At 52.4% G+C, this 922,746-nt stretch carries 749 protein-coding genes, 22 tRNA genes, 9 rRNA genes, 2 other RNA genes, 8 pseudogenes, 3 riboswitches and 1 other annotated feature (2 of these 794 only partly in view); of the genes and pseudogenes, 286 read left to right on the top strand and 504 right to left on the bottom strand.

From position 1 onward, the window contains the following. Together RIN69_RS17270 and RIN69_RS17275 are read right to left on the bottom strand one after the other, a co-directional pair. On the bottom strand, nt 1–701 hold the 5' portion of the coding sequence (locus tag RIN69_RS17270) for a TolC family outer membrane protein (protein ID WP_313853340.1). 526 nt of this gene lie to the left of the window's left edge; only the first 701 of its 1,227 coding nucleotides appear in the window; the start codon lies at nt 699–701; the stop codon falls past the left edge of the window. A gap of 1,121 nt (nt 702–1,822) precedes the next feature. Beyond that, nucleotides 1,823–3,259: a glycoside hydrolase family 1 protein gene (locus RIN69_RS17275; protein WP_313853342.1), complete on the bottom strand. Its 1,437-nt coding sequence runs from the start codon at nt 3,257–3,259 to the stop codon at nt 1,823–1,825. Nucleotides 3,260–3,632: 373 nt separating this feature from the next. Between RIN69_RS17275 and RIN69_RS17280 the strand changes: the two genes are divergently transcribed. The 6 genes from RIN69_RS17280 (at nt 3,633) to speG (ending at nt 9,194) form a co-directional block, all read left to right on the top strand. Beyond that, on the top strand, nt 3,633–3,968 hold the full coding sequence (locus tag RIN69_RS17280) for an SMR family transporter (RefSeq protein WP_313853343.1): 336 nt from the start codon (nt 3,633–3,635) through the stop codon (nt 3,966–3,968). A 275-nt stretch (nt 3,969–4,243) separates the two neighbouring features. Beyond that, on the top strand, nt 4,244–4,795 hold the full coding sequence (locus RIN69_RS17285; protein WP_313853344.1) for a TetR/AcrR family transcriptional regulator: 552 nt from the start codon (nt 4,244–4,246) through the stop codon (nt 4,793–4,795). Nucleotides 4,796–5,192: 397 nt separating this feature from the next. Next, nucleotides 5,193–6,263: an iron-containing redox enzyme family protein gene (locus tag RIN69_RS17290; RefSeq protein WP_313853345.1), complete on the top strand. Its 1,071-nt coding sequence runs from the start codon at nt 5,193–5,195 to the stop codon at nt 6,261–6,263. Between the two features lie 463 nt (nt 6,264–6,726). Next, the gene (locus tag RIN69_RS17295) at nt 6,727–7,728 is read left to right on the top strand and encodes an aminotransferase class V-fold PLP-dependent enzyme (protein WP_313853347.1); all 1,002 of its coding nucleotides are present in this window, start codon (nt 6,727–6,729) and stop codon (nt 7,726–7,728) included. A gap of 60 nt (nt 7,729–7,788) precedes the next feature. Continuing rightward, nucleotides 7,789–8,475: a sugar phosphate nucleotidyltransferase gene (locus RIN69_RS17300; protein ID WP_313853348.1), complete on the top strand. Its 687-nt coding sequence runs from the start codon at nt 7,789–7,791 to the stop codon at nt 8,473–8,475. A gap of 161 nt (nt 8,476–8,636) precedes the next feature. Next, a complete protein-coding gene (speG, locus tag RIN69_RS17305) occupies nt 8,637–9,194 on the top strand; it encodes a spermidine N1-acetyltransferase (RefSeq protein ID WP_313853349.1) in 558 nt (185 codons plus the stop codon). A 92-nt stretch (nt 9,195–9,286) separates the two neighbouring features. On the opposite strand, the gene RIN69_RS17310 is transcribed toward speG, so the two are convergent. From RIN69_RS17310 to RIN69_RS17325, 4 genes are all read right to left on the bottom strand, one after another. Further along, on the bottom strand, nt 9,287–9,706 hold the full coding sequence (locus tag RIN69_RS17310) for a putative periplasmic lipoprotein (protein WP_313857786.1): 420 nt from the start codon (nt 9,704–9,706) through the stop codon (nt 9,287–9,289). Nucleotides 9,707–9,814: 108 nt separating this feature from the next. Then, on the bottom strand, nt 9,815–10,753 hold the full coding sequence (gene mmuM / locus RIN69_RS17315; RefSeq protein WP_313853350.1) for a homocysteine S-methyltransferase: 939 nt from the start codon (nt 10,751–10,753) through the stop codon (nt 9,815–9,817). Next, entirely contained in the window at nt 10,743–12,161 is a 1,419-nt protein-coding gene (mmuP, locus tag RIN69_RS17320; RefSeq protein WP_313853351.1) for an S-methylmethionine permease, read from the bottom strand. The genes mmuM and mmuP overlap by 11 nt, the downstream gene beginning before the upstream one ends. Nucleotides 12,162–12,311: 150 nt before the next feature. Further along, nucleotides 12,312–12,647 carry a DUF2002 family protein gene (locus tag RIN69_RS17325; protein WP_313853352.1) on the bottom strand — a complete coding sequence of 112 codons (336 nt, stop codon included), beginning with the start codon at nt 12,645–12,647 and terminating at the stop codon, nt 12,312–12,314. A 163-nt stretch (nt 12,648–12,810) separates the two neighbouring features. Between RIN69_RS17325 and RIN69_RS17330 the strand changes: the two genes are divergently transcribed. The 12 genes from RIN69_RS17330 to emrB all read left to right on the top strand — a co-directional run bounded on the left by RIN69_RS17330 (nt 12,811) and on the right by emrB (nt 26,214). Continuing rightward, nucleotides 12,811–13,125, top strand: a complete 315-nt coding sequence (locus RIN69_RS17330; RefSeq protein ID WP_313853353.1) for a DUF883 family protein — start codon at nt 12,811–12,813, stop codon at nt 13,123–13,125. A 287-nt stretch (nt 13,126–13,412) separates the two neighbouring features. Further along, the gene (gene nrdH, locus RIN69_RS17335) at nt 13,413–13,649 is read left to right on the top strand and encodes a glutaredoxin-like protein NrdH (protein ID WP_313853354.1); all 237 of its coding nucleotides are present in this window, start codon (nt 13,413–13,415) and stop codon (nt 13,647–13,649) included. 4 nt (nt 13,650–13,653) lie between these two features. After that, nucleotides 13,654–14,064 (top strand): class Ib ribonucleoside-diphosphate reductase assembly flavoprotein NrdI, encoded by a 411-nt coding sequence (gene nrdI, locus RIN69_RS17340; protein ID WP_313853355.1) that lies wholly within the window; start codon nt 13,654–13,656, stop codon nt 14,062–14,064. After that, on the top strand, nt 14,037–16,187 hold the full coding sequence (nrdE, locus tag RIN69_RS17345) for a class 1b ribonucleoside-diphosphate reductase subunit alpha (RefSeq protein ID WP_313853356.1): 2,151 nt from the start codon (nt 14,037–14,039) through the stop codon (nt 16,185–16,187). The genes nrdI and nrdE overlap by 28 nt, the downstream gene beginning before the upstream one ends. A gap of 30 nt (nt 16,188–16,217) precedes the next feature. Then, the gene (gene nrdF / locus RIN69_RS17350) at nt 16,218–17,180 is read left to right on the top strand and encodes a class 1b ribonucleoside-diphosphate reductase subunit beta (protein ID WP_313853357.1); all 963 of its coding nucleotides are present in this window, start codon (nt 16,218–16,220) and stop codon (nt 17,178–17,180) included. Between the two features lie 396 nt (nt 17,181–17,576). Continuing rightward, complete coding sequence (proV, locus tag RIN69_RS17355) at nt 17,577–18,776, top strand: glycine betaine/L-proline ABC transporter ATP-binding protein ProV (protein ID WP_313853358.1); 1,200 nt, start codon at nt 17,577–17,579, stop codon at nt 18,774–18,776. Then, the gene (gene proW / locus RIN69_RS17360; protein WP_313853359.1) at nt 18,769–19,944 is read left to right on the top strand and encodes a glycine betaine/L-proline ABC transporter permease ProW; all 1,176 of its coding nucleotides are present in this window, start codon (nt 18,769–18,771) and stop codon (nt 19,942–19,944) included. Before proV ends, proW begins: the two co-directional genes overlap by 8 nt. A 68-nt stretch (nt 19,945–20,012) precedes the next feature. Continuing rightward, nucleotides 20,013–21,011, top strand: coding sequence for a glycine betaine/L-proline ABC transporter substrate-binding protein ProX (proX, locus tag RIN69_RS17365; protein ID WP_313853360.1), 999 nt, complete (start codon nt 20,013–20,015; stop codon nt 21,009–21,011). A 157-nt stretch (nt 21,012–21,168) separates the two neighbouring features. Further along, complete coding sequence (locus RIN69_RS17370; RefSeq protein ID WP_313853363.1) at nt 21,169–22,353, top strand: MFS transporter; 1,185 nt, start codon at nt 21,169–21,171, stop codon at nt 22,351–22,353. A gap of 451 nt (nt 22,354–22,804) precedes the next feature. Next, nucleotides 22,805–23,335, top strand: coding sequence for a transcriptional repressor MprA (gene mprA, locus RIN69_RS17375; protein WP_313853364.1), 531 nt, complete (start codon nt 22,805–22,807; stop codon nt 23,333–23,335). Between the two features lie 153 nt (nt 23,336–23,488). Next, nucleotides 23,489–24,661: a multidrug efflux MFS transporter periplasmic adaptor subunit EmrA gene (emrA, locus tag RIN69_RS17380; protein ID WP_313853365.1), complete on the top strand. Its 1,173-nt coding sequence runs from the start codon at nt 23,489–23,491 to the stop codon at nt 24,659–24,661. Between the two features lie 17 nt (nt 24,662–24,678). Continuing rightward, on the top strand, nt 24,679–26,214 hold the full coding sequence (emrB, locus tag RIN69_RS17385; RefSeq protein ID WP_313853367.1) for a multidrug efflux MFS transporter permease subunit EmrB: 1,536 nt from the start codon (nt 24,679–24,681) through the stop codon (nt 26,212–26,214). Nucleotides 26,215–26,292: 78 nt separating this feature from the next. Here the strand turns inward: emrB and RIN69_RS17390 are convergent, their stop codons facing one another. Continuing rightward, on the bottom strand, nt 26,293–27,327 hold the full coding sequence (locus tag RIN69_RS17390) for a tRNA/rRNA methyltransferase (RefSeq protein WP_313853368.1): 1,035 nt from the start codon (nt 27,325–27,327) through the stop codon (nt 26,293–26,295). 206 nt (nt 27,328–27,533) lie between these two features. Here RIN69_RS17390 and trxC point away from each other — a divergent pair, with 206 nt between their 5' ends. The 5 genes from trxC (at nt 27,534) to RIN69_RS17420 (ending at nt 33,277) form a co-directional block, all read left to right on the top strand. Next, on the top strand, nt 27,534–27,953 hold the full coding sequence (trxC, locus tag RIN69_RS17395) for a thioredoxin TrxC (RefSeq protein ID WP_313853370.1): 420 nt from the start codon (nt 27,534–27,536) through the stop codon (nt 27,951–27,953). Between the two features lie 88 nt (nt 27,954–28,041). Beyond that, entirely contained in the window at nt 28,042–28,743 is a 702-nt protein-coding gene (locus tag RIN69_RS17400) for a tRNA-uridine aminocarboxypropyltransferase (RefSeq protein WP_313853371.1), read from the top strand. A gap of 33 nt (nt 28,744–28,776) precedes the next feature. Next, nucleotides 28,777–31,452 carry a bifunctional acetate--CoA ligase family protein/GNAT family N-acetyltransferase gene (locus RIN69_RS17405; protein ID WP_313853372.1) on the top strand — a complete coding sequence of 892 codons (2,676 nt, stop codon included), beginning with the start codon at nt 28,777–28,779 and terminating at the stop codon, nt 31,450–31,452. A gap of 96 nt (nt 31,453–31,548) precedes the next feature. Further along, nucleotides 31,549–32,907 carry a CDP-diacylglycerol--serine O-phosphatidyltransferase gene (gene pssA / locus RIN69_RS17415; protein WP_313853373.1) on the top strand — a complete coding sequence of 453 codons (1,359 nt, stop codon included), beginning with the start codon at nt 31,549–31,551 and terminating at the stop codon, nt 32,905–32,907. 49 nt (nt 32,908–32,956) lie between these two features. After that, a complete protein-coding gene (locus RIN69_RS17420) occupies nt 32,957–33,277 on the top strand; it encodes a YfiM family lipoprotein (protein ID WP_313857787.1) in 321 nt (106 codons plus the stop codon). On the opposite strand, the gene RIN69_RS17425 is transcribed toward RIN69_RS17420, so the two are convergent. The 8 genes from RIN69_RS17425 to rluD form a co-directional block, all read right to left on the bottom strand. Next, nucleotides 33,278–34,579, bottom strand: coding sequence for an MFS transporter (locus RIN69_RS17425; protein ID WP_313853374.1), 1,302 nt, complete (start codon nt 34,577–34,579; stop codon nt 33,278–33,280). It abuts the gene before it with no gap. 195 nt (nt 34,580–34,774) lie between these two features. Continuing rightward, nucleotides 34,775–34,890: ribosomal RNA gene (rrf, locus tag RIN69_RS17430) — 5S ribosomal RNA — on the bottom strand. A 140-nt stretch (nt 34,891–35,030) separates the two neighbouring features. Continuing rightward, nucleotides 35,031–37,939: ribosomal RNA gene (locus RIN69_RS17435) — 23S ribosomal RNA — on the bottom strand. Between the two features lie 209 nt (nt 37,940–38,148). After that, nucleotides 38,149–38,223: transfer RNA gene (locus tag RIN69_RS17440), tRNA-Glu, on the bottom strand. A gap of 88 nt (nt 38,224–38,311) precedes the next feature. Continuing rightward, nucleotides 38,312–39,854, bottom strand: a 16S ribosomal RNA gene (locus RIN69_RS17445). Together the 16S, 23S and 5S rRNA genes with 1 tRNA gene alongside form the textbook arrangement of a ribosomal RNA operon. A 470-nt stretch (nt 39,855–40,324) precedes the next feature. Continuing rightward, nucleotides 40,325–42,910 (bottom strand): ATP-dependent chaperone ClpB, encoded by a 2,586-nt coding sequence (clpB, locus tag RIN69_RS17450; protein WP_313853375.1) that lies wholly within the window; start codon nt 42,908–42,910, stop codon nt 40,325–40,327. Between the two features lie 114 nt (nt 42,911–43,024). Further along, nucleotides 43,025–43,756 carry a purine nucleoside phosphorylase YfiH gene (yfiH, locus tag RIN69_RS17455; protein WP_313853376.1) on the bottom strand — a complete coding sequence of 244 codons (732 nt, stop codon included), beginning with the start codon at nt 43,754–43,756 and terminating at the stop codon, nt 43,025–43,027. Continuing rightward, nucleotides 43,753–44,733, bottom strand: a complete 981-nt coding sequence (gene rluD, locus RIN69_RS17460) for a 23S rRNA pseudouridine(1911/1915/1917) synthase RluD (protein WP_313853377.1) — start codon at nt 44,731–44,733, stop codon at nt 43,753–43,755. Before rluD ends, yfiH begins: the two co-directional genes overlap by 4 nt. A 130-nt stretch (nt 44,734–44,863) precedes the next feature. On the opposite strand from rluD, the gene bamD reads away from it, so the two are divergent. The 5 genes from bamD (at nt 44,864) to RIN69_RS17485 (ending at nt 48,760) form a co-directional block, all read left to right on the top strand. Next, a complete protein-coding gene (gene bamD, locus RIN69_RS17465; RefSeq protein WP_313853378.1) occupies nt 44,864–45,595 on the top strand; it encodes an outer membrane protein assembly factor BamD in 732 nt (243 codons plus the stop codon). 268 nt (nt 45,596–45,863) lie between these two features. After that, nucleotides 45,864–46,199, top strand: coding sequence for a ribosome-associated translation inhibitor RaiA (gene raiA / locus RIN69_RS17470; protein ID WP_313853379.1), 336 nt, complete (start codon nt 45,864–45,866; stop codon nt 46,197–46,199). Between the two features lie 93 nt (nt 46,200–46,292). Continuing rightward, nucleotides 46,293–46,417 (top strand) — a sequence feature (Phe leader region). Then, nucleotides 46,294–46,341, top strand: a complete 48-nt coding sequence (locus RIN69_RS17475; RefSeq protein ID WP_313857788.1) for a hypothetical protein — start codon at nt 46,294–46,296, stop codon at nt 46,339–46,341. (Overlaps the previous feature by 48 nt.) A 22-nt stretch (nt 46,418–46,439) precedes the next feature. Further along, on the top strand, nt 46,440–47,600 hold the full coding sequence (pheA, locus tag RIN69_RS17480; protein WP_313853380.1) for a bifunctional chorismate mutase/prephenate dehydratase: 1,161 nt from the start codon (nt 46,440–46,442) through the stop codon (nt 47,598–47,600). 107 nt (nt 47,601–47,707) lie between these two features. Beyond that, nucleotides 47,708–48,760, top strand: coding sequence for an ABC transporter substrate-binding protein (locus tag RIN69_RS17485; RefSeq protein WP_313853381.1), 1,053 nt, complete (start codon nt 47,708–47,710; stop codon nt 48,758–48,760). 130 nt (nt 48,761–48,890) lie between these two features. On the opposite strand, the gene tyrA is transcribed toward RIN69_RS17485, so the two are convergent. Together tyrA and RIN69_RS17495 are read right to left on the bottom strand one after the other, a co-directional pair. Continuing rightward, on the bottom strand, nt 48,891–50,012 hold the full coding sequence (gene tyrA, locus RIN69_RS17490; protein WP_313853383.1) for a bifunctional chorismate mutase/prephenate dehydrogenase: 1,122 nt from the start codon (nt 50,010–50,012) through the stop codon (nt 48,891–48,893). A gap of 2 nt (nt 50,013–50,014) precedes the next feature. Continuing rightward, a complete protein-coding gene (locus RIN69_RS17495; protein WP_313853385.1) occupies nt 50,015–51,094 on the bottom strand; it encodes a 3-deoxy-7-phosphoheptulonate synthase in 1,080 nt (359 codons plus the stop codon). 351 nt (nt 51,095–51,445) lie between these two features. On the opposite strand from RIN69_RS17495, the gene RIN69_RS17500 reads away from it, so the two are divergent. Then, nucleotides 51,446–51,973 (top strand): GNAT family N-acetyltransferase, encoded by a 528-nt coding sequence (locus RIN69_RS17500; RefSeq protein WP_313853387.1) that lies wholly within the window; start codon nt 51,446–51,448, stop codon nt 51,971–51,973. Here RIN69_RS17500 and RIN69_RS17505 read toward each other — a convergent pair. The 6 genes and pseudogenes from RIN69_RS17505 to ffh all read right to left on the bottom strand — a co-directional run. After that, nucleotides 51,944–52,219 (bottom strand): annotated as a pseudogene (locus tag RIN69_RS17505) (GNAT family N-acetyltransferase); the annotation flags it as partial. The gene RIN69_RS17500 and the pseudogene RIN69_RS17505 sit on opposite strands and share 30 nt — an antisense overlap. Nucleotides 52,220–52,425: 206 nt before the next feature. Next, entirely contained in the window at nt 52,426–52,773 is a 348-nt protein-coding gene (gene rplS, locus RIN69_RS17510; RefSeq protein WP_031374778.1) for a 50S ribosomal protein L19, read from the bottom strand. A gap of 52 nt (nt 52,774–52,825) precedes the next feature. Continuing rightward, nucleotides 52,826–53,590, bottom strand: a complete 765-nt coding sequence (gene trmD / locus RIN69_RS17515; RefSeq protein WP_313853390.1) for a tRNA (guanosine(37)-N1)-methyltransferase TrmD — start codon at nt 53,588–53,590, stop codon at nt 52,826–52,828. A gap of 35 nt (nt 53,591–53,625) precedes the next feature. Further along, complete coding sequence (gene rimM, locus RIN69_RS17520; RefSeq protein WP_313853392.1) at nt 53,626–54,174, bottom strand: ribosome maturation factor RimM; 549 nt, start codon at nt 54,172–54,174, stop codon at nt 53,626–53,628. An 18-nt stretch (nt 54,175–54,192) separates the two neighbouring features. Then, nucleotides 54,193–54,441: a 30S ribosomal protein S16 gene (gene rpsP, locus RIN69_RS17525; RefSeq protein WP_012442365.1), complete on the bottom strand. Its 249-nt coding sequence runs from the start codon at nt 54,439–54,441 to the stop codon at nt 54,193–54,195. 148 nt (nt 54,442–54,589) lie between these two features. Beyond that, nucleotides 54,590–55,951 carry a signal recognition particle protein gene (gene ffh / locus RIN69_RS17530; RefSeq protein ID WP_313853395.1) on the bottom strand — a complete coding sequence of 454 codons (1,362 nt, stop codon included), beginning with the start codon at nt 55,949–55,951 and terminating at the stop codon, nt 54,590–54,592. A 168-nt stretch (nt 55,952–56,119) separates the two neighbouring features. Between ffh and RIN69_RS17535 the strand changes: the two genes are divergently transcribed. Then, nucleotides 56,120–56,908, top strand: a complete 789-nt coding sequence (locus RIN69_RS17535) for a cytochrome C assembly family protein (protein WP_052900044.1) — start codon at nt 56,120–56,122, stop codon at nt 56,906–56,908. A 25-nt stretch (nt 56,909–56,933) separates the two neighbouring features. Further along, a complete protein-coding gene (locus RIN69_RS17540) occupies nt 56,934–58,220 on the top strand; it encodes an HlyC/CorC family transporter (protein ID WP_313853397.1) in 1,287 nt (428 codons plus the stop codon). Between the two features lie 109 nt (nt 58,221–58,329). On the opposite strand, the gene luxS is transcribed toward RIN69_RS17540, so the two are convergent. From luxS to tam, 15 genes are all read right to left on the bottom strand, one after another. Then, nucleotides 58,330–58,845, bottom strand: a complete 516-nt coding sequence (luxS, locus tag RIN69_RS17545; protein WP_313853399.1) for an S-ribosylhomocysteine lyase — start codon at nt 58,843–58,845, stop codon at nt 58,330–58,332. A 150-nt stretch (nt 58,846–58,995) separates the two neighbouring features. Then, the gene (gene gshA, locus RIN69_RS17550; protein ID WP_313853401.1) at nt 58,996–60,558 is read right to left on the bottom strand and encodes a glutamate--cysteine ligase; all 1,563 of its coding nucleotides are present in this window, start codon (nt 60,556–60,558) and stop codon (nt 58,996–58,998) included. 72 nt (nt 60,559–60,630) lie between these two features. Further along, on the bottom strand, nt 60,631–61,059 hold the full coding sequence (locus RIN69_RS17555) for a YqaA family protein (protein ID WP_313853402.1): 429 nt from the start codon (nt 61,057–61,059) through the stop codon (nt 60,631–60,633). Further along, nucleotides 61,056–61,622: a fructose-1-phosphate/6-phosphogluconate phosphatase gene (gene yqaB / locus RIN69_RS17560; RefSeq protein WP_313853404.1), complete on the bottom strand. Its 567-nt coding sequence runs from the start codon at nt 61,620–61,622 to the stop codon at nt 61,056–61,058. The genes RIN69_RS17555 and yqaB overlap by 4 nt, the downstream gene beginning before the upstream one ends. Nucleotides 61,623–61,838: 216 nt before the next feature. Then, nucleotides 61,839–61,915, bottom strand: a tRNA-Arg gene (locus tag RIN69_RS17565). A 55-nt stretch (nt 61,916–61,970) separates the two neighbouring features. Continuing rightward, nucleotides 61,971–62,047: transfer RNA gene (locus RIN69_RS17570), tRNA-Arg, on the bottom strand. A 54-nt stretch (nt 62,048–62,101) separates the two neighbouring features. After that, nucleotides 62,102–62,178: transfer RNA gene (locus RIN69_RS17575), tRNA-Arg, on the bottom strand. Between the two features lie 107 nt (nt 62,179–62,285). Beyond that, nucleotides 62,286–62,362: transfer RNA gene (locus tag RIN69_RS17580), tRNA-Arg, on the bottom strand. A gap of 8 nt (nt 62,363–62,370) precedes the next feature. Continuing rightward, nucleotides 62,371–62,463, bottom strand: a tRNA-Ser gene (locus RIN69_RS17585). A gap of 295 nt (nt 62,464–62,758) precedes the next feature. After that, nucleotides 62,759–62,944, bottom strand: coding sequence for a carbon storage regulator CsrA (gene csrA, locus RIN69_RS17590; RefSeq protein ID WP_026112062.1), 186 nt, complete (start codon nt 62,942–62,944; stop codon nt 62,759–62,761). 247 nt (nt 62,945–63,191) lie between these two features. Next, nucleotides 63,192–65,819 (bottom strand): alanine--tRNA ligase, encoded by a 2,628-nt coding sequence (gene alaS, locus RIN69_RS17595; RefSeq protein WP_313853405.1) that lies wholly within the window; start codon nt 65,817–65,819, stop codon nt 63,192–63,194. Between the two features lie 138 nt (nt 65,820–65,957). Next, nucleotides 65,958–66,467 carry a regulatory protein RecX gene (locus tag RIN69_RS17600; protein ID WP_313853406.1) on the bottom strand — a complete coding sequence of 170 codons (510 nt, stop codon included), beginning with the start codon at nt 66,465–66,467 and terminating at the stop codon, nt 65,958–65,960. 299 nt (nt 66,468–66,766) lie between these two features. Continuing rightward, a complete protein-coding gene (gene recA / locus RIN69_RS17605) occupies nt 66,767–67,831 on the bottom strand; it encodes a recombinase RecA (protein ID WP_313853407.1) in 1,065 nt (354 codons plus the stop codon). An 80-nt stretch (nt 67,832–67,911) separates the two neighbouring features. Beyond that, nucleotides 67,912–68,421 (bottom strand): nicotinamide-nucleotide amidase, encoded by a 510-nt coding sequence (gene pncC / locus RIN69_RS17610; RefSeq protein WP_313853408.1) that lies wholly within the window; start codon nt 68,419–68,421, stop codon nt 67,912–67,914. A 165-nt stretch (nt 68,422–68,586) separates the two neighbouring features. Then, the gene (gene tam, locus RIN69_RS17615) at nt 68,587–69,360 is read right to left on the bottom strand and encodes a trans-aconitate 2-methyltransferase (protein ID WP_313853409.1); all 774 of its coding nucleotides are present in this window, start codon (nt 69,358–69,360) and stop codon (nt 68,587–68,589) included. A gap of 123 nt (nt 69,361–69,483) precedes the next feature. On the opposite strand from tam, the gene RIN69_RS17620 reads away from it, so the two are divergent. After that, nucleotides 69,484–70,386: a dihydrodipicolinate synthase family protein gene (locus RIN69_RS17620; RefSeq protein WP_313857789.1), complete on the top strand. Its 903-nt coding sequence runs from the start codon at nt 69,484–69,486 to the stop codon at nt 70,384–70,386. A 63-nt stretch (nt 70,387–70,449) separates the two neighbouring features. Here RIN69_RS17620 and RIN69_RS17625 read toward each other — a convergent pair whose 3' ends face one another. Next, a complete protein-coding gene (locus RIN69_RS17625) occupies nt 70,450–70,791 on the bottom strand; it encodes a zinc ribbon domain-containing protein YjdM (protein ID WP_313853411.1) in 342 nt (113 codons plus the stop codon). A gap of 296 nt (nt 70,792–71,087) precedes the next feature. On the opposite strand from RIN69_RS17625, the gene RIN69_RS17630 reads away from it, so the two are divergent. From RIN69_RS17630 to RIN69_RS17640, 3 genes are all read left to right on the top strand, one after another. Then, nucleotides 71,088–73,151, top strand: coding sequence for an alpha-amylase (locus RIN69_RS17630; protein WP_313853412.1), 2,064 nt, complete (start codon nt 71,088–71,090; stop codon nt 73,149–73,151). A 512-nt stretch (nt 73,152–73,663) separates the two neighbouring features. Beyond that, nucleotides 73,664–74,053, top strand: coding sequence for a winged helix-turn-helix domain-containing protein (locus tag RIN69_RS17635; RefSeq protein WP_313853413.1), 390 nt, complete (start codon nt 73,664–73,666; stop codon nt 74,051–74,053). 339 nt (nt 74,054–74,392) lie between these two features. Next, nucleotides 74,393–75,544 carry a porin gene (locus tag RIN69_RS17640; protein WP_313853415.1) on the top strand — a complete coding sequence of 384 codons (1,152 nt, stop codon included), beginning with the start codon at nt 74,393–74,395 and terminating at the stop codon, nt 75,542–75,544. Nucleotides 75,545–75,721: 177 nt separating this feature from the next. Here the strand turns inward: RIN69_RS17640 and RIN69_RS17645 are convergent, their stop codons facing one another. The 9 genes from RIN69_RS17645 to RIN69_RS17680 form a co-directional block, all read right to left on the bottom strand. Then, nucleotides 75,722–76,780, bottom strand: coding sequence for a type 1 fimbrial protein (locus RIN69_RS17645; RefSeq protein WP_313853416.1), 1,059 nt, complete (start codon nt 76,778–76,780; stop codon nt 75,722–75,724). 7 nt (nt 76,781–76,787) lie between these two features. After that, nucleotides 76,788–77,435 carry a fimbrial biogenesis chaperone gene (locus tag RIN69_RS17650; protein WP_313853417.1) on the bottom strand — a complete coding sequence of 216 codons (648 nt, stop codon included), beginning with the start codon at nt 77,433–77,435 and terminating at the stop codon, nt 76,788–76,790. Next, nucleotides 77,428–77,952 carry a fimbrial protein gene (locus RIN69_RS17655; protein WP_313853418.1) on the bottom strand — a complete coding sequence of 175 codons (525 nt, stop codon included), beginning with the start codon at nt 77,950–77,952 and terminating at the stop codon, nt 77,428–77,430. Before RIN69_RS17655 ends, RIN69_RS17650 begins: the two co-directional genes overlap by 8 nt. Then, entirely contained in the window at nt 77,945–78,478 is a 534-nt protein-coding gene (locus RIN69_RS17660; RefSeq protein ID WP_313853419.1) for a fimbrial protein, read from the bottom strand. Before RIN69_RS17660 ends, RIN69_RS17655 begins: the two co-directional genes overlap by 8 nt. 19 nt (nt 78,479–78,497) lie before the next feature. Then, complete coding sequence (locus tag RIN69_RS17665) at nt 78,498–80,972, bottom strand: fimbria/pilus outer membrane usher protein (RefSeq protein ID WP_313853420.1); 2,475 nt, start codon at nt 80,970–80,972, stop codon at nt 78,498–78,500. A gap of 19 nt (nt 80,973–80,991) precedes the next feature. Next, on the bottom strand, nt 80,992–81,675 hold the full coding sequence (locus tag RIN69_RS17670) for a fimbrial biogenesis chaperone (RefSeq protein WP_313853421.1): 684 nt from the start codon (nt 81,673–81,675) through the stop codon (nt 80,992–80,994). 69 nt (nt 81,676–81,744) lie between these two features. Next, entirely contained in the window at nt 81,745–82,329 is a 585-nt protein-coding gene (locus RIN69_RS17675) for a fimbrial protein (RefSeq protein ID WP_313853422.1), read from the bottom strand. A gap of 1,399 nt (nt 82,330–83,728) precedes the next feature. Next, nucleotides 83,729–84,004 (bottom strand): helix-turn-helix transcriptional regulator, encoded by a 276-nt coding sequence (locus tag RIN69_RS22950; protein WP_390902399.1) that lies wholly within the window; start codon nt 84,002–84,004, stop codon nt 83,729–83,731. Nucleotides 84,005–84,007: 3 nt separating this feature from the next. Beyond that, the gene (locus RIN69_RS17680; RefSeq protein WP_313853423.1) at nt 84,008–84,382 is read right to left on the bottom strand and encodes a hypothetical protein; all 375 of its coding nucleotides are present in this window, start codon (nt 84,380–84,382) and stop codon (nt 84,008–84,010) included. 1,461 nt (nt 84,383–85,843) lie between these two features. On the opposite strand from RIN69_RS17680, the gene mutS reads away from it, so the two are divergent. Further along, nucleotides 85,844–88,399 (top strand): DNA mismatch repair protein MutS, encoded by a 2,556-nt coding sequence (mutS, locus tag RIN69_RS17685; protein WP_313853425.1) that lies wholly within the window; start codon nt 85,844–85,846, stop codon nt 88,397–88,399. 84 nt (nt 88,400–88,483) lie between these two features. Here mutS and rpoS read toward each other — a convergent pair whose 3' ends face one another. The 8 genes from rpoS to ftsB form a co-directional block, all read right to left on the bottom strand. Further along, a complete protein-coding gene (gene rpoS, locus RIN69_RS17690) occupies nt 88,484–89,476 on the bottom strand; it encodes an RNA polymerase sigma factor RpoS (RefSeq protein ID WP_313853426.1) in 993 nt (330 codons plus the stop codon). A gap of 57 nt (nt 89,477–89,533) precedes the next feature. Further along, nucleotides 89,534–90,580 (bottom strand): murein hydrolase activator NlpD, encoded by a 1,047-nt coding sequence (nlpD, locus tag RIN69_RS17695; RefSeq protein WP_313853427.1) that lies wholly within the window; start codon nt 90,578–90,580, stop codon nt 89,534–89,536. A gap of 183 nt (nt 90,581–90,763) precedes the next feature. After that, nucleotides 90,764–91,390 carry a protein-L-isoaspartate(D-aspartate) O-methyltransferase gene (locus RIN69_RS17700; RefSeq protein WP_313853428.1) on the bottom strand — a complete coding sequence of 209 codons (627 nt, stop codon included), beginning with the start codon at nt 91,388–91,390 and terminating at the stop codon, nt 90,764–90,766. Further along, nucleotides 91,384–92,145, bottom strand: coding sequence for a 5'/3'-nucleotidase SurE (gene surE, locus RIN69_RS17705; RefSeq protein ID WP_313853430.1), 762 nt, complete (start codon nt 92,143–92,145; stop codon nt 91,384–91,386). The genes RIN69_RS17700 and surE overlap by 7 nt, the downstream gene beginning before the upstream one ends. Then, complete coding sequence (gene truD / locus RIN69_RS17710) at nt 92,126–93,175, bottom strand: tRNA pseudouridine(13) synthase TruD (RefSeq protein WP_313853431.1); 1,050 nt, start codon at nt 93,173–93,175, stop codon at nt 92,126–92,128. Before truD ends, surE begins: the two co-directional genes overlap by 20 nt. Continuing rightward, nucleotides 93,175–93,654 carry a 2-C-methyl-D-erythritol 2,4-cyclodiphosphate synthase gene (ispF, locus tag RIN69_RS17715; protein WP_313853432.1) on the bottom strand — a complete coding sequence of 160 codons (480 nt, stop codon included), beginning with the start codon at nt 93,652–93,654 and terminating at the stop codon, nt 93,175–93,177. The genes truD and ispF overlap by 1 nt, the downstream gene beginning before the upstream one ends. A gap of 12 nt (nt 93,655–93,666) precedes the next feature. Beyond that, on the bottom strand, nt 93,667–94,374 hold the full coding sequence (gene ispD, locus RIN69_RS17720) for a 2-C-methyl-D-erythritol 4-phosphate cytidylyltransferase (RefSeq protein ID WP_313853433.1): 708 nt from the start codon (nt 94,372–94,374) through the stop codon (nt 93,667–93,669). A 3-nt stretch (nt 94,375–94,377) separates the two neighbouring features. Next, a complete protein-coding gene (ftsB, locus tag RIN69_RS17725) occupies nt 94,378–94,695 on the bottom strand; it encodes a cell division protein FtsB (protein ID WP_017803635.1) in 318 nt (105 codons plus the stop codon). A gap of 182 nt (nt 94,696–94,877) precedes the next feature. On the opposite strand from ftsB, the gene RIN69_RS17730 reads away from it, so the two are divergent. Genes RIN69_RS17730 through RIN69_RS17740 form a run of 3 tightly spaced genes read left to right on the top strand, consistent with a single transcriptional unit; the run spans nt 94,878 to nt 97,164 of the window. Next, a complete protein-coding gene (locus tag RIN69_RS17730) occupies nt 94,878–95,639 on the top strand; it encodes a basic amino acid ABC transporter substrate-binding protein (protein WP_313853434.1) in 762 nt (253 codons plus the stop codon). 51 nt (nt 95,640–95,690) lie between these two features. Continuing rightward, nucleotides 95,691–96,455: an amino acid ABC transporter permease gene (locus RIN69_RS17735; protein ID WP_313853436.1), complete on the top strand. Its 765-nt coding sequence runs from the start codon at nt 95,691–95,693 to the stop codon at nt 96,453–96,455. After that, complete coding sequence (locus RIN69_RS17740; RefSeq protein WP_313853437.1) at nt 96,442–97,164, top strand: amino acid ABC transporter ATP-binding protein; 723 nt, start codon at nt 96,442–96,444, stop codon at nt 97,162–97,164. The genes RIN69_RS17735 and RIN69_RS17740 overlap by 14 nt, the downstream gene beginning before the upstream one ends. 44 nt (nt 97,165–97,208) lie before the next feature. Here RIN69_RS17740 and RIN69_RS17745 read toward each other — a convergent pair whose 3' ends face one another. From RIN69_RS17745 to cysG, 5 genes are all read right to left on the bottom strand, one after another. After that, complete coding sequence (locus tag RIN69_RS17745; protein ID WP_313853438.1) at nt 97,209–97,529, bottom strand: DUF3561 family protein; 321 nt, start codon at nt 97,527–97,529, stop codon at nt 97,209–97,211. A 126-nt stretch (nt 97,530–97,655) separates the two neighbouring features. Beyond that, entirely contained in the window at nt 97,656–98,264 is a 609-nt protein-coding gene (gene cysC, locus RIN69_RS17750; protein ID WP_313853439.1) for an adenylyl-sulfate kinase, read from the bottom strand. Beyond that, nucleotides 98,265–99,692 (bottom strand): sulfate adenylyltransferase subunit CysN, encoded by a 1,428-nt coding sequence (gene cysN, locus RIN69_RS17755; RefSeq protein ID WP_313853441.1) that lies wholly within the window; start codon nt 99,690–99,692, stop codon nt 98,265–98,267. It abuts the gene before it with no gap. 11 nt (nt 99,693–99,703) lie between these two features. Continuing rightward, a complete protein-coding gene (gene cysD / locus RIN69_RS17760; RefSeq protein WP_313853442.1) occupies nt 99,704–100,612 on the bottom strand; it encodes a sulfate adenylyltransferase subunit CysD in 909 nt (302 codons plus the stop codon). A gap of 9 nt (nt 100,613–100,621) precedes the next feature. Beyond that, nucleotides 100,622–102,037: a siroheme synthase CysG gene (gene cysG / locus RIN69_RS17765; protein ID WP_313853443.1), complete on the bottom strand. Its 1,416-nt coding sequence runs from the start codon at nt 102,035–102,037 to the stop codon at nt 100,622–100,624. Between the two features lie 254 nt (nt 102,038–102,291). Between cysG and RIN69_RS17770 the strand changes: the two genes are divergently transcribed. Both RIN69_RS17770 and RIN69_RS17775 read left to right on the top strand, forming a co-directional pair. After that, nucleotides 102,292–103,311, top strand: a complete 1,020-nt coding sequence (locus tag RIN69_RS17770) for an aminopeptidase (protein WP_313853444.1) — start codon at nt 102,292–102,294, stop codon at nt 103,309–103,311. Beyond that, a complete protein-coding gene (locus tag RIN69_RS17775; protein WP_313853445.1) occupies nt 103,311–103,595 on the top strand; it encodes a YciI family protein in 285 nt (94 codons plus the stop codon). Before RIN69_RS17770 ends, RIN69_RS17775 begins: the two co-directional genes overlap by 1 nt. A 52-nt stretch (nt 103,596–103,647) precedes the next feature. Here the strand turns inward: RIN69_RS17775 and RIN69_RS17780 are convergent, their stop codons facing one another. From RIN69_RS17780 to cysJ, 4 genes are all read right to left on the bottom strand, one after another. Next, a complete protein-coding gene (locus RIN69_RS17780; protein WP_313853446.1) occupies nt 103,648–104,511 on the bottom strand; it encodes a GNAT family N-acetyltransferase in 864 nt (287 codons plus the stop codon). Nucleotides 104,512–104,676: 165 nt separating this feature from the next. Further along, nucleotides 104,677–105,411, bottom strand: a complete 735-nt coding sequence (locus RIN69_RS17785; RefSeq protein ID WP_313853447.1) for a phosphoadenylyl-sulfate reductase — start codon at nt 105,409–105,411, stop codon at nt 104,677–104,679. Nucleotides 105,412–105,421: 10 nt separating this feature from the next. Further along, nucleotides 105,422–107,134, bottom strand: a complete 1,713-nt coding sequence (cysI, locus tag RIN69_RS17790) for an assimilatory sulfite reductase (NADPH) hemoprotein subunit (RefSeq protein ID WP_313853448.1) — start codon at nt 107,132–107,134, stop codon at nt 105,422–105,424. Next, nucleotides 107,134–108,939: an NADPH-dependent assimilatory sulfite reductase flavoprotein subunit gene (cysJ, locus tag RIN69_RS17795; RefSeq protein WP_313853449.1), complete on the bottom strand. Its 1,806-nt coding sequence runs from the start codon at nt 108,937–108,939 to the stop codon at nt 107,134–107,136. Before cysJ ends, cysI begins: the two co-directional genes overlap by 1 nt. 295 nt (nt 108,940–109,234) lie before the next feature. Here cysJ and queD point away from each other — a divergent pair, with 295 nt between their 5' ends. Further along, nucleotides 109,235–109,594, top strand: a complete 360-nt coding sequence (gene queD, locus RIN69_RS17800; RefSeq protein WP_313853451.1) for a 6-carboxytetrahydropterin synthase QueD — start codon at nt 109,235–109,237, stop codon at nt 109,592–109,594. 42 nt (nt 109,595–109,636) lie between these two features. Here the strand turns inward: queD and queE are convergent, their stop codons facing one another. Further along, entirely contained in the window at nt 109,637–110,308 is a 672-nt protein-coding gene (gene queE, locus RIN69_RS17805; RefSeq protein WP_313853452.1) for a 7-carboxy-7-deazaguanine synthase QueE, read from the bottom strand. Between the two features lie 95 nt (nt 110,309–110,403). Next, nucleotides 110,404–111,315, bottom strand: a complete 912-nt coding sequence (locus tag RIN69_RS17810; protein ID WP_313853453.1) for a LysR family transcriptional regulator — start codon at nt 111,313–111,315, stop codon at nt 110,404–110,406. 103 nt (nt 111,316–111,418) lie between these two features. Between RIN69_RS17810 and RIN69_RS17815 the strand changes: the two genes are divergently transcribed. Beyond that, on the top strand, nt 111,419–112,297 hold the full coding sequence (locus RIN69_RS17815) for an MBL fold metallo-hydrolase (RefSeq protein ID WP_390902400.1): 879 nt from the start codon (nt 111,419–111,421) through the stop codon (nt 112,295–112,297). 45 nt (nt 112,298–112,342) lie between these two features. On the opposite strand, the gene RIN69_RS17820 is transcribed toward RIN69_RS17815, so the two are convergent. The 6 genes from RIN69_RS17820 to rlmD form a co-directional block, all read right to left on the bottom strand. Next, nucleotides 112,343–114,229: an acyltransferase family protein gene (locus tag RIN69_RS17820; RefSeq protein WP_313853454.1), complete on the bottom strand. Its 1,887-nt coding sequence runs from the start codon at nt 114,227–114,229 to the stop codon at nt 112,343–112,345. Nucleotides 114,230–114,438: 209 nt separating this feature from the next. After that, nucleotides 114,439–115,734 carry a phosphopyruvate hydratase gene (gene eno, locus RIN69_RS17825; protein WP_313853455.1) on the bottom strand — a complete coding sequence of 432 codons (1,296 nt, stop codon included), beginning with the start codon at nt 115,732–115,734 and terminating at the stop codon, nt 114,439–114,441. Nucleotides 115,735–115,862: 128 nt separating this feature from the next. Then, complete coding sequence (gene pyrG / locus RIN69_RS17830) at nt 115,863–117,500, bottom strand: glutamine hydrolyzing CTP synthase (protein WP_313853457.1); 1,638 nt, start codon at nt 117,498–117,500, stop codon at nt 115,863–115,865. Between the two features lie 269 nt (nt 117,501–117,769). Next, a complete protein-coding gene (mazG, locus tag RIN69_RS17835; RefSeq protein ID WP_313853458.1) occupies nt 117,770–118,552 on the bottom strand; it encodes a nucleoside triphosphate pyrophosphohydrolase in 783 nt (260 codons plus the stop codon). Between the two features lie 54 nt (nt 118,553–118,606). Continuing rightward, the gene (gene relA / locus RIN69_RS17840; RefSeq protein ID WP_313853459.1) at nt 118,607–120,844 is read right to left on the bottom strand and encodes a GTP diphosphokinase; all 2,238 of its coding nucleotides are present in this window, start codon (nt 120,842–120,844) and stop codon (nt 118,607–118,609) included. A gap of 33 nt (nt 120,845–120,877) precedes the next feature. Beyond that, entirely contained in the window at nt 120,878–122,194 is a 1,317-nt protein-coding gene (rlmD, locus tag RIN69_RS17845; protein WP_313853460.1) for a 23S rRNA (uracil(1939)-C(5))-methyltransferase RlmD, read from the bottom strand. 107 nt (nt 122,195–122,301) lie between these two features. Between rlmD and barA the strand changes: the two genes are divergently transcribed. After that, a complete protein-coding gene (gene barA / locus RIN69_RS17850) occupies nt 122,302–125,043 on the top strand; it encodes a two-component sensor histidine kinase BarA (protein ID WP_313853462.1) in 2,742 nt (913 codons plus the stop codon). Nucleotides 125,044–125,096: 53 nt separating this feature from the next. Here the strand turns inward: barA and RIN69_RS17855 are convergent, their stop codons facing one another. The 6 genes from RIN69_RS17855 to RIN69_RS17880 all read right to left on the bottom strand — a co-directional run bounded on the left by RIN69_RS17855 (nt 125,097) and on the right by RIN69_RS17880 (nt 132,107). Next, a complete protein-coding gene (locus tag RIN69_RS17855) occupies nt 125,097–126,242 on the bottom strand; it encodes a glycerate kinase (protein WP_313853463.1) in 1,146 nt (381 codons plus the stop codon). Nucleotides 126,243–126,314: 72 nt separating this feature from the next. Beyond that, nucleotides 126,315–127,199 (bottom strand): 2-hydroxy-3-oxopropionate reductase, encoded by an 885-nt coding sequence (gene garR, locus RIN69_RS17860; RefSeq protein WP_313853464.1) that lies wholly within the window; start codon nt 127,197–127,199, stop codon nt 126,315–126,317. Nucleotides 127,200–127,224: 25 nt separating this feature from the next. Continuing rightward, nucleotides 127,225–127,995 (bottom strand): 2-dehydro-3-deoxyglucarate aldolase, encoded by a 771-nt coding sequence (garL, locus tag RIN69_RS17865; RefSeq protein ID WP_313853465.1) that lies wholly within the window; start codon nt 127,993–127,995, stop codon nt 127,225–127,227. Nucleotides 127,996–128,043: 48 nt separating this feature from the next. Beyond that, the gene (gene gudD, locus RIN69_RS17870) at nt 128,044–129,384 is read right to left on the bottom strand and encodes a glucarate dehydratase (RefSeq protein ID WP_313853466.1); all 1,341 of its coding nucleotides are present in this window, start codon (nt 129,382–129,384) and stop codon (nt 128,044–128,046) included. A gap of 29 nt (nt 129,385–129,413) precedes the next feature. Further along, nucleotides 129,414–130,751, bottom strand: coding sequence for an enolase C-terminal domain-like protein (locus tag RIN69_RS17875; protein WP_313853467.1), 1,338 nt, complete (start codon nt 130,749–130,751; stop codon nt 129,414–129,416). A gap of 9 nt (nt 130,752–130,760) precedes the next feature. Then, nucleotides 130,761–132,107: an MFS transporter gene (locus tag RIN69_RS17880; protein ID WP_313853468.1), complete on the bottom strand. Its 1,347-nt coding sequence runs from the start codon at nt 132,105–132,107 to the stop codon at nt 130,761–130,763. A gap of 518 nt (nt 132,108–132,625) precedes the next feature. Here RIN69_RS17880 and garD point away from each other — a divergent pair. Beyond that, on the top strand, nt 132,626–134,185 hold the full coding sequence (gene garD, locus RIN69_RS17885) for a galactarate dehydratase (protein WP_313853471.1): 1,560 nt from the start codon (nt 132,626–132,628) through the stop codon (nt 134,183–134,185). 36 nt (nt 134,186–134,221) lie between these two features. Here the strand turns inward: garD and RIN69_RS17890 are convergent, their stop codons facing one another. The 5 genes from RIN69_RS17890 to syd form a co-directional block, all read right to left on the bottom strand. Continuing rightward, on the bottom strand, nt 134,222–134,668 hold the full coding sequence (locus RIN69_RS17890; protein ID WP_313853472.1) for a flavodoxin: 447 nt from the start codon (nt 134,666–134,668) through the stop codon (nt 134,222–134,224). Between the two features lie 11 nt (nt 134,669–134,679). Next, a complete protein-coding gene (truC, locus tag RIN69_RS17895) occupies nt 134,680–135,459 on the bottom strand; it encodes a tRNA pseudouridine(65) synthase TruC (RefSeq protein WP_313853473.1) in 780 nt (259 codons plus the stop codon). Continuing rightward, nucleotides 135,459–135,788, bottom strand: coding sequence for a YqcC family protein (locus RIN69_RS17900; protein WP_313853474.1), 330 nt, complete (start codon nt 135,786–135,788; stop codon nt 135,459–135,461). Before RIN69_RS17900 ends, truC begins: the two co-directional genes overlap by 1 nt. A gap of 254 nt (nt 135,789–136,042) precedes the next feature. Further along, entirely contained in the window at nt 136,043–136,240 is a 198-nt protein-coding gene (locus tag RIN69_RS17905) for a hypothetical protein (protein ID WP_313853475.1), read from the bottom strand. Nucleotides 136,241–136,407: 167 nt separating this feature from the next. Beyond that, on the bottom strand, nt 136,408–136,950 hold the full coding sequence (gene syd, locus RIN69_RS17910; RefSeq protein ID WP_313853476.1) for a SecY-interacting protein: 543 nt from the start codon (nt 136,948–136,950) through the stop codon (nt 136,408–136,410). A gap of 213 nt (nt 136,951–137,163) precedes the next feature. Here syd and queF point away from each other — a divergent pair, with 213 nt between their 5' ends. The 8 genes from queF to RIN69_RS17945 all read left to right on the top strand — a co-directional run bounded on the left by queF (nt 137,164) and on the right by RIN69_RS17945 (nt 142,883). Continuing rightward, on the top strand, nt 137,164–138,009 hold the full coding sequence (queF, locus tag RIN69_RS17915; RefSeq protein ID WP_313853477.1) for an NADPH-dependent 7-cyano-7-deazaguanine reductase QueF: 846 nt from the start codon (nt 137,164–137,166) through the stop codon (nt 138,007–138,009). A gap of 182 nt (nt 138,010–138,191) precedes the next feature. Continuing rightward, a complete protein-coding gene (ppnN, locus tag RIN69_RS17920; protein WP_313853478.1) occupies nt 138,192–139,556 on the top strand; it encodes a nucleotide 5'-monophosphate nucleosidase PpnN in 1,365 nt (454 codons plus the stop codon). Between the two features lie 42 nt (nt 139,557–139,598). Then, nucleotides 139,599–140,357 (top strand): flap endonuclease Xni, encoded by a 759-nt coding sequence (xni, locus tag RIN69_RS17925; RefSeq protein ID WP_313853480.1) that lies wholly within the window; start codon nt 139,599–139,601, stop codon nt 140,355–140,357. 289 nt (nt 140,358–140,646) lie between these two features. Beyond that, nucleotides 140,647–141,366, top strand: a complete 720-nt coding sequence (locus tag RIN69_RS17930) for a DUF3289 family protein (protein WP_313857791.1) — start codon at nt 140,647–140,649, stop codon at nt 141,364–141,366. After that, nucleotides 141,353–141,817, top strand: coding sequence for a DUF943 family protein (locus RIN69_RS17935; protein ID WP_313853481.1), 465 nt, complete (start codon nt 141,353–141,355; stop codon nt 141,815–141,817). Before RIN69_RS17930 ends, RIN69_RS17935 begins: the two co-directional genes overlap by 14 nt. A gap of 78 nt (nt 141,818–141,895) precedes the next feature. Continuing rightward, nucleotides 141,896–142,243, top strand: a complete 348-nt coding sequence (locus tag RIN69_RS17940; RefSeq protein ID WP_313853482.1) for a DUF943 family protein — start codon at nt 141,896–141,898, stop codon at nt 142,241–142,243. A 141-nt stretch (nt 142,244–142,384) separates the two neighbouring features. After that, nucleotides 142,385–142,489 carry a DUF3289 family protein gene (locus RIN69_RS22955; protein ID WP_390902551.1) on the top strand — a complete coding sequence of 35 codons (105 nt, stop codon included), beginning with the start codon at nt 142,385–142,387 and terminating at the stop codon, nt 142,487–142,489. Then, entirely contained in the window at nt 142,446–142,883 is a 438-nt protein-coding gene (locus RIN69_RS17945) for a DUF943 family protein (protein WP_313853483.1), read from the top strand. The genes RIN69_RS22955 and RIN69_RS17945 overlap by 44 nt, the downstream gene beginning before the upstream one ends. A gap of 82 nt (nt 142,884–142,965) precedes the next feature. Here RIN69_RS17945 and rlmM read toward each other — a convergent pair whose 3' ends face one another. From rlmM to RIN69_RS17965, 4 genes and pseudogenes are all read right to left on the bottom strand, one after another. Further along, nucleotides 142,966–144,069 carry a 23S rRNA (cytidine(2498)-2'-O)-methyltransferase RlmM gene (rlmM, locus tag RIN69_RS17950; protein ID WP_313853485.1) on the bottom strand — a complete coding sequence of 368 codons (1,104 nt, stop codon included), beginning with the start codon at nt 144,067–144,069 and terminating at the stop codon, nt 142,966–142,968. Continuing rightward, nucleotides 144,062–144,457, bottom strand: a complete 396-nt coding sequence (locus RIN69_RS17955) for a DUF423 domain-containing protein (protein WP_052899522.1) — start codon at nt 144,455–144,457, stop codon at nt 144,062–144,064. Before RIN69_RS17955 ends, rlmM begins: the two co-directional genes overlap by 8 nt. A gap of 68 nt (nt 144,458–144,525) precedes the next feature. After that, nucleotides 144,526–145,441, bottom strand: a pseudogene (locus tag RIN69_RS17960) (transcriptional regulator GcvA). 348 nt (nt 145,442–145,789) lie between these two features. Then, a complete protein-coding gene (locus RIN69_RS17965; RefSeq protein ID WP_313853488.1) occupies nt 145,790–146,014 on the bottom strand; it encodes a YgdI/YgdR family lipoprotein in 225 nt (74 codons plus the stop codon). A 209-nt stretch (nt 146,015–146,223) separates the two neighbouring features. On the opposite strand from RIN69_RS17965, the gene csdA reads away from it, so the two are divergent. Both csdA and csdE read left to right on the top strand, forming a co-directional pair. After that, nucleotides 146,224–147,429: a cysteine desulfurase CsdA gene (gene csdA / locus RIN69_RS17970; protein WP_313853489.1), complete on the top strand. Its 1,206-nt coding sequence runs from the start codon at nt 146,224–146,226 to the stop codon at nt 147,427–147,429. A gap of 2 nt (nt 147,430–147,431) precedes the next feature. Further along, the gene (gene csdE / locus RIN69_RS17975) at nt 147,432–147,869 is read left to right on the top strand and encodes a cysteine desulfurase sulfur acceptor subunit CsdE (protein ID WP_313857792.1); all 438 of its coding nucleotides are present in this window, start codon (nt 147,432–147,434) and stop codon (nt 147,867–147,869) included. Between the two features lie 15 nt (nt 147,870–147,884). Here the strand turns inward: csdE and tcdA are convergent, their stop codons facing one another. Both tcdA and mltA read right to left on the bottom strand, forming a co-directional pair. Next, a complete protein-coding gene (gene tcdA / locus RIN69_RS17980) occupies nt 147,885–148,688 on the bottom strand; it encodes a tRNA cyclic N6-threonylcarbamoyladenosine(37) synthase TcdA (protein WP_313853491.1) in 804 nt (267 codons plus the stop codon). A 121-nt stretch (nt 148,689–148,809) separates the two neighbouring features. Continuing rightward, nucleotides 148,810–149,919 carry a murein transglycosylase A gene (mltA, locus tag RIN69_RS17985; protein WP_313853493.1) on the bottom strand — a complete coding sequence of 370 codons (1,110 nt, stop codon included), beginning with the start codon at nt 149,917–149,919 and terminating at the stop codon, nt 148,810–148,812. 205 nt (nt 149,920–150,124) lie between these two features. Between mltA and RIN69_RS17990 the strand changes: the two genes are divergently transcribed. From RIN69_RS17990 to RIN69_RS18000, 3 genes are all read left to right on the top strand, one after another. After that, nucleotides 150,125–150,201, top strand: a tRNA-Met gene (locus tag RIN69_RS17990). A 50-nt stretch (nt 150,202–150,251) separates the two neighbouring features. Next, a tRNA-Met gene (locus RIN69_RS17995) sits at nt 150,252–150,328 on the top strand. A 60-nt stretch (nt 150,329–150,388) separates the two neighbouring features. Then, a tRNA-Met gene (locus tag RIN69_RS18000) sits at nt 150,389–150,465 on the top strand. A 115-nt stretch (nt 150,466–150,580) separates the two neighbouring features. On the opposite strand, the gene amiC is transcribed toward RIN69_RS18000, so the two are convergent. After that, nucleotides 150,581–151,825 carry an N-acetylmuramoyl-L-alanine amidase AmiC gene (gene amiC, locus RIN69_RS18005; protein ID WP_313853494.1) on the bottom strand — a complete coding sequence of 415 codons (1,245 nt, stop codon included), beginning with the start codon at nt 151,823–151,825 and terminating at the stop codon, nt 150,581–150,583. A gap of 215 nt (nt 151,826–152,040) precedes the next feature. Between amiC and argA the strand changes: the two genes are divergently transcribed. Then, complete coding sequence (gene argA / locus RIN69_RS18010; RefSeq protein ID WP_313853496.1) at nt 152,041–153,387, top strand: amino-acid N-acetyltransferase; 1,347 nt, start codon at nt 152,041–152,043, stop codon at nt 153,385–153,387. A gap of 80 nt (nt 153,388–153,467) precedes the next feature. On the opposite strand, the gene recD is transcribed toward argA, so the two are convergent. The 12 genes from recD to rppH form a co-directional block, all read right to left on the bottom strand. Then, nucleotides 153,468–155,309 (bottom strand): exodeoxyribonuclease V subunit alpha, encoded by a 1,842-nt coding sequence (gene recD / locus RIN69_RS18015; protein WP_313853497.1) that lies wholly within the window; start codon nt 155,307–155,309, stop codon nt 153,468–153,470. After that, nucleotides 155,297–158,848 carry an exodeoxyribonuclease V subunit beta gene (gene recB, locus RIN69_RS18020; protein ID WP_313853498.1) on the bottom strand — a complete coding sequence of 1,184 codons (3,552 nt, stop codon included), beginning with the start codon at nt 158,846–158,848 and terminating at the stop codon, nt 155,297–155,299. The genes recD and recB overlap by 13 nt, the downstream gene beginning before the upstream one ends. Then, nucleotides 158,845–161,736 carry a pitrilysin gene (gene ptrA, locus RIN69_RS18025; protein WP_313853501.1) on the bottom strand — a complete coding sequence of 964 codons (2,892 nt, stop codon included), beginning with the start codon at nt 161,734–161,736 and terminating at the stop codon, nt 158,845–158,847. Before ptrA ends, recB begins: the two co-directional genes overlap by 4 nt. Before the next feature lie 146 nt (nt 161,737–161,882). Beyond that, on the bottom strand, nt 161,883–165,251 hold the full coding sequence (gene recC, locus RIN69_RS18030) for an exodeoxyribonuclease V subunit gamma (protein WP_313853502.1): 3,369 nt from the start codon (nt 165,249–165,251) through the stop codon (nt 161,883–161,885). Between the two features lie 121 nt (nt 165,252–165,372). After that, nucleotides 165,373–165,678, bottom strand: a complete 306-nt coding sequence (locus RIN69_RS18035; RefSeq protein WP_313853504.1) for a prepilin-type N-terminal cleavage/methylation domain-containing protein — start codon at nt 165,676–165,678, stop codon at nt 165,373–165,375. Further along, entirely contained in the window at nt 165,668–166,105 is a 438-nt protein-coding gene (locus RIN69_RS18040) for a DUF2509 family protein (protein ID WP_313853505.1), read from the bottom strand. The genes RIN69_RS18035 and RIN69_RS18040 overlap by 11 nt, the downstream gene beginning before the upstream one ends. Then, on the bottom strand, nt 166,102–166,650 hold the full coding sequence (locus RIN69_RS18045; protein ID WP_313857793.1) for a prepilin peptidase-dependent protein: 549 nt from the start codon (nt 166,648–166,650) through the stop codon (nt 166,102–166,104). Before RIN69_RS18045 ends, RIN69_RS18040 begins: the two co-directional genes overlap by 4 nt. After that, nucleotides 166,641–167,114 carry a prepilin peptidase-dependent protein gene (locus RIN69_RS18050; protein ID WP_313853506.1) on the bottom strand — a complete coding sequence of 158 codons (474 nt, stop codon included), beginning with the start codon at nt 167,112–167,114 and terminating at the stop codon, nt 166,641–166,643. The genes RIN69_RS18045 and RIN69_RS18050 overlap by 10 nt, the downstream gene beginning before the upstream one ends. 192 nt (nt 167,115–167,306) lie before the next feature. Beyond that, entirely contained in the window at nt 167,307–168,101 is a 795-nt protein-coding gene (thyA, locus tag RIN69_RS18055; RefSeq protein ID WP_313853507.1) for a thymidylate synthase, read from the bottom strand. A gap of 6 nt (nt 168,102–168,107) precedes the next feature. After that, nucleotides 168,108–168,980, bottom strand: a complete 873-nt coding sequence (lgt, locus tag RIN69_RS18060; RefSeq protein ID WP_313853508.1) for a prolipoprotein diacylglyceryl transferase — start codon at nt 168,978–168,980, stop codon at nt 168,108–168,110. A gap of 116 nt (nt 168,981–169,096) precedes the next feature. Further along, a complete protein-coding gene (ptsP, locus tag RIN69_RS18065; protein ID WP_313853509.1) occupies nt 169,097–171,343 on the bottom strand; it encodes a phosphoenolpyruvate--protein phosphotransferase in 2,247 nt (748 codons plus the stop codon). A gap of 12 nt (nt 171,344–171,355) precedes the next feature. Then, on the bottom strand, nt 171,356–171,883 hold the full coding sequence (gene rppH, locus RIN69_RS18070; protein WP_017803569.1) for an RNA pyrophosphohydrolase: 528 nt from the start codon (nt 171,881–171,883) through the stop codon (nt 171,356–171,358). A gap of 686 nt (nt 171,884–172,569) precedes the next feature. On the opposite strand from rppH, the gene mutH reads away from it, so the two are divergent. The 3 genes from mutH (at nt 172,570) to RIN69_RS18085 (ending at nt 174,779) form a co-directional block, all read left to right on the top strand. Further along, nucleotides 172,570–173,256 carry a DNA mismatch repair endonuclease MutH gene (mutH, locus tag RIN69_RS18075; protein WP_313853511.1) on the top strand — a complete coding sequence of 229 codons (687 nt, stop codon included), beginning with the start codon at nt 172,570–172,572 and terminating at the stop codon, nt 173,254–173,256. Nucleotides 173,257–173,366: 110 nt separating this feature from the next. Next, a complete protein-coding gene (locus RIN69_RS18080) occupies nt 173,367–173,576 on the top strand; it encodes a YgdI/YgdR family lipoprotein (protein ID WP_313853513.1) in 210 nt (69 codons plus the stop codon). A gap of 162 nt (nt 173,577–173,738) precedes the next feature. Next, a complete protein-coding gene (locus tag RIN69_RS18085) occupies nt 173,739–174,779 on the top strand; it encodes an NADP(H)-dependent aldo-keto reductase (protein WP_313853516.1) in 1,041 nt (346 codons plus the stop codon). A gap of 116 nt (nt 174,780–174,895) precedes the next feature. Here RIN69_RS18085 and lplT read toward each other — a convergent pair whose 3' ends face one another. Together lplT and aas are read right to left on the bottom strand one after the other, a co-directional pair. Then, nucleotides 174,896–176,104, bottom strand: a complete 1,209-nt coding sequence (gene lplT / locus RIN69_RS18090; RefSeq protein ID WP_313853518.1) for a lysophospholipid transporter LplT — start codon at nt 176,102–176,104, stop codon at nt 174,896–174,898. Then, complete coding sequence (gene aas, locus RIN69_RS18095; RefSeq protein ID WP_313853520.1) at nt 176,101–178,257, bottom strand: bifunctional acyl-ACP--phospholipid O-acyltransferase/long-chain-fatty-acid--ACP ligase; 2,157 nt, start codon at nt 178,255–178,257, stop codon at nt 176,101–176,103. The genes lplT and aas overlap by 4 nt, the downstream gene beginning before the upstream one ends. Before the next feature lie 283 nt (nt 178,258–178,540). Here aas and RIN69_RS18100 point away from each other — a divergent pair, with 283 nt between their 5' ends. Then, a complete protein-coding gene (locus tag RIN69_RS18100; RefSeq protein ID WP_313853522.1) occupies nt 178,541–186,319 on the top strand; it encodes a hypothetical protein in 7,779 nt (2,592 codons plus the stop codon). A 110-nt stretch (nt 186,320–186,429) separates the two neighbouring features. Here the strand turns inward: RIN69_RS18100 and RIN69_RS18105 are convergent, their stop codons facing one another. After that, a complete protein-coding gene (locus RIN69_RS18105) occupies nt 186,430–188,145 on the bottom strand; it encodes a penicillin-binding transpeptidase domain-containing protein (RefSeq protein ID WP_313853524.1) in 1,716 nt (571 codons plus the stop codon). 277 nt (nt 188,146–188,422) lie between these two features. Continuing rightward, nucleotides 188,423–190,702, bottom strand: coding sequence for a molybdopterin-dependent oxidoreductase (locus RIN69_RS18110; protein ID WP_313853525.1), 2,280 nt, complete (start codon nt 190,700–190,702; stop codon nt 188,423–188,425). 220 nt (nt 190,703–190,922) lie between these two features. On the opposite strand from RIN69_RS18110, the gene galR reads away from it, so the two are divergent. Then, nucleotides 190,923–191,924 carry an HTH-type transcriptional regulator GalR gene (gene galR / locus RIN69_RS18115; RefSeq protein ID WP_313853526.1) on the top strand — a complete coding sequence of 334 codons (1,002 nt, stop codon included), beginning with the start codon at nt 190,923–190,925 and terminating at the stop codon, nt 191,922–191,924. 34 nt (nt 191,925–191,958) lie between these two features. Here the strand turns inward: galR and RIN69_RS18120 are convergent, their stop codons facing one another. The 5 genes from RIN69_RS18120 to RIN69_RS18140 form a co-directional block, all read right to left on the bottom strand. After that, entirely contained in the window at nt 191,959–193,014 is a 1,056-nt protein-coding gene (locus tag RIN69_RS18120) for an RHS repeat-associated core domain-containing protein (RefSeq protein WP_313853528.1), read from the bottom strand. A 128-nt stretch (nt 193,015–193,142) separates the two neighbouring features. Then, nucleotides 193,143–193,916 (bottom strand): FCD domain-containing protein, encoded by a 774-nt coding sequence (locus RIN69_RS18125; protein WP_313853531.1) that lies wholly within the window; start codon nt 193,914–193,916, stop codon nt 193,143–193,145. Nucleotides 193,917–194,034: 118 nt separating this feature from the next. Next, on the bottom strand, nt 194,035–194,352 hold the full coding sequence (locus RIN69_RS18130; protein WP_313857794.1) for a PTS sugar transporter subunit IIB: 318 nt from the start codon (nt 194,350–194,352) through the stop codon (nt 194,035–194,037). An 11-nt stretch (nt 194,353–194,363) separates the two neighbouring features. After that, nucleotides 194,364–195,791, bottom strand: a complete 1,428-nt coding sequence (locus tag RIN69_RS18135) for a glycoside hydrolase family 1 protein (RefSeq protein WP_313853533.1) — start codon at nt 195,789–195,791, stop codon at nt 194,364–194,366. Continuing rightward, on the bottom strand, nt 195,788–197,125 hold the full coding sequence (locus tag RIN69_RS18140; protein ID WP_313853534.1) for a PTS sugar transporter subunit IIC: 1,338 nt from the start codon (nt 197,123–197,125) through the stop codon (nt 195,788–195,790). Before RIN69_RS18140 ends, RIN69_RS18135 begins: the two co-directional genes overlap by 4 nt. A 185-nt stretch (nt 197,126–197,310) precedes the next feature. On the opposite strand from RIN69_RS18140, the gene RIN69_RS18145 reads away from it, so the two are divergent. Then, nucleotides 197,311–197,622: a PTS lactose/cellobiose transporter subunit IIA gene (locus RIN69_RS18145; protein ID WP_313853535.1), complete on the top strand. Its 312-nt coding sequence runs from the start codon at nt 197,311–197,313 to the stop codon at nt 197,620–197,622. Between the two features lie 59 nt (nt 197,623–197,681). On the opposite strand, the gene lysA is transcribed toward RIN69_RS18145, so the two are convergent. Beyond that, nucleotides 197,682–198,935, bottom strand: a complete 1,254-nt coding sequence (gene lysA, locus RIN69_RS18150; RefSeq protein ID WP_313853536.1) for a diaminopimelate decarboxylase — start codon at nt 198,933–198,935, stop codon at nt 197,682–197,684. 115 nt (nt 198,936–199,050) lie between these two features. Between lysA and RIN69_RS18155 the strand changes: the two genes are divergently transcribed. Then, entirely contained in the window at nt 199,051–199,971 is a 921-nt protein-coding gene (locus RIN69_RS18155; protein ID WP_313853537.1) for a LysR family transcriptional regulator, read from the top strand. On the opposite strand, the gene RIN69_RS18160 is transcribed toward RIN69_RS18155, so the two are convergent. After that, nucleotides 199,968–201,131 carry an MFS transporter gene (locus RIN69_RS18160; RefSeq protein ID WP_313853539.1) on the bottom strand — a complete coding sequence of 388 codons (1,164 nt, stop codon included), beginning with the start codon at nt 201,129–201,131 and terminating at the stop codon, nt 199,968–199,970. The two genes, RIN69_RS18155 and RIN69_RS18160, sit on opposite strands and share 4 nt — an antisense overlap. 480 nt (nt 201,132–201,611) lie before the next feature. Here RIN69_RS18160 and RIN69_RS18165 point away from each other — a divergent pair, with 480 nt between their 5' ends. Next, nucleotides 201,612–202,238, top strand: coding sequence for a serine protease (locus tag RIN69_RS18165; RefSeq protein ID WP_313857796.1), 627 nt, complete (start codon nt 201,612–201,614; stop codon nt 202,236–202,238). Between the two features lie 70 nt (nt 202,239–202,308). Here RIN69_RS18165 and fbpC read toward each other — a convergent pair whose 3' ends face one another. The 12 genes from fbpC to xerD form a co-directional block, all read right to left on the bottom strand. Beyond that, on the bottom strand, nt 202,309–203,385 hold the full coding sequence (gene fbpC, locus RIN69_RS18170; protein ID WP_313853540.1) for a ferric ABC transporter ATP-binding protein: 1,077 nt from the start codon (nt 203,383–203,385) through the stop codon (nt 202,309–202,311). Nucleotides 203,386–203,395: 10 nt separating this feature from the next. After that, the gene (locus tag RIN69_RS18175; RefSeq protein WP_313853542.1) at nt 203,396–205,471 is read right to left on the bottom strand and encodes an ABC transporter permease; all 2,076 of its coding nucleotides are present in this window, start codon (nt 205,469–205,471) and stop codon (nt 203,396–203,398) included. Between the two features lie 67 nt (nt 205,472–205,538). Next, nucleotides 205,539–206,570, bottom strand: coding sequence for an ABC transporter substrate-binding protein (locus RIN69_RS18180; protein WP_313853543.1), 1,032 nt, complete (start codon nt 206,568–206,570; stop codon nt 205,539–205,541). Between the two features lie 41 nt (nt 206,571–206,611). Then, the gene (gene uhpC / locus RIN69_RS18185; RefSeq protein WP_313853544.1) at nt 206,612–207,919 is read right to left on the bottom strand and encodes an MFS transporter family glucose-6-phosphate receptor UhpC; all 1,308 of its coding nucleotides are present in this window, start codon (nt 207,917–207,919) and stop codon (nt 206,612–206,614) included. A gap of 87 nt (nt 207,920–208,006) precedes the next feature. Then, the gene (locus RIN69_RS18190; RefSeq protein WP_313853545.1) at nt 208,007–209,545 is read right to left on the bottom strand and encodes an MASE1 domain-containing sensor histidine kinase; all 1,539 of its coding nucleotides are present in this window, start codon (nt 209,543–209,545) and stop codon (nt 208,007–208,009) included. Next, nucleotides 209,545–210,174 carry a response regulator transcription factor gene (locus tag RIN69_RS18195; RefSeq protein ID WP_313853547.1) on the bottom strand — a complete coding sequence of 210 codons (630 nt, stop codon included), beginning with the start codon at nt 210,172–210,174 and terminating at the stop codon, nt 209,545–209,547. The genes RIN69_RS18190 and RIN69_RS18195 overlap by 1 nt, the downstream gene beginning before the upstream one ends. A gap of 300 nt (nt 210,175–210,474) precedes the next feature. Next, on the bottom strand, nt 210,475–210,705 hold the full coding sequence (locus RIN69_RS18205; protein ID WP_313853548.1) for a type II toxin-antitoxin system Phd/YefM family antitoxin: 231 nt from the start codon (nt 210,703–210,705) through the stop codon (nt 210,475–210,477). Between the two features lie 132 nt (nt 210,706–210,837). Then, nucleotides 210,838–212,361, bottom strand: coding sequence for a lysine--tRNA ligase (gene lysS / locus RIN69_RS18210; protein ID WP_313853550.1), 1,524 nt, complete (start codon nt 212,359–212,361; stop codon nt 210,838–210,840). Nucleotides 212,362–212,370: 9 nt separating this feature from the next. After that, nucleotides 212,371–213,469, bottom strand: a protein-coding gene (prfB, locus tag RIN69_RS18215; RefSeq protein WP_313853552.1) for a peptide chain release factor 2 whose coding sequence is annotated in 2 segments (ribosomal slippage) — nt 212,371–213,393 and nt 213,395–213,469 — 1,098 coding nt in all. Because the reading frame shifts where the segments join, the coding sequence is not laid out codon by codon here. Nucleotides 213,470–213,646: 177 nt separating this feature from the next. Further along, nucleotides 213,647–215,377, bottom strand: a complete 1,731-nt coding sequence (gene recJ, locus RIN69_RS18220; protein ID WP_313853554.1) for a single-stranded-DNA-specific exonuclease RecJ — start codon at nt 215,375–215,377, stop codon at nt 213,647–213,649. Nucleotides 215,378–215,383: 6 nt separating this feature from the next. Next, a complete protein-coding gene (gene dsbC / locus RIN69_RS18225; RefSeq protein WP_313853556.1) occupies nt 215,384–216,088 on the bottom strand; it encodes a bifunctional protein-disulfide isomerase/oxidoreductase DsbC in 705 nt (234 codons plus the stop codon). Nucleotides 216,089–216,122: 34 nt separating this feature from the next. Then, nucleotides 216,123–217,037, bottom strand: a complete 915-nt coding sequence (gene xerD, locus RIN69_RS18230) for a site-specific tyrosine recombinase XerD (protein ID WP_313853558.1) — start codon at nt 217,035–217,037, stop codon at nt 216,123–216,125. Between the two features lie 76 nt (nt 217,038–217,113). Between xerD and fldB the strand changes: the two genes are divergently transcribed. Further along, nucleotides 217,114–217,632: a flavodoxin FldB gene (gene fldB / locus RIN69_RS18235; RefSeq protein ID WP_313853559.1), complete on the top strand. Its 519-nt coding sequence runs from the start codon at nt 217,114–217,116 to the stop codon at nt 217,630–217,632. Between the two features lie 95 nt (nt 217,633–217,727). Here the strand turns inward: fldB and RIN69_RS18240 are convergent, their stop codons facing one another. Together RIN69_RS18240 and sdhE are read right to left on the bottom strand one after the other, a co-directional pair. Continuing rightward, the gene (locus RIN69_RS18240) at nt 217,728–218,138 is read right to left on the bottom strand and encodes a protein YgfX (RefSeq protein ID WP_313853560.1); all 411 of its coding nucleotides are present in this window, start codon (nt 218,136–218,138) and stop codon (nt 217,728–217,730) included. Next, nucleotides 218,119–218,385, bottom strand: a complete 267-nt coding sequence (gene sdhE / locus RIN69_RS18245; RefSeq protein ID WP_052899472.1) for an FAD assembly factor SdhE — start codon at nt 218,383–218,385, stop codon at nt 218,119–218,121. Before sdhE ends, RIN69_RS18240 begins: the two co-directional genes overlap by 20 nt. A gap of 230 nt (nt 218,386–218,615) precedes the next feature. On the opposite strand from sdhE, the gene ygfZ reads away from it, so the two are divergent. Next, a complete protein-coding gene (gene ygfZ / locus RIN69_RS18250) occupies nt 218,616–219,596 on the top strand; it encodes a tRNA-modifying protein YgfZ (protein WP_313853563.1) in 981 nt (326 codons plus the stop codon). Nucleotides 219,597–219,634: 38 nt separating this feature from the next. On the opposite strand, the gene trhA is transcribed toward ygfZ, so the two are convergent. The 9 genes from trhA to RIN69_RS18295 form a co-directional block, all read right to left on the bottom strand. Further along, complete coding sequence (gene trhA, locus RIN69_RS18255) at nt 219,635–220,288, bottom strand: PAQR family membrane homeostasis protein TrhA (protein ID WP_313853564.1); 654 nt, start codon at nt 220,286–220,288, stop codon at nt 219,635–219,637. 143 nt (nt 220,289–220,431) lie between these two features. Continuing rightward, the gene (locus RIN69_RS18260) at nt 220,432–221,175 is read right to left on the bottom strand and encodes an SDR family oxidoreductase (RefSeq protein ID WP_313853565.1); all 744 of its coding nucleotides are present in this window, start codon (nt 221,173–221,175) and stop codon (nt 220,432–220,434) included. Between the two features lie 57 nt (nt 221,176–221,232). Further along, a complete protein-coding gene (gene gcvP, locus RIN69_RS18265; protein WP_313853567.1) occupies nt 221,233–224,106 on the bottom strand; it encodes an aminomethyl-transferring glycine dehydrogenase in 2,874 nt (957 codons plus the stop codon). Nucleotides 224,107–224,210: 104 nt separating this feature from the next. Then, on the bottom strand, nt 224,211–224,597 hold the full coding sequence (gcvH, locus tag RIN69_RS18270) for a glycine cleavage system protein GcvH (protein WP_313853568.1): 387 nt from the start codon (nt 224,595–224,597) through the stop codon (nt 224,211–224,213). A 29-nt stretch (nt 224,598–224,626) separates the two neighbouring features. After that, a complete protein-coding gene (gene gcvT, locus RIN69_RS18275) occupies nt 224,627–225,724 on the bottom strand; it encodes a glycine cleavage system aminomethyltransferase GcvT (RefSeq protein WP_313853570.1) in 1,098 nt (365 codons plus the stop codon). Between the two features lie 441 nt (nt 225,725–226,165). Continuing rightward, nucleotides 226,166–227,368, bottom strand: coding sequence for an FAD-dependent 2-octaprenylphenol hydroxylase (gene ubiI / locus RIN69_RS18280; protein ID WP_313853572.1), 1,203 nt, complete (start codon nt 227,366–227,368; stop codon nt 226,166–226,168). Between the two features lie 13 nt (nt 227,369–227,381). After that, the gene (gene ubiH / locus RIN69_RS18285; RefSeq protein ID WP_313853574.1) at nt 227,382–228,560 is read right to left on the bottom strand and encodes a 2-octaprenyl-6-methoxyphenyl hydroxylase; all 1,179 of its coding nucleotides are present in this window, start codon (nt 228,558–228,560) and stop codon (nt 227,382–227,384) included. Further along, nucleotides 228,557–229,828, bottom strand: a complete 1,272-nt coding sequence (pepP, locus tag RIN69_RS18290; protein WP_390902552.1) for a Xaa-Pro aminopeptidase — start codon at nt 229,826–229,828, stop codon at nt 228,557–228,559. The genes ubiH and pepP overlap by 4 nt, the downstream gene beginning before the upstream one ends. A gap of 111 nt (nt 229,829–229,939) precedes the next feature. Continuing rightward, a complete protein-coding gene (locus RIN69_RS18295; RefSeq protein ID WP_313853577.1) occupies nt 229,940–230,518 on the bottom strand; it encodes a YecA/YgfB family protein in 579 nt (192 codons plus the stop codon). 172 nt (nt 230,519–230,690) lie between these two features. Here RIN69_RS18295 and zapA point away from each other — a divergent pair, with 172 nt between their 5' ends. From zapA to RIN69_RS18310, 3 genes are all read left to right on the top strand, one after another. Continuing rightward, on the top strand, nt 230,691–231,020 hold the full coding sequence (gene zapA, locus RIN69_RS18300) for a cell division protein ZapA (protein WP_017803516.1): 330 nt from the start codon (nt 230,691–230,693) through the stop codon (nt 231,018–231,020). A 41-nt stretch (nt 231,021–231,061) separates the two neighbouring features. After that, nucleotides 231,062–231,246, top strand: a non-coding RNA gene (gene ssrS, locus RIN69_RS18305) — 6S RNA. Between the two features lie 60 nt (nt 231,247–231,306). Beyond that, entirely contained in the window at nt 231,307–231,897 is a 591-nt protein-coding gene (locus RIN69_RS18310; RefSeq protein WP_313853579.1) for a 5-formyltetrahydrofolate cyclo-ligase, read from the top strand. A 62-nt stretch (nt 231,898–231,959) separates the two neighbouring features. On the opposite strand, the gene serA is transcribed toward RIN69_RS18310, so the two are convergent. After that, nucleotides 231,960–233,198 carry a phosphoglycerate dehydrogenase gene (gene serA / locus RIN69_RS18315; RefSeq protein WP_313853581.1) on the bottom strand — a complete coding sequence of 413 codons (1,239 nt, stop codon included), beginning with the start codon at nt 233,196–233,198 and terminating at the stop codon, nt 231,960–231,962. A gap of 313 nt (nt 233,199–233,511) precedes the next feature. Further along, a complete protein-coding gene (rpiA, locus tag RIN69_RS18320; RefSeq protein ID WP_313853583.1) occupies nt 233,512–234,171 on the bottom strand; it encodes a ribose-5-phosphate isomerase RpiA in 660 nt (219 codons plus the stop codon). A 192-nt stretch (nt 234,172–234,363) separates the two neighbouring features. On the opposite strand from rpiA, the gene RIN69_RS18325 reads away from it, so the two are divergent. Then, nucleotides 234,364–235,263: a LysR family transcriptional regulator ArgP gene (locus RIN69_RS18325; protein ID WP_313853584.1), complete on the top strand. Its 900-nt coding sequence runs from the start codon at nt 234,364–234,366 to the stop codon at nt 235,261–235,263. Between the two features lie 65 nt (nt 235,264–235,328). On the opposite strand, the gene RIN69_RS18330 is transcribed toward RIN69_RS18325, so the two are convergent. The 7 genes from RIN69_RS18330 to tkt all read right to left on the bottom strand — a co-directional run bounded on the left by RIN69_RS18330 (nt 235,329) and on the right by tkt (nt 243,758). Beyond that, a complete protein-coding gene (locus RIN69_RS18330; RefSeq protein ID WP_313853585.1) occupies nt 235,329–236,063 on the bottom strand; it encodes an oxidative stress defense protein in 735 nt (244 codons plus the stop codon). 113 nt (nt 236,064–236,176) lie between these two features. Continuing rightward, complete coding sequence (gene argO / locus RIN69_RS18335) at nt 236,177–236,800, bottom strand: arginine exporter ArgO (protein ID WP_313853586.1); 624 nt, start codon at nt 236,798–236,800, stop codon at nt 236,177–236,179. 151 nt (nt 236,801–236,951) lie between these two features. Continuing rightward, on the bottom strand, nt 236,952–237,824 hold the full coding sequence (mscS, locus tag RIN69_RS18340; protein ID WP_313853587.1) for a small-conductance mechanosensitive channel MscS: 873 nt from the start codon (nt 237,822–237,824) through the stop codon (nt 236,952–236,954). A 188-nt stretch (nt 237,825–238,012) separates the two neighbouring features. After that, complete coding sequence (gene fbaA / locus RIN69_RS18345) at nt 238,013–239,092, bottom strand: class II fructose-bisphosphate aldolase (RefSeq protein WP_313853588.1); 1,080 nt, start codon at nt 239,090–239,092, stop codon at nt 238,013–238,015. 104 nt (nt 239,093–239,196) lie between these two features. Beyond that, complete coding sequence (pgk, locus tag RIN69_RS18350) at nt 239,197–240,360, bottom strand: phosphoglycerate kinase (RefSeq protein ID WP_313853589.1); 1,164 nt, start codon at nt 240,358–240,360, stop codon at nt 239,197–239,199. Between the two features lie 52 nt (nt 240,361–240,412). Continuing rightward, nucleotides 240,413–241,432: an erythrose-4-phosphate dehydrogenase gene (gene epd, locus RIN69_RS18355; RefSeq protein WP_313853590.1), complete on the bottom strand. Its 1,020-nt coding sequence runs from the start codon at nt 241,430–241,432 to the stop codon at nt 240,413–240,415. A 334-nt stretch (nt 241,433–241,766) separates the two neighbouring features. Continuing rightward, on the bottom strand, nt 241,767–243,758 hold the full coding sequence (tkt, locus tag RIN69_RS18360) for a transketolase (RefSeq protein WP_313853591.1): 1,992 nt from the start codon (nt 243,756–243,758) through the stop codon (nt 241,767–241,769). Nucleotides 243,759–244,042: 284 nt separating this feature from the next. Between tkt and loiP the strand changes: the two genes are divergently transcribed. After that, nucleotides 244,043–244,795: a metalloprotease LoiP gene (gene loiP / locus RIN69_RS18365; protein ID WP_313853592.1), complete on the top strand. Its 753-nt coding sequence runs from the start codon at nt 244,043–244,045 to the stop codon at nt 244,793–244,795. 38 nt (nt 244,796–244,833) lie between these two features. On the opposite strand, the gene RIN69_RS18370 is transcribed toward loiP, so the two are convergent. The 16 genes from RIN69_RS18370 to speA all read right to left on the bottom strand — a co-directional run bounded on the left by RIN69_RS18370 (nt 244,834) and on the right by speA (nt 261,319). Then, nucleotides 244,834–246,474, bottom strand: coding sequence for a thiamine pyrophosphate-binding protein (locus RIN69_RS18370; protein ID WP_313857797.1), 1,641 nt, complete (start codon nt 246,472–246,474; stop codon nt 244,834–244,836). 19 nt (nt 246,475–246,493) lie between these two features. Further along, a complete protein-coding gene (locus RIN69_RS18375; protein WP_313853594.1) occupies nt 246,494–247,963 on the bottom strand; it encodes an aldehyde dehydrogenase in 1,470 nt (489 codons plus the stop codon). 9 nt (nt 247,964–247,972) lie between these two features. Further along, a complete protein-coding gene (locus RIN69_RS18380) occupies nt 247,973–248,755 on the bottom strand; it encodes an aspartate dehydrogenase (RefSeq protein WP_313853596.1) in 783 nt (260 codons plus the stop codon). A 13-nt stretch (nt 248,756–248,768) separates the two neighbouring features. Continuing rightward, entirely contained in the window at nt 248,769–249,563 is a 795-nt protein-coding gene (locus tag RIN69_RS18385; protein ID WP_313853598.1) for an SDR family oxidoreductase, read from the bottom strand. After that, the gene (locus RIN69_RS18390) at nt 249,547–250,329 is read right to left on the bottom strand and encodes an alpha/beta fold hydrolase (protein WP_313853599.1); all 783 of its coding nucleotides are present in this window, start codon (nt 250,327–250,329) and stop codon (nt 249,547–249,549) included. Before RIN69_RS18390 ends, RIN69_RS18385 begins: the two co-directional genes overlap by 17 nt. A gap of 9 nt (nt 250,330–250,338) precedes the next feature. Beyond that, complete coding sequence (locus RIN69_RS18395; protein WP_313853601.1) at nt 250,339–250,872, bottom strand: cupin domain-containing protein; 534 nt, start codon at nt 250,870–250,872, stop codon at nt 250,339–250,341. A 12-nt stretch (nt 250,873–250,884) separates the two neighbouring features. Continuing rightward, entirely contained in the window at nt 250,885–252,141 is a 1,257-nt protein-coding gene (locus RIN69_RS18400; protein ID WP_313853603.1) for an MFS transporter, read from the bottom strand. A 29-nt stretch (nt 252,142–252,170) separates the two neighbouring features. Further along, a complete protein-coding gene (locus RIN69_RS18405; protein WP_313853605.1) occupies nt 252,171–253,367 on the bottom strand; it encodes an NAD(P)/FAD-dependent oxidoreductase in 1,197 nt (398 codons plus the stop codon). Beyond that, complete coding sequence (locus RIN69_RS18410; protein ID WP_313853607.1) at nt 253,364–254,296, bottom strand: VOC family protein; 933 nt, start codon at nt 254,294–254,296, stop codon at nt 253,364–253,366. Before RIN69_RS18410 ends, RIN69_RS18405 begins: the two co-directional genes overlap by 4 nt. Nucleotides 254,297–254,392: 96 nt before the next feature. Further along, a complete protein-coding gene (locus RIN69_RS18415) occupies nt 254,393–255,181 on the bottom strand; it encodes an IclR family transcriptional regulator (protein ID WP_313853609.1) in 789 nt (262 codons plus the stop codon). Between the two features lie 17 nt (nt 255,182–255,198). After that, nucleotides 255,199–255,948, bottom strand: a complete 750-nt coding sequence (locus RIN69_RS18420) for an SDR family oxidoreductase (RefSeq protein WP_313853610.1) — start codon at nt 255,946–255,948, stop codon at nt 255,199–255,201. Further along, nucleotides 255,948–256,979 (bottom strand): aromatic ring-hydroxylating dioxygenase subunit alpha, encoded by a 1,032-nt coding sequence (locus tag RIN69_RS18425; RefSeq protein ID WP_313853611.1) that lies wholly within the window; start codon nt 256,977–256,979, stop codon nt 255,948–255,950. Before RIN69_RS18425 ends, RIN69_RS18420 begins: the two co-directional genes overlap by 1 nt. A 14-nt stretch (nt 256,980–256,993) precedes the next feature. Next, nucleotides 256,994–257,302, bottom strand: coding sequence for a recombinase-like helix-turn-helix domain-containing protein (locus tag RIN69_RS18430; protein ID WP_313853613.1), 309 nt, complete (start codon nt 257,300–257,302; stop codon nt 256,994–256,996). Beyond that, complete coding sequence (locus RIN69_RS18435) at nt 257,302–257,628, bottom strand: Rieske (2Fe-2S) protein (RefSeq protein ID WP_313853614.1); 327 nt, start codon at nt 257,626–257,628, stop codon at nt 257,302–257,304. The genes RIN69_RS18430 and RIN69_RS18435 overlap by 1 nt, the downstream gene beginning before the upstream one ends. Nucleotides 257,629–258,274: 646 nt before the next feature. After that, on the bottom strand, nt 258,275–259,198 hold the full coding sequence (gene speB, locus RIN69_RS18440) for an agmatinase (protein ID WP_313853616.1): 924 nt from the start codon (nt 259,196–259,198) through the stop codon (nt 258,275–258,277). 144 nt (nt 259,199–259,342) lie between these two features. Further along, nucleotides 259,343–261,319, bottom strand: coding sequence for a biosynthetic arginine decarboxylase (gene speA, locus RIN69_RS18445; protein ID WP_313853618.1), 1,977 nt, complete (start codon nt 261,317–261,319; stop codon nt 259,343–259,345). Between the two features lie 863 nt (nt 261,320–262,182). On the opposite strand from speA, the gene metK reads away from it, so the two are divergent. From metK to ruvX, 8 genes are all read left to right on the top strand, one after another. Then, nucleotides 262,183–263,334 carry a methionine adenosyltransferase gene (metK, locus tag RIN69_RS18450; RefSeq protein ID WP_313853620.1) on the top strand — a complete coding sequence of 384 codons (1,152 nt, stop codon included), beginning with the start codon at nt 262,183–262,185 and terminating at the stop codon, nt 263,332–263,334. Between the two features lie 484 nt (nt 263,335–263,818). Then, nucleotides 263,819–265,216, top strand: a complete 1,398-nt coding sequence (locus RIN69_RS18455; protein ID WP_313853621.1) for a sugar porter family MFS transporter — start codon at nt 263,819–263,821, stop codon at nt 265,214–265,216. A gap of 84 nt (nt 265,217–265,300) precedes the next feature. Then, a complete protein-coding gene (locus RIN69_RS18460; RefSeq protein WP_313853623.1) occupies nt 265,301–265,813 on the top strand; it encodes a SprT family zinc-dependent metalloprotease in 513 nt (170 codons plus the stop codon). 118 nt (nt 265,814–265,931) lie between these two features. Further along, entirely contained in the window at nt 265,932–266,645 is a 714-nt protein-coding gene (gene endA, locus RIN69_RS18465; protein WP_313853625.1) for a deoxyribonuclease I, read from the top strand. Between the two features lie 78 nt (nt 266,646–266,723). Then, nucleotides 266,724–267,455: a 16S rRNA (uracil(1498)-N(3))-methyltransferase gene (gene rsmE, locus RIN69_RS18470; protein ID WP_313853627.1), complete on the top strand. Its 732-nt coding sequence runs from the start codon at nt 266,724–266,726 to the stop codon at nt 267,453–267,455. A gap of 142 nt (nt 267,456–267,597) precedes the next feature. Then, nucleotides 267,598–268,542: a glutathione synthase gene (gene gshB / locus RIN69_RS18475; RefSeq protein WP_313853629.1), complete on the top strand. Its 945-nt coding sequence runs from the start codon at nt 267,598–267,600 to the stop codon at nt 268,540–268,542. A 94-nt stretch (nt 268,543–268,636) separates the two neighbouring features. Continuing rightward, nucleotides 268,637–269,200 (top strand): YqgE/AlgH family protein, encoded by a 564-nt coding sequence (locus RIN69_RS18480; RefSeq protein WP_313853631.1) that lies wholly within the window; start codon nt 268,637–268,639, stop codon nt 269,198–269,200. Next, a complete protein-coding gene (ruvX, locus tag RIN69_RS18485) occupies nt 269,200–269,616 on the top strand; it encodes a Holliday junction resolvase RuvX (RefSeq protein WP_313853633.1) in 417 nt (138 codons plus the stop codon). Before RIN69_RS18480 ends, ruvX begins: the two co-directional genes overlap by 1 nt. Here ruvX and RIN69_RS18490 read toward each other — a convergent pair. Continuing rightward, nucleotides 269,585–270,634 (bottom strand): type IV pilus twitching motility protein PilT, encoded by a 1,050-nt coding sequence (locus RIN69_RS18490; protein WP_313853635.1) that lies wholly within the window; start codon nt 270,632–270,634, stop codon nt 269,585–269,587. The two genes, ruvX and RIN69_RS18490, sit on opposite strands and share 32 nt — an antisense overlap. Nucleotides 270,635–270,649: 15 nt before the next feature. Between RIN69_RS18490 and RIN69_RS18495 the strand changes: the two genes are divergently transcribed. From RIN69_RS18495 to hemW, 4 genes are read left to right on the top strand one after another with little or no spacing between them, the layout of a single operon-like run. Then, nucleotides 270,650–271,363 (top strand): YggS family pyridoxal phosphate-dependent enzyme, encoded by a 714-nt coding sequence (locus RIN69_RS18495; protein WP_313853637.1) that lies wholly within the window; start codon nt 270,650–270,652, stop codon nt 271,361–271,363. An 8-nt stretch (nt 271,364–271,371) separates the two neighbouring features. Next, the gene (locus tag RIN69_RS18500; protein WP_313853640.1) at nt 271,372–271,926 is read left to right on the top strand and encodes a YggT family protein; all 555 of its coding nucleotides are present in this window, start codon (nt 271,372–271,374) and stop codon (nt 271,924–271,926) included. A gap of 28 nt (nt 271,927–271,954) precedes the next feature. Further along, nucleotides 271,955–272,548 (top strand): XTP/dITP diphosphatase, encoded by a 594-nt coding sequence (locus tag RIN69_RS18505; RefSeq protein ID WP_313853643.1) that lies wholly within the window; start codon nt 271,955–271,957, stop codon nt 272,546–272,548. Continuing rightward, a complete protein-coding gene (hemW, locus tag RIN69_RS18510; protein ID WP_313853646.1) occupies nt 272,541–273,677 on the top strand; it encodes a radical SAM family heme chaperone HemW in 1,137 nt (378 codons plus the stop codon). Before RIN69_RS18505 ends, hemW begins: the two co-directional genes overlap by 8 nt. A gap of 76 nt (nt 273,678–273,753) precedes the next feature. Here hemW and RIN69_RS18515 read toward each other — a convergent pair whose 3' ends face one another. From RIN69_RS18515 to trmB, 4 genes are all read right to left on the bottom strand, one after another. Continuing rightward, nucleotides 273,754–279,696 carry a hypothetical protein gene (locus RIN69_RS18515; RefSeq protein ID WP_313853648.1) on the bottom strand — a complete coding sequence of 1,981 codons (5,943 nt, stop codon included), beginning with the start codon at nt 279,694–279,696 and terminating at the stop codon, nt 273,754–273,756. 509 nt (nt 279,697–280,205) lie between these two features. After that, entirely contained in the window at nt 280,206–280,922 is a 717-nt protein-coding gene (locus RIN69_RS18520) for a YggN family protein (protein WP_313853650.1), read from the bottom strand. 56 nt (nt 280,923–280,978) lie between these two features. Beyond that, the gene (locus RIN69_RS18525; RefSeq protein WP_313853652.1) at nt 280,979–281,305 is read right to left on the bottom strand and encodes a YggL family protein; all 327 of its coding nucleotides are present in this window, start codon (nt 281,303–281,305) and stop codon (nt 280,979–280,981) included. Next, nucleotides 281,305–282,024, bottom strand: a complete 720-nt coding sequence (gene trmB, locus RIN69_RS18530; RefSeq protein WP_313853654.1) for a tRNA (guanosine(46)-N7)-methyltransferase TrmB — start codon at nt 282,022–282,024, stop codon at nt 281,305–281,307. Before trmB ends, RIN69_RS18525 begins: the two co-directional genes overlap by 1 nt. A gap of 155 nt (nt 282,025–282,179) precedes the next feature. Between trmB and mutY the strand changes: the two genes are divergently transcribed. The 3 genes from mutY to mltC are packed head-to-tail and all read left to right on the top strand — an operon-like array spanning nt 282,180 to nt 284,666. Continuing rightward, nucleotides 282,180–283,268, top strand: a complete 1,089-nt coding sequence (gene mutY / locus RIN69_RS18535) for an A/G-specific adenine glycosylase (protein ID WP_313853657.1) — start codon at nt 282,180–282,182, stop codon at nt 283,266–283,268. Then, nucleotides 283,268–283,540 carry an oxidative damage protection protein gene (locus tag RIN69_RS18540; RefSeq protein ID WP_313853659.1) on the top strand — a complete coding sequence of 91 codons (273 nt, stop codon included), beginning with the start codon at nt 283,268–283,270 and terminating at the stop codon, nt 283,538–283,540. The genes mutY and RIN69_RS18540 overlap by 1 nt, the downstream gene beginning before the upstream one ends. A gap of 49 nt (nt 283,541–283,589) precedes the next feature. Continuing rightward, the gene (gene mltC / locus RIN69_RS18545) at nt 283,590–284,666 is read left to right on the top strand and encodes a membrane-bound lytic murein transglycosylase MltC (RefSeq protein WP_313853661.1); all 1,077 of its coding nucleotides are present in this window, start codon (nt 283,590–283,592) and stop codon (nt 284,664–284,666) included. Nucleotides 284,667–284,762: 96 nt separating this feature from the next. Here mltC and RIN69_RS18550 read toward each other — a convergent pair whose 3' ends face one another. Together RIN69_RS18550 and RIN69_RS18555 are read right to left on the bottom strand one after the other, a co-directional pair. Further along, nucleotides 284,763–285,593: a phosphoenolpyruvate hydrolase family protein gene (locus RIN69_RS18550; RefSeq protein WP_313853663.1), complete on the bottom strand. Its 831-nt coding sequence runs from the start codon at nt 285,591–285,593 to the stop codon at nt 284,763–284,765. A 2-nt stretch (nt 285,594–285,595) separates the two neighbouring features. Beyond that, nucleotides 285,596–286,816 (bottom strand): Tm-1-like ATP-binding domain-containing protein, encoded by a 1,221-nt coding sequence (locus RIN69_RS18555; protein ID WP_313853665.1) that lies wholly within the window; start codon nt 286,814–286,816, stop codon nt 285,596–285,598. A gap of 312 nt (nt 286,817–287,128) precedes the next feature. Here RIN69_RS18555 and RIN69_RS18560 point away from each other — a divergent pair, with 312 nt between their 5' ends. Further along, nucleotides 287,129–287,746, top strand: a complete 618-nt coding sequence (locus RIN69_RS18560; RefSeq protein ID WP_313853667.1) for a TetR/AcrR family transcriptional regulator — start codon at nt 287,129–287,131, stop codon at nt 287,744–287,746. Nucleotides 287,747–287,781: 35 nt separating this feature from the next. Here RIN69_RS18560 and RIN69_RS18565 read toward each other — a convergent pair whose 3' ends face one another. Further along, entirely contained in the window at nt 287,782–289,923 is a 2,142-nt protein-coding gene (locus RIN69_RS18565; RefSeq protein ID WP_313853669.1) for an ornithine decarboxylase, read from the bottom strand. Nucleotides 289,924–290,617: 694 nt separating this feature from the next. Here RIN69_RS18565 and RIN69_RS18570 point away from each other — a divergent pair. Then, a tRNA-Phe gene (locus tag RIN69_RS18570) sits at nt 290,618–290,693 on the top strand. A 631-nt stretch (nt 290,694–291,324) separates the two neighbouring features. Here the strand turns inward: RIN69_RS18570 and RIN69_RS18575 are convergent. The 3 genes and pseudogenes from RIN69_RS18575 to RIN69_RS18585 form a co-directional block, all read right to left on the bottom strand. Beyond that, a complete protein-coding gene (locus RIN69_RS18575; protein WP_012822427.1) occupies nt 291,325–292,326 on the bottom strand; it encodes a hypothetical protein in 1,002 nt (333 codons plus the stop codon). Between the two features lie 15 nt (nt 292,327–292,341). Further along, nucleotides 292,342–293,304: a hypothetical protein gene (locus tag RIN69_RS18580; protein WP_313853674.1), complete on the bottom strand. Its 963-nt coding sequence runs from the start codon at nt 293,302–293,304 to the stop codon at nt 292,342–292,344. 127 nt (nt 293,305–293,431) lie between these two features. After that, nucleotides 293,432–294,309: pseudogene (locus RIN69_RS18585) on the bottom strand (IS3 family transposase); the annotation flags it as partial. 48 nt (nt 294,310–294,357) lie between these two features. Between RIN69_RS18585 and RIN69_RS18590 the strand changes: the two are divergent. Then, entirely contained in the window at nt 294,358–294,579 is a 222-nt protein-coding gene (locus RIN69_RS18590) for a hypothetical protein (RefSeq protein WP_313853676.1), read from the top strand. 315 nt (nt 294,580–294,894) lie between these two features. Here the strand turns inward: RIN69_RS18590 and RIN69_RS18595 are convergent, their stop codons facing one another. After that, a complete protein-coding gene (locus RIN69_RS18595) occupies nt 294,895–295,131 on the bottom strand; it encodes a helix-turn-helix domain-containing protein (protein WP_313853678.1) in 237 nt (78 codons plus the stop codon). Nucleotides 295,132–295,378: 247 nt separating this feature from the next. Here RIN69_RS18595 and queC point away from each other — a divergent pair, with 247 nt between their 5' ends. After that, a complete protein-coding gene (gene queC, locus RIN69_RS18600) occupies nt 295,379–296,074 on the top strand; it encodes a 7-cyano-7-deazaguanine synthase QueC (RefSeq protein ID WP_313853680.1) in 696 nt (231 codons plus the stop codon). Between the two features lie 35 nt (nt 296,075–296,109). Here the strand turns inward: queC and RIN69_RS18605 are convergent, their stop codons facing one another. From RIN69_RS18605 to RIN69_RS18630, 6 genes and pseudogenes are all read right to left on the bottom strand, one after another. Beyond that, a complete protein-coding gene (locus RIN69_RS18605; protein ID WP_313853681.1) occupies nt 296,110–296,880 on the bottom strand; it encodes a queuosine precursor transporter in 771 nt (256 codons plus the stop codon). A gap of 64 nt (nt 296,881–296,944) precedes the next feature. After that, complete coding sequence (locus tag RIN69_RS18610) at nt 296,945–297,559, bottom strand: helix-turn-helix domain-containing protein (RefSeq protein ID WP_313853683.1); 615 nt, start codon at nt 297,557–297,559, stop codon at nt 296,945–296,947. 100 nt (nt 297,560–297,659) lie between these two features. After that, a pseudogene (locus RIN69_RS18615) lies at nt 297,660–297,955 on the bottom strand (hypothetical protein); the annotation flags it as partial. A gap of 368 nt (nt 297,956–298,323) precedes the next feature. Further along, a complete protein-coding gene (locus RIN69_RS18620) occupies nt 298,324–299,610 on the bottom strand; it encodes a glycoside hydrolase family 10 protein (RefSeq protein ID WP_390902405.1) in 1,287 nt (428 codons plus the stop codon). Continuing rightward, a complete protein-coding gene (locus tag RIN69_RS18625) occupies nt 299,610–300,482 on the bottom strand; it encodes an N-acetylmuramoyl-L-alanine amidase (protein WP_313857799.1) in 873 nt (290 codons plus the stop codon). The genes RIN69_RS18620 and RIN69_RS18625 overlap by 1 nt, the downstream gene beginning before the upstream one ends. 117 nt (nt 300,483–300,599) lie before the next feature. Next, nucleotides 300,600–302,393: a glycoside hydrolase family 3 N-terminal domain-containing protein gene (locus RIN69_RS18630; protein WP_313853685.1), complete on the bottom strand. Its 1,794-nt coding sequence runs from the start codon at nt 302,391–302,393 to the stop codon at nt 300,600–300,602. A 451-nt stretch (nt 302,394–302,844) separates the two neighbouring features. Here RIN69_RS18630 and RIN69_RS18635 point away from each other — a divergent pair, with 451 nt between their 5' ends. After that, on the top strand, nt 302,845–303,615 hold the full coding sequence (locus tag RIN69_RS18635) for an N-acetylmuramoyl-L-alanine amidase (RefSeq protein ID WP_313853687.1): 771 nt from the start codon (nt 302,845–302,847) through the stop codon (nt 303,613–303,615). 147 nt (nt 303,616–303,762) lie between these two features. Continuing rightward, nucleotides 303,763–304,602 (top strand): DUF1460 domain-containing protein, encoded by an 840-nt coding sequence (locus RIN69_RS18640; RefSeq protein ID WP_313853689.1) that lies wholly within the window; start codon nt 303,763–303,765, stop codon nt 304,600–304,602. Nucleotides 304,603–304,804: 202 nt separating this feature from the next. On the opposite strand, the gene RIN69_RS18645 is transcribed toward RIN69_RS18640, so the two are convergent. The 10 genes from RIN69_RS18645 to RIN69_RS18690 form a co-directional block, all read right to left on the bottom strand. Further along, nucleotides 304,805–305,089, bottom strand: coding sequence for a hypothetical protein (locus RIN69_RS18645; protein WP_313853690.1), 285 nt, complete (start codon nt 305,087–305,089; stop codon nt 304,805–304,807). 116 nt (nt 305,090–305,205) lie between these two features. After that, nucleotides 305,206–305,412 (bottom strand): helix-turn-helix domain-containing protein, encoded by a 207-nt coding sequence (locus RIN69_RS18650; protein ID WP_313853692.1) that lies wholly within the window; start codon nt 305,410–305,412, stop codon nt 305,206–305,208. Nucleotides 305,413–305,422: 10 nt separating this feature from the next. After that, nucleotides 305,423–306,010 carry a hypothetical protein gene (locus RIN69_RS18655; RefSeq protein ID WP_313853695.1) on the bottom strand — a complete coding sequence of 196 codons (588 nt, stop codon included), beginning with the start codon at nt 306,008–306,010 and terminating at the stop codon, nt 305,423–305,425. A gap of 430 nt (nt 306,011–306,440) precedes the next feature. Beyond that, nucleotides 306,441–308,132: a TolC family protein gene (locus tag RIN69_RS18660; RefSeq protein WP_313853697.1), complete on the bottom strand. Its 1,692-nt coding sequence runs from the start codon at nt 308,130–308,132 to the stop codon at nt 306,441–306,443. A gap of 4 nt (nt 308,133–308,136) precedes the next feature. Continuing rightward, a complete protein-coding gene (locus tag RIN69_RS18665) occupies nt 308,137–309,321 on the bottom strand; it encodes an HlyD family type I secretion periplasmic adaptor subunit (RefSeq protein ID WP_313857800.1) in 1,185 nt (394 codons plus the stop codon). A gap of 232 nt (nt 309,322–309,553) precedes the next feature. Then, on the bottom strand, nt 309,554–311,776 hold the full coding sequence (locus tag RIN69_RS18670; protein WP_313853698.1) for a type I secretion system permease/ATPase: 2,223 nt from the start codon (nt 311,774–311,776) through the stop codon (nt 309,554–309,556). 398 nt (nt 311,777–312,174) lie between these two features. Next, nucleotides 312,175–313,086 carry an OmpA family protein gene (locus RIN69_RS18675; RefSeq protein ID WP_313853699.1) on the bottom strand — a complete coding sequence of 304 codons (912 nt, stop codon included), beginning with the start codon at nt 313,084–313,086 and terminating at the stop codon, nt 312,175–312,177. A 183-nt stretch (nt 313,087–313,269) separates the two neighbouring features. Then, entirely contained in the window at nt 313,270–322,065 is an 8,796-nt protein-coding gene (locus RIN69_RS18680) for an Ig-like domain-containing protein (protein WP_390902406.1), read from the bottom strand. Continuing rightward, nucleotides 322,062–334,004 carry an Ig-like domain-containing protein gene (locus RIN69_RS18685; protein ID WP_313853701.1) on the bottom strand — a complete coding sequence of 3,981 codons (11,943 nt, stop codon included), beginning with the start codon at nt 334,002–334,004 and terminating at the stop codon, nt 322,062–322,064. The genes RIN69_RS18680 and RIN69_RS18685 overlap by 4 nt, the downstream gene beginning before the upstream one ends. Nucleotides 334,005–334,468: 464 nt before the next feature. Continuing rightward, nucleotides 334,469–335,095: a helix-turn-helix transcriptional regulator gene (locus RIN69_RS18690; protein ID WP_313853703.1), complete on the bottom strand. Its 627-nt coding sequence runs from the start codon at nt 335,093–335,095 to the stop codon at nt 334,469–334,471. Between the two features lie 1,820 nt (nt 335,096–336,915). On the opposite strand from RIN69_RS18690, the gene tcuC (RIN69_RS18695) reads away from it, so the two are divergent. Both tcuC (RIN69_RS18695) and RIN69_RS18700 read left to right on the top strand, forming a co-directional pair. Next, nucleotides 336,916–338,226, top strand: coding sequence for an MFS transporter (tcuC, locus tag RIN69_RS18695; RefSeq protein WP_313853704.1), 1,311 nt, complete (start codon nt 336,916–336,918; stop codon nt 338,224–338,226). 11 nt (nt 338,227–338,237) lie between these two features. Continuing rightward, nucleotides 338,238–339,014 carry a substrate-binding domain-containing protein gene (locus RIN69_RS18700; RefSeq protein WP_390902407.1) on the top strand — a complete coding sequence of 259 codons (777 nt, stop codon included), beginning with the start codon at nt 338,238–338,240 and terminating at the stop codon, nt 339,012–339,014. On the opposite strand, the gene RIN69_RS18705 is transcribed toward RIN69_RS18700, so the two are convergent. From RIN69_RS18705 to RIN69_RS18780, 16 genes are all read right to left on the bottom strand, one after another. Continuing rightward, a complete protein-coding gene (locus tag RIN69_RS18705) occupies nt 339,011–339,919 on the bottom strand; it encodes a LysR family transcriptional regulator (RefSeq protein ID WP_313853705.1) in 909 nt (302 codons plus the stop codon). The two genes, RIN69_RS18700 and RIN69_RS18705, sit on opposite strands and share 4 nt — an antisense overlap. 319 nt (nt 339,920–340,238) lie before the next feature. Continuing rightward, complete coding sequence (locus RIN69_RS18710) at nt 340,239–341,501, bottom strand: MFS transporter (protein ID WP_313853706.1); 1,263 nt, start codon at nt 341,499–341,501, stop codon at nt 340,239–340,241. A 59-nt stretch (nt 341,502–341,560) separates the two neighbouring features. Then, a complete protein-coding gene (locus RIN69_RS18715; protein WP_313853707.1) occupies nt 341,561–344,638 on the bottom strand; it encodes a beta-galactosidase in 3,078 nt (1,025 codons plus the stop codon). Nucleotides 344,639–344,812: 174 nt separating this feature from the next. Further along, nucleotides 344,813–345,883, bottom strand: coding sequence for a LacI family DNA-binding transcriptional regulator (locus RIN69_RS18720; protein WP_313853708.1), 1,071 nt, complete (start codon nt 345,881–345,883; stop codon nt 344,813–344,815). 101 nt (nt 345,884–345,984) lie between these two features. Further along, nucleotides 345,985–346,752: an iron efflux ABC transporter permease subunit FetB gene (fetB, locus tag RIN69_RS18725; RefSeq protein ID WP_313853709.1), complete on the bottom strand. Its 768-nt coding sequence runs from the start codon at nt 346,750–346,752 to the stop codon at nt 345,985–345,987. After that, nucleotides 346,739–347,407, bottom strand: a complete 669-nt coding sequence (gene fetA / locus RIN69_RS18730) for an iron efflux ABC transporter ATP-binding subunit FetA (RefSeq protein ID WP_313853711.1) — start codon at nt 347,405–347,407, stop codon at nt 346,739–346,741. The genes fetB and fetA overlap by 14 nt, the downstream gene beginning before the upstream one ends. Before the next feature lie 107 nt (nt 347,408–347,514). After that, entirely contained in the window at nt 347,515–349,740 is a 2,226-nt protein-coding gene (locus RIN69_RS18735; RefSeq protein WP_313853713.1) for a TonB-dependent receptor domain-containing protein, read from the bottom strand. Beyond that, the gene (locus RIN69_RS18740) at nt 349,737–351,863 is read right to left on the bottom strand and encodes a S9 family peptidase (protein ID WP_313853714.1); all 2,127 of its coding nucleotides are present in this window, start codon (nt 351,861–351,863) and stop codon (nt 349,737–349,739) included. Before RIN69_RS18740 ends, RIN69_RS18735 begins: the two co-directional genes overlap by 4 nt. A gap of 22 nt (nt 351,864–351,885) precedes the next feature. Further along, on the bottom strand, nt 351,886–352,680 hold the full coding sequence (locus tag RIN69_RS18745) for an energy transducer TonB family protein (RefSeq protein WP_313853715.1): 795 nt from the start codon (nt 352,678–352,680) through the stop codon (nt 351,886–351,888). A 5-nt stretch (nt 352,681–352,685) separates the two neighbouring features. Beyond that, complete coding sequence (locus RIN69_RS18750) at nt 352,686–353,549, bottom strand: ChaN family lipoprotein (protein WP_313853716.1); 864 nt, start codon at nt 353,547–353,549, stop codon at nt 352,686–352,688. A gap of 176 nt (nt 353,550–353,725) precedes the next feature. Next, complete coding sequence (locus tag RIN69_RS18755) at nt 353,726–354,073, bottom strand: hypothetical protein (protein ID WP_313853718.1); 348 nt, start codon at nt 354,071–354,073, stop codon at nt 353,726–353,728. A 107-nt stretch (nt 354,074–354,180) separates the two neighbouring features. Beyond that, the gene (locus RIN69_RS18760) at nt 354,181–356,370 is read right to left on the bottom strand and encodes a TonB-dependent siderophore receptor (RefSeq protein WP_390902408.1); all 2,190 of its coding nucleotides are present in this window, start codon (nt 356,368–356,370) and stop codon (nt 354,181–354,183) included. 30 nt (nt 356,371–356,400) lie between these two features. Further along, nucleotides 356,401–357,720, bottom strand: coding sequence for a lysine N(6)-hydroxylase/L-ornithine N(5)-oxygenase family protein (locus RIN69_RS18765; protein ID WP_313853719.1), 1,320 nt, complete (start codon nt 357,718–357,720; stop codon nt 356,401–356,403). Continuing rightward, nucleotides 357,717–359,465 carry an IucA/IucC family protein gene (locus RIN69_RS18770; protein WP_313853720.1) on the bottom strand — a complete coding sequence of 583 codons (1,749 nt, stop codon included), beginning with the start codon at nt 359,463–359,465 and terminating at the stop codon, nt 357,717–357,719. Before RIN69_RS18770 ends, RIN69_RS18765 begins: the two co-directional genes overlap by 4 nt. Further along, nucleotides 359,462–360,412: a GNAT family N-acetyltransferase gene (locus tag RIN69_RS18775; protein WP_313853722.1), complete on the bottom strand. Its 951-nt coding sequence runs from the start codon at nt 360,410–360,412 to the stop codon at nt 359,462–359,464. Before RIN69_RS18775 ends, RIN69_RS18770 begins: the two co-directional genes overlap by 4 nt. Next, nucleotides 360,409–362,154, bottom strand: a complete 1,746-nt coding sequence (locus RIN69_RS18780; protein WP_313853723.1) for an IucA/IucC family protein — start codon at nt 362,152–362,154, stop codon at nt 360,409–360,411. The genes RIN69_RS18775 and RIN69_RS18780 overlap by 4 nt, the downstream gene beginning before the upstream one ends. Before the next feature lie 447 nt (nt 362,155–362,601). Between RIN69_RS18780 and ftnA the strand changes: the two genes are divergently transcribed. Continuing rightward, on the top strand, nt 362,602–363,114 hold the full coding sequence (gene ftnA, locus RIN69_RS18785) for a non-heme ferritin (protein WP_313853724.1): 513 nt from the start codon (nt 362,602–362,604) through the stop codon (nt 363,112–363,114). Here ftnA and pdxR read toward each other — a convergent pair. Continuing rightward, complete coding sequence (pdxR, locus tag RIN69_RS18790; protein WP_313853726.1) at nt 363,096–364,613, bottom strand: MocR-like pyridoxine biosynthesis transcription factor PdxR; 1,518 nt, start codon at nt 364,611–364,613, stop codon at nt 363,096–363,098. The two genes, ftnA and pdxR, sit on opposite strands and share 19 nt — an antisense overlap. 111 nt (nt 364,614–364,724) lie before the next feature. On the opposite strand from pdxR, the gene RIN69_RS18795 reads away from it, so the two are divergent. After that, nucleotides 364,725–366,005 carry a 4-aminobutyrate--2-oxoglutarate transaminase gene (locus tag RIN69_RS18795; RefSeq protein ID WP_313853727.1) on the top strand — a complete coding sequence of 427 codons (1,281 nt, stop codon included), beginning with the start codon at nt 364,725–364,727 and terminating at the stop codon, nt 366,003–366,005. Between the two features lie 97 nt (nt 366,006–366,102). Further along, nucleotides 366,103–367,347 (top strand): amino acid permease, encoded by a 1,245-nt coding sequence (locus tag RIN69_RS18800; protein ID WP_313853728.1) that lies wholly within the window; start codon nt 366,103–366,105, stop codon nt 367,345–367,347. A gap of 32 nt (nt 367,348–367,379) precedes the next feature. Here the strand turns inward: RIN69_RS18800 and RIN69_RS18805 are convergent, their stop codons facing one another. From RIN69_RS18805 to RIN69_RS18815, 3 genes are all read right to left on the bottom strand, one after another. Beyond that, nucleotides 367,380–368,003, bottom strand: a complete 624-nt coding sequence (locus tag RIN69_RS18805) for a cupin domain-containing protein (protein ID WP_313853729.1) — start codon at nt 368,001–368,003, stop codon at nt 367,380–367,382. Between the two features lie 253 nt (nt 368,004–368,256). Next, entirely contained in the window at nt 368,257–368,955 is a 699-nt protein-coding gene (locus RIN69_RS18810) for a FliA/WhiG family RNA polymerase sigma factor (protein WP_313853731.1), read from the bottom strand. Further along, a complete protein-coding gene (locus RIN69_RS18815; protein ID WP_313853732.1) occupies nt 368,952–369,287 on the bottom strand; it encodes a hypothetical protein in 336 nt (111 codons plus the stop codon). The genes RIN69_RS18810 and RIN69_RS18815 overlap by 4 nt, the downstream gene beginning before the upstream one ends. A gap of 434 nt (nt 369,288–369,721) precedes the next feature. Here RIN69_RS18815 and flgM point away from each other — a divergent pair, with 434 nt between their 5' ends. Both flgM and RIN69_RS18825 read left to right on the top strand, forming a co-directional pair. Further along, nucleotides 369,722–369,946, top strand: coding sequence for a flagellar biosynthesis anti-sigma factor FlgM (gene flgM, locus RIN69_RS18820; RefSeq protein WP_313853733.1), 225 nt, complete (start codon nt 369,722–369,724; stop codon nt 369,944–369,946). Nucleotides 369,947–370,062: 116 nt separating this feature from the next. Further along, a complete protein-coding gene (locus RIN69_RS18825; protein ID WP_313853735.1) occupies nt 370,063–370,548 on the top strand; it encodes a YlaC family protein in 486 nt (161 codons plus the stop codon). A 14-nt stretch (nt 370,549–370,562) separates the two neighbouring features. Here the strand turns inward: RIN69_RS18825 and RIN69_RS18830 are convergent, their stop codons facing one another. The 6 genes from RIN69_RS18830 to RIN69_RS18855 all read right to left on the bottom strand — a co-directional run bounded on the left by RIN69_RS18830 (nt 370,563) and on the right by RIN69_RS18855 (nt 377,355). Further along, nucleotides 370,563–371,972, bottom strand: a complete 1,410-nt coding sequence (locus RIN69_RS18830; protein ID WP_313853738.1) for an aminotransferase-like domain-containing protein — start codon at nt 371,970–371,972, stop codon at nt 370,563–370,565. A 72-nt stretch (nt 371,973–372,044) separates the two neighbouring features. Next, nucleotides 372,045–373,040: a Csu type fimbrial protein gene (locus RIN69_RS18835; RefSeq protein WP_313853740.1), complete on the bottom strand. Its 996-nt coding sequence runs from the start codon at nt 373,038–373,040 to the stop codon at nt 372,045–372,047. Continuing rightward, nucleotides 373,037–375,487 carry a fimbria/pilus outer membrane usher protein gene (locus RIN69_RS18840; RefSeq protein WP_313853741.1) on the bottom strand — a complete coding sequence of 817 codons (2,451 nt, stop codon included), beginning with the start codon at nt 375,485–375,487 and terminating at the stop codon, nt 373,037–373,039. The genes RIN69_RS18835 and RIN69_RS18840 overlap by 4 nt, the downstream gene beginning before the upstream one ends. A 3-nt stretch (nt 375,488–375,490) precedes the next feature. Then, nucleotides 375,491–376,198, bottom strand: a complete 708-nt coding sequence (locus RIN69_RS18845; protein ID WP_313853743.1) for a fimbrial biogenesis chaperone — start codon at nt 376,196–376,198, stop codon at nt 375,491–375,493. Nucleotides 376,199–376,228: 30 nt separating this feature from the next. Then, a complete protein-coding gene (locus RIN69_RS18850) occupies nt 376,229–376,753 on the bottom strand; it encodes a Csu type fimbrial protein (RefSeq protein ID WP_390902410.1) in 525 nt (174 codons plus the stop codon). Nucleotides 376,754–376,785: 32 nt separating this feature from the next. After that, on the bottom strand, nt 376,786–377,355 hold the full coding sequence (locus RIN69_RS18855; protein WP_313853744.1) for a Csu type fimbrial protein: 570 nt from the start codon (nt 377,353–377,355) through the stop codon (nt 376,786–376,788). Nucleotides 377,356–377,843: 488 nt separating this feature from the next. On the opposite strand from RIN69_RS18855, the gene RIN69_RS18860 reads away from it, so the two are divergent. After that, nucleotides 377,844–379,913 carry a putative bifunctional diguanylate cyclase/phosphodiesterase gene (locus RIN69_RS18860; RefSeq protein WP_313853745.1) on the top strand — a complete coding sequence of 690 codons (2,070 nt, stop codon included), beginning with the start codon at nt 377,844–377,846 and terminating at the stop codon, nt 379,911–379,913. A gap of 41 nt (nt 379,914–379,954) precedes the next feature. On the opposite strand, the gene tcuC (RIN69_RS18865) is transcribed toward RIN69_RS18860, so the two are convergent. The 3 genes from tcuC (RIN69_RS18865) to exbB all read right to left on the bottom strand — a co-directional run bounded on the left by tcuC (RIN69_RS18865) (nt 379,955) and on the right by exbB (nt 382,721). Beyond that, nucleotides 379,955–381,271, bottom strand: coding sequence for an MFS transporter (tcuC, locus tag RIN69_RS18865; protein ID WP_313853747.1), 1,317 nt, complete (start codon nt 381,269–381,271; stop codon nt 379,955–379,957). Between the two features lie 287 nt (nt 381,272–381,558). Beyond that, a complete protein-coding gene (exbD, locus tag RIN69_RS18870; RefSeq protein ID WP_313853748.1) occupies nt 381,559–381,981 on the bottom strand; it encodes a TonB system transport protein ExbD in 423 nt (140 codons plus the stop codon). A 5-nt stretch (nt 381,982–381,986) separates the two neighbouring features. Continuing rightward, a complete protein-coding gene (gene exbB, locus RIN69_RS18875) occupies nt 381,987–382,721 on the bottom strand; it encodes a tol-pal system-associated acyl-CoA thioesterase (protein WP_313857805.1) in 735 nt (244 codons plus the stop codon). A 306-nt stretch (nt 382,722–383,027) separates the two neighbouring features. Between exbB and RIN69_RS18880 the strand changes: the two genes are divergently transcribed. The 5 genes from RIN69_RS18880 to RIN69_RS18900 all read left to right on the top strand — a co-directional run bounded on the left by RIN69_RS18880 (nt 383,028) and on the right by RIN69_RS18900 (nt 387,919). After that, a complete protein-coding gene (locus RIN69_RS18880) occupies nt 383,028–383,996 on the top strand; it encodes a TRAP transporter substrate-binding protein (protein ID WP_313853750.1) in 969 nt (322 codons plus the stop codon). Between the two features lie 13 nt (nt 383,997–384,009). Then, the gene (locus RIN69_RS18885; RefSeq protein WP_313853751.1) at nt 384,010–384,516 is read left to right on the top strand and encodes a TRAP transporter small permease; all 507 of its coding nucleotides are present in this window, start codon (nt 384,010–384,012) and stop codon (nt 384,514–384,516) included. A 9-nt stretch (nt 384,517–384,525) separates the two neighbouring features. Then, the gene (locus RIN69_RS18890; protein WP_313853752.1) at nt 384,526–385,818 is read left to right on the top strand and encodes a TRAP transporter large permease; all 1,293 of its coding nucleotides are present in this window, start codon (nt 384,526–384,528) and stop codon (nt 385,816–385,818) included. A 118-nt stretch (nt 385,819–385,936) separates the two neighbouring features. Beyond that, entirely contained in the window at nt 385,937–387,127 is a 1,191-nt protein-coding gene (gene metC, locus RIN69_RS18895; RefSeq protein ID WP_313853754.1) for a cystathionine beta-lyase, read from the top strand. Nucleotides 387,128–387,253: 126 nt separating this feature from the next. After that, nucleotides 387,254–387,919, top strand: coding sequence for a DedA family protein (locus RIN69_RS18900; RefSeq protein WP_313853755.1), 666 nt, complete (start codon nt 387,254–387,256; stop codon nt 387,917–387,919). A gap of 28 nt (nt 387,920–387,947) precedes the next feature. Here the strand turns inward: RIN69_RS18900 and RIN69_RS18905 are convergent, their stop codons facing one another. Continuing rightward, entirely contained in the window at nt 387,948–388,838 is an 891-nt protein-coding gene (locus RIN69_RS18905; protein WP_313853756.1) for an AraC family transcriptional regulator, read from the bottom strand. Nucleotides 388,839–389,015: 177 nt separating this feature from the next. Here RIN69_RS18905 and yqhD point away from each other — a divergent pair, with 177 nt between their 5' ends. The 3 genes from yqhD (at nt 389,016) to RIN69_RS18920 (ending at nt 397,326) form a co-directional block, all read left to right on the top strand. Next, nucleotides 389,016–390,173, top strand: a complete 1,158-nt coding sequence (yqhD, locus tag RIN69_RS18910; protein ID WP_313857807.1) for an alcohol dehydrogenase — start codon at nt 389,016–389,018, stop codon at nt 390,171–390,173. 83 nt (nt 390,174–390,256) lie between these two features. After that, on the top strand, nt 390,257–391,081 hold the full coding sequence (gene dkgA, locus RIN69_RS18915) for a 2,5-didehydrogluconate reductase DkgA (RefSeq protein WP_313853757.1): 825 nt from the start codon (nt 390,257–390,259) through the stop codon (nt 391,079–391,081). A gap of 218 nt (nt 391,082–391,299) precedes the next feature. Next, complete coding sequence (locus tag RIN69_RS18920; RefSeq protein WP_313853758.1) at nt 391,300–397,326, top strand: hypothetical protein; 6,027 nt, start codon at nt 391,300–391,302, stop codon at nt 397,324–397,326. 34 nt (nt 397,327–397,360) lie between these two features. On the opposite strand, the gene RIN69_RS18925 is transcribed toward RIN69_RS18920, so the two are convergent. Further along, nucleotides 397,361–398,281, bottom strand: a complete 921-nt coding sequence (locus RIN69_RS18925; RefSeq protein WP_313853759.1) for an Rpn family recombination-promoting nuclease/putative transposase — start codon at nt 398,279–398,281, stop codon at nt 397,361–397,363. A 237-nt stretch (nt 398,282–398,518) separates the two neighbouring features. Here RIN69_RS18925 and RIN69_RS18930 point away from each other — a divergent pair, with 237 nt between their 5' ends. Then, nucleotides 398,519–404,506 (top strand): hypothetical protein, encoded by a 5,988-nt coding sequence (locus RIN69_RS18930; RefSeq protein WP_313853760.1) that lies wholly within the window; start codon nt 398,519–398,521, stop codon nt 404,504–404,506. A 34-nt stretch (nt 404,507–404,540) separates the two neighbouring features. On the opposite strand, the gene RIN69_RS18935 is transcribed toward RIN69_RS18930, so the two are convergent. Continuing rightward, nucleotides 404,541–405,461 (bottom strand): Rpn family recombination-promoting nuclease/putative transposase, encoded by a 921-nt coding sequence (locus tag RIN69_RS18935; protein ID WP_313853759.1) that lies wholly within the window; start codon nt 405,459–405,461, stop codon nt 404,541–404,543. Between the two features lie 237 nt (nt 405,462–405,698). Here RIN69_RS18935 and RIN69_RS18940 point away from each other — a divergent pair, with 237 nt between their 5' ends. Beyond that, nucleotides 405,699–411,677 carry a hypothetical protein gene (locus RIN69_RS18940; protein WP_313853761.1) on the top strand — a complete coding sequence of 1,993 codons (5,979 nt, stop codon included), beginning with the start codon at nt 405,699–405,701 and terminating at the stop codon, nt 411,675–411,677. 50 nt (nt 411,678–411,727) lie between these two features. Here the strand turns inward: RIN69_RS18940 and ftsP are convergent, their stop codons facing one another. From ftsP to RIN69_RS18960, 4 genes are all read right to left on the bottom strand, one after another. Next, nucleotides 411,728–413,146, bottom strand: coding sequence for a cell division protein FtsP (gene ftsP / locus RIN69_RS18945; RefSeq protein ID WP_313853763.1), 1,419 nt, complete (start codon nt 413,144–413,146; stop codon nt 411,728–411,730). Between the two features lie 128 nt (nt 413,147–413,274). Beyond that, nucleotides 413,275–414,012, bottom strand: a complete 738-nt coding sequence (locus RIN69_RS18950; RefSeq protein ID WP_313853764.1) for a 1-acylglycerol-3-phosphate O-acyltransferase — start codon at nt 414,010–414,012, stop codon at nt 413,275–413,277. A 147-nt stretch (nt 414,013–414,159) separates the two neighbouring features. Then, a complete protein-coding gene (gene parC / locus RIN69_RS18955; RefSeq protein ID WP_313853766.1) occupies nt 414,160–416,433 on the bottom strand; it encodes a DNA topoisomerase IV subunit A in 2,274 nt (757 codons plus the stop codon). Between the two features lie 211 nt (nt 416,434–416,644). Continuing rightward, nucleotides 416,645–417,409 carry a transporter substrate-binding domain-containing protein gene (locus tag RIN69_RS18960; RefSeq protein WP_313853767.1) on the bottom strand — a complete coding sequence of 255 codons (765 nt, stop codon included), beginning with the start codon at nt 417,407–417,409 and terminating at the stop codon, nt 416,645–416,647. Nucleotides 417,410–417,565: 156 nt separating this feature from the next. Here RIN69_RS18960 and RIN69_RS18965 point away from each other — a divergent pair, with 156 nt between their 5' ends. Then, a complete protein-coding gene (locus tag RIN69_RS18965; RefSeq protein WP_313853768.1) occupies nt 417,566–418,147 on the top strand; it encodes an NAD(P)H-dependent oxidoreductase in 582 nt (193 codons plus the stop codon). A 32-nt stretch (nt 418,148–418,179) separates the two neighbouring features. Beyond that, the gene (locus RIN69_RS18970; protein WP_313853769.1) at nt 418,180–418,488 is read left to right on the top strand and encodes a putative quinol monooxygenase; all 309 of its coding nucleotides are present in this window, start codon (nt 418,180–418,182) and stop codon (nt 418,486–418,488) included. A 30-nt stretch (nt 418,489–418,518) separates the two neighbouring features. Here the strand turns inward: RIN69_RS18970 and RIN69_RS18975 are convergent, their stop codons facing one another. Genes RIN69_RS18975 through nudF form a run of 6 tightly spaced genes read right to left on the bottom strand, consistent with a single transcriptional unit; the run spans nt 418,519 to nt 423,935 of the window. Continuing rightward, on the bottom strand, nt 418,519–419,418 hold the full coding sequence (locus RIN69_RS18975) for a LysR family transcriptional regulator (protein ID WP_313853770.1): 900 nt from the start codon (nt 419,416–419,418) through the stop codon (nt 418,519–418,521). 53 nt (nt 419,419–419,471) lie between these two features. Further along, on the bottom strand, nt 419,472–421,367 hold the full coding sequence (gene parE / locus RIN69_RS18980) for a DNA topoisomerase IV subunit B (RefSeq protein WP_313853772.1): 1,896 nt from the start codon (nt 421,365–421,367) through the stop codon (nt 419,472–419,474). Nucleotides 421,368–421,420: 53 nt separating this feature from the next. Next, nucleotides 421,421–422,002, bottom strand: a complete 582-nt coding sequence (yqiA, locus tag RIN69_RS18985; RefSeq protein ID WP_313853773.1) for an esterase YqiA — start codon at nt 422,000–422,002, stop codon at nt 421,421–421,423. A gap of 2 nt (nt 422,003–422,004) precedes the next feature. After that, complete coding sequence (gene cpdA / locus RIN69_RS18990; RefSeq protein WP_313853775.1) at nt 422,005–422,832, bottom strand: 3',5'-cyclic-AMP phosphodiesterase; 828 nt, start codon at nt 422,830–422,832, stop codon at nt 422,005–422,007. A 45-nt stretch (nt 422,833–422,877) separates the two neighbouring features. Next, on the bottom strand, nt 422,878–423,303 hold the full coding sequence (locus RIN69_RS18995; protein ID WP_313853777.1) for a DUF1249 family protein: 426 nt from the start codon (nt 423,301–423,303) through the stop codon (nt 422,878–422,880). Next, nucleotides 423,300–423,935, bottom strand: coding sequence for an ADP-ribose diphosphatase (gene nudF / locus RIN69_RS19000; protein WP_313853778.1), 636 nt, complete (start codon nt 423,933–423,935; stop codon nt 423,300–423,302). Before nudF ends, RIN69_RS18995 begins: the two co-directional genes overlap by 4 nt. Before the next feature lie 215 nt (nt 423,936–424,150). Between nudF and tolC the strand changes: the two genes are divergently transcribed. The 3 genes from tolC to RIN69_RS19015 all read left to right on the top strand — a co-directional run bounded on the left by tolC (nt 424,151) and on the right by RIN69_RS19015 (nt 427,614). Continuing rightward, nucleotides 424,151–425,635, top strand: coding sequence for an outer membrane channel protein TolC (gene tolC / locus RIN69_RS19005; RefSeq protein WP_313853779.1), 1,485 nt, complete (start codon nt 424,151–424,153; stop codon nt 425,633–425,635). A 147-nt stretch (nt 425,636–425,782) separates the two neighbouring features. Beyond that, nucleotides 425,783–426,445, top strand: a complete 663-nt coding sequence (locus RIN69_RS19010; RefSeq protein WP_313853781.1) for a DUF1190 family protein — start codon at nt 425,783–425,785, stop codon at nt 426,443–426,445. A gap of 8 nt (nt 426,446–426,453) precedes the next feature. Beyond that, the gene (locus RIN69_RS19015; RefSeq protein WP_313853782.1) at nt 426,454–427,614 is read left to right on the top strand and encodes a glutathionylspermidine synthase family protein; all 1,161 of its coding nucleotides are present in this window, start codon (nt 426,454–426,456) and stop codon (nt 427,612–427,614) included. Between the two features lie 54 nt (nt 427,615–427,668). On the opposite strand, the gene ygiD is transcribed toward RIN69_RS19015, so the two are convergent. After that, entirely contained in the window at nt 427,669–428,454 is a 786-nt protein-coding gene (gene ygiD, locus RIN69_RS19020) for a 4,5-DOPA-extradiol-dioxygenase (protein ID WP_313853784.1), read from the bottom strand. A 152-nt stretch (nt 428,455–428,606) separates the two neighbouring features. Here ygiD and zupT point away from each other — a divergent pair, with 152 nt between their 5' ends. Next, the gene (gene zupT, locus RIN69_RS19025; protein WP_313853786.1) at nt 428,607–429,374 is read left to right on the top strand and encodes a zinc transporter ZupT; all 768 of its coding nucleotides are present in this window, start codon (nt 428,607–428,609) and stop codon (nt 429,372–429,374) included. An 83-nt stretch (nt 429,375–429,457) separates the two neighbouring features. Here the strand turns inward: zupT and ribB are convergent, their stop codons facing one another. After that, nucleotides 429,458–430,096, bottom strand: a complete 639-nt coding sequence (gene ribB, locus RIN69_RS19030) for a 3,4-dihydroxy-2-butanone-4-phosphate synthase (RefSeq protein ID WP_313853787.1) — start codon at nt 430,094–430,096, stop codon at nt 429,458–429,460. Nucleotides 430,097–430,204: 108 nt separating this feature from the next. Then, a riboswitch (FMN riboswitch) is annotated at nt 430,205–430,356 on the bottom strand. A gap of 179 nt (nt 430,357–430,535) precedes the next feature. On the opposite strand from ribB, the gene ubiK reads away from it, so the two are divergent. Beyond that, complete coding sequence (ubiK, locus tag RIN69_RS19035; RefSeq protein ID WP_313853788.1) at nt 430,536–430,823, top strand: ubiquinone biosynthesis accessory factor UbiK; 288 nt, start codon at nt 430,536–430,538, stop codon at nt 430,821–430,823. Between the two features lie 47 nt (nt 430,824–430,870). Here the strand turns inward: ubiK and hldE are convergent, their stop codons facing one another. The 3 genes from hldE to RIN69_RS19050 form a co-directional block, all read right to left on the bottom strand. After that, nucleotides 430,871–432,301 (bottom strand): bifunctional D-glycero-beta-D-manno-heptose-7-phosphate kinase/D-glycero-beta-D-manno-heptose 1-phosphate adenylyltransferase HldE, encoded by a 1,431-nt coding sequence (gene hldE, locus RIN69_RS19040; protein ID WP_313853789.1) that lies wholly within the window; start codon nt 432,299–432,301, stop codon nt 430,871–430,873. Between the two features lie 85 nt (nt 432,302–432,386). Then, nucleotides 432,387–435,233, bottom strand: a complete 2,847-nt coding sequence (gene glnE, locus RIN69_RS19045) for a bifunctional [glutamate--ammonia ligase]-adenylyl-L-tyrosine phosphorylase/[glutamate--ammonia-ligase] adenylyltransferase (RefSeq protein WP_313853790.1) — start codon at nt 435,231–435,233, stop codon at nt 432,387–432,389. A 62-nt stretch (nt 435,234–435,295) separates the two neighbouring features. Beyond that, nucleotides 435,296–436,618 (bottom strand): CYTH domain-containing protein, encoded by a 1,323-nt coding sequence (locus RIN69_RS19050; protein ID WP_313853791.1) that lies wholly within the window; start codon nt 436,616–436,618, stop codon nt 435,296–435,298. A 220-nt stretch (nt 436,619–436,838) separates the two neighbouring features. Between RIN69_RS19050 and RIN69_RS19055 the strand changes: the two genes are divergently transcribed. Further along, a complete protein-coding gene (locus RIN69_RS19055; protein ID WP_313853792.1) occupies nt 436,839–437,459 on the top strand; it encodes a TIGR04211 family SH3 domain-containing protein in 621 nt (206 codons plus the stop codon). A 151-nt stretch (nt 437,460–437,610) separates the two neighbouring features. Then, the gene (locus RIN69_RS19060) at nt 437,611–438,831 is read left to right on the top strand and encodes a multifunctional CCA addition/repair protein (protein ID WP_313853793.1); all 1,221 of its coding nucleotides are present in this window, start codon (nt 437,611–437,613) and stop codon (nt 438,829–438,831) included. 33 nt (nt 438,832–438,864) lie between these two features. Here the strand turns inward: RIN69_RS19060 and bacA are convergent, their stop codons facing one another. After that, entirely contained in the window at nt 438,865–439,683 is an 819-nt protein-coding gene (bacA, locus tag RIN69_RS19065; protein ID WP_313853794.1) for an undecaprenyl-diphosphate phosphatase, read from the bottom strand. A gap of 150 nt (nt 439,684–439,833) precedes the next feature. Continuing rightward, complete coding sequence (gene folB, locus RIN69_RS19070; protein WP_313853795.1) at nt 439,834–440,193, bottom strand: bifunctional dihydroneopterin aldolase/7,8-dihydroneopterin epimerase; 360 nt, start codon at nt 440,191–440,193, stop codon at nt 439,834–439,836. Nucleotides 440,194–440,300: 107 nt separating this feature from the next. Here folB and plsY point away from each other — a divergent pair, with 107 nt between their 5' ends. After that, entirely contained in the window at nt 440,301–440,912 is a 612-nt protein-coding gene (gene plsY, locus RIN69_RS19075) for a glycerol-3-phosphate 1-O-acyltransferase PlsY (protein WP_313853797.1), read from the top strand. An 18-nt stretch (nt 440,913–440,930) separates the two neighbouring features. Here plsY and tsaD read toward each other — a convergent pair whose 3' ends face one another. Then, on the bottom strand, nt 440,931–441,944 hold the full coding sequence (gene tsaD / locus RIN69_RS19080; RefSeq protein WP_313853798.1) for a tRNA (adenosine(37)-N6)-threonylcarbamoyltransferase complex transferase subunit TsaD: 1,014 nt from the start codon (nt 441,942–441,944) through the stop codon (nt 440,931–440,933). 303 nt (nt 441,945–442,247) lie between these two features. Between tsaD and rpsU the strand changes: the two genes are divergently transcribed. From rpsU to rpoD, 3 genes are all read left to right on the top strand, one after another. After that, nucleotides 442,248–442,463 (top strand): 30S ribosomal protein S21, encoded by a 216-nt coding sequence (rpsU, locus tag RIN69_RS19085; protein WP_001144069.1) that lies wholly within the window; start codon nt 442,248–442,250, stop codon nt 442,461–442,463. Between the two features lie 138 nt (nt 442,464–442,601). Beyond that, on the top strand, nt 442,602–444,347 hold the full coding sequence (dnaG, locus tag RIN69_RS19090; RefSeq protein WP_313853799.1) for a DNA primase: 1,746 nt from the start codon (nt 442,602–442,604) through the stop codon (nt 444,345–444,347). A gap of 222 nt (nt 444,348–444,569) precedes the next feature. Then, nucleotides 444,570–446,411, top strand: a complete 1,842-nt coding sequence (gene rpoD, locus RIN69_RS19095; RefSeq protein ID WP_313853800.1) for an RNA polymerase sigma factor RpoD — start codon at nt 444,570–444,572, stop codon at nt 446,409–446,411. A gap of 60 nt (nt 446,412–446,471) precedes the next feature. Here rpoD and mug read toward each other — a convergent pair whose 3' ends face one another. Further along, complete coding sequence (gene mug, locus RIN69_RS19100; protein WP_313853801.1) at nt 446,472–446,999, bottom strand: G/U mismatch-specific DNA glycosylase; 528 nt, start codon at nt 446,997–446,999, stop codon at nt 446,472–446,474. A 337-nt stretch (nt 447,000–447,336) separates the two neighbouring features. Between mug and RIN69_RS19105 the strand changes: the two genes are divergently transcribed. Continuing rightward, nucleotides 447,337–447,412, top strand: a tRNA-Ile gene (locus RIN69_RS19105). A gap of 157 nt (nt 447,413–447,569) precedes the next feature. Here the strand turns inward: RIN69_RS19105 and RIN69_RS19110 are convergent. From RIN69_RS19110 to RIN69_RS19210, 21 genes are all read right to left on the bottom strand, one after another. After that, entirely contained in the window at nt 447,570–447,788 is a 219-nt protein-coding gene (locus RIN69_RS19110) for a DNA-binding transcriptional regulator (protein WP_313853802.1), read from the bottom strand. Nucleotides 447,789–447,853: 65 nt separating this feature from the next. Beyond that, the gene (locus RIN69_RS19115; RefSeq protein ID WP_313853803.1) at nt 447,854–449,023 is read right to left on the bottom strand and encodes a phage late control D family protein; all 1,170 of its coding nucleotides are present in this window, start codon (nt 449,021–449,023) and stop codon (nt 447,854–447,856) included. After that, the gene (locus tag RIN69_RS19120) at nt 449,020–449,505 is read right to left on the bottom strand and encodes a phage tail protein (protein WP_313853804.1); all 486 of its coding nucleotides are present in this window, start codon (nt 449,503–449,505) and stop codon (nt 449,020–449,022) included. The genes RIN69_RS19115 and RIN69_RS19120 overlap by 4 nt, the downstream gene beginning before the upstream one ends. 14 nt (nt 449,506–449,519) lie before the next feature. Continuing rightward, complete coding sequence (locus RIN69_RS19125; protein WP_313853806.1) at nt 449,520–451,961, bottom strand: phage tail tape measure protein; 2,442 nt, start codon at nt 451,959–451,961, stop codon at nt 449,520–449,522. After that, complete coding sequence (locus tag RIN69_RS19130) at nt 451,954–452,073, bottom strand: GpE family phage tail protein (protein ID WP_313853807.1); 120 nt, start codon at nt 452,071–452,073, stop codon at nt 451,954–451,956. The genes RIN69_RS19125 and RIN69_RS19130 overlap by 8 nt, the downstream gene beginning before the upstream one ends. A gap of 32 nt (nt 452,074–452,105) precedes the next feature. Beyond that, the gene (locus RIN69_RS19135; RefSeq protein ID WP_313853808.1) at nt 452,106–452,441 is read right to left on the bottom strand and encodes a phage tail assembly protein; all 336 of its coding nucleotides are present in this window, start codon (nt 452,439–452,441) and stop codon (nt 452,106–452,108) included. Nucleotides 452,442–452,504: 63 nt separating this feature from the next. After that, nucleotides 452,505–453,023 (bottom strand): phage major tail tube protein, encoded by a 519-nt coding sequence (locus RIN69_RS19140; protein WP_313853809.1) that lies wholly within the window; start codon nt 453,021–453,023, stop codon nt 452,505–452,507. Between the two features lie 15 nt (nt 453,024–453,038). Further along, nucleotides 453,039–454,217, bottom strand: coding sequence for a phage tail sheath protein (locus tag RIN69_RS19145; RefSeq protein ID WP_313853810.1), 1,179 nt, complete (start codon nt 454,215–454,217; stop codon nt 453,039–453,041). A 130-nt stretch (nt 454,218–454,347) separates the two neighbouring features. Continuing rightward, the gene (locus tag RIN69_RS19150) at nt 454,348–454,944 is read right to left on the bottom strand and encodes a tail fiber assembly protein (protein WP_313857808.1); all 597 of its coding nucleotides are present in this window, start codon (nt 454,942–454,944) and stop codon (nt 454,348–454,350) included. Next, a complete protein-coding gene (locus tag RIN69_RS19155; protein ID WP_313853811.1) occupies nt 454,944–455,990 on the bottom strand; it encodes a phage tail-collar fiber domain-containing protein in 1,047 nt (348 codons plus the stop codon). Before RIN69_RS19155 ends, RIN69_RS19150 begins: the two co-directional genes overlap by 1 nt. Then, nucleotides 455,987–456,595 carry a phage tail protein I gene (locus RIN69_RS19160; RefSeq protein WP_313853812.1) on the bottom strand — a complete coding sequence of 203 codons (609 nt, stop codon included), beginning with the start codon at nt 456,593–456,595 and terminating at the stop codon, nt 455,987–455,989. The genes RIN69_RS19155 and RIN69_RS19160 overlap by 4 nt, the downstream gene beginning before the upstream one ends. After that, entirely contained in the window at nt 456,588–457,496 is a 909-nt protein-coding gene (locus RIN69_RS19165; protein ID WP_313853813.1) for a baseplate assembly protein, read from the bottom strand. The genes RIN69_RS19160 and RIN69_RS19165 overlap by 8 nt, the downstream gene beginning before the upstream one ends. Nucleotides 457,497–457,502: 6 nt before the next feature. Further along, on the bottom strand, nt 457,503–457,850 hold the full coding sequence (locus RIN69_RS19170; protein WP_313853815.1) for a GPW/gp25 family protein: 348 nt from the start codon (nt 457,848–457,850) through the stop codon (nt 457,503–457,505). After that, entirely contained in the window at nt 457,847–458,482 is a 636-nt protein-coding gene (locus tag RIN69_RS19175) for a phage baseplate assembly protein V (protein ID WP_313853816.1), read from the bottom strand. Before RIN69_RS19175 ends, RIN69_RS19170 begins: the two co-directional genes overlap by 4 nt. 247 nt (nt 458,483–458,729) lie before the next feature. Continuing rightward, entirely contained in the window at nt 458,730–459,197 is a 468-nt protein-coding gene (locus RIN69_RS19180) for a phage tail protein (protein ID WP_313853817.1), read from the bottom strand. Beyond that, nucleotides 459,160–459,405, bottom strand: coding sequence for an Rz1-like lysis system protein LysC (gene lysC / locus RIN69_RS19185; protein ID WP_313853818.1), 246 nt, complete (start codon nt 459,403–459,405; stop codon nt 459,160–459,162). The genes RIN69_RS19180 and lysC (RIN69_RS19185) overlap by 38 nt, the downstream gene beginning before the upstream one ends. Continuing rightward, complete coding sequence (gene lysB, locus RIN69_RS19190) at nt 459,305–459,718, bottom strand: Rz-like lysis system protein LysB (RefSeq protein WP_313853819.1); 414 nt, start codon at nt 459,716–459,718, stop codon at nt 459,305–459,307. Before lysB ends, lysC (RIN69_RS19185) begins: the two co-directional genes overlap by 101 nt. Further along, nucleotides 459,715–460,224 (bottom strand): lysozyme, encoded by a 510-nt coding sequence (locus RIN69_RS19195; RefSeq protein WP_313853820.1) that lies wholly within the window; start codon nt 460,222–460,224, stop codon nt 459,715–459,717. Before RIN69_RS19195 ends, lysB begins: the two co-directional genes overlap by 4 nt. Continuing rightward, complete coding sequence (locus RIN69_RS19200) at nt 460,208–460,429, bottom strand: phage holin family protein (protein WP_313853822.1); 222 nt, start codon at nt 460,427–460,429, stop codon at nt 460,208–460,210. The genes RIN69_RS19195 and RIN69_RS19200 overlap by 17 nt, the downstream gene beginning before the upstream one ends. Further along, nucleotides 460,420–460,623: a tail protein X gene (locus RIN69_RS19205; protein WP_313853824.1), complete on the bottom strand. Its 204-nt coding sequence runs from the start codon at nt 460,621–460,623 to the stop codon at nt 460,420–460,422. Before RIN69_RS19205 ends, RIN69_RS19200 begins: the two co-directional genes overlap by 10 nt. Next, nucleotides 460,623–461,117 carry a head completion/stabilization protein gene (locus RIN69_RS19210; protein WP_313853825.1) on the bottom strand — a complete coding sequence of 165 codons (495 nt, stop codon included), beginning with the start codon at nt 461,115–461,117 and terminating at the stop codon, nt 460,623–460,625. The genes RIN69_RS19205 and RIN69_RS19210 overlap by 1 nt, the downstream gene beginning before the upstream one ends. A 362-nt stretch (nt 461,118–461,479) precedes the next feature. Between RIN69_RS19210 and RIN69_RS19215 the strand changes: the two are divergent. Further along, nucleotides 461,480–461,753 (top strand): annotated as a pseudogene (locus tag RIN69_RS19215) (phage terminase large subunit family protein); the annotation flags it as partial. A gap of 140 nt (nt 461,754–461,893) precedes the next feature. Here the strand turns inward: RIN69_RS19215 and RIN69_RS19220 are convergent. The 6 genes from RIN69_RS19220 to RIN69_RS19245 all read right to left on the bottom strand — a co-directional run bounded on the left by RIN69_RS19220 (nt 461,894) and on the right by RIN69_RS19245 (nt 465,886). After that, nucleotides 461,894–462,334: a DinI-like family protein gene (locus RIN69_RS19220; RefSeq protein ID WP_313853826.1), complete on the bottom strand. Its 441-nt coding sequence runs from the start codon at nt 462,332–462,334 to the stop codon at nt 461,894–461,896. A gap of 137 nt (nt 462,335–462,471) precedes the next feature. After that, nucleotides 462,472–464,664 carry a replication endonuclease gene (locus RIN69_RS19225; RefSeq protein WP_313853828.1) on the bottom strand — a complete coding sequence of 731 codons (2,193 nt, stop codon included), beginning with the start codon at nt 464,662–464,664 and terminating at the stop codon, nt 462,472–462,474. A gap of 1 nt (nt 464,665) precedes the next feature. Continuing rightward, nucleotides 464,666–464,887 (bottom strand): TraR/DksA family transcriptional regulator, encoded by a 222-nt coding sequence (locus RIN69_RS19230; protein ID WP_313853829.1) that lies wholly within the window; start codon nt 464,885–464,887, stop codon nt 464,666–464,668. After that, complete coding sequence (locus tag RIN69_RS19235; protein WP_313853830.1) at nt 464,887–465,114, bottom strand: DUF2732 family protein; 228 nt, start codon at nt 465,112–465,114, stop codon at nt 464,887–464,889. The genes RIN69_RS19230 and RIN69_RS19235 overlap by 1 nt, the downstream gene beginning before the upstream one ends. A gap of 67 nt (nt 465,115–465,181) precedes the next feature. Further along, nucleotides 465,182–465,520 carry a DUF5347 domain-containing protein gene (locus RIN69_RS19240; protein WP_313853831.1) on the bottom strand — a complete coding sequence of 113 codons (339 nt, stop codon included), beginning with the start codon at nt 465,518–465,520 and terminating at the stop codon, nt 465,182–465,184. A gap of 102 nt (nt 465,521–465,622) precedes the next feature. After that, on the bottom strand, nt 465,623–465,886 hold the full coding sequence (locus RIN69_RS19245; RefSeq protein WP_313853832.1) for a hypothetical protein: 264 nt from the start codon (nt 465,884–465,886) through the stop codon (nt 465,623–465,625). A gap of 132 nt (nt 465,887–466,018) precedes the next feature. Here RIN69_RS19245 and RIN69_RS19250 point away from each other — a divergent pair, with 132 nt between their 5' ends. The 3 genes from RIN69_RS19250 to RIN69_RS19260 all read left to right on the top strand — a co-directional run bounded on the left by RIN69_RS19250 (nt 466,019) and on the right by RIN69_RS19260 (nt 468,323). After that, nucleotides 466,019–466,594 (top strand): phage repressor protein CI, encoded by a 576-nt coding sequence (locus RIN69_RS19250; protein ID WP_313853833.1) that lies wholly within the window; start codon nt 466,019–466,021, stop codon nt 466,592–466,594. Further along, nucleotides 466,594–467,628, top strand: a complete 1,035-nt coding sequence (locus RIN69_RS19255; RefSeq protein ID WP_313853834.1) for a phage integrase — start codon at nt 466,594–466,596, stop codon at nt 467,626–467,628. The genes RIN69_RS19250 and RIN69_RS19255 overlap by 1 nt, the downstream gene beginning before the upstream one ends. A gap of 338 nt (nt 467,629–467,966) precedes the next feature. Then, nucleotides 467,967–468,323, top strand: a complete 357-nt coding sequence (locus RIN69_RS19260; protein ID WP_313857810.1) for a hypothetical protein — start codon at nt 467,967–467,969, stop codon at nt 468,321–468,323. A 105-nt stretch (nt 468,324–468,428) separates the two neighbouring features. Here RIN69_RS19260 and RIN69_RS19265 read toward each other — a convergent pair whose 3' ends face one another. Then, entirely contained in the window at nt 468,429–488,501 is a 20,073-nt protein-coding gene (locus RIN69_RS19265) for an ESPR-type extended signal peptide-containing protein (RefSeq protein WP_313853835.1), read from the bottom strand. A 130-nt stretch (nt 488,502–488,631) separates the two neighbouring features. Here RIN69_RS19265 and RIN69_RS19270 point away from each other — a divergent pair. After that, nucleotides 488,632–488,954, top strand: a pseudogene (locus RIN69_RS19270) (hypothetical protein). 84 nt (nt 488,955–489,038) lie between these two features. Further along, nucleotides 489,039–489,300 (top strand): annotated as a pseudogene (locus RIN69_RS19275) (phage integrase family protein); the annotation flags it as partial. Between the two features lie 74 nt (nt 489,301–489,374). Here the strand turns inward: RIN69_RS19275 and RIN69_RS22960 are convergent. The 5 genes from RIN69_RS22960 to RIN69_RS19295 form a co-directional block, all read right to left on the bottom strand. Further along, nucleotides 489,375–489,476 carry a hypothetical protein gene (locus RIN69_RS22960; RefSeq protein WP_390902553.1) on the bottom strand — a complete coding sequence of 34 codons (102 nt, stop codon included), beginning with the start codon at nt 489,474–489,476 and terminating at the stop codon, nt 489,375–489,377. A gap of 67 nt (nt 489,477–489,543) precedes the next feature. Further along, complete coding sequence (locus RIN69_RS19280) at nt 489,544–490,689, bottom strand: MFS transporter (protein WP_313853836.1); 1,146 nt, start codon at nt 490,687–490,689, stop codon at nt 489,544–489,546. A 62-nt stretch (nt 490,690–490,751) separates the two neighbouring features. Continuing rightward, entirely contained in the window at nt 490,752–491,390 is a 639-nt protein-coding gene (locus tag RIN69_RS19285; RefSeq protein WP_313853838.1) for an HAD family hydrolase, read from the bottom strand. Continuing rightward, nucleotides 491,387–492,460, bottom strand: coding sequence for a zinc-dependent alcohol dehydrogenase (locus tag RIN69_RS19290; RefSeq protein WP_313853839.1), 1,074 nt, complete (start codon nt 492,458–492,460; stop codon nt 491,387–491,389). The genes RIN69_RS19285 and RIN69_RS19290 overlap by 4 nt, the downstream gene beginning before the upstream one ends. Then, the gene (locus RIN69_RS19295) at nt 492,460–493,719 is read right to left on the bottom strand and encodes a class-III pyridoxal-phosphate-dependent aminotransferase (RefSeq protein ID WP_313853840.1); all 1,260 of its coding nucleotides are present in this window, start codon (nt 493,717–493,719) and stop codon (nt 492,460–492,462) included. Before RIN69_RS19295 ends, RIN69_RS19290 begins: the two co-directional genes overlap by 1 nt. Nucleotides 493,720–494,733: 1,014 nt before the next feature. Here RIN69_RS19295 and RIN69_RS19300 point away from each other — a divergent pair. Further along, on the top strand, nt 494,734–495,282 hold the full coding sequence (locus tag RIN69_RS19300; protein ID WP_313853841.1) for a hypothetical protein: 549 nt from the start codon (nt 494,734–494,736) through the stop codon (nt 495,280–495,282). A 373-nt stretch (nt 495,283–495,655) separates the two neighbouring features. Here the strand turns inward: RIN69_RS19300 and RIN69_RS19305 are convergent, their stop codons facing one another. The 9 genes from RIN69_RS19305 to RIN69_RS19345 all read right to left on the bottom strand — a co-directional run bounded on the left by RIN69_RS19305 (nt 495,656) and on the right by RIN69_RS19345 (nt 508,180). After that, nucleotides 495,656–495,808 carry a hypothetical protein gene (locus tag RIN69_RS19305; RefSeq protein WP_313853842.1) on the bottom strand — a complete coding sequence of 51 codons (153 nt, stop codon included), beginning with the start codon at nt 495,806–495,808 and terminating at the stop codon, nt 495,656–495,658. A 174-nt stretch (nt 495,809–495,982) separates the two neighbouring features. Continuing rightward, entirely contained in the window at nt 495,983–496,447 is a 465-nt protein-coding gene (locus tag RIN69_RS19310) for an MEKHLA domain-containing protein (RefSeq protein WP_313853843.1), read from the bottom strand. Nucleotides 496,448–496,455: 8 nt separating this feature from the next. Then, nucleotides 496,456–498,180 carry a thiamine pyrophosphate-dependent enzyme gene (locus tag RIN69_RS19315; RefSeq protein ID WP_313853844.1) on the bottom strand — a complete coding sequence of 575 codons (1,725 nt, stop codon included), beginning with the start codon at nt 498,178–498,180 and terminating at the stop codon, nt 496,456–496,458. A gap of 76 nt (nt 498,181–498,256) precedes the next feature. Further along, entirely contained in the window at nt 498,257–499,798 is a 1,542-nt protein-coding gene (locus RIN69_RS19320; RefSeq protein WP_313853845.1) for a hypothetical protein, read from the bottom strand. 16 nt (nt 499,799–499,814) lie between these two features. Further along, nucleotides 499,815–501,425, bottom strand: coding sequence for a glycosyltransferase (locus tag RIN69_RS19325; RefSeq protein WP_313853846.1), 1,611 nt, complete (start codon nt 501,423–501,425; stop codon nt 499,815–499,817). Between the two features lie 30 nt (nt 501,426–501,455). After that, complete coding sequence (locus RIN69_RS19330; RefSeq protein ID WP_313853847.1) at nt 501,456–502,676, bottom strand: HlyD family efflux transporter periplasmic adaptor subunit; 1,221 nt, start codon at nt 502,674–502,676, stop codon at nt 501,456–501,458. Then, nucleotides 502,657–504,846: a type I secretion system permease/ATPase gene (locus RIN69_RS19335; RefSeq protein ID WP_313853849.1), complete on the bottom strand. Its 2,190-nt coding sequence runs from the start codon at nt 504,844–504,846 to the stop codon at nt 502,657–502,659. The genes RIN69_RS19330 and RIN69_RS19335 overlap by 20 nt, the downstream gene beginning before the upstream one ends. Then, nucleotides 504,843–506,294 carry a TolC family outer membrane protein gene (locus RIN69_RS19340; RefSeq protein ID WP_313853852.1) on the bottom strand — a complete coding sequence of 484 codons (1,452 nt, stop codon included), beginning with the start codon at nt 506,292–506,294 and terminating at the stop codon, nt 504,843–504,845. The genes RIN69_RS19335 and RIN69_RS19340 overlap by 4 nt, the downstream gene beginning before the upstream one ends. 80 nt (nt 506,295–506,374) lie before the next feature. Then, entirely contained in the window at nt 506,375–508,180 is a 1,806-nt protein-coding gene (locus RIN69_RS19345; RefSeq protein WP_313853854.1) for a beta strand repeat-containing protein, read from the bottom strand. A gap of 1 nt (nt 508,181) precedes the next feature. Between RIN69_RS19345 and RIN69_RS22965 the strand changes: the two genes are divergently transcribed. Next, nucleotides 508,182–512,237 (top strand): hypothetical protein, encoded by a 4,056-nt coding sequence (locus tag RIN69_RS22965; protein ID WP_390902414.1) that lies wholly within the window; start codon nt 508,182–508,184, stop codon nt 512,235–512,237. Nucleotides 512,238–512,327: 90 nt separating this feature from the next. Continuing rightward, entirely contained in the window at nt 512,328–512,489 is a 162-nt protein-coding gene (locus tag RIN69_RS22970; RefSeq protein WP_390902415.1) for a hypothetical protein, read from the top strand. A gap of 103 nt (nt 512,490–512,592) precedes the next feature. Here RIN69_RS22970 and RIN69_RS22975 read toward each other — a convergent pair whose 3' ends face one another. The 8 genes from RIN69_RS22975 to RIN69_RS19375 all read right to left on the bottom strand — a co-directional run bounded on the left by RIN69_RS22975 (nt 512,593) and on the right by RIN69_RS19375 (nt 523,762). Next, on the bottom strand, nt 512,593–512,988 hold the full coding sequence (locus RIN69_RS22975) for a hypothetical protein (RefSeq protein WP_390902416.1): 396 nt from the start codon (nt 512,986–512,988) through the stop codon (nt 512,593–512,595). Next, complete coding sequence (locus RIN69_RS22980; RefSeq protein WP_390902417.1) at nt 512,921–513,244, bottom strand: hypothetical protein; 324 nt, start codon at nt 513,242–513,244, stop codon at nt 512,921–512,923. Before RIN69_RS22980 ends, RIN69_RS22975 begins: the two co-directional genes overlap by 68 nt. Then, nucleotides 513,241–516,627: an Ig-like domain-containing protein gene (locus RIN69_RS22985; RefSeq protein ID WP_390902418.1), complete on the bottom strand. Its 3,387-nt coding sequence runs from the start codon at nt 516,625–516,627 to the stop codon at nt 513,241–513,243. Before RIN69_RS22985 ends, RIN69_RS22980 begins: the two co-directional genes overlap by 4 nt. Nucleotides 516,628–517,028: 401 nt before the next feature. Further along, nucleotides 517,029–517,721 (bottom strand): EAL domain-containing protein, encoded by a 693-nt coding sequence (locus tag RIN69_RS19355; protein ID WP_313853855.1) that lies wholly within the window; start codon nt 517,719–517,721, stop codon nt 517,029–517,031. A 1,442-nt stretch (nt 517,722–519,163) separates the two neighbouring features. Then, nucleotides 519,164–519,805, bottom strand: a complete 642-nt coding sequence (locus RIN69_RS19360) for a hydrolase (protein ID WP_313853856.1) — start codon at nt 519,803–519,805, stop codon at nt 519,164–519,166. Between the two features lie 166 nt (nt 519,806–519,971). Beyond that, on the bottom strand, nt 519,972–521,396 hold the full coding sequence (locus RIN69_RS19365) for a GGDEF domain-containing protein (protein ID WP_313853857.1): 1,425 nt from the start codon (nt 521,394–521,396) through the stop codon (nt 519,972–519,974). A gap of 258 nt (nt 521,397–521,654) precedes the next feature. Beyond that, nucleotides 521,655–523,130 (bottom strand): SulP family inorganic anion transporter, encoded by a 1,476-nt coding sequence (locus tag RIN69_RS19370; RefSeq protein WP_313853859.1) that lies wholly within the window; start codon nt 523,128–523,130, stop codon nt 521,655–521,657. Then, nucleotides 523,127–523,762: a carbonic anhydrase gene (locus RIN69_RS19375; RefSeq protein WP_313857811.1), complete on the bottom strand. Its 636-nt coding sequence runs from the start codon at nt 523,760–523,762 to the stop codon at nt 523,127–523,129. Before RIN69_RS19375 ends, RIN69_RS19370 begins: the two co-directional genes overlap by 4 nt. A 627-nt stretch (nt 523,763–524,389) precedes the next feature. Between RIN69_RS19375 and RIN69_RS19380 the strand changes: the two genes are divergently transcribed. From RIN69_RS19380 to aroQ, 5 genes are all read left to right on the top strand, one after another. Further along, nucleotides 524,390–525,115 (top strand): polyphenol oxidase family protein, encoded by a 726-nt coding sequence (locus RIN69_RS19380; RefSeq protein WP_313853860.1) that lies wholly within the window; start codon nt 524,390–524,392, stop codon nt 525,113–525,115. A gap of 307 nt (nt 525,116–525,422) precedes the next feature. Beyond that, nucleotides 525,423–526,802: an MFS transporter gene (locus tag RIN69_RS19385; RefSeq protein ID WP_313853861.1), complete on the top strand. Its 1,380-nt coding sequence runs from the start codon at nt 525,423–525,425 to the stop codon at nt 526,800–526,802. Nucleotides 526,803–526,821: 19 nt separating this feature from the next. Further along, the gene (locus RIN69_RS19390) at nt 526,822–528,081 is read left to right on the top strand and encodes a gallate dioxygenase (protein WP_313853862.1); all 1,260 of its coding nucleotides are present in this window, start codon (nt 526,822–526,824) and stop codon (nt 528,079–528,081) included. A 5-nt stretch (nt 528,082–528,086) separates the two neighbouring features. Continuing rightward, nucleotides 528,087–528,911 carry an amidohydrolase family protein gene (locus RIN69_RS19395; protein WP_313857812.1) on the top strand — a complete coding sequence of 275 codons (825 nt, stop codon included), beginning with the start codon at nt 528,087–528,089 and terminating at the stop codon, nt 528,909–528,911. A 9-nt stretch (nt 528,912–528,920) separates the two neighbouring features. Next, nucleotides 528,921–529,346, top strand: coding sequence for a type II 3-dehydroquinate dehydratase (gene aroQ, locus RIN69_RS19400; RefSeq protein ID WP_052902855.1), 426 nt, complete (start codon nt 528,921–528,923; stop codon nt 529,344–529,346). 32 nt (nt 529,347–529,378) lie between these two features. On the opposite strand, the gene RIN69_RS19405 is transcribed toward aroQ, so the two are convergent. Further along, entirely contained in the window at nt 529,379–530,605 is a 1,227-nt protein-coding gene (locus RIN69_RS19405; protein WP_313853864.1) for a LysR family transcriptional regulator, read from the bottom strand. 131 nt (nt 530,606–530,736) lie between these two features. Here RIN69_RS19405 and galB point away from each other — a divergent pair, with 131 nt between their 5' ends. The 8 genes from galB (at nt 530,737) to RIN69_RS19445 (ending at nt 538,263) form a co-directional block, all read left to right on the top strand. After that, a complete protein-coding gene (gene galB / locus RIN69_RS19410) occupies nt 530,737–531,480 on the top strand; it encodes a 4-oxalmesaconate hydratase (protein ID WP_313853865.1) in 744 nt (247 codons plus the stop codon). After that, nucleotides 531,477–532,190: a 4-carboxy-4-hydroxy-2-oxoadipate aldolase/oxaloacetate decarboxylase gene (locus tag RIN69_RS19415; protein WP_313853866.1), complete on the top strand. Its 714-nt coding sequence runs from the start codon at nt 531,477–531,479 to the stop codon at nt 532,188–532,190. The genes galB and RIN69_RS19415 overlap by 4 nt, the downstream gene beginning before the upstream one ends. 1 nt (nt 532,191) lies before the next feature. Further along, nucleotides 532,192–533,301, top strand: a complete 1,110-nt coding sequence (locus tag RIN69_RS19420) for a 4-oxalomesaconate tautomerase (protein ID WP_313853868.1) — start codon at nt 532,192–532,194, stop codon at nt 533,299–533,301. Next, a complete protein-coding gene (locus tag RIN69_RS19425) occupies nt 533,294–534,175 on the top strand; it encodes a DUF1932 domain-containing protein (protein WP_313853870.1) in 882 nt (293 codons plus the stop codon). Before RIN69_RS19420 ends, RIN69_RS19425 begins: the two co-directional genes overlap by 8 nt. A gap of 149 nt (nt 534,176–534,324) precedes the next feature. After that, nucleotides 534,325–534,777 (top strand): GlcG/HbpS family heme-binding protein, encoded by a 453-nt coding sequence (locus RIN69_RS19430; protein ID WP_313853871.1) that lies wholly within the window; start codon nt 534,325–534,327, stop codon nt 534,775–534,777. 27 nt (nt 534,778–534,804) lie between these two features. Then, entirely contained in the window at nt 534,805–535,335 is a 531-nt protein-coding gene (locus RIN69_RS19435) for a sugar dehydrogenase complex small subunit (protein ID WP_313853872.1), read from the top strand. Next, nucleotides 535,328–536,929 (top strand): GMC family oxidoreductase, encoded by a 1,602-nt coding sequence (locus RIN69_RS19440; protein ID WP_313853873.1) that lies wholly within the window; start codon nt 535,328–535,330, stop codon nt 536,927–536,929. Before RIN69_RS19435 ends, RIN69_RS19440 begins: the two co-directional genes overlap by 8 nt. Nucleotides 536,930–536,940: 11 nt before the next feature. After that, nucleotides 536,941–538,263: a c-type cytochrome gene (locus RIN69_RS19445; protein ID WP_390902420.1), complete on the top strand. Its 1,323-nt coding sequence runs from the start codon at nt 536,941–536,943 to the stop codon at nt 538,261–538,263. A gap of 45 nt (nt 538,264–538,308) precedes the next feature. On the opposite strand, the gene RIN69_RS19450 is transcribed toward RIN69_RS19445, so the two are convergent. Genes RIN69_RS19450 through idnD form a run of 3 tightly spaced genes read right to left on the bottom strand, consistent with a single transcriptional unit; the run spans nt 538,309 to nt 541,483 of the window. Then, the gene (locus RIN69_RS19450; RefSeq protein WP_313853874.1) at nt 538,309–539,628 is read right to left on the bottom strand and encodes a gluconate:H+ symporter; all 1,320 of its coding nucleotides are present in this window, start codon (nt 539,626–539,628) and stop codon (nt 538,309–538,311) included. Nucleotides 539,629–539,673: 45 nt separating this feature from the next. Continuing rightward, complete coding sequence (gene idnO / locus RIN69_RS19455) at nt 539,674–540,438, bottom strand: gluconate 5-dehydrogenase (RefSeq protein WP_313853876.1); 765 nt, start codon at nt 540,436–540,438, stop codon at nt 539,674–539,676. Between the two features lie 13 nt (nt 540,439–540,451). Beyond that, nucleotides 540,452–541,483, bottom strand: coding sequence for an L-idonate 5-dehydrogenase (gene idnD / locus RIN69_RS19460; protein ID WP_313853878.1), 1,032 nt, complete (start codon nt 541,481–541,483; stop codon nt 540,452–540,454). Between the two features lie 290 nt (nt 541,484–541,773). Here idnD and RIN69_RS19465 point away from each other — a divergent pair, with 290 nt between their 5' ends. After that, nucleotides 541,774–543,795 (top strand): NADPH-dependent 2,4-dienoyl-CoA reductase, encoded by a 2,022-nt coding sequence (locus RIN69_RS19465; protein ID WP_313853880.1) that lies wholly within the window; start codon nt 541,774–541,776, stop codon nt 543,793–543,795. 30 nt (nt 543,796–543,825) lie between these two features. Here RIN69_RS19465 and rlmG read toward each other — a convergent pair whose 3' ends face one another. Further along, nucleotides 543,826–544,953, bottom strand: coding sequence for a 23S rRNA (guanine(1835)-N(2))-methyltransferase RlmG (gene rlmG / locus RIN69_RS19470; protein WP_313853882.1), 1,128 nt, complete (start codon nt 544,951–544,953; stop codon nt 543,826–543,828). A 99-nt stretch (nt 544,954–545,052) separates the two neighbouring features. On the opposite strand from rlmG, the gene RIN69_RS19475 reads away from it, so the two are divergent. Beyond that, entirely contained in the window at nt 545,053–545,556 is a 504-nt protein-coding gene (locus RIN69_RS19475) for a M48 metallopeptidase family protein (protein ID WP_313853884.1), read from the top strand. Nucleotides 545,557–545,575: 19 nt separating this feature from the next. On the opposite strand, the gene RIN69_RS19480 is transcribed toward RIN69_RS19475, so the two are convergent. After that, complete coding sequence (locus tag RIN69_RS19480; protein ID WP_313853886.1) at nt 545,576–547,276, bottom strand: chloride channel protein; 1,701 nt, start codon at nt 547,274–547,276, stop codon at nt 545,576–545,578. Nucleotides 547,277–547,440: 164 nt separating this feature from the next. Here RIN69_RS19480 and RIN69_RS19485 point away from each other — a divergent pair, with 164 nt between their 5' ends. The 3 genes from RIN69_RS19485 (at nt 547,441) to sstT (ending at nt 551,210) form a co-directional block, all read left to right on the top strand. Continuing rightward, complete coding sequence (locus RIN69_RS19485) at nt 547,441–548,436, top strand: Gfo/Idh/MocA family protein (RefSeq protein WP_313853887.1); 996 nt, start codon at nt 547,441–547,443, stop codon at nt 548,434–548,436. A 293-nt stretch (nt 548,437–548,729) separates the two neighbouring features. Then, nucleotides 548,730–549,698 (top strand): TerC family protein, encoded by a 969-nt coding sequence (locus RIN69_RS19490; protein ID WP_313853888.1) that lies wholly within the window; start codon nt 548,730–548,732, stop codon nt 549,696–549,698. Between the two features lie 279 nt (nt 549,699–549,977). After that, nucleotides 549,978–551,210, top strand: a complete 1,233-nt coding sequence (gene sstT, locus RIN69_RS19495; protein WP_313857814.1) for a serine/threonine transporter SstT — start codon at nt 549,978–549,980, stop codon at nt 551,208–551,210. 41 nt (nt 551,211–551,251) lie between these two features. On the opposite strand, the gene RIN69_RS19500 is transcribed toward sstT, so the two are convergent. Genes RIN69_RS19500 through uxaC form a run of 3 tightly spaced genes read right to left on the bottom strand, consistent with a single transcriptional unit; the run spans nt 551,252 to nt 555,623 of the window. Beyond that, nucleotides 551,252–552,742 carry a UxaA family hydrolase gene (locus tag RIN69_RS19500; protein ID WP_313853889.1) on the bottom strand — a complete coding sequence of 497 codons (1,491 nt, stop codon included), beginning with the start codon at nt 552,740–552,742 and terminating at the stop codon, nt 551,252–551,254. A 7-nt stretch (nt 552,743–552,749) separates the two neighbouring features. After that, nucleotides 552,750–554,201, bottom strand: a complete 1,452-nt coding sequence (locus RIN69_RS19505) for a tagaturonate reductase (protein ID WP_313853890.1) — start codon at nt 554,199–554,201, stop codon at nt 552,750–552,752. 12 nt (nt 554,202–554,213) lie between these two features. Next, nucleotides 554,214–555,623: a glucuronate isomerase gene (gene uxaC / locus RIN69_RS19510; RefSeq protein ID WP_313853891.1), complete on the bottom strand. Its 1,410-nt coding sequence runs from the start codon at nt 555,621–555,623 to the stop codon at nt 554,214–554,216. Between the two features lie 389 nt (nt 555,624–556,012). Here uxaC and exuR point away from each other — a divergent pair, with 389 nt between their 5' ends. The 11 genes from exuR to RIN69_RS22990 all read left to right on the top strand — a co-directional run bounded on the left by exuR (nt 556,013) and on the right by RIN69_RS22990 (nt 562,690). Then, nucleotides 556,013–556,783, top strand: coding sequence for a transcriptional regulator ExuR (gene exuR, locus RIN69_RS19515; RefSeq protein WP_313853892.1), 771 nt, complete (start codon nt 556,013–556,015; stop codon nt 556,781–556,783). Between the two features lie 337 nt (nt 556,784–557,120). After that, complete coding sequence (locus tag RIN69_RS19520; protein ID WP_313853893.1) at nt 557,121–557,798, top strand: DedA family protein; 678 nt, start codon at nt 557,121–557,123, stop codon at nt 557,796–557,798. Then, nucleotides 557,798–558,187, top strand: coding sequence for an EnvZ/OmpR regulon moderator MzrA (gene mzrA / locus RIN69_RS19525; protein ID WP_313853895.1), 390 nt, complete (start codon nt 557,798–557,800; stop codon nt 558,185–558,187). The genes RIN69_RS19520 and mzrA overlap by 1 nt, the downstream gene beginning before the upstream one ends. Nucleotides 558,188–558,380: 193 nt before the next feature. Then, nucleotides 558,381–558,752 (top strand): DUF1090 domain-containing protein, encoded by a 372-nt coding sequence (locus RIN69_RS19530; RefSeq protein WP_313853897.1) that lies wholly within the window; start codon nt 558,381–558,383, stop codon nt 558,750–558,752. A 42-nt stretch (nt 558,753–558,794) separates the two neighbouring features. Further along, the gene (locus RIN69_RS19535) at nt 558,795–559,100 is read left to right on the top strand and encodes a DUF883 family protein (protein ID WP_313853899.1); all 306 of its coding nucleotides are present in this window, start codon (nt 558,795–558,797) and stop codon (nt 559,098–559,100) included. Between the two features lies 1 nt (nt 559,101). Further along, nucleotides 559,102–559,500 (top strand): phage holin family protein, encoded by a 399-nt coding sequence (locus RIN69_RS19540; protein WP_313853901.1) that lies wholly within the window; start codon nt 559,102–559,104, stop codon nt 559,498–559,500. Then, entirely contained in the window at nt 559,497–559,784 is a 288-nt protein-coding gene (locus tag RIN69_RS19545; protein WP_313853902.1) for a YqjK-like family protein, read from the top strand. Before RIN69_RS19540 ends, RIN69_RS19545 begins: the two co-directional genes overlap by 4 nt. Before the next feature lie 243 nt (nt 559,785–560,027). Further along, nucleotides 560,028–560,420: a DoxX family protein gene (locus RIN69_RS19550; protein WP_313857815.1), complete on the top strand. Its 393-nt coding sequence runs from the start codon at nt 560,028–560,030 to the stop codon at nt 560,418–560,420. Nucleotides 560,421–560,503: 83 nt separating this feature from the next. Further along, nucleotides 560,504–561,484, top strand: coding sequence for a glutathione S-transferase family protein (locus RIN69_RS19555; RefSeq protein ID WP_313853905.1), 981 nt, complete (start codon nt 560,504–560,506; stop codon nt 561,482–561,484). Between the two features lie 190 nt (nt 561,485–561,674). Next, a complete protein-coding gene (locus RIN69_RS19560; RefSeq protein ID WP_313853906.1) occupies nt 561,675–562,379 on the top strand; it encodes a hypothetical protein in 705 nt (234 codons plus the stop codon). Between the two features lie 62 nt (nt 562,380–562,441). Then, on the top strand, nt 562,442–562,690 hold the full coding sequence (locus tag RIN69_RS22990) for a DUF2645 family protein (protein ID WP_390902554.1): 249 nt from the start codon (nt 562,442–562,444) through the stop codon (nt 562,688–562,690). Between the two features lie 91 nt (nt 562,691–562,781). Here RIN69_RS22990 and RIN69_RS19565 read toward each other — a convergent pair whose 3' ends face one another. Then, the gene (locus tag RIN69_RS19565; protein ID WP_313853907.1) at nt 562,782–563,681 is read right to left on the bottom strand and encodes a LysR family transcriptional regulator; all 900 of its coding nucleotides are present in this window, start codon (nt 563,679–563,681) and stop codon (nt 562,782–562,784) included. A gap of 136 nt (nt 563,682–563,817) precedes the next feature. On the opposite strand from RIN69_RS19565, the gene RIN69_RS19570 reads away from it, so the two are divergent. Then, nucleotides 563,818–564,522, top strand: coding sequence for a pirin family protein (locus RIN69_RS19570; RefSeq protein WP_313853908.1), 705 nt, complete (start codon nt 563,818–563,820; stop codon nt 564,520–564,522). 63 nt (nt 564,523–564,585) lie between these two features. Here RIN69_RS19570 and dolP read toward each other — a convergent pair whose 3' ends face one another. Genes dolP through RIN69_RS19590 form a run of 4 tightly spaced genes read right to left on the bottom strand, consistent with a single transcriptional unit; the run spans nt 564,586 to nt 568,150 of the window. Continuing rightward, the gene (gene dolP, locus RIN69_RS19575) at nt 564,586–565,158 is read right to left on the bottom strand and encodes a division/outer membrane stress-associated lipid-binding lipoprotein (protein ID WP_313853910.1); all 573 of its coding nucleotides are present in this window, start codon (nt 565,156–565,158) and stop codon (nt 564,586–564,588) included. A gap of 10 nt (nt 565,159–565,168) precedes the next feature. After that, on the bottom strand, nt 565,169–565,759 hold the full coding sequence (gene diaA / locus RIN69_RS19580) for a DnaA initiator-associating protein DiaA (RefSeq protein ID WP_052902921.1): 591 nt from the start codon (nt 565,757–565,759) through the stop codon (nt 565,169–565,171). Nucleotides 565,760–565,775: 16 nt separating this feature from the next. Continuing rightward, on the bottom strand, nt 565,776–566,171 hold the full coding sequence (locus RIN69_RS19585) for a YraN family protein (RefSeq protein WP_313853914.1): 396 nt from the start codon (nt 566,169–566,171) through the stop codon (nt 565,776–565,778). Then, nucleotides 566,129–568,150, bottom strand: coding sequence for a penicillin-binding protein activator (locus RIN69_RS19590; protein ID WP_313853916.1), 2,022 nt, complete (start codon nt 568,148–568,150; stop codon nt 566,129–566,131). Before RIN69_RS19590 ends, RIN69_RS19585 begins: the two co-directional genes overlap by 43 nt. Before the next feature lie 62 nt (nt 568,151–568,212). On the opposite strand from RIN69_RS19590, the gene rsmI reads away from it, so the two are divergent. After that, nucleotides 568,213–569,079: a 16S rRNA (cytidine(1402)-2'-O)-methyltransferase gene (gene rsmI / locus RIN69_RS19595; RefSeq protein ID WP_313853917.1), complete on the top strand. Its 867-nt coding sequence runs from the start codon at nt 568,213–568,215 to the stop codon at nt 569,077–569,079. A gap of 32 nt (nt 569,080–569,111) precedes the next feature. After that, nucleotides 569,112–569,491, top strand: an RNA gene (rnpB, locus tag RIN69_RS19600) — RNase P RNA component class A. Nucleotides 569,492–569,637: 146 nt separating this feature from the next. On the opposite strand, the gene RIN69_RS19605 is transcribed toward rnpB, so the two are convergent. The 12 genes and pseudogenes from RIN69_RS19605 to pmbA all read right to left on the bottom strand — a co-directional run bounded on the left by RIN69_RS19605 (nt 569,638) and on the right by pmbA (nt 579,760). Next, nucleotides 569,638–569,970, bottom strand: a complete 333-nt coding sequence (locus RIN69_RS19605) for a DUF1493 family protein (protein ID WP_313853918.1) — start codon at nt 569,968–569,970, stop codon at nt 569,638–569,640. Further along, nucleotides 569,967–570,422, bottom strand: a pseudogene (locus RIN69_RS19610) (STM2901 family protein). The gene RIN69_RS19605 and the pseudogene RIN69_RS19610 overlap by 4 nt, the downstream one beginning before the upstream one ends. Before the next feature lie 112 nt (nt 570,423–570,534). Next, nucleotides 570,535–572,445, bottom strand: coding sequence for a BglG family transcription antiterminator (locus tag RIN69_RS19615; RefSeq protein WP_313853920.1), 1,911 nt, complete (start codon nt 572,443–572,445; stop codon nt 570,535–570,537). Between the two features lie 52 nt (nt 572,446–572,497). After that, a complete protein-coding gene (dagF, locus tag RIN69_RS19620) occupies nt 572,498–573,238 on the bottom strand; it encodes a 2-dehydro-3-deoxy-phosphogluconate aldolase (RefSeq protein ID WP_313853922.1) in 741 nt (246 codons plus the stop codon). Next, nucleotides 573,235–574,356, bottom strand: a complete 1,122-nt coding sequence (locus tag RIN69_RS19625) for a DgaE family pyridoxal phosphate-dependent ammonia lyase (RefSeq protein WP_313853923.1) — start codon at nt 574,354–574,356, stop codon at nt 573,235–573,237. The genes dagF and RIN69_RS19625 overlap by 4 nt, the downstream gene beginning before the upstream one ends. Beyond that, a complete protein-coding gene (locus RIN69_RS19630; protein ID WP_313853924.1) occupies nt 574,340–575,473 on the bottom strand; it encodes an amidohydrolase/deacetylase family metallohydrolase in 1,134 nt (377 codons plus the stop codon). Before RIN69_RS19630 ends, RIN69_RS19625 begins: the two co-directional genes overlap by 17 nt. Nucleotides 575,474–575,532: 59 nt before the next feature. Further along, nucleotides 575,533–576,180, bottom strand: coding sequence for a DUF4310 family protein (locus RIN69_RS19635; protein WP_313853925.1), 648 nt, complete (start codon nt 576,178–576,180; stop codon nt 575,533–575,535). A 14-nt stretch (nt 576,181–576,194) separates the two neighbouring features. After that, on the bottom strand, nt 576,195–576,971 hold the full coding sequence (locus RIN69_RS19640) for a DUF4311 domain-containing protein (protein WP_313853926.1): 777 nt from the start codon (nt 576,969–576,971) through the stop codon (nt 576,195–576,197). 33 nt (nt 576,972–577,004) lie between these two features. After that, nucleotides 577,005–577,301, bottom strand: a complete 297-nt coding sequence (locus tag RIN69_RS19645) for a DUF4312 family protein (protein WP_313853927.1) — start codon at nt 577,299–577,301, stop codon at nt 577,005–577,007. Between the two features lie 2 nt (nt 577,302–577,303). Further along, nucleotides 577,304–577,666 carry an SFCGS family glycine-rich protein gene (locus RIN69_RS19650; RefSeq protein ID WP_313853928.1) on the bottom strand — a complete coding sequence of 121 codons (363 nt, stop codon included), beginning with the start codon at nt 577,664–577,666 and terminating at the stop codon, nt 577,304–577,306. 56 nt (nt 577,667–577,722) lie between these two features. Then, nucleotides 577,723–578,058 carry a glycine dehydrogenase gene (locus RIN69_RS19655; protein ID WP_313853929.1) on the bottom strand — a complete coding sequence of 112 codons (336 nt, stop codon included), beginning with the start codon at nt 578,056–578,058 and terminating at the stop codon, nt 577,723–577,725. 361 nt (nt 578,059–578,419) lie between these two features. Beyond that, complete coding sequence (pmbA, locus tag RIN69_RS19660) at nt 578,420–579,760, bottom strand: metalloprotease PmbA (RefSeq protein WP_313853930.1); 1,341 nt, start codon at nt 579,758–579,760, stop codon at nt 578,420–578,422. Nucleotides 579,761–579,875: 115 nt separating this feature from the next. Here pmbA and yjgA point away from each other — a divergent pair, with 115 nt between their 5' ends. Beyond that, the gene (gene yjgA, locus RIN69_RS19665) at nt 579,876–580,421 is read left to right on the top strand and encodes a ribosome biogenesis factor YjgA (protein WP_313853931.1); all 546 of its coding nucleotides are present in this window, start codon (nt 579,876–579,878) and stop codon (nt 580,419–580,421) included. 42 nt (nt 580,422–580,463) lie between these two features. Here yjgA and mpl read toward each other — a convergent pair whose 3' ends face one another. Beyond that, a complete protein-coding gene (gene mpl, locus RIN69_RS19670; protein WP_313853932.1) occupies nt 580,464–581,819 on the bottom strand; it encodes a UDP-N-acetylmuramate:L-alanyl-gamma-D-glutamyl-meso-diaminopimelate ligase in 1,356 nt (451 codons plus the stop codon). 168 nt (nt 581,820–581,987) lie between these two features. Here mpl and fbp point away from each other — a divergent pair, with 168 nt between their 5' ends. The 3 genes from fbp (at nt 581,988) to RIN69_RS19685 (ending at nt 584,003) form a co-directional block, all read left to right on the top strand. After that, nucleotides 581,988–582,986 (top strand): class 1 fructose-bisphosphatase, encoded by a 999-nt coding sequence (gene fbp / locus RIN69_RS19675; protein ID WP_313853935.1) that lies wholly within the window; start codon nt 581,988–581,990, stop codon nt 582,984–582,986. 53 nt (nt 582,987–583,039) lie between these two features. After that, entirely contained in the window at nt 583,040–583,456 is a 417-nt protein-coding gene (locus tag RIN69_RS19680) for a lysozyme inhibitor LprI family protein (protein WP_313853936.1), read from the top strand. A 97-nt stretch (nt 583,457–583,553) separates the two neighbouring features. After that, complete coding sequence (locus tag RIN69_RS19685) at nt 583,554–584,003, top strand: DUF441 domain-containing protein (RefSeq protein WP_313853937.1); 450 nt, start codon at nt 583,554–583,556, stop codon at nt 584,001–584,003. A 94-nt stretch (nt 584,004–584,097) separates the two neighbouring features. Here the strand turns inward: RIN69_RS19685 and RIN69_RS19690 are convergent, their stop codons facing one another. From RIN69_RS19690 to RIN69_RS19700, 3 genes are all read right to left on the bottom strand, one after another. After that, nucleotides 584,098–591,039, bottom strand: a complete 6,942-nt coding sequence (locus tag RIN69_RS19690) for a LysM peptidoglycan-binding domain-containing protein (RefSeq protein WP_449361558.1) — start codon at nt 591,037–591,039, stop codon at nt 584,098–584,100. Between the two features lie 494 nt (nt 591,040–591,533). Beyond that, entirely contained in the window at nt 591,534–598,103 is a 6,570-nt protein-coding gene (locus tag RIN69_RS19695) for a hypothetical protein (RefSeq protein WP_313853938.1), read from the bottom strand. A 189-nt stretch (nt 598,104–598,292) separates the two neighbouring features. Beyond that, nucleotides 598,293–605,501, bottom strand: coding sequence for a hypothetical protein (locus tag RIN69_RS19700; protein ID WP_313853939.1), 7,209 nt, complete (start codon nt 605,499–605,501; stop codon nt 598,293–598,295). A gap of 300 nt (nt 605,502–605,801) precedes the next feature. Here RIN69_RS19700 and ppa point away from each other — a divergent pair, with 300 nt between their 5' ends. Further along, nucleotides 605,802–606,332: an inorganic diphosphatase gene (gene ppa / locus RIN69_RS19705; RefSeq protein WP_313853940.1), complete on the top strand. Its 531-nt coding sequence runs from the start codon at nt 605,802–605,804 to the stop codon at nt 606,330–606,332. 67 nt (nt 606,333–606,399) lie between these two features. Here ppa and RIN69_RS19710 read toward each other — a convergent pair whose 3' ends face one another. From RIN69_RS19710 to RIN69_RS19725, 4 genes are read right to left on the bottom strand one after another with little or no spacing between them, the layout of a single operon-like run. Then, on the bottom strand, nt 606,400–606,621 hold the full coding sequence (locus RIN69_RS19710; protein ID WP_313853941.1) for an EscE/YscE/SsaE family type III secretion system needle protein co-chaperone: 222 nt from the start codon (nt 606,619–606,621) through the stop codon (nt 606,400–606,402). A gap of 19 nt (nt 606,622–606,640) precedes the next feature. After that, nucleotides 606,641–607,870: a type III secretion system inner membrane ring subunit SctD gene (gene sctD / locus RIN69_RS19715; RefSeq protein ID WP_313853942.1), complete on the bottom strand. Its 1,230-nt coding sequence runs from the start codon at nt 607,868–607,870 to the stop codon at nt 606,641–606,643. 13 nt (nt 607,871–607,883) lie between these two features. Beyond that, nucleotides 607,884–609,380 (bottom strand): EscC/YscC/HrcC family type III secretion system outer membrane ring protein, encoded by a 1,497-nt coding sequence (locus RIN69_RS19720; protein ID WP_390902423.1) that lies wholly within the window; start codon nt 609,378–609,380, stop codon nt 607,884–607,886. Next, entirely contained in the window at nt 609,371–609,715 is a 345-nt protein-coding gene (locus tag RIN69_RS19725; RefSeq protein WP_313853944.1) for a hypothetical protein, read from the bottom strand. Before RIN69_RS19725 ends, RIN69_RS19720 begins: the two co-directional genes overlap by 10 nt. 393 nt (nt 609,716–610,108) lie before the next feature. Between RIN69_RS19725 and RIN69_RS19730 the strand changes: the two genes are divergently transcribed. Next, nucleotides 610,109–610,720: a two component system response regulator gene (locus RIN69_RS19730; protein WP_313853947.1), complete on the top strand. Its 612-nt coding sequence runs from the start codon at nt 610,109–610,111 to the stop codon at nt 610,718–610,720. 115 nt (nt 610,721–610,835) lie between these two features. Here the strand turns inward: RIN69_RS19730 and RIN69_RS19735 are convergent, their stop codons facing one another. Next, complete coding sequence (locus tag RIN69_RS19735; RefSeq protein ID WP_313853948.1) at nt 610,836–613,634, bottom strand: two component system sensor kinase; 2,799 nt, start codon at nt 613,632–613,634, stop codon at nt 610,836–610,838. A gap of 278 nt (nt 613,635–613,912) precedes the next feature. Between RIN69_RS19735 and RIN69_RS19740 the strand changes: the two genes are divergently transcribed. The 11 genes from RIN69_RS19740 (at nt 613,913) to RIN69_RS19790 (ending at nt 623,189) form a co-directional block, all read left to right on the top strand. After that, entirely contained in the window at nt 613,913–614,281 is a 369-nt protein-coding gene (locus RIN69_RS19740; RefSeq protein WP_313853949.1) for a type III secretion chaperone SycN, read from the top strand. A 5-nt stretch (nt 614,282–614,286) separates the two neighbouring features. Next, on the top strand, nt 614,287–616,329 hold the full coding sequence (locus RIN69_RS19745) for an EscV/YscV/HrcV family type III secretion system export apparatus protein (RefSeq protein WP_313857817.1): 2,043 nt from the start codon (nt 614,287–614,289) through the stop codon (nt 616,327–616,329). A 1-nt stretch (nt 616,330) separates the two neighbouring features. Beyond that, entirely contained in the window at nt 616,331–617,659 is a 1,329-nt protein-coding gene (locus tag RIN69_RS19750; protein ID WP_313853950.1) for an EscN/YscN/HrcN family type III secretion system ATPase, read from the top strand. Next, complete coding sequence (locus RIN69_RS19755) at nt 617,641–618,021, top strand: hypothetical protein (RefSeq protein ID WP_313853951.1); 381 nt, start codon at nt 617,641–617,643, stop codon at nt 618,019–618,021. Before RIN69_RS19750 ends, RIN69_RS19755 begins: the two co-directional genes overlap by 19 nt. Before the next feature lie 2 nt (nt 618,022–618,023). Further along, complete coding sequence (locus RIN69_RS19760) at nt 618,024–618,494, top strand: hypothetical protein (RefSeq protein WP_313853953.1); 471 nt, start codon at nt 618,024–618,026, stop codon at nt 618,492–618,494. After that, the gene (sctQ, locus tag RIN69_RS19765; RefSeq protein ID WP_313853954.1) at nt 618,469–619,455 is read left to right on the top strand and encodes a type III secretion system cytoplasmic ring protein SctQ; all 987 of its coding nucleotides are present in this window, start codon (nt 618,469–618,471) and stop codon (nt 619,453–619,455) included. The genes RIN69_RS19760 and sctQ overlap by 26 nt, the downstream gene beginning before the upstream one ends. Nucleotides 619,456–619,538: 83 nt before the next feature. Continuing rightward, a complete protein-coding gene (gene sctR / locus RIN69_RS19770; protein WP_052902117.1) occupies nt 619,539–620,189 on the top strand; it encodes a type III secretion system export apparatus subunit SctR in 651 nt (216 codons plus the stop codon). Nucleotides 620,190–620,203: 14 nt separating this feature from the next. Then, a complete protein-coding gene (gene sctS, locus RIN69_RS19775) occupies nt 620,204–620,473 on the top strand; it encodes a type III secretion system export apparatus subunit SctS (RefSeq protein WP_313853977.1) in 270 nt (89 codons plus the stop codon). 1 nt (nt 620,474) lies between these two features. After that, on the top strand, nt 620,475–621,251 hold the full coding sequence (gene sctT, locus RIN69_RS19780) for a type III secretion system export apparatus subunit SctT (RefSeq protein WP_313853979.1): 777 nt from the start codon (nt 620,475–620,477) through the stop codon (nt 621,249–621,251). Continuing rightward, on the top strand, nt 621,248–622,315 hold the full coding sequence (locus RIN69_RS19785) for an EscU/YscU/HrcU family type III secretion system export apparatus switch protein (protein WP_313853980.1): 1,068 nt from the start codon (nt 621,248–621,250) through the stop codon (nt 622,313–622,315). Before sctT ends, RIN69_RS19785 begins: the two co-directional genes overlap by 4 nt. Nucleotides 622,316–622,430: 115 nt before the next feature. After that, the gene (locus RIN69_RS19790) at nt 622,431–623,189 is read left to right on the top strand and encodes a lytic transglycosylase domain-containing protein (protein ID WP_313853981.1); all 759 of its coding nucleotides are present in this window, start codon (nt 622,431–622,433) and stop codon (nt 623,187–623,189) included. A gap of 351 nt (nt 623,190–623,540) precedes the next feature. Here RIN69_RS19790 and RIN69_RS19795 read toward each other — a convergent pair whose 3' ends face one another. The 13 genes from RIN69_RS19795 to RIN69_RS19855 form a co-directional block, all read right to left on the bottom strand. Next, the gene (locus RIN69_RS19795; RefSeq protein WP_313853984.1) at nt 623,541–623,975 is read right to left on the bottom strand and encodes a type III secretion system effector protein SseE; all 435 of its coding nucleotides are present in this window, start codon (nt 623,973–623,975) and stop codon (nt 623,541–623,543) included. 53 nt (nt 623,976–624,028) lie between these two features. After that, nucleotides 624,029–624,622, bottom strand: a complete 594-nt coding sequence (locus RIN69_RS19800) for a type III secretion system translocon protein SseD (RefSeq protein WP_313853987.1) — start codon at nt 624,620–624,622, stop codon at nt 624,029–624,031. A 46-nt stretch (nt 624,623–624,668) separates the two neighbouring features. Further along, nucleotides 624,669–625,478 carry a hypothetical protein gene (locus tag RIN69_RS19805; protein ID WP_313853989.1) on the bottom strand — a complete coding sequence of 270 codons (810 nt, stop codon included), beginning with the start codon at nt 625,476–625,478 and terminating at the stop codon, nt 624,669–624,671. A 12-nt stretch (nt 625,479–625,490) separates the two neighbouring features. After that, nucleotides 625,491–626,987 (bottom strand): type III secretion system translocon subunit SctE, encoded by a 1,497-nt coding sequence (sctE, locus tag RIN69_RS19810; RefSeq protein ID WP_313853991.1) that lies wholly within the window; start codon nt 626,985–626,987, stop codon nt 625,491–625,493. Beyond that, the gene (locus RIN69_RS19815) at nt 626,972–627,469 is read right to left on the bottom strand and encodes a SycD/LcrH family type III secretion system chaperone (RefSeq protein WP_313853993.1); all 498 of its coding nucleotides are present in this window, start codon (nt 627,467–627,469) and stop codon (nt 626,972–626,974) included. Before RIN69_RS19815 ends, sctE begins: the two co-directional genes overlap by 16 nt. 62 nt (nt 627,470–627,531) lie before the next feature. Beyond that, nucleotides 627,532–627,909 carry a hypothetical protein gene (locus RIN69_RS19820; RefSeq protein WP_313853995.1) on the bottom strand — a complete coding sequence of 126 codons (378 nt, stop codon included), beginning with the start codon at nt 627,907–627,909 and terminating at the stop codon, nt 627,532–627,534. Between the two features lie 59 nt (nt 627,910–627,968). Further along, a complete protein-coding gene (gene sseB, locus RIN69_RS19825; protein ID WP_313853997.1) occupies nt 627,969–628,535 on the bottom strand; it encodes a type III secretion system translocon protein SseB in 567 nt (188 codons plus the stop codon). 544 nt (nt 628,536–629,079) lie between these two features. Continuing rightward, nucleotides 629,080–630,051 carry a hypothetical protein gene (locus tag RIN69_RS19830; RefSeq protein WP_313853999.1) on the bottom strand — a complete coding sequence of 324 codons (972 nt, stop codon included), beginning with the start codon at nt 630,049–630,051 and terminating at the stop codon, nt 629,080–629,082. Nucleotides 630,052–630,128: 77 nt separating this feature from the next. Continuing rightward, the gene (locus RIN69_RS19835; RefSeq protein ID WP_313854001.1) at nt 630,129–630,911 is read right to left on the bottom strand and encodes a hypothetical protein; all 783 of its coding nucleotides are present in this window, start codon (nt 630,909–630,911) and stop codon (nt 630,129–630,131) included. Between the two features lie 78 nt (nt 630,912–630,989). Continuing rightward, nucleotides 630,990–631,724: a hypothetical protein gene (locus RIN69_RS19840; RefSeq protein ID WP_313854002.1), complete on the bottom strand. Its 735-nt coding sequence runs from the start codon at nt 631,722–631,724 to the stop codon at nt 630,990–630,992. 78 nt (nt 631,725–631,802) lie between these two features. After that, nucleotides 631,803–632,603, bottom strand: a complete 801-nt coding sequence (locus tag RIN69_RS19845) for a hypothetical protein (RefSeq protein ID WP_313854004.1) — start codon at nt 632,601–632,603, stop codon at nt 631,803–631,805. Between the two features lie 78 nt (nt 632,604–632,681). Beyond that, the gene (sseB, locus tag RIN69_RS19850; RefSeq protein WP_313854007.1) at nt 632,682–633,239 is read right to left on the bottom strand and encodes a type III secretion system translocon protein SseB; all 558 of its coding nucleotides are present in this window, start codon (nt 633,237–633,239) and stop codon (nt 632,682–632,684) included. 78 nt (nt 633,240–633,317) lie between these two features. Then, nucleotides 633,318–633,944, bottom strand: coding sequence for a hypothetical protein (locus tag RIN69_RS19855; RefSeq protein WP_313854010.1), 627 nt, complete (start codon nt 633,942–633,944; stop codon nt 633,318–633,320). 246 nt (nt 633,945–634,190) lie between these two features. Between RIN69_RS19855 and RIN69_RS19860 the strand changes: the two genes are divergently transcribed. The 8 genes from RIN69_RS19860 to sctW are packed head-to-tail and all read left to right on the top strand — an operon-like array spanning nt 634,191 to nt 638,864. Then, entirely contained in the window at nt 634,191–634,931 is a 741-nt protein-coding gene (locus RIN69_RS19860; protein WP_313854012.1) for a helix-turn-helix transcriptional regulator, read from the top strand. Nucleotides 634,932–634,936: 5 nt separating this feature from the next. After that, nucleotides 634,937–635,152, top strand: a complete 216-nt coding sequence (gene sctF / locus RIN69_RS19865) for a type III secretion system needle filament subunit SctF (RefSeq protein WP_052898860.1) — start codon at nt 634,937–634,939, stop codon at nt 635,150–635,152. After that, nucleotides 635,149–635,439, top strand: coding sequence for an EscG/YscG/SsaH family type III secretion system needle protein co-chaperone (locus RIN69_RS19870; protein ID WP_313854015.1), 291 nt, complete (start codon nt 635,149–635,151; stop codon nt 635,437–635,439). Before sctF ends, RIN69_RS19870 begins: the two co-directional genes overlap by 4 nt. 22 nt (nt 635,440–635,461) lie before the next feature. Beyond that, on the top strand, nt 635,462–635,800 hold the full coding sequence (gene sctI / locus RIN69_RS19875) for a type III secretion system inner rod subunit SctI (protein WP_313854017.1): 339 nt from the start codon (nt 635,462–635,464) through the stop codon (nt 635,798–635,800). Then, nucleotides 635,797–636,516, top strand: a complete 720-nt coding sequence (gene sctJ, locus RIN69_RS19880; protein ID WP_313854020.1) for a type III secretion system inner membrane ring lipoprotein SctJ — start codon at nt 635,797–635,799, stop codon at nt 636,514–636,516. Before sctI ends, sctJ begins: the two co-directional genes overlap by 4 nt. Beyond that, a complete protein-coding gene (locus tag RIN69_RS19885) occupies nt 636,513–637,100 on the top strand; it encodes a type III secretion system domain-containing protein (protein WP_313854022.1) in 588 nt (195 codons plus the stop codon). The genes sctJ and RIN69_RS19885 overlap by 4 nt, the downstream gene beginning before the upstream one ends. Continuing rightward, entirely contained in the window at nt 637,097–637,768 is a 672-nt protein-coding gene (locus RIN69_RS19890; protein WP_313854025.1) for a FliH/SctL family protein, read from the top strand. Before RIN69_RS19885 ends, RIN69_RS19890 begins: the two co-directional genes overlap by 4 nt. Next, nucleotides 637,752–638,864, top strand: a complete 1,113-nt coding sequence (gene sctW / locus RIN69_RS19895) for a type III secretion system gatekeeper subunit SctW (protein WP_313854027.1) — start codon at nt 637,752–637,754, stop codon at nt 638,862–638,864. Before RIN69_RS19890 ends, sctW begins: the two co-directional genes overlap by 17 nt. A gap of 46 nt (nt 638,865–638,910) precedes the next feature. Here sctW and RIN69_RS19900 read toward each other — a convergent pair whose 3' ends face one another. From RIN69_RS19900 to tamA, 5 genes are read right to left on the bottom strand one after another with little or no spacing between them, the layout of a single operon-like run. Further along, nucleotides 638,911–639,756, bottom strand: a complete 846-nt coding sequence (locus RIN69_RS19900) for a hypothetical protein (RefSeq protein ID WP_313854029.1) — start codon at nt 639,754–639,756, stop codon at nt 638,911–638,913. A 22-nt stretch (nt 639,757–639,778) separates the two neighbouring features. Further along, nucleotides 639,779–640,492, bottom strand: a complete 714-nt coding sequence (locus RIN69_RS19905) for a tetratricopeptide repeat protein (RefSeq protein WP_313854031.1) — start codon at nt 640,490–640,492, stop codon at nt 639,779–639,781. Between the two features lie 39 nt (nt 640,493–640,531). After that, nucleotides 640,532–640,885 carry a gamma-glutamylcyclotransferase family protein gene (locus RIN69_RS19910; protein ID WP_313854033.1) on the bottom strand — a complete coding sequence of 118 codons (354 nt, stop codon included), beginning with the start codon at nt 640,883–640,885 and terminating at the stop codon, nt 640,532–640,534. A gap of 2 nt (nt 640,886–640,887) precedes the next feature. Next, a complete protein-coding gene (tamB, locus tag RIN69_RS19915) occupies nt 640,888–644,658 on the bottom strand; it encodes an autotransporter assembly complex protein TamB (protein ID WP_313854035.1) in 3,771 nt (1,256 codons plus the stop codon). Then, the gene (gene tamA / locus RIN69_RS19920) at nt 644,655–646,370 is read right to left on the bottom strand and encodes an autotransporter assembly complex protein TamA (protein WP_313857818.1); all 1,716 of its coding nucleotides are present in this window, start codon (nt 646,368–646,370) and stop codon (nt 644,655–644,657) included. Before tamA ends, tamB begins: the two co-directional genes overlap by 4 nt. 573 nt (nt 646,371–646,943) lie before the next feature. Between tamA and RIN69_RS19925 the strand changes: the two genes are divergently transcribed. Beyond that, nucleotides 646,944–648,275 (top strand): hemolysin family protein, encoded by a 1,332-nt coding sequence (locus tag RIN69_RS19925; RefSeq protein WP_313854036.1) that lies wholly within the window; start codon nt 646,944–646,946, stop codon nt 648,273–648,275. 98 nt (nt 648,276–648,373) lie between these two features. Here RIN69_RS19925 and RIN69_RS19930 read toward each other — a convergent pair whose 3' ends face one another. Next, entirely contained in the window at nt 648,374–648,580 is a 207-nt protein-coding gene (locus RIN69_RS19930; RefSeq protein WP_052898849.1) for a DUF1107 domain-containing protein, read from the bottom strand. Nucleotides 648,581–648,905: 325 nt separating this feature from the next. On the opposite strand from RIN69_RS19930, the gene RIN69_RS19935 reads away from it, so the two are divergent. Beyond that, nucleotides 648,906–649,463 carry a YtfJ family protein gene (locus tag RIN69_RS19935; protein ID WP_313854038.1) on the top strand — a complete coding sequence of 186 codons (558 nt, stop codon included), beginning with the start codon at nt 648,906–648,908 and terminating at the stop codon, nt 649,461–649,463. 66 nt (nt 649,464–649,529) lie between these two features. Here the strand turns inward: RIN69_RS19935 and cysQ are convergent, their stop codons facing one another. Continuing rightward, nucleotides 649,530–650,276 (bottom strand): 3'(2'),5'-bisphosphate nucleotidase CysQ, encoded by a 747-nt coding sequence (gene cysQ, locus RIN69_RS19940; RefSeq protein ID WP_313854040.1) that lies wholly within the window; start codon nt 650,274–650,276, stop codon nt 649,530–649,532. A 213-nt stretch (nt 650,277–650,489) separates the two neighbouring features. On the opposite strand from cysQ, the gene RIN69_RS19945 reads away from it, so the two are divergent. After that, entirely contained in the window at nt 650,490–652,433 is a 1,944-nt protein-coding gene (locus tag RIN69_RS19945) for a bifunctional 2',3'-cyclic-nucleotide 2'-phosphodiesterase/3'-nucleotidase (RefSeq protein ID WP_313854043.1), read from the top strand. Between the two features lie 44 nt (nt 652,434–652,477). Here RIN69_RS19945 and fklB read toward each other — a convergent pair whose 3' ends face one another. Next, nucleotides 652,478–653,098, bottom strand: a complete 621-nt coding sequence (gene fklB, locus RIN69_RS19950) for an FKBP-type peptidyl-prolyl cis-trans isomerase (RefSeq protein WP_313854045.1) — start codon at nt 653,096–653,098, stop codon at nt 652,478–652,480. Nucleotides 653,099–653,342: 244 nt separating this feature from the next. On the opposite strand from fklB, the gene RIN69_RS19955 reads away from it, so the two are divergent. Then, the gene (locus RIN69_RS19955) at nt 653,343–654,014 is read left to right on the top strand and encodes an OapA family protein (protein ID WP_390902430.1); all 672 of its coding nucleotides are present in this window, start codon (nt 653,343–653,345) and stop codon (nt 654,012–654,014) included. On the opposite strand, the gene RIN69_RS19960 is transcribed toward RIN69_RS19955, so the two are convergent. The 5 genes from RIN69_RS19960 to rpsF all read right to left on the bottom strand — a co-directional run bounded on the left by RIN69_RS19960 (nt 654,011) and on the right by rpsF (nt 655,943). Further along, complete coding sequence (locus tag RIN69_RS19960) at nt 654,011–654,373, bottom strand: DUF488 domain-containing protein (RefSeq protein ID WP_313854048.1); 363 nt, start codon at nt 654,371–654,373, stop codon at nt 654,011–654,013. The genes RIN69_RS19955 and RIN69_RS19960 overlap by 4 nt on opposite strands. A 126-nt stretch (nt 654,374–654,499) precedes the next feature. Next, nucleotides 654,500–654,952, bottom strand: coding sequence for a 50S ribosomal protein L9 (gene rplI / locus RIN69_RS19965; protein WP_313854049.1), 453 nt, complete (start codon nt 654,950–654,952; stop codon nt 654,500–654,502). 39 nt (nt 654,953–654,991) lie between these two features. Next, nucleotides 654,992–655,219 carry a 30S ribosomal protein S18 gene (gene rpsR / locus RIN69_RS19970; RefSeq protein WP_000135199.1) on the bottom strand — a complete coding sequence of 76 codons (228 nt, stop codon included), beginning with the start codon at nt 655,217–655,219 and terminating at the stop codon, nt 654,992–654,994. A 4-nt stretch (nt 655,220–655,223) separates the two neighbouring features. Continuing rightward, nucleotides 655,224–655,541, bottom strand: coding sequence for a primosomal replication protein N (priB, locus tag RIN69_RS19975; RefSeq protein ID WP_313854050.1), 318 nt, complete (start codon nt 655,539–655,541; stop codon nt 655,224–655,226). Between the two features lie 6 nt (nt 655,542–655,547). Next, on the bottom strand, nt 655,548–655,943 hold the full coding sequence (rpsF, locus tag RIN69_RS19980; RefSeq protein WP_052898843.1) for a 30S ribosomal protein S6: 396 nt from the start codon (nt 655,941–655,943) through the stop codon (nt 655,548–655,550). Between the two features lie 273 nt (nt 655,944–656,216). Here rpsF and RIN69_RS19985 point away from each other — a divergent pair, with 273 nt between their 5' ends. Next, entirely contained in the window at nt 656,217–656,426 is a 210-nt protein-coding gene (locus RIN69_RS19985; protein WP_390902442.1) for a hypothetical protein, read from the top strand. Between the two features lie 51 nt (nt 656,427–656,477). Here the strand turns inward: RIN69_RS19985 and yjfP are convergent, their stop codons facing one another. Next, nucleotides 656,478–657,227 (bottom strand): esterase, encoded by a 750-nt coding sequence (gene yjfP / locus RIN69_RS19990; RefSeq protein WP_313854051.1) that lies wholly within the window; start codon nt 657,225–657,227, stop codon nt 656,478–656,480. Between the two features lie 224 nt (nt 657,228–657,451). On the opposite strand from yjfP, the gene RIN69_RS19995 reads away from it, so the two are divergent. Both RIN69_RS19995 and bsmA read left to right on the top strand, forming a co-directional pair. Beyond that, the gene (locus tag RIN69_RS19995; protein ID WP_313854053.1) at nt 657,452–659,386 is read left to right on the top strand and encodes a methyl-accepting chemotaxis protein; all 1,935 of its coding nucleotides are present in this window, start codon (nt 657,452–657,454) and stop codon (nt 659,384–659,386) included. A gap of 54 nt (nt 659,387–659,440) precedes the next feature. Further along, the gene (gene bsmA, locus RIN69_RS20000; RefSeq protein ID WP_313854054.1) at nt 659,441–659,767 is read left to right on the top strand and encodes a biofilm peroxide resistance protein BsmA; all 327 of its coding nucleotides are present in this window, start codon (nt 659,441–659,443) and stop codon (nt 659,765–659,767) included. Here bsmA and RIN69_RS20005 read toward each other — a convergent pair. From RIN69_RS20005 to nnr, 15 genes are all read right to left on the bottom strand, one after another. Continuing rightward, entirely contained in the window at nt 659,741–661,369 is a 1,629-nt protein-coding gene (locus tag RIN69_RS20005) for an isovaleryl-CoA dehydrogenase (protein ID WP_313854058.1), read from the bottom strand. The two genes, bsmA and RIN69_RS20005, sit on opposite strands and share 27 nt — an antisense overlap. A 105-nt stretch (nt 661,370–661,474) precedes the next feature. After that, on the bottom strand, nt 661,475–662,212 hold the full coding sequence (gene rlmB, locus RIN69_RS20010) for a 23S rRNA (guanosine(2251)-2'-O)-methyltransferase RlmB (RefSeq protein ID WP_052898838.1): 738 nt from the start codon (nt 662,210–662,212) through the stop codon (nt 661,475–661,477). Between the two features lie 76 nt (nt 662,213–662,288). After that, on the bottom strand, nt 662,289–664,751 hold the full coding sequence (gene rnr, locus RIN69_RS20015; protein WP_313854061.1) for a ribonuclease R: 2,463 nt from the start codon (nt 664,749–664,751) through the stop codon (nt 662,289–662,291). A 16-nt stretch (nt 664,752–664,767) separates the two neighbouring features. Continuing rightward, on the bottom strand, nt 664,768–665,214 hold the full coding sequence (gene nsrR / locus RIN69_RS20020) for a nitric oxide-sensing transcriptional repressor NsrR (protein ID WP_313854062.1): 447 nt from the start codon (nt 665,212–665,214) through the stop codon (nt 664,768–664,770). Nucleotides 665,215–665,469: 255 nt separating this feature from the next. After that, a complete protein-coding gene (locus RIN69_RS20025) occupies nt 665,470–666,768 on the bottom strand; it encodes an adenylosuccinate synthase (RefSeq protein ID WP_313854064.1) in 1,299 nt (432 codons plus the stop codon). A gap of 107 nt (nt 666,769–666,875) precedes the next feature. Continuing rightward, nucleotides 666,876–667,082 (bottom strand): DUF2065 domain-containing protein, encoded by a 207-nt coding sequence (locus RIN69_RS20030; protein WP_313854066.1) that lies wholly within the window; start codon nt 667,080–667,082, stop codon nt 666,876–666,878. Nucleotides 667,083–667,144: 62 nt separating this feature from the next. Next, complete coding sequence (gene hflC / locus RIN69_RS20035) at nt 667,145–668,149, bottom strand: protease modulator HflC (RefSeq protein ID WP_313854068.1); 1,005 nt, start codon at nt 668,147–668,149, stop codon at nt 667,145–667,147. A gap of 3 nt (nt 668,150–668,152) precedes the next feature. Continuing rightward, nucleotides 668,153–669,424: an FtsH protease activity modulator HflK gene (gene hflK / locus RIN69_RS20040; protein WP_313854072.1), complete on the bottom strand. Its 1,272-nt coding sequence runs from the start codon at nt 669,422–669,424 to the stop codon at nt 668,153–668,155. A 68-nt stretch (nt 669,425–669,492) separates the two neighbouring features. Next, nucleotides 669,493–670,773: a ribosome rescue GTPase HflX gene (gene hflX / locus RIN69_RS20045; protein ID WP_313854073.1), complete on the bottom strand. Its 1,281-nt coding sequence runs from the start codon at nt 670,771–670,773 to the stop codon at nt 669,493–669,495. A gap of 86 nt (nt 670,774–670,859) precedes the next feature. Continuing rightward, nucleotides 670,860–671,171 carry an RNA chaperone Hfq gene (gene hfq, locus RIN69_RS20050; protein WP_052898830.1) on the bottom strand — a complete coding sequence of 104 codons (312 nt, stop codon included), beginning with the start codon at nt 671,169–671,171 and terminating at the stop codon, nt 670,860–670,862. 102 nt (nt 671,172–671,273) lie between these two features. Continuing rightward, nucleotides 671,274–672,224, bottom strand: a complete 951-nt coding sequence (gene miaA, locus RIN69_RS20055) for a tRNA (adenosine(37)-N6)-dimethylallyltransferase MiaA (RefSeq protein WP_313854074.1) — start codon at nt 672,222–672,224, stop codon at nt 671,274–671,276. Next, nucleotides 672,217–674,067, bottom strand: coding sequence for a DNA mismatch repair endonuclease MutL (mutL, locus tag RIN69_RS20060; RefSeq protein ID WP_313854076.1), 1,851 nt, complete (start codon nt 674,065–674,067; stop codon nt 672,217–672,219). Before mutL ends, miaA begins: the two co-directional genes overlap by 8 nt. 16 nt (nt 674,068–674,083) lie before the next feature. Further along, complete coding sequence (gene amiB / locus RIN69_RS20065) at nt 674,084–675,763, bottom strand: N-acetylmuramoyl-L-alanine amidase AmiB (RefSeq protein ID WP_390902447.1); 1,680 nt, start codon at nt 675,761–675,763, stop codon at nt 674,084–674,086. After that, a complete protein-coding gene (tsaE, locus tag RIN69_RS20070; RefSeq protein ID WP_313854077.1) occupies nt 675,760–676,236 on the bottom strand; it encodes a tRNA (adenosine(37)-N6)-threonylcarbamoyltransferase complex ATPase subunit type 1 TsaE in 477 nt (158 codons plus the stop codon). Before tsaE ends, amiB begins: the two co-directional genes overlap by 4 nt. Next, nucleotides 676,233–677,756 (bottom strand): bifunctional ADP-dependent NAD(P)H-hydrate dehydratase/NAD(P)H-hydrate epimerase, encoded by a 1,524-nt coding sequence (gene nnr / locus RIN69_RS20075; RefSeq protein ID WP_313854079.1) that lies wholly within the window; start codon nt 677,754–677,756, stop codon nt 676,233–676,235. The genes tsaE and nnr overlap by 4 nt, the downstream gene beginning before the upstream one ends. On the opposite strand from nnr, the gene queG reads away from it, so the two are divergent. Continuing rightward, entirely contained in the window at nt 677,755–678,894 is a 1,140-nt protein-coding gene (queG, locus tag RIN69_RS20080; RefSeq protein WP_313854082.1) for a tRNA epoxyqueuosine(34) reductase QueG, read from the top strand. The genes nnr and queG overlap by 2 nt on opposite strands. A 311-nt stretch (nt 678,895–679,205) precedes the next feature. On the opposite strand, the gene RIN69_RS20085 is transcribed toward queG, so the two are convergent. From RIN69_RS20085 to orn, 6 genes are all read right to left on the bottom strand, one after another. Then, nucleotides 679,206–679,281 (bottom strand) — tRNA-Gly (locus tag RIN69_RS20085). Between the two features lie 38 nt (nt 679,282–679,319). After that, nucleotides 679,320–679,395: transfer RNA gene (locus RIN69_RS20090), tRNA-Gly, on the bottom strand. Nucleotides 679,396–679,435: 40 nt separating this feature from the next. Further along, nucleotides 679,436–679,511: transfer RNA gene (locus RIN69_RS20095), tRNA-Gly, on the bottom strand. A 252-nt stretch (nt 679,512–679,763) separates the two neighbouring features. Then, nucleotides 679,764–680,816: an ABC transporter substrate-binding protein gene (locus RIN69_RS20100; RefSeq protein WP_313854084.1), complete on the bottom strand. Its 1,053-nt coding sequence runs from the start codon at nt 680,814–680,816 to the stop codon at nt 679,764–679,766. 353 nt (nt 680,817–681,169) lie between these two features. After that, nucleotides 681,170–681,245: transfer RNA gene (locus tag RIN69_RS20105), tRNA-Gly, on the bottom strand. 170 nt (nt 681,246–681,415) lie between these two features. Then, nucleotides 681,416–681,961: an oligoribonuclease gene (orn, locus tag RIN69_RS20110; protein WP_313854086.1), complete on the bottom strand. Its 546-nt coding sequence runs from the start codon at nt 681,959–681,961 to the stop codon at nt 681,416–681,418. 102 nt (nt 681,962–682,063) lie between these two features. On the opposite strand from orn, the gene rsgA reads away from it, so the two are divergent. The 3 genes from rsgA to mscM all read left to right on the top strand — a co-directional run bounded on the left by rsgA (nt 682,064) and on the right by mscM (nt 687,460). Then, nucleotides 682,064–683,116, top strand: a complete 1,053-nt coding sequence (gene rsgA / locus RIN69_RS20115) for a small ribosomal subunit biogenesis GTPase RsgA (protein ID WP_313854088.1) — start codon at nt 682,064–682,066, stop codon at nt 683,114–683,116. 109 nt (nt 683,117–683,225) lie between these two features. Next, nucleotides 683,226–684,125 carry an archaetidylserine decarboxylase gene (gene asd, locus RIN69_RS20120; RefSeq protein ID WP_313854090.1) on the top strand — a complete coding sequence of 300 codons (900 nt, stop codon included), beginning with the start codon at nt 683,226–683,228 and terminating at the stop codon, nt 684,123–684,125. Nucleotides 684,126–684,136: 11 nt separating this feature from the next. Then, a complete protein-coding gene (mscM, locus tag RIN69_RS20125; protein ID WP_313854091.1) occupies nt 684,137–687,460 on the top strand; it encodes a miniconductance mechanosensitive channel MscM in 3,324 nt (1,107 codons plus the stop codon). Between the two features lie 35 nt (nt 687,461–687,495). On the opposite strand, the gene epmA is transcribed toward mscM, so the two are convergent. Then, complete coding sequence (epmA, locus tag RIN69_RS20130; protein ID WP_313854092.1) at nt 687,496–688,473, bottom strand: elongation factor P--(R)-beta-lysine ligase; 978 nt, start codon at nt 688,471–688,473, stop codon at nt 687,496–687,498. Between the two features lie 213 nt (nt 688,474–688,686). Between epmA and RIN69_RS20135 the strand changes: the two genes are divergently transcribed. Beyond that, a complete protein-coding gene (locus RIN69_RS20135; protein ID WP_313854093.1) occupies nt 688,687–689,211 on the top strand; it encodes a lipocalin family protein in 525 nt (174 codons plus the stop codon). A gap of 42 nt (nt 689,212–689,253) precedes the next feature. Here the strand turns inward: RIN69_RS20135 and RIN69_RS20140 are convergent, their stop codons facing one another. From RIN69_RS20140 to efp, 3 genes are all read right to left on the bottom strand, one after another. Next, nucleotides 689,254–689,388: an entericidin A/B family lipoprotein gene (locus tag RIN69_RS20140; protein ID WP_052898817.1), complete on the bottom strand. Its 135-nt coding sequence runs from the start codon at nt 689,386–689,388 to the stop codon at nt 689,254–689,256. 114 nt (nt 689,389–689,502) lie between these two features. Beyond that, nucleotides 689,503–689,634: an entericidin A/B family lipoprotein gene (locus tag RIN69_RS20145; protein ID WP_072133238.1), complete on the bottom strand. Its 132-nt coding sequence runs from the start codon at nt 689,632–689,634 to the stop codon at nt 689,503–689,505. A 52-nt stretch (nt 689,635–689,686) separates the two neighbouring features. Further along, nucleotides 689,687–690,253 (bottom strand): elongation factor P, encoded by a 567-nt coding sequence (gene efp / locus RIN69_RS20150; protein WP_052898816.1) that lies wholly within the window; start codon nt 690,251–690,253, stop codon nt 689,687–689,689. 40 nt (nt 690,254–690,293) lie between these two features. On the opposite strand from efp, the gene epmB reads away from it, so the two are divergent. After that, the gene (epmB, locus tag RIN69_RS20155) at nt 690,294–691,322 is read left to right on the top strand and encodes an EF-P beta-lysylation protein EpmB (RefSeq protein WP_313854096.1); all 1,029 of its coding nucleotides are present in this window, start codon (nt 690,294–690,296) and stop codon (nt 691,320–691,322) included. Nucleotides 691,323–691,377: 55 nt separating this feature from the next. Here the strand turns inward: epmB and RIN69_RS20160 are convergent, their stop codons facing one another. The 4 genes from RIN69_RS20160 to RIN69_RS20175 all read right to left on the bottom strand — a co-directional run bounded on the left by RIN69_RS20160 (nt 691,378) and on the right by RIN69_RS20175 (nt 694,579). Next, nucleotides 691,378–691,725, bottom strand: coding sequence for a DUF4156 domain-containing protein (locus RIN69_RS20160; RefSeq protein ID WP_313854098.1), 348 nt, complete (start codon nt 691,723–691,725; stop codon nt 691,378–691,380). A 190-nt stretch (nt 691,726–691,915) separates the two neighbouring features. Further along, a complete protein-coding gene (gene groL, locus RIN69_RS20165) occupies nt 691,916–693,562 on the bottom strand; it encodes a chaperonin GroEL (RefSeq protein WP_313854099.1) in 1,647 nt (548 codons plus the stop codon). A gap of 45 nt (nt 693,563–693,607) precedes the next feature. Beyond that, nucleotides 693,608–693,901 carry a co-chaperone GroES gene (locus tag RIN69_RS20170; protein ID WP_313854100.1) on the bottom strand — a complete coding sequence of 98 codons (294 nt, stop codon included), beginning with the start codon at nt 693,899–693,901 and terminating at the stop codon, nt 693,608–693,610. 219 nt (nt 693,902–694,120) lie between these two features. Further along, nucleotides 694,121–694,579 carry an FxsA family protein gene (locus RIN69_RS20175; RefSeq protein WP_313854101.1) on the bottom strand — a complete coding sequence of 153 codons (459 nt, stop codon included), beginning with the start codon at nt 694,577–694,579 and terminating at the stop codon, nt 694,121–694,123. A 342-nt stretch (nt 694,580–694,921) separates the two neighbouring features. Here RIN69_RS20175 and aspA point away from each other — a divergent pair, with 342 nt between their 5' ends. The 8 genes from aspA to cspE all read left to right on the top strand — a co-directional run bounded on the left by aspA (nt 694,922) and on the right by cspE (nt 702,101). Continuing rightward, nucleotides 694,922–696,358 (top strand): aspartate ammonia-lyase, encoded by a 1,437-nt coding sequence (gene aspA / locus RIN69_RS20180; RefSeq protein ID WP_313854102.1) that lies wholly within the window; start codon nt 694,922–694,924, stop codon nt 696,356–696,358. Nucleotides 696,359–696,478: 120 nt separating this feature from the next. Further along, nucleotides 696,479–697,780 carry an anaerobic C4-dicarboxylate transporter gene (locus RIN69_RS20185; protein ID WP_313854104.1) on the top strand — a complete coding sequence of 434 codons (1,302 nt, stop codon included), beginning with the start codon at nt 696,479–696,481 and terminating at the stop codon, nt 697,778–697,780. A 124-nt stretch (nt 697,781–697,904) separates the two neighbouring features. Next, complete coding sequence (gene cutA / locus RIN69_RS20190) at nt 697,905–698,228, top strand: divalent cation tolerance protein CutA (protein WP_313854105.1); 324 nt, start codon at nt 697,905–697,907, stop codon at nt 698,226–698,228. Further along, nucleotides 698,204–699,928 carry a protein-disulfide reductase DsbD gene (locus RIN69_RS20195; RefSeq protein WP_313854106.1) on the top strand — a complete coding sequence of 575 codons (1,725 nt, stop codon included), beginning with the start codon at nt 698,204–698,206 and terminating at the stop codon, nt 699,926–699,928. Before cutA ends, RIN69_RS20195 begins: the two co-directional genes overlap by 25 nt. A 79-nt stretch (nt 699,929–700,007) precedes the next feature. Next, on the top strand, nt 700,008–700,586 hold the full coding sequence (dicD, locus tag RIN69_RS20200; protein WP_313854108.1) for a division control transcriptional repressor DicD: 579 nt from the start codon (nt 700,008–700,010) through the stop codon (nt 700,584–700,586). Nucleotides 700,587–700,685: 99 nt separating this feature from the next. Further along, a tRNA-Phe gene (locus tag RIN69_RS20205) sits at nt 700,686–700,761 on the top strand. A 278-nt stretch (nt 700,762–701,039) separates the two neighbouring features. Further along, a complete protein-coding gene (locus RIN69_RS20210) occupies nt 701,040–701,396 on the top strand; it encodes an MmcQ/YjbR family DNA-binding protein (RefSeq protein WP_313854109.1) in 357 nt (118 codons plus the stop codon). A gap of 492 nt (nt 701,397–701,888) precedes the next feature. Further along, entirely contained in the window at nt 701,889–702,101 is a 213-nt protein-coding gene (cspE, locus tag RIN69_RS20215) for a transcription antiterminator/RNA stability regulator CspE (RefSeq protein ID WP_313854110.1), read from the top strand. Between the two features lie 248 nt (nt 702,102–702,349). On the opposite strand, the gene RIN69_RS20220 is transcribed toward cspE, so the two are convergent. Both RIN69_RS20220 and RIN69_RS20225 read right to left on the bottom strand, forming a co-directional pair. Continuing rightward, nucleotides 702,350–703,381: a methionine synthase gene (locus tag RIN69_RS20220; protein WP_313854112.1), complete on the bottom strand. Its 1,032-nt coding sequence runs from the start codon at nt 703,379–703,381 to the stop codon at nt 702,350–702,352. 27 nt (nt 703,382–703,408) lie between these two features. Continuing rightward, nucleotides 703,409–704,392, bottom strand: a complete 984-nt coding sequence (locus RIN69_RS20225; protein WP_313854115.1) for a DUF1852 domain-containing protein — start codon at nt 704,390–704,392, stop codon at nt 703,409–703,411. Between the two features lie 639 nt (nt 704,393–705,031). On the opposite strand from RIN69_RS20225, the gene RIN69_RS20230 reads away from it, so the two are divergent. After that, nucleotides 705,032–706,426, top strand: coding sequence for an MFS transporter (locus tag RIN69_RS20230; protein ID WP_313854116.1), 1,395 nt, complete (start codon nt 705,032–705,034; stop codon nt 706,424–706,426). Beyond that, nucleotides 706,407–707,366, top strand: a complete 960-nt coding sequence (locus RIN69_RS20235) for a 2-hydroxyacid dehydrogenase (protein ID WP_313854117.1) — start codon at nt 706,407–706,409, stop codon at nt 707,364–707,366. The genes RIN69_RS20230 and RIN69_RS20235 overlap by 20 nt, the downstream gene beginning before the upstream one ends. A 111-nt stretch (nt 707,367–707,477) precedes the next feature. Here the strand turns inward: RIN69_RS20235 and RIN69_RS20240 are convergent, their stop codons facing one another. Continuing rightward, nucleotides 707,478–708,623 (bottom strand): lactonase family protein, encoded by a 1,146-nt coding sequence (locus RIN69_RS20240; RefSeq protein WP_313854118.1) that lies wholly within the window; start codon nt 708,621–708,623, stop codon nt 707,478–707,480. A gap of 335 nt (nt 708,624–708,958) precedes the next feature. After that, the gene (fhuE, locus tag RIN69_RS20245) at nt 708,959–711,175 is read right to left on the bottom strand and encodes a ferric-rhodotorulic acid/ferric-coprogen receptor FhuE (protein WP_313854121.1); all 2,217 of its coding nucleotides are present in this window, start codon (nt 711,173–711,175) and stop codon (nt 708,959–708,961) included. A gap of 422 nt (nt 711,176–711,597) precedes the next feature. On the opposite strand from fhuE, the gene yghU reads away from it, so the two are divergent. After that, nucleotides 711,598–712,464, top strand: a complete 867-nt coding sequence (gene yghU, locus RIN69_RS20250) for a glutathione-dependent disulfide-bond oxidoreductase (protein ID WP_313854122.1) — start codon at nt 711,598–711,600, stop codon at nt 712,462–712,464. Nucleotides 712,465–712,599: 135 nt separating this feature from the next. After that, nucleotides 712,600–713,058: a MarR family winged helix-turn-helix transcriptional regulator gene (locus tag RIN69_RS20255; protein ID WP_313854124.1), complete on the top strand. Its 459-nt coding sequence runs from the start codon at nt 712,600–712,602 to the stop codon at nt 713,056–713,058. Nucleotides 713,059–713,071: 13 nt separating this feature from the next. Here the strand turns inward: RIN69_RS20255 and fsa are convergent, their stop codons facing one another. Genes fsa through RIN69_RS20275 form a run of 4 tightly spaced genes read right to left on the bottom strand, consistent with a single transcriptional unit; the run spans nt 713,072 to nt 715,787 of the window. Continuing rightward, the gene (fsa, locus tag RIN69_RS20260; protein ID WP_313854127.1) at nt 713,072–713,734 is read right to left on the bottom strand and encodes a fructose-6-phosphate aldolase; all 663 of its coding nucleotides are present in this window, start codon (nt 713,732–713,734) and stop codon (nt 713,072–713,074) included. 17 nt (nt 713,735–713,751) lie between these two features. Then, nucleotides 713,752–715,011 carry a PTS ascorbate transporter subunit IIC gene (locus RIN69_RS20265; RefSeq protein ID WP_313854129.1) on the bottom strand — a complete coding sequence of 420 codons (1,260 nt, stop codon included), beginning with the start codon at nt 715,009–715,011 and terminating at the stop codon, nt 713,752–713,754. Nucleotides 715,012–715,032: 21 nt separating this feature from the next. Next, nucleotides 715,033–715,320 carry a PTS sugar transporter subunit IIB gene (locus RIN69_RS20270; protein ID WP_313854131.1) on the bottom strand — a complete coding sequence of 96 codons (288 nt, stop codon included), beginning with the start codon at nt 715,318–715,320 and terminating at the stop codon, nt 715,033–715,035. Between the two features lie 23 nt (nt 715,321–715,343). Beyond that, on the bottom strand, nt 715,344–715,787 hold the full coding sequence (locus RIN69_RS20275; protein WP_313854132.1) for a PTS sugar transporter subunit IIA: 444 nt from the start codon (nt 715,785–715,787) through the stop codon (nt 715,344–715,346). A gap of 283 nt (nt 715,788–716,070) precedes the next feature. On the opposite strand from RIN69_RS20275, the gene RIN69_RS20280 reads away from it, so the two are divergent. Next, complete coding sequence (locus RIN69_RS20280) at nt 716,071–717,258, top strand: LacI family DNA-binding transcriptional regulator (RefSeq protein WP_313854134.1); 1,188 nt, start codon at nt 716,071–716,073, stop codon at nt 717,256–717,258. 89 nt (nt 717,259–717,347) lie between these two features. On the opposite strand, the gene RIN69_RS20285 is transcribed toward RIN69_RS20280, so the two are convergent. Both RIN69_RS20285 and RIN69_RS20290 read right to left on the bottom strand, forming a co-directional pair. Then, complete coding sequence (locus RIN69_RS20285; RefSeq protein WP_313854136.1) at nt 717,348–717,803, bottom strand: SgcJ/EcaC family oxidoreductase; 456 nt, start codon at nt 717,801–717,803, stop codon at nt 717,348–717,350. A 215-nt stretch (nt 717,804–718,018) separates the two neighbouring features. Further along, entirely contained in the window at nt 718,019–718,651 is a 633-nt protein-coding gene (locus RIN69_RS20290) for a response regulator (RefSeq protein WP_313854138.1), read from the bottom strand. A 269-nt stretch (nt 718,652–718,920) separates the two neighbouring features. Here RIN69_RS20290 and RIN69_RS20295 point away from each other — a divergent pair, with 269 nt between their 5' ends. Further along, on the top strand, nt 718,921–719,736 hold the full coding sequence (locus RIN69_RS20295; protein ID WP_313854140.1) for a LuxR C-terminal-related transcriptional regulator: 816 nt from the start codon (nt 718,921–718,923) through the stop codon (nt 719,734–719,736). A 23-nt stretch (nt 719,737–719,759) separates the two neighbouring features. On the opposite strand, the gene RIN69_RS20300 is transcribed toward RIN69_RS20295, so the two are convergent. Further along, entirely contained in the window at nt 719,760–723,350 is a 3,591-nt protein-coding gene (locus tag RIN69_RS20300; RefSeq protein ID WP_313854143.1) for a response regulator, read from the bottom strand. A gap of 732 nt (nt 723,351–724,082) precedes the next feature. On the opposite strand from RIN69_RS20300, the gene RIN69_RS20305 reads away from it, so the two are divergent. The 8 genes from RIN69_RS20305 to RIN69_RS20340 all read left to right on the top strand — a co-directional run bounded on the left by RIN69_RS20305 (nt 724,083) and on the right by RIN69_RS20340 (nt 732,947). Continuing rightward, nucleotides 724,083–724,847, top strand: a complete 765-nt coding sequence (locus RIN69_RS20305; RefSeq protein WP_313854145.1) for a DUF1835 domain-containing protein — start codon at nt 724,083–724,085, stop codon at nt 724,845–724,847. 321 nt (nt 724,848–725,168) lie between these two features. Continuing rightward, nucleotides 725,169–726,323 carry a mandelate racemase family protein gene (locus RIN69_RS20310; RefSeq protein ID WP_313854148.1) on the top strand — a complete coding sequence of 385 codons (1,155 nt, stop codon included), beginning with the start codon at nt 725,169–725,171 and terminating at the stop codon, nt 726,321–726,323. Between the two features lie 126 nt (nt 726,324–726,449). Continuing rightward, complete coding sequence (locus tag RIN69_RS20315) at nt 726,450–728,081, top strand: ABC transporter substrate-binding protein (protein WP_390902454.1); 1,632 nt, start codon at nt 726,450–726,452, stop codon at nt 728,079–728,081. After that, nucleotides 728,078–729,115, top strand: a complete 1,038-nt coding sequence (locus RIN69_RS20320) for an ABC transporter permease (RefSeq protein ID WP_313854150.1) — start codon at nt 728,078–728,080, stop codon at nt 729,113–729,115. Before RIN69_RS20315 ends, RIN69_RS20320 begins: the two co-directional genes overlap by 4 nt. Beyond that, a complete protein-coding gene (locus RIN69_RS20325; RefSeq protein ID WP_313854151.1) occupies nt 729,112–730,017 on the top strand; it encodes an ABC transporter permease in 906 nt (301 codons plus the stop codon). Before RIN69_RS20320 ends, RIN69_RS20325 begins: the two co-directional genes overlap by 4 nt. Next, nucleotides 729,989–730,855, top strand: coding sequence for an ABC transporter ATP-binding protein (locus tag RIN69_RS20330; RefSeq protein WP_313857822.1), 867 nt, complete (start codon nt 729,989–729,991; stop codon nt 730,853–730,855). The genes RIN69_RS20325 and RIN69_RS20330 overlap by 29 nt, the downstream gene beginning before the upstream one ends. A 25-nt stretch (nt 730,856–730,880) precedes the next feature. Further along, entirely contained in the window at nt 730,881–731,651 is a 771-nt protein-coding gene (locus RIN69_RS20335; protein WP_313857824.1) for an ABC transporter ATP-binding protein, read from the top strand. A 429-nt stretch (nt 731,652–732,080) separates the two neighbouring features. Continuing rightward, entirely contained in the window at nt 732,081–732,947 is an 867-nt protein-coding gene (locus tag RIN69_RS20340) for a nucleoside-specific channel-forming protein Tsx (RefSeq protein WP_313854153.1), read from the top strand. Nucleotides 732,948–733,009: 62 nt separating this feature from the next. Here the strand turns inward: RIN69_RS20340 and yjdN are convergent, their stop codons facing one another. The 4 genes from yjdN to RIN69_RS20360 all read right to left on the bottom strand — a co-directional run bounded on the left by yjdN (nt 733,010) and on the right by RIN69_RS20360 (nt 735,895). Further along, nucleotides 733,010–733,447 (bottom strand): VOC family metalloprotein YjdN, encoded by a 438-nt coding sequence (yjdN, locus tag RIN69_RS20345; protein ID WP_313854155.1) that lies wholly within the window; start codon nt 733,445–733,447, stop codon nt 733,010–733,012. Nucleotides 733,448–733,601: 154 nt separating this feature from the next. Continuing rightward, nucleotides 733,602–734,003 carry a nuclear transport factor 2 family protein gene (locus tag RIN69_RS20350; RefSeq protein ID WP_313854156.1) on the bottom strand — a complete coding sequence of 134 codons (402 nt, stop codon included), beginning with the start codon at nt 734,001–734,003 and terminating at the stop codon, nt 733,602–733,604. Between the two features lie 202 nt (nt 734,004–734,205). Next, nucleotides 734,206–734,898 carry a GntR family transcriptional regulator gene (locus RIN69_RS20355; protein ID WP_313854158.1) on the bottom strand — a complete coding sequence of 231 codons (693 nt, stop codon included), beginning with the start codon at nt 734,896–734,898 and terminating at the stop codon, nt 734,206–734,208. A 97-nt stretch (nt 734,899–734,995) separates the two neighbouring features. Then, nucleotides 734,996–735,895 carry a LysR family transcriptional regulator gene (locus RIN69_RS20360; RefSeq protein ID WP_313854160.1) on the bottom strand — a complete coding sequence of 300 codons (900 nt, stop codon included), beginning with the start codon at nt 735,893–735,895 and terminating at the stop codon, nt 734,996–734,998. 505 nt (nt 735,896–736,400) lie between these two features. On the opposite strand from RIN69_RS20360, the gene RIN69_RS20365 reads away from it, so the two are divergent. From RIN69_RS20365 to RIN69_RS20390, 6 genes are all read left to right on the top strand, one after another. Continuing rightward, nucleotides 736,401–737,714: a M20 family metallo-hydrolase gene (locus RIN69_RS20365; RefSeq protein WP_313854161.1), complete on the top strand. Its 1,314-nt coding sequence runs from the start codon at nt 736,401–736,403 to the stop codon at nt 737,712–737,714. After that, nucleotides 737,711–739,159 (top strand): M20 family metallopeptidase, encoded by a 1,449-nt coding sequence (locus tag RIN69_RS20370; protein ID WP_313854162.1) that lies wholly within the window; start codon nt 737,711–737,713, stop codon nt 739,157–739,159. Before RIN69_RS20365 ends, RIN69_RS20370 begins: the two co-directional genes overlap by 4 nt. A gap of 84 nt (nt 739,160–739,243) precedes the next feature. Next, a complete protein-coding gene (abgT, locus tag RIN69_RS20375; RefSeq protein WP_313854163.1) occupies nt 739,244–740,773 on the top strand; it encodes a p-aminobenzoyl-glutamate transporter in 1,530 nt (509 codons plus the stop codon). A gap of 414 nt (nt 740,774–741,187) precedes the next feature. Continuing rightward, nucleotides 741,188–741,406 (top strand): hypothetical protein, encoded by a 219-nt coding sequence (locus RIN69_RS20380; RefSeq protein WP_313854164.1) that lies wholly within the window; start codon nt 741,188–741,190, stop codon nt 741,404–741,406. A 9-nt stretch (nt 741,407–741,415) separates the two neighbouring features. Then, entirely contained in the window at nt 741,416–741,877 is a 462-nt protein-coding gene (locus tag RIN69_RS20385; RefSeq protein WP_313854166.1) for a DUF943 family protein, read from the top strand. Nucleotides 741,878–742,243: 366 nt separating this feature from the next. Beyond that, nucleotides 742,244–743,632, top strand: a complete 1,389-nt coding sequence (locus RIN69_RS20390) for an MFS transporter (RefSeq protein WP_313854168.1) — start codon at nt 742,244–742,246, stop codon at nt 743,630–743,632. A 37-nt stretch (nt 743,633–743,669) separates the two neighbouring features. Here RIN69_RS20390 and RIN69_RS20395 read toward each other — a convergent pair whose 3' ends face one another. Then, nucleotides 743,670–744,308, bottom strand: coding sequence for an RpiB/LacA/LacB family sugar-phosphate isomerase (locus RIN69_RS20395; RefSeq protein ID WP_313854170.1), 639 nt, complete (start codon nt 744,306–744,308; stop codon nt 743,670–743,672). Nucleotides 744,309–744,679: 371 nt separating this feature from the next. Here RIN69_RS20395 and RIN69_RS20400 point away from each other — a divergent pair, with 371 nt between their 5' ends. Continuing rightward, nucleotides 744,680–745,846 (top strand): oligogalacturonate lyase family protein, encoded by a 1,167-nt coding sequence (locus tag RIN69_RS20400; protein ID WP_313854171.1) that lies wholly within the window; start codon nt 744,680–744,682, stop codon nt 745,844–745,846. Nucleotides 745,847–745,870: 24 nt separating this feature from the next. Continuing rightward, nucleotides 745,871–746,194, top strand: coding sequence for a cupin domain-containing protein (locus tag RIN69_RS20405; protein ID WP_313854173.1), 324 nt, complete (start codon nt 745,871–745,873; stop codon nt 746,192–746,194). Between the two features lie 65 nt (nt 746,195–746,259). Here the strand turns inward: RIN69_RS20405 and RIN69_RS20410 are convergent, their stop codons facing one another. From RIN69_RS20410 to RIN69_RS20420, 3 genes are read right to left on the bottom strand one after another with little or no spacing between them, the layout of a single operon-like run. Continuing rightward, nucleotides 746,260–747,573, bottom strand: coding sequence for a c-type cytochrome (locus RIN69_RS20410; RefSeq protein ID WP_313854174.1), 1,314 nt, complete (start codon nt 747,571–747,573; stop codon nt 746,260–746,262). Nucleotides 747,574–747,584: 11 nt separating this feature from the next. Beyond that, the gene (locus RIN69_RS20415; RefSeq protein WP_313854176.1) at nt 747,585–749,369 is read right to left on the bottom strand and encodes a GMC family oxidoreductase; all 1,785 of its coding nucleotides are present in this window, start codon (nt 749,367–749,369) and stop codon (nt 747,585–747,587) included. Nucleotides 749,370–749,371: 2 nt separating this feature from the next. Next, nucleotides 749,372–750,112 (bottom strand): gluconate 2-dehydrogenase subunit 3 family protein, encoded by a 741-nt coding sequence (locus tag RIN69_RS20420; RefSeq protein WP_313854177.1) that lies wholly within the window; start codon nt 750,110–750,112, stop codon nt 749,372–749,374. Between the two features lie 326 nt (nt 750,113–750,438). On the opposite strand from RIN69_RS20420, the gene sbmA reads away from it, so the two are divergent. Beyond that, the gene (sbmA, locus tag RIN69_RS20425; protein ID WP_313854178.1) at nt 750,439–751,674 is read left to right on the top strand and encodes a peptide antibiotic transporter SbmA; all 1,236 of its coding nucleotides are present in this window, start codon (nt 750,439–750,441) and stop codon (nt 751,672–751,674) included. 12 nt (nt 751,675–751,686) lie between these two features. Here the strand turns inward: sbmA and RIN69_RS20430 are convergent, their stop codons facing one another. Next, a complete protein-coding gene (locus RIN69_RS20430; protein ID WP_313854179.1) occupies nt 751,687–753,330 on the bottom strand; it encodes a dihydroxyacetone kinase subunit DhaK in 1,644 nt (547 codons plus the stop codon). A gap of 151 nt (nt 753,331–753,481) precedes the next feature. Between RIN69_RS20430 and leuA the strand changes: the two genes are divergently transcribed. After that, nucleotides 753,482–755,164 carry a 2-isopropylmalate synthase gene (gene leuA / locus RIN69_RS20435; RefSeq protein ID WP_313854180.1) on the top strand — a complete coding sequence of 561 codons (1,683 nt, stop codon included), beginning with the start codon at nt 753,482–753,484 and terminating at the stop codon, nt 755,162–755,164. Here leuA and RIN69_RS20440 read toward each other — a convergent pair. From RIN69_RS20440 to gltP, 6 genes are all read right to left on the bottom strand, one after another. Continuing rightward, complete coding sequence (locus RIN69_RS20440; protein WP_313854181.1) at nt 755,156–755,920, bottom strand: AraC family transcriptional regulator; 765 nt, start codon at nt 755,918–755,920, stop codon at nt 755,156–755,158. The genes leuA and RIN69_RS20440 overlap by 9 nt on opposite strands. Nucleotides 755,921–756,043: 123 nt before the next feature. Then, nucleotides 756,044–756,691 carry a Qnr family pentapeptide repeat protein gene (locus RIN69_RS20445; protein ID WP_313854182.1) on the bottom strand — a complete coding sequence of 216 codons (648 nt, stop codon included), beginning with the start codon at nt 756,689–756,691 and terminating at the stop codon, nt 756,044–756,046. Between the two features lie 174 nt (nt 756,692–756,865). Next, nucleotides 756,866–758,410, bottom strand: coding sequence for a methyl-accepting chemotaxis protein (locus RIN69_RS20450; RefSeq protein WP_313854183.1), 1,545 nt, complete (start codon nt 758,408–758,410; stop codon nt 756,866–756,868). 268 nt (nt 758,411–758,678) lie between these two features. Continuing rightward, a complete protein-coding gene (murP, locus tag RIN69_RS20455; protein ID WP_313854184.1) occupies nt 758,679–760,118 on the bottom strand; it encodes a PTS N-acetylmuramic acid transporter subunit IIBC in 1,440 nt (479 codons plus the stop codon). Between the two features lie 2 nt (nt 760,119–760,120). Then, the gene (gene murQ / locus RIN69_RS20460; RefSeq protein ID WP_313854185.1) at nt 760,121–761,029 is read right to left on the bottom strand and encodes an N-acetylmuramic acid 6-phosphate etherase; all 909 of its coding nucleotides are present in this window, start codon (nt 761,027–761,029) and stop codon (nt 760,121–760,123) included. A 169-nt stretch (nt 761,030–761,198) separates the two neighbouring features. After that, entirely contained in the window at nt 761,199–762,497 is a 1,299-nt protein-coding gene (gene gltP / locus RIN69_RS20465) for a glutamate/aspartate:proton symporter GltP (RefSeq protein WP_313854186.1), read from the bottom strand. 524 nt (nt 762,498–763,021) lie between these two features. On the opposite strand from gltP, the gene acs reads away from it, so the two are divergent. The 3 genes from acs to RIN69_RS20480 all read left to right on the top strand — a co-directional run bounded on the left by acs (nt 763,022) and on the right by RIN69_RS20480 (nt 767,119). Then, nucleotides 763,022–764,977: an acetate--CoA ligase gene (acs, locus tag RIN69_RS20470; protein WP_313854187.1), complete on the top strand. Its 1,956-nt coding sequence runs from the start codon at nt 763,022–763,024 to the stop codon at nt 764,975–764,977. A 172-nt stretch (nt 764,978–765,149) separates the two neighbouring features. Continuing rightward, nucleotides 765,150–765,461: a DUF485 domain-containing protein gene (locus RIN69_RS20475; RefSeq protein ID WP_313854188.1), complete on the top strand. Its 312-nt coding sequence runs from the start codon at nt 765,150–765,152 to the stop codon at nt 765,459–765,461. Then, nucleotides 765,458–767,119: a cation acetate symporter gene (locus tag RIN69_RS20480; protein WP_313854189.1), complete on the top strand. Its 1,662-nt coding sequence runs from the start codon at nt 765,458–765,460 to the stop codon at nt 767,117–767,119. The genes RIN69_RS20475 and RIN69_RS20480 overlap by 4 nt, the downstream gene beginning before the upstream one ends. Nucleotides 767,120–767,178: 59 nt before the next feature. Here the strand turns inward: RIN69_RS20480 and RIN69_RS20485 are convergent, their stop codons facing one another. The 3 genes from RIN69_RS20485 to RIN69_RS20495 form a co-directional block, all read right to left on the bottom strand. Further along, nucleotides 767,179–767,688 carry a YfaZ family outer membrane protein gene (locus RIN69_RS20485; RefSeq protein WP_390902555.1) on the bottom strand — a complete coding sequence of 170 codons (510 nt, stop codon included), beginning with the start codon at nt 767,686–767,688 and terminating at the stop codon, nt 767,179–767,181. A 158-nt stretch (nt 767,689–767,846) separates the two neighbouring features. Beyond that, nucleotides 767,847–768,545 carry an LrgB family protein gene (locus RIN69_RS20490; RefSeq protein ID WP_313854192.1) on the bottom strand — a complete coding sequence of 233 codons (699 nt, stop codon included), beginning with the start codon at nt 768,543–768,545 and terminating at the stop codon, nt 767,847–767,849. Further along, a complete protein-coding gene (locus RIN69_RS20495; RefSeq protein WP_313854193.1) occupies nt 768,538–768,963 on the bottom strand; it encodes a CidA/LrgA family protein in 426 nt (141 codons plus the stop codon). Before RIN69_RS20495 ends, RIN69_RS20490 begins: the two co-directional genes overlap by 8 nt. Before the next feature lie 104 nt (nt 768,964–769,067). On the opposite strand from RIN69_RS20495, the gene RIN69_RS20500 reads away from it, so the two are divergent. Next, nucleotides 769,068–769,970: a LysR family transcriptional regulator gene (locus tag RIN69_RS20500; protein WP_313854195.1), complete on the top strand. Its 903-nt coding sequence runs from the start codon at nt 769,068–769,070 to the stop codon at nt 769,968–769,970. Between the two features lie 37 nt (nt 769,971–770,007). On the opposite strand, the gene RIN69_RS20505 is transcribed toward RIN69_RS20500, so the two are convergent. The 4 genes from RIN69_RS20505 to soxR form a co-directional block, all read right to left on the bottom strand. Continuing rightward, nucleotides 770,008–771,657 carry a Na+/H+ antiporter gene (locus tag RIN69_RS20505; RefSeq protein ID WP_313854196.1) on the bottom strand — a complete coding sequence of 550 codons (1,650 nt, stop codon included), beginning with the start codon at nt 771,655–771,657 and terminating at the stop codon, nt 770,008–770,010. 222 nt (nt 771,658–771,879) lie between these two features. Then, nucleotides 771,880–773,229: an NCS2 family permease gene (locus RIN69_RS20510; RefSeq protein WP_313854198.1), complete on the bottom strand. Its 1,350-nt coding sequence runs from the start codon at nt 773,227–773,229 to the stop codon at nt 771,880–771,882. A 376-nt stretch (nt 773,230–773,605) separates the two neighbouring features. Continuing rightward, nucleotides 773,606–774,268, bottom strand: a complete 663-nt coding sequence (locus RIN69_RS20515; RefSeq protein ID WP_313854199.1) for a glutathione S-transferase family protein — start codon at nt 774,266–774,268, stop codon at nt 773,606–773,608. 29 nt (nt 774,269–774,297) lie between these two features. After that, on the bottom strand, nt 774,298–774,783 hold the full coding sequence (soxR, locus tag RIN69_RS20520) for a redox-sensitive transcriptional activator SoxR (protein ID WP_313854201.1): 486 nt from the start codon (nt 774,781–774,783) through the stop codon (nt 774,298–774,300). Nucleotides 774,784–774,872: 89 nt separating this feature from the next. Here soxR and soxS point away from each other — a divergent pair, with 89 nt between their 5' ends. Then, complete coding sequence (gene soxS, locus RIN69_RS20525; RefSeq protein WP_313854203.1) at nt 774,873–775,274, top strand: superoxide response transcriptional regulator SoxS; 402 nt, start codon at nt 774,873–774,875, stop codon at nt 775,272–775,274. Between the two features lie 259 nt (nt 775,275–775,533). Then, nucleotides 775,534–775,815, top strand: coding sequence for a YjcB family protein (locus RIN69_RS20530; RefSeq protein ID WP_313854204.1), 282 nt, complete (start codon nt 775,534–775,536; stop codon nt 775,813–775,815). Between the two features lie 5 nt (nt 775,816–775,820). On the opposite strand, the gene RIN69_RS20535 is transcribed toward RIN69_RS20530, so the two are convergent. Both RIN69_RS20535 and RIN69_RS20540 read right to left on the bottom strand, forming a co-directional pair. Next, nucleotides 775,821–776,786: a DMT family transporter gene (locus RIN69_RS20535; RefSeq protein WP_313854206.1), complete on the bottom strand. Its 966-nt coding sequence runs from the start codon at nt 776,784–776,786 to the stop codon at nt 775,821–775,823. A 75-nt stretch (nt 776,787–776,861) separates the two neighbouring features. Continuing rightward, a complete protein-coding gene (locus RIN69_RS20540; RefSeq protein ID WP_313854208.1) occupies nt 776,862–777,695 on the bottom strand; it encodes an AraC family transcriptional regulator in 834 nt (277 codons plus the stop codon). 84 nt (nt 777,696–777,779) lie between these two features. On the opposite strand from RIN69_RS20540, the gene RIN69_RS20545 reads away from it, so the two are divergent. Both RIN69_RS20545 and RIN69_RS20550 read left to right on the top strand, forming a co-directional pair. Continuing rightward, nucleotides 777,780–778,532 (top strand): alpha/beta fold hydrolase, encoded by a 753-nt coding sequence (locus RIN69_RS20545; RefSeq protein WP_313854209.1) that lies wholly within the window; start codon nt 777,780–777,782, stop codon nt 778,530–778,532. Between the two features lie 156 nt (nt 778,533–778,688). Next, nucleotides 778,689–779,102 carry an ASCH domain-containing protein gene (locus RIN69_RS20550; RefSeq protein ID WP_313854210.1) on the top strand — a complete coding sequence of 138 codons (414 nt, stop codon included), beginning with the start codon at nt 778,689–778,691 and terminating at the stop codon, nt 779,100–779,102. Nucleotides 779,103–779,146: 44 nt separating this feature from the next. Here the strand turns inward: RIN69_RS20550 and yghX are convergent, their stop codons facing one another. The 3 genes from yghX to RIN69_RS20565 form a co-directional block, all read right to left on the bottom strand. Continuing rightward, complete coding sequence (gene yghX / locus RIN69_RS20555; protein WP_313854211.1) at nt 779,147–780,031, bottom strand: YghX family hydrolase; 885 nt, start codon at nt 780,029–780,031, stop codon at nt 779,147–779,149. Between the two features lie 154 nt (nt 780,032–780,185). Continuing rightward, nucleotides 780,186–782,054: an amidohydrolase gene (locus RIN69_RS20560; protein ID WP_313854212.1), complete on the bottom strand. Its 1,869-nt coding sequence runs from the start codon at nt 782,052–782,054 to the stop codon at nt 780,186–780,188. 19 nt (nt 782,055–782,073) lie between these two features. Then, entirely contained in the window at nt 782,074–782,631 is a 558-nt protein-coding gene (locus RIN69_RS20565) for an antibiotic biosynthesis monooxygenase (RefSeq protein WP_313854214.1), read from the bottom strand. Nucleotides 782,632–782,765: 134 nt separating this feature from the next. Here RIN69_RS20565 and RIN69_RS20570 point away from each other — a divergent pair, with 134 nt between their 5' ends. Next, nucleotides 782,766–783,674 (top strand): LysR family transcriptional regulator, encoded by a 909-nt coding sequence (locus RIN69_RS20570; protein WP_313854215.1) that lies wholly within the window; start codon nt 782,766–782,768, stop codon nt 783,672–783,674. 39 nt (nt 783,675–783,713) lie between these two features. Here the strand turns inward: RIN69_RS20570 and RIN69_RS20575 are convergent, their stop codons facing one another. Beyond that, nucleotides 783,714–785,297 (bottom strand): MFS transporter, encoded by a 1,584-nt coding sequence (locus tag RIN69_RS20575; protein WP_313854216.1) that lies wholly within the window; start codon nt 785,295–785,297, stop codon nt 783,714–783,716. Between the two features lie 369 nt (nt 785,298–785,666). On the opposite strand from RIN69_RS20575, the gene RIN69_RS20580 reads away from it, so the two are divergent. Beyond that, nucleotides 785,667–786,488, top strand: a complete 822-nt coding sequence (locus RIN69_RS20580; protein WP_313854217.1) for an alpha/beta fold hydrolase — start codon at nt 785,667–785,669, stop codon at nt 786,486–786,488. Between the two features lie 63 nt (nt 786,489–786,551). On the opposite strand, the gene gdhA is transcribed toward RIN69_RS20580, so the two are convergent. Together gdhA and ssb1 are read right to left on the bottom strand one after the other, a co-directional pair. Then, the gene (gene gdhA / locus RIN69_RS20585; RefSeq protein WP_313854218.1) at nt 786,552–787,895 is read right to left on the bottom strand and encodes an NADP-specific glutamate dehydrogenase; all 1,344 of its coding nucleotides are present in this window, start codon (nt 787,893–787,895) and stop codon (nt 786,552–786,554) included. Between the two features lie 474 nt (nt 787,896–788,369). Continuing rightward, entirely contained in the window at nt 788,370–788,918 is a 549-nt protein-coding gene (gene ssb1 / locus RIN69_RS20590; RefSeq protein ID WP_313854219.1) for a single-stranded DNA-binding protein SSB1, read from the bottom strand. 241 nt (nt 788,919–789,159) lie between these two features. Here ssb1 and uvrA point away from each other — a divergent pair, with 241 nt between their 5' ends. After that, the gene (uvrA, locus tag RIN69_RS20595) at nt 789,160–791,988 is read left to right on the top strand and encodes an excinuclease ABC subunit UvrA (RefSeq protein WP_313854220.1); all 2,829 of its coding nucleotides are present in this window, start codon (nt 789,160–789,162) and stop codon (nt 791,986–791,988) included. 232 nt (nt 791,989–792,220) lie between these two features. After that, nucleotides 792,221–793,285 (top strand): NAD(P)-dependent alcohol dehydrogenase, encoded by a 1,065-nt coding sequence (locus tag RIN69_RS20600; RefSeq protein WP_313854222.1) that lies wholly within the window; start codon nt 792,221–792,223, stop codon nt 793,283–793,285. Nucleotides 793,286–793,318: 33 nt separating this feature from the next. Here RIN69_RS20600 and RIN69_RS20605 read toward each other — a convergent pair whose 3' ends face one another. The 6 genes from RIN69_RS20605 to dnaB form a co-directional block, all read right to left on the bottom strand. Further along, complete coding sequence (locus RIN69_RS20605) at nt 793,319–793,666, bottom strand: MmcQ/YjbR family DNA-binding protein (protein WP_313854223.1); 348 nt, start codon at nt 793,664–793,666, stop codon at nt 793,319–793,321. Between the two features lie 2 nt (nt 793,667–793,668). Further along, complete coding sequence (locus RIN69_RS20610) at nt 793,669–794,085, bottom strand: secondary thiamine-phosphate synthase enzyme YjbQ (protein ID WP_313854224.1); 417 nt, start codon at nt 794,083–794,085, stop codon at nt 793,669–793,671. Between the two features lie 137 nt (nt 794,086–794,222). Then, entirely contained in the window at nt 794,223–795,416 is a 1,194-nt protein-coding gene (locus RIN69_RS20615) for an amino acid aminotransferase (RefSeq protein WP_313854225.1), read from the bottom strand. 60 nt (nt 795,417–795,476) lie between these two features. Beyond that, a complete protein-coding gene (locus RIN69_RS20620; protein ID WP_313854226.1) occupies nt 795,477–796,103 on the bottom strand; it encodes a YitT family protein in 627 nt (208 codons plus the stop codon). Nucleotides 796,104–796,331: 228 nt separating this feature from the next. After that, nucleotides 796,332–796,823, bottom strand: a complete 492-nt coding sequence (locus RIN69_RS20625) for an Lrp/AsnC family transcriptional regulator (protein ID WP_313854227.1) — start codon at nt 796,821–796,823, stop codon at nt 796,332–796,334. A 133-nt stretch (nt 796,824–796,956) separates the two neighbouring features. After that, complete coding sequence (gene dnaB / locus RIN69_RS20630) at nt 796,957–798,363, bottom strand: replicative DNA helicase (RefSeq protein WP_313854228.1); 1,407 nt, start codon at nt 798,361–798,363, stop codon at nt 796,957–796,959. 91 nt (nt 798,364–798,454) lie between these two features. Between dnaB and RIN69_RS20635 the strand changes: the two genes are divergently transcribed. Continuing rightward, nucleotides 798,455–799,438, top strand: a complete 984-nt coding sequence (locus tag RIN69_RS20635; protein WP_313854229.1) for a quinone oxidoreductase — start codon at nt 798,455–798,457, stop codon at nt 799,436–799,438. A gap of 386 nt (nt 799,439–799,824) precedes the next feature. Here the strand turns inward: RIN69_RS20635 and pspG are convergent, their stop codons facing one another. Beyond that, complete coding sequence (gene pspG / locus RIN69_RS20640; RefSeq protein WP_313854230.1) at nt 799,825–800,046, bottom strand: envelope stress response protein PspG; 222 nt, start codon at nt 800,044–800,046, stop codon at nt 799,825–799,827. A gap of 190 nt (nt 800,047–800,236) precedes the next feature. After that, nucleotides 800,237–801,241: a tRNA dihydrouridine(20/20a) synthase DusA gene (dusA, locus tag RIN69_RS20645; protein WP_313854232.1), complete on the bottom strand. Its 1,005-nt coding sequence runs from the start codon at nt 801,239–801,241 to the stop codon at nt 800,237–800,239. A gap of 220 nt (nt 801,242–801,461) precedes the next feature. On the opposite strand from dusA, the gene zur reads away from it, so the two are divergent. Next, nucleotides 801,462–801,977, top strand: coding sequence for a zinc uptake transcriptional repressor Zur (gene zur, locus RIN69_RS20650; protein ID WP_313854233.1), 516 nt, complete (start codon nt 801,462–801,464; stop codon nt 801,975–801,977). 80 nt (nt 801,978–802,057) lie between these two features. Here the strand turns inward: zur and RIN69_RS20655 are convergent, their stop codons facing one another. The 3 genes from RIN69_RS20655 to RIN69_RS20665 all read right to left on the bottom strand — a co-directional run bounded on the left by RIN69_RS20655 (nt 802,058) and on the right by RIN69_RS20665 (nt 803,847). Beyond that, the gene (locus tag RIN69_RS20655; RefSeq protein ID WP_313854234.1) at nt 802,058–802,270 is read right to left on the bottom strand and encodes a CsbD family protein; all 213 of its coding nucleotides are present in this window, start codon (nt 802,268–802,270) and stop codon (nt 802,058–802,060) included. 310 nt (nt 802,271–802,580) lie between these two features. Beyond that, nucleotides 802,581–803,072 carry a FidL-like protein gene (locus tag RIN69_RS20660; protein ID WP_313854235.1) on the bottom strand — a complete coding sequence of 164 codons (492 nt, stop codon included), beginning with the start codon at nt 803,070–803,072 and terminating at the stop codon, nt 802,581–802,583. Further along, on the bottom strand, nt 803,053–803,847 hold the full coding sequence (locus RIN69_RS20665) for a winged helix-turn-helix domain-containing protein (protein WP_313854237.1): 795 nt from the start codon (nt 803,845–803,847) through the stop codon (nt 803,053–803,055). Before RIN69_RS20665 ends, RIN69_RS20660 begins: the two co-directional genes overlap by 20 nt. Before the next feature lie 558 nt (nt 803,848–804,405). On the opposite strand from RIN69_RS20665, the gene RIN69_RS20670 reads away from it, so the two are divergent. The 8 genes from RIN69_RS20670 (at nt 804,406) to RIN69_RS20705 (ending at nt 811,989) form a co-directional block, all read left to right on the top strand. Beyond that, complete coding sequence (locus tag RIN69_RS20670) at nt 804,406–804,918, top strand: helix-turn-helix domain-containing protein (protein ID WP_313854238.1); 513 nt, start codon at nt 804,406–804,408, stop codon at nt 804,916–804,918. Between the two features lie 135 nt (nt 804,919–805,053). Continuing rightward, nucleotides 805,054–805,590 (top strand): fimbrial protein, encoded by a 537-nt coding sequence (locus RIN69_RS20675; protein ID WP_313854241.1) that lies wholly within the window; start codon nt 805,054–805,056, stop codon nt 805,588–805,590. Between the two features lie 89 nt (nt 805,591–805,679). Further along, nucleotides 805,680–808,169 (top strand): fimbria/pilus outer membrane usher protein, encoded by a 2,490-nt coding sequence (locus tag RIN69_RS20680; protein ID WP_313854242.1) that lies wholly within the window; start codon nt 805,680–805,682, stop codon nt 808,167–808,169. A gap of 53 nt (nt 808,170–808,222) precedes the next feature. Beyond that, nucleotides 808,223–808,942, top strand: coding sequence for a fimbrial biogenesis chaperone (locus tag RIN69_RS20685; RefSeq protein WP_313854243.1), 720 nt, complete (start codon nt 808,223–808,225; stop codon nt 808,940–808,942). A gap of 2 nt (nt 808,943–808,944) precedes the next feature. Beyond that, nucleotides 808,945–809,481 (top strand): fimbrial protein, encoded by a 537-nt coding sequence (locus RIN69_RS20690; protein WP_313854245.1) that lies wholly within the window; start codon nt 808,945–808,947, stop codon nt 809,479–809,481. Between the two features lie 25 nt (nt 809,482–809,506). Further along, the gene (locus tag RIN69_RS20695; RefSeq protein ID WP_313854247.1) at nt 809,507–810,031 is read left to right on the top strand and encodes a fimbrial protein; all 525 of its coding nucleotides are present in this window, start codon (nt 809,507–809,509) and stop codon (nt 810,029–810,031) included. A 172-nt stretch (nt 810,032–810,203) separates the two neighbouring features. Continuing rightward, the gene (locus RIN69_RS20700; protein WP_313854249.1) at nt 810,204–810,743 is read left to right on the top strand and encodes a fimbrial protein; all 540 of its coding nucleotides are present in this window, start codon (nt 810,204–810,206) and stop codon (nt 810,741–810,743) included. A 196-nt stretch (nt 810,744–810,939) separates the two neighbouring features. After that, nucleotides 810,940–811,989, top strand: coding sequence for a hypothetical protein (locus tag RIN69_RS20705; protein WP_313854250.1), 1,050 nt, complete (start codon nt 810,940–810,942; stop codon nt 811,987–811,989). 67 nt (nt 811,990–812,056) lie between these two features. Here the strand turns inward: RIN69_RS20705 and lexA are convergent, their stop codons facing one another. Together lexA and RIN69_RS20715 are read right to left on the bottom strand one after the other, a co-directional pair. After that, nucleotides 812,057–812,665, bottom strand: a complete 609-nt coding sequence (gene lexA, locus RIN69_RS20710) for a transcriptional repressor LexA (protein WP_313854251.1) — start codon at nt 812,663–812,665, stop codon at nt 812,057–812,059. 105 nt (nt 812,666–812,770) lie between these two features. After that, a complete protein-coding gene (locus RIN69_RS20715) occupies nt 812,771–813,139 on the bottom strand; it encodes a diacylglycerol kinase (RefSeq protein WP_313854252.1) in 369 nt (122 codons plus the stop codon). A 128-nt stretch (nt 813,140–813,267) separates the two neighbouring features. Here RIN69_RS20715 and plsB point away from each other — a divergent pair, with 128 nt between their 5' ends. From plsB to RIN69_RS20730, 3 genes are all read left to right on the top strand, one after another. Continuing rightward, a complete protein-coding gene (gene plsB, locus RIN69_RS20720; RefSeq protein ID WP_313857825.1) occupies nt 813,268–815,706 on the top strand; it encodes a glycerol-3-phosphate 1-O-acyltransferase PlsB in 2,439 nt (812 codons plus the stop codon). Between the two features lie 173 nt (nt 815,707–815,879). After that, the gene (locus RIN69_RS20725; RefSeq protein ID WP_313854253.1) at nt 815,880–816,974 is read left to right on the top strand and encodes an RHS repeat-associated core domain-containing protein; all 1,095 of its coding nucleotides are present in this window, start codon (nt 815,880–815,882) and stop codon (nt 816,972–816,974) included. A gap of 131 nt (nt 816,975–817,105) precedes the next feature. After that, nucleotides 817,106–818,221 (top strand): RHS repeat-associated core domain-containing protein, encoded by a 1,116-nt coding sequence (locus RIN69_RS20730; protein ID WP_313854254.1) that lies wholly within the window; start codon nt 817,106–817,108, stop codon nt 818,219–818,221. 35 nt (nt 818,222–818,256) lie between these two features. Here RIN69_RS20730 and ubiA read toward each other — a convergent pair whose 3' ends face one another. The 5 genes from ubiA to malK form a co-directional block, all read right to left on the bottom strand. Then, nucleotides 818,257–819,138, bottom strand: a complete 882-nt coding sequence (gene ubiA / locus RIN69_RS20735) for a 4-hydroxybenzoate octaprenyltransferase (RefSeq protein WP_313854256.1) — start codon at nt 819,136–819,138, stop codon at nt 818,257–818,259. After that, nucleotides 819,139–819,666, bottom strand: a complete 528-nt coding sequence (ubiC, locus tag RIN69_RS20740; protein ID WP_313854260.1) for a chorismate lyase — start codon at nt 819,664–819,666, stop codon at nt 819,139–819,141. It abuts the gene before it with no gap. A 167-nt stretch (nt 819,667–819,833) separates the two neighbouring features. After that, nucleotides 819,834–820,805 (bottom strand): maltose operon protein MalM, encoded by a 972-nt coding sequence (malM, locus tag RIN69_RS20745; protein ID WP_313854261.1) that lies wholly within the window; start codon nt 820,803–820,805, stop codon nt 819,834–819,836. 126 nt (nt 820,806–820,931) lie between these two features. Then, nucleotides 820,932–822,245, bottom strand: coding sequence for a maltoporin (locus RIN69_RS20750; protein WP_313857826.1), 1,314 nt, complete (start codon nt 822,243–822,245; stop codon nt 820,932–820,934). Nucleotides 822,246–822,270: 25 nt separating this feature from the next. After that, the gene (gene malK, locus RIN69_RS20755) at nt 822,271–823,395 is read right to left on the bottom strand and encodes a maltose/maltodextrin ABC transporter ATP-binding protein MalK (protein ID WP_313854262.1); all 1,125 of its coding nucleotides are present in this window, start codon (nt 823,393–823,395) and stop codon (nt 822,271–822,273) included. Between the two features lie 342 nt (nt 823,396–823,737). On the opposite strand from malK, the gene malE reads away from it, so the two are divergent. The 3 genes from malE (at nt 823,738) to malG (ending at nt 827,445) form a co-directional block, all read left to right on the top strand. Further along, the gene (gene malE / locus RIN69_RS20760) at nt 823,738–824,934 is read left to right on the top strand and encodes a maltose/maltodextrin ABC transporter substrate-binding protein MalE (protein WP_390902464.1); all 1,197 of its coding nucleotides are present in this window, start codon (nt 823,738–823,740) and stop codon (nt 824,932–824,934) included. A gap of 66 nt (nt 824,935–825,000) precedes the next feature. Then, complete coding sequence (gene malF / locus RIN69_RS20765; RefSeq protein ID WP_313854263.1) at nt 825,001–826,539, top strand: maltose ABC transporter permease MalF; 1,539 nt, start codon at nt 825,001–825,003, stop codon at nt 826,537–826,539. Nucleotides 826,540–826,554: 15 nt separating this feature from the next. After that, entirely contained in the window at nt 826,555–827,445 is an 891-nt protein-coding gene (malG, locus tag RIN69_RS20770) for a maltose ABC transporter permease MalG (protein WP_313854264.1), read from the top strand. A gap of 94 nt (nt 827,446–827,539) precedes the next feature. Here malG and psiE read toward each other — a convergent pair whose 3' ends face one another. The 6 genes from psiE to pgi all read right to left on the bottom strand — a co-directional run bounded on the left by psiE (nt 827,540) and on the right by pgi (nt 834,059). Further along, on the bottom strand, nt 827,540–827,938 hold the full coding sequence (gene psiE, locus RIN69_RS20775; protein ID WP_052902008.1) for a phosphate-starvation-inducible protein PsiE: 399 nt from the start codon (nt 827,936–827,938) through the stop codon (nt 827,540–827,542). A gap of 143 nt (nt 827,939–828,081) precedes the next feature. Next, nucleotides 828,082–830,172 (bottom strand): YjbH domain-containing protein, encoded by a 2,091-nt coding sequence (locus tag RIN69_RS20780; RefSeq protein WP_313854266.1) that lies wholly within the window; start codon nt 830,170–830,172, stop codon nt 828,082–828,084. After that, complete coding sequence (locus tag RIN69_RS20785; RefSeq protein ID WP_313854268.1) at nt 830,172–830,915, bottom strand: capsule biosynthesis GfcC D2 domain-containing protein; 744 nt, start codon at nt 830,913–830,915, stop codon at nt 830,172–830,174. The genes RIN69_RS20780 and RIN69_RS20785 overlap by 1 nt, the downstream gene beginning before the upstream one ends. Then, a complete protein-coding gene (locus RIN69_RS20790; RefSeq protein WP_313854271.1) occupies nt 830,912–831,559 on the bottom strand; it encodes a YjbF family lipoprotein in 648 nt (215 codons plus the stop codon). Before RIN69_RS20790 ends, RIN69_RS20785 begins: the two co-directional genes overlap by 4 nt. A gap of 78 nt (nt 831,560–831,637) precedes the next feature. Then, nucleotides 831,638–831,868: an exopolysaccharide production protein YjbE gene (yjbE, locus tag RIN69_RS20795; protein WP_313854274.1), complete on the bottom strand. Its 231-nt coding sequence runs from the start codon at nt 831,866–831,868 to the stop codon at nt 831,638–831,640. A gap of 541 nt (nt 831,869–832,409) precedes the next feature. Next, nucleotides 832,410–834,059 (bottom strand): glucose-6-phosphate isomerase, encoded by a 1,650-nt coding sequence (gene pgi / locus RIN69_RS20800; protein WP_313854276.1) that lies wholly within the window; start codon nt 834,057–834,059, stop codon nt 832,410–832,412. A gap of 404 nt (nt 834,060–834,463) precedes the next feature. Continuing rightward, a riboswitch (Lysine riboswitch) is annotated at nt 834,464–834,657 on the top strand. A gap of 92 nt (nt 834,658–834,749) precedes the next feature. Here pgi and lysC (RIN69_RS20805) point away from each other — a divergent pair. Together lysC (RIN69_RS20805) and panS are read left to right on the top strand one after the other, a co-directional pair. After that, nucleotides 834,750–836,105 carry a lysine-sensitive aspartokinase 3 gene (gene lysC, locus RIN69_RS20805; protein ID WP_313854277.1) on the top strand — a complete coding sequence of 452 codons (1,356 nt, stop codon included), beginning with the start codon at nt 834,750–834,752 and terminating at the stop codon, nt 836,103–836,105. Nucleotides 836,106–836,191: 86 nt separating this feature from the next. Beyond that, entirely contained in the window at nt 836,192–837,109 is a 918-nt protein-coding gene (gene panS / locus RIN69_RS20810; RefSeq protein WP_313854279.1) for a ketopantoate/pantoate/pantothenate transporter PanS, read from the top strand. A gap of 48 nt (nt 837,110–837,157) precedes the next feature. Here panS and RIN69_RS20815 read toward each other — a convergent pair whose 3' ends face one another. From RIN69_RS20815 to metH, 3 genes are all read right to left on the bottom strand, one after another. Beyond that, the gene (locus RIN69_RS20815; protein WP_313854282.1) at nt 837,158–838,783 is read right to left on the bottom strand and encodes a Na/Pi cotransporter family protein; all 1,626 of its coding nucleotides are present in this window, start codon (nt 838,781–838,783) and stop codon (nt 837,158–837,160) included. Between the two features lie 200 nt (nt 838,784–838,983). After that, nucleotides 838,984–840,669: a hypothetical protein gene (locus tag RIN69_RS20820; RefSeq protein WP_313854283.1), complete on the bottom strand. Its 1,686-nt coding sequence runs from the start codon at nt 840,667–840,669 to the stop codon at nt 838,984–838,986. A gap of 289 nt (nt 840,670–840,958) precedes the next feature. Next, a complete protein-coding gene (gene metH / locus RIN69_RS20825; protein WP_390902556.1) occupies nt 840,959–844,594 on the bottom strand; it encodes a methionine synthase in 3,636 nt (1,211 codons plus the stop codon). 247 nt (nt 844,595–844,841) lie between these two features. On the opposite strand from metH, the gene iclR reads away from it, so the two are divergent. Both iclR and RIN69_RS20835 read left to right on the top strand, forming a co-directional pair. Then, on the top strand, nt 844,842–845,675 hold the full coding sequence (gene iclR / locus RIN69_RS20830; protein WP_313854285.1) for a glyoxylate bypass operon transcriptional repressor IclR: 834 nt from the start codon (nt 844,842–844,844) through the stop codon (nt 845,673–845,675). Between the two features lie 120 nt (nt 845,676–845,795). Then, nucleotides 845,796–846,932: an RHS repeat-associated core domain-containing protein gene (locus RIN69_RS20835; RefSeq protein WP_313854286.1), complete on the top strand. Its 1,137-nt coding sequence runs from the start codon at nt 845,796–845,798 to the stop codon at nt 846,930–846,932. Between the two features lie 18 nt (nt 846,933–846,950). On the opposite strand, the gene aceK is transcribed toward RIN69_RS20835, so the two are convergent. From aceK to RIN69_RS20875, 8 genes are all read right to left on the bottom strand, one after another. Continuing rightward, the gene (gene aceK / locus RIN69_RS20840) at nt 846,951–848,693 is read right to left on the bottom strand and encodes a bifunctional isocitrate dehydrogenase kinase/phosphatase (protein WP_313854287.1); all 1,743 of its coding nucleotides are present in this window, start codon (nt 848,691–848,693) and stop codon (nt 846,951–846,953) included. A gap of 48 nt (nt 848,694–848,741) precedes the next feature. Further along, the gene (gene aceA / locus RIN69_RS20845) at nt 848,742–850,052 is read right to left on the bottom strand and encodes an isocitrate lyase (protein ID WP_313854288.1); all 1,311 of its coding nucleotides are present in this window, start codon (nt 850,050–850,052) and stop codon (nt 848,742–848,744) included. Between the two features lie 32 nt (nt 850,053–850,084). Beyond that, nucleotides 850,085–851,683, bottom strand: coding sequence for a malate synthase A (gene aceB / locus RIN69_RS20850; RefSeq protein WP_313854290.1), 1,599 nt, complete (start codon nt 851,681–851,683; stop codon nt 850,085–850,087). A gap of 310 nt (nt 851,684–851,993) precedes the next feature. Then, entirely contained in the window at nt 851,994–852,923 is a 930-nt protein-coding gene (metA, locus tag RIN69_RS20855) for a homoserine O-acetyltransferase MetA (RefSeq protein ID WP_313854291.1), read from the bottom strand. A 200-nt stretch (nt 852,924–853,123) separates the two neighbouring features. Next, nucleotides 853,124–853,239: ribosomal RNA gene (rrf, locus tag RIN69_RS20860) — 5S ribosomal RNA — on the bottom strand. Between the two features lie 112 nt (nt 853,240–853,351). Beyond that, a 23S ribosomal RNA gene (locus RIN69_RS20865) occupies nt 853,352–856,260 on the bottom strand. 209 nt (nt 856,261–856,469) lie between these two features. Next, a tRNA-Glu gene (locus tag RIN69_RS20870) sits at nt 856,470–856,544 on the bottom strand. Nucleotides 856,545–856,632: 88 nt separating this feature from the next. Beyond that, nucleotides 856,633–858,175 (bottom strand): 16S ribosomal RNA (locus tag RIN69_RS20875). A gap of 633 nt (nt 858,176–858,808) precedes the next feature. Here RIN69_RS20875 and purH point away from each other — a divergent pair. Both purH and purD read left to right on the top strand, forming a co-directional pair. Beyond that, nucleotides 858,809–860,398 carry a bifunctional phosphoribosylaminoimidazolecarboxamide formyltransferase/IMP cyclohydrolase gene (purH, locus tag RIN69_RS20880; RefSeq protein WP_313854293.1) on the top strand — a complete coding sequence of 530 codons (1,590 nt, stop codon included), beginning with the start codon at nt 858,809–858,811 and terminating at the stop codon, nt 860,396–860,398. Nucleotides 860,399–860,419: 21 nt separating this feature from the next. Further along, on the top strand, nt 860,420–861,700 hold the full coding sequence (purD, locus tag RIN69_RS20885; protein WP_313854295.1) for a phosphoribosylamine--glycine ligase: 1,281 nt from the start codon (nt 860,420–860,422) through the stop codon (nt 861,698–861,700). Nucleotides 861,701–861,747: 47 nt separating this feature from the next. Here the strand turns inward: purD and RIN69_RS20890 are convergent, their stop codons facing one another. The 6 genes from RIN69_RS20890 to nudC form a co-directional block, all read right to left on the bottom strand. Then, nucleotides 861,748–862,401, bottom strand: coding sequence for a DUF1481 domain-containing protein (locus tag RIN69_RS20890; protein WP_313854296.1), 654 nt, complete (start codon nt 862,399–862,401; stop codon nt 861,748–861,750). A gap of 135 nt (nt 862,402–862,536) precedes the next feature. Next, nucleotides 862,537–862,809 carry a nucleoid-associated protein HU-alpha gene (hupA, locus tag RIN69_RS20895; protein WP_017803060.1) on the bottom strand — a complete coding sequence of 91 codons (273 nt, stop codon included), beginning with the start codon at nt 862,807–862,809 and terminating at the stop codon, nt 862,537–862,539. A gap of 188 nt (nt 862,810–862,997) precedes the next feature. Continuing rightward, nucleotides 862,998–863,588 carry a YjaG family protein gene (locus tag RIN69_RS20900; RefSeq protein ID WP_313854297.1) on the bottom strand — a complete coding sequence of 197 codons (591 nt, stop codon included), beginning with the start codon at nt 863,586–863,588 and terminating at the stop codon, nt 862,998–863,000. A gap of 65 nt (nt 863,589–863,653) precedes the next feature. After that, nucleotides 863,654–864,322, bottom strand: a complete 669-nt coding sequence (gene nfi, locus RIN69_RS20905) for a deoxyribonuclease V (protein ID WP_313854300.1) — start codon at nt 864,320–864,322, stop codon at nt 863,654–863,656. Between the two features lie 2 nt (nt 864,323–864,324). Next, entirely contained in the window at nt 864,325–865,392 is a 1,068-nt protein-coding gene (hemE, locus tag RIN69_RS20910; RefSeq protein ID WP_313857828.1) for a uroporphyrinogen decarboxylase, read from the bottom strand. Between the two features lie 38 nt (nt 865,393–865,430). Beyond that, a complete protein-coding gene (nudC, locus tag RIN69_RS20915) occupies nt 865,431–866,204 on the bottom strand; it encodes an NAD(+) diphosphatase (protein WP_313854302.1) in 774 nt (257 codons plus the stop codon). 117 nt (nt 866,205–866,321) lie between these two features. On the opposite strand from nudC, the gene rsd reads away from it, so the two are divergent. The 7 genes from rsd (at nt 866,322) to thiH (ending at nt 872,535) form a co-directional block, all read left to right on the top strand. Further along, nucleotides 866,322–866,828 (top strand): sigma D regulator, encoded by a 507-nt coding sequence (gene rsd / locus RIN69_RS20920; RefSeq protein WP_313854303.1) that lies wholly within the window; start codon nt 866,322–866,324, stop codon nt 866,826–866,828. An 86-nt stretch (nt 866,829–866,914) separates the two neighbouring features. Continuing rightward, nucleotides 866,915–867,015, top strand: a riboswitch (TPP riboswitch). Between the two features lie 91 nt (nt 867,016–867,106). Beyond that, a complete protein-coding gene (gene thiC, locus RIN69_RS20925) occupies nt 867,107–869,041 on the top strand; it encodes a phosphomethylpyrimidine synthase ThiC (protein WP_313854304.1) in 1,935 nt (644 codons plus the stop codon). Continuing rightward, entirely contained in the window at nt 869,038–869,682 is a 645-nt protein-coding gene (gene thiE, locus RIN69_RS20930) for a thiamine phosphate synthase (RefSeq protein WP_313854305.1), read from the top strand. The genes thiC and thiE overlap by 4 nt, the downstream gene beginning before the upstream one ends. Beyond that, on the top strand, nt 869,672–870,421 hold the full coding sequence (locus RIN69_RS20935) for a HesA/MoeB/ThiF family protein (protein WP_313854306.1): 750 nt from the start codon (nt 869,672–869,674) through the stop codon (nt 870,419–870,421). The genes thiE and RIN69_RS20935 overlap by 11 nt, the downstream gene beginning before the upstream one ends. Beyond that, entirely contained in the window at nt 870,418–870,618 is a 201-nt protein-coding gene (thiS, locus tag RIN69_RS20940; protein ID WP_313854307.1) for a sulfur carrier protein ThiS, read from the top strand. Before RIN69_RS20935 ends, thiS begins: the two co-directional genes overlap by 4 nt. A 1-nt stretch (nt 870,619) precedes the next feature. Continuing rightward, on the top strand, nt 870,620–871,399 hold the full coding sequence (locus tag RIN69_RS20945; RefSeq protein WP_313854309.1) for a thiazole synthase: 780 nt from the start codon (nt 870,620–870,622) through the stop codon (nt 871,397–871,399). Continuing rightward, a complete protein-coding gene (thiH, locus tag RIN69_RS20950) occupies nt 871,396–872,535 on the top strand; it encodes a 2-iminoacetate synthase ThiH (protein ID WP_313854311.1) in 1,140 nt (379 codons plus the stop codon). The genes RIN69_RS20945 and thiH overlap by 4 nt, the downstream gene beginning before the upstream one ends. Before the next feature lie 123 nt (nt 872,536–872,658). On the opposite strand, the gene RIN69_RS20955 is transcribed toward thiH, so the two are convergent. After that, nucleotides 872,659–874,134, bottom strand: a complete 1,476-nt coding sequence (locus RIN69_RS20955; protein WP_313854313.1) for an aminotransferase-like domain-containing protein — start codon at nt 874,132–874,134, stop codon at nt 872,659–872,661. 171 nt (nt 874,135–874,305) lie between these two features. Between RIN69_RS20955 and RIN69_RS20960 the strand changes: the two genes are divergently transcribed. Continuing rightward, nucleotides 874,306–874,500 carry a DUF1127 domain-containing protein gene (locus RIN69_RS20960; RefSeq protein WP_390902466.1) on the top strand — a complete coding sequence of 65 codons (195 nt, stop codon included), beginning with the start codon at nt 874,306–874,308 and terminating at the stop codon, nt 874,498–874,500. Between the two features lie 49 nt (nt 874,501–874,549). Here RIN69_RS20960 and uraH read toward each other — a convergent pair whose 3' ends face one another. From uraH to RIN69_RS21030, 14 genes are all read right to left on the bottom strand, one after another. Then, nucleotides 874,550–874,972, bottom strand: a complete 423-nt coding sequence (gene uraH / locus RIN69_RS20965) for a hydroxyisourate hydrolase (protein ID WP_313854315.1) — start codon at nt 874,970–874,972, stop codon at nt 874,550–874,552. A gap of 161 nt (nt 874,973–875,133) precedes the next feature. Next, nucleotides 875,134–879,357 carry a DNA-directed RNA polymerase subunit beta' gene (gene rpoC, locus RIN69_RS20970; RefSeq protein WP_313854317.1) on the bottom strand — a complete coding sequence of 1,408 codons (4,224 nt, stop codon included), beginning with the start codon at nt 879,355–879,357 and terminating at the stop codon, nt 875,134–875,136. 98 nt (nt 879,358–879,455) lie between these two features. Beyond that, nucleotides 879,456–883,484 carry a DNA-directed RNA polymerase subunit beta gene (gene rpoB, locus RIN69_RS20975; RefSeq protein ID WP_313854318.1) on the bottom strand — a complete coding sequence of 1,343 codons (4,029 nt, stop codon included), beginning with the start codon at nt 883,482–883,484 and terminating at the stop codon, nt 879,456–879,458. A gap of 327 nt (nt 883,485–883,811) precedes the next feature. Next, entirely contained in the window at nt 883,812–884,177 is a 366-nt protein-coding gene (gene rplL, locus RIN69_RS20980; RefSeq protein WP_052902630.1) for a 50S ribosomal protein L7/L12, read from the bottom strand. Nucleotides 884,178–884,245: 68 nt separating this feature from the next. Continuing rightward, a complete protein-coding gene (gene rplJ, locus RIN69_RS20985) occupies nt 884,246–884,749 on the bottom strand; it encodes a 50S ribosomal protein L10 (RefSeq protein WP_313854319.1) in 504 nt (167 codons plus the stop codon). 377 nt (nt 884,750–885,126) lie between these two features. Then, the gene (gene rplA / locus RIN69_RS20990) at nt 885,127–885,831 is read right to left on the bottom strand and encodes a 50S ribosomal protein L1 (RefSeq protein ID WP_313854320.1); all 705 of its coding nucleotides are present in this window, start codon (nt 885,829–885,831) and stop codon (nt 885,127–885,129) included. A 3-nt stretch (nt 885,832–885,834) separates the two neighbouring features. Beyond that, nucleotides 885,835–886,263 carry a 50S ribosomal protein L11 gene (gene rplK, locus RIN69_RS20995; RefSeq protein WP_313854322.1) on the bottom strand — a complete coding sequence of 143 codons (429 nt, stop codon included), beginning with the start codon at nt 886,261–886,263 and terminating at the stop codon, nt 885,835–885,837. Between the two features lie 233 nt (nt 886,264–886,496). Continuing rightward, a complete protein-coding gene (gene nusG, locus RIN69_RS21000; RefSeq protein ID WP_012439920.1) occupies nt 886,497–887,042 on the bottom strand; it encodes a transcription termination/antitermination protein NusG in 546 nt (181 codons plus the stop codon). A 1-nt stretch (nt 887,043) separates the two neighbouring features. Beyond that, entirely contained in the window at nt 887,044–887,427 is a 384-nt protein-coding gene (gene secE, locus RIN69_RS21005; protein ID WP_313854324.1) for a preprotein translocase subunit SecE, read from the bottom strand. 232 nt (nt 887,428–887,659) lie between these two features. Continuing rightward, entirely contained in the window at nt 887,660–888,844 is a 1,185-nt protein-coding gene (tuf, locus tag RIN69_RS21010) for an elongation factor Tu (RefSeq protein WP_313854325.1), read from the bottom strand. Between the two features lie 115 nt (nt 888,845–888,959). Beyond that, nucleotides 888,960–889,035, bottom strand: a tRNA-Thr gene (locus RIN69_RS21015). Between the two features lie 7 nt (nt 889,036–889,042). Beyond that, nucleotides 889,043–889,117, bottom strand: a tRNA-Gly gene (locus RIN69_RS21020). A 120-nt stretch (nt 889,118–889,237) separates the two neighbouring features. Continuing rightward, nucleotides 889,238–889,322 (bottom strand) — tRNA-Tyr (locus RIN69_RS21025). Between the two features lie 11 nt (nt 889,323–889,333). After that, nucleotides 889,334–889,409 (bottom strand) — tRNA-Thr (locus tag RIN69_RS21030). A gap of 376 nt (nt 889,410–889,785) precedes the next feature. Between RIN69_RS21030 and RIN69_RS21035 the strand changes: the two genes are divergently transcribed. Both RIN69_RS21035 and coaA read left to right on the top strand, forming a co-directional pair. Then, nucleotides 889,786–890,334 carry a GNAT family N-acetyltransferase gene (locus tag RIN69_RS21035; RefSeq protein WP_313854327.1) on the top strand — a complete coding sequence of 183 codons (549 nt, stop codon included), beginning with the start codon at nt 889,786–889,788 and terminating at the stop codon, nt 890,332–890,334. A gap of 206 nt (nt 890,335–890,540) precedes the next feature. Then, entirely contained in the window at nt 890,541–891,491 is a 951-nt protein-coding gene (gene coaA, locus RIN69_RS21040) for a type I pantothenate kinase (protein ID WP_313854328.1), read from the top strand. Between the two features lie 46 nt (nt 891,492–891,537). Here coaA and RIN69_RS21045 read toward each other — a convergent pair whose 3' ends face one another. The 5 genes from RIN69_RS21045 to RIN69_RS21065 form a co-directional block, all read right to left on the bottom strand. Further along, on the bottom strand, nt 891,538–892,359 hold the full coding sequence (locus RIN69_RS21045; protein ID WP_449361559.1) for an MrpH family fimbial adhesin: 822 nt from the start codon (nt 892,357–892,359) through the stop codon (nt 891,538–891,540). Nucleotides 892,360–892,402: 43 nt separating this feature from the next. Continuing rightward, nucleotides 892,403–892,960 carry a fimbrial protein gene (locus tag RIN69_RS21050; protein WP_313854333.1) on the bottom strand — a complete coding sequence of 186 codons (558 nt, stop codon included), beginning with the start codon at nt 892,958–892,960 and terminating at the stop codon, nt 892,403–892,405. Then, nucleotides 892,957–893,706, bottom strand: coding sequence for a fimbria/pilus periplasmic chaperone (locus RIN69_RS21055; RefSeq protein WP_390902467.1), 750 nt, complete (start codon nt 893,704–893,706; stop codon nt 892,957–892,959). Before RIN69_RS21055 ends, RIN69_RS21050 begins: the two co-directional genes overlap by 4 nt. Before the next feature lie 49 nt (nt 893,707–893,755). Continuing rightward, nucleotides 893,756–896,275 carry an outer membrane usher protein gene (locus RIN69_RS21060; protein ID WP_313854334.1) on the bottom strand — a complete coding sequence of 840 codons (2,520 nt, stop codon included), beginning with the start codon at nt 896,273–896,275 and terminating at the stop codon, nt 893,756–893,758. Between the two features lie 163 nt (nt 896,276–896,438). After that, nucleotides 896,439–896,972 (bottom strand): fimbrial protein, encoded by a 534-nt coding sequence (locus tag RIN69_RS21065; RefSeq protein WP_313854335.1) that lies wholly within the window; start codon nt 896,970–896,972, stop codon nt 896,439–896,441. Nucleotides 896,973–897,556: 584 nt separating this feature from the next. Here RIN69_RS21065 and RIN69_RS21070 point away from each other — a divergent pair. Next, complete coding sequence (locus RIN69_RS21070; RefSeq protein ID WP_313854336.1) at nt 897,557–897,937, top strand: hypothetical protein; 381 nt, start codon at nt 897,557–897,559, stop codon at nt 897,935–897,937. An 81-nt stretch (nt 897,938–898,018) separates the two neighbouring features. Here RIN69_RS21070 and birA read toward each other — a convergent pair whose 3' ends face one another. The 10 genes from birA to pepQ form a co-directional block, all read right to left on the bottom strand. Beyond that, nucleotides 898,019–898,981 (bottom strand): bifunctional biotin--[acetyl-CoA-carboxylase] ligase/biotin operon repressor BirA, encoded by a 963-nt coding sequence (gene birA, locus RIN69_RS21075; RefSeq protein WP_313854337.1) that lies wholly within the window; start codon nt 898,979–898,981, stop codon nt 898,019–898,021. Next, nucleotides 898,978–900,015, bottom strand: a complete 1,038-nt coding sequence (gene murB, locus RIN69_RS21080) for a UDP-N-acetylmuramate dehydrogenase (RefSeq protein WP_390902468.1) — start codon at nt 900,013–900,015, stop codon at nt 898,978–898,980. Before murB ends, birA begins: the two co-directional genes overlap by 4 nt. 165 nt (nt 900,016–900,180) lie before the next feature. Continuing rightward, a 5S ribosomal RNA gene (gene rrf / locus RIN69_RS21085) occupies nt 900,181–900,296 on the bottom strand. Nucleotides 900,297–900,409: 113 nt separating this feature from the next. Further along, a 23S ribosomal RNA gene (locus tag RIN69_RS21090) occupies nt 900,410–903,318 on the bottom strand. Between the two features lie 210 nt (nt 903,319–903,528). Then, a tRNA-Glu gene (locus RIN69_RS21095) sits at nt 903,529–903,604 on the bottom strand. 72 nt (nt 903,605–903,676) lie between these two features. Beyond that, nucleotides 903,677–905,219 (bottom strand): 16S ribosomal RNA (locus RIN69_RS21100). Between the two features lie 402 nt (nt 905,220–905,621). Next, nucleotides 905,622–906,158: a menaquinone-dependent protoporphyrinogen IX dehydrogenase gene (hemG, locus tag RIN69_RS21105; protein ID WP_313854338.1), complete on the bottom strand. Its 537-nt coding sequence runs from the start codon at nt 906,156–906,158 to the stop codon at nt 905,622–905,624. Between the two features lie 18 nt (nt 906,159–906,176). Beyond that, entirely contained in the window at nt 906,177–907,628 is a 1,452-nt protein-coding gene (trkH, locus tag RIN69_RS21110) for a Trk system potassium transporter TrkH (RefSeq protein WP_313854339.1), read from the bottom strand. Nucleotides 907,629–907,663: 35 nt separating this feature from the next. Beyond that, complete coding sequence (locus tag RIN69_RS21115) at nt 907,664–908,281, bottom strand: IMPACT family protein (protein WP_313854340.1); 618 nt, start codon at nt 908,279–908,281, stop codon at nt 907,664–907,666. Next, nucleotides 908,281–909,612 carry a Xaa-Pro dipeptidase gene (pepQ, locus tag RIN69_RS21120; RefSeq protein ID WP_313854341.1) on the bottom strand — a complete coding sequence of 444 codons (1,332 nt, stop codon included), beginning with the start codon at nt 909,610–909,612 and terminating at the stop codon, nt 908,281–908,283. The genes RIN69_RS21115 and pepQ overlap by 1 nt, the downstream gene beginning before the upstream one ends. A 188-nt stretch (nt 909,613–909,800) precedes the next feature. Between pepQ and fadB the strand changes: the two genes are divergently transcribed. Together fadB and fadA are read left to right on the top strand one after the other, a co-directional pair. Then, nucleotides 909,801–911,987, top strand: coding sequence for a fatty acid oxidation complex subunit alpha FadB (fadB, locus tag RIN69_RS21125; protein WP_313854342.1), 2,187 nt, complete (start codon nt 909,801–909,803; stop codon nt 911,985–911,987). 10 nt (nt 911,988–911,997) lie between these two features. Further along, nucleotides 911,998–913,161, top strand: a complete 1,164-nt coding sequence (gene fadA / locus RIN69_RS21130; protein ID WP_313854343.1) for an acetyl-CoA C-acyltransferase FadA — start codon at nt 911,998–912,000, stop codon at nt 913,159–913,161. A 93-nt stretch (nt 913,162–913,254) separates the two neighbouring features. On the opposite strand, the gene fre is transcribed toward fadA, so the two are convergent. Together fre and ubiD are read right to left on the bottom strand one after the other, a co-directional pair. Next, nucleotides 913,255–913,956 carry an NAD(P)H-flavin reductase gene (gene fre, locus RIN69_RS21135; RefSeq protein WP_313854344.1) on the bottom strand — a complete coding sequence of 234 codons (702 nt, stop codon included), beginning with the start codon at nt 913,954–913,956 and terminating at the stop codon, nt 913,255–913,257. Nucleotides 913,957–914,003: 47 nt separating this feature from the next. Then, nucleotides 914,004–915,488, bottom strand: a complete 1,485-nt coding sequence (gene ubiD, locus RIN69_RS21140) for a 4-hydroxy-3-polyprenylbenzoate decarboxylase (RefSeq protein ID WP_313854346.1) — start codon at nt 915,486–915,488, stop codon at nt 914,004–914,006. Between the two features lie 283 nt (nt 915,489–915,771). Between ubiD and rfaH the strand changes: the two genes are divergently transcribed. Further along, nucleotides 915,772–916,260, top strand: coding sequence for a transcription/translation regulatory transformer protein RfaH (gene rfaH, locus RIN69_RS21145; protein WP_313854348.1), 489 nt, complete (start codon nt 915,772–915,774; stop codon nt 916,258–916,260). A gap of 74 nt (nt 916,261–916,334) precedes the next feature. Here the strand turns inward: rfaH and hemB are convergent, their stop codons facing one another. The 8 genes from hemB to ubiE form a co-directional block, all read right to left on the bottom strand. After that, on the bottom strand, nt 916,335–917,357 hold the full coding sequence (hemB, locus tag RIN69_RS21150) for a porphobilinogen synthase (RefSeq protein WP_313854349.1): 1,023 nt from the start codon (nt 917,355–917,357) through the stop codon (nt 916,335–916,337). A gap of 74 nt (nt 917,358–917,431) precedes the next feature. After that, complete coding sequence (tatD, locus tag RIN69_RS21155) at nt 917,432–918,214, bottom strand: 3'-5' ssDNA/RNA exonuclease TatD (RefSeq protein ID WP_313854351.1); 783 nt, start codon at nt 918,212–918,214, stop codon at nt 917,432–917,434. A 93-nt stretch (nt 918,215–918,307) separates the two neighbouring features. Beyond that, nucleotides 918,308–919,060, bottom strand: a complete 753-nt coding sequence (tatC, locus tag RIN69_RS21160) for a Sec-independent protein translocase subunit TatC (RefSeq protein WP_313854353.1) — start codon at nt 919,058–919,060, stop codon at nt 918,308–918,310. 2 nt (nt 919,061–919,062) lie between these two features. Beyond that, complete coding sequence (gene tatB / locus RIN69_RS21165) at nt 919,063–919,608, bottom strand: Sec-independent protein translocase protein TatB (RefSeq protein ID WP_313854355.1); 546 nt, start codon at nt 919,606–919,608, stop codon at nt 919,063–919,065. Nucleotides 919,609–919,611: 3 nt separating this feature from the next. Continuing rightward, nucleotides 919,612–919,863 (bottom strand): Sec-independent protein translocase subunit TatA, encoded by a 252-nt coding sequence (tatA, locus tag RIN69_RS21170; RefSeq protein WP_313854356.1) that lies wholly within the window; start codon nt 919,861–919,863, stop codon nt 919,612–919,614. Nucleotides 919,864–919,979: 116 nt separating this feature from the next. Beyond that, complete coding sequence (gene ubiB / locus RIN69_RS21175) at nt 919,980–921,617, bottom strand: ubiquinone biosynthesis regulatory protein kinase UbiB (RefSeq protein WP_313854357.1); 1,638 nt, start codon at nt 921,615–921,617, stop codon at nt 919,980–919,982. Beyond that, a complete protein-coding gene (gene ubiJ, locus RIN69_RS21180) occupies nt 921,614–922,219 on the bottom strand; it encodes a ubiquinone biosynthesis protein UbiJ (RefSeq protein WP_313854358.1) in 606 nt (201 codons plus the stop codon). The genes ubiB and ubiJ overlap by 4 nt, the downstream gene beginning before the upstream one ends. A 12-nt stretch (nt 922,220–922,231) precedes the next feature. Continuing rightward, nucleotides 922,232–922,746: the 3' portion of a bifunctional demethylmenaquinone methyltransferase/2-methoxy-6-polyprenyl-1,4-benzoquinol methylase UbiE gene (gene ubiE, locus RIN69_RS21185; protein ID WP_313854359.1), read on the bottom strand. 241 nt of this gene lie beyond the right edge of the window; the window shows 515 of its 756 coding nt (coding positions 242–756); its start codon lies beyond the right edge, outside the window — the gene reads right to left on this strand; the stop codon is at nt 922,232–922,234.

A 922,746-nucleotide genomic window follows, 5' to 3' on the forward strand; every position in this document is an offset into this window, starting at 1 on the left:
CCATACTCGGTCGACGTTTCCATGGTTTGTGCCGCAAGGATAGAAGGGATTAGCGAATAGTCGATACTGTCGAGCGACGCCTGCCTCACCTCCAGCGAAGCTGGCAATGGGGACAACTGACCGGCATCAATGCCGGTCAATACTGACAGTTTTGCTCTGGCGCTTAGCAGCGCGGCCTTGTATTGCTCAAGCGTCGCCTGCATACCGGAAACACGAGTCTGGGTTTGCAGTTCATCTGAGGTCGAGCTCAGGCCTGCATCCGCCCGGAGCCGCGCCATGCGCTGAACATTCTGCAACGCTATGATATTTTCCTGTGCCGCCTGGGTCAGTTCGGTAAACCGCCTGACTTCAACATAACTCAACGCGGTTTTTTCAGCGACATCGGACAAGGTGGCCATCAGCTGATAGCGATAGCTTTCAGTCTGAGCCGTTGACTGATTAATGGCGCTATTGGTTTTACCAAAATCATAAAGCAACTGAGTGAGGCTTAGCCCCCAGGAGGCGGAATTGCTCAGCGAGCCGCTGGAGTCAGTGGTTTGACTGTGCCCCGCGCTGCCACTGAGCCCAATTTGCGGCATCCATCCACTACGAGCCTCGTCAATCTGAGCCTGTCCAATACCCATTTGTGCAGCCTGCTGGCTAACAGAAGGATCGCGGTCAAATGCGAAGAGAATACTCTCTTTAAGTGAGGCAGAAGCCACTCTGGCGGTACCTGGTGGGCCGCTATAGGCCGAAGCAACAGTGCTAAAAGTGAAGCCTGAGATTAAGATAAATGCTGCTAACAGTGGAGGTGTAATTAATTTCCGCAAGAATGTTCTCCTTCCCTTATAAGCCCCCTAAGGATGATCTAAGAAATTGAGCCGCAGATAACCTCCGCAGGCTTGCTGAGTCTCTTCGTTTCTGATTAACGAAAAATCCCAACATGGTTAATTCCTTTTAACGCATCGCTAAACCCATGCTGTAACGCACTGTAATAACAAAGGAAGAAGTTATCCAAATAATCCTAATAGGAATTAGCTTAATCGCAAATGTTATTTTCCGCAGAGCATACCAAATTGTCCGAAATTGGACTATACCCCCAATGTTAAAGCGGTGTTAACAAAGAGAAAATTTCTGTGGTTTCCAGACAATTCAAAGAAATAATCATTTTTGAGCTTCTCGGAAAAATCTTGTTTATTTAGTGGGTTAAGCAGTATAGCTGAGTGGACATTTTTGCGTTAATTTCTCGAGAAATCTAACACAAAGATTTTCAAACAATTGTCAATTTTCGAACTACGCACGATATTTGCTTGACAAAAATAACTTTATTAACGTCTCGGGCAGTACAACAACCTTAGCAAAGCAAACAAAATAGAATATAATTCCTTTAATAAAATCATAATTAGAACATTAATCTATCTGTTAAATTTTTGTCAGAATATTTGCAAGATAATTTTCGCTATCTCAGATTTTTCCATTATTTTATAAAATTACCACCATGGACTGTTGAAAAATCTTTTGAGATTACTCTTGAGAAAATTGCGTATTTTTGATCCGTTACGGGCTGTAAAGTGGAATTAAACCGACTGGTTCGGAGATATTCCTGGCAAGATACAGAGCTGTCTACCAGGCCTAACTGCAAGATATTTAAGACTTTTTAGGAAAGGAATTCTTAGTAATACAGAATAACATCCTTAGGAAAAGCTTAAGAAATCGCCTTGCGGATGATTCTGACGAATATGTCCCGCTTGCGGTATAAAATCAGCGTGACAATAAAACCATCATTAAAACCCCACAATCGGTGACGGATTATCAACGACTGCGGGATAGTTAACGCCGGCGATTAATCGAGATCGGCACCGTTAGAGGCTATAACCTGCTGATACCAGCTGAATGACTTCTTCTTATAGCGGTTACCGCTTCCTTCAATATTGTCGTCCAGTTCAACGTAAATAAATCCGTAGCGCTTGGACATCTCTCCGGTCGACATACTGACCAGGTCAATACATCCCCACGGCGTATATCCCATCAGCTCAACCCCATCGTCAATGGCATCGGCCATCGCTTCGATATGTTTACGCAGATAGTTGATACGGTAATCATCAGCGATGTAATGATTTTCATCCGGTTTGTCGACAGCGCCGAGTCCATTTTCAACAATAAACAGCGGCTTCTGGTAGCGGTCATATAGCTGATTAAGCGCGATACGCAGGCCAACCGGATCAATTTCCCAGCCCCACTCGCTGGCTTCAAGGAATGGATTACGCACCCCGCCCAACAGGTTACCTTGCGCACCATCCGCATCCGGGTTAGTGTCATTAACCGTGGTTGACATATAGTAGCTGAACCCAATGTAGTCGACGGTATAGCCAGCAATCAGCGCCAGATCGCCCGGCTCGATCGCCAGTTCCACGCCCAGCTTTTTCCACAGGCTTTTGGCGTAGTAAGGATATTTGCCACCGGCCTGAACATCAGCGCAATAGAGGTTAAAAGCCTGCTGGGATTGAAATGCCGTTAACTGATTAATCGGATTACAGTCATAAGCATAGGTAGTCGCATACAGGATCATGCAACCCATCTGAATTTGCGGATTTACCTCGCGAGCGATTTTCACTGCGGTACTGCTGGCAACAAACTGATTATGCCAGGCCTGAAATTTTGCCTGTGGCTCAAGCGCGCCAGTGTTAACGATTAGCCCCTGACTCATAATCGGGAAATGGGCTGCGCTATTGATTTCGTTAAAGGTCATCCAGTATTTGACCTTACGACCAAATCGCTCAATCACCGTGCGGGCGAAACGCTCGAAAAATGCCACCAGCGCACGGTTTTTCCAGCCACCGTACTCCACTGCCAGCTTAAGCGGCATCTCATAATGGGAAAGAGTGATAACCGGTTCAATGCCGTGGGCAAGACACTCATCAATCACCTGCTGATAATGAGCGAGGCCCGCTTCATTTGGCGACTCTTCCACGCCATTCGGATAAATGCGTGTCCAGGCGATCGAAAAGCGATAACACTTAAAGCCCATCTCAGCAAACAGTGCAATGTCCTGTTTGAAGCGATGATAGTGATCAATGCCTTTATGGTTTGGATAAGTGAACCGTTGCGAGTTCAGTGAAAAATCGAACTCCGGAGAAGAGACGATCGCTAACCGTTGTTTACCGCCTGGAATGGCATCAACTATCGATGGCCCTTTGCCATCTTCGTCCCACGCCCCTTCAACCTGATTTGCCGCGGTGGCACCACCCCATAAAAAACCTTGCGGAAACTTATCTCTCATTAACCACACTCCTGTTGTAAACAACTAAAGATCAACGGCACCTGCAGCACTATGACTGCTGAGCACTCAGGCTTTTTTCGAGTGTATGTGAAAATGGCACGACGCAACAGTGATTGGCAGGCAGAACAGTCATATCACTGATTTACATCAATTGTTTACATCCGTATCCTTTTCCTGATCGGATAAAGACATTATGTATTATTGAGTTTGTACTTATTAATTTAAAATTAATAATATTACATTTAATTATTAACAACATTAAACTTTATCATTTTTTGATCTGTAACTTAATTTTTAATAGTTATTTATCCCGAAATAGGGTTAAGCTGTTGTTCAGCTGGACAGAGAAGCTCTCCACATATCAGGTTCAATCATGAAGACGATTTATCTACCGCTTTTCATTGCCATCGTGTTCGAAGTAATTGGCACGACGTTGATGAAATTCGCTGAAGGATTTACAAAACCCGGTTACACCGTGGCTACACTGGCCTGTTACGGCGTGGCCTTTTACTGCCTGTCATTAACTCTGCAACATATTCCGACCGGTATTGCCTACGCTATTTGGTCTGGCGTCGGCATCGTGCTGATTTCGTTAGCAGCCTGGGTGCTTAATGGTCAGAAGCTTGATCTGGCAGCAATTATCGGCCTTGCGTTTATTATTGTTGGCGTCATCATCGTAAACGTATTTTCTAAAGCGGTCCCACATTAAGTCTAATGCAAAAAATCTGCTGGTGATTTATTCATGCAAAACATGACCCTTTTCAATCTACCGTAAGATAGTCCTCTCTGAAAATTAAATTTATGCAACGGGCTTTGCATCTCAACTTTTTGTTGCATTAACATTTTATTTATAACACAGGAAAAGGGGTCAATAACATTATCAATATATCTCATCTCATTTGATAAACGTTGTATTCATGCTACCATTTTTGAATATTAATAATTAGTTAAGTACTTATCATGTCATTAAAAAAAGAGAGCATCATGGATGTTGCTACCGATCTCTTCAATAGAGAAGGCTATCAGTCGGTCGGTGTTGATAAAATCGCCGCCGAAGCCGGGGTCTCGAAGCTAACGCTTTACCGGCACTTTCCTTCTAAGGAGCGCCTGATTAATGAAGTTCTGCGTAAACGCAAAGATGATTTCTTGCAGGACATTTCAGCTGTTATTCGACATCAGCCAACCACCAAAGAGCAGCTTTTCTCTTTTTTTTGTTATTATCATGACTGGTTCAAGCATGAAGATTTTCACGGCTGTATGTTTACTCATTCGCTGTCAGAATTTGGTCGCAAATCGACAACGGTATTGGAAATTAATCAGGAAATAAAACGGCATCTTATGCAGATACTTTTGACAATTTTATCTCCCTTAGTCAAAGGCGAAAGAGCACATCGTATAGCCTATGTTTTTATTATTCTGATTGATGGTTCTATTACTGCAGAACTGACATGGCGCGATCAAAATGAATACTCACCTGCACTGGCGGCATGGTCAACGGCCAAAACAATTCTTGAATCTGAAGGCATTCATTTTTGATAACCTTGACGTAGTCTGCCATGAAAGTTTAACACATCACCCTCTTACATCCGATGCTATGCTTCATTTTGGTTCTAAAAAGTCAATATTCATCAACTGATATGGCGTTTTTTTATAAACCTTTTAATTATTAAGACTTCAGTCACCTGACAAGTCATAAACCTGATAAACCTTCCATAATTATCAGCAAGCTTTTAGCATTACCCATACAGACCGAGCGGTATTACTTTGAATACAAACATGTGATTCAGAACAGGGTTTTTCTTAATTGTAATAAAATTGCCGCAAACCAAATCAATAGCATAGATTAAATATAAACAATAATTTAATATTTTTATTGAAAAACAGATCTGTTTACTTTAGTTTCTTTTTAACAGGAGCTTCAGGATTCAAATCTATGGAAAGTATAGTCAGCCATAAACCCACAGTTATCTCCGGGAAATTTTTACCTGCAGCTTTAGATGAATATATATGTACGCTGCTGGGAACCATGCATCTGGATGCTATTTTCAGTCACTACCCTTCTCTTGTCGCCCAACTGACCGAAGCGGTAGAAACTGAACTCAATTTAGCCTATGGCGTCAGCAATGCCGACAACAGCCGTAAGATTATACAAAAAACGTTATTCTGGCTTTATCAGACCGCGCTGGTCGACCCACTGGCGCCGGAGAGTAAAAATCAACACAATGCGGTGATGGTCACGCTGCGAACCATGATTGAAAAAAGTTGGCTGGCTTATGAGATGCAAAATTGTTTCATGCCTGGATTGCCATTGACGGTTTCACCCGATTCATTTTCCCAACATTTACAGCAGCTATGGCTCAATCATCGCGCGGCTGAACATCCGCTCTATGACTATCTGCAGCATCAGGCGTCAAAAACACAGCTCAGCTATTTCTTTAAATGTGATAGTGCGCTTAACCTGCTGTTTTTCGACCTGATTGCGATGGCGATGGTCGGCGCGCGTCAGGATACACGCAGTGAATTAAGCCGGAATATGTGGGATGAGTCGGGCATGGGGAGCGATTACTTCACGCACGTGAATCTGTATAAAGCACTGTTGACTGAAAACCAAATTCCTCTACCGGAGGATAATTATGTGCACCTGTTAAGCTGGCAAGGGCTGAGCGGCTATAACTTATTTTTGCTGGGCGGTATAAACCGTGAGCATTACTTCAAGCTGGTAGGTGCACTGGCGATGACCGAGTTGCTTGATCCCAGCCATTACCAGAAATTAGTTTGTGGCAGTAAACGGCTGGGGATGAGCGATCAGCAGCTGCATTACTATACCGAGCATATCGATGTCGATGTTATTCACGCCAATGGCTGGTTGCAAAACGTTATCACCCCCATCGTCGCTCTTACGCCGGCAGCGATGACAGAAATATGGATTGGTGCCAATCTGCGGCTCAGTAGCATTGATAAGTATTATGACTACCTGCTTGAAAAAATTATAAAAATAAATTAGCTGACGAAAGAAATATTTTTCGCACAGCAATATCGTTGACGGCTCTGTCAATTTCTGCCGCATTAACGAATGCTTACTCTTGATATCAGGCGAAATATGCGGTTCCGGAACGTTCTCAGGATGGACGCCGGAAGGTTTTAATGCATAAATGGCAGCACCACAAAATATGCCAGTGCTTCAACTGGAAGTGAGAGCTTCCCTCTCTTTCTGGCTTAATCTGTCGTTTAACCTGAACTGAAGACTCAGAATTCCGGGCCTGCGGTTCAGGCCCACCTTCGCCTGTAACACAACAACTGAGAATGGACTCATGAATATTCAGGGATGCTCCCACTCAAGTAATTTAAACAGAGTTATGAAAAACAGGGATATTTATCCGGATCGGCTCAGTCCACAGATAAATTCCGTTTCCCCTTTATCACCAGTAAGTAAGAATCTGAATTGCCTCAGAAGCTTAAATACTTCGTTGCGCAAATCCTTGTTAAAAATTGCTGGGTGCAATCGCCACTGGAGCGCCATTCCATTGCAGGGTAGCGATGCCTTTGCCGTTGAAGCAATGCTCTGCTCACTGCTGACCGCCACTGACCATCTGTTAATCGTCGAGAATGGCAATTATAGTGGCCGCATGGCAGAGATTTGTCATATTCATCATATCCGTCATTCAATAATGCATTTTGATCCCACGCGAGGCATTGAACTTAACCAGGTTGCCCTGGCGCTGGAAAACGATCGCTCGATTACGCATATCGCCGCGGCACATTTTGAAAAACTGTACGGGGTGAAAAATGACATCGACGGCCTGGCCCAACTGGCAGAGATGCACGGTTGTCGCCTGATGGTAGATGCGATCACTACTTTTGGCCTGCTCCCCCTCAACTACGCGGCGCCAGCTTTGGCCGCCGTCGCACTCTCCTCCAGTAACTGCCTGCATGCGCCACCAGGCATTGCCTTTGTACTGGTATGCAAAAGTGAACTGGCAGAGCGAACGCCACCACGCACTTTTAGCCTCGATCTCAAAGCGCAAAATCGCGCACTGGAGCAACATGGCCACTGGCGTATTTCCCCCTCTCTGTCGATGATGCAGGCACTGCACCAGGCGATGGAGCACTACCTGCAACAGGGGGGGCGCGAAGCGCGCTATCAGTTGTATTGTCAGCGAATGATTTATCTGTTGAAAGGTATGGCAGCGCTGGGATTCAGACCCTGCATTGAGCCGCAGTACTGTGCGCCATTGCTGGTTACGCTGGCCGCACAGGATGACCAGCACTTCGATATCGACAAGCTTAATGAATACTTACGCCAGCGGCAGCTGGTAATGCGCGTTACGCCAGGTGAGGCTGCGGGATCATTACGCATTGGTGTGATCGGTGAACTCAGTCTCAGCGATATCGATAGCCTGTTAAACGTCTTTCGCGATCTGGACTGGGCGGAGCGAATCGATAATCTGAGTGAGTTGCCGTCAGGCTAAGCTGGCCCGATTATAACCGGGCGTTGCCGCTAACCCTGCGCCCCTGAAAGGAGATCAATTATGCGCCTTGCATGTCTGATGGCAGGAACCGGACGCCGTCTGATGCCGTTAACGACGCTACATCATAAAAGCTGCCTGGCGCTGGATAAGCGCAGAATAATTGATTATCAGCTCAGCACCTTTGAGCAAGCGGGCATTGGTCATAAAACCTTTGTTGTCGGCCATGGTGCGGCGGAGCTTTCCCGAGTGCTGTTTGAGTCGCTGCAAAACAGCCATTTTACGTTATTAAACAATCCGCTTTATCACTCCTTTAATCTCGACTGGAGTGCCTGGCTGGCGCTGCATCAGGATGACGGACCGGTTATCTATTACGAAGGCGACCTGCTGATATCCTCCTCGTTGCTGAAGGAGGTAAACAGCCATCCGGACGAGATTTGTGTCGCGATGGATTCATCCTGCCAGAATGCTGATGATAATGCCCTGAGACTCAGCGCGCAGCAACACGGTCCCTGCGGGGGGTTTATTACCCTGGTAAAATTGGGAAGTGCCGCGCGCCAGTTTGTGGTTGAGCAATTGGCAATGCAGCCCTACGAGGGCGAAATCCAACTGTATAAGATTTTGCAGCGCGCTTTTATGCTGTTTTCCACCACTTATATTGAAGCAGCAGGCCGCCCGTGGATCAGAATCGATAATCTGCAGCAACTGCAACGCGCCAGCCAACTGGCAGAAAAGATTGTAAACTCATAAGCCACAGATTATCTCGCTGCTGATGGCGCTGTTCAGCTTGCCGCTGACTCTGCATTTATTTGCTGGCGAAGCAGGGAAATAACCTGTCCATTACTGGCTGGCAGAAATTGCCGGATTTTAGCGCTATAATCCGCGCAAATCAGCATAATAAGGAAGTCAGAATGGTTACCAATACCGCGGTCAAACTTCGACCGCTGGAGCGCGAAGATCTTCATTTTGTTCATCAACTGGATAACAACGCCAGCGTGATGCGCTACTGGTTTGAAGAGCCGTATGAAGCTTTTGTCGAGCTGTCAGATCTGTATGACAAGCATATTCACGATCAGAGTGAACGCCGCTTTGTGGTGGAACATAACGCCGTGAAAGTCGGACTGGTTGAGCTGGTTGAGATTAACCATATTCATCGTCGCGCAGAATTTCAGATTATCATCGATCCTACACATCAGGGTAAAGGCTTAGCCAGTCAGGCGGCGAAGCTGGCGATGGATTACGGCTTTTCGGTGCTTAACCTCTACAAACTCTATCTGATTGTTGATAAAGAGAACAAAAAAGCGATTCATATCTACACTAAGCTGGGATTTGAGATTGAAGGAGAACTGATCCACGAGTTCTTTATTAATGGTGAATACCGCAACACCATTCGCATGTGCATTTTCCAGCATCAGTATCTGGAAAAATATAAACCTCATGGTGCAATGGTTAAGCCAACCGCGCAATAAGCCAGCCGGAATAATACCTCAATTAACAGCAAGTTGCAGGGCGGCGCTCTCGCCGCCCGTACCAGTGATTAACCCTTTATGTCATCAAACCCTCAACTTCTGGCACCGACCGGATTCATAATTGGCTGCACGCCTTGCGGCTCAATGCAGTACATGCCGCCATGAAAAGGATCAACCAGCAACCAGCCGATAAAGCCGCCAAGCGGTATATTACCGAGGCTGTACCAATGGCTGATCTGCTGTTTTAACGCCAGTGTTTGCGGCACATAGCCCGGCGCTTCCAGCATCACCTGATACTTTTTTTTGCCGAAATAGCTGCCGTTGGACTTCTGCAGAATCACGGTTTGTGGCGTGATACCCTGCGCCACTGCGCGTCCTGTTTCATCCTGTACCACGAAGCTGACGCCCTGTGGGCGCGAATCTATCACTACCGCCTGAGTTTCATTACCCACTATTGTGGCGCAGCCACTTAACATTCCCAGCGAGACCAGTGCCAGCAGAATCGATTTCATCATACTTCCTGCGTCAATAAATCATGCAGACAGTCTAAACGCCAGGCGCGGGCTTTTCATTAATCACGCCCGGCAGAGCCAGGCGTAATAACGCAAATTTTCAGTGGGTTATCTCTTATGGCAGCATTTTACGATGGCAGCGATATCAGCCGGTGTGGTGCGGCAACAGCCGCCTATCAGCTTCGCGCCTGCCGCATGCCACTGCGGTAATTTGTCACTTAATGCACAGCCGTCTGCGTCGTTGCTCCAGGTTTTACTGCTGGCATCGTAGTGTTCACCGGAATTGGGATAAACCACCAGCGGTGCCGTCGTCAGCGCGTTCAGGGTCGTTAGCGCGGCAGTTACACTCTCCAGTGCAATACAGTTGATGCCCATAGCCACCACTTGCGGAGTAGTCGCCAATAGCGCCACCACTTCGGATAGCGGCGTACCGTCACTGAGATGCTCGCTGTCACGCAGCGTGAAAGAGAACCATGCTGGCGTTGCCGGGAATTCTTGTAATAATGCTACCAGCGCCTTAATTTCAGCAAATGACGGCAGCGTCTCGCAGGCCAGCAGATCCACCCCGGCTGCCACCAGCGCCGCCATGCGCGGGCGGTGAAACGCCATCATCTCAACGTGTGGCAGCTGATAATCACCGCGGTATTCAGAGCCGTCGGCGAGAAAAGCGCCATAGGGTCCGACTGAACCGGCAATCAATAATTTTCCGCTTTGCGGATGCAGAGCCAGATAGTCAGTACGCGCCCGTGCGGCCAGCTCTACGCTACGTGCTATCAACGCCTGCGACTGCGCGGCATCCAGCCCGCGCGTAGCAAAACCCTGCGGCGTCGCCTGGTAGCTGGCGGTGATTGCGCATTGCGCCCCGGCGCTAAAATAATCGTAGTGAACCTGATAAATAAGCTCAGGATTTTCCATCAGCACTTTAGCCGACCACAGACTGTCGGTTAAATCACAGCCGCGCGCTTCCAGCTCAGTAGCCAGCGCGCCATCAAGCACCAGGGTCGTGCTGTGCTCGAGGATTTCGGCAACGGGATTGTTAAGCGACATGTTCGGTTTCCTTAGCAAGCTCACGCTTTTTCAGCAATTGAGTGAAATAGTATGCGCCATAGCAGATGGCGACGAATGGCAGGCCACACCATAAAGCAATACGCTGTTCAGGATCGAATGCCAGGCCAACACAGGCCAGCAGGCAGAGTGAAAAACCAACCACTGGCGTCAGCGGGAACCAGGGTGCGCGATATTTCAGATCGGACAGCGGTAGCCCTGAACGCAGATGATGACGACGGAAAGCGTAATGCGAAGCGCAAATACTCAGCCAGACGGCAACCACGGCAAAACCTGAAATCGCCGACAGCGCAACAAACACCGTATCCGGCGCGATTACGCTGGAGAACAGTGCCAGCAAGCCGCCAAGCATACTGACTGAAATCGCCACCAGCGGAATGCCGCGTTTAGTCATGCGGGAAAAACAGCGCGGCAGCGTGCGTTCATTAGACAACGACCACAGCATACGACCTGACGCATACAGCCCCGAGTTCGCCGCCGACAGGATCGCCGTCAGAATCACAAAGTTAAAAATATCGGCCGCATAGGGAATACCAATTTTTTCAAATACCAGTACGAACGGACTTTTAACAATGCCAGCCTGATCCATGGGGATCAACGCCGCCAGCACGAATACGGTACCGATAAAGAAAATCACCAGCCGTGCCACGGTGGTACGGATCGCCATCGGCACCACTTTATGCGGATTTTCGGTTTCACCGGCGGCGATGCCGATAAGCTCAGTACCAGAAAAGGCAAAGTTGACCGCCACCATGGTCATCAGGATCGGCAGCCCACCGTGCGGCAGCCAGCCAGAAGAGGTCAGATTGTGCAGGAAAGGTGCGCTGGAGCCATCTTTCATCGGAATAAAGCCAAACATCGCGCCAGCACCGAGAATGATAAATGCCAGGATGGTGACCACTTTGATAATCGAGAACCAGAATTCCCCTTCGGCAAAGAAGCGTGACGACACCACATTCAGCAAAAAGATAATCGCGCAGAACAGCAGGCACCAAACCCAAACCGGGGTTTGCGGAAACCAGTACTGCATACAGAAGCCGGCGGCAGTCAGGCTGGAACCCAGTGCCACCGTCCACGTCAGCCAGTAGAGCCAGGCGACGGTATAGCCGGTGGCCGGGCTGAGATAACGGGCGGCATAAACGTGAAAAGCGCCGGTTTCCGGCATCGCCACCGACAGTTCACCGAGGCACAGCATCACCAGATAAACCACCAGCGCACCAATAGTGTAGGCCAGCAGAGTGCCGGCTGCGCCGGTGGTAGAGATAATATAACCGGTATTAAAAAACAGTCCGGTGCCGATTACACCGCCCAGTGACAGCATCACCAGGTGGCGTGCTTTCATAGTGCGTTTAAACTGACCGGAAGGGGGATTTTCTTGAGTTGACTGCATCGTGTATAACCATATGGACGTCTAAACTGCTATATGGAAAATTGTTATACAGGGCGTGTCGACAGAATGCAACGTTGCAAACGGTAAGCTATTACGGCAGGCGGGAAAGTACTTCCCCAGCAGACAGCGTTATCCATTGGGGAACAATGCTTAATTAAACAGACAGTCCAGATAGCGCTCCAGCGCCGCACGCGAGCTGAAACCGTGTGGAATGCCGTAGTGATCCTGTGCATCGCCAACCAGATACATTGGAAACTGCACATAGTGGTCACAGGTTTTAATTTCCGAGGCCGGCTCAGCAATGCTCTGGCTTTTCTCTTTCAGCGTTGGGTGAATAATCAATGCGGTACGACCCATGCGCGCTTCGCGATTGACGTAGACATAGTTTTCACCGCGACGATAACCGTAGGTTTTGGGCGTTACCGCATCCATCTCGAATCCGGCTTTCTCCAGTACGCGTGCCACCTCATCAGGTCGTAAATACATGCTCGATCCTCTTAGTCTTACAAAGCACCGCAACCTTACCTCAGGCCAGGCGCTCAGGGCTTTCGGAATTATCCATAAAGGCGACAATACCGGGTCAAAACCACTGCGCAGATTAATGATGGTCTACACTGAGTATTAGTTATTAACGCGAAGGGAGCGAAAAATGTTTAACAGAACGACGAAAAATAATGATACCGATATCAATCAGGACGTTTCTTTGCTGGCTGATACACTTGACGATCTGCTGAAATCTTACGGCAGCAAAACAAAGGAAGAGGTCGACTCCGCGCGCGGTAAAGCTGAATCGCTGTTAAAAGAGACGCGCGCTAAGCTGAACGGTCGTAATCGCGTTACTCAGGCGGCGAAAGATGCCGGCGAACATGTTGATGATTATGTCCATGATAAACCATGGCACGGCGTGGGCATCGGTGCTGCGGTCGGTATTGTGATCGGTGCATTGCTGGCTTCCCGCCGCTAACAGCCCTGTTCCCCCTGTTCTGTCCCTGCCCTCGGGCGGGGATTTTTTTTGCCAAAATTGATAAAAAAATATTCTCGTCGCAAAAAGCCCGCGTTATCAGGCTTTAGCCATCCTGCACATCAGCTTTGCCAAAAACACTATATATAGTCAGGTTGATTTCATTAACCACTACATCTAGTATTAGCCACATCAGTTCACCATTATAGCTGGTGGCACAATCTACGCGAATCGACAGTAAAACGATTCATATCAGACGATATCTCTCACTGCTGAGGTAAATACGAATCATGCGCATTATTATTTACACTAAAGATAACTGTGTCCAGTGCAACGCGACAAAAAATGCCATGGATAAAAAAGGCATCGGGTATCAGCTGGTCAATCTCGATAGCGAACCGGACGCAGTGGAAACCCTGAAATCGCTCGGATACCGCCAGGTACCGGTGGTGATGGCAGCCGACCAACACTGGAGTGGCTTTCGTCCGGACAAAATTTCCGCGCTGAGCCAGATGACTCAAGGCTAAAAATATGTTCCCACTGGTCTATTTCTCCAGCCAGTCGGAAAACACGCACCGTTTTATCAGCCGTTTGGGCTTGCCGGCGCGGCGAATTCCACTGGATGGAGCACAACACTTGCAGGTTGATCGCCCCTATATTCTGGTGGTGCCAAGCTACGGCGGTGGCACCGCTCGCGGAGCCGTCCCCAAACAGGTGATTCAATTTCTTAATGATGAAGCCAATCGCCGCCTGATCCGCGGCGTGATTGCAGCCGGAAACCGTAACTTCGGTACCGCATTCTGCATGGCGGGCGACATCATTGCGCAAAAATGTCAGGTTCCTTATCTCTATCGCTTTGAGTTGCTGGGGACCGCCGACGATATTGCTAACGTAAAATCGGGAGTAACCCAATTTTGGCAACAACAGACAGCACCGTTATAAAACCCGCCGCCACCGCGCTCGACTATCACGCGCTGAACGCGATGCTTAACCTTTATGATGCCGACGGTAATATCCAGTTTGAGAAAGACCACGAAGCAACGCGCCAGTTTTATCTGCAGCATGTGATTCCTGGCAGCGTAGCTTTCGATTCGCTGGCCGAACGCCTGCAATTTCTGGTGGCGGAAGGTTATTACGAAGCCGAAGTGCTGAACGCCTGGCGCTTTGAGTTTGTCGCTGAACTGTTTGCCCAGGCTTATCAACGTCGCTTCCGCTTCCAGACGTTTCTCGGTGCCTATAAGTTCTATACCAGCTACGCGCTGAAGACTTTTGATGGCAAACGCTATCTGGAGAACTTTGAAGATCGCGTCTGTATGGTGACGCTGACGCTGTCACGCGGTGATGAGCAGCTGGCAACGTCGCTGATGGAAGAGATGCTGAGCGGACGTTTTCAGCCAGCCACCCCCACCTTTCTCAACTGCGGCAAACAGCAGCGCGGTGAGCTGGTTTCCTGCTTCCTGCTGCGTATCGAAGACAATATGGAGTCGATTGGCCGTTCGGTTAATTCGGCGCTGCAATTGTCGAAACGCGGCGGCGGCGTGGCGTTTCTGCTGTCGAATCTGCGCGAAGCCGGTGCGCCGATCAAGCGTATTGAAAATCAGTCATCCGGCGTTATTCCGGTAATGAAAATGCTGGAAGATGCTTTCTCCTACGCCAATCAGCTGGGTGCACGCCAGGGCGCAGGCGCGGTTTATCTGCATGCGCACCATCCGGATATTCTGCGTTTTCTTGATACCAAACGTGAAAATGCCGATGAAAAAATTCGCATCAAAACCCTGTCACTTGGGGTGGTAATTCCGGATATCACTTTCCAGCTGGCAAAAACCAATCAGCCGATGGCGCTATTCTCACCGTATGACGTTGAGCGTCTGTACGGCCTGCCATTTGCTGATATCAGCGTCAGTGAAAAATACCACGAGATGCTGGCTGACGAGCGTATTCGTAAGACCTTTATTAATCCGCGTGAGTTTTTCCAGACGCTGGCGGAAATTCAGTTTGAATCCGGCTATCCCTACATCATGTATGAAGACACGGTGAATCGCGCTAATCCAATTAAGGGGCGGATTAATATGAGCAACCTGTGTTCTGAAATTTTGCAGGTGAATACGCCGACCGACTATCACGACGATCTCAGCTATCGTCAGATCGGTAAAGATATCTCCTGCAATCTCGGATCGCTGAATATTGCCCATGCGATGGACTCGGAGGATTTTGCCCGTACGGTGGAAATCGCCATTCGCGGCCTGACGGCAGTGTCAGAGATGAGTAATATTGCTTCAGTACCCTCGATTGCCGCAGGGAATGCCCAGTCACACGCTATCGGCCTTGGTCAGATGAATCTGCATGGCTATCTGGCGCGTGAAGGTATGCTGTACGGTTCAGAAGAAGCGCTGGATTTCACCAATATCTACTTCTATTGCGTAACGTATCACGCGCTGCGCACGTCGAATCAACTGGCACGTGAGCGTCAGCAAAGCTTCGCCGGATTTAGCGAGTCACGCTATGCCAGCGGCGAATATTTTGATCGGTATGTCGATCAAAGTTGGCAGCCGCGCACCGCCCGCATTGCTGCACTGTTTGCGGCGGCGGGTATCACACTGCCGACCCAGCAAGACTGGCGCACGCTGAAAGCGGCGGTAATGAGCAGCGGATTGTATAACCAGAATCTGCAAGCAATTCCGCCGACCGGTTCGATCTCATATATCAATCACGCCACCTCCAGTATCCACCCTATCGTTTCGCGTATTGAGATTCGCAAAGAGGGTAAAACCGGCCGCGTCTATTACCCGGCGCCGTTTATGAACAACCACAACCAGTCGCTGTATCAGGATGCCTACGACATCGGGCCAGAGGCAATTATTAATACCTATGCCGAAGCCACGCAACATGTCGATCAGGGGCTGTCGTTAACCCTGTTCTTCCGTGATACCGCCACCACCCGCGATATTAATAAAGCGCAGATTTACGCCTGGAAGAAAGGGATTAAAACGCTCTACTACATCCGCCTGCGTCAGATGGCGCTGGAAGGTACCGAAGTTCAGGGCTGCGTCTCCTGTTCCCTGTAAGCCGCACTTTTCACCGTTAAAGATGAAATCATGAACACATTAAAACGCGTACAAGCCATTAACTGGAACCAGATTCAGGATGATAAAGATCTTGAAGTGTGGAACCGTCTGACCGCTAACTTTTGGCTGCCGGAAAAATTGCCGTTATCCAATGATTTGCCGTCATGGAACAGTCTGAATGCGCAGGAGCAACAGTTGACTATCCGGGTATTTACCGGCCTGACACTGCTCGACACCATTCAAAATGTGCTGGGCGCACCGGCACTGATGGCCGACGCGCTGACGCCGCACGAAGAAGCGGTGATGTCGAATATCAGCTTTATGGAAGCCGTGCATGCCCGCTCGTACAGTTCGATTTTCTCGACGCTGTGCCACACCAGCGATGTCGATGCCGCCTATCAGTGGAGCGAAGAGAATCCGCCATTGCAGCGTAAGGCCGAGATTATTCTTGAGCACTATCACAATGACGATCCGCTGAAGAAAAAAATCGCCAGCGTCTTCCTGGAATCCTTCCTGTTCTATTCCGGCTTCTATTTGCCAATGTACTGGTCCAGTCGCGGCAAGCTGACCAATACCGCTGACCTGATTCGCCTAATCATTCGTGATGAAGCGGTACACGGTTATTACATCGGCTATAAGTATCAGAAAGCGCTGGAAAAGGTCGATGATGCGCGTCGCGAAGAGCTGCAACAATTTGCCTATGATCTGCTGATGGCGCTGTATGAGAATGAACTGGCCTATACCGAAGCGCTGTATGACGACGTTGGCTGGAGTGAGGAGGTCAAAGCTTTCCTGCACTACAACGCCAATAAAGCGCTGATGAATCTGGGTTATGATGCACTGTTCCCGGCGGAAATGGCCGAAGTGAACCCGGCGATCCTCTCGGCGCTGTCGCCCAATGCCGATGAAAACCATGATTTCTTCTCCGGCTCCGGCTCTTCCTATGTGATGGGCAAAGCGGTCGATACTGAGGACGATGACTGGAACTTCTGACCGTTACAACGAGGGTGCTGCTCAGGCACCCTGTATTTCAAATTAATTCCACTTAATTCCCAAGATTTCAACCAGCAAGCCAGACTATTTACTTATAATAAATTCGTCACATTCTGCATATTTGATTAAATATCCACTTCGCTAAACGTCACTATTTTCATCCATCCCAGGTAAATTCCGATGAAAATATCAGACTATTTTTAACTTTTTTCATTAGCCGCAATCCCTTATGTGCCCTGACATTATCAGAGATCATCGTCTCATCAAATTCCCCTGCTCGCCCGCGAAGGGTTGTCAGATACTCTCAGTGTGTTAGGGTATATGCCGCTTTTATTTAACCAGGATATAACAAGAAAAATAAGATAATTAATCAACTAACGGGAACTTAATTACCGCATGGCAATTAAATTAGAAGTTAAGAATTTATATAAAGTATTTGGGGAAAATCCCGAGCGTGCGTTTAAGCACATCGAGAAAGGCATCAGCAAAGAGGCACTACTGGAGAAAACCGGCCTCTCTCTCGGGGTAAAAGACGCCAGTCTGGCCATTGAAGAAGGCGAGATATTTGTCATCATGGGGTTATCCGGCTCAGGAAAATCCACCATGGTTCGCCTTCTCAATCGTCTGATAGAACCGACTCGCGGCCAGGTCATAATTGATGGTGTCGACATCGCGAAAATATCTGAAAGCGACCTGCGTCAGGTACGCCGAAATAAAATCAGTATGGTATTCCAGTCATTTGCTCTGATGCCGCATATGACGGTATTAAATAATGCAGCATTTGGTATGGAATTAGCCGGCGTGCCATTGCAGGAACGTCAGGAAAAAGCACTCGACGCGCTGCGTCAGGTCGGGTTGGATAATTACGCTCATGCTTATCCTGATGAACTTTCTGGCGGTATGCGTCAGCGTGTTGGATTAGCCCGTGCGCTGGCAATTAACCCGGATATTTTACTGATGGATGAAGCCTTCTCGGCACTCGATCCATTAATCCGTACTGAAATGCAGGACGAGCTGGTCAAACTACAGTCAAAACATCAGCGCACCATTGTATTTATCTCCCATGACCTTGATGAAGCAATGCGCATCGGCGATCGCATCGCCATTATGCAGGGCGGTGAAGTGGTACAGGTCGGCACCCCGGACGAAATTCTGAATAATCCCGCCAATGACTACGTGCGCACCTTCTTCCGCGGGGTTGATATCAGCCATGTGTTCAGCGCCAAAGATATTGCCCGCCGCAGCGCTGGCGCGTTGATTCGTAAAGCGCCGGGCCTCGGCCCTCGCTCCGCCATCAAACTGTTGCAGGATGCCGACCGCGAATACGGTTACGTGCTGGAGCGACAAAAGTTTGTCGGTATCGTCTCTGTCGACTCGCTGAAAGTCGCGCTGGCCGCTGGCGAAGGGCTGGATTCGGCCCTGCTGACCTCACCTGCCGCAGTGCCGGGTGATACCTCACTGAATGAACTGCTGTCGCATGTGGCGCAGGCACCTTGTGCCGTGCCGATCGTCGGCGAAGACCATCAGTATATCGGCATCATTTCCAAGGGCACGTTACTACAGGCATTAGATCGCGAGGGGGCAAACAATGAGTAATCAAACGGCAAATCCGTGGGAAACCGCACCCGCGCAGACTGATACCGCACCGACAACTGACGGCAGCAGTGCCGCCTCAGCCAGCGATCCCTGGTCCACTCCTGCCGATACCAGCAGTGCGTCTGCGGATGCGGCGTCCACCAGCGGTGGTAGCGATGCCTGGGGTTCACCGGCGTCTGCCGGCGGTCACGATGCGGCTGCCAGCAGCAGCGACTGGCTGAGTAGCGCGCCTGCGCCACAAGCGGAGCACTTCAATATTCTCGATCCCTTTCATAAGACCCTGATCCCGCTGGATAGCTGGGTCACAGAAGGTATTGACTGGGTAGTCTCGCATTTCCGTCCGCTGTTCCAGGGCATTCGCGTACCGGTAGATTATATCCTCAGCGCCTTCCAGCAGTTGCTGCTGGGGATGCCAGCGCCGGTGGCAATCATCGTCTTTGCGCTGATTGCCTGGCAGCTTTCCAGCTTCGGCATGGGTATCGCCACGCTGGTTTCACTGATTGCCATTGGGGCGATTGGTGCCTGGTCGCAGGCGATGGTGACGCTGGCGCTGGTACTCACCGCCTTGCTGTTCTGTATTGTCATCGGGTTGCCGCTTGGCATCTGGCTGGCGCGTAGCGAGCGGGCAGCGAAAATTATTCGGCCACTGCTGGATGCCATGCAAACCACGCCGGCGTTTGTCTACCTGGTGCCGATTGTGATGCTGTTTGGTATCGGTAATGTGCCAGGCGTGGTGGTCACCATCATCTTTGCCCTGCCGCCAATCGTGCGCCTGACGATTCTCGGCATTAAGCAAGTACCGGCCGATTTAATCGAAGCCGCCGAATCCTTTGGCGCTAATCCGCGCCAGATGCTGTTTAAAGTTCAGCTGCCGCTGGCAATGCCAACCATTATGGCCGGGGTTAACCAGACGCTGATGCTGGCACTGTCGATGGTGGTTATCGCCTCAATGATCGCTGTAGGAGGTCTGGGACAGATGGTACTGCGCGGCATTGGCCGTCTGGATATGGGCCTCGCAACCGTCGGTGGCGTCGGCATCGTGATCCTGGCGATCATCCTCGATCGCCTGACACAGTCACTGGGCCGCGACAGCCGCAGCCGTGGCAGTCGCCGCTGGTACACCACCGGCCCGGTTGGCCTGCTGACTCGTCCGTTTATCAAGAAATGATTTTTCCGGCGGTGCGTCAGTGGCACCGCCGGCTAATACCGCAATAACATCACTAATAAGGAATCACTATGCGCAAGACAGCAATTTTGGCAGCCGCCTTAACCACTCTGGCCGCGACACAGGTTTCCGCAGCAGACCTGCCGGGTAAAGGCATTACGGTTAAGCCAGTACAGAGCACCATTTCCGAAGAGAGTTTTCAGACGCTGCTGGTCAGTCGAGCGCTGGAAAAACTGGGCTACACCGTGGACAGCACCAGCGAAGTTGATTACAACGTTGGCTACACCTCCATTGCCTCTGGCGATGCCACTTTTACTGCCGTTAACTGGCAACCGCTGCATGACGATATGTACAAAGCGGCAGGCGGTGACAAAAAGTTTTATCGCGAGGGTAATTACGTTGAAGGCGCGGCTCAGGGCTATCTGATCGATAAAAAAACTGCCGAGAAGTATCACATTACGCGTATCGACCAGCTGAAAGATCCGAAGATCGCCAAACTGTTTGATACCAATGGTGATGGCAAAGCTGACCTGACCGGTTGTACCCCAGGCTGGGGCTGTGAGGCGGTGATCAATCATCAGATGCCGGCCTTCGGTCTAAGTAAGACGGTCGAAGCCAATATGGGTAACTATTCTGCGATGATCGCAGACGTGATGGCGCGCTTTAAGCAGGGCAAACCGGTTATCTACTATACCTGGACACCCTACTGGTTAAGCGACGTACTGGTTCCGGGTAAAGATGTCGTCTGGTTGCAGGTGCCGTTCTCTTCTCTGCCGGGTGAACAGAAAGATCTTGATACTAAATTACCGAATGGTGCCAATTATGGCTTCCCGGTCAACAGCATGCATATCGTGGCGAATAAACAGTGGACTGAGAAAAACCCGGCAGCCGCCAAATTGTTTGCTGAAATGAAGCTGCCTATCGCCGATATCAATGCGCAGAATGCGCGCATGCATGACGGCGAAGCGTCTGAAAGCGATATCAACCGTCATGTTGATGGCTGGATTAAAGCTCACCAGGCGCAGTTTGATAAGTGGGTTGCTGACGCAGCCGCTGCGGCAAAATCCTGATTAAACAGGCAACAACGCCCATTGTTAAACATTACACCAGCAGCCTCAGGGCTGCTTTTTTGTCTGTGACTGGTTTGGCCTGTTAATCATCGCAACAATGAAATAGTTTTTTAGGTTACTATTAGCGTATTCCACTTATCAATGCTGTTAACTGCTTATGAAATCCGCACCACAGGGGCTAAGCCCTGCGCTTGTCGCTTTAATGTCAGTTGCGACAGGCCTTTCTGTTGCCTGTAACTATTATGTTCAACCCCTGTTGGAAACTATCGCCCGCAGTTTTGATTTATCCGTAAATCAGGCCGGCTTTATCGTTACCACTGCCCAGCTGGGCTATGCCGCCGGTTTACTGCTGCTGGTTCCACTTGGCGATATGCTGGAACGGCGCGGCTTAATTGTGGTGATGAGCCTGCTGGCCGCCGGCGGCATGGTGATTACCGCGCTGTCATCGTCCCTCAAGATGATGCTGGCAGGCACGATATTAACCGGGCTGTTTTCAGTGGTGGCGCAAATCCTGGTGCCTCTGGCCGCCACGCTGGCCGCGCCGGAAAAACGCGGTAAAGTGATCGGCACCGTGATGAGTGGCCTGCTGCTGGGTATCTTGCTGGCGCGAACCGTTGCCGGTGGCTTAGCGCAACTTGGCGGCTGGCGCACCGTTTACTGGGTTGCCAGTATTTTGATGGCGCTGATGGCGCTGGCACTGTGGCGTTATTTGCCGCGCTATCGTCAGTCGGTTCCACTTAACTATCCGCAGCTGCTACGTTCGATTTTCAAACTGTATGGCGCCAGCCGGGTGCTGCGAACCCGCGCGATGGTTGGCTGTCTGTCCTTTGCCAACTTTAGCGTGCTGTGGACATCAATGGCTTTTTTGCTGGCCTCACCGCCCTACAACTACTCGGAAGGCATGATTGGGCTGCTCGGCCTGGTCGGCGCGGCAGGAGCACTGGCTGCACGGCAGGCCGGAAGCCTGGCGGATAAGGGAAAAGCGCGCATCACCACTACGGCAGGATTACTGATCATGCTGGCGTCATGGGGTATCACCGCAGTTGGTGCTCACTCACTTCTGGCGCTGATCGTGGGAATTATTCTGCTCGATCTTGCGGTACAAGGCGTGCACATTACCAACCAGAGCGTGATTTATCGTCGGATGCCGGAAGCGCGTAACCGTCTGACTTCCGGCTACATGACCAGCTACTTTATCGGCGGTGCCGTTGGTTCACTGGTCTCCGCCAGCGCCTTTCAGTACGCGGGCTGGTATGGCGTCTGCGCGGCAGGCGTCGTCATGACGCTGCTGAATCTGCTCTGCTGGTGGAGCGGCTACCGTCATGAAAATGACAGTAATTAGCCTGCATATAGTAAATTGAGTAATTTTCAGATTGTGCAGGGGTATTAAGCCCTTGCCCTCTCTGGTATTGTTTAACGTTACTTATTCAGGACGGTTATTTTTACGCATGCAATTATTAAGCAATCGGAAAGCAATGCTCTGCGGAGACGTGTCTGACACGCCACCGGCAGCTTGCGACGGCTTGCCGCATGCTGATATCACCCGCCATTCTGTTCCTGCCGTATCGACCTGTCGTCCAGTTCTGCCTCTTCGCAGCAAAGTCGTAGATGGCCAAATTTCTGCCCAACAGCACCGGATTTTTCACGCTGTTGTCCGCCCTGGGTTAAGGAGTGACCTGGAAATTATTGATGGTGATTCTGTGAACCTGAAAAGGTTACCACCGGCAAAGTGCCTGCACTTATCAAATCACCATCGTTACTATACCAGTTGCAACTAGTGAGGTTCCCCCAAGATGGAAAGTTCGTTTACTCCCATTGAACAGATGCTAAATTTTCGCGCTAATCGCCAGAAAGATTTTCCTTTGCAGGAAATTATGCTGACGCGTCTGTGCATGCATATGCAAAGCAAATTGCTGGATAACCGCAATAAAATGCTGAAAGCTCAAGGGATTAACGAGACGCTGTTTATGGCGTTGATTACGCTCGATGCACAGGAAAATCACAGCATTCAACCATCTGAGCTGAGTTCTGCACTTGGCTCATCACGCACCAACGCCACGCGCATTGCCGACGAACTGGAAAAGCGTGGCTGGATTGAGCGCCGTGAAAGTGACAACGACCGCCGCTGCCTGTATCTGCATCTTACCGAAAAAGGGAATGAATTCCTGCGCCAGCTGCTGCCACCGCAGCATCAGAGCCTGCAACATCTGTGGTCTTCGCTGAGCACGTCTGAAAAGAGCCAGCTGGAAGGGATTACGCGTAAATTGCTGAACCGTCTCGACCAAATGGACGAAGAACAAGTTATCGCTTCTCTTTCCCGATAATAGCAATTACTGCGACACAATCACGCCAATAAACCGCTATTTTAACCGCCCATTTACCCATGCCAGCGCTAATCCCGCTGGCATTTTAGGCTCGGGACTTTGCGTGCATGGATGTGCGTAACCCCGTAATACGTGAAAAACGTGGAGAACACCATGAGTGCAAATGCGGAGCTGCAATCACCGCAGCAGCCAGCTAATAAAAAGAAAAAGCGTAAAACAGCGCTGCTGATTCTGGCTGTCGTGGTTATTGTGATTGGTATCGCTTATCTGACTTACTGGTTCCTGGTGTTACGCCACTATCAGGAAACCGATGACGCGTATGTCGCCGGTAACCAGGTTCAGGTGATGGCGCAAGTTTCCGGCAGCGTCAATACGGTGTGGTTTGATAATACCGACTTTGTGAAAAAAGGGGATGTGTTGATCACGCTGGATAAAACCGATGCCGAGCAAGCGTTTGAAAAAGCGCAGACCGCATTGGCCACCAGCGTTCGCCAGACTCATCAGCTGATGATTAACGGTAAGCAGTATCAGGCAACCATTGAACTGCAAAAAACGGCGCTGGCACAGGCTGAATCAGACCTGAGACGCCGTGAGCCGTTAGGAAGTGCTAACTTAATTGGCCGTGAGGAACTGCAACACGCACGCAATGCCGTCGCCTCTGCTAAAGCTCAGCTCGACGTGGCGGTGCAGCAGTACAATGCCAATCAGGCGGTAGTCATGAACACCTCGCTGGAAAACCAGCCGGCAGTGAAACAGAGTGCGGCAGCATTGCGCGACGCATGGCTGGCGTTACAGCGTACCGAAATCGTCAGCCCGATGGACGGTTTTGTCTCCCGTCGCAGTGTGCAGGTCGGTTCGCAGATCAGCACTTCTACCCCTTTATTAGCGGTGGTTCCGGCGAACAACCTGTGGGTCGACGCCAACTTTAAAGAGACGCAGCTCGCCAAAGTACGCATCGGCCAACCGGCGACGGTAGTCAGCGATATCTACGGTGATGACGTGGTGTATCACGGTAAAGTTGTTGGTCTCGATATGGGCACCGGCAGCGCCTTCTCACTGCTGCCCGCGCAGAATGCCACCGGTAACTGGATCAAAGTGGTTCAGCGACTGCCGGTGCGTATCGAACTCGATCCGCAGCAGGTCGCGCAGCATCCGCTGCGTATTGGCCTGTCGACGCTGGTGAAAGTTGATACCCAGAATACCGACGGTAGGGTGCTGGCTGACAACGTGCGCAAGACTCCGGCATATGAAAGTAATGCTCTGGCACTGGATTTAGCGCCAGCTAACCAGTTGATTGCCGATATTATTCGTGCCAATGCGGGTTAAGAAAGCGGGAGTCTGTTATGGCACAAAAACCGCTTGAGGGAGCCCAGCTGGTTCTGATGACCATCGCCTTGTCACTGGCGACGTTTATGCAGGTTCTGGACTCCACCATCGCTAACGTGGCAATCCCAACGATTGCCGGTAATCTTGGTGCCTCTAACTCTCAGGGCACCTGGGTGATCACCTCGTTTGGCGTCGCCAACGCCATCTCGATTCCGATCACCGGCTGGCTGGCGAAACGGGTCGGTGAGGTCAAACTGTTCCTGTGGTCTACCGCCGCTTTTGCGGTAGCCTCATGGCTGTGTGGAATGGCAGACAGCCTCGGCATGCTGATCTTTTTCCGCGTAATTCAGGGCGTTGTTGCCGGCCCGCTGATTCCGCTGTCCCAGAGCTTATTGTTAAGTAACTATCCGCCCGCCAAGCGCAGCATTGCCCTGTCACTTTGGGCGATGACGGTGATTGTTGCGCCAATCTGCGGCCCGATACTCGGCGGCTGGATTAGCGATAACTATCACTGGGGCTGGATCTTCTTTATCAACGTGCCGATTGGTGCGGTGGTGGTGATGCTGGCACTGCAAACGCTGCGCAGCCGCGAAACCAAAACCGAAATCAGACCGATTGATACCGTCGGGCTGGTATTACTGGTGTTGGGAGTCGGCTGCCTGCAGGTCATGCTCGATCAGGGTAAAGAGCTGGACTGGTTTAGCTCGACGGAGATAATCATCCTCGCAGTGGTGGCGGTGATCTCGCTGGTGGCATTGCTGGTATGGGAGTTGACCGACGATAACCCGATAGTCGATCTGTCGCTGTTTAAATCACGCAATTTTACTATCGGTTGTCTGTCGATCAGCCTGGCTTATATGCTGTATTTCGGCTCAATAGTCCTGCTGCCGCAGCTATTGCAGGAGGTCTACGGCTATACCGCCACCTGGGCAGGTCTGGCATCGGCACCGGTGGGAATTATTCCGGTGATTTTGTCGCCGATTATTGGTCGTTTTGCCCATAAGCTCGATATGCGCCGGCTGGTTACCTTCAGCTTTATTATGTATGCCGTCTGCTTCTACTGGCGCGCTTACACCTTCGAGCCGGGTATGGATTTTGGCGCGTCCGCGTGGCCGCAGTTTATTCAGGGTTTTGCGGTAGCCTGCTTCTTTATGCCACTGACTACCATTACCCTTTCAGGCTTACCGCCTGAGCGGCTGGCGGCAGCATCGAGCTTGTCGAACTTTACCCGAACTCTTGCCGGTTCGATTGGCACCTCGATCACCACCACCTTGTGGACTAACCGCGAGTCGATGCACCACAGTTATCTGACCGAGTCGATTAATCCTTATAACCTCAACTCGCAGGAGACCTACCGGCAACTGGAACAGCTCGGCATGACGCAGCAGCAGGCTTCCGCCTGGATCGCGCAGCAGATTACCAATCAGGGGCTGATTATTTCTGCTAATGAGATCTTCTGGGCTTCAGCGGGCGTGTTTTTGATTCTGCTGGTGCTGGTGTGGTTTGCCCGTCCGCCGTTTGGTTCCGGCAGCGGCGGCGGTGGCGCGCACTGATTTTCAGCTATAAAAAAACGGGCGAAAGCCCGTTTTTTATTGGTCATGCAAGCCCAAAATGGCCAGCCAGATAGTCAATTAGCTATTCTGACGCCACCATTCTGCTAACAGCACGCCCGTCGCAACGGAAACGTTCAGGCTTTCCACCTTCCCGGTTCCGCCAATCGACACGCTGAGATCGCCCTGCTGCCATGCGCTGTCTGACAGGCCATCACGCTCCTGTCCCAATACCAGTACCACTTTGGCTGGCAGCTGTGCTTTCGCCAGCGGCGTACCTTTATGGCTGGAAGTGGTGACAATGGTGTAACCCGCTTTACGGAATGCATCCAGACCGGCAACAAAGCTCTCGCCGCTGATTGCCTGCACATGCTCCGCACCACCTTCGGCGGTACGAACAGCCGCACCGGACTCCAGCAATGACGCGTCATCCACCAGCAATCCTTTAGCACCAAAGTGGGCGCAGCTGCGCATAATGCCACCGAGGTTATGCGGATTGCCGATATCTTCCAGCGCCAGCACACAATCTTTTTCGCCAGCGGTAGATAACCACTCGCTCACCGGCATACCAGAGCGCTTCTTAATCAGGAAGCAAACACCACCGTGGTGTTCAGTGCCAGATGCTTTTGCCAGTTCCGCTTCGTCTACCACATGGTAGGCTTTACGGTTGGCTGCCATCCAGCGCAATGCTTCACGAAAACGTGGCGTAACTTCCTGAACAAACCACGCACGCACGATGCATTCAGGACGGCTTTGAAACAGCGCCTGACAGGCATTTTCGCCATACACGCGGGTTTCTTCCATGCGCTGACGGCGCAGCTGCTCTGGATCGATATAACTTTTCCCGCTGATACCACCGTGATCGGGCTTATTATCATCTGCTGGAGCACGTGAAACCGTGCGCCATGGCGAGTCACTATGACCGCTATCGCGCCCGCCGCGGGGCTTATCATCAGCATTTCGGGAAGGACGACGATTGCCATCCTGACGAGATGCGGCCGGACGGCCACCTTTACCGGTACGTGGATTACCGCTGCCACGCTTTTCATTCTCGTCATCACCGCGGACATACATCACTTTGACTTTGCCGCTTTTACCTTTAAATTCGTCGTTCATCTTTTCCTCCACCTGGCTGAGCGCGAAGCGCGCAGATTACCTGATGTGACCACGCTAAGCTATTAACTTCCACCAAAAGCTATTAACTATTATACCCATTGAGTATTCCACGTTGTTGATGTGACCAGCCCGATCGATAATTAGCCTAAGAAATGTGAAGAGCGGTAAGTAAACGCTCACCAATAACCAAATTTTAGAGGTGAACAATGAATACGGTTTGTGCATCATGCCAGGCAACGAATCGCGTTCCGGAAGAGCGTATCACTGATAATGCCAAATGCGGTCGTTGCGGTAGCGAGTTATTCGACGGTGAAGTGATTAACGCCACCACTGAGACATTTGATAAATATCTGCAGGACGACCTGCCGGTAGTGGTCGATTTTTGGGCGCCGTGGTGTGGCCCTTGCGTAAACTTCGCGCCGGTTTATGAAGACGTGGCGGCAGAACGCAGTGGCAAAGTCCGCTTCATAAAAGTGAATACCGAAGCGCAGCCTGAGCTGAGCGCACGCTTTCGCATCCGCAGTATTCCAACCATTATGCTGTTTAAGCAGGGACAGATGGTCGATATGCTGAATGGCGCAATGCCTAAAGCGCCATTCTCTGCATGGCTGGATGAATCACTCTGATTTAAGCACCATCACGGGCGGTGTAAAAACCGCCCTACGTTTGTCGATGGTTTTCGGCTAATATGGGGTTTTCCTCAGATATCACCTTATGATCGAAAACGCCGTCCTTCGTTTACGCGCTGAGCGTCTCGCCCGCGCCACTCGCCCTTTCCTCGCTCGTGGAAACCGCACTATCCGCTGCCAGCGTTGCCTGCTGCCGCAGAAAAACTGCCTGTGCGCGACCATCTCGCCTCAACCTGCACGTAGTCGTTTCTGTCTGGTGATGTTCGACACCGAGCCAATGAAACCCAGCAATACCGGTCGGCTGATTGCCGATATTCTGCCGGATACCGAGGCTTTTGGCTGGTCGCGCACCGAGCCCGATCCGGCGCTGCTCGCCGCGGTACAGAACCCGGACGTACAGCCGATGGTGGTGTTTCCCGAGTCTTATGCTGATGCCGGACGTCCAATACTCAACGCCCCGCCGCTAACTGGAAAACCGCCGCTGTTTATTATGCTGGATGGCACCTGGACCGAAGCGCGAAAAATGTTTCGTAAAAGCCCCTGGCTCGACCGCCTGCCGGTGATGTCGCTGACGCTGACGACCCCCTCCAATTATACGCTGCGGGAAGCGCACGGCGCCGGACAACACTGCACCGCAGAAGTCGCTGCCGAATTATTAGCACAGGCCGGTGACAACGCCGCTTCCCAGGCGCTGGCCGATCACTTCAACTTGTTCCGCCAACGTTATCTGGCAGGAAAACCTCATCATCCAATCCATCTCACGGCAGAAGCGATCGAAAACGTTTAGAATCAGGCTAATCAATTTCTTCGGGAGCAGGAAATGAGCCAACGTGGGCTGGAAGCGCTGTTACGTCCAAAATCGATTGCGGTAATCGGCGCATCAATAAAACCGCAGCGTGCCGGTTACCTGATGATGCGCAATCTGCTCAATGGCAACTTCAGCGGCCCGATTCTGCCGGTTACGCCACAATATAAAGCAGTGTGCGGCGTGCTCGCCTGGCCCGATATCGCCAGCCTGCCGCTGGCACCCGACCTGGCGATTATCTGTACCAACGCCAGCCGTAATCTCAGTTTATTGCAACAACTGGGAGAACGCGGCTGCAAAGCCTGCATTATTCTCTCCGCTCCTGAAAGCCAGCTTACTGCGTTGAAAGCCTGTGCCAGCCAGTGGCAAATCCGCTTGCTTGGGCCTAACAGCCTTGGATTGCTGGCCCCCTGGCAGGGGCTGAATGCCAGTTTTTCCCCGGTACCGATTGAGAAAGGGAAGCTGGCATTTATTTCGCAGTCGGCAGCGGTATCCAATACCATTCTTGACTGGGCGCAACAGCGCCAGCTGGGCTTCTCCTGGTTTATCGCGCTGGGTGACAGCCTGGATATTGATGCCGATGACCTGCTCGACTTCCTCGCTCGCGACGGTAAAACCAGCGCCATCTTGCTGTATCTTGAACATCTGAGCGACGCACGCCGCTTTGTCTCGGCAGCGCGCAGCGCCTCTCGTAATAAACCGATCCTGGTGATCAAAAGTGGTCGTAGCGCGCAGGCGCAGCTGCTGTTAAAAACCCATCCGGGACTCGATGCTGCCTGGGATGCCGCGATTCAGCGTGCCGGATTACTGCGCGTGCAGGATACCCATGAGTTATTTTCAGCGGTCGAAACCCTGAGCCATATGCGCCCGCTTCGTGGCGAACGCCTGATGATCGTCAGTAACGGCGCGGCTCCTGCCGCGCTGGCACTTGATGCACTTGATGCGCGTAAAGGTAAGCTGGCCCAGCTTAGCGACAGCACGCTCGCTGCTTTGGCTGCCGCGCTGCCGGAAGGCATCACGCCTGGTAATCCGCTCGATCTAAAAGATGATGCCGCGCCCGAGCACTATCAGCACACCCTAAACTTGTTGCTGGACAGCCATGATTTTGATGCTCTGATGGTTGTCCATGCCCCGAGTGCGGTGGCTCCAGCCACCGTGACAGCGCAGCGGTTGATTGACGGCATCAAACAGCATTCACGCGGCAATGCCGTCACTATACTGACGAACTGGTGCGGTGAGCACTCATCAATGCAAGCCCGACGGGCATTCAGCGATGCCGGGATTCCCACTTACCGCACCCCGGAAGGCACCATTACCGCCTTTATGCATATGGTGGAATACCGACGCAACCAGAAGCAGCTGCGCGAGACCCCGGCACTCCCGCCGAATTTGCAGCAGGATACTGCTTATGCCCATCAGCTTATTCAGCAGGCGCTAAACGCCGGTCCGACTACACTGGATACCCATGAAGTTCAGTCGATACTGCAAGCCTATGGGCTGAGTACTTTGCCGACCTGGATTGCGAATGACAGTGTCGAAGCGGTGCATATCGCCGGGCAAATTGGCTATCCGGTAGCATTGAAGCTGCGTTCGCCTGATATCCCGCATAAATCAGAAGTTCAGGGCGTAATGCTCTATCTGCGGACCGCCAGTGAAGTTCAACAGGCCGCCGATGCAATTATTGACCGCGTGAAACAGGCCTGGCCGCAAGCACGCATTCATGGTCTGCAGGTACAAAGCATGGCCAATCGCGCAGGCGCACAGGAGTTACGCATAGTGGTCGAGCAGGATCCGCTGTTTGGCCCGATTATCCTGCTGGGTGAAGGCGGCATCGCGTGGCATGCCGATCGCCAGGCAGTAGTCGCACTACCGCCGCTGAATATGACGCTGGCACGCTACCTGGTCATTCAGGCCATCAACAGCGGCAAAATTCGCGGGCGCAGCGCATTGCGTCCACTGGATATCGCCGGTATCAGTCAGGTGCTGGTGCAGGTATCCAACCTGATAGTCGATTGCCCTGATATCCATAAACTTGATATTCATCCGCTACTGGCAGCCGGCGATGAATTCACCCTGCTCGATGTGACAATGCAGCTGGTACCCTTTACCGGGGATGCCGAAGCTCGCCTGGCGATTCGCCCTTATCCGCATGCGCTGGAAGAGCTGGTCGAGATGAAAAATGGCCAGCGTTGTCTGTTTCGCCCGATCCTGCCGGAAGATGAACCCCTGCTACGGCGCTTTATTGCCCTGGTAACCAAAGAGGATCTTTACTACCGTTACTTTAGTGAGATCAACGAGTTCACCCACGATGACTTAGCCAACATGACGCAGATCGACTACGATCGTGAAATGGCGATCGTCGCGATACGTCAGCATCAGGGCGAGAATGAGATTATTGGCGTTACGCGGGCAATCTCCGATGCGGACAATACTGACGCCGAGTTCTCGGTACTGGTGCGTTCCGATCTCAAGGGGCTGGGGCTCGGACGTCGTCTGCTGGAAAAAATGATCGCCTACACTCGCGAACATGGCCTGATGCAGCTGAACGGCATTACCATGCCGGGTAATCGCGGAATGATTTCGCTGGCACGCAAGCTGGGATTCTCCGTCGATGTGCAGCTGGAAGATGGAATTGTCAGCCTGGCTTTACCACTCACGCCAGCAATATCCGAACCTTGTAGAGAAAGGTAAAATTAACGCCTTCCGCTGCGGTTGATGGTAATATTGTTGGTTACAGCCATGATTTAATGGCAAAAGGCCACTCAATGAATAGAGAAGAAGCGCACTGTGATGTTGTCTAAATTTAAGCGCAATAAACACCAACAACACCTTGCTCAACTGCCAAAACTGTCCCAGTCAGTTGCTGATGTAACAACGCTATTTTCGCCGGCAGATTTTCGTGAAACATTGCTGGAAAAAATTGCGGCTGCAACGCGTCGCATCTGCATTGTGGCGCTCTATCTGGAAAATGACGATGGCGGTCGCGGCGTTATGTCAGCGCTCTATGCTGCGAAACGCGCACGCCCGGAGCTTGAGATAAGCGTACTGGTTGACTGGCATCGTGCACAGCGCGGGCGAATTGGTGCGGCAGCAGCGGCGACTAATGCCGACTGGTACTGTGAGATGGCCGATCAGAATCCCGATATTGCCATTCCGGTTTATGGCATTCCGGTCAATACCCGCGAAGCGCTTGGCGTGCTGCACCTCAAAGGGTTTATCATTGACGATACTCTGCTGTATAGCGGTGCCAGTATCAACGACGTCTATCTGCATCAGCACGACAAATATCGCTATGACCGCTATCAGCTAATCCGCAATGCCCGGCTGACAGATACCATGCTGGCCTGGATCGACAATAATCTTAAAGCGGCAGATGCGGTTCATCGCCTCGACCAGCACGAGCGTCCTAAAAGCCCGGAAATTAAAAATGAGACTCGCCAGTTCCGCCAGGACCTGCGTGGTTATGACTATCATTTTACCGGTGATGCCAACAATGAACAGCTGGCGGTCACGCCATTAGTAGGCCTCGGCAAGCGTAGTCTGCTGAACAAGACCATCTACCATCTGATGCCGTGCGCCGAGCAGAAACTGACGCTCTGCACCCCTTACTTCAATCTGCCAGCGCTGCTGGTGCGCAACATTATTTATCTGCTGCGCCAGGGGAAAGAAGTGGAAATCATAATCGGTGATAAGACCGCTAACGATTTTTACATCCCGGAAGATCAGCCATTTAAGATTATCGGCGCGTTGCCTTATCTGTATGAAATCAATTTGCGTCGTTTCCTGAGTCGGCTGCAATACTATGTGACCAGTGGCCAGCTGACGGTCAGACTGTGGAAAGATGGTGAAAACAGCTATCATTTGAAAGGTATGTGGGTGGATGACGAATGGATGCTGATTACCGGAAATAACCTCAATCCGCGCGCATGGCGACTGGATCTGGAAAACGCAGTGTTGATCCACGATCCGCTGCAGCAGCTGGCAGAACAGCGAGAACGCGAACTGGCGTTAATCCGCACGCATACGACGGTAGTCAAACACTTCCGCGATCTGGACAGTATTGCGGAATATCCGGTTAAAGTGCGGAAGCTGATTCGCCGCTTACGCCGCATTCGTATCGATCGGCTAATTAGCCGGATCCTCTGATTAATGCTGTAAGCCCCGCGATCTGACGGGGCTTTTTATTGGGCTGATGATGATTAAATATCTGATTATCGCCGTTATTTTCTGTTCAGGCTGTAGCCATATGGCGCAGGACCAGTGGACCGGTAAAGATAAAGCTCAGCACTTTATCGCTTCGGCAGTGCTCTCTGCCGCCGGTAATGAGTATGGGCAGAAACAGCACTGGAGCGATACACGCAGCAATACCTTTGGCCTGATGTTCGCCATCAGTCTTGGAGCCGCTAAAGAGTTATATGACAGCCGCGCAACAGGAACCGGCTGGAGCTGGAAGGATTTTGCCTGGGATGTAGCCGGTGCTGCCACCGGCTATGCATTATGGAATCTCGGACAATAATCAGAGCTTGATGCCCTTTCCTCTGCGATGCAGCATCAGCGACACTAAAAATGCCACCGCCCCCATAACCGACACATACCAGAAGAAACTGGTTTCATTACCTGCCGCTTTCAGTGACAGCGCAACATATTCCGCCGATCCACCAAAGATAGCATTCGCCACCGCATAGGACAGACCCACACCCAGTGCGCGCACTTCCGGTGGAAACATCTCAGCCTTCAGAATACCACTGATGGAGGTGTAGAAGCTGGTGATTAACAGCGCGAGCATGACCAGCGCAAAGGCAATCCATGTGCTGTTAACACTTTGTAGTACCGTCAGAATTGGCACCGTAAGCAGCGCCGCAAAGCCACCGAAGATCAGCATGGAGCTACGGCGTCCGATTTTATCCGATAAGGCGCCAATCAGCGGCTGCACTAACATAAAGACAAATAGCGCTGCCGTCATTAATCCGCTGGCGGTCTTCGCATCCATCCCGGAAGTATTCACCAGGTATTTCTGCATATAGGTGGTAAAGGTATAAAAGCTTAGTGAGCCGCCCGCTGTGAATCCCAGTACCATAATAAAGGCGCGGCGATGCTTCCACAGGCCGCGCAGGCTGCCAGCGTCTTTATGTGCACGCGTTTTATCATCGGAGGTTTCATTAAGCGAACGACGCAGATACAGCGCGACAATCGCCAATGCCGCGCCTATCGCAAACGGGATACGCCAGCCCCAACTACGAAGATCTTCTTCTGAAAGAATGTGTTGCAGAACAACCACCGTTAGCAGGGCCATCAGCTGACCACCAATCAGCGTGACATACTGAAATGAGGCATAGAAACCTTTACGCCCTTCCACCGCCACTTCACTCATATAGGTGGCACTGGTGCCGTACTCGCCACCGACTGAAAGCCCCTGAAACAGTCGCGCCAGCAGCAGCAGTATCGGTGCCCAAATTCCCAATGTGGCGTAACCCGGTAAACAGGCAATTACCAGAGATCCAAAGCACATCATGCAAACCGATATCAGCATTGAGGTTTTACGCCCATGCTTGTCGGCAATATAACCAAATAACCAACCGCCAATTGGGCGCATCAGAAAGCCGGCGGCAAATACTCCTGCGGTTTGCACTAACTGAGTGGTGGTATCCCCTGCCGGGAAGAAAATATGCGCAAAATAGAGTGAGCAGAATGAATAAACATAGAAATCGAACCACTCGACCAGGTTCCCCGATGAAGCGCCAACAATCGCCCAGATACGTTTTTTCGTCTGCTCTGCCGATTCCGGCTGCTTTTCCTGCCCTGTTGCTACCTCAGCCATTTAATCACCCTCTTATTTTCCTTGCTGATCTTCAGCGCCAAAGGGTTCAGTAAAGCATTACAACGATTGTTAAGTAAATGTTTTGTATTTTTAGCTGAAGTTTTGTGAAGCAGGCGGGGTTTCCGGAAGAAAATTACTGAAGGGCTTTAAACGCAAAAAACCCCCAGCTTACGCTGGGGGTTATCGCAATTTGATGCCTGGCAGTTCCCTACTCTCGCATGGGGAGACCCCACACTACCATCGGCGCTACGGCGTTTCACTTCTGAGTTCGGCATGGGGTCAGGTGGGACCACCGCGCTAAAGCCGCCAGGCAAATTCTTTGTGCGTGAAACGAATCTTTTGCGCTTAACCAGCACAAAATCTTTCGTTTCTGCAAATTCTTTAATCCGTATGAACAAGCTGAAATTGATGGTTCTCTCACACACAACCACCAAAACACTTCTGGCGTTGTAAGGTTAAGCCTCACGGGTCATTAGTACCGGTTAGCTCAACGCATCGCTGCGCTTACACACCCGGCCTATCAACGTCGTAGTCTTCAACGTCCCTTCAGGACCCTCAAGGAGTCAGGGAGAATTCATCTCGAGGCAAGTTTCGCGCTTAGATGCTTTCAGCGCTTATCTTTTCCGCATTTAGCTACCGGGCAATGCCATTGGCATGACAACCCGAACACCAGTGATGCGTCCACTCCGGTCCTCTCGTACTAGGAGCAGCCCCTCTCAATTCTCCAGCGCCCACGGCAGATAGGGACCGAACTGTCTCACGACGTTCTAAACCCAGCTCGCGTACCACTTTAAACGGCGAACAGCCGTACCCTTGGGACCTACTTCAGCCCCAGGATGTGATGAGCCGACATCGAGGTGCCAAACACCGCCGTCGATATGAACTCTTGGGCGGTATCAGCCTGTTATCCCCGGAGTACCTTTTATCCGTTGAGCGATGGCCCTTCCATTCAGAACCACCGGATCACTATGACCTGCTTTCGCACCTGCTCGAGCCGTCACTCTCGCAGTCAAGCCAGCTTATGCCATTGCACTAACCTCACGATGTCCGACCGTGATTAGCTGACCTTCGTGCTCCTCCGTTACTCTTTAGGAGGAGACCGCCCCAGTCAAACTACCCACCAGACACTGTCCCCACGCCGGATTACGGCGCCAGGTTAGAACATCAAACATTAAAGGGTGGTATTTCAAGGTTGGCTCCACGCAGACTGGCGTCCACGCTTCAAAGCCTCCCACCTATCCTACACATCAAGGCTCAATGTTCAGTGTCAAGCTGTAGTAAAGGTTCACGGGGTCTTTCCGTCTTGCCGCGGGTACACTGCATCTTCACAGCGAGTTCAATTTCACTGAGTCTCGGGTGGAGACAGCCTGGCCATCATTACGCCATTCGTGCAGGTCGGAACTTACCCGACAAGGAATTTCGCTACCTTAGGACCGTTATAGTTACGGCCGCCGTTTACCGGGGCTTCGATCAAGAGCTTCTCCTTGCGGATAACCCCATCAATTAACCTTCCGGCACCGGGCAGGCGTCACACCGTATACGTCCACTTTCGTGTTTGCACAGTGCTGTGTTTTTAATAAACAGTTGCAGCCAGCTGGTATCTTCGACTGGCTTCAGCTCCGGGAGCAAGTCCCTTCACCTACGCGCCAGCGTGCCTTCTCCCGAAGTTACGGCACCATTTTGCCTAGTTCCTTCACCCGAGTTCTCTCAAGCGCCTTGGTATTCTCTACCTGACCACCTGTGTCGGTTTGGGGTACGATTTCGTGTTACCTGGAGCTTAGAGGCTTTTCCTGGAAGCATGGCATCAGTTACTTCACCACCGTGGTGGCTCGTCATCACGCCTCAGCCTTAAAGCATTCCGGATTTGCCTGGAATGCAAGCCTACACGCTTAAACCGGGACAACCGTCGCCCGGATAACCTAGCCTTCTCCGTCCCCCCTTCGCAGTAACACCAAGTACAGGAATATTAACCTGTTTCCCATCGACTACGCTTTTCAGCCTCGCCTTAGGGGTCGACTCACCCTGCCCCGATTAACGTTGGACAGGAACCCTTGGTCTTCCGGCGAGCGGGCTTTTCACCCGCTTTATCGTTACTTATGTCAGCATTCGCACTTCTGATACCTCCAGCAGACCTCACAGTCCACCTTCGACGGCTTACAGAACGCTCCCCTACCCAACAACACATAGTGTCGCTGCCGCAGCTTCGGTGCATGGTTTAGCCCCGTTACATCTTCCGCGCAGGCCGACTCGACCAGTGAGCTATTACGCTTTCTTTAAATGATGGCTGCTTCTAAGCCAACATCCTGGCTGTCTGTGCCTTCCCACATCGTTTCCCACTTAACCATGACTTTGGGACCTTAGCTGGCGGTCTGGGTTGTTTCCCTCTTCACGACGGACGTTAGCACCCGCCGTGTGTCTCCCGTGATAACATTCTCCGGTATTCGCAGTTTGCATCGGGTTGGTAAGCCGGGATGGCCCCCTAGCCGAAACAGTGCTCTACCCCCGGAGATGAGTTCACGAGGCGCTACCTAAATAGCTTTCGGGGAGAACCAGCTATCTCCCGGTTTGATTGGCCTTTCACCCCCAGCCACAAGTCATCCGCTAATTTTTCAACATTAGTCGGTTCGGTCCTCCAGTTAGTGTTACCCAACCTTCAACCTGCCCATGGCTAGATCACCGGGTTTCGGGTCTATACCCTGCAACTTAACGCCCAGTTAAGACTCGGTTTCCCTGCGGCTCCCCTATACGGTTAACCTTGCTACAGAATATAAGTCGCTGACCCATTATACAAAAGGTACGCAGTCACCCTGATAAATCAAGGCTCCCACTGCTTGTACGTACACGGTTTCAGGTTCTGTTTCACTCCCCTCGCCGGGGTTCTTTTCGCCTTTCCCTCACGGTACTGGTTCACTATCGGTCAGTCAGGAGTATTTAGCCTTGGAGGATGGTCCCCCCATATTCAGACAGGATGTCACGTGTCCCGCCCTACTCATCGAACTCACAACAAGTGCAGCTTCGTGTACGGGGCTATCACCCTGTATCGCGCCACTTTCCAGAGGCTTCCACTGCTGCACAAACTGATTCAGGTTCTGGGCTGTTCCCCGTTCGCTCGCCGCTACTGGGGGAATCTCGGTTGATTTCTTTTCCTCTGGGTACTTAGATGTTTCAGTTCCCCAGGTTCGCCTCATTAAGCTATGTATTCACTTAATGATAATGCAACGAATTGCATTGGGTTTCCCCATTCGGGTATCGACGGTTGTAGCGCCTCATATCGGCTTACCGTCGCTTATCGCAGATTAGCACGCCCTTCATCGCCTCTGACTGCCAGGGCATCCACCGTGTACGCTTAGTCGCTTAACCTCACAACCCACAAGTGTTTCCACTGCGGTTGTAAGCATTTGAGAGACTCGAACACATCGCGATTCATTTCTTATTACGGAGAAATGAGACGACGCGTCGTTTCAATTTTCAGCTTGTTCCGGATTGTTAAAGAGCAATATCTTAAAACCTGACTCGAAAGTCAGCTTTAAGATATTTTCAGCGACACCTTTCACCTGTCACCAAGCAAGTGGCGTCCCCTAGGGGATTCGAACCCCTGTTGCCGCCGTGAAAGGGCGGAGTCCTAACCGCTAGACGAAGGGGACACGGGGTGTCGCGACTTCGCAGGCGCCTTGCTCATTACTTTTTCATCAGACAATCTGTGTGGGCACTACGCGGGTATCTTCACATAGGTAAGGAGGTGATCCAACCGCAGGTTCCCCTACGGTTACCTTGTTACGACTTCACCCCAGTCATGAATCACAAAGTGGTAAGCGCCCTCCCGAAGGTTAAGCTACCTACTTCTTTTGCAACCCACTCCCATGGTGTGACGGGCGGTGTGTACAAGGCCCGGGAACGTATTCACCGTAGCATTCTGATCTACGATTACTAGCGATTCCGACTTCACGGAGTCGAGTTGCAGACTCCGATCCGGACTACGACGCACTTTATGAGGTCCGCTTGCTCTCGCGAGGTCGCTTCTCTTTGTATGCGCCATTGTAGCACGTGTGTAGCCCTGGCCGTAAGGGCCATGATGACTTGACGTCATCCCCACCTTCCTCCGGTTTATCACCGGCAGTCTCCTTTGAGTTCCCGACATTACTCGCTGGCAACAAAGGATAAGGGTTGCGCTCGTTGCGGGACTTAACCCAACATTTCACAACACGAGCTGACGACAGCCATGCAGCACCTGTCTCACGGTTCCCGAAGGCACTAAGGCATCTCTGCCGAATTCCGTGGATGTCAAGGCCAGGTAAGGTTCTTCGCGTTGCATCGAATTAAACCACATGCTCCACCGCTTGTGCGGGCCCCCGTCAATTCATTTGAGTTTTAACCTTGCGGCCGTACTCCCCAGGCGGTCGACTTAACGCGTTAGCTCCGGAAGCCACGCCTCAAGGGCACAACCTCCAAGTCGACATCGTTTACGGCGTGGACTACCAGGGTATCTAATCCTGTTTGCTCCCCACGCTTTCGCACCTGAGCGTCAGTCTTCGTCCAGGGGGCCGCCTTCGCCACCGGTATTCCTCCAGATCTCTACGCATTTCACCGCTACACCTGGAATTCTACCCCCCTCTACGAGACTCAAGCTTGCCAGTTTCAAATGCAGTTCCCAGGTTGAGCCCGGGGATTTCACATCTGACTTAACAAACCGCCTGCGTGCGCTTTACGCCCAGTAATTCCGATTAACGCTTGCACCCTCCGTATTACCGCGGCTGCTGGCACGGAGTTAGCCGGTGCTTCTTCTGCGGGTAACGTCAATGACGAAGGTTATTAACCCTCATCCCTTCCTCCCCGCTGAAAGTACTTTACAACCCGAAGGCCTTCTTCATACACGCGGCATGGCTGCATCAGGCTTGCGCCCATTGTGCAATATTCCCCACTGCTGCCTCCCGTAGGAGTCTGGACCGTGTCTCAGTTCCAGTGTGGCTGGTCATCCTCTCAGACCAGCTAGGGATCGTCGCCTAGGTGAGCCGTTACCCCACCTACTAGCTAATCCCATCTGGGTTCATCCGATGGTGTGAGGCCCGAAGGTCCCCCACTTTGGTCTTGCGACGTTATGCGGTATTAGCTACCGTTTCCAGTAGTTATCCCCCTCCATCGGGCAGATCCCCAGACATTACTCACCCGTCCGCCACTCGTCACCCAGGGAGCAAGCTCCCCTGTGCTACCGTTCGACTTGCATGTGTTAGGCCTGCCGCCAGCGTTCAATCTGAGCCATGATCAAACTCTTCAATTAAAAAGCTTGATGCTCAAAGAATTAAAACTGTTATTCGTAATGAATATAGTAGTCACTCTTGAGACTTGATATTTCAAATTTTTTCCATCCGAGGATGGTTTGCGATATCAACCCTGCGAGTGCCCACACAGATTGTCTGATAAATTGTTAAAGAGCAGTGCAATCAGCGATTTGGCTTGCTGTTGCGAGGTGGCGTATATTACGCTTTCCTCCTTCAGAGTCAACCTCTTTTTCAGAAGTTTTTCTCCGGCGGTTCATCTTACCGAACCTTCTGACCCGGTGGCCTGTAAGCCGTTGTTCCGTGTCAGTGGAGGCGCATTATAGGGAGTTTCTGGCGGGTGACAAGTACTAAATTGAAATAATTGTTCAGACGCTCAGTTTTCAATCACACCCGCTGTAATTTGCTGCATATCGTGTGATTAACATACCAAAACGGGCCTTAACGGCCCGTTTTTATCAGTACTCTCTGTTTATTGATGAGCAACAATCACGCCATCTTTCACTATCATCTCGATAGTTTTACCCGGAATCAACGCTCCGGAGAGAATCTGCTGCGCCAGCGGGTTCTCAATTTGCTGCTGAATAGCGCGTTTCAAAGGTCGTGCACCGTAAACCGGGTCATAACCGTTCTCGCCAAGCAGCTGCAACGCTTCATCTGAGATGTGCAGAGTAAAGCCACGATCTTCCAGACGCTGATAAAGACGCTGGAGCTGGATTTTGGCAATCGACGCAATATGCTGCTCACCCAATGGATGGAACACCACCAGCTCGTCAACACGGTTAATAAACTCAGGACGGAAGTGGTGCGCAACGACCGACATCACCAAATCTTTCATTTCCGGATAGTCCAAATCACCGAAACGTTCCTGAATCAGATCCGAACCAAGATTCGACGTCATAATGACCACGGTATTACGGAAGTCGACCGTTCTGCCCTGTCCGTCCGTCAGGCGACCATCATCCAGTACCTGCAACAGGATGTTGAACACATCCGGATGCGCCTTCTCTACTTCGTCGAGCAGAATCACTGAATAAGGACGACGACGCACCGCTTCAGTAAGGTAGCCACCTTCTTCATAACCAACATAACCTGGAGGCGCGCCCACCAGACGTGACACTGAGTGTTTTTCCATAAACTCGGACATATCGATACGCACCATCGCGTCATCGCTGTCGAACAGGAAGTTAGCCAGCGCTTTACACAACTCGGTTTTACCGACACCCGTTGGGCCGAGGAACAGGAATGAACCAATTGGGCGATTCGGATCGGCTAAGCCGGCCCGGCTGCGACGAATCGCATTAGAAACCGCTTCAACCGCTTCGTTTTGTCCAATCACCCGCTGATGAAGGTCGTGCTCCATGCGCAGCAGTTTATCGCGCTCACCTTCCATCATGCGTGCCACCGGAATCCCGGTCCAGCGTGCCAGCACATCGGCAATCTCAACATCGGTTACGCGGTTGCGTAATAAACGCATGGTTTTGCCTTCAGACTGGGTGGCCGATGCCAGTTGTTTTTCCAGCTCAGGAATCTGCCCGTATTGCAGTTCGGACATTTTCCCCAGGTCACCAACACGACGCGCCTGCTCCAGCGACAATTTCGCCTGCTCAAGTTCGGCTTTAATCGTCTGCGTTCCAGAAAGCGAGGCTTTCTCCGCTTTCCACTCCTCTTCCAGCTCAGAGTATTCGCGTTCTTTCTGGCCCAGCTCATCTTCCAGCATTTCTAAACGTTTAATGCTGGCATCATCTGATTCTTTTTTCAGCGCCTGCTGTTCAAGCTTAAGCTGAATAATACGGCGCTCAAGGCGATCGAGTGATTCTGGCTTGGAGTCGATTTGCATACGAATGCTCGAAGCCGCTTCATCTATCAGGTCGATGGCTTTATCCGGCAGCTGGCGATCGGCGATATATCGGTGCGACAACGTGGCCGCTGCCACGATGGCCGGATCGGTGATCTGCACATGATGGTGCAGCTCGTAGCGTTCTTTCAGCCCACGCAGAATGGCGATGGTGTCTTCAACACTCGGTTCTGCGACAAACACTTTCTGGAAACGACGCTCCAGCGCAGCATCTTTTTCGATGTACTGCCGGTACTCATCCAGCGTGGTGGCACCCACGCAGTGAAGTTCACCACGCGCCAGCGCAGGTTTCAGCATATTGCCGGCATCCATCGCGCCATCGGCTTTACCGGCGCCGACCATAGTATGCAGTTCGTCAATAAACAGGATGACATTACCTTCCTGTTTAGACAGGTCATTAAGCACGCCTTTCAGGCGCTCCTCAAATTCACCGCGATATTTGGCTCCCGCCACCAGCGCGCCCATATCCAGCGCCAGCACCCGACGTCCTTTCAGACCTTCCGGCACTTCGCCATTGATAATACGCTGCGCCAGTCCTTCAACGATGGCGGTTTTACCCACGCCGGGTTCACCGATCAGTACCGGGTTATTTTTGGTGCGACGCTGCAACACCTGAATAGTGCGACGAATCTCTTCGTCACGGCCAATCACCGGATCGAGTTTGCCCTGTTCAGCACGCTCAGTCAGATCGATAGTGTATTTTTTCAAAGCCTGGCGCTGATCTTCAGCCCCTTGATCGTTCACGCTTTCCCCTCCACGCATTTGCTCAATGGCCTTCGTCAGCTTTTCGCTGGTTGCGCCCGCAGATTTCAGTAAATCCGCTACCGAGCCGCGCGAGTCGAGTGCTGCCAGAACAAATAATTCAGATGATATAAAGTTGTCGCCGCGCTTTTGCGCCAGCTTGTCACAAAGATTAAGAACCCGGACCAGGTCGGCCGAAGGTTGCACATCGCCATCGGTGCCTTCCACCTGCGGTAAGCGGCTAATCGCCTGCTCAATACCGTTACGCAACGAGGCGACATCTACGCCTGCAGTGGTGAGTAACGGACGCACCGATCCCCCTTCCTGATTAAGCAGAGTGCTCATCAGATGCAAAGGTTCGATAAATTGGTTGTCGCGCCCAAGTGCGAGTGACTGAGCGTCGGCGAGTGCCAGCTGGAATTTGTTAGTAAGACGATCCAGACGCATAATTCCTCCCATAAGGTCAAAATGCTACTGGAGATTAAATGAGGTCATCCCTCAAATTTTTCAAGGTTAATGACCTTAAATATCAGGCGAAAAAATACGCTAACTGGATCGTCTTGAAACTACAGGTTATATCAGCCAGATCAAACTTGCCAGGCGGCCGGTGACGCCATCGCGTCGAAAGGAGAAAAATTGTTCAGCCTGCGTCAGGGTACACAGACCTCCACCGCTGACTGAACGAATACCCTGCGCCTCCAGGCGCTGACGCGCCAGCAGCCAGATATCAGCATAATACTTCTCGCCCACGGGTTTAAATGCCGCAGCAGCCTGCTGATTCTGAGAGACAAAGGCATGGTACACCTCGCTCCCGACCTCAAAGGCATCGGGTCCGATAGCCGGTCCCAGCCAGGCGTGAATTTCACTGGCAGGACAGGAGAAGTTCGCCAGCGTCGCCTCTAATACGCCCGCACACAGCCCGCGCCATCCGGCATGGGCTGCAGCGACTTGCTTGCCGTCCTGAGAACAAAACAGTACCGGTAAACAATCTGCCGTCATCGCAGCACAAACCGTACCCTGGCGATCGCTCCACGCCGCATCGGCACGCAGTGACGCCGGTACATTACCGTCCAGACGCAGCACGTCAGTGCCGTGTACCTGCTCAAGCCAGACCGGCATCGCAGGTAACTCCGCCATCGCCATGAGGCGCTGGCGATTGGCTTGCACAGTTAACTCATCATCCCCAACGTGCGATCCCAGATTCATTGCATCCCATGGCGCATGGCTAAAGCCGCCAGAACGAGTGGTTGAACAGGCGCGCACATTGGCCGGTGCAGGCCAGTCGGGAATAATCAGTTCACTCATAGCCAGTCCAGCTGATCCTTAAACTCTTCCGTATCGGCTTTCAATGCGTCGATAAGATCGACCATATCCTGCGGCAACGGAGCATGCCATTCCATTTCGATACCGGTGATTGGATGATACAGACGCAGCATAGTTGCGTGCAGCGCCTGGCGATCAAACTGACGCAGCGTACTGATAAAAGCATCCGATGCCCCTTTCGGTGGGCGCGGACGACCGCCATACAGCTGATCGCCCACCAGCGGATGGGCGATATGCGCCATATGTACGCGGATCTGGTGAGTTCGGCCGGTTTCAAGGCGCAAACGCAGGCGCGTATGGGCACGGAAATGCTCCATAATACGATAATGCGTGGTCGCTGGTTTCCCCATCGGATGCACCGCCATATGAGTTCGCTTGGTCGAGTGACGGCTGATAGGCTCGTTAACCGAACCGCCTGCTGTCATCGTGCCAATGGCTACCGCTTCATATTCACGAGTAATTTCACGCAGTTGCAGCGCTTCTACCAGGTGCGTCTGCGCCGGAACAGTTTTTGCCACCACCATTAAACCAGTGGTATCTTTGTCGAGACGGTGGACGATACCGGCACGAGGCACGTCGGCAATAGCCGGATAATAATGCAGTAAAGCATTCAGCACCGTGCCGTCAGGATTGCCTGCGCCAGGGTGAACCACCAGGTCGCGTGGTTTATTAATCACCAGGATGTCATCATCTTCATAGACGATGTTCAGCGCGATATCCTGCGCTTCCCAGCGTGCTTCTTCTTCAATCTCAGCGTTGATAGCGACCTTTTCGCCACCCAGCACTTTTTCTTTCGGCTTATCGACCACGTTGCCGTTAACCATCACACGACGGTCAAGGATCCATTCTTTTATGCGAGAACGTGAATAATCAGGGAACATTTCCGCTAAAGCCTGATCTAAGCGTTGTCCGAGTTGTGATTCGGACACCGTTGCGGTGAGTTGTACTTGTTGTGCCATAAACAGCTTCTTCGTTAACGTTGGGTTTTCACGGCGATGCCGTTTAATATAATGTGCTATCGTACCTGGTCACTAAAGGGAGCTTAACGGACAGCTTCCGCAATAACACTCTGAGGATAATCAAATCGTCATGACGCGTATGAAATATCTGGTGGCTGCAGCCACGTTGAGCCTGGCACTGGTTGGTTGTTCCAGCTCCAAGGATGTGGTTCCTGACAGTCCACCATCTGAGCTTTACGCTACGGCCCAGCAAAAACTGCAGGACGGTAACTTTAAAGGAGCAATAACGCAACTGGAAGCGCTCGATAACCGCTATCCGTTCGGCCCTTACTCCCAGCAAGTTCAGCTAGATCTGATCTACGCTTACTACAAAAATGCCGATTTACCGCTGGCGCAGGCCGCAATCGATCGCTTTATGCGACTGAATCCTACCCATCCGAACATCGACTATGTCATTTACATGAGAGGTCTGACGGATATGGCGCTGGATGATTCCGCGCTGCAAGGCTTCTTCGGTGTTGATCGTTCTGACCGCGATCCTGAACATGCACGTAATGCTTTCCGTGACTTCTCACAACTGCTGCGCGGCTATCCGAACAGCCAGTATGCTACTGATTCACGCAAGCGTCTGGTGTATCTGAAAGATCGCCTGGCCAAGTATGAGCTGTCGGTGGCGCAATTCTATACTAAGCGTGGGGCATATGTCGCTGTAGTTAATCGCGTTGAGCAGATGATGAAAGATTATCCGGACACTGAGGCGACCCGTGCCGCTCTGCCGTTAATGGAAAATGCTTACCGTAAGCTGGAGTTGAACGCTGAAGCGGATAAAGTCGCGAAGCTGATTGCAGCTAACCCGGCGTAAATTGCTGAGACAAAAAAGGCAGCCTGTTGGCTGCCTTTTTTTTGGCCATAAAAACATCAATCGCCACATTTTTCAGCCAGGTTAACCTGTCAATAATGCCCCGTTAAACCGGCTCCGGCAAGCTCTGTCGCCAGATTTATTAGCCAACATCACAGATTTCAGCTGATTGACAAAAAGTGACAAATTTTCGTGATTTGAATCACACATCTTGATGTTTTTCGCGCTATGCTGGACTCACCAAGACGGAAATGACAGAGAGGTAAGTACTATGGTTCTGAACATTACCAGTAAGCAAATGGATATCACGCCGGCCATCCGCCAGCATGTCGAAGACCGTCTCGCCAAGTTAGAAAAGTGGCAAACCCATCTGATTAATCCGCACATTGTTCTTTCGAAAGAGCCGAAGGAATTTGTCGCTGATGCTACCATTAACACGCCAAACGGTCCCCTGATTGCCAGCGCTAAAAACGAAGATATGTATGCGGCAATCAACGATTTGATTAATAAACTGGAACGCCAGCTGAATAAAGTCCAGCACAAAGGCGAAGCCCGCCGCGCGGTGGCCAGTGTCAAAGACCTGAGCGTTGTTGAGCAAGAAGAGTAATTAGCTGTTATCGACGCGCCTGCGGGCGCGTTTTTTATTGACAGAAATAAATTGCAGCGGTTACTGTAACCGTTCGACATTTACGGAAATCACCATGAAACCCCAAACGTTTTTCTTCGCATTCTTTTTTACCTTCCCCTGAATGGGAGGCAATTCGTCGTGTGAGAATGAATGCGAAGACGAACAACAAAGCCTCCCAAACGGGAGGCTTTTTTTTTGGATATCTGACAGGTAGCGATAATGAACACCGAAAACCCTCTGTTAGCCCTGCGCGATAAAATCAGCGCCGTTGATGAAAAACTATTAGCGCTACTTGCCGAGCGCCGCGGACTGGCAATTGACGTGGCGAAGGCAAAAATGGCAACCCAGCGGCCGATTCGTGATATCGACCGTGAGCGCAATCTGCTGGAACATCTGATAACCCTTGGTAAGAGCCACCAGCTTGATGCGCATTACATCACCCGCCTGTTTCAACAAATCATCGAAGACTCGGTGCTGACGCAGCAGGCGCTGCTGCAAAAGCACCTTAATCAGACCAATGCGCATTCAGCGCGCATCGCTTTCCTCGGCCCGAAAGGCTCTTATTCACATCTTGCCGCGCGTCGTTACGCTGCGCGTCACTTTGAACAGTTTATTGAAAGCGGTTGCCTGAAATTTCATGACATCATTAATCAGGTAGAGACCGGCCAGGCCGATTACGCCGTGCTGCCGATCGAGAATACCAGCTCCGGCTCCATCAATGATGTCTACGACCTGCTACAGCAGACCAGTCTGTCTATCGTCGGTGAAATGACCGTGCCGATTAACCACTGCGTGCTGGTATCCGGCACCACTGATTTGCAGCAAATTGAAACTGTTTACAGCCATCCGCAGCCATTCCAGCAGTGCAGCCAGTTTATTAATCGCTTCCCGCACTGGAAAATTGAGTACACCGAAAGCACTGCTGCCGCGATGGAGAAAGTGGCAGAGATGAACTCGCCGAAAGTAGCAGCGCTGGGCAGTGAGGCGGGCGGTGAGCTGTATAACTTGCAGGTACTGGAACGCGATCTGGCTAATCAGCAACAGAATATTACCCGCTTCATTATTCTGGCACGTAAGCCGGTTGATGTATCACCGCAGGTACCGGCGAAAACCACGCTGATTATGGCTACCGGCCAGCAGGCTGGTGCGTTAGTTGAAGCGTTACTGGTGCTGCGCCAGCACAACCTGATAATGAGCAAGCTGGAATCACGGCCAATTAACGGCAACCCATGGGAAGAGATGTTCTATATCGATGTGCAGGGCAATCTGCGTTCTGATGAGATGCAGCAGGCGCTGCGGGAGCTGACACCAATCACCCGTTCGCTGAAAGTGTTGGGATGTTATCCGGGTGAAAACGTAGTGCCGGTCGATCCGCAATAATTTCCGATAAGGGCCAGTCCGTGCAAGGGCTGGCCACGAGATAAACAGCAATTTACGCTGAGCGCCCATCGCTATATAATAAATTACATAGCGATAAGGTGATCATCATGTCTTCACGAGTAAAGCACTTCAGCCTACTGTTTTTTCTACTTTTAACGTCGTTTTCATCACTGGCCTCGCGCCAGGTTACCGATCAGTTAGGTCGCGAAGTGACTATTCCTGACCAGGTTGATCGCGTGGTAGTACTACAACATCAGACGCTTAATCTGCTGGTTCAGCTTGATGCGACGCAAACCATGGTTGGTATTTTAAGCAACTGGAAACAGCAGCTGGGCGATAATTATCAGCGGCTGGTACCGGCCTTAAACAGCATTCCATTGCTGGGTGATTTAACCCACGTCGACCTGGAAAAACTGGTCGCGCTACATCCGCAGGTGGTGTTTGTTACTAACTACGCACCGCAGGAGATGATTGATCAAATCTCGCAGTTGGGCATCCCGGTGATCGCCATTTCCCTGCATGCAGGGAATGCGCAGCACCAGAATCAGCTGAATCCCTCGTGGCAGGATGACGATCGGGCATACGATGAAGGTCTTAAAGACGGTATCCGCCTGATTGGCAAAGTGGTGAATCGCCAGCAGCAGGCGGAAGATCTAATTCAGGCTGCCTTTGCGCAACGGGCGGTAATCACTGAGCGATTAAAGGATATTGCGCCCCAGCAGCGCATTCGTGTCTATATGGCTAATCCCGAACTCACGACCTATGGATCCGGGAAATATACCGGCCTGATGATGTCGCATGCTGGCGCACTTAATGTTGCCGCCGCAACGGTCAAAGGCTACAAACAAGTGGCGATGGAGCAAGTGCTGAAATGGAATCCACAGGTGATCTTTGTTCAGGATCGCTATCCGCAGGTGCCGGCAGAGATCAACAACAGCAAGCAATGGCAGGCGATTGACGCGGTAAAAAATCATCGGGTCTATCTGATGCCAGAGTACGCCAAAGCGTGGGGCTATCCGATGCCGGAAGCAATCGGACTGGGTGAACTCTGGATGGCTAAAAAACTCTATCCGCAGAGATTTGCCGATATTGATATGCAGAAGCTGGCGCAGCAGTGGTATCAACGCTTTTATCGTAGTAACTATCAGGGTTTTAACTAGTCTCAGACAGCGGGGGACTGGCAGCTGACAGATTGCGCAAAATTTGGCCGGCACTGATGGCTGACCAGACTCTGCGCATATTGACTATCCGGCGGCTAAGCGCCGATTTTGACGTTTAACCGGCTCGCTGTCACAAACGGCTGTCATTCGCCTGACGCAGCAGCGTTCGACTCTCCACCAGGAAGCTTTTGGCATAATCACCAAACCAATGCTCTACCCGGCGGAAACTGTCGATAAATGCCTGCTTATCGCCCTGCTCCAACAGCGTGATAGCTTCGCCAAATCGCTGATGATAGCGTTTGATCAGTTCAAGATTGCGGCCTGAAGACATAATAATGTCTGCGTACAGCTGCGGATCCTGAGCAAACAGACGCCCGACCATCGCCAGTTCCAGACGATAAATGGGTGAGGACAGCGCCAGAAGCTGTTCCAGATTAACATTCTCTTCTGCCAGATGCAGACCATAAGCAAAGGTCGCGAAGTGGCGCAAAGCCTGGATAAACGCCATATTCTGGTCGTGTTCAACGGCGCTGATACGGTGCAAACGCGCGCCCCAGACCTGAATCTGTTCCAGCAGCCACTGATAAGCCTCCGGCTGACGACCGTCACACCAGACGACCAGCTGCTTCGCCAGGCTGCCGCTGTCCGGGCCAAACATCGGGTGCAACCCCAGAACCGGGCCACTGTGCGCCGCCAGCATCGCCTGCAACGGACGATTTTTTACCGATGCCAGATCCACCAGAATACAGTCATCCGGCAGTTTTGGCAGTTCGGCAATCACTTGCTCAGTCAGATGAATCGGCACGCTGATAATTACCATGCCCGCATCACTGAGCAGGGCTTCTGCTTGTTCCCAGTCGCCCTTATCCAGAATTTTCACCTGATAACCCGACAGGGTCAGCATCTTTTCAAACAGCCGCCCCATCTGCCCTCTGCCCCCGACGATCACCACCGGACGCAGTTCAGGACAGAGAGTTTTGAAACCTTTATCATTTTCGCTTGAGTAGGATTCGCGCATTACACGACGCAATACATCCTCAATTAAATCAGGCGGCACACCCAGTGTTTCCGCCTCTTTACGCCGCGAAGCCAGCATTGAAGCTTCGCGTTCAGGAACATAAATCGGTAATCCGTAACGGCTTTTAACTTCGCCAACTTCGGCAACCAGTTCCAGTCGTCTGGCCAGCAGATCGAGCAGCGCTTTATCAACTTCATCAATTTGATCGCGTAGCGCGGTCAGTTCAGCCACCATAATTAAACCTCTTGTGACAGACGCGCCGTCAGCACTCCAGCCAGATTCTGATGGATATTACGCAGCAGCGTTTCGGTAGACGCCCAGTTGATGCAAGCATCGGTAACGGAAACACCGTGGCGCATCGCGCTGCGTGGCTGTTCAGATGACTGATTTCCTTCATTAATGTTGCTTTCCAGCATCAGACCGATAATTGAACGGTTGCCATCCTTGATCTGCGCTATTGCAGACTCAGCCACGCCGGGCTGACGACGATAGTCTTTGTTTGAGTTGCCATGACTGCAATCTATCATCAAGGATGGACGGAGTCCCGCCTGAAGCATCTCTTTTTCACACTGCGCAACATCTTCCGGGCCGTAGTTTGGTGCTTTACCACCGCGCAGAATGACGTGACCATCCGGGTTGCCTTTGGTCTGCAACAGACAAACCTGCCCCGCCTGGTTGATGCCAACAAAACGGTGTGGCATTGCCGCAGCACGCATCGCATTGATTGCCGTACCCAGGCTGCCGTCAGTACCATTTTTAAAGCCAACCGGCATCGACAGGCCAGAGGCCATTTCACGGTGCGTTTGCGATTCGGTGGTACGCGCGCCGATCGCTGACCAGCTGAACAGATCGCCAAGATATTGCGGACTGTTAGGATCGAGCGCTTCAGTCGCCAATGGCAGACCCATTTCCACCAGGTTCAGCAACAAGCGACGCGCAATGTGCAGACCGGCTTCCATATCAAATGAGTTATCCATATAAGGATCGTTGATCAGCCCTTTCCAACCGACGGTGGTACGAGGCTTTTCAAAATAGACGCGCATAACGATATACAGCTGATCCTTCAACTGCTCAGAGAGATCTTTTAAATAACGGGCATATTCCAACGCAGCTTCAGGATCGTGAATTGAACAAGGTCCGCATACCACCAGCAGGCGATGATCTTTACCGCTGATAATGTCAGAAATGGTCTGACGGGAAGCAGCAATCTGCGCTTCCAGCTGGGCATTTAGCGGAAACTGTTTTTTCAGCTCTTCCGGAGTAATCAATATCTGTTCGTCGGCGATATGAACATTATTCAGCGCGTCTTTTTGCATGATCCTGATCCTTTCTCACTCGTTTATGCGTTCGTTAAGATCCTCAATGAGGTAGGGATTACTTTACCATATAACGTAAAGCCTGCAATCCACATATGTACACTTTATTTACCACTCAATTAAACTCAACCGATCTTTTTCATATAATAATTTATTAATCAATAGTTTATTGCATGGCAAACCAAGAAATGGACCGTAAAGATATAATTACAGTTGTTTTTTATATCATGAGCATCAGCCGAAAAAAACGCTTTTAAATCTGCAACCTGCATCACGATCGCAATCTTTCCTTCATCCTTCTATGATGTAAAGCAGAGCGGACAACCTACTATCATTTATGCCGGAGATATCATGAATATACACCTTCGTCCTTTTGCGATGCAGGATGCCGCTGCTTTTGAACAGGCGGTGAATGAGTCACTGGACAGCCTGTTGCCGTGGATGGTCTGGGCGCATGCGGGTTACAGTGAACAGGATGCTCGTGAGTGGTTTGCTTTTACTGCGATGCAGCGCAGTAAAGGCGAGGCGGATGAGTTTGGCATTTACGATGATGAAGGTCATCTGTTAGGTGGAGCCGGCCTGCGCTATGCGCGCGATAAATTCAGCTTACCGGCAATCGGCTACTGGGTTCGCAGCAGTCACCAGCGTAGGGGAATTGCCCGTCAGGCGGTCAGCGACCTTGCAGCGCTGGCTTTCCGATGCGCAGAAGTGAACACCGTCGAGATTCTGGCGGCAGAAGCCAACCTTGCCAGCCGGGCGGTAGCCAAAGCCAGTGGCGCAGAGTTTATTGATATGCGCTATGGCTTAATCATTCTCGATAGCGGCCCGGTTAATACCGCTATTTATCATTTACGCCGCAGGCATCAGGCTGCGCAGTGAATGGATCTGCTGCCCCTCTGCGCTGAAGTTCTGCGGATCAAGCCATGTACTGATTGCCAGATTAATCGCTGGCCATTCGCTGTCAATAATCGACAACCAGTCCGTATCGCGGTTGCGATTATTGCGCGCCATCATCTGACGAAATCGTCCTTCCCAGCGAAATCCCAGACGCTCGGCCGCCACTCGCGAGGGGGCATTCAATGAATCACATTTCCATTCGCAACGGCGATCACCGCTCGCGGTGGCGACAACACCGGTTGCCAGTCAGGTAATGCTTCACCGATGGGTTGCTGGTACTGATTGATTCGCTGCATACAAAGCCTCAGTTTGTGGATGTGTCGTTGCCATTAATGTGACAGCACTGAGCGGTTACTACCAGAAAAAAAAAGGGGCTGACCAGTCGGTCAACCCCTTGTTTGCTATTAACTTTTGGATGCAGCGTAAGCTGTATCTTAGTTAAGACGCTCTTTGATACGAGCTGACTTACCAGTACGCTCACGCAGGTAGTACAGTTTGGCTTTACGCACAGCGCCACGACGTTTAACAGTAATGCTGTCGATTACTGGTGAGTGAGTCTGGAATACACGCTCAACACCTTCGCCGTTGGAAATCTTACGAACAGTGAATGCAGAGTGCAGACCGCGGTTACGAATAGCGATAACCACGCCCTCGAATGCCTGCAGACGTTTTTTAGAACCTTCAACGACCCATACTTTCACTTCCACGGAATCACCCGGACGGAATGAAGGTACGTCCTGTTTCATCTGCTCTTGTTCAATTTGCTTAATAATGTTGCTCATAATAAATCTCTTATCCTGGGTAAACTGATATTTAAGGAGGTTAGCGATACGCTTAACCTACCGCATCATCGTTTTGGTGCATGGTGAATTCCTGTTGGAACTCTGCCAGCAACCTTGCTTGCTCTTCAGTCAGAGCCAGGTTTTCCAGAAGTTCAGGTCTTCTAAGCCAGGTACGGCCCAGCGACTGTTTCAGGCGCCAGCGGCGAATATCAGCATGGTTGCCCGACAGTAAAACTGACGGAACTTCCATCCCTTCCAACACCTCAGGCCGGGTGTAGTGCGGACAATCCAGCAAACCATCAGAAAACGAATCTTCTTCGGCTGAGGCTTGTTTGCCCAGTACGCCTGGAATAAACCGGGATACTGAATCAATCAAGGTCATTGCTGGCAGCTCGCCACCACTGAGAACGTAATCACCTATAGACCACTCTTCGTCGATCTCGGTTTTAATTACGCGCTCATCAATCCCTTCATAGCGACCACATACCAGAATTAACTTCTGGTTAGTCGCCAGTTCGCAAACGCCATTCTGGTCAAGTTTGCGCCCCTGAGGTGAAAGATAAATCACCTTAGCACCTTCTCCTGCCGCCGCTTTTGCTGCGTGGATGGCATCCCGTAAGGGTTGAACCATCATTAGCATTCCCGGTCCGCCGCCGTAAGGACGTTCGTCTACGGTACGGTGCCGGTCATGAGTGAAATCACGAGGACTCCAGCTCTGAATGCTGAGCAGGCCATTTTTTACTGCCCGGCCAGTTACCCCGTAGTCGGTAATCGCGCGAAACATCTCTGGAAAAAGGCTGATTATACCAATCCACATCGATGGAGCTGCCTGCTTACCGCTTTGTTCGGAGGTCAAAAACCAGGATCCCAATCTACTTCGATGGTGCCGGTAGTGAGATCGACATTCTTGATAACCTGTTCATCAAGAAACGGAATTAACCGCTCCTTCGCACCGAAGGCATCTTTCAGGTTTGCCTGCACGACGAGAACGTCGTTAGAACCGGTTTCCATCAACTCAGTGACTTTACCCAGCTCATAGCCTTTAGTGGTGACAACCTGGCAACCGATAAGGTCTTTCCAGTAATAGTCACCGCTATCCAGCTCTGGCAATTGCTCGGAATCGACCACAATTTCGCAATTGGTGTAGAGTCCTGCAGCATCACGATCGTCAATGCCTTTGACTTTGATGATCAGATCCTGATTGTGGCGCTTCCAGCCTTCCAGCTCGATAAGCTGCCATTGACCCGCACGTTGAATAAACCACGGCTGATAGTCAAAAATGCTTTCGGCGTCTTCGGTGGAGGAAAACACTTTGAGCCAACCACGGATACCGTATGCCGCACCCATTTTGCCGAGAATAAGCGGCTTAACAGGGGGCTGGGCGGCGAGTTGCTTGCTCATGTTGACCACCGTGACAGATTAAGCTGCTTTTTTAGCTTGCTTGATCAGCGCGTTAACGCGATCAGAAAGCGTTGCGCCCTGGCCAACCCAGTGCTCAATACGGTCCAGATCCAGACGCAGTGCTTCAGCCTGACCAGAAGCGATCGGGTTGAAAAAGCCTACGCGCTCGATAAAGCGACCGTTACGTGCATTACGGCTGTCAGTTACGACTACCTGATAGAACGGACGCTTTTTAGCGCCGTGACGTGCCAAACGAATTGTTACCATAACATCCTCTTTAGTTAATAAAACAACCGGGCCCCATCGAGGAACGGGGCCCAGCTGCAATATAAAAAGCCCGAAAATTTTACTCATTTTGGCGCAAAAAGCAATCTAAAGCTCACTATCCTTTTACGCTATGATATTTCGGACCCTGTTAGCGACCAGGAAATCCTGGTGGCATCATACCTTTCATACCGCGCATCATTTTCGCCATGCCGCCTTTCTTCATCTTCTTCATCATGCGCTGCATGTCGTCGAACTGCTTCAGCAGGCGGTTGACGTCCTGCACTTGCATACCGGAACCGGTGGCAATACGGCGTTTACGCGAACCTTTAATGATTTCTGGCTTCTCACGCTCTTTACGCGTCATCGAGTTGATCATCGCTTCCATGCGTACCAGAACTTTGTCATCCATCTGCGATTTCACATTATCGGGTAACTGGCCCATACCTGGCAGTTTACCCATCAGGCTGGCCATACCACCCATGTTGCGCATCTGCTTCAGCTGCTCAAGAAAATCGTTCAGGTCAAAACCATCACCTTTCTTCAGCTTACTGGCCAGTTTTTCCGCCTGTGCGCGGTCAACTTTGCTTTCAATATCTTCAATCAGTGACAGCACGTCACCCATACCGAGAATGCGCGACGCAATACGGTCCGGATAGAACGGCTCAAGGGCTTCGGTTTTTTCGCCGACACCCATAAATTTAATCGGTTTACCGGTGATGTGACGAATCGACAGCGCCGCACCACCACGTGCATCACCGTCAACTTTGGTCAGTACCACACCGGTCAGCGGCAGCGCTTCATTAAACGCTTTCGCGGTATTTGCCGCATCCTGACCGGTCATTGCATCGACGACAAACAGGGTTTCTACCGGATTAATCGCGGCGTGTACCTGTTTGATTTCGTCCATCATTGCTTCATCAACGTGTAAACGACCGGCGGTATCCACCAGCAGCACATCGTAGAATTTCAGTTTCGCTTGTTGCAGCGCATTGTTAACGATATCGACCGGTTTCTGGCTGAGGTCAGAAGGGCAGAAATCCACCCCAACCTGTTCGGCCAGCGTTTCCAGCTGACGAATTGCCGCCGGACGATAGACGTCAGCAGAGACCACCAGCACTTTCTTTTTATGCTTCTCGCGCAGGAACTTACCCAGCTTCGCTACGCTGGTGGTTTTACCCGCCCCCTGCAAACCGGCCATCAGCACTACCGCCGGCGGCTGTGCAGCCAGATTCAGGGTGTTATTTTCATCACCCATCGCCGCGACCAGTTCGTTCTTAACGATCTTGACGAATTCCTGGCCTGGCGTCAGGCTTTTATTAACTTCATGACCTACCGCGCGCTCTTTGACGCGATTAATAAAGTCACGAACCACCGGCAGCGCTACGTCCGCCTCCAGCAGCGCCATGCGCACTTCGCGCAGGGTTTCTTTAATGTTCTCTTCGGTCAGCCTTCCGCGGCCACTGATATTGCGCAGGGTCTGCGACAAACGATCGGTTAAATTATCAAACATTGTCTCTCGCTCAACGTCGTATAAGAGAGGCCGCACAGGCGACACAATTCGGCGGATTATAACACGAAGCGATGGCGATCTCTGCAATCGGCGATGAGATCGTTTGGTGCATGCTGCCGCTGGCGCTATACTGCTGTTTTTCTTAACGGCCGGTACCTGACAACATCTATGTTCGTATTCGCGATTGTGGCGCTTTTCGCCTACTCACTCAGCCTTGCCCTGATCATCCCAAGCCTGGTCCGTAAAAACAGCGCATGGCGGCGTCTGGCGGTTATTTCTGCCTGCGTTGCATTGGTTGCTCACGGCGTTGCGCTGGAGCAGCGGATATTTGGCATGGAGGGTGGCCAGAATCTCAGCCTGCTGAACATTGGCTCACTGGTCAGCTTGCTGATCTGTACCATTATGACGATTGTGGCTTCGCGCAATCGTGGCTGGATGCTGTTGCCGATCATCTATAGCTTTGCGTTGATTAACCTCGCGTTTGCGACATTTGTTCCCAATGCCTTTATCACACACCTGGAAACCACGCCGGGGATGATGATCCATATTGGTCTGGCGCTGCTGGCTTATGCCACGCTGATTATCGCCGCACTGTATGCGCTACAGCTGGCGTGGATCGATTATCAGCTGAAAAATAAAAAGCTCGCATTCAGCAATGATATGCCACCATTGATGGTCATTGAGCGCAAAATGTTCCACATTACCCAGGTTGGTGTCGTGTTGCTGACGCTGGTGTTGTGCACCGGTCTGTTCTTTATGCAGGATCTTTTCAGCCGCGAAAACGTCGACAAAGCGGTGCTGTCGATTATCGCCTGGTTTGTTTATATCGTATTACTCTGGGGCCATTATCATGAGGGCTGGCGCGGTCGTCGCGTCGTCTGGTTTAACTGCGGCGGCGCACTGTTGCTGACCATGGCCTATTTTGGTAGCCGCGTCCTGCAACACCTCATGTCCTGACCTCTCACCACAAGGAATTGCTGCGTTGGAACATGTTTCAACCACTACCCTGATCATCACGCTGGTGATCATGGTGCTCGTCTCAGCCTACTTCTCCAGTTCAGAAACCGGGATGATGATGCTCAACCGTTATCGCCTGAGGCATCAGGCGAAAAATGGAAATCGTGCTGCTCGCCGCGTTGAGAAGCTGTTACGTCGTCCCGATCGTCTGATAAGCCTGGTGCTGATCGGTAATAACCTCGTTAATATCCTCGCCTCCTCACTGGCGACGATTGTCGGCATGCGCCTGTACGGTGATGCCGGCGTCGCCATCGCAACCGGTATTCTGACCTTTGTGGTACTGGTGTTTGCTGAGGTGCTGCCGAAAACCATCGCGGCGGTCTACCCTGAAAAGGTGGCTTTTCCCAGCAGTTTGCTGTTGGGGCCGCTACAGATCATTATGTTGCCGCTGGTCTGGCTGCTGAATACCATCACGCGCATCCTGATGCGCATGGTCGGTATGAAAGTTGACGGCGCGATCAGCGCCGCGCTGAGCAAAGATGAGCTGCGTACCATTGTGCATGAGTCGCGTACCCTGATGTCGAGCCGCAATCAGGATATGCTGCTGTCGGTACTGGATCTGGAGAAAGTCAGTGTTGATGACATCATGGTGCCGCGCAATGAGATTGTCGGCATCAACGTCAACGACGACTGGAAAGCGATTGTGCGCCAGCTAACCCACTCGCCTCACGGCCGCATTGTGCTGTACCGTGATTCGCTTGATGACGCAATCAGCATGCTGCGCGTGCGCGAAGCCTATCGCATGATGACCGAGAAGAAAGAGTTCACCAAAGAGAATCTGTTGCGCGCCGCGGACGAAATTTACTATGTCCCGGAAGGTACGCCGCTGAATGTGCAACTGGTGAAGTTCCAGCGCAACAAAAAGAAAGCCGGGCTGGTGATTGATGAATACGGTGATATTAAAGGGCTGGTGACGATCGAAGACATTCTTGAAGAGATTGTCGGGGATTTTACCACCTCAATGTCACCGACGCTGGCGGAAGAAGTGATGCCACAGAATGATGGCTCGGTACTGGTCGAAGGCAGCACTAACGTACGGGAACTGAATAAAGCCTTTAACTGGAACCTGCCGGAAGAGGAAGCGCGTACCGTTAACGGCATGCTGCTGGAAGCGCTGGAAGAGATACCGTCAGCTGGCACCACCATCCAGTTAGGTGGCTACGCCATCGATATTCTTGATGTGCAGGAAAATATGGTCAAACAGATCAAAATCACTCCGCAGAAACCGCTGAAGCAGTCGGTCGGTTCATAATCTGTCATCCATTAAAAAAGGCGACCTCAGGGTCGCCTTTTTTGCCTGTGCAAATCATCGGCATAGACGACGAAAACGCCGCTCCTGCCCGTTTTCTCTGAAGAGAAAACTAGATATGCAGTTCTTGCAGTTTCTCTTTCGGCAGCGCCAGTTCGTCGTTATGGTTGACGCGGATTTCGCTGTCAACGATATGACGCGCAATCTCCTGCGCTTCATCCAGCGAGTGCATTTCGTAAGTTCCGCACTGATACTCGTTCAGTTCCGGGATCTTACGCTGGTCAGTCACTTTCAACACATCGCTCATCGCCGCTTTCCAGGCATCGGCAACGCGCTGCTCATCCGGCGTACCAATCAGGCTCATGTAAAAACCAGTGCGGCATCCCATTGGGGAAATATCGATGATTTCCACACCGTCGCCGTTCAGGTGATTACGCATAAAGCCAGCAAACAGGTGCTCCAGCGTATGAATACCCCGCTCCGGCATCACTTCTTTATTCGGCTTGCAGAAACGCAGGTCGAAAACAGTGATGGCATCGCCGTGCGGCGTATTCATGGTTTTCGCAACGCGTACCGCAGGTGCGGCCATGATCGTATGATCAACAGTAAAACTATCCAGTAGTGGCATACAGTCACCTCCTGTTTAAGAAAATTTAAAAATAAATGAAACTTTTCTGCTCGCCGTGCGTCTGAGTAAGTGAAAGACGCGCATTTTGTTATCATCATCCCTGACAACAGAGATGTTAATTTGGCCACAGTGATGTGGCCTTTTTCTTTTCTAGCCCGCCTTAGTGGCGAGAAATTCTTCAAAACTTATTGTATCGCTCTCTTCGATCTGCTGCTGACTCGCTCGCGAACGCTCGGCTTCCTGCGCAAACTGCTGCTCAGTCAACACTTCTAAAGGCTCTTCAGCCAGCAACTGACGATATTGCTCCGCCAGCGCCAGACCGCTGCCACCAAGGCCATTTTCCTTCATCGCATGCAGAATTCGGGCTGAATAGGTCAGTTCAGGATCGTCAAACGACGCGACCAGCTGATCGCAGACTTCCTGATAACGACGATCGCCCTGATTACCATCGAGAGTTTCCGCCACACGACGCAGATCGCCAAACAGTTGTTTGCCCACGTCGAGCAACGGTTGCTGAGCGGTTTCGCAGCCCATGCCGATAGTCTGCCCCGGCTTGCGCCCTTCGAGAATGACACGATTCCAGTTCTGCCGGCTGCACAGCAGCTCTTCGCTGCTCATTTCCGGCGCATCAGCCAGAGTACACCAAATCAGGAAAAGATCGAGGAAACGCACCTGGTCGGCATCCACGCCAATCGGTGAGAACGGATTAATATCCAGCGAACGCACTTCAATATATTCAATACCGCCGCGCAGCAGCGCATCGGAGGGCGCTTCACCCGACTTAGTCACGCGTTTCGGACGCACTGGCGCATACAGTTCGTTTTCGATCTGCAGCACATTGGTGTTCAGCTGCAAATAATCGCCATTTTTATCTTTCAGGCCGATTTCAGCATACTGCTCTGAAGGCGTTTTAATCGCGTTCTTTAACGCGGTGACGTAATCCGGCAGATTGTTAAAGGTGATACCAAGGCTGTTCTGCGACTTGTTGGTATAGCCCAGATCGCTCAGGCGTAACGACGTGGCGTAAGGCATATACAGCATGCCCTTATCGCTGCGCTCAAACGGCAGGCTGCTCTCTTTACCCTGTAAAAATGAAGAACAGATCGCCGGAGAGGCACCAAACAGATAAGGAATAATCCAGCCGAAACGGTAATAGTTACGGATCAGCCGCAAATAGCCGTCAGAGATCGCCTCTTTGCCGCTCTCGCTATCTTTTACCCCCGCCCACTCCTGCCAGAACGACAGCGGCAGCGAAAAGTTATAGTGCACGCCGGAGATGGTTTGCATCAGCGCGCCATAGCGATTTTTCAGCCCCTGACGATATAAGGTCTTCATACGACCAATATTGGAACTGCCGTACTGTGCCAGTTCAATATTATCGCTTTCATCGATAAAGCACGGCATGCTGAATGGCCACATGCGCTCTTCACCAATATCACGTGATACATGGCGGTGGATATCACGCAGAAACGCCAGCAGGCGATCGATATCCTGCTCAACCGGGGTAATAAATTCCAGCAGCGTCTCAGCGAAATCGGTCGTGATCCATTTATGGGTCAGCGCTGAGCCGAGAGAGTCGGGATGTCCGGTAGTTGCCAGATGACCATCTGGTTTAACACGCAGCGTTTCACGTTCAATACCGCGGCCAATGCCATTTAACGCGTTGGGATGAGCTTCCAGCCAGGAAAGCGCTTGTGATACGTCCGGGATCAAATTGACCTCCCGCTCAGAGAAAAATTATTATTGTTCAGCATAATGTTAACCGTAGCCCTGAATCAGCGAGAATCAATGCCACCACTCCATGCCCTGTAAGGTTGCAAACGCAACCACTATGTAACGTAGTGTCTTACCGATAGCCAGATACAGTACTACCGGAAACCACGAAAAGCGCAGCCAGCCAGCAATAACGCATAACAGGTCGCCAATCACCGGTAGCCAGCTAAATAATAGCGCTGCTGGCCCTAAGCGGTGCAACCACGTCATTGCTGTGGCATGCCATCGTCCTTGCTGTTTTTGTGGCAGTAAGCGACCAATAACGATATTGGTCAAACCACCCAGTGTGTTTCCCAGTGCGGCGATACCAATCAAGCTCACCACTGATGACTTACCGGCAATCAACAGCGCCGCCAGCAACACTTCAGAACTTCCCGGAAGCAGCGTGGCACTCAGAAAGCTACTGGCAAACAGTGACCCCCAGGTCAGCCATTCATTCACAGTAAACGGACATCAACAACATCCATGCCGGCAGCCTTTGCCGCCTGCAGGCCAAAATCGGCATCCTCAAACACCACACATTTGCCCGGCTCGACGCCCATCAGCTGTGCGCAAAGTAAGAATGTATCCGGTTCCGGCTTATGACGCGTAACATCATCAGCACCGACAATCACGTCAAAACAGTCGCGAATACCTAAATGACGCAGTAATCTGTCGGCCATCTCATGCTCACTGCCGGTACCGACCGCCATTGGTCGTCGGCCGTGATACGCCTTTACCACTTCAACCAGCGGCAACGGCTCTACCGAATCCAGCAACATTTTGTCGAGAGCAGCGGTTTTCTCCGCCGCCAATACATAAGGATCAAGATCTGTCTTATTGCTGGCAATAATCATTTCAGCAATGCGCCAGCTGGGAGAACCGTTAAGGCCAATCATAGCCGTTTCGTCAAAGGTCATGCCGTAGCGGGCCAGCACCTGATGCCAGGCTTTGCGATGCGTCGGCTCCGTATCCAAAATGGTGCCATCCATATCGAAAATCAAGCCGTCATAACGATCGTACATGTTCTCTCCAGCCATTGAATCAATGAGCCTTTTACTTTATCGCAAAGTGCCCGGATTGTCGCTGTCAGCGATTAACAGCAAATGCTTTGAAAGCAATCGGGAATTGACGATGAGATTAAAAGTGTATGGGGCAGAACAGGGCTGGTATGGGAATTCTGATAACAACAGGGATTGAAGGACAAGACGTTAAGGAGAGGAAACAAAACCAGGGGAATATGGTGCATCCGGGAGGATTCGAACCTCCGACCGCTCGGTTCGTAGCCGAGTACTCTATCCAGCTGAGCTACGGATGCATCGGAAAAGCATGTTGAAAAGTGACTGCAGGATACTGATTAATGCTAAACAATATGGTGCATCCGGGAGGATTCGAACCTCCGACCGCTCGGTTCGTAGCCGAGTACTCTATCCAGCTGAGCTACGGATGCATCGGAAAAGCAATTTGGGAGATAATGCGACTGACCTGAGGGAATACCAGAGAATGGTGCATCCGGGAGGATTCGAACCTCCGACCGCTCGGTTCGTAGCCGAGTACTCTATCCAGCTGAGCTACGGATGCATTGCTAATTCTTGTATAACGCAGGGTGCCAACTACTCACCTTGATACGCGCTGCTAACACGATATCGAAATTCTCGCTACTCAGTAGTTAATACTACTTCGTAGTATGGTGCATCCGGGAGGATTCGAACCTCCGACCGCTCGGTTCGTAGCCGAGTACTCTATCCAGCTGAGCTACGGATGCATCAGTAATGGCGGTGAGGGAGGGATTCGAACCCTCGATGCAGCTTTTGACCGCATACTCCCTTAGCAGGGGAGCGCCTTCAGCCTCTCGGCCACCTCACCATACGCGTTCTTTCGAACTGCACCGCTGAACTTGTTTCTGCTCATCGGCACTGCGTGGCGCACATATTACTTTCCCGCACTTATAAGTCAAACAATTTTTCCGAGCTATTTGTTTGTTTGCACAAATCACAGTCAATTTGACCACTTTGACGACAAAAAGAGTGATTTATCAACTAAAAAGCGCTGATGCAGTTCACAAAAACAGGACGGTGACTTTATTGAGAAAGAAAAGAAATCGCGGGAAATAGCAGGAAAACCGGTAGCGCCTCGCTAAAACAGCGAGGCGCAGGATCCGTTAGTAACTCGTAGGCTGAGTTTTTTCGGCCTGAATACGCTGATAGATCTCTTCGCGATGTACCGAAACTTCTTTAGGGGCGTTCACACCGATGCGAACCTGGTTACCCTTAACCCCCAGCACTGTTACAGTCACCTCATCACCGATCATGAGGGTTTCACCAACTCGACGAGTTAGAATTAGCATTCTTTGCTCCTTGAAAGATTAAAAGAGTCGGGTTTGTAGAGTTCCCGGCAATATCCATCATATAACGCTGAACATAGACTATGACAAATAACGCATTGCTCATCATCACGCCAATACATTCTGCTGATACATAGTTTAGCCGAAATACACTACATCAACCTGACTTTATGATTACAGGGTGCGCAGCATCTGGAAAATCACCGGGATTTTGCCACCCCGGCGCTCTCCGACATTGCATTTTTTATCGTTACAGTTTTGCAGCAACCCATGACTCGACGCCAGCCAGTGCAGCAGGCAGCGCCTGTGCATCGGTACCGCCTGCCTGGGCCATATCAGGGCGTCCACCACCTTTACCGCCAACCTGTTGGGCTAACGCACCAACCAGCTCACCCGCTTTCACACGGTCGGTAAGGTCTTTTGTCACCCCGGCAATCAGGGATACTTTACCTTCTGCTACCGTTGCCAGCACAATGATTGCCGAACCGAGCTGATTTTTCAGATCGTCGACCATCGTACGCAGCATTTTAGGTTCAACATTGCTCAGTTCGCTAACCAGCAATTTTGCCCCTTTAACTTCAACCGCTTTACTGCTCAGTGAAGCACTCTCCTGCGCAGCTTGCTGGTCTTTCAACTGCTGTAATTCTTTCTCCAGCAGTCGTACATGCTCAATAACCGAACGCACTTTCTCATTCAGGTTACTGTTGTTGGCTTTAACCAGATGCGCAATATCCTGCAGCTGCTCGCTCTGCGCATGCATCTGTGCCAATGCACCCTCACCGGTAACCGCCTCAACGCGACGTACACCGGCAGCTGTTCCTGACTCAGAGGTAATGCGGAACAGGCCAATATCACCCGTACGGCTGGCGTGAGTTCCACCACACAGCTCGGTAGAGAAGTCTCCCATGCTCAGCACGCGAACCTGGTCATCATATTTCTCACCGAACAGCGCCATTGCACCCTTCGCTTTCGCCTCTTCCAGCTCCATGATATTGGTGTCTACTGCAAGATTACGCCGAATTTGTGCGTTGACAATATCTTCCACCTGACGAATTTGTTCAGGTTTCATCGCTTCGAAGTGAGAGAAGTCAAAGCGCAGATATTTATCATTAACCAGCGAGCCTTTCTGCGCGACGTGATCGCCGAGAACCTGGCGAAGTGCAGCATGCAGCAAATGCGTTGCAGAGTGATTCAGGCGAATGCGCGCACGACGCGCTTCATCAACCTGTGCATTAAGGCGTTCACCGACGCGTAGCTGGCCTGAAACCAGTTTGCCGACGTGGCCAATAGCCTGACCGTACTTCTGGGTATCGTTCACCGCAAAATGCGCCGCCGTTCCCTTCAGTTCACCGGTATCGCCAACCTGTCCACCTGATTCACCATAGAATGGCGTCTCATCAAGCACAATCACCCCTTCCTGACCTGCGGTGATTTCATCTGCCTGCTGACCATCAACAAAGATCGCCTTCACGGTGGCGTTCAGTTCCAGCTGGTCATAACCTTTAAAAGCAGAGGCGGAATCAATACGGATTACATTATTGTAATCCGTACCGAAGCCGCTGGCATCACGTGCCCGGCGACGCTGTTGCTCCATCGCCCGCTCAAAGCCGGCTTCGTCGATTTTCAGATTGCGCTCACGACAAACATCCGCGGTTAAATCCACCGGGAAACCAAAAGTGTCGTAGAGACGGAAGACGGTGTCGCCATCCAGCGTATCGCCTTCCAGCTTAGCCAGCTCGTCATCCAGCAGCGCCAAACCACGCTCCAGCGTTTTAGCAAACTGCTCTTCTTCGGTTTTCAGCACCAGCTCAACTTGCGACTGCTGCTGCTTCAGTTCTTCACCTGCACTGCCCATCACATCAATCAGTGGCGCAACCAGCTTGTAGAAGAAAGTGCCGGTTGCACCGAGCATATTTCCGTGACGCACTGCGCGACGAATAATACGGCGCAGCACATAGCCCCGGTTTTCGTTTGACGGGATGACGCCATCAGCAATCAGGAAGGCACAGGAACGGATATGGTCGGCTATCACGCGCAGTGATTTATTCGACAAATCGGTAGCGCCGGTAACCTGAGCGACTGATTTTATCAGTTTCTCAAACAGGTCGATTTCATAGTTGGAGTTAACGTGTTGCAGAACTGCGGTAATACGCTCAAGGCCCATACCGGTATCAACCGAAGGTTTTGGCAATGGCAGCATAGTGCCATCGGCCTGACGGTTGAACTGCATAAAGACGATATTCCAGATTTCAATATAACGATCGCCATCTTCCTCTGGAGAGCCAGGTGGGCCACCCCAGATATGATCGCCATGGTCAAAAAAGATCTCGGTACAGGGACCACAAGGGCCGGTATCGCCCATCTGCCAGAAGTTGTCTGACGCGTAGGCTCCGCCTTTGTTATCACCGATGCGGATAATACGCTCGCGCGGCACACCCACTTCTTTTTCCCAGATGGCGAACGCTTCGTCATCAGTTTCGTAAACGGTCACCCACAGACGATCTTTCGGCAGATTAAACCACTGCTCACTGGTCAATAGTTCCCAGGCAAAAGCGATAGCTTCATGTTTGAAGTAGTCGCCGAAGCTGAAGTTGCCCAGCATCTCAAAGAAAGTGTGGTGACGTGCGGTATAACCGACGTTTTCAAGATCGTTATGCTTACCACCGGCACGCACGCAGCGCTGCGAAGTCGTGGCACGCGTATAATTACGCTTGTCCTGACCGAGGAAAACGTCTTTAAACTGGTTCATCCCGGCGTTAGTAAACAGTAACGTAGGGTCGTTATTGGGTACGAGGGAGCTACTGGCTACAACCTGATGTCCCTTGCTATGAAAAAAGTCGAGAAACGCCTGACGGATCTCAGCAGTGCTCTTGCTCATAATTGTCCTGGAATCACGCTAACGAACGTTCCGTGTATCTTGCAACGCGAACCAGCCTTATGGCAGCCCGGTGATACACGAACAAAAAGTGGGAATAAGATAAAATTTCTTCAGTGCGAAGTAAAATCCCATCGGGGCTCAATCATCAAAATTTCTGAAAATGGCCTGAATATCTTCCATAAAGAAGCCTTTCGACAGCAAATGACGCTGCAATTTGGCTTTTTCCTTCCATTCTGTTGGCAGCGGCAAGCCGAACTTACGTTCAGCCACTTCAAAAGCTCGCGCTGACCAGTCGATTTCTATCGACGCTAACGTTGCTTCAGTCAGCTCCCTGCTCACGCCTTTTTGCCCCAGTTCCATACGAATACGTTGTGGGCCATAACCTTTACGACCACGACTTATGACAAAACGTTCCGCAAAACGTGCATCATCGAGCCAGCCATGCTGATAGCACCATGCCACCACCTTTTCGATATCCTCTTCAGAGATCTCTGGCACTTCCTCCTGACGAAAGCGCGCCGCGCGCTGAACGGACAGCGTCAACTTTTGGCGAAACTCGGCTTCACTATGGTCACGCATCGCCAGAATGCGCATTGCGCGATCGAGCAGACGCGAGAGTGAATTTCGGCTGGTAGTGGCGTCAGACATAACACTCCGGAGCAGTTAAAGGCTAATTACAACTTAATCAGACAAAATTTACTGGCTGATCAGCAGAGCGTAACGAGAAATCAACACAGAAACAAAGGAAGTTGAGCGATTGGTAAATAAAAAGCAGGATAAAGCGCAGAAAACAGAGCGAAAGGCGTTTAATGATGAAGATAAACCAGATGGTGAACGCAGGTGCGAGCCAGTTGCTGCTCCATTTATAGCAAAGGCGGCAAAATGCCGCCAGTGTATTGATATTTACTGCAATCAGGGCGGCATCTGTGCCGCCTCAGACATAAATATCAGAAGTCCTGATTCGATTCGCTGGCTTCTTTCTCAAGATCGTCAGCAACGAAATCTGGTTTATCGCTTGGGTTATTCAGCAACATATCACGCAGTTTCGATTCAATCTCGTTGGCAACCGCCTGGTTTTCTTTCAGATAGTTACCTGCGTTTGCTTTACCCTGACCGATCTTGTCACCATTGTAGCTGTACCAGGCACCGGCTTTCTCAATCAGCTTATGCTTGACGCCAAGATCAACCAGTTCACCGTAAACGTTGATACCTTCGCCGTACATAATCTGGAATTCAGCCTGCTTAAAGGGTGCAGCGATTTTGTTTTTCACCACTTTGACGCGGGTTTCGCTGCCGACCACATTGTCGCCCTCTTTAATCGCGCCGATACGACGGATGTCGAGACGAACAGAGGCATAGAATTTCAGTGCGTTACCGCCGGTGGTGGTTTCCGGGTTACCGAACATCACACCGATTTTCATACGAATCTGGTTGATAAAGATCAGCAGAGTATTGGACTGCTTCAGGTTACCGGCCAGTTTACGCATCGCCTGGCTCATCATACGTGCAGCAAGGCCCATATGTGAGTCACCGATTTCGCCTTCAATTTCTGCTTTCGGCGTCAGTGCGGCAACGGAGTCGACGATGATGACATCAACCGCGCCGGAACGCGCCAGTGCATCACAGATTTCCAGCGCCTGCTCACCGGTATCCGGCTGCGAACACAGCAGGTTATCGATATCCACGCCCAGTTTTTTCGCGTAAACCGGGTCCAGTGCATGCTCGGCATCGATAAAGGCACAGGTTTTACCTTTACGCTGTGCAGCGGCAATCACCTGCAGCGTCAGCGTGGTTTTACCGGAGGACTCAGGGCCATAAATCTCAACAATACGCCCCATCGGTAAACCACCAGCACCCAGCGCGATATCCAGTGAGAGTGAACCGGTAGAGATGGTTTCCACATCCATAGAGCGGTCTTCACCCAGGCGCATGATGGAGCCTTTACCGAATTGCTTCTCAATCTGGCCCAGCGCGGCTGCCAGTGCTTTTTGCTTGTTTTCGTCAATAGCCATTTCCACTCCTAATCATGCAGGGTAAAGCACACTCGAGGTTGCTTTGCTGTAATACGAATGACAGTAATTATACTGTATAGTCATACAGTATCAAGTTTATTTTCGAGAAATTCATCATGCAGCGTTTGCAGCGCGTAAGCGGTTGCCTGACGACGCACTGCCTCACGATCGCCAGCAAAAAGCTGTCGTCTGGTCAGCGCCCTGCCGTCGGCCGCAGCAAAGCCGAACCACACCGTTCCGGTCGGTTTTTCTGCGCTGCCGCCATCCGGCCCGGCAATACCGCTGACTGCTACCGCAAACTGCGCATCGGCGGCGCGCAGGGCTCCCTGCGCCATTTCATGAACCACCTGTTCACTGACCGCTCCCCACTGCGCCAGCGATTCGCCACTGACGCCAATTAGTTGCTGCTTGGCATCATTGCTGTAAGTCACAAAGCCGCGATGGAACCAGGCAGAGCTGCCAGCAATATCCGTCAGCACCTTACAAATCCAGCCACCGGTGCAGGATTCTGCGGCGGTTACCGTGGCATTATCGCGCTGTAAAAGATGGCCCACGGCGGCGCTCAGTTGGTTCAGTTGGTCATCTGTCATATCGAGTTTCCTGACTACGGTTAAGAAGCAACGTTAGCAATAAAGCGTCGCGAAGACGTAACGTTTTTTATCGGGTTTGCCCGCTGGATGGCCGTTTTGCGAGAGGCATTCAGGATCACAGATGGGGACATGCAGCATTAAATACAAGCAGCCCTCCCTTCCCGCTTAACGCTTTTGCGCCACCATAAACAGGCGAGGAAATGCCAGCAGCACTTTGCCGTCGGTTTGCGGCAGATAAGCCTGACGAATTTCGGCCAGATACTGCTGTAAAAAGCGCTGTTGCTCGTTTTCATTCAGTGAAGCAAGAAATGGCCGCAGTCCGGTGGCCTTAAGCCAGTCGATAATCGCCGCCGCATCCGGCATCAGATGATAGTAAGTGGTACGCCAGATATCCACGCTACAGCCCGCCTGGCTTAACAAGTCGTAATATTGCTGTGCAGTCAGCAATTTTTTTCGCTCGGCGGCACGCCTGCTGATTTTCTGCTGCCATTCAGCACGCGCCGCTACCTCACGCATCAGTCGGTGCGAAGGCTCCTCCAGATTATCCGGCATCTGTATCGCCAGCACCCCATTAGCAGCCAGCTGCGCAACCAGCTGCGGCAATAACTGTTGATGCTGATCCAGCCACTGCAATGATGCATTGGCGAAAATGACATCCTGTGGTGCTGTCGCCTGCCAGTTGTGGATATCGGCTGGCATAAAATGGCAATCGGGCAAGCGCGCTTGCGCCTGTTCCAGCATCGAAAGCGAGCTGTCCAACCCGGTGATTTTCGCCTGTGGCCATGCGCACCACAGCAGTTCAGTACTGTTACCCGGCCCGCAACCAAGATCGGTAGCGCTGCCGACGTGAATTGCCGGAATACGGGCGATTAACTCACGCGCCGGACGCGTTCTTTCTGCTTCAAACCGACGATAAAGATCGGGATTCCAGTCATTCATACACACCTCACGACAGGTAAAAATGCGATCCAGCTCGAGTAATCAAGATAGCAGTTATGACATTTGTCGCCGTTAAGCATTAAGTTAAAACGACGTTTCATTTTTTCGAACAGGAAGAATATGATGAGTCACCAATCTGAATTAAGTGGAGTCTGGTGCCCTTCCGTCACCCCATTTGATGGCCAGGACAGAATTGATTTTTCGGCACTAAATCAACATTTTGCTCGCTTAACGGCGTCCGGTATTGATGCGCTATTACTGATGGGCAGCATTGGCGAATTCGCCTCGCTGAATCAGCAAGAGCGCCTGTTACTGTTACGCGAAGCGCGCAGCATGTCGCCACTGCCTATGGTCGCCAACGTATCGAGCACCTGCTTTGCAGATATGATTCAGCTGGCGGAACAGGCAGATCGATCCGGCTACGATGCCGTAATGGTGTTACCGCCCTATTACTTTGCTCAGACGCGTAAACAGCTGCTGAGCTACTACCATGAGCTGGATAAACGTCTGCCGGGCAAGTGGTTAGCCTATAACTTTCCGGCGCGAACCGGCTGCGATCTTGATCCGGCACTGGTGGCAGAGCTGGCGGCTGAACTGCCGAAATTTATTGGCATTAAAGATACGGTCGACTGCCTGTCGCACAACCGTTTAATGACAGAAGAGACGAAAAAAGTGCGGGCAGATTTTGCAGTACTGTCAGGTTATGATGAATATTTACTGCCTAACCTGCTGGCTGGTGGCGCCGGGGTGATCTGCGGCCTGAATAATCTGGTGCCTGAACTGTTTGCCGCGGCAATGCGGGCATGGCAGCGCGAGGATTTAGCCGCGCTGACGCAAATTCAGCAGCGCATCGGCAGACTGATGGCGATTTATACCCTGGGTGACGATTTTGTTAGCGCCATCAAAACCAGCGTGTCACGCCGCTTCGGCTATATGACACCTGACTCACGCAATATTGGCGGCGGATTGGATGAAGAGCAGTGTCAGGCCGTAGACCGGCTGTTCGCTGAAGAGAGTCAGCAGTAATCCACGGCAAAGTGCCACTGCCGTTACGCTTCAAAGTGGCAACGGCAGTGAATCGCAGGAGAATCAGTTTTTCTTAACGAACTCTGATTTCAGCTTCATCTGACCAAAGCCATCGATTTTACAATCGATATTGTGGTCGCCTTCAACCAGGCGAATACTTTTCACTTTAGTACCGATTTTCAGCGTTGAAGAGCTACCCTTCACTTTAAGATCTTTCACCACGGTAACCGCATCGCCGTCCGCCAGCAAATTGCCATTGGCATCACGCACCACCAGCCCTTCTTCTTCTGTCGCGGCCGCCGCATTGACTGGCCACTCATGGCCACACTCAGGGCAGTTCAGCTGCTCGCCATCCTGCCAGGTAAATGCGGAGCTACATTTTGGACACTCTGGTAACTGTTGCACCTTAACCCCTTAAAATTTAATTAAATAAAATTAAAAACCTTGCGAATCATATACCACAAGGTTTGTGTGTGTACATTTTACACTGTTTAATCGCCTGAAGAACAGTATCTTTAGCGGATAAAATGCGGATTATACTCACAGCCAACACTGAAATATGTTTTTCACCAGCTACTTATCACTCCACCTGACCTCTCATCCCCCGCGATTCAGCCGACAGGATGAGGTGTTTTTTTCAGCAGCGTTCATATTAATGCTATGTCTGGAAATTCCGCTAACTGCCCCTGACAAGGAGAGCGATGAAAACTCTGCCCCTTTCGCTGCTGATGTTACTGTCACCGCTGGCCACAGCCAGCTGGACTCAGGAAAGCTTTCCCGCCTTTACTGCCAATGGAGACGGGCAGTTCACCAGCAGTGCTAAGCTGGCAAAAGGCCAGTTGCCACTCCGGTTGTATCAGGATCGACAGTGCTGGCAACCCACAGAGCCGATCAAACTGAATCAGACACTTTCATTGCAGCCCTGTGGCGATAAGCCTGCGGTCAACTGGCGGCAATTTCGCGCCGGGGAATATCAGCTGCGGATCGATACCCGCAGCGGCACGCCAACGCTGCAACTCAGTGTGAAAAACCTGACTGAGCCCCTTAATACCGTGGTCAGCCAGACCTGCCCGCGCTGGGATGGCAAGCCGGTCACAATTAACGTTGGTAACAGCTTTGCCGAAGGGGAAACCGTTCGCGACTTTTACTCAGGCCAGACGGCAACCGTTAAGCAAGGAAAAATCAGCCTGCAACCAGCGGCCACTGGCGGCGGGCTGTTACTGCTGGAGCCTGCGTTCACGGAAAAGAATGCCGTGTTTAACTGGCACAACGCCACGATCTATTTCGTGCTGACCGATCGTTTTTCCAATGGCGATCCCACTAACGATCACAGCTATGGCCGACGCAGCGACGGCCAGCAGGAAATTGGTACTTTTCACGGCGGCGATCTGGCCGGATTAACGCAAAAGCTCGATTATTTGCAACAGCTTGGGGTAAACGCGCTGTGGATCAGTTCTCCGCTGGAGCAGATTCATGGCTGGATCGGCGGTGGCACCAAAGGCGACTTCCCCCACTATGCCTATCATGGCTATTACACCCTCGACTGGACGCGGCTTGATGCCAATATGGGTAACGAGCAGGATCTGCGCACGCTGGTTGAACAGGCGCATAAACGGGGTATTCGTTTGTTATTTGATGTCGTGGTCAATCATGCCGGTTACGCCACGCTTGCCGATATGCAGGACTATCAGTTTGGTGCGCTATATCTGCAAGGAGCCGAGCGGGAAAAAGTCCTCGGTAAACACTGGGGTGACTGGCAACCGGCGGCGGGTCAGAACTGGCACAGCTTTAATGACTATATCAATTTCTCTGACCCTACCGGCTGGAGCCAATGGTGGGGTAAAAACTGGATTCGTACCGACATCGGCGATTATGACTCGCCGGGATATGATGACCTGACGATGTCACTGGCATTCCTGCCGGATATGAAAACCGAAGCCTCCGCGCCGAGCGGTCTGCCGCTATTTTATCGCCATAAGTCCGATAGCGGCGCGCGTGAAATTCCCGGTGCAACTCCCCGTGATTATCTGACCCACTGGTTATCTCAGTGGGTGCGTGAATATGGCATTGATGGTTTTCGCGTTGATACGGCTAAACATGTTGATAAAGCCACGCTGGCACAGTTAAAGCAACAGGCTGTCACGGCACTGGCACAGTGGAAAGCACAGCATCCTGAGCAAGCCGTGGATAACGCACCGTTCTGGATGACCGGTGAAGCCTGGGGTCACGGCGTAATGCAGAGTGATTATTATCAGCACGGTTTTGACGCGATGATTAATTTCGATTTTCAAGAGCAAGCCGCCCAGGCGCTAAGCTGTTACTCCGCTATTGATAGCACTTATCAGCTCATGGCCGATAAACTGCAAAGCTTCAATGTATTGAGCTATATCTCCTCACATGATACCCGACTGTTTTTCGAACACGATGCCGGGCAGTCGCTCTTCCTACAGCAGCGCGCGGCGGACCTGCTGCTGCTGGCACCTGGTGCGGTGCAAATTTATTATGGTGACGAAAGTGGTCGTCCGTTTGGACCGACCGGTTCTGACCCATTGCAAGGCACCCGTTCAGATATGAACTGGAATGAATTGCAGGGTACCAAAGCAGCATTACTGCAACACTGGCAGAAACTGGGAGCCTTCCGCGCCCGCCATCCGGCAGTTGGCGCTGGCGTGCAGCAATCCCAGCTGCAGACAAACTACTACGCTTTCAGCCGCCAGTATGAGAATGACCGGGTGATGGTAGTGTGGGTGGGTGACAGTCAGTAATTACCGCAGATTTTCTGATAACTGAAGATCTTAAGCAAAAAATAGGATAGCGCTGGCGACCATTAAGCCATTCTCAATGGTCGCCAGTGTGCTGCATAATCTCAACCCTTATCGATACTGAAAGCGGTGAAAACCAATCAAAACGATATAAAAAGCTGAGTAAATATCACCTGGTCCGAACCAATCCAAAAAAATTAATTAAAAACCAGTGCTATAAACCAAATCACACACTAAAAAAAACAGTAAATGACAGCGAAATTATTCTCCCCTTCATTTTTCTGACGATTTTTATTCAGAGAACTCTCACAAGTATTAATATAAACGTATGATTTATTAAATTATCATCAACCAGACATCATTAATAAAAAATTAAAATAAAATCGTTGACAAAAAATTGGCATACAGACTTAATAAATCACAATCTTAAAATTTTTAAATTGTTCTGACGGTCTGATACCTCTACTGCCAGTTAATTATTACGAACGAGTTCTAATTTATAGTCAGGTAATAATATGTTTGATGTCACGACTGAAAAATGCTTAGGATACTATATAATATTTGATGGTGGTCTTTCACTGATCTTCGTCAGCAGCAGTGGCAATCTCATCCGTCTGGAAGAGAAAAAAACCACCTCAGTAAAGCTGAAAGGAACGAATAAATTGCTATTGGAATATCTGCTTTGCTACGGTTTTGGCGAAACCGTTAAAAAAGAGGATCTTCTCAGGCACGTCTGGGACGAAAATAATCTTAGTTCATCCAGTCAGCGGATGTGGCAAGTATTTAAAAGTCTTAAAAATAAAATTGAGTTCCTCAACTGTCCGGCAGATTTTATTGTTTACACCAAAGGCGTTGGTTACTCGATTGAAAACGTCCATGTCAGTAAACTTTGGTATCACGCTTAGCATGACTGCCGAGGTTGTGCAGCCTGTGCTCCAGGGGAGATGTTCGGTCATGCAGCTGCAGCCACCTAAGTCAGAAGTAAGGTAGCCTCTGTCCTTGTGCGAAAAAGTTATCGCCGGGCTTGAGTAACAACGTGACGCTTGCGCTCATTTATTATCCATCGCAATATCGATTTTAGTTAAGACGGCTTGTATCAAGCCCGGTTAAAAGGCTTTAACGTCTTTTGTTAATAAATTAGATCACAATAATGATAAAAATGCTGTCGCGGGAAGCTATCTCGCTAAATTGTAAGTCTAACGCTAATCCGTTAGTCATTATGGCAATGTTTAACAGGTATAATCATGGCAATGAATTTGCGCGTTTTAAGCCAGGCTGTAGGTTTAGCTCTGGTTGTTGGCAGCACCTCTTTTGCAGCCCAGGCTGAAATCACCTTACTTAAACAAGATCCGCAAGCAGGCGATCCACTCAGCCGCCTTAACTTTACCTTCGGCGGCAGTATCCGTCCGCAGTTCAATAATATGACCGGCGACGGTGATAAAGGCTCCTACAAGCGTAACGGCTATGACGGCGGTACACGCTTCCGCTTCGCCGCTGACTACTATCTGTTTGATGATATCAGTTGGATCAGCTACTACGAGCTGGGTGTCAATATTCCGGCGCTGTTTAACTGGGACAATCACTACGCCGAAGGTGCCAACAACACCAGCCGACGTATGCTGTATACCGGTCTGAAAAGTGACACCTGGGGGCAACTGACCTTTGGTCAACAAAACAGTGTCTACTATGATGTGGTTGGTGCCAAAACCGATATCTGGGATTACGACATGCTGGCCCAGGCGTCAGGTAACGGCATTAACGGTGATTACGATGGCTCATACCGTTCGCGTAAAATGCTGAAATACAAAAAAAGCGTTGGCGATGCCGATATCTACGCTTCTTACCTGTTTAGCGACAATGAATATCTGCCAGGTAACGGCCTGCGTTATAAGCGTAAGGGCGGCGGTTCACTGGGTGTTAATTATCACCTGACCAAAGATCTGAGCTGGGGTACGGCCTGGAACTACACCCGTGCGGAGATGCGTAACCCGTCCGACAACAACAATAAAGAGTACGACCAGAATATCGTCGGCACCGCCTTGAGCTGGAAGCCAGATAACTGGACGCTAAGCATCGGCGGCGGTTGGTACAGCAACTTCCTGACCACCAAAAAGGTTGATACAGCGAACTATTTCGCTGGTGATGCCTGGGGCATTGAATACTTTGCTGGCTATACTGTGCCGGTAGGACAGTATGCGGTGAAATCAGTGATGCCTTACTTTATGGGCGATCGCCTCGAGTACGTCAGCGGTCGTGATTATCATCGTATTGATAATGGTCTGGGATTAGCCTTCCAGTTTGATTACGGCTTCCGCGTCGATGTCGAACATGTGCTGACGTCAAGCACTGACAATCTTGGTGATATGACCCTGGTAAGACTGCGCTACGATTTCTGATAACTCATAACCTTCGATAAACAGGTTACATGAGATAAAAGCCCCAAACGGGGCTTTTTTTTCTATCTGCCCCATACTGAAGTTTAATAAGGCACGTTTATAAATCGCCAGTAAGTTTAATTAATATTATTTAAATAAGCCACATGCACCAGAATTTCGCGATGATATGCAATCATTTTACTGGTATGAATAAGTAATACCAATCAACGATTTGGCCGAACCGGTTTTAAGTGCTTCCTCTGGTTTACGAACATAGCTGAATCCCAGCTGCAATGACATTGGACTATTAGCGGTGGTTCCAGCAACACCTAAAAGGTATTTTGTCTGGCCAGGCACACCAGCAGCGGAACCATCGGGACCGAATTGCAGTCTTGTTCCATTGGATGATGTAATGGCATAGCCAACACCAGCGGCAGTAGAATCCGACGTCAGAGTTGAGGTGGTGGTCTTGTTTGTCGGATTATTGAGATCAACCACTGAGTACCGCACCACAATTGATGGATCGCATTTAAGCGAGAAAGTCTGCTGTTTAGTGCCAATCAAAGTAGAAGCGGCAGCATTTTCAATATTTGCTACAGCAACACCTTCCATATTGATGGTTCTTACTTTAGCGTCAGGTGTGCAGCCTGTTACGTTAATATAGATCGGTCTCGCATTGAAGTAGAACGTGTCCGTTTCTTGAGCCACATTTTTATCATCATAACATGTATACCTGTACAACTCCGTCAAAGGTAGCATAGGACTATTCTCAAGCCTGTCGATCCCTCGGGAGATGTACAACAAATTAAAGACACTAAAGCGAACATTCACTCTGTCCGAATTTACCATCTTTCCTCTCCACACATCCTGCTGTACCGGTGGCGCTGAGTTGAAAATCCCGTTTCCTGTTATTGCAACATTAAATGAATCTCCACGGATCTGCGGACCCAGACCTATTCCCTTAACTCCACTCTCATACATGTAGGGTAAAGTGGTGCGGCCATTTTGTAAGGGTAAAAGCGGAGTATATTCAATCCTTGCCAGGTCGTAAACCAGACTAGTATTTCTGCATATTGTTTCCCACTGAGACCCACTATTATAAAAAATCGTTCCCACAGGATTTCGGTCTGCTGGCCCTGATATTCTGATATCCCTTAAAAGGATCGGATGTCTGGCATCAGGAAGCGCCCATGATGATGAGAAACCTAAAAAAAATACCAATAAAGAAACAAAGCATGTCATAATAACTTTCATCATAGACCTCTCAATGAGAAATTAAATTTAATTTTTTTACAATATTTTGCTCACCATCAAGGATGGTTAACCCTAGCGAACAGGTAGTTTCAGAACAATATTTATTGACAGAAATATCCGTTCCTGGAGCTAATACTTTTGAACCATCAGACCTATACACAAATTCTTTTGATAAAGAAATTATGAAAGAAAAATCAGTTTTATTACTTAAAAACCAGTTACCATCCTGAGAGCGAATCAATTTTATCTCATTAAAATCCTTATCTGTTGGCAAACTATGCTGATAGATAAGATTGAAATGAGATCTGATCGCAAGTGAAACCACATTACTATCATCATTAATCGCTGATTTCGGTATCGTAGTAATGGTTAACGAATACACCTTATCTTTATTATTCTTAATCTTTTCTTCAGGAATGATTGTTATTATGTTGCTGTTATTTTTCGGCAAAATAAAGAGCGGTGGAGAAATAATAAACCCGTCACTATTGATAGTCGCCTTGATCAAGTAATCACTCTCATTATCATTGATTACCTTGATATTCAGCGCCTTAGTTGAATCATCAATAAAGAAACGCGTTCCTAAAACTGACACGCCAGCCAGACAAGAATCTGAAATAAGGGCGTAGAACAATATACATAAAAAATACTTAATCATACGCTATCTCGAAATAAGCAAAGCTTCTTACTTTTCCGGGCAGAGCATTATCATTGGTTTTCAGGTATGCAGCCGAAAAGCTTAAAGAATTAACAGTTACATCATGATTAATAACGAAATCAGTTAAGTTATTTCTGATATCAATGTTTTTGTTATCACTATCGTAAAGTCCAATAGCAATACCTGAAGCATCTGAATCCGTATCACTGGTTGTTTTTAATAAATTTGGCATGACAGGATCGCTCTCAGCAGTAAAATTAACATGTGCCATCTTAATATTTGCAGGACAATCTTCCAGATTAATAGCAAAAGATGTTGCAGAAAAGGGAACGCCAACCGCTGCATTACGGAGGTCTCCCGGCATCAGGCTAACCAAAAAATCTTTCGACCCTGATGAAATAGTGCACGTTCTGACCATTACTTTTGCTGTAATATTGATTTTAACCTGATCGGCATAAGAGTGAACTGGTAAAAAGTTCAGCGCAATCAAAATAGCAGAGAGAAAATTTTTAATCATAATAAAAATCCAGATAAAGTAAAGATGATGCATCCCCTGCCCCGATGGTCGAACTGGTTGATTTATATCTTAAATAAAAATTAAAATCATAGGTTGAGGTCGTCACTGACTGACTAAAAGTCTGCTTTTGATTCAGCGGTACCGCTTTCTGATTCATATCCAGAATCTCAATCGCCAATCCGGTTGCCAGACCTTCAGAAGACGTGCTGGGTTTACCGGTTACTTTTAGCAGCGCCGGATTACTTTCATCGCCAGTGCCAGAAAACATATAAGACATATTGTTAACATTGCCTGTACAGTTCTCCAGACCAATCGATACTTTCGTCGATGCGGTTGTCGATCCTGTTGGGATAAGATCCTGAGGATTGATATCATCAAATATGACATTTTTAGTCAGATCGCTGCTTTTTACATTACAGCTTTGCGCTAAAATCGCCCCATTTATTTGAACTGTCACATCCTCAGCATATGCTGCAGAGCATAATTGACTGAAAACAATGAGAAATAATCTGTACGGTATTTTCATTTTTGACTCCGCAGTATACTTACAAGCAAACAACTTCTTTTTTATTTACCGTTTTCAAGCTGGATTCATCACTGTAATTAATCACGAAACGGCAACTATTTTTTTCATCCAATGCGACAGTATAAGATGAATGATTCTTTACACCGGTCAGATATACAGTTCCGTCATCATCGGCAATAGAAATATTGTTATATTCATTGTTTTTAACAATAGTACCAAACTTGACAGGCTTATTTTTATACCTGACTAAAATAAGGAAGCTGTATCCTTTTTTCACATCAAAAGTGACTTTGCTGATCGCGCCTCTGGTTGGAGCGACTTTCGCTACTTTATTTTCCACGTCATAACTATTAGAGAAAGTTGAGGGATCTAACTCAACATCGTTATAGTGATACGGTGTAGCATAGGGAACCAATGCATAGCCACTTTTATTAATACTAATATTTTCACCCGCCTGGCTTACTCTTGCACCTTCGGCCCCTTTAGCTTCAACCAGAATTGCGGTATCAGTAGCTTCTTGAGTGAAAACAACACCGTCTTTATGAAATAAAACACCGCCACTTGCCCCATAATCGAGTTGTTTTGACTGTTCTGAATAGGATGAACCTGCGCGCAGCGTAGCCGAATTCGCCTTATAGCTTACATTCATATTTGTATTGTTATAGGATGAATTTTTATTCAACACTTGATAAATGTTATAATCGAGTTTGTTATCCAGCGTATTTCCGTACAGACTGGTTGCGTTGCTGTGATCCGAATTACTGTATGTTGTACTGTTTGAAACAAACATTGAATTCTTACTTGACCTGCTCGAAAGAGGCATACTAAACGACAAATAAAAAATATCATCATTCAGCGCGCCGTAGGTTTTCTTATTATAACTAGCTGAAAGCATGATATTATTGAACTGAGAGAAGTTTTTATTCCAGCCAATCTGAATGTTTTTGCTTTTAGTCTCCCCTCCCCAATATGAATTTACATTTCCCCAGACATAAACCTGACCGTAATCGTTTAAACTCTGAGAAACATTAAGCTGAAAACTGTCTTTTCTTCGACCATAATAATAAGTGTCGAAGCCTTTATCAGACAACTGATTCCTGTTAGAAGCTTCACTCAATGTGTAGTAATCTGAAGTTGAATAGCGATATCCTGTCAGCTGAAAATTCGTTCCTGTTTCGTTAAACGATTTAGAATACAGGATACGATAAGACTCACCTGAAAGCTTATCATTGTCAATTTTAGAAATAGCATGGAGAGCATCCACGGATAACGCGCCAAAATCGCCAAAATCCTTACCTGCACCAACGCCAACCGAACTGTAATCAGCAGAAACCTGCGAACCAACAAATAAAGTCGATTCGAAAGGAATGCCGACAGCTACGGTACTCTGGAAAAAATTAACATCATCTACTGAGTTTAGATCCAGTTTGCCTACTGTAACGGCATAATTGTATTTTCCCGGCCTGAGCAGGTTTGGCAGTGAAGAATAAGGTACTGAATACTTCTGTACCACACCTTCAGCAGAGGTTAACTCAACTTCGTAGTCACCGCTGGTACCTACCGAATTAAGGTTATTGATGTTATAAGGGCCTGGATTAACATACGTTTGGTAAATAATGCTATTATTTTGTTTAACCGTCAGCCTGGATCGAGACTCCGCAATTCCTCGAATCGCCGGACTGTATCCCTTGTCGCTATCCGGAAGCATTTCAGATGAGGTAGCCAGCGTCATCCCGATGTAGCTGTTCGCATCAAATAAATTTGAACCGATAGTGCTCTGACCGATCAGCAGTTCACTTTTCAGAGAATTTATTTTTCTTGACAGGTAAACACCATTGGTATCGACCTCATGACTACTGTTAGTTCCTGATTTAGTCTCACTAAAATATACGTTAGCATTCAACCTCCATGCACCAAGGTTGACTCTGTTATTTAGATTGAGATAATTCGATGAAAAGTTACTATTATTTTCATTTTTAGCGTACGAACCATTAAAATTATAATTCATCAAATAAGCAGCGATTCCATCATCCCAGTCAGTTTCAGCCGCCATTGTAGTCCGGGTAGAATCTAAATATATTTGAGGAATTGACAAACGAAGGATTAATTTAGTAAGATCAACTTCATAGTCAAAACCCTTGATATACTTCCCGATATCTACGCAATCATTAGCCTCTGTTGACAAAGAATGAAAATACTTTTTTGCTTCTTCATTGAGCGGAATTTCATTAATAATTGCTTTGGTAAAGCAGGGCTGAACCTTTCCCTTCACAGTTGCGAATTTTACTTTAACATTCTTAAGAAACTGCTCACCTGAATACAGATATAGGTAATAATCTCCGGGTGACAAGTTACTTCCAGACGTTATATATGATAAGTCCTCAAGTGAGGCCACATCACTCCCTAAAAATTGGGGATTAAAATAATCTTGTGCGAATGCGTTTTTGATATTAATGCATAAAAAAAACAAGCAAAATCCTTTAACTGCCCGCATAAAAAACTCCAGATACTGATTATAAATGACACTGCCTGTCTTTTATCTGAACACCGTAGTCATTAATAAAGTTAAACGATAAATATTTACTTTTTTGGTTACTATTCAGATAGACCGATGACATTGGCGATATTGTTTCTGCATCAGACACTTCTTTTCCATTGACAGAAAGAGACACCAGATTCATATAAAATGGTGAAGGGTTAGTCACTTTTATTTTTCCATCTTGATAGCTGCACGTCAGCAATTTATAAGATTCAAACGGATCCTCTTTTATTGATTCAGGTCTGACGAACACTTTTATTTTCGTCGTTGTGGATATTAACAACGCATTATCAATTTTCTGCTCCTGCTCAGACAGTGACGGTATGACCTTAGCGTTTAGAAAAAACATTTTTTCTCTGTCTTTTGGCAAGCTGTCTTTATTACCGGTATAAACAACCTTCAGTAAATTATCACTTCCTGACTTAATAACAAAAAGCGGCGGCGTGATGATAAAATCTTTATTTTTTTCATTATGTTCATCTGAAATCCATGACTGAACCAGGTAATTACCTTTATCATCGGTGTTATATATTTTTAACGTCACCTGGTCTTTGGATGCAGGGTAAACTAACCGAGTCGCACCAAGTGATACTCCGCCAGCATAGGATTGCTGACAACAAAAAGCAGAGATCAAGATTAAGGCATATTTTTTTAGCATTAATAATTCCTGTTAAATAATAAATGATTGGCTGTTTTACTCAGCCAATCATTTTTAGCGTTAAAAGTATTAGTTGTAGGTTAACTGGAAGTTAGCTACGGATTGTACTTTACCGGCAGTTACTGCCGCTGCAGTTGACATATAATCAACAGAAAGCGGAATAGTTGTGGTGTTGTTCAAATTAACAGTTGAGCTCATTTCACCCAGATTCAATGCCGCACCATCTGGACCAAACAGTTGCAGACCGACATTCTGTGCTGAACCCGCACCTGCAGTATTCTCCAGCAGGTTAGGATTACCATCGATAGATTGACCGTTAAAACTTACCTGTACGGTTTCGCGAATAGAGGTGTCGCAATCTACCAGGTTCAGTTCAAACGCCTTCTTGGCGTTGCCCAGCTGATTGGCCGCGGTAAAAGTCGCTGCTCTGACGGTATCTAAAGTCACAACTTTATCTGTATCAGTTCCTGACACAGCACAGGCACCTGAGGTGACTTCGCCATTAAAAGTCACTTTACCACCGCTAACTGTCAGTGGAGTCTGTGCTGCCGGTGGATTCCCCGGTGGCGTAACTTCATCTTCTGCAAATGCAAAATTACTGATAACAAGTGATGCCAGAATAGAAATTACAGCTTTGTTTTTGTTAAGTTTCATATACATTCCTTATATAATGGTTTTTATATCTATCTCTCTAAGATAGTTAATGACGACTTTGTCGAAGATGTCATTGATTATCCTACAAGCATGCTTTGCAATATTTCCAAAAGCATCAAGCCCGATAAACACGTTAACTGCTTACCCTCTATTAAAATCACACGCCAAAGATTGACGCCTGGCTATGAATTATCGCTTTAGAAGATTTTAAGACTCTATAACAATGCACACTCTGCAATATTTTCCATCATCTTAAGGGTGATTAACTAAAACTTTTCCATTTGAAATAAATAAGAGCAACAACAGATGAGCGACGATATTACCCCGCATAAAAATTGATGGCAACCAGCTGCCAGAGGTGTGTTTTAGGCGCTATGGAGCAGCGCCTCAGGATGTTCTTAATTAACCAAACTACTGCAATCAGTCACTTCTAAGACAATTCCAAGGCGATGCATAGCGTTGTGCACAGCGAATCCTTTTCCCTGGATATTATGAAGTCATTAAATTAGGATAATTCGTTCATCAGCAAATTTAACACTTAGGACATTTCGCCCACACCTGATCAAAATCTCTATTTTAAATTTTTGTAAATAATTAAAACCAGCATTATATGCGTAACTCTTTATAATTACTTTGCTCCGGCTGGCTTGGTTCGATGGGCAGTCCGGCAGTTGAGGCGACTCAGCAGACAGAAAAAATCATGCTGAACAGATGATAGGAAAGGTGAAATGTGTGTTTCACATTAAAAAATTGCTCATTAACATACAGCTCCAGATCGGGCTCTCTTTCTGACAGGCTTCATCCGTCAGCAATCTTCTGGATTAAGATGTATGAAACAGCCGGTTCAGTATGCTTACCGTGCCGCTGCGCTTTTAGTCTGGATGCCTGTAACTTACCATTTCTTCGTCAGGCTTTCGTTTACGCAGTTTATTACCTTAATTTGCCGTTCAGGTTCCACGTACAACAACCAACCAGTGAAACTCATCGGCTAAAAAAGATGGGAAATATTCTTGTGGTTTTTTAATAAGAAAGGTCTGGGGTTTGTTAGTATTTTCAAGCGGAAACAGAGCAGGAAATAGCGAGGAGAGGTGAGAATTTCCAGAAAAAACGTATCGGCAAACAGTTTTACCAGGGGTGGGTAAAATCATCACTACAGTGACACCACTCTTAGGATACCCTCGCAGCACTGAAATCGGTAAGTAATTGATATAAATGCAAATTACCTACACTTATTATCGTTTCATTCTGTTCACAATATCGATTGCAGGATAAATAAATTGCTTTTTCAACTCTCTTTTTTGAAGTATTGCTGTGGGTACGGAAAATAAAATCAGTCACCACCTGGTGAGCAGATGGTGCCTAATCTTACAAAATATAAATAAATCATCCTGGATTTTAGCTAGTTAGATTTCACATCTTTAAGGTACGATAGTTTAACTCTATATTCCACAACGCTATTTACATGATGCTTGCACATTGCAGAGCGTAAATGTGAGCTGACCGTCTTAACCGTCATTCCGGTAAGTTTACTTATTTGTTGTTGACTCTTTCCTTTTTCTAAAAGCTCTGATACCAACTTTTCCCTGTCAGTTAATCTATCAAAACTTATTCTTTCAAAAATTTCCTTTCGATTATCACTCCCACCAAAAATTATTTTCCTGAATGCTCTTTTCACGTCTTATAACTTTAAGTCATCCGTAAAGAAGATCGCATTCTCATAACCACTCATACCTTTGATGACATGGGTCATGTTTTCTGAGCAAAAAACAACAACACCCGCACCATCATCACCAAATGCTCTATCCCTTTTGGGTAATTTTTCAAAAATACTTTTTGACGACAATACTACTATATCTATCCAAAAGTAATCATCACTTTCCACTCTATTGAGGCTTTTTATGTTTTCACATTTAGAGCTCGATTCATAATAAACGCTATCTAATAATTCAAACAATCCCTTTTTGAAAAATAGATCTTCACAAAAAAAAGAAAACAATACATTCCTATATGCCCGCATACATTCAATCCGTTCTTCAGCATTAAGTACTGCCAAGAAGTCATTTCTAACAACCATTTGATAAAATAGCAAGGTGGAGAAAATCTAATAATGATAACTCATCCCACTACGTTTTCTTTAGAAACAACGATGCCGACGCGTTTAATTTTACGCGCCCAATCTTAATAATTAAGATATTTCTAATAACATAGACTTATGTACTGCCTGGCATCTACCTCACTTCGATAGTATTAAATTAATTAATAAGACTTTTCGCACGCAATTCGAAAAAACAACATAATTTACGCGATGTTCACAAAAATTTTTCAATAGCTTAAGATAATCAATTTTGGGTTAATTGATAGTTAAAAAAATGGATATCTCTCATCCGTGAGTTAGCCAGGCCCCTTGTTCTTCACCGAACCAGCTTGAACTCCCTCCCGTTAATTGGATTAAAAGGTATTAAGAACCAGCCTGCCGACAGCTTGCTAAAAAAGAGCGAACAGAAGGGAATTAATTTAATTCCCTTCACTATATTTTGAATAAATTCACTTAATTCAACTCAGGTTCTTTAGTAGTGATAACGTTAACATCTCCAACCTAAACACTACTAAAACCACACTATCCGTATTGAATTACACAGTAACTATTTAATTAAAAACATATAAAAATACTCTTCCTGAACAAGCTCACAAAAATATACCTTCGCCATTTATATCCTTACGATTACAACCAACTTTATTCAGCATTTAATTAATCATGAAAAGCCGAATGGGCCAAGCCAATCCAGATACTTTAATAAAATCGTTACTAATCAGGTAGATAGTAACAAATAAACTGAATTCTCTTTTTTAAAATTAACTTAGACGTGGCCTAAAAAACATCATTAATGTTGGGATATACTATTATTTATAAAGCTAAAACCTTTAAATTCACATTCAACAGATATAGATTTAACATTATCGCAAAATCCATTTCACTCGAGATCTTGATACATTTCTAATTATTGTGGTTTTTACCGATTTATATATGCTCAGCAACGACTTCAATTCAATGATGACAAAAGATTTGTTCAGAAAGAATTCGAGTGACTGGCGGACTTCCTCTTGCTGTTTCTCTTTGTGTCGAACAGCGCCCTTCACTCGTGCCCGGTTTGAGTTCTTGCGACTTCATCCTTACCATTGCCAGCGAGAATTGCGAGACACTTTCAGTTTTTAGCTGTGACAGTGGATTGCTCACCAGGCTAGTATAACGCGCATAGTCGGAACCCTTCCCTCAGCGCGTAACGCCGGGTTCTGCAAAGGGTTTTAACAGGAGAGTTGTACAGGATACAGTTTTATCAGCCGCTGACCTGTCGGATAAGCGCCACTTTCTGACCCACTGATTGATTGACCTGAGCAGATTGATAACGGCTCAACCGGTATAATTGAATAAATTTTGACAGGATGCTGTGATTGCTAATGATGAAAATGAAATCACAATTAACTTTAATTTCAATGGACTGGAAGCGGTAAAATTATGAACAGTACTGACAAAATCGACGCCCACACCCCAATGATGCAGCAATACCTGCGTCTGAAGGCCGATCATCCGGATATCTTGCTGTTTTACCGCATGGGTGACTTCTACGAGCTGTTTTATGACGATGCCAAACGTGCATCGCAGCTGCTGGAAATCTCTCTGACCAAACGCGGTGCTTCGGCAGGTGAGCCGATTCCAATGGCGGGTGTGCCTTATCACGCGGTGGAAAATTATCTGGCTAAGCTGGTGCAGCTGGGTGAGTCAGTGGCAATTTGTGAACAGGTTGGCGATCCGGCGCTAAGCAAAGGCCCGGTAGAACGTAAAGTAGTGCGTATTGTCACCCCTGGCACGATCAGTGATGAGGCTCTGTTGCAGGAGCGTCAGGACAATCTGCTGGCGGCAATCTGGCAAGGCTCGCGCGGCTTTGGTTATGCTACTCTCGATATCAGCTCAGGCCGCTTCCGTCTGGTAGAACCGACCGATAAAGAGACGATGGCAGCTGAACTCCAACGCACCAATCCTGCCGAGCTGCTTTATCCGGAAGATTTTGCCGCAATGGAGCTGATCGACAATCGTCGTGGTATGCGCCGCCGTCCGCTGTGGGAGTTTGAACCCGATACCGCGCGTCAGCAGCTGAATATGCAGTTCGGTACCCGCGATCTGAGTGGCTTTGGGGTGGAACAGGCACATATGGCGCTGCGTGCAGCAGGTTGTTTACTGCAATATGTTAAAGATACGCAACGCACTTCACTGCCGCATATTCGTTCACTGACGATGGAACGTCAGCAGGACGGCATCATTATGGATGCGGCGACCCGGCGTAATCTGGAAATCACACAGAACCTCGCCGGTGGCATCGAGAATACGCTGGCCTCAGTGCTGGATCGTACCGTAACGCCAATGGGCAGCCGCATGCTGAAACGCTGGCTGCATATGCCGGTGCGTGATGCCGCAGTGATTAACAATCGCCAGGAAAGCATTGAGTCGCTGCTGGAAAATGGCTCAGAGTTACAGCCGGCACTGCGTCAGGTAGGAGATTTAGAACGAATTCTGGCACGCCTGGCGTTACGCACCGCCCGTCCGCGCGATCTGGCGCGTATGCGCCACGCTTTCCAGCAGCTACCCGATTTACGCGCCTTGCTGGAAACCAGTAAGGTGACACATCTGCAAACGCTGCGCGATCAGATGGGTGAATTTAATGAACTGCGCGAATTGCTCGAACGCGCAATTATTGAATCACCACCGGTACTGGTGCGTGACGGTGGCGTCATTGCTCCCGGTTACAATGCTGAGCTGGATGAATGGCGCGCGCTGGCCGATGGTGCCACTGATTATCTCGATCGACTGGAAATTCGTGAACGTGAAAAGCTTGGGCTGGATACGCTGAAAGTTGGCTTTAACGCCGTGCATGGTTATTACATCCAGGTCAGTCGTGGACAGAGCCATCTGGTACCTATCAACTATGTACGCCGTCAGACGCTAAAAAATGCCGAACGTTACATCATTCCTGAACTGAAGGAATATGAAGACAAGGTACTGACTTCTAAAGGTAAAGCACTGGCGCTTGAGAAGAAGTTCTATGATGAGCTGTTCGAACTGCTGCTGCCTCACCTGGAGGCGCTACAGCTGAGTGCGGCGGCACTGGCCGAGCTTGATGTATTAGCCAACCTGGCCGAGCGCGCCTGGACGCTGAATTACAGCCGTCCGACCTTAAGTGATAAACCCGGTATTAAACTGACAGCGGGTCGTCATCCGGTGGTCGAGCAGGTGCTGAAAGAGCCATTTATTGCTAACCCGCTTGCCCTTTCGCCGCAGCGCCGAATGCTGGTGATTACCGGGCCAAATATGGGCGGTAAAAGCACCTATATGCGTCAGACCGCGCTAATTGCGCTGATGGCCTATATCGGCAGCTTTGTGCCGGCTGAACAGGCAACTGTCGGACCAATCGATCGTATTTTCACCCGTGTCGGTGCAGCTGACGACTTAGCTTCAGGCCGCTCCACATTCATGGTGGAAATGACCGAGACTGCCAATATTCTGCACAACGCTACCGAGTACAGTCTGGTACTGATGGACGAAATTGGTCGCGGTACCTCAACTTACGATGGTCTTTCGCTGGCGTGGGCCTGTGCTGAAAGCCTGGCAAATCGCATTAAAGCGATGACGCTGTTTGCAACTCACTACTTTGAACTGACTACTCTGCCAGAGATGATGGAAGGTGTGGTTAATGTCCATCTGGATGCGGTTGAGCACGGCGATACCATCGCCTTTATGCACAGTGTTCAGGATGGCGCCGCCAGCAAAAGCTATGGTCTGGCCGTCGCTGCGTTGGCCGGAGTGCCAAAAGATGTGATTAAACGCGCACGTCAGAAACTTAAGGAGCTGGAGGCGTTATCTGCAGGCGCGAAAGCCTCCAGTGGCGAAGGCCCGCAGTTACCCCTGTTGGTAGAAGAGACCTCGCCTGCCGTGGAGGCGCTGGAAGCGCTGGACCCGGATTCTCTGTCGCCACGCCAGGCTCTGGAATGGATTTACCGTCTTAAGTCTCTGGTGTAGGGAAAGTTTTCTTCAGACAATAAAAAAGCGGTGGTATTAAACCACCGCTTTTCGCATTTACTCATCGTAGATTAAAGCCTGTCTTTACTCACGGAACAGCGCTTCAATGCTCAGTCCTTGCGCCTGCAAAATCTCACGCAGACGACGCAGACCTTCAACCTGAATCTGACGTACACGTTCGCGGGTCAGTCCAATTTCACGACCCACATCTTCAAGCGTTGCCGCTTCATAGCCCAACAGGCCGAAACGACGAGCCAGTACTTCACGCTGCTTGGCGTTCAGTTCGAACAGCCATTTAACGATGCTTTGTTTCATATCATCGTCTTGCGTGGTGTCTTCCGGACCGTTGTCTTTCTCATCGGCCAGAATATCCAGCAGCGCTTTTTCAGAGTCACCGCCTAACGGTGTATCGACTGAAGTAATGCGTTCGTTGAGACGCAGCATACGGCTGACATCATCAACAGGTTTATCGAGCTGTTCAGCAATCTCTTCCGCACTCGGCTCATGATCAAGCTTGTGAGAAAGTTCGCGTGCTGTACGCAGATAAACATTCAGTTCTTTCACAATGTGAATCGGCAGACGGATGGTACGGGTTTGATTCATGATCGCCCGTTCAATAGTCTGTCGAATCCACCAGGTGGCGTACGTTGAGAAACGGAAACCTCTTTCCGGATCGAACTTCTCAACTGCGCGGATCAAACCGAGGTTACCTTCTTCAATCAGATCCAGCAGCGCCAGACCACGATTGCTGTAACGACGGGCAATCTTCACCACCAGACGTAAGTTACTTTCGATCATACGACGACGAGACGGAACGTCACCGCGAAGTGCACGGCGAGCGAAGAAAACTTCTTCTTCAGCCGTTAACAGCGGAGAATATCCGATCTCTCCTAAATAGAGCTGCGTCGCATCCAGGACTCTTTGTGTCGCACCCTGCGACATCAACTCTTCTTCAGCTAAGTCGTTATCACCAGGTTCGTTTCCGACAAGAGCCTTCTCGTCAAAAATCTCAGCTCCGTTCTCGTCGAATTCCGCGTCTTCGTGTAACTCGTTAACTTTCAGCGTATTCTGGCTCATAAGCGGCTCCTACCCGTGACTCCAGGGCAGAACATCATTTTCTCGGGTTCTGCCGGTTTATCGCTGCGGTAAATATCGCAACGGGTTGACGGATTTCCCCTTGTAACGAATTTCAAAATGCAATCTTACTGAACTGGTACCTGTGCTGCCCATCGTCGCAATCTTCTGACCCGCTTTCACTTCTTGTTGTTCACGGACCAGCATTGTGTCGTTGTGCGCATAGGCGCTCAGGTAATCATCATTATGTTTGATGATTATCAAATTACCGTAACCGCGAAGCGCATTACCTGCGTACACCACACGCCCTGGGGCAGTGGCCACGATCGGCTGTCCGCGCGACCCCGCAATATCGATTCCTTTGTTGCCACCTTCGGAAGCAGAGAAGTTGTCGATGATCTTACCATCAGTAGGCCAGCGCCAGGTTCCAACCGGAGTGGAACTGTTAGTGGTGCTACTGACTGTCGGAGCGGTAACCGGGGCTGTTGTCGTTGCAACAGTTGTTCCCGACGAAGGCAACATTTTGCCTCCATTTGATTTACCAGAGTCCTCAGAATACGTAATAACGGGTTGCTGTGCAACCGTTGGTGCTTTAATTTGCGTTGCAGTTGGTGGAGCCTGCACACCCGCCTGTGTTGCATCCGCCGCCGTAATGGCATTACCACCGGTGATCGGGGTACCGGAGCCGTTAGCCACCTGTAAAGTCTGGCCAACGTTGAGGCTGAAAGGCTCCGGCACATTATTGCGCTGGGCTAAATCACGGAAATCGTTGCCGGTAATCCAGGCGATATAGAACAACGTATCGCCACGTTTAACCGTGTAGGTATCCCCGTTATAACTTCCTTTGGGAATATTCCCATAAGCACGATTGTAGACGATACGACCATTCTGCGTCTGCACGTCGCTGGATGCGGCCATCGGCGTCGCTGGCGCGCTACCGGATATCATGCCACCACTGCTGGCGTTCTGGCTGCTCATGCCGGAGTTACTGCCTACGGAGCTGATGGGGGCCTGTGTTGAGTCGTTAGAGCAACCTGCCAACCAAAAACCAACAAGTGAAACGGCCGCAATACGGCTTAATTTAAAAACTGGGCTTCCCGTGCTCATTTATCCCCCGTGACGGCAAAACTGTGACCAATTATTGGCTTAAAACCGGGTGGCTCACGCAATGCGCGGCGTTTGCCCGGCATCTACAAGCTGGTAGATAACAATGGATACTAACAATATCAACCGCAGCGTGCCATTACGCAGTTGTGTATAAATACTGATAATAGTGGCCGGCACATAATTTTATGCCAAATCGCCCTTAACCAGCGGGACAAACCGCACCGCCTCGACGGTATCGACAACAAACTCATTCCCTTTACGCCGAATGCGCTTCAACGCCTGCTGCTCTTCCCCAACCGGCAACACCATAATGCCGCCTTCGTCGAGTTGTGACAGCAGTTCTGGCGGGATTTCCGGTGGGGCAGCGGTAACGATAATCGCATCAAAAGGCCCGCGTGACGGCCAGCCTTGCCAGCCATCACCGTGGCGGGTGGATACATTGTGTAAATCAAGCTGCTTAAGCCGGCGTTTCGCCTGCCACTGCAAGCCTTTTATCCGTTCAACCGAACAAACATGCTCTACCAGATGCGCAAGGATTGCCGTCTGATAGCCCGAGCCGGTGCCGATCTCCAGCACCCGGGAGGTCGGCGTCAGCTCAAGCAGCGCGGTCATTTTCGCTACCGTATAAGGCTGCGAAATGGTCTGGCCGGAACCTATCGGTAACGCCACGTTTTCCCAGGCTTTATGTTCAAAAGCCTCGTCGACAAAACGCTCACGCGGCACCTCTTCAATTGCCTTCAGCAAACGCTCATCGTCAATGCCCTGCTGGCGCAGCTGTGCCAGCAACGTATCAATACGCTTGCTCACCATTCCTTATTGACTCCGGCTTTGGTTATCCAGCTGGAGAGCACATCCTGCGCACCGTGCGCAGTTAAATCGACGTGCAGCGCGGTAACCGATACATAACCCGCATCGACCGCAGCAAAATCGGTATCCGGGCCAGCATCAAACTTATCGCCAGGCGGGCCGATCCAGTACAGGGTATTGCCGCGTGGATCCTGCTGCGGAATCACCTGATCGGAGGGATGACGGCTACCACAGCGCGTTACCCGAATACCTTTAATCTGATCGAGCGGCAGATCCGGCACATTGATATTCAGAATGCGTCCGGTACGCAGCGGCTCGCGCTGCAATGCGCGCAGTATAGAACAGGTAATCGCCGCGGCAGTGTCATAATGCTGATGGCCATCCAGCGATACCGCCAGTGCCGGCAAGCCCAGATGGCGCCCTTCCATTGCCGCAGCAACGGTGCCTGAATAGATGACGTCATCGCCAAGGTTAGGCCCGGCATTGATGCCTGACACCACGATATCCGGCTTCGGCTGCATCAGCGCATTGACGCCAAGATAGACACAGTCGGTTGGCGTGCCCATCTGCACGGCAATATCACCGTTGGGGTAAGGAAAAGTGCGTAATGGTGTTTCCAGCGTCAGTGAGTTTGAGGCGCCGCTCCGGTTACGGTCGGGCGCCACAATCTGCACGTCAGCAAACTCGCGCAGGGCTTTGGCTAAAGCCTGAATGCCCGGCGCATGAATACCATCATCGTTACTCAGCAATATCCGCATCGTCACCTTCTTGTTCGAGGATTTCACGCACTACGCTGGTGGCAAAGCTACCGGCCGGCAGCCAGAAATTCAGCTCTACCGTAACATCATCCCACCAGTCCCAGCGAAGCTCGCGCGGGATAACCAACATCGCACGGCGTGCCGCTTCGACTCGTTCACGCTCAAGCAGTGTAATCAATTCTGCCTCGGCTGACAGGCACTGTTGTTCAAATGACAGCGCCGCATCACGGCTTCCCCATTCGCCGCTGCCCGGCAGCGGCGCGGTAATACGTAGCTCATTATTATCAACGCGCTGTTGCAGCGTCTCAAACTCAGCGTCTTCTGCCACAAACCAGCTACCGCGCCCCGTCAGCTGAAGTGCATCACCTGCCATGACTTTGCACAGCGAATGCTGCTGCGCCAGTCGCTGACTGACGACCTGATTAAACATGGCACTGCGCGCTGCTGACAACAAGAAACTGCGCTTATTGCGCTCACGCACGCGAATTTCGTCTGCCGCCCAGCGCCGGGCCAGCGTCAGGTTGTTACCCTCATGACCAAATCTTTGCAGGCCAAAATAGTTGGGTACACCCGCCTGAAGAATCTGTTCCAGCCGCTGTTCGACCGCATCACGATCGCTAATCTGACGCAGAATCAGTTTAAAAGCATTGCCCTGCAAAGCACCCGTACGCAGCTTGCGACGATGGCGCGCGCTTTCCAGCACTTCGCAACCTTCCAGCTGAAAGGTACTCATCACCGGCGTCTCTTTGCCCGGCAGGCGCAGGCAGAACCACTGCTCAGTCACCGCATGGCGATCTTTCATGCCAGCGAAACTCACGTCGCGGGGATGAATACCAGCAAATTTTGCCAGCGCTTCGGCAACAAAGCGGGTATTACAGCCGGTTTTACGCAGGCGCACCAGCAGCTGCTCGCCGTCACCATCCGGGGTATATCCCAGATCTTCAATGACCACAAAATCTTCGGGGTTAGCTTTCAGCTTACCGCGTGCCGCTGGCTTACCGTGCAACCGGCTCAGATTTAACATATCCATTAAGACTGCGCCTTTACCAGCAGCGCCACTGCTTCACAGGCGATACCTTCACCCCGCCCGGTAAAGCCCAGCTTTTCGGTGGTGGTCGCTTTTACATTGACGTCATCCATATGGATACCCAGATCTTCTGCAATATTGATTCGCATCTGTGGAATATGCGGCAGCATTTTCGGTGCCTGAGCAATAATGGTCACATCGACATTACCGAGTCGATAGCCCTTTTGCTGAATTTTATTCCACGCCTCACGCAACAATTCGCGGCTGTCAGCGCCTTTAAACGCCGGATCGGTATCCGGAAACAGCTTGCCGATATCCCCCAGCGCCGCAGCGCCGAGCAGCGCATCCGTCAGCGCATGCAATACCACGTCACCGTCAGAGTGTGCCAGCAAACCTTTATCGTAAGGAATTCGCACGCCACCCATAATCAGCGGGCCTTCGCCACCAAAAGCATGGACATCAAAACCGTGACCGATACGCATTTTGCGCTCTCCTTAATTATTTGATTGAGTCAGATAGAACGCGGCCAGCGCCAAATCTTCCGGCCGCGTGACTTTAATATTATCACTGCGCCCGACCACCAGCTCAGGATGATAGCCGCAATACTCCAGCGCCGATGCTTCATCAGTGATGATTGCGCCTTCATTGAGCGCGCGCAGCAAACAGCCGCGCAGCAGATCAAGCGGGAAAAATTGTGGTGTTAACGCATGCCATAACGCTTCGCGATCGACAGTATGAGCAATCGCCGCTTTTGCCGGCTCCGCGCGTTTCATGGTATCGCGCACCGGCGCAGCGAGAATGCCACCTACGCGGCTGTGGGTCGCTATCGCCAGCAGGCGCGCCAGGTCGTCCGCATGCAGACAAGGTCGTGCGGCATCATGCACCAATACCCAGCCAGCGTTACCGGCAGCGTTGAGCCCGGCCAGTACCGATTCGGCGCGCTGATTCCCGCCGGTTACCGGGATAATACGCGGATCGTGCGCAATCGCCAGCTGCCGGAACTGCACATCTTCAGGGCTAAGCGCCACAATCACGCGCGTCACTGCCGGATGCGCCAGCAAGCTGGCAATACTGTGTTCGAGAATGGTTTGCTTGCCAATGGTCAGATACTGCTTCGGACACTCAGACAGCATGCGGCTGCCGATACCGGCCGCGGGAACCACGGCGATAACGTCCGGGAAGGAACCTGCAATGTTGGTCATTATTTATCGTTGTTGGTTTTGAGCAGCCTGTTGCGCGTTTCGTCTGTTTTGATCCGGCACCAGGCGATAGAAAGTCTCGCCGGGTTTAATCATTCCCAGCTCGCTACGTGCACGTTCTTCAATCGCTTCCGAACCGCCGTTTAAATCGTCGATTTCGGCAAAAAGCTGATCGTTGCGCGCTTTAAGTTTGGCGTTATTCGCCTGCTGCACCGCGACGTCGTCATTGACCCGCGTATAATCATGAATGCCGTTCTTGCCCAGCCAGAGCGAATATTGCAGCCAGCCTAACAGTACAAGTAACAGCAGCGTAAGTTTACCCATCCCGCCCCCTGAAAAACGGCTCAATCATCCCATAACTTTTCGCCCGACTCCACTACGCAGGCGAAATTGAACAGCTTTATCAGAGCTGCACTCAAACAGCGCTTGCCTGACCGCCAATGAAAATGTATTTTTATGCACTTAAAATGCATAATTAAGACTATTTTAAAATACCGGGAGCACATATGTTAAAAAGATTTGCACTGATCGGCACCCTGCTGGCGTTGCTGACCTCAGCCGCTCAGGCGGAAACCTGGGTCGTCGGTTCAGGGGGGACTTACCGCCCTTTCGAGTTTGAGAATAGTCAAAAACAGCTGGAAGGTTTTGATATCGATATAATTAAAGCGGTAGCTAAGGCGCAAAACGCTGAGGTCAAGCTGATCAATACCCCCTGGGAAGGCATTTTCGCTACCCTTGGCTCCGGCGATCGCGACATTATTATTTCCGGTATCACTATTACCGACAAACGTAAACAGATGGTGGATTTCTCCGCGCCCTACTTCCCGGCGGAGCAGTCTATCGTCGTGGCCAAAGATTCAAAAATTGACTCTCTTGAGGCACTGAAAAATGAAAAAGTCGGGGTGGTCAACTCCAGTACCGGCGATATCGTGGTTTCCGACGTGTTAGGCAAAAACAGCACCGCGATCAAACGCTTTGATAATACTCCACTGCTGCTGCAAGAGCTGTATGAAGAGGGTATCAGTGCTGCGGTCGGCGATGTCGGTGTGGTGAAGTACTACATCAAAACCCACCCGGAAAAACAGTTTAAGCTGGTATCTGACGCCAAATTTGAACGCCAGTACTTCGGTATCGCGGTAGCAAAGGGTAACGATGCACTGCGTGAAAAAATTAACGCTGGCCTGAAAACTATCATTGCCGATGGCACCTACGCCAGAATCTACAGCGCCTGGTTCGACAGCAACGTCCCCACTCTGCCCGCTGAATAACCCCTCTTTTTCGCCGCCGGGTGCGGCGAATTCTTTTTACAGGATTGTGGTATGACAGGATTTCGTTGGGAAATCATTCAGGAATATATGCCGCTGTTTATCGACGGCGCGATGATGACCCTGAAATGTACGTTGATCTGCGTGATCACCGGTACGCTCTGGGGTTTGACCCTCGGCCTGGGCCGGCTGGCACAGGCTCCGCATGGCCCGTGGAAATTTATTCTGCACTATTTTGTTCAGTGGCCGGTACGCATCTATATCAGTGCATTTCGCGGTACGCCGCTGTTTGTGCAGATTATGGTGGTGCACTTCGCCCTGATTCCGCTGTTTATTAATCCGCGTGATGGCTTACTGGTGACCAGCGGGCTGATGTCCTCTGACTTCGCCCGTACCTTACGTTCGGACTATGGCGCGTTTCTTTCCTGCATCGTGGCAATCACGCTGAATTCCGGTGCCTATGTGTCAGAGATTTTCCGCGCCGGCATTCAGTCAATCGATCGCGGTCAGATGGAAGCCTCGCGTTCACTGGGTATGCCGTATGGCAGCACCATGCGCAAGGTGATTTTGCCACAGGCGTTTCGTCGCATGCTGCCGCCGCTGGGCAATAATGCCATTGCGATTGTGAAAGACTCCTCGCTGGCTTCCGCCATCGGCCTCGCCGATCTGGCCTACGCCGCGCGTACCGTTTCCGGCGCCTATGCGACTTACTGGGAACCCTACCTGGTGATTTCAGTGATTTACTGGGTCTTTACTTTCCTGCTGTCGCTGTTGGTTCAATATATGGAAAAGAGGTTCGGCAAAAGTGATTCACGTTAATAATTTGCAGAAACAATTTGGCGATAATCTCGTACTGCGTGGCATCAGCTGCGATATTGATCCGCAAGAAGTGGTGTGCGTTATCGGTCCATCAGGCTCGGGAAAAAGTACTTTCCTGCGCTGCCTTAACGGGCTGGAAAGCATTGAGGGCGGCAGCGTTGAGGTCAACGGCTTTGCGGTGCACGATGTAAAAACCAATATTAACCAGCTGCGCGAATCGGTCGGCATGGTGTTCCAACGCTTCAATCTGTTCCCGCACATGACAGTGCTGGAAAACCTGATTATGGCGCCAATGGAGCTGCGTAAACTGTCGCGTAAGGTGGCGACTGAACAGGCGAAAGTGCTGCTGGCAAAAGTCGGGCTGAGCGATAAAATCGACGCCTGGCCAAACAGCCTGTCCGGCGGTCAGCAACAGCGCGTGGCAATTGCCAGGGCGCTGGCGATGGAGCCGAAAATCATGCTGTTTGATGAACCGACTTCGGCACTCGATCCTGAGCTGGTCGGTGAAGTGCTGGCGGTAATGAAAACCCTGGCGCAGGAAGGCATGACGATGGTGATTGTCACCCACGAGATGGCCTTTGCCCGCGAAGTCGCCGATCGGGTGATGTTTATCGATCAGGGCGTGATTCAGGAAATGGGTCATCCCGAACAACTGTTCACTGCCCCTGTTAACCCACGTACCGCATCATTTCTCAGCAAAGTTTTGTAACGCAGCGGGAGCCGATAACGGCTCCCCTGTTACCATGATGCTAATCACCAGCCGGTAAGATACGAAAACACCAGCCAGAACAGGCACACCACCAGCAGCGTGGTCAGAATCAGCGTCCAGATTAAGCGCCCGCGCAGCAACAAAATCATGGCAATCCCCATTAATACCGAAACCGGCAGCAGAGCAAGGAAGAAAGGCCAGGTATAGAGGAAGAAAAACAGCGTATTGGAACCGTAGAGTACCAGGGGAATCGCCAGCGCAAACCAGTAAGCAACAAAGCCTATAACCCCACCGGGGAATGACCAGCTGTGCTCTTCAAGGTCAGATTCATCTTTTCGGGCAAGCATCGGGGTAACGTTCTGCATAAGTATCCTGTTGACGCGTTGTCGGCTCGCTCTCTGGCGTTAATAATCCTGAATCAGTCAGGTTGCAGGCAGATGGCGAACCAGCACACCTGCAACCTGAAACATAGCGGATCAGCCGTAGCTATCTCAGGACTTGATAATATCGCGACCACGCAGCAGGTCTAACAATTGCGCTATCAATTTTGTTACCAATTGTTCGCCATCAAGCTGAATTTCGGCCTGCTCAGGCGCTTCATATACCGCATCAATACCGGTGAAATTACGCAGCTCTCCGGCGCGGGCTTTTTTGTATAATCCCTTCGGATCGCGCGCTTCACAGATGGCTAACGGCGTATCGACGAACACTTCGATAAAACGCCCTTCACCAATCGTATCACGCACCATTTGACGCTCGGCGCGATGCGGAGAGATAAACGCCGTCAGCACCACCAGGCCCGCATCAACCATCAGTTTTGCCACTTCACCCACGCGACGGATATTCTCTTTGCGGTCATCATCGCTGAAGCCTAAATCGCGGCACAGTCCATGACGCACATTGTCACCGTCCAGCAGGTAAGTACGGACGCCCAGCTGATGCAGCGCCTGTTCCAGCGCACCGGCCACCGTCGATTTACCCGAGCCTGAAAGCCCGGTAAACCATAACACCACGCCCTGATGACCATTTAACGACTCGCGCTCCGCACGCGTTACCGCGTGCGAATGCCAGATGACATTTTCATCATGTGTGGCGGCCATTTATTTGCCACCCAACAGGTCGCGTGCATTCCAGTGTGGGAAGTGGCGACGTACCAGCGCGTTTAACTCCAGTTCAAAGGCGCTGAATTCACCGCGGCTCTGCTGCACATCTTCCTGCGGCTGGCGAATCATTCCCGCACCGACGGTCACGTTGCTCAGGCGATCAATAAAGATCATCCCGCCGGTCACCGGATTTTGCTGATAGGCATCCAGCACCATCGGTTCATCAAAGGTCACATCAACCAGGCCAATACCATTAAGCGGCAGGTTTTCCACTTCGCGCTGTGTCAGGCTGTTAATCTCGACCTGATGCTGAATGTTTTCGATACGCGCACGGGTTTTCTTACCGGCGATTTTGACATCGTAACTCTGACCCGGGGTTAGCGGCTGTTCCGCCATCCACACCACATCAATGGATGCGCCCTGCACCGCTTTCAGCGTGGCATCGGCTTCCACCAGCAAATCGCCACGGCTGATATCAATCTCATCTTTGAGAACCAGCGTCAGCGCTTCACCGGCTGCGGCCTGTTGTAAATCGCCATCAAAGGTCACAATGCGGGCAATCGAAGATTCAACGCCTGATGGCAGCACTTTTACCCGCTGACCAACGCGTACCGTACCTGATGCCAGCGTACCGGCATAACCACGGAAGTCGAGGTTAGGACGATTCACATACTGCACCGGGAAACGCATCGGCTGCTGCTCAACCACACGCTGCACCTCGACGGTTTCCAGCACATCCAGCAGCGTCGGGCCGCTATACCAGTTCATCTCAGCGCTCGGCGTCGCGACGTTTTCGCCTTCCAGCGCCGACAGCGGCACAAAGCGGATATCCAGGTCTTCCGGCAGCTGCTCAGCAAAATCCAGATAATCCTGTTTAATCTGCTCAAACGTTTCCTGCTTATAGTCGACCAGATCCATTTTATTGATCGCCACCACCAGATGTTTAATTCCCAGCAGCGTGGAGATAAAGCTGTGACGACGAGTTTGGTCCAGCACGCCTTTACGCGCATCGATCAGCAGAATCGCCAGATCGCAGGTTGAGGCACCGGTCGCCATATTGCGCGTGTACTGCTCATGGCCCGGGGTATCGGCAATAATAAATTTGCGCTTCTCGGTGGAGAAATAGCGATACGCCACATCGATAGTGATGCCCTGTTCACGCTCGGCCTGCAAACCATCAACCAGCAGCGCCAGGTCAAGTTTTTCGCCCTGCGTACCGTGACGTTTGCTGTCGTTATGCAGCGAAGAGAGCTGATCTTCATAGATCTGACGGGTATCGTGCAGCAGTCGGCCAATCAGCGTACTTTTACCGTCGTCGACGCTGCCGCAGGTCAGAAAACGCAGCAGACTTTTATGTTGCTGCGCGTGCAGCCAGGCTTCTACGCCACCCTGATCGGCAATTTGTTGTGCAATAACGTTATTCATTTGGCGGCTCCTTAGAAATAACCCTGGCGTTTCTTCAGCTCCATCGAGCCGGCCTGGTCGCGGTCAATCATGCGCCCCTGACGTTCGCTGGTGGTGGATACCAGCATCTCTTCGATAATCTCCGGCAGCGTTTGCGCTTCAGATTCAACCGCACCGGTCAGCGGCCAGCAGCCCAGGGTACGGAAACGCACCATACGCTGCTCGATCACTTCACCAGGTTGCAGATCGATACGGTCATCGTCGATCATCATCAGCATGCCATCACGTTCCAGCACCGGACGAGGTGCCGCCAGATACAGCGGAACGATCTCGATGTTTTCCAGAAAGATATATTGCCAAATATCCAGTTCGGTCCAGTTTGACAGCGGGAAAACGCGGATGCTTTCGCCTTTGTTGATCTGGCCGTTGTAGTTGTGCCACAGCTCCGGGCGCTGGTTCTTCGGATCCCAGCGGTGAAAACGGTCACGGAATGAATAGATACGCTCTTTCGCACGCGACTTCTCTTCATCACGGCGAGCACCGCCAAACGCAGCATCAAAGCCCCATTTATTTAGCGCCTGCTTCAAACCTTCGGTCTTCATAATATCGGTGTGCTTGGCACTGCCGTGGACAAACGGGTTAATCCCCATTGCCACCCCTTCCGGGTTACGGTGAACCAGCAATTCAGCGCCGATATTTTTAACCATGCGGTCGCGAAATTCGTACATTTCGCGGAATTTCCAGCCGGTATCAACATGCAGCAGCGGAAACGGCAGGGTTCCCGGATAGAAGGCTTTACGCGCCAGGTGCAGCATCACAGAAGAATCTTTGCCGATGGAGTACATCATCACCGGGTTAGCAAACTCCGCCGCCACTTCGCGGATGATATGGATACTCTCCGCCTCCAGTTGACGCAAATGGGTGAGTCGTTTTTGATCCATAATCTTTCCTCAAGCCAAATTCACAACGGCGGACTCACGTCCGGCCTGCTGTGCTGAATGTTGAAACCAGGCCAGCTGCGCGTGCAGATTGACGACTTCGCCAATCACCAACAGCGCTGGCGTTGGGGCGCGTTGCGCCAGTTCTTCGAGATGTTCCAGCGTACCGGTTAATACCTGCTGATCCTGACGGGTGCCGCGGCCAATGACCGCCACCGGGGTGCTGGCGTCACGGCCATGAGCAATCAGCTGCTGACTAATTTCAGCCGCTTTTACCGTTCCCATATAGATCGCCAGCGTCTGACGCGCACGCGCCAGTGAAGGCCAGTCGATACCCTCGCCGTCGGGACGGCAGTGGCCGGTAATAAACAGCACGCTCTGCGCGTAATCACGATGTGTTAAGGGGATACCAGCGTAAGCGGTAGCGCCGGCTGCGGCTGTAATTCCTGGCACCACCTGAAACGGAATGCCCGCTTGCTGCGCGGCCTGTAGCTCTTCACCACCGCGACCGAAAATAAACGGATCGCCGCCTTTTAACCGCACCACCCGTTTACCTTTTTGCGCCAGCGTCACCAGCAGGCGATTGGTCTCTTCCTGCGGCACCGAATGCGCTCCGGCACGTTTACCCACGCAGATCCTGTCGGCATCGCGGCGCACCAGATCCAAAATTTCGTCACTGACCAGATGGTCATACAGCACCACATCGGCCAGCTGCATCACCTGCAAACCGCGTAATGTCAGCAGACCAGAGTCACCCGGCCCGGCGCCCACCAGAATAATTTCCCCCTGCGCCTGCTCGGGGTTATCCAACTGACTGTCCAGTGTCTGCCGGGCACCCTGCACGTTACCGGCAGCCACCTGGCTGGCGAACAGGCCATTAAAGGCACGTTCCCAGAAACGACGGCGATCTGACATCTTGCTAAAGCGCTGTTTAACCTTGTCACGCCACTGACCGGCAATGTCTGCCATCTGCCCGAGATTGGCCGGTAACAGCGTTTCCAGTTTTTCGCGCAGCAACCGGGCCAGCACCGGAGCGGTGCCGCTGGAGGAGATCGCGACGACCAGCGGTGAACGGTCGACAATCGAGGGGAAGATAAAGGAGCATTTTGGCTGGTCATCCACCACGTTCGCCAGCAGATGGCGTTGACTGGCCGCTTCAAATACCCGGGCATTCAGCGCACTGTCATCAGTGGCGGCAATCACCAGAAACACGCTATCAAGCTGTGTCTCGTCAAAAGAGGTCGCCAGCCATTCAAGCTGGTCGTGGTCGGCCAGCGCCTGAAGTTCTTCACACAGCTCGCGAGCAGCAATCTGCACCCGCGCCCCGGCACGACGCAGTAATTCAATTTTGCGCGCCGCAATATCACCACCGCCTACCACCAGAACCGGTTTAGACTTGAGATCGGCAAAAATCGGAAGATAGTCCACGTCGACCTTATATGAAATAACAGAAAGTTAACGCGACTATACGTCTGCAGGTTCGGGCAGATGAAATTACTAATTGGAATGAGTAGTTACCTAATGGAATAACGAACCGGCTAAGCTGAGAACAAAATGTGCTTAACGGATGATATTTAGGGCGTTTCAGAGCGAATGAAATTGTCTAACGGCGATCACAATTTCATAATATTGCAGCAAAAAAATTTCGCTCGCGCTATGGCATGACGCCTAAGGATTCTGAAATGTTTTCCACCCTCCGCCTGAGAGTGCTGGCCTCGCTACTCAGTTGCGGCATTACATTACCGGTCATGGCGGCACAGCCCGCTATCGGCAAGTTTGCTGAACAGCAGTTGCGCAATATTGCTACCCTTTTTCCTGGCCGCATGGTCGGAAGCCCGGCCGAGTTGTTGACCGCTGACTATTTGCAGCAGCAGTTCAGCGATATGGGCTATCACAGCGACAAACGGGATTTTAATACCCGTTATCAATACCAGCATAAAGATGGCAGTACCAGCTGGCGTCAGGTTACCGGAAGTTCGGTGATTGCCGCACGCCCGGGCAAAGCGCCACAGGAGATCCTGATCGTTGCCCATCTTGATACCTGGAGCCCGCTAAGCGACAGCGATGTCGAAAACAATCTTGGCGGCTTACGCTTACAGGGAGCGGATGATAACGCCGCCGGCCTGGGCGTAATGCTTGAGCTGGCACAGCGACTCAGCAGCCAGCCGCTGCACTATGGCATTCGCTTTGTTGCCTTGAGCGGCGAAGAGATTGGTCATCGGGGCAGCGAAGATTACCTCGCGCGAATGAAAGCCAACGAGAAACAGCATACTTTGCTGGTGATTAATCTCGACAGTCTGCTGGTGGGCGATAAGCTCTACTTTAACAGCGGCAGCAATACTCCGGCAGCGGTAGCGCGTCAGACCCGCGACCGTGCGCTGGCGATTGCTCATCGTTACGGCATCAACGCCAGCAGCCACCCGCTAAACAAGCCAGCCGATCCGTTCGACAGCGCTGGTTTTCCACTGCTTAGCGTGCGTGCGGCAAACTGGAAACTGGGCCATCAGGATGGCAGTCAGCAGCGCAGTAAGTCACCGCACTTCCCGGAGGGTATTAGCCGCCATCAAACCGAGCGTGATAACCTCAGCTATATCGATCGCTGGTTGCCTGGGCGTATCGCGCTACGCAGCCGCGACAGCGTAAAAATTCTGCTGCCGTTAATTACCGAACTGGCTAATCCGGCCGAAAAAAAGGAGCCGTAATGTATATCGTTTATCTGAACTATCATCGCCCGGTTGAAGAAGTTGAAGCCCTGCTGGAACCCCATATTCAGTGGCTTGATCGCTACTTCGACGCCGGGGTGTTTATTGCGGCGGGTCGCAAAGATCCGCGCACCGGCGGAATGATCATGGTGAAAGATATCGATCGCCAACGGCTGGAAACCATTCTGGCTGAAGATCCGTTTGTCGCAGTGGCTCATTACGAGGTGACAAAAGTGAATGTGACGCGCGCGGCTGCGGCATTTAGCGGACTGGTGGCCAGCTGACTCGCTGAGGATACGGGCGGCCTGGCTTCCTGCCTCCGCCCGTGAAAGTCTGTCAGTTACTACGATTGAGAATTTTCTGTAACTCGGCGCGCTGGATGCTGTTCAGCGCTTCGTCTCTGACGCAACAGCGGTCGCAGTAGTGACGCGCATGTTCCGCGGTCCAGCACCAGGCCTGTTCCCGCTTCATCCGCTCCACTAGTTTGCTGTAAAGATGATTGATATTCATCGATTTCAGCACTTCTCTCAGGCTCAGATGCTTATGCGGCGATAGCTGCTTTCTTAAAAAGGCCAGCGTCGGTTTCACATCTGCCCGCAGCAATACCGTCGGTTTATTCTGGTATGCCGGATGCAGGCGGCTCTCCCCCACCTGCTTAAAGAACAGCACATCACGATAAAAACGCGCCTTGCGCGCTTCAACCTGAATAAACAAGGTATCGATACGCTGGAAAAATACGGCGTACAGAATAATCCACGCGTACAGCTCACGCAGAACGCCGCCACCACGATAACTCTCATCAATACATAACGAGCCAATCTCTGCGGTGCGCTCCGGACAGCAGCCAGACTGGTCAATTTCCCTGGCAAACACTTTTTCAGCAGGCAGCCCTTGCCCGCTCTGTTTAATCAGCGCAATGGTTCCAATCACATCTTCATCGACTTTAGCCAGAAACAGCCGGTTAGCTGCCGTGAAAAACCAGGGAGAAAAAAGCATATTGCCGGGTTGGGCAGTAACCAGACCCAATTTCAGATACGCAGCATGTAATTTGCTCATGCCGGTAAAAAAATCCTGCAGAGTACCGACCTGCTGAATATCAATTTCGTCAGATGAATACGGTTTACCAAAACGCAGTGAATTCTTCAGAACTGAAGATGGATCGTTGATTGATCCAGACAACATCAGGTCTTTATCTGACACCAGAGTATCTCCTTGCTGAGTGAGTAAAATGTCACCCAACAAGGATTGATCGATAAGTTTATTTAAACAATGGAATGGCAAAAAATTAATGAAACCGTGATATCACACACAATTATTAATAAACACGGCTAAACTACGTGGAGATAAGTTTAGTTAAATTTATCATTAACCTTCATGCAAGCCGCATTCACGCTTCAGGCCGAAGAAGCGAGTTTCTTCCTCTGCCATACCGGGTTCCCATTTACGCGTGGTGTGGGTATCGCCGACCGACAGATAGCCCTGGTCCCACAGAGGATGATAGCTGAGGCCATGCTGCTGTAAATATTGATAAACCTGGCGATTGTCCCAGTCGATAATCGGCAAGAATTTAAATACCCCACGCTGAATCGCCAACACCGGTAAATGTGCGCGACTGCCGGATTGATCGCGGCGTAAACCGGCAAACCACGTCTGGCCGCCGAGCGTTTGCAGCGCACGATTCATCGGTTCAACCTTATTAATCAGATTGTACTTTTCGATGCCTTCAACGCCCTGCTCCCACAGTTTACCGTAACGCGCTTCCTGCCACGCCGCTGACTGCCCGGCGCGAAACACTTGCAGATTCAAATCCAGCTTCTCAGTCAGCGTGTCGATAAACTGATAAGTCTCAGGAAACAGATAGCCGGTATCGGTCAGAATGACCGGGATATCCGGCTGCTGACGAGTGACCAAATGCAATGAGACCGCAGCCTGAATACCAAAACTGGAAGAGAGAACAAAATCACCCGGCAGATTTTCCAGTGCCCAACTGACGCGCTCCTGTGCGGAGAGTTTATCCAGCTGATTATTCACTTCTGCCAGCGCCATTACGCGCTCTACTTTTGGTAATTCACGCAATGTTGCGAGATCGAGTACCGACATATCGCCTCCGTTATTCCCAGAAATCACGCGCCGGATCGAGAACCGCTTTTACCACGCCAGCACGGATGGTGAAGTCGCCGAAACCTTCATCGGCTTCACGCTCTTTTGCCCAACGGCCAACCAGCTCATCAATGCTCGCCAGAATCTCATCTTCTGTGATGTTCTCGCGATACATGCGCGGAATACGCGTGCCGATGCGGTTACCCCCTAAATGCAGGTTATAACGCCCCGGCGCTTTACCGACCAGACCAATTTCAGCCAGCATGGCACGTCCGCAGCCGTTCGGACAACCGGTTACGCGTAGCACTATGTGCTCTTCGCCAACGCCGTGCTTATTCATCAGGCCTTCGACCCGGGTCACAAATTCAGGCAGGAAGCGTTCGGCTTCCGCCATTGCCAGTGGGCAGGTCGGGAATGAGACACAGGCCATTGAGTTTTCACGCTGGGCGGTGACGCTTTCCATCAGCCCCGAGGCGCGGGCAATCTGTTCGATCTTGTCTTTATCGGCTTCCGGCACCCCAGCAACAATCAGGTTCTGGTTAGCGGTAAGTCGGAAATCACCCTGATGAATTCGCGCAATCTCAGCTACGCCGGATTTAAGTGGACGACCTGGATAGTCCATCAGACGACCATTTTCAATAAATAGCGTCAGATGCCATTTATTATCGATGCCTTTCACCCAGCCAAAACGATCGCCACGGGTGGTAAATTCGTACGGGCGAATCGGTTCGAAAGTGATACCGGCCCGGCGCTCCACTTCCTGTTTGAAGGTTTCAACGCCAACACGCTCAAGGGTATATTTGGTTTTGGCATTTTTACGATCGGTACGGTTACCCCAGTCTCGCTGAGTGGTCACCACCGCTTCCGCTACCGCCAGCGTTTTATCCAGCGGCAGATAACCAAATTCGCTGGCAGTGCGCGCGTAAGTGGCTTTATTACCGTGCTCAATCGACAAACCGCCACCGACCAGCAGATTAAAGCCCACCAGCTTGCCGTTCTCGGCAATAGCGATAAAGTTCAAGTCGTTGGCGTGCAGATCGACGTCATTATGCGGCGGTACCACCACGGTAGTTTTAAACTTACGCGGCAGATAGGTTTCACCAAGAATCGGTTCCTGATCGGTGGTGGCAACTTTCTCTTTATCCAGCCAGATTTCGGCATACGCCCGCGTCTGCGGCAGCAAATGCTCAGAAAGTTTCTTCGCCCACTCATAGGCTTCCTGATGCAGCTCAGACTCAACCGGGTTCGACGAGCAGAGCACGTTGCGGTTAACGTCGTTGGCCGTTGCCAGCGCATCAAGCCCCACCTCGTGCAGCATCTGATGAGCCGGCTTGACATTACCCTTGAGGATGCCGTGAAACTGGAAGGTCTGACGGTTAGTCAGGCGCACGCTGCCGTAAAGGGTATTGTCGGTGGCAAATTTTTCAATTGCCAGCCACTGAGTTGGCGTGATGATACCGCCCGGCAAGCGGCAGCGCAGCATCATCGCATGACGCGGCTCCAGTTTCTGCTCGGCGCGCTCGGCGCGAATATCGCGGTCATCCTGCTGGTACATACCGTGAAAACGGATCAGCAGAAAGTTATCGCCTTTAAAGCCACCGGTCAGGCCATCATCGAGATCTTCAGTGATGGTGCCACGCAAATAGTTGCTCTGTTTTTTCAGGCGCTCTGCGTCGGTTAGCTTGCCTTCAACGACCAGCGGTCCAGGATGTTTTTCGCTCATTAGTAAACGTCTCGCTGATAACGGCGCTCAATGCGCAGCTCACTTAAAAATTCGTCAGCCGTTTCGGTGTCCATGCCACCGTGTTCGGCTACCACTTCCAGTAATGCCTGCTCAACGTCTTTTGCCATACGATTGGCATCGCCGCAGACGTAAATGTGGGCACCTTCCTCAATCCAGCGCCACACTTCCGCACCTTTCGCACGGATTTTATCTTGTACGTATATTTTATGCTGCTGGTCACGGGACCAGGCTAAATCGATATTGGTCAGCAGGCCATCTTTGACAAAGCGCTGCCACTCAACCTGATACAGGAAATCATCGGTGAAATGAGGATTGCCAAAGAACAACCAGTTTTTGCCGCCGGCAGCATCATTATCACGCTGCTGCATAAAGGCGCGGAATGGCGCAATACCGGTGCCCGGGCCAATCATAATTACCGGGGTTTCCGGATTGGCAGGCAGACGGAAATTATCGTTGTGTTCGATAAACACCCGGATCTCAGCATCTTCTTCCAGCCGATCGGCCAGATAGCTCGATGCACCACCGGCACGTGGACGGCCATCAATTTCATAACGCACCGCACCGACGGTGATATGCACTTCATTCTCAGTCTCCGCCTGCGACGAGGCAATGGAGTAGAGGCGTGGCGTCAGCGGACGCAGTAATTCGGTCAGCTGTTCGGCATGCAGCTCAGTGGGCGCCTGGCGCGCCATATCGACAATTGGCGTGTTCTGCGCGTAGTGCTGAAGCTGCGCTTTATCGGCAACCAACGCCAGTAAAGCTTCATTACGTGACAGATGAGCAAAGCGCTCGACAATCTGCGGCGTATTGACCGTCAATTCGAAGTGCTTCTGCAACGCTTCGGACAGTGGCAAGGTACTGCCATTCACCTCAACGCTTTCGTCACCCTTTAACCACAGCAGTTCTGTCAGCTCCTGCACCAGCGCTGGATCGTTTTCAAACCAGACGCCCAGCGCATCACCCGGCTGATAGCGCAGCCCGGAATCACCTAAATCGATTTCAATATGGCGCACGTCTTTATCCGAGTCGCGGCCGGTGATTTTCTGGTTGACGGCAAAGCTGGCGGTCAGCGGTTGCTCTTTGGTATACGGGCTGGAGTGCACTTCATTTACACTGCCCGCCGCGGTTGCTGCGGCCTGAGCCGGTGATTCACTCGGCACGCGCGCTTTAAGAATCTCAACAATCTGCTTACGCCACTGCTCAGCATCGGCAGCGTACTCAACGTCAGCATCGACGCGCGCCAGCAGCCGATCGCCGCCCAGCTCAGCCAGCTTGCCGTCAAAATCTTTACCGGCCTGACTAAAGAACTCGTAAGAAGTATCACCCAGACCAAATACTGCAAACGCGGTATCGTTAAGTTTCGGCGCTTTCTTCGACATCAGGAATTTATGCAGCGCAACCGCTTCTTCCGGTGGCTCGCCCTCGCCCTGGGTAGACGTCACGACCACCAGCAGTTTTTCCTGGGCGATTTGCTTGAACTTATAGTCACCGGCATTCACCAGATTAACGTTCAGTTTGGCCGCCAGTAAATCGTCTCGCAGCTGTTCTGACAGGCGACGGGCATTACCGGTTTGCGAAGCGGAAAGCAGGGTGATTGCCGGCACGTCAACCGGCGCAGGCGCGCTGACCACAGCACTACCCGGAGTCTGATTGACCATCCCCCAAAAATAACCTGAGAGCCATGCGAGCTGCGTGGTAGAAAAATCACCTGTCGCCGCCTGCAAGCGCGCGAGTTGCTCCGGGTTTAGCGGAAGCAGAGAACTTGGGGGAGCCTGAGTCGTCATTGCGTTGAGAATTCCAGTATCAGTGGTCCGGGACATATGAATGGGGGTAGGTTACCGATCAGCATAATAACCATTAAATAAGGGTTAGAAATAATAAATAACCAAAATGACTAAATGGTTTTTCGGGTAAGCCTTAGCAGCAAAACTGGTTAATAAAGAATAAGTTAATCAGTCAGTTAATTATTGCCCGAATAGCAGCCCCCAGTTGATTGCATCATCTGGCGCTAAACGGGTGCGAAAAAAGGTGTTTTCCGTTAGACTTCGTCGGTTTTTTTGACAGATTGAGACTGAGACAATGGCAACCACGCTATTTAAAGATTTCCAGTTTGAAGCCGCGCACCATCTACCTAACGTGCCGGAAGGCCATAAATGTGGTCGCCTGCACGGACACTCGTTTATGGTTCGTATTGAAATCACCGGCGAAGTGGATGCGCATACCGGCTGGGTAATGGATTTTGCTGAGCTAAAAGCGGCGTTCAAACCGCTATACGATCGGCTTGATCACTATTATCTGAACGATATTCCCGGCCTGGAAAATCCAACCAGCGAAGTGCTGGCGAAATGGATTTGGGATCAGATGAAACCGACGCTGCCGGAACTGAGTGCGGTTATGGTGAAAGAGACCTGTACGGCGGGATGCGTCTATAAAGGTTAACAGCACTGTCTGTAAGGGGCGGCGCTTGCCGCCCTCCACAGATCAGGCAATATTCAGATATTTATGCGTCTGCATCGACAAACGCCAGTTACGCGCAATGCAGGTTTCAATGCACAATTTCGTCGCATCGTCCTTCTGACTGATCGGCTGCAGGGCCACAATTCGCGGCTTATCGTCTGCCAGTGTCGCCAGCAACGCTTCCAATGCCTCAATATCACGCTGACGTGCTACCGGATGCTTAATCTCATCGGCACGAACCAGCGCCTGTGACAGCACATCATAGCCACCACGCATATTCACCTTCGGCGACACCGTCACCCAGGTGCGGGCTGAACACTTAACCTCGTGCGTGCCGCTGGTTTCAATCTGACAACTGAAACCGGCCTCTTCAAGCGCAACGGTTAACGGCGTCAGATCATAAATGCTCGGCTCACCGCCGGTGATCACCACATGGCGTGCGGTCCAGCCTTGCTGAGCAATGGTCGCCAGCAGCGCTTCAGCATCCGCCGAACCCCAGGCATCGGTTTCAACGGTTTTAATCAGAATATCGCCCAGCGAGGTTTCCCGATCGGCCAGCTTATCCCACGTATGTTTGGTATCGCACCAGCTGCAGCCAACCGGACATCCTTGCAAGCGGATAAAAATTGCCGGAACGCCGGTGTAAAAACCTTCGCCCTGCAATGTCTGGAACATCTCATTAATCGGGTACTGCATCACTTTCTCGCTAACCGGTAGAATCAGGGGCGCAGATTATGTCAGATCGCGACAGTTGCGCCAAATTTCACCGACAAAAAAGGCACAAAAGCACTTTAGCCGCCCCAGCGCGACTGTAACAGCGGTGTACTGGCAAACCATTGCACCAGAAAATCAATCAGCGCCCGCAGTGCCGGATGCAGCTGACGGCGCGAGCTGTACACGCCATAGATATGCAACGGTTCCAGCCTGTAATCCGGTAACACCTCCTGCAATTCGCCGCGGGCAAGCAATCCGGCAACGGAATAGTAAGGTTGCATACTGATACCGCTACCCGCCTGCGTTGCCGCCAGCAAAAAGAATGAGTCATTGGCACTGAGATTTCCGCTAACCGCCATCTCAGTCAGCGTGTCATCGCGGCTGAAACGCCATAAACTTTTACCAAACCAGGTGTAAGTCAGGCAGTTATGCTCTGCCAGCGCCTGTGGATTCTGCGGTTGGCCATGCTGCGCCAGATAGTCCGGCGTCGCGCAAAGCACCGAGTCGCATATGCCAAGGGGCCGCGCAATCACTCCCGGCAATAGCTCATTGGTGATACGCAGCGCCAAATCAATCCGCTCTTCCACCAGATTGACCTGCTGATTGCTGATATGCATATCAATCCGCACCTTCGGATGCTGCTGCTGAAATGCCAGCACCGCCGCCGCCATGGTGCTGTGTGCCAGCGATAACGAGCACGAGACGCGCAGCAATCCGGTTAACTCACCGCTGTGATGCAGTGAGTCGTTCTCAATCTGCTCGGTTAACTCCAGCAGCGCACGACAGCGTAATAAGGTGCGTTCACCCACATCAGTCAGGCTCAGGCGACGAGTGGTGCGATGCAGCAAGCGCGCACCGGCCCACTGCTCCATCTGCGTCAGATAACGCGTCACCATACCGCGTGACATCGACAGCGCTTCCGCGGCAGCAGTGAGGCTGTTGCGCTCAACAATAGTGACAAAAACCCGACTGGCGATCAGACGATCCATGATTTGCTCGTTTCAGTAAACAATCTATTGCTGATTATCCGGTTTTTCTTTTGATCCGGTCAAATTACTATCGCCTGTATCTTCACTTCAGGAATTGAACAATATGAAAATTCGTCTGTTATTATCGATGGGCGTTGCCGCTCTCAGCCTCTCTTCTCCCCTTTTTGCCGCCAGTAAACTCAATATTGATGTTTATAATCCCGGTAAAGCCAGCGTGTTTGCCGTCAGCTCCGAGATTATTTCCGGCCCAAGTGAAGTGGCGCTGATTGATGCGCAGTTCCAGCGCAATGACGCGCAGGAGTTGGTAAAACGGATTAAGGCCAGCGGCAAAACGCTGACAACGGTCTATATCAGCCATTCCGATCCGGACTACTATTTCGGTCTCGATACCATTAAAGCGGCGTTTCCTCAGGCTAAAATTCTCGCCACGCCACAAACTATTGCGCTGATCGATCAAACTAAAGATCTGAAGCTGAAGTATTGGGGACCGATACTGAAAGAGAATGCGCCGCAGGAATTAATCACTCCGCAACCGCTGCACGGCGATAGCTTCAGCGTAGACGGAGAGCGTATTGAAGTTAAAGGACTGAAGGGGCCATCACCGGAGCGCAGCTGGCTGTGGGTGCCATCACTGAAAACCATGCTCGGTGGTGTAGTGGTCAGCGGCAACAACATTCACGTCTGGCTGGCTGATACGCAGACCCAACAACAGCGCGCCGACTGGCTGAAAACGCTGGATGAAGCGATTGCATTAAGACCAGTGCGGGTGATCCCAGGCCACTTCCTGCCGGGAGCGGATGAGAATGTTAAATCAATCACTTTTACCCAGGACTATTTGCGCGCGGTCGAGAAAGCCCTGCCCGAGAGCAAAAACTCTGCTGAGCTGATCAAAATTATTAAAGCGCAGTATCCGGATTTAGAAGAGGCGTCGTCTCTGGAACTGGGTGCTAAAGTGCTGAAAGGTGAAATGCGCTGGCCATAGGCAAAATTTCGGCCACCCGGACTGACCCCGGGTGGCCGGACCCCATCACATAAATTTATTATGGTGCATCTGTAAAATCACCTGTTGAGCGACGTCATTTGCACCACTGAGAGTAAAGTGGCCATAGTCAAAGGCACTGGGCTGACCATTGGATGCCAGTGCACGGCACACATTATCCGGACAAATAATGTTATATACCGAGATATACTGCACCTGCTGCTGCCCCATGCTTTGATTCAGCTGGCGGTCGGTGACTTTGATCTTACCGTCTACCGAATTTGCCACCAAATCCTTACGTCCACCCTGCTGATAGGCTAACAGGTCTGGTAGCGGCTCGCTGTACTCCACTGTTGGGCCCAGCACAATGATATTGTCCGTGGTTTTCTTCAGCTCTTTCAGCGTCGCTTCGAGTGGCGCAATATCGGCCTGTTTCCAGCGAGCAGAGATAATCACCCCATCAAGCTTATGCTTCGGTATCCACTGCCTGAAGGCATAGTCCATCAGTTCAGTGCATTTATTATTTACGGACTGCCTGCTGACTGGTTTGCACCCCGACGCTGTAATCTGCATAAGGTTTATTTTTTCACCGGCTGCCAGACTCAGCGCACGCCATAAGTGGGCCGCATGACTGTCGCCAATCAGCAAATAGTTCTTTTCAGTATCGGAAGTTTTCAGGCAGAAATCGTAGTCATATTTACCTTTGGCTTCGTTATTGCCATCAATCAAACAGCGGCCGGTGCGAAACTGATAGTAATACTCATCAGAACCGTGGTACTGAGAAAACTTAGCCAGCGCCAGTGCTTCATCAGAAAATTGACCAGAGTGATTTTTAAAGTGCCCCATATAAAGCGTGGCGCCGCCCAGCGCCACCAGACCCGCAACGGATGCCGCTACGATTCCGGCAGGACGTATAGCTGTAAGCTTGTAGCGAAAAGGAATTTCGATCAGATAACGCGAAGCGACTGCCAGCCCAAAAGTACTGGCAACGATAACCAGATATAGATTTATCCCACTGAAATTATAGAACATTTTAGTGTATACAATAATCGGCCAGTGCCAGAGATAGAGGCAATACGAGATCATGCCGATATAGACTATCGGCTTTAGCGCCAGCAGACGGTTTATTAACGCATCACGACCGGCCAGAATGAGCAGAAAACTGCCGACGCACGGCCAGAGCGCATTCCATGAAGGAAAAGGTTTACTGCTATCAAGCCATAAAAAACCAAACAAAATCAGTAATAAGCCAATAACACTTATCAGATTTCTGGTGGATAATCGCAGCGCGCTGACCTTTGTCTCCAGCGTGGAAACCGCAATCAGCCCACCCAATGCCAGCTCCCACGCGCGGGTAGGCAGCATGTAGAAGGTAAAGTCAGGTTTTTTTAGCACGCCCACGATACTCAGCAAAAACGAACCGGCAATAATCAGCAGCATCATTTGCGTTACGCGTTGACGGCACCACTTCACCGCCAACAGCAGTACTATCGGGAAGATAATATAGAATTGCTCTTCAACCGCCAGTGACCAGGTGTGTAGCAGTGGTTTAAGCTCTGCCGGACCAGCAAAATAGTCGACTTCTCGCCAGAAAAAAATATTCGATGAAAACAGCGTGGTTGCGATGGCGCTATTGCTCAGATCGGTGAAAGCCGCCGGCAACAAATGGTGGTAGCCAAATATCAGGGTGGTCGCCAATACGGCAAATAATGGCGGTAAAATACGTAAGCAGCGTCGCTTATAGAAATCGAGGTAGGAAAATGCTCCTTTAATCGCACTCTGCCATATGATGCCGCAGATCAGATATCCGGAAATAACAAAGAAAATGTCTACACCGGTAAAACCGCCAGGTATGCCGGGAATGCCCATATGATAAGCAATAACAGGCAGCACAGCTAATGCCCGCAGGCCATCAATATCTGCGCGATACTTCATAAGGTGAGCCTTTACATAATTACATTTAATTACGTAATACTTACACAGCCTCACCAAAACGGACAGTAATGAATCCCGCCAGAAAAGGCAGCACTTTTCAATCTAACTCACTGATTAAAATAAAGAATAAAAAAAAGCCTTATGCAAGCATAAGGCTTTTCAGATTTTCCTCAGCGCTCAATCAAAGAGTCAGCGCTGAATTAAAACCATTACTGACCTTTAACTTCTTTCAGGCCATTGAATGGTGCACGGCTGCCCAGCGCTTCTTCGATACGAATCAGCTGGTTGTACTTAGCAACACGGTCAGAACGGCTCATAGAACCGGTTTTGATCTGGCCAGCTGCAGTACCTACCGCCAGGTCAGCGATGGTTGCATCTTCGGTTTCGCCTGAACGGTGAGAGATAACGGCAGTGTAGCCCGCATCTTTCGCCATTTTAATCGCAGCCAGCGTTTCGGTCAGAGAACCGATCTGGTTGAATTTGATCAGGATGGAGTTAGCGATACCTTTGTCGATACCTTCTTTCAAGATCTTGGTGTTGGTCACGAACAGATCGTCACCAACCAGCTGGATTTTGTCGCCCAGAACTTTGGTCTGGTAAGCAAAGCCAGCCCAGTCAGATTCGTCCAGACCGTCTTCGATAGAAACGATTGGATACTGTTTGGTCAGGTCTTCCAGGAAGTGGGTAAACTCTTCTGAAGTGAAGGATTTGTTGCCTTCGCCAGCCAGAACGTATTTACCGTCTTTGTAGAACTCAGACGCTGCACAGTCCATCGCCAGAGTGATGTCTTTGCCCAGCTCGTAGCCCGCTGCTTTAACTGCTTCAGCGATAACAGCCAGTGCTTCAGCGTTGGAACCCAGGTTTGGCGCATAGCCACCTTCGTCACCAACCGCAGTACCCATACCTTTAGATTTCAGTACTTTTGCCAGGGTGTGGAACACTTCAGAACCCATACGCACGGCTTCTTTCAGCGTTTTCGCGCCCACTGGCTGAATCATGAATTCCTGGATGTCGACGTTGTTGTCGGCGTGCTCACCACCATTGATGATGTTCATCATTGGCAGAGGCATAGAGAATTTGCCCGCAGTACCGTTCAGCTCAGCGATATGCTCATACAGCGGCATGCCTTTAGAAGCAGCAGCAGCTTTCGCAGCAGCCAGAGAAACCGCCAGAATAGCGTTAGCGCCGAAGTTAGATTTGTTTTCGGTGCCGTCCAGCTCGATCATGATCTTATCGATGTTTGCCTGGTCTTTTGCATCTTTGCCTTTCACCGCATCAGCGATTGGGCCATTTACTGCGGCAACGGCTTTGGTTACGCCTTTGCCCAGGTAACGAGATTTGTCACCGTCACGCAGTTCCAGCGCTTCGCGAGAACCGGTAGAAGCACCTGATGGCGCTGCTGCCATACCTACAAAGCCGCCTTCCAGATGAACTTCAGCTTCAACGGTCGGGTTACCGCGAGAGTCGATGATTTCGCGACCGATGACTTTAACGATTTTGGACATTAGATTTTCCTCAGTACAAGTTAGCTAAGACTCAGACAAACAACACACTAAACCTTTCTCTTTCGAGCCGCAGCAGCATTGCTGCAGCTCGAAATGTACGGCATCGCTGGTGCGCGTGCGTTGCTATATTATTTCGCTAAACGCTTCTGGTACTCGCTTGCCGCTTTGACGAAGCCGGCAAACAGCGGGTGCCCGTCACGAGGTGTTGAGGTAAATTCCGGGTGGAACTGACACGCAACAAACCATGGATGGTTCGGGATCTCAATGATCTCAACCAGTTGGTCATCCCCGGAGCGACCTGCAACACGTAATCCAGCCGCTTCGATTTGCTTCAACAGCATATTGTTCACTTCATAGCGATGACGATGACGCTCAACAATGGTGTCAGAACCATACATCTGACGAACCAGGCTATCATCGGTCAACTGGCACTGTTGGCTGCCAAGGCGCATAGTACCGCCCAGATCGCTCTGTTCGGAGCGCATTTCAACATTGCCTTCTTCATCACGCCATTCGGTAATTAACGCAACTACCGGATACTTACAGTCTGGCACAAATTCTGTAGAGTTTGCGCCTTCCATGCCTGCGACATTGCGGGCGAACTCCATCAGTGCCACCTGCATACCTAAGCAGATACCAAGGTAAGGCACATTGTTCTCACGCGCGTACTGCGCGGTCATCAGCTTGCCTTCCACACCACGGTAACCAAAACCACCCGGGATCAGGATAGCGTCCAAATCTTTCAGTAATTCGACACCACGGGTTTCAACATCCTGCGAGTCGATCAGCTTGATATTGACGGTAACACGATTCTTCAGGCCGCCATGCTTCAGTGCTTCAATCACTGATTTATAGGCATCCGGCAATTCAACATATTTGCCGACCATTCCGATGGTGACTTCACCGCCCGGATTGGCTTCTTCATAAATTACCTGCTCCCACTCGGACAGATTAGCTTCCGGCGCGTTCAGGCTGAATCGTTTACAAATATAATCGTCAAGGCCCTGTGATTTCAACATGCCTGGGATTTTATAGATAGAATCAACGTCTTTCAGAGAAATTACTGCTTTCTCCGGCACGTTACAGAACAGCGCGATTTTCGCACGTTCATTGGCGGGTACCGCACGATCGGAACGGCAGATCAGCACGTCTGGCTGGATACCAATCGACAGCAGCTCTTTAACCGAGTGCTGGGTCGGCTTGGTTTTCACTTCACCCGCTGCCGCCATGTACGGCACCAGTGTCAGGTGCATGTACAGCGTATGCTCGCGGCCAACTTCAACCGCCATCTGGCGAATTGCTTCAAGGAATGGCAGCGATTCGATATCACCAACGGTACCGCCGATTTCGACCAGTACAACGTCATGACCTTCGCCGCCTTCAATGATGCGCTCTTTGATGGCATTGGTGATGTGCGGAATAACCTGGATGGTCGCACCCAGATAGTCGCCGCGGCGTTCTTTACGCAGCACTTCAGAGTAGATACGGCCAGTGGTAAAGTTGTTGCGGCGTGACATTTTGGTACGGATGAAACGCTCGTAGTGACCTAAATCCAGATCGGTTTCAGCGCCGTCATCGGTAACAAAGACTTCACCGTGCTGTGTAGGGCTCATGGTGCCCGGATCCACGTTGATATACGGGTCCAGTTTCATGATGGTCACGTTAAGACCACGAGCTTCGAGGATAGCGGCCAGTGAGGCTGCGGCAATGCCTTTGCCCAGAGAGGATACGACCCCGCCGGTCACAAAAATATAATTCGTTGTCATGCTGAACCTGAGAGTTTAGGTTTAAAGACGATGGAATAACCAGGACGGGAAAACAGTATACTTGAAACCCCCTGAGCCCACAATTGATCGTTTCTGGTTGTGTGCGCGCCGCCGTATTTATCAGACTAAATTATCGCACTAAGCCGTTAGCCAGATTGATTTTGGTCATAATAACCTTGTTAAAATATTTTTTGCTGAATCGAGTTAGTGAAAATGAAATTGGGTAAATACTCAGCAGCGGCGGCGAAAAGGCCGCCGCTGGAGCAATACTATTCTCGCTGCTTGATTTGTTGCCAGGCTTCTTCCATCTGCTCAAGAGTGGCTTCGCTCATCGTCAGCCCTCTTTCGGCAATAATGTGTTCGACCTGACGGAAGCGACGTTCGAATTTACGGTTGGCTTTTTGCAGTGCCGTTTCCGCCTTGCTGCCGAGGTGGCGCGAAAGATTAACGGTGGCAAATAACAAATCGCCAATCTCCTCCTCCAGCTTCTCTTCGTCCACTACCGCCTGCTGCGCTTCGTGCATCACTTCATCAATCTCTTCGTGCACTTTTCCCAACACCGGGCCCAGCGAGTCCCAGTCAAAACCGACCGCACTACAACGCTTCTGTATTTTATAGGCTTTCATCAGCGCAGGCATCGCATCAGGAATATCATCCAGCGCCGAATGCTGTGCTTTCTCAGCACGTTCGGCCGCTTTGTTGCGTTCCCACTGCGCCACTCGCTGTTCGATGTCTGCCGGCTGTGCATCGCCAAAAATATGCGGATGACGGCGTTCCATTTTATCGCTGATGGCGTGGCAAATATCGTCGAAATTGAACCGGCCTTGCTCGCTGGCCATTTGCGCGTAAAACACGATCTGAAACAGCAGATCGCCAAGCTCGCCGCGCAAATCGGCAAAATCTTCGCGCTGGATGGCGTCCAGCACTTCATAGGTTTCTTCCAGCGTGTAAGGAGCGATGGTGGCGAAGGTTTGTTGGCGATCCCACGGGCAGCCGTTCTGCGGATCGCGCAGGGTTTTCATGATGCCCAGCAGGCGATCGAGAGCGTTCATTGAGGTCCTTGAAATTTATTGTGTCGGGAGCCGCTTTCGGCTCCCATCCTGGAATTAGTGTAACCGTCTGGCGTCAATAATATCCGGCAACTGATTCAGTCGTGCCAGTACGCGGCTCAGTACCTGGTGGTTATAGATTTCGATATCCATATCGATGGTAGCCAGCTGCTTTTTGGTATCGCTCCTGCTGGATACGCCGAGCACATTGACCTTTTCATTGGCAAGAATGGTGGTGATATCCCGCAACAGCCCGCTGCGATCGTTGGCGGTAACCCGTACCACCAGCGAGTAACCGCTGGAGTAACTTTCCCCCCAAACCGCATCAACAATTCGTTCCGGCGCATGATCGATCAGCTCAGCCAGCTGGTCACAGTCGGCGCGGTGAATAGAGATGCCGCGCCCCTGGGTGATAAAGCCAACGATATCGTCGCCGGGAATCGGCTGGCAGCAGCGGGCAATGTGATGCATCAGATTACCAACGCCCTCCACCACTACCCTGCCGCTCTCTTTAGAGCGCGGCGTGGCCGATTGCGTTTTCTGCGTAAGCTGGCGCAGCGCTTCACGATCTTCCTCTTCGGCGCTCGGCTTATTCAGCTTCGATTGCAGGAAATTGCTCATCTGATTGAGACGAATATCGCCGCCGCCAATCGCCGCCAGCAGCTCATCGAGGCTATTGACGTTATAGCGCGGTAACAGCAGTTTTTCTGCTTCTTTCAGGCTGATATCCAGCTGATCCAGTTCGTTGTCGAGGATCTGGCGGCCGGCAACAATATTTTTGTCACGATCCTGCTTACGGAACCAGGCGTGAATCTTCGAGCGCCCGCGGCTGGTGGTGACATAGCCGAGGTTAGGATTAAGCCAGTCACGGCTTGGGTTCGGCTGTTTCTGGGTGATGATATCGATCTGATCGCCCATCTGCAGCTGATAGGTGAAGGGCACGATACGCCCACCGATTTTGGCACCGATACAGCGATGACCGATATCACTGTGAATATGATAAGCGAAGTCGAGCGGCGTTGAACCGGCCGGCAGATCGACCACATCACCTTTTGGCGTAAACACATACACACGATCGTCAAATACCTGGCTGCGTACTTCATCCAGCATTTCACCGGAATCCGCCATCTCTTCCTGCCAGGCGATCAGTTTACGTAGCCAGGCAATGCGCTCTTCATGGCCGGAAGCGCCACTGCGGCCCTGGCTGGCAGACGGCCCCTCTTTGTACTTCCAGTGTGCCGCCACGCCCAGCTCGGCATCTTCATGCATCTGGCGCGTACGGATCTGAATCTCTACGGTTTTACCCTGCGGACCTAATACCACGGTGTGAATCGACTGATAGCCGTTAGGCTTTGGATTCGCCACATAATCATCGAATTCGTCGGGTAAATGGCGGTACAGCGTATGTACCGTGCCAAGCGCGCCGTAGCAGTCCTGTAAACGCTCGGCAACAATGCGCACGGCACGCACGTCAAACAGTTCATCAAAGGCCAGCGACTTCTTCTGCATTTTGCGCCAGATACTGTAGATATGCTTCGGGCGGCCATACACTTCGGCCTTCACGCCCTCTTTCGCCATCTCAGTGCGCAGATTGTCGACAAAGGTATCGATATACTGTTCACGGTCGATGCGGCGCTCATGCAGCAGTTTGGCAATGCGCTTATATTCTTCAGGATGCAGATAACGGAAGCAGAAATCCTCCAGCTCCCATTTCAGCTGACCAATCCCGAGGCGGTTAGCCAGCGGTGCATAGATATTGGTACACTCTTTGGCCGCCAGCACGCGCTCATCTTCCGGCGCATCTTTGACTTCACGCAGATGGGCAATACGCTCTGCGAGTTTAATCACCACGCAGCGGAAATCTTCCACCATCGCCAGCAGCATGCGGCGGACATTATCCACCTGCTCTGAGGCCATTGAGTCGTTATGGGTGGCTTTAAGCTGACGAATGGCATCCATATCGCGTACGCCATGCACCAGCAAGACGATAGCTTTGCCAAACTTCTCTTCGAGGACGTCTTCAGTGACGACCCCCGCATCCGCCAGCGGGAACAGCAAGGCGCTGCGCAGGCTGTCATTGTCCATGCTCAGCATCGTCAGGATTTCCACCATTTCGATGCCGCGCCACAGTAAAATAGCCTGATCGGCATGTCCGCTGGTGGCAGCTTCGCAATATCGCCAGGTTTCGGCCAGTCGTTCACATGACTGCTGGTTTGAGATCCCCAAACTGGTGATCCATTGGTCGAGCGCAAACTCGCCAGCCGTATTCAAATGTGCACTTCTTACCGCAACCATATCCTCTCCTGGCAAAGCCCGTTCATTCGGGCACTACGTTTTGCTGAACAGCACCATGGACTCAAGATGGCCGGTATGTGGGAACATATCGAGCATCGCGACCCTTTCCAGTTGGTAACCGGATGTCAGTAATTCCTGACTATCACGGGCAAGTGTAGTCGGATTACAAGAAACATAGACAACGCGTTGCGGTGCAAGTTTGATAATATGTTGCATCACACCCGGTGCCCCCGCTCTGGCGGGATCCAGTAACACTTTTGTAAATCCTTGCGCCGCCCAGGGCTGGCGTGTGACATCTTCCTCAAGATTTTGATGATAAAACGTCACATTACTCAGATTATTAAGTTGAGCATTATACGCACCCTTAGCGACTAATGCTGCAACACCTTCCACACCAACAACATTTTGTACTGATTTTGCCAGCGGAAGCGTGAAGTTGCCCATACCGCAAAACAGATCCAGCACCTTGTCATCCGCTTGCAGATCCAGCCACGCCAATGCCTGCGCCACCATTTGCTGATTCACCCGATCGTTGACCTGGATAAAATCGCGTGGGCTGAACGTCAGTTTCATACTATCTGACTGATAATAAGGCATTTCGCCACTGACCTGCTCCAGGCTGTCGCTATCGGCGGCAAGAAACAGCGCCAGCTGATGCTTATGCGAAAACTGTTCCAGTTTTAACCTGTCAGCGGCATTAAGTTTATCAAGATGGCGTAAAACCAGCAGTGGACCGTTATCCGCCAGTACCAGCTCAACATGACCAAGACGTCGCACCGCCTGTAAACTGCTAAGACACTGATGCAACGGCTGAATTAATGCATTAAGTTCGGGCTTCAAAATGGGGCACTGGGTGATATTAACCAGATCGTTTGATGCCGCTTTACGAAAACCCATCTGCAAACTCTGACTTTTCGGCTGATAATTAAGCCCAAGCCGTGCACGACGGCGATAGCCGTAAGCACTGCCGCCGATGATTTCATCCACTGCGACCGGCTGAGCGGATTCACGCGACAGCATGCGTGCCAGCGCACGGGCTTTACTCTGTTGCTGCAACGGCAGCGCGGCATGTTGCTGCTGACAACCTCCACATTGGGTAAAATGCGGGCAGAGCGGCTTAACCCGCTGCTCACTGGCGGTTAAAATGCGCCTGGCTTTGCCACGGGAAAACTGGCGTTTATCTTCGGTGATATCGACCTCGACCTGCTCTCCGGGCAGTGCGCCGCTGATAAACAGCGCCTTGCCATTATGGCGAGCCACGCCTTGTCCGAAGGGATCAAGTTCATCAACGGTGACAGTAATTATCTGGCGGGTCGTCACGCGCCGTTTTGCAGAGTAGAATTGCGCCATTATAAAATTAAGTCTCTGAATTCGTAGATACGGTGAGCTGGCGGAACAGTGATGTTCGCGATGAAAGCCCGGACGTAGATAATTCTATTGTCGCATATTGGAAATCCATGACCAAATACAGCCTGCGGGCAAGAATGATGATTTTAATACTGGCACCGACCTTAATGATCGGGCTGCTGCTCAGTACCTTTTTTGTCGTTCACCGCTATAACGAATTGCAGCGCCAGCTGGTGGATGCAGGTGCCAATATTATTGAACCGCTGGCGGTCGCCAGTGAATATGGCATGACGTTTCACAGTCGCGAATCGGTGCGTCAGTTAGTCAGCCTGCTGCATCGCCGCCACTCGGATATCGTGCGCGCCATAACCGTGTTTAATGATAAAAATCAGCTGTTCGTCACCTCGAATTATCAGCTTAATCCCGATCTGTTGCGCATTCCCGACAATCAGCAGCTTCCTACCTCAATCTCAATAGAGCGACGCGGCAACGCAATGATCCTGCGCACGCCGATTGTCTCGGAAAGTTATTATCCCGATGAATCACCAGGGCACGATGCTAAACCGACCGGTAATCCACTCGGCTATGTCGCCATTGAACTGGATCTGCAATCGGTGCGTTTACAGCAGTACAAAGAGGTATTTATCTCTACCCTGCTGCTGCTGTTCTGCCTGTGTATCGCCATGCTGTTTGCCTACCGTTTGATGCGCGACGTGACCGGGCCGATTCGCAATATGGTCAGTACCGTAGACCGCATCCGACGTGGCCAGCTCGACAGCCGGGTCGAGGGCTATATGCTTGGCGAGCTGGACGTGCTGAAAAACGGTATCAACTCGATGGCAATGTCGCTGACCGCCTATCACGAAGAGATGCAGCAAAATATCGATCAGGCCACCTCCGATCTGCGTGAAACGCTGGAACAGATGGAGATTCAGAACGTAGAGCTCGACCTGGCGAAGAAGCGCGCTCAGGAAGCGGCGCGTATTAAATCTGAATTCCTCGCCAATATGTCGCATGAATTGCGTACTCCGCTCAACGGAGTCATTGGTTTTACCCGCCAGACGCTGAAAACGCCGCTTAACGTCACCCAGCGTGACTATATGCATACCATTGAGCGCTCGGCCAATAACCTGCTCAGCATTATTAACGACGTTCTCGACTTTTCGAAGCTGGAAGCTGGCAAACTGGTGCTGGAAACCATTCCATTCCCGCTGCGCGCCACGCTGGATGAAACCGTAGTGCTGCTGGCTCAGGCCGCTCATGAGAAAGGTCTGGAGCTGACCATCAATATTCAGGGCGACGTGCCGGATAACGTCATTGGCGATCCGCTACGCCTGCAGCAAATTGTCACCAACCTGCTGGGGAATGCGATTAAGTTTACCGAACGCGGCAACATCGATATCCGCATTGAAAAACGATCGCAGGGCAATAATAAGATCGAACTGGAAGTTCAGGTGCATGATACCGGCATTGGCATTTCGGAAAAGCAGCAGTCGCAGCTGTTCCAGGCATTTCGTCAGGCTGATGCCAGTATCTCCCGCCGCCACGGCGGTACCGGATTAGGGCTGGTGATTACGCAAAAGCTGGTCAATGAAATGGGTGGTGATATCTCTTTTCACAGCAGGCTGAATCACGGTTCAACCTTCTGGTTTCATGTCAATCTGGAACTTAATCCGAACGCTGCCAGCGATCCACGCGCGCTTGACTGCCTGCAAGGTAAGCGCATGGCTTATGTTGAAGCCAACCCGGCGGCAGCACAGGCTACGCTGGATATTCTCAGCGCGACCCCAATGTGCGTCAGCTACAGCACCTCGATTAACGGCTTGTCGGAAAGCCATTACGATGTGCTGCTGATGGGAATTCCGGTAATGCAAAGCCAGAATACGGAGATTTCGGATGAACTGCTGGATTCATTACTGGAGCGCACCGATTGCCTGATTCTGGCGCTGCCGTGCCAGATGCAGATTTATGCTGAAGAGCTAAAAGCGCGTGGTGTTGATGGCTGCATGATTAAGCCAGTGTCAATGACGCGCCTGATCCCGCTGTTTCTCGATCTACTGGCGCGTAAACTCTACGATCTGCCGGTACGCAGCCGCCTGCCACTGACGGTAATGGCAGTGGATGATAATCCGGCCAACCTGAAACTGATCGGCGCCTTACTCGAAGAGCAGGTTGACCATATCGTGTTATGTGACAGCGGTGAGAAGTCGATTAAGCAGGCGCGCGCGCAGAAGCTGGATATTATTCTGATGGATATTCAGATGCCGGAAATCGACGGCATTCGCGCCAGTGAAATCATTCGTGAGCTGCCACAGCACGTTAATACTCCGATTGTTGCCGTTACCGCTCATGCCATTGATGGCGAACGCGAGCGGCTGATTAAAGCGGGCATGAATGATTATCTGGCTAAACCGATTGATGAGGTAAAACTCAGCCATCTGCTGGCGCGTTATTCTCCGGGTGTGCAACGCGACATGCCACTGCTGCCGCAGGTTTCTCCTTCTCTCGACTGGCAACTGGCGCTGCGACAGGCGGCCAACAAAACCGATCTGGCGCGCGATCTGTTGCAAATGCTGGTCGATTTTCTGCCGGAAGTACGAGAAAAAGTTGAGCAAAATCTGCGTGATAATAACACCATCGGCCTGCGTGACATGATTCACAAGCTGCACGGCAGCGCCAGTTACAGCGGCGTGCCCCGACTGAAGCAATTGTGTCAGCAGCTTGAGCATCATCTACGGTTGGATGCCGACCTCATAACCATCGAGCCAGAACTGCTGGAGTTACTGGATGAGATGGAAAATGTGGTTGGATTGGCGAAAGAAGTGTTGAGTCGGCTGTTGCCGCAAGCCTGACCGCAGAGTGGGAGCCGATAACGGCTCCCCTACGCCACCCACCGCGGCGGGTGTTAATTGCCTGTCGCGCGCCCAATCGCGATACTCGCGGCAATATTACGCGCGGTCATCCGCACATTCTCTGCAGCGTTATCCAGCGCCTCTTCCAGCGTACAAATACTGTAGATCACACTGAAAACCGCATCCAGACCATGCTGGTGTACTATTCCGACATCTTCGGTCAGGCTACCGGCAATACCAATAACCGGCTTGTTATAGCGCTTCGCCACTTTTGCCACGCCGATCGGCACCTTACCGTGAATGGTCTGACTGTCGATACGCCCCTCGCCGGTAATCACCAGCGTGGCGTCCTGCACCAGTGCGTCCAGCCCCAATGCCTCGGTAACTATCTCAATGCCGCGGCGCAGTTCCGCATGGCAAAAAGCCTGTAGCGCGGCGCCCATACCACCGGCAGCACCACCGCCCGGCACATGCAGCACATCGATATCCAGATCGCGCTGAATAATTTTCGCATAGTGTTCCAGTGCCCGATCCAGCTGTGCCACCAGCTGCGGCGTCGCCCCCTTCTGCGGGCCGAAAACTGCCGATGCGCCTTCATCACCGGTCAGGGGATTGGTCACGTCACAGGCGACTTCAAACCGGCAATCACGGATGCGCTTATCCAGCTGGCTGATATCAATGCTGTCCAGCTGAGTAAGCTCACCACCGCCATAACCAATTTGCTGACCCTGCTTATCCAGCAGCCGTGCGCCAAGCGCCTGCACCATCCCTGCGCCGCCATCATTAGTCGCACTGCCGCCGATGCCAATTATAAAATGCTGCACGCCGTTATCCAGCGCATTGCGGATCAATTCACCGGTTCCCCATGAGGTGGTAATTAACGGATCGCGCTGCGCCGCCGGTACCAACTCTAAGCCGCTGGCGGCGGCCATTTCGATAAAGGCACAGCTTTCATCACCGGAAAGACCATAAAACGCTTCGACCTGCTCACCCAGCGGGCCGGTCACGTTCAGCCTGACGATCTTCCCCTCCGTCGCCGCCACCATCGCTTCAACCGTTCCTTCGCCGCCATCCGCAACCGGCAGCTTCACGTATTGCGCGTCAGGAAAAATTTCACGAAAGCCCGCCTCTATCTCCGTGGCGACCTGTAAGGCGGATAAACTCTCTTTATATGAATCCGGTGCGATAACTATTTTCATAGGTTGTCCGAGCGCTGTTGAGCTGGTCGAAAAAGACAATCCATCGGCGCGGCCAGACGCCGAATGGCTGTATTACCGTGAGACTTCAACCCTGGCTAACTTCTCATAATAGCAGGCCAGTGCGCTGTGGTCGGCAGTGCCCAGACCATCGGCTTTTAACGCCTGCATCATCTCCATTACCGCGGCGGTCAGCGGCAGCTGCGCGCCGACGCCGTGGGAAGTATCCAGCGCATTGGCGAGGTCTTTGATATGCAAATCGATACGAAAACCCGGCTTGAAGTTACGATCCATCACCATTGGCGCTTTGGCATCCAGCACCGTGCTGCCTGCCAGTCCACCGCGAATCGCCTGATACACCAGATCCGGATTAACTCCGGCTTTAGTAGCCAGCGTCAGCGCCTCGGACATCGCGGCAATATTCAGCGCCACAATCACCTGATTCGCCAGCTTGGTCACATTGCCGGCACCAATTTCACCGGTATGCACCACCGAACCGGCCATCGCTTTCATGATGTCATAGCATTGATCAAACAACGCTTTATCACCGCCGACCATTACCGACAGCGTGCCGTCGATCGCTTTAGGTTCACCGCCGCTGACCGGCGCATCCAGCAGGCGAATATTTTTCTTCGCCAGCTCATCATGAATTTCACGGCTGGCAAGCGGCGCGATAGAGCTCATATCGATCACTACTGTGCCCGGCTTCGCACCGTCAATAATGCCATCTTCACCCAGCGCCGCCTGCTTAACCTGCGGCGAATTTGGCAGCATGGTAATGATCACTTCACACTGTTCCGCTACCGCTTTTGCGCTTTTCGCCACGGTGGCACCGGCATCGACCAGTTCAGCCTCATTTTCGACATTGTGATCGCGCACCACCACGCTGTAACCCGCCTTCAGCAGGTTTTTACTCATTGGCTTACCCATGATGCCAAGACCAATAAATCCAATTTTCATTGCTGCGTCTCCCCTGATTATTCAGTTATTTTTTAAAACGGTCGCACAACGCCTGAGTGGCGGCACGAAATACGCCTAAATCACTGCCTACCGCCACGAAACCGGCACCCCACTCGAGGTAACGACGGGCATCAGTCTCCACCGGTGCCAGAATGCCACTCGGCTTGCCGGCGGCTTTGGCGCGGTCAAAAATATACTTAATGACTTTTACCACTTCAGGATGTGCCGGCTGGCCGAGATAACCGAGCGCCGCAGAGAGATCGCCCGGGCCGACGAAAATGCCATCAACCCCGTCAACCGCAGCAATGGCATCAATGTTATCCACCGCCTGCTGAGTTTCGATCTGCACCAGCACGCTGATGTTGTCATTAATCGTCAGGTTGTAATCTGCCTGGCTGCCATACATATTGCTACGGTGCGAAACCGAAACGCCACGAATGCCCGCCGGTGGATAACGCGTAGAAGCGACCGCCCGCCGCGCTTCCTCTTCCGTTTCAACGAACGGAATCAGCAGGTTATAAAAACCGATATCCAGCAGGCGTTTAATAATCACCGGCTCATTGCACGGCGGACGCACAACTGGCGCGCTCGGGCTGCCTTTCAGCGCCATCAGCTGTGGGACAAAAGTGGTGATGTCGTTGGGTGCGTGCTCACCGTCCAGCAATAACCAGTCAAATCCGGCTAATCCCAACACTTCGGTGGTAATTGGATTCGCCAGCCCACACCAGCTGCCGATCAAGGTTTCACCGCTCAGCAGGCGCTGACGAAAACGGTTGGGATAATGTGTCTCGCTCATAATCACTCCTGTAAATTTGGCCGCACGGCATCGGCACGGCCATAAGGTTTAGCGCACCAGACAAGGACGTTTATTATCAAAGCGCCAGTCAGGCACCAGGAACTGCATCGCCTGCGCATCATCGCGTGCGCCAAGACCATGTTTTAGATACAGCGCATGGGCATTCATCACCTGATCCATATCCAGCTCGACGCCCAGCCCCGGCTGTTGCGGTACCTGCACCATGCCGCCCTTGATTTGCAGAGGTTGTCTGGTCAGGCGCTGATTGCCCTCCTGCCAAATCCAGTGGGTATCAATGGCGGTAATAGTGCCCGGCGCGGCGGCGGCAACATGGGTAAACATCGCCAGCGAAATATCGAAATGGTTATTTGAGTGAGAACCCCAGGTCAGGCCGAAGTCGTGGCACATTTGCGCAACGCGAACCGAACCTTGCATGGTCCAGAAATGCGGATCGGCCAGCGGAATATCCACCGACTGTAAAGAGAGCGTATGCCCCATCTGCCGCCAGTCGGTGGCAATCATATTGGTGGCCGTCGGCAAACCGGTGGCGCGACGGAACTCCGCCATCACTTCACGCCCGGAATACCCCTGTTCAGCCCCGCAAGGATCTTCAGCATAGGCCAGTACCCCACGTAACTGCTTCCCTAATTCAATCGCTTCATTCAGCGACCATGCACCATTCGGATCGAGGGTAATCCGTGCCTGCGGAAAGCGTTTTGCCAGCGCGGTGACCGCTTCGGCTTCTTCACTGCCTGCCAGCACCCCACCCTTTAATTTAAAGTCATTAAAGCCGTATTTTTCATATGCCGCTTCGGCCAGCCGCACCACGCTGTCTGGCGTCAGGGCCTCTTCGTGGCGCAGACGATACCAGTCGCACTGCTCGTCGCTCTGGCTCTGATATGGCAGTGAGGTTTTACGGCGGTCGCCAACGTAAAACAGATAGCCCAGCATCTCTACGCGATCGCGCTGCTGACCATCGCCTAATAAGCTGGCGACATTGACGCCCAGGTGCTGGCCCAACAGATCGAGCAGCGCCGCTTCAATACCGGTCACCACATGTATGGTGGTGCGCAAATCGAAAGTCTGGTTACCGCGTCCGCTGGCATCGCGATCGGCAAAGGTGTTGCGCACTTCGCTCAGCAGGTTTTTGTACTCACCAATACCTTTACCGGTCAGCAGGGCTTCCGACTCAACCAAAGTCTGGCGAATTTTCTCGCCACCGGGAATTTCACCGACGCCGGTATGTCCGGCATTATCTTTTATAATCACAATGTTACGGGTAAAGAATGGCGCATGCGCACCACTCAGATTCAGCAGCATACTGTCGTAACCGGCCACCGGAATGACCTGAAGTGATTTAATTAATGGTGTCGCACTCTGTTGATTCATAACGGTTATCCTTTTATTCAGATAGCGGTTCAGCGGCCAAATGCCGGACGCTTACGATCAAATTTCCAGTCGGGAACCAGATACTGCATCGCCGCAGCATCGTTGCGTGAGCCACCCGGTAGCTGCTTATACAGCGCGTGTGCCTGTTCGACCCGCTGCCAGTCCAGTTCAATTCCCAGCCCCGGCTTATCCGGCACCGCAATCTTGCCATTGCGAATTTGCAGCGGCTGTTTGGTGAGCCGTTGGTCGCCTTCCTGCCAGATCCAGTGAGTATCAATTGCGGTCGGCTTGCCCGGCGCAGCGGCACCGACATGGGTAAACATCGCCAGCGAAATATCGAAATGATTATTGGAGTGACAGCCCCAGGTCAGGCCCCACTCATCGCACAGCTGCGCCACGCGCACCGCGCCGCTCAGCGTCCAGAAGTGCGGATCAGCCAGTGGAATATCCACCGCATTCAGCATTAGCGCGTGATTCATCTCACGCCAGTTGGTAGCGATCATATTGGTCGCTACCGGCAAGCCGGTGGCGCGCCGAAACTCCGCCATCACTTCGCGCCCGGAATAGCCCTGCTCAGCCCCGCAGGGATCTTCGGCATAGGTCAGGACATCCTGCATCCCTTTGCACAGGGCAATCGCCTCGTCCAGTAGCCAGGCACCGTTGGGGTCGACGGTAATACGCGCGTCAGGAAAGCGCTTTTTCAGCGCTTTAGCCGCATCGATTTCCTGTTCACCACGCAGTACGCCGCCTTTCAACTTGAAATCTTTGAAGCCATATTTGTCCTGCGCCGCCTCGGCCAGCCGCACAATCGCCGCGCTGTCCATTGCTTGCTGGTGGCGCAGGTGATACCAGTCGTGACTGGCGCTTTCCCCGCGCAGGTAAGGCAGATCGGTTTTTTCCCGGTCACCGATATAGAACAGATAGCCCAGCACCGTCACTTCATCGCGCTGCTGGCCCGGCCCCATTAGCTCGGCTACCGGTACATTCAGGCACTGACCAAGCAGATCCAACAGGGCTGCTTCCAGCGCCGCCACCGCATTCACCCGCAGTTCGAAAGTCCAGGCACCTTTTCCAAAGGTATCGAAATCAGCTGACTGATTCCCCTGATGCACCTGCTGCACCAGCCGGTTCATCCGCGCCACTTCGTGTCCTTTAACCCGATCGATAGCATCGACCAGCGTCTGATAAATCACTTCGCCGCCCGGCGCTTCACCGACGCCGGTATGACCGGCACTGTCGGTCAGCACCACAATATTGCGGGTGAAGAAGGCGCCGTGTGCGCCACCGATATTCAGCAGCATGCTGTCATAACCGGCGACCGGGATAACTTTCATATCAGTGATCACCGGCGTGCTTTGCGTGCTCATGCAGACTCCTTAAGCTTTCACTCTCAGTTCGATACGTTTGATATCACCGACCAGTACCAGATAGCTGAGTACCGCCACAAAAGCGTGGATACCGACATAAATCAGCGCCCCGTTATAAGAACCGGTAGTGGCAATGATGTAACCGATGGCAATCGGCGTGATGATGCCGGAGGCGTTACCAAACATATTGAACAATCCGCCACTCAGACCACTGATCTCCTTCGGTGCGGTATCAGCCATTACCGCCCAGCCCAGCGCACCGATGCCTTTACCGAAGAACGCGGTCGCCATAAAGAACACCACCATCCACTCGGTATCGACGTAGTTACAGATAACCATCGAAATCGACAGCAACATGCCCAGCACAATCGGGGTTTTACGGGCAATATTCAGCGAACCCGTTTTGCGCATCAGCCAGTCAGAGATAATCCCGCCCAGCACGCCACCGAGGAAACCGCATATGGCCGGAACGGAAGCGATAATGCCGGCTTTGAGGATCGACATCCCGCGCGCCTGCACCAGATAAACCGGGAACCAGGTGATAAAGAAGTAGGTCATGGCATTGATGCAGTACTGGCCGAGGTAGATGCCAATCATCATACGTGAAGTAACCAGCTGCTTGATTTGGAACATTTTTTCGTTCCAGCTGACTTTTCGCTCATCCTTTTTCTGATCCATATTGATCAGCGCACCGCCCTGCTCCATATATTCCAGCTCGGCTTTATTAACCCCCGGATGGTCGTTAGGATCATGAATCACTTTCAGCCAGACAAAACTGAGAATGATGCCAAGCCCGCCCATAAACCAGAACACGTGTGCCCAGCCCACTTCAGAGGTCAGCCAGCCCATAATCGGCGCAAAAATTACCGTGGCAAAATATTGTGCCGAGTTAAAAATCGCCACAGCGGTGCCACGCTCCTGCGCCGGGAACCAGGCCGCAACGATGCGGCTGTTACCCGGAAACGAGGGTGCTTCGGCCAGCCCGACCAGAAAACGCAGGGCAAACAGCGCCACGATAATGCCGAAGCCGCTGAAGATATCAACGAAGCCCTGTAACAGAGTGAACAGTGACCAGATGAAAATGCTCCAGAAGTAGACGCGCTTGGAACCAAAACGGTCTAGCAGCCAGCCCCCTGGAATCTGACCAATAACGTATGCCCAGGAAAAAGCGGAGAAGATGTAACCCATGCCGACCGGGTCCAGCCCTATCTCTTTTGCCATCGAGGAACCGGCAATAGACAGCGTGGCGCGGTCACCATAGTTAAATGAAGTGACGATAAATAACATCACCACTATCCAATAGCGCGCGTTGGTTCGCTTTTGTACTGCGCTCGCGGCCTGGCTCACAGAATTCATGATGTACTCCTGAAAATAGAGCAGTTAGCTACTTTCACTCTGAACAACAGACACCATGCGTGGGTATCAGAATGATGTTGGGTTAAACACAGCGATTTATTTATTAGCAAATACTTTGATTACGCAGCGTGGTGAATAACCTAACGTTCAACACGAGAAGAAGTATAAGAAGCCCGCGCCAACGGCACATTAGAACTCTGCATGATATTAAAGATGTTTTAAGCCCTATTTTTTTGCACTTGCACAATACGATGCGCGACCGCTCACGGAATTGGTTTTTTCAGTGAGATTTGCCGCACACTGTGATTTTGCTGGCTTTTGTTTGTGAGCACCTTCTCTTGCCTTAGTAGATTTGCACGAAATCAAGGCGTCAGAGAGGCGTAAACACCGACATTTGCATAGTGTCTGCGGCAGCCAGCGCAACATATACTTTCTTTCAGCAAATATGATTGATGCCGTGGCAGTAACCCGTATTCCAAAAGCCTGTACCTGCAGATAAAAAACAGGACATTAGAGCAATGAATAAAATAACTGATGAAGTACCGTTGTATATAAAGGTGCATGAAACCGATAACGTGGCGATTGTAGTGAATAATAATGGTCTGCCGGCAGGCACCACGTTTAACTGCGGCCTGCAATTAACTGAACATGTTCCACAGGGACATAAAGTGGCGTTAAATCCAATCGCCTGCGGCGGTAATATTATTCGTTACGGCGAAGTGATTGGTTATGCGCTGCGTGATATCGCGCAGGGCAGCTGGATTGAAGAATCGCTGGTAGCGCTACCCGAAGCACCACCACTGGCCAGTTTACCGCTGGCTAACCGCGTACCCGACGCGCTGCCAGCGCTGGAAGGTTACACCTTTGCTGGCTATCGCAACGCCGATGGCAGTGTCGGAACCCGCAATCTGCTGGGAATTACCACCAGCGTACATTGCGTCGCCGGGGTGGTGGATTACGTGGTAGCGATTATCGAGCGCGAGCTGCTGCCGCGTTATCCCAACGTCGACGGCGTAGTCGCGCTGAATCACCTGTATGGCTGCGGGGTCGCGATCAATGCACCGGCAGCAGTAGTGCCAATACGCACAATTCATAATCTGGCGCTTAACGCTAACTTTGGCGGTGAAGTGATGGTGGTCGGTCTCGGCTGTGAGAAATTGCAGCCGGAGAAACTACTGACCGGCACCGAAGACGTACAGGTTATCTCGCTTGATGAGCAGGATATTGTGCGCTTACAAGATGAGAAGCTGGTTGGCTTTCAGGCGATGGTGCAGGAAATTTTACAGGTAGCTGAACGCCATTTGCAGCGGCTGAACCAGCGCCAGCGCCAACAGTGCCCGGCGTCAGAACTGATAGTTGGCATGCAGTGCGGCGGCAGTGACGCCTTTTCCGGCGTTACCGCTAATCCTGCGGTCGGCTTCGCCTCCGATCTGCTGGTGCGCTGCGGTGCCACGGTGATGTTTTCTGAAGTCACCGAAATACGGGATGCAATCCATTTGCTGACGCCGCGCGTGGTCAATGAGGCCGTCGGTAAACGTCTGCTGGAAGAGATGGCATGGTATGACGACTACCTGAGTCAGGGACAAACCGACCGCAGCGCTAATCCGTCGCCGGGCAATAAAAAAGGTGGGCTGGCTAACGTAGTGGAAAAAGCGCTGGGATCGATTGCCAAATCAGGCCGTAGCCCGATTGTTGAGGTACTTTCGCCCGGTCAGCGCCCGACTCAACGCGGCCTAATCTACGCGGCAACTCCCGCCAGTGATTTCGTTTGCGGCACTCAGCAAATGGCTTCCGGCATTACCCTGCAGGTGTTTACCACCGGACGCGGCACGCCATACGGCCTGGCGGCGATTCCGGTGATCAAAATGGCAACGCGAAATGCGTTGGCAGAGCGCTGGCATGACTTAATGGATATTAACGCCGGCACCATTGCTACTGGCGAAGAAACCATTGAGCAGGTTGGCTGGCGTCTGTTTGAGTTAATTCTGGAGATTGCCAGCGGCAGGCAGCAGACCTGGTCCGATCGCTGGGGAATTCGCAATGCGCTGGCAGTGTTTAATCCGGCTCCGGTGACCTGAGATTTTTACGGGGCCAGCCAATGCGGCCCCAACAAATCAGATCAGTTTTGCCCAGGCTTCAACCCATGGCGTGGTAACCGCTTCTGGCTCAGGATTTTCCATCGCATCAATGGTCAGCAGTTCACCCACCCGCTTAGCGCCGTGCTCCTGCAACAACTGATCAAAGCTTTTGCCCGCGCCGCAGAAATGGTCATAGCTACTGTCGCCAAGCGCAATCACACCGTATTGCAGCTGCGGCTGATGGCCCAGCTGATCCCTGACCGCATGATACAGCGCCGCGATACTGTCGGGAAAATCACCCTGACCGGTGGTGGAGGTAATAATCAGCGCGACATGGTCGCTGTACTGCTGCCAGTCCGCCAGCGTGGCGTCCTCAAAAATCTTTACCTGATGGCCGGCCTGCTGAAGAACTGGCTCCGCCTCTTCTGCCACCAACAGTGCATTACCGTAAACGGTTCCGACAAAAATACCCACCTGCGCCATAACTTATCTCCTTAGATTGATGCACTATCCTGACTTGCTGTCGCGGCAAACTCAACCCTCGGAACATCAGGGAGACAATGCTGCCAGCCGAACTGCTGCATCATCTTTTGCCAGATATCATCCAGCCCGGCGCGAATCACCAGCGGCTGCCCGGTCACCGGATGGTTAAGCGCCAGACTGCTGGCATGCAGCATTAGGCGCTGACAGCCAAAGTGCTGCGCTGCGCCGCGATTCTGCTTTAAGTCACCGTGTGCGCTGTCGCCAATAATCGGATGGCGCAGATGCGACATATGACGGCGCAACTGATGCTTACGCCCGGTGTGTGGCTGCAGCTCGACCAGCGTGTAGCGCGCGCAATCATAGCGGCCAATCGCATACGGCATCTCGACCTGCGCAACGGAACGATAATCGGTAACCGCCGACTTTGGCGCGTTATCGCCCGAGGCGAACTTATCAGCAATTTTGTCCAGCTCTTCCGTCAGCGGATAGTCAATGCGCTCTTCGCCATCAAGCCAGCCACGTACCAGTGCATGATAGGTTTTCTGCATCTGATGTTGCTCAAACTGCTGCGACAACAAACGGCCAACCTCACTCGACAGCCCCATCAACAGCACGCCAGAAGTCGGTCGATCGAGGCGATGGGCAGTAAATACGTGCTGACCAATCTGGTCGCGTACCGTTTGCATCACGACGACTTTCTCTTTGCGATCGAGCCAGCTGCGGTGAACCAGCCAGCCTGCGGGCTTGTTCACCGCGACCAGGTGTTCATCCTGATAAATAATTTCCAGCATCAGTGGGCGCTGTCCGTGAAAAGATCATCCAGCGCTTTCAGCTGGCTCAGCAGCAGCACGCGGCCGGATACACTGGCTTCCAGCGCCTCTTCGTAATAAGAGGTGATCGCGAAGTTTTTCGGTAGTGGCGCATTGGCATCCAGCAAGGCCTGCATGCGCGGCAGTAGCACCCATTGCAACCACTCCAGTGGCAACATGGTGTCGACGCTGAAAGGCTCGGTACTGTTAAACGCCGCAGTATCTGGCGCGCTGCTTTGCCACAACCCGTTGTCCTGCATGATCTGGGCTATATCCAGCAAACGTTGGCGAACCTGTTGTTCACGACTCATCGGCAACCTCTGGTGAAGAGACAATAAAAATGGGCGGCAAGAATAACACTCCGCGACGAGCGGGTAAAAAGGATGAACAAAAAAAAGGGAGCACTGTATAAACAGTGCTCCCGGTTCGTTTGCAGCGCTCCAGCTACTTTTGTGCTCCCTGCTCATCCTTGAAAACTTTTCCTGTGTGCCATCCTGACACCCTAAGCCATCCCGGCTTACACTCCTTTGGCATCCTGGCCCACCACACCATCCTGGTATAGCTCTCATTCTCCTTCCTGGAGGTGTCCATATCTCATCCTGAGATATCCTTGCTTCTTCCTGAAGCCTTTCCATGCATCGTCCGGATGTTGTTCCGCTTCATCCTGAAGAGACATCATCCTGATGTCGTCCAGTCCACAGTATCCTTCCTGATGCCAGGCATTCTGCCAGATCAGCGCCAGTAAACAAGATAGTTGCCGCATTTATGGCATCATCTTACGACCATCAGAATGACCCGACTAACCTAACCTCATGATTTACAATATTTTCACATTTTAACAGTGAAATAACGACATGGATTTTCTGGCGATCTCTCACACTCCATGTAAGAGATATCTCACAAAAACATAAGGCAATATCGCAAAAAGGATCATCTAACAGGTTGTAATAACTTGAGAAAATCCGTTATTGAACCGGCGAGGATTTCACGCTTATTTTTGCCTAATTGCTCAATAATCACTTCACCACTGAGATTACATAGTGAAATCACCTCCAATTCAGACTCAGTTGTAGCGATAAATAGCGTGGGCGTCTGTTTTAGTCGACGCTTCATCACCAGGTGCCCAATCAGGTTTTCCTGCACCCTGACGAAGTCCTCTTCGCTCCAAACCTGTACCAGAGACAGTTCATTTCCGTTCAACTGAGCTGACATGTCACCAGCAAATTGTGTGGTATAGAATGCCACCAGCGCGGGCTGAAGTTGCAATCCGATGGCGCGCTCAATCGCATCAAGATTTTTGGCCAGCGTAAACGGCTGCGGCTGCCAGAAGATTTCGTCATCAAGCGTTTGTGTAATACAGGGAGATGCCACCCCATACAACGCTGCGCTGGCGGGCGGATGTCCGCACTGCTGCTGCCAGAACTCACAGTAGCGGGTGGTAAAATCGGTCAGCGCTTGGGTGGTCTGTTCCATCTTTAATTTTCTCACTGTTGGCCAGCTAAGTTACACTTATAAACCCTGGTATCAGCGATTAGTATACCTAAAGAGATTGGCGTTGCGGTAAGGCAGCGCGTCACCCTCGGCTGACAGAGGTCAGTGATGCGGATCAGTGAACATCGCTGCTGCTTCAGTTATGAAGGTGGATTCGACAGTTTAGCCCGCAGAGCGGGCAATTAAGGTAAGAGTATGTCTACACACGATCAGCACCAGGCTTTGCACGGCCTGACCCTGGGTAAAGCAACAGAATATCATGACAGTTACGACGCCAGTTTATTGCAGGCGGTACCACGCAGTATGAACCGCGAGCCGCTCGGCCTCTATCCGGACTATTTACCGTTTAGCGGTGCCGATATCTGGACGCTGTATGAGCTGTCATGGCTTAACAACAAAGGCGTACCGCAGGTTGCCATCGGCGAAGTGGTGCTGAATGCCAGCAGCCTTAATCTGATAGAGTCAAAAAGCTTTAAGCTCTATCTCAACAGCTTTAATCAGACGCCGTTCGCCGACTGGGGCGAAGTGCGTCAGACGCTTGAGCGCGATCTCAGCGCCTGCGCGCAGGGTGACGTCAGTGTGGCGCTGTTTCGTCTGCAGGAAATTGAAGGGCAGCCGATGGGGCATTTTGACGGCAACTGCATTGATGAACAGGACATCACCATTGATAACTATCAGTTCAATGCTGACTACCTGGAAAATGCCACCTCGAGTGAGGTGGTGTCAGAAACGCTGGTCAGCCACCTGCTGAAATCTAATTGCCTGATCACCAATCAGCCCGACTGGGGTTCAGTGCAGATCCGCTACCGTGGCCCGCGCATCGATCGCGAAGCGCTATTGCGTTATCTGGTCTCTTTCCGCCACCACAACGAATTCCACGAGCAGTGTGTTGAGCGTATTTTCAATGATATCCAGCGCTTCTGCCAGCCGGAAACGCTGTCGGTTTATGCGCGTTATACCCGCCGCGGTGGTCTTGACATCAACCCGTGGCGTAGCAATTGCGATTTTATACCGTCGCATTCACGGCTGGTTCGCCAGTAATTGCGAGATATCTCGCAGGCCGGTTAACCGCTTCAGGAATCAGTTGTGAAACCGGTACTGAGAGCGTTAATCTGAAGTCTGGCGCTAAGTGACAAGCTGGCGTTACCAAAGGATTTTTCGTCTCTGCTCCGCCCGCTGGGCGCAGAGTCACAAATCACCCTGGCGGGTGTAAAGGAGTTCATTTGATTACACATATTAGCCCTCTTGGCTCGATGGATTTGCTCTCACAGCTGGAAGTCGACATGCTGAAGCGCACAGCCAGCAGTGACCTCTATCAACTGTTTCGTAACTGCTCACTCGCCGTGCTTAACTCCGGAAGTCAAACCGACAGCAGCCATGAACTGCTCTCCCGTTTCGAAAACTTTGATATCAATGTGCTGCGTCGTGAGCGCGGCGTGAAGCTGGAGCTGATCAATCCGCCGGAAGACGCGTTTGTTGACGGCCGTATCATTCGATCACTGCAAGCCAACCTGTTTGCGGTACTGCGCGATATCCTGTTCGTTAACGGCCAGATTACTCATGCCGAACGTTTCCAGCATCTGAACCAGGAAGACTCCATTCATATCACCAATATGGTGTTCTCGATTCTGCGTAATGCGCGGGCACTGCATATCGGCGAAGAACCTAATATGGTGGTCTGCTGGGGTGGACACTCGATTAACGCCACTGAATATCAGTATTGTCGTAGCGTTGGTTCACAGCTTGGCCTGCGCGAGCTGAATATCTGTACCGGCTGCGGACCGGGCGTCATGGAAGCACCAATGAAAGGTGCCGCCGTTGGTCATGCCCAGCAGCGCTACAAAGATGGCCGCTTTATTGGCCTGACAGAGCCATCAATTATTGCCGCTGAGCCACCGAATCCACTGGTCAATGAACTGATCATTATGCCGGATATTGAAAAACGCCTTGAGGCGTTTGTCCGCATTGCGCACGGTATCATCATCTTCCCGGGCGGGGTTGGCACCGCTGAAGAGCTACTGTATTTGCTGGGTATTCTGATGAATCCGCAAAACCACGATCAGGTGTTGCCGCTGATTCTTACCGGGCCGAAAGAGAGTGCCGACTACTTCCGCGTGCTGGATGAGTTTATCGTCAATACTGTGGGTGAACAGGCGCGCCGCCACTACACCATCATCATTGACGATGCAGCCGAAGTCGCCCGTCAGATGAAAAAAGCGATGCCGAAGGTTAAAGAGAATCGTCGTGAAACCGGAGATGCCTACAGCTTTAACTGGTCAATTCGTATTGCGCCGGATCTTCAGGTACCGTTTATACCAACCCATGAGAATATGGCTAATCTCAATCTTTATCCGAATCAGCCGCCAGAGAAACTCGCCGCCGCACTGCGTCGGGCATTTTCCGGCATCGTTGCCGGCAATGTTAAAGAGATGGGTATCCGTGAGATCCAAGAGAAAGGGCCGTATAAACTGCACGGCGATGCGCAAATGATGCATCACATGGACGATTTACTACAGGGATTTGTCGCTCAGCACCGCATGAAGTTGCCGGGCACCGCCTATATCCCCTGCTATGAAATCATAAAGTAACCTGCTACGGAGCGGCATCCGTGCCGCTCTGACTTCGAGCTTATGACTAATCATCTGTTAATTGTTGATGCGCTGAATCTGATTCGCCGCATTCACGCTGTTCAGGGCTCTCCCTGCCAGCAAACCTGCGTGCAGGCGTTACAGCAACTGTTGCTGCACACTCGTCCGACCCATGTCGTCGCGGTATTTGACGACGACGAGCGCCGCGATGGCTGGCGTCATCAGCTGTTGCCCGACTATAAAGCCGGACGCCCACCAATGCCGGATAACCTGCAAGTGGAAATGCCGCTCTTACGCGACGCCTTTGCCGCCGCTGGCGTCACCTGCTGGACCTCTCCCGGCGATGAAGCCGACGATCTGGCGGCTACGCTGGCGGTAAAAGTCGCTTCGGGCGGTCATCAGGCGACGATTGTTTCGACCGATAAAGGCTATTGCCAGCTGTTAGCACCGTCGATTTTTATTCGTGATTACTTTCAGAAGCGCTGGCTGGATATGCCTTTTATTGCCAAAGAGTTTGGCGTTACGCCACAGCAGCTCACCGATTACTGGGGGCTGGCAGGTATCAGCAGCAGCAAGATTCCCGGCGTTGCCGGCATTGGACCAAAAAGTGCCAGTCAGCTATTAACGGACTTTGGCTCGCTGGCAGGTGTCTATCAGCATCTTGATGCCGTTCCCGAAAAATGGCGAAAGAAACTCGAAAAGCACCGTGAAATGGCGTTTATCTGCCAACAGGTGGCGACGCTGAAAACCGATTTAATCTTAGATGGTAATCTTAAAGAACTGCGTTATGAGGCAGATTAACTTATTTAAATCGGGTGACATGATAATCGGGTCACCCGTCCAGATATACTAATTATATCGATGATATTAATTATAAATTTAATAAAAAGGTAATTATAAAAATCATCTATTTCGTACTGACTCTTCTTTTTTTGCAGGCTATCTTTGTTTTTCATTGTCTCGTATATTAATAACCTGAAGGGATTGAATTCAATTAACCGGGACGTTAATTATGGATACTCACGCCGACCACAAGCCGCAGACAGCGGCGCTGCAACTGCCAATACGCATCTATGAAACCCAGCGTAAAATGGATGACTACTTTGCCGATGATATGCATTACGGCGATATCAGTGAAAAAGTGCTTAAAGAGCGCTACAGGTTACGTGACATCTCTACACGTATTAATCCGTTTACCTTTCCCAACCGACTGGAAAGCGCGCGCATACTGTTTGACGAGTTTCGCAGCTTATCAACCAGCCTCTCTTTTGTCGGTGAGTATCAGTCACTGATTGGTAAATTGATAGACCATATGCAATATGGCCAAGGCGACAGATTTTTCGACCCGATGCTGGATGCGGCGCTGGAGAATCATAGTTCGATGGAGAGCTCTTTGCAGAAAATCAGAGAGTCATTGACTGGTTATATCAACTGGAATAAGGGATATTTACCGCAGTATAGAGCATCCGTAATAACGGACTCTCTAAGAAACTCATTTCTGCCAAAATTTAATAATCTGATGGATCGTATTAATGGACTGGGTATCAGTGTTCACGATACCTGGGCAACCCATATTACACTTGAGTCTCTTGAAATAAACGGACCACGATACAGAGCACAAGTGCACTATCGAATCCAGGATCACTTCGGACTGGATGACAGCGATATTACAGATCTGTTCTTCCGGCAATTCCGTATCTTCCGCATCTGGTTCACATTACAACGCTGGCAGGGCTATGGTTATCAACCATTTATTACAGAAATGAATACCAAAAAAATCATTGAAGGCCATCGCGATGACAAATTTTAAATGGCTATTATTTTCCATTGTCATATCAGGCACACTCCTGGGGTGGTATTATTTCCAACCCACTGAAGTTATTGATGTACACCGACTTAAAGACAAAAACAGCTTCGATATTATCGTTAAACACTTGCCGATAACCGACAAGGGAAAAATTCAGTGGTGGGATAAAAACAAACTAAAATTTAATAAAGAAAATAATATTTACTTAGAGCCGCATGACTACAGGATTAATTTTTGGATAAGTGACTATAAAGTTGACAGAGGAACCGATCAAGACAGCGATTTACTATGCTTTGATGATATGAAAGTGAAAGCTAACTGCATTGAAAAGTATAATCAGCCGATGACGATATGGTACATAGCCGAAAAAGGCCAAACCATATATCTGCTAAATAACTGGGAAAATAAATATATCAAATTTGATGAAACAGGTCGCCTTCATAAGGTTCGATAACAGCCACCTTACAGGAAAAGTAAATTATCTTTCTATTAGTGAACTAAATGCGACGAAAGTGACTGAAGGATGTCAAAAATGATTCGATTTAAATGGCTAATGTCAGTCGCAGTTATCGTTTTTTTTGCAGGATTTTTACGCTTACTCTGGCCAATAAAAATCATTGGTATTCATCATGTCAGTGACCGTGATACTTTCGATCTCATTATTAAATACCCTCCGATAACAGATAACAGTAAGATTCAATGGAGGGAAAATAATAAGCTTTTCTTTGAAGAAAAACATCATCCACCAGTGGGAAAAAGAGACTACATAATTACTTTTTTGGTAGCTGACTATAAAATAGATTCAGGCACAGATCAAGACAGCGATCCGATGTGTTTTGATGATATGAAAAGTAAGGCTAACTGCATTGAAAATGGGTAATCAACCGATGGCAGTATGATATCGCCATAATACCAGGCAAATTCTTTTTTTACTCAACAATGGAAAAAGTAGTTACTTAAAAAATGATATCATCGATCGAATACGACAGATTGATTAAAGCTCTTACTTTACATCTCCCATATTTGGCTCAGATTAAAACGCTGGCAAGGCTATGGTTATCAGCCATTTATCACTGAAATGAATGCAATTAAAACGATTGAGGGCAGCAGATTTGATACGTTTTAAACTAATCGCAATAGCCTCTATCTTCACAGGAGCTGTTTTTTTCGGATGGTTATTTCAACCAACCAAAGTTATTGACGTCCATTACTCAAAAAAATTTGACAACTATTTCGTTATCGTTGAACACTTTCCATTAACCAGGAACAATAAAATTCGCTGGTGGGAGGAAAATAAATCTCTGTTTAAAGAAAAGTATCATGTTCCCATAGGAGAATGCGACTATGGTATAAGCTTTTGGGTTGGAAACTATAAAACTGACTCGGGAACCGATCAGGACAGTGACTTACTCTGTTTTGATGAGATGAACACTAAAAAAAATTGCATTGAAAAAGATCATCGCCCAATGAAAATTTGGTATCGAAAAGACAAAAATGAAACTATCTATCTTTTCAATTGAACGTTAACGTTTTTTTAGAGCATTTCAAGAGTGTGTTCATTCTAACCCCGCGATCATCCCTGATCCGGGGTTAAATAGCTAATTAATAACGCTCATCACGACGACCCGGAGTGGCACTCCAGATACGGCGTACATGAACCGTGACCTCTTCTCGATCGTGGTAAAGTTGGCGCGCATTAATCTGTGCATTAATGCCGCTGGCTTTCAGTTTTTCATTCATCATTGCCAGATTCTGCGACACTTCTTCGTAGCGCTTTTTCATTGGCAACTTAAGATTGAAAATCGCTTCACGGCACCAGCCGTTAACCAGCCATTCGGTCATCAGATTGGCAACGCGTACCGGTTTTTCCACCATGTCGCATACCAGCCAGTAAATATTGGTGCGGGTTGGACGATATTTAAATCCATCTTCACGATGATGGGTAACCTGTCCGGTATCCATCAGGCTTGGTGCCATTGGACCATTATCAATCGCATCTACCATCATGCTGCGCTGTACCAACTGATAGGTCCAGCCGCCCGGGCAGGCGCCGAGATCGACGGCATACATGCCGCTGGCCAGGCGCTCATCCCACTCATCGGCAGGGATAAAAACGTGGAAAGCTTCTTCCAGTTTCAGCGTCGAACGGCTTGGTGCATCTGACGGAAACTTCAGGCGCGGAATTCCCATAAAGAACGTTGAGTTATTATCCGGGTAAGAATAACCGACATAGCAGCAGCCCGGCGCAATAAAGAATACATGCACCACCGGGCGTTTGGCTGACTCATAGTTCAGCAGGATATTGCTACTGCGCAGGCTGGCACGCAGCGGCACGGTGAACTTACGGCAGAATTTCAGCAGCTCTTTGCTCTGGTTGGTGTCCGGCACTTCGACCCGTAGTTCACCACCTTTTTCGACCACTCCGGTCAGCATGCCGACGACTGGCGACACACGGTCTTCCGGCGGCAGATCGCGTAACAGTTCTCCCACGACCACCATCTGACGTGCGAAAATCAGCTCACTGAACGGCAGTTCGCGCACCAGCTTGTCAGCTTCTTCATGCTGATAACACTCAAATAACACGTAGCCTGAATCTTCTTTTACCCTTGCAAAACCAAACACTTCGCGCTGTGTAGCTTTATCGGTAATCTCGGCGGCACACTCTTTCTCAAAACCCTGACGGCAATACAGCAATACTTTATTCATGGCGATCTGCCCTTTTCTTCAGACGCAGTGCGCCAATTAACATTAAAACCCAGCCGATAAGGAAACAGACGCCGCCAACCGGTGTAACAAAAACCCACATCTTCAGATGTGACAGCGCCAGGCAATAGAGGCTGCCACTAAACAGTACCGTGCCCAGCGCCAAAAATGCGCTGCTCCAGTAAAACCAGATATTGGCGCGACGCAGCATCGCCGCGGCAAGACCGAGAATCGCCAGCGTATGATAAGCCTGATAATCCAGCCCGGTATGGATCCACGCCATCTCTTGCGGACCAAGAGACTGGCTTAGTACATGGGCACCAAATGCCCCAAACATCACGAAGACAAATCCGCTGATGGCGGAAAAGATCATCATTGCACGACTGGACATTAACCTATCCTCAAAACAGAAGATGCGCCATGCTTCCCCAACGGAAAATGCACCACGCACCGCATCAATTAGTGTTCGTAGCGAAAGCGAAATGTTTCCTGTTCGCTTGCGGCTTTTGCCAGGATCCATTGGCGAAAGGCGGCTATTTTACCCAGTTCTGCCTGACTGTCATGACAAACCAGATAAAAAGCGTTTTTACTGACCAAAACATCGTTAAACGGGCAGACCAGCCTTCCCGCTTCCAGCTCGGTCTGCGCCATCACATTGTTAGCCAGCGCGATCCCCTGACCATGGATTGCCGCCTGCAATACCATCGCGCTATGGCTGAAGATCGGCCCCTGCTGCACATTTATATGCTGCAAGCCTAGCTGGCGGGTATAGGATTGCCAGTCACGGCGCGAGGCATCATGCAACAGCGTGACTTTTTCCAGGTCAGCCGGCACTTTTAAGGGATTATCGCCGGTAAGCAGCAGCGGAGAGCAGACCGGCAGCAGATATTCGGCATACAGTTTCTCCACTCGCAGCCCTGGCCAGTTGCCGCGACCATAGAAAATCGCCACATCGACATCGTCGGCTAATTTTTCCTCTTCACGGTCGACGGCCTGGATACGCACATATACCCGGATAAGCTGAGTTAAAGCTTGAGAGTCGTGGAACCAGCCACTGAATGGCAAAACTCGGCAGCAAACTGACCGTCAGTGCCCCTTTCGCACTGCGCGCCTGAAGCTTACGCGTGGCATCATTCAGCGCGGAGAAGATTTCCTTGATATCCAGATAATAACTTTGCCCTTCCTCGGTAAGTAGCAGCGAGCGGTTACGGCGGCGAAACAGCTTCAGGCCGAGAAAATCCTCTAAAGATTTGATTTGATGGCTAACCGCAGCTTGCGTCACAAACAGCTCTTCAGCCGCTTTGGTAAAGCTGAGATGCCGTGCCGCTGCATCAAAAACTCGCAGCGCATTCAGGGGAGGAAGTCGTTTTGACATGGTTTCCGCAATGTTTTCTGTTACAACCAGACGTAACTCGACAAGCGCGTGTTACGTATTAGATTTTTTTATCCGAGACATTATAAATTGTCCGTTGAGGAAGCTCCAGCAAATACCTATAGTTGCCGCACTTCCAGAGCCGGAACGAAAAGTTGTTTGAAATTTGTGTGAGAGATCGCGGAATTTTCGAAAACTTTTGGCTTGTGGTCGTGATGTTGTGTTTGCAATTGATCTGACGCTTTTCAGATCCGGTAGCTTAGCTGCCCTTTTAATTCCTGTAGATTTATCCTGTCTGTCCATAGTGATTTAGTAGCACCGCAAATTGCGGTGCTTTTTTTTACCTGAATCTTACTGGCCCATCTCAACCATTTCTTTTACATCAGAACGATTGATCTGCTGCTTGTTGCCATTCGCATCTTTGTAGCTGATCATACCGGTATCTGAATCTACAACCGGCTTGCCATCGGCAACAATGGTGCGCCCATCATTGGTGTGCATCACATAGTTGCTGGAACAGGCAGCTAAAGTAAAGGTCATGGCGCATGCGGCCAGTACTGCGGCTAATTTTTTCATTTTATATCTCCTTGCAGATAAATTGCGATAAACCACCCGTAAATGGCTAAATTTAGTCGCGACAGAAGAACGATCTTCGGTGAGCAGCAAAATCTATATGCGGGTAATGTTTAAACCTTGCAATAATTAGCATAACGCTCTTTTTCAGCTTTTCCAGTTTAAGACCATGAATTTAGCCATCTTCTGAACGTATGAACCACGAGAACAGTATGAAGTCTTTTAATCCGGCGCAGTTTCGTCAGCAGTTTCCTGCTCTGGCCGATGCTGGCGTTTATCTTGACAGCGCTGCTACTGCACTTAAGCCGCAGGTGGTTATCGAAGCAACACGCCAGTTTTACAGTCTCAGTGCAGGAACCGTGCATCGCAGCCAGTTTGCCGAAGCGCGTAAGCTGACCGAGCGCTATGAAAATGCCCGTAGTCAGGTGGCGCAACTGCTCAATGCGCCGTCGCCACTGGCGATCGTCTGGACGCGCGGCACCACCGACGCCATCAATCTGGTGGCGCAAAGCTACCTGCGTCCACGACTTCAGCCGGGCGATGAGATTATCGTCAGCGAAGCCGAGCACCATGCTAATCTGGTTCCCTGGCTGATGCTGGCACAGCAAACCGGCGCGCGGGTGATTAAATGGCCACTGGACCCGAATCGCCTGCCGGATATCACGGCTCTGCCCGGCTTGCTGAATCAGCGTACCCGCCTGCTGGCATTGGGCCAGATGTCTAATGTTACCGGCGGATGCCCGGATATCGCGGAGGCGATTGCTCTCGCTCATCAGGCCGGCGTGCCGGTAATGATTGATGGCGCACAGGGAGTGGTTCACAATCCAGCGGATGTGCAGGCGCTGGATATCGATTTCTACGCTTTCTCAGCGCATAAGTTGTATGGGCCGATGGGCATTGGTGCGCTGTACGCCAAACCCGAACGGCTGGCAGAAATGCAACCGATACAGGGTGGCGGCAAGATGCTGACTGACGTCTCATTCGACGGTTTTACTGCTCAATCCGCTCCCTGGTGTTTTGAGGCTGGCACGCCTAATGTTGCCGGGGTTATTGGCCTGAGCGCAGCGCTGGAGTGGCTGGCTGAAATCGATCTGCCCGCGGCAGAAGAGTGGAGCTGCGGCCTCGCCAGTCTGGCCGAAGAGCGGCTGGCAGAACTGGACGGTTTCCGCAGCTATCGCAGCAGCCGCTCCAGCGTACTGGCCTTTGATATTCAAGGCATACATCACAGCGATCTGGTGACGTTACTGGCAGAGAGCGGCATCGCGCTGCGCGCCGGGCAACATTGCGCGCAGCCGCTAATGAACGCGTTGGGCGTCAGCGGCACGCTGCGCGTCTCCTTTGCTCCCTACAATACCTTGCAGGATGTCGATGCGCTGATCGCCGCCATGCATACTGCAATCACTTTACTGGCAGATTAATGATGAGTTTAGCACCACTGGCCCCCCATCCGTTTGGCGACGTGATTACCGTTGCCAGCTTACAGGAGACGTTCTCTGCCTTTCATCAATGGGAAGATCGTTATCGTCAGCTGATTCTACTCGGCAAGCAGCTTCCCGCGTTACCGGCTGAACTAAAGACCGCAGACATTGAACTCAGCGGTTGTGAAAACCGCGTCTGGCTCGGACACCAGCTGAATGCCGATGGCACCCTGCACTTCTATGGTGACAGTGAAGGGCGCATCGTAAGGGGATTACTGGCGGTGCTGCTGACCGCCGTTGAAGGGCAATCCGCCGCGAAGTTGCGAGACAGCGATCCGCTGGCGCTGTTTGACCAGCTTGGGCTACGTCAGCAGTTAAGCAGCTCGCGCAGTAGCGGTTTGCAGGCGTTAACGGATGCAGTAAAGCGCGCGGCAAGCTAAACGCCACAACAGTTTTTACGACTGACGTGCGGCCTTTGCCATCATCTTTTTCAGCACATGGGATACGGCAACAAAACCAAAAGTTGCCGTTACCATGGTCGCCGCACCAAATCCGGCAGAGCAGTCCATTCTTTTCGGCCCTTCAGCGGTGCTGCGCGATGCGCAAACACTGCCGTCCGGCTGCGGATAAACCAGCGCCTCGGTTGAGAACACACAATCAATTCCCAGCTTACCCTTGCTGTTTTTCACTATGCCAAAATCCTGTTTCAGCCGCTCACGCAGCTTAGCCGCCAGCGGGTCCTGAATGGTTTTTGCCAGGTCGGCTACCTGAATTTGCGTCGGATCTATCTGGCCACCGGCACCACCGGTTGTCACCAGCGGAATCTTATTGCGGCGGCACCAGGCCAGTAACGCGGCTTTTGGCCGCACGCTGTCGATAGCATCAATCACGTAGCTAAAACCTCCGCTCATCAGCTCAGAGGTGTTATCCGCGGTAATAAAGTCATCAATACAGATCACCCGGCACTCAGGATTGATTGCCAGAATACGTTCTGCCATTACCTCAGTTTTTGCTTTGCCGACGTTATCACGCAGCGCATGCACCTGACGGTTAGTATTCGTCACGCAGACATCATCCATATCAATCAGGGTGATGGTGCCGATACCGGTACGCGCCAGCGCCTCTGCCGCCCAGGAACCCACACCGCCAATACCAATTACACAGATATGCGCCTCAGCAAACAGCTGCAATGCGTGCTGACCATATAAACGTGCGGTGCCGCCAAAGCGTTGCAGCCAGGCGTCGGAAAGAGAAGTCATGAATCTACCCTGGTTAACATTAATAAATCGGGATGTCAGTTATTGCGGGCCAGAACTGACCCGCAATTAAGAGAAGAGTTTAATGGTTCGTGCCTTTCAGCATTGCACCATTATTGCCGTTTTAGCTGGCGCTGAACACACTCGTGCCAGCACCGGGTGCCGCACGCAGGATCCAGACGCGACCATAATGGTTGAAAAAGCCCGCCATATGACCAGCATCCGGTCCGATACCCTGATAGATATCAAAGTGCTGGCCCTTAATTGCGCCACCGACATCCAGTGCCACCATTACACGCATCTCATACTTGCCGGTAAACTTGCCGTTATTGTCAAGCAGCGGCACTTCTGCCAGCAATACGCTGCCTGGCGGAATCAGAGCGCGATCGGCAGCAACCGATGCCTTCGCCACCAGTGGTACTGCGCTGGCACCGCGCACCGGCGCAAAGTTTTCTGGCTTAAAGAAGACAAATGACGGGTTGGTTTCCAGCAGTTCACGCACTTCATACGCGCTGTGCTCATCTGCCCATTTACGAATCGCCTGCATCGACATATCTTCACGCTTCACTTCACCGCGATCGATTAATGTCTTACCAATACTGTGATAGCCGTGCCCGTTCTTACCGCTATAGCCAAAGAACATTAATGGGCGGCCATCGCCAAAGTCGACGTAGCCACTGCCCTGCACATCCATCATAAAATTATCCATCAACGAATTGCTGTATCCGATGATGTAGCGATCGTCGAGCGCACCGGCATAAATCTCTGCACGGCTTGGCAGCTTGCGACCTTTACTGCGTGGTGGCAGGCGATACAGCGGATACTGGAATTCACCCTGCCGGGTAGTGCGCGCCTCAATTACCGGAGTGTAGTAACCGGTAAATTGCACGTTACCGTAGTTATCGACACCTTCCATCTGGAATGCATCAAGACCAAACTGGCGCAGCTGGCGAGTATCACCACCGGCGATTAACCAGCTTTCAATTGAGCTATAGGTACTGTTCTGGCGAGTGAACATTCGCGGCGAAGCCGATTTGATTGCACCGACCTGATCGACAAAGTCTTTACCATTAACCGGACGACCTTTGGCATTCGGCTGATTAACCAGCGCCAGCGGTTGATCCAGTTTACCATCTATATACTGCTGTCCTCTGTCAGTGGGTTTTGACGAGCATCCCGCCAGAAGCGCGAACAACGCGCCTGTCATTACATACTTTGCCCAACATCCTTTCATTTCGTTCTCTTATTTCGCCGGTTTGCAGGCCGAAGATAGCAAAGGCTAAATCAGATTTAAATGCGTCGGCAAAAAAAGAGCGGCCCATGTTGTGCAACAAATCCCCAGATGGTGGAAAAATTCGACAACAGACGGTATTAAAACCACTTTTTTTCAAAAATGGGTTGCATCAAAACGCGCGAAGAGTATAGTGCGCATCCACGGACGCGGGATGGAGCAGCCTGGTAGCTCGTCGGGCTCATAACCCGAAGGTCGTCGGTTCAAATCCGGCTCCCGCAACCAATTCGCTGAAGTTAAGCGAAACAGGCAGTAAAGAAGAGAAGTATTACGGACGCGGGATGGAGCAGCCTGGTAGCTCGTCGGGCTCATAACCCGAAGGTCGTCGGTTCAAATCCGGCTCCCGCAACCAATTCGCTGAGTTTAAGCGAAACAGCAGTACCTGTCGTGACGGAAGCGGCAGCAAATCGGACGCGGGATGGAGCAGCCTGGTAGCTCGTCGGGCTCATAACCCGAAGGTCGTCGGTTCAAATCCGGCTCCCGCAACCACTATTAAAACACCTGAAAGGGTGTTTTTTTGTATCTGGCATTTGCCAGTTTTCAGCACTCCCCTTCAGCGCGTTGCCAACAGCACAGGCGACCAGCGCGCCGCCCTGATAAGCTATTATTTTCTTGCCACCGCCCCACCATTAGCAAAATAGGCTTTAATCCCTGCCAGAATTGACTCAGCTACCTGCTGCTGGAATTTAGACGTGCGCAGCTTGCGCTCCTCTTCCAGATTACTGATAAATGCCGTTTCAACCAGAATAGAGGGAATATCCGGCGCCTTAAGTACCGCAAAGCCCGCCTGATCGACGGTTCGTTTATGCAGATGATTTACTTTACCCAAGCGCGACAGCACCTCTTTACCAAATTTCAGGCTGTCATTGATGGTAAGACTCTGCACCATATCGAACATGGTATGGTCGAGATAGCGATCGCCACTACGACTCACCCCACCGATCAAGTCGGATTCGTTTTGCGTTTGCGCGAGGAAACGCGCGGCGGTTGAGGTCGCCCCTTTCGTCGACAGGGCAAACACTGATGAACCACGCGCCGCCCGGTTAGTAAAAGCATCGGCATGGATAGAGACAAACAGATCGGCGCGCTGCTTTCGTGCTTTAGCAACCCTAACCTTCAACGGAATAAACACATCCTCATTACGCGTCATGTAAGCCCGCATATTCGGTTGCTTATCGATTAGCGCTTTCAGCCGGCGGGCGATCTTTAATACCACATCTTTTTCACGCGTCTTATGCTTACCTATCGCCCCCGGATCTTCACCGCCGTGGCCTGGATCGAGCATAATCACAATCGGTCGATCGCGTCCGGCTTTACCCGGTAATGGCGCGGCGGCGGGTTGTGTTCTTTCCAGCGTACCCTGGTTGTAATCTTCCAGTAATGCCAGCAGCGGATCATCAACCACATTCCCCTGTGACGGGTAGAGATCCAGCACCAGACGATCTTTGATACCGGCAACCGGCGGCAGGGTAAAAATACGTGGGGCCACATTGCGTTTCAGTTCCAGCACCAGCCGTACGGTATTTTTATCGAACTGCCCTACTCTGGCGTTCTTGATATAGGGATCGTTATCCAGCACCAGCTTCCCCACCCCTTTCAGAACCTGATTAAGGTGCAGATTTTCGATATCGATGACCACGCGTTCCGGATTGCTCAGGGCAAACTGCTTATATTTAAGCGGAACGTTAGATTCCAGCGTTAAGCGGGAGTACGTTGACGAGGGCCAGATGCGCACGGCAACCACATGACTGCTGGCAGCCATGCCAACCTGACTGACGCTTAGCAGCCAAACCGCGCCGGCGCTTTTTAACAACTGGCGACGACTAAGGAAAGAGTTTGATTGGGACATGCCGCTCCGGTTTACTGTGGTGTGTCTAAAAAACAGCCAAAAAAAAACAAGATGGCAAAAACTTTAGCGAATCCCTTAAACGCTGTCACCCGGAAAAAGCGAATAAATGCAGAGAATTAGCTGGGGAAAAGACGCATAGCTGGTGATAAGTAAGGATAATTGCCTCTTGCATCACAGGCAATAAAAGAATAAAAATACAGAAATTACGAATAAAAATGCAAAGAGGGTTGGCCGTGAAGGAACGTAGTACTGAGCTGGTTCAGGGTTTTCGCCATACCGTTCCCTATATCAATGCGCACCGCGGCAAGACGTTTGTCATCATGCTGGGTGGTGAAGCGATTGAGCATGAAAACTTCTCCAGCATCGTCAATGATATCGGCCTGCTACACAGCCTCGGCATCCGGCTGGTAGTGGTTTATGGCGCACGCCCACAAATTGACGCCAACCTGGCTGAGCATCAGCTTGAACCGATTTATCACAAGCATACGCGCGTCACCGATGCGCAGGCGCTGGAGTTGGTTAAGCAGGCAGCGGGTCGACTGCAACTGGATATTACGGCTCGTCTGTCGATGAGCCTGAACAACACACCGTTACAGGGCGCGCATATTAATGTGGTAAGCGGTAACTTTATTATTGCCCAACCACTGGGCATAGATGACGGCGTCGACTACTGCCACAGTGGACGCATTCGTCGCATCGACGAAGAGGCGATCCATCGCCAGCTCGACAGCGGCGCGATTGTGCTGATGGGGCCGGTTGCGGTTTCAGTCACCGGCGAGAGTTTTAACCTGACGTCTGAAGAAGTGGCAACCCAGCTGGCGATTAAGCTGAAAGCTGAAAAGATGATCGGCTTCTGCTCTGAACAGGGCGTCACCAATGATCAGGGTGAGATCATCTCTGAACTATTCCCAAATGATGCCCAGCAGCGCATCGAAGCGCAGGAAGTGCACGGCGATTACCTCTCCGGCACCGTGCGCTTTCTGCGTGGCGCCGTTAAAGCCTGTCGCAGCGGCGTGCGCCGCAGCCACCTGATCAGCTATCAGGAAGACGGTGCACTGTTGCAGGAGCTGTTCTCACGCGACGGTATTGGTACGCAAATCGTGATGGAGTCAGCCGAGCAGATTCGCCGCGCGACCATTAATGATATTGGCGGTATTCTTGAGCTGATTCGTCCGCTGGAGCAGCAGGGAATTCTGGTGCGTCGCTCTCGCGAACAGCTGGAAATGGAGATCGATAAGTTCACTATTATCGAACGCGATAATCTGACCATCGCCTGTGCAGCGCTCTATCCTTTCCCGGAAGAGCAGATTGGCGAGATGGCCTGCGTCGCGGTTCACCCTGACTACCGCAGCTCATCGCGCGGCGAAGCTTTATTACAGCGCGTGGCGTTGCAGGCGCGCCAGATCGGGCTTAAAAAACTGTTTGTGCTGACCACCCGCAGTATTCACTGGTTCCAGGAGCGCGGCTTTACGCCGGTGGATATCGAAGTGCTGCCGGAAAGTAAGAAGCAGATGTATAACTATCAGCGTCGTTCGAAGGTGTTAATGGCTGATTTAGGCTGATAATCATCCCACAGATTCTCTGCAGGGGTGCCGAAAACGGCTCCCCTGCAGCAAATTCCGCCCGTGCCGAAAATGGCTTTCTACATCATATTCAGTCGCTGCTGCAAACCACTGCGCCGCTGGGTACGCGCTCTTACCGCCTTGCCCCATACGCTATTATCGACATATAACGTCAACCGATCGCGCGCGCGGGTAATGGCGGTATACACCAGCTCACGCGTCAGTACCGGCAAAAAGTGATTCGGTAACACCAGCGCAGTATGCTCAAACTCCGAACCCTGCGATTTATGCACCGTCATGGCAAACGCGGTATCGTGCGGCGGTAAACGGCTTGGCTGCACCGCTTTAATTGTGCCATCCGGCAGCGGGAAAAAGACTTTTAACTCGCCCTCGTCATCACGCATCGCGATGCCAATATCACCGTTAAACAGCCCCAGCGCACGATCGTTGCGGGCAATCATCACCGGTCGCCCCGCATACCATTTACCACTGGCGGCTGGCGGGCGCTGTATCAGCCCCTTCTGCTGTAACGCCAGTTCGATACGCTCATTTAATCCTACTACGCCAAATGGTCCTTCACGCAGCGCACACAGCAGCTGATAACGGGCAAAAGCATCCATAACCTGCTGTGGCGCTGCCTGTTGTGCCACCATTTGCAGATAAGGGCGATAGCCCGCCACGCAGTCGTTTAACAACTGCTGATACTCGTCGGGGGTTGCCAGTGGATGCCGTGCAATATCGCTGAATCCTGCGCTGAATACTGATTCGGCAGCCGATACGTCACCGGCATTAACCGCCAGCGCCAGTTGGCCGATTCCCGAACCGGCGTCGAAGCGATAACTCTTGCGCAGCAGGCAGATATTGTCACGTACCGGAGAAACCGTTTCATCGTCATGACCGGGTAGCGGACATCCGGTCAACTGGGTTAACTGCCGGGCGCGAGCAACGCTGTATCCGGCCTCAGCACAGCGACAGATATCGCCCAGCACCGCTCCCGCCTCGACCGAGGCCAGCTGATCGCGATCGCCGAGAAAAATGACCCGCGCCTGTTGTGGTAGTGCCGCGATCAGATTCGCCATCATCGGCAAATCGACCATCGATGCCTCATCCACCACCAGCACATCCAGATGCAGGGGATTTCCGGCGTGATAGCGCATTCGCTGACTGTTCGGCTGTGCGCCCAGCAAACGGTGCAGAGTGGTCGCTTCGGCGGGGAACTTCTGCTTATCCTCACTGCTGAGCGGCAGCCCATTCAGTGCTTTACCCAGTGACTCCGTCAGCCTGGCCGCCGCTTTACCGGTCGGTGCCGCTAGCTGAATCCTTAATGCGCCCGGCGTCAGGCGAATCAACGCCGCCAGTAATTTTGCTACCGTGGTGGTCTTACCGGTGCCTGGCCCGCCGGAAATCACCGAAATCTTACGGGTTATCGCTACTGCCGCGGCGATTTTTTGCCAGTCATCCGGCTGCTGACCAAAAAGCTGATCGAGTATTTCACGCAGCAGCTCAGCATCAGGAGGTTCAATTGCCGGGTCGGCGGCAAAAAACTCCGCCACCTTGCCTTCGCCCTGCCACATGCGGTTGAGATAAAGCCGCTGCTGGTGCAATACCAGCGGTGTAGCCAGTGAGCCATCACTTACTGCCTCACTGTTGAGTAATAATGTTTGCCACTCTTCCGGCGCTCCCGCGGCCTGCCACAGGGAGGCAGCAAATTCAGGATGACGCCCGCCAAACAGCGCCGATGGGGTAAGCTGTGACAGCGGCAGACATACATGGCCTTCTCCCGCTTCAGCACTAAGCCATGCAGCAGCAAGCATTAAAGCAGGTTGCGACTCATCCGCCAGCATATGAGCAAATTGCACATCAAGCGCCCGCAACAGGCGCTTTTCACCAGCCTGGCGCAGCAGTTCGCTTAACTCTGACATGTCGCCTCCTGAATGGAGCCGGCAAACAAGTTATCCAGCGCCTCGACAAACTCCACCGAGGGACGAGTGTGGAATACGCCGTTGTCGCTGGCGCTGCCATCAACACCGCGTAAAAACAGATACAGCACACCGCCAAAGTGGCGCTGATAATCATAATCAGCCAGTCGGTGGCGCAGATAACGATGCAGCGCCAGGGTATACAGCTGGTATTGCAGATCGTAGCGATGGGAAATCATTGCCTGCTCCATCGCCTGCGGGGTATAGGCAGCACTCTCCTCCCCCAGCCAGTTGGATTTGTAATCCAGCAGATAGTATTTTCCCTGCCAGCAGAATACTAAGTCGATAAAACCTTTCAGCATGCCGCGCACCTGATGAAAAGCCAGTGGGGGTGCCTGTGCTGACAGTGGATCATGCTGGCGTATCAATTGATCCAGCGCAGGCGCGGTCAGCATGGCATCAATCGGCAGGTAAAACTGCAGCTCAACCTGCTTCTGTTGCGGTGCAAGCTGATTCAGGCTGACGCCGCTGTCATCCAGCGGTGTCGCCATAATACGTGTCATCCACTGTTGCAGCATCGGCAGCCATATCTCGTCATAACCCGCCTGCTGCAACTGCTGCTGCAACCACCCGGTTTCAACCGGCTGAGTAAAATCGATATTCTCAAACAGGCCGTGAAGAAATGTTCCCGGCGAAGCGCCGCGCGGAAAGCTATGCGGAGTAAGTGTTGGCTCACTGACCTCACCCGCCTCGCCGGCGGCATCAACGTCAAAACGCGGCAGCAGATCCAGCGTCATCGCCGGACCGTGCTGTTGCAGACCGGAATAACTGGTGACACGCCACTCGTCACGCAGCGATCGGTTGATAACCTCGCTGCTTAACGGCTGGTTGTCCTGCATTTCAGGCAGCCAGGGCGATTCATCGGTTACCGCTTCGGTCGTCAGCGCAATCGCCTGACTGGTAGTCTGTTGCAGGATAGCCAGCAGCTGTTCGCTGTCCGCTTCCTCACCGCGCTGCAGCAAAAAGCCGAGAGCGCTTTTATGCAGATCGCTGCTGCCCTCTTTCTTACGATTTCCTTTTACCAGCGGCGCAATACCGATGCTGCAATGCCATACCGAACGCGTCAGCGCCACGTATAACAAACGTAAATCCTCCGCCAGTCGCTCCTGCTCAGCCAGTTGCTGACTCTCTTCATCACCGTTTAAATCCAGCAGCGCCTGAAAAGTTTGACGATCGTGATAAATTCCCTGCTCCGCTTCGCGAAAATTGGCGACAAACGGCAGCCATACCAGCGAATACTGCAAACCTTTTGACTTGTGAATAGTGACAATTTGCACCAGATGGCGGTCGCTTTCGAGGCGCAACTGCTGGTTCGCCGCCTGACTGTTCGGTTGTGCAATCTGCTGCGACAGCCAGCGCACCAGCGCGTGTTCGCTGTCGAGCTGTGCTGCGGCTTCCTGCAACAGTTCGCCGAGATGCAGCAGGTCGGTCAACCGACGTTCGCCACTCTCAGACACCAGCAGATTTTCGGCAATATGGCGCGACACCATCAGCTCGCGCAGCATGGGTAGCACGCCACGTTTCAGCCACAGCTGACGGTAACCATCAAACTCATCCACCAACTGGTTCCAGGCGCGCTCATCCTGACTCAGCCCCTCCAGTGTTGGCGCATCCAGCCCCATAATGCTGGTCGCCAGCGCACTGCGCACTGCTCGCTCCTGTTCCGGTGCCAGCACCGCCTGCAACAGCCACAGCAGCTCACGCGCTTCCGGCGTGGTAAACACACTGTCGCGATTGGAGAGATACACCGAAGGAATATTTAGCGCATTCAGCGCCTCACGCATCACTGCTGCTTCGCCGTAGCTGCGCACCAGAATCGTAATATCGGAGGCCTGCACCGGACGCATCTTGTCGCCTTTGCCGATCAGCGCTTGCTGTTGCTGACCCGACGACAGCCAGTGGCGAATCTCAGCGGCGCACTGGCGCGCCATAAATTGCTGATATTCACTGACGCCGACGCCGCTGCCCGGCTGAAGCCAGAAGCGCAGCGCCGGTTGTTCTGCACCATCAAGAGTAAAGCGCAGTTCACTGTTTGCCGTCGCCGCCTGCACCGGTAGAAACGGGATTTCCTGAAATAAAAATGGATTATCGAGACGCGAAAACAGCTGGTTGACGCTGTCGACCATGGCTGGTGATGAGCGCCAGTTAGTGTCCAGCGTATAGTGCGCGCTCACTTCTGCGCGCGCTTTCATATAGGTAAAGATGTCCGCACCACGAAAGGCGTAGATCGCCTGTTTCGGGTCGCCAATCAGTAACAGCGCACTCTCCGGCTGGCCGACATACAGGGTGCGGAAAATACGGTACTGCTGCGGGTCGGTATCCTGGAATTCATCAATGAGTGCCACCGGATAACGGCCACGAATCGCCTGTGCCAACAATGGGCCAGCGGGTTGCTGTAATGCTTCGTCAAACCGGCTGAGTAAATCATCAAATCCGAGCTGGGCGCGCAGCCGCTTCTCTTTGCGGGTGGCAAAGCGGATCTCATGCAGAGCGCGGGCAATAACCAGATCGCGTAACGACAGCGGTTCGGCAAGAAATAGTTCAATCGCCTCAAACAGGCGATGGCGCGGTGCCACACCTTTTTTCGTTTTCTCCTCCAGCGTGCTCTGGGCAAAGCGCTCCAGATCTTTTGGCACACTGTAGGTTTGCGTCTCTTCCTGCGCCCACTGGCCGATTTTTTCCAGCCAGTTCGGTAAATGCTTACTGCTATAGCTGCGTTTATCCACTCCGGAATCGCTGATTAGCGCGTGCAGTTCACCGGCCGCCTCCAGCCATTGCGCTTTCAACTGGTCGATACGGGCAATCAGCTTTTGATGACGCTCAGTCAGGGTTTCATCTGCCGCTGGCGGATATTTCAGCGCCGGGGACTCTCCCTGAAGCCAGGGAGAGAGCGTTGACAGCAACGCATCGGGCCCGCTCCACTGCTCAGCCACCACCTGCGCAATTGCCAGCGGCAAGGGGTAACAGTGGCGTCGCCAGAAATCTGCCGTCGCCTGCTTGCGCAACGCATGCTCATCTTCGATTAGCTGCTGTTCAAAAAGCATTCCGGACTCAAACGCATTGAGGTTAAGCATGCGCTGGCAGAAACCGTGGATGGTAAAAATTGCCGCTTCATCCATTTGCCGCTCGGCGGCCAGCAGCATCGCAGCAGCCTGCGACAGATCGTCGATTTGGCTAAGTAGCTGCGCCAGCATCGGATTCTGACTGACGCCTCGCACGCAGGCGATACGCAATTCATGAATATTATGACGGATACGGCCACGCAGCTCGGCGGTGGCCGCTTCGGTAAAGGTTACCACCAGAATCTCTTCCACCGACAGCGGACGTGGATAAGCGGCACTCTGCCCTAATCCCAGCAACAGCCGCAGATAGAGCAGGCCGATGGTAAAGGTTTTACCGGTTCCCGCAGAGGCTTCAATCAGCCGCTCGCCAGTCAGTGGCAGGGTTAGCGGATCGAGCCGCTGCGGAATCGGATCACTCATTTCTTCTCACTTTTTACCGGCAGAGTTTGTTGCAAACTGGAGACATTTTGCCAGGTTTTGAAGCCTTCGGCTTGCGCATAATCGGCTTTGCCATGCTGCGCGCCGGAGATCTGCGACATCAGCACCATACCCTGCTGCTGCATTACCGCCTTATGGAAAAAGTCCGCCAGGCTTTCAGGCGTCAGCAGTTTGATCTGTTCGATGACTTTTTCACGAGTATCAAAGCTGTGATTTTCCCGACTGAAATCTTTAGTAAAGCGACCAGCTTCTTCATCCAGCGTTTGCGGACGCTGTTTCAGCTCATTAATCATCGCCAGCTGATACTGGGCAAAGTCTTCTTTACTCATCTCACGCAGGCGCTTCTCAGCGGTTGGATAAAACGCCTGATAACGCTGTAACAGATAGGCCGGTTGCTTACTGTTGCTTTGCAGCAGGAAGCCGATACCCCACTGACGACCAACCGGCATCTGGAAGGCAAACACCGCGTAGCCAAGCTGCTCTTCGGTGCGCAGCTGATTGTAGAACCACGGCTGGACAATCTGGCTTAACATTGCGCTATAGGCCGCGCTCTGATACTCCCCATACCCCAGCGGAATATAGACCGCCGCCAGCGCCGAGTCGCTGCTGCTGCCCTGTTTTTCGATATTAGCCAGCGTCTGCTGATCAATAACAACATAGTTGCTCTGCCAACGGCTTTCGCCACTGCACTTCAGCTGGCTGCGAATATCACGCGCCAGCGTAGTAACAGCATCTGGCGTCATATTGCCGACCACCAGCATTTCCGGCGTGGCATTTTCCAGCAGCTGTTTACGGTAATCGAGTAACTCTTTAATGCTGATTGATTTCAGTAGCTCACGGCGCTCGCTGCGCTCGGTGTAAGGCAGCTGCGACAACATCTGCACCGGCTGAATCGCCTGCTCAAACGCTTTGCCTTTTTCCGCCGCATCCAGTCGCTCGGCATACCATGACTTTGCCTGCTCCAGCTGATCGCCGGTTGGAGTAAAGCTACTGTAGCCTTCCAGCAGCGTAGTCATCAGTTTTGGTAAGCGCTGGGTAAAGCCGCTGGCATTGAAAATCACACCATCATCTTCGCTGGTGGAAAAACTGATTCCGCCCACCGAGGCTTGTGAACTGAGCTCATCCAGCGCCACACCAGCGAGATAATCGTTCAGTGCAAACAGCACCTGATTACGCGCGCTGTTAACCGAATCTTTATTACGCAGTGCCAGGGTAATATTGGCTTTTGGTTCATCGGCATAGAACTGGCTCGGCATATAGAACACGCGTAGTCCCGGCTCGTTCAGCAGCTTCTGCGGATGGGTATAGCTCTTGTTGTCAGACGGAATCAGCGTGAAATCATCCGGAATATACGGATTCAGTACCGGCATCGATAATTCGATGGCCGCGCCACGTTTTTGCCAGTCAGCAAAACGCTGCGGAGTGATTTTATCCACCTGATAAGGCGCATCGACAAAGTAAGCGGTTTTATTGTGCGGCTCATTCGGGCTGATATACCAGATACGTGCATTTTCCGGCGTCATTCCCTCAAGACGACTTTTAATCGCCTGCGGATCGTATTGATCGGCGATATAAGGCGCATCCAGCGTATGTTCTACCGGTACACGCAGCATGGTATCGACCAGCCATTCGATATAGTCCATATCGCGGGTGATGGATGGATAGCGGAAATCGAGATCCAGCACGTGCGACACTTCATCGAAGTAGCGTTTATCAATACCTTGATTGCGCAGCATGTTGAGATAGCTGAATACTGCTGCCACCACTTCATCGCGATTCGCCAGGCCTTTATCCGTCAGAGAGATCGAGATAGCAAACAGGCCGCCATTACGATCGATCACTGAATCGGCACCGGCATTAATTGAATCAGCCAGGCCCTTTTTCTGCAGCCAGTCTGACAACGTATTTTTGCTGCGGTTGCCGATCAGATAGCCAATCAAGGTATCGGTTTTACTGCGGAATTTGTCGCTGTTGTTATCGATACGGAATTCAATTTTCAGCTGCTTGCGCGGCTGTGCGGGCACGTAATGAATCACGATACCCTTCTGCTCATCTGTCACTGCCGGCACGGTAATTTCAGGCACTTTCGCCTGGTGATTCGGTACCCGGCCGAAGGTCTCAGCGGCGATTTTCGCCATCTCCGGCAGCGATTTATTGCTGTAAATCACCGCTTTCATCAGGTTGGCAGAGTAGTATCTCTGGTAGAAATCGGTCAGCGCCTGATGCAACTTACTGTCAGGTTTGTCGCTCAGGGTTTCCAGATTGCCACCCGAGAAGCGAGCGCTCGGATGTTGAGGATTGAGAGTTTCCGCTCCGACCTGTGCCATACGCAGTCCGTCGCGTGAACGCGCCATGGTCAGTTCAGCATTCACCGCATTGCGCTCGCGATCGGCATTAACCGGGTCCAGCAGCGGCTCAGCAATCGCATCTGCCAGACGGTCGGCAGCGGGCTGCAAAGCATCATTTTCCACTTCAAGGTAGAATGCAGTGCGATAAGACGCGGTGCTGGCATTGTGGCTGCCGCCATGCTTCTTCAGGAATTCAGCCAGGTTATCAGGTTGCGGATAGCGTTTAGAACCCATCAGCACCATATGTTCGAGGTAGTGCGCCAGCCCAAGCTGATTGTCCGGATCGTCCAGCGAACCAATTGGCAACGCCACTGACGTCAGCGATTTAGGTGCCAGTTTGTCCGATACCAGTAGTACCGTCATGCCATTATCCAGTTTAATTGCCTGGTACTGGCGCGGATCTTTTTCGCTTTTACGAATAGTTTCAGCCATCGGCTGCCAGCCCTCTGCCGCCTGTGAAAACTGGCTCCAGAAGGTAAAGCAAATAAACAGACTAGTAATCCAGACAACGTGCTTACGCATTCAAACCCCTCAACAATGGCGCCTGCTTGCGCAGACGCTTACTCAAATTTTTCTCACGTCCGCTGTGAACGCCGCGAAATATGTCCTGAAAATCGTTATAAAGTAACACTACAGCATCATCAGCCTGTTGTCTCACCGTTTGCCGTTCAGCATCGGTTATAGCGCAGCAGCGGCAGCAGCCACTGCTCAGCCTGATAACAAATTTGTCGGACGCGATCCTCGTCCAGCGTGCGGAAAAGACGCTGTAAGTAAGGATCGCTGCCCTCGCCCTCAAGCTGATAATTTCCCTGCCAGGCCTGCAACAGCTTGACGCGCGCTTTCGCCTGGCTGGCATCATCCAACAGCAAACTGTCACTCTTCTCGTCATAGCTGGATGTCAGCCAGGCGCCACCGGTTTTTGCCAGCAGCAGCAGCGGAACCGACATTCCCTGCCGGTAACCTTCGACAAAGCGCGCCAGCCATTCAGCTGCAGCATCAGGTTCAAGAGCATCAAATGCCCACTGGCTCTCTTTACGCCCGAACATTCGGCTGCGACCGGTACCGCCCATCATGCAGTAGACCAGGTGTTCCAGCCATAAGGCCAGCGCATCGTTAAAATTCAGTATTCCCGGACGCCAGCGCAATAAGCCATCTCGCTGAACCTGTGGCAGCCAGCCGCTCAGACGCACCTCGCCAACTTGCAGGTTAATTTCCCAGCTCTCACTGCTGCTACGCTGCTCACAAACTTGTTCAGCCAATAACGCCATTTCATCGAACTGCCCCTGCCAGAACAGCTCGCCAAAAGCACCATAGGGCAAATCGCCTGCCGCACGATGATAAGCAAACAGCCTGTCGGTATCTTTACCGTCGATTAGTGCGTTCAGTAACTGTGCATTGATCTGATAACGCCCAAGGCTGTCCAGCTCAAATGGCTCGGCGTCCGGCAACTCGGTTTCGTCCAGCGTGAAGCTCACGCCCAGACGCATACTGAAGAAAGCACGTACCGGATGACGCCAGAAACGCACCAGCTGCTCAAAATTCAGCTCGCTCAACGGCTGTCTCTCCAGCGGCTGCATAAATACGGGATGTGGCTCTCCGCGTGCTGCGGCGGCAGGCAGCCATTCAGCGGCAAAGCTGCGAAACTCGGCATCTTCACTGAAATTTTCCGCAGCAAACGGCATTCGGCTGTGCAGATGATGTAAATGCGCCAGCACTCGCTGAGCGCTACTGTCCACATCCAGCGCCTCATCACCCGGCAAGCAGAAACTTTGCGCAATGTAATCCACTAATTCACTGACCAGCACCGACGGATAACGTTCCGTATTATCCTGAATTGATCGGCCAATATAGCTAATGTAAAGCTGTTTTTGTGCGGAGAGTAATGCTTCCAGAAACAGGTAGCGATCGTCATCACGACGGCTGCGGTCGCCCTTCTGCGGTTTCTGGCTCATTAAATCAAAGCCCAGCGGTGGCAACGTGCGTGGATAGACTCCGTCGTTCATTCCCAGCAGACAGACCACTTTAAACGGGATCGAACGCATCGGCATCAGGGTACAGAAGTTAATTGGCCCGGCGAGGAAGCGCTGGCTGATACGCTGCTGATCGAGGCGAGAGGATAGCTCATCGCGCAGCAGCGTCAGCGGCACCGCCTGTTGATATTCCGCCTGAATGCCATAGCTAATCGCCTGCTGCCACTGCTCTTCAATCAATGCCAGCGCCGCTTCGGTCAGGGCATCGGCGACAAAAAAGTCGCTTAACAGCTCGCGGCACAGCGGCTGCCAGTGTTCCAGCGCGCGCGGCTGTGACAAGCGCTGCCGCCATTGATTGAGCTGCATCAGCAGTTCGGCCAGGTTACCTGCAAGTTCGGCGATCAGCCCGCTGGATTCGTCATACGGCAAAATCCCCTGCCAGTCGCCGGATTCGCTCTCCATCGCGTACCCCAGCAGCATGCGGGTAATGCCGAAACGCCAGGTATGCTGGCCGGTGGCCGGTAGCGCCAGTTCTCGCACATTATCATCGTCCAGCCCCCAGCGAATACCTGATTCACCGACCCACTGTCGCAAACGCCGTAAGCCGGTTTCATCAATATTAAACCGCGCCGCCAGCGCCGGAACCTCCAGCAGCGCCAGCACTTCTTCGCTGGCAAAACGGCTGTCTGGCAGGCTGAGCAAGCTGAGAAAGGCCTGCAATGCCGGATGCGCCTGGCTGGCGCGGCGGTCAGAAATAGCAAAGGGCAGATAGCGGTCAGGTGGCGCATTGCCAAATACCGCCTGGATAAACGGCGTACAGGCATCGATATCTGCCACCATTACGATAATGTCACGCGGTGACAGGTCGGGATCGTCGGCCATCATCGCCAGTAAACGATCCTGCAAAACCTCAACTTCACGCTGTGGGCTATGACAGACATGCAGCGAAATTGAGCGGTCATCCGGCTCCAGCCGCCGCTTCTGTGCGCTGTTTGCCAGTTCATCGGCGGTTAAGCCAATCACCGCATTATCTTCCAACTCCAGCAGGTCATGTTGCATGGTGTGCAGCAGACTGTCTGGCGCAACCTCGACAAAAGCATCGATTTCACGCGACTCCATTTGCGCCAGCAAAAACAGATTGTCACGCCCCAGTTTCCCCCAGGATGCCAGCAACGGATTACTCAGCTGCTGCTCACCTGCGGCATCAAACAGCGAGGCGGCATTATCCGGATCGCGAAACAACGCGCTTTCACGCTGCTGCTGGAAATGGCGGCGGCGGCGACTTTGCAGCTTCGCCAGGAAGGCGTAGTCCTGAATATCTCCCCAGTACTGGCGGCAAGGGTTGGTGAACAGCAGGTGGATATCAATATGTTTACCCAACGCCTGCAATGCTTGCAGATAAACCGGCGGTAACGCGGAAATGCCGCAGATAAATACCCGATCGGGTAAGCCAGCCGGACGCTCGCTGGCCTTCTCAAGCTGAGTGATAAAGCGCGAATAGAGGTTTGCACGGTGCCATTCCGGATGACCAAGCTGGCGGGTATATTCAACCAGCGCCGCCCACAGCGGCGCTTGCCACAGCTGTGCCTCACCGATGCCATCAACCAATTCACCTTTTTCCCAGCGGTTCAGCCAGTCAGATCGATAAACCAGATACTGGTCAAACAGGTCGGCGACCCGTGCCGCCAGCTGAAACAGCTTACGCTTATCCTCGTCATCAGTGAGGTAGTGACTGAGCGCCGCGAATTCCGGACGCGTCAGCATTTCCGGCAACAGCGTCATCAGTTTCCAGCTCATGCTGGCTTTGTTAAAGGCACTCTCTTTAGGAATATCCGGCAAGACGCGGACAAACATATCCCAGATAAAGCTGGCTGGCAGCGGGAATTCGATATTGGCGGCGATGCCGAACTGCTCGGCCAGCGACATCTGTAACCATTGCGCCATTCCCGGGCTTTGCACCAGCACCACTTCCGACTGAAAAGGATCGCGTAACGGTTGATTCTCAATATGATAAGCCGCCAGTGATTTCAGTAAATCTAACTGGTTAGAGTGGTAAACCGTAAACATTGTTGCTCCTGTTCAATCTTGCTGATGCGCAGCGACCGCGCCGACACTGTAACCCGTATACAGCCTGATGCAAACGCAGCTAAGCGCATTTTAACTGGCGACTTCTGTACTGATATCGCACTCAGGGTTCACAGCGCAGCGTGGTCAGCCGGGCTTCGCGCCCCAGTGAGCCGCGCGCTTGTGCCGTCAGTAACACACATCCCTCAGGCCCGCTTTGCTGCTGTAGCTCTGTCTGCCAGCCGTCAGCCGCCTGCCCCTCGATGCGCTGAGCAGCATAACGCCACGCCTGTCGCTGTTGCCACTGTAAGGCGAATCCCTGTGTCAGCACACGTTGATACTGTAGCAATGCGGTTAAACTCAGGCTAAACAGCAGCAGCGCGAACAGGACCTCCGCCAGGCTAAAACCACGTTGCCGCTCAGAGCGCATTGGGGATGCAGCCTGTCGCATTGCTCAGCGGGCAGAAATCAATCCAGCCGTGAGCTAACCGGCGCACCTGTCGCCCACCGTCTGGCGCATCCTCAACCCATTGCCAGTGGACAATCGGTTGATGGTTGCTGGTAAGCAGCTGGCCGCGCAGCAGGCCACGCTGCGGATGAAGTCGATTAAAACAGGCATGCCACATCTGCTGTAATTCACTCTGGCAGTGCCAGCCGTCACTGACGGGCCATGACAACTGGCTTCCCCACGCCAGTGCCGCCTGCGCGGCATAAAATTCAATGATGTGCTGGCGTTCATCCGCCACCAGCGACAGTGAAGCCGCAAGCTGCTGACGGGTAGCGTTCAGCAGCGCAGTACCTAACAGTAGTATCATCACGACCATGGTTAACGCCCCACTTCCCTGTTGCTGCCTCATAGATTGATTCCGTCTATCCACTGCTCCAGTACCACGGTGCGCGCAGGAAAAACCTGCGCATAACCGCTTATTTTCAGCCTGATGGTGCGGTTATCGCGCAGCGCCTGAAATTGGCTGACGGTAACAAAGCGCGGATCGTTAAGGCGCTCCCAGCCGGAGCTGTCACAGCTGGTGACGCCACGCTGCATCTCGATACTGTCGTTACGCCAGCGATAGCCGTAAAATTCGCTGTCCGCGTGGGTACTCTCCTCCCACCGTCCGTTGCTGTTTTCATCCCATTTAATCAGTAAACATTGCCCGTTAGCGGCAATTTGCAGCCCGTCTCCGCTGCACTGCCCATTGCAGTAACCGGCGCGGCGCACCGCTTTCTCCAGCGTCATCATCATCTGCTGTAACTCCTCTTCCAGACGCAATTGCGCCAGCAGCTGCAAATTCTGCCCGTGTAACTGCGGTAACAGCCGGACTGCTCCCAGCATTAATACGCCGCAGATCGCCATGGCGATCAGCATTTCAGTCAGGCTGAATCCGGCATTTTTCACTGGCAGTTCTCCTGCTCTTCCGGTTTGCAAAGGCGAATACGCGCCCTGGCAGAGACAATTATTCGCCACTGACCAGCAGCATTAGCGAATTCAATATTGCCCGCCCGCGCCACATTACGCCGGCCGTAAAACCCCATATCCTGGGTGATATTTATCAGCCGCACATCGTCATGGGGTGCAATCAGTTGATTACGTCGCCCCGGCTGGCATTGGTCAGCCGGCATCACCCCACTTCCCAGGCACCAGCGGGCGCCGGGCTTAAGCCACAGCACCTGATCGGCATTGTGCCAGTTGGCCCAGGCGCGCAGCTGATGGAGAAAGTGCTGAATCTGCTGGGCGGTTTCAGCCAGCCGCTGCTGCTGCTGCCAGCGCAGCCAGCCGGAAAAAGCGCTGGCGCTAAGAATGCCAACAATCACCAGCACGATCAGCAGTTCAGGTAAGGTGTAACCTTGAGCATGTTGAGTTTTCATGACGGCTACTATTGCTGAGTAGCGAACAACAGGCGAGAGACAAAGATGCAGTGATCGGCATGCCTCGCAAAAAACGTTTTAACCTTGCAGTGGGCGGCAGTTTTTTGCGTACAGCCTTCAGAATTTATTGGGGATAACGTGGAAATTAATAAGGTGCGGTGGTCAACAGGATGACCACCGCAGGTTTCCAGATTAGATCGCGACTGGCGCTTTAATTGGCGGGTGAGGATCGTAGCCCTCAATGTCGAAATCTTCAAAGCGATAATCAAATAGCGACGCAGGTTTGCGCTTAATTACCAGCTTCGGCATCGGACGCGGCTCACGCGATAGCTGCAGGTCAGTCTGTTCCAGATGATTGCTGTACAGATGGGTGTCGCCACCGGTCCAGACAAAATCACCCACTTCCAGATCGCACTGCTGCGCCATCATATGCACCAGCAACGCATAGCTGGCGATATTAAACGGCAGGCCCAGGAACACGTCGCAGGAACGCTGGTAAAGCTGACAGGAGAGCTTGCCATCTGCCACGTAGAACTGGAAGAAGGCGTGACAAGGTGCCAGTGCCATTTGATCCAGCTCGCCCACATTCCACGACGAAACAATAATACGCCGTGAATCCGGGTCCTGTTTCAGCTGTTCCAGCACCTTGCTGATTTGGTCAATCTGGCGACCATCAGCCGCGCCCCAGCTACGCCATTGCTTACCGTACACCGGCCCTAAATCACCGTTTTCATCCGCCCACTCATCCCAGATCGATACTTTGTTCTCTTTCAGATAAGCGGTATTGGTGTCCCCCTGCAAAAACCATAACAGCTCATGAATAATCGAGCGCAAATGGCAACGCTTGGTGGTCACCAGCGGAAAGCCTTCCTGCAGGTTGAAACGCATCTGATGGCCAAAAATCGACAGCGTGCCGGTGCCGGTGCGATCGTTTTTCGCTGTGCCCTCAGCGAGCACTTTCTGCATTAAATCCAGATACTGTTTCATTTTTCCTCACGAAATTTGTTGCTGCGGGCGACGACGATACGCCCAAATCATCATGATCACGCCGGCCAGAACCATCGGAATCGACAAAATTTGTCCCATGCTGATGACGTTATCAAACAGGCCGAGCTGAGCATCCGGCTGGCGGAAGAACTCGATAAAACTGCGGAATGCGCCATAACCGATCAGGAACAGACCTGAGACCGCGCCCATCGGACGTGGCTTACGAATAAACAGGTTGAGAATGATAAACAGCACCACCCCTTCCAGCAGCAGTTCGTACACCTGCGAAGGATGACGCGGCAGCACACCGTAAGTTGCCAGTAGCGATTGCCATTCAGGATGGCTGGCGACCAGCGCCACATCTTCGCCACGAGAACCTGGAAACAGCATCGCCCATGGCAGATCAGGTGCCACACGGCCCCACAGTTCGCCATTAATAAAGTTGCCCAGGCGACCCGCACCGAGACCAAACGGGATCAGCGGAGCAATAAAATCAGCCACCTGGAAGAAGTTACGTTTGGTGCGGCGGGCAAACCAGATCATTACGCAGATCACGCCAATCAGGCCGCCGTGGAACGACATACCGCCATCCCAGACTTTAAACAGATACAGCGGGTTATCGAGGAACAGCGGCATGTTGTAGAACAATACATAGCCGATGCGGCCGCCAAGGAACACGCCGAGGAAACCAGCATACAGCAGGTTTTCCACTTCCTCTTTTTTCCAGCCGCTGCCTGGTTTGTTGGCACGGCGCACCGCCAGCCACATTGCAAAAACAAAGCCGACCAGGTACATCAGGCCGTACCAGTGTAGGGAAACCGGCCCGATGGAAAAAATCACCGGATCGAATTGCGGGAAAGCCAGGTAGCCGTTATTCATCTGTCACCATAAAATTTTCTGCCCTGAATGGCGGGTTGACTCTGATTTGAGGCTGCGAATCATAGCACAGCCCTAAATTGAGCGATCCCGATAACTGTAATTTAATACAACCGCCGTTAACGGCCACCGCGAATTAAACCGCCTAATCCACGCTGCTCCATAAACGCGGATACCCGCTGGCGTACTTCTCCGGCGGTTTGTGCCTGCAGGCACTCGGAGGCCAGTCTTTGCGCTTCTTCGCGGTCGATATGCCGCAGCAGATATTTAACCCGCGCCACATTGCGGCCGTTCATGCTGAGATGGTGATAACCGAGGCCGATAAGCAGCATTACGCACATCGGGTCACCAGCCATTTCACCACACAAACAGAGTTCAACGCCGGCACGCTCAGCCTGCTGAGCAATATTCTGTAAAGCATGCAGCATCGCCGGGTGCAGGCTGTCGTAGAGGCTGGCAACCCGGGTATTATTGCGATCGACCGCCAACAGATACTGAGTCAGATCGTTAGTGCCCACCGAGACAAAATCAACCCGTGACGACAAATGCGGGATCATATACAGCATGGATGGCACTTCGATCATAATGCCGATGCGCGGTTGTGGGATTGGATATCCCAGCATCTCTTCGACCTCACGACCGGCACGCTCAATTAGCCGTTTAGCATCATCGATCTCATCAATGCTGGTGATCATCGGTAACAAAATGCTCAGGTTGCCGGTTGCCACATTGGCACGCAGCATCGCGCGCACCTGGATCAGGAAGATTTCCGGCTGATCGAGCGTCAGGCGAATACCGCGCCAGCCAAGACAGGGATTCTCTTCACTGATCGGCATATAAGGCAGCTGTTTGTCAGCACCGATATCCAGCGTGCGCAGCGTCACCGGCTTATTGAGAAACAGTTGCAGCATGCCCTGATACTGGGCCACCTGCTCTTCTTCTGACGGAAAGCCGCTGTGCAGCATAAACGGAATTTCGGTGCGATAGAGGCCAACGCCGTCCACCCAGCTACCCAGTGCCTGCTCATGCTCCGCGCTCAGACCGGCATTCAGCATCACCTGAACCCGCTCTCCGCTCTTTAATTCACCCTGCTGTTCAACCAGGTCCTCAGCCGTTTTGCTGAGCGCATTCTCTTCGCTGATCAGCCGCTGATACTCCTGCACCAGCACCGGCTCAGGATCGATCAGCAGCTCACCGCGATAGCCATCAACGATCAATAAACGCTTGTTCAGCTGTTCAGGCTGAATATCAGCGCCCATCACCGTCGGAATGCCCATCGCGCGCACCAGAATCGCGGCATGGGAATTGGCTGCGCCATCGCGCACCACGACGCCTGCCAGGCGATCCTGCGGCAGCTCCGCCAGTGTCGTCGCGGTCAGTTCATCAGCCACCAGCACAAAGCGCTCTGGCCAGGCATTGGTGCCTTGCAGGCTGTCGTCCAGGTGAAACAGCAGCCGCTGCCCCAGCACCCGCAGATCGCCGGCGCGCTCGCGCAGATAGTTGTCCTGCAAGCTGGCGAACTGCGCGGCAAATTTCTCAATCACGGTTTTGACCGCCCACTCAGCCACCGAGCCGCGATCAATTTCAGCAAACAGATCGTTTTTCAGTCGGGCGTCGGTCAACAGATGCGAGTAGAGATCGAAGATCGCCGCGCTCTCTTTCTGCGCGCTGGCGGTAAAGCGTTTGCTGAAGCGACGGAATTCACTCGCGGCTTCGCTCATTGCCAATAGCAGGCGCTCGCGCTCGCGGTGGGTATCCAGCGTTGAGGCGGCAGAAACCTGATCGAGTGACGGCTGAGTGACATCTACCCATCCCGGTGCCACCGCCACGCCGGGTGCGGCCGCCAGCGCTTTAATCCGCGTCTGGCGAAACTGTCCAAACAGCTGATGCAGCTGCGATTGTGACAGGATAGCAGCCATCTGAGTGGCAAGGGTAACCAGGAAGGATTCTTCGCTCTCGTCGAATTGACGATGCTCACGCTGCTGGACCACCAGCACGCCGAGTAACTGGCGACGCGTGATAATAGGCACGCCGAGGAAGGAGCGAAAACGCTCCTCTTTAACCGCGGGCACATATTTAAAGCTGGGATGTTTTTGCGCATCGGCGAGGTTAATCGGCTCAGCCAGACGCCCGACTAAGCCGACGATACCTTCATCAAATGCAAGGGCGACCGTACGCCCGCGCGGCTTTTTTAGCCCGCGCGTCGCCATCAGGTAGTAGCAGCGACGATCGTGGTCAGCGAGATAAACCGAGCAGACCTCAGTGTCCATCGCAAAACAAATCTCGTTGACCAGAATCTCAAGAGATTCACTTAATCGCGGCGCCCCCGCTACTTTCTCAACAATATCGCGCAACTGAGTGAGCATAATCTGCCTGGATTAACCTCTTTTACGTCGATAAGCAGGCGCATTGCGCTGCACAGAACTCTCCTGCAACGGCATTACCACACCAGAAAACTCTTTCATCACGCGGCGGTAGACGTCGCGTTTAAAAGAGACCACCTGGCGCACCGGATACCAAAAACTCACCCAGCGCCAACCATCGAACTCAGGCGTGCTGCTGGTTTGCATATTGATATCCGCGTCATTACACATCAACTGCAGAAGAAACCACTTTTGTTTCTGGCCGATACAAACCGGCTTTGTGTCCCAACGCACCAAACGTTTTGGCAACTTATAACGTAACCAGTTACGGGTAGAAGCAAGAATACGGACGTCTTTCCGGTGTAAACCAACTTCTTCGAAAAGTTCGCGGTACATCGCCTGTTCCGCAGTTTCGCCAGGATTGATCCCTCCCTGTGGAAACTGCCAGGAGTGTTGTCCATAACGTCTGGCCCACAACACTTGTCCCTGCTTGTTACAGATTACGATACCAACATTCGGGCGGTAGCCATCATCATCGATCACCGGACTACCTCAAACTAAAACTCGGATGTTCTGATTGTTTCATACTCCTTACAGACGGTAAACCACTGGTTGCGGTGCCGAACATCGGATAACAATGGGATAACTCACAGATATCATCAAAGTTATAAACAGAGACCATGACAAAAAGGCGATCTTATTCACGTTTTCTGTGGATAGCTTTGTGAAGAACTCGGTACATAGCGGGATAAAACTTTCGCCAGAGCGAAAACGAGGAAATTTTATCTTAGGAATTAACCTATATTAATCAAAATGATGATAAGGTTTATCACAGGTTAAAAAACAACATTCAGTGGTCCTGATTCGCCATCGATCGCCAACTGGTGAAAGATCGAACGCTGAAGATTTTATCCACAGATTATGCCAATAAGTTACGCACAAAATGCACTGTTCGCGCAAAAAAGCCGGTCGTCAAGGCTGTAAATCAAAACAGTGTTCTGCTGAAAAGCGACTTATCCCAGATTTCTGTGGATAACCGGGGGTAAGATCCTGTTCATTGTCGATGACAACATGGTAAAACCTCAGCCGGCTGATCCATTCTTGGGTTTAGAGTGGCATAAAAAATCATGTGTAATCATGCTATTATTCCTGTTTTACACAATCAGACCGCTGCATAAATACTATCACGTAACATCTGTTTGTTTTTTAACCTAATCGCAGGAACTGAGATGGCCGTTGATTTTTCCCCTGTTACTCCCCCTGACGACGAAGCCACGCTGTTGGCACGCGCGCAATCATTAGCGGGCTATACACTGGGTGAACTGGCTATTCGGGCGCAGTTAGCAATTCCGGCGAATCTGAAACGTGATAAAGGCTGGGTCGGTACTTTGCTGGAGATTCATCTGGGAGCCAATGCCGGCAGCAAACCCGAGCAGGATTTCGCCGATATCGGCGTTGAACTGAAAACGATCCCGATTGACAGTTTGGGTCGTCCGCTGGAAACCACTTTCGTCTGCGTTGCCCCACTGACCGGCAACACTGGCGTGACCTGGCACAGCAGCCACGTGCGTCATAAGCTTTCGCGAGTGTTATGGATCCCGGTGGAAGGCGACCGCGCCATTCCGCTGGCCGAGCGTCGGGTAGGGGCACCGCTGCTCTGGAGCCCCAGCGCTGAAGAAGAGGAACAGTTGCAGCGTGACTGGGAAGAGTTGATGGATCTGATCGTGCTGGGCAAGGTAGAACGCATTACTGCACGCCATGGTGAGGTGCTGCAAATCAGGCCTAAAGCCGCCAACAGTAAAGCGCTGACTGAAGGAATTGGCGAAAATGGTCAACCCATTATGACTCTGCCGCGCGGCTTCTATCTGAAAAAAACCTTTACCGGGCCGCTGCTGGCGCGCCATTTTTTGTTATAAATTGTAAGTAGTGCGGGTTATCACATTTCAGAAAGTTGCGATTAACGTCTCAGCCAAATAAGTTTATTACTACACTGGTAAACTGACGAAAACACAGCGGGAGAACATGGATGAAGTGGATGTTAAGTGCAGTCGCAGCCGCAATGCTGGTTAGCGGTTGCAGCAGTGATTATGTAATGGCGACTAAAGATGGCAATATGATTATGACCGAAGGCAAGCCGGTTATCGATAAAGAGACCGGACTGGTAAAATATGTTGATCAGTCAGGTCATGAAGTTCAGATCAACGGCGACGAAGTTTCCACCATTATCGAGCGTTAATCCTGCTTAATGTTACCTGCTGCGGCATCATCGGTGATGCAGCAGGCTCTCCACCAGCCTTACAGGCAAAATGCACACTTCCCCCTCTGCGCTGCCACGGTTATAGTCAAAAATGCGTTAATTCGTTTTACCCTTTCCAAAATGAAAAAAGGAAGCCGGCAAATGCAATATCACCGTATCCCCCATAGCACACTGGAAGTCAGCACGCTGGGGTTAGGAACCATGACGTTTGGTGAGCAAAATAGCGAAGCCGACGCCCATGCTCAACTGGATTTGGCATTACGTTCCGGTATCAACCTGATTGATACCGCCGAGATGTACCCGGTGCCACCACGCCCGGAAACCCAGGGACTGACTGAAAGCTATATTGGCAGTTGGATTAAATCACGCGGCAACCGCGATAAGATCGTGCTGGCATCAAAAGTGGCCGGGCCGTCACGGGGCAATGATGCTTCGATCCGCCCGAATCAGGCGCTGGATCGTAAAAACATCCGCGAAGCGCTGGATGCTTCACTTAAGCGTCTGAATACCGACTATCTCGATCTTTATCAGCTGCACTGGCCACAGCGTCCGGCCAACTACTTTGGCAAACTGAACTATGAGTACAATGATGCCAGCGTACCGGTCACGCTGCTGGAAACGCTGGAAGCGCTTAATGAGCAAGTGCGAGCCGGCAAGATTCGATATATCGGCGTATCCAATGAGACCGCATGGGGCGTAATGCGTTACCTGCAATTGGCGGAAAAGCACGAGCTGCCGCGCATCGTGACGATTCAAAACCCTTACAGCCTGCTGAACCGCAGTTTTGAGGTTGGCCTGGCAGAAATCAGCCAGCACGAAGGTGTGGAGCTGCTGGCCTATTCAAGCCTGGCGTTCGGTACTCTGAGCGGTAAATATCTGAATGGGGCGAAACCGGTGGGCGCGCGTAATACGCTGTTCAGCCGCTTTACCCGCTACAGTGGCGAGCAGTCACAGCAGGCGATTGCGGAATATGTGGCGTTAGCCAACAAGCATAATCTGGACCCGTCACAAATGGCGCTGGCCTTTGTCCGTCAGCAGCCTTTTGTTGCCAGTACCCTGCTGGGCGCCACCACGCTGGAGCAATTACAGATTAATATCGACAGCTTTAACCTGACGCTGACGGAAGACGTGGTACAGGAGCTGGAAGCGATTCATCGTCGTTATACCTATCCGGCACCTTAATCTTACGGTATTGCTGAAATTCAGTATGCCGACAGAGGCGGCGAAATCGCCGCCTCTTATGTCTTCAGGGGAGCCATTTTCGGCTGCCGTTCAGATAGCTCTCACTGTGCAATCCGTCAGCCAGCGCGTCTTTTTTGCGCTAACTGCCAGCCCCACAGCACGGCAATCGCCAGCGCAAACAGTGCGCCAAAACCCACGCCAGTTGCCACTGCCGGTGCGCCCAGCTTGATGGCCAGCGAATAGAGTCCCAGCATCAATAGCATCGCACTGTTTTCGCCCAGATTCTGCACCGCAATGGCGTTACCGGCTCCGACCGTGGCTTTACCACGTTCCTGCAACAGCGCATTAAGCGGCACCACAAAGAATCCGCCCAGCACACCAATAATCACCAGCAGCGCATAGGCATTAAACAGGCTGTGCTGAATGGCGAAAAAGATTACCGCCACGCCAATCAGCACTCCGGCAGGCATACAGCGCCCGACGGTTTTTAGCGTCACCAACTTTGCCGCCGCCGCCGCACCAATGACAATACCAATCGCCACCATCGCATTCAGCAGCGTCGGTGTCTTATTGTCGGTGATGCCCAGCGCCACCGGCACCCACAGCACCAGCAGGAAGCGCAGCGTGACGCCCGCTCCCCAGAACAGACTGGTGCCCAGCAGTGAAAAACGGGTTTCGCCATTGCGCCACAGCACTTTACAGGCGCTGAAGAAGCTGCGAGACATGCTTAACGGATGCCAGCTCTGGCCGGCCCGCGCCACAGACAGTTTCGGAATCAGCAGGTTAGCCGCAACTGCCAGCCCGTAGGCCAGCACACAGGCAATTAACGCCGCCAGCAGGCTCCAGTCGGCCAGCACCCCGCCCGCTACCGAACCCAGCAGGATGGCAGCAATGGTTGAAGCTTCCATCAGACCGTTCGCTTTCACCAGCTTTTCACCGCTGGTGATTTCGCCGAGGATGCCATACTTCGCCGGTGAGTACGCCGCGGCGCCTACGCCAACCAGGCTGTAACCGATAAATGGATTAAAGCCAAAGCAGATCACCAACGCACCAAGCAATTTCAGCGCGTTAGCAAACATCATCACTCGCCCTTTAGCAAAGCTGTCAGCAATCTGCCCGACAAAAGGCGCCAGAATGATATAGGTGGCGACAAATACCATCTGCAATACCGGCTGGCTCCAGTCGGGATAAAGCTGGTTTTTAATCACCGCCAGGGTGGCAAACAACAGCGCATTATCGCCAAAAGCCGAGAAAAACTGGGCGGTAATCACCGCCATCATACCGCGCGACAGCAGCGGCTTATCGTCATTCAACGCCCTGTTCATGCGGATTTAGCCTCTTCTTCTGCCATTTTACGCAGGGTAACGAAGTCGGGTTTTCCACTGCCGAGCTGCGGCAGCTGTTTCAAATAGCGAATATCACGCGGTACTGCCAGTTCCGGGCTGCCTAACGTTCGCGCTGCACTCTGCAACTGCTCACGCGTCAGCGCTTTATCGGTAGTAAACAGCACCAGCGCTTCACCGCGATTGCCATCTGGTTTAATTGATGCCGCGTGCTGCTGCTCTGATGACGCTTTCAGCGCGATCTGTTCCACCATTTCCAGCGAAACCATTTCACCGGCAATTTTGGCAAAACGTTTTACCCGGCCCTGGATCTGGCAAAAACCGTGCTCGTCAAAGCTGACGATATCACCGGTATCATACCAGCCCGCTTCCATCTGGCCTTCACCGTTGTCGGCCTGAGGTTCTTCAAGGAAGCCAGGACGCTCGACGCGCAGGTAGCCTTTCATAATATTCGGGCCACGCAGTTGCAGCAGGCCGCCATTCTCAATGCCCGGTACCGAGATCAGCCGCGAATCCATGCCCGGTAAGATACGCCCGACGCTGTGCGGACGCGCTGCCATCGGCACATTAATCGCGACTACCGGCGCGCACTCGGTAACGCCATAACCTTCCAGAATGCGCACGCCAAAACGCTCCTGCCAGACCTGACGAGTCTGCTCCTGTAGCTTCTCTGCACCGGCGACCACGTAGCGCAGACGAGCAAAGTCGTAAGGATTGGCAAAGCGCGCATAGTTACCGAGGAAGGTCGAGGTGCCGAACAGCACGGTGCAGTTACGGTCATAGACCAGTTCCGGCACGATGCGGTAATGCAATGGACTTGGATAGAGGAATACTTCCGCACCGGTCATTAGCGGAGTAAACATGCCGACCGTCAGGCCGAAAGCATGGAACAGCGGCAGCGCTGACATAAAGCGATCGCGCGGCGTGAAGTCCGCCACGGTGCGAATCTGCTCGACGTTAGCCAGCAGGCTTTTATGCGAATGCACCACGCCCTTCGGGCTGCCTTCGGAACCGGAAGTAAACAGCACCATGGCGGCATCTTCAGGCTGCTGCGGCACCATCGCGCGGCGCGGCATCAGCAGATGGCCGAGGATCCACAATTTATCCTGCAACGTGACGGTATCTTTCAGATCCTCAAGGAAGATCCATTTCGCGCCGGTCACTTCCTCCGGCAGATGCATCAGCTTGCCCTTCTCAAGGAACTGACGCGAGGTAAATACTGTTTTGACTTCGGCAGCTTTCAGCGCGCTGGTTAATCCCTGCGCCCCCGCGGTGTAATTCAGCATCGCCGGAATGCGTCCGCGCATCGATGCACCAAAAATTGCCGCCGCGGTAACAGTGGTATTGGGCAGCATCAGGCCAATCACCTCGCCCTGAGTGGTATAGCGCTCGAGAATACGCCCAACGCCCAGCGATTTTTTTAACAGGCCGGTGTAGCTGTCGGGTTTGAAGTTAATGTCCTCGATGCAGTTCTTAAAATAACCATAACGGGTACGTGCGCTAAGAAAGGCTTCATACAGCGTTTCACGCGGCCGCACCGCCATCCGTGCTTCCATCATCACATGATGTAAATGCTCACCTGCCAGCGCGCGGCGATCGCGCGCGCGCGGCGCATCGGGCATCGGAATGGTGGTCGCAGGCAGCACCGTCAGGGTAATGCGTGGAAACAGACGCCGCTTAAAAACGCCGCCAAGACGACCAAACGGCGTGTACTCTGCGCCTTCAATACGCAGCGGCACCACCGTCGCCTGTGATTTGGCAGCAACGAAACCGGCGCCGCTGTAAATTTTCATCAGTGAGCTGGTGACCGTAATGCGCCCTTCCGGAAAAATCACAACCGGACGCCCCTGCCCAATCATGCGCACCAGATGCTTAATCGCCAGCGGTTTGGTCGGATCGAGTGGCACAAAATCGATTACGGACTTCACCCAGCGCATGTACCATTTTTCACTGACGGAAGAGTAGACGGCGAACACGGGTTTAACCGGCAAAAATACCGCCAGCAGTACGCCATCGAGGAACGACATATGGTTAGGCGTAATCAGCACCCGCTCTTTATATAGCGCAGCTATATCCCCACGCAACTCAGCGCGATACATAAGACGGAACAAAAAGCGGAAAAACGAGAACAACATGCCGACTCCTTTAGCATCTATAAACATTACGCATCACGATGCAGGATATGACGATTTAACTCAATGCGCTAAACGATAAAACCGGTGATATTTTCTAAAATATAACCGCACAAATGTTTCTCCTCGCGTGCCCCCGTTCTGTTCTGCCAGCCACACTTCAGCGCGAGGAACTTCTCGCTATAAAACTAAAAAGATCCAGTAAAAAACAGAAGAAGTTGACGCGCCAGCTAACGATCATAGCGACATTATTTTTTTTTGACTTCATTTACAGGATCTTTACCTGATGTCTATCCATAATTCCCTTAGCCGCCAAATGTTACCGGTAACAACAAAAACCACAGACGCCACGGTAGGTGAAACTAACACCGCCACCGGAGGGCGTCAGGGTGTTGACGTTTCTGCCTGCCCTGAAGCCAGAGCAGAACTGGGACACATGGTACTCGGCGCCGGGAAAGAGTGGACTGAGCGCAAAGACGTCATCATGTTCCTGCAGGATCTGATGAATGATCCCGCGTTTATCAAAGAAATTCTGGCCGCAACCGGCCTGCCGTTAGCGCCGGCAGCACCGGACAGTATGACAGCCTCGGGTTTGACTAAACTGCTGCCCTCCGGCAGTCATCCGACACAGTATCAACTTGATCAGCTGCGCCAGTTACTGACGGAAAAACTCGAACACACCTACCCGATGCTGGATGAGTTTCGTCTCAAGGGGCATAACAGCGAAATTATGAGCCTGGAGCTGGACAGCTCACTGATTCAGTCGCTGAAGGAAAAAATTGCGGCTGACGACGGGAGTGTACCGCTGCTGGCGGTGGCTGAAGCACTGCAAAAAGCGGTAAGCGGTACGCTGGCGATCGCCTCGGCTGACAAAGACGTGCAGGCAGATGTGACCAGTTTAAAAAAGACGCTGCGCGCCCAGACTGATGCGCTGGCGAAAGCCGCTTTTACCGTGGGTGAATATGACAAGCTGGTTAAGAGTGCGGCGGCAAAAGATCCCGAGACGCGGGGCCGGACGGCAGAAGCTCTGTATGACGCGGCGAAGGAGATCGACCGGGCAGAAAAGGTGTTAGACAAAGAGCTGGGCAAGCTTCTTCCCCTTTCTGAAGGGGAAGGTGGAGCGAAGGCGATGACAATACAAACCGCGCTGGTTAACAAAAAGCTGAAGCTGATCCGGGAAAATCTCAAGGCGATGGAGCACCGGCTTCGTGCGGGACAATCGCGCATGGAAAAAAAACTGGAAGATTTTGATAAAAAAGCCTTCTACCTGGTGAAGAAAGCGACCTCTCCCGGCTCGCTGCAAAAGCTGGAGAAAGGAATGGAAAAAGCCTGGCATGACACACCGGCTTTATTTCAGGACCTAATGAGAAATACCGCAAACCAGGTCAGGACGCTGTCGGCAGCAACAAAGCACACACTCAAGGTCATTGAAAGTACGGTTAATAAAGGTAGCCAGGCGCTCAAAAAGGCCGCGGAGGCGGTCAGTGAGGCCCACACCTCGCCAATCACCCGGCTGCAGAATGAGCAATCGGGTGCGGATGCGGCAGAACAAAAGGTCAATACCCAGTTGAGGGCGGCTTACCATCCGCTAAAGGTGGCCATGCAGAAGCACCAGAATGCAGCCGAAAAGCTGTTAGGGGCGGCGGAAACGCTGGTAAGGTCAAGTTCATCCCATTCCGGGCCATCGGATGCGATTGCAGCAACGCTGGGTGAGATGGGAGATGTGTCGGGAGGCGCGGCGCTCATTTCAGCTGCCGTAGAGACATCGGCAGCGCGGGCCGGCGGCGCAGCCTCCGGAAAGGAAAAGCAGGTGCTCAGTGAAGTGCAGCAGCGGGAACGGGCGCAGAGGACGTTTAACGCGGCATCAGCCGCACTGACAGAGGCCCGTGGCGAGGTGGACAGCTGCTCAGATGAACTAAGGGCGACGGTAGCACAGACCGCTGAGCAGTATGGGCAGCACCAAAAGCAGCTGAAAAAACTCGTGACGTTTAAAACGGAAATTGACAAAGCAGAGAGCCATTTTCGTAAAGCTGCCGACCGTCTGCAACGGGCGGTGCAGGACATGACGCAAACCGCGCCCGGTTCAGCGTCGGCCAGCAGGGAGGCGTTTAACTATGCGGCAACAGACGGAAAAAAAGCAGATTACCGCACCCGGGATGCGGTACTGGAACTGAGCAGCGCGGTATTAAACGCCACCGGCAGGCCACAGGATATCTTCTCAAAGGACGCGCGCATCGCGTTACATCTCGGCCAGTTTTTTGCGCAGCAGAAACAAACCTTATTGCAGTCAGTACCTGAGTTTAAGCCGTGGCTGTTCGACAGAATGGTCACGGAGATCGTCGATAAAGAAATACCCGGTCACTTTAGCAAGACGCACGATCCGGACGGGAAAATCATGCTGGCAAAAGTGCATCAGGCAGCCAGCGATGCGGAAGCGGGCACCCTGCTGACGCCTAAAATTCTTGAAGAAGTGATGGAGAAGATTCCAGGAGCTGCCGATTTTCTCTCAAGAGCAGGCCGCAGCGGCATGGTAGGGAAAGTGGTAAACGCCAGCGTCGACAGGGCCGCCGATCGGCTGCTCTCAACCCTGCCCCGCAGTTTTCTGCCGAGCCTGGGGCTGATAAAGGCGACCATGCTGCCGGTTGCTTATATGCTGGCATTATCCAATCTTAAACAGGCGGTGATGCCAGGGCAGGCGGAGCCGAAAAGTGAGAAACTGACGCTGGCAGCGAGCTTCGCCATTCAACTGACGAAAAAGCTGGTCGACTTTGCGGTGCCGCATCTTTACCGCTTTGTCGCAGATGCTGCCTTGACCGGCTATGACCTGTATCGTAATGGCCCGGATAAATTTGCTCATAATTTAATGAAAGATCTGGTGGACAGTGGGACCTTTGCCGTCGGGTCGAAGCCGTTTTATGAAGGCTATGAACAAGGGACGGATGCCTATTTTGAGCATCAGCTGCGAACATTACAGGCCGCGGATGATAAGCAGATTGCCGCGGAGCTGGAGAACTATCCGGAATTTGCGCGCGAAGAGATCGCCACTGTGCTGAAGAAACGCCAGGCAGAGGAAAACAAGGAAATTGATCGGCTGGTCGCAAACTACCCTGAGGAGCAACAAAAACGCCTCACGGTTGGGTTAAAGAAACAGCTGGCAGCAGAGAAAGCGAAAATTCAGGCGGCTCAGGAGCAGAGCCTCAAAGGACAAGCGGCTGAGGTCCAATCGCTTACACCTACTGAGACAGTAAGCAGGGTGAAAAGAACTGCTGACACCACGGATATTCAGCATGACATTGATACTGATGATCCTGTGGTAATGAATGATATCAAAAACAAAGTAGAAGATGACCTGAAGGATTTTACCAATGCTGCCATTGTGCGGATGACCGATCTGAATATCCGGCAGGCGGCACGTGATCATATTCAGAATATTATTAATAGCTTCCCGGCAGACCAGCGTGGTGGTCTGGACTCTCCTGACTCCATTATGCTTTGGCGACAACACCGCTATACAGAAGGCGGCTATCCTGCCAACTTGATGGATATACTGACCGGAAGTTTTAATTATCGGGATAAGTACCCGGAGTGGCCAGAAGGCAGCAGTGTAGCATTCAGGAAAGCACTGATAGGCAACGTGAGTCCGTATATGGATATTCCCAGATATGCCAAATTTGCCGGAAAAAAAATAAGAGCCAACCTTAACGCTAAAAGTTATGGCCCTTCAATGGCTGACGTGTTTGAAAAGACTTATAAAAAGCGTTTAAGCAATATTAAAAGTGACTATAACATCAGCCTGGGGAAAATGTATGAAACCTCATTCAAGACATCAGCAAGGGATCTGCAACAGGATGCAAAGCTGGCCAGCTTTAAGCCTGAACTGCAAAAATTTATTGATGGAAAGATAAAACCCTTCGTATTAACACTAGGCGACCATGATGACAATCAGTTGTCAGAATGTATTGCATTACGTGTTGGTGATCAATTACTTGCCTGGGATTTTATGGGGTCATATCAGCTAATCGATGTGAGTACGAAGGGCATACCCTATAAAGATCAGCAAGATTGGTTGTTAAATCACATGAACACCAATGCACGGTATAAATATAGTAAGCCCGAGGAGAGAGAGCGTGTATTCGCCACCCTCGCTTCGCCCACGGCCCTGGCGTTTCGCAGGTTGGAAGGCGGTCTCGGTCAGGAAATGCTGGACAGAAAAATTGCCCAGGCAGATAAAGACTGTGACGCTCTGATAACTACCAGTACGGAGTATTTAATAGACTTCGTAATCGATGCTCTGTATATCGGCACAGATATCGTTACAGGTATTGCGGCCGGAACGCTGCCGTTGGGCACCGTGGGCTCGGTTATGGTACAAATAGCTAAGTCGGCGTTATTAACCTACCTGAAAGATTTAACCAAGATACATTTTGCCGATAATCTGGCAGCAAAGGATGCGGCCAGAGAAGCCATACCCGCGAATCTTATTGCCAGTCTGTATGTTGATGGCAGCATGAATATCGGTCCTGAACTGGCAAAAAAACTACTGGCAAAAGGCAATATTAAACTTCACTGGGTGTCTGCAGCAAAAGGAATCAATCCCGCGAAAGAGTTGATGCTTGGCATACCCGGGTATCATAAGGCCAATGAAGTCGGTTCCGAGGCAGCAGCAAGATTAGCGGAACTGAAAACAAACGCTGACCATGAGCAAATAGCCAAAACAAGTGAAGTTAATACAAAAGCTATCCCAGGGGGAACGACCCACCGGGTTGTAGAAGGTGAAACTATTCACACAATCACCGAAAAATATTCAATTTCATCCAGACAATTAGCTCTGCTGATTTATACCAATCCACAGATCGCAGATTTTGATGTTTTATCACCTGGGGATCAAATATTTATCCCGTACGAATCACTGTTAAGAAATCATGCAAAAGTGATGTCATTTACTCCGGTGGAAGAAATTGGCATACAGAAAAATGAAATTCTCAGAGAAATCACCTGGACTCCGGATGATGTAAAAAAACTTGAAGAATCCATCCAGGATGGAACGTTACTTGAGAAGGTTCAAGGGAAAAAAGAAAATCATATCAGATATTTATTGACGCTAAATTATCCTATTTCTAAACAATTAATTGACTATGTTTCAGAAAATATACAGCGTCAGGGATTTGATAATGTCCGGTGCCGCGCCATGTATATATGGACTGGAAGGCCTAATGAAGAAGAAGCAAAAGTCCATTATGTTGTTATTGGCAATAAATATGGCAAAGACTATGTATTTGATATCGGCGCTGGAAAATTCGATGTCGGGCTTGGCGACACCATACTCCTTCCGACATCAAGCTGGCAGGCTAAATATCAGGATACCTTCAGCAACGGACATGTTATATACAACGATTTTGACATTGACGATGTGCGGGTGGCAGTTGATAGCTACCGGCACAGGGCCTCTAAGAAACCTGAGCAGCTAGCGGGAGAGCACGTAATTGAGACCGAGGCCTGGCTTAAAAGCCAGCCAAAGAAGCCGCAGAATGAAGTGCAGCAGGAGAAAATTGCAGAAATCGTCAAAGACGAAAATGGCTTTATTTATCAGGCTGAGGGAGTAACGGATATCCTTACTCTTGCCAGAGAACTGGGCTTTTCAAATGCCCACCTTGCAAGATTAATGTATAACAATCCTGCGATAACTAATGATGGCATACTTCATACTGGCTCAAATATTTTTATTCCTGACCAGGAGGTTGGCAACCATTTTAAAGATGAAAACGGAAAGATTGGTGTGGTTAAGTTGTTGGGGAGTCTGTACAGGCAGGATGCTGTTATACGATACAACATGATTATTCCCTATAACCGATCTGAAGAATTAATGCCATTAGTAGCAAGAGCAATCAGTAACATTGGATTTGATAATGTTTATTATCGTGCGATCGATATCTGGGACAGCACTACAGATAATAACCCAACGCGTCATTATGTCGTTGTAGGAGAGATAGATGGCGAGGATTATGTTTTTGATATGGATGCCGGAAAATTAAAATCAACCTTTACTGGACCGATTATCCTTCCTATAAAAGAGTGGACAGCCAGGTACGCTAAAGAATTTGACAGCAAGCTGATATCCATCAATGAATCCAGTGATATTAATATTGTAAAACCTCGTTCTTCCGGTCGTTTTTCAGAAGGGCTTGAATCCGGAACACATCTCATAAATATAATAACATCGGCACACGAAGTCTATTATACCGAACGAGACACCAGCCCAGAACAGTTATTGAAAAAGATAACTAATAACAACAAAACCATAGAGGATATGCTAAAAAGCATTCAGGACACGCATAAGTCATTACTGCCGGTACTTGAAAAAAAGCTTATATTACCGCTTGGAAAAGAACTTGAAAAACAGGGGTATATGAACATCCGCTATCGTGCTGTCTATTTATGGGATGCAAAGTCAATGGAAACTGGAAAGCCAACACAACATTTTGCTGTGACGGCGATTAAAAATAATAAAGATTTTGTTTTTGATCTTGCGACCAGAGCGTTAGGTGATGGATTCAAAGAACCGTTGATACTTTCACAGAAAGAATGGTGTGAAAAATATTCCGAGATGCTGCCTGATAAATACATTGTCTATCGTGATTTTAACTTTCCAAAAGATGCGTTAGAAAGTCTTGGAAAAAGAGAAAGTAGTAGCTTTGAAATTATGGGCAGTGAGAAAATGCTGACAACCAAGACATCTGATGAATATGATTTTAATTTATTGATGACTGAGCTAGTTAAAAAGCCAGAAATCAATGAGTTAACAAATGTAAAAGAAGATAAATCCATGGAGTTGATGCCGGTTCTCACTAAGGAACTGGCCAGCTTAAATTATCAAAATATTGCCTATCGGGCGGTGTATGTTTGGGATAAAAGTGATGATAATCAAAACATGGGACAACCCCATTATATTGTCACTGCCAGTAAAGCTGGAAAGACTCTGGTATTTGATTTATCGACCAAGGTATACGGCGAAGGCTTTAAAGGCAAAGCAATATCTAATGAAAGTGACTGGCAGCAACAGTATAAAGCGTTTTTTGTAAATAAAAATATTGCAGAAGGCTACATGTCCAAACCAGAGGATACAGAGTCTGCTTACCAGCTTATACTCTCAACCCGGCCAGAAGTATTGTTGGAAAATCTCATGAACAGCGATCTTTCAATTGGATTGTATGCATACACCCTGAAAGATAGATCCGACAGGATTATCGCCGCGACAGGTAAAGAGTTAACAAAACAGAATTTTGACAACATTCGTTATCGTACCGTCTATGTGTGGGATGAAAAGTCTAAGAATCATGGAAAACCACAATTGCACTTTGTTGTGACTGCCACAAAAAACAACAAGGATTTTGTATTCGACTTTTCTAATCAATCCTTGGGTAAAGGATTTAAGGAGCCCTTAATCCTTTCTCAGAAAGAATGGGCTGCAAAATACAATACATTGTTAACAAGAAAATACATTACCTACCGTGACTTTCATTCAGCCGATGAAGCAATCAGCCACAGTAAGCAAAGAACAGGCAATAGTTTTGACCTGATGCCAAATGAGAAGGTTTTACAGTCCGGTGACTCTACCTATTATGACTTTACTCCGTTACTTCTTGATTTGAAGAAGAATTCGACGATCAATGCTTTAATGGAATCGAAAGAAGATAAGTCTCTTGAACTGATAGCATCAGTTACTGCTGAACTTAAAAAATTAAAATACACAGACATTGGCTATTGTGCTGTCTACATCTGGAAAGAAAATGATAATGGCGACAAAATGATGCAACCTCACTTTATTGTCACTGCCAAGAAAGATGGAGAGAGTATGGTATTTGATTTATCGACAGCAGCGTACGGTGATAAATTCAAAGGAGAACCAATCTCTAACGAAAAAAGCTGGAAGACAAACTATAATAAATTCTTTGCCAATCAGACGATAAAGATATATGCAATGTGGAACCCAGAAGATGCAGAAACGTTCTCGGCGATCTCGGTAAAAAACCTGAATAAGATGCCTGGAACACCATCGGTATCCTGAATGCAGGGATAACAAGCCTCTTCTGCATCGCCGAAGAAGCCGTGACCTGCATTAAGTTAAGTTTCCCGTATCAGTATCACTGGTACGGGAAACTGCATAGCCCTGTGTGATTAGCCATGCCCATACAGCGCATCCGGCGCCACATTCATATGTTTCAGTACCGGACCAATAATATTGCCGAAGACTGGCGCAGCCACCGAACCACCGAAGTGATCGCCAGCGGTCGGATGGTTAATCATAATCACCAGCGCCACCTGCGGATCGCTGGCAGGGGCGACTCCGGCGGTATAGTTGATATAACCACCATCATATTTTCCTTCCGGCCCCATCTTTTCTGCAGTACCGGTTTTAATCGCCAGTCGGTAACCCGGCACCGCCGCACGCACGCCGCTGCCGCCGGGCAATGCATCACTTTCCATCATATGGATGACCGCTTTAACCGTATCAGCATTGGCTACCCGGGTACCGATAACCGGTGGAGTCACTTTGGTGATCGACAGCGGACGATAGATACCATATGAACCGAGCGTGGCGTATTCGCGGGCGATCTGTAATGGCGTCACCCGCAGGCCGTAGCCAAACGAGAAGGTTGCACGTTCGATATCTGCCCAGCGCTGACGATGCAGCGGGAAATAGCCGACGCTCTCCCCGGTCAGCCCCAGCCCGGTCGGTTTGCCGAGGCCAAAGTTACTGAAAGTATTGACCAACACCTGTGCAGGCATCGCCAGCGCAATATGCGAGACACCAATATCACTCGATTTCTGCAAAATACCGGTCATCGTCAGACGCGGCCAGTGACCAACGTCTCGGATTAAATGGCCATTGACCCGGTAAGGCGTGGTATCAATAACCGAATCCGGGCGCACCAGTTTACGCTCCAGCCCTTCCATCACCACCAGCGGCTTCACGGTAGAACCCGGTTCAAAACTGTCATTAATCGCCGAATTACGCATCTGTGCCGGTGAAACGTCGGCAAAATTATTCGGATTAAAAGAGGGGTACGACGCCATGCCCAGCACTTCGCCCGTATCGATTTTGATTAATACTGCTGCTCCGGAATCGGCCTTGTTCAGCAACACACCGTCACGCAGTTTGGTATACATGGTGTACTGGTCAAACTTATCGATACTCAGCTGCAGCGTCGGCGGTTGCTGGGGCGGCTGATAATCGATCATTGCGATAATATTACCCTCACCATCCTGGCGATACTGCTCATGTCCCGGTTCGCCCTGTAGCAACTTGTCGTAGCCATGCTCCAGGCCGTTAAGCCCTTTATTGTCGGTGCCGACAATGCCCAGTAACGGTGCGGTGGCTTCACTCATCGGATAAAACCGGCTGTCGTCATAAACCGTGCTGATGCCTTTCAGATGCAGCTGAGAAATATCTTTCGCGATGCCCAGCTCGATTTTGCGCCCGAGATAAAGAAAGCGACGACTGGCATTGGCATTAATTTGCTGAGCGATTTGATCGACCGGCTGATTCAAAGCATTGGCGAGATATTGCCATTTTTCACTGGTGAAATCAGGGTGGGCTTCCAGCACCCGTTTGGGATCGGCAATGATATCGCGCGAAGGCACGCTTAATGCCAACGCCTCACCGTTACGATCCAGCAGCGTGCCGCGGTTAGTCGGCAGCGTAACGGTGCGTAACGAGCGCTGATCGGCCTGATGCTCCAGCATTGGGTGGTTAATCAGTTGCAGATCGGCCACTCTGGCCAGCAGTACCGCCATGCAACCCAGCACGCCGAGACAGATCAGGCGAAACCGGAAGGGATTGAACGGTGCTTTAATCTGGTCTTTACCCAATATTTTTTTTAGTCGCGGCATATGGCTTTGGCAGATTTTTAGATGATAACTAACTGAAGGTTATAAAGAAGAGTCTGGGCAGATAACAGAAAAACTGTGTTTCATTTCGTGATTGCCGTTTTTCGGGCAAAAAAAACCTGCGCATCTGCGCAGGTTGGTGTAATCAAGCAAAATACAAAAACTTTTTGATGTTCACCCATCAATACCTCTGGGACTTAAAATCTAGCAAGTCCCACTGATGGGCCGCCATCACTGATTCGCAACAGTTATCCGCAAAGTGTAACCAGCCATTAGATTGTTAGGCGGTTTTGCTACTGACGGCGCTTTTCACCTCAACCAGACAGCTCATGGCGTTCGGTCCCTGGGTTAACGACGAGGTACCGATATCCAGGGTTAATACATTGGGATTACCGGCGCGGTCATACGGCTGCCAGTTGGCTTTGCCAAAGCCAGGATCAAACCATGCACCGGTTGAAATCAGTACCACCCCCTGAGTGACGCCATCAGTGAGCCGGACGCCGGCCAGCATAACGCCACGGCTGTTGCTGACGTTTATCGCTTCGCCATCATTAATGCCGCGCGCCACCGCGTCCTGCGGATGCATCCACAAGGTTTCATGGCCGGCAGTTTTATTCGCCTGGACGCTGGCGGTACCATCAAGCTGGCTGTGCAGACGATCGCCCGGCTGGATCGAGATCATATGTAACGGATAATTCCGACTAAGTTCGGCCCCAAGCCACTCTTTCGGCGGCTGCCATTGCGGGTGACCAGCAAAATCATCCAGTTGATAATCGGCGATGGTTTTGCAAAATAGCTCAATTTTGCCGCTGTGAGTTTTAATCGGGTTAGCCTGTGGATCATTACGGAAATCTTCCATAAAGATATACGGTTTGTCGCCCTGTGGGATTTCGACAAAACCGCGCTGCCAAAACTCACCAAATTCCGGCCAGTACACGCCTTTATTGGCATGTGCCAGCGCACACTGCTGATAAAGATGCTCTATCCACTGCATTTCGTTGCGGTTTTCGGTGAACTGCTCGCGGTAGCCAAGACGATCGGCGATATCGGCAAAAATATCAAAATCATTACGTGCCTGGTGCTGCGGTTTAATTGCCTGATGCATGGCTAATACATAGCGGTCACGCGATGAGCCACCGATATCATTACGCTCCAGCGTGGTGGTGACCGGCAGCACGATATCGGCCATCTGCGCCGCTGGCGTCCAGACAATGTCCTGTACGATAACCGTATCCGGGCGCTGCCAGCCCTCTACCAACCGGTTAAGCTGCTGATGATGGTGGAACGGGTTACCGCCCGCCCAGTGCACCAGATGAATATCAGGATAGTGGTGGGTTTCCCCCTGGAAACTGTAGGGCTGGCCAGGATTAAGTAGCATATCGCTGATGCGCGCCACCGGAATGGAAAGCCCGGACGGATTCGGTCCGGTCGACATTAATGGTGCGGGCGCTTCGACACGCGGATTACCCACGCTGTTCATCGAACCATGCCCGAAGGAGAAACCGCCGCCCGGCAATCCAGGCTGGCCAAGCATCGAGGATAAGGCAATCATCATCCAGTAAGGCTGCTCGCCGCGATGCGCGCGCTGAACGGAATAGGAACAGGTGATAAAACTGCGCACGCCAATCAGCTGCTGCGCCAGCTGGGCAATGCGCGCCGCTGGCACGCCGGTAATCTCACTGGCCCACTGTGGCGTTTTAGCCACACCGTCGCTTTCACCGGTCAGATAAGCGCGCAGCTCGGTGTATCCGACACAGTGACTTTGCAGGAAAGCATTATCCACCGCGCCAAGCCGTTCAATCTCGTAACCCAGCGCCAGCATCAGCGCCACATCAGTATTTGGCCGAATCGGGATCCATTCGGCATTAACGAATTCCGGGCAGTCATCACGCATTGGGCTGATATTAATCACCCGCGTGCCCTTCGCTGCCAGCTGCTGTAACGCGGGTTTAAGGCTGTGTTGTCCGGCACCACCCGAGGCCACCTGAGCATTTTTCAGCGCCAGCCCACCAAAGGCAACAAACAGCTGGCAGTGCTCGACTACACTCGGCCAGTCGGTGACGCGCCCGGTCAGCGGCATGTAAGTACCGATGACATACGGCAGGAAAAATTGCGCGGCGCCCCAGCTGTAGTTACCTTGCTGATCGACGCCACCGCCACCGTTAAAGTAAAAACGGCGCACTAAAGTACGCGCATGGTTCACGCGACCAGCCGATGACCAGCCGTAAGATCCGTTGAAAATGCCTGAAGCACCGTAGCGATCGCGCACCCGGCGATTTTCCTCAGCCACCAGATCCAGCGCGGTTTCCCAGTCCACTTCAACGAAGCCTTCACGGCCACGCAGCGTTCGGTCGCTGTTCTCTCGTGACGTTAACCAGGAGCGACGCACCATGGGTTTACGGATACGTTTATCGGAGTAGACCAGTTCCGGAATGGTGTTCAGCATCGGCGACGGATCGCTATCGGCAAAAAAAGGCTCACAGCCGGTCAGCTTGCCGTTTTGAGTTACAGCGGTAAATGCGCCCCAGTGGGCGAGGTGTGGCACTTTTTTAATTGTCATAAGTTGTCCGGCAGGCAGCTAAAATTCTGTCGCCAGCATAGCATTTTTTAGACTGCCGTCAGCGGCAATCTGCCGATCCGCATCCGGGCAATTGATCGGGTGAAGCCTGATATTTCCTCCCGCTTTGCGACACCCCTGGCATTCTCTCAGCTTGAACAAGGGCGCGTTTTCCGCAACACTGAATTTATGTGTAAACGCTTTCCCAGGATCAGGTAAACAGATGGCTACCATAAAGGATGTTGCAAAAATGGCCGGCGTTTCCGTCGCCACCGTATCACGTGTGATTAATAAATCACCGAAGGCCAGTGAAAGCTCCCGGCTGGCGGTCACCCGCGCCATGGAGCAACTGCAATACCATCCGAATGCCAATGCGCGCGCGCTGGCGCAGCAATCGACTGAAACCATTGGTCTGGTGGTTGGCGACGTTTCCGATCCTTTTTTCGGTGCAATGGTAAAAGCTGTCGATGAAGTGGCCTGGCAAACCGGCAACTTTTTGCTGATTGGTAACGGTTACCATAATGAGCAAAAAGAGCGCCAGGCGATTGAGCAACTGATGCGTCATCGCTGCGCGGCGCTGGTGGTCCACGCCAAGAAAGTGCCCGACGACGAACTGATCGGCCTGATGAAGCAGGTGCCCGGTATGGTGCTGGTCAATCGCCTGCTGCCTGGCTTCGAAAATCGCTGTGTTGCGCTGGACGATCGCTATGGCGCCTGGCTGGCGACCCGCCATTTAATTCAGCAAGGCCATAAAAATATCGCTTTTATCTGCTCAACCCATGCCATTTCTGATGCGGAAGATCGCCTGCAAGGCTATTACGATGCGCTGCGCGAACATAATCTGCCGGAAAACGATCGTTTGGTCGCGTTTGGTGAACCGGACGAACTGGGTGGCGAGCAGGCAATGACCGAACTGCTTGGACGCGGTAAAAACTTTACTGCCGTCGCCTGCTACAACGATTCGATGGCTGCTGGCGCACTGGCGGTGTTAAGCGATAACAGTATCCGCATTCCCGAAGAGATTTCACTGATTGGCTTCGATGACGTACTGGTGTCGCGCTACGTTCGCCCGCGTCTGACGACAATACGCTACCCGATTGTTACCATGGCTCAGCAGGCGGCTGAACTGGCGCTGGCGCTGGCCAATAACGCGCCCCTGCCGGAAGTGACCAATATGTTTAGCCCGACGCTGGTACGCCGTCATTCCGTCGGCACGCCGGGATAATTCAGCGGGCAGCGATTGCGGCCCGCTCCGGTGATTAACCCTCGAACCTGTCGATGATTATTTGGTCTCCCGGTCGTACGCGAAATGAAACCGGATTACCGGCCACGATACGGAAAAATGCCCTATCGTTGTCGAAAATATTCACCCCTGCGGCCATGGTTCTTTCTGGAAAGATATCGCCCAGCTGATTAAAAGCGGATATAAACAATCCCCGGCTCGAATATTCCCGGAAGGCACGGACCGCCTCGCCCTGCACCGTCACCACGCCACGAAAACCGCTGGTTGGCCACAGAGTTTGCTGGGTAAACTCCCGGGCAAAGCGCGTCGAGTTACAACTGATAAATCTGAGTTCATGATATTCATCCAACGCAATATCTTGCTCGTTTAACAAGTTAACCAGTTGCCGGGGAGTGACCGAGCGCCCGCCGAGAGCAATGCGGTTTCCATTAGTAAAAGCCCATATATTCAGCCGTTGTTGCGCCTGGTGGTTAGCATCCTGATAAGTATCCTCAAAAATCACCGACATCAGCGAGTGGGCGCCATCCGTTGCCCCACGCGGCGAGCTACGCCCCAGGGTTGCCCGATAACGAAACTCACTAGCCAGATCCATATCGATAGTGTCCTCAGCCAGCACCGCGCTACGTCCGGCGGCCAGCATGCCGCCAGCACCGATAATTCCCAGCGCCAGCGACGCCCAGCCTAACGCCTTTGCCAGCTGCGGATGCGTTGATTGTTCCAGTTGACCGGCCAACCCCAGCGTCGAACTGATGACCGTGGTCGCCAGCGCTGCGCTAATTGCCAGTGAACTACCGCCGGTAAATAACGCGCCAAGAATACCAACGCCCATGCCCACTCCCCAACCGAGCCAGTTCAGCCAGCTCATATGGCCGGACGGATCGCTGCGGTTAATCGGATCGCCTGCACACCAGCCATAAGGATTAACACCGCCAGCCGCAAACGGGCTACTGCTATCCGGGCAATCACAGCGCATCAGCGTCGGGCTGTAAGCCCGGTAGCCATTACCGGGATGAAAAGCGTGGCTGACGAAATCAAGACGCTGGCCATTAAATGTCAGTACGGAGTTATTCATTAACAGGCTCCTGTTGATCAAATAACTCTGTAATACTGCTTCGGTCAGCCGGTAACCAGTGCGGATAACATCTAAAAGATCATCATGATGTGTTGTACACATCATGATGTCGGGGACGCTGCGCAGCTTTACACCAGTTTTCCCTGAAAGATCGGAACCGATTCAAATAAATAGCCGTCAAAGTCTGGTGCGTCTGCATCAGACAACTCCAGCAATGTATTTTTGACGTTTTCCAGGTGTTGCCACATTGCCTGCCACGACCCCATGACATCGCGACGGCGCAGCGCAGCGAGGATAGTCTGATGATCGCCAAGCCATTTCAGACGATAGCTGCGGGTTTCGATGTGGCTGCGCAGTTGCTGCCACAGTGGACTGCTTTCATGATGTCGCCAGACGCTGTTCACCGTATCCAGCAGCATCTGATTCTGCGTGGCACCAGCCAGCAGCAGATGGAACATTTTGTCGTTGTCGTGGCTGTAATCGTTCATCGCAATCGCTTTCTGCTCTTGCTCCAGCGTGCGTTTTAAATTTTCGATATCCGCCTTGGTCGCCATTTTTGCGGCAAACGCAGCGATATTACTTTCCAGCAGCTGACGCGCCTGCAGCATCTCAAATGGCCCGACGTCACTGCGGAAAAAGGCCTCTTCTTCATCACTGCTTTCCGAAGGAATCCGCATGACGTAAACCCCGGAACTTTGCCGGATATCCACCGTGCCTTCCAGCTCCAGCATCAGCAATGCTTCACGCACAATAGTGCGACTGACGCCCCAGGTCTCGGCGATATTGCGCTCTGGCGGCAGACGCGACCCCACCGGATAGTGGCCATCAATAATTTGCTGACGCAGATGCTGACCAATTTCCTGATACTGCTTCTTCTCTTGCGGAGGTGCGACCTTATCCACTTAATCACCCTTAACCCATTGACGATGTTGATAATATCGCCGACTCGCTTCCGCTTCGAGCTGTAACGTTATGCGGGTCAGAACAGAATATCTGACCCGTTTACGACGATATTCGCCTTTAGTCTACCAAAGCCAGCGCCTGATCGAGTACTTTTGCACCGTTAAGTGTGCCGTAAGCCACCGAATCGATTACCGCAATCGGGATTTGATAACTGTCGGTAAGTTTACGATTTTCTTCAAGTTTAAAGCGCACCTGCGGCCCTAACAGCACGGCTATCACCTCAGCGCCGTAATTTTGCAGCTCGTCACGCAGATTCTGCTCGGGAATCGCATAGATTTGATACTCAAGGCCGCGCGCTGCCGCCTCTTTCTCCATGCGAGTCACCACCATTGAGGTCGACATGCCTGCCGCGCAGGCCAGTACGATACGTTTCATCATCAGACTCCTTATTTCCATTCATCATCAAGCGTTAGCGTCAGCTGATGGCTGTCACGCAGGCCGCGATACCAGTGAGCCGATTTTTTCATCCGGCGCTGGCGCTGGTTTTCCAGATCGATCTCGATTAATCCATAACGGTTCTTGAAGGCGTTCATCGGCGATACGTTATCGGTAAATGCCCACAGCATATAGCCCTGACAGTTGGCGCCCGCCTCGCGCGCTTTCAGCGTCTGATACAGATGTTCGGCGATAAACTCAATGCGATAATCATCCTGTATCTCGCCGTCGGCATTTTTAAACTGCGCTTCGTTTTCAATGCCCATGCCACTCTCCGCCACAAACCACGGGACGTTGCCATATTCATTCTTAATCCGCATTGCCATATCAAAAATAATCTGCGGCATAATTTCCCAGCCGCGGGACTTATTCATCCGGCGGCCTGGCAGCTCAAAATGCTCGTAGTAGTAAGCCGGATGAAAAGGCGTTTCCGCATGCCAGGCGCGAGAAGGCGCCTTAACGCGATGCGGATAATAGAGATTGATGCCGACTTCATCGACGCGATAGTCAGCGATCAGTTGCAGCTCAGCAGCGTCGTAATCCCACTGCACGCCATGCTGTTGCAGCAGCGCGATCAGCTCTGGTGGATATTCGCCTTTCATCGCCGGATCAAGAAATACCCGGTTATAAAACAGGTCGTAGAGATGCGCCGCTTTAACATCATGCGCGGCACTGGAGCGTGGATAAGTCACTTCCGGATTAAGGATAGTCCCTACAGTGCCCGGATAGCCTTTTTCACGAAACAGCTTCACCACTTTGGCGGTTGCCAGATTTTTATGGTGATTCCACTGCATCCATTTATGTGTATTTTGCTCGTAAGGCCAGCGCAGCGCGTCCAGATAGACGCGGGTCTGCACCACAATCGGCTCATTAAAAGTGAACCAGCGCGTGACTTTATGCGCGTAGCGGGCAAACACCTGTTCGGCATACAGCAGATACAGTTCCACCACTTTTTTCGACGCCCAGCCGCCATATTGCTCCAGTAAAATAGCCGGAAGCTCATAGTGTTCAAGGCATAGCATCAGTTCAATGCCCTGGCGCTGCATCTCATCGATCAGGTTGTCGTAGTAGCGGGCGTACTCTTCATCCACCACTCCATTTTCATAGTCGGTGAGAAACCGTGACCAGTTGATGGAGGTGCGGTAGTGCGTCAGCCCGGCAGCTTTCATTAATGCCACATCTTCCTGATAGCGGTTAATAAAATCGGTGGCCCCCGCCGGGCCATAGCCGTTATGCCAGACGTGGCGATCGTGCTGATACCAGGCATCAAGATAAGAATCCTGCCCCGGTTTTTTGCCGCTCCAGCCTTCGGTTTGCCAGGCTGAGGCGGCAGCGCCGAGAATAAAATCTTGCGGGATGGAGACACTCACTTTGCTCATGCCAGCTCCTGTTTTTCGGGTTGCAGCAATTTCTCTTCCGCTGCCTGTGCGCGGCGGGCAGCGATTTTGACAAACGGGAAGTAGATAACCACTGAGACCAGGATGCAGACGATTTGCGTCACTACCGCGCCCATTGAACCGGCGGTGGACAGCCAAGCATTGATAATCGGCGGCGTAGTCCACGGCACCATCACTACCGCCTTACCGGCGAAGCCGGTAAGGGTCGCGAAGTAGCCAATCGAACCGGTAATTAATGGCGTAATAATGAAAGGGATCGCCAGGATCGGGTTTAGCATAATCGGCATACCGAAGATCACCGGCTCATTAATGTTAAACAGCCCGGGTCCAAAGGAGAGTTTGGCAATTTCACGCATCTCTTTACGTTTGGTTGCCAGCATGACCGCCGTCAGCAGGCCAAGCGTCAAGCCGGAGCCGCCAATACTCATATACACATCCCAGAACGGCATAGTGATGATATTCGGCGCTTCGATACCCTGCTCAAAAGCATTCATATTGACCAGAATCGCCCCTAACAGCAGCGGCTCGCGGATTGGCTTAATCATCTGGTTGCCGTGAATACCAATCACCCAAAACAGCTGCGCGACAAACATCAACAGCAGAATGCCCCACAGGCTCTGCACCACCGATTCCAACGGCTCCTGCACCACTTTGTACACTGCATCATAGAGATACATGCCGGTAACGCGGTGGAAAATAAAGCCAAAGGTGGCGATAGCGGAGACGGTGATAATTGCCGGGATCAGCGCGGAAAACGAGGCGGCGACATTCGGCGGCACGGTATCCGGCATTTTGATTTTCAGGCGGTTGATGTTCTCCAGCCGGCAATAGATTTCTACCGACAGGATGGCGATAAACATTCCGAGAAACAGGCTTTTAGTATCGGAGAACTGCTTCGCCAGCACGTCGGTTACCAGTTGCATCTGGCCGCCAACCATCATTTGCAAGGTGGTGGGCGTCACGGCAATAAAGCAGATAATCGCTAACAGCCCGGGAAACAGCGTCCTGATCCCGTTGATTTTGCCCAGCTCAATACCAATCAGAAATACCGCGCCAATATTCAGAAAGCTTAAAGTGGCATAGTTAATACTGCTGGTGATCGGTTTCAGCTCGGCAAGAAAGGCAAGGGAACTGAAGCTTGCCAGACCATTTTTCGGATCCAACACCATATTAGAGATCAATACGGAAAAGGCACCGACAATAATCACCGGCATCAGGGTGATAAACGACGCCTTGATCGCCATGATGTAGCGATAACTATTAAATTTAGTAGCGAAACTCCCCAGAGAGTCGATCAGACGATCCTGTAGAGACATGAGTGATACCTCAAAGTAAAAGTGTCAGCGTCCGGTTATTGAGTTACTGGTGAAATTCCATTCACCTGGCATACCAAAATTAACCATATCGATTTATTTTTCTGTGATTAAGCTCTCGGAACGCTATTTTGGCATTCCAGTAAGATTAACTTTCAAATTTTGGTATACCAATAACCGAGGTGAGTATGGATTTCGAACAAACCATGATGGAGTTGTTGATCAATGCAGGCGAAGCGCGATCCCACGCAATGAGCGCTATCCAGTTTGCCCGTAAACGCCAATGGCAGAGTGCGGATGACGCGCTGGCGGCCTCTGTGGAAGCGGCAAAAGCGGCACACCATATTCAGACCCGGTTAATTGGTGCTGACGAGGGTGTCGGTAAGGTGCCGGTGACGCTGATCCTGGTACATGCGCAGGATCATCTGATGAATGCCATGCTGTGCCGCGATCTGGCCGAGGAGATTGTGTTGCTCAGAAAGGAGATGTTTGGCGGATAATCGTTTGGCACAGGCGGCAAGAACGCAGCCTGTGCATATGACTGTTATTTATCTGATAATTAACTTTCTAAGGCCAGCAATTCGGCAATCGTCTGGCGGCGACGAATTTCACGCGGTTGTCCGTTTTCAAACAGCACTTCCGGCAATAACGGGCGCGTATTGTAATTTGATGACATCGACGCGCCATAAGCGCCGGTATCATGAAATACCAGATAATCCCCCACCTGCACCGCTGGCAGCGCGCGGGTTTCCACTTTACCGCCCTCCTGCTGGGTAAACACATCACCGGACTCACACAGCGGCCCGGCAATCACACTCTCAATCGTCTGCTGGGGATCGATCTGACGTTCGTCTCCGGCCAGTGCTGAAATATGGTGATAGCTGCCGTACATCGCCGGACGCATCAAATCGTTAAACCCGGCATCCACCAGCACAAAGTGGCGGCTGCCCATCGCTTTCACCGCTCTGACCTGGGAAACCAGCACGCCAGATTCCGCGACCAGATAGCGACCCGGTTCAATTTCCAGCTTTACAGCATGACCGAGATGCGCGGCAATACGCTGACGCGCGCCATTCCACAGGCCAAAATAGTGTTCGGTATCAATCGCCTCTTCACCAAAGTGATAAGGAATCGACAGGCCGCCACCGGCAGAAATCGCTTCAAGATCTTCACCAAAGCTCACCACCTGGTCGACCATCGCATCACACACCTGCTCAAGATGGCCGTAATCAACGCCAGAGCCGATATGCATATGAATGCCAACCAGTTTCAGACCATGCTGCTGAATAGCCTTCAGCGCCAGCGCTAAATCGGTATGCCAGATTCCGTGCTTGCTGTTTTCACCGCCGGTATTGGTTTTCTGACTGTGTCCATGCCCGAAACCTGGGTTCACCCGCAGCCAGACGCGATGCCCTGGCGAAACCTCACCAAGCTGATGCAGCATATCCACTGAACCGGCATTGACCGGGATCTGTAGCTCCGCAACCCGTGCCAGCGTCGGTGCATCAAATACGTCAGCGGTAAACACAATCTCATCGCCGCCCGGCTGAAAACCCGCCACCAGCGCGCGCTCAATCTCACCCAGCGAAACGGAATCGACCTTAACGCCAGCCTGATGCATCAGGCGTAAAATATGAATATTCGAACAGGCTTTTTGCGCGAAACGAATCACATCAAACTGCTGCAATTGCTGGATGCGCTCGGCAATGATGCTGGCGTCGTAAGCCCATACCGGGCAGTCGTAGCGACGGGCCAGTTGCAGCAGGTTTTCGCCGGTCAGGGCAGTTTCGGTGTTATTCAGCGGGCGTGGCATAGCAATTCTCCTGAAGTAGTGACGCTATTACGCCACAGGCTGTTCTTGCTGAAAAATATCTGTTTAATCCATGTCTATGCAAATATGATATGGTTTTCACTGACGGATGGCGAAAATGGCCAATATCAACCTGCGGCATATTGAGATTTTCCATGCGGTGATGACCAGCGGTAATCTCACCGAAGCGGCAGCAATGCTGCATACCTCCCAACCCACCGTCAGCCGCGAACTGGCACGCTTCGAGAAACTGATTGGTTTACAGCTATTTGAGCGGGTGCGGGGCCGACTGCAACCGACCGTGCAGGGCTTACGGCTGTTCGAAGAGGTACAGCGCTCATGGTACGGGCTGGATCGCATTATTGATGCGGCAGAAGGCCTGCGTCAGTTTCGCCAGGGCGAGCTTTCCATCGCCTGTCTGCCGGTATTTTCTCAGTCGCTGCTGCCGCTACTTTGCCAGCCGTTTCTGCAACGCTATCCCGATCTCAGCCTGAATATCATTCCGCAGGAGTCACCGCTGCTGGAAGAGTGGCTCTCTGCCCAGCGCCACGATTTGGGGCTGACCGAAACAACTCTGACGCCAGCGGGCACCGATCGCATCGAATTGCTGACGCGCAATGAGGTCTGCGTATTGCCAACAGGCCATCGCCTGGCGGCGCGCACGCAGCTGGAGCCACAGGATTTCGCAGGGGAAAACTACATCAGCCTGTCGCGCAGCGACAGTTATCGGCAGCTGCTGGATAAGCTGTTTGCGGAACATGGCGTGCAGCGCCGTATGGTAATGGAGACGCACAGTGCGGCATCGGTTTGCTCGATGGTTAAAGCCGGAGTGGGAATTTCAGTGGTGAATCCACTGACGGCGCTGGATTACGCCGACAGTGGAGTGGTGATTCGCCGGTTCAGTATCGATGTGCCCTTTACCGTCAGTTTGATCCGGCCGCGTCATCGCCCGGCCTCGGCGCTGGTGGATGCCTTCAGTCAGCATCTGCAACAGCATATTGGCTTGTTCAGCCAGCGCCTCGACGCGTTACTGGCTTAAGCGCTGACCGCTTCCGGGCGGCCAGATGCATTGCGGAAGGTGATCAGGCAAACCACCAGCCCAATCGCCGCCAGCACGGCGGCAGCAACCGGCACCGCCGTCAGGCCGAAGCCACCGCTGATCACCGCGCCGCCGACCCACGCACCCAGCGCATTACCGACGTTAAACGCCGAAATGTTCAGGGTCGAGACCAGGTTTGGCGCATCTTTACCGTGACGGACCACGTTAATTTGCAGGCCCGGAACGGTAGCAAACGTCGCCATTGCCCATAAGAAAAGCGTGATTTCCGCCAGCCACAGCGCATGGCTGGTCCAGCTGAACAGCAGCGACAATACCGCAATTAACGAGAAGCTGAGCATCAGACTGAAGGAGACGCGCCAGTCTGCCAGCTTACCGCCGAGAATATTACCGATGGTCAGGCCACCCCCAATCAGGAACAGCGTCCAGCTGACGCCGCGATCGCTGATGCCGGTCACTTCCAGCAGTAACGGCGCGATATAGCTGAACAGCGCGAACATAGCCGCAGCAAAGAACATCGTCATCAGCAGTGACAACCATAGCTTGCCATTGGCCAGCGCGCTGATTTCACTCGCCAGATGGACCGGCTTCTCTTCTTTATTTACCGGCAGGCTGACGATTAAGGCGATAAATGCCAGTACGCCGATAACCGATACCGCCCAAAACGTGGCACGCCAGCCAAATAACTGGCCAAACCAGGTGCCTAATGGCACGCCCAGCACGTTGGCCAGCGTCAGGCCGGTAAACATCAGCGCGACCGCCGAGGCCTGCTTGCCTGCCGGTACCAGACTGGCAGCAACTACCGCGCCAATCCCGAAGAAGGCACCGTGACATAATGCAGTCACCACGCGCGCCAGCATCAGCAAGTTATAGCTGTACGCCAGCGCACACAGAATGTTGCCAACGATAAAGATCGACATCAGTAATATCAGCGTGCGCTTACGCGGCAGTCTGGCGGTCAGCAGTGCCATAATGGGTGCGCCAATGGCAACACCCAACGCATAGCCACTGATTAACCATCCGGCTGATGGAATCGAAACGTGTAGATCTTTAGCCACCTCAGGCAGCAGCCCCATAATGACGAACTCAGTGGTGCCGATCGCAAATGCACTCAGCGCCAACGCCAGTAATGAAACAGGCATATCATTCTCTCCAAAAAAACTTATAACTTCAGGCAGGATGTTTTACGTATAAAGGTCATTTTTAGTGATGTCAGCTATGAGGGCTTGATTTGATCTACATCACAATCGACTATTAGAACATAGCCGATAATAGCCATACATCACATTTACAGCAAATGTGTGTTGACCGGTTAGCAATAATCATGCTTGTCGCACCTAATAAAACAGGTGCAAATGTAAACAATCAGCTGCTAACGCGTTTTATTGTTAATCGAATTTTTATTCTAATTCTGCCGGTAAACTTTAGTCATTCTTAACATTCCGCGTTAAGATTGATCCCGTTTTTACGGTTTTATACAATCAAGCATTGCTATCTTGAGTGAGGTTGTTAGGATTTTTCAGCATTTCGCCTTAAAGAATAATGCTTTGCGGCCGATACCTGGTTAATGGAGTGGCCTGGTGATAGTTACGTTGCTTGATAATCAACGTCGGGGAGACATGATGCGACTGCTTATATCCTTAATGTGTTTGTTACTTGCTGGATGCTCGGTAGGCAAATATGAGTATAGTGGAGAGGCTCTGAAAAGGGTCGACATGACGGTAACGGGTATACCTACGGTGATGGGAATTGGCACCCTGGGTACAACTATCCCGTTGACCGATAAATATAGTCTGACCGCCGCACATGTGGCTAAATTTTCAACCTATAAAGTCAAGGCGTATCATCCTGATTGCGATTTGGCGATTGTATATCGCAAAAATAATGAAACAAATCTGCCACCCACCTTCCGTAATGGCAAGATGGGGGACACGGTAAACCTGTATGGCTATAGCTTTATTTCGGCGATGCCGGTCGCGTCCAGCGGCACCAACCTGGTCAATACCGGACTGAAAAATAGCTGGAACAATTTGAACTGCGTGGTGGTGGCTGCCGATGCAGGCGTAGTCAAAGGGATGTCAGGTGGCGCAGTCTATAATGCCTCGGATGACAGTATTGCGGGCGTAATTGTCGGCTATACCAATGAAATTAATGAGAGTAAAACCGGCAAGAATCTGTATAAAAACGTCGCGCTCTACGTCCCTTATGCCAGCTTCAAAGACTGGCTGGAACAGACCACCCGCTCTTAACCGAACCGGCGTATTCACTATCGGCAGCAACAATGCCGCCGATAGTCAATTTACAGGCTACAAAACTGCATCAGGCCGTGTCGCGCAGTTCAAACATGCCAAACGGGTGAATCTGCAAGTAGTAGCAATCGCCCGGTGACGGTTGTAACTCAATCGCATTAACCTGCAACAATAATTGCTGTCCGTGCCAGTCAACCAGCACTTCATATTGCGGCCCCATATAGGCGACTTTTTTGATGGTACAGCGCTGACTGTCCTCCCCCTGCTGACTGAGGGTGATCGCCTCCGGACGCACACCAACCGCACACTGCTGCAATCCGCTGGCAAAACCTTCAGGTCGTGCAATCGCATAGCCAAAGATTTCGACGCGATTGTGGTTTATACGCGCATCGAAGATATTGGCGTCTCCCATAAAGCCGGCCATAAAGCGCGAAGCCGGATAGCGATACAGCGTTTGCGGCTCGCCCAACTGCATAATCTTGCCTTTATTCATTACCAGCACGGTATCCGATACCGCGAATGCCTCACTTTGATCGTGGGTGACATACAGTGAGGTGATATTGAATTGCTGCTGCAGCTCGCGGATTTTTTCACGCATGCTGCGGCGCAGGTTGGCATCAAGATTACTCAGCGGCTCATCAAACAACAGCACCTTGGGCTTCAGGATCAACGCACGCGCCAGTGCTACTCGCTGCTGCTGTCCACCGGAAATTTGATCGACAAATCGATCTTCAAATCCTTCCAAATCCACCAGTTTCAGCGCTTCATTCACCCGATCGCGGATTTCGGCTTTTGGTCGACCCAGCATACGCAAGCCGTAGCCGATGTTTTCTCCCAGCGACATATGTGGAAACAGCGCATAAGACTGAAAAACCATACAGATATCACGCTGCTGAATCGAGCGGTGGGTCACATCCTCACCATCAATCAGGATCTGCCCTTCGGTAGGTTTTTCCAGCCCGGCCACCAGCCTTAATACCGTAGTTTTGCCACAGCCCGACGGCCCCAGCAGTGTGACCATCTGCCCCTGTGGAATGGCGAGGCTGAGATCGTCAATCACCACGTTATTCCCAAAGCGCTTACCAATATTTCTCAGTTCGACGAAGTGTTTTTTATTATCATTTGGTTGTGCAACGTTAGCGTTCATAAGCACCCTGTTAACTGTTTTTCGCCCGCGAACGGGCCACGCGCGCTTCACCGACCAGCGCATCAAAGATAAAAATGATGGCCAGCATCACCACGATCAAAATCGAACCATAGGCAATCGCCATGCCGTATTCGCCATCCTCAACCCGGTTGAGGATGTAGGACGTCGCCACGCGGGTATCTGGCGTCACAAGGAAAACAATGGCGCTGACGGTGGTAATGGCGCGCACAAAGCTGTAGATCAGTGCCGAAAGGATCGCCGGTCGCAGCAGCGGCAGTACGATAAACAGCACGGTTCTTAACGAGCCGGCGCGCAGGCTGAGTGAGGCTTCGTCCAGTGATTTATCCAGCTGTCCCAGCCCGGCAATACCGGCGCGAATTCCTACCGGCACGTTACGCATCACCATTGAAATAATCACAATCGCCGCGGTTCCGGTGAGATAAACCGGTGCACTGTTAAATGCCAGAATATAGGAGACGCCCGCCACGGTGCCCGGCACCGCGAAGCACAGCATGGTCGTAAACTCGATCACTTTTTTACCGGTGAAGTGCTGGCGCACCACAATGTAAGCAATCAGTAAACCAAAGATGGCGGTAATCGGCGCAGCAATACCGGCATACAGTAGCGTGTCGAGCAGTGAAGGCCAGGCACCGTCACTGAATCCCTGTCCGAACAGCTTGCTGAAGTTATCCAGCGTCAGAGTGTAATCAACGCCCCAGTTAACCGTGAAGCTGCCGTAGAAGATGCTGCCGTACAGCAATACGTTAAAACCGATCCATACCCACAGCAGCAGCGTCACCGCCGTCACTAACGAGCCAGGTAATGGCTGTACATCGCCACGCGAAGATTTTCCGGAAATGGTGACGTAAGAGCGTTTACCAATCCACATATACTGGATGCAGAAGACCAGCAGGGAGAACAGCAGCAGGATCACTCCCAGCGTACTGGCGGCGGCATAATCCAGCTGAGCGCCGGTAATATAGAAGTAGATTTGCGTTGCCAGTACATCAAAGTTACCGCCCAGTACCAGCGGGTTACTGAAGTCAGCCAGCGATTGTACAATTACGATTAAAAACGAGTTAGCCAGCGCCGGTTTAAGCAGCGGTAAGAATACCCGCTTAAAGGTCTGATAGCGGTTGGCACGCAGGGTATAAGAGGCTTCTTCCAGCGACGGATGAATAGTTTTAATCGCACCGTCGAGGATCATAAATGACATCGGCGTAAACGCCAGCACCTGCGCCAGCCAGATGCCGGTAAAACCGTACAGCCAGTTACTGTTGGTCAGCCCAAGATACTGCACCATAAATTCGGTGATATAACCGGAACGCCCCATCATCAGCGTCACCCCTAAGCCAACGACGAACGGCGGGGTCACAATCGGCAGAATCGAAAAGATACGGCCAATCAGCGCTGAACGTTTAGCGATGCGCGTGGTGTAAATCGCCAGCACCAGCCCGAAGAAGGTGCAGCCAATCCCCACTGCGGCGCTAAGCAAAAATGAGTTCCAGATAACCTGAATGATATGCGCCTGACCGAGAATATTCATAAACTGCAACGGCGCGAACGCTCCGTTGTCATCACTGAACATCGGTTTGAAAATGGCCAGGCTGGGATAGAGAATAAACAGCCCAATCAGCGCCACAATGGCGATCAGCGAGCCAAGCACAAAACGGTCGCCGCCCAGCCACTCCAGCCGCGACAGCGCCAGCGTCATAATAGCGCCGAGGCTGATCAGCATCAGAATCGATCCATAGCCCATTCCGCGCCCGATCAACGTGGCGCTGACCACCATAAACAGCGCGCAGAACAATGCATAACCCGCATCAAACAGATGGCGGCCACGCTGCTCACGACTGACGCTGTGCGCCGGGCGCACCAGCAGTAACAGCGGCAACAGCACCCATGCCAGACCAATATTGAAGCCATGCCAACCGTAAGCCGCAACAATCTCATCGCCGGTTGACTCCAGCAGTCCGTAGTCGAGGCTGAACACCGGCAGCAGCGCAAACGCCAGCACCAGAATACCCAGCCAATAGAAAATAGCATCCCGTCTCTGCGCCGGGCGCAAAGCTATAGCATCACTCATGATATTCCCCGGTAATGGGTAAAAGAGAGCAGCAGCACGCCGTCAGCGACGTGCTGGTGAACGTGGGTTATTTACCCATCTTGACTTCATTGACCCACTTGGTGATCAAGTGTTTACGGGTATCGGAAGCGCCGTATTTATCCATGTCGTAATCGATCAATTTCAGATCGTCGAGTTTCAGCGAGTTCGGTGAGGTTTCGGCCGTGGTGTTGGTCAGGATCTGATAGGACTGCCCCTGTTTCCACGACAGCTCCTGCGCCTCTTTTGACAGTGACCAGTCTACGAACAGTTTGGCATTCTCCATATTGCGGGCATTTTTCAGGATGCTGACGCCGCCAATTTCGTAGCCGGAGCCTTCACACGGTGAGATAAGCTCCAGCGGTGCGCCCTTCTCTTTTTCCAGTGAATAGTCGTGCAGGAAGCCAATGCCAATCGCGGTTTCACCGCGTGCGGCGTTACGCGCCGGTGCAATACCGGATTTGGTATACTGAGAGACGTTACCGTTAATCTTCTTAAGGTAATCAAATGCTTGATCCTCCCCCCACAGCTGTGTGAAGGTCGCCAGTGCGGTGTAAGCAGTGCCGGAACTTTGCGGATCGGCAATCTGGATCTCGCCTTTATAGATGGGGTTGGTCAGATCCTTCCAGCATTTTGGCACCGGCAAATTTTTCTCTTTCAGGCGATTGGTATTCACCCCCATGCCGAGAATGCCGATGTAAATTGCTGATGAGTAATTGCCTTTCACCTTGGCCGGATCGCGGAACTTCGGCATGATCTGCTCAAGATTTGGTGATTTATACGCTGCCAGCAAGCCCATTTCACCAGCCTGCGACTGCGGATCGAGCGTGCCGCCATACCAGACATCCGCCTGCGGATTATTTTTTTCCGCATCGATTTTCGCCAGCGTGCTGCCGGACCCGTTGCGAATAAAGCTGGTTTTCACGTCATACTTTTCGCCGAAGGCTTTGGCTTCGGTTTCACACATGGTGTTGGTCGCGCTGCAATAGATTACCAGACGACCTTTGGCTTGCGCACTGCCGGCGAACGCGGCCAGTGTCAGCCCGGCGGCAATCAGGGTAGCGAGAGGGGCAAGTTTCATTTTTTATCCTTATCTTTTTTGGGTACAGCCAGTGGGTAAGATTACGACACCTGTTTAAATCTCATGCGGTTTAGCCCGGCGATCAGCAACGGCATCAGCAGTAAGCCAATACAGCTGGCCGCCAGCGTCAGCAGTGCAAAGAAACCTGACCAACCGTAATGCTCCAACACCTGCGCCAGCGGCCATCCCGCCAGGGCCGCCCCCAGATAGGCAAATAACCCAAGAAAACCGGTGACGGTTCCCGCCGCGTCTTTGTGACAATATTCGGCCGCCGCCAGACCAATCAGCATTTGCGGGCCAAAGATAAAAAATCCCAGACTAAAAAAGCACATCGACAACAAACCGTAGTGGTGTACCGGAGCCAGCCACAAGGCGGTCATGCTGAGAAACAGCCCAAAGGCAAACAGCAAAATCATTGGCGCACGCTGACCGCGAAACAGCAGATCCGATCCCCATCCGGCGAACAGCGCACCTATCAGCCCGCCAAGTTCGAACAGTGATAGCGTGGCGTTCGCCCCCAGCAGCGAGACGCCGTGGCTTTCCGCCAGCCAGATATTGCCCCAGTCATTCAGTGCTATCCGAATCAGATAAACCAGCACGTAGGATGCCGCCAGCAGCCAGATAGTGCGGTTTGCCAGAATCGCCTGGCGCAAAATCGTCCGCATGCTCATGGGTGGGCTGTGCTGCTCCTGCCATAACTCCAGCGGATCGCGTCGCCAGTTGCCGACGGTAGGCAATCCCTGCGTCACCGGTTTGTCACACAACTGCCAGCACAGCCAGATACCTAACAACATTCCGGTGACACCCGGTACCAGCAGCGCCGCCTGCCAGCCATACGCGGAGGCGAGAAACCCTGACAGTAATGGCACCAGCGCGCCGCCCATGGTGATCGAGGTATTCCAGCATCCCCACCAGAAACCACGCTCATTGCGTGAATACCAGCTGGTGAGCAATTTGGCACACGGCGGCCAACCCCATCCCTGAAAAAAGCCGTTCAGCGTCCAGACAATCAGCAGTGCGCTCCACGAGTGGCACAGGGTAAACACCACATTCAGCATCCCGGTGATAAACAGTCCGGTGCCCATAAACCAGCGTGCCGAAGTTTTATCACTGATGATGCCGGAGAAAAATTTTGACGCGCCGTAAACCAGATAAAACAGCGTGCCCAGCAGGCCGATATCGGCTTTATCCAGCCCCAGTTCCAGCTGCATCACCGGCATCGCGTAACTGACGCTTTTACGCGTCAGATAAAAAGCCGCGTAGCCCACCACCATCGAAAGCAGTAGTCGCGGACGCCAGTAGCGATAAACTGCGCTAATCTGCTGTTCAGTCAGGGCCGTTGTCGACATGCGCTCCTCCGGGGTTGAGGCGAGTATAGGGAACAGGCTGAGGGTGGGGATGAGACAAAGTAGGAGGGCACTAAGACTTATTCCTGGTTAAGTCGTTATTTGACTCAGTTTTGTGGGCAAGTTAACAATTATGCGCGTTCCCTGCTGCTGCGATATCTGCCAGTCGCCGCCCAGCGCGCGCACTCGCTCCTCAATACCGCGCAGACCAAAACCACTGCCGGTATTCGCCGTGACGCCAATACCATCGTCACTGACCACCAGAGTAATCAGCTGATTATCTTGCGTCAGGCTGACGCTAACCCGCCGCGCCTGCGCATGCTTGCTGATATTGTTCAGCAGCTCCTGCACCACGCGATAGAGGGTAAAGGTCAGGGTTTCATCCTGCGGCGCATCGCACAACTGATAGTCGAGCCGGAAATCGACGCCCTGCTCAGCAAACGAGAATTCCCCCGCCAGCTGGTGCAGTGCTTTATCCAATGCCATTTCATCCAGCACCGGCGGTCGTAACTGCCGCAGCAGCTGGCGCGTGGTGTGGTGAATACGCTGCGACAAATCGCCAATCTGTCCGGCGGCCTGCTTCGCCGCCGTGGTATCAGCGGTGCGCCTGACCAGCATCGCCTGAATCTGGATGGCAGTGATATTCTGGCCAATTTCATCGTGCAGTTCGCGCGCTATCGCTTTGCGCACCGCCTCTTCGGTATCGACCAGCTGTGCCATCAACTGGCGACGTGCCTGCAACTCTTTTTCCAGCTGCTGACGATAACGCTGTAAGTGCTGCGCCAGCTGCTGCTGACGGCTGACGGCAATTCCCAGGCCAGTACCGAGCAGCGCCTGGGTAGAGAGAAACAGCTCCAGCTCGCGCAGATCGTGAAAGGCACCGCTCGCTTGCCGCGTCAGTGTAATCAATACGCTACCGAGGATCGCCGATAATACCCCACCCTGCCAGCCAAACTTATAGGCCATAAATACGTTGGGCAGAAACACCAAAATCAGCAGCAGGCCTTCCATCTCCGGCGCGACAGCCACCTGAATACTGACGCCTATCGCAAAAAATACCGAGCACCAAATCAGCAACGAGGTTCGCAGTGGCGGATCTGGCATACGCTGAGCCAGCATATCGCTGAGGTGTTGTTGTCGCAGATATTCATAAATCAGATAGCTAAACGGCGTGAGCAGGATGCCGCCGGTAAACGAGGCCAGCAGCGTTTGCGTTACGCCCTCCTCCAGCCACGGGCCAATAACTCCCCCTTGCAACAGTGCATTAGCGGTCACCGCTGCCAACAGCACCGTCAGCCGCTGCCAGTAGAGAGTATAGTAATGCCAGACGCGCTGACTGAGCCAGGCGGGCAACAGACTGAGTAGCGGCGACAGCAATATCAGCGGCTGCGTCAGTAGCTGCTCAAATAACAAGGCGATCAGCATCACCGCTTCAACCAGCAGCATGGGTAGCCAGTAGCGGCGCGGTAACAGAATCATCAATGCCAGGTGCAGCCCCTGCGGTAACAGCATCACCGCCTGCTGCTCGTTCTGGCTTAAGTAAAAACTGATAATCCACAGCGCCAGCCAGCTGAGGGCAAAAAATAGCGACAGGAATAGTGAGAGGACTAACTGGCGGGAGCGCGGCATCAGTGGCCGCTCAGCAACTGATGCTGCAAGGCAAAGTGGACCAGCTCAACGGTGGTCGCACACTGCAATTTTCCCAACACGTTAGCACGATGCACGTGCACGGTTTTATGGCTCAGGTCGAGCTGACCGGCTATCGCTTTTACACTTAGCCCGTTGACCAGCAGCTCGAACACCTCTTTTTCACGCGGCGTCAACTCTGCCAGTTCCTGCGGTATTTGCGTGGTTTGACGCAAAGCACGCAGCGCATCAGCACAGAGATACAATCCCCCTACACTGACGGTACGCACTGCCTGCACCAGCTCTTCCGGACCACAGCGTTTGGTCAGATAACCACTGGCACCCGCGTCTACCGCGCTTTGAACAAAGGCACTGGAGTCATAAATACTGAGAATAATTGCGCGAAAACCAGGGCGATGATGACGCAACCGCTGCAACAGGCTGAGACCGCTCTCTTCTGGCATCGCAATATCCAGCACCACCACGTCAATAGCATCACGCAGTAAATGCGGCCACGCCTGCGGCGCGCCAGAAAATTGCCCCACCACCTGAATATCATTTTCCAGCGACAGCAGTTGAGCAAAGCCGGAACGCACCACTACATGGTCATCGACCAACGCCACGTTAATCATAATTAGTCACACCACTGTCATATTTCTTTGCATCATGCGTCGGAAATGTCTGACTGGCAAACTAACAACAGGAAATTGCAGAGAGGTTAACAAATTGTGATGAAAGCACGGAGACAGAAACAGATCCAGCTTGTCGCGACGCTAGTTAGCGCCACGGATTCAACAACGGCGCATGCATTCCGATAAAATCTTTAGTATTGCGCGTTATCACCGTCATGCCATGAACCATTGCCGTGGCAGCAATCATAGCATCAGCCTGTGAACGTTGATCCGGCACGTGCAGATTCGCGCAGTATAAGGCTACGGCTTTATCGCACGGGTGGTTTCAAACTCGATATCTTGCGACGCTGGCATTGATAATGCTTCAACCAGTGACTTGCGGCTACCTGAAAGCCGGATAAAGTCATGATAAGTCATCAGAACATGCTCTGGCTTACCGCGCATGGTGATGTAAACCGGGCCTGATTCCGCCGCTTTTTTCGCACTGGAGACGTCCTGATTAAAGTGACGGCTGGTATAAGTGATCGTCATAATGCCTCCTTTAAGTAGGTATGTTGCTACATTTTTAATCTACTTAAGTCCGGTTAAAAAACAATGGCTAAAATAGCAGCAAAAAAAACGGCCAGCATTAGCTGACCGTTAATCTTGCGGCGTACTACCCAATTATTTATTGGTTGGACGCAGCGCCGGGAACAGAATCACGTCACGAATCGTATGGCTGTTGGTAAACAGCATCACCATACGGTCGATACCAATCCCCAGTCCGGCTGTCGGTGGCAAACCGTGCTCCAGCGCCGTGACATAGTCTTCGTCGTAGAACATCGCTTCATCATCACCGGCATCTTTTGCATTAACCTGCTGGGCAAAACGCTCAGCCTGATCTTCTGCATCATTCAGCTCGGAGAAGCCGTTACCGATTTCACGACCACCAATAAAGAATTCAAAGCGGTCGGTGATTTCCGGATTGTCGTCATTACGACGCGCCAGCGGTGAAACTTCAGCCGGATACTCAGTGATAAAGGTCGGCTGAATCAGATGGCTTTCAGCAGTCTCTTCAAAGATCTCAGTCACCACGCGGCCCAAGCCCCAGCTCTTCTCGATTTTAATACCCAGAGAAGCTGCGATAGCCGACGCTTTTTCCATATCATCAAGATCGGCCAGATTGGTTTCCGGACGATATTTCAGAATCGCTTCTTTCATCGTCAGTTTTTCAAACGGTTTGCCGAAATCAAACTGCTGATCGCCATACGGCACCACAGTGCTGCCCAGCACGTTCTGCGCCAGGGCGCGGAACAGACTTTCGGTGAGTTCGATCAGATCTTTGTAATCCGCATACGCCATATAGAGTTCCATCATGGTGAACTCTGGGTTATGGCGTGGAGAAATACCTTCGTTGCGGAAGTTACGGTTAATCTCGAACACGCGATCAAATCCACCCACTACCAGACGCTTCAGGTACAGTTCTGGCGCAATACGCAGGTACATATCAATGTCCAGCGCATTATGATGAGTGATAAACGGACGCGCAGAAGCACCGCCTGGAATTACCTGCATCATTGGCGTTTCCACTTCCATAAAGTCACGTCCCACCATGAACTGGCGAATACCGGCCATGATCTGGGAACGCACTTTGAAAGTGTTACGTGATTCGTCGTTGGCAATCAGATCGAGATAACGCTGACGATAGCGGGTTTCCTGATCGGCCAGGCCGTGAAATTTATCCGGCAGCGGACGCAGTGCTTTGGTCAGCAAACGCAGCTCGGTACAGTGAATCGACAGCTCACCGGTTTTGGTTTTGAACAGCTTACCGCGTGCGCCAAGGATGTCGCCTAAGTCCCATTTTTTGAACTGCTCGTTGTAGTGACCTTCTGGCAGATCGTCACGCGCCACGTACAGCTGAATGCGGCCACCGACGTCCTGCAAAGTCACAAATGACGCTTTACCCATAATGCGGCGCGTCATCATTCGGCCAGCAACACTGACTTCGATATTCAGCGCTTCCAGCTCTTCGTTCTCTTTGCCGTCGAATTCAGCGTGCAGTTGGTCAGAAGTACGATCGCGGCGGAAATCGTTCGGAAACGCCACGCCGTTTTCACGCAGCGCACCCAGCTTTTCGCGACGCGCTTTCAGTTCGTTGTTAAGCTCAACTGCGGCATCAGCAGCGCCCTGCGGTTGTTGTTCAGACATGTCGGTTCCTTATAACCCTGCTTTCAAACTTGCTTCAATAAATCGATCCAGATCGCCGTCGAGTACCGCCTGGGTATTACGTGTTTCCACCCCGGTACGCAGATCTTTGATGCGTGAATCATCAAGAACGTAAGAACGAATCTGGCTGCCCCAGCCGATATCGGACTTGTTATCTTCGAGCGCCTGTTTATCAGCATTTTTCTTTTGCATCTCAAGCTCATACAGTTTCGCTTTCATCTGCTTCATCGCTTGATCTTTGTTCTTATGCTGAGAACGGTCGTTCTGACACTGAGTCACGGTATTGGTTGGCAAATGGGTAATACGTACCGCAGATTCCGTACGGTTTACGTGCTGCCCGCCCGCGCCGGATGCGCGATAAACATCGATGCGCAGATCGGCCGGATTGATTTCGATATCGATATCATCATCCACTTCCGGGTAGATAAACGCAGAGCTGAACGAGGTATGACGGCGACCGCCGGAGTCGAACGGGCTTTTGCGCACCAGGCGATGGACGCCAGTTTCAGTACGCAGCCAGCCAAAGGCGTAATCGCCACTGATGCGTAATGTGGCGGATTTAAGACCGGCCACATCACCATCTGACTCTTCGATCACTTCAGTTTTAAAGCCTTTGGCTTCTGCCCAGCGCAGGTACATACGCACCAGCATGCTGGCCCAGTCCTGGGCTTCGGTGCCGCCGGAACCGGCCTGAATATCGATATAGCAATCAGCGCTGTCATACTCACCAGAGAACATGCGGCGGAATTCCAGTTCGCCCAGCTTTTTCTCCAGCTCGTCCAGTTCGCTAACGGCTTCATTAAAGGTGTCTTCATCGTCTGCTTCAACTGCCAGTTCCAGCAGGCCAGCAACATCTTCCAGCCCCTGAGACATCTGGTCCAGAGTGGCAACGATGGCTTCTAACGAGGAACGCTCTTTTCCCAGCGCTTGCGCACGTTCGGGTTCGTTCCAGACATCAGGCTGCTCTAGTTCTGCGTTGACTTCTTCAAGACGTTCTTTCTTCGCATCATAGTCAAAGATACCCCCGAAGAACGCCACTGCGCTCGGTGAGATCCTGAATACGGTTTTTTACCGGATTTATTTCAAACATAGTTTAAGAATCTTTATTTAGGAATGTCTGTAATGTAACGGGGCAGTTTAACTGAATTGTCGTGCAGTTTGTAGCACAGATGCGCGGTTTCAGCCCGGGCATTGGCATCTGAAAGTCATACGGGCTGCAAACCTTTGATACAGACGGCGAGAACACCGCCTGTATCAAATAACCGGGTTATAACGGCCAGAGATGTTCGATAATCAGCTGCACATTGCGATTGCCGCGAAACTCGTTCACATCAAGTTTATAGGCCAGCTCAACCTGTTTAACACTGGGATCGGGCCATAGCGCGGTGTCGATATTAAACGCGATACCATCCAGTAACGGACCACCGCCCAGTGGCTCAATCATCACTTTTAAATGACGTTCGCCCACCAGACGCTGCTGTAACAGCTTAAATTTGCCGTCAAAAATCGGCTCCGGAAAAGCTTGCCCCCACGGACCCGCTTCGCGCAGTAATTCAGCGGTGGCTAGCGTCAGTTCCTGCGGGGCTAATTCGCCATCGGACCAGATAACGCCCTGTAGCATCTCAGCATCCAGCCACTCACCCACCAGTTCGGCAAAGCGCTGACTGAACTCCTCAAAACGCGCCTCTTCCAGCGACAAACCGGCCGCCATTGCGTGGCCGCCAAATTTCAGAACCAGACCCGGATTCAGCGTATCAATCCGCTCTAACGCATCGCGCATATGCAATCCTGATACCGAGCGGCCTGAGCCTTTCAGCGTGCCATCACCGGCTGGCGCAAAAGCAATCACCGGGCGATGAAATCGCTCTTTCAGTCGTGAAGCGAGAATTCCCACCACGCCCTGATGCCACTCCGGATGATACATGGCAATACCCAGCGGCAGTGCATCGCTGCTGCGTTCCAGCTTGTCACACAGCACCAGCGCTTCAGACTGCATTGCCTGTTCGATGTCTTTGCGGTCTTGATTCAGTGCATCCAGCTCATGTGCCAGCATACGGGCCTGCGCCGGATCTTCACTTAACAGCAGCGCCACGCCAACCGACATATCATCAAGACGTCCTGCCGCATTGAGACGCGGGCCGAGGGCAAAACCGAGGTCGCTGGCGGCCAGCTGGCGTGCATCACGATTAGAGATTTCCAGCAGCGCACGTATTCCAGGGCGACATTTACCGGCGCGGATACGGCTGATTCCTTGCCACACCAGAATGCGGTTATTGGCATCAAGCGGCACTACGTCGGCAACGGTTCCTAACGCGACTAAATCCAGCAGTTCGGCGAGATTAGGCATTGCTGGCCCCCGCTCAAACCAGCCAAGTTCGCGCAGATGCGCACGCAGCGCCAGCATCAGATAGAACGCGACCCCAACACCCGCCAGCGAGCGTGACGGGAAGGTGCAGTCAGTGAGATTAGGGTTAACGATCGCTTCGGCATCCGGCAATACTTCACCCGGCAAATGGTGATCGGTGATCACCACCGGAATCCCTCGCTGATGCGCGTCGCTAACGCCGGTCAGTGAGGAAATACCATTATCGACGGTAACAATCAGTTCCGCGCCGCGTGCCGCCGCCTGCGCCACCACTTCCGGACTCAGACCGTAGCCATCCTCGAAGCGATTGGGCACCAGATATTCAATGTTACGCCCGCCCATACTGCGAAGCGCCAGCACGGTAAGCGCGGTGCTGGTGGCACCATCGGCATCAAAATCGCCGACGATCATGATGCGCTTATTGTCCACCAGCGCCTGATGCAGAATTTCAACCGCGCGCTGAATACCGCTGAGTGACTGATAAGGGAGCAGATTTTTAGCGCCGCGTTCCAGTTCACTGGCTTGCTGCACGCCACGATGGGCATAGAGACGTTGTAGCAGTGGATGAAGTTCCGCCGGTAACTGCGCCTCGCCCGTCGCCTCACGGCGACGGAGTTGAGTAGGTTTATTCACTGAAACTTAGCCACCACGCTTCTGGCTATCAAGCAACTGCTTCATCTCTTGCGGCCCCTGATAACCCGGCACCATCATGCCGTTTTCCAGCAGAATCGCCGGAGTACCCTGAATGCCGTACAGCACGCCGAGTTTGTAGTGTTCATCAAGGTTGATGTCACAGCTGGCAGGTGAAATATCATCACCCTTCATCGCTGCATCCAGGGCTTTCTTACGATCGGCAGTACACCAGATCGACTTCATCTGTTTTTCCGTCGGGCTGTTCAGCCCCTGACGCGGGAACGCCAGATAGCGCACGGTAATTCCCAGCGCGTTATAATCTGCCATCTGCTCATGCAGCTTGCGGCAGTAACCACAGGTGATATCGGTGAAGACGGTAATCACGTGCTGCTCTTTTGCCGCCTTGTACACGATCATCTCTTTCGCCAACGCATCCACTTTTTTCTCCAGCAGCTGGTTAGTCACATTGACCGGCTGCGCGCCGCTGACGTCATACAGCGGGCCCTGAATAAAATGTTTGCCGTCGTCGCTGACATACATTACGCCGCTTTCCGTCAGGACAGTTTTGGTGCCCGCCAGCGGAGAGGGTTGAATCTCAACTTGCTCTAAACCCAGTTTTTTTAATGACTGCTGAATCGCCGCATCATCGGCGTGGGCAACACCCGTGACTGATGCAATCAGTAATGACATCAGCATAAAACGCTTTTTCATATTAATCCTTTCTTCTCACTCTCTATCCTGCACCTCAGGCGCGCGGATGGTGCTTTTGATGTAATTGACGCAGACGCTCGGTGGCGACATGGGTGTAAATTTGTGTAGTCGATAAATCGCTGTGGCCTAAAAGCATCTGTACGACACGCAAATCGGCACCGTGGTTCAGTAAGTGGGTGGCAAAAGCATGTCGCAACACGTGCGGAGACAGTTTTTCGCTGTCTATAGCGGCCAGCGTCGCATAATATTTAATTCGGTGCCAAAAAGTTTGGCGCGTCATGTGTTGAGCACGGTTACTGGGAAACAGGACATCACCGCTCTGACCATTCATCAGCCACGGGCGCCCATACTCGATAAATTGCTCAATCCAGTGCACCGCCTCTTCTCCCAACGGTACCAGTCGCTCTTTGTTGCCTTTACCAATCACCCGCACCACACCCTGGCGCAGACTGACATCGCTCAGGTTTAAGCCTACCAGTTCTGAAACGCGAAGTCCGGTTGCATACAGCAATTCCAGCATCGCTTTATCACGCAGTTCAATCGGCTGCTCGGTGCCGGGTGCCTGCAACAGCCGTTCAATCTGGGCCTCCGACAGGTCCTTAGGCAAACGCTGCGGCAGCTTCGGTGAGGAGAGCAGCGTACTGGGATCGTCATCGCGCTGCTTTTCCCGATAAAGGTACTGAAACAGCCGACGCATCGCACTGAGTAAACGAGCCGAACTGCTGGCTTTATAGCCGCCTTCCAGCCGTTCCGCGAGGAAAGATTGCAAATCAATTGCCTCAGCATTGAGCAGACTGCGTTGGTGGTGCTCCAGCCATAGCGCCAGCGCCTGCAAATCGAGGCGATAAGAGGCCAGTGTATTCTGCGCAAGGTTGCGCTCAATCCATAGCGCATCCAGAAATTGCTCGATCAAATCGTTATCTTGCACGGTTACCTCATCAGTGTGCATTCGTGCTCATTATGCCTGATCCTGCGCCTCTTCTGATACAATCGGCCTAATTGTACTAAGAATGAGCTTTCCTGGCATGAAAATTGGTCTTTTCTATGGCTCCAGCACCTGCTATACCGAAATGGCAGCGGAAAAAATTCGTGATTTTATCGGTGAAGAACTGGTTACTCTGCATAATCTGAAAGATGATTCGCCAGCGCTAATGGAACAGTATGACCTGCTGATTCTCGGTATTCCGACCTGGGATTTTGGTGAATTACAGGAAGACTGGGAAGCGGTCTGGACTGATATCGCCAGCCTTAACCTGCGCGGCAAAATCGTTGCGCTGTATGGCATGGGCGATCAGTTTGGCTACGGCGAGTGGTTTCTTGACGCGCTCGGCATGCTGCACGACTTGCTGACGCCGATGGGCGTGAGATTTATAGGCTACTGGCCGCTTGAGGGTTACGAGTTCACCAGCGCGAAACCGCTGACCGCTGATGGTAAGCAGTTTGTTGGCCTCGCGCTGGATGATGTTAACCAGTACGAGGTCAGTGACGAGCGTATTGAACAGTGGTGCGAGCAGGTGCTGACTGAAATGGCTGAGCTGCTGTAACAGCCCGCCCAGCCCTGTATTACTGCGGCTTAACTGACGCGCAACCGGGAGAATTACCCTACCCGTTGATTTTGCGCGTCAGTAACAGTATCGGCTTACTCATCATCCCTGCCCTTACTTAACAAACACTGGCGCAGCTGACGCCACGATGCTTCATCCATGCTGTCACGCAGCAGCCACAGGCGCTCCCGCTTTCCGCTATTATCACGTAATGTCAGCAGCAAAGCCGACCCTATACGCCAGGGACGTCGGGTAATCATCCACTCCTTGTGACGCCAGCGTAAGCGGCGCTCGGTTAACAGCGCGATTGCCCCTTCGCGACGACGAATGCGCCGCTGGCTGCGCACGCTCTCCAGCACCACCAGCGTTAACAGCACAATCCAGACAACAGTATAAGTTGGTGGCCACGGTGCCAGTAACAGCAGCAGAATAACCACCCCATGCAGCAACAGTGAAACCCACTGAGCTTGCCATGAAACGCGTAGATCAGATTGCCACTGGACCACGTTGTTGGTTTCTCTGTTGAATCAGTTGCACCATGCGTTTCAGCTCGGGATCGGCAGGTTCGCCATGGTTCATCAGCCAGTTAAACAGGTCGGGATCGTCACTTTCCAGCAGGTGAATAAACACTTGCTTGTCGGTGTCGCTCAACGAGTCATATTCATACTCAAAGAACGGCATAATGGAGATGTCCAGCTCACGCATACCGCGACGGCATGCCCAGTGAATTCGCGCTTTGTTGTTAATATCCATTTTTTAATCATCAGTTAGCTAAACATGGGCGCTAGTTTAGCGCTTTTTTAACAAAATGCGCGATACGCAAATTTTGCCGTTCCGGCTTAACGCGTAAAGCACTGCTACAAGATGCAGGGTTAACACGCGTTTTGTGCGTCATCTTCAGAAAACAGGTTGCAAAGCACAGGTGCTCTTTTAACATGAGAAGCATATTGATGGCTTTTGGACACCCTTTTCAGGATATAACTATGCCAACCTTTACTTTACCGCCGCGTCAGCCTGTTGCCTCAGCGCGCTTGCCGCTGACGCTGATCTCGCTGGAAGATTGGGCGCTGACTACCGTGCAAGGTCAGGATCGCGTCAGTTATCTGCAGGGGCAGGTGACACTTGATGTCGCCGCACTGGGTTCTAACCAGCATCTTCTCTGCGCGCACTGCGACGCAAAAGGAAAAATGTGGAGCAACCTGCGCCTGTTCCATCGTGGCGAAGGTTTTGCCTATATTGAGCGACGCAGCGTGCGTGAAAACCAAATCACCGAGCTAAAAAAGTATGCGGTGTTCGCCAAAATCACCATCGAAGCGGACGACCAGTCCGTGTTATCCGGTGTGGCTGGGTTTCAGGCGCGTGCAGCGCTGACTGGCCTGTTTGACCAGCTGCCAGATGCTGAAAATCAGGTGGTGCAGCAGGGTGACAGCACGCTGCTGTGGTTTGCCCATCCTGCCGAGCGTTTTCTGCTGATTACCAGCGCGGAAAAAGCGCAGGAAATTCAGCAAAAGCTGGCCGGTGAAGCGCAGTTTAATGACAGCGCACAATGGCTGGCGCTGAATATCGAAGCGGGTTTACCGATTATCGATGAGAAGAACAGCACTCAGTTTATCCCACAGGCCACCAACCTGCAGTCGCTGGATGCCATCAGCTTTAAAAAAGGCTGTTACACCGGCCAGGAGATGGTGGCTCGCGCCAAGTTCCGAGGAGCCAATAAACGTGCGCTTTACTGGCTGGCGGGCAATGCCAGCCGGGTTCCGGAAGCGGGCGATTCGCTGGAGATGCAGCTGGGAGAAAACTGGCGTCGCACCGGCACAATTCTGGCGGCCATTCAGCTGGATAACGGTGAGGTGTGGGTGCAGGTGGTGATGAATAACGATCTTGATGCCGATACCGTGCTGCGCGTTCAGGGCGATGAAGGCGGTAAGCTGGCAATTCAGCCGCTGCCTTATACCATCGACTAATTCATTCATCAGGCGAGGCTGCCTGCCTCGCCACTGAATTAAATAACGTAAAAATAGATCGCCATAAAGTGACACAGGCTGCCACCGAGTACAAAGCCATGCCAGATTGCATGATTATACGGAATGCGATTTGAGGCGTAGAAAATCACCCCCAGCGAATAGATAATCCCGCCCGCAGCCAATAGCCAGACGCCTCCTGCCGATAAGGTCATCGCCAGTTGATAAATCACTATCAGTGACAACCAGCCCATCAACATATAGGTGATCAGCGACATTGCCTCAAAGCGGTGCGCAAATATCAGTTTAAAAACCACCCCAATTAACGCCAGACTCCAGATCACCACCATCAGCCAGTGTGCCAGCGGCGATTTAAGCCCCACCAGCAGAAATGGCGTATAAGTGCCGGCAATCAACAGATAGATGGCACAGTGGTCAAGTTTTTTCAGCCAGTATTTTGCCCGTGGATGAGGAATTGCGTGGTAAAGCGTTGAGGCCAGAAACAGCAGAATCATACTGCCGCCATAAACGCTGTAGCTGGTGATCGCCAGCGCACTGGCGCGTGCATCAATGGCCTGGTCAAGCAGCAGCACTAATCCAATAATCCCCAGCAGACAGCCAACACCATGACTGATGCTGTTAGCGATCTCTTCGGCCAGTGAATATCCCTTGGCTAAAAGCGTGTTATTCGTCATAAAACCGGGCTCCCCCGCGTCAGAAACTCACAAACAGAGATAACGTTGCAGAAGTAGCCTAACTGAGAATAATTTCAGAGTACACCTGTAAGCTAAAATTAAACTGTGTAGCCATGTAACATCAGCGCAACAGGCTGCTGCCATCAGCGACCGCCGGCAGCATCAATATTACTGCCGGTAATATATGAAGCCTCTTCGCTCAGCAGCCAGACAATCGCGTTGGCGATCTCTTCCGCCTGCCCGCCGCGCTGCATTGGAATAGCCGGAGCCAGACGATCAACGCGACCGGCTTCGCCGTCATCAGCATGCATCTCAGTGTAGATGCAGCCAGGACGCACGCCGTTAACCCGCACGCCCAGCGCCGCCACTTCCAGCGACAACCCCCTTGTCAGGGTGTCCATTGCCCCTTTCGATGCGGCATAATCAACATATTCCCCCGGCGCGCCGGTCCGCGATGCGGCGGATGATACGTTCACTATCGCCCCACCGTTACCGCCGTGATGGTGCGCCATGCGCTTGATCGCCTCACGACAGCAGATAAAAGTGCCGGTGACATTGGTGCGGAATACCCGATTAATACGTTCGGCGGTCAGCTCTTCCAGCGTCGATTGCTGAAACAAAATACCGGCGTTATTCACCAGTGCAGTCAGAGTTCCAGGCTGGCTGTCGATATACTGGAACATCGCCACCACCTGCGCTTCATCGGCGATATCCGCCTGCACGCTAAATGCGCGACCGCCCGCCTGTTCAATCTGGCGCACCACCTCTGCGGCTGCATCTGCACGTTGATGATAGTTAACGGCAACACAATATCCCCGCGCCGCCAGCTGCAGCGCCGTCGCGCGTCCGATCCCCCGGCTGGCACCGGTGACTAAGGCAATATTCATCGTTCCTCCCAAAAAAAAGGCCGGGTAATCCCGGCCGGTTTGATCTGTCAGCAATAATTACTGATATTCGCTCATCGGGACACATGAGCAGAACAGGTTACGGTCACCGAATACATCATCCAGACGCTTTACCGTCGGCCAGTATTTATTATCACTGCCTGCCGGGAATACCGCCAGTTCACGGCTGTAGGGATGCGTCCACTCGCCGACGATCTCCATCTGGGTATGGGGCGCGTTTACCAACGGATTATCTTCCGCAGGCCATTCACCTTCCGCCACACGATCAATTTCGATACGGATTGACAGCATCGCATCGATAAAGCGATCCAGTTCGATTTTACTTTCAGACTCCGTCGGCTCCACCATCAGCGTACCCGCGACCGGGAATGACATGGTTGGCGCATGGAAACCGTAGTCGATCAGGCGTTTGGCGATATCCAGCTCGCTGATGCCGGTCTGCTCTTTAAGCGGGCGAATGTCCAGAATACATTCGTGCGCCACGCGGCCATCGCGACCCGCATAGAGGATTGGATAGGCTGACTGCAAGCGGGTGGCGATATAGTTCGCATTCAGGATTGCCACCGAGCTGGCCTGTTTCAGCCCCTCAGCGCCCATCATGCGGATATACATCCAGCTGATTGGCAAAATCGATGCGCTGCCAAACGGTGCGGCAGACACCGCGCCTTGCTGGGTCAGCATATCATCAATCTGCACCACGCTATGACCCGGTACAAACGGAGCCAGATGCGCTTTTACGCCAATCGGCCCCATGCCCGGGCCACCGCCACCGTGCGGAATACAGAAGGTTTTATGCAGGTTAAGGTGCGACACATCCGCGCCAATATAGCCAGGCGTCGTGATGCCTACCTGCGCATTCATGTTGGCACCGTCGAGATACACCTGGCCGCCAAACTGATGCACAATCTGGCACACTTCACGGATAGTCTCTTCGTAAACACCATGGGTCGACGGATAGGTCACCATAATGCAGGAGAGCGCTTCGCCCGCCTGCTCCGCCTTCTGGCGCAGATCGTGTAAATCGATGTTGCCCTGCTTATCACAAGCCACCACCACGACTGCCATACCCGCCATCTGTGCCGAAGCCGGGTTAGTACCGTGTGCCGAACTTGGGATCAGGCAGATATGGCGACCGGCTTCATTGCGGCTCTCATGGTAGCGACGAATCGCCAGCAAACCTGCGTACTCGCCCTGCGCCCCAGAATTTGGCTGCATACAGAGCGCGTCATAGCCGGTCAGCTGCACCAGCCACTGCGACAGCTGACCAATCATCTGCAAATAGCCGCTGGCCTGATCGGCCGGGCAGAATGGGTGCAGACCAGCAAACTCTGGCCAGGTAATCGGAATCATTTCCGCCGCAGCGTTCAGCTTCATGGTGCAGGATCCCAGAGGGATCATCGCCTGATTCAGCGCCAGATCTTTACGCTCCAGGCTGTGCATATAGCGCATCATCTCAGTTTCACTGTGATGACGATTAAATACCGGATGCGTCAGGATCGCCTCTTTACGCAGCAGATCGGCCGGAACTGACTGGCTGTTGTGCGCAACCTGCGCGTCAAGCGCCTCGATATCGATAGCATGATCTTCACCCAGCAGAATCGACAGCAGCGCCGCCACATCTTCGCGGCTGGTGGTTTCATCAAGCGTGATACCGACGGCATTATGAATATCGGTACGCAGATTAGCGCCAAAACTCAGCGCGCGATCCAGCACTGCGGCTTTATCCGCAACCTCAACGGTAAGAGTATCAAACCAGCTGTGATGGCGCAGCGTCAGGCCGCCCTGCTTCAGGCCAGCAGCCAGAATATCGGTCAGACGATGGATACGCCCGGCAATGCGCTGCAATCCTACTGGCCCGTGGTACACCGCATACAGGCTGGCAATATTGGCCAGCAGTACCTGCGAAGTACAGATGTTGGAGTTGGCTTTCTCACGACGGATATGCTGTTCGCGCGTCTGCATTGCCATGCGTAGCGCGGTGTTACCCGCCGCATCACGTGATACGCCAATAATACGCCCGGGCATAGAACGCTTATGCTCATCACGCGCAGCGAAGAATGCCGCATGTGGCCCGCCGTAACCCATCGGTACGCCGAATCGTTGCGCCGAGCCGAAGACAATATCCGCCCCCTGCTTACCAGGCGCTTCCAGCAATACCAGCGACATAAACTCTGCGGCAACGCTGACAATCACTTTGCGATTTTTCAGTTCAGCAATCAGCTGGCGATAGTCATGCGCTTCGCCGGTAGTGCCGACCTGCTGCAACAGCACGCCAAACAGATCCTGATGATCGAGTGCTTTATCAGCCCGATCCACCAGCACTTCAAAACCAAAGGTTTCGGCACGGGTGCGCACCACATCCAGAGTTTGCGGATGAATATCTTCAGCCACAAAGAATTTATTGGCATTTTTCAGCTTACTGACGCGCTTCGCCATCGCCATCGCTTCTGCCGCCGCAGTGGCTTCATCCAGCAGCGATGCAGAGGCGATATCCAGCCCGGTCAGATCCAGCGTCAGCTGCTGGAAATTGAGCAATGCTTCCAGTCGGCCCTGCGAAACTTCTGGCTGATAAGGCGTATAAGCGGTGTACCAGCCCGGATTTTCCAGCATATTGCGCAGAATAACCGGCGGCGTTAACACCGGCGCATAACCCATGCCGATATAGGATTTATACAGCTGATTCTGACTGGCAATCGCTTTCAGCTCGGCCAGCGCCTGGTGCTCTGTCAACGCGTCGCCAATTGCCGGAGGGCTGGGTAACTGGATATCTGCCGGCACAATCGAGCCAATTAAATCGGTGAGAGAGCTGGCACCAACGGTCGCCAGCATCGCTTGCTGCTGCTGCTGCGAGGGGCCAATATGGCGTTCGATAAACGCGCCGGTGTGTTCAAGCTGGCTGAGAGTCTGAGTCATTAGCGGTAAATCCTGCATCGGGCATAGGGAAGTGTATTGCCCTCCACGGTCTGGCGGAGGAGGCAGCCTTCCCCCGTTCGCTGAGGGAAGGAGCAGTCTGAGTGTTACTCGTCGATAGAGGCCTTATAGGCAGCGGCGTCTAACATCGCGTCCAGCTCTGATTCATCACTGGCTTTGATTTTAAATAACCAACCTTCGCTGTACGGCGCGCTGTTAACCAGCTCGGGCGCAGCTTCCAGCTCACTGTTAACCGCGATGATTTCACCACTCAGCGGAGCATAGATATCAGAGGCGGCCTTTACCGACTCTGCCACGGCACAATCGTCGCCAGCAGCATAGCTGGCACCGACGTCAGGCAGGTCAACAAACACCATATCACCCAGCAATTCCTGTGCGTGCTCGGTAATGCCGACGGTGTAGCTGCCGTCCGCTTCCTTACGCACCCACTCATGGCTATCACGATACTTCAGTTCATCAGGCACATTGCTCATCGACATACTCTCCAGAAAAAAGAAACAGATTACTGAACGACCGGTTTACCGGATCGAACAAAAACAGGTTTAGTGACTTTTACCGGCATTTCGCGATTGCGAATCTGCACAATCGCCTGCTCGCCAATGTCGGCAGGCACGCGCGCCAGCGCAATGCTGTAGCCTAAGGTGGGAGAAAACGATCCGCTGGTAATCACACCTTCATGATGGTTACCGCCGTCATCGGTAAAACGAACCGGTAATTCATTACGCAGTACGCCTTTCTCGGTCATGATCAGGCCAACCAGCTTTTCAGTGCCCTTCTTACGCTGAATTTCCAGCGCCTCGCGCCCAATAAAATCACGATCGGCAGGCTCCCAGCTCACCGTCCAGCCCATATTGGCAGCCAGCGGCGAAACACCTTCATCCATCTCCTGGCCGTACAGATTCATGCCGGCTTCAAGGCGCAGGGTATCGCGCGCGCCCAGCCCGGCAGGTTTCACTCCGGCGGCCAGCAGTTGCTGCCAGAAGCCCGCCGCTTGTTCTTTTGGTAGCGCAATTTCATAACCCGCTTCACCGGTATAACCGGTGGTGGCGATAAACAGTTCACCCGCCTGCACGCCGAAAAACGGTTTCATACCGGCAATCGCCTGGCGCTGCGCATCATCCAGCAGAGTTTGTGCTTTTTGCTGGGCGTTTGGCCCCTGCACGGCGATCAACGCCAAATCGTCACGTTCTGTCAGCTGCACACCGTATGCGGCGGCGTGCTCGCCAATCCATGCCAGGTCTTTTTCACGCGTTGCCGAGTTCACCACCAGACGGAAGTAGTCCTCGGTCATAAAGTAAACAATCAGATCGTCAATCACGCCACCCGAGGCATTCAGCATCCCGCTGTACAGTGCTTTGCCTGCGGAAGTCAGCTTAGCGACATCGTTCGCCAGCAAATAACGCAAAAATTCGCGAGTCCGCGCACCATGCAGATCGACAATGGTCATATGTGAAACATCAAACATCCCGGCGTCATTGCGGACCGCATGATGCTCATCCATCTGTGAACCGTAGTGCAGCGGCATCATCCAGCCGTGAAAATCTACCATGCGGGCACCGCAAGCCTGATGCTGTTCGAACAAGGGAGTCTGCTGAGTCATATCTGTCCTGTGCATAAACTGTTGTTGTTAGAAATTGCAATAAATACCGGCAAAACGGCGCGACGCAAACGTTACCTTTTCCCTGAAGTTACCACCTAACGCGTGGATTAACCATAAGCTAAACGAGGGTGAATCCGCTGTGCACTATCACAATGCACGGATGATTCTGCAGAGTTTTTCACTAAAAAACTGCGCCATAAGGCACATAATTAACAACAAAACGATATCAAAGCAGACTAATGATAAAGATTCGAACGAACGGGGATAGATAATGACTGAGGAGAAAAGCATTCTGCATTAGAAATAATAATGCGAAATGGGTCGTAGAATTAGAATTTTTCAAATGTGCCCCAACACAGGGCAATCGGACACGTGCAGCGGATCCGGGACGCCGACGCATAAAAAAAGGCGGCGAAAACGCCGCCCGTCAGGGATCGCGTGTTACTTCAGCCAGTCAGGCAAATCGTTCAGCCCCATCGCCTGTTTTAACAGTCGTGGCTTAACGCCTGGCAGAGTATCCGCCAGTTTGAGACCGACATCACGCAGCAGTTTCTTCGCCGGATTCTCACCCGCAAACAGCTCACGGAAGCCCTGCATGCCCGCCAGCATCACAGCAGCACTGTGCTTCCTGCTGCGCTCGTAACGGCGCAGATAAAGATGCTGGCCGATATCTTTGCCCTGCTGATGCAGGCGTTTAATCTCGCCAATCAGTTCCGCAGCGTCCATAAAGCCGAGGTTAACCCCCTGCCCGGCCAGCGGATGCACGGTATGCGCCGCATCGCCAACCAGCGCCAGACGGTGAGCGGCAAAACTCCGGGCATAGCGCCCCATCAACGGGAATGTCTCACGCTGGCTTTCGGCCTGGCACAGCCCCATCTGCATATCGAACGCGACTGAGAGCTGCTGATTAAACAGTTCAACCGGCATCGACTGTAATCGGCTGGCTTCCTGTGGCGGCACTGACCAGACAATTGAGCACAAATGCGGATCGCTGAGCGGTAAAAATGCCAGAATGCCGTCCCCATGAAACACCTGACGCGCTACCGCATCATGTGGCTGTTCAGTGCGAATATTCGCCACCAGCGCATGATGCTGATAATCCCAGAAGGTTAACGGGATATCAGCCTTGTTGCGCAGCCATGAATTCGCGCCATCTGCCGCCACCAGCAGGCGCGCGCTCATCATATTGTCGTCCTGCAGGGTGACAAACGCCTCGTTATCGCCAAAGGCCACCTGCTGCAACTGCGCAGGCGCAATCAGCGTGATATCACTCTGCTGGCTGGCTTTCTGCCACAACGCCTGATGAATCACCTGGTTTTCAATAATATGACCAAGATGCGACAGCCCTTGCTGCTCATCATCAAAGGCGATATGGCCAAAGCTGTCTCGATCCCACACTTGCATACCGTGATAAGGCGCGGCGCGCAGGGCAAGGATCGCTGACCAGACGTCAAGATGCTGCAACAGACGCTCGCTGGCGGCATTGATCGCGGATACCCGCAGACCCGCAGGCGCGTCGGCAGCCATCTCCTGCGGCGGCGATTTTTCCAGCACCGCAACCCGTAATCCGCTGCCCTGCAAGCCGCAAGCCACCGCCAGACCCACCATACCGCCGCCGGCGATTACTACGTCAAATGTTTGCATTAAAATCCTCTTATCAACGCTTTACCCAACCGAGCGTGCGCTCGGCCAGCATATTGCGCATCAGCGGTAAATTGTCCATGGCCATCAGGCCCAGATTGCGTCCAACGACCAACGGCGAAAAACGGTTAGCAAACAGCCGTACCAGGCCATCGGTAATGCCCACGGTGGCTTGTCTGTCCGGCTGACGACGCTGTTGATAGTGTTGCAGCACGGCAAAACTGCCGGGATCCTGCTGCTGGCGATGCGCCCCCGCCAGGGTTTCTGCCAGCGACATCACATCGCGCAGGCCAAGGTTAAATCCCTGACCGGCAATCGGATGCAGAGTTTGTGCCGCGTTCCCGACTACTGCCAGACGATGGCTGCTGACCTGCGAAGCGATTTGCAGCGCCAGCGGATAACTCAGCCGCTGACCAACATGGGTAAATTTTCCCAGCCGCCAGCCAAACGCCTGCTGCAACTGCTGCAAAAACTGTTCATCGCTCCAGCTATCCACCTGCGCCTGCTTCGCCAGAGGATGACACCAGACTAATGAGCAGCGCCCCTGCGACATCGGTAGCAGCGCCAGTGGCCCGTGTTGGGTAAAGCGCTCGAAGGCACGACCATCATGCGCCAGCTGGGTAGAGACATTAGCAATCACCGCGACCTGCTGATAATCCTCAGTTTGCCACTGAATGCCACAGGAAGCCGCCAGCTTCGAACGCGCGCCGTCGGCGGCGACCAGCAGCTGGCCGTCCAGCTGTTCGCCACTGTCCAGCGTTACCGTGACCTGCTGCTGACTGCGGGTCACCGTAGTGACTGCGGCCGGACAGCGTAGCGTCACGCCTGGCGCCTGTTTCAGCATGGCAAACAGCCGCTGGCCAACATCATGCAGCTCGACCACCTGGCCGAGCGCCGAAACCTGATAGTCCTGCGCATCCAGCGAGACAAAACCGGCATGACCACGGTCGCTGACGTGCACATGGGTAATCGGCGTAGCGCAATCCTGCAATGATGGCCAGATATTGATTGCCGCCAGTTGCTGACAGGTGCCAGCCGCCAGCGCAATCGCCCGTCCATCAAAGCCCGGATGATCGCGTTCTCCCGGGGCGCTGGCTTCAACCAACGTCACCGGTAAACTGCCTTGAGAAAGATGTGAAATCGCCAGTGCCAGAGTGGCACCGGTCATTCCACCGCCTGCGATGATAATGCTCATAACGCTTTTGCTGCCGCCATTAACGCTTCAATTTCATCGGCATCTTTCACCACGCTGTCAGTAAGATTTTCATTACCGTCAGCGGTGATTACAATGTCATCTTCGATACGAATGCCGATACCGCGATACTCTGCCGGTACATCGGCATCCGGTGCAATGTACAATCCGGGTTCGACAGTCAGTACCATGCCCGGCTCCAGCGTGCGGCCACGGTCGACCGTGCCGTAATGGCCTACATCATGGACATCCAGCCCCAGCCAGTGACTCAGGCCGTGCATGAAGAACTGACGGTGCGCCATATCAGCAATCAGCTGATCGACATCACCCTGCATCACGCCCAGCTTAACCAACCCGCTGACCATAATGCGCACCACTTCGTTATTGACCTCACGAATGCTGATGCCGGGACCAAACAGTTCCAGTGAACGGTTAAGTGACGCCAGAACGATATCGTAAATTGCACGCTGCGGTGCGCTGAACTTGCCGTTAACCGGGAAAGTCCGGGTGATATCACCGGCATAACCGTGGAATTCACAACCGGCGTCAATCAGCACCAGCTCGCCATCGCGCAGCGGTGATTCATTTTCGGTATAGTGCAGAATACAGCCGTTTTCACCCCCGCCCACAATGGTGTTATAGGCCGGGAAGCGCGCGCCGTGACGGCTGAACTCGTGATGAATTTCGCCTTCCAGCTGATATTCATACATGCCAGGGCGGCATTTTTCCATCGCGCGGGTATGAGCCAGCGCGCTGATTTTCCCCGCCTGACGCAGGATCTCAAGCTCTTCCGGTGCCTTAAACAGGCGCATCTCATGCACCCACGGGCGCCAGTCAACCAGAGTGCCGGGAGCCTGCAAGTTCTGCCGAAAACCGCGACGCAGTTTTTCCAGCGCGCCGAACAGAATGGTATCTGCTTGCGCATATTCGCCCTGAGCGTGATAAACCACATCCAGCCCGTTCAGTAACAGATGCAGCTGTTCGCCGACATCGTCATATGGCAATGCACGGTCTACGCCCAGTTTTTCCGGCGCAGCCTCCTGACCAAGACGGCGGCCAAACCAGATCTCAGCATTCTTATCACGCACGCGATTGAAAAGGACGCTGTGATTGTGCGACTCATCACTTTTAATCAGTATCAACACCGCTTCCGGCTCGTTAAAACCGGTGAAGTACCAGAAATCACTGTTCTGACGATACGGATATTCGCTGTCTGCACTGCGGGTAGCTTCGGGTGCAGCAAAAATAACGGCCGCGCTGGCCGGAGCCATTTTGGCTAACAGTGTCTGGCGGCGCTGCAAAAACGCTGAAAGATTAACCACGTTACGGCTCCCTGTTAATTCATTGGCACGGGCGGCGAGAATGCCGCACCAGAAAATAGTTTAGTGTAAAGTCGGTTTCTTGATTTCCACCGCGGCAGGAGCCGGGCGAGTGAAAGTATCATGGCAAAGTAACGCCGCGACACGGACATATTCAATAATCTCTTCCAGAGATTGCTCCAGCTCTTCCTGATCTTCGTCTTCGTCATAACCGAGCTGGGCAATGGTGCGCAGATCGTCAATCGCTTCACCGGTTTCGCCTTTGACCTTATCCAGTTTTGGCTGCGTTACGCCCAGGCCCAGCAGGAAATGGTTAACCCAGCCCGCCAGTGCGTCAGCGCGGTCAAATACCGTGATGTCGTCCTCTTCCGGCAGCCACAGCTGGAACATAAAGCCTTCATCTTCCAGCGTGTCCGAGACGCTCTGATGCAACTGTTGCAGCGGTTGCGCCAGCGCCTGCGAGAACGCCATCCCTTCGTTGGTCAGATCGTGAACCAGCGTTTGCCAGCTGCGATCCTGAGTACCACCGCAGATGATTCCGCTGATTAAACCGTGCATTTCTGCAGGAGTCATACCGACTCCCTGCTGCGTAAGCGCTGAGGCCAGCGTGTTGTAAGCCGGCATTGTGTTCTGTATAGACATACGTATTCATCATCGTTGGCAGGATTAGTTCGTGTTATGCTACCACCAGGTGCCTCGACGATTCCAGAAAGGGCTTGTTTCTTCTCTTTGGGGTATATATAGTGGCGCCCCTCCCAAGCCATTGAGTGGCAAGGGCGATATTGCGGGCGCAGTAATCAGTCAGGAAGGTGGCATGTCTGCACAACCGGTAGATATTCAAATTTTTGGCCGTTCATTACGAGTGAATTGTCCGCCTGAACAGCAAGATGCGCTGAACATGGCTGCGGAAGACCTCAATCAACGGTTGCAAGATTTAAAAGTTCGCACTAGAGTCACTAATACCGAGCAACTGGTATTTATTGCTGCGTTGAACATTTGCCATGAACTGGCGCAGGAAAAAGTCAAAACACGCGACTATGCTGCCAATATGGAACAACGCATTCGGATGCTGCAACAGACCATTGAGCAGGCATTACTTGAACAAGGTCGCATATCCGATCGCCAGGGTGCAAAGTTCGAATAACACTTCATGGTTTGCTGTGATACAGTGACGGTGAAGTAAAATTTTCTCTGAGATGTTTGCAAGCGGGCCAGTCCCCTGAGCCGATATTTCATACCAAACAGAGTGTGGCGCTCTGTAACCTGTGAGCATGCTCGGTCCGTCCGAGAAGCCTGATGGTTGCGACGGCACATTCACCTTGAACCAAGGGTTCAAGGGTTACAGCCTGCTGCGGCATCTCGGAGATTCCCCTTCCCTTTAACGGCCAGACCGTTTCAGCCTTCGGGCGCTATATTCCAACGAGTTCCCTATGACATCCATCTCCTTATTAGATCGTCAGGCTATTCGTAAGAAAATTCGCCATATGCGTCAGTCACTTAGTGATGAGCAACAGCAACGCGCTGCCGAACAGGTTGCGGAGCATGCGCTTAATTTTGTCCCCATTCAGCAAGCACAGAACATCGCCCTGTTTCTTTCAGTGGACGGTGAACTGAACACCCGCCCGTTAATTGCAAAACTATGGCAGCAGAAAAAGCAGGTTTATCTGCCGGTACTGCATCCGTTTTGCCGCGGGCAGTTGCTGTTTGTGCGCTACGACGCCAATACCCAGCTGCAAACTAACCGACTGCGCATTCCCGAGCCACCGCTGACGCCAGGCACTCTGCTGCCGCTCAGCGAGCTGGAGGTCGTGCTGATGCCGTTAGTGGCCTTTGACCATCATGGGAACCGGCTGGGCATGGGCGGTGGCTTCTATGACCGCACCTTGCAGAACTGGCGACAACAGCGCTTTGTCCCCATAGGCCTGGCGCATGATTGTCAGCAGGTAGATGATTTACCGGTGGCGGAGTGGGATGTGCCGTTATCAGCGATGATTACGCCGTCAAAACTGTGGCAGTGGTAAGTCGGGAGCCGAAACGACCCCGCGACTTTTATTGCAAGGCGGCGTTTTAGCCGCCCAAATACTCAGTACAGCAAACGTGCGCGGATGGTTCCAGGAATCGCTTTCATCAGCTGCAGCGCTTTGTGCGCCACATCTTCTTCAGCATCAATATCAATCACCACATAGCCCATCAGCGGCGTTGTTTGCAGATACTGTGCAGCAATGTTGATACCCTGCTCAGCGAAAATCTGGTTAATCGCAGTCAGTACGCCCGGACGGTTTTCATGGATATGCAACAGACGACTCACGGCAGCGCCGTGCATCGGCAGTGACACTTCCGGGAAATTAACCGCCGACAGGGTAGAACCATTATCGGAATATTTCGCCAGTTTGCCCGCAACCTCAATGCCGATATTTTCCTGAGCTTCCTGAGTAGAACCGCCAATGTGTGGCGTCAGAATCACATTATCAAACTCGCACAGCGGTGAAGTAAACGGATCGCTGTTGGTTGCCGGCTCGACCGGGAACACGTCAATGGCCGCACCTGCCAGATGTTTGCTAGCCAGTACCTCGCACAGCGCCGGGATATCCACAACGGTTCCGCGCGAGGCGTTAATCAGCAGTGCGCCAGGCTTCATCAGTGCCAGCTGTTCCGCACCCATCATATTTTGCGTAGAAAGGGTTTCCGGCACGTGCAGGCTGACCACGTCGCTCATATTCAGCAGATCGGACAGATGACGTACCTGAGTGGCATTACCCAGCGGCAGTTTGTTCTCGATATCATAGAAGAACACATGCATGCCGAGGCTTTCCGCCAGTACACCGAGCTGCATACCGATATGGCCATAACCGATAATACCCAGTTTTTTGCCACGCGCTTCGAAAGAACCGACCGCCAGTTTGTTCCAGATACCGCGATGAGCTTTGGCGTTTGCTTCCGGAATTCCGCGCAGCAGCAGCAGCAGCTCACCAATCACCAACTCAGCAACGGATCGGGTATTGGAGAAAGGGGCGTTAAATACCGGAATCCCGCGTTGTGCGGCGGCGTTCAGATCAACCTGGTTGGTGCCGATACAGAAGCAACCTACCGCGACCAGTTTTTCTGCCGCGGCAAAAATCTCTTCGCTGAGTTGAGTACGCGAGCGGATGCCAACGAAGTGCGCATCACGGATGGATTCCTTCAGAGACTCGCTGTCCAGCGCGCCTTTATGAAATTCGATGTTGGTATAGCCTGACGCACGCAGATTTTCCAGCGCGCTCTGGTGAACACCTTCCACCAGCAGGAACTTAATCTTGTCTTTCTCCAGTGATACCTTTGCCATTTCCCGACCTTATTTTGCAGACTTCAGAAGTAACCGCTATACCCTTCACCCCGCCGGGTGATCGCAGATATAAGCCAGCCTTCTGTCAAAATATCAAAAAATACGCTGGCAGCAATACAAACGATTGCCTGGCCACCAGCACGGCGGCATCGTTGGGCAGAACAATGCGACAGATTATAGCGGTTCACACCGCCAACTTAGTAGGATGGCTCGGCAGGCCAGGTTTATGTGACATAAGTCACTAAATTTAACCTGTTGAAGAAAAGATGTTTTTTTATCAGAAATAACTGCTGGCGTCTTCACGCCAGACAGATCATCTTTCAATGGTTTTGACGCCAGAAGCGGTACCTATCAGCGCCACATCGGCACCACGGCTGGCAAACAGCCCTACCGTCACCACGCCAGGCAGTGCGTTAATCGCGTTTTCCAGCGCAATTGGCTCAAGAATTTGCAGATTATGCACGTCGAGAATAATGTTGCCGTTGTCGGTCAGTACATTCTGACGGTACTCGGGTAAGCCACCGAGCTTGACCAGCTGGCGTGCAACATAAGCGCGCGCCATCGGGATGACTTCAACCGGCAGCGGAAATCTACCCAGCACATCGACCTGCTTTGACTCATCAGCAATACAGATAAATTTATCTGCCACCGCCGCAATGATTTTCTCACGGGTCAGCGCTGCGCCACCGCCTTTAATCATTTGCATCTGGCGGTTGATTTCGTCGGCGCCGTCGACATAGACAGAAAGTCCGTCGACCTCATTGAGATCGAACACCGGTATGCCTAAACTTTTCAATCTGGCAGTGGATGCGTCCGAGCTGGATACCGCACCGTCGATTTGATGTTTGATTGAGCCCAGCGCATCAATAAAGTGCGCGGCGGTTGATCCGGTGCCAACGCCGACAATGGTGCCGGGCTTGACGTATTCCAGCGCGGCCCAACCTACTGCTTTTTTCAGTTCATCCTGTGTCATGGTATGTTTAAAACCTGTGGCAACTGTGTGGCCCTAGTATAAAGCAAGCACCGCGCAAAATGTCCTGTTCAATCGTCTTTGATGTGCAGGAGTGGAAGCCAGCCCACAAAGTGATTGATAAGTAAGGTCAGGGCAAATACCTGATTTTGTGGCATAGTGCAGATATCAGCCTTAAAGGATAAGACTACAACAATGAAACGCCCGGATTATCGAACGCTTCAGGCTCTGGATGCTGTGATTCGCGAGCGCGGCTTTGAACGCGCTGCGCAGAAGCTTTGTATAACGCAATCAGCAGTATCACAGCGAATAAAACAGCTGGAGAATATGTTCGGTCAGCCGCTGCTGGTGCGCACCGTCCCCCCTCGCCCGACCGAGCAGGGGCAGAAGTTGCTGGCGCTGTTGCATCAGGTTGAGCTGCTGGAAGAGGAGTGGCTGGGCGATGAAAACGGCGGCACAACCCCTTTGCTGCTTTCACTGGCGGTCAACGCCGACAGTCTGGCAACCTGGCTGTTACCGGCATTGAAAAACGTGCTGACCGACTCGCCGGTGCGCCTGAACCTGCAAGTGGAAGATGAAACCCGCACGCAAGAGCGCCTACGCCGTGGTGAAGTGGTGGGTGCGGTAAGTATTCAGCCGCAGCCACTGCCAAGCTGCCTGGTCGATCAACTGGGCGCGCTGGACTATCTGTTTGTTGGGTCAAAAGAGTTTGCCGCACGCTACTTCCCGAATGGTGTAACGCGCTCAGCGCTGCTGAAAGCGCCAGCGGTGGCCTTTGATCATCTCGACGATATGCACCAGGCGTTTTTACAACAGAACTTTGATTTGTCGCCGGGCAGCGTACCCTGCCATATCGTTAACTCGTCGGAAGCCTTTGTCCAGCTGGCGCGTCAGGGATCAACCTGCTGTATGATTCCTCATTTGCAGATCGAGAAAGAGCTGGCGAGTGGTGAGCTGATCGATCTGACGCCGGGCTTGCTGCAACGCCGCATGCTGTACTGGCACCGCTTCGCGCCGGAGAGTCGTCTGATGAGAAAAGTAACCGATGCGCTGCTGGCGCATGGCCACCGGGTATTGCGTCAGGATACTGAATAGTATTCTGTTATAAACCCCGACAGGGGCGGTAAATACCGCCCCTGAATTAAAATCAGCGTCTCAACTTATTGCTGTTGTTGATTACGCTGAAGTTCAAACACCACGTCAACCTGATCGTCAAAGTGAATGCTCTGCTGCTCGTAGGTCTGCGCTTCAGAGGTCATAGGTGCGGCATCGGCCGCTTTAAACATGCGCGCCACCGGCATTGGCTGGTAGTTCGCCACACGGTAACGGATGCTGTAGACCGGGCCTAACTTAACATTAAAGCCTGCGGCCAGCGCTTCGGCCTGCTGAGTCGCGTTATCAATTGCCGCTTTACGCGCCTTATTACGATACTCATCCGGTTGTGCCACGCCCAGTTCGACCGAACGAATTTCATTCAGGCCGGACTTCAGTGCACCATCCAGCAGATCGTTCAGCTTATCCAACTGGCGTAACGTCACCTGCACCTGACGCACCGCGCGATAACCCTTCAGAACCGATTTTCCCTCTTTGGTATAATCGTATTCTGGCTGGGTACGCAGGTTGGCAGCATCAATATCTTTCTTCTCAATGCCATTTTTCTGCAGCAGATCGAAGTATTGTGCAACGCGAGTATCCGCTTGCTTCTTGGCTTCCGCTGCATCTTTCGATGAAACATTCACTTCGATCGACAGTGTGGCGATATCCGGCGTGGCATCAACACTCGCCTGTCCTGAAGTAATTACGTGCGGTCCATTAGGCAGCTCACCTGCCTGGGTAGCCAACGGTAATGCTGCTGCACCCATCATTGCGGCCATAGCCAGCGCTTTCAATTTCACCTGAAGTCCTCCTTGAAGACGTATGAGTATTGGTATCAGCATATCTTATCGTGTAAATCACTAATATGCGCGATGCTCTTAGTTTTTCGCTGTCGCCCCAACCCCTTCCCGCGTTAATTAAATCCCATCATTCCCTGTTGTGCCAGTTTGAAAGCGATAAACCACATCACCAGCCCCACCAGCAGATTGATCACGCGCTGAGCGTTGCGGGTGCGCAGCAGTGGCGAAAGCCATGACGCCAGCAAGGCCAGCCCAAAAAACCACACTACAGAGGCGCTGATGGTGCCGAGCGCGAACCAGTAGCGTGCTGCTGGCGGCAGTTGGCCGCCGAGGCTACCCAGCACCACAAAAGTATCCAGATAAACATGCGGATTAAGCCAGGTGACCGCCATCATGGTCGCGACGATACGCCAGCGACTCTGTTGCAGCGCACCGGCGGAATCAAGCGCGATATCGCCATGCAGTGCAGTACGCAACGCCCCCCAGCCATACCACAGCAGAAACGCGACTCCGCCCCACGTCACCAGATTCAGCAGCAGTGGCGACTGATTCAGCAGCGCACTGCCGCCAAACACTCCGGCGCAGATCAGCAGGATATCGCTTAATGAACAGAGGCCCGCGGTCATCAAATGATACTGGCGGCGCACGCCCTGATTCATCACAAAAGCGTTTTGCGGCCCCAGCGGCAGTATTAATGCCATACCTAAAGCAATACCTTGAAAATAAACAGAAAACACAAGACAACCCTCACAGCAAAATTTTCTGTGGCAAGTTTATCGCGCGTGAATTATTAGTGGAAATTGAAAGAATTAATAGAGTATCAGCAAAGCTAATAATGGTGCGGGGAAGTTAAGTGGCGAGGAACTTCCCCCGCCACTCTGCTACTGATTATTCAGCGACCGCCTGCTCCTGCGGTGCTTTAGTTTGATGCAGATGAACATCCATCTGTGGATAAGGAATACCAATTCCTTTGCTATCCAGCGCTTTCTTAAAGTTAGCCATCAGATCCCAGTAGACATCCTGCAGATCGCCGCTATTGCTCCAGCAACGCACGACAAAGTTCAGTGAAGAGGCGGCCAGCTCATTCAGACCGATCTGAATACCGCGATCTTTCAGCACGCGGCTGTCCGCTTCCACGACATCGCGCAGCAGCTGTTTCACTTCATCAACATCTGCATCGTAAGCGACGCCAATAATAAACTCGTTGCGGCGCGCCGGCTCACGGGAGTAGTTAATAATATTACCGGCAATAATTTTACCGTTTGGCACGACCACGATTTTGCCGTCGGAAGAACGCATGGTGGTTGAGAAAATCTGCACGTTCAACACCGTACCCATTACGCCACCGAGATCAACAAACTCACCGGTACGGAACGGACGGAAAGTCACCAGCAGCACGCCTGCGGCCAGGTTGGATAAAGAGCCCTGCAGTGCCAGAGCCAGAGCCAGACCGGCGGCACCTAATACCGCTATCACCGAGGCGGTCTGAACGCCAACCCGCCCTAACGCTGCTATCAGAGTAAAGGCAATCACGCCATAACGAACGAGCGCAGACAAAAAGTCCGCAACCGTGGCATCTATACCGCGCGTCAGTAACAGCCTGTTGACCGCGTTAGAGATAAAACGCGCCACGATAAAGCCAATAATGATAATCGCTACTGCAGCCACAATATTCACTGCGTAACTGAGCAACAGCGCCTGGTTGCGTACCAGCCAGCCACCGGCATGATTAATGCCGTCTATCACGTTTAATTCTTCCATTCATCCACCCTGTTAAAAATCCCCAATGGGGAAATGACAAAACATTGCCAGAGTGTTCCGGCAATCCCTTTAAGACAGGGTAATCAAAAATGGCAATCTATGCCAAATAACCGCAAAACTTCCGCTCATTCTCAGCAATTTTCCCAAAAAAAAAGGCCCCTCAGGGCCTTTTTTAATCAGTCACGTAGTTACAGAACGTCAACCGCGTTCAGTTCTTTAAATGCCTGCTCCAGACGCACAATCATTGAAGATTGTGCAGAGCGCAGCCATACGCGCGGATCGTAGTATTTCTTGTTCGGCTTATCGTCGCCTTCCGGGTTGCCCAGCTGAGCTTGCAGGTAACCTTCGTTCTTTTTGTAGTACTGCAGGATGCCGTCCCAGGTTGCCCATTGGGTATCGGTATCAATGTTCATTTTCACTACACCGTAGCTGATTGAATCTTTGATTTCCTGCGCAGAAGAACCGGAACCACCGTGGAAGACGAAATCCAGTGAGTTGTGCGGCAGGCCGTGTTTCTGGCTGACGTACTCCTGAGAATCCTTCAGGATGGTTGGGGTCAGCTTAACGTTACCTGGCTTGTAAACACCGTGAACGTTACCGAAAGAGGCCGCGATGGTGAAGCGTGGGCTGATCGCATTCAGTTTTTCGTATGCGTAATCAACGTCTTGTGGCTGAGTGTACAGTGCAGAAGCATCCATGTGGCTATTGTCCACACCATCTTCTTCACCGCCGGTGCAGCCCAGCTCGATTTCCAGCGTCATGTTGATCTTGGCCATACGTGCCAGATACTTGCTGCAAATCTCGATGTTCTCTTCCAGTGACTCTTCAGACAGGTCGATCATATGAGAAGAGAACAGTGGCTTACCGGTTTTAGCGAAGTGCGCTTCGCCCGCGTCCAGCAGACCGTCGATCCACGGCAGCAGTTTCTTCGCACAGTGGTCGGTGTGCAGAATAACTGGCACGCCGTAGTGTTCAGCCATCTGGTGAACATGATGTGCGCCAGAGATTGCACCGAGGATAGCCGCAGCCTGTGGCTTATCGGATTTCAGGCCTTTGCCGGCAATAAACGCGGCACCGCCGTTAGAGAACTGCACGATGACCGGCGCTTTAACTTTAGCAGCGGTTTCCAGCACGGCATTGATTGAATCAGTACCGACGCAGTTAACTGCTGGCAGAGCGAATTTGTTCTCTTTCGCTACCTGGAAAACTTTCTGTACGTCGTCACCGGTGACAACGCCTGGTTTTACGAAATCAAAAATTTTAGACATGCTTTTTGTCCTGTTTCGTTGGCCGTATAAAAGAAATCAGTTCAGTTTTGCCCTTTCAGCAGGCAAAACAGAGTGGCAGGGACGCATTGCCCTGCCCGCAAAGATTACTGCTTAGCACGCTCTTCCAGCATCGCTACTGCAGGCAGTTTTTTGCCTTCCACAAACTCAAGGAATGCGCCGCCGCCGGTGGAGATGTAGGAGATTTTGTCTTCAATGCCGAACAGGTCGATCGCTGCCAGGGTGTCGCCACCACCAGCAATGGAGAATGCATCGCTGTCTGCGATAGCTTTCGCGATGATTTCGGTACCTTTACGGAAGTTAGGGAACTCGAACACGCCTACCGGGCCGTTCCACAGAATGGTTTTTGCTTCTTTCAGCAGTTTAGCCATTGCTTCTGCGGTTTCGTCACCGAAGTCCATAATTTCTTCGTCGTCCTGCACTTCCGAAACTTTTTTCACGGTTGAAGGAGCAGTTTCAGAGAATTCGGTGCCAACGCGGGAGTCGGTAGGCACTGGAATACCGAACTGGTCGCGCAGGCCTTTTGCCGCTTCAACGAAGTCTGGTTCGTACAGTGACTTACCGACATTGTTGTCGATTGCCACGAAGGTGTTAGCGATGCCGCCGCCGACGATAACGGTATCGGCGATTTTAACCAGCGAGTTCAGCACGTCGAATTTAGTGGAAACTTTAGAACCACCCACCACGGCGACCATTGGGCGCGCAGGCTCTTTCAGCGCTTTACCTAATGCTTCCAGCTCAGCGGCCAGCAGCGGGCCAGCACAAGCTACCGGAGCGAATTTGCCAACGCCGTGAGTTGAAGCCTGAGCACGGTGTGCCGTACCAAACGCGTCCATCACAAAGATGTCGCACAGCGCCGCATACTGCTTCGACAGCGCTTCGTCATCTTTCTTCTCGCCTTTGTTAAAGCGCACGTTTTCCAGAACCACCAGCTTGCCAGCAGTCAGCTCTACGCCGTCGAGGTAATCTTTTGCCAGGGTAACGTTATCCGCACCCAGCTTGTCTTTCAGGTAGTTAACAACCGGCAGCAGAGAGAACTCTTCGTTGTATTCACCCTCGGTCGGACGACCCAGGTGAGATGTTACCATCACTTTTGCACCCTGTTTCAGCGCCTGTTCGATGGTCGGCAGAGAAGCACGGATACGTGCATCAGACGTCACTTTCCCTTCTTTCACTGGCACGTTTAAATCCGCACGGATCAGAACACGTTTACCAGCAAGATCCAGATCGGTCATCTTAATTACAGACATGGTGAACCCTCTCGTTGAATTCTCATAAGTTTTGCCAGACGCAAACCGCGTCTTACCTGAAACCGCTTGCGGCCATCGCTAACGTGGTATCGATCATCCGGTTAGCAAAGCCCCATTCGTTGTCGCACCAGACTAAAGTCTTAATCAGGTGCTGACCGCTGACCCGCGTCTGCGTACCGTCCACAATGGCACTGTGCGGATCATGGTTAAAATCAATTGAGACTAACGGCAATTCCGTATAGTCAACTATACCACTAAATGCCCCTTCTGATGCATTTTGCAGTAAGGCGTTGACCTGGCACGCCGTCACTGCATCGCGCACGCTGACGCTCAAATCAATCGCCGTCACGTTAATCGTAGGTACGCGTACCGCTATCGCTTCAAAGCGGTCATTAAATTTCGGAAAAATACGGGTTATGCCAGCAGCTAGCCGGGTATCAACCGGAATAATCGACTGGCTGGCGGCACGGGTACGGCGTAAATCCGGGTGATACGCGTCGATAACCTGTTGATCGTGCATCGCTGAATGGATGGTGGTAACCGTGCCAGATTCAATGCTAAAGGCGTCATCCAGCAGCTTAATAATCGGAATAATGCAGTTGGTGGTGCAGGAAGCGTTAGAGACGATACGATCGCTGGTCAGCAGCGCTTTCTCGTTCACGCCAAACACCACGGTGGCATCGAGATCGTTGCCGCCGGGATGGGAAAACAGCACCTTCTTCGCTCCCGCCTGCAAATGCGCCTCACCATCAGCACGACTGCCGTAAACCCCGGTACAGTCGAGTACCACATCAACATTCAGTTCGCGCCACGGCAGGTCATTGATATCGGCCAGATGCAACAGACGAATAGTGTCATCGCCCACCGTTAACAGGTCGCGCTCCTGACGCACATCCCAGGCGAAACGCCCATGGCTGGTGTCGTATTTCAACAGATGCGCCATACCGGTGGCATCAGCCAACTCGTTAATGGCAACGACGGTTATCTCAGCGCGACGCCCGGTTTCGTACAAAGCACGTAACACATTGCGCCCGATGCGACCAAAGCCGTTGATAGCTACGCGAACGGTCATATCACTCCTGCGTCAGAATTTATCCCTAAACAGCCGTTAGCCTGGGCCAGCCGTCTCAATTTGTACAGGGAATTCTCACCGTGCAAAATTTGTCTCATATGTTGGTATCATCACCAACTGAAACGGTTCAGCCAGAATAAAGGAAGTGAGGAATAGCGGGAATGATTGTGATCAATTACGCTGCTGAATATTAGATCCACATCACAAAATTGAACAAATGTGGTTATTACTGCAGGAATAAACAGCGGATTAGTGCGGGATTAAAGAAAGGGCAGCATTACGCCGCCCTTACCGGTGATTGCTTGCAGGAGTGGCGTTAACGCCACCCAGACAATCAGATCAGCTCTTTCGCTTTTGCAACAACGTTGTCGACGGTGAAGCCGAACAGGTCGAACAGCTGCTCAGCTGGAGCAGACTCACCGAAGCTGGTCATGCCAACGATAGCGCCGTTCAGACCGGTGTACTTGAACCAGTAATCAGCGATACCCGCTTCGATAGCCACGCGCGCGCTAACCGCTTTCGGCAGCACGGATTCACGGTAAGCTGCGTCCTGCTTGTCAAAGGCGTCGGTAGACGGCATAGAAACCACGCGCACTTTACGACCTTCTGAAGTCAGGCGATCATAAGCGCCCACTGCCAGCTCGACTTCAGAACCGGTAGCGATCAGGATCAGCTCTGGCTGACCCGCGCAGTCCTTCAGTACGTAAGCGCCGCGCGCCACGTTTGCCAGCTGCTCAGCAGTACGTTCCTGCTGTGCCAGGTTCTGACGCGAGAAGATCAGCGCAGTCGGGCCATCCTGACGTTCGATAGCGTATTTCCAGGCAATTGCAGACTCAACCTGATCACACGGACGCCAGGTGCTCATATTTGGCGTCACGCGCAGGCTGGCCAGCTGCTCAACCGGCTGGTGCGTCGGGCCATCTTCACCCAGACCAATTGAGTCATGGGTATAGACCATCACCTGACGGATTTTCATCAGTGCAGCCATACGAGCGGCGTTACGGGCGTATTCAACAAACATCAGGAAGGTCGCAGTGTACGGCAGGAAACCACCGTGCAGCGAGATACCGTTAGCAATCGCGGTCATACCGAATTCACGTACACCGTAATGGATGTAGTTACCGGCCAGATCTTCGTTGATTGGCTTAGAGCCAGACCACATGGTCAGGTTGCTTGGCGCCAGGTCAGCGGAGCCGCCCAGGTATTCCGGCAGCAGCTTGCCAAAAGCTTCAATAGCATTCTGCGAGGCTTTACGGCTGGCGATTTTCGCCGGATTAGCCTGTAACTGCTCAATGTATTTCTGAGATTCTGCCTGCCAGTTTTCCGGCAGCGCATTAACGCTACGACGTTTGAACTCAGCAGCCAGCTCCGGATGCGCTTTCGCATAGGCAGCGAACTTCTCGTTCCACGCCGCCTCTTTCGCCTGACCGGCTTCTTTCGCGTCCCACTGACCATAGATGTCCTGTGGAATAACAAATGGCGCGTGTTCCCAGCCCAGCTGCTTACGGGTCAGTGCGATTTCGTCGTCGCCCAGCGGTGCGCCGTGCGAATCGTGGGTGCCCGCTTTGTTTGGTGAGCCAAAACCGATAACGGTTTTGCACATCAGCAGTGAAGGCTTGTCAGTTACGGTTTTCGCTTCTTCAATCGCGGCCTTGATAGCATCAGCATCATGACCGTCTACGCCGCGCACAACGTGCCAGCCGTAAGACTCGAAACGTTTTGCAGTGTCGTCGGTAAACCAGCCGTCAATGTGACCATCGATGGAGATGCCGTTGTCATCATAAAACGCCGTCAGTTTGCCCAGCTTCAGCGTACCCGCCAGTGAGCAAACTTCGTGGGAGATGCCTTCCATCATGCAGCCGTCACCCATAAAGACATAGGTGTTGTGGTCAACGATATCGTGACCTTCACGATTGAACTGCGCCGCTAAGGTGCGCTCGGCAATGGCGAAACCGACGGCATTGGCAATACCCTGACCCAGTGGGCCAGTGGTGGTTTCAACACCAGCGGTATAACCATACTCAGGGTGACCAGGAGTTTTAGAGTGCAGCTGGCGGAAGTTCTCCAGCTCTTTCATCGGCAGATCATAACCGCTGAGGTGCAGCAGGCTATAAATCAGCATCGAGCCATGGCCGTTAGACAGGATGAAACGGTCGCGGTCAGCCCACTGTGGGTTAGTTGGGTTATGGTTCAGATAGTCACGCCATAACACTTCGGCGATATCTGCCATACCCATTGGGGCACCTGGGTGGCCGGATTTGGCTTTTTGTACCGCATCCATACTTAATGCGCGAATGGCGTTGGCAAGCTCTTTACGAGAAGGCATTTTCTACTCCAGTTCGGAAATAATTCGCTTCGCCGTCCCTAACTTATTGTAATTAATCAGTTATCAGGCAAAGCCGAAGGAAAGTCGACAATCAATGTACATGAAAAACAGGTGAAATGTACATGGCGCACGGTGCAAAAAGAGCTGCACAATTCGCGCTTTGAGACGCTGCCCGCTATGCATTTGACAGCGAAACGGCTATAAAACCAAAGTTCATCGAAACCTTATTCGCCGACGATTTGTCAGGTGTTTGTTTTTATTACCTTGTTATGGGATAGACCTGAATGAAAATTCGTACCTCCGTGATGGCACTGAGCGTTGCCACCTTACTGTCCGGCTGTCAGAATTTTGACACTAACTCACTAATGCAGTCTGGTGCTCAGGCTTATCAGGCGGCGACATTAAGTGATGCGCAGGTCAAAGAACTGAGCGTGCAATCGTGTCAGCAGATGGATAGCGAAGCGCAGATTGCGCCAGCCAGCAGTGAATACACCAAACGCCTGGACAAAATTGCCACCTCGCTGGGTGACAATATCAACGGGACGCCAGCCAACTATAAAGTCTATCTGAACAAAGATGTGAACGCCTGGGCGATGGCCAACGGCTGTATCCGCGTCTATAGCGGTCTGATGGATATGATGACCGACAACGAAGTCGAGGGTGTGCTGGGGCACGAAATGGGCCACGTCGCACTGGGCCATACGCGTAAAGCCATGCAGGTTGCCTACGCCACCACCGCTGCACGTACCGCAGCCAGCGCCGCTGGCGGTATCGCCGCGTCACTGTCGCAGTCGCAGCTGGGCGATCTTGGCGCGCAGCTGGTCAACGCTCAGTTCTCACAAACTCAGGAGTCACAGGCCGATGACTACTCTTTCGACCTGATGAAGCAGCGCAAAATTGATCCGAACGGTTTAGTCACCAGTTTTGAGAAACTGGCAAAGCTGGAAGGCAGCCATCAGAGCAGCATGTTTGACACGCATCCTTCTTCAGCTTCGCGTGCAGAACATATTAAAGCGCGTATCGCCGCAGAGAAATAACCGATTTTCGGGCGGAATCGCTTCCGCCCGGTAATGGATTAATACAGCGTTTTTTGTGGTGGACCGGCGAAATGCAGCGCACCAATTGTTGCCATGCGCACTTCGATCACTGACGGCCCAGGCATCGCGATTGATTCTGCCAGTACCCGCTGAAAATCTTTAGCGTCATCAATGGTCCACGCCTGTAATCCAACCGCCTGCGCCAGCAGGGTAAAATCAGGCGTATGCAGCTGATTGTAATACTGCCGCCCGCCAAAATATTTATCCTGAATGCCACGCATCACGCCGTAACCGCCATCGTTCATCACCAGCAGCGTCACATTAGCTTTCTCCTGAGCCAGCGTCGCCAGCTCGCCGAGACTCAGCGACAACCCGCCATCCCCCACCAGCCCGACCACTTTTCGTGACGGATTCGCCAGCGCGGTGCCGATGGCCATTGCCAGCCCCATACCAATCGCTCCTGCCAGCGAATGAATATTGCACAGTGGGGCATGCGCGCGAAACAGTCGGCTGCCCCAGACGCTGCCGGAAACGGTAATGTCGCGCACCAGAATGCCATCCTGTGGCAAAGCGGCATCAATGGCATCGTTCAGTTGTGCATAGGCACCGGACTGCTGACGCAGCTCAGTTTCAGCACGGCTTACCGCCGCCGCGATTGCCGCGTCCCACTGCGCATCAACCTTTTCTCCCTCCTCCAGCCGGGATGCCAGAGCCGTCAGTACCGCATGGCAATCGTAGTTGACGACCTCATCAGCCAGATAGTTGCGGCTGGCTGCGGCGGGATCGACATCAATCTGAATACGCGGCGTGGGTAAAGTCAGCGTCCAGCTGCGGGTTTCATTACTGCGCAGGCGCGATCCGGCAATCAACGTCAGATCGCACTGCTCCATTAATGCCTCTACCGACGGCGAGTTATGAAACGAGCGTAAGCTGCGCGGATGACTGTCGGGCAAAATACCGCGTCCGTGCGCGCTGGAGATCACCGTAACGCCAGCATCGGCCAGCTTACGTACTGCCTGTTGGCAAGCCAGCGCGCCACCGCCAAGCCATAACAGCGGCCGCCGTGCCTGTTTCAGTTGCTGGCAGAGTCGATCGATAACGGCGTCATCTGGCGTGGGGATCAGCAATGGTGCGACCGGCGGCGTGACCAGCGTTGCCGGTACTCTGGCACTTTGAATATCAATGGGGATCTCCAGCGAGACCGGGCCACACGGCGGCGTCTGTGCTTCCTGAATGGCGCGATGCAGCATCGCTACCGCCTGATGCGGTGAGCTGACGCGAAAAGCACGTTTCGAACTGGCACGCAGAAAGCCGAGCTGGTCACGAGTTTCGTGGATGAAACCGCTGTCGGCATCCAGAAAGGCTTTTTCCACCTGGCCGGTAAGATGCAACAGCGGCGTGCTGGCATTCAGCGCCTCAACCAGCGCGCCAATCGCGTTGCCCGCCCCGGCTCCGGTGCTGGTCAGCGCCACGCCAAGCCCGGAAAAACGCCCGTGAGCATCGGCCATGGTGACCGCTCCGGCTTCGCCACGCGCCGCAATAAAGCGAATCTGATTACGCTGCCCGACGGCATCCGCGATGGGTAAATTGTGAATGGAAATAATGCCATACATTGCCTCAACGCTATACAGCTCGAGGGTACGGGCGATGGCTTCGCCCACGCTAATCGTCTCGCTCATCATCGTCCTTCCAGTCAAGTTAATCACTCCAGCGGTTAATCGTCGGCGTTGTCGCCAGATAAATGCTCTTTTGCTGCATCCAGGCTTTAATTCCCTGCAATCCTTTTTCACGCCCTAAGCCGCTCTGCTTGTAGCCGCCAAACGGGGTAGAAATAGCAAATACTTTGTAGGTATTAATCCACACCGTACCAACCTCCAGCTGCTCTGCCAGCTGTAAGGCGCGGCCGCTGTCGCGTGTCCAGATGCCCGCCGCCAGCCCAAAGATCGAATGATTGGCATCGGCAATTAACGCGCTTTCATCATCGAAAGGCATCGCAACCAGTACCGGGCCGAATATCTCTTCCTGACAGACACGCGCACGATTGTCTAAACCGGTAATAATCGTTGGCTGGAACCAGCTACCGGCCGCCAGCGCCGGATCGGCAGGAATTTCGCCGCCGCACAGGATCTCGCCGCCCTCTTCCCGCGCCAGTGCCACATAGTCCATCACCTGCTGACGGTGGGCGTGGCTAATCAACGGGCCAATGTGATTACCCGGCATCAGTGGATGGCCGAGGCGTAACTGACGAGTCAAGCTCAGCAGCCGGTCCATTAGCGGCTGCCAGACGCTGCGGTGGACAAACAGTCGGGAACCAGCAATGCAAGCCTGGCCGCCAGAACTAAAAATGCCGTAGCAGATACCACGCGCCGCCTGTTCGATATCCGCATCAGCCAGCACGATAGTCGGTGATTTACCCCCGAGCTCCAGCGAGGCCGGAATCAGCTTTTCTGCCGCAATATGCGCCAGCGCACGCCCGGTTTTAGTGCCACCGGTAAATGAGATTTTTTTGATAAGCGGATGCCGCACCAACGCGTCGCCGATCACCGAACCTTTGCCCGGCAGCACGCTGAGTAGACCCGGCGGCAATCCGGCCTCGGCAAAAATTTCTGCCAGCTTCAGAGCCAGCAGCGGAGTGGCTTCTGCCGGTTTAACAATCACCGCATTACCCGCCGCCAGCGCCGGCGCAATCTTCTGCATCTCACTGGCTATCGGTGAGTTCCACGGCGTAATGGCCGCCACTACGCCGAGTGGCTCATAGCGGCTCAGGGTAATAAGTTGCTGGCTGCGTGCCGGAGGAATTTCGCCTTCCTGGACTTCGCAGACTGCGGCGAAATAGCGGGCGGTCGCCGCAGCACTGGCGACTAAGCCACGGGTTTCTGCCAGCGGTTTGCCATTATCGCGGGTCTGTAATTCCGCCAGCTCTTCCTGTTGGGCGGCTATCAAATCACTGACGCGATGCAAAATTGCTGCACGCTGATGGGGTAGCAGCGTGCGCCACGCCGGTTGCCGCCAGGCTTGATCGGCCAGCGCCACGGCTTCCTCCACATCTTCGATGCTGGCGGCGCGTAATTCAGCATTGATGCTGCCGTCGGCAGGAAAGGTAGTCATCAGCGGTTCGCCACGTCCTTCACGCCAGACGCCAGCGACAAAAATTTTCTGCAGACTCATGTCGGATCCTTATTCTTCCAGCAGCTGGCGGCAGGCTTGCACCGCACTTAATGCTGCCAGCGTTGAGGTTTTAGGGTTCGTACCAAGAGGAAAGCCACTTAACTCAAGCTGCATCTCGCCAAAGCGGCCTCGGGCATAAAGACGATGGGTATTACGCGTGGTGGCCGGATCAACCATCAGCTGCACTTCGGTTTCATCCATGCCGATACCCGCCAGCGCAATGGTGGCGGCAACATTGGCATTGGCTGGAAACAGCCGCGCCGCCTCGCGAGCGCTGCCGTGAAAAAACACCCTCGCCTCGCTGACCTGCGCCAGATTCACTAACTTCTCAGCATGACTGCCACGCCAGCTGGCGGGACTTTTACGCGACTGATAAACCACCTGCTCCAGCCCGCCCTCGCGCGCACTGGCGAGGCCATCCATTCCGGCCACCGCCCCGGCCAGCAGTCGCAGGCGCCCTCCGGTTTGCTGACGCAGCGTGATTAAATGCTGTTCCAGCTGCGCATCAGCCAGCGCGCCGGTGGAGATTACCGCCAGCGTCCAGCCGCGCTGGAGCACCATTGCGGCAAGCTGCGCAACCGCCTGCTGGCTGGCACACTCCAGCACCAGATCCGGCCTTTCGCGACAGTCAGCCGGTGATAGCAGCGGCTCTGTCTGCTGGTTAAACTGCGCAAGGATTGACGGATGGTGCCCGGCTCGTGCGACAATCCAGCCGATGCTTATCCCCTGCGGTAAATGCGCAATCACTTCCTGCGCCATCGCACCGTAACCAATCAGCATGATCTTTTTCATCAAAAGCTCCCGATTAGAGATGGCGGCAAAAACCGCCGGAGACGTCCAGTGCCGCACCGGTAGTAAAAGAGGCCAGTGGCGAAGCGAGAAACAGCAGCGCCTGCGCCGGTTCCTGCGCTTTTCCCAGTCGTTTCATCGGAATGCCGCGCTTGCTGGCAATCTCTGCCGTCCATTGCTCCCAGCTTTGCTGCCGATCGCTGCGCTGTTCAAAACGGCGACGCCACTGACCGGACTCAACCATGCCCAGCAGAATAGAATTAACCCTGATTCCCTGGTCAACTAAGGTTTTGGAAAGGTTTAGGGTCATATTCAGCAGTGCCGCCCGCGCTGCTGAAGTGGCAATCATGTGCTCTTCCGGTTGCAGCGCCAGCAGTGAATTGACGCAGGTAATCGAGGCAATATCCGACTGTGACAACAGCGGCAAAAAGGCCTCAACCGGGTTGATCACGCCAAACAGCTTAAGTTCGGCTTCGCTGAGCCAGGCACTGTGCGGGGTCTGCTCAAATGTCGCGACATAGCCCTGCCCGGCGTTATTGATCAGCATATCAACCCCGCCGAAATGCGCGGCTACCGCTGCGGCAAAGGTATTCACCTGTTCGGCCTGTAAAACATCGCAAGGCAGCGCCAGTATCTGCCCATCAGGAAACTCCTGTTTTAGTGCGGCACAGGCAGTGGCAAGGCGATCGGCGTTGCGGCCACAGAAAGCCACCTTTGCACCTTCCGCCAGCAGTAAACGCAGTGTTTCAAAGCCAATCCCGGATGAACCACCGGTGACAACCGCAACACGTTGATTAATCTTTAGATCCATATTCTGCTCCTGTAAGCCAGCGCAACAGCTGCTGGTTGAAAAAGGCGGCATTATCGAGATAACTGGCGTGTCCGGCATGCGGGATCGGCACAAAGCGACAGCGCAGCGCCGTAGCCAGCGCTTCGGCCTGCACAGCGGGAGTAATCATATCCAGTTGGCCGCACCACACTTCCAGCGGCGTCTGACAATCAGCCAGCCAGCGGCGAATATCGTCCTCTGCCAACATCGCGGCAGCTTGCAGAAAGCCGCCCGGCTTAAGATTGCGCATACTGCTGGCAACGGTGACGATGTCGCGCTCATCAGCATCGGGGCGCAGTAATTTCACCGCGCGCATCGCCGCCATCTGTTCCGTCCCCAGCGCCATCTGCTGCTGACGCTGGCTCAATATCGACTGGCGTTTTTCTGCCGGCTGGCTGCCATATCCCTGCGCCGGATCGGCCAGCACCAGTCGCTGCACCCGCTGCGGATAACGTGCTGCAAAAGCGACAGCCATCAGCGCGCCCAGCGAGTGCCCTAACAGCGAAATGCGCTGTATCTCCGCGGCATCCAGCATTCTCGCCAGCGCATCAGCATAATCACCGGCATTCGGCTGCGGCGTCGGCAGCGGTTTGCTGTCACCATAGCCCGGCGCATCCCACGCCAGCATGCGACACTGCTGCTGCAATGCGACATCATGTAACTGTTTATGCCAGCAGGCGCTGCCGGAGCTGATGCCGTGTAACAACACCAGCACCTCACCATTGCCCGATTGTTGCCAGAAGATCATTACTGCTCCTTAGCTACGCTTCACTTTCGCCAGCGGATGGTCGGCCGGATAGGTCGGGATACGCGGTTTGTTCGCGCCCAGCATCACGCACATCAGCGCCTCTTCCTCACCGTGATTAAACAGGCCGCGATAAATTCCGGCCGGTACTGAAATCAGATCGCGCTCTTTCAGCACCGTCTGATACTCATGCTCGCCATCACGAATCATCAGCGTGATGGTGCCTTTCAACATAAAAAACACTTCTTCAACATCGTCGTGCAAATGCAGTGGGCCTTCGCATTTCGCCGGCAGCACCATAGTGGAGAAGGTAAAGTTTTCCGCCGCTACGGTGTTGTTATCCGCGCTGACGCCGGTGGCTCCGGTTCCGATATAGCGCATCTGCGCACGGCGGTATTTTGGATCGTAATCGGCCTGAAACTTCAGCGCGTTCCAGTCATATTTTCGCCCTTCAAAGCGGGCAATACGTGATTCAACCCACGCATCCATCGGTACATCTTCCGGTTTAACGGTGGTTTTGTTCGGCAGAACCTGGCTATCAGACATATGATTTACTCCTCAGTAACGTTTCAGGATCGGCAGTAACAACGCGCAACCGAGCGCCGCCATCACCACCAGAAAAAGCAGACCGTTATCCATGTTGTGAGTCGCCGCGATCAGCGCCCCCATCACTACCGGTGCCAGCGCGCCGGCAAAATTGCCGAGGCCGTTAAAAATGCCGCCTGCCGTCGCGCTGATCTGCGGATCGGTCGCTTTAGCCAGCAGAGCAAAAATATTCGGCGCACCGGCTCCCCACATAAAGGTGCTGAAACTCATCGCCGCAATCACCTGCCAGCCCTGCTGCAGATGTAACACCGCTACCAGCCCAACTGCCGCCCCGGCCAGCGCGATAAAACAGGCCAGCGCACGCTTATCGACCCGGTCGGAAAGCCAGGCTCCGACCCCTTCGCCCAGCAGCATGGCGATAAAGGGTAATGAGGCCATCCATCCCGCTTCCGACAGATGAATACCTTTTCCTTCAATCAGATAGCTCGGTAACCAGCCGTTGATTCCCCACAGATAGGTCAGAAAAGTGATGTTAAACAGGCAGATCAGCCAGAAATGCGCGCTGCGCATCAATGCTTTGCGTGCGCTGCGGCGCTGTGGCTCTTCCGTAGTACTGCTGGTGCTGCGTGGCGCTTGCTGAACATTGCGCATCACCAGCCGTACCAGCACCACCACCGGTAGCGTCAGCAGCGCCATAAAGAAGAAGGTGCTTTGCCAGCCGAGATGATTGAGGATAAACAGCGACAGTGGGAAACCGATGGCGGCACCAACCGGTGTGCCCAGCAGCCACAGCATGGTGGCGCGCGCCTGCAAGTGCTGTGGAAAGTTATGCCGCACTATGGCGAATGCCAGCGGAAACAGCGGCCCTTCGGCAATGCCCAACAGAATGCGCAGCGTCATCATCCCGCTGTAGGAATGGGTGAAACCCATTGCCAGCATTAGCAGGCTCCACAGCAGCATCATGCCGGTCAGCAGCCGCACCGGATTAACGCGATCGCCCAGTCCGCTCAGCAGTACCGATGAGAAGCCATAGCTTAATAAAAAAGCGCTCATCAGCAGGCCTAGCCGCGTGGTATCGAAACCGATCCCCATCGCCTGCTGAAAATGCGTGTCGGAAAACAGCGCAGCGATGCTGATTTTGTCGAAGAACGCCAGCAATACGCAGGCGAACAACGTTAACGGGATCGACCAGCGCACCGGTTTTTCAGACGTGCAACTGCCTGCACCGCTGGCTGTAACCGCCGCAGTGGATGATTCAATGCTTGTCATGCGATTTCCCCTGTCGGGTGAGCGCGATCCTAGCGCAGCGTCATTAACGAAAACGTCGAATCGGCTAACTGCGCCGGATCCAACACCCGCTCAGCGGCGATCCAGCGCTTTGCCAGCTTGATAGTGCGCGCGTCATTGATCGCCACCAGCTGCTGTAAGCGCTGCTGATTATCCAGCGTAAACCACAGGCCGCCGCTCGCTGTCGGGCGATGTATCGTGTCGCCCTCCGCCGGTAGCCCGAGGATCTGAATATTGCAGTGGTATTGATCGGACCACAGCCACGGAATTTCCTGATAATCCGCCGTAGTGGCATCCAGCATGGCCTTTGCTGCCACCTGCGCCTGATTCTGCGCAAATGCCCAGGACTGTAATGAAATTCCTAATTCGGGATGGCGTGCGACATCACCGGCGGCAAAGATCGCCGGATCGCTGGTCTGCCCCTGGCCGTTGATCACAATGCCGTGATCGATGGCTAATCCCGCCTGCGCCGCCAGCTCCAGATTCAGCTCAATACCAATGCCAACCACCACCAAATCAAAGGCTTGCGTCGCGGTTTTTGCGCTGGTCAACTGCGGATAACCTGCCGCATCGCTCAGTTGGATCTCGCCGCAATCGCACTGCAGATCGACCCCCTGCTGCTGATGCAGCTGCCATAATGCCTGTGATACCTGCGGATTGACGCTGCGCTGGCACAGTAAGGCTTGGCGCTCAAACAGCGTGACATCAATACCTTTGCTACGGGCCGACGCGGCGATCTCAAGGCCAATCCAGCCACCGCCGACCACCGCCAGCCGCCGACACTGATTCAGCGCCTGCTTCAGCGCCTGCGCATCCTGCCAGTTACGCAACGCCATTACGCGTGGATGAGCCTGCCAGGCACTGTCCGGCCAGCGCGGACGGCTGCCGGTGGCGATTAGCAACTTGTCATACGGCAGCGTTTCACCATTATTCAGCAACAGCTGTTTCTGCTCCGGCAGAATCTGTTCGGCGCGCACCGGACGATACCAGCGCAGATGCAGCGCCCGCTGTGTCTCTTCGCTAAACAGGCGCGCCAGCGGCGCATCCGACTGCAGCAGCGCGGCTTTTGATAGCGGCGGACGCTCGTAGAAATCCCAGGGTTCGTCGGCAATAATGCTGATGCTGCCGTTGTAGCCCTGGTCACGCAGGGTTTTTGCCGCCCAGCCGCCCGCCTGACCGCCGCCGATAATCACCATGCCGGCACTCATAACACCTCCAGCTTGTGCTGCTGACGGCGCGTATCGTGATCGATACCCCCTTCAACTGCCCATTCGGTAAATGACACCAGCGAATGCTCCAGCTCTCGCGGCTGCCAGTTTTCGGTCAGCCAGTCGTCGTTGGTGTAATACTCAAAAGCACCGCCGGTCGGGCTGTTGACGTACCAGAAGTAAGCAGACGAAATCGGATGTCGTCCCGGCCCAATAAACGTGCTCCACTGCTCTTTATTCATCGCGATGCCACCACCGATCACTTCGTGAATATCCCGCACGGTAAAAGCAACATGATTGAGTCCACGCTTTTTGTTCGGCAGCTGTAACAGAAACAGATTGTGATGGCCGCCCCGCGCCTGACAGCGCATAAACACCGCGCGGTTGATATAACGGTCGGAGACCTGAAAACCGAGCACGTCACGATAAAATTGTTCAACCGCCGCCAGCTCTTCAACAAAGAACACCACATGACCAATATTGACCGGCTCGGCGCGTTCATACACCGGGCTGGGCTGGTCGACACGGCGTACATCGCCCCACTGGTTAATCGGTGAAATCGGCAGTTCAACCGGCTGTTGTTGGGAAATTTGTACCCGGATGGTCATCCCGTTGGGATCGCGACAGCTCAGTACGCCGTCACACTCACTGAATCCCGGCTGCTGCTGCATGCGTGGGCGAATCTGATCCAACGCCGATTGATCCTCTACTCCCCAGGTCATTCGGCGCAGCGTTGAACCCGGTTCAAAAGCAGCAGGCAGCTCCGGACAGGCGTGGTCGTACAGCGCAACCTGTGCTCCGCTCAGGGTCTGGTAATGATGCGAGGACGCGCCAGTCACTGGCTGTAAGCCAAAATCGCGGATAAATTTGCTGCACAGCGCCAGATCCTCGACGCCAAACTCCAGCTTTTCGATACCCATTACGCTCATAGTTTTTCGCCTCTTTAATTACGGTGAATGATTTTTGGCGTATAGCTGCCCCGGCGCAGATTATTGCGCCTGATAAATACATGATTTAAATCACTATTAACTGGCTTTGGCTAGATGCCCTAAAAATCCGGATATTTTATCTGCCGCGCCCCGCACCTGCTGTTGCAGACGCTGGCGATCCTCTGGCGGCACTTCGCCCGACGGCACCAGAATACTCACCACCGCCGCCACTTTGCCGCTGCGTTTAAACACTGGATAAACAATTGACGAGATGCCATGACGGAAGAAAGACTCACCAATCACATAGCCACGCGCCTTATCCTGCTGCACCATCTGCCACAGATTCTCCCGATTTTTCGGCGCGCCCGGTGCGCTGTCCGGCAACGCTTCCTGCGGATAAAGCTGCTCAAACTCACCGCGGCTAATATCGGTTAACAGCATCCGACCAAGTGAAGTGCAGTGCACCGGCAAACGCGTGCCGACGCTGACCTGGTTAATTTGTGAACCGGCGGCGCTGACGCGGGCGATGTAAATCAGATCGCGCCCGTCGCGGATCGCCAGATGGCTGCTGCACTGGCTGCTGTCACGCAGCTGTTCAATCACCGGCTGCCCGGCCTGCGCCACATCCAGCGAGGCGATATATTCAAACCCCAGCCGCAACACATTCATACCTAAGGTAAAGGTGTTGTTACGCGGGTTACGTTCAATAAACCCCATAAACTCCAGCGTTTGCACCACCCGGTAGGCGGTAGCTTTTGGCATATCCACCAGCCGGTGCATTTCAGCAAAAGTCATCTCACGGTGCTGCTGGCCGAAAGCCAGCAGCAGTTTCAACCCGCGATCCAGCCCGGGAATAAGATAGCGACAGCTTTGATCGTCTGACATGGCGTCTCCCGACTCACTCAGTTGAAAACGAATCCACCGTTAACCGGTAATAACTGGCCGGTGACAAAGTCGGCCAAGGGTGACAGCAACCAAATCGCGCTGCCGCTGACATCCTCTGGATGCTGCGCGCCGCTTAAGGCTCTTCCCTGCTCATAAAGTTGATGTCGCTCGACCGGAACATATTCGGTGGCTTCAACCCGGGTCAGCCCCGGTGCGATAACATTGACGCAGATGCCGCGCTCGCCCAGTTCACGTGCCATTGAGCGCGTCATGGCAATCACTGCGCCTTTACTGGCAACATACGCCAGCAGATTCGGAGCGCCCCATAACGCAGTATCGGAGGCGACATTGACAATTTTTCCGCCTTTCGCCATCAGCGGCACCGCCGCTTTCGACACCAGCCAGGTACCGCGCACATTTACCTGCATTACGCGATCCCACAGCTCAATGTCATACTCCATCATGCTTTTGCCACCCACGCCGGTCGCCAGCGCAGCGTTATTTACCAGCCCGTCAATTGCGCCATGCTGACCGATAGCGTTAAACGCCTGCTCCACTGAAATACTGTCGGCCAGATCGATAGTTTGGGTACTGACCTCAGCACCACGCTGGCGCAGTCGTTCGGCACTTTTCTCCAGTTCAGCGCTGAGAATATCGCACATCACCACCTGCGCTCCGGCGGCGGCAATATCGGCGGCAAACTGATAGCCCAGCCCACGCGCCGCACCGGTCACCACAATCCGCTTTCCTGCCAGCAAACCGCTCATCAGGAGACACCCTGCTGCTCGCTCTGCGCCTCAATTCGCGCCAGCTGCTGTTTGGCCGCCTTCTGCATCATGCGGCGTAAGCGGGACAAGCCAACATCATGTTGATACAGATATTCATGTTCGCGCGCATTCGGTGCCATGCTCTCCAGTACCACCCGATCCTGCTCCAGTACATCCCAGTGCAATCCCTCAAGACGGTTGCGGTACATAAAGCGCCATAAGTCACGTTGCCAGCCATCCACTTTACGGATGCGCCAGAAAAATACCCGGCAGTGATCTTCATCTTCCGGCACCACCATGCCCACAATCCAGAAATGACCGCCCGGTCCAAAGCGCTTCTGATAAGGAATCGACAGACGCATCCACTGTGCGCCGCTGTCGCCAAACTCCACCCAGTCAAAGTTAACGCCAATCTGCCCCTCTTTCTGAAAGACGAAGCCACTGGCGGTAGGTTGCAGAATCATGTCAGCCTTACGATCGCCTTCCGCCATTGAATGCGACGAGGAGTGCAGGTAAGTGCCATGCATCGGGTCCATCACGTTTTCCAGCGCGTACTGATAGTTGCAGTTCCAGCCAGCGGTACAGAGGAAATTGCTATAGCTGGCGCTGTCGGCCAGTTCCTGCGGAAAGCTGAGTTCGCTGGGCTGATCGTCAGCCGTGACGCCAAACCAGAGAAAAATTGCGCCGTGCTCCTCTTTGACCTGATAGCTACGCACGCATTTCTGCCCGACCAGCGGACAGCGATCGACCGCCGGTACATCTTTAACTTCACCGTCGCCGGCAACTTCCACACCGTGATACCAGCAGGCGATGCGATCACCCAGATTCCAGCCCATCGACAGACGTGCGCCGCGATGCGGGCAACGATCTTCCAGCGCCTGCAACTGCCCTTCCCGATTGCGCCAGACGACAATTTGCTGACTGAGTCGGGTAATGCCAACCGGCGCAGACTGCACTTCCCAGCTCGCCAGCACCGGATACCACAGGCCACGTAAGCCTTTATCGAGATAACGTTGGATATTGGTTGTCATGATTTCTCCCGGCTTCAGTAACCGTTAACCTGTAAAAACTCGGCGAAGCTCGCTTCACTCCACGCCTGCCCGCTGCGATCAAAAACACGCTGCTGATTAAGCGCATTGACCAGCTGTGGCAAGGTGTCAACGCCGTCGGCGAACAGCTCTTCCAGCGTGGCAATCAATGAGATTTCAAAAGCTTCAGGCTGGCGATTACGCGTTTGCCAGATCAGATTATGAAACTGGCCAGGCTGATGGATGGCGCCGTTGCCGCCTTCGGCAGGAGGCGTAAACTGCCAGCTTTCCGGCAGTTGTGGATTAAAACCGGGATCGTTGCTCATCACTGTTCCTGCTCCTCTGCGATAAAGGTTATCTGGATTTGGTTATCGATGATGCGCAGCGGAAAACGTTGCAGATCGCGTTCACCGGGTTCGCGCAGACAGCGGCCTGACTTTATGTCGAATACCGCTTCATGCAGTGGGCATTCCACTTTGCCATCTTCAACAAATCCCTGACTGAGTAAGGCATAGGCGTGCGGGCAAACATCCTCAAGGGCGTAATAGTCCCCCTCTACCAGGTAAACACCGATCTCGCGGCCTTCCACCTTGCCACTAAAGGGAAAATCCTCCTGAACTTGTGAAACATTGCACACGCTCATCCAGCTCATAAAAAACCTCCAGGTATTTGTTTCATATATGAAACTTTGTTTCTTATCTAATACAGGCAATATAAAAGCGTGCAAAAGTTCGTCAAGGAGAAAAAAGAGAGAACGGCGGTGCGGAGGTTTTTATTTAACGCAACTGTGTAATTGATCACGAAAAATAGGGGGATATAGGAAATAGTTATTATTAACGCATCTGAGATAACAGAATATTATTTTTATCTTTGTGACAGGATATTTCTTAAATATCATCCACTGAATTTTTTCAGGTACATCCATTACATCTGAAAAAATAGCTTCTTATCGCTGACGCGTTGGTTTCATTAGTGAAACCATTCAGCAAAAGGAAATAAACAACTAACTGAAAATCATATAGTTTCACCAGTGAAACTACAAAGTAATTTCCTCAATAAATAATCCCCGTACGGTTGTAATAATTTAAATCGTTTCATCTGTGAAACAGGAAGGGAATAATTTTCTGTCGCAATTCAAAAAATCATAGTTTATTGCGCAACGGCTGTTGCCTATGAACGGTTTTAATCTGTCAGCAACGACGAAAACGGCTAATTCCAATCGTTTAACACTAAAAGAGTGGGATTAATGGAGGGCGTCAGGGGAGCCATTTCGGCTCCCCTGCACAATAAAGCGCGAATTATTCGCCTTTATTAACTGCCTGCACGTGCAGCATATCCAGCGCCAGCGTGGCAGCAGCCAGCGCGGTCAGATCGGACTGGTCATAGCCTGGAGCCACTTCCACTAAGTCCATGCCGACGATATTCAACCCTTGCAGGCCACGAACCAGTTTTAAAGCCTTATCGGAAGTCAGACCGCCAATTACCGGCGTGCCGGTGCCAGGCGCGTGTGCCGGGTCCAGACAGTCGATATCAAAGGTCAGATAAACCGGCATATCACCCACAATCTGCTTCACCTGCGCCAGAATGTCGTCAACGCTGCGATCGTTAACCTGAGCCGCGTCCAGCACGTGATAACCAAGATCCTTGTCGAATTCGGTGCGAATACCGATCTGCACCGAATGATCCGGATCGATCAGACCTTCGGCTGGCGCATGGTGGAACATGGTGCCGTGATCGAACTTCGCGCCGTTGGAATAGGTGTCGGTGTGCGCATCGAAGTGAACCAGCGCCATTTTGCCAAAGTATTTCGCATGGGCGCGTAACAGTGGCAGGGTAATGTAGTGATCACCACCAAAGGTCAGCATACGCTTACCGTTAGCCAGTAGCTTTTCGGCATGCGCCTGCAGTTTATCAGTCAGATCCTGCGAATCACCAAAGGCGTACACCAGATCGCCGCAGTCGATCACTTTCAGACGCTTACGCAGATCGAAGTTCCACGGATAGCGACACTCTTCCCACGCGAGGTTAGTCGAGATCTGACGAATTGCGTTTGGCCCCAGACGGCTGCCGGGACGGCCTGACGTTGCGGCATCAAATGGAATACCGGTGATCACCCACTCGGCATCAGCATCATAAGGCTGGAAGTTAACCGGAAAACGCATAAAACCGAAGGCGTTAGAAACCAGAGAGTTATCGTACTCATGGCCCAGGGTGTTATTCATAATATTGTCCTCTTGCAATCCTTCATCAGGCATCGTTTAGGTTTAGATGAAAAAAATCCCCTCCGCGTCGTTAACCCGACGAGGAAGGGATTGAGTATTCGTACACATCAGTTAATACCGGCGACGCACGCGCCGCCGGATTTGTTACTCGTCTTCGAGGTAGGTGTAACCATACAGGCCGTTCTCAAACTCTTCGAGGAACTGCGCGCGCAGCTCTTCATCGAGATCGGTTTGTTTCACCTGATTGCGGAAGTGAGTCAGCAGCTCTTTTGGATCGAGCTGCACGTACTCCAGCATATCCGCAACGGTATCGCCCTCATCGGAAAGCTGCACTTCAACGCTGCCATCAGGGAAAGCAAAGACATCCACCGCTTCGGTATCACCGAACAGGTTGTGCATATTGCCGAGAATTTCCTGATAGGCACCAACCATAAAGAAGCCGAGCATCGGTGGATTATCCACATCGTACTGAGGCATTGGCATGGTCGTCGCGATACCGTCACCATCAATATAGTGATCGATAGTCCCGTCAGAGTCACAGGTGATATCGAGCAGCACCGCACGGCGCTCTGGCGATTTGTCCAGACCTTCCAGCGGCAGTACCGGGAACAGCTGATCGATTCCCCACGCATCCGGCATTGACTGGAACAGCGAGAAGTTGACGTAAATCTTATCCGCCATGCGCTCCTGTAGCTCATCAATAATCGGACGGTGCGCACGGTTGCTTGGGTCCAAATGCTGCTGAATATAGTGGCAAATGCTCAGATACAGCTGCTCAGCCCATGAACGCTGAATCAGATCGTAAGTCCCCTGCGAGTAGCCGCTATGGATATCAAACAGATCCATCTGGCTGTCGTGCAGCCATTCACGCAGCGAGCGGCGATTGTTCGGCTCGTGCATCTCCTGCCAGGTATCCCACATGCTGACAATCGGGCGCGGTGAATCAGCATTCGGCGCCTGTGGCACGCTGAATTCATTACGCTCTACGCCGATAATATTGGAAACCAGTACGGTGTGGTGCGCAGTTACCGCGCGACCAGACTCGGTGATGACCGTCGGGTGCGGCAGGTTATGCTCTTCACAGGCATCGCCAATCGCCCAAATGACATTGTTGGCGTATTCGTTCAGACCATAGTTAACCGAGCAGTCAGACTGCGAACGCGTACCCTCGTAATCCACGCCCAGGCCGCCGCCAACGTCGAAGCACTCAATATTAACGCCGAGCTTCGCCAGCTCGACATAGAACCGGGCAGATTCGCGCACGCCGGTGGCGATATCGCGGATGTTAGCCATCTGCGAACCGAGGTGGAAGTGCAGCAGCTGCAGGCTGTCGATACGACCCGCTTCACGCATAATCTCGACCAGTTGCAGTACCTGCGTTGCGGACAGGCCAAATTTCGATTTCTCGCCGCCGCTGGACTGCCATTTGCCAGAGCCTTGAGACGCCAGGCGCGCACGGATGCCAAGACGCGGCACCACGTTCAGACGCTCAGCCTCTTCCAGCACCAGCTTCACTTCGGTCATTTTTTCCAGCACCAGGTACACTTTGTGACCCAGTTTTTCGCCAATCAGCGCCAGACGAATATATTCGCGGTCTTTATAGCCATTACAGACAATCACTGAACGCGTCATGCCAGCATGGGCCAGCACCGCCATCAGCTCGGCTTTAGAACCCGCTTCCAGACCCAGCGGCTCGCCGGAGTTGATCAGCGACTCAATCACACGCTTGTGCTGGTTCACTTTGATCGGATAAACGAGGAAGTAATCCCCTTTATAGCCGTAGGATTCGCGCGCACGTTTAAACGCTGCGTTGATAGAACGCAGGCGATGCTGAAGGATCTGGGGGAAGCAGAACAGAGCCGGTAAACGCTGACCATCGGCCTCGCGCTCTTTCACCAGCTTCGCTAAATCAACCCGGGCTTCCGGCACATCAGGATCGGGGCAGACGCTGATATGGCCCAGCTCGTTGACGTCATAGTAGTTATTACCCCACCAGGCAATATTGTAGGTGCGCAGCATTTTGCTGGCATCTTGATCGCTCATGGCCACCTCCTGCATAGAGCGGAGTACACCCTGTTCGCCTGCTGACGAACCCTTAATAGTCTTCATGTCGTCAGACATCGCGAACCTCAATTTTTAGTAATGATGCGAAACAGTTAGCTACTATCGCAGGTCGATCCTGCCAGAACAACCCATAATCTGTCGATAAACCCAGCATTAATGACTGATTTAGCCAAAAAGCGGGCTGAAGTAAGTTTTCAGAATGAAACACGTCGCCGAACTCCGTGAAACGGGTCAGAAAAAGCGTAAGTCAGCTCTCAGTAAACTGAAAGTCCCTTGCCAAACTGTAGCAAAAGGTTAACCGGCGCAGGTGTCGTGATGATTACCGAAACGAATATAACTTCGGCGAGAGAGAAGATCGGATACCGAAACAGAAAGGGATTGAAGCACGCCAGAGTGGCGTAGCGAACCGGAAAAAACGCAAACGTGGTTCATTACTCGTATCACCTCCACACATACCCAATAAGCACGTGGAAAAACAGGACAGAGGATGAAAACCAGAGCAGGCTCTGGCTATCTGGCGGGCCTGACGTAACGGCGGCGTAGCTCCCTTATTTACCGCCCAAAAGGCAGCGGCGTTTTATACAGCCGCCAGCACAAAAATGCAAAACCAAAATGTGCTGAGTGCGATGATTGTCAGGAAAAATTGCCAACGCAAAATAAACCAAAAATGCGTAATTCCAAAAATCACTGGCATTTGGATTACTGAGTAACCTAAAATAGCCATCCAGATGTTAATCCGTCTATACTGGCTAACTTCTGGACTGCTTGTGCCGCTTTAGCATCGTCAGTCTGAGTCTGACATGAAGGCCTGCACCAAATGAACTGCTCACGGCTTTGCCTGAGGGGGCGTGGAGTCAGGCTAACCTTTCTCTTCGCTATGCAGTTGTTATTTAACCCGTTTTAGTAAGGTAAAGAATAAAATGGCTAAACACCTTTTTACGTCCGAGTCTGTATCAGAAGGACATCCTGATAAAATCGCTGACCAAATTTCAGATGCCGTCCTTGATGCCATCCTGGAACAGGATCCGAAAGCGCGCGTTGCCTGCGAAACCTATGTGAAAACCGGTATGGTGCTGGTTGGCGGCGAAATCACCACCACTGCATGGGTTGATATCGAAGAGATCACCCGTAATACGGTGCGTGAAATCGGCTATGTCCATTCTGATATGGGCTTTGATGCCAACTCTTGTGCGGTGTTAAATGCCATTGGTAAACAGTCTCCGGATATTAACCAGGGTGTAGACCGCGCCGATCCGCTGGAGCAAGGTGCCGGCGACCAGGGCCTGATGTTTGGCTACGCCACCAATGAAACCGACGTGCTGATGCCGGCACCGGTAACTTACGCTCACCGTCTGGTGCAGCGCCAGTCTGAAGTGCGTAAAAATGGCACCCTGCCGTGGCTGCGCCCGGATGCAAAAAGCCAGGTCACCTTCCAGTACGATAGCGGCAAAATTGTCGGTATCGATGCCGTCGTACTGTCGACTCAGCATGCTGAAGAGATTGGCCTGAAAGATCTGCAAGAAGCGGTGATGGAAGAGATCATCAAGCCGGTTCTGCCAGCTGAATGGCTGAATGAAAGCACCAAATTCTTTATCAACCCGACTGGCCGTTTTGTTATCGGTGGCCCAATGGGTGACTGTGGTCTGACCGGTCGCAAAATCATCGTTGATACCTACGGCGGCATGGCGCGTCACGGCGGCGGTGCATTCTCCGGTAAAGATCCGTCTAAAGTTGACCGCTCAGCAGCTTATGCTGCACGTTACGTGGCGAAGAATATCGTTGCTGCCGGTCTGGCTGACCGTTGTGAAATTCAGGTCTCTTACGCTATCGGCGTTGCAGAACCGACTTCCATCATGGTTGAAACTTTCGGTACCGAAAAAATCCCTACCGAACAGCTGACCCTGCTGGTGCGTGAATTCTTCGATCTGCGCCCATACGGCCTGATTCAGATGCTGGATCTGCTGCACCCAATCTACCGCGAGACTGCGGCCTACGGTCACTTTGGCCGTGAGCACTTCCCGTGGGAGAAAACGGATAAAGCCGCACAGCTGCGCGAAGCTGCTGGCCTGTAATAAATTTTTGTCGCGGGGGTCATACCCTGCATATCATCAGGACGGGAGCCGAAAACAGCTCCCGTCCTTTTTTTACGCCGAACACTATCTCCCTTGATACCGACCATCCCCCATCCCAGCCATCAAACATCGCTGCAATAGTTAGTCTCGCCTGGACTTTTTTTCCGTCTGAAACCTTTCTCTGATAACGATTACATTTTGAAACGCTTTAATTATCTGTTATTTAGATGTTGCGCGGCGTAGTCATAAGTAAAAAAATGCGCTATTTTCAGCGTCGTCTGATGGGCAATAATTGGAATAATGTCAGAAACTTATAAATGACCAATACCGTCTGGTTATCAGGTCTTAAACAGGTGAAAAATGCTGGTTTACAGGGAATCAGCGTGTGTAACCGATTACACTAGTGTGATCAGCCTCACTTTTTACCCGCGGCATGTTTTCTAACATTGATAAAAAAACAACATAGTTACTACGTGGAGGCAATATGCCTGGCAATACACACAAAAGCAGAACCTCGAATAAGGCCATGACCTTATTTGTCTGCTTTCTTGCAGCACTTGCAGGGTTACTGTTTGGTCTGGATATCGGCGTTATTGCCGGTGCACTGCCATTCATCGCAAAAGATTTTAATGTCACCAGTCATCAGCAAGAGTGGATCGTCAGCTCAATGATGTTTGGTGCCGCAGTCGGTGCCATCGCCAGTGGCTGGATGTCTTCCAGCCTTGGTCGTAAAAAAAGCCTGATGGCCGGTGCCATCCTGTTTGTTATCGGTTCGCTGTGGTCAGCCTTTGCCCCTAACCCGGAAATGCTGATTGTTGCACGCGTGCTGCTGGGCCTGGCAGTCGGCATCGCCTCTTATACCGCTCCACTCTATCTCTCTGAAATCGCGCCGGAAAAAATCCGTGGCAGTATGATTTCACTGTATCAGCTGATGATTACCATCGGTATTCTCGGCGCTTACCTGTCCGATACCGCTTTCAGCTATACCGGCAACTGGCGCTGGATGCTGGGCGTCATCACCATTCCGGCATTGCTGCTGCTGATTGGCGTGTTCTTCCTGCCTAACAGCCCACGCTGGCTGGCGGCGAAAGGCAACTTCCGTGACGCACAAAGGGTGCTGGATCGCCTGCGTGATACCAGCGAACAAGCAAAACGTGAACTGGATGAAATTCGCGAAAGCCTGAAAATCAAGCAGTCCGGCTGGAGTCTGTTTAAAGGCAACAGCAACTTCCGTCGCGCGGTGTTCCTTGGCGTATTGCTGCAGGTGATGCAGCAGTTCACCGGTATGAACGTCATCATGTATTACGCGCCAAAAATCTTTGAAATTGCCGGCTTCGCCAATACCACTCAACAGATGTGGGGCACGGTTATTGTTGGTCTGATCAACGTGCTGGCGACCTTTATCGCTATCGGGCTGGTCGATCGCTGGGGTCGTAAGCCGACGCTGACGCTGGGCTTTATGGTGATGGCGGCAGGGATGGGCATTCTCGGCACTATGCTGCACATCGGCATTCACAGCGAAGCTGCGCAATACTTCGCGGTTGCCATGCTGCTGATGTTTATCGTTGGTTTTGCTATGAGCGCCGGTCCGCTGATTTGGGTACTGTGCTCTGAGATTCAGCCGTTGAAAGGGCGTGATTTTGGTATCACCGTCTCCACTACAACTAACTGGATTGCCAATATGATCGTTGGCGCAACCTTCCTGACCATGCTGAATACGCTGGGCAATGCCAACACCTTCTGGGTGTATGCAGGGCTGAATCTGTTCTTTATCGTGCTGACCCTGTGGTTGATTCCTGAAACCAAAGGTATTTCACTGGAGCATATTGAACGTAACCTGCTGTCAGGCAAGAAATTGCGCGATATCGGTTCACGTAATTAACTCTGCTTTTTTTAACGGGCGGCGGCAACGTCGCCCGAACGTCAACTCTTGCATCCCCTGCTCCGCAGAATTATTCTTCCTGCTATGAAATCTCCCCGACTCCCCATTGCTTTGCAGCAGTCCGTGATGCGCGCATTGCGCAGTAAACTGCAGCAGGCTAATCAGCGTCTTGAACGCGACTATCCGGAACCCAATTTGCTCTATCAGCAGCGCGGCACTGCTGCCGGTACCGCCTGGCTGCAAAACTGGGAGATACGCCTTAATCCGGTGCTGTTGATGGAGAATCAGCAAGCATTTATCGATGAAGTGGTTCCGCATGAGCTGGCGCATCTGCTGGTATGGAAACACTTTGGCCGGGTGCCACCCCACGGTAAAGAGTGGAAGTGGATGATGGAGCAGATCCTCGACGTGCCCGCGCGTCGCACCCATCAGTTTGCCGTCAGCTCGGTACGCAGCCGTGCTTTTGCTTATCGTTGTGGATGCCAGCAGCATCAGCTGACGGTGCGTCGTCATAACCGGGTGGTGCGGGGTGAGAGTGAGTATCGTTGCCTGAAATGTGGCGATATTCTCAGAGCGGATGATTTCATCAGTTCTTAAAAAACCGTTAGGCGGTTAAAAAACAACCATTAACTCACTGATTACCTTCAACGTAATTCGTTATCTTTGCGGCTTCTGTTAACCTGCGCGCTGTTTCTGATTAGCAAAAAAATGGATTATGTCGCGCAAAATTATTAGCACCCTCGCACTCACGCTACTGCTCTCACCTTTTACCGCCCAAAGCCTGAATCTGGATAACTATCATCAGAATAATTTTCAGCAGGCAAAAACTTACGCCGTGCAGATTAACGCCGATGCGCCGGGTTCGTTTTACTGTGGTTGTAAAATTAACTGGCAAGGAAAAAAAGGCATTCCGGACCTCGCCTCCTGCGGCTATCAGGTACGTAAAAATGCCAACCGCGCCCAGCGCATCGAATGGGAGCATGTGGTCCCCGCCTGGCAATTTGGCCATCAGCGCCAGTGCTGGCAAAATGGTGGTCGCAAAAATTGCAGTAAAGATCCGGTTTATCGCCGCATAGAGACCGACCTGCATAACCTGCAACCGGCAATTGGCGAGGTCAACGGCGACCGTGGCAACCTGATGTACAGCCAGTGGAATGGCGGTGAGCAGCAGTATGGCCGCTGTGAAATGAAGATCGATTTTAAAAACAAACTGGCCGAGCCGCCGGCACGCGCCCGTGGTGCAATTGCGCGGACTTATTTCTATATGCGCGACCAGTATCAACTACAGTTGTCGAGGCAGCAAACCCAGCTGATGACCGCCTGGAACAAGCAGTATCCGGTGACGAGCTGGGAGTGTGAACGCGACAAACGCATCGCACGGGTTCAGGGCAATCATAATCCCTATGTACAGCAAGCTTGCCAGCGGTAAAATCACTACCCTAAACTAAGTCTTTCATGTTTTACGCCGCCCGACGATTTCGCGCGGCATATTATTATCAGGAATCCCATGCGCATACCCCGCATTTACCATCCCGACGCCTTGCAGGTCGGTAGCGAAATTGCTCTGTTCGAAGATGCTGCTAATCATGTTGGACGCGTATTGCGCATGAACAGTGGTCAGGCGCTGGAACTATTCGACGGCAGTAATCTGACGTTTTCCGCCGAAATTACTCAGGCGGATAAAAAAAACGTCCGGGTGAAAATCCTCTCAAGCCAGGCCGACAGTCGTGAATCCCCGCTTCATCTGCATTTAGGTCAGGTGATGTCGCGCGGTGAGAAGATGGAATTTACCATCCAGAAGTCAATCGAACTGGGAGTAAATGTGATTACCCCCTTGTTTTCTGAGCGCTGTGGCGTAAAGCTGGATGCAGAGCGTTTAGCCAAGAAAATTCAGCAGTGGCAAAAGATTGCCATTGCAGCCTGCGAACAGTGCGGGCGTAATACGGTGCCGGAAGTGCGCGAAGCGATGACGCTGGAAGCCTGGTGTGCAGAAGCCGATAGCGGTTTGAAACTCAACCTTCATCCGCGAGCGCAGCACAGCATCAACACGCTGCCGCAGCCGGTAGAGCGGGTACGCCTGCTGATTGGTCCGGAAGGCGGACTGTCGGCCAGTGAAATCGCCATGACCGCAGAACAGGGCTTTACCGATATTCTGTTAGGACCACGTGTTTTACGCACTGAAACCACTGCACTGACGGCGATGACCGCTTTGCAGGTACGCTTTGGCGATCTCGGCTAGCACCATGGGTAAAATATTCATCCGGGCTATCTGAAACACTGTAGCGGAGCCGCTTTCTGCTCCCGCTAAATCTTTGGCAAGCGCAGCATTGACTGCCGCCACTACACACGCGAGTCACGCAGCTGTGAATTCAGGAGAACACATGATTAAGCTTGGTATTGTGATGGACCCGATTACCTCCATCAACATCAAAAAAGACAGCAGCTTCGCAATGCTGCTGGAAGCACAGCGCCGTGGTTACGAAATTCATTACATGGAGATGAGCGATCTCTATCTGCGTGCGGGCGAAGGCCGGGCGCGTACCCGCACCCTGAGCGTTGAGCAGAACTACGACAAATGGTTTGAGTTTGGCAGCGAGCAGGATATTGCACTGTCTGATCTTAACGTGATCCTGATGCGTAAAGATCCGCCATTTGATACCGAATTTATCTATGCCACTTACATTCTTGAGCGCGCGGAAGAGCAAGGCACGCTGATTGTTAACAAACCACAAAGCCTGCGCGACTGTAACGAGAAGCTGTTTACCGCATGGTTTGCCGAGCTGACGCCGGATACCCTGGTGACGCGTAACGCCCATCAGATCCGCGAATTCTGGCAGCAGCACGGCGATATTATTCTGAAACCGCTGGATGGCATGGGCGGCGCGTCAATTTTCCGCGTTAAGCAGGAAGATCCTAACCTGTCGGTGATTATCGAAACGCTGACCGAGCACGGTAATTTCTACTGCATGGCGCAAAACTATCTGCCGGCGATTAAAGAAGGTGATAAACGCGTGCTGGTGGTAGACGGCGAGCCGGTTCCTTACTGCCTGGCACGTATCCCGAAATCCGGTGAGACGCGTGGCAATCTGGCGGCAGGTGGTCGTGGTGAAGCACGCCCACTGTCTGAAAGCGACTGGGAAATTGCGCGCCGCGTGGCACCCACGCTGAAAGCCAAAGGTCTGATCTTCGTCGGTCTGGATATTATTGGTGATAAACTGACTGAGATTAACGTCACCAGCCCAACGTGTATCCGTGAAATCGAAGCGGCGTTCCCGATCTCGATTACCGGCATGCTGATGGATGCGATTGAAAAACGTCTGGCCTGATTATTTACACGGGGCGTAAGCCCCGTTGCAAACCCGTTAACAGCTACCAGGGTATAACCGATTAGCTCTTAACCAGAACACAGAACGAGTGACAATGAATTTACAGCATCATTTTTTGATCGCCATGCCAGCATTACAGGACCCTTTATTCAAGCGCTCGGTAGTGTATATCTGCGAGCATAATGATGAAGGCGCCATGGGTTTGATCGTTAATAAGCCGATGGAAAACCTGACGGTTGACGGCATTCTGACAAAACTTAAAATATCGCCAACGCCGCGCGATCCCGCAGTAAGGCTGGATAAACCAGTATTTGCTGGCGGCCCACTGGCGGAAGATCGCGGGTTTATTCTGCACTCGGCGCAGCGCACCTTTACCTCCAGCATTCGGGTTTCAGATAACACCATCATCACCACTTCACGTGATGTGCTCGAAGCACTTGGCACCCCTGAACAGCCGGAGCACGTACTGGTGGCGCTGGGTTACTGTGCATGGGAAAAAGATCAGCTGGAAGGCGAACTGCTGGAAAATGCCTGGCTGACAACGCCGGCCAACAGCAATATCCTGTTCCATACTCCGATAGCCGAACGTTGGCGCGAAGCGGCGAAAAGCATTGGTATCGATATTCATAATATTACCAGTGAAGCAGGTCACGCCTGATGTCGGCAATGACCCTGCTGTCGTTTGATTTCGGCACCAAAAGTATTGGCGTCGCGGTAGGTCAGCAACTTACCGGCACCGCCCGTCCGTTAACGGCGATTAAGGCTCAGGATGGCATTCCCGACTGGAACCTGATTGAGCGGTTGTTAAAAGAGTGGCAACCGGATCGGTTAGTCGTCGGCCTGCCGCTAAATATGGACGGCACTGAACAGCCGCTGACGGCGCGCGCACGTAAGTTTGCCAACCGCCTGCATGGGCGTTTCGGCATTCAGGTTGAGCTGCATGATGAGCGTCTCAGCACCGTCGAAGCACGTGCCGATCTGTTTGCTCGTGGCGGATTCCGTGCGCTTAATAAAGGCAGCGTCGATTCTCTGTCAGCGGTGATTATCCTGGAAAGCTGGTTCGAGAATCATTAACCAACACCGGCTCTTCATCCGTAGCGGCAACGATGCCTGCGGCAATACGCTGGCGCAGACTCTGCGCAAAAGTGCACATCCCGGATTGCATACCGGTTTGCAGCAATCCGGGCAGCTGATGGGTTTTACCTTCGCGAATCATATTCGCCACCGCTGGCGTGCTGACCAGTAGCTCAAACAGAGCCACGCGCCCGGTGTTGCTTGCCGCCACCAGCCGTTGGGCAATCACCGCTTTCAGGCTGCCTGCCAGCTGGCTACGCACCAGATTTTTCTCCTCTGCCGGGAAGACATCCACCAGCCGATCGACTGCCTGAGTGGCGCTGCGGGTGTGCAATGTTGCCAGCACCAGATGGCCGGTTTCTGCCGCAGTCAACGCCAGACGAATCGTTTCGCTGTCACGCAGCTCGCCGAGCAGGATGACATCCGGATCTTCACGCAGCGCAGCGCGTAAGCCTTCATAAAATGAGCTGCAATGCTGACCGATTTCGCGCTGCTGGATTAGCGATTTCTGGCTGTTATGAATAAACTCAATCGGATCTTCAAGAGTCAAAATATGCAGATCGCGCTGACGATTTAGCGCATCGATCATTGCCGCCAGCGTGGTGGATTTGCCGCTGCCGGTGGCGCCGGTAATCAGTATCAGACCGTCCTGCTGCTGTAACAACGTCGGGATAATATCGGGCAGGCCCAGCGTCTCCAGCGGCGGGCAGTGGCTGGCTATCAAACGTAAAGCCAGTGATAGCCCGTGACGTTGCTGAAATAAATTGGCGCGCAGCCGCGTGCCGCTGGCTAAGGTCAGCGCAAAATCGACATGGCCGGTAGATTCAAGAAACGCGCGCTGGCTGGCGTCGAGCCAGCTCATCACCAGCGATTCCAGCGCGGCGGCAGAAATTTTTTTCTGACCCGGCACCGCGCCCAGCCGCCCCTGACAACGCCACTGCGGCGAATGACCACTGCACAGGTGCAGATCGGCGGCGTTATGCTTTACACTAAGGGCCACAATTTCTTCCATATCCATAAAGTTCTCCTGACTATGATCTCAATCCAGCAAAACCTACAGGAAGTTCGCCAGCGAATCACAGCGGCGGCAGAACGTTGCGGCCGCGATCCAGCAGAAGTTACGCTGCTTGCAGTGAGTAAAACCAAACCTGCGAGCGCGGTCGAAGAAGCGGTTGCCGCCGGACAGACAGCATTTGGTGAGAATTACGTGCAGGAAGGGGTAGATAAAATTCAGGCGCTGGCGGCTTATCCGCAGTTGATCTGGCACTTTATCGGTCCGCTGCAATCCAACAAGAGCCGACTGGTGGCAGAGAACTTTGCCTGGTGTCATACCGTTGATCGCTTGCGCATCGCTACGCGCCTTAACGAACAGCGCCCGGCCCACCTCGCGCCACTAAATGTGCTGATCCAAATAAACATCAGTGACGAACAGAGTAAATCTGGCATCATGCTGGATGCTTTGCCGGAACTGGCGCGGCAGATAGCACAGCTGCCACGTTTGCAGCTGCGGGGATTAATGGCGATTCCTGCTCCGGAAAGTGATTACTCACGCCAGCTGGCAGTGTGCCAGCAGATGGCTGATGCACTGGAGCAATTAAAACAGCATTACCCATCCGTCGATACCCTTTCTCTGGGAATGAGCGACGATATGGACGCCGCCATTGCGGCAGGCAGCACCATGGTGCGGATTGGCACCGCTATATTTGGCGCGCGTGATTACGCTAACGCTACTCACAACAATAACTGAGGAACCTCATGCTGACGTTGACTTTTCTGGTCAAGACCCTGATTGATCTCTACGTGATGGTGCTGCTGCTGCGCATCTGGATGCAGTGGTCACGCTGTGATTTCTACAATCCGCTGGCGCAGTTTGTAGTCAAAATCACCCAGCCAATAGTGAAGCCTTTACGCCGGATTATTCCTGCTATCGGGCCGGTTGATACCGCCTCGCTGCTGCTGGCGTTTGTGCTGACCACGCTGAAATACCCGATTTTACTGCTGATTCAGGTCGGGGCGTTCTCGGTCGATCCGATGAACCTGCTGGTTGGTCTGCTTTCGCTGGTGAAGTCCGCCGGAAACCTGGTGTTCTGGGTGATCATTATTCGTTCACTGATGAGCTGGATCAGTCAGGGTCGTGGCGCGATTGATTATGTGCTGATTCAGTTAACTGAACCGCTGATGGCACCCATTCGCCGTATTCTGCCCGCGATGGGCGGTATCGATTTCTCCGCGATGGTGGTGATTTTGATTCTCTATATGCTCAATTACCTCGGCATGGATCTGTTCCCTGGCCTGTGGTATCTGCTGTAACGCATCAATTATGAATTCTGGATCTGCTATGCAAAAAGTTGTTCTCGCGACCGGTAATCCGGGCAAAGTCAGCGAACTGGCCGACCTGCTGTCGGCCTTTGGTCTTGATATCGTGGCGCAAACCGATCTCGGCGTGGAGTCTGCTGAAGAGACCGGTTTAACCTTTATCGAAAACGCCATTCTTAAAGCACGCCATGCGGCGCAAATCACCGGCTTACCGGCGATTGCCGATGACTCTGGTCTGGCGGTTGACGCGCTGGGCGGCGCACCGGGCATCTACTCGGCACGCTACGCCGGGGAAGACGCCAGCGATCGGCAGAACCTGGAAAAGCTACTGACGGCGTTACAGGATGTGCCGGACGATCAGCGTCAGGCACAGTTTCACTGCGTGCTGGTCTATCTGCGCCACGCTGAAGATCCGACGCCGCTGGTGTTTCACGGCAGCTGGCAAGGGATCATTACCCGTGCTGCTGCTGGCGAAGGCGGCTTTGGCTATGACCCGATTTTCTATCTGCCAGCACAGGGTAAAACCGCCGCTGAGCTGACTAAAGATGAGAAGCGTGCGCTGTCTCATCGTGGTAAAGCATTGACGCTGTTGCTGGAAGCCATGCGTAATGGCTAATCGTCCGCCACTGAGTCTGTACATCCATATCCCGTGGTGCGTGCAAAAATGCCCTTACTGCGATTTTAACTCGCATGCGTTAAAAGGCGAGGTGCCGCACGAAGAGTATGTGCGTCACCTGCTGGCCGATCTCGATAACGATCTGCCGTTAACCGGCGGTCGTGAAGTTGGCACCATTTTTATTGGTGGCGGCACACCGAGCCTGCTGAGCAGTGAAGCGATGATGCTGCTGATGGACGGCGTACGCGCGCGTCTGCCACTGTCGCCAACCGCTGAAATCACCATGGAAGCGAACCCGGGTACGGTGGAAGCCGATCGCTTCAGCGGCTATCAACGCGCCGGGATTAACCGTATTTCTATTGGCGTGCAGAGTTTCAGCCCGCAGAAGTTACAGCGTCTGGGGCGTATTCACGGGCCAGAAGAGGCAAAGCGTGCTGCACATCTCGCCGCCGACCTTGGCCTGCGCAGCTTTAACCTTGATTTGATGCACGGTTTACCCGATCAGTCGCTGGAAGAAGCGCTGGATGATTTGCGTCAGGCGATTGCACTTAACCCACCGCATCTCTCCTGGTATCAGCTGACCATTGAACCCAATACCTTGTTCAGCTCACGTCCGCCAGTATTACCGGATGATGATGCGCTGTGGGATATCTTCGAGCAGGGTGACAAGCTGCTGACCGCCGCCGGTTATCAGCAGTATGAAACCTCCGCCTATGCCAAACCGGGCTATCGCTGCGAGCATAATCTTAACTACTGGCGCTTTGGCGATTACCTCGGCATTGGCTGTGGTGCACATGGTAAGCTGACGCAGGCCGACGGACGTATTATTCGCACCACCAAAACCCGCCATCCGCGTGGTTTTATGGCGGGTAACTATCTTGATCGTCAGCATGAGGTCGTCGATAGCGAGAAGCCGTTTGAGTTCTTTATGAACCGTTTTCGCCTGCTGGAAGCCGCGCCACGTGAGGAGTTCAGCCGTTATACCGGTCTGAATGAGTCAGTGATCCGACCGCAAATCGAGGAAGCGCTGGCGAAGGGATATCTGACAGAGACGCCTGACAACTGGCAGATTACCGAGAAAGGAAAGCTGTTTCTGAATTCGTTGCTGGAGCTGTTTCTGGCTGAGTGACTGACCGCCAATCAGCCACTCTGTCGTTTCTGATGCCCGATGCCGTCGACATTTGCACTACCCGTCGCGGCATTTATCAGGATTCGTCTGATTGCTGCAGATAATGCTGCAGAACCTCCGGCGGAAGGGTCAGACTCCACACAGCAAATTGCGGATCGAACGACGGATTGGCCTTAAGCAGCAGCTGATAAAGGCGGTCTCTCTCCTTGAACTCAGAAGGTGGGAAATCTTTATCATGTGAAAGATATAACTCGTAACGGATATCATCTGCCATTATGCCTTCCACGGCTGTATATTTATTACCCTCTATCTTATTATCATAAGCGGTTATGATTAACGGTGGCTGGGGTTTTGGCGGATTGTTCTGATTTTCAACCACTAATGGCGAGACACTCTGCTGAGGTGCAGCCTCAGCGTTACTGGCAGAATTTTCAGCACTTTGTTGTTGATAATGCAGCACAAGCGCAGGGGGCAAGATCAGTTTGGTGCCGGCTTCAATAACGCCTTTCGCCTGCAGCGATGGGTTGGCCACATCCAGCTGCTTCGACAAACGGCTCCGGGCCATTTTTTCAGCAAGAGGCAGATTTTTATCTGCAAGTGAAAGATTCAGCTCGCTATAAATATCATCTGCTTTAGCCGCTTTCAGCGTGATAAACTCATTGCCTTTGACCTGACCAAACCTGGCGTTTAACTGCAGTGACTGAGGCTCTCTATTATTCTGCGGCACAGTCTCTGAGTTAACGACAGAACGTTGACCACTTAGCTGTTGATAATGCTCCAAAACATCAGGCGGAAGGGTCAATTGAGTACCTGCTTTGATTAAATCCTGCTTCCTGAGCCAGGGATTGGCATCAAGCAACTGCTTAACCAAGTTTTGTCTTTTTATCTGCTCGCCAAGACTAATGCCAGGCTCTATTGTGAGCTTAAGATCTTTATAGATATCAACTTTATCAGCTGATTTACTAACATTAAATTTTTTACCATACATCTGACCAACCATTTCCTTGGCGTACAGATTATACTGTTTTTGCATATCTTCCGGTATTTTCAATCGTGTATTTCGGGGAATATTATTAGGATCGTCAATATTATCTTTATTCGCCAGATAGATAGCATTAAAGTATTGCGGGCCAATACCCAGGCTTCTGCAGATAGCGTTTACGTTAGTATTGGTATACACCACATATTCATTTCCACTTATCTCACCGGGTGCTATATCTTCCCCTTTCGGGGCGCTGAATCGGGTCTTCTCCATTACTGATTCTGGTATGCGCAGAAACGTGCCGACCTTGATATTCATCACATCGCTAATAAGCGCCTCATTTTTGAGGTGTATATGTTGGAAGTCAGTGACCGGAATATCTAAATCACGGCAGATATCAAATAAGTCTGCATCTTTTATAACACAATATAACTCACCGACAACGATTCCCTTTGGCGTGGTATCCAGCACATCTGTTGTCTGCATTTCTGGCAATGACGTGATGCCCTGGCGCGGAGACGTATTCACGTCCTCGTTGCCGCTATCTGCGTTCGATGACAGCAAACTGGCGACTCTGTTGCTTGTTTCATAGGCAACATAATTTAACGCTATATCTTTGCCCATCTGTTGAGCAGGAGTTTGAAAAATCGCTTTAATATTTGCGGCCTTGGTCAATTTGCCAGCAAGTTTAGTCCCTACTGTGACTCCACTGTCTGTCATCATGCCCGCCAGTATGTTGACTGGCAAAGCCTTCAATACATCTTCGGCCTCTGCCTGATTATCTTTAAGCGCAGCCTTAAGCAGTTCTTTAGCGGCTGTCATGCCGGCTGATACGCCCATTTGCATCATAAAGAGTATCGCCGGTGATAACCCTGCCGCCCCGACTCCCATCCCGGCGGCTAAACCCACAGCAATTGCAGCGTAGTCAATAACGATATCATAATTACGTTCTGTCGACGTTTTAATCATCGAGTTCATATCATCGCGTGCGCGCTGACATGCCACCTCAAACGTTTCTTTTCCGGTGTTTTTTAGCTGAAATGTACTTAATGGTGAATATTGACGAGTGGCGTATTTTTTTACTATGGTCGGCGATGTGCCTAATCGCTCCAGCGGGGCCGTACTGTGTTCAATAAATTTAAAATACCCGCCCTCCCCGTTAGTGATTTTATATTTGAACTGTTTATTTGCACTCAGATGAGAAACAATCCATTTCTGATTTTCAACATTCTTAAGCCCTTCCGGCGTGTTTTCAATAACGATAAATTTACCCTGAACATCTATCGCCAGTATTTTATCCTTAACGGAAAAACAGACAACATCAGTTAGTCTGCTGCCGCGAAAATCCAGATGCTCAGCCTCTCTCTTGCCATATTGAAAAGCTTCAAGATCTGCTCTGAAAGCTTTCAGCCCAGCATTTTTTGCCAGGGTCGACGCGGTGACTTTGAAATTGGCCTCATAGAAGTTATCCATATCATTGACTTTTGACGTGTCGTTCATCAATTCGTCAAGATCATTCTCAAAGCTCTTCAACATCTGATCGCCGGAACTTTCAAACTGATATCCATAATATATGGCACTGATACTTTTTCCGCCTAATGCATCCGTGCGGTAATCTTTGACACGTCCTTTCACATTTACATCAGTGATAAGTTTTAGTTCTTCAAGAAAAGCCTTGCTATAAGGGGGATTTTCGTGGGGCGGGTGCTTAATAAAACTGTCAGGCAGCAGATAACTGTCAGGATCAACCTGCCCCGTGGCAATATCAAAAAGTGTAAAAGTCTCTTCCTTCGCACTGGCTCTGTTAAGTAATGTTATTTTGCTGTCGGGAGAATCAATCACTCCTCGTTCGCTTTTATCATAGCGCCCAATAATATCCATCAGATAATTAAAAGCTTTCTGCCTTGGATTAAGCTCATGACCCACTCTAATATTATAACCCGACTTTACCGACTTTAAATAATCCTCACCTTTTTTATTGATTGCTTCTTCAGAAAGACTGCTACGACTTATCTCTCTTTGCTCAAGGTTATTCCTGACAATTTCCAGCGTATTTGTCGCTTTAAATAAATTTAACTTAGCAGAATTAATCTTATAATCGGGGGCGCCACTTTTTACCAGATCACGGTAATTATTGATAGCTAACTTATAGTCTTCTACATACGCCTCTATCTGAACAGGAGTCAGGTTTTTGTCTTCCTGAAGAAGACGCAGTTTTTCTAAACCGACATATTCACTAAAGTCCCCGCGATGCAAAGATAATCGATAATCAAAAGAACGTTTATTTCGGCCGGCCCTTCTTTCTACCTTTTCTTCCTGAAGATCCTGTTCTGGATCAGCGCGCATTTCCGCCTCCAGCGACGATCGACCTTCCTGTAATAGTGCGTCTATCCCGGCAATGCTGGCGGCGTCCGCAGACTGAGGCTGTTGTACCGTAAGCCCGCCGACCAGAAGTTTAGCCGCCGCCCCCAGCGCTTGATTTTGTCCGGCCATATATCCGGTCCAGGCAAAGCCGGGCGGCAATTTATTCAGTATTCGGACACCAAGCCCCTGACGCAGGTCATTATTATGGTAAAGACCGTTGCCGATTAAAAAAGGTGCCGCAGCATAATGGGCGACCGCTGGCGTAAATACTTTTACTATCTGGAACGCCAGCCGTTTAAGCTGCCCCTTGGTGAATTCATCCAGTTGCGCCTGCGGCAGCGGCTGACCAGGCCGCACGCCCTTGAGTATCGTCGCCCTACCCAGCATGGTACTGTACAGCGTCATTACCGCCTTGATAACCGGCAGGCGTTCGGCGATCAGATTTTGCAGCGGGTCAATATCGATTAAATGCCGCACGGCATTTTCACCATACAACGTGAACTCGGAAACCAGCCCGAAGGTCAGTTTGTCGATGCCCTGTTCCGCTGCATAACGGCTAAAACTGGTTTGCTTCGCCATAAATTCGTCAGGGGTATCAGGCCACAAGGTCACACCGTTTAGCGCATCGCTGATTTCCAGTGCCACCATTTTAAGCATCACGTCACCGTTAGGATCATTTTCCGCAGAAAAGTCCTTTTGCATAAACCCTCTAAGTATCCCGGCCATGGCACGGTCGATAGCCTGTGCGTTAACATCCGGGTTGTTTTGCACAAACTCATTTTTGATTTCATGCAGCTTTTCAGCCATGCCTTTCGCCAGCATCGGGTTACGGGCGGTATTATGAGTGACCTCTCCGGTCAGCCGGGCTTCCGTCAGTTTAATTTCCCGTTTAACCGCTGTGGCTCTGCGCTGCGCTTTCAGTGCCAGTTCTGCCAGCTGTTTAACCTGCTGCGGCTGCTTCACGGCAGCTTCCGCAGCAACACTGAGCTTTCCAGCGACTTTCTCCAGCTCTGCTGCCGTCTGCAATAATGGCGCCAGCAGCAGTTGAAAACGCCCCTTTGCTTTGTCCTGCAGATGGGCAGGAAGCTGCGCCAGTATGGCCTTTATCTCTCTTCTGAGCGTTTTACTCTCAATCTGTTGCAGCACTTCACTGACGGCGCGCCGCGCCTTCAGTGCTGCCTCATTGAGTTTGTCCTGTGATTTAATTTTGCCGGAAACCTGCATGGCGGATACTTTTCCGCTGACTTTCGTCTGCTCCAGCATCGTGTCGGACACGGCTTTCAGCATCGTCTGTATTTGTACACCGGCGTCTTTGCTGCGCTCCACCCGCGGCGCGGCGCTGCCTTCAGCCGTATTAGCGTCTTTACCAGCCATTTTCAGGTTCACGGCGGGCGCGAGAAGTGCGCTTGCCGCAATCTTCATTTTTTGCGCCGCCCGCTGCAGCGGTAGCAGGGCCAGCCTTAACGCCACATTGATTTCCGCAGTATCAGCTGGCGCGCTGTCGAACTGCCGCATGATGGCGTGTTCAGCCTTGTTATATTGAATTTTCGAACTTCTTACGCTGCCTGCGGCCAGATCGTACAGCCCCTGGCCAATATGCCTGGCGGCATTCTGCAGAGAGCCAACTCCATTTTGCAGGTTGGTGTAGGGATTCTCGTGGAGTACCTCTGAAACCGACGCCTTTAGCTCACTGCCGATAAATTTTGCCCAGTCAGCGGCCACTTTTGCCGTATCAATAAAGGAGTCCGGATCAACCTCCTTACCCGATTGTTTCAGAACGTCTGCCGCATTACTGAGCGCTGCGGCAGCCTCGCGCACTGCGCCGACAATCTCGCCAGCCAACGCCTGGCCGCTAGCGGCATCCGGACGATACTTTGTCGGATATTCAATGTCATTCGACAATACGTCTGCCTGTGTCGCGGCCTTTTCCGCCACGGCGCACGCCTGCCCAAGTTTTTCCGTCATTGCCCTTCTGGTGTCACTGGTCACCGCCTCGCCGAGTTGGCTAACCACAATATCCAGCTCCAGCGGCAGATTCTGTAGCTCCTGTTTTACCAGCATCCGAAGCTGTGGCTGCTCCGCTGCATCGCCACTGCTGTTGCCTTGCAGCATCTGCACCGTCATATTTTCCAGCTTTTCCAGCGCCATTTCCGCGATGCCATCCCAGTGTCCGTCACTGAGCGCGCTTCCGGCATCCTTCAACCCTGTCGCGGTAGCGATTAACGCATCGACCAGTGCGTTCATATCCCGCCGCACCAGCTGCGCTTCCGGTGTTGTCAGCATCGCCTGCTGCTTCCCCCACTCTCCTGTCAGAGCCGCCAGTAACGTCTGCGTCGCGGCATGGAGTGCACCGGACACCGTGCAAACCGCCTGCTGCTGCATACTCTGCGGTAACCTCTGTTGCACTCCCTGTTGCAGCTCCTGCTGCATCGACTGCACGGTATCCTGCAGCAGGATTAACCGGTCCTGATTTAGCCGATCCTGGTTATAGCCCAGCTGGCCATACTCCTTCCATGCAGGCTGCTGCTGTTCAATGGCCTGCGCCAGCTTGCTCACGGCCTGGTGATATTTCAGCTGGCTGCCGGATTCAGGCGCCCCTGCTTTGTTCATGATTAGCAGGTGAAGACATTCAAGCTGATGCCCACCGGGATGCTGACACTCCTTTGTCAGCACATCTTCCAGTGTCAGGGGGGAAGAGGAACTGGCTGGCTGCGGGCGAAATTTAAGGCCGGTTTCTGACTCAAGCATCTCCCTGAGCCCCTGATTCTGAACCGCCTCAGAAAGTAACTGACAGAATGTGTCATCCGTTATCCAGTCAATCCCGGCCTCATTCATCACCTGCGCCAGCCGGGATAATTTTTCCAGGAAAGGCGCATCCTGCAGATTAGGCTGTGGCTGATTGTCGGCGTAATAAGCCTTCGCGGAATTTTGCAGTGCGGCTTGCTGGAAGTTCATCGGCCAATCTCTTATTTATAAATAAATAAAAGTTACCGATAACCAGGAAACCCTTCTTTTGGTTCCAGGCAAATACTTCTGGATTACTCACTGCGAGGGTTATTAGCGGTCTGATATCTTTCTTATTTGCTTAACTATGAGGAAATTTTATTTCTGAGGAGCCTGACAGGCCTGGCGGGGATATGGCTGGCACCACGGTGAGTATCCGCGGTGCCATAATGATTATGTTATGGCTTCACCGCCGCCAGCACGCCTTTGCGCTGCGTTTCAAGCGTGATAACACGATTACAGACTTCATGACCGAAGTTCTGGAAATCCTGCTCCTGGTTGCGCCACTCGGCCTGAATCGCCTGTTGCAAACCACCCAGATTACCCATAATCGCCTGGAGCGGATTATCGCTGCCGGCCGATGGTTTCTTGCCCATCTCGTTCAGGCTGTCCTGAACCACACCGCCCATCGCATTCTGCACCAGACGTTCACCATCCTGACGCACCTGGTCAATCGCCTGATGATGGAAGGTTAACCCGTCGCTGCGATGCTCGATAATACGATTCATCTGCTGCTTCAGCTGGCTGTCCAGTGAGGTCAGACGCGAGCGCACATTGCTGTCACTGCCGAGCTTATCGACAATCACCTTATCCAGCGCCACACGGCCTTTTTCCAGCCGTTGCGTTGCACCCTGGTCAATCCATGGCAGATCACGACGCAGTGCGTTCTGGTAATCGATCGCTTTCTGGCGCGTCGCCGCGTCCACATCGACCTGCTTGCCGTTAAACTGCACGTTGCCATCAGGAGAGATCACCAGATTGCCGTTAGCGCCAACCACCTGCACGCTTTGCGGTTTAATCACCACATCGTCCTGTGGCTTAACACTGCACTCATAAGCGGCCTGAGCCTGGCCTGCGGCCAACAGTAATGCGACAACCAGCGCTTTACGAATCATGAAATCTCCTGAGTAATAAAAATTATTCGGGCGACATTAAGCCGCCCCGATAGTAATTAGTCCCACCAAACATCAAACAGTTCAGAAACTCGCACATCTTTCAGCTGACGCTCGTTCAACCATTTGCGTACCTGCTCCTGATGCTCTTCGGTGCACTTGCCAATCTTCTCCAGACAGATCAGCCCTTCCCACTGCAGATAGCCGCTACCATCAAATGCCAGACCATTCGGCTCGATAACCTCATTAATCAGCGCATCAACGGTGCTGTCGATCTCTGCTTCGCTGGTGCCTTCCGCAAAGGTAAAGTTGACCGAAAAACCAAGTTCCTGGAACTCGTCAAGGTGCATTTTCTTACGAAGACGACGACTGCGTTGTGTAGCCATTATTTAACCCTCTCAAACATCAGATCCCATACACCGTGGCCTAAACGCTGGCCACGCTGCTCGAATTTCGTTAACGGACGTGATTCCGGACGCGGCACATAGCTATTGTCTTCTGACTGATTCTTATAGCCTTCGATGCTGCTCATCACTTCCAGCATATGCTCGGCATAAGATTCCCAGTCGGTAGCCATATGGAAAGTGCCACCCAGCTTTAGCTTACGCATTACCAGCTCGGCAAACGGCACCTGCACAATGCGGCGTTTATTATGGCGCGCTTTATGCCACGGGTCAGGGAAGAACAGCTGGACCATGCGCAGCGAGTTATCCGGGATCATATTCTCCAGTACTTCCACCGCGTCATGACACATCACGCGCAAATTATCGACGCCGGCTTCATGAGCTGAGCCAAGGCAGGCACCAACGCCCGGAGAATGTACTTCAATACCGAGGAAATTTTGTTGCGGATTATTTCCCGCCATGGTGACCAGCGAGGCCCCCATGCCGAAACCAATTTCCAGCACCACTGGCCCCTCGCGGCCAAAAAGATCAACCAGGTCAATTGGCTGAGCCTGATACTCAACGCCCATCACCGGCCAGTAATTATCCAGTGCGTGCTGCTGGCCCTTGGTTAACCGGCCCTGACGGCGGACAAAACTGCGGATACGGCGCATCGCGCGACCGTTTTCATTATATTCTGGTGAGATGACGTCATTTATCATGTGGCTGCCTGTTGATCTGCATATTCAGGAATATGCGGGCATTATGCAAAGTTACTGCTGAGAAGCAAGTCCCGCAAAGTTCCGGTTTACAGCATCCAGTGTCTGTGCTGGAATTCCTGCCTGATTGTAGAGTAATAACGGAAAATTTCCTCCCAATGACGCAAGCGCAACAGTTCGCGCAACAAGTGCTGGACTGGTATCAGCGCTTCGGACGCAAAACCCTGCCGTGGCAGCAGGAAAAAACGCCTTATAAAGTCTGGCTCTCGGAAGTGATGCTGCAGCAAACCCAGGTTGCGACCGTCATTCCCTACTTCGAACGCTTTATGACACGCTTCCCCAGCGTAACCGATCTCGCCGCCGCGCCGCTGGATGAGGTACTGCATCTGTGGACCGGGCTCGGCTATTACGCGCGCGCGCGCAATCTGCACAAAGCGGCGCAACAGGTCGTCGAGCGTCACGACGGTAAGTTCCCCGAGACCTTTGAAGCAGTGGCCGATCTACCCGGCGTGGGTCGCTCCACGGCTGGGGCGATTCTTTCGCTGTCGCTCGGGCAGCATTACCCGATCCTCGATGGCAACGTTAAGCGCGTGCTGGCACGTTGTTATGCCATTGATGGCTGGCCGGGCAAAAAAGATGTCGAGAAAAAACTCTGGAATATCAGCGAGCAGGTTACACCTGCGGTTGGCGTCAGCCAGTTTAATCAGGCGATGATGGATCTGGGGGCGATAGTCTGTACCCGCTCAAAGCCTAAATGCGAGATCTGCCCGGTCAATCTCAACTGTGTCGCTTATGCCAACGGTAGCTGGGCAAAATATCCGGGTAAAAAGCCAAAACAGACGCTGCCAGAGCGCACCGGCTGGTTATTGATGATGCAGCGGGGCGATGGCGTCTGGCTGGAACAGCGCCCGCCCGTTGGTCTGTGGGGCGGGCTGTTCTGCTTTCCGCAATTCAGCAGCGAGGCCGAGCTGCAACAGTGGCTGAAAGCACGCGGCATCACTGGCAGCAACCCTAAGCAGATGATCGCCTTCCGTCATACTTTCAGCCATTTTCATCTGGATATTGTACCAATGTGGCTGGAACTGCCTTCTGCGAGTAGCGCCATGGATGATGGCGCGGGTCTCTGGTATAACTTAGCGCAGCCGCCGTCTGTGGGACTGGCCGCTCCGGTTGAGCGCCTGCTACATGAGTTACGGCAACCACAGCAAATGATGCTGAACACACGCGCGATACAAGAGGAAGAGTAATGAGCCGCACAATTTTCTGTACGTTCCTGCAACGTGATGCCGAGGGACAAGACTTCCAGCTCTATCCGGGCGATCTGGGTAAACGCATCTATAACGAAATTTCGAAAGAGGCCTGGTCACAGTGGATGTCAAAACAGACTATGCTGATCAATGAGAAAAAACTCAGCATGATGAATCCGGAAGACCGTAAGCAACTGGAGCAGGAAATGGTGAAATTCCTGTTTGAAGGCAAGGATGTCCATATCGAAGGCTACACCCCGCCAGAAGAATAACGCTTTGGGCCTCCCTGAGGCCCCATTTTTTGGGTTAAGCATTGAGAAAATGAAGAAAATTATCGCCTTGCTCGTCATAGCACCGCTGTTGATCTCCTGCTCCGGTAATAAAAAAACGACTTCACACGAAGAGTGGGTCAAGGACACCAACGGTTTTGACATTTTAATGGGCCAATTTGCCCACAACATCGAGAATATTTGGGGCATCAACGAAGTGCTGATCGCCGGTCCGAAGGACTATGTAAAGTACAGCGATCAATACTTCACCCGTAGCCATATCAATTTTGACGCCGGTAGCATCACCATTGAAACCATTGCCGGAACTAACCCGACGGCCAGCCTGCGTCAGGCGATTATCACCACCTTGCTGATCGGTGACGATCCGGGCAATGTCGATCTCTATTCCGATGCTAACGATATTCAGATCAGTAAAGAGCCTTTGCTGTATGGTCAGGTGCTGGATAATACCGGCCAGCCGATTCGCTGGCAGGGACGCGCGGGCAACTTTGCTGACTATCTGATCCAGAACAAGCTTCAGCGCCGCACTTCCGGCATGCATGTTATCTGGTCGGTAACTATTCCGATGGTGCCAAACCATCTGGATAAGCGTGCGCATAAATATCTGCCGATGGTGCGTAAATCAGCCGAGAAGTACGGTGTCGATCAGTCGCTGATTCTGGCGATTATGCAGATCGAATCGAGCTTCAACCCGTATGCCGTCAGCCATGCTGATGCACTGGGCCTGATGCAGGTTGTGCAGCATACCGCCGGGGTAGATGTCTTCCGCCTGAAAGGTAAGTCGGGTAAACCCAGCCGCAGCTACCTGTTCGATCCAGAGAACAATATTGATGCCGGTACCGCTTATCTGGCGATTCTGCAAAAAAGTTATCTGTCGGGAATTTCCGATCCAACGTCCCGGCGTTACGCCGTCATCACTGCCTACAACGGCGGTGCAGGTAGCGTATTACGCATCTTCTCCAGTGATAAAAATACCGCATTTGGTAAAATTAACGCGTTATCTTCCAGCGAATTTTATCAGACTCTGGCGACGAAGCATCCGGCGGCAGAATCACGTAATTACCTGGTAAAAGTGAGTAAAGCGCAGAGAGGCTATCGCTTTTACTGAGTGGGTTTTGGCAAATAAAAACGGCGAGCTAAGCTCGCCGTTTTAGTTACGGGGTAAATCCCCTGGTGTTGGCATCAAAATGGTGCATGAAATTTTTTAGCGATTTAACTTTTTAAACTGCCGGGTAGTCTCGGTCAGCGCTACTTCTGTCGGCAGGCGTTCCATTGAGCTGGCGCCGTAGAAACCATCGCACAGCGGGCAGTTATCAAGAATATATTGTGCATCCTGCGGCGACGAAATCGGCCCGCCGTGGCAGAGCACAATCACATCCTCACGCACCGCCTTAGCGGCCTGCGCCCACTGAGTGATCAGCGGTACACAATCTTTCAGGCGCAGCGCGGTTTCCGCCCCGATATTACCGCCGGTAGTCAGCCCCATATGCGGCACAATGATATCCGCACCGGCCTGCGTCATCGCTATCGCATCCTGCTGATTAAACACATAGGGAGTCGTCAGCAAATCCTTCTGATGCGCCAGCCGAATCATCTCAACTTCCAGCCCGTAGCCCATGCCGGTCTCTTCCAGATTGGCGCGGAAGTTGCCGTCAATCAGCCCGACGGTCGGGAAGTTCTGCACACCGGAGAAGCCCAGCGCTTTCAGATCGTCGAGAAACTTATCGAACTGGCAAAACGGGTCAGTGCCGTTAACACCGGCCAGTACCGGCGTGTTTTTCACGACCGGCAACACCTCTTTTGCCATATCGACGACAATCTCATTGGCATTGCCGTAGGCCAGCAGCCCGGCCAGCGAACCGCGACCGGCCATGCGATAGCGGCCCGAGTTATAGATAACAATCAGATCGATACCGCCTGCTTCCTCACACTTTGCCGAAAGCCCAGTCCCTGCCCCGCCACCGATAATCGGTTCGCGGCGGGCAACCATCGCTCTGAATTTGGCTAATAATTCCTGTCGGTTAAACCCCGGCATGGCTACTTCTCCTTCGCTGTCAGGCTGCGAAATGCTGCCACCGCCGCCTCTGCAAACAGTGGATGATTGATGTTATAAGGCAATCGCTGAATTTTTCGCTGCGCGGTTTGTAACAGTTCAGCTTCCAGCGTAGTAATAAACGCCTGATTTGCCTCGGGTGACCAGAAAGGTTGCCCGACGGCATCCAGTGCGGAAAATCCGCCTTCAGGAATAAGAAATCTGACTTCACCTGCACAGCGATTCAGTTTGGCAGCAATCCATTTTGCCAGCGCCACGTTCTCTTCCGGCGTGGTACGCATCAGCGTTACCTGCGCATTGTGATGGTAAAACAGACGATCGGCATACTTCGCCGGTATCGTCGACGGATGACCAAAATTGACCATATCCAGTGCGCCACAGGAGACCACATACGGCACATGAGAGCGGGCAATAGCATCGAAGCGATCCTCACCGCAAGCCAGCACGCCACCGGCCAGTAAATCGCACACTTCCGTAGTAGTCAGATCGAGCACGCCAGACAACATACCGCTGTCGGCCAGCTTCTCCATCGCTTTACCGCCGCTGCCGGTGGCATGAAATACCAGACAATCATATTCCGCTGCCAGCGCCTGACTCACGGCCTGAATACAAGGAGTAGTAACACCAAACATCGTCAGGCCAAGCGCAGGCTTATCGGACGCGTCTGCGGCAACCTGAAACAGCACTGCGCCGGCGATTTGATGAGCAGCATTGCCAAGTACCTGACGGGAAATACGATTCAGTCCGGCCACATCGGTCACCGAATAGAGCATATTGATATCACTGGCACCGACATAACCGGAAACATCGCCGGAAGCCATGGTTGAGACCATCAGTTTGGGAATACCCACCGGCAAAGCTTGCATCGCCGGGGTAATCAGCGCGGTGCCACCCGATCCGCCAAGGCCAATTACCCCGGCAATATCGTCACGCTGACTAAGGAAAATCTCAAATGCAGTCGCCATCTCATCAATCGCCCGGCCACGGTCGCCGCAGAATACCGCGGACGCACCCTGGGGGTGAAAAGCGGCGACGCTTTCGGCACTGAAATCAGCCACAGAAGCGCGGCTAAGTGTCTGAGTGGACAGATCAACTGTGACGACTTTCGCTCCACAATTGGTAATCAAATCACGGACGAAATACAGTTCCATTCCTTTAGTATCTTCCGTAGCTACGGCATAGATAAAACCATCTTTCTTCTTCATTTCTTTGGCTCAATCCTGTTATTTGTCTGAATAAAGAGTTGATAAACCTGAAATAAAAACCACAATATCCTTTGTGATAGGAACTGTCACTTTACGCTGAGATAACAGTATCATCCATTAAATTGATAAATCAATAGAATGAAACTGATATCTCATTATCGATAATTAGCCTGGAATGACGCCTGAATGCTTACGCAATAGCGGGAAAATGTGTGCTTATCATGCTGTTTTTTGCTCGCTTACCCGCTCATCTTCAGGCAGATTTATACTGATACAGAGGTTATTGTGGTTCAAAAGGAAAACCAAGAAGGTATGTCATTGACATCAACTCGCGCACGAACGCGCCGCCTGCTAATCGATACTGCCATGCAAATGTTTGATGGTGGAGCATTTCCATCGATAAGCGAGGTGGCGCAGGCGGCACAATTGTCGCGCGCCACCGCTTATCGCTATTTTCCGACGCAAAGCGCGCTGGTGGCAGCTATCGTCAGTGAAACCCTGAGTCCAATAAACAGCTGGCAACCCACTCAGCAGGAAGCCACTGCCCGCATTGATGAGCTGCTGACATTTGCCTTTCCGCGTATGCTGCAACATGAAGGCACGCTGCGGGCTGCACTGCACCTGTCACTGACGCAGTGGGCGCAGTCGCAATCTCAGGATGCGGTACCAATCAAAGAGCGGCTGGTGCGCGGAAATCGTAAGCTGTTATTGCAGAAAGTGGTCGAGCCGCTGTCTGCCGAGCTGCCACCCGAACTGATGCAACGCGTGCTGCACTCACTGTCACTGGTTTACGGTTCAGAGATTTTTCTGGTAATGAAGGATATCTGGGGCTGTGATAATCAGGAACTACAGGACGTGGCGAAGTGGATGGCGAAAGCCATAGTACGCCAGGCTCGGGAAGATGCGCAGTCGAAAGCGGCTTCAGCATAAAACAAACGGGGCGGCATTGAATGCCGCCCCACACATTACATCATCACATAACCACACAGCCGCTTAACACCGCTGGCGTCGGCTTCGGCATACACCCCCTGCAATTCCGGTGAGAAGCCCGGCAGCAAATTAATGCCCTCCTCCAGCGCGAGAAAATAGCGCTGCACCGCGCCACCCCACACTTCGCCCGGCACCACGCACAGCACGCCTGGTGGATACGGCAATGCGCCTTCGGCTGCGATACGTCCCTCCGCCTGTGCGATCGGCACCAACTCCACATTGCCGCGAATAAATTCAATATTGGCATCCTGTGGGTTCATCGCCACTTTCGGCAGGCTCTGCTGACGGAACATCGCCTTCTGCAGATCTTTCACGCCATAGCTGACATACAGATCGTGCATCTCCTGACACAGACGGCGCAGGGTATAGCCCTGATAACGCGCGGCATTCTTCCGATAAACCGTCGGCAATACCTCACACAGCAGCGCATCCTGTTTTACATGCTGCTCAAACTGCGCCAGCATTGCCACCAGATGCGCCATCTTCTCCGCGCTCTCCGCTGGCGTCAGCAGGAACAGGATCGAGTTAAGGTCGCATTTCTCCGGCACCACGCCATTTTCACGCAGATAGTTTGCCAGAATGGTCGCCGGAATACCGAATGCAGCATACTCCCCAGTGGCGGCATCAATACCCGGCGTGGTCAGCAGCAGCTTGCAAGGATCGATAATGTACTGATCGCGTGCATAACCGTCGAAGCCGTGCCACTGCGCACCAGGCGCAAAGCTGAAATAGCGCGCATCAGCAGCGATACTTTCGGTTGGCGCATCCTGCCACGGTTTACCGTCAACGCTGTCCGGCAGGAATGGCTTAATCATCTCGCACTTCGCCAGAATTGCCTTACGCGCATCAATCCCCAGCGTCACGCACTCATGCCACAGGCGACGCCCTGCTGCGCCCTGATGCATTTTGGCGTTAACGTCCAGCGCGGCAAACAGCGGATAAAACGGGCTGGTTGAAGCATGCAGCATAAAAGCATTATTAAGCCGTTTATGGCTACAAAAGCGCTGCTGGCCGCGAATATGGTTATCTTTCTTGTGGATCTGCGAAGTCTGCGAGAAGCCAGCCTGCTGTTTATGCACCGACTGGGTGACAAAAATACCCGGATCGTTCTCATTGAGATCGAGTAACAGCGGAGAACAGGCCTCCATCACCGGAATAAACTGCTCGTAACCAACCCAGGCGGAATCAAACAGAATGTAATCGCAGAGATGACCGATTCGGTCAACCACCTGACGCGCGTTATACACCGTGCCGTCATAGGTACCGAGCTGGATCACCGCCAGACGAAACGGACGCGCTTCGCTGGCGCGTTCCGGTGCAACCTGTTTAATCTGCTTACGTAAATAGCGCTCGTCGAAACAGTGAGCATCAATGCCGCCAATAAAGCCAAACGGATTGCGCGCAGTTTCCAGATAAACCGGCGTGGCACCCGCCTGAATCAGTGCGCCGTGATGATTGGATTTATGGTTGTTGCGGTCAAACAGCACCAGGTCTCCGCGCGTCAGCAGCGCGTTGGTCACCACTTTATTGGCGCTGGAAGTGCCATTCAGCACAAAGTAGGTTTTATCCGCATTAAACACTTTTGCCGCAAACTTTTGCGCATCCTTCGCCGAACCTTCGTGGATCAGCAAATCACCGAGCTTAACGTCGGCATTGCACATATCGGCACGAAATACATTTTCGCCGAAGAAATCAAAGAACTGACGGCCGGCCGGATGCTTTTTAAAGAAAGCTCCGCCCTGATGCCCAGGACAGGCAAAGGTGCTGTTGCCCATCGCCACATATTTGGTCAGAGTGTCAAAAAATGGCGGCAGCAGAGTCGCTTCATACTGCGCAGCCGCCTCTTCCAGCTGGCGATCCGACTCGGCATCGCCGTTCAGCAATCCGCTCACTTCAGGCAGTGGCTGCGCCGGTTCAGCGCCTTCCAGTGCGATAAACACCGGCAGATTAAAACCGGTATGACGTAATAACGCCAGCACGCCACTGCGCGAATCAGCAACAGAGACGACCACCGCCGCCACATCGGTAAAATCAGTACTGTCCAGCGTCACAATATCACGCTGGGTATGGAGGTTTGGCGCAGCGTAGGCGCTGGCAGCAATTTTTAGTGTTGTCATAGCACAAATCCCAGATTAAACAGGATGAGTGGGTGCCAAAGGCACGGCAATGGGAAATCGCTTCCCGGCGTAAGTGTCTTAAATCGAAAAAGCATTGGGTTCAGCTTTAACCGCCAGACATCAGTAAAACCAGATCGCGTCTGTTTTTTACTCATGCCTGAAAGCAAGCATCAGAAAGCCTCACCGCATGATGAGAGCGTGTATCGATGGGGTCTGACAGAGGATCGTTCGCGCATGCTGCGACATCAAAAGATGGCGGGAACAAGTGCTCTGATTCAGCATTGAACCGTTCATAGCGGCGACCTCAGTTAAGTGAAATGATGGGGCATCAAAATTTGCGCAATAATCGCATTTTTTAATTTTCGCTACAACCCACATACTGAATTAATTGCAACTGAGGTATCATTTATAACATATTGATAATTATAGAATTATCGAAGCGCGAATAATTAAAAACTGTTTTATTATCCGATAGTTATGCGGATTTATGCAATATTGTAAGTTTTGCCGACATCATATTGAGTGCCATTTTTTCCCGAACAAAGGCCGAGGGCAAAACCAGCCCCAGCCGACCAATTATTATCCGACAACTGGCTTTTTTCACCACAAACTGATGGAAAAGAGTGCAATCAGTCAGCATTCACAACAAAAGCATTTGACGCATTTCTCCCTTTACGGTTTAATGCGCCCCGTTGCCCGAATAGCTCAGTCGGTAGAGCAGGGGATTGAAAATCCCCGTGTCCTTGGTTCGATTCCGAGTTCGGGCACCACTATTCATAAGGCCTCGCTGCAAAGCGGGGCTTTTTCCTTTTCTGGCTACGGTAGATTTCTGGTCGTTGCAACACGTTATTTGTTTGCTGGATTTCTTGCCATTTTCGCAGATGTTCGTTACTTTTAGACACCTCAACATCCTCTGATGTACCTTTTCCTAACGTCACTGCTACGGTCCTCTACGGTTCCTTTCTCTCAGATCATTCATAATGAAGTAGAAAATACGGGTAAAACGGGGGAATTATCATTTCGCCTTAATCCGCTGGTATTAACGTGATTTTGTCGCGGGGAATAAGGTGGGGAAATCCCCAATAGCAAGCTGGGAAACCTGGCAGCATACACCCTCCACATGGGGATCTTCACCAGTCCGTCCACCTGAAACAAGCTCTTCTTGCCCTTTCACTTCTTACCGTTTTCAGAATCCCCCCGTTCTCCACGCCATCATAAAATGATTTATCCGTAAGCTAAACGTACTGGACTGTTAAACCTGAGTGTCCGCTGTGAGCGATCTGCGGACATTGCTAACAGCCTTCTGTGTGAATTCTCAGGGAGCAGGTCAGCATAGCATCACGTTGAGGCTGTTACCCTACTTGTTCACACCAACCCTAACTCCACAGGCTGATTCATAAATTAGTAATTTGCGTGTTTCACACTTTTCAAAAATGCTTTCATATTTTCATTAGGTTGCTCAATTTCGAAGTTACTTCCATATAACTCTTGTAATTTTGGCCATAACTTACTTAATAACCTTCCCCTGCGATAAAATGGATGTATCCAAACGGTAGATAGGTACGGGGAATTTGCATTTGAATTGTTTATTGTGACTAGCCCAACTAAACATTGTCGATAACCACTATTATCCATTGATTGTATTTCTTCGACGAATGGATACGCGATTACATCAGTCCAACCATTATCGGTTGTATCCCATTGCATTCCGTCATGACATTCCTTCGACTGATAGCGGCGTAAAGCTACACACGCGAGCTTTTGCCAATCTGGAGAATTAATTGTGATCTCTTCATCGTATGACGCGCCTATTGGAGCGGGTATTGGTCTGATTAATCCAGCATGGCATTCATTATAGAACTTCATGTCTCCCTCAGAAACGTTGCGTACGTTGGTTTGCTCCATGTGTGCGCCATTCAAAAATAGCTCTGATAGTAGTGTATCTACGCTGTAATCTTTATTGATTATTGTCGGCTTAGAGTTTTTCTTATTAAGGCCGCGAGTAACGATTTTTTGATCAATGTTAACAACATGGAATAATCCGTCGGGGAGGCTAGCGAACCACGATGAGGCATCTGACCAGAATAGTATGCCTTTTGTACTTCTTAAAAATTTAATTAAGTTAATACAAGCTTCTTCACTAGTCTTGCCGTTGATGCGAAGTATGTTAGGATTAAAGTAATATTCATCCATATCGGGGAATGCAGCTTCGCAAAATTCCTGTACATAATTTAGCACCTGTATTCTACAGAAATCATCATAGCTGGTAATAACTAAGGGAGTATCTTCATTGCTATTATTATTATCAATAATGCAATCTATAGCGAGACTTACTGCTTTGAGTATCACTTCAGTTGAATCTAACGACTCTAAAAATTTTGTCTTTCGTGTGCGAATATCCATGTATGACCTGCGCTATTAAAATTCATGAATGAACGGTTTGTCATTTGGTTGTAAAATGGTGGTTTTATTCGTTGCTACATTTAAACTGTTGTAGAGCATAATTGCCAGGTTCGATGCATTTTCAATCAGCGTTTCAAGAGCCTGGTCTTTAATCACTACGAGGTTCCCTTCTTTATCCTTTCCACCACGATGCACTAAGTGATTTCGATTGAGGGTTGCCAATTCAATAGCTTCTATCGGACAGTCTTTTTGTACTTTTATATCGAATGTAGCTTCATAGCGGTCGATTACCTTTTTAGTGCTATGCCAGCTTGCACTGATCAAGTGTTCCTTGATTGACCTGATTAGCTCTCCCCTAATTTTCTCGATGGGTTCACCCTTGAAAGGCAACGCAGCAATATCTTTGCTTACTTTAAATTCAGTCTTACCTTTTTCTATACAATTGGCTATGTAAACATCATCTTTCTCTATAGAGTTAATGAATAGTTCAACATAAAGCGTTTCCAAAGCTGTAATAACATTCGTGTAGAGCAAACTAAGCAAGTGGTCTTTTTGCTGTTGTTCAGTTTTATCTTTTGCAAGTTTTTTTATTTTATCGATATTGTCAATGAATTTTAAATACGGATTACCGGAAGACGTTACAGCGTCGTAAATATCATCATCGTACCAATCATCTATATTATTTGAGTTTCCAGACCAGTCAAAACATTGTGTTTGTAAGTCATCTACTAATTCCTCGATATACTCATATTTAACATGTTGATCGAAGATGGATTGTAGTTCTTCGCTCGCATCATACGGCCCGCCATATATATAAGCATAGCCACCTTCTCTACTTTCATAAGGACAAGCATTTGCCGGATCTTCAAAGTTTTCAAAGAACCAGTTTTTCATTACTTCGAGTTGATCTTTTTTGCTTATGTATTTTAAAGATTTTAGTGGGACTTTCTTTCCATTAACCTCGAAAACAATTTTCACGATGTAACGCTCCCTTGTATCAATTGCGCAACTATTATACCACAGCGAAATACAGGGCATGACCTGCCTCCTTAAACTAACATACCATGAGCCAGCAATGTCCGCTATTGGCACTAAGCGGACAAGCTAACAACTCCAGTTTTACGGCATGTCTCTCTGCCCATTCAGCCAGGGCCAGAGAGATAAACTCCGGACCATTATCCATGCGCAGCATGACCGGATAGCCGCGATTTGCCGCGATCATGTCGAGCACACTGACCACTCGCAGAGCTGGCAGATTCAGATCGATTTCAATCGACAATGCCTCACGGTTAAAGTCATCAACAACATTGAACGTGCGAAAACGACGGCCACAGACCAGGGCATCTTGCATAAAATCGACAGACCAGCTCTGGTTCAGCGCTTCAGGCGTGGCCAGTGGCGAGGGATTACGTACCGGCAACCGTTGTTTGCCCTTACGGCGAAAGTTCAGCTTCAGCAGACAGTAAATACGGTGGATCCTTTTGTGATTCCACGGGTATCCCTGCCGCCGCAGAACCTGGAAGAGTTTCGGAAAACCGTATCGTGGGTATCGCTCTGCCACTGCCTGCAACGCGACAATGACGGGTTCGTCACGCGTGGTATCCGGGCGGTAATGATAAACCGTTCTGCTCAGGTTCAGACTCCGGCAGGCCTGACGGATACTGAGTCCGAACGTCGTTATCAGATGAGTGACCAGCTCACGCTTAAAGGCTGGTTTTAAAGCTTTTTTTCGATAACATCTTTAGGAGCCCGGTTCTCAAGGCCCAGGTCGGCAAACATCTGTTTGAGACGTCGGTTCTCGTCCTCAAGATCCTTGATCTTTTTAATATCAGAAGCCTCCATGCCGCCATATCTGGACTTCCAGTTGTAGTAGGTGGCTTCAGAGATACCGGCCTCCCGGCAGATATCCTTAACAGTTCGTCCGGCTTCAACCGACTTAATCACGTCGATGATCTGATGCTCAGTAAAACGGGCTTTACGCATAGCGATCTCCTTCGTTGGCAGATTGAGTATGCAGGAAGATCTCTAAATATGAATGGCACGATTATGCGGGATGTTTACAGCCCCACCCTGCCGGGCCGACTCATGCTACAGCTACTGCGTGGCCGCCAGGATCCTCTCTGCTGCCAGACCACTGCGATCATCGTCAGCAAGCAGGTGCTGATGTCCCAGTTCACTGTCTGCGCTGCAGAGAAAAGCACTGAGCGTGGTAATGGCCACGCATGCCAATGGCCAGTAGGGGTATTGAGTTAGCGTGCAACGTCGCTGATCCGCGGGTTACACGTCTGCCGACGATGGTAATGGCGACCAGAATTGGGCCAGGCCAGCTGGTGAGAGGCCTTACATTCAACATTGAACTGGCACCATCATGAAACTATGAAATCAGATGTATCTTTAATTATCAGTCAGTGTGTCATAAACAAAAAATAGCAGAGTCTCATTATATAAAATTATAACTTTATTATTTTGGTAATTCCCTGGTGTTGCCATATTGCGTACAGTTTTCACTGTTGTTGATGACGTGTCAGACCTTAAACCGCGTGCAGGCCTGAATTGGTTTTTTTTCGTTTACGGACGCTGATTTTTTGACTGATATCGACTCGGCCATATTTCTTCAGGTGGCAGGCCGATAGCACTGGCAATAATCTCTTCTCCACGTGGCCAGGGCCTCGTAAGTGCATTACCCAGCGTTCCTGACGAAAGACCATTCTCTCTTGACAGAGCAGAGAGTGATTTCTTCTTTTTTCTTACTGCGGCAAGGATATCTTCCCTGTGCCAGTCTGATGAAAGCTGATTCGATTCCATTCATAAATCTCCAATATGAGAATCATCTAAAATGGCAACCTTCCTGATGTGGAAGCTCAGTAACACTTGGCCATTACGCTTTAACAAAGCTGCAGTATTAATACCCTCGCCCTATAAAATAATCAACATCCACGTTTAAAAATGATGATTATTTTACCTATCAAGCATGATAAAATGCCTTTTTTTGACCAAAAAAACGGCAAAAAAAATTTAACCATATGATTTTAATAGCAATGAGGGATCGATAATGAACAAGGCCGTTGTTGTTTTTAGTGGTGGGCAGGATTCAACAACTTGTCTTATTTATGCATTGCATAAATACAAACAAGTCCATTGCATAACTTTTGATTACGGGCAACGTCACCGTGAAGAAATTGCCATTGCACGCGAGCTGACGTTAAAGTTAGGTGTCATTCATAAAGTCATGGATGTGGGACTACTGAATGAACTTACAGTAAGTAGTTTAACTCGTAGTGACATCCCTGTTCCGGAGCAAATTAGTGATAAGGATAGTGATGTTCCTAATACTTTTGTGCCGGGAAGAAACATCCTGTTTCTAACCCTCGCATCAATCTATGCTTATCAGATAGATGCCAGAACCATCATAACGGGTGTATGTGAGACCGATTTTTCTGGATATCCGGATTGCCGAAATGAATTTGTGCTTGCGCTGAATAATGCCTTAAGTCTCGGTCTGGGTAGAACTATTGATATTGAAACCCCACTTATGAATCTGAATAAAGCTGAAACCTGGGCAATGGCAGATCATTATAATTCATTTGATTTAATTAAAGACCAAACACTTACCTGCTACAATGGCATCAAGGGGGCAGGCTGTGGTAATTGCCCATCCTGCTTTTTACGCAAAAGAGGACTGGACGAATACAATAATGAGAAATATCTCGTTATGAAATCGTTCAGGGAGAAAGCCAAATTCCTGTAAAACCTATCTGGGGACAAATGCCCCCAGTTAAATTTCTAATTTCTTATCACATAGCGCGAAAAATAATAACGAGATATGTAAGCAGGTAGTATATTAAAAAATGCGAAGAAAATCTTTATAACTATTTGTATCAATGCCATTGTTATGATGGTATTGATACTCATTTTTCCATAAAATGCTATAAAGCAGAAAACAAAGCTATCGATAATTGCCGCAATGAGTGTGCTGAAAAATATCCGAACGAAGAGAAATCGCGAGTTTGTTATCTTTTTAATCTTACAAAGAACCCATGAATTCACATACTCAGAAAGAAAAAAAGATAACGAAGAAGCTATTACTGCGGAAAGAACATGTGCAATCAATGAATTATAATGCTCATTCAATCCCCAGGATGGAATAGCAGGCAGGACAGTTGAGACACTCAAAAGAAAGACTATAACCAGATTAGCGATGAGAGACATGTATATTGCTCTTCTGGCCAGCCTGAAACCGTAAAACTCGCTGAGCAAATCAATGGCAAGAAAGGACAAAGGGTAAATAAACGTACCCGGAGTAACGATGAGGTCCAGTGATTCAATATAAACTGGCTTTGCGGCAGCCAAATTGCTAAATATATAAAAAACACTTAGTAGTAAAATCAGGAAGGAGTAAATAAGCCATGAGTTTTCATGTCTGTCTTTAAAATCATAAGCTGTTGTTTGATTTTTTTCAGTTGAATATATCTTCCTGTAAATGGATTTTATCTCATGAACGCTAAAGTCATCAATAAGCTCACTTTTTTCCAGTTCCTTAACATCTATCTTCATAACCTTCCCTGTTGTCATGATGAGAATGTTAGCTGATTTATCAGGACTATTGAACCCCAGTAGTTTATATTTGTATCCCATAATTGTAGCGCTCTTCCATAATATCGCCAATAATTACAATTTCATCATCACAGTTATCGTGAAGATCCCTTATGCAAAAAATCCGTTCACTTTTGTTATAGCATAATTTTTGATGTCCTTTTATGTTTGAACCTCGTCGAAAGATAAGCAAGTCTCCGGAATTATATTTTCCTTCAATGTCGTGTTCAAGCAAGACGGCCACGACATTAGGCCCGTTTCCATAGTAGAAAGTTAGCGACTTCGCAAAAACCAACGCCCCTATTTTCTCATTATAAAAATCCAGGGACATACAATCTGATTCCGACAGAATGGGAACTGCGCAAGGATTCATGTTTCCCTCAAAGGAGACAATTTTGTCAGTATGTTCCTTTTCAGCAATATCAGAGCTTTCAATTTCGTCATATGAAATACCGAAAAAATCAGAAACCTTTTGCACAGTAGTTTTATGGATATTACAGACACGGCCATCAAGGATATTATAAATTGTCGTCCGATTAAGACCGGTTCTGTCACAAAGGGACACTCTGGTTTCGCCCCTGGAAGAAAGTAAATACTGTAGATTTTTACGTATAAATTCCATCTTTTGCTTACGGTGCATCCGCAATTCCTTTTCCTGTCTGAAGAAATACGACCCAACTTTTACCTTTGAGTATTACTGTAAATCAAAGAAGATGGCACCCCGGAAAGAGTGCATCGTGTCAAAAATCTGGCGACAATGCCATTTTTTTCTGATAACACCCCATGAGACTATACGACCAGTTTCCAGGATAATGAGTGGGTGTATAAAGTATTCGCCGGCTTTCGTAGCAAAGCGAGTTGCTAATCATCACTTCACCTGCCACACCGCACAGTGACAGTTGTATGTAGGCCATTCCGCAGCACGCGGATCGACGTCAGTCGCTGAAAATCATAGATGACGATGTGATGCATAGCCCGCCCGGTTGAGGGCGTCCGCGACGGCCAGCACCTTACAACCTGCACCGCAGGCGGGTTCGCATTTGAATTCATGACTAAAATTTCTTCTTTTCAATGGAGCACCGGTGTTGTTCTGAAGTGAGCAAATCACCTGCGTTCAGGTGGCCGAATTCAGTAAACCACTACAGCCCTTATATAGCTTATGAATACGTTATTAACATCGGGGAGCAGAACACGAGCTCATGCAGTTTCATTCTAAAGTAAAGGATAGATATAACTATTTTTATCAAAACATTCAAATAAGATGGATAATAAAGTGACCAAACTTCATTGAATAAAGAGCATTAATACTTTATTAACCCCATCACAAAAATGAACAACAAAAACACGACGCACAAAGCTGTCACGGCTAAAAAGAACTACAGCCGTGACAGTCCGTTTGTAACATCACTGCGCTTTATACCACCGATTTTGCAGATATTTCACAGCCTTATCAGTCTGGGGCTGGTTCAGAAAAGCCTGCCTGAAAAGTATCGCGCCATCCACTTCCGGCAGGGCATCGTTCACATCCAGCTGTCTTTTCAGTTCAGGTACTCCCCCTTCGATCGTCCAATCTGGCTCGATAGCGGAAGAGGTGCCAATTTTATATAACGCCATTCCGATATATAAACGGGTATCAGTACCTCTGACGACATCAGACCACCACCCGGCCAGCACATCGTATCTGACAATTTTACGGCCAACAGGCCAGTACAGTTGTGGCGCAATGTAGTCCAGTAACCCCAGTTTTACCCACTGGCGGGTATCTGCATAAGCCGTATCATACGACGGGGCGCCCGCCTGAGTGTCCGATCCCAGCGGATCATCAGCTTTGTTTCGCCAGACGCCAGCCGGGCTGACGCCAAATTCTATATCCGGTTTCAGCGCTCTGATGGTCGAAGAGACCTCTTTGATCAACAGCAAAGTGTTGTTTCTTCTCCAGCTGGCCTTGTCAGGAAAATCTTTTCCATATTCGCGGTAAGTGGTTTCATCCTCCAGTGAAGACTGAGGCGTTTCATAATAGAAGTAATCGTCAAACTGGATACCGTCAACATCGTATTTTTTCACCAGTTCCGCGACTACGCCGGTAATCCAGTTGCGCACCTCAGGCAGCCCCGGATCGAGAACAAAACGCCCACTGGCCGTGCGTATCCATTCAGGATGAAGTGCATAGACGCTTGAAGGCGACGACTGCAGCGTATCGTTAAGTGCAGCAACGGTTTCTGGCCGGGTATTCATCGATACACGGTAAGGGTTAAGCCAGGCATGAAGCTTAATTCCTCTGCTGTGGGCCTCTTTCAACATGAAGGCCAGTGGATCATAACCGGGATCTTTGCCCACACTGCCCGTCATCACATCTGACCAGGGCAATATATCCGAATGCCAGAGAGCCGTGCCGTCCGGCTTAACCTGGAAAAAAACCGTATTAATTCCAGTTTTTACCATTTGATCCAGCGCGTCGGTGAGCCCCCTCTTTTGCAGTCGGATCCTGTCGACATCCGTTGTCGCTTTTAGGGATTCCGCTGGCGGCCAGTCAAGCCCCGCGACCGTGGCAAGCCAAATACCCCGCATCGGTTCTGTCGTTAATGCCGGTTCCTGGCGTTTTTCCGGCCCGGCTTTTTGCGAGCAGCTGACCATTGTCATTAAGCTAATCATGATTAACCCCCAACATAATAATTTTATTTCTGACAGCATCAGAGACTCCTTTCAATCGGGACCGGCGTCATGGGTTCACGATATTTTTCGATCAGCGCACGGGCAATGGCTTCAGTTTCAGCATCGGCGTTGCCGCCAATATCATTCGGTCTGAAATGCATCTGGAATGCAGCGATAATTTTCCGTGTTTTATCATCCAGAATGCCATTCTGAGGCATTTCACCATAACCATAATGCTTCAGTAATGCCTGAAGGCTTCTTATGTCTGCAGGCTCGTAAGGCGAACGGTTGGCAAGATATTTGCTGACCTGTGCCCTGTCAGGCCAGGCACCAATGCCCATGGCCGCCAGCCGTTCCCATGGAAACAGTTTTCCTGGGTCCTGCTTCCGAAGAGGAGCGATATCGCTGTGCCCGAGCACGTTATCAGGCATGATCTGATAGCGATGAATGATATCTTTTGCCAGTGCAGCAATGGCCACAATCTGTTTTTCATTGTAGGGATACCAGGTACGATGCCCCAGCATATCGTCGGTAAAGCCAGGATTGACGATTTCAATCCCGATGGAAGTATCATTAAGATTGCTCCTGCCATTCCAGTTGCTGACACCGGCATGCCAGGCCCGTTTGTTTTCATCAACCAGCTGTAATACCACCGGTTTTCCACGTCTGGACTCCGGCAGGTGCGGAATCAGATAATGGGCGCTGACCTGCTCTTTGGTCAGCGTGTCTAACGACTGAGCATCGTCCAGAGCCGTATAGTGCATAACAAGATATCGCACCCTTTCATTTTGCCCGACAGCTGTAAAGGTATGACTGGCAAAATAGCCGTCACGTTCTTCAGTCTCTGTTGGCGACGTCGCGCAACCTGACACCATCACTGCCAGAATGGCTGTCGCCATCATTTTTTTCAGCGCTGATGCATGAGATATAAAAGCAAACTGCTGCATAAAATTTAACTCCCTGTAAAAACCTGAGGGCCAATTACCAGTCAAAGAAGCCGCTACTGCGGGTCACTTCTCCCGGTTTAACTACCAGCTCAGTCCGGTCCCTTTGGGAAACGCCAAAGTTCCGGTATTTGTCTTCTCGTCGTAGTCATACCAGGTGTTAACCGGTAGCTTCCCTGTTGGCGCACGCTTTCCGGTCAGCACCTCAGCCAGCGATGTCATCGAGTGACCACGCCAGATACCGTTGTCAAAACCGTAATAAGAGTAAGTGGCTACCGCCGCTTCGACGTCTTCGGCATAGCTGACGATGTCATACGGCGCACGCAATGAAAGATGAACACGTTTTTTTCCCAGCCCGGCGGCATAGCGCAGCCAGCCAGAATAAGGAGTCGCGTCGGCACGCGCTTGTGCTTCTGCGGCGGCAAGGCCATCGCGTTCAACCGGCGTAAAACGGGTTGACAGTGTCCCGAGTAGAAAAACGTCACAACTGGCGATATGTTCCTTTATCTGGCTATCCGTCAGATCTGTTTCCTTCGCGGCAACCACCCTCAGATATCCATCCTGTGTCATCACCTTCGCAATGCCTTTGGCCTGCTCGCCCCATGGCGTCAGTATAAAATAACGCAAACCCTTGTCCCTTAACGGCAGCAATGATTGCTGATTAATCACCACGGTGATGGAACGATCGGCAATTTGTTTTTCCAGCCCGCGACTGGCCGAAGCTGAATGCCTCGTTACCCTGCCGGATTCCTGCCCCAGCAGGTTGTAGCGTTCTTTGAGCTTTAAAATGCGCTCAACCGAGGCGTTAATATCGGCTTCGTTAATACTGCCTTTTTTAACTTCCTCGACAATATACTGGATCAATTTTGGTAACCGTCTGGCCTGTGAAGGGGCTGAAATACTGACGGGCATCAGTGCAATATCCACTCCAGCGGCAAATACTTTCACTGCAGCATCACCCTGTTCGAAATGGTCAGCGATGGCGCCCATATCCAGCGCATCCGAGATCGTCACGCCGCTGTACCCCAGTTCATCACGCAGGATACAACTCTGTATTTCACGAGACATCGTCGCAGGCACCGTAATTTTCTCACCATTGCGGGTAATAAGCTGACTGTCATCCAGCGCAGGATACTGAATATGGGCAGTCATAATCATATCCGGGGCGGTTTGATTGTCGATGGCCTGTTTATAAGGTGCGATATCGATGGCGAACGCATCTTTCCGCGAGCGATCAACACGCGGCAGACCGGTATGCGAATCAGTGGATGTACTGCCATGACCTGGAAAATGTTTATATGCGGTGATCAGCCCCTGCAGTTTCATCCCGGCCGTCATTTTTTTCGCAAGGCGGGAAACTGTGTTCACGTCGTCGCCAAATGCACGTACGTTAATTACCGGATTGAAAGGATTGGTATTAACATCAACGACCGGCGCAAAGTTAGTATTGATGTATAGCGAGAGCATATCCTGTGCCATAACGCTTCCCTGATTTCTGGCAAGTGAAGCATCAGCGCCCCCCTCAATCGCTGCCGACAATGCCATATTGCCGGGAAATGAAGCGTAATCACCGCGGGGTAATCGGAAAACATTGCCGCCTTCATTGTCCGTGCCGATAAATAATCGCATACCACCCGTTTTCATCGCGGCATACCAGGCCGTCAGCGTCTTAATTTGAATTCTATCTTTCAGATTGTTGGCAAAAAGTATCACTCCACCGATATGATTATCCTTAATCAGCCTGCCAACCGTCTCATCGGGAGCAATCATATCTTGACTATTTTGTCCGTCAGTACCCCAGTAACGAAAATCAAGCATGATTTTTTGCCCGATCTTCTCCTCCAGCGTCATCGCATCTATTTTCTCTACTATATTCACAGGAATTCTCCCTTTCTGAAATACAGACTTTAATAGCCACAGGCAGACTATCATCAAATTCGATAGCATCGGCTATTTTTATAACAGCTATCAGGCAAAAATCGATGGATAATTTATTAAACAAATCATAAATGAAAAAATAACATCACATTTACCATGCTCAATAAAAATGCTCTCAGCCTGCCATATCGTTAAGATTACTGCTGTTTTTCGGATTATTGCTGACAATGAAAATTCAGATATTTCCTTACAAATTAGCCTAAGACAATACCTGGGCTCATATCAAGCCCGGGTAATAGCATCATAATTTGTGAGGTCGAAAAATCCTAAAAGAGTAATATTGAACTGCTTCGCAAATTAAAGTAAATAATATCTCCGTTACGATTTCGTATACGATTGGTTGTAAAAGCTGATGATACAAGTGAGTTCAACCCAAAGGAAGGAGATTCATATGTACAGCATTGATTACAATAGCTATCGCTCTGTAAAAGGTTTCAATCGCCGGGTTCGTTTTCTGGTAATGCATTACACCGCCATTGATTTTAAAGCATCGATCACCGCACTGACCGGTCAATCAGTCAGCGCTCACTACCTTGTTCCTGACCCTTCTGATTCAACCTATATCGATGCGGGTTTTAAAGACATGCGCATTTTTAATTTGGTTGATGAAAATGAACGTGCATGGCATGCCGGAGTCAGCTCATGGGCCGGACGCAGCAATCTGAATGACACCGCCATCGGGATTGAAACTGTCAATTTAGCCAGCGATAAAAATGGCATATTTACCTTTCCGCCCTATAACCCCACGCAAATTGATGCGATTAAACAACTTGCAGTAAATATCCTGCAACGCTATCCGGATATTACGCCGACCAACGTTGTCGGACACAGTGATATTGCGCCAGGACGAAAAAGCGATCCCGGCGCAGCTTTTCCCTGGAAAGCGCTTTATGATGTTGGCGTAGGTGCATGGTATGACGATAAAGTAAAACAACACTACGAGGCTCAGTTTTGTAAAACCCTGCCCGCCAGACAAGACGTTATTGCTAAATTAAGTCGATATGGTTATGACACCTCAACCACTGTTACTGACAGCGGATACAAAAATGTGATCCGTGCACTTCAGCTACATTTTCGTCAACAAAATTACAGTGGAATTCTGGATGCCGAAACTGCTGCGATACTCTATGCCCTGGTAGAAAAATATTTCCCATCAAAATAGCTCAATGCATTTAACCGGGAAGCCGCCACCTAAAGGCGGTTTCCGAGCTGGACAGTTAAAAATATCCAGCTTTTTGAAAACATCACGGAAGAAAGTAACTATCGTGATAATTAGTCGATTAACCACTAATGAATCATGGAGAGTGGAATGCTAAGGATATCCCAATTAATTTTAATCTCGCTGATATCAAGCGGATGTAGCTTTCAGGCGGATAGCATTAAAAAAGAGACGTCAGAAAACAGGACACACACTCAAGCGTCGACCAAGGTAAATCTTGATCCCTACACTTCCGATAAGCTAAACGCTATTTTAAAGCAACGTCCAAAGATTGCCCATGATGCAACAGGCAGGATGACAGACGCAATCTCGGCGGACTTTCTCGGTACACCGTATCGGGGAAACATGCTAAAGGGTTCAGCAAATAGTCCCGAAGAGCTGGTGATCGACTTCAGAGGTCTGGATTGCTTCACTTACCTCGACTACGTGGAAGCATTACGCAAATCAACTTCTGCAGCTGAGTTCGTTAATAATCTTATCCAGACCCGCTATATTGACGGTCATATCAGCTTTTTCGATCGAAAACATTTTTTCACCGACTGGGCTTACAGAGAAGATAAGCTCGCTGACGATATCACCGCCCAGATAAGTCCCAATGCTGTGACCAGTGTAAAATATCTTAATAAAAAGGCTGATGGCGGGAACTACCTGCCAGGCTTAGCCATTGTAGAACGCAATATCACCTATATTCCGGCTAAATTTATCGATGAAAATGTAGTCAATCGTTTACGGACCGGCGATTTGATTGGCATCTATACCCACCTTGCTGGACTCGATGTGACCCATGTTGGTTTCTTCATTATGACCGACAATGGCCCGGTACTGCGAAATGCCTCCTCACGCAAAGAGAATGAGAAAGTAGTCGATTCGCCTTTTATCGATTATGTGAAGGAGAAACCGGGAGTTATCGTTTTAAGGCCTCTCAGTTAGCTATAGCAAAATGAAAAAGAGAGTTACCTTATGGATTGAATGAAATTCATATCGAAACCGGTAACTCTCATTTTCCACAGTAATGATCCAGAAATTTTCTCAAACAATATGCTAAGCCAACTGAAAATTCGGCACTGAAAAATTTAACGTCAGGCTCCCCTGGTTGTCTTCCGACAATGGAAATGAAGTATTTATTGTTAATTTAATCACCGAATGAGAGATGTACGGTCATTCTTTCAGAGTTATAACTATCGCGATCATAAGGCAAATAATTGCTACTTTTTTGTTGCCGTTCAGATTTGCTCAGTTTATCAAACATACCAGGCGATTGATGCCCGGGCATCATACAGACACCTTTAATACAAAAGTGTCTGTCAGTATTTTTATCTAATGACCACTGCAACGGCATTTCTTTGCTAATTGCTTGTGCAGAAAAATTACTGCACACCGTTATCAGCAGGGTAGACAAAATAAATTTTAGGCGCATTTTACATCCTGATTAGATTATGATTAGTGTACTCCACCGTCGTTAATCGATGAAATAATAGCATTTATAGTCAACACCTTACCCGTTATGAGGTAAGGCATTGATTAATATCTCGATTAACTTCGCTGGTATTCAAAGAGATCACCAGGCTGACAGTCAAGAATGTCACACAGTTTTTCTATGGTTGCCAGTTTAACCCCTTTTATCTTTCCATTTTTAAGCATCGAAAGATTTGCTTCAGTCATTCCCATCATTGCAGCCAGCTCTTTTGATTTTATCTTTTTCTTCGCCATCGCGACATCCAGATTTATAATAATAGGCATTTATATTACCTTAAATATAAAGATCCTGTTCATCCTTAATATTTTTTGATTCTTTGATGATCAGTGAAAGTGAGATAAGAATTACACCTTTTATGATATCGTAAGCGGCATCAAAAGACATGCCAACATAATAGACAAAGATTCTTTCTCCTTTAGGTAAACTGACTGATATTGCTAAGCTTTGTAATGTTTCAACGACAGAATAGGCCATCGGAGAAATCGCGCTTAAAATACCGGCAATCAATAATACGTCAGTATTTCTGTTGCTCCAGATTTCGCCTTTGGATAACCGCAAAAAGAATAGCCCTATCATAAATAGCTCTAATGCCGACAGCAGTACCGGTAAGCAAGACAGAATTACGATAAGTGTGTAGCTCAAATTGCTTAGCGTAAACCCCTGATCCAGCAGCAAAGGCTGATACGCTGCGAAATTAGCCAATATATTATTGAGGTATTGGCTCTGCGGTGACAGCCAGGCATACGACTCCAGCACCACATGACCTGCTGCCATTCCCCAAGTGAGCACCACGGTAAACAAGGCAAAAAAAACTAATCTGGCCTTAGCCGGGCTCAGATTGTGTAGTGGGTTCCCTTTCATTTTCATCTCTCCGATTCAAGAGATTATCATATTACGATAATTTTTTATTAGATCAAGATGTTTTTTTTGTTTTCTGGGAGGAGAGACTTCACGGTAAAAAAAAGACTCATATTATTGATATTTAAAGAAATAAACTGTCACTGTACTGCTATTTTCCTGAAAATATCGATGCTATCTCAGAGATTTTCGTCGCTTTAACCTTTTTCGAGTTACACCCGGCTGACTGGCATGAGAACAGAAATCCATCAGTTAGTTCGGAAATCCTCCAGGACTTAGCTCTTTTTTATTAAGTTATTGTGTTCAAGAAGAGTTGAATAACCGGATTAAACCAATTATTCAGATAAAAAAAGGCCTTCGCGACGAAGGCCAAGGGGATCAAAAAGGGAATATATTGTGTTGGAGAGCGCCTTTAAAACCACTGAATATTACACTAGTTGTTTTCCTTAACATCCAGCCAGTTCAACAGCATCGCCGCACTCGCCATAATACTCATATTAGACATATAGCCATCGTAACGATTATTAATGGCAGATAGCTGGTTATTGTAATGGTCGTTCTCTGCCGTCAGAACATCCAGTAACGTTCGCTGACCGAGGTTATACCACTGATCGTAAAACATTTGGCTTACTCGCGCGGTTTCCACTGATAAGCGGTCAAAGTCATCAGCACGAATAAACGATGAATCACGGGTCTGGACCATATTGTTAATCTGATATTCCAGATCACGATAAGCCACTTCATATTGCTGCTGTGCACCATTGGCTTTGGCTCGTGCCGCCATTTGCGCCGCCTTTTGTGAACCACCGCTGAAAACATTCCACTGAACGTTTACCCCGGTGTACCAGCCGTTTTCATCGCCATTTACATCTTTCGCCGTATCCTTTGATACCGTCCAGTTAATCTGCGGCAAGCTGGCTGACTGAATACTTTCTGCTTCATATTCAGCGGCTTTCACCTGGGCCTGTAAACTTAACAGACTGGGATTTTTATTCAGTGCCGCCAGAGCTTTGGATGGTGGCAGCTCAGCATCCTGCCATGAAATGCCTTCCGGTAAATTCGGTTCAACACCCAGCAGGCGAACCAGTTTTATACGACTGGTACTCAGCTGATGCTGAATGTCATCGAGGCTGGCGCGCGCTGACAGCAGTTTGGCTTTAGCCTGCACATATTCACTGGCACGGCCTTTATCGGCAGCAGTAATCTGTTCAAGCATATCCGCCAGTTGCTTCATACGTTTGACATAGGCCAGAGCCACCAGGCGATTCTGCTGATAGCGTGCCAGGTTGATTAACTCTGAAACCGTACTGTAGGCCAACTGCTCTTTGGTGTAATCCTGCGTTTTGATTGCCGCATTCATACTTTCCTCGGCGCTGCCTACCTGATTACTGATTTTTCCCCAGTCAAAAATCGGCGTCGTTACCGCCACTGAAGCACTGCTATCGCTGATTTTAGTATTATTTCGGGTAGTGGCTTCGCTGCCCTGATTTGCCAGTGGCGTTGATAATCCTACCTGTACCTGCGGCCAGCGTTGCCCTTTGGTCTGATCGATAGCATAACCGGCAGCCAGCACATCGGCCTGCGAAGACCGAATTTCCGGACTGTGCGCCAGAGCCATCGCCACCATCTTGCGCAGGAAAGCACGCGACGTGCTATTACGATTGCCGGATTCCGTCGTGGAAGAAGAGTTATCAGGCGTCCGCTTGTCGCTCTCACCTTGTATCTCGCCATCCCAGCGCACATTCTTGTATGCCGGATCGGGTTGATAATATTTCTTCACCGGTGGGAAGAGATCGTACGCACTGTCAGCAAATACCTGCTGGCTGGCAACCTCAGCCTCGACTTTACTGGCAGGTTTAATTTCAGCCTTAACTTCAGGCTTAATTTCAGGTTTTACGTCAGCCTTCACCACTGCCTGACTCTGCTGAACCGGCGCAATATCTGCGGCCTGCTGAGCATGCTGGCTGGCATAATCTTTTTGCATCACCATCGGGGGTAAAGAGGCTATATCCTGTTGAGTCAGCCCTGTCGAAGCCGCAGTTTCAGCCTGTGCAGACAGGGAGGTACAGGGTAAAGTCACCGCTATTGCCATTGCTAATTTTAAACGTTGTTTATTATTGACCACTGGCTTATCGCTCCCTGAAAGCTTCTCGTGCTTTTAAAACCGGCTTTAACAGATAAGACAGGATAGTTTTCTCACCTGTTCTGATTTCCACATCAGCCACCATGCCAGGAATAATAGGAAACGTTTTATCCTGAACGTGGAGCGCCGCCTGATTAGTGCGAATATAGACCCGGTAATAGCTGGAGTCTTCACGTCCCGCACGGGCTTTCTCTTCATCAACTAAGGTGTCAGAACTCAGATGTTCGACCACACCACTTAATCCACCATAAATGGAGTAGTCATAGGCGGTAATTTTTACCGTCGCGGGTAGGCCTGGGTGAATAAATGCCACGTCTGCAGGCTTTATTTTAGCCTCAACCAACAAGTTATCTTCCAGTGGAATAATGGTCATAATCTCCGCACCCTGCTGAATTACGCCACCACGGGTGGTGGTGCGAATGTTATTTACCGTTCCTCTAACTGGCGCAAGAATAGTGGTTCGGGTCATAATATCCTCGCGCCCGCGCAGAATTTCCTCAGCCTGTGCCAGCTCTGACTCCTGCTTATTCAGTTCGCTGTTGGCATCTGAACGAAAGCGGTTAGTTCGTTCTGCAATCTGCAAACGGAATTCATTTGCCTGGCGCTTCAGACGCAAGATTTCCACATCCGAAACTAACCCTCTTTTAGCCAGCGGTGCAGAAAGCCGCACCTCATCTTCGGCCAGAGACAGGCTTTTCTGTAGCGCATCGACGCTCTCATTTAGCGTCCTTAATTGCGCGTTATAGGCCTGGGTTTGGTCATTGACGATACTTTGAACTCGCAGTACCTCTGCAGGAAACACCAAAGGTGTATCGTAGGATTGTGCGCGCAGGCGGGCAATCGAAGCCTTAAGCCCTAATACCTTTGAAGAGGATTCGCCGTAACTTGAGCTGGCACGCGTTGGGTCCATCTTGAGCAGGACCTGGTTTTTTTCCACCACATCCCCTTCATGGACGTACAGCTCCTCGAGGATTCCCCCTTCCAGGCTTTGAATAACCTGCTCGCGGCTGGCAGGAATAATTTTCCCCTCACCACGGGTTATTTCCTCAACGCGGGCAAAGTGCGCCCACACCACGGCAACCAACAGAATTAAGCCAATGATATACAGCATAATCATACTGAATGGCGTTTTTTGCGAAATCATTGCCGCCTGAAGATCGTTAATAAACATCACATCTTCAGATTCAACCTTTTCCCGGGCATTCGCGTTGCCAGCTTTTCTCTTTGTTTTGCTTTGGTCGGCAGGACTGATAGCAATTCTTTTCAGGCTATTTTCATCATTGACGATTTCGCTACTGTTTTTTTTATTCGCGTCGTCTGCCGGCGGTGACGTCAAGTCATCCTTACGCATTATTCATTCCTTTCACTTGCAGCGAATTTCTTCCGCCTGAATTCAGGTATTTTTATTGATTAAGCTGAGCTTTTTTTTGGCTGTTTTTCTGGCTGTTAGCGTTCAGCATCGCAATTACTTCTTCTTTAGGTCCATCAATCTTCACCCGCCCTTCGTCCAGTACGATTAACCGATCAAAAATATTCAGCACGGACATCCGGTGAGTGACAATAATCAGGGTTTGGCCTTCGATGGCCTTTTGTAATTGACGAATAAAGGCGCTTTCGGTCAGCGCATCCATTGAGCTGGTCGGCTCATCCATTAGCAGGATTTTCGGCCGTAATAGCAGGCAACGTGCCAGAGCTACCAGTTGTTTCTGACCACCGGATAAAGCACTGCCCATTTCGCCTACCGGCATATCAAAGCCCAGCGGATGCTTAGCCGCAATATGGTCGAGGCCAGTCATCCTTGCGACGCGAAGAAACTCTTCGGTACTGGCTCCAGGATTACCGATGGTCACGTTGTAACGAAGTGTACCGTAAAATAACCGGCAATCCTGACTGACATAGCCGATCGCTGCGCGCCAGTCGGCTGGATCAACCTGCGTTGCATCAACACCATCAATAGAAATCTGTCCGCTGCGTGGCTGATACAGACGCCCCATCACGCGCAGTAGCGTTGATTTACCGCTACCAATACTGCCGATAATGGCAACGCGTTCACCGGCCTTAATATTGATGTTAATGTTATCCAGCACCGGTGGCGGAACCATCACTCCAGGTACCGGATAGGCGAAGCCCACTTTCTTCAGGCTTAAATTGCCGGTAAATTTTGGCGTCGGTAAATAGTTGATTGCCGCATCACGCTCTGTTGGCAAAGCCATTAACTGGTTAAGCGATTTCAGCGCGGTTTTGGCATGCTGATAACGCAGAGCAAGCGCCACGACGGCTGCCAACGGCCCCAACGAACGTCCAGATAAAATCACTACGCCGATCATTGATCCCATGGTCAAATCTCCGGCGTGGATCAAGTAAACACCGTACAGCACGATCACTACCGTTGTGACCTGCTGCATAAAGGTGACAAAGTTAGAAGTCAGAGCCGACAGATAGCGCGTTTTCATCGATGACGCCGCCGCCAGGGCACTGAAATCATCCCAGCGTTTTTGCATCACGCCTTCACCGCGGGCCGCTTTTAGCGCTTCCAGCCCTTCCACCGTCTCGATCAATAAGCCTTGTTTCAGCGAGATTTCACGAATGTTTTCACTCATATAACGGCTTAATGGCCACTGGATAAGCACGCTGACAATTAAAATAATCGGAATCGCCGCCAGCGGCACAACCGCCAGTGGCCCGCCAATCATATAAATGACAAACATGAACAGAATACAGAACGGCAAATCTGACAGCGTTGAAAGCGTTGCCGAGGTAACAAAATCACGCACTGCTTCAAAATCGCGTAACTGGTTAGCGAATGAGCCGGTGGATTGCGGTTTACTCTCCATCCGCATCGCCATCACCTGGCGGAACAGTTTAGCTCCCAGCACCAAATCGGCTTTCTTACCCGCGACGTCGATTAAATAGGTACGGACTTGCCTTGAGATAAACTCAAACACAATGGCTATTAATACCCCAATAGCCAACGACCATAGCGTGACGTAGGCCTGGGTGGGGATCACCCGGTCATAAACGTTCATGGTGAAGAAGGTGGTAGCCAGCGTCAGAAGGTTGGCTAACAGCGCCGCCAGAGCCGCGCTGTAAAAGTAATGGCGATAGCGCCACAGAGTGCTGAATAACCAGTGACCTTCGCGATTTGCCTGCGGCAGGATTTCATCATCACCGCGTTTATCAAGCTGAGGTTTGGCGTTCGCCACCATGGCGTAACCACTGTAATGCTTAGCGACCTCGGACTCACTTAACGTCAGACTTCCACCGCTTTCTGGTATTACCATCTGATATTGATAGTTTCCACGTCCACCTTTGCGGGCGGTGATAATGCAGTAGGTTCCATCGTTACGGGCAATCGCCAGCGGGAACAGGTAGGTTGAAATACTGGAGAGATCGCGTTTTATCCATCCGGCTGCGATACCCACCTGGTCGAGCATCCGCAAAGCCAGTTCAGGATCTAATTGTTTGCTGCGCGGTAAACCCGCGTATAACACTTCCCTGCTGGCAAGCTTATTGTGATGCTGGCACAACCATTCCACAGCCCACAACAGAGAATCAGCACCATGATCCTCAATATTGTCAAACGCCTGTGATGAAATCACCGGAGTTCCCGACAATTGTTCGCTCATAACCTATTCCTGGGTTTTTATTTTTTAAACCTGCAATGCAATATTCAGGCTATATAGATAGATTTTTCAGCGCGTAGAATATATTAACCTTCCCGATAAAGATAACAGGCACTTACTTAAACAGAAGATAAAATATAGGCAAATACTTAGATTAATCCTGATTATCTAAGACTATTTATTGTTGGAATGTTAAATTTCTTTTACTCTCATAACGTTAGGATTAAGTAAGTCAAAGATTAAAATAAATAAAAAACGTTGTAAAAATACATACCAGGAGTACTAAACCTGGAAATGGGTGAACGACCAGTACTTTTACAGAACACTCCCACAATAAAAAATAACGGGCTGCCTGTGGCCGCCCGTTATCTGGTTACTTATTTGTAACGTAACCAGCCATATTATTTGACAATAATATCTACCCGGCGGCTGTTACTGTTACAGCCTGAATTTTGCTGGCTGGCACTGACTCCACAGCCTTCCGCTGCCTGCGCCACACCCATACCACTGATATTACGGATAATATTAGGACTAACTCCTGAACGAACCAATGCCTCGAGCACGGTTTGCGCACGTTCTTCAGATAAGCGCAGGTTAGCATCACGATTTCCAATCGCGTCGGTATAGCCTACCAGCTGGATCTCTTTGATGCCGTTTCCTTGCCTGAGGAAGCGCACAATATTATTTAGCTTAGCGACGGATTCCGGCACGATGCCAGCATAATTGCCTTTGGCAAAGCGGAATAAAATGCTTTCCTGAATCAACACCACATCATTACCGTTAACATACTCGCAGGGCTTGACCTGTGATGCACGATTAATGATACGCGTTTGTTTACGCATCGTTCGCAGCGCTTCTTCAGCCGTTGCACGTTCTTCCAGAGCCGTTGTTGAACCACGGGTTCCAGGATTAACATGCAGAAAATAGGTCTCTCCTCCCCGGGCATTAATCTGACGCGCCGGATTTTTTTTACCTTCGTACAATGGTTTATCGTTAAAGTAGGATTCTATTGCATGTGGGCCGGGGGCCACACAGAACACCGTAAACTCACCCGGCATTAATGCAGACTGCAACTCACGGTCAACGTAGATGGTCGCCGGAATTTCACCCTTAGGATAGAAAAACACAATTTGCGCCAGTTCCGGCACTACTCTGGCAACCGGACGATAACCCTGAACAATACGACTCTGAGCAGAAGCATTATTCTCATTAATACTCCCCGATTCAGCCAACACATTTAACGATAATGCACTAAGTACTACAGCTAATACACTAACGACAACCTTCTTAACGCTATGACAAACTAATTTCATTATATTACTCCGGGCTTACCCGATTTATTCATCCATAAATGGCAATCACTTGCCTGATCATTTTTACGTCATTGCAATGACATTAATAACCTTACCTTTAAATTTATCCTTTTCGCCAAAACCCAATCGTAGTTCCAACGAGATAACAGGACCCGCGGTATCAACCGCGGGTCGTATTAAGGATTAAATTAAGATTTGGTTATTCTGCAATAACGTCTGCAGATCGGTCTGCACATCGGCTAACGTCAGCACGCTACCAGAAGTATATTGCCCACCCAGACCATCACGGTCGATACTGATAACAGTATCATTGCCGACGGTTTCAACTTTCAGGTAATCATTGATTCCCCTGGAAGCATCATCCAGTTCAGACTGACCATTTTCGTTCTGGAAGAAGGTAATGGAACCGTTGTAATCCAGCATGTCGCTGAGATCGATCAGGTCCGCATCACTGTCTGTAGCCACATTACCCACATGGAAGCCATGAACCGTGTCGTGACCATTACCACCGGTCACATCATTTTCCATACCTGCCAGCACATGGTACATCAACGTGTCGTTACCCCCGTTGACCAGGTAGAAGGTGTCATTGCCACCACCTCCTTCGAACAGGTTGTTCGCCGAGTTATCGGTAAACGAATCCCCCTGGGCCGATCCCACCAATGCATCGACATTGACCAACTGGTCAGTGCCCGCCGTTGTTGTTCCCGTCCACAGGTTAGCCGTTACCGCTTCGCTCGAAGCGCTGTAATCAACAGTGTTAATGACATAATCAGCTGCCAACGTACTGACGCTATCAGCCGTCAGGCTACCGTTACTGATCACCAACTGGTGGTTAGCCAGCAAGGTTTCCAGATTCACTTGGGTATTGCTGAACGTCAACAGTTGCGTTGAACCATAGGTCGAACCAATACCATCTCGGTCAATGCTCAATATACTGTCATTGCCGCTGTAGGTAATGGAGAGATACTGTCTGATGGTATCCCCTGCATCGATGGTTGCCACACCGTTAATGTAATGTGCCGCGCCATCTGCATCCGCCCGGTAGCCAACCAGCAGTTCACTGACATCAATAATGTCAGCATCCGACGTTGCCTCTACGGTACCCACGAAGAAGTTGTTAACCGTATCGTGACCGTTGCCACCATTGGCCGAAGCCGCATCCAGTGCACGATACATCAGCGTATCCTGACCACCGTGAATCAGATTGAAGGTGTCATCGCCACCACGTCCGTCGAAGTAGTTGTTAGCCGCGTTACCAGTGAAGGTATCGTTTCCACTTCCCCCCGCCAGACCTTCGATATTCACAAACTGTGCATTGCCAAAGCCAGTGCTCTGCATACTCGTATTGCTAAGATCGATGGTTAATGGCGCGCTGCCAGCCAGTTTATAGTCAACAATGTCCAGACCACCAGTATCGCTCCAGGATTTCACCCCTGAGACGGTTTGAGTACCCCCACCACCGTTATACAAGTCGTTGCCCAAGGTGGCGAAGAATGTATCGTTATAGCCGGTGCCGACAATTCCTGTCGCGTTGGTACCGCCGTTAGCGCTGGCGTTGGCAACATTGGTTTCGGACTCGGTGGTCAATACATAGGCACTGTTGGCCTCCGTCGCCTTCAACCCGGCCCAAGCCTTATTGACAATCTCAACGGTGTTACTGCCCACCGTCGCCACGCCACCTACATCCGCGAAGGCCCCATTGCTGGAACGCAGAATCACGGCACTGTAGGTCTTGCTGGCATCCAATCCGTAGAAGTCCACAATCGCGGTACTGTCGTTGGTCTGGTTACCAGACTGGGCGTTGATCATCTGGGTAGAAACCACCTGCCCGGTTGCCTCGTCAATCAACTGTACCGTGTTGCCGTAAAGGGAGTTGATTCCACCTTCATCCAGAATACGCAGATGGATCGCGGTGCCATATTCCACATTGTTTTGGTTTTCAATGTAGGTCGTGACACCATTGCTGGTAAAGGCCAACAGATCGCGATCGCCGTCCCAGTCAACATCAATTGCAATCGCACCCGTTACCTGACTACCTGTCGCTGTGCCGCCAATCGTCGTTTGACCTACCTGTGTGAGCAAATTGGTGGTAGTAAAGCTTGTCGTCCCTGCTGAAGAAGTATTGGTATACAGGTTAATCGGCCCACTGGCATTGGCAGCGTTGATACCACCAACCCCCGCAGACATCCCAGGAAGCTCGATAACGTCCATCTTACCATCGTGGTTCCAGTCCAGGCCGATTGACGCTCCGCCCGCCAAGTTGTCGGTAAAGGTGTACATACCAGCTGCTGTTGGATTACCAATGCCGTCATTATTCGGATCATCAAAGACCAGTTTACCGGTACCATCGTTGAAGTAGATCCGGCTGGCGTATTCCCCAGCATTGTTACCAGCACCGCTGGCAGTGGTGGTGCTTTCACTACCACGACCCAGGAACAAGTCCATGTAGCCATCGCCGTTGAAGTCAGCCCAGGTCATGGCAACACCGTTACCAATGGACGGGTCATCATCCGTACCGCGTTGGAAGACGTTATTAACAACCTGCGTCACTTTCCAGTCGTTGTTGTTGGTACCATTGACCACCACCAGACGAGATTGGTTATTACTGATCGCCGCAGTGGAGTTGGTTGCGCCGTCGGCATCAATGCGCGAACCGTCGGCAACGATGTTTTGACTGTGCATTACAAAGTCAACGATACCATCGTTGTTGAGGTCAACACCGGACAGTTCCATATCCGGCTGCGATTGATCCAGGCCGATCGGTCGATGGCTGGCATCGGTCGCATAATCTGTTGCGAACGTACCATCCTTGTCCATACCAACTACTGTGCCATCGTGGTTCAACACTATTTGTGAACCATAACCCCCCCGGATACCACTGTCGTTCGGCGTCTGATCACCGATAACCATATCCACATAACCATCACCGTCTTTATCGATAGCGATGATACCGCCATACCAGCTCCAGGTGTTCGCACTGCCCGCTGTATTCGCATCACCCGCAAAGTCACCGGTTTGCGGTGAGTAGGTAAACGCCCCTACCTGATAAGCTGTATACGTCGAGCCATTGTAATAGAACATCTGTTGGCCATCATCGAATTGGCTGTCAACTGCAAACAGATCCATCAGACCGTCACGGTTGTAGTCAATAAATGTGGCATTCTGCACATAGCTGATACCGCTATAGCCTGTACCAGAGTTACTCACCAGACTCGTTGCCGAGAAATCACCTAAAGAGGAAGACGAGGTCCCAGTAGCATCGAGCATGGTCTGGTTAGTATGGATACGCCATACGCCATCTTCACCAATTGTGACTGCCGTTGCCTTCTGGTTGGCATCACCACCGCCTGCGCCCACAGTCACGACCGGCGTTGGCGCAACTACCAGTTCATTGGCACTGTCGTCAGTAGTGATCTGGCTGCCATCCGCAGAATAGAGCACTGCCTGTACGTCATAGGTCCCGATGCTCAAAGCATTGGTATCTGGAATTTGTACATACCAAGTGTTGTTGAGCGGATCGACCACAACTTGCCCGTCTTGAGAGCTGTATGTCTTACCGTCAATTGTTACCTCAACGTATTCACCAGGCTGAATATCAAAGCCGGTATAACCGGAAACGATCGGCGTAGTATCCAGCGTATTCTGCACGTTGATCATCATGGCCAGATCAATGGTCATGGTGAAGTTATTGGAAATCGTCCCTTCGTTACCCGCTTGATCGGACACCACCGCACGGAAGGTGTAAGTAGTATCATCGTTCAGCGGAGGCAATACGAAAGTCCATGATCCGTCATTGGCTACCGTTGCAGTTCCCAGGAGTTGATTAGAGTCGGCATCGTAAATGCGAACCTCATCGCCAGCATCCAGCGCATTACCATTGACCTGCCCATTTAACGTCGGGTTACGATCGTCAGTGCTGGTGCCAGAGCCGAATTCACCAGTTTCCAGACCCACATCATCAGTATAACTGTTGATGGTGACGGTTTGAGTTGGTGCATCCAGATCGATAGTCAGCGCAAAGTCTGGTGAAATTGCCGTTTCGTTACCTGCCAAATCCACCGCAGTTGCGGTATAAGTGTAGGTATTGGTATTTACCAGATTACTGAGTGCCAGGGTCCAGGATCTGTTAACCAGATCGATCACCGCAGCACCTACTAACTGCCCATCCTGGTAGATACGGATAGTGTCTGTTGCCAGCAGGTCGCCAGTCCAGGTTCCTTTCAGGACCGGTGAAGTATCGTCTGTCGAGCCACCGCTACCCAAGATCAACCCTTGATTGGTACCCACATCATCGTAGTAACCTTCGATAGCCAGCGTCACCTCAGGTGCCTTGGTATCAATAGTAACGCTGACATTAGCTGTTGGAGATCCCTCGTTGCCAACCACATCGGTAACGGTGGTGGTGAAGTTATGGACACCATCCAACATATTTTCGTTCGGCGTCCAACTCCACTGACCGGTAGCCGCATCGGCTGTTGCTTCGCCAACCTTCACGCCATCATCATAGATGTTGACTTTACCTCCGGCCTCAGCAGTACCACTAAAGGTCGGTCTGGCATCATCTGTTACATCGCCATTATTGAGAGTCCCCTGGATTTCACCCACATCATCAGTAATCACCAGATCGGTCACAGCACTTGGCGCGGTAGTATCTATGGTGATACTCCAGCCATTACTTGCATCACTGGTCTGTCCCGCGCTATTGGTCGCTGTAACCGTAAAGTTATAGTTACCATCGCTCAGTCCAGCGTCCGGCGTGAAGCTCCAGTCACCATTCGCGTCTGCCGTCGTGGTTCCCACTACAGTAGTGCCGTTATAAATGGTAATGATGCCGCCTTCTGCTAACCCAGACGTCCCACTCAAGGTTGGGGTATTGTCTTTGGTCAGATCGCCGCTGCTCAGGCTGACAATTTCACTATTGCTGTCATCCACAATATTGGTGATGCCCGGCATATCTGGCGTCATCGATACATTGACATCGTAGCTGGTCTGCGGATTTGCGCTATTACCTACGCTATCGGTTTCCACTACGCTCAACTGGTTGAGGCCATCATACAGAGAACCGCTTGAGGCCAGCTCCCAGGTACCATTTGCCGCTACGGTTGTTGTGCCAAGTACAATGGTATTGCCACTGGCATCAGTGGTTGAAACCGTAATGGTATTACCCACTTCAGCTCCTGTACCTCTGATCACCGGTTGGCGATCGTCCATCACACCATTTTGAGCAACAGAACCTGTCACACTACCCACGTTATCAATCACATCAGTGATCGCCACCAGGCTGGCGTCAGGCGCCGTAAAGTCCAGCGTCAGCACGAAGGTGTTGGACGGATCGCTCACGTTGCCCGCCGCGTCCGTCGCCGTCACCGTGAAGCGGTGCTCGCCCTCGGACAGCCGCACGCTCGGGGTGAACGTCCAGCTCCCGCTGGCGCTGGCCGTCGCCGTGCCGATCACGCCGTTCTGGTCCGAGATCGTCACCGTGCTGTTGGCCTCCGCGCGCCCGCTCAGCGTCGGCGTCGGGTCGTCAGTCGCGCTGCCGCTGGCCATCGCCTGCGGCTGCACGCTGCCCACGTCGTCCGCCGCCGAGTCGATGGTCGGCGCCGTCGGCGCGACCGAGTCGACCGTGAAGCTCCAGCTGCCGCTGGTGCTGCTGTTGCCCGCCGGGTCGACCGCCGTCGCGCTCAGGCTGTGCAGCCCCTGGCCGAGGTCAAAACTTGGCGTAAAGCTCCAGCCGCCGTTCGCGTTCGCGGTGGTGGTGCCCAGCACGTTCGCGCCGTCCATCACCGTCACCACGCTGTCCGCCTTCGCCGTGCCGTTCAGCGTCGGGCGGGTGTCGTCCGTCACGCCGTTCTGCGCGATAGCGCCGGTCACCGCGCCGACGTCGTCCACCAGGCCGGTCAGCGCGACCAGCCCCGGCTCGACGTCCACCGTCACCACCAGGTGCTCGCCCTCGGCGCTGGTGTTGCCGGCCGCGTCCGTCACCCGGGTGGTGAAGTCGTGCGCGCCGTTGTCCAGCGCCGCGCCCGGCGTAAACGACCATGCGCCGCTGGCGTCCGCCACCGCGCTGCCGATCGCCGCCCCGTTGTCGTAGACGGTGACCGTGCTGCCGGCCTCCGCCCTGCCGCCGAAGGTCGGCGTGTTGTCGTCGGTCACCTGCCCGGCGCTCAGCGCGCCCTGCGTCGCACCAACGTCGTCGGTCACGGTCAGGCCGGTCACCGGATCCGGCGCGATGGTGTCGACAACGATGTCGAACGCCCCGGTCGCCGGGCTGGTCTGCCCGATGCTGTCGGTCACCGAGGCCGTCAGGTTGTGGTTGCCCTCCGCCAGCGGCGCTGACGGCGTGAAGCTCCACGCCCCGCTGCCGTCGACCACCGCGGTGCCGATCGCCGCGCCGTTGTCGAACACCGTCACCGTGCCGCCCGCCACCGCCGACCCGCTCAGGGTCGGGGTGCTGTCGTTGGTGACGTCGCCCTTCTGCAGCGCGCCGCTGTTCGGCTCCGCGTTGCCCTCCACGCTGGTGATCACCGGCGGGTTCGGCGCCACGGTCACCACGTTAATCGCGTACTCCGGCGAGGCCGGGGTCACGTTGCCCACCGCGTCGCTTTCGGTGGCGGTCAGGGTGTAGAGCCCGTCCGCCAGCGGCAGGATCGGGGTCATTGACCAGCCGCCGTCCGCCTGCACCGTCGCCGTGCCGATCACCGCGCCGTTGTTGTACACCGTGATGGTGTTGCCGGCCTCCGCGCCGGTGCCGCTGATGGTCGGGCGGTTGTCGTCGGTGGTGCCGCCGGATGCGACCTGCCCGGTCACCGCGCCGACCTGGTCGTTCACCCCGGTGATCGCCACCAGGCTGGCGTCAGGCGCCGTGAAGTCCAGCGTCAGCACGAAGGTGTTGGACGGATCGCTCACGTTGCCCGCCGCGTCCGTCGCCGTCACCGTAAAGCGGTGCTCGCCCTCGGACAGCCGCACGCTCGGGGTGAACGTCCAGCTCCCGCTGGCGCTGGCCGTCGCCGTGCCGATCACGCCGTTCTGGTCGGAGATCGTCACCGTGCTGTTGGCCTCCGCGCGCCCGCTCAGCGTCGGCGTCGGGTCGTCCGTCGCGCTGCCGCTGGCCATCGCCTGCGGCTGCACGCTGCCCACGTCGTCCGCCGCCGAGTCGATGGTCGGCGCCGTCGGCGCGACCGAGTCGACCGTGAAGCTCCAGCTGCCGCTGGTGCTGCTGTTGCCCGCCGGGTCGACCGCCGTCGCGCTCAGGCTGTGCAGCCCCTGGCCGAGGTCAACCGTTGGCGTAAAGCTCCAGCCGCCGTTCGCGTTCGCGGTGGTGGTGCCCAGCACGTTCGCGCCGTCCATCACCGTCACCACGCTGTCCGCCTTCGCCGTGCCGTTCAGCGTCGGGCGGGTGTCGTCCGTCACGCCGTTCTGCGCGACGGCGCCGGTCACCGCGCCGACGTCGTCCACCAGGCCGGTCAGCGCGACCAGCCCCGGCTCGACGTCCACCGTCACCACCAGGTGCTCGCCCTCGGCGCTGGTGTTGCCGGCCGCGTCCGTCACCCGGGTGGTGAAGTCGTGCGGGCCGTTGTCCAGCGCCGCGCCCGGCGTAAACGACCAGGCGCCGCTGGCGTCCGCCACCGCGCTGCCGATCGCCGCCCCGTTGTCGTAGACGGTGACCGTGCTGCCGGCCTCCGCCCTGCCGCCGAAGGTCGGCGTGTTGTCGTCGGTCACCTGCCCGGCGCTCAGCGCGCCCTGCTCGGCGCCGACGTCGTCGGTCACGGTCAGGCCGGTCACCGGATCCGGCGCGATGGTGTCGACAACGATGTCGAACGCCCCGGTCGCCGGGCTGGTCTGCCCGATGCTGTCGGTCACCGAGGCCGTCAGGTTGTGGTTGCCCTCCGCCAGCGGCGCTGACGGCGTGAAGCTCCACGCCCCGCTGCCGTCGACCACCGCGGTGCCGATCGCCGCGCCGTTGTCGAACACCGTCACCGTGCCGCCCGCCACCGCCGACCCGCTCAGGGTCGGGGTGCTGTCGTTGGTGACGTCGCCCTTCTGCAGCGCGCCGCTGTTCGGCTCCGCGTTGCCCTCCACGCTGGTGATCACCGGCGGGTTCGGCGCCACGGTCACCACGTTAATCGCGTACTCCGGCGAGGCCGGGGTCACGTTGCCCACCGCGTCGCTTTCGGTGGCGGTCAGGGTGTAGAGCCCGTCCGCCAGCGGCAGGGTCGGGGTCATTGACCAGCCGCCGTCCGCCTGCACCGTCGCCGTGCCGATCACCGCGCCGTTGTTGTACACCGTGATGGTGTTGCCGGCCTCCGCGCCGGTGCCGCTGATGGTCGGGCGGTTGTCGTCGGTGGTGCCGCCGGATGCGACCTGCCCGGTCACCGCGCCGACCTGATCGTTCACCCCGGTGATCGCCACCAGGCTGGCGTCAGGCGCCGTGAAGTCCAGCGTCAGCACGAAGGTGTTGGACGGATCGCTCACGTTGCCCGCCGCGTCCGTCGCCGTCACCGTAAAGCGGTGCTCGCCCTCGGACAGCCGCACGCTCGGGGTGAACGTCCAGCTCCCGCTGGCGCTGGCCGTCGCCGTGCCGATCACGCCGTTCTGGTCGGAGATCGTCACCGTGCTGTTGGCCTCCGCGCGCCCGCTCAGCGTCGGCGTCGGGTCGTCCGTCGCGCTGCCGCTGGCCATCGCCTGCGGCTGCACGCTGCCCACGTCGTCCGCCGCCGAGTCGATGGTCGGCGCCGTTGGCGCGACCGAGTCGACCGTGAAGCTCCAGCTGCCGCTGGTGCTGCTGTTGCCCGCCGGGTCGACCGCCGTCGCGCTCAGGCTGTGCAGCCCCTGGCCGAGGTCAACCGTTGGCGTAAAGCTCCAGCCGCCGTTCGCGTTCGCGGTGGTGGTGCCCAGCACGTTCGCGCCGTCCATCACCGTCACCACGCTGTCCGCCTTCGCCGTGCCGTTCAGCGTCGGGCGGGTGTCGTCCGTCACGCCGTTTGCGCGACGGCGCCGGTCACCGCGCCGACGTCGTCCACCAGGCCGGTCAGCGCGACCAGCCCCGGCTCGACGTCCACCGTCACCACCAGGTGCTCGCCCTCGGCGCTGGTGTTGCCGGCCGCGTCCGTCACCCGGGTGGTGAAGTCGTGCGGGCCGTTGTCCAGCGCCGCGCCCGGCGTAAACGACCAGGCGCCGCTGGCGTCCGCCACCGCGCTGCCGATCGCCGCCCCGTTGTCGTAGACGGTGACCGTGCTGCCGGCCTCCGCCCTGCCGCCGAAGGTCGGCGTGTTGTCGTCGGTCACCTGCCCGGCGCTCAGCGCGCCCTGCTCGGCGCCGACGTCGTCGGTCACGGTCAGGCCGGTCACCGGATCCGGCGCGATGGTGTCGACAACGATGTCGAACGCCCCGGTCGCCGGGCTGGTCTGCCCGATGCTGTCGGTCACCGAGGCCGTCAGGTTGTGGTTGCCCTCCGCCAGCGGCGCTGACGGCGTGAAGCTCCACGCCCCGCTGCCGTCGACCACCGCGGTGCCGATCGCCGCGCCGTTGTCGAACACCGTCACCGTGCCGCCCGCCACCGCCGACCCGCTCAGGGTCGGGGTGCTGTCGTTGGTGACGTCGCCCTTCTGCAGCGCGCCGCTGTTCGGCTCCGCGTTGCCCTCCACGCTGGTGATCACCGGCGGGTTCGGCGCCACGGTCACCACGTTAATCGCGTACTCCGGCGAGGCCGGGGTCACGTTGCCCACCGCGTCGCTTTCGGTGGCGGTCAGGGTGTAGAGCCCGTCCGCCAGCGGCAGGGTCGGGGTCATTGACCAGCCGCCGTCCGCCTGCACCGTCGCCGTGCCGATCACCGCGCCGTTGTTGTACACCGTGATGGTGTTGCCGGCCTCCGCGCCGGTGCCGCTGATGGTCGGGCGGTTGTCGTCGGTGGTGCCGCCGGATGCGACCTGCCCGGTCACCGCGCCGACCTGGTCGTTCACCCCGGTGATCGCCACCAGGCTGGCGTCAGGCGCCGTGAAGTCCAGCGTCAGCACGAAGGTGTTGGACGGATCGCTCACGTTGCCCGCCGCGTCCGTCGCCGTCACCGTGAAGCGGTGCTCGCCCTCGGACAGCCGCACGCTCGGGGTGAACGTCCAGCTCCCGCTGGCGCTGGCCGTCGCCGTGCCGATCACGCCGTTCTGGTCCGAGATCGTCACCGTGCTGTTGGCCTCCGCGCGCCCGCTCAGCGTCGGCGTCGGGTCGTCCGTCGCGCTGCCGCTGGCCATCGCCTGCGGCTGCACGCTGCCCACGTCGTCCGCCGCCGAGTCGATGGTCGGCGCCGTCGGCGCGACCGAGTCGACCGTGAAGCTCCAGCTGCCGCTGGTGCTGCTGTTGCCCGCCGGGTCGACCGCCGTCGCGCTCAGGCTGTGCAGCCCCTGGCCGAGGTCAACCGTTGGCGTAAAGCTCCAGCCGCCGTTCGCGTTCGCGGTGGTGGTGCCCAGCACGTTCGCGCCGTCCATCACCGTCACCACGCTGTCCGCCTTCGCCGTGCCGTTCAGCGTCGGGCGGGTGTCGTCCGTCACGCCGTTCTGCGCGACGGCGCCGGTCACCGCGCCGACGTCGTCCACCAGGCCGGTCAGCGCGACCAGCCCCGGCTCGACGTCCACCGTCACCACCAGGTGCTCGCCCTCGGCGCTGGTGTTGCCGGCCGCGTCCGTCACCCGGGTGGTGAAGTCGTGCGCGCCGTTGTCCAGCGCCGCGCCCGGCGTAAACGACCAGGCGCCGCTGGCGTCCGCCACCGCGCTGCCGATCGCCGCCCCGTTGTCGTAGACGGTGACCGTGCTGCCGGCCTCCGCCCTGCCGCCGAAGGTCGGCGTGTTGTCGTCGGTCACCTGCCCGGCGCTCAGCGCGCCCTGCGTCGCACCGACGTCGTCGGTCACGGTCAGGCCGGTCACCGGATCCGGCGCGATGGTGTCGACAACGATGTCGAACGCCCCGGTCGCCGGGCTGGTCTGCCCGATGCTGTCTACTACCGAAGCCGTCAGGTTGTGGTTGCCCTCCGCCAGCGGCGCTGACGGCGTGAAGCTCCACGCCCCGCTGCCGTCGACCACCGCGGTGCCGATCGCCGCGCCGTTGTCGAACACCGTCACCGTGCCGCCCGCCACCGCCGACCCGCTCAGGGTCGGGGTGCTGTCGTTGGTGACGTCGCCCTTCTGCAGCGCGCCGCTGTTCGGCTCCGCGTTGCCCTCCACGCTGGTGATCACCGGCGGGTTCGGCGCCACGGTCACCACGTTAATCGCGTACTCCGGCGAGGCCGGGGTCACGTTGCCCACCGCGTCGCTTTCGGTGGCGGTCAGGGTGTAGAGCCCGTCCGCCAGCGGCAGGGTCGGGGTCATTGACCAGCCGCCGTCCGCCTGCACCGTCGCCGTGCCGATCACCGCGCCGTTGTTGTACACCGTGATGGTGTTGCCGGCCTCCGCGCCGGTGCCGCTGATGGTCGGGCGGTTGTCGTCGGTGGTGCCGCCGGATGCGACCTGCCCGGTCACCGCGCCGACCTGGTCGTTCACCCCGGTGATCGCCACCAGGCTGGCGTCAGGCGCCGTGAAGTCCAGCGTCAGCACGAAGGTGTTGGACGGATCGCTCACGTTGCCCGCCGCGTCCGTCGCCGTCACCGTAAAGCGGTGCTCGCCCTCGGACAGCCGCACGCTCGGGGTGAACGTCCAGCTCCCGCTGGCGCTGGCCGTCGCCGTGCCGATCACGCCGTTCTGGTCCGAGATCGTCACCGTGCTGTTGGCCTCCGCGCGCCCGCTCAGCGTCGGCGTCGGGTCGTCCGTCGCGCTGCCGCTGGCCATCGCCTGCGGCTGCACGCTGCCCACGTCGTCCGCCGCCGAGTCGATGGTCGGCGCCGTCGGCGCGATCGAGTCGACCGTGAAGCTCCAGCTGCCGCTGGTGCTGCTGTTGCCCGCCGGGTCGACCGCCGTCGCGCTCAGGCTGTGCAGCCCCTGGCCGAGGTCAAAACTTGGCGTGAAGCTCCAGCCGCCGTTCGCGTTCGCGGTGGTGGTGCCCAGCACGTTCGCGCCGTCCATCACCGTCACCACGCTGTCCGCCTTCGCCGTGCCGTTCAGCGTCGGGCGGGTGTCGTCCGTCACGCCGTTCTGCGCGACGGCGCCGGTCACCGCGCCGACGTCGTCCACCAGGCCGGTCAGCGCGACCAGCCCCGGCTCGACGTCCACCGTCACCACCAGGTGCTCGCCCTCGGCGCTGGTGTTGCCGGCCGCGTCCGTCACCCGGGTGGTGAAGTCGTGCGCGCCGTTGTCCAGCGCCGCGCCCGGCGTAAACGACCAGGCGCCGCTGGCGTCCGCCACCGCGCTGCCGATCGCCGCCCCGTTGTCGTAGACGGTGACCGTGCTGCCGGCCTCCGCCCTGCCGCCGAAGGTCGGCGTGTTGTCGTCGGTCACCTGCCCGGCGCTCAGCGCGCCCTGCGTCGCACCGACGTCGTCGGTCACGGTCAGGCCGGTCACCGGATCCGGCGCGATGGTGTCGACAACGATGTCGAACACCCCGGTCGCCGGGCTGGTCTGCCCGATGCTGTCTACTACCGAAGCCGTCAGGTTGTGGTTGCCCTCCGCCAGCGGCGCTGACGGCGTGAAGCTCCACTCGCCATTATCACCAACGACAGCGGTGCCGATCGCCGCGCCGTTGTCGAACACCGTCACCGTGCCGCCCGCCACCGCCGACCCGCTCAGGGTCGGGGTGCTGTCGTTGGTGACGTCGCCCTTCTGCAGCGCGCCGCTGTTCGGCTCCGCGTTGCCCTCCACGCTGGTGATCACCGGCGGGTTCGGCGCCACGGTCACCACGTTAATCGCGTACTCCGGCGAGGCCGGGGTCACGTTGCCCACCGCATCAGTTTCGGTGGCGGTCAGGGTGTAGAGCCCGTCCGCCAGCGGCAGGGTCGGGGTCATTGACCAGCCGCCGTCCGCCTGCACCGTCGCCGTGCCGATCACCGCGCCGTTGTTGTACACCGTGATGGTGTTGCCGGCCTCCGCGCCGGTGCCGCTGATGGTCGGGCGGTTGTCGTCGGTGGTGCCGCCGGATGCGACCTGCCCGGTCACCGCGCCGACCTGATCGTCGACCCCGGTGATCGCCACCAGGCTGGCGTCAGGCGCCGTGTAGTCGGTCGTCAGCTCGAAGGCATCGGAGGCCGCGCTGGTATTGCCCGCCGCGTCCGTCGCCGTGGTCGTCAGCGAGTGGTCGCCCTCGGCCAGCGGCGTGGTCGGGGTGAACGACCACGCGCCGTTTTCGTCCGCCGCCACCGTGCCGATCAGCCCGCCGTTGTCGTAGATGTCGATGGTGCTGCCCGGCTCCGCCGTCCCCGCAAAGGTCGGCGTCGCGTCGTCGGTCACGCCGCCGCTTACCAGCGGCCCGCGCACGTCGCCGACGTCGTCCGTCGCCCCGCCGATTACCGGCTGCTCCGGCGCCACGCTGTCAACGGTGAACTCCACCGCCGGGCTGGTCACGCTGTTCCCCGCCGCGTCCTCCGCCGTCGCCGTCAGGCTGTGCGCGCCCTCGCCCAGCTCCGCCTCCGGCCTGAAGCTCCAGCTGCCGTCCGGCTGCACCGTCGTCGTGCCCAGCACGACGTCGCCGTCCTGCACCGTCACCACGCTGCCCGGCTTGCCGCTGCCGCTGATTTCCGGCCGCGTGTCGTCCGTCACGCCGCCCGCCGGCACGTTGCCGGTCACCGGCCCCACGCTGTCCGTCACCGTGCCCACGCTCACCACCACCGGGGTGTCGTCCACCACGATGCTGATCCCCGGGCTCGGCTCGCTGACGTTGCCCGCCGCGTCCGTCACCGTGGTGCTCAGGTTGTGCTCGCCGTTGTCCAGCGGCTCAGATGGCGTAAACGCCCAGCTGCCGCTCTCGTCGATCACCGCAGTGCCGATTTCTTGGCCGTTGTCGGTGATGGTGACGGTGCTACCCGGCTCGCCGCTGCCGCTCAGGGTCGGCGAGCGGTCGTCCGTGGTCTCGCCCGGTGCCACCGGCCCGGTTTTGTCGCCCACGTCGTCAACGATCACGATGTCAGTCGCCGCTTCAGGCGCCAACGTATCGATAACGAGGATAAAGTCGTCGCTTGGCGCGGTGCGGTTGCCCGCCGCGTCCACCGCGACCAGCGTCAGCTGGTTGCTGCCCTCCAGCAGCGGCAGCGCCGGCGTCAGCGACCAGCTGCCGTCCGCCTGCACCGTCGCGCTGCCGATTGGCCGGTTGCCCGACGCGTCCTGCGCGTAAACGATGACCGTGTCGCCGGCGGTGCCGATGCCGCTGATCACCGGGCGGCTGTCGTCGGTTACCCCGCCCGATACCACCGGGCCGGTCACGCTGCCGACGTTGTCCGTCACCGCGGTGATCGCCAGGAACTCCGGCCCGGTCGGCGACGCCGTGTAGTCGGTCGTCAGCTCGAAGGCATCGGAGGCCGCGCTGGTGTTGCCCGCCGCGTCCGTCGCCGTGGTCGTCAGCGAGTGCTCGCCCTCCGCCAGCGGCGTGGTCGGGGTGAACGACCACGCGCCGTTTTCGTCCGCCGCCACCGTGCCGATCAGCCCGCCGTTGTCGTAGATGTCGATGGTGCTGCCCGGCTCCGCCGTTCCCGCAAAGGTCGGCGTCGCGTCGTCGGTCACGCCGCCGCTTACCAGCGGCCCGCGCACGTCGCCGACGTCGTCCGTCGCCCCGCCGATTACCGGCTGCTCCGGCGCCACGCTGTCAACGGTGAACTCCACCGCCGGGCTGGTCACGCTGTTCCCCGCCGCGTCCTCCGCCGTCGCCGTCAGGCTGTGCGCGCCCTCGCCCAGCTCCGCCTCCGGCCTGAAGCTCCAGCTGCCGTCCGGCTGCACCGTCGTCGTGCCCAGCACGACGTCCCCGTCCTGCACCGTCACCACGCTGCCCGGCTTGCCGCTGCCGCTGATTTCCGGCCGCGTGTCGTCCGTCACGCCGCCCGCCGGCACGTTGCCGGTCACCGGCCCCACGCTGTCCGCCACCGTGCCCACGCTCACCACCACCGGGGTATCGTCCACCACGATGCTGATCCCCGGGCTCGGCTCGCTGACGTTGCCCGCCGCGTCCGTCACCGTGGTGCTCAGGTTGTGCTCGCCGTTGTCCAGCGGCTCAGATGGCGTAAACGTCCAGCTGCCGCTCTCGTCGATCACCGCCGTGCCGATTTCGCGGCCGTTGTCGGTGATGGTGACGGTGCTGCCCGGCTCGCCGCTGCCGCTCAGGGTCGGCGAACGGTCGTCCGTGGTCTCGCCCGGCGCCACCGGCCCGGTTTTGTCACCCACGTCGTCAACGATCGCGATGCCGGCCGCCGCCTCCGGCGCCGCGGTATCGATAACGAGGGCAAAGTCGCCGCTCGGCGCGCTGACGTTGCCCGCCGCGTCGGTTGAGGTGATGGTCAGGCTGTGGCCGCCGTCCGCCAGCCCCGCTTCCGGGGTAAACGTCCAGCGCCCGCCGGCGTCCGCCGCCGCGTTGCCGATCGCCACGCCGTTGTCGTAAACGGTGACGGTGCTGTTCGCCTCCGCCGAGCCGCTCAGGGTCGGGGTGCTGTCGTTGGTGACGTCGCCCTTCTGCAGCGCGCCGGCGTTCGGCTCAACGTTGTCCACCACGCTCAGGATCGCCGGCACCGCCGGCACAGAGATGTCGACGGTAATGTCCCAGGACGGCGCGCTCGGCGCGGTGCGGTTGCCCGCCGCGTCCACCGCGACCAGCGTCAGCTGGTTGCTGCCCTCCAGCAGCGGCAGCGCCGGCGTCAGCGACCAGCTGCCGTCCGCCTGCACCGTCGCGCTGCCGATCGGCCGGTTGCCCGACGCGTCCTGCGCGTAAACGATGACCGTGTCGCCGGCGGTGCCGATGCCGCTGATCACCGGACGGCTGTCGTCGGTTACCCCGCCCGATACCACCGGGCCGGTCACGCTGCCGACGTTGTCCGTCACCGCGGTGATCGCCAGGAACTCCGGCCCGGTCGGCGACGCCGTGTAGTCGGTCGTCAGCTCGAAGGCATCGGAGGCCGCGCTGGTGTTGCCCGCCGCGTCCGTCGCCGTGGTCGTCAGCGAGTGGTCGCCCTCGGCCAGCGGCGTGGTCGGGGTGAACGACCACGCGCCGTTTTCGTCCGCCGCCACCGTGCCGATCAGCCCGCCGTTGTCGTAGATGTCGATAGTGCTGCCCGGCTCCGCCGTCCCCGCAAAGGTCGGCGTCGCGTCGTCGGTCACGCCGCCGCTCACCAGCGGCCCGCGCACGTCGCCGACGTCGTCCGTCGCCCCGCCGATTACCGGCTGCTCCGGCGCCACGCTGTCAACGGTGAACTCCACCGCCGGGCTGGTCACGCTGTTCCCCGCCGCGTCCTCCGCCGTCGCCGTCAGGCTGTGCGCGCCCTCGCCCAGCTCCGCCTCCGGCCTGAAGCTCCAGCTGCCGTCCGGCTGCACCGTCGTCGTGCCCAGCACGACGTCGCCGTCCTGCACCGTCACCACGCTGCCCGGCTTGCCGCTGCCGCTGATTTCCGGCCGCGTGTCGTCCGTCACGCCGCCCGCCGGCACGTTGCCGGTCACCGGCCCCACGCTGTCCGCCACCGTGCCCACGCTCACCACCACCGGGGTGTCGTCCACCACGATGCTGATCCCCGGGCTCGGCTCGCTGACGTTGCCCGCCGCGTCCGTCACCGTGGTGCTCAGGTTGTGCTCGCCGTTGTCCAGCGGCGCCGGCGGGGTAAACGTCCAGCTGCCGCTCTCGTCGATCACCGCCGTGCCGATCTCGCGGCCGTTGTCGGTGACGGTAACGGTGCTGCCCGGCTCGCCGCTGCCGCTCAGGGTCGGCGAACGGTCGTCCGTGGTCTCGCCCGGCGCCACCGGCCCGGTTTTGTCGCCCACGTCGTCAACGATCACGATGCCGGCCGCCGCCTCCGGCGCCGCGGTGTCGATAACGAGGGCAAAGTCGCCGCTCGGCGCGCTGATGTTGCCCGCCGCGTCGGTTGAGGTGATGGTCAGGCTGTGGCCGCCGTCCGCCAGCCCCGCTTGCGGGGTAAACGTCCAGCGCCCGCCGGCGTCCGCCGCCGCGTTGCCGATCGCCACGCCGTTGTCGTAAACGGTGACGGTGCTGTTCGCCTCCGCCGAGCCGCTCAGGGTCGGGGTGCTGTCGTTGGTGACGTCGCCCTTCTGCAGCGCGCCGGCGTTCGGCTCAACGTTGTCCACCACGCTGAGGATCGCCGGCACCGCCGGCACAGAGATGTCGACGGTAATGTCCCAGGACGGCGCGCTCGGCGCGGTGCGGTTGCCCGCCGCGTCCACCGCGACCAGCGTCAGCTGGTTGCTGCCCTCCAGCAGCGGCAGCGCCGGCGTCAGCGACCAGCTGCCGTCCGCCTGCACCGTCGCGCTGCCGATTGGCCGGTTGCCCGACGCGTCCTGCGCGTAAACGATGACCGTGTCGCCGGCGGTGCCGATGCCGCTGATCACCGGACGGCTGTCGTCGGTTACCCCGCCCGATACCACCGGGCCGGTCACGCTGCCGACGTTGTCCGTCACCGCGGTGATCGCCAGGAACTCCGGCCCGGTCGGCGACGCCGTGTAGTCGGTCGTCAGCTCGAAGGCATCGGAGGCCGTGCTGGTGTTGCCCGCCGCGTCCGTCGCCGTGGTCGTCAGCGAGTGGTCGCCCTCGGACAGCGGCGTGGTCGGGGTGAACGACCACGCGCCGTTTTCGTCCGCCGCCACCGTGCCGATCAGCCCGCCGTTGTCGTAGATGTCGATGGTGCTGCCCGGCTCCGCCGTCCCCGTAAAGGTCGGCGTCGCGTCGTCGGTCACGCCGCCGCTTACCAGCGGCCCGCGCACGTCGCCGACGTCGTCCGTCGCCCCGCCGATTACCGGCTGCTCCGGCGCCACGCTGTCAACGGTGAACTCCACCGCCGGGCTGGTCACGCTGTTCCCCGCCGCGTCCTCCGCCGTCGCCGTCAGGCTGTGCGCGCCCTCGCCCAGCTCCGCCTCCGGCCTGAAGCTCCAGCTGCCGTCCGGCTGCACCGTCGTCGTGCCCAGCACGACGTCGCCGTCCTGCACCGTCACCACGCTGCCCGGCTTGCCGCTGCCGCTGATTTCCGGCCGCGTGTCGTCCGTCACGCCGCCCGCCGCCACGTTGCCGGTCACCGGCCCCACGCTGTCCGCCACCGTGCCCACGCTCACCACCACCGGGGTGTCGTCCACCACGATGCTGATCCCCGGGCTCGGCTCGCTGACGTTGCCCGCCGCGTCCGTCACCGTGGTGCTCAGGTTGTGCTCGCCGTTGTCCAGCGGCTCAGATGGCGTAAACGCCCAGCTGCCGCTCTCGTCGATCACCGCAGTGCCGATTTCTTGGCCGTTGTCGGTGATGGTGACGGTGCTGCCCGGCTCGCCGCTGCCGCTCAGGGTCGGCGAGCGGTCGTCCGTGGTCTCGCCCGGTGCCACCGGCCCGGTTTTGTCGCCCACGTCGTCAACGATCGCGATGCCGGCCGCCGCCTCCGGCGCCGCGGTGTCGATAACGAGGGCAAAGTCGCCGCTCGGCGCGCTGACGTTGCCCGCCGCGTCGGTTGAGGTGATGGTCAGGCTGTGGCCGCCGTCCGCCAGCCCCGCTTCCGGGGTAAACGTCCAGCGCCCGCCGGCGTCCGCCGCCGCGTTGCCGATCGCCACGCCGTTGTCGTAAACGGTGACGGTGCTGTTCGCCTCCGCCGAGCCGCTCAGGGTCGGGGTGCTGTCGTTGGTGACGTCGCCCTTCTGCAGCGCGCCGGCGTTCGGCTCAACGTTGTCCACCACGCTGAGGATCGCCGGTTCACCGCTGGCAACAGGAATGAAGATATTAATGTCATAGCTTGGTGATGACAGAGGGGTTCTGTTACCTGCGGCATCCTGCGCAATGATGGCCAGTTGGTTCGTGCCTTCAAGCAGCGGTAACTCTGGTGCCATGCTCCAGGTACCGTCTTCGCCAACAACTGCACTGCCAATCAGATGGTTGCCAGAGATGTCAGTGGTATAGACAAAAACCGTGTCGCCGGCAGTGCCGATGCCACTGATTTGAGGTTTGCTGTCATCGGTGATTTCACCGCTGGCAACATTACCTTGCCTGTCACCAACGCTATCGGCAACCGCAGTGATCGCCAGAAACTCTGATCCTGACAGAGGTGGAGTGGTATCAACGGTAAAGTCTAACGACTCAGAAGGTGCGCTCTCGTTACCTGCCAGATCGGACTCTGTGACCGTAATGCTATGATCGCTCTCGCTAAGCGCTTCTTCTGGAGTAAAGCTCCATTTGCCATCTTCACCAATCACCACAGAACCGATCTGCTGGCCACCATCATAAATGGTAATGGTATTGCCTGCTTCGCCAACGCCGCTTAGTTGAGGCCTGGACTCATCAGTCGTACTACCTTGCTGAATGATACCGGTAATAGGTCCGGTATTATCAATAGCCTGAGAAACACCCGGTTGGTCAGGCGCGGTGGTGTCGACATTAATTACGATCGGATCTGAAGGTTCGCTTTTATTACCGGATTGATTTTGTTCGGTAATAACCAGTTCATGTCGACCTTCATCGAGAGGGAGTTCCGGGACAAAGGTCCAGTTGCCGTTTTCATCAATCGTAGTGGTGCCAATTTCATTACCATTATCTTGAATGATAATGACGTTGCCTGGATCACCCTTGCCGCTTAAGACCGGCTGAGTTTCATCAGTGATTCCACCTGATTGTATTGGTCCGGTAATACTGCCGGTATTATCCTGAATTTCACTGATGTTCGGCTGAGAAAGCAAACCAGTATCGACCGTAAAGGCCCATCCTTCAGAAATAACGCTCTGGTTTCCTGCTGCATCAGTCTGAGAAACTGTAATGTTGTGAGAACCGTTAACCAACGCGGTTTCTGGCAGGAATGACCAACGGCCTGCAGCATTGACTTCAGCAGTGCCGATGACAATACCATTATCATAAATAGTTACGGTGCTACCGGCTTCGCCAGTACCACTTATTTCTGGAAGTGAGTCGTCGGTAAAGCCACCCGGCTGAATTTCACCAACCGTATCGCCCACTTTATCCATAATATGCTGAATGCCGGGCACGCCTGGCGCTACAGTATCCACGCCAAAATTCAGCGAGTCTGATGGAGAGCTGATATTACCTGAAGGATCGGTTTCAGTGATCACCAGCTCATGCTGGCCATCTGCCAATGAATTTTCCGGCGTGAAAGTCCAGTTACCTGCATTATCAATGACTACCGAACCAATTTCCTGGCCATTGTCATAAATCGTAATGGTATTACCAGGCTGACCGGTGCCACTCAGAACAGGTTTAGCTTCGTCAGTGACGCTGCCATTCTGAATTGCCCCAGTGATTGACCCGGTATTATCCAGCGCCTGGCCAATTGCCGGCTTAGCCGGTGGGTTACTTTCGCCATCATCATTATTATTATTGGCAATAGCAGCCCCGGCACCGATAAGGCCAGCCGCTCCAAGCCATCCTAACAGGCCGTAAAGTATATAGTTGTTACTATCATCATCGGAGCCAGTAAAAATACCCTCACCGCTGCCCAATGCCGGGCCACCCAGCGCTGCATCAGACATTTCACCTTCGCTGGTCAGATAACCACTTTCGTAGTCTGCACCTGACAAAGGCACATAGGCGTACAGTTGCCCATCTTCCGCCATACCTAACAATGCAGGATTTTTGTCATTCCCATTGAAGTAATCTTCAATAATAATACTGGCTTGAGTGTCACCTTCCTGGATGACATGCAACTCATTGCCTACGCGGGTGAGAGTAATATTTTCTGGAGCAAAATCGTTACCAAGATTTTTCAACAGATACTTATTACCGTCGATCAATTTAACCTTAACTGCCTTGTTTGCGTTCGCGGTTAACAGTCGGGTTTTCCCCTCGCCACTGTTGACGGCCAGAACTATTGTTCTATCCATTTATTCCATAACTCCAGATGTTGCTCCGATGAAAAAGCGTCATTTCCTTTATAACGAATGACGTTCTGGTCACTGCAAAGATAATCACCTGACACTTTATCATTGATAATCAGACAATTTTAGCCACCCCCAAAACCCGGGTTTTGAGGGAAATAAACAGCACTAAGTAAACTTAAGAAAATATCAAGAAAAGAACAATGTAAATGGTTGTTTTTAAAGGAATCACCCTCACAAGAACTGTGAGGGTTTTGAGCTGATGAAATAGCATCCAGGTAAAAAGTAGGAAAAATTAATCCTGAAACTAAATAAATAATCCTGATTTAAATCATTCAGGATTGTTAATACTTTGATGTAATCCGTAGTCGCATAATTACAACTACTGGCATTGTTAAAAAAACCACACACAGCGCATGGCTATAGTGAGTCACTACCATTACATTTAGTCATTAAAAGTCAGGTTGAAATTAGCAACCAACTTCCATACATTCCATTTTGAATGATGAGACAGGCAAACGTTTAATCCCAATTTTTCTAAGTATATTGGACTTATGTGCACTGATGGTTTTTTGACTACGTGAAAGCTTTACGGAGATTTCTTTGTTGGTTGCACCATCAAGATACATTTTTAAAATTTCCATCTCACGACGAGTCAACCCAACAGATTCGCAATACTCTTCATTAAATAATGCCGAGTTATTGTTCTTCAGTGCATAGATATCCCAGGAATAGCAATAGCCACCTGATCGCACAACATTGATTGCGTTAAGGAATAACTCTACTCCACTTTCAAACTCAATCATTCCACGCACATTGTTCAGATGATTTATGAATTTGTAGATTCCCTGATCTTTTTTTGCAAGAATCAGCAGCGGAATGTTAGTCACCGCAGCAAATTTCTTTAAGCTGGTTAGTGGCATATCATCCAGCTTCTTGCCATCAATGATGCAAATGTCATAGGATTCGGCAATAGTTGACTCGATGCATTCTTCGATACTTTTTAATACAATAGTAGAATCTTGATAGTTCGCTTCAATAATATGGACTATTCCCAAGCTTCCAATGTTCTTTTCACCCAGATATAAAAATTTCATTAGCAATCTCTTAAGAGCCATACTCATATGAACAGCTAACCATCCAGAAAATATTAAGTATAGACTACAATATAAAAAAATAATTTAAGAAGTTATTGATCATAAAGCGGCAAACATCGCTATGACTTATATAGAAATGGGACAAACCAATATCAATCGAAGCCAAATTAAAAATCAGCGATGATAAATATAAAATTCATCTATAAACCGGGGCTTGGAATATTTAATAAAAAATACCCAGGAAGATTAAATTTCCATTTCTTATCTTCGGTAAGAACATATACATCAAAAAAACTTGCTGTTATGTTGCGCGAAGAACACTCCATTGCATTCGCAAATTAACACTCCTCCTCTAATATTGTCATCGGTGAGATTCACCTGGCGCAGCGTTAGCACCTTGAGAGTTCTCCAATGTCTAAATTTTGCTCTTAGCGCTATCCTGTAAGCACTATAATAATGAAGCTTCATGTGATCTTAGATAAGCTAATAATTTACAGAGGAAAATTATAACTTAAACAAACCATTAACGAGCCTCCACATAATTGCTAACCACTCTTACATAATGCGGATATTAATGTCACACTACCCTGACTGTTCACTTACAAATCATACTATATACTAATAATGTTTCAGTCAATCCTGCCAGGTTTTACCAAGTGTTAAATTTGTAATCTTTCGCTGAACAAAACAACATTTAACCCATTGATTAAACAAGACTTTAATTAAGCAATCAATAAAAACACTTATTTTTAATAGGCATATATTTAGATTACTGACAGGATGCCTAGATATTCCTATGCAAAAAGACAATTCTTACACCAATATACACACCAGGATTAATCCCAATCATCAAACTATAGAGCGCATGGCAAGCTGTTAATCTATCACGCTCTCTTTGAGATCTGCGCAAAAAAGGCTCAAGTGCCCTTATAAAATTATTTCGTAGATATAATAATTTTTTTTGATTCCCTTTAAAAAATAGAGCTCATGCTACTCCACAATGGACATCATTGGCCGCCAGATAGTATAGGATTAGAACAAGGATGTATCCGATACTGGAATTAAATATTTCGAGCATATCGAATATTCCTGAATACACAATCAGGTTTAGTTCGCGCAGAGCCATACACTCAATCAAGATCTTTTTTTAAGTGTAAATTTTGCATTTACATTCTATACCAGGTGAATATAGGGCTATCTGGTGAGCAAATATGATAATGCACCACACCTGGATAGTAACGATGAGTAATTAGTTGCCTTTGAAATGTGGTTCGATATTGCCAATCATAAAATTCTTAAACTCTGCTGTGCTTTAGACATTCTCAACTTGCCGTTTTCCATATCGCAAGCCAGCCTGACATGCTGTCGCGACTAAATAGTTCAGTCTCACTCACGACTCCCGTTCGCGGTGACAGCATCTCCTGCAACAGCGAATCATTGCTGTGATACATCCTTATCAATGTTCCAGGGGTAGCAACTGGGTAAAAAGCCTATCTCTGCTGCGGTGTGGCAAACACCTTCTTAATAGGTGTGCGAATCACCGGGGATGCCGTCAGTCGGTTGCCAAACATTGCTCCAAAGAGAGACTCAAACATGATAAGTCTGTCACAAATATCCAACGAGCCAGGTTTTCAGTTTAGTCCGCACTGAATGTAAGAATTGCACCTGGTGCTCAGTCACGCCTGAGTTGTTTTTGCATTGATGCGTCAGACGCATCAAACGATAACTAAAACGCACTTATTAAATCACCATTATTGCGCCAGTCTCCTGATACAAGTCGGTAACAACTACGACACATTTAATATGTATCGGAGAAAATAATGAATCAAACCTCTGCTCATCCTGCATCAGCCCGTTCACGTATTGGCGCAATTTTTCGGGTAACCTCGGGAAACTTCTTAGAACAATTCGATTTTTTCCTGTTTGGTTTTTACGCAACCTATATTGCTCATACCTTTTTTCCTGCAAGCAGTGAGTTCGCCTCACTCATGATGACTTTTGCTGTTTTTGGCGCGGGCTTTTTAATGCGCCCTATCGGCGCGGTGGTATTGGGTGCTTATATTGACAAAGTAGGGCGCCGGAAAGGGCTTATCGTTACGTTATCCATTATGGCGATGGGCACATTTCTTATCGTGCTGATTCCTTCTTACAATGCGATCGGATTTTGGGCACCTTTAATCGTGCTCGTCGGTCGATTGCTGCAAGGATTCTCAGCCGGTGCTGAGTTGGGTGGAGTGTCCGTATACCTGGCTGAAATTGCAACGCCCGGAAAGAAAGGTTTTTACACCAGCTGGCAGTCCGGTAGCCAGCAGGTGGCGATTATGGTCGCCGCCGCGATGGGATTTGCTCTTAATGCATTGCTGGACGAAGCAGCTATCGGTGACTGGGGATGGCGCATCCCGTTTCTGTTTGGTTGTTTAATCGTTCCCTTTATCTTTTTCCTGCGCCGTAATCTGGAAGAAACCGAAGAGTTCAGCGCCCGACGTCAACATCCGGAACTATCCCAGGTATTCCGTACCCTGATGGAGAACTGGAAAATAGTGGTAGCTGGCATGCTGATGGTGGCGATGACGACAACTTCATTCTATTTGATTACGGTATACGCCCCGACTTTCGGTAAAAAGGTCCTGCTGCTGAGTGCTTCTGACAGTCTGCTGGTCACGCTGCTGGTTGCAGTGTCCAACTTTATCTGGTTACCGATTGGCGGAGCTATTTCTGATAAATTCGGGCGTAAACCAGTGTTGATTACCATGGCGCTGATCGCCATCGCCACCTCATATCCCGCGCTCAAACTTCTGGCTGGCGCGCCTGATTTTTATATGATGCTGGGCGTTTTACTCTGGTTGTCATTTATTTATGGCCTGTACAACGGTGCCATGATCCCTGCCCTGACGGAAATAATGCCAACCTCGGTCAGAGTAGCCGGTTTCTCGCTGGCATATAGCCTTGCTACTGCCATTTTTGGCGGCTTCACTCCGGCAATCTCAACGGTACTGATTGAAACCACAGGTGATAAAGCCTCTCCCGGATTGTGGATGAGTTTTGCTGCGGTGTGCGCACTACTGGCAACCCTGTATCTGTACAAACAGGAAACACCACAACCTCACTCTGCTAAAAAAACTTTCGGATAATGGATTACTTCATGCAAAAACGTATGAGTTTGAGTCTGCTGGCGATGCTGTTTTGTTTAATCAGTCAGCCCCTTCACGCAACAGAGTTAACCGTAATGATCTCTGGCGGCTTCAAAGCCGCATGGGAAAAACTGGCACCGGAATTTGCTGAAAAACAGGGAATTACCCTGAAGACCGTACCTGGCCCGTCGATGGGGAAATCTGCTGAAGCTATTCCCAACCGTCTGGCGGCTGGAGAGAACGCTGATGTGATTATTATGGTCGGCGATGCGCTGAGTGATTTAAGCCGCAACGGCATGGTCATTGCGGATACGCGCACTGAACTTGCTGATTCAAGAATTGGTGTGGTCGTCAGTAGCGGTAAGCCAAAACCAGATATCAGCACTGATAAAACCCTGAGGAGCGCCTTACTGGAAGCGGACTCGATAGCTTATTCCGACAGTGCCAGTGGCAGATATGTGCAGCAACAGCTGTTTAAAAAGCTGGGTATTGAACAACAGGTTCAGGGGAAAGCGCATCAGGTTGAGAAAACCCCGGTAGCGTTAACCGTCGCGCAGGGCCACTATACTATCGGGCTTCAGCAGGTGAGTGAGCTGCTGCCGGTTCCAGGCGTATCATTTGTGGGAAAAATTCCGGACAACGTTCAGTATGTCACGCGCTTTGCCGGTGCTGTGGCCGCTAAAACGGAGCACGCTGAAGAGGCGAAGCTTTTACTCCGCTACCTATCGTCAAAGCAGGTACAGCAAACCGTGCGCGCTACCGGGCTGGATTCTGTTACAACGCCTTAAGCAGTAGAATCGACGGCGTGTAGCGCAATAATCTGTTTTTCCAGCGCTCTGGCAAGGTGTGATAGCTCACGGCCACTGCGTTTAATTAACCCCACATTACGTCTTACCGTGGGGTTAATTAATCCTATGCTTGCCAGAACAGGATGGTCTGATTTTGGCATTGCCATTGCCGGAACGGCGGCAATTCCGAGACCGGCTTCCACCATTCCAAGCAGGGTAGTGACATGTCGGGTTTCACAAACACCTGGCGTCTCTGGAACGATATCGCCCAACGCCTGATCAAGCAGATTGCGATTACCTGAGGTTTTATCCAGCCTGACATAAGGATGAGTGTAAAACTCCTGCCATGTCATGGTCTTTCGCGCGGCAAGAGGGTGATCCCGACGGCATGCCGCAACATAAACTTCGTCGACTAAAGGAAAGAATTCCACGTCCGGTTGCGGTGTTCCGGTAAAGCTGAGGCCAAAATCCGCCTGGCCGCTGATCACTGCGTCATAAACATTCCCGGCGCTGGAATCAATCAGCTTGATACGGACTCGTGGATAGTGTGACTGGAAAGCGGCAATGACTTTTGGCATAAAATAGTAAGCCGCCGAAGGCACACAGGCAACGGTAATTAATCCTGCCCGGCTATTGCCAACATCACTGATATCCGACATTACCTCTTCAAAATCCATCAGCAGACGCTGGGCGCGAGGAGAGAATTTGCGCCCCACTAAGGTCAGACTGACGCGGCGGGTTGTCCTTTCAAACAGCTTAACACCGAGTAAGGTTTCAAGTTTATCAATGCGCCTGCTAAGCGCAGGTTGCGATATGCAAATCGCATCAGCCGCGGATTTAAAACTGCCGTATTCCACCAGCGCGCGGAATGCGTAAAGATCACTCAGGTCAAAATTTACCGCCATTATTATCCGCTTCCTTAAAACACTGTGCTTAAGTGAGTAAGCCGATGCTGGTATCAGGCCATGAACCGTCTAATGCCAGTTATGACAGACCATCAGAAACATCATTGGCGCTCACGCTTCTGCTGAATGCCGGAGCCTTAATAAATACACCATGATAATAGACTTACATTGGCGCGACATAAACTACGTCTAAAAGCCACGGCTGAACAGAGTGAAGGATAAAGGCGATTAATTTTCAGTTAAATTAATTGAGGTGCTTATGCAGGAAAGTGTGGAAGCCACGCCGTTGCTTTACGCCCGGAACGTGGCTTCCACTGGATTATGCCATTTTCTGTTTTTGCTTCCCGAATGAGCGCAGCACCGTCAACGGGCCGTCGCCTGACAGGGTAAATACCGACAGCACGGTAAACGACAGCGCCACCAGCCCCAGTACCAGATAGGCACCGTGGAAGCCGACCCGGTCATACATGTATCCGGCAAATAACGACATGAAAATCATCGCCAGTTGTTTAAAGAAGCAGAAACAGACCAGATAAATGGTCGCTGAGAAGCGAACTTCAAACTGGCTGGTAATGTATTTAAAGCAGCCGACAATCAGGAACGGAATCTCAAACATATGCAGGGTTTTCAGAATCACCACTTCAGTCGCCGTGGTGGCAAAGGAAGAGCCGATAATGCGTACAGACATGATCATCCCAGCCAGCAGCAGCGCGTTCTTACCGCCAATCCGATTAACAATCAGTGGTGCAAAGAACATGATACTGGCGTTCAGCAGTTCACCCATAGTGGTGACATAGCCAAAGACACGCGTCCCCTGATCGTTGGTGCTGAAAAACGAGGTAAAGAAGTTGGCAAACTGTTGGTCAAACACATCATAAGTACAGGATACACCCACCACATACAGCGATAAAAACCACAGTTTTGGCTGCCTGAACAGCTCAAGTGCCAGACGGAATTTAAACGGCGAGTGGTTGGCACCGAGAGAATTCGCCACTTCCGCTGACGGCTGAGTTTGCGGCTTTGCAATAAACAGAAGAATAGCGAGGATTACCGCACAGCCTGAACCCAGCCAGAAAACAAACTCATTATTGATGGTAAACATGATGCCGGCGATCGAGGCACACAGCGCCCAGCCGATACAACCGAACAGGCGCGCGCGGCCAAATTCAAACTGGCTACGACGGCTGACCTTTTCGATATAGGCTTCAATCGCTGGCGCACCGCCGTTATAGATAAAGCCAAGATAGATACCGCCGACAATCGAACCGAGCAGCAGGTTGGTTTGCAGCAGCGGCCCAAATACGTAAATAAAGAATGGCGCAAACATTACCAGCATGCCGGTAATAAACCACAGCAGGTGTTTTTTCAGGCCAAGCTTATCGGACAGCAGGCCAAAAATTGGCTGGAACAGCAGTGAAAAGAAAGAGATACAGGCGAAGATAATTCCGGTATCACTTTTGCTGACATGATTAATATCATGTAGCCAAATTGGGAAGAAGGGGAAGTAGGCTCCCATAATGAAAAAGTAGAAAAAGAAGAACAGCCCGAACATCCAGAAATTGCTGTTTTTTAAGTAGTACATGTTTCTTATCCTTAGGGGAGCAGTGGGCAGGCTGGCGCCTGCCCTGAAAAACCCGGCGGTTAGTTACGCGCCCAGTTCACTGTGTAGTGGTAATGTTGTTCCTGTAATAAAAACTCAGGCGATACGCTGGGGCTCCAGGAATCATCGCCACCCACTCCCATATGGAAGCCATCGATATTCAGCCAACTGCCCTGCTCTTCACGCAGCAAATGGCGATGTGACACCTCATGCAATTGATGCTGGCTGTAGCGGCTGATATTAAAGTGGAAATTGCCGCGCCACTGGTTATCACCATATTCAAGACGGGTGGTACCGCAGCGCAAACCGTTTTCGGTAGGAAAGACGTACGGCGTATACATCTCTGCCAGCGGGCGCTGCCAGTGGTCATAGCGTGCTGATGCCTGGCGATCCGGATAATTTTCATGCGGACCGAGACCCAGCCAGCTCACCTGCGGCTGTACCTCTGCCAACTGGCAGCTCAAGCCAATACGGGCTGGAGCAGGTACGCCATAAGCGACTTCCACATCAACACTGATCTGTAACTGACCCTGATTATCAATACGGTAGGTTTTGCTGCTGATAAACAGCGTTTTGCTCTGGGCACGCCAGCAGTGAACGGTATGCAGCTGCACCGCATGGTGCAGGGATTCAGCTTCGCAACTGATCAGCTGGGATTCCATTTCATACATCCCCGCCGCTTTCCAGCGCTCTACCCAGGCATTCGGGTCAATGCGCGTCACTTCGCTGACGCCGATATCGTTATCCAGCGGCGCACGGGTAAACTGATCCTGTAACGGAGTCAGCAGCAGATTTTCGCCAGCGCTTTGCCACTGCGTAAGCAAGCCGCTGGCGCGATTAAACTGCCAGTGCTGCGCGCCATGCCGCACATCGAACGTCTGCTCACTGATATCCAGCTGTGGGCTTTCACCGTGGCTGAATTTTACCGGCTCACTTAATAACTCAGGCAGACGCCATTGTTGCCAGGCGCAGACATGACCGGCGTCACTCCAGTCAGTGGCTTGAATCTGCTGCACTTCGACATTCAGCCACAGTTGACCACTGCTGGTCGCGGGCGGCAGATTAAGTTCGATCAGCTGTTTGCCTTGCGGCGCGATATCCAGCAGCACCTCTTGGCTGGCGAGCACTTCGCCCTCCAGCTTCACTGTCCACACCAGTCGCTCATTATCGCTGTGACGGAACAGATACTCGCTGGTCACTTCTACTGCTGGATGACCATTGGTCAGTAACTGGAACTGGAAGAACTGTTGTACCTGCTGCGCTTCATACAGCGCCGGATGAGGGGAACGATCGGCAAATACCAGACCATTCATACAGAACTGACGGTCATTCGGTTTGTCACCAAAGTCGCCGCCATAGGCAGAAAATGGCTGGCCGTTTTCATCGTGCTTAATCAGTGACTGATCCACCCAGTCCCAGACAAAACCACCCTGCAGACGCGGATGCTGACGAAATGCCTGCCAGTATTTATGGAAGCCGCCAAAGCTGTTACCCATAGCGTGGGCATATTCACAAAGGATTAGCGGACGTTGCTCATCCGGCATGCCAATCCACTTTTTAATTGACCATTTTGGCACCTGTGGATGAGGCTGATCCTGATCGACGCGGGCGTACATCGGGCAGATAATATCCGTCGCCGCACTGTCAGCACCGCCGCCTTCGTACTGCACCGGGCGCGTCGGATCGTTGGATTTAATCCAGTTATACAGCGCATCGTGGTTACTGCCATGACCGGATTCGTTACCCAGAGACCAGATAATGATCGATGGATGATTGCGGTCACGCATCACCATGCGGGTAACGCGCTCGGTCATGGCTGGTAGCCAGCGGGGATCGTCACTTAAGCGGTTCATCGGCACCATGCCGTGGGTTTCGATGTTGGCTTCGTCCACTACGTACAGGCCATAGTAGTCACACAGGCGATACCACATTGGATGATTAGGATAGTGCGAGCAGCGCACCGCGTTAAAGTTATGCTGTTTCATCAACAGAATATCGCGGCGCATGGTCTCCACATCCATCACCTGGCCCGTTTCCGGGTGATGTTCATGACGATTGGTGCCACGAATCAGCAGCGGCTTACCATTAACTTTCAGCAAACCCTCACTGATTTCCACTTTGCGAAAACCAACGTCATAAGCTTCGGCTTCAATGACTTCTTCACCGCGCTTTAATACCACCACAGCACGATAGAGATTTGGTATTTCAGCACTCCATAACAGCGGGCGTTCCAGCGGCAGTTTCAGCGTAGTACGGTCGTGATAAGCGCCGCGCTCATCGATAATCTCGCTGCCAATAGCCTGCTGCTGCTCAGTGATCAGCTGGTCACCGCGCCATAGCTGCACGGCGATTTGCACATCGGTTAATGGCTCACCTTCCACCACCACTAACGCTGCCAGTTCGGCCCGGCTGAAATCTTCATTAAGATGCGTCACCAGCCGTACATCGCTAAGGCGGGTCTCCGGTTTATGCAACAGCGACACATCGCGGAAGATGCCGCTCATACGCCACATATCCTGATCTTCCAGATAAGAGCCATCGCTCCAGCGCAGCACCATAACCGCAATGCGGTTTTCTGACGGCTTTAACACTGCGCTCAGATCAAACTCTGAAGGCAGACGGCTGTCCTGGGCATAGCCGATCCACTGCCCGTTACACCACAAATGAAACGCAGAATTCACGCCATCAAATACAATCCGCGTCTGTCCGCTGGCCAGCCAGCGCTCATCGACATCAAATGTGAGCGAGTAACAACCAGTGGCATTTTCCTGCGGCACAAACGGCGGGTTTACCGGAATTGGATAGGTGACATTGGTATAAATTGGCGCGTCATAGCCAAGAATCTGCCAGTTGGAAGGCACCGGCGTCGAATTCGCATCGCTCAGATCGCTATTCACCCAGCTGGCAGGCACCGCTTCTGGCCGCGAGAAATAGCTGAATTGCCACTCGCCATTCAGGCTGCGCAGTGAGGCGGAAGCGCTGTCCTCACGCGCCTGTTCCGCTGAGCGCCAGCTGGCAAATGGCGGATGGGCGTTCAGCTGATTCAGCTGAGTAACCGCCGGGTTTTCCCAGTCGCGGCGTTGTAATACGGCGTTTAAATCAATAGCGTTGTTAGTCATCGTCGGATTCCTTTAGCGTATTGCGATGCGCTCACAATTTTAAAGTAATATGATTTTGGCTAACGTAGCTGTAAAGCTGATTAGAGTTATTCGGTGATAGTCGTCACAAATAAACCGCAGTTATCGGCTCCCGCCCTGACGGCATGCCGGATATCCCCCGCCACCGTCGGCGGTTTATTTCAGGCGAGCGACCTGCAACGCAAGCCGCGCAAGCGCCTCAGCCAGAACATGTGGCGTAATTGCGCACGGTGCAGCGGTGGTTTTGCGTTCCACAAGACTCACCGGCAATATGACTGGCTCAACCTGTTCTTCCCTGATAAGCGCCAACAGATGATCGACGCTGACCTGGCCTAAGGCTTTAAAATCCTGCTTAATGGTGGTCAGTGGTGGAATAAAACAGGCACTGTCTTCGGTATCGTCATAACCCACCACGGATACATCGCCCGGCACCGCAAGACCAAATTCTGACAATGCCCGCAGCGTGCCGAGTGCCATTTGATCGTTTGCGACCAGAATAGCGCTCGGGCTCACCCCGTCGCGTAATAGCTGAATCACCTGCTGATAACCGGAAAGAGAGCTCCAGTCGCCGTGCATAATTGCGCTGGCGGTTAACTGATGCGCCGCAAGGCACTGTTGCCAGCCTTCAAAGCGCAGACGCGCGGAGACAGAACTGAGCGGCCCGGTCAGTAACGCAATCTTCTGGTGGCCCAGCCCGACAAGATGTTCCACGCCTAACAACGCCCCCATCGTCGGATCGAAAACAATATGATCGGCGGCCAGTGCTGGCGATACATCAAGAAACAGCGCAGGAACCTCACCGCAACGTCGCTGGATCTCCAGCGCCTCAGCATCTTCCAGTGGAATATTAACGATCAGTCCGTCTACCCGCTGAGAAAGCAGGCTGTTGACCGCCGCTTTACTCGCCTCCAGCCCAGCTTGTTCAATCATGGAAATCACCACATTGAACTGCATTTCTCCCGCTTTGGATTTGATTGCCGCGACGATTTGCGACGGTGCATGCAGAGAAAGATTAGTGGTGGCCAGCCCGATAGTATGGCTGAGCTTGCCAGCCAGCTGCTGTGCGACGCGATTAGGCACGTAGTTCAGCGCATTCATCGCCGCTTCAACTTTGAGGCGCGTTTTCTCTGAGACGTGACTGGCCTGATTAATCACGCGTGAAACGGTCTGGTAAGAGACGCCGGCACACTCTGCCACATCATACAGGGTCACAGACTTCGGTTTCATCGCGGGCTTCCTTATCAGACAGGCTCAGGTGGCGGGTATTCTACACATTCTGGCTCGGGGTAGTGCAATCAAGGGAGCCAAAAAAGACTCCCCTGCAATGTTTAACCCGCTTGCTTTAACTGTGCGCGCGCATTAAAAAAGCGACGGTAAGCAAGGTAACCGGCAATAATGGTCGACAGGCTGGCGGTACCCAGCAGCATAAACGTCACCATTATCTGATACTTGATCGCTTTCACCGGATCGATACCGGCAAAAATCAGGCCGGACATCATGCCTGGCAGGCTGACCAGCCCGACGGTTTTGGCTGCATCAACCGTCGGGATCATCGCGGCGCGAATACTGTCGCGAATTAGCTTAGCGGAAGCCAATTTAACTGACGCGCCGAGGCTGAGCATTTCGAGGATTTTTTGTTGATTGTCAGCAAAACGCTGATTCAGATTGCTGTAGCACAGCCCGACCGCCACCATCGCATTACCGGCAATCATGCCGGAAATCGGAATCACCTGCATCGGGACAAATTCGATTGAGCCGCTCAGCACCAGAATCGTCAGCGTCGAGGTGGTGCTCACGGTGATGGCAACAAACGAAATCATCAGGGCATTGCCGATATTGCGACTGCGCTTGCGGGCATTTAGCGATGCATTAACGCAGATAAACAGCACCATCAGCACCGTCAGCCAGCCGTTGTTCAAATCGAAAATATACTTCAGCACATAGCCGACAAGGATCAGCTGAACAACCGCCCGCGCCACGCTCCAGACAATATCTTTTTCCAGACCCAGCTTCTCTTTGCCACTGACCAGCAGGGCAATCACTACCAGCATCAGCGCCAGAGCAAGCGATTCATTGGTAATATTATGCTGGCTCATTAGCACTCTCCAGGCCGACCGGCGTGAGCGTCAGTACCCGCTGTGCCTGGCTGATTTCAGCACTGTCGTGACTGATCCACATCACGGCAACACCCTCTTCCGCCGCCAGCCCGGTAATGAGCTGGTTAATCAGCTGCTTGTTTTCCTCATCCAGCGCACTGGTAATTTCATCAAGCAATAAAACATCCGGTAAGAACTGTAGGTTGCGCAACAGCGCCACCCGCTGTTTTTCACCGCCGGAAAGCTGCTCCGTTTTCTTATCCAGCATCTCCGGCGGCAGGTTGACCTTTTGCAACCAGCTTTGCAGTTTTGGCCTGTCGACTCTCTTGTGGCGGATTTGCCACGGCAGTGCCAGGTTATCAAATACCGTCTCGCCAAACAGTACCGGCGTCTGAAAACAATAAGAGACCTGTTGGCGATAGTGTTCTGCTTTTAGCTCACCGATCGGCTGGCCTTTAAAAAAGATATGGCCCGTCGTTGGCGTCAACAGCGAAGCAATAATCTTTAACAGCGTACTTTTTCCACTGCCGGAAGGCCCGGTCAGCAGTACAAACTCACCGGCGTTAAGCGCCAGCGAAACCGGCGCCAGCAGCTGGCTGCCATCAAGGGAATAGCTTATTTCCTGCACGTCAAGCAGGGGAAAATCGGTCGACATTTTGCTTCATCCTGAAAAATAATCTGCAAAAGCATAGCGCTAAAAAGCCGCTTGTTGTCGCCTTTTTATCAGGCTGCCCTACTGACAGCCCGCTTTGCCTTACGCAATTAAAAACGCAGCTCACCGCCAAATACCCAGGTGCGGCCACGAGCGGTGGTATTAACTGACTTTCCATCATCGCCGACGTAGTTATAATCCTGATTCATTTTATTCAAAGCGGCGGCATAGTTTTTATTGCCCACGTTTTGTACGCTCAGGCGTAACAACAGGTTATCCGTCATCTGATAACTGCTGTAAACATCGATAACCGTTGGAATATTGGGCATATCATCTTTAGGCACATCGCCAGTATCAATACTTTCACCTTCAGGATGTAAACGCTTCGATTTTCCGGTGAATTTAATCAGGCTGCCTACCACCAGTTTTTTAGCAAGGAAACGTGCGCCGATATCCAGCGTGGCATAGCTGTCGGGCAAATCGCTTAAATCATCGTAGCCAAAACCCAACATGGTGGTACTGGCGATGGAGGTCGGCTGATCGGTATGTTGCTTACTCCAGGAGAGATTAATATAGGCATAATCAACATCATAGCTCGCTTCGATCTCATAGCCTTCGGTTTTCACCGGCGACAGCGAGTTGGTGTAAATATTGGCTTTGAAATTAGGATCGCTGTCTTCACCATTGCGGCACTTAACTCCGCTGGCGCACAGATAATAGTTCTGGCTGCTGATATAGTCCTTAATCCGCGTCTGATAGGCGAGTGCTTTCAGCCTGAAGCTATCCTGCTCCAGCAACAGCCCATTTTTTACCAGATTAAATCCAGCCTGCCAGGTCTCTGACCGTTCAGGTTGCAGGAATGGATTCATTGAAGCGCCGCCTTCATTGGCAAAAAAGACCTCCTGTGGCACCGGAGCACGCGAGGAATGGCTATAGCTGATAAAGGGTTGCAGCCACGGCGTCACCTGCGCCGAAAACGCCACCGAAGGATTAACTGCATGATCGCTGAGCCTCAGATTAGCCGCGCCCTGCGGAAAGCATTGCTGATTCGCTGCACATGCCGGTTTGAAACCACTAACCCGACTTTGCGTATAATTCAGATTTAAATCCAATTGATAAATAGCTTTATTTATCGTCAGCCCGGTGTATAGCGCAGAGATCTTCTGCTTACCCGCTGGTGCAAACGTATTATAAACTTTTTCAGCGCTGTTATCATAAGCACGGGTATATTCGGTATCCATTACCTTACCGCCATACTGCCAGGCAAAATCGTAATCGCTCAGCGAAAAACGGCTGGTATTACTGATATTCACGGCGTCTGATTTATTAGTGGTGGAAGCATGATTGGCATCACTGAGTGAATTTACATCATAAGTCTGGTTAGAGCGGCTGGTACTGAGCAATATATTTACATCAACCAGCTCTGACAGCGGGGTGTAGTCATATTTCAGATAATAATCATCGCTGGTTATATCACGGCGGGTAAACTTATTGGCGTAGTTACGTCCGGCCAGTTCAAGTTTACTGTAGCGATCGAGGTTCAGGTTCAGCTTATACAGCTGCGAATTGGGTTTCTGCTTCATGTAATTGTTATCTGAGCCAAACAGCTCACTGCTACTGGTGCCGGCACCATTGTTATAAGTGGCATACTGAACATTATCACTTAATCCCAGCAGGCCGCCGATGCTGCCACCGTCGCCAAAGGTTTCGCTTCTGCCAGCCACCGCCACCATGCCACTGCGCCCCAGTCCATTATCTCCGACGGTAAAACGCGTCAGCACACCGGCCCGGCGATTTTTTAGCAGCACATCATCAATGCCGATGGTACGCATATTGGCACTGCCGGCTAACGCATTAACGCCCTGCGCTCCAGCGCTGCTGCCGCGGGTAATATCCACTCCGGCAAGGAAGTTGGGATCAATTAACACGCCTGAAGAGCTGTTCGCGCCACCATGATAGCTGGAAGGCGCCATACCGTTATAGGTCTGACTGACACCATCAACCATAGTATTGACGCGGCCAAAGCCGCTCATTCCGCGAATATTGACATTCACCGCCCCCTGTAACGGGTCTATTTGGGTAAAGGTTCCCGGCATGGTACGCAAAGTGGCATCAAGACTTTGCAGATTCTTATTGATCTTGCGTGAGCTAAAAGCGCCCGGCTTGCTGTAAGTTTCCTCATCGGAGCCGACATTATCGTTCTCCTGCTGCCGGGTATTATCAGCAACCTTTAACGTTGAGAAAGTCGACTCTCCTTTTTTTTCCGCAGCGCTGGCAATACAAGGAAAAATAAGACAGCTGGCCAATGCACAGTTGGCGATATTTTTATATTTCAAGGTAATGCTCCTGAGGTATTATTTTTTTCATTATCAAGGTAAAGCAGAAAGCTAAATGCACCAGCCGAGTCGCGCAGACGGGAATAGCGTCCGGCTTCGCCACTGTGCCCGGCATGCATATTAGTATTAAGCAGAATTCTCGCCTGCTTGTTTTGATTAAGCACGCGCAGACGGGCGACATATTTCGCCGCCTCCCAATAGGGTACGCGTGAATCATTTAATCCGCTGGTCACCAGCATATCGGGATATTCTTGTGCGGAGAGATTCTCATAAGGACTGTAAGATTTAATTATCGGATAATATTCAGCAGTAGCCGGATTACCCCACTCTTCATATTCCTGCTGCGTCATGGGCAGCGAAGCATCCAGCATGGTGTTCAGCACATCAACAAACGGCACCTGTAGCACCACCGCCGACAACAGTCCGGGAGCCTGATTCACTACTGCGGCCAGCAACAAACCGCCGGCGCTGCCCCCCATACCGTAAACACGTTTCTCTGCGCCATAACCCAGCGCGACCAGGCCGCGAGTGGCATCTATAAAGTCGTTAAAACTGTTTTGCTTAAGCGCCTTTTTACCGCTCAGATACCAGTTCACGCCTTTCTCACCACCACCACGCACGTGTATCAGCGCAAAGACAAAACCCCGGTCGAGCAGGCTGAGGCGTGGCGCACTGAATGCCGCATCGAGGCTGACACCGTAAGCCCCGTAGCCATATACCAGCAGCGGATTATGCCCTTGCCTGAAACTATCCTTGCGATACACCAGTGATACGGGAATCTGCTGACCGTCGCGTGCGCCAATTTGCACCCGCTCACTGGCGTACTGGCTTTGCTGAAACCTGGCAATTTTTTTCTGATGTACCAGTCGGGTACGATTAGTGGCTAAATCCCACTGATAATAACCCAGCGGTTTATCCAGAGATGAATAGAGATAATTAAATACCTGTGCATCACTGGATGGATTATTTCCCACCCGCGCCATATAGCTGGCGTCCGGAAATTGCAGGTTTTGCCATTGACCAGTGGAAAACTCCATTCTGGCAAACTCGGTTTTACCGTCGGTACGTTGAATCACCGTCAGCCAGCGATCAAACAGGCTGAAGCTTTCAACTTCAATATTATTTTTCGCAGCAACTACCGTTTTCCAGCTATCGCCTGGCTGGCGGAAAGAATAAATTTCGAAGTTCTTATCCCTGGCATTACTGCGCATAAAGAACTGGCCGTTGATATGATCAACATAATACTCAACAGCGGTTCGACGCGGCTGTATCAGCTGCAATGCAGCCTGCGGCCTGGTAAGGGATAAAACTCTGACCTCCGAAGAGTCATTACCGCTGGAAGTAATCAGCAGATAGTCGTTCGATGCCGAGCGAGCAATACCGGTATACAGCGTCTGATCCTGCTGCTGATAAACCAGTTTATCCGGCCCGGCATCATGCAGGCGATGTTGCATCACTTTAGATGGCGTCAGGGTTTGCGGATCGTTCAGCACATAAAACAGCGTATGACCATCCTGACTGAATACCATATCGCCTGAGCTGTTGGCGATACTGTCTGGCAACCATTTGCCGCTTTGCATATCCAGCAACGCCAGCTGATTCTGACCATCCCCACGTAAATCTTCAGCAATCGCCAGATAGCGATTATCGTCACTGACTACATAGCGCGAGAGATGATAATATCGCTTTCCCTGACTGCGCTGATTCGCATCGAGCACCTTTTGCCAGACTACCTCTCCATTTTTCTGGCGCATTAGTTGCGGATAATTGGCATTTTCCGGGAACTGACTTTGGTATCGATAACCCTTTATTTCATAGGGTGGGGAATATTTATCCTGCGCCTGCCGCTCACTCATTTCAGCATATATTTGCTTGCTGAGCGGCTGCCAGCGTTGTGATATCCCGGCGGTGTAATTATTCTCTGCCGTCAGATAGTCCAGCACTTTTTTATTTTGCCGTGAGTCATCCCGCAGCCAGTGATAGTTATCCTCACGGGATTCCCCCCGGGTGACGATGATTTCCGGTTTACTCTCTGCTACCGGCGCGGCTGGCTGAGAAGCAGCCACGGCGAAATGCATGGCTAATAATAAATTAGCCATCATGACCCAACGAATATTCAGCATTGAATAAAACTCTTAGATAGAATTAATTAGCCTGATTTAAATCAAAACTCACCGGCATGGTTACTTTATACATACCGCCAGTTAATATTTCTGCTGGCGGCGGTGGAAAAGGCTGGGCGCGATCAATCATTGCCAGTGACTCTCTGTCGAGCGAAAGCGTTTCCGATGAACGAATAAGCTGGCGGGAGATCACGCCGCCATCGGCACCCACCACAAATGACACCAGCACGATACCCGATCGGCCACGTCGTCTGGCATCTGCCGGATAGGCTTTAACCAGATTCAGTTTCCCTTTAACTAACCCTTCCCAGCTTAGCTGACTGTTGCTCACGGTAGCCGCATCACTGGCTACCGGCGCGGCGGTGGTGCTGGCAACATTTAACTGTGGCTTGGGTGCCGCGCGGTTAGTCACTTTTGCATTACCTTCCACCGCTTTCTGAGGCAGCAAATTTTTGTGCTTCATATCATGCGGTTTGGTCGGCTTCGGCGTGGCCTTTTGCGTTTTTGGCTGCTGCAACTCAGCATTATCCGCCGTGACTACCCGATGCATCTGTTGCTTCTCTGGCGTAGTTTCCGGGGTGGCTGCGTCCACCTTCTGTTGCTGATTAATACCCAATGGCACATCCGGCTGACGATTGGTGACCTGAAATTGCTCGGAAAACGCCAGCATCACTGCCGCCGGTGGCGCTGGCGGCGGCGTGTTATCGCGCCAGGTGGTAATTAAAAGCGCCACCAGCAGCAAGTGAACGATAACGCTACAGCAGAGGCCTGCACGCCAGCGCGGACGATGCAGATAAGGTGCAGTTGTCAGCATCATCGACATCAGCGCGCAGCGACAGCAACGTACCAGACATAATCCGCTTGATCGGCGGTGATCTTCATTCCCTGCTCCGCCAGCATCAGTACCAATGGCCGGGCTTGTTTATCCAGATCGTGCAGGTGTAGAGGCACACCAAGATTACGGGCAGCGTGATAACCGCCGGCGATCAACAGCGCAGGTTTCGGCGCTGCCAGTAACTGCTGCGCCATAAAGCGGTCGCGCTGCTGCTGCACCGCCAGCATCGATGCCAGACGATCGTTATCAATCTGACCGCCATGCATGGTCACAATCAGCGTCGACAGCGCATCCAGCACCGGTTGCCGCGTCGACAGTTCGCCTGCGGGCAACTGCTTACTCTGATAAATCTGCTTCACTTCGCTGGCGCTGAGGTTGGCAGCCAGCAATGGATAGTCTCCGTGCAGCGCAGTGGTCACTACTCCGCCATACAGCGTCCACGGCCAGCCTTTATTCCACTGCAACAGCTGTTGCAGACGCTCATCACGAATATAGGGCGCGCCTTTCAATCCCTGCTGAAGTTGATTCACCGCCTCCTGTTGATCGCTGGCAATCATTTCCATCAGCACACTACCCTGCTGCCGCCTTTTCGCCATCTGGCTGAGTAACCACTGCTCAATGCGATGGTGATCGGTGTTGTCGTGCTTTTCACCAACGATAACCATCGGTGCAGCACTGAGTTTATCGACCAGAGCAGCGGCAGAGAGCGGCTGATTATCTCGCAGTGATTCAATTCGTGAGGAAAATTCCAGTGATTGCGTCAGCTGCGGTTCAGATTGCCTGACGTGTTGCTGGCAACCAGCCAGCCATGAAACCAGTAGCCCTGCGACTAACAACTTAGTCTTTATCATTTTTTTGGCCTGAGGAGAGGGGCAAGTGAAGTTGGTGTTAATATTCAGTTACGAAAGCGAATGATAATAATTATCATAATCACGATCAATATAATTATCATTTCTCTACGAAATCTTAACGAATCTGGCCAGTTTGTAAGGGTATTATCGGGAGGGAACTAAGGGATAAAGGCCGGTTATCCGGCCATTTTCGTACTGATTATCTGGCTACAGACGGTAGCATCGTCCTTCAATGTGCTGCGCTGCACATTTGTCAGTTTACTGACGGTATTCAGCACATTATCTGCTGCCTGCTGATTAAACTTTTTACGATCCAGCGCGTAATCACCATTACCAGAGTCAACAATTTTCCGCATCGCGGCCAGTGGTGAGCGGTAGTCAGGCAATTTAACCGCCTGACAATAAACCGCCACATAATAATCCTGCTCCTGCTTATCAACACGCGATAGCGACATATAGCCAACAATTACTGCCAGCACCACCAGCGGCAGAAAAAATTTTATTAGGGCACTGCGTTTATTCATCCTGGTTACCATTTAGTAAGACCTTTAACAGTCGGCAAACAGGTTATCTGTGCAGAGCTGATTTACCGGCGGCGTCATCGCCGCCCGCATCATACCGCGTCAAAAAATCAAAATACCACCGAATAATTCAGACCAAAGGTGCGGCCACGCCCCTTGTAGCTGTAAAGCGCAGGTGAGCCATAGGTCGGGCTGTAGAGTAACGGCGCGCGCTGCCCCCAAAGTGTGGTGTAATCGTTATCCAGCAGATTTTCCACACTGAAGCTGACTTTACCCACCGCTAACGTATAGCTGCCCAAAAAGTCGATGGTGTTATACCCTTCAAGCTTATTGCCTTTCTCATCGGAAACATCAAAGGTTTGCTGAGATTGCAGCCGCAAATTCCATTCGCCCGGCGCCCAGCCAATATAAGCCGTGGCCTTTGACGGACTGGCACTGTCTACCGTTAGTTTATTCCAGCTTCCGTTCACCCGGGTCTGCGATTTAATCAGATTAAAGGTGCTGCCAGCACTCCACTCGCTATTATCAAAGAAGTAATCCAGCGCCCCTTCCATCCCACAGATACGACGCTTATCGTCTTCAAGATTAATGGTCATATCGGTTTTATTGATCGAGATGGTTCTGTCCGACAAGGAATAGTACGCCGCCAGTTGAGTGCGCAGATTATCACCGGTGTAGCGCCAGCCCAGCTCCCACGAGTTAACCTTAATTCCGTCGAGCTTAGAATCGTTAACGTTAACGCTGTCTTGCAATTGATAGTGACCATTCACCAGCTTATAGCTGCCGGAACCATAATATTTTGCCAGATCGGGGATCTCAAACCCTTGTGAGAAGTTGAACCACGCCTGCTGACGCTTAGTCAGATGTGCCAGCAAACCGGCGTTAAACAACAGGTTGTTGTAACTGGTGTTGCCGCCCGGTACCGCATCGGCGGAAGTCGCCAGCCCGTTAGCAATCGCCTGCTGTTGCGCATAACCGATAAAATCATCGACCTGGTTTTCGGTGTACTGATAACGCACGCCGCCGCTCAGGGTAAACATCGGATCAATATCGTAGCTGGCCTGCATAAACGGCGCGAGATTGGTGGTGGTATAACCCGGGTAACGACCGACGTTATAGGCGTTCTCCAGTATCATTCCTCCGGACTGCTGCGCCTTCGCCAGATTAAAAAAATGCTGATTGGCATTGAAGCTTTCATGTTCCGCATCAATCCCCCAGGTTAGCGTCAGACTATCGAGCGGCTGGCTGTTCAGTGTCAGCTTGCCACCATAAAAATCGGTTTTCTGCTGTGAGGCGCTTATGCTGCTGACCACACCTTTACTCAATGTCGGAAACGGATAAAAGGTCAGTGACTCATCACGATAAAAAATTTGCGCCACAAAATCCTGCCCCCAGAAATCGGTGTTGGAATATTGCAAATTAATCAGATGACGCTCAGTACCGGGAATGCGATCGGACTTCAGCCCGCCGCGGTTGGCAGCCGTGCCCTTGCCGGTCACCGCCGAAAAGTTTTCGCCAAGCCAGAGGCCATGCTTGCCATCCGACTCACTGTTGAAATATTGCGTAGTCAGCTGGAGCTGCTGATGCTCGTCAATATTCAGCGTACCGGTGCCCATCAGATCAATGCGGTGCGAATACTGTAATCCGGTCTGAGTATTGTCGATCAATACCTCATTGCCTTTACCGTCGTACCAGCCGCCATAGCGTTGGTAAGACAGCGACAGGCGCCCCGACGCCTTTTCATTACCGCCGCCAATTGCGGCGGCGATATTTTCATCGCGATCGCTGTGGCTGTTAAAACCGCTTTTACCGCCGAGCTGCAATTCGACCTGCTTTTCCGCCTGTCCCTTTTTGGTGACGATATTGATTAAGCCGCCGGTACTGCCACCGCCATACAGCGAGGTAGCCCCAGAAATCACTTCAATATGAGCGATATTAAACGGATCGATGGCATCCAGCTGGCGGCTGTCACTGCGCGATGAGTTAAGTCTTACGCCGTCAATCATCACCATCATCGAGCGGCCACGCATATTCATGCCGTAGTTGGTACGCCCCTGACTGCTGACGTCCATTCCCGGTATTAACTGGGCAAGAATCTCTTTCAGCTCTTTTCCACCCTGCACCTGCTGTTCAATCTCCTGGCTTTCAATCACCCAGCTGGTTTGCGCCATTTCTGCCACCGTCCGGTGCGCACGGCTGGCAGATACCACTATCTGATTCTCCTCGGCGGCCCAGGCGGGGGGTGACAACATCATTAACAGGCAAAGGTTTACGATCCACAGAGTACTTATTTTTATCATTTTCTATTTTTTCCTTAAAAAGTCCGTTTATTAAGGCGTGTAATCAAACTGGTTGTGCTGAAGATCGGTAACCGGGCACTGACTACGCCAGTGGATCACCGATGGGCTGGACGTTAAATCGAACTGCTGACGCCCTAAAGCCCGATTAAGAATACGCGCCGATCGCCAGGCCATCAGGCTGAGCTGCGGTTCCGCAATGCCATGACTGTGCATGCTGGCATTAACGGCAAACAGGCAGTTGTCCTGCGGGCCATCCCAGCGCAGGGTGAAATCTGGAGTAATCTGGTACTGCCGATCGGCGGTCAGTTGCAGCCGATGCACTAACGGGCTGAGGAATGCCGGGCGATACTGTTGATAGCCGGTGGCAAAGATCACGACATCACTATCGAAATGCTCATAGCCCTGGTCGAGATGATGCTGCGTGACCAGCCGATAGCCCTGCGACTGCCGGTGCAGAGCGGTCAGGCTGCGGCTCGGCAGCAGTCGTGCCCAGACCGGTTCACGCAGTACCTCAAAACGGTGGTACATGGCGCGATAAATCGTCAGTAGCGATTCACTGGTAACGCCATCGGAAGTCATCTTTTGCTCAGCAAGTAGCTGCTGCTTCGCGCCGTCGTTCAGGCTAAAGAAACTCTGCACATAATCCGGTGTAAAGTACTCATTCGCGAACGCCGCTTCATCCAGCGCCTGGTAGTTGTTACGCCGTGATAACCAGTTAAGCTGCTGCGGCACCCCCCATTCTGCGCGGAAAATATTGAGGAACAGATCAGCACCGCTCTGTCCACCGCCGACGATGGTGACCCGCTTTCCGTTGAGATCGGGATTACGCAACGCCATCTCACTGGCATGAAAACAGTGCGCATTCTGCTCACTGACACACTCTGGCAGGGCCGGCCTTTTGCCGATGCCGAGGCAGATATGACGTGCGCGACAGACACCCTGCGAAGTCGTCACCACAAACAGCCGCTGACGATCGTCAAAATCCACGCTGTCGATCTGCTGGCTGAAGGCCAGTGAGTCGAGGCGGCTGGCGACCCAATCAAGATAATCGGCGAACTCCTCACGCGATACGGTGCGCTGCTCTGTTGTCAGGAAACGATAGAATTTCTTGCGCTGTACCAGATAGTTAATAAAGCTGTAGTAGTTGGTCGGTGATACCGCACTAACCAGATCCTTGAGAAAACTGGTCTGCATCTGACACTCCGGCACCATCATGCCCGGATGCCAGGAGAACCGCGCTTTGCTTTCAAAAAACTGACAGTTGAAACCGGGTACCTCACTCGCCAGTGCGGCGATACTGAGATTAAACGGGCCAATTCCAATACCGATAAAATCAAGAGGCTGCTTCACTGATCCTGCTCCATGCTGACCCTATACAGCGGGTTATCGAGATCCTGTCGGTACTGCGGCAACATGCGCTGACCCCGATCCTGCTCTGACCAGGTCAGCCTCACTGGATTCAGCACCACACGTAAGATTTGCGGTTTAAACAGATCGAACAGCGCAAAACGATCCGCCAGCTGCGGATGCTGTGCCATATATTGCTGCAGCACCTGCGCCAGCAGCTGATAAAAACGCATTTCGCTCACCCCACCTGAAGCCAGCAGCGGTGAGATAAAGCGTAATACGGTAACAAAATGCCCGGTTTGTAAGTCATGAATCAGGTAGTCCGCCGAGAGACGAGCAGTGACCTCTTTGACCCCGGCGGGTAACGAGGAAGTCTGCGGGAAATCCAGATCGACCAAGCGCATATCTCCCTGAAAATCTTTGAGCAAAATACGCTGCGGCAAGTGATTTTTTATCACCAGCGTGATGTTTTGCCCGTGGGCAATCAGCCCAACGCCATAACAACACATCAGGTGATACAGCGGCACCACCACGCAACGAAACAGTTGCAGTAGCCACTGTTCCGCACTCAGTTCTGACGCGTTAATCCACTCAACAATCAGCGGGTTACCCTGATTGTCGCACTCCATCAGTGCCGCCATCAGTACCGCCTGCTCACCCTGTTTCAGGTAACAGCCGGGGTTTTCACGCCAGATAATTCCCAGCATCTCCTGATAACGGTATGGCGCGTGCCTGAGCATGGCATAGGTCGGATGCGCCATATAACCCGCTGCCGGTTCAGCAAGAATCGTCGCGCCGCTACTGCGCAAGGTGCAGTCCTCGGCAAAAATCTGTTGCAGCCAGTGCGAAGCGGCCGGTCCGGCGCTGATATATTTTCCGGGAATACCGCGATAACAGGAGGTGTTGTAAATCGTCAGCGGCAGCTTAATGTCGAAAGCGACGTTACGGCTGATATTGGTCAGAGTACGCAATGATTGCTGAGCAAGATAAAGATCGCCAAACTCCCCCAGTTCTACCAGCTCACCTTTTGCCAGCTGCGGCAGAAAATGCAGCGCGATTTTTTGCTGCCATTGCCACGGATGTACCGGCAGCGGGATCCACCGATCGTCCAGCTCAAGCTGTTGCCAGTGGCGGTCAAAGCGCCGTCGTTCAACCTTATCCATCGCGCTGTTAAGTAACGCATCCAGCGAGTGAAGCCGATCCGCACTCCAGACAAAATGGGTGCGCCGCGCCGCCAGCCAGCATAGACGGAACTGCCCCTGATATTCCGGTGCGTACTGGCGTAATGCACTCAGCCCCCAGCCACGTCGCGCTTTATTAAAAATAAATTTCGGATGTCCAGCCAGCAGACACTGTAAGGCCTCAGGATCGAGGGCGATCAGATCCGCCGCACTGCAGCCATGGCGCGCAAACAGCAGCTGCATATCGCCGCGTAGCGTGGCATAAAGATCTTCCAGCTGTTCAGCGATCTGCGCATCATTCATCTTCAGCATACCCGCCAGCTGGCACAGCATCTGATCGGCCTCCAGTGGGAAGCCATCGCAGCTCAGACTGGCAACATCGATATGCAGCCATCCCCAGATTCCGCGCGTCGCGCAGAAGCGGTAGCCTGCCTCACCGACCACAATTCGCCACGCGCCATCCTGCTGGTGGGCCTGCAACAGTTGCTCATACTCCAGTTCAGCCAGCATCCGCGCGATCATCTGGCGATTAACCCGTTGCCAGTCCGGATAGTCAGACGCGATCATCGGCCAAACCTCCGAAAGAAGGCTTCACGCTGATTGATAATCAGCCGTGAGCGCTTATGGGGAAAATCGAACTCTTTCACCGTCTGATAACCCGCGGCGGGCAGATGACGGAATAACCGCTGATTATCAGCACGCGGTTCTGCCACCACCCGGGTGGTACGGCTTTCATCAAGATAAAGGTAGTGAGTCAACCCGCTCAGCCAGCTGTGAATATACGGCGCACCACGCCAGTTCTCTTCACCTACCAGCATGTGTAAGCCACGATCAAACGGCAGCCAGCGATAATGCTGACCAATGCGATCTTCCGCAGCCCAGTAAACCTCGAAATAGCCAAACGGCTGGTCATCGAAACAGCCCAGCAGCGGATAGCAATAGCGTGAGTCGAGCTGGCGTTGCAGATAGGCAACCTGCTGCTCCAGCGGCCCGCGCATTTCCCAGAACGCATCAACGCGCGGCGCATTCATCCAGCGGGTAAACTGCTCGGCATCGCGCGCCACATCCGGCAGGCGAAAACTTAAGCTGTGTTTTATCAGAGGATCGAAGCGGCGATAAACCTCACCTTCCGGACGTGGTGGCCGTCGCGGCAGCCACAGTTCATGGCTGGCATCATAGTGCATCTCACTGGCGGACGGTCTCGCCGCTGATGTCAGCCACAGCGGCAGCTGATAAAATTGCTCACGCGCCAGATAATCTCCGCAGAGCTGCGCAAACAGCGCCTGCGCCTGTGGTTGATCGCACCATTCAGCATACGGCAGCATAATGCCGCTCAGTTCGGGGGCGGCGATCAGTAGCTGATCGCATGCAGCAATTAACCAGCCAGCGGGCAGTTCACCCGGCGAGTGCAGCACTGCGCTGCCATCCCGTCCAAGGCCAACCGACAGATTTTGCTCCAGCCGTTCACAGCGAAAACCCCTGCTGGCGTGCACTACTCTGGCAGAAGGCATCACAGGCTCACCTCACCAGGCAATGGATTGGTCAACGAAAAGTAGATCTCGGCCGGATCGATAAGCGTGTTTTCATTGTGTCCACGCAGAGAGCAGAAGAAATTGCCTTTGCAGCGCCATTCGGCGCTATCCAGCACATAATCGAGGCATAACGGATCGCTGACCGTTGCCCGCAGCTGACTCAGGATATCGCGAACCCGCGCGATCAGCTGGCTTTCCTCAGCAAACCTGGCGGCGGCCAGTGCCGCAGTCACTGCCAGTGCCGAGTTAACGATCAGGTAATAGGGAAAATAGCGCAGCCGTTGCTGCTCACTGAAGCTATTTTCTGCACTGGCTTCGTCAATCTGCGCCAGCCAGCTGCCTGCAGCGGCGGTAAAACCACTGCCCTGACAATCACGAAACATCATGCCAACCGGTAAATCCTGCTGCATCACCACCAGAATATTCTGTTGATGTGCCAGCAGCAGCAGGCCGTAATCGGCTTCACAGCTGAACAGCGGCACCAGCACCTGCTGGCACCAGGCATCCAGCCAGCAGTAAGCCGCTTGCGGCAATGAAATCTCAAGCCGTGCTGATAATCGATGCACCGCCGCTGCCAGCAGACTGTCGCCGCCATCCGGTGCCGCCTGAGTCAGGCTTGCCAGCACATTAGTCTGACTGTGTGGCTGGCCAAACAGCAGATTAACCCGCAGCGCCAGCAGGCTCTCCGGCTGTAAATGCCCCTCAGCATCGCACAATCCTGCCCAGCCATCTTCCTGCATCACTTGCAGCGTCGGAAAACGCGCCTGTAATTGCTGCCAGCGCTCAGTGTGCGCCAGTCGTGCCAGCCGCATGCCGCGCTGCAACTCTTTCAACGATAATGTTCGTAATGAATTGGTTAGCTGTACGCTAAGAGAAAACTTCACCATATCGCGGCTGGAGGCGCAGTACAGCGAACGGCAAGAGCTGGTCGCTGACCAGCGTTGTCCAGCCTCGCCTAAATCGCGCAGCCGCTGTTGCGTCACCAGTTGCTGACACCAGGGTTGTGTCAGCAGGCGCTCGGCCTGCCACGGATGCATCGGCAGCAGCCAGATATCATCAAGAAAATACGTCAGCAGCTGCGGCGCATTTTCTGCGGCAAAGCGGTGCAGGCGCTGCTGTAACGTCAGACCCTGGCTGTCACCCACCAGATAACGCTTATCTACAGCAAACCAGCGTAATGGAAATCCGGCGGCAAACTCCGGCAAATAGCGACGCGCCTGCTGGGGCGTTAAAGGCTGATGTGATTTTGGTGCCGGATGTAAGGCATGGCCCACCAGCAACGCCTGCTCGGCGTCAATAAAGTTTAGCGGTTTGTCGCGCAGCCCGGGCCAGTCCGTACGGCTGGCAATCGCCTGATGTGTATGGGAATGGCTCTCCAGTACGCGCTGGCGAAAACGTGCCAGCTGATGCTCATCCACCCTATCTTTGATTGATGGCTTTGCCAGCAGCAGGTCAACCAGCTGTTCCGGACTGAGCCTGCGACTCTCTTCCTCGCCGTCAATATGCAGACGCGCCGGAAACAGATAGTGATGATGCTGAGTCAGCGAATAAAAGCGCAGGTCAATACACAGCGTTTGAGAAGGCAATAGCGAGATTTGCAGTTGTGCATATTGCTGTGCTGCGCCAGCCGGAATAATTTGCCAGTCCCGGGTTTCGCGCGTCAGTGCATTAAGAAAACACTGCGCAGCAACATCCGTGACGGATGCTGCATGTTGAATGGTCATAATCCTTGACTCACTCTGATATCCTTGAGAATGATTCTTATATCAAGAGTGATTTACATTATCAACTTATTAGCTTGCGTTTCTTGAGCCGGCTTTGATTAATACGCTTGTCGCAGTGAAAAATGTTCTTCGTGACTTAAGGCTAAATGAAATGATGATCATAATTATGATTGAATATAATTATTGTGATAATGAAAATTAATATCAGCTTCAACCAAAACGCTATCAAAGACTGCTCATTTGCTGTTTTATCAGCGAATTATAACGGATGAAATACAGAAAAAAATGAGAATCAATAGCATTCAGCAAACGGAGTAATTACAATTAAAAACAACAGGATAGAATTTTCTGCTTTTACGTTAAAAATATATCCCTTTGCTATTTCTTAATGCATACTTGGCTTAAATCAACTAAATATAAATCCAAATCGCTTATTATGGAGCTGCCATGCTGACTAACGAAATGACCGCGCGCCTGAACGATCAGTTAAACCTGGAATTCTACTCCGCTAATCTTTACCTGCAAATGAGCGCATGGTGTGGTGACAAAGGCTTTGAAGGAGCCGCAGCATTTCTTAAAGAACATTCGCGCGAAGAGATGCAGCATATGCAACGCCTGTTTGATTATCTGGCTGATACAGGCTCAATGCCGGTACTGGGCAGTATCGCTGCACCACCGGTAGCATTTAATTCGCTGGCAGAAGTATTTGAACAAACCTACGAACACGAGAAGCTGATTACCGGTAAAATTAATGAGCTGGCGCACTACGCCATGACCTCACAGGACTATTCCACTTTCAACTTCCTGCAGTGGTATGTGTCTGAACAGCACGAAGAAGAGAAACTGTTTAAATCGGTACTGGATAAACTGGCGCTGGTTGGCACCAGTGGCAAAGGCCTGTTCTTTGTCGATAAAGATCTGGCTAAAATGGGCGCGGAAAATCACGGTCCCGCAGCCTGATGATGGTCAGCGCGTGATGCCACGCCATTTTTAGCCAGGCAGTCACGCAGCACGTTGAAAGCGGGTAACATTACCCGCTCGTCGACGCAGGCAAAACCCAGCAGTAATCCGCGTGTTGCCTGCGGTTGCATATAATATTGCGACAGCGGGCGCACCTTCACTCCCTGGCGCAACGCCTGCGCGGCAATTGCCACATCATCACAGCCGTCCGGCAGATTAAGCACCAGATGCAGCCCAGCCTCATGATTGAACTCACGCAAAAAATCCGGCCCCAAATAGCGCTGGATCAGTGATATCAGAAAGGCGCGGCGTTTGCCATACAGCAGCCGCATCCGACGGATATGCGCCGCATAATGCCCTTCACGAATAAATTCAGCCAGCGCCCGCTGGATCAGTAAATGCCCGCCACGATAAAGCTCAGCTGCCGCAGTGCGTAGCGGAGTCATCAGCTGCTTCGGTACGATCATGTAGCCGATACGCAGGGCCGGATAAAGCGTTTTACTGAAAGTGCCCATATAGATCACCGGTGCATCCGCTTCCAGCCCCTGCAACGAGGGAAAAGGCTGTCCGGAAAAGCGAAACTCGCTGTCATAATCATCTTCCACAATCCAGCTGTGATGGCGTCGCGCCAGCGCCAGCATCTGCTGACGGCGGGCCAGACTAAGATGCGCCCCCAGCGGATACTGGTGTGAAGGCGTAACAAACATCAGCCGTGGTGGCGTGCGGTCGGCATCGCTGGCAGGGATAATGCCCTCCTCATCCACCGGCACCGGCATAATTTTTAGCCCGTTGATGCGCAGGATATTGCGCGTTCCCCAGTAGCCAGGGTCTTCGATCCATACCCGATCGCCGCTATCACACAGCATGCGTGAAACCAGATCCACCGCCTGATGAACCCCTTCGGTGATCAGAATCTGATCGGCATCGCAGTTAACCGATCGCGCTACGCGCAGATAATCCGCCAATGCACTGCGCAGTTCGCTGCAACCACCAGCACTGCTGTAGATCAACCGTTCAATATCCGGTTCGCGGCTGAGTCGCGCCTGAATACGGCTGAACTGCGCGTGAGGAAACGCGGTGACATCCGGCGCACCCGGCACAAAAGCTCCCCACTGGTGCGGCGACGCCCCGGCATAACCGAGCAAACTGGCACCGCGCCGCGACATTTTTACCTCCGTTGCACGACGCTGCGGCGTGCAGCTGGCCGATCCGCTGGAGGAGAGACAGCTGTCTGGCAGCGTTTCCGCTACCCAGGTGCCGCTGCCGGTGCGTGCTTTGACATAGCCTTCCGCCAGTAAGTGTTCATAGGCATTCAGTACCGTATTGCGTGATACGCCCAGTTCGTGAGCCAGATCGCGCGATGCCGGTAGTCGGCTTTGCGGCAGCATAATGCCGTCGATAATCGCGCCGCGCAGACTGCGAAACAGCCGCGCATGCAGTGCGCCTTCGGTTTCCCGTTGCAGTCGCTGCAAAAGGTGATCTCCGTGCAGAGTACGCAATTGGCTCCCTCCCTCAGTGTAAAAATGGCTCTCGTCACAACGCTTCGCTAGCGGGTAAATAGACGTTATTGCTTAACGTTTGTAAATAACTAATAACCGCGGAGTAACAGGATGGACAACAAAAACGCCCCTCTCAACCAGCGTCGTTTGAATGCCACCCCACGTGGGGTTGGCGTGATGTGTAACTGGTTTGCCGAACGCGCCGAGAACGCCACCCTGTGGGATGTTGAAGGCAACCGCTATATCGATTTTGCCGCCGGCATTGCGGTACTGAACACCGGCCATCGCCATCCTAAAGTGACGGCAGCCATCGCCCAACAGCTGACGCAGTTTACCCATACCGCATTTCAGATTGTGCCTTATGAGAGCTACATTTCATTAGCCGAACGTATTAATCAGCGCGTGCCAATTAACGGCCCGGCTAAAACCGCCTTTTTTACCACCGGTGCCGAAGCGGTAGAAAACGCGGTGAAAATTGCCCGAGCCAGCACCGGACGCCACGGCATTATCACCTTTGGAGGCGCTTTTCATGGGCGCACTTTAATGACGATGGCGATGACCGGCAAAGTCGCGCCTTACAAGCGTGATTTTGGCCCAATGCCGGCAGGCGTATTCCATGCCCGCTATCCCAATATCTTACGCGGCGTCAGCGTCGAGGATGCAATTAACAGCATTGACGCGCTGTTTGCGCATGACATTGCGCCGGAAGATGTCGCCGCGATTGTGCTGGAGCCGGTGCAGGGAGAAGGCGGTTTTCATATCGCTCCAACGCCGTTCCTTACGCAACTCCGCCAGCTTTGCGATCGCTACGGCATTCTGCTGATTGCCGATGAGGTTCAAAGCGGCTTTGCCCGCACCGGAAAACTGTTTGCCATGGAGCACTATGGCGAAGTAAAAGCCGATCTGATCACCATGGCAAAAAGCCTGGCGGGCGGTATGCCGCTTTCGGCAGTCGCCGGACGCGCTGAAGTGATGGACGCGCCTGCAGCAGGCGGTCTCGGTGGCACCTATGCCGGTAATCCGCTGGCGGTTGCTGCCGCACATGCGGTGATGGATGTGATCGATGAGGAACAGCTTTGTCAGCGTGCTAACCAACTCGGTGCCGCCCTGGTTGAAGTATTGCAGCAGGCAAAGCGCAGCATGCCGCAGATTGCCGATATTCGTGCGCGTGGCTCAATGATTGCGGTGGAGTTTTGTCATCCTGACAGCGGCAGGCCTGACGCTGACATCACCCGCGCGGTACAACAACATGCCATGGCGAATGGCCTGCTGCTGCTGACCTGTGGTCAGCACGGCAATGTAATTCGTTTCCTTTATCCCCTGACCATTCCCGATGCGCAGTTTGCCGAAGCGCTTACCCTGCTGAAACAGGCTCTGGCAGCACAGATCTAACGCGCTGACCTCGCGACCACTGACAGTTCTGAACAGAAAACTCTCTGCGTTGAGGTGTGTTTACTCAACGCCTGATTGGCCAGCGAAAGGAGCCACCATGTCGTTCGAAACGTCGTATCTGCCGGCAACTGAAGCCGCGCAGCGCCAGCATACCCGCAGCAAATCGCTGAGCTTTGTTGAAGGTGTTGCGATGATCGTCGGCACCAATGTTGGTGCTGGCGTGCTGTCGATTGCTTATGCCTCACGTAAGGCAGGCTTTATGCCGCTGCTGTTCTGGTTGGTGGTGGTCGGCGTGTTTACCACCATCACTATGCTGTATGTCGCCGAATCGACCTTGCGCACCCGGTCACACTTGCAGCTTAGTGGTCTGGCAAAACGCTATGTCGGTGGCTTCGGTTCCTGGCTGATGTTTTCCTCGGTTTGCGTTAACAGTATTGGTGCGCTGACCGCCTATATGAGCGGCAGCGGCAAGCTGTTGCAGTCATTACTTGGCCTGTCGCCCTCTGTCGGTAGCCTGTTGTTTTTTATACCCGCGGCCGGGGTGCTATGGCTGGGACTAAAAGCGATTGGACGCAGTGAGAAAGTGATCTGCGCCGGGATGATCCTGATGTTGTTATTGTTATTTAGCGCCACTTTTATTCAGGAGAAAACCCAGCTGGTTAATCTGCTGGAGGGCAACTGGCTGTTTATGATCCCGGTATTTAATGTGGTGGTGTTCTGCTTTTCTGCCCAGTACATCGTGCCGGAAATGGCGCGTGGTTTTAGCGATAAACCTCAGCAGCTACCGAAAGCGATTATTGTCGGAATGGCGATCACCTTTTTGCTGCTGGCGGCGGTACCGCTATCGGTGATTGCGCTGAATGGCCTCGCCGATATCTCGGAAGTGGCGACCATCACCTGGGGTGAGGCGCTGGGTCAATGGGCATTCTTCTCGGCGAATATCTTTGCGTTGCTGGCGCTGGTGTCATCCTATTGGGGGTTGGGCGGAAGCTTTCTCAGCAACATTGGCGATCGCTTTAACTGGGATATCGAAAATATACCCTGGCGTCGGCTGGTGGCGCTGCTGATGGTGGTGCTTCCTCCCTTTGCGCTGGCCTGGAGCGGGCTGGTCTCGTTCGTGAATGCGCTGTATATCGCCGGTGTATTCAGCGGCGTGGTGTTGTCGATTATGCCGATGCTGATTCTTAAGGGCGCACGTGCCAGCGGTGATAGCCAACCGAGCTGGCAATGCAACCGGGCGATCACCCATCCGCTGGTAAAAGTCATTATTATCGCCATTTACCTTGCCAGCGCGGCCTACGCAATCGCCTCTCTGTTCAGGCTGCTGCCTTCCGGCTGGTGATAAACTCGTCTTGCCAGATATCTGGCAAGACTTCATTCGTTACTGAACGGCCAGGTTGCGGATCCCGACTGTTGGGCGATCGGATGCCAAATGGCCGTTACCGCACCTTCCCCCCCGCTAATCGGATCCTGCTGCGGAAGCGGTACACGCTTAATGTTTTCGATTGATTGCGCCATCATACTCTTATCATCGCGCAACGTATCCGGCTCAATACCTTCAGGATAAGCGCCGACGGAGAAGAAATCCTCACTGGCGGAAATTTGCTGATGGCCGACACCGGCCGGAATCAGTACCGCATCACCGGCGCGCAGCGTCACCACGCGGCCGCTCTCGCCACCGAACAACACTTCTGCCCAGCCGGCGCTGACGCCGAGCAGTTCATGGGTATTTGAGTGATAGTGGGTATAGGGGAATACCGGATAACGCCAGCGCGGTGGCCAGCGATGAGCGGCGAATAGCTGTTCAAACCAACCGGCAATATCTTCCGTACCTTCCGGCACCACGCGAGGATAGATAATCAGGGGTAGCGGATTATTGGGTACGCCATTAGCGGGCGTAGCCAGCATCAAATGCTGAGGATGAGTTGACGCGCCGGCAGAAAAAGTTCCAGCCGCAAATGACATCATTAACAACAGACTGCCTGTTGATGGCAACATATTGACGTCTCCCGTAATGCGATAATCGATATGTTTAGTGTGGCAGTTATTAATAAGCACGCAATAAAATGATTGGGCACAAAGTCACAAAATATGTTTAAATTTAGTTGCTTAACTCAAATTCACCCAAAAAAAACCGGTGGTGCCAGCCACCGGGTGAACCAAACGTTAAATTCTAAACAGGAACACAGGATTGCTGTAGCGGTCAGTTAAGGCTTCACCCCGCCCTGCCGGTACAGTGCTCAATACGTTTTTATTTCAGTATGAAAAAAGCTTTTATTTTTTCACTGATCTTTTTATTCAGCTGGCAGATTCTTGCCTCGGTCAGGCCAAGTATCAGCGCAATTTCTTTCAGGCTCATTTCCTTATTATAATAAAGAGCGAGGATCGTTCTTTCGCGATCATCAAGCGTACTGAGCGCCAGTTTTAACGTGCGCTGAATATCGATCTCCTCTTCCATTACCCGTCCGTGTAATGCAGTACCCAGGCCATCGACAGAAAGTAAATCATCATAACTTTCCATGCTGCTGGCGCTTTCCAGCATCCGATACTCCTGGAAAGTTTTATTACTCAGACCAAGATGATGACGAATCTCTTCATCAGAAGGATGGTGTCCTAGCTTACGCGTCAGATCGCGCATCGCGTCATTAATTTTGTGCGTTTTCTGGCGCAAACGCCGTGGCCGCCAGTCGTGCAACCGCAGTTGATCCAGCACGGCACCGCGTACACGCTGCAATGCATAACCAGCGAACTGAGCGTCCGGTCGGCCATAGCGACGCAGCGACTCCAGCAGGCCGATTAATGCCACTTGTTCCAGATCGTCACGATCCATTACGCTGTCTGCTTGCGTTGAAAGCTGGCGCACAACACGTTTAACTAAGGGTAACCACTGTTGCAAATAGTGGCTCTCTTCAGCTACGGTTAATACAGTAATATCAGTAAATACGCTCATGATTGCCAATTAATGATGTTCTTTGAAATTAATACGTCATTAAAAGACAGCTGTTCACCATAAGCTCCTTCATAACGCGCCATAATATTTTGCATTCCATCTACAGGAAAATGATGCTGTTGATGTGCATCGGCAATCAGAGTATTGAAGTGACCCTTAATGACGTCACAGCAAAGTTGCTTCTCTATTTTTATCATCGCCAAAAATAAATTTGTCGAAGATGATTTTTCCTGTTGGTTGAAATAGCTTTTACTGGCAACTATCATTGCGGCAATAAAAATCGCAACAAAGACTGTCAGCAACTTGCTAATAAAAAAATGATTAACCGTCATCTTTCACACCGTTGTTGATATAAATTGTTCGGTGCAGGATTCTCTGCCCACTACCGATAATTCAACTTTCTCAGCGCTAAAAAATAATCACACAGCTGATGTAAGCTCTGTGATCATTATCCTAAATATTGGTTAAATTCGTTCTAAGAAGTAACGACAGCGCAGATTAGAAAACTCTTGTCGTTAACGGGAAAACTCTCTCACCTTTAAATTTCAGATGAAACTCTCTGACGGAAAGACCATTAACATAATGATGTATATGATTTATTTATTTTTTTCAGCAAAGTGTGAAGCATTTATCAGCCGCGAGGTTTACACCCATGTTCAAGGAAAGATCGGCGCAGCCTCATGGATAGCGACGTATTTAAGTTTCCTGACAACGTGTCGTTGTGGGTAGGTATCGAATTTAATCGCGGTACTGGCAGGAAGATTGAATGAAATTGAGCGCATCATCAGAACAACGAATTGCCTCCGGTCTGGAGAGTGCTGAGGAAATAAACGGCATAATCGATGAGGGACAGAAAGCGTTACAACAGCTGCCAGAAATTGACCAGGTTCGCATCGCCGAACTGAAACAAGCCATCGCGAACGGTAGCATCCCGCTGGACGTCGATACTCTGGCCCGTAACATGCTGGATTATTTCCGCAACCGCGGATAACTGACAACGCAGGTGCACAACTGTTATAGAAAAATGTGCGGTAACTGTGCCTGTTATTACTGTTTACTTCGTGTTCTAATTTTACTCTGGCTGGAGTTTGATGACCGAGGTGAACAATGAATGAAATAAAACAGATCCTGCAGCGCGAGATCGACACACTGAATCGTGAAGAGCAGCGCGACAACAAACCCCGCTTCAGCTTCAACTTTTTGAAATCCCATCCCGGCCTGTGGCTGTCGATGTATATCTGTTATGCCCTGAGTGTGGCACTGATCTTTACTACCGACTTCCTTGGCTGGCCAGCATTCTGGGGCGCATCCGTTTTCGTGCTGCTGATGAGCGTGTTGATGCTGATGGATATCAATCCAAAATACCGCTTCGAAGATATCGACAATCTGCACGATTTGCGCGTCTGCTATTACGGCGAATGGTATTATGTGCGCACCCTGTCTGATACGGCAATCAACGAGATTCTCAATCACCACAATACGCCGGAAAAAGTGAAAGCCGGTATCCGCCATCTGTTATCGCAGAAGGGCGAAGTCGATTTTTATGACGTCTATTCGCTGACCTGGGGGCAGGCGCGCGCCTCCTCAGTATAATCCCCGTTCCTGCATCACATCATGGCGGCTATCAGGCCGCCGAGAACTGCCGCCGCCGCTTCCTGGGCATCATCCCAGACCCAGGCGGCATTAAAGCGAAAGTAGTTGGCATATTGCTGACCCGACGAGAACATACTGCCCGGCGCAATGCTGATATGGTGCTCAAGCGCACGGTAATAAAGCTCCGTTGCATTGACCTGTTTCGGCAGTTCAATCCAGAGAAAATAACCACCGTGTGAATCGTTAATCCGCGTGCCGTAAGGCAGATGGCGCTTAAGTGACTGCCGCGCCAGGTTTTTGCGCTGTTCCAGTACCTGACGCAGTTTACGTAAATGGCTGTCATAACTGCGGGTGCCCAGATAGTTGGCCAGCGCCAGCTGCATAGGTGCACTGGTCGACAGAGTACTCATCAGCTGCAAACGCTGAATACGCTGCGCATGTTTTCCTGCCGCCACCCAACCGACGCGAAAGCCCGCCACCAGATTTTTGGAAAATGATGAGCAGTGCAATACATTGCTGGTGTGATCAAAGGCTTTGGCCGGCAAAGGCTTATCCCCGCCAAAATAGAGTTCGCTGTAAACGTCATCCTCAATCAGCGCCACATTGTGTTCGGCTAACAAGGCCACCAGCTGCTGTTTCTTCTGCTTCGACAGCGTGAAACCGACCGGATTTTGCTGATTTGTCATCAGCCAACAGGCCTTGACTGGCCAGCGCTCCAGCGCCCTTTTCAGCTCATCAATATCCATGCCGTGCTGCGGATCGGTGGCAATCGCCACTGCTTTAAGCTTCAGCCGCTCAATCGCCTGCAGTGCGCCATAAAACGACGGGTTCTCAATCACCACCCAGTCACCCGGCTCGGTAACCGCCTGCATGCTGAGGTTCAGCGCTTCCATTGCCCCATTGGTAATGACAATCTCATCGGGCGAAACGGTAATTCCCTGTTGGGCATAACGCTGGGCCAGCGTTTTGCGCAGCGCTTCATTACCTGGCGGTAAGTTATTAATGGCATCCGCTGAGGTCATGGTGCGCGAGACGCTGTTAAGAGAACGCATTAGCTGGCGCTGCGGAAACAGCTCAGGATCGGGAAATGCCGAACCAAAAGGCACAATCAACGGATCGCGGCACGCCTGCAACACATCAAAGATAAAAGCGTTGATATCCACCGTTTCCGCCAGCTGGACTTTCTGGTGGCTGATCGGCTGGCTGAGAAATTCTGCACGCGGTGCCACATAGTAGCCAGACTGTGGACGCGAAACGATCCATCCCTGACTCTCCAGCACCTGATAAGCATGCATCACCGTCATTAAACTCAGGCCGCTAAGCGCCACTTGTTCGCGTAGCGACGGCAGTTTTTCACCCGGTTGCCAGACTTCGGCTTCCACTTGCGCGCGGATCTGATGGACCAGCTGTTGGTATTTTGCCACGATCTGTTACAGGCCAGTTGAGAAAACAGAGCGACTATTATAGGTGATTGCTGGCCTGCGTCGAGGGCGTCATCAGAAAGATAAATCGACTACCACGTTATCGGTATAGGTGCCCGGCGGTGGCGTTGAGATAAAATCAACCACCCTTGCGGTGTAGTTGTAGGTGCGTGTCAGGCCATCGCTGCTCACGGCACTGGAGGAGGCGCTGGACCAGCGGTCGGTCCCGGTTGGTCCCCAGTTAGTATTGGTGCTGGCTTTCAGAATGCTGTAATTAATCGTGTAGCCATTGTAGAGCATCCTACGTATGCCAAATATCGAGTTGTTACCATTGCTCAGGCCAACGGTATATGTACTACCTTTGGTGCAAACTACGCTTATCGACTGGGAAACCGGTGCGAAGGCAGTGGTCAACGGTGCGCTACCAAAATTAAGGTTGGGTGCGGTGATGGTGGTGCAGTCATTACCAATCACCATCGTTACGGTAATCGGAATCGTGCCGGATCCATTCTGATCGCTGAGCGCGACACAGACCCCCCCTATATTTGCGCCAGTACAGACACGATAGGTCACCGCAATATTTAGCGTAACGGTATAGGTTCCGGCCGCTACCGTTTGCCCCGGCACCGTGCGCAGATAGAGTGGGAAGGTGAAGTTAAGCCCACCCAGCAAACCGATCAGATTGCCAAGCTGGGTTGACGTGTAAGTGACGGCGGTCGCACCAATCGTCATTTCTGATGTACAGTTTGATGTCGAGCAAAGCCTGACAGGGATATTATCCGGCCCTGAATCACCTGCGCGTTTCATGGTGCCGCGCAGGGCATCAGCCGAGACAGCACTGGCTCCTGACAGCCGCAGCGTTACGCTATTGGTCGCCAGCAGCGACAGAATATTACCCGCGCCGCAGTTAACATGCACTTCCGTGGAGGTGCTGCTCACCGTGCTGTTCACCGCAAAGGAGCTGGCGGAGCCAAAGCTGGCGGTGGAGGCTGGCAGCGTGCAGGCTGCCCAGCCTCCAGAGGAAAACACCAGCGTGATTAACGCTACAAGCGCGGCAAGAAGATTTTTCATCGGCGTTTTCCTGAAGATAAGTCAGACAATGATGCTGTAGTGGAAGCGACGGGTGCGGAAGGCAGGTTGCAGACAATCGGCCCATAGGTGCTTAATCCTTTTGGCTTACCGTCTGCAATCACCAGCCGGGTTTCGCAGCGCCTGCCGTCTGGCGTCACCGCCACAATCTGATTGTCGGCAGTCAGGTTTTCCATCCAGCTAAGACCATCCCAGCCAACATATTCGATGGCCTGCCCACGGCGATAGATTTGCGTTGAAACCGGTAATGGCTGACCCTGCTGGTCATGCAGGATTACGCTGGCCGCGCGAAGCGGTTCAATCGGGAAGTCGAGCAGATAGCCACTTTGCCGCTTCACGGCAAAACGTTTTTCCACTTCAGGCGCGGTCATATCGGCGGGCAGATTAAGGGTATCAATACCGTACTTCGCCGGATAATAAGAGCTGATGCCAGGCACCAGCAAATAACCCTGGCTGTCGGTTTTTCCCATCGACTGGTTTTCATAACGCACGTTGATATCGGGATAACCCGTTTTCACCAGAACAAAGGCATCGTTAACCTGGTTAGCGGCAAACACTCCGCCATCCATCAGCAGCAGCGAACCGGAAAGATCGGCCCATTGCGTGGTGTTATCGCTGTCGCCATAGAAACCGACCGAAGTATCAATCTTGCGGTTACGCCAGTTCAGGCTGGCCTGCCGATAATCACTGCCGACACTCTGATGCGCCCAGGAAGCATCCCAGGCCAGGCCGCCATCGCTTGGCATCGATCGTGACACCCACGCGCGCTGTGCAGTCCCCCCCTGCTGATTACGCTCGGTACTCAGGCTGGCACTGTAATGCTCGCCGAATGGGATAATCAGCGATATTGCTCCCGCCCAGTCACCCTGCTGCTGATCGCGGCTGGCGGAAACGTACAGGCTGCTATTTCCCCAGATATTTTTGCTCCATGACAGATTCCACAGCCGGGTGCGATCGCCCGATCCTGACGTGATATCGATAAATGCGGCCCCCAGGCTGCCGAAACGATTAAGGGAAACGCTGGCATTATATTGGGCACTACGGCGACTCAGCGTGTATCGACTGTTGCTGTTATTTCCCTGCCGGCTGCCATACAGCCCCAGATCGCCGTAGCTGCTGGTGCGAATGGTGTGCTGAGTACCGACATTGAACCAGCGCTGGTTATATTGATATCCCCAGCTGTATTGCCTGCCGCTATCAGCATACATCCGGCTCTGGGCCAGCGCGCCGTTTACCACCCCCAGCGAACCGATTTTCATCTGGGCGCCAGCGCCGCCTAACGCCAGTGACTCTGCGCCCTCGGCGTGGGTTTCCAGCGTCAGCCAGTCGGTAACGCCATAGCGCAGCGAGCCGCTGGTCGCTGCCGGTCCATAATCGAAGTTACTGATGCCGTAATTTTGGCGGATGCTCCCGGCCGCAACCGAATAGTCAGTCAGACCCGGCTTTAGCAGATCGCTGGAGACATAAAATGGCAGTGTGGTGGTTACCTGGCGGCCAACCGCATCAGTGGTGACAATCACCGCGTTCCCGGCACCATTGACGAAGGGCATATTGGTTAATGAGTAAGGCCCCGGCTGCACATTGTTGCTGCTGTTGCGGTAGCCATTAACGAACAGATCAACCGTTGAGGGAACGGCGGCCTGACCGGCGAAGGATGGCAGCGGATAAGTCACCAGATCCGGGCGTAAAGAGAAGTCGCGGCCGAACTGTACGCCGCCGATACGCACGCTGCTGCTCCAGCCCACAGAGTCGGTGACCAAATCACCCAACCGCCAGCTCAGCGCATCGTCTTCATCCTGATAGGTCCAGTAAGTGTCATAACGTATATAGCCGTCATCCTGATAACTGGATTCATTGCTCAACTGCTGCTGCCATACCCCGTTACTGATAAACTGACCGGAATCACCAAACAAACGAAACTCATTCCACGCCGAATAGCGCGTGCCTCGGTTATCTGCGCGGCTGGCATACAGATCGTAGTTAAACAGCACGCCGCTACTGGTTCGGCCCGGATAGCGTAATGCATGCTTACCGCCGGAGAAATTTTGCTCGGGTAGCCACTCACTGGGCACCGTCAGAACCATACGCTGACCGGCGCTGTCATACTCTGCTTTAACTCCTGGCAGAGTGGTCACATCCACCTGTTCGCCGGGTATTTTAGACGCCGGGATACCCGCGCTTTGCAGATCCGCAGCGCGTAACAGATAGTGCCCGTCGCGAAACTGCACCGGCACAATCGCGCCGCGATCGGATTCGTTCACCACCAACCCCAGCATATACTGCTGATTCTTCACGCTATTACTGGTTGCTACCGGAGGCGGCAAGGTATCCCAGGTTTCCCCATAGCCACTCACCGGTGATAGCCAACAGATTACCCCGCTGATAACCAGCGAATAGCGCCGCGCAGGCGGTGACCAAAAGTTAGCCATTATTTAACGTTCAGAGCCGCTACTACGCCAGGGTTTACTATTTACCTCTGCGACCAGTTGAGAACCTGACGACGCCGGAAAAGAGAGCGGCCAGCGCATGGTGTTTTTGCCCAGCACGTAGCCCAGTAATCCCTCCGACATATTGCGTCCGCCAATTGAGACTTTACTCAGGCGCGCATGTACCGCACTACGGTTGGTTACCTCAAGGAACGATTTTCCCTGCTCATTGACCACCCGCCAGCTGAGATCGGGTTCGGTAGTAGTAGCATCGAGCCCCTGACCATAGACAAATAAAGGCACCGAGTAACGCATCTGGAAATTTAATCCAACCTGATTCTTCCCTTCCTCTTTTGGCGTCGGAATTTCATCCAGCAACACCCGCCAGGCGGTTTCCTGACCGGAAGCCGGTGGAACCTGCTTAATCAAACGCACCAACTGTCTTTTTCCCGGCTCTATACGTACCAGCGGCGGGCTGGCTACCACCTGTGTCTGCGTTTGATATTGTTCCTTGCCATTCACCTGGTTCCAGCCAAACACTCGCACCTGCATCAGCGTGGTGGACGTTCCGCGATTTTCCAGCCAAAGCTCGGTCGCTTTCTGGTCGCTGCTGATTTTAGGATCAATAGGCCAAATCATTACTGAGTTACCCGCATGGGCCAGACTCGTAGTCAACGTCGCCAGCAGCAGTAATGCGACACGAGCAATATTCATTCCAGACATCCTTTTAAAATAAATGATGCATTACCAGCTCAGGGTAACCGTCAGGGTATCGCTATAGTTTCCGGCACGCTTAACGCCGCTCAACTGCAATAAGCCGTAAATTGGCAGCGTAATGTTGTTAGAGTCGCTGTAAGTTACCGCCACATTTTGATTAATCGGGATCTCACTGGCGGCGCTGTGGCTTGAGTTGGTAAACAGTCGGTAGGTTATTTGATCGCTGAAGTTAGCGATTTTAAGGTGACGCGTGTTGGATGAAGCGTGAATGCCACCATTAATACTCATGTTCAAAGTCGTACCCGGCGTGCAGGCCAAAATAATGGTGGTGCTCTGCACATAGCTGGCGCTGACGCTGGTTGAGGACACCCCGGAATGAGTACCAAAGTCCAGTGTGCCAAACACACCGGTATTAGTGCCGGAAACCGCACAGCCTGCGACAATCGTCGCCGAAACCAGAAAAGTCTGCGTTGGCAATGACCGTGCACTGCTGACGTATAACGTCAGCAAGATGCACAGTACAGGTACACGTCTGGTGATGAGCACTGACATTCCTGACAACCCGTTATCCCTGACAACAAGAATCAGTAGTTCACAACGACGTTAATAGTGTCTGAGTAGGTTCCTACCGGGATATTCGCGTTGTAATCTCCGCCGGTAATCCGTCCATAGATAGGGTAGTTTTCACCGTTGACCGGATCGGGCGTACCACTGGCAGTCAGATCCGCGCCGTCGGCAATTACCGTCGCAAAGCCAGCGTCGTTATACAGCGTATAGGCAATGCCCTGAGTGTTATCGCTGTCCAGCAGCAGATAACGTGGTGAGGCGGTAACATCACCATAGGTATCACCGGACGGGGCGCCATTACTGCTGTCAATCTGTACGTTGTAATCTTCGTCGTTGGTGCAGTTGACATAGATACCGTTACCCACCGGACCAACCAACGTGGCGGTAAGCGTATCAAAGGTCGCTGCACTGGTACCAAAGCTCAAATCACCGAAGTCGACATTGGTGGTAGTCGGTTGACCATTGACCAGACAGCCGGTTGTCAGCGTCAATGTGGCATTAATCGTTCCCGTTGTGGTGGCGGCAAAGCCTGAAGAAGCAACACCGAGGCTCAGACCACAACCCATCAGAAAAAGCTTCATTTTCATAATTATTCCTTACTAATTAGTGTGATGATTGTGCTTTCCAGACTGGCTAACAATTAACAAAAAAAGCTGTTTTGGATCCCTCTGGCTACAGGTTATTGAAGTACCGATGAATTAGTTCGAAATTTGAATTAATGCTTATGCATCAATTTTATTAATTATATATCACCCTCACCTCTGCCCTTACAATCAAAATTAAAAAATATTTCAAAGTATGTGGATTACAACCAAAATGATTGAGTCACGTTACCAGCTGGGGCCTCGTCGCACATGTCAAAGATATTACTGGCTGGCTATAGGCGATTTTTTTCTCCAGTGGTATTTTCTTCCCTCAATAAAATCGATTAATTGATTTAATAAATCGCGCAGCCCACAGCCGGCGGCAATAACAGTGTTTTTATTCAGACTTTTCGCAGAAAATACGCCTGAGTAATTTTCTTTTATCCACACCAAATCATCAGCTCATTGGTTATCAGCACTTGGGAATATCTATGCTTGTTAGTTCGTACGATCAACCGCTGGTCATTTTCTCATTTATCGTGGCATTTCTTGCCTCGTATACCGCTCTCGATATGGCCGGCCGCGTTGCCACTACCAGTGGTAAGGCCGCGCTGATTTGGCTGATTGGCGGCGGCTTTGCCATGGGAATTGGCATCTGGTCAATGCACTTTATTGGCATGCTGGCGATGAACTTGCCAATGGTAATGAGCTACAGCGCTCTGCTTACCGCCCTGTCGATGTTTATCGCCATTGCTGCTTCGATTTTTGCCCTGTGGATCGTCTGCTACGGAGAACTGCCGCTGTTGCGGCTCGCCAGTGGCGCGCTGATACTGGGCAGCGGCGTGGTAGCGATGCACTACACCGGCATGGCGGCACTGATGTTTGAGCCGGGTATTGTCTGGCATTGGGGCTGGATAGCCTGCTCGGTAGCGATTGCCCTCGCCGCTTCGGGTGCCGCGCTATGGCTGGCGTTTAACCTGCGCAAAAATAGCAGTCGGGTAGCATGGCTGCGCGCCGGTGCGGCAATTATTATGGGTATCGCGATTGCGGGTATGCACTATACCGGCATGGCGGCTGCCAGCTTTCCGGCAGGCAGCCACGCCACTCACGCCGGTGTTAACAGCAACTGGCTGGCAATTCTGGTGATGGTGGTAACCTTGTCGATACTCGGTATTACGCTGCTGGTATCGATGCTGGATGCGCGTTTGCAGGCCCGTACCTCGGTACTGGCTTCATCACTGGCAGAAGCGAATCGTGAGCTGGCTCAGCTGGCACTGCACGATAACCTGACCCGGCTGCCTAACCGCATCCTGCTGGAGGACAGGCTTGACCAGGCCATCAATAAAGCCACGCGCGAAAAATCGCAGTTCGCTCTGATGTTTATGGATCTTGACGGCTTTAAAGCGGTGAACGATGCTTTTGGCCATCATATCGGCGACAATTTACTGATTGCCGTTACTGAACGTATGACCGAAAAAATGCAGGGGCACCATACGCTGGCCCGCCTTGGCGGCGATGAGTTCGTGCTGTTGATTGAAATCGACGATCCTAATGATGCGGCAACGGTGGCCGCGGAGCTGGTCAGGTCAATCGATGCTCCTTTTGAGATTTCACGCTATGAACTGGTGGTGTCATTAAGCATTGGCATCGCCGTCTATCCGGATGACGGCGTCGATGAGCGGGAGCTGCTGTTTAACGCTGATGCCGCGATGTATCACACGAAAAACAATGGCCGTAATGGCTATAACTTTTTTCAGCCGTCGATGAACACCATTGCGCAGAATCAGCTTCAACTCATTAACGATCTTTGGCTGGCGCAGGATCACCATCAGCTGCAACTGTTTTATCAGCCGAAGTATTGCGCGCCCCAGGGGCCGATTCTTGGTTTCGAAGCCCTGCTGCGCTGGCAGCATCCGGAGCGAGGTCTGCTGTCCCCGGATATCTTTTTACCGCTGGCGGAAAAGACCGGTTTAATCGTCAGTATCGGTAACTGGGTAATTAACGAAGCCCTGCGCCAGCTGCGCGTCTGGCATTTACAAGGCCATGATGACTGGTCGGTGGCGGTAAACTTGTCGGCATTACAATTTGAGCAGAGTAGCCTGATCGAAACGGTGGTGCAGGCGCTGGATCGCCATCAGATTCCAGCGGAGCTACTGACGCTGGAAGTGACTGAAACCACCGCGATGCGCGATCCGGATGAGAGCGTGCGTATCCTGACGGAGTTAACCCGCCTCGGAGTAAAAGCATCGATTGACGATTTCGGCACTGGCTATTCGAGCCTGTTATATCTCAAACGCTTACCCGCCAGCGAGTTGAAAATCGACCGGGCATTTGTTAACGAATTACAGTCTGAAACCGAAGATGCCACCATCGTCTCGGCGATTGTGGCACTGGCACAGTCGCTGAATCTGAAAGTGGTGGCAGAAGGCGTTGAAACCGAGGAGCAGCAGGCGTTTCTGACGGGCCTCGGCTGCAACACACTGCAGGGCTATCTGTTGGGTCGACCGGTTCCGGCAGAAAAAGTCAGTGAACTTAAAAATTACACTGGCGTGCCGGAGTAATTTTGCCAGAGGCGGCAAAATCGCCGCCTCTGCGCGCGGGGTTATACGGTTACCGGCAGCGGTGTATGACGCGCCTGATACTGGCGTAACAGGCGTCTGATAAGCAGGGTCCCCACCAGCCCACACAGCGCCGCCACGGTCAGCCAGACGCCAGGCATCGCCTTATCGCCGGTTACGTGGATCAGGTAGCTGGATATCGCCGGAGTAAAGCCGCCAAACAGCGCGGTCGCCAGGCTGTAGGCCATCGAAAATCCGGTGGCACGCACTTCAGCCGGCATCACCTCTGCCAGATAAACCACCATCGCACCGTTATAGCTGGCGTAGAGAAACGACAGCCACAGTTCAGCTTCCAGCAGGTGAGCAAAGCTTGGCGATCCCACCAGCCAGTGCAATACCGGCCAGGCGGTGACGATCATTAACAGGCTGAACACAATCAACAGCGGACGACGCCCAACCCGGTCCGATAACGCCCCCATTACTGGCAGCCAGAACAGGTTCGACAGACCGATAAACAGCGTTACCAGAAAACTTTGCTTGTCGCTCATCATCAGCACGGTCTTACCGAAGGTCGGGGTAAAAGCGGTAATCATGTAGAACATTACCGTGGTGGTAACCACCATCAGCATTCCGGCCAGCACCAGCGCCCAGTTACTGGCAACCGATCGCATGATTTCGCTCATTTTGGGATGATGCTTGCGCTGGCTGAATGCTTCGGTTTCTTCCAGCATGCGACGGATCCAGAACAGGAACGGCACAATCATACATCCCACCACAAATGGAATACGCCAGCCCCATTCGGTAACCTCGCCTTTATCCAGCAGATGGTTCAGCAACAAGCCCAGCAGCGCGGCGAAGATAACCGCTACCTGCTGGCTACCAGACTGCCAGCTGACGTAAAACCCTTTGCGCCCTTTCGGAGCCACTTCCGACAGGTAAACTGATACACCGCCCAGCTCAACGCCCGCTGAAAAGCCCTGCAATAAACGCCCCAACAAAATCAGAATTGGCGCTGCCGCGCCCAGAGTGCTGTAACCCGGCACACAGGCGATGGTAAGTGTACCCACTGCCATCAGGCACAGCGTCAACAGCAGGCCCTTGCGACGACCGTACTGATCAATATAGGCACCAAGAATGATCGCCCCAAGCGGACGCATCAGGAATCCGGCACCAAACGTCATTAGCGTCAGCATCAGTGAAGCGAATGGGTCATCACCGGGGAAAAAGGTTTTAGCAATAGCGGTGGCATAATAGCCAAACACCATAAAATCGTACATTTCCAGAAAGTTACCGCTGGTAACGCTAAAAATGGTTTTTGCAGCGCTCTTGGGCCGCCTTGACATTGCAGCAGTGGGGTTCATACAGGCTTCCTTATGTTTTTCTTCGTTTTTATCCTGCAAGGCCAGGTTTTAATGTGACCTTCTTCACCATTCCAGTTTACAAAGTAAACCGATTGGTAACGAAAAATTAACAAAAGGAATTAGCCAGAAGATTGTACTGATAAGAGGGGGTTTGAGGGGATTTACGCAGTAATGAGCAACTTGAGGTTTTTTCTGTAGCGGTGGCATCTTCCGCCATCCGCGCCGAAAAATGCTGTCCGGACGGGAGCCGAAAACGGCTCCCGTAAAATCACAGGCGTGACAGAAGGCTATTTAGCGACGGTTTCCATACCCATTAAACCAATCTTCAGATAGCCAGCCTGTCGCAGGGAGTCCATTACGCCCATCAGCGTTTCGTAATCAACACTCTTATCTGCCTGGAAGAAAATAGTGGTGTCTTTCTTCCCTTCAGTCTGCGCATTAAGCACGTTGACCAGATTCTCAGTATTTACCGCTTCGTTGCCAATAAACAGCTGTTTGTCTGCTTTAATCGACAGATAAACCGGCTTTTCCGGGCGCGGTTGCGGGGTACTGGTTGAAGCAGGCAGATTAACGCGGACATCCACTGTCGCCAGCGGAGCGGCAACCATAAAGATGATCAGCAAAACCAGCATCACGTCGATAAACGGCGTGACGTTGATTTCATGCATTTCACCATTGCTGTCGAGATCTTCGTTTAATCGCATCGCCATGATAGTTAACCTAACCGCAGCTTATGGGCTGCCGCCGTGCGGTGCGCATCAGCGCTGTTTGCCAGATCGAGATCGCGGCTCTGCAACAGCAACACCTGTGCCGCTACGTCGCCAAGTGAAGCTTTGTAGTTGGCAATCATACGCGCAAACACGTTATAGATGACGACCGCTGGAATCGCCGCAACCAGACCAATTGCCGTTGCCAGTAGGGCTTCAGCAATACCCGGAGCAACCACTGCCAGGTTGGTAGTCTGCGTCTTCGCAATGCCGATAAAGCTGTTCATGATACCCCAAACGGTACCGAACAGGCCGACGAAGGGTGCAATTGCACCGATGGTTGCCAGGAAGCCGTTACCACGCCCGGCATGACGGCTGAATGCGGCGACGCGGCGCTCCAGACGGAATCCGGTGCGATCTTTAATACCGTCGTTATCGTCAGAACCGGCAGAAAGCTCCAGCTCATTGCGTGCTTCATTAAGCAGCTGAGTACTGAGGCTGCCAGCGTTGAAATTTTTGCAGGTTTCTACCGCTTCGTTCAATGAACGAACCGTTGCCAGTGCCTGCTGCTCACGCTTCAGGCGGCGTTTAGCTGACAGCAGTTCCACACTCTTACTGAAGAAGATTGCCCAGGTGATGACGGATGCACACAGCAGTCCAATCATTACCGCTTTCACTACGATGTCAGCATGTGCATACATGCCCCAAACAGAGAGATCTGTTTGCATCAAATTACTGGTCACCACGCTGTATCTCCAACCTCAATAAACCACATTCGGAAATCAAGCGCAGATCATATCAAATTAGCGCTGAATTGATAGTAGTTCTCATTACTATTTACATTTTGACACCGCTGATTTCAGCCTGCGCTACCTCAGACTAACGAAGAGATACCATCCACATCACATTTTTGAAATGATGTTTTATAAATTAGCGAATGTCATTTCAAAATATTACAAAACTGTGAGTCGCTTCACCGCTACTGGTTAATTTTAACGCTACTTTTTAGCCACATTATTCTAACAACGACCTGACCTCTGGAGCCTGAGATGAACCTAACCCGAACTTTACTCAGCATGTGTTTGCTTGGTGCAGCGGTGACTTGTGTGCAAGCCGCCACCCTTCGTGCCGCCGATGTCCACCCAAAAGGCTACCCGAACGTGGTTGCGGTGGAACATATGGGTGAAAAGCTGGCGGCGGCCACCGACGATCGGCTGGAAATTAAAGTGTTTCCCAGCGGCGTGATGGGCGATGAGAAACAGATGATCGAGCAGGCTCAACTGGGAGCCATCGATATGATCCGCGTTTCGATGGCTCCGGTAGCGGCCATTCTGCCGGAAATCGAAGTCTTTACCCTGCCCTATGTGTTCCGCGATGAGGATCATCTGCACAAGGTACTGGATGGAGAAATCGGCCAGCAGATCGGCGATAAAATCACCGGCAGCGCCAACTCCCGCCTGGTGTTTCTCGGCTGGATGGATGGCGGCACGCGCAATTTGATCACCAAGCAGCCGGTGCTGACGCCGGAAGAGCTACACGGGATGAAAATCCGCGTGCAGGGCAGCCCGGTGGCTATCAATACGCTGAAAGCAATGGGTGCCAATGCGGTGCCAATGGGCGTCAGTGAGGTATTCAGCGGCATGCAAACCGGCGTCATCGATGGCACGGAGAATAATCCCCCTACCTTTATCGCCCATAACTACCTGCCGGTGGTGAAAAATTACACCCTCAGCGGCCACTTTATTATTCCTGAGCTGTTTCTCTACTCAAAGGTGAAGTGGGACAAACTGAGTAAAGAGGATCAGCAGCTGATTACCAAACTGGCAAAAGAAGCGCAGGCTGAGCAGCGTCAGCTGTGGGCAACCTACAATCAGCAGTCGATCGATAAGATGACAGCAGGCGGCGTTAAGTTTCATGACATCGACAAAACCGCCTGGATCGAAGCCACCAAACCGATTCGCGATAAATATGCCGCTCAGCATCAGCAACTGATGCAGGCGATTGCCGACGTTCAATAATCAGGAGCCGACCATGACGAATAAATGTCATAACCTGATGGACTGGCTCTACCTGGCAGGAATGGTGGTCTCCGGCATTGCACTGCTGGTGATGACGCTGGTCGTCCCCTTCGCCATCTTTATGCGCTACGTAATGAATGATGGCTCCTCATGGCCGGAGCCGCTGGCGATTATGTGCATGGTGACCTTCACCTTTGTCGGCGCAGCAGTCAGCTACCGTGCCGGTTCTCATATCGCGGTTTCAATGCTGACCGATCGCTTACCTGAGGGTTTACGCCTGCTGGCCTCACGCATTGCCGATCTGCTGATGCTGGTGATCTGCGGCTTTATTCTCTGGTACAGCGCACAGCTTTGTATACAGCTGTGGTATCAGCCCATCGCCGAATTTCCGATGATAACCGCCGGACACAGCTATTTGCCGGTGCCGATTGGTGCTGCGCTGACGCTGATGTTTGTGCTGGAACGGCTGGCATTTGGTTCGCAAGAAAATCGCCCGGTTGTGATTATGGGTAACACCTGAGAGGTCATCATGGACGCATTAGTATTGCTGTTGACGTTGGGCGTGCTGCTGGCGGTAGGCATGCCGGTGGCCTACGCGGTGGGATTAAGCGCGCTGGTTGGCGCCTGGTGGATCGATCTGCCGTTAGAAGCACTGATGATTCAAATGACCAACGGGGTGAATAAGTTTTCGCTGCTGGCGATCCCGTTTTTCATACTCGCTGGCGCAATTATGGCCGAGGGCGGTATTGCCCGACGACTGGTCAATTTCGCCTATGTCTTTGTCGGTTTTATTCGCGGCGGCTTATCGCTGGTGAATATCGTCGCCTCAACCTTTTTTGGCGCCATATCCGGATCGTCGGTGGCAGATACCGCCTCGATCGGTTCGGTAATGATCCCGGAGATGGATAAGAAGGGCTACCCGCGCGACTATGCCGCTGCGGTTACCGCCAGTGGATCGGTGCAGGCGATCCTGATTCCACCCAGTCATAACTCGGTGATTTATTCGCTGGCGGCAGGCGGCACGGTGTCGATTGCCGCGCTGTTTATCGCCGGAGTGCTGCCCGGCCTGCTGCTCGGCTTGACGCTGATGGTGATGTGCATCGCCTTTGCGCACAAACGCTCTTACCCGAAGGGTGAACGCGTTCCTTTTAAGCAGGCGCTGAAAATTCTGCTCGATGCGCTGTGGGGGCTGATGACGGTAGTGATTATCCTCGGCGGAATTCTTACCGGGGTATTTACCGCCACCGAATCGGCGTCAATCGCCTGTCTCTGGGCGTTTTTCGTCACCATGTTTATCTATCGTGACTACAAATGGCGTGAGCTGCCGAAACTGATGTGCCGCACGGTAAAGACCGTCACTATCGTCATGATTCTGATCGGCTTTGCCGCCTCGTTTGGTGCGGTAATGACCTGGATGCAGCTGCCGGATCGTATCACCAGTTTCTTCACCGGCATCTCTGACAACAAGTATGTCATTCTGATGTGCATCAATATCATGCTGCTGCTGATCGGCACCCTGATGGATATGGCACCGATCATTCTGATCTTAACTCCGGTACTGCTGCCGGTGACCAATGCGCTCGGCATCGATCCGGTCCATTTCGGCATGATAATGATGGTCAACCTCGGCATCGGTCTGATTACCCCACCGGTAGGTTCCGTGCTGTTTGTTGCCAGTGCGGTGAGCAAGCAAAAAATAGAGCAGGTGGTGCGTGCCATGCTGCCATTCTATGGCGCACTGTTTTTGGTCCTGATGATGATCACTTACATTCCGGCCATCTCACTGTGGCTACCGCGACTGGTTGGCGTGATGGGAGAATAGACTGTCGCCCGGGCATCTCGCCCGGGCGCACGGTGATTATCTGTTTTCGTTATAAACCCGCCGGGCTAATCATGTTAAGTTGTTATTTATCTTATGGGGTTAGCAGGACGCGTTAGGTATGACGACGAAGAAAATTGAAACCACCTTGATCGCTGCCGGTCGGGCTAAAAAATTCACTCAGGGTTCCGTAAACAGCGTAATTCAGCGCGCCTCTTCACTGGTTTTCGATACCGTTGCGGATAAAAAGCGCGCCACCGCCGGACGAGCCAGCGGAGAACTGTTCTATGGCCGACGCGGTACGCTGACGCACTTCTCACTACAGGAAGCGATGACCGAGCTGGAAGGTGGCGCAGGCTGTGCGCTCTATCCTTGCGGCGCAGCTGCGGTGGCAAACGCCATTCTGGCCTTTGTCGCAGCAGGTGATAACGTGCTGATGAGCGGCTCAGTGTATGAACCGACGCAGGACTTCTGTACCAAAATCCTCAGCAAAATGAATGTCTCGACCCGCTGGTTTGATCACAGTATCGGTGCTGAAATCGCCGAACTGGTACAGCCGAATACCAAAGTAGTGTTTCTCGAGTCGCCCGGCTCGATCACCATGGAAGTGCAGGATGTTCCGGCGATTGTCGCCGCGGTGCGCAGCAAAGCGCCCGAGGCGATTATCATGCTGGATAATACCTGGGGAGCCGGAATACTGTTTCGTGCGCTTGATTTCGGCGTCGATATTTCGATTCAGGCAGGCACCAAATATCTGATTGGTCACTCCGACGCGATGATTGGCACGGCGGTGGCTAATGAGCGCTGCTGGCCGCAGCTGCGGGAGAACTCCTATCTGATGGGTCAGATGGTCGATGCCGACACCGCCTATATGACCAGCCGGGGCTTACGTACGCTGGCGGTCCGCCTGCGTCAGCATGAAGAGAGCAGTATCCGCATCGCCAACTGGCTGGCTGAACGCCCGGAAGTGGCGGTGGTGAACCATCCAGCGCTGCCGCAATGCAAAGGCCATCAGTTCTGGAAACGTGATTTCAGCGGCAGCAGCGGACTGTTCTCTTTTGTGTTAAAGCAAAAGTTAACGCCGCAGCAGCTGGCAGACTATCTCGATCATTTCGAGCATTTCAGTATGGCCTACTCCTGGGGCGGCTATGAATCACTGATTCTGGCGAATCAGCCGGAAGAGCTGGCAGAAATCCGCCCTGTCGCTGGCGTTGACTTTAGCGGTACACTGGTACGCTTGCATATTGGACTGGAAAACGTTGAGGATTTGCTCGACGATCTGGCCGCCGGATTTAAGCGTATTAGCGAATAATGACTGTCTGGCGAGAGAAATCTTAATCAAGATTCAACAATCCGGTATCTTCGCGCCACAGATCAAGATGCCGCTTGCCTTTTGCGGCTACAATAAACTAAGTAGCCGTAGTTAACAGGATAAAACATGGGTGTTTTACATGAGATTGTGCAGGCGCTCTGGCATCAGGACTTTGCTGCGCTGGCCAATCCGGATGTTGTCTGGATTGTTTATGGGGTGATGTTTATTACCCTGTTTCTTGAAAATGGTTTATTACCTGCCTCATTTTTACCCGGTGACAGCCTGTTATTGCTGGCCGGTGCCATGGTAGCGAAAGGGGTAATGGACTTTGTGCCGACCATGGTGATTCTGACCACCGCCGCCAGTCTGGGCTGCTGGTTAAGTTATTTGCAAGGCCGCTGGCTGGGAAATACTCAACTGGTGAAAAGCTGGCTGATGCATCTGCCGGCGCAATATCACCAGCGCGCCTGGCATATGTTTAACCGTCACGGATTGCTGGCGCTGCTGGTAGGCCGCTTTCTCGCCTTTGTGCGTACGCTGCTGCCAACCATGGCGGGGATTTCTGGCCTGAAAAACGGTCGCTTTCAGTTTTTTAACTGGCTGAGCGGCTTGCTGTGGGTCACAATTGTGGTGGCTTTCGGCTATGGCATCAGCCAGGTGCCATTTATTAAACGCCATGAAGACCAGGTGATGGCGATCCTGATCATTCTGCCTGTGGCCCTGCTGTTTATCGGTCTGATTGGCAGCATTGTGATGATCTGGAAACATAAACATAAAAAACAGCGGGCCTGAGCAATTCAGCCCGCTCGCCGACGCCTCTTCAGGAGGCGCGCATTCTTGAAATTTCCTCTCCCGGCGTCACACCAAAAAAGCGCTTAAACTCGCGTGAAAACTGAGAGGCACTCTCGTAGCCCACTTTCATTGCCGCCACACTGGCCTTCAGGCCGTCGTGTAGCATCATCATACGCGCCTGATGCAGTCGGTAGCTTTTCAGGTACTGTAACGGCGAAGTACTGGTAACCGCCTTAAAGTTATGGTGAAAAGCTGACACGCTCATATTCACCTCAGCCGCCAGCAGATCGACACTGAGATTCTCGGTGTAATGATGTTCAATTCGGCGCAGTGAACGGACAATCTGGCTGAACTGCGTCTGACGACTAATCAGCGCCAGCAGTGCGCCACCACACGGCCCCAGCAGTACGTGATAGAGAATTTCGCGCACAATTTGCCGCCCAAGCACCCGCGCATCACGTGGATTGGACATCACATCCAACAGCCGCTCACAGGCGCACAGCATCTCTTCGGTCAGTAACGACGACTGAATACCGCGCGTTTGCGGCTGCGGCTGAAAACTATCGTCATCGCCAATATCGATTAGCAGATCCTGCAATGTCAGGCTATCGACACTGAGTGAGATTCCCGCCAGCGGCGCTTCGGCAGTAGCGAAAGTCTCGCACTCAAACGGCAACGGCACCGTCAGCATCAGATACTGGCTGGCATCATAATGAAACACGCTGGTGCCAAGATAACCGGTCTTTTGCCCCTGAAATAAGATGATGATGCCGGGCTTATACATCACTGGCGTCCGCGCACAGGGGGCATTGGCGTAGAGTAGCTTGATATCCGGCACCGAGGCCAGTGAGGCTTTGCCATCGGTCATTAACGTCACCACCTGCTGCGCCAGACGGCGACAAATTGCGTCACGATCCATAATCTCATTCTCTGTAACTTTTTGATGCGAGGAATAGTGCACTGCCACTGCGCAATTCTCCAGTGAATTGTAGAAACAGGCAAGATTAAGGCAGAATTGAGCATTGTGAGTTCAGCGCTGAATCCCGACAATAGTTATCACGTTACACCAGATAACCCCTATATAAGGCGAATAATGATGAACAACTTTACTCTTCATACCCCAACCCGCATCCTTTTCGGTCAGGGCCAGATTGCACATTTAAGCAAAGAAATTCCCGTCGGCAGCAAAGTGCTGATTACCTTTGGCGGCGGCAGCGTTAAAAAAACCGGCGTAATGGATCAGGTCTACAGCGCGCTGAAAGATTTCGACGTGCAGGAGTTCGGCGGTATTGAGCCGAACCCATCTTATGAAACGCTGATGAAAGCCGTTGAAGTGGTTAAAGCGCAAAAAATCGATTTTCTGCTGGCAGTTGGCGGCGGTTCGGTGCTGGATGGCACCAAGTTTATTGCCGCCGCGGCGTTCTACGGCGAAGAACCCTGGAACATTCTGAAAACACGTGGGGCTGATATCCAACAGGCGCTGCCGATGGGATCAGTGCTGACGCTGCCTGCTACCGGTTCAGAATCCAACAGCGGTGCGGTGATTACCCGTCGCGCCACTGGCGACAAGCAGGCTTTCAGCTCTCCGTTCGTACAGCCGCTGTTTGCCGTACTGGACCCGGTGTACACCTACACCCTGCCAGAACGTCAGATTGCTAACGGCGTGGTCGATGCTTTTGTTCATACCATTGAGCAGTATCTGACTTATCCGGTTGATGCCAAAGTGCAGGATCGCTTTGCCGAAGGCCTGCTACTGACGTTGATTGAAGAGGGTCCAAAAGCGCTGAAAGAACCCGAAAACTATGCGGTTCGTGCCAATGTGATGTGGAGTGCCACCATGGCGCTGAACGGCCTGATTGGTGCTGGCGTCCCGCAGGACTGGGCCACCCACATGCTCGGCCATGAACTGACCGCGATGCACGGCATCGACCACGCGCAAACGCTGGCTATCGTATTGCCATCACTGATGAACATCAAGCGTGAGCAAAAACGTGGCAAGCTGCTGCAATATGCTGAACGCGTCTGGGGCTTTAAAGAAGGCAATGAAGAGCAGCGCATTGACCTGGCAATTACCGCCACTCGTGAGTTCTTCGAAGCCATGGGTATTCCGACCCGCATGAAGGATTATCAGCTGGATGGCAGTTCCATTCCGGCCCTGCTGGCGAAGCTCGAAGAGAAAGGACTGACACAACTGGGTGAGCACAAAGACATTACGCTTGAGGTCAGTCGTCAGATCTTCGAAGACGCGCGTTAATCATTAATGCCATTTATTGACTAGACTCTACTGTTAAAAACCGGTGCCGCTGGCACCGGCTAACTCGCCAGAAAGGAGATGTTATGGTAGATCAACCGATAATTAAGCTGCGTGATGGCAATATGATGCCGCAACTCGGACTCGGCGTCTGGCAGGCCAGCATTGAGGATGCGCGCAATGCCGCGCTGAAGGCACTGGACGTCGGCTATCGTTCCATTGATACCGCGGCTATCTACAAGAATGAAGAAGCTATCGGGCAGGCATTACAGGAGACTGACGTCGCACGCGACGAGATCTTTATTACCACGAAACTGTGGAATGACGATCAGCTGAATGCCGATAAAGCGATTGAAACCAGCCTGAAAAAACTGCAGCTGGAGAGTGTCGATCTCTATCTGATGCACTGGCCTTGTCCGGATAATGACAATTATGTCGACGCCTGGAAAGCCATGATCGAGCTGCAAAAGCAAGGGCTGACCAAAAGTATTGGTGTCTGTAACTTTAATCAGCCGCACCTGAAACGCCTGATTGATGAAACCGGCGTTACGCCAGTTGTGAATCAGATTGAACTGCACCCAATGCTGCAACAGCGCGAATTACACGCCTGGAATGCCCTGCATCAAATTCAGACTGAATCCTGGAGCCCACTGGCCCAGGGCGGTAAAGGCGTATTCGATCAGGAAATCATTAAAAAGCTGGCGAAGAAATACGGTAAAACTGCCGCGCAGATTGTGATTCGCTGGCACCTTGACAGCGGACTGGTGGTGATTCCTAAATCGGTAACGCCGGCACGTATTGAAGAGAACTTTAAGGTGTTTGATTTCCGCCTGGAAAAACCAGAGATCTCTGAAATTGCCAAACTGGATCAGGGTAATCGTTTAGGGCCAAATCCCGACGAGCTGAACTGATTTCAGGATAACATAAGCTTCACAGAGGCGGCATTCCCGCCGCCTCTGGCATCCACAGCCATTCTTCCTGCCAGGTAATCGTCGCCTTTCCCGTTCGCAAAAAAAGACCATATCGCCGTATTAACAGTAACAGCAATTGTACTTACGTCTACATTTGCTACCCTCCGAAATTATTGCAGACATCATTCACGGATTTAGCAGCCGGAGCTGGCGCGCGTATGGAAAACAATGCTATTGCCCGTATCAGCAACAGCACCCAGCTTGCACCTGCTGTGGTTCCCTTCAGCCATACAGCGGGCCTGGCGCAGAATGTCCGCCAGATAACCAACAGCGCCTATTTCAGCGCTACCGCCGATCAGGCTTGCGCAGCGCAGCCTGACCGGCAATATCCGCGGCCGGATGCTTTGTCTTTACCGGCTGACAATCCGTCCGCTTCGGTCACCGCCGTCCATTTTACCCCGCTGCCGCTGCCCGCCCTCGCCGGTACCCCGCTCAGCTTGCCCGATGCCGCGCTGGCGCTGGCGTCTGCCGGGATAGCATCGCCGGTGCCAGCTGACGGCGCGTCCGCCCCGCTGGTTTTTGCCCGCCAGATGTTCAGCCTCGCCGTCAGGCTGTTGGCCGACCGCGCCAATCCCATCACCGCCGCTTTTCGCGCCGACCTGGAGCTGATTCAGCACCGCTTCCGGGGGCTGGCCGATGGATGTGTCTCTCAGCCGTTCAGTGACCAGAACCCACTGGCGCTGTCTGCTTTAAACCGCGACCTCGCGCTGGCCCAGGCTATCCGCAGCAGCGAAAGTACGCTGGATAATCTGCGGTCGCTGACCACCCGGCTTGAGAGCATCGAACAGGGCCGCCATGAGGGCATCGGAACGGACGAGCGTGAGTTGGCCGGGCGGCTGAGAAGCTTTATCCGGAGCAGACAAACGTCCCTGCACCTCGCGCTGCGAACCACCGGAATCCCGCGCCTGCAGCAGGCCGTCAGCCAGATGATTATGCAAAGGCTGTTTGCCGCACAGCCGGCCAGCGCGCCCGGCTTCACCGGCGACGGATACACCACCGCACGGCTGAGCGCCGACATCAGCCGCCTGCTGTCCGGCGACGCCGTCCGCCAGCTACACGCGCTGAAGCTGACGTGGGACTCTGCACGCCAGAAAACCACCGCCTCAGGCGCAAAAAAGCTGACGCCGCTCAGGTGGCTGGCGCTACTGGAAACCAGCCGCGAGGCCCGCGCGGCATTAGTCCGTGCGCTCGGCGAACATCTGCCCGGCTACCGCATTGTCAGCACGCTCGCCGCAACGCCGCATGACCAGTCGCTGCAGCCCGCCCTGCTGGAGTGCTTCACCTTCTGCACCGCACTGGACTCCGACGCCCGCCGCCATTTGCAGGAAGTACTGGCCGACGGCCAGCTCTATCGCGCAGCGCAACGCTGCCTGCAGCTGGTCAACGATCCGGAATTCTTCAGCCGCCTGAATTTCAGCCTGACCGCCCTCAATCTGCAGCTTGAGCAGAAAATGAAAAAACAGCGTAACTGGGTGAATTTGCGCGAAGCGCTGGCCAACTTTACCGCCGACAGCCAGTTTCAGATGCTGTACGGCGACAAACTAAAGGCGCAGCAGGATGCGGAACGAAATGCGCAGCAGCAGGCCGACTACCGGTTCTATCAGCAGCAGAGGGAGCTGAAGGGCCAGGCCTGGACAGATCAGCGCGAGGATCGGCTGGACAGCATAGGCCGTGAGCAGGAGTGGCTGAACGAGGAAGTGGAGATCGTTTGCCAGGTAGAAAGCACCCGGAAACAACGCATCGTGACGCTGAAGGAGGTCAACGGGGTCAACAGCCACATTACCCGCGATGAAACGCGCATTAACAAAGCGCCGTCGTTTGTCGTCAGGGTCCGGCGCAAAGACCTGATTGAGGCGCGCAAAACCAGCGACTATGCGGTGCGCAATCTGCTGTTTCGTACCATGGGGGCCATCAAAGGCGGTGAGACCGCGCATAAAACCACGCCTTTCGCGCAGGCTCCGGTTAAGCAGGGGCACGCGCTGCGCAAGGTGATCGTAACCGACGAAGATCGCCAGGTCAGGATCGCCGGATATCGTGAAAAAAGTGATGATTTGCCGCTGCGGATAGCGGTGTTTGACGTCAGACAGGAGCTGCAACGCCAGTGGGAACACTATGCGCTGAATCCGATACTGCTTCCCGACGGAGCGAACAGTGACGCCCGGCCTGCGTTCGGGCTGGGCACCAGTAAGAGCTCACCGCCTCATGCGGCTCCTTTTCGCCCTGCCAGTCCGCTGACGTCAGCCACCGCTCATGCCCCGGACTCAGACAGCAGCGACAGTACTGAAGGCTCGATCAGCTATCAACCCTGCCTGCGGGTTTCCGAGATTTTTGGCCGCAGAAACCCGCCCGACACACCGCTGACGGATAACCTGCGGCCAATGTCACCAGTTGAAAATCAGCTGCTGAGCCAGCTACATCAGCTGCACGGCAACATCACCGCCGCTGATGCCGGACGCAGACGCCAGCAGGATCAGGCGGCAGCGCTGATGCAACTGGAGCAGTGCGTGGCCAACCTCGGCCGGGAGCGGCGGCTGGATCAACTGCCACTCCCGCTACAGAACGCCTTCGCGTCGCTGTTTTCTGAGCTGGAGCCCCCGGCTGAGGCCACTGAAAACACCGATGCCACCTTCGGCGGTGCAGTGACGCTGGCGCAGCTCAGCCAGGCCATTCGTTATGCCAATAATATCAATACCGTTCACAGCATATCGCAGCCGGATCTCAGCCAGATCATCTCAACCTGGCAGGATATATCCCTCTATATGGTTAAACGTCAGGGCTCGCCGCCGCTGCTGCCTAAAGCCAAAGTGACGCGCGCCACAGAGCCTGCCGCCAGTACCTCTGGTATTAATCCGCAACAGCCCGCCGGGCTCAGCCTTGCCGACCACTGCAGAATCTGGCGAAACATGGGCCAGGCACAGCGGGATAACTTTGGTGGTGCACAGGGCTATGGCAAAACCGTCAACATTGATGCCCGCTTCTGGCAGCAGCTGGCTTGTGACGATCGATTACGCGACGAGGGCGAAGCGCTGGTGGCGGCGTCAGCGGCCATAAAGAAAACTGACTATATTCTCCATCTGGGCAACTGGAAGTCGATGAGCCAGGAGCAACGGGAGATGTGGGGCGGTCCTCAAGGTTATGCCAGTGCGAACGAAATAACCGTGTCGACCTGGGAAAGAATGGTCGGCCGCCGCGGACTGCAACAGCCAGGCAGAGACAGGCTGGTGCCGGTGCCGGTTAACTCGCGCAGAATCGGCTATTACGACCACCTGGTTTGCTGGGACAAAATGTCGGTAGAGGAAAAAGCCGCTGCCGGTGGTGCCAGAAATTATGCCCATTCGCATAAATTGAATCTGTCGACCTGGAAAAGGCTGGTCAACGAAGATGGGCTGTCAAACATGGGCCAACTGCGGTTAATCAGCTATATCGGTGCGAATCATACCAGCTACGGCAGGCACTGTGAGATCTGGCATGGCATGCAGCAGCAGGCACGTCAGCTGGCCGGGGGAGTGGTGAAATATGCCGTCGATAATCAGTTAAGCGTCGACTGCTGGCTCAGGCTGGCTGACGACAGCGGATTAACTGCGGAAGGAAGAATCAGAATGTCTGCACACAACTCTCCCGCGATTAGCGATTATGGTCATCACTGTATAATCTGGGATCGGATGTCTGCGGAAGAAAAACAGCAAGCGGGCGGCGTACGCGGTTACGGGGATGTGCGTCGTCTGACGCATCGATACTGGTCAAGCTACGCTACCGATCAGGGCCTGACTGAAAAAGGGCGCGAAAAAATGATGGCTACTCTGGCGAGTGGAGGAAAAATTGATTACAGCTTTCAGTGCCAGATATGGATCTCCAGAACGCCCGAGTTCAGAGCCAGGGTTGGCGGCGCAAGAGGCTACGCTAAACTTAACAATCTTGGTATGCACTGGTTAGCGCTGGCCACCGACACCGGATTAACCGATGAGGGCCTTAGCAGGCTGACCCAGACCGACAGAAGCAGAAAAGATTACGATATTCATCTGCTCGGCTGGCTTAAGTTGCCGGATGATGAGAAAAACGCCGACGATGCCGTGAGAAACTATGCAGATCAGCATGGGCTTCATCATAAAACCTTTTCGTTTCTTGCCAACAGAAACGGCCTGTCGAATAAGGGCGTGGAACGGTTGCTATCCGGAGCCTTTGCCGATGAGGCGAGAGCCATTCTTTTCCAGCAATCAGATCTGTCGCCGACCACTGTATCAACATCTTCTGCAGAGACGACAACACCCCATTCGGACAATATGTTCTCCTGCAGCCCTGCAACTGACAGCATCTCTGCATCGCAATCATCCAGCGAAATTCAGGATCATCAATCATTTATATCTTATCACTGCCGACAATGGCAGAAGATAACCGCAGAAAACGAATTAATCAAAGCAGGGGCAAAAAACTATGCGTTGAGAAATGGCATCAACCGGTTTACCTGGGCAAAGCTGGCCAATGATTCCGGACTGACAGTGGATGGATACGCGGTGATGAATAAAACGCTTCCCGGCCCGATGAACTATTTTCCGCATCTTGAGGCGTGGTCCAATATCACCGAAGAGCTGAAAAATCTGGGGGTGAAAGAGTACGCTTTGAAGCATAATTTAAGATACAGCTATTTTTCCCGGCTGGTTGATAAAAACGGACTGAAACCCAAAGGGATAAGAATTCTTGAGCGACACCACGCCAGACGACCAGCAAAATCCCTGATCTTACGCGCCAAATCTCTCGTCACTGAGACGACTGCCTCTCAATCGCCTGGAACAGAGACGCCAGTGGTGGCAATAAAAACTGAGTTGCCTCAGCCAGCCAGCCTCCAACGCGAGAATATCTGGCAAATCACGCTGGATGATCAAGGTATGACGCTTAACCGGGAGCAGCTCGATATCCCACAGCCGACTCAACAGGATAGCATCCGCAATGATTTCCCTATCCTGCGCGATCCGGACGATCCTTCCCGCAGCCTGACGCTTCAGGCCGAAGGCAAAGCGTCGGCCAGTGAGATCAATACCACCAACTGGGGTGAGCTGAATAGTATCTTTGCCGGTATGCCCTCAAAGGAGAGGAAAGCAGCAAAAACGAAGCTGTCCGAAGCCTTTCGCCACGCGGTGGAGCACGAAACTACGCTGGATATTACCGCCGGTGACCGCATGATGACCGCGCCAACCTGCCATGAGGTGAACGGCGAGATTATTTCGCTGGGCAATGGCGTATTTAACGGCAGCAAGCAGATCGTTCCGTCGCTGACTCTGCTGGCACCCTATGCTGGCATCTATCATGCTTCTGTCAGATCGCTGCAGAACGAGCGCAGGAAACAGGGGGCAGATCGCACCTCAGCCTACCTTTTTGGCACCAATGCCATCACGCGTACCGTCAGCGGCCTGGCAAGCGGGAATATCAGCAAAAATATCAATACCGGCCAGTTGGGTAACAATCCCGCCATTGCCAGCAATAACGTTACCGCCGTACGTTTCGGTAAAAACCTTACCATGCTGGTCACCACCCGGGACGTGATGCCGGGTGAGGAGTACTTTATCAATTATGGCGATGAATTTCAGAAGGCCGGGACTGAGGTAAAAGCTGAACCGGCAGAGCAGATCAGGCAGATTGCGACATCTCCGGAGATCACTTTCAGCCCTGAAGATCTTGTCAGGATGGCCGACTCGATGCTGCGCGCGCCGGGTGCCTGGCACTCTGAACTGGGGGAACAGGCGGCGGTATTGCTGATAAATTCGGCACAGCTGCCGTCCGGTACAGTGCTGACCGTTAAGCGGGACGAAGTGACCCATATTTATCGTCAGGGGCAGGACGAACACTTTATCACGGGAGGCTATCAGCCCCAGCCGGGAGAGACACACGTCGGACTGAGGTATCGCGAACTATCAGGCATGGGGCATTACGATGTTGAAACAGCACCGGGGCGGATTATTCCGATTGCGCCGGATGGCAACTGCCTGTATCAAGCCGTCAGTCGCGGCTTAAGCGAAGGAGGCCACAACAATTTTGACTTCAAGCGCTTACGCGATATCGCGGCCAACGAGTTTCTTGCCCATAGCCCGCGCTATCTGCAAATGGTTGATGTTGCCAGGCTCAAAGTGGAGCTGGAAGCACGAAAACTGCCGGTTAAACGCCGCTATCTTTCTCACTTTCGCTCCAGTTAGCCACGGCGGCGGTAAAGGCAGATCTTTTGGCCGGTTAGTGATGAATTTTTTTTAGTTCGTCTTCTGTCAGACCGGTCATTTCTATCACAACGGAGGGGGATAAGCCTTTAGCCAGCATCATCCGGGCAACTTCTCGTTTTGCCTTCAGCTCACCCAGCTGAATTCCCTCAATACGCCCTTCCTGACGTCCTTCCTGACGCCCTTTCTGTTCCAGCTTTTGTGCAATAGTCATCAGTAGTTCCTCATGTTGCGGTGAACGTTGTGCCAGCTCGCGAATAAAGAAGCCAGCGGCCGCGGTATCTCCCACCTGAAGCATATATTGCAGCAGTGAGCTCAGCCGCTCTCCAGTAGTGTATCCACTGTGCAGCAGTGTGACCAGCCGCTCGCGCAACTCGGCAAGATCGCGCAGGCGAATATGTTTCTGCAACAGCTCCAGCATCGCCACTCGCCTGTGCGTCATGATTTCGTCATCAGGAATGGCAGTCACGTCAACCAGCGGAAAATCGCTGCTGTACAGTTGTGCCGCCAGCTCCGGATCGCTGAAAGCATGCAGCCAGTTCATCGGGTAAGGATAAGGGCTGACCTGTCCGTGATAAAACAACAACGGGATCACCAGCGGCAGCTGAAGATGCCCGGCATCAAGGTGGCGCTGCATCGCCGCAATGGCATAGCGCATCAGCCGGAAGGTCATCTGTTTATCCGGCGAGCTCTGATGCTCAATCAGGCAATAAACATACCCGTCACCGCACCCTGCTTCCAGCGAATACAACACATCTGAGTAATACGGTCGCAGGTCCTCTTCAATAAAGTTTCCCGACGCCAGTTGCAGAGTATCAAGGTTGCAGTGTGACTGCAGTTGCGCAGGCAGATGAATCTGCAGAAAATCTCTGGCGGTTTCGGGATGGCTAAGCAACTGCCTGAATATCGAATCATGTGGGGCGGGTGTAGATGCCATATTATCTTACCTGTCATTCCGTTTGACATATCCGGACGCTATCACAGAAACAGATTGGTTAAAATACAGACAGCAAATTCATCAGATAAATACCGCCCTGCTGTTCGCAAAAAAAGACCATATCGCTGTTTTAACGGTAAGAGTAATTGTACTTCCGTCTACATTTGTTAACCTGCCGAAATTATTTCAGTCAAAAAAGACCTGAAATCACGGCCTGACAGCGGAGCAGGTGCGCGTATGGAAAACAACGCTATTGCCTGTATAAGTAACAGAACGCAGCTTGCCCCAGTTGCTGATTTAATCGGCAGTTCATCAGCCCTGGCTGAGAATCTTCGCCACGTTACTAACAGCCCACATGCCAACGCAGCTCCCACGCTACAGGCTGACCAGCTTCTCCCACGATCCGCAGCCACGCTGTCGCAGCCGGATACGCTTTCCGCCCCCGCTGCCGCGATTCATTTTAACCCGCTGCCGGTGCCCGCCTCCGTCAGTGCTGCACTCTGCCTGCCTGATGCAGCACGAGCGCTGGCTACCACCGGAATAGCGCCGCCAGCCGCTGCCCCACAGATGTTTGCCCGGCAGCTTTACAGCCTTTCCACCAGACTGTTGGCTGAGCGCGGCAACGCCATCACCGTCGCCTTACGCGCCGATCTTGAGCTGATTCAGCGCCGTTTTCAGGGGTTGCCCGACAGCCAGGTCACTACCAGCCGCGATTCCGCACTGCCCGCCCTGTACCGTGATCTCGCCCTGCTGCACGCTTTGCAAGGCGGCGAGCGCACCCTTGACGATCTCAGTGCGCTGACTAACCGATTGCAGAGTATTGAGCAGGGACGCATCAGCGGCATCGGGGCAGAGGAAAAAGCATCGGCCGGGCGACTGCGAAGTTTTATCGCCGACAGGCAAGCGTCCCTCCGCCTCGCGCTGCGAACTACGGAGATTCCACGCATGCAGCAGGTTGTCCGCCAGATAATTATGCAGGATCTGTTTGCGACGGACCGGACCGGGCCTCCCGCCGTCACCGGTATAGAGCGCACTGTCACCGGCCTGAGCAGCGACATTAGCCGCGTGCTGACCGGTGACGTCATTGGCAAACTGAACGCACTGAGGCTGGCATGGGACCGGACACGTCAGCAAACCACTGCCTCCAAAGCAAAAAAGCTGACGACGCTCAGGTGGCTGGCGTTACTGGAAACCAGCCGCGAGGCTCGTGCAGCTTTAGTCCGCGCACTCGGCGAACACCTGCCCGGCTACCGTATCGTCAGCACGTTGGCAGCTACGCCGCATGACCAGTCGCTGCTGCCCGCTCTGCTGGAGTGCTTCACCTTCTGCACCGCACTGGATTCCGACGCCCGTCGCCATTTACAGGAAGTGCTGGCCGACGGTCAGATTTACCACGCAGCGCAGCGCAGTCTGCAGCTGGTCAACGATCCGGAATTCTTCAGCCGCCTGAATTTCAGCCTGACGGCACTCAACCTGCAGCTTGAGCAGAAAATGAAAAAACAGCGCAACTGGATAAAACTGCGTGAAGCGCTGGACACCTTCACCGCCGATAATCAGTTTTTCATCGAGTGCGGAAACCGAACGAAGGCGCAGCAGGATGCGGAACGAACCCGGCAGCAGCAGGCCGACTACCGCTTATATCAGCAGCAGAGGGAGCTGAAGGGCCAGGCCTGGACAGAGCAGCGCGAGGATCGGCTCGACAGCATGCGGCGTGAGCAGGAGTGGCTGAACGAGGAAGTGGAGATCGTCTGCCAGGTGGAAAGCACCCGGAAACAACGCATCGTGACGCTGAAGGAGATCGACGGGGTCAACAGCCACATTACCCGCGATGAAACGCGCATTAATAAAGCACCGTCGTTTGTCGTCAGGGTCCGGCGCAAAGATCTGATCGAGGCGCGCAAAACCGGCGACTATGCGGTGCGCAATCTGCTGTTTCGTACCATGGGGGCCATCAAAGGCGGTGAGACCGCGCATAAAACCACGCCTTTCGCGCAGGCTCCGGTTAAGCAGGGGCACGCGCTGCGCAAGGTGATCGTAACCGACGAAGATCGCCAGGTCAGGATCGCCGGATATCGTGAAAAAAGTGATGATTTGCCGCTGCGGATAGCGGTGTTTGACGTCAGACAGGAGCTGCAACGCCAGTGGGAACACTATGCGCTGAATCCGATACTGCTTCCCGACGGAGCGAACAGTGACGCCCGGCCTGCGTTCGGGCTGGGCACCAGTAAGAGCTCACCGCCTCATGCGGCTCCTTTTCGCCCTGCCAGTCCGCTGACGTCAGCCACCGCTCATGCCCCGGACTCAGACAGCAGCGACAGTACTGAAGGCTCGATCAGCTATCAACCCTGCCTGCGGGTTTCCGAGATTTTTGGCCGCAGAAACCCGCCCGACACACCGCTGACGGATAACCTGCGGCCAATGTCACCAGTTGAAAATCAGCTGCTGAGCCAGCTACATCAGCTGCACGGCAACATCACCGCCGCTGATGCCGGACGCAGACGCCAGCAGGATCAGGCGGCAGCGCTGATGCAACTGGAGCAGTGCGTGGCCAACCTCGGCCGGGAGCGGCGGCTGGATCAACTGCCACTCCCGCTACAGAACGCCTTCGCGTCGCTGTTTTCTGAGCTGGAGCCCCCGGCTGAGGCCACTGAAAACACCGATGCCACCTTCGGCGGTGCAGTGACGCTGGCGCAGCTCAGCCAGGCCATTCGTTATGCCAATAATATCAATACCGTTCACAGCATATCGCAGCCGGATCTCAGCCAGATCATCTCAACCTGGCAGGATATATCCCTCTATATGGTTAAACGTCAGGGCTCGCCGCCGCTGCTGCCTAAAGCCAAAGTGACGCGCGCCACAGAGCCTGCCGCCAGTACCTCTGGTATTAATCCGCAACAGCCCGCCGGGCTCAGCCTTGCCGACCACTGCAGAATCTGGCGAAACATGGGCCAGGCACAGCGGGATAACTTTGGTGGTGCACAGGGCTATGGCAAAACCGTCAACATTGATGCCCGCTTCTGGCAGCAGCTGGCTTGTGACGATCGATTACGCGACGAGGGCGAAGCGCTGGTGGCGGCGTCAGCGGCCATAAAGAAAACTGACTATATTCTCCATCTGGGCAACTGGAAGTCGATGAGCCAGGAGCAACGGGAGATGTGGGGCGGTCCTCAAGGTTATGCCAGTGCGAACGAAATAACCGTGTCGACCTGGGAAAGAATGGTCGGCCGCCGCGGACTGCAACAGCCAGGCAGAGACAGGCTGGTGCCGGTGCCGGTTAACTCGCGCAGAATCGGCTATTACGACCACCTGGTTTGCTGGGACAAAATGTCGGTAGAGGAAAAAGCCGCTGCCGGTGGTGCCAGAAATTATGCCCATTCGCATAAATTGAATCTGTCGACCTGGAAAAGGCTGGTCAACGAAGATGGGCTGTCAAACATGGGCCAACTGCGGTTAATCAGCTATATCGGTGCGAATCATACCAGCTACGGCAGGCACTGTGAGATCTGGCATGGCATGCAGCAGCAGGCACGTCAGCTGGCCGGGGGAGTGGTGAAATATGCCGTCGATAATCAGTTAAGCGTCGACTGCTGGCTCAGGCTGGCTGACGACAGCGGATTAACTGCGGAAGGAAGAATCAGAATGTCTGCACACAACTCTCCCGCGATTAGCGATTATGGTCATCACTGTATAATCTGGGATCGGATGTCTGCGGAAGAAAAACAGCAAGCGGGCGGCGTACGCGGTTACGGGGATGTGCGTCGTCTGACGCATCGATACTGGTCAAGCTACGCTACCGATCAGGGCCTGACTGAAAAAGGGCGCGAAAAAATGATGGCTACTCTGGCGAGTGGAGGAAAAATTGATTACAGCTTTCAGTGCCAGATATGGATCTCCAGAACGCCCGAGTTCAGAGCCAGGGTTGGCGGCGCAAGAGGCTACGCTAAACTTAACAATCTTGGTATGCACTGGTTAGCGCTGGCCACCGACACCGGATTAACCGATGAGGGCCTTAGCAGGCTGACCCAGACCGACAGAAGCAGAAAAGATTACGATATTCATCTGCTCGGCTGGCTTAAGTTGCCGGATGATGAGAAAAACGCCGACGATGCCGTGAGAAACTATGCAGATCAGCATGGGCTTCATCATAAAACCTTTTCGTTTCTTGCCAACAGAAACGGCCTGTCGAATAAGGGCGTGGAACGGTTGCTATCCGGAGCCTTTGCCGATGAGGCGAGAGCCATTCTTTTCCAGCAATCAGATCTGTCGCCGACCACTGTATCAACATCTTCTGCAGAGACGACAACACCCCATTCGGACAATATGTTCTCCTGCAGCCCTGCAACTGACAGCATCTCTGCATCGCAATCATCCAGCGAAATTCAGGATCATCAATCATTTATATCTTATCACTGCCGACAATGGCAGAAGATAACCGCAGAAAACGAATTAATCAAAGCAGGGGCAAAAAACTATGCGTTGAGAAATGGCATCAACCGGTTTACCTGGGCAAAGCTGGCCAATGATTCCGGACTGACAGTGGATGGATACGCGGTGATGAATAAAACGCTTCCCGGCCCGATGAACTATTTTCCGCATCTTGAGGCGTGGTCCAATATCACCGAAGAGCTGAAAAATCTGGGGGTGAAAGAGTACGCTTTGAAGCATAATTTAAGATACAGCTATTTTTCCCGGCTGGTTGATAAAAACGGACTGAAACCCAAAGGGATAAGAATTCTTGAGCGACACCACGCCAGACGACCAGCAAAATCCCTGATCTTACGCGCCAAATCTCTCGTCACTGAGACGACTGCCTCTCAATCGCCTGGAACAGAGACGCCAGTGGTGGCAATAAAAACTGAGTTGCCTCAGCCAGCCAGCCTCCAACGCGAGAATATCTGGCAAATCACGCTGGATGATCAAGGTATGACGCTTAACCGGGAGCAGCTCGATATCCCACAGCCGACTCAACAGGATAGCATCCGCAATGATTTCCCTATCCTGCGCGATCCGGACGATCCTTCCCGCAGCCTGACGCTTCAGGCCGAAGGCAAAGCGTCGGCCAGTGAGATCAATACCACCAACTGGGGTGAGCTGAATAGTATCTTTGCCGGTATGCCCTCAAAGGAGAGGAAAGCAGCAAAAACGAAGCTGTCCGAAGCCTTTCGCCACGCGGTGGAGCACGAAACTACGCTGGATATTACCGCCGGTGACCGCATGATGACCGCGCCAACCTGCCATGAGGTGAACGGCGAGATTATTTCGCTGGGCAATGGCGTATTTAACGGCAGCAAGCAGATCGTTCCGTCGCTGACTCTGCTGGCACCCTATGCTGGCATCTATCATGCTTCTGTCAGATCGCTGCAGAACGAGCGCAGGAAACAGGGGGCAGATCGCACCTCAGCCTACCTTTTTGGCACCAATGCCATCACGCGTACCGTCAGCGGCCTGGCAAGCGGGAATATCAGCAAAAATATCAATACCGGCCAGTTGGGTAACAATCCCGCCATTGCCAGCAATAACGTTACCGCCGTACGTTTCGGTAAAAACCTTACCATGCTGGTCACCACCCGGGACGTGATGCCGGGTGAGGAGTACTTTATCAATTATGGCGATGAATTTCAGAAGGCCGGGACTGAGGTAAAAGCTGAACCGGCAGAGCAGATCAGGCAGATTGCGACATCTCCGGAGATCACTTTCAGCCCTGAAGATCTTGTCAGGATGGCCGACTCGATGCTGCGCGCGCCGGGTGCCTGGCACTCTGAACTGGGGGAACAGGCGGCGGTATTGCTGATAAATTCGGCACAGCTGCCGTCCGGTACAGTGCTGACCGTTAAGCGGGACGAAGTGACCCATATTTATCGTCAGGGGCAGGACGAACACTTTATCACGGGAGGCTATCAGCCCCAGCCGGGAGAGACACACGTCGGACTGAGGTATCGCGAACTATCAGGCATGGGGCATTACGATGTTGAAACAGCACCGGGGCGGATTATTCCGATTGCGCCGGATGGCAACTGCCTGTATCAAGCCGTCAGTCGCGGCTTAAGCGAAGGAGGCCACAACAATTTTGACTTCAAGCGCTTACGCGATATCGCGGCCAACGAGTTTCTTGCCCATAGCCCGCGCTATCTGCAAATGGTTGATGTTGCCAGGCTCAAAGTGGAGCTGGAAGCACGAAAACTGCCGGTTAAACGCCGCTATCTTTCTCACTTTCGCTCCAGTTAGCCACGGCGGCGGTAAAGGCAGATCTTTTGGCCGGTTAGTGATGAATTTTTTTTAGTTCGTCTTCTGTCAGACCGGTCATTTCTATCACAACGGAGGGGGATAAGCCTTTAGCCAGCATCATCCGGGCAACTTCTCGTTTTGCCTTCAGCTCACCCAGCTGAATTCCCTCAATACGCCCTTCCTGACGTCCTTCCTGACGCCCTTTCTGTTCCAGCTTTTGTGCAATAGTCATCAGTAGTTCCTCATGTTGCGGTGAACGTTGTGCCAGCTCGCGAATAAAGAAGCCAGCGGCCGCGGTATCTCCCACCTGAAGCATATATTGCAGCAGTGAGCTCAGCCGCTCTCCAGTAGTGTATCCACTGTGCAGCAGTGTGACCAGCCGCTCGCGCAACTCGGCAAGATCGCGCAGGCGAATATGTTTCTGCAACAGCTCCAGCATCGCCACTCGCCTGTGCGTCATGATTTCGTCATCAGGAATGGCAGTCACGTCAACCAGCGGAAAATCGCTGCTGTACAGTTGTGCCGCCAGCTCCGGATCGCTGAAAGCATGCAGCCAGTTCATCGGGTAAGGATAAGGGCTGACCTGTCCGTGATAAAACAACAACGGGATCACCAGCGGCAGCTGAAGATGCCCGGCATCAAGGTGGCGCTGCATCGCCGCAATGGCATAGCGCATCAGCCGGAAGGTCATCTGTTTATCCGGCGAGCTCTGATGCTCAATCAGGCAATAAACATACCCGTCACCGCACCCTGCTTCCAGCGAATACAACACATCTGAGTAATACGGTCGCAGGTCCTCTTCAATAAAGTTTCCCGACGCCAGTTGCAGAGTATCAAGGTTGCAGTGTGACTGCAGTTGCGCAGGCAGATGAATCTGCAGAAAATCTCTGGCGGTTTCGGGATGGCTAAGCAACTGCCTGAATATCGAATCATGTGGGGCGGGTGTAGATGCCATATTATCTTACCTGTCATTCCGTTTGACATATCCGGACGCTATCACAGAAACAGATTGGTTAAAATACAGACAGCAAATTCATCAGATAAATACCGCCCTGCTGTTCGCAAAAAAAGACCATATCGCTGTTTTAACGGTAAGAGTAATTGTACTTCCGTCTACATTTGTTAACCTGCCGAAATTATTTCAGTCAAAAAAGACCTGAAATCACGGCCTGACAGCGGAGCAGGTGCGCGTATGGAAAACAACGCTATTGCCTGTATAAGTAACAGAACGCAGCTTGCCCCAGTTGCTGATTTAATCGGCAGTTCATCAGCCCTGGCTGAGAATCTTCGCCACGTTACTAACAGCCCACATGCCAACGCAGCTCCCACGCTACAGGCTGACCAGCTTCTCCCACGATCCGCAGCCACGCTGTCGCAGCCGGATACGCTTTCCGCCCCCGCTGCCGCGATTCATTTTAACCCGCTGCCGGTGCCCGCCTCCGTCAGTGCTGCACTCTGCCTGCCTGATGCAGCACGAGCGCTGGCTACCACCGGAATAGCGCCGCCAGCCGCTGCCCCACAGATGTTTGCCCGGCAGCTTTACAGCCTTTCCACCAGACTGTTGGCTGAGCGCGGCAACGCCATCACCGTCGCCTTACGCGCCGATCTTGAGCTGATTCAGCGCCGTTTTCAGGGGTTGCCCGACAGCCAGGTCACTACCAGCCGCGATTCCGCACTGCCCGCCCTGTACCGTGATCTCGCCCTGCTGCACGCTTTGCAAGGCGGCGAGCGCACCCTTGACGATCTCAGTGCGCTGACTAACCGATTGCAGAGTATTGAGCAGGGACGCATCAGCGGCATCGGGGCAGAGGAAAAAGCATCGGCCGGGCGACTGCGAAGTTTTATCGCCGACAGGCAAGCGTCCCTCCGCCTCGCGCTGCGAACTACGGAGATTCCACGCATGCAGCAGGTTGTCCGCCAGATAATTATGCAGGATCTGTTTGCGACGGACCGGACCGGGCCTCCCGCCGTCACCGGTATAGAGCGCACTGTCACCGGCCTGAGCAGCGACATTAGCCGCGTGCTGACCGGTGACGTCATTGGCAAACTGAACGCACTGAGGCTGGCATGGGACCGGACACGTCAGCAAACCACTGCCTCCAAAGCAAAAAAGCTGACGACGCTCAGGTGGCTGGCGTTACTGGAAACCAGCCGCGAGGCTCGTGCAGCTTTAGTCCGCGCACTCGGCGAACACCTGCCCGGCTACCGTATCGTCAGCACGTTGGCAGCTACGCCGCATGACCAGTCGCTGCTGCCCGCTCTGCTGGAGTGCTTCACCTTCTGCACCGCACTGGATTCCGACGCCCGTCGCCATTTACAGGAAGTGCTGGCCGACGGTCAGATTTACCACGCAGCGCAGCGCAGTCTGCAGCTGGTCAACGATCCGGAATTCTTCAGCCGCCTGAATTTCAGCCTGACGGCACTCAACCTGCAGCTTGAGCAGAAAATGAAAAAACAGCGCAACTGGATAAAACTGCGTGAAGCGCTGGACACCTTCACCGCCGATAATCAGTTTTTCATCGAGTGCGGAAACCGAACGAAGGCGCAGCAGGATGCGGAACGAACCCGGCAGCAGCAGGCCGACTACCGCTTATATCAGCAGCAGAGGGAGCTGAAGGGCCAGGCCTGGACAGAGCAGCGCGAGGATCGGCTCGACAGCATGCGGCGTGAGCAGGAGTGGCTGAACGAGGAAGTGGAGATCGTCTGCCAGGTGGAAAGCACCCGGAAACAACGCATCGTGACGCTGAAGGAGATCGACGGGGTCAACAGCCACATTACCCGCGATGAAACGCGCATTAATAAAGCACCGTCGTTTGTCGTCAGGGTCCGGCGCAAAGATCTGATCGAGGCGCGCAAAACCGGCGACTATGCGGTGCGCAATCTGCTGTTTCGTACCATGGGGGCCATCAAAGGCGGTGAGACCGCGCATAAAACCGCGCCTTACGCGCAGGCTCCGGTTAAGCAGGGACACATGCTGCGCAAGCTGATCGTAACCGACGAGGATCGCCAGGTCAGGATCGCCGGATATCGTGAAAAAAGTGATGATTTGCCGCTGCGGATAGCGGTGTTTGACGTCAGGCAGGAGCTGCAACGCCAGTGGGAACACTATGCGCTGAATCCAGTGCTGCTTCCCGACGGAGCGAACAGTGACGCCGGGCCTGCGTTCGGACTGGGCACCAGTAAGTGTTCATCGCCTCCTCAGGCGGGTCCTTCTCACTCTGCCAGTCCGCTGACGTCAGCCACCGGCCCGGATTATGACAGCAGCGACAGCGCTGACGATCCGATCAGTTATCAGCCCTGCCTGCGGGTTTCTGAGATTTTCGCAGGCAAAAACCTGTCCGCCCCGCCGCTGCCGGATAATCTGCGCCCGATGTCGCCGGTTGAAAATCAGCTGCTGACCCAGTTGCATCAGCTCCAGGACAATGCCGCCGGAACGGATACGGTATCCCACCGCCAGCAGAACCAGGCGGCGGCGTTGAGCCATATTGAGCAGTGCGTCGCCAGTCTCGGCCAGCAGCGGCGACTGGACCAACTGCCGCTGCCGTTGCAGAACGCGTTCACATCGCTGTTTTCTCAGCTGGATCCACCGGCTGAAGCCACGGAAAATACCGATGCCAGCGCCGGTGGGACCGTGACGCTGGCGCAGCTTAGCCAGGCCATCTGTTATGCCAATAATATCAATACCGTCCACAGCGTATCGCAGCCGGATCTCAGCCAGATCATCGCCACCTGGCAGGATGTTTCAATCTATATGGTTAAACGTCATGGCTCGCCGCCACTGCTGCCGAAAGCTAAAGAGATTCGTGCCACAGAGCCCGCTACCAGTATCTCCGGTGACGATCCGCAACAATCCGACGGACTCAGCCTTACCGACCACTGCAGAATCTGGCAAAACATGATCCAGGCACAGCGGGATAACTTTGGTGGTGCACAGGGCTATGGCAGAACCCACAATATTGATGCCCGATTCTGGCAGCAACTGGCTCAGAACGATCGATTGCGCGACGAGGGTGAAGCGCTGGTTGCAGCATCATCGGTCAATAAGAAAGCCGATTATATCTTTCATCTGAATAACTGGAAAACAATGGGACAGGATCTACGGGAGATGTGGGGCGGGCCATTAGGCTATGCCGAAGCGAACAAGATAACTGTCTCGACGTGGGAACGAATGGTTGGCCGTCGAGGACTGCAACAATCTGGAGTAGACCGGCTGGCACCCGCGCCGGCTGAAACACGCAGAATCGGCTATTACGATCATCTGGATAACTGGGACAGAATGTCGGCTAAGGAAAAGGCCGATGCAGGTGGCTCCAGAAAGTATGCCTACACGCATAATCTGTGCCTGTCGACCTGGAAGAGACTGGTCAACGAGGAGGGCTTGTCGAACCAGGGACTAAAACAGTTAATTGGCTATGCCGGCGATCAGCATGTTAATTACGGCAAGTACTGCAAAATCTGGCACGAGATGCAACAGCAGGCGCGGCAGCAGGCCGGTGGCGCAGCGCAGTATGCCGTCGATAATCGGTTAAGCGTTGATTGCTGGCTCAGGCTGGCTAACGACATCGGGCTAACCGACGAGGGAAATCAGCGAATGGCTGCCCTCAACTTCCCTTCAGGAAACGATTATGGCCAGCATTGCATTATATGGCAGCAAATATCCAGGAATGGAAACCTGCCAGCAGGCAGCGCACGCCTGTACGCTGATAGCCGCAACCTGATACACCGATACTGGTCAATGTATGCCACCGACCAGGGCCTGACTGAAAAAGGACATAAAAAAATGATGGCTACTCTGACAACTGGCGGCAAGATCGATTACAGCCTTCAGTGTCAGTTATGGATCACCAAAAGTCCTGAATTCAGAGCAAGGGTTGGCGGTGCAAGGGGTTACGCTGAACTCAACAGCCTCAATAGTTCTTACTGGTCAGAGCTGGCTACCGATAGCGGATTAACCGAAGAGGGCCAACGCAGATTGATGCCGTCTGATAAAAGTCGCAAGGGATATGATATTCATCTGCTGGGCTGGCTTAAGCTGTCGGACGCCGAAAGGAATGCTGATGATGCAGTAAGAAACTACGCAAATAAACATGTACTCAATTACCGGACGTTTTCGTTTCTTGCCAACAAAAACGGCCTGAGCAATAAGGGCACCAAGCGGTTACTTTCTGGCATCTATGCTAATGAGACAAGAGTCCTGCTTTCGCAACAGCCGGATCTGTCACCTACCCCGGTTGCTGCATTCCCGGCAGCGGCAATAACGCATCAAGCTGATAATACTGTCTCCGCTATTCCTGACAGCAGCAGCATACCGGTGACGCAACCATCCAGTACAATGCAGGATCATCAGTCGTTTATTGCCTATCACTGTCAGCAATGGCAAAAAATTACTGAAAAAACCGAAGCAATTCGGGAAGGAGCAAAAAACTATGCTCTGAGTAAAGGGATTAATAAACATACCTGGGCAAAACTGGCCAATGATTCCGGACTGACGGCCGATGGCAACGCGATACTTAATAAAACTCACCCCGGCCCACTGAACTATCTTCCGCATCTGGAGACCTGGTCCAATATGACCGAGGAGCTGAAAAAAATGGGGGTGAAACAGTACGCCGTTGAACATGGTTTGAGATACAGCTATTTTTCCAGACTGGTCGATGAAAACGGACTGAAACCCCGAGGGGCAATACTCTGGAAACGCTACTGCGCCAAACGGCCAGCAAAATCGCTGAAGCTGCACAACAAATCCATCACCAATGAGCTTCCCCATCCTCAAGCCGTTGCACCGGAGATAACAGGAGCGGCAATCAAAACGGAGTCATCTCTGATAACCGATCAGCAACGCGGTAAAATCTGGCAAATCACGCTGGATGATCGAGGCATGGTGTTGAACAGAGAGCAGCTCGAACTACCGCAGCAGGACACCATCCGAAATGATCTCCCTATTCTGCGCGATCCGGACGATCCCTCCCGCAGCCTGACGCTTCAGGCCGAAGGCAAAGCGTCGGCCAGTGAGATCAATACCACCAACTGGGGTGAGCTGAATAGCATCTTTGCCGGTATGCCCTCAAAGGAGAGCAAAGCGGCAAAAATGAAGCTGTCTGAAGCCTTTCGCCAGGCAGTGGAGCATGAAACCACGCTGGAGATTACCGCCGGTGACCGCATGATAACCGCGCCAACCTGCCATGAGGTGAACGGCGAGATTATTTCACTGGGCAACGGCGTATTTAACGGCAGCAGAGAGATTATTCCGTCACTGACCCTGCTGGCACCCTATGCTGGCATCTATCATGCTTCTGTCAAATCGCTGCAGCACGAGCGCAGGAAACAGGGGGCAGACCGCACCTCCGCCTATCTTTTTGGCACCAATGCCATCACGCGTACCGTCAGCGGCCTGGCAAGCGGGAATATCACCAAAAATATCAATACCGGCCAGTTGGGTAACAATCCCGCGATTGCCAGCAATAACGTTGCCGCCGTGCGTTTCGGTAAAAATCTTACCATGCTGGTCACCACCCGGGACGTAATGCCGGGTGAGGAGTACTTTATCAGCTATGGCGATGAATATCTGAAGGCCCAGACGGAGATAAAAGCCGAACCGGCGGCGGCGAGCAGCGAGCTTGCCCCCCCAACGGACATCACCTTCAGCAGCGCAGATGTGGCGTTGATGGCCGACTCAATGCTGCGCGCGCCGGGTGCCTGGCACTCTGAACTGGGTGAGCAGGCGGCCGTGTTACTGATCAATTCGGCGCAGCTGCCGTCAGACACGGTGCTGACCGTAAACCGGGACGGTGTGAGTCATATCTATCGCCAGGGGCAGGACGAACGCTGCGTGACGGGACGTTATCAGCCGCAGCCGGCAGAGCTGCACGTCGCGCTGAGATACAGCGAACCGTCAGGCATGGGGCATTACGATATTGAAACAGCGCCGGGAGAAATTATTCCGATTGCCGCCGATGGTGACTGCCTGTACCAGGCCATCAGCCGCAGTTTAACGGAAAGTGGCTTCGGTCAGTTTGACGTCCGTCGCCTGCGCGGCATTGCGGCCGATGAGTTTCTCGCTCACAGTCCGCGCTATCTGCAGATGGTCGATGCCGCCAGGCTAAAGATCGAACTGGAGGCGCGAAAATTGCCGATTAAACGTCGCTATCTCTCTTACTTTCGTTCAAGTTAGTCAGACGACCAGCACACCTGCACAAATTTTATGAGTCGCAGCATGCTGGATTACATTACCGGCAGCACCAGCAGTTGACCTGCCGAGCCGCGATCGGCCATCTCCAGCATCTGACTGTGGTAGACAAACGGGAAGTGTTGCGAGGATGGCTGAGTAAACAACACCAGTAGCTCCACATCGCCATCTATCCATACGGTATCTTTCCAGCCACGATCTTCCCCCATCGGCTGCGCCCCATTGACGCTTTTGATCAGGAACATCACGCCTTGAATATGGAAGGCCTGTGGCGTATCCGAATGGATAATCCAGCGTTCGTAACTGCCCTGCTGCGCCTGAGTATCGATACGCGTCATATCCCATAGCGCACCATTAATACCCGGTAACGCATCACCGAGGCGGAACTCACGCGTACGACTCGGCAAACCATCAATAATCTGATCGGCTACCAGACGCATCGGCAAATTATCAGTCACTAACGGCAGCAATCCGGTTGGTCGCAGATTCAATACCACCGTAGAAGTTAAAATGCTGGAGGGTTCGAAAAAGCCACGCAGACGGTCCATCACTCCTGCCGCCACGCCAGCCGTAATCGATACTTCTTTACCTTGCGACATGTCCACCAGCACTTCACGACGCTCACCCGGTGCCAGCGACAGCTGCTGAACCGCGACCGGCGCAGGCAAAAAGCCCTGATCGCTGGATATCACATTAAATGGGCGATTATCACTCATCGCCAGCTGATAGCGGCGCGAGTTGGAAGCATTCAGCAGGCGCAGGCGAACCCAGCCACGCGACACTTCGACATACGGATTCTGTACCCCGTTAACCACCAGCGTATCGCCAACAAAGCCACCGCTGGAAGGCGGCTCATATTGTGGCACACCAAAATTATCCAGCCGCTTATCCTGAATAATTACCGGGAAATCATCGACGCCGTAATGATTAGGAATCGGTAACGATTTACTCACCTCATCTTCCACCAGCCACATACCCGCCAGTCCGTTATAAACATGAGGAGCCATACGGTTAGGCGTGTTGGCGTGATACCAGCAGGTGGCAGCCGCCTGACGGATCGGCACCACCGGTGACCAGTCGACACCCGGCGACATCATGCGCGGCGCACCGCCCATCAGGGCACCCGGCACCTGCAAACCACTGACCGTCATCGATACCGGCTCATTCAGGCGGTTGCTGTAGATCAGCTTGACGTCATCGCCACTCCAGACTCGCACCGTCGGACCAAGATAGCCGCCGTTGATGCCCCATACCGGCACTCTGTTTTTGTCGCCGCTAAACGACCAGTGACTGCGTTGCAGGGTAAGAAACAGCGGCTGACCACGACGAGATTCCAGCAACGGTGGAACCGGTAATGCAGTTCCATTCTCGGCGGCGCGGGCACTGAAAGGCAGTGCGCTGCCACACAGGGCGAGGCCCGATGCCTGAATAAATTGACGTCGACTAAAGGACATAAAAACTCCGTACCCGTGAGCGCGGCTATAGGGGACTGGCCGCTTTCCATTTTATTATGATGTGAGAAAGTGCTGCGTTACTGCTTATATCACGCGGAGCAGCATAGCTGCCGCTCCGATATTCATCATTAAACCCGGTTACTGGCTTCACGTTCCGCGACTTCCGCATCCAGCTGCTCAAGCTTAGCAGCCATCAGCTCGCGGCAATGGGTCGCCAGTTTACGCACCGACTGATTTTCGAACTGCTTCACATCAACCGGTGGCAGCATTTCGACAATCACTAAACCATTATTCCAGCGGTTCAGTTTTATTTTGTTATGCGTTGTTGAGACCACAATAGGAATGATCGGCACGCCCGCTGTCACCGCGGCATGAAACGCACCGGTTTTAAACGGCAATAAACCGCGACCACGGCTGCGCGTGCCTTCCGGGAACATCCAGAAAGAGATTTTTTTCTTCTGAAACTGTTCAACCATCTCACCGATAGTGCCATGTGCTTTTGCGCGATTATCCCGGTCAATCAGCAGGTTACCGGTCAGCCAGTAGAGCTGTCCAAAAAACGGAATCCACAGCAGACTTTTTTTACCGATAGTTACGGTCGTCGGCTGCACAATGTTCGCGGCGGTGATCATATCGTAATTATTCTGATGGTTAGCAATATAAATGGCATTGCCATAATTTGCAGCATCAGCAGGTTTACGCTGTTCAACCTTAACGCCAAACACCCGGGAAAGTCGGCCAAACAGGTGGCCAAAGGTCGCAACGTGACGGGGATTTCGCGGCGAAAACAGACAATAAATACAACCAAACACACACAGCAGAATTGAATAAATGACGACAAAAATTACCCGTAAAATTAAGAGCATCACAACCTCGTTATTGCTTCCGAGCTAAGCAACCCGGCGCCAATGCCCCCTCCACCAGAATATGGCGGAGGATTGGGATGGAGCAAGCTCCATCCTAACCTTCCTCCGTAAAGGAGGAAGGGACGTTATGGTGAAAATATCTGACCGTTACTCTTCGCTGTCGGCCGCTGGTGGACGCGCAGGGGCATCTACATCCACGCGATCGATACGTTGTAATCCACGCGGCAACAGGGTGCCACGACGACCACGTTCAGCACGGAACTTCTGTAACTCTTCAGCACGCAGCGTCAGTTTGCGCTTACCCACATGCAGGGTAATTGCACTCTGCGGCGTGAGCAGCAGCAGCCACGCCAGCTTATCTTCGCCCGATGCAGCCTGAGCCGATGGAATCGAGATAATCTTGTTGCCCTTACCTTTCGACAGCTGTGGCAGGTCGCCGACCGGGAACAGCAGCATGCGGCCCGCAGTGGTAATAGCCAGCAGCATATCGTCGTTGCTGTGAATCGCCATCGGCGTCATCACTTTGGCATTTTCTGGCAGCGACAGCAGCGCCTTACCGGCACGATTACGCGAAACCAAATCGCTGAAAGTGCAGACAAAACCATAACCGGCATCGGATGCCATCAGCAGTTTCTGCTCGTCGGCTTCCATCAATACCTGCTCAATGACCGCGCCCGGCGGTGGCGTCAGCTTTCCGGTCAGTGGCTCGCCCTGACCACGCGCCGACGGCAGCGTCGTTGGATCCAGCGCATAGCTACGTCCGGTAGAGTCGATAAACACCACCGGCTGATTACTCTTGCCGCGCGCGGCGGCGCGATAGCTGTCGCCAGCTTTATAGCTCAGACCTGACGGGTCGATATCGTGCCCTTTGGCGCTGCGCACCCAGCCAGACTGCGACAGCACAATCGTTACCGGCTCAGATGGCATCAGATCGTGTTCACTGATGGCTTTCGCTTCTTCGCGCTCACGCAGCGGAGAACGTCGGTCATCGCCGTAGGCATCGCTGTCAGCCTGTAGCTCTTTCTTCAGCAAATTATTCATTTTGCGCTCGGAAGCCAGAATCGCCTGCAACCGATCGCGCTCTTTTGCCAGTTCGTCCTGCTCACCGCGAATTTTCATCTCTTCCAGTTTGGCGAGATGACGCAGTTTTAATTCGAGAATCGCTTCTGCCTGAGTTTCGCTGATGCCAAAACGCGACATCAGTGCCGGTTTCGGCTCATCCTCAGTTCGGATGATCTCAATCACTTCATCGATATTCAGAAACGCCACCAGCAAACCTTCGAGGATATGCAGGCGTTTCAGCACTTTTTCCAGACGATAATTAAGACGGCGACGCACCGTATCACGGCGGAATACCAGCCACTCGCTGATAATCTCCAGCAGATTTTTCACTGCCGGGCGATTATCCAGGCCAATCATATTCAGGTTAACGCGATAGCTCTTTTCCAGATCGGTGGTGGCAAACAGGTGGTTCATCACCTGTTCCATATCCACCCGGTTGGAGCGCGGCACAATTACCAGACGCGTCGGGTTTTCGTGGTTCGATTCATCGCGCAGGTCTTCCACCATCGGCAGCTTTTTGTTGCGCATCTGCGCGGCAATCTGCTCCAGCACACGCGCACCGGAAACCTGGTGTGGCAACGCGGTGATCACCACATCACCCTCTTCTTTTCGCCATACCGCTCGCATACGCACTGAACCGCGGCCATTTTGATAGATCTTACGGATCTCATCGCGCGGCGTAATGATCTCGGCTTCGGTCGGATAGTCCGGCCCCTGCACGATATCCAGCAGCTCATCAAGCGAGGTTTCCGGGCTGTCAATCAGGGTGATGGCGGCTTTTGCCACTTCACGCAGGTTATGTGGCGGGATATCGGTCGCCATTCCCACCGCAATACCGGTCGTGCCGTTCAGCAGGATGTTCGGCAGGCGCGCAGGCAGCATTTTCGGCTCCTGCATGGTGCCGTCGAAGTTCGGTACGTAATCTACCGTACCCTGACCCAGCTCTCCCAGCAGCACTTCTGCATATTTCGACAGGCGCGATTCGGTATAGCGCATCGCCGCAAAGGATTTCGGATCGTCCGGCGCACCCCAGTTTCCCTGACCATCCACCAGCGGATAGCGATAGGAGAACGGCTGCGCCATCAATACCATCGCTTCATAACACGCGCTGTCGCCGTGTGGATGATATTTACCCAGCACGTCACCGACGGTACGGGCTGACTTTTTAAATTTGGCGCTGGCGTTCAGCCCCAGTTCCGACATGGCATAGACAATGCGGCGCTGAACCGGCTTCAGGCCATCGCCAATATAAGGAAGCGCCCTGTCCATGATGACGTACATGGAGTAGTTGAGGTACGCATTCTCTGTAAACGTATGCAGGGCAAGACGCTCTGCACCATCCTGCGTCAAGTCACTCATTAATTTCATTTCCTCACATCGCGGCGCAATTATTACTGATTTCAACGCGCCACACAGCGGTATGTTTGGCGAGGATAGTACCTTATCTGGTGATGTTCTGTCACAGAGAACCGCGAGGTGGCTGGCACAACTGTCAGCAGGCGCGGCTGCACACCGCTCTCAGACGACCCGTCAGATATCGGGCGGCATTATCGCCGCCGGTGAACAGTGATTAATCGCGGGCTAACCACTGACTGACAATCTGCTGATACTCGCCGGTAGCGGTGCTCAGATGCAGCCACTGGTCGACATACAGCTTCCAGTTAATATCATCGCGCGGCAACATATAGGCTTTCTCGCCATACTGCATCGGCTTATCGGCATTAACCGCACACAGCTGCGGGAAGCGTTTCTGCTGATACAACGCTTCCGACGCATCGGTAATCATGACATCCGCTTTGTTATCCACCAACTGCTGGAAAATAGTGACGTTATCATGGAATAGCGTCAGATTCGCTTTCGGTAAATGGCTGTGAACAAAGGCTTCATTTGTGCCGCCGGCCGGTTCAACCAGCCTTACCTGCGGCTGATTAAGCTGCTCAATGGTCTGGTATTTGGCTTTATCCTCACAGCGCACCAGCGGAATTTTACCGTCAGTGCCGAGCGGGTTAGCAAACCAGGCAGTCTGCTGACGTTTTAGCGTAACCGAAACGCCACCCAGTGCAATATCACACTGCTTCGCCAGAAAGTCCGGCATCAGCATTTTCCAGCTGGTTGGCACCCACTTAACCTGCGCGCCAAGGCTCTTCGCCAGTGATTCAGCCATTGATATATCAATCCCTTCGTAGCCGCCATCGCTGCGCAGAAAGGTATAAGGTTTGTAATCACCGGTAGTACAGACGTTCAGGATTTTGCTCTGCATTACGCGGTCCAGATGCGACTGCGCGCTGGCTCCGCCTGCCACCATCATTAATGCCACGGCCCATAGTTTGTTCATTACTGCCATTTCCTTTTTATTATCAAGGCTAAGACATTACTCCAGCCGCGATGATTATTGCTGCTGAAGCAAGAGTGTTGTGATCAACAGCACATTTTTCTCTGGCGCACAGGCGCGTACACTGGCATTAATTTCATGAACCAGAGACAAAATCACATGAGCAAAATTTTTATCATTGATGCAGGCAAACAGTTTGCCCATTCCAAAGGCGAGCTGAACCATACCCTGACTAACGTTGCGGCCAGTTTTCTGCGTGATAACGGCCATGAAGTAGACGTCACCATGGTCGATGAAGGTTATGACGTGGCGGCAGAAATTGAGAAATACCTCGCAGCCGACACGGTGATCTATCAAATGCCTGGCTGGTGGATGGGTGAACCCTGGATTCTGAAAAAATATATTGATGAAGTGTTCACCGAAGGCCACGGCAAACTGTATGCCAGTGACGGGCGTACCCGTGCTGATGCGGCGAAAAAATACGGTTCCGGCGGCCTGATTCAGGGCAAAACCTATATGCTGTCGCTGACCTGGAACGCCCCGCTGGAAGCCTTTACCGATCCCGAGCAGTTCTTTGAAGGTGTTGGCGTTGATGGCCTGTATCTGCACTTCCACAAAGCCAATCAATTCCTTGGCATGGAAGGTTTGCCAACCTTTATCTGTAACGATGTGATTAAACAGCCGGATATTCCACGTGATATCGAGCGCTATCGTGAGCATCTGGGCAAAATTTTTGCTTAACTTAACACTCCTGAATAACTGAAGGATTAAGCATGCTGACCGTGATTGCTGAAATTTGTGTCAAACCGGGCCGTCGCAATGAAGTTTTGGCGGCAATTGAACAGTTAACCCCAACGGTACTGGAAGAAGAGGGTTGTGGCAGCTATCAGGCACTGCTTGATCTAAAAGCCCAGGTACCGTGGAAACAGCATTCACCAGATTCTATTTTTATGCTGGAACACTGGGACTCGCTGCGCCATCTGGAACAGCATCAGCAAATGCCGCATATGGAAGCGCATCGCACCAGGATCAAAGATGATGTGGTAGATGTGAAGATTTTCGTGCTGGAAGCGGCGAAGTAGTTCATTGAGGGCGGAGCTGGCTCCGCCCTGCTACAGCAGGGGCTTTGTGGCAATCTGCTCGCTGAGAAAATCAAGGAAGCAGGTAATGCGCGTCGACAGCGTGGTATTGCGGTAATAGACCGCATGAATCGGGTGATGCATTTCACGCGTCTGCTCTTCAAGCACCGGCACCAGCCGACCACTCTGGCGATCCTGCCGACTAAGAAAATCAGATATCCGCGCAATACCCTGACCATATACTGCCAGCTGGCGAATGGTTTCTCCGCTGGAAGCCGCAACATCCGGCTTGATCTGCAACAGCTCCCCTTCACTGCGCCACAGCGGCCAGAGGTTATGTTTATCCAGTTGAGTAAAGCCGATCAACCGATGGTTAGCCAAATCGGCTACGCTTTCCGGCTTACCGTATTTCTCCAGATAGTCCGGGCTGGCCAGCAGGCGTAACTTACTGCTGCCGAGCGCGCGCGCATGAATAGTGGAATCCCGCAGCTCACCAATGCGAATGGCGATATCGGTCTGCTGCTCTAGCAGGTCGATCACCACATCATCGGTATTCAGCTCCAGCTGAATCAAGGGATAGCGCGCACTGAACTCCGCCATCAACGGCACAATCACATGCAGCATAAACGGCGTGGCGGCGTTAATACGCAGTCTTCCGGAGGGGATTTCTCGGCGCTGAGCAATTTGCTCTTCAGCTATTTCTACCGAAGACAGAATGTTCCGCGCGTGCTCAAGAAAAATCTGCCCTTCTTCGGTTAACGCCAGCCGACGCGTGGTGCGGTGTAGTAGCGTCGTTTGCAGCTTATTTTCCAGCCGACTCAGCGCACGACTAATGCCCGAGCTGGTTTGATTCAGTTGTTCAGCCGCGGCGGTAATCGAACCGGTGTCGATCACCACAACCCAGGCACGCAGTTCTTCAAGGGTGATTTTCACAGACCATCCTGCAAACCAGAAATAATAAGGGCGACCTGTTGGTCGCCCCGGATTCAGACTTCGATTTCGGCAGTGTCGCCTTTTTCCTGCAACCAGTTGCGACGATCTTCCGAACGCTTCTTCGCCAGCAGCATATCCATCACCGCTAAGGTCTGTGCGATATTCTCATCGTCGATAGTCAACTGCACCAGACGACGGGTATTCGGATCGAGCGTGGTTTCACGCAGCTGCAATGGGTTCATCTCACCTAACCCTTTAAAGCGCTGTACGCCTGGCTTGCCTTTCTTGCGCTTCAGTTGCTCAAGAATACCGGCCTTTTCCTCTTCATCGAGGGCGTAATAAACCTCTTTGCCGAGGTCGATACGGTACAGCGGCGGCATCGCCACATACACGTGGCCGCCTTTCACCAGCGAACGGAAGTGGCGAACAAACAGCGCGCACAGCAGGGTGGCAATATGCAAACCATCGGAGTCCGCATCCGCGAGGATACAAACTTTACCGTAACGCAGCTGGCTCAGATCTTCACTGTCCGGATCGATACCGATCGCCACTGAAATATCATGCACTTCCTGCGACGCCAGCACCTCATCGGAAGAGACTTCCCAGGTGTTAAGGATCTTACCTTTCAGCGGCATGATCGCCTGATATTCACGATCGCGCGCTTGTTTGGCAGAACCGCCTGCGGAATCCCCTTCCACCAGAAACAGTTCAGTGCGGCTGAGATCCTGCGCGGAGCAATCCGCCAGTTTACCGGGCAGTGCCGGGCCACTGGTCAGCTTCTTACGCACCACCTTTTTTGCCGCACGCATGCGGCGCTGGGCGCTGGAAATCGCCAGTTCTGCCAGCTGTTCGGCTATCTGAATATTCTGGTTCAGCCACAGGCTGAACGCATCTTTCACCACGCCGGAAACAAAAGCAGCGCACTGACGGGAAGAGAGACGCTCTTTGGTCTGACCGGCAAACTGTGGATCCTGCATTTTAACCGACAGCACATACGCACAGCGATCCCAGATATCTTCCGCCGACAGCTTAACGCCACGCGGCAGAATATTGCGGAATTCACAGAACTCACGCATTGCATCCAGCAGCCCCTGACGCAGGCCGTTAACGTGGGTACCGCCCTGCATGGTCGGAATCAGGTTGACGTAGCTTTCGGTCAGCAGCTCGCCACCTTCCGGCAGCCACAGCAGCGCCCAGTCCACCGCTTCGACATCACCGGAAAACGAGCCGATAAACGGTGTTTCCGGCAGCGTAATCAGGCCGTTAACCGCTTCGGCGAGATAGTCATTCAGGCCATCTGCATAGAGCCAGCGCTGCTCGGTGTTGTTAACCTTATCTTTAAAGACAATTTCCACGCCCGGGCAGAGTACCGCTTTGGCTTTCAGCACGTGTGCCAGGCGCGAAACCGAGAAACGTGGGCTGTCGAAGAAAGAGCCATCCGGCCAGAAGTGCACCCGGGTACCGGTGTTGCGCTTACCCACCGTGCCGGTTACCGTCAGATCCTGTACTTTATCGCCATTTTCAAAGGCCATTTCGTACACTTCGCCATTACGGCGCACAGTAACTTCCACCCGTTTGGACAGGGCGTTGACCACCGAAATTCCCACGCCGTGCAGGCCGCCGGAGAACTGATAGTTTTTATTGGAAAATTTACCACCGGCATGCAGACGGCAAAGAATCAGCTCAATCGCTGGCACGCCCTCTTCCGGGTGAATATCCACCGGCATACCACGGCCGTCATCGATCACTTCCAGCGACTGATCGGCGTGCAGAATCACCTCGACACGTTTGGCGTGGCCCGCTAACGCTTCATCGACGCTGTTATCTATGACTTCCTGGCCCAGATGGTTCGGGCGTGAGGTGTCGGTATACATTCCCGGACGTCGGCGAACGGGTTCGAGGCCGCTGAGTACCTCAATGGAATCAGCGTTGTAGCTGGATTGAGTCATCGTATAAATCTGATTGGTGGCTTAAAAACGGTTAGCTATGTTCCCACAATCGCTCAGGCGTGATTCAGGCCAATAAAGTCGAGAATCTGCGGGAAATGGCGTTCGAATCCGATAAAGGCATGATTTCCGCCCTCTTCTACCGTCTGGCGGCAGGCACTGTAGTAGTCCAGAGCCTGACGGTAATCGAGCACTTCATCACCCGTTTGTTGCAGTAGCCAGATAAGATCGGGCGACTCCAGCGGGTCAATTTGCATGACTTTCAGATCGTGAATGTGGCAAGACTCTAACACATAATGTTGCCCGGTGTATGGGTTCTCGTTATGCCCAAGATAGTCAGCCAGCAGCTCAAAAGGCCGCACGGCGGGGTTTACCACTACCGCAGGTAACATAAAACATTGCGATAGCCAGGTGGCATAGTAGCCGCCTAATGAGGAGCCGACCACGCCCAACGGTTGACCGGCCCGCTCCATAACCAGACTTTCCAGCAGCGTAGCGGCGCTGTCGGGAAATGCCGGTAACTGCGGCACCAGCATCTCAATCTCCGGTGCATGTTCTGCCAGCCAGCGCTGAAACTGCGTCGCTTTTGCCGATTGCGGCGAACTGTTAAATCCGTGCAGATAGAGCAACGTCGCCATTGCTAATATCCTTCTGAGTCGAGGTCGGGATTAAAATACTGAGTTTGCAGGCGCTTTACCTGAGTTTCCAACCGACCATCAGCAAACAGATCTAACCAGCGCCAGCCCGGCGCAACGGAATCAATAGTGAAGTTAGTGCAGTGTGGCTTGAACTGGACGCAGGTCGATGGCGTCGCGAGTATCCGGCGTCCATTCCAGTTGAGATCCAGTTCCTGATGGATATGGCCACAGAGCAGCGTTTTCGCCAATGGATAATGCTGCAAGACTGCATCCAGCGCGTGGGGATTGCGCAAGCTGTGTTGATCGAGCCAGTTACAACCCGATGGCAGCGGATGGTGGTGCAACAATACCAGCGTATGCCGGTGCGGTTGCTGTGCCAGTGTGTTCTCCAACCACTCCACTTGATATTCACTCAGCATACCGTGCGGCACGCCAAACACCTGACTGTCGAGCAGCACTACCTGCCAGCTTTCGCCCAGCAGCACATGCTTGGCATCAGCGATATCCGCTTCAGCAAGCGTGCTAAACATCGCGGGCTGAAAATCATGATTACCCGGCAACCAGACGCAAGGAGCCGGCAGACGTGCAATACCCTCAGCAAAGTGCTGATAAGCCTCAGCTGTGTGATCCTGAGCCAGATCGCCAGTGGCGACGATCAGATCATAATGCCGCCCTTCCGCCTCGATAGCGTCCAGCACTGCATCATAACTTTCCCAGGTATTCACACCCAGCAGCGTCTCATTTTTACCTGCGAAAAGGTGGGTATCCGTTATTTGTAAAATCCTGATGTTGTCCCCACTCGACACAGGAAGTTTTAACAGGCTATCCAAAGAGTATCCTTAGTCTCCACGCCATTATCGTCTTCTGTCGCACGGTTAACAGGCTGGTACAGCCATCGCGCCATGCGCTAAACAGTAGCGCAACCAGTCAGCAAGAAACTGGTTAATCTGATGCTTTTCGTCACGTTGATGCAATTTTTTATTTGGATAATCATAGCGTGCTTTGAAGCGATAGATCTGCTGCGTTGAACACACTTCCGCAACCATAGCATCATGATAAAGTCTGACAGACATTGATGGCAGGCTCCAGTAACTCACGGCCGGCGCAGTTTGCTTGATTTCTACCAGCGTGGTGTAGCGGGTCGATTCCTGAATAGTGATGCTGTAACTGGCGCTGTTAACCTGATAAGTCACCGCTTCACCCGCCTCATCATTGCGAGGCAACAAGCGACGCAGCTGGGCGAAATTGGTTTCGCACAGGCGCATCATTTCGGGGAAATCAGGGGTATAGCGCTTAATCATTTGGCGTTCCACTCTTCGCGTAGTTTCTTATGGTGCAGCTCCAGCCATTGCAGGGCGATGACAGAGGCCGCGTTGTCAATTCTCCCCTCTTCCACCCACTGATAAGCCTGTTCACGGCTTACTACATGGACGAGAATATCCTCATTCTCTTCCTCCAGACCATGGCATCCCTGTGCCAGGCTGGCATCCACTTCACCCACCATCACCGACGATCGTTCGCTGGTGCCCCCCGGGCTGGCAAGATAACTGATAATCGGTTTTATACGACCAACGGTTAATCCGGCTTCTTCAACCGCTTCACGGCGCGCCACATCTTCAACGCTTTCACCCGGCTCAATCATCCCGGCGACCATTTCCATCAGCCAGGGCGTCGGGCTGGTGTCGAAAGCCGCGATGCGAATCTGTTCAATCAGTACTACCTCATCGCGTAATGGGTCATAGGGTAGCAGCACCGCAGCGTGACCACGTTCAAAAATTTCCCGCACCACTTCATCGCTGACTCCGCCATTAAACAGGCGGTGGCGAAAACGATAACGCTGGATGGAAAAAAAACCACGGTAAAGCGAGTCACGTGCAATAATTTCTACATCGTTTTTTGTGAAAGTCACAGGGTATTTTTTTTCACTGTCCATCGTTACACCTCCTGAACAAGCTGGGGACGAAATTGAGTATCTCAAATCTCAATCTCGGAGAAGTATGGTTCTTTCTGAAAGATTTACGTAAATTAAGGGAAGATGGCACGTTCAGCCAACTTATCCAGGCGGCAGATTCTGCTAGAATCGGCGATTATTTTTTTGGCTTATGTCAGCGCTACCATAGCAATATTGCTGCACAACAAGGAATGCAAATGAAGAAACTGCTCCCATTACTTATCGGCCTGAGCCTGGCGGGCTTCAGCGTCGCAAGTCAGGCAGAGAACCTGCTGCAAGTTTATCAGCAGGCGCGAATCACTAACCCTGACCTGCGCAGTTCTGCTGCCGACCGTGATGCTGCATTTGAAAAAATTAATGAAGCCCGCAGTCCGCTATTACCACAACTTGGTCTGGGCGCAGATTATACTTATAACAACGGTTATCGCGACAGCAGCGGCCTGCACTCCAATACCACCAGCGGCACATTACAATTAACGCAAACGCTGTTTGATATGTCTAAATGGCGCGCGCTGACGTTACAAGAAAAAAGTGCCGGCATTCAGGACGTTACTTATCAGACCGCGCAGCAGTCGCTGATGCTGAATACCGCCACCGCCTATTTTAATGTTTTACGCGCCATTGACTCGCTTTCGTATATCGAAGCGCAGAAACAGTCGATTTACCGTCAGTTAGATCAGACCACTCAACGTTTTAACGTTGGCTTAGTGGCGATTACCGATGTGCAGAATGCGCGCGCGCAATATGACAGCGTGCTGGCGAGTGAAGTGTCCGCACGTAATGCGCTGGATAATACCGTTGAAATCCTGCGCCAGGTGACCGGCAACTACTATCCGTCACTGGCTTCACTGAATATCGACCGTTTCCAGACCGAAAAACCGCAGCCGGTAAATGCGCTGCTGAAGGAAGCGGAAAGCCGTAACCTGAGCCTGTTATCTGCGCGTCTGTCACAAGACCTGGCGCGTGAGCAGATTCGCTCGTCAGAAACCGGCCACATGCCAACTGTCGACCTGACTGCTTCTACCGGTATGTCGAACAGCAAATATGGCGGCAGCCGTGCCAATCAGTCCACTGGCTCCACTGATAGCATCACCGGCAGCAACCAGGTTGGCCTGAGCTTTACGCTTCCGCTGTACAGCGGCGGCGCGGTGACGTCCCAGGTGAAACAGGCGCAATACGCTTACGTCAGCGCCAGTGAGCAGCTGGAAAGCGCGCATCGCTCCACCGTACAAACCGTTCGCTCCTCATTTAACAACGTGAACGCGTCCATCAGCAGCATCAACGCCTACAAACAGGCAGTGGTTTCTGCGCAAAGTTCCCTGGATGCCATGGAAGCCGGTTATCAGGTGGGTACCCGCACTATCGTTGATGTGCTGGATGCAACGACCACATTGTACAATGCCAAGCAGCAGCTTTCTGATGCCCGTTATGACTATATGATTAACGAACTGAACATCAAATCTGCTCTGGGTACGCTGAACGAACAGGATCTGTCGGCACTGAACACCCGTTTAGGCAAGGATGTTTCCACTGCGCCTGACGCTGTTGCGCCAGTAGATCCGCAGCAGGATGCCGCTGCCAACAACACGAATCTGGATCAGGCTCCGGTACAAACGCAGGCCACACCTGCCGCTGCGCCGCGTCAATCAGCCAGTACTGGCCGTAACCCATTCAGTCAGTAAGTGATACCGGGGGCAGTCATCGCTGTCCCCCTTCACAATCAAACGTATAGCTAAGTAAAGATCCCCATTCCATCTGGCTTCACCGCTTCAAATTTCACCACTCTTCCCCTATTCTATGCACTACCTTTGGGCACAGGACAGATTGCTATGAAACGGACTAAACAAATTAAACATGCCTCCTTCCGTAAGAGTTGGAGCGCACGTCATTTAACGCCAGTTGCGCTGGCCGTTACTGCTGTATTTATGCTGGCTGGCTGTGAACAGTCAGATGAAACCGTCTCCATGTTCCAGAATGCAGATGATTGTGCAAAAGCCAACCCTGGCCAGAGCGCACAATGCACCACTGCTTATAATAACGCCTTGAAAGAAGCCGAAAAAACCGCGCCTAAATATGCGACTCGCGAAGACTGCGTGGCTGAGTTTGGTGAAAGCCAGTGCCAGCAGACTCCAGCGCAGGCCGGTGTAGGTACCACTAACAATGCTGAAGCTCAGCAAAGTGGCAGCTTCTGGATGCCGCTGATGGCGGGCTATATGATGGGCCGTATGATGAGCGGTGGCGCATCACAACCGTTGTTTACCTCACGCGCACCGAACAGCCCGGCTAACGGTAAGTTTGTTGATGCCAGCGGTCGTAATTATGGTAATGCCACTTCCGGCCGCACCATGACCGTACCGAAAACCGCACTGGCGCCAAAACCAGCAACCACCAGCACCGTGACGCGCGGCGGCTTTGGTGAGAGCGTGGCGAAGCAAAACAGCATGCAGCGTAACAGCGCCGCTTCTGGCACCAGTCGTTCTTACGGAGGCTAATCAGCCCGATGAAGCGCATTGCGATTACCGAACGACCTGACTGGCGCGAAAAAGCCACCGAATACGGCTTTCGCTTTCACACCATGCACGGCGAACCGTACTGGTGTGAAGATGCTTATTACCAGTTCACACTGCCGCAGATTGATTACCTGGAAGACACCACCCGCGAGCTGCACCAGATGTGCCTGCAGGTGGTAGAGAAAGTGGTCAACAGTGACGCGCTGATGACCAAATTTCGCATTCCCAAACACACCTGGGACTTTGTCCGTCAGTCGTGGAAAACCTCGCAGCCGTCGCTCTATTCGCGTCTGGATTTAGCATGGGATGGCGAGGGTGATGCCAAGCTGCTGGAAAACAACGCCGACACGCCAACCTCATTGTATGAAGCGGCATTTTTTCAGTGGATTTGGCTGGAAGATCAGCTGAATGCCGGCCAGCTGCCTGCCGGAACAGACCAGTTTAATAGTCTGCAGGAAAAACTGATCGAGCGGTTTACTGAGCTGCATCAGCAACATGGGTTTAGCTGGCTGCACTTCGCCTGCTGTCGCGATACCGATGAAGATCGTGGTACGGTGCAATATCTGCAAGACTGTGCCACCGAAGCGGGCTTACCCTCTGAGTTCCTGTATATGGATGAAATCGGCCTCGGCGAAAAAGGCCAGTTTACCGATATTCACGATCAGGTAATTGGTAATCTGTTCAAGCTCTACCCGTGGGAATTTATGCTGCGCGAGATGTTCTCCACCAAGCTGGAAGACGCTGGCGTCCGCTGGCTGGAACCGGCGTGGAAGAGCATTATTTCCAATAAAGCCTTGCTGCCGTTATTGTGGGAAATGTTCCCAAATCATCCTAACCTGCTGCCGGCTTACTTTGCCGAGGATGATGTGCCGCCAATGGATAAATACGTGGTGAAACCGCTGTTCTCACGTGAAGGTGCGAATATCCGCATCGTGGAAAACGGTGAGGAAATCGCGCGTGTTGACGGGCCATACGGTGAAGAAGGCATGATTGTTCAGCAATTTCATGAACTGCCTAAATTCGGCGACAGTTACACGCTGATCGGCAGCTGGCTGATTAACGATCAACCAGCCGGTATTGGCTTACGTGAAGATCGCGCCCTGATCACTCAGGATCTTTCGCGCTTTTATCCGCACGCCTTTATCGAATAAGTCCTGCCGATTGTCGGGGGCGGCTTCTCGCCGCCCATAACAATCTTCAGTAACTCAACCTACCTGCACCGAAAGCATACTCAATGATGCCATTTCAATTCCGTCAACCGGGATCGAAATCGCTTCATCTGGCGCTCTGGCTCCCAGCACATACAGCAGCGGCAGATAGTGTTCAGGTGTCGGATTCGATAAGGCAGCACCTTCGTGACGCATAAAATTCACCAACGGATGTTCCTCATCCGGCCCCTGCCAGTCGAGATTATCGCGCACATACTGATTAAACGACTCAGCCCACGGATAAGCGGCTGCTTCACCCTGCCAGCGCGCCATCCGCAGGTTATGCACCACGTTGCCGCTGGCCACAATCATAATCCCCTGCTCGCGCAGAGCGGCCAGCTTACGTCCCAGTTCGAAATGATATGCCGCGGGTTTAGTGCCATCGACGCTTAACTGCACCACCGGAATATCCGCATCCGGGTACATTTTAATCAGCACGCCCCAGGAGCCATGATCGAGGCCCCACTCCTGATCGAGCTGCACCTCAACCGGCGACAACGCATCCGCAATCTGCTGCGCCAGTGCTGGCGAGCCAGCGGCGCGATAGTGAGTATCAAACAGTGCCTGCGGAAAGTTACCGAAATCATGGATGGTGCGGGGCTGCGCCATCGCCGTTACTGCGGTGCCGCGCGTATACCAGTGGGCAGAAACCGCAATAATCGCTTTCGGGCGCGGCAGGGTTTCACCCAGTTTACGCCAGCTTTCGGTATAGATATTGTCTTCCAGCACGTTCATTGGGCTGCCGTGACCCAGGAAAAGAGCCGGCATACGTATTTGACTCATTATTCATCCCCGGAAAGAGTAGTATGGTTAATAGTGGTTACCTTACGCCGTTTACTGACCGGAAGAACTCGGATAACGGTGATGAAGATGGTCAATAAATTTGAATAGCCACTGAATGATGACGTGCAGAGAACTAATTTACGGAGAGTGAGATGTCAGTACCGTTGCTGTTGACGATTCTCGCGGGCGCTGCCACCTTTATCGGCGCTCTGTTGGGGGTTATTGGACAAAAACCGTCTAATCGTCTGTTAGCTTTCGCCCTCGGCTTTGCCGCTGGAATTATGTTATTGATTTCATTAATGGAAATGTTGCCCGCGGCGCTGCATACACCAGGTATGCCACCGATGCTGGGTTACGGCATGTTTATGCTCGGCCTGCTGGGTTATTTTGCGCTGGATCGTATGGTGCCGCATCAGCATCCGCAGGATATGAACCACAGCAGCGGGCAGCCGCAGAATCTGCGACGCACCGCGATTCTGCTGACGCTTGGCATCAGTTTGCACAACTTTCCTGAAGGTATTGCTACCTATGTTACTGCCAGCAGCGATCTTGAACTGGGGCTTGGCGTCGCGCTGGCGGTCGCTATCCACAATATTCCTGAGGGGCTGGCAGTTGCCGGACCGATGTATGCCGCCACCGGCTCAAAAAGAAAAGCTATATTTTGGGCCTGTGTTTCCGGTATGGCCGAGATTCTTGGCGGTCTGCTGGCATTTATGCTGCTCGGTCCAATGGTATCGCCGGTCATTATGGCCGCAGTGATGGCCGCAGTTGCCGGTATTATGGTGGCGCTGTCGGTAGATGAACTGATGCCGCTGGCGAAAGAGATCGATCCGCACAATAACCCCAGCTATGGCGTACTCTGTGGCATGACGGTAATGGGATTCAGTCTGGCGTTACTGCAAAGTACCGGAGCCGGTTGAGGTGGGGAGCCATTTTCGGCTCCCTCATGATGGCATGCAGAGTGCAAATCCTCTTTACGGGCGGCGAAAACGCCGCCTGGAGATTAACGGCTCTGGCGGTAAGCGATTAAATCATCAATCGTGACAACCGGCATATCATGCTGTTTAGCAAACACAATAACCTCAGGCGCATGCGCCATTGAACCGTCGTCGTTCGTCAGTTCGCACAGTACACCTGCAGGTTTGAACCCAGCCAGCGTCACCAGATCAATGGTAGCTTCAGTGTGGCCGCCGCGAGACAGCACGCCGCCCTGATGCGCACGCAACGGGAACACGTGTCCAGGACGATTCAGATCAGAGGGTTTTGCATCATCGGCAATCGCGGCCTTGATGGTGGTCAGCCGATCGGATGCCGAGACCCCGGTAGTGACGCCTTCAGCCGCTTCGATTGTCACGGTGAAGCCGGTGCCATAGGAGCTGGTGTTATTTTCCACCATCATCGGTAATTCAAGCTGCTGGCGGCGTTCTTCATTGATGCACAGGCAGACAATGCCGCTGCCGTGGCGAATGGTTAATGCCATTTGTTCAACCGTCATGGTCTCTGCCGCGAAGATCATATCACCTTCGTTTTCACGATTTTCATCGTCGAGTACCATTACGCCGCGACCTTCACGCAGCGCTGCAATTGCACGTTCTACACGCTGTTCCGGCGTGCCAAATTCAGAAAGTAGCGTCTGATTCATGGTAAATAAACCTTATAAAGTGTATGGGTTACCAGAATCAGGGCGATCTTGAGGAGTGTCATGCAGTGACAAAAAATAACGCGCGGCGAGCAAAAGCCCGACAAATATCGTTACTCTCTCCCATCCGGACTCTAACCGTCGGCCCCGGAATTACACCGGGTCTGCTGACCTTCGGGCCTGGCGACCAGAAGCGCTCGCGGGCTTTCAGCGTGAGCTGATTTACCGCCGGTGGGGAATTTCGCCCCGCCCTGAGAATAAGCGAACTCACTATAGCGCCAATAAAAAATCAGAGCAACGAACAAAAACAGCAAATTGTTATGCGCAGTGCTTCTTTAAGCCCCCGGCGGCCAGAAGTCTCACGGCGATGCAGTTTTAAGGTTTATCCTTTTGGCTTCTGGCATTACACTTACAAGATACTTGTTGCGACCAGGAAACCGCCATGATCGACCCGAAAAAAATTGAACAACTTGCTCGTCAGGTTCATGAATCTATGCCGAAGGGCATTCGTGAATTCGGCGACGACGTTGAGAAGAAGATCCGTCAGGTATTGCAGGCACAGTTGACGCGCATGGATCTGGTAAATCGTGAAGAGTTTGATGTTCAGACGCAGGTGTTACTGCGCACGCGTGAAAAGCTGTCCGCGCTGGAACAGCGTCTGGCTACGCTGGAAAGCCGCGCAACAGAAACGGCGCCGCAAGCCGTGATTAAGACTGAAGACCCGCAATAATCAGTCAAAATAGCGGGACAAGCCTGAGCCGTCCCGCTATTTAAGCATCAGCTTTTGGCTGAGCGGATGCTTTTAATGATATTGCTGGTAGAGATGCCGTCTTCAAAATTCAGCACCCGCACGTCGCCGCCGTTTGCCCACACTTCTTTGCTGCCGGCAATGTCTTCCGGTTTGTAATCTCCGCCTTTAACCAGCAGATCCGGTAGTACATCGGCAATTAAACGCTGTGGCGTGTCCTCTTCAAAAGCCACCACCCAATCTACCGCTTCCAGCGCACCCAGCACGATCATGCGATTAATCAGTGGATTAACCGGACGGCTTTCGCCCTTCAGGCGCTTCGTCGATGCATCGCTGTTCACCGCCACAATCAGACGGTCGCCCAGCTTGCGCGCGTTCGCCAGATAAGAGACGTGACCAGCATGCAGAATGTCGAAACAGCCGTTGGTCATCACCACTTTCTCGCCGCGTTTCCGTGCCTGCTCCACCGCATGCTTCAGCTGGGCTTCATTCATAACGCCAAAGCCGGTTTCCGGGCGCGCATGAATGGCATTTTCCAGTTCAACCGTGCTGACGGTTGAGGTTCCCAGCTTGCCTACCACCACGCCCGCTGCGGCATTCGCCATAAAGCAAGCTTCTTCCAGCGAATCTCCGGCCGCCAGCGTTGCCGCCAGCACGCCAATCACCGTATCGCCCGCACCGGTAACATCAAACACTTCCTGCGCCTGAGTCGGCAGATGCAGCGGTTCTTTACCCGGTTGCAGCAGCGTCATACCATTTTCTGAACGCGTCACCAGCAGCGCCGACAGCTCAAAGTCAGCAATCAGCTTCATACCGCGTTCAACAATCTGCTCTTCGTTGTGGCACTTACCAACCACCGCCTCAAACTCGGAGAAGTTCGGCGTTAACAGTGTTGCACCGCGATAGCGGGCAAAATCAGTACCTTTTGGATCCACCAGCACCGGCACACCGGCATCGCGCGCCAGCTTAATCATCGCTTCGACGCTGGCCAGTGCACCTTTGGCATAATCAGAGAGCACCAGCGCACCAATAGACGGCAGAGCAGTCGAAATTCGATCGTGGATCGGCTGCGGATCGACACCTTCAAATCCCTCTTCGAAATCAAGACGGATCAGCTGTTGATTACGGGAAAGAATGCGTAACTTAGTGATGGTTGGATGAGTGGGCACCGCAACAAAATCACACTGAACGTTGACGCTACCGAGGGTAGCACTCAGCGCCTGTGCCGCATCATCAATGCCGGTTAACCCTACCAGCCGCGATTCGGCCCCCAATGAAGCAATATTCATTGCCACGTTAGCCGCGCCGCCGGGGCGATCTTCGACATTGTCCACTTTGACTACCGGCACCGGCGCTTCCGGTGAAATACGGCTGGTTGGGCCATACCAGTAGCGATCTAACATGACATCACCAACTACCAGCACGCCTGCGCGGTTAAAATCGGGCAGTGTTACTTTCATTCCTGACACTCCAGACTGCAGAAAAATATTGCGCGGGATAATAGCATAATTGCTAAAAACTCTGTCTATCCCGGCGGGATAGCAATCAGGCTTCCAGCCAGCGTTTCCAGCTGGCGGTTACGCCGTCTCGCGCCTCAATAAAGCTCTCATCATCAACATGCCCCGGCAACTCCTGCAATGCCAGGTGATGCAGCTCATCACGCAGGGTGACGTAGGCGTTGGTCAGCGCTTTGGCTTCGCCCTCATCCATCCGCTCATAATTTGCCATTAACTCGAGTATGCGCACGTTATCTGACCAGCGCGTCAGCTTCGGTTCTTGCGAAGCGTAACGTAGGACAAGATATTGCGTAATGAATTCAATGTCCGTGATGCCACCCGCATCCGCTTTGATGTCCCAGCGCCCTTTATGTTTGCTGCCAAGATGCGCACGCATTTTTTCCCGCATCTCGCGCACTTCAGTTTTCAACTGCTCAGCATCGCGCGGCAGACAGAGTATTCCGCGACGAATATCATCAAAACGTCGGCTGAGTGCCGCTTCACCATAAACGATACGCGCACGTACCAGCGCCTGATGCTCCCAGGTCCAGGCTTCATTGCGCTGATAGTCATCGAAAGCATCAAAGGTGCTGACCAGCATCCCGGCGGCACCTGAAGGACGCAGGCGGGCATCCACTTCGTACAGAATGCCCGACGAAGTGCGGGTGCTGAACAGATGCATAATGCGTTGCGCCAGCCGCAGATAGAACTGGCGTCCGTCGATACTGCGCTCGCCGTCGGTTACAGAATCATTCGGGCAGTCGTGCAAAAACACCAGATCGAGATCGGAACTGTAGCCCAGCTCCCAGCCGCCCAGCTTGCCATAACCGATGACCGCGAAACCGCGCTCGCCTTCACCGGTCAGATGTGACGGCTGACCATAGCGCTGCACCATCATATTCCACGCCTGCTGCACCACCGACTCGATAATCGCTTCTGCCAGCCAGGTTAAATGGTCGCTGACTTTCATCACCGGCAGCGTTTCAGCGATATCCGCCGCGGCAATACGCAGATGCTGCGCCTGTTTAAACTGGCGCAGTGCTTCCAGCTGCTGCTCTTCATCATCTTCCGGAATGCGCAGCAGATACTGACGCAGTTCGTCACGGTAGGCATCGGTGGCGGTCGGCTGATAAAGCGTGGCCGGATCAAGCAGTTCGTCGAGCAGCAATGGATGGCGCGACAGCTGGCTGGCCAGCATCGGTGACGCGGCACACAGGCGAATAAGATGACGTAATGCGCCATGAAATTCGGTCAACAGCTCAAGATAGGTACTGCGCGTAACCACGCCGAGCAGCAGCGGCGTCAGACGGCTAAGGGTAATTGCCGCATCATCACGCGGGCAGACCTCACTCAGTAATCGCGGCATTAGCTGATCGAGCGCCTGGCGGCCGCGCGGTCCAATGGTGCGCTTATCCACATCATGGCGAAAATCCGTCAGTTCCCGCAGCAGGCTGTGGCGACCAATGTCGTCCAGATGCGGCACCAGCGGAGCCAGTTCAATCTCTTCCAGCTTATCCTGCCACAGCACGCCGTAATCGGCCCCCTGCTGATTCTCATCAATTTCCGGCGCATCATCACCAATCAGTTCGTCGAAAATAGCCCGTACCGCCGCCATATGCTTATCAAGCCCGGCGTGCAGCGCCTGCCAGTCGGCGAAGCCCATCGCCCACGCCAGCCGCGCGCGGTTAAGCTCGTCAGCAGGCAAAGTTTGGGTCTGTTCATCATTAATGCTCTGTAACAGGTTTTCCAGCCGGCGTAAAAACAGGTAGCTGTCATGCAGCTGATCGATCTGCGATGCAGGCAACAAATTCAATGCGCCAATCGACTCGAGGGTTGGCAACAGTGAACGCAGTTGCAGCGAGCGCTCACGTCCACCGCGTATCAGCTGAAATACCTGCACGATAAATTCGGTTTCGCGAATCCCGCCGGCACCGAGCTTAATATTGTCAGTCAGGCCACGACGTCGCACTTCACGCGCAATCATGCCTTTCATATTGCGCAGTGACTGAATCACACTGAAATCGATATAGCGGCGGAAAACAAAGGGCCGCAGCATCTGGCGTAATTCCAGACTCCAGCGGTCATCTTTGTCACCCATCAGTCGCGCTTTCACCATCGCGTAGCGCTCCCAGTCACGCCCCTGCTCCTGGTAATAATCTTCCAGTGCGGCAAAACTCAACACCAGCGGCCCGCTGTCACCAAACGGACGCAGACGCATATCAACGCGATAGACAAAGCCATCCATCGTTGGCTGATCGAGCACTTTGATCAGCCGTTGCCCCAGCCGCGTGAAGAACTGCGCGTTATCCAGCTCGCGACGGCCACCGTGCGTAGCGCCATTTTCCGGATAAGAGAAAATCAGATCGATATCCGAGGAGAAATTCAGCTCACCGCCGCCGAGTTTACCCATGCCGAGAATCAGCAGCGGCTGCGCTTCGCCTGCGGCATTACAAGGCGTACCCAGATCCTTGCAGCACGCCTGATACAGCCAGTCGCGCGCGGTGACAATCAACGTCTCTGCCAGCACGCTCAGCTGCTGCAAGGATTGTTCCGTGCTGCTGGTTGCCAGCGTCTGCATCCAGGCAATACGCACCAGCATATGACGACGAAACAGCCGCAGCTCGCGCATCAGCGCATTCTCATCGGCCACTGTCGCCAGCTGATTGTCCAGCCACTGTTGATAATGCTGCCATTCATCAGGCTGTGGTGCCACCTGCACTATCTGCTGCCACCAGTGCGGATGCTGAGCAACGTTTTCACTGATGAAATCGCTGAACGCCAGCACTGCCTGCTGCTGTGCGCTGAACTCAGTTAACGGCAGACTTAACCGCTCAGTCGCTTTTACGGCTTGCTCCAGCAACAGCGGCGGCAACGGTTGTGATAACGATGGCAACATAAACACTCCCTGATGACGATAGCGAAAAACGGGGATGTCGCCCCGTAGGATTTACTCAATAATCAGGCTTCCGGGCGCTCTTTAACGCTGCCGTTCATCCAGAATGCCGGCTGCTTCACTGCCTGACGGCAATGTGCGTCCAGCCAGCTCTCCTGCTGATAACGAATCGCCTGTAACAGTTGATTCCAGCTGCCGGTCCAGGCTTCAACCGCCGCACTGTCGTAAGCACCTGCTAACAAATGTACCGCCAATAGCTGCCGCTCCAGTCGCGGCGCTTTATCCCGATACTCACCGTTGTGATGGATTGTGTCGAAACTCTCTTTCATCTCGGCAGCAAGACGACCCAACATAATGTCGGCGAAACGCTTAAACGAACCCTGTAGTTTGGCATCGGCTTTGGCATCAATAAACTGACGCCAGCGCTCGGTAGCCAGCCAGTTAGTAAGTGCCAACTGGGTATCCAGCCATAGCGCGCTAAAACAGAGGTTTTGCGCCTCAGGGCGCTTCTCTGCCAACGCCTCTTCCAGCGCGGTTAAGTTCTGGCGCAGCTCACTGCTCGCCTTGCGTGGAATCAATACGCCAAACAACGAGAACGCCTGACGCAGCGTTTCCAGCGCTTCCTGTACCGAAGCCCGCGCAGCTGGGTTGCCCCGCAGCCAAAGCTCTTCGTGGTATTGCCACTGGCTCAGACCCAGCATAAATGCTGCACGCATCCCCTCTTCAACCGTGGCTTTACGCTTAACCTGCATCACCGGCAGCGGGCGCAGCGCCTGTTGCGCGCCTCCCTGAGCCAGCGCATAGCCACGCGCCGCTTTGCTCAGGCTACCGAGGCGTAAGCCGCCCATCTTGCCCAGCTCGGCTGCAAAGGCCAGCAGGTCATCACGCTCGCCGCTTTTCAGCTCCAGCTCCACTTCATACAGCGGTTCGCTAAGCTCTCCGGCCGCCACTTCGCCGCGGTCTAATGCCACTTCAATCTCGCTGCTTTTGTAGCTCACCAGCCACTTTTCACGTTGAAAATGGGTACTGAACAGCGCGCTAAGCTGCTGTTGTAACGCAGCCAAATCGCAGCCAGCAGGCCAGATATCTGCAGGCAGCAGAAAAATATCAAGTTCAGGCTGCTGCAAGTCGATGTTATATTCCGGACGCTGATGTAATCCGCCAATGGTTTGACCGGCGGTTTTTAACGTCATTTCATAGTGTTCACCGAAACCACGAATGCGCAGCCCCATATCCCAGCGCCGCAACTGATTATCAGCGGTTTCGAAGTAGATATTGGTCAGCGACTCCGCGGGGGTGTGCTGATGCGGCCATGCAGCGAGTTGCGCGGCGAGATTTGCTGCCGCTTCCGGCAGCACAATGAACTTTAATTCGATTTCGATGGTCATATTTTCTTATTCAGATACTCACTGGCACAGGCAGCTGAGATTAGGCAAAGGTCAAGAGTGAAGAGTAATGCAGAAAAAGCGCTGCTGTCTCGGCTTTCTTAATACTTTTACCCGCACAACGACATGACTCTGAGACCAGGATAGTTCTCATTCAGATTTAAGCGGAGCCTCTCCAGACTGTGCCTTTACATTCCCGAACTTTTTGCAAAAACGACATCTAATGAAGAAATCACACTTAATTGGCCTGACTTTGCTGACTTTCAGCGTAACCCTTTCCGCCCACGCCGAAGAGAAACGATATATTTCCGATGAATTGTCGACCTGGGTACGTAGCGGCCCAAGCAATGATTATCGCCTGATTGGTACGGTAAACGCAGGTGAAGAAGTCACCCTGCTGCAAACCAATGATAACAGTAAATATGGGCAAATCCGTGATGCCAACGGGCGTACCACCTGGATTCCACTGGCGCAGCTGAGCGAACAGCCAAGTCTGCGTACCCGCGTGCCGGAATTAGAAAAACAGGTAAAAGATCTCACCGACAAGCTGGCGAATATTGATGGCAGCTGGAATCAGCGCACCGCCGATATGCAGAAGAAAGTGGCCGGTAGCGACAGCGTTATCAACGGGCTCAAAGACGAAAACCAGAAGTTGAAGAATGAGTTAGTGGTCGCGCAGAAGAAAGTTAATGCCGCCAATGTGCAGCTTGATGATAAACAGCGCACCATCATAATGCAGTGGTTTATGTATGGCGGTGGTGTAGCAGGCGTTGGCCTGCTGTTAGGTTTGCTGTTGCCACATATGATCCCGCGCCGTAAAAAAAGCGACCGCTGGATGAACTAATTTTTCCGCACGCCCATGCATTGATGCTGACGAGGTGGCTTTACGCCGCCCGTTTTTTCCTGCCCGCAATTTGCCCTCGTTTGTGCGACAATTACCCTGATTGCCTTTTAATACCCCGAATTTAGCAATGAATGTGCTCTGGAGATCTGTAGTGAAAACTTACCTTGTCGGTGGTGCTGTACGCGATGGTCTGCTTAAACTGCCGGTCAAAGATAAAGATTGGGTGGTGGTCGGCGCTACGCCGCAAACAATGCTCGAACAGGGCTATCAGCAGGTAGGCCGCGACTTTCCGGTGTTTTTACACCCAAAAAGCCGTGAAGAGTATGCGCTGGCGCGTACCGAAAGAAAGTCAGGCCAGGGTTACACCGGTTTTGTCACCGATTTCGCGGCGGACGTCACGCTTGAACAGGATTTAATGCGCCGCGATTTGACGATAAACGCCATTGCCCGAGATGAGCACGGCGAGTACATCGATCCTTACGGTGGCCGGGACGATATTGCAAAACGCCTGCTGCGCCATGTCTCCGCCGCATTTAATGAAGATCCCTTACGGGTATTGCGCGTGGCGCGCTTTGCCGCCCGCTTTGCCCATCTCGGCTTTCGCATTGCCGATGAAACCCAGCAGCTAATGCGTCAGATGGCAGAAAGCGGTGAGCTGGCACACTTAACCGCCGAACGGGTATGGAAAGAGACGGAAAATGCGCTGCAGTCGGCCAATCCTCAGGTCTATTTCCAGGTGCTGCGCGACTGTCATGCACTGGCGGTGCTGTTTCCGGAAATCGACAATCTGTACGGCATTCCGGCTCCGGCCAAATGGCATCCGGAAATCGATACCGGCATTCATACGCTAATGACGCTGGCGATGGCTGCGCAGCTCAGCCCGGAAACTGACGTGCGCTTCGCCACGCTGTGTCACGATCTTGGCAAAGCGCTAACGCCACCGGAGAAATGGCCGAGCCATCATGGCCACGGACTGGCTGGTGTGCCTCTGGTTGAAGGGCTTTGCCAGCGGCTGCGGGTACCCAATCATATTCGTGACCTTTCGATGCTGGTTGCCGAGGTTCATGATCTGGTGCATACCATCGAGAGACAGCAGCCCGAAACTTTAATTCAGCTGTTTGACCGGATTGATGCCTGGCGTAAACCGCAGCGTGTTGAACAAATTGCCTTAACCAGCGAGGCCGATGCACGCGGGCGTACCGGTTTTGAAAGTAATCCATATCCGCAGGGTGATTTTTTGCGCCAGGCATTTCAGGTGGCGTTAAGCGTATCAACTAAAGCGGTGGTGGAAGCCGGTTTTAAAGGGCCAGCGGTAAGAGAAGAGTTAACACGCAGAAGAGTTGCAGCGTTGGCGGCGTGGAAAGCGGCATAAAACAAGGGCCAGCATGGCTGGCCCTGTTATCAACTAGACAAACACCATGTAAACCGCCGCAGCGACGATAAAGCGATAGATAGCGAACGGCACAAACGAAATTCGTTTGATGATATGCAGGAAAGTTTTAATCGCCACCAGCGCGACGATGAAGGCAGTGACAAAGCCGACGGCAAACATCGGCAAGTCCGCCATGCTGAGGAAGCCCATGCTCTTGTACAGATCCAGCCCGGTGGCGCCCATCATCATCGGAACCGCCAGAATAAACGAGAACTCTGACGCCGCATAACGGCTGACGCCCATCAGCATCCCGCCTGAAATAGTGGCACCTGAACGCGAGAAACCCGGCCACAGAGCCAGACACTGGAAGCAACCAATCACAAACGCCTGACGGTAAGTAATATCGTCAATGCCTTCTGCTTTTGGCTTCTTCGGCTTCAGGAACTCGGCCGCCAGCAGCAGCACACCCCCGACTACCAGCGCATACATCACGTTGATAGGGTTAAACAGCGATTTGATTTGATCGTGTAACAGCAGGCCAATCACTACCGCGGGTGCCATTCCCAGCAAAATATGAATCAGCGTCAGATGGCCGGTTCCGGTCCCTTCATGTTTGACTTCGCCAAAGTGAATGCCAATCAGTCCAAACAGGCGACGCCAGAACATTACCACCACTGCCAGAATCGAACCCAGCTGGATAACCACTTCAAAAGTCTCAGCTTTCTGACCTTCGAACCCCAGCAGATGGCCGACAATAATCATATGACCGGTGGATGAGACGGGGAGAAACTCGGTAAGCCCCTCAACAATGCCCAGGATAACTGCCACCCAAAGCTGATGAATATCTGCCATCAATCGTCCTCTACCCTAAATATTTAAACCACGAAAAAGGCGGCCGCTGTAACAGATGACCGCCAGAAAAAGATGCCTGATACGTTTTCGACAGGCTTATGACATACGATAATGTGGTTTGGTTTCATTGTGATGGCAATCACAATGGTTTTATTTCGGATTAGTCCCGCGCTCAATAATGACGCCAACCTGCGCCGCCTGCGCGACCGCGCCCGGTTTGCTGACTTTAATCCGTACCCACGGCGAAGCGAAGCGCGCTAACAGCAGCGAGGCGACCTCTTCTGCCACCCGCTCAACCAATGCGAATTTACCTTCAGCGACGTGAGAAATGATCGCTTCAGACACATCGGCATAGCTCAGGCAGTCATTTACATCATCGCTGGCCGCGGCTTTGCGGTTGTCCCAAGCCATTTCGACATCGAACACTAATTTCTGTTGAATGGTCTGTTCCCAGTCATATACACCAATGGTAGTGATGACCGTTAGCTGTTCAATAAATACAATATCCATGATGTCTGTCTCTGTTTTTGCGTTAGCCGGATACCACTTCTGGCGGTTTATGCGTATTATCCACTGATGATGAGAAGAAAACGACCCTTACGGTACGGGACGGTGTTATGAGTGCTATCGCGCTTGGTATGATTATTTTCGCGTATCTGTGCGGCTCCATTTCCAGCGCGATTTTGGTTTGCCGTCTGGCAGGATTACCTGACCCTCGTCACAGTGGTTCCGGCAATCCTGGCGCCACAAACGTGTTACGCATCGGCGGTAAAGGTGCGGCGGCGGCGGTGCTGATATTTGACGTGCTGAAAGGCATGCTGCCGGTTTGGCTGGCTTATTTTCTTGGCGTCTCGCCGGTGTACCTCGGCCTGACGGCGATTGCTGCCTGCCTCGGCCATATCTATCCGGTGTTCTTCCATTTTAAAGGTGGTAAGGGTGTGGCGACCGCCTTTGGTGCCATCGCGCCAATCGGCTTTGATCTTACCGGCCTGATGGCCGGCACCTGGCTACTGACGGTGTTACTCAGCGGCTACTCTTCGCTGGGAGCAATCGTCAGCGCGCTGATTGCACCCTTCTACGTCTGGTGGTTTAAACCGCAGTTCACGTTTCCGGTGGCAATGCTCTCCTGCCTGATTTTGTTACGTCATCACGACAATATTCAGCGCCTGTGGCGCGGGCAGGAAACCAGAATCTGGAAGAAAAAGAATAAAGACAAAAAATCCGCTTAACGCGGATTTTTTTTGACATCAGATTGCCGGTAGTTCAGCCAGCGGCCAGCGCGGGCGCACCGTTACGCTCAGCTCACCGTGCGTTCCGCCTTTCAGACGCACCATGCCGGCATAAGCAATCATCGCGCCGTTATCGGTACAGAACTCCGGGCGTGCATAAAATACTTCACCACCACGCGCCTGCATCATTTCTGCCAGTTTACTGCGCAGGGTGTGGTTGGCGCTGACGCCACCGGCAATCACCAGACGCTTAAATCCGGTGCTTTCCAGTGCGCGCTTGCACTTAATGGCCAGCGTATCGACCACCGCATCCTCGAAGGCACGCGCGATGTCCGCATGAGTCTGCGCATCGTTACTGTTTTCACGAATGGTATTGGCAGCAAAAGTTTTCAGCCCGGAAAAGCTGAAATCCATCCCCGGACGATCGGTCATTGGGCGCGGGAAAGTAAAACGCCCCGCTTCTCCCTGCTGTGCCATTTTCGACAGCATTGGCCCGCCAGGATAATCCAGCCCCAGTAACTTGGCCGTTTTATCAAAAGCTTCGCCAGCGGCATCGTCGATCGATTCGCCGAGCAAGGTATATTCACCAATGCCGGTAACACTAATCAGCTGGGTGTGACCACCCGACACCAGCAGTGCCACAAACGGAAAGTCCGGTGGATTGTCTTCCAGCATCGGTGCCAGCAGGTGGCCTTCCATATGGTGTACCGGCACCGCAGGCACGCCCCAGGCAAACGCCAGTGAACGGCCAATGGTGGCGCCGACCAGCAGCGCACCGACCAGGCCTGGGCCCGCGGTGTAAGCCACGCCGTCAATATCCTGCGCCGTCAGCCCGGCTTCTTTTAACGCCGCCTGAATCAGCGGCACGGTTTTACGCACGTGATCGCGTGACGCCAGCTCAGGCACCACGCCGCCGTAATCCGCATGCAGTTTCACCTGACTGTACAGCTGGTTAGCCAGCAAACCGGTGGCATCATCATAAATCGCGATGCCGGTTTCATCGCAGGATGTTTCAATTCCCAGTACACGCATTAATTTTTTACCTCTTTCTCGCGGCGCGCAGTTTATCACAACCGCCGATTGCGCAACGGCTATTTTGACGGCTAAGCGGTTACTCCATGAACAATAAGCAGAAAATTTTCCAACGTGGACAAGTTGATTGTTGTATAATCAGCCCCCTGAAAAAAACCGGCAGCCGCACAGGCGCTTCTGTTGGTTTCATTAGCTCATGGTGCTTTACAACGCAGCGTATGTTGGAGTAAAATTCCGCACCATTTTGAAATGAGCTGGCACTGACGCCAGCCGCAAAACCGAATTTATCGAGGTGAGAGTTACATGCCGGTAATTAAAGTACGTGAAAACGAGCCTTTCGACGTAGCACTGCGTCGCTTCAAGCGTTCTTGTGAGAAAGCAGGCGTTCTGGCTGAAGTCCGTCGTCGTGAGTTTTATGAAAAACCAACGACCGAACGTAAGCGCGCTAAAGCTTCTGCAGTAAAACGCCACGCGAAGAAACTGGCTCGCGAAAACGCACGCCGCACTCGTCTGTACTAATTTCTTCTGGAGGTCCGCCTCCATCGCGTATTACACGCAGACAGAGTCATTATAAGAGGCCGTGCTTTCCGAAAGGAATGCGCGGCTTGTTCTCGTTTATGAGCTGAACCATTTTTATAGGCAGAACAATCGGGGCTTATGGCTGGACGAATCCCACGCGTATTTATCAATGACCTGTTAGCTCGCACAGACATCGTGGATCTGATCGATGCACGTGTGAAGCTGAAAAAGCAGGGTAAGAACTATCATGCGTGCTGTCCTTTTCATAACGAGAAAACCCCTTCGTTTACCGTAAATGGTGAAAAGCAGTTCTATCACTGCTTCGGCTGTGGTGCCCACGGCAACGCAATTGACTTTTTGATGAACTATGATCGCCTGGAGTTTGTCGAAAGCATTGAAGAGCTGGCCACGCTGTACGGACTTGAAGTGCCGTATGAGGCGGGGAGTGGGCCGAGTCAGCTGGAACGTCATCAGCGTCAAAGCCTGTATCAGTTAATGGAAGGCTTGAGCAGCTTTTATCAACAAGCACTACCACAAGGCCCTGCCGCGCCTGCGCGCGACTATCTGGCAAAACGTGGGCTGAGCGAAGAAGTAATCAAACACTTCGCGATTGGTTTTGCGCCGCCAGGCTGGGACAACGTATTAAAACGCTTTGGTCGCGACGAGGAAAATCGTCAGTCGCTGATTGATGCCGGAATGCTGGTGACCAACGACAAAGGTCGCAGCTATGACCGCTTCCGTGAACGCGTGATGTTTCCTATTCACGATAAGCGCGGGCGAGTTATTGGTTTTGGTGGCCGCGTATTAGGCGATGGTATGCCGAAATACCTGAACTCACCGGAAACCGATATTTTTCATAAGGGCCGCCAGCTGTATGGCCTGTATGAAGCTCAGAAGAACCATCCAGAGCCTGCACGTTTGCTGGTTGTGGAGGGTTATATGGATGTGGTGGCGCTGGCGCAGTTTGGCATTGATTATGCCGTCGCCTCGCTTGGCACCTCAACAACCGCCGACCATATTCAACTTCTTTTCCGCTCGACGGAAAACGTAATCTGTTGTTATGACGGCGATCGTGCCGGTCGTGAAGCCGCATGGCGTGCATTAGAAACAGCATTGCCTTACATGACCGACGGTCGTCAGCTACGCTTTATGTTCCTGCCGGACGGGGAAGACCCGGATACGCTGGTGCGTAAAGAAGGCAAAGAGGCGTTTGAAGCACGGATGGAGCAGGCAATGCCGCTCTCCAGCTTCTTATTTGACTCGCTGATGCCGCAGGTGGATCTGTCCTCACGTGACGGACGTGCGCGGCTCAGTACTCTGGCACTGCCGCTGATTAGCCAGATACCCGGTGAAACGCTGCGTATCTATCTGCGTCAGGAGCTGGGAAAGTACTTAGGTATTCTCGATGACAGCCAGTTGGAAAAGCTGTTACCGAAGAAAGCGGAAAATGCCACGCCGACGCTGGCACCTCAGTTAAAACGCACAACCATGCGTATACTGATTGGATTGCTGGTGCAGAATCCACAACTGTCCGCGATGGTGCCGTCTCTGCAAGGTCTGGGGCAGTCAAAAATGGCAGGATTGCCGCTGTTTGTAGAGTTAGTGAATACTTGCACAGCTCATCCTGGCCTGACCACCGGACAGCTACTAGAGTTATATCGTGGAACAAATTTTAGCCAGCACCTTGAAACGCTGGCAACATGGAACCACATGGTAGTAGATGACGAAGTAGAAACCATGTTTAAGGATTCACTGGCCAGCATGTACGACTCAGCGCTGGAGCAGCGTCAGGAAGAATTGATTGCGCGCGATCGGACCCAGGGTCTGAATGCCGAAGAACGCCGCGAACTGTGGTCACTTAACCAGGCGCTGGCGCGTAAGTAACAGATTTTGCATTCGGCCACGGCCGGACGCAACGAACATTGAATTTGGGCAAGCAAGACAGCCCGACGCAAGACTCAGCGGCTTAAGTGCCGAATATCGTTCGGGCCGGACCCGACAGCCGCCACGAGGGCAGCGGCAATAATCTAAAAGCCTTCAACTGTTATTGTTGGCTGCATGGCCGACCGACACCAATCTAATTAACAGAAGTGTGGATACCGTCTTATGGAGCAAAACCCGCAGTCACAGCTTAAGCTACTTGTCACCCGTGGTAAGGAGCAGGGCTATCTGACCTATGCCGAGGTCAATGACCATCTGCCGGAAGATATCGTCGACTCCGATCAGATCGAAGACATCATTCAGATGATCAACGACATGGGCATTCAGGTTGTAGAAGAAGCGCCTGATGCCGACGATCTGATGCTGAACGAAAACAGTTCCGATACCGACGAAGACGCTGCTGAAGCCGCTGCTCAGGTGTTATCCAGCGTAGAATCTGAAATTGGGCGCACCACCGACCCGGTTCGCATGTACATGCGTGAAATGGGTACCGTAGAGCTGCTGACGCGTGAAGGCGAAATCGACATCGCCAAGCGTATCGAAGACGGTATCAACCAGGTGCAGTGCTCTGTTGCTGAATATCCGGAAGCGATTACCTACCTGCTTGAGCAGTACGACCGTGTTGAAGCGGGCGAAGCTCGCCTGTCTGACCTGATCACTGGTTTTGTCGATCCTAACGCCGAAGAAGATATTGCACCAACGGCAACGCACGTCGGCTCTGAACTCTCTGAGGAAGAGCGTGATAATGACGACGAAGAAGAAGACGATGACGATGACAGTTCCGACGACGACAACAGCATCGACCCGGAACTGGCGCGCGAGAAATTTACTGAGCTGCGTACCCAGTACGAAGTTACGCGTACCGTAATTAAGGCTAACGGCCGCAGCCATGCGAAAGCCGCGGCTGAGATTCAGAACCTGTCTGACGTGTTCAAACAGTTCCGCCTGGTACCGAAGCAGTTTGATTTCCTCGTCAACAGCATGCGTACCATGATGGACCGCGTTCGTACTCAGGAACGCCTGATCATGAAGCTGTGTGTTGAACTGTGCAAAATGCCGAAAAAGAACTTTATTACCCTGTTCACCGGCAACGAAACCAGCGAGACCTGGTTTAAAGCAGCACTGGCAATGAACAAGCCGTGGTCTGAAAAGCTGAATGACGTCTCTGATGACGTACAGCGTAGCTTACAGAAACTGGCACAGATCGAAGAAGAAACCGGCCTGACCATCGAGCAGGTAAAAGATATCAACCGTCGCATGTCAATCGGCGAGGCGAAAGCGCGTCGTGCGAAGAAAGAGATGGTGGAAGCAAACTTACGTCTGGTTATTTCGATTGCCAAGAAATACACCAACCGTGGTCTGCAGTTCCTTGACCTGATTCAGGAAGGTAACATCGGCCTGATGAAGGCGGTAGATAAATTTGAATATCGTCGTGGTTATAAGTTCTCGACTTATGCCACCTGGTGGATTCGTCAGGCTATCACCCGTTCTATCGCCGACCAGGCGCGTACCATCCGTATTCCGGTGCATATGATTGAGACCATTAACAAACTCAACCGTATTTCGCGCCAGATGCTGCAAGAGATGGGCCGCGAGCCGTCGCCGGAAGAGCTGGCTGAGCGCATGCTGATGCCAGAAGATAAAATCCGCAAAGTGCTGAAAATCGCTAAAGAGCCGATCTCCATGGAGACGCCGATTGGTGATGATGAAGATTCACATCTGGGCGATTTTATCGAAGACACCACGCTGGAGCTGCCGCTGGACTCTGCCACGTCAGAAAGCCTGCGTTCTGCGACGCATGATGTTCTGGCTGGTCTGACCGCGCGTGAAGCGAAAGTACTGCGTATGCGTTTCGGTATCGATATGAACACCGACCACACGCTGGAAGAAGTCGGCAAGCAGTTTGACGTAACGCGTGAGCGTATTCGTCAGATCGAAGCGAAGGCGCTGCGTAAGCTGCGTCACCCAAGCCGCTCTGAAGTACTGCGCAGCTTCCTCGACGATTAATTTCGCCGGGCTTGCAGTGAAAAAACCCCGGTCTGCCGGGGTTTTTTATTGCCTGAAGAATTACAGCCCGCGCAACGCCAGCGCGCTGTCCAGCTCTTGATAACTGGCGACCATCTGCTCCTGCGAAGCGCGATTCAGCCCGCTGGGATTTGGCAACACCCAGACTTCGCTATCACCAATGGTAATCGCCTGCCTGCCCCACTCCACTTTGCTCTGACGAAAAGCGCGCTTAAACGCCTCTTTACCTAATACCGCCAGCGCCCTCGGCTGATAATGTTGAATCTTCTCAATCAGCGCTTTACCGCCATCACGCAATTCCAGCGCCGACAGCTCATTAGCCTGCACGGTTGGGCGCTCCACCAGCATAGTGATACCACAGCCGGTCTCCAGCAGCCGCTGCTCCTGTTCTGGTTTCAGCAACTGCGCGGTAAATCCCGCTTGCCAGATAGTCTTCCAGAAACGATTACCGGGATGGGCAAAGTGAAAGCCGGTGTGCGCCGACGACTTACCCGGATTGATCCCACAGAACACCACGCGCAGGCCCGGTGCGAGAATATCGGTAATCGGCTGTTCAGTATTATCGCTCATAATTTTCCTGTGAAAGTGACAGCACATGCAGGCGCACGCTGGCCTTAACCGCTTTGCCGCTAAAACTCTGCTGAAGGCCCCGGCTACCCGCTTATCGCGCAAGGAGAAATGGGCTCCGAAGTCACTGTGGATATTAATTATTATGGACGCCATATTCAAACCGCTGCTCACCTGATACAACGCGGCGACGACTCATTCTGGATGCATTGGTAGCGGGCCATCATTAATTCCTTGAGATTCAGATGGTTTGCGCTGCATGAGGTTTGCTTAAAAAAAGGGCAACCGGACGCTTATCGCTGGATTGCGCACCAGAGTTACATTATAATCCTGCCCCGCAGGCCCCTTAGCTCAGTGGTTAGAGCAGGCGACTCATAATCGCTTGGTCGCTGGTTCAAGTCCAGCAGGGGCCACCAAATTTTAGCTTTGAAATCATATAATTAAGCCACTCTTTCGAGTGGCTTTTTTATTGCCTCATTTCTGAGTGGCGATGCAATGGCGGTAGATTTTTTACCGCCACTTTCATCAGCACATAAAAAAACCCGCACGCGGCGGGCATTTGGCAGATATGGTTCAAAGACACAGTGGGCGCTGACCCGTTACAGCAGGGTGAGGAGGTGCCGGCTTTATGGCTCCCGGCGTGACAATAAAACGTTCAACCGTCTCCATTGTCATAAACGTGCAACTGCAGTTGATGTTCTGGCACTGGTGGTAACGCTCTTTGGTGTTTTCAGTTAAATAGCGGCTGGTTCGCGCATGTGCGGCATGATGACACTTCGGACAATGAAACATAACCCACCTTTTATCCTCAAATTGTGAACTAGTAATAATCATAAATTCACTTTATGTGAATTTATTTATTCACTTTCCGATTCATCGCTGTAATCCACATCAGCAAGCTTAACCTCAAGCTCTAAGCCGGTGGTGTAGCCGTTATTGTTGAGATTGTGAGTTACCTTGCTGATTAACCATAACTGATCGTCTATGACGCGCTTAAAGCCCGACACCCGCATCGGCGTTTCAGGAAATAAATCTGCACGCCCTAATGCCAGCGTAATAGAGAACTCAGCTGCGCCGCGCTGCAGCATGTCCCACTTGGCCTGAGCAGCACGCATCGCCTGTTCTTTTGAGGCATAGACCGTGGTCAGCGCCAGCACGTTATCCGCTTCACCGGCCATATATTCGTCCTCGCGTGCCTCCTGCTCTTTTTTAAGCGCTGTCTCTTTGCTGTCCGGCGTTGCTTTGGGATGCTGCAGCGCGCGCAGCTGCCCCTCCTTGGGTTTGCGCTTCAGCGTCACTTTCTGCTTTTGCGGCTTCGGGTCTTCAGTGTGCAACCATTTAGCCGTTACGCCGGTATAAGCGCTACGGTCAGCGATGGCAAACTGATGACGGTCACCGTCGCTGCGGGTCAACGTCATTTGTGGGATCGCCGCACCACTGGCCGTTGTTGCACTACCCGCCCTGAGAAACAGTAGCTTTCCCGCCTTTACCGACACCGCCGCACCATTGCGGTTAGCCAGCCGGGTCAGGAACACCGCGTCTGACTCCTGCGACTGGTCAATATGCGGCACCGGAATTTTTTTCAGTGAATCCGCGACGCTGGCCGTCAGCTTATTGCGCTTTGCGATGGTACTGACCAGATCGCCGAGGGTGGTGTCGTGCCATGATTCCTCACGCCGTGCATTAAGCGTTCCACGAAAGTCTGCGCTGCGCGCGCGTAGGGTCAGCGTATCCGGCGCGCCACGGTGCTCAATTTCATCGACCGTAAAGTCGCCCTTATTCAGCAGCGCCGAACCCTGCCAGCCCAGCCACAACGTCAGCACTGCCCCGCGCTGGGGTAGCTCGACTTTACCGTCGGTGTCGTCGAGCTCAATGTTGAGCTGGTCAGCCTCAAAGCCCCGGTTGTCGATCATGGTCAGAGAAATCAGCCGGTCATAAAAATTGCGGGTAATGTCCTGACTGTTAAGCGTCAGCATAAATGCCGGTGCGAGGCTGGCACCGGCATCAATGGTAAGTCCCGTAATCATGCGGTCAGCCCTCCAGCCGAGCCCTGTAGATTACCGACCAAACTGGCGGCAGAGTCGATAAGCTCACCGGCCTGCTTATTCAGGTCGCCAAACATCGCCGTCAGCGATTCATCGACCCGTTTCAGAGAGAGTGTGAAATCAATCTTTCTGGCCGCGCCGTCGCTGAAAAACTCGGTATGCGTGGTCGATACCTTATCGACGATATACATTCCGAGAATATTGCCGGTACCCTCAATCAACGGCCACGCCCTGCCCTCGTTGGCCATCAGCTCAACAGCCAGCAAGGAGATACGCCCGCCGGTAATGGCGGGATAAAGCGTTCCGGCAAGCTGGCGTGAGGTTTCCCCTTCCCCGAGAAACTGATACGCAGGCGGTTTACCGATCCGGTCATTAGACGCCCAGCGATAATCCTTCGAGTGCTGCATCGACTGATAAGGCAGGGTGCGGCGTTCAAACACAAACATTCCAAGTGCAAGCATCATTATTTTATCCTCCCTCAGTCATGACTCATGTTGGCACGCGCACGCGCACGCTTCTCGCGATCAATCTGCTCGACGGTGTCGCGAAGCTGACGGTCAAGCTGATGCCCCGGTGCAATACCGCCCGAAAGCGTGATGTTGTATTCGCTTTTGCTCTGGTCGACGTAAGAGCGCCCTGCCGGTGCGGTAACTGGCTGGTAAGCCTGATAGCCACCATAGCTGCTGGTCGCCGGAATGTAAGAATTCCCCTGCGTGGCGGCATTGGTTTTGATGGCGGTCTGGTCGAGAATGTCCGACTCTTTGCTGATAATGCCGAGCTTTTCCAGAAGCCAGTCGACGCCGCTGCGCAGCTTGTTAAATACGTCAAGCGGTGCTGTCAGTGCTGAGGCCAGCGCCTGACCGAATATGACGCCGACGTTTTTACAACTGTCGAGCGTTTCCTGCGTCGTCTTGATCGGCGCAATCAGGTCTTTAAAACACTGCCAGACGCCACCTAATTTCTCACCAAGCTCGTCAAAGATCGGAGTCAGCGGAGTGAACATCTCCCCGACCGGCGCAAAGGCGCTTATGACCCCCTCAATCACCCCTGAGAAAAATGCGCTGATGGGCTCCCAATATTTACGGATCAGCAACGCGCCAGCCACAATCACCAAGCCTATGGCCACAATCGGCCAGGTAATCGCGCCGAGCGCGGTAACAATAGCGCTACCTACCACGGTAAACGCGGTGCCAAGAAAGCCAGCAGCAGTAATGATGACATTTATCCCACTAATGATCGGCCACGCAATCAGACCAATAACGCCAATCACACCGATGAAAGCCAGCGCCCCGGTAACTACTGTAAAAAGGGTTTTCGTCAGCTCTGGATTGGCTTTTGTCCATGTTCGTAAAGTATCCACCCAGCCTGTGGCTGATGTGGTTAACTTACGCAGTGCTGAGTCTTCTTTTTCAAATACCTCAATTTGCAAATTTTCCGAGGCTGACTGCAGTTTTTTCAAATCACCGTCGAGGTTATTCGTCTGGATTTTTGCGATCCGTGCGGTAGTACCTTTAGAGTCACCAATCTGATTGCGCTTCTCCGCCAGCTGGCCATTACCCGCAGCAGCAACCAGCTTCACTGCGCCTGCCATCGCCTCTTCACCGAAAATAACTTTCAGATATTCAGCCTGCTGCGCGCTACTGAGCTGGTTTTTATCAAATGAGCGGTGGATATCACTGAGGATTTTCTCAACCGGCAGCATATTTCCGTTATTATCTTGCGTGGTGACTGACAGCTCTTTAAGGGCGTCAGAAGCCTGCCCCTGTGGAGCCTGCAGCCTGCTGAAAATGGCGCTGGCACTCGTTCCCGCCATCGAGCCCTTGATATCGTTATCAGCCAGTATGCCGATCACGGCGGCAGTATCTTCAATGCTGGCACCTGCGGCCTCTGCTGTGGGCGCGACGGACTTCATCGCCTCCGTAAACTCGATCAGACCGGTTTTGGACGACGTAAAACCTTCCGTCATCACATCCGTTACGCGTTCAACTTCCGTCGTGGACAGATTAAACGCAGACTGGATACTGGTGATAATATCGGCGGCTTCGGCAGTATCAACCTCCGCAGCCAGGCTGAGATTAATGGTCGATCCCGTGGCAGCCAGTACGGCATCAGCGTCGTATCCGGAACGCGCCAGCGTCGTCTGAGTAAGCGCCACATTACCTGGTGAAACCCCGGTCTTCGCGCCGATATCCCGCGCCTGTTGCCTGATAGCCGCAAGTTTTTCATCGCTGTTACTCAGATCGAGAATCGCCTGCGTGCCGGACATCTGTTTATCAAAGTCGATACCGGGAGCAATAAACTGCGATGAGGCATTCAAGCCTTTCATCGCGATGCCAACACCGGCCATACCGGCATTCCGCGCGCCAGAAGCCAGCTTTTGGCCGGTTTCGTAACGGGCTTTGACCTGGCTCAACCTCGCCTGTTGTGCTCTGACACGCGCCAGCGCCTCACGCTGTCGGTTAAGCTGCGCCGTCGTCTCGTTGATGGAGGCTTTCAGCCGACGCTGATCGGCAGACAGGCTGCGGGTATTAATACCGGCCTGCATCAGTCCGGTACGCTGGCGCTGAACCGAGATTCTCAGTTCGTTGTATTGGGTCTGCAGCTCAGAGGCTGCACGCTTTGCCGCTTCGAGTGCCTGCGCCTGTGCGCGGGTAGGATTGGTGGCGTTTTTAAACCGCACGGCCAGCTCACCCGCTTCGCGCTTCGCCCTGTCGAGCGCCTGACCGGTCACGGCCAACTGCGCACTTGTCTCACGGAAGCCGTTGATTTTCGACGCCTGATCATTCAGGTCGCGCAGCCCCTTTTGTGTGTCGCGAATGTCACCCGACAGGGTTTTACTCGCGGCCTGGATGGACTTCAGCGGTCGGGTCGCCTGGTCGACCGCTTTTAGCAAAATCTCAAGCCTCAGGTTATTACTCATTCTGATTTCCGCTACGCTGCAGCGCCTTATCGCGCCATGTGATGAGCTCGGTCAGGCTCAGGGAATAGAGCTCCGATGGCGGCCAGTGAAAAATAACTGCGATATCCGCCATCAGGTCATCAGTCGACAGGTCGGACGGGAAATTTACTCCACCGAAGCCGGTGACAAAAAACCAATCACCTTAGCGGCCAGCGACAGCATATCGGGCAGTTTCATTGCGGTAAGTTCCTGCGCGGTCAGCGCGGGGCTGGTCATACGCGGCAGCACCTTAATCAGCGCATCGACTTCCGACTGCGCCACTGCCGCCAGGCTGACACCGCGCAGGGTACCCGCGTTCGGCTCAATCAGGGTGACTTGATCAATCGTCTGGCCGGCGCGCTTAATCGGCGAATCCAGCGTCACGACGTGAGGGTTTACGGTTGCGATTTCATTGCCAGCCTCGTCAGTAAATTCAGGGGCCTGGTGCTTTGCTGTAGTCATGAAGTTTGTCTCTGCTCTGAATGGGAGTTAATAACCGGCCAGCAATGCTGACCGGTATGGGGATTACAGACCGATTGCGCGGCGATGCTGTTCCAGACGATCGACGCCGTTCACCTTCTCAACCATGTTAACGGTATCGATTTCGATGATGTCGCTACCATCAATCGAGAGACGGTAATAGCTGCAAACGGTCGACAGTTTGGTCGAGCTGTTTTCACCCTGCTTATTCTCGCCGCCGTCGATTTCTTTATGACGGCCACGCATGACCACCTCGACCGCGACGATATCGCCGGTGTCGTCGCGCTGATAGGAACCAGCGAAACGCAGCGGCACGGCATCTGCACCCGGCGCGGCGTACTGCGCCCACAGCGCCACATCGGGCAGGCCACCTACAGACCACTCGACGGTTAACGCATCATCGTCGAGGCCGAGGTCAATCGCGGCCGCGCCATTCATGCCGCCGCCGCGATAGTTTTCGAGCTTGCGCGTCAGCTTCGGCAGCGTCACGGATTCAACAACGCCCATATAGCTGAGGCCGTCATTGAACATATTCAGATATTTAAGTTTGCGGGGTAGTGCCATGTTATTTCAGGCTCCTTAGCTATTGACCGATTCGGCCAGATTCACCAGATACTTATCGGTGATACGCTGGCGCAGGGTCAGGCTTTCCAGTGGGGGAACCGGCGTATAGTCGTAGTCGATATACAGTTTCCCGGCCTTGAGAGTTTCCTTATCGTTCGATTCCTCATCGAACCAGCATTCACCGTCCAGGATGTAGCCGTTAGATTTCAGCTCACGGAACTTGGCGTTAATGCCGTCAACAATGTCACGGATAAGCGAGGCGGTGATGGGCTTATCGACCGCCCACATGTGCGCCTCGGCCATCGTGTCGGCCAGCACCTGCGCGGTGCGGGTGTAATTCTCAAACAGGAAAAGCGGATCATCAGAGCAGGTGCGGTTACCCCAGAAACGGAAACCATCTTTGCGCACCAGTGTCGTAACCCCGGCCTCGTTGAGCAGGTCGGCATCGGTGCCGGATGCCTGCAAATCCCAGAATACTGAAGCGCTGATGCCGGTAACGCCCTGCACGCCAACGTTAGACAGGGTTTTGTGCCAGCCGACAGTCTGGTCAATGTAAGCCCGCAGGCCGAGCGCGCGTGCAGTGGCATAGGCCGTCGCGGAAGCGTTCCCGGTGGTGTCCCATGCCAGAAAATCAGGCCAGATGACCATCAGCTCGCGCTGGCTGAAGTTTTCGCGATAGGCCATTGCTTCGGAAATGGTCTTGCAATTCCATGCGCTGACATAACCAAATGCGCGCAGGCTGATACAGACCGACGCCAGCGCGGTCGCGACCTCCTGCGAATCGAGACCCGGCACGCCGAGAATGCGCGGCTTAACGCCGGTAACCGCTTCGGCAGTCAACAGCGCCTTGATTCCGGTGTATTTACCGTTTTCATCGGTGCCACCGATGATGTTGGAAATGGTCTGCGCTTCGGCATCTTCTCCGGTACCTTCGGCAACGCGCACAACGACGGTGACGGGTTTTGACTGGTCGGCAATAGCCTGCAGGGATGCGGCCAGCGTGCCTTTTTTACCGGCTTTCGCAATGGCGCTCTGCACATTGGTAATCAGTACCGGCTGGTTGAGGGGAAATGTCGCGGCATCTGCATCGCTGGCCGTACAGACCATGCCGATGATTGCAGTCGAGACAGTGGATATGACGCGGGTGCCGTCGTTAATTTCAAGCACCTGTACGCCGTGGTGAAAATCACTCATCCGGTTAACTCCGTGGTTAGTAGGCGAGTGTTATTATCCTGGCTGGTCAGGGAAGGAGCTATTTGTCACAGGTGGATGACGGCTGGCACATAAATAAACTAAAAAAAAGGCGGGCATCAGCCCGCTTTACTTATTCCGGTTTTACCGGCCATTCAATATCCGGTGCAGTGGAGGCATCGACCGTCTTCAGTGCCTGAATGTATTTCATCCACTTAATCAGGCTGGCTTTATCCTCATCGCTGATGATGCCGAGTTGCAGCTCGGTCTGCCACAGGCTGATAGTGTTTTGCGCTTCGGCCAGTAATGCGGCTTTTTTCTGTTCAGCTTCCATTACATTACCGCGTTTCTGCGCATCCTCATCCGTGACCCACTCGCTACCGTTCCAGCGGTCATAAGGCGTCAGCGGTTCGATGGTGGTCACACCGGCAGGATAATCACCAAGTTCAGAAATTTCGACAGGCTGGCCGGTTTCCGTGTCATAAGCTATTTTTCCCCGGTGGTCTTCGATATATTCCCATCCATCAAGACTGGCCTTACGACAAATGGCAAAATTATTCTTTTCATCGATTGGCGCATCGGAGCAAGAATTGGCAGGAATCCCCACTCCCACAGCCAGAAATTCAACTGATGACGTCAGATATTCGCGCGTTTCACCGTTGTAGTTATAAACAGTAATATCACCGGTCTTTGTCGCAATCCCGTTTTTATTCAGCGTTGCTTTCTCCATCATGCAGCCCTTACGATATAGTTAAACGCCACGTTACGTGGTCTCGTTTCAGATGCATTACCAACATTCAGATTAATTCGGTTTGCACCGCTAGGCGTTCCCGACCTTGTATTTTCTACATAATCCCACCCGGATGTTGCTGCATTGTCTTCTTGTGAAAATATGCCTGTGGCGCCCTGAACAGCCCCGGAAGATGTTGCCCCCGTATGCTGAACAGTTTTGAATTGCCTCGCCCAGAAATAACCTGATTGTGTTCTAGTACCGTCACTCTGCGCAGACAGCAAGGCTCGGTCAGTGTCAACTCCGCGCCCGTCATCCCATCCACGCAGAAACTCACCACGTAAATCAGGCAGACTACCGGAAGGATAAGCCACGGCCAGCTTTGGATATTTCACTTTATCAAAGGCTGCACCGTTGCATTTAAGCCAGCCATCGGGCGGCGTTGCCTGCGGCCACGGCAGCGGAAAACCGACCGGAGTATATTTATCAATATCCGCCACTTTCAGGTATTGCGGATGCGGGCCAGCGGCGGCAAGGTGTGCGGCCATCACACCATCAGCATAGGCTTTCACCTCAATAACCTTATCATCGACATACTGACGCGTTGCCAGTACGACCGACGGGTCAATTTTCAGTGTGACTGCCGACGTGCTCGACACAATCAACATCATGCGAATGGTCTGCGTACGGCCGCTGCCCTCCTGTAGCTGCGGCTTGTAGGTCTCCGGGCAGTTTGCCACGGCAATCAGAATGCCGTCGTCGTCATACAGGCCAATCTCGCGGATCCAGAACCCGCCCTCATTCTCGGGAATGATCTGCTCGGCGATAATCTGGCTGGTATTTGCCGGGTCAACGGCCAGCAGATTAAGCGGCGCAATGCGTTTCTGATTAATAAGTTTGGTCTGCGCCGGGTCTGGCGTCGGTAACGCGCCGTTGGCATCACCGACGGCCATCTGCGTCAGGTTAAGCTGGGTGCCAAGCGCAGCCGCATTCGCCAGCCGCGCCGCGCCCTGATTGGTCAGAATGGCAAAATATTTCGCTGTCATGCGTTCACTCTCAGGTTATCAATTAAATGGATGGCCGAGGCCGGGTAATAGTCACCGCCAATGACAATTTGCTCAGGGGTATAGGGATAAACCGCCAGCGCGTCGCCGTGGTAGCATCCCGCGCCGACAAACAGCTCACCCGATGAACTCAGGTTGATAGCAAGCCCGGTAAGATGACGACTTGCCGGTTTAGCATCTTCAATCAGGCGCTCCAGCTCCTGATACATTTCGTCAGTGATGCCACTGTCGAGCACGCCGACCACCAGTCGGAATGTGCCCGGTTCCTCGTCGAGCTGCCACCACTCGCGCACCTCAATCAGAAAGCCCAGCGGCTCTATCACCCGACGCAATGCACTAATGGTGCCTTTGTGCTGATGGACGAAAAACGAGGAGGCAATAACGCTGCGTTTGGTCGCCTCCGGCCATTTCTCATCCCATCGGTCCACCGACAGTGCCCACGCCAGATACGGCAGCAGGTTTACCGGGCAGCTGCGCCAGTTCCATAACGTGCGCAACGGTACCGGCACGCGTTCAATCTGCGCCAGCGCGGCGGCGGCGGCGACCTCCAGCGGCGATGATCCAACCGGTAGCAGTCGGTCACTCATCCGAGCCCCCAACCGTTATCTGATAATCGATGCAGCTCGACGCCTGCGATTTGCTCAGCACAATGTCGGCCTGCGGTGCGGCCAGCTCAACACGCTGTACCCCCTCAACATGCAGCGCCGCGTAAATGGCTGACAACCGGATATCACGTCCGAGCCGGTGCTGCGCGCTGATATAATTCTGCAGCTTCTGCTCTGCCGCCTGCCTGATGGGTTCGGATTCGGGACCGGGGTAAACGTAGATCGTCGCGTCAATCTGATACGGTACAACCTCGGCTGACTGGACGATCACGCGGTCACCTACCGGGCGCACGGTTTCGGCATTGAGTGCCGCCTCAACGATGCTTAACAGTTCAGCGCTGGCGGTGCCATCGCCCTCGCGGGATAACACAGAAATCGTCACGCAGGCGGGCGTCGGGCTTTCCACCGAGACGTCAGCGACCCGCCCATCGGCGCTGCGACCGTGATACTCATACGCCCCGACCGGACCCGCCACGCTTAATCCCTCAAACGCCTGCTGCGCACGCAGCCGCAAATCACCGTCGGACTCCATGACGGCAAGCGTTGGCGGAATGGTGGAGTTATCCTCCGGAGTGATGATCAGACGATCGGTATTGTTGTTGGCGGCCATAACGTCAAGGTCATTACCGGCGGCATACGCCAGCGTTACCGCCTGCGCGGATTCATTCACGCGCTGGCGCCAGATCATTTCCCGATAAGCGTTTTCCTGCAGCAGCTTAACAATCGGCTCAGACTCCAGCGCCAGCGTCCGCGCCATCGCCTCCTGCTGCTCTTCGGGATAAAGCGAAATCAGCGTCGCAATGCGTTCCGCAAGGATGGTTTCATAGCCCAGTTCCTCAACCACATCGGGAACGGGTAACTGACTCAGGTCAACAGTTGCCATAATGATTTAACTCAGTGAAACAGTGGTTGAAACGGACGCACCGGTATCGGTGCGCATCCCGGTGATATCGACATACATCTCGCCAGCGTCGCCGGCCTCAAAGCTAATGGCGCTAAGCCTGATGCGCGGCTCCCATTTCTGGATCGCCGAGTAGCAGGCAACCATAATCTGGAGTTTGAGCGCAGGGTTTTGCGGCATATCAGTCAGCGCCGACAGGAGCGAGCCATATTCACGACGCATCACCCGTGAGCCAACCGGCGTCAGCAGAATGTCGCGCATGCTCTGGCTGATGTGCCCGGTGTCGCTGATGCTGTGGCCGCTATTGCGGTTCATACCCTGATAGCGTGCTGTCATATTGGTTCACCCGTTGTCCCGCCGCTGTCGCCGGGATGTTTATGGCTATGGAGCACCTTGCCATTGGATGACAATGACCCGCCGGTGTGCTCGATATTCCCGCTCATTTTGCCGCCCTTCTGCACCTCAAGCGTCGCCGTCGTCAGCTTGTTGGTGCAAATCACCTCCGGCGTATCCAGGGTGATTCGCTCTGCCGCTTTCACCAGCACTACCGGCACGGTGGCGGTGATCGACTCCGATGCCGTCACATCGGCGGTTTTGACGCCGCTGACCGTCAGTGCGCCGGTCTGAGGCTCGTACTCCATCAACGCGCCGTCAGGGAAAACCATATGCCACGCATCCGCCGAGGCAGACGGGGCCGGGTTATCGTCGGAGAAAATCCCCGGCAGTACGAAAGCGGTATCAAGCTCACCGCCAATCGACAGCAGCAGCACTTGCTCACCGACCGAGGGAGCCCACCACGTCCGCGAACGACCGGCGCGGCTGGTCAGCCAGTTCAGCCAGGTAGTCTGGATCCCGCCGCTCTGCACACGGCAGACCCCCTGTACGGTGTCGACCTCAGTCACCACACCCGAGCGGATGAGGTTGCGGATAGCGCGCGCAAGCTCCTGTATTGTGGATAACGTATTCATAGTGTAAGGATGCCTCGGTTCTGGAGCCGCGCCAATCCGGGCGGCTCCGGTGATGGTTCACACAATAATGACTTGCTCAGATGGCTGATAATCACCTCTTCAATCCGCTGCTTATCGTGTCGGCTCAATCCAGGTTACGCTGCACGTCCCGGCAGTGAGGATTTGCCCGGTCTTTGGCTCTCATCTCACGGTTGATTTGCCGTAGCTGGCTATCAGAGCTGCCAGACGCTACCGCAGTATCGTAAACTCACTCATCCCACTGACTCACCAGCTCGCCGTTAACATACAGCGCAGTGGGACGACTCACCGGCTCAGGCGGTGGTGGCTCAGCGGCATAGCTGGCGTGCAGCACACCGTCGATCTCTTCTACGAGCGTGCGCTCGGTCAGTTTCAGACTGATGCTGATATCAAGCGAATCGTCGTTATTGATATCAGCCAGCCAGGTGAAGCCTTTCTCACGTCCGTCATTGCTGGTCATCATGTCCGGCTGATGTTCGCGCAGCCACGCCTGCACCGGCACAAATATCGAATCAAGTTCGCCGGTGAAGCCGGTCACCACCACGTTAAGCACGTACACTTTTTCGAAGGAGAGCGAACTTGCAAGGCGGGAATCCGTATGTCCGCTGTCAGCGAAAAAACGCAGCATATCGGGGTTATTTTTGAATTGCGGTACGGCGCTAATCAGCGCGTTGCGCAGGCTTTTGTACTTCTGCATCGATTTCATCCTGACAGTGTTTGACGGTTTTGACCTGCAGCGCACAGGCAGTCAGCGCGCGCTCAAGACGGCGGATATCCGCACTCAGGTCACCATTGATTTTCGGGTCACTTTCCGGCATCGGACAAAGGCTCACCCTCGGGCATCCGCTGATTACAATCACCGGCGCTGACGCAGGCGGTGCGGGCGTGCAGCCGACGCACAGCATCAGGCAGAGGAGCGTGATACCAGCGGCGAAAAACGTCATTTTCATTAAGTAACCTCGTAATCATCTGCTCACGACGGCTGGCTTCCTCACTGGACTTTGCGAGCTGTTCGCGCAGCGCCATCTGCGCGGATTCATTACGTCGGGCAAGCTTGCCGGCAACACTGAGCTGATTTTCCAGCATGCTAATCGTCGTCTTTTGCTGGCTGGCGACGCGGTTTGCCGTCTCAACAGCACGGGACAGATTGCCGTTCTCATTGCGCAGCCACAGGAGGCCGAGCGCGGCCAGTACTGACAGTACGACGAACAGCCTCATTGCACCCCCTTCAGACAGTAAGCAAGCTCACGCTGGCGACGATTTTCGAGGCCTTTACTGCGCTCGCCGTTGACGTACACCCACCGGGTAAGCTGGTCGCATGCCTGGAACCACTGCTGATGCTTGAGATAGGAAACCAGCGTCGACCGACAGGCCGCGCCGGTACCGACGTTAAAGGAGAAGCTGACCAGCGCGTCATACACCGGCTGCGGCATTGTGACCGGTACGCAAGCTGCCAGACGGCGCTCGGTATTCAGCACATCGGCAACCAGATTTGCCGCGGCTTCGCGCTCGGTGATATCGCGTTTCGGAACCACTCCGCCAGTGTGGCCGATGCCTGACGTCCATACGCCCGCACTGCACTGGTAGGGCCGCAACCGGCATCCTTCAAGGTCGGCAAGCAGCGCCAGCCCTTCAGGCGAGATATGCAGCAGACGAAAATCAGGCATCAGCGCAGCCAGCGCCAGCACTATGGCCACACTGCAACGCTTAACCATTGAACTCACGAGCATTGCCTTTGCCGACGCCGGTTTCGGTCAGACAGCGAAAGGTTTTGCGCCGGTACCAGAAATTCACCGCAGCCGTAAAAATGGCGCACAGGCTCCCCACATAAAGCGCAAGCCGTTCGGGAGTCTGCGCCCCGAAATACGCCAGCAGCACCGCCAGCCAGTAGGTGACAAAGGTGCTGAACCTTTCCATTGTCAGTCCCATAGATTCAGGGTCTCCGCTGTGGGTGATGTTTCAACGTCAGGCAGGTCAATTGCCGCGCCATGCGGCAGAATGACGCCCAACTCACACAGGCCAGGGTTAGCCTGCAGCACCGCCTCAACCACGCCCTCAGTGCGCCCGTAATACCGGAAGCAAAGCGCGTCGAGGATGTCGCCCTGCATCGCGTAAACTTTCATCAGCGTTGCCCCCTGAAACAGCGCGGTTTGTCCTGCAGCCGCGAGACGAACCAGCGCATATCCCGCCACAGGTCATCGATGGTGGTTTCAACGCTGCGCGCTTTTTTGTCACCCTTACCGTTGGCCCCAACGCCGCGATAGTGTTCATACAGATTGGCGGTCGCCAACGCCGTCGCGGCGCTCAGATAGTGGAAAACGTGCTCGCTCTCGCCGTCGATTTCCTCAGCAGGCACGTCGGCCAGTTGCCTGAGCCCTGCGGCAATCTGGCGCGCCCGGTAGTCGTAAAGCTCTGCATTAATTTCCGCCATGCCGGTCTTGATGGCATTGCGCAGGCGAGCATCTGACACCGTCTGCCCAAGCCGCATCAGCTCGCGCACCCGCTTCGGATCCACATCAGGAAAAAAGAAGGTGTTTTTAATCACCGTGTCGCCCGCCTCCGGCGCGGGGATCACCACGCCCGGTACATTGGGCTGATTAAGTATCACTGTCGTCATGACAATCTCATTAGGTTGGGTGGTGGACGCCGCTCGCCGTCAGGGTCTGCGTCTGCTTTGACCCGCGTGCTGCCCGATTTCAGGTCTGCGGTCTGCCAGCAGCTCATTACTGCCATCGCCTCTCTTTAGTGCGTTGCGGCTGGCTGTTTTCTTCAATCTTGCCGGCCAGCACCTCATGCATCGGTTGGTGTTACCGGTTACCGCCAGTTTCCAGACTCAGGACATCCTCAGCCACCCGTCACGACTGGATGACTCGTAACACAACAGCACCTTAGCCAGTCACTGACGGCTATTAAAAAGCGTTGCTCAGAATCCATCACGACGAGGCATCATGACGATCTCCGCCAATACAACTTTGTCGTGAAGTTAATAACCTGTTTATGCGCGAGTTTTTTAATACCAGACGTCGGTTTTCTATTCGGGGAGTTGCAGTGCAGCATGATCGACGGGATGGAAGAATGGGAAGGCTTTGCCAGGTTTGGCTGGCGCCCGGAGTGGGTTAGCTAAGACCCGTCACACACCGGCGACAGCGCCAGATGCGTCGTGCTTGCGCCGCTGGGGGCCGGAGCAAGTTCCGCATGCTGGAGCGTCACCAGCGGGGAGGGTATGGACTTTGCCGCGCAGGCAGAGGGGATCAGCAGCGGGCGGAATAACATCAAAGAGAGCGAAAGATAAAAAAGCTATTACGTATCCATGATTTTGCTTTATATGTAATCACTATAAAAACAAACCCATGCTATTCAACATGGGATTTCAGTTTGCAAATTTTTCAGAAACTAACGCCAGCTCTCATCTTCCCAAACTTCCTGAAGAATATTATCCAACGACTCACGGTCTGAATCTTCATCAAACCCCACCAGCTCAACGCCGGTCATGGAGCCTTTTTTGACGGTGACACACGTAAATGGAAAAACAGACTGTATTCGCCTGGTCAATTCGCATTGAAAAGCGTCAATTACCGGCTGACCTATCTTATGATCTTTATCCAGCGTGATATTTACCCTAACTTCGCCCGCTCTTTTTAATCGTTCTTCGACAGGCGTTGCAGAGAAAACCACTGAAAAATCATTGTTTTTCATCAAGTTCCCTCTTGCTATCTCCGCTATCAAATTCAATGCAATTTCACGGTCTCTTTCCTGACAAGTACCTTCAGCCGTCAGACGCGCAATCATTTCGACCCGCTCAATCATAACGTGCTTGCTTAACTCTCTGTCCACACAACCTCCATCACGAGATACTGTATAAACATACAGTAGCACTGGTATCAATTTGTGTGAAGAAAAATTCGTGTGAAATACGATGTATGTACATGATATCGATGGCTATAAGCTGCTTTCTTTTAAGAGTTAAACCTCTAAGACCGCAACAAGGCTGAGGTTTTCATCCCCTTTGTCGGATGTAATGGTGCTGCGAAAAATATTTCGCCGTGTTGCGAACCGGTGCACCATTTCCCGTTAAAGCAGCTTTTACCGCCCCTGATCAGATGCAGGGCTTCGCCCCGGCTGATGACTATGCCGGTGGTCTGATTTATCTCATCGATACTTCTCACTATCGCGGCGTTTTGATCATCCGTTCCATGGATAAATTTTCGCCGGATAATCGTCTTTTGGTCTCTGAGTCGATTGATTAACTGCCGCCTTTCACGTTGATTCAGAGGCTTTGATAAATCCAGCGCCGGTGGAGCACGTTCGCTTCCCGTACAGTTATTGACAGAACTCCGAGAGGGCGCAGCAGCGCCCTTAACGTCAACGGCTAAATCAACGGCATGCTTCGGCACAATTTTCCACTGCGTAAGCCTGGTTAAAATCGGAGTGCCTGCACCAACGGTAGAATCGTACACGCCACGAATGCAGATCATTTCCTCGCCATACTGATTAAACCCGGTGCGTGATTCATACAGCGTGCGCACCTGCAAATCATCGCGACGGACAAACGGACCACCTTGCGCATTAACATAACCGGCCCAGTCACCGGCGTCGGCGGCGTCGTGGACAGCGGCAAACTCGACGCTCAGGCCGTGCGCCGTCTCGGTATCAGCCAGACGACGCAGCTCACGGTAGACCGTTACCGGCGCACCGCCGATAAATTGAAACTGACGAATGTGCCAGCGCGCCGCCCATGCTGAAACGGCAGGAGCTGTCTCTTTCAGCAGCTCACCGCTTTCGTTATCGCTTTCGCCATCAAGAGCATAACCGTCGATATTTTTTGAGATGTATTTGGCAATATAGCCGGTAGCACTGCCCTTCTCCGGGTCAATGGCCTCGGCGTGGAAGCGTGCTTTTTGGGCTTTATCGCTTTTCAGCTCAACGCGATCTTCCTCCCACGCATAATCTCGGATGATAAGGCGCACGCGCTCGACATCTTCCGGCAGCATAAACATAAGCATGTGCCAGTGAGGGGTTCCGTCGTGATGGGGTTCGGCGACGCGGATACCGAAAATGCGGATCGCTTCCCGGTGCAGCTTGGCCCGGATGCGCGCCCACATCCCGGTGAGATAGCCTTGGGTGTCCGCCGGGCTGGCTCCGTTCCATTTGCTGTTGCGGTAGCCCGCTTTAGTGGTGGCATGATATTTAGACGGCGCGGTCAGGGTGTAAAACTCTCCGACGTAACCGAGCTGATTGCAGATATTTTCAAACCCACGAATACGGGTCATCAGCTCGCAGCGGCGTATCGCAGGATTAGCGACTGAGCCGTCGTATTTTTCAATCAGGCTGATGCGGTTGCCGTCTTCGTCTTCGAGATCCAGACCTTTAAGAAATTCGCGCGTGCGGCGCTTCTGCTCGCGCCAGTCTGTCACGCATTTTTTGCTCGCGTAGGCGTGCTTTTTCTTACTGACGTTGCCGACAGCGATTTGCAGATGTTCGCACCATGCAGCCGCAACACGTCGCAGGCGGCCACGCCACCAAACCTCATTAAACATGCGGGTGACTGCCGGTGCGATTTCATCTTCGGCGACATACTTCTTTTTCACCCGCTCCCAGTGCGGAGGAATGATGTTGAATTGCAAGGAAATTAAGCCGGCGCGCAGGTACCAGCTGTACAGCGTTTTGAGCTCGCTTAATCCGTTATCATCAATGTCGGCCAGCTCACCACGAATAAAATTAGCGATATCAGCGGCCAGCAGGTCAATATCGGCGCGCGACATATCCGGAAGCCGGTTATATCTGGCGACCATATTAACCATGCGTGACGCCAGATATTGCATAAGCTGAGTATCGAAATGACCACCGAAAACAGCGGCTGATACGTTGCTGTTGATACCGGCGCATTGATATTTTTTCGCAACCCGTTCAAGACGCGGCAATGCCTTTTTGCAAAAGCTGATTAAAAAAGCATTGGCGCGTCGACTGCCCAGATTTTGCTCCAGCACCTCTGCGGTGCGATAAACCTCAAAACGCACGCACTCGGGCTGGAGAGAAAACATCTTTCTCGCATGCAGCAACGCCGCAAACATACGGTCGCGGCGGTGCTGTTGCTCATAGGTAAGATACGGGCTGGCGATTGCCGACCGCGGAGCATTCCACGGATAAGCGAATTGAACAGCCAATTCATCCCCTCCGATAGTGTTTTAATTTGAGTTCGGCGATTTGCTGGCAGGTGACACAAAAACACACGCCCGGAATCGCAACGCGGCGAGCTTCCGGGATGGGTGCATCACATTCTTCGCAGTGGAAACGAAACGGCGCCGCGATACGGCTACGTGCATTGCTGATATGGCGCTCACGGTCTTCCTGCTCGCGCTGTTGTGCTAAATCCATTGCGTCGGCCATCAGTGCAGCTCCTGTAATTCGTTCTCAAAACGAGAAGCTTCGCGGCGCAGCAGTTCAGCGGCGTCTTTACCGCTCATGCCCTCTTCGGTGATATGGACAGCCAGCGCCTCAAGACGGATTGAAACTGCGCGCGCGCGGTCTTTACGCTCTTCGTTTTTTGCGTCTGTCAGCAATAGGGCCATTGCATCTCTATCGGTGATAAAACGATGAGATTCGGTATTACGCATAATTAACTCTCCTGATTTCAGGCAATAAAATGCCCGGCGGGTTTACGCCATTAATTTTCTGTCTGGATTAGTTCGGCATGGTTAGCCGTTTAGGAAATAAGCTCACTATTGCGCGAAAATGATTCATCGCTGTTATCAGCGCCTTTTTCTCGCCAGTAGTCAGCTCGTTTAATTCGAGCTGATGACGAGCCGCCGGTATTTTTGCCAGAAAGAAGATAGCGGCCAACGCTCGGTTATTTTCCTCAAATTGCGAGTCGTGTTTATCGCGCATATCATCGACAAAACGTTCGACCTCTTTCCAGCCAGCTCCCCAATATCTGGCGCGCAGCTCGGCCACATGATTGAGACCGACCAGACGCTCACCCGCTTTTAGCGGAACGGTTAACGAGACGGCTTCAATAGCCATAACTCCCCCCTGCTTTGGTAGAGAGGCCAGCCAGTGAGCAACCTGAATGCCTGGCAAGCTGAAAATCAAACATGTCGCCCCATGAAATTCACATAAAGTGAATTACGCACCAATGACGAGCTGAAAGCGGGAATGACCCAACGCCTTACGCAACTGATCTTCTTTCCAGCGCGCGTAATAGATGCGAATAGGCCCGCCTGCTTTCTTGCAGCCTTTGCGGATAATACGAGGTTCGATAGGTACACGCGGGTTATCGCCGGTGGTCCAGCGGTAAGCGGTACGTTCAGAAACACCCTCAAGCTCTGCGAACTGTTGCAGAGTAACGATCGGTGCAGGCACTTTGATGATTGCGATTTCAGAAGCCATGTTGCATGATTCCCATTTTGACAATGTTTGCAATCAACGGCCTCTGTTTGCCAACTTCCGCCAGTGATTGTCCTAATTAGCAATGATACTAATACCCAAATGAGTATTAGTAAATACTCAAAGGAATAAATATTGATCTTTGATACTCAGGTGAATAATGACGAGTTACTGGACAGAATCTGTCAAGTATATGGTTTCAAACAAAAAATCCAGTTAGCTCGCCACTTCAATATTGCAGCCAGCTCCCTGCAAAATCGCTACGCGCGAGGAACGGTTTCTTATGACTTCGCGGTGCAATGTGCTTTAGAAACTGGCGCGAGCCTGCTATGGCTGCTGACCGGGCAGGGTTCCCAATACGACGGGAAACCGGCACCAACGGATCCTAAAACAATAGAATCATTCACGCTGAGTGATGGAAAGCTCGAAAAAAACTCACCATTGAGTATCGATGCGAGTTTTTTCAGTAAGCAAATGTCAAAAGGTATTGCTGTCCGGGCCGATGGAAAGCTTAACTTTATCGAACAAGATGCCTCACTTTCTGATGGCCTTTGGCTGGTTGATATTGAGGGCGCTACCAGCCTCAAAGAATTGACGTTACTACCTGGCAAGAAACTTCACGTTGCGGGCGGTAAAGTACCGTTTGAATGTGGGATAGATGAGATAAAAACGATTGGCCGTGTAGTGGGTATATACAGCGAGGTTAATTGATGGCGGTCCGTAAAAATCCGGCTGGAGGCTGGATTTGTGAGCTTTACCTTAACGGGGCAAAAGGCAAACGCATCAGAAAGAAATTCGCCACCAAAGGCGAGGCGTTGGCCTTTGAACAGTACACCGTTCATAATCCGTGGCAGGAAGAAAAACAAGACCGGCGCACGTTAAAAGAGCTGGTTGACGCATGGTACAGCGCACACGGCATTACCCTGAAAGACGGACTAAAACGTCAGTTAGCGATGCACCATGCTTTTGAGTGTATGGGCGAACCGCTTGCGCGTGATTTCGATGCGCAGATGTTTTCCCGCTACCGGGAAAAGCGGTTAAAGGGTGAATATGCCCGTTCAAACAGGGTAAAAGAAGTATCGCCCCGCACGCTTAACCTTGAGCTGGCCTACTTTCGCGCGGTGTTTAATGAGCTAAACCGTCTCGGAGAGTGGAAAGGCGAAAATCCACTGAAAAATATGCGCCCTTTCCGCACGGAAGAGATGGAAATGGCCTGGCTAACTCAGGATCAGATTGCTTTGCTGCTCGGTGAATGCAAACGGCACCACCATCCAGATTTAGAAGCCGTGGTAAGAATCTGTCTCGCCACTGGCGCTCGCTGGTCTGAGGCCGAGAGCCTGAAAAAAAGCCAGCTCGCGAAATATAAAATCACCTATACCAACACGAAAGGCAGAAAAAACCGCACCGTCCCAATCAGCCAAGCGCTTTATGAATCCCTGCCTGATGATAAAAAAGGTCGGTTATTCAGTGATTGTTATGGCGCGTTCCGGTCAGCTCTGGAAAGAACAGATATCGAGTTACCGGCGGGGCAACTGACCCACGTTTTGCGCCACACTTTCGCCAGCCACTTTATGATGAATGGCGGTAATATTTTGGTGTTGCAGCGCGTGCTTGGCCATACAGATATAAAAATGACGATGCGATATGCGCACTTTGCTCCAGACCATCTGGAGGATGCTGTTAAGTTCAATCCACTGGCGGTAAGTGGCGGTAAAGTGGCGACAGAAATGGCGGATAATGGGTAATCACTGGCAAACAGTGGCAATCTAAGTCAATGACTTATAGAGTAAAGTATTGTTTTTCCATTGTTCTTGTAGGAACTCATAATCGCCTGCTCGCTGTTTCAAGTTCAGCAGAAGGACCACCAAAGTTTAGATTTGAAATCCTATAATAAGCCAGTCTAATGAATGATTCTTATTTCCCCCATTTCTGAGTAGCGATATCTCTCCGCACACTTTATGCCACCCCCTCCAACACTCCAGCGTGCCTGTGCAGATCAATGATTACAAAACATGTTAATGCTAAAATTATTACGCGCTGATACATGTTTTACTTCTTTAAAAAGGAAATTTGAGTGAAAAATATGCTGGGTTTTGTACTGTTGACTGCCACTTTCTACGCAAACGCGGGCTTTGTAAATCCGATGGATTTTGATGGTTCAGAAGCGCAGAAGCAGGAGGTAATCGATTTTATTCAGACTCAAGTCAAAAAAGATTATTGCGAGGGGGCAATTGATATGTGCCAGGACACGACCCTCCGCATGATGGAAAAACAAAACCTTAACGCTTTTAAAAAACTAACGCAGGCTAATAACAAAAAGATCCTCGATAAGGTGATTGCAGATTATTGCGAGGGGGCGATTGATATGTGTAATTATTCAACTCTAAGCATGATGTACGATCAGAATCTTAAAGCCAGTAATGAAACGCTGAGTTGGTAATTAAAACAATTAAAACATTCCGTAATCCGCACGTTAGCATCATTACCAAAAAAAATGGCGGGATAAATCCCGCCATTTAATCACCGCCGTAAAAGCCGGACAGTTTTAGAAATTATATTTCACGCCAAATGTTACGGTGGTATCACTGTAACCTTTACTGCCGACCTGTTGGCCGACATTGCCCCACATATTGAGGCGGTTGGTGAGATCCCCCTCAAGACCCAGTTTCATCTCCGCAACGTTACCTGCGCCGCCCTGTTTAAAGGTATGGCTACCGGTGGTTTCATGGGACATTTTCGCAGCAAAGTCTTTGCTGTTATGAATCCATGTGGCTTCGATATACGGTTTGAATTTCTGAGATTGCGCCTCTTCTTCCTGAGAAGGTTGGGTAAGGAATGCTTTCATACCCAGCCGCGTTTGCACATTGCCGTCACCTTCTCCTGAGACCAGCGTATTCGAGGCTTCTCTGTGATCATCCGCTTTTACGCCCATCCAGATAGCCTGTGCTTTCGGCTGGAGGTAGAAGTTATAATGCTCACTTGCACCGGCAAAGAAGGTATATCCGGTTTCAAGTGAAGCCGTGAAGCCTTTTGAGTCGTATTTCTCCTGAGCCAGTCCCTCACCATTCACTTCGTTTTTAAACCAGCTGTATTGCAGCCAGCTATCCACGTAAGCACCGGTATGAGCCTTCTCATCAGCAAACCATGTTCCGTAGGTACCCACGCTGTAACCTTTCGCTGAGCCTTTAGAACGGCTGCCTGAACCCGACGTTATGGTGTTATTGCTGCTATTGGCATAGCCCGTCATCAGCCCTACGCGCCACAGATCGTTTTCGTTGCTGCTGAAGCGGAAAACGTCGCCACCCAACTGCGTCACAAAACGATTATCCTGCGTTTTAAAGGTCCCGCTGGAATCACGAGAGCGGTTGTGGCTGCCGGTGGTACGCAGCCACATTGAGGTCGCTTTCTTCTCACCCGTCATCGCATCGGTATACCAGGTTTCTCCTGAACGATTCTCCAGGCTGGTATTGAACATGGTATTCGCCGCCGCGAGGTTTGCGATATAACTTCCCGCTTCCGGACGATCCGGGTTCTCGGTGCGCAGATACCAGTCGCCGTCGGACGGATTCGTCACCCCACCCTGATACAGTTTATAGTCATACGCGCCTGCAACCACGCGGCCTTCCAGCTCGAAGTTAGCGCCAGATTTTCCTGAGATATCAATAATTCTGATACCGTTATTGGTATAAGCCCCCTGGCCACCAATATTGTTGACTTTAATGCTGCTGACTCCGCTGGTATCCCCGTTAATCACCAGACGGTCCGTCGTACTCTCGTCCCCGGCAAGTACGGTATCAAAGATAATCCGGCTGCCTTTCTGTCCAACGTAGTTACCGTTGACAGTAAAGTCTGCGTAATTATCTCCGGTTAGCGCATGGGACATGATCAGACGGCCGGCGTTATCTACATTCCCCGAGACACGCCCGAATCCACCGAGCGCACCATTTTCCTGAATGGTCACGTTACTGTTAAGAACAACCGGAACCTGCGTATTGCGGGCTCTGGCCCGGGTATCAGCAACGTAAATCGTTTGCCCATCCTGATTTTTCACCGTGCCTTCACCCAGCTGGATAATGCCATTTTCGATAATGGTGTTACCCGCCGTTACCACATTTTCAAGCAACTTCAGCGTACCGCTACCCTGTTTAATCAGATCACCGCTGCCGCCGATCAGGTTTTTCAGGCTCCAGTCATTGGCCACATCCAGAATTAATTTGCCGTCATTACTTACGCGTCCGGCTCCCAATTGCTCTGCCTTGTTGGCGGCAAGCGTGGTGTCCTCTGCCAGAGTAAATGCTCCGGTGTACTGCGCGTTGTTACCGCTCAGTTGAACCGTTGCCTTGTTCTGCAACTGCAGGTTACCCGCCTCGCTCAGGCTATTGGCGAAGGTACCCTGAGCGCCGTTAAGCGTCAGCGTGCCTTTGTTGGCAATATTTCCGGAACCCAGCCCTGTGACATCTGCCAGCACCACGCTGGCGGCGCTGCTAATCGCGGTATTACCGGTAAATGAACGGTTTGCCTGGCTGACGTTAAGCGTGCCCGCAGACAGACTCAGCTGACCGGCCCCCGTAAGAAGCCCATCGACCTGACCACCATTTTTAATTGTGACGTTACCGCCATTAAGATTAAACCGGCTGTCAGCCTGGGCATTTAACTGACCAATGGTCTGACGGGTACCATTGATATCCACCTGCGTGCCGCCGGACATCGCCAGCTCTGAGGTTAAGCCCAGAGCATTGCTGGCTTCAAGCCTTAAGCCACCCTGGCGCAACAGCGTCGCGCCGGTATAGTCATTATTGCCATTGCTTAAAGAGAGGATTGCGCCATCGGTTAAGCCCTCAATAGCCAGGTCGCCACTACCGGAAATCTTCGCCGACATGCCGTTGGATTGCAGAGCATTGTTTGCTTCCAGAGCCTGTAACCTGAGCGCATCGACGCCTTTCGCAAGCAGATCAATCGCTTTAAGGCCGTAGTTAACATACAGGCCATCCTGACGGGTACCCGTAGTTAAGCCATAGTCGAACGATCCCACGGCTGATGGTGCGCTGGCCCCGTCATTGGTCAGCCCGGCCTGAACAGATTGGGTTATCGGCTGGCCGTTCGCATCCGTCAGCGTCAACTCCTGCCCGCTTCCTTTAGCATCACCGCGCGCTAAATCGACGATAATTTCCCCTTCATCGAGTTCTAACAAGGACTTACCTTCAAGCCCTGGCGTGACGTTCGCCGGAAGATTCACCTGTACTTCACCGCCGCCGGTCACATCGATGCTGCCCGCCTCAATGACTCCCTCAGAGACAAATTGCCCGTTATTATCAACGATGTTATCGAACTTCAGCGTGCCGTTATTCAGGGTCAGCCCACCGATTTTCTGCACGCCATCAGACACATTAACCAGACCATTTTCAGAAAGCGTCAGGTTAGCGTTAGTGAGCGCGAGGGTATTGCTATTCCCTAATATCAACCCAGTGCCGGACAAATCGACCTTACCGGCGAATGCCGTGCCTGCTGCTTCACCAAACGAGAACAGCGGACCACCTGACGTCACATTCAGCGCGCCATTACCTGCAAGCGCGTGATCAAAGCGATTCAAACCGGAAAGCGTTAATGCGCTATTGCGGTTAATGTTCACGCCAACAGCCTTATCAAGCTGGTAGCCAACGCCGAATGTAACATTCGCCTCATCGGCAAGAGTCAGCACGCCATTTCCGGCTACTTTATTGCTAAATACTCCCTGATAGCCTGACAGGACGAGCTTATCAAAGGCACCCGCAAGCGAGATGCTGGCGTTTTTTCCCAGCTGGCTCAGCGAGCCCACCGTCAATGCACTGTTACCGTTAAGCGCATAGCTTCCTGTGAAGCCATCGTTATTTCCGGTAAGTTGCACATTTGCACTGTTCGTCAGCGCAACAACGCTGTCCTGCACGCCAGACAACGCATTTCTGATTGCACCGCTCAGCCCGTTCATCACTAAAGACGCACCGCTTTCATCCAGATTAACTCCGGCTTTATCTGCGCCCAGATTATTCGACTGAGTGATGGTTAACGACCCATCCCCACTAACGTGATGCTCACCGGTAAAGGTGCTGTTACCATTTAGCGTGGTCGCCGCATTAACATTCACCCGCCCATCACCGCTCAATGCATTTCCGAGCGTTAAGCCAGCCGCATTCAGATTTAGTGCACCATCAACGTCAACTTTACTGCTGCCAAGGTTACCGTTATCGCTTAGCGTAATGGATGCTCCACTATTGATTGAGGTATTACCTTTAAGATTGTCATTCGCGCCAGAAATGCTCAGGTCACCACCGGCTACGGTGATAGCCCCCTCGCCTTTTAATCCGTCGTCAGAGCCAGACTGGCCGCCGTTGCTTAACACCAGTTCACCGTTATCCAGTGAGACCGTGCCGCTGTTATCCAATACCCCGATGGTCTGTTTAAAACCGTTTAAGGAAGTGGTCGCCCCTTGTTTAATAGTTAGCTCAGAGGTCTGGCCCAACGCATTGTCAGCCCCTAACAGCAACGCCCCCTGATTCACCGTCGTAACACCCGTGTAGCTGTTTTTACCGTTAGCGAGGGTTAATGCCCCGTTCGATGCATTGATATTCAGGCCACCTTTGCCGGATAACAACGCATTTAAACTCTGATTAGAACCTGCTTCACCGGTTTCCAGCAACAGCGCATCAGTACCATCAGTCACTAATTCAAGCGCCGTCAGGCCATACTTAATATACAGCCCGGTATCATCACCGTTGTTACTGGTCAGGCCGTAGCTATAGGTGGCATTAGCAACCGTTTTATCGCCCTGAGTAATGGCAGAGAGCACCGCCTGATCGCCTGAGATAACCGGCGTACCGTTAATGCTCAAATTTATGTTGTTAACATTACCGGTCACCGCCCCGGCATTCACCAGCGTCATCAGCACCTCGCCTCTATCCTGGTCAAGAATCGAGACACCCGGTGCCGCTGGTACGCCAACGTTTTCCCACTCGGCATCACCGGTCACAGCAACATCGCCGCTGTTCAGCGCCAGCGTTTCAGCATTAATAATGCCATTCGCTTTTGACTGTGGTGCATCGACTTCGAATGCCAGCTTACCGCCGTTAACATCGATATCTTTCAGCGACCTGTCGGTACTGCCAACATTAGTGATGCTGTCCCGGCCCAGAGTCAACGCCGCATTAGCCACGGCTGTTACGTTATTTTGATTAAGATTGAAGGTGCTATCTTGCAGAGTGACACTACCGGTAAATGCTCCCCCGGTATTCGCCCCGAAGTTAAACGTCTGATTTCCGGCATTCACATTCAGCGAACCGTTACCGCTTAGCGCCTGATTAAACTCGGCTACATCGGACAATTGCAGCTCGCTGTTATTGTCGATGCTCATGGCGATATCGGATCCGATATTCGCCATGCTGTTCATCGCCACCAATGAACCCCCGGTCAGCGATATCGTCCCCTTGCCAGCGACCTGATTAGCAAAATCACCGCGGTATTCTGAGAGGTTTAATGCATCACCTGCGGCTTCCAGTAACACGCTGGCCTCTTCACCAAGCTGGCTGGTAAAACTGGCCGTCAGGCTACTCTCGCCGCTAACGTTATAGGTGCCTTTAAACGCGTCATTATCGCCGGTCAGAATAGCGCCGGAGCCTTTGGTGACATTGATTTGGCTACCGGAAACGCCAGAAAGCGACTGGCCAAGCTCACCATTCAGGGCATCAAATACCAGCGCAGAGCTTGCATCCTGCAGGGCGACATTTGCCTCACTACTCCCCAGGTTGGCAGCCTGAGATATCGTCAGCATGCCGTTACTATTAACGCGGTGTGTTCCTTTGAACGAACTCTCTGCGCTAAGCGTCACGTTGCCATTAGTATTGATATCCCCAGTGCCCCTCAGAACGTTTACCAGCGTCTGGTTAACGTTCAGATTCAGCATCCCGTCGACGGCTACCTCGGCGTTACCCAGCGTACCGCTATCGCTGAGCGTGAGGGTTCCCGCTTCATCAATCAACGTGGTACCAGCAAGCCCTGCGTTCGCCTGTGATATCGCAAGCTCACCGCCGGACACCACCAGATTGCCGTTACCGGTAAGTCCGCCTGCCACCGTAGAGGCTCCGCCGTTATTCAGCGTCAGCGTGCCGTCGCCAATATCGACCACTCCCGTATTATTGAATTCGCCGGTTTTGCCTGTGGTGTCGTCTTTATTAATCGTCAACGCACCATCCGCACCCACCTTAATCGTACCGGCATTAATCAGCGCCCCCAGGGACTGGGATTTACCGTTGAGATCAAAGAGAGTATTAGCAAGCGCGCTCAGTTGTGAGGTGTTCCCCAGCGCATTATTACTTCCAGCGACCAGGGTTCCGCTCTTAATGAGTGTGCTGCCGGTATAGTCATTTTCCGTATTACTCAGCCTCAGACTTTCGCTATTGGCATTAAGCGCAAGGTTACCGTTACCGGTAATTTGAGCAGTAAAGGTTTTTGCCGCTTCGGAAGTATTGGCAGTATTAAGTTCCAGGGTCTTATCAGCGAGCAGAGCCAGTTTCACCAGCCTCGCCACTACGCTTATGCCGCTGTCAGCGCTCAGGGCAAAATTATAGAAGCCTTCAGCCACCGTCGCGCCACTCTGAATAACACCCACTTCGGTATTGTTCGTCAGCGAATTGCCATCCAAATCCTGTAATGAGAGTTTTGCCAGCTCCTCAGCGCTCAATGCCTTACTGTTCACCAGCACGCGCGATTCGCCGTTGCTTTGCTCCAGTAAGTTATCGCCCAGCGACAGGTTGTTTTGCACCTGAATAATGCTGCTATCGGTCACATCCAGCGAGCCGGATTCAATATATCCATCGGAAGTAAACCTGGTCGTACCGCCACCCAGCGTCAGACCACCAATAGCCTGCGGATCCACATCGACACTCACCGTCGTGCCGCCGCCAACATTCAGGTTGGCATCAGTCAGCGCCAGGGTATTGTTGCCGGACAACATAAACTGCGCATTACTGAGATTTACCTGACCGGCAAAGTTGTTTCCGGTGTTGTCGCCAAAGTTAAATGCCTGGTTTCCTGTCGCGGCATTAACATTCAGCGCGCCGCTCCCGGTAAGCGCTTGATTAAATACATTAAGACCCGCCAGAGTTAGGGCACTGCCGTCAGCAATATCCACCCCGATATCCGACGCAAGATTGCCGGTACTGTTCAGGGTGACATCCGCGCTGTCGCTCAGCGACAGCAGGCCCGTGCCGCCGACCTGGTTGCCAAAGGCGCCGCTGTAGCCCGCCAGGTTCAGGGTATTACCCGCGCCGTTCAGCAGGACGGAAGCACTACCCGCGCCGAGATTACTCGCGCTGCCCACGCTCAGCGTGCTGTCGCCGCCGACCGAATAGGTGCCGAGGAAGTTGCTGTTATTGCCGCCCAGCGCCGCCTCGCTGCCGCCGGTCAGGCTGACGGTGCTGCCCGCCACACCGGACAGCGCATTGTTAATCGCTCCGCTGAGCGCATTCAGCACCAGCTGCGAGCCCGCGCTGCTTAACGAGACCGTGGCCGCGTCACTGCCGAGGTTGCCCGCTTTCGAAATCGTCAGCGCCCCGTCCGCGCCCACGTTGTGTAACCCGCTGAAGGTGTTGTCCGCACTCAGGGTGACGTTAGCCCCGGTGTTGATGTTACCACCGCCGCTCAGCACGTTCGCCAGCGTCTGGTCCGCGTTCAGGTTCAGCGTACCGCCGCTGGCAATGCCAACCGCCGCGCTGCCGAGCGTTCCGGTATCCGTTAAGGTTACGGCCGCGCCCTGATTAATCGTGGTATTACCGGCAAGACCGGCGTTAGCTTTGGAGACAGCAAGCTCGCCGCCCGATACCACCAGGTTGCCGTTGCCGGTCAGCCCGCCAGCGGCGCTGGAGCTGCCGCCGTTCGTCAGCGTCAGCGTGCCGTCGCCAATATCGACCACTCCCGTATTATTGAATTCGCCGGTTTTGCCTGTGGTGTCGTCTTTATTAATCGTCAACGCACCATCCGCACCCACCTTAATCGTACCGGCATTAATCAGCGCCCCCAGGGACTGGGATTTACCGTTGAGATCAAAGAGAGTATTAGCAAGCGCGCTCAGTTGTGAGGTGTTCCCCAGCGCATTATTACTTCCAGCGACCAGGGTTCCGCTCTTAATGAGTGTGCTGCCGGTATAGTCATTTTCCGTATTACTCAGCCTCAGACTTTCGCTATTGGCATTAAGCGCAAGGTTACCGTTACCGGTAATTTGAGCAGTAAAGGTTTTTGCCGCTTCGGAAGTATTGGCAGTATTAAGTTCCAGGGTCTTATCAGCGAGCAGAGCCAGTTTCACCAGCCTCGCCACTACGCTTATGCCGCTGTCAGCGCTCAGGGCAAAATTATAGAAGCCTTCAGCCACCGTCGCGCCACTCTGAATAACACCCACTTCGGTATTGTTCGTCAGCGAATTGCCATCCAAATCCTGTAATGAGAGTTTTGCCAGCTCCTCAGCGCTCAATGCCTTACTGTTCACCAGCACGCGCGATTCGCCGTTGCTTTGCTCCAGTAAGTTATCGCCCAGCGACAGGTTGTTTTGCACCTGAATAATGCTGCTATCGGTCACATCCAGCGAGCCGGATTCAATATATCCATCGGAAGTAAACCTGGTCGTACCGCCACCCAGCGTCAGACCACCAATAGCCTGCGGATCCACATCGACACTCACCGTCGTGCCGCCGCCAACATTCAGGTTGGCATCAGTCAGCGCCAGGGTATTGTTGCCGGACAACATAAACTGCGCATTACTGAGATTTACCTGACCGGCAAAGTTGTTTCCGGTGTTGTCGCCAAAGTTAAATGCCTGGTTTCCTGTCGCGGCATTAACATTCAGCGCGCCGCTCCCGGTAAGCGCTTGATTAAATACATTAAGACCCGCCAGAGTTAGGGCACTGCCGTCAGCAATATCCACCCCGATATCCGACGCAAGATTGCCGGTACTGTTCAGGGTGACATCCGCGCTGTCGCTCAGCGACAGCAGGCCCGTGCCGCCGACCTGGTTGCCAAAGGCGCCGCTGTAGCCCGCCAGGTTCAGGGTATTACCCGCGCCGTTCAGCAGGACGGAAGCACTACCCGCGCCGAGATTACTCGCGCTGCCCACGCTCAGCGTGCTGTCGCCGCCGACCGAATAGGTGCCGAGGAAGTTGCTGTTATTGCCGCCCAGCGCCGCCTCGCTGCCGCCGGTCAGGCTGACGGTGCTGCCCGCCACACCGGACAGCGCATTGTTAATCGCTCCGCTGAGCGCATTCAGCACCAGCTGCGAGCCCGCGCTGCTTAACGAGACCGTGGCCGCGTCACTGCCGAGGTTGCCCGCTTTCGAAATCGTCAGCGCCCCGTCCGCGCCCACGTTGTGTAACCCGCTGAAGGTGTTGTCCGCACTCAGGGTGACGTTAGCCCCGGTGTTGATGTTACCACCGCCGCTCAGCACGTTCGCCAGCGTCTGGTCCGCGTTCAGGTTCAGCGTACCGCCGCTGGCAATGCCAACCGCCGCGCTGCCGAGCGTTCCGGTATCCGTTAAGGTTACGGCCGCGCCCTGATTAATCGTGGTATTACCGGCAAGACCGGCGTTAGCTTTGGAGACAGCAAGCTCGCCGCCCGATACCACCAGGTTGCCGTTGCCGGTCAGCCCGCCAGCGGCGCTGGAGCTGCCGCCGTTCGTCAGCGTCAGCGTGCCGTCGGTAATATCTACCGTACCGCTGTTCGCCAGCGTTTCCACCGTCTGGCTATGACCGTTTAACAACGTTGAAGCTCCCTGATAAACCTCAAGCTGCGAGGTATTACCCAGGACGTTGTTATCACCCAGGATTAACTGTCCGTTTTTCAGAATGGTGGTACCACTGTAGCTGTTATCGCTATTGGAGATAGTCAGCCCATAATCGCCACCTTCGATGACTAATCCACCGCTACCGCTCAGGAGTGAACGAAGTTCCTGAAGATCGCTACGGTTGTCCTCAACCTTAATCAGCAATCCTTTGTCACCATCAGAAATCAAATCCAGCCCGACCATGCTGAACTTCACATATAGCCCCGGATCGTCGGCCACACTGCTATCTGATAACCCAAAGTTATAGTATGCAGTTGCTGCCGTTTCACCGTCCTGGGTTATGGTTTCTGAAATACGCTGATCGTGGGTAACCACCAGGACATCATTAATTTTTAATGCAATATCTTTTAACTTGCCGGTTAAGGTATCGGCGTCGACTAATGTCATCAGAACATTGCCGTAGTCCTGGGCGAGAATAGGCATCAGTTTTAAATCATCAGGCCCGTAGTTCTCCCAGCTATTTCCACCATTTACGGCAATCGTGCCGCTATTCAACGCCAGATTGTCTGTCTTAATCGTGCCATCTGCTGCGCTTTGCGGCCCGACAACACTGAACGCCAGCTCTCCACCATTGAGATTAAGGTTACCGACGGTAGTGTCACTCTCTCCCACATCTGAAAGGCTGCCAGTATTCAACGTCAGGGTAGCGTTGCCCAATACCCCACTGTTATTTGCAATATCAAAGGTGACATCGTTGAGCATAATGTTGCCGCTAAACGCACTTCCGGTACCGGCGCCAAAATTAAAGCTCTGATCATTGCCGTCGACAATAAATGCCCCACTACCGCTCAGCAGTTGATTAAAATCGGTGAGTCCCGCCAGAGTAAGGGCGCTGCCGCCAGCAATATCAATCCCGATATCCGACGCAAGATTGCCGGTACTGTTCAGGGTGACATCCGCGCTGTCGCTCAGCGACAGCAGGCCCGTGCCGCCGACCTGGTTGCCAAAGGCGCCGCTGTAGCCCGCCAGGTTCAGAGTATTGCCCGCGCCGCCAAGCAGGACGGAAGCACTACCCGCGCCGAGATTATTTGCGCTGCCCACGCTCAGCGTGCTGTCGCCGCCGACCGAATAGGTGCCGAGGAAGTTGCTGTTATTGCCGCCCAGCGCCGCCTCGCTGCCGCCGGTCAGGCTGACGGTGCTGCCCGCCACACCGGACAGCGCGTTGTTTACCGCCCCGCTGAGCGCATTCAGCACCAGCTGCGAGCCCGCGCTGCTTAACGAGACCGTGGCCGCTTCACTGCCGAGGTTGCCCGCTTTCGAAATCGTCAGCGCCCCGTCCGCGCCCACGGAGTGTGATCCGCTGAAGGTGTTGTCCGCACTCAGGGTGACTTTGCCGCCGGTATTGATCGCCCCGGCACCGCTCAGCACGTTCGCCAGCGTCTGGTCCGCGTTCAGGTTCAGCGTACCGCCGCTGGCAACGCCAACCGCCGCGCTGCCGAGCGTTCCGCTGTCGCTCAGGGTTATCGTCCCGCCCGATCCGATAGCGGTGTTCCCCGCCAGGCCCGCATTGGCTTTGGAGACAGCAAGCTCGCCGCCCGACACCACCAGGTTGCCGTTGCCGGTCAGCCCGCCAGCGGCGCTGGAGCTGCCGCCGTTTGTCAGCGTTAACGTACCGCCGGCGATATTCACCGTGCCGGTGTTGGCCAGCGCGCCGCTGGTCAGCGCACCGTTCTGGCCGGTGGTGATCTGGCCTGCATTACTCAGCCCGCCCAGCGTCTGCGTGTTGCCGTTAAGGTTAAACGCCGTACCGGCAAGCGTGCTCAGCAGTGAGGTTTTCCCCAGAGCATTATTGCTGCCCGCCACCACCGTACCGCTGTTGATTGTCGTGCTGCCGGTATAGTCGTTACCGGCGTTATTCAGCGTCAGCGTATCGCTACCGGCATTCAGCGCCAGGTTACCCGCTCCGGTGATCAGCGCGCTGAAGTTCTTCGAGGTGGCCCCCGCGGTATCCAGCGCCAGCGTTTTGCCCGTCGCCAGCGCCAGCTTAACCAGCTGCGCCGTGACGCTCAGGCCGCCGCCGATGCCCGACAGGTCGTAGTTGTAGGTCCCGGTCGCCGCCGTGCCATCGCCCTGGTCAATCGCCACCTCCACGCCGGTTTTAATCGCCTGGCCCTGGGCATCCTGCAGCGTCAGTTTTGCCAGATCTTCCGCGCTCAGCGTATTGCTGCTGCCGATCAGCCTGCGCTGCGTGCCGTCATCCTGATCCAGCAGGTTTCCGGTGGTGACATCGTCCGGGGTCACCCGGATGGTGCTGTCCTGCGCCACCGCCAGCGTGCCGCTGGTGATGCTGCTGCCGTCGGTAAACTGCGTGGTGCCGCCGTCAAGCGTCAGGTTGCCCACCGCCTGCGCGCCCGCGCCCACGATCACCGACGCTCCGCCGCCGACGTCAAGCGTCGCCGACTTCAGGCTGGCGGTATTGTTGCCCGTCAGGCCAAACTGGCTGTTGCTCAGGTTAACCCGCCCGGCAAACGCATCTCCGGTGTTGCTGCCGAAGGTAAAGCCCGTGCTGCCATTGATGTTCAGCGCACCGCCGCCGGTCAGCGCCTGATTAAACGCATTAAGACCCGCCAGAGTCAGGGCACTGCCGCCAGCAATATCAATCCCGATATCCGACGCAAGATTACCGGTACTGTTCAGGGTGACATCTGCGCTGTCGCTCAGCGACAGCAGGCCCGTGCCGCCGACCTGGTTGCCAAAGGCGCCGCGGTAGCCCGCCAGGTTCAGGGTATTACCCGCGCCGCCAAGCAGCACGCCTGCATCCGCGCCGAGATTATTCGCGCTGCCCACGCTCAGCGTGCTGTCGCCGCCGACCGAATAGGTGCCGAGGAAGTTGCTGTTATTGCCGCCCAGCGCCGCCTCGCTGCCGCCGGTCAGGCTGACAGTGCTGCCCGCCACACCGGACAACGCATTGTTAATTGCCCCGCTGAGCGCATTCAGCACCAGCTGCGAGCCCGCGCTGCTTAACGAGACCGTGGCCGCGTCACTGCCGAGGTTGCCCGCTTTCGAAATCGTCAGCGCCCCGTCCGCGCCCACGCTGTGTGACCCGCTGAAGGTGTTGTCCGCACTCAGGGTGACGTTAGCCCCGGTGTTAATGTTACCCCCGCCGCTCAGCACGTTCGCCAGCGTCTGGTCCGCGTTCAGGTTCAGCGTACCGCCGCTGGCAACGCCAACCGCCGCGCTGCCGAGCGTTCCGGTATCCGTTAAGGTTACGGCCGCGCCCTGATTAATTGTGGTATTACCGGCAAGACCGGCGTTAGCTTTGGAGACTACAAGCTCGCCGCCCGACACCACCAGGCTGCCGTTGCCGGTCAGCCCGCCAGCGGCGCTGGAGCTGCCGCCGTTTGTCAGCGTCAGCGTACCGCCGGCGATATTCACGGTGCCGGTGTTGGCCAGCGCGCCGCTGGTCAGCGCACCGTTCTGGCCGGTGGTGAGCTGGCCTGCATTGCTCAGCCCGCCCAGCGTTTGCGACTTGCCATTGAGGTTAAACGCCGTACCGGCAAGCGTGCTCAGCAGTGAGGTATTCCCCAGCGCGTTGTTGCTGCCCGCCACAACCGTGCCGCTGTTGATTGTCGTGCTGCCGGTATAGTCGTTACCGGCGTTATTCAGCGTCAGCATATCGCTACCGGCATTCAGCGCCAGGTTACCCGCTCCGGTGATCAGCGCGCTGAAGTTCTTCGAGGTGGCCCCCGCGGTATCCAGCGCCAGCGTTTTGCCCGTTGCCAGCGCCAGCTTAACCAGCTGCGCCGTAACGCTCAGGCCGCCGCCGATGCCCGACAGGTCGTAGTTGTAGGTCCCGGTCGCCGCCGTGCCATCGCCCTGGTCAATCGCCACCTCCACGCCGGTTTTAATCGCCTGGCCCTGGGCATCCTGCAGCGTCAGTTTTGCCAGATCTTCCGCGCTCAGCGTATTGCTGCTGCCGATCAGCCTGCGCTGCGTGCCGTCATCCTGATCCAGCAGGTTTCCGGTGGTGACATCGTCCGGGGTCACCCGGATGGTGCTGTCCTGCACCACCGCCAGCGTGCCGCTGGTGATGCTGCTGCCGTCGGTAAACTGCGTGGTGCCACCGTCAAGCGTCAGGTTGCCCACCGCCTGCGCGCCCGCGCCCACGATCACCGACGCTCCGCCGCCGACGTCAAGCGTCGCCGACTTCAGGCTGGCGGTATTGTTGCCGGACAACATAAACTGCGCATTGCTGAGATTTACCTGACCGGCAAAGTTGTTTCCGGTGTTGTCGCCAAAGTTAAATGCCGGGTTTCCTGTCGCGGCATTAACATTAAGCGCGCCGCTCCCGGTAAGCGCCTGATTAAACGCATTAAGACCCGCCAGAGTCAGGGCGCTGCCGCCCGCAATATTCACCCCGATATCCGACGAAAGATTACCGCTGCTGTTCAGGGTGACATCCGCGCTGTCGCTCAGCGACAGCAGGCCCGCGCCGCCGACCTGGTTGCCGAAGGCGCCGCTGTAGCCCGCCAGGTTCAGGGTATTACCCGCGCCGCCAAGCAGGACGGAAGCACTACCCGCGCCGAGATTACTCGCGCTGCCCACGCTCAGCGTGCTGTCGCCGCCGACCGAATAGGTGCCGAGGAAGTTGCTGTTATTGCCGCCCAGCGCCGCCTCGCTGCCGCCGGCCAGGCTGACGGTGCTGCCCGCCACACCGGACAGCGCGTTGTTTACCGCCCCGCTGAGCGCATTCAGCACCAGCTGCGAGCCCGCGCTGCTTAACGAGACCGTGGCCGCTTCACTGCCGAGGTTGCCCGCTTTCGAAATCGTCAGCGCCCCGTCCGCGCCCACGCTGTGTGACCCGCTGAAGGTGTTGTCCGCACTCAGGGTGACGTTAGCTCCGGTGTTGATGTTACCCCCGCCGCTCAGCACGTTCGCCAGCGTCTGGTCCGCGTTCAGGTTCAGCGTACCGCCGCTGGCAATGCCAACCGCCGCGCTGCCGAGCGTTCCGGTATCCGTTAAGGTTACGGCCGCGCCCTGATTAATCGTGGTATTACCGGCAAGACCGACGTTAGCTTTGGAAACAGCAAGCTCGCCGCCCGATACCACCAGGTTACCGTTTCCGGTCAGCCCGCCAGCGGCGCTGGAGCTACCGCCATTTGTCAGCGTCAGCGTACCGCCGGCGATATTCACCGTGCCGGTGTTGGCCAGCGCGCCGCTGGTCAGCGCACCGTTCTGGCCGGTGGTGATCTGGCCTGCATTACTCAGCCCGCCCAGCGTCTGCGACTTACCATTAAGGTTAAACGCCGTACCGGCAAGCGTACTCAGCAGCGAGGTTTTCCCCAGAGCATTATTGCTGCCCGCCACCACCGTACCGCTGTTGATTGTCGTGCTGCCGGTATAGTCGTTACCGGCGTTATTCAGCGTCAGCATATCGCTACCGGCATTCAGCGCCAGGTTACCCGCTCCGGTGATCAGCGCGCTGAAGTTCTTCGAGGTGGCCCCCGCGGTATCCAGCGCCAGCGTTTTGCCCGTCGCCAGCGCCAGTTTAACCAGCTGCGCTGTAACGCTCAGGCCGCCGCCGATGCCCGACAGGTCGTAGTTGTAGGTCCCTTGTGCAACCGTATCGTCATTTTGAGTTATCGCAATCAGAGCGCCATTCCCCAGTGCTTCTCCCTGGGCGTTTTGCAGCGTCAGTCTGGCAAGTTCTTGCGACGACAAGCTATTGCTGCTGTTAATTAGCTTTCGCGAGATCTCTTCATCCTGATCCAGCAGATTGCCGGGCATTACCTCGCCAGGCGTGACCTGAATTACACTGTTATCAGTAATATCGAGATTATCGGTGGCAATATTGCCTGAGGAAAATACGGTTGTTCCGCTGGCAAGCGTCATATTGCCGATAGTCTGCGTACCAGCACCCACGCTGAGCGTCGAGCCATCGCCAACATTGAGGGTTGAATCTGTCAGAGCGGTGGCGTTATTGCCCGAAAGACCGAACAGTACATTAGTCAGATTGACCGTACCGGCATAGGTGCTGCCGGTATCAACGCCGAAATTAAATGATTGCTTATTATTGTTAATATTCAGCACGCCATCGCCGCTAAGCGCCTGGTTGAAGGTGTTTAAATTTACCAGGCTGAGTTCACTGTCATCGCCAATATTAATACCAACGCCTGCCGCCAGTAGATCCGCGTTATTCAAGGTCACATTTGAGGTATCGGTCAGGGACAGAGTGCCGGTTCCGTTCACCTTATGATTAAATACACCGCCGTACCTGGCCAAATTCAGCGCATTACCCGTTCCGCCAAGCAGTACCGAAGCATTACTCGCTCCGAGATTATTTGCTTCGCCAATCGTCAGCGTGCTGTTTTCATTAACGGCATAAATCCCGCGGAAATTAACGTTATTACCTGCCAGCGTGGCATTGCCCGCGTTGTTTAAGGCTACGGTGCTACCTACTGTGCCGGACAAAACATTCCTGATAGCGCCGCTTAGCCCATTTAATACAAACTGCGAGTCAGCATCACTCAGGTTGACGGTTGCCGCTTCGCTACCTAAGTTAGCGGATTTGGAAATGGTGAGTTCGGCACCTTTGCCGATGGTATGGGTACCACTGAAGGTATTATCTGCACTGAGAATGACTTTGCCGCCGGTGTTGATCGCCCCGCCACCACTTAGCACGTTCGCCAGCGTCTGATCCGCATTCAGGTTCAGTGTACCGCCGCTGGCAATGCCAACCGCCGTGCTGCCAAGCGTTCCGGTATCCGTTAAGGTTACGGCCGCGTCCTGATTAATCGTGGTATTACCGGCAAGACCGGCGTTAGCTTCGGAAACAGCAAGCTCGCCGCCCGATACCACCAGGTTACCGTTTCCGGTCAGGCCGCCAGCGGCGCTGGAGCTACCGCCATTATTCAGCGTCAGCATGCCGCCGCCGATATTCACTACACCGGTATTAGATAATATACCGCTAGTAAGAGAACCACTGTTACCAACAATTATCTGACCTGCGTTTGCGAGCGCTCCATCGATCGTCTGGCTTTTACCATTCAGATTAAATGTCGCCCCGGACTTAGTACCCAGCCCGGTTGTCGCTCCCAACGCATTATTTTCACCAGCCACGACCGTACCGCTGTTAATTGCCGTGTTGCCGGTATAGTTATTGGTCTGGCTACTCAGCGTCAGTGCGCCCGTACCCGCGTTTAACTCCAGATTACCGCTACCGGTAATTTGTGCACCAAATTGTTTTGCCGCATTTTCTGTATCAAGCACCAGCGTTCTGTTTGCCGCCAGCGCCAGTTTAATCAGTTGAGCAGTAACCGTAAGACCGCCCCCACTGCCGGACAAAGCATAGTTATAGGTCCCGTTGGCGACTTCATCGCCATTCTGGCTAATCGCCAGCTGCGTACCATTACCCAGCGCATCGCCCTGTGCATTTTGCAATGTCAGGAGAGCCAGTTGGCCTGCGGTCAAGGTATTGGTGCTGTTGATTATCTTACGCGTGCTGCTTTCATCCTGATCCAGCAGATTCCCTTCCAGAATGCCATCCGCATTGACCTGAACGGCACTTTGCTGCGCCACAGAGAGCGTGCTGGTATTGATATTACCGGTATCGAAAGCCGTGGTTCCGCCATTCAGGGTCATATTCCCGATGGTCTGATCGCTTGCACCTACCGTCACAACACTGCCGCTACCGCTGGTCAACGTGGCGCGCTGTAAAGCCGCAGTATTGGTACCGGATAAGGCCAGTGCCGTATCTTTCAGGCTAACATTACCGGTAAACGCATTACCTGTGGTGCTGCCGAAGTTAAATGCCTGATTAACAGCATTAATATTCAATGTGCCTGCCCCGGTGAGGGCGTTATTCAGGGACGTGAGTCCATTCAGATTCAGCACACCGGATAAAGCGAAGCCGCTGCTGTTGGCAATTTGATCGCCACGGGTAGCGGTGAGTGAAGCACCATTATTAACGCTCCAGCCGCCGGTAAAGGCATTAATACCGGAATTGGCGAGCGTCACAGCAGCACCATTGTTGACGATAATACTGCCGTCGCCGTCGGATACATGGCCAAGAGTTGCGCTGAAGTTGCCGTTATAACCGTTGCCAAACTGCAGCTTACTGCTGTTATCCAGCAACACCGTACCACCGGTAATATTATTCTGCGATGTCAGGGTAAGATCGGTATTCTCACTCAGATTAATATTAGTAAATCCTCGCAACGCAGTATCCGTCTGGAGTGCACTTTGCGAGCGATTCATATTCAGCGTATTGGTCCCGGTACCCGCATCAATCGTACCTAAATATGTATTACTGCCGGTTAAATCATTAAGCGTAAAGGTATCGTTTCCACTTCCGGTGGAAATGGACTTAACCAGCGCACCATTATTAATGGTGACATTATTATTACCGTTGCCGAAAGTAAGGGTGCCGAGGCTTTGCGAGCCTTCTCCCAACACCAGAGAGTTGTTGCCATTTCCTGCCGTCAGCGCGCCGTCTAAGATGCCATTATTGGTAAGGGTATGCGCCATATCGCCAGTAAAGTCGACGGTTCCTTTTACTGTGCCCTGGTTAACAAAAGTCTTGGCAGCATCGCCGGAAAATTTAATCGCTGTGGCACCCGTGGCGTTCAGCGCGACATTACTGCCAATAGTCGTGGTATTAGAGCCACCATCGGCAATAGTCAGTGCCGTTCCATCTGGACTATTTACCGTGATATTCAGCCCCGGATCGGTTAAATCAACGCCGCCGCCGGTCGTTGCCACGCCTACACCTGCGCCATTGACGTTAATTTGCAACGCTTCGCTGTTAAGATTTGAGATGGCAGTGTTAGTCGTCTCAATACCGGTTCCGGTACCGCCAACGTTGATGGTATTACTGCCTTTTTCGCTGCTGAGGAAGTTAATGCCGGCCAGGTTATTGAGCCCAACACGATTATTAATATTTAATACCACATTGCTGAGAGCAACCTTAACGGCATCGGCTTTAGCCAGCATATTACCGCTGCCACCGAGGTTAACGATGAGATCGTTCAGGGTATGGGTTGCGGTATTGGTTGGATTACTTAAGGTTACCGCGCTGGCGGTGCCTGAGGTATTGATTTCCCCTCCGGTCAGATTTAATACCACCTTATCGGTTGCCGAACTCCCAGCGGTAATGCCGGTACCAGAAGTTGCGTTAATCACGCCAGAGTTGGAATCCGTTGCACCTTTGCTCATATCCACATTCATGTTGTTGCCAGATGCGGAGCTGATAGTAATACCCGAAGTTGTTGTAGTGAGAGCCCCGGTATTTTTAATCACCACCTCACCGTTGCCATCGTGGACAATATTCATCCCGGTTGCCGCGTCAATATTCGTGGCAGATCGGATATAGATTCCACTGTTGTTAATATTCGTTGTTGCTTTGTCTAAGTCATCATTAAGATATTGGCTTTTGAGAACATTAATACCTATACCGGTCACATTAAACTGCGAACCTTCAGCAAGGTTAAAGATAATGTCACCGGCATTGTACTGGCCATTATTGATAATACTGTGAGTATAGAGAGAGTTGCTAATTCTGTAGTTTTTTCCACCCAAGTTAGTAATGCCGTCACCTGCAAGCTGGGCACCATTAACTCCAGCATAGATAATTTTCGCCCCGGAACCAAATTCTTTGGTGTCTTTATTGTAACTACCAATTTCCAGGCCAACATTATTACCAGTGACGCTGCCAAATACGTTCTGTTTGCTCCATAATTTGAAACTGGAACCATCTTCAAAAGCATATGAATAACCCTGGCCATTTCCATCCCCGGTCGTCAGTTTGGTGTTGGCATCAAGATTAAAAGAAACATCAGAACCGGTTTTAAAAGTTAGCTGGTTTTGCAGTAAATCATTGGTATTATTCCAAAAAACATAAGAATAGGCATTATTAGCACCCGTACCGTAAAAATCCAGCGTCCCGGTAAAATCAATTTTACTGCCATTTATCCACTGTTTATAAGTTACGCTATTAAATGGATTACTGGCATTATTCCCTAAAAATGTTCCAACAGTGACTTTGCTATAAATATTCTGGTTGTAGGTATAGCCACGTTTATAATTTGCATCATATCCGTTTAATGTATTACCGTAAGAGCTGGTAGAATAACTGGTACTCGTTCTGCGATAGGCAACCCCATCATTGGCACCTGAACCATAGGTCATTAAGGCCAGCGTCGAATTAGGAATACCCTGGATATTATCAAAGACAACATTCACGTTAGAACCACTATCGCCAACGCTGGCGAAAAAGTGGTTAGCATTATTGGCGGCGGCCGTAGTGGTCAAGTTCGCATTTTTGATTGTAAAAGTAACCTGGTTATCAGCATCGCCACCGCGTACCGCAAAACGATAAGCTTGGTTATTACCGTTACTGATACCGTACTTAGCTGCCCCGCCGTCAAGGGTAATCGCCGTACGGGTACCAAAATCAAATTTAGTGGTATTATTATTTAATCCGGTACCGCCAGGAACATTACTGGCACCTGAATAGAGCGCTCCGTCACGGTAGTCTGCAAGGTTAATATCTGCTGTCAGGGTAATATCAGTACAGTCATTGTTGTTTAATGCGGCGCCTAACTCCTTTGCTGTACCGACTTCGCAGGCATCGGCGGCAAAAACAGGCTGGGCGGCGAATAATCCTACAAGCATAAATGCGTTTGCCAGCCTTTTCGCCGTTTTTCTTTGTGCGCGGCTACCTTGCCCCTGACTGGAAGATTTTTGTTTACCTTTAGCTAACTCGCTGGCGACAACCCATATACCCAGCAATGTATTCCAGATAACCTTGTAAACCTTGTTCATAACGCCCCGCACAATTTACAGAATAAAATTTTCTGTCATAAATTGTAGTCGTTTTATTTACAAAAATAGGAATATTCTTATAAAAAATTAAAGATGTTTAAAATCCATTGATAATTATCATTACAAAAAAATGGCCTGTGATGTTGCCACGCAGCATATGAATGTTAATTCTTACGTAAATCAGCCCCAAGGGTGGCAAGAACGCGGCCGCGCCGCTATCTCGGGCAGCACGGTTTGCGAGGTGAAGCGATTAGCAGGGAGATCTGGCGCATCGTTGCAGGATCTGAGCGACGGAATAAGACGCTGAAGGAAGGGATTTACTACAGGGAGCCCGCGGATTATATGCCGATGATGCGCCGTATTTTTAGCGGAAAGCGTACCCGCCATATGCTTATATTTGATGAAGTGCCAGAGCGGTTTGGCGAAAAGAGAATGAACCAGGATAAACCATGACCCAGTGGCTGCGCAGGTAACCGATGAGATGGTTTCGCTGCTGAAGCTTACAGAGCAATACCTGTCCACTAAGGACAACAAGCAATGATGCCGGCAGTACCAGACCAGGGCGTTTCGTTTTCCGCCGCGCAGCGGCCGGTGGCCATCGATTATCCTGCCGCGCTGGCCCTGCGTCAGATGCCCCTCGTTCAGGACGAACTGCCGAAATACCTGTTGGCACCAGAAGTGAGCGCCCTGCTCCATTACGTACCCGATCTGCACCGCAAGATGCTGCTGGCAACACTCTGGAACACGGGCGCGCGTATTAATGAGGCCCTTGCGCTGACCCGGAGTGATTTCCCCCTGGCGCCGCAACACCCCGTTCTCCAGCGTGGCTCGCATCCAGAATCGATGGGGATTACCGTGAAAAACGCCGGTAGCCTAGTCCGACCGCTTATCGGTTAATACGCTGCTCATCAGGCAGAGAGCATCGGTGTACTCGATACCGGCTTTGCACCAATGTTCGGTATCCTGTTCAATCATCAACCCGGCCTGATCGGCATATCGTTTCCTTTTTTCAAATGATGCCACGCGCTGACGCCTCAGGCTGCTATCTCTGGCGCATAATATTGCTGCACAGCGGCAGGCAGAGGGACATTATCGTGACCAGCATGAATGCCCAGGCGAGGCTGTAAAGATGAGCCACGGCACCAATCAGCGCTGGTCCCAGCAGAATGCCGGAGTAGCCAATGCTGGAGATCGCTGCAACGGCCAACGCGCCGTGCATCACTTGCTGCCGGCCCGCCGCGGTAAAGAGAATGGGTACCAGATTGGATAATCCACAACCGATCAGGAAAAAACCAGCCAGCATAATCATCAGGTGTCCGCCGACGATGACGCAGCCATAGCCCAGTGTAGCGATTAGTGAGCTGAAGAGAAAAATCCGAAAGCGGCCAAAGGCCTTGATCAAGCGGTCTCCGGACAGTCGGCCTGCCGTCATGGCGCAGGCAAAAAGAATATAGCCAATACCCGCATGTTGGGCGTTGACGTGATTTTCGCTGGTCAGCAGAATACCGCTCCAGTCCAACATCGCTCCCTCCATAATGTAGGCAATGAAGCACAGGAAACCGAGGAGAATAACAATCCCTTTTGGTAACGCAAACAGCGGAGCGTCGGTGGATTCCGGTTCCCGAAGCAGACGGCCGGCGGTGCGTAGCAGCAGCAACAGGACGCCTGCGATCAGCAGACTTACCGTGAGCAGCGGCGTAAAACCATAGCTCAATAGCAGGCTGGCAATGCCAGAGCCGGCGATACCGCCGATGCTGAATAAGGCGTGGAAGCCAGACATGATAGGGCGCCCAGCCAGTTTTTCAACCCGCACGGCATGAATGTTGACTACCACGTCCATAGCGCCGATACCGGCACCAAAAATAAACAGGGACGTGCCCAGCGAGGAGGGCTCGTCAGTGAGCACCAGCGCCGGAAGTGTGGCCAGCACCAGCCCCGTAGCGGCAGTGAAAACCAGGCGGCAGCCAAAACGTGCTGCCAGCATGCCAGATAAAGGCATCATCAGCAGGGAACCGAGGCCAAAAGCCAGTAGCACCAGGCCCATTGTGCCATTGTCTGCCATCATTCGGTCTCTGGCCAACGGAATTAAAGGGGCCCAGGCGGCCAGTGTAAAGCCGGCGATAAAAAAAGCCCTTCGCGTTGCCCCGATGGCGTTTGTAAGTGAATAGGATGTTGCATCTTTCATCATGATAGGTACGCGCTCTGCAAACGAAAGTATCCGGCGCTAAGCGCGCCGGATAGTGATGAGCATCAGGCGGAGACCGCCTGTATTGCCCTTAAGGGTGCGATATCATTCAGCGTTTCGATCACTGCGTGTGCCTGATGATAGCGCTCGCTCCCGGACAGTGCGTGCGGCCAGGCATAGACTTGCGTGATGCCGGCTGCTGTGGCGGACTGAATTCCTAAGTCAGTATCCTCAACCACTATTGTCTGTGCGGCGGCGACATCAAGGTGCGCCAGCATGGCCAGATAGGGATCGGGCCATGGTTTGGTGCGAGTGATATCGTCGCCGGCAACCAGCGGTGGTTCCTGTGGCAGCGCCAGTGTGGCCAGGTTAGCCAGACAAATATCCCGCGGCGCGGTAGAGACAAAGCCGAACGGAATACCTCGTTCGCTCAGTCCATGAACGAGACCGCGAATCCCCGGTCGCAGATAGCGAGGCCCCAGCGAGGCCTGATATGCCGCGACAATACGGCGTGTCAGATTGCCATGCTGTGCGGCATCAATTCCGATCTTCAATAGCGTCTCTTCCAGACTGAGGCCGATCAGCTGCTCAGCCGTCACCCCGCGAGTGTGCTCAGGAAGCAGCCCGGAGAGGACGTCAAAGTGCAGCTGTTCGCTGTCGACCACTACGCCGTCGATATCGAAAATAACACTCAGTGTGCTCATACCTGTTCCTCCCTTGCCTGGGAACGAATGCGCAGCATCACTTTGCAGCCCGGTTCGGTAATCGGTCGCGGCGTTTTTCCGTCTATGTCGCAGCCGACGGTGGCAAAAGCCTGACGATAGTCATCAAAAGTAAAGTGGTGGCTGACCAGTCTCTCAGCCGGGATTTTTCCGTCGCGGATTAACGCATAGGCTCGTTCAAAACTGTTATTCAGAGAGTCGATCGATCCGATTATCGAGAGGCTTTTATCGGCGATTTTCAGCACGTCCAGGTTTGCCGTTGCGTCTTTCAGCGCAACATTCAGCAGTTTTCCTCCCGGAGCCAGTCGGGCAAAAACGGTTTCAGCGAGATAACCCGTGGTGTCGACGCAGAGATCCAACAGCGCGTCGTTGCCATATTCGCAGGCCATTGCTTCGGCAAAGTCCGTGTACAGGCGGCATCCATCTGGTAAAACACCGCGAGCAAACGCGAGGCGATGGGGGTTTTTTTCCACCATAAAAGCTGTGATGCCGCGCAAGTACAGACTCCACAGATACAGCAGCCCCATTGGGCCGGCACCGATGACGGCAGCGCGCAGGGCGCTGTGCGTGATATTCAATTTATCCACGCCGGTCAGGGTACAGCTCAGAGGTTCGGTCAGGGCGCCCGCTTCAAAGCTGACGTTATCATCCAGCGCCAGCAAGGCACTCTCTTTGGTGCGATACTGGTCGGCAAACGTACCATCGTAAGACACACCGGCTTCTGTGCCGTGTTTTTGCTCACAGTGATTCATATTGCCAATCTGGCACATGCGGCAGGTACCGCAGGAGTAAGTCGGATTGATCACCACCCGATCACCCGGTTTGAAACGGCTGACATCGGATCCGATCGCCAGGACCGTGCCGGTTGATTCGTGCCCCAATGTGGTACCGGGCACGGCAACCGGGTAGTCGCCGGTGATGATACCAACGTCGGTACCGCATATACCGCAGACTTCAATCGCGACGATGACGTCATCAGCATCAATGCATGAAAGCGAGGGCACTTCAACGGGAGTAATATCCCATACGGCGTTAAATTTCAGGGCTTTCATCAAATGGCCTCCTGCATAGCACGATCCGCGCTTTCCAACGCGGTGAAAGCGAGGTCCAGTTTTTGAATAATTTCGTCGAGGTGACGGCGTTCGCAGACAAGCGGCGGGCGAATCTTAATTGCGCTGCCTTTACCGTAGCGCGATCCCCGAATGATCAATCCCTGGCTTGCAGCCAGCTCAATCGCCTGTGCGGCGATTTCCGGGCTGGGAGTATCAAAACCAAACATGTATCCCAATCCCCGGACGCGGCTGATTAACGGATGCTTTTTCTGCAAACCCAGCAGAGCATTGCGCAGATATGCTTCGTGACGCTGCACATTGTCTAACAGCTGTTCGTCTTCAATGATCGCAATGGTTTCATGCAGCGCCGTCAGCGACAGCGGGTTAGCACCGGAGGTATTAGAGTGCTCATAAGCGGCCAGGACGTCGAGCTTCTCTTTCATCAGGATGCCTCCCGTCGGAATACCGATTCCGCCGGCGCCCTTGGCAAAGACAATTATGTCGGGCTGAAGAGCGTTGGCGTAGCCTGTACTGGCAAAGAATGTTCCCGTGCGACCAAATCCGGTCTGAACTTCATCTGCAATCAGGACAATGTCATGTCGGGTACAAAACTCGCGGATCTGGCGATAGAACGTTACCGGCAGGACGATATTACCGCCATTACCCAGCACGGGCTCCATGATCAGACATGCCACTTTCCCACTCGAGCCGTAACAGAAAGAATCCTCAAGCTCAGTAATAAATTCTGCACTCGCGCTTTCGGCATCGGCCGCGTCGGCCAGCACGCTATCAGGCGTAGGGATTTTAAATGACCCTTCGATATGGTTAGCAAAATGTGCCAGGCGGAAAGCATTTCCAGAGATGCTTGCCGTAGCCAGCGACTGGCCGTGATGTGAGGCGAATAGTGAGATTACGCCTGAGCGGCCGGTATATTTTTGTGCCATGCGGATTGCTCCTTCTACCGCCCCCGAGCCCGAAACATCCCTCAGCCAAATACGATTAATTCCGACTGGTAAATAGGGTTTTAATTGCGCCAGAATATTTTCTGCCATCGGCTTGGTATAGGCTGAGCTTAAATGCGCACAGCGTTCTATTTGCTCTTTGAGCTTATTTGTCAAGCGCGGATGTGTATATCCAAAAGGCAGATTGAACGTCCCTGAAGCTGCATCAATTAAAATGACTTCGCCATCACGCAAATATGGCCCATCTCCCTTAAAACGGCCGATCATTGCATCGAAGTTATCACGATTATTTTTCATATTAACCATCCCGTATAATTATATTATCAACATTATTCACCTGCAGGGTATGAGGTGTAAGAAGCGGCGTTCTAACCGGATTGCTATTATTTTTATAGCTATATCATTCGTTACACGCTAAGTGTCTTATACTTATTATCAAGCGCAATTTCCCTGAAAGTCCGGATTTAAGGCGGCGAACAATCTTGCTGTTAGCATCGTATTATTCCTGACGGAAAATTGCCCTCTCCAGCATACGTTGATGTTTGACGCCGTGTTGCCGCAGCGTTAACACTGTACTGCTGCGCAATCTGTGCAGCGTGTCACGCCTTGAGTAGGCGACCGCCAGCGAATATCAACCAACGAAACTAGTTACATTCACTTAACTTTTGATTGCGCATTTTTTCCATCCCCACCCCCTTTTTCACGCTTTTCTTTTTAATAACTTCTTGTATTTGATCATTATGCGATCATAACCACAATTTTGAAAGGGTTTATCGACTTCGTTTACGAAGCGTTTATGTATAATTAATTCTTATTTCTTTAATTATTCTGTTGATTTGTGACTAAGGGGAGGAGAGATAGACTGAACTTGACCCGCCATCTCCAGACAGCTTTTGTATCTTAAGTTAACGATACCCGCTGGCGCCGATGTTCCCTTGGGAGTCGCTTCTCTGACGATGTGATTAAGCTTTATACGCCATTGATCGACAGGGAGTTGATCTGGCGCTGCTGTAAATAAATGGGTGTGGTAAAATTTTTCGACTCCTTTTGCTGGCGGAGCAGCACATGAACCCATTCAAAGGCCGCATTTTCAGCTAAAGCCCTGCGGGCGGTACGCTGGTATTACAAATATGGCATCAACATCGACTTACTATTGGTTTTATCAAATGGTCAGAAATCGAGGCAGATGGGATTACAAGCAATTCAATCCCTACTTCGCCAACTTTGGAAATTTTAATTTTGGGGCAGCAGGTATCGCTGCGGGAATACCAGAGAACATCTTGCTGATGGGCGCTGGATGAGCTTAAAGCCATGCAGGAACATCTAAGCCCGAGTGGGGAAACTGGTATTAAAAGCCTCCTTATGGTGATGACCCAACCGACCAACGTTATATCAGTGAAGGGATTGAGTATGCGCGCCAGAACGGTTATTAAATGGATGCATAGTCTTTTGACTATGTTTCTATTAATTCTGGTCGTTGGTTTCGTGTATCTGAATCGTACAGACGATACGCGCTCAGAGGACGAGCTACAACATGTCTATAAGATTAATGACTGCCTGTGGCTTTATACCACTAAAAACAGAGAGGGTGACGCTACCGCACCCATTATATATCGCTTTTATGTGAGCGATGAAATTACAGGAAGCGATAAGGAAATTATCAAAAAATTGAATAATGGAGTACCATTTCTTGTAGGAAGTGGCAGCATAAGTAAAATAAGTTTTGTTGAAAATGACAACCTTAGTGTCAAATATAGCGGAGAAGTTTATTCGCTAAGTGACACTATCAGTTATTCGATACGCGGCCAGCAGATTAATGCCCACATCTCATATCATATCATATCATATCATATTAATTAGCGCCTCACGGAGCTCGTTGTTCAATGCCGCCAGCACTGAAAGCAACAGTCAGCACTGTCGGCGTTTATTGTTATAACGGATTAATTCTCAGGCGCACAGTAAGTGCCCAGCCTGAACCGATCTGCTACCCAGAGCCTGACATCGTAAACTATCTCCTTCAGTTTTTTCCGGTCTGATTTCTCACAAAGAGATAGTCCAACACATCCTAAAATTTGATGTGGTAAATAAATTCATTCTGGCAGTGAAACACTCAATACAAAACTCGCCTTGAGGAAGATAGTAAATGCGTAAAACCTTCACTCCGAATACAGGCTCCGGCGGTTATATGAAGGTATCGCTGCCCTGACTGATAATTTGGGGTGTAATCATGCAATCAGGAAATCGAGACTTTCGCCGCATCCTCTGCCATCCTGAAATCTTTATTCAAATCTTTTTTTAACGCAAAGCGCGTAAACGTCAGTAAACTGATACCGTTATATTCCTCAACCAAATCAAAAACAGCTTTTTCGATATCACTATCAATCATAATATATCTTCATTATCAACAATTCGGTTTAAGTCCAATTAAACCTGCAGCTTAAAAGAAATATCCACACCTATTACCGCTTTTGACCCGCCGTTATTCATTACCCACGCGTTATAAACGCAGCGACAGCCAAAGAGAGGCGCGGCAGAAGTGCCTCTCTTCCCAAGGTAAAGCTTAAATAAGCCATTGCCCGTCGTGCGGCTGCGGCCAGAACAGTGCGGCCTGGCCTCGTGAGGCTCTCTGCTCATCGTAAACCTGCCAGACGATGCCATCATAAATCATAAAGCGCTTACCCTGACTGTCGATACGCGGCCCCTGGTAGTTATCAGCGATACCGTTTTGATCAACAATATCAAGTAACCTCTTCCGCTCTTCCCGATCCTCTTCCGATGCACTGAAGCGCGAAGGCATGCCAAGCATCTGTGGTTGCGTATAATTAAAGCAGCGTAGTGCGCAATGATTAGCATAGATAAATCGTGGATCCTCACTGCCGTCATGGGCCAGTAAGCTGTAAGGAGCATCAGCGTGCAACCAGCTTAGTCGATCGGCTATCCCTGCAGGAGTGAGCAACGGAGCACCACGATGAACGCGGAAACTGTTATCAATCAGTATCAGTAGTGCACGCATTTCCTCTGTCATAATTTGTCCTATAGGTTTTTTACCCGGGGATTAGTACCCAGCACATGCGCAGGGTCGACCAGAACTTCAATCAACATAGAAACGCTGCCGGGTGTTCGACATTTAGCAAGTAGCGAATGCAGATTAGACAGGTCAACCGCCAAGCGCTCCGCCTGCCAGCCTGAGGCGCGAGCCAGTGCACAGTAATCCAGCGGCCGCACTTCTGCATGATAGTTTCGAGGATCAACGTCCGGCAAAATTTGTGTTAATCCCTGTTCGACGATGGAAAATCGAGAGTTATTTAGCAGAAAGAGAGTTAAGCCAAGATCGCGCGCCTCTCCCATTGAACCGGCAAACAGTCGAAAACATCCATCTCCGGTAAACACAAATACGGCACTGTTCGGGCTGGCCAGCCGGGCTCCAATCGCCGCGCCGAAAGCCCCCCCCATCGCTGAACCCCGATAGAGAGAGAAAAAACGAATGCGATCGTTAGGGCGCTGTGTAACATACTGGCGATCTTTATAGGCCAGACACACATCATCAAATCCGAGTGAGTTTTCCGGCCACCAGGCATCAAGCCGCTGATAAAGTTCGGCCATATTGACATACCCCGCTTCCGGTTGAGTAAGAGGAAGGGCATTCAGATAATCAGGGGCGATATCAGCCGGGATATTGCCAAATGGCTCGCTGCGCCCTTCATCAGTCAAGGAACGGAGCAGGCTATCCAGCGGAGCATGGACATGATGATATTCGCCCGTTGCGAAATGGCTGAAACTGTTGTCTATCTGGCCGTAGGCGCCGCGAATATTACTGAGGTAAAAAGTGTTGGCGGCACTGAATTTTTTTAGATTGGCCGTATATTCATCCGGGCAGGCACCCAAAATCATCAGCACATCATTCTCACCCAGATTTTCATACAGCGAGAGACTGCTGTCATTGCCACCAAAGGAGATATAGCCATAGCCGTAAGGGTTAGATCTGCTCACCGCATTCGCACCATTAATGCTCCAGATGGCTTTAGCGTGTAACACCTGGCACAGCTGCTCAGTCATCTGTGACGCCTGCTTATAGCGCGCCATCTCCTCGCCAACCAGAATAACCAGATGCTTATCGGATACCGCCTGACGGAATTGAGTAAGAAACACGGCAATATCATCAGTCTCTGCCGGTTCAGGAGGCGACAAGGGGGGAGATGAGGCAGGCACCCGTTCGACAAGTGCCTCATGCATCAGCACTAACACTACCGGTTTTGCATTATCAAGCTGGCGGCGCGCCTGGGTCAAAGTGCTCGCCAGCGTACTGATATTATCAAGCAGGAATACGCCATCAGGGCACTCCGCGCGCAGCTGTTCTGGCACATTGCTGCCATGGCGCGTGGTATCCTGCAGTGGGGCCAATCCTTCCGTCGCTGCACCCGATAAGGGCACTAAATAAACTGCTGGAATATCATGAAGTTTTGCATCACTTAGCCCGCAAGTCAGCAGCTTTGTGGCGGCACCACTGGTTGCAACCGCAGCTGCCATCTTTCCACTGGCTAAGTAGTATCCAAGAGGGACAAAGCCCGCGCTGTATTCACCAAGGGTGAATAATGCTGCTCTTCCATCAACGTCCGCATCAAATGGCGGAAAGTGCTTGAGAAAATGAATTACACCGCCGCCAGTAACACCACTGTAAAGTGTTATGCCCCATTCACCTAAACGACTGACTAAAAGATCATAACCATTACCTGTTGGTGTTGCGGATGTCGAATTCATCGAACCTCCTGGCTGAATCAGACTTCAACAGCTGATTATCACCATCAATTATATTAGTGCTGAAATAGCCGTGTTTTTATTCTCTGCCAAGACTGAACGTTTCCCACAGGCTTATTTTAGCGGCATTAAAACTAAAGCCGTTATTTACGTTCACTTTGTAACATCTCAGATAAACGTCATTGATGCCAAACGCGTATTTATTGCCTTTTAATCCGAACAGGCTGACCTTATCCGCGATATAGTCACCCAGATCGAAACGTTTGTTCTCTCTTAATACGTGATTTTCGGCAAGGCCAATACCATTTTTATAGCAGCTTAACGGCACGCTAATCCCCGCCAACTTCACGCTGAAAACCACCTGCTGATTGTCAACCATGGCGATTGTTACTGGTAGCAGCGGATTGGGATAAATTGCCGTCAGATTTTTATCAATGCTGATGCATTTCTGCAAAACCGTATCGTACAGCATCACATAGCCATGCGAAGATGTGATAAGCAATTGATCATCAAGGGACGCTTTCAATCCGTCAATCACCGCTTTATTAATTTTCAGGTTTACCAGGTGGGTAATTCTGCGAGCATCGAAAGTCTGACGCACATCTTTTACCCATTTAGTGCCGGAAGGCCGCCAGAAGCACAGCGTTGAGATCGATAGTACCGGATGTTCTGCAATTTTCTTGCTGACCTGCGGATGATAAGTCAGCGGTACGCTGCTATCCGTCGGCGCTTCGTAGTCAATCACAATTCTGTCGATTTGCGTGTTGACCGGAGAGGGAATAAATATTTTCAGAAAGCTGGATAAATCAATATCACGATACAGCGAAATAGATGCAGCGGTTTCATGACCACTCATCAATTTCAGATGTGATTTGGTGTTTTTCTTATTAATATAAAATCCGATCAGCGTCATTGGTTCAGAAATTTTAATCTCATCGTCCTGATTGAGAAATGCAAAAGTTTCCTGGAATAACGAGTTTTTTATTTCATATTTTTTATCTTCAGCATACTCTTCTGAGACATTGCGAATAATGAAATTTTCACTGTAATTAACATTATCACTCATAAAGCCCAGAGAACTTTTACTTTGCTCGTCTTCCAGCACCTGTGCAACCATACTACCAATAAAGTTGGCAATAAACTCGGTGGGATGCGGATCCATATCATATAAATTATCAATCAGCGAATTTGAGAATGCGTTAATATTTTCAATGATATGTTTAAAACATAAGAACTGTGCTCCCAGCCGCCTGGCCAGCATTTCGCGGGTACGGTAAATGATAGTGGTATTATGCAATGTTGCCAGCAAAGGAATGGCGATAATAACCAGTTTGGTCTGGCTGGCAATGGTCGACAGGAATTCAAAATAGATATCATTATAGAAATTATAATTTTTAAATGAATTCGTTTTTAAAAAGTACTCTTCATCATTCGGCAAACTGTCAAAAAACACATAGTCGTAAACGGAGAAATCCATACGGGCAAACACCGAAAACTGTAAGCCGGGCGACGCACCGATAGATAAGTTACTCACCTCAGAATCGACCAGACGATCGGACAATCCTTTGACCCAGCCGTTGCGGCGTACTGAATTCGATGTTCCTAAGATTAAAATTTTCATCAAAGCACCTTCTCCGTTATACCGCTGAGTTATTATTATTGCGACTTATCTCAACCTGCATAAATAACTCACCCCAACGTTGGGAGAAGTCATTAGCCGTATAATTCTTTGCCAGCTTAGCGGCATTTTTTTGCATCGCCTTCAGGCCTTTACGATCTTTTAAAGCGCTAATCACCGACTGTGCGAATTGCTCATCCTGTTTATCTTCGACCAGAAAACCATTAACACCATCAACAATCATTTCCTCGGGGCCGTAATTAATTTTGTAGGAAACCACCGGACACTGATTTGCCAGTGCTTCCATTATCACCAGCCCATAACCCTCAGAGCGACTGGTAAACAGCATCAGATCGGCTGACTGATAGACTAAATCAACACTTTCGGTGTATTCACAGATCTCAACATGGTTCGACAAATCATACTGCTCTATTGCCGCCTGCATTTTTGCCAGCTCGGAACCATAACCGTACAGCTTTAACGAGGCTTCCGGGATCGCCTGCACCACCCGGGAGAAGATGCGGATCAACTCCGGCAACCTTTTAACCGGATCAAAGCGCCCGACAGAGATGCAGCTAAAGGGCTTACGTTCGGCATTATATTTTGCGATTTTTTTATCATAAACATGAGGTATTTCAACGCTGACATTATTGAATTTAAAGCGTTCCTCAGCCTCTTGCTTCTGCTTTTTAGTCAGAAAAACCAGCGCATCCAGTTGATGGGCATTGTCAAAATAGTGCTTATAGTGGCTGTTTACCCGCGAATGACTGTCCGCTGGGTTAACATAATGAGCAGCATGAATAGTACCGATATAAACATAGTTCGGTTTTTTATGCAAAAATAATGCCTGACTAAAATAAATCGCCCGATCAATAATAAAGTAGTAAAGCGTGTCATCGCGATTGTAGAAGGTGTCCAGTGCATGCAGAAACAGTTCTTTTTCTGACGTCAGCGTGGTTTCAATGAACCCTTGCGGATTAAACAGAATGATACTTTGCAGTTCACTGGACTTGTCATCCACCTTATAATTATTAATTATTTTTAGTTTACCGTCGGCATCAAACAGTGATACTGAGGTTATTTTTCCTTCGCTGATCTGTTGAATACAGCTTAATTTCTGCGCGGCATCGTATTTAGCGCGCATAATTATTTTATTATCGTTAAAATAATTTATATAGGACAGCGAACCGTCACTGCGCGTAATCTCATATCGCTTCTCAAACTTGCCTTTCTTAAAGATAAAATTATTATTAGTATCCTGCACATAACCTTCACTGGCAACCGGAGTATACGGCTTAATCTCTCTGCCAGCATCGACATCGCCAGGCTGAATTTTTTGAAACAGTGAGTACACATTCTGAAAGCGAACCTGTTTACTGAGCACGCCATTCTCAATCATATTGTTATAGACGTGGCTAAGCTCAGCATCATACTCAACCGTAAGAATGGTGACATTATAGTCGCGCTGAGCGAGAATATTAGCTCTTTTCAGCATCGCCATGACCAGGCCATTTTTCTTTAATCCCAACCGGGGATAAAGCATGATGATCTCTTTCTTCTCGTATGCTTTGCGGTCGCTCATATTGTCACCGGTCTCTTTTGCATTATTGAATGTGCTGTACATCATCATTTCTACGTTATTCCTGTTACCACAGAAGCATTAACGCTCGCGCAGCGCTTCTTTTACCCGATTGAAAGGCTTCACCAGATATTCCATGATGGTTTTCTGGCCGGTTTTAATATCCACCGTGGCCACCATCCCCGGCACAATCGAAAAATGATGGCCGGCTGCGTTTTGCAGATAGTCGACGTTGGTGCGGATAAACACGCGATAGTAGTAAATCTCCGGTTTGACCTCATCCTGGATCGTGTCGGGGGAAATTCCTTCTACAACGCCTTCCATGCCGCCATAAATTGCATAGTCATAAGCCGAGATTTTTACCAGCGCGCGTTGGTCGGGATGAATAAAGGCGATATCGCGCGGCGACAGGCGCGCCTCAATCAGTAAGCGATCGTCTAATGGCACGATATCCATCAGTTCGCCATTCGGTGGAATGACGCCGCCGATGGTCATCACCTTGATATTTTTTACAATGCCGCGCACCGGCGAGCGCACCGTCAGACGGGTAACCGAGTCAGCGCGGCCTTTAATCACCTCGCTCAGCGAGTCAACTTCAGCGTTGCCCTTCGCCATCTCTTCACGAGCCTGCACATAATACTGCGAATAGAGATCGGTCAGTTTCAGATCGAGGTCGGCCTTTTGCCGCTGCAGACGTAACACCTCAACGCTACTGGCCGCACCGCTTTTTGCCAGTTTCTGCGTAATCGCCAACTCGCGACTCGCCAGCGACAGCGACTCTTTAATCCGGGCAGCTGACTCAGTGAGCTGCTCGCGGCGCGTATTGTATAAACGCGTTTCCGAAGCCAGCAGTTCAGGAAAAGCCTCTAACTCTTGCGGAAATGTTAAGGGCTGATTATTCACTTCTGCACGCAAACGCGCAGTCGCGGCCAGTGAAGCACGGTAACGCGCGGCGCTCTCTCCAACATTCGATTCGTAACGCGTCGGATCAAGCCGTGCCACCACTTGCCCTGCCTGCACCATCGCGCCTTCATGCACGCTGAGTTCGGTCAGCACGCCGCCATCCAGCAACTGCACCACCTGTTCACGCGTGCTGGGAATCACCTTGCCACTGCCGGTAGAAACCTCATCCAGTACGCCAAACCATGCCCATACGCCCGCCGACAATAGCAGGAAAAAGGTGATAATAATGATCCGCGCCGAGCCGGTATAACTCCTGCGGCTACCCTTCTCATCATCCAGATCGTCAAGATTAAAGGGTGAAGGTGCGGTGGTGGTGGTTTCAGCGGGCAGGTTTTTCATCGGACGCCTCCTGCTGGGAAGTCGGGTTACGTGAGTTTTTAATCGCTTTATCTTTCGGCGCATCCATTACCAGTAGCCCCTCTTTTAGCACCACCACGCGATCCACCAGTTCCAGTACCGCAGCACGGTGAGTCGCGACAATCAACGTTCGCCCAGCCAGCCACTGGCCCAGACGCTGAATAAACTCACGCTCGGTATGCTCATCCAGAGAAGCGGTTGGCTCATCCAGCAGCACAATATTTGGATCGCGCAGCAGCATACGCGCCAGCAATACCGACTGCCGCTGTCCTCCGGATAATCCGATACCCCCTTCCATCACTATATGATCCAGCCCCAGCGGCAATCGCCGCACATAGTTGGCGGCACCACTGACTTCCAGCACCTCAAACAGCGCCTCATCGTCGATATTAGGTGCGCCCAGCATCAGGTTTTCACGCAGAGTGCCGTGAAAAAGGCGCGCGTTTTGCGTCAGCAGGCCGATATTACGGCGGATATCTGCAGTATCGATATGTGGCAGACTCAGGTTATCCAGCCGCACTTCGCCGCTGACCAGCTCCATACCGCCAGCCATTGCTTTCAGCAGGGTAGATTTTCCGGCACCGTTACGCCCTAACAGCGCGATACGCTCGCCGGGCTGGACGGTCAGGCGACCAATTTTCAGCGGGAATACGGTATCTTCAGTGCGATAACGGAAACAGGCATCGGTAAACTGGTAATGGCCGTGCAGCACCGGGCAATGCACCCGCGTCTCTTCCCGACTGTTCTCAACCGGCAGATTCATGATGCTGTCCAGACCGGCTTTGGCCGCTTTCACCTGCTGCCAGCGCGCCAGTACGCCGCATAACTTGGTCATTGGCGAGATCATGCGCGAGGAAAGCAGTGAGGCAGCGACGATCGCACCGGTAGTGATATCGCCATCCATCACCATCGGTGCACCAATCACCACCACCGAGGCATACACCAGGTTTTGTACCGTCACTCCCCAGTTGACCAGGCCCTGAGTCAGACGACGGGTCTCCACACCGGACTGCGCGGTGATCTGGATATAGCTGTTCCACTGTTGCAGGAAGCGATCTTCCGCCTGCATCAGCTTGATATCCTCAAGCCCCTGTACGCTTTCAACCAGCACGGCGTTACGCAGTGTGGATTCATGTAACGACCTGCGCGCCAGCGTGGCGAGCCGTTTCTGCAGCAATAGGCCCGGCACAATCATAATCACCGCCGCCACTGGCGCGATCCATGCCAGATGCGGCGAGATAATCGCCAGAACAAACAGGAACAGGAAAAAAAATGGCATATCGACAATTGCGGTGACGGTGGTTGAGGTGATCATCTCGCGAATCTGCTCAAGTTCGCGCAGCTGTGAAATAAAGCTGCCGGTAGAGCGTGGGACGGCACTTTCACGCAGCCGCAGCGCGTGACCAAATACCCGATCGGAGACGCGCATATCGGCGCGTTTACCCAGCACGTCGGTAATATGTGAGCGGCCAAGCCGCAGCAAGAACGAGAACAGTACGGCGATTAACACTCCGCCAAACAATACATAAAGCGTCGGATAAGACTGCGCCGGAATCGCCCGATCATAAACCTGCATGGAAAACAGAATGCCGGACAGCGCCAAAATATTCACCAGCAGTGAAGCCAGCATCACATAGCCGTAAGGTTTAATGTCGCGCAGCACCAGCTTGCGCAGCCAGTCGGGCTTATTTTGCTCCAGATAACGATCGACCCGGCTGTCTTTCGCCGCCGCAACCGGCCGGAACGCCACAACATGACGAATTTGCGGCAGCATCTGTTTAAATGACACAGGCGTCAGTTGCGGATCGTTAGCGAAGTTAAGCGTCAGCGTATCCTCACCATCAAACTGGCTAATCACTGCTACCTGGCCGTCAGACAATTCCACTGCCAGTGGCAGTCGCCATGCCGACATTTCTCGTGCCGGATCGTCCAGCATGCGCGCAGACAGACCCGCCTGGCGTGACAGGTTGGTTAATGCCCGCTCCAGTGGCAGCGCATGTTGCCATTCAGTTGTGGCATATAACATGCCGGGTGAGCAAGCCAGCCGGTAGTGGGTGGCAATCTGAATAATTGCGGCGGTCCACGATGCCAGCGGCTGACCTTCAGGAGTATCGGGGGTTTCTGACGGAGTGACCGCCTGAAGTTGGGTCATGGTTGAATCTCCACCGTTTGAATCGTCTGATTGTTCAGCGCGAAGGCTGAACGCATAAAGCCAGTGCTGTACAGGCAGTCAAGCTGTAAGGTGTGTATCTGACTAATGGTTTGCTGTTCGGTGAAGCGCGCCTGATAAATCTCCTGCTCGGAGTTGAGTACATCCAACAGTGGGCGCGTGCCCAGTTGCAGATACTGATCCTGATATAATTCGCGGGTTCGCTCTGCCAATTTCTGCTGACGACTCTGAATCACCAGCGTACGCGCCAGGCTCATCTCTTCATTTTGCGATTCGCTGAGTTTTTGCTGTGCATCAAGCTGGGCATTACGCACTGCCGCATTGGCAGATTCGAGAGTATGTGCGGCGGCATTGCGACTGGCCGTCAGGCCTCCACCCTGATAAAGCGGCATTTCAACCTTAACCCAGGCACCATATTGGGTACGATCCAGTACCTGATTATTGGAATAGTTATTGGTCAGATAGTGGGTGACTTCAGGCTCTAATGAGATGGTTGGGGTCATCTGGGAGTTGGCGTTGTCGAGATTAGCCTGCGCCTGATTAACCTGAGCCCAGGCCGCCAGCACTGAAGGAATCAGTCGATAATCGGGCTGTGCCACCTGGCAAGATTTAGAGAGCGTAACGGGAAATTTATTGCTGACTTCTTTCAGATCGCGCCAGCCAAGGTAGGTTGACAGTGTGGCACGCCAGCGATCCAGGTTAGCCTGGTATTGCATCAGCGTAGACCGCGCTCCCTCAATACGGGTTTCGGTTTGCACCACGTCGGATAATGAGCTGGCACCTTCATCGTTACGCTGACGCGCCAGCTTGCCGATATTATTCAGTGCTTCAAGCTGTGCCTCAGCAATTTTCACCAGTTGCTGATAGCCCTGCACCTGCACTACTGCTGCCGCAGTATCATGGGCGATGGTATCAATACTCACCAGCACATTGGCCTGCTCTTTGGCCACGCTGGCTTCAGCCGCTCTTACCGAGCTGTCTACTTTGCCGAAGTCATACAGCATCTGTGACAACGACAGTACAAATGATGGGTTATAGCCGCTGTTGGTGCTGGAATTGGTCATGCCGTTGTTCATGCCGGCACTTATTTTTGGATAGTATTTTGATCGCGCGACATTGACGCCTTCAGCCTGCTCATACAGTTTACCGATCACCTCGGCAATATCGGGATGCCATTGCACCGCGCGATTAACCGCCTGCGTAATATCGAGTGTGGCGGGAGCATTTGGCGATTGTTGTGAAGCAACAGTGCCGTCTAAAGAGGGTAACTCCTGCTGAGCAAACATTTGCCCGGCACGGATCATATTTGCTGAAACCTCGCTGTCTGACGCAGCAAACAACGCGGTACTAAAAAAGAGGGCGAAGCAAAAGACAAATGCACTCGCCAGGTGGCAATAACTAAACATTGCTCGTAACAGAACTAAATTCATTAATCATCCACCGCAGATTAAGAGTGAAGATGGCACATCCTTGTGCCGGTTTATTCCCTATAAGTTCATAACAACTACCGTTAAACGTCCGTATTCAGGTGTTGCAACAGCTCTTCCAGCGATACGTTTACTCCTTCCAGAGTAATCAGCTGAGTACTTTCAAAGTTCGTACCCTGCCCATCGCGGTCAATCGATACGATGGTATTTTCGCCATCAAACTCGACTGAAACGAAGTTTCCGATGGTGCCGCCCGCTCCATTCAGGCCAATCAACAGCTCGCCAATATCGATCTGATCATCCTGTGCCAGCGAGAAATCAGTCCAGGTATCGGTGCCGTTTCCACCGGTCGCATCGGCATTATCCAGCAGGTTATAGACCACGGTGTCGCCACCGCCACCCAAGGTAAAGGTGTCATCATTCGGCGTACTGTTGACGGTATCCGCATAGTTGCTACCGGTGATCTGCATATTCAGATCGATAGTCAGCGATGCACTGGATGTTGAACCGTCCGTTGCCGTCAGGGTGTAGTCGAATACCTCCTTCTGCGTCATGGTCGACAGATCAATGTTGGCGTCACGTACATAGCTGTAACTGCCATCTGCATTGATGGTTAAGGTGCCGTAGAGGCCATCTACCGTCGCGCTGGTTGCATTGCGGTCGTAAGGGTTCAGTGCGGCAGAGTCTGAGTCGTTGGCATTGCTGATAGCGATCCTGGTACCTACCGAGATCAAACTATCCGCTACACCATCCGCACCCGAGCCGTCGAGGATATTGCCGGTTACCGTGGCTGAAGCGCCGGTATGGAACTCATCCACATGCGTCTCAGTACCTCTTACCGATCCCCTCACCGTTGTCAGCCCCAGTACTGAAGAGCTACCGGTAACGCGCAGTGTGTAGTTGCCTGCTTCCAGATCCAGACCCGAAACGTTAACCGTTGCGGCACCGCCAATAATTCCAGATGGCGCTACGCTGCCGGTACGCACTGAAGTTCCGCTACTGTTAACAATGGCCCACGTTATATTTGTACCGGTTAGTGCAACACCCGTGACGGTGAAGCCCAGCGTAATATTGTGAAGTACCGAATCCGCCTCAACCGTGAAGCCACCGGAACCTGTCGCTGAGTTGGTACCTACTACCGTGGTCCAACTTGCTGACGCGATATTCGCGAAGTTCTCCACTTCCTGAACGACGGTTGCACTGGTTGCCAAATCAACACTGTCATCAACCGCTTGCAGCGTGCCCGGTTGCAGATCGATGGTCAGCGTTGCCGTACTGGTTGAGCCATTTGGCGTTTTCAGCTCATAGGTGAAGGTTTCATCACCGGTAATACTGCCTGCCGCCAGACCTGCATTCAGCGTATAGGTGTAATTACCCAGCGCATCGATGGTTAGCGTGCCGTACTGACCGGTAATGTTGGTGACACCACTTGCATTAATTCCGGTGCCATCGACTTCACTGACCAACGTGCCGGCCGGTGCGGTATCGCCACCTGCCCCTTCACTATCGCCATCGATCACATTACCCGTCACCGAACTGCCCGTAGTGACATAGCCATGTGTAGTGTCCTGCAAGACATTCAGGGTGAAACCAGTTAACACCGACACGCCATTCGCTGCATTCAACAAGAAGACATAGTCACCTTCCGGCAGAGTCAGCGTCAGCTGGCCTGATGTTCCTGCTACCAATCCGACTTGCAGCCAGTTATTCACAACATCGATCCGCTCGTAATTTCCGCTATCCGGATTGAGCTGATAAATGTTGAGGTTATAGGTTGAGAGTAATGACACTCCTAACGACGATGCCTGGAAGGTAAGCGTACGAGATGTACCCTCCGCTACCGAGAAGGTCGACTGTGCGTCAAGTTCAGCAACCGACAGATTCAGCACATTGCCCAGCCCCACTGTTGCCAGTGTTGCGCCGCTCTGCGATGACGGTCCGTTATTTACCGTTGTCTCTTCCGTTTCAATATCCAGCGTAACGTTATCGTCTACGGCATTAACGCTGTCTGAATCGCTGTCGCTATCGGAATCACTGTCGCTATCGGAGTCGCTGTCGGAATCGGAATCGCTGTCGGAATCGGAATCGCTGTCGCTATCAGAGTCGCTGTCGGAATCGGAGTCGCTGTCGCTATCAGAGTCGCTGTCGGAATCGGAATCGCTGTCGCTATCAGAATCGCTGTCGGAATCGGAATCGCTGTCGGAATCAGAGTCGCTGTCGCTATCGGAGTCACTGTCGGAGTCAGAATCGCTGTCGGAATCAGAGTCGCTGTCGCTATCGGAATCGCTGTCGGAGTCAGAGTCGCTGTCGCTGTCTGAATCGCTGTCGGAATCAGAATCACTGTCGCTATCGGAATCGCTGTCGCTATCAGAATCGCTGTCGGAATCAGAATCGCTGTCGCTATCGGAATCGCTGTCGCTATCAGAGTCGCTGTCGGAATCAGAGTCGCTGTCGGAATCGGAGTCACTGTCGGAATCAGAATCGCTGTCGGAGTCAGAATCGCTGTCGCTATCGGAGTCGCTGTCGGAATCGGAATCGCTGTCGCTATCGGAATCGCTGTCGGAGTCAGAATCACTGTCGCTCTCTGAGTCGCTGTCGCTATCAGAATCACTGTCGGAGTCAGAGTCGCTGTCGCTGTCTGAATCGCTGTCGGAATCAGAATCGCTGTCGCTATCGGAATCGCTGTCGGAATCAGAGTCGCTGTCGCTATCGGAATCGCTGTCGGAGTCAGAGTCGCTGTCTGAATCGCTGTCGGAATCGGAGTCGCTGTCGGAGTCAGAATCGCTGTCGCTATCAGAATCGCTGTCGGAATCGGAGTCGCTGTCGCTATCAGAGTCGCTGTCGGAATCAGAGTCGCTGTCGGAGTCAGAATCGCTGTCGCTGTCTGAATCGCTGTCGCTATCAGAATCGCTGTCGGAATCGGAATCGCTGTCGCTATCAGAGTCGCTGTCGGAATCGGAGTCGCTGTCGCTATCAGAGTCGCTGTCGGAATCGGAATCGCTGTCGCTATCAGAATCGCTGTCGGAATCGCTGTCGGAGTCAGAATCACTGTCGCTATCAGAATCACTGTCGGAGTCAGAATCACTGTCGCTATCGGAGTCGCTGTCGCTATCAGAGTCGCTGTCGGAATCGGAATCGCTGTCGCTATCAGAGTCGCTGTCGGAATCAGAGTCGCTGTCGCTATCGGAGTCACTGTCGGAGTCAGAGTCGCTGTCGCTGTCGCTGTCTGAGTCACTGTCGGAATCAGAATCGCTGTCGCTATCGGAATCGCTGTCGGAATCAGAATCGCTGTCGCTGTCTGAGTCACTGTCGGAATCAGAATCGCTGTCGCTATCGGAATCACTGTCGGAATCAGAGTCGCTGTCGCTATCGGAGTCACTGTCGGAGTCAGAATCGCTGTCGGAATCAGAGTCGCTGTCGCTATCGGAATCGCTGTCGGAGTCAGAGTCGCTGTCGCTGTCTGAATCGCTGTCGGAATCAGAATCGCTGTCGCTATCGGAATCACTGTCGGAATCAGAATCGCTGTCGCTATCAGAGTCGCTGTCGGAATCGGAATCGCTGTCGCTATCGGAGTCACTGTCGGAATCGGAATCGCTGTCGCTGTCTGAGTCGCTGTCGGAATCAGAATCGCTGTCGCTGTCTGAGTCGCTGTCGGAATCAGAGTCGCTGTCGGAATCGGAATCGCTGTCGCTATCGGAGTCACTGTCGGAATCAGAGTCGCTGTCGCTATCGGAGTCACTGTCGGAGTCAGAGTCGCTGTCGCTGTCTGAGTCACTGTCGGAATCGGAATCGCTGTCGCTATCGGAATCGCTGTCGGAATCAGAGTCGCTGTCGCTATCGGAATCGCTGTCGGAATCGGAGTCGCTGTCGGAGTCAGAATCGCTGTCGCTGTCTGAATCGCTGTCGCTATCGGAATCACTGTCGCTGTCTGAATCGCTGTCGGAATCGGAATCGCTGTCGGAATCAGAGTCGCTGTCGGAGTCAGAGTCGCTGTCGCTATCTGAATCACTGTCGGAGTCAGAATCGCTGTCGCTATCTGAATCGCTGTCGCTATCGGAGTCACTGTCGGAATCAGAATCGCTGTCGCTGTCTGAGTCGCTGTCGGAATCAGAATCGCTGTCGCTATCGGAATCACTGTCGCTGTCTGAATCGCTGTCGCTATCAGAGTCACTGTCGGAATCGGAATCGCTGTCGCTATCGGAGTCACTGTCGGAATCGGAATCGCTGTCGCTGTCTGAATCGCTGTCGCTATCAGAATCACTGTCGCTGTCGGAATCGCTGTCGCTATCAGAATCACTGTCGGAGTCAGAGTCGCTGTCGGAATCAGAATCGCTGTCGCTGTCTGAATCGCTGTCGCTATCAGAGTCGCTGTCGCTATCGGAGTCACTGTCGGAATCGGAATCGCTGTCGCTATCGGAATCACTGTCGCTGTCTGAATCGCTGTCGGAATCGGAATCGCTGTCGGAATCAGAGTCGCTGTCGGAGTCAGAGTCGCTGTCGCTATCTGAATCACTGTCGGAGTCAGAATCGCTGTCGCTATCTGAATCACTGTCGGAATCGGAGTCGCTGTCGGAATCAGAGTCGCTGTCGCTATCGGAATCGCTGTCGGAATCAGAGTCGCTGTCGCTATCGGAGTCACTGTCGGAGTCAGAGTCGCTGTCGCTGTCGCTGTCTGAGTCACTGTCGGAATCAGAATCGCTGTCGCTATCGGAATCGCTGTCGGAATCAGAATCGCTGTCGCTGTCTGAGTCACTGTCGGAATCAGAATCGCTGTCGCTATCGGAATCACTGTCGGAATCAGAGTCGCTGTCGGAATCGGAGTCACTGTCGGAGTCAGAATCGCTGTCTCAGAGTCTGTCGCTATCGGAATCGCTGTCGGAATCAGAATCGCTGTCGCTATCGGAATCGCTGTCGGAATCGGAATCGCTGTCGCTATCGGAGTCACTGTCGGAATCAGAGTCGCTGTCGCTATCGGAGTCACTGTCGGAGTCAGAGTCGCTGTCGCTGTCTGAGTCACTGTCGGAATCGGAATCGCTGTCGCTATCGGAATCGCTGTCGGAATCAGAGTCGCTGTCGCTATCGGAATCGCTGTCGGAATCGGAGTCGCTGTCGGAGTCAGAATCGCTGTCGCTGTCTGAATCGCTGTCGCTATCGGAATCACTGTCGCTGTCTGAATCGCTGTCGGAATCGGAATCGCTGTCGGAATCAGAGTCGCTGTCGGAGTCAGAGTCGCTGTCGCTATCTGAATCACTGTCGGATCAGAATCGCTGTCGCTATCTGAATCGCTGTCGCTATCGGAGACTGTCGGAATCAGAATCGCTGTCGCTGTCTGAGTCGCTGTCGGAATCAGAATCGCTGTCGCTATCGGAATCACTGTCGCTGTCTGAATCGCTGTCGTCGCTGTCGGAATCGGAATCGCTGTCGCTATCGGAGTCACTGTCGGAATCGGAATCGCTGTCGCTGTCTGAATCGCTGTCGCTATCAGAATCACTGTCGCTATCTGTCGAGAATCACTGTCGGAGTCAGAGTCGCTGTCGGAATCAGAATCGCTGTCGCTGTCGCTCGGAATCGGAGTCGCTGTCGCTATCAGAGTCGCTGTCGCTATCGGAGTCACTGTCGGAATCGGAATCGCTGTCGGAATCAGAATCGCTGTCGGAATCGGAATCGCTGTCTCAGAGTCGCTGTCGGAGTCAGAGTCGCTGTCGCTATCTGAATCACTGTCGGAGTCAGAATCGCTGTCGCTATCTGAATCACTGTCGGAATCGGAGTCGCTGTCGGAATCAGAGTCGCTGTCGCTATCGGAATCGCTGTCGGATCAGAGTCGCTGTCGCTATCGGAATCGCTGTCGGAGTCAGAATCACTGTCGGAATCGGAGTCACTGTCGGAATCAGAATCGCTGTCGCTATCGGAGTCGCTGTCGGAGTCAGAGTCGCTGTCGCTGTCTGAATCGCTGTCGGAATCAGAGTCGCTGTCGCTATCGGAATCGCTGTCGGAATCAGAATCACTGTCGCTGTCTGAATCGCTATCGGAATCGCTGTGAATCACTGTCTGTCTGAATCGCTATCGGAATCGCTGTCGCTGTCAGAATCAGAGTCGCTGTCGCTATCGGAGTCACTGTCGGAATTAGAATCGCTGTCGGAATCAGAATCGCTGTCGCTGTCTGAGTCGCTGTCGGAGTCAGAGTCTGTCGCTGTCTGAATCGCTGTCGGAATCAGAATCACTGTCGCTATCGGAATCGCTGTCGCTATCAGAGTCGCTGTCGCTATCGGAGTCACTGTCGGAATCGGAGTCGCTGTCGCTGTCAGAATCGCTGTCGCTCGGAATCGCTGTCGGAGTCAGAATCGCTGTCGCTATCGGAGTCACTGTCGCTATCGGAATCGCTGTCGGAGTCAGAATCGCTGTCGGAATCAGAGTCGCTGTCGCTATCGGAGTCACTGTCGCTGTCTGAATCGCTGTCGGAATCAGAATCGCTGTCGCTATCGGAAGTCACTGTCGGAATCAGAATCGCTGTCGCTATCGGAATCACTGTCGCTGTCATCGCTGTCGGAATCAGGATCGCTATCGCTGAATCGCTGTCAGAATCGCTGTCGTCAGAATCAGAGTCGCTGTCGCTATCGGAGTCACTGTCGCTATCGGAATCGCTGTCGCTGTCGCGAATCGCTGTCGGAATCAGAGTCGCTATCGCTATCTGAGTCACTGTCGGAATCAGAGTCGCTGTCGGAATCAGAATCGCTGTCGCTATCGGAGTCACTGTCGGAATCGAAATCGCTGTCGGAATCGCTGTCGCTGTCTGAGTCGCTGTCGGAATCAGAATCGCTGTCGCTATCGGAGTCACTGTCGGAATCAGAATCGCTGTCGCTATCGGAGTCACTGTCGGAATCGGAGTCGCTGTCGCTGTCAGAATCGCTGTCTGTCAGAATCGCTGTCGAAGTCGCTGTCGCTATCGGAGTCACTGTCGGAATCGGAGTCGCTGTGAATCGCTGTCGGAGTCAGAATCACTGTCGCTATCGGAATCGCTGTCGGAATCGGAATCGGAGTCACTGTCGGAATCGGAATCGCTGTCGCTATCGGAGTCACTGTCGGAATCGGAGTCGCTGTCGCTGTCGCTGTCTGAATCACTGTCGGAATCGGAATCGCTGTCGGAATCAGAGTCGCTGTCGCTGTCTGAATCGCTGTCTGAATCGCTGTCGGAATCAGAATCGCTGTCGGAAGAGTCGCTGTCGCTATCGGAATCGCTGTCGGAATCAGAATCGCTGTCGCTGTCTGAGTCGCTGTCGGAATCGGAGTCACTGTCGGAATCAGAGTCGCTGTCGCTATCGGAGTCACTGTCGGAGTCAGAGTCGCTGTCGCTATCAGAATCACTATCGCTGTCTGAATCGCTGTCGCTATCTGAGTCGCTGTCGGAATCAGAGTCGCTGTCGCTGTCTGAATCGCTGTCTGAATCAGAATCACTGTCGCTATCAGAGTCGCTGTCGGAATCAGAATCACTGTCGCTATCAGAGTCGCTGTCGCTATCGGAGTCACTGTCGGAATCGGAATCGCTGTCGCTGTCTGAATCGCTGTCGCTATCTGAGTCGCTGTCGGAATCAGAGTCGCTGTCGGAATCAGAGTCGCTGTCGCTATCGGAATCACTGTCGCTGTCTGAGTCGCTGTCGCTATCAGAGTCACTGTCGGAATCGGAATCGCTGTCGGAGTCAGAATCGCTGTCGCTGTCTGAGTCGCTGTCGCTATCAGAATCGCTGTCGGAATCAGAATCACTGTCGGAATCGGAGTCGCTATCGGAATCGCTGTCGGAGTCAGAATCGCTGTCGCTATCGGAGTCGCTGTCGCTGTCTGAATCGCTGTCGCTATCGGAGTCACTGTCGGAATCGGAGTCGCTGTCGCTATCGGAATCGCTGTCGCTATCAGAGTCACTGTCGCTGTCTGAATCGCTGTCGGAATCGGAGTCGCTGTCGCTGTCTGAGTCGCTGTCGGAATCGGAGTCACTGTCGGAATCAGAATCGCTGTCGGAGTCAGAATCACTGTCGCTATCGGAATCACTGTCGGAATCGGAATCGCTGTCGCTATCGGAGTCACTGTCGGAATCGGAGTCGCTGTCGCTGTCGGAATCGCTGTCGCTGTCTGAGTCGCTGTCGGAATCGGAATCACTGTCGGAGTCAGAATCACTGTCGCTCTCTGAGTCGCTGTCGGAATCAGAATCGCTGTCGGAGTCAGAATCGCTATCGGAATCGCTGTCAGAATCAGAATCACTGTCCGAGTCTGAATCGTCAATAATTGGCGCTGTTACATTCGCTGCATCAGAAGTATTACTTGCGGCATCAGTCAGTGTAACTGCAAGGATCCCCCCCGCTACCTGGGCCGGACTCAGCGTAACAGAGAAGTTGCCGTCATCATCGACCGAACCACTACCGATGATATTACCCTCGGAATCCTCTACAGAAACGGTAGTTCCTGGCTCACCTTTACCGGTCAGTATGGTGCCATCTTCAGAGACATCAAGAGCGGTCGGCGGCAGCGGCGCAGTGGTATCTCCAGCCGTTACTTCAGCCGAAGGTGAGATATTGCCCGCTGCGTCAGTCAGCGTGACGCCTAGCTTTTCACCGTTAGTCTGTGCCGGATTTAGTTCGACCAGGAAGTTGCCAGCGTCGTCGACCGTACCGGTACCGATGATGTTGCCATTAGGATCCCTGACGGTGACAGTAGTACCGGGTTCACCCCGGCCAGTATGCGTAGTGCCGTCTTCAGAAACAAACAGATCGGTTGGCGGCAGCGGTGCGGTGGTATCGTCAGCAACCACTTCAGCAACAGGAGAAATATTGCCTGCCGGATCGGTCAGCGTGACGTCAAGAATTTCGCCGTTAGTCTCAGCCGGATCCAGATCGACTGTGAAGTTACCGTCTTCATCAACCAGGCCGGTGCCGATGGTATTGCCATCCTCATCGGTGACGGTCACGGTAGTGCCAGGCTCGCCGCGTCCACTGAGCGTAGTGCCGTCTTCAGAGACATCCAGATCGGTTGGTGGCAGCGGTGCGGTGGTATCGCCAGCAGTGACTTCAGCGACAGGAGAAATATTGCCCGCCGCATCAGTTAAGGTGACATCGAGTAGTTGACCGTTGGTCTGCGCCGGATTCAGATCGACCGTAAAGTTACCTTCATCATCGACTGTGCCGGTCCCGATGGTATTACCCTCTGCATCGGTGACGGTCACGGTAGTGCCGGGCTCACCGCGGCCGCTAAGCGTGGTGCCGTCTTCAGAGACATCCAAATCGGTTGGAAGCAGCGGTGCGGTGCTGTCACCTGCAGTCACCTCAGCGACCGCCGAAACATTGCCCGCCGCGTCGGTCTGCGTGACATCCAGGATTTCGCCATTGGTTTGCGCCGGATCCAGGTTGACGGTGAAATTACCATCCTCATCAACCGTACCGGTACCAATGATATTGCCCAGGGCATCTCTGACGATAACAGTATCACCTGCTTCGCCTCTGCCGCTTAACGTGGTGCCATCTTCAGACACGCTGAGATCTGTAGGGGCATCTGGTGCATCAGTGTCTGAATCGCTGTCAGAATCAGAATCAGAATCACTGTCGCTGTCGCTGTCGGAGTCAGAATCACTGTCAGAATCACTTTCTGAGTCAGAATCTGAGTCACTCTCCGAGTCAGAGTCGCTATCGGAATCGCTGTTATCCGAATCGCTGTCAGAATCAGAATCGCTGTCAGAGTCAGAATCGCTGTCAGAGTCAGAATCGCTATCAGAGTCGCTGTCGGAGTCGGAATCGCTGTTATCCGAATCACTGTCGGAGTCAGAATCACTGTCCGAATCTGAGTCGCTCTCGGAATCGGAATCGGAATCGGAATCGGAATCGGAATCGGAGTCACTGTCGGAGTCAGAATCGCTGTCGTTCGACAGATCGCGTGAATCACCGTCAGAAGAGTTAGCCGCCGCAGCCAAACCGAGAAAACCTAAACCACCGGCTCCAAGGAAGGCCGCAGTGCTGGCACTTGTCTCGGTGCCATAAAGCAGCCCTTCAATGTCAGCGATTGAGGTAAATTCAAAACCCGGTCCCGGATTCTCAATCCACCATAATGCGCCAGTCTGATCCTGTATCACCAGATCGCTGATATTTCCTTCCGCATCAGCGACAAAGAAATTCTGAATAACAACTTTCTCTCCGGACTTGAGAGTGACGACTAAGTTATTTTGATCGCGGGTAAGGGAGGCAATGTCCTCTCTGTTAAGTTGGAGCGTGACGACACTGGGCGAAGTTATACTAACTTCACTTCCATTTATACTGGAGGCTGAACCGCTATCTTTTGCGGTTACCTTGATTTCATTCATATAACTTGCACTCCCTATAAGGGTTAGGCATTCGGTTACGAGTAATCAATCACACCAATAATTTCTGACTGTTCCTCATGTAATAACAGACAAAAAAACGCCGTAAGGCGTCACCAGAGCTCGCGGTTTTATTCGTATTTTTAACAACACCCAGAGATACGTATAAAGCTGCATCACTTTGGATTCATTCCCTATGATCTGACCAGGAAATTAAGTTTCTGCAGTAAATTATCTAATGAAGTAAAAATACAGGAAGGTTAGTTCTTTTCATTCTTTACCTGCACTGTCATCAAATAGTCACTCAGATAAATTTAAAAACACATACGCAAATAAGAAAGACGCTTAATTACGCCTTCCTTGCAGAATTAATAATAATGTTCGTTGATTATTTCATTTAATTATTAGTGCAGTAGTTTAACCACAGCGTCAGCTTTCACAGGCTTCCAGTGATACCCCTGCATCCCCTTAACATCCAGCGCCCGCAGCTGCTCCTCATGCCTTGCGTGCTGAATTCCTTCAACGATGATAACGTCACAAAAAGCATTGAGATGAGAGATTAAGTCGCGAAACGCATTACTTTTTCCATACTGCCAGAAAAAATTCTTCTCAATCTTTACGTATTCAAACTTACCCTTCATCACCATGGTTAAGTTTGTGTTACCCGCACCAAAATCATCCAGCCATAGGGGGCAAACTTTTGTCAGTTCTCTTAATAATAGGGATTCATCATTATCAGCATCACGTGAGAAAAAATTACATATTTCAAAACGTAGAAGAGGCATCTGTGCGATTAATTGTTGCAACCTGAAATTATTGGTTATTTCATTGGCGATGACTTTATCAATGTGAACAGATATTTTCGGCAGGGTATTATTCTTTTGATAAATATTATCAAGCAGAGCCAACTGCTGATTAAATATTGACAAACGTTCAGACTGAGAAATCTGCAAAAAACCATTTTCTTTGTCTTGTTTGCAATAAAAAGATCTATTGGATGAGACAAACTTAGTCAAAAGTTCATAGGCAATTAGCGATCCAGAAAAATCACGTATCGGTTCCAGAATGAACTGGTAATTATCATTATTTTCATTCATAGCCCATTACCTTCACACCTGCAAGTACGATTAATACCAGAACCTCAGAAAACTACTTATGAATATTTTCGTTCAAAGTCAGAGCAGGCGAACAGACACACTATTAATTAAAATTTTACAAAATCCTAGCTTACAGAAACAGATATTAAAAATTGGTTAAATCTTCCTTAACTCAAATCATCATAGGTAAAAACTATCAATAAAGAGAAAATTTAGCTTACGTTTGTCAAAATCGTCAGATGACTCTTCTTTATCATTGCATGCACAAAAATCACTTAAGCAATTGTCCAATTAACACCTTGAATGCATGGCTATTTAAGCGATTAGAAGTGAAGTTTTCGTGCATTACCTCCTTATTTCACCGCATAAAACTGGTTATATAACAACCAAATAGTTAATATAAAATTAACAATAAACCTAATGAATAATTAAGAAAATGCATGTAATTGCATCTGATTGCGGTCAAAACCCCCCTCCAAAAACCCCTAATTCACCTCATTACAGATTTTTCCCGAAAAGGCTTTAACATTAAAAATTATAATAATTACATTAACGAAACTTTCTGTCGTGATGGAGATCACTGCGCAGATGACGTAGAAACCACGAAAAATGAGTGAATCTCGCGGCAAAAAAGTGACTAATCGCTCAATAAACACTCAAAAAAAGCACCCAGAGAAGCAAAAAAAACGCTGAATGTTTTAAGCCCTCTCAGCGATTGATTAAAAAAATAAAACAAAAAAGCACTTATCATTCAAAAAAAACACCATGAGATTGCAACATCAGCAGAAATGTTAACGGTTTGTGAATGAAGGAATTCATCCAAAACCCTTCAGCCATACTGATTAACATCGGATATCTTCATTTAGCATTGCTGTCGTAAAATTCTGACAGAAGGGTGCTACTGGATTATCCCTGCTAAAGTACCCTTTTCCTGTTCTGACGATGTCATGACTATGCAGCCACCCCTCGCTTTGCGCGCAATGATGGTCAGGCGGCTGAATGTGTTGGGTTTAAACACTCTCTCCCCTGCCCACCTGAGGCTGGAAAAGTTGCAGTGCGCATGAATCAGTCGTCCATTGACTTTTCACATCTGATCACCCTATCGGGAGCTGAACACACGCGCACGCAGCGGCGCTGACGATCGGCATACGGTGCAAGCAATGAATGTAATGGGTGGGCTCGATGCAATGCTGGATTGCATTGGTGGTCAGGAAGCATAGACGCTGGCGGAAGCGGTCAATCCTTAGGGTAAATTTATCAGCTATAGCCTGTTGCCCGGCGTACCGATATCTCTCCAGCTGCAGCGCCCGACCGCTAACGTGCTGATTCAGTGCAGATAGCGCAATATCGCGGCCAATCTGACACCAGCAATGATCAAGAACGCGCTGACTAAGTCAGCGCGTTGCTATAAAGGAAGAGAATGCTTCGGCGGATGGAAAACATTACGCCTGGCGTTGTGGCGCTTTGTGCACCAGCGTGTAAGCGTAATCAACACCCATACCGTAAGCACCGCTGTGCTCACGCACTAAATCCATCACCGCGTCATAAGTCTCTTTACGCGCCCAGTCACGCTGGTACTCCAGCAGCACCTGCTGCCACGTCACCGGTACCGCGCCAGCCTGTACCATGCGGTCGATAGAGCGCTCATGGGCATCAACGCTGGTGCCGCCTGAAGTATCAGTCACCACGTACACTTCATAGCCCTCTTTCAGCGCCATCAGGGCCGGAAACGTCAGACAGACTTCGGTCCACAAGGCAGAAATAATCAGTTTTTTACGACCGGTTGCCTTTACTGCTTCAACGAATGCCGCGTCTTCCCACGAGTTCATTGAGGTGCGCTCAATCGGTTTCACTTGCGGATGCACCGCCAGCAGTTCCGGCCAGATATAGCCGCTGAAGCTTTCGGTTTCTACTGAGGTGTAAATCACCGGCACGTTAAAAACCTTGCCCGCTTTCGCCAAAGCAACCGTGTTATTTTTAAGCTGCTGCCTGTCGATATTGGCGACGCCGAAAGACATTTGCGGCTGATGGTCGATGAAAATCAGCGCGGAATTCTGTGGATCAAGCAGGTCGAATTTAGACATGATTATTTCCTCTCAGGATATTGTTTTCGGTTAGTGTTGTGCTGCTGGAGATAACAATACGAGAGGAACGTTTTCACAGATAGCGGAAAGAATTTGTCAACTTGTTGAATAATTTTTGTGTCTGCCAACAGCGAGCATCCGCAGCGATATACTGCGGATCCGTCGGTTAACGTATCGGTTCTGCTGCCGTCGCAATAGGTTGCATGGTCTGATTACGCCCGTTACGTTTGGCCTGATAAAGCTGCTTATCCGCCGCCGATATTAACGTATTTACCGTTTCGACACGGCTTTTTTGGGGCCGGATTTCGTTGGCAATACCAATACTGACGGTGATGCTAACGGTATTACCTTGCAGCAGAAACTTACGCATGAAAATGGCAATACGAATCTGCTCGGCTATCCGAAACAGCGCGGTTCGTTCGTGATTAAACAATACCACCATAAACTCTTCACCACCGAAACGGCACAGCATCCCCTGGTCACCAATCACGGTACGCATCCGGCTCGCAATCTCTTGCAGTACGGCATCACCGGAATCGTGACCAAAACTGTCGTTGACCACTTTAAAATAATCGATATCAACCAGCATTACGCCCGCACTTTGCACATTGGGTTGCCCGCTATCATCTGTTTGACGCAACTGCTCATACAAACCGGAGCGGGAGAGCAAGCGGGTGAGAAAATCATAATTGGCGCGCAACGCCAACTGTTTATTCAGCTGCAGAATGGCATCAACACTGACTGCCACAATCAACGGGCTGATGGCGACCGTCGCAATGCCCAGTCGCGCAGAAACCAGCTGACTCAAAGCCAGCAGTTCGTCATTACCCTGAATATTCATTACCCCGTTAACCACCAGCATAATTTCGGCGACGCCAACTATCAGCGTAATCAGACTGGTGACAGCAATCGGATAAACAATCGCACACCAGATCAGCGCCGGCAGGGGAAATGTCAGGCTGCCAGCACCGCCAATCAACGCAGCAGCAATAATTGATGCCAAAACTGCTATAGCAGGTAACAGTTTTTTCAGACGCCAGCACGATAAATTCAGGCTAAAACGTGCTGGCAGGGTCAGCAAGGGAGGTAATAACAGCACTCCCGTCGAGAATTGCTCACTGACCCAGTCACTCCATACCGGTAAAAAGTTCTCACCGACTGTCGCCCCTTCAGCCAGCGTTCCCCACGTGGCGCTTGCCAAAGCTCCCAGCAAACAAGCAGGAAAAATCAGCAGCGCTTTGCCCGGACGGCTCAGTCCGGGAACGGGCTTATTGCGTTTAATCAACAGGCTGGCAACGATGAGAATGAAAATAATATTGGCAAAGTTGATAGTAAAAGATCGGGATGCCCAGCCGGAAAAGACCAAATCATTAAACACCATTGCCAGATAGCAAATCAGATAAGTTCGGCTGCGATGAAGAAAAGGAAAGCGGACGATTATTCCTGCCAGCAATGCATTGACCGGCCAGAACAGTGACAGTTCTGGTGGCAGCCGCAGGTGCCCGCCAATAAAACAGAATAGTACAGTCACGAGAAACACCGTTAAGGCATTGGCCTTATTATTATTTTCATCAAGCAGATTGAATCGCATAGACTCTGATACCCATAACATTCCACTGCTTCAACCTCAATAATGTTTGAGGTTAGCCCTGACACGTTTAATTGAAGTGATTTGTGCCCAGCCAGACGGCTTAAGGCAAAATAATATTCTGTTTATTATTGTCTGGTGAGATTATTCCTGGTTGTATTAATCAGGATGTTATCACAGGAAAACGGCAACGGTTATAACAAAGCGGGTGCTATCTGTACGATGGCACCCGCTTTTAACAGAGGAAGGAATGAGTCTTAATTATTTAACTGCAACTGGCCACTGGCTTAGCTTGATCCCACGGTCATCGGCATTTTCGCTAAAGTCTTTCAGCACAGCTTTTACATCAGGATCGATATACTCCGCATTATCATGATCGACAATTACCACACTATTTTCCGGAATCTCAGCCAGTAAATTTTGCAGTCGGGGATTGTGCATGAAAGTGAGGTTTTGCTGAAAGCGCAGCACGTAATGATCTTCATAACGGGTAAGCTGCAACGCGTTGCGATGGCTCTTATAGACGCTAAAGAGAATTTGAGTAGCAATACCGAGGCCAATACCCGCCAACATACCAAAGACGATTATTCCAATAATGGTCGCCATAAATGGTACGAACTGCTGCGACCCCATGCGAAACTGTTCAATAAACAGTCGCGGTGTTGCCAGTTTATATCCGGTATATAACAATACTGCCGCAAGGCTCGCCAGCGGAATCGCATTAAGCAAGCCACTGAAGTACAGCCCACAGACCACCAACAACGCACCATGAAGTAAAATCGACAGTTTACTTTGCGCTCCGGCATTGACGTTGACCGAGCTACGCACAATCACTGCGGTAATCGGTAAGCCGCCAAAAAAACCCGACAGCATATTGCCGACTCCCTGTGCGCGCATCTCCTTATCAGGTGACGGCGAGGGATTTTGTGGACGTAATTTATTCAATGCTTCCTGACTGAGCAAGGTTTCCAGGCTGGCGACCAGCGCCAGCGTTACCGCAACCACATACACCGAAGGATTACGCCATGCCTGCCAGTCCGGACGCTCCAGTTCACTGGTCAGCTGCCCAAGGCTGTCAAACTCTGGCAGTGTAATGCGCGGTAGGCTGCTGACAAATTCCGGATGAATTCCTCCGCCAAACACCGTCGCCATGCAGCCAGCCAGTACCGCAATCAGCGGGCCTGGCACCCAGCTAAGACCTTTTATTTGTTTTACCCGCGGTGTCGTCCATACCCACAGAATGAATAATCCCGTGGCGGCCACCGCAATAGCCGATGAGGAGAAGATAAAATCTCCGCTGAACAGCGCCGCGAGGCTGCTCTCTTCAGCCGCCCCCAGCGCCACCGGAATCTGCTGCATAATCAGTAAAATACCAATCGCGGCCAGCATCCCTTTAATCACACTTCCCGGCACCAGAGAGATAAAACGTCCGGCGCGGACCACACCAAACAGAAATTGCAGAATACCGGCCAGTATCAGTGCCAGCAGAAAAGCGGAGAACGATCCAAGCGTCTCAATGGCGGCGACCACTATAGTCACCAGCCCGGCTGCCGGTCCGCTGACCGCAAAGCGCGACGGGCTTAATGAAGTAACGATCAACCCGCCAATAACACCGGTTAACAGTCCGACAAACGGCGGTAAACCACTGGCCTGCGCGATGCCCAGACACAGCGGCAAGGCCACCAGAAACACAACGAGACCGGCAGGAAGATCCTGGCGCAGCGTTCTCAGATTCATGGTGAGGATTCCTCGGTAGATTGCTGAATTAACTCGGTAAGATGCCCCGACTGCAGATCATACACGCAGCCATAGACATCCAGCTCAACGCCCTGTTGCCAGGCTTTTCTCACTGCTTCAGTGGCCACCAGCCGGGAGAACTGCGCGATAACATTGGCCTCAACCAGTCTGTTTTGCCGTACGCTTTCTTCGTCCTTATCAGCATGAAAAGCCGCTAAATCGTCTGACAGCGACGACCGCAGTTGCGTAATACGCCGCGCCAGCGGTGAGTTTTCACCCGCCAGCGAGCTATTGGGTAATGCCACCGCCGCCTGCACACCGCCACAACCATAATGACCGCACAGCACGATGCGTGAGACATTGAGATATTCCAGCGCGTATTGCAGCACGCTCATAAAATTGTCATCGTCCTCAATCACCATATTGGCGATATTACGATGCACAAACAGTTCTCCGGAATGCGAGCCTGTCAGTACCTCGGCGGGTACGCGGCTATCAGAGCATCCTATCCATAACGAATGCGGTTTCTGCTGGTGCAGATACTTATCGAAATACTTAGGATTGCGCTGTCGCCGTTGTAATGCCCAACTGCGATTTTTAGCTAACAGGGGTTTAAGCGTCGTCAAAATAATAGTCTCTCTGTGGCAACAATCTGGCCTCTATCTGGCCGAATAAATAAATCTCACAATCGCACTCGCGGAAATAACCCAGCTACTCACGGCAGGAAAACGTCAGGAGAATAATCTTTAACACTTAACAGACTAATAGAGTATTAGGAAATAGACCACAATGACAAATAAAAAATTGAATGTAATTTTACTTAAAGAAAATGTATTCTTTAGTAAATAAGAAAAATGAAACTTGTAATTTATATGCTAATGGGCACACCAAGAAAAATCTTAGTTTTCATTGAGTTAATATTAAAGTTGCATCTTATTTACCTATATTATTAATAACCACACTTCTAATAAGAGTACAATTCAAAAAAGACTCCAGTCTCAATCCAATATCTCGCATGTTATTTCACCCTACTCTTTCAGTGAATTATTCTGCGTATATCAGTAAACGAGATAAGTTATTATGGGCAATTGAACAGTATTAAGGTTGATATTTAGGAAAACGCTTACTTCCGCAATTAATCAGATTAAATCTTTCCCCGGTATAATATTAAGATAAATCTTACCCATTGTTACCCTACTGTCGGTAGAGTAATTTATAATTAAAGACCTGCTGACGTTTGTGATAACTGAGATCTCAACATGCCAACTTCGGATACCGAAAACTCTCGCTACTCATCACTGCTGGCCGGGCTTGGCTGGCTGGAACATGCTTTCCTGCCCGCAGGAGTAGCGCCGCCGGATAACAGTGCTTACGCGCATCAACGCCATAGCGCGGTGATCGTGCAGGATGAGCAGGCGTTCCCGGCCAAAAGCTGTGATGCCGATGGAGTAATTGGTGTTACCACTCGCCCGGTAGCGGTTTACACTGCTGATTGTCTGCCGGTTCTGATTGCCGATGATCGGATGCATCACGTTGCTGCGGTACATGCCGGGCTAAAAGGTGCGTTGGCCGGTGTACTGTTCAGCGCCGTCGATCAACTGCTGGCACTCGGTGCCCGTAGCGACAGCCTGCATATTGCGATCGGTCCGGCTATCGGCCCGTGCTGCTATGAACTCGGCCACGATCTGGTGGATGAGATGCAAAACAATGCGCTACTGCAGCAAACACCGCCGTGGCAACAGCAGCAACCGCGTAATCAGCGGGCAGTACGGCCGCAGGCGCTGGCACATCATCAAGGCATCTGGTTTAATCTGCCGGGCTTAGCCAGCCAAATGCTGCAACAGCGTGGAATTCCGGCCGCGCAGATAGAGATACTGGAAGTTTGTACCTACTGTATGGCCGAGCGGCGCTCCAGCTATCGTCGTAACACTCACTTTTCCGACGGTTATGCCTCGCGCTACTCATGGATTCAACGCTGCAATTGAGCCACTTGTCATGGATAGATATCTTTTTAACGTCCTTTCTCCCTGCCCTATTCAAATTTTCGATCCTGCTCATCGAATAAACAAAACTCATACCTTTATAACGATTTTATGGCAGACAAAGCCGTATCAGCCCCCTAACGTGGTAGCAACGATAAACATCGTTATCAATATAAACAATTGTTTTAAAAATAAAAAATTATAAAATCGCATCACGTATTGGCGTTAAGGATCTGCACTGCAGTTTGTGCAACGTGGAAAAAATTTTAACCCGATCACGTATTAATAAAAAAAATTGAGAGCGTACCCTATGAGCAACCACGAAATTGTCGACGTAAAGGAGTGGATCGATTCCCGTCCGATATCCGGCTACCAATGGCTGGTATTGGCCCTCTGCTTCATCATCATCATGTTTGATGGCTACGATGCGGCAGTGATGGGATTCATCGCCCCGGCGCTAATTGAGGACTGGGGAATGTCCCGCGCCGAAATGGGCCCGATTCTGGGATGCGCGATGTTTGGCGTGGCGCTTGGCGCACTGATTGCCGGCCCCTGGTCCGATCGTTTTGGCCGCAAGCGCGTCCTGCTACTGTCAATAGCCTGCTTCGCCAGCTTTAGCCTTCTTAGCGCCTTTGCCCGCTCACCAATGGAGATGGCGCTACTGCGCTTTCTGACCGGTTTAGGGCTGGGTGCAGTGATGCCCAACTGTGTGACGCTGGTTTCTGAATATATGCCGGAGCGTCGCCGCAGCCTGATGATCACGCTGATGTACAGCGGCTTTAATATCGGATCAGGGCTGGGCGGATTTATCGCCGCCGGAATGCTGCCGAACTATGGCTGGAAAGCCGTACTCTGTTTTGGCGGCATTATTCCGTTAATGATGCTGCCACTGCTGGTGTGGATTCTGCCGGAATCAGCGATGTATATGGTGGTACGCAACAGCCCGCGGGAAAAAATTGCTGCCGCACTGACGCGACTCGGTGGACAGTTTAAAGCCAGCACCGCTTTTGTGCTTAACGCGCCGGTAATCCCGAAACAAGCACCGGTGCTGCAGCTGTTCAGCCGTGGCTACGCCCGCGGAACCGTGGTGCTGTGGACCACCTATTTTATGGGTTTATTTGTCATCTATCTGTTGAATGGCTGGTTACCGACCATTATGCGCACCGGCGGCGTGTCGCTGGAACGTGCGGCTATCGTTGCGGGCTTATTCCAGCTGGGCGGCACCGTCGGTGGCCTGTTAGTCGGCAGCCTGATGGATCGCCTGCAGGCAAAATATGTGATTGGCAGTTTTTATTTCCTCGGCTGCTGCAGCTTGCTGTCACAAGGCATTTTTGGTTTCGGTCCGGAAGTGCTGGCTCTGTTAGTGTTCTTCAGCGGCGTATGCATTAACGGCGCGCAAACCGGTTTGCAGGCGTTCTCCCCTGCTTATTATCCAACAGAAATGCGCGCTACCGGCGTGTGCTGGATGCACGGCATCGGCCGCAGCGGCGCGATTCTCAGTTCCTCGCTTGGCGGCGTGCTGCTTGGCGTTTTCCCGGGTCAGACAAGCATCTTTATCATTTTGTCACTCCCGGCTTTACTGGCAGCGATCGTGATCACCCGTCATCAAAAAGCGCGCGTTCAGCAGCAGATGAAAGGGATCGATCTCAACGATCTTCCTGCGCTCTCGCGCACCATGAATAATCGATAAGTGAAGTAAGAGGTCAACAATGGCAAAAATCATCGGCGGTCTGGCGGTTTCGCATACCCCTACAATCGGCTTCGCAGTCGATCATAACAAGCAGCAAGAGAGCGCATGGGCACCCATTTTCGACGGCTTCGCCCCGATGCAGCGCTGGCTGGAAGAGAAAAAACCTGACGTGCTGCTGTATGTATTTAACGATCACGTCACCTCGTTTTTCTTCGATCACTACTCGGCGTTTGTGTTGGGGATCGACGATAGCTATGCCGTCGCCGACGAAGGCGGTGGCGCACGCGACTTACCCCCGATTAAAGGCCACGCTGCGCTGTCTCAGCACATTGGCGCCAGCCTGATGGCGGACGAATTTGATATGTCTTTCTTCCAGGATAAGCCGCTGGATCACGGCCTGTTTTCACCTTTATCCGCACTGATGCCGTGTCAGGATGGCTGGCCAACCACCGTGGTACCGCTACAGGTTGGCGTGCTGCAATTCCCAATCCCCAGCGCACGCCGCTGCTATAAGCTTGGTCAGGCGCTGCGTCGCGCGGTAGAAAGCTTTCCGGAAGATCTGAAAGTGGCGGTAATCGCCACCGGTGGCGTGTCACATCAGGTACACGGCGAGCGCTGCGGCTTTAACAATCCGGAATGGGATGCGCAGTTTATCGATATGCTGGTCAACGATCCGGAGCGTCTTACCGAAATGACGCTGGCCGAATATGCCACCCTGGGCGGCATGGAGGGCGCAGAAATAATTATGTGGTTAGTGATGCGCGGCGCGCTATCGGCGAACGTTGAAAAGCTGCATGAAGCTTATTATCTGCCGTCCATGACCGGTATCGCCACGCTGATTCTGGAAAACCAGGCACGTGAAGCACCGGTCGATGTCCACCAGCGTCAGCGTGATAAAATCAACGCCCAGCTTGATGGCGTGGAGAAATTACCCGGCACCTATCCGTTTACCCATGCGCGTAGCCTGAAAGCTATCCGCATTAACCGCTTCCTGCATCGGATGATCCAGCCGGCCTGGCGTGAACGCTTCCGCAGCGAACCGAAGGCGCTGTATGCCGAAGCCGGGCTGACCGCTGAAGAGCAACAGTTGCTGGATAGTCTCGACTGGCGCGGAATGATTCACTATGGCGTCAGCTTCTTCTTACTGGAGAAACTCGGAGCAGTAGTGGGCGTTTCCAACCTGCATATCTACTCGGCGATGCGCGGCGTTTCGCTGGAAGAATTTCAGAAAACGCGTAATCAGCAGGTGCTGTATTCCGTCGCAGGGAAATCAGCCTGATGAGTATTTCACTGCAACCAATTATCGACTGCCATCACCATGTCTTCGATCCGGCACATTTTCCCTACGCGCCAGAGAGCGGATACCATCCGGACGGTCATGAGCTGGCAACGCCAGCTTATTATCAGGCGGTAATGGAAGCCTATAACATTCAGCACTCGCTGATTGTTGGCCCGACATCGGCGTATAACACCGATAACCGCTGCCTGCTGGATACGCTGAAACAGGGCAACGGCAAGTTTAAAGGTATTGCGGTTACCCCTTTCGATATCGACAGTGACCGGCTGGCGACGTTAAAAGCGCAGGGCATTGTTGGTATTGCCTTTAATGTAGCGATGCTCGGCATCGAACCGTTTTTAAAACTTGATGGACTGATGGCGCGGCTGGCCGATCTTGATCTGTACGCCCAAATCCAGGTGCAGGACGATCAGCTATTGGCACTTATGCCGCTGCTGCAACGCAGCCGTACCCGCTTGTTGATCGACCATTCCGGACGGCCGGACGTCACTGCCGGTGTGCAGCAACCGGCTTTCCAGGCGTTATTGTCGCTGGCCGACGATGGCCGCAGCGCGGTAAAACTTTCCGGGCTGGCGAAGTTTTCCCGTCAGGCCTGGCCTTATCGCGATGGTCATCCTTACCTGCTGGCGCTGCTGAAAGCTTTTGGTGCAGAAAACTGCATGTGGGGTTCCGACTGGCCGTTTCTGCGCGCCAGCGAGCGGATGGATATCGGCACGCAGCTACTGCTGCTGGAGAAGCTATTCCCCGATGAGCAAACCCGCCGTCAGATTTTATGGCATACGCCGCAGCGCCTGTTTGGCTTTGGACTTTAAGGAGAAAAGATGAAAACGATTTATGTGCTGAATGGACCGAATCTTAATTTGCTCGGTACTCGCGAGCCGGAAACTTACGGCTCGGACACGCTGGCAACTATCGAGGAGCTGTGCCGCACCACCGCCGCGCAGCTGGATGTGGCGATTGAGTTTCGCCAGACCAATCACGAAGGCGAAATGATCGACTGGATTCAGCAGTCACGCCTGGATGGCCACGCGCTGGTGATCAATCCCGCCGCCTGGACTCATACTTCGGTTGCCATTCGCGATGCGGTCACTGCTGTCGCGCTGCCGCTTTACGAAGTGCATATCACCAACGTGCATAAGCGCGAGCCATTCCGCCATCACTCATTTTTGTCCGATGTCGCAAAAGGGGTAATTTGCGGTTATGGCATTCGCGGCTATCAGTATGCATTAATGGAAGCGGCGCGATAATCTCCGGGATTCAGATGCTTAAGTACGGGCGCTTAATCCGCGCCCGCCACCTCACGTAAATAACCGATCAGTGCTTCGGCCGCCGGAGAGTGCAGACATCCGGCGCGAAAAGTCAGCCCTATTGCCCGTCCGGTATCCGGCAATGTCACCGACAACGGCACCAGTTGGCCGGACGCCATCTCATATTCCAGCTGATGCGCCGACACCGCCGCCAGCATATCGGAATTCAACAGCAATCCGCGCAACAGCGCCAGATCGCCGGTCTCTACCACCGGATCCGGTGCCGGAATGCCCATCGCCAGGAAGCAGTTATTCAGCAGACGACGCGCAGGCGTTGCCGAGCGCGGCAGCACCCAGCGCGCACTGCGTAAATCCTGATTTTCGACTTTGCGCTGCGCCAGTGGATGATCGTGACGCGCGAGAATCACCATATCCTCCGCAAACAGGGTTTCGCTGGTCACATCCGCCGCATAGTCACTGCCGCGCAGTGCCCCAAAAATAAAGTCGATATCTCCGGCGCGCATCTCACTGGCCAGCGCCCCAAAAGCACTTTCATTGGTCACCACTTTGACGCCCGGATAGCGAGAAGTCAGCGCAACAATGGCCTGCGGCAGCAGACGGGTACGCCCAAGCGGCAGCGCGCCGACCCGTACTGTCCCTTCCAGCACGCCACGGCGCGCGGCAATATCTGCCGGAATATGGCGTAATTCATTGAGCGCACGACGAACATTGGCTTCGATCTCCTGCCCGGCCAGCGACGGCATCATGCCGTGCGGCGTGCGCTCCAGCAGCGCCACGCCTGCGCCATTCTCCAGCACCTTCAGCGCCGCACTGATCGCCGGCTGGCTCAGCCCCAGCAGCGTTGCCACCGTCTGCATGTGATGTGCCTGGCACAGCATCACAAAGATTTGCAGACGACGGACGTTAAACAGATACAGCGGTTCGGTATCCAGCCGGCTGGAACTGCTTTTGCCCAGCAGTTTCGCCAGCAGCTGTGGAATCTGATGCAGCTCCGCAATGGCACGATGGGCACGCGGCAAGACACATTTACCGAAGTCGGTCAGCATCATGCCCCCGGCGTGACGCTCGAACAGCGGCACCGCCAAAGTGAGTTCCAGATCACGAATTGAACGGGTAATTGCCGATTGCGTGCGGAATAATTCATCGGCCGCACGTGACACACTTCCCTGAGCAACAACCTGACTGAATGCCCTGATTTGCATAAGATTTATCAGGTCGTGCGTGCTGTTATCCTGCATGTTTATCCCCGCTAAATTCAGTGCTGTTGATAGGGGAATATAAATAAAACGCATACCTGCTGCAATCAAATGAATTATCGCCTTCTCAGCCAGAGTGACAGCATGGAAAAAAACAGCGAAGGAATTCGATCATGACTGAGAACACTACCAAAAAAACCGCATTGGTTGTCAGCGCCCACTCCGCTGACTTCGTCTGGCGTTCAGGCGGCGCGATTGCTTTGCATAGCGCCCAGGGCTATGACGTGCATGTTGTCTGTCTTTCATTCGGCGAACGCGGCGAGTCAGCCAAGCTGTGGCGTAAAGGCAGTAGCATGACCGAAGAGCAGGTAAAAGCCTCACGCCGTGAGGAAGCCCATGCTGCTGCCGATATCCTCGGTGCCAGCATTGAATTTTTCGATCTTGGTGACTATCCGCTGCGTGCCGATAAAGAGACGCTGTTCCGCCTCGCCGATGTCTATCGCCGCGTTCAGCCTCACTTTGTGCTGACCCACTCGCTACAGGATCCCTACAACTACGATCACCCGATGGCGACCAATCTGGCGCAGGAAGCACGGATTATCGCGCAGGCCGAAGGCTATCGCCCAGGCGAACCGATTATTGGCGCGCCACCGGTTTACTGCTTTGAGCCGCACCAGCCGGAACAGTGCAACTGGAAGCCTGATGTGCTGCTGGATATCACCGAGGTATGGGACAAAAAATATCAGGCGATTCAGTGCATGGCCGGTCAGGAACATCTGTGGGAATACTACACGCGCGTCGCTCAGCAGCGTGGCGTGCAGGCCAAGCGTAATGTCGGCATCACCAGCAGCCGCAATATTGTTTACGGCGAAGGTTATCAGAGCATCTTCCCACGGGTAACAGGAGATCTGGCATGAGCATCATCGGCAAAAAAGGCGTAGTGGTGCGCAATATTCGCCGTGCCGCTTCGCAGGATGTTGATGCGCTGGCCGAATTCGGCGTTGCAACAGTGCATGAAGCGCAGGGCCGCCACGGACTGCTGGATGCGGCCATTCGCCCGATTCAACGCGACTGCGGCATTGCCGGTAGCGCGGTGACGGTGTTGGTCGCGCCCGGCGATAACTGGATGTTCCACGTCGCGGTTGAACAGTGTCAGCCGGGCGATATCCTGGTCGTTGCGCCAACGTCACCGTGTATTGACGGCTTTTTTGGCGATCTGCTGGCGACCTCATTGCAGTCGCGTGGCGTGCGCGGATTAGTCGGCGATCTCGGTATTCGCGACAGCCGCACCCTGCGTGAAATGGGCTTTGCCGTCTGGTCACGTGCGGTCTACGCACAGGGCACGGTCAAAGAGACCATCGGTTCTGTCAACGTCCCGGTAGTGTGCGCCGGTCAGCTGGTCTGGCCGGGCGATGTGGTGGTCGCTGATGACGATGGCGTGGTTATCGTACAGCGCGAGCAAGCCAGCCAGGTGGTGGCGGCCAGCCGTCAGCGCGCCGATGCGGAAGAAGGCAAACGCGCCCGAATGGCACGTGGAGAACTGGGGCTGGATATCTACAATATGCGTCCACGGCTGGCCGAGAAAGGGCTGCGCTACGTCGACAGCGTCGAACAGCTGGAGGAGTAATATGCGCCAGCGCCGAATCCCCTGTCTGTTGATGCGCGGCGGCACCTCAAAAGCCGCCTGCTTCCTCGCCCGCGATCTGCCCGACGATCCGGCGCTGCGCGATCGGGTGCTGCTGGCGGTGATGGGATCGCCCGATCCGCGCCAGATCGACGGCATCGGCGGAGCCGATCCACTAACCAGCAAAGTGGCGATCGTTCAGGCATCACAGCGTGAAGATGCGGATGTCGATTATCTATTCGCCCAGGTCAACGTCAATCAGGCCCTGGTCGATTACGGCCAGAACTGCGGCAATATACTGGCTGCGGTCGGCCCTTTTGCCATTGAACGCGGGCTGGTTGCCGCCCGTGCCGGCACCACCCCGGTGCGTATCTTTATGCAGAACACCGGGCAGATCGCTGAAGCGCAGATCCCGACGCCGGACGGCGAGATCGACTATGACGGCGATTTGCAGATCGACGGCGTACCCGGCAGTGCGGCACAGGTAGTACTGAATTTTCAGGATATCGCCGGATCGAGCTGCGGCGCGCTGCTGCCTACCGGTCATCCGCAGGATCGCTTTGATGACATTGCAGTAACCTGTATTGATAACGGTATGCCCGTGGTGTTAGTTCGTGCGGCGGACGTGGGCCGCAGCGGTTTTGAAAGCCGCGAACAGCTGGATAACGACAGCGAACTCAAGCAGCGGCTGGAATCGATTCGACTTCAGGCCGGGCCAAAAATGAATCTGGGTGATGTCAGCCAGCGCACGGTGCCAAAAATGACGCTGATCGCCGAGCCGCGTGACGGTGGCGCCATTACCAGCCGCACTTTTATACCTCATCGATGCCATGCCTCGATTGGCGTGCTGGGTGCGGTCAGCGTCGCCACTGCCTGTCTGATTCCCGGCAGCGTGGCGCAGGGGCTGGCACGCACCGCATCAGGCCAGCAGCAACGCCTGAGTGTTGAACACCCGAGCGGTGAATTCAGCGTATTGCTGACGCTGGATAATCAACAGCAGATCGTCGGCTGTGGACTGTTGCGCAGCGCACGCGCGCTGTTTGACGGTAACGTGCAAATCCCAGGTGATATCTGGCGATCAACTGAGACGAACTCTGGAGAAAACGATGACTGACATTACCATTATCGGTTTCGGCGAAGCAGGCGGCATTCTGGCGCAGGATCTGGCGTCAGACCATCATGTCACCGTCTGGGACAGCAAACTGTTAACCGACCTAAACCACGCGATGCACAGCAAGGCACAGCAGATCGGCGTACGTGCCGCCACGTCACTGGCCGATGCGCTGAACGGGGCTGCGCTGATATTTTCTGTCGTCACCGCCGCCAATGCGTTGACGCTGGCGCAGCAGGCCGCCCCGCTGCTGAAACCGCAGCAAACCTTTTTCGACCTTAACTCCGTTGCGCCAAACACCAAACGTGCCGCAGCAGAAATTATTGAAAGCTACGGCGCTCACTATATTGATGTCGCGGTAATGGCACCGGTGCCGCCAAAACGGCTGGCAACACCGCTGCTGCTCGGCGGGCCGGACGCTGAGCGCTGCACTGCACTGCTGAATGGACTGGGGTTGAATGCACGGTTTCGCAGCACCGAAGTAGGTGAAGCCTCCGCCATTAAAATGTGCCGCAGCATTATGATCAAAGGGCTGGAAGCGCTGACTACCGAATGTCTGAGCGCAGCACGACAGTATGGCGTCGAACAGGCGGTGCTGGATTCGCTGCACGCCAGTTTTCCTTCGCTCGGCTGGGATGATGCCTTTCCACACTATCTGATCAGTCGGGTGGCGGAGCACGGCAAACGCCGCGCCGAAGAGATGCAGGAAGTGGTGAAGACGCTGCATGACGTCAATGTACCCGCTGCCATGAGCCAGGCAACGGTTGCAACGCAGCAGGGACTGGTCGATGCACTGGCACAACGGGAGTTGCAGTATGCCGAGCTGACGCCATTCGTCTGGCAACAGACGTTGGATAAAATTTACGCAAAGGCATGAAAAGCATCAATAAAGGTATGAGTTTTATTTATATCACATTGTTAACATCCTGATAACGTCGTAGCGTAACGTACATAAATAGATAGCGGGCTAATTAAAATTAGCCCTGACAACAGACCCTTTCTTTATTGCTACTGGAAATTAACACCATGAAATTGCTCGCCCCATTCGCCCTTGCGCTGCTGGCGCTCAGTGCTGGCTATGCCAGTGCCGCTCAACTTAACAATGCTCAGGCTAATCAGGTGATTGCCAGCGTCAAAGACAACCTCAGCAGCCAAAAAAGCGTCGGCTGCGTGGCCGTCGTCGACGCCAGCGGTACGCTGATGGCATTCCAGCGTTTTGACGGCGCACCGCTGGGCTGTGTAGAGGCTTCGATTGGTAAAGCCCGCACATCTGCGCTTTATCGCGCTCCCTCACTGAAATTTATGCAACGTCTGCAAAGCGGCGAAACAACTGTGCTGGCGATACCGCATGCGGTGGCGCTCGGTGGCGGTTTCCCGTTAACCCTCAATGGTGAAGTGGTCGGCGCCGTCGGCGTCAGTACACCAAAACAGGAATTGGATAATCAGTCGTCTGAAGCTGCGGCTCAGTCACTGAAATAATAACACCACTCACTTACAGGAAGTTCCATGGTTACCCTTACACGCCGCCGGCTATTAGCCGGAACGGCGGGCCTTTTGGTGGCTGGCGCGCTGCATAATCTGCTGCCGCTTAGCCAGGCTTTTGCTGCGCCACCGCTGGCCTCTGCCGTTAATATGCCCGAACATTTTCTCGCCCTCTCTACGCAGCTGACCGGCATTGAGCAGCCCGATGCCCTGCTGTCACAGCGTTTATACAGCTGGCTTTATCAGCAATTTCCGCAACTTGACCAGCAGATTGATCGTCTGTCGACGCTGCTGAATCAGCAGCAGGAAAGCGAGGGCGCAGCGCTGCTGTCGCTGCTTGCCAGCCAGCCTCAGCCGCTGCGCGAACTTTATCAGGCGCTGGTCTCCGGCTGGTATCTCGGCGTGGTCGGTGAGAGCAAACCGCAATGCATTGCCTTTGAAAATATCGTCAGTTACGCACTAGTGCGTGATTCACTGACGCCGCCAAGTTATGCCCCTGGTGAGCCCAATTTCTGGACGCAACCGCCACATAAGGAGACAGGGAAAAATGTCTGATGCTTTACATGCCGATGTGGTAGTAATTGGTGCCGGTATTGCCGGTTCACTGGCCGCGCTGAAAATGGCCAAAGCGGGTGTATCCGTGTTGATGCTGGAGTCCGGCCCGGAAATCAAACGTGATGAAGCGGTAGAGTACTTTCGAAATTCACCGTTTAAAGGCGACTTTACCGAACCCTATCCGCCAGAGCCGTGGGCGCCACAGCCAAAATTTGTGCCGAAAGATAATAACTACCTGATCCAGAAAGGCCCGGATGCCTATCGCGCTCAGTATCTGCGCGGCATCGGCGGCACCACCTGGCACTGGGCGGGTCAGGCTTTCCGCCTGTTACCGAACGATATGAAAATTCACTCGCTGTACGGCATTGGCCGTGACTGGCCGATCTCTTATGCCGATCTGGAGCCTTACTATTGCGACGCGGAATACCAGATGGGCGTTTCAGGTGATGACGATTTACAGTCACCGCGCTCGCGTCCTTATCCGATTCCGGGGATTCCGCTGCCGTATGGTTTTGAACGCATTAAACAGCGCGTGGCGGGTCTCGGTTACGATGTGGGCATTGGTCCGCAGGCGCGTAACAGCATCCCTTACGACGGTCGTCCAGCCTGCTGCGGCAATAATAACTGTATGCCGGTATGCCCGATTGATGCGCAGTATCACGGTGGGATTTCCGCGCGTAAAGCGCTGGATGCCGGCGTAAAAATCGTCGCCAATGCGGTGGTGTATCGCATTGAAGCCGACGATAGCGGCACCATTCAGGCGGTGCATTATCTTGACCGCAATAAAGTCAGCCACCGCGTTACCGGCAAACGCTTTGTACTGACCGCCAACGGTATTGAAAGCCCGAAAATCCTGCTGCTTTCGACCAGCGATCGCTTCCCGAACGGTATTGCCAACAGCTCAGGCATGGTGGGCCGCAATCTGATGGATCACCCTGGTTCTTCCGTCGAGTTTTATGCCGATGAACCGGTATGGTTTGGCCGTGGGCCGATGCGTCCGGGCAGCATCAATAATCTACGCGACGGCGACTTCCGTGCAGACCGCTCGGCGCTGCGTATCGATCTCGCAAATACCTCACCGGTGCGTTATCTCACCGAACGCCTGATTCGTCAGGGTTACTACGGCAAGGCGCTTAATGAAAAACTGGCTTATCAGTCAGAGCGTTACGTGCTGCTGAAATGCCTGCTGGAGATGTTGCCGGAGCCGGAAAACCGCGTAACGTTAAGCAAAACCGAGAAAGATGCCTGGGGTATCCCAAAGCTGGAAGTCTGGTACAAATTCCCGGAATACGTGCATCGCGGCTACGACCAGTCAATGCTCGATTTCCAGCGTATCGTCAAGCAGATGGGCGGCAGCGAAGCGGTTTACAGCAAGCGCGGCGTTTATGACAACAATCAGCATATTACCGGCACCATGATCATGGGCAGCGATCCACGTGACTCGGTGGTCGACGGCAACTGTCGCACCCACGACCACGAAAACCTGTTTATCGCCGGCACCGGCATTATGCCATCCGCCTCCACCGTGAACTCGACGCTGACCGGCACCGCTCTGGCGCTGCGGATGGCCGACAGCGTGCTGAAAAGCTTGTAAGGGAGAACAGCATGAAACGACTGTTAAACACGGTAGTGATGGCGCTGGCACTGACGCAAAGTGCCGTGGCGCTGGCCGATGGCGCGATTGATAACGCCGATCAGATTAAGCGCGGCGAATACCTTGCGCGGGCGTCCGACTGCACCGCCTGCCACACCTCAACCAATGGCCCGCTGTTTGGCGGCGGTTTTGCCGTCAGCACGCCGTTTGGTCAGATCTATGGCACCAATATCTCCTCAGATAAGCAGTATGGCATTGGTGACTGGAGTGATGACGAGTTTGTCGCTGCGGTACGCGACGGCGTCGGTAAAGACGGGCAGCAGCTTTATCCGGCAATGCCTTATGACTCATTTACCAAAATGAAACGCGACGATGTGCTGGCGATCAAAGCGTATTTGATGTCGCTGCCTGCGGTCCATGAGCCAACTCCAAAAACCGATCTGCCCTTCCCGTTCAACCAGCGCTGGGGTATGCACTTCTGGAAGTTATTTAACTTTGATGAAGGAGAACTGCAAGCCGATCCAGAGCAAAGCGCGCAGTGGAATAACGGCCGCTATCTGGTTGAAGCCCTTGGACATTGTGGCACCTGCCATACGCCGCGCAATCTGACCATGGGCATGGACAACGATAAGCCGCTGGCCGGTGGCGATCTTGGCGGCTGGATCGCCTTTAATATCACGCCGGATCGCAATGCCGGTATCGGCAGCTGGTCAGAACAGGAACTGGTAACTTACCTGAAAACCGGCGATGTTGCCGGACGTGCCAGCGCTTCCGGCCCGATGGCCGAGGCAATTGAACACAGCCTGCAATATCTGCCGGATAGCGATCTGCACGATATCGCCACCTATCTGCGTACGGTAAAACCGATCGCAGATAAACAGCAGACGCGGCCGCGCGCCGACTGGGGTAAACCGACGCAGGATGCGGTGTTGCTGCGAGGCGCGACCGCACAGCAGCGTGCGGACAACGCCGGTGCAGTTCTGTTTGTCGGTAACTGTGCCAGCTGTCACGGCGCGGATGGCAGCGGTGTCGGTAAGGGTTTCCATGCTTATCCGTCACTGTTTAACCATACCAGTACCGGAGCCGCCGACAGTCGTAATGTCCAGTCGGTGATCCTCAATGGGGTGCGCCGCCATATGACTCAGGGTGAAATCCTGATGCCGTCGTTTGCCACCGAACTGAGTGACCAGCAGATTGCCGATCTGACTAACTACATCAGTAAGCAGTTTGGTAATCCGGCCGCGGCAACGGCTAGCGCGAAAGAGGTGTCGAAGCTGCGCAGCGATGCGAAACTGCCTTCACCTGCCCACTACGCGCAGGGCGATAAGCCGTAATTCAGGCAATTGTCCGGGCGGGGAAAAAACCGCCCGGACAATCAATCAGTGAATGATCATATCTAAAATCAATACGCCCGCTAACCCAAGGAACGAGATCAACGTTTCCATTACCGTCCAGGTTTTCAGCGTCTCAACCACCGTCAGGTTAAAGTAGCCTTTGAACAGCCAGAAGCCCGGATCGTTGACATGCGAAGCAATAACACTCCCGGAACCCACCGCCAGCACCATTAATGCCGGGTCGGCATGGGTAACGGCAATAATTGGCGTAACAATACCGGCAGTGGTGATTGCGGCAACCGTCGCCGAACCGAGAGCGATGCGCAGCATCGCCGCAACCGTCCAGCACATCAACAAGGGTGACAGCGAAGAGTCTTTCATCATATCCGCAATGTAATCACCAACGCCGCTGTCCACCAGCACCTGCTTAAACGCCCCGCCACCGGCGATGATAAACACAATCATGGCGATGGCAGCAATCGAATCGCCGCACATGTCCATCACCTGTTCCATTTTGCGGCCATTACGTAAGCCAAGGGTAAACACTGCGATCACCACCGCGATAAACAGCGCGACCGCTGGATTACCAATAAACTCAAAGAACTGGCGCAGCGGATTCTCTTTCGGCATCGTCAGCTCAAATACCGCCGCTACCGCCATCAGGATCACCGGAATTACCGCGGCAAAGATGCTGGTCCAGAAGCCCGGCATTTCATGATCTTCGAAGATTTTCGGATTAAATAGCCCTTCCGGCGGCGTTCTTTCGAAACTTTTCAGAAATCTGGAGAACACTGGCCCGGCAATGATCACCGTCGGAATGGTAATGATCATGCCATACAGCAGCGTAGTACCGAGATTAGCGCCGAAGATGGTGGCAATTGCCGTCGGCCCCGGATGCGGTGGCAGAAAACAGTGGGTAACCGACAGCGCAGCCACCATCGGCACGCCGACATACAGCAGCGGCATCTGCGCCGCCGCTACCACGGTGAAGACTAACGGTAGCAGCAGCACAAAGCCCACTTCGTAGAACATCGCCAGCCCGACAATCAGGCCGGTAATCATCAGCGCCCACTGCAAGCGCTGTTTACCAAAAGCAGCAATCAGCGTAGTCGCAACGCGCTGGGCGGCACCGGTATCAGAGACCAGCCTGCCGAGCATTGCACCGAAGCCGAGGATCAGGGCCAGGCTGCCCAGCGTGCCGCCGATGCCTTTCTGGATCGACGCCACTGCTTCCAGCGGCGTCATGCCTTCGGCGATACCCACCACCGCCGCAACAAACACCAGTGCGATAAAACCGTTCACCTTGAACACTATCATCAACAGCAGCAGCAGAATGACGCCCATTGCTATTATTGTAATCGGCATAGAAATTTTCCTAAAAGGGGTACAGGTAACTACAGGTTTAGTTGCTTAAACTGCGACCCGCATTCCACCATCAACGAAAAGCAGGTGGCCGTTCACAAAATCAGAGGCCTGGGTGGATAAAAACACCGCCGCACCAATTAACTCTTCCGGATTGCCCCAGCGCGCCGCCGGGGTGCGTTTGGTCAGCCAGCCGGTAAACGCTTCATCGTCAGCCAGCGCCTGAGTCATTTCGGTTTTAAAGTAGCCGGGCGCAATACCGTTAACCTGAATATTGTGACGTGCCAGCTCAACGCACATGCCGCGCGTTAACATGGTCACCGCTCCTTTCGAAGCGGCATACGGCGTAATAGTGTCGCGACCCAGCTCACTCTGCATTGAGCCGATATTGATAATTTTGCCGCGCTGGCGGCTGACCATTTTGCGTGCCACCGCCTGTGAAACGAGGAACACCGCGGTCTGATTCACCGCAATCACGTCGTTCCAGTCCTGCTCGGGAAACTCAAGGAACGGACGACGGCGCTGGATGCCGGCATTGTTGATCAGCACATCAATGGCACCAATCTGGCTTTCGATCTGTTCAATCGCCGCATTAACTGCCGCTGACTGCGTCACATCAAACGCCAGCGCGTGTGCTTTATGTCCCAGCTCCGTCAGCTGAGCCGCGGCTTGTTCCGCGCCCGCCTGAGTAGTGGCGTTAATGATCACCTCAGCGCCCGCTTCCGCCAGCCCTTTTGCCAATATGAAACCAATACCGCGGCCCGAACCGGTGATAAGTACACGTTGGTTATTCAACGAAAAAAGAGTGCTCATGGTTTTCCCCAAATCAGAAAGTCAGCTGAACTTTTGCCGCCTGTTGTTTATCTCCGGCGAACTGCAATGCGGCATCGATCTCTTCCCAGCGATACTCCCCGCTGAACAACGGCAGCGGATCGATGATGCCAGTAGCTAACCACTTAACGGCGGTATTAAATTCATCAGTAAAGCGGAAGGAACCCACCAGATTTATCTCTTTGGCAATCAAGGTCATAATGGGAAAATTCGGTACTGCGCCGCCCATTCCCACCTGCACCAGCGTGCCTTTGGCGCGGGTGACATCGAGACAGCGTTGCAGCGAGGAAGGATGGCCGGATGCTTCAAACGACACATCGAAATAGCCTTTTTCAGCCAGGTAAGCGCTAAAATCGCCGCTGGTGGCATCAATAATCTGCGTCGCGCCCATTTTTTCCGCCATCATTAGCGAACGCTCACTGACGTCAGCACAGACGATTTCCGCCGCACCTTTGGCTTTCGCTGCCGCAGCGATCAGGCAGCCAATCGGGCCAACGCCGGAGATAAATACTCTCTGACCGCTGAGTTCACCCGCCTGATTGGCGGCATGTATACAGACGGCCAGTGGTTCGGCAAATACCATTACCCTTTCATCGGCGTGGTCAGGGAAAGGCACACACTGGGTGCTGTCGACCACTTTATACTGGGTAAAACCGCCATCAACGTGCGGGAAATACATCGCACTGCCGAAGAAGCGCATGCTGACGCACTGATTCTCTTCATTACTAAGGCAATATTTACAGCTGCCGCACGATTTTGACGGGTTGATCGCCACTTTTTGCTGCTCTTTCAGCGCCGGATCGTCACTTTTCACTACCTGACCAATCACCTCATGGCCGAGGATCATCGGCATTTTGACTTCATAGCTGCCCACTTTTCCATGCTGGTAGTAGTGCAGATCGGAGCCGCAAATGCCGCCACGGGTAATACGCACCAGCGTGCCTTCGCCCTGATAACTGACTTGCTGGCTGATCACCCCGACCTGCTGTTTGCCATTAATCACGCATGACTGAGTTGTTGTATTCATTGCTACCTCTGGACATCAATCGTTGAGGCACATCAGATAGTTTTCGACCGGACAAAACTGTGAAGAAGATCACTTAAAACGCTGTTACGAAATTGATGTTACGCATAACGTGAACCATGTTTGGCTTTCAGGTGGCCAGAGTGCGATTGCAGTTCCACATAAAAAGTGTGCGTTTCTTTGAAGCGCCTCACAGCTTCAGTCGGGATAGTTGCTCTTTGCGGCTGGCAAAGGCTAAATTCAACTCATCCGACCACACAACATTCTGATAACAATTTCCGGTGGACATTCGTATGCATTCAGCGCCTTCGCTTTTCTCGCCGCTCGACCTCGGTTTTACCCAGCTAAAAAATCGCGTGCTGATGGGTTCCATGCACACCGGACTGGAAGAACATCCTGACGGTGCCGCGCGGCTGGCGGCATTTTACGCGGAGCGCGCCCGTGCGGGCGTGGCGCTGATTGTTACCGGCGGCATTGCGCCTTCGCCTGAAGGCGTAGTGGTCGCCGGCGGTTCGGTGCTGAATGACGAGCAACAGCTTGAGCATCATCGTCCGGTAACCGAGGCGGTACATCAGGCCGGAGGCAAAATTGCCATGCAGATCCTGCACGCCGGGCGCTACAGCTATCAGCCGGGACTGGTGGCTCCTTCGCCGTTGCAGGCACCGATTAACCCGTTTAAACCACAGATGTTGAGTCATCAGGATATCCTGCGCACCATTGCTGATTTCGCCCGCTGCGCACGTCTGGCGCAGCAGGCGGGTTACGATGGCGTTGAAATTATGGGCTCGGAAGGCTATCTGATTAACCAGTTTCTGGTCGCCCGCACCAACCAGCGCGACGATCGGTGGGGGGGGGATTTCGGGCGCAGAATGCGCTTTGCCATTGAGATCCTGCGCGCGGTGCGTGACGCTGTCGGCAACGAGTTTATTATTATCTGGCGTCTGTCGATGCTCGATCTGGTGGAAGATGGCAATACACTAGAGCAGACCATTCAACTGGCCAAAGCCGTTGAACAAGCGGGTGCCACACTGATCAATACCGGTATTGGCTGGCATGAAGCCAGGGTGCCAACCATTGCCACCTCAGTGCCGCGTGCCGCCTTTGGCTGGGTTACGCAAAAGCTTAAACAGCATCTGACTCTGCCGCTGATCGCTACCAACCGCATTAATCATCCGGACGTGGCGCAAACCCTGCTGGATGAGGGCTGCGCCGACATGATTTCGATGGCGCGCCCGTTTCTTGCCGATGCAGAATTTGTGCTGAAAGCGCAGCAGAACCGAGCTGATGAGATCAACACCTGTATCGGTTGTAATCAGGCCTGCCTCGATCAAATTTTTGCCGGTAAAGTCACTTCCTGCCTGGTTAACCCACGCGCCTGCCACGAAACCCTGATGCCCGTCATTGCCGCTGAGCGCCTGAAAAAGCTGGCGGTAGTCGGCGCTGGCCCGGCGGGACTGGCGTTTGCGGTTAATGCCGCAGCACGCGGCCATCAGGTCACGCTGTTTGATGCTGCCAGTGATATCGGCGGGCAATTCAATATCGCCCGCCAGATCCCTGGCAAAGAGGAGTTTAATGAAACGCTGCGCTACTATCGCCGACAGCTGACGTTAAACGACGTCACACTGCGACTTAATCAGTGGGCGGACACCCGTCTGTTAGCTGAGTATGACGAGGTGATTCTCGCCAGCGGTATTTTGCCGCGCACGCCAGCCATTGAAGGCATCGACCATCCCAGCGTGCTGAGTTACCTTGAAGTTATCCGGGATAAAAAACCGGTAGGAAAACGCGTGGCAATTATCGGCGCGGGCGGCATCGGTTTTGATACCGCCGAATATCTGTGTCACAGCGGCCACTCTGCCAGCCTTGATACCAGGGCATTCTGCCGCGAATGGGGCATTGATCGTTCACTGCAACATCCCGGTGGACTGGCACCTGAAGGTGGGCAGCCAACAGCCAGCGCGCGCGAAATATATCTGCTGCAGCGTAAAGCGGGTAAACCGGGCGCAACGCTGGGGAAAACCACCGGCTGGATTCATCGCGCCAGCCTGCAAGCGCACGGCGTCAAAATGTGGGGTGACGTGCAGTATCAGCGTATTGACGATGATGGATTACATATTTTACGTAACGGCCAGCCGCAAACGCTGGCGATAGACAATGTGGTGATCTGCGCCGGGCAAGAGTCCAGACGCGAACTGGCGGCACCGTTAAGCGCTTTGGGAATTGCGGTACATATTATTGGGGGGGCCGATGTGGCAATGGAACTGGATGCGCGGCGCGCCATTGCGCAGGGAACGCGACTGGCGTTAGAAATATAGAGGCGGCGTTTTCGCCGCCCGTACAATAACTTAACGCAACTTCACCGAGCGCAGAATCACAAACTTCTGGTTGGATGCCACGGTGGTGCAATTACCAAACAGCTTCTTCATCTTCTGGTAATAACCGAGATGGCGGTTGCCGACGATACGTAACTCGCCACCGTATTGCAGACAGCGACGCGCATCATTCAGCATCTGCCAGGCGATATGGTCGTGAATCGCACTTTGCTGATGGAACGGCGGGTTGCAGAGCACCGCATGCAGGCGATCGGATGGGAAACCGCTTAGCGAATTATTCACCGCGAAATGGCTGCGGCTTAAATCATCTGGCCGGTTAGTCTCAACATTCAGTCGGCTTGATGCCACCGCCATGGCAGACTCGTCAACAAAATGCACTTCTGCCAGCGGATTTTGCTCTAACGCCAGCAGACCAATTACGCCATTACCACAGCCAAGATCAACAATCTCACCCTCGATATTCTCCGGCAGATACGCCATAAAGAAGCGCGCGCCAATATCCAGGCCATTGCGCGAAAACACGTTGGCGTGATTGTGAATCTGATAAGACGTGCCATCCAGCGGCCAGACGTTAATAACATCACTCTCTTTCAGCGGTGGATTGCTAAAAGTGCTGTAAACCAGCCGCGCTTTTTTCCACGCCAGTGAGGTTTTGCTGTTACCCAGCACGCGTTCAAACAGTTGCAGCGTCGAATTATGGATATCTTTCGCTTTGGCACCCGCAATAATCAGCGTGTCCGGCGTCAGCACCTCGCGTAGTGCGCGCAGCTGTTGCTCAAGCAGAGCCAGGGTCTTCGGGATTTTAATCAGTACGCAGGAAGGCGCTGCTGGCAGGGCCGACATGCTATCAAGAAAAGTGACGTTATCTTCATCCAGCTGGTTGTGGTGTAAATTATTACGCGTCGCCAGCTGGCTCATCAGTGAGTCACCGATGCTGTAAACCTGATGCTCGCTCAGTGCGCAGGCCAGCGCGCCAAAGCTGTCATTAAAAATCAAAATTGGGCCGCTACCGTCCAGCGGTAACGGCTGCTGCAGCAAATATTCATCTGCGGCATCCCAGGCCTGCAGCGGACTCTCATCATCCATTTGCGGGAAGCGATGCAGCGTCAGCGTGCGATTGCTCAGTTCGAGTTGGCTCATTGGATCTCCGGCATGATAATATTTGCGCATTCAAACCCCTGAAGGGGGGCGCAGTATATACCCACAATGGGATCAGTTTCTATTGATCCAGGAGTCCTGATGTCATCGTTAATCTATTTACAGGGATACCCTGAATCACTCCTCAGCCAGGTGCGCAGCCTGATTGAACAGCAACGTTTAGCGGAAGTATTACAGAAACGCTATCCGGACGGCCACAATATCACCAGCGATAAAGCGTTATATGAGTACGCGCTGGATCTGAAAAACAGCTATCTGCGTAATGCCGCGCCGCTGAATAAAGTGGCCTATGACAGTAAAATCAAAGTGATGAAACACGCGCTGGGATTGCACACGGCAATTTCCCGCGTGCAGGGCGGCAAGCTAAAGGCCAAAGCGGAAATTCGCGTGGCGACCATCTTTAAACAGGCTCCCGAAGCCTTTCTGCGCATGATCGTGGTGCACGAACTGGCGCATATCAAAGAGAAGGACCACAGCAAAGCCTTCTATCAGCTCTGCTGCCACATGGAACCCAACTACCATCAGTATGAGTTTGATACCCGCTTATGGCTGACCGAGCAGGCGCTGCGCGGTAACGCGGCTTAACTACTGAACTGGCGCCCGCTTAAATAAAGTCCTTCGCTTTCTGAATCAGACTGGTTTTCGTCAGCGCGCCAAGAAACTTTCTTTCCCGTGGATTATTCAGCACCGGCAGACGCTCCAGCGTCACCTGAGCAAAAGCCTCCCAGCCCTCGCGGATGGTCTGGTTGGCGCAGATAAACGGAAAGTCACCGTCCGTCACTACGCTGACTGGCGTATCAAGGTGAATGTCACCATCCAGAATTTTGCGCGAGATATCGTGAATCGACACCACACCAAGAAACTGGCCGTGCTGATTAACGATATACACAAAGCGCTCACGCTTTAACGAACTGACCGCCAGCGCCTTCCCTACCGACTCTTCCGGCAACAGTGCAGCACCCGGGACGATAAACTGCGAGATAATGCCGTTATCAAAGTCGAACTTGGCATCAGAACGGCTAAAATGCTGGCTGACCACCGGATAAGTGCTGGTGGATTGCAGACGATACACCGTCATTGCGGCCAGTACGGCGGCGATCATCAGCGGAAACAGCAGGCTGCTGTTCAGCGTCATTTCCAGCACCATAATAATTGCCATCAGCGGAGCCTGACTGACGGACGCCAGCACCGCCGCCATGCCAATCGCCGCATACAACAACACATTGCCCACCGGCAGCCCTGCCGCACTGGCGACGGTAGCAATAGCGACCCCCAGCAACGCGCCAATCAATAATGATGGGGTAAACAGTCCACCGACCGCGCTGGAGCCAACCGACAGCGCGGTGGCAACCATTTTCAGCACCAGCAACACCACCATCGCCTGCAATGCCAGGCTGCCAGCCATCACGTCGACTATCACTTCATAGCCATTGCCAAGAATATCGCTGGAAGCGATCGCCAGCATGCCAACGGCAAAACCACCGATACCCAGCCGCAGCGGCAGGCTCTTTATGCCGGAAAACAGCCCTTTGCTTTTACCGATTAAAGCGATCATCAGCCAGCCCGCCAGCCCCGCCGCCAGGCCGATTAGTACCGTCAGAGCAACCGAGCCCGGAGTCAGTTGAAACTGGATATCGGCAAAAGTGTAGATGGCAGAGCGATAGCCCAGCGACCACATAGTCAGCACGGCAACCGCCGAGGAGATAATCAGCGGAATCAACCGTTGCAACGCCGAAATACCGAAGGCGATTTCCGCCACAAAGATCGCCGAAGCCAACGGCGCATGATAGACCGAAGAGAGTCCCGCTGCCGCCGCCATCGCCACCACATCACTGTTTTTCAGCGACAGCGATTTAAAGCAGTAGCGCCCCATCATGCTGCCGCACAGCGCCGACAGCTGAACCATCGGCCCCTCTTTACCGATTGACGCACCGCTGCCAATACTGGCAATCGACGATAAGGCGCGAAACAGCGAAGTTTTGGTCGGTACAGCATCCAGCCTGGCGTTGATCACCTCAAGGTAGTCGGTTTTCACCGTCTGTGTTTGCTCAATCGACGTGGCATATTTCAGAAAAAAACCGGCGATCACGCCACCTGCACCGACAATCAGCGGCCAGAAAAACCACGGATAAATCGTCATTGCCTGGGTGATATCCTGCTGACTGTTAAACAGCAGCTGATTGATCAATTCAATCAGCAACCGAAACCCTAAGGTCACCAGCGAAGCGGCGAAGCCAACCGGGATCGCCACCAGAATACTGGTCCAGTTCAACGCATGTTTGTTTCCGGCAACTGTGCTACTCACTGCTGATCCTTTTATTAAGCCCGCGCCCGCAACGGGAAAGCCTGAAAATTACCATACTGGAAGCGAGATCTCAGGTTGAAATTACCATCGCCGATCTTCATTGCCCTGACTTTAGGCTGTGATAATCTGCAGTTTCACTCACAGGATCGTGGAGCCAGAAGAAGATGATTCGCCTCGCTGTTGTTGGAACCAACTGGATTACCCGCCAGTTTGTTGATGCCGCCCATGAAACCGGTAAATTTAAGCTTTGCGCCATCTATTCCCGCACGCTGGAACAGGCGCAGGCGTTTAGTCACGATTATCCGGTCAAACATCTGTTTGTCTCACTGGAAGAAATGGCGCAGTCCGACGTCATTGATGCGGTTTATATTGCCAGCCCCAACGCCCTGCACTGCGAGCAGGCTCAGCTGTTCCTGCGCCATAAAAAACATGTCATTTGCGAAAAACCATTGGCTTCAAACTTACAGGAAGTGGAGCAGATGATCGCCTGCGCCCGCGATAATCAGCGGGTGCTGTTTGAGGCGTTTAAAACCGCCAGCCTGCCGAATTTTAAAATTCTGCGTCAGTCCCTGCCTGAAGTGGGTAAATTGCGCAAAGCGCTGTTTAATTACTGCCAGTATTCATCGCGCTACCAGCGTTATCTCGATGGTGAAAACCCCAACACCTTCAACCCTGCGTGGTCTAACGGCTCGATTATGGATATCGGCTACTACAGCCTTGCCAGTGCGGTCAGCTTATGGGGAGAACCGGTCAGCGTCATCGCCCAGGCCTCGCTGCTGGAAAGTGGCGTCGATGCGCACGGCACGGTCGTATTGGGCTATGGCGATTTTGACGTCACCATTCTGCATTCCAAAGTGAGTAACTCACTGATCCCAAGTGAAATTCAGGGCGAAGCAGGCTCGCTGATCGTTGAACAACTCTCGCATTGCGAGCGCGTTACGCTGACGCCGCGCGCAGGCCAGACGCAACAACTTAGCCGACAACAGCATATTAATACTATGCTGTATGAAGCGGAACACTTCGCCCACCTGGTTGAAACTAATGAAGTGAACCATGCCGGTCTGACAACCTCGCGAATCACCGCCAGCCTGCTGACGGAAATTCGACGGCAGACCGGAGTGGTCTTCCCGGCAGACGGGCGCGATCAATCGGCTGTGTAAATATTTCTAAATATTTCTCCGATTCGTTGACCCTTTATGCCGCTGAACGTATCTTACGCGACAGCAAAGGGGAGTAACTTCTTAGCCAGTTAATCGTCATTACGGCCATGATAAATCGCCGCATCAGCTACTGAGCTGATAGCCGATTTTAGCCCGGTTACTGGGCAACCCGGATAGCACCTTATCCTGCGTTGTAAGTGAGACCTTGCCGGAAGGCGAGGTTTTGCTTGCGCGTAACAGTGCGGCTGACGTCTTCCGATGTCAGCCGTTTTGTTTTTTTACAGGATGAGTTTATGAATACTGTTGGCACACCGTTACTCTGGGGCAGCTTCGCTGTCGTGGTCATTATCATGCTGGCGATCGATCTGCTGTTGCAGGGGCGTCGCGGCTCTCACACTATGTCGCTCAAACAAGCCGCCATCTGGTCACTGGTTTGGGTTTCCGTATCACTGCTGTTCAGTGCCGCTTTCTGGTGGTATCTCAACGGTACGCTTGGCCGTGAAGCGGCAGACAGCCAGACGCTGGCCTTCCTGACTGGCTATGTGCTGGAAAAAGCGCTGGCGGTGGACAACGTATTTGTCTGGCTGATGCTGTTCAGCTATTTCGCCGTACCGACGGCCCTGCAACGCCGGGTATTAATTTACGGGGTGCTGGGCGCGATTGTGCTGCGCACCATTATGATTTTCGCCGGCAGCTGGCTGGTGACGCAGTTTAGCTGGATTTTGTATATCTTCGGCGCCTTCCTGCTGTTTACCGGTATCAAAATGGCGATGGCAAAAGACGATGACGCCAGCGCGGTTGGCGATAAACCGGTAGTTCGCTGGCTGCGCAGTCATTTGCGTATGACCGATAGCCTTGAGGGTGAGAAGTTCTTTATCCGCAAAAATGGCGTGTTATTTGCCACCCCGCTGCTGCTGGTGCTGATTATGGTCGAGCTGAGCGATGTGATTTTTGCCGTCGACAGTATCCCGGCGATTTTTGCCGTCACCACCGACCCGTTTATCGTACTGACGTCAAACCTGTTTGCCATTCTTGGCCTGCGCGCCATGTACTTCCTGCTGTCAAACGTGGCAGAGCGCTTCTCAATGCTGAAATATGGCCTGGCGATCGTGCTGGTCTTTATTGGGGTGAAAATGCTGATTGTCGATATCTGGCATATCCCGGTGGCGATCTCCCTGAGCGTGGTCGGCGGTATTCTGGCGCTGACTTTGCTGATCAATGCCTGGGTTAACCACAAAAACGACCAGAAGAAACGCCGCTAATATCACGGGCGGCGGAAACGCCGCCCCAACGTAAATACTGCCATCAGCCCTTAGCGGCATTTTATTATTCTGCAACAGGCTCGATTCTCCCTTTGTTATCTCGCTCTCATTACTCTGACTGGTAAGTTGTAAAAGTCGATCCTGGACAAATTGTAGAGATTTCCCCTTTTCCTGCCATTTGTTTTCCTTATACTGCCCAGGCAAACGCTTCATCTGGAGTAACACATCAGGGATGCCGGATAAGTGATCTTATAACTATTAACGGTTTAGAAAATGACGATGGAAAATAAGCCTTCCGGGCTGTTAGGCCGACTTTTCGGCGGCAGTCTGGTGAAACAAATTATGATCGGTTTGGTCGCAGGTATTGCGCTGGCCTGGTTCTCAAAAGATAGCGCGCTGGCAGTAGGCTTGCTGGGTTCGCTGTTTGTCAGTGCATTAAAAGCGGTTGCACCGCTGCTGGTGCTGGTGCTGGTGATATCGGCGATTGCCAGCCATAAACAGGGACAGAAAACCAATATCCGCCCCATCGTGCTGCTGTATCTGCTGAGTACGGTGTTTGCCGCAATGGTAGCGGTGGTGGTCAGCCACTTTTACCCGCAAACGCTGGCGCTCAGCTCAACGAATATCGATATCACGCCACCGTCCGGCATCATTGAAGTGCTGCACGGTTTACTGATGAGTATGGTTTCCAATCCGATTGACGCGCTGATGCACGCCAACTATATCGGTATTCTGGTATGGGGCATTGGTTTAGGCCTCGCCTTCCGCCACAGCAGTGACACCACTAAAACCCTGCTGAACGACGCGTCCGAAGCCGTAACCTGGGTCGTGCGAATGGTTATCCGCTGCGCGCCTGTCGGTATTTTCGGCCTGGTCGCCTCGATTCTGGCGTCAACCGGCTTTGAAGTACTCTGGAGTTATGCGCATCTGCTGGCGCTACTTATCGGCTGCATGTTGTTGATGGCTTTGGTATTTAACCCGATTTTGGTTTACTGGAAAATCCGTCGCAACCCTTATCCACTGGTCTTTACCTGCCTGCGTGAAAGCGGCGTCACCGCCTTCTTTACCCGCAGTTCAGCGGCGAATATTCCGGTAAATATGGCGCTGGCTAAGCGACTAAAGCTGGATGAAGATACCTATTCGGTGTCGATTCCGCTCGGTGCTACCATCAGCATGGCGGGTGCTTCAATCACGATTACCGTGCTGACGCTGGCGGCGGTGAATACGCTGGGCATCAGCATCGATGTTCCGACAGCGATTCTGTTAAGCCTGGTGGCATCACTGTGTGCCTGCGGCGCATCCGGCGTGGCCGGTGGCTCGCTGCTGCTGATCCCGGTGGCCTGTAATATGTTTGGTATCCCAAATGAAGTGGCGATGCAGGTAGTTGCGGTCGGCTTTATCATTGGCGTACTGCAGGACTCAGCGGAAACCGCGCTGAATTCTTCCACCGATATTCTGTTCACTGCCGCGGTTTGTCAGGCAGAAGAGCAACGTCTCTCGCAGGAAGCCTGAGGGTAACGGGCGGCGAGTATATGTCGCCGCCCGTGCCGGATTCAGAGCGTGACGCCGCTTTTAAACAACGCCAGTTCGCGGAAATCGTTGCGCTCATTATTGGTCGGCTTGCCATTGGCGATGCCGACAATATCATCAACAAACTCGCTTAACAGCTGTTCCATGCTGGTGCCGTGTATCAGCTTGCCAGCATCGAAATCAATCCAGTGTGGCTTCTTAGCCGCCAGCTCGCTGTTAGTAGCGATTTTCACCGTCGGCACAAATCCGCCATAAGGTGTCCCCCGGCCAGTGCTGAACAGCACCATATGGCACCCCGCCCCCGCCAGCGCGCTGGTGGCGACCGCATCGTTGCCTGGCGCACTCAATAAATTCAGACCGTGAATCTTCAGGCGCTCACCATACTTCAGCACATCAACCACCTGGCTTTGACCGGCTTTCTGCGTGCAGCCCAGTGATTTCTCTTCCAGCGTCGTGATACCGCCCGCCTTATTACCGGGAGAAGGATTCTCATAAATCGGCTGCTGATGGGCAATAAAATACTGTTTGAAGTCGTTGATCATGCTGACAGTTTTCTCAAATATCGCTTCATCACGGCAGCGACTCATCAGAATTTGCTCCGCGCCAAACATTTCCGGCACTTCAGTCAGTACCGTGGTGCCGCCGTTGGCAATCATCTGATCCGAGAAGCGCCCGAGCAACGGATTGGCGGTAATGCCGGATAATCCGTCGGAGCCACCGCATTCAAGACCGAATTTCAGTTCGCTAAGCTTGCCCGGCTGACGCCGATCGGAACGCATCACCTGATACAGCTGATGCAGGCGCTCAACGCCCGCCTCAACCTCATCATCCTGCTGCTGGCAGATCATAAAGGTCACGCGTTCACTGGAAAATTCACCCAGCGTTTCGCGAAACACATCCACCTGATTATTTTCGCAGCCAAGGCCGATCACCAGCACCGCACCAGCATTGGGGTGGCGCACCATATTTTGCAGCATAGTGCGGGTATTTTCATGATCTTCGCCAAGCTGCGAGCAGCCAAACGGATGGCTGAACAGATGCACACCATCAATATCTGGCGCGTCAGCGGTTTCACGCAGAAAGCGCGACTGGATTTGGCGTGCAATGCCATTAACGCAGCCGACGGTTGGCAGAATCCACAGCTCATTGCGAATGCCGACCTCACCGCTGGCGCGGCGATAAATCTGCACCTCGCGGTCACTGGCCTGCGGCGGCAGAGTGGGGAAATCGGGCTGATACTGATACTCATCCAGATCGCTGAGATTAGTGCGCGCATTTTGCGAGTGAATCACCTCGCCTGCCGCAATGGATTGGGTTGCATGACCAATCGGCAGACCGTACTTGATCACCAGCGCGCCCGGCTCAATCGCCTGTAGCGCGAATTTATGACCTCGCGCTACCGGCTGAGACAGCGTGACCAGCTGCTGATTAAGCGACAGACTTTCCCCTTCAGTTAAATCACTCAGGGCGACTGCGACATTGTCCCGCGGATCTATTTTTATGATTTTTTGCATGGCGCTTTTACCCCAGTTGTTCCAGTGCCGCACGCATACCGCGATCGACAATCATTTGCAGCGATTCCGTCACCGCCGCCACCAGCCCCGGCAGCTGCGTCAGATCGCTTTGCCAGTGTTGGGTATCCGCCAGCACCGTTTCGACCAGCTGCTGCGGCGTGATTTCACCGCGCCCGAGCTGCGCCCACAGTGTCGAAAAGCAGCTCAGCCAGTGCTCGTCATCCTGTAACGGGAAAGACTTGCCATCGCGCTCGCCGCGATAAAACACCAGCAGCGCCGCCAGCGCAAAAGTGAGCTTGCGCGGCCACTGGCCTTGCTGCTGCTGACTTGCCAGCAGCTGCGGCAGGATTCGGGTGCGGAATTTAGTCATGCCGTTAAGCGCAATGGCCAGCAGCTGATGGCGGATAAACGGGTTGCGGAAGCGGCTCAGCACCGCGTCAGCAAAGGCGTGCAGTTCAGCTGAAGGTAAATTCAGCGTCGGGATAATCTCCTCACGCAGCGTGCTTTCGACAAATGCCGCAATCTGCGCATCATTCATCGCTTCACCAACGGTATCCAGACCGGCGAGAAATGCCACCGGCACCAGCGCGGTATGCGCACCGTTGAGGATCGCCACTTTCTGCGCCTTATACGGTTTGATGTCATCAACCAGCCGGATATTCAGCGGATAGCGATCGAGGCGCAGCATTTCATGCAGCCAGTGCGGCCCCTGTATCACAAACTGGTAATAGACTTCTCCGGCATCGAGATAGTCGTCGCGATAACCCAGCTGCTGGAAAATTTGCTCCGCATCTTCCTGCGGATAGCCGGTAACGATACGATCGACCAGCGTTGAACAGAAGGTGTTGTGCTGGTGAAGCCACTGGCTGAACGCCTCGGGCAGCTGCCATTGCTGCGCATAGCGCAGCACTAACGCCTTTAATGCCTCACCATTCTCATCGATCAGTTCACACGGCAAAATGACCCAGCCTTTATCTGCGGCACCCGCAAAGTGGCAGAAACGCTCGTACAGCAGGCGCGTCAGCTTGGCCGGAAAGCTATGCGGCGGCGAGTCTTCCAGTCGGTCATCAGCCGCGAAGGCAATACCCGCTTCGGTGGTATTGGAGAACACCAGGCGAATATTGCCATCACGCGCCAGCGCCAGAAACTCATCGAACTGGCGCCAGGCGTGGATTTCCCGATTCACCGAACGAATCAGGCGCGGCTCGCTGACTACCTCGCCCTTGTCGTTCAGACCACGAATCAACGCGGTAAACAGGCCATCCTGACTGTTTAAGCTGCGTTGCGTGGCGCTGTTACGCGGACGAACCACCACAATACCGGCATCCAGATCGGTATGTTGATTAAGCAAATCGATCTGCCAGTCGACAAAGGCGCGCAAAAAATTGCCCTCACCAAACTGAATAATACGATCGGGATAGTGTCTGCCTGGAAACTGACGGCGGTTCAGCTGCTGCATAGTGATTCCTTGTTAAAGCTCGACGGCAAAATAGTCCCGAGCATTGTTAAAGCAGATGTTCTGCACCATCGAACCCAGCAGTTCGATATCATTCGGTGCCTCACCGTTTTCTACCCAACGGCCAATCATCTGGCAGAGCAGGCGGCGGAAGTATTCATGTCGGGTGTAGGAGAGAAAACTGCGGCTGTCGGTCAGCATGCCGACAAAACGGCTTAACAGACCAATTTGTGACAGCTGAGTCATCTGGCGCTGCATGCCGTCCAGCTGATCGTTAAACCACCAGGCCGAACCGAACTGCATTTTGCCTGGCTGACCCTCGCCCTGAAAATTACCGACCATGGTGGCAATCACTTCGTTGTCACGCGGATTGAGGCAGTAAAGAATGGTTTTCGGCAGCGCGTTGTCACGGTTTTGCGCATCCAGCAGGCGCGCCAGCTGCTCCGCCAGCGGACGGTCATTTATCGAATCAAAGCCGACGTCCGGCCCAAGCAGCGCCAGCTGGCGGCGATTGGTATTGCGCAGTGCGCCAATATGATACTGCTGCACCCAGCCGCGACGGGCATACTCCGCTCCCAGCCACACCAACACCGCGGTTTTAAACTGGGCGACTTCGTGTTCAGTTGGCGTCATTCCTTGCAGTCGGCGCGCCAGAATCGCATCGAGCGTTGCCTCATCCGCCTCGGCAAACAGCACCACATCCAGCGCATGGTCGGAGACTTTGCAGCCGTGCGCCGCAAAATGGTCCAGCCTTCGGTTCAAAGCCTGCAGCAAATGATCAAAGCGCGAGATCGATACATCGGCACTGGCTGACAGCTGGTGCAGATAATCGACAAAACCTTCCGCTTCAAGATTAAAGGCTTTATCGGGTCGCCATGAAGGCAGCACTTTGGTGGTGAAACTGCTATCGCGTGCCAGCGCAGCATGATGGCGCAGGTCGTCAATTGGATCGTCAGTGGTGCCGACCATTTTCACCTTCATCTGCGTCATAATGCCGCGCGCACTGAATGCATCTTCGGCCAGCAGTGCATTACATTGCTGCCAGACGCTATCAGCAGTTTTCTCCGACAGCAGAATATCGCGGATGCCGAACGGACGGCGTAGCTCAAGATGAGTCCAGTGATACAGCGGGTTACCAATGGTATGCGGCACCGTGCGCGCCCAGGCATCAAACTTTTCGCGGTCGCTGGCGTTACCGGTGCAGAGCGCTTCGGGCACCCCATTAGCGCGCATCGCCCGCCATTTATAGTGATCGCCCTTCAGCCAGATATCAAAGAGATTTTCAAAGCGGGTATTTTCGGCTATCTGCTGCGGCGGTAAGTGGCAGTGGTAATCGAAAATCGGCTGCTCAGCGGCATAATCATGAAATAACCGTCGTGCAACTGCGCTATCCAGCAAAAAATCTTCGCTCATAAATTGGGACATAACCGCTTCCTCACTCTCGACGTTGGGCCGCACTGCCTGAACGCTTAAAAAGTTATCATACCAATTATGGCAGGCGCAGCGATAATTTTGAGATGCCGCTCACATTAACAGCAGTTTTCTTGATTAACTTTTCACCCCACCCGGTCAGAGAATAAGTAAATAACTGACGTAAGGCCACTTTTAGTATCCCACACGCCAGTAAAGGTTTATGTGATGGCATTCAACCTTTCAAAGTTGTATGACAGCATTCCTTTATTCTTGTTATACCAGAACCTGGCTGTTGCCAGACAAACGCGGCCATGAGCTTTCCTCCGGCTGACATTGTTAAAACGGTCAGAAAACGGGTATAACAACTCTACTATCAGCCCTCTTAACCCGGAGCCTCGATCATGGAACTGAGCGAATCGCGTCGCCTTTATCAACAGCTGGCAGCTGAACTGAAACGTCAGCTGGAGGCAGGCGAATATCTGGTGGGCGACAAGCTGCCCGCTGAGCGTTTTATTGCCGAGGAGATGGGCGTAAGCCGCACCGTGGTGCGCGAAGCGATCATCATGCTTGAGGTGGAAGGCTATGTTGACGTCCGCAAAGGATCCGGTATCCATGTGGTCGGTAATCAGCAGAAAAAAAGCGTTACGACCCACAGTCAGCTTGAGTTCGCCAATTTCGGCCCATTTGAGCTGTTGCAGGCACGGCAGCTGATTGAAAGTAATGTCGCAGAGTTCGCCGCCACCCAGGTGACACGCCAGCACATTATTCAGCTCATGGAAATTCAGGAGCAGGCGCGTAAAGAGGATCGCTTCCGCGATTCAGAATGGGATATGAAATTCCATGTGCAGATCGCTGCCGCGACACAAAACAGCGCGCTGGCGGCAATTGTTGAAAAGATGTGGTTACACCGTTTATATAACCCGTACTGGTTAAAACTGCATGAACATATTGATGACAAGTCGATCGAAAGCTGGTGCGACGACCATGACCAGATTCTTCAGGCGCTAATGCGCAAGGATCCGGCAGCCAGCAAACGAGCGATGTGGCAACACCTGGAAAATACGCGTCAGATGTTATTTCGCGCCACCAGTGATGATTTTGAAATAAATGTCGATCGCTATATGTTCGCCGAAAACCCAGTAATCACCCTCGAAAAACCAAAAGATTCTTAAAAAATACGCTATTTTTCTGTAAGGCTGATTATTTAAGCAAACTTGCATAAGTGTCAGCCTGTGTAAAGCTCCTTTCTGCTAATGCCATTGAACGGTAAAACAGCCTGGCGGTAGCAAGTTTCCCCTGTCTCAAATCGGTGGTTTTTGTTACAGTTAACTGTCTTTTTTTACCCTTTGCCACCGGGTGAAAAGAACGTGCGGCTTTTATGCACGAAATGCAGAGTGTCCCCTATTCGGCAGCAGGCTGCGCCAATTATAACGATCAAAATCCGCGTCAGCCTCCGCCTGAACTTGTCATCCGGCAAGCGTGTTTAACAATGATGTTCAGGAAGAATTAATGGATATTATGAGAGAGTTGCTGCATGCACTGTGGCAACAAGATTATGAAACCCTGGCCGATCCGACGCTGGTCTGGGCAATTTACGGCATACTGTTTATGATTTTGTTTCTCGAGAACGGCCTGCTGCCCGCAGCCTTTCTGCCAGGAGACAGCTTGCTGATTCTGGTAGGCGTATTGATCGCCAAAGGAACCATGAACTTCCCACTGACCATTCTTATCCTGACAACCGCAGCCAGCCTTGGGAGTTGGGTCGGTTACATACAAGGCAAGTGGCTGGGGAATACCGTCACGGTGCAGAAGTGGCTTTCCCATTTGCCCGCGCAGTACCATCAGCGGGCGCACCGTCTATTTCATCGTCATGGCCTTTCGGCACTGTTAATCGGCCGTTTTATTGCTTTTGTTCGTACCCTGCTGCCGACCATCGCGGGTTTGTCAGGCCTCAGCAATGCTCGCTTTCAGTTTTTTAACTGGATGAGCGCGCTACTTTGGATACTCATTCTGACGGTTATGGGCTTCGCATTAGGTAAAACGCCGATTTTTCGCAAATATGAAGATGAGGTGATGTTCTGCCTGATGCTGTTACCGTTGGTTTTACTGGTGTTTGGCCTGTTTGGTTCACTGTACGTTTTATGGCGCAACAAGCGAAATCCAGGTAGTGAGAAAGGAAACTCATAATGATCGTGTTACCCAAATGGACTACCGGGCGGCGGCGTCTGCTACCGTGGCTGGTGCTGGGCGCGCTGGCCTTATTAGCCGTTGTGCTAATGCCAGCACTGTACCGCCAGGAGACCGCTTTACAGATTAAAACATCCCGTCAGGGCATCTCACTACCGGATGGTTTTTATGTCTGGCAGCGCCTTAATGCGCAGGGCATTCAGATTAAGAGCATCACGCCTGACCGCGATTCACTGGTGATCAAATTTGACTCGCAGGAGCAGAGCCTGGCAGCGCAAAAGGCGTTGCAGCAGATACTGCCCTACGGGTTTGAGATAGCACAAATGGATGCGACCTCAAGCAAAAGCTGGTTCAGCCGCATCAGCTTTAATCCTCAGTCGGTTGGCTGAGATCTACCGCCGACGCTATGGTCGGCGGTCATAATTCCCCCACTTACACCCTCTGCTTTGAGCTTTCACCAATTTCTGACTATCCTTACAGGATAATGTCTGTTTTGCCTTATGGCCCAAAGCAGACTCAGGAATTTCCAGTGACGGGATTCTGCATAACGCCCGGCATATCAACAAAGGAAGGTAAAAGAACATGAAATTTCGCTTCGTTCTCTGTTTAGGTCTTTTCTCTCTCTCCGGCTTCGCTCAGGCAGCTGAACCGCTCTGCCAGCAGAAAGAGCAGGCTATTCAGCAACAGATCGATATCGCTCGTCAGCACGATAATCAACGTCGTGTGACCGGACTGGAGCGTGCGCTTACCGAAGCGCGTGCAGGCTGTACTGATGCCCGTCTTAAAGCTGAGCATCAGGAGAAGATTGAAAAACATAAGCACGAAGTTGCTGAACGTGAACGCGATTTGAGTGAAGCACGTGATAAAGGCGATAATGAAAAAATTGCCAAACGTGAGAAGAAACTGGCTGAAGCACGCGAAGAACTTAAACAAACAGAAGCAGCACCGTATTAACCGAAGTAACTGACTTAATCCAATGATAATAAGGAGTGTTTCATGTCAAAAGATACCACCTCAGAACACCTGCGCGCGGAATTAAAAAATCTGGCCGACACCCTGGAAGAAGTACTGAGCACCACCGGTGAAAAATCAAAAACCGAGCTGGACAAGCTGCGTACCAAGGCACGCGCCGCGCTGGATGAGTCACGTCACCGCCTGGGCGAATCTGGCGAGCGTATTGCACAGGGCACCCGCGAAGCAGCAGGACGCGCCGATGAGTATGTGCGTGAAAATCCATGGCATGGCGTCGGCATTGGTGCCGCTGTAGGCGTGGTGCTGGGCGTATTGCTGACGCGTCGTTAATATGGCCGACTCACAGCAAAGCCACGGCCCGGGCAAAGGGGTCATAAACATAGGACAGCGTATCATCACCACGCTGGTCGGCATGGTTGAAACCCGCGTGCGGCTGGCAGTGGTAGAGCTGGAGGAAGAGAAAGCCAATCTGCTGCAGATGCTGATGATGGTCGGATTAACCATGCTGTTCACCGCCTTCGGGTTGATGAGCTTGATGGTACTGGTCGTCTGGGCGGTCGATGCACAATATCGTCTGATGGCAATCGCCATCACTACCGGCGTATTGTTTGCACTGGCGCTGTTCTTTGGTCTGTGGGCGTTAAGCAAGTCGCGCAAATCGACGCTGCTGCGCGCCACGCGTAAAGAGCTGGAAACCGACCGCAAGCTGCTTGAGGATGACGGTGCATGAGCCGCCGCGAACGCGAACAGCGTAAGGCCGAACTGCTGGGCATTGTCCAGCAGCAACGCCTCGATCTGACCGCCGCTCGCCGCGACTGGCTGACGAGCACTGCTCGTTACGATAGCGGCTGGCTGACGCTGGTCAGCATGCGCCGCTATTTAGTTATAGGAAGTAGCGCGCTGGCCATCTGGTCCGCACGTAACCCAAGCTTCCTGCTGCGCTGGGCTAAGCGCGGCTTCGGTGCATGGAGCACCTGGCGGTTGATTCGTAAAAACCTGCCCGGTAGCCGATAACTCAGGGGCGGCGCTGTTGCCGCCCATTTCTCCCCTTGGTACTGCCCGCTTCACTGATTTCCTGCCATTTCTTCCAATTCAATTTTCTTGAATAACATCGACAGTATATCTCGCTTACAACCTTAATCATTCGCGATTATTATCTTCTTCAACGAAAGGACTCCAGCGCGTTTTGCCCGTGAGCCTTGTTACTTAGCTGGCTGACTTGTTCTGCCCATAATAAAAAACACGTTGGAGTAAATGATGAAAAAATTAGAAGATACCGGCTTACTGATCGCACGCATTCTGATGCCAATTCTGTTCATTACTGCAGGCTGGGGCAAAATCACCGGTTATGCCGGTACTCAGCAGTATATGGAAGCAATGGGTGTTCCAGGCTTCTTCCTGCCGCTAACCATCCTGCTGGAGTTCGGCGGCGGTCTGGCCATTCTGTTCGGCTTCCTGACCCGTACTACCGCACTGTTTACCGCTGGCTTTACTCTGCTGACCGCGTTTATTTTCCACAGCAACTTTGCTGAAGGCGTTAACCAGCTGATGTTTATGAAAAATCTGACCATTGCTGGCGGCTTCTTACTGTTAGGTATTACCGGTCCGGGCGCTTTCAGCATCGACCGCCTAATCAATAAAAAATGGTAACAGCGGTAGGTCTATACTCTAAATTATGACTGATACCAGGGCGAGGATGATTTCATCCTCGCCTCATTTATTTTGGAGGTTTTATGGGACTGTTAATTGACGGTGTCTGGCACGACAACTGGTATGACACTAAATCCACCGGTGGCCGCTTTAAGCGCTCTGAATCGGCTTACCGTAACTGGGTCACTGCCGATGGCTCAGCTGGCCCGACCGGCAGCGGCGGTTTTCGCGCCGAGCGCGACCGCTATCATCTGTATGTCTCACTGGCCTGCCCATGGGCGCACCGCACCTTGCTGATGCGCCAGTTGAAAGGGCTGGAAAATCTGATTTCGGTTTCAGTGGTACATCCGTTGATGCTGGAAAATGGCTGGACCTTTGATGACGATTTTCCTGCGGCTACCGGTGACAACCTGTTTCATAACGCGTTTCTTTATCAGCTCTATCTGCGCGCTGACAAAGAATATACCGGCCGCGTGACGGTCCCGGTATTATGGGATAAGCAGCAGAACACCATCGTCAGCAACGAGTCTGCTGACATCATCCGCATGTTTAACTCGGCATTCGATGGCGTGGGTGCCCGCGCGGGAGACTTCTATCCGCAGGATTTACGTGCCAGCATTGATGAACTGAACGGCTGGATTTATGACACCGTTAACAACGGCGTCTACAAAAGTGGCTTTGCCACCTCGCAGGAAGCCTACGACGAAGCCGTTACTTCGCTGTTTAGCTCGCTGGACCGCCTTGAGCAAATTTTGGGGCAGCATCGCTATCTGACCGGCGACCGTCTGACTGAAGCCGATCTGCGTCTGTGGACAACGCTGGTGCGCTTTGATCCGGTGTATGTCACCCATTTCAAATGTGACAAGCATCGTATTGGTGATTATCTGAATCTGAATGGCTTCCTGCGCGAGATTTATCAGATGCCGGGCATTGCGGAGACCGTCGATCTGGCGCATATCCGCCATCACTATTATTGCAGCCATAAAACTATCAATCCGCACGGCGTGATTTCCATCGGGCCAGCGTTTAACTGGGATGAGCCGCACGGGCGGGACCATCTTTAATGAGTGATATTGTCACGGGTGGCTTGAATGTCACCCTGTTCACTCTTTTTAGTACTCGTTAACGTAATCTTTCAGAGTATTGATGCTCATCACAAAAAAAACAATTCTTTAACTATTAACTTCTCATTAAGACTTTAATCGGTATATTACCTCAATATATTCAGGAGATTTACCTTATAGGGAATTAACAATGGGAAATGCATTCTGCACTGTTGATGATCTGGGTTTTCCTCATTTCAACGCTATAGATCTTATGCGTTATAAATTACTTCCAGGCAATCAGCGATTCGTTACTGGAGAAAATTACCTGTGGGCCTACAAAGCTGGATTTTTAGTTTATAACAGGCATGCAATTAGCCGATTTTCACAAGAAAACAACATACCAGAATTATTATTAGCAGGGGTTGCAGTTTCCGAAGTGGGAGGAAAACCAGATAGATTGAAAACATATGGTCTTCTTCAGTTTCGCCAGTTAATTGATATATTTAGAGGGAATAATAATCTCTCGAATGTTACATCCGTGGGTTCACTGGCAATACAGTTACGCGCAGCCGCCGAAGCTATTGGTATCGATCCCTCTAAGCTTAACCGAACACAGCAGTTTCAACTTTCAAATTGCTTACTTAACAATGATTACAATATACAGATCGTTGCTAAACATCTTCACGATTTAATCCTCTATGACTATCCTGATACTGACACACGCAATCTTAATGATGAACAGATTATCCTCGCGGGCTCACGCTACAATAGAGGGATCCAGCGAAAAAAACAGGACTTTATTGATTCCATTAATGCTCCAGTAGGTTCTCCGCTGCGAAAATATACAGAGTATGGACGCAGCATTATAAATAAGAGGAAGTCGATAGAGAATATAATGGACTTAGGAGAATGATCAGCTGGAAAAGAGTAACTGCCATCGGATATTTCTTTTTTTCATTATTAGTTATCTATATGATGTCTGTTTTTGATCATGAATATATGGTTGGAGAGGGAGCATTAACTAATATCTGCATTGCTTTTGAGAATTTGGTTTATGATGACACCCGAGATATCCTTGCTCCAGTAACATTTACTCTTATCATTCCATTCATCCACCTCTCCTTAAGAAGAAAGTTTAAATCCCTTTTTTATAATTTACTGTTAATATTCTTACTCACATTTTGGATATGGCGATTTTTTTTACGATTTTCTCTATGTTTTTAAATTATATTATATCAAAGACAAAATACAGCAGAGAGCCATTTATGGAACTCTGCTTGATGTAATCAGCTGTGCAGGATAGCAGAGAATAAACTCATCGCTGCTTTGCCAATAAACGCGGTATCTCACGCAGGCACCAGGCCTTCGCCTCACCCATACTGTCACGTCGCCATGCCATAATAATATCTACCTCACGGGAATATTCCGGGCTGACTACCCGCAAGCGCCCTTCAGCGATATCCTTTTCCACCAGCGGATAAGGCATGGTAGCAACGCCGAGACCGGCCAACAGCGCTTTGCGTTTATCATCAATCGAACTGACGGTTAAACGCTGCTGTTTGTCCAACAGCTGAACGGTTAACACCGGGCGCTCACGCGCAGTATCCGCCACCGCAATGCCGCGATATTTCACTCGCGTCACTTCGGACAGTGGCTCAGGCTCAAGATGGATCGGATGGTCCGGGCTGGCAACGTAGACGCTGACCATGCTGTAGAGTTTGCGAGTGTTAATCTCTGATGATGCGCGGAAATGCATATCCGGAGCGATAACAATATCCGCTCTGCCCTGTTCCAGCCGCTCCCAGGCACCCGCCAGCACTTCTGTCATCAGTGAAATTTGGGTATTCGCTTTTTCCGCCAGTTTATCAACCAGCGGGAACAGCAGCTGGCTGGGAACCAGCGCTTCAACCACAATTGTCAGATGAGTTTCCCAGCCGCGCGCCAGCGCTTCCGCATCGGTGGTTAATTTGTCCGCAGCCTCAAGCAGAACCCGCCCGCGCTCCAGCAGCATCCGGCCAACATTGGTGAATTTAGTTCGATGACCAGAACGGTCAAATAACACCACGTCCAGCTCTTCTTCCAGCTTTTGCATGGTGTAGCTTAGCGCAGACGGCACGCGCCCCAGCTCATCAGCGGCGGCGGCAAAACTGCCACGACGATCGATAGCATCCATCACCCGTAAAGCTTCTAACGTTAAGGCCCGATCTTTAGCCATCGCGATTCTCTGTCAGGAAATTTGAATATACCCAGCAGATTAACTGGCTAACAATCCTGCGTCCAGAAACTTACCATGGAATGATGATGAGCGTCCGCCACTCTGGGGCTGGACGACACTGGAGGTTAAAACAATTATGATTACATCACGTGCAGCGAACGAATGTGGCAAGGCCGATTATGGCTGGTTGCAGGGTCGCTATACTTTCTCTTTTGGACATTACTTTGATCCTGAACTGCTGGGCTATGCGTCGCTGCGAGTGCTGAATCAGGAAGTACTGGCACCAGCGGCATCCTTTCAGCCGCGCAGCTATCCGAAGGTGGATATCCTCAATTTAATTCTGCAAGGCGAAGCTGAATATCGCGACAGCGAAGGCAATCACACCAGCGCGCGCGCCGGGGAAGCCTTGCTGCTGTCTACTCAGGCTGGCGTCACCTGGAGTGAACACAACCTGAGCAAAGAGACGCCGTTGACGCGCCTGCAACTGTGGCTGGATGCCTGCCCGGAGCGGGAAAACCCGCTGATTCAACGCGTGAAAATCTCACCCCGCCAGTCGTATACTTTGCTGGCATCGCCTGATGGCGAACTGGGCAGCTTACAACTGCGTCAGCAGGTCTGGATACACCATATTGAGCTGCAACCCGGCGAAAGCTGGTCCACTAAACTGCATGGGCCGCGTGCTTATCTGCAATCGATTCATGGGTCCTTACAAGCAGAGACGCAGTCTCAGCAACAGCAAACGCTGGTCTGTGGCGATGGGGCTTTTATTAAAGAAGAGCAGCATGTGTCGCTGGTTGCCGCAACGCCGCTACGGGCGTTGGTGATTGATTTGCCGGTATAATTTTATCCGGGAGCCATTTTCGGCTCCCGTGCGGCACAGGCGGCGAGAACGCCGCCACACTGGTTACTTCAGAATGGTAAACGCAGTAGTCACGTGTTTCACACCCCCTACGCGGCTGGCGATATCCGCTGCGGCCTTCGCTTCCTGCTCGGTCACCAGACCCAGTAAGAATACTTCGCCGTTTTCAGTCGTCACCTTCACGTTGGACGACTTCACCTGATCGCTGCCCAGTAACTGGGAACGGACTTTAGTGGTAATCCAGGTGTCGGAAGAGGCGGTGCCGAGACTCACTTTTGGCCCCTGGCGAATCTCATTGTAAACCTCAGTTGCGCCATCCACACCCAACGCAATCTGTTTCGCCCGGCCCGCAGTATCGGCACTCGGCGCCTGGCCGGTCAGCAGAACTTTGCCCTGATAGGCGGTCGCGACGATATGCGCATCTTTCTTAATCTGTTCGTCTTTCGCCAGCGCGTTACTGACGCGTAGCTCCAGCGTTCCATCATCAACCTGAGTACCCACCGTGCGTGGATCAGTGGCCGTTTTAGTGGCTACGGCTGCGCTACCCACAACCACTGCTGCACAACCCTGTAGCATCAGCGCGGTAAGAATAACTGCACATGCAGATAATGCCTTCATTTTTGCTCCTTCAAACATCCTGGTGGGGAAATAAGGTGTTATCTATCAAATCGCACAGGCAATTCACGGTTAACATGTGCATTTCCTGTATCCTTGAGCTGCGGTGTGAAGGGATGCGGATCTCCACATCCTGTGGCCCCAGCAAACCGGCCAGCTCACCGCCGTCGTAACCGGTAAGTGCGATAATCGTCATATCGCGCGTTACCGCCGCCTCAACGGCTTTGACGATATCGCGGCTGTTACCACGGGTGGAAATCGCCAGCAGCACATCACCGGCATGACCCAGCGCGCGCACCTGCTTGGCGTAAATCTCTTCATGCAGGCGATCGTTACCAATCGCGGTTAACAGTACGTTGTCGGCGCTGAGCGCAATCGCCGGTAAGCTCGGGCGCTCAGTCTCAAAGCGATTAATCATGCTGGCGGCAAAATGCTGAGCATTGGCACTTGAGGTTCCGTTACCACAGCTCAGGATTTTGTTGCCATTCAGCAGAGACTGCACCATGGTCATCGCAGCACGCGAGATGGCATCCGGCAAGGCTTCTGCCGCAGCAATCTGCGTTTGAATACTTTCGGTAAAACAAGCTTTAATTTTTTCCAGCACGGTTTTTCACCCGGTTCTAATCTTCTGCATTAAACGCGTCGGGCAACCACTCAAGCTGATTCCCGGTGATGGCAACAACATCAAAACGACAGTCGAGCGTATCAAAACTGGCATTGCGCATCGCCAGCCAGATGGCTGCCGCCCGAAGTAACTTCTGCTGCTTCTGCCGCGTCACGCTGGCAGCGGCGCCACCGAAACGGTCGTTACGACGATAGCGAACCTCAACAAACACCCAGCGCTGCTGGTCGCGCATGATGAGGTCCAGCTCTCCGCCACGAAAACGCACGTTGGCGGCTTCAAATATCAACCCGGCCTGTTCCAGATGGCGGCGGGCTATCAACTCATAGCCCGCCCCTTGTTGCTGGCGACTCAGTTGGCCGGAACGATTTGTCCCTGACGATACTGGCTCCATGTCAACTTCCTGTTGATGACGCAATCCTGAGTGGCGCTTAGCTTGCCGGTGTTGCCATCAATCTGGAAACCAGGCAGCTGACGCATTTCACTAAAGTGGTTAGCCAATGTCCAGGCATCAATGCCCATCGCATAAAGGCGTACCAACGAGTAATCATTATTAAATGTTCTTGCTGCCTGCTGCATCAAACCTGGGTTAGCCCCGGTCAGCAACGGAATATCGCTGAACTGCAGCCCTTCCATCTCCAGACGGAAATCCGGGCCTGAGCCTGCCTGGAAGCTACGAGAACTGGCATACAGCGCCACATTATCACGGCTGCTGACGCGCATCGCTATCATCGGCTTAATCAGCTGCAACTCATCCTGCGTTGAGACAATATAGGTCGCATCCACATTGCCGGAAGAGCTCTGCACCGGCGCATCACTCGGCGGCGCCGGGATGGTCAGGCCAGCAATGGTCACACCCTGCGGCTGTTCTTGCGGCGCACTGACTGGCGTGCCGGTCAGACGAATACCCGCTCCGCTGTTAATCCCCTGCTTCAGTTCACCGGTGGAACCAAACTGCTGCCTGAGTACCGTGCTTCCTCCCAGCTTCTGCCATTCGCTGGCAAAGGCATTGGTCACACGATCGCCCAGCGAGCCGCGAGGCACCAGTAACAGTGGCGATCGTTTACCCTGCTCCCAGATATGATGCGCAGCATCGCGCGCTTCGTCTTCAGGAGAAAGCGCAAAATAGCAAAGATTCGGACGGTTCTGGATTTTTTCAGGCTCATTCAGCGCCAGCACATTGAGTGGCGTCTGGCTGTCAGCCAGTTGCTCAACGTTGTTTTTCAGCAGCGGGCCTACCACCAGCGTCGCGCCATCCTGCTGCGCCTGCGCCAGCAGCTGTGGCAGCGGCTGAGCACTGGTATCGTAGACTTTCACTTCGGCATTGCTGGCAGGCGCAGTAGCGACCGACTGCGAACTGGCGGGCGCAACCGGCTGATTCTGTTGCTGTTCGCTGTCATCACCTGGCTGAATGGCTGACGGGCTGACCACGGCATTCGCATCGTTTTCTGCTGGCGTTGCAGAAGCGTTCTCTGTCGGCTGAGCCTCCGCTGCTGGCGGTGGCGCATTCAGCACGCCATTTTTCGCATCGTTAAAGCCTTTCTGGATGGCGCTGGCAAACACCTGGGCCTGACCGTTCAGCGGCAGTAACAGCGCAATTTTACCGGTTGAAGCCTGCTGGAAGTTCTGTACCTGCCCCAGCGCCGTCGGCAACATTTTCGCCGCCGGGTTCTGCGGGTAACGCGTCTGCCAGTCGGTGATGCCCGCTTTCAGCATATCCGGGTCCTGACGGTTGGCATGATAAACACTTTGCAGATCAAGCCAGCCTTGCAGGACATTTTCATCGGCGTTAATCACCAGACTATTCGCCTGTTCCGGCGTCATTTGCGTCAGCGCCTGCCAGGTAGCATCAATATTTTTCTGCTTATCAGCACCCTGCAACAGCGGTTCCTGTGCGATAAAAGCACGTAACAGCGTCAGGGAAGGCTTGCCCTGATTCGCATTGATCTGCAACTGCCAATAGCGCGCCTGCTGATCTTTCGACAATGAAGCGGGGTCGAGTTTATCCAGCACGCTCTGTGCACTGGCCACATCCTGGCGTGAAATCGCCAGCTGCGCGTTGAGTAGCTGCACTTCCTGACTCTGGCTGTCGCTCAATGTTTTCGGTAGCTGAGTGAACTGCTGGTTGGCCTGCGGATACTTCCCTTCATTCAACAATGCACGTATGGCAAGTAATTGCCAGTCAGCCTTGTTATCATCGGAGCTTTGCTGCACTTGTTGCAGATAATAGTCGGAAGTCCTGGTAGCAGGTCCCTGGACATCCGCACCTGGAGTTTGCGGTGCCTGACCAGTACAAGCTGCTAAAATTAGCCCGGCCAGAAGAACAGGCACGAAGCGTCCTGCTTTATTACGAACGACTTTTGAAGGAAGCATACTGTATCCAGTGATGTTTTTTTCAAGATGCTCAATATTAAATCGGCAATGCGGATGAAACAATGAAACAACTCGATCGGGCAGACATTTCTGCCAGCACGCTCTATATCGTTCCTACGCCGATTGGTAATCTGGGTGATATCACCCAGCGTGCCCTGACGGTACTCACGAGCGTCGATCTGATCGCTGCGGAAGATACACGTCATACCGGGCTGTTGCTACAACATTTCGCCATCAATGCTCGCCTGTTCGCACTCCATGATCATAATGAACAACAGAAAGCAGAACAGCTGCTGGCGAAGCTGCAGGAAGGCCAAAGCATAGCGTTAGTTTCCGATGCAGGCACGCCATTGATCAACGATCCTGGCTATCATCTGGTGCGCCGCTGTCGCGAAGCCGGTATCCGGGTGGTGCCACTGCCAGGAGCCTGCGCGGCGATTACCGCCTTAAGCGCGGCGGGATTACCGTCAGACCGTTTCTGTTACGAAGGGTTTCTGCCAGCGAAAAGCAAAGGCCGGTGCGACACGCTGCGTGCACTTGAGCAGGAGCCGCGCACGCTGATTTTCTACGAATCCACTCACCGCCTGCTGGACAGCCTGCAGGATATTGCCACAGTGCTGGGTGAAGATCGCTATGTGGTGCTGGCGCGTGAAATCACCAAAACCTGGGAATCGATTCAGGGTGCACCGATTGGCGAACTGCTGGCGTGGGTTAAAGAGGATGAAAATCGCCGTAAGGGCGAAATGGTGCTCATTATCGAAGGCTTTAAAGCGCCAGCTGACGATGCTCTGCCAGCTGAAGCACTGCGCACGCTGGCGCTGTTACAGGCTGAATTACCGCTGAAAAAGGCCGCCGCGCTGACCGCCGAGATCCACGGCGTGAAAAAAAATGCGCTGTATAAGTATGCGCTGGAACAGCAAGAGGGGTGACAAACCGCGCCGAATGCCCTATTATCCGCGCCGAAGCTGACCAGACAGTCGCCGCTTTGTTGCCGTCCTCTTTCGGGGGGAGACAGACAGAGGGGAGGAAAGTCCGGGCTCCATAGGGCAGGGTGCCAGGTAACGCCTGGGGGGTGATGAGCCTACGACCAGTGCAACAGAGAGCAAACCGCCGATGGCCCATTTATGGGATCAGGTAAGGGTGAAAGGGTGCGGTAAGAGCGCACCGCGCGGCTGGCAACAGTCCGTGGCACGGTAAACTCCACCCGGAGCAAGGCCAAATAGGGGTTCACTTGGTACGGCCCGTACTGAACCCGGGTAGGCTGCTTGAGCCAGTGAGCGATTGCTGGCCTAGATGAATGACTGTCCACGACAGAACCCGGCTTATCGGTCAGTTTCACCTCTTTAAGACCCCGCTTCGGCGGGGTTTTTGCTTTTCGTGAGCGCGGGATAGGGCTTTGCTACGGTGTTCAGCTACCTCGGCACAAATGAACTATTCCTGCTTCCTGATGCAGTAACTTGCTCCATTCACCACTTATCTGGCTGAAATCATCCATATAGCCATTTACCGGCCTTTGCTGACTCAGCAAACATCTTGACTGTCAGAGGTTGTTTATCCTGCCCGATCGGCTCTGCATTAAACCATCGCCGCATATAACACGCTGTTTTCCAGGGAAAATAGTGCTCCAACGTGAACCCTGCCGGATCAACATTAAATTCCCTGAAGTATTTATTAGCCATTTCAGCAACATCATCTGCTTCGTGTAGTTGCTGAAGAGGGGAATCGATCCCCACGGGAACTTTCTTTAGCAGAATGGTGGTAACAAGGGGTAACTCACTCTGGATGAATTCATAAACAACTTTTTCAATATTATTATTCACCAGATTTTATCCTCGTTTCGAACCAACACATTGTACTTACTCGCTGTTCTGAAACTTATTTGGCTGACGTCATTTGCCAGGATTATCCACCCCAGCACGGGTGCTGCTCGCCCAACAAAAGCCCCCATATTGTTGACCCAAAAAACTTATAAGCCATTAAGTGAAATAGATTTTTTTGTCAGCGTAGGTAAAACTCTATTCTGGAATCTATAGCTTAGATATTTTCGCGAATAAACTGACGCATCAGAGGTTCCGGGTGTAGCACTGCCTGGCTTACCGGGTACATCAATACCATTATGTCCCATCAGCAACGCGGCTACTCCAGCAATATCCTGAATACCTAATTGCTTCTCAGTCTCCTCAATAAGTATCCAGAAAAGTAACTCCATAGCTGTGATATTGTTTAATCCTCGATAAAAATAGATACCATTCAACTCTTCAATAGTATCCATTCCATAAATGCTTTTATGTTAAAAAAACCAACATTACAGGTGTTTTTTATACTTTCCAGCTTTCAACTGACGTGAGGTCAAAGATCTGTTCAGCAACAGAGATTCCACCTTTCTACAAACGACTCAGGCAATCAATCGCTACGGCCTTAAAGCTGGCGAAATCCTTGCTATCACGCAGTCGTGTCATCGCCCTTTCGCGCATAAAGGTGACGAACAGATCGTAAATCGCCATCGCCTCTTCATATTCAGTTTTACTGATCGCCAGCAGAAATATCACACTGGCGGTTTCGTCGCCCCACTGAATGCCCTGCGGTGCCAGCACGGTGTAAACCACGGTTTTACGCGCCTGCAAGCCGAGGGCGTGCGGCAGCGCAATGCCCTCCCCCAGCATGGTGCTGACAATGGCTTCGCGCTCTTCCACTGAGGCACAGAACGTCTCATCGACAACCCCTTCCTGCTGCAACTGTTCGCACAGCATATGAAACAGCTGCGACCGATCCATTGGCCGATCGATAATACGGAAATGTGCCGCGTCGAAGAACTTTTCCAGCATATACGGGCGTGTACGATCGACCAGCACCTGTTTGCCAATCTGCTCCAGCTGATAATCAGTCGGGAACGGTGACATCACGACCACCGGCTTATCTTTCTCCGTCAGCCGCGCGGTGGTAATAACGAAATCTTCCTCGATTACATTCAGCTGTTCATAATCGCGCAGCGAGATAATCTGCTGCACCACAATTTGCGGATATTTGCGCATTAACATCGCCTGAATCATACGCACCGTCGAGTTACCGGTATCGCATACCAGCATCACCTGCGGATGACGCTGATAACCAACGTTATAATGCCGCTCCAGCCCGACGCCAATGTGCAGCACCAGAAAACCGATTTCGTTTTCACTGATCGCGTAAGGCGTATATTTTCCCCAGCTCGAAACCGCCGCCAGCGTTACGTCATAGGCCATGGGATAGTGCTGTTTAATATTGGCTAACAGTGGGTTAGGAATATTAATCTGGTAGCGCACGCGGGTGATCATGGTCTTGATATGGGTCAGCAGGTCAGCGCGCAGCTGAGCATCGTTTTGCAGGTTAAAATTATAGTGGTGGTTGATATAACTCAGAATGTAATCGACCAGCGTATCACCATCATCCGGGCTGATGGCGCTGGGGGCAATATCCTGCACCCGCCGCGCGGCAATATTAACGCGTAAGTAAGCCTCTTCAGCCGGTGAGATCGCTTTGCCGGTGATCGGCCGCATCAGATTGATAATATGCCGCGCTGCATCACGCACATCATCATCAACATCCTCGGCGCTAAACTCGGTCAGCGGATAGCCCTCGCTAATACGCCGGACCGCTACCGCACAGTAGAGCCGCAGATAGTGCTCGCTGTCGTCGGTCATTCGTATATGAAAGCGAGAGAAGCACTGATGCAGCAGCGGCTGTAGCGTCTCCAGCATTCCGCTGTTCAGCGCCTCCAGCGTCAGCAGCGGGCTCTCATTGGCCTCTTGCGAAATCTGGTACAACAGGTCAGTCAGACAGGCGCGAATCGACACTTCGCTGCCAAACAGCTTCATACCGTAGCGCGGCTTGGTTTCAATCGCCAGCTGGTAGCGGTTCAGCCAATCTCTCACTTCAGCCATATCGCTTTGCAGCGTAGCCCGGCTGACAAACCACTCTTCCGCCAGATCTTCCAGCTTAAGCGAGAAAGCTGAGGTGAGAAAACGGGTTAACAGATAGTGCACGCGGTCTGCCGAAGTTCGCGGTATGCGCAGATGCGAAGGCGCGGACTGCAACAAGCGGCCATAGCGGGCAGCATCGTCGATTTTTAACTGATAGCCTTCGCTGCGGCTCAGTACAAAGTGCGCGCCGTGCTCCACCAGCAGCTGGTTCAGCGCGCTGATATCGGTGCGTACGGTACGCGTTGAGACGGCAAATCGGCGCGCCAGCTCATCCTGCGGCAGCATTTCGTTTTGCAGCGCATCAAACAGCTGCGCCAGTCGTTGATTGGGAAATCTCACGTTACCTGCCCCTTTCAATCCGGGCGGCGGCGGTGTCACCGCCCGGTGGATGTTATGCCAGCAATTGTTTGGTTATCGCTAATAATGTCGCCACATCTGCCGGACGAGTATTGCCGGTTTCTTTATCAATAATCGAGCTATAGATATGCGGAATGATTTTGCTGACGCCCGCATCCAGCGCAATCTTCAGAATCGCCTGATAGTTTTCCAGATCGATTCCACCGGTCGGCTCCAGCCAGAAATCATGTTCGGCACAGGCTACGGCGACCGCGCTAAACTCATCGATAGATTTCAGGCCACCCATTGGGAAATACTTCACCGAACTGCCGCCCATATCTTTCAGCAGCGCGATGGCGGTGGCGATCGGTACAACCGCGTCTGCCTGCTGTGAACTCAGCGGGCCGGTGGAGATTTTCACCTGCCCCGGCGTACCGGTTGGCGAAATCAGTCCGTTAACCACCGTCTGCTGCTGCCCGAGCAGCGCACGGCTGGTTGCCACGCCGGTAAATACCTGATTAACATGCTGCGGCTGAATCTGGCGAGCAATTTCACTGACCATCGCCGACTGATTCGGATCGCCCGCACCCAGCCCGACCGACAGCGCGTTATCAATCAGCGCGGCATACTGGCGCATATCCGCCACCGCGCTTTCCACGCTGGTATAGTTTTTCGACAGCACGCCAACCAGCACATGTCCTTCTGCCGCCTGCCAGATATCCTGCGCATTCTGCTTAGAGCCAGCGAGGACATTAAGACATACGCGGTCTTGATAAAATTTCGGCGTTAGCGTCATGCGATTTTCTCTCCTGATAACAAAGCTTTAATGCAGATATAGATGGTCTCAAGCTGCTCTGACGATACGCTGCGCACATCCACTTCCACCAGCCCTTCATTGGCTTTATAACCACGGAAATAGATGGCGATTTCACCGGTTTTCAGCGCCTGCACCAGCTCACCAGTGGTGCGGCCAATCAGCGCCTCGTCGCAATGAATTTCCGCGCGGGCGATATCGCGCCCGGCGGCATCCCACACCACGCGCGCGCTGATGCCGTTCAGCGTATTCAGGTTATCGATAAATGGCGTCATCTTTTCGACCATCTGCGCGCCGGTCACTTTCTCCTGCGTCAGATAGTTTTCAATCGCCTGCGTCAGGCCAAGAATGCCCTCTTTACCCACCTTCATCGCCCGACCAATGCCCGCCGACTGACGCTTGACCCAGCCAATGTACTGCTGCTTGCCAACCACCAGACCACTGGTTGGCCCTTCAATCGCCTTCGCGCCGCTGTAAATCACCAGATCGGCACCCACGCGGTAGTAGCACTGCAAATCCTCTTCCGCCGCCGCATCAACAATCAACGGCACGCCGTGCTTGCGCGCCACGACCGCCGCCTGCTCAACGCTGAGATGACTCTTCTGCACGCAATGATGAGATTTGATATACAGAATTGCAGCAGTTTGCCGGGTAATGGCCGCCGACAGCTGCTGCGGCGAACATTCGTTGGCGTACCCGGCTTCTACCAGTCGCCCGCCGCCCATCGTTACCATCGTGCCAACCGGCGCACCAAAATTAACGTTATGCCCTTTTGGCAGTACGATATCGTGCGGCACCTCCAGCGGCGCGGCGTGCAGATTTTCCAGCAGCCAGTCATCGTCTTTCACAATCACTGCCGCTACCGATTGTGCCAACCCGGCCGAGGCACAGGAGACCACCACTGCATCTTCGGCATTCAGTAAATCAGCGATATACGCACCGGTTTTATCAACCAGATCTTTCATCTCAAAATAGTGATTAAGGCCATAGTTAACCGTATCGACCACCGACTTGTCCGGTGTTGATACGCCGAGAATGGTCATGCGCCCGGAGGCATTAATCACTTGCTTTAACTGATATTTTTCATAGATCGAAGTCATGACTGGCTTTTCCTTCATCGGTCACAATCCACTGGCCCGCGACCACCGCCGCTAATGGCACCAGATGTTTCTCGCCCTCAACGCTCTCCCCTTCGGAGTCAACAAATGGGCGAGTTTCCGTTTTGACGGTAAAAATGGTCAGGTCAGCGTCGAAACCTGTTTCAAGGCGACCTTTGCTCCTCAGCCGCAGACCCTGCGCAGCGTTGACGGTAACGCAGTCAATCACCTGCGGCAGCGTCATCCCGACGCTGAAGAATTTCGACATCACGTGTGCCAGGTTGTGCACCGGGCCACTGATGCGGTTGCGGCAGTAAATATCAGAGCTGATGGTGTCCGGCAGAATGCCCTGCGCAATGGCAACGCGCGCCACTTCAAAGCTGAAGCTGGCACTGCCGTGGCCGACATCCAGCCGCACGCCGCGCTGAATCGCCCGCTGAATTGACGCGCGCAGCTGTCCGGCTGGCGTCAGAATGCGGTTCGGCTTGCCGTTGTAGCAGTGGGTGATGATGTCACCAGCGGTCAATAAATCGGCAATCTCATCCAGATTCGGCGGGTTATTGCCAATATGCACCATCAGCGGCAGATCGCCGTTATCATGCTGAATCTCTTTAGCGCGCTGCAGTGGCTTGATGCCGTTATTTCCCACCACGCTGCTGCTGATACGCGCTTTAATGCCGAGAATAAAATTGGGCAGGCGCTGCACCGCTTCACGCACTCCAGCCTTGTCGATCTGGCTCATATCTGCCAGCTCGTTCTGAGTGACGATGCCGGTGCGGGCAATGTTCAGCAGTGCATATACCTGGGTGCTGGCGTTGCGCGTCAGCTGATAAAAATCATCAATATCATCAGCACCGGTGCTGCCGGCATCAACCACCGTGGTCACTCCGGTGCTGACGCCAATTGCATCTGCTTCATCGTGATAAATCGGAGATTTGACGTAACAGTGCACATGCGAATCAATCCAGCCTGCGCTGAGGTAGTAGCGACCGGCTAAATCGCGCTGCTGACGCGCTTCGCCGTGTATCTCGCCAATTGCGGCAATTTTGCCGTCGAGCAGCGCAATATCCATTACGCTTTCATCACTGAGCCGCGCACGGCGAATAATCAGATCGAACATGATAACTCCCTGCTTATCATTACGACGGGAGCCAAAAGCGGCGCCCTGGAGAATCGGGACTAGCCGATCGCCACCGGAAACATTGCGCCGAGGATCATCGCGCCTAAAATCGCTCCGCCGGTGATCGGTTTACCCCACAGGTAGAACAGCAGCGAGCCGACCAGCGAGCCGATACCAATCGGAATCGACGCGGCCATTGCCGACAGGATGATCAGCGGGCCAAGAAAACGGCCAGACGCATTACCGGCCCCCATCATGACGTCGGCACCATAGGTTGAGTTGCTCTGGTTGATGGTGAACTTACGCGCCAGGATAATGACATAGCCAATCGCCAGGCCAATCACCAGACCGGTAACCAGCGAAGCAGCAAAGTTTGCCACTGGAAAGATTATGCCCGCGCCCAACAGCAGCGCCGGCACGCCCAGCCCGACGCCGGTCTGAATCGCACCACCGATATCGAGAATCCCCACCAGCGAACCTTCGATAATGCGTGCAAACAGAAAGCTGGCACCAAAGGCCGCCACCGCGCCGTAAACGCCAGTATCCATTCCGGCACGCAGCATTGAAACAAACGCCACTTCGTTAAACGCCCCGATGCCATACAGGTAGTACATATGCGTACCGGCAAACACCCCTGATGAGAGCAGGCCGACAAAAATTGGGAAAGACCAGTCGGCATACCAGAAGCCGCTTTTCGTATCGCTCATTGCCATCTTCCTCGTTACTTACCGCTCAGGGAGTTGTGGATCATGTCGAGCCAGCCAGGAACGCCAAGCTGGAATGACTGCAACAGTTTCATATCGAAGCCGCGGAAGAAGCCGCTCAGTACAAACAGCAGTACGATGGCGAACATCATCACTTTCGTGACTTTGTTCCAGCCGCTCTCTTCGACCCCTTTACCGATCAGAATTCCCAGCACCAGCCCCGGCACCGCATTACCCATAATCAGCTGCGACAGGCCGCCAAATATGGTCGCCCAGAAGCCTGATTTTTTACCGGCATCAATGGCAGCCAGCCAGAAGATCACCGGCATCACGGTGTTAACCAGCAGGTTAGCCGCAGGCACCAGCACTTTAATCGCCGTCACCTGTAACGCGGCCGGCACCGCTGAGGCGGTCGAATTAAGAAATGCCACGACGATCATGCCGATGATGCCGCAGGCAATGGCCATCTTTTTCGGATCGTGCATCGTCTGCGCAACACTTCGGTTTTTAACCATCAATGCCGCTGCGCCCCAGTGGGGAATAATGCGATGGTCAACGTCCTGGGTAAAAGCGCCCGCCGCCACCGAAGAAGCCCAGGCGTTAAAGAAAAAACCCAGACCGAAAGAGAAATGAGAGGCAGGATCGCCCTCACAGGAGTTCAGTTCACCCAGCGTACGAAATGCGCCCATCCCCTGCGTGGTGGGGGCATGGAACATACGCGCCGCACCGGCACCGACGCCCACACCGACCAGCGCGCCGATGATTAACGATTTAAATAAAATGATTAAAAACATCAGTCTTTCCTTTGGTTTTATCGCCCAACGTTTTTAGTTCGTGTCGAACTGCACCTTATCGGTATCAATCACCGTTACGTTGACGGTAATCTCCAGCTCTACGCTGTAGCTCCGTCGCTCGCGCGCCAGAAAGAAGAACAGGAATTTCTCTTTTCTGACGCTCTCCCGCGCCCGAATCACCCGCACGTCCTGTGGCTCGATGCGCAACAGAATTTTATCGGTAGAACGCAGTACCGTGCTCTGCACCCGGCTGAGCGCATCGGCAAAGGCTTTACCTTTAGCATCGCCCTTGCCGCTTACCGTCACCGTGGTGGTGAATTGTTCTTTCATCGTTAGCCGCCGTGTTTTTTGTTCCAGGCCTGCACCAAACGTTCACCCAGCTCTTCTTTATCCATAAAACCAAAGCCCAGCACGGTGCAGCCTTCGTTAATCGCGGTCACACCTTCATCGACTGAACGCATCCCGTGCTTCGCTTTGTAGCCATATTTATTCTGAGCGGTGATCGCGCCTGCACCGCCGCTGCCGCAGAATGAAATACCGAAGGTGGCGTTTTCAGCCTTCATCACGTCACCCAGCTTCATATCTGCCGCCACGCCCGGCACCACCACCGCACGACCACCGGCTTTTTCTACGCCGGCGGCAACTTTCTGACCTTTACCTAAACGATCGCCAATCACTACGGTTACTTGTGTCATCTTGAGTTCCTTAACATTTTGATTCAGATAATATTTTGATAGAGACGGTGATAACGCTACCCCTGGATGGCATTGTTCTCTTTGGCCACTTCGAAGTGGACGGACAGCAGCCAGGCTTCTTCTTTTGGCAGATTGCCGAACAGATCGACGATCTGCTGCGCCAGCTGCATTGACTGCTCTGAGATATCCTCAAACAGATCCTGTTCTACCTCAGGCAGTGGTTCACCGCTGAGTGAACGCAGTGCCATCGCCCGAACATGGGAGGCCAGCATCTGCTGCTGTACCGCATTAGGATGAATCGCCCTGGCGACAAACACGTCATTAATTTGCCCCATTACTCTGTCAGCCAGCGCCTGGATCGCTTCCGTGCTGGTGGCAGAATTGTCCGCCATCGCTGCGTTTTTCACCTTTACACCCCTATTTGCCACAACAGCTCAGTGTTGATAATTCGCGTTGCAAATAAATTACCGCTGCGGCACGACTCTGTGTAGACCGACTTTTTCCGTTTCGAAACGGAAATCGTGCCGGAATAAGCGAGTCAGTTCGCAAAAACGTTATTTCATGCAAATACAGCCGAATAATTGGGAGCTAAATCACATTTATCAGCCTGTTAGCGGCGAAGTGTGCAGAAAGCGGCAGAGAAAAAAAAAGATAAATAAAATCAGCGAGTAAAATATAAGAAAGGGTTATGGCATAAAAAAAGCGGCCCCGAATGGCGCCGCCTGTCATTATTATTCAGTTATAAAGAGTTTTTTACTGCCCGGCGATTTTCATTTCCGGCAGTAACACTGAACCACACTGAATATTGCTGCGGGTCTCAATATCGCTGCCGACGGTGACGATATCGCGCCACATATCCTTCAGATTACCGGCAATAGTAATCTCGCTGACCGGATACTGAATTTCGCCATTCTCCACCCAGAAACCGGCGGCACCGCGCGAATAGTCACCGGTAATCCCACTGACTCCCTGGCCCATCAGCTCAGTGACCACCAGCCCGGTGCCCATTTGCTTTAGCAGATCATCAAAGCTGGAACCCTGGCCGGCAATACGCCAGTTATGAATGCCACCAGCGTGACCGGTGCTTTGCAGGCCAAGCTTGCGTGCCGCGTAGCTGGTCAGCAGCCAGTTTTGCAGCACGCCGTCCTTGATAATGTCACGCTGTTGGGTACGCACCCCTTCGCTGTCGAACGGCGTCGATGCCAGGCCTTTCAGCAGGTGTGGCTGCTCTTCAATCGTCAGCCATTGCGGTAAAATCTGCTGGCCCAGCGAGTCGAGTAAGAAGGTTGATTTGCGGTAAACGCTACTGCCACTGATGGCACCTACCAGATGACCAAACAGGCCGGTCGCCACTTCGGCGGCAAAAATAACCGGTGCTTTCATCGTCGACAATTTACGCGGTGACAGGCGAGACAGCGTGCGGCGTGCGCACTCTTCACCGACCCACTCCGGCGATTGCAGATCGCCCATCGCGCGGCCAATCGAATAAGCGTAATCGCGCTCCATATCGCCGTTGTGTTCGGCAATCACACAGCTGGAGAGAGAATGTCGGCTGGAGCAGTAGCCCTGCAACATACCGTGGCTGTTGCCAAATACCTTAATGCCGACGTGGCTGTTAAAACTGCCGCCTTCGGTATTGGTAATGCGTTTATCCGCTTTCAGCGAGGCCTGTTCCGCACGCGCCGCCAGCTCAATTGCCTGATCGGCATCGATCTCTGCCGGGTGATAAAGATCCAGATCCGGCGCGTCGAACGCCAGCAGATCGCGGTCGGCCACACCCGCGTAAGGATCGGGAGAAGTGTAGCGCGCAATATCAATCGCCGCCTGAACCGTGCGTTTAATCGCATCCGGGCTAAGATCAGTGGAGGAAGCACTGCCTTTGCGGTTTTGGTGGTAAACGGTGATGCCAAGCGCGCCATCACTGTTAAATTCAACATTTTCAACTTCACCGTAACGCGTGCTGACACTGATACCGGTGGTCTTGCTAACGGCGACTTCTGCTCCGTCCGTGCTGGCTTTGGCCAGCTCGAGCGCTTGTGCGACCGCCTGCTCCAGCGTTTTACGCTGCTCTGCGACTTGGGAGATTACTTTCATCGGCCTGCCATATAATCAATGAATGGGGATGGGTTTGAGTCTAACAGACTCAGAGAACAATTTCGCAGTAGCCGCGTAACCTGATAGCATTAGCCTCTTTCTCAGGAGCCTAACAATGACCAAGCAGCCCGAAGACTGGCTCGATGATGTACCGGATAATCAGGAAGAAGAAGATGATGAGATTATCTGGGTCAGTAAAAGTGAAATTAAGCGCGACGCGGAAGAGTTAAAACGCCTTGGCGCTGAGTTAGTTGAACTCGGTAAAAACTCGCTGGATAAAATCCCGCTGGATGAAGATCTGCGCGCCGCCATTGAGCTGGCACAAAAGATCAAGAAAGAAGGACGCCGCCGTCAGCTGCAGCTGATTGGTAAAATGCTGCGTTCACGTGATGAAGATCCGATTCGCCAGGCGCTGGATAAGCTGAAGAACCGCCATAACCAGCAGGTTGCGCTGTTCCACAAACTTGAAGTCCTGCGCGACCGTCTGGTCGAGCAGGGTGATGATGTGATCCCGGAAGTGCTGAATCTCTATCCGCACGCCGATCGCCAGCAGTTGCGCGCGATGATCCGTAATGCGCAAAAAGAGAAAGCGGGCAATAAGCCACCGAAGGCTTATCGTCAAATCTTCCAGTATCTGCGTGAGCTGGCAGAAGCGATATAAACGCTTATCGTGGTGTGGGGCGGCGAAAACGCCGCCCCTGCATTATTTCTGTAAACGATCCAACAGCTTCTGGTGAATGCCACCAAATCCACCGTTACTCATCACCAGCACCGTATCACCCGGTTGCGCCACTTTTGCCACCATTTCCACCAGCGTATCCACCTCGGCACTCCAGTGCGCAGGCTGCATACAGGCGTCAGCGACTTCTGAAACCTGCCACGGAATATGGTGCGGTTGCAGCAGGAACACTTCATCGGCGCGCGCTAAAGCCGGTGCCAGATCGTCCTTACTGATACCCATTTTCATGGTATTGGAGCGCGGCTCCAGCACCGCCAGAATGCGTGCCGTGCCGCCGACTTTGCCGCGCATGGCGGCCAGCGTAGCGAGAATCGCCGTTGGATGATGGGCAAAATCGTCATAGACTTTGATGCCATTGCTTTCACCGCGCAGCTCAAGACGACGACGCGCATTGATAAAGTCATTCAGCGCCCGGCCAGCATCTTCCGGCTTGATGCCAACGTGACGCGCAGCAGCAATCGCCATCATGCCGTTATGCATATTGTGTTCGCCAACCAACGACCAGTTCACCTCAGCAACCCGCTCGCCATCCAGCAGGACTTCCCAGTGGGAAGCATCCGGCGACAGCTTCTTCGCCTGCCATTTTCCGCCGTCACCCACGTGCTCCTGCTCACTCCAGCAGCCCATCGCCATCACCTGCTTAAGATGGGCATCGTGCTCTGGCAGAATAATTTTGCCCTGCCCGGGCACAATACGGATCAGATGATGGAATTGTTTCTGAATGGCACGCAGATCGTCAAAGATATCCGCGTGATCGAACTCCAGGTTATTCAGAATCAGCGTGCGCGGGCAGTAATGGACAAATTTTGAACGTTTGTCGAAGAAGGCAGAGTCATACTCATCGGCTTCAATCACAAAGAATGGGCTTTTTCCTAAATTTGCCGATACCTCGAAATTTCCCGGAACGCCGCCAATCACAAACCCCGGTTCAAGGCCGCAGGCCTGTAAAATCCACGCTGCCATGCCGGCAGTGGTAGTTTTACCGTGGGTACCAGCGACCGCAATCACCCAGCGATCGCGCAACACGAAATCGTGCAGCCATTGCGGGCCTGACAGGTAAGGAATATTGCGTTCCAGCACCGCTTCAACGCAGGCATTGCCGCGCGTCATCGCATTGCCGATAATCACCAGGTCCGGAGCCGGATCAAGCTGACTTGCATCATAACCCTGAATTAAATCAATGCCTTGCTTTTCAAGCAATGTGCTCATCGGTGGATAGACGTTGGCATCAGAGCCTGTCACTTCATGCCCCAGCGCGCGCGCCAGCATAGCCAGGCCGCCCATGAAGGTGCCGCAGATACCGAGAATATGAATACGCATAAATGGTCCATTACTTTAAATGTTCGACGCACAGTTTAACCCTGACTTACGGCGGAATAAACGGATTTGGACTATGGTCTTTGCGGTTCAATCGGCTAAACTGCGTACGCATACGTTGGCGGCATGTAAAACATGCTGCCACTCAACCGCAGATTCAGGGATTGTGTTATGAAAACGTTAGGCGAATTTATCGTCGAGAAGCAACATGACTTTCCTCACGCCACAGGTGAACTGACGGCACTGATTTCCGCCATCAAACTGGGTGCGAAAATTATCCACCGCGATATCAACAAAGCCGGACTGGTTGATATTCTCGGTGCCAGCGGCGCTGAAAATATTCAGGGCGAGCAGCAGATGAAGCTCGACCTGTTTGCTAATGAAAAACTTAAAGCAGCGTTGAAGGCACGTGGAATTGTTGCCGGTATTGCCTCCGAAGAAGAAGACGAAATCGTTATCTTTGAAGGGGTCGAGAACGGTAAATATGTGGTGCTGATGGACCCACTGGATGGCTCTTCCAACATTGACGTTAACGTCTCTGTCGGGACCATTTTCTCAATCTATCGTCGTATTACCCCTCCAGGCACACCGGTTACTGAAGAAGATTTCCTTCAGCCGGGCAATCAGCAGGTTGCGGCCGGTTACGTGGTCTATGGCTCTTCAACCATGCTGGTTTATACCACCGGTAAAGGCGTTCATGCCTTCACCTACGATCCGTCGCTGGGGGTGTTCTGCCTCAGTCAGGAACGCATGATGTTCCCGGAGCAGGGTTACACCTACTCAATCAACGAAGGGAACTATATCCGCTTCCCGCAGGGCGTGAAAAAGTATCTGAAATTCTGCCAGGAAGAAGATAAAACCACCAACCGCCCTTATACCTCGCGCTATATCGGCTCGCTGGTGGCAGACTTCCACCGTAACCTGCTGAAAGGCGGAATTTATCTTTACCCAAGCACCGCCAGCCACCCGAAAGGCAAGCTGCGCCTGTTGTATGAGTGCAACCCGATGGCATTCCTCGCGGAGCAGGCAGGTGGTAAAGCCAGCGACGGTAAAAACCGCATTCTCGACCTGCAACCGGAAACGCTGCATCAGCGCAGCCCGTTCTTTGTCGGCAATGACGCGATGGTAGACGATACTGAACGCTTTATGCGTGAGTATCCGGACGAGTAATCGCTTCCTGATTAAGGGCAGATTCCTCTGCCCTTACCTTACCTGGATAAAATATGAAGACAGTGTTACTGACGATCGGTTTATTGCTGCCACTCGGTGCGCTGGCGGCGGATAACACTATTGATCGCGAACTGGAGAGTTGCCTGAACAGCAACTCTTCAACGGTCGGTATGTCGCAATGCTACGACGCCGCAAACCACGCCTGGGACAAGGAAATGAACAATCAATACCAGGCGGTAATGGCTAAACTTGATGACGCGCAGAAAGCCAAACTGCGGGATGCGCAGCGTAACTGGCTGAAATATCGCGACAGCTGGATGGAAGCGTCAAAAGCCTGGTATCTGAAACAGCAAGGTACGATGGCCGGAATTTCTCTGGGTGTGCAAGGCGTTGAGCTGGTAAAAAATCAGGCTCTGATGCTGAAATCACTCAGGCAGGGAGCCTGTGCCAATCCGGACGATTGTCAGTAATTGTCAATAATAAGGCTTATACTGCTGAATATGCGGTGATAAGGTAAAGAGGACGGCAATCTCAAACCGTCCTTTTTTCTTTCTACTGGAGCAGTAAATGGCCGCGTACTCTTCGTTAATCATTCTGGTTCTGCTCGGCGCGCTGAGTTTATTTATTCATAACACCGCCGTTACCATCTCAATTCTGGTGCTGCTGGTGATCAAAATCACCCCGCTGGCGCAGTTTTTTCCCTATGTCGAAAAACAAGGTATTACCTTAGGGATTATCATTCTCACCATCGCAGTAATGGCTCCGCTGGCCAGTGGGTCATTGCCCTCCAGTACCCTGATCAAATCCTTTCTCGACTGGAAATCGCTGCTGGCAATTGCCGTCGGGATTTTTGTCTCCTGGCTCGGTGGTCGTGGCGTCTCGCTGATGAGTGCCCAGCCAACCATCGTCGGTGGCTTATTGATTGGCACCATTATTGGCGTGGCGCTATTTCGCGGCGTGCCGGTCGGGCCATTAATTGCCGCCGGCATCGTCTCGTTGTTTGTACTGAATAAGTAAACAGCACAGCCTGACATCTCCCCTGATCGTTTGGGTTGCAGGAAGTCGTTAAGCCCACGCACCTGCAACCTTCTGTAGTCGCAAACCACCGCCATTAATTACGGCTGTCTCCTGTCGGATCATTTATAAATTTCGGATCAACAACACCCGGCATATTCAGGAAAGTGCCTTCCTTGAGTGGTACGGTAAAATCAATAGTGGGATTATTCTTCTCAATAATATCTATGCCGTCAATCAACCTGCCGTAATAGCGCACGGAAAGAGCATGAATATTGTCACCTTCTTTGACATTATGAATCAGAGCATCTGCAGCATAGTTTCCATTAAATCGGCTTTCCGGAAGTTTTATCGTAACACCGGGCTGTGGATAATCGTTGCTTGTAAGTTCATCAGCATTAGATAACAAGATGTGATTCTGATGATCATAATTTCCGTAAAACTTGTAGGAAATCGCAGCGTAAGACTCGCCTGGCTTAACAGTATGCTCCCGTTCTCTTATCTCTGGTTTAATAGCATGTTTATCTCCACGGGCCTCTCCGGGAATCGAGATGCTTGCCCCTTGCTTGAGGGCATTACCAGGAAGTAAATGTTGCTGGTTTTCCTGAATCAACAGACCAATTTTTGTGTACGGAATAGCATAAAGTTGAGCGACAGACTCAATATTCTCCCCTTTAAGAACAATATGTTTACGGTTAAGTTGAAGATTATTTGTTTTTGACTCAACCGAACTGCTCGCATCGCCATTCTGCAGACTCTGGTCTGCACGTTTAACCCCCTGCTGCACAGCGGGCTTGCTCTCTGAAACCTGGTGACTCTGCTTTGCCAAACCACTTTGCTCAATCTTATCGGAATATTGAGGCTCAACGATATTAACCATATTCAGGACAGTTTCTTCTTTAAGTTCAGAGAAAATATTAATGTCAGGATTATTTATCATTATATGGGTTATGCCGACAGAGCTACCGTAATAGCGCTGGGCAAGCTGTTGCACGTTTTCACCCGCTTTAACTCTATGGACTATGGTGTCCGAATTATAATTTCCATCAAACCTACTGTCCGGAAGGATTATCCGACGGCCAGGCTCTGGATTGATAGTCACCCCAGGATTAACATCCGCTATTTTCTGCCGATTATCATGATTTCCATAAAATCGATAGGAGATCGTTTCAATACTATCACCCGGCTTGGTGGTATAAATTCGGAGTTTTGTTTCTGGTTTAATAGGGTTATCTCTGCGTGCCTCTTCAGGAATGATGATGGTACCCGGTGCAAGATTATTACCCGGTAACAATATCTGCTGGTTGGCCTGAGCCAACAGCCCAATCTTTGTAGCTGGAACGTTGAACTCTCTGGCAATGCTCTCAAGAGTATCACCTCGCTCTACCCGATAACTTTGACCATTCAGCAGATGATTCGGAGAAAATGACTTCTTTTGAACAGGCCTGACATCATCGAGACTCTGTAGCCCGCCAGTTCTGGTTTTAGGAACCGGGTTATTCTCACCAGACTGGTGAATATTGGTATAACGAACATTATCCGGGATAAATAGCTCTCCCCCAACCTTAATGTTTTTAACCGATTGTAATGCATATTCATTGGCCGCAATAAACTGCGCATACTGAGCCGGTCTGATGCCAAAAGCGCTGGCGATAGCATGGAAGCTATCCCCCGGCTGAACGATATATCTCTGGCCTTTAGCCTGAACTTGATAGGCAGCAGGATTACTGCGTCCTGCCGCCAGATTATGATCATTCGTCGCCTGCTCACTTACCCCCATAGCAGACCGGCCGGAAACTCTCTGAGAATTTTCGGCGTGTCCCTGCACCAGGCCTTTATTAAGATTTAAAGGCAGTTCCTTGTAAAATTCAGGACAAGTGTACTTTGAAACTTTTAATACCGTGCCAGCGGGAGGGATATCACCAACACCTGGATTCAACTCGCGTAACTTATTAGCTCCAACATTACTGTCGTAATACAAACCGCCGAGCTCTTCCAGAGTCTGGCCTGGTTTAACCTCATGCGTAAAGTCAGGTACGGTATATGTTCCATTAAAAAGGCTGCCTGGCATCGATAATTCTCCACCTGGTGGCAGATTGCGTAGATCGGCAGGTAAGCCTTTATCAATGCTGGCAAGTATGATCAGATTCCAGTCGTTGTAATTGCCGTAATACTGGTAGGAAAGATTCTCGAGAGTATCACCTTGCACCGTAGTATGGATTCTGTCTTGTGGACGAATAGCGCTGTCCGGAATGATCAGAATTTGCCCTGGGGCGATGTCAAAGACGCTATTAAGAGTGTAACTGTTAGCTTTAACGATGAGATCAAAATTCGACGGATGAATGCCAAGATGCACACTCATAGCATAGATGTTATCGCCTTCTTTCACTTCATAGAATTGCGCCGAAACCCCATTAGTCTGACTCAAGGGTGGCAGGGAAGCTTGCTGTGATATTACTGGTTGGGTTACTGCTTCCGCTTTTTCCGGCTGCTTCTCACTGGAATCGCCGCTTACCTCAGCTGACGCGATCATGCCAACCACTCCAGATGTCAAATGACCTACGCGTGCACCAATCGAATCTCCAGCAACACCAAACATGGCTTCCTTCATCACATTGACGTCTTTAAATTCTGCTTTCCATGGAAGTTTCAAACTCGGAAACATGGATTTAGCCAGTGGTATGCCGAGTGTTAAGCCGCCATCGACAAGAAGAGTATTCAGCACATTTTCCTCAACAGCGGCCAGAACTGCTGCCCTGCTCTCCTCGTCATCGGCCAGCGCCACCTTTAGCATATCTTTAGTAACTGATAATCCGGCAGATGCCGCTATCTGGCAAAGCATCACATACATTCCATTTGCAGCCATGGCACCACCCATACCACCCACAGTAATTGCCATTCCACTCCCAAGGAACATAAAACCAAGGTCAATCATTCTGTCGAGTAAATGTTCACCCGATGTCTTAACCATACTGTTAATATCATCTTTTGCACGATGCATTACGACTCTTAACGCATCCTTACCAAGGGTATCTTCCTTACTTGTGGTTATTGGTGACTTAAAATTGGGTTGATGCATTAACCGCTGATTGGTCGCGGTGCTGGAATCGTAAAACGCGAAGGCTTTCTTTCTGCTTTCATCGGTTTTATATTTATACTGAGCATTGGCATCCAGATGATCTACAATCCATTTTTGCGTTTGTTTATTTTCAATACCAAACTCAGTATTATTGATAACAGTATGTGAACCTGAAGCATCCCATGCAAGAATGTTATCACCGACACGCACTGCAACGACTTCTGTCAGTACATAACCGTAAAAAAGCACATGTTCACCGACATCCTTGCCAGACTGAATAGCATCAAGCTGCCCTCTGAACTCACTTAACTCAGGCTTTTTAGCTAAATTTATCGCGGCACTTTTAAACGAAGTATCGTAAAATGTCACCAGCGCCGCTGTTTTGTCCTCATCCTTGCTGAGAGTCTCCAGGTTTTTTTCAAAGGCTTTAACTATTTGTTGCGTCAGACTTTCTGGCCGGACCTTCTTTGATATATACCAGTTTGTTCCAAGATTACTTCCGCTACCATCAGGTACGGTATTAGATCCACCAGGATTGAGCGCCTCCCTCAAATCCATTGAAACATTCTTATCCCATTTAATATCCCAATCTATGGTACTCACCTTCCCCATGGCGAGTTCCTTCAGCGTAATCTCACGGCTTCCTCCACTGGTATTACTTCCTATACCACGCAAATTTATTTTGCTGTCAGGAGAGTCAAGACCTCCACGTTGCTCCTTCGGAAATTTATTAATAATCCCACTGATATAATTTTTAATAAATGTTTCAGGATGTAACTCTCCTGACATTCTGATAACAGCGCCATCTTTAAACTTATTAAGATGATTTTGCGCTATAATCTCAAGATATTTAGGATCCCAGCGTCTACGCACCTCAGCCGACTGATCAAGTCTCTCCTGCATAGACTTAACTTTTTCTTTCAGACTACTATCTTCGTTTTCTTTTTGGCTAATATTTTCGGTTATAGATTTTAGTTCTTTTTGCAACTCAGCAACGTTAGTTTCACTCCCCTGAGACTGGCTATTACTTTCTATTTTAATACTATTTTCCAATGAAAGTTTCTGCGATCTTAAATAATTAAGTTCCTTCGTTACTTTTTGTTTTTCATTAACTGTTTGTTGCAACTCAAAAGGTGTAACAATATTGACCCCTTTAGGGCTCCCTTTACCATATGCATTTAATAATTTTTGTCGCTCTAAAGGCGTCAGAATACTCATACCCGCTGCCCGCTTATTTCTCAACTTAGCGGTATCTTCGCTCGGTGCTCCTTCTTTTATCTGCCTGACCAGATCATCTGACTCCTGGTCACTTACTCCTTTTTCTTTCAGATAAGATTTTAACTCCTGTAGCTCCCTGTCAGTTTGCTGTTGAGCAGATGCCTTAGCAGCCACAATCTCTCCAACAGCCGCAGCAACGGCTTCACCCGCTGCCGCCATCTTTAAATTATTCGTTTTGTTTTCAACGTAGGCCGCCTTTACGATGTCTACCCCTTCAGACAGCGGCATGGACGCGATGGAAGACGTGGCGCTTTCCACCAGATCTTTCATCAGGTTATACGAAAATTTATCCGCACCGTCGCGCGCCAGGGAATAACCGGTCAGGGCCGCGCTCGCTAAAAATTTCCACATGTGCGGCAGCACAAAGTCAGCCACCTGCTTCGTCAGCTGAGTGAGGAAGCTTACTCCCAGCACCGCCGCCTCTTTGGCCGGCGCCGGCTGCCCCGGCATCACCGCATGCTGCAGGCTGCTGTACGCCTGATAAAAGGTCAGCGGCAGCAGCGCCGCCTTCAGAATGCTCAGGTTCGGGATTAGATTGCGCGGCAGGCAGGACGTCAGCCGCTCGACCGTCATGTCCACGCTGGCGCAAACCAGCCTGCCCACCATGCTGCTGCGGCCCGCCTTCGCCAGGTACTCACCCGCCGTCGGGTATTTCGACATCACTTCTTCGATCGTTTCGGGCGTCAGCAGCGTGCCATTGCCCGCGGCGACCACCGCCGCCATCACTCTGGCCAGCATCGCCGTCCCGTCCGGGTCATCCTTTTTGCCGAAGTGCCCGGGTATTTCTTTATTGACCACCTCCGCGACCATCCTGTCGAACAGCCACGGCTTAAACCCGGGATCTGCCTGCATTGACGCCTTCATCTGCGCAAAATACTGCCCGAGGTGCAGGGCGATGCGCGCGTCCTTTGAGAACACGTCCACCGGTTTTCCGGTCGCCTTCTGCACCGCCTGGCCAAGCTCCAGTACCGAATCCTGCGCACGCAAACTGGCCTTCTGGCTGCTCACTATTCCCTGGTTGTACTCCTCCAGGCCGGCGCCCTCTGAGCCGGGGCCGGTATTCGCCATGTTGCCCACCGCCCCTTTCATTTTTTCCGCCGCCGCGCGGAAGTGCCGCTCGGCCCGGTCAATCTCGGCCTTGAACGTCCTGAGCTTCTTCACCTGCTTGTCATGCTGTTTATACCGCTCCGCGGTCTCCTTCAGCACCGCCCGCAGCTCTTCCGAGCAGCCTTCCACCTCATCGCGGGCGGCGGACAACGCCTCCGACTGCTGGTTGAACATCAGCTGCGCCTGCTCCCTCAGCTGTGCTTCACTTTTTTCCTTCTTTGCCGCGCCGCCGGGCGTAAGGCCGCCCGCCAGGTGCTGCCCGGCGGCGGCCAGTGCGCTCCCGGCGGCCGATCCCTCCGTAATTTCATCCATCAAGCCGGAGACCCCGTCCGGCGACTTGTCGTAAGCCAGGGTCGCCCTTGCCAGCGTCTCCGTCGCCGCGATCAGTTTTTCCGAGGCGTTCTGGTGCTTTTTCATCGCCACCAGCAGCGGGTGATAGGCCGCCCGCACCTGGCTGTTTATTTTTTGCGTGACCGCATCCCCGGCCCCTTTTTCGAGCCTGGCTTCAAAAGAGAGGTGGGCATCCCCGACCCAGCGCGCGGCGTCCTGGACGGCGTGGTTAGCCTTGTTGATGTAGCTGGTCGTCAGTTTTGCGACGTGCCTGATGGCGGCCGGCAGCGTCAATCCCTGGTTTGCCGTGCTGCGTACCAAATCGCGGAAAAACGCCGGGCTTTTATGCCAGGCGTTCCCCATCGCTTTTTGCAGCGTTCCAACACTTTCGGCCGAAGTGGCTTTTTCCACCGCGCGGAAGGCTTTTTTAGACAGCTCTGCCAGCTGCCCCATGCGCGACCTGGCCGGCTGGATCGCCTGCTCCATCGCCTTCAGGCTTTCCCGCATCAGCTTCAGCTTTTTGTTAACCAGCCCGGCCTGGATCGCTATCGCTCCGCATGCCCCTTCGGAAAGCGGCGACAGCCTGCCCAGCTCCTTAGTAAAGGCCTTTTCTGCCTGGTCGGTCGCCTTCGCCGCGTCGTGCAGCCCTTCCGCAACCGCCTTTATCAGCGCCGGGTCAGGGTCCGGCGCCTTTCCGGCCACCGGCGTTAACAGCTTGCTGGCCACCGGCAGAGCCAGGGCGGCCTTCATCAGCGCGTCGGTCTGGGCGCGCAGCGCCTTTTTAAGGCTGGTCACGTCGGCCTGCACGTCCTTGTCTGCTGACGTTATCGCCAGCGTACTGGCTATCGCCTTGTGCAGTGCTTCAGCCACCTCCGTCACGGCCTCACTGCCGCTGCCTTCAGGGGACTGCGCCTTCAGCGACTGGAGCAGGGTGCTGTCCAGTTCAAGGTGCAGAATTTTGCTGTTATGCCCCTTACTGCGGAACTCGTCCAGCATCGGATAGCTGTATTCCAGCTTGTCCGTAAGCAGCTGGCGCAGCTGATCGAGCTGAAACTGGGCCGCGTGGCAGCCCGGCGCCAGCAGGTCCTTCACGCTGGCGGGCGGCGCGCTGCCGGGCTGATTCGCGGCCATCACCAGTCCGGTCAGGTCCTTAATATCTCTGGCAAAAGTTTTATCTCTCAGCAAGTCCGACAGGAAGGCCGGAACGCCCCCGTCATGCTGCCAGCGCTCCCCGGCATCCATCACGACTTGCCCCAGCAGCTGTCTGGCCTGCGGGCAGACGGAAATGTCAGCCACCGCGGACGGGATATTACCGTTTATCGCCCCGGTGGCTGCGGTCCGGCTGATATACACGGCAGAAGCGGACGACGCAGATTGTAAAAGATTAGGCATAATGAGGTGATCCCGGTCATCAGCGGTCAATAATGATCCCGCAAAGTTAGCGGTATCATTGAGGCCAGTCTTTGGCTTTTGAGCAGGTTCTTCTTATTACTGCGTCATGTTTTTTCAGGGAGGGTAAAGATATTACATAAGGGATTAACACTCCCCCTATGCAGACTTGGCAAGCCGCAGCCACGCTGGAGCAATCAATGCTGAGACTGTTACCTGTTTGAAAGATGCGAAAATCCATTAATTTCATAACATCAAATGTTAAACCAATGAGGCCGCAGGATTCCGGCCTCATATTTTATTAGCGGCATAAAGAAAATAACCGATTACTTTTTGGCTTAATATCAATATTATGTCGTTTTGATGGCAATATTTTTAGCTTTCTGCATTAATTTATCGCTGGGCAACATATTTTCCGCAAAATGAAAACCCGCGGAGCCTGGATAGCCGTAATCCTGGTAGATGATACGCTGAGCATTATCCATACTCTGGTATTTATTTAACCAATCCTGCGGGTCCATAATGTATGAACCGCCCGGATGATTAAATAACTTACCGCCTTCAGGATCAAATATTTTATCTTCCCCTCCTATCTTTCCTGTCAAAACAAAATGAGCCTTCGGATATTTTTCGCCTTCAGTCCAGATATAAATTCCACGATACTTAATATCTGTAACTCCCTTTTCTTTAAGTGTCTTTTCTAATTTTACCATCAACTCCCGAGAGTGATCAGCTGGCGCATCCATCAGCCGATTAATCTCCGGGTCACCTAACCGTAAGAAATATTTACGTGTCAGAGAAACCTCAGGCTGCCTGACATTTTTTTGTGATTGTAATGGCTCCTGTGGGGAAACATCAGCAGGCGAATCTACTTCTGAAACCCAAGCTGGTGTACTCAATTTTTTTTCTCCAGCAATCAAGCTATCCGTGCTAAAGCGCTTAAACAGAGAAATGCTGCTGATAGACTTCAAAGCACTCTTTAATGCTATATCATGATATATAATACGTTTATCCTTACCCTCTCCTTGATATTTTTTCAGCCAGGCATCATTAGAAAGAATCAATGGATCATTCATCGTCGGGATAGCCTTCTGTGCAGAAAGATCAAATACGTAATCCTTGCCATATTTTTGGGCCACTACCACAAAATGAGGTTTCCCTTCCTGCTGTTTACTATCATCCCATATATGAATAATACGATGACGAAAATTACAGAAACCCTCTTTATTTAGAGCAGTAATCACTGGATCGATGATATTTTTTGCGGCATTTTTATCAGAATTCATTCCTGCTTTCAGCTCAGGCTGGTGATTAACAATTTTTATTAAAAGCTCACCATTACTGGCCTGAATATCCAGTTTCTTACTCAATTGCTCTGTGGTTACGGCCCGTGAAGGTGCCCCTTCTGATGAGCGCCAGCCCGTAGCCCATTTCGGTTTAGTCAGCTGAGTCTCCCCTTTAAAAAGTTGACCATGGTGATTCTTCATATTATATCTTTTTTCATCATAAGCGTATTTTGCCCGAGTTGCATTTGTGAAATCCATGTACATAATATATGCATCATCTGCCTCCTGAGAAACGTTAGCCGCCCACTCATCCTCAGAAAGCACTAAGGGATCATTAAATTGTTTTAAAAACTTATTTACTTCCAGGTCGAAAGCATACTTTTTCCCATGATTTTCAGCAACAACAACATAGTTGACGTCCGCAGTTTTATCCTCTTTATTATCAAATTTAATCACAGCGCGGTACTGGATATTTTTGAAGCCTTTTTCTTTAAGAGAATCCGCAACTATACGCATGATTTTTAGAGAATTATTTTTCTGTTCATTCTGCAGATCAGTAACTTCCTTTGTTTGAAGATCCTTTTTGAAATCCCCACTCTCAATAGCCGCATAAAACATTAAAGCAGGATTTCCTGTTGGTTTCAGCTCAGTCTCTCCAATGCGAACCTTAGTATTGCCATTGCGATTGCAGCTTAAATATTCTTTATAAAAATCATCACGAGTTAAAATGATAAAATTTGGCGAGCTTAAATGATAATCAGTATATAAAACACGATGAAGTTCAGACTTAATGTTATATTTTTCCGTCCACTCACTCAGCTTAGAAATTTCTGGTTTATCATATGTTCCAGTTGATTTATTTCTCGCAAAATCCAGAATATAATCCTGGCCATTTAATTTACCTACCCACGCAAAGTGATTTTGCGATGCGGATTGTTTATTATCATCCCAGACATGCATAGCCCGTACTCTTACATCAGTAAATCCTGCATTATGCATAGCGGATGCAACTCGCCTTATATCCCCTCCTTCTAACTGCCCTACAGCTGATCCTGTAATACTGTTAATTTTTTCATTTCCGGTAATAGCAGATAATATTTTTCTTTTATCGATAAAGGTGGCTGACGTAATATCACTTGACGGTTGCACTGTATCTTTAGCCGGCTGTGGTGATGCATCTATCTGCACGGGTATGAGATCTGCCTCACTTCCGTCTGGTATATCACTATAAAAACTCTCAAACGAAGATGATCCACCGTCATTCGCTATTTTGAAAGCAACATAATTTTCAATCGTATCCTTAACCGGATTAACACTATTCATATGACTCTCCCAGGGAAAATTAACTCCTTTTTTTTCTAAGAGATCAAAAAATTTCGTTTTACTAAACATTAAGGCATCTGAATACATTGAACCAATAACATTCGCCTTAGTCGTACTTAAAATGTTCGCCCCTGTCTCCGGGTCGGCGGCTACTGCTTTGAGCACATCTTTAGCTACCGTCAACCCGGCATTTGCTGCCATTGAATACAAGAATGACGCCGTAGCACTACCGGCACCATTAGATGCCAGTGCCGCAATGAAACCAAGCGCTATATATGCAACATCAATAACCGTATCCAGCGTATTTTCAAAATTACTTGTTACCCGAGTATCAAAATCGATTATAGCTCGTTTACATATAGCCTCCGAAAGCATAGAGCCAACCGTTTTACCCTCATCGATGGTTATCGTTTCTACTTTTTTATTACCGAGTACGAAAGCTCTGAATCCATCCTCATCATTAGCTAAATTATAACTATGCTGAGCGTCTACCGGCATATGTTTAAAAAGCCAGTCAAGGGCTTCTTTATACTCAACACCCTCATCTGTCATTGTCACGATTCTGTGACCACCAAATGCGTTAATCATCAGATAATCTTTACCATCACGAAAGGCAACGGCATCACTTACCGTATATCCAGCTACCTTCAACATTTCAGGTTTTTTGCCACCATTGATATATTCACGTAGCTGTGGCCTAAATCGATCAAGGACAGGATCTTTTTTATCAACGATCTCCATACATGTTGCTTTGATAGTGGTTTCATAATAGAGATCTAAATCTTCTCTATTTAACGTACCTGGTGAGAAAGTCGTTATTTTATTGTAGTACCAAGTTTTAAAATTGCCCGGTAGATTCCCTGAAACTGAGTTACTGGATTTAAGTATTGTACCGTAAGGGTGCTTACCTTGCGGAGAACGGTCGACGGGATATTTCCCATCCGGATATTTAGCTTTCAGCCCCTCGCCGGCCGGATATTTTCCGTTAAAATCGCCAATTCTGACGTTATCATACTTAGTAACATTATATCCATTTGGAAACAGCTTATCTCTTAATTCACGGGAGACATTAGGATGCCAAAGAATATTATATTGTAAGTTACTCACCTTACCAAAAAGCAAATCAGATAACTTGACCTCAATTAATTCACCGCGACTAATATTAAGTTTTATATAGACTTTACTATCAAGATCTTCAATAAAACCGTGTTCTCCACGAGCACCACGCTGCTCCTCAGGAACTGACTTAATCAGTTCATCCATATATATACCAGCAGCCAGTTCCGGTGTGAAAATTCCTCCTACCCGATGATTAAATCCATCGGAGTACTGACGTATTTTATAGTTTATTTTATCGACACTATTTTCAGCAAAGAAGTTTCGCTGAATGGCATCCAACTCTATATCATCATTCTGGGTATTTATATGATCATCACTACGCCGTTTTCGAACCTTAACATTATCGCTGTTATCCTGTAACGACCCCGAATCAACATTACTATCTTGAACTGCCCTATCACCATCGATATTTAGTTCTGTTAGTTGCAGGGCATTCTGATTTTGAGCAACAGATGCAGCGTACGTCATAACCGCAACAGCCTCATCAATCATCTTTAAACCCTGAATTTTATTCTCAACGTAGGCCGCCTTTACGATGTCTATCCCTTCAGACAGCGGCCTGGATGCAGCAGCAAACGTGGCGTTATCCACCAGATCTTTCATCAGGTTATATGAAAATTTATCCGCACCGTCGCGCGCCAGGGAATAGCCGGTCAGGGCCGCGCTCGCTAAAAATTTCCACATGTGCGGCAGCACAAAGTCAGCCACCTGCTTCGTCAGCTGAGTGAGGAAGCTTGCCCCCAGCACCGCCGCCTCTTTGGCCGGCGCCGGCTGCCCCGGCATCACCGCATGCTGCAGGCTGCTGTACGCCTGATAAAAGGTCAGCGGCAGCAGCGCCGCCTTCAGAATGCTCAGGTTCGGGATTAGATTGCGCGGCAGGCAGGACGTCAGCCGCTCGACCGTCATGTCCACGCTGGCGTAAACCAGCCTGCCCACCATGCTGCTGCGGCCCGCCTTCGCCAGGTACTCACCCGCCGTCGGGTATTTCGCCATCACTTCTTCGATCGTTGCGGGCGTCAGCAGCGTGCCATTGCCCGCCGCGACCACCGCCGCCATCACTCTGGCCAGCATCACCGTCCCGTCCGGGTCATCCTTTTTGCCGAAGTGCCCGGGTATTTCTTTATTGACCACCTCCCCGACCATCCTGTCGAACAGCCACGGCTTAAACCCGGGATCTGCCTGCATTGACGCCTTCATCTGCGCAAAATACTGCCCGAGGTGCAGGGCGATGCGCGCGTCCTTTGAGAACACGTCCACCGGTTTTCCGGTCGCCTTCTGCACCGCCTGGCCAAGCTCCAGCACCGAATCCTGCACACGCAAACTGGCCTTCTGGCTGCTCACTATTCCCCGGTTGTACTCCTCCAGGCTGGCGCCCTCTGAGCCGGGGCCGGTATTCGCCATGTTGCCCACCGCCCCTTTCATTTTTTCCGCCGCCGCGCGGAAGTGCCGCTCGGCCCGGTCAATCTCGGCCTTGAACGTCCTGAGCTTCTTCACCTGCTTGTCATGCTGTTTATACCGCTCCGCGGTCTCCTTCAGCACCGCCCGCAGCTCTTCCGAGCAGCCTTCCACCTCATCGCGGGCGGCGGACAACGCCTCCGACTGCTGGTTGAACATCAGCTGCGCCTGCTCCCTCAGCTGTGCTTCACTTTTTTCCTTCTTTGCCGCGCCGCCGGGCGTAAGGCCGCCCGCCAGGTGCTGCCCGGCGGCGGCCAGTGCGCTCCCGGCGGCCGATCCCTCCGTAATTTCATCCATCAAGCCGGAGACCCCGTCCGGCGACTTGTCGTAAGCCAGGGTCGCCCTTGCCAGCGTCTCCGTCGCCGCGATCAGTTTTTCCGAGGCGTTCTGGTGCTTTTTCATCGCCACCAGCAGCGGGTGATAGGCCGCCCGCACCTGGCTGTTTATTTTTTGCGTGACCGCATCCCCGGCCCCTTTTTCGAGCCTGGCTTCAAAAGAGAGGTGGGCATCCCCGACCCAGCGCGCGGCGTCCTGAACGGCGTGGTTAGCCTTGTTGATGTAGCTGGTCGTCAGTTTTGCGACGTGCCTGATGGCGGCCGGCAGCGTCATCCCCTGGTTTGCCGTGCTGCGTACCAAATCGCGGAAAAACGCCGGGCTTTTATGCCAGGCGTTCCCCATCGCTTTTTGCAGCGTTCCAACACTTTCGGCCGAAGTGGCTTTTTCCACCGCGCGGAAGGCTTTTTTAGACAGCTCTGCCAGCTGCCCCATGCGCGACCTGGCCGGCTGGATCGCCTGCTCCATCGCCTTCAGGCTTTCCCGCATCAGCTTCAGCTTTTTGTTGACCAGCCCGGCCTGGATCGCTATCGCTCCGCATGCCCCTTCGGAAAGCGGCGACAGCCTGCCCAGCTCCTTAGTAAAGGCCTTTTCTGCCTGGTCGGTCGCCTTCGCCGCGTCGTGCAGCCCTTCCGCAACCGCCTTTATCAGCGCCGGGTCAGGGTCCGGCGCCTTTCCGGCCACCGGCGTTAACAGCTTGCTGGCCACCGGCAGAGCCAGGGCGGCCTTCATCAGCGCGTCGGTCTGGGCGCGCAGCGCCTTTTTAAGGCTGGTCACGTCGGCCTGCACGTCCTTGTCTGCTGACGTTATCGCCAGCGTACTGGCTATCGCCTTGTGCAGTGCTTCAGCCACCTCCGTCACGGCCTCACTGCCGCTGCCTTCAGGGGACTGCGCCTTCAGCGACTGGAGCAGGGTGCTGTCCAGTTCAAGGTGCAGAATTTTGCTGTTGTGCCCCTTACTGCGGAACTCGTCCAGCATCGGATAGCTGTATTCCAGCTTGTCCGTAAGCAGCTGGCGCAGCTGATCGAGCTGAAACTGGGCCGCGTGGCAGCCCGGCGCCAGCAGGTCCTTCACGCTGGCGGGCGGCGCGCTGCCGGGCTGATTCGCGGCCATCACCAGGCCGGTCAGGTCCTTAATATCTCCGGCAAAAGTTTTATCTCTCAGCAAGTCCGACAGGAAGGCCGGAACGCCCCCGTCATGCTGCCAGCGCTCCCCGGCATCCATCACGACTTGCCCCAGCAGCTGTCTGGCCTGCGGGCAGACGGAAATGTCAGCCACCGCGGACGGGATATTACCGTTTTTCGCCCCGGTGGCTGCGGTCCGGCTGATATACACGGCAGAAGCGGACGACGCAGATTGTAAAAGATTAGGCATAATGAGGTGATCCCGGTCATCAGCGGTCAATAATGATCCCGCAAAGTTAGCGGTATCATTGAGGCCAGTCTTTGGCTTTTGAGCAGGTTCTTCTTATTACTGCGTCATGTTTTTTCAGGGAAGGTAAAGGTAGATAGTAAGGATAACGGTGCCGCGATAAGTGGATAAGTAGCGACTAATGCCTGACAGAGACCATCAGGCGTTAGTCGCTTAATAACGCTAACTGGTCATTTTTCCATAAGCGTTAGCTGACGGGAGTTGTTCAAAGTCTTTGAACTTTATCGTCACTCCAGGATATTTGGCTGCATAGTTTGAGTCCCATTCGCTTTTAGTGAGGGCTTTATTACTGATTTTATCCGGCAGCGCTTTATGTGCCAGAATATCAAATACATATTCCTTTCCATCTTTGTTTGCCACAACAACCGAATGGTCAACAGAACTGTTATTGACTCCATCCTTGAATATTTTTACGCTCCGAAAACGAACATTTTCAAATTCTTCCTCCTTAAGCGTGTCGGCAAAAAATTGCTGATGAATTTCAGGAGTATAAATCGGGGACGACTTAGCAATTTTCGCAACGACGGTATTCGTCAAATGGCTAAAATAGCGCTGACTATCAATATCATCGTTAGGCTGAGGATCAGCGGCTGGTGGTATCAACAGTTGGGATATCGAAGTCGTTTCCTTAAAATCATGCGTTTTTATCACGATTCCAGAGTAGAAGTGTTGATTACTCTCATTATAGTTTTCCAGAGCATGAACCCCTCGATTTTGACCTGGTATTGATTTATTTTCTAATACATCGAATACATAGTCTTTTCCATAGTCCGTTGCAACCACGACAACATGTTGCTGCGGCTTTTTATCTTCCCCATCCAGATATATGTCAATGCGGCGGAAACGGATATTCTCAAATCTTTCTTCCTTAAGCGTATCGCCAGTAACGCGCAAGTAAAGTTCAGGACTATACGGTTTTGACGACTGACTTCCGGAAGAAACCACCTTGTTATGCAAATAGGCATAAAAAGCCTTGCTGTCAATGCCACTGCCCTGCAATGGTTCGGATTCTTTTAATTCTTGCGGCCAGCTTGCTGTTTTGGATGTGCTCTCTTCCATACCAGCCTGATTAACCCTGGCAGCATGAATATGTACTTGCTCTAACACGGCTTGTGGCAACGTTAATACAGTACCTGCACTGATATAATTAGGATTAGATATTTTTTTGGCGTTAGCATAATAGATTAGAGTACCTTTATCGGCTGTAACGCCCAAATCTTTGAAAACTGCATCGAGAGAAGATTCTTGCAAAAGTGTATATTGGTCACCTTCAACTCTACCCACTGAATTATCTGTTTTATCTGGCACGGGTTGTGGTAAAAGGACCTTCTTCGGAGCCGGTTCGCGCGAAGGTTTATATTGAACACCTTCACCCTTCTCCACGGCCTCCATCATAACTTGTTCTTCTAAGTACGAGCGGTAACTCTGCATTACATCTGCTGGAAGAGTCAGCTTCGTTTCAGCGGGAATGTTGTCAGGATCTGATATTACCCTTCTGTTCTCCTTGAATATCCCAAAAAACATCCTGGATGGAATCCCCAGTTCTTTACAGATAGTATCCTGATTGGTAGATTGTAAAACATGATAGACGTCACCTCTAACTTTACCTGTCACACCATTCTTTTTCGCCTCGATAAGATCCAGTATCGGCTCTGGAATAATCAATTTTATACCCGGGGGAATTTTTTGAGTATTATTGATTAGCTTACGATTCGCATTTAATATCAAACCAAACTTCTCAGGCGGAATCTCCAAATCTTTACAGATGGACTCCTTACTGGCTGTTCGCAGAACATGATACTCGCTACCTTTAACCTTACCGGTCTCGCCTTTTAATTTTGCCTGATATACTTCCAGAACATTGTCTGGAATAATCAGCTCCGTTTCTGGACGAATGTTGAAAACATCGGTGAGTGACTCCATATTCGCTCTGTATATTAAATAAAAATCCTCATAGGTAATTCCTATATCTTTACAGATCGAGTCCTGGCTGGCAGGTTTCAAAACTTTATAAACGTTGCCAGTTAGCTGGCTCTCCTGACCTTCACTGGCCAGCAGGAAAGGATCCAGTACAACATCAGGAAGATTCAATTTTGTACCCGGCAGGATTTTATCCTCATTGTTTTCAATTATATCTGGATTGGCAGCAACTATCAGATGGAACTGAGCCACAGTAATATTCAAGTCTTTACAGACTGCCTCACGACTGGTTGTCCGGTAAACCACATACTTATTATCTTCAATTCGACCCGTAGCCCCTTTACAGTACAGCTGGTAAGCCTGCTGAATATTGTCTGAAAGAGTCAGCTCTGTACCTGCAGGAATCTTATTAGGATCGATGATTTTATCCGCATTATCAGTATAGATCAGACCAAACTGTCTCGAATCCAGCCCCAAACTTTTGGTAATAGCATTTGCGTTAGTCTCCTTATCAATTACATATTTACCATCTGTAACCTTCCCCGGTACATCTTTCGCATTTATTAAACCCAATCGTTCCTTCCTGAGCAGATTGGGCTCGATAATCAGCTTTGTCCCTGCTGGAATATTCATAGGGTCTTTGATGCTATTGTCGTACTGTAGCTTAGAAAACTCTGTCATTGTGATGCTTAAATCAGCACAAACAGAAAAGAGATCGGCAGGTTTCAACACTTTATAGGTATTATCTAACAGGATGCCTGTTGCCTTTGACTGAGCTGCAAGTTGGCTATTAATTTTTGTAAGCCCCGCATCTGGAATTTTCTTTCCGTTTGGTAGCTCTGCCTTTTCCACTTCATCCTGGTTGGTGCTGAAAGGTAAGTTGGAAGCGACGTTATTAGCCGCATGAAAACCAGCCACATTTATCTTACTGTCACGGATAAACTCTAACGTACGACCGTTAAACACCTTTTTGATACCCAGGGAATTCAATATCTGATTAACTTTCGGCGAAGCACATATTAACAGCCCATCAACAATAAGACTTGCCGCGATATTCGCGGTCATAGAATCTAAGATCGCTTGCCTTTCTTCTGCGTTATCTTTAAAACCGTACTTAACGAGGTCTTTAACGCCTGTCGATGTGGTTGCAAAAAGCAACTGCGCTATGCATCCTCCTACAGTTGTCAAAGGAAGCCCGCCCAGAGCTATCCCCGCCACAGTACCACCGATAATAAAGCTGTAGTCGATAATATCATCAATTAAATATTCATTGCGAGTTTTGACCATACTATTAATATCGTCAATTGCACGTTGACATGTATTATAAAATGTTTGTTTAAAGGTATCCGTTGACAGAACAGTCTTTAGCGGTGAAAATATCTTATTTGAACCATCCAGCACATTATAACTAGGTGCAAATACGCTACTTCCCAGATGATTTGGGTTAACAAACCTGAACGCATACTCATTTCCTGGTTTTATTCTGTATGCATACTGATTATTTGCACTCATATGAGAAACGATCCATTTCTGGGTGTCGTAATCACTAAGCCCACCGGGAGTATTTTCAATGACTTTATAGGTACCCTGAATATCCCATGCCAGTATTTTATTCCCTACTGACACAGCAACAACCTCTGTTAGTGTTCCGGTTCGAAATTTCAGATGCTCAGCTTCTCTTTTCCCATAGATAAAAGCCTCAAGCTGTATCTTGAAATCCTTGAGATCAGGTTTTTTTGCTAACTCACTGGCTGAATGTTTAAAGTTGGCTTTGTAAAAATTTTCCATATCAGAAATTTTTTCTGGATCGCCCCTGACACTATCCATTTCACTTTCAAATTTCTTCAAAATATCGGCAGCCAGATCTCCCAATTTAGTACCATTTTCATATATCGCATGCTCATTAGACTTTTGAGTGGGGCCGAGAGCTGGTCCAGGAACTTTGAATTTATCATCACCCAATAATTTAAGTTCTTTGCCGAACTCTATATTAAAATCAGGTCTGTCTCTGACAAAGTTATGCGGTAATCGGTAACCGGTTATGTCGACTTTTCCCTGGGCGATATCGAGTAAAGAAAACTCTTCCTCTTCCCCTAACCATTTACTTTTAAGCGTTATTTTGCTGTCAACAGCATCTAAGCCGCCGCGTTCACTTTTTGGATAACGATTAATTATCTCCATAATATAATTTTCAGTGAATTTTCTGGGAAAAAGGCCTTCAGAATCTCTGACCTTACTTCCACGCATTACTGAATTCATAAAGTCTGTTGTTTCTGTTGCTACTCTATTTAAATCCAACTTACTACGTTTAATCTCGGTTTCCCGAAGATTGTTTCTTAACGTTTCAACATTTTCTATCGCGATATTTAATCTATTATAAGCATTTAGCCGTTCACCTCCGACTGACTTCTTGCCATTTAAATCATTAAATCCCTTATATGCCGCTTTATATTCCTCCACAGCTAATTCCACCTGATAAGGTGTAGTAATTTTTTCCTTTACCTTAAGAGGCTCGTTATCCTTAAAACGTTCAAAAAATCGAGTGATGAAGGAACGTTCTTTTCGGCTTTTTCCTGTCACTTCTTCTACCGGCGGGCTCTCATCTGTGGCCGCTACCGATGCCGCATCCGCCGCGTCCGCCGCGTCCAGAGTAGCCTTACCCTGTTCAACTACCGATGATAAGCGGTCAATCTGTTGTTGAGCAGCAGTATTCGCAACCACAATCTCCTCAACAGCCGCAGCAACGGCTTCACCTGCCGCCGCCATTCTTAAAGCATTTATTTTGTTTTCGACGTAGGCGTCCTTTACGATGTCTATCCCTTCAGACAGCGGCCTGGACGCCGCGGCAAACGTGGCGTTATCCACCAGATCTTTCATCAGGTTATATGAAAATTTATCCGCACCGTCGCGCGCCAGGGAATAACCGGTCAGGGCCGCGCTCGCTAAAAATTTCCACATGTGCGGCAGCACAAAGTCAGCCACCTGCTTCGTCAGCTGAGTGAGGAAGCTTGCCCCCAGCACCGCCGCCTCTTTGGCCGGCGCCGGCTGCCCCGGCATCACCGCATGCTGCAGGCTGCTGTACGCCTGATAAAAGGTCAGCGGCAGCAGCGCCGCCTTCAGTATGCTCAGGTTCGGGATTAGATTGCGCGGCAGGCAGGACGTCAGCCGCTCGACCGTCATGTCCACGCTGGCGTAAACCAGCCTGCCCACCATGCTGCTGCGGCCCGCCTTCGCCAGGTACTCACCCGCCGTCGGGTATTTCGCCATCACTTCTTCGATCGTTGCGGGCGTCAGCAGCGTGCCATTGCCCGCCGCGACCACTGCCGCCATCACTCTGGCCAGCATCACCGTCCCGTCCGGGTCATCCTTTTTGCCGAAGTGCCCGGGTATTTCTTTATTGACCACCTCCCCGACCATCCTGTCGAACAGCCACGGCTTAAACCCGGGATCTGCCTGCATTGACGCCTTCATCTGCGCAAAATACTGCCCGAGGTGCAGGGCGATGCGCGCGTCCTTTGAGAACACGTCCACCGGTTTTCCGGTCGCCTTCTGCACCGCCCGGCCAAGCTCCAGTACCGAATCCTGCGCACGCAAACTGGCCTTCTGGCTGCTCACTATTTCCCGGTTGTACTCCTCCAGGCCGGCGCCCTCTGAGCCGGGGGCGGTATTCGCCATGTTGCCCACCGCCCCTTTCATTTTTTCCGCCGCCGCGCGGAAGTGGCGCTCGGCCCGGTCAATCTCGGCCTTGAACGTCCTGAGCTTCTTCACCTGCTTGTCATGCTGTTTATACCGCTCCGCGGTCTCCTTCAGCACCGCCCGCAGCTCTTCCGAGCAGCCTTCCACCTCATCGCGGGCGGCGGACAACGCCTCCGACTGCTGGTTAAACATCAGCTGCGCCTGCTCCCTCAGCTGTGCTTCACTTTTTTCCTTCTTTGCCGCGCCGCCGGGCGTAAGGCCGCCCGCCAGGTGCTGCCCGGCGGCGGCCAGTGCGCTCCCGGCGGCCGATCCCTCCGTAATTTCATCCATTAAGCCGGAGACCCCGTCCGGCGACTTGTCGTAAGCCAGGGTCGCCCTTGCCAGCGTCTCCGTCGCCGCGATCAGTTTTTCCGAGGCGTTCTGGTGCTTTTTCATCGCCACCAGCAGCGGATGATAGGCCGCCCGCACCTGGCTGTTTATTTTTTGCGTGACCGCATCCCCGGCCCCTTTTTCGAGCCTGGCTTCAAAAGAGAGGTGGGCATCCCCGACCCAGCGCGCGGCGTCCTGAACGGCGTGGTTAGCCTTGTTGATGTAGCTGGTCGTCAGTTTTGCGACGTGCCTGATGGCGGCCGGCAGCGTCATCCCCTGGTTTGCCGTGCTGCGTACCAAATCGCGGAAAAACGCCGGGCTTTTATGCCAGGCGTTCCCCATCGCTTTTTGCAGCGTTCCAACACTTTCGGCCGAAGTGGCTTTTTCCACCGCGCGGAAGGCTTTTTTAGACAGCTCTGCCAGCTGCCCCATGCGCGACCTGGCCGGCTGGATCGCCTGCTCCATCGTCTTCAGGTTTTCCCGCATCAGCTTCAGCTTTTTGTTAACCAGCCCGGCCTGGATCGCTACCGCCTTTGCTCCGCCAGCCCCTTCGGAAAGCGGCGACAGCCTGACCAGCTCCTCTGTGAATGCCTTTTCTGCCTGGTCGGTCGCCTTCGCCGCGTCGTGCAGCCCTTCCGCAACCGCCTTTATCAGCGCCGGGTCAGGGTCCGGCGCCTTTCCGGCCACCGGCGTTAACAGCTTGCTGGCCACCGGCAGAACCAGGGCGGCCTTCATCAGCGCGTCGGTCTGGGCGCGCAGCGCCTTTTTAAGGCTGGTCACGTCGGCCTGCACGTCCTTGTCTGCTGACGTTATCGCCAGCGTACTGGCTATCGCCTTGTGCAGTGCTTCAGCCACCTCCGTCACGGCCTCACTGCCGCTGCCATCCGGGGACTGCGCCTTCAGCGACTGGAGCAGGGTGCTGTCCAGTTCAAGGTGCAGAATTTTGCTGTTGTGCCCCTTACTGCGGAACTCGTCCAGCATCGGGTAGCTGTATTCCAGCTTGTCCGTAAGCAGCTGGCGCAGCTGATCGAGCTGAAACTGGGCCGCGTGGCAGCCCGGCGCCAGCAGGTCCTTCACGCTGGCGGGCGGCGCGCTGTCGGGCTGATTCGCGGCCATCACCAGGCCGGTCAGGTCCATAATTTCTTTGACAAATTTTTCATCTTTCAGCAAGTCCGACAGGAAGGCCGGAACGCCCTCCTCATGCTGCCAGCGCTCCCCGGCATCCATCACTATCTGCCCCAGCAGCTGTTTGGCCTGCGGACAGACGGAAATATCACCCATCACGCTTCTCACGAACGAATTATTTTCGGTCATTGCCTCCGCGGCAGCGGTATGGCTGGTTTGCCCGGCAGAAGTGGACGACGCAGATTGTAAAATTTTAGGCATGATGAGTTTGTTCCGGTAATCAGCAGTGAATAATAATCCCGCGAAGTTACTGGTATCATTAAGGCCAGTCTTTAGCTTTTAGACCGGTTCTTCTTTTTACTGCGTCATGTTTTTTCAGGGAAGGTAAAGGTTAGTTGCGCCAGGAAAAGCCGGATAACCAGCGTGACGATGGCCTGAGTTTTATGGCGATTCACCTACCGATACAGGTGCTTTCTGAAAGCCGAAAAAGGGGGCAGTACTTTCCGCATCAGTTGGCTATAATAGCCGTCACTCGAGTGAAGACTATTGAAGGAATACCAGATGAGTTTGAACCATGTTCCCGCGGGTAAAGACCTGCCAGAAGATATCTATGTGGTTATCGAAATCCCGGCCAACGCGGATCCGATCAAATACGAAGTAGATAAAGAGTCTGGCGCACTGTTCGTTGACCGTTTTATGTCTACCGCCATGTTCTACCCGTGCAACTATGGTTACATCAACCACACGCTGTCGCTGGACGGTGATCCGGTTGACGTACTGGTGCCAACCCCTTATCCGCTGCAGCCGGGTTCTGTTATTCGTTGCCGTCCGGTTGGCGTGCTGAAAATGACTGATGAATCTGGTGAAGATGCGAAACTGGTTGCAGTTCCACACACCAAACTGTCGAAAGAGTACGATCACATCAAAGATGTGAACGACCTGCCAGAACTGCTGCGTGCGCAGATCACTCACTTCTTCGAGCAATACAAAGCGCTGGAAAAAGGGAAATGGGTGAAAGTGGAAGGTTGGGATAACGCTGAAGCGGCTAAAGCTGAGATTATCACGTCTTTCGAACGCGCTAAGAACAAGTAATCCCCTCTTAAATGATCAAGGCTGAACCGTATGAGGTTCAGCCTTTAATCACTGTTTGCGCCTGATGTTAATGCCCATGATAACGGCCCCACAATGCGCTAATCACTTCACTGGAAGCTGTACAGGCATTAAGTAACAGAGCAAGCTGCTGGCGCTGCTGCTCCTGACTCAGTAATAATTGCTGCCGCAGTTGCTGCTCACCAGTCTGCAATCGGGCCAGTAACTGATCACGCTCTATGCCCTGCGTATCACGTCTCAGTCGGTTTTCCAATGCGGTTAAACGGGCCATAAAACCTCCTCGGCATGGCTTAATGATTAAGGGGTAAAGAGACTAATCGCTCGCCCTGCATCAGGCTGATTGAAGAGCGGCTAAGTGCGTAAATCTTGTAACCATTAGGCAAAATGGCCCCCTGCTGCAAACGCATATTATTTGCCAGTTGCAGATAAACCGAATCTTTGTTGCCACCTACACTGATTACTGCGGCAGGCAGCAAATTGGCCGTCGCACCAGTTGGGATATTCTGAAAGCGTGACAGCAGCCGTGGCTCTCCTTCACGATTAAACTCGGCGGTTAACTGCGCCATTTTCGCCGCTTGCTGTGCATCCAACTGCCCATTGATCAATAACTCTTTGCCAATCACCCGCACGCTTATTCCTTCCAGCAAATTATGCTGCTTTAACTTCTCCAGCAGCCGCTGGAACAATTCGGCCTGATCGTTGATGACTTTCCAGTGTTTCAGGTATCTGACTTCCTGCAAGCGGCTACTGGCTCGTAACCACGCCGCATCCCCTTTGATGGCACCATGAATTTCCACGCTATCCGGCGTACTGCCGCTGGTTAAGTCGATATCGTAATAGCCATTTAATGCCAGTACCTGACGCACCTGCTGATGCAATGCATCAACGCCGAGACTTTGATCGTAAAAGTGCAGCCCGTGGTTACGCAGTTGCTCACGCAGTTGCGCAACGGCCTGCGAAGTCACACTCAGACCACTAAGATGCACGATGCCTTGATCATCGATACGCGCTTCCAGCCCGGCCAGTTTCGGGTTTTCCAACATTTTCGCCAGCCACTGCTGCGGGTTAAACGGCGCGACCGGTTCTGGCGGATTGCGGCTGAAAGTCATTACTGCCACTATCACCAGCAGAGCAGCCAATACCAGCCCCCATGGCCAGACGCGGCTTTTCTGCTGTCGGGCGATCCCAGTCGGCTCAGCGCTGCTGCGCGGCGGCAATGTCAGAGACGGCAAACTGCTGCCTGCGGGGCCAATCACCAGGCCAAGACCTGCGAGATCAATCGCTTTACCCACAGGTAACGGTTGAGTGGTATCCCACGGCTTGCCGTCGACCCAGGCCGGTACCGCCGGGGCCAGCGTAATTCCTTCAGCCGCCACCGTCAGTACCGTGCTTGCTCCCAGCTCAAGCGGCAAAGCGATATCCGCATCACTGCCACCGAGGCGCGTCTCACCCGCCGGTAGATCCAGCTCCCGACCCATCAGTGGGCCGTTCAGCCATTTAATTTTAAATAAAAATTCCATACCGGCTCCGGGATCAGGACTGGGTTGAGGGTTCAGCCTTAATCAGAAACAGACGAACCGTACTGCGGGTGTTATTTTGCTTGGAACGGAACAAACTGCCCACGAGTGGAAGATCACCCAGTAACGGTATTTTGCTCACGCCTTCGCTGTTTTCATTCTGCACAAAGCCACCCAGTAACAGACTCTGACCCGCACGCAGCAGCGTCTGGGTAGAGACTTCAGAGCTCAGCGTCTGCGGTAGCGGTTCCTGAACACTGGTAGAGTCAATTTGTCGTCCATCCTGGATGACCAGTTTCAACATCATCTGCTTTTGACCATTTTCATCAATCAGGCGCGGCGTCACACGCAGCAAAGTGCCGGTTGAAATCGATTCCACCTTGGCAACGTTTTCCGCCAATAGCTTCGTGTGGAAAGTGATACTGCGATCCAGCACTGCCTGGGTGTTATCCAGCGTCACTACCGAGGGACGCGAGAGAATTTGCGCTTTAGCATTTTGCTGTAACGCATTGAGTCTAATCATAAAATTCGGCGTATTCGAGATGACGGATGAGAAGTTATTGGCATTCGCTTCGCCGTTACTGTTAAAGCTAATCCGCCCCCCACCGATTTTGGTCGACATCGCCCAGTCAATGCCTAACGAGCTGAGATCCTGGGCATTGACATCAATGATCAGCACCGCGATTTCAATCAATGCTGGCTTGCGGTCAAACTCCTTAATCAACTTTTCATACAGCGGCATGTTGATTTTTCGGTCACGCACAATCACCGCGTTTTGCTGAACATCGGCAGAAAACATCGGCAGAGATCGGTCTGAGGGTTGCTGTTGCCCCTGATTTTCCTGTAACGGCAGCGTTCGCCCCTGCGCCATCTCTTTCAGCATACTGACCGTACCGGGCACCACCACCTGCTGACCGCGATAGTTGTAATTACTGTCTGATGCACTGGCATATTTCAGCGGGAAGAAGCGAATAATTTCCTGATTTTGATCGTGATTCAGCTTCTGCTCGTCGATGCGCTTTGAGACGGTATCGACACGTTTAAGGCAAATCGGTACGCCTTCAACCTGTAAAGCATTCGACGCCGGCAGTTTACGCACCCGGCAATTACGCTTATCCAGAATGCCGCTGGTCGTAAGCTGGCGGGTCAATGTGTCTACGGTCAGATAAGTTGGCGTAATCAACATGCTGCTGACTTCTTGCGCCTTATAGATATAGATCGCCTGACCATCGTAGTACCACGCCAGTTTATGTTGGCGTGCCAAATGGTCCAGCGCCTCGGCAGGCGGCATATTCTGAATAACACCGATAAACGGCTCATCAACCTGCTTGCTTACCACCACCGGTACGCCATAGTTGGCACCGAAATCTTGCAGCACATCGATCAGTTTACTGCCGCGGCTGGACAGGAAAAACGGCGCGTTATCCTGCCATGGAATGGTAGCCATCACCTGAGTGCTGGCAAATAACAGCGCGAGACCACACGCCCAATGCATTTTGCGTTTCATCGCCATCCCTCTGCTGGATTAGTGTTCATCTCTGCTGCACCGTATCGGTTCAACCAGTCGCAAACCGCCAGCTGCTGGTTCAGCGCGGCTTCCCACTGAACGGTGGTTTGGGGATCTTTATGACGCCGGACCAGCATTAACCGGTTGGCTTCGAGTATCAGGCAATCGTTAATACAATCGCGAACGGCAGCAAACCACAGGCAAACACGCTGTAGCCAGTCAATTTCACTGATGATCAGGCCGGTATCCATAGCCACGCAGATGGCTTGCGGATAGCAAGCACACCAGGCCGGAGTATCAGCAATGTTCAGTACCAGCCGGTCGCTGCGAGATTCATTCACGCGGACCCACTCCAGTGCGGCAAGGGAGTTGGGGAGTTTCATAGGTTCTCGATTGCATTGGAAAAAGAGGCGCTATTGTGAAAATTTCACGCAGAAATGGATATCAGGTGATGACCTGAATTGGTGAAGTGGCAGGAGTAGCGTGAAAAAGCGCTTAAATGATTTGTTGTTATCTTAGGGGTTTACTGGTGCATTTATAAGCACTTCAGGTTCAATGATTTGAAGCAGAATGGCTGATTATCTGATTTTTACGCGGGAAAGCTCCCAGGCATCTCAGGAAAGTTCTGTAAGAGGTTTTCATTATAATTTTCTGATTACCTAATTATAAAGCTATTGATTAATTTTATTATGATAATTTCACCAGAGATGTCGTCCGCCACCAAGCGGGTTGTATTGATCGAAGATCATTCATTAATAAGTGATGGAGTAAAACAGTTACTGTCGTCACTGCCGGGTTATCAGGTGGCGGGCGAAGTCACGGATGGTTTAGAAGCCTATGCTGCTTGCCAACGTCTGGCTCCGGATCTGGTGCTGATGGATTTAGGCTTGCCGGGAATGGACGGTATTGATGTCATCCACCAGCTTAAGCAACGCTGGCCGGAGCTGATTATTATGGTTCTGACCGCTAACAGTAACGAGCATCGTGCACGGGCGGCGCTTGAGGCTGGCGCTATCGCCTATATTCTGAAGAAAAGCTCACAGCAGACGCTGTTGGCAGCTTTGCAGGCTGTCAGAGCGGGACGAACCTTTCTTGATCCCTCGCTGGACCAGCAGCAAATTAGTGAAAAACCGAGTTTAGACGGTACGGTCAGCCTGACGGTGCGTGAGCGACAAATCCTTAAGCTGATTGCTCAGGCATTGCGCAATCGGGATATTGCCGAAAATCTGAAGATCACCATAAAAACCGTCGAAACCCATCGCCTTAACCTGATGCGCAAGCTAAATGCCCATAGTGCAGTTGCGCTGACCAACTGGGCGGTGCGCCTGGGTATTCACGATAACTAAGCCAGCGGCATCGCCTATTATGGGTTATTTAAGCGCTTCTGAGATCGGTTTTCTGAAGTAAAGGCGTTTTCACCGCCCCTGCCGAGGGTTAGCCCCCTGCAGACCACCCATCTCGCTAATTTGGTTTTGCATTATCACCATCAGATGTCACAGTTGAACCCGATGCCGCGTTTAATCGGTTAAGCAGTGCTCGTATCTGCTGAGCTGTTGGCCAGTTACCGTGACGAACCTCGGTTTCCAACTGTTCACTGGCGTTGAAAATGTCGTCAATACCGGCCAGCCCCGCGCAGCCTTTGAGCGCATGCAACAGCTCCAGCAAAGTATGTTGTTGCTGCTGCTGCCAGCTCTCATCAATCCGCTGAGCAAACACCTGTAAGGTGGTTCGCAGCTTATTTTGCATCTCAGCATCCTGTGTGGCATCAAATAATGGCCGTTGTAACAGCTCATTGGGCATCAACTCAATCTCTCTCGCCATCTGCATCACCACCACGTGCTCAATCGCCTGCAGCAATTTTTCCATGCGTAACGGCTTCGCAAGATAGCCATTCATCACACTCTTTTTAACCCGCTCACGCTCTACCGACAGTGTATTCGCGGTCAGCGCAATAATGGGCGTATCGTCATCAAGTATGCCGGACAGCGGATCGCGCCAGCGCTGGGCGGTTTCAAATCCATCCATTTCCGGCATACGCAAATCCATCAGCACCATGTCGTAAACGTTGAGCCGACCCGCCTCAAGCGCTTGCGCACCAGAAGCGACGCTATCTGGCTGATGGCCCAGAGCACGCAATATCTTGCTGACAATTTCGCGATTAGTCGTAATATCATCCACCACCAATACTTTAAGGGACCATGGGCAGATCGGCAGCGTGGCGCTGACATCTTCCTCATAAACCTTGCCATAAATCGCCGCCAGCTGGCGTTGCAGGCGACCAGGCAGATACACCAGGGTTGGTGACGAGAGCAGCGGTTGTTCGCCTTGCTGTGGCGTTATTCCCCATAGCTGTAGCTGCTGGTGCAGTTCAGCCGGAGCAGACAGCGTGCCGCTAAAACTCTCAAGGTTGGCACCCGGATGATTTATTGGCAGCAACAACGTGAAGCAGGAGCCTTTGCCAGGTTGACTGGTGACTTTGATCTCCCCTCCCATCAACTGGGCCAGCATCGCGGAGATGGTTAACCCCAGGCCATTGCCACCGCTGTGTTCACTGATCTGTACAAACGGGCGAAAGATAGTTTGCAGATGCTCAGGCAAGATACCTTTCCCGCTGTCTTCCACGGAAATCATCAACAGATGGCCTTGCCGTTCTACCTGTAACCGAACATCGCCCTGTTCGGTGAATTTTATCGCGTTACCCAGCATATTGATCAAAATCTGTTTCACGCGAATACGGCTGATCTCAAGGCTTTCCGGCAGATTAGCAGCGACCAGACAAGAGAGCTTCAGCCCTTTCGCATTCGCGCTGACACATACCGTCATCATCACCCGATCCAGCAGTGGCAACAGTTCAGTCGGCTCATACGACAGTTGCAGCTGTCCGGCTTCGATATGATTGTAATCGAGTAAATTATTAATAATTGAGAGCAAGTAATCGGCAGAGGTGTGCGCCGTTTCGACTAAATCCTGCTGTTCAGCCGTCAATCTGGAACGCTGTAGCAGGCTAAGCGCACCCACCACACCGTTCATTGGCGTGCGTATTTCATGGCTGATGCTGGCCATATGAATGCTTTTGCTGCTACTCAGCTGTTCGGCACTGCGCCTGGCGTCATCCAGCGCCCGGGTGCGTTCGTGCACACGTTTTTCCAGCGTTTCATAGTGTGCTCTGATGACCACCAGCAACCGGTTATAGGCCCTGGCAATCCGCCCTAACTCATCATTACGGCCTTCGGTTAATGAATGCGCCCAGTCCATAAAGCGAAAGCGATCCACCACATCCACAAAACGTCGTAATGGGCGAATCACTTGATGAAGTAATACCCAGTAGATAATCGCCAACAGCGTCAACCATACTGCTGCGACTGGCGGCAGTGTCCACAGCTGCGACTCCAGCGCTCTTAACACGATTTGTTGCTGTGGATAGCGGGCGACTAATTGCCAGCCAGGTTCCTTCAGCGCTTTGCAAACGTAATTAAACCCCTGATAAAGCACCGTAGTATTTGACTGACAGCGAGAAAGTATCTCAACTGGAAATTCATCAGCGGGAATGGCTTTCTCCTGCGAGCTCAACGGTAACAGTTGATTGTTGCCATCCAGCATGGCGAAAGCGATGTTGTCATTCAAATCGGGATTCAGCTCGGGCTTGCTCCAGACGGCCAGGTTGATACCCGATATCGCTTCACTGTCAGAAAGATGCTGCGTCATCGGCACATATAAGCGATCGCCGATGCTAAACGGCGTTCCCCAGACAATGCCGGTGCGGGAATGTTGTTGACTCAGGGCTAACAGCTCAGCGGCGCGCTGCTGCAAAAGGTGCTTATCGGCAGAGTCCGGGTGATAAATAATCATCCCCTGATGCGGCAGAATAAGGTAAATCGCTTCGCTGTTGCCCGCGTTACCGAACAGTTTTACCGCCTGCATCGCCTTATATAACTGCGGATTATCTGTCTGAATCCGCTCATCAGTAAATGGAATAAATAGCACGTCGCGGGCATTCAGATTAAGCGAGATCCCCTCCGGCAGTGCCCGCCACACCTCATGAAAGGTATTTAAACGATATTGCGCCTGAAAATAGTGGTTGCTCTGTTCGTTGACCAGCCCCCCGACTTCGGCCACCAGTTCATGACGCAATGTGGTCTGCCTATCGACATAGCGCGACCAGAATTGCACCGACTCCGTCACGATGCCAAACAGGGCAATAATACAGCCAACTATCAACATCAGACGAAAAAGCAGCGAGTTAGCCCAAAGTTTACTCATGATTATTGCCACCCTCAGAAGGAGACTGACGCCTTCCGCTGGCGTGCTGTTCAGGTGTTTACCCGATAGCGATATGACCTGGTTTTTATGATGATACTCGGCCTGAAGAGTCATTAAAGCAAACTCTTTTATACCCAAAAAAAAATCGGGTAGCAGGAAGGCAATACGTCCGTAAATCTCCAGCAGCAGAGCTATCCCGGCTGCGGGAATAAACGTGCACAGCCCACACGCCTGCCGCTTGTAAGACGGGTGTATCCATCATTTATCAGAGAGGCCGGATGGAATTACAAACTGAACGGCGACTGGAGAAATTTCTGCAGCTGGCCGACCTGACGGCGCAATGTATTGAAGAGCGCATGGAATTTTCTATGCCTCCTTATCAGCTATACATCGAATCCCTTGATGAGCACATCCTGTTAACGCTGGGGCGTGAAGTGGAACCCGCTTATCAAATTGAGGTGATGAAAAAGTTGCTTACCGCCTGTCACCCCAGCCGGACACAGGGCACACCTGTTCGCGTCTGGCAACTGCACGGGCAGCAAATGCTGAGCTGCGCACCAACCAAAGAGAGTGACACCACTCACTGGCTGATGTGCATGCATACCCTGCGCCGCCTACTTGAAACCACCGCAGGAGGTAACCGGTGAATCAGATGAAACGCGTCCTGATTATGCTTTCGGGCCGCCAGGATATTGTGCTGGCAGCAATGCTGCTGATAGCAATATTTATGATGATTGTTCCACTGCCGACCGGGCTGGTGGACTTTATGATCGCCGTCAACCTGACAATTTCCGTCATCCTGTTGATGATGGCACTGTATATCAAAAATCCGCTTGAGTTTGCGGCCTTTCCGGCAGTGCTGCTGATTACCACACTGTACCGTCTGGCACTGACGATCAGCACCACGCGCCTGATCCTGCTGCAAGCGGATGCGGGCCAAATCGTCTACACCTTTGGTGAATTTGCCGTCGGCGGTAACCTTGGTGTCGGCTTAATTGTCTTCCTGATTATTACCATTGTGCAGTTTATCGTGATTACCAAAGGCTCGGAGCGTGTCGCTGAAGTCAGCGCCCGTTTCTCACTGGATGCGATGCCGGGTAAGCAAATGAGTATCGATGGCGATCTGCGTGCTGGCGCCATCGATGGCGATCAGGCGAAACGCCTGCGTAACCAGGTACAGAAAGAGAGCCAGCTGTACGGCGCAATGGATGGTGCGATGAAGTTCGTCAAAGGTGACGCCATCGCCGGTATCGTTATCATTCTGGTCAACATTTTAGGGGGTACTGCGATCGGCGTGATGATGCATGGCCTGAGTGCCAGCGAAGCGCTGTCGGTTTACGCCATCCTGTCGATTGGTGATGGCCTGGTTAGCCAGATCCCTGCGCTGCTGATCTCAATTACCGCCGGTATTATCGTCACCCGCGTGAGCGGCGAGGAACAGCAGAACCTCGCCAGCGACCTTGCCCAGCAGTTGGGTAAACAGCCACAGGCGCTGATGCTGGCATGTGTGGTGTTGCTGGTGTTTGCGCTGATCCCCGGTTTTCCCGCCATCTACTTTATTATGCTGGCTGCACTGCTGTTCTCCATTACCTGGTGGGCGAAAAGAAAACGGCTTGCCAGCGCCGATGCAGTACCCGGCATGGCAATCAGTGAGAATGGCGCTGATGGCAGTAGCGCTACCGGCAACATGACCCCTGGTGCCACGCCGCTGATGCTGCGTCTCGCCACCGATTTGGCCCGCTCAAACCAGCTGTCCGCCAAGCTTAACGCTTTCCGCTTCCGCAAATTTGAGCAGTTAGGCATCCCGCTGCCTGAGATTGTGCTGCAAAAAGATCCTTCGCTGACGCCGGGCACACTGCAAGTTCTGCTGTATCAGGAAGTGGTACTGAACATCCAGATTCCGCAGGGCTTGCTGCTGGCAGACGCAAAGTCGCAAATACTGCCTCAGGCACAACAAAATACCCCTCTGCCGTTTGGTGGCCTCAGCCTGCAGTGGATTGCGCCCGCAGACAAGGATGCGATTTCCGCGCTGGGCGTAACGCTCTATCAGGATGAGGAACGCCTGACCCATTGCTTATCAACACTGATCAATCGCTATGCCGGTGAATTTATTGGTGTGCAGGAGACGCGTTTCCTGATGGATGGCATGGAGAGCCAATATTCCGATTTGATCAAAGAGGTCCAGCGTCAGTTACCGATTGGTCGCATTGCCGATGTGTTGCAACGTCTGGTAACGGAAGAAATTTCGATCCGCGATCTGCGTAGCATCTTTGAAGCGTTGATCGAATGGGCACCGCGTGAAAAGGATCCGATCATGCTGGTGGAGTATGTCCGCATTTCACTGCGTCGCCATCTGCTGAGCCGCTTCCGTGGCGATCAACCCTGGGTCAGCGGCTGGATGATTGGCGATGTGATCGAAGGCATGATCCGCGAAGCGATACGCCAGACCTCTGCCGGTTCCTATTCCGCGTTGGATCCACAACTGTCGCAGCAGATTATCGAACAGATCCGTGCCGCCGTCGAAGGCAACGAAAAACAGAACAACGTGCTGCTCACCGCCATTGATGTTCGTCGCTTCTTACGCCGGGTTATTGAGCGTGATTTTTATGCACTGCAAGTCCTGTCGTTTCAGGAGATTGGCGAAGAAATTGAGCTGCGAGTCATTGGCAATATCGACCTGATTGGAGAGCAATAAAATGCGTCTGCCGCAACAGGAAACCGTATTAGCCATGCTGGAGCAACGCCTCAGTTTACCGCCGCCACCGCCCGATATTGGTGTACAGCTGGCCGGTAAAGTCGTGGAGATTGGCCCGACGTTACTGCGCGCTTCGCTGCCTGGCGTCAGCATCGCCGAAATATGCCGCCTCGAACCTTCCGGTATTGAAGCGGAAGTGGTGGCGATTGAGGGTAACTACGCGATGCTCTCTCCGTTTAGCGAACCGCTGGGCGTCACCACCGGCAGTAAAGTACTGGCGAGTGGCAATGTGCATCAATTGCAAGTCGGCGATTTTTTGTTAGGCCGGGTGGTGGATGGTCTGGGAAGGCCGATCGACGATTTGCCGCTGCCTGACGATAGCGAAAAACGCTCTTTAGAAGGCGAGGCGCCCAATCCCCTTACCCGTACGCTGATTGATACGCCACTGCCGCTGGGCGTGCGCGCTATTGATGGTTTACTGACCTGTGGGATGGGGCAGCGTATCGGTATTTTTGCTGCCGCTGGCGGGGGTAAAAGTACTCTGCTCGGTATGATTTGTGACGGCAGCCTGGCAGATGTCATCGTACTGGCGCTGATTGGCGAAAGGGGACGCGAAGTTCGCGAATTCCTCGAGCATACCCTGAGTGTCGAAGCGCGTGCCCGCTGTGTGATGGTGATATCCACTTCCGACCGCCCGGCACTTGAGCGCCTGAAAGCCGCCTATACCGCCACGGCCATCGCTGAGTATTTCCGCGACCAGGGGCTAAACGTCTTGTTAATGATGGACTCGCTGACACGTTTTGCCCGTGCCTCGCGCGAAATCGGCCTGGCGGCAGGCGAGCCAGCGCTGGCAGGCGGTTATCCTCCAAGTTTCTTTGCTCGTCTGCCGCGCCTGCTGGAGCGCGCCGGGCCAGCGGCAAGCGGCAGTATCACTGGCATTTATACCGTGCTGGTTGAAGGCGATAACCTCAATGAACCGGTGGCCGATGAAGTGCGCTCGATTCTCGACGGCCATATTGTGCTGTCGCGCAAGCTGGCGCAGGCCAACCATTATCCGGCCATCGATATTGCCGCCAGCGTCAGCCGAATAATGTCGATGGTCACCGACCAAGAGCATCGTCAACGTGCCGGTAAGCTGCGGCGATTGATGGCGGCGTGGAAAGAGATCGAATTGCTGGTACGCGTGGGTGAATACCAGCAGGGACAGGATCCGCTGGCCGATGAAGCGATGGAACGTAAAGAAGCCATCAGTGAATTTCTCTGTCAATCGGTGACGGAGAAAAACGATTTCAATGAAACGCTGGAGTTGCTGTGCCAGACAGTCGACTGACGCTGTCGACTCTGCTGTCGCTGAAAAAACGCCGGGAGCGGCGCATTCGTCGTGAAATCGCCCGTCTCGAAGAAGAATGGCAGCAAGTGGAGCAGCGTAAACAGCAGTTGCTGCAGGCTCACCAGCAATTATGGCAGCAATGGCGAGAAAGCAGCAGCCAGGAGCAGACACTCACGTCGCTACAGTGGAGATTATTACGCGCTCAGCTGGCGGGTTATTACCAGCAGGATCACCATCTGCAAGCGCAAGTCGCCGCCACTGACGATATGTTCGCTCATCTGCAAAGGGATAAAGATGAGCAGCAATTATTGTTACGGCAGGTGCTGATGGATCAGGAAAAACTCAACATTCTTATGGAGTAAACATGCATATTCCCCCGTTTTCACCCCGCCAGTGGGGGCTAAATCAGCGAACTGCAGAGGAACATCATCCCTCTGATGAGCAAGAGCAACAGCGCTTTAGCTCGTTAATGGGGATGTCGCCCAAAAAACGTGACACTTCGTCGACGATAGCCAGCGGTCGCGGTTCGGATACGTTGGCCAAAACCTTTCACTGGGAAGGTGCGAATGGTTTACCACTGACGTCAGACTGGCGCATGAAAGAATCATTAACCAGCAGCTGGCTGCGCTGGCGTCTGACTAATGGCCCGCTGGCCGGACTGGAAATTGAGGCCTGTTACCGCAATGACGACATGTCTGTCCGCTTGCGAACACAGGATCTGGAACCGTTGTTACGGCGGGTGGGTTCGGCGCGCCAGTTGGAGCAGCAGTTGGCCACGCAGTTTAACTGCCATGTCACGGTGGAGATTAATGATGCAGATCGCGCAGCTGAGTAAAGATCAGGGACGCCTGATCAAAAAAGTAGGGCATGGCTTACAGCTGTTCAGCGAGCAAGGCAGCATACAGCTGTCATTTCGCCAGCAAAACGCATCCAGCGGCTTGCTGCTGCATGCCCAGTTTCACGATCGGCCGGTAACACTGTGGCTGGATGAACAGCAATGGTGCCAGTGGGTAACGCCGATGCTGGCAGTCCCTTCGCTGGCATTGGCTCCCGCCGAATTACAGTCTTTACTGGCGCACTGGACACTGGCAGACGCCAGCGAATGCAGCGACAGCGGTGATTTATTGTGGCCAGAGGCACAGACTCTGCAACCCGGTGACGCGCCAGAAGGACTGGGCTGGAGCATGACTATTCAGCGCGCAGACCGGCAGCTGGATCTGCGCCTGCTCAGTGGTGCTGAACCCTGGATCGACAGTCTGGCGGATAATATGTTTCCGGTAAATTTCACTGATGATCAGGCCGAAATTATCCTGACTGCCAGCCTGCTGGCGGGCTGGAGCACCGTCACTGCCGGACAACTCAGCTCACTGCGGCCAGGCGATGCGCTGATGCTGCATAAAAGCTGGCAGATTTCTGAGGGACAGGTTGCCCTGTTTCTCGATCGACCGCTCGCCATTATCGCGCAAAGTAGCGAGCAAGAGACTTTTACTATCGAGGCAGTAATGAGTGATTTTGAAGACTGGATGGACCTTTCCCCCTCACTTGAGACCAATACCATTCATGGTAACAGTGTCGAGCAGGCGCTGAATGAAGCTACGGTGAACGTCACGGTGGAAGTGGCTCAGTTGGCGGTTTCGATTCAGGAGTTGAGCAACATGGTAGCCGGAGGATTGCTGTCTGGCGTGGCCCAGCAGAACGGGCTGGTGACATTGAAAGTGGGCAACCGCGCCATTGCGCGTGGCTCTTTACTGGCGTTCGACGGCAAGATGGCAGTAAAAATCGACCACCTTTGCTGAGGTAATCCAGGGTGTTCACCTGATACGCCTGACGTCAGTGGTTGGTGATAATAGCCGCCATATTTGATTTCCGTGTAGCTCTCATGGCGTTATTAGACAATCCATTACAACTTATTATTGTACTGTTTGCCCTCTCGATCTTGCCGTTATTGATCGTGTTGGGCACTTCCTTTCTGAAACTATCTATCGTGTTTGCCCTGCTGCGAAACGCGCTGGGTATCCAGCAAATACCGCCGAATATTGCGCTGTATGGGCTGGCGCTGGTGTTGACATTTTTTACCATGGCACCGGTGGTACTGGCGATTCAGGATAACCTCGCCGAAAACCCGGTCAGCCTGGAATCTCCAGCGTTTATCCAACAGGTTGAGACCGGCATTCTGGCACCCTACCGCGAGTTTCTGGAGCGCAATACCGCACCGGAGCAGGTGCATTTCTTTGTCGATATTGGTCACCAAATCTGGCCTGAAAAATATCAGCAACGCATTCCAGACAACTCACTGCTGGTAATGATGCCGGCGTTTACCGTCAGCCAGTTGATTGAAGCCTTCAAGATCGGCCTGCTGCTGTTCCTGCCTTTTATTGCCATTGATCTGGTGGTTTCTAACGTCTTGCTGGCGATGGGCATGATGATGGTTTCGCCGATGACAATTTCTATGCCACTGAAACTTCTGGTCTTCGTCCTGATGGGCGGCTGGGAGAAGTTATTGCGCCAGCTGGTCCTCTCCTTTTCCTGATCGCGGAGTAAAAAATGAGTGAAGCGATGATCACCCAGCTGGCGACGCAGATGATGTGGCTGGTACTGATACTTTCCCTGCCGGTGGTTATGGTGGCCTCATTTGTCGGTATTCTGGTGAGCCTGATGCAGGCGCTGACCCAGATTCAGGAGCAGACCATTCAGTTCCTCGCCAAACTGGTCGCCGTCTCGATAACGCTGGCGGTAACTTACAGTTGGATGGGCGACGTAATACTGACCTATGCAGGGCTGGCATTTGACCAAATCACCCAGATGAGGGAATGACATGGTCAGCTTGTGGATACAATGGTTGCCGATTCTTGGTCTGTGTATGTTACGCCCGCTGGGCGTATTTCTGCTGATGCCGCTGTTTAGCACCGGCAACCTCGGCGGCATGCTGACCCGCAACGCACTGTTATTAATGATCGCCTTGCCACTGGTGCCGGTTTATACCGAATGGCCCGTACCTGCCGCGGGTGCCTGGGGATTTTTTATCCTCGCCGCAGGCGAGCTGTGTATTGGACTGGTCATTGGCTTTTGCGCCGCCATCCCCTTCTGGGCGCTGGATATGGCAGGTTTTATCATTGATACCATGCGTGGTTCCTCAATGGCCAGCGTACTTAACCCGCTGTTAGGGCAGCAATCCTCGCTGTTCGGTCTGTTATTTACCCAAGTTTTTGGCGTGCTGTTTCTGATGAGCGGAAGTTTTAACGAACTGATGCGCGCCATTTATCACTCTTATCAAACCCTACCACCCGGCGGGGGGCTGCATTACGGACCTGATGCGCTGGCCTTTATCAGCCAGCAGTGGCAACTGATGTATGAACTGGGAATTCGCTTCGCCATGCCAGCGATGGTGGTGATTCTGCTGGTGGATATGGCAATGGGGCTGATTAACCGCTCCGCTCAGCAGTTAAACGTCTTTTTCCTGGCGATGCCGATTAAAAGTGCCTTTGCGCTGCTGATGCTGATCATCAGTTTTAACTTCGCCTATGGCAGTTTGCTGGAATACAGCATGTTCTTTAAGAATCTGAGCAGCAGGTTGCTGGAGGCTTTTTCATGAGTGAAAAAACCGAAAAGCCCACACCGAAAAAAATTCGTGATGCGCGTAAAAAAGGCCAGGTCGCCAAAAGCGTTGAGGTCACCAGCGGCGTGCAGCTGGCAGTGATACTTGGCTATTTCACCTTCGAAGGGCCTGCGCTATGGCGCATATTGGTGCAACTGCAGGAGCTGGCAATCAATGCGACCAATCAAACGCTGAGCATAGGTCTGGGCCAATTGATGGAAGCAGTGGGCTCACTGGCACTGCGTTTCGTTTCGGGCATTGCGGCGGTAATGATCACCACGACCGCCTTCAGCATTCTGGTGCAGATTGGTCCACTGCTTGCCACCGAGGCATTAAAACCCTCGGCGAAAAAGCTCAATGTCATGTCCAATCTGAAAAACATATTTTCCGCTAAAAATCTGTTTGAGTTCGTCAAATCAGTGCTGAAAGTGTCATTGCTTTCGCTGATTTTCTTTTATCTGTTGCGACAGTACAGCTCCACTATTCAGTTTCTACCGCTCTATCCGGTTATCAACGGGCTGGAAGTGGCGATGCGCCTGCTGTTCTGGATGTTTCTGTCACTGATTGGTTTTTATGTGGTCATTGGCATCGCCGACCTCGCCTTCCAACGCCATGACAACACTAAAAAAATGATGATGTCGATGGATGATATTAAGCAGGAGCATAAAAACCTCGAGGGAAATTCAGAAATAAAGCAGAAGCGCAAAGAAGTGCATCGCGAAATACAGAGCGGCAGTCTGGCGGCCAACGTTAAAAAGTCGACCGCCGTGGTGCGAAACCCGACTCATATTGCCGTTTGCCTTTATTACCATCCGGACAAATCACCGCTGCCGCAGGTTATTGAAATGGGACGCGACAAACGCGCATTACATATTGTGCAATTAGCGGAAAAAGCCGGTGTTCCGGTCGTAGAAAACATTCTGGTGGCGCGCGCACTCGCCAATGGAACCCCGGTTGGCGGTTATATTCCGGCCGAACTTTTTGAACCTGTGGCGCATATTCTGCGCCTTGCGATGAAGCTGGACTACGATGACGATGATAGTGAAGAAGATGAAAATTAAAAATTTATCGGTATTATTATTTTGTACCGGATTAAGCGGCTGTTCTTTATGGCACTCTTTTGTAGATACGCCACCCCAGGAGGTTGACGCTTCCCTCTCGGTGACAGAGTCTGATATGGCAAATGATTTCGTCGAGCAGCCGGTAGAGCCACTCTCCTGGACCCGCGTGCAGGAGAGTAGCAGCGCGATGACTGCAACGGTGCCTGAGAAGGAAGAAATCAATCCCGCTCAGCCAACTGCAAAAACCAGTGCTGAATTGCCGACACCCCCGGTCGTAACTGCCGCTCAACAAAGGGACAGAGACCGTTTTCATCCGCTGGTTGAGCAGGTGTCGGCAGAGTTCGGCCTTGATGCCGACCTGCTGCACGCGATGATCCGCGTTGAGTCAAACTATCAGCATGAGGCCGTTTCGCCTAAAGGCGCGCGTGGTTTGATGCAGGTTATGCCTGCTACCGGCGAGCGCTTCGGTTACACCGATTTGCTGGATCCACAGCACAACCTGCGCGCCGGAGCCAGTTATATGCAGTGGTTAATCAAACACTTCGATAATGATTTAACGCTGGCTCTGGCAGGCTATAATGCCGGCGAAGGCGCGGTAAAGCGCTACGGTAAAACCATTCCACCGTATCGCGAAACGCAGCACTATGTAAAAAAGGTGATGGCCCATTACCAGCAGCCACAGCCACAGCGTCACTCTCTTCCTGCGGACAAGCAGTACGCTATGCAATCGGAAACGGTGGCAGATAAACCCGTGGAGAAAGTTGCACTCAATGGTCATGCGCTAGCCGCAAAACTGTTGGGACTATTGATATCCGCGCCCAGTGCAGCAGCCAACAAGCAACATAATACGCAAGATACCAGCCATGCCCTGTAAATAGCCGTGGGAAAAACGATTATCGCTGTTCTGATCCAGTTTACATCTTTATTACTGATGTTCACCGTTCGCCTTGCTGTATTCCGATGCAGAACAAAAGCATCCGCTGCCGATAATATTAAAATAGCGCCTCTGATAAATTAATTAAATTATTTAAATTAATTTACCAGAGGCGATTTTATCGTTGGTTAAGGTTAATAATTATCTCTTCAGGTATCTGATCTGTTCCTGCTAAGCAACTTGCTAAAGAAATGATGAGTACCAGGGCGACATCACAATAAAAAATCGCGACCACAGCCGATTTTTATTTCAGCAATGGTCGCAGCAGAAAGGATAATAATATACGGGCTATCACGCCACGGCAGCTTTACGCTTAACCCCGGCGTCATAAATAAGCCACAGTTCGCCGTCAATCTCCTGCCAGTAAGCGCCCTGATAAATCAGCGCATCAGCCAGGCGCTGGCGCATGCTCAGCACATCAGCCTGAATGCTGTCCAGCAACATACCGCGCACGCACTTCATCTGCGGTACTTTGCGTTCCAGTTGATGAATCAGTTTAATAAATCCTGCGGCCGCACGATTATGGTTGCCGGTATCGCTGTTAGCTTTAAAATCGCAGACCACCAACTGACCCTCTTCCAGCCGGTACACCAGCTCAAAGTCTGCCAGGGTGACTCGCCAGCCAATTACCAACGGGCTATTGCCAAAATAAGCCACTTGCGGCGTTTTACCCTGGCTGCGTAAATAGTCAGTTACTGCATCGGTATTTTCTGTAACTTGCTGCATATTCTTCTCCTTCAAGGGATTAAGCACTCAGGCTTAACCCCATTTTTCTGCTACTACAGGCGCACAGCACCCATAATGCGCTCTTGCAGGCTCATCAGTTCACGCGTCATTTCCAGCATCCGACGGGAAGCTTCTGCCGCTTTATCCGCGGTAGCAGCCAGCCCTTTCCAGTATTCGCTGGCGGCGTTCGACTGATAGTCACCTAACAATTGCATCTCCTGCGCTTCGCGGGTGATTCCGGCACCTTTCATCCCGGCACTGCCTTCACTTATTTTACCCATGCCATCCGCGCCGCCGGAAATCAGTGACCCGCCGCTGGATGCCACGCCGCCGAGAAATGCGCCTGCAACGCTGAATCCACCGGAGAGAATTTTCGCCGTGGCGTTACCGCGTGCCGCCGAATAATTCAGTTCAATGGCTTTCTCTTTACTCGCCATAGCCGTGAGATCTTTTTTATGAGCCGCCGATTGTTGAGCGGTGTAGTGTTCGCGCTGCATATCGCGAATATCACCGTTCATTTTTTGCAGCATGGCAATCAGGTCATCAATTGTTGCCAGGGCGCCATTGCCTGCCGCAGAGCGCGTGCTGGTAGTTTCAGGCGTAACAGGTGCAGTATTGGTATTATTAATTTGGTTGATGGTACTCATCTTTTCTGTCTCCATTTATTTTGTTTACCGATAATCGGTGAGTGATTTAACTTTTTCTGAATGCGCCTTTCATAATTTCAGTGGCGCTGGCAATAATCATCGCCATATGGTTACCGGTATTGACCAGTTGCGTTAACTGCTGATCCAACTCTTGCTGGCTGGCATCGCCCATTTGCAGCGCACCATCGATCTGCTCTTTTGTTTTATCCATATAGTCCTGGGCAATGGCCTTAATGCTTTCCCGCAATTCGCTACTGATGTTGTAGCTGGCGGCATGCAGCCCACACATGCTGCTGATACTTCCCACCGCATCTGCCGCATCCTTGTTATCACTGGTGCCAACCCATGCTTTGACTCCATTCATCATTGCCCCAACTGATGAAAGTATGTTGCTGGTAAAAGAGTCTTCAATCGCTTGCTGGCCAATAGCCTGAATCGCGATAGCCGTAGCGGAAACCTCCGGCTTGAGCTCTTCGGCCATATCTCGCTGCCGTTCGCCATCGCGTAAAGAGACAGCCATGATCAACGCAATCAACTCAAACATAGTGAAGGTCTGCGCTTGATTACTGACGCCAACTACTTCCGCAGCGGCTTGCCTGATAACACCGGCTAATTCTGTATCTTCCAGCCCTTCGGATGCATAATTAGCGGCACTGTTTAAGGCTCCCTCTATTCGATTAAGCTGTTGCTGATCAATCTCTTGCATGGCAAACATCGCGACGCCTTCAGCAGTAAGCCCCTCCGTCAAAACACTATTGGCTTCGGTGTGCTCAAGCGATAACCCTGCTGCTTTCTCGCTGGGCTGCGATGAGATTTGCACCTGGCTATGGCTACCGAAACGGCTTACTGCATCCATAATGACTCCTGTTTACACCATTGAAGCGGCCATCTGCGCCTGGTTAGAAGCAATCTGGCTAATCATCGCAACGCCGCCCTGCATCACTTCAGCCTGGCTGTCCTGCAGATCTTTCACCTTTTTGATGGTTTCCTTTTTACTTGCTTCAAAGTATTCGAAGAAGCTCTGGGTCCACTGCTGGTCAAGAACCAGCTGATCAATTTTCTTCTGCAGCTCCGCTTTTTGCTTATCAATGGTGCCAACGGTAATGTTCTGAGCACCAGTGACCGCTCCGCGGGTAACATTCATCACGGTAGTCGCGCCACAAGTGACACCTTTCGCCACTGCCGTCATTACCTGCCAGCGAATCTCTGCCATCACCTTTTTAGTGACTTCTTTTGCCGTCAGGTCAACGCCGCGTTTAATCGCGTCCTTGCCGACTTTTTCCACCGCATTACTGACCATTTGCTCAATCGCTTCACTGCCGAACTGCTTCGCCATCTTATTAACGGCAAAGTTATGTGCTGTTTTCTTGATGGCATTTTTAGCGGCTTCTTCCGCCAGCTCTCTCGCTGTACGGGTGACAATTTGTTCGCCAATTTCTGAAGCAACCTTTTTACCGAGCTGGTTGGCGGCAGTTTTCAGAGCGACTTTATTTCCTTCTCTAATCGCGGTAGAAATGGCCTGATCGGCACCCTCTTTCAACAGCTTACCGACGACTTTAGGCACTACTTTGGTCATGATGGCATTACGCATCGCGCTGGTGACATCAATCACCGCACCGGCAATTTCAAACGCCATCTGGATTTTTCCGGCTGCGTCTGCCACTTTTTTGTATTTTTCAGCATTCTCCGGATCGATCAGCGCCAGGGTATTCGCCATCGCTTTCACCATTCCAGCCAGGCCCGCCATCAGGTCCATGGCACCACCTGCCGCCTGCAGTGCGTTGCCGCTCAGCACACCACCGACGATTTTCGCGACGCCTGTAACTACCTCAACGGCAGCGACTACCCAGTCAAACACTACACTGAGGATGCCCGCTTTCTTCGCTTTGTCCTGCTGCTCGACGGAAGCATTCATCTGCTCGCGAATCTGCTCGACCTCCTGCTTGCGCAGCTGGTCTTGCTTGTCACTCATAATTGACAGCGCCCGACCTTTCATCTCCGCAGTGTCACCGAGAATCTGGTTCGCCAGCATGGTCGACGCCAGGAACATCGCCTCCATCGGCACACGTTCCATGGTCGATAAATTGAATTTAAAGCTGGGGTCATCTCCCACTGGCGCAGGCAGCGCCCGCTTTATATTGTCTAACGAGGCCTGAGCTTGCTGACGAGAGCCCGTGACGGGTGACTCTGTCGGCATCGCCAACTGCGCAAGTGGGGATTTTTTGCCGTCTCTGTCGCTAACAAACAGCAGAATGATTGGTGCCAGCGTTTTTTCAGTACGGGGACTTTTAACGGCAGAGAATTCATTCTCCAAATCACTGCCAGCTCCTGGCGCTGCAAGAGCACGATCTAAACCAATGTGCATGAAACTTCCTCCGTGGTAGCGGTTAACATCCTTTCCGCATTTCCCTTAATTTCCTGATAATGTGATTGTTCGCCGCACCACATGATGGCGGCATTAAAGGCTTTGCGGGCGTAAGCTTCATTGCCTACCAGCCGGTAGCTCAGGCCAGCAAAAAACGCCGCCCGCGGGTCATCGATAGTGATCATCCCGGCTCGTGCAAAGCAGGAGATGGCTTCTTCATGGGCAGAAAGGCGCTGATGGGATAGCCCTAATCCCAACAAATAGTCGTAATTCCAGTGATCAAAAGTGCTTAAAAGTTGATAAAAGTTACGCGACGCCACGAACTCACCAGCGGCAAACAACTGACCGGCATAACTGTAAAGCTGTACCAGATCCTGATCGTCGATATCGGTTAACATCCGTAATGATCCACCGCGCGAAAAGAAGCGTTGCAGTACGTCGTCGTTCTCTTCTTGCTGTGGGTTAATCATGGTCTCTGACATAAAAACTCCATGTTAAGGCGCGTCGAAATTTTGCTCTTCGCGCCATGTGAGAGGGTGGAAAATCAAATAAACGCACGCCGATGTTTTTTCGCCATCACTGGCTTGGCAGGTGCATTGGCGGCAGCGGCTACCACAGCAGTGGTCTGGCCTGGTTGAACGGGTTGATCGGGTACCAGCTGTTTCAGCTGTTTACCCAATTGCTCAAATGTCTTTTGCATTGAGGCCACTTTTTCAGCCATTTGCTTCGGCACGCGATCGCCTTTCAGTACCCCATCAAGTTTTTTCAGCTTGCGCTGAGCATCGGGATCGTTCGGCGCACGCGCGTGCAGTTGAGCAATCTCTTCCTGCAGCTTTTTAAATTCATCAATTTGTTTTTTAAAACCCACGCGACGCATTTGCAGAGTATCGATCATGGTTTTTAGCTGGTTCAGGTCTTGCATTTTTGTTCCCCCGGTGAGGTAAAACGGAGCATAAGCAGACGCCTCAGCCCCTAAAATTATTAGCGAATAGCCTGGGCGATCGATTTAGTCGATTCTGCGGTCATGCTCTGTATGCTGTTGGCCATGGTGACTGCGGTGTTAAAGTTCTGCATCAGCTGCTGCAGCTTCAGCTGGTTCTGCTGTACGAAGTCAGAAGCGCGACCTGAGAAGGATTCCAGCGTCGATTTCACCGACGTCAGATCGGCTTTATTCAGCTCGGGGCCATTTTCAGCCAGGAACTGATCGATGCTCATGCCGTTGACTTCAATCTTGTTTTCACGCATGTAAGCGATAACGTCTGCTGGCAGCTCAGCCTGACTTTGAGCATCCGCCAAACCCGCTAACAGTGCGTCAACACGGTTGGCCATATCCTGTGCATCACGGGATACTTCGGTTTTATTACCCATCTCCTCGAATTTTGCATTTGCCAGCTCGGTAAACAGCAGCATGATTTTTTCAATCGTCGTCAACGCGGTACCCATCAACGAGACATTGCCACCGGCTCTGAGGTAGTCGAGATCGGCTGGCCTGCTGAGAACGGGTGATTCGCTTCGGGAAACGCTGACAATGTTTTCGATCGCGTACATGAACTCTCATTCCTTTTGGTGTTTTACATGTTTACAAGATTGTCGAATCCTGCGTGGCTTGGTTTTAATGAGGCTATGATAGATACTTGGTAAATATAGATTTGCGGATCTCTGCAAAACATTCTGTTTTTGCACACTAACATTGATAATTTAATTACAAAAAATATCAGGTAAACACCTGATGGGATTATTATTTAAATGACAAAATGGATAAAATAAACCCTAGAAACAATAACTTAAAATAGCAAGGCACATCCTCAGCTGAATACACCTGTAGTATTAGAAAGCTGTTATATTTAACTAATAATTTGAATACCAATAAGCCTCTGGAAAAATAAAACCTCACCTCAATAAAGTTTATCTTTATTTTTATGTCAATATATATAAATTGATTGTCGGGAAGTATCACAGGGGAATCTTTTAGCGTATATCGGGCTCGCTTTAGTTTTTTTGATAAGCAATCGAATAAATGTCATTAATTCTGAATAATACCGGATATAGAAAGGCGGCAGGCAGAATATTGCAGCACTGCCGCGGTGCGTGATTAGCGTATTGATTGGGCGATAGATTTGGTCGATTCAGCGTTCATACTCTGCACGCTGTTAGCCATAGTGACTGCGGTGTTAAAGTTCTGCATCAGCTGCTGCAACTTCAGCTGGTTCTGCTGTACGAAGTCAGAGGCACGGCCAGAGTAGGACTCAAGTGCGGATTTTATTGCCGTCAGTGCGGCTTTATCCAGCTCAACCGGGCCCGTTACCGGGCCATTGACCGGACCATCCACTGGACCATCAACCGGAGGCGCGTCGGGATTGATCGCCGGGCGAGTACCAGGATTGAAGCCGGCATCCGGAAACGCTGCTGTCAGCTGATTTCTCAGTTGTTCAATTTGCCACAGAGAGGCATTACCCCCATTCGGCAAATGCAGCATATCGCCCCCCAAAGGGATGCCATATTCTTTCATAAAATCAAGCAGTTCAAACAGCTGACTTCCCTGCACTCCCTCTGCCGGCGCGCTGGCCAGCAGTGCATTTAACATCTGCACAAATTTCGCCGCTTCAGACGCGCCAGGCGTTCCAGGTGTACCTGGTGCTTCTGGTGCTTCTGGTGCTTCTGGGGTTTCTGGGGTTTCTGGGCCGCCTGGTAGATCATCCGCTGGCTTCAGACCGAGAAACTTATCAATACTCATGCCGTTAACCTGGATGTTGTTGGCACGCATATACTCAATAATGTCTTGCGGGAGTGCAGCGGTATCTTTTCCGCTTGCCAGGCCCGCCAGCAGCGCATCGACGCGGTTAGCCATATCCTGCGCATCGCGTGACACTTCGGTCTTCTTGCTCATCTGCTCGAACTTGGCATTCGCCAGTTCAGTAAACAGCAGCATAATGCTGTCCATGGTGACCATCGCAGCGCCCATCAGCGAGGTGTTTTTGCCTGCGCTCAGATACTCAGTATCACCGCCTGATTTCATCCCAGTCGGCGCGTTGATATTAAGGTTATTGGTATTGATACCGCTCATGATTTTATTCTCATTATTGTAGTGTCTCGGGTTAACGGCAGCGGTTAAAAACGCTGCCGTTAGTCATGAAACAATGATTAGCGGATGGACTGAGCGATGGATTTGGCCGATTCAGCATTCATACTCTGCACGCTGTTGGCCATGGTGACCGCGGTGTTAAAGTTCTGCATCAGCTGCTGCAGCTTCAGCTGGTTCTGCTGTACGAAGTCAGAGGCGCGGCCTGAGTGGGATTCCAGTGCAGATTTCACCGCAGTCAGGTCAGCCTTGTCCAGCTGTCGGCCAGAATTAACCAGCTGTGAGATCGTTTCCTTGCTGTAAGGTTCAGATCCGGAACCTTTTTGGTTCGCCAGCCACTCACTGGCTTTTTGGCCATCAATCTTGATTCCGGCAGCATCCAAATCTTTAACCACCTGATTGGCGCTGTCATTCATCCCGCTACTCCACCCAAAGCCTCTTCTGTCAAAAGAGTCAAGGTTGTTCAGCGCCCAGAGCGAGCCTAAGCTTTCAGCACCGCGCAGGAAGTCATCAATACTCTTGCCGTTGACTTCAATATTGTTGGCACGCATGTATTCAATCACTTCTGGCGGCAGCGCGGCGGTATCTTTTCCGCTTGCCAGGCCCGCCAACAGCGCGTCGACGCGGTTAGCCATATCCTGCGCATCACGGGATACTTCAGTCTTCTTGCTCATCTGCTCGAACTTGGAGTTCGCCAGCTCGGTAAACAGCAGCATGATGCTGTCCATGGTGACCATCGCGGTGCCCATCAGCGAGGTGTTTTTGCCTGCGCTCAGGTATTCGGTGTCGCCGCTTGATTTCGGGCCAGTCGGTGCATTGAGGTTAAGATTGTTGATAGCGGTCATAATGTAATTCCCTTTATTTTGAATGTGTCTGGTTAACGGCAGGCACTTATGGCGCTGCCGGTAGTCATAAATCAGTCATTAGCGGATGGACTGGGCGATCGATTTAGTCGATTCCGCGTTCATGCTCTGTACGCTGTTGGCCATGGTGACCGCGGTGTTAAAGTTCTGCATCAGCTGCTGCAGCTTCAGCTGGTTCTGCTGTACGAAGTCAGAGGCGCGGCCTGAGTGGGACTCCAGTGCGGATTTCACGGCGGTCAGATCAGCTTTATCCAGCTTAACGTCGATATCGCCAGCTTTTGCTCTACGCAGGCGCTCTGAAATATCGTCCAGTGCGGCTTTTTTCTCATTAGAGCGCTCGTCATTTTCATTTCTGTTGTAGTAGTCACCTGATTTTTGATAATACTCGCGCGTGAGTTCATTGATGTGATCCTGGAGGCCGGCCCCTAAGATCTCAGACTTCTTGTCGCTCAGAAACTCATCAATGCTCTGGCCGTTGACTTCAATATTGTTGGCACGCATGTACGCGATAACATCTGCCGGCAGCTCGGCGGTATCTTTTCCGCTTGCCAGGCCCGCCAGCAGCGCGTCGATGCGGTTAGCCATATCCTGCGCATCACGGGACACTTCGGTCTTCTTGCTCATTTGCTCGAACTTGGTGTTCGCCAGCTCGGTAAACAGCAGCATGATGCTGTCCATGGTGACCATCGCGGCCCCCATCAGCGAGGTGTTTTTGCCTGCGCTCAGGTACTCGGTGTCACCGCTTGATTTCGGGCCAGTCGGTGCATTGAGATTAAGATTGTTGATAGCGGTCATGATGTAATTCCCTTTATTTTGAATGTGTCTGGTTAACGGCAGGCCTCTATGGCGCTGCCGGTAGTCATTAATCAGTGATTAGCGGATGGACTGGGCGATGGATTTAGCCGATTCCGCGTTCATGCTCTGTACGCTGTTGGCCATGGTGACCGCGGTGTTGAAGTTCTGCATCAGCTGCTGCAGCTTCAGCTGGTTCTGCTGTACGAAGTCAGAGGCGCGGCCTGAATGGGATTCCAGTGCGGATTTCACGGCGGTCAGATCAGCTTTATCCAGCTTGATGGCGTCCTGCAGGGCGCTCATAATCTTTTCCATATTTCCCGCGGTGACAACTTTATCTAATGCCATTAACTCACCACCCGCGAACTCAGAGTCTGTGATAAGTGAATAGACACTCTGACCGTTGACCTTGATGCCATTGTCATCCATAAATTTAAGCAGGCCTGCAATATCCTCCTCTTTAAATTCTTGCTGACCTGACGCCAGCAGTTGTGACAGCGCTGCCAGAACGTTACCTGCGCCAGGTAATTTGGAATCCAGAAAATCATCAATACTCATACCGTTGACTTCGATGTTGTTTTCACGCATGTAAGCGATGACATCTGCCGGCAGCTCAGCCTTACTTTTACCATCCGCCAGGCCCGCCAGCAGCGCGTCAACGCGGTTAGCCATATCCTGCGCATCACGGGACACTTCGGTCTTCTTGCTCATCTGCTCGAACTTGGTGTTCGCCAGCTCGGTAAACAGCAGCATGATGCTGTCCATGGTGACCATCGCGGTGCCCATCAGCGAGGTGTTTTTGCCTGCGCTCAGGTACTCGGTGTCGCCGCTTGATTTCGGGCCAGTTGGTGCATTGAGGTTAAGATTGTTGATAGCGGTCATAATGTAATTCCCTTTATTTTAAATGTGTCTGATTAACGGCAGGCCCTTATGGCGCTGCCGGTAGTCATTAATCAGTTATTAACGGATGGACTGGGCGATCGATTTAGCCGATTCCGCGTTCATGCTCTGTACGCTGTTGGCCATGGTGACCGCGGTGTTGAAGTTCTGCATCAGCTGCTGCAGCTTCAGCTGGTTCTGCTGTACGAAGTCAGAGGCGCGGCCTGAATGGGATTCCAGCGCCGATTTTACTGCCGTCAGGTCGGCTTTATTCAGACTGGAGCCATTTTCGCTCAGAAACTTATCGATGCTCATGCCGTTGACTTCGATATTGTTGGCGCGCATATACGCGATAACGTCTTCCGGCAGATCTGCCTTGCTTTGAGCATCCGCCAGGCCCGCCAGCAGCGCGTCGACGCGGTTGGCCATATCCTGCGCATCACGGGATACTTCGGTCTTCTTGCTCATCTGCTCGAACTTGGCGTTCGCCAGCTCGGTAAACAGCAGCATGATGTTGTCCATGGTGACCATCGCGGTGCCCATCAGCGAGGTGTTTTTACCTGCGCTCAGGTACTCGGTGTCGCCGCTTGATTTCGGGCCAGTTGGAGCATTGAGATTAAGATTGTTGATAGCGGTCATCGTGTAATTCCCTTTATTTTGAATGTGTCTGGTTAACGGCAGGCCTTTATGGCGCTGCCGGTAGTCATTAATCAGTTATTAACGGATGGACTGGGCGATCGATTTAGCCGATTCCGCGTTCATGCTCTGTACGCTGTTGGCCATGGTGACCGCGGTGTTAAAGTTCTGCATCAGCTGCTGCAGCTTCAGCTGGTTCTGCTGTACGAAGTCAGAGGCGCGGCCTGAATGGGATTCCAGTGCGGATTTCACGGCGGTCAGATCAGCTTTATCCAGCAGAGGCGTTCCACCAGACTGATTCAGCCACTCAGCAGGAACGTCCTGGCCCTTTAAATGAGCAGGTATGGACTTTGGCAGGCCGCTAAGAAACTCATCAATGCTCTGGCCGTTAACTTCAATATTGTTGGCACGCATGTATTCAATCACTTCTGGCGGCAGCGATACGGTATCCTTGCTGTTCTCCAGGCCCGCCAGCAGCGCGTCAACGCGGTTAGCCATATCCTGCGCATCACGTGACACTTCGGTCTTCTTGCTCATCTGCTCGAACTTGGCGTTCGCCAGTTCGGTAAACAGCAGCATGATGCTGTCCATGGTGACCATCGCGGTGCCCATCAGCGAGGTGTTTTTGCCTGCGCTCAGGTACTCGGTGTCGCCACTTGATTTCGGGCCAGTTGGTGCGTTGAGGTTAAGATTGTTAATAGCAGTCATGATTACTCTTTCCTATTTAGATGTTTTAATTGTTTGCCAGATAATCTGTCAGGCAATGTCCGGTGTTGATGTGGCTATAATAGGCATCTGAAAAAAATAGAATTCTGTATCTGTACAAAATATTCTGTTTTTTAACAACCTCGCTCAAAAACTATTTCTCGCCACATGTCAGGTGAACACCTGATGTTCTTTTTTTTGCCTATAAAGGAAGATATTCCGGTGATTGCAGTATTCATGGGGGGAAAGATGTCAGCACTCAGATTTATTATTACCCGAAGCAGTTTGACGCTATCACTGCATGGAGAGCGCTATGTTGTACCGGCAAATAGCCTTGCAGTAACCTGCGCCAATATGCAGGTTGTCAGCGACGTCCTGCAATGTAAGCCGATCATTGTGGATTTTTCTGCCGCTGCGTTGCAGCAGCTTTATCCGGATGTTATCGAGCTAATTGAAACCGAAAGAAATAACACTTTCAGTCGCAATAACGTAAAAGTTATTAAGGCGGAAAATGATGTTATCGATGTATTTTCTTCACTTTCAAATTTATCACCAGACAGCTTTTTATATTTTTCATATATCTATTGCCTGAGTCTGGACAGAAACTATTTTTCGGCACTGTTGAAAAGTAGTATTTCCGGTAATAAAGCTTTTTGTCATTTTATTGAAACAAACTTTATGCAGCCGTGGTCGGTGGCGCAATTAGCCGAAGAGATAGGTTTACCACTGCGCAAATTTAACCAGCAGTTTCAGGATGTGTACGGTAAACCGGCCAAACGCTGGTTACTGGAGCGGCGGCTGGAGCATGCGAAAAGGTTGCTGAGCAGTACGCCGATGCGGGTGCTGGATATCGCTCTGGAGTGTGGATTTTCCAATCATGCGCACTTTACCGACAGTTTCCGCCGCAATTTCATGTGCAGCCCGAAACAATTTCGCTATCAGTCGCACGGCAAAGTCGACAATGACGGAATTTTGAATGGAGAAGAATAACCACTATGGATATTGAAGCTATTACTAACCAGCTTTCACAACTGGTTGATAAAGCGGGTAATGAAGTGCAGTCAAAAGTCACCGCTGCGGATTTTAACGATCCGGCAAAAATGTTGCAGGCTCAGTTTGCCATTCAGCAATATTCGACTTTTGTCAGCTATGAGAGCGCGATTATGCGTGCGGTAAAAGACATGCTGGCAGGGATTATTCAGAAAATATGATGATGCTCGATCGCGAATTACGCCAGCTGCTGGTGGAAACCAGCCTGATGGCAGTGAATCACGGTTTCTTTCCTCAGGCACAAGCGGTCCGCGAGGCTTTACCCTGGCTAACCGACAATCAACAGGCGCGATGCATCGTTGAATCTACCCTGCTGATTGGGCTTGGCGACAGCAAAACCGCCCTTGCACTGCTGAAAGATAATGATTCAGCCGAAGCTGACATGCTGCGGCGCTTGACTGCCAGCAGCGTCGATACCTCTTTGCCCGTTTGGGGCCATCCAAAATAACGTTTATCAGGAGCTATACATCATGGAAATTGACGCAATCCAACTGAACACTCTGCAAGCCACTCAGGATCATATCGTTACGCCGCCTGATGCCGCAGACGTCGACGCCTTTACCCGCGCGATGTTTGGCAACATGCTGATCACCCCGGACGAAATGGCGACGGCCCAACTGCAGAAAAAATCCATTGCTGTGCATCAGGCGATAGAGGGCGCGAAGCCCACTGCAGAAATCATCAGCAGTCCTGCTGAAATGATGGCGGTGAAATCAGCATTGTCCAAGTCACTGCTGGAAGTGGAGTTAACCGCCAAAGTTGCGGGCTCACTGGGGCAAGGCATTAACAAACTGGTGAGCATGCAATGATAGCTTCCGTGAAGCGGTACGGTTTGCTGGCGCTGCTGGCGCTATGTTTAACCGGCTGTAAAGTGGAACTCTACAGCGGACTCTCTGAAGCCGAAGCGAATCAGATGCTGGCATTGTTAATGCTGCGTGATATCGACAGTGAGAAACAGGTGATCAAGGAAGGCAACGTGGCGATTAAGGTAGAGAAAAGCCAGTTTGTCGATGCGGTGGAAGCACTGCGTCAGCATGGTTTACCCGCGCGCCGCACCGAAAGCATGAACGATCTGTTTCCTTCCGGCCAGCTGGTAATGTCACCGGTGCAGGAGCAGGCCAAAATAAACTATCTGAAGGAACAGCTGCTGGAAAAAATGCTGCGCGGCATGGATGGTGTGGTGAATGCTCAGGTTTCAATTGCAGAAAGCGTCAGCCATAACCGACGTGAAACGCCGGTTCCTTCGGCATCGGTGTTTGTAAAACATACTCCTGGCATTAATATGCAGAGTCGCGAGAATGACATCAGAAGCTTGATTCAGAACGGCATCCCGAATCTGCGTGCAGAGAATATTTCAGTGGTGTTGCAAGCCACAGATTATCGCTATCAGCGCGCATTGCCGGTTTCTGAGCAACCATCACCCTGGTGGCATGACCGTAAACTGTGGCTGGTCGCAGCACTGGTGCTGGTGATATCAGCCGCCACAGGAGCCCTTCTGCTGCGCCGCAGGAAAACTGCATCATGAATGCGGTGATCACCGCTCCGTTACAGCGTTTGCATCAGCTTAGCTGGCAGGCGGGTGAGTGGATGGATGAGGGGTGGTGGCAGGCACTGTCACTGGCCCCCTGGCAACACTGCTATCAACGTTATCCTGCGTCGCGCGGTCGGTTGAATCACTTAATCGCCCGGCGTTGCCGGGAAACACTTAGCCCACTGCCCGCCAGTCTGAGCGCACAACAGTTACAGCTACTGTCACTGGAGGAACAGTTGCCACGGCTGTGTACCGCGTTGGGGCTACTGGCCATCGCCTGCCCGGACTATTTGCTGCTGGGTGAGTACCGACGCCAGCTATCGCTAAGTCTCGGGGAGCGCGGATGCGATCAGCTATTGGTACTGGGTTCATTCACCACTCCGCCGCTCGGGATGCTGACCGCTGAACAGTTACCCGCGGCGGCTCAGGCCCGGGGAATTGGCTGGTTGCGCAGTGCCGCACAACAATGTCCGGTGATTGCCGCGCTGCAAATGGTATTACCCCCGGCAGAGGTAGCCTCTGAACCCCAGTTGGGATCGCCGGTTCCCTGGTTGCTACGCATAGGACGATTTTTATGACTCTCTTAACCATACCGGTTACCCGCCTGACGGTAGCCGCTCCTGCTGGCACGTTGATTCATGCCAGTCAACTGGCGGAGTTTCTGGCGGCAGAAGATATTATTGCGGCGGCCCAGGCCCAGGCGGAGCAGATTTTGCAACGCGCTGAACTGGATGCCGAACATCTGCAGCAATATTGTGATAAAGCACAAGAAGCCGCCAGGCAAGAAGGATTAATGCAGGTTGAGGAAGAAGCGCCCGCGCTACGTCAACAAGCGGTCGCCGATACCATCCAATGGCTGATTGAGACGCATGAGGTTGAACGCCGCGTGGTCGAACAGCTCGAAGTTCGCTTGCGTCGCATCATGGTGCAGGTGTTTGAAGAGTTTTATGGTCAGCAGAATGACGCCAGATTGTTGATGGCGCACCTGCACCGGCATATTGACGCCCTGCTGGATGAAGCCACCGGCACGCTGCATGTCAATGAGTCACAGTATGATGAGTTGCGTCAGGCTTTTGTCACCCATCCACAATTGCGAGTTAAGCCAGATGCGCGGCTGCAACCCGGCGAAGCGAGGCTGAATACTTCTCTGGTTTCGCTATATCTGAATCTTGACGAGCAGTTGCAGTCAATACTTTCCCGCCTGGAACAACTGAGTCAGGAGTCAGCAGATGATCAACAAGATTGAGGCCGGTGGCCACCGCCCACATCATCAGGTGAACAACGTACAGCAATCGCAGCAACTGCGCGCTGATCGCAACGCCTCGCAAGTGATTCCGGCCCAGTCGGTAATGAATATCGCCAAAAGCGCCTTGGGCAGCGATGTTATGACCCTGCAAGGGATGCCAACCGATCTTGATGCGATGCAGGAAACCCAGGAAAACATCGGTTTTGCGCTTGCCGGACGCTCCAGCAGTACCTCTGGCAGCGCCTCAACCGGCAATGAACGTGCACGCCCGCGCGCGATGGTTCAGCGGCTGGCGCGGCAAGTGGCCGCCGTTGCGCCGAATCAGCTGGAAGATTTACGTCAGCGCATCCCGGCGATTGAACAGGTTGATGAAGTCGACGACCTGCTCAACTCAATGCGGCAACATCACATGGACGCCGGAGAGATGGTGCTGCTGCTGGGCGCGATGCTTAATGACTCCGATCTCAGCCCGGCGCGACGCCAACGCCTTGAACTGGCGCTGGAACGGGCAATGGATGAAGAAGACTGGGTGCTGAAACTGTTCGGCTTTCTGGAATTCGGTGCCGTGGGCCCTGACGGCCTGGCTGAACTGCGTCGCCTTTATCAGCGCGCCGCCAGCCGCGAGTCTGGTCTTTCATACTGGTTTTCTCAGTTCAGCCAATTGCAGGATCGCCAGCGTAAGCTGAAAACCCTCATTCGCGCCCTGTCGTTTGAATTGTCCGCCGAATTCGGCATCAGTGGTATTCGTCTTGGCGCGGTGATTACCGATTTGAAGCGTATTTTACAGTTTCTCACTGTTGAAGATCACTGCAAGCGGATGGCCAAGGCGCTCAATGTCCCTGATGTGGATGGCGATCGTATTACCTCGGAGCTACTGGAAATTATGCAGCAGTCGTGGGTCTATCCCGACTGGCTGAAAGAACGCGCCAGCCAGATGCTGCCCGAGGGCTTCAGCCAGCATGGTTATGCCCGCCGTATGGTTGACCTGGTAAAACTGCTGCCCGATGACTGTTTTGAAGATATTGAACAGCGAGAGACCGTTTTACAGGCTTTTTCTGAGTATCAGGAAAAGCTGGTCGATGAAGAAGAGTGGTAACGACCAGCGGCAATGGCATTTTTGCCATTGCCGCCCGATTTATAACTCACTCATCAGAGCCAAAACCATTCCGCTTCCGCATTTGAGTCTCTGTCTGAGTCGTCGCGGATGTCTTAACCGGTGTATTAAGCGCTTTGGCATGCGCTTCCAGAAACTCATTATGCATCTTCTGAATACCCAATTCCTTTTTCACTTTTCCTTTCAGGGCGTTATCGGCATTAAAGGTGTTAACCGCAAGGTCTAACGCAGGCTTAGCGGTAGCAATGACACGAGCAACCGTTGGCATAACGCCGGTGGCAGCGCTGGCCGGTAGCCAGCTGGCTAACACGGCTGGCGTACCACTCACGACAGCCCGCGCGACTCCAGAAAAGTAGGTAGCAACTTTCTCGGATTGATCTGCGGAAAGACGGCATTTCAGGGCTAACTGATTTACCGCATTGCCAATGGAGTCCGCACCCAAAGTCAGCCCGCCATTCCTTTCCGCTTCGGGCTTCTTCTTATCGTGTACTTCATAGGCGGCGCAGCCCACATCCATCAGAGCCACGGCTTCAGCCGCCGCATTTGCTGCAGCTAACAGGCCAGTGCCACCAATCCCCGACGTTACCAGTGCCGCTGTCGCCGTTACGGCACCGATAACCTTGGTGACCAGGGTATTGGTATCGATCCTCAGCTCAACTTCCTGCGAGTACGCCGTAATACGGGCCTTCTGATCGTTTAAAAAGTCAGGCTCCAGCGCTTTGGACGGAACAGAAGCTGTCGGTTTCACTATGCCGCTTTCGCTGGCTGAGGGAAATTCTCCGCCAGTACTATTGGTGACCATTTTTATGCTCACCTCGTCTGACTTGGCGGCGTAATGTACCGGAAGGGTATATCCGGTTGCGGGTGACAACATAACACTCTCCTTAGCTTGTTAATTATCCATTTAATTCAGTTAGTTGATCTTCCGCTTGCTTACGTAAATCCTCATAACGCGCATCGCTATTCGCCCTTTCAAAGCACAGAGCGATAGTCACATTGAAGATTTCCCGCGCCCCTTCTACCTCACCGACAGCTTGCAAGCAGTTGGCAATATGAAAAGGAGCAAAGGGATCGCTGGGCTGCATCTGTACGGCATAGCTGAAAAGTTTCAGGGCATGAGCATATTCACCTTGCTGTTTAAGGGCACAGGCAAAAGCAAAAATATTGCGGCGGGCAGCGGGGTCCAGCTGCGCGACCAGCGCAAAAAAATCGGTAGCCATCTCCAGATTACCCTCTTCCCACGCCTGATAACCCTGCGCATAGAGATCCTCCAGCTGCTGTGGTGAAATATTACACAGCTCAGCAAGCGAGGTTTTTCCTGCAAGCAGTGCGTCGACATCTGCGGCAAGCGCGTCCGTCGGAGTGTCAGTATCAGGGACAAGCGATGAATTCAGGTCAGGTCGTTGCATATTATTTTCCCGGATTAGGTTGATGCTATCTGATGGTCGGCGTTGCTTGTTTTCTGCGCTACTCATCTTAAACATCCCACTTACAGAGGCTGATTCCTTCTGTTTTTCCTGAGAAATTTGGGTTTTTTGACATGCTGTAATGAAAGTACAAAAGGAATTTATGGAGGAGGAAGGGAAAGCTTCGACGAATACGCACCACAAAAAAAAACACCGCCAGTTGGCGGTGTTTTTTATGCTGAGCTACAACTTGTCAACTGCGTCCCGTTGTAGCCAGTCGCCACTTTCGATGCGTTGCCGACCGGCAACAGAACGCTGATACACATACAGCCAGGCACTACCGTACGGCGTCTGCACCAGCTGACGCTTGTACTCTCCGCCTTTGGAACGCAGGGCATCCAGTTCACCCAACATGGCGGCATCGATCCGGTAAACTTCGCAATAAACCTGGCCCGATCCTTGAACCACGCCAGGGTAATGGCCCAGACTGTAGAGCTCATAGCCTTCGATCAGATGATCGCCCAGCCATTGCCCGTTAGTCATCCAGTGACTGTTACCCTGCTTGCGCCGTAAACTGCCGTAGACAATTATTCGCATTGCTAAAACTCAAACTGATAGAGCACATCTAGTGCCTGATCAATACCAGACACCGCTTCCAAATAGAATTTCGGCATAAGGCGATAACGCAAGGTTAACGTCGCCAGTGAATCAAATATGCCAACACCGTATTTCACCTGCAGACCCGGCAGCACATAGCCACTGACCTGCACCTGCTGACTGTCGCCAACACCTGCCGTATCAAGTGCCAGGTTACTGACGCCGAATGTCTCGCCGATTTTACCCATAACCTGCCCACTTTGTGCAACCCCTAAACCGACCAGGGCTGAAGTTAGCGCATTACCGTCGCCATCCGAATTGAGTCCCTGACCACGTAACAGGTAGGACAAGGCTTCCTGCTGTGACATCGCCGGGTCGGCGAAGATCTCAACTTTCGGCTCATCGGCCAGGCCTGTGACGCGCAGCCCGGCGGTCACGTCATTTTCAGTGGCTTCCGGATTACGGATGGCTTCGAGGTTAAGATACGGCTGATCTGGCGGTCCGGCAAACTGTAGCTCACCTTTACGCACGATAAGATCCTGACCGTAGGCGTGGAAGCGACCAGATGGAATGTTAATCTGGCCATTCAGCCCCAGCCCGCGTTTATCCTGAACCAGCTTCAGATCGCCATTCAGTCGGGCTTTCAGGCCAAAGGCGTCAAGACGAACATCATTGCCGATATGAATCACCAGATTACTGTTGATCGGAATCGCGGCAGATTTTGGTGCAATCGGCTGCAGATTTTGATCCAGCATCACCTCATCAGACGAAACTCCAACCGCACTTTCCGGTACTTCCTGCACGGTAATCCGCGCCCACGGAATATCTACCCGACCATCCAGATTAAACATCGATGGCGTCGCCTGGAATACCAGATCCGGCGAGACATCCATCCGCACCATTGGCGGCACGGTTACGCGAACCCGGTTGCCCTTCGCCGCAACGCGCGCGCGCCAGTTATCCAGCTGGCTCCAGTCGGCATCACCATTCAGGTTGATCTGCCCTTGCGAGGTCTGAATTAAGCCCTCCAGCGTCGAGCTCATACCGTTAAACAGCATCGTCAGATTGGCACTGGTGAGATCGACCGGCATAAAGTTACCGTCGACATCGACATTGCGCAGCGCCAGCTGGCCAAATACCTGCGGGCGTTGCAGATTACCGCCAAGACGCAGGCCGGCGTTCAGCACGCCAGCCACTTTCTCACCCTGCATCAGCGCGGGATTCAGCATCGCCAACGACAGATCGGTAATATTTACGTTACCGGATAAGGTGCGACGACCTTCAGGATCGGCAATTTGTACATTACCATCCAGCTGGCCATTGTTGGCAATACGGATTAACCAGTCGAGCTGGGCGCGACCGTTGCGTAACGCCGCATTCAGGTTAAGAGTATTGAAAGCAATCGGCAGCGTGTTGCCCTGCACATCCTGCTCGAGCTTAACACCATTCCCTTTCAGTGAGACCCGCCCCTGCGGCAGGCCGCCATTGGCCGTCCAGCTGACTTCGGCATCACCGTTAAATACGCCGCTCAGCGCGGTTTCCTCAGGCATGAAAGGTTTGATCATCGCCAGGTCAAAACGGTTCAGCACCACGCGCGCATGGCCGCTCGGGCCAGCCTCGATGGTTTGCGGCACGCAGAGCTGCGCATTCGGATTCTGCCAGCAGTGCGCGCCAATACTGGCAGTCTGAGTGCTGTTGAGATAATCGATGGTCATCGCGCGTGACAAACGCCACTCACCCACCGGCGTATCGAAGCGGGTATTGTTCAGTGAACCTTTCCAGCGCTGCTCTTTGCGATCAAAACTGCCACTCAGCGCCAGCTGACCGGAAACCGGCTCGCCCTGCACATTCAGTTTCAGCTGATGCTGCTTTTCATTACCGTCGGCGTTCAGCGTCAGCAGATTAATAGCCAGCGCATCCTGCTTCAGTTGTTCAACGCGGATCGCCAGTTTGCCCTGAATCTGATCGCTGGAGCGCACATCACCGTCAACTTTCACCCGACCAATACTCATCTGCTGCCAGCGTAAGCCGGTCGCAGTCAGGTCAGCCAGTAACTGTGGCGCTTCCAGGTTGCCGCGTGCCTTGATATTGCCCTTCACTACGCCGCCCAGTCCCGGTAGCGCATTATCGAGATGCTGGGCGTCGATATCCGCATCCAGATTCAGTGTTTCACCGAGTGAACCTTTGACGTTGACGTTGTTGCGACCAAGCACCAGCTTGATGCCGGGAATGTCCCACTGGTTATAGCTATTGCCATACAGTGAGCCATTGGCGGTAACCGCGTTCTGCTTCACATTGCCACGCAGTGCCAGTTCCGGAACCCGCACCTGCCAGCTGCCGCCGTACAGACTGCCTCGGGTGGTAATTTTACCGTCCAGTTTTGCCGGCCAGTCAGGATACTGTTTCGCCGTGTTGATGCCGGCGAGCGTTAACTCACTGCGCCAGCTAATCGCTTTGCTCCAGTCCACCACCGCCGTGAGGTCGGTATTGCCCTGCAGCGCGGCCAGACGCAGTTTATCGAGGGTAAACTGCTCGATATTGCCCTTACCGTCCAGCGTCACTGTGGCAGGAGGGATGGCTTCGCCCTTCAGCGCCGTACGCAGCGACATCACGTAATCCGTCGCCTTACCGCTGAATTTGAAGTTGAAATTATCGGCCTGGTACTGCACCGGTCCGGTCAGTGGCCAGCGAAATTGCGGGCTACTGAGCGTCATTTCCAGCGGTAGACCCACCTGTGCCAGTTCAGTTTGCGCATCAAGCTGAGCCGGTATTGGCCCGGATAGATTCAGCGCCAGCTTCAGTTGGTCGCGCATCTCGCCGCCGAGCGTCAGTTTGATCTTTTCGCCTTTCAGCGGATCGATATTTAGCGTGCTGTTGACGGTAAAATCTAGCGGCCAGTTATCCGACAGCTGTGCCTGACCGCTGGCATTCAGCAGCCCCTGCGGCGAATCCACGTCCAGCGTTTCAAGATGCAGCAGGCGATCTTCGGTTTTCGCTTTCAGTAACAGACGGTTAACCAGAATATCGGTGTCACCAGTGATGCGCAGCTGTTCGCCAACCACCTCCTGCACATTAATATCCAGCGGCAGGCGGAAATCTGGCAATTCCGGCAGCAGGGGTTGCGCAAACATCTCCTGCAGCGTTTCACCTAAAGGCTTTTCGCCAGCTTGCGGCTGCTGGACTTTTGGCTGCACCACCTGCTCATCGGCCACTTTGGCCGCCTTAGGCAGCGCCACCAGCAGGCTCTGAATGCGGGTCGGGGTTAAGGTCATCGCACGACCTTGCCAGTTCATCCCGGTAGAAAAATCGAGCAGAGAAACGGTGGTATCATCGATTTTCACGTTGATGTTATGCAGCGCCACGCGGCGTAAAGTCAGCGGATAAGGCGTGGAGAGATCGCCCATTGCGCTCTCTTCCTGCGGCGCAGGCTCGGCCGAAGGTGCCATTTTCTTGCTGTCGACGACGACGTTAACGTCTTTCAGCGACAGATCGTTGATACAAAACGCCGAACGCTTCAGGCAGCCGAGCTGCACCGCAAGGTGAAATTCTCCGGCATTTACCGTCACGCCCGGCATTTCATACTGAATACCGCTTAGCGTCAGGTTGCGCCAGCCACCGTCGACCTGCTTAATTTCCAGCCCCGGCACCCAGCGCGAGGCACCGTTAAGCAACAGATGCAGCCCGGTAGTGGTACCAATTAAAAACGCCACGCCGCCAAGCAGCAGCAGGATAAAAATCAGAATGCCAATCAGGACCTTCTTCCAGCGACTCATAGTTCAGGCCCCAGTCCAATGTAAAACTGCAATCCATGTTCCTCTCTGTCACCAATCGGTCGGGCAATATCGAGCTTGATCGGCCCAACCGGAGACTGCCAGCGCACGCCAAAACCGGCGCCGGTTTTAAAGTCATCCTTTTTGATGTCATTCACCGCTTCACCGGAGTCAACGAACACCGCGCCCCACCATTTGCCAGTGACGTTGTACTGATATTCCAGCGAGCCGGTGACCAGTTTCGAGGCACCGGTCAGCTTGCCTTCACTGTCACGCGGTGAAATGCCTTTGAATTTATAGCCGCGAATGCTGCGGTCGCCACCGGCGAAGAAGCGCAGATCCGGCGGTACGCGCTCAAAGTCATTGGTTTCGATCCAGCCAAGGTTGCCACGCGCCACAAAGCGGTGCTTTTCGGCCAGCGTACGGATCCAGACGTTTTGCGCCTGCAACACCGCAAAGTCGACGTCTGAGCCCCAGGTGGTGTCGGAGACATCGACCGAGTAACGCTGCGAGTCGCCCCAGACCGGCATCAGGCCACCGCGCGAGCGGGTACGGTTAATACTCAGGCCCGGATAAAGCAGCATGGTGGTGTTCGTCACGCTGCCCTGGGTAAAGTGATCGAGACTCCAGCGCAGGTTAATCGCTTTCTGCCAGCCGCTGCTCAGATCCCAGTAACGGGAAACGGCCAGGGTGGTGGAATCTGCTTTGGTATCATTCAGGTCAGTACGTTTCACCCCGCCCTGCAGCAGATAATATTGCTCAAGCGGGCTTTTTAGCAGCGGAACTTTGTAGCTGAAATCGAGCTGCTGTTCCGGCGCAGAGATATTAGCGCTGGTGGCAAAGCTATGGCCGCGCGAGTTGACCCACGGCTTTTTCCACGTTGCTTTGACACGCGGACCGACGTCAGTTGAGTAGCCAACACCGGTTTCAATGGTGTTCTCAGTACGTGGCGAGACCACGCCATTCAGTGGCAACACTTTGCTTTCGCGCGCTTCAGCAAATTCTGGCGCAACGACCACGGAATTAAACCAGCCGGTCGCGGATAAGCGACGATTCAGCTCGGACAGATCGCGTGAACTGTAGTAGTCGCCTTTTTTAAACGGCACCAGATTTTGCAAATACTCTTCGCGGATCTGCGAGCCTTCAAAACTAACATCGCCGAAGCGGTAACGCTGACCGCTGTCATAATCAATATCCCAGAACGCTTCGTGGCGCTCTACTGAGACGCCGAGTTGGCTTTTGAGGAATTCGCCATCAAAATAGCCATTGCGCAGCGCGAGATTGGTGAAGTTACTTTTGAAGCTGTCGAATTTGCCGTGATTGAGAATGGTGCCATCAGCGGGTGTCCCCTCGCGCACCATTCTGAGGTAGTCCTCATCATTACGTGCCTCACCGCGCAATATCACCGTCGTACCGGCGATTCTCACCGGTTCACCGGCTTTCACCCGGGCAATCAGTACCGGACGGCCGCCCTCAGCCGGCGCGGGGCGCATCTCAAAATCGATATCGGGTTGGTAGTAACCCAGCGCGCGCAAACCTTCCTTTATCGCATTCGAAACGCGTGCACGAAAGCGCCCGTCAGCAGAGATTTCATCAGTGCTGATGGTTGAAAGACGTGCCCTGACGTTTTTTTGTAAATCCCCGGATAAACCTTCAACCTGCAAGCGGATAGTCGCGGCCTGTGTCACAGGCGCGGCAATCAGCAGACAGTACATGCAGTACACATGAATTCGTGGCACGCTTACTCCTGTTTCTCTTGCCAGCCCTTGTTCCAGATGGGCGAATCGTTATATGAACAGCAAACCATTGTACTGCCGGGATAATTTCAGAAAGGCACCTTATTCACTTCCTGTCCCGCACAGCTTAACTATTCGCTAAAATGCAGCATAAACGCAAATTTTACGCGTTATTGTCTGAAAACCCATGACAGTACACAACAGCGGATCGCAAATCGCAACCCACTGGAGTGTAACCCGCGAATGTCATTAGACAAGACTGGAAGTGGCGCTTAACCTGATACTTTGATGATTAATTAACATTGCTGTCTATTTTTTAATCACACGCGTAACCACTAGCCGCCCGATATAGCCTGCTGCTATAATGCGCAGCGAAGATCTGACCAGGGTCTGATAAATTCTGCCCGACCGTGCCCTATCTGTTATGGTCGCACTAACGCAGACATTTTTGGCATGGGCAGCCGTTTTATTAATGACATGTACAGGAAGTACGTGGAATCCCGCGCCACACCAAGCCAAAAATGACAAGAGAAACAAACCTACGGAAAATCTATGCTAGATAGCCTGCTTGTCATATTACTGCTAATCGCGATCAGTGCCTTTTTCTCCCTGTCGGAGATTTCGCTGGCTGCCGCCCGAAAAATTAAACTTAAACTGTTGGCCGATGAGGGCAACATTAACGCGCAACACGTGTTGAAGATGCAGGAAACGCCCGGCATGTTCTTTACCGTGGTGCAGATTGGCCTGAATACCGTGGCTATTCTCGGCGGTATCGTCGGTGATGCCGCCTTCTCTCCTGCTTTCCGCACGCTGTTTGAGCGATTAGCCCCACCGGAACTGGCAGAACAGTTGAGTTTTATCTGTTCATTTACCCTTGTCACCAGCTTCTTTATTCTGTTTGCCGATTTAACCCCAAAACGTATCGGCATGATTGCGCCGGAGGCTATTGCGCTGCGCATTATCAATCCGATGCGCTTTTGCCTGATGATTTTCCGTCCGCTGGTGTGGTTCTACAACGGCATGGCGAATATGATTTTTCGCCTGTTTAAAATTCCGATGGTGCGCAGAGATGACATCACCTCTGATGATATCTATGCGGTGGTGGAAGCCGGTGCGCTGGCCGGGGTACTGCGTAAGCAGGAGCATGAGCTGATTGAGAACGTGTTTGAGCTTGAATCACGTACCGTGCCCTCTTCAATGACCTCGCGCGAGAATATCGTCTGGTTTGATCTGCACGAAGATGAAAACAGCCTGAAAGAGAAAATTGCCCGCCATCCGCACTCAAAATTTCTGGTTTGTAATCAGGATATTGACCATATCGTTGGCTATGTGGACTCCAAAGAGCTGTTGCTGCGCGTGCTCGGCAATCAAAGCATGACGCTGAGCAGCGGCGTGCAGATTCGCTCGGCATTAATCGTACCGGACACCCTGACGTTGTCTGAGGCGCTGGAGAGTTTTAAAACCGCCGGTGAAGACTTTGCGGTCATCATGAACGAATATGCACTGGTGGTGGGGATTATCACGCTGAATGACGTCATGACCACGCTGATGGGCGATCTGGTCGGTCAGGGCATGGAAGAGCAGATTGTTGCCCGTGACGAGAACTCCTGGCTGGTTGAAGGCGGTACGCCGATTGATGATGTTATGCGCGTGCTGGATATCGATGACTTCCCGCAGTCCGGTAACTACGAAACCATTGGCGGTTTTATGATGTATATGCTGCGCAAAATCCCGAAACGTACCGATTTCGTAAAGTTTGCCGGCTATAAATTTGAAGTGGTAGATATCGACAGCTATCGCATCGATCAGTTACTGGTGACACGTATCGTTGAACGCCCGGTTTCTACGATTACGCTGCCAAAAGCGGTTGAAGCCGAAGAGTAAACCAGGCAGGGATAAAAACATCAAGGGAGCCGATGAGGGCTCCCATGGGTTGCTTCATAAACCCGGATGCAGTGGCGGCATATTGATTGCCGCCGGTCTCAGTTAAACTCAGTCTGTAATCTCAGAACCTGGCGATTAACTTCCGACATAACGCTATAGTGCTGCTTATCTTTGATGCGCGGGATAAGAATTTTACCCTTATCGAATTCAAACGCACCGACATCCTTGATATACAGCCTTCCTCTGAACAGCGTTTTTACATACTTTGCGACCTGCAATGGGTTGTAACGCTGGAATATTTTCATTCTGTACTAGCTCCTGACAGTTAAGTCCTTCACTACGCTTCGTCGTGGCCAAATTCGGTACGAACTCCTGAAGCGCAAATTGCTGAAAAATTATAGAACAACATTCCTTACCGTGGTTCCGAAAAGCGAACTTTTTTACTGAACTGACATAACATTACAGAATAGTCTGTTAATTACGTCATGCTATTCAGTATAAACCTTCACTCAGCATGGATTTGTGCAGCATGCCGCAAAGCTGACAGTTCGATGCGACAGACGCATCATCCACGCTTATTATTGCAGAATCATGACCAAGTGGTCGGATCACCTGAATATCGGAGTCATAATGATTACTGCCCGCTGTTTAGCCATTGCTCTGTCACTGTTACTGCCGCTCAGTGCCGGTGCTCATAACTTTGTAGAGGGGCAACGCGTAGCCCCGGTCGGCATCGCCGATAAGGGCGAACTTTCCTGGCAACAAGATCAGTTTAGTTATAAAAACTGGAACAGCGCCCAGCTCAGTGGAAAAGTGCGGGTCATCCAACATATTGCCGGTCGGTCTTCAGCCAAAGAGGCAAATGCGGCGCTGATTGAAGCGATCAAAGCCGCTCAGCTGCCGCACGATCGCTATCAGACCACGACAATAGTGAATACCGATGACGCAATTCCCGGCACCGGTATGTTTGTCCGTAGCAGCATTGAAAGTAATAAAAAGCAGTATCCGTGGTCGCAGTTTATTGTCGACAGTAATGGCGCGGCAAAACAGGCATGGCAACTGGAGAAAGGCGGATCGGCGATTGTGGTGCTGGATAAACAAGGAACCGTGCGTTACGCAAAAGATGGCGCGTTGACGCAGGATGAAGTGAAACAGGTAATTGCCTTACTGCATAACTTGTTGAAGTGATGGATTAAAAGAACGCCTTAACATCACCTTTCGGTAAAGGCGGCGTTTTCGCCGCCCGTGATACGGTCAGAAAATCGACACCCGGAACCCCGGGTTCAGGAATGACTCGCGCGGGGTATAGTCCAGCGTCTGGCCTTTCCAGTCATGCACATGGGCTCCGGCAGCAATAGCCACCGCATGGCCTGCGCCGGTATCCCAGATATTGGTTGGCCCAAAACGTGGATACAGCTGCGCTTTGCCTTCCGCCACCAGGCAGAACTTCAGCGAAGAGCCAATGGCGGTAGTCTGATGCTCGCCCATCTGGTCCAGATACTCTTTCAGTTCTTCATCAGAGCTGGCATGAGAACGGCTAATCACCACCAGCGGTGGACGCGCATCGCGTACCTGAATCTGCTCCTGATGGCCGCCCTCTTCTTTCCATGCCTTACCAGCCGCCGCCGAATACATCACGCCAATCGCTGGCGCATAGACCACACCCAGCACCGGAACACCCTTATCAATCAGGGCAATATTCACGGTAAATTCGCCGTTGCGCTTAATGAACTCTTTGGTGCCGTCCAGCGGGTCAACCAGCCAGTAGCGCTGCCAGTGCTGACGCACCTCCCAGCTTGCGGGATCCTCTTCCGACAACACCGGAACATCCGGCGTCAGTGAACTTAACCCCTGTACAATCACTTGATGTGCCGCGATATCCGCTGCGGTAACCGGAGAATCATCAGACTTGTGAGAAACGTCAAGCGGTGCCTGGCCATCGTATACCTGCATAATGGCCTCGCCCGCTTCACGCGCCAGCTGGCAAATTTGCTCTAACATTTTTCACCTCATGATTTCATTCGTTGTAGCGAACACTATGCAGATCATAGCAGTTTGTCACCGTTCGCTGATTAAACTCAGTGTATTCCGTGACGGATACCATGACATATTTTTCCGTGGCAGATCACAATATTGTGAGATTAAACGTAATGTTTTCAGCGTATTTTGAGATCCTAAGTAAATTATGCTGGATGTAATTAACGGGAGAATGGAATGTTTAAGCCTTGCATGACGCTGCTGGCAGTGATGGTAGCAACCACGGTAAATGCCGCGACGGTCGATCTGCGTATTCTGGAAACCACCGATCTGCACAGCAATATGATGGACTTCGATTACTACAAAGATACACCGAGTGAGAAATTCGGGCTGGTACGCACCGCCACCCTGATCGAAGCGGCGCGTCAAGAGAGTAAAAACAGCGTGCTGGTCGATAATGGTGACATTATTCAGGGCAGTCCGCTTGGCGACTACATGGCAGCAAAAGGGCTGAAACAGGGTGATATTCATCCGGTATACAAAGCGATGAATACTCTTGATTACAGCGTCGGTAATCTCGGCAATCACGAATTCAACTACGGCCTCGATTATCTGCACAAAGCAATCAGCGGTGCGCGTTTTCCCTATATCAATGCCAACGTGATTGATGTGAAAAGCGGTAAACCGCTGTTTACGCCCTTTCTGATCGAGCCGCTTGAGGTCACTGACCGCGAGGGTAAGACGCACCAGCTTAAAATTGGCTATATCGGCTTTGTGCCACCACAAATCATGGTGTGGGATAAAGCCAATCTGCAGGGCAAAGTGACGGTTGACGATATCACCGAAACTGCGCGTAAGTGGGTGCCGGAAATGCGTAAACAGGGCGCGGATATTGTGGTCGCCATTCCGCACTCCGGGCTTTCCAGTGAGCCATACAAAGCGTTAGCGGAAAACTCTGTTTACTATCTCAGCCAGGTGCCGGGCATTGATGCGATTATGTTTGGTCACGCCCATGCGGTTTTCCCCAGCGAAGATTTCGCCGCGATTAAGGGTGCGGATATCAGCCAGGGCACGCTGAATGGTATCCCGGCGGTCATGCCGGGGATGTGGGGCGATCATCTCGGCGTGGTCGATATGGTGCTCGATAACCACGGTGGCAAATGGCAGGTCAGCAGCGCCAAAGCAGAAGCGCGCCCGATTTATGATAAAACGGCGAAAAAGTCGCTGGCAGCAGAAGATCCGGCGCTGGTGAAGGTTCTGGCTGACGATCATCGCGCAACCCGCGAATTTGTCAGTAAACCGATCGGTAAATCGGCTGACGTGATGTACAGCTATCTGTCATTGGTGCAGGCCGATCCTACCGTACAGATCGTTAATAAAGCGCAGATTGATTATGTAAAACATTATATTCAGGGCGATCCTGACCTGGCGAATCTGCCGGTATTGTCTGCCGCCGCGCCGTTTAAGGCCGGCGGACGCAAAAACGATCCGGCCAGCTATGTGGAAGTGGAAAAGGGTCAGCTGACCTTCCGTAACGCCGCCGATCTCTATCTTTACCCCAACACGCTGGTGGTGATGAAAGTCAGCGGAGAGCAGGTGAAAGAGTGGCTGGAGTGTTCTGCCGGACAGTTCAATCAGATAGATGCCAATAGCGGCAAACCGCAATCGCTGATTAACTGGGATTTCCGCACCTATAACTTCGACATGATCGATGGCGTCAGTTATCAGATTGATATCACCCAACCGGCGCGCTATGACAGTGAGTGCCAGCTGATTAATGCCGACGCTTCACGTATTAAACAGTTGACCTGGCAGGGCAAGCCGGTTGATCCAAAGGCGACATTCCTGGTGGCAACCAACAACTATCGCGCCTATGGCGGCAAGTTTGCCGGTACTGGCGATCAATATGTGGCATTTGCTTCACCGGATGAAAACCGCTCGGTGGTTGCGGCCTGGATCAGCGCCGAGAGCAAAGCACGGGGAGAAGTGAACCCGCAGGTGAATAATAACTGGCGACTGGCAGCCATTGACAGCAAGCAACCACTGGATATTCGATTCGAAACTTCACCGACGGACAAGGCAACGGCGTTTATTCAGCAGCACGCGCAGTATCCGATGACGCAGAAAGGGAGTGATGACATCGGTTTTGCCATCTGGAGCCTGGATCTCAGCAAGCATTAACAGAACGGGCGGCGTGATTACATCGCCGCCCGCAACCTGCAAGATTACAGAATCTCTAACAGCTCAACTTCGAACACCAGGGTGCTCAGAGGTGGGATGGATGCACCGGCGCCGCGCTCGCCGTAAGCCAGGTTGTGTGGGATCACCAGCTCCCATTTGGAGCCAACTGGCATCAGGGTCAGTGCTTCAATCCAGCCAGCGATAACGCCGCTGACCGGGAATTCTGCTGGTTCGCCACGCTGTACTGAACTGTCGAATACGCTGCCATCGATCAGTTTACCGGTGTAATGCACGCGTACGCGATCCTGACGGGATGGAATCGCACCGTCGCCCTGCTTAATCACGCTGAATTGCAGACCTGACTCGGTGCTGCTGACGCCTTCACGCTTCAGGTTCTCTTCAAGGAATTTCTGACCTTCAACCGCCATTGCCTGCTGACGTTCGCTGCGAACTGCATCAGCACGCTCGTGAACTTCGCGCAGTGCGCGATGCACCACATCAACAGGAACTGCTGGCGCATTCCCTTCCAGCGCATCGCGCAGACCTGCCAGCAATGCTTCTGGCTGCAGACCCTGCAGTCCGGACTCCAGCAACTGCTGGCCAACCTGTAAACCGATACCGTAACTTGCTTGCGCTTCGACGCTGTCAAAAGAAGGGGTTGTCATGAATTTTCCTTTCATCATTGATATAAATGAAGGCAGAGCATAACAGCGCAAGCTCTGAGGGTAAAATCCCACGTGCCAGTGGATGACTTTTGCCGCAGAAACAGAAACAATAGCAACTCATATAATTAATAACGCCCATAGCGTCACGTATCTGGCTTGTGCTTGTCACATCAAACAGTTAGCAGGTTATAATATAAACCTGCCGTTTACTAATGCGTCATTCTGGGTTAACGAGGTTAGTTACATGGGGAGAATTGCCCCGCGGCAAAGGAAACGCCTGCCGTTTTACCATCCGGTGTTAAAGATGTGGATGGCAAACCGCAAACCATTTGCACAAGCAGCGCAACCGGAGGATGAAATGACTCCTGAGAATTCTTCATCACGCAGCCAGTCAGTGCTGAGTAAAATCTGGCATCTGGCCGATAATCTGCGCTTTATGGATCCGCTACCGTCTGCTCATCGCCGTGGCATTATCCTGGCGCTACTGGTGATGCTGCTGGCATTTCTCTGGCCGTCCTCATCGTCTCAAGGCCCGTCATCGCGTCCTGCGCTGCAAAGCGGCGGCAATGAAGTACCGTTGCAGGCGGATATTTATAATAACGACAATAATCAGACTGCCTCTCCACCAGCGCAGCCAGAAGCCGATTCATCGGACGAATGGCGCAGCTACCAGATAGCTGCCGGCCAGACGCTGGCTCAGTTATTCCGCGATAATAATTTGCCGGTCAGTGATGTATTCGCGATGGCGCAAGTGGAAGGTGACGATAAGCCGCTGAGTAATCTGCAGGCGGGTCAGAAAGTCAAATTGCTGCTGAATGCGCAAAGCATGGTGACCGAACTGGAAATCGAAACGACGGACAATCAGTCAGTTCGCTTTATCCGTGGTGCCGATGGCGCCTTTACCCGTACGCGCTAACGGGACAGTTGCTCTGACAAATAATCGCGCAGTACGATCGCATGATTGTGCTGCGCATCTTTACTGCCATACAGCAGCACTATCTTTTTCTTTTGCTTAAGCAGCGTCAGCAACCTGTCGCAGGCATCGCCCTGTGCCAGCTCATTACGGTAATAATCAACAAACTCCGCCCATCTTTCAGGCTCGGCGTGAAACCATTTGCGTAGATCGCTGCTCGGTGCCACATCTTTAAACCACGCCACGCCTTCCAGACGCGCTTTACTGATACCGCGCGGCCACAGGCGGTCGATAAGAAAAGTGTGAGGGGAGAAAGGCGCATGCGCGTCATACACGCGGGTAAGACAAATAGCGTCGGACATCGGGCCTCCAGGTAGACAACTATCTACTCAATGATAGTTTATTTCCGGGGCCGGAAATGCAAAACGCTGGCACAAGGCCAGCGTTTTACGTGTTAACTAAAGTGTTAATTCAGCGACAAGCGCGAATTAAGCTTCAGCAACTACATTCACGATCAGTTTTGCGAATACTTCGCTGTGAACCTGGAAGTCCACTTCGTGCTCACCGGTGGTGCGCAGAACGCCGTTCGGCAGACGAACTTCGCTCTTAGCCACTTCAACGCCAGCTGCAGTTACAGCGTCAGCGATGTCGCGGGTACCGATGGAACCGAACAGTTTACCTTCGTCGCCTGCTTTAGACGCGAGGGTAACGGTGCCCAGTGCATTGATTTTCTCAGCGCGTGCATTAGCTGCAGACAGAACGTCAGCCAGTTTGGCTTCCAGTTCTGCACGACGTGCTTCGAAGAACTCAACGTTTTTCTTAGTAGCAGGAACAGCTTTGCCCTGTGGTACCAGGAAGTTACGAGCGTAGCCCGCTTTAACGTTAACCTGATCACCCAGGCTGCCCAGGTTTGCTACTTTATCAAGCAGAATAACTTGCATTACCATATCCTCTTAAAGTCGTTAATGGACAGTTGCCGATTACTGATGACGATCAGTGTACGGCAGCAGAGACAGGTAACGCGCGCGCTTGATAGCACGAGCCAGCTGACGCTGGTATTTAGCGCGAGTACCGGTGATACGGCTCGGTACAATCTTACCGCTTTCAGTGATGTAGTTTTTCAGCGTTGCGATATCTTTATAATCGATCTCTTGAACGCCTTCCGCGGTGAAACGGCAGAACTTGCGACGACGGAAATAACGTGCCATTTGGCTAGTCTCCAGAATCTATCAATCTAATCTGCTCGGCATGTAACACAATCTTGCTGAGGCCATTGCGCCCTTGATGGCAACTAATGAAACCTTCCACAGTGAGTTGCGTGCCGACCGTTATACTTTGAGTAATGACCTGATGCGTCGTGCCACTTAAAATGATGGGCATACGACACCAGGCTTGCCGAATAAATCCGGCTTCTTCCTGCTGCGAGCGGTGCTCAAGCACAAACTGGCAGTGTGGAATACCTGACGGGCTAATTTTTCGAACCGGCGTCTTGCACACAGTGCCAGACAGGCGCAGTCGATTTGCCGTCAAGGTTGATTACTCTTCAGAATCCCCAGCATCTGCATCATCAGAGGTTTCGTTAGCAAAATCTTCACGACGCTCACGGCGCTCGTCTTTCGCTTTAACCATCGGAGATGCTTCGGTAACCGCGTTTTTAACGCGCATAACCATGCTACGGATAACGGCGTCGTTGAAGCGGAAGTTAGTTTCCAGCTCATCGATCACAGACTGAGGAGCTTCAACGTTCAGCAGAACGTAGTGTGCTTTGTGCAGTTTGTTGATCGGGTAAGCCAGCTGACGACGGCCCCAGTCTTCCAGACGGTGAATCGTGCCTTCTGCACCAGTGATAGCACCAGTGTAACGCTCGATCATGCCCGGAACCTGTTCGCTTTGGTCAGGGTGAACCATAAAAACGATTTCGTAATGACGCATCGAATTTGCTCCTTACGGATTATTCAGCCTCCTGTCAGGGTCAACCGCGGCCCATGGAAGCAAGGAACGTTGTTTAAGTGCGGCTGAAAAATTGACGCGTAATCATACTGGCGTAGCCTGGGAAACTCAAGGTGCCTGATGAATTAAATATTGCGGAGAGTTCGGGGTAAGCGCTGTTTATTTTTTACACAGCAACTAAACTGATTGATGGAGGAATAAACGGCCCTGACCTTCGCGCCAGGTTTAGTACGCAGCAACTGTATGGTGGAGTCGATGATGAACAACATCGCTATTGCCACTTTACTCGGTCTCTTCCTGTCTACCACCGCCATTGCCAGCACCACCGACTGTGCGCAGCAGATTAGAAGTCACGGTAGCAAAGCGGCAGCAAATTATGAGTATATCAACCGTATCGCCACGCCGACCGGTAACCATGAGCGCGCCAATATCTCCGCGCCCCGCCAGTTATCGCAACAGCTGTGAACCACGGATATCAAGGCCGGAGCCGTTTCCGGCCTTTTTTTCTGTCTGGCATTACAAGTGATGCTTAAAGAAGGCGACAATTGCGGTTAACGCTGGCGGTGAAATGCGATGCCCCATTCCTTTTTCGGTTATAAAGGTCAGACGCTGGTCAAGCGACGCTTCGCGCAGCGCTTTTTCCAGCCGCACGGTTTCTGCTACCGGCACGACCTCATCCGCTTCGCCGTGCCACAACAGCAACGGACGATTCGCCAGCTTCTCCAGCTGATGGCTGACATCATACTCCGCCAGCGGCGCTAACCGCTGCGCCAGCGCCTGCTGTTGATCCGGCGTGCGCGCCTCCAGCGGCGGAAACAGCGAATGGCTGAGCGAGCTAAAATAACCCGAGCCCATCATACAGGCGACGCTGTTAATCTGCGGATAACGCGCCATGGCTCCCAGCGCCGTCATCCCACCCATTGAGGCACCGGCGACGCCAAACCGGCCTTCGGCAATCAGATCCTGCTGGCGCAGCGCCGCTTCAAGCTGTGGCAACTCGTCAATATTACGGCGCAGAATTTCCCAGAAATGCGTCAGCCGAAAGTCGCTATCGCCGTCATAGCGCGCGCCATGCTGATCGGCATCGGGCAGTACTACGCGAAAACCAGCCTGCGCCAACGCAACGGCAAAGTACGAATAGACCTCTTTCGACGAAGTAAAGCCGTGATAAAAAATGATGGTCGGCAGCGCCTGCTGCTGTTTTCCGGCCGGTGTGGCATGCAGACACTCAATACCCGCCAGCAACGCCGTTCCAATCTCAATCATTCTGCCTCCGTGATCTCAGGGACCGCACTTAAGGTTTGATCTGTTATGCAGTGTTAGTTCTCACAGCGCTGCATGTGTGCCAAATACCGTTAATTTATAAGCTGTTGCAGCTGGCGATTATTACAAATTGATTAAATCTTCTTTTCCATAGCCTTTGTAGGGTAAACCCTGGCCGTTTTTTGCCGTTGTACTTTGCTCTAATAATTCCTCTATAAGGCAATACTATGAAACGTCTTTCACTCAGCAAATGGAGTTTGGGAGTAAAGCTGTCTGTACTGACGTCATTTAGCGTGGCGATACTGTTTTTCATTCTCACGCTGTCATTAACCCACAACGCCGCAAAACAGCTGGAAACCTTAACCCTGGGTAATATGCAAAACCAGGTCGCGGGCATCGGTGATATGGCCGGCATGTTTAACGCCACCCTGAGCGAAGAGGTAGCCAATTATACCCGGCTGTTCCAGAGCTTTCTGCCGGAACAATTCAGCCGTGACAGCACGCAGATGATTACCGTCGGCAGTGAAACAACACCGACCCTGCGTGCCGGCGAGAAAACCTTAAACCTGGATGAAGGCACGGTAGATGACTTTATGCAGCGCACCGGCGCGATTTCGACGATTTTTGTCCGTCAGGGTGACGACTATATCCGCATCGCTACCTCCTTGCGCAAAGAGGATGGCGCGCGCGCGATGGGCATCCGGCTGGATCGCAGCAGCCCGGCCTGGGCACTGGCTAACCAGGGAAAAACCTTCCGCGGCCTTGCCCTTCTGTTTGGTAAACGTTATATCACCCAGTATCAGCCGCTGAGGGACAACAGTGGCGAAGTGATCGGCATCCTGTTTGTCGGCGTCGATATCACTTCACAGTTCAATCTGATGCGCGAAAAGGTGCTGAATAAGACACTGGGCGACAGTGGTTATTTCAGCGTGATTAACGGCGCCGCCGGGAAAGCTCAGGGCCAGTTTCTGTTCCACCGCAGCCGCGAAGGCAGCCAGCCAGCCTGGTCTGCCACAGTGCAACAGCAGCTGTTGCAACAATCGCAAGGCACGATGGAAGCCATTAATCTTCAGGGAGAAAGCCAGATTATTGTCTGGCAGCAGCTGCCCGGCTGGAGTTGGGTTATCGTCGGTGAAGTCAGTAAAGCCAGCCTGCTGGCACCGATTAACGCCACACGTAATACCTTCCTGCTGATTGGTCTGGCGCTGGTGATGATATTTGCGCTGAGCTTCGTCTGGATTACCCGCCGCTGGTTAAGTCATCCGCTGCAACAGGTGATAGCGCTGGCGCAGCATTATGCCGCAGGTAACCTGCAGGCGACGCTGGCAACCGAACGTCAGGACGAGGTGGGTCAGCTGATTCACGCAATTAACGGAATTGGTGACGGGCTGGAACGCATTGTCTCGCAGGTACGTCACGCCGCTGAAGAGATCAGCTTCGCGACTGATGCTATCGCCGCCAGCAGTGGAAATATCAGCGAGCAGATTTCACGTCAGGCCAGTAGCGTAGAAGAGACCTCTGCCAGCATGGAGCAACTGGGCGCGACGGTAGAACAGAATGCCGATAACGTCTCGCAGGCGCTGACGCTGGTGGCTGAAGCCGCTAATGCGGTACAGCACGGTGGTGATACCGTAACACGCTCAGTGAACACCATGTCAGCGATTAACGTTTCATCGCAGAGCATTGCCGATATCACTCATGTTATCGAATCGATTGCTTTCCAGACCAATATCCTGGCACTGAACGCGGCGGTAGAAGCGGCACGCGCCGGTGAACACGGCAAAGGCTTTGCGGTCGTCGCGGCCGAAGTCCGGGCGCTGGCGCAGCGCAGCGCGCAGGCAGCAAAAGAGATCGACGGCCTGATTGAGAATTCAATCAGCAAGGTAACGGAAGGCCATAAGCTGTCGGAACAGACCCGCGAAGCAATGGAGAATATCGTCATCCGCATTGAGCAGGTTAAAGCGCTGATGGGCGAGATTGATGTGGCATCCCATGAACAGTCAGCCGGTATCGGCCAGGTGAATATTGCGATGTCGCAGATTGGTCAGGCGACGCATCACAACACCGAAATGGTGGCGCAGTCGGAGCAGATCGCCAGTGAACTGAGTCAGAAAGGGCACCATCTCAATCAGTTAGTCAGCGTGTTTACACTTAAAGGATAACTCTTGCGCGGTGATGGCATAAACTTAATGCCATCACCGTCGGGAGAAATCGGTATGCGTTTCGTCATTCAGCTGTTGGCAGCGCTGTTACTGAGTGGATGCAGCGCTTTACACACCACGCCTCAGCCGCCGCCCGCCGCGACATCTCAGGCACAGCAAATTACCCGCGCCCAGAGTCTCAGCCTGACCCGTCTTGGCAATATTAGCGCTACCGTGCGCGGCTCTCCGGATGATGCTGAGCGCGCCATCGCAGCGAAAGCCAATGCGCTGGGCGCGACTTACTATCACATCATTATGGTCAGTGAAACGGTAGTGCCGGCGATGTGGTATGCCACCGCGACGCTGTACGGTCCGTCAGCCGCCAGTCGCCCGCTGCAGTAGTCGCGCACAGTTATCCTCGCTCAGCGTGCTGGCTCCGCGCGCATCCAGCGCCTGACGACACCAGGCATCGGCCAGCGGTGGTTCGAGATATTTCAGCAGCTGTGCCGCCACTGCCAGCCGGAACAATAGGCTGGTAATATCACGCGCCTGCACCTCTTGCGGATGAGCCAGCCGTAATTTCAACTGCCGCCAACGACTGTCGAAGTGGCGATTAACACCTTTCACCGCTTCAAACTCGCGGTTCAGCATCTCTGTAATGCCGGACTGCCTGGTCAGCACCCGCAGCACATCAAGGCACATCACATTCCCCGAGCCTTCCCAGATACTGTTGACCGGCATTTCACGATACAGACGTGGCAGTTCGCTCTCTTCGCAATAGCCAATTCCACCGAGCACTTCCATCGCTTCAGCCACAAAAGCAATGCCGCTTTTGCAGATTGCGTATTTGACCACTGGAGTGAACAGACGGCTGAAAGCGCGCTCATGCTGATTCGCTGGCGTTGACCAGGCACGCGCCAGCCGCATCAATAACGCGGTCTGTCCTTCCAGCTGCAACGCCTGTGCGCTCAATACCTGCCGCATCAGCGGTTGATCGACCAGATTTTTCCCCATCACCTGCCGCTGATGAGCGTGATACAGCGCGACCGACAATGCGCGCCGCATCTGCCCATGGCTTCCCAGCGCGCAATCAAAACGGGTGTAACCACCCATTTTCAGGATTTGCCGCACACCATCGCCCTCTTCTCCCAACAGCCAGCCGGTGGCATTGCAGAACTCGACTTCGCTACTGGCGTTGGCGCGATTTCCGAGCTTTTCTTTCAACCGCTCGATGCGAATTGCGTTACGGCTGCCATCCGGCAGCAGACGCGGCATAAAGAAGCAGCCAGGCCCGCCTGACGTCTGCGCCAGCACCAGATGCGCATCGCTTTGCGGCACCGAAAAAAACCATTTATGGCCGGTGAGATAATAGATTTCGCCATTACCACGCGAGGCCTGCGGCTGCGCGATGGTGGTGTTGCTCAGTACATCGGTTCCGCCCTGTTTCTCGGTCATTCCCATGCCAATCAACAGACCGCGTTTTTGATCGCCAGGTTGCGCATGCGCATCGTAACGATCCGACAACAGCCCCGGCAGCCAGCTGTGAAACGCGGCTGGCAGGCTCTGTTGCAATAATGGAATCGCGCCAAAGGTCATGGTTATTGGGCACAGGGTGCCAGCTTCAACCTGGGCATGCTGGATAAAGCGAGCTGCACGGGCAACAAATGCTCCCGGTCGCGCATCCGCCTGCCAGCACAGGTTGTGTACCCGATTGGCACACAGCCCCTGCATCAGCAAATGCCACGACGGGTGAAAGCGCAGTTCATCAATTCGCTCACCGCAGGGGTCGTAGCGCAGTAGCTCGGGTGGCCAGGCGTTCGCCAGACGCCCCAACTCCAGCGACTCAGCACTACCCAACTGTTGTCCAACCGATGCCTGTAATTCGCCGTCCCATTCCGCGCCTTCGCGTATCAGAGCCTCGCGCAGCGGCGTATCAGACAGAAACAGATTACTGTTGCTGAGTGGGCGTGGTTGATTAAAAACGGTGTGCGTGTTCCACGTCATTTTTTCTCCCTCATGATCCCTGGCGGATACCGTAGTATGAAACCTGAGAGAAAAAATGCCCGAAAGCGGGAAGAGATTCGGGGCGTAGGTCACGCCCCCGAGGGATTACTTACTGGTACGTTGACGCACGGCTTCAAACAGACAGATACCGGTGGCAACGGAAACGTTAAGCGAAGAGACGCTGCCCGCCATTGGAATGCTGATTAACTCATCACAATGTTCACGCGTCAGACGGCGCATGCCTTCGCCTTCCGCGCCCATCACCAGCGCCATTGGGCCAGTCATTTTGCTCTGGAACACGGTGTGATCTGCTTCACCAGCGGTACCGACGATCCAGACATTCGCTTCCTGCAACACCCGCATCGTGCGCGCGAGGTTGGTGACGCGAATCAGCGGCACATTTTCTGCCGCGCCGCTGGCGACTTTTTTCGCCGTCGCGTTCAGCTGAGCGGAACGGTCTTTCGGCACGATCACCGCATGCACACCGGCAGCGTCGGCGCTGCGCAGGCAGGCACCAAGATTATGCGGGTCAGTCACACCGTCGAGAATCAACAGAAACGGCTGATCAAGACCGGCAATCAGGTCTGGCAGGTCGCCTTCCTGATACTGGCGGCCCGGCTTAACGCGGGCGACAATCCCCTGATGAACCGCACCTTCGACTTTGCTATCCAGCCACTGACGGTTTGCCACCTGGATCACGATACCCTGAGCTTCCAGCGCCTTAATCAACGGTTGTAAGCGGCGGTCATCGCGCCCTTTCAGAATAAAAACTTCCTGAAAACGCTGTGGATCGCTATCAAGCAGCGCCTGTACGGCGTGGATACCAAAAACAATTTCACTCATGTGTTTAACTCGATAATCAATTTGCGGGCGGCGAAACCGCCGCCCCTACAGGGTGCCGAACTATCCGGACCGCGTGTTATGCGCTGGTGTCACTTTTGTTTTTTGCTGCGCGTTTGGCTTTTGTCGCGGCGGCGATTTTACGGGTTTTATCCGACGGAGTTTTGGCTTTTTTCTCTTTTTTCGCCTTACTGCCGCTTTTGGCTTTGCTCTCGTCCGCTTTAGCCGGGCGGAACGCGCTGTCAGCTTCGAAATTCGCCCCTTTACGCACTTCCCGACGGCGCTTGCCCCCGTTCTTCGCCGTGCCTTTTTTGGCACGATCGCGTTCGGTTTTGCCTTCGCCGCGTGGCTTACGCTGGCTTGAGATCAGCGCAAAATCAATCTTACGCTCATCCATATGCACCGCTTCAACCCGCACTTCAACGGTATCGCCCAGACGGTAAGTCTGGCCGCCAGACTCACCAATCAGGCGCTGGCCTACCGCGTCAAAGCGATAGTAGTCATTGTCGAGCGTCGACACGTGCACCAGACCGTCAATAAACAGATCGATCAGGCGCACAAAGAAGCCGAATCCGGTGACGCTGGCGATCACGCCGGTAAAGGTCTGCCCGACCTGATCCTGCATGAAGTCACATTTCAGCCAGTCGGCAACATCACGCGTGGCTTCGTCGGCACGACGTTCCGCCATCGAGCAGTGCTGACCCAGCTGCAACATCTGTTGCAGATCGTAATGGTAACCGCCGGTTGGCGTGGTATTACCCTGCAGCGTACCCTGCTCACGCGCCAGCAGATACTTGATCGCCCGGTGCAGCAGCAGGTCGGGATAGCGACGGATTGGCGAGGTAAAGTGCGCATAAGAGGAGAGCGCCAGGCCGAAGTGCCCACGGTTTTCCGGATCGTATACCGCCTGCTTCATCGAGCGCAGCAGCATAGTTTGCAGCATTTCATGATCGGGACGATCGGCAATCTGCGTCAGCAGTTCCGCATAGTCGACAGGCTGCGGTTTAGCGCCGCCGCTTAGCGACAGGCCCAGCTCACTCAGTACGGTACGGAAACTTTTGATATTGTCGTCACTTGGACGATCGTGATCGCGGAACAGTGCCGGTTCGTTATGCTTTTCAACAAAACGTGCCGAAGCAATGTTCGCCAGAATCATGCACTCTTCGATCAGTTTATGCGCATCATTACGCACCGTGTGTTCAATGCGTTCAATGCGACGTTCAGCGTTAAAGATAAACTTCGCTTCTTCTGAATCGAACGAGATACCACCGCGTTGGGAACGTGCCACTTCCAGCACTTTATACATGCTGTACAGCTCTTCCAGGTGCTTAACCTGCGAATGATACTGATCGCGCAGCGCTTGTTCGCCATCAAGAATATGCCAGACCTTGGTGTAGGTCAGGCGGGCATGTGAACGCATTACCGCTTCGTAGTGCTTGTAGCCGGTCAGCTTACCCTGCGCGGAAATCGTCATCTCGCACACCATACACAGGCGATCGACCTGCGGATTCAGTGAGCACAGACCGTTGGACAGCACTTCCGGCAGCATCGGTACTACCTGCGACGGGAAGTAAACTGAGGTGCCACGGTTAACCGCTTCGGCATCCAGTGCGGTGCCAGGACGCACATAGTAACTGACGTCAGCAATCGCAACCCACAAGCGCCAGCCGCCACCGCGTTTCTTCTCGCAGTAAACCGCATCATCGAAGTCACGGGCATCTTCACCATCAATGGTAACCAGCGGCAAGTCGCGCAGATCGACGCGGCCTTTTTTCGCTTCTTCCGGCACTTCTTCGCTTAATTTTGCAATTTCAGCTTCAACCTGCTCAGGCCAGCCACTCGGAATTTCATGAGTGCGCAGCGCCATATCGACCGCCAGGCTGGTGCCCATATTGTCGCCCAGCACTTCGACGATCTGACCAATGGCTTTGGTACGGCGCGTTGGGCGCTGTGCCAGTTCCACCACCACCACCGAGCCCATGCGTGCGCCCATAATTGATTCAGGCGGAATCAAAATATCGAAGCTCAGACGGCTGTCATCCGGCACGACAAATCCGGCACCGGCGTCGGTAAAGTAGCGGCCAACAATCTGATTGTTACGCGGCTCAAGCACCCGCACCATCCGCGCTTCGCGGCGGCCTTTACGGTCTGCACCCATCGCCTGAGCGAGGATCACATCACCGTGCATACAGACTTTCATCTGCTCAGCAGAGAGGTACAGGTCATCTTTCTGGCCTTCAATGCGCAGGAAGCCATAGCCATCGCGATGGCCAATCACTTTACCGCGCAGTAAGTCCAGTCGCTCTGGCAGCGCATAGCACTGGCGACGGGTAAACACTAATTGCCCGTCGCGCTCCATCGCGCGCAGGCGACGACGCAGTGCTTCAAGTTGTTCTTCTCCCACCATTCCCAGTTCATTTGCCAGCTCTTCGCGGCTGGCCGGTTTCTCACGTTTGTCTAAGTGAGACAGGATAAATTCACGGCTGGGAATAGGGTTTTCGTATTTTTCAGCTTCTCTTTCCTGAAAAGGATCTTGTGACATATCGGTTCCTCCGTTGTCATCTGCCACTGATTGAAGGTCGTTCAACCAGCAGTAATTTGTAGAGCGGGTGGTTGTCTTCCACGAGGTCGGCGAGGGTATATTTGTCCAGCTCCTGCAAGAAACACTGTACCGCATCGTACAGCGCTTTTTTTAGCCTGCAGGCCGACGTGATATGACAGAACTCACTGCTGCAGTTAACCAGTTGCAGAGGCTCCATCTCACGGACGACTTCACCAATAATAATCTGCGCGGCGGGTCTGCCCAACCGTATGCCGCCGTTTTTACCGCGCACCGCAGTAACATAACCTGAACGGCTCAGTTGATTAATGATTTTGACCATGTGATTACGTGACACATTGTACGTCTCGCTCACCTCAGTAATGCTGGTCATCTGGTCAGCAGGCAGTGACGCAAGAAATATCAGCGCGCGCAGGCCGTAATCTGTAAAACTTGTTAGCTGCAAATTTACCTCAGTGAATCACCGGCGTGGCATCTTCCGCTCTGATGCATTTTCTCTAAATGATGATAAACCAGCCCATCAAATTCAGGGCATTTTTTTAAGCAACTCTCCCCATCATATTTCAATCCGCAGGCATATTGACTGCGAATCAGCTGCTTTTGGGGTTGTCGGTTGAAGTGAAAGTGGCAGGAATTGCTGGCAGAAGGGAGCATGAAGCCGAATGAACAAAGGCCGGACAGTGTCCGGCCGGTGCTGAGATTATGCGTCAAACGGGTCGCGCAGAATCATGGTTTCACTACGGTCCGGGCCAGTAGAAATAATATCAATCGGCACACCGGTGACTTCTTCAATGCGCTTGATGTAGTCAAGCGCAGCTTGTGGCAGACCTTCTACGGTTTTCACGCCGAAGGTGCTTTCGCTCCAGCCAGGCATGGTTTCGTAAATTGACTCAATGCCTTCCCAACCTTCAGCCGCCAGCGGAGTGGTGGTCACTTCGCGGCCATCTGGCATACGGTAAGCCACACAGATTTTCACTTCTTTCAGACCATCCAGCACGTCCAGTTTGGTCAGGCAGAAACCGGACAGGGAGTTGATCTGCACCGCACGGCGTACCGCGACCGCATCCAGCCAGCCGGTGCGACGACGACGGCCAGTGGTTGCGCCAAACTCGTTGCCCTGCTTACACAGGAACTCACCGGTTTCGTCAAACAGTTCAGTCGGGAATGGGCCTGCACCGACACGCGTGGAGTAAGCTTTGACGATGCCCAGCACGTAATCAACATAACGCGGGCCAAGGCCAGAACCGGTCGCCACGCCACCTGCGGTGGTGTTAGATGAGGTCACATACGGATAGGTACCGTGGTCGATATCCAGCAGCGTACCCTGCGCACCTTCGAACATCACCAGATCGCCACGCTGACGCGCGCCATCCAGCAGATCAGAAACGTCAACAACCATGCCCGTCAGGATGTCGGCAATTGCCATCACATCGTTCAGCACAGTATCGTAATCAACCGCTTCTTCTTTGTAGTAGTTCACCAGCGTAAAGTTGTGATATTCCATCACTTCTTTCAGCTTAGCGGCAAAGGTTTCTTTGTTAAACAGGTCACCAACGCGCAGGCCGCGGCGGGCAACTTTATCTTCGTAAGCCGGGCCAATACCGCGACCGGTGGTGCCGATAGCTTTCGCACCGCGTGCTTTTTCACGCGCGACATCCAGTGCCACATGGTATTGCAGAATCAGCGGACAAGCTTCTGAGAGCAGCAGACGTTCACGTACCGGGATACCACGATCTTCCAGGCCTTTCATCTCTTTCATCAGCGCAGCAGGAGACAGCACCACACCGTTGCCGATGATGCTGGTCACGTTATCACGCAGGATGCCAGATGGAATTAAATGGAGGACGGTTTTTTCACCGTTGATGACTAGCGTATGGCCAGCGTTATGACCGCCTTGATAACGCACAACGTATTTCGCGCGCTCAGTCAGAAGGTCAACAATCTTACCTTTACCTTCGTCACCCCATTGGGTGCCCAGTACGACTACGTTCTTACCCATTTCTCAAAATCACCGATTGCTTAAAAATGGATTCTACCATCGTAATTTTCGTCTTTCAGCACTTTTAGCATACGATTGCGGAGTTTTTTTTCACCAGAGAGCTGGCGTTAAGAAACCCCCTGGATATGGGTGCTGATCAGGTAATAGATCACTACACCTGCCACTACCAACCCACCACCAAAACGTCGCAGCAGCTGATCCGGCAGTTGGGTCATTGACTGAATCATGCTACGCCACGCCCGCGGAAATAGCATTGGGCCCAATCCTTCCAGTACCAGCACTAAAGCCAGCGCCAGCCATATCGTCGAGTTCATGTTGCTTCCAATAAAAAAAGGGCCGGAATAATTTCCGGCCCACAGAGTTGTTGCAGTGACGATTAACGCGTTGCGTTAGACGGTGACTTCATAAAGCGGAAGAAATCACTTTCCGGGCTCAGCACCATCACGTCCTGGTTGCTGTTAAAGCTGCTGTCGTAAGCACGCAGGCTACGAATAAAGGCGTAGAAGTCTGGATCCTGACTGAATGCATTAGCAAACAGTTTGGCCGCTTCTGCATCGCCTTCACCGCGGGTAATCAGTGCCTGACGCTGCGCTTCTGCCAGCGTACGGGTCACTTCATAATCCGAGGTCGCACGCAGTTTTTCTGCCTCTTCCTGGCCTTGTGAACGCTGACTACGCGCTACCGCTTCACGTTCTGCACGCATACGGTTGTAAATCGCGTCAGAGACTTCAGTTGGCAGGTTGATCTGCTTAATACGCACATCCACCACCTGAATACCCAGCGCTGCCATACTGTTCGGGTTAATCGCTGGCTCTTTGCTGTTGGTTTCGATCTCAACGCGTGCTGCTGCTGATGCAATCGCATCATCTGCGGCCGGCGTCGCGACTTCATCATCGCTACCCGCACTACCGGTATTCAGCGCATCACGCACGTCGGTGGTCAGACGGCCACGCGAGTCGGTGACGATATCTTTCACATCCAGACGGCCCATCTCAGAACGCAGACGATCACTAAACTTACGTTTTAACAGCACTTCCGCCTGAGAAACGTCACCACCACCGGTTGCCAGGTAGTAGCGGCTGAAATCACTGATGCGCCATTTGATATAAGAATCAACGATCAGATCTTTCTTCTCTTTGGTAACAAAGCGGTCTGCCTGGTTATCCATGGTCTGGGTACGCGCATCGAGCGTCTTCACCGATTCGATAAATGGAATCTTAAAGTGCAGACCCGGCGACACCACCAGTGGTTTGTTCTCATCGTCGCGCAGAACTTTACCAAAGCGCATGACAATGCCACGCTGGCCTTCCTGCACGATATACAGTGACGCGTACAGCACCACCAGCACAACAATCAATAATACGATTAATGGCTTACGCATCGATTAGTCTCTCCCTACGCGCTGGTTATCGTTGCGCTGAGCATTCGCCCGGCGCTGATCCATGATGTTTTCTGGACTGAACGACGAACTGCTACTTGCGCGCTCGTTACTGTTGTTCGAGGCCGGCGGCAGGCGCAACAGGCTGTTACTGCTGCTGTCCTGGGTATTCACGCCCTGTGAACTGGACTGGCCGCCACGCATCAGTTGGTCGAGAGGTAACACCATCAGGTTATTACCTTTGTCGTTTACCAACACTTTACGGGTCTGACTCAGCACGCGTTCCATGGTTTCGATATACAGACGTTCACGGGTAATCTCAGGTGCCGCTTTATATTCCGGCAGCAGTTTCGCAAAGCGAGCCACTTCACCCTGAGCTTCCAGTACGGTACGGGCTTTATAAGCACGTGCCTCTTCGAGAATACGCTGCGCCTGACCGTTAGCACGTGGCTGAACTTCGTTGGCGTAGGCTTCTGCTTCACGAACATACTGTTCACGGTTTTCACGTGCCGCGATAGCATCATCAAATGCCGCTTTAACTTCTTCAGGTGGACGCGCCGCCTGGAAGTTGACGTCCAGCAGAGTGATACCCATATCGTACGGACGAATGGTCTCTTCCAGCTCACGCTGCGTCTCGCTACGCACGACGGTACGCCCTTCCGTCAGAATACGATCCATAGTGGAACGACCAATCACGCCACGCAGTGCGCTGTCGGTAGCCTGACGCAGGCTGTCGTCAGCGTTGACGACGGCAAACAGGTAACGCTCTGGATCGGTAACGCGATACTGAACGTTCATCTCAACGCGTACCACGTTCTCGTCTGAAGTCAGCATCACACCGGATGCCGCCAGCTCACGTACCGCTTCAACGTTAACCGCACGTACCTGATCGATAAAGGTCGGTTTCCAGTTCAGACCGGGCCCAACCAGGTGATCAAATTTGCCGAAGCGGGTAACAGCACCGCGCTCAGCTTCTTTGATGGTATAGAAACCACTTGCCGCCCAGACGACGACAGCCGCAACAACAACGATTCCGACCAGTCGACGCCCACCGCGTCCTGACGAGCGTTGACCGCCACTGTTGTCGTTATTGTTATTGTTATTTTTGCCACCGCCCAGTCCACCGAGCTTCTTACTCAGTTTACGGAAGATATCATCAAGATCAGGAGGCCCCTTATCGCGCCCTCCCTTATTTCCCCCAGAGTTGCCGCCTTGATTATTGCTGCTTCCCCACGGGTCGCGGTCCTGTCCGTTATTCCCGGGCTGATTCCACGCCATGTTTATACTCCATTAATTGTGTGTGCGGTGGTATCCCAGGCCGGGATACGCGTTTCAGGCAAAATCAGTCAAACAATGTAATCCACCAGTGCCGGTTCCTGCTTACAGAGCCGACGCCAGTCAATAATCGGCATGCGTATATGCAAACCTACGCTACCATCTTCTTCATTCCACTCTTTTTCTATCGCCTGTAGCTGGTAGAAACGGCTGCGTAACCGCCCCGCTTCTGGCGGCAGACGTAAATCAAACTGCGCGATCTCGCCAGCCAGACGTTCGGTCAGTGCCTGGAACAGTAACGGCACGCCGACGCCAGTTTGTGCCGATAACCAGACCCGAACCGGCATATTTTCGTCGTTGCGATCGATACGTGGCTCAAAATCCTCCAGCATATCAATTTTATTCATCACTAAGAGCTGAGGGATTTCGTCCGCTTCAATCTCTTCGAGTACCACATCGACAGCTTCAATATTCTCATCAACGCGCTGATCGGCGGCATCAATAATATGCAGCAGCAAAGATGCCTGACGCGTCTCCTGCAATGTCGCCTTAAACGCCGCCACCAAATCATGTGGCAGGTGGCGAATAAAGCCGACGGTATCCGCCAGTACCACTTCACCAACATCCGCCACATCCACGCGGCGTAGGGTCGGATCCAGTGTGGCAAATAGCTGATCGGCCGCGTAAACATCGGCCGCGGTGATACAGTTAAACAGCGTCGATTTACCGGCGTTGGTATAGCCTACCAATGACACGGTGGGTACATCCGCTTTAGCACGAGCTTGTCTGCCCTGATCGCGCTGCTTCTCTACGCGCGCCAGACGAGAAAGAATCAGAGTAATGCGATTACGCAGTAAGCGTCGGTCAGTTTCCAGCTGAGTTTCACCCGGACCGCGCAGACCAATGCCGCCTTTCTGGCGCTCAAGGTGCGTCCAGCCGCGAACCAGACGAGTAGCCAGATGACGAAGCTGGGCCAGCTCAACCTGCAATTTCCCTTCGTGGGTACGGGCGCGCTGGGCAAAAATATCAAGGATTAAACCGGTGCGATCAATCACGCGACACTCGCACAGACGCTCAAGATTTCGCTCCTGAGCCGGGGTTAAGGCGTGATCAAATAACACCACCGATGCACCGCTGGATTTTACCGCATCGGCAATTTCGACTGCCTTTCCTTCACCGACAAAATATTTGGGATGAGGTGCTTTACGGCTGCCTGTAACCACACGCAGCGCTTCGACACCTGCGGAAGAGACCAGAGTTTCAAACTCCATCAGGTCTTCCATATCTTTGTCTTGCGAGAAATAGATGTGAACCAGGACAGCCTGTTCACCGGCATCGTAACGGTCAAACAAGCGTAGGACCTCTCATTATCAATAGAACCGAGACGGGGACCTCAGTCAAAAATGAACTCCCCGTCCAGGCAGTACGGCAAACGCGCTTACTCAGCGTTCTCACCGTCTTGTTGTGGCTGCGAAGGTGCCGCCGTATTACTACCGCCGTGATGATAGTTGCTGCTTCCGCCACCCGCATTGTTACTGTGGTGGGAGACCGGACGGGACGGAACAACGGTAGAGATAGCGTGCTTATACACCATCTGGCTGACCGTGTTTTTTAACAAAATGACAAACTGATCGAAAGACTCAATCTGACCTTGCAGTTTGATACCATTCACCAAATAAATCGAAACCGGAACACGTTCGCGACGCAGTGCGTTCAAGAACGGATCTTGCAATGATTGCCCCTTAGCCATTCTATCTTTTCCTTATATGCTTGTTGTTTGTTACTTAAGAACCCTGCGGTCCTGAAATACTACGTAAAAATTTGCGCACGTTAACGCACCAATTGTACACAATCACCCATGCTTCGCACTAAGAACCTGTAATACCGTATCACGGGCCAATTCAGGCTGTTCGCTATCAAGCCAGTGAACATTCTGCCAGCCACGTAACCAGGTAATCTGACGCTTAGCCAACTGCCGGGTCGCGCAAATCCCCCGATAAACCATATCGTCATAGTCGATTTCACCCGCCAGATATGACCACATCTGGCGGTAGCCGACACAACGAATGGAAGGCATGTCCGTATGCAAATCTCCTCGTGCAAACAGTGCCCGAGCCTCCGCTTCAAAACCTGACGCTAACATCTGCTTAAAACGCACTTCGATACGTTGGTGCAACAACTCGCGATTCGCGGGGGCGATGGCGAACTGGCTCACCTCATAAGGTAATGCTTCGCCCGATATTTTTGTCAGCTCCGTTAAAGTTTTACCCGAAATAAAAAAAACTTCCAGTGCTCGCGAGAGTCTCTGGGGATCATTCGGATGAATACGACTACCAGCAACGGGATCAATTTCACATAATTGGCGGTGTAAGGCATCCCAACCCTGCTCACTCGCCATCTGCTCAATACGCTGGCGTACCTCCGGGTCAGCCGAGGGCAACGGCGACAACCCTTCAAGTAACGCCTTGTAATAGAGCATGGTACCACCAACAAGCAGCGGAATTCGGCCTTCACGGCTAATATCCGCCATTTCTGCTAATGCATCGCGTCGAAACTCCGCTGCCGACCAGGCTTGCGAAGGATCGAGAATATCCATCAGGCGATGAGGCGCCTGCGCTAACTCTTCCGCAGAGGGCTTGGCTGTGCCAATATCCATTCCGCGATAAATCAGTGCTGAGTCAACGCTGATCAACTCAACCGGCAGATGCTTACGTAGCTCAATGGCTAACGCGGTCTTACCGGAAGCCGTTGGCCCCATCAAAAAAATTGCCTTAGGCCGGCCAGCCATTGTTCTGTCACTCATGCTTCAGGGCGGTCAACGCCATATCAATATCGATCGGTTGCACTAATCCAGAAGGTGGCGATTTAATCAGTGCCGGACAGAGTCTTTCGACTTCCGCCAACAGCGCAATCGCCTGCGAGTGATTCCAGTGCGGATGCTCTGCCATTGCCTGGCGTGCCAGCCATTGTGCAACTGAGGCTGGCGAGGCATCCTGCTGCCGGGCGAGATAGCCTAACAGTTCTGGAATCAAGTTTTGTAAATTTTGTTGGCGCAATGGTAAAGGGACAGCGCGTAGCGTCACATGCTGTGCGTCCAGCTGCACATCAATGCCCATCCGGGTCAGTAACTCAGCAAAACGGCCAATCGCCTCACGCTCCGGCTTATCAACTTTTAATCTTACCGGGATTAACAGCGGCTGCGGTTTTAACCCTTCGTCAGCCGGATCGAGCTGCGCCTGTTTCAGCCAGCGTTCGGCCACCGGCAAGGCAATCAGCGCCAGGCTGCTGCCGCGTTCAACCAGCGCATAATGCTCGCGCATAACCGTCAGCACGCGGCCAAAACTTTGACTGTGCGCATGCAAGGGTTCTGCGGTTTTCTGTGCTGGCGTGACCTCAGGGGCCGCTTCACGCGCGCGTGGAGGTTCAGGCGTTTTCAGCAGTTGCTGATACGCTTTACCTTCGCGCGGCTGATAGCCTGGCTCCTGACGCTGCCAGTTACTGTTTCCGGCTCCGCCTGAAGCCGCTTTCGGCGCTGAAGAAGGCGCTGCGGGCGTAGCAAAGTGGTTAGCTCCGGCCGCCTGGCGATTTTCCGGCTGCCAGCGTTCGGCTGGGGCTTCCGGCGTCGCAAGTTCGGCTAAGGTTTCTGCGCCCGTTTCCTGCAGCGCACTCAGCACGCCCTGATAGATAAAATCATGTACCAGCCGCGACTGATGAAAACGCACTTCATGCTTGGCAGGATGCACATTCACATCTACCTGGTGCGGATCGATTTGCAGATAAAGCACGTAGGCAGGCTGATGGTTATCTCCCAGCTTGTCCTGATAGGCCTGGCGGATCGCATGGTTAATCAGACGATCGCGCATCATGCGGCCATTGACGTAGCAGTATTGCAGCTCAGTCACCTGGCGTGAACCGGCCGGATCGGCGACCCAACCATGCAAACTCAGATCGCCATGCTGCCACTCAATCGCCAGCGCATGAGTCATAAAGGCGCTGCCGCAAATCGCCGCCAGTCGGCGCTCCTGCTGGCTGCTTTCACTCACGCCGCGGTACTGCCGCACCAGTTTACCGTTGTGGGTTAATGCAATCGCCACATCAAAGCGCGCCAGCGCAATGCGGCGTATCACCTCATCAATATGGGTAAACTCAGTTTTTTCGGTGCGCATAAATTTGCGACGCGCTGGTGTGTTATAAAACAGATCGAGCACTTCCAGCGTGGTGCCTTGCGGATGCGCGGCAGGTTTGACGGTTACCGCCATATCACGCCCTTCAGCATAGGCTTGCCAGGCTTCACTTTGCGCTTCGGTGCGCGAGGTTAACGTCAGACGAGAAACCGAACTGATACTGGCCAGCGCTTCGCCGCGAAAACCGAGGCTGACAATCGCTTCCAGATCGTCAAGGGTGGTGATTTTACTGGTAGCATGACGCGCAAGGGCCATCGCCAGTTCATCTTTACTGATGCCACAGCCATTGTCACGAATGCGGATCAGCTTGGCGCCGCCTTTTTCGATATCAATATCAATACGCGTCGCGCCTGCATCCAGACTGTTCTCCACCAGCTCCTTGACCACCGACGCTGGTCGTTCAACCACTTCACCCGCCGCGATTTGGTTAGCCAGTTGGGGTGGTAACACCTGAATGGGCATGCTTTATCCTTGTATGTCAGGATGCGGGAATAGAAAGTGTTTGTCCCAACATCACATTGGTACTTTTCATATTGTTGGCCTGCATAATGGCTTTCGAACTGACGCCATAATGAACGGCAATCGCCGTCAGAGAATCACCCCGCACCACTTTATGCTTCTTCGGCTTACTGCTGACTTTAGTGGTAGTGGTGGCGCCAGCCGGAACTTTCAAGCGCTGCCCGACCCAGACGCCATCTTTTTTCAGATTGTTGAGCGAGCGCAAGGTGGCCATGCTGACACCATTATGTGCCGCGATGCCCGACAGCGTTTCACCGCGCTGCACGACGTGGCGCTTTGTCGCGCCAGTGTAGTGCGTTGCCGTCGATGAACTGTTAGCTCTTACGTTAACCGCCGCTGCTGACTCCAGCGGACGGTTTTCCTGCTTTGGGCCGGATTGTAGCGGATGCGTCAGGAAGTAGTTGCGCAGTCCTTTGTAAATCGACTGGGCAATCTTCTCCTGGTACGCGCTACTGCCTAGCAGTCGCTCCTCCGCAGGGTTACTGATAAAACCGGTTTCCACCAACAGTGACGGAATATCCGGCGAACGCAATACGCCAAGGCTGGCATGTTCCGGGCGGCGCTTATGCAGCGAACCCACACGCTGCAGCTCAGCGAGAACTTTCTCCGCCACGTCATAGCCGACGCGCTGCGAGTGACCAAACTGTAAATCCAGTACCGCTTGACTCAGATAGGGATCGGCCTGACTGTTTGCCAGCAAATCACCTGCACCGCCCAGCAGTTCCGACTGTTTCTCGTGCTGCTCCAGCCAGTTAGCCATTTCACTGTTGGCGCGACGGTTAGAGAGCACCCAGACCGAGGCACCTGATGCGCTACGATTTGGCGCCGCATCGGCGTGGATAGAGATCAGCACATTGGCATTTTGCTTACGCGCCACGTCAGATCGCCCCATTACCGAAATAAAATAGTCACCATCGCGGGTCAGCACGCCTTTAAACATCGGGTCGGCATTAAGCAATGCTTTTAGCTTGCGCGCGATGGCAATGGTCACGTTCTTCTCTTTCAGGCCATCACGACCAATCGCCCCGGGATCCTGACCGCCGTGTCCGGCATCGATAGCCACCACGATAGTATCATTGGCGCTGGAGCTGGTGCGTCCCGGTGCCACGCGCGTATTGCCGCTGGTCACCGCCGTCACTTTGTTACCGTCGAACGGATTACGCTCCGGTTTGGCTGGCGCAGTTTTGGTTACCGGATTGCTGCGCGTGGCGCTGCTCACTGCTGCCGGACGCGGACTGCTGCTAGCGGTTTGCGTGCCGGTAATAGTGAACACCACGTCATAATTATTGCCGTTGCGTTTGGTTACCGCGCGGGTACGCCCGGCCTGCGTCAGTTCAAATACCAGCCGGATGCTCTGGCTGTCTTTTGGCTGGCTGGAACGAATGCGTTTGACGATGTTGTCACCGCTAAACGTCAGCGGCAACCCCTGAATCACACCACTCTGGCGAATATCCAGCACCACCCGCTCTGGGCCATGCAGCGGAAAAAAACCGTACACCGGCTGACCGTTAAAGCTCAGAGTAATGGTGGCTTTACTGTTGCCATTGGAGACTTTTATATCGGAAAGATTCGCCGCCAGTGAGGAGAATGAAGCCAGACAGCATGCCAACATCAACGCTAATCTAACGCGAAACATCATGGGCAATCCTTGTTCGCGGTGAACTGCTGCAACATACGTTCTCCTGCAGTAGAAAGTGCGGTGATTTCAGCCAGACGCCCCTGCGCCTGATAGTGCAAATGCAGGGCTAAATCGGGTGGCGGCAATACGCCTTCGCCCTGCTGCGGCCACTCCACCAGACAAAGGGTATCGTCAGCAAAATAGTCACGAATCCCCATAAACTCCAGCTCTTCAGGATCGGCCAGGCGATAGAGATCAAAATGATAAACCGTGCGTCCGGGCAGCGTATAGGGTTCAACCAGCGTATAAGTCGGGCTTTTCACATTGCCCTGGTGGCCCAGCGCCTGTAAAAATCCGCGACTAAAGGTGGTTTTGCCTGCGCCTAAATCGCCATAAAGATGGATGACCGCCGCGCTGTCGCAAGCGCGGGCCACACTGGCACCCAGTTCTAGGGTTGCTGCCTCATCGGGCAATGCGATAACACTGGTATTCATGCTTTAGTATTCGAAATCTCTGGATTGACAAACAGATACAGCTCGGAAAACAGATCGGTTGCTAACATACCGCGTGTACCATAGCGTGCCGCCAGGGAGTCTGCGGCCGCGCCATGCACCACACAGCCGGCACAGGCAGCATCATACAATGAGAGTTTTTGCCCTGTCAGTCCGCCGATAATACCGGAAAGCACATCGCCCATACCGCCCGAGGCCATGCCAGCATTACCGACATCGGCAAACGCCAGTTCGCCCTGCTGACTGGCGATAACAGTTCCTGCGCCTTTCAGTACTACCACACCGCCATAGCGTTTTACCAGGCGCTGCGCCGCATGTAAGCGGTCACTCTCAATTTCAGCCGTTTTAACATTCAGCAACCGTGCTGCTTCACCAGGATGCGGCGTAATAATTCGATTCTGACGTTTCTCAGGGCTGATTGCCAGCAGGTTAAGCGCATCTGCGTCCCAAAGCATCGGTTTCTGACTGTTTTCAACCTTTTTCAGCGCCTTCTTACCCCAGTCTCCCTGGCCGAGGCCGGGGCCAATGACAATCACATCGGCCCATTCCAGCCCGTCATCCAGTGCTTCTGCGGTTAATTCCTGCACCATCAGCTCCGGACGGGCGGTCAGCAGTGAGGCAATATTCTGTTTGTGAGTAAGTACTCGCACTAATCCTGCACCACTGCGCAGTGCCGCTTCGCTGGTCATGCGAATCGCGCCGGCGGTGCCGTGATCGCCACCAATAATCAATAAACGCCCGTGATCGCCTTTATGGGACGTTGCCCGGCGCGGTCGCAGCCACTGCGCTAAATCACTGGCATCATAACGCGTCATCGGCGCTTGCTGGCCCGCAAGCCAGCACTCCAGACCCAGCGCGTGATAGCTCAGTTTGCCAACGTAATCGCGGGCTTTCCCGGTCAGTAATCCTGGTTTCAGTGCGATAAACGTCAGAGTTCCGGCCGCCTCGATCGCCTCACCAGCAGCAGCACCGTTAGTCGCCTGTAGGCCGGAAGGAATATCGACGGCAAATTTCGGCGCAGGGTGCTGATTAGCTTTGGCGATTAATTCATCATACGGTGCTTTTGGTGGACGATTTAATCCGGTACCCAGCAAAGCATCCACGATTACTTCGACTTTTTCCGGCCAGGGCGCATCGGCAGCATGGATCAAACCGCCCGCCGCCAGCCAGCTATCGCGCGCAGCCTGCGCTTCATCCGGCAGCGGCTTACTGCCTTCACAAGCCAGCAGCGTTACCTCAATTCCGGCCGCCTGCGCCAGTCGTGCCACAACATAACCGTCACCACCGTTGTTACCGTGTCCGCATAAAATTAACCAGTGATGCGCATCCGGCCAGCGCCGGATGATATGTTCATATACGGCTCCACCCGCGCGCTGCATCAGTTCAAACAGCGTAATTCCGAGGGTGTCTGCGGCTGAGGTTTCCAGATGGCTCATCGCCTCTGCAGGCCATACAGAGTGTGGTAAACTGGCGGTGTTTTCTCTTTCTCTATGGTCAGTCATGTCGCACCCTCTCGATCTTCATCAGCTTGCCCAGGATATTAAACAGTGGGGACTGTCGCTCGGTTTTCAGCAGGTCGGTATTTGCGATACCGACTTAACGCCGGAAGAACCGCGGCTGCAGGCATGGCTGGACAAACAGTATCATGGCGAAATGGACTGGATGGCGCGTCATGGCATGATGCGCGCCCGCCCGCATGAATTGTTGCCCGGTACGCTGCGCGTAATCAGCGTACGGATGAACTATCTTCCTGCCAAAGCAGCTTTTGCCAGCACGCTGAAAAATCCCCGCCTTGGTTATGTTAGTCGTTATGCGCTGGGACGTGATTACCACAAAGTATTACGCAATCGCTTGAAAAAGCTTGGCGATATGATCCGCGAGCGCTGTGGCGACAGTCAGTACCGCCCCTTTGTCGACTCAGCCCCGTTGCTTGAGCGCCCGCTGGCGGTCAAAGCCGGGCTGGGCTGGACCGGTAAACACTCTTTGATTCTGAATCGCGAAGCAGGTTCATGGTTTTTCCTCGGTGAATTGTTAATTGATATTCCATTACCGGTGGATCAACCGCAGGAAGAGAACTGCGGGCGCTGCGTGGCCTGTATCACCACCTGCCCAACCGGTGCCATTGTTGAACCCTACGTGGTTGATGCCCGCCGCTGCATTTCCTATCTCACTATTGAGCTGGAGGGAGTGATTCCGGAGGAATTTCGCCCACTGATTGGTAACCGGATTTACGGTTGCGACGACTGCCAGCTAATTTGTCCATGGAACCGTTACGGCCAACTTACCGACGAAGATGATTTTAGTCCACGGGCGGTGTTGCACGCTCCGCCGCTGAGTGAACTTTTTGCCTGGGATGAGGCAAAGTTTTTACGCATTACGGAAGGCTCGGCAATTCGCCGCATTGGTCATCTGCGCTGGTTGCGCAATATTGCGGTGGCAATGGGCAATGCGCCCTGGGATACAGAGATCGTGGCGGCGCTGGGCGCGCGAGTGGGCGAAAATGCAATGTTGGATGAACATATCCACTGGGCATTGGCGCAACAGCAGATTAAACGCAGCGAACAGGTGATTGAGGTTCAACGACCGCAGCAAAAACGCCTGGTGCGGGCTATCGAGAAGGGATTACCACGTGATGCATAAGCGTACGATTGAATGGCGGGCGACTCACTTCAGGTTTTCCACACGCTGTGAATAAAAATAAAAAAGCGTTGTCATTCAACTGTCACAGCCGCAAAACGCGATTGGAACGAAAAACCATAAAGTTATTTTTTACTTTTAAATCATATTGTTATATTTCACATGGAATTATCGACTGCAAAAATACCTGAGCAGCAGCAACAACTAACCTGTGGATAACTCTGTTTAAAAGATTTTGACTATTGGGGAATGCAGCAAAGAGCAGTCGACTTATCGCTGTGGATAATTCATCTGAAAAAGGAAGTTTAAAAATTTGGAGCGGGAAACGAGACTCGAACTCGCGACCCCGACCTTGGCAAGGTCGTGCTCTACCAACTGAGCTATTCCCGCATAAGAACTGGTGTGCTGTAAACAGCAAAATCAAATTTTGGAGCGGGAAACGAGACTCGAACTCGCGACCCCGACCTTGGCAAGGTCGTGCTCTACCAACTGAGCTATTCCCGCTTTGGAACTGGTGTACTGCAATACTGCAAAATCAAATTTTTGGAGCGGGAAACGAGACTCGAACTCGCGACCCCGACCTTGGCAAGGTCGTGCTCTACCAACTGAGCTATTCCCGCTTTGGAACCGGTGCGCTTTATCAGCGACAACTTACTCTATTTTCTAACCGTAAATGGCCTTTAAATCGCTAACCTACTGATTAAAAGAACTTTTACGCATCCCCTTGTCAGGGAAGGTCGCCATTATGGACCTGTTCGAAAATGATGGCAAGCCCTTTGTTCACAAAGACGGTTTGAATGCCTGGAAGTTCGTCACCCGGAAAACTATGCTGCCGTACGTTATTGATGCCGCACAGCAGCATAATCAAACTGTTACATGTTTGCTTGTTGATAGAACGACAGATCGAGATACGGTTCAGGATCGCTTAACGTCCTGGCAGGAATACCATATTTGGAACGAAGTGCCAGAACCAGCTTCATCCCCTCGGGATGGAGAGCGGAATCGCGAAAGAATCCGGTTTCTGGCGTCAGCATAATATCCAACGTACCTTTCGCCAGTGCAGGCGTCATTGAGGCCCCTGCGTTAGCCACCAGAATAGCCTCTGCCACCTGACGATTTTGCGGATTATACAGCCAGTCAATGGCTTTCCTGTAGGCGCGGATAAAACCCACGACAGACTGACGATTCTGTTGCGCCCAACTCCGGCTAACCGCAGCGGTCATTCCCTGATACGGCCCCAATTCATCTGATACCCTGGCCAGCGTGCGTAATCCAGCGGCCTGCCCCAGCAGGTCGAATGGCGTCATCTGGATGGTGGCTGCGTGACTTTTATCTGTCAGCATATCGCGATAGCGACTGGCAACCCCACCCGCACGTTCGAATTTGACAGAACTCTCCTCAACGCCATTTCGCGCCAGCATCTCCCGCATCACGAAGGCAAAACCGGTGGTCATGGCATCAACAGTAATCGTCCGCCCCTTTAACGCTGCGATACTTTCAACATCAGGCTGCGCCGATATTGAAAGAAATCCGTTGTCGGAAGCCAAAACTGACACCACGTCGATCTTCTGTCCCGGCGGAATCCACGCTTCCCCCTGCCCCTCACGATAAGCGATAACATTGTCAAACGTCGTCATGGCAACATCGTAGTTCCCGGCGATTAAATTCGACATCTGATAGGTAGAGCCGGGAGTGAAATCCAGACTCACTTTCAACCCCTCATCAGCAAAAAAGCCCTGTCGCTCGGCTACCCATATGGGCAAGTTGAAACCACCGGCAAATCCAATCACCCGAATATCTTTGGCGGTATCGGTCGGCGGCCTTAGCTCCGGGAACACCCGTTCGCTTTGCGCTACAGCACTATGCGTCATTGAGAAAAAGGCAGTTGCCGTCAGTATCATTTTGAGTATTGCGGTCCATTTCATCTATAGATTTCCTATCCAGACTCGGTTGAAGACGCAGCGGTATCCGATATATCAGCGATCCTGCTGAGACGGTTCACATCGACTATTAACAACGGTCAGTTAACAGCAATAAATTAGATGAGACGCCAGTTAAAAAGTTCAGGGCTGAGTTATTCGAAGGGACATTGAAGGACGGCGAATGTTTATGTTTCCGGGCGAGGCTCATCGGACAACCAGAAAGAAGTCGCGTAATAATCTGAAGAGGGAGTGTTATTCACTGCATCAGTGAAAAATATTCGCTGGCAGCAATCTGCAACTGGAAAAAATTAAGGCTTGTGTCAGGAAGTGTATAACTGGGAGGTTTGAAAAAAATTTGGAGCGGGAAACGAGACTCGAACTCGCGACCCCGACCTTGGCAAGGTCGTGCTCTACCAACTGAGCTATTCCCGCTCTGCGTACCAATAAAATTCTTCACCGGTACGGGGTGCGCATTATACGAAAAATTACCTCCCCTGCAACTCCCGGAAAGTAATTATTTTCGCTTTCGCAGCAATTGCTGTTTTATTAGCCCATCGCTGTACAAATTATTAGCGCGGGCGGCAAAACGCCGCCCGTGAGGTTCAGGGCTGAATAAAATGTTCGCGGTAATAAGCCAGTTCAGCGACTGATTCACGAATATCATCCAATGCCTGATGCGTACCCTGCTTTTTAAAACCTGGCAGAATTTCTGGTTTCCAGCGGCGAGCCAGCTCTTTTAAGGTGCTGACATCAAGATAACGATAGTGGAAATAGGCTTCCAGCTCCGGCATATATTTAAACAGGAAACGACGATCCTGACCGACGCTGTTGCCACAAATCGGTGACTTATTTGCCGGTGCCCACTGTTGCAGAAACTCGATGGTCGCCCGCTCAGCAGCGCGATCGTCAAACTGGCTGGCTTTAACCCGCTCGACCAGCCCGCTGCCGGTATGGGTGCGCACATTCCAGTCATCCATTAACGCCAGCTGTTCGTCGCTCTGATGAACTGCAATCACCGGGCCTTCCGCCAGGATATTCAGATTGGCATCCGTCACCAGCGTCGCAATCTCAATAATGCGATCGCGCTCGGGATCGAGGCCGGTCATTTCAAGGTCGATCCAAATCAGGTTATTTTCATTTCCGCTCATGTTTAATCCCGCAGTTGCCAAAGTCGTCATTACAACGAATAAGGGTGTATCATAGACGTTTTGCCCGGTATGGGCGAACCGCCGTCAGTTCTGTGAGGTAGAGTGAGCAAAAATAAACTGTCCAAAGGTCAACAACGTCGCGTCAGCGCCAACCACGATCGCCGCCTGAAACAGCGTGAAGGCAAACCTGAGCCTGACGACAGCCTGTTTGGTGAAGCGCGCGATGGTATTGTGATCAGTCGTTTTGGCATGCACGCCGACGTCGAGGATGCTGATGGAACGGTGCATCGCTGCAACATTCGTCGCACTATTCGCTCGCTGGTCACCGGCGATCGCGTTGTCTGGCGTCCGGGTCAGGAAGGCGGCGCAACGGTAAAAGGCATTGTTGAAGCGGTGCATGAACGCACCTCGGTACTGACACGTCCGGATTTCTATGACGGCGTTAAACCGATTGCCGCTAATATCAATCAAATCGTCATCGTCTCGGCGATTTTGCCCGAGCTTTCACTGAATATCATCGACCGCTACCTGGTTGCCAGCGAAACGCTGGATGTCGAACCACTGCTGGTGCTGAATAAAACCGATCTGCTGGATGACAAAGGCCGTGCCTTTGTGGATGAGCAGATGGATATTTATCGCCATATTGGCTACCGCGTATTGATGGTTTCCAGCCATGAAAAACAGGGCCTGAAAGAGCTGGAAGAGGCACTGACTGGCCGCATCAGCATCTTTGCCGGACAGTCCGGCGTCGGTAAATCCAGCCTGCTGAACGCTCTGCTCGGCCTCGATCTGGGTCGCGATGAGATTCTGACTAACGACGTTTCTGATGTTTCCGGCCTCGGTCAGCACACCACTACCGCCGCCCGTCTTTATCACTTCCCTCACGGCGGGGATGTGATTGACTCACCTGGGGTACGTGAATTTGGTCTCTGGCACCTCGAACCGGAACAAATCACCCGTGGATTTGTCGAATTCCGTGAGTTTCTTGGTGATTGTAAATTCCGCGACTGCAAACACGATACCGATCCAGGCTGCGCCATTCGCGAAGCGGTGGATAACGGCACCATCAATGAGTCGCGCTTCTTTAACTACCACCGCATTCTCGAAAGCATGTCACAGGTAAAGACACGTAAAAACTTCGCCAGTGATGACTAATCTGTACACCAACAGGCAATGATGTCTGGTACATAGCCTAAAGAAACGGGCGCTGCTACAATTCGCCCCCTTTTTCTCTCAACGTCGTGTATTAAGCCAGGAGGCTAACGTGTTGGATCGTATTAAACTCGGCCTGAATTATTTGCTGCCAAAGAAGTGGTTAACTGAATTAGCCGGATGGGGCGCCAGCAAGCGCGCAGGATGGCTGACCAAAGCAGTTATCGACAGCTTTGTCTGGTTCTATAAGGTCGATATGTCCGAAGCTCAGAAAGCGGATACTGCGACCTATCGCACCTTCAATGACTTTTTTGTCCGCCCACTGCGTGACGACGTGCGCCCAATTGATACCGACCCGAATCTGCTGGTGCTGCCTGCCGATGGCGCAATCAGCCAGCTCGGTCATATTGATGGCGACAATATTTTCCAGGCCAAAGGGCATAACTACTCGCTGGAAGCGCTGCTGGCCGGTAACTATCAAATGGCCGACCAGTTCCGTGACGGCGAGTTTGTGACCACTTACCTTGCGCCTCGTGATTATCACCGCGTACATATGCCGTGTAACGGTATCCTGCGCGAAATGATCTATGTACCCGGCGACCTGTTCTCGGTTAACCCGCTGACCGCGCAAAACGTACCGAATCTGTTCGCGCGTAATGAACGCGTCATCTGTTACTTCGATACTGAATTTGGCCCAATGGTGCAAATTCTGGTCGGTGCGACCATTGTCGGCAGCATCGAAACCGCCTGGTCAGGCACGGTAACGCCGCCGCGTACCGGCGTAATTAAACGCTGGACCTGGCCGGGTGCTGAAGAAGAAGGTTCCGTGGTATTGCTGAAGGGCCAGGAAATGGGCCGCTTTAAACTTGGCTCAACGGTAATCAACCTGTTTGCGCCAGGCAAAGTAAAACTGGCAGAAAGCCTGACGCCGGAAACCAAAACCCGTCTCGGTCAACCGCTGGCAATTGCCTTGCAGAAAACCGATGCCGAAACCGTGTTACATCACCAATAGCAGAACCTAACGTGCGCCTGATTCTTACTATTTTACTGGGCTGTTGTTTAAGTTGGCCCGTGTTAGCTGCCAGTCTTCCCGATGACGGTCTGCTTAAGCAAGAGCTTGAGCAGGCTAAGTCTGGCAAAAATACGCCGAATCAGGCGGAACTGGTTCAGACGCTGGAAACCGCGCTGAACTGGCTGAATGAGCGTAAAGCCTCGCTTGAACTGACCGATCAATACCAACAGGTTATCGACGACTTTCCGAAACTGTCCCGCGAACTGCGCCAGCAAATCACCAGTCTGACTGACAGCACCAAGTCGGTACGCAGCACTATGACCAGCGCTGAACTGGACCAGGAGATCCTGCAAATCAGCAGCCAGCTGCTGGAAGAGGGTCGTCAGGCTCAGCAGGAGCAGGATCGCGCACGCGAAATCAGTGATTCAATGTCGCAGCTGCCTCAGCAGCAGACCGAAGCACGTCGTGCATTGAGTGAAGTTGAGCGCCGGTTGCAGTCACAACCCAGCGCCACCACGCCAATGGCGCAGGCACAAATCTACGTGCGTCAGGCTGAGTCAGCCGCCCAGAAGGCACGCGTTGACGAGCTGGAGCTGGCGCAGCTGTCGGCGAATAACCGTCAGGAACTGGCGCGCATGCGCGCTGAAGTCCACCAGAAAAAAGCCGCCCAGTTGGACAACTATCTGCAGGCGTTGCGCAATCAGCTGAACAGCTTGCGTCAGCGTGAAGCTGAGCTGGCACTGGAGCGTACCGAACAGCTGGCGGAAAATAGCGGCGATCTGCCGCCGGGCATTACTGAGCAGTTTCGCGTTAACCGCGAGCTGTCTGGCGAGCTGAATCAGCAGGCGCAACGTATGGATTTGGTGGCCTCACAGCAACGACAAGCCACCAATCAGACCATTCAGGTACGTCAGGCGCTGAGCACCATTCGTGAACAATCTCAGTGGTTGGGTGCCTCCAATCTGTTAGGCGAAGCCCTGCGCGCCCAGGTCGCTCGTCTGCCAGAAATGCCGAAATCTCAGCAGCTTGACAGTGACATGGGCCAGTTGCGCGTGCAGCGCCTGTATTACGAAGATCTGTTAAATCGTCAGCAACAGCTGAGACAGCAGAAGCAGGAGAATGGCGAGGAGCTGACTAATGAACAGAAACGCATTCTTGATGCCCAGCTGCGTACCCAGCGGGAACTGCTTACCTCGCTGATTTCAGGTTGTGACACCTTAATTCTCGAAGTCACCAAGCTGAAAGTAGCCAACAGCCAGTTACAGGATGCGCTAACAGAAATTAACGAGGCCGCGCACCGTTACCTGTTCTGGACCGCTGATGTCAGTCCGATTGGCCTGAAATATCCAATCGATGTGGCACACGCGCTGAACCGTCTGTTATCTCTGGATACTTTAGGCCAGCTCGGCGGCGCATTTGTGATGATGCTTACCAGTCGCGAAACGGTGCTGCCGATTATCGCGGCGCTGCTGTTAGTCGGCATCAGCATCAGTTCTCGTCGTCACTATCATGCATTCCTCGAACGAGCGACCAGCCGCGTCGGTAAAGTAACGCAGGATCAATTCAGCCTGACGATGCGTACCGTGTTCTGGTCAATTGTGGTGGCCTTACCCCTGCCGGTATTGTGGGCAGCGCTTGGCTATGGTTTGCAACACGCCTGGCCCTACCCCATCGCCGTGGCGATTGGCGACGGCGTAACGGCGACGCTGCCGGTGCTGTGGGCATTTATGATCAGTGCCGCTTTTGCCCGGCCACAAGGCCTGTTTGTGGTGCATTTCCGCTGGCCGAAACAGCGCGTGGCGCGCGCCATGCGCTACTATTCACTGTCGATCGGCTTTATCGTGCCGCTGATCATGCTGTTGATCGCTTTTGATAATCTGGAAGAGCGACAGTTTTCCGCCACGCTTGGTCGCCTGTGCTTTGTGCTGATTTGCGGTGCATTAAGCCTGGTAACCGTCAGCCTGAAGCGCGCCGGCCTGCCGTTGTATCTCGATAAAGAGGGGAACGGCGAAAACGTTATTAATAAGATCCTGTGGAATCTGATGATCTGCATTCCGCTGGTCGCCGCGCTGGCCTCCTGCATTGGCTATCTGGCTACCGCACAAGCGCTGCTGGCCAGGCTGGAAACCTCAGTTGCTATCTGGTTCCTGCTGCTGATTATTTACCATATCATCCGCCGATGGATGCTGATTCAGCGTCGCCGCATTGCCTTTGATCGCGCACGTCAACGTCGTGCCGATATGCTGGCGAATCGCGCACGCGGCGAAGAAGAAGCGCAGCAAACCAGCGACAGTGTCGACCTGGATGAGCCGGTAATCGACCTCGATGCCATCAGTGCCCAGTCACTGCGGCTGGTGCGCTCAATTCTGACGCTGATCGCGCTGGTTTCGGTGATTGTGTTGTGGTCTGAGATTCATTCCGCGTTTGGCTTCCTGGAAAACATTAAGCTGTGGGACGCCAGCACCACGGTACAGGGTGTGGAAAGTATTGAGCCAATTACCCTCGGTTCAATACTCATCGCCATACTGGTATTGATTATTACCACCCAGCTGGTGCGCAATATGCCCGCGCTGCTGGAACTGGCGCTGTTACAGCATCTTAGCTTAACTCCCGGCACCGGCTATGCGATTACCACCCTGACCAAGTATGTGCTGCTGTTGGTGGGTGGGCTGGTCGGTTTTTCGATGATTGGTATTGAGTGGTCGAAACTGCAATGGCTGGTTGCCGCACTCGGTGTCGGACTGGGTTTTGGTTTACAGGAGATCTTCGCCAACTTTATCTCTGGCCTGATCATTCTGTTTGAGAAACCGATCCGTATAGGCGATACCGTGACCATTCGCGATCTTACCGGGAGTATTACCCGCATCAATACTCGCGCCACCACCATTACTGACTGGGACCGCAAAGAGATCATTGTGCCGAATAAGGCCTTTATTACCGAACAGTTCGTCAACTGGTCTCTCTCTGACTCCGTTACGCGCGTGGTACTGACTATACCGGCACCGGCCACCGCTAACAGTGAGGAGATCAATACCATCCTGCTGCAGGCCTCAGAGCGCTGTAGCTGGGTGCTGGATACGCCGCAGCCTGAAGCCTTCCTGGTAGATTTACAACAGGGGATTCAGCTGTTTGAGCTGCGTATTTATGCCGCCGAGATGGGTCATCGCATGCCGTTGCGTAATGAGCTGCATCAGCTGATTCTGCACGGTTTCCGTGAGCACGGTATTGAGATGCCGTTCCCGCCATTCCAGGTACGTATGGAAACGCTGGGGCAAAAAACCCCCGCCAGCAACGGCGCGCCGGCAGCGAGAACCTATAAATCGGGTGGGTTGTAAATCATCGATACGGGCGGCGCTTGCCGCCCGTTGATTTAGCAGCGATCGACCGGGAAGGCGATCACATCACTTAAACGCTCGGCTTTTAAGGCCAGCATCACCAGACGATCGACACCCAGCGCCACACCCGAGCTCTCAGGCATACCCTGTGCCAGCGCATCCAGCAGGTTGGTATCAATCGGCTGTTTTGGCAAGCCGCGTGCCGCGCGACGACGATTATCCTGCTCAAAGCGCTGACGCTGTTCACGACTATCGGTCAGTTCACGGAAGCCATTCGCCAGCTCAATGCCTTTGTAATAAACCTCAAAACGTTCAGCTACGCGGTGATCCTCAGTGCTGATCTCGGCCAGTGCCGCCTGCGACGCCGGGAAGTGATAAACAAAAGCGGGTTTATCCTGTCCAATCCTGGGTTCCACTCCCAGCATAAACAGCAGTTGCAGCAGCGTATCGCGATCTTCTTCCGCATTAGCCAGATCGCCAACGCCAAGTTTAGCCGCCGCTTCACGCAGCTGCGTTTTATCAGCCGACAGCGGATCCAGTTCCAGATGGCGGATAAACGCCTGCTGATAAGAGAGGGTCTCTGCGCTGTCACACTCCAGCACCTGCTGCAGCAAATCATCCACTTCGTTCATCAGACGATACATATCGTAATGCGGGCGATACCACTCCAGCATCGTGAATTCAGGATTGTGGTGACGCCCGGCTTCTTCATTACGGAAACTGCGACCCAGCTGATAAATCGGACCGCTACCTGCTGCCAGCAGGCGTTTCATATGGTATTCCGGGCTGGTCATCAGGTAGAGATCCAGCCCTGCGGCTGCCCCCGGGCCGACAAAGCGCGTCTTAAACGGGAACAGGTGAACATCAGTGACAGTTGCCTGACTCATTGCCGGAGTTTCTACCTCCAGCACGCCACGATCGGCAAAGAAACGTCGTATTTCAGCTAAAATCGCTGCACGTTTCAACAAATTGGCAATGGGTGCGCTCGGCTGCCAGCTTGCCGTATCGCTCATGGTAGTTACTCCGAAGTCAAACAGGGGGGTGAAGTCTACCCGTATCGCAGTGAGCAAACAAACTTCTGAGCAAATTCTCATCCAAATAGCCGCAAACCTCAAAATTACTCATTCAGACTTATTCGCAGCAACAATCTCAATTTATCGAGTAGTTATCCGCTGCCTGACAAATATCACCTATAATTAAGCGACTCATCTATAAAGGAATAGCTTATGCAACTGTGGAAAATGCTGGTAGCCGTTACTGGCGCACTGCTTTCTGTCGCCTGTAGTACCACCCCACCCAAAAATGTCACCGTGGTTGAAGGTTTTCAGGCAGATCGCTACCTCGGAACCTGGTATGAGATCGCACGTCTCGATCATCCCTTCGAGCGCGGACTCGATCACGTCACTGCAACTTACAGTCAACGCGATGACGGTGGCCTGAAGGTGGTAAACCGTGGCTTTAACGCCAAAAAGCAGAAATGGCAGGAGAGCGTCGGTAAAGCCTACTTTACCGGTGACAGCCAGCGCGCGGCGCTGAAAGTATCATTCTTTGGGCCGTTTTACGGCGGCTATAACGTGATTGCGCTGGATGATAACTATCAACATGCGCTGGTGTGTGGGCCTAATCGGGATTATCTGTGGATTTTATCGCGTACGCCAACGCTGGATGAGTCAGTGAAACAGCAGCTGGTTGAGAAAGCACGCCAGAACGGTTTCCCGGTCGAGAAGTTAATCTGGGTAAATCAGAGCTAAGGAAGGGGCCGGTACGGCAGAAAGCCCGTACCGGTTAACAGATTACTGAGTGCTCTTCTGGATCGCCTGACCACCCGCTTCAACATCTTCACCAACACCACGCGTGGTATTACAGGCAGACAGCAGGGAAGAAAGAATCAGTACGGAAAAAATAGTAGCAATACTCTTCTTAAACATAGCAATTTCCTTTTAACAGAAGTTATTAGTACAGCGCTATAAGCATAGGCGGTGAATCGACACTCTGCTTATTGCACGCGGGTTAAAAGGAAATATTTTCAGAAGAAAAGAGAATCAGCTCGCAGCGCGAGAAATGGCCCCGCCAAGATGGCGTACATCTTCGCCAAAACCATGGAAAGTATTACAGGCGCTGAGGGCACCCGTCATCAACAACGCGATGGCGACCAATTTAGCAAGCTTAATCATTCGGTTCTCACATTGAGTTGAGAGGCGTACCAGAAGTACGCCTTCGACACACTTATTTTACGCGTGACACGTATTCGCCAGAGCGAGTATCAACTTTGATCACTTCGCCGATCTGAACAAACAATGGCACTTTAACGGTTGCGCCAGTAGACAGCTTAGCTGGCTTGCCGCCGGTACCTGCGGTGTCACCCTTCAGGCCTGGATCGGTATCAACGATCTCCAGTTCAACGAAGTTTGGTGGTAATACCTGGATCGGACGGCCGTTCCACAGCGTCACGATACATTCTGCATTATCCAGCAGCCATTTCGCTGCATCACCGACTGCTTTCTCTTCAACCTGATGCTGTTCGAAAGTTTCCGGGTGCATGAAGTGGTAGAACTCACCGTCGTTGTACAGATAGTTCAGGTTAGTATCTACAACGTCTGCGCCTTCAGCGGAGTCGGTAGATTTGAAGGTTTTCTCAACGCGGCTTCCGGTCAGCAGGCGGCGCATTTTAACGCGTGCGAAGGCCTGGCCTTTACCTGGTTTAACGAACTCGCTGGATTCGATAGCGTAAGGTTCGCCTTCGAACATGATTTTGAGACCGGGACGGAAATCGTTGCTAGAATAAGTCGCCATAAAGGCCCTCTAATATTAATACTGGTACTTAGCCAAAAAAATGGCACACATTGTAACCCTAAATAGCCCTTCCAGAGAAGATTGGTTGCAGCAACTTGCTGATGTAATCACTGAACCAAATGAATTACTGCAACTTTTAGCTCTCGATTCGCATCCCGAGCTGGTTGCAGGACGTGACGCGCGCCGACTTTTTGCCCTGCGCGTGCCGCGTGCCTTCGTCTGGAGGATGAAGAAAGGCGATCCGCAAGATCCGCTGCTGCTGCAAGTTTTGACCGCTCAGCAGGAATTTGTCGATGCACCAGGTTATAGCACTGACCCGCTCGATGAGCAAAGCAGCGTGGTGCCTGGTTTACTGCATAAATACAAAAATCGTGCGTTGCTGCTGGTAAAAGGCGGTTGTGCGGTCAACTGTCGCTACTGTTTCCGCCGCCATTTCCCTTATCAGGATAACCAGGGCAACAAACGCAACTGGCAAAACGCTCTCGATTATATTCGTCAGCACCCGGAACTGGATGAAATTATTTTTTCCGGTGGCGATCCACTGATGGCAAAAGACCATGAGCTGGACTGGCTGATCGGCGAGCTGGAAGCGATTCCGCACCTGAAACGCCTGCGTATTCACAGCCGCCTGCCGGTGGTGATTCCGGCGCGTATCACCGAGAGTCTGTGTCAGCGCCTGGCGCAATCGCGTCTTCAGGTACTGCTGGTGACTCATATTAACCACGCGCAGGAAATTGATGATGCGCTACGTCACGCTATGCTGATGTTGAAGCGTGCCGGCGTAACGTTGCTCAATCAGAGCGTGCTGCTGCGCGGTATCAATGATAATGCCACCACGCTGGCGGCGCTGAGCAATGCGCTGTTTGACGCCGGAGTGCTGCCCTATTATCTGCACGTGCTGGATAAAGTGCAGGGCGCCGCGCACTTCTTTGTGCCGGATGATAAAGCTCGCGCTATCGTGCGGGAATTGCTGTCGATGGTATCAGGTTATATGGTGCCGAAGCTGGCGCGTGAAATTGGCGGTGAGCCAAGTAAAACGCAGCTGGATTTGCAGCTGCGCCAGGAATAATGCCCTTCAGTATCACAGGGGCGGCGAAAACGCCGCTCCTGCAACTGAATATCCCTTACGGGCATTTATAAACCTGGCCGCTCATCTTACTGTCCAGCGGTGCAAAGCTGGACCAGATGTTCTGCGTCGGACTGGTCGCGCCGTAAATCACGTTGCCGCCCATTTCGGCCGCACGATTACGCAGATCGTTCGCTGCGCCACGCAGTGAACTCCCCTCGCCGCCGGAACCGTTCAGCCAGTTGCTTTGCGAGCCGGTGACATTGCCCAGCAACTGGCATTCAGCTGCCGGTTGTTGATCGGTAAAAGTCACGCGTTGACCGGCTGAGTCCAGTTCTTTCGTGGTGCTACAGCCTGTCAGCAGCATCGCCGCGACAGAGAGTCCCAGCAAGACGTTAATCCGCATTTTAATCCCCATTTATTATCATCAGAGTCAGGCAGAAGCGTACCAGAAAACCGTGGGTTTTCTTAACCATCCGTTGCCACTTAATCTGTTCATTATTAAACACGCGCCACTACTTATACTATTTTCCCCCACAAAAGAAAAACCCCCTGCCATTACTGACAGAGGGTTTCGCTTTACGACCAGAGGGGGATTACATCATTCCGCCCATACCGCCCATGCCGCCCATACCACCAGCAGCACCCATATCAGGCGCATCACCTTTAGGCAGGTCAGTGACCATACATTCAGTAGTGATCATCAGGCCAGCAACAGAGGCCGCGTACTGCAGTGCAGAACGGGTCACTTTAGTTGGGTCAAGGATACCGAAGTCGATCATATTGCCGTACTCTTCGGTCTGCGCGTTGTAACCGTAGTTGCCTTCGCCCGCTTTCACGTTGTTAGTCACAACAGATGGCTCTTCACCGGCGTTAGAAACGATCTGACGCAGTGGAGCTTCCATCGCGCGCAGTGCAACACGAATACCAACAGTCTGGTCTTCGTTCTGACCGGTCAGGCCTGCCAGTTTAGAGGCAACACGCACCAGCGCTACGCCACCACCAGCAACCACGCCTTCTTCAACCGCAGCACGGGTCGCGTGCAGAGCATCTTCAACGCGCGCTTTCTTCTCTTTCATTTCAACTTCAGTTGCTGCACCCACTTTCAGTACGGCTACGCCGCCTGCCAGTTTAGCCACACGCTCCTGCAGTTTTTCTTTATCGTAATCAGAGGTCGCTTCTTCGATCTGCTGACGAATCTGAGTGACTCGACCTTTGATAGCACTCTCTTCACCCACGCCATCGATGATGATGGTGGTGTCTTTGTTGATTACAACGCGTTTCGCCTGGCCCAGATCTTCCAGCACGGCTTTTTCCAGTTCCATACCGATCTCTTCAGAGATAACGGTACCACCGGTCAGGGTCGCAATATCCTGCAGCATGGCTTTACGACGGTCGCCGAAACCAGGTGCTTTAACTGCAGCCACTTTCACGATGCCGCGCATGGTGTTAACCACCAGAGTAGCCAGTGCTTCGCCTTCAACATCTTCAGCGATGATCAGCAGTGGTTTACCGGCTTTAGCAACGGCTTCCAGTACTGGCAGCATTTCACGGATGTTGGAGATTTTTTTATCAGCCAGCAGAATAAATGGCGTTTCCAGTTCTACTGCGCCAGTTTCTGGTTTGTTGATGAAATAAGGGGACAGGTAGCCACGGTCAAACTGCATACCTTCAACCACATCCAGCTCGTCCTGCAGGCCGGTGCCTTCTTCAACGGTGATAACACCTTCTTTGCCCACTTTTTCCATCGCCTGAGCGATCAGAGTACCCACGGTCTCATCGGAGTTAGCAGAGATAGTACCAACCTGAGCAATTGCTTTAGAGTCTGAGCAAGGAACAGACAGGGCTTTCAGCTCTTCAACCGCAGCGATAACCGCTTTGTCGATGCCGCGCTTCAGGTCCATTGGGTTCATACCCGCGGCAACGGCTTTCAGGCCTTCGTTTACGATGGACTGTGCCAGTACGGTAGCGGTGGTGGTACCGTCGCCCGCAGCGTCGTTAGCTTTAGAAGCGACTTCTTTCACCATCTGCGCACCCATGTTCTCGAACTTGTCTTCCAGTTCGATTTCACGTGCGACAGAAACACCATCTTTAGTGATGGTCGGTGCACCAAAAGATTTATCCAGAACCACGTTACGGCCTTTCGGGCCCAGGGTAACTTTTACTGCATCTGCCAGTACGTTAACGCCACGTAGCATTTTTACGCGTGCATCATTACCGAATTTTACGTCTTTAGCTGCCATTTTAAATTCCCTTCAATTGGTTACGTTCAGTGAGGTACGCGTAAATTACGCTTCAACAATTGCCAGAATGTCGCTTTCAGAGATGATCAACACGTCTTCATTGTCGATTTTTTCAGTTTTAGCGCCGTAGCCTTCATTGAAAATGACAACATCACCTACTTTCACGTCTAACGACTTAACATCACCGTTTTCCAGGATGCGGCCATTGCCTACCGCGAGAACTTCACCACGGGTAGATTTCGCCGCAGCAGAGCCGGTCAGAACGATGCCGCCAGCAGATTTGGATTCAACTTCTTTACGCTTAACGATTACACGATCGTGCAATGGACGAATTTTCATGTGATAGCTCTCCTTTGAGAAGTCCAATCAATTTTGGGATGAAAGCCGGTCATATTGGCTGCCGGCCTCGTGACGGAAGAGATAGGGCCAGGGTGGGTTGCTTTCAAGGGCAAAAAATTAATTTTTTTTACTTGCCAATGATTAGCCTTAAGTTTCCGTCATCAGGCTGATAAAAAAAATGGGTGAAGCTGGCTTCACCCATTAGTGATAACAGTTGTTTTAGCGATCTTTATGATCGTCGTGCTCAATACGCTCAATATCTTTGCGTTCGTACTCACCGTCGAACGTCTGACCGCGATCGGGCCCGGCTGCTGTGCCACGCCATACTTTCAGATGCGGCATCAGTTTCAATGTCAGGTGCTTCTGTACCGGCGGCAGTAACAGCAACAAACCGATAAAATCGGTGAAGAAACCTGGCAGTAACAGCAAGAAACCCGCGAGGATCAGTGAAACGCTTTTCACCATCTCGACCGCCGGACTTTCGCCCGCCGCCAGCTTCTGCTGCATCAGCATAAAGTTTTTAATACCCTGGTTTTTCACCAGCGACACGCCGATGCAGGAGGTGAAAATCACCAGCAGCATGGTCATCAGCACGCCTATCACGTGCGCAACCTGAATAAAGATGGAAATTTCTATCCAGGCCAGCAGAAAAAACACTAAAAACGGTAACCAGCGCACCGCATACTCCTATGTAGAGGCCACCCCGCAAAAGGCACGGCGGCAAAAAATGGCGATTATCACAATCGTAGTTACTGAGATGGGAACGGTCAGACACTTTTTCAACCTGAAAGGTCGAAATTACTTCACAGGGTTAATTTTGGGACTACGATCACATATTGTTAACACCGTTTCGTTAGTAAATTGTCGTTAAGTGATCTGTGTTGCGGCATTTCTGACATAACAGCATATGATCGTGCTCGCCTGGTCGATAACGGATAAAATATCGGCGCTGGCATTCCACGACGAAATAATCACACGATTTGTGATGACTTAACCGGTAGCAATAACAAGAAGGTTCCCATGGTAAATAACATTCGTATCGAAGAAGACCTGTTAGGTATGCGGGAAGTTCCGGCAGATGCCTACTACGGTGTTCATACTTTGCGTGCGATTGAAAATTTCTATATCAGTAACAACAAAATCAGTGACATCCCTGAGTTTGTTCGCGGCATGGTAATGGTGAAAAAAGCAGCAGCAATGGCGAATAAGGAACTTCAGACCATTCCTCGCAACGTCGCCAACGCCATTATTCAGGCTTGTGATGAAGTGCTGAATAACGGCAAATGCATGGACCAGTTCCCGGTTGATGTTTATCAGGGCGGTGCCGGCACCTCGGTTAACATGAATACCAATGAAGTGCTGGCTAACATCGGCCTTGAGCTGATGGGCCATCAAAAAGGTGAGTATCAGTTCCTTAATCCCAACGATCACGTCAATAAATGCCAGTCGACCAACGATGCCTACCCTACCGGTTTCCGCATCGCGGTTTACAGTTCGATTCTCAAACTGCTTGATGCAATTGGGCAATTAGGTGAAGGCTTCCAGCGCAAGGCCGTCGAATTCGAATCTGTGATCAAAATGGGCCGTACTCAGTTGCAGGATGCGGTACCGATGACCTTAGGTCAGGAATTCCACGCCTTCAGCGTGCTGCTGAATGAAGAGATCAAAAGCATTCTGCGCACCGGTGAACTGCTGCTCGAGGTAAACCTCGGTGCTACCGCTATCGGTACTCGCCTGAACACGCCGGAAGGCTATCAGCAGCTGGCGGTTCAGAAACTGGCGGAAGTCAGTAATCTGCCTTGCGTACCGGCAGAAGATTTGATCGAAGCGACGTCTGACTGCGGCGCTTACGTGATGGTTCACTCCTCGCTAAAACGCCTGGCGGTGAAAATGTCCAAGATCTGTAACGATCTGCGTCTGCTCTCCTCCGGACCGCGCGCCGGTCTGAATGAGATCAACCTGCCAGAACTGCAGGCCGGTTCCTCCATCATGCCAGCTAAAGTTAACCCGGTGGTGCCAGAAGTGGTAAACCAGGTCTGCTTTAAAGTTATCGGTAACGACACCACGGTAACGATGGCTTCAGAAGCCGGTCAGCTGCAGCTGAACGTAATGGAACCAGTTATTGGTCAGGCGCTGTTTGAATCTATCCATATTTTGACCAATGCCTGTTATAATCTGCTGGAAAAATGCGTCAATGGCATTACCGCTAACAAAGCAGTCTGTGAAGCTTACGTATTTAACTCAATTGGTATCGTCACTTATCTCAACCCGTACATTGGTCACCACAATGGTGATATCGTCGGTAAGATCTGTGCGGAAACCGGTAAGAGCGTGCGTGAAGTGGTGCTGGAGCGAGGCCTGTTGACCGAGGCAGAACTGGATGACATCTTCTCAATACAGAATCTGATGCATCCGGCATATAAGGCAAAACGCTATACCGATGAAAACGAACAATAAAATTCAGACCGGTTAAACTTTTTTAAGGCACGTCAGTTCTCAGAACGACGTGCCTTTTTCATGTCTGCAGCAAACAAATTATTAACGGTTAATTTTCATTTACTTATCAAGGAGCACAGTATGATCACAGTTGAGCTGATCATCGTCCTGTTGGCCATCTATTTAGGTGCGCGACTGGGCGGGATTGGCATTGGGTTCGCCGGTGGACTGGGCGTGCTGGTATTGACGCTGGGCTGCCAGATAAAGCCCGGTGCCATTCCCTTCGACGTGATTGAAATCATTATGGCGGTGATTGCAGCCATTGCCGCCATGCAGGTGGCGGGCGGGATGGATTACCTGGTCAGCCTTGCCGAGCGCCTGCTGCGCAAGCATCCGCGCCACATAACCTTCCTTGCACCACTGGTGACTTATCTGATGACGCTACTGGCTGGTACTGGCCATACGGCGTTCTCCACCCTGCCGGTAATTGCCGAGGTGGCGAAAGAGCAAGGCGTGCGCCCTTCGCGTCCACTGTCGATTGCCGTGGTGGCCTCGCAGATTGCCATTACCGCTTCACCGATCTCCGCAGCCGTGGTGTTCTTCGCCGGTATTCTTGAGCCACAAGGCATTAGCTACCTTGAACTGCTGGCGGTGGCGATCCCTTCAACCATGGTAGCGATATTTATTGCCGCGCTGATTACCAATTTCCTCGGCAAAGAGCTGAAAGACGATCCGGTCTACCAGTCGAAGCTGGAAAAAGGCGAGGTCACGCTGCGCGGTGCCAGCGTATTTGAAGAAAAACCTGGCGCGAAACGCTCAGTGCTGCTGTTCCTGTTGGGCATCGTGGCAGTGGTGTTTTATGCTACCGCCATCAGCGATACCGTCGGCCTGATCAGCAACCCGGTGCTGCCGCGCAATGAAGCCATCGTGGTGTTTATGTTGACGATTGCCACGCTAATCTGCGTCAGTTGTAAAGTGGATACCAGCGAAATCCTCTCTGCCAGCACCTTTAAATCGGGAATGAGCGCCTGTATCTGTGTGCTCGGCGTCGCGTGGCTGGGCGATACTTTTGTCAGAGCCCATATCGATGATATCCAGGCCGTGGCTGGCGATCTGCTGCAAAGCTATCCGTGGATGCTGGCAATCGTGCTGTTCTTCGCCTCAACCCTGCTGTACTCACAGGCCGCCACCACCAAAGCGCTGATGCCTGCGGCGTTAGTACTCGGCGTTTCGCCAATCACCGCAGTGGCTTCCTTTGCTGCGGTATCGGCACTGTTTGTACTGCCGACTTACCCGACCCTGCTGGCGGCGGTGGAAATGGATGATACCGGCTCGACGCGTATTGGTAAGTTCGTCTTTAACCACTCGTTCCTGATTCCCGGCGTGATAGCGATTGTGCTGTCAGTGCTGGCTGGCTTTGTCTTTGGCCAGTTGATTTTATAATCTGCCTTCTCCCTCCCCATCCCGTGGGGAGGGTTGCACTGTTCGCCACTGTTGCTTACATCCTGTCAAAGCCGGCACTACAGCCGCGTGATATAATTTGCGCTTTCCACCAAAGGAGTGCTCGATGAGCCAGTCCACCGCTATTGTGCTGCTGTGCACCGCACCTGACGAAGACAGTGCCGAAGAGCTGGCGGCTCAGGCGCTGGCAGCAAGGCTTGCCGCCTGCGTTACCATGCTGCCGGGTGCCACCTCCTGGTACTATTGGGAAGGAAAACTTGAGCAGGCAACTGAAGTTCAGCTGCTGCTGAAAAGTGACGTCGCCCATCAGCAACAGCTTATCGAGCTGTTGAAAGCCGCACATCCTTACCAGACACCGGAACTTCTGGTCCTGCCCGTACAACATGGAGAGAGTGAATACCTGTCATGGCTCAGCGCATCTTTAAGCTAGTTTTTATTCTGCTAATCGGCCTGTTCAGCATTCAGGCCAATGCCTCGCTGTTCGGGCAACAAAGTACCCGCCAGTTTGTGCCGGTGAATCAGGCTTTTGCTTTCGATTTTGATCAGAAAGATAACCAGCTCACCCTCAGTTGGCAGGTAAAGCCGGGCTACTATCTTTATCGTCAGCAGATCACTATCGAACCGCACGCAGCCCGGCTGGCGCAATTTAGCCTGCCGCCAGGTCAGCCGCATGAAGATGAATTTTATGGCAAAACCGAGATCTATCCTGACGATCTGAAGTTGCCGCTGACGATACTGCAGGCTGATGGCGATGCGACGGTACGCGTGACGTATCAGGGTTGTGCCAGCGCGGGTTTCTGTTATCCGCCGGAAACCCGCGATATTCCGTTAAGCAAAGTCGCCGCCAACGCAGCGCCTGAAACAGCGAACAGCGCCAGTCGTGAGCAGCAATCAGCGGCTACAGAGAGCAATCTGCCGTTCTCGCCACTCTGGGCGCTACTGATTGGCATCGGCGTGGCTTTCACCCCTTGCGTGTTGCCGATGTACCCGTTGATTTCCGGTATTATTCTCGGCGGCAGTAAACGCCTGTCGTTTGGACGCCTGCTGGCACTGGCGCTGGTGTATGTGCAGGGAATGGCGTTGACCTACACTCTGATGGGCATCGTGGTCGCCGCCGCTGGCCTGCGCTTTCAGGCCGCGCTGCAACACCCTTATGTCCTGATTGGCCTGTCGGCGCTGTTCGTGCTACTGGCTCTGTCAATGTTTGGCCTGTTCTCACTGCAATTGCCTTCTGCGCTGCAAACCCGGCTGACGCTGTGGAGTAATCGCCAGCAAGGTGGCTCGCTGTTCGGCGTGTTCCTGATGGGGGCGCTGGCCGGATTAATTTGTTCTCCCTGCACCACCGCCCCGCTCAGTGCGATTCTGCTGTATATCGCCCAGAGCGGAAATATGCTGGCAGGCGCAGGAACACTGTATCTGTATGCACTTGGCATGGGGCTGCCGCTGATTGCCATCACCCTGTTCGGCAATAAGCTGCTGCCAAAAAGCGGGCCATGGATGCAGACGGTGAAAGAGGGCTTTGGTTTTGTCATCCTCGCCTTACCGGTATTCCTGCTGGAGCGCGTGATTGGCGAGCAGTGGGGTCTGCGTCTCTGGAGCCTGCTGGGCGTCGCCTTCTTTGGCTGGGCGTTTATTACCAGCCTTGGCAATAACAAAGGCAAAGGCTGGCTGCGGGTAGTCCAGCTGATTCTGTTGCTGGCCGCGCTAATCAGCGTACGCCCGTTGCAGGACTGGGCATTTGCAACGCCGCCAGCCGCCACCGCGGGGGCCCATCTGGATTTTAACCGCATCACCAGCAGTGACGAGCTGACTCAGGCGCTAAAAAATAATCAGGGTAGAATCAGCATGCTTGATCTGTATGCCGACTGGTGTGTAGCCTGCAAAGAGTTTGAAAAATACACCTTCAGTGATGCACAGGTGCAAGCCTCTCTGGCGGATGTGCAACTGTTGCAGGCTGACGTCACGGCTAACAGCGCCACTGACAGCGCGCTGTTACAGCGCTTACAGGTGCTGGGGCTGCCGACCATTCTGTTTTTTGACGCCAGCGGTAAAGAGATTCCCGGATCGCGCATTACCGGCTTTATGAAAGCGGCCGCTTTTAAGGCGCATTTGCAGAAAGTCATCCAGTAAACGACACTTGTTTCCAGAAATCGTCACCGTGAATCCCGGCCTGACGCCGGATGAGGAATGCATACAAGAGGAGTTTCACTTGCAACGTGAACAAATACTCGAGCATGCGCTAAACGTGCTCGAGCAGAACGGCCTGGCCGCCACCACATCTTTATCGATGCTGGCTGGCAATGTCGATATCCCGCAGGAACAGCTGCAGCGCTTCTGGCCCGATCGCGACGCCCTGCTCTATGACGCATTACGCTTTCATGGTCAGCAGATTGATAACTGGCGACACCAGCTGCTGCTGGATGAGACGCTTAACGCCGAAGAGAAACTGCTGGCACGCTACAAAGTGCTGGAAGAGTCTGTCGGTAATGGGCGCTTTCCCGGCTGCCTGTTTATCGCCGCCTGCAGTTTTTACCCGCAGACCGACCATCCGATTCACCAGCTTGCCGAGCAGCAAAAACGCGCCTCCTGGCAATATACCCATCAGTTGCTGACTGAGCTGGAGACCGATAACCCAACGCTGGTTGCCGAGCAGATGGAGCTGATTCTGGAAGGCTGCCTGAGTAAGCTGCTGGTCAAGCGCAATGTACAGGATGTCGCAACCGCTTACCGGCTGGCGGAAGATGTGCTGCGATTTGCACTGTGTCGTAAAAACGGCGCATTGACCTGAGCATTATTCATCCCGAATGACTGAAAATCAGCCAGTCAGCGTGTTTTTCGCAGAAAGCCGTTGACGCCACACGACCTTTACGGTTTAATGCGCCCCGTTGCCCGAATAGCTCAGTCGGTAGAGCAGGGGATTGAAAATCCCCGTGTCCTTGGTTCGATTCCGAGTTCGGGCACCATATTTAAAGAAACCCGCCTCTGGCGGGTTTTTTGCTTTATAGCGCTCAACGGGATCGCTCCTCTTTGATGCCCCCCAGCCATTCTGTTCACTTTACCTGTTTAAAACCGCCAATAAACACGACTCTCATCGCCCTGAATACCTTGTAGATTGATCACCACCAGGCTGCATATGAAGTCGCAGATTAGATTGATTTTACGGAACCCGCAGCTACCCTATGTACTTATCGGAAACCCAGCCTGCATACATTCAGAAATTACCTCAAGACAGATAATCACTATGAAAAGAGAAACGCTGTTTAAATATGCCCGTGAACACTATAAGTCCGAGCCAGAATTTTTATGGCGCAATCTCCCTGGCTATGCAGTTCTGCGCCACCATAATGGTGGAAAGTGGTTCGGGCTGGTAATGAATGTGCCTGGCTCCAGACTGGGTCTCAAGACCGATGAGGTAGTCGATGTTCTTGAGGTTAAGGTCAGGCCAGAACACAGTGGGTCTTTGCGCAAAAAGGACGGGATTTTACCGGCTTACCATATGAATAAAGAGCACTGGATAAGCATAGTGCTTTCAGGTCCGTTATCGCAGAAAGAGATCCACGATCTGCTGGCTGAAAGTCATGAACTGACCTCGGGTTGAATGCCGACCTGCCCCTTCAGCCATCAGCCATCAGCCATCAGCCACCAATAATTTCCAGAATATGAGAATTGGGACGGCCAGGTCCCAATTCCATAAACAAACAGACTTTCCATACTTCCTCCAGTAACCAGAATTGAAAAACGCTATTTTATTATTCTTTAAATAAGTCTTAATGATTAATATTGAGGGGTGAGCGCCTGCTGTTGTCGTAGCTTGCATCCGCCTTGACTTTAGCAGCCGTACAGCCATCTGAATGTTTAAGCGGTTAAAATAAAAAACATAAACCTTGCTAAAATAATATCTCTATGTCTTAATAACGCCATCGGTTTGGAATACAGACCTTATGAAAGCAGTTTTAGTAAAGCAGTCCTCAGTTCAGGTGTTATCCACAGATACCCTTCTTCGTGAGCCTCCTCCTAAGTGCCAAATAAGTAACTCTAAATACAGGCCATCATCGCCGCTCTTAGTGGCTCATTAATTAAGGAAGTATCTATGTCTAATAAAATGACTGGTTTAGTAAAATGGTTTAATTCTGATAAAGGTTTTGGCTTTATCACTCCGAACGACGGCAGTAAGGACGTATTTGTCCATTTCTCTGCTATCCAGAGTGACAACTACAAAACACTTGATGAAGGTCAGCAGGTCTCCTTCACCATTGAAAATGGCGCTAAAGGCCCTGCGGCTGGAAACGTCACAGCGCTGTAAGACGCGCTAATTATCAGTGACGCTTACAATAGCGATGAAGACAATAGTCTGAGCAGTTAAGCGCTGATAATAAAATGAACCCGCCTGGTGCGGGTTTTTTATTACCCTGATTTCACCGTTAAGGATTCACTTTATTGCCGCGATGGCCGTTATCGCTCAGTCCGGTTAAGGGTCTGGGGTAGTAGGCGATCGATCCGATCGCTCAACCCAGACAGCGTTCTGTTTAACCGCTCGTATATCCAGCGACGTTATTTAGCCAGCAGCTCTTTTCTGACGATTTCAGCACCTGCGCTTAAGGCATCCAGCTTGCCTCTTGCGACTCCACGAGGTAAAGGAATCATGCCGCAGTTGGTGCAAGGATAAAGCTTGTCGGCGTCGACAAACTGCAGGGCTTTTCGCAGCGTAGCCGCGACTTCCTCTGGCGTCTCAACGGTATTGGTTGCCACGTCAATAGCGCCAACCATCACCTTTTTACCCCGGATCAGCTCCATCAGTTCCATCGGAACATGGGAGTTTTGACATTCCAGTGAAATGATATCGATATTAGATTTTTGCAGTTTTGGAAAAATCTCTTCATATTGGCGCCACTCTGTACCCAGCGTTTTTTTCCAGTCGGTATTGGCTTTGATGCCATAGCCGTAGCAAATATGCACAGCGGTTTCACATTTAAGCCCTTCAATAGCTCTTTCTAACGTGGCAATTCCCCAGTCATTTACCTCATCAAAGAACACATTAAATGCTGGCTCATCAAACTGGATAATATCGACGCCGACGGCCTCTAATTCTTTGGCTTCTTCATTGAGAATTTTAGCGAATTCCCAGGCGAGTTTTTCGCGACTTTTATAGTGATTATCATAAAGCGTATCGATCATCGTCATCGGCCCAGGCAGAGCCCATTTAATAGGTTGGCTGGTTTGCTGACGTAAAAATTTGGCATCTTCAACAAAAACAGACTTTTGACGGCTCACAGGGCCAACCACTGTCGGCACGCTCGCTTCGTAACGATTACGAATTTTAACCGTCTCACGCTTTTCGAAATCCACTCCGCTGAGGTGCTCAATAAACGTCGTGACAAAATGTTGACGCGTTTGCTCGCCATCACTGACAATATCAATACCAGCTTGTTGCTGATCTTCCAGGCACAGACGCAGAGCATCTTGTCTGCCGTCAATTAATTCCTGACCTTCTAATTTCCACGGTGACCAAAGTGTCTCAGGTTGTGCGAGCCATGAGGGCTTCGGTAAACTGCCAGCGGTTGAAGTGGGTAATAATTTTTTCATAATAGATGACCTTGTATTTTTGACTAATCAAAGAACGGAATGAGCAGACCATTGTTCAAGAACCGTTTGGTAGGGTTTGATGAAGTGTTCTTCAGTAAACTTCCCCTGCTCAACCGCCAACTGGCTACGTTCTTCTCTGTCATAAACAATTCGGGTTAAAGAATAATCCTGGAAATTCAGACTAGGCTGATACTGTTTTCCTGCTGCGGAATTAGCATTATAAATTTCAGGCCGATAAATTTTTTGGAACGTCTCCATCGTGCTGATGGTACTGATAAGCTCAAGATCGGTGTAATCAGTAAGTAAATCGCCAGTAAAATAAAAAGCCAATGGCGCAACACTGTTTTCAGGCATGAAATAGCGAGCCCGCAATCCCATTTTTGCGAAATACTCATCAGTCAAAGAAGGTACATCCTGCTGATATTCGACGCCTAATACAGGATGTTGATTACCCGTACGGTAATAGACATTCTTACTAGAAACACTCAGGCATATAACCGGATTTTTTTTAAAGTTCGCTTTATAAACATCTGAGTTAATGAAGCATTTAAAAATATTGCCATGTAATTCACCAAAGTTATCCGGCAGACTAAACTTGGGTTGATTATTATTGTGTTCTGGCAGTAAAACGCTAAAATCATAATCTCGCACGTATGAGGAAAAATTATTTCCTACAATGCCTTCAATGCGTTGGTTGGTTTTTTTATCAACGATATTCGTTTTTAATATTTCAATCACCGGGAAGGTATCGTCCCTGCCTTCGACATTAACATTCAGCTGGGCAGTAATGATTTCAAGCTCGACAGAATAGCGATCTCCCTTGGGGTTATCCCAATGTGCCAATGAGTTGAAACGATTGTCAATCATCACCAGGGTGTTGCGTAAGTTATCCTGGCGTTTCTCACCCCTTGCCAAATTAGCAAAGTTGGTAGTGATGCGCGTGTTTTTCGAGGGATTATAATTTTCGTCGAAACGAATGCTCTTAATAGCAAATGTGAATTCTTTTTTCATTGTAATCTGACACCCTGACTTCTGATTTAAAACCTGATCTTATTGCTTGCTTTTCAGGGCTTGCGGGTTTCTTTCAGTCGTCTTCATATAGCTATAGTGAATAACAGTGTCTCTTTTATGCCTGAGTCATTGATTGAGGAAAAGTGATTTAATTTCACTGAACATGAGCTATCTTCATGATCAGGTGTACGGTCAGGGATGTGGCAAAGCAAATGTTCAGATTCAGCCACTGAAACACCTGTCGTAACACGTTAAATATGAAGATTAATCATCCTGGGTGTATCGATGATGGCCCGGCGACATACTGCACTGTGGATCGTCATCCTCAATGATTTTCACACGCTCTGAGCAGCATGCCGCAGTTTAAATCTCCTGTCAGACAGAACTTCATGTATAAAACTTCCACCCACCGCACACTCCACAAAACTCACCCGTCTCTTTTACTCAATTTGTGCGTCACCGCAAAGCCCGTTGTAACTATCTCCAGATATCCGAATGAAATACGCCAATAATTTCACCATTCGCACAATGACCAATCATTAACATGCTAACTATATTTCGTTAACAAAAGGAACGTATGCGGTATTCCTGACGATGACCAGTCCATAAGCCCTGCCTGCAATTTAAGGAGTCCGCGTTATGTTGACCAATCAGTTAGCAAGAAAAAACAGCTATGTCAGGATCTGGATATTAATGCTGATTCTGCTGCTCTCCGCCGTGGCCTATGCCGATCGCTCAATCCTTTCCATGTCCGGCTCGGCGATGAAAGATGAGTTTGGGCTATCGGCTATACAGCTGGGGTTTGTATTGTCTGCCTTTAGCTGGGCCTATGTGATCGGTCAGATCCCCGGAGGATTGTTTCTTGATCGTTTTGGCACCAAAAAGGTCTATGGCATCACGCTGGGCCTGTGGTCGCTGGCGACTCTGGCGATGGGATTTATCGGCGAGTTTGCCAGCGGGCTAAGTGGCGCGCTGATGCTGATGTTCGGCCTGCGATTTGCCCTTGGCCTGATTGAAGCGCCAAGCTTTCCGGCCAATGCCCGCGTCACTATTATGTGGTTTCCCAGCGCCGAACGTGGCCGGGCCTCATCGCTGTTCAGTTCAGCGCAGTATTTTGCCGTCGCCATTTTCTCGCCGCTGTCGGGCTGGCTGGTTTCCCGCTATGGCTGGGAATGGCCGTTCTTTGTGCTGGGAGCCATCGGGCTTATCGCCCTGCTGTTCTGGCTCGGATATATGAATGAACCACGTAAACATCCTGGCGTTTCTGCACGGGAACTGCGCCATATCGTCGACGGTGGCGGCCTGGTGGAGATCGATTCACTGCAGGAGCGAAAAGCCAAACCCCGCGTCTCACGTCAGCTGGTGAAAAAACTGTTAACCAACCGCATGCTGTGGTGCGCTTATATTGGCCAGTACTGCGTTATTGCACTGAGTTATTTCTTTATCACCTGGTTCCCGATTTATCTGGTGCAGGCACGCGGCATGAATATTCTTGATGCCGGCTTTGCTACCGTCGCTCCGGCATTATTTGGCTTCCTCGGCTCGATATCCGGCGGCTTTATTTCTGACCGGCTAATACAGCGCGGCTGGAGCCTGTCGTGGGCGCGTAAAACCCCTTATATCGTCGGTATGCTGATGGCGGCCTCGCTGATTATTGCCGCCGGGCTTAACAGCAATTTCTGGATTATTGCGGTGATGTCTTTTGCCTTTTACGGCAAGGGTGTGGCAGCCGGTGCCGGCACCTGGGCGATTATCGCTGATACCGCACCAAAAGAAGCCGTCGGGCTGGCTGGCGCATTCTTTAACGGCTTCGGCAATATTGCCGGTTTTACTACTCCCATCCTGTTCGGCGTGATTGTCGCGCTAACCGGCAGTTATGGCATCGGGCTGATTTTTGTCGGCGCGCACTGTGTGGTTGCCGCGCTGCTGTTCCTGTTTGTAATGGGCCCGATTGAACGTGTCGGCGAAGAGCAACCGTCGGCAGAGTCTGCGTATCAGCAACAAGGAAACCAACATGGCATTAAAACAGTTTAAGGTACTGATTAAAGGTCCACACCTGCCACAGCGTCTGCTCAACAATGTGGATCAGCAGTTCACCACTTATCGCTTATGGGAAGCGGCCGATCCCGAGGCGCTGCTGCGAGAGGTTGGTCCGGATATCGACGCCATTCTAACCAGCGGCAATCCGCAAATGGGGGCATCCGCCGGGCTAATCGCACGCTTGCCCAATCTGAAAGTGATTTGCAGCAATGGCGTTGGTTACGATGCTATCGATATCGCTGCGGCGCAGGCCAGAGGGATTGTGGTGACCAATACGCCCACGGTGCTTAACTCCTGCGTTGCCGACCTTGGCATGGCGCTGCTGCTGAATATTGCCCGCCGCATCAACGAAGCCGACCGCTATACCCGCGCCGGTAACTGGCAGTCACAGGGGCGCTTTGCGCCCGCCACCAAACCAGGTGGAAAGGTGTGTGGTATCCTCGGGCTTGGCAGTATTGGTCGTGAGCTGGCGCGTCGCGCCGAAGCCTTTGATATGGATATTCACTACTACAATCCCCGCTCGCGCCCGCAGGTGCCGTGGACGCGTCACGACTCACTGCTGTCTCTGGCGCAGCAATCCGACTTTCTGGTGCTGACGCTGCCCGGCGGCGCGGAGACACACCATTTGGTTAATGCGGAGGTGTTGCAGGCGCTGGGCGCTAAAGGCTATCTGATAAATATTGCACGCGGTAGCGTGGTGGATGAACAGGCGCTGATTGCCGCGCTGGATAGTGGCACCATTGCCGGAGCCGCGCTGGACGTATTTGAACATGAACCGTCAGTACCGGCGGCGCTGTTGCAGCGCGATAATGTGGTGGTGACGCCACATATTGCCAGCAGCACTGATGAAACCATGCAGGCGATGGCCGATCTGGTATTTGAAAACCTGCTGGCTTTCTCGCAAGGGGAGAAGGTGCTGACCAGGGTCTGTTAACCTGAAATGGCGGAGCGCCGGAGTAAGCACTCCGCCATTTCAACAGATTAGGATGATCGTGGCTCTGACAGTTGCGATCCACTACCGACTGCTGCGGATCGTCGCCTGACGTTACTGCTCAACCAGCGAGATCCAGTTTGCCCCTTTGCCGGTGGGATAGCGGCCAACCAGCGTCAGTGCACCAGTCGAGTCGTTAATGGTGTAGAGGGAAAGCCGATCGGATTTCTGCCCGGACTCGACCAAAAAGCGACCACTGTTATCAATAGCAAAACCACGCGGCTGCTGTTCGGTTTTGATACTGGCAAGTCGTGTCAGATGGCCATCACTGGTATCGACAGAAAACGAGGTCAACGTGCTGCTGGTGCGCTCGGTAGAATACAGAAAGCGACCATTCGGAGTGATATGAATATCGGCCTGCCAGATACGCGGCTTGTTTGACGGCGGCAGCTTATCACCGTTCAGCGGCTGTGCTTCGCCGCGCTGCATATCTTCGTCAGGTGAGACCGAACTGACCGCTTCTGCTTCAGTGGCGGTGCCGTCTTTATTCAGCGTCAGGCGAGTAATATTGCCGGCCATCTCGGTCAGAACATACATATTGCGTTTGCCCTGCCGATCCGGCTGCGGAGCCATCACGAAATGTCGCGGGCCGGTGGCGGCTTCATCCTGAATATTGATAAACGGTGGATCGTTCGGCGTCACTTTGCCGGTTACCGCATCAAAATGGTATTGCAGCAGCTGATCGGCCCCAAGCAGCGTGACATAAAGATAATGATTAGTGGGATCAACCTGGATCGCGTGGGCGCGCTTGCCGGTATGAACAACCTGTACCGGTTTTTCCTCCACCAGCCCATTGCTGCCGATACGGTTGATACTGAACAGATCACCACCGTAGGAGGCGCTCAGTAGAAATTTCCCCTGCTTATCGAGAGAGAGATAAGCCATGCTCTCCGGCAGCGTTGTCTGCCCGGCCTTCTCCAGCTTGCCATCCGGCTGAATATGATACGCCACCACGTGATAAGGCTTGCTGCGTACCGAGACGTAGAGCATTTTGTTATCCGGCGACACCACCGAAGACATCGCGTTATCTCCGGCCGGGAACGTGCCGATCGGGATCAGTGTTTTATTCGCTTTGTCCAGCTGATAGCCAGTCACCGTGCCGCTTTCAGCGTTAGAAACATATACCAGACTCTGCGCCTGAGCCGCAGCGGCCAGCGTCATTATTGACAGTAATGCACCCGCATAAAGTCGTTTTTTCATTGTTTTGTCCTTTTGCCATTCTGTAGGGGGAGGTAAGCAGGATTAACAGTGGGTGGAAACACTTTATATAGCTCAGCGGCATTGTCATCGCTAAGTGACTGAGATTTTTACTGCCCTGCATCAACAGCCTGGCTGTTTCTTCCCGTTCTTCCAGGGAAAACATGCGTTTGAGACCGAATTGCCCCAGATAGCCGGGCCAGGCCACTCCAGCAGGGAGAATCACCGCCGGTTAGTCGTCGGCGGCAGATGATTAGGTTGTATAGCCATGCAGCAGTTGAATAAAGAGAAGTAAAATCAGGATCGGATGCCTTATCCTTAAGGCACCCGATTTAACATCAGAAGCTGTAGTTGGCCGTTACCGACAGATTACGTGGCGCGCCGTAAATCACTGAACGGCTTACCGAAGTATCGTAAGTTTTGTCGAACAGGTTGTTGACGTTGGCCTGCACCGACAGCTGTTTCGTCACCTGATAGCGGCTGAACAGGCTAACCAGTGCATAGCTACCCTGCTCGGCATACAAGGTGCCGTTGCCATCCGGGCCTTCAACATGATCCCATACGTGGGTCTGCCAGTTGACCCCGCCGCCAACGGTAAGATCCTGCAGCATTGGCAAACGATAGCTGGTAAACAGTTTCAGCGTGGTACGCGGCAGCGTTGGATTAACCGCTTCTCCCTGGTTATCTTCAGCAACATAGCGCGTGGCGCCGAACGTCATTTGCAGATTATCAGTCACCGCGCCGTTGATTTCGAATTCAATGCCTTTGCTGACGGTACCCTGAGCACCATAGTAAGCCGTGTCGTTGGTGCCCGGAATAATCGATCCGGTGCTTTGCGCCACGTTATCCTGCTCAATACGGAACACCGCCAGCGAGGTGGTCAGACGACTGTTCAGCCAGTCCGCTTTCACACCGGTCTCGTAGTTTTTGCCGGTAACCGGAGAGAGATAGCTGCCGTTGATGTCACGATACGACTGCGGGTTGAAGATTGAGGTGTAGCTGGCATAAGCGGACCAGGTATCATTGATGTCGTAAATCAGGCCGGTATAAGGAGAGATATTATTTTTCTCCATATCCACCGTCATAGTGCTGGTGCTCCACCTGGTGTAGCGCGCGCCGACAATCAGATGCAACGGGTCCGCCAGCGAGACGCGGGTAGCAATATAAGCGGATTTTTGATGGATCGTATCATCCTGTGCAACGTTCTGCTCGCCCCACGCGGTCTCAGGATAATGGCTGTTCCAGTTATTGAAATCACCCACATCTTCCGGGCTAAGGTTGGCCCAAGAGTTAACGTAGCGGTTCTTCTGCTGGCTGTAGCTGACACCCGCCATCAGTTCATGCTGACGCCCCAGCAGTTCATAAGGACCAGAGGCAAAAGCATCAACTGCATTAACCTTACGCTTACCGGAGTTCCAGCCGGTTCCACCGACCACCGGATAATTAGCATACGGGCTAACGCCAATACCGGTAGTTTTATCGAAGTAGCCGTCGATATAGAGCATTTTACTGTCGAAATCGACTTCGGTGTGGGCACCGTTAACCGTGAACTGCCAACCATTATCAAAACTTTGTTTCAGGCTGGCGAAGACTTTTTTCGACGTTTTATCACTGAATGCCCAGTCAGGCGCGGTACTAAAGCTGCGGTCATAATGGGTTTTGCTGCCGTCACTATACCAGCGTGGCATGCCGCCCCAGGTTGGGTTATTAACGTTAGTTTCCTGATAGTCATAGCCCAGCGACAGGGTGGTCGAATCCGTCAGGTCAGCATCAATGATGCCATAAAGGAATTTCTTCTTACTGTTATAACGGTCGATCCAGCTGTCATTATCCTGATACCCGGCAACCACACGTCCACGCACATCACCTGATTCGCTCAAAGGTGCGGACAGATCGGCAACATAACGCTGTTTATCCCAGCTACCGTAACTGGCGGAAACATTCCCGACAAATTCACGGCTGTTGGCATGCTTACGCACCATGTTTACCGAAGCCGACGGATTACCAGCGCCGGTCATCAGGCCGGTGGCACCGCGCACCACTTCAATACGTTCATAAATGGCAGTATCGGAAAGCGCGTCACCTAAATTCCAGCGTTCTTCAAACTGGGTCGGAATGCCATCGACCATATAATTATCAATTAAAAAACCACGGGAATAGAACGTGCTGCGGTCAGAGTCCGCCACTTTTTCCGTCACGCCGGTGGTATTTTTCAGCACTTCACCCAGCGTCTGCAGTTGCTGATCTTCCATGCGCTGCTGGCTGATAATACTGACCGACTGTGGCGTATCGCGCGCGGTCAGCAACATTTTTGTTCCGGCACGAGTGAGCGGCGGATTGTAATCGCTATTCTCGGGGCTGGCTTCATCGGCAGTGACGGCATCCACCGTTAAGGTTTCTTCTTTTTTTGGCGTGGTTTCCGCTGCCGTGGCATAAGGTAGCGGTAAAGCAGTGGCGACAAGCACTGCAAGTAGCGAAAGGGATGGCGGGTTGACGTTGACCAACGCGCAAGCGCTGACGAGATTTATCCTGTTACTGCCTGAAGCAAAAAACATTATTCACCCTTAAAACACTTTATTATTTTTAATTATCTGGACGACCGCTGCCGCCGTTTCTGGCTACAGAAACGTCACGCATTCGGTCAGGTTTTCCCTGTGGCAGTAACGATTTCTGCCATAACAGCGCTGCGCATCTCAGCGTATTTCCCTGTAGCTATCACCACTGCTTACTGGTGTTTTTTGGAATCTTTTGGAGTGAATGACCAGTAAAGCGAATGAGAAGTATAATCATTTTGATTATTCATGTAAAAGGATGTGACAGCGTCGGCGAGGTTAAATTTTTTCATCTTTAAGCACTGTCCTGCGACCCTACCACTACCGCTACTGCCAATCCCTCATGCGGTTAAATCTGCTGATGCCAGAGTGCTACACTCAAACACGGAAAAACACTCAACTCTCAGCAAAGGCAGGTCATTATCATGGCGGAAAATAACTATCAGCCTCCTAAAGTCTGGAGCTGGAACCAACAGGACGGCGGCAACTGGTCCAGTATCAATCGTCCGATTGCCGGACCGACGCATGAGTCCGCACTACCCTCAGGTAAACATCCGCTACAGCTCTATTCGCTGGGCACGCCTAACGGTCAGAAAGTGACGATTCTGCTGGAAGAGCTGCTGGCGCTGAATGTCAGTGGCGCAGAATATGATGCGCATCTGATTCGCATCGGCGAAGGCGACCAGTTCTCCAGCGGCTTTGTTGATGTGAACCCGAACTCCAAAATCCCGGCACTGCTTGACTGCTCGACCAATCCGCCAACGCGCGTTTTCGAATCTGGTGCCATCCTGCTGTATCTGGCAGAGAAGTTCGGGCACTTTGTCCCGAAAAACCCGGCAGCGCGTACTGAAGTGCTCAACTGGCTGTTCTGGCTGCAAGGCTCTGCACCTTATCTGGGCGGTGGTTTCGGCCATTTCTATCACTACGCGCCAGAGAAGATCGAATACGCGGTTAATCGCTTTACGATGGAAGCCAAGCGCCAGCTGGATGTGCTGAATCGTCAGCTGGCTGAGCATCGTTATATTGCGGGAGAAGATTATTCGATCGCTGATATCGCAATCTGGCCGTGGTATGGCAACCTGGTATTGGGCGGGCTGTATGAAGCCGCCGAATTTATTGATGCGGCGTCGTATACCCACCTGCAACGCTGGGCAAAAGAAATTGAACAACGCCCGGCGGTACAGCGTGGTCGCATCGTCAACCGCACCACCGGCGAGCTCTCGCAACAGCTGCACGAACGCCACGATGCCAGCGATTTCGAGCTGCGCACTGAAGATAAGCGTCAGTCATAATTTTCGGGCTGCGAAGCCTCTTATCTGCACAAGGGGCGGCGTTATTGTCGCTCCTTATCTCCCCGCAGCAGCCAGCCAGCGCACAACGAGGAAATTCGCTTGCAATCAGGTAGTGCCCTACCTATATTTTCAGCTATGACAACACCTACAAATAATTCAAACCCGGATGAAGCCCCGCTGCTGTTGGATCAACAGCTCTGCTTTGCCCTCTATTCCGCCAATCTGGCGCTGCACAAACTTTACCGGCAGCTACTGGCAAAACTTGAACTGACCTATCCGCAATATCTGGTGATGATGGTGCTGTGGGAGAAGGATGATGTGACGGTTTCAGAGATCGGTGAACGTCTGTTTCTTGATTCCGCTACGCTGACGCCGCTGCTGAAGCGCCTTGAAGCGGCTGGCATGCTCCACCGCCAGCGCTCAAGACAGGACGAACGCCAGGTGGTGGTAACATTAAGTGAGCAGGGTCGCCAGTTGCGCCAGCAAGCCACGACGATTCCGGAATCGATACATTGTGCGGCGGCCTGTGATGCCGGGACCCTGCAAGAGTTGAAACAACAACTGGAAACGCTGCGCGATAACCTCAACGGCTAAGCGCATTCACTGATTACAGCGCCAGAGTACCAAACGCCGCTGACCAGTCGTGGTCGAAACGTTTCAGGGCATCATCGACTGCCGGATCCAGTAAAAACATCTCTGCTACCTGCGGGTCAACGGTAATCGCCTGACAACCTGCCAGCATGCAGTCAAGCACCTGACGCGGAGTACGGAAACTGGCTGCCAGCACTTTGCTGTCAGGGCAATGCAGGCCGATCAGTTTCTGTAGCTCGGTGACCAGCCCAATGCCATCACCGCCCTGGCTGTCAATGCGATTCACATAAGGCGCGATATAACTGGCTCCGGCCAGCGCAGCAAAGAAACCCTGCCCCGCACCGTAGACCGCCGTGCCCAAAGTCGGAATATTGAGCTGAGTCAGTTGCTTAATGGCGTTAAGCCCGTTGTGCGTTACCGGCACTTTTACTACCAGCTCAGGAATCACCTCCCGCAGTTTTAGCGCCTCTTCCACCATCGCTGCCGGTTCTCTGGCAATGACCTGGGCAAACAGCGTGCTGTCAGCCGGCAGCAACGATGCCAGTTCCTCGAGTACACTAGTAATGTCGCGCTTACCGCGCGCGACAATGCTGGGATTGGTAGTGACACCTTTAATCGGTAACACCGCCGCCAGGCGTTTCACCTCAGCGACATCTGCCGTATCTAAATAAAATTCCATCGTTTATCTCCGATAGCTTAGCGGACAATCAGTCCGAGCAGGATCCCGATAACACCAAAATCTGAGTCACTGAAGGTCGTATTCGCCAGACCAATACTGCCCAGAACCGGCAACAGGAACACCGGCAGGAAAGTGATCAGCAAGCCATTGGCAAATGAACCCAGAATCGCACCGCGTCTGCCGCCAGTGGCGTTGCCGAATACCCCAGCCGCCGCGCCGACAAAGAAGTGCGGCACCACGCCCGGAATAATCACCGTCATATTCAACGCGTACAGCAGAAACATACCGAGCACGCCGGCCGCAAAGCTGCTGAGGAAGCCGACCAGTACGGCATTCGGTGCATAGGGAAACACTACCGGACAATCGAGCGCCGGCTTGGCGTTCGGTACCAGTTTGTCAGAGATACCTTTAAATGCCGGAACAATCTCAGCAATCACCATTCTTACGCCCTGCAGCACGATATAGACACCTGCAGCAAAGGTAATGGATTGCATCAGAGAAAACATAAACCAGTTCTTACCACCGGCGTTCATCTCTTTTACCGCCGACGGACCGGCCACCAGACAAGTAACAATAAAGATAAAGAACATGGTGAAGGCAATGGCAACCGGCGTATCGCGCAGAAACAGCAGGCTTTTCGGAACATCCATATCTTCCGTGGATTTCTCTTTATTGCCGAACTTGCTGCCAATAAATGCCGAAAGAAGTTGAGAAATTGCCGAAAAATGGCCGAAAGCGACATCATCCGAACCGGTAACTTTTTTCATATAAGGATGAATAATCGCCGGTGAGATCACCATTGCAAGCCCCACCACAATCGATCCAACGGCAATCAGCGTGGCGCCTTGCAAGCCGGCAGTCGCCAGAATAACCGCCACCATCATCGACATAAAGAGCGTGTGGTGCCCGGTCAGGAAGATAAATTTCAGTGGCGTAAAGCGCGCAATTGCAATGTTTATCACCATAGCGAAGAACATAATCATCGCCATCTCGGTGCCGAAACTCTTCTGCGCAACGGCAACAATCGCTTCGTTATTTGGCACCACTCCGGCAATGCCGAACGCGTGATGGAATATCACCGCAAAGTCGCCCAGAGAAGAGACGATTAATCCAGCACCGGCGCCGAGAATAACAAAACCCATGACGGTTTTAACCGTGCCTTTAATACATTCTGTCACTGGCTTTTTTTGCGCAATCAGACCAATAAGCGCAATCAGACCGACTAATATCGAGGGCTCAGCCAGTACATCACTCATCAAAAAACGGAAAAATTCCATTTTGACCTCCAGCAGTTATTTTTATAACGCGCCAAGTTCAGTCAGTGCGACAGATAAACGTTCTTTCATCGCCACTTTATCCACCATGTTATTCAACGAGACGATTTTTCCCGCCACGTTCTGCGCCACCAGCTGATCAGCAATATCTTTAGTTCCGACAAAAATATCACTCGGTGTGCCCTTGGCTGAGCCTAGATCCACGTGGTCCACTTCTGCCGCCACGCCTAAATCTTTTACGATAGATTTAATACTCATTTCCATCATTAAGCTGGTGCCGAGACCGTTACCGCATACGACTGTGATTTTCATGATTTTTTTTCCCGTAGTAATGATTAATAGTTGGCAAGGATGGATAAAATTTGTTCTTTATTGGTAGCCGCCATAATGGCTTGTACATGCTGGTCATTATCAAAAAGCTGCGCCAGACTGGAAATAATCTCGATATGACTGTTACTGTCAGTTGCAGCCAGTACAATCAACAACTTAACCGGATCATTTCCTTCTGAATTAAATGTCACCCCGTCTTTTATCAGCGTTAAACAAAGCGACAAGCGATTAACGCCCTCTTCAGGCCGCGCGTGCGGCATGGCAATGCCCGGCCCCACCACGTAATAAGGGCCAATCGCTTCATGTGAACGATAAATCGCATCAATATAAGATGGCTCAATGGCCTTGCTGAGCAGCAGAGGCTGACAAGATTTGGCGACTGCATCACGCCAGTCCTGGCAACTTTCAAGGATTTGTACGGTTTCTGATGTGAGTAATTGATTCAACATTGGCCGATACCTGTTTTTTATTAATCTGCCAGCAGACTAAAGTAACAGGCGGCGCAAAAATGTGATGGTTGTCAAAATTGGTATCGCTAACAGTTATAATTATCATCAATTGTGATCTGTCTATCGTTTGACTGTAAACCTGTTGTTGCCCTGGGTACAATTGATGCAAACTTATCGATGCTAAGGAATAGCATCAGTTGATATAAAAATAATACATTTTCATGGCGTTATATACCCATCAGTTTAGCTTCGCGGGAATTAGCCGTCATTGCAGGAGATTGACATGAGCAAGCGTCGCAGCAGTGGTCGGGTAACACTCCAGGATATCGCTAACTATGTTGGTGTAGGAACCATGACGGTTTCCCGGGTAATGCGTAATCCCGACCAGGTGTCTGAAAAGCTGCGCGTTAAAGTGGAACAAGCCGCTGTCACGCTGGGTTATCAGCCTAATACTGATGCCAGCGAACTGGTAGGCGGTAAGGCCAAAGTCACGCTTCAGGACGTGGCACAGCATGCCGGTGTTGGCCCAATGACCGTGTCGCGCGCGCTGCGCGATCCGACGCAGGTTTCCGAAGAGTCGCTGAAAAAGATTCTCGCGGCGGTTGATGAGTTGGGTTACGTTTCGCAACAGCATGCCTCAGCGCTCGCTACCTTTCAGAATAGCGTGGCGGTGCTCTATCCGTTCTTTAATGATAAACCCAGCATTGCCTTCCTCGGCGCACTGCAGGATACCCTGAGCAAACGTCAATTTCAGCTAATCCAGGCCTGCCATGAATATAATCAGCATAGCGAAAGCAAAGTGGTGGAGAAACTGTTGCAGCATCGCCCGGCGGCACTGATCCTGTTTGGCGCGCAACTCTCATCACAGACCCAGGCACTTATCCAGAACAGTGGCGTTCTGACGATCAATATTTGTAGCGCCGAACCGTTCGCTGCCGACTTGACGTTTAATTTCGCCATGTCAGAAGCTGGCGAAAAACTAACCTGTCATCTACTGGAAAAGGGTTACAAAAACATCGCTTTTATTGGTGCCCATACTGTTAATCGCCTGCAGAAACAGCAAATCAATGGCTGGAGTAAAGCGTTACTTTCGCACTACCACCATGCTGATATGAAAATCACCGTGCCGGAAGCGCCGGATTTTAAACTGGGCCGCTATGCGATCGGTGAGCTGCTGCAGACTTATCCGGATATTGATGCGGTTATTTGCAGCCATGACGAAATTGCTTATGGCGTACTGTATGAATGTCAGCGACGGATGCTTAAAGTGCCCTATGATTTGGCCGTCGCCTGCCTTGAAGGTTCAGAAAATTGTGAACACAGCTATCCCGCCCTTACCGCTATGCAGATCAACTATCAGAAGCTTGGCGTACAGATAGGAAACGCCATCAGCACCATGATCGCCTCCCCTGCCGACGAAAACGCGGTGCAGAATCTCAGTTATAAACTGGAGATTCGCTCAAGTACCTGATGCTCTCACTGACAATCTAAAAAAAAGAGCCGCTCAACAGAGCGACTCTTTTTTATTTGCTAAGGACAATTAACTTCCCTGTTAATCAATTATTTCGTTTCCGGCATTGCAGAGGAATGGTGAGTTGAGATCAGCCATTGTTTGCCATCAAACGCATAAGTAAAGGTATAGCGGGCAGAGACGCTGGTATTATCTTTAAAGGTGAAAGTATACGTTCCTGCGTCAATTGCTTTATTACAGCCGATGCGAATGGTACGGGTATCAATTTTACCGAACGGTTTCTTCTGCAGGAAATGTTCGAAATAATCCTTACGTTCTGCGTCAGTCAAGCGCACGTGGTTTGAAACGGTTGGCAACAGAACGGCGTCGGAAAGATAGTTATCCGCCACTGTCTGTGCGTTACCGGTTTGCAATGATTCATTCCAGCGATCAAACAGTGCTTCGATTTGTTTCTGGTCAACTGCCTGACACTCTTTTACATCTTTCGCTAATGCGGAGCCAGATACAGATGCGGCAAGAATAAGAAGTGCGATTTTAGTTTTCATTTGAAGAATTTCCCTGGTTAATTAATGCAGGGAATTTAATTTCTTCCAGATAGTTAAGCAACAGAATTTACGCTTACTTATAATTAGCGAATAAAAGAATACAAAAAAAAGATTAAAAACCATTTAAGAAAAAGTTTCTGCAATGTATCCCTATGATTTATTACTTGTTATTTTAAGAACTATTTAATTATCAGGCTAATTATATTGGTTATTTTTTAATCCAGATTATGTCGCCGGGCAAACACCATCATTTCAAACTGATTTTTTACGCCAATTTTATCGGCCAGCCGTCGTTTGTAGGTACTGACCGTCTTATTGCTGATACTCATTTCTTGACCAATCTGAATATTACTCATGCCGCGAGATAAATAGCCCAGCACTTTCATCTCCTGATTAGAGAGACTTTCGATCAGTTTAACCTCATACCGGGTGTCGAATATCTCCGGGGAAGTGGCAGCAGCGCCAGAGCGCCGGGGATAGTAGCCATAGCCGCGTAGCACTGCTCGTGCAGCATCGGTAAATTCGCTGAGGTTATTTTTCTTGCTGACAAAACCATCGGCACCGGCGTTCATACAGCGGGTGACATAGTGTGGCTCACTTTTACTGGTCAGCACCAGAATGCTGACTTCGCATCCCGCTAAACGCAGTCGCTCAATAACATCCAGCCCGTTTAGTGCCGGGATATCGATATCCAGCACAATTAAATCCGGAGGATGACTGGCCGCCAGGCGAACCGCATCCAGCCCATTGTCCGTTTCAGCAATCACTTCATGGCCTTCGTTTTCCAGTAACATACGCACGGCCAGGCGCGCAACGGGATGATCATCAACCAACAGCACTGTGCTCATTATTTTTCCCTTAAAATCTGCTGTTACCGGGCGCTATCCTGCCCCCTCACAGCTTTTCGACAGGATACAGATAACTATCAGGGCTGTATCTTTATATCGCGAAGCTGTTAATTAATAGTTTATCAGTAGTCTGTTACTGACACATCTGCTTTTCTGAAATATAAATATCCGCAACGCGTTTAATTATTTAAACATCACCATGTAGGAAGTGGACTACATGAGTGTCAGACCAGGATGGCATAACTTTACGACTGACCTGCTATTAAATCATGAAATCAGAATGCATTATTGCCTATGTCACTCTGACAACGACCGCAGGCAAACAATATCTTCTTAAGTATATTAGCTTCGCCATCATTGCCATACTGAGTTTTATTAATGCCGCAAAGCTTATTAATATCCAGGAAAGCCGCCACTGTGTTACGCCAGCATTAGGAAATAAGTTTATGGAAAGCGACTACAATATCCTGCTGATTGATGAGTGTTACCTCTCACGCCTCGGCTTAACGTTATTATTAAAAGAGTCAGGCTATCATCATCTCCGTTTTCATCATGCCGCCTCGCTGGATAATGCCCGATGCTTAATGACATCAGGAAAAATTAACGCCATCATTATCGACTGTGATAACGACGTTTCTCTGTCCAGCACCAAAGTTTTTCTGCGTGAAACGCGCTTAAAAGCGCCAGAAATAAAACTTATCGTCTACACGCGTAACTTCTCTCGCTCGATATTAAGAATGTACCAGACCTTTATCATTCACGGTTTTTTATCGCGCCGGGACCCCACCGACAGCGTGACGGAACTGCTGCACAGTATCTTCTTTATGGGAAAAAATGCGTTAAGTCCGGGCTTTTTTCAGCAGGCTGAAAAAATTAATCTGAATGCCGCCAGTCTGACCCCGGCAGAAAGCCGCACCCTGCGTTTCTTACTGGATGGTAAAACCCCGGCCCAAATTGGTCGTCTGACTCAGCGCAGCGTGAAAACCATCAGCAGCCAAAAACGTAGCGTGATGCGCAAGCTGGGCATCACCAAAACCAGTCAGTTAATAATGATGCGCGCAGGATTGTACCAGACGTTTTACTGACAGCAGCAGCCTGAACGCCGAAATCACAGGTTCTGCTGTTGCTTAATATACTGCTCAATCGCCTGATTGAGCTGAATAACCCTGTTCAGTGTGCCGTTAATCTCTGCGGTAATGGCGAGTACATCGCGCTGCTCACAACGGCTCTCCAGGCTGCGGCAATCGCTTTCAGCCTGACTGGCACCAATTATCTGTGCAACACCCGCCAGACGATGCAGGCAGTGGGCCAACCCCTCCCAGTCCTGCTGCTTAAAGAAATTATCTGCCTGTCGGACATCATCCTCATTTTCATCTTTAGTGGTTTGCAGCAAGGTCATCATTAATTGGCTATCATGCTGCGTCAGGCTGCGCAGTGCAGCAATATCCACCAGTTGTTCAAGTGAACAGGCCTGCTGTCGGATGGTGATATTGTGGAATATCGAGCGTAACAGCCTGTCCAGCTGTGTGAGCCGCAGGGGTTTAAACAAGCAGTAATCCATACCTGCGGCCAGGCAGCGTTCCCGCTCTTCCGGCTGGGCATTCGCCGTCAGACCAAGAATAATTACCGGATGCTGTTGTTCACCCCGGATGTTTTTTGTCAGCGTCAGGCCATCCATCACCGGCATACTGCAATCAGTAATGATTAAATCAAAACAGTCGCGACGCCATGCCTGCAACGCCTGCTCACCCTCTTTAGCTTCCGTCACCTGATGCCCGAGTCGGGCCAGCTGATGTTTGAGTAACAACCGATTAGCCGGATGATCATCCACGATAAGAATTTTCAGCATCCGCAGCGTATCGCCGATTTCCTGCGTTTCAGTGACGCGACTAATCTGCGCATTCCGACAGCTAACCGGCAGGCTAACCTTAACACTGGTGCCCCATCCAGACCGACTGTGCAAAGCAATCGTCCCCCCCATCATGGTGATTAACTGATGGCAAATTGCCAGCCCCAACCCGCTACCACGCTGTTTTTTGCCGCTTTCGCTTTGTTCAAATGGGGTAAACAGCCGCTTCTGCTCCTCCAGAGTGATCCCCATCCCCGAGTCGGTTACCATCAGTTCCAGCATTGCATCCTGTTTTTCACCGCGCACACAGCTCAGTCTCACCTTAACCGTTCCACTGTCGGTAAATTTTATCGCATTGCCGATCAGATTAGAGAGCACCTGGCGAAAGCGCATCGGATCAAGGTAAATATCATCGGCAGATGACTCTTCGGATTCACAGCTCAGCATCAGGTTTTTCTGGCGCGCCAGGCCAGCAAATACCCGAGCCACCGGGGCAAGAATCTGATCAAAACGTACCCATTCCGGTGCCAGTTCCAGTTTGCCGGACTCAATTTTGGCCATATCCAGAATATCGCCAATTAAACCCAGTAATGACTGTGCTGATTCATAAGCGACATGCACCGGCTGATTATCGTCACTGAGCGCGCGATTCAGCACCTCCAGCTCCAGCAGGCCAATAATCGCGCTGACAGGCGTACGGATCTCATGGCTGATAGTGGCAAGAAAAATACTTTTTGCCCGATTAGCCTGCTCGGCACGTTCGCGCGCCACGGAAAGCGCAGCCAGCAGATCATCATGATCGGTAATATCCTGCCAGCTGCAAATCAGCCCGGCGATCTGATGAGCATGATCATAAAAAGGCACCGCCTGATGAATGATGATCCTTTTTTCAACCCCGTTATATACTGTGTAGCGTCGCGCATCGCCGCTACCGGCATTCTGGGCCAGAGCCTGGCAGAGCTGTGGATAAACCGCCGCTAGCGGATGTAACGGCCATTTCAGTGATGACTGAATCAGACGAACATCTGCCTGCCGGAAGAAATCGCACCACGCCTGGTTGTGGTCAATAATTTCTCTGTGACGATTGACCACATACACGGGTACTGGCGTACCGTTAAACAGCGTTTCATGAAAGGTGGCCTGTTCCTGCAACTTAAGCTGCATTTTCAGTCGGCCACGAATTTCGCGCCGCAGATAATAAATCCACACCAGCGAAGTGATCACTACCATGGCAAATATTCCAGCCAGCCAGTAGAACTGCATTCGATACAGAGTCCAGGTTTGCAGTTTTACATTAGGCGTTGCCTGCCATTTGTTTACCAGCAACGAAATATCACGGGGAGGAATATCTGCCAGTACTTTATTGATAATACTGTGCAATTCTGGCAAATCCCGCCTGACGCCAAAGGTAATACGCGAAGGTGTCTCGCCCAGCTGGGCCGCAATCTTTAACTGGTCGCGGAAATAGTGATCAATCATGTAGCGGGCGCCCATCAGATCATGCACTGCGCCATCGGCTTTCCCCTCATTAACCATCTGCAAAGCCACATTGGCATTCGCCGCCTCAATCAGCGTAATCTCCGGGTAGCGCTCTGCCAGCCACGCCATCTGGCTGTGATCGGCGGTAACCGCCAGCCGCTTGATATTGGAAAAATGAACATCAGAATTAAACCGCTCGCGCACCACCAGCACAAAAGGCTGGAACAGATAAGGCCGGGTGAACAGCAGCGGCTTCTCCTGTAGCGGGCTGGTGTTCATTACCGTCATTAAATCGCCCTTCGCTTCCAGCACCTCATTCAGCATGGTGGCTTCAGATCCGGCCTTTACCGGCACAAAATTCAGGCCGGTACGCAGGCTGATAAAGCGTAAAACGTCAGCAGAGATACCGTGAAATTGTCCTTTCTCATCGAACATGGTAAAGGGTGGATTAACCGCATCGACGACAATTCGCAGCTGACGCTGCTCACTGATCCAGCGCGTTTCACGTGGCGTCAGATTCAGTGGCGAATTCAGCTGCCAGAGATCCAGCCCATGGCTCCATTGGTTGAAAATCGCTTTATGTTGAAGTGGCGGAATGGCATTCAGCGCGGCATTAACCGCGTTTTTCAACGTAACATTGTCGCTACGCAGCAACATACGCGGACCGGTATCCTGCGGTGGTAATAATTTAATGATGGCCAGCACATTATTATAGTGGCGCTCAATCAAAAAACTGACGCTGGTCAGATTGCCAATCGCATAGTCGTTTTCACCAAACGCGACGGAAGCCAGCGCACTTTCCAGGGAAGCGTAACGATTAACTTTTGCCAGCGGATAGTGGCGATTAATCCACGCATTATCATGATACTCACCGACCAGTGCCAGGCGGATGGGTGCAGTTTGCGGTGCGTCGGGTTTAAACCGCGTAGTGGCTGAAACCAGCGTTGGGCGATCGGGCATAAATGATTGCGTGCTGATTATTGACTGATTATGCGCCAGCGGCTCGCCGCTGTCGTCCAGCACCAGGTCAACATCTTGCTGATGAAGTGCCGTCAGCGCAGCATCGCGATCGCGATAACGCAACACCTTAAGCGACAATCCCAGATAGCGCGAGATAAGCAGGCTGTAGTCGGCAGATATCCCTTCGAAAAGGTCCGGATCGGCAACCCTGTCAAACGGCGGATTATCTGGCGTAAAGGTGGCAATTCGCATTTCCCGCTTAATTCCCAGCCATCGCCACTGCGCATCACTGAGCGCCAGTTTTGGCGGCGGCAGCGTCTCGCGATGCAATAATTGCATCGACTGCGGTGCAGCCGCAGCCAGACTGAAGGGCAGCAACAACAATAATCCGCTTAAAATAACGTAGCGCATAAGGATACCAATCTGTTTTTTCCGCTGGCTTATGTTGTAAATTTCAACATCTCATCTTCAATATTAATAACAGTAAAGTCCTGAAGCTTAAAACGGTACATTTCTCTAAATTATTAAGAATTCTGTTGAAAACTCATTGTAATAGTTACTGATACTGAAATCGCTTATCTGTTTATTATTGCATGTTAACTCAGTTAAATTGACGGTAAAAGACGGTTACTACTCATCATCCAGCACGCTGCTTTAACCTGTGCGTAGGGGTCAGAAAAAAAAGTGTTCTCACGGTTAGTGCTTTTTAGCAGCAGAAAACTGTGCGTTATAATCATTTCAAGTGAAACTGTTAACTATAAAATTCTAGTAACATCTATATAAGTGTCGATAATCAACCCGTTTCGCCCGTTATCTTACCGCTTCCCCCCATAGTCACTGAGCAGAATCATCGGCTTGCCACCTAACTTTTCGTGTCAGATCGCGTAACTTAACCTCATCTTACTGGATTTCCTTGTACAAAAACGTATCATCTGCATTTATAAAAACTAAAATATTTAGCCATATCTGATATTAAAAAATTATTTTTAGTTGTACTTTTAATTATTATCAGCCGTTAAATTTGATACCGGCAATGAATAGTAGGTTGAGAAGTATTATTATCGCCACGAGAAAACTTGTTGACCAAAACATTGATTTTGTTTAATCATCCTCAACATGATCTTCTGTATAAGGAAATAAATTTTGTCTGCCAGTCAACATTGCCATATCGCAGCATTAGGCTCTGCGGCAGGAAATATCAGAATTGCGTTTCCTGATGATGACGTACTGGTTTTTGCCGATGATTTATCCTTTGGCCCGCTATATCCTATCGCAGATGCCACGGCTTTTTCTGCACGATTGTCATGGCTGGAAAATTTATGGCAGATCGTCTGCGCACCTGAATGCTCTGACATCATACTGCGCCGTCAGCTGACTACCCTGCTGCTGAGCCGCCTTCACCGCTGCAAAAGCGTCACCATCTGGGTCGGCAATAACAGCCGCGAGCAGCTGATGCTGAGTGCATTGCTGGAGCAACTGCAACAGAGCGAAGTCTTTATTATTAATGTCACTACCATCGGTGGAGTCAGTTCAGTCGCAAATGTTCCACCCGAAAAGCTGGCCTTGTGGTGGCAGGAGCGGACGCGGCTGTCAGCGACAGAAATCGAACATTCCCAGTCTGTCTGGCATCAGTTACTGGCTTCCCCTTCTGAGCTACGCATCTTTCGTCAGGGGCAGCTGCTGGCACAACCTGTCAGCTACTATGACCATCTGATTTTGACTGCGCTGACAACCACTCCGACACAGGCTTCACACATTGCAGGCGAAGTTCTCTGCATGGCTGAATGCGATACCCTCAGCTATCTGTTTATCGATTACCGGTTAAGGACGCTTATTTTCCGCCAGGACGTGTTAGTTGAAGGCCCCATTAGCCATCTGCGACAGATGAAAATCAGAAAAGCAATTTAACCTCTCCTGCCTGAACCGCCCCGAATAATGGCTACCCGGCTTACGCCGGCCTGCCACCGCACTCGATGCAGATCACATTTCACAACATTATCGTGAATATGCTCACGCTGACCTGGGCATACGCCTAAAAATTGGTGTGTATTTACTCCGCTTTCGCCAGGGCGGCAACTGCGCGATATGGTTACAGTGTTAAATGAAACGGCGTTTTATTATATAAATTCGTTGTTTTGGTTTTAACACTGTCGGGGGGCCGCAGCCTGAACTTCATTCAATCCGCCTTCCGTTACATTTCTTACCACACCTCTTACGGCAGGAGTCATTGTGAAAATAAGCTCGGTTGATGTCACCGTTTTTACTTACCCCACGCATCGCGTTTCGGACAGTGCGGGTCATTCACACCCTGGAGAAGAGAATCAGGCCAAAATGGCAATGCTCACTCTCACCACCGATGAGGGTGACTGCGGTTACTCATTCGCTCCGCCGGAAGTGGTGCGCCCGCACGTGGTCAATGCCTTCTTCCGCAAAGTGCTGATAGGTCAGAATCCGTTTGATCGTGAACGGTTATGGCAGGACCTGGTGCACTGGCAGCGCGGCAGCGCGCATCAACTGACTGAACGAGCACTTTCCTTCGTTGAACAGGCGCTGTGGGACCTGATTGGCCGCAAGCTGAAAATGCCGGTGCACAAGCTGCTGGGTGGCTTCCGGGAAAAAGTTCCGGCCTATGGCAGCACCATGTGTGGCGATGAGCTGAAAGGCGGACTATCGACGCCGGACGAATTTGCTCAGTTTGCCGAAAAACTGGTGGCTCGCGGTTATCAGGCCATCAAGCTGCACACCTGGATGCCGCCGATCTCCTTTGCTCCTGATCCAAAAATGGATATTAAAGCCTGTGCCGCAGTGCGTGAAGCCGTCGGGCCAGATATTGAACTGATGCTGGATGGCTATCACTGGTACAGCCGCAGCCAGGCACTGACTATCGGTAAGGCACTGGAAAAACTGAATTTTGCCTGGTTCGAAGAGCCGATGGAAGAAGAGAGCATGGCCTCTTACGCCTGGCTGGCAGAGAACCTGTCAATCGATGTGATTGGCCCGGAAAGCCTTGGCGGCAAGCATCACAGCCGCGCCGACTGGGTCAAAGCCGGAGCCTGCGACATTCTGCGCGCCGGCGCCAATGGCGTCGGCGGTATTTCCCCCTGTATGAAAGTCGCCAGCCTCGCTGAAGCTTTTGGCATGGATTGTGAAGTGCACGGTAACGGTGCCGCCAGCCTGGCGGTGGTTGGGGCCATTCGCAACTGCCGCTGGTACGAGCGCGGGCTGCTGCATCCGTTCCTTGATTACGACCAGCCACCGGCCTATCTGAACAGTCTGGTTGATCCCATGGACCAGCAAGGATTTGTCCATCTGTCGATGCGTCCGGGACTCGGCGAGGATATCAATTTTGACTATATAGAGACCCACACCATCAGCCGCGACTGAGCAACGGGCAGAAGAAATAAAAAAACCAATCCGGAGTTGCAGTCATTCAGCTGATGGCCAAGGCCGCTGGCACAGCTGCAACTTCAGGTAAGGGTATAACCTCTGACTCTACCCGGAAGGTAAAACATGAACACTGGCAATCTGGCAGGAGCGTGGCTGTTCGCGCTGCTGTTGATGTTCAGCGGCGGCACGGCACAGGCAAAAACGCCGTCCGACCAACTGATCATCGGCATGAACATGAATAACCTGCTGACTCTCGATCCGGCCGCGATGACCGGCAACGAAGTGGTCGGCATTGTGGTCAATCTGTATGACTCGCTGATCGAGCTGGATCCGAACCAGCTCACCGACGTGCACCCGGCGCTGGCCACCCGCTGGCAGGTGAGCAGTAATGATACTCTGCTGACGTTTCAGCTGCGCCAGGGCGTCACCTTTCATTCCGGTAACCCCTTAACCGCTGAGGATGTGGTGTGGTCAATGCGCCGCATTCTGCATCTCAATCTGGCGCAGGCCTCGGTATGGAAATCTTACGGCTTTACCAAAGAGAATATCGATCAGATGGTGCGCGCGCCGGGGCCTTACACGGTTGAGATTGAACTGCCGAAGGCCAATGATCCGAAACTGGTGCTCTATTCGCTGGCGGCGCTGGGTAGCGGTTCGGTACTGGACCGCAAAACCGTGCAGTCGCACGAGATAAATGGCGACTGGGGTAATAAGTGGCTGACAACCAACGAAGCCGGTTCCGGGCCATTCCGGCTGGATACCTGGCAGGCAAAAGATGTGCTGCGCATCAGCCGTAATCCGGATTACTGGCGCGGCGAGCCGAAATTAAGTCGCGTGGTGTTCCGTCATTTTCAGGAGTCGCAAACCCTGCGGCTGATGATTGAAAAAGGCGACCTTGATATCGCCAGCAATATGGCGGTCTCGGATATTAATGCTCTGCGTAACGATCCTGACGTCAGCGTCGACGCGGTAAAAAAAGGCACCATTTATTACGTGGCGATGAGCATGAAAGAACCGCATTTCGCCAATGCTAAAGTGCGGGAAGCGGTACGTTATCTGATTGATTATCAGGGCATTAACAAAGCCCTGATGCCGGGATATGGCATTCTGCATCAGCGCCCGATCCAGTCCGGTATGCCCGCAACCTTACCCAATCCGGACTATAAGCTGGATATCACACGCGCCAAAGCTCTGCTGAGCGAAGCCGGTTATCCCGACGGTTTTGACACCACGCTGCGGGTGCTGGCCGATCAGCCGTTTCTGAATATCGCGATTGCCGTGCAATCGACGCTGATGCAGGCCGGCATTCGCGCCAAAATCGTCACCGGCACCGGCAATCAGATTTATGGTGCCATGCGTGAACGCCGCTTCGATATGCTGGTTGGGCGCGGTGGCAGCGGCGTCGAGCCTCATCCGCACTCCAGCCTGCGCGCTCTGGTCTACAACCCGAATAACAGCGATGCCGCACGCCTGACCAATTTTCAGGGCTGGCGCACCAGCTTCTATGATCCGCAGCTGAACAGGCTGATCGACAGTGCACTGGTGGAGCGCGATGCGACGAAGCAACAACAGGATTATTACGCGATTCAGCAGCGCTACGACACGCTGATTCCGGCACTGATTCCGCTGTCGCAAATGGTCGACTCAGTGGTGGTGCGCAATGAAGTTCACGACTATCAGCCGCATCCTTCCGCTACCACCTTCTTGCGCGATGTTTATAAGTCCGCACCTGCCGACGGAGGTAATACGCCATGACCGCACAATGGTTTTCAGCCGATGGTATTGCCCGTCGGATTAGCCGCCGCGTTATTCAGGTGGCGATTACGCTGTTTGGGCTGCTACTGCTGACCTTTTTTATCGGTCGGGTGATGCCTGTCGATCCGGTGCTGGCGATTGTTGGCCCGGATGCCGATCACAGCACCTATCAGCAGGTTTATCAGCAATTGGGGTTTGATAAGCCACTGTGGGCGCAGTTCGGCCTGTATCTCAACACGCTGCTGCACGGCGACTTAGGCAACGCACTGCTGACCGGTAAGCCGGTGGTTGATGACATTCTGCGGGTATTCCCGGCCACTCTCGAACTGGCAACGCTGGCGATTATTATTGGCACCGGTTTGGGGATCCCGTTAGGCGTGCTGGCGGCGGCGAAACGTAACAGTCTGGCCGACTATGTGGTGCGGATTATCAGTCTGGCAGGCTACTCGACGCCGATTTTCTGGGTCGGAATGATGGGGCTACTGGTGTTCTACGCCTGGCTGGGCTGGGTTGGCGGCGCGGGACGAGTTGAACTGAGCCTTGATGGCCAGGTGACCAGCCGCAGTGGTCTGCTACTGCTGGACTCGCTGCTGGAGGGTAACTGGACGGTATTTCGTAACGCGCTGAATCACCTGATTTTGCCAGCCTCGCTGCTGGGCTTTCACTCGATGGCGTATATCAGCCGAATGACGCGCAGTTTTATGCTGGCTCAGCTGTCACAGGAGTTCATTATCACCGCGCGCGTCAAAGGGCTGAATGAGTGGCAGGTCCTCTGGCAGCACGCCTTCCGCAATATTCTGGTGCAACTGCTGACGGTAGTGGCGCTGGCCTACGGCTCTTTGCTGGAAGGCGCAGTGTTAATCGAAACCGTCTTTTCCTGGCCTGGATTTGGTTCCTATCTTACCGGCAGCCTGCTGCTTGGCGATATGAATGCCGTAATGGGCTGCGTACTGGTGGTCGGCATTATTTTTGTGATGCTGAACCTGCTCTCTGACCTGCTGTATCAGGTATTCGACCCGAGGACTAAAGCATGACCCTTTCCCTCGACTCTCCGACCATCCGCACTCGCCGTGAACGGCTGGCAGGCCTGCGCCGAACCGGCGCTCGTATCGGCCATTTTCTGCTGCGCATGGCGCGTAATCCACTGACGGCGATTGGCGGCGGCATCGTGCTGCTGCTGATGATTGTCGCGCTGTTTGCGCCGTGGATCGCGCCATTTCATCCGCTGGTACAGGATCTGAATAACGCGCTGACCCCGCCCAACGCCATTCACTGGTTTGGCACCGACGAGTTTGGCCGCGATATCTTCAGTCGCCTGGTGTATGGCGCACGTATCACGCTGTATATCGTGCTGCTGGTGTCGGTCACCGTTGGGCCTCTTGGGCTGTTGCTCGGCGTGACTGCCGGTTACTTTGGCGGCAAGGTGGATATGCTGCTGATGCGTATTACCGACATCTTTATCTCTTTTCCCAGCCTGGTGCTGGCGCTGGCGTTTGTCGCGGCACTTGGCCCCGGCCTTGAGCATGTGGTGATCGCCATCACTCTGACCGCCTGGCCACCGATAGCCCGCCTGGCACGTGCGGAAACCCTGTCGCTGCGTCAGGCCGATTTTATCTCTGCGGTACGTTTGCAGGGGGCTTCTTCGCTGCGGGTGTTATGGCGACATATCGTGCCGCTGTGCATGCCTTCGGTAATTATCCGTATCACCATGAATATGGCCGGCATCATTCTGACCGCAGCCGGTCTCGGCTTCCTCGGACTGGGCGCGCAGCCGCCCGATCCGGAATGGGGTGCGATGATCTCCAGCGGCCGTACTTACATGATGGAATGCTGGTGGGTAGTCACCATTCCGGGACTGGCGATTCTGATCAACAGTCTGGCGTTCAACTTCTTAGGAGATGGCCTACGTGACATTCTCGATCCCCGCAGCGAATAACGCCCCGGCGTTACTGGACGTGCGCGACCTGCACGTCAGCTTTATCAATGGCCGGGTGGAAACGCCGGCGGTACGCGGCGTCTCCTTTCAGCTCGGCCGCGAGAAACTGGCGATCGTCGGTGAATCTGGCTCCGGTAAATCCACTGTTGGCCGCGCGCTGTTGCAGCTTCATCCGGCAAAAGCGCAGATCCGCGCCGATCGCATGCAGTTTGGCGATATCGATCTGCTGAACGCCTCGGCGACAGAGATGCGCAAGATCCGCGGCAAGCGCATATCGATGATCATGCAGGATCCCAAATACTCGCTTAACCCGGTGATCTGCGTTGGCGATCAAATTGCCGAAGCCTGGCGTTCTCACCACGCCTGCTCGCGGTCTGAGGCCAAAAGCAAAGTGATTGAGATGCTCGACGTTGTCCGTATTCGCCAGCCGGAAAGAGTCTACCATCTCTACCCACACGAAATATCCGGCGGTCAGGGGCAGCGCATAATGATTGCGATGATGCTGATAACCGATCCGGAACTGGTGATTGCGGATGAACCCACATCCGCACTCGATGTATCCGTGCGCCTGCAGGTGCTGGCGCTGCTGGATGACCTGGTGCAGTCACGCGGCCTTGGGCTGATTTTTATCAGTCACGATATTAACCTGGTGCGTAGCTTCTGCGATCGGGTGCTGGTGATGTATGCCGGGCGCGTAGTGGAATCAATTGCCGCTGCCGATCTCGACAATGCTCAGCATCCTTACACTCAGGGATTACTCAACTCGCTGCCGGATATGCAGCATCGCCGCCCACGCCTGCCCGTCCTCCAGCGTCAGTCCAGCTGGCTAACCGATTAAGGAAGCGCCCATGCAATCATCCACCATGATCGACGTCCGGCAGCTTAATCTCAGCTTTAACTCCGGCGCTAAAGCCAGTCAGGTACTGTTCGACGTCAATTTTGCCGTACAGCGAGGCGAGATTTTTGGCCTGGTTGGCGAATCCGGATCCGGTAAAACCACGGTGCTGAAGTGCCTGGCCGGGCTGTTTACCCACTGGCAGGGTGAGCTGGCGATTAACGGCCAGCCGCTGGAGCACAGCATTGGCCATGCGCGCTGTCGTCTGGTTCAGATGGTGTTTCAGGATCCGTATGGCTCGCTGCATCCGCGCCATACCATCGCTGATATTCTGGAAGAACCGCTGCAAATTCATCATATTGACCAGCGCGATCGGCGGGTTAACGCTATTCTCGAAAAGGTCGGGCTGAACCGTGCTTTTCGCACCCGCTATCCGCATCAGCTTTCCGGCGGTCAGCGCCAGCGTGTTGCCATAGCGCGCGCATTAATCTTACAGCCGCAGGTGCTGCTGCTGGATGAACCGACATCGGCGCTGGATGTGTCGGTTCAGGCAGAGATCCTTAATCTGCTCAGCGATCTGCAAAAGGAAGAGGGATTGACCTATCTGATGGTTACCCACGATCTTGGCGTGATCGCTCATCTGTGTCATCGCGTGGCGGTGATGCAGTTTGGCCAGATTCTGGAAACGCTTGATACCGATACGCTGCTGCGCGGCGAGGCGAAAGTCGAATATACCCAAATGTTACTGGAAGCCAGCCGCCACTATAGCCGCGAAATGGCGGCGCGCGCCGCCGGATAGCTCCCCTTTCCACAAGCCGTTTAACGAAGCCTGTGCCCCGGATTAACTTCGGGTGCACAGGACAGTCAACACCTGTCGGTTAATCAATCACTTTAACTGCATACTCTTTCACTGATGTCTGGCACCAATAGGGCACCACCGCGCCAATCACGGTGGCCATTTGCTCTTCAGACAATCGTTTGCGCGAAAATGCGATATTTTTGTGACATTAATCACAAAACACCTGAATTATAATGAAACAAACTTTGACAAATGTGAGCAATATCTATTTTCTATTCCGCTGTTGCAGGCACCATGCGCGGGCATTTATTCAACAGGCGTTTGCTCTGTCTGATGACGACAGAAAATCACTCTCCTGTCCTTCAGGGGCTTTCTAACAAGACCATCATTCTCGCGAAACAGAATGGTCATTAAGCATGTGGTAATAAAATGAAAACTAAAATGTTGATGGCGGCGGGAACGCTGATGGCGATGTCATACAGCGTATCTTCACTGGCTGCAGGTAACGACGCACAGTACGTATCAGACTGGTGGCATCAAAGCGTTAACGTGGTGGGCAGCACGAAAACACGTTTTGGACCACAGCTTAATAACAACGTCTACCTTGAGTACGAAGCCTTTGCTCACAAGGACTGGTTCGATTTTTACGGCTATATCGACGTGCCTAAATTCTTCGGTGGCAACAGCTATCAGACCGGTATCTGGGATAAAGGCTCGCCGCTGTTTATGGAAATCGAACCGCGCTTCTCAATTGATAAACTGACCGGCACCGACCTGAGCTTTGGTCCGTTTAAAGAGTGGTATTTCGCGAACAACTATATCTACGATATGGGCCGCAACAGTGCCAGTCGTCAGAACACCTGGTACATGGGTCTGGGTACCGATATCGACACCCACACCAAACTGGCTCTTTCAGCGAATATTTATGCAAAATACCAGTGGGAAAACTACGACGCAGCCAACGAAAACAGCTGGGATGGCTATCGTTTCAAAATCAAATACTTCCTGCCACTCACCGACCTGTGGGGCGGTAACCTGAGCTATATTGGCTTCACTAACTTCGACTTCGGCTCCGATCTGCGAGACAAGGCGGGCGAAGCGCGCACCAATAACTCCATCGCCTCCAGCCATATTCTGTCGCTGGGTTACGATCACTGGCATTACTCGTTCGTGGCACGTTACTTCCATAACGGTGGTCAGTGGGCTGACGGCACCGAACTGGACTTCGGTAAAGGTCCGTTTGAAGTGAAATCTACCGGCTGGGGTTACTACCTGGTGGTCGGTTATAACTTCTGATTAATGATGGCGGCGATGATGCCGCCATTGATTGCTTCCCACGCCTCGCGTGGGAAGGCGCGTTAAGCCATTGGCTTCTCGACATTAACCATCCACGGAATACCAAATTTATCGGTCAGCATGCCAAACCCATTGGCCCAGAACGTTTCCTGCCAAGGCATGGTGACATGACCGCCGGCTGACAGATTATCAAACCAGCTTTTTCCCTCTTCCAGGTCACTGGTCACCAGGCTGATGGCATACCCCTGATGCTGTTGGTCGTTGCTGGCAATATTACCGTCACTCATCATGATTTCACTGCTGCCAACTTTTAGCTGGGCGTGCATAATCTTATCCGGTGGAAAACTATAGCCAGAGCCACAGCCTTCCTGCACGCTTTGCGGATCCGGCATTTCGCCAAAGGTCATCTTAAACAGCAGTTCAGCACCAAATGCCCGATGGTAAAAGTCGATTGCCTGTTCACAGCTGCCGTCAAAAAACAGATAGGGTTTGGCTTGCATGGCGCACTCCTCAATGTTTCCGGGACGCCGCAATAGAAGATGCTCCTTTCGCAGCGTAACTGTCACTCAGCGGATAAGTGTAGTCAGCCCTGACACAGCAAAGTGAGCGTCAGCACGCACAATAAGCTGATAGTTCAGACGATAAAAATTTAGCTCAGGCAGATTGCGCGATCGCCGGAGTTAAAATCCACTCGGCGCTGTCATTCCACACATCCATATGAGTGATCTTACCCGCGCGAACTTCATAGCGATCGAGATAACGATTCCCGGCAAAGCTACGGCCATCTGGCCACTCGCCATACAGCGTACCGTTGGCATACACCACGACGGAGTCACCGCGATCCATCCAGTCAAACTGGCCTAATTCCTTTTTCACCCACTTATAACGCCCACCATTAAAGGCGGTTATCGCCTGCGGATCGGCCATTTCTCGCTTGCCGGTAAAGGTGATTTTCACCCCTTCCGCCATAAACGTTGCCGCCAGTACCGGATCGGGTGCCATCGACGCGGCAAGAAAATCACGGACGATTTGTACTGCTGGATGTTCAGCGCTCATTGTATACCTCTTCAAATTATTACCGATCGTATTTGCTAGTAATTAACTACTAGATTGCTAGCAATAATGAATAAATGCAATCGGTCAGTTTATAATCAAAGATAACTGACTAATTTTCAGCATAATTTTTGTGATTTTGAATAAGGAGAGTGTCGGTAAACTGAACGGCAAAACGGGAGATTTACCTTTGCCCGACGCTGACTTAATTAACCAGTAGTGCCTGACGAAGGTTCAGCTGCTCGGGCACAGCATCAGCCAGATCGAGCTGCTGTTCCAGCTGGTTAAGATGCTCAATCATAATCGCCTGCGCCAGATCCGTATCATCCGCTCTCAACGCGCTGATTATCGCCCCATGCTCGGCACACTGGCAGGAAGGCGTATCGTTACGCTGGTACAACGCCACGATCAGCGAGCTGCGCACCATCAGGTTTGCCAAAATTTCACCCAGCACTTTATTGCCGCTTAACTTAGCCAGTAACAAGTGAAAGTTGCAGAGTTCGCGCACGATATCGCGGCGATCTCCGCGTTCGCTGGCGTCTTTTTCTGCATGCTGCTGGGCATCAATCTCATCCACGGCACGCGCCACCCGATCCGGCGTAATGCTGGCGACAATCGCGCTTTCAATTGCCCGGCGGGCAATAAAGATCTCACGTGCTTCGCGCGCCTCTGGCTTTGCCACCATCGCCCCGCGATTCGGTTCAATGCTGACAATATGCTGCAACGCCATGCGCTGTAATGCAGCCTGCACATGATTACGATTAGCCTGCAACACCTCAACGATTTGCGCTTCAACCAGCCGCATACCCGGTTTCAGACGGTGCTGAGCAATCGCCAGGGATAATGCCTCCACAATGCGCTGCACTTCCTGTTGCTTGGCTGTTGCGACTTTAATCATCTTGCACCTCAACTGAACCTGACTGTTTTTTATCATAACATCCGTAACTCACCCGGCGTACAACTTACCGGAGCACTAAATCGTACAATACGGCTCTTCAGCTACGACAGTGGCGGCGAAACAGCTGGGCTAAATAGGCACCCATTGGCGTCAGCGCCGTATCACGCCGCTGAATCAGAAAAAAGGTCGCCTTCGGCAACGGTTCATCCAGCTCCAGCGCCACCAGCTGGCGACCGAGTATGGGGTCGGAAATCACATCATTCGATAAAATACTGACAAAATCGCTCTGCGCGACCAGGCTGGTACAAGCCATAAAAGTTTCACAGGTAACTACAATCGATGGCGCCATTCCCATACTGCCAAACAGGTCGTGCAGCAGCCGATAGTAGCTGCCTTTTGGCGTCGGCATGGTCCAGTCGCAATGCTGCAACTCAGCCAGCGAGCGCGCATCCTCGCAGGGGTGCCCTTTTCGCACCACCACCTGATACTCTCTTTCCATCAGCCGCTCAAAGGTCAGCTCATTATCAAGGTGACTTTCATCATAGGTATTGATGGTGAAATCCAGCTGGCCCTGCCGCAGTTCCGGGATCATCGACACCAGCTGCCCTTCAACAATCCGCACTTTCACATTCGGATACTCGCGATGAAACTGGGTAATCACCTTTGGCATAATCGTTCTCGCCACGCTGCCACCGACGCCGATATTCACCCGCCCACTCGCCAGCCCAAGCCGCTGCTGAATATCTTCCTGCGCCACACGCAACTCTTCCAGTACCAGGCTCGCATGTTTGAAAAAATTATCACCGATATCGGTTAACACAATGCCCTGCTGACGCCGAATAAACAGCCGCGCGCCAAGCACCTCCTCCAGTTCCTGGATCGCCTTAGTCAGAGCAGGTTGCGACAGACCAGAAGCGCGGCTGGCGGCACGGATACTGCCCTGGCGCGTCACGTCAACGAAAGCGCGTAGCTGATGCAGTTTTATTGAAGCAGGCATAACGATAGATTCCTGTGGCGGGAACGGTTAATACCAATGCGTCAGGTGATAACCATTAATTATCAATAGCAAGATACTGGCATCTTATGCAGGATAATACCATTGTGTACATTCGAAAAAAGCGCTTAAAAAAACGTTAACTATTCGCAATAGATTCCACTATTTCTTCTGTTCCGGAAGAAATAGCACAACAGCGACCGGCATTAAAAAATAATTTAAAAAAGCAAAATAATATCGAGCAATCTTCATATTTTGTTAATTAGTCTCCGTTAAGCATAAATAAATATTATCACGAGAGCCATTTGAAATAAGCAATGCTTATCGATGCCTGAGCAGCGGCCAGACGCGTTAGCAGGCGCTTATTAGCATAAATAAGATAGCGATCACACTTAAACCATCAGAATACTGTTGACCGCAGAAAAATAAAATTCCCACCTGAACTCAATGTTCAGAAAATTAAATCTGTCGATAATTTTTTACGACACCGTGTTAGAGGATCAAATTAATGAGTACCCTTTCTGAACTGGTAGACGATCTATTTCCACGCCTGCAAAGCTGGCGACGCGATTTCCATTTATACGCTGAATCAGGCTGGCTGGAATTTCGCACTGCCACTCTGGTGGCCGATGAGTTGAATCGTTTAGGTTATCAATTACAGCTGGGTAAACAGGTGATTAACGCCGATGCGCGTATGGGCTTACCTGCTGACGCAGTGCTGGAGCAGCAAGAAGCACGAGCGCTGGCTCAGGGCGCGTTGGCTGAATGGCTACCGCACTTTTCCGGCGGCTTCTGCGGTATCGTCGCTACGCTGGAAACCGGTCGTCCGGGGCCGACCATCGCGTTTCGCGTCGATATGGATGCTCTCGATCTGAATGAAAAAATGGCTGACGATCACCGTCCGTTTCGCGACGGCTTCGCGTCCTGTAACCCGGGCATGATGCATGCCTGCGCCCATGACGGCCACACCACCATCGGGCTGGGCCTGGCAACGGTGCTGATGCAGATGAAATCGGCACTGAGCGGCACGATTAAGCTGATTTTCCAGCCTGCTGAAGAAGGAACCCGCGGTGCCAAATCGATGGTCGAGGCTGGAGTGGTAGATGATGTGGATTTCTTTACCGCCATCCATATTGGTACCGGCGTACCCAGCGGCGAAGTGGTATGCGGCAGCGACAGCTTTATGGCAACCACCAAACTGGACGTGACCTTCCGCGGCGTCGCTTCTCATGCTGGTGCACGCCCGGAAGAGGGACGCAATGCGCTGCTCGCCGCAGCGCAGGCCACGCTGGCACTGCATAATCTGCCGCAGCACAGCGGCGGCAGCGCCCGGGTAAATGTCGGCGTGCTGCAGGCAGGAACCGGACGTAATGTGGTGCCTGATTACGCCTTTATGAAAATTGAAACACGCGGTGCCAGCAACGAAATCAATGACTTTATCTGTCAGCAAGCCCACCAGGTACTGAGCGGTGCCGCAGCGATGTATGGCGTTGAACATCAGGTGAAACTGATGGGCGCGGCGCGCAGCAGCCAGCCCACGCCTGGCTGGGTCAATTTTATTCATCGCCAGGCAGAAGCGCTTAATGAATTCACCTCGGTGGTCGACCGCCGCCCGCAGGCCGCCGGCTCTGAAGACGCCACCTATATGATGGAGCGCGTAAAACAGCGTGGCGGTCAGGCTTCCTATGTAATTTTTGGCACCGAGCTTAGCGCTGGTCACCATAACGAAAAATTTGATTTCGATGAAAGCGTGATGCCCGCAGCGATTAAAACCCTCGCTACGCTGGCACTGAACCTGCCCGACTATCAGGAGGCACCATGAATCAGCCGGAACTGACCGACTTTATTAACCACTATATCGACAGCCAGCAGTCACGATTTAGCGCCATCAGTGATGCCATCTGGGATTGCCCGGAAACGCGCTTTCGCGAAACTGAGTCAGCAGAACGCCTTGCCAGCGCACTGGAGCAGGAGGGTTTTCAGGTTAAACGCGGCGTTGGCAATATCGATACCGCATTTATCGCCAGCTACGGCAGTGGTAAACCGATTATCGCCCTGCTTGGAGAATACGATGCGCTGGCCGGGCTCAGCCAGAAAGCCGCCACTGCCTCACCAGAACCGCTGGTGGAGAACGGAAATGGACACGGCTGCGGTCACAATCTGCTGGGCACCGCCGCGATGGCTGCGGCCTTTGCGCTAAAAAAACTGATGGAACAGAATGGCCTGAGCGGTACGGTGCGCTTCTACGGCTGTCCTGGCGAAGAGGGCGGCTCCGGCAAAACTTTTATGGTTCGCGAAGGATTATTCGACGATGTCGACGCCGCCGTAACCTGGCATCCTGAATCATTCAGCGGCATGTTTAATAACACCACCCTCGCCAATATCCAGGCCGCCTTCCAGTTTAAAGGCGTCGCCGCCCACGCCGCCAACTCTCCCCATCTGGGGCGCAGTGCGCTGGACGCCGTCACGCTGATGAATACCGGTGCGAATTTCCTGCGTGAACATATCGTGCAGGAAGCACGCCTGCACTATGCCGTGACCAACAGCGGCGGCAGCTCACCTAATGTGGTGCAGGCAGATGCAGAAGTGCTGTATCTGATCCGCGCCCCTCAGCTCGATCAGGCACAGGATATCTATCAGCGGGTAATTAACATCGCCAAAGGTGCCGCGCTGATGACCGACACCAAAATGACTCTGCGCTTCGATAAAGCCTGTTCCAACTACATCCCTAACCGGGCGCTTGAGCAGGTGATGGCCAGCTATGTGCGTGCTTTTGGCGTACCGCAATACAGCGACGAGGAAGTGGCGTTTGCCGGCCAGATCCGCGCCACCCTGACCCCTGATGATATCCGTAATGCCAAACTGAACATCGCCCGTACCGGCGGCGAAGCGGGCCAGGCATGGGTGCAAACGCTTGGCGAAAAAGTGCTGACCGATGAAGTTGCCCCTTACGCCATCACTCAGGAACTGATGTACGGCTCGACAGATGTTGGCGATGTCAGTTGGGTGACGCCGACCGCGCAATGTTTTAGCCCGTGCTTCGCCCTCGGCACGCCATTGCATACCTGGCAGCTGGTGGCACAGGGACGCACCTCAATCGCCCATAAAGGCATGTGTCTTGCAGGAAAAATAATGGCCGCCACTGCTGCCACTTTACTTGGCGATACGGAGGCGCTGGCGCGCTGCCGGGCTGAGTTTGCAGCTGCGCGAGCGCAACAGCCCTACCACTGCCCGATACCGGCTGACGTGACGCCTACTCCACTGTAAAGCACGACCCGATCGGCTCAGCACTGACTCAGCCGACGTAATAACAATAAAACTGTTTAATGCAAATACGACGAGGGGAAGACCATGAGTGAAGCTGCAACGCCAGCGGGAAAAAGCCCGGGGAAACTATTTAACTGTATTGAGCGCATCGGCAATAAAGTTCCCAATCCGTTTCTGCTGTTCGTCTATCTGATCGTCATACTAATGGTCGCTACGGCGGTCATCAGCACGCTGGGCCTGGCGGTTAAGAACCCCGCTAACGGCGAAATAGTCCGGGTAAATAATCTACTGAGCGTCGCGGGATTACAGTGGATCTTCCCGAATATTATCAAAAACTTCAGCGGCTTTACGCCACTCGGCTCGATTCTGGCGCTGGTGATTGGTGCCGGGCTGGCGGAAAAAGTCGGCTTACTGCAATCTCTGATGGTGAAAATGGCGTCACGCGTCAGCCGGCGTTACGCCAGCTATATGGTGCTGTTTATTGCGTTTTTCAGCCACATCTCTTCGGATGCGGCGCTGGTGGTAATGCCACCGCTCGGCGCGCTGATTTTTATTGCCGTGGGTCGTCATCCGGTGGCCGGCCTGCTGGCAGCCATCGCTGGCGTTGCTTCTGGCTTTACGGCTAATCTGCTGATTGTGACTACCGATGTGCTGTTGTCCGGTATCAGTAGCGAAGCAGCAAAAGCCGTCAGCGATACGGTGCACGTCAGCGTGATCGACAACTGGTACTTTATGGCCACCTCGGTGATTGTGCTGACCATTGCCGGAGCAATACTGACCGATAAGTATGTAGAACCGCGCTTACCCGCCTGGGAGGGCGGCACCGGTGAACGTCTGGCAGCCCTGACGCCATTAGAAAATAAAGGTCTGAAAGCTGCCGGCATCGCCGCACTGCTGTTTATCGGCCTGATGGCGCTGCTGGTGGTGCCAGAAGGTGCGCCACTGCGCGATCCGCATACCGGTTCAATTGTGCCTTCGCCGTTTATTAAAGGCATCGTGCCGATTATCATTCTGTTTTTCTTTACCGTGGCAATTGCCTATGGCGTCGTCACCAGACAGATCCGTCGCCCGGACGATGTGCCCAATCTGCTGGTCGAACCCATGAAGAGCATGGCGGGCTTTATTGTGATGGTGTTCCCGCTGGCGCAGTTCGTGGCGTTCTTTAACTGGAGTAATATGGGTAAGTTTATGGCTATCGGCCTGACCGATGTGCTGGAAACTGCCGGCGTCAGCGGCGCACCTGCCTTTCTCGGTTTGATGTTTCTCTCGGCGTTTTTATGCATGTTTATCGCCAGCGGTTCTGCCATCTGGTCGATTCTCGCGCCGGTATTTGTGCCGATGTTTATGCTGCTCGGTTTTCATCCGGCGTTTGCCCAAATGATTTTCCGCATCGCTGATTCTGCGGTACTGCCGCTGGCCCCAATGTCACCGTTCTTACCCCTGTTTCTCGGTTTCTTGCAGCGCTATCGCAAAGATGCTCAGCTCGGCACCTATTACGTGCTGATATTCCCCTACCCGCTGGTGTTCTTTAGCGTCTGGATCCTGCTGCTGCTGGCATGGTACATGCTTGGCTTACCCATTGGGCCGGGGGTTTATCCACAGATGCCGCAATAAAAACCACGGGGCAATGGTGACATTGCCCTTCCAATTTATTTGCTCTTAACACTCAGCATCATCTCCCTTCAAATAATCTTCCTTAGGTTTTTATCCTTATTTTTCTGCGTCTGATAGCAATTTAAAAATTTAAATCCAGCCATCAGCCTTGAATTATAATCACAATATTAGTGAGGGAAATAAAAAAATAGGCTCTGCTAAGGCATATTAAAGAGATTTGGTCAGCGCAATCCTGATGCTGGCGTGGTACTTACCGGCGGTGACAGATGATACACACCTGTGATACAAAAATCCCTGAACGATATCAATCGCCGGGGTTAGATTGCACGGCACATTTAATTCTGGCCTCGAAATTAATTAATTCGGTTATCATTACTTTTGATGGATGATTAGGATAAGATAAGGATGACTGAAATGAATGATCTATACCTCAAAGTTGACAGAATTGCGGGTGAATCAAAGGATGCTAATCATTTAGGTTGGATAAATATTTCAAAAAAACACATCTATTCTCAGATAGATAAAATCAAAGCGCAGCAAAGGGCTATCAGTTACCTCCCCTTGAATTATAATCCATTTTATCATTTTGACAGAATGACAAACCTCACTCAAAAAAAAATTAAATGTGAATAATGAACAGATATGAAATTTACGAAAGTATTGATAATTTTAAGTGTTTTATTTTTCAGTTATGCATTATGGTTTTCCTTCAGAGAGACAATTATTGTCGGCGTACATAAAGAAGGTGATGCGGCTTATATCTTAGTAAAAAACCCTCCATTACTTGACAGTACCAAATTAAAATGGTGGAAGGAAAAAAGCAAATATATTAATGAAAACTATCATATTCCAGTTAACTCCAGATACGGCTTTATTTTAATAATGGATTATGGAAAAGGCTATCAATTATTACCCAGTGATAAAAGGCTCAGTTCTGTTTATCCATCAGATTATATTTGCTTTGATGACATGAAGACCAGGATAAACTGTCTCTATAAAAATTGGATAATGTCCATCTCAAATAAAGCTGATGGTGAACTCAATATTAAGATTAAAAAAAACAGTTATACTCTGAAAAAAGATGGTTCTGTAGTCGAGGATTGATGGCAACTTTTCTCAACAAACATTGAGATTGTATCACTGATCTGCTATCCCCAAAAACTATATCATAAGCCTGAGATGCTGCATTCATACGCTCCTTTGACAGGTTCAGGGCTTCAGATTTCTTTGCGATTCGGTCAGCGATGATCCGCTACTCTTGCACGAGTAATGGTAATATCGCGCAGGCATTCTACTTCCCCTTCAGCATCATCTCCCTTTAAATACTCTTCCTTAGGTTTTTATCCTTATTTTTCTGCGTCTGATAGCAATTTAAAAATTTAAATCCAGCCATCAGCCTTTAGCATTGAATTGTAATCACTATGTTACTGAGGAAAAATAATTAAAATGTGTTCAGCATCTTCCCAGGGGATGGAATCCTCTTCTGCACGACCCAATAAAATCAATAGTTTAGCTAATCGTATTGATGCCCTTCCCGCTTCCGCCGGTCTGTGGCGATTTATTACTTTACTGGCTCTCGGCGGTTTTTTTGAACTCTACGATTTGTTTCAAACGGGATATATTAGTTCAGGATTAATCGCTGAAAACATATTTCATATTGGTAGTGAAGGTGTCTTTGGAATATCCGACCAGGCGGCCTTTGCTTCGGCGACATTTTTGGGCTTGTTTATTGGTGCCAGCTTACTGGCTCCCTATGCCGACCGTTTTGGCCGCCGGATGACCTTTATGTTTGCCCTCGCCTGGTATGGCGCTTTTTCCCTGCTGATGGCGTTCCAGAATCAGGCCGAGTGGATTATCTTTTGCCGCTTCCTGGTTGGCGTTGGGCTGGGCATCGAGCTGGTCACTATCGACACTTATCTGACCGAGTGGGTACCCACTCATCTGCGCAGTAAAGCCTTCGCTTTCGCCTTTTTTATCCAGTTCCTGTCGGTACCCACCGTGGCCTTAATGTCCTGGTGGCTGGTGCCACAAACCATTTTCGGCCTGACCGGCTGGCGTTATGTGGTTATTGCTGGCGCGCTCTGCTCACTGATCATCTGGTTTATCCGTAAAAACCTGCCCGAATCGGCGCGCTGGCTGGCGCAGCAAGGTCGTCATCAGGAAGCACATCAGGTGCTCAGCAGGATGGAACAGCGCTGTGGCGCGCCGGTCGGGCAAGATTTTCCACAGAATGATGCCGCCGCCCAGCTGCCGCAACGAGGCACATTTAAAGAAATTTGGTCAGCGCAGTACCGTAAACGTACCCTGATGCTGGTGGTAATGAATTTCTTTCAGGCAATTGGATTTTTTGGCTTTGGAAACTGGCTACCGGCGCTGCTGTCGGGCAAAGGGACCACCGTCACCCACAGCCTGCTGTATGCCTTCTTTATCACTCTCGCCTACCCGCTGGGTTCGCTGATTTGCAGCCGCTACGCCGACAGAATGGAAAATAAATGGCAGATTGTCCTCTCTTGCCTGATGACGGTGGTGTTCGGCACGCTGTTTGCGTTTCAGACTAATGCGCTGCTGCTGATCGCCTGTGGCTTCCTGATTACCTGGTCGAACGCCTGGCTGACTTACAGCTATCACGCCTATCAGACCGAAATCTTTCCCACCCATATTCGGGCGCGCGCGGTCGGTTTTTGCTACTCCTTTAGCCGCCTGTCTACGGTATTCAGCAGCATTATGATTGGCCTGATTTTGCAGTACGCCGGTACTCAGGGCGTGATTGCCTTTATCGTGGTAAGTATGCTGATGGTGATGCTATCGGTGGGCATATTCGGGCCGAAAACCCGCGGTATTAATCTGGAAAATATCTGACGGATGCTGCGGCATCAGCGGATGCCGCAGCTTTTTGCTACGCGACTAACTTACGGACAAAGGCTTCGATCTCTTTATCCTGACAGTTTTCAAAGAAGCACTGCTGGAAACGCTGGCCGCTGACCGCGGTTTTCACCAGTTCAGGATCGATAGCACGCAGGGTATCGAGATAGTTCTCTTTTACGACCGCTGCCTTAACCTGATTCAGAATACCAGCATTACGCACCTGCGGCTCTTTGCGATCCAGCGGGTAGCCCTGGCCTTTCTCGCCGGTAAACGCTTTTTCAAAGATAAAACGCAGATTCAGTTCTGCGCCCCAGCCAAAGCCCTTGGCAAACGGCAGAGCCAGCGCGTTGCCGTTGTTGATTTGCGCAAACAGGAATGCATCGGCCGGATCGATACAGTAGCCGCACACCACGCCCGGATGAATATTCAGCGACATCAGTGCGCCCTGGCCGGTGCCGCAGCCGGTAATCACGAAATCCACCGCCTTAGCATTCAGCAGAATGCTGGACATAATGCCGAGATGGATATAAGTCAGATGATGATCCTGCTCATCACTCATGCCGACGTTAAATACCGGGTAGTCTTTGCTGTCCGCAACCTGCTTCAGCTCTTTCAACACGACGGCATTTTTGCCTGCCTGACTGTTCTCCATCATCAGTGCAATCTTCATGGTTCTCCCCTCTGCTTCAGTGGCTTATTTCAGTGAATTAAGCCTGTGAAGCATGCGTGTACTTCACAGGTAGTAATTAATTTTATGAAACAACGTTTCATTTTTTAATGCAAGGTGTTTTTTATAGAGGTAAATTCTGCAAATTAATGTGACAAACTTCACACAACTACATCCGGTCACTGCACGCTAACTGGGTTTTGCGATCGCGGCTGCAAGTTACCCCATTATTTTGTATCGGCGGTTTATTGTGATCCCGTTCTCAATTCTTTCGGCTGCTGCTCGGCATCAGGGTGGAAAAGGATATGCTAAATGATAAATATGAAACAGCGTTTCAATAAATGAATTAATCTTGGGCAGATAAGGGGAACAGTATGGCGAAGGGTTCACGCATCAAACTTCCTTTCCACCATTTTCAGGATCCAGAGACCGGCGCAGCAGTGGTTCGCCTGACGCCACCAGAGGTGTTGTGTCATCGTAACTACTTCTATCAGAAGTGTTTTACCCAGGATGGTGAACGGCTGCTGTTTGCTGGCGAATTTGATGGTAACCGAAACTACTATCTGCTCGATCTGGAAACACAGGAAGCGAGACAGCTGACCGAAGGCCATGGTGATAATACCTTTGGCGGCTTTTTATCCCCCGATGATCGCTATCTTTACTATGTGAAAAACGAACGTAATTTGCAGCGCGTCGATATCAACAGCCTCGAGGAAATCAGCGTTTATCAGGTTCCGGACAGCTGGGTAGGTTATGGTACCTGGGTGGCAAACAGCGACTGTACACAGCTGGTTGGGATTGAGATTGCCCGTGAAGACTGGGAACCGCTCTCCGACTGGCAGATATTTCAACGCTTCTTCGAAAAAAATCCGCACTGCCGCCTGCTGCGCGTCGATCTGAACAGTGGCGAAGCGCAGACCATTCATCAGCAACAGCTATGGCTGGGCCATCCGATTTACCGGCCGTGGCATAATCAGACCGTGGCGTTTTGTCATGAAGGCCCGCACGATCTGGTCGATGCGCGTATGTGGCTGATTAATGAAGACGGCAGCAATATGCGTAAGGTAAAAGATCACGCGGAGGGCGAAAGCTGTACCCATGAGTTTTGGGTGCCGGACGGATCGGCGCTGATCTACGTTTCTTACCATAAAGATCGCCCGGATCGCCAAATCTGCCGCTACCATCCGGACAGCGATCGTAATGAAGTGCTGATGACCATGCCAGCCTGCTCCCATCTGATGAGTAACGAAAACGGCTCACTGCTGGTCGGCGACGGTTCCGGCACGCCGGTCGACGTACAGGATACCGCTGGCTACACCATCGATAATGATCCATGGCTTTATGTCTTTGATGTGCAACAGCGCCGTCATTTCCGGCTGGCCGGGCATCACAGTTCATGGCGCGTGCTGGATGGCGATCGTCAGGTGACGCATCCGCATCCGTCTTTTACTCCGGACGACCGTCAGGTGCTGTTTACCTCAGATTATGAAGGTCAGCCGGCACTCTATCTGGCCACGTTACCCGACAGCCTGACCCGTTAATCAATAAAAATTACAGGAATAACCATGTTTATCTACAAGCAAGAGACCACGCTGGAAGATTTGGGCAACGGCGTGACGCGCCGGGTGCTGGCGCATGGCGGCGGTATGATGGCGGTTGAAGTCAATTTCGAGAAGGATGCGGTAGGGCCGTTGCATCATCACCCGCATGAGCAGCTGACCTATGTGCTGTCAGGTCGTTTTGCATTCACCATTGATGGCGTAACGAAAGAGGTCGCGGCGGGCGATACCTTGTATAAAAAACCGCATGTGGTTCACGGCTGTGTCTGCCTTGAGCCAGGCACCCTGCTGGATACCTTTACCCCGCAGCGCGAAGATTTTCTTTCCTGAATAATATCGGAATATCTGGAATATTGCAGGGGAGCCGTTTTCGGCTCCCCTGAGTCTATTGAGAATTACTTTAATTTCTCGATATCGGCATCACCCTGATTACCAATTACCGCTTCATCCTTACGCACCTTCGCCACGTCTTTCTCGGTAACGACCGTGCTGGTGGTATTTCCCCAGCTGGTGCGGATAAAGTTAACCACATCCGCCACCTGACGGTCGTTCATCCGCCAGCCAAAAGCAGGCATGGTAATCGCCGACGGTGCGCCTTGCACGCCAGGCAGCGTATTACCGGTCAGCACGATATGGATCAGTGAAGTCGGATCGTCCGCTTGCACTACCGCATTACCCGCCAGCTCCGGGAAGAAGCGTTGGTAACCGCTGCCGTCGGTTTTATGGCAGGCCGCACAGCTGTCGACATACAGCGCCGCACCGGTTTTACCGTCGTCCCCGCGCCACAGCGCTTTTGCCACGCTGTCGTCCGGCTTGAAGCCCACCTGGTTTGGATCTTTGGCACCCAGCGACTTCAGATAACGAGCAATTGCCGTCGCATCTTCTGCACTGAGATATTGCAGACTGTGTTCAACAACATCGGTCATGCCACCAAATACCGCGGTATGATCGTTGCGACCGGTACGCAGGAACTGCACCAGATCGTCTTCGCTCCAGCGGCCTAAGCCGTCGCGGTTGTCGCCACGCAGATTGCTGGCAGTCCAGCCATCAATCGGCGCATTGCTGCCGGAAAGATAGTCGCCACCTTTATCATCATTCAGCGCTTTTTCCTGCATGGTAATGCTGCGCGGCGTATGGCAGGCACCACAGTGGCCGAGCCCTTCCACCAGATAACGGCCGCGTGCCAGCACTGGATCTTCACCGGCTTTTGGCTGGAAGGCTTTCACATCCGGTGCAAAGATGCCGCGCCAGACAGACAGCGGCCAACGCATCGACAGCGGCCACGGAATGTCGCTGTCTTTATTCTGCTGCGCGACCGGCTGTACGCCATGCATAAAGTAAGCATACATCGCCTGCATATCGTCATCGCTGACCACGGCATAAGAAGGGTAAGGCATCGCCGGATAGAGCGTATCGCCATTTTTCGCTACGCCATGACGCACCGCTTTCTGGAAATCGTCATAGCTGTAGCTGCCAATGCCATTTTCCGGGTCCGGAGTGATATTGGTGGAGTAAATGGTGCCGATGGGCGTCACCATCGGTAAGCCACCTGCAAACGGTTTCCCGTCCTTGCTGGTATGGCAAGCCACGCAGTCACCGGCGCGCGCCAGATATTCACCGCGCTTGATCAGATCGCCCGACTGGCTCTCTTCCGCCTGCACGCCAAACGCCAGCACGCCCAGTAGCAGGGCTGATAATCCGATTTTCATTGTCATCATCCTTATGCCTGCACCAGTGGACCAGGGTTTTTCAGATACTGTTCACGAATCGCTTTCGCTGACCAGTAAGTCAGTGCCGCCACCATGCCGGTCGGGTTGTAGCCCAGCCCCTGCGGGAAGGCAGATGCGCCCGGAACAAACACGTTAGAAACATCCCAGCTTTGCAGATAACGGTTAATGGCGCTGGTTTTCGGATCTTCGCCCATAATCGCGCCACCGTTCATATGGGTGGTCTGATAGACGGTGGTATCGAAGTGGGTACCCGGCTTTTTCGCCGCACCGGTGATCAGCTTCGGATTCATCGCTTCGGCGATGTTATGCATGCGGTCATGCATAAACTGCGACATCTTGATATCGTTTTCCTGCCAGTCAAAGGTCATACGCAGCAGCGGCTGGCCGTAAGCATCTTTGTAGTTCGGATCGAGATCGAGATAGTTATTACGATAAGACTGGTGCGCGCCGTGAGCATCCATCGAAACGTGATGGGTATAGTGATCGGCAACCGCAGCCTTCCACTGGCTGCCCCAGTTTGGCGTGCCCGGCGGCACTGGCAGACCGGAGATCGGCTTCACGCCTGCCTGGTTGACCCAAAACGGTGAGCCGCCAACAAAACCATATTTGCTGTGATCGAAGTTATCGGCATTAAAGTCATCAACGCCTACGCCTGCGCCACCGGCACCAATAAAGTTATTGGTGTGCACGTCTTTATCAAAGAAGGCTTTGATGGTGGAGAGATTCTGATAGGCAAAATTACGTCCGACAGTGCCTTCATTGGTCACCGGGTTATACGGCTTGCCGATGCCGGAAAGCAGCATCAGATGCACGTTGTGGAACTGGAATGCCGAGAGGATCACCAGATCCGCCGGTTGCACTACTTCGCGCCCCTGCGCATCGACATAGGTCACGCCGGTGGCGCGCTTTTTGTCATCGGTCAGATTCACGCGCAGCACGTGTGAATTAACGCGCAGTTCAAACTTCGACTCCTGACGCAGCGCTGGCAGAATATTGACGTTCGGCGAAGCTTTCGAATACATATAGCAGGCGTAGCCGCTGCAGAAACCGCAGAAGTTGCACGGCCCCATTTGTGCGCCATAGGTATTGGTATACGGGCCAGACGTGTTGGCCGATGGCAGGTCATATGGGTGATAACCGACGGATTCAGCCGCTTTGGCAAACAGCTGTGCGGAAAAAGTGCGTTTCTGCGCCGGCAGCGGGAAGTCACTGGAGCGATCCGGCGCAAAGGGGTTGCCGCCTTGCTCTTTACCGACCACTTTACCTTTGATGCTCCAGGCCGAGCCGGAAGTGCCGAACACTTTCTCAGCCTGATCGAAGTAAGGTTCCAGCTCATCGTAAGTGACGCCAAAGTCCTGGATGGTCATGCCTTCCGGAATAAATTTCTTGCCGTAGCGCTCTTCATAGTGGCTACGCATACGCAGTTCTATTGGATCGACGCGGAAATGCACTCCTGACCAGTGCAGACCGGCTCCACCGGTGCCGGTACCCGGTAAAAACGCCGCCAGTTGACGATACGGCTGAGCGGTTTGCGCCGAGTTATGACGAATGGTGACGGTGCTTTTGGATAAGTCCTGGAACAGCTTTTTGCGCACGTTGTAGGTCAGTTCGTCGATCACCTGCGGATACGCGCCGTCAGGATAAGTATCGCGATGCGGGCCGCGCTCCAGCGCCACCACATTCAGCCCGGCCTCCGTCAGCTCTTTAGCCATAATCGAACCGGCCCAGCCAAAGCCGACAATTACTGCATCCACTTTCTTCATTTCGTTTGCCATGCTTAAGCTCTTTCCCCGCGAATAGACACCGGCGGGAACGGATAGCGTTCGCCGCGTTCAACCCAATCCATAAAATCAGCACGTGCGCCAGGGAAGCCAATCAGCGTCCAGCCCACCATCTGCTGATTACCACCGTGGATCGGATCGCTGAAGAAACCTTCACGGGTGTTCTGTAACAGGAAAGAGAAAAAGACTTTACTCGGTAGCTGTCTGAACCCGGCGCTGCCGCTTTCAAACGCCTGCAAAATCGTGTCCTGCTGCTGCGCGGTCAGTTCAGCAAACACTTTACCGTGCTGTGCTTTTGCATAAGCGTCAGCCTCTTCCAGCCCCAGACGATAAATCTGCTGCGGCACCAGCGGCAGCTGATAGCCCAGCTCGCGGTCAGCATCGGGATGAAACGGCCCCTGCATATACCAGTTGGCACCGGTGGCATAAGGGGTATTCATCTGGCGATCGATAAACTCCGGCACGCCGGCTTCCAGCGCCCCAGGGCCACGTTCATCTGCCGGGATCAGGCGCGCGACGGCGGCCTGCAGAAAGGCAAACTCTTCACGGGTGAACCAACTCGGTTGATAATCTTTTGCCTGCTGCGGGCCAGCGGGTGCTTGATTATCTTTAGCCTGCGCCTGGCTGGCGACAGCCAGAGAGCCAAGTCCGGTGCTGCCAATCGCCACTGCCGGAGCCAGCGTTATGGTCTTCAGGAGAAAGTCTCTCCTTGAGCTGCCTGTTTTTTCTTTTGACATTACATTGCCTTATCACGCTACCGCGCTGCGGTGCGCATCAATGAGTGAGTATCGGTGTTGTTGTTTTTATCAGGATATTCCGGGGATACAGGCGGTAACATTTTGTGTTACCGGTAACAATAATCAATATTGTAACAGCATTCCCCTTTAAACTTTAGGCTTAAGAAACAAAACCACACAAATTCCTTAACAATTAGCCGACAATTAACCGGCTTTAACCAGAAAAATCCCACCAGGCGGGGAATTTGAAACGGACGGACACAACCGACGACAGACTGACAACAATCAAAGCGCTATAACTGGCTGACAATAACCATGGAGTGCCTATGTTTAGCTCTTTCTTTCCCCGGCCAGCGCTGTTTTTCAGCAGCGCAGCGATATGGAGCCTGATGGCGATCCTGTGCTGGTTCGATGGCGGCGACCATCTGGTTTTTCAGCTACATCAGTTTGCTTCATACGCTGATAAACCCTTACCGGACAACGCCTGGCGCTTTGTGCAGCCTTCTCAGCTGTGGTTCTATCTTTACTACGCGGTAATCGTCGGATTGTTCGCAATGGTGTGGTTTATTTATCGGCCACATCGCTGGCAACGCTGGTCAGTGCTCGGCAGCGCACTGATTATTTTCGTTACCTGGTTTGATGTGCAGGTGGGCGTGGCCATCAACGCCTGGTATGGCCCATTTTACGACATGATTCAAAACGCGCTGGCACATCCCAATACCATAAAAATCATCATTTTCTACCAGCAGCTGGCTGCATTCCTCGGCATCGCACTGATAGCGGTAGTGATTGGCGTACTTAACGCGTTTTTTATCAGCCACTGGATTTTCCGCTGGCGCAGCGCGATGAATAATTACTATATGGCGCACTGGCAGCAGCTGCGCAACATTGAAGGCGCAGCGCAGCGGGTACAGGAAGACACCATGCGTTTTTCCAGCACGCTGGAAAGCTGGGGCATTAATCTGATCCGGGCGGTGATGACGCTGATAGCTTTTTTACCGGTGCTGGTGGCGCTGTCAAAGCATGTGGAAAGCGTGCCGATCCTCGGCAATATTCCGTATGCGCTGGTGATTGCCGCGCTGTTATGGTCGCTATTCGGCACCGGGTTGCTGGCAGCGGTAGGGATTAAATTGCCGGGGCTGGAGTTTCGTAATCAGCGGGTGGAAGCGGCCTATCGTAAAGAGTTGGTCTATGGCGAGGATAACGCGCAGCGTGCAGATCCGCTGACGGCAGGACAGCTGTTCCAGCGCGTACGCTTCAACTATTTTCGCCTCTATTTTCACTATCTCTATTTCAATATCACCCGCATTCTGTATCTGCAGGTAGATAACGTATTCGGGCTGTTTGTTTTGTTTCCATCGATTATCGCCGGCACCATTACGCTGGGCCTGCTGCAACAGATTACCAATGTATTTGATCAGGTCCGCGCCTCGTTTCAGTATCTGATCACTTCATGGTCCACGCTGGTGGAACTGATGTCAATTTACAAACGTCTGCGCAGTTTCGAGCAGGTGCTGAATGCGGATGAAACTCTCCTCCACACGCTGGAGGAGAGTGGTTAATAGCCGCGTCGCTTACTGCTGCTGCAGCGCGGCAAACACCTGCTCAACCGCATAGGCGCCGGGATCTTTCACCCCATTCAGGCTGTCCTGATTAAGGTACGAAGATCGCCCGGCTTTTGCCACCTTCATTTCGGCGGTGGCGTCCGCTCCGGCGCGTGCTGCACTGGCGGCCGCTGCCAGATCTTTGCCTGCCGCCAGCGCGTTAAATGCCGGTTCCAGCGCATCAACCATCGTGCGATCGCCTGGCTGCGCGCCGCCATAATGCTTCATGCGCTCCAGGCCATATTGCAGCGCCTGTGCCAGCGATTCGCCCTGCTCCAGTTTCTGCCCGGCAGAGGTAAACAGAATCGACATCAGCACCCCGCTGGAACCGCCCATGACTACCGCCAGCTCTTCACCCACCAGCGTCAGTAACTGCTCCGGATGGTTAAGCGGCAATTTTTTTGCCTGATATTGCTTGAGAATTTTACCCGCACCCGCCGCGAAGGTGGAGCCGGTATCGCCATCGCCTACTTTGGCGTCGAGTTTGTTCAGTTCGCCTTCCAGCCCTACCAGCGTTTCGCAGATGATCCGCACCACCTGCCCAACCTGGGGATTTTCCGACGGTGAATAGTCGAGTCGGGTGGTCGCTTTTTCACCCGGCTGCGGCGTCAGGGGCTGTACGGCCACCAGCGGATGCCAGCCAAACGCCTCAACCGGAGCCTGTAATGCGGCTTGTGTCTGTTGATCCAGCACTATTGTCGACAGTGAAAAACCTTTCATATCCAGTGCGCTGACCAACGTGGCCGGTCCCACCAGATGAGTAACCTGCTTGCCGAACGGTGATGTCAGCGTTTCACGCGCCAGCACCGCCATTTCCAGCGCGGAGAAGCCGCCAAGATTATTCAGCAGCAGCGCCACTTTTTTATCAGCGGGCAGCTTTTCCGCCAGCTTTTTCGTGACGATCGCGACTATTTCGCGACTGTTCTGCGTTTTTAGCGTCGATACGCCCGGTTCGCCATGTATCCCCATACCCAATTCGCTATTCCCGGCCCCCACCCGCTCATCGCGCGCTTCACCCGGAATATGACAGCTGGAAAACGCCAGCCCAATACTGTGCGTGGCCTCAATAGCCTGAGTTGCCAGACGCGTCACTTCCTGCAGTGATTGCCCCTGCTCGGCGGCATAACCAGCCACTTTATGCACCAGCGCAGTTCCGGCGATACCGCGCGGCTGCGGATTGTCGGGCAGTGAAATATCATCTTTCACCATCACCAGTTCGACCTGATAACCAAGCTTTTTCGCTTTCTCCGCTGCCAGGCCAAAATTCAGCCGGTCGCCGGTATAGTTTTTGACGATAAGCAGGCAACCCGCCTCGCCGGTAACATTAATAATCGCCGTCAGCACCGCATCGACGCTCGGTGAAGCGAAGATATCGCCACATACCGCTGCGGTCAGCATCCCTTTACCGACAAATCCGACGTGCGCCGGTTCGTGCCCTGAACCACCGCCGGAGATCAGCGCAACTTTGCTTTTATCCCAGTCATTACGCACCACAACGCGAATATCGGCATCCACTTCCAGCTTACTCAGATTGTGATACGGCGTGCTGTACAGTGCCCCGTCAATCGCTTCATTAACCAAATGGTTTTTGTCATTCATAAAAAACTGATTCATCGAAATCCTCCCATGATGTTGTATCAGCGCAATCCTTAACTGTAGTTGAAATCGTCCTGTCAGTTATGCGCTAGTGATTGTCAGTTATCGGTGAGATTGTCGGGTCGGTTTTCATTAACAATAAGGAAAACGCCACGAACAGGAAAAATTCATGTTGATGCAACCCGCTGGAAAATATCTGCCGTTCCCCCCGGTAAAACTGGACGCGCGCCAGTGGCCCTCAAATACTCTGACCCGCGCACCGCGCTGGCTATCAACCGATTTACGCGACGGCAACCAGGCGCTGGCTGAACCGATGGACAGCAGTCGTAAACTGCTGTTCTGGGATCTGCTGTTGCAGTGCGGATTTAAAGAGATTGAAGTGGCTTTCCCTTCCGCTTCGCAAACCGATTTCAAATTTGTCCGGCAGTTAATTGAAGAGCAGCGCATTCCTGAGGATGTGTCGATTCAGGTACTGACTCAGGCACGAAGCGATTTAATTGAACGCACTTTTGCTGCGCTGCAAGGGGCAAAAAACGCCACTCTGCACCTGTATAACGCTACCGCACCGGTTTTCCGCCGTCTGGTGTTCCGTCAGAGTAAAGCAGAGATTATCCAGCTGGCGGTCAGCGCGGCGAAGCAGATTCGCCAACAGTGCGAAGATCAACCGGATACGCACTGGACCTTTGAATACTCACCGGAAACCTTCTGTTTTACCGAGCTGGATTTCGCCCTCGAAATCTGTGAAGCGGTGGCCGAAATCTGGCAACCGTGCGCCGGGCGTCCGATGATTATCAACCTGCCAGCGACTGTCGAAGTCAGTACGCCGAACGTCTATGCCGATCAGATTGAATATTTTTGCCGCCACTTCACGCGGCGCGCTGAGGTTTGCATCAGCGTTCATCCACATAATGACCGCGGTACCGGCATTGCCTGTGCCGAACTGGCGATGCTGGCCGGAGCCGACCGGGTAGAAGGCTGCCTGTTTGGTAACGGCGAGCGCACCGGTAACGTCGATCTGGTGACGCTGGCGCTGAATCTGTATACCCAGGGTGTACCGCCAGGCCTTGATTTCAGCCAGATGAAACAGGTGGTGGATGTGGTTGAACAGTGTAACCAGCTGCCCGTTCATCCGCGCCATCCGTATGCCGGAGAGCTGGTATTTACCGCCTTTTCCGGCTCGCACCAGGATGCCATCAAGAAAGGCTTTGCGGCGCGCCAGCAACAGTCAGAGACGCGCTGGGAAGTGCCTTATCTGCCGCTCGACCCGGCCGATATCGGTTGCAGCTATGAGGCGGTGATTCGCGTCAACAGCCAGTCCGGTAAAAGTGGTGCCGCATGGATGATTGAGCAGAATCACGGATTGACGTTACCGCGCGCATTACAGCAAGACTTCAGTAGCCGGGTGCAGCAGCAAACCGACGGACACGGTAAAGAGATGACGCAGGCCAGTATCTGGCAGCTGTTCCGTCAGGCTTATGGTCTGCGCGATCCAATGCCGGTGGTGCTGGGTGATTACAGCAGCCAGAGCCAGGCTAACGGCCAGCTCGATTTCCGCGCCGATCTGCGGATGAATGGCAAACGCAAAACGCTGCGTGGTCGTGGTAATGGCCTGTTGTCAGGGGCGGTGGATGCACTGCGCCAGGCGTTTGATTTGGATCTGTCGATTCAGGATTATCACGAGCATACTCTCGGTCAGCGCAGCGACAGCCGCTCGGTAGCCTATATTCGCTGTACCTTTGGTGACAATCAGTCCGCTTGGGGTGTCGGAATTGACAGCGATGTTTCCCGCGCCTCGCTGCAGGCCCTGCTAAATGCGCTGTCGAACCATTTGCAGGCAAACGGTTTACTTTAGGGGAAAGTAGTCGCTCGGCGCGACGCCAAGAATACGGCGAAACATCGCGCTGAATGCACTGTGGCTCTCGTAGCCGAGATCGAGGGAAACGCGCAGCACTGATTCACCCTGCGCCAGACGCGTCAGGGCCGCCATCAGCCTGGCGCGCCGTACCCAGTCGCTGAACTGTAAGCCGGTCTCGCGTTTGAAATGGCGCGACAGGGTGCGGCTGCTGATGCTTAACCTTTCAGCCGCCAGCTCCAGCGCCCAGTTCTCACCGGGTCGCATCCGTACCTGGTGACAAAGCTGCGTTAAGTTGGTGCTGGTCGGTTCCGGTAAATGAAAAGGTAACTCTGGCATTACCCGAATCTCATCCAGAATCAGCTCATAGATGCGTTCATCGCGGCTGCCGGGCTGATAATCCTCCGACAGCGTCAGCGCACTGATAATCAGCTCGCGCAGCAGCGGTGAAATCTGAACCACCTGACAACTGGCAGGTAAATCGGCACGCGCCAGCGGATCGATAAACAGCGCGCGCGCCGCGACCTGACCCGTAATGTGCAACGCATGCTCTATGCCAGCCGGCACCCATACACCCCGGCTTGGCGGCACTATCCAGTAGCCCTGTGCCGTTTCGACCCGTACCACGCCGCTCAGGGTGTGAATCAGCTGCGCGCAGTTGTGCTGATGTTTAGGCTCAACCGCACCATGCAGGTAATCATGTGCATAAGGCACCAGGGGCCGGGTGGTAAAGGTAAAATTTGCCGTGGCACTCATGGCTGCGATTCCAGAAACAATGTTGATTAACAATAGCATAAATGCAACTGACGGCCGCTTTTGCTGTATGTCAGCTGCCAGAGCACCCAGCAATGAAATAGTGTCACACTGTGTATTGCTGTGTTACGACACCACCAGAATGCCCAGCCGTTCCATCAGGGCTGCTGCCTGATTGCTGTCGAGTTTAACGCCCTCGAGATCGACGTAACGCACATCAAGCTCGCCCAGCGAGGAGCGGGTCAAATCGCAATGCGTGATATCGAGCGTGCGCCAGTCAAAAGCGGAAAACTCACCGCCGGAGAGGTCGGAACCGCTGAATTTTGCCCCCATCACCTGAGTGCCCAGCCAACGGTTTTCCCACAGCTCGCATTTTTCCAGCACCACATTGGCGAAATTGGCATAGCTGAGATTGCTTTTAGTGATATATGCGCTGCAAAACCACACTTTTGGCGTAATGAAATTCATAAAGCTGGCACCGCGGAAATCGGCACCTTGCAGCATTGAATCTCTGATCTCGATTCCGAGCAGATTGGCGTGGCTGAAGTTGCTCATCGACAGATCGCAACTGTGGAAGCCGGCATCTTTTAACGTTGCACGACTGAAATTACAGCCCAACTGGCTGTCACGATGATAAAACTGTACGTCAATAAACTGCGTATCGGTTAAATCGGCCGCTGAAAAATCGCAGTTAATAAAGCTCGCGTGTTCGATCTTCTCGCCGGTGAAGCGATCGGCGGCGATCTTCTGATCGCGCAGGATTAACTTTGCCATCGTGATACCTGTCGTTTTAATAAACTTGTCGCGTTAAGGTGGATGAGCGCATCAACGGTTCAGTTCTTTCCAGCAACTGACCAAAGATGCAGCCAACATGAGCGGATAGTACCTTATCGTCGATACATTGGCCTAAATCTATCAGGGCGACAAGCGTGCCGCCCAATTGCGAAATTAGCGAAACACGCTAATCGCTTCCACCAGCCGGGTCGCCTGCCGTGCCATACGGTCGGAAGCTTCGGCACCTTCCTGCACGCGCGCCGCATTCTGATGCGTAATATTATCCAGATCCTCTACCGCCAGGCTGACCTCAGACAGCGCGGTGGCCTGCTCTGCCGTCGCCGAGCTGATTTGCGCAATCAGTGAGGTCACGTTTTGCACCTGAGAAACAATATCTTCCATCGTCTTACCGGCATCGTTGACATGCTCAGTGCCGGTTTTCACCCGCGAGGCGCTGGTTTCCACCAGGTTTTTAATCTCGCTGGCGGCGGTAGCGCTGCGCTGCGCCAGACTACGCACTTCGCCAGCAACCACCGCAAAACCTTTACCCTGCTCGCCAGCACGCGCGGCCTCAACCGCGGCATTCAGCGCCAGGATATTGGTTTGAAAGGCAATGCCGTCAATCACGCTGGTAATATTGGCGATTTTTCGCGAACTGTCGGCAATTTCCGCCATCATCGTGACCATATTGCCCATCGCATCGCCGCCCTTCACCGCCGCTTTACTGGTCGAAATCGACAAACTATTCACCTCTGCGGCACTCTCAGTATTGCTTTTTACCGTGGCAGTCATCTGGTTCATGGTAGCCGCAGTTTGTTGCACATTGGCCGCCGCCTGCTCGGTGCGCCGGCTCAGTTCATTATTACCCTGAGCAACCGCGTCGCTGGCGCTCAGCACATTTATTGCCTGACCACTGACGTCATCCACTAACCAGCGGAACATCAGTCCCAGCTGACCAATGGCGCGCAGCGTGATACCCACTTCATCGACCCGATCGATCTGCTCAACTTTATGGCTGGTGCCGGTCGCCACGCTTAGCGCCTGCTGACAAACCCGCTCAATTGGCCGCGATACCTGATGCTCCAGCCAGCTACCCGCCAGCAGCAGCATCAGCGCCATTAACGCGGTGTATGCCAGTAACCCTCCGGCTGCCATCCCCAGTAGCCAGACGCCCAGTGCGCTGCACGGCAATAGCGCCAACAGAGTGGACCGGATGCGCCAGCGCAGCGGTAACGTTTTGAATATTGAGCGCCAGCGCATGATACCGGTGCGCACAATCAGCCCCTTGTGGAAACGACGACCTTTGCTGCCTCCCTCACGAAACTGACGATAAAGTTGTTCGGTTTCCCGCACCTCTTCCGCCGACGGCTTGGTGCGCACTGACATATAGCCCTGCACGCGACCATTGCGCACCACCGGAATGGCATTGGCGCGCACCCAGTAATGGTCGCCATTTTTACGGCGGTTTTTGACCAGAGCGGTCCATGGCTCTCCCTGTTTCAGCGTCGACCACATATCGGCAAATGCTTCCGGCGGCATATCAGGATGGCGCACCATATTGTGCGGCTGACCGTTAATCTCTTCCGGGGTAAAACCACTGACCTCAATAAACGCATCATTGGCGTAAGTGATATAGCTGTTGAGATCGGTGGTCGACATCAGAGTCGCATCGTTATCAAACACATACTCTTGCTGCGTTACAGGCTGGTTATTGCGCATCGATCGGGTCCTTAAGGGAATGAACATCGCTTACAGGGCAGGATGGTTTACTTTTTTTTATATTTTCGGCTGCGCGGGAGGATAACTTTAGCCATAAGAGAAATATTTGTAATCAGCGGAAGCATTATTAATGAAGGAGTAAAGGCAAAGTGCAGTAACAGAGATAACCACGTGGTAAGCAGAGTTAGTTAAGGTGTGATTTAGAGTAAATCAAATGGATGTTTTCGCCGGGTTAACCCGTCCGGAGACGGGCTACGCCAGAAATGGATTAACTGAGATCGACATTTTTACAGCCAAACAGCCAGGTTGCGGCAAAACCGGCAATCCAGGCAATCGCCATCCCTGCGGCATACACCGCCATGCCCGCGAAGATACCCTGTGCGGAGGTCATTAACGGCAGAGAAACCAGCCCTGAAGGGCCAAAAACAGTGTTTAATCCGACCGGTAATCCCAGCCAGGCGACCAGGCCGATAAAGAATCCTCCGACGGCTCCGCCGATACAGGCAGTAATAAACGGTTTGACACGCGGCAAGGTCACCCCATAGATCAGCGGCTCCCCGACGCCAAGAAACCCCGGAATAATTGCCCCTTTAACCTGCGCGCGCAGTAACGAACCCTGCTGCGAACGGAAGTACAGCGCCAGCGCCGCGCCTACCTGCCCGGCGCCGGCCATGGCCAGAATCGGAAAGAGTGAATTGAAACCCTGCGCATCCATCAGCGCAAAATAGACCGGAATAAAGCCCTGATGAATACCGAACATCACCGCCAGCAGGAATAATCCGGCTAATATCGCGCAGCCAAACGGATTGCCATTCAGGTGGATAAACAGCCACGACATGGCTTTAAACAGCTCGCCGCCGATGGGCATAATCACCACAAAGGTCAGTGCGCCAGTGATCAGCAGCGTCAGCATTGAGGTCAGGATCATATCGAGGTTGTCCGGCATCCACTTGCGGATTTGCCGCTCAATCCACGCACCGGCTATCGCCGCCATTAATACGCCAATAATGCTGCCACGCGGATCAATCACCATGCCGAAAAAGTTGTCGATACCTGAGTAGTACCCTACCGTGGCATCCGGCTGATAACCGAGTAAAAACAGCGAGGCGATAATCGCGCCATTGACGCCTGACCCGCCAAAGGCTTTCTGCGCGTTATAACCGATCAGAATACTCAGAAAGGTAAACAGCCCCTTGCTGAATATTTTCATATAGCCCACCGCCTGCACCAGCAGCGCATTATGCTCACCCGCGCTGTTAAGCTGGAAAATCTGCTCCAGTAAAGTGGCGATGCCGAGCAGCATACCTGCGGCGATAAATCCGGGAATTAACGGGGTAAAGATGGTGGCGAATTTTGCCAGAAACTGATGGACGCCGCTGTTTTGTCTGGCTTTCTGCTGCTGCTTATTCTCAGCAGCCAGCGCCTGTAAATCCGGCGCGGCGGGTTGATCGCCGCTTGCCAGTAGCAGGTTCATCATCTCCGCTGCGGTTTGCGCTTTTCCCGGCCCGAGAATCACCTGTAGCTGATCGTCACTGTTCACCACACCCAGTACCCCAGCCAGGGATTTCAACTCTGCCTGCTGCACTAACGTCTGATCATGCAGCGTCAGGCGCAGCCGCGTCATACAGTTGCCGCACACTGCCACATTCTGTGCGCCACCGATCGCCTGTAAAATGGCCTCAATCAACGTACGGGTGATTTTCGCCATGGTCAGGCTCCTTGCTGACGCAGAGCCTGACGAATAAAGCCATGATTCTGCCGTAGCAATGCCTGCGCCTCTTCGGCGGAAAGCTGCGCCAGCACCATCAGAATCGCTGTTTTACACTGGCCACCGCAGGCGCTGAGCGCGCTCTGTGCTTCGGCCTCACTACAGCCGGTGGCCTGTAACACGATATTCACCTGACGCTGAATCAGCTTCTTATTGGTGGCTTCCACATCGACCATCAGGTTGCCATATACCTTGCCGCTGCGGATCATCGCGCCGGTGGTCAGCATATTCAGTACCAGCTTTTGCGCGGTGCCGGCCTTCATCCGCGAGGAGCCGGTAATCACTTCCGGGCCGACCACGGGCGTCAGCGCGATATCGGCAATGCGGGCGATTTCACTGTCGGGATTGCAGGTCAGTGCAGCAGTGGTTGCGCCAAGTTGGCGAGCATACTCGAGGGCCGCCACGACATAGGGCGTGCGGCCGCTGGCGGCGATACCCACCAACACATCTTTGGCGCTAAAATTGATCGCCTTCAGATCGTCCACTCCCATTTCACGATTATCTTCCGCGTTTTCTACCGCCTGCAAAATCGCTTTATGGCCACCGGCAATCAGCGCCACCACTTGTTCACGCGGAGTCCCGTAGGTTGGCGGGCACTCACTTGCATCCAGAATACCCAAACGTCCGGAAGTACCGGCACCGGAATAAATCAGCCGGCCACCCTGCTGAAATGCCGCTGCTATCGCATCAACCGCACGGGCAATTTCCGGCACGATAGCCTCTACTGCCAGCGCGACTTTCTGATCCTCCTGATTGATCACCCGCAGCATCGCTTCGGTAGACAATTCGTCAATGTTTTCGCTGGCCGGATTGCGACCTTCAGTAATCATTGCATTCAGATCAATTTTCATAAATATTCCCGGATGACTGGCTTTGAAGGAATAATTTATTCCTGCATTTTGGCTATTACAAGAATTACAAATTTCAGCGGCAGAGTTTGATGGGATTTTGAGAGATAACGCAGGGAATTGGCGGAAATTAAAATAAAAAAAACCCGTCCGGAGGACGGGTTTTCGCTAACTAAGCGTTCTGGGTTCGGAGCGAAAGCTCGTACTGTTCCGCCTGCTTAGTGTCAAACTGATCTTCCCATTTGGCAATAACCAGCACCGCCAGCGCATTACCCACCACGTTCAGCGCGGTACGCGCCATATCCATGATGCGGTCAACACCGGCAATAAACGCCAACCCTTCCAGTGGAATACCCACACTGCCCAGCGTTGCCAGCAGTACCACAAAAGAGACGCCCGGCACGCCAGCGATACCTTTTGAGGTCACCATCAGCGTCAGCACCAGGATAATTTCCTGACCGATTGACAGCTCAATACCATACAGCTGAGCGATAAAGATCGCCGCGATACTCTGATACAGCGTGGAGCCATCGAGGTTAAACGAGTAACCGGTTGGCACCACAAAGCTGGTAATCGCCTTGGGTGCGCCATAGGCCTCCATCTTCTCCATAATCCGCGGCAGCACCGTTTCCGAGCTGGAGGTAGAATAAGAGAGAATCAGCTCATCCTTCAGGATACGCATCAGCATAGTGATACGCAGCTTACAGATGCGCGCCACCGTGCCCAACACCACAAAGGCAAAGAACAGAATCGCGGCGTATACCAGGATCACCAGCTTAGCCAGCGGCCATAGTGAGGCGAAACCAAAGTTAGCGATGGTCACCGAGATCAGCGCAAAAACACCGATAGGTGCGTAACGCATAATCATATGTGTAACTTTAAACATCGCTTCTGAGGTTGAACGGAATACTTTCAACAGCGGATCGCGATGTTCTGCTGGCAGAGACGACAGCCCCAGACCAAACAGTACCGAGAAGAAGATGATCGGCAGCATGTCACCTTTTGCGATTGCGGCGAAGATATTCGTCGGAATCAGCGACATGATGGTAATCACCAGGCTGTGCGCACCACTCTGCACCTGCTCGGTGGTCGCTTCGTATTTAGAGATGTCCACCGTTGCCAGCGTCGACATATCAATGCCGCTACCAGGTTGGAACACATTGGCCAGGGTAATGCCTACCACGATGGCAATGGTGGTAATCACTTCGAAGTAAATAATAGTTTTAACGCCAATACGACCCAGTTTTTTCGCATCGCCCACGCCGGCAATACCGACGATTAGCGTGGAAATCACTATCGGCACGACGATCATTTTGATCAGATGGATAAAGATATCGCCAGCCGGGCTGAGAAAGTTAGTGACTAACCATTCACGCTGTTCCGTCTGGTTATGCAGTATCGCTCCGACGATGATCCCCAATACCAGTGCAATCAAAATTTGCCAGGCAAGGCTGATTTTTACACCTTTCATAACGCTTAATTTCCTTAACAAAACCCCACTTCCACGTGCAGCGTGCGGAAGTTTTACACTCTTGGGAGGCGGACAATAGTCCGATAGAATCGAGGGTTATTGATGGTTGACGCCTGAATAACAGGCGCGTAATCAGTACCATTTTCATTGGCATAAAAGCAACCCTTAGCGACTTTGTGCAAAACTCACCCTGCCTGACAGGATTAAATGCTGATAAGTTATCGAAAACCTAACTCTCTGTAATAAAAAGTAATATTTAATGCCTTTTCGGCATATATATGCAAATTTGTTTAAAGAGTAATCAGTGCCGTTTGCTGTTTTTTTGAGCAGTTCAATTGGAGCTTTCTTGCACTTAACCTCAGAAGATCCTCACCTTTCGCACGTAGCAAGCACGTAATAATCATGGAATTTTCATAATTTTTACTATTCACGTGATCTGTCGCGCAAAAAAGAAACAAAGCGGCCTCCCCATCTTTAATTAACTTTTGGTTGACATAGTATTAACAACTTCAAGGAGACCAGCCATGAGCCAAATACACAAACATCCCGTTCCCGCGAACATTGCGGAAAATACCCTGATCAATGCAGAACAGTACCAGTCGATGTATCAGCAGTCGGTACAAGATCCCGAGGCTTTTTGGGGAGAACAAGGCAAAATACTTGACTGGATTAAACCTTACACCCGCGTGAAGAACACCTCTTTCGCACCGGGCAACGTGAGTATTCGCTGGTTTGAAGATGGCACGCTTAACCTCGCAGCGAACTGCCTGGACCGCCATCTGCACGAACGTGGTGACCACCCGGCAATTATCTGGGAAGGCGATGATGCCAGCGAGAGTAAAACTCTGACCTATCGCGAGTTGCATCGCGAAGTGTGCCGCTTTGCCAATTCATTAAAAGAGCTGGGCATTAACAAAGGCGACGTGGTAGCTATCTATATGCCGATGGTGCCGGAAGCGGCGGTGGCGATGCTGGCGTGTGCGCGCATCGGTGCCGTCCACTCCGTTATCTTCGGTGGCTTCTCGCCGGAGGCCGTTGCCGGACGTATTATCGACTCCAGCGCGCGACTGGTGGTGACTGCCGATGAAGGTATTCGTGCCGGACGTACGATTCCACTGAAAAAAAATGTCGATGACGCGCTGAAAAATCCTGGCGTTAAAACCGTCAGTAATGTGGTGGTGTTCAGACGCACCGGCAAAGATATCGAGTGGCACAATGGGCGCGATCTTTGGTGGCATGAGCTGATGAACAGCGCCTGCTCGCATCATCAGCCTGAAGAAGTGAACGCGGAAGACCCGCTGTTTATTCTCTATACCTCAGGTTCGACCGGCAAACCGAAAGGGGTACTGCACTCCACCGCCGGTTATCTGGTGTATGCCGCGACCACCTTCAAATATGTGTTTGATTATCACCCGGAAGATATCTACTGGTGTACCGCCGATGTCGGCTGGATCACCGGCCACAGCTATCTGCTGTACGGCCCGCTGGCCTGCGGTGCCACCACGCTGATGTTTGAAGGGGTGCCAAACTGGCCGCAGCCGAGCCGCATGGCAGAAGTCGTTGATAAACATAACGTTACCATACTGTATACCGCACCTACCGCCATCCGTGCGCTGATGGCCGAAGGGGATCGGGCGATTGCAGGTACTCACCGTTCCTCGCTGCGCATTATGGGCTCGGTCGGCGAACCGATTAATCCGGAAGCCTGGGAGTGGTACTACCAAAAAATTGGCGACAGCCGCTGTCCGATCGTCGACACCTGGTGGCAAACCGAAACCGGTGGTTTCATGATTACCCCGCTGCCGGGCGCTATCGAGCTGAAAGCCGGCTCGGCCACTAAGCCGTTCTTTGGCGTGCAGCCTGCATTAGTCGATAACGAAGGTAATCCTCAGGAAGGTGCCAGCGAAGGTAACCTGGTGATTGTCGACTCCTGGCCCGGCCAGGCACGCACGTTGTTCGGCGATCATGAACGCTTTGAGCAAACCTACTTCTCCACGTTTAAAAATATGTATTTCAGCGGCGACGGTGCGCGTCGTGACGAAGAGGGTTACTACTGGATCACCGGGCGCGTCGATGACGTGCTGAATGTTTCCGGTCACCGTCTGGGTACTGCCGAAATCGAATCGGCGCTGGTTTCTCATCCCAAGATTGCCGAAGCGGCAGTGGTCGGTATTCCGCACAGCATCAAAGGCCAGGCAATTTATGCCTATATCACGCTGAACCACGGTGAAGACCCAACGCCAGAGCTGTACAGCGAAGTGCGCAGCTGGGTGCGTAAAGAGATTGGCCCCATCGCCACTCCCGATGTGCTGCACTGGACCGATTCGCTGCCAAAAACCCGCTCTGGCAAAATTATGCGTCGCATCCTGCGCAAAATTGCTGCCGGTGACACCAGTAACTTTGGTGATACCTCAACCCTCGCCGATCCTGGAGTGGTTGAGAAGTTAGTTGAAGAAAAACAAACCATTAAGATGCCGTAAGCTGTAGTCGGGGCAGGACGCCCCGGCCTGAAAAATAATGATAAAAACACCTCAATACCACGGGCGTTATTGTCACAGGCAGTCTGAGTCCGGATAGCGCGCCGCCAGCAGAGGGTGCGCACCGCCCGCACTCAATGTGGCAGCCCGCGCCTCTTACTCTGGAGATGCTGTGATGAATGACGTCATTTATCAACGGATAGAAAACAGTGCGCGTTTCAAAGAGCTGGTGCACAAACGCCAGGCCTTCGCCCTGACACTTTCCCTGATTATGCTGGTGCTCTACGTCGGTTTTATTCTGTTAATTGCCTTTGCTCCCGGCTGGCTTGGTACACCGCTGTATGCAGGAACCAATGTTACGCGGGGAATTCCTCTGGGCGTCGGCCTGATCGTTATTTCATTTGTGCTCACCGCCATTTATGTCTGGCGCGCCAATGGCGAATTTGATCGCCTGACTCAACAGATTCTCAGTGAGGTAAAAGGATGAAAGCGCGTTATGCAGCTTTAGCAGCACTGACGCTGCTGCCACTCGCGGCACTCGCCGCCGACGCCCTGACCGGAGAAGTTCAACAACAGTCGACCAACTATGAAGCGATTATCATGTTTCTGGTGTTTGTCGCCGCAACCTTAGGGATTACTTACTGGGCCTCGAAACGCACCCGTTCACGCAGCGACTATTACACCGCCGGCGGCAATATTACCGGCTTTCAGAATGGTCTGGCGATGGCCGGTGACTTTATGTCTGCCGCTTCTTTTCTCGGCATTTCTGCTCTGGTTTATACCTCCGGCTACGATGGGCTGATCTATTCACTGGGTTTCCTCGTTGGCTGGCCAATTATTCTGTTTTTAATTGCTGAAAGGCTGCGCAATCTCGGCCGCTATACGTTTGCCGATGTTGCCTCCTATCGTCTGAGACAGACACCGATTCGCATCCTGTCGGCCTGTGGTTCACTGGTGGTGGTTGCACTTTATCTGATCGCTCAGATGGTCGGTGCCGGTAAACTCATTCAGCTGCTGTTTGGCCTCGACTATCACATCGCTGTCGTGCTGGTTGGTATTCTGATGGTGCTGTATGTACTGTTTGGCGGCATGCTGGCAACGACCTGGGTGCAAATCATTAAAGCGGTACTGCTGCTGTTCGGTGCCAGCTTTATGGCCATTATGGTGATGAAAACCGTCGGCTTTAGCTTTAACACACTGTTTACCGAAGCAATGGCGGTGCACCCTAAAGGCCAGGAAATTATGCGGCCGGGCGGGCTGGTGCACGATCCAATCTCGGCGTTGTCACTTGGCCTTGGTCTGATGTTCGGTACCGGCGGTTTACCGCATATCCTGATGCGCTTCTTTACCGTCAGCGATGCCCGTGAAGCGCGTAAAAGCGTGCTGTACGCCACTGGCTTTATGGGCTATTTCTACTTCCTGACCTTTATTATCGGCTTTGGCGCGATTCTGTTGGTCGGCGCTAATCCGGACTTTAAAGATGCTTCTGGTGTGCTGATTGGCGGTAATAATATGGCCGCGGTGCATCTGGCCGATGCGGTCGGCGGCAGTCTGTTCCTTGGCTTTATCTCAGCGGTTGCCTTCGCCACCATTCTGGCGGTGGTTGCTGGCCTGACGCTGGCTGGTGCTTCTGCGGTCTCTCATGACCTGTATGCCAGCGTGTTCCGTAAAGGACAGGCTTCGGAACGTCAGGAGCTGAGAGTTTCTAAAATTACCGTCCTGGTTCTGGGGATTGTCGCCATTCTGCTGGGCATTATGTTCGAAAAGCAGAACATCGCCTTTATGGTCGGTCTGGCGTTCTCCATTGCAGCCAGCTGTAATTTCCCGATTATTTTGCTGTCGATGTACTGGTCTAAGCTGACCACGCGCGGCGCGATGATTGGTGGCTGGGCAGGATTGCTGACGGCGGTCATTCTGATGATTCTCGGCCCAACCATTTGGGTCCAGGTGCTGGGCAACGCAAAACCGATTTATCCCTATGAATACCCGGCGCTGTTCTCCATGCTGGCGGCATTTATCGGATGCTGGTTGTTCTCGGTAACCGATAAGTCAGCAGAGGGTGCGCAGGAGCGCCTGCGTTTCCGCGATCAGTTTGTTCGTTCACAGACCGGTGTTGGCATTGAGCAGAGCAGCAAGTCACATTAAGTAATAAAAAAGGCCGGGCAATATGCCCGGCCTTAAATCTGTTAATCACATCCGAGTGATTAGAAACGCAGGGAAGCACCCATATACGGGCCATTTGCCAACACATTGTCTTTACGACCATTTTTGCCGTCCATCGCCAGGTATTTATAACCTACGCGCACATCCAGCAGAGTGATTGGGCTAAAGCTGACGCCAGCGGAAGCTTCCTGATAGCGATCGATACGGCTGGAGAAGGACTCTGGTGAGTAATAGTATTCGCCATATACGCCCAGTATATTGGTTACCGGCACCTGCACGCCACCACCGACCGCCACTGAATAACCGTCTTTGGTATCTTTCGGGCTGATATACATCGCCTTCACGCCAGGTGACAGAAATATCGAGCCAATTCCGATGTTATAACCAAGGCCAAGTCCGGATACATTACCGTCATGATCACTGCGCAACCAGTTACCAGACAGGCTCAGGCCTGGCGTGGTGGTTCCCAGTCCAACACTCATGTTAGTGAAGCGCTCACCAACCTGAACAGAGCCCTCAATAGCCTGTGCTGAGCCGGCTAACATCAACATTGCAACGCCACTGCCTAAAATAATTTTTTTCACGACCAGACTCCATTTTCAACTGGCTTACTTTCAGATTATGGATGGTAAACGAAAAAAAAACGCTTTAACAAGCAGATATACACTACTTTTAAAGTATTAAAGGTAAGCGACTACTTACTAACACGTTACAGTGTTGCCCACATCAAATGACCAATTGCCGGTGCGATAATCACCGTCACCACCCCTGAAAGCATCATCACCAGACTGGAAACCACGCCTTCCTGCTGCCCCAGTTCATAGGCTTTTGCTGTTCCGGCACCGTGTGATGCAGCCCCTAAACCTGCGCCTTTCGCCAGCCCCTGCTTCACGGACAGGCGTAAAAACAGGATGTCTCCAATCGCCATCCCAAATACGCCGGTGATCACCACAAACAGCGCCACCAGGTCAGGCTGGCCACCCAGCTGTTTCGCTGCTGCCAGTGCAAAAGGCGTGGTAATGGAGCGCACCGCCAGACTGCGCTGGATCTCTTCTGGCAGCATCAGCAAACGCGCCAGCCATACCGAACTGAACACCGCAACAGTAGTAGCGGTAATCACGCCGGCAGTCAGCGACATCCAGTGACGGCGGATAATCGCCATATTTTCGTAAACCGGCACGGCAAATGCCAGCGTTGCCGGGCCCAACAGCCACAGCAACCAGCGGCTCTCGCCGATATAATTCTGCCACGAGATATGCGTAATAATCAGCAGTGTCACCAGCAGCATCGGCGTCATCACCAGCGGCATCAGCAGCAGTTTGTGCCAGCGCCGGTACAGGCGTTTGTTGAGGAAATAGATCAACAGCGTCGCGATCAGGCAAATCATACTGAGAATAAAATCATTCATGACGTGCCTGCCTACGCTGTGCCAGCCAGATTTCGAAGCGGTAAACGCGGTCGACCACCAGCGCGGTGGCAGCCAGCACCAGCGTGGTGCTGATGGCAATCACCAGAAAGATGCGCCAGCCTTCGACGCGCAGCAACTGTGAGTAATTAACCACCGCCACGACCGCAGGCACAAAGAACAACAACATTTCCGCCAGCAGCCAGGTTGCACCGGCTTTTACCCAGTTCAGCGGCAGCACCCGCAGCATAATCAGCGCCAACAGCAGCAGCATGCCGACGATATTGGCCGGTAACGGCAGATGCAGCCACTCTACCAGCCGTTCTGAGGCGATAAACATCCCGGCATAAAGCGCCACCTGCAGCGGCACCTGTAAACGTTGCAGCCGCCCCGCCGTGTGCGGGTGTAGTGCCAACGCCATGATTCTTTCCCCTTCAGGTAGTTAATGCAGTCAGTATAAATCTCTGACAAAGGGTGAAAGAAATGAATTAAAATTATCGAAACTATGCACAAAAGGAATACATCATGGATGTCAGAGCCCTACGCTATTTCGTCGAAGTGGTTCGTCAGCAAAGCTTTACCCGTGCAGCAGAGCAGCTGTATGTGACCCAGCCGACCATCAGTAAAATGCTGCGTCAACTGGAAGAGGAGCTGGACTGCACCCTGCTGGTACGCGAAGGCCGCAAACTGCATCTGACCAATACCGGACAAGCGGTGTATCAGCGCGGTCTGACCATCCTGCAGGAATTTAAACAGCTGGAAACCGAGATTGGCGATATTAATGAATTGAAAACCGGCGAGCTGCGTCTCGGCATTCCGCCAATGGTTGGTATGCAGATCGTGGGGTCGATTTCCGCCTTTCGTCAGCGTTATCCGGGCATTGAACTGAAAATTTCAGAGTTCGGTGGGCTTACCGTGCAGCAAGCGGTGCTGTCCGGCAGTCTCGACTTAGCGCTGACCGCGCTGCCGCTGGCAGAGGATCTGCCGTTAAACACTCTGCCGCTAATGAGTCATCCACTCTGCGTGCTGGTGCCGCGCAGCGCACCGTGGCTGAACCGAAGCAGCATTGCGCTGGCTGAACTGGCCGAACATCAGATTCTGATTTTTAACGAGGAGTTTTCACTTAACCGTCAGCTGATGCAGGCTTTTCAGCGCAGCGGATTCACACCGAAAATTGCGGTGCGCAGTGGTCAGTGGGATTTTCTGGCAGCAATGGTGCAGGCAGGCATGGGCGTGGCGGTGTTACCGGAGCCAATTTGTCAGCGGCTGGATAAGCAATCGCTACTGTGGTTGCCGCTGGAGTCGGATATGGAGTGGAAACTGGGGTTAATCTGGCGAGAAGGCAGCTATCTGTCGCGCAGTGCGCAGGCGTGGATTCACTGTTGCCGTGAGTTTTGGCCGGGTGAAGCACCGAGATTATCGGTATAGGGGAGACGCTCTCGCCTCCCCTGTGGAAGGATGCCGGTTACTCCTCTTTCTCAATCAGCAATGCTTCCAGCAAATCGAGATCGTGCAGCAACTTCATCATGGTTTCATTAGTGATTTGCTGCGTCGCACGCAGATGGTAAACCTCGCCACGCTCGGCGCGCAGCGCGGTTAAGCGGAAGCGACGTTCAAGGTTTTCCGCAAACAGCGCGCGTTCTGCATCCTCTTTACCGTCGATACGCCGACGCAAATTGCCGACAACCCGCGCACTGGTCTCTTTCAGCAGCTCGGTATCAATATTCTCTTCGGTATCAACGGCCAGTCGCTCTTCCATTTTACGCAGGCTTTCGATCGCCACCCCCGCCATCGCGGCACGGGCATTCTGCATCTCATGGCGATGGGCTGACTTATCAATGCCCTCGACACCACGCAGCAGAATCGGCAGCAAAATCACCCCGACAAACAGCGAGAACAGAATCACGCCGGTAGCGAGGAAAATCAGCTCATAACGCGCCGGAAAATCATCACCGTTGGTCAGCAGCAGTGGAATCGACAGCACACCCGCGAGGGTAATTGCACCACGCACGCCGGCAAACGACGCGATCAATAACTCACGCGTTGAGTAGTTGCCGAACTCCATTGGGCGTTTGGTCATAAACCGACGGCTCAGACGCTGCATAATCCACAACCAGCCGAAACGCACAATCATCAGCGCCGCGTAGATCAACACGATATCGGTAAACAGCATCCACAGCTGGACGTTCGGATCGGCCTGAGCCTCTGCCACCGAGGTTTCCAGAATGCCCGGTAACTGCAGACCAAGCATCAGGAACACCATGCCGTTAAACACAAACTCCAGCATCTGCCAGACGCTGTTGGCACGCAGTCGCATCGCTAACGGTGCCTGACGCATAATGCCAGAGCGGGTGATGGTCATACCGGCAGCCACTGCCGCCAAAATGCCGGAAACCCCAAGGTGTTCTGCAATCAGATAAGAGGCAAACGGCAGCAGCAGCAGCAAAACGGTTTGCGTTGCCGGATCGTCACCGCTCAGACGGCTGAACAGGCGCAATGATTTACCAAACAACCAGCAAACGGCAATACCCGCCAGCAGGCCGCCAATCGCTACCTTCAGGAATTCGACGCTGGCACCTGAAACGGTAAACACCATGGTGCCCATCGCCACTGCGACGGCAAACTTAAGCGAGACCAGGCCAGAGGCATCGTTCATCAGCGCCTCGCCCTGCAGAATCGACATGATCTTCTTCGGTATTCGCCCTTCTCCGACAATGCCGGAAAGCGCCACCGCATCGGTCGGCGACAGCACCGCCGCCAGCGCAAATGCCGGAATCAGTGGAATGCCAGGCACCATCCAGTAAATCAGATAGCCGATTCCGACCACGGTGATCAACACCAGCACCAGCGCCAGGCCGATTATTTCGCGGCCATGATGCAGGAATTCACTGGTCGGCGTTTTCCAGCCGTCAGCAAACAGTAGCGGCGGAATAAACAGGACTAAAAACAGTTCAGGATCGAAGTCCACATGCAGGCCAAAATTTGGCCAGGCTAACAGTGCACCGGCGGCGATTTGCACCAGCGGTAAGGGGATCTGAAACGGAATTATGCGTGCAGCGACACCGGATAGTGAAACCACCAGCGTCATAATCAGTATTGTAAAGAATATTTCCATGCTTTCCTTGAAGCCTCTTCTTCCAACAGGCGTGATAAATACAGGCATGGGGAACAACATGCCTGAAGGAATTGTAAAACAAAAAGGCAAACCGTTTAAAAACAGGACGTGCGGTCAGGGAAATTAGAGACGATTCTGGCGTAAAAACGCCGAAATATGGCGTGATGTAGCGGAAAAGAGAATATTTCGCTGGGGCATCCGTTCCCCATACCTCATCACTGATTAAATCGCCCAGCCGCCTGCATAAAAAGCAATCAGCGCTACGGCAATTACCACAGTACCGATATTCAGCTTGCGCCACTCACCGGCAAAGATACGGCCAATCACCAGCGCACCAAAGCCCAGCATGATGCCGGTAACGATATTGCAGGTCAGTACGATAAATACCGCGCACAGCAAGCCGGACATGGCATCAACATAGTCGCCGAAATCGATCTTTGAGACATTGCTCAGCATCAGCAGACCAACATACATCAGCGCCGGTGCGGTGGCATAAGCCGGAACCAGGTAGGCCAGCGGCGACATAAACAGAATCAGCATAAACAGCAGGCCAACGACAATCGCCGTCAGGCCGGTTTTACCCCCCGCCGCGGTGCCGGCTGCGGACTCGATATACACCGCCGCAGGCGATGAACCAACCAGACCGGCAAAGATGCTGCTGACCGAGTCAGTCGTCAGCGCTTTTCCACCGTTAATAATTTGGTTGTCTTTATCCAGCAGATTAGCCTGGCCCGCTACCGCACGGATGGTGCCGGTGGCGTCAAACACCGCGGTCATCACCAGTGCCAGTACCGTAGGTAATACCGCCGGTTTCAGTGCGCCGAGAATATCAAGGCTGAACACCAGCGAGTTGCCTTCGGCATCGCTCAGGCTTGGCATCGCAAACAGCCCCTGATATTTCACCGCTGGATCGAAGATCAACCCGATGATTGATATCGCAATAATCGTCAGCAGAATTCCGCCCGGTACACGCAGTTTTTCCAGACCAAAGATTGCCGCGAGGCCGATCAGTGACAGCAAAACCGGAAATGAGGCGAAGTCACCCAATGCCACCGGCAGACCCGGCGCGGGATTTTTCACCACCAGACCCACGCTGTCGGCAGCAATCAGCAGCAGAAACAGGCCGATACCGACTCCGGTTCCATGCGCTACGCCCATCGGCATATTACGCAATATCCAGGAGCGGATGCCGGTGGCCGAGATAATGGTAAACAGCACCCCCATCAGGAATACCGCGCCCAGCGCCACTGGCACACTGATCTGCTGGCCCAGCACCAGGCTGAAAGCAGTAAAAGCGGTCAGTGAAATTGCACAGCCAATCGCCATCGGCAAATTAGCCCATAAGCCCATAATAATGGAGCCAAAAGCGGCAACCAGACAGGTTGAAACAAACACTGCGGTTGGCGGAAAGCCTGCCTTGCCCAGCATACCCGGCACCACAATCACCGAATAAACCATGGCAAGGAAGGTCGTGAGGCCAGCTAAAACCTCCTGACGCACGCTGCTGTTGCGCGCAGAGATTTTAAACCAGGCGTCGAAAGAACCGCTGGCCTGACGTGAAGGAGTCGACATAGAGAATATCCCCTGAGATTTCTTATGATGTATTCATGCATGGCGCGTATCAGTCGCACCCTGGTGGCGGGAAACACACTTCCCGACATAAAAGCTGTTATTACCCTATAAGCGAATAAGCAAACGTTTACTTCGCCGGCCAGATAAAAGGCGCACTGAGTGCGCCGATTTAAAAGGTAAACGATTATCCTGCCTTTAATGACGGATTTTCAACTGCTGTTTACGGTTAAATGACGACATTTAGCGATATTTCAGCAGTAAAATGCGCTCGCTAACCGCCGATCAGACTGTACCTGGCGGCGGCGACACTGCGTAATAGGGTTTTCTTATCAACAATCCGCAGCCACATCAGGGTGATAGCTTTGGAATGAAGAAACTACCCCAGCTTCAGCTCGCCACCCTGTTGAATCGCACGCTGCCAGGCGGCGCGGGTCTGAATTTTATCCAGCCAGGCTTTGGTATGAGGCGTATTGGTAAGACTGTCGCGCGTGGTCAACGCCTGAAGTGGAAAACTCATCTGAACATCGGCGATACTGAAATTTTGCCCGGCAAACCACGGATTTTTAGCCAGATGCTGCTCAATAAATTGTTGATGGGTAACAATTTGCTTATCGAGATACGCCTTCTGTACTCCTTTACCGAATGCGGCACCAATCGGGCGCATCAGCCACGGCACCGGCGGTTTACCCATCCGGCTAAAGATCAGCTTCATCACCAATAGCGGCATCAGCGAACCTTCCGCGTAGTGCAGCCAGTAACGAGACTGCAGCATCTCCTCTTCATCAGACAGTTTTAGCCGATATTCAGAGTCATAGCGTTCGGCGAGGTACTCGAGAATTGCGCCAGATTCGGCAATTACGCGGTTATCATCGGTAATCACCGGTGATTTACCCAGCGGATGAACTTTTTTTAACTCGGCAGGAGCCAGCATGCTGTTTTCACGCTGATAGCGTTTGATCTGGTAAGGCACTTCCAGCTCTTCCAGCAGCCACAGCACACGCTGCGAGCGCGAATTATCGAGATGATGAACAGTGATCATGGCGTAACCTTGTGTTTAACGGCGATTAATCAGTATAGACCTTCATCCTCACTTTCAATTTCCGGATTGAGCAATATCGCCCCGGTTCCTTGGGTGGAAAGACGGTCGTCCGGGTTACGCAGCGGACAGTCACTCATCGATAAACAGCCACAGCCAATACAACCATCCAGCTGATCGCGCAGGCGCGTCAGGGTTTCAATACGCTTATCCAGCTCTGAACGCCACTGCTGCGTCAACTCAGACCAGGCCTTTACCGAAATCTTTTTATCGACCGGCACATTCATCAGGTTGTCACTGAGTGTCGCCAGCGGAATGCCAATGCGCTGGGCAATTTTGATGATTGCCACCCGGCGCAATACATCACGCTGATAACGACGCTGATTGCCGGCATTGCGCGTGCTGGAAATTAATCCTTTGGATTCATAAAAATGCAGTGCGGAGACGGCGACGCCACAGCGCTTCGCCACTTCGCCGGGCGTCAGAACGGTTTTCTGGCGATTGCGATCTTTTTTCATTTAGCCCTTTACCTCAAGTTAACTTGAGGAATTATACTCCTCCACCAACAGAACAGCGAAATCAAAATCTATAAATGAAGGATGAGGTCATGATGCATAACGAAATTATTCATACACTGACTGGCTGGATTGAACAGAATTTAGATAAAACGTTATCGATTGATGAAGTGGCAGCGAAATCAGGTTATTCGAAGTGGCACCTGCAACGTATGTTCCGTACCGTCACGAAACAGACGTTGGGTGGATACATTCGTGAGCGTCGCCTGACACTGGCTGCGGAAGCACTGTCAAAAACCCAGCGCCCGGTGTTTGATATTGCTATGCAGTATGGCTATGACTCGCAGCAGACCTTTTCTCGCGTATTTCGCCGTCAGTTCTCCCAGACGCCGACCGCTTATCGTCACACCATGCGTCGTCAGAGTTTGCAGCGTCAACGTCCTTATCCGTTCGACTGCGCCGCGCGCTTTGCGGGCTGCGGCCAGAGTAACTAATTTCACTGACCTCGCTCTCCCTTCCCCTGATGTCACAGGCATCAGGGGCTGCCCTGTTATTTCTCCTTCAGTACTGCGCAAAAAACTACCATACCAGGTATAAAAATCGTTCAATATTTAAAATCCGGTGATATAATGTGATCCACGTCACAAATATATCCCGGTATCAGCGCGCTGAGAAATCTTCCTGACATTTCTTCCGCCCCTTTGATGATGCCGCTTTTTCAGGTCAGGGCTTTCATCTCAAGAGGTTTGTTCGATGGGCACTTTAACCGCCAGTGTGCTACTTATGCGTTGGGAACTGCTGAGCGCAGTGATGATGTTTTTCGCCAGCACGTTCAAAATTAAATGCCGTCAGAAAAGCCGCAATGCCATGGCGTTTATCTTTAGTGGCATTGGTATTGGTATGTCATGCTGGTTTGTTACTGGTCTGTTCGGCATCACCCTGAGTATGGAGAACGTTAACCACTTCTGGGATGTATCGAAAGACGTGTTTGTTGACGTGATGAGCCAGGCACCGGCCAACTGGCCGATGCCGTAAAAGCCTTAGCGGGATGACGACAGCGGTTTAATCACCGGTTCGGGTTTAATCCGCATCGCGTAGATCACTCCGGCGATCAGGCAAATAATCCCGCACAGCGTCATTAACGGCGGCCACTGCTGGCGCAGCAGAAAGGTATATCCCAATCCTGCCAGAATCTCGAAGACAATCAATGGGCCAACCAGTACCGTCGGCAGACGCTGGCTGGCTTCATTCCAGCATAACGCGCCCAGCCACGAGCAAAACAGGCCAATGACCAGCATCAGTGGAATAAACACTTCCGGGCGCGGGCCAAACGGCAGCGCAAAGGCTGGCTGAGTCAGCGCCAGGTTCGCTGTTACCACCACACCGGCAATCAACGCGACCGGCAATGTCACCAGCCCCTGCGCGGTCGCCCAGGTGCCCGGTTTTTTATCCGGATTCTCCCGCAGCCAGCGAGAGTTGCGTAGCGGATACCAGGTCCAGCAGGCAACGGCAATCAGCGCCAGCGCAATGCCACTGAGATAGCGCCAGAGATCAAAATCCACCGCGCCACTTTGCAATTCCGCCGCATTAACGCATATCAGCCCCAGCGCAATAAGCAGCAAGGCAGGCGTCAGTTTGCGCCACGATAATCGGCCGTCATGATGCCCATAGACCAGGTTGGCGGTTACCGAGATCACCACCGGCAGCGTGCCGATAATCATGGTCGAGACAGGCGCACCGGTGCGCTGGATAGCATTGGCGAGGCAGGTGTAATAGAGAATATTGCCAATCACCGTCAGTTTTAGCGCCTCAATCCAGTCGGCACGCGACAGCTGGCGTAAACGTTGACGCGCATGCCACGCTAGCGGCAGCGCCAGCAGACCAAACGCCACGTAACGCCCGACCGACTGCAACGCTCCCGGATATTCCGGCACCAACAGCGGGCCAACAAAAATTAATCCCCACATTAAGCCTGCGGAGAGAGCAAATAATACGCCAGAGAACATGATTAGCCTGCTAAACAGTAAAAACAGCCATCAGTCTGGCGTGAATTACGGCAGAAATATTGTATGAGATTGCGGTTAACGCCGTGGCGGCATGACCTGCTTTTGATAGCGGCCCGGCGTAATACCATAGCGCTGAGAAAAAGTGCGCGTCAGATGTGCCTGGTCGGTCAGGCCCGACGTTGCCGCCACTTCCGCCAGCGGCACACCGCGCGTTAGCAGCTGCTTTGCCTCAAACAGACGAAACGCCATCAGCATCTGGTGCGGCGTAACGTGATACTGCTGCTTAAACTGACGCAGGAAATGATAAGGACTCAGCGACACCAGCGCCGCCAGTTCGGCGAGCGTGATATTGCGCTCGAAATTGGCCCGCAGGTAGTCTCTGACGATATCAAAGCGATGCGCAGGCTCAGCCTGCAGCTTATTTGCCACCCGCGCGTGAGGACGGAATAATTGCATGATATTCAGCAACAAACTCTCTGCCGCCAGCGAATCACTCGCCTGCCAGAGTGCGGCCAGCGACTGTGACAGCTGTTGTGAAGTGGCGAGATCGTCACGTACCGCATCGGTAAACCACCAGCCCTGCTCACCGGAAAGTGACTCCAGCATCTGCGGCTCAATATAAAGCATCCGATAGCGCCAGCCTTCATCTGTGGCTGACTCGCCGGTATGCAGTTCGTCCGGATTCATCAATACCAGCGAATGGGTCGGCGCAACGTGATTGACGCCGCGATAGCGAAAGCGCTCCGCGCCAAAATCGATGGTGCCAATACCAAAAGCTTCATGGGTATGCGGCTCAAACGCGTAGCTGGAGATATGCGCGTGATACAGCTCCACTCCCGGCAACGACGGTAAATGACGGAACTGTGCGCGATCTTTTTCACATGGAAACTGTTCAGGTACGCCTTGCACTGCACACTCCCGCTACTATAACGATGAAGGGATAAGCATAATAGAATGCCAGTCGCTTGCTCAACAATGCAAAGGAGTTTCACATTGAACTGCTTTTTCTCTTCGGTGCTTTCAGGTGAAGTGCGCTATCACGATCTGCCCGGTGAACAAGCGCCGATCGTATTCATCCACGGTCTGGGTTGTGCAGCGTCCTATGAATACCCGCGCGTGGCTGCCGATCCGGCATTGCGCGATCATCGCATTATTCTGATCGATCTGCCCGGATCCGGCTTTAGCGATAAGCCCGCCAGCTTTAGCTACACCACCAGCGACCAGGCACGAGTAATAATCGAATTGTTAAACCATCTCGCATTACCGGCGTTCACTCTCTACGGCCACAGTATGGGCGGCAGCATCGCGATTGAAGTGGCGGCGATGAAACCCGCTAACCTGACGACGCTGCTGGTCTCCGAGCCCAACTTTCGCGCCGGTGGCGGTAGCTTCAGCCGTATCATTGCCGCGCAGGATGAAATTGAATTTATCGCTTACGGCCACGATTTGCTGATTGAAGAAGATGACACGCCGTGGGCTGGTTCAATGCAAATGACGTTAGCGCAGGCCGCCTGGCGTGACGCCTCCTCGCTGGTTAACGGCATTACGCCTTGCTGGCTGGACATCTTTACCACGCTACCGATGCGCTGCGGCCTGATAGTGGGTGAATACTCACCTTTTGACCAGGATGTTGATATCGTTAAGGCTGCCGGGATTAATCTCTCGGTGGTCGCCCGCGCCGGACATGCGATGTCATGGGAGAATCCACAGGGATTAGCCGCGGCAATTGCGGCGGGTTGCCAGTAGTCATCCTTTTGTCCGGAGAATTAACTCTACTTCCAGGCCACTGGCGCATTGCTCGCCCGGTCAGCGATCTGCAACACAGGGCGGGTATGTCCCGCACTGAAGACAAAGAACGCATCGGATTAAACCCCACCTTATCAACAAGGATTTTAGTTAAAAATGGGCAACGCTCTCGCAATTCTGCAAGATAAATATCCCGGTGCATTTAGCTGGTCATTTGGTGATACAGCGGAACTGGCTGATGAGCTGGCAGAGCTGGTAATTAAAGGTATCAAGACCGCCAGCTGTTGTTCTTTCGACTCTTACAGCAAAGAGACAACGCCGCCCGTGGTGGGCAGTTACAGCATCATTCTGAACAGTGCAGGAGAGCCAGCTTGTGTGATCAGAACCGTAGCGATGCGGCTGGTACGCTACTGCGACGTCACTGCATCACAAGCCAGACTGGAGGGCGAAGGCGATCTTAGCCTTAATCACTGGCGAGCCGGACATCAGCAATTTTTTCAGCGTGCAGGCACATTTTCTGAAGATATGGAGCTGGTTTTTGAGGAATTTCAGCTGATTGAAATCGTTTAAGGCGAACGCCGATATCCGCAGCGTCGCCATTCAATGATGCTGAATTACATCAGATATTCGCGGAACCAATTGATGGTTCGGTCCCAGGCGAGATCCGCCGCTGGCTTATCGTAGCGCGGCGTCGAGTCATTATGAAAACCATGATGTACGCCCGGATAAATATACGCCTGATAGTTTTTATTATTGGCTTTCAGCGCCGCTTCATAAGCAGGCCAGCCCTCGTTAATTCGCGTATCCAGCTCGGCGTAGTGAATGAGTAATGGCGCTTTAATGCGCGCGACATCTTCGGCTTTCGGCTGACGCCCATAAAATGGCACCGCTGCTTTTAATTCCGGATAGGCCACCGCCGCCGCATTCGATACGCCGCCGCCGTAACAAAAACCGGTAATACCAACATTGCCGTTTACCTGCTTATGCTGCATCAAAAATTCAATCGCGGCGAAGAAATCATTCATCAGTCTGGTGGCATCAATCGCCTGTTGCAGTTCACGCCCTTTTTCATCATTACCCGGGTAACCGCCTACGGAACTGAGTCCGTCCGGTGCCAGCGCAATAAATCCGGCTTTGGCAACCCGGCGCGCCACATCCTCAATATAGGGATTCAGCCCGCGATTTTCATGCACCACCACCACCGCCGGAACCGGCCCGGTGGCCGCAGCAGGCCGCACCCAATATCCCCGCACTTTCTGATGACCACCAGGCGACGGATATTCAATGTATTCCGCAACAATATCAGGATCGGTAAATTCAACCTGCTCAGCTAAAGCGTAATTGGGCATCAGCGCCCCCAATACCGCCGCCGCCGTGCCACCGACTGCAAATTTAGAGGCCAGCGAGAGAAATTCGCGCTTGGTAATTTTGCCGTGCACATAGTGATCGTAAAGCTCAAGCAGTTCCGGAGAGAAGTCTTTTGCCGTCAGACGGGTCATAGCCGTGCTCCTTTCGCATCAGTTAACGGGGGAAAAAGTGCAGTTAACACTATGGCCGAAGGTGCGAGAAGTTGCTAACGGAAAGCGCGGGTAAGCGGCTGAAATTGTAGGGGAGCCGTTTTCGGCTCCCCTACAGTCCTCCTGCTTTAATGGTCTAAAACGCGAAGCAGGAACAGCCCAGCGCGCCCCAGAAAGCGTTATCATCCGCTACCGGCACCGACGATCCTCGCGCGATATTATGTGAATGCTGATGTACGCCACATGGTCCGCTGCAATGGTGTACCTGCTGCATTAACGCCACGCGGCCATTAGCCTGCGGCGGTGCGCTGCGGTAATGACCCGGCACGCTGACTACCGGCGACCAGTCCGGCAGGACCGGAATCGACGGCGGTGCCAGTGGGCCAAAGCTGCCCGCAGCGTAAACAATTTCGCCGTCCACCATCGTCAGTACCGATTCGATACCTTTAATCGCTTCTTCCGCCACGCTGAAATAGTCCTGCGATAAAATCACCAGGTCCGCCAGCTGGCCGACTTTAATCTGCCCTTTCTTGCCCTGCTCACTGGAGAACCAGGAGCTGCCCTGCGTCCAGAGCATCAGTGCCGTTTCACGATCGAGACGCGCATTGTCGTCATACATCGCCATACCACCAACGGTACGACCGGAAACCAGCCAGTAAAGCGCGGTCCATGGATTGTAACTGGCGACACGCGTCGCATCCGTCCCCAGCCCGACCGGTACGCCAGCCTCGAGCATCCGCGCCACCGGCGGCGTCTGTTTGGTGGCTTCTTTACCGTAACGCTCGGCGAAATACTCCCCCTGAAACGCCATACGGTGCTGTACCGCAATGCCACCGCCCAATGCTTTTACCCGCTCAATATTGGCTTCAGTAATGGTTTCTGCATGGTCAAAGAACCAGTGCAGGCCGTTAAACGGAATCTCACGGTTAACCTTTTCAAACACATCCAGCATGCGGCTGATGGATTCGTTGTAGGTTGCATGCAAACGGAATGGCCAGCGCTGCTCCACCAGATGGCGCACCACGCGTTCCAGCTCATCTTCCATACCCGGAGCCAGGTCGGGACGCGGTTCGAGGAAGTCTTCGAAGTCGGCCGCCGAGAACACCAGCATTTCACCCGCGCCGTTATGTCGATAAAAATCAGTACCCTGGCCCGGCTTCAGCATATCAGTCCACTTTTCAAAATCTTCCAGCTCATGGCCGGGGCGCTGGGTAAACAGATTGTACGCAATGCGAATGGTCAGCTGCTTTTTCGCGTGCAGTTCAGAAATCACTTCGTAATCATCAGGATAGTTCTGGAAACCGCCACCGGCATCAATCGCACTGGTGACACCAAGGCGATTCAGTTCACGCATAAACTGACGTGTGGAATTAACCTGTTGCTCCAGCGGCAGTTTTGGTCCTTTTGCCAGCGTGGCATATAAAATCATCGCATTAGGCCGCGCAATCAGCATGCCGGTCGGATTACCTTTGCTGTCGCGCTGGATTTCGCCGCCCGGCGGATTCGGCGTGTCGCGGGTATAACCGACAACTTTCAGTGCCGCGCGGTTCAGCAGGGCACGATCGTACAGGTGCAGGATAAATACTGGCGTATCCGGTGCCGCTTCGTTAATTTCATCCAGCGTAGGCATGCGGCGTTCAGCAAACTGAAACTCATTCCAGCCGCCCACCACACGAACCCACTGCGGATTAGGCGTGCGCAGCGCCTGCTCTCTCAGCATTCTTAACGCGTCCGCCAGCGATGGCACGCCTTCCCAACGCAGCTCAAGGTTGTAATTCAGGCCGCCACGGATTAAATGCAGATGTGAGTCGTTTAGCCCCGGAATACCGGTATGTCCTTGCAGATCGACAACTTTAGTCGCCGCATCGGCGAACTGCATCACCTCCGCTTCACTGCCCACTGCCAGAAACTTGCCATCTTTAATCGCCACTGCGGTTGCCAGCGGATTGTCACGGTCCACCGTATGAAACTTACCGTTGGTCAGAACTAATGAAGCTGTTGTCATTACATTTCTCCAGGTAAGACTAACCGCGTGGGGTCAGCCAGTTTTTAAGCAGGCGAGTGATTGCCGGCATCCACAGATAAACCACCAGAGCCACCACGCAGGCATCGTTCAGTAAATGCCCCCACAGGGTGCCTTTACTGGCGGGTAGCGCATGGCCCCAGAACCAGGGAACCAGATTGGTAGAGGGAAAGATAACCGCCAGAGTAACCAGAAACTGTTTCCAGCGCGCCGGAACCGGTGAAGCAGGCGTTGCTGGCGTAAACCAGAACGCGGCGCCAGGACGCATTTCAATGTGTTCCGGAGCCATCAGCATTTCTGGCAGTTCAGCCACCCGCGCCTGACGTTCGCTGGAATTAATCCACTTATAAAGATTATCCAGGCCGTCGAATCTGATCAGAATGGTATACGTCATTTCGCCATGCACCGGGCGCAGTACATTCACGCCGAGGTGACCGGTGAATAGCGCCGCCTGCGGCATAATCTTTTCCAGCCAGCGCTCATATTCAGGCTGTTTTCCCGGTTGCAGGCGGTGGGTAATCACCAGCGTCACATGCTCTGGCTGATGCGAATAGTCCACGATATTCTCCTCTTTGACCTGGGATTTGACCGTCAGGGGTTGTATTCAATAGAGAAACAATACGAAATAGGAAATGTTATTAATAACGGAAAGATTTTACGTTGTTGTTAAATAATTTTGGGGTTAGCTAAACGATGCGATTAAACCTTGAAGCTTTGATGATCCTTGATGCACTGGATCGTCATGGCACCTTTGCCGCTGCGGCGGCCAGAATGTTTAAAACGGCTTCCGCCTTGAGCTATACGATCCAAAAAATGGAAAGCGATTTAAATATCACCCTACTTGACCGCTCCGGGCACCGCGCCACGTTCACCTCGACTGGACGGCTGATGCTGGAGAAAGGTCGCGTGTTATTACGCGCGGTGGGTGAGCTGGAGCAGCAGGCAAAATACGTTGAGAGTGGCTGGGAAAGCAAACTGACCATTAGCCTTGACGCTTCGGTACCCTTTGCACTGCTTTCGCCGCTAATCGATGAGTTTTATCAGCAACATCAGCACACTCAGCTGCTTTTCCGCCATGACGCACTGGCGGGATGCTGGGAAGCAATAACCTGGGGTGAAGCAGATATTGTATTCGGCGCGGTGCAGGAGCCGGCAAGGCACAAGGGCATTCAGTGCGTGCCACTCGGCTGGCTGGAGTATGTGTTTGCTATCGCGCCACATCATCCACTGGCTTCGCTGCCGGCGCCGCTGCTGAGAGAGCAGATTCGCCAGTATCGTGCTGTGGTGGTGAATGACTCTTCGCGTCACAGTGAAGGCGCCGATCTGCGGGTGCTGGACGATCAGCCAATCCTCAGCGTACACAGCTTCAACGATAAAGTGCAGGCACAGCTCGACGGGCTGGGCTGTGGCTATCTGCCGCGCTATCTGGCGGCACCGCATCTGGTCAGCGGCAAACTGATCGAGCGTCAGCTGGATAGCGAGCCACGCCGCGATCAGGCTTTCCTGGCCTGGAACGAAAGCGCCACCGGCAATGCAGTCACTTGGTGGCGGGAGAAATTACAAAACTTTAGTGGCATCGGCGCAATCTATGCGCCGGTATAAATATTCGCCGTACTGCCTGTGACGAGTGCGGCGATTTTTTTAATTCACTGACAGCAGATGGTGGACTACCGGCTTACTGTCGCCACGGTGAAAGCTTGTTACCTCGCGTTGCAGCTCAGCATCGGCCAGAGATACGCGCTGATGCTGGCGCAGATGCTCCTGCCAGGACTCGACCAGGAACCACTCAACCAGAGTTTCAGGCTCGGCACTATGCTCGGCAATCCCCCAGGCGTAAGCGCCATCGCGACGGCGTGACAGTGAGAACTTCTTGATAGCCGCCAGAAACGCCGGACGATCTGCTGCTGCCACCTGATAATAAATCTGAATCATTACCGGGCCACGATCGGCATGCAAATCCCCTGTTGTTACCGGTGCATCCCAGTGGCCGGAAGGTTGCAAATCATCTTCGCCGCCCGGCAATGTTAAGCGCCAGAACAACAGCGCCGACAGTAACAGCGCCGCGCCTGCCAGCAATAGCGTGGTCACCAGACCGGTCTGGCTCGCCACCAGCCCCCAGAACAGACTGCCCGCCGCCATCGCACCGTTAAACACCATCAGATAAACCGACAGCCCACGACCACGCACCCAGTCTGGCAGCACTGCTTGCGCAACGCCATTCAGCGTAGTCAGGGCAATAATCCAGCTGACGCCCAGCAATACCATTAGCGGCAGTGCCAGCCACTGAATTGGTAACAGCGCCAGTACCACCATCACCAGCGCAGACAGCGCGGCGGAAAGTAATAATAAGCCATCGCTGCTTATCACCTGACGTAAGCGGGCCAGCAGTAAAGCACCGACAATCGCCCCAACACCAACCGCGCCCAGCATAATGCCGTAGAATCCGGCGCTGCTCTGTAACAGATTACGCGCTACCAGCGGCAGTAAGGCCCAAATTGCACTGGCGAAAGCGAAGTAAACCGCAGCGCGCAACAGCACCCGATGCAACTCACGGCTGGCTTTGACGTAACGCATTCCGGCACGAAAGGCACCGAAAAAATGTTCCTGCAATGCATCCTTTGGCTTTTGTGGGCGCTTCCACCACAGTAAAGCAGCGAGAACAAATACATAGCTGAGAACATCGGCACCATACGCCGCCCAGGCCCCCAGTGCCGCCAGCAGTACTCCACCGGTCGCCGGGCCGATTGCCCGGGCAATATTAATACCCAGTGAGTTAAGCGCGACCGCATTTCGCAGCTGCTGGCGCGGCACCAGTTCCGGCACAATTGCCTGCCAGGCTGGCCCCATCAACGCGGCACCGATACCGCCGACAAAGGTCAGCGCAATCAGATAATCCACCGTCAGCAAATTATTATGCGATAGCAGCAGCAGAGTGCCGCTGACGCTGGCCAGCAACAGCTGAACAAAAATCAGCAAGCGCCGCCGATCGAGTATATCGGACAGCACGCCAGCCGGGATCGCCAGCAAAAAGATCGGTAACGTCGCCGCAGTCTGCATCAGCGCAACCGCCGCCGGATTCGACGACAGCCCGGTAACCAGCCATGAGCTGGCAACATCGCGCATAAAGCTACCGGTATTACCGAGAATGGTCGCCGCCCAGATAACCGCGAACAGACCTTGCTTCAGTGGAGCAAAGGCGCCCGTTGATGTTGTGTTCTGACTCATGCTTGTTCCCTCGGATCGGAGTGTGCTGATTAAGCCTGACGTTGTGAGAATGAGTGAACCAGCGTGGAAGCATGCGGGTTGGATGTAGACATGTTCATTTCCTCTCAGGATAGTGTTATCGGTTAGTGTTGTGCTGCTGGAGCTAACAATAAGAGAGGAACGTTTTCACAGATAGCGGAAAGAATTTGCCAACTTGTTGAGTTTTTTTTGACAGGCTATAAAGCTAAAACTACATTAAAGTCAGTCAGATAGTTCGTTAAAAATCCTTCAACAGCTTGTCAAAAATTATGCCTTATCTTTCCCTCAAGGCAATTGCTAACGTTATGTCTGGCAAATACAACCGCACATACAGAATCTGAGGAAAACATCATGAGCACATTTAACACGCAAGACGGAACACAGATTTACTATAAGGACTGGGGCAAGGGCAAACCGGTGCTGTTCAGCCACGGCTGGCCGCTGGATGCTGATATGTGGGACAGCCAGTTAAACTTTCTCGCCGAACGCGGCTACCGCGTTATCGCCTTTGACCGTCGTGGCTTTGGCCGTTCCGAACAACCGTGGGAAGGTTACAACTACGACACCTTTGCCAGCGATATCAACGATCTGATTACTCTTCTCGATCTGCGGGATATTACGCTGGTCGGCTTTTCGATGGGCGGCGGTGATGTCACTCGCTATATTGGCCGTTACGGCAGCGAACGTATTGACTCGCTGGTGCTGCTGGGCGCGGTAACGCCGATTTTTGGTAAAACCAACGATCATCCTGAAGGTGTGGAAAAATCAGTCTTTGACGGCATCAAAAAGGGGCTGCGTGAAGATCGCGCCCAGTTTATTAAGGACTTTGCTACGCCATTCTACGGCACTAATCAGGGAATGACCGTCTCTGACGGCGTACTGGCGCAAACGCTGAATATTGCTTTGCTGGCATCGCTAAAAGGCACCATTGATTGTGTAACGGCATTTTCGGAAACAGATTTCCGCGCTGATATAGCAAAGGTGGGTGTGCCGACGCTGGTGATTCACGGCAGTAATGACCAGGTCGTGCCCTTTGAAGCCACCGGCAAACTGGCGGCGGAAATGATCGCTGGCTCGCAGCTGAAAGTGTACGACAATGCACCACACGGCTTCGCGGTGACGCATCAGCAACAGTTGAATGACGATCTGCTGGCGTTTTTGCAAAGCCTTTGATAGTGAAAACTGGCATTTAAAAAAGCCCCTTTGCAGGGGCTTTTGTCTTTCTGGTTGGCGAGGTTACAACACGCCCTGCGCCAGCATCGCATCAGCGACTTTAACAAAGCCGGCAATATTCGCGCCATGCACATAGTGAGTCTGCTTACCTTCCCCACCGTGCTCCACACAAGCGTGATGAATATCCAGCATAATGTGTTGCAGACGGATATCGACTTTCTCCGCTTTCCAGCTGATTCGCGCGGCATTCTGCGCCATCTCAAGCCCGGATGTCGCCACACCTCCGGCATTTGCCGCTTTGCCCGGCGCAAACAGCACGCCGGCATCGAGAAACGCGTCGGTCGCCTGAATTGTGGTTGGCATATTGGCCCCTTCTGCCACCGCTTTAACACCATTAGCGATCAGCTGACGCGCAGCAGGCAGATCCAGCTCATTCTGCGTGGCACAAGGCAGCGCGATATCAACCGATACGCTCCACGGCTGCTGCCCCGCCAGATACACCAGCTGGCGCTCGCGGGCATAATCTTCAATGCTACCGTAACGCTGATTTTTAATCTCAGCCAGAAGCGCCAGTTTTTCCGGCGTAAAGCCCTCTTCGTCAACTACCGTGCCGCGCGAATCAGAGGCCGTAATCACTCTGGCACCTAACGCCATGGCTTTTTCGATGGCGAATTGCGCCACATTGCCAGAGCCGGAAACCGCAACTTTACTGCCTTCAAAACCTAAGCCGTGGCGTTTTAACATCGCATCAGTGAAATAAACTAAGCCGTAGCCAGTGGCTTCGGGACGTATCAGACTGCCGCCAAACGATAATCCTTTCCCGGTAAACACGCAGGCGGTGTTGTTGGACAGTTTTTTCATCATTCCGGCCATGTAGGCCACTTCACGACCACCGACGCCAATATCACCAGCCGGCACATCGGTATCCGGGCCAAGATGACGGTACAACTCGGTCATCAGCGCCTGACAAAAGCGCATCACTTCGCCCTGACTTTTTCCTTTCGGATTGAAATCAGAACCGCCTTTACCGCCGCCCATTGGTAGCGTAGTCAGCGCATTTTTTAAGGTTTGCTCAAAGCCGAGGAATTTAAGAATTGATAAGTTGACCGACGGATGAAAACGCATCCCGCCTTTAAACGGCCCGATAGCGGAACTGAACTGCACGCGCCATGCACGATTCACCTGCACCTGATTTTTATCATCAGTCCATGCCACGCGAAACTGGATCACACGTTCTGGCTCGACCAGCCGCTCTAACAGGCCCTGCTGCTGATAATGTGGATTCTGCTCAATAAAAGGCCACAATGAAGTAAACACTTCACGCACTGCCTGCAGGTATTCAGGCTGGTGCGGGTCACGCTGTTGTACAGAGTTTAAGAACGACTCCAGAGAGTTAAAACCTTCCATTACATCTTCCTTATGCCGGATTAGCTTTCCCCGAAAATGATTTAATAATTTTTTCGAATAATAACGGGGGGGATATTGTGCATTACCGACTATAACATCGGTGTTTGCCGGCACAACAAAAAACATAGCCTGAAGATAGTAAGGGTTAACAGGCTCCCTGCGGAACCAACGATATTCACTTTGCAACCGGATGTCTGTATCACTGCCAAATGAGTCTTTGATTAAATAATAATAAACATCGACATTACAAAGCGTTATCAGAATCGTTTCATTTTAGAAAACATCAGTTTACTGTTACTGATTAATATCAGACTGATGCTTCCCGTATAGCTGATTAATGCTTAAACCGTCCCGGCATTGATAATAAAATATAATATTGTCAGGCTGATGCACCTGCCTGACTAATAATCTGGATACAAAAAACCCCACATAGTGGGGTTTTCTGGATTATTGATTAACGCAATTCGCTCATTATCAGAACGGAATATCGTCATCAAAATCCATTGGTGGTTCATTATTATTGGCTGGCGCGTTGTTCTGCTGCTGCGGGCGAGATTGCGCGCCGCCGCTGAACTGGTTGTTATTACCGCCCTGCGCTGCCTGGGGCTGTTGAGGCTGGCCCCAACCATTGTTGTTGCCCTGGCCGCCACCGGCTGGTGCGCCGCCGCCCTGACCACGGCCACCCAGCATCTGCATGGTGCCGCCAACGTTTACTACCACTTCAGTAGTGTATTTTTCCACGCCAGCCTGGTCAGTCCATTTACGCGTCTGCAGTGCACCTTCGATATACACCTGAGAGCCTTTACGCAGGTATTCGCCCGCAACTTCAGCCAGCTTGCCAAACAGCACAACACGGTGCCATTCAGTCTTCTCTTTGGTTTCGCCGGTCTGCTTGTCACGCCAGCTTTCAGACGTGGCCAGGGTAATGTTGGCAACCGCACCACCATTCGGCATGTAACGGACTTCCGGATCCTGACCCAGATTTCCGACAAGAATCACTTTGTTAACGCCTCTGCTGGCCATGTTGGTGTCTCCGATGAATATTCAGTTAAGTCTAAACCCTAAATTCTAACATGGCATCCTGCCAGTTCCTACTTTCAGATCAACCTCGAAAAAAGCCTCGGCGCGTTACCGCTTTGCAAATAAACACTGGATATCCATTCAGGTTTTTTTGTGTCATAATTAGACGTTTGGTTCTGGCTGTGCCGCGCCTGACTTTGAAGGATACCGGCACAGTGAGTCTGCGTTAATCCGGGAAATGTGCATGGATAAGATTGAAGTCCGGGGTGCCCGCACCCACAATTTGAAAAACATCAACCTGACCATCCCTCGCGACAAACTGATCGTTGTCACCGGCCTGTCAGGTTCCGGTAAATCCTCGCTGGCGTTTGATACGCTGTACGCTGAGGGTCAACGTCGCTATGTGGAATCCCTTTCCGCCTATGCACGTCAGTTTCTCTCCTTGATGGAGAAGCCGGATGTCGATCATATCGAAGGCTTGTCGCCGGCGATTTCGATTGAGCAGAAATCGACCTCCCATAACCCGCGATCCACCGTCGGGACTATCACTGAAATTCACGATTACCTGCGCCTGCTGTTTGCCCGCGTAGGTGAACCGCGCTGCCCCGATCACGACGTGCCGCTGGCGGCGCAAACCGTCAGCCAGATGGTGGATAATGTGCTGGCGCAGCCGGAAGGCACGCGGCTAATGCTGCTGGCGCCGGTAGTGCAGGATCGTAAAGGTGAGCACACCAAGACGCTGGAAAACCTGGCGTCTCAGGGCTATATCCGCGCGCGTATCGACGGCGAAGTCTGCGATCTGTCCGATCCACCTAAGCTGGAGCTGCAAAAGAAACATACCATTGAAGTGGTAGTTGACCGCTTTAAAGTGCGTGAAGACTTGTCCCAGCGCCTGGCCGAATCGTTTGAAACCGCACTGGAGTTATCCGGCGGAACCGCGATCGTCGCCGATATGGACGATACCAGTAAAGAAGAATTGCTGTTCTCGGCTAACTTTGCCTGCCCGATTTGCGGCTACAGCATGAGCGAGCTGGAACCCCGCCTGTTCTCATTTAACAACCCGGCTGGGGCTTGTCCAACCTGTGATGGTCTGGGCGTGCAGCAATACTTCGATCCGGACCGCGTAGTGCAAAATCCTGAGCTGTCGCTGGCTGGCGGTGCAATCCGCGGCTGGGATCGCCGTAACTTCTATTATTTCCAGATGTTGCGCTCACTGGCGGAACACCTCGATTTTGATATCGAAGCACCGTTCAACCAGCTGGAAGAGAAAGCGCGTAAAGTGATTCTTTACGGCTCCGGTAAAGAAAACATCGAATTTAAGTATATCAACGATCGCGGTGATACTTCGGTGCGCCGTCATCCGTTTGAAGGCGTGCTGCACAATATGGAGCGCCGCTACAAAGAGACCGAATCTGCTGCGGTACGCGAGGATCTGGCCAAGTTTATCAGCAACCGCGCCTGTGCCAGCTGTGAAGGCACCCGCTTGCGTCGCGAAGCACGCCATGTGTTTGTGGAAAACACCACCCTGCCGACCATCTCAGATATGAGCATTGGTCATGCGATGGAGTTTTTCCAGAACATGAAACTCAGCGGTCAGCGCGCAAAAATCGCCGAAAAGGTGTTGAAAGAGATTGGCGATCGCCTGAAATTCCTGGTTAACGTCGGTCTGAATTATCTGTCGATGTCGCGCTCAGCGGAGACGCTGTCCGGTGGTGAAGCACAGCGTATCCGTCTGGCCAGCCAAATTGGTGCCGGACTGGTTGGCGTGATGTACGTGCTGGATGAGCCATCCATTGGTCTGCATCAGCGCGATAATGAACGCCTGCTGGAAACGCTGATTCACCTGCGTAATCTTGGTAATACCGTGATTGTGGTGGAGCATGATGAAGACGCGATCCGCGCTGCCGACCACGTGATCGATATCGGTCCGGGTGCCGGGGTGCACGGCGGTCAAATCGTGGCTGAAGGCACGGTCGACGATATTATGGCGAAGGAAGATTCGCTTACCGGTCAGTTCCTGAGTGGCAAACGCGAAATTGCGATTCCTCAGCAGCGCGTGCAGGCCGACCCAACTAAAGTGCTGAAATTGGTCGGCGCGCGTGGTAACAACCTGAAGGATGTGACCCTGACGCTGCCGGTCGGCCTGTTCAGCTGTATTACCGGCGTTTCCGGCTCCGGTAAATCGACGCTGATTAACGATACGCTGTTCCCGATTGCCCAGCGCCAGCTTAATGGTGCCACTATTGCCGAACCTGCACCGTATCGCGAAGTCAGCGGAATGGAAAATTTCGACAAGGTGATCGATATCGATCAAAGCCCGATTGGACGCACACCGCGCTCTAACCCGGCGACCTATACCGGTATCTTTACTCCGGTGCGCGAACTGTTTGCCGGCGTGCCGGAAGCGCGTGCACGTGGCTACAATCCGGGGCGTTTTAGTTTTAACGTGCGTGGCGGCCGCTGTGAAGCTTGTCAGGGCGACGGTGTAATCAAGGTAGAAATGCACTTCCTGCCAGATATTTATGTCCCTTGTGACCAGTGTAAAGGCAAGCGCTATAACCGCGAGACGCTGGAGATAAAATACAAGGGCAAAAACATCCATGAAGTGCTGGAAATGACCATTGAAGAAGCTCGTGAGTTCTTCGATGCGGTGCCAGCGCTGGCACGTAAGCTGCAAACGCTGATCGATGTTGGCCTGTCGTATATTCGTCTTGGTCAGTCGGCTACCACGCTGTCCGGTGGTGAGGCGCAGCGTGTGAAGCTGGCGCGCGAGCTGTCGAAACGCGGTACCGGTCAGACGCTGTACATCCTTGACGAACCAACCACTGGCCTGCACTTTGCAGATATCCAGCAGTTACTGGAAGTGCTGCATCAGCTGCGTGACCAGGGTAATACCATCGTGGTTATCGAACACAATCTTGATGTGATTAAAACCGCTGACTGGATTGTTGACCTCGGCCCGGAAGGCGGTAGCGGCGGCGGGGAAATCCTCGTTTCCGGTACACCGGAAACTGTTGCCAAATGTGAGAAATCCCATACCGCGCGCTTCCTGAAGCCGCTGTTAAAAATGTAAAACTGTTCGGGGCCGGTCACTACTGGCCCCTGCTTTATCTCTTCTTTTCTCATCAGCCAGCCACTGCTCATTTCGTCAGAATCTCGTAGAATCAGGCAAGATTTCGACACATTCAGGCATACCCGCGATGCCGCTCACTGACTAAGCTTAATGCTCTGATATTTTCTGCTGCTACCGTTACGCAGCAATCATTTTCCTTCATGACACAACATCAACTTAATCTGGAGACACCATGAATATTACGCACGCCTGGGCTGCTCAGGACGCGAAATCTAAGCTGGCCCCCTTCGATTACCAGCCGCGTGAACTTCGTGAACATGATGTGCAAATTGAAGTGCTGTTTTGTGGCGTCTGCCACTCGGATCTTCATCAGGCCCGCAATGAGTGGAATAACACCATCTTTCCAGTGGTGCCAGGGCATGAAATTGTCGGACGCGTCACCGCGGTCGGTGGCCACAGCCACAAATATAAAGTCGGCGATCTGGTCGGCGTCGGCTGTATGGTCGATTCCTGTCGCACCTGCTCCAGCTGTGAAGAGGGTTTAGAGCAGTATTGTGAAAATGGCTTTGTGGGCACCTACAACGGTGAAGACCGTCAGACTGGCGATATCACCTACGGTGGCTATTCAACTCAGGTAGTCGTGCATGAAGACTTCGTGCTGCGCGTACCGGAAAACCTGGATCCGGCCGGTGCCGCACCGCTGCTGTGCGCCGGCATTACCACTTACTCACCGTTGAGTCACTGGGGCGCAGGCCCGGGCAAAAAAGTCGGTATTGTCGGACTGGGTGGGCTGGGGCATATGGGGGTGAAAATCGCCCATGCGATGGGCGCACATGTAGTGCTGTTTACCACCTCTGAATCAAAAGTCGCAGACGGTAAACGCCTCGGCGCAGATGAAGTGGTGATTTCCAAAGATCCTGAGCAGATGGCGCAGCACGCCAACAGTTTTGATCTAATTATCAATACGGTTGCCGCGCAGCACGATCTTAACCCGTTTATTACCCTGCTGCGTCGCGACGGCAATATGACGCTGGTCGGCGCACCTGAACACGACCATCCATCACCGCAAGTGTTTAATCTGATCTTCAAACGCCGCAGTATTGCCGGTTCACTGATCGGTGGCATCGCTGAGACCCAGGAAATGCTGGATTTCTGCGGTAAGCACAATATCGTTTCTGATATCGAAATGATTAAGATGAACCAAATCAACGAAGCTTACGAGCGCATGCTGAAAAGCGATGTGAAGTACCGTTTCGTGATTGATATCGATACCTTACGCAACGAAGCAACCGCGTAATATCTCGCAGCCGGTCACGCCAGTGATCGGCTGTTATCCACCGCGATTGCCGCCCGCCGCCCGGGTGTTAACCGCCTGCTGTAGCGAGGCGTCCACCAGATAGTAGATCTGCGAATCTTTCAGCGATCCATCAAGAAATACCGTGCTCCAGTGTGATTTATTCAGATGTTCGCTGGGTGAGACATCCTGATGTTCTTCGCGTAACAGCTCGGTCAGCGCAGGCGAAGCCTTAAGCGACACCGCCGGTCGCCCCTGAACTTCATGCACCATCGCAAACAGCACATCATCAACTTTAATCTGCGTGGCTTTCCAGTCACTGTGGACACTCTGTTCCGCACCGGGTTTATCCATGCAGTAAGAAAGCAGATCCGAAGTGTTCATTATTATTCCCCTTGAAGGGTGGCAATAATCTGACGCGCACCGCCATGAACGCGATGCTCTCCGAGCCAGATTCCCTGCCACGTGCCGAGAACCAGACGCCCACGATTAACCGGCAACACCAGCGAAGTGCCTAACAGCGACGACTTGATATGAGCTGGCATATCATCAGCGCCTTCATAGTCGTGTTGGTAAGGCGCATTTTCAGGAACATGACGTAAAAAGTGCTGTTCCATGTCGCTACGCACCGTGGGGTCACAATTTTCATTTAGCGTCAGCGAGGCTGAAGTATGCTGCAAGAGCAGATGAAGCAGGCCGATTTGCACGTCTTTCAGGCGACGAAGCTCACCGACAATCTCTTCGGTTACCAGATGAAATCCTCGCGACTTTTCACCGAGGGTAAGGGTCTGCTGATACCACATTTCAAAATTCCTTGGCTGAATAACTCTGGTTAAGTGTGCAGCATGTCGACCAAAGGTAAACCCCTCTCCGGTAAATAGCGAAAAAAAAAAGCAGCGGGCGTGGCCGGCTGCTTTTCTGTTGCGTCAATACTGAGGTGTTACATTACCGCAGCAAAAGCTTCCGCCACCTGATGCACATTATTAGCGTTCAGGCCCGCGACGCACATACGGCCACTGGCGATCAGATAGATACCAAACTCTTCACGCAGACGATCCACCTGCTGCTCACTGAGGCCGGTGTAACTGAACATCCCGCGCTGTTTCAGCAGATAATCAAAGTTAGCACCCGGCACCGCTGCCGCCAGCACCGAAACCAAAGCCTGACGCATCTCGAGAATACGCAAACGCATCGCTTCTACTTCGGCCAGCCAGCTGGCTTTAAGCGCTTCGTCATTCAGTACACAGGAAACAACCTGTGCGCCGAAATTCGGCGGGCTGGAGTAGTTACGGCGCACCGTCGCTTTCAGCTGACCCAGCACGCGTGCCGCTTCGTCAGCGTCATTACATACCACTGACAGACCGCCAACGCGTTCGCCGTACAGTGAAAAGATTTTTGAGAACGAATTGCTGACCAGCGCTGGCAAGCCTGCGGCGGCAATCGCACGGATGGCGTAAGCATCCTGCTCCATTCCGGCACCAAAGCCCTGATAAGCGATATCGAGGAACGGCACCAGCTCCTGAGATTTCAGCACTTCAGTAGTGATATCCCACTGTGCATCGGTCAGGTCGGCACCCGTCGGGTTATGGCAGCAAGGGTGCAGTAATACGATACTTTGCTTAGGCAGCGTTTTTAATTTGGCAATAAACGCATCAAACTGCACGCCATTGGATTCAGCATCAAACCACGGATAGGTATTCACGTCAAAACCCGCGCCGGAGAAGATCGCGATATGGTTTTCCCAGGTAGGATCGCTGACCCATACGTCAGAATTCGGGAAGTAGCGCTTCAGGAAGTCCGCACCGACTTTTAGCGCGCCGGAACCGCCCAGCGTCTGAATGGTGGCGATACGCCCGGCTTTCAGCGCCGGATGCTCAGCGCCAAACAGCAGTGGCGCAATCGCATTGCGGTAAGCTGGCAGACCTTCCATTGGCAGATAGAGTGAAGCTGCCTGTGGCTGTGCGTTCAGACGCTCTTCAGCAGCGGCAACCGCCTGCAGCTGTGGAATCACACCTTGTCCGTCATAATACAAACCGATGCTCAAATTCACCTTGTGCGGTCGCGTGTCCTGTTTAAAGGTCTCCATTAACGAGAGAATTGGATCGCCAGCGTAGGCATCAACGTTTTGAAACACGGTGCAGATCTCCATAGATTAATTTTATCAGTAACGCGTCAGGGCGCGTTTTGACACTCTTCAGACGTCGTAACGTCCGGGACGATGGTTCATGGCGATGATCAGATTGAGGATCACCGCGCCACAAATCGATGCCGCCAGCATCGGTAACGACACCACGAACAGTGATGCCAGCACCACGCAGGTATCGACTGCCATTTGCAGTTTACCGGCACGAATACCAAAGCGGTCTTGTAACCACAGCGCCAGAATATTGACGCCGCCAAGGCTGGCTTTATGGCGAAACAACACTATAAACCCAATTCCCATTATCAGGTTACCGAACAGTGTCGCATAAAATGGATTCAGTGACTCAAAATGGACAAAAAGCGGATGCAAGTGGGTAAACAGCGAGACCAGGCCCACCGCGCAGAAGGTTTTTACGGTAAATGCCCAGCCCATACGGCGTACTGCCAGCCAGTAAAACGGCAAATTAATCACAAAGAATGCCAGACCAAATGAAGAGTGTGTCAGATAGCTAATCAGAAAAGCGATGCCGGCGGTGCTGCCGGTCAAGGCTCCGGCCTGTTTCAGCATCACCACGCCGAATGAGACCATCAGTGTGCCAATCAGTATCGCCAGACCATCTTCAACCCGGGTGTGTGGAATTTTTTCAATTGGTGCAAAGGAGGGAGCAGTATTATTCATCTGTCTGATTCTCAAGTAAATGACACTATCAGACAGCAAAAATCGCACCAGGTCGCAGTGAAAAACAGCGCTAACAGCAGGGAAGAAAATAACCCATTGAAAAATAACAACCTTTATTTGTAAGCTTTGTGCGCAAAACAGCCTTAAAACTGCCTGATAACGCACAAAGACGCCAGTTAATGCACAAATCATGCAGATAATTGGCATTTGATGCACTATTATTGCGCATCACGCACCATTTTGGCGCACGCTGCTTTCCGGCAACATCATCAGGCCATTCTCTTTCAACCGATTAAGCACAACCGATGTTTTAACGTGCGACACACTTTGATGCCCGGCAACTAACTGACTGATTAGCGAGCTTAAACCTGCCAGATCGGCAACCGCGACCTTTAATAAATAATCGGCATCGCCGGTGGTTTTATAGGCGTCGACAATCGCGGGTTGCTCCGCCACCATCCGATGAAAACTCTCAACATATTCTGCGGTGTGATTGATCAGGCGCACTTCGATAAGACCAATCATGCCAAGGCCTACCGCATCGGGCGAGAGCCGCGCGTGATAGCCGAGAATCAGATTCGCTTGTTCAAGATTGATACGGCGACGCGAGCATTGTGATGCCGAAAGGCCGACTAAATCACTCAATTCCTGATTGGTCAGACGGCCATTGGTTTGCAGTAAAGTCAGTATTTTAAGATCAAAATCGTCAATGCTGGTCATTATCGATCCGTGTTGTATGAAGGGGCGCAGTGCCGCTACAGATAACCGCAATCTTTGCGGCGTTGTCCAACACTATTTTATGATGACAATGAGATCAGCGATTCGCAGTGTGGCCTCAAGGACGCTGGCTAAATTATTCGTCGTCGTACTGCGGCCCGGCATAATTATCGAAACGCGACCACTGACCGTTAAAGGTCAGGCGCACAGTACCGATTGGACCATTACGCTGCTTACCGAGAATAATTTCGGCGATACCTTTCAGATCGCTGTTCTCGTGATAAACCTCATCGCGATAGATAAACATGATTAAGTCGGCATCCTGCTCGATAGAGCCTGATTCACGCAAATCCGAGTTAACCGGACGTTTGTCAGCACGCTGCTCCAGCGAGCGGTTAAGCTGCGACAGCGCCACTACCGGAACTTGTAACTCTTTTGCCAGCGCTTTAAGCGAACGTGAGATTTCTGCAATCTCCAGCGTACGGTTATCGGAAAGTGAAGGTACACGCATCAGCTGCAGGTAGTCGATCATAATCAGGCTTAAGCCGTCGTGCTCGCGGAAAATACGGCGTGCACGCGAACGCACTTCGGTTGGCGTCAGGCCAGAAGAATCATCGATATACATATTCTTCTTCTCAAGCAGAATCCCCATGGTGGCGGAGATACGCGCCCAGTCTTCATCATCCAGTTGCCCGGTACGAATTCTCGTCTGGTCAACGCGTGACAGCGAAGCCAGCATACGCATCATAATTTGTTCGCCGGGCATCTCCAGACTGAAGATCAACACCGGCTTATCCTGCAGCATCGCGGCGTTTTCACACAGGTTCATCGCAAAGGTGGTTTTACCCATTGATGGACGAGCGGCGACGATAATCAGGTCAGAGCGTTGCAGACCAGCGGTTTTTTTATTGAGATCCTGATAACCGGTATCCACGCCAGTCACACCGTCGTGCGGCGTCTGATACAGCGACTCAATACGCGAGACCGTGGCTTCCAGAATCTGATCGACGCTTTTCGGCCCTTCATCTTTATTGGCACGGTTCTCAGCAATCTGGAAGACGCGCGATTCGGCCAGATCCAGCAAATCTTCACTGCTGCGCCCCTGCGGATCATAACCGGCATCGGCAATTTCATTGGCGACCGAGATCATATCGCGCACCACCGCACGTTCGCGCACGATGTCTGCGTAAGCACCGATATTCGCCGCACTTGGCGTATTTTTCGATAGCTCGGCCAGATAAGCAAAGCCACCGGCCATGTCCAGCTCACCCTTCTGCTCCAGCGATTCAGACAGGGTAATCAGATCGATTGGCTTGCCCATTTCCAGCAGGCGCTGCATTTCACCGAATATCATGCGATGTGGACGGCTGAAGAAATCCTGCGCGACCACGCGTTCGGCAACGTTATCCCAGCGCTCGTTGTCCAGCATCAAACCACCCAACACGGACTGCTCCGCTTCCAGCGAATGAGGCGGCAGTTTCAGCCCTTCCATCTGGCGGTCACGGGTTTCGTTCGATTTGTTGGTGGGTTTATTTCCTGCCATAGTGAATGCAATACCGAAAATCAGTTGAGAAGACGCGCAAGTATACTCGTTTGTGCGCTTAATATCCTCCCATCAATCAACAGGAGTGAGCATGGCAAAGCGGATACAATTCAGTCAGCACGGTGGCCCGGAAGTGTTGCAGCTGGTCAATATTGATGTCGCCGATCCAGCGGCCCATGAAGTACAGGTGGAGAACAAAGCGATTGGTATTAATTACATTGATACCTACTTCCGCAGCGGGCTCTATGCGCCAGCCAGTCTGCCTTCCGGACTGGGTACCGAAGCGGCTGGTATCGTCAGCAAAGTGGGATCGGCAGTTACGGTGCTTAAGCCAGGCGATCGCGTGGTGTATGCGCAGTCAACGCTGGGTGCCTATAGCGAACTGCACAATGTTGATGCCAGTAAAGTGGCGCTGTTGCCCGATGCCATTACGTTTGAGCAGGCGGCGGCCTCATTTCTGAAGGGGCTGACGGTGCACTATTTGCTGCGCCAGACGCATGAAATACAGCCGAATGAGGTGTTTCTGTTCCATGCCGCAGCCGGTGGTGTTGGCTTAATCGCCTGCCAGTGGGCAAAAGCGCTGGGAGCACATCTGATCGGCACCGTTGGCTCAGCAGAGAAAGCCAGGCTGGCGAAGGATTCCGGCGCCTGGGCCACGATTAACTATCGCGAAGAAGATATTGCGCAACGCGTCAGCGAACTGACCGATGGCAAAAAAGTGCGGGTGGTGTATGACTCAGTGGGTAAAGATACCTGGGAAGCCTCGCTGGATTGTCTGCAACCCCGTGGTCTGATGGTGAGTTTTGGTAATTCATCCGGCCCGGTCAGTGGGGTGAATCTGGCGATTCTTAATCAGAAAGGTTCGCTGTATGTTACCCGCCCTTCACTGTTTGGCTATATCACCAATCGTGAAGAGCTGCAGCTGGCCAGCAGTGAACTGTTTTCACTGATCGCCAGCGGTGCGATTAAAGTCGATGTGCCGCCGCAGCAGAAATTTGCTTTGGCGGATGCGCAGCAAGCGCATAAAACCCTGGAAAGCCGTGGCACTCAGGGATCGAGTTTATTAATTCCTTGATCGGCAGATGCAAAGGGCCTTTTGATACAAGGCCCCATCTGGAATCATTGTATAAAGTCTGCCATGACGTGGTACTGGGAAAACGTATTTCACTGCTTCCCGCAGCAGGCCCATCCTCTGAATAATAGTAAAAAGAGGATTTCCGCAGGCTTATAAACGCGAACGGGGCTTCCCGAAGGAAGCCCCTTTTTCTTTTTTATAGTTCGCGCTGTTTGTAGGGTCAGCGGCGATGAATACGTTTTCGACTCAACGGTTTCCATACTGGCAGAAAATATAAGTAAAAAATATGTTTAATTGCGAAAAACAGCTAAGTAAAAGTTACGATGTGATCCAGTCCGCATTTTTCATGGCTGATTTTTACGCAACCCATTGATTAATCACGGTGATTACCAGCGACCCCGGCTTATTTTAGGCTTGTTACAGGCGCGATAAATCCACACGGCAACGACCGCTAATAACAGCCACGGCAACATCTTGATTACAATCGCAAACAATCCGCCGACCATCATCACCAGCGTGGCGACCACCAGTGCAGCCACGATGCCCAGTACAGAGACGCCGGTCAGCAACAACATTAAAAAAAATCCAAGCACAAACAGGATTTCCATACGGCAAGCTCCATTAAATTAAGTATTGATTAGCTAATACAAAAAGCATGCCAGCTTGCTGATAACATTAAGTCGTTGATTAGCAGTGCAGTGGTGAAGGCAGAGTGGTGTGTTCTTGGTGAGATTAATTAAAAAATGGTTAAACATTAACTAACCCGGACAGCACGCTGCCGCCCGGGGTTCTGGTCAGTCAGACCACTGGCGTGGCGGCAGGAATTTTATCAGCTACCAACGACAGCGCTTTTTCCACTACCTCAACATCCGCGCCAGGCTTATGGGCATTTTCGCTCAGGTAACGACGCCACTGACGTGCGCCCGGAATACCCTGGAACAGTCCCAACATATGGCGGGTGACATGGCCGAGATAAGTACCTTTTGCCAGTTCAGCTTCAATATAGGGATACATTGCCCGCACCACCGCCACTGGATCGCTGGCTGCGGTATCCAGACCGAACAACTCACGGTCGACCTGCGTCAGAATGCCGGGATTCTGGTAAGCCTCGCGCCCCATCATCACGCCATCCAGATGCAGCAAATGTTGCTTAGCTTCATCCAGCGTTTTTACCCCACCGTTTAGCGATAGCGTCAGCTGTGGAAAATCGCGTTTTAGTTGATAAACACGTTCGTAGTCCAGCGGTGGAATTTCACGATTCTCTTTCGGGCTGAGGCCGGAAAGCCAGGCTTTACGCGCGTGAATGATAAACATGTCACAGCCACCCTGGGTGGCAACCGTCGAGATGAAGTCACAAAGAAACGCGTAACTATCCTGCTCATCAATACCAATACGGGTTTTAACCGTTACCGGAATCGACACCACATCACGCATTGCTTTAATACAATCCGCTACCAGCGCCGCTTCGCCCATCAGGCAGGCACCAAAACGTCCATTTTGTACCCGATCGGACGGGCAACCGACGTTAAGGTTTATTTCATTATAACCACGCGCTTCAGCCAGCCTGGCACACTGCGCCAGCGCCGCGGGATCGCTGCCACCCAGCTGCAATGCGACCGGCTGCTCTTCTTCACTCCAGGCAAGATAGTCGCCTTTACCATGAATGATCGCACCGGTAGTGACCATCTCAGTGTACAGCAGCGTTTGCTGTGTAAGCTGGCGGTGAAAATAACGGCAGTGACGGTCGGTCCAGTCAAGCATTGGCGCGATTGAAAAACGATGAGCAGGTAGATTCTGGGTCATGAAAAGCGATAACTCTGTGCGGTGGAATCGATGTCGATAATATGCGCAATGATATCACAGAATAGCGTAGGGGCGAGGGATGCCTTGCCCAAAAGCCGCGTTGAAACTCTCAGGGACCACTAAGCCAGGGGGTTGTCATCCGCGTCGAAAAAAACAGAGCATTCGGCGTTTTTTGCTGTACGTGATAAAATAACATTTCAATTCGGTCCGGAGATTCCTCATGAGCGCTATCGTTCCTGAACAAATTTTGTCGCAGGCAGAGCAACTTTGTCAGCAGCGCAACGTGCGTTTAACGCCGCAGCGCCTGGAAGTATTGCGTCTGATGACCGAACAGAAAGGGGCTATCAGTGCCTACGACCTGCTGGATTTATTACGCGTATCCGAACCTCAGGCTAAACCCCCCACCGTTTATCGCGCTCTGGATTTTCTGCTGGAACAGGGATTTATCCATCGCGTTGAATCAAACAACAGCTATGTGGTGTGCCACCATTTTGAACAACCGCAGCACACCTCGGCGATGTTGATTTGCGATCGCTGTGGTTCGGTTAATGAGAAGCATGCTGAAGGCGTTGAAGATATTTTGCAGGCACTGGCGCGCCAGTCAGGATTCGTGTTGCGGCACAGCGTTATCGAAGCACATGGGCTGTGTATTGGCTGTCGGGAAGTCGAAGCCTGTACGCATCAGGAAAGTTGCCAGCACGATCATACGGTGGTGAGTAAAAAACGGGGGCGTTAGGTCATTCGTTTTAAAGTGGCACACTCCGTGTGCCTTGGGGTAGGAGCATCGTCCTTAAATGAACTTTAATGCTTTGAGGACTACCAGCGATGATCGCTGTTATGGGTTTCCCAGTCCTTAACTTCTTTTTCCGCTTCATCCTGAGCGTAGCCATAACGTTCCTGGATTTTACCTACCAGTTGATCGCGTTTACCTTCGATCACCGTCATGTCGTCGTCGGTTAATTTACCCCATTTTTCTTTCACTTTACCTTTAAACTGTTTCCAGTTACCGCCGGCTTGGTCGCTATTCATAATATATTTCCTCTACCTTAGGTGATAACAGCTTTGGTGTTTCGTATTAGCTACGTCTCTACTGTTAGAAGAAAACGCTGTCCATTCGCTAAACACAGAGTTAATTATAGTAGCTGAAGCACATTGCGAACCGATATGTAGAGATTACTTCTGCCTGACAGTCTTACAGATAGAATAACTCACTGAAAGATAGCCAGTTTTAAGGTAATCCGGCCATAGTGCCGCGGTGTAACTAAATATGTCTGACGCAGACCCAACTCGGCAAAAGATGAATACCAGCCTACCGCCATTGTTTATGGGCAACAGCGCCTTATTTATCACGTATCAGGCAGAGAAACTGCGGTGAGTAGAGATTACCGATGACCCAGGCATTATTTAACACGGCGATCTTTACATAGCGCCCGCTGCCGGCGTCGGTACTGAAGATCAACCTGTCCACCAGGCCGTCGGGCGAATCATCAGCGGCACGTTTGTCCATCGTGAGCCGGGTCAAATACGCGGTGTTACCGTTCTGCAGGGCGTAATTGAAGCGCCAGGAGCGTGCAGTTGTATAGCTGACGCCAGCTTCGCTTATCTTTCCCACAACATCCAGATAGCCAGTATTATCATTGTGTAAGCTCAGATATATGTTCAGCCTGGCAGAGAAGTTTGCTGATTTATCGCGTATGGAAACGGCAGCAGAACAGTCATTGTCTAAAGTAGAGTAATTTTTTTTATGTCCGATGAAGGCAGATAAAATAGTTACAACGATAACAAAGACCGAAAGCATGAAGCCGATTATTCTACTCTTTTTTAGTTTCATAAGCGGTCTCGTAGAAATTGTAGCAGGAGGCGAGAAGTGTTCCGCTACGATCGTTCCTTTTGCAGATAGACAAAAATATTCTGCCGGGAAAACCATAATAAATTGGATCGGCTACCTGAATATAGATATCGTCATCAGATGTACAGCTCAGTTTTTCTGCATCAAGAACGTCCTTTATGATAGCCAGTTTCTGTTGTGCAGTTTCTGGCGATGCGGGTTTAAAAGCAAAGACCTGACAGCTATTAATTTTCCCCAGCAGCCAGGTTTTTTTACTGATCAGCTCGCCGTCGCTTTTATTGACAGAGAAGCTCCATTTTAGTCCCGATACGAGCGCCAAAATAAACAGAATCACACCAAGATTTATAAAAAAAAACCGGCGTTTTGTTCGTGGTTTGCTTTCTACCAGGGGAGATGGGCTGTCCTGTGGTTGATGAGTCGATGCGTGTTTTTCAACCTCGCAATCCCCGGACAACATAAAACCAATTCTTGGTACTGTAACGATAATTTCTTCGCTACACCCCATATTTCGAAACACTTGTCTCAGATCGGAAATATATTTATTCAGACTGTTATTTGAGCTTCTTAATCCATGTGCATCCCATACATGGCTAAGTATTTCATCTCTGCTTACGACTTCTCCTCGGTGCTCAAGTAAAAATGCCAGCAGGCGACTCATAGTAGCGGTTAATGTGATGCCGGATGCTTCATCTTGATCGAGCCAGAATAAACCATCAGTATTTCTGAATTTTACTTTGTTATTAATGATGTAGAACACCGTAGCTCTCGTGTGCTGAATAGTCCTAAAAATTATAGCCCTTTTTTCCAGAGTTGAACATACGGTTTAGAGAGGAAGTTTTTGGTGTGTTTATCTTAATTACATTTATATAACCTTATAAATTAGAATAATCTTCCGAATTAATCATTTTTACTTATACAAATGGCTGTTTTTTTTACCAGAGACTACTATGGCTCTCGCTTTCGCTGACCAGCAACGTGAGTATTGAGAAGGAGAAGTCATGCATTGTTATTTTTCGATGATGTAATGAAAGAAAGATACCCAAGAAAATTCCCATATAAAGGTTGTGCCTATTGATGCCAGTGGTTAGTTAAGGTTGACCCTTTTAAATTTAAGGGATTAAAACTAACTTTTGCCCGGTTTTTTTTGCTTTAAATCAATGAAATATACAGTGGCCATGGCCTTTTTATCTGTTTATTTTTTTTATTGTTGGGAGAAAGGGGCTGCTATTGCATAATTTCTCAATCGTTGACCAGAACGAAAAGAGTGCATCACCAGAGAAAGTTCTTTGTTCGGTATAAGAAATGGATTTTTAAAATGGAATGGAACTGCCGTAATAACAATATAAAAGTAGTGAACTCTATTTTTTCAGAGGATAATTTTTTCGTCTACGGTCTTTGTAGATTGTTAAGCATGGATTTTATTAACGCCTTTTTCACCGTGCTCGATTTCGACTGCCAACACATAGATCATGTTCTTATGTCCGTCTCTGACGGTAAAGAGAAAGTCGCCTTTGTATCCAATGACATTGACTTTTATAAGGCAGAGAAAATTGGCATACCCCATGTTTTAGACAAAAGAAGTAGTGTGCAGGACATTCTCGGTTTTTTTTTACTTAAGCGTGATTCTGGAATTTATCATACCAAGAAAAAACTGACACGACGTGAAAAAGAACTTTTGACGTTAATGTCAGATGGTGTGACGCACCAGGAGATGACGACTAAGCTGGGAATTAATTATAAAACATTTTATACCCATCGCAGAAACCTGATGTTGAAATTAGGCTGTGATAATCGAATATTTCTGCAAAATTTATTTGTGCAGCGATAACCAAGCCCTCCGTCTGGATCGCTGAAAAAACACTTCACCAAAGTAAGTCAAATAAAAACGCTGTATCAATTGGAGTCATGCTGACTCTGTATTTCTGTCACCAATGCAAATGAAATATCAATAAGGAAATTAAACATGAGTACATTAGCCAAACTGAGCGCACTTTCCGTATTACTGGCCGCTTTTGGTGCAAGCGCGGCACAGGGTGAAGGGGTTGTAAACTTTAAGGGTACCGTTGTTGATGCCCCGTGCGGTATTGAATCTGATTCTGCCGATCAGTCCATCGATTTTGGTCAGATCTCAAAAGCCACACTGGCCGCAGGCGGTATTTCCCAGCAGAAAACTCTGGCTATCAAGCTTGTTGGCTGTGATGTCAGTAATGTCTCTAAAGGCGTACAGGTCACCTTCAACGGTAATACCATGTCTGCTCCAGGTGAAAATGGCACAACAGTACCGGTAGCAACCGAGCTGGCAACCTCTGGCCCGACCAACACGGCGATTATTATTAACAATGGTACTGACCTGAGCTTCGGTAAGGCGACCAACGATATTCCGTTGGGTGACGGTCAAAATACTCTGCAGTTCAATACCTGGGTGAAACAGGCTACGGGCAAAACCGTTGCTGCGGGCGATTTTACCGCGGTAGCGAACTTTAACCTTAGCTACCAGTAAATACAGGTGAGGAGCAGGGGAGGATTCCCTGCTCCTGATAAAGATCAAATCAGGGAAGTCTGGTTATTTTAACGATGTCTGCGATCACAATGAAAAATAATTTATTTGCCGTCATTAAAATGACTACAGCTGTGATCTGTCTGAGTTTTTGTAAATACTCGCTGGCAGTCGAATTTAATACAGACGTTATTGATTCCAGCGATCGGAATAATATCGATTTTACCCGTTTTTCACAGGCCGGGTATATCATGCCCGGGCAGTATCAGCTTCAGCTCGTCGTTAATGGACAGAACGTCTCGGTCAGTGAACTATCCGTCTCTTTTATTGATGTACCTGATAGCAAGGGCCAGCTGGTATCGCGGGCCTGTCTGACCCCCGAAATGGTGGCGAAAATCGGCCTTACTGAGGCATCGCTCGCCAGGGTGACGTGGTGGAATAACCACAGCTGTGCTGATTTGGGGCCATTATCTGGCAGCACTATTCAGGCGGACCTTGCCGCAGGTGAACTGAATATTACTCTGCCTAAGGCGCTGCTGGAATATTCAGACGCTTCATGGCTGCCGCCCTCCCGTTGGGAAAATGGTATTCCAGGCCTGCTATTTGATTACAACCTGAATGGGCTCGTGACGCGTCCAAATGAAGGCGATCAGAGCCAATCCCTGAGTTATAACGGTACCGTCGGCGCCAACTTTGATGCCTGGCGGCTCAGAGGGGATTATCAGGGCAGCATTAACCGTACGCAAGGAAGTGCGAACGGCACCCAAAGCCAGTCTGACTGGACGCGTTTCTATTTGTTCCGTGCGTTGCCACGGCTACAGTCAAAGCTGACGCTGGGTGAAAACTATATTAACTCTGACATTTTCAATGGCTGGGCATATACCGGCGCCTCTCTGGAAAGTGACGATCGTATGCTGCCGCCCCGACTGCGCGGTTACGCCCCACAAATTACCGGCATAGCGGAAACCAATGCCAGAGTCATAGTAAAACAGCAGGAGCGCGTGCTGTACGACTCTACCGTCCCTGCCGGACCTTTCAGCATCCAGGACCTGGACAGCTCTATTCGCGGGCGACTGGACGTAGAGGTGATTGAGAGTAACGGACAAAAAAAGACGTTTGTCGTCAATACGGCTTACGTACCTTATCTGACGCGTCCGGGACAATTGCGTTATAAACTGGTTGGTGGACGCTCTCGCTATTTAGGGCATGAGACGGAAGGCCCCGCTTTCACCGGTAGTGAGTTGTCATGGGGCGTTAACAATAACTGGTCGCTGTACGGCGGCGGAATTTTTTCCGGTTCCTATAATGCTCTGGCAATAGGTATTGGTCGCGATTTATATGAGTGGGGTGCACTGTCGAGCGACGTGACCCAATCCGTCGCGCGTTTTGATGGTAAAGAAACACTGATGGGTAAGTCCTGGCGCTTAAGCTATTCGAAACGCTTTGATGACGCGAATACGGATATCACCTTTGCCGGATATCGCTTCTCCGAACGCGATTATATGACGATGCAAGGTTATCTCGATACCCGCTATCGGAATAATATCGCCGGACATGACAAGGAACTTTATACGGTTTCACTGAATAAATATTTTTCCGAACAGCGAATGTCGGTAAATGTTCAGTACAGTCATCAGACATACTGGGATCTGGGTACGTCGAATTATTACACTCTATCTTTTAACCAGTATCTCGATATTCTGGGATTCAAAAATCTCTCTGTCGGCCTGACGGTATCGCGAACAAAATATCTTGACCGCGATGATAATGCCGGATTCCTGCGTATTTCTGTACCGCTGGGCACGGGTATGCTCAGTTATAACGGCAGTAAGAACGACAGCCGTTACTCGCAGACGATAGGATATAGCGACACTCTAAATAACGGCATGGACAGTTATAACATTAACGCCGGGTTAAACCACGGTGATAATACCAGTGGCGGAACATTTAATGGCTATTACAGCCGCCATAGTTCACTGGCCGATGTATCAGCCTCTTTTGCCACGGTACAAAATAATTATAGTTCGCTAGGGTTAAGCGCTTCCGGTGGAGCGACAATAACGGCGAAGGGAGCGGCTTTACATGCCGGTGGTCTGAATGGCGGTACACGAATGCTGGTATCAACTGATGGCATCGCCGGCGTACCCGTGGATGGTGGGCGAGTGTTCACTAACCGCTGGGGAACGGGTGTGGTGACGGATATCAGCAGCTATTACCGTAACACAGTATCTGTTGATGTCAGCAAGTTGCCAGAGGATATCGAAGCCCCGCAATCGGTAGTTGAGTCCGCTCTTACGGAAGGTGCCATCGGCTACCGCAAATTTGAAGTTCTGAAAGGTGCGCGTCTGTTTGCCGTACTGCGTACCGCAGAAAATAATCATCCTCCTTTTGGTGCCGCCGTACTCAATGCCAAAGGTCGGGAATTAGGTATGGTTGGCGACGATGGCCTCGTTTGGATCAGCGGCGTTAATCCAGGTGAAACCCTGAGTGTCAGTTGGAACGGAAAGGTGCAGTGTCTCACCGATCTTCCTGACAACCTGCAGCCTGACCAGCAATTATTATTACCGTGTCGTGCAAATTAATAAATTATGTCGTCGGCAATCAGTCGGCGGGCAGAAAAGAACTGGAGAAAAAAATGTTTAAATTAAGGACGATAGTGTTGATTGTCGGTGTTTTTACGATATCAACAGGCTATGCCGCTATTTCAATGGATCGCACCCGAATTATTTATAATGGGGATGAAAAATCCATGGCGTTGAATATTGCCAATGAAAATAATCAATTGCCCTACCTGGCCCAGGTTTGGCTGGATAATGACAAGCAAGAAAAGCTCACCACCGGCCCGTTAGTGGTCACACCTCCGGTCCAGCGTCTGGAAGCCGGAACGAAAAGCCAGCTCAGGCTGATGTCTACCCCCGGAATCAATCAGCTGCCCCAGGATCGTGAAAGCTTGTTCTATTTTAACCTGCGTGAAATTCCTCCAAAGAGTGATAAAGCGAATGTTCTGCAGATAGCGCTGCAGACTCAGGTCAAACTCTTTTATCGTCCGGCGGCGATCAAAGCCGAACCTAATAAAGTTTGGCAGGATCAGTTGGTGCTGCATCCCGAAGCGGGTGGCTATCGTATTACTAACCCAACGCCGTATTACATCACCATTATTGGCTTCGGTGCTTCCCGCCAGGATGCTGAGAAAGGGAAATTTGAAGCGGTAATGGTAGCGCCAAAATCAGAGTTGCAGGTGAAAGCTCCCCAGACCGGAACGCCGTGGCTCACGTTCATTAACGACTACGGTGGGCGACCAACGCTGCCTTTCCGCTGTGAGGGTAGCCAGTGTACTGCTACAGACAAGGGCTGACGATGATCAGGCTCCTTGTCTGCCTGATGATGTTATGCCTGCTTGGCCTCTGTGGGCGAGCCGGAGCCGATGTGGTCTTTACCGGAAATCTGCTGGATCGTCCTTGCCAGCTGGATCCGGCATCGGCGGGACAAGATGTGACTTTTTCCGAAAGCGCACTGCCACAATTTCACAACGCGCCCGGCAGAAGCAACAACAAAAACTTCGCGATCAAATTGCTTAACTGTCGGGCGGAGTCACTTGGGAAGATTGTCAAAGTTGTCTTCTCAGGCGAGGCAGAACAACGCGTGCCGGGGGCACTTAAAGTCTCAGGAGTCAATTCTGGCAAGTTAGCGGTTCAAATTATCGATACGGACGGTAAGACGCCACTGGCTCTGGGAGACGCCCACCACGCCGGCAATGGAGAGGTGATTGCCTCCGAGATCGTTACGCTCAACTTTAGCGCCTATGTACAGGCCACGCCTGAAGCTCTGGCTGACAAAAGCGTGCAGCCAGGTGATTACAGCGCGATCGCTACTTTTGAAATTAACTATCAGTAATGTCAAACAGATAAAGGAATAAGAAATGCTGCGTTTTAAAATAAAAATTGGCACGCTACTGGCTGCCTGCATTCTGCCGCTGACCGCCCAGGCGGATACCAGTATGGTTTTCACCGGTAATCTTGTCGTTCCACTGTGTACCGTGAACAACAACACTCAGGTGACGGTGCCGTTCGGCGACGTGGAGATCCAGACGCTGACCGCGGTAAACACCCCTTACGACCTGCAAGAGATAACGATCCCCGTCAACTGCCCCTACACTCTCGGTGCGCCGAGGCTGACAGTGACTTCATCGACGGTCCACGATGCGGCCCAGGGCGTACTACAGACCTCGAAATATAGCGAAGGGTTGGTTGTCTATTTACGTCAGAAAAATGGCACTACTGCCCTGCCGCTGGGGACAGAAACCGATGTTACCTCATCCGTTACCGGTAGTGGCACCGCCCGGACCCTGGCCCTGACGGCCGGTATCGGACGCATTAAAGATCTTGATGCGCTGACGCCTGGAGAGTTTACCGCCAGCTCAACACTACAGGTACGCTATCAGTAATATCCGGCCAGAAGAGCAATAAAGGATGGCCAGCACCATTGTAAAGCTGCATTGATCCGGACTCAGGCAGCTTCCGCTGAGCTGGCCTGACAATATGAACAGGCGAAGACCTTTTCAGATGCATAGCAACGTTAAAACAGCACAGACGGATCTACTAAGAGGCGTAAAAATTATGTCGCTAAAATTAATGAAAATAACAGCAGTAATTTCTTACTCGATGCTGTTTCTGTCTGGCAGAACACTTGCAGAAGATATCCCTATCAGTATTACAGGAGAGGTCTATATTCCTGCCTGTCAGGTTAATGGCGGAGAAACGATCGAAGTAAAGTTTGGAGATATATCCGTAACGGACGTGGCCAACCCAAAAAATTATCAAAAAATTAGTGTGCCAATTACTTGTGATTATCCTCAGGGAACAGCTTACGTGAAGGTGACAGGGACTCAACTGGGCGCGAATACAAACGTACTGGCAACGAATGTCAGCAATTTTGGCATTGCTCTTTATCAGGGAGAGGGAACGTCCACTAAATTAACCCTTGGAGGGGGGACAATCTATGGGTCAGTATCCATTGGTTATCCAATCACTAATGGGCTTTCAGGAAAAGAATCAGGCGTTTTCGTTTTCACAGCAGTGCCATTTAAAAATGGTACCGGTCAGTTGGAGACAAAGGCATTTTCGGCCTCTGCAAGTATGAGCATAAGTTACTTTTAGTTATAACCGCCACAGGCGTCTCAGCACGTCACGATTGTAAATGCCAGGCCAGATTTGTGTGAAGAAAATTATGAATCATTGCGGATATATCTCAATGCGTTCGAGAAATAGCAGTTACGCACTAAAAATACAGCATCAGCAATGCTGATTTTTTAATGTGTAACTCTGAAAATAATATTTAAAAGGAGTTGAAAAGGTGAATGTAGTTAATTACTTTTTATCTTTTATTTTTCTTTGCTGTAGTATACCTGCCTTTGCCTATGACCCTTGCCGTGATTTGCAAATATTGTGGCAAATGGATGATAACTCACAGGCAATCCCTCCAATAACCGTCAGTAATGGTAGTACAGCGGATTACTTTGATATCACTTTACCCGGGTTACCGTCCACCGCACCAGGAAGCGTATCATGGATTCAACGTTATAATGTTCCCTTTGGCACGAATAATATTGCAAGTGGAAACGGCAGCAAGAACCTGGCGACATGGATAGCATTACCCGCTGGAGGGGGCGATATCTCTCTGGGTGACGGATTGACGGGCCGTATAGAAATTATTTCCGGAAACTATCTTGTGCGCGGAATATATTCAGGTTTTCAGACCTATTCTGGTCCGTACAAATTTCCTAATTGGGTGGGAAATTTTCCGAGCAGTCTTAATGTCGGATCCCGTTATCCGCTGGTCGAAAACTCTTTTACTGAGACAAAACTGCGCGTTTATATCACCAAAGGGAGCGCTTTTTCCGGCACATACAACGTGAGAATTCCAATAAAGATCGGAGCTGAAGAGTGGTATAAGGGAGAAAAATACTGTTCTGGTGGGGGTGGGGTTGAGCTGGCAGTGGCATCTATGCAAAATCGATTTGCTCCAGTGCAGGTTAATGTGATGGCCAGCTGTTCTTTGACCGGAGGCAGTAATATTGCCATTAATCATGGAAAAATAACTACCGCACAGGCTCGTAGCGGACACTCTTCAAGTACTAATTTTGGGATTAATTGCGGGAGCCCGTCTAACGTGCAGTTAACCTTTGAGGGGGTTCAGCCTGTCTCCGGAGAGGCCAGAAATGTGACGAAGTGTGGTAATAATGGAAAATGTACATTGACGGTTGATGATAATGCCAGTTTTGTTGGTGTTGTCGATGGCAGTAAAAATTTTAAGATAAGCTCCGTCTATCAGACCGTTGGATCCAGCACCCCTGACTCAGGCGCTTTCTCGGGTAATGCAATATTGAGAGTTCTGATGCAATAAAATAGACAATGTAAGTCACGGCGCGTGCCTGCGGAGGATAACAGCACGCGCTAAAGGAAGTAGAAGGTTACAGCCAGTTGCCGTTGCGAATCACACCGACCGCCAGACCTTCAATCGTCAGGGTTTGCTGACGAAGATCGACCACAATTGGCTGAAAATCACTGTTTTCAGGCAGTAACTGAACCACATTACCTTGTTTCTTCAGTCGTTTGACGGTGACTTCATCGTCAATACGCGCTACGACAACCTGTCCATTACGCACGTCCTGAGTCTTATGCACTGCCAGCAGATCGCCATCCATAATACCGATGTCTTTCATCGACATGCCGCTGACGCGCAACAAGAAGTCTGCATTAGGTTTAAACAGATTGGCGTCGACCTGAAAATGGCCTTCAATATGCTGTTCTGCCAGCAATGGTTCACCCGCTGCGACGCGACCGATCAGCGGCAGGCCGCTCTCATCTTCCATCATCAGACGAATGCCGCGCGAAGCGCCGGAAACGATCTCAATCACACCCTTACGCGCCAGGGCTTTCAGATGCTCTTCCGCGGCGTTGGGGGAACGGAAACCTAATTGCGAGGCAATTTCGGCGCGTGTAGGAGGCATACCCGTCTGATTAATATGGTCACGAATCAGATCATAGACCTGCTGCTGCCTTGCCGTTAATGCTTTCATTCCGCCCCCTGGTTGTTTATACAGTCGCTGTGAGTATATACAGGTATTCGCTGCTTTGAAACCTAAAGCTGCGTAAAAAACGACTGCTTGTCAATTTCTGCCTGGTCAGGCGAAATGTGCCCATAACAGCATTATCCAGACAAATACCGCTAACAGAATGGTGAGTAACACCGCCGCAGACCCCATATCCTTGGCGCGTCCGGAAAGCTCATGCATTTCACTGCCGATCCGATCCACCACCGCTTCTATCGCGCTGTTAAGGATTTCTACGATAATCACCAGCAGTACTGAGCCGATTAGCAGTACACGAGTGATGGCATCCACATCAAGCCAGCAGGCAATAACGATCGCCACCACTGCTGCGATCAACTCCTCGCGAAATGCGGCTTCATGCTGCCAGGCGGCACGCAAACCTTTCCATGAATAACCTGCTGCTTTCACAATTCGCGCAAGGCCGGTTACATTATTTGTCATAATCAGGGAACCCTTTGAGATGTTTAACGTCCACCAGAGGGTGGCGCACGTATTGCAACACAACAGATCTTAATAGCGCTTTCTGGTATGCTTGCCGCGCTTTGCTAACAAGAGGCTTCATGTTGTCTATGTCAGGTTGGCGTAATTTCTATTACAAGTTACTAAACTTACCCCTCTCATTTTTGGTGAGAAGTAAGGCTATTCCGGCCGATCCGGTAGCTGAACTCGGGCTCGATAGTTCGCGCCCCATTATGTATGTATTGCCTTATGATTCAAAGGCGGATCTCCTTGCATTGCGATCGCAATGTCGTAAACGCGACTTGCCCGATCCGTTGGAGCCGCTGGAAATCGATGGCACGGTTTTGCCACGCCACGTGTTTATCCACGATGGACCGCGCGTGTTCCCCTACTTCGTTCCCAATCTGGAGTCGGTAAAGCTGTTTCACGAATATCTGGATCTACACCGCAGTAATCCCGATCTTGACGTGCAGATGGTGCCGATTTCCGTCATGTTTGGCCGTGCACCGGGTCGCGAAGTTCAGGGTGAACAGACGCCACATCTGCGCGTGCTGAACGGCATTCAGAAGTTTTTTGCCGTTCTCTGGTTAGGACGCGACAGCTTCGTGCGTTTCTCTCCTACCGTGTCACTGCGCCGTATGGCGACTGAACACGGCACCGATCAAACTATCGCCCAGAAGCTGGCCCGCGTTGCGCGTATGCATTTCGCTCGTCAGCGTCTGGCGGCGATCGGCCCGCGTTTGCCGGTGCGTCAGGAGCTGTTTGGTCGGCTGCTGCAATCCAAAGCCATCGCTAAAGCGGTCGAAGATGAAGCACGCAGCAAAAAAATCTCCCATGAGAAGGCACAGCAAAACGCAGTTGAGCTGATGGAAGAGATCGCCGCTGACTTCTCTTACGAAGCGATTCGTCTTACCGACCGCGTGATGAGCTGGACGTGGAGCAAGCTTTATCAGGGCATTAACGTCAACGGTGGCGAACGTGTTCGTCAGCTGGCGCAGGATGGCCATGAAATCGTTTATGTTCCCTGCCATCGCAGTCATATGGACTACCTGCTGCTGTCGTATGTGCTGTATCACCAGGGCTTGGTGCCGCCGCACATTGCTGCCGGTATTAATCTGAATTTCTGGCCTGCGGGCCCGATCTTCCGTCGTCTGGGTGCGTTCTTTATCCGCCGTACTTTTAAAGGCAATAAACTGTACGCCACGGTGTTCCGCGAATATCTCGGTGAGCTGTTTACCCGCGGCTATTCGGTGGAATACTTCGTCGAAGGGGGGCGTTCGCGCACCGGGCGTCTGCTCGATCCGAAAACCGGTACCTTGTCGATGACCATTCAGGCGATGCTGCGCGGCGGTAACCGCCCTATCACGCTGGTGCCAATCTACATTGGCTATGAACACGTGATGGAAGTAGGCACTTACGCCAAAGAGTTGCGCGGTGCTACCAAAGAGAAAGAAGGCTTTATGCAGATGGTGCGCGGTTTACGCAAACTGCGCAATCTCGGCCAGGGCTATGTTAACTTTGGTGAACCGCTGCCGTTGATTAACTATCTGAATAAGCATGTGCCTGAATGGCGTGATTCTATCGATCCGATTGAAGCTCAGCGCCCGGCCTGGCTGACACCGGCGGTAAATGATATCGCTCAGCGCGTGATGGTGCGGATTAATAACGCCGGCGCGGCCAACGCCATGAACCTTTGTGTCACCGCGCTGCTGGCTTCTCGTCAACGTTCATTAACGCGCGAACAGTTGACCGAGCAGCTCGACTGCTACATCCAGCTGCTGCGTAATGTGCCTTATTCGCCTGACGCTACCGTACCGGATATGACGGCGGAAGCGCTGCTGAACAGCGCGCTGGGAATGAATAAATTTGAAACCGAGCAGGACAATATCGGTGACATCATTATTCTGCCGCGTGAGCAAGCGGTGCTGATGACTTACTATCGCAACAATATCCATCATATGCTGGTGTTACCGGCGTTGATTGCCGCCATTGTGCAGCAACATCGCGAAATTTCGCGCGCGGAGCTGTTGCGTCAGGTCAGCGTTATTTATCCGATGCTGAAAAGTGAGCTGTTCCTGCGCTGGAATAAAGAGGAGCTGCCACAGGTACTGGATGAGATGATCGCTGAATTGTCGCGTCAGGGTCTGGTCACTGCCGATGAGAGCACTCTGCGCCTGAATCCGTCACGCTTCCGTACCCTGCAGCTGCTGGCCGCAGGGGTACGCGAAACATTGCAACGCTATGCGATTACCTTCTCAATTCTCAGTGCAAATCCGGCGATTAACCGGGGTTCACTGGAAAAAGAGAGCCGCACTATGGCCCAGCGCTTGTCAGTGTTGCACGGGATTAATGCCCCGGAATTCTTTGATAAGGCGGTATTCTCTTCACTGGTGCTGACGCTACGTGATGAAGGCTATATCAGCGATACCGGCGATGCTCAGATTGAACAGACGCAGAAAGTGTACCTGCTACTGGCCGATCTGATTACTCAGGAAGTACGGCTGACGATTGAGAGCGCAGCGGCGCTTGAAGTCTTAACGAAGCCTTAATCGCTGATTTATGCCGCATGAAAAACGCCCGATAACTTATCGGGCGTTTTTTTTTGCTGCGCAAGCGGAAAACATCCTGTAACCGCCCCCGCAGGGTGATAAATGTGATTTGAGCTGCCCCCCAGAGTGTCATTTACTCAATCTCCTTGCTTTATCACTTACAGGAGTTGGCGATGAGTGTTTCTTTACTGGGATTTAACGGCGAGCGTTTCGATCCGGCTAATGGCGCAACGCAGCTGGGCAACGGCTATCGTGCTTATTATCCCGCCCTGCGGCGTTTTAACTGCCCGGACAGCTGGAGTCCGTTTGGTCACGGCGGGATTAATCCTTACGCTTATTGTGTCGGTGACCCGATCAACCGCACCGATCCGTCAGGACATTTCAGCTGGCAGGCCGGGCTGGGTATCGGGATGGGGCTGCTGGGAATATTGGGAATACTGGGCGCGGTATTTACCGCCGGCGCTTCTCTTGTGGCAGCGGGCAGTCTGGGTGCAGCGCTGGCAGCGTCCTCAGTGACGGCACTGACGGTGGGCACGGCGGGCGTGGTGGCGGATGTCACCGGCGTGGTGAGTCTGTTAACCGCACAGCACAATCCAGAAGCTTCCGCACTGCTGGGATGGCTGTCGCTTGCCAGCGGCCTGTTGTCATTAGGCGCTGGTCTGGCTGCCGGAGGCTATCGGCTGTTAAATAAAACCGTGCAGCAAAGCAGTTACACCGCCCTTGCGGCTGAGCCTATCCTGTCGTCCGAACTTCCTTCTGCGGCGAGCCTGACGTCTTTTGAGGAGTTAACACATAACGGTTTGATTATGCGCAACATTATGCAGCATCTTTCGGGGCTGGACGTTGATAGTTTACGCGCGACATCAAAAAGCATGCTGAATAATGTTCATCGTGCAGTGGATAATATAGAAAATTACACCATCAAGATAAAACGCTGGGAGAATGAACATTTGGTATCGATAGGTCTGCTCGAGTCGCTGAAAGAGAATCCGATGCATATAACTGCCCTGGAGACCGTCAGAGAAATATGGCGCGGGCACTATCCCTATACTCCGCCCTCGCAACTCAACCTCAATAGCATAAATCCTGCCAGCGCCGGATTTATGGCGATAAACCATTCAGGCGAATCATCAAGCACAATGATGAGGTATTCAGCCACCCGATGGGATAGAAAATTTATAAAACAGGTTAATATTCGTAACCGAATTTTCAGAGCCTGGCAGTCACTGTTTCATAGCATTCATCCTGAAATCTTTATTGAGGATTAAATTTCGGGAGTGAACTGCCCCTATTTTTCCCAGTATATGACAGCGACCTCATAGTTATTATAATGATGTCATTTCCCTCCTTGGTATGTGATTAACTCAACCTCCTTTCTTTTTGCTTACAGGAGTTGGCGATGAGTATTTCTTTACTGGGATTTAACGGCGAGCGTCTCGATCCACTCAGTGGCGCAACACATCTGGGCAACGGCTATCGTGCTTATTATCCCGCCCTGCGACGCTTTAACTGCCCGGACAGCTGGAGTCCGTTTGGTCACGGCGGGATTAATCCTTACGCATATTGTGCCGGTGACCCGATCAACCGCACCGATCCGTCAGGGCATTTCAGCTGGCAGGCCGGGCTGAGCATTGGTATGGGGCTGCTGGGGATATTGGGGGCGATATTTACCGCCGGTGGTTCACTGGTCGCAGCAGGCAGCCTGGGAGCGGCGATGGCCGCATCGACGGTGACAACACTGGCCGTCGGCACGGCCGGCGTGGTGGCCGATATCACCAGCGTCGCCAGCCCGCTAACTGCGCACGGCCACCCAAAGGCTTTTTCACTGCTGGGGTGGATATCGCTTGCGGCAGGCCTGCTGTCATTAGGAACCGGTCTGACCGCCGGAGGCTATCAGCTGCTAACTACAACCGCAGAGGAGAGTGGCAATATCGCCCCTGCGGCTGAACATGCCATTATGCCCGAACTCCCCGCTGCGGCTGCCACACCCACCTTAGAAACGCTATCGCACAATCCGCTGATTATGAGCGGCATTATGCGCCGACTGACGGGAACGGAAATAGATAACTTACGCGCGACATCGAAGACCATGCAGACCAACGTTGAAAGAATGCTGACCCGTTTAGATAGCCTGTTACCTGAACGAAGCGCTACCGAGTTTATGGCCAGTTATAAGCCTTCTGTTGATGACTATGCTATTTTTAAGTCTACGTATACCAACAGTGACTATATTGAGCAGGTAAGGCGTATCTGGCGGGGAGAACATCCTTTTACCTCTGCTTCGCAACTCAGTAAAAGTAATATTAATCCTATGGAAAATAAATTATCGATGATGCGTACCACCAATATCCGCAGGATGTTGCACCCTCACAGTTTTCAGAATGCAGAGCAGCAAGAGCAAATAATAATCAGTGAATCCATGTTTAACGCGCAGGTTTATGAAAGAAATAAACAGTTTACCCAATGGAAAACAACCTTCCGTTCTCTGCACGCGAATGACTTTATCAATAACTGATCCACAGGGGCGAAATTCGCCCCTGTGTGACTTGATTATCCAAAAGTAAACGGCGCAGTATTCAATACCACCCCGATAAACAGCACCAGTCCGACATAATTATTATTACGAAATGCCCGGAAGCAGTGCTCGCGTTTGCGATCGGCAATCAGTTTCTGCTGATGAATAAACAGCGCGCCCGCCAGCAGAATCGACCAGTAAAACGCACCGTTCAGTTTCAACAACAGGCCGATCGCCACCAGCAATATTAATGCTGCCAGCTGCAGTAAACCGATAATCAACTTGTCGAAGCGACCAAACAGGATTGCCGTCGATTTCACGCCAATCTTCAGATCGTCGTCGCGATCGACCATCGCATACTGGGTGTCGTAAGCCACCGTCCAGCAGATGTTGGCGAAAAACAGCAGCCAGCAGGTTAACGGTACACTTTCACTGACCGCCGCCCAGGCCATTGGAATTGCCCAGCCAAATGCCGCACCCAGCACCACTTGCGGCAGATGGGTATAACGCTTCATAAATGGATAGACAAAGGCCAGCGCCAGACCGCCAAATGACAGCCAGATGGTCATGGCATTCATCGTCAATACCAGCGCAAACGAGACCAGAACTAACGCCACAAACAGCAGTTTGGCCTCTTTCCCGCTGACCGCTCCGCTCGGTAACGGCCGCTCGCGGGTGCGTTTGACATGACCATCGATTTTGCGATCGGCATAGTCGTTAATCACACAACCCGCAGCACGCATAGTAAATACGCCCAGCACAAACACCACCAGTACATTCAGCGGTGGCATTGCCATATCAGCCAGCCACAGCGCCCAGAGCGTCGGCCATAACAGCAGCAGTGAACCAATCGGTTTATCGATACGCATCAGGCGGCTATAAGCCTGAAGTTTGTTTATTTGCAGACTTTTTTCCACTTATCGTGATCCTTCCGCAGGCCCACGCTGATAGAGCGGCGCCGCAGGTAAAAAAAGTTCGGTAAGGAGTAGCGGCTTATTGGCCAGACGCAGGCGCGAGCGTCGTCCCCATAAGGACTGGACGATACCGGGTTCAATAAAATCACGGGTTAGCGTAGAGGACGAAAACAGATAGCGACCAAGTGGACGACTGCCTAAGTTTTGCAGCATCGCTTCCGGCCCGTTAAGCGTCGATTCCGGCACAATAGTGCGGCCAGCCAGCCAGGGCACGCCGTCGCCAAACAGCAAGATTTCGCGCAGCCAGTAACGCTGTTCCTGTGGCAGTAACGCTACCTCATCGCCAACGTCAGCAGCGCTGATAAAACCTTCGCGCAGTGGCTCAACGGTGACTTTCGCGCAGTGACGCTCAAAACGCTTCGTCATTGAATCCTCTTCCATCAGCCAGTCCAGCAGGGCTGCATCAAGTGAAGGGGACGAAGCAGGAAGCCATTCCATCGCGCGCAGCAGCTTAAGCGCGTTATCCGACATACGGCATCTCCAGGTTAAAAATCAGAAGCCGTAGTGTAACGCAGAGCCTGGCGGAGAACACGCCACGCGGGAGAAAATGGCAAAAATTATCTGGCTGATGTCAGTTAAAAAAGGGTGCGTCAGTGACGCACCAATGGTCCAGCAACATCAGCAATATGGGGATAACGTCATCCCTTGCCTTTCACACTGCTGATAAAGGTCGCGCGGGCCGTCGACGAGCCAAGGCGTTCAGCCTCATTCATCAACCTCAGCGCTTTATCAATTTCGCCCTCTTTAATCGCCTGTTTGATCGCGTTATTAAAGTAGCTTTCGGTCTCGTTCAGTAATGGCTCAGTTTTCGGCGCAGGCGCGGCGCGCATCGGGGCAGGCGCCGGTGCCGGTGCGAGGGCTGGAGCCGAAGCCGGAGCTGGCGCGGCAGTGGTGTTAACCGCAGCACCGGTGCTTCCGATCACCACAGGTTTAGGATCGGCAGCACCAAAAAGCTTACCAATCATAATATTGCCGCTGTTTTGCTCGGTTTTCGCCTTAATGGTTAAGCTGCCTGTCGGACTATGCCGCACCACTAAATCCGGTACGTCAGGAATGGCGTTGTTCGCCCCCTCGGCATATAGCTTGGCCGGGCTGGGCATGGTAGAAGTACGAGCCAGATCGTCAGTGGTGGTGTAGATCAACAGATAAATCTGTTTCTGCCCCAGCACTGGCGTCAGTTTCAGGGTGCCTTCCAAGCGGTTACCAGAGGCAATACCCGGCTTGGCATACGGGAAATAGCTGCCAGGAAAGTAAGCGGCGGGCTGTAACTGCTCATCCAGCACCAATACATTCGGCACGTAGGCGCGTTTATCTTTGATGCTGCTGGTCAGGGTAATTTCCAGCGAGCCTTGATCGGCTGGCAGCGCAATCGCGGCAACTGCGCCGCTGATATTACCCTGATTGATCGTTACCGAAGAAGCATTCAGTTCAATATCCTGTGTCACTGGCGGCATCACCGGCAGCCACGAGAGGCTGTGCAGTTTATCCTGCGCAATCACCGGCGCGGTTGAAACATTTTGTGGGTTGAGATTACTGGCGGCAAAGCTGGTTGACAGCGTGCCGACGCTCAGCGCCTGCAGCAGGCAGAGCGCGATTAGGTGTTTTTTCATTGTTGTTTTCCTCAAAATTTTCACCCGTCTTCCTCAGGCAATAGGAAGACGGGCTAACAAAGGATTTATCCGGAATAATTCAGGGGGCGGCTGATGCCTCTGCGACCTGAACGATGACGGATAAATTTACCACCAGGCTTCCATCTGAATACCGAAGGTCACCTCGTCGCTATCGCCACGGCTGAAGCGTTGGGTGTTGGTGTCATTCAACGCGGTACCATTTGGCACGCCCGCGACATAGTTGCTGTCGCCCACGGTTGACGAAGAGTAGCCCCATTTCTCATCCCACTTGGCATAAGTGGCAAACACGCGGATTGCCGGACGAGCCCAGATACTGCTGCCCGCCTGCCACTGCTGCGCTAAAGTCACTTTATACTGGTTGTTGCGGTCGCCGGTATTCTGCGATTTCACGTTGTCGTAGCCGAGTTCCAGTAAGGTGCTCATGATTGGCGTCCATTTGTACATCGGGCGCACGCCCGCAGTGTACCAGGTGGTGCCATTGTTGTTATCACGATTGACGTCTTGGTACATACCGACATACATCAGGCTCCAGGTGTCGTTGAAATCAATCGCACCGTGATCGATCACGCGGATCATTTTGCCATTGTTGTTCTGTGCCGTGCCCGGACGACCGTTACGGTTCTGAGTCATCGCATCGGTAGCGTACTGCACCACAAATTTGTTCAGGCTGCCGTTATCGCCGAAGGTCTGCGTGTGCTGAATGGTGCCCAACCAGCCATCTTTCGAGCTGTCACGGTTAACGCGTTCATAGCCATCGCTTTCGTTCGCTCTGCCGTAGTCAAAGCCCACTTCCAGTGAACCGCCCGGGTTGACTTGCATCTGTCCCAGACGCACATCGAAGATGTCGTTGGAGAGATCTTTGGTGCGGGTCGTGCCATTAATAAAGCTCTGAGAACCACCGGCTTCGCTGTTACGGGTTGTTGCCAGTGAGAGCTTACCAAAGCCAACATCGATATTTTCGATACCACCGCCAGGACCCGAAATGTCCCAGTAGTAGAAGTCGATCATATGAACGTCATGACGCTGATAGTAACGTTTACCGGCCCAGATATCGGCACCCGGCAATGCATCGAACAGGTTTTTACCGACCACGTTCATCTGACGAACGGCCGGGGAGGTATCTTCATAATCGTTCTTCTGATCAACCGCATAGCCGATCATGGTGTCGACATAGAAACTTTTATCACCTTCTTTCCAGACTTCCTGACCTAACTGAATTTCAGCGTAAGTTTCGCACTCGTTACCGAGACGATACTTACTGTCAGCACCGGTTGCCTTGAAGCACTGCTGCTCTCCGCCGCTGCCGGTCCAGCCAATACCTGAACGCGCATAGCCTTTAAAATCAACCGCAGCTGCCTGAGTTGAGATCACCGCTGCAGCCACTGCCACGGCCAGAGGATATTTACGCAGCATTATCATCATTGTTATTCTCCTGTTCTCTTTGCTATTGCTGGCGTGCTTCAACACCCGGCTCTGTATGTAGCCGGCGACAGGCGCGACCATCTTCACGGAATAGATGGCAACGTTGTGGCGGCAGGCCGATGGCGTAATGGGCACCTTCTTCTACCAGCACCACGTCGTTCTGGCGGTAAACCAGGTTTTGACGCAGAGCCGGAATCTGAATATGGATTTGGGTTTCATGTCCCAGCTGTTCGACGACCTGCACCACGCCAGATAGCGTGACGTCAGCAACGTCGCTGGGCAGCAGATGTTCCGGGCGAATACCGAGCGACATATTGGCGCCCACCGGTACATCGGTACTGTCGACCGGCAGCCAGATCTGCTGGCGGTTTGGCAGTTCGACCTGCACCTGGTCGATCGCCGTAGCGGTGACTTTGACCGGCAGGAAGTTCATCTTCGGCGAGCCGATAAAACCGGCGACAAAACGGTTGGCTGGATAGTGATACAGCTCCAGCGGCTTGCCGACTTGCGCAATATGTCCCCCTTCCAGCACCACAATTTTGTCAGCCAGCGTCATCGCTTCTACCTGATCGTGGGTGACGTAAATCATGGTGCGCTGCAGGCGTTTATGCAGGCGGGAAATCTCTATACGCATCTGCACGCGCAGCGCGGCATCAAGGTTAGACAGGGGCTCATCCAGCAGGAATACTTCGGGTTCGGCCACCAGCGTACGTCCGATAGCAACGCGTTGACGCTGTCCACCGGATAACGCTTTTGGCTGGCGCTCCAGCAGATGTCCGAGTTGCAGCACATCAGCAACCTGGGTCACGCGCTGCTGGATCTCCGCTTTTGCCGTACCGGCCAGCTTCAGGCCAAACGACATATTTTCCGCCACCGACAGATGCGGATAGAGCGCATAGGACTGGAACACCATGCCGACACCACGCCCGGCTGGTGGTACCTCGTTCATGCGTTTATCACCAATCAGCAATTCACCCGAGGTGATCTCTTCTAATCCGGCAATCATGCGCAGCAGTGTTGATTTGCCGCAGCCTGATGGCCCGACAAACACGACGAATTCACCTTCAGCGATAGTCAGATTGATATCTTTCGATACCACCACATCACCCCAGGCTTTGGTGACATCCTTCAGCACCACGCTCGCCATTTGCCTCTCCCGTCCAGTTCGTACCGCTTATCGAATGGCTGGGAGTCTGTGGGATGTCAGCGGAGGTTAAATCCTCCGCCTGCTGCTTTTTTATGGGGGAGGAGGCAGGAGGATGAGACGCGTAACAGGACGCGCAGAAACCGGGAACAAAACAGATTTTCGTGATCGTGCTGGCAAAAAAAGGGGGTGTTTTTTGTGGGCTGTGACACAGAAACAGGCAGAAAGGTAGCGGCGATCACACTTCCACCCACTGGGGCGTAGAGCGGAGGAGGATGAGGGAACGGGCAGTTATCCGCAGACTGCTGGCGTTAAGACTACCGCTAACGATTAGAGGAACGGGAAATGTCAAAGTTCAAACTGAATACAAAAACGCTGATGTTGTGTGCCTTAACCACCGCGCTGCTTCCGGGTGCCGCGCTGGCGAAAATCGAAGAGGGTAAGCTGGTTATCTGGATTAACGGAGATAAAGGCTACAACGGACTGGCTGAAGTCGGTAAGAAGTTTGAACAGGATACCGGCATTAAAGTGACGGTTGAGCATCCCGATAAACTGGAAGAGAAATATCCGCAGGTGGCCTCCACTGGTGACGGCCCGGATATTATTTTCTGGGCCCACGATCGTTTTGGTGGCTATGCACAATCTGGCCTGCTGGCAGAGATCACCCCGGACAAAGCGCTACAGGATAAAATCTATCCCTTTACCTGGGACGCGGTGCGTTACAACGGTAAGCTGATTGGCTATCCGGTGGCCGTTGAGTCACTGTCGCTGATTTACAATAAAGATCTGCTGCCAGAGCCACCGAAAACCTGGGAAGAGATCCCGGCGCTGGATAAACAGCTGCGCGCTAAAGGTAAGAGCGCCATCATGTTTAACCTGCAAGAACCCTACTTCACCTGGCCAGTGACTGCGGCTGCTGGCGGCTACGCCTTTAAAAAACAGGCAGACGGCAGCTATGACTTGAAAGACGTTGGCGTTGCCAACGAGGGCTCTCAGGCGGGGCTGCAATTCCTTGTCGACCTGGTGAAAAACAAGCAGCTGAATGCTGATACTGACTATGCCATCGCCGAAGCCGCATTTAATAGGGGCGAAACCGCGATGACCATTAATGGTCCGTGGTCATGGGGCAATATCGACAGCGCTAAAGTTAATTACGGCGTCACACTGCTGCCAAGCTTTAAAGGTCAGCCGTCCAAACCCTTTGTTGGGGTATTGAGTGCGGGTATCAACGCCGCCAGCCCGAATAAAGAGCTGGCTAAAGAGTTTCTTGAGAACTACCTGCTGACTGACGACGGTCTGGCGAAAGTGAACGCTGACAAACCTCTCGGTGCGGTGGCGCTGAAATCCTATCAGGAGCAGCTGGCGAAAGATCCAAAAATCGCCGCCACCATGGCTAACTCGCAGAAAGGCGAAGTGATGCCAAACATTCCGCAAATGAGCGCCTTCTGGTACGCCGAACGCACCGCGGTGCTGAATGCGATTAATGGTCGTCAGACGGTGAAAGCCGCGCTGGAAGATGCGGAAAAGCGTATCACCAAATAAACCGGTATGGGGCGGCGAGAAGCCGCTCCGTTTTCCGCCCGTATCCTCCAGCAAAAGGAATGTTAAATGGCAAAATCTGCATTGTGGTGGCAGCATGACGCCCTGAAGTGGCTGGTTCTTGCCCTCTGTACCCTGTTATCTGGCTATCTGGTCGTCCTGATGTATGTGCAGGGTGAATATCTGTTCGCTATTCTGACTCTGGTACTGCTGAGCGTCGGGCTGGCCATTTTCGCCCAGCGTCGCGCTTCCGCCTGGCGCTATGTTTACCCGGGCCTTGCCGGTATGGGGCTGTTTGTCCTGTTTCCACTGGCCTGCACTATCGCTATCGCCTTTACCAACTACAGCAGCACCAATCAGCTCACCTTTGAGCGGGCGCAACAGGTATTAATGGACCGCCAGTTTCAGGCCGGTGCCGGATATAATTTCAGCCTTTATCCACAGGGTAATCAATGGATTCTGGCGCTAAACGACGCGGATAACAGCCAGTTAGTATCGCCTCCCTTCAGCTTTGATACAAAAAGTGAGCAAACACTCACACTCACTAAAAGCCAGACTCCTCCTGATGGTGAAAAAGCCATGCTGCGGATCGTGACGCAAAACCGTCAGGCGCTGGGCTTACTCACTGCCGTGTTGCCCGATGGCAGCAAGGTACGCATGAGTTCACTGCGTCAGTTCTCCGGCACTCAGCCGCTATATACCCTCGCCGAAAACGGCAGTCTGACCGACAAGCAAACCGGCGTAGTGTGGTGGCCAAACGACGACAGCGGCTTTTATCAGACTAAAGATGCAGCCCAGCAATGGACCACGGAAAAGCTCAGTCCGGGATATACCGTGACGGTGGGCTGGAAAAACTTTCTGCGGGTGATGACCGACGAAGGGATCAAAAAGCCCTTTATGGCCATCTTTGTCTGGACGGTGGTGTTCTCCGCCATCACGGTATTTCTGACGGTCGCCGTTGGCATGGTACTCGCCTGCCTGATGCAGTGGGAGTCGCTGAAAGGACGCGCGGTCTACCGTCTACTGCTGATTCTGCCCTATGCGGTACCGGCATTTATTTCAATACTGATTTTCAAAGGATTATTTAACCAGAGCTTTGGCGAAATCAACGTGATGCTGCATAACCTGTTCGGGCTTAAACCCGCATGGTTTAGCGACCCGACGCTGGCGCGTAGCATGCTGATTATTGTAAATACCTGGCTGGGCTACCCTTACATGATGATTCTCTGTATGGGCCTGCTCAAAGCGATTCCTGAAGATTTGTATGAAGCCTCGGCAATGGATGGCGCTACGCCAATGCAGAATTTCTTCCGCATCACCTTGCCGCTGCTGATTAAACCGCTGACGCCGTTGATGATCGCCAGTTTTGCTTTTAACTTTAATAACTTCGTTCTTATTCAGTTGCTTACCAATGGTGGCCCGGATCGTCTCGGCACCACCACGCCAGCCGGATATACCGATTTGCTGGTCAGCTACACCTGGCGCATCGCCTTTGAAGGCGGCGGTGGACAAGACTTTGGCCTGGCGGCAGCCATTGCCACGCTGATTTTCCTGTTGGTTGGCGGTCTCGCTATTCTCAACCTGAAAGCCACGCGGATGAAGATTTAGTAAGGAGTAACGTTTATGGCTATCGTACAACCGAAATCTCAAAAGCTGCGGCTACTGTTTACTCACCTGCTGCTGCTAAGTTTTATCGCGCTGATTATGTATCCGCTGCTAATGGTGTTGGCGATTTCGCTGCGTCCCGGCAACTACTCGATTGGCAGCCTGCTGCCCGAGCATATCTCGTGGGATCACTGGAAGCTGGCGCTGGGCTTTTCGGTTACCCACGAAAACGGTAGCGTAACGCCGCCGCCGTTCCCGGTGCTGTTGTGGTTATGGAATTCAGTGAAGGTAGCGGCGATTACCGCCATTGGCATTGTGGCGCTGTCGACCACCTGTGCCTACGCCTTTGCCCGTATGCGTTTTCGCGGCAAATCCAGCCTGTTAAAAGGAATGCTGATTTTTCAAATGTTCCCGGCAGTACTGTCGCTGGTCGCACTCTATGCCTTGTTTGATCGTCTCGGTCAGTACATCCCGTTTATCGGGCTGAATACCCACGCCGGGCTGATATTCGCCTACCTCGGTGGTATCGCGCTGCATGTCTGGACGATTAAAGGCTATTTTGAAACGATTGATGGTTCGCTGGAAGAAGCGGCAGCGCTGGATGGCGCAACGCCGTGGCAGGCATTCCGCCTGATTCTGCTGCCGCTGTCGGTGCCGATTTTAGCCGTTGTGTTTATTCTGTCGTTTATTGCCGCCGTGACCGAAGTACCGGTCGCCTCGCTGCTGCTGCGTGACGTCAACAGCTACACGCTGGCGGTGGGCATGCAGCAATATCTGAATCCGCAGAACTATTTGTGGGGGGATTTCGCCGCGGCTGCGGTGCTCTCTGCCCTGCCAATCACTCTCGTCTTCCTGCTGGCACAGCGCTGGCTGGTTAATGGCTTAACCGCCGGTGGGGTGAAGGGCTAAAATTCTCTATTATTGCCACTGTTAGTCATTGCCACTGTTAGTCATTGCCATTGCAAGTCCCTGTGTTTTCGGCGGCCATCAGGCCGCCTTTTTTTTATTCGCGCTTCAGACGATTACTGTTCGCCAACCACAGCGTGACCACCAGGATCAGGATTGCCCCTGAGTAAGCCAGCGTATCAAACGGGTTCTTATGGTCGACAATAATCAGACGAATAATCGCAGTGATACCGATATAGACAAAGTAGCGCAGCGGAAAGTGATAGCCCGACTGAAAATACTTCACAATCAGCGCGATAAACTCAAAATAGAGAAAATAGATGACGATGCCTTCAATCAGCAGATAGGACGATGCCTGTTCGCCAGTATTCAGCAGCACATTGGCTAAGTGAATGGTTTCCTTACCCAAAAAGATAATCAAAATGACGCCAAGCACCAGCAAGCCGATGTTTAACACCATCTGCAGCGCTTGTGCAATACGCGTTCCGGTAATCATGTTCACACCCTCAACATTATTGTTATTAGTCGGCACAGGCCGAGGTCAACAATATGCTTTAGTGTGACGAAGATCACAAGTTATCGTATAGGGAGGATAAAAATTAATCAGGGCGACAAAGTGCCGCCCCGAAGTCAGTGCAATTAACGGAAGTTAATATCTCTGTCACTGGTCATATTATACAGCTGGTACTTACGACCCAGCATCTGACCACCATCACGCGTCAGCGGGGTCCAGTTGACCTGCGCACGACCGCGTACCGGATTCACGCTGAACAGATCCATTGGAATAGAGATATAGAAACCTTTGGTGAAGTCACCCTCGCCATACTCTTCTTTGGATACGTTAGTCAGGCTGACATAGCTACCGACAGTGATACCGCTGTCGAACTGTTTCGAAATATCGACGGTGCCGCCTTTATCTTTTGCCAGATACTGACCAACGCTGACTTTCACCAGTACACCATCCATAAACTGCGGCTGCCAGTAACCGGTTAAATGACCGGTTGGCGCTTTATAATCGGTGAACTTCATCATGTTATCCCAGTCACGTTGCTTCACGTAATTGGCATCAACACCGACTGCCCAGCTGGAATCCAGCGGACGATAAAGGACTTCCGCACCGGCACCACCGAACATCGTCTCCAGATAACCACCGTATACCTGGCCATAGAAACCGTTACCCAGGTACTGTAAGTAGTTGGCCTGCAGGTTATTAATGTAAACGTCATTCTGCACATATTCACGCACGTGAGTACGCACACGCGGCAGTTTGGAGTCATTCGGCGGATTGGTGTAATTGAATTTATTGTAGTTATTGGCGATGTTAGCAAACAGCCCGCCCCCAACCATTAAATGGTCGGTTAACCAGTAATCGGCGTTACCCATCACGCCAACCTGATACATATAGAAACTTTCCGGGCCACCAAATGACTGGTTCAGTATCGGCGACAGGCTGTAGTTCAGGCTGTCTTTTTCGATATAGTAACCCTGCTCGGTTTTACCCGGATCAACCGGGTTAACGCGCTGCTGATCCAGCGTTTTCTCATGACCCAGCGGATAACCTTCCAACTGCTCACGCAGGCTGTCTACTTTAGTCACGGTGGTAACTTGCGGCATGTTGTAACGCGTTTGCGTCACTTTCAACGTATCGACGTTCTGCGGCAGATTATTCATCATGATACGGTTGGCGCGATCGACGCCTTCCTGAGTATCGCGATATTTATACTGCTCACCGGTAACGTACAGGGTATTGCCTTTCATCTGGATATTCGGTGCATCCAGGCCAGCGTTATATTTCAGGTCACTGAGTTGGGATCCCGCCACTGTCGTTTGCAAAAACTCCGACTGCGGATTTGGCCGATAAGCCGGTTTTGGCGTGTCGATCTTCGGCTGACGCAGGTCGTTGAAGTTGGTGCGCAGGGTCAAGCCCGCCATCAGCGTATTGCCGCGCTCATAGCTGACATTAACATCGGCCCAGTCGGTAATGCGGTAAATCGCACCGACGTTGACCTTACTGCTCTGTCTCAGCTTACCGGCAAAGTCACCCTGATAATCATTGCCTTCATACTCTGCTTTCAGGCGCAGCGGCTGCCAGGGCGTCTGATACTCTACGCCGCCAAACAGCGCCGACGGGCCACGGAACATGTTGTCGGCGTCAATCGAGCCGGTCGAGCCGCCATTACTCCGGGTACAGTATTTATCGCTGGCTTCACAAAACGGATTTTTTACCGTGCCGCTGTTACCAAGATAACCCCAGGCAAAGCCGAGGGTAAAATCAAGCGGGCCCCAGGCTTTACTCGCTACCAGATATTCACTGTCAAACAGGCCGGTACCGCCGAGATCGCGCGTACCAATTGCCACTTCCGGCAGCCAGTACCCCTCATTCCACAGGCGCAGTTTCAGATCAAACGCTTTATCTTTATAGCTTTGATTGCCACTGAACTCCTGGACTCCACTGTAGAGACGGGTTCTGACGTCGGTGTAACGAATTGTCGCTTCCAGCCAGGAGAACAGCTGAACGGAAGAGGAGTAAAAACGGTATTGATCGTTCCAGCGGTAGTTAAGGCTAAACTCACCCTCTTTCGACATACGCGCAGTCGGCACCTGCATCAGGCCGACACCACCGAAATCTGACTGTGATGGCCCAACCGGATCGGGCTTGATGGCCGCCTGGGCCTGACAGGCGCAGGCAATCGAAATGGATAAGAAGCTGAGAAGATAACGTTTTTTCATCAGTCAGGGATCCGGTGCGTCAGTACAGAAATGATTTGTTGATTCAGGTCTTTATAGGCAGCGGGCAGCGACCAGGAAGAGAAACCAATATAGATAATCGAGCCCGGTTCGACTTCAACATAGCGATGGTTCCAGTAAGCGACCGGAGCCTCGGTAACGTCACCCGAAGGTGCAATCACCACGGCGATATTGCGATCTGCGCCGTCCAGACGATCGTGTCCGTCAAGATAATCGCGCGTATCGCCGCCCGGCTGCCAGCTGACTTTGCCACTGCCGGTAATAGCACCGAACAAGGTCACTGAGTTGGGCTTTGGCAGGGTATAGACGCTGTATTCACCTTCCAGACGACGATTCAGTTCCGGGCGCATACGCAGCCAGTCCGGATCGAGGTTAGCTGGCAGGCGGCCAGTCACCTTAATGGCTGACAGCTGCTGAATGACGTTATTAATTGCCGCCGCTTTTTCGCCTGAGCTTTGCGCGGCATAGCCTTTCAGGCGTGCCATCAGCTGCTGATACTGTTGTTCCGCTACGGCAGTCGCCAGCTTGTCGCTAATCACCGTACCTGGCCACCAGGTTTTTCCCTGCAGTGCAGGGCTGGCCACTAACTGCGACAGATTCGCCGCATGACTGACGATTGAGATCTCTTTTTTCCCAGGATAGTAAACACTTACCTGGCTATCCGCGTTGGCGCTAATAGACAGGCATGAACAGATGCCTGCGAGAAATAATGTGGTTTTTTTCATGATTTAGCCGGCTTCAGGATGGTGGTTTCAACATGAATAGAGTCAGCGCCTGCCGACTGGCTGGTCTGGCGGACCTGTCCCGAAATGGCATCAACCCAGAAGATGTTTTCCCACGATGCACCATTAGCCGCGATCTCTACCGATTCACGATAAACCCGGCAGGCAACCTGCTCGCCAGCAATGCTCAGCAGCTGATCTTTTTCACGAGTAAAACGTGAAACGGCGGTGCCCGAACGCAACTGGCCTTTTTCGGTCCAGCTCAGGGTACGTGTCCAGCTTGCGCCATTGGCAATGTTCAGAGGATTAGCCAGCGGATCTTGTTGCAGATTGTTGATATCTTTCAGGTTGTCCGGCAAGCCAAGGGTTCTGACTACGCGTCCGTGACGGGTAACCAGCATCGCTTTATCCTGAGTGACCCATTTCTGTTCGCCATTTTCGTTATAGCCCAGCACCACGAAAATACGCTGTCCGCCATCAATTCGCAGATACATGCTGGCATAAGGCAGTGACTGGATTTTTTCATTAGTAAGCGTAACGTCATCGCTGCCGGTCACGGCTCTTTTTAGGGATTCGCCAACGCCCAGCTGAGTCTGGGTACAAGCCTGAAGCAACAGGCAGAGAAGCAGTAATGGAATATGTCGCACCTGTGTATCCCTGTACTTAATTCCGACAAAGTCAAAAAATAACCACACGGCTGTGTGGTTATGTTTAATTAAGCCAACTTAACGCGTTGTGCTCGTGGTGGTAGTGGTACCGGTATTAGAGCTGTCACCATCAGAGGCGATCAGAGCAATACCTAACAGCGCACCCACTGCACCAAGACCAACTGCCGTAGAGTCACCAGATGACATTGTATTGGCATTGTCACCTGCGGCATCACCTGGCGCGGCGAACGCGGCAGATGCGGCTGCGAAGTACATTACGGCTGCAGTAGCACATAATATTTTTTTCATAACTAACATTCCCTTCATCAGATGAATGGATAACAGGCCCGGATGGATTCCGGGACTTGTGAGTATAGGGCAACCAAATGCCAGAAATTAGTGGCCGAACCGCGGCTAAAATGGCGTGCATTAACAGGTCGAAATGACAGCAATACAGCTTTAATTAACAATTTGAGATATTTCATCGCAAATTGACCATATAAAATTACAAAAATTAAACATATGGCAGGATTTTCATCTGAATGAATCTGATTTATTGCCGGAACGAGGAAAAGTGGAAGGATTAGCAGGAAGAACTTAAATTTAACTTAAAAATTAATACGTTAGATTGTGAAAACATCAGAAAAAGTCGCTTTTTCTGCGCGATTGTTTCAGATTAATCTTGCATTAAATACCGCAATTACGCAGTTTTTTCAGAATAAACTGAGGACGATTTTCATCATTCTGCCAGTTTTAACCTCTGAAAATGCCAACCAGATCGCATAAGTTCAGTATTTCAGGACGAAATACTGAACTTATTAATGGGCCAGACAGGCTGGCCACTTAACAATTATTTACGCCAGGATTTATAGCGATTAATCAGACCATTGGTTGAGCTGTCATGGCTGTTAATCGCTTCTTCTCCACCCAGCTCAGGCAGAATACGGTTAGCCAGCTGTTTACCCAGCTCCACGCCCCACTGATCGAAAGTAAAGATATTGAGGATGGCACCCTGAGTGAAGATTTTATGCTCATACAACGCAATCAGCGCACCGAGGCTGAATGGGGTGATATCACGCAGCAAAATTGAGTTGGTCGGGCGGTTACCTTCAAACACTTTGAAAGGTGCCACATGCTCTACAGACTGCGCATCTTTACCGGCATCAGCAAACTCTTTTTCCACCACTTCACGCGACTTACCAAACGCCAGCGCTTCGGTCTGGGCAAAGAAGTTCGACAGCAGTTTTGCGTGATGATCGCTGAGCGGATTATGACTGATTGCCGGCGCGATAAAATCACAAGGGATCAGCTTGGTGCCCTGGTGAATCAGCTGGTAGAACGCATGCTGACCGTTGGTACCTGGCTCACCCCAGATGATTGGGCCAGTCTGATAATTGACTGGCGTGCCATTGCGGTCAACATACTTACCGTTGGACTCCATATTGCCCTGCTGGAAATAGGCAGCAAAGCGATGCATGTACTGATCGTAAGGCAGAATCGCTTCGGTCTCAGCACCAAAGAAATTGTTGTACCAGATGCCAATCAACGCCAGCAGCACCGGCAGGTTTTTCTCCGCTGGCGTTTCAGCGAAGTGTTTATCCATCGCGTGCGCGCCGCTCAGCAACTGCTCAAAGTTGTCATAGCCGACTGACAGGATGATCGACAGGCCAATCGCCGACCACAGCGAATAGCGGCCACCGACCCAATCCCAGAATTCGAACATATTGTTGGTGTCGATGCCGAACTCGCCCACCGCTTTGGCGTTGGTGGAGAGCGCAGCAAAGTGTTTTGCCACGTGTTGTTCATCACCGGCAGTTTGCAGGAACCAGTCGCGCGCGCTGTGGGCGTTAGTCATGGTTTCCTGAGTGGTGAAGGTTTTCGAAGCCACCAGGAACAGCGTGGTTTCTGGATTAACGTTCTTCAGCGTTTCAGCAATATGAGTGCCGTCAACGTTAGAAACAAAATGCATATTCAGGTGATTTTTATACGGGCGCAGCGCCTCAGTCACCATAAAAGGTCCCAGGTCAGAACCACCGATACCAATGTTAACCACATCGGTAATTGGCTTGCCGGTATAGCCTTTCCATTCGCCGCTGATAATGCGCTCTGAGAAGCCTTTCATCTTCGCCAGCACCGCATTCACTTCTGGCATAACGTCTTTACCGTCTACCAGAATTGGCGTGTTGCTGCGGTTACGCAGCGCCACGTGCAAAACCGCACGCTCTTCGGTGCGGTTAATTTTCTCACCGGCAAACATCGATTTGATCGCGCCTTGCAGATCGGTCTCTTTTGCCAGCGCCTGAAGCTTATCGAGGGTTTCACTGGTAATACGGTTTTTTGAGAAATCCACCAGCATCTGATCGTCAAAGGTGGCAGAGAATTTCGCAAAACGATCGCCATCTTTGGCAAAAAGATCGGCGATCTGGACATCTTTCATCTGTTCAAAATGCTGCTGCAGCGCTTGCCAGGCAGCGGTTTGTGTCGGATTGATATTTTTCATAACAACACTCTTTTTTATTTAAGAACCGTAATTCAGACCGGATGCCATCTTACCCGTTACCAGGAACCAACTTCCCTTTTCCTGCAACAGGTTACGGCTATCATTTCCGGAACTGCTCGTAATTCAGGCTGCGATAATGATTCCCGCACAGCTTTTCAGTATGACTATGGTTGCTGAAGAAAGGCAAAAAATTATGGCGTTATCTTGCGGCGTCAAAACCCTTAACGCATTGTGCTGCGTCATTAACCCTGACGTCATTTACTCACTTTAAGCCTCAGCCTGACGTGCCGCTTGATTGCTTGTGCGCTGACATCAAACGATTAAATGAAAATTGATCATCCGCCAAACGTTGACAGCGAAGCCAGAAACCGATATTTCTAAGCAACTACTTGCGCACGTGTGCGCAAGCCAGAAGAGGCGCGTCGCCCAGGTAGTGTGTCGGAGGAACCGAATCCGATGAAGGCACACAAGGGGGTGCGACGCCGAGATATCTTACATACGGAGTGTAAGATATCGACTGCAGGGGCTGAATCCCCTGGGTTGTCACCAGGACCGTTCGGCAGTCGGACGATCTGCAAGGTGGGGCGCTTCTGGGTGTATCGTAGTCATTCCTTTCTACGTCTGCCCCGTATCCCGCTCTTACCTTGTGCCAAGCCTGATGATTTATCCTGACACGAGGTAGTCAATTTAATGTTCCAACCTACTCTTATTGTTGCGAAATTTGGCGGTACCAGCGTTGCCGATTTTGCGGCTATGAACCGCAGCGCCGACGTGGTGCTGTCTGATGCCAATGTGCGTTTAGTGGTACTTTCTGCCTCTGCCGGCATCACCAATCTGCTGGTTTCCCTGGCTGAAGGCCAGGAAGCAGAACAGCGCGTCTGCCAGCTGGACGAAATCCGCCGCATTCAGTATGCAATCATTGATTGCCTGAAGCAGCCGGAAGTGATTCGCGAAGAGATCGACCGCATGATCGAAAATATCGCCATGCTGTCTGAAGCCGCTGCGCTGGCTACCTCAACCGCCCTGACCGATGAACTGGTCAGCCACGGCGAGTTAATGTCTACCCTGCTGTTTGTTGAAATTCTGCGTGAACGCAGTGTTGCCGCAGAATGGTTTGACGTGCGTAAAGTGATGCGTACCAACGACCGTTTTGGTCGCGCCGAGCCGGATATGGCCGAGCTGGCAGAACTGGCCGTCAGCCAGTTGCAGCCGCGCGTCGAAGAAGCGCTGATCGTTACCCAGGGCTTTATCGGCAGTGAAAGTAAAGGCCGCACCACTACGCTGGGTCGTGGCGGCAGCGACTATACTGCGGCATTGCTGGGCGAAGCGCTGCGGGCGAAACGTATTGATATCTGGACGGATGTGCCAGGGATTTACACCACCGATCCACGCGTGGTGCCTACGGCAAAACGTATCGATGAAATCACCTTCGAAGAGGCCGCTGAAATGGCGACCTTTGGCGCGAAAGTGCTGCATCCGGCCACTCTGCTGCCAGCAGTTCGTAGCGATATTCCGGTGTTTGTCGGCTCCAGCAAAGATCCGGCTGCCGGTGGCACCATGGTGTGCAACCAGAGTGAAAATCCGCCGCTGTTCCGCGCGCTGGCACTGCGTCGTAAGCAAACGCTGCTGACGCTGCACAGCCTGAATATGCTGCATGCACGCGGCTTCCTTGCCGAAGTGTTTAATATTCTTGCCCGCCATAATATGTCGGTGGATCTGATTACCACCTCAGAAGTGAGCGTGGCGCTGACGCTGGATACCACCGGTTCAACCTCCAGCGGCGACAGCCTGTTATCTCAGGCACTGCTGACCGAACTCTCTTCGCTGTGCCGGGTAGAAGTCGAAGAGAATCTGGCGCTGGTAGCGATTATCGGCAACAAATTGTCGCAGGCGTGTGGCGTAGGAAAAGAGGTATTCGGCGTGCTCGAACCTTTCAACCTGCGTCTGATCTGCTACGGTGCCAGCAGCTATAATCTCTGCTTCCTGGTTCCGGGTAACGATGCAGAACAGGTGGTTCGCACCCTGCATCACAATTTATTCGAATAACTTATTTCCCCCCTGAATCATTCAGATCGCAGGCGCCGTTAACTCGCCGGCGATCTGAAGTATGACGGGCAACAAGGAAGCCTGCTATGCTCGCCAAAATTACCCGACTGTTCCCGCTGTGGGCAGTCCTGCTCTCTGTCGCTGCTTATTACACCCCTACCACTTTTCTCGGCATTGGCCCGTGGGTCAGCTGGTTATTAATGCTGATTATGTTTGGTATGGGCGTAACGCTGAATATCGGCGACTTCAAGCGGGTACTGACTCGCCCGGCACCGGTGATTGCCGGCACCTTTTTACACTATCTGGTGATGCCGCTGGCGGCATGGGGGCTGGCAAAACTGTTCCATATGCCACCGGATCTTTCTGCCGGAATGATACTCGTCGGCAGCGTTGCCAGCGGCACCGCATCGAATGTGATGATCTATCTGGCGAAAGGCGATGTGGCGCTGTCGGTGACCATCTCATCAGTTTCGGCACTGGTTGGCGTGTTTGCCACCCCGCTGCTAACGCGCTTTTATGTTGATACCCATATTGAAGTCGATGTGGTCGGCATGTTGCTCAGCATCGTGAAAATCGTCGTGATCCCCATCAGCCTTGGTCTGATTATTCATCACTCAATGAATAGCGTGGTGAAACGCGTTGAGCCGTATCTTCCGGCGTTTTCGATGGTGTGTATTTTGCTGATTATCAGTGCGGTAGTTGCCGGTAGCCAGGGCTTTATTGGTTCAGTCGGTTTGATGGTCATCGCGGCAGTGATTCTGCATAACGCCATTGGGCTGCTGGGCGGTTACTGGGGCGGCAAGCTGTTTGGTTTCGATGAGTCCACCTGTCGAACACTGGCGCTGGAAGTGGGCATGCAGAATTCCGGGCTGGCAGCAACGCTGGGTAAGCTGTACTTCTCACCGCTGGCCGCGCTGCCTGGCGCGCTGTTCTCGGTCTGGCACAACCTGTCCGGTTCGCTGCTGGCCGGTTACTGGTCTGGCAAACAGATTAAGAAAAAATAATCGTTTAACGGCGGCGAATACGCCGCCGTTAACATTAACTATCCACGACTATTCATTATCCCGATCGTCATCCGGCTGTTCCAGCACGCTATACGCCACCGCACAAAACAGTGAGTTCAGACGCTTCATATCACCAAGCAGCCCCAGGTGCAGTGAACTGGTTTCGATGCTCTGCACATTCTGCTGATGCAGTCGCTCAACATGTGCATGGGAATAGCGGCGGTTGGTAATGCGGAAACGGTGCTTACCGCGGCGCAGGCGCTTGGCGCTGGTGATATCACGCGATAAAAATACTGACAGCGCCAGCCGCAAATTATTCAGCAACTGTTCCTGCAATGTTTCAAGCTCTGCCACGCCTTCCGGTGAAAATGCCCGACGCGCCGCCAGCGACTTATCCGCTACGTCACCGCTCATCCTTTCGATAATATCGCCCGCCTGCTCAAGGTTTAGCGCCATCTCGATAATTTCTGCCCAGCGACGCGAATCCTCTTCCGCCAGATCCTCTTTTGGCATACGCGCCAGGTAGAGTTTGATCGCGGTGTATAACACGTCAACATCGTCATCCAACTTGCGAACTTCGCGATCTTCACGCGGTGCACCATGCACCACTTTACTGAAGCTGGTCATCATCTGCTCCAGCACATCCCCCATACGCAGCGTCTCACGGGCGGCGTTAGCCAGTGCTAATGCCGGCGTATCCAGCGCGCTGGTATCAAGATGGCGTGGTTTCAGCCGCAGATCGGTTTCCGGGTCGTCACGGATTAACCGCTCACAGAGTTTGGCCATCGGTGCGGCAAAGGGCACCATTACCAGACAACGAATCAGGTTGTAGAACACGTGGAAAAAAATCACCACCTCTTCATCATTGATCGGCAGTTTGTCCAGCCAGGTGGCCAGTACATGGATAAACGGCAGCACGGCCAGACAACCGATAAATTTGAACAGCAGACTGCCGAGTGCGACCCGCTTACCGGCAGCGTTGGAACCACTGTTATTCAGCATCGCCAGCAGGCCGCTGCCAAGATTGGCACCAACGACCAGACAGAGCGCCACCTGGAAAGAGATAACACCGGTGGCCGTCAGGGTCGCGGTGATCAACACCGCTGCCAGGCTTGAGTAGCTGATGATCGCAAATACCGCACCAATCAGCGCATCCAGCATAATATCGCCGGTCAGTGAGGAGAAAATCACCTGCACGCCGGAAGCCTGGGTAATCGGCCGCGCGGCTTCGACGATCAGCTGCAATGCCAGCAGGATAAGCCCAAGACCAATGCCGACACGGCCTAATTGCCCGGCGCGCGACTGTTTGCGGCCAAGGAAAAACACCACACCAAAAAAGATCAGCAGCGGTGACAGCCATGAAAGGTCAAAAGTCAGTACGCGCGCCATTAATGCGGTACCGACATCGGCACCGAGCACCACCACCAGCGCTGGCGTCAGCCCCATTAGCTGTTGAGCGACAAATGAGGTCACCAGCAAGGTGGTGGCATTACTGCTCTGCACCAGCGCAGTAACGCCAATGCCAGCGAGGAACGCCATCGGTTTTTTCTCGACGCCGCGGCTAAGCACACGGCGCAAGTCCGCACCGTAGACACGCATAATACCAGTACGCACGATATGCGTGCCCCATACCAGCAAAGCGATGGCAGAAAGTAAATTAAGCAGGGTTAACAACGATATGTACTCCTTTCACGCCAGGCTTAAAAACCACACGCACTGCCTGCCTGACGCGAAAGAGCAGCGCATGAATGCATCCGCCATCCCTGCGCCTGTTTTAGTGAATAGCACTATTTTTGCTTATTTTACATGCAACTTTACGCAAGGTGGCCAGGATTGAGTATAGACCAATCGGGTAACTGGATCGGCTGTTTTAGTCAGGCGATACCCGGAAACTCCGCATAACCCGCAGATGCATCCGCCTCCCCAGATTGGGAGACCAGTTCAAACAACTGCTCACGCAGCAGTGCGCAGTATTGTTTGGGATCAGCGCCCCTGCCCAGTTCAGTATCAGCGGCGATGCCCATTAATGCCATCGCGGCGGCATCGACCAGCGAATGAGATGAAGCGGGTGATGTAGCTAACAACTGTTCCGAACTTACCCTCAATCCCCCACCGTCCAGAATCTCAACGCTGACATTATCGCCATATGTCACATAGGCATTGTAGCGTGAGTCAGTTACCTGCTGAATAACCGCCGCCGGTAAAGCGGAGGTCAGAGCCTCTTCTGGTGTCAGCGCAGCACCACAGGTGATGACCTTAATCACCTCGTGTTGTGTATTAGCCACCACCAGATAGGCTGACAAACTTCTGAAGTAAGGAGTTTGCACAATCAGCCTGGTGATCAATTCTGTATTGGCCAGTTGCAGAACATTATCCGTCTCAACCTTATTTGTCAGCAAATAAGCCAGTTCTGAACGAGTGAGTTGTCCGGCAGAGGTGATGATTTGCCCTTCGGCTTGCCGATGGGACCGTCGTGTCCCGAACGGGGTTACAGATTGCTCCGCAGCAATTAATATCGTCAACACTTCTTCACCAACCGGTGTCAGAACAGGCGATCTGAATCTGGATTCAACCAGTCTCAACTCAATCAGTCTTGCTCTCACCACATCACTGATTTTTACCGCTTTGCCCGTCTCCTGACTCGCCATAGCTTTCATCGCGCAGAACAGCGCATCACGCTCCTCTTTATTTAGATTGCTGATTTTACTGATTATATTACTGGTCAGCCGAAGATTTTGCTCACTGGTTTTCAGTTGTAATTCATACTGTGATACAGGCAGGTGGTTTTCAGAAGTAGAGGTCGCTCTAAATCGGTTTATCGATTTTTCCGAAATAAACTGGTTGCCCGACACATTCGGCTTTGTGCGTTTGGCAACAAGCGATAAGGCATCGATTTTTTTTGTCAGAACATCAACTTTTACCAGTCGGGATTGATGGCTGATAGTCGCCAGCTTCGACAGAAAATGCCTTCCGGCTGATGATTTTGATTCATTAATAATATAATCCACACCGGATTTTAATTCCTGTTTTGTACAAAACGCCCAGAGTCTGATTTTTTTCTGTATATTTTTATCTTTGATCGAAATCCCCTGATTAAAAGCCAGCCCTGCAATGATGGTTCCTTTTGGCATCTTGCCGTAGGTTTTATCATCAGCATATTCTTTAATGAACTTCATGGCATCACTTTTAATTTCAATAAACACTTTCCTCATTTTATAATATTTACTTTCATCCGCTTTTTTCTTACTGACTGATGGCATCAATGTTGTTAAAGATTGCGCTGAGGAAGTGGATGGCTGAGAAACATATCTTTCATCGACGAGGCTGTAATTGCTGACGTTTACCACCGCAGCAGGTAAGGCTGCCGGGCAGCTGGGCTGAACAGGTTGCCCGCAGAGTATCAAGGGTTCGTCAGATAAAGGCAGGGTAAACAACAGAGGTGAATTGGTCACAGCCGAGATAAATTGTGTAACAGGCTGAATGACGTCAGTTTGCTGCTGATTGATGATTAACAGATTTGGCATTGTAAATGCCGTCGAAACGATATTAAAGTCCTTCATAATAATCCTCACCGCAGGGAAGTCGGGGATGAATTATTAATAGATTAATTGACTTGCCATTTCAACTTAAGGCTTGCCTAAAACGCTGATATTGTATCTTTCAGGCGAACAAAAAGTTTATTAAAAAACGCCAAATCATCGTCAATTATTATTCGCTATCGGTAATTAAGACCATTATTTTATCAAGCTCAGATTTTCATGCGGAACAGGATCGATGCCATCCGCAGAAGGTTTTTAGCCGGGTAGCGAGTCAGGGCGGCTGAGATTCCGCCCTGTCGCTTATTATGCATTAATCCGCGTCATAACCGAGGTTCGGCGCCAGCCAGCGCTCCACTTCACTGACCGACATATGTTTGCGCGCGGCGTAATCCTCAATCTGATCGCGTTGCAGTTGCGCTACGGCGAAATATTTACTTTCAGGATGACTGAAGTACCACCCGGATACCGCTGCACCTGGCCACATCGCAAAAGATTCGGTAAGTTGCATACCGGTATGCGTTTCAACATCCAGTAACTGCCAGATAGTCGCTTTCTCGGTATGTTCCGGGCAGGCCGGATACCCCGGAGCCGGGCGAATCCCCTGATAATTTTCGCGAATCAGCTCTTCGTTGCTCAGGTTTTCATGGGCGGCGTAGCCCCAGATCACTTTACGCACCCGCTCATGCAGATACTCAGCAAAGGCTTCCGCCAGACGGTCGGCCAGTGCTTTCACCATGATTTTATTGTAATCATCATGCTGTGCATCAAAGGCTTCCGCCAGCGCGTCCTCCTCCAGCCCGCCGGTAACGGCAAAGGCACCGAGATAGTCCGCTTTACCAGTGGATTTTGCTGCAACGAAATCAGCCAGACAGTAGTTGGCAAAGCCGGTTTTTTCGGTCTGCTGACGTAAATGACGGCTGACCTGAATCACCTGTGAACGGGATTCATCCTGATAAATTTCAATATCATCGCCTACCCGATTCGCCGGGAAAATACCGACCACACCGCGCGGATTCAATGTCTTCTGCTGATCCAACTGGTCCAGCATCGCGTTAGCATCGGCAAACAACCGTTTTGCTTCCTCGCCAACGACCTCATCTTCAAGAATGCGCGGATATTTGCCCGCCAGCGACCAGGTCATAAAGAAAGGCGTCCAGTCGATATAATGGCGCAGTGTCTCAATGCTGGCTTCCACTGCACTGACTCCGAGACGATGTGCCACCGGCGGTGTGTAATTGTCCCAGTCAAACGCTAAGTCATTTTCACGCGCTGCGCGCAAGGTGACCGGCGGAGTGCGCGGCTTCTTGCGCGCATGCTGGATGCGCACGGTATCGTACTCTTTCCGCGTGCGCGCCACGAAGTCGTCATGCTGCGTGGCGGATAACAGCGCGGACACCACACCAACGGTGCGTGAGGCGTTCTGTACATATACCGTTGGGCCACTATAGTTCTGCTCAATTTTAACCGCGGTATGCGCTTTCGAGGTGGTGGCACCGCCAATCAGCAACGGTATGGTAAAGCCCTGTCGTTCCATCTCTTTGGCAACATTGACCATTTCATCCAGCGACGGCGTAATTAGCCCGGACAGGCCAATAATATCGGCATTCATTTCACGCGCGGTTTTCAGGATTTTCTCGCCCGGCACCATAACGCCGAGATCGATAATTTCGTAGTTATTACACTGCAGCACCACACCGACGATATTTTTACCGATGTCGTGCACGTCACCTTTTACGGTTGCCAGCACGATTTTACCGTTGGTCTGTCCCTTCTCTTTGCTGGCTTCAATATAAGGTTCCAGATACGCCACCGCCTGTTTCATTACGCGCGCTGACTTAACCACCTGCGGCAGGAACATTTTACCTTCGCCAAACAGATCGCCGACCACGTTCATCCCGGCCATCAGCGGCCCTTCAATCACTTCTATCGGGCGGGAGGCATTCTGGCGTGCGGCTTCGGTATCGGCTTCGATAAATTCGGTAATGCCTTTGACCAGCGAATATTCAAGCCGCTTTTCCACTTCCCAGCTGCGCCATTCAGCCAGCTGTTTGTGACTTTCATCATCAGATTTGCTGCCGCGATATTTCTCTGCCAGCTCCAGTAATCGCTCGGTACTGTCATCACGACGGTTCAGCACCACATCTTCCACTGCATCGCGCAGTTCGGCAGGGAGATCATCGTAGATTGCCAGCTGACCGGCATTAACAATGCCCATATCCATGCCGTTACGAATGGCGTAGAGCAGGAATACCGCGTGAATCGCTTCACGCACCGGATCGTTGCCGCGGAATGAGAAGGAGACATTGGACACGCCACCCGAAATCATCGCATGTGGCAGTTCGCGCTTAATATCAGCGCATGCGCCGATAAAGTCCTGCGCATAGTTGTTATGTTCTTCAATCCCGGTGGCAACCGCGAAAATATTGGGGTCAAAAATAATATCTTCCGGCGGGAATCCCACCTCTTCGGTGAGAATTTTGTAGGCGCGGCGGCAGATTTCAATTTTGCGCTCGCGGGTATCCGCCTGGCCGACTTCATCAAACGCCATCACCACCACCGCTGCACCGTAGCGCCGCACCAGCCGTGCATGATGGATAAAGGTTTCAACCCCTTCTTTCATTGAGATGGAGTTAACAATGCCCTTGCCCTGAATGCATTTCAGCCCTTTCTCAATCACTTCCCATTTCGAGGAGTCGATCATAATCGGCACCCGCGCGATGTCGGGTTCACCGGCAATCAGATTTAGGAAACGTACCATCGCCGCTTCGGCATCGAGCATTCCCTCATCCATATTAATATCAATAATTTGCGCGCCGCTTTGCACCTGCTGCAACGCCACTTCCAGCGCTTCGTTATATTTTTCTTCTTTAATCAGTCGCTTAAACTTAGCTGAACCGGTGACGTTAGTGCGTTCACCGACGTTAACAAACAGCGATTCAGCGCTGATGTTTAAGGGTTCAAGGCCGGAGAGACGGCAAGCAACCGGTATTTCCGGCAGCTGACGCGGGGGAACATTGGCAACCGCCGCAGCAATAGCGGCAATGTGTTCTGGCGTAGTGCCGCAGCAACCGCCGACAATATTAAGAAATCCGGCCTGTGCCCATTCGCCAATCTGTTCGGCCATAATAGTGGCATCCAGATCGTACTCACCAAAGGCATTCGGCAAACCGGCGTTAGGGTGTGCGGTAACATAACACTCCGCCAGCCGCGAAAGCTCAGCCACATACTGACGCAGCTCATCCGGGCCGAGTGCACAGTTCAGGCCAAACGACAGCGGTTGCGCATGGCGTAAGGAGTTGTAGAACGCTTCGGTAGTCTGGCCGGAGAGCGTGCGCCCGGATGCATCGGTGATAGTGCCGGAGATCATTAGCGGCAGATCGACGCCCAATGCTTCAAACTCGGTCTGTACTGCAAAGATGGCGGCTTTGGCATTCAGGGTGTCAAACACCGTTTCGATCATAATCAGGTCGGAACCGCCTTCCACCAGCGCGCGGGTTGACTCGCGATAGGCCTCCACCAGCTGATCAAAAGTGACGTTACGAAAAGCGGGATCGTTAACATCCGGAGAGATAGAACAGGTGCGGTTGGTCGGCCCCAGTACCCCGGCGACATAGCGCGGGCGATCCGGCGTTTTTGCCGTCCATTCATCGGCCGCCGCGCGCGCCAGTTTCGCCGCCTCGAAGTTAATCTCCGCCGACAGCGACTCCATATGGTAATCCGCCATCGCAATGGTGGTGGAGTTAAAAGTATTCGTTTCCAGAATATCGGCACCCGCTTCGAGGTAGCCGTGATGGATGGCGCTAATAATTCCGGGCTGTGTGAGCACCAGCAGATCATTATTGCCTTTCAGATCGCTTTGCCAGTCAGCAAAACGCGTGCCGCGAAAGTCATCTTCTTCCAGCTTATAACTTTGGATCATCGTGCCCATGCCGCCATCCAGCACCATGATACGTTTCGCGAGCTGCTGATGCAGCGCTTCTGTTCTGTTACTCACACTCGCCTCGTCACCGTATTTTCTTTGGCTGATATGCCAGCTGGACATACTGGCACAACTTTTGACCGGGTAAAAGCAACGGTATATGAGACATTTTCAGCTGAGCCGCCAAACTGCTCCGACCAGAATGCTGGTCGTTGCAATATTAGCCAATAGAACGAAAATGATTTCCATATAGTGAAAATAAGAGGAACACGATATGACAACGCCCGTTCCGACCAAGCGGGGTAAAAAACCCCGCAATGCTGCCACGCCAGCTGCCGCCCCGACCGGGCAGGTGCAATCCCTGACGCGTGGATTAAAGCTGCTTGAAGCCATCGCAGAATCCCATGGCAGCGTGGCATTAACTGAACTGGCCCAGCAATCTGGCCTGCCCAACTCCACCACCCATCGTCTGTTGACCACCATGCAACAGCTCGGTTTTGTACGACAGGTTGGCGATCTGGGTTACTGGACCATTGGCGCACATGCCTTTGTTGTCGGCAGCAGTTTCCTGCAGAGCCGTAATCTGCTGGCGATGGTGCATCCGATGCTGCGTAAGTTAATGGAGTCGTCCGGAGAAACCGTTAACCTGGCGGTGCTGGATATAAGCGATCATCAGGCGGTGATTATTGACCAGGTACAGTGTACCCAGCTGATGCGCATGTCCGCGCCGATCGGCGGGAAGCTACCGATGCATGCATCAGGGGCAGGAAAAGCGTTTCTGGCTAATCTCAGCGAGCAACAGGTTACTGACCTGCTGCACCGCAAAGGGCTGCATCACTACACGCCACACACCCTGATGTCGCCGCAAAGTCTGAAGGAGAATCTGGCACAGGTGCGTAAAGCCGGATATGCCTTTGATGATGAAGAGCATGCGCTGGGACTGCGCTGCGTTGCCTCCTGCATTTACGATGAGCATGGCGAGCCCTTTGCAGCCATCTCTATCTCCGGTCCGATTTCCCGTATCACCGATGACCGCGTCACCGAAATCGGTGCGATGGTGATTAAGGCGGCAAAGGAAATTACCGGCGAATACGGGGGCAGGCGTTAAAACTCCGATATAAGATCCGCCGCACAGCGTGTTTTCAATGATGTTGTTGAGCTTGCACTGACGACCCCTATCACTCAGTCTGATTAAGAGGAATTTCGCGCTTAATCACAAGGACAGAACATGGACAGTTGTCTGCTCCGCTACAATGGCGAACGTCGTGATCCAGTCAGCGGCTGTTTTCATCCCGGCAACGGATACCGGGCTTATCATCCGCAGCTGATGCGCTTTAGCCACCCGGACGACTTTAGTCCGTTTGGCGCGGGCGGGATAAATGCTTACGTTTATTGCATCGGCGACCCGATTAATCGCGCCGATCCCAGCGGCCATTCCAGCTGGCAGGCATGGCTGGGTGTGGGAACCGGCGTGTTGGGTTTACTGGCGGCGATTTTTACCGGCGGCATATCGCTGGCTGCAGAAGGCGGCCTTTTAGCTGCGCTAAACTCAGCCAGTGTGATGTCAATAATGACGGGCGCAACGGGTGTGGTGGCCGATGCTGGCGGAGTTGCCAGTGTACTGACCGCCGGAAAAGATCCGAAAGCTTCTGGTGTATTGGGATGGGTAGCACTGGCCTGCGGCATACTTAGCGGTATCTCTGCTATCAGTCCGTCAGTGCTTAATGGCAGAGGTGTGCTTGATAGTTTTCCGCGCAGTACAACGGTTGTTTTGGCGGGCGGTGAAAACCTGCTCCCCGTCTCCTCCTCCGCTGAGTATGAGATAATAGCTGGACAGCGCGTAAGATGTGTTAATGCAATATTTGATGATAGTTATAAAGGTGGCAAGCGACTGAATGTTATAGGCCATGGTTTCCTGGTTGACTCCACTGACTATGCCATGCTCACTGACGATCGGCTTAATTTTTATCCCGGCCACGCCTTCGCGGAATATTTAAGGGATCATCTGCAAGTTAACTTCGCAGATTATCAGTATGCCCGAATGGTAATGTGCCATTCAGCTGCTGGCGGTGAAAACAGTTTTGCCGCCGGATTTGCCAGAGTCAGCCACCTCCCAGTCAAAGGCTATACCGGTAGAGTTGTCGCCAGAGAAGCGGTAAGCCCTTATTTGCGTCTACTGGAATCGGAGAATTACTCCACCGGGATGAAAATGTCGGTTGCCGATATGAACCGCAGAATCAGACTTCAGTCAGCCGACGGATTCGAGCTGCTGAGTGTAATCAAAAATATGCCAACGCATCCTTATCTACCGGTCTATTTCGACGCTGCGGGCATCCAGCTTGCGGGAGATTTTAAGAGGTTGTAACCCGCAGCCGATAATGTTTCAGACATGTGCGCTTGCTACCGGCATATCACGCTGGCAAAAGCGCTGGCGACGGCGATAGGCGAACACATCCTCAATATGGCCGTCGCGGATTCGTTGCTGTAGCGCACGCCAGTAATCGGCACAAAACAGATCGCTGTGCATCTCATCAAATAACGCCGCAATAGCCGGATCGCTACACAGATAGTGGCGAAACTCTTCCGGAAACACATCTTCCGGTGACACGCTATACCAGGGTTCAAGGCTTAGCTCATCCTCCGGATAACGTGCCGGCGGAATATCGCGAAAATTCATTTCGGTCATATAACTAATTTCATCGTAATCGTAAAACACCACCCGCCCATGACGAGTGACACCGAAGTTTTTAAACAGCATATCGCCGGGAAAGATATTCGCCGCCGCCAGCTGTTTCACCGCATTGCCATACTCTTCAATTGCATCATGGCGCTGCTGAGGATTGGCCTGCTCCAGCCAGATATTGAGTGGCGTCATCCGTCGCTCAATATACAGATGCTGAATAATCAGCATCTCGCCGCGTTGCTGCAATTTTTCCGGCACTTCACGCTGTAACTCAGCCAGTAGCTCGACGCTAATGCGCGCTTTCTCAATGGCAAAATTTTCGAACTCCTGGGTATCTGCCATCCGCCCGACGCGGTCATGTTCTTTCACCAGCTGATAACACTGACGCACTCTGGCTGGCGTCACCTCTTTTTGCGGCGCAAAACGATCTTTTATTACCTTAAATACCCGATCAAAACCCGGTAAGGTAAATACCAACATCACTAAGCCGCGTACTCCCGGTGCAATGACAAACTGCTCGCGGGTTGTCGCCATATATTGCAGATATTCACGGTAGCTTTCGGTTTTGCCGTGCTTCTGGCAGCCAATTGCCATATACAGCTCGGCAGTGGTTTTGCCCGGCAATATTTCCCGCAGCCACTCCACCAGTGCGGCAGGCAACGGGGCATACACCATAAAATAGGAGCGAGCGAAACCAAATACGATGCTGGCTTCACGTTTACGCGTCAGGCAGGTATCGATAAACAGCTCGCCCGCGTCGCTGCGATGAATTGGCAGTAAAAATGCAAATACGCCTGACGGCAAACAGAGCCTGGCGACCAGCCACGCGGCCTTATTGCGATAGAAAAGTTCGTTGACTACTTTTAGCGTCGCTTGCTCCAGTTGCTGCACAGCAAAGTTCTGCTGCAGATGCGCAATGATATAGCCAATATCCCGCGATAAATTCTGCCACGGCAAACGCAAAGGTAAGTCGCTCAGCAGACGATGCAGCATCGGCTGCCAACCCTTCACTGCGCTGAACTCTTTCGCCAGCGGGCGCGGAACAGAGCGAAAACGACACGCTGGCTGAGAGCTGAAGATAAATAAGCGCTGCGGAGTCAGTGATTGATGATCAAATAAACGGCAATAGACTGAGTTAAAGAAGCTTTCTGCAATTTCAAAGCGTGGATAATCAGGCAGCAGATCGGTATAGATCGCTTTGATCCTTAGCAGGAAGTCCGCGTCGTAATCTTCTCCCGCGGTGATGCAGCGTAACTGTTCAACCACCAGGCCGACGTGATGATCGTAGAGATGAATACGCGCCTTCATGGCCTGTTGTACCGCTAACCAGTCAGCCTGCTCAAAGCGCTGTTGTGCCCCGGCAGTAATCTCCAGAAAGCGGCCATATTGCGCATCGAAACCCTGCAAAATGGTTTGCGCAATCAGCTTTTCGATTTGTGGCATAGCACGCCCTCCACGCGGGCAGCGAGAACGCTGCCCGGCGTCAAATCTTTAATGGTTAAACTGCTGCTCTTCGGTGGAACCCGTCAGCGCGGTAACCGACGAAGCCCCCCCCTGAATAATGGTGGTGACGCTGTCGAAATAGCCGGTGCCGACTTCCTGTTGATGCGAGGAGAAGGTGTAGCCCTGTTTAATCGCCGCAAACTCAGGCTGTTGCACCTTTTCGACGTAATGTCGCATTCCCTCACCCTGCGCATAAGCCTGTGCCAGATCGAACATGTTGAACCACATGCTGTGAATGCCTGCCAGCGTGATAAATTGATATTTGTAGCCCATATCAGCCAGCGCCTGCTGAAAGCGGGCGATGGTGCTGTCATCGAGATTCTTCTTCCAGTTAAATGAAGGTGAGCAGTTATAGGCTAGCAGTTTTCCGGGGAATTTTGCATGGATGGCGTCGGCAAAGCGCTGCGCCAAATGCAGATCCGGCGTCGAGGTTTCGCACCACAGCACATCGGCATACGGTGCGTAGGCCAGTCCACGGCTGATGGCCTGTTCCACGCCAGCCCGGGTACGGAAGAAGCCCTCATGCGTACGCTCGCCGGTGATAAATTCGCGATCGTATTCATCGCAATCTGAGGTAATCAGATCGGCAGCATCGGCATCCGTACGGGCAATCAATACCGTCGGCACGTCCATTACATCGGCCGCCAGACGCGCCGCCACCAGTTTCTGAATCGCCTCCTGCGTTGGCACCAGCACCTTTCCGCCCATATGACCGCACTTTTTCACCGAGGCCAGCTGATCCTCAAAATGTACTCCCGCCGCACCAGCGCTGATCATCGATTTCATCAGCTCAAAAGCATTCAGCACGCCGCCAAAACCGGCTTCAGCGTCGGCGACAATGGGCAGAAAGTAATCGACGTGGCGCGCATCGCCCGGTTCAATATTGTTGGCCCACTGAATCTGGTCGGCTCGCTGAAAGCTGTTATTAATTCGCTCGACAACTGACGGTACTGAATTCGCCGGATAGAGCGACTGATCGGGATACATACTGGCAGCCAGATTGGCATCCGCCGCCACCTGCCAGCCGGAAAGATAGATTGCTTCAATTCCCGCTTTTGCCTGTTGCAACGCCTGGCCACCGGTCAGCGCTCCCAGGCTATTGATATATCCCTTCTTCGCGCCGCCGTTAAGCAGCGACCACAATTTTTCTGCTCCTTGCTGCGCCAGCGTACAGGCCGGATTAACCGAACCGCGCAGTTTCACTACTTCCGCCGCGCTGTACGGACGGGTGATGCCTTCCCAGCGTGCATTGCGCCAGTTTTGTTCTGTCTGCTGAATCTGTTGGGTACGTGAGGTCATAGCAGATACTCCTGTTTATTAAGGAATAAAGTTCAGGGAATCAGGCGGTAGCCTGGCAGCGTCAAAAACTCTACCAGTTCAGGTTCGGTTGTGATGCGCTCCATCAGGCGCGCGGCCTCATCAAAGCGTCCCTGGCTGAAGCGCTGCTCACCCAGCTCTTCCTGAATCACCTGCATCTCTTCTGCCAGCATTTTGCTGAACAAGCTGGCGGTTACTGGCTGGCCATCTTCCAGCGTTTTCTGATGATGTATCCATTGCCAGATTGAGGTTCGCGAGATTTCTGCCGTTGCGGCATCTTCCATCAAGCCATAGATTGGCACGCAGCCATTACCGGAGATCCAGGCTTCGATGTACTGTACCGCCACGCGAATATTGGCGCGCATTCCTGCCTCGGTGCGTTTTCCCGCACAGGGTTCCAGCAACTGTTCAGCAGTGATCGGCGCATCGTTTTCACGCAGTACATCCAGCTGATTCGGTTTATCACCCAATGCCTGGTTAAAGACCGCCATAACACTATCGGCCAGCCCAGGATGCGCGATCCAGGTGCCGTCGTGACCGTTCTCAGCTTCACGCTGTTTATCAGCCCGCACTTTATTCAGCACCCAGTTATTACGCTCAGTCTCCTTACTGGGAATAAATGCCGCCATTCCCCCCATGGCAAAGGCTCCGCGTCGGTGGCAGGTTTTAATCAACAGTCGCGAATAGGCATCAAGGAAACCCTGATCCATCGTGACCGACTGGCGATCCGGCAATACGCGATCCGGATGATTTTTCAGGGTTTTGATATAGCTGAAGATGTAATCCCAACGGCCGCAGTTCAGCCCAACAATATGATCGCGCAGGTGAAAGAGGATCTCGTCCATCTGGAACACCGCTGGCAGCGTTTCAATTAACAGCGTGGCTTTAATTGTGCCGCGCGGCAGATCAAAACGATCCTCGGCAAAGCTGAATACCTCACTCCACCAGGCTGCTTCCTGGAAAGACTGGGTTTTCGGCAGATAGAAATAGGGGCCGCTCCCTTTTGCCAGCAAAGCATCGACGTTATGAAAGAAATAGAGCGCAAAATCAAACAGGCTGGCAGGGATCGCTTCACCACGCCAGTTAACGTGTTTCTCCGGCAGATGCAGACCGCGAACCCGGCAAATCAGCACCGCCGGATTGGGCTTCAGCTGATAAATTTTGCCCGCTTCATTGCTGTAACTGATGGAACCGTTCACCGCATCGCGAAGGTTAATTTGTCCGGCGATCACTTTTTCCCATGACGGGGCCAGTGAATCTTCGAAATCTGCCATAAATACATTCACATTGGCATTCAGCGCATTGATCACCATTTTGCGCTCTACCGGGCCGGTGATCTCAACGCGACGATCCTGCAAATCAGTCGGTATCCCGCGGATTCTCCAGTTATCTTTTTTAATGGAATCCGTTTCCGAAATAAATCCAGGCAGCTCACCGCGATCGATTTTACCTTGCACCAGCCTGCGTTCAGCCAGTAATTCATTGCGGCGTGGCGTAAAGCGCCTGACCAGTTCGCTGAGAAAATCGACGGCATCATCAGTTAAAATCTGCTGTTCCGCTCTGCCAAAAGGCTGGCTGAATGCCAGTTCGGTGCTGATTGCTTGTTGTGTCATGCTCACCCTCTCCTGTTTGATCATCTGAGCCGCATTGCGATCGATAAACCAATCTTTGCACTGATGGTTTTTTGACCCGCAGGATCAAATAATAATCAGATAACTTTTAAAATCAAAAGCTATTTCCATTTTTGTAATCGAATGCATTTAACAGCATGATAAATAAGTGGTTAAAGTTTAAGCGTGAGAGGAATTGGTTTTCATCTGGTTTTAAGACGGAAAAAAGCAGCAGCGGTGTGTTGTAAACCGGAAGGAGGTGTGGAGGGATGTTCAGAAAACGGGCCGAAAAGGCTCGGCCCGCTACAGCAGATTATTCCAGCGTTGGATTCATATGGCGCAGATCAAACGGTGTGATTTGATAGACATAATAGTTAAGCCAGTTGGTAAACAGCAGATTACCATGGCTACGCCAGCTGGCACGCGGCGGCAGTTCAGGATTGTTATGCGGGAAGTAATTAAACGGCACTTCCGGATTAAGCCCTGCATCAAAATCACGATGATATTCACCCGACAGAGTCAGTGCATCATATTCGGGATGGCCGGTAACAAACGCCAGACGCTTATCCTTACTGGCGAACAGGTAGGCTCCCGTCTGCTCAGATTCGGCAAAAATTTCCAGATCGGTGTAATCCCGTAATAGCTGCGTAGGAAAATCCGCATAGCGCGAGTGGGGTGCGAGGAAATTATCATCAAAACCACGCGTCAGTAGCGCATGTGGGTGTAGCGTCTGATGTTCATATACTCCCGACAGTTTGGTTTCTCGCGTCTGTTTCGGGATGCCATACAGAATGTTTAATGCTGCCTGCACCGCCCAACAGACAAACAGTGTCGAAGTGACATGCTCTTTTGCCCAGTGCAACACCCTTTGAATCTGTGGCCAGTATGCCACATCGTTAAAATCTACCAGACCTAACGGTGCGCCCGTGACGATCAGTCCATCAAAATTATCGTGCTGGATATCTTCAAAATTACAGTAGAAATTATTGAGGTGCTCACTGGGGGTATTACGCGACTCACGGCTGTCGATACGCAGCAACTGGATATCGATTTGCAGCGGTGAATTAGAAAGCAGGCGTAAAAACTGGTTCTCAGTCTCAATCTTTTTCGGCATCAGATTTAACACCAGCACCTTTAACGGACGGATTTCCTGAGTGCTTGCACGTGAAGATGCCATGACAAAGACATTCTCATTGCGCAAAAAACTCACGGCTGGTAATTCATCGGGTACCCTGATTGGCATAACCTGCTTTCCTCACACATACGTTTAAACGTTTAGACATCCAGATGCCTGAAGATAGCGTTTTGTCATGCAAAAGTCGAGAGATGATACGATAGTTGAAAATGTTTCACCTGTAATAGCGTGAAGTGACCTGTCAGGAGGTTTTTCGGGGCTTTAAACGCAAAAAACCCCAGCTTACGCTGGGGTTATCGCAATTTGATGCCTGGCAGTTCCCTACTCTCGCATGGGGAGACCCCACACTACCATCGGCGCTACGGCGTTTCACTTCTGAGTTCGGCATGGGGTCAGGTGGGACCACCGCGCTAAAGCCGCCAGGCAAATTCTGTTATCCGCGCCGCCCTGCGGGCCACGCGAATCAATCCGTTTCGAACAAGCTGAATATTGATGGTTCTCTCACATCACAACCACCAAAACACTTCTGGCGTTGTAAGGTTAAGCCTCACGGGTCATTAGTACCGGTTAGCTCAACGCATCGCTGCGCTTACACACCCGGCCTATCAACGTCGTAGTCTTCAACGTCCCTTCAGGACCCTCAAGGAGTCAGGGAGAATTCATCTCGAGGCAAGTTTCGCGCTTAGATGCTTTCAGCGCTTATCTTTTCCGCATTTAGCTACCGGGCAATGCCATTGGCATGACAACCCGAACACCAGTGATGCGTCCACTCCGGTCCTCTCGTACTAGGAGCAGCCCCTCTCAATTCTCCAGCGCCCACGGCAGATAGGGACCGAACTGTCTCACGACGTTCTAAACCCAGCTCGCGTACCACTTTAAACGGCGAACAGCCGTACCCTTGGGACCTACTTCAGCCCCAGGATGTGATGAGCCGACATCGAGGTGCCAAACACCGCCGTCGATATGAACTCTTGGGCGGTATCAGCCTGTTATCCCCGGAGTACCTTTTATCCGTTGAGCGATGGCCCTTCCATTCAGAACCACCGGATCACTATGACCTGCTTTCGCACCTGCTCGAGCCGTCACTCTCGCAGTCAAGCCAGCTTATGCCATTGCACTAACCTCACGATGTCCGACCGTGATTAGCTGACCTTCGTGCTCCTCCGTTACTCTTTAGGAGGAGACCGCCCCAGTCAAACTACCCACCAGACACTGTCCCCACGCCGGATTACGGCGCCAGGTTAGAACATCAAACATTAAAGGGTGGTATTTCAAGGTTGGCTCCACGCAGACTGGCGTCCACGCTTCAAAGCCTCCCACCTATCCTACACATCAAGGCTCAATGTTCAGTGTCAAGCTGTAGTAAAGGTTCACGGGGTCTTTCCGTCTTGCCGCGGGTACACTGCATCTTCACAGCGAGTTCAATTTCACTGAGTCTCGGGTGGAGACAGCCTGGCCATCATTACGCCATTCGTGCAGGTCGGAACTTACCCGACAAGGAATTTCGCTACCTTAGGACCGTTATAGTTACGGCCGCCGTTTACCGGGGCTTCGATCAAGAGCTTCTCCTTGCGGATAACCCCATCAATTAACCTTCCGGCACCGGGCAGGCGTCACACCGTATACGTCCACTTTCGTGTTTGCACAGTGCTGTGTTTTTAATAAACAGTTGCAGCCAGCTGGTATCTTCGACTGGCTTCAGCTCCGGGAGCAAGTCCCTTCACCTACGCGCCAGCGTGCCTTCTCCCGAAGTTACGGCACCATTTTGCCTAGTTCCTTCACCCGAGTTCTCTCAAGCGCCTTGGTATTCTCTACCTGACCACCTGTGTCGGTTTGGGGTACGATTTCGTGTTACCTGGAGCTTAGAGGCTTTTCCTGGAAGCATGGCATCAGTTACTTCACCACCGTGGTGGCTCGTCATCACGCCTCAGCCTTAAAGCATTCCGGATTTGCCTGGAATGCAAGCCTACACGCTTAAACCGGGACAACCGTCGCCCGGATAACCTAGCCTTCTCCGTCCCCCCTTCGCAGTAACACCAAGTACAGGAATATTAACCTGTTTCCCATCGACTACGCTTTTCAGCCTCGCCTTAGGGGTCGACTCACCCTGCCCCGATTAACGTTGGACAGGAACCCTTGGTCTTCCGGCGAGCGGGCTTTTCACCCGCTTTATCGTTACTTATGTCAGCATTCGCACTTCTGATACCTCCAGCAGACCTCACAGTCCACCTTCGACGGCTTACAGAACGCTCCCCTACCCAACAACACATAGTGTCGCTGCCGCAGCTTCGGTGCATGGTTTAGCCCCGTTACATCTTCCGCGCAGGCCGACTCGACCAGTGAGCTATTACGCTTTCTTTAAATGATGGCTGCTTCTAAGCCAACATCCTGGCTGTCTGTGCCTTCCCACATCGTTTCCCACTTAACCATGACTTTGGGACCTTAGCTGGCGGTCTGGGTTGTTTCCCTCTTCACGACGGACGTTAGCACCCGCCGTGTGTCTCCCGTGATAACATTCTCCGGTATTCGCAGTTTGCATCGGGTTGGTAAGCCGGGATGGCCCCCTAGCCGAAACAGTGCTCTACCCCCGGAGATGAGTTCACGAGGCGCTACCTAAATAGCTTTCGGGGAGAACCAGCTATCTCCCGGTTTGATTGGCCTTTCACCCCCAGCCACAAGTCATCCGCTAATTTTTCAACATTAGTCGGTTCGGTCCTCCAGTTAGTGTTACCCAACCTTCAACCTGCCCATGGCTAGATCACCGGGTTTCGGGTCTATACCCTGCAACTTAACGCCCAGTTAAGACTCGGTTTCCCTGCGGCTCCCCTATACGGTTAACCTTGCTACAGAATATAAGTCGCTGACCCATTATACAAAAGGTACGCAGTCACCCTGATAAATCAAGGCTCCCACTGCTTGTACGTACACGGTTTCAGGTTCTGTTTCACTCCCCTCGCCGGGGTTCTTTTCGCCTTTCCCTCACGGTACTGGTTCACTATCGGTCAGTCAGGAGTATTTAGCCTTGGAGGATGGTCCCCCCATATTCAGACAGGATGTCACGTGTCCCGCCCTACTCATCGAACTCACAGCAAGTGCAGCTTCGTGTACGGGGCTATCACCCTGTATCGCGCCACTTTCCAGAGGCTTCCACTGCTGCACAAACTGATTCAGGTTCTGGGCTGTTCCCCGTTCGCTCGCCGCTACTGGGGGAATCTCGGTTGATTTCTTTTCCTCTGGGTACTTAGATGTTTCAGTTCCCCAGGTTCGCCTCATTAAGCTATGTATTCACTTAATGATAATGCAACGAATTGCATTGGGTTTCCCCATTCGGGTATCGACGGTTGTAGCGCCTCATATCGGCTTACCGTCGCTTATCGCAGATTAGCACGCCCTTCATCGCCTCTGACTGCCAGGGCATCCACCGTGTACGCTTAGTCGCTTAACCTCACAACCCACAAGTGTTTCCACTGCGGTTGCAAGCATTTGAGAGACTCGAACACATCGCGATTCATTTCTTATTACGGAGAAATGAGACGACGCGTCGTTTCAATTTTCAGCTTGTTCCGGATTGTTAAAGAGCAATATCTTAAAACCTGACTCGAAAGTCAGCTTTAAGATATTTTCAGCGACACCTTTCACCTGTCACCAAGCAAGTGGCGTCCCCTAGGGGATTCGAACCCCTGTTGCCGCCGTGAAAGGGCGGAGTCCTAACCGCTAGACGAAGGGGACACGGGGTGTCGCGACTTCGCAGGCGCCTTGCTCATTACTTTTTCATCAGACAATCTGTGTGGGCACTACGCGGGTATCTTCACATAGGTAAGGAGGTGATCCAACCGCAGGTTCCCCTACGGTTACCTTGTTACGACTTCACCCCAGTCATGAATCACAAAGTGGTAAGCGCCCTCCCGAAGGTTAAGCTACCTACTTCTTTTGCAACCCACTCCCATGGTGTGACGGGCGGTGTGTACAAGGCCCGGGAACGTATTCACCGTAGCATTCTGATCTACGATTACTAGCGATTCCGACTTCACGGAGTCGAGTTGCAGACTCCGATCCGGACTACGACGCACTTTATGAGGTCCGCTTGCTCTCGCGAGGTCGCTTCTCTTTGTATGCGCCATTGTAGCACGTGTGTAGCCCTGGCCGTAAGGGCCATGATGACTTGACGTCATCCCCACCTTCCTCCGGTTTATCACCGGCAGTCTCCTTTGAGTTCCCGACATGACTCGCTGGCAACAAAGGATAAGGGTTGCGCTCGTTGCGGGACTTAACCCAACATTTCACAACACGAGCTGACGACAGCCATGCAGCACCTGTCTCACGGTTCCCGAAGGCACTAAGGCATCTCTGCCGAATTCCGTGGATGTCAAGGCCAGGTAAGGTTCTTCGCGTTGCATCGAATTAAACCACATGCTCCACCGCTTGTGCGGGCCCCCGTCAATTCATTTGAGTTTTAACCTTGCGGCCGTACTCCCCAGGCGGTCGACTTAACGCGTTAGCTCCGGAAGCCACGCCTCAAGGGCACAACCTCCAAGTCGACATCGTTTACGGCGTGGACTACCAGGGTATCTAATCCTGTTTGCTCCCCACGCTTTCGCACCTGAGCGTCAGTCTTCGTCCAGGGGGCCGCCTTCGCCACCGGTATTCCTCCAGATCTCTACGCATTTCACCGCTACACCTGGAATTCTACCCCCCTCTACGAGACTCAAGCTTGCCAGTTTCAAATGCAGTTCCCAGGTTGAGCCCGGGGATTTCACATCTGACTTAACAAACCGCCTGCGTGCGCTTTACGCCCAGTAATTCCGATTAACGCTTGCACCCTCCGTATTACCGCGGCTGCTGGCACGGAGTTAGCCGGTGCTTCTTCTGCGGGTAACGTCAATGACGAAGGTTATTAACCCTCATCCCTTCCTCCCCGCTGAAAGTACTTTACAACCCGAAGGCCTTCTTCATACACGCGGCATGGCTGCATCAGGCTTGCGCCCATTGTGCAATATTCCCCACTGCTGCCTCCCGTAGGAGTCTGGACCGTGTCTCAGTTCCAGTGTGGCTGGTCATCCTCTCAGACCAGCTAGGGATCGTCGCCTAGGTGAGCCGTTACCCCACCTACTAGCTAATCCCATCTGGGTTCATCCGATGGTGTGAGGCCCGAAGGTCCCCCACTTTGGTCTTGCGACGTTATGCGGTATTAGCTACCGTTTCCAGTAGTTATCCCCCTCCATCGGGCAGATCCCCAGACATTACTCACCCGTCCGCCACTCGTCACCCGGGGAGCAAGCTCCCCTGTGCTACCGTTCGACTTGCATGTGTTAGGCCTGCCGCCAGCGTTCAATCTGAGCCATGATCAAACTCTTCAATTAAAAAGCTTGATGCTCAAAGAATTAAAACTGTTATTCGTAATGAATATAGTAGTCACTCTTGAGACTTGATATTTCAAATTTTTTCCATCCGAGGATGGTTTGCGATATCAACCCTGCGAGTGCCCACACAGATTGTCTGATAAATTGTTAAAGAGCAGTGCAATCAGCGATTTGGCTTGCTGTTGCGAGGTGGCGTATATTACGCTTTCCTCCTTCAGAGTCAACCTCTTTTTCAGAAGTTTTTCTCCGGCGGTTCAGAACTTCCTGAACCTCTCAACACCGTGGCTGGTAAGCCGTTGTTCCGTGTCGATGGAGGCGCATTATAGGGAGTTCTCCGCAGGCCGCAACAGGTAAATTGCGATAAATTAACTGTTTGCTGCAATCCCCAGCAAAAGGCCACCTTATACGTGGTTATGCACAAACTTATCCACATTCATTATCGGGCGGAAATTTTGACGAGCATCACGCAAACGTTTTCGCTACAATGCCGGGCGACGTAACGGGCTCTCCTTTTGGGGCGTTACCTGAAACTTATCTTCTCTCCCTCTATATATAGAGAGAAAGCTAAGCTTGATGTAACGCTGTTTCATTACCCCAAGTCATTGCGAACCAAAGCCAAGGGATATAACCACCATGCAACAACCTCGTCCTCTACGCCGCGCGCTGCTCAGCGTGTCTGATAAAGCCGGTATCCTTGAATTTGCCCAGGCGCTCTCCAGCCGTGGTGTTGAACTACTCTCCACCGGAGGCACTGCTCGCCTGTTGGCTGATGCGGACCTGCCAGTGACCGAAGTATCGGATTACACCGGTTTCCCTGAAATGATGGATGGACGCGTCAAAACGCTGCACCCGAAAGTACACGGTGGCATTCTCGGTCGCCGCGGTCAGGATGATGCGATTATGGCGCAGCATGACATCTCCCCTATCGACATGGTGGTCGTCAATCTTTATCCGTTTGCTGAAACCGTGGCCCGCGAAGGTTGTTCACTGGAAGATGCGGTAGAGAATATCGATATCGGCGGCCCGACGATGGTGCGCTCCGCCGCCAAGAACCATAAAGATGTGGCGATCGTTGTAAACAGCAGTGACTACAGCGCGATCGTTGCCGAGCTGGATGCCAACGAAAACTCCCTGACGCTGGAAACGCGCTTCGACCTGGCAATCAAAGCCTTCGAACACACAGCCGCCTATGACAGCATGATCGCCAACTACTTCGGTAGCCTGGTACCGGCTTATCACGGCGAGTCCCGTGAGCCAGCTGGCCGCTTCCCGCGTACGTTAAACCTGAACTTCATTAAGAAGCAGGATATGCGTTACGGTGAAAACAGCCACCAGGATGCTGCCTTCTATATAGAAGAGAAGATCGCTGAAGCTTCGGTAGCCACTGCACAGCAGTTACAGGGCAAAGCGCTCTCTTATAACAACATCGCTGATACCGATGCCGCACTGGAATGCGTTAAAGAATTTAGCGAGCCGGCCTGCGTGATCGTCAAGCATGCTAACCCGTGCGGTGTGGCGGTGGGTGATGCGATCCTCGATGCTTACGAGCGTGCTTACAAAACCGACCCGACTTCAGCATTCGGCGGCATTATTGCTTTTAACCGCGAACTGGACGAAGCGACCGCGCAGGCGATCATCAGCCGCCAGTTTGTTGAAGTGATTATTGCTCCTTCCGCCAGCGAAGCCGCGCTGAAAATCACCGCAGCTAAACAGAATGTACGCGTGCTGACCTGCGGCCAGTGGCAGCAGCGTCAAAAAGGGCTGGATTTCAAACGCGTTAATGGTGGCTTACTGGTGCAGGACCGCGATCTCGGAATGGTCGATGAGAGCCAGCTGCGCGTAGTCAGCCAGCGTCAGCCAAGCGAACATGAGCTGCGTGATGCGCTGTTCTGCTGGAAAGTTGCGAAATTCGTTAAGTCCAACGCCATCGTGTATGCCAGCAACAATATGACCATTGGCATTGGTGCTGGCCAGATGAGCCGCGTCTACTCAGCGAAAATTGCCGGTATTAAAGCCGCAGACGAAGGTCTGGAAGTGAAAGGCTGCGCGATGGCTTCCGACGCCTTCTTCCCGTTCCGCGATGGTATTGACGCTGCCGCCGCCGTTGGCGTTAGCTGTGTTATTCAGCCGGGCGGTTCGATTCGTGATGACGAAGTGATTGCCGCAGCCAACGAGCATGGTATTGCGATGATCTTTACCGACATGCGCCATTTCCGCCATTAATCGTCCTCTGGAGAATTTGTGATGAAAATTTTAGTTATCGGTAATGGCGGTCGTGAACACGCACTGGCCTGGAAAGCAGCCCAGTCTCCTTTGGCCGAAACGGTATTTGTCGCGCCAGGCAATGCCGGCACGGCGCTGGAACCCGCGCTGCAAAACGTGGCTATCAGCGCGACGGATATTTCGGCGCTGCTGAATTTTGCTCAGAGAGAAAAAATCGATCTGACTATCGTTGGCCCGGAAGCGCCACTGGTTATCGGTGTGGTTGATGCATTCCGCGCCGCCGGTCTGAAGATTTTTGGCCCGACTCAGGCGGCAGCACAGCTGGAAGGCTCAAAAGCTTTCACCAAAGATTTCCTGGCACGTCACCAGATTCCTACCGCGGAATACCAGAATTTCACCGAAACAGAGCCAGCTCTGGCATACGTGCGCAGTAAAGGCGCGCCAATTGTAATTAAAGCTGACGGTCTGGCTGCCGGTAAAGGCGTGATTGTCGCGATGACGCTGCAGGAAGCGGAAGATGCCATTCAGGATATGCTGGCTGGTAATGCTTTTGGCGACGCTGGCCACCGCATCGTGGTGGAAGAGTTTCTTGATGGTGAAGAGGCCAGTTTTATTGTGATGGTCGACGGTGAAAATGTGTTGCCGATGGCTACCAGCCAGGATCACAAACGCGTCGGTGATGGCGATACCGGCCCTAACACCGGTGGAATGGGTGCCTACTCCCCGGCGCCGGTAGTGACGGATGAAATCCACCAGCGTGTAATGGACGAAGTGATCTGGCCAACCGTTCGCGGCATGGCAGCAGAAGGTAATACTTACACGGGTTTCCTGTATGCCGGCCTGATGATCGACAGCAACAATCAGCCGAAAGTGATCGAATTTAACTGTCGCTTTGGCGATCCGGAGACGCAACCGATCATGCTGCGTCTGCAATCGGATCTGGTTGATCTTTGCCTCGCGGCCTGCGACGGTAAATTAGATCAGAAAGATTCACAGTGGGATCCGCGCCCTTCACTGGGTGTGGTGCTGGCGGCAGGAGGTTATCCGGGCAACTACAATACCGGCGACCAGATCCACGGATTGCCACTGGAAGAAGTCGCTGACGGTAAAGTATTCCACGCCGGAACCACCATGCAGGACGATCTGGTGGTGACCAATGGTGGACGCGTATTATGCGTAACCGCGCTGGGTGATGATGTGGCTGCGGCACAACAGCGGGCTTATCAGCTGATGGAGCACATCTCGTGGGATGGCAGTTTTTGCCGTAAGGATATCGGTTACCGCGCGATTAATCGCAAATAAACCGCAAATGGGCGGTGAGAAGGTATTGCCGCCCATTCTGACACCTGTCAGAAATCTTTTTCCGTCGGCTCCCACTGACAAAAATCTTCATTTGCCACCAACAGTAACTGCGTGCCTTCTGGCGCCTCCAGCCAGGCGATGCTCACCGGAACCGCCGAACGACTCTGTCGCTGCATAATATATTGTATTGCGCTGTTATCCAGTGCTGGTTTTTCCTGCGCGCCCTGACAGGTTTTCACCTCGCCGCCCGAAAGCCAGTGCCCCTGTTTCAGCATCACACGCCCGGTAAGCAACGCGTCGCTAATTCTCAGCATTCGCTGTGCATCGAAAATATAAAGCTCTACAGCGTCCGCTGAGACCGATTCGCGTCGGCCCACTAACTGACGCTGCATAAAATTGAGTTTTCCCTGCTGATCGAATCGCAAGGTGATGTCATCAGGATGCGCGCCTTTAATATGCCGCTCGATGGAGAGCAAATTGCCAGCCTGCCAGTGGTAATCGGTGATCTCAGTCGCGTCGCCTTCAAACGGGCTAAATACCGTCATCATATGCGACACTTCCTGATGGGTGTCTTTGCGCCAGATACGCACCGCACCGCGATCGGCCAGATAGCCGCTGGCGGTAAAGTCCGGCAGAGAAGAACGCGAGCTACAACCCGCAAGAAGAACCATTGAAAGAATTAAAACGGACTTTAATTTCATAAAGCGTCATCGTCACTGTCAGATTGGTGCGAGCACTACGCAAGCCGAATATGACAAGTAAGATAGCCTGGGCAGCCAAAAAAACAAAAGGAGCGATTAATCGCTCCCAGTGTTCAAACCTTCACTGTAACGCTATTACTTAACAGCGTCTTTCAGTGCTTTACCAGATACGAATGCCGGTACGTTTGCAGCAGCAATTTTGATTTCGTTGCCAGTCTGCGGGTTGCGGCCAGTACGCTCAGCACGGTGGTTAACTTTAAAGGTACCAAAACCAACCAGTTGTACAGCATCACCTTCTTTCAGAGACTCAGTAATCGCAGCCAGGGTGGATTCCAGAGCAGCTTTAGCCTGGGTCTTAGACAGGTCCGCTTTGTCCGCAATTACATCAATCAGTTGAGTCTTGTTCATAAGTTATCCTTACAGTGTATTTATCGCTTGCTAAGCATCAAGTGCGAGGGAAAAGCCAGCATTCGGCACTCTTCAGCCTGCACGCACCGATAGCAACATTTTTCAGCCCCCCAAATGTAGACCAGACAGGGGGCGAATGTGAAGCCTTTAGGCATGACAAATCAGGCGTGAAGTCACGTTTTATCGCCTTACTGCTGAAAATTTATACCGATGTTACTGATTCCCGACTCGCGCAGGTCAGATCGCAGTCCTTTAATCAGGTCCAGGTCCCGCTCCTCGCAGGCTGCCAGCAGGCGAAAAATCTCCCACTGGATGTCCCACTCCTCTTCCACTGCAGGATTAACTTTTAGCTCATCATCGGTCATTTCGCGACCGGCCTGAGTCATTTCGAGGATAGCAACGGTCGTGATCGAAGTTTCACTCACTTCGATGGCATGACTAAAGGTTTCACCGCTCAGACGTGAGTGCAGCAACTCGCTCAGCGCCACGCAGGCATCAATTGCCGGGTGAACGCCGTAAACATCGTAATCCTCTGCCGCTGGAATCGCCTCTTCCAGTTTTTCCAGCTGGCTGTCGAAATTCACTTTGGCATCTTTCACCACCAGCGTTTCCCATACCAGATCGAGGATGCGGCGATACAGCTGAGGATCGGCAAAACCGGTCTGCTGGCAGAATGCCCAATAGTTGGGATACATACGCTCGCACAGGCAAGCCATAAAAGTAACGTGCTGCCAGCTTTCCAGCTTTTCCAGCCGCAGATGAATCGGATTACGTAACATGTTGGGATCTCATAGACATTGACGCGCGGCCTGCAGTGTACCTGAAAAGCCGCTGACTCACACCGTTAACCCTGTTGCTGCCAGCGCACGAAAGCGCTGCGCTGTGAGGCGACGGCGTCTGCCCAGCGGGTCGGTTCCGGCAGGCGATAACCCGCCATACAGTTCTCTACCCACTGTAGCGCGGTATCCAGACTGACGCGATGACCGCCTGAAACAAACAGCGGGTTACAGCGTTTTTTACTGCGCCATACCCAGCCGATCTGCTCGCCTTTATCCAGCAGCGGCTGACGGGAGCCCGGTTCTTCATCAAGCGGCTCAAAACGACCGCACAGACGTCGCTTTGCCACGCCAATGGTCGGCACATCCACCAGCAGCCCAAAATGGCTGGCAACGCCCAAGCGTCGCGGATGCGAAATGCCGTGACCATCGACCAGCACCAAGTCGGGTCGATGCTCCAGCATCTGCCAGGCAGCCAGTAGCGCAGGATATTCTCGGAAGGAGAGGAAGCCCGGAATATAGGGCATGGTGGTGGCGATGCGCGCCACCTTGTATTCAACCAGTTTTAACGAAGGATATTCCAGTATGACCAGCGCCGCGCGGGTAACCTCACCCTGCTGCTCGAATCCGACATCCGCGCCAGCAATCAGGCGCGGCGGCAAACAGTCAAAGTCATCGTGGCGAACCACTTCCGCTGCACGGGCCAGCTGCTCAGCGCGCAGCGCCTGAATATCCATGCTTACTCCTGATGGTAAGGACGCGATAACGCGTGTACTGCCTCCACAAAGGCACCGGCATGCTCTGGTGGCACATCCTGATGAATACCGTGCCCCAGGTTAAATACATGGCCGTTACCCTTACCGAAGCCTTGCAGAATGCCAGCAACTTCCTGCTGAATGCGTTCTGGCGAAGCATAAAGCATCGACGGGTCCATATTGCCCTGTAACGCGACTTTGTCACCGACGCGACGACGCGCATCGGCGATATCAGTCGTCCAGTCCAGGCCCAGCGCATCACAACCGGTTGCCGCCATCTCTTCCAGCCACTGACCGCCGCCTTTAGTAAACAGCGTTACCGGCACACGGCGGCCTTCGTTTTCATGCAGCAGGCCGTCGACGATTTTATGCATGTAGTACAGGGAGAAATCACGATAGTCGCGACCGGTCAGCACGCCACCCCAGGTATCAAAAATCATCAGCGACTGCGCACCCGCACGGATCTGAGCGTTCAGATACAGCGTGACGCTATCTGCCAGCTTATCCAGCATCAGATGCAGCGTTTCCGGCTCGGCATACATCATTTTTTTGATTTTGGTGAAGGCTTTGCTGCTGCCGCCTTCAACCATGTAGGTCGCCAGCGTCCACGGACTGCCGGAGAAACCAATCAGCGGCACTTCACCCTGCAGGTTTTTACGAATGGTGCGTACAGCGTTCATCACGTAACCCAGTTCGTGCTCCGGGTCCGGGATTGGCAGTTTTTCCACATCGGCGCGACAGGTAATCGGCGATGAGAAACGTGGGCCTTCACCGGTTTCGAAGTAGAGCCCTAAGCCCATCGCATCAGGAATGGTCAGGATATCGGAGAACAGGATCGCCGCATCAAGCGGATAACGTCGCAGTGGTTGCAGCGTGACTTCACACGCCAGCTCGGCATTCTTGCACAGTGACATAAAGTCACCCGCCACTGCGCGAGTGGCTTTGTACTCTGGCAAATAACGTCCTGCCTGACGCATCATCCATACCGGGGTGATATCAACGGGCTGGCGCAGCAGAGCACGCAGGTAACGATCGTTCTTCAATTCACTCATCATCAGACTCTCTCAAAAACAGGTGCTCAGTATATCACTCATTGCGCTTCGGCGCGGCACAGTGCAACAGTATCCTCAATCAGCCGACGGGCCACCGTACCCGGCGGCGGTAACAGCGGCAGCTCGTCATAGCGATACCAGCCAGCGTCAATCAGCTCTTTACCATCGTGCTGCAACTCACCGGCATCGTATTCGGCCATAAACGCCATCATCAGTGAATGAGGAAACGGCCACGGCTGCGAAGTCACGTAACGCACGTTTTTCACTTTGACGCTGCTCTCTTCCATCACTTCACGCGCCACGGCTTGCTCCAGCGTTTCGCCGACCTCAACAAATCCGGCCAGTACGGTATAAATACCGTTGCGATGGCGGGCATGCTGCGCCAGCAGTATCTCGTCGCCACGGCGAATGGCGACAATAATGCAGGGCGCGATTTGCGGATAGTAACGCTGACGACAATGGCCGCAGAGACAGGCATTTTCACTTTTGCTGTGGTGCATTTCGTGGCCGCAATAACCGCACCAGCGATGAGAGCGGAAGAATTCTGCCAGTTGGACCCCGCGCCCCGCCAGTTGAAACAACCCGACATCCTGATCGATAATTTGCCGTACCGATCCCATATTTTCCGCGCGGTTCTCGCGGATCAACCACACCTTTTCACCCTGCCATTCACCGATCAGCGATCCTTTCGATCCTGTCAGCCCGAAAGTTTCCGCATTACCGTGCGGCAGATCCCCCTTCGGTAACCAAAGTTTCTGCTCATGGCTGACAACCCACCAGCCAGCGTCTACGCTTGAGATCTCATGTTCCATAAAATTTGTTATCCTTTGCTTTAACAGGCACTCTGTAGTACTGATGTTAAGTATTCGGAAAGATGCTTATAACTATAATACCCAAAGTAGCAGGGTATTTACTCAACGGAGTTGATCATGCTTAACCAGTTAGATGCTCTGGCCGCACGCGTCGGTGGTAGTAATGAACTGGTGGATCTCTGGTTAAATGCCCGCAGACCGCTACTGGCCGCCTATTATCAGTTAGTGGGTATGAAGCCTAACAAAGATCCACTAACCGTACTTGACGATGAAGCTCTGGATAACTTTTGTCAGAGACTGGTGGACTACCTTTCCACCGGACACTTCAATATTTACGAACGTATCATTGATGAACTGCAGGGTGATAGCCCGCTGATTGCGGCTTCCCAGATTTATCCGGCGCTGCAGGCCAACACTGAACGCATCATGGATTATTACGATACTCACCTGGAAACGGCGATTGATGATGACAACTGTCTGGAATTCCAGCAGGCATTATCCGGCGTCGGTGAAGCGCTTGAAGCACGCTTTACTCTTGAAGATAAGCTGATTCAGCTCGCCTTCGACCACAAATTGCGCCCACAGCCAGCGGCCAATGAGCCTGCTCTGGTTCGTCCGGCGTAAGGTTGCTCAGGTAGTAAATTTGTTGTAGTTTGCCAAAAGCCCCCCTATGCTGGAGGGGCTATTTTTTGGTTGTGTTTTATACGACCAACATCTTGTCGGAGTGCCCCCCGGGGCTGAGACCGTTAATTCGGGATCCGCGGAACCTGATCAGGTTAGTACCTGCGAAGGGAACAAGAGTAAACAATCTTTTTCGGTGTTTGCCGACACGTCGTCACACCGTCTGTTACTCCCTCCGAACTCCGGACAAGCCATTTTTCCTTGTAATCAGGATATGAGCTATGTCTACCGTTGAGAAAAAATCCCGTCGTCGTGAGCAACGCGCTCAGGCCCAACAGTTTATCGATTCCCTGCAAGGCACCGCTTTTCCCAATTCCAGACGAATTTATCTGAGCGGTTCACGCGCGGATATTCGTGTGCCAATGCGTGAAATTCAGCTGAGCCAGACCATGGTGGGTGGCAGCAAAGATCAGCCAAAATTTGAGGATAACGAGCCGGTCCCGGTGTACGACACTGCCGGTCCGTATGGCGATCCGAGCGCCAGCATTGATGTCCATACTGGCCTGGAGAAATTACGTGCCGGCTGGATTGCTGAACGTGGTGATACACAAGAGATCGACCAGCTCAGCTCAAGCTATAGCCAGCAGCGGCTGGCCGATGAAGGACTGGAGCATTTGCGCTTTGATAACCTGCCGCGCCCGAAGCGCGCGCTGGCCGGTCGCTGTGTCACCCAGTTGCACTATGCTCGCCTCGGCATCATCACGCCGGAAATGGAATTTATCGCGCTGCGGGAAAATATGGGCCGCGATCGCATCCGCGGTGAGGTTCTGCTGCAACAGCATCCCGGCAACAGTTTCGGTGCACAGCTGCCGGAAAATATCACCGCCGAGTTTGTCCGCCAGGAAGTGGCCGCAGGTCGCGCGATTATCCCGGCCAATATCAATCATCCGGAATCGGAACCGATGATTATCGGCCGTAACTTCCTGGTGAAAGTGAATGCCAATATTGGTAATTCCGCGGTCACCTCTTCGATTGAAGAGGAAGTGGAGAAACTGGTGTGGTCTACCCGCTGGGGTGCCGACACGGTAATGGATCTCTCTACCGGCCGCTATATTCACGAAACTCGCGAATGGATTTTGCGTAACAGCCCGGTGCCGATTGGTACGGTGCCGATTTATCAGGCGCTGGAGAAAGTGAATGGCATTGCCGAAGACCTTAACTGGGAAATCTTCCGCGATACGCTGCTGGAACAGGCCGAACAGGGAGTGGATTATTTTACTATTCACGCCGGTGTGCTGCTGCGCTACGTGCCAATGACCGCGAAACGTCTGACCGGTATTGTCTCACGTGGCGGATCGATTATGGCCAAATGGTGCCTGTCACATCACCAGGAGAGCTTCCTTTATCAGCATTTCCGCGACATCTGCCAGATTTGCGCCGCCTATGATATTTCGCTGTCATTAGGCGACGGCCTGCGCCCCGGCTCGATTCAGGATGCCAATGACGAAGCACAGTTTGCCGAGCTGCGTACGCTGGGTGAGTTGACGAAAATCGCCTGGGAATATGATGTGCAGGTGATGATTGAAGGTCCGGGCCATGTGCCGATGCAGATGATTCGCCGGAATATGACCGAACAGCTGGAACACTGCCATGAAGCACCGTTCTATACCCTCGGCCCGTTAACCACCGATATTGCGCCAGGCTATGACCATTTCACCTCAGGCATTGGCGCGGCGATGATTGGCTGGTTCGGCTGTGCGATGCTCTGTTACGTTACGCCTAAAGAGCATCTTGGCCTGCCAAACAAGGAAGACGTCAAACAGGGACTGATCACCTACAAAATTGCCGCCCACGCCGCCGACCTCGCCAAAGGCCATCCGGGCGCGCAGATCCGCGATAACGCCATGTCAAAAGCACGCTTCGAATTCCGCTGGGAAGATCAGTTTAACCTGGCACTGGACCCGCATACCGCCCGGGCTTACCACGATGAAACTCTGCCGCAGGAATCCGGCAAAGTGGCACATTTCTGTTCCATGTGCGGCCCGAAATTCTGCTCAATGAAGATTACCCAGGAAGTGCGTGAATATGCCGCGCAGCAAGAGGCAATGGCACAGCCGATTGAGGTCGGCATGGCGCAGATGTCGACGGAATTCCGCAGTCGCGGCGGCGAACTTTATCACCCGGCCGATGGCCTGCAACAGGAGGAAAATGTATGAGCGCGCCCTTCCCTGCCACTGAAAAAAAACTCGGGCTTTATCCAGTGGTCGACAGTGTGGAATGGATTGCCCGCTTGCTGGACGCGGGTGTTCGCACCATCCAGTTGCGGATAAAAGATCAGCCTGACGAGGCAGTAGAACCGGCGATAGCTGCAGCCATCGCGCTGGGTAAACGCTATCGCGCACGTTTGTTTATCAATGATTACTGGCAGCTGGCAATTAAACATAACGCTTACGGCGTGCATCTCGGTCAGGAGGATCTGGATGTGGCCGATTTAGCCGCAATACGCAATGCCGGGCTGCGGCTGGGCCTTTCCACCCACGACGACGCTGAGCTGGATCGGGCGCTTGCCGTGCGCCCCTCTTATATCGCACTCGGCCATATTTTTCCTACCCAAACTAAAGATATGCCCTCTGCGCCACAGGGGCTGAATGAACTGAAACGCCATATTCGCCGTCTGGGCGATATTTCTACCGTAGCAATCGGCGGCATCAGCATTGAGCGGGCACCCGAAGTGCTGGCCTGCGGTGTCGGCAGTATTGCGGTGGTCAGCGCCATTACTCAGGCGGCAGACTGGCGACAAGCCACGCAAACTCTGCTGACGCTGACAGAGCCACAAGGGGCTGAGCATGCTGAATGACAGTGACTTCCTGCGCTACAGCCGTCAGCTGCTGCTGGAGGAGTTCGGCATCGAAGCTCAGGAAAAATTGCAGCACGCCAGCGTACTGATCGTCGGACTGGGCGGTCTGGGCTCACCTGCCGCGCTTTATCTGGCGGCCGCGGGAGTGGGCAAATTGCTGCTGGCAGATGATGACAAATTGCATATCAGCAATTTACAGCGACAGATTTTGTTTCGCAGTAGCGAAATCGGACAGCCAAAAGCGCTGCTGGCTCAGGGACATTTGCAGGCGATTAATCCACAGGTGGAGTCAATCGCGCTGGAACAACGAATGGATCCGCTGTCGCTGAAGACCGCAGTACAACAGGTCGATCTGGTGCTGGACTGCAGCGATAACATGACCACGCGTCAACAGGTGAATGCCGCCTGTGTTGCCAGCAACACACCGCTGGTCAGCGGCAGTGCGGTTGGCTTCGGCGGCCAGTTGATGGTCATCACCCCGCCGTGGACGCAGGGTTGCTACCGCTGCCTGTGGCCGGATGAAGCGGAACCCCAGCGTAATTGCCGTACCGCAGGAGTACTTGGCCCGGTCGTCGGTGTGATTGGCACGTTGCAGGCGCTGGAAGCCGTTAAATTACTGGCCGGACATTCATCACCGCTCAACGGCAAACTGCGACTGTTTGATGGCCGCCAACAGACCTGGCGCAGCTTAAATCTGCAGCGCTCGCCACACTGTCCGGTTTGTGGAGGCGAGTCATGAGGATTGTGGTCAATGACCAGCCGATAACGCTGGATATGCCGTTGTCGATTGTGGCGCTGCTTGAACAACTGGAACATCACCAGCCCGGTACCGCGCTGGCGGTTAATCAGACCATTGTGCCACGCGCCCATTGGCCGTCTTATCAGTTACAGGAGGGCGATGAACTGGTGATTTTCCAGGCCATCGCCGGAGGTTGATATGCTACACATTGCAGACAAAAGCTTTTCATCACGCCTGTTTACCGGAACCGGAAAATTTGCCACGCCAGGATTGATGCTGGAGTCGATTGCCGCATCAGGTTCTCAGCTGGTCACTATGGCGATGAAACGTGTTGACCTGAAAGGCGGAGATGATGGCATCCTCGCCCCGTTACAGCAGCTTGGCGTGCAGCTTCTGCCCAATACTTCAGGGGCAAAAACCGCGGCGGAGGCGATATTTGCCGCGCACCTGGCCCGTGAAGCGCTGGGCACTCACTGGGTAAAACTCGAAATTCATCCCGATATGCGCTACTTATTGCCGGATCCCATCGAAACGCTGAAAGCTGCCGAACAGCTGGTTAAAGATGGATTTGTGGTGCTGCCCTACTGCAGTGCCGACCCGGTATTGTGTAAGCGCCTGGAAGAAGCGGGCTGTTCCGCAGTGATGCCTCTGGGTGCGCCTATCGGCAGCAATCAGGGATTAAAAACCCGCGATTTACTGGCGATCATCATCGAACAGGCAAAGGTGCCTGTCGTCGTCGATGCCGGTATTGGCGCACCCAGCCATGCCAGCGAAGCGCTGGAAATGGGCGCAGATGCGGTGCTGGTTAATACCGCGATTGCGGTGGCACGTGACCCGGTGCAGATGGCGCGGGCCTTTAAGCTGGCGGTGGAGGCCGGAGAACTGGCATGGCACAGCGGGCTGGGTGTATCGCAGCAGCAGGCGGTCGCGTCCAGCCCGCTTACCGCATTTTTGCAGCACGGTGAGGTGTCATCATGAATGACTTTATCTCACGCTGGCAAACCCTGAACTGGGATGATATTACCCTGCGTATCAACAGCAAAACTGCCGCCGATGTTGAACGTGCTTTGAATGCTTCGCGCGTCGGACGTGAAGAGTTGATGGCGTTGCTGTCACCAGCAGCGGCGGCTTATCTCGAACCGCTGGCGCAAAAGGCACAGCGGCTGACGCGCCAGCGGTTCGGTAATACCGTCAGCTTCTATGTTCCGCTCTATCTCTCCAATCTGTGCGCCAATGACTGCACTTACTGCGGTTTCTCAATGAGCAATCGCATCAAGCGCAAAACGCTGGACAGTGATGAAATTGCCCGAGAATGTGAAGCGATACGCGCAATGGGATTCGATCACTTATTGCTGGTGACCGGCGAACATCAAAGTAAAGTGGGCATGGACTATTTTCGTCAGCACCTGCCGGCGATTCGACAGCGCTTTAGCTCGTTGATGATGGAAGTGCAGCCGATGTCGCAGGATGAATACGCTGAGTTAAAAACTTTGGGGCTGGATGGCGTACTGGTGTATCAGGAGACCTATCATCAGGCGGTGTATAGCCAGCATCATCTGAAAGGTAACAAGCAGGACTTCTTCTTCCGACTGGAAACCCCCGATCGTCTTGGACGTGCCGGGATCGATAAGATCGGTCTGGGCGCGCTGATCGGCCTGTCTGACAGCTGGCGTACCGACTGCTTGATGGTTGCTGAACACCTGTTATGGTTGCAGCAAACTTACTGGCAAAGCCGTTACTCACTCTCCTTCCCGCGCCTGCGGCCTTGTGCCGGCGGCATAGAACCCGCATCGATTATGAGCGAAAGCCAGCTAGTGCAGGTGATTTGCGCGTTTCGTCTGTTCTCACCGGATGTGGAACTGTCGCTGTCAACGCGTGAATCGCCGTTTTTCCGCGATCATGTGGTGCCGCTGGCGATCAACAGCGTCAGCGCCTTTTCCAAAACTCAACCGGGTGGCTATGCCGATAATCGCCCGGAACTTGAACAGTTTGCTCCCCATGATGCCCGCACACCGCAGCAGGTTGCTGCCGCGCTGAGCAAGGCGGGTTTGCAGCCAGTATGGAAGGACTGGGATGGTTATCTGGGACGCATCCCGCATCAAACCGTAAGCTGAAGCAACGACGACAGAAAGTTATCGGTACAGGCCGCAAGCCGCCAAAGCATCGCTGGCTGCAATGACCGACAGCGCTATAGTGGCGCTGTCGGTAGCAATTTCGTTATCGTCCGGGGCCGGTTGTTATCCCTTCAGGCTGGCCCCGCCTTCAACTTCTGCTACTGCTACTGCAGCAACGGGTATGCAACTCGCCATCGCACGCTCAACGGCTGCCCCGACTGTCGCCAGCGCCCGCTCGGTCTGTGGCGTGACCGCCAACGCGTAATTCAACCGCAAACAGTTACGATATTTACCCGAGGCGGAAAATAGCGAACCGACGCTAATCTGGATATGTGATTCTCGCAGTTCGCGGTTAAGTCGCACTGCATCGAATGCTTCCGGCAGCTCAATCCACATCAGAAATCCGCCCTGCGGACGACTGACGCAAATACCGCAGGGAAAATAGTGGCGCACCCAGTGGGTGAAAATAGTGAGGTTGCGCTGATAGTGCATGCGCATCTTACGCAGATGCGGCTGATAGTATCCCTGACGGATAAACTCAGCGACCGCCAGCTGAGTCTGGGTCGCGGTCGAGCCGGTGCCAATATATTTCAAATGCAGAACCCGATTAAGATAGCGGCCCGGCGCTACCCAGCCGACCCGCAATCCAGGTGCCAGCACTTTGGAAACCGAACTGCACAGCAGCACACGGCCATCTTCATCCATTGACTTGATGCTGAGCGGACGGGGATATTCGTAGACCAGCTCGCCATACACATCATCCTCAATAATGCCGATATCATAACGCTGCGCCATCGACAGCAGCGCCCGTTTGCGCGCCTCGGGCATGATAAAGCCCAATGGGTTATTACAGTTGGGTACGACGATCACGGCTTTTATCGGCCACTGTTCCAGCGCCAGCTCCAGCGCTTCAAGGCTGATGCCGGTAACGGAGTCGGTCGGGATCTCAATGACTTTGATACCAAAACCGCGCAGTGTCTGCATGGTACCGTGAAAGGTCGGCGACTCGACGGCAATAATGTCTCCCGGCTGACAAATGGCGCGGATCGATACTGACAGCGCCTCGTGGCAGCCGGTGGTAATCACAATCTCATCCGGCGACAGCTGACAACCACTGTCTATTGCCATCCGCGCCACCTGCTCACGCAGTGCCGCAACACCGTAAATATTGTCGTAATTCAGCATGCGCGGATCTTGCTTCTGCGCCAGGCGGCTGATGATTTTCCATAACGGTTTGATTGTCGGCTGGCTGGTATCAGGCATACCGCTGCCGAGCTGCAAAGTGTCTTCGTCCAGCCGGGAATTAATTAACTCGAGCACCGATTCCCACTGGGTGATTTCGACCGGGCGCTGTGCCGGTCGGGTGATCGGCGGTACCGGCGGCTTCGATTTACAGGGTGTGACGAAATAGCCCGATCGCGGCTGTGGAGTGATCAGCTGTTTCTCCTCAAGCAGGTGATAAGCCTGTTGCACGGTGCTGATACTGACACCATGCTCAGCACTCAGCGATCGTACCGAGGGCAGTCGTTCGCCTCCCTGATACAGCCCCTGCTCAATCCGCTGTGCCAGCAGCGTTGCCAGGTGTTGATAGCGCGTCATCGTATTACACTCACCTTAATCAGCCAGGTAAAAACCAGTACAGATCGCAGTAAAACCGACCATTCAGAAGTACTATCCGCCATTCTGTATGTTAAATAAAGGTGAATTTTGCATCTGTATTGAAAATCACTTTGCTCGCAAAATGGTTCTCAGATACCGGATGAGGAACAGATGATGGAATTTAATGAGAACCGTGCGGGTAAACCTTTTAAGCAGTCACCTTTTCGTTTGATGTTTATTCTGCCGTATCGCCTGTGGAAGGCGTGGCTACTGCGAAAGCAAACGCGAAAAATTTTATCGGCACTGAGTGACGCGCAACTGCGGGATATCGGCTTAACGTGTGAAGATGTCAGGCGCTATAAATAGTGTGTGTTGTTATTGGGCGAAGGATCAGCTTCGCCCCTTTTTTGCTAAATCAGTTACCGCGATAGGTAGAGTAACCGTACTGACTCAGCAATAACGGAATATGGTAGTGCTGATCGGTTTTAGTCACATGGAAAATCACCGGAATTTCCGGGAAGAAGGTATCCTGCTTCACTTTCTGGTAGTAATCGCCGGTTTTAAAAACCACTTTGTAGTCACCTTCAGCGAAGTCTTTACCTGCCGGATAGAGCGCGGTAATACGACCATTTTGATCGGTCGTACCCGATGCCAGTTTCACCCACTTATCCTGTTGTTTCTGTTCCAGCTCGACGTTAACCCCGGCAGTCGGTACGCCAGTTTGCAGATTGAGTACGTGTACGCTTAACGGATTTTTTGCCGCTGGCGCTTCAGCCGCGACCGCAGACAGTGATAAAAGTGTGGCAGAAGCCAGTAAAGCAGAAGGTAATAATTTCATTATGATGTCCTTAACATTAGGTGGCCTGATAAAAATACGCATGCACCGTTCAGAACGCCATTAATCGTTGAAATATACGAAATTTCCCAGGTCAGCCAAATTCTGTGCATAAAAAAACCGCTCCGAAGAGCGGTTTTTATAGCGTAATAGCAGACTAACGATTAATCGTTGTCGCTACCACCGAGGCCTGCATTCAGCAGTTCAGCCAGACTTGCAGATGCTTCATCTGCAGTCACCTGAGGTACTACTGGTGCTTCACCTGCCTGACGGCGACGCATACGATCCTGGTGATAAGCGTAACCGGTACCGGCTGGGATCAGACGACCCACGATTACGTTCTCTTTCAGGCCGCGCAGTTCGTCACGTTTACCTGCAACGGCTGCTTCGGTCAGGACACGTGTGGTCTCCTGGAACGATGCCGCAGAGATGAACGATTCGGTTGCCAGAGATGCCTTGGTGATACCCAGCAGATCGCGTGCAAAGGTCGCTGCAATCTTGCCGCTGTTTTCCAGATCGCGGTTCGCGATTTTAACGCGCGAGAACTCGACCTGCTCACCGTCCAGGAAGTCTGAACTACCGTTGTTCTCGATGGTTGCTTTACGCAGCATCTGACGAACAATGACTTCGATGTGTTTATCGTTAATCTTAACGCCTTGCAGACGGTAAACTTCCTGCACTTCGTTAGTGATATAACGGGTCACAGCATGCACGCCACGCAGACGCAGAATGTCATGCGGAGACTCTGGACCATCGGAAACCACATCACCACGTTCTACGCGCTCACCTTCGAACACGTTAAGCTGACGCCACTTAGGAATCATCTCTTCGTAGTGTTCGCTGCCATCAATCGGGGTGATCACCAGACGGCGTTTACCTTTGGTCTCTTTACCGAAGGAAATAATACCGCTGATCTCAGCCAGGATTGCCGGCTCTTTCGGACGACGGGCTTCGAACAGATCCGCAACGCGTGGCAGACCACCGGTAATATCCTTGGTACCGCCTGATTCCTGAGGAACACGCGCCAGGGTATCACCTGAACTGATCTTAATACCATCTTCCAGCTGGACGATCGCTTTGCCTGGCAGGAAGTACTGAGCTGGCATATCTGAACCAGGGATCAGAACATCATTACCGTTCGCATCAACGATTTTCAGTGCCGGACGCAGATCTTTACCACCGGTAGTACGCTCAGCACTGTCGAGGATAACCAGTGAAGAAAGACCGGTTAAGTCGTCAGTCTGACGGGTGATGCTCTGGCCGTCGACCATATCCGTGAAGCGAATGAAACCACTCACTTCGGTGATAACTGGCATGGTATGCGGATCCCAGTTCGCGACGGTTTCGCCCGCTGCGGCCTGTTCGCCATCACCTTTCGCCATGGTGGCACCGTAAGGAACTTTATAGCTCTCTTTGGTACGACCAAATTCGTCGATCATTTTCAGTTCAACGTTACGCGAGGTGATCACCAGCTTACCAGCGGAGTTCGTTACCGATTTCGCGTTGGTCAGCTTGATAGTACCTTTGTTCTTCACCTGAATGCTGGATTCGGCTGCCGCACGCGATGCCGCACCACCGATGTGGAACGTACGCATGGTCAGCTGAGTACCCGGCTCACCGATGGACTGTGCTGCAATAACGCCGATCGCTTCACCTTTATTGATGATGTGACCACGCGCCAGATCGCGTCCATAACAGTGTGCACACACACCGAAGTCAGTTTCACAACTTACCACGGAGCGGACTTTCAGGCTGTCGACAGAGTGCTCTTCCAACAGGTCACACTGGTGCTCGTGCAGCAGAGTGTTACGTGGCAGCAGAATGTCTGCAGTACCTGGCTTGAGAACGTCTTCCGCAGTAACACGGCCGAGTACGCGCTCACGCAGTGGTTCTTTAACATCACCACCTTCGATAACCGGCGTCATCAGGATACCTTCGTGGGTACCACAGTCGTCTTCGGTTACGACCAGATCCTGTGCAACGTCAACCAGACGACGCGTCAGATAACCGGAGTTCGCAGTTTTCAGTGCGGTATCCGCCAGACCTTTACGTGCACCGTGCGTGGAGATGAAGTACTGGAGTACGTTCAGACCTTCACGGAAGTTCGCAGTGATTGGCGTCTCGATGATCGAACCATCTGGTTTCGCCATCAGACCACGCATACCTGCCAGCTGACGAATCTGTGCCGCAGAACCACGCGCACCGGAGTCGGCCATCATAAAGATGCTGTTGAAAGAAACCTGACGCTCTTCAACACCGTCACGGTTAATCACGGTTTCAGTCGACAGGTTTTCCATCATCGCTTTAGCAACGCGTTCGTTAGCTGCAGCCCAGATATCGATCACTTTGTTGTAGCGTTCGCCAGCGGTAACCAGACCAGACTGGAACTGCTGCTGGATTTCAGCAACTTCAGCTTCCGCTTCAGTGATGATTTCCACTTTCTTCGCCGGAATGACCATATCGTCGATACCTACCGATGCACCTGAACGGGCAGCGTAGGCAAAACCGGTGTACATGGTCTGGTCAGCAAAGATAACCGTCGGCTTCAGGCCCAAAATGCGGTAACAGGTGTTCAGCATTTTGGAGATCGCTTTCTTACCCAGCGCCTGGTTGACGATGGAGTAAGGCAGACCTTTAGGCACGATCATCCACAGGATGGCGCGACCAACGGTGGTGTCGATCAGGCTGGTTTTCTCAACCCACTCGTCCTGCTCGTTTTTCTCGTGCTCAGTAATACGCACTTTAACGCGAGCATGCAGCGATGCCAGGCCAGCACGGTAGATGCGCTCGGCTTCTTTCGGGCCGGTCAGCACCATGCCTTCGCCTTTGGCGTTAACACAGTCACGGGTCATGTAGTACAGACCCAGTACAACGTCCTGAGAAGGAACAATGATTGGCTCACCGTTCGCTGGAGACAGGATGTTGTTGGTAGACATCATCAGCGCACGCGCTTCCAGCTGGGCTTCCAGCGTCAGCGGTACGTGAACAGCCATCTGGTCACCATCGAAGTCGGCGTTGTATGCCGCACAGACCAGTGGGTGCAGCTGAATAGCTTTACCTTCGATCAGTACTGGCTCAAACGCCTGGATGCCCAGACGGTGCAGTGTTGGTGCACGGTTCAGCAACACCGGGTGTTCGCGGATCACTTCGTCGAGGATATCCCAGACGACAGCTTCTTCACGCTCAACCATTTTCTTGGCGGCTTTAATGGTGGTCGCGAGGCCACGCAGTTCCAGCTTGCCGTAGATAAACGGTTTGAACAGTTCCAGTGCCATTTTCTTCGGCAGGCCGCACTGATGCAGGCGCAGGTATGGACCTACGGTAATAACGGAACGACCAGAGTAGTCGACACGTTTACCCAGCAGGTTCTGACGGAAACGACCCTGCTTACCTTTAATCATGTCAGCCAGCGATTTCAGCGGACGCTTGTTAGAGCCGGTAATCGCACGACCGCGACGACCGTTGTCCAGCAGCGCATCGACCGCTTCCTGCAGCATACGTTTTTCGTTACGTACGATGATGTCTGGCGCAGCCAGATCCAGCAGACGTTTCAGACGGTTGTTACGGTTGATCACACGACGATAAAGGTCGTTCAGATCGGACGTAGCAAAACGGCCGCCATCCAGTGGAACCAGTGGACGCAGATCAGGTGGCAGTACCGGCAGCACGGTCAGGATCATCCACTCTGGTTTGTTACCAGACTGAACGAACGCTTCCAGCAGCTTGATACGCTTGGTCAGCTTCTTACGCTTGGTCTCGGAGTTGGTTTCGTTCAGCTCTTCACGCAGCTGCTCGCACTCTTGCTCCAGATCCATGTTTTTCAACAGCGCCTGGATAGCTTCCGCACCCATCTTTGCATCGAATTCATCACCAAACTCTTCCAGCGCATCCAGATACTGCTCTTCAGTCAGGATCTGGCGCTTCTCGAGGTTGGTCATGCCGCCTTCGATCACTACATAAGATTCGAAGTACAGCACGCGTTCGATATCACGCAGTGGCATGTCCAGCAGTAAACCGATGCGCGAAGGCAGCGATTTCAGGAACCAGATGTGCGCAGTTGGCGAAGCCAGCTCGATGTGACCCATGCGCTCACGGCGAACTTTGGTCTGTGTAACTTCAACGCCACACTTCTCACAGATCACACCGCGATGCTTCAGGCGCTTGTACTTACCGCACAAGCACTCATAGTCTTTTACCGGCCCGAAAATACGCGCACAGAACAGACCGTCACGTTCAGGTTTGAACGTACGATAGTTAATGGTTTCCGGCTTTTTAACTTCACCGAAAGACCAGGAACGGATCATGTCTGGCGAGGCCAGAGCAATTTTGATCGCATCAAACTCTTCTGTCTTAGTTTGCGCTTTCAGAAACTTTAGTAAGTCTTTCACGGATTAGCTCCCGTCGGAGTGAGACTTCTCAAGGCAGTCCGGTGTGACCCGGACGCCTCGTAACCAGTACGAATACAACTGCTTACCCAATCGGGTAGTTACTCGTCTTCCAGCTCGATGTTGATACCCAGCGAGCGGATCTCTTTCAACAGTACGTTGAAGGATTCCGGCATGCCTGGTTCCATCTGATGGTTGCCGTCCACGATGTTCTTATACATCTTAGTACGACCGTTGACGTCATCAGACTTAACGGTGAGCATTTCTTGCAGCGTATAGGCAGCGCCGTATGCTTCAAGCGCCCACACTTCCATCTCACCGAAGCGCTGACCACCGAACTGTGCCTTACCACCCAGCGGCTGCTGAGTAACGAGGCTGTAAGAGCCGGTAGAACGTGCATGCATCTTGTCATCAACCAGGTGGTTAAGTTTCAGCATGTACATGTAGCCAACGGTAACCGGACGCTCGAACTGCTCGCCAGTACGACCATCAAACAGCGTAATCTGACCGGAAGTCGGTAAACCGCCCAATTGCAGCAGTTCTTTGATTTCGCTTTCTTTAGCACCATCAAACACCGGCGTTGCGATTGGCATACCTTTTTTCAGGTTCTCTGCCAGACGCAGTACTTCATCATCGGTGAAGGTGTTCAGATCGACTTTCTGACGCACGTCGGTGCCCAGATCGTACGCGCGCTGGATAAACTCACGCAGTTTGGTCACTTCTTCCTGCTTTTTCAGCATCGAGTTGATTTTCTCACCGATACCTTTTGCAGCCATACCCAGGTGGGTTTCAAGAATCTGACCAATGTTCATACGTGATGGTACGCCCAGCGGGTTCAGTACGATGTCTACCGGCGTGCCGTTTTCATCGTAAGGCATATCTTCGATCGGGTTGATCTTGGAGATAACACCTTTGTTCCCGTGACGACCTGCCATTTTGTCACCAGGCTGGATCTGACGTTTAACCGCCAGATACACTTTCACGATTTTCAGCACGCCTGGTGCCAGATCATCGCCCTGAGTGATTTTGCGGCGTTTCGCTTCGAGTTTCTTCTCAAACTCGTGCTTCAGCTCGTCGTACTGCTCTGCCAGCTGCTCCAGCTGGTTTTGCTTGTCTTCGTCGGTCAGGCCGAGTTCCAACCAGCGCTCGCGTGGCAGCTTGTCCAGTTTCTCGGCTTCAACACCGCCAGAAACCAGCACGTAATTGATACGCGCAAACAGGCCAGCTTCGAGGATCTGCAGTTCTTCAGTCAGGTCTTTCTTCGCCTGCTTCAGCTGCATCTCTTCGATTTCCAACGCACGCTTGTCTTTTTCCACGCCATCGCGGGTAAAGACCTGAACGTCGATAACGGTACCGGAGACACCGTTTGGTACGCGCAGAGAAGAGTCTTTAACATCAGACGCTTTCTCACCAAAGATCGCACGCAGCAGCTTCTCTTCTGGCGTCAGCTGGGTTTCACCTTTCGGCGTTACCTTACCAACCAGAATGTCGCCACCGGTCACTTCAGCACCGATATACACGATACCGGACTCATCCAGTTTGGAGAGCGCAGCTTCACCCACGTTCGGGATATCAGCGGTGATCTCTTCTGGCCCCAGCTTGGTGTCACGCGACACACATGCCAGTTCCTGAATGTGGATGGTCGTGAAGCGATCTTCCTGTACTACGCGCTCGGAGACTAAGATGGAGTCTTCGAAGTTGTAGCCGTTCCACGGCATGAACGCCACGCGCATGTTCTGACCCAGCGCCAGTTCACCGAGATCGGTAGACGGGCCATCAGCCAGCACATCGCCACGTTCAATCGGCTCGCCCAGGTTGACACACGGCATCTGGCTGATGCAGGTGTTCTGGTTCGAACGGGTGTACTTGGTCAGGTTGTAGATGTCGATACCGGCTTCGCCCGGATACATTTCGTCTTCGTTAACTTTGATAACGATACGTGATGCATCAACGTACTGAACGGTACCACCACGTTTCGCTACGGCAGTTACACCGGAGTCAACCGCAACCGCGCGTTCCATACCGGTACCAACCAGCGGCTTATCCGCACGCAGAGTTGGAACCGCCTGACGTTGCATGTTTGCACCCATCAATGCGCGGTTGGCGTCATCGTGCTCCAGGAACGGAATCAGTGACGCACCGACGGAAACCACCTGTTGGGTGGAAACGTCCATGTAGTCAACCTGATCGCGGCTGAACAGGCTCGATTCGCCTTTGCTACGGCAAGTCACCAGATCGTCTACGAAGTGACCTTCGTCGTCGAGGTTGGTGTTCGCCTGAGCGATAACGTAGTTACCCTCTTCAATTGCAGAGAGGTAATGAATTTCGTCGGTGACCACACCGTCACGTACGCGACGATAAGGGGTTTCCAGGAAACCGTACTCATTGGTCTGTGCATAAACAGACAAGGAGTTGATCAGACCGATGTTTGGACCTTCCGGCGTTTCGATTGGACACACACGACCGTAGTGAGTCGGGTGAACGTCTCGAACTTCAAAGCCTGCACGCTCACGCGTCAGACCGCCCGGGCCAAGTGCAGAGATACGACGCTTGTGCGTAATCTCAGACAGCGGGTTGTTCTGGTCCATAAATTGAGACAGCTGGCTGGAACCAAAGAACTCTTTCACTGCCGCAGAGATCGGCTTAGCGTTAATCATATCCTGAGGCATCAGGGTATCGAGATCGCCCAGAGACAGACGCTCTTTCACCGCACGCTCAACACGTACCAGGCCAACGCGGAACTGGTTTTCTGCCATTTCGCCTACGGAACGGATACGACGGTTGCCAAGGTGGTCGATATCATCCACTTCGCCAACACCGTTACGGATACCGATGAGCTTCTTCATCACTTCAATGATGTCGTCTTTGCTCAGGATACCGGAACCTTCGATCTCGTCACGCAGCAGAGAACGGTTGAACTTCATGCGGCCAACCGCAGAAAGGTCATAACGATCTTCTGAGAAGAACAGATTCTCGAACAGGTTTTCAGCCGCTTCACGCGTTGGTGGCTCGCCAGGACGCATCATACGGTAGATCTCAACCAGCGCGCTCAGGCGATCGCTGGTTGGGTCAACACGTAAGGTCTCGGACATGTAAGCGCCGTGATCCAGATCGTTGGTAAACAGCGTTTCAATACGCTTGTGACCAGACTGGCTCAGTTTCGCCAGCAGATCCAGCGACAGCTCCATGTTGGCAGCAATAATCAGCTCACCGGTATTTTCGTCAATGTAGTCTTTAGAGACCACTTTACCCGCGATGTACTCAACCGGAACTTCGATATGCGCAACGCTATCTTTTTCCAGCTGACGGATATGACGTGCAGTGATGCGACGGCCTTTCTCAACGTATACCGTACCGTTCGATTCAATATCGAAGGACGCGGTTTCGCCACGCAGACGCTCTGGCACCAGTTCCATCTGCAGCTTGTTGTCACGGATCTGATACACCACTTTAGCGAAGAACAGGTCAAGGATCTGTTCAGTGGTGAAGCTCAGTGCGCGCAGAATGATGGTCGCAGGCAGTTTACGGCGACGGTCAATACGAACGAACAGGTTGTCTTTCGGATCGAACTCGAAGTCCAGCCAAGAACCACGATAAGGAATAATACGTGCGTTATACAGCACTTTACCCGATGAGTGGGTTTTACCCTTATCGCTGTCAAAGAATACGCCAGGACTACGATGCAGCTGAGAAACGATAACCCTTTCTGTACCGTTGATAACGAAAGTACCGTTATCGGTCATGAGCGGAATTTCGCCCATGTAAACTTCTTGTTCTTTGATGTCTTTAACAGTGCCTTCCGGCGCTTCGCGCTCGTAGATCACCAGACGCAGTTTTACACGCAGCGGAGCAGAATACGTCACGCCACGAATCTGACATTCTTTAACATCAAATACAGGTTCGCCTAAGCGGTAGCTGACATATTGCAGCTCGGAATTACCGCTGTAGCTCTGAATAGGAAAAACAGAACGGAATGCTGCTTCCAGTCCGTACTGGCCTTCCGGATCTTGCTCGATAAACTTCTGGAACGAGTCAAGCTGGATAGAAAGGAGATATGGAATGTCCAGAACTTGTGGACGTTTACCAAAATCCTTACGAATACGTTTTTTCTCGGTATAGGAGTAAACCATAGGGTTCCTCAGCTCGCTGATCAGTGACCCACTCTGTCCGTCCTGGAGGACAGTTCATGCAACACTATTTTGTTTTTCGGAAAGTGAGGGCTCACCCCCCGACAATACATCTTTCTATCACTCTTAAATCATTTCATTGCTGTTGTGCCGACAGGGAATCTTCACAGGGAAGCAGTATATTAAGGCGTCGATAGAAAAAGATATTGAGGAACTTCAATGGCTAAACAGTGTGAAACCCCATTGAGGTCCTTGAGCGCAAAAAGGCTGGTGACCAAAAAGTCACCAGCCATCAGCCTGACGAATCAGGCTGCAACCGTTAAGGCTGTCTTATTTGACTTCAACTTCAGCGCCAGCTTCTTCCAGAGCCTTTTTCAGGGCTTCGGCGTCATCTTTGCTGATGCCTTCTTTCAGAGTTGCTGGTGCAGACTCAACCAGGTCTTTAGCTTCTTTCAGGCCCAGACCAGTTGCGCCACGTACTGCTTTGATAACAGCAACTTTGTTAGCGCCGATAGCTTTCAGTACAACGTCGAATTCAGTTTTTTCTTCAACAGCTTCAGCAGCAGCAGCTGGACCTGCAACAGCAGCAGCAGCTGACACGCCGAATTTCTCTTCCATAGCGGAGATCAGTTCAACGATTTCCATTACAGACAGAGCTGCAACGCCTTCAATGATTTGGTCTTTAGTAATTGACATTTCGTGTTCCTAAATTCAGAAAAAGTTTGTACGTAAGCAAGTGAACGAGAAAAGAAAAGCGAGGCTGATTAAGCAGCTTCTGCTTCTTTCTGATCGCGTACAGCAGCCAGAGTGCGAACCAGTTTGCCGGCAGCGGCTTCTTTCATGGTTGCCATCAGGCGTGCGATTGCTTCATCGTAAGTTGGCAGAGTCGCCAGACGGTCAATATTGGCCGCGGTGATTAACTCGCCTTCAAAGGCTGCAGCTTTGACCTCAAATTTTGCATTCGCTTTCGCGAACTCTTTGAACAGACGAGCAGCAGCGCCCGGGTGTTCCATAGAGTATGCAATCAGGGTCGGACCAACAAACGTGTCTTTCAGGCACTCAAACTGAGTACCCTCAACGACGCGGCGCAGCAGGGTGTTACGAACAACACGCATGTAAACGCCAGCTTCACGACCTGCTTTACGCAGTTCGGTCATTTTGTCAACGGTAACGCCACGAGAATCCGCAACTACCGCAGACAGCGCGCCTTTGGCTACTTCGCTGACTTCAGCAACAATCGCTTGTTTGTCTTGAAGATTTAATGCCATTAGCTTTAGCTCCTGGATTTTGGTCGGGGAAGGATTTCCCCGAAACTCACATCACTTACCCGCGTTGCCGAAGGTAAGCGCTAACACACGGTGAGCAGAATCCAGCAAAGACTATAAAAATATTCTTCAGGTTCTGTCACCGTCTACGCAGGAAGTATTAAGTCTTCAACCCGAAAGCATCTGACTCCTGCGGTCTTGGACGGAGGCCTGGATAAGGCCAGGCTCCAACCGAAAATTCTTAAGCTTCTTCGTCATTCGCGCAGCTACTGCATTAGCTGCTTGTCTCAGCGCAAATGTCTTGAATCTTGGTTCTGTATATTTACAGAACAACGGGCGTAAGATTCTAGTCGAAACTTTCGCCCGCGTAAAGCAGCGAATTAGTTCGCTACTGCATTCAGACCAGACTGATCTACAGCTACGCCAGCGCCCATGGTGGTGGACAGGCTAACTTTCTTGATGAAAACGCCTTTAGCCTGAGATGGTTTCGCTTTTTTCAGCGCAATCAGCAGGGCTTCCAGGTTTTCTTTCAGTTTGTCTGTATCGAAATCAACCTTACCGATAGTGGTATGGATGATACCGTTTTTGTCGTTACGATAACGAACCTGACCTGCTTTAGCGTTCTTAACTGCTTCAGCAACGTTAGGAGTTACAGTACCAACTTTCGGGTTTGGCATCAGACCACGTGGGCCCAGAACCTGACCCAGCTGGCCAACAACGCGCATTGCATCTGGAGATGCGATAACTACGTCGAAGTTCATTTCGCCTTTTTTGATCTGGTCAGCCAGATCTTCCATACCTACCAGCTCAGCGCCTGCAGCTTTAGCAGCTTCAGCGTTTGCGCCCTGAGTAAATACGGCTACGCGAACGGAACGGCCAGTACCGTTAGGCAGTACAGTTGCACCGCGAACGTTCTGATCAGATTTACGAGCATCGATGCCCAGGTTTACAGCTACGTCAACGCTTTCTACGAACTTAGCAGTAGCCAGTTCTTTCAGCAGAGCAACAGCTTCGTTGATATCATACTGTTTAGTTGAATCAACTTTGTCACGGATCACACGCATGCGCTTGGTCAGCTTAGCCATTTCTTAGTCCTCCACTACCAGGCCCATGGAACGAGCAGTACCTTCGATTGAGCGAGTCATCGCTTCAATGTCAGAACCAGTCATGTCCGCAGCTTTGGTTTCTGCGATTTCACGTACCTGAGCACGAGTTACTTTACCAACTTTATCTTTGTTCGGCTTACCGGAACCAGATTTAATACCAGCCGCTTTTTTCAGCAGAACTGCTGCTGGCGGGGTTTTAGTGATAAAGGTGAAAGAACGGTCAGAATAAACGGTGATAACAACCGGAATCGGCAGACCCTTTTCCAGGCTTTCTGTTTTGGCGTTAAACGCTTTACAGAATTCCATGATGTTAACACCCTGCTGGCCCAGTGCTGGACCAACTGGTGGACTTGGGTTAGCCATACCTGCAGAAACTTGCAGTTTGACGTAGGCTTGTACTTTCTTAGCCATGATAATTCCTCTATTGGGTTATAGCGCTTCGTAAGAAGCTCCCCGTGATTATTCGTTTGCACCCGGCCAAGGGCTGAGGTGCAATCTACGTTTTACACGCTGAGACAGCATGTAAAAACAAAAGGCGCGAAATTGTATGCCAATTTCGCGCCTTCTGCAACCAATAATCGTTCAATGCGTAAACTGTTTAACCGGTTGACCGCAAGCTGCCGCCCGGAGCTTCGCAGCGACTATCAGCCTTTTTCAACCTGACCAAAGTCGAGTTCCACTGGCGTTGCACGGCCAAAGATGGAGACTGACACTTTCAGGCGGCTTTTTTCGTAATCCACTTCCTCGACCACACCGTTGAAGTCGGCAAACGGGCCGTCGTTGACGCGCACCATTTCGCCTGGTTCGAACAAGGTTTTCGGACGTGGCTTATCGCCAACTTGTTGTAAGCGGTTCATGATCGCATCGACTTCTTTATCGCTAATCGGTGCCGGGCGATCTGATGTTCCGCCGATGAAGCCCATGACACGCGGCACGCTACGCACTAAGTGCCAGCTTGCATCGTTCATGACCATCTGAACCAGAACGTAACCAGGGAAGAACTTGCGCTCGCTTTTACGACGCTGACCACCACGGATCTCAACCACTTCTTCGGTTGGAACCATGACATCGCCAAACAGCTCTTCCATGTTGTGTAACTTGATATGCTCGCGCAGCGATTGTGCTACGCGGCCTTCAAAACCGGAAAACGCCTGAACGACGTACCAGCGCTTTTTTGGAGCTTCAGACATCTCAGAACCTCAGGCCAGTGATAAACGATACCAGACGGACCAGAATACCATCCAGCCCCCACAAAATCAGTGACATCACGGCAGTAACCGCGGCAACGATTAAGGTGGTATGCAACGTTTCCTGACGAGTAGGCCAAATGACTTTACGGACTTCAGTTCTTGCTTCACGAGCAAAAGCCACCGTAGCTTTACCTTTCGTCGTCAGCAGCGCAATGCCACCCGCTGCGGCAATCAGCACCACAACGGCCAGCGCACGTACCGGCAATGTAATTTCGCGATAGTAGTAGTTACCTACGATTGCCACGATAAGCAAAATGGCAACGACTAACCACTTTATCGCTTCCAGGCCGCGCCCGCTCCGTTGAGCTTCGGTATTAGCACTCATAAACCAACCTGCCACAATAAACAGAAACTATTTTGCCCCGCGCAATGCGAGGCAACCAAACCGAATAAAGCTGTTGAAGGCGTAACTCGGCATTTAACGCCGTGCTACAGAGCCTGCCTCAGCAATGATTATGACGGAAAATCACTGATGAGCCAGGTTCTATGTTACAGCGTGCAAAAAGGGCATCAAATGATGCCCTTTTCTTGTGCGTTGCGTCAAATATTATCAGCGATTAAGCGATAACTTTAGCAACAACACCCGCACCAACAGTACGGCCGCCTTCACGGATTGCGAAACGCAGACCGTCATCCATCGCGATTGGGTGGATCAGGGTAACTTTCATGTTTACGTTGTCGCCTGGCATTACCATCTCAACGCCTTCTGGCAGTTCGATGGTACCGGTCACGTCAGTAGTACGGAAGTAGAACTGTGGACGGTAGCCTTTGAAGAACGGAGTATGACGGCCGCCTTCATCTTTAGACAGGATGTAAACTTCTGAATCGAAAGTGGTGTGCGGCTTGATTGAGCCTGGCTTAGCCAGAACCTGACCACGTTCGATGTCTTCACGTTTGATACCACGCAGCAGAACACCAACGTTCTCACCAGCACGGCCTTCGTCCAGCAGTTTGCGGAACATTTCAACGCCGGTACAAGTAGATTTCACGGTATCTTTGATACCAACGATTTCAACTTCTTCACCAACTTTAACGATACCGCGCTCTACACGACCGGTAACAACAGTACCACGGCCGGAGATGGAGAATACGTCTTCGATAGGCAGCAGGAATGGCTTATCAATCGCACGCTCTGGCTCTGGGATGTAAGAATCCAGGTAACCTGCCAGCTCAACGATTTTCTCTTCCCACTCAGCTTCGCCTTGCAGCGCTTTCAGAGCAGAACCACGAACGATCGGCAGATCGTCGCCTGGGAAATCGTATGCAGACAGCAGTTCACGAACTTCCATCTCAACCAGTTCCAGCAGCTCTTCGTCATCAACCATGTCACATTTGTTCAGGAACACGATGATGTAAGGAACGCCAACCTGGCGACCCAGCAGGATGTGCTCACGGGTCTGAGGCATTGGGCCATCAGTCGCAGCAACAACCAGGATAGCGCCGTCCATCTGAGCAGCACCGGTGATCATGTTTTTGACGTAGTCGGCGTGTCCCGGGCAGTCAACGTGCGCGTAGTGGCGAGTCGGGGTGTCATACTCAACGTGAGAGGTGTTGATGGTGATACCACGAGCTTTTTCTTCTGGCGCGTTATCGATCTGGTCGAATGCACGAGCAGAACCGCCGTAGGTTTTAGCCAGTACGGTGGTGATAGCTGCAGTCAGGGTAGTTTTACCATGGTCAACGTGGCCGATAGTACCGACGTTGACGTGCGGTTTTGAACGTTCAAATTTTTCTTTAGACATCGATTGTCCCTCTAAGACACGGATAAATCGGTGATATCACCACATCAACCAGGCATAGCCTGAACTGTTGAATTTTTTTGGTAACAGAGAAGAATCAGGGAGGGAGATTATGAAGTGGTGCTGATACCCAGAGTCGAACTGGGGACCTCACCCTTACCAAGGGTGCGCTCTACCAACTGAGCCATATCAGCACATCTTTGGAGCGGGCAGCGGGAATCGAACCCGCATCATCAGCTTGGAAGGCTGAGGTAATAGCCATTATACGATGCCCGCAACCTGGAACTCGGCTACCTGTTCTTTCTGTAGCTTATGAATAATAAGATGAGCTTCTTATTATTCGAGCCAACCGGTTTAACCTGTTGACCCTGACTGTGCTTGAGCTCAGCCTGAATATGGTGGTGGGAGAAGGATTCGAACCTTCGAAGTCTGTGACGGCAGATTTACAGTCTGCTCCCTTTGGCCGCTCGGGAACCCCACCTGGGTACTTGATGGTGCCGGCTACCGGAATCGAACTGGTGACCTACTGATTACAAGTCAGTTGCTCTACCAACTGAGCTAAGCCGGCATCAAGTGGTGCGCATTCTAGGAAGTGCTGGCGTGGGATGCAACAAAAAAATTGCGATAATTGTTCTTTCGCTTGTTATTTGTGCAAAACTTCGCAAATTCACGCTTTAATGGAGAAAAAACGCACAAAAAAAACGATTCGTCAGCGCTTTTTTCTGCGGCCATCTCTCAACTATGCAGTGGTTTAATTATTTTGCTGACAACTGTTCGGTCACTATTTATACAAACATCCTCATTTGCACCACCAGCATTGCACTGCTGCTCATTGATAGTGCAATTTATGCTCAGGCGTAAAACGTAACCCCCGATGTCCCATGATGTCAGCACTGGATCGCTTATTGCATCTGAATAGTGAATATCACTAAGGAGGGGATCGCATGAAAATTATCTTGCTCAATGCTGCCACCTTACCGATGTATCGTAGCGAGTTGGCCAGTCTGTTAATGGATGCTGTCGCCAGTAATGCTTCCGTAGGTTATCAGCAACGATTAACGCGCGAAGCCGCGGAGAGTTACTTTCATAGCCTGCGCTCCGGGATCGCCAAAGGCGAACGGCAGCTGTGGATTGCCCGTGACGCACAAGGAGTGCGCGGCAGCATCCAGCTGGAGATCTGTCAAAAGCCAGATGGTCAGAACCGCGCAGAGATTCATAAACTGCTGGTGCACTCGCGCGTCAGACGTCAGGGCACGGCCAAAATGCTGATCGCCGCCCTTGAGCGCAGCGCACATGATCAGCAGCGCGGCTTGCTCTGCCTGAATACGCGGGCAGGTTCAGCTTCTGAAGCTTTCTGGCGCGCCCAGGGTTATCACTGCCTCGGTGAAATTCCCGATTTCGCCAGCTCCCCCGATGGCTATTTCCATGCGTCGGTGATCTATTACAAGAGACTGTTTGCCGTTAACCAGCTGATTCCTTCAATTGCCAGTTAACAAAAGTACAAAAGTGCGGGCGTTGTTGCGATTGCGCCTGCACATTTATCTTTTTCCTTCTTTTTCACGCCTTACTGGTGTTAACCTCCTGCGCATTGTTTTCTGATATTTCTCTGAGTACGTGAACGAATTAAGGAGATGGCGTTATCATGCCAGCCCTTATATAACGTGCAGATGGATAGATATTTGCTGGCAGAAGCATGCATATGAGCAAAAAAGATTCCCTGGTGACTACGCCCTACTTAGAGTTCGACAGAACCCAATGGGCAGCATTACGTGACTCCGTGCCAATGACGCTTTCAGAAGTAGAAATTGCACAACTGAAAGGTATTAACGAAGATCTTTCGCTGGAAGAAGTGGCCGAGATCTATCTGCCTCTGTCACGTTTGCTGAATTTTTATATCAGTTCCAACGTGCGTCGTCAGGCGGTGCTCGAACAGTTTCTGGGCACTAATGGCCAGAAGGTTCCTTATATTATCAGCATTGCCGGCAGCGTTGCCGTCGGCAAAAGCACCACAGCACGCGTGCTGCAGGCGCTGCTGAGCCGTTGGCCAGAACACAGACGCGTCGAACTGATTACTACCGACGGCTTTTTGCACCCTAATGACGTGCTGAAAGAGCGTGGGTTGATGAAGAAAAAGGGATTTCCACAATCCTATGATATGCATCGCCTGGTCAATTTTGTTTCTGACCTGAAATCAGGCTCCTCACAGGTTACCGCGCCGGTCTATTCGCATCTGATTTATGATGTGATCCCCGATGGGGATAAAGTGGTACAGCAACCCGATATCCTGATTCTCGAGGGCCTGAACGTATTACAGACCGGAATGGATTATCCGCACGATCCGCATCATGTCTTCGTCTCTGACTTTGTCGATTTCTCAATCTATGTTGATGCGCCAGAAGAGTTGCTGGAAAGATGGTATATCAATCGCTTCCTGAAATTCCGCCAGGGCGCATTTACCGATCCTGACTCCTATTTTCATCACTATGCTCAGCTCTCTGAGCAGGAAGCAGTTAATATCGCGATGCAGTTATGGAAAGAGATTAACTGGCTGAACCTTAAGCAAAATATCTTGCCCACTCGTGAACGCGCCAGCCTGATTATGACCAAAAGCGCCGATCATGCCGTGGAATGCGTACGATTGCGTAAATAGCCGTTCCCTTCAGGTACCGCAGATTTCGCTCTGCGGTGCTGACGCATTACAGGTAAGAGATATAAATAATGCCGCTGGCGGTGTAATTTCCCGCCTGCGGCAGGCTTTTGGCTCCGAGAGTGGCTTTCAAAGTAAAACTTTGTCGCACGTTGTTGCCCTGCAGCGTAAATGTTACGCCATCCCACGCATCCTGATTATCAATAGCCAGGGTGCTGTAAAAATTTCGCCTGGCACCATCAAAATAGATTTGGCGCTCTCCCAACAGCGATTCAGCAAACACGCTGACCGTTCCGGCCAATGAGCAGTATAACTGCCCGGTAATTTCCTGAGCAGTATCATTAATCTGCACGCTACTCAGCACGCCAAAATTAATTTCCAGCGGCAGAATAACGTGGCATGACTGATTCTCCGGCGGCAGCTCACCGCATACCGATCCCGGAAACTTTACGGCGCTGCGGGTCTCTGGTGTGGGGTGCTGAGGTTGATCGATGTAGAACATCCCGACACAAGTGGCTTGTCGACTTTCGACGTTAAACACACCGGTATATGGGATACCTTTTGCATGTCGCCACGCTTCCATCACCTCTCTGCGGGTACGCAGTTTTTCAATACGAAGACAGTTATTATTCAGTGCGCAGGATGAATACATACTCGGTGCGTGCGAACGATACATAACGTCCAGGCCGACATAACAACTTGGCCACTTATAGCAGGGATTTAGATCAGTTTCGTTTTCCTCCCACCCTGCCAAACGATGAACGACCTGGAGATTGTCGAACGAGAGAGGAAAGACATAAGCCCCCGCCCTCACCTGCTGCATAAACAGATTCAGCAGGATAATCATCGTCCCGATTAATTTGATTAACATTCCATTACTCCTCCGGCCATCTTTACTCACATAGCGTGGCAGCCTATAGGTAAGCTGCACGCAGAGTGGCGGTGGCCCTGATCTGACCGCGCGCCAGCACCGTCCCTTGACGCTTAACCGGCACCGCTTGCAGCAGCGGTGGCTGGCCAATATCTATCGATACCGGTTTGTTAATCTCCAGTGGCGCCCCATCCAGCAATACTCTTATTGCCAAATCCGGCATGTTGGTATCCAGTGCGGTGATATCAAAAGGGCTGACTGCCCCAGTCAGCGTCAATGTCACCATTGAGGCTAAGGGGGCACCGGGGCAGTCCAGCTGAAAATCGATATTTTGCCGATAATGCTGCCCGTCGACGTTTTCCGCGTTAAGGTTATCGCCAAAATCGACCGCTATCTGCTGGCCCTGATTAATGATGCAGGCAGGAGTAATCAGCACCACACGCAGCGTTAAATTTTGCTGCGGGAGCGCATGCGCAACACTCCACACGGTAAAAATGACCGCGACAACCGATGCACTGCAGAGCAACAGGATTCTTACCAGCCAGCTGCCGTTTTTTTTGCATGGCTGCCTGTGCTTAACTCCGGGGGGATCGATCATCATTGGCTCTGCTTCGCCACCCGGCATCGGTCTGCCTCACAGCGAAATTTCAACTCAACGCGCCCACCGTAGTCATTAACGTAAGTCAGCACCGGCGCTGAGCCCAGGCTGGATAGCGAACCTCCCAGCCATGATTTATCTCGTGGTGCAATCATTAGTGGTGCAAATCCCGTCGCCGTAGTGTTGTTATGATTGCTCCTCGCATCTACCAGCGTAATGAAGTAAGGCGTCGGATTATCGATCTGATAGCGATCGTCGAGCCGGGTCAGCATCAGCTGCTGCTGCCACGGCGTCAGCCGCTCCGCATCACCGGGCACAATCGCGGTTGGCCGATAAAACAGCTTAATGCTGGTTTGCAGCGCAATTTGTAAAGTATTCGGCTTGTCGCTACGCGGCGGAATTTCACGCAGATTAAAATAGAAAAGGCTCTCGCGATCCTGCGGCAGCCGTTCGGCGGCCGCTAGCGCCTGTATTTTTATCTGGCTTCTTTCACCTGGCTCAACGCGTTGAACCGGAGGCAGCACCACTAATGGCAAGCTATTTTTTTCTCCCTGCTCATCGGTTAGCCAGCCCTGAGCTAAAAAGGGCAATTGCTTATTTTCGTTACTGATACTGAGGCTGATCGCCCTGTCGCCGGCGTTATAGATAACTCTGGTGCGGTCGAGCGCAATAGCAGCCACTGCAGTGGGTATATTCAGGTTCACCAGCAAGGCGACGACCATGGTGCAGCCGGGCAAATTGAGTTTCATATCACGCTGTCCATCCCTGTGACGATTATCGAATGACGGTCTAAAAAAGCTATCCAGCACCACCCTGCCATCGACGGCAGGGCAGACTCAACGCTGATAACGGCTGATCTGATAACGAATGCGGTATTTGTATATAGCACTGAACGCTATTGGCCCACTCGACCGACATTCGTGCTCCGGGCCGAACTCCACTCAGCCAGGCATTGCCCTCATCGCTGACCATACCGGTCTGCTGCAATTTCTCATTGCGTAGCAATGCCCCAAATGGCGGAAAATCCCCCTTATCGAGGCGGATATTGACCATCGCTTTCTGACCGGCAATGACATTGAATTTGCGATAACCGATAGCACCTTCCGTCAGAGTGGCCTGTACCACCGATCGGGTTGCTTCAATATCATCAGGCAGCGCTTCAACATCAATGCGGACGCGGTTTCGGTAATAGCTGTGCATATCCGTCAACACCGCCTTTCCAAAAGTATTGCTCCTGACCGGGCTGCCATATCCTCTTATCGGTACATCAGCAATTCCATCCACATCAACCAGCAGCCGGGTACCACCCGATGCCGAAACGCGATGCCACGCCCCTCCTTCTGCCGTCAGGGTTGCGCCCCCCTGCGCCGATAATCCAACAGAGCGATACTGCCCTGGTTGATAGCCAGCACTGGCGCTCAGTTGCGCACTATTCCCCACATGGTTATAGAAGCCACCGATTGCTCCGCCTTGAGGCGTGTTGCCAACACTCAGCTGATAGTTACGCTGCTCGTCGATATTGCTGAAATAACCAACGCTTTGCTCGAACTGTTGATTATTGCGAGAAAGGTTAGAACTGAGTGTCGATTTCGCGCCCCAGGGCAGCGCGAATGAGATCCAGCCACCATCATCGGCGCGATCACTGAACTTATTGCGATAAACGGCCAGCGATACGCTGATATTTTTCCAGCCGGTCAGATCGAAAACGCGGGCTAAGGTCAGGTCATATCGTTCGCTGTGAGGACGATTCCAGTAACTCTGATGGCTGTAATTCAGGTAGGCATCCAGTTTCCAGCGCATCAGCTGCTGCTTAAAGGTGAGTGTATAGAGCTGCTTGCCGTGAGGATTGAGTAAATTCTCATGCTTTGCCAACAGATAATCCGACATCGTCATAAAATCGCGATCGGAAAAACGATAGCCGGCAAAGCTTAACTGGCTGGCTGATGATTCAAAACGTTTGGAATAATTAAGACGCAGGGATTCCCCGCTCAGGCTGTAATCATCAGAGACGTATGCACGCGACAGGGTGCTATCAACAGATAATGCGCCGAGGACAGACAAATCACGTCCAATACCCGCCGACACTGCCTGATACTCTCCTCCAAGAATACTGCCACCATAAGCTGACCAGCCATTAGCAATACCCCATGATATTTCTGCACTGGTAAACAGTGGATCGGTGAGATGATGTGTAAATAGCGAAGGCCTTCCGGTAGCCAGTTTGTAACGCACCATGCCCGGACGAGTCAGGAACGGTATCGCCGCGGTATCAGTTTGAAAGTGCTGAATACTGCCATCCTGCTCTTCAACACGCACATCCAGCTTACCCGCCACCGCATCACTGATTTCCTGAATACGAAAAGGGCCAGCAGGTACCTGAGTTTCGTACAAAATACGATTTTGCTGGCTAATCACCACCAAAGCATTAGTTCGCGCTACTCCGGTAACTTCAGCGGCATAGCCTCGTAAACCCGGCGGTAACATACTGTCGTCTGAATTCAAACTTGCGCCAGTAAAGCGGAAACTATCAAAAATAGCTGAATCGAGGTTATCTTCTCCCAGCGTCAGACGCGCACGCAGGCTGGGTAGTGCGCGCCAGGCATAGTAGCGACTCCAGTCGACCTCATACTGACGGCCTTCCCCGCCCGGTTTTTTCTCATCATAGCGGCCTTGCCACTCAGCACGCAGGCGCCATGCATCAAGGTTAGCGCCGGTGACGCCATTGCCACTGATAGCGTAACTCTGCGTGGCGTAACGATGCTGTTCAGCGGCCTGTATATTCAGATTATAATCCAGCAGTACACCCGCAATGCCGTCGTCCCAGCGCGAAGGCGGATCCCAGTCAGCAGTCTGAAATTCCAGCCAGTTTTGCGGAATTTTCACGGTCAGTACGCCCTGCCCCAAATCGCCCCGCACCTCCATCCCGGCAATACTCGAAATATCCAGGCACTCACCCCGGTGCCACCAGGTCAGCCGGTCCAACAGATTGGGTTTAATGGCAAACGCCACTACATCGTTGTGGGTCAGACAAGCCTGGCTATCCTCTGGGTTATCATCAAGAGGATAGAAATCAATGTTCTGCTCGGGTAATTCATGGCGATTGATCATAATGGACATTTGATAGCTCCCGGGTAAAATAAATCCACGGCGAGAAAACTGCGCAAAATCGATATTCCCCCTGTCCTTTACATCCATCACATCCGTGTTGAAACGAATTTCATTTGCCTCTGCGGGTAAGCTATCTAGTAAAAAACCAATTAATATCGCCTTCGGCAGGCAACCAACAGCAGCAAAACGGCCATTTTTTTTATTACTCATTGGATAATTTCTTATTCGTTATCCACTTCAGTAATCCCTTACTGCCATTGTTTTCACCGCAAGAAGAGTGAAGAATCAAATTCCGGGCTGACATCGAGTTATTAACGATTACTTTTACGTGATAATGGGCATGTGACATTGCGCTTCACATGCCCATTCCTGTTTATGGATAGGCGAGTGTGAAACCAGCAATACTTTGGAATTCTCCAGGAATAATTGTAGCGGAAGCACCGCCACCCTGAAGAAACGCGCTATAAACCAGCGTGTTATAACCATTCAGCAGTGTTTGCGGCGTCGTCGGAACGCCTAACTTTATTTTGTTATTACTGCCATCATTCATCACGATGCTGGCACCGCTGGCAGTCCCGCTAATTCCCAGACTATCCGGGTCATATGCAGATACTGAGCCAGAGAAGGTGGTTTGTACGGTTTTCAGCGTGCTGATATCGCAGTTTTCAAGTTTGATTTGGAATGGGCGTGGTACGGAGGTGCCATTCTTGCCGTTAGCGGCCAGTGCAACATTCGACACCTGCCCGAGATCAACGGTCTGATCGACTGTATCAGGGCTAATTGAACAGGGTGAGTCAATAATCGCTCCATTAAACGTCACTTTACCATGACCGGCATCGGCGGCATCGGCGACAGAAACAGAACCAAATATCATCACTGCGGTCATCATGATCTTATTAAATTCCATCACTTCTTATCCTTTTTAAATTCAATCACAAGATTTACTTTCACTTTAAAAAATGAACATATAGATTTTGATATGTGTGTATTTTTAAATGGCAAGCACGAGTGAACGTCTTAACAACTGCCATACAAGTGATTATAAAGAAACAATCTGATGACAGAATGATGGCATCGTGAACGATTATCCGGTATTCAGCGATAAAACTACTTAAACGAAGAATCCTTCTCCGCCCATAGTCTTAATTCAGATTGTCATTAAAACCTTACAAAGAAGAAATAGGATTTAAAAGTAATATTTTCTCAGCAGTTAAATACGAAATTTTTCACTTAACAGATTAATATAGATAATTCATTGCGACATAACAGGTCGCGAAGATATACTAGCCAGCACAAAACACTATACATTTAATTTTTAGTAAAATATTAGTTCCTTAAAATCATTTACAGTCTACAATATCCGGCATAGCTGACCATTTAAAGGATAAAAAATCCGTCAGATATTTTCATAAATAACTGTTTGGAAAGGGATTTTAAGAACTATCTTAATAAGTTTTTGTGCTAATTCACATGACAAGGAGTTCACTATTTATGAGAAATGGAAATTTACATTTACAGCATTTTGTCTCAGGACTTTTGCCGCATGCGGAAGATGTCATTACCTGGCAGGGGGCGAAAAAAAAACCGGCAACAGAAACAATCAGCCGAGGTAAAAAGCGCAATATTCTGCTTGAGGAGCTTTATAATGCTCTGCTCAAGCGCTGTCAGAAGTTGCCGCCACCTGCTTACGAGGAGTGGATTAGCACAAGGGTACTGGCTGAAGATTGTGAGATGGGTATATATCAAACGCGCAGTATTCTGTTAAAACTGGTAGAGCAACAGCGTGTGATTGTTACCCCAGCGCCAATAGCTAACTCATTGAGATGGTATGCGCTAATTAAGGACGGTTCGACAGAGTCAGCGGGAAAGTAATCTTTTATTACTTTTGGCGGCAAAACTACCTGTTGCGACTTTCATTCACTGGAGGCTGAAGAGCCTCCAGTTGGGTCGGTCCTACAGTTGTGGTCGGAGCGAGATCTCCCCTCCTACCCAGGATTTAGTCACGCCGTCCTGCTCCAGTAATAATCCACCCTGCTGATCAATACCGCGCGCAATTCCCAACACCTCACGATCGCCTATCAGTAATTTAACCGGTCGATTGATGAAGTTATCCAGTGCTGCCCAGCGTTGAAGAAACGGAGCCAGTCCGTCACGTTCAAAGTCCAGCAGTGTACGGCGCAGTTTATTCACCAGCATTGCCGTCAACGCATTGCGATCAATATTGATACCGGCTTCTTGCAGATTGATCCAGCCCTGATTTACCACTGATGCATCAGGTAAACGCATTGCCAGATTTATACCGGCACCAATCACCAGATTAGCTGCATCACCCGTTTTTCCCGTCAGTTCCACCAGAATGCCAGCCAGTTTACGATCCTGTAAATAAAGATCGTTAGGCCATTTTACTCTGACATCTTCGGCACCCAGCTCCTGAAGCACTTCCGCCATGACAATACCGATAACCAGACTCAGCCCCATAGCGGCAGCAGGGCCCTGCTCCAGGCGCCAGAACATTGATAAGTAGAGATTAGAACCAAAAGGGGAAAACCACTGACGACCGCGACGGCCACGACCAGCTTGTTGATATTCCGCCACACAAGCATCACCAGACTGCAATGAGTCCATACGATCCAGCAGATACTGATTAGTTGAATCAATTACCGGGATCACTGAAACACGGTGTTTATCCAGTTGTAGAGCAATGCTTTCTTCATTAAGTAACTGGATCGGCGCAGCAAGACTGTAGCCTTTTCCGGTCACAGTAAAAACATCCAGCCCCCAGTCTTTTAGAGTCTGGATATGTTTATTGATCGCCGCACGACTCATTCCCAGCGTTTCACCGAGTTGTTCGCCAGAATGGAATTCACCATCAGCTAAGATGCTGACCAGTGCTAAGGGTACGGTATTATCTCTCATGCGATCACCTCGACAGCATTTTTCTCGCCGGTGGCTCCAATAAAACGCACTTCAGGTTCGAGCCAGACATCAAATTTATCACCGACACGCTGACGAATATCATGGGCTAAGGCGACGATATCCTCAGCCGTTGCCTGCTGCTGATTGATAATTACCAGTGCCTGCTGACGATGTACCGCCGCCCCACCTTTGCAATATCCTTTAAGATCGCATTGATCGATCAGCCAGCCAGCCGCCAGTTTCACCTGACCATCGGTCTGCAAATACTGAGGGACCTGTGGAAATTCACTGGCAATCCCAGCAGCTTGTTCAGGGCTTACTACCGGGTTTTTAAAAAAGCTTCCCGCATTACCCGTAACCTGCGGATCGGGAAGCTTACTGCGACGCATGTTACATACGCTGTCAAAAATTTCCTGTGGAGTAACCGTCGATGGATCCAACCGGGTTAAATCACCATAGGTCATGACAGGCTTCCAGGCCTTTTTCAAACGTAAACCAACTGCGACGATGGCATAGCCCTCGCGATAGTGATGTTTAAATACACTATCGCGATAACCAAACTGACACGCTTCGGCAGGGATGTGCTCAATTTCTCCACTATTGAGATTCAGCACATCAACGTAATCGCAGATTTGATTCAATTCGACGCCATAAGCACCGATATTCTGGATTGGAGCAGAACCTACACAACCCGGGATCAGCGCCAGATTCTCCAGACCAGAGAAACCATTCTTCAGGCTGTACTCGACCAGAGCATGCCAGTTCTCGCCGGCAGCCACATGCAATAACCAGGCATCATCATCCTCAGTAACTTTGATACCTTTCAATCGGTTAACCGCAACTATTCCCGCAAAGCACTCCAGAAAAAGCACATTGCTGCCCTCTCCAAGTAACAAAAAAGGGACGGCAGCACTTCGACTCTCGTGCCATGCTTCAGAGAGCTGCTCCGCGGTTTCAGCAAGGATGATTTTCCTGGCATTTGCGTCGATTCCAAAGGTATTAAAGGGCTTTAGTGAATTGATATCGCGGGACATGACTGAGCCTTTACTGATTTATCTGCGCACAGTTTACCCGATTGTCAGGGTTTTTAATGGAAAAAATGATGAATGAGATGCTGTTATCACAGCATAGAAGAGGATTTTCAGGGGCTTTAAACGCAAAAAACCCCCAGCTTACGCTGGGGGTTATCGCAATTTGATGCCTGGCAGTTCCCTACTCTCGCATGGGGAGACCCCACACTACCATCGGCGCTACGGCGTTTCACTTCTGAGTTCGGCATGGGGTCAGGTGGGACCACCGCGCTAAAGCCGCCAGGCAAATTCTGTTATCCGCGCCGCCCCTGCAGGCCACGCGAATCAATCCGTTTCGAACAAGCTGAATATTGATGGTTCTCTCACTTCACAACCACCAAAACACTTCTGGCGTTGTAAGGTTAAGCCTCACGGGTCATTAGTACCGGTTAGCTCAACGCATCGCTGCGCTTACACACCCGGCCTATCAACGTCGTAGTCTTCAACGTCCCTTCAGGACCCTCAAGGAGTCAGGGAGAATTCATCTCGAGGCAAGTTTCGCGCTTAGATGCTTTCAGCGCTTATCTTTTCCGCATTTAGCTACCGGGCAATGCCATTGGCATGACAACCCGAACACCAGTGATGCGTCCACTCCGGTCCTCTCGTACTAGGAGCAGCCCCTCTCAATTCTCCAGCGCCCACGGCAGATAGGGACCGAACTGTCTCACGACGTTCTAAACCCAGCTCGCGTACCACTTTAAACGGCGAACAGCCGTACCCTTGGGACCTACTTCAGCCCCAGGATGTGATGAGCCGACATCGAGGTGCCAAACACCGCCGTCGATATGAACTCTTGGGCGGTATCAGCCTGTTATCCCCGGAGTACCTTTTATCCGTTGAGCGATGGCCCTTCCATTCAGAACCACCGGATCACTATGACCTGCTTTCGCACCTGCTCGAGCCGTCACTCTCGCAGTCAAGCCAGCTTATGCCATTGCACTAACCTCACGATGTCCGACCGTGATTAGCTGACCTTCGTGCTCCTCCGTTACTCTTTAGGAGGAGACCGCCCCAGTCAAACTACCCACCAGACACTGTCCCCACGCCGGATTACGGCGCCAGGTTAGAACATCAAACATTAAAGGGTGGTATTTCAAGGTTGGCTCCACGCAGACTGGCGTCCACGCTTCAAAGCCTCCCACCTATCCTACACATCAAGGCTCAATGTTCAGTGTCAAGCTGTAGTAAAGGTTCACGGGGTCTTTCCGTCTTGCCGCGGGTACACTGCATCTTCACAGCGAGTTCAATTTCACTGAGTCTCGGGTGGAGACAGCCTGGCCATCATTACGCCATTCGTGCAGGTCGGAACTTACCCGACAAGGAATTTCGCTACCTTAGGACCGTTATAGTTACGGCCGCCGTTTACCGGGGCTTCGATCAAGAGCTTCTCCTTGCGGATAACCCCATCAATTAACCTTCCGGCACCGGGCAGGCGTCACACCGTATACGTCCACTTTCGTGTTTGCACAGTGCTGTGTTTTTAATAAACAGTTGCAGCCAGCTGGTATCTTCGACTGGCTTCAGCTCCGGGAGCAAGTCCCTTCACCTACGCGCCAGCGTGCCTTCTCCCGAAGTTACGGCACCATTTTGCCTAGTTCCTTCACCCGAGTTCTCTCAAGCGCCTTGGTATTCTCTACCTGACCACCTGTGTCGGTTTGGGGTACGATTTCGTGTTACCTGGAGCTTAGAGGCTTTTCCTGGAAGCATGGCATCAGTTACTTCACCACCGTGGTGGCTCGTCATCACGCCTCAGCCTTAAAGCATTCCGGATTTGCCTGGAATGCAAGCCTACACGCTTAAACCGGGACAACCGTCGCCCGGATAACCTAGCCTTCTCCGTCCCCCCTTCGCAGTAACACCAAGTACAGGAATATTAACCTGTTTCCCATCGACTACGCTTTTCAGCCTCGCCTTAGGGGTCGACTCACCCTGCCCCGATTAACGTTGGACAGGAACCCTTGGTCTTCCGGCGAGCGGGCTTTTCACCCGCTTTATCGTTACTTATGTCAGCATTCGCACTTCTGATACCTCCAGCAGACCTCACAGTCCACCTTCGACGGCTTACAGAACGCTCCCCTACCCAACAACACATAGTGTCGCTGCCGCAGCTTCGGTGCATGGTTTAGCCCCGTTACATCTTCCGCGCAGGCCGACTCGACCAGTGAGCTATTACGCTTTCTTTAAATGATGGCTGCTTCTAAGCCAACATCCTGGCTGTCTGTGCCTTCCCACATCGTTTCCCACTTAACCATGACTTTGGGACCTTAGCTGGCGGTCTGGGTTGTTTCCCTCTTCACGACGGACGTTAGCACCCGCCGTGTGTCTCCCGTGATAACATTCTCCGGTATTCGCAGTTTGCATCGGGTTGGTAAGCCGGGATGGCCCCCTAGCCGAAACAGTGCTCTACCCCCGGAGATGAGTTCACGAGGCGCTACCTAAATAGCTTTCGGGGAGAACCAGCTATCTCCCGGTTTGATTGGCCTTTCACCCCCAGCCACAAGTCATCCGCTAATTTTTCAACATTAGTCGGTTCGGTCCTCCAGTTAGTGTTACCCAACCTTCAACCTGCCCATGGCTAGATCACCGGGTTTCGGGTCTATACCCTGCAACTTAACGCCCAGTTAAGACTCGGTTTCCCTGCGGCTCCCCTATACGGTTAACCTTGCTACAGAATATAAGTCGCTGACCCATTATACAAAAGGTACGCAGTCACCCTGATAAATCAAGGCTCCCACTGCTTGTACGTACACGGTTTCAGGTTCTGTTTCACTCCCCTCGCCGGGGTTCTTTTCGCCTTTCCCTCACGGTACTGGTTCACTATCGGTCAGTCAGGAGTATTTAGCCTTGGAGGATGGTCCCCCCATATTCAGACAGGATGTCACGTGTCCCGCCCTACTCATCGAACTCACAGCAAGTGCAGCTTCGTGTACGGGGCTATCACCCTGTATCGCGCCACTTTCCAGAGGCTTCCACTGCTGCACAAACTGATTCAGGTTCTGGGCTGTTCCCCGTTCGCTCGCCGCTACTGGGGGAATCTCGGTTGATTTCTTTTCCTCTGGGTACTTAGATGTTTCAGTTCCCCAGGTTCGCCTCATTAAGCTATGTATTCACTTAATGATAATGCAACGAATTGCATTGGGTTTCCCCATTCGGGTATCGACGGTTGTAGCGCCTCATATCGGCTTACCGTCGCTTATCGCAGATTAGCACGCCCTTCATCGCCTCTGACTGCCAGGGCATCCACCGTGTACGCTTAGTCGCTTAACCTCACAACCCACAAGTGTTTCCACTGCGGTTGTAAGCATTTGAGAGACTCGAACACATCGCGATTCATTTCTTATTACGGAGAAATGAGACGACGCGTCGTTTCAATTTTCAGCTTGTTCCGGATTGTTAAAGAGCAATATCTTAAAACCTGACTCGAAAGTCAGCTTTAAGATATTTTTTGATAACGTCTTTCACTTCGTTATCAGAGTATGGCGTCCCCAAGGGGATTCGAACCCCTGTTACAGCCGTGAAAGGGCAGTGTCCTGGGCCTCTAGACGATGGGGACTCTGTGGTTCTTTTGCTCGTTAATTTCTATCAGACAATCTGTGTGGGCACTACGCGGGTATCTTCACATAGGTAAGGAGGTGATCCAACCGCAGGTTCCCCTACGGTTACCTTGTTACGACTTCACCCCAGTCATGAATCACAAAGTGGTAAGCGCCCTCCCGAAGGTTAAGCTACCTACTTCTTTTGCAACCCACTCCCATGGTGTGACGGGCGGTGTGTACAAGGCCCGGGAACGTATTCACCGTAGCATTCTGATCTACGATTACTAGCGATTCCGACTTCACGGAGTCGAGTTGCAGACTCCGATCCGGACTACGACGCACTTTATGAGGTCCGCTTGCTCTCGCGAGGTCGCTTCTCTTTGTATGCGCCATTGTAGCACGTGTGTAGCCCTGGCCGTAAGGGCCATGATGACTTGACGTCATCCCCACCTTCCTCCGGTTTATCACCGGCAGTCTCCTTTGAGTTCCCGACATTACTCGCTGGCAACAAAGGATAAGGGTTGCGCTCGTTGCGGGACTTAACCCAACATTTCACAACACGAGCTGACGACAGCCATGCAGCACCTGTCTCACGGTTCCCGAAGGCACTAAGGCATCTCTGCCGAATTCCGTGGATGTCAAGGCCAGGTAAGGTTCTTCGCGTTGCATCGAATTAAACCACATGCTCCACCGCTTGTGCGGGCCCCCGTCAATTCATTTGAGTTTTAACCTTGCGGCCGTACTCCCCAGGCGGTCGACTTAACGCGTTAGCTCCGGAAGCCACGCCTCAAGGGCACAACCTCCAAGTCGACATCGTTTACGGCGTGGACTACCAGGGTATCTAATCCTGTTTGCTCCCCACGCTTTCGCACCTGAGCGTCAGTCTTCGTCCAGGGGGCCGCCTTCGCCACCGGTATTCCTCCAGATCTCTACGCATTTCACCGCTACACCTGGAATTCTACCCCCCTCTACGAGACTCAAGCTTGCCAGTTTCAAATGCAGTTCCCAGGTTGAGCCCGGGGATTTCACATCTGACTTAACAAACCGCCTGCGTGCGCTTTACGCCCAGTAATTCCGATTAACGCTTGCACCCTCCGTATTACCGCGGCTGCTGGCACGGAGTTAGCCGGTGCTTCTTCTGCGGGTAACGTCAATGACGAAGGTTATTAACCCTCATCCCTTCCTCCCCGCTGAAAGTACTTTACAACCCGAAGGCCTTCTTCATACACGCGGCATGGCTGCATCAGGCTTGCGCCCATTGTGCAATATTCCCCACTGCTGCCTCCCGTAGGAGTCTGGACCGTGTCTCAGTTCCAGTGTGGCTGGTCATCCTCTCAGACCAGCTAGGGATCGTCGCCTAGGTGAGCCGTTACCCCACCTACTAGCTAATCCCATCTGGGTTCATCCGATGGTGTGAGGCCCGAAGGTCCCCCACTTTGGTCTTGCGACGTTATGCGGTATTAGCTACCGTTTCCAGTAGTTATCCCCCTCCATCGGGCAGATCCCCAGACATTACTCACCCGTCCGCCACTCGTCACCCAGGGAGCAAGCTCCCCTGTGCTACCGTTCGACTTGCATGTGTTAGGCCTGCCGCCAGCGTTCAATCTGAGCCATGATCAAACTCTTCAATTAAAAAGCTTGATGCTCAAAGAATTAAAACTGTTATTCGTAATGAATATAGTAGTCACTCTTGAGACTTGATATTTCAAATTTTTTCCATCCGAAGATGGTTTGCGATATCAACCCTGCGAGTGCCCACACAGATTGTCTGATAAATTGTTAAAGAGCAGTGCAATCAGCGATTTGGCTTGCTGTTGCGAGGTGGCGTATATTACGCTTTCCTCCTTCAGAGTCAACCTCTTTTTCAGAAGTTTTTCTCCGGCGGTTCAGAACTTCCTGAACCTCTCAACACCGTGGCTGGTAAGCCGTTGTTCCGTGTCGATGGAGGCGCATTATAGGGAGTTTCCGACGGGTGACAAGTGTTTATTAGAAAAAACATTCTGACCGATTTAATTTTCAACAAAGCGCGTTTTTTTACTGCACTTTGCCGGGTAAATGAGCGAATTCGTGAGCAAAACGGCCCACTTGTGCCCAGTCGGTATATTCCACTTCTTTAGTTGTGTCAGTTTCGCCGCCGGTCATGCGCATAATAAGCTGAATCATCGTCCGATCGAACCAACGATATCGCGGGTAACGCAGCGCACCAGCGAATACCGCACAGCAATCTGGCTGCCAGGGAGAATGCAGCAGAAACTTGCGGGTGTAGGCATTAGTTTGCGGTGTGCGCTTCTCAGCTTTCCGCGCGGTCAGATTGACCGAGAAGAAACCGCTGACGCGTTGCTGTAATTCCGGCAAGTGACGCTTAACGAATTTCGCTACCATCGGATGGAAATGACCGTAGCGGATTGATGCGCCGATTAGCACCCGATCGTACTGCGACCAGTTGATCTCTTCGACACGCAGAATATTGAAAATGTCACACTCCATCTCCTCTTTTATACTGTTAGCGATATAAGAGGCAATTTCACGCGTCTGGCCTTCACGGCTGGAAAAAAGAATTAGCGCTTTCATAGGTTTTACTCGTTGTTATTATTCACGCCAGAAGGTCGGGGTAAACAGCACCAGTAACGTGAATACTTCAAGACGCCCAAACAGCATCGTTACAATCAAAATCCATTTCGCCACGTCATTCATCGACGTGAAGTTATCGGCCACCACACCCAGCCCTGGGCCAAGGTTATTAAGCGTAGCCGCTACCGCCGCAAATGCGGAGAAATCGTCAACGCCAGTGGCAATGATTGCCAGCATACTAAGGATAAATACCAGCGCATAGGCTGAGAAGAATCCCCATACCGCTTCCAGGATACGCTCGGGCAAGGCACGGTTACCCAGTTTAATGGTGTAAACCGCATTAGGGTGCACCAGTCTTTTCAGTTCGCGCGAGCCTTGCTTAAACAGCAGCAGGATACGAATGACCTTCAGGCCACCACCAGTTGAACCGGCACAGCCACCAATAAAAGCAGAACACAGCAACAGCACCGGTAAAAACAGTGGCCAGCGCGCAATGCTGTCAGTAGTGAAACCGGCGGTGGTCGCCATTGATACCACCTGGAAAAATGCCTGGTTCAGCGTCTGCAAACCGGTCTGATAAACGTCATGGAACCACAGCACCAGAGTACAGACTACCACCAGCGTCAACTGCACGCCGATAAACATACGGAACTCAGGATCACGCCAGTAGACCCGAAGGTTACGGCCACTGAGTAAAGAGAAGTGCAGACCGTAGTTACAACCCGAAATCAACAGAAAAATGGCAATAATAGTGTTGATGGTCGGGCTGTTAAAATAGCCAATGCTGGCATCATGGGTAGAAAAACCACCAATAGCGATAGTCGAGAAGCTATGGCCAATTGCATCGAACAGCGACATGCCAGCCGCCCACAATGCCACCGCACAGGCTACGGTCAGCAATACGTAAATCAGCCACAGCGTTTTAGCCGTTTCGGCAATACGTGGGCGCATCTTATTGTCTTTCAGTGGCCCGGGCATTTCGGCGCGATAGAGCTGCATCCCACCGACGCCGAGAATCGGCAGAATGGCTACCGCCAGCACAATGATTCCCATACCACCAAGCCATTGCAACATTTGCCGGTAAAACAGGATGGCTTTCGGTAACGAGTCAAGCCCCACCAGTGTGGTAGCTCCTGTAGTGGTCAGGCCGGAAAAGGATTCAAAAAAGGCATCCGTCACACTGAGGTTAGGCTGCTCGGAGAAGATAAATGGCATCGCCCCGACGCTTCCCAGTACCGTCCAGAACAGCACCACAATCAAAAAGCCTTCACGCGGCTTTAATTCACTTTTCTCTTTGCGATTAGGCCACCACAGCAGGGCACCGATAATCAATGCCATAAAGAAGGTTTGACTGAATGCACGACCAGCGCCGTCCCGATAGATCAATGCCACCAGACCAGGGACGATCATGGTTCCGGAGAACAATATGACCAACAAACCGACGATGCGGGTAATGGCGCGAATATGCATTCAGCCGTTTCCTTAACCTGACAAATAGAGGGAAATTATTGTTTTATCGGGATGAGCTGCAATGCGCCCCGACTAAAGTCTGACAGATTCTGCGTAAATCCGGCAATCTGCGCATAGGGTAGCGCCAGACTGATCGAAACCACATCGAGAAACTCGCTGTCCAGCATTTTGCCATCAAAGCGCTTAATCATTCTTTCGATATCAGCCAGTTGGGCATAGTCGCAGCTTAACCTGAACGGCTGCATCGGTACTTTTAGCTGGCGCGACAGCTGCTTTAAGCCTTGCTGAACGCCGCCGCCATACGCTTTAACTAATCCGCCAGTACCGAGCTGAATACCGCCGTAGTAGCGCACGACCACTGCGGTAATTTCTCCGATATGACTTCCCATCAACTGGGCCAGCATTGGCTTACCTGCCGTACCAGAAGGTTCACCATCATCAGAGAAACCCAATTGCTGTGAATCTTCCGGCGCACCGGCAACCCAGGCCCAGCAGTGATGCCGGGCCGCAGGATGTTCGCTTTTAACTTGCTGAACGAAAGCGCGCGCCGCTTCAACGCCGTCGGTATGGGCCAACAGCGTAATAAAGCGGCTTTTCTTAATGATTTCTTCACTGACGCTCAACGGCTCAGCGGGAATGTCATACGCATTCATCAGGCAAGGTTCAGGTCGCGCGTCATATTTTCCACACGGTTATCGTAAATCACCACATTATCTTCGATACGAATGCCGCCATAAGGTTTCAGGCTATCGATACGTTCCCAGTCAAAATATTGGCTGTATTTACCTTCACGCCACGGAGCCAGCAACGAATCAATAAAATAAAGGCCTGGCTCGATGGTTAACACCATCCGCGGCTCCAGCACCCGCGTGCAGCGCAGATAAGGATACTGCTGCGGCGCAGCCAGATGAGTACCACGATCGTCCTGCATAAACCCGGCAACATCATGCACCTGTAATCCCAGTGGATGGCCTAAACCGTGTGGCAGGAACGGGCCGGTCAGATTCTCTTTCACCATCGCTTCTTCACTCAGCCCTTTCACCAACTGATGTTTAAGCAGCAGTCTGGCAATGCGCTGATGCATTTGCTCATGATATTCGGTATAGCGCACGCCCGCTTTCAGCGTATCGATCAGCGCCAGCTCTTCACTGTTCAGGTCATTAACCAGCTCAGCAAACAGACTGTCGCTCTGCGCGGCATAGGTACGCGTCAGGTCAGCAGCGTAACCGTTATATTCCGCACCGGCATCGAGCAGGAAACTACGCAGCTGCTCAGGTGGCTGCTGTTGCAGCTGAGTATAATGCAGCACTGCAGCGTGTTCGTTGAGTGCCACGATATTGCCATAAGGTACATCGGTGTCACGATGACCGGTAGCGGACAAGTAGGCAACGTTAATATCGAACTCACTCATGCCGGACAGAAACGCTTCTTTCGCTGCGCGATGGCCGAGCACGGCTACCTTCTGCGCCTGGCGCATACAGGCCAGCTCATAATCGGTTTTATATGAGCGATGATAGTGCAGGTAATCCAGCACGCCTTGCGGATTAACACGATCGGCCTGAATATCCAGCTGAGTTGCACGCTGTGGCACCGGGCCAATATAGGCGACATTCTGGCGCGCTGCGGGCAGCAGCTGTGCGATCTCATCAGCATTTTTCAGCTGAACAATTTCGATTTCATCCGTCCAGAAACTTTGTGGCAACGGCTCGACGTTATGCCAGTAATCGACCGGCGACCAGAACCACAGTTTCGGCTTATTGACACCGTCTATCCATAACCAGCAGTTAGGCACCTGTGTCACCGGCACCCAGGCTTTGAACTGCGGATTAACCTTGAAGGGATAGCTATGGTCGTCGAGGAAAACCGTCAGTAACTCCCCGGAATGGATCAGCATCGCATCCAGTTTAAAACGCGCTAACACCTGCTGCGCGCGCTGTTGCAGCACAGAAATATGATCTTTATACAGCGTAACCAGTGAGTCCATTTACTTCTCTCCGTCGCACTAAAAAGTGCCCGCATCTTATCACAGCCAGGCAGACGATGCCGTTATGCCGCAGCTGTGATCTTGTTAGCAAATCAGCAAACTTCCATTTGCAAATAGTTAACATCAAACCCACACTCACGATCATCTGGTATGACCAGATCCCTTTATCGCTGTTTCAGGAGACTGACATGCTCTACCAAGGCGAAACCCTTTCTCTGCGCTGGCTCGATGATGGCATTGCCGAGCTGGTATTTGATGCACCTGGCTCGGTCAACAAGCTGGATACCAAAACTGTCGCCAGTCTGGGCGAAGCGATTAGCGTGCTGGAAAAACAAACTGACCTGAAAGGTCTGTTGTTAACTTCAGCCAAACCGGCGTTTATTGTCGGTGCCGATATTACCGAATTCTTATCACTGTTTGCCGCTCCGGCGGAGAAGCTTGAACAGTGGCTGAATTTTGCCAACTCAATTTTCAACCGTCTGGAAGATCTGCCGGTACCCACCCTTGCTGCCATCAGCGGCTATGCGCTGGGCGGCGGCTGCGAATGTGTGCTGGCGACCGATTTGCGTATCGCCACGCCAGATACCCGCATCGGCCTGCCGGAAACCAGACTGGGTATTATGCCGGGCTTTGGCGGATCGGTGCGACTGCCACGTCTGCTGGGTGCGGACAGCGCGCTGGAGATTATTGCCGCAGGCAAAGATGTTGATGCCAGTCGCGCATTAGCTATCGGACTGGTCGATGCCGTCGTGGCTACGGAAAAGCTGCGTGATGGCGCGATTGCGATGCTGAAAGAAGCCATTGCTGAGCCGCAAAGCTGGCGCGCACGCCGTCAGCCGAAGCTGGAGCCGCTGAAGCTCAGCGCAATTGAAGCCGCAATGAGTTTCACCATCGCCAAAGGCATGGTTATTCAGACCGCAGGCAAACACTATCCGGCACCGATTCGCGCTGTGAAAACTATTGAAGCCGCCGCCGGTCTGACACGCGATGCCGCGCTGAAGCTGGAAACCCAGGCCTTTGTTCCTCTGGCTCGTTCAAATGAAGCCCGTGCGCTGGTCGGCATTTTCCTCAACGATCAATATCTGAAAAGCAAAGCGAAAAAACTGACGCGCGATATTGCCACACCGCAGCAGGCAGCCGTGCTCGGCGCTGGTATTATGGGGGGCGGCATTGCCTATCAGTCGGCATCAAAAGGCGTGCCGGTGATCATGAAAGATATTAACCAGAAATCACTGAATCTCGGCGTAAATGAAGCGGCTAAATTGCTGAACAAGCAGCTGGAGCGCGGAAAAATCGACGGCATGAAACTCGCCAGCGTGATTGCCACTATTCAGCCGACTCTCGACTATAACGGTTTCGAGCGGGTTGACGTGGTAGTGGAAGCGGTCGTCGAGAATCCGAAAGTAAAAGCCGCGGTGCTGGCCGAAACTGAAAGTAAGGTACGCGACGACACCATCCTCGCCTCTAATACCTCAACCATTCCCATCAGCTATCTGGCGAAATCCCTGCAACGTCCGGAAAACTTCTGCGGTATGCACTTCTTTAATCCGGTACATCGTATGCCGCTGGTTGAAGTGATTCGCGGCGAGAAAACCTCAGAAGCCACGTTGGCTAAAGTCGTGGCCTGGGCCAGCAAAATGGGTAAAACACCGATTGTGGTGAATGATTGCCCCGGCTTCTTCGTCAACCGCGTGCTGTTCCCCTATTTTGCCGGTTTCAGCCTGTTGCTGCGCGACGGTGCCGACTTCCGTCAGATCGATAAAGTGATGGAGAAAAAGTTTGGCTGGCCAATGGGCCCGGCGTGGTTACTGGATGTCGTGGGTATTGATACCGCTCACCACGCGCAGAGCGTGATGGCCGACGGTTTCCCTGAACGCATGAAGAAAGATTATCGCGATGCCATCGACGTGCTATTTGATGAAGGTCGTTACGGCCAGAAAAATCAGCTGGGATTTTATCGCTGGCAGACAGATGCCAAAGGGAAAACGAAGAAAGTCGACGACGCCGACGTTGGTAGCTTGCTGCAAAACGTCAGTCAGCCAACGCGTGAATTCAGCGATGAAGAGATCATCGCGCGCATGATGATTCCGATGATTAACGAAGTAGTACGTTGCCTGGAAGAAGGCATTATTGCCAGCCCGGCGGAAGCCGATATGGCGCTGGTGTATGGTCTCGGTTTTCCGCCATTCCACGGTGGCGTATTCCGTTATCTCGATACGCAAGGTAATGCGCAATTTGCTGACCAGGCACGGCAGTTTGCCAGCCTCGGTGCGCTGTATCAGCTGCCGGCAGGCCTGGAAGCAAAAGCGCAGCGCAATGAGTGCTGGTATCCGCCAGCAGAACCAATGGCCGATGCCGACCTGAAAATCGCGTGAGGAAATAATAATGGAAAACGTTGTCATTGTTGATGCAATCCGCACGCCAATGGGCCGGTCAAAAGGTGGAGCCTTCCGCCACGTGCGCGCTGAAGATCTTTCCGCCCATTTGATGCGTGCGCTGTTAAGCCGCAACCCGGCACTGGAAGCGGCTTCACTCGACGATATCTATTGGGGCTGTGTGCAGCAGACGCTTGAACAAGGTTTTAATATTGCGCGTAACGCGGCGCTGCTGGCTGAGATCCCACATAATGTTCCGGCCACTACCGTTAATCGCCTGTGCGGTTCATCGATGCAGGCCCTGCACGATGCGGCGCGCGCCATCATGGTCGGCGATGCACAAGCCTGCTTAATTGGCGGCGTCGAACATATGGGCCATGTCCCGATGAGCCACGGTGTTGATTTTCATCCCGGGCTGAGCCGCACCGTTGCCAAAGCCGCAGGCATGATGGGTCTTACCGCCGAGATGCTGGCGCGCATGCACCAGATAAGCCGTGAGATGCAGGATCAGTTTGCCGCCCGCTCTCATCAGCGCGCGTGGGCCGCGACTCAGGCCGGACATTTCCGCAATGAAATCGTCGCCACTTCCGGCCATGATGCTGACGGCGTACTGAAGCGTTATGATTTTGATGAGGTTATTCGCCCGGAGACTAACGTGGCCGGGCTGGCCGCTCTGCGCCCGGCGTTTGATCCGGCAAATGGCACTGTCACCGCCGGCAGCTCGTCGGCACTCTCTGATGGCGCTGCCGCGATGCTGGTGATGAGCGAATCCCGCGCCAGAGATTTAGGCCTGACGCCTCGCGCACGGATTAAATCAATGGCGGTCGTCGGCTGCGATCCTTCCATTATGGGCTATGGCCCGGTTCCGGCATCGAAACTGGCACTAAAACGCGCAGGGCTGAGCGTCAGCAATATCGATCTGTTCGAACTGAATGAAGCCTTTGCCGCGCAGACGCTGCCGTGTATTAAGGATCTGGGCCTGCTGGATAAGATAGATGAAAAGGTGAATCTGAACGGTGGCGCGATTGCGCTCGGTCATCCGCTCGGTTGTTCCGGCGCGCGCATCAGCACGACACTGCTGAATCTGATGGAGCGTCGTGATGCGCAATTTGGTCTGGCGACCATGTGCATTGGTCTCGGCCAGGGTATTGCCACGGTATTCGAACGCATCTGATACGTTGAAATTGTCGTACTTGTTTCTTTTCCCGCCTGTCAGGGGCGGGTTTTTTCGTTTTTGACGGGCAAACCAGCGGCTTGCCCGGCGGGCTTAAATAAACGCGAAGGCATCGCCATACATATGCGCTTCCAGCGCACCGCGTTCGGCGCAGAAACGATCGCGGGCAATTTTCGCCATTTCAAAACGGCCAGCAATATAAATATCGTGCTCGCTCAGCGTAGCGTAATCCTGCATCACCGCAGTTAATACCGTACCGTTGCGCCCTTCCCAACCCGCTTCAGGCTGCTCAACGACCGGAATGACCTTCAGATTAGGATGCTTAACCGCCAGCGCGTTCAGCTCTTCCAGATCGTACAGGTGCTTCAGTTCACGTCCACCCCAATAAATGGCGATATCGCGTTGCGGCTGCTCGGCCAGCGCGGTCAACAGGATTGAACGGGCGTAAGAGAAGCCGGTGCCACCGGCAATCAGGATCAGTGGGCGCTCGCCCTCTTCACGCAGCCAGGCATCGCCATGCGGAATATCAACGGTGATTTCACGCTGTTGCTGAATGCGCTCCATTACCGCCATCGCATACAGGTTCAGCTCGGAAGCACCGATATGCAGCTCAATAATATCTTTTTCCATCGGGGTTGAAGCCAGTGAGAATGGGCGCTTATCACGCTCATCCATCACTACCATCAGGTACTGACCAGCACGGAAACTGAAATCAGCTTCCGGCACCAGGCGGACTCGGTACACAGTATCGGTAATAGCCTCAACCGAGGTCACTTTACAGCTCAATATTGTCATGCGTTCCCTCTGTCGGGTCGTCATTATCATGAGTTCGCTACGGCGTATTAACGCTGTGGCGATTGATTAAAAATAGCTAACTCATCCCAAATAGCATCAACGCGTGCGGTAACCGCCGGATCTTTAACGATCGGCCTACCCCATTCACGCTGCGTTTCGCCAGGCCATTTATTGGTGGCATCTAAACCCATTTTTGAACCCAGACCGGAAACCGGTGAAGCAAAGTCGAGATAATCGATAGGCGTATTCTCAACCAGCACGGTATCGCGCGCCGGGTCCATACGCGTGGTGATCGCCCAAATCACATCATTCCAGTCGCGCGCATTCACATCATCATCACAGACAATCACAAACTTGGTGTACATAAACTGCCGCAGGAATGACCAGACGCCCATCATCACGCGCTTGGCATGTCCGGCATACTGCTTTTTCATCGTCACTACTGCCAGGCGATAAGAGCATCCTTCTGGCGGCAGGTAGAAATCGACAATTTCGGGAAACTGCTTTTGCAGAATCGGCACGAACACTTCGTTTAATGCCACACCCAACACCGCAGGTTCATCCGGTGGACGACCAGTATAGGTTGAATGATAGATGGCATTACGGCGTTGCGTTATGTGCGTTACGGTGAAAACGGGAAAGTTATCGATTTCATTATAGTAACCGGTATGGTCGCCATACGGCCCTTCCGGCGCCATTTCACCGGCTTCGATATAGCCTTCAAGTACAATCTCAGCACTGGCAGGGACTTCAAGATCGTTGGAGATACACTTAACCACTTCGGTTTTAGTGCCACGCAGCAGGCCAGCAAAGGCATATTCAGAAAGCGAATCAGGAACCGGCGTCACCGCGCCTAAAATAGTGGCAGGATCGGCACCCAGCGCCACCGATACCGGGAAACGCTCGCCGGGATGAGCCTGGCACCACTCCTGAAAATCAAGTGCGCCGCCACGATGAGACAGCCAGCGCATAATCACCTTGTTTTTACCAATGACCTGCTGGCGATAAATACCGAGGTTTTGACGCTCTTTTTCCGGACCGCGCGTAACGGTCAGACCCCAGGTAATCAGCGGTGCGGCATCTTCCGGCCAGCACTTCATCACCGGAATACGCGATAAATCCACGTCATCACCCTGCCAGATCTCTTCCTGGCATGGCGCATTGCGCAGCCGTTTGGTCGGCATATTCAGCACTTGTTTGAACTGCGGCATTTTATCAAACAGATCGCGGAAGCCTTTTGGTGGCTCAGGCTCTTTCAGAAATGCCAGTAACTTACCGACTTCGCGCAATGCGCCAACATCCTCCTGGCCCATACCCATCGCCACGCGTTTTGGCGTGCCGAACAGATTGCAAAGCACAGGCATATCATAACCCTTGGGATTTTCGAACAGCAGCGCCGGGCCGCCAGCACGCAGGGTGCGATCGGCGATCTCGGTCATTTCCAGTTCGGGATCGATCTCAAGACTGATTCGTTTTAATTCCCCGCGTTTTTCCAGCAGAGAAATGAAGTCGCGTAAGTCGTGGTATTTCATGCCTTTCCATCATTACGGCCGGTGAATCGGCCATTATAAGGCTGAATCATCGGGCATGCTTGTTTTTGTTCCCCCGAGTCTGATACAGGTGAAGCGGGCGCGTCAATTTCCAATTGTGCGTAACGTAACAAACGCCCCACTAAACACCCGCAGGCTTAACGCCATAACTTCGGATATTTCGTAGATCACGTAACATAACCCATCCAGTCAAAACGCGCGATGCTGCTACAACTTACACAGCGGTTTTGTTATTCTTAGCCTCCGGTTATGAGAAAGTGAACTTATGGAATCCTGGTATTTACTGTACTGCAAACGTGGTCAACTCTTGCGCGCTAAAGAGCATCTTGAGCGTCAATCTGTGCACTGTATTAGTCCAATGATCGCCATGGAAAAGATCGTGCGCGGCAAACGTACCACCGTCAGTGAGCCACTGTTCCCCAACTATCTTTTTATTGAGTTTGATCCCGAAGCCATTCACACCACGACGATTAGCGCCACCCGTGGCGTTAGCCACTTCGTACGATTTGGTGCCCTGCCAGCAACAGTGCCGCAGGATGTGATTAGCGTGCTGCAAACTGAAACACCGCAAAATATGGTCGACCCTGAGACGCCACAACCGGGCGATGAAGTACTGATTATTGACGGGACTTTTGAAGGACTGAAGGCCATCTTCACCGAACCGGATGGTGAAGCGCGCTCGATGTTACTGCTTAATCTGCTGAACAAACAGATTGTTCGCAGCGTGGATAACAAGCTGTTTAATAAGCTGTGAACAGTCGTGCAACAGCATACCTCTGCCGAGATTTACAGGGCGACAGTTATCGCCGCCCGTTCTGAATCCGCTTTCTAGCGCTGCATCTGCTCATCGTGTAACCACTGGGCTACACGTTTTGAGAAGTAAGTCAGAATGCCGTTCGCGCCTGCGCGTTTAAAGCACAGCAGTGACTCCATCACCGCCGGTTTCTCTGCCAGCCAGCCATTCTGAATCGCCGCCATATGCATCGCATACTCGCCAGAAACCTGATAAGCAAAGGTTGGTACGCCAAAGCTATCTTTAACGCGGCGTATCACATCCAGATACGGCATACCCGGCTTCACCATCACCATATCTGCGCCTTCTTGCAGATCCTGAGCAATTTCCTGCAGCGCTTCGTCACTGTTGGCCGGGTCCATCTGATAAGTCAGCTTGTTGCCACCTTTCAGATTGCCGGATGAACCGATTGCATCGCGGAATGGGCCGTAGTAGCAGGAAGCATATTTCGCTGAGTAAGCCATGATTTGCGTATTCACCAGACCGTCCAGCTCCAGCCGGTCGCGAATCGCGCCAATACGGCCATCCATCATGTCGCTCGGTGCCAGAATCTCAGCACCGGCTTCGGCGTGAGAATAAGCCTGGCGTACCAGAATCTCTTTGCTGATATCGTTAATCACGTAGCCATGCTGGTCGATAATGCCATCCTGACCGTGGGTAGTGTACGGGTCGAGCGCCACATCAGTCAGCAGGCCCAGCTCTGGCACCGCGGCTTTCAGCGCACGCACTGCACGCTGCACCAGCCCGTCCGGATTATAAGCTTCTTCCGCATGCAGGGATTTCTTGTCGGCTTCAATCACCGGGAACAGGGACAGTACCGGGATACCCAGTTTGGCGATAACTTCCGCTTCTTTAACCAGCACATCAATGGTCATGCGGAAGACACCCGGCATCGAAGGCACTTCCTGCTGCTTGTTATGGCCTTCCATCACAAATACCGGATAGATCAGGTCATTTACCGTCAGTTGATTTTCGGCAACCAGACGACGGCTGAAATCATGACGACGAACGCGACGCAGACGGCGGCCTGGAAAGGCTCCTGGGAAAGCAAAACTCATCAGATAAAACTCCTGTGAAAGGCGCTACAGGCGGCAATGATAACGCCTGAACGCCAGTATGGGTGGGACCTGTTCTAAGTGATATTAAACAGATTTCGCGAATTTTTAGTGGTCTGCTGTGCTAACCACTCAGCATCTTCACCACGCCAGGCGGCGACCTGCTGAACGATATGCGGCAGAAAACAAGGTTCATTGCGGCGGGATGGCGGCCGTGGTCTCATATCCCGGGGCAACAGATAAGGCGCATCGGTTTCCAGTAGCAGTCGCTCTGCCGGAATCAGCGGTAACAGTTCCCGCAGTTGCAGGCCGCGACGTTCATCGCATACCCAACCAGTAATACCGACGGATAAACCCAGCGCCAGGCACTCTTCCAGTTCCGGCTGGGTGCCGGTAAAACAGTGCACCACCGCACCGGGCAGCTTCGCGATCCACGGTTTTAAAATCTCGACGAAACGCGTATGGGCATCACGACAGTGCAGAAAAACCGGCATCGCCAGTTCTGCGGCTAACGCCAGCTGCGCGTCAAACGCATACTCCTGCTGATCGTGGGCAGAAAAGTTGCGGTTAAAATCCAGTCCGCATTCACCTATTGCCACCACTTGCTCACTTTCCGTCAGGCGACGTAAGGTCGCGGCGGTTTCGCCCGACCATTCGCTGGCATGGTGGGGATGAACGCCGGCGGTAGACCAACAGTAATTCGGATGCAGCTGCGCCAGGCTCTGCGCCTGCTGACTTTCCAGCGCATTGGTGCCGGTAATCAGGATGCCGGTTACGCCCGCCTCACGCGCACGTTTTACCACCTTCTCGCGGTCTTTAGAGAACTGCGTACTGGTCAGGTTTACACCGATATCAAACATATTTCTTTCCAAACAGTAACCGCCCTTACGGGCGGTTGGCTATGACTTTAAATTCCTCGCGGCAAGGCCGGAATCTCCTGGTTCTCCTGATAATCAGGATTCGGATTCCTGTTCCTTATCCTGACGACCTTTTCCTACATAGAACCGACCAAAGAATACGCCGACTTCAAACAGGCAGTACATCGGAATAGCGAGCAAAGTTTGCGAAAGAACGTCCGGCGGCGTCAGTAACATACCGACCACAAACGCACCAACCAGCACATAAGGACGTTTTGCCTTCAGATCTTCCGGGGTAGTCACGCCCGTCCAGCACAACAATACAATGGCAATAGGCACTTCGAATGAGACGCCAAACGCCATAAACAGCGCCATGACGAAATCAAGGTAGTTATTAATATCAGTGGCTATCAGCACGCCTTCCGGTGCAGTTTTAGCAAAAAAGCCAAACGCCAGCGGGAAGACGACGAAATAGGCAAACGCCATGCCGAGATAGAACAGCGCCGAGCTGGAAAACAGCAACGGCATCACCAGCCTGCGCTCGTGGCGGTAAAGCGCCGGCGCAACAAACGCCCACACCTGATGCAGAATGACCGGTATCGCAATAAATACCGAAACAATCATCGTCAGCTTGATAGGCGTAAAAAACGGTGATGCAACGTCAGTGGCGATCATACTGGCACCGGCAGGCAGCTGTTTGATTAGCGGTGCGGAAACGATTTGATAGATATCATTGGAGAAATAAACCAGTGCCAGAAAGATGACTAACACTGCGATAATGCAGTTTAGCAGGCGCTTACGCAGCTCTATCAGATGACTGATCAGCGGTTGGGTATCTTCAACTGCCATGTTTAACGTTCACCGCTTGTAGGAGTGGTTGAGGCTGGAGTGCGCGCGGGTGCAGTGGTTTCAGTCTTGACGACCGGTTCCGCTTGGCCTGCCGTTTCTGGCATAGCATCCGGGATCACCGCTGCAGGAGCCTGTGCGGGAGCGGTGGCCTGACCATCCGCAGCAGCAGGCGTCACGCCTTCATGAGACTCCTTCGGATCTTTCACCAAAGGATTGTGGATGGTATGGGCTTCGTCATCCGCTTTTTCGTTGTCGCCAAGATAAGTCCGCTTCATCGACTCCGCTGTTTTTTTCAGCTCTTCCATCGACTCTTTCAGCTCAGGTGACAATGAGTCTTTACTGGCCTGCTCGACTTTTCTCAGACTGTCTTGCAGCTCCTGCAACTTCAACTCTTGCGCCAGTTCATTTTGCACACTTGATGCCAGCGAACGCAGCGCACGAATCCAGCCGACCACGGTTCTGACCGCAACCGGTAATCGCTGCGGGCCCAGTACTACCAGCCCGATAACGAACACCAATACCAGTTCACTAAAACCTATGTCGAACACGGCTTACACCTTGTCTTTATCGTTCTTAACTTCTTCGCTTTTCGCGTCAGTATGCGGTTTATCTGCCAGAGTTTTGGCATTGAAATCGGCATCCTGGGAGTCTTTCTCTTTTTGTTCATCATCGCTCATGGCTTTCTTAAAGCCCTTGATGGATGAACCTAAATCGGAACCAAGCGTACGTAACTTATTGGTACCAAACAGAAGTACGACGATCACGGCAATAATTAACAACTGCCAAATACTGATACCGCCCATGTTATTTGCCTCTGGATTAAATTAATTAAACGCTGATGCTGGCAGTATATAACAACTACCCGCAGGGTCGCGACGAAGACGCTTAGCTTAACGCGTCTTTTTACCGTTTATGACAATCATTGGGTCTTGCGCCAGCCAATCAGCCATGACACCAGACCACCCGCCATCATCACTGCCGGCAGTACATCCCATTCCGGATGGGTTAACAGGATTGCCGTGCCGCTTACCAGCAGCGTGACACCGATACCAAACAGGAAACGTGACTGATGCTGGCGCGTGCGTTGAACATTCATGTCGGTAACCAGCCTATCAACACTATGTTGCAAACGTTTATGTTGACGCAGACTGTCGTAAAAAAGTTCCGGTAACTCAGGCAACTTTTCCGCCCAGAACGGCGCTTTTTCTTTCAGCGCGCGCACAATCGCCGGAATTCCTACCTGGTCTTTAATCCAGTCTTCGAGGAACGGCTTGGCGGTTTTCCACAGGTCAAGCTGCGGATAGAGCTGACGCCCGACGCCTTCGACATACAACAGGGTTTTCTGCAACAGCACCAACTGCGGCTGCACTTCCATATTGAAACGTCGGGCGGTATTAAACAGGTTCAGCAGCACATGACCAAAGGAGATCTCAGCCAGCGGTTTCTCAAAAATCGGCTCACAGACGGTGCGGATGGCAAACTCAAAATCTTCGACATTGGTATCCAGCGGTACCCAGCCGGAATCAACATGCAACTCCGCCACTTTACGATAATCACGATTGAAGAAAGCAATAAAGTTTTCAGCCAGATAGCGCTTATCTTCTTTGTTCAGTGAGCCGACAATTCCGCAGTCGATACCGATATATTGCGGATCTTCCGGGTGCTCATAGCTGACGAAAATATTGCCGGGATGCATATCTGCATGGAAGAAACTGTCGCGGAATACCTGGGTAAAGAACACCTGCACGCCACGCTCGGCTAACAGCTTCATGTTGACGCCATGCTGCTCCAGCGACACCACATCTGAAATCGGAATACCGTAAATGCGCTCCATCACCAGCATCGATTCACTGCAATAATCGGAATAGACTTCAGGCACATACAGCATTTTGCTGTTGTCGAAATTACGGCGCAGCTGAATGGCATTTGCCGCTTCGCGCAGTAAATTCAGCTCATCGATCAAGGTTTTTTCATAGTCAGCGACCACTTCTACCGGGCGCAGACGGCGGCCATCGGGTAACAGACGCGGAACCCAGTGTGCCAGACGATAAATCAGCTTCATATCCGCTTTGATTACCGGCAGGATATCCGGGCGAATCACCTTGATGACAACCTGTTTGCCATTTTCTTTCAGCGTGGCGGTATGCACCTGAGCGATAGAAGCGGACGCCAGCGGTTTGATCTCGAAATCGTCAAACCAGGTTTCAATCGTCGAGCCCAGCGACAGCTCAATCTGACGACGCGCCAGCTCACCATCAAAAGGCGCTACCCGGTCCTGCAACATCGCCAGTTGATCGGCAATCTGCGGCGGAAACAGGTCGCGTCGCGTTGACATCATCTGACCGAACTTAATCCACACCGGCCCCAGCTGCTCCAGCGCCATACGCAGACGCGCGCCCAGCGGCTTTTCCTTGTGCGTATTGGGGATCCAGAACACACAACGTCGCCACAGCCGAATTGGCAAAGTAATGCGAGTACGTGGGATCAGTTCATCAAGACCGTAACTGAGAAACACCTTGATGATGTAATACAGCCGGCGAATTTCTCCCAGCGTCATTTCGCCTCCAGCGAGTCTAACCGGGCGCTTAATGCGTCCAGTGAACGGTTTACGGCATCAACTTCTTCAGCAAACCAGGCCAGTTCTAAAGCACCGGGCGCCACGCGCCACTCTTCGGTTAACACCTGAGCCGCATAGCTTTGTTTCCGCTGAATATCGTTGCGCAGGAAATTGAAACCACGGCGGGCAAACTGGCTGATACCTTGCGCGGCGATATCGCCAACCCACGGAGCCAGATACTCTGCTGGATCCAGCTCAGCCATATCAAAAAGCGCGGAGAACTGCTGCACCACTTGCAGATCGCCGTCCACTTCCAGCTCACCGCTGCGAATCAATGCGGTAAGCTGCTGACGATCGCGTAATTTACGCAGCACAGAAAAACGGGTTTTAACGGTGCAGTCGGTCGCATCCTGCCAGTCGCCCAGCACATCGACCTGGTTTTCGCTAAACACCAGCGTCAACGGCTGAGACAGCTCCTGCAGATCGAAGGCGAGAGTCTTGCCAGTCAGTCGTTGACGCGCCGCTTTCAGGCCACGATCGCGATACAGAATTTGATTAAGCGCGGTCTCCAGACCAGCGGTTAACAGCGGCGTTAAAGTCATTCGCTTTCCCGATCAGAACTTGAATCCACGGTGCAGCGCGACAATGCCACCCGTCAGGTTATGGTAAGTGGTGTTTTCAAAACCCACGTCCATCATCATCGCTTTCAGCGTCTCCTGGTCAGGATGCATCCGAATGGACTCCGCCAGATAGCGATAGCTCTCGGCATCCTGCGCCACCAGTTCGCCAATACGCGGCAGAATATGGAAAGAGTAAGCATCGTAGGCTTTATTCAGTGGCTCCAGCAGCGGTTTGGAGAACTCCAGCACCAGCAAACGACCACCTGGCTTCAGCACGCGAAACATTGAGGCCAGCGCTTTTTCTTTCTCGGTAACGTTGCGCAGACCAAAGGAGATGGTAATGCAGTCAAAATAGTTATCCGGGAACGGCAGCGCTTCGGCATTGGCCTGCACATAGCTGACATTGCCCACCACACCGCTGTTACGCAGCTTTTCGCGACCCATCTTCAGCATTGAGCTGTTGATATCCGCCAGCACTACCTGACCGGTTTCACCCACCAGACGGGAAA

The organism is Winslowiella toletana (genome assembly GCF_032164335.1).
GTDB lineage: Bacteria > Pseudomonadota > Gammaproteobacteria > Enterobacterales > Enterobacteriaceae > Erwinia > Erwinia toletana_A.

Bases quoted from the DNA above. Each gene is read 5' to 3' on its own strand.
- RIN69_RS17275 (WP_313853342.1), bottom strand. From the start codon at position 3,259: ATGAGAGATAAGTTTCCGCAAGGTTTTTTATGGGGTGGTGCCACCGCG.
- RIN69_RS17280 (WP_313853343.1), top strand. From the start codon at position 3,633: ATGAAGACGATTTATCTACCGCTTTTCATTGCCATCGTGTTCGAAGTA.
- RIN69_RS17285 (WP_313853344.1), top strand. From the start codon at position 4,244: ATGGATGTTGCTACCGATCTCTTCAATAGAGAAGGCTATCAGTCGGTC.
- RIN69_RS17290 (WP_313853345.1), top strand. From the start codon at position 5,193: ATGGAAAGTATAGTCAGCCATAAACCCACAGTTATCTCCGGGAAATTT.
- RIN69_RS17300 (WP_313853348.1), top strand. From the start codon at position 7,789: ATGCGCCTTGCATGTCTGATGGCAGGAACCGGACGCCGTCTGATGCCG.
- speG (WP_313853349.1), top strand. From the start codon at position 8,637: ATGGTTACCAATACCGCGGTCAAACTTCGACCGCTGGAGCGCGAAGAT.
- RIN69_RS17310 (WP_313857786.1), bottom strand. From the start codon at position 9,706: ATGAAATCGATTCTGCTGGCACTGGTCTCGCTGGGAATGTTAAGTGGC.
- mmuM (WP_313853350.1), bottom strand. From the start codon at position 10,753: ATGTCGCTTAACAATCCCGTTGCCGAAATCCTCGAGCACAGCACGACC.
- mmuP (WP_313853351.1), bottom strand. From the start codon at position 12,161: ATGCAGTCAACTCAAGAAAATCCCCCTTCCGGTCAGTTTAAACGCACT.
- RIN69_RS17325 (WP_313853352.1), bottom strand. From the start codon at position 12,647: ATGTATTTACGACCTGATGAGGTGGCACGCGTACTGGAGAAAGCCGGA.
- RIN69_RS17330 (WP_313853353.1), top strand. From the start codon at position 12,811: ATGTTTAACAGAACGACGAAAAATAATGATACCGATATCAATCAGGAC.
- nrdH (WP_313853354.1), top strand. From the start codon at position 13,413: ATGCGCATTATTATTTACACTAAAGATAACTGTGTCCAGTGCAACGCG.
- nrdI (WP_313853355.1), top strand. From the start codon at position 13,654: ATGTTCCCACTGGTCTATTTCTCCAGCCAGTCGGAAAACACGCACCGT.
- nrdF (WP_313853357.1), top strand. From the start codon at position 16,218: ATGAACACATTAAAACGCGTACAAGCCATTAACTGGAACCAGATTCAG.
- proV (WP_313853358.1), top strand. From the start codon at position 17,577: ATGGCAATTAAATTAGAAGTTAAGAATTTATATAAAGTATTTGGGGAA.
- proW (WP_313853359.1), top strand. From the start codon at position 18,769: ATGAGTAATCAAACGGCAAATCCGTGGGAAACCGCACCCGCGCAGACT.
- proX (WP_313853360.1), top strand. From the start codon at position 20,013: ATGCGCAAGACAGCAATTTTGGCAGCCGCCTTAACCACTCTGGCCGCG.
- RIN69_RS17370 (WP_313853363.1), top strand. From the start codon at position 21,169: ATGAAATCCGCACCACAGGGGCTAAGCCCTGCGCTTGTCGCTTTAATG.
- mprA (WP_313853364.1), top strand. From the start codon at position 22,805: ATGGAAAGTTCGTTTACTCCCATTGAACAGATGCTAAATTTTCGCGCT.
- emrA (WP_313853365.1), top strand. From the start codon at position 23,489: ATGAGTGCAAATGCGGAGCTGCAATCACCGCAGCAGCCAGCTAATAAA.
- emrB (WP_313853367.1), top strand. From the start codon at position 24,679: ATGGCACAAAAACCGCTTGAGGGAGCCCAGCTGGTTCTGATGACCATC.
- RIN69_RS17390 (WP_313853368.1), bottom strand. From the start codon at position 27,327: ATGAACGACGAATTTAAAGGTAAAAGCGGCAAAGTCAAAGTGATGTAT.
- trxC (WP_313853370.1), top strand. From the start codon at position 27,534: ATGAATACGGTTTGTGCATCATGCCAGGCAACGAATCGCGTTCCGGAA.
- RIN69_RS17400 (WP_313853371.1), top strand. From the start codon at position 28,042: ATGATCGAAAACGCCGTCCTTCGTTTACGCGCTGAGCGTCTCGCCCGC.
- RIN69_RS17405 (WP_313853372.1), top strand. From the start codon at position 28,777: ATGAGCCAACGTGGGCTGGAAGCGCTGTTACGTCCAAAATCGATTGCG.
- RIN69_RS17420 (WP_313857787.1), top strand. From the start codon at position 32,957: ATGATTAAATATCTGATTATCGCCGTTATTTTCTGTTCAGGCTGTAGC.
- RIN69_RS17425 (WP_313853374.1), bottom strand. From the start codon at position 34,579: ATGGCTGAGGTAGCAACAGGGCAGGAAAAGCAGCCGGAATCGGCAGAG.
- clpB (WP_313853375.1), bottom strand. From the start codon at position 42,910: ATGGGAGGAATTATGCGTCTGGATCGTCTTACTAACAAATTCCAGCTG.
- yfiH (WP_313853376.1), bottom strand. From the start codon at position 43,756: ATGAGTGAACTGATTATTCCCGACTGGCCTGCACCGGCCAATGTGCGC.
- rluD (WP_313853377.1), bottom strand. From the start codon at position 44,733: ATGGCACAACAAGTACAACTCACCGCAACGGTGTCCGAATCACAACTC.
- bamD (WP_313853378.1), top strand. From the start codon at position 44,864: ATGACGCGTATGAAATATCTGGTGGCTGCAGCCACGTTGAGCCTGGCA.
- raiA (WP_313853379.1), top strand. From the start codon at position 45,864: ATGGTTCTGAACATTACCAGTAAGCAAATGGATATCACGCCGGCCATC.
- pheA (WP_313853380.1), top strand. From the start codon at position 46,440: ATGAACACCGAAAACCCTCTGTTAGCCCTGCGCGATAAAATCAGCGCC.
- RIN69_RS17485 (WP_313853381.1), top strand. From the start codon at position 47,708: ATGTCTTCACGAGTAAAGCACTTCAGCCTACTGTTTTTTCTACTTTTA.
- tyrA (WP_313853383.1), bottom strand. From the start codon at position 50,012: ATGGTGGCTGAACTGACCGCGCTACGCGATCAAATTGATGAAGTTGAT.
- RIN69_RS17495 (WP_313853385.1), bottom strand. From the start codon at position 51,094: ATGCAAAAAGACGCGCTGAATAATGTTCATATCGCCGACGAACAGATA.
- RIN69_RS17500 (WP_313853387.1), top strand. From the start codon at position 51,446: ATGAATATACACCTTCGTCCTTTTGCGATGCAGGATGCCGCTGCTTTT.
- rplS (WP_031374778.1), bottom strand. From the start codon at position 52,773: ATGAGCAACATTATTAAGCAAATTGAACAAGAGCAGATGAAACAGGAC.
- trmD (WP_313853390.1), bottom strand. From the start codon at position 53,590: ATGTGGATTGGTATAATCAGCCTTTTTCCAGAGATGTTTCGCGCGATT.
- rimM (WP_313853392.1), bottom strand. From the start codon at position 54,174: ATGAGCAAGCAACTCGCCGCCCAGCCCCCTGTTAAGCCGCTTATTCTC.
- rpsP (WP_012442365.1), bottom strand. From the start codon at position 54,441: ATGGTAACAATTCGTTTGGCACGTCACGGCGCTAAAAAGCGTCCGTTC.
- ffh (WP_313853395.1), bottom strand. From the start codon at position 55,951: ATGTTTGATAATTTAACCGATCGTTTGTCGCAGACCCTGCGCAATATC.
- RIN69_RS17535 (WP_052900044.1), top strand. From the start codon at position 56,120: ATGTTCGTATTCGCGATTGTGGCGCTTTTCGCCTACTCACTCAGCCTT.
- luxS (WP_313853399.1), bottom strand. From the start codon at position 58,845: ATGCCACTACTGGATAGTTTTACTGTTGATCATACGATCATGGCCGCA.
- yqaB (WP_313853404.1), bottom strand. From the start codon at position 61,622: ATGTACGATCGTTATGACGGCTTGATTTTCGATATGGATGGCACCATT.
- csrA (WP_026112062.1), bottom strand. From the start codon at position 62,944: ATGCTAATTCTAACTCGTCGAGTTGGTGAAACCCTCATGATCGGTGAT.
- alaS (WP_313853405.1), bottom strand. From the start codon at position 65,819: ATGAGCAAGAGCACTGCTGAGATCCGTCAGGCGTTTCTCGACTTTTTT.
- RIN69_RS17600 (WP_313853406.1), bottom strand. From the start codon at position 66,467: ATGTCTGACGCCACTACCAGCCGAAATTCACTCTCGCGTCTGCTCGAT.
- recA (WP_313853407.1), bottom strand. From the start codon at position 67,831: ATGGCTATTGACGAAAACAAGCAAAAAGCACTGGCAGCCGCGCTGGGC.
- pncC (WP_313853408.1), bottom strand. From the start codon at position 68,421: ATGACAGATGACCAACTGAACCAACTGAGCGCCGCCGTGGGCCATCTT.
- tam (WP_313853409.1), bottom strand. From the start codon at position 69,360: ATGAATGACTGGAATCCCGATCTTTATCGTCGGTTTGAAGCAGAAAGA.
- RIN69_RS17620 (WP_313857789.1), top strand. From the start codon at position 69,484: ATGAGTCACCAATCTGAATTAAGTGGAGTCTGGTGCCCTTCCGTCACC.
- RIN69_RS17630 (WP_313853412.1), top strand. From the start codon at position 71,088: ATGAAAACTCTGCCCCTTTCGCTGCTGATGTTACTGTCACCGCTGGCC.
- RIN69_RS17635 (WP_313853413.1), top strand. From the start codon at position 73,664: ATGTTTGATGTCACGACTGAAAAATGCTTAGGATACTATATAATATTT.
- RIN69_RS17640 (WP_313853415.1), top strand. From the start codon at position 74,393: ATGGCAATGAATTTGCGCGTTTTAAGCCAGGCTGTAGGTTTAGCTCTG.
- RIN69_RS17645 (WP_313853416.1), bottom strand. From the start codon at position 76,780: ATGATGAAAGTTATTATGACATGCTTTGTTTCTTTATTGGTATTTTTT.
- RIN69_RS17650 (WP_313853417.1), bottom strand. From the start codon at position 77,435: ATGATTAAGTATTTTTTATGTATATTGTTCTACGCCCTTATTTCAGAT.
- RIN69_RS17655 (WP_313853418.1), bottom strand. From the start codon at position 77,952: ATGATTAAAAATTTTCTCTCTGCTATTTTGATTGCGCTGAACTTTTTA.
- RIN69_RS17660 (WP_313853419.1), bottom strand. From the start codon at position 78,478: ATGAAAATACCGTACAGATTATTTCTCATTGTTTTCAGTCAATTATGC.
- RIN69_RS17665 (WP_313853420.1), bottom strand. From the start codon at position 80,972: ATGCGGGCAGTTAAAGGATTTTGCTTGTTTTTTTTATGCATTAATATC.
- RIN69_RS17670 (WP_313853421.1), bottom strand. From the start codon at position 81,675: ATGCTAAAAAAATATGCCTTAATCTTGATCTCTGCTTTTTGTTGTCAG.
- RIN69_RS17675 (WP_313853422.1), bottom strand. From the start codon at position 82,329: ATGAAACTTAACAAAAACAAAGCTGTAATTTCTATTCTGGCATCACTT.
- mutS (WP_313853425.1), top strand. From the start codon at position 85,844: ATGAACAGTACTGACAAAATCGACGCCCACACCCCAATGATGCAGCAA.
- rpoS (WP_313853426.1), bottom strand. From the start codon at position 89,476: ATGAGCCAGAATACGCTGAAAGTTAACGAGTTACACGAAGACGCGGAA.
- nlpD (WP_313853427.1), bottom strand. From the start codon at position 90,580: ATGAGCACGGGAAGCCCAGTTTTTAAATTAAGCCGTATTGCGGCCGTT.
- RIN69_RS17700 (WP_313853428.1), bottom strand. From the start codon at position 91,390: ATGGTGAGCAAGCGTATTGATACGTTGCTGGCACAGCTGCGCCAGCAG.
- surE (WP_313853430.1), bottom strand. From the start codon at position 92,145: ATGCGGATATTGCTGAGTAACGATGATGGTATTCATGCGCCGGGCATT.
- truD (WP_313853431.1), bottom strand. From the start codon at position 93,175: ATGGATATGTTAAATCTGAGCCGGTTGCACGGTAAGCCAGCGGCACGC.
- ispF (WP_313853432.1), bottom strand. From the start codon at position 93,654: ATGCGTATCGGTCACGGTTTTGATGTCCATGCTTTTGGTGGCGAAGGC.
- ispD (WP_313853433.1), bottom strand. From the start codon at position 94,374: ATGACCAACATTGCAGGTTCCTTCCCGGACGTTATCGCCGTGGTTCCC.
- ftsB (WP_017803635.1), bottom strand. From the start codon at position 94,695: ATGGGTAAACTTACGCTGCTGTTACTTGTACTGTTAGGCTGGCTGCAA.
- RIN69_RS17730 (WP_313853434.1), top strand. From the start codon at position 94,878: ATGTTAAAAAGATTTGCACTGATCGGCACCCTGCTGGCGTTGCTGACC.
- RIN69_RS17735 (WP_313853436.1), top strand. From the start codon at position 95,691: ATGACAGGATTTCGTTGGGAAATCATTCAGGAATATATGCCGCTGTTT.
- RIN69_RS17745 (WP_313853438.1), bottom strand. From the start codon at position 97,529: ATGCAGAACGTTACCCCGATGCTTGCCCGAAAAGATGAATCTGACCTT.
- cysC (WP_313853439.1), bottom strand. From the start codon at position 98,264: ATGGCCGCCACACATGATGAAAATGTCATCTGGCATTCGCACGCGGTA.
- cysN (WP_313853441.1), bottom strand. From the start codon at position 99,692: ATGAATAACGTTATTGCACAACAAATTGCCGATCAGGGTGGCGTAGAA.
- cysD (WP_313853442.1), bottom strand. From the start codon at position 100,612: ATGGATCAAAAACGACTCACCCATTTGCGTCAACTGGAGGCGGAGAGT.
- RIN69_RS17770 (WP_313853444.1), top strand. From the start codon at position 102,292: ATGTTTTCCACCCTCCGCCTGAGAGTGCTGGCCTCGCTACTCAGTTGC.
- RIN69_RS17775 (WP_313853445.1), top strand. From the start codon at position 103,311: ATGTATATCGTTTATCTGAACTATCATCGCCCGGTTGAAGAAGTTGAA.
- RIN69_RS17785 (WP_313853447.1), bottom strand. From the start codon at position 105,411: ATGTCGGTACTCGATCTCGCAACATTGCGTGAATTACCAAAAGTAGAG.
- cysI (WP_313853448.1), bottom strand. From the start codon at position 107,134: ATGAGCGAAAAACATCCTGGACCGCTGGTCGTTGAAGGCAAGCTAACC.
- cysJ (WP_313853449.1), bottom strand. From the start codon at position 108,939: ATGACGACTCAGGCTCCCCCAAGTTCTCTGCTTCCGCTAAACCCGGAG.
- queD (WP_313853451.1), top strand. From the start codon at position 109,235: ATGGCAACCACGCTATTTAAAGATTTCCAGTTTGAAGCCGCGCACCAT.
- queE (WP_313853452.1), bottom strand. From the start codon at position 110,308: ATGCAGTACCCGATTAATGAGATGTTCCAGACATTGCAGGGCGAAGGT.
- RIN69_RS17810 (WP_313853453.1), bottom strand. From the start codon at position 111,315: ATGGATCGTCTGATCGCCAGTCGGGTTTTTGTCACTATTGTTGAGCGC.
- RIN69_RS17815 (WP_390902400.1), top strand. From the start codon at position 111,419: ATGAAAATTCGTCTGTTATTATCGATGGGCGTTGCCGCTCTCAGCCTC.
- RIN69_RS17820 (WP_313853454.1), bottom strand. From the start codon at position 114,229: ATGAAGTATCGCGCAGATATTGATGGCCTGCGGGCATTAGCTGTGCTG.
- eno (WP_313853455.1), bottom strand. From the start codon at position 115,734: ATGTCCAAAATCGTTAAAGTCATCGGTCGCGAAATCATCGACTCTCGC.
- pyrG (WP_313853457.1), bottom strand. From the start codon at position 117,500: ATGACAACGAATTATATTTTTGTGACCGGCGGGGTCGTATCCTCTCTG.
- mazG (WP_313853458.1), bottom strand. From the start codon at position 118,552: ATGAACGCTCTCGATCGCCTGCTGGGCATCATGAAAACCCTGCGCGAT.
- relA (WP_313853459.1), bottom strand. From the start codon at position 120,844: ATGGTTGCGGTAAGAAGTGCACATTTGAATACGGCTGGCGAGTTTGCG.
- rlmD (WP_313853460.1), bottom strand. From the start codon at position 122,194: ATGGCGCAATTCTACTCTGCAAAACGGCGCGTGACGACCCGCCAGATA.
- barA (WP_313853462.1), top strand. From the start codon at position 122,302: ATGACCAAATACAGCCTGCGGGCAAGAATGATGATTTTAATACTGGCA.
- RIN69_RS17855 (WP_313853463.1), bottom strand. From the start codon at position 126,242: ATGAAAATAGTTATCGCACCGGATTCATATAAAGAGAGTTTATCCGCC.
- garR (WP_313853464.1), bottom strand. From the start codon at position 127,199: ATGAAAATTGGATTTATTGGTCTTGGCATCATGGGTAAGCCAATGAGT.
- garL (WP_313853465.1), bottom strand. From the start codon at position 127,995: ATGAGCGAGACACATTATCCCAACCGTTTTCGTCAGCGCCTGCTGAGC.
- gudD (WP_313853466.1), bottom strand. From the start codon at position 129,384: ATGAATCAACAGAGTGCGACACCATTAATTAAATCACTTCAGGTCATT.
- RIN69_RS17875 (WP_313853467.1), bottom strand. From the start codon at position 130,751: ATGAGCACGCAAAGCACGCCGGTGATCACTGATATGAAAGTTATCCCG.
- RIN69_RS17880 (WP_313853468.1), bottom strand. From the start codon at position 132,107: ATGAATTCTGTGAGCCAGGCCGCGAGCGCAGTACAAAAGCGAACCAAC.
- garD (WP_313853471.1), top strand. From the start codon at position 132,626: ATGAATAAAATAACTGATGAAGTACCGTTGTATATAAAGGTGCATGAA.
- RIN69_RS17890 (WP_313853472.1), bottom strand. From the start codon at position 134,668: ATGGCGCAGGTGGGTATTTTTGTCGGAACCGTTTACGGTAATGCACTG.
- truC (WP_313853473.1), bottom strand. From the start codon at position 135,459: ATGCTGGAAATTATTTATCAGGATGAACACCTGGTCGCGGTGAACAAG.
- RIN69_RS17900 (WP_313853474.1), bottom strand. From the start codon at position 135,788: ATGAGTCGTGAACAACAGGTTCGCCAACGTTTGCTGGATATAGCCCAG.
- RIN69_RS17905 (WP_313853475.1), bottom strand. From the start codon at position 136,240: ATGCGGCAACTATCTTGTTTACTGGCGCTGATCTGGCAGAATGCCTGG.
- syd (WP_313853476.1), bottom strand. From the start codon at position 136,950: ATGGAACAGACCACCCAAGCGCTGACCGATTTTACCACCCGCTACTGT.
- queF (WP_313853477.1), top strand. From the start codon at position 137,164: ATGTCTACACACGATCAGCACCAGGCTTTGCACGGCCTGACCCTGGGT.
- xni (WP_313853480.1), top strand. From the start codon at position 139,599: ATGACTAATCATCTGTTAATTGTTGATGCGCTGAATCTGATTCGCCGC.
- RIN69_RS17930 (WP_313857791.1), top strand. From the start codon at position 140,647: ATGGATGACTACTTTGCCGATGATATGCATTACGGCGATATCAGTGAA.
- RIN69_RS17935 (WP_313853481.1), top strand. From the start codon at position 141,353: ATGACAAATTTTAAATGGCTATTATTTTCCATTGTCATATCAGGCACA.
- RIN69_RS17940 (WP_313853482.1), top strand. From the start codon at position 141,896: ATGATTCGATTTAAATGGCTAATGTCAGTCGCAGTTATCGTTTTTTTT.
- RIN69_RS17945 (WP_313853483.1), top strand. From the start codon at position 142,446: ATGCAATTAAAACGATTGAGGGCAGCAGATTTGATACGTTTTAAACTA.
- rlmM (WP_313853485.1), bottom strand. From the start codon at position 144,069: ATGAATAAAGTATTGCTGTATTGCCGTCAGGGTTTTGAGAAAGAGTGT.
- RIN69_RS17955 (WP_052899522.1), bottom strand. From the start codon at position 144,457: ATGTCCAGTCGTGCAATGATGATCTTTTCCGCCATCAGCGGATTTGTC.
- RIN69_RS17965 (WP_313853488.1), bottom strand. From the start codon at position 146,014: ATGAAAAAATTAGCCGCAGTACTGGCCGCATGCGCCATGACCTTTACT.
- csdA (WP_313853489.1), top strand. From the start codon at position 146,224: ATGAAGTCTTTTAATCCGGCGCAGTTTCGTCAGCAGTTTCCTGCTCTG.
- csdE (WP_313857792.1), top strand. From the start codon at position 147,432: ATGAGTTTAGCACCACTGGCCCCCCATCCGTTTGGCGACGTGATTACC.
- tcdA (WP_313853491.1), bottom strand. From the start codon at position 148,688: ATGACTTCTCTTTCCGACGCCTGGCTGCAACGCTTTGGCGGCACCGCA.
- mltA (WP_313853493.1), bottom strand. From the start codon at position 149,919: ATGAAAGGATGTTGGGCAAAGTATGTAATGACAGGCGCGTTGTTCGCG.
- amiC (WP_313853494.1), bottom strand. From the start codon at position 151,825: ATGTCCCAATCAAACTCTTTCCTTAGTCGTCGCCAGTTGTTAAAAAGC.
- argA (WP_313853496.1), top strand. From the start codon at position 152,041: ATGCAAAGAGGGTTGGCCGTGAAGGAACGTAGTACTGAGCTGGTTCAG.
- recD (WP_313853497.1), bottom strand. From the start codon at position 155,309: ATGTCAGAGTTAAGCGAACTGCTGCGCCAGGCTGGTGAAAAGCGCCTG.
- recB (WP_313853498.1), bottom strand. From the start codon at position 158,848: ATGAGTGATCCGATTCCGCAGCGGCTCGATCCGCTAACCCTGCCACTG.
- ptrA (WP_313853501.1), bottom strand. From the start codon at position 161,736: ATGCGTAAGCACGTTGTCTGGATTACTAGTCTGTTTATTTGCTTTACC.
- recC (WP_313853502.1), bottom strand. From the start codon at position 165,251: ATGTTTACGGTTTACCACTCTAACCAGTTAGATTTACTGAAATCACTG.
- RIN69_RS18035 (WP_313853504.1), bottom strand. From the start codon at position 165,678: ATGCGCTCTGAGCGGCAACGTGGTTTTAGCCTGGCGGAGGTCCTGTTC.
- RIN69_RS18040 (WP_313853505.1), bottom strand. From the start codon at position 166,105: ATGAGGCAGCAACAGGGAAGTGGGGCGTTAACCATGGTCGTGATGATA.
- RIN69_RS18050 (WP_313853506.1), bottom strand. From the start codon at position 167,114: ATGAAAACTCAACATGCTCAAGGTTACACCTTACCTGAACTGCTGATC.
- thyA (WP_313853507.1), bottom strand. From the start codon at position 168,101: ATGAAACAGTATCTGGATTTAATGCAGAAAGTGCTCGCTGAGGGCACA.
- lgt (WP_313853508.1), bottom strand. From the start codon at position 168,980: ATGAATAACGGCTACCTGGCTTTCCCGCAATTCGATCCGGTGATTTTT.
- ptsP (WP_313853509.1), bottom strand. From the start codon at position 171,343: ATGCTCACTCAGTTGCGCGATATTGTTGAGAAAGTAGCGGGGGCGCCG.
- mutH (WP_313853511.1), top strand. From the start codon at position 172,570: ATGGCCGTTGATTTTTCCCCTGTTACTCCCCCTGACGACGAAGCCACG.
- RIN69_RS18080 (WP_313853513.1), top strand. From the start codon at position 173,367: ATGAAGTGGATGTTAAGTGCAGTCGCAGCCGCAATGCTGGTTAGCGGT.
- RIN69_RS18085 (WP_313853516.1), top strand. From the start codon at position 173,739: ATGCAATATCACCGTATCCCCCATAGCACACTGGAAGTCAGCACGCTG.
- lplT (WP_313853518.1), bottom strand. From the start codon at position 176,104: ATGAACAGGGCGTTGAATGACGATAAGCCGCTGCTGTCGCGCGGTATG.
- aas (WP_313853520.1), bottom strand. From the start codon at position 178,257: ATGTTGTTCTCGTTTTTCCGCTTTTTGTTCCGTCTTATGTATCGCGCT.
- RIN69_RS18100 (WP_313853522.1), top strand. From the start codon at position 178,541: ATGTCTATCCATAATTCCCTTAGCCGCCAAATGTTACCGGTAACAACA.
- RIN69_RS18105 (WP_313853524.1), bottom strand. From the start codon at position 188,145: ATGCCGCGACTAAAAAAAATATTGGGTAAAGACCAGATTAAAGCACCG.
- RIN69_RS18110 (WP_313853525.1), bottom strand. From the start codon at position 190,702: ATGACAATTAAAAAAGTGCCACACCTCGCCCACTGGGGCGCATTTACC.
- galR (WP_313853526.1), top strand. From the start codon at position 190,923: ATGGCTACCATAAAGGATGTTGCAAAAATGGCCGGCGTTTCCGTCGCC.
- RIN69_RS18120 (WP_313853528.1), bottom strand. From the start codon at position 193,014: ATGAATAACTCCGTACTGACATTTAATGGCCAGCGTCTTGATTTCGTC.
- RIN69_RS18130 (WP_313857794.1), bottom strand. From the start codon at position 194,352: ATGAAACGTATCGTACTGGCCTGCGCGGCAGGCATGTCGACCTCAATG.
- RIN69_RS18135 (WP_313853533.1), bottom strand. From the start codon at position 195,791: ATGAGCAAAGTGAGTGTCTCCATCCCGCAAGATTTTATTCTCGGCGCT.
- RIN69_RS18140 (WP_313853534.1), bottom strand. From the start codon at position 197,125: ATGTCTCTACAGGATCGTCTGATCGACTCTCTGGGGAGTTTCGCTACT.
- RIN69_RS18145 (WP_313853535.1), top strand. From the start codon at position 197,311: ATGGATTTCGAACAAACCATGATGGAGTTGTTGATCAATGCAGGCGAA.
- lysA (WP_313853536.1), bottom strand. From the start codon at position 198,935: ATGCCACGCCCGCTGAATAACACCGAAACTGCCCTGACCGGCGAAAAC.
- RIN69_RS18155 (WP_313853537.1), top strand. From the start codon at position 199,051: ATGGCCAATATCAACCTGCGGCATATTGAGATTTTCCATGCGGTGATG.
- RIN69_RS18160 (WP_313853539.1), bottom strand. From the start codon at position 201,131: ATGCCTGTTTCATTACTGGCGTTGGCGCTGAGTGCATTTGCGATCGGC.
- RIN69_RS18165 (WP_313857796.1), top strand. From the start codon at position 201,612: ATGCGACTGCTTATATCCTTAATGTGTTTGTTACTTGCTGGATGCTCG.
- fbpC (WP_313853540.1), bottom strand. From the start codon at position 203,385: ATGAACGCTAACGTTGCACAACCAAATGATAATAAAAAACACTTCGTC.
- RIN69_RS18175 (WP_313853542.1), bottom strand. From the start codon at position 205,471: ATGAGTGATGCTATAGCTTTGCGCCCGGCGCAGAGACGGGATGCTATT.
- RIN69_RS18180 (WP_313853543.1), bottom strand. From the start codon at position 206,570: ATGAAACTTGCCCCTCTCGCTACCCTGATTGCCGCCGGGCTGACACTG.
- uhpC (WP_313853544.1), bottom strand. From the start codon at position 207,919: ATGTCGACAACGGCCCTGACTGAACAGCAGATTAGCGCAGTTTATCGC.
- RIN69_RS18190 (WP_313853545.1), bottom strand. From the start codon at position 209,545: ATGCCGCGCTCCCGCCAGTTAGTCCTCTCACTATTCCTGTCGCTATTT.
- RIN69_RS18195 (WP_313853547.1), bottom strand. From the start codon at position 210,174: ATGATTAACGTGGCGTTGGTCGATGACCATGTAGTGGTGCGTTCCGGC.
- RIN69_RS18205 (WP_313853548.1), bottom strand. From the start codon at position 210,705: ATGACGATCACTTATACCAGCCGTCACTTTAATCAGGACGTCTCCAGT.
- lysS (WP_313853550.1), bottom strand. From the start codon at position 212,361: ATGTCTGAACAACAACCGCAGGGCGCTGCTGATGCCGCAGTTGAGCTT.
- dsbC (WP_313853556.1), bottom strand. From the start codon at position 216,088: ATGAAAAAGCGTTTTATGCTGATGTCATTACTGATTGCATCAGTCACG.
- xerD (WP_313853558.1), bottom strand. From the start codon at position 217,037: ATGCACACTGATGAGGTAACCGTGCAAGATAACGATTTGATCGAGCAA.
- fldB (WP_313853559.1), top strand. From the start codon at position 217,114: ATGAAAATTGGTCTTTTCTATGGCTCCAGCACCTGCTATACCGAAATG.
- sdhE (WP_052899472.1), bottom strand. From the start codon at position 218,385: ATGGATATTAACAACAAAGCGCGAATTCACTGGGCATGCCGTCGCGGT.
- ygfZ (WP_313853563.1), top strand. From the start codon at position 218,616: ATGCCAACCTTTACTTTACCGCCGCGTCAGCCTGTTGCCTCAGCGCGC.
- trhA (WP_313853564.1), bottom strand. From the start codon at position 220,288: ATGACGAATAACACGCTTTTAGCCAAGGGATATTCACTGGCCGAAGAG.
- RIN69_RS18260 (WP_313853565.1), bottom strand. From the start codon at position 221,175: ATGAATATTGCCTTAGTCACCGGTGCCAGCCGGGGGATCGGACGCGCG.
- gcvP (WP_313853567.1), bottom strand. From the start codon at position 224,106: ATGACTCAGACTCTCAGCCAGCTTGAACACACCGGCGCGTTTATCGAA.
- gcvH (WP_313853568.1), bottom strand. From the start codon at position 224,597: ATGAGCAATGTGCCTGATGAACTGAAGTATCGTGATAGCCATGAGTGG.
- gcvT (WP_313853570.1), bottom strand. From the start codon at position 225,724: ATGACTCAGCAGACTCCCTTGTTCGAACAGCATCAGGCTTGCGGTGCC.
- ubiI (WP_313853572.1), bottom strand. From the start codon at position 227,368: ATGCAAACATTTGACGTAGTAATCGCCGGCGGCGGTATGGTGGGTCTG.
- ubiH (WP_313853574.1), bottom strand. From the start codon at position 228,560: ATGAGCATTATCATCGCAGGCGGTGGAATGACCGGTGCCACTCTGGCA.
- pepP (WP_390902552.1), bottom strand. From the start codon at position 229,828: ATGGCTCCGGCCAGCGCGGCCGTTATTTTTGCTGCACCCGAAGCTACC.
- RIN69_RS18295 (WP_313853577.1), bottom strand. From the start codon at position 230,518: ATGTCTATACAGAACACAATGCCGGCTTACAACACGCTGGCCTCAGCG.
- zapA (WP_017803516.1), top strand. From the start codon at position 230,691: ATGTCTGCACAACCGGTAGATATTCAAATTTTTGGCCGTTCATTACGA.
- RIN69_RS18310 (WP_313853579.1), top strand. From the start codon at position 231,307: ATGACATCCATCTCCTTATTAGATCGTCAGGCTATTCGTAAGAAAATT.
- serA (WP_313853581.1), bottom strand. From the start codon at position 233,198: ATGGCAAAGGTATCACTGGAGAAAGACAAGATTAAGTTCCTGCTGGTG.
- rpiA (WP_313853583.1), bottom strand. From the start codon at position 234,171: ATGACACAGGATGAACTGAAAAAAGCAGTAGGTTGGGCCGCGCTGGAA.
- RIN69_RS18325 (WP_313853584.1), top strand. From the start codon at position 234,364: ATGAAACGCCCGGATTATCGAACGCTTCAGGCTCTGGATGCTGTGATT.
- mscS (WP_313853587.1), bottom strand. From the start codon at position 237,824: ATGGAAGAATTAAACGTGATAGACGGCATTAATCATGCCGGTGGCTGG.
- fbaA (WP_313853588.1), bottom strand. From the start codon at position 239,092: ATGTCTAAAATTTTTGATTTCGTAAAACCAGGCGTTGTCACCGGTGAC.
- pgk (WP_313853589.1), bottom strand. From the start codon at position 240,360: ATGTCTGTAATTAAGATGACCGATCTGGATCTTGCTGGTAAACGTGTT.
- epd (WP_313853590.1), bottom strand. From the start codon at position 241,432: ATGACCGTTCGCGTAGCTATCAACGGCTTTGGTCGCATCGGGCGCAAT.
- tkt (WP_313853591.1), bottom strand. From the start codon at position 243,758: ATGCCTTCTCGTAAAGAGCTTGCCAACGCCATTCGCGCATTAAGTATG.
- loiP (WP_313853592.1), top strand. From the start codon at position 244,043: ATGAAAATTCGTACCTCCGTGATGGCACTGAGCGTTGCCACCTTACTG.
- RIN69_RS18370 (WP_313857797.1), bottom strand. From the start codon at position 246,474: ATGAGCGAGACGATTAGCGTGGGCGAAGCCATCGCCCGTACCCTCGAG.
- RIN69_RS18375 (WP_313853594.1), bottom strand. From the start codon at position 247,963: ATGAGTCTGCAGAAAATTTTTGTCGCTGGCGTCTGGCGTGAAGGACGT.
- RIN69_RS18380 (WP_313853596.1), bottom strand. From the start codon at position 248,755: ATGAAAAAGATCATGCTGATTGGTTACGGTGCGATGGCGCAGGAAGTG.
- RIN69_RS18385 (WP_313853598.1), bottom strand. From the start codon at position 249,563: ATGGATCTAAAGATTAATCAACGTGTTGCGGTTGTCACCGGTGGTTCA.
- RIN69_RS18390 (WP_313853599.1), bottom strand. From the start codon at position 250,329: ATGATCTTCTGGCAACAATCGGGCAATGGTGAGGTGCTGGTGTTGTTA.
- RIN69_RS18395 (WP_313853601.1), bottom strand. From the start codon at position 250,872: ATGTCTGATAGCCAGGTTCTGCCGAACAAAACCACCGTTAAACCGGAA.
- RIN69_RS18400 (WP_313853603.1), bottom strand. From the start codon at position 252,141: ATGACAAGCATTGAATCATCCACTGCGGCGGTTACAGCCAGCGGTGCA.
- RIN69_RS18405 (WP_313853605.1), bottom strand. From the start codon at position 253,367: ATGAGTGCCGGCATGGTGATTATCGGCGGCGGTCAGGCGGGCGGCTGG.
- RIN69_RS18410 (WP_313853607.1), bottom strand. From the start codon at position 254,296: ATGAGCGTAATGGGTATCGAAAAGCTGGAGTTTGGCGTCGAGGATCTG.
- RIN69_RS18415 (WP_313853609.1), bottom strand. From the start codon at position 255,181: ATGTCAGACGATCAAAGCTGTCGCTATCTTATTCCCGGGCTGGATCGC.
- RIN69_RS18420 (WP_313853610.1), bottom strand. From the start codon at position 255,948: ATGAGCGGTTTGCTGGCAGGAAAGCGGATTGTGGTGACCGGTGCGGCG.
- RIN69_RS18425 (WP_313853611.1), bottom strand. From the start codon at position 256,979: ATGACAACCAATATCCAACGTTATCTCGATAAAGGCTTACGTGGCCTG.
- RIN69_RS18430 (WP_313853613.1), bottom strand. From the start codon at position 257,302: ATGAGCAACGATCCCGGTTTTAATCCACAACTGCCGGAAAGCTGGCAG.
- RIN69_RS18435 (WP_313853614.1), bottom strand. From the start codon at position 257,628: ATGAGCTGGATGAGCGTGTGCAATGTTTCACAAGTTCAGGAGGATTTT.
- speB (WP_313853616.1), bottom strand. From the start codon at position 259,198: ATGAATAACACCCTGGGCCATGAGTACGATAACTCTCTGGTTTCTAAC.
- speA (WP_313853618.1), bottom strand. From the start codon at position 261,319: ATGTCTGACGACATGAAGACTATTAAGGGTTCGTCAGCAGGCGAACAG.
- metK (WP_313853620.1), top strand. From the start codon at position 262,183: ATGGCTAAACACCTTTTTACGTCCGAGTCTGTATCAGAAGGACATCCT.
- RIN69_RS18455 (WP_313853621.1), top strand. From the start codon at position 263,819: ATGCCTGGCAATACACACAAAAGCAGAACCTCGAATAAGGCCATGACC.
- RIN69_RS18460 (WP_313853623.1), top strand. From the start codon at position 265,301: ATGAAATCTCCCCGACTCCCCATTGCTTTGCAGCAGTCCGTGATGCGC.
- endA (WP_313853625.1), top strand. From the start codon at position 265,932: ATGTCGCGCAAAATTATTAGCACCCTCGCACTCACGCTACTGCTCTCA.
- rsmE (WP_313853627.1), top strand. From the start codon at position 266,724: ATGCGCATACCCCGCATTTACCATCCCGACGCCTTGCAGGTCGGTAGC.
- gshB (WP_313853629.1), top strand. From the start codon at position 267,598: ATGATTAAGCTTGGTATTGTGATGGACCCGATTACCTCCATCAACATC.
- RIN69_RS18480 (WP_313853631.1), top strand. From the start codon at position 268,637: ATGAATTTACAGCATCATTTTTTGATCGCCATGCCAGCATTACAGGAC.
- ruvX (WP_313853633.1), top strand. From the start codon at position 269,200: ATGTCGGCAATGACCCTGCTGTCGTTTGATTTCGGCACCAAAAGTATT.
- RIN69_RS18490 (WP_313853635.1), bottom strand. From the start codon at position 270,634: ATGGATATGGAAGAAATTGTGGCCCTTAGTGTAAAGCATAACGCCGCC.
- RIN69_RS18495 (WP_313853637.1), top strand. From the start codon at position 270,650: ATGATCTCAATCCAGCAAAACCTACAGGAAGTTCGCCAGCGAATCACA.
- RIN69_RS18500 (WP_313853640.1), top strand. From the start codon at position 271,372: ATGCTGACGTTGACTTTTCTGGTCAAGACCCTGATTGATCTCTACGTG.
- RIN69_RS18505 (WP_313853643.1), top strand. From the start codon at position 271,955: ATGCAAAAAGTTGTTCTCGCGACCGGTAATCCGGGCAAAGTCAGCGAA.
- hemW (WP_313853646.1), top strand. From the start codon at position 272,541: ATGGCTAATCGTCCGCCACTGAGTCTGTACATCCATATCCCGTGGTGC.
- RIN69_RS18520 (WP_313853650.1), bottom strand. From the start codon at position 280,922: ATGATTCGTAAAGCGCTGGTTGTCGCATTACTGTTGGCCGCAGGCCAG.
- RIN69_RS18525 (WP_313853652.1), bottom strand. From the start codon at position 281,305: ATGGCTACACAACGCAGTCGTCGTCTTCGTAAGAAAATGCACCTTGAC.
- trmB (WP_313853654.1), bottom strand. From the start codon at position 282,024: ATGATAAATGACGTCATCTCACCAGAATATAATGAAAACGGTCGCGCG.
- mutY (WP_313853657.1), top strand. From the start codon at position 282,180: ATGACGCAAGCGCAACAGTTCGCGCAACAAGTGCTGGACTGGTATCAG.
- RIN69_RS18540 (WP_313853659.1), top strand. From the start codon at position 283,268: ATGAGCCGCACAATTTTCTGTACGTTCCTGCAACGTGATGCCGAGGGA.
- mltC (WP_313853661.1), top strand. From the start codon at position 283,590: ATGAAGAAAATTATCGCCTTGCTCGTCATAGCACCGCTGTTGATCTCC.
- RIN69_RS18550 (WP_313853663.1), bottom strand. From the start codon at position 285,593: ATGCCGGGGTTTAACCGACAGGAATTATTAGCCAAATTCAGAGCGATG.
- RIN69_RS18555 (WP_313853665.1), bottom strand. From the start codon at position 286,816: ATGAAGAAGAAAGATGGTTTTATCTATGCCGTAGCTACGGAAGATACT.
- RIN69_RS18560 (WP_313853667.1), top strand. From the start codon at position 287,129: ATGTCATTGACATCAACTCGCGCACGAACGCGCCGCCTGCTAATCGAT.
- RIN69_RS18565 (WP_313853669.1), bottom strand. From the start codon at position 289,923: ATGACAACACTAAAAATTGCTGCCAGCGCCTACGCTGCGCCAAACCTC.
- RIN69_RS18575 (WP_012822427.1), bottom strand. From the start codon at position 292,326: ATGGATATTCGCACACGAAAGACAAAATTTTTAGAGTCGTTAGATTCA.
- RIN69_RS18590 (WP_313853676.1), top strand. From the start codon at position 294,358: ATGAATGGCACGATTATGCGGGATGTTTACAGCCCCACCCTGCCGGGC.
- RIN69_RS18595 (WP_313853678.1), bottom strand. From the start codon at position 295,131: ATGGAATCGAATCAGCTTTCATCAGACTGGCACAGGGAAGATATCCTT.
- queC (WP_313853680.1), top strand. From the start codon at position 295,379: ATGAACAAGGCCGTTGTTGTTTTTAGTGGTGGGCAGGATTCAACAACT.
- RIN69_RS18605 (WP_313853681.1), bottom strand. From the start codon at position 296,880: ATGAAGATAGATGTTAAGGAACTGGAAAAAAGTGAGCTTATTGATGAC.
- RIN69_RS18610 (WP_313853683.1), bottom strand. From the start codon at position 297,559: ATGCACCGTAAGCAAAAGATGGAATTTATACGTAAAAATCTACAGTAT.
- RIN69_RS18620 (WP_390902405.1), bottom strand. From the start codon at position 299,610: ATGCTGTCAGAAATAAAATTATTATGTTGGGGGTTAATCATGATTAGC.
- RIN69_RS18635 (WP_313853687.1), top strand. From the start codon at position 302,845: ATGTACAGCATTGATTACAATAGCTATCGCTCTGTAAAAGGTTTCAAT.
- RIN69_RS18640 (WP_313853689.1), top strand. From the start codon at position 303,763: ATGCTAAGGATATCCCAATTAATTTTAATCTCGCTGATATCAAGCGGA.
- RIN69_RS18645 (WP_313853690.1), bottom strand. From the start codon at position 305,089: ATGCGCCTAAAATTTATTTTGTCTACCCTGCTGATAACGGTGTGCAGT.
- RIN69_RS18650 (WP_313853692.1), bottom strand. From the start codon at position 305,412: ATGCCTATTATTATAAATCTGGATGTCGCGATGGCGAAGAAAAAGATA.
- RIN69_RS18655 (WP_313853695.1), bottom strand. From the start codon at position 306,010: ATGAAAGGGAACCCACTACACAATCTGAGCCCGGCTAAGGCCAGATTA.
- RIN69_RS18665 (WP_313857800.1), bottom strand. From the start codon at position 309,321: ATGTTTATTAACGATCTTCAGGCGGCAATGATTTCGCAAAAAACGCCA.
- RIN69_RS18670 (WP_313853698.1), bottom strand. From the start codon at position 311,776: ATGAGCGAACAATTGTCGGGAACTCCGGTGATTTCATCACAGGCGTTT.
- RIN69_RS18675 (WP_313853699.1), bottom strand. From the start codon at position 313,086: ATGAAATTAGTTTGTCATAGCGTTAAGAAGGTTGTCGTTAGTGTATTA.
- RIN69_RS18685 (WP_313853701.1), bottom strand. From the start codon at position 334,004: ATGGATAGAACAATAGTTCTGGCCGTCAACAGTGGCGAGGGGAAAACC.
- RIN69_RS18690 (WP_313853703.1), bottom strand. From the start codon at position 335,095: ATGAAATTTTTATATCTGGGTGAAAAGAACATTGGAAGCTTGGGAATA.
- tcuC (WP_313853704.1), top strand. From the start codon at position 336,916: ATGAATCAAACCTCTGCTCATCCTGCATCAGCCCGTTCACGTATTGGC.
- RIN69_RS18700 (WP_390902407.1), top strand. From the start codon at position 338,238: ATGCAAAAACGTATGAGTTTGAGTCTGCTGGCGATGCTGTTTTGTTTA.
- RIN69_RS18705 (WP_313853705.1), bottom strand. From the start codon at position 339,919: ATGGCGGTAAATTTTGACCTGAGTGATCTTTACGCATTCCGCGCGCTG.
- RIN69_RS18710 (WP_313853706.1), bottom strand. From the start codon at position 341,501: ATGTACTACTTAAAAAACAGCAATTTCTGGATGTTCGGGCTGTTCTTC.
- RIN69_RS18715 (WP_313853707.1), bottom strand. From the start codon at position 344,638: ATGACTAACAACGCTATTGATTTAAACGCCGTATTACAACGCCGCGAC.
- RIN69_RS18720 (WP_313853708.1), bottom strand. From the start codon at position 345,883: ATGAAACCGAAGTCTGTGACCCTGTATGATGTGGCAGAGTGTGCCGGC.
- fetB (WP_313853709.1), bottom strand. From the start codon at position 346,752: ATGAGCCAGCATAATATTACCAATGAATCGCTTGCTCTGGCGCTGATG.
- fetA (WP_313853711.1), bottom strand. From the start codon at position 347,407: ATGTCGACCGATTTTCCCCTGCTTGACGTGCAGGAAATAAGCTATTCC.
- RIN69_RS18740 (WP_313853714.1), bottom strand. From the start codon at position 351,863: ATGCTGAATATTCGTTGGGTCATGATGGCTAATTTATTATTAGCCATG.
- RIN69_RS18745 (WP_313853715.1), bottom strand. From the start codon at position 352,680: ATGATGCTGACAACTGCACCTTATCTGCATCGTCCGCGCTGGCGTGCA.
- RIN69_RS18750 (WP_313853716.1), bottom strand. From the start codon at position 353,549: ATGATAAAGACTAAGTTGTTAGTCGCAGGGCTACTGGTTTCATGGCTG.
- RIN69_RS18755 (WP_313853718.1), bottom strand. From the start codon at position 354,073: ATGAATAAACGCAGTGCCCTAATAAAATTTTTTCTGCCGCTGGTGGTG.
- RIN69_RS18760 (WP_390902408.1), bottom strand. From the start codon at position 356,370: ATGATAAAAATAAGTACTCTGTGGATCGTAAACCTTTGCCTGTTAATG.
- RIN69_RS18770 (WP_313853720.1), bottom strand. From the start codon at position 359,465: ATGATCGCGTCTGACTATCCGGACTGGCAACGGGTTAATCGCCAGATG.
- RIN69_RS18780 (WP_313853723.1), bottom strand. From the start codon at position 362,154: ATGACCATTCAACATGCAGCATCCGTCACGGATGTTGCTGCGCAGTGT.
- ftnA (WP_313853724.1), top strand. From the start codon at position 362,602: ATGCTGACTAACGAAATGACCGCGCGCCTGAACGATCAGTTAAACCTG.
- RIN69_RS18795 (WP_313853727.1), top strand. From the start codon at position 364,725: ATGGACAACAAAAACGCCCCTCTCAACCAGCGTCGTTTGAATGCCACC.
- RIN69_RS18800 (WP_313853728.1), top strand. From the start codon at position 366,103: ATGTCGTTCGAAACGTCGTATCTGCCGGCAACTGAAGCCGCGCAGCGC.
- RIN69_RS18805 (WP_313853729.1), bottom strand. From the start codon at position 368,003: ATGTTGCCATCAACAGGCAGTCTGTTGTTAATGATGTCATTTGCGGCT.
- RIN69_RS18810 (WP_313853731.1), bottom strand. From the start codon at position 368,955: ATGAGCGTATTTACTGATATTACTGTATTAACCGTAGCTGAAGAGAGC.
- RIN69_RS18815 (WP_313853732.1), bottom strand. From the start codon at position 369,287: ATGACGGTTAATCATTTTTTTATTAGCAAGTTGCTGACAGTCTTTGTT.
- flgM (WP_313853733.1), top strand. From the start codon at position 369,722: ATGAAATTGAGCGCATCATCAGAACAACGAATTGCCTCCGGTCTGGAG.
- RIN69_RS18825 (WP_313853735.1), top strand. From the start codon at position 370,063: ATGAATGAAATAAAACAGATCCTGCAGCGCGAGATCGACACACTGAAT.
- RIN69_RS18835 (WP_313853740.1), bottom strand. From the start codon at position 373,040: ATGAAAAATCTTCTTGCCGCGCTTGTAGCGTTAATCACGCTGGTGTTT.
- RIN69_RS18840 (WP_313853741.1), bottom strand. From the start codon at position 375,487: ATGGCTAACTTTTGGTCACCGCCTGCGCGGCGCTATTCGCTGGTTATC.
- RIN69_RS18845 (WP_313853743.1), bottom strand. From the start codon at position 376,198: ATGAATATTGCTCGTGTCGCATTACTGCTGCTGGCGACGTTGACTACG.
- RIN69_RS18850 (WP_390902410.1), bottom strand. From the start codon at position 376,753: ATGTCAGTGCTCATCACCAGACGTGTACCTGTACTGTGCATCTTGCTG.
- RIN69_RS18855 (WP_313853744.1), bottom strand. From the start codon at position 377,355: ATGAAAATGAAGCTTTTTCTGATGGGTTGTGGTCTGAGCCTCGGTGTT.
- RIN69_RS18860 (WP_313853745.1), top strand. From the start codon at position 377,844: ATGCTTGTTAGTTCGTACGATCAACCGCTGGTCATTTTCTCATTTATC.
- tcuC (WP_313853747.1), bottom strand. From the start codon at position 381,271: ATGAACCCCACTGCTGCAATGTCAAGGCGGCCCAAGAGCGCTGCAAAA.
- exbD (WP_313853748.1), bottom strand. From the start codon at position 381,981: ATGGCGATGCGATTAAACGAAGATCTCGACAGCAATGGTGAAATGCAT.
- RIN69_RS18880 (WP_313853750.1), top strand. From the start codon at position 383,028: ATGAACCTAACCCGAACTTTACTCAGCATGTGTTTGCTTGGTGCAGCG.
- RIN69_RS18885 (WP_313853751.1), top strand. From the start codon at position 384,010: ATGACGAATAAATGTCATAACCTGATGGACTGGCTCTACCTGGCAGGA.
- RIN69_RS18890 (WP_313853752.1), top strand. From the start codon at position 384,526: ATGGACGCATTAGTATTGCTGTTGACGTTGGGCGTGCTGCTGGCGGTA.
- metC (WP_313853754.1), top strand. From the start codon at position 385,937: ATGACGACGAAGAAAATTGAAACCACCTTGATCGCTGCCGGTCGGGCT.
- RIN69_RS18900 (WP_313853755.1), top strand. From the start codon at position 387,254: ATGGGTGTTTTACATGAGATTGTGCAGGCGCTCTGGCATCAGGACTTT.
- RIN69_RS18905 (WP_313853756.1), bottom strand. From the start codon at position 388,838: ATGGATCGTGACGCAATTTGTCGCCGTCTGGCGCAGCAGGTGGTGACG.
- yqhD (WP_313857807.1), top strand. From the start codon at position 389,016: ATGAACAACTTTACTCTTCATACCCCAACCCGCATCCTTTTCGGTCAG.
- dkgA (WP_313853757.1), top strand. From the start codon at position 390,257: ATGGTAGATCAACCGATAATTAAGCTGCGTGATGGCAATATGATGCCG.
- RIN69_RS18920 (WP_313853758.1), top strand. From the start codon at position 391,300: ATGGAAAACAATGCTATTGCCCGTATCAGCAACAGCACCCAGCTTGCA.
- RIN69_RS18925 (WP_313853759.1), bottom strand. From the start codon at position 398,281: ATGGCATCTACACCCGCCCCACATGATTCGATATTCAGGCAGTTGCTT.
- RIN69_RS18930 (WP_313853760.1), top strand. From the start codon at position 398,519: ATGGAAAACAACGCTATTGCCTGTATAAGTAACAGAACGCAGCTTGCC.
- RIN69_RS18935 (WP_313853759.1), bottom strand. From the start codon at position 405,461: ATGGCATCTACACCCGCCCCACATGATTCGATATTCAGGCAGTTGCTT.
- RIN69_RS18940 (WP_313853761.1), top strand. From the start codon at position 405,699: ATGGAAAACAACGCTATTGCCTGTATAAGTAACAGAACGCAGCTTGCC.
- ftsP (WP_313853763.1), bottom strand. From the start codon at position 413,146: ATGTCCTTTAGTCGACGTCAATTTATTCAGGCATCGGGCCTCGCCCTG.
- RIN69_RS18950 (WP_313853764.1), bottom strand. From the start codon at position 414,012: ATGCTCTTAATTTTACGGGTAATTTTTGTCGTCATTTATTCAATTCTG.
- parC (WP_313853766.1), bottom strand. From the start codon at position 416,433: ATGAGTGACTTGACGCAGGATGGTGCAGAGCGTCTTGCCCTGCATACG.
- RIN69_RS18960 (WP_313853767.1), bottom strand. From the start codon at position 417,409: ATGAACAAACTATGGGCCGTGGCATTAATGATGGTGGCAGGCGGAGCC.
- RIN69_RS18965 (WP_313853768.1), top strand. From the start codon at position 417,566: ATGAGCAAAATTTTTATCATTGATGCAGGCAAACAGTTTGCCCATTCC.
- RIN69_RS18970 (WP_313853769.1), top strand. From the start codon at position 418,180: ATGCTGACCGTGATTGCTGAAATTTGTGTCAAACCGGGCCGTCGCAAT.
- parE (WP_313853772.1), bottom strand. From the start codon at position 421,367: ATGACTCAATCCAGCTACAACGCTGATTCCATTGAGGTACTCAGCGGC.
- yqiA (WP_313853773.1), bottom strand. From the start codon at position 422,002: ATGGCGACGTTGCTCTATCTGCACGGATTTAACAGTTCGCCGCAATCG.
- RIN69_RS18995 (WP_313853777.1), bottom strand. From the start codon at position 423,303: ATGATTAAGCGCTATACCCCTGATTTCCCCGAAATGATGCGCCTGTGC.
- nudF (WP_313853778.1), bottom strand. From the start codon at position 423,935: ATGGACAGTGAAAAAAAATACCCTGTGACTTTCACAAAAAACGATGTA.
- tolC (WP_313853779.1), top strand. From the start codon at position 424,151: ATGAAGAAACTGCTCCCATTACTTATCGGCCTGAGCCTGGCGGGCTTC.
- RIN69_RS19010 (WP_313853781.1), top strand. From the start codon at position 425,783: ATGAAACGGACTAAACAAATTAAACATGCCTCCTTCCGTAAGAGTTGG.
- RIN69_RS19015 (WP_313853782.1), top strand. From the start codon at position 426,454: ATGAAGCGCATTGCGATTACCGAACGACCTGACTGGCGCGAAAAAGCC.
- ygiD (WP_313853784.1), bottom strand. From the start codon at position 428,454: ATGAGTCAAATACGTATGCCGGCTCTTTTCCTGGGTCACGGCAGCCCA.
- zupT (WP_313853786.1), top strand. From the start codon at position 428,607: ATGTCAGTACCGTTGCTGTTGACGATTCTCGCGGGCGCTGCCACCTTT.
- ribB (WP_313853787.1), bottom strand. From the start codon at position 430,096: ATGAATCAGACGCTACTTTCTGAATTTGGCACGCCGGAACAGCGTGTA.
- ubiK (WP_313853788.1), top strand. From the start codon at position 430,536: ATGATCGACCCGAAAAAAATTGAACAACTTGCTCGTCAGGTTCATGAA.
- hldE (WP_313853789.1), bottom strand. From the start codon at position 432,301: ATGAAAGTAACACTGCCCGATTTTAACCGCGCAGGCGTGCTGGTAGTT.
- glnE (WP_313853790.1), bottom strand. From the start codon at position 435,233: ATGTTGCCATCGTTATCACAACCGTTGCCGCCGCTGTTGCTGGAGCAA.
- RIN69_RS19050 (WP_313853791.1), bottom strand. From the start codon at position 436,618: ATGACCATCGAAATCGAATTAAAGTTCATTGTGCTGCCGGAAGCGGCA.
- RIN69_RS19055 (WP_313853792.1), top strand. From the start codon at position 436,839: ATGAAGAAATCACACTTAATTGGCCTGACTTTGCTGACTTTCAGCGTA.
- bacA (WP_313853794.1), bottom strand. From the start codon at position 439,683: ATGGCAGATATTCATCAGCTTTGGGTGGCAGTTATCCTGGGCATTGTT.
- folB (WP_313853795.1), bottom strand. From the start codon at position 440,193: ATGGATATTGTATTTATTGAACAGCTAACGGTCATCACTACCATTGGT.
- plsY (WP_313853797.1), top strand. From the start codon at position 440,301: ATGAGTGCTATCGCGCTTGGTATGATTATTTTCGCGTATCTGTGCGGC.
- tsaD (WP_313853798.1), bottom strand. From the start codon at position 441,944: ATGCGTGTACTGGGAATTGAAACATCCTGCGATGAAACCGGCATCGCG.
- rpsU (WP_001144069.1), top strand. From the start codon at position 442,248: ATGCCGGTAATTAAAGTACGTGAAAACGAGCCTTTCGACGTAGCACTG.
- dnaG (WP_313853799.1), top strand. From the start codon at position 442,602: ATGGCTGGACGAATCCCACGCGTATTTATCAATGACCTGTTAGCTCGC.
- rpoD (WP_313853800.1), top strand. From the start codon at position 444,570: ATGGAGCAAAACCCGCAGTCACAGCTTAAGCTACTTGTCACCCGTGGT.
- mug (WP_313853801.1), bottom strand. From the start codon at position 446,999: ATGAGCGATAATACTGAACAGCCGATTACCGATATTCTCGCACCGGGC.
- RIN69_RS19110 (WP_313853802.1), bottom strand. From the start codon at position 447,788: ATGTTTCATTGTCCGAAGTGTCATCATGCCGCACATGCGCGAACCAGC.
- RIN69_RS19115 (WP_313853803.1), bottom strand. From the start codon at position 449,023: ATGATTACGGGACTTACCATTGATGCCGGTGCCAGCCTCGCACCGGCA.
- RIN69_RS19120 (WP_313853804.1), bottom strand. From the start codon at position 449,505: ATGATGCTTGCACTTGGAATGTTTGTGTTTGAACGCCGCACCCTGCCT.
- RIN69_RS19125 (WP_313853806.1), bottom strand. From the start codon at position 451,961: ATGAGTAATAACCTGAGGCTTGAGATTTTGCTAAAAGCGGTCGACCAG.
- RIN69_RS19130 (WP_313853807.1), bottom strand. From the start codon at position 452,073: ATGGCGGATATCGCAGTTATTTTTCACTGGCCGCCATCGGAGCTCTAT.
- RIN69_RS19135 (WP_313853808.1), bottom strand. From the start codon at position 452,441: ATGACTACAGCAAAGCACCAGGCCCCTGAATTTACTGACGAGGCTGGC.
- RIN69_RS19140 (WP_313853809.1), bottom strand. From the start codon at position 453,023: ATGGCACTACCCCGCAAACTTAAATATCTGAATATGTTCAATGACGGC.
- RIN69_RS19145 (WP_313853810.1), bottom strand. From the start codon at position 454,217: ATGAGTGATTTTCACCACGGCGTACAGGTGCTTGAAATTAACGACGGC.
- RIN69_RS19150 (WP_313857808.1), bottom strand. From the start codon at position 454,944: ATGGAGAAAGCAACGCTGAATAAAAACGGGATTGCGACAAAGACCGGT.
- RIN69_RS19155 (WP_313853811.1), bottom strand. From the start codon at position 455,990: ATGACAGCGAAATATTTTGCCATTCTGACCAATCAGGGCGCGGCGCGG.
- RIN69_RS19160 (WP_313853812.1), bottom strand. From the start codon at position 456,595: ATGAGTGACCGACTGCTACCGGTTGGATCATCGCCGCTGGAGGTCGCC.
- RIN69_RS19165 (WP_313853813.1), bottom strand. From the start codon at position 457,496: ATGGCAACTGTTGACCTGAGTCAGTTACCCGTTCCCGATGTGGTTGAG.
- RIN69_RS19170 (WP_313853815.1), bottom strand. From the start codon at position 457,850: ATGACAGCACGCTATCAGGGTATGAACCGCAATAGCGGCCACAGCATC.
- RIN69_RS19175 (WP_313853816.1), bottom strand. From the start codon at position 458,482: ATGAATACGTTATCCACAATACAGGAGCTTGCGCGCGCTATCCGCAAC.
- RIN69_RS19180 (WP_313853817.1), bottom strand. From the start codon at position 459,197: ATGCAGAAGTACAAAAGCCTGCGCAACGCGCTGATTAGCGCCGTACCG.
- lysC (WP_313853818.1), bottom strand. From the start codon at position 459,405: ATGCTGTGCGTCGGCTGCACGCCCGCACCGCCTGCGTCAGCGCCGGTG.
- lysB (WP_313853819.1), bottom strand. From the start codon at position 459,718: ATGAGGCTGTTCGTCGTACTGTCAGTACTGGCCGCGCTCGGCCTCCTG.
- RIN69_RS19200 (WP_313853822.1), bottom strand. From the start codon at position 460,429: ATGGGACTGACAATGGAAAGGTTCAGCACCTTTGTCACCTACTGGCTG.
- RIN69_RS19205 (WP_313853824.1), bottom strand. From the start codon at position 460,623: ATGAAAGTTTACGCGATGCAGGGCGACATCCTCGACGCGCTTTGCTTC.
- RIN69_RS19210 (WP_313853825.1), bottom strand. From the start codon at position 461,117: ATGACGACAGTGATACTTAATCAGCCCAATGTACCGGGCGTGGTGATC.
- RIN69_RS19230 (WP_313853829.1), bottom strand. From the start codon at position 464,887: ATGGCCGACGCAATGGATTTAGCACAACAGCGCGAGCAGGAAGACCGT.
- RIN69_RS19235 (WP_313853830.1), bottom strand. From the start codon at position 465,114: ATGCGTAATACCGAATCTCATCGTTTTATCACCGATAGAGATGCAATG.
- RIN69_RS19240 (WP_313853831.1), bottom strand. From the start codon at position 465,520: ATGGCTATTGAAGCCGTCTCGTTAACCGTTCCGCTAAAAGCGGGTGAG.
- RIN69_RS19245 (WP_313853832.1), bottom strand. From the start codon at position 465,886: ATGGCTTCTGAAATCGCAATCATCAAAGTGCCTGCACCGATCGTTACT.
- RIN69_RS19255 (WP_313853834.1), top strand. From the start codon at position 466,594: ATGGCGGTCCGTAAAAATCCGGCTGGAGGCTGGATTTGTGAGCTTTAC.
- RIN69_RS19260 (WP_313857810.1), top strand. From the start codon at position 467,967: ATGCTGGGTTTTGTACTGTTGACTGCCACTTTCTACGCAAACGCGGGC.
- RIN69_RS19265 (WP_313853835.1), bottom strand. From the start codon at position 488,501: ATGAACAAGGTTTACAAGGTTATCTGGAATACATTGCTGGGTATATGG.
- RIN69_RS22960 (WP_390902553.1), bottom strand. From the start codon at position 489,476: ATGATTGAACAGGATACCGAACATTGGTGCAAAGCCGGTATCGAGTAC.
- RIN69_RS19280 (WP_313853836.1), bottom strand. From the start codon at position 490,689: ATGATGAAAGATGCAACATCCTATTCACTTACAAACGCCATCGGGGCA.
- RIN69_RS19285 (WP_313853838.1), bottom strand. From the start codon at position 491,390: ATGAGCACACTGAGTGTTATTTTCGATATCGACGGCGTAGTGGTCGAC.
- RIN69_RS19290 (WP_313853839.1), bottom strand. From the start codon at position 492,460: ATGAAAGCCCTGAAATTTAACGCCGTATGGGATATTACTCCCGTTGAA.
- RIN69_RS19295 (WP_313853840.1), bottom strand. From the start codon at position 493,719: ATGAAAAATAATCGTGATAACTTCGATGCAATGATCGGCCGTTTTAAG.
- RIN69_RS19300 (WP_313853841.1), top strand. From the start codon at position 494,734: ATGCAGGAACATCTAAGCCCGAGTGGGGAAACTGGTATTAAAAGCCTC.
- RIN69_RS19305 (WP_313853842.1), bottom strand. From the start codon at position 495,808: ATGATTGATAGTGATATCGAAAAAGCTGTTTTTGATTTGGTTGAGGAA.
- RIN69_RS19310 (WP_313853843.1), bottom strand. From the start codon at position 496,447: ATGACAGAGGAAATGCGTGCACTACTGATACTGATTGATAACAGTTTC.
- RIN69_RS19315 (WP_313853844.1), bottom strand. From the start codon at position 498,180: ATGAATTCGACATCCGCAACACCAACAGGTAATGGTTATGATCTTTTA.
- RIN69_RS19320 (WP_313853845.1), bottom strand. From the start codon at position 499,798: ATGAAAATTTTAATCTTAGGAACATCGAATTCAGTACGCCGCAACGGC.
- RIN69_RS19325 (WP_313853846.1), bottom strand. From the start codon at position 501,425: ATGATGATGTACAGCACATTCAATAATGCAAAAGAGACCGGTGACAAT.
- RIN69_RS19330 (WP_313853847.1), bottom strand. From the start codon at position 502,676: ATGAAAAACCTGCCCGCTGAAACCACCACCACCGCACCTTCACCCTTT.
- RIN69_RS19335 (WP_313853849.1), bottom strand. From the start codon at position 504,846: ATGACCCAACTTCAGGCGGTCACTCCGTCAGAAACCCCCGATACTCCT.
- RIN69_RS19340 (WP_313853852.1), bottom strand. From the start codon at position 506,294: ATGAATTTAGTTCTGTTACGAGCAATGTTTAGTTATTGCCACCTGGCG.
- RIN69_RS22985 (WP_390902418.1), bottom strand. From the start codon at position 516,627: ATGAATGAAATCAAGGTAACCGCAAAAGATAGCGGTTCAGCCTCCAGT.
- RIN69_RS19355 (WP_313853855.1), bottom strand. From the start codon at position 517,721: ATGAATGAAAATAATGATAATTACCAGTTCATTCTGGAACCGATACGT.
- RIN69_RS19360 (WP_313853856.1), bottom strand. From the start codon at position 519,805: ATGTCTAAATTCGACCTGCTTGATCCACAGAATTCCGCGCTGATTTTC.
- RIN69_RS19365 (WP_313853857.1), bottom strand. From the start codon at position 521,396: ATGCGATTCAATCTGCTTGATGAAAATAATAATAAGGCCAATGCCTTA.
- RIN69_RS19370 (WP_313853859.1), bottom strand. From the start codon at position 523,130: ATGAATCTGAGAACGCTGCGCCAGGATCTTCCTGCCGGTCTCGTTGTG.
- RIN69_RS19380 (WP_313853860.1), top strand. From the start codon at position 524,390: ATGCCAACTTCGGATACCGAAAACTCTCGCTACTCATCACTGCTGGCC.
- RIN69_RS19385 (WP_313853861.1), top strand. From the start codon at position 525,423: ATGAGCAACCACGAAATTGTCGACGTAAAGGAGTGGATCGATTCCCGT.
- RIN69_RS19390 (WP_313853862.1), top strand. From the start codon at position 526,822: ATGGCAAAAATCATCGGCGGTCTGGCGGTTTCGCATACCCCTACAATC.
- aroQ (WP_052902855.1), top strand. From the start codon at position 528,921: ATGAAAACGATTTATGTGCTGAATGGACCGAATCTTAATTTGCTCGGT.
- RIN69_RS19405 (WP_313853864.1), bottom strand. From the start codon at position 530,605: ATGCAGGATAACAGCACGCACGACCTGATAAATCTTATGCAAATCAGG.
- galB (WP_313853865.1), top strand. From the start codon at position 530,737: ATGACTGAGAACACTACCAAAAAAACCGCATTGGTTGTCAGCGCCCAC.
- RIN69_RS19415 (WP_313853866.1), top strand. From the start codon at position 531,477: ATGAGCATCATCGGCAAAAAAGGCGTAGTGGTGCGCAATATTCGCCGT.
- RIN69_RS19420 (WP_313853868.1), top strand. From the start codon at position 532,192: ATGCGCCAGCGCCGAATCCCCTGTCTGTTGATGCGCGGCGGCACCTCA.
- RIN69_RS19425 (WP_313853870.1), top strand. From the start codon at position 533,294: ATGACTGACATTACCATTATCGGTTTCGGCGAAGCAGGCGGCATTCTG.
- RIN69_RS19430 (WP_313853871.1), top strand. From the start codon at position 534,325: ATGAAATTGCTCGCCCCATTCGCCCTTGCGCTGCTGGCGCTCAGTGCT.
- RIN69_RS19435 (WP_313853872.1), top strand. From the start codon at position 534,805: ATGGTTACCCTTACACGCCGCCGGCTATTAGCCGGAACGGCGGGCCTT.
- RIN69_RS19440 (WP_313853873.1), top strand. From the start codon at position 535,328: ATGTCTGATGCTTTACATGCCGATGTGGTAGTAATTGGTGCCGGTATT.
- RIN69_RS19445 (WP_390902420.1), top strand. From the start codon at position 536,941: ATGAAACGACTGTTAAACACGGTAGTGATGGCGCTGGCACTGACGCAA.
- RIN69_RS19450 (WP_313853874.1), bottom strand. From the start codon at position 539,628: ATGCCGATTACAATAATAGCAATGGGCGTCATTCTGCTGCTGCTGTTG.
- idnO (WP_313853876.1), bottom strand. From the start codon at position 540,438: ATGAGCACTCTTTTTTCGTTGAATAACCAACGTGTACTTATCACCGGT.
- idnD (WP_313853878.1), bottom strand. From the start codon at position 541,483: ATGAATACAACAACTCAGTCATGCGTGATTAATGGCAAACAGCAGGTC.
- RIN69_RS19465 (WP_313853880.1), top strand. From the start codon at position 541,774: ATGCATTCAGCGCCTTCGCTTTTCTCGCCGCTCGACCTCGGTTTTACC.
- rlmG (WP_313853882.1), bottom strand. From the start codon at position 544,953: ATGAGCCAACTCGAACTGAGCAATCGCACGCTGACGCTGCATCGCTTC.
- RIN69_RS19475 (WP_313853884.1), top strand. From the start codon at position 545,053: ATGTCATCGTTAATCTATTTACAGGGATACCCTGAATCACTCCTCAGC.
- RIN69_RS19485 (WP_313853887.1), top strand. From the start codon at position 547,441: ATGATTCGCCTCGCTGTTGTTGGAACCAACTGGATTACCCGCCAGTTT.
- RIN69_RS19490 (WP_313853888.1), top strand. From the start codon at position 548,730: ATGAATACTGTTGGCACACCGTTACTCTGGGGCAGCTTCGCTGTCGTG.
- sstT (WP_313857814.1), top strand. From the start codon at position 549,978: ATGGAAAATAAGCCTTCCGGGCTGTTAGGCCGACTTTTCGGCGGCAGT.
- RIN69_RS19500 (WP_313853889.1), bottom strand. From the start codon at position 552,742: ATGCAAAAAATCATAAAAATAGATCCGCGGGACAATGTCGCAGTCGCC.
- RIN69_RS19505 (WP_313853890.1), bottom strand. From the start codon at position 554,201: ATGCAGCAGCTGAACCGCCGTCAGTTTCCAGGCAGACACTATCCCGAT.
- uxaC (WP_313853891.1), bottom strand. From the start codon at position 555,623: ATGTCCCAATTTATGAGCGAAGATTTTTTGCTGGATAGCGCAGTTGCA.
- exuR (WP_313853892.1), top strand. From the start codon at position 556,013: ATGGAACTGAGCGAATCGCGTCGCCTTTATCAACAGCTGGCAGCTGAA.
- RIN69_RS19520 (WP_313853893.1), top strand. From the start codon at position 557,121: ATGGATATTATGAGAGAGTTGCTGCATGCACTGTGGCAACAAGATTAT.
- mzrA (WP_313853895.1), top strand. From the start codon at position 557,798: ATGATCGTGTTACCCAAATGGACTACCGGGCGGCGGCGTCTGCTACCG.
- RIN69_RS19530 (WP_313853897.1), top strand. From the start codon at position 558,381: ATGAAATTTCGCTTCGTTCTCTGTTTAGGTCTTTTCTCTCTCTCCGGC.
- RIN69_RS19535 (WP_313853899.1), top strand. From the start codon at position 558,795: ATGTCAAAAGATACCACCTCAGAACACCTGCGCGCGGAATTAAAAAAT.
- RIN69_RS19540 (WP_313853901.1), top strand. From the start codon at position 559,102: ATGGCCGACTCACAGCAAAGCCACGGCCCGGGCAAAGGGGTCATAAAC.
- RIN69_RS19545 (WP_313853902.1), top strand. From the start codon at position 559,497: ATGAGCCGCCGCGAACGCGAACAGCGTAAGGCCGAACTGCTGGGCATT.
- RIN69_RS19550 (WP_313857815.1), top strand. From the start codon at position 560,028: ATGAAAAAATTAGAAGATACCGGCTTACTGATCGCACGCATTCTGATG.
- RIN69_RS19555 (WP_313853905.1), top strand. From the start codon at position 560,504: ATGGGACTGTTAATTGACGGTGTCTGGCACGACAACTGGTATGACACT.
- RIN69_RS19560 (WP_313853906.1), top strand. From the start codon at position 561,675: ATGGGAAATGCATTCTGCACTGTTGATGATCTGGGTTTTCCTCATTTC.
- RIN69_RS22990 (WP_390902554.1), top strand. From the start codon at position 562,442: ATGTCTGTTTTTGATCATGAATATATGGTTGGAGAGGGAGCATTAACT.
- RIN69_RS19565 (WP_313853907.1), bottom strand. From the start codon at position 563,681: ATGGCTAAAGATCGGGCCTTAACGTTAGAAGCTTTACGGGTGATGGAT.
- RIN69_RS19570 (WP_313853908.1), top strand. From the start codon at position 563,818: ATGATTACATCACGTGCAGCGAACGAATGTGGCAAGGCCGATTATGGC.
- dolP (WP_313853910.1), bottom strand. From the start codon at position 565,158: ATGAAGGCATTATCTGCATGTGCAGTTATTCTTACCGCGCTGATGCTA.
- RIN69_RS19585 (WP_313853914.1), bottom strand. From the start codon at position 566,171: ATGGAGCCAGTATCGTCAGGGACAAATCGTTCCGGCCAACTGAGTCGC.
- RIN69_RS19590 (WP_313853916.1), bottom strand. From the start codon at position 568,150: ATGCTTCCTTCAAAAGTCGTTCGTAATAAAGCAGGACGCTTCGTGCCT.
- rsmI (WP_313853917.1), top strand. From the start codon at position 568,213: ATGAAACAACTCGATCGGGCAGACATTTCTGCCAGCACGCTCTATATC.
- dagF (WP_313853922.1), bottom strand. From the start codon at position 573,238: ATGACGCTAACGCCGAAATTTTATCAAGACCGCGTATGTCTTAATGTC.
- RIN69_RS19625 (WP_313853923.1), bottom strand. From the start codon at position 574,356: ATGACTTCGATCTATGAAAAATATCAGTTAAAGCAAGTGATTAATGCC.
- RIN69_RS19630 (WP_313853924.1), bottom strand. From the start codon at position 575,473: ATGTTCGATCTGATTATTCGCCGTGCGCGGCTCAGTGATGAAAGCGTA.
- RIN69_RS19635 (WP_313853925.1), bottom strand. From the start codon at position 576,180: ATGAGCGATACGAAAAGCGGCTTCTGGTATGCCGACTGGTCTTTCCCA.
- RIN69_RS19640 (WP_313853926.1), bottom strand. From the start codon at position 576,971: ATGTTTTTAATCATTTTATTTAAATCGTTAATCATCGGCGCGCTGGTC.
- RIN69_RS19645 (WP_313853927.1), bottom strand. From the start codon at position 577,301: ATGAAAGAACAATTCACCACCACGGTGACGGTAAGCGGCAAGGGCGAT.
- RIN69_RS19650 (WP_313853928.1), bottom strand. From the start codon at position 577,666: ATGACACAAGTAACCGTAGTGATTGGCGATCGTTTAGGTAAAGGTCAG.
- RIN69_RS19655 (WP_313853929.1), bottom strand. From the start codon at position 578,058: ATGGCGGACAATTCTGCCACCAGCACGGAAGCGATCCAGGCGCTGGCT.
- pmbA (WP_313853930.1), bottom strand. From the start codon at position 579,760: ATGAAAGTAATCTCCCAAGTCGCAGAGCAGCGTAAAACGCTGGAGCAG.
- yjgA (WP_313853931.1), top strand. From the start codon at position 579,876: ATGACCAAGCAGCCCGAAGACTGGCTCGATGATGTACCGGATAATCAG.
- mpl (WP_313853932.1), bottom strand. From the start codon at position 581,819: ATGCGTATTCATATTCTCGGTATCTGCGGCACCTTCATGGGCGGCCTG.
- fbp (WP_313853935.1), top strand. From the start codon at position 581,988: ATGAAAACGTTAGGCGAATTTATCGTCGAGAAGCAACATGACTTTCCT.
- RIN69_RS19680 (WP_313853936.1), top strand. From the start codon at position 583,040: ATGAAGACAGTGTTACTGACGATCGGTTTATTGCTGCCACTCGGTGCG.
- RIN69_RS19685 (WP_313853937.1), top strand. From the start codon at position 583,554: ATGGCCGCGTACTCTTCGTTAATCATTCTGGTTCTGCTCGGCGCGCTG.
- RIN69_RS19700 (WP_313853939.1), bottom strand. From the start codon at position 605,501: ATGCCTAAAATTTTACAATCTGCGTCGTCCACTTCTGCCGGGCAAACC.
- ppa (WP_313853940.1), top strand. From the start codon at position 605,802: ATGAGTTTGAACCATGTTCCCGCGGGTAAAGACCTGCCAGAAGATATC.
- RIN69_RS19710 (WP_313853941.1), bottom strand. From the start codon at position 606,621: ATGGCCCGTTTAACCGCATTGGAAAACCGACTGAGACGTGATACGCAG.
- sctD (WP_313853942.1), bottom strand. From the start codon at position 607,870: ATGGAATTTTTATTTAAAATTAAATGGCTGAACGGCCCACTGATGGGT.
- RIN69_RS19720 (WP_390902423.1), bottom strand. From the start codon at position 609,380: ATGGCGATGAAACGCAAAATGCATTGGGCGTGTGGTCTCGCGCTGTTA.
- RIN69_RS19735 (WP_313853948.1), bottom strand. From the start codon at position 613,634: ATGAGTAAACTTTGGGCTAACTCGCTGCTTTTTCGTCTGATGTTGATA.
- RIN69_RS19740 (WP_313853949.1), top strand. From the start codon at position 613,913: ATGGAATTACAAACTGAACGGCGACTGGAGAAATTTCTGCAGCTGGCC.
- RIN69_RS19745 (WP_313857817.1), top strand. From the start codon at position 614,287: ATGAAACGCGTCCTGATTATGCTTTCGGGCCGCCAGGATATTGTGCTG.
- RIN69_RS19750 (WP_313853950.1), top strand. From the start codon at position 616,331: ATGCGTCTGCCGCAACAGGAAACCGTATTAGCCATGCTGGAGCAACGC.
- RIN69_RS19760 (WP_313853953.1), top strand. From the start codon at position 618,024: ATGCATATTCCCCCGTTTTCACCCCGCCAGTGGGGGCTAAATCAGCGA.
- sctQ (WP_313853954.1), top strand. From the start codon at position 618,469: ATGATGCAGATCGCGCAGCTGAGTAAAGATCAGGGACGCCTGATCAAA.
- sctR (WP_052902117.1), top strand. From the start codon at position 619,539: ATGGCGTTATTAGACAATCCATTACAACTTATTATTGTACTGTTTGCC.
- sctS (WP_313853977.1), top strand. From the start codon at position 620,204: ATGAGTGAAGCGATGATCACCCAGCTGGCGACGCAGATGATGTGGCTG.
- sctT (WP_313853979.1), top strand. From the start codon at position 620,475: ATGGTCAGCTTGTGGATACAATGGTTGCCGATTCTTGGTCTGTGTATG.
- RIN69_RS19785 (WP_313853980.1), top strand. From the start codon at position 621,248: ATGAGTGAAAAAACCGAAAAGCCCACACCGAAAAAAATTCGTGATGCG.
- RIN69_RS19790 (WP_313853981.1), top strand. From the start codon at position 622,431: ATGGCAAATGATTTCGTCGAGCAGCCGGTAGAGCCACTCTCCTGGACC.
- RIN69_RS19795 (WP_313853984.1), bottom strand. From the start codon at position 623,975: ATGCAGCAAGTTACAGAAAATACCGATGCAGTAACTGACTATTTACGC.
- RIN69_RS19800 (WP_313853987.1), bottom strand. From the start codon at position 624,622: ATGAGTACCATCAACCAAATTAATAATACCAATACTGCACCTGTTACG.
- RIN69_RS19805 (WP_313853989.1), bottom strand. From the start codon at position 625,478: ATGGATGCAGTAAGCCGTTTCGGTAGCCATAGCCAGGTGCAAATCTCA.
- sctE (WP_313853991.1), bottom strand. From the start codon at position 626,987: ATGCACATTGGTTTAGATCGTGCTCTTGCAGCGCCAGGAGCTGGCAGT.
- RIN69_RS19815 (WP_313853993.1), bottom strand. From the start codon at position 627,469: ATGTCAGAGACCATGATTAACCCACAGCAAGAAGAGAACGACGACGTA.
- RIN69_RS19820 (WP_313853995.1), bottom strand. From the start codon at position 627,909: ATGCAAGACCTGAACCAGCTAAAAACCATGATCGATACTCTGCAAATG.
- sseB (WP_313853997.1), bottom strand. From the start codon at position 628,535: ATGTACGCGATCGAAAACATTGTCAGCGTTTCCCGAAGCGAATCACCC.
- RIN69_RS19830 (WP_313853999.1), bottom strand. From the start codon at position 630,051: ATGAGCGGTATCAATACCAATAACCTTAATATCAACGCGCCGACTGGG.
- RIN69_RS19835 (WP_313854001.1), bottom strand. From the start codon at position 630,911: ATGACCGCTATCAACAATCTTAACCTCAATGCACCGACTGGCCCGAAA.
- RIN69_RS19840 (WP_313854002.1), bottom strand. From the start codon at position 631,724: ATGACCGCTATCAACAATCTTAATCTCAATGCACCGACTGGCCCGAAA.
- RIN69_RS19845 (WP_313854004.1), bottom strand. From the start codon at position 632,603: ATGACCGCTATCAACAATCTTAACCTCAATGCACCAACTGGCCCGAAA.
- sseB (WP_313854007.1), bottom strand. From the start codon at position 633,239: ATGACCGCTATCAACAATCTTAATCTCAATGCTCCAACTGGCCCGAAA.
- RIN69_RS19855 (WP_313854010.1), bottom strand. From the start codon at position 633,944: ATGACTGCTATTAACAATCTTAACCTCAACGCACCAACTGGCCCGAAA.
- RIN69_RS19860 (WP_313854012.1), top strand. From the start codon at position 634,191: ATGTCAGCACTCAGATTTATTATTACCCGAAGCAGTTTGACGCTATCA.
- sctF (WP_052898860.1), top strand. From the start codon at position 634,937: ATGGATATTGAAGCTATTACTAACCAGCTTTCACAACTGGTTGATAAA.
- RIN69_RS19870 (WP_313854015.1), top strand. From the start codon at position 635,149: ATGATGATGCTCGATCGCGAATTACGCCAGCTGCTGGTGGAAACCAGC.
- sctI (WP_313854017.1), top strand. From the start codon at position 635,462: ATGGAAATTGACGCAATCCAACTGAACACTCTGCAAGCCACTCAGGAT.
- sctJ (WP_313854020.1), top strand. From the start codon at position 635,797: ATGATAGCTTCCGTGAAGCGGTACGGTTTGCTGGCGCTGCTGGCGCTA.
- RIN69_RS19885 (WP_313854022.1), top strand. From the start codon at position 636,513: ATGAATGCGGTGATCACCGCTCCGTTACAGCGTTTGCATCAGCTTAGC.
- RIN69_RS19890 (WP_313854025.1), top strand. From the start codon at position 637,097: ATGACTCTCTTAACCATACCGGTTACCCGCCTGACGGTAGCCGCTCCT.
- sctW (WP_313854027.1), top strand. From the start codon at position 637,752: ATGATCAACAAGATTGAGGCCGGTGGCCACCGCCCACATCATCAGGTG.
- RIN69_RS19900 (WP_313854029.1), bottom strand. From the start codon at position 639,756: ATGTTGTCACCCGCAACCGGATATACCCTTCCGGTACATTACGCCGCC.
- RIN69_RS19910 (WP_313854033.1), bottom strand. From the start codon at position 640,885: ATGCGAATAATTGTCTACGGCAGTTTACGGCGCAAGCAGGGTAACAGT.
- tamB (WP_313854035.1), bottom strand. From the start codon at position 644,658: ATGAGTCGCTGGAAGAAGGTCCTGATTGGCATTCTGATTTTTATCCTG.
- tamA (WP_313857818.1), bottom strand. From the start codon at position 646,370: ATGTACTGTCTGCTGATTGCCGCGCCTGTGACACAGGCCGCGACTATC.
- RIN69_RS19925 (WP_313854036.1), top strand. From the start codon at position 646,944: ATGCTAGATAGCCTGCTTGTCATATTACTGCTAATCGCGATCAGTGCC.
- RIN69_RS19930 (WP_052898849.1), bottom strand. From the start codon at position 648,580: ATGAAAATATTCCAGCGTTACAACCCATTGCAGGTCGCAAAGTATGTA.
- RIN69_RS19935 (WP_313854038.1), top strand. From the start codon at position 648,906: ATGATTACTGCCCGCTGTTTAGCCATTGCTCTGTCACTGTTACTGCCG.
- cysQ (WP_313854040.1), bottom strand. From the start codon at position 650,276: ATGTTAGAGCAAATTTGCCAGCTGGCGCGTGAAGCGGGCGAGGCCATT.
- RIN69_RS19945 (WP_313854043.1), top strand. From the start codon at position 650,490: ATGTTTAAGCCTTGCATGACGCTGCTGGCAGTGATGGTAGCAACCACG.
- fklB (WP_313854045.1), bottom strand. From the start codon at position 653,098: ATGACAACCCCTTCTTTTGACAGCGTCGAAGCGCAAGCAAGTTACGGT.
- RIN69_RS19955 (WP_390902430.1), top strand. From the start codon at position 653,343: ATGGGGAGAATTGCCCCGCGGCAAAGGAAACGCCTGCCGTTTTACCAT.
- RIN69_RS19960 (WP_313854048.1), bottom strand. From the start codon at position 654,373: ATGTCCGACGCTATTTGTCTTACCCGCGTGTATGACGCGCATGCGCCT.
- rplI (WP_313854049.1), bottom strand. From the start codon at position 654,952: ATGCAAGTTATTCTGCTTGATAAAGTAGCAAACCTGGGCAGCCTGGGT.
- rpsR (WP_000135199.1), bottom strand. From the start codon at position 655,219: ATGGCACGTTATTTCCGTCGTCGCAAGTTCTGCCGTTTCACCGCGGAA.
- rpsF (WP_052898843.1), bottom strand. From the start codon at position 655,943: ATGCGTCATTACGAAATCGTTTTTATGGTTCACCCTGACCAAAGCGAA.
- RIN69_RS19985 (WP_390902442.1), top strand. From the start codon at position 656,217: ATGATGAACAACATCGCTATTGCCACTTTACTCGGTCTCTTCCTGTCT.
- yjfP (WP_313854051.1), bottom strand. From the start codon at position 657,227: ATGATTGAGATTGGAACGGCGTTGCTGGCGGGTATTGAGTGTCTGCAT.
- RIN69_RS19995 (WP_313854053.1), top strand. From the start codon at position 657,452: ATGAAACGTCTTTCACTCAGCAAATGGAGTTTGGGAGTAAAGCTGTCT.
- bsmA (WP_313854054.1), top strand. From the start codon at position 659,441: ATGCGTTTCGTCATTCAGCTGTTGGCAGCGCTGTTACTGAGTGGATGC.
- RIN69_RS20005 (WP_313854058.1), bottom strand. From the start codon at position 661,369: ATGACGTGGAACACGCACACCGTTTTTAATCAACCACGCCCACTCAGC.
- rlmB (WP_052898838.1), bottom strand. From the start codon at position 662,212: ATGAGTGAAATTGTTTTTGGTATCCACGCCGTACAGGCGCTGCTTGAT.
- rnr (WP_313854061.1), bottom strand. From the start codon at position 664,751: ATGTCACAAGATCCTTTTCAGGAAAGAGAAGCTGAAAAATACGAAAAC.
- RIN69_RS20025 (WP_313854064.1), bottom strand. From the start codon at position 666,768: ATGGGTAAGAACGTAGTCGTACTGGGCACCCAATGGGGTGACGAAGGT.
- RIN69_RS20030 (WP_313854066.1), bottom strand. From the start codon at position 667,082: ATGAACTCGACGATATGGCTGGCGCTGGCTTTAGTGCTGGTACTGGAA.
- hflC (WP_313854068.1), bottom strand. From the start codon at position 668,149: ATGCGTAAGCCATTAATCGTATTATTGATTGTTGTGCTGGTGGTGCTG.
- hflK (WP_313854072.1), bottom strand. From the start codon at position 669,424: ATGGCGTGGAATCAGCCCGGGAATAACGGACAGGACCGCGACCCGTGG.
- hfq (WP_052898830.1), bottom strand. From the start codon at position 671,171: ATGGCTAAGGGGCAATCATTGCAAGATCCGTTCTTGAACGCACTGCGT.
- miaA (WP_313854074.1), bottom strand. From the start codon at position 672,224: ATGAGTGACAGAACAATGGCTGGCCGGCCTAAGGCAATTTTTTTGATG.
- mutL (WP_313854076.1), bottom strand. From the start codon at position 674,067: ATGCCCATTCAGGTGTTACCACCCCAACTGGCTAACCAAATCGCGGCG.
- amiB (WP_390902447.1), bottom strand. From the start codon at position 675,763: ATGATGTTTCGCGTTAGATTAGCGTTGATGTTGGCATGCTGTCTGGCT.
- tsaE (WP_313854077.1), bottom strand. From the start codon at position 676,236: ATGAATACCAGTGTTATCGCATTGCCCGATGAGGCAGCAACCCTAGAA.
- queG (WP_313854082.1), top strand. From the start codon at position 677,755: ATGTCGCACCCTCTCGATCTTCATCAGCTTGCCCAGGATATTAAACAG.
- nnr (WP_313854079.1), bottom strand. From the start codon at position 677,756: ATGACTGACCATAGAGAAAGAGAAAACACCGCCAGTTTACCACACTCT.
- RIN69_RS20100 (WP_313854084.1), bottom strand. From the start codon at position 680,816: ATGAAATGGACCGCAATACTCAAAATGATACTGACGGCAACTGCCTTT.
- orn (WP_313854086.1), bottom strand. From the start codon at position 681,961: ATGAGCGGAAATGAAAATAACCTGATTTGGATCGACCTTGAAATGACC.
- epmA (WP_313854092.1), bottom strand. From the start codon at position 688,473: ATGAGCGATACGGCAAGCTGGCAGCCGAGCGCACCCATTGCCAATTTG.
- RIN69_RS20135 (WP_313854093.1), top strand. From the start codon at position 688,687: ATGCAACTGTGGAAAATGCTGGTAGCCGTTACTGGCGCACTGCTTTCT.
- RIN69_RS20140 (WP_052898817.1), bottom strand. From the start codon at position 689,388: ATGTTTAAGAAGAGTATTGCTACTATTTTTTCCGTACTGATTCTTTCT.
- RIN69_RS20145 (WP_072133238.1), bottom strand. From the start codon at position 689,634: ATGATTAAGCTTGCTAAATTGGTCGCCATCGCGTTGTTGATGACGGGT.
- efp (WP_052898816.1), bottom strand. From the start codon at position 690,253: ATGGCGACTTATTCTAGCAACGATTTCCGTCCCGGTCTCAAAATCATG.
- epmB (WP_313854096.1), top strand. From the start codon at position 690,294: ATGGCACACATTGTAACCCTAAATAGCCCTTCCAGAGAAGATTGGTTG.
- RIN69_RS20160 (WP_313854098.1), bottom strand. From the start codon at position 691,725: ATGCGGATTAACGTCTTGCTGGGACTCTCTGTCGCGGCGATGCTGCTG.
- groL (WP_313854099.1), bottom strand. From the start codon at position 693,562: ATGGCAGCTAAAGACGTAAAATTCGGTAATGATGCACGCGTAAAAATG.
- RIN69_RS20170 (WP_313854100.1), bottom strand. From the start codon at position 693,901: ATGAAAATTCGTCCATTGCACGATCGTGTAATCGTTAAGCGTAAAGAA.
- aspA (WP_313854102.1), top strand. From the start codon at position 694,922: ATGGTAAATAACATTCGTATCGAAGAAGACCTGTTAGGTATGCGGGAA.
- RIN69_RS20185 (WP_313854104.1), top strand. From the start codon at position 696,479: ATGATCACAGTTGAGCTGATCATCGTCCTGTTGGCCATCTATTTAGGT.
- cutA (WP_313854105.1), top strand. From the start codon at position 697,905: ATGAGCCAGTCCACCGCTATTGTGCTGCTGTGCACCGCACCTGACGAA.
- RIN69_RS20195 (WP_313854106.1), top strand. From the start codon at position 698,204: ATGGCTCAGCGCATCTTTAAGCTAGTTTTTATTCTGCTAATCGGCCTG.
- RIN69_RS20210 (WP_313854109.1), top strand. From the start codon at position 701,040: ATGAAAAGAGAAACGCTGTTTAAATATGCCCGTGAACACTATAAGTCC.
- cspE (WP_313854110.1), top strand. From the start codon at position 701,889: ATGTCTAATAAAATGACTGGTTTAGTAAAATGGTTTAATTCTGATAAA.
- RIN69_RS20220 (WP_313854112.1), bottom strand. From the start codon at position 703,381: ATGAAAAAATTATTACCCACTTCAACCGCTGGCAGTTTACCGAAGCCC.
- RIN69_RS20225 (WP_313854115.1), bottom strand. From the start codon at position 704,392: ATGAAAAAAGAATTCACATTTGCTATTAAGAGCATTCGTTTCGACGAA.
- RIN69_RS20230 (WP_313854116.1), top strand. From the start codon at position 705,032: ATGTTGACCAATCAGTTAGCAAGAAAAAACAGCTATGTCAGGATCTGG.
- RIN69_RS20235 (WP_313854117.1), top strand. From the start codon at position 706,407: ATGGCATTAAAACAGTTTAAGGTACTGATTAAAGGTCCACACCTGCCA.
- RIN69_RS20240 (WP_313854118.1), bottom strand. From the start codon at position 708,623: ATGAAAAAACGACTTTATGCGGGTGCATTACTGTCAATAATGACGCTG.
- fhuE (WP_313854121.1), bottom strand. From the start codon at position 711,175: ATGTTTTTTGCTTCAGGCAGTAACAGGATAAATCTCGTCAGCGCTTGC.
- yghU (WP_313854122.1), top strand. From the start codon at position 711,598: ATGGCGGAAAATAACTATCAGCCTCCTAAAGTCTGGAGCTGGAACCAA.
- RIN69_RS20255 (WP_313854124.1), top strand. From the start codon at position 712,600: ATGACAACACCTACAAATAATTCAAACCCGGATGAAGCCCCGCTGCTG.
- fsa (WP_313854127.1), bottom strand. From the start codon at position 713,734: ATGGAATTTTATTTAGATACGGCAGATGTCGCTGAGGTGAAACGCCTG.
- RIN69_RS20265 (WP_313854129.1), bottom strand. From the start codon at position 715,011: ATGGAATTTTTCCGTTTTTTGATGAGTGATGTACTGGCTGAGCCCTCG.
- RIN69_RS20270 (WP_313854131.1), bottom strand. From the start codon at position 715,320: ATGAAAATCACAGTCGTATGCGGTAACGGTCTCGGCACCAGCTTAATG.
- RIN69_RS20275 (WP_313854132.1), bottom strand. From the start codon at position 715,787: ATGTTGAATCAATTACTCACATCAGAAACCGTACAAATCCTTGAAAGT.
- RIN69_RS20280 (WP_313854134.1), top strand. From the start codon at position 716,071: ATGAGCAAGCGTCGCAGCAGTGGTCGGGTAACACTCCAGGATATCGCT.
- RIN69_RS20285 (WP_313854136.1), bottom strand. From the start codon at position 717,803: ATGAAAACTAAAATCGCACTTCTTATTCTTGCCGCATCTGTATCTGGC.
- RIN69_RS20290 (WP_313854138.1), bottom strand. From the start codon at position 718,651: ATGAGCACAGTGCTGTTGGTTGATGATCATCCCGTTGCGCGCCTGGCC.
- RIN69_RS20295 (WP_313854140.1), top strand. From the start codon at position 718,921: ATGAAATCAGAATGCATTATTGCCTATGTCACTCTGACAACGACCGCA.
- RIN69_RS20300 (WP_313854143.1), bottom strand. From the start codon at position 723,350: ATGCGCTACGTTATTTTAAGCGGATTATTGTTGTTGCTGCCCTTCAGT.
- RIN69_RS20315 (WP_390902454.1), top strand. From the start codon at position 726,450: ATGAACACTGGCAATCTGGCAGGAGCGTGGCTGTTCGCGCTGCTGTTG.
- RIN69_RS20320 (WP_313854150.1), top strand. From the start codon at position 728,078: ATGACCGCACAATGGTTTTCAGCCGATGGTATTGCCCGTCGGATTAGC.
- RIN69_RS20325 (WP_313854151.1), top strand. From the start codon at position 729,112: ATGACCCTTTCCCTCGACTCTCCGACCATCCGCACTCGCCGTGAACGG.
- RIN69_RS20335 (WP_313857824.1), top strand. From the start codon at position 730,881: ATGATCGACGTCCGGCAGCTTAATCTCAGCTTTAACTCCGGCGCTAAA.
- RIN69_RS20340 (WP_313854153.1), top strand. From the start codon at position 732,081: ATGAAAACTAAAATGTTGATGGCGGCGGGAACGCTGATGGCGATGTCA.
- yjdN (WP_313854155.1), bottom strand. From the start codon at position 733,447: ATGCAAGCCAAACCCTATCTGTTTTTTGACGGCAGCTGTGAACAGGCA.
- RIN69_RS20350 (WP_313854156.1), bottom strand. From the start codon at position 734,003: ATGAGCGCTGAACATCCAGCAGTACAAATCGTCCGTGATTTTCTTGCC.
- RIN69_RS20355 (WP_313854158.1), bottom strand. From the start codon at position 734,898: ATGATTAAAGTCGCAACAGCCAAGCAACAGGAAGTGCAGCGCATTGTG.
- RIN69_RS20360 (WP_313854160.1), bottom strand. From the start codon at position 735,895: ATGCCTGCTTCAATAAAACTGCATCAGCTACGCGCTTTCGTTGACGTG.
- RIN69_RS20365 (WP_313854161.1), top strand. From the start codon at position 736,401: ATGAGTACCCTTTCTGAACTGGTAGACGATCTATTTCCACGCCTGCAA.
- RIN69_RS20370 (WP_313854162.1), top strand. From the start codon at position 737,711: ATGAATCAGCCGGAACTGACCGACTTTATTAACCACTATATCGACAGC.
- abgT (WP_313854163.1), top strand. From the start codon at position 739,244: ATGAGTGAAGCTGCAACGCCAGCGGGAAAAAGCCCGGGGAAACTATTT.
- RIN69_RS20380 (WP_313854164.1), top strand. From the start codon at position 741,188: ATGAATGATCTATACCTCAAAGTTGACAGAATTGCGGGTGAATCAAAG.
- RIN69_RS20385 (WP_313854166.1), top strand. From the start codon at position 741,416: ATGAAATTTACGAAAGTATTGATAATTTTAAGTGTTTTATTTTTCAGT.
- RIN69_RS20390 (WP_313854168.1), top strand. From the start codon at position 742,244: ATGGAATCCTCTTCTGCACGACCCAATAAAATCAATAGTTTAGCTAAT.
- RIN69_RS20395 (WP_313854170.1), bottom strand. From the start codon at position 744,308: ATGAAGATTGCACTGATGATGGAGAACAGTCAGGCAGGCAAAAATGCC.
- RIN69_RS20400 (WP_313854171.1), top strand. From the start codon at position 744,680: ATGGCGAAGGGTTCACGCATCAAACTTCCTTTCCACCATTTTCAGGAT.
- RIN69_RS20405 (WP_313854173.1), top strand. From the start codon at position 745,871: ATGTTTATCTACAAGCAAGAGACCACGCTGGAAGATTTGGGCAACGGC.
- RIN69_RS20410 (WP_313854174.1), bottom strand. From the start codon at position 747,573: ATGAAAATCGGATTATCAGCCCTGCTACTGGGCGTGCTGGCGTTTGGC.
- RIN69_RS20415 (WP_313854176.1), bottom strand. From the start codon at position 749,369: ATGGCAAACGAAATGAAGAAAGTGGATGCAGTAATTGTCGGCTTTGGC.
- RIN69_RS20420 (WP_313854177.1), bottom strand. From the start codon at position 750,112: ATGTCAAAAGAAAAAACAGGCAGCTCAAGGAGAGACTTTCTCCTGAAG.
- sbmA (WP_313854178.1), top strand. From the start codon at position 750,439: ATGTTTAGCTCTTTCTTTCCCCGGCCAGCGCTGTTTTTCAGCAGCGCA.
- RIN69_RS20430 (WP_313854179.1), bottom strand. From the start codon at position 753,330: ATGAATCAGTTTTTTATGAATGACAAAAACCATTTGGTTAATGAAGCG.
- leuA (WP_313854180.1), top strand. From the start codon at position 753,482: ATGTTGATGCAACCCGCTGGAAAATATCTGCCGTTCCCCCCGGTAAAA.
- RIN69_RS20440 (WP_313854181.1), bottom strand. From the start codon at position 755,920: ATGAGTGCCACGGCAAATTTTACCTTTACCACCCGGCCCCTGGTGCCT.
- RIN69_RS20445 (WP_313854182.1), bottom strand. From the start codon at position 756,691: ATGGCAAAGTTAATCCTGCGCGATCAGAAGATCGCCGCCGATCGCTTC.
- RIN69_RS20450 (WP_313854183.1), bottom strand. From the start codon at position 758,410: ATGCGCAATAACCAGCCTGTAACGCAGCAAGAGTATGTGTTTGATAAC.
- murP (WP_313854184.1), bottom strand. From the start codon at position 760,118: ATGGCGAAAATCACCCGTACGTTGATTGAGGCCATTTTACAGGCGATC.
- murQ (WP_313854185.1), bottom strand. From the start codon at position 761,029: ATGAAAATTGATCTGAATGCAATGATTACTGAAGGTCGCAATCCGGCC.
- gltP (WP_313854186.1), bottom strand. From the start codon at position 762,497: ATGAAAGGTGTAAAAATCAGCCTTGCCTGGCAAATTTTGATTGCACTG.
- acs (WP_313854187.1), top strand. From the start codon at position 763,022: ATGAGCCAAATACACAAACATCCCGTTCCCGCGAACATTGCGGAAAAT.
- RIN69_RS20475 (WP_313854188.1), top strand. From the start codon at position 765,150: ATGAATGACGTCATTTATCAACGGATAGAAAACAGTGCGCGTTTCAAA.
- RIN69_RS20480 (WP_313854189.1), top strand. From the start codon at position 765,458: ATGAAAGCGCGTTATGCAGCTTTAGCAGCACTGACGCTGCTGCCACTC.
- RIN69_RS20485 (WP_390902555.1), bottom strand. From the start codon at position 767,688: ATGTTGATGTTAGCCGGCTCAGCACAGGCTATTGAGGGCTCTGTTCAG.
- RIN69_RS20490 (WP_313854192.1), bottom strand. From the start codon at position 768,545: ATGAATGATTTTATTCTCAGTATGATTTGCCTGATCGCGACGCTGTTG.
- RIN69_RS20495 (WP_313854193.1), bottom strand. From the start codon at position 768,963: ATGGCGTTGGCACTACACCCGCACACGGCGGGGCGGCTGCAACGTTTA.
- RIN69_RS20500 (WP_313854195.1), top strand. From the start codon at position 769,068: ATGGATGTCAGAGCCCTACGCTATTTCGTCGAAGTGGTTCGTCAGCAA.
- RIN69_RS20505 (WP_313854196.1), bottom strand. From the start codon at position 771,657: ATGGAAATATTCTTTACAATACTGATTATGACGCTGGTGGTTTCACTA.
- RIN69_RS20510 (WP_313854198.1), bottom strand. From the start codon at position 773,229: ATGTCGACTCCTTCACGTCAGGCCAGCGGTTCTTTCGACGCCTGGTTT.
- RIN69_RS20515 (WP_313854199.1), bottom strand. From the start codon at position 774,268: ATGATCACTGTTCATCATCTCGATAATTCGCGCTCGCAGCGTGTGCTG.
- soxR (WP_313854201.1), bottom strand. From the start codon at position 774,783: ATGAAAAAAGATCGCAATCGCCAGAAAACCGTTCTGACGCCCGGCGAA.
- soxS (WP_313854203.1), top strand. From the start codon at position 774,873: ATGATGCATAACGAAATTATTCATACACTGACTGGCTGGATTGAACAG.
- RIN69_RS20530 (WP_313854204.1), top strand. From the start codon at position 775,534: ATGGGCACTTTAACCGCCAGTGTGCTACTTATGCGTTGGGAACTGCTG.
- RIN69_RS20535 (WP_313854206.1), bottom strand. From the start codon at position 776,786: ATGTTCTCTGGCGTATTATTTGCTCTCTCCGCAGGCTTAATGTGGGGA.
- RIN69_RS20550 (WP_313854210.1), top strand. From the start codon at position 778,689: ATGGGCAACGCTCTCGCAATTCTGCAAGATAAATATCCCGGTGCATTT.
- yghX (WP_313854211.1), bottom strand. From the start codon at position 780,031: ATGACCCGTCTGACGGCAAAAGACTTCTCTCCGGAACTGCTTGAGCTT.
- RIN69_RS20560 (WP_313854212.1), bottom strand. From the start codon at position 782,054: ATGACAACAGCTTCATTAGTTCTGACCAACGGTAAGTTTCATACGGTG.
- RIN69_RS20570 (WP_313854215.1), top strand. From the start codon at position 782,766: ATGCGATTAAACCTTGAAGCTTTGATGATCCTTGATGCACTGGATCGT.
- RIN69_RS20575 (WP_313854216.1), bottom strand. From the start codon at position 785,297: ATGAGTCAGAACACAACATCAACGGGCGCCTTTGCTCCACTGAAGCAA.
- RIN69_RS20580 (WP_313854217.1), top strand. From the start codon at position 785,667: ATGAGCACATTTAACACGCAAGACGGAACACAGATTTACTATAAGGAC.
- gdhA (WP_313854218.1), bottom strand. From the start codon at position 787,895: ATGGAAGGTTTTAACTCTCTGGAGTCGTTCTTAAACTCTGTACAACAG.
- ssb1 (WP_313854219.1), bottom strand. From the start codon at position 788,918: ATGGCCAGCAGAGGCGTTAACAAAGTGATTCTTGTCGGAAATCTGGGT.
- uvrA (WP_313854220.1), top strand. From the start codon at position 789,160: ATGGATAAGATTGAAGTCCGGGGTGCCCGCACCCACAATTTGAAAAAC.
- RIN69_RS20600 (WP_313854222.1), top strand. From the start codon at position 792,221: ATGAATATTACGCACGCCTGGGCTGCTCAGGACGCGAAATCTAAGCTG.
- RIN69_RS20605 (WP_313854223.1), bottom strand. From the start codon at position 793,666: ATGAACACTTCGGATCTGCTTTCTTACTGCATGGATAAACCCGGTGCG.
- RIN69_RS20610 (WP_313854224.1), bottom strand. From the start codon at position 794,085: ATGTGGTATCAGCAGACCCTTACCCTCGGTGAAAAGTCGCGAGGATTT.
- RIN69_RS20620 (WP_313854226.1), bottom strand. From the start codon at position 796,103: ATGAATAATACTGCTCCCTCCTTTGCACCAATTGAAAAAATTCCACAC.
- RIN69_RS20625 (WP_313854227.1), bottom strand. From the start codon at position 796,823: ATGACCAGCATTGACGATTTTGATCTTAAAATACTGACTTTACTGCAA.
- dnaB (WP_313854228.1), bottom strand. From the start codon at position 798,363: ATGGCAGGAAATAAACCCACCAACAAATCGAACGAAACCCGTGACCGC.
- RIN69_RS20635 (WP_313854229.1), top strand. From the start codon at position 798,455: ATGGCAAAGCGGATACAATTCAGTCAGCACGGTGGCCCGGAAGTGTTG.
- pspG (WP_313854230.1), bottom strand. From the start codon at position 800,046: ATGGAAATCCTGTTTGTGCTTGGATTTTTTTTAATGTTGTTGCTGACC.
- dusA (WP_313854232.1), bottom strand. From the start codon at position 801,241: ATGACCCAGAATCTACCTGCTCATCGTTTTTCAATCGCGCCAATGCTT.
- zur (WP_313854233.1), top strand. From the start codon at position 801,462: ATGAGCGCTATCGTTCCTGAACAAATTTTGTCGCAGGCAGAGCAACTT.
- RIN69_RS20655 (WP_313854234.1), bottom strand. From the start codon at position 802,270: ATGAATAGCGACCAAGCCGGCGGTAACTGGAAACAGTTTAAAGGTAAA.
- RIN69_RS20660 (WP_313854235.1), bottom strand. From the start codon at position 803,072: ATGAAACTAAAAAAGAGTAGAATAATCGGCTTCATGCTTTCGGTCTTT.
- RIN69_RS20670 (WP_313854238.1), top strand. From the start codon at position 804,406: ATGGAATGGAACTGCCGTAATAACAATATAAAAGTAGTGAACTCTATT.
- RIN69_RS20675 (WP_313854241.1), top strand. From the start codon at position 805,054: ATGAGTACATTAGCCAAACTGAGCGCACTTTCCGTATTACTGGCCGCT.
- RIN69_RS20680 (WP_313854242.1), top strand. From the start codon at position 805,680: ATGAAAAATAATTTATTTGCCGTCATTAAAATGACTACAGCTGTGATC.
- RIN69_RS20685 (WP_313854243.1), top strand. From the start codon at position 808,223: ATGTTTAAATTAAGGACGATAGTGTTGATTGTCGGTGTTTTTACGATA.
- RIN69_RS20690 (WP_313854245.1), top strand. From the start codon at position 808,945: ATGATCAGGCTCCTTGTCTGCCTGATGATGTTATGCCTGCTTGGCCTC.
- RIN69_RS20695 (WP_313854247.1), top strand. From the start codon at position 809,507: ATGCTGCGTTTTAAAATAAAAATTGGCACGCTACTGGCTGCCTGCATT.
- RIN69_RS20700 (WP_313854249.1), top strand. From the start codon at position 810,204: ATGTCGCTAAAATTAATGAAAATAACAGCAGTAATTTCTTACTCGATG.
- lexA (WP_313854251.1), bottom strand. From the start codon at position 812,665: ATGAAAGCATTAACGGCAAGGCAGCAGCAGGTCTATGATCTGATTCGT.
- RIN69_RS20715 (WP_313854252.1), bottom strand. From the start codon at position 813,139: ATGACAAATAATGTAACCGGCCTTGCGCGAATTGTGAAAGCAGCAGGT.
- plsB (WP_313857825.1), top strand. From the start codon at position 813,268: ATGTCAGGTTGGCGTAATTTCTATTACAAGTTACTAAACTTACCCCTC.
- RIN69_RS20725 (WP_313854253.1), top strand. From the start codon at position 815,880: ATGAGTGTTTCTTTACTGGGATTTAACGGCGAGCGTTTCGATCCGGCT.
- RIN69_RS20730 (WP_313854254.1), top strand. From the start codon at position 817,106: ATGAGTATTTCTTTACTGGGATTTAACGGCGAGCGTCTCGATCCACTC.
- ubiC (WP_313854260.1), bottom strand. From the start codon at position 819,666: ATGTCGGATAACGCGCTTAAGCTGCTGCGCGCGATGGAATGGCTTCCT.
- malM (WP_313854261.1), bottom strand. From the start codon at position 820,805: ATGAAAAAACACCTAATCGCGCTCTGCCTGCTGCAGGCGCTGAGCGTC.
- RIN69_RS20750 (WP_313857826.1), bottom strand. From the start codon at position 822,245: ATGATAATGCTGCGTAAATATCCTCTGGCCGTGGCAGTGGCTGCAGCG.
- malK (WP_313854262.1), bottom strand. From the start codon at position 823,395: ATGGCGAGCGTGGTGCTGAAGGATGTCACCAAAGCCTGGGGTGATGTG.
- malE (WP_390902464.1), top strand. From the start codon at position 823,738: ATGTCAAAGTTCAAACTGAATACAAAAACGCTGATGTTGTGTGCCTTA.
- malF (WP_313854263.1), top strand. From the start codon at position 825,001: ATGGCAAAATCTGCATTGTGGTGGCAGCATGACGCCCTGAAGTGGCTG.
- malG (WP_313854264.1), top strand. From the start codon at position 826,555: ATGGCTATCGTACAACCGAAATCTCAAAAGCTGCGGCTACTGTTTACT.
- psiE (WP_052902008.1), bottom strand. From the start codon at position 827,938: ATGATTACCGGAACGCGTATTGCACAAGCGCTGCAGATGGTGTTAAAC.
- RIN69_RS20780 (WP_313854266.1), bottom strand. From the start codon at position 830,172: ATGAAAAAACGTTATCTTCTCAGCTTCTTATCCATTTCGATTGCCTGC.
- RIN69_RS20785 (WP_313854268.1), bottom strand. From the start codon at position 830,915: ATGAAAAAAACCACATTATTTCTCGCAGGCATCTGTTCATGCCTGTCT.
- yjbE (WP_313854274.1), bottom strand. From the start codon at position 831,868: ATGAAAAAAATATTATGTGCTACTGCAGCCGTAATGTACTTCGCAGCC.
- pgi (WP_313854276.1), bottom strand. From the start codon at position 834,059: ATGAAAAATATCAATCCGACACAAACCGCTGCCTGGCAAGCGCTGCAG.
- lysC (WP_313854277.1), top strand. From the start codon at position 834,750: ATGTTCCAACCTACTCTTATTGTTGCGAAATTTGGCGGTACCAGCGTT.
- panS (WP_313854279.1), top strand. From the start codon at position 836,192: ATGCTCGCCAAAATTACCCGACTGTTCCCGCTGTGGGCAGTCCTGCTC.
- RIN69_RS20820 (WP_313854283.1), bottom strand. From the start codon at position 840,669: ATGAAGGACTTTAATATCGTTTCGACGGCATTTACAATGCCAAATCTG.
- metH (WP_390902556.1), bottom strand. From the start codon at position 844,594: ATGGTGCTGGATGGCGGCATGGGCACGATGATCCAAAGTTATAAGCTG.
- iclR (WP_313854285.1), top strand. From the start codon at position 844,842: ATGACAACGCCCGTTCCGACCAAGCGGGGTAAAAAACCCCGCAATGCT.
- RIN69_RS20835 (WP_313854286.1), top strand. From the start codon at position 845,796: ATGGACAGTTGTCTGCTCCGCTACAATGGCGAACGTCGTGATCCAGTC.
- aceK (WP_313854287.1), bottom strand. From the start codon at position 848,693: ATGCCACAAATCGAAAAGCTGATTGCGCAAACCATTTTGCAGGGTTTC.
- aceA (WP_313854288.1), bottom strand. From the start codon at position 850,052: ATGACCTCACGTACCCAACAGATTCAGCAGACAGAACAAAACTGGCGC.
- aceB (WP_313854290.1), bottom strand. From the start codon at position 851,683: ATGACACAACAAGCAATCAGCACCGAACTGGCATTCAGCCAGCCTTTT.
- metA (WP_313854291.1), bottom strand. From the start codon at position 852,923: ATGCCAATCAGGGTACCCGATGAATTACCAGCCGTGAGTTTTTTGCGC.
- purH (WP_313854293.1), top strand. From the start codon at position 858,809: ATGCAACAACCTCGTCCTCTACGCCGCGCGCTGCTCAGCGTGTCTGAT.
- purD (WP_313854295.1), top strand. From the start codon at position 860,420: ATGAAAATTTTAGTTATCGGTAATGGCGGTCGTGAACACGCACTGGCC.
- RIN69_RS20890 (WP_313854296.1), bottom strand. From the start codon at position 862,401: ATGAAATTAAAGTCCGTTTTAATTCTTTCAATGGTTCTTCTTGCGGGT.
- hupA (WP_017803060.1), bottom strand. From the start codon at position 862,809: ATGAACAAGACTCAACTGATTGATGTAATTGCGGACAAAGCGGACCTG.
- RIN69_RS20900 (WP_313854297.1), bottom strand. From the start codon at position 863,588: ATGTTACGTAATCCGATTCATCTGCGGCTGGAAAAGCTGGAAAGCTGG.
- nfi (WP_313854300.1), bottom strand. From the start codon at position 864,322: ATGGATATTCAGGCGCTGCGCGCTGAGCAGCTGGCCCGTGCAGCGGAA.
- hemE (WP_313857828.1), bottom strand. From the start codon at position 865,392: ATGAGTGAATTGAAGAACGATCGTTACCTGCGTGCTCTGCTGCGCCAG.
- nudC (WP_313854302.1), bottom strand. From the start codon at position 866,204: ATGGAACATGAGATCTCAAGCGTAGACGCTGGCTGGTGGGTTGTCAGC.
- rsd (WP_313854303.1), top strand. From the start codon at position 866,322: ATGCTTAACCAGTTAGATGCTCTGGCCGCACGCGTCGGTGGTAGTAAT.
- thiC (WP_313854304.1), top strand. From the start codon at position 867,107: ATGTCTACCGTTGAGAAAAAATCCCGTCGTCGTGAGCAACGCGCTCAG.
- thiE (WP_313854305.1), top strand. From the start codon at position 869,038: ATGAGCGCGCCCTTCCCTGCCACTGAAAAAAAACTCGGGCTTTATCCA.
- RIN69_RS20935 (WP_313854306.1), top strand. From the start codon at position 869,672: ATGCTGAATGACAGTGACTTCCTGCGCTACAGCCGTCAGCTGCTGCTG.
- thiS (WP_313854307.1), top strand. From the start codon at position 870,418: ATGAGGATTGTGGTCAATGACCAGCCGATAACGCTGGATATGCCGTTG.
- RIN69_RS20945 (WP_313854309.1), top strand. From the start codon at position 870,620: ATGCTACACATTGCAGACAAAAGCTTTTCATCACGCCTGTTTACCGGA.
- thiH (WP_313854311.1), top strand. From the start codon at position 871,396: ATGAATGACTTTATCTCACGCTGGCAAACCCTGAACTGGGATGATATT.
- RIN69_RS20955 (WP_313854313.1), bottom strand. From the start codon at position 874,134: ATGACGCGCTATCAACACCTGGCAACGCTGCTGGCACAGCGGATTGAG.
- RIN69_RS20960 (WP_390902466.1), top strand. From the start codon at position 874,306: ATGATGGAATTTAATGAGAACCGTGCGGGTAAACCTTTTAAGCAGTCA.
- uraH (WP_313854315.1), bottom strand. From the start codon at position 874,972: ATGAAATTATTACCTTCTGCTTTACTGGCTTCTGCCACACTTTTATCA.
- rpoB (WP_313854318.1), bottom strand. From the start codon at position 883,484: ATGGTTTACTCCTATACCGAGAAAAAACGTATTCGTAAGGATTTTGGT.
- rplL (WP_052902630.1), bottom strand. From the start codon at position 884,177: ATGTCAATTACTAAAGACCAAATCATTGAAGGCGTTGCAGCTCTGTCT.
- rplJ (WP_313854319.1), bottom strand. From the start codon at position 884,749: ATGGCATTAAATCTTCAAGACAAACAAGCGATTGTTGCTGAAGTCAGC.
- rplA (WP_313854320.1), bottom strand. From the start codon at position 885,831: ATGGCTAAGCTGACCAAGCGCATGCGTGTGATCCGTGACAAAGTTGAT.
- rplK (WP_313854322.1), bottom strand. From the start codon at position 886,263: ATGGCTAAGAAAGTACAAGCCTACGTCAAACTGCAAGTTTCTGCAGGT.
- nusG (WP_012439920.1), bottom strand. From the start codon at position 887,042: ATGTCTGAAGCTCCAAAAAAGCGCTGGTACGTCGTTCAGGCGTTTTCC.
- secE (WP_313854324.1), bottom strand. From the start codon at position 887,427: ATGAGTGCTAATACCGAAGCTCAACGGAGCGGGCGCGGCCTGGAAGCG.
- tuf (WP_313854325.1), bottom strand. From the start codon at position 888,844: ATGTCTAAAGAAAAATTTGAACGTTCAAAACCGCACGTCAACGTCGGT.
- RIN69_RS21035 (WP_313854327.1), top strand. From the start codon at position 889,786: ATGAAAATTATCTTGCTCAATGCTGCCACCTTACCGATGTATCGTAGC.
- coaA (WP_313854328.1), top strand. From the start codon at position 890,541: ATGAGCAAAAAAGATTCCCTGGTGACTACGCCCTACTTAGAGTTCGAC.
- RIN69_RS21045 (WP_449361559.1), bottom strand. From the start codon at position 892,359: ATGTTAATCAAATTAATCGGGACGATGATTATCCTGCTGAATCTGTTT.
- RIN69_RS21050 (WP_313854333.1), bottom strand. From the start codon at position 892,960: ATGATGATCGATCCCCCCGGAGTTAAGCACAGGCAGCCATGCAAAAAA.
- RIN69_RS21055 (WP_390902467.1), bottom strand. From the start codon at position 893,706: ATGAAACTCAATTTGCCCGGCTGCACCATGGTCGTCGCCTTGCTGGTG.
- RIN69_RS21060 (WP_313854334.1), bottom strand. From the start codon at position 896,275: ATGAGTAATAAAAAAAATGGCCGTTTTGCTGCTGTTGGTTGCCTGCCG.
- RIN69_RS21065 (WP_313854335.1), bottom strand. From the start codon at position 896,972: ATGGAATTTAATAAGATCATGATGACCGCAGTGATGATATTTGGTTCT.
- RIN69_RS21070 (WP_313854336.1), top strand. From the start codon at position 897,557: ATGAGAAATGGAAATTTACATTTACAGCATTTTGTCTCAGGACTTTTG.
- birA (WP_313854337.1), bottom strand. From the start codon at position 898,981: ATGAGAGATAATACCGTACCCTTAGCACTGGTCAGCATCTTAGCTGAT.
- murB (WP_390902468.1), bottom strand. From the start codon at position 900,015: ATGTCCCGCGATATCAATTCACTAAAGCCCTTTAATACCTTTGGAATC.
- hemG (WP_313854338.1), bottom strand. From the start codon at position 906,158: ATGAAAGCGCTAATTCTTTTTTCCAGCCGTGAAGGCCAGACGCGTGAA.
- trkH (WP_313854339.1), bottom strand. From the start codon at position 907,628: ATGCATATTCGCGCCATTACCCGCATCGTCGGTTTGTTGGTCATATTG.
- RIN69_RS21115 (WP_313854340.1), bottom strand. From the start codon at position 908,281: ATGAATGCGTATGACATTCCCGCTGAGCCGTTGAGCGTCAGTGAAGAA.
- pepQ (WP_313854341.1), bottom strand. From the start codon at position 909,612: ATGGACTCACTGGTTACGCTGTATAAAGATCATATTTCTGTGCTGCAA.
- fadB (WP_313854342.1), top strand. From the start codon at position 909,801: ATGCTCTACCAAGGCGAAACCCTTTCTCTGCGCTGGCTCGATGATGGC.
- fadA (WP_313854343.1), top strand. From the start codon at position 911,998: ATGGAAAACGTTGTCATTGTTGATGCAATCCGCACGCCAATGGGCCGG.
- fre (WP_313854344.1), bottom strand. From the start codon at position 913,956: ATGACAATATTGAGCTGTAAAGTGACCTCGGTTGAGGCTATTACCGAT.
- ubiD (WP_313854346.1), bottom strand. From the start codon at position 915,488: ATGAAATACCACGACTTACGCGACTTCATTTCTCTGCTGGAAAAACGC.
- rfaH (WP_313854348.1), top strand. From the start codon at position 915,772: ATGGAATCCTGGTATTTACTGTACTGCAAACGTGGTCAACTCTTGCGC.
- hemB (WP_313854349.1), bottom strand. From the start codon at position 917,357: ATGAGTTTTGCTTTCCCAGGAGCCTTTCCAGGCCGCCGTCTGCGTCGC.
- tatD (WP_313854351.1), bottom strand. From the start codon at position 918,214: ATGTTTGATATCGGTGTAAACCTGACCAGTACGCAGTTCTCTAAAGAC.
- tatC (WP_313854353.1), bottom strand. From the start codon at position 919,060: ATGGCAGTTGAAGATACCCAACCGCTGATCAGTCATCTGATAGAGCTG.
- tatA (WP_313854356.1), bottom strand. From the start codon at position 919,863: ATGGGCGGTATCAGTATTTGGCAGTTGTTAATTATTGCCGTGATCGTC.
- ubiB (WP_313854357.1), bottom strand. From the start codon at position 921,617: ATGACGCTGGGAGAAATTCGCCGGCTGTATTACATCATCAAGGTGTTT.
- ubiJ (WP_313854358.1), bottom strand. From the start codon at position 922,219: ATGACTTTAACGCCGCTGTTAACCGCTGGTCTGGAGACCGCGCTTAAT.